This window comes from Actinoplanes octamycinicus (assembly GCF_014205225.1).
Lineage (GTDB): Bacteria > Actinomycetota > Actinomycetes > Mycobacteriales > Micromonosporaceae > Actinoplanes > Actinoplanes octamycinicus.
Map to the genome: position 1 here is coordinate 6,396,206 of NZ_JACHNB010000001.1, position 899,567 is coordinate 7,295,772.

Annotated in this window: 891 protein-coding genes, 10 pseudogenes and 3 riboswitches (1 of these 904 cut by a window edge); of the genes and pseudogenes, 450 read left to right on the top strand and 451 right to left on the bottom strand. The window is 72.2% G+C overall.

The genetic code is table 11. The features are described 5' to 3' along the window. The first annotated feature begins 154 nt into the window (after positions 1-154). Positions 155-772, top strand: a complete 618-nt coding sequence (locus BJY16_RS28280) for a TetR/AcrR family transcriptional regulator (protein ID WP_239177593.1) — start codon at positions 155-157, stop codon at positions 770-772. Between the two features lie 111 nt (positions 773-883). Further along, positions 884-1,813, top strand: coding sequence for an oxidoreductase (locus tag BJY16_RS28285; RefSeq protein WP_185042602.1), 930 nt, complete (start codon positions 884-886; stop codon positions 1,811-1,813). On the opposite strand, the gene BJY16_RS28290 is transcribed toward BJY16_RS28285, so the two are convergent. Next, positions 1,801-3,816: a SpoIIE family protein phosphatase gene (locus tag BJY16_RS28290; protein WP_185042603.1), complete on the bottom strand. Its 2,016-nt coding sequence runs from the start codon at positions 3,814-3,816 to the stop codon at positions 1,801-1,803. The two genes, BJY16_RS28285 and BJY16_RS28290, sit on opposite strands and share 13 nt — an antisense overlap. A 145-nt stretch (positions 3,817-3,961) precedes the next feature. Then, a complete protein-coding gene (locus BJY16_RS28295; RefSeq protein ID WP_185042604.1) occupies positions 3,962-5,152 on the bottom strand; it encodes an EAL domain-containing protein in 1,191 nt (396 codons plus the stop codon). A 171-nt stretch (positions 5,153-5,323) separates the two neighbouring features. Here BJY16_RS28295 and nhaA point away from each other — a divergent pair, with 171 nt between their 5' ends. Continuing rightward, positions 5,324-6,607, top strand: a complete 1,284-nt coding sequence (gene nhaA, locus BJY16_RS28300; RefSeq protein ID WP_185042605.1) for a Na+/H+ antiporter NhaA — start codon at positions 5,324-5,326, stop codon at positions 6,605-6,607. A gap of 121 nt (positions 6,608-6,728) precedes the next feature. After that, positions 6,729-8,024 carry an ArsB/NhaD family transporter gene (locus tag BJY16_RS28305; protein WP_185042606.1) on the top strand — a complete coding sequence of 432 codons (1,296 nt, stop codon included), beginning with the start codon at positions 6,729-6,731 and terminating at the stop codon, positions 8,022-8,024. Here BJY16_RS28305 and BJY16_RS28310 read toward each other — a convergent pair whose 3' ends face one another. Genes BJY16_RS28310 through BJY16_RS28330 form a run of 5 tightly spaced genes read right to left on the bottom strand, consistent with a single transcriptional unit; the run spans position 8,025 to position 10,527 of the window. Continuing rightward, the gene (locus tag BJY16_RS28310) at positions 8,025-8,471 is read right to left on the bottom strand and encodes a CBS domain-containing protein (RefSeq protein WP_185042607.1); all 447 of its coding nucleotides are present in this window, start codon (positions 8,469-8,471) and stop codon (positions 8,025-8,027) included. 44 nt (positions 8,472-8,515) lie between these two features. Continuing rightward, positions 8,516-8,746 carry an anti-sigma factor family protein gene (locus BJY16_RS28315; RefSeq protein WP_185042608.1) on the bottom strand — a complete coding sequence of 77 codons (231 nt, stop codon included), beginning with the start codon at positions 8,744-8,746 and terminating at the stop codon, positions 8,516-8,518. Then, positions 8,743-9,405 (bottom strand): RNA polymerase sigma factor, encoded by a 663-nt coding sequence (locus BJY16_RS28320; protein WP_185042609.1) that lies wholly within the window; start codon positions 9,403-9,405, stop codon positions 8,743-8,745. Before BJY16_RS28320 ends, BJY16_RS28315 begins: the two co-directional genes overlap by 4 nt. Positions 9,406-9,427: 22 nt before the next feature. Continuing rightward, on the bottom strand, positions 9,428-9,799 hold the full coding sequence (locus BJY16_RS28325; RefSeq protein WP_185042610.1) for a YybH family protein: 372 nt from the start codon (positions 9,797-9,799) through the stop codon (positions 9,428-9,430). Positions 9,800-9,813: 14 nt separating this feature from the next. Further along, positions 9,814-10,527, bottom strand: a complete 714-nt coding sequence (locus BJY16_RS28330) for a flavodoxin family protein (protein WP_185042611.1) — start codon at positions 10,525-10,527, stop codon at positions 9,814-9,816. Positions 10,528-10,797: 270 nt separating this feature from the next. Here BJY16_RS28330 and BJY16_RS28335 point away from each other — a divergent pair, with 270 nt between their 5' ends. The 8 genes from BJY16_RS28335 (at position 10,798) to BJY16_RS28365 (ending at position 19,251) form a co-directional block, all read left to right on the top strand. Then, on the top strand, positions 10,798-11,664 hold the full coding sequence (locus BJY16_RS28335) for an MEDS and STAS domain-containing protein (protein ID WP_185042612.1): 867 nt from the start codon (positions 10,798-10,800) through the stop codon (positions 11,662-11,664). Then, positions 11,661-12,617, top strand: a complete 957-nt coding sequence (locus tag BJY16_RS28340; protein WP_239177592.1) for an anti-sigma factor RsbA family regulatory protein — start codon at positions 11,661-11,663, stop codon at positions 12,615-12,617. The genes BJY16_RS28335 and BJY16_RS28340 overlap by 4 nt, the downstream gene beginning before the upstream one ends. A 332-nt stretch (positions 12,618-12,949) precedes the next feature. Continuing rightward, positions 12,950-14,371 (top strand): family 43 glycosylhydrolase, encoded by a 1,422-nt coding sequence (locus tag BJY16_RS28345; RefSeq protein ID WP_185042613.1) that lies wholly within the window; start codon positions 12,950-12,952, stop codon positions 14,369-14,371. 50 nt (positions 14,372-14,421) lie between these two features. Continuing rightward, the gene (locus BJY16_RS28350) at positions 14,422-15,936 is read left to right on the top strand and encodes an FAD-dependent oxidoreductase (RefSeq protein WP_185042614.1); all 1,515 of its coding nucleotides are present in this window, start codon (positions 14,422-14,424) and stop codon (positions 15,934-15,936) included. Further along, on the top strand, positions 15,933-16,064 hold the full coding sequence (locus tag BJY16_RS47575) for a hypothetical protein (RefSeq protein WP_260418319.1): 132 nt from the start codon (positions 15,933-15,935) through the stop codon (positions 16,062-16,064). The genes BJY16_RS28350 and BJY16_RS47575 overlap by 4 nt, the downstream gene beginning before the upstream one ends. Before the next feature lie 80 nt (positions 16,065-16,144). After that, positions 16,145-16,735 (top strand): anthranilate synthase component II, encoded by a 591-nt coding sequence (locus BJY16_RS28355; protein WP_185042615.1) that lies wholly within the window; start codon positions 16,145-16,147, stop codon positions 16,733-16,735. Continuing rightward, a complete protein-coding gene (pabB, locus tag BJY16_RS28360) occupies positions 16,732-18,996 on the top strand; it encodes an aminodeoxychorismate synthase component I (RefSeq protein ID WP_185042616.1) in 2,265 nt (754 codons plus the stop codon). Before BJY16_RS28355 ends, pabB begins: the two co-directional genes overlap by 4 nt. A gap of 57 nt (positions 18,997-19,053) precedes the next feature. Continuing rightward, positions 19,054-19,251, top strand: coding sequence for a hypothetical protein (locus BJY16_RS28365; RefSeq protein ID WP_185042617.1), 198 nt, complete (start codon positions 19,054-19,056; stop codon positions 19,249-19,251). Positions 19,252-19,457: 206 nt separating this feature from the next. Here BJY16_RS28365 and BJY16_RS28370 read toward each other — a convergent pair whose 3' ends face one another. Continuing rightward, the gene (locus tag BJY16_RS28370; RefSeq protein WP_185042618.1) at positions 19,458-19,985 is read right to left on the bottom strand and encodes an SMI1/KNR4 family protein; all 528 of its coding nucleotides are present in this window, start codon (positions 19,983-19,985) and stop codon (positions 19,458-19,460) included. 116 nt (positions 19,986-20,101) lie between these two features. Here BJY16_RS28370 and BJY16_RS28375 point away from each other — a divergent pair, with 116 nt between their 5' ends. Next, positions 20,102-20,611 (top strand): LytR C-terminal domain-containing protein, encoded by a 510-nt coding sequence (locus BJY16_RS28375; RefSeq protein WP_185042619.1) that lies wholly within the window; start codon positions 20,102-20,104, stop codon positions 20,609-20,611. Here the strand turns inward: BJY16_RS28375 and BJY16_RS28380 are convergent. Further along, a complete protein-coding gene (locus BJY16_RS28380) occupies positions 20,608-21,027 on the bottom strand; it encodes an NUDIX domain-containing protein (RefSeq protein ID WP_185042620.1) in 420 nt (139 codons plus the stop codon). The two genes, BJY16_RS28375 and BJY16_RS28380, sit on opposite strands and share 4 nt — an antisense overlap. Before the next feature lie 100 nt (positions 21,028-21,127). After that, positions 21,128-21,526 carry a MarR family winged helix-turn-helix transcriptional regulator gene (locus tag BJY16_RS28385; protein WP_221502043.1) on the bottom strand — a complete coding sequence of 133 codons (399 nt, stop codon included), beginning with the start codon at positions 21,524-21,526 and terminating at the stop codon, positions 21,128-21,130. Positions 21,527-21,655: 129 nt separating this feature from the next. Between BJY16_RS28385 and BJY16_RS28390 the strand changes: the two genes are divergently transcribed. After that, positions 21,656-22,105, top strand: coding sequence for an SgcJ/EcaC family oxidoreductase (locus BJY16_RS28390; protein ID WP_185042622.1), 450 nt, complete (start codon positions 21,656-21,658; stop codon positions 22,103-22,105). A gap of 34 nt (positions 22,106-22,139) precedes the next feature. Here BJY16_RS28390 and BJY16_RS28395 read toward each other — a convergent pair whose 3' ends face one another. Then, the gene (locus tag BJY16_RS28395) at positions 22,140-22,628 is read right to left on the bottom strand and encodes a GNAT family N-acetyltransferase (RefSeq protein WP_239177591.1); all 489 of its coding nucleotides are present in this window, start codon (positions 22,626-22,628) and stop codon (positions 22,140-22,142) included. 157 nt (positions 22,629-22,785) lie between these two features. On the opposite strand from BJY16_RS28395, the gene BJY16_RS28400 reads away from it, so the two are divergent. Beyond that, positions 22,786-23,226 carry a VOC family protein gene (locus BJY16_RS28400; protein ID WP_185042623.1) on the top strand — a complete coding sequence of 147 codons (441 nt, stop codon included), beginning with the start codon at positions 22,786-22,788 and terminating at the stop codon, positions 23,224-23,226. Here BJY16_RS28400 and BJY16_RS28405 read toward each other — a convergent pair. Beyond that, positions 23,172-24,653, bottom strand: coding sequence for a serine hydrolase domain-containing protein (locus tag BJY16_RS28405; protein ID WP_185042624.1), 1,482 nt, complete (start codon positions 24,651-24,653; stop codon positions 23,172-23,174). The two genes, BJY16_RS28400 and BJY16_RS28405, sit on opposite strands and share 55 nt — an antisense overlap. Before the next feature lie 86 nt (positions 24,654-24,739). Here BJY16_RS28405 and BJY16_RS28410 point away from each other — a divergent pair, with 86 nt between their 5' ends. From BJY16_RS28410 to BJY16_RS28420, 3 genes are all read left to right on the top strand, one after another. Beyond that, a complete protein-coding gene (locus BJY16_RS28410) occupies positions 24,740-25,921 on the top strand; it encodes a sensor histidine kinase (protein WP_185042625.1) in 1,182 nt (393 codons plus the stop codon). Continuing rightward, positions 25,918-26,586, top strand: a complete 669-nt coding sequence (locus BJY16_RS28415) for a response regulator (RefSeq protein WP_185042626.1) — start codon at positions 25,918-25,920, stop codon at positions 26,584-26,586. Before BJY16_RS28410 ends, BJY16_RS28415 begins: the two co-directional genes overlap by 4 nt. Positions 26,587-26,830: 244 nt before the next feature. After that, positions 26,831-27,250, top strand: coding sequence for a DUF6924 domain-containing protein (locus tag BJY16_RS28420; RefSeq protein WP_185042627.1), 420 nt, complete (start codon positions 26,831-26,833; stop codon positions 27,248-27,250). Positions 27,251-27,325: 75 nt separating this feature from the next. Here BJY16_RS28420 and BJY16_RS28425 read toward each other — a convergent pair whose 3' ends face one another. Beyond that, positions 27,326-27,850, bottom strand: coding sequence for an Ltp family lipoprotein (locus BJY16_RS28425; RefSeq protein ID WP_203759084.1), 525 nt, complete (start codon positions 27,848-27,850; stop codon positions 27,326-27,328). Between the two features lie 273 nt (positions 27,851-28,123). On the opposite strand from BJY16_RS28425, the gene BJY16_RS28430 reads away from it, so the two are divergent. Further along, positions 28,124-29,086 (top strand): hypothetical protein, encoded by a 963-nt coding sequence (locus BJY16_RS28430; RefSeq protein WP_185042629.1) that lies wholly within the window; start codon positions 28,124-28,126, stop codon positions 29,084-29,086. Between the two features lie 154 nt (positions 29,087-29,240). Further along, positions 29,241-31,037: a rhamnogalacturonan lyase gene (locus BJY16_RS28435; protein WP_185042630.1), complete on the top strand. Its 1,797-nt coding sequence runs from the start codon at positions 29,241-29,243 to the stop codon at positions 31,035-31,037. 46 nt (positions 31,038-31,083) lie between these two features. On the opposite strand, the gene BJY16_RS28440 is transcribed toward BJY16_RS28435, so the two are convergent. Then, positions 31,084-31,644: a hypothetical protein gene (locus BJY16_RS28440; protein ID WP_185042631.1), complete on the bottom strand. Its 561-nt coding sequence runs from the start codon at positions 31,642-31,644 to the stop codon at positions 31,084-31,086. 122 nt (positions 31,645-31,766) lie between these two features. On the opposite strand from BJY16_RS28440, the gene ligD reads away from it, so the two are divergent. Together ligD and BJY16_RS28450 are read left to right on the top strand one after the other, a co-directional pair. Continuing rightward, entirely contained in the window at positions 31,767-32,981 is a 1,215-nt protein-coding gene (gene ligD, locus BJY16_RS28445) for a non-homologous end-joining DNA ligase (RefSeq protein WP_239177590.1), read from the top strand. Between the two features lie 28 nt (positions 32,982-33,009). Continuing rightward, positions 33,010-33,804: an alpha/beta fold hydrolase gene (locus BJY16_RS28450; RefSeq protein ID WP_185042632.1), complete on the top strand. Its 795-nt coding sequence runs from the start codon at positions 33,010-33,012 to the stop codon at positions 33,802-33,804. Positions 33,805-33,869: 65 nt separating this feature from the next. Here the strand turns inward: BJY16_RS28450 and BJY16_RS28455 are convergent, their stop codons facing one another. Beyond that, positions 33,870-34,295 carry an Hsp20/alpha crystallin family protein gene (locus tag BJY16_RS28455; RefSeq protein WP_185042633.1) on the bottom strand — a complete coding sequence of 142 codons (426 nt, stop codon included), beginning with the start codon at positions 34,293-34,295 and terminating at the stop codon, positions 33,870-33,872. Between the two features lie 170 nt (positions 34,296-34,465). Between BJY16_RS28455 and BJY16_RS28460 the strand changes: the two genes are divergently transcribed. Then, positions 34,466-34,834 (top strand): hypothetical protein, encoded by a 369-nt coding sequence (locus BJY16_RS28460; RefSeq protein WP_185042634.1) that lies wholly within the window; start codon positions 34,466-34,468, stop codon positions 34,832-34,834. A gap of 85 nt (positions 34,835-34,919) precedes the next feature. Here BJY16_RS28460 and BJY16_RS28465 read toward each other — a convergent pair whose 3' ends face one another. Beyond that, complete coding sequence (locus tag BJY16_RS28465; RefSeq protein ID WP_185042635.1) at positions 34,920-35,762, bottom strand: transporter substrate-binding domain-containing protein; 843 nt, start codon at positions 35,760-35,762, stop codon at positions 34,920-34,922. 89 nt (positions 35,763-35,851) lie between these two features. Between BJY16_RS28465 and BJY16_RS48625 the strand changes: the two genes are divergently transcribed. After that, positions 35,852-37,426 (top strand): methyl-accepting chemotaxis protein, encoded by a 1,575-nt coding sequence (locus BJY16_RS48625; RefSeq protein WP_185042636.1) that lies wholly within the window; start codon positions 35,852-35,854, stop codon positions 37,424-37,426. A gap of 151 nt (positions 37,427-37,577) precedes the next feature. Here BJY16_RS48625 and BJY16_RS28475 read toward each other — a convergent pair whose 3' ends face one another. Then, on the bottom strand, positions 37,578-38,168 hold the full coding sequence (locus BJY16_RS28475; RefSeq protein WP_185042637.1) for a TetR/AcrR family transcriptional regulator: 591 nt from the start codon (positions 38,166-38,168) through the stop codon (positions 37,578-37,580). A 45-nt stretch (positions 38,169-38,213) separates the two neighbouring features. On the opposite strand from BJY16_RS28475, the gene BJY16_RS28480 reads away from it, so the two are divergent. Both BJY16_RS28480 and BJY16_RS28485 read left to right on the top strand, forming a co-directional pair. Continuing rightward, entirely contained in the window at positions 38,214-38,609 is a 396-nt protein-coding gene (locus tag BJY16_RS28480) for a DUF1707 domain-containing protein (RefSeq protein WP_185042638.1), read from the top strand. A gap of 92 nt (positions 38,610-38,701) precedes the next feature. After that, a complete protein-coding gene (locus tag BJY16_RS28485; protein ID WP_239177589.1) occupies positions 38,702-39,682 on the top strand; it encodes an MsnO8 family LLM class oxidoreductase in 981 nt (326 codons plus the stop codon). A 35-nt stretch (positions 39,683-39,717) separates the two neighbouring features. Here BJY16_RS28485 and BJY16_RS28490 read toward each other — a convergent pair whose 3' ends face one another. After that, on the bottom strand, positions 39,718-40,737 hold the full coding sequence (locus BJY16_RS28490; RefSeq protein ID WP_185042639.1) for an LLM class flavin-dependent oxidoreductase: 1,020 nt from the start codon (positions 40,735-40,737) through the stop codon (positions 39,718-39,720). 122 nt (positions 40,738-40,859) lie between these two features. On the opposite strand from BJY16_RS28490, the gene BJY16_RS28495 reads away from it, so the two are divergent. The 3 genes from BJY16_RS28495 (at position 40,860) to BJY16_RS28505 (ending at position 42,626) form a co-directional block, all read left to right on the top strand. Beyond that, positions 40,860-41,603 (top strand): hypothetical protein, encoded by a 744-nt coding sequence (locus BJY16_RS28495; protein ID WP_185042640.1) that lies wholly within the window; start codon positions 40,860-40,862, stop codon positions 41,601-41,603. Then, positions 41,600-41,938 (top strand): transcriptional regulator, encoded by a 339-nt coding sequence (locus BJY16_RS28500; RefSeq protein ID WP_239177588.1) that lies wholly within the window; start codon positions 41,600-41,602, stop codon positions 41,936-41,938. The genes BJY16_RS28495 and BJY16_RS28500 overlap by 4 nt, the downstream gene beginning before the upstream one ends. A 115-nt stretch (positions 41,939-42,053) precedes the next feature. Further along, positions 42,054-42,626 (top strand): DUF4240 domain-containing protein, encoded by a 573-nt coding sequence (locus BJY16_RS28505; RefSeq protein ID WP_185042641.1) that lies wholly within the window; start codon positions 42,054-42,056, stop codon positions 42,624-42,626. Positions 42,627-42,699: 73 nt separating this feature from the next. On the opposite strand, the gene BJY16_RS28510 is transcribed toward BJY16_RS28505, so the two are convergent. From BJY16_RS28510 to BJY16_RS28525, 4 genes are all read right to left on the bottom strand, one after another. After that, on the bottom strand, positions 42,700-42,933 hold the full coding sequence (locus tag BJY16_RS28510; RefSeq protein ID WP_185042642.1) for a hypothetical protein: 234 nt from the start codon (positions 42,931-42,933) through the stop codon (positions 42,700-42,702). Between the two features lie 79 nt (positions 42,934-43,012). Further along, positions 43,013-43,729: an LPXTG cell wall anchor domain-containing protein gene (locus tag BJY16_RS28515; protein ID WP_185042643.1), complete on the bottom strand. Its 717-nt coding sequence runs from the start codon at positions 43,727-43,729 to the stop codon at positions 43,013-43,015. A 288-nt stretch (positions 43,730-44,017) separates the two neighbouring features. Continuing rightward, the gene (locus BJY16_RS28520) at positions 44,018-44,446 is read right to left on the bottom strand and encodes a DNA-binding protein (RefSeq protein WP_185042644.1); all 429 of its coding nucleotides are present in this window, start codon (positions 44,444-44,446) and stop codon (positions 44,018-44,020) included. A gap of 97 nt (positions 44,447-44,543) precedes the next feature. Next, the gene (locus BJY16_RS28525; protein WP_185042645.1) at positions 44,544-45,263 is read right to left on the bottom strand and encodes a dienelactone hydrolase family protein; all 720 of its coding nucleotides are present in this window, start codon (positions 45,261-45,263) and stop codon (positions 44,544-44,546) included. An 82-nt stretch (positions 45,264-45,345) separates the two neighbouring features. Between BJY16_RS28525 and BJY16_RS28530 the strand changes: the two genes are divergently transcribed. After that, positions 45,346-46,086, top strand: a complete 741-nt coding sequence (locus BJY16_RS28530) for a peptidylprolyl isomerase (protein ID WP_185042646.1) — start codon at positions 45,346-45,348, stop codon at positions 46,084-46,086. Positions 46,087-46,134: 48 nt separating this feature from the next. Here BJY16_RS28530 and BJY16_RS28535 read toward each other — a convergent pair whose 3' ends face one another. Both BJY16_RS28535 and BJY16_RS28540 read right to left on the bottom strand, forming a co-directional pair. Next, the gene (locus BJY16_RS28535) at positions 46,135-46,554 is read right to left on the bottom strand and encodes a VOC family protein (protein WP_185042647.1); all 420 of its coding nucleotides are present in this window, start codon (positions 46,552-46,554) and stop codon (positions 46,135-46,137) included. A 16-nt stretch (positions 46,555-46,570) separates the two neighbouring features. Beyond that, on the bottom strand, positions 46,571-47,212 hold the full coding sequence (locus BJY16_RS28540) for a hypothetical protein (protein WP_185042648.1): 642 nt from the start codon (positions 47,210-47,212) through the stop codon (positions 46,571-46,573). A 115-nt stretch (positions 47,213-47,327) separates the two neighbouring features. Between BJY16_RS28540 and BJY16_RS28545 the strand changes: the two genes are divergently transcribed. Next, positions 47,328-49,406, top strand: a complete 2,079-nt coding sequence (locus tag BJY16_RS28545) for a sensor histidine kinase (RefSeq protein ID WP_185042649.1) — start codon at positions 47,328-47,330, stop codon at positions 49,404-49,406. Here BJY16_RS28545 and BJY16_RS28550 read toward each other — a convergent pair. Together BJY16_RS28550 and BJY16_RS28555 are read right to left on the bottom strand one after the other, a co-directional pair. Continuing rightward, positions 49,385-50,563: a PP2C family protein-serine/threonine phosphatase gene (locus BJY16_RS28550; RefSeq protein WP_185042650.1), complete on the bottom strand. Its 1,179-nt coding sequence runs from the start codon at positions 50,561-50,563 to the stop codon at positions 49,385-49,387. The two genes, BJY16_RS28545 and BJY16_RS28550, sit on opposite strands and share 22 nt — an antisense overlap. Next, a complete protein-coding gene (locus BJY16_RS28555; RefSeq protein ID WP_185042651.1) occupies positions 50,560-51,513 on the bottom strand; it encodes an ATP-binding protein in 954 nt (317 codons plus the stop codon). Before BJY16_RS28555 ends, BJY16_RS28550 begins: the two co-directional genes overlap by 4 nt. A 183-nt stretch (positions 51,514-51,696) precedes the next feature. On the opposite strand from BJY16_RS28555, the gene BJY16_RS28560 reads away from it, so the two are divergent. From BJY16_RS28560 to BJY16_RS28570, 3 genes are read left to right on the top strand one after another with little or no spacing between them, the layout of a single operon-like run. Then, positions 51,697-52,026 (top strand): PRC-barrel domain-containing protein, encoded by a 330-nt coding sequence (locus tag BJY16_RS28560; RefSeq protein ID WP_185042652.1) that lies wholly within the window; start codon positions 51,697-51,699, stop codon positions 52,024-52,026. Further along, entirely contained in the window at positions 52,023-54,089 is a 2,067-nt protein-coding gene (gene treS / locus BJY16_RS28565; RefSeq protein ID WP_221502044.1) for a maltose alpha-D-glucosyltransferase, read from the top strand. Before BJY16_RS28560 ends, treS begins: the two co-directional genes overlap by 4 nt. Before the next feature lie 52 nt (positions 54,090-54,141). Further along, positions 54,142-54,561, top strand: a complete 420-nt coding sequence (locus tag BJY16_RS28570; protein ID WP_185042653.1) for a hypothetical protein — start codon at positions 54,142-54,144, stop codon at positions 54,559-54,561. 93 nt (positions 54,562-54,654) lie between these two features. Here the strand turns inward: BJY16_RS28570 and BJY16_RS28575 are convergent, their stop codons facing one another. The 3 genes from BJY16_RS28575 to BJY16_RS28585 all read right to left on the bottom strand — a co-directional run bounded on the left by BJY16_RS28575 (position 54,655) and on the right by BJY16_RS28585 (position 57,628). Next, positions 54,655-55,410 (bottom strand): hypothetical protein, encoded by a 756-nt coding sequence (locus tag BJY16_RS28575; protein WP_185042654.1) that lies wholly within the window; start codon positions 55,408-55,410, stop codon positions 54,655-54,657. Between the two features lie 81 nt (positions 55,411-55,491). After that, positions 55,492-56,973, bottom strand: coding sequence for a gluconokinase (locus BJY16_RS28580; RefSeq protein ID WP_185042655.1), 1,482 nt, complete (start codon positions 56,971-56,973; stop codon positions 55,492-55,494). Positions 56,974-57,016: 43 nt separating this feature from the next. Continuing rightward, positions 57,017-57,628 carry a molybdopterin-dependent oxidoreductase gene (locus BJY16_RS28585; protein WP_185042656.1) on the bottom strand — a complete coding sequence of 204 codons (612 nt, stop codon included), beginning with the start codon at positions 57,626-57,628 and terminating at the stop codon, positions 57,017-57,019. 154 nt (positions 57,629-57,782) lie between these two features. Here BJY16_RS28585 and BJY16_RS28590 point away from each other — a divergent pair, with 154 nt between their 5' ends. The 7 genes and pseudogenes from BJY16_RS28590 to BJY16_RS47585 form a co-directional block, all read left to right on the top strand. Beyond that, complete coding sequence (locus BJY16_RS28590; protein ID WP_185042657.1) at positions 57,783-58,217, top strand: hypothetical protein; 435 nt, start codon at positions 57,783-57,785, stop codon at positions 58,215-58,217. Then, the gene (locus BJY16_RS28595) at positions 58,214-58,834 is read left to right on the top strand and encodes a TetR/AcrR family transcriptional regulator (protein ID WP_185042658.1); all 621 of its coding nucleotides are present in this window, start codon (positions 58,214-58,216) and stop codon (positions 58,832-58,834) included. Before BJY16_RS28590 ends, BJY16_RS28595 begins: the two co-directional genes overlap by 4 nt. 72 nt (positions 58,835-58,906) lie before the next feature. After that, positions 58,907-61,192, top strand: coding sequence for a bifunctional diguanylate cyclase/phosphodiesterase (locus BJY16_RS28600; RefSeq protein ID WP_239177584.1), 2,286 nt, complete (start codon positions 58,907-58,909; stop codon positions 61,190-61,192). 51 nt (positions 61,193-61,243) lie between these two features. Further along, complete coding sequence (locus BJY16_RS28610) at positions 61,244-63,730, top strand: sensor histidine kinase (protein WP_239177582.1); 2,487 nt, start codon at positions 61,244-61,246, stop codon at positions 63,728-63,730. 211 nt (positions 63,731-63,941) lie between these two features. Continuing rightward, on the top strand, positions 63,942-64,556 hold the full coding sequence (gene sigK, locus BJY16_RS28615; RefSeq protein WP_185042659.1) for an ECF RNA polymerase sigma factor SigK: 615 nt from the start codon (positions 63,942-63,944) through the stop codon (positions 64,554-64,556). After that, the gene (locus tag BJY16_RS28620; RefSeq protein WP_185042660.1) at positions 64,553-65,278 is read left to right on the top strand and encodes an anti-sigma factor; all 726 of its coding nucleotides are present in this window, start codon (positions 64,553-64,555) and stop codon (positions 65,276-65,278) included. The genes sigK and BJY16_RS28620 overlap by 4 nt, the downstream gene beginning before the upstream one ends. Positions 65,279-65,995: 717 nt before the next feature. Next, positions 65,996-66,826: pseudogene (locus BJY16_RS47585) on the top strand (diguanylate cyclase domain-containing protein); the annotation flags it as partial. A gap of 24 nt (positions 66,827-66,850) precedes the next feature. Here the strand turns inward: BJY16_RS47585 and BJY16_RS28625 are convergent. The 4 genes from BJY16_RS28625 to BJY16_RS28640 all read right to left on the bottom strand — a co-directional run bounded on the left by BJY16_RS28625 (position 66,851) and on the right by BJY16_RS28640 (position 70,005). Beyond that, positions 66,851-67,576 carry a class I SAM-dependent DNA methyltransferase gene (locus tag BJY16_RS28625; protein WP_221502045.1) on the bottom strand — a complete coding sequence of 242 codons (726 nt, stop codon included), beginning with the start codon at positions 67,574-67,576 and terminating at the stop codon, positions 66,851-66,853. An 86-nt stretch (positions 67,577-67,662) separates the two neighbouring features. Next, positions 67,663-68,910: a glycoside hydrolase family 6 protein gene (locus tag BJY16_RS28630; RefSeq protein WP_239177580.1), complete on the bottom strand. Its 1,248-nt coding sequence runs from the start codon at positions 68,908-68,910 to the stop codon at positions 67,663-67,665. Positions 68,911-69,084: 174 nt separating this feature from the next. Beyond that, positions 69,085-69,447: a hypothetical protein gene (locus BJY16_RS28635; protein ID WP_185042661.1), complete on the bottom strand. Its 363-nt coding sequence runs from the start codon at positions 69,445-69,447 to the stop codon at positions 69,085-69,087. Positions 69,448-69,750: 303 nt separating this feature from the next. Beyond that, positions 69,751-70,005, bottom strand: coding sequence for a hypothetical protein (locus BJY16_RS28640; protein WP_185042662.1), 255 nt, complete (start codon positions 70,003-70,005; stop codon positions 69,751-69,753). Positions 70,006-70,175: 170 nt separating this feature from the next. Between BJY16_RS28640 and BJY16_RS28645 the strand changes: the two genes are divergently transcribed. Then, a complete protein-coding gene (locus tag BJY16_RS28645; protein ID WP_185042663.1) occupies positions 70,176-70,874 on the top strand; it encodes a hypothetical protein in 699 nt (232 codons plus the stop codon). A 4-nt stretch (positions 70,875-70,878) separates the two neighbouring features. Here the strand turns inward: BJY16_RS28645 and BJY16_RS47590 are convergent, their stop codons facing one another. Beyond that, on the bottom strand, positions 70,879-71,010 hold the full coding sequence (locus tag BJY16_RS47590; RefSeq protein ID WP_260418320.1) for a hypothetical protein: 132 nt from the start codon (positions 71,008-71,010) through the stop codon (positions 70,879-70,881). Between the two features lie 265 nt (positions 71,011-71,275). On the opposite strand from BJY16_RS47590, the gene BJY16_RS28650 reads away from it, so the two are divergent. Beyond that, on the top strand, positions 71,276-71,764 hold the full coding sequence (locus BJY16_RS28650) for a hypothetical protein (protein WP_185042664.1): 489 nt from the start codon (positions 71,276-71,278) through the stop codon (positions 71,762-71,764). Between the two features lie 140 nt (positions 71,765-71,904). Here BJY16_RS28650 and BJY16_RS46600 read toward each other — a convergent pair whose 3' ends face one another. Then, a complete protein-coding gene (locus BJY16_RS46600; RefSeq protein WP_221502046.1) occupies positions 71,905-72,048 on the bottom strand; it encodes a hypothetical protein in 144 nt (47 codons plus the stop codon). Positions 72,049-72,298: 250 nt separating this feature from the next. Between BJY16_RS46600 and BJY16_RS28660 the strand changes: the two genes are divergently transcribed. After that, positions 72,299-72,520 (top strand): hypothetical protein, encoded by a 222-nt coding sequence (locus BJY16_RS28660; protein WP_185042666.1) that lies wholly within the window; start codon positions 72,299-72,301, stop codon positions 72,518-72,520. A gap of 107 nt (positions 72,521-72,627) precedes the next feature. Here the strand turns inward: BJY16_RS28660 and BJY16_RS28665 are convergent, their stop codons facing one another. Then, positions 72,628-73,428 carry an endonuclease/exonuclease/phosphatase family protein gene (locus tag BJY16_RS28665; RefSeq protein ID WP_185042667.1) on the bottom strand — a complete coding sequence of 267 codons (801 nt, stop codon included), beginning with the start codon at positions 73,426-73,428 and terminating at the stop codon, positions 72,628-72,630. Between the two features lie 98 nt (positions 73,429-73,526). On the opposite strand from BJY16_RS28665, the pseudogene BJY16_RS28670 reads away from it, so the two are divergent. The 3 genes and pseudogenes from BJY16_RS28670 to BJY16_RS28680 all read left to right on the top strand — a co-directional run bounded on the left by BJY16_RS28670 (position 73,527) and on the right by BJY16_RS28680 (position 75,312). Beyond that, positions 73,527-74,141 (top strand): annotated as a pseudogene (locus BJY16_RS28670) (GDSL-type esterase/lipase family protein). Position 74,142: 1 nt separating this feature from the next. Next, complete coding sequence (locus tag BJY16_RS28675; RefSeq protein WP_185042668.1) at positions 74,143-74,793, top strand: hypothetical protein; 651 nt, start codon at positions 74,143-74,145, stop codon at positions 74,791-74,793. 57 nt (positions 74,794-74,850) lie between these two features. Then, complete coding sequence (locus tag BJY16_RS28680; protein ID WP_185042669.1) at positions 74,851-75,312, top strand: DUF427 domain-containing protein; 462 nt, start codon at positions 74,851-74,853, stop codon at positions 75,310-75,312. Here the strand turns inward: BJY16_RS28680 and BJY16_RS28685 are convergent. Continuing rightward, complete coding sequence (locus tag BJY16_RS28685; protein WP_239177578.1) at positions 75,281-75,949, bottom strand: hypothetical protein; 669 nt, start codon at positions 75,947-75,949, stop codon at positions 75,281-75,283. The genes BJY16_RS28680 and BJY16_RS28685 overlap by 32 nt on opposite strands. 101 nt (positions 75,950-76,050) lie before the next feature. Between BJY16_RS28685 and BJY16_RS28690 the strand changes: the two genes are divergently transcribed. From BJY16_RS28690 to BJY16_RS28710, 5 genes are all read left to right on the top strand, one after another. Next, positions 76,051-76,515, top strand: coding sequence for an SRPBCC family protein (locus tag BJY16_RS28690; RefSeq protein WP_185042671.1), 465 nt, complete (start codon positions 76,051-76,053; stop codon positions 76,513-76,515). 79 nt (positions 76,516-76,594) lie between these two features. After that, positions 76,595-77,116, top strand: coding sequence for a hypothetical protein (locus tag BJY16_RS28695; RefSeq protein WP_185042672.1), 522 nt, complete (start codon positions 76,595-76,597; stop codon positions 77,114-77,116). 73 nt (positions 77,117-77,189) lie between these two features. After that, positions 77,190-77,759: a carboxymuconolactone decarboxylase family protein gene (locus tag BJY16_RS28700; RefSeq protein WP_185042673.1), complete on the top strand. Its 570-nt coding sequence runs from the start codon at positions 77,190-77,192 to the stop codon at positions 77,757-77,759. A gap of 57 nt (positions 77,760-77,816) precedes the next feature. After that, positions 77,817-78,164, top strand: coding sequence for a DUF3147 family protein (locus BJY16_RS28705; RefSeq protein WP_185042674.1), 348 nt, complete (start codon positions 77,817-77,819; stop codon positions 78,162-78,164). Continuing rightward, positions 78,161-78,574 carry a DUF3147 family protein gene (locus tag BJY16_RS28710; protein WP_185042675.1) on the top strand — a complete coding sequence of 138 codons (414 nt, stop codon included), beginning with the start codon at positions 78,161-78,163 and terminating at the stop codon, positions 78,572-78,574. The genes BJY16_RS28705 and BJY16_RS28710 overlap by 4 nt, the downstream gene beginning before the upstream one ends. Positions 78,575-78,576: 2 nt before the next feature. Here BJY16_RS28710 and BJY16_RS28715 read toward each other — a convergent pair whose 3' ends face one another. After that, a complete protein-coding gene (locus BJY16_RS28715; RefSeq protein ID WP_239177577.1) occupies positions 78,577-79,005 on the bottom strand; it encodes an ATP-binding protein in 429 nt (142 codons plus the stop codon). 185 nt (positions 79,006-79,190) lie between these two features. Between BJY16_RS28715 and BJY16_RS28720 the strand changes: the two genes are divergently transcribed. From BJY16_RS28720 to BJY16_RS28730, 3 genes are all read left to right on the top strand, one after another. Continuing rightward, a complete protein-coding gene (locus tag BJY16_RS28720; RefSeq protein ID WP_239177575.1) occupies positions 79,191-80,954 on the top strand; it encodes a GAF domain-containing SpoIIE family protein phosphatase in 1,764 nt (587 codons plus the stop codon). A 26-nt stretch (positions 80,955-80,980) separates the two neighbouring features. Continuing rightward, positions 80,981-81,691, top strand: coding sequence for a hypothetical protein (locus BJY16_RS28725; protein WP_185042676.1), 711 nt, complete (start codon positions 80,981-80,983; stop codon positions 81,689-81,691). Positions 81,692-81,793: 102 nt separating this feature from the next. Continuing rightward, on the top strand, positions 81,794-82,297 hold the full coding sequence (locus BJY16_RS28730) for a hypothetical protein (RefSeq protein ID WP_185042677.1): 504 nt from the start codon (positions 81,794-81,796) through the stop codon (positions 82,295-82,297). 231 nt (positions 82,298-82,528) lie between these two features. Here BJY16_RS28730 and BJY16_RS28735 read toward each other — a convergent pair whose 3' ends face one another. From BJY16_RS28735 to BJY16_RS28750, 4 genes are all read right to left on the bottom strand, one after another. Beyond that, positions 82,529-82,780 (bottom strand): hypothetical protein, encoded by a 252-nt coding sequence (locus tag BJY16_RS28735; protein WP_185042678.1) that lies wholly within the window; start codon positions 82,778-82,780, stop codon positions 82,529-82,531. A 122-nt stretch (positions 82,781-82,902) separates the two neighbouring features. Then, positions 82,903-83,514 (bottom strand): hypothetical protein, encoded by a 612-nt coding sequence (locus BJY16_RS28740; protein WP_185042679.1) that lies wholly within the window; start codon positions 83,512-83,514, stop codon positions 82,903-82,905. 79 nt (positions 83,515-83,593) lie between these two features. Beyond that, complete coding sequence (locus tag BJY16_RS28745) at positions 83,594-84,229, bottom strand: TetR/AcrR family transcriptional regulator C-terminal domain-containing protein (RefSeq protein ID WP_185042680.1); 636 nt, start codon at positions 84,227-84,229, stop codon at positions 83,594-83,596. Then, a complete protein-coding gene (locus BJY16_RS28750; protein ID WP_185042681.1) occupies positions 84,226-84,669 on the bottom strand; it encodes an SRPBCC family protein in 444 nt (147 codons plus the stop codon). The genes BJY16_RS28745 and BJY16_RS28750 overlap by 4 nt, the downstream gene beginning before the upstream one ends. A gap of 124 nt (positions 84,670-84,793) precedes the next feature. Between BJY16_RS28750 and BJY16_RS28755 the strand changes: the two genes are divergently transcribed. Then, a complete protein-coding gene (locus BJY16_RS28755) occupies positions 84,794-85,495 on the top strand; it encodes a VOC family protein (protein ID WP_185042682.1) in 702 nt (233 codons plus the stop codon). A 2-nt stretch (positions 85,496-85,497) separates the two neighbouring features. Here BJY16_RS28755 and BJY16_RS28760 read toward each other — a convergent pair whose 3' ends face one another. Then, the gene (locus BJY16_RS28760) at positions 85,498-86,475 is read right to left on the bottom strand and encodes a winged helix-turn-helix domain-containing protein (protein WP_185042683.1); all 978 of its coding nucleotides are present in this window, start codon (positions 86,473-86,475) and stop codon (positions 85,498-85,500) included. A 206-nt stretch (positions 86,476-86,681) separates the two neighbouring features. Next, positions 86,682-87,992: an epoxide hydrolase family protein gene (locus BJY16_RS28765; RefSeq protein ID WP_185042684.1), complete on the bottom strand. Its 1,311-nt coding sequence runs from the start codon at positions 87,990-87,992 to the stop codon at positions 86,682-86,684. Between the two features lie 184 nt (positions 87,993-88,176). Here BJY16_RS28765 and BJY16_RS28770 point away from each other — a divergent pair, with 184 nt between their 5' ends. The 3 genes from BJY16_RS28770 (at position 88,177) to BJY16_RS28780 (ending at position 92,622) form a co-directional block, all read left to right on the top strand. After that, on the top strand, positions 88,177-90,885 hold the full coding sequence (locus BJY16_RS28770; protein ID WP_185042685.1) for an ATP-binding protein: 2,709 nt from the start codon (positions 88,177-88,179) through the stop codon (positions 90,883-90,885). Between the two features lie 103 nt (positions 90,886-90,988). After that, on the top strand, positions 90,989-91,828 hold the full coding sequence (locus BJY16_RS28775; protein WP_185042686.1) for an alpha/beta fold hydrolase: 840 nt from the start codon (positions 90,989-90,991) through the stop codon (positions 91,826-91,828). Continuing rightward, positions 91,825-92,622, top strand: coding sequence for an alpha/beta hydrolase (locus BJY16_RS28780; protein ID WP_185042687.1), 798 nt, complete (start codon positions 91,825-91,827; stop codon positions 92,620-92,622). The genes BJY16_RS28775 and BJY16_RS28780 overlap by 4 nt, the downstream gene beginning before the upstream one ends. 45 nt (positions 92,623-92,667) lie before the next feature. On the opposite strand, the gene BJY16_RS48630 is transcribed toward BJY16_RS28780, so the two are convergent. Beyond that, positions 92,668-95,352: a helix-turn-helix transcriptional regulator gene (locus BJY16_RS48630; RefSeq protein WP_185042688.1), complete on the bottom strand. Its 2,685-nt coding sequence runs from the start codon at positions 95,350-95,352 to the stop codon at positions 92,668-92,670. A gap of 195 nt (positions 95,353-95,547) precedes the next feature. On the opposite strand from BJY16_RS48630, the gene BJY16_RS28790 reads away from it, so the two are divergent. The 9 genes and pseudogenes from BJY16_RS28790 (at position 95,548) to BJY16_RS28830 (ending at position 107,975) form a co-directional block, all read left to right on the top strand. Then, positions 95,548-99,690 carry a PAS domain S-box protein gene (locus BJY16_RS28790; protein WP_185042689.1) on the top strand — a complete coding sequence of 1,381 codons (4,143 nt, stop codon included), beginning with the start codon at positions 95,548-95,550 and terminating at the stop codon, positions 99,688-99,690. Positions 99,691-99,723: 33 nt separating this feature from the next. Then, positions 99,724-100,317 carry a TetR/AcrR family transcriptional regulator gene (locus tag BJY16_RS28795; RefSeq protein WP_185042690.1) on the top strand — a complete coding sequence of 198 codons (594 nt, stop codon included), beginning with the start codon at positions 99,724-99,726 and terminating at the stop codon, positions 100,315-100,317. Positions 100,318-100,369: 52 nt separating this feature from the next. After that, positions 100,370-101,131, top strand: a complete 762-nt coding sequence (locus BJY16_RS28800; RefSeq protein ID WP_185042691.1) for an MBL fold metallo-hydrolase — start codon at positions 100,370-100,372, stop codon at positions 101,129-101,131. Positions 101,132-101,226: 95 nt separating this feature from the next. After that, positions 101,227-102,174 carry an ATP-dependent DNA ligase gene (locus BJY16_RS28805; RefSeq protein WP_185042692.1) on the top strand — a complete coding sequence of 316 codons (948 nt, stop codon included), beginning with the start codon at positions 101,227-101,229 and terminating at the stop codon, positions 102,172-102,174. A 445-nt stretch (positions 102,175-102,619) separates the two neighbouring features. Continuing rightward, the gene (locus tag BJY16_RS28810; RefSeq protein ID WP_203759081.1) at positions 102,620-103,666 is read left to right on the top strand and encodes a LacI family DNA-binding transcriptional regulator; all 1,047 of its coding nucleotides are present in this window, start codon (positions 102,620-102,622) and stop codon (positions 103,664-103,666) included. A gap of 143 nt (positions 103,667-103,809) precedes the next feature. Continuing rightward, a pseudogene (locus tag BJY16_RS49010) lies at positions 103,810-105,060 on the top strand (extracellular solute-binding protein). Between the two features lie 66 nt (positions 105,061-105,126). Next, positions 105,127-106,080 carry a carbohydrate ABC transporter permease gene (locus tag BJY16_RS28820; protein WP_185042693.1) on the top strand — a complete coding sequence of 318 codons (954 nt, stop codon included), beginning with the start codon at positions 105,127-105,129 and terminating at the stop codon, positions 106,078-106,080. A gap of 2 nt (positions 106,081-106,082) precedes the next feature. After that, on the top strand, positions 106,083-107,027 hold the full coding sequence (locus BJY16_RS28825) for a carbohydrate ABC transporter permease (RefSeq protein ID WP_185042694.1): 945 nt from the start codon (positions 106,083-106,085) through the stop codon (positions 107,025-107,027). Between the two features lie 3 nt (positions 107,028-107,030). Further along, positions 107,031-107,975: a glycoside hydrolase family protein gene (locus BJY16_RS28830; protein ID WP_185042695.1), complete on the top strand. Its 945-nt coding sequence runs from the start codon at positions 107,031-107,033 to the stop codon at positions 107,973-107,975. A 428-nt stretch (positions 107,976-108,403) separates the two neighbouring features. Here BJY16_RS28830 and BJY16_RS28835 read toward each other — a convergent pair whose 3' ends face one another. Continuing rightward, positions 108,404-108,937: a GNAT family N-acetyltransferase gene (locus BJY16_RS28835; protein ID WP_185042696.1), complete on the bottom strand. Its 534-nt coding sequence runs from the start codon at positions 108,935-108,937 to the stop codon at positions 108,404-108,406. Positions 108,938-109,011: 74 nt separating this feature from the next. On the opposite strand from BJY16_RS28835, the gene BJY16_RS28840 reads away from it, so the two are divergent. Next, positions 109,012-109,374 (top strand): hypothetical protein, encoded by a 363-nt coding sequence (locus BJY16_RS28840; protein ID WP_185042697.1) that lies wholly within the window; start codon positions 109,012-109,014, stop codon positions 109,372-109,374. A 30-nt stretch (positions 109,375-109,404) separates the two neighbouring features. Next, positions 109,405-110,055: an HAD family hydrolase gene (locus BJY16_RS28845; protein ID WP_185042698.1), complete on the top strand. Its 651-nt coding sequence runs from the start codon at positions 109,405-109,407 to the stop codon at positions 110,053-110,055. A 7-nt stretch (positions 110,056-110,062) separates the two neighbouring features. Here the strand turns inward: BJY16_RS28845 and BJY16_RS28850 are convergent, their stop codons facing one another. From BJY16_RS28850 to BJY16_RS28860, 3 genes are all read right to left on the bottom strand, one after another. Further along, positions 110,063-110,308 carry a hypothetical protein gene (locus tag BJY16_RS28850; RefSeq protein WP_185042699.1) on the bottom strand — a complete coding sequence of 82 codons (246 nt, stop codon included), beginning with the start codon at positions 110,306-110,308 and terminating at the stop codon, positions 110,063-110,065. A gap of 209 nt (positions 110,309-110,517) precedes the next feature. Beyond that, a complete protein-coding gene (locus BJY16_RS28855) occupies positions 110,518-111,384 on the bottom strand; it encodes a GNAT family N-acetyltransferase (RefSeq protein ID WP_185042700.1) in 867 nt (288 codons plus the stop codon). A gap of 109 nt (positions 111,385-111,493) precedes the next feature. Continuing rightward, positions 111,494-112,396 (bottom strand): LysR family transcriptional regulator, encoded by a 903-nt coding sequence (locus tag BJY16_RS28860; protein ID WP_185042701.1) that lies wholly within the window; start codon positions 112,394-112,396, stop codon positions 111,494-111,496. Positions 112,397-112,467: 71 nt separating this feature from the next. Between BJY16_RS28860 and BJY16_RS28865 the strand changes: the two genes are divergently transcribed. Beyond that, positions 112,468-113,397, top strand: coding sequence for a cyclase family protein (locus tag BJY16_RS28865; protein WP_185042702.1), 930 nt, complete (start codon positions 112,468-112,470; stop codon positions 113,395-113,397). A gap of 4 nt (positions 113,398-113,401) precedes the next feature. Further along, a complete protein-coding gene (locus BJY16_RS28870) occupies positions 113,402-113,647 on the top strand; it encodes a CBU_0592 family membrane protein (RefSeq protein WP_185042703.1) in 246 nt (81 codons plus the stop codon). Between the two features lie 2 nt (positions 113,648-113,649). Here the strand turns inward: BJY16_RS28870 and BJY16_RS28875 are convergent, their stop codons facing one another. From BJY16_RS28875 to BJY16_RS28890, 4 genes are all read right to left on the bottom strand, one after another. Continuing rightward, positions 113,650-114,108 (bottom strand): DUF6069 family protein, encoded by a 459-nt coding sequence (locus BJY16_RS28875; RefSeq protein ID WP_185042704.1) that lies wholly within the window; start codon positions 114,106-114,108, stop codon positions 113,650-113,652. Further along, the gene (locus tag BJY16_RS28880) at positions 114,092-115,099 is read right to left on the bottom strand and encodes an RNA polymerase subunit sigma-70 (protein WP_185042705.1); all 1,008 of its coding nucleotides are present in this window, start codon (positions 115,097-115,099) and stop codon (positions 114,092-114,094) included. Before BJY16_RS28880 ends, BJY16_RS28875 begins: the two co-directional genes overlap by 17 nt. 174 nt (positions 115,100-115,273) lie before the next feature. Then, positions 115,274-116,491 carry an IS110 family RNA-guided transposase gene (locus BJY16_RS28885; protein WP_311775284.1) on the bottom strand — a complete coding sequence of 406 codons (1,218 nt, stop codon included), beginning with the start codon at positions 116,489-116,491 and terminating at the stop codon, positions 115,274-115,276. Positions 116,492-116,819: 328 nt separating this feature from the next. After that, complete coding sequence (locus tag BJY16_RS28890; protein WP_185042706.1) at positions 116,820-117,452, bottom strand: NADPH-dependent F420 reductase; 633 nt, start codon at positions 117,450-117,452, stop codon at positions 116,820-116,822. A gap of 159 nt (positions 117,453-117,611) precedes the next feature. Between BJY16_RS28890 and BJY16_RS28895 the strand changes: the two genes are divergently transcribed. From BJY16_RS28895 to BJY16_RS28905, 3 genes are all read left to right on the top strand, one after another. Beyond that, positions 117,612-118,076, top strand: a complete 465-nt coding sequence (locus BJY16_RS28895) for a MarR family winged helix-turn-helix transcriptional regulator (protein WP_185042707.1) — start codon at positions 117,612-117,614, stop codon at positions 118,074-118,076. 163 nt (positions 118,077-118,239) lie between these two features. After that, entirely contained in the window at positions 118,240-119,403 is a 1,164-nt protein-coding gene (locus BJY16_RS28900) for a HEAT repeat domain-containing protein (RefSeq protein WP_185042708.1), read from the top strand. A 181-nt stretch (positions 119,404-119,584) separates the two neighbouring features. Next, on the top strand, positions 119,585-119,917 hold the full coding sequence (locus BJY16_RS28905) for a hypothetical protein (RefSeq protein WP_185042709.1): 333 nt from the start codon (positions 119,585-119,587) through the stop codon (positions 119,915-119,917). 117 nt (positions 119,918-120,034) lie between these two features. Here the strand turns inward: BJY16_RS28905 and BJY16_RS28910 are convergent, their stop codons facing one another. Then, a complete protein-coding gene (locus BJY16_RS28910) occupies positions 120,035-120,442 on the bottom strand; it encodes a VOC family protein (RefSeq protein WP_185042710.1) in 408 nt (135 codons plus the stop codon). An 85-nt stretch (positions 120,443-120,527) separates the two neighbouring features. Here BJY16_RS28910 and BJY16_RS28915 point away from each other — a divergent pair, with 85 nt between their 5' ends. Further along, positions 120,528-121,472: a helix-turn-helix transcriptional regulator gene (locus BJY16_RS28915; protein WP_185042711.1), complete on the top strand. Its 945-nt coding sequence runs from the start codon at positions 120,528-120,530 to the stop codon at positions 121,470-121,472. Positions 121,473-121,548: 76 nt separating this feature from the next. Here BJY16_RS28915 and BJY16_RS28920 read toward each other — a convergent pair whose 3' ends face one another. Further along, complete coding sequence (locus BJY16_RS28920; RefSeq protein WP_203759247.1) at positions 121,549-122,007, bottom strand: MarR family winged helix-turn-helix transcriptional regulator; 459 nt, start codon at positions 122,005-122,007, stop codon at positions 121,549-121,551. Positions 122,008-122,091: 84 nt separating this feature from the next. Between BJY16_RS28920 and BJY16_RS28925 the strand changes: the two genes are divergently transcribed. Then, positions 122,092-123,522 carry a DHA2 family efflux MFS transporter permease subunit gene (locus BJY16_RS28925; RefSeq protein WP_185042713.1) on the top strand — a complete coding sequence of 477 codons (1,431 nt, stop codon included), beginning with the start codon at positions 122,092-122,094 and terminating at the stop codon, positions 123,520-123,522. A gap of 65 nt (positions 123,523-123,587) precedes the next feature. After that, positions 123,588-123,965 carry a VOC family protein gene (locus tag BJY16_RS28930; RefSeq protein ID WP_185042714.1) on the top strand — a complete coding sequence of 126 codons (378 nt, stop codon included), beginning with the start codon at positions 123,588-123,590 and terminating at the stop codon, positions 123,963-123,965. Between the two features lie 61 nt (positions 123,966-124,026). Here the strand turns inward: BJY16_RS28930 and BJY16_RS28935 are convergent, their stop codons facing one another. The 3 genes from BJY16_RS28935 to BJY16_RS28940 all read right to left on the bottom strand — a co-directional run bounded on the left by BJY16_RS28935 (position 124,027) and on the right by BJY16_RS28940 (position 125,585). Beyond that, positions 124,027-124,602 (bottom strand): TIGR03086 family metal-binding protein, encoded by a 576-nt coding sequence (locus tag BJY16_RS28935; RefSeq protein WP_185042715.1) that lies wholly within the window; start codon positions 124,600-124,602, stop codon positions 124,027-124,029. Positions 124,603-124,673: 71 nt separating this feature from the next. Then, positions 124,674-124,970 carry a zinc-binding dehydrogenase gene (locus BJY16_RS47610; RefSeq protein WP_311775335.1) on the bottom strand — a complete coding sequence of 99 codons (297 nt, stop codon included), beginning with the start codon at positions 124,968-124,970 and terminating at the stop codon, positions 124,674-124,676. Positions 124,971-124,973: 3 nt separating this feature from the next. Beyond that, positions 124,974-125,585, bottom strand: coding sequence for a quinone oxidoreductase family protein (locus BJY16_RS28940; protein WP_239177917.1), 612 nt, complete (start codon positions 125,583-125,585; stop codon positions 124,974-124,976). 115 nt (positions 125,586-125,700) lie between these two features. Between BJY16_RS28940 and BJY16_RS28945 the strand changes: the two genes are divergently transcribed. From BJY16_RS28945 to BJY16_RS28975, 7 genes are all read left to right on the top strand, one after another. Continuing rightward, positions 125,701-127,122 (top strand): GGDEF domain-containing protein, encoded by a 1,422-nt coding sequence (locus BJY16_RS28945; protein ID WP_185042716.1) that lies wholly within the window; start codon positions 125,701-125,703, stop codon positions 127,120-127,122. A gap of 84 nt (positions 127,123-127,206) precedes the next feature. After that, positions 127,207-128,421 (top strand): DUF805 domain-containing protein, encoded by a 1,215-nt coding sequence (locus tag BJY16_RS46615; RefSeq protein ID WP_203759245.1) that lies wholly within the window; start codon positions 127,207-127,209, stop codon positions 128,419-128,421. Positions 128,422-128,430: 9 nt separating this feature from the next. Beyond that, positions 128,431-129,006 carry a Crp/Fnr family transcriptional regulator gene (locus tag BJY16_RS28955; RefSeq protein ID WP_185042717.1) on the top strand — a complete coding sequence of 192 codons (576 nt, stop codon included), beginning with the start codon at positions 128,431-128,433 and terminating at the stop codon, positions 129,004-129,006. Positions 129,007-129,094: 88 nt separating this feature from the next. Then, a complete protein-coding gene (locus tag BJY16_RS28960) occupies positions 129,095-129,562 on the top strand; it encodes a hypothetical protein (protein WP_185042718.1) in 468 nt (155 codons plus the stop codon). Between the two features lie 68 nt (positions 129,563-129,630). After that, positions 129,631-130,488 (top strand): alcohol dehydrogenase catalytic domain-containing protein, encoded by an 858-nt coding sequence (locus tag BJY16_RS28965; protein WP_185042719.1) that lies wholly within the window; start codon positions 129,631-129,633, stop codon positions 130,486-130,488. A 204-nt stretch (positions 130,489-130,692) separates the two neighbouring features. Next, positions 130,693-131,553: a DODA-type extradiol aromatic ring-opening family dioxygenase gene (locus tag BJY16_RS28970; protein ID WP_185042720.1), complete on the top strand. Its 861-nt coding sequence runs from the start codon at positions 130,693-130,695 to the stop codon at positions 131,551-131,553. Between the two features lie 55 nt (positions 131,554-131,608). Further along, on the top strand, positions 131,609-132,145 hold the full coding sequence (locus BJY16_RS28975) for a YrhB domain-containing protein (protein WP_185042721.1): 537 nt from the start codon (positions 131,609-131,611) through the stop codon (positions 132,143-132,145). Between the two features lie 38 nt (positions 132,146-132,183). On the opposite strand, the gene BJY16_RS48645 is transcribed toward BJY16_RS28975, so the two are convergent. Next, the gene (locus BJY16_RS48645) at positions 132,184-135,414 is read right to left on the bottom strand and encodes a CHAT domain-containing protein (protein WP_185042722.1); all 3,231 of its coding nucleotides are present in this window, start codon (positions 135,412-135,414) and stop codon (positions 132,184-132,186) included. Between the two features lie 80 nt (positions 135,415-135,494). Here BJY16_RS48645 and BJY16_RS28985 point away from each other — a divergent pair, with 80 nt between their 5' ends. Both BJY16_RS28985 and BJY16_RS28990 read left to right on the top strand, forming a co-directional pair. Next, complete coding sequence (locus tag BJY16_RS28985) at positions 135,495-137,153, top strand: amylo-alpha-1,6-glucosidase (protein WP_185042723.1); 1,659 nt, start codon at positions 135,495-135,497, stop codon at positions 137,151-137,153. A gap of 95 nt (positions 137,154-137,248) precedes the next feature. Then, the gene (locus tag BJY16_RS28990) at positions 137,249-137,680 is read left to right on the top strand and encodes a universal stress protein (protein ID WP_203759243.1); all 432 of its coding nucleotides are present in this window, start codon (positions 137,249-137,251) and stop codon (positions 137,678-137,680) included. Positions 137,681-137,843: 163 nt separating this feature from the next. Here the strand turns inward: BJY16_RS28990 and BJY16_RS28995 are convergent, their stop codons facing one another. Next, positions 137,844-138,488: a TetR/AcrR family transcriptional regulator gene (locus BJY16_RS28995; RefSeq protein ID WP_185042724.1), complete on the bottom strand. Its 645-nt coding sequence runs from the start codon at positions 138,486-138,488 to the stop codon at positions 137,844-137,846. 41 nt (positions 138,489-138,529) lie between these two features. Further along, complete coding sequence (locus BJY16_RS29000) at positions 138,530-139,039, bottom strand: hypothetical protein (RefSeq protein ID WP_185042725.1); 510 nt, start codon at positions 139,037-139,039, stop codon at positions 138,530-138,532. A 286-nt stretch (positions 139,040-139,325) separates the two neighbouring features. Between BJY16_RS29000 and BJY16_RS29005 the strand changes: the two genes are divergently transcribed. Beyond that, on the top strand, positions 139,326-139,592 hold the full coding sequence (locus BJY16_RS29005; protein WP_185042726.1) for a hypothetical protein: 267 nt from the start codon (positions 139,326-139,328) through the stop codon (positions 139,590-139,592). Between the two features lie 345 nt (positions 139,593-139,937). Here BJY16_RS29005 and BJY16_RS29010 read toward each other — a convergent pair whose 3' ends face one another. Then, positions 139,938-140,762: an alpha/beta fold hydrolase gene (locus BJY16_RS29010; RefSeq protein ID WP_185042727.1), complete on the bottom strand. Its 825-nt coding sequence runs from the start codon at positions 140,760-140,762 to the stop codon at positions 139,938-139,940. A 24-nt stretch (positions 140,763-140,786) separates the two neighbouring features. Continuing rightward, positions 140,787-141,170, bottom strand: coding sequence for a VOC family protein (locus tag BJY16_RS29015; protein ID WP_185042728.1), 384 nt, complete (start codon positions 141,168-141,170; stop codon positions 140,787-140,789). 56 nt (positions 141,171-141,226) lie between these two features. Between BJY16_RS29015 and BJY16_RS29020 the strand changes: the two genes are divergently transcribed. The 3 genes from BJY16_RS29020 (at position 141,227) to BJY16_RS29030 (ending at position 142,933) form a co-directional block, all read left to right on the top strand. Further along, positions 141,227-141,901 carry a TetR/AcrR family transcriptional regulator gene (locus BJY16_RS29020; protein ID WP_185042729.1) on the top strand — a complete coding sequence of 225 codons (675 nt, stop codon included), beginning with the start codon at positions 141,227-141,229 and terminating at the stop codon, positions 141,899-141,901. Between the two features lie 68 nt (positions 141,902-141,969). Beyond that, complete coding sequence (locus tag BJY16_RS29025) at positions 141,970-142,632, top strand: superantigen-like protein SSL4 (RefSeq protein ID WP_185042730.1); 663 nt, start codon at positions 141,970-141,972, stop codon at positions 142,630-142,632. Between the two features lie 97 nt (positions 142,633-142,729). After that, the gene (locus BJY16_RS29030; protein ID WP_185042731.1) at positions 142,730-142,933 is read left to right on the top strand and encodes a hypothetical protein; all 204 of its coding nucleotides are present in this window, start codon (positions 142,730-142,732) and stop codon (positions 142,931-142,933) included. 223 nt (positions 142,934-143,156) lie between these two features. Here BJY16_RS29030 and BJY16_RS29035 read toward each other — a convergent pair whose 3' ends face one another. Both BJY16_RS29035 and BJY16_RS29040 read right to left on the bottom strand, forming a co-directional pair. After that, positions 143,157-143,585, bottom strand: a complete 429-nt coding sequence (locus BJY16_RS29035) for a hypothetical protein (RefSeq protein WP_185042732.1) — start codon at positions 143,583-143,585, stop codon at positions 143,157-143,159. A 106-nt stretch (positions 143,586-143,691) separates the two neighbouring features. Continuing rightward, complete coding sequence (locus BJY16_RS29040; protein ID WP_203759241.1) at positions 143,692-145,314, bottom strand: long-chain fatty acid--CoA ligase; 1,623 nt, start codon at positions 145,312-145,314, stop codon at positions 143,692-143,694. A gap of 74 nt (positions 145,315-145,388) precedes the next feature. On the opposite strand from BJY16_RS29040, the gene BJY16_RS29045 reads away from it, so the two are divergent. Continuing rightward, a complete protein-coding gene (locus tag BJY16_RS29045) occupies positions 145,389-147,002 on the top strand; it encodes an AMP-binding protein (protein ID WP_185042733.1) in 1,614 nt (537 codons plus the stop codon). Positions 147,003-147,029: 27 nt separating this feature from the next. Here the strand turns inward: BJY16_RS29045 and BJY16_RS29050 are convergent, their stop codons facing one another. From BJY16_RS29050 to BJY16_RS29065, 4 genes are all read right to left on the bottom strand, one after another. Beyond that, positions 147,030-147,740: a hypothetical protein gene (locus BJY16_RS29050; protein WP_239177916.1), complete on the bottom strand. Its 711-nt coding sequence runs from the start codon at positions 147,738-147,740 to the stop codon at positions 147,030-147,032. A gap of 91 nt (positions 147,741-147,831) precedes the next feature. Beyond that, the gene (locus BJY16_RS29055; RefSeq protein ID WP_185042734.1) at positions 147,832-148,935 is read right to left on the bottom strand and encodes an EAL domain-containing protein; all 1,104 of its coding nucleotides are present in this window, start codon (positions 148,933-148,935) and stop codon (positions 147,832-147,834) included. Positions 148,936-149,086: 151 nt separating this feature from the next. Next, entirely contained in the window at positions 149,087-149,644 is a 558-nt protein-coding gene (locus BJY16_RS29060) for a type 1 glutamine amidotransferase domain-containing protein (RefSeq protein ID WP_185042735.1), read from the bottom strand. A gap of 1 nt (position 149,645) precedes the next feature. Beyond that, positions 149,646-150,800 carry a glutathione-independent formaldehyde dehydrogenase gene (locus BJY16_RS29065; RefSeq protein WP_185042736.1) on the bottom strand — a complete coding sequence of 385 codons (1,155 nt, stop codon included), beginning with the start codon at positions 150,798-150,800 and terminating at the stop codon, positions 149,646-149,648. A gap of 245 nt (positions 150,801-151,045) precedes the next feature. Between BJY16_RS29065 and BJY16_RS29070 the strand changes: the two genes are divergently transcribed. Then, on the top strand, positions 151,046-152,155 hold the full coding sequence (locus BJY16_RS29070) for a hypothetical protein (RefSeq protein WP_185042737.1): 1,110 nt from the start codon (positions 151,046-151,048) through the stop codon (positions 152,153-152,155). Between the two features lie 56 nt (positions 152,156-152,211). Here the strand turns inward: BJY16_RS29070 and BJY16_RS29075 are convergent, their stop codons facing one another. Together BJY16_RS29075 and BJY16_RS29080 are read right to left on the bottom strand one after the other, a co-directional pair. Continuing rightward, positions 152,212-153,387 carry a zinc-dependent alcohol dehydrogenase gene (locus BJY16_RS29075; RefSeq protein ID WP_185042738.1) on the bottom strand — a complete coding sequence of 392 codons (1,176 nt, stop codon included), beginning with the start codon at positions 153,385-153,387 and terminating at the stop codon, positions 152,212-152,214. Further along, positions 153,384-153,926, bottom strand: a complete 543-nt coding sequence (locus tag BJY16_RS29080; RefSeq protein ID WP_185042739.1) for an SRPBCC family protein — start codon at positions 153,924-153,926, stop codon at positions 153,384-153,386. The genes BJY16_RS29075 and BJY16_RS29080 overlap by 4 nt, the downstream gene beginning before the upstream one ends. 40 nt (positions 153,927-153,966) lie before the next feature. On the opposite strand from BJY16_RS29080, the gene BJY16_RS29085 reads away from it, so the two are divergent. Beyond that, positions 153,967-155,028, top strand: coding sequence for an AraC family transcriptional regulator (locus tag BJY16_RS29085; RefSeq protein WP_239177915.1), 1,062 nt, complete (start codon positions 153,967-153,969; stop codon positions 155,026-155,028). A gap of 57 nt (positions 155,029-155,085) precedes the next feature. Here the strand turns inward: BJY16_RS29085 and BJY16_RS29090 are convergent, their stop codons facing one another. From BJY16_RS29090 to pdxR, 3 genes are read right to left on the bottom strand one after another with little or no spacing between them, the layout of a single operon-like run. After that, positions 155,086-156,624, bottom strand: a complete 1,539-nt coding sequence (locus BJY16_RS29090) for a DUF885 domain-containing protein (protein WP_239177914.1) — start codon at positions 156,622-156,624, stop codon at positions 155,086-155,088. 5 nt (positions 156,625-156,629) lie between these two features. Next, complete coding sequence (locus BJY16_RS29095) at positions 156,630-156,863, bottom strand: hypothetical protein (protein WP_185046999.1); 234 nt, start codon at positions 156,861-156,863, stop codon at positions 156,630-156,632. A gap of 58 nt (positions 156,864-156,921) precedes the next feature. Then, positions 156,922-158,286: a MocR-like pyridoxine biosynthesis transcription factor PdxR gene (gene pdxR / locus BJY16_RS29100; protein ID WP_185042740.1), complete on the bottom strand. Its 1,365-nt coding sequence runs from the start codon at positions 158,284-158,286 to the stop codon at positions 156,922-156,924. Positions 158,287-158,334: 48 nt separating this feature from the next. Here pdxR and BJY16_RS29105 point away from each other — a divergent pair, with 48 nt between their 5' ends. From BJY16_RS29105 to BJY16_RS29125, 5 genes are all read left to right on the top strand, one after another. Next, positions 158,335-159,507, top strand: a complete 1,173-nt coding sequence (locus tag BJY16_RS29105) for an MFS transporter (RefSeq protein WP_185042741.1) — start codon at positions 158,335-158,337, stop codon at positions 159,505-159,507. Positions 159,508-159,800: 293 nt separating this feature from the next. Then, positions 159,801-160,151, top strand: coding sequence for a VOC family protein (locus tag BJY16_RS29110; protein WP_185042742.1), 351 nt, complete (start codon positions 159,801-159,803; stop codon positions 160,149-160,151). Between the two features lie 73 nt (positions 160,152-160,224). Beyond that, complete coding sequence (locus BJY16_RS29115; RefSeq protein WP_311775336.1) at positions 160,225-160,587, top strand: ArsR/SmtB family transcription factor; 363 nt, start codon at positions 160,225-160,227, stop codon at positions 160,585-160,587. Between the two features lie 29 nt (positions 160,588-160,616). Next, positions 160,617-161,090 carry an SRPBCC domain-containing protein gene (locus tag BJY16_RS29120; protein WP_203759237.1) on the top strand — a complete coding sequence of 158 codons (474 nt, stop codon included), beginning with the start codon at positions 160,617-160,619 and terminating at the stop codon, positions 161,088-161,090. Position 161,091: 1 nt separating this feature from the next. Next, positions 161,092-161,379, top strand: coding sequence for a putative quinol monooxygenase (locus BJY16_RS29125; protein WP_185042743.1), 288 nt, complete (start codon positions 161,092-161,094; stop codon positions 161,377-161,379). Positions 161,380-161,482: 103 nt separating this feature from the next. Here BJY16_RS29125 and BJY16_RS29130 read toward each other — a convergent pair whose 3' ends face one another. The 4 genes from BJY16_RS29130 to BJY16_RS29145 are packed head-to-tail and all read right to left on the bottom strand — an operon-like array spanning position 161,483 to position 165,758. After that, the gene (locus BJY16_RS29130) at positions 161,483-162,661 is read right to left on the bottom strand and encodes an ABC transporter ATP-binding protein (RefSeq protein WP_185042744.1); all 1,179 of its coding nucleotides are present in this window, start codon (positions 162,659-162,661) and stop codon (positions 161,483-161,485) included. A gap of 22 nt (positions 162,662-162,683) precedes the next feature. After that, the gene (locus tag BJY16_RS29135) at positions 162,684-163,517 is read right to left on the bottom strand and encodes a carbohydrate ABC transporter permease (RefSeq protein WP_185042745.1); all 834 of its coding nucleotides are present in this window, start codon (positions 163,515-163,517) and stop codon (positions 162,684-162,686) included. After that, positions 163,517-164,440, bottom strand: coding sequence for a carbohydrate ABC transporter permease (locus BJY16_RS29140; protein ID WP_185042746.1), 924 nt, complete (start codon positions 164,438-164,440; stop codon positions 163,517-163,519). Before BJY16_RS29140 ends, BJY16_RS29135 begins: the two co-directional genes overlap by 1 nt. A gap of 13 nt (positions 164,441-164,453) precedes the next feature. Then, positions 164,454-165,758 carry an extracellular solute-binding protein gene (locus BJY16_RS29145; protein WP_185042747.1) on the bottom strand — a complete coding sequence of 435 codons (1,305 nt, stop codon included), beginning with the start codon at positions 165,756-165,758 and terminating at the stop codon, positions 164,454-164,456. A 258-nt stretch (positions 165,759-166,016) separates the two neighbouring features. Between BJY16_RS29145 and BJY16_RS29150 the strand changes: the two genes are divergently transcribed. Continuing rightward, the gene (locus BJY16_RS29150) at positions 166,017-166,451 is read left to right on the top strand and encodes an SAM-dependent methyltransferase (RefSeq protein WP_185042748.1); all 435 of its coding nucleotides are present in this window, start codon (positions 166,017-166,019) and stop codon (positions 166,449-166,451) included. A 19-nt stretch (positions 166,452-166,470) separates the two neighbouring features. Beyond that, positions 166,471-167,010: a GNAT family N-acetyltransferase gene (locus BJY16_RS29155; RefSeq protein WP_185042749.1), complete on the top strand. Its 540-nt coding sequence runs from the start codon at positions 166,471-166,473 to the stop codon at positions 167,008-167,010. Between the two features lie 133 nt (positions 167,011-167,143). Here the strand turns inward: BJY16_RS29155 and BJY16_RS29160 are convergent, their stop codons facing one another. After that, on the bottom strand, positions 167,144-167,659 hold the full coding sequence (locus tag BJY16_RS29160) for a hypothetical protein (protein WP_185042750.1): 516 nt from the start codon (positions 167,657-167,659) through the stop codon (positions 167,144-167,146). Between the two features lie 255 nt (positions 167,660-167,914). Here BJY16_RS29160 and BJY16_RS29165 point away from each other — a divergent pair, with 255 nt between their 5' ends. Then, positions 167,915-168,940, top strand: coding sequence for a hypothetical protein (locus BJY16_RS29165; RefSeq protein WP_185042751.1), 1,026 nt, complete (start codon positions 167,915-167,917; stop codon positions 168,938-168,940). A gap of 150 nt (positions 168,941-169,090) precedes the next feature. Further along, the gene (locus BJY16_RS29170; RefSeq protein ID WP_185042752.1) at positions 169,091-170,119 is read left to right on the top strand and encodes a lysylphosphatidylglycerol synthase transmembrane domain-containing protein; all 1,029 of its coding nucleotides are present in this window, start codon (positions 169,091-169,093) and stop codon (positions 170,117-170,119) included. Positions 170,120-170,267: 148 nt separating this feature from the next. Here BJY16_RS29170 and BJY16_RS29175 read toward each other — a convergent pair whose 3' ends face one another. Beyond that, complete coding sequence (locus tag BJY16_RS29175) at positions 170,268-170,687, bottom strand: hypothetical protein (protein WP_185042753.1); 420 nt, start codon at positions 170,685-170,687, stop codon at positions 170,268-170,270. A 39-nt stretch (positions 170,688-170,726) separates the two neighbouring features. Here BJY16_RS29175 and BJY16_RS29180 point away from each other — a divergent pair, with 39 nt between their 5' ends. From BJY16_RS29180 to BJY16_RS29195, 4 genes are read left to right on the top strand one after another with little or no spacing between them, the layout of a single operon-like run. Then, positions 170,727-171,833 (top strand): HEAT repeat domain-containing protein, encoded by a 1,107-nt coding sequence (locus tag BJY16_RS29180; RefSeq protein ID WP_185042754.1) that lies wholly within the window; start codon positions 170,727-170,729, stop codon positions 171,831-171,833. A gap of 51 nt (positions 171,834-171,884) precedes the next feature. After that, complete coding sequence (locus BJY16_RS29185) at positions 171,885-172,130, top strand: hypothetical protein (RefSeq protein ID WP_185042755.1); 246 nt, start codon at positions 171,885-171,887, stop codon at positions 172,128-172,130. Positions 172,131-172,142: 12 nt separating this feature from the next. After that, the gene (locus tag BJY16_RS29190; RefSeq protein WP_185042756.1) at positions 172,143-172,994 is read left to right on the top strand and encodes an ATP-binding protein; all 852 of its coding nucleotides are present in this window, start codon (positions 172,143-172,145) and stop codon (positions 172,992-172,994) included. Beyond that, positions 172,991-173,341, top strand: a complete 351-nt coding sequence (locus tag BJY16_RS29195; RefSeq protein WP_185042757.1) for an STAS domain-containing protein — start codon at positions 172,991-172,993, stop codon at positions 173,339-173,341. The genes BJY16_RS29190 and BJY16_RS29195 overlap by 4 nt, the downstream gene beginning before the upstream one ends. Here BJY16_RS29195 and BJY16_RS29200 read toward each other — a convergent pair. Next, positions 173,328-174,053, bottom strand: coding sequence for an ATP-binding protein (locus BJY16_RS29200; protein ID WP_185042758.1), 726 nt, complete (start codon positions 174,051-174,053; stop codon positions 173,328-173,330). The two genes, BJY16_RS29195 and BJY16_RS29200, sit on opposite strands and share 14 nt — an antisense overlap. Before the next feature lie 168 nt (positions 174,054-174,221). On the opposite strand from BJY16_RS29200, the gene BJY16_RS29205 reads away from it, so the two are divergent. Genes BJY16_RS29205 through BJY16_RS29215 form a run of 3 tightly spaced genes read left to right on the top strand, consistent with a single transcriptional unit; the run spans position 174,222 to position 176,856 of the window. Beyond that, complete coding sequence (locus BJY16_RS29205) at positions 174,222-175,175, top strand: helix-turn-helix domain-containing protein (protein ID WP_185042759.1); 954 nt, start codon at positions 174,222-174,224, stop codon at positions 175,173-175,175. Further along, entirely contained in the window at positions 175,172-176,116 is a 945-nt protein-coding gene (locus BJY16_RS48650) for a helix-turn-helix transcriptional regulator (RefSeq protein WP_185042760.1), read from the top strand. Before BJY16_RS29205 ends, BJY16_RS48650 begins: the two co-directional genes overlap by 4 nt. Positions 176,117-176,142: 26 nt before the next feature. Beyond that, positions 176,143-176,856, top strand: a complete 714-nt coding sequence (locus BJY16_RS29215) for an SGNH/GDSL hydrolase family protein (protein WP_203759235.1) — start codon at positions 176,143-176,145, stop codon at positions 176,854-176,856. Here BJY16_RS29215 and BJY16_RS29220 read toward each other — a convergent pair. Both BJY16_RS29220 and BJY16_RS29225 read right to left on the bottom strand, forming a co-directional pair. After that, positions 176,777-177,856, bottom strand: a complete 1,080-nt coding sequence (locus BJY16_RS29220; RefSeq protein ID WP_185042761.1) for a VWA domain-containing protein — start codon at positions 177,854-177,856, stop codon at positions 176,777-176,779. The genes BJY16_RS29215 and BJY16_RS29220 overlap by 80 nt on opposite strands. A gap of 168 nt (positions 177,857-178,024) precedes the next feature. Next, a pseudogene (locus tag BJY16_RS29225) lies at positions 178,025-180,111 on the bottom strand (M14 family zinc carboxypeptidase). Positions 180,112-180,351: 240 nt separating this feature from the next. Here BJY16_RS29225 and BJY16_RS29230 point away from each other — a divergent pair. From BJY16_RS29230 to BJY16_RS29240, 3 genes are all read left to right on the top strand, one after another. Then, positions 180,352-181,098 (top strand): GTP pyrophosphokinase, encoded by a 747-nt coding sequence (locus BJY16_RS29230; protein WP_239177913.1) that lies wholly within the window; start codon positions 180,352-180,354, stop codon positions 181,096-181,098. Positions 181,099-181,499: 401 nt separating this feature from the next. Beyond that, a complete protein-coding gene (locus tag BJY16_RS29235) occupies positions 181,500-181,898 on the top strand; it encodes a hypothetical protein (RefSeq protein WP_185042763.1) in 399 nt (132 codons plus the stop codon). A 132-nt stretch (positions 181,899-182,030) separates the two neighbouring features. Beyond that, a complete protein-coding gene (locus BJY16_RS29240; protein ID WP_185042764.1) occupies positions 182,031-182,456 on the top strand; it encodes a hypothetical protein in 426 nt (141 codons plus the stop codon). Between the two features lie 70 nt (positions 182,457-182,526). On the opposite strand, the gene BJY16_RS29245 is transcribed toward BJY16_RS29240, so the two are convergent. Both BJY16_RS29245 and BJY16_RS29250 read right to left on the bottom strand, forming a co-directional pair. Continuing rightward, positions 182,527-184,035 (bottom strand): ricin-type beta-trefoil lectin domain protein, encoded by a 1,509-nt coding sequence (locus BJY16_RS29245; protein ID WP_185042765.1) that lies wholly within the window; start codon positions 184,033-184,035, stop codon positions 182,527-182,529. Between the two features lie 478 nt (positions 184,036-184,513). Further along, entirely contained in the window at positions 184,514-185,191 is a 678-nt protein-coding gene (locus BJY16_RS29250) for an HAD family hydrolase (protein ID WP_203759233.1), read from the bottom strand. Between the two features lie 261 nt (positions 185,192-185,452). On the opposite strand from BJY16_RS29250, the gene BJY16_RS29255 reads away from it, so the two are divergent. The 5 genes from BJY16_RS29255 (at position 185,453) to BJY16_RS29275 (ending at position 190,905) form a co-directional block, all read left to right on the top strand. Further along, positions 185,453-186,238, top strand: a complete 786-nt coding sequence (locus tag BJY16_RS29255) for a hypothetical protein (protein ID WP_185042766.1) — start codon at positions 185,453-185,455, stop codon at positions 186,236-186,238. Between the two features lie 54 nt (positions 186,239-186,292). Continuing rightward, entirely contained in the window at positions 186,293-187,918 is a 1,626-nt protein-coding gene (locus BJY16_RS29260) for a sensor histidine kinase (RefSeq protein ID WP_185042767.1), read from the top strand. A gap of 45 nt (positions 187,919-187,963) precedes the next feature. Beyond that, entirely contained in the window at positions 187,964-189,667 is a 1,704-nt protein-coding gene (locus BJY16_RS29265; protein ID WP_185042768.1) for a sensor histidine kinase, read from the top strand. Continuing rightward, positions 189,655-190,302 carry a response regulator transcription factor gene (locus tag BJY16_RS29270; RefSeq protein WP_185042769.1) on the top strand — a complete coding sequence of 216 codons (648 nt, stop codon included), beginning with the start codon at positions 189,655-189,657 and terminating at the stop codon, positions 190,300-190,302. The genes BJY16_RS29265 and BJY16_RS29270 overlap by 13 nt, the downstream gene beginning before the upstream one ends. A gap of 192 nt (positions 190,303-190,494) precedes the next feature. Beyond that, complete coding sequence (locus BJY16_RS29275; protein ID WP_185042770.1) at positions 190,495-190,905, top strand: hypothetical protein; 411 nt, start codon at positions 190,495-190,497, stop codon at positions 190,903-190,905. Between the two features lie 123 nt (positions 190,906-191,028). On the opposite strand, the gene BJY16_RS29280 is transcribed toward BJY16_RS29275, so the two are convergent. The 6 genes from BJY16_RS29280 to BJY16_RS29305 all read right to left on the bottom strand — a co-directional run bounded on the left by BJY16_RS29280 (position 191,029) and on the right by BJY16_RS29305 (position 199,220). Then, positions 191,029-191,316, bottom strand: coding sequence for a hypothetical protein (locus BJY16_RS29280; protein ID WP_185042771.1), 288 nt, complete (start codon positions 191,314-191,316; stop codon positions 191,029-191,031). Between the two features lie 147 nt (positions 191,317-191,463). After that, entirely contained in the window at positions 191,464-193,818 is a 2,355-nt protein-coding gene (locus BJY16_RS29285) for a GNAT family N-acetyltransferase (RefSeq protein ID WP_185042772.1), read from the bottom strand. After that, the gene (locus BJY16_RS29290) at positions 193,815-196,019 is read right to left on the bottom strand and encodes a GNAT family N-acetyltransferase (RefSeq protein ID WP_185042773.1); all 2,205 of its coding nucleotides are present in this window, start codon (positions 196,017-196,019) and stop codon (positions 193,815-193,817) included. Before BJY16_RS29290 ends, BJY16_RS29285 begins: the two co-directional genes overlap by 4 nt. Continuing rightward, on the bottom strand, positions 196,016-197,296 hold the full coding sequence (locus BJY16_RS29295) for a lysine N(6)-hydroxylase/L-ornithine N(5)-oxygenase family protein (RefSeq protein ID WP_185042774.1): 1,281 nt from the start codon (positions 197,294-197,296) through the stop codon (positions 196,016-196,018). Before BJY16_RS29295 ends, BJY16_RS29290 begins: the two co-directional genes overlap by 4 nt. Next, positions 197,296-198,777, bottom strand: coding sequence for a pyridoxal phosphate-dependent decarboxylase family protein (locus tag BJY16_RS29300; protein WP_185042775.1), 1,482 nt, complete (start codon positions 198,775-198,777; stop codon positions 197,296-197,298). The genes BJY16_RS29295 and BJY16_RS29300 overlap by 1 nt, the downstream gene beginning before the upstream one ends. A gap of 275 nt (positions 198,778-199,052) precedes the next feature. Next, positions 199,053-199,220: a hypothetical protein gene (locus BJY16_RS29305; protein WP_185042776.1), complete on the bottom strand. Its 168-nt coding sequence runs from the start codon at positions 199,218-199,220 to the stop codon at positions 199,053-199,055. On the opposite strand from BJY16_RS29305, the gene BJY16_RS29310 reads away from it, so the two are divergent. The 3 genes from BJY16_RS29310 (at position 199,219) to BJY16_RS29320 (ending at position 202,201) form a co-directional block, all read left to right on the top strand. After that, positions 199,219-200,811, top strand: coding sequence for a xylulokinase (locus BJY16_RS29310; protein ID WP_185042777.1), 1,593 nt, complete (start codon positions 199,219-199,221; stop codon positions 200,809-200,811). The two genes, BJY16_RS29305 and BJY16_RS29310, sit on opposite strands and share 2 nt — an antisense overlap. Positions 200,812-200,842: 31 nt before the next feature. Then, the gene (locus BJY16_RS29315) at positions 200,843-201,328 is read left to right on the top strand and encodes an LURP-one-related/scramblase family protein (protein ID WP_185042778.1); all 486 of its coding nucleotides are present in this window, start codon (positions 200,843-200,845) and stop codon (positions 201,326-201,328) included. A gap of 105 nt (positions 201,329-201,433) precedes the next feature. Further along, complete coding sequence (locus tag BJY16_RS29320; RefSeq protein ID WP_185042779.1) at positions 201,434-202,201, top strand: hypothetical protein; 768 nt, start codon at positions 201,434-201,436, stop codon at positions 202,199-202,201. A 48-nt stretch (positions 202,202-202,249) separates the two neighbouring features. Here the strand turns inward: BJY16_RS29320 and BJY16_RS29325 are convergent, their stop codons facing one another. After that, positions 202,250-202,822 (bottom strand): SMI1/KNR4 family protein, encoded by a 573-nt coding sequence (locus tag BJY16_RS29325; RefSeq protein WP_185042780.1) that lies wholly within the window; start codon positions 202,820-202,822, stop codon positions 202,250-202,252. Positions 202,823-202,855: 33 nt separating this feature from the next. Continuing rightward, a complete protein-coding gene (locus BJY16_RS29330; RefSeq protein WP_185042781.1) occupies positions 202,856-203,350 on the bottom strand; it encodes a DinB family protein in 495 nt (164 codons plus the stop codon). A gap of 61 nt (positions 203,351-203,411) precedes the next feature. Here BJY16_RS29330 and BJY16_RS29335 point away from each other — a divergent pair, with 61 nt between their 5' ends. Further along, positions 203,412-204,368: a hypothetical protein gene (locus BJY16_RS29335; RefSeq protein ID WP_185042782.1), complete on the top strand. Its 957-nt coding sequence runs from the start codon at positions 203,412-203,414 to the stop codon at positions 204,366-204,368. A gap of 92 nt (positions 204,369-204,460) precedes the next feature. After that, the gene (locus tag BJY16_RS29340) at positions 204,461-204,841 is read left to right on the top strand and encodes an STAS domain-containing protein (RefSeq protein WP_185042783.1); all 381 of its coding nucleotides are present in this window, start codon (positions 204,461-204,463) and stop codon (positions 204,839-204,841) included. Positions 204,842-205,019: 178 nt separating this feature from the next. Here BJY16_RS29340 and BJY16_RS29345 read toward each other — a convergent pair whose 3' ends face one another. The 4 genes from BJY16_RS29345 to BJY16_RS29360 are packed head-to-tail and all read right to left on the bottom strand — an operon-like array spanning position 205,020 to position 209,488. Further along, entirely contained in the window at positions 205,020-207,245 is a 2,226-nt protein-coding gene (locus BJY16_RS29345; protein WP_185042784.1) for an FtsX-like permease family protein, read from the bottom strand. Then, positions 207,242-207,925, bottom strand: a complete 684-nt coding sequence (locus BJY16_RS29350) for an ABC transporter ATP-binding protein (RefSeq protein ID WP_185042785.1) — start codon at positions 207,923-207,925, stop codon at positions 207,242-207,244. The genes BJY16_RS29345 and BJY16_RS29350 overlap by 4 nt, the downstream gene beginning before the upstream one ends. Further along, the gene (locus tag BJY16_RS29355) at positions 207,922-208,455 is read right to left on the bottom strand and encodes a PadR family transcriptional regulator (RefSeq protein ID WP_185042786.1); all 534 of its coding nucleotides are present in this window, start codon (positions 208,453-208,455) and stop codon (positions 207,922-207,924) included. Before BJY16_RS29355 ends, BJY16_RS29350 begins: the two co-directional genes overlap by 4 nt. Before the next feature lie 49 nt (positions 208,456-208,504). Then, positions 208,505-209,488 (bottom strand): SMP-30/gluconolactonase/LRE family protein, encoded by a 984-nt coding sequence (locus BJY16_RS29360; protein WP_185042787.1) that lies wholly within the window; start codon positions 209,486-209,488, stop codon positions 208,505-208,507. A gap of 46 nt (positions 209,489-209,534) precedes the next feature. Between BJY16_RS29360 and BJY16_RS29365 the strand changes: the two genes are divergently transcribed. The 3 genes from BJY16_RS29365 (at position 209,535) to BJY16_RS29375 (ending at position 211,097) form a co-directional block, all read left to right on the top strand. Beyond that, the gene (locus BJY16_RS29365) at positions 209,535-210,215 is read left to right on the top strand and encodes an IMP cyclohydrolase (protein WP_203759231.1); all 681 of its coding nucleotides are present in this window, start codon (positions 209,535-209,537) and stop codon (positions 210,213-210,215) included. 20 nt (positions 210,216-210,235) lie between these two features. Further along, positions 210,236-210,832, top strand: coding sequence for a cadmium resistance transporter (locus tag BJY16_RS29370; protein WP_185042788.1), 597 nt, complete (start codon positions 210,236-210,238; stop codon positions 210,830-210,832). Between the two features lie 118 nt (positions 210,833-210,950). Further along, on the top strand, positions 210,951-211,097 hold the full coding sequence (locus BJY16_RS29375; RefSeq protein WP_239177912.1) for a hypothetical protein: 147 nt from the start codon (positions 210,951-210,953) through the stop codon (positions 211,095-211,097). A gap of 71 nt (positions 211,098-211,168) precedes the next feature. Here BJY16_RS29375 and BJY16_RS29380 read toward each other — a convergent pair whose 3' ends face one another. Then, positions 211,169-211,705 (bottom strand): RICIN domain-containing protein, encoded by a 537-nt coding sequence (locus BJY16_RS29380; RefSeq protein WP_185042789.1) that lies wholly within the window; start codon positions 211,703-211,705, stop codon positions 211,169-211,171. A gap of 150 nt (positions 211,706-211,855) precedes the next feature. After that, entirely contained in the window at positions 211,856-212,092 is a 237-nt protein-coding gene (locus BJY16_RS29385; RefSeq protein ID WP_185042790.1) for a response regulator, read from the bottom strand. A gap of 379 nt (positions 212,093-212,471) precedes the next feature. On the opposite strand from BJY16_RS29385, the pseudogene BJY16_RS29390 reads away from it, so the two are divergent. Further along, a pseudogene (locus BJY16_RS29390) lies at positions 212,472-213,057 on the top strand (transposase family protein); the annotation flags it as partial. Between the two features lie 78 nt (positions 213,058-213,135). Here the strand turns inward: BJY16_RS29390 and BJY16_RS29395 are convergent. Both BJY16_RS29395 and BJY16_RS29400 read right to left on the bottom strand, forming a co-directional pair. Continuing rightward, positions 213,136-213,543: a YkvA family protein gene (locus BJY16_RS29395; protein ID WP_185042791.1), complete on the bottom strand. Its 408-nt coding sequence runs from the start codon at positions 213,541-213,543 to the stop codon at positions 213,136-213,138. A 40-nt stretch (positions 213,544-213,583) separates the two neighbouring features. Next, positions 213,584-214,552 carry a hypothetical protein gene (locus BJY16_RS29400; protein WP_185042792.1) on the bottom strand — a complete coding sequence of 323 codons (969 nt, stop codon included), beginning with the start codon at positions 214,550-214,552 and terminating at the stop codon, positions 213,584-213,586. Positions 214,553-214,699: 147 nt separating this feature from the next. Between BJY16_RS29400 and BJY16_RS29405 the strand changes: the two genes are divergently transcribed. After that, a complete protein-coding gene (locus BJY16_RS29405; RefSeq protein ID WP_239177911.1) occupies positions 214,700-215,542 on the top strand; it encodes a sulfotransferase domain-containing protein in 843 nt (280 codons plus the stop codon). Here BJY16_RS29405 and BJY16_RS29410 read toward each other — a convergent pair. After that, positions 215,532-216,029 (bottom strand): SbtR family transcriptional regulator, encoded by a 498-nt coding sequence (locus BJY16_RS29410; RefSeq protein WP_345492826.1) that lies wholly within the window; start codon positions 216,027-216,029, stop codon positions 215,532-215,534. The genes BJY16_RS29405 and BJY16_RS29410 overlap by 11 nt on opposite strands. A 55-nt stretch (positions 216,030-216,084) precedes the next feature. Between BJY16_RS29410 and BJY16_RS29415 the strand changes: the two genes are divergently transcribed. The 4 genes from BJY16_RS29415 to BJY16_RS29430 all read left to right on the top strand — a co-directional run bounded on the left by BJY16_RS29415 (position 216,085) and on the right by BJY16_RS29430 (position 220,610). Further along, positions 216,085-218,091, top strand: a complete 2,007-nt coding sequence (locus BJY16_RS29415) for an NADPH-dependent 2,4-dienoyl-CoA reductase (protein WP_185042795.1) — start codon at positions 216,085-216,087, stop codon at positions 218,089-218,091. 9 nt (positions 218,092-218,100) lie between these two features. Further along, positions 218,101-218,913: a crotonase/enoyl-CoA hydratase family protein gene (locus BJY16_RS29420; RefSeq protein WP_185042796.1), complete on the top strand. Its 813-nt coding sequence runs from the start codon at positions 218,101-218,103 to the stop codon at positions 218,911-218,913. Further along, entirely contained in the window at positions 218,904-219,461 is a 558-nt protein-coding gene (locus BJY16_RS29425) for a PadR family transcriptional regulator (protein WP_185042797.1), read from the top strand. Before BJY16_RS29420 ends, BJY16_RS29425 begins: the two co-directional genes overlap by 10 nt. A 258-nt stretch (positions 219,462-219,719) precedes the next feature. Further along, positions 219,720-220,610: a M15 family metallopeptidase gene (locus BJY16_RS29430; protein WP_185042798.1), complete on the top strand. Its 891-nt coding sequence runs from the start codon at positions 219,720-219,722 to the stop codon at positions 220,608-220,610. On the opposite strand, the gene BJY16_RS29435 is transcribed toward BJY16_RS29430, so the two are convergent. Beyond that, positions 220,582-221,574: an aminoglycoside phosphotransferase gene (locus BJY16_RS29435; RefSeq protein WP_185042799.1), complete on the bottom strand. Its 993-nt coding sequence runs from the start codon at positions 221,572-221,574 to the stop codon at positions 220,582-220,584. The genes BJY16_RS29430 and BJY16_RS29435 overlap by 29 nt on opposite strands. A 190-nt stretch (positions 221,575-221,764) precedes the next feature. Between BJY16_RS29435 and BJY16_RS29440 the strand changes: the two genes are divergently transcribed. From BJY16_RS29440 to BJY16_RS29455, 4 genes are all read left to right on the top strand, one after another. After that, on the top strand, positions 221,765-222,196 hold the full coding sequence (locus tag BJY16_RS29440) for a hypothetical protein (RefSeq protein WP_185042800.1): 432 nt from the start codon (positions 221,765-221,767) through the stop codon (positions 222,194-222,196). A 16-nt stretch (positions 222,197-222,212) separates the two neighbouring features. Next, positions 222,213-222,653, top strand: coding sequence for an SRPBCC family protein (locus BJY16_RS29445; RefSeq protein ID WP_185042801.1), 441 nt, complete (start codon positions 222,213-222,215; stop codon positions 222,651-222,653). A gap of 92 nt (positions 222,654-222,745) precedes the next feature. Next, complete coding sequence (locus tag BJY16_RS29450) at positions 222,746-223,153, top strand: SPW repeat domain-containing protein (RefSeq protein ID WP_185042802.1); 408 nt, start codon at positions 222,746-222,748, stop codon at positions 223,151-223,153. 65 nt (positions 223,154-223,218) lie between these two features. Further along, entirely contained in the window at positions 223,219-223,860 is a 642-nt protein-coding gene (locus BJY16_RS29455; protein ID WP_185042803.1) for a trimeric intracellular cation channel family protein, read from the top strand. Positions 223,861-223,890: 30 nt separating this feature from the next. Here BJY16_RS29455 and BJY16_RS29460 read toward each other — a convergent pair whose 3' ends face one another. From BJY16_RS29460 to BJY16_RS29475, 4 genes are all read right to left on the bottom strand, one after another. After that, positions 223,891-224,325, bottom strand: coding sequence for a hypothetical protein (locus BJY16_RS29460; protein WP_185042804.1), 435 nt, complete (start codon positions 224,323-224,325; stop codon positions 223,891-223,893). A 149-nt stretch (positions 224,326-224,474) separates the two neighbouring features. Further along, the gene (locus tag BJY16_RS29465; protein WP_203759228.1) at positions 224,475-225,236 is read right to left on the bottom strand and encodes an ABC transporter permease; all 762 of its coding nucleotides are present in this window, start codon (positions 225,234-225,236) and stop codon (positions 224,475-224,477) included. Continuing rightward, positions 225,233-225,985 (bottom strand): ABC transporter permease, encoded by a 753-nt coding sequence (locus BJY16_RS29470; protein WP_185042805.1) that lies wholly within the window; start codon positions 225,983-225,985, stop codon positions 225,233-225,235. Before BJY16_RS29470 ends, BJY16_RS29465 begins: the two co-directional genes overlap by 4 nt. Then, positions 225,982-226,923, bottom strand: coding sequence for an ABC transporter ATP-binding protein (locus tag BJY16_RS29475; RefSeq protein ID WP_185042806.1), 942 nt, complete (start codon positions 226,921-226,923; stop codon positions 225,982-225,984). Before BJY16_RS29475 ends, BJY16_RS29470 begins: the two co-directional genes overlap by 4 nt. Positions 226,924-227,292: 369 nt before the next feature. On the opposite strand from BJY16_RS29475, the gene BJY16_RS29480 reads away from it, so the two are divergent. Continuing rightward, positions 227,293-227,808 (top strand): hypothetical protein, encoded by a 516-nt coding sequence (locus BJY16_RS29480; protein WP_185042807.1) that lies wholly within the window; start codon positions 227,293-227,295, stop codon positions 227,806-227,808. Positions 227,809-228,110: 302 nt separating this feature from the next. Then, positions 228,111-228,572 carry a hypothetical protein gene (locus BJY16_RS29485; RefSeq protein ID WP_185042808.1) on the top strand — a complete coding sequence of 154 codons (462 nt, stop codon included), beginning with the start codon at positions 228,111-228,113 and terminating at the stop codon, positions 228,570-228,572. Between the two features lie 344 nt (positions 228,573-228,916). Here BJY16_RS29485 and BJY16_RS29490 read toward each other — a convergent pair whose 3' ends face one another. The 3 genes from BJY16_RS29490 to BJY16_RS29500 form a co-directional block, all read right to left on the bottom strand. Then, entirely contained in the window at positions 228,917-229,777 is an 861-nt protein-coding gene (locus BJY16_RS29490) for a cutinase family protein (protein ID WP_185042809.1), read from the bottom strand. A gap of 87 nt (positions 229,778-229,864) precedes the next feature. Further along, the gene (locus BJY16_RS29495) at positions 229,865-230,653 is read right to left on the bottom strand and encodes an alpha/beta hydrolase family protein (RefSeq protein ID WP_185042810.1); all 789 of its coding nucleotides are present in this window, start codon (positions 230,651-230,653) and stop codon (positions 229,865-229,867) included. A gap of 67 nt (positions 230,654-230,720) precedes the next feature. Further along, entirely contained in the window at positions 230,721-231,137 is a 417-nt protein-coding gene (locus BJY16_RS29500) for an iron chaperone (protein ID WP_185042811.1), read from the bottom strand. A gap of 185 nt (positions 231,138-231,322) precedes the next feature. Here BJY16_RS29500 and BJY16_RS29505 point away from each other — a divergent pair, with 185 nt between their 5' ends. Beyond that, a complete protein-coding gene (locus tag BJY16_RS29505) occupies positions 231,323-231,718 on the top strand; it encodes a DUF3224 domain-containing protein (RefSeq protein WP_185042812.1) in 396 nt (131 codons plus the stop codon). Here BJY16_RS29505 and hutI read toward each other — a convergent pair. From hutI to hutH, 5 genes are read right to left on the bottom strand one after another with little or no spacing between them, the layout of a single operon-like run. Next, positions 231,699-232,871 (bottom strand): imidazolonepropionase, encoded by a 1,173-nt coding sequence (gene hutI, locus BJY16_RS29510; protein WP_185042813.1) that lies wholly within the window; start codon positions 232,869-232,871, stop codon positions 231,699-231,701. The two genes, BJY16_RS29505 and hutI, sit on opposite strands and share 20 nt — an antisense overlap. Then, positions 232,868-234,094, bottom strand: a complete 1,227-nt coding sequence (locus BJY16_RS29515; protein WP_185042814.1) for a formimidoylglutamate deiminase — start codon at positions 234,092-234,094, stop codon at positions 232,868-232,870. Before BJY16_RS29515 ends, hutI begins: the two co-directional genes overlap by 4 nt. Further along, a complete protein-coding gene (locus tag BJY16_RS29520; protein WP_185046730.1) occupies positions 234,091-235,290 on the bottom strand; it encodes an allantoate amidohydrolase in 1,200 nt (399 codons plus the stop codon). The genes BJY16_RS29515 and BJY16_RS29520 overlap by 4 nt, the downstream gene beginning before the upstream one ends. An 11-nt stretch (positions 235,291-235,301) precedes the next feature. Continuing rightward, positions 235,302-236,972 carry a urocanate hydratase gene (gene hutU / locus BJY16_RS29525; RefSeq protein WP_185042815.1) on the bottom strand — a complete coding sequence of 557 codons (1,671 nt, stop codon included), beginning with the start codon at positions 236,970-236,972 and terminating at the stop codon, positions 235,302-235,304. A 12-nt stretch (positions 236,973-236,984) separates the two neighbouring features. Then, entirely contained in the window at positions 236,985-238,541 is a 1,557-nt protein-coding gene (gene hutH / locus BJY16_RS29530) for a histidine ammonia-lyase (protein WP_185042816.1), read from the bottom strand. A 77-nt stretch (positions 238,542-238,618) separates the two neighbouring features. Here hutH and BJY16_RS29535 point away from each other — a divergent pair, with 77 nt between their 5' ends. Beyond that, a complete protein-coding gene (locus BJY16_RS29535; RefSeq protein ID WP_203759224.1) occupies positions 238,619-239,383 on the top strand; it encodes an IclR family transcriptional regulator in 765 nt (254 codons plus the stop codon). 91 nt (positions 239,384-239,474) lie between these two features. Here BJY16_RS29535 and BJY16_RS29540 read toward each other — a convergent pair whose 3' ends face one another. Further along, positions 239,475-240,653, bottom strand: a complete 1,179-nt coding sequence (locus BJY16_RS29540) for an IS110 family RNA-guided transposase (protein WP_185038372.1) — start codon at positions 240,651-240,653, stop codon at positions 239,475-239,477. Between the two features lie 422 nt (positions 240,654-241,075). Further along, positions 241,076-241,969: a hypothetical protein gene (locus BJY16_RS29545; protein ID WP_185042817.1), complete on the bottom strand. Its 894-nt coding sequence runs from the start codon at positions 241,967-241,969 to the stop codon at positions 241,076-241,078. A gap of 439 nt (positions 241,970-242,408) precedes the next feature. Here BJY16_RS29545 and BJY16_RS29550 point away from each other — a divergent pair, with 439 nt between their 5' ends. Continuing rightward, entirely contained in the window at positions 242,409-243,626 is a 1,218-nt protein-coding gene (locus tag BJY16_RS29550) for an IS110 family RNA-guided transposase (RefSeq protein WP_311775284.1), read from the top strand. A gap of 171 nt (positions 243,627-243,797) precedes the next feature. Here the strand turns inward: BJY16_RS29550 and BJY16_RS29555 are convergent, their stop codons facing one another. From BJY16_RS29555 to urtA, 8 genes are all read right to left on the bottom strand, one after another. Further along, a complete protein-coding gene (locus BJY16_RS29555) occupies positions 243,798-244,385 on the bottom strand; it encodes a TetR/AcrR family transcriptional regulator (RefSeq protein ID WP_203759465.1) in 588 nt (195 codons plus the stop codon). Continuing rightward, positions 244,370-244,936, bottom strand: coding sequence for a TetR/AcrR family transcriptional regulator (locus BJY16_RS29560; RefSeq protein ID WP_185042818.1), 567 nt, complete (start codon positions 244,934-244,936; stop codon positions 244,370-244,372). Before BJY16_RS29560 ends, BJY16_RS29555 begins: the two co-directional genes overlap by 16 nt. Next, positions 244,936-246,690, bottom strand: a complete 1,755-nt coding sequence (locus tag BJY16_RS29565) for a purine-cytosine permease family protein (protein WP_185042819.1) — start codon at positions 246,688-246,690, stop codon at positions 244,936-244,938. The genes BJY16_RS29560 and BJY16_RS29565 overlap by 1 nt, the downstream gene beginning before the upstream one ends. 6 nt (positions 246,691-246,696) lie before the next feature. After that, positions 246,697-247,380 (bottom strand): ATP-binding cassette domain-containing protein, encoded by a 684-nt coding sequence (locus BJY16_RS29570; RefSeq protein WP_185042820.1) that lies wholly within the window; start codon positions 247,378-247,380, stop codon positions 246,697-246,699. Position 247,381: 1 nt separating this feature from the next. Further along, positions 247,382-248,185: an urea ABC transporter ATP-binding protein UrtD gene (gene urtD / locus BJY16_RS29575; protein WP_185042821.1), complete on the bottom strand. Its 804-nt coding sequence runs from the start codon at positions 248,183-248,185 to the stop codon at positions 247,382-247,384. Continuing rightward, positions 248,182-249,279, bottom strand: coding sequence for an urea ABC transporter permease subunit UrtC (gene urtC / locus BJY16_RS29580; RefSeq protein WP_185042822.1), 1,098 nt, complete (start codon positions 249,277-249,279; stop codon positions 248,182-248,184). The genes urtD and urtC overlap by 4 nt, the downstream gene beginning before the upstream one ends. Beyond that, positions 249,276-250,160: an urea ABC transporter permease subunit UrtB gene (urtB, locus tag BJY16_RS29585; protein WP_185042823.1), complete on the bottom strand. Its 885-nt coding sequence runs from the start codon at positions 250,158-250,160 to the stop codon at positions 249,276-249,278. The genes urtC and urtB overlap by 4 nt, the downstream gene beginning before the upstream one ends. A gap of 106 nt (positions 250,161-250,266) precedes the next feature. After that, positions 250,267-251,565 carry an urea ABC transporter substrate-binding protein gene (urtA, locus tag BJY16_RS29590; RefSeq protein ID WP_185042824.1) on the bottom strand — a complete coding sequence of 433 codons (1,299 nt, stop codon included), beginning with the start codon at positions 251,563-251,565 and terminating at the stop codon, positions 250,267-250,269. A gap of 707 nt (positions 251,566-252,272) precedes the next feature. Here urtA and BJY16_RS29595 point away from each other — a divergent pair. After that, a complete protein-coding gene (locus tag BJY16_RS29595) occupies positions 252,273-253,490 on the top strand; it encodes an IS110 family RNA-guided transposase (RefSeq protein WP_311775284.1) in 1,218 nt (405 codons plus the stop codon). Between the two features lie 74 nt (positions 253,491-253,564). Here the strand turns inward: BJY16_RS29595 and BJY16_RS29600 are convergent, their stop codons facing one another. After that, positions 253,565-254,770 carry an MFS transporter gene (locus tag BJY16_RS29600; RefSeq protein ID WP_185042825.1) on the bottom strand — a complete coding sequence of 402 codons (1,206 nt, stop codon included), beginning with the start codon at positions 254,768-254,770 and terminating at the stop codon, positions 253,565-253,567. A 46-nt stretch (positions 254,771-254,816) separates the two neighbouring features. On the opposite strand from BJY16_RS29600, the gene BJY16_RS29605 reads away from it, so the two are divergent. The 9 genes from BJY16_RS29605 to chrA all read left to right on the top strand — a co-directional run bounded on the left by BJY16_RS29605 (position 254,817) and on the right by chrA (position 262,471). After that, positions 254,817-255,875, top strand: coding sequence for an ROK family transcriptional regulator (locus BJY16_RS29605; protein WP_185042826.1), 1,059 nt, complete (start codon positions 254,817-254,819; stop codon positions 255,873-255,875). A gap of 4 nt (positions 255,876-255,879) precedes the next feature. Then, on the top strand, positions 255,880-256,512 hold the full coding sequence (locus BJY16_RS29610) for an MBL fold metallo-hydrolase (RefSeq protein ID WP_185042827.1): 633 nt from the start codon (positions 255,880-255,882) through the stop codon (positions 256,510-256,512). Positions 256,513-256,756: 244 nt separating this feature from the next. Beyond that, a complete protein-coding gene (locus BJY16_RS29615; protein ID WP_239177722.1) occupies positions 256,757-257,980 on the top strand; it encodes a lipase family protein in 1,224 nt (407 codons plus the stop codon). Between the two features lie 85 nt (positions 257,981-258,065). Beyond that, positions 258,066-258,692: an alpha/beta fold hydrolase gene (locus BJY16_RS29620; protein WP_185042829.1), complete on the top strand. Its 627-nt coding sequence runs from the start codon at positions 258,066-258,068 to the stop codon at positions 258,690-258,692. Positions 258,693-258,954: 262 nt separating this feature from the next. Beyond that, complete coding sequence (locus BJY16_RS29625; RefSeq protein ID WP_185042830.1) at positions 258,955-259,770, top strand: MEDS and STAS domain-containing protein; 816 nt, start codon at positions 258,955-258,957, stop codon at positions 259,768-259,770. Between the two features lie 31 nt (positions 259,771-259,801). Then, positions 259,802-260,140 carry a YnfA family protein gene (locus tag BJY16_RS29630; RefSeq protein WP_185042831.1) on the top strand — a complete coding sequence of 113 codons (339 nt, stop codon included), beginning with the start codon at positions 259,802-259,804 and terminating at the stop codon, positions 260,138-260,140. 40 nt (positions 260,141-260,180) lie between these two features. Next, positions 260,181-260,897, top strand: a complete 717-nt coding sequence (locus tag BJY16_RS48655) for an arsenate reductase/protein-tyrosine-phosphatase family protein (protein WP_185042832.1) — start codon at positions 260,181-260,183, stop codon at positions 260,895-260,897. Then, entirely contained in the window at positions 260,897-261,280 is a 384-nt protein-coding gene (locus BJY16_RS29640; RefSeq protein ID WP_185042833.1) for a VOC family protein, read from the top strand. The genes BJY16_RS48655 and BJY16_RS29640 overlap by 1 nt, the downstream gene beginning before the upstream one ends. 33 nt (positions 261,281-261,313) lie before the next feature. Next, positions 261,314-262,471 carry a chromate efflux transporter gene (chrA, locus tag BJY16_RS29645; RefSeq protein ID WP_185042834.1) on the top strand — a complete coding sequence of 386 codons (1,158 nt, stop codon included), beginning with the start codon at positions 261,314-261,316 and terminating at the stop codon, positions 262,469-262,471. Positions 262,472-263,048: 577 nt separating this feature from the next. Here chrA and BJY16_RS29650 read toward each other — a convergent pair. Beyond that, complete coding sequence (locus BJY16_RS29650) at positions 263,049-263,717, bottom strand: TetR/AcrR family transcriptional regulator (protein WP_185042835.1); 669 nt, start codon at positions 263,715-263,717, stop codon at positions 263,049-263,051. A 52-nt stretch (positions 263,718-263,769) separates the two neighbouring features. Between BJY16_RS29650 and BJY16_RS29655 the strand changes: the two genes are divergently transcribed. The 4 genes from BJY16_RS29655 (at position 263,770) to BJY16_RS29670 (ending at position 266,999) form a co-directional block, all read left to right on the top strand. Further along, a complete protein-coding gene (locus BJY16_RS29655; RefSeq protein WP_185042836.1) occupies positions 263,770-264,624 on the top strand; it encodes an alpha/beta fold hydrolase in 855 nt (284 codons plus the stop codon). A gap of 279 nt (positions 264,625-264,903) precedes the next feature. Further along, complete coding sequence (locus tag BJY16_RS29660; RefSeq protein ID WP_185042837.1) at positions 264,904-265,956, top strand: hypothetical protein; 1,053 nt, start codon at positions 264,904-264,906, stop codon at positions 265,954-265,956. Positions 265,957-266,003: 47 nt separating this feature from the next. Further along, positions 266,004-266,381, top strand: coding sequence for a DUF6582 domain-containing protein (locus tag BJY16_RS29665; protein ID WP_185042838.1), 378 nt, complete (start codon positions 266,004-266,006; stop codon positions 266,379-266,381). A 27-nt stretch (positions 266,382-266,408) separates the two neighbouring features. Next, entirely contained in the window at positions 266,409-266,999 is a 591-nt protein-coding gene (locus tag BJY16_RS29670) for a hypothetical protein (protein WP_185042839.1), read from the top strand. A gap of 2 nt (positions 267,000-267,001) precedes the next feature. Here BJY16_RS29670 and BJY16_RS29675 read toward each other — a convergent pair whose 3' ends face one another. From BJY16_RS29675 to BJY16_RS29695, 5 genes are all read right to left on the bottom strand, one after another. Continuing rightward, positions 267,002-267,229, bottom strand: a complete 228-nt coding sequence (locus BJY16_RS29675; protein ID WP_185042840.1) for a DivIVA domain-containing protein — start codon at positions 267,227-267,229, stop codon at positions 267,002-267,004. A gap of 109 nt (positions 267,230-267,338) precedes the next feature. After that, positions 267,339-267,710 (bottom strand): hypothetical protein, encoded by a 372-nt coding sequence (locus BJY16_RS29680; RefSeq protein ID WP_185042841.1) that lies wholly within the window; start codon positions 267,708-267,710, stop codon positions 267,339-267,341. Further along, positions 267,707-270,307 (bottom strand): hypothetical protein, encoded by a 2,601-nt coding sequence (locus BJY16_RS29685; protein ID WP_185042842.1) that lies wholly within the window; start codon positions 270,305-270,307, stop codon positions 267,707-267,709. Before BJY16_RS29685 ends, BJY16_RS29680 begins: the two co-directional genes overlap by 4 nt. A 28-nt stretch (positions 270,308-270,335) precedes the next feature. Next, positions 270,336-271,754, bottom strand: coding sequence for a class I SAM-dependent methyltransferase (locus BJY16_RS29690; protein ID WP_185042843.1), 1,419 nt, complete (start codon positions 271,752-271,754; stop codon positions 270,336-270,338). An 88-nt stretch (positions 271,755-271,842) separates the two neighbouring features. Next, on the bottom strand, positions 271,843-272,823 hold the full coding sequence (locus BJY16_RS29695; protein ID WP_185042844.1) for an L-histidine N(alpha)-methyltransferase: 981 nt from the start codon (positions 272,821-272,823) through the stop codon (positions 271,843-271,845). A 197-nt stretch (positions 272,824-273,020) separates the two neighbouring features. Between BJY16_RS29695 and BJY16_RS29700 the strand changes: the two genes are divergently transcribed. Then, positions 273,021-273,206, top strand: coding sequence for a hypothetical protein (locus BJY16_RS29700; RefSeq protein ID WP_185042845.1), 186 nt, complete (start codon positions 273,021-273,023; stop codon positions 273,204-273,206). A gap of 12 nt (positions 273,207-273,218) precedes the next feature. On the opposite strand, the gene BJY16_RS29705 is transcribed toward BJY16_RS29700, so the two are convergent. Further along, entirely contained in the window at positions 273,219-273,629 is a 411-nt protein-coding gene (locus tag BJY16_RS29705) for a hypothetical protein (RefSeq protein ID WP_185042846.1), read from the bottom strand. A 414-nt stretch (positions 273,630-274,043) separates the two neighbouring features. On the opposite strand from BJY16_RS29705, the gene ybiA reads away from it, so the two are divergent. Then, positions 274,044-274,601 carry a riboflavin biosynthesis intermediates N-glycosidase gene (ybiA, locus tag BJY16_RS29710; RefSeq protein ID WP_185042847.1) on the top strand — a complete coding sequence of 186 codons (558 nt, stop codon included), beginning with the start codon at positions 274,044-274,046 and terminating at the stop codon, positions 274,599-274,601. A gap of 129 nt (positions 274,602-274,730) precedes the next feature. Beyond that, on the top strand, positions 274,731-275,081 hold the full coding sequence (locus tag BJY16_RS29715) for a S26 family signal peptidase (RefSeq protein WP_185042848.1): 351 nt from the start codon (positions 274,731-274,733) through the stop codon (positions 275,079-275,081). 350 nt (positions 275,082-275,431) lie between these two features. On the opposite strand, the gene BJY16_RS29720 is transcribed toward BJY16_RS29715, so the two are convergent. Then, positions 275,432-275,944 (bottom strand): flavodoxin family protein, encoded by a 513-nt coding sequence (locus tag BJY16_RS29720; protein ID WP_185042849.1) that lies wholly within the window; start codon positions 275,942-275,944, stop codon positions 275,432-275,434. A gap of 205 nt (positions 275,945-276,149) precedes the next feature. On the opposite strand from BJY16_RS29720, the gene BJY16_RS29725 reads away from it, so the two are divergent. Together BJY16_RS29725 and BJY16_RS29730 are read left to right on the top strand one after the other, a co-directional pair. Next, positions 276,150-276,803 (top strand): CBS domain-containing protein, encoded by a 654-nt coding sequence (locus BJY16_RS29725; RefSeq protein WP_239177724.1) that lies wholly within the window; start codon positions 276,150-276,152, stop codon positions 276,801-276,803. 19 nt (positions 276,804-276,822) lie between these two features. Beyond that, complete coding sequence (locus BJY16_RS29730; RefSeq protein ID WP_185042851.1) at positions 276,823-277,824, top strand: hypothetical protein; 1,002 nt, start codon at positions 276,823-276,825, stop codon at positions 277,822-277,824. A 59-nt stretch (positions 277,825-277,883) separates the two neighbouring features. Here the strand turns inward: BJY16_RS29730 and BJY16_RS29735 are convergent, their stop codons facing one another. Then, the gene (locus BJY16_RS29735; RefSeq protein WP_185042852.1) at positions 277,884-278,384 is read right to left on the bottom strand and encodes a CAP domain-containing protein; all 501 of its coding nucleotides are present in this window, start codon (positions 278,382-278,384) and stop codon (positions 277,884-277,886) included. An 815-nt stretch (positions 278,385-279,199) separates the two neighbouring features. On the opposite strand from BJY16_RS29735, the gene BJY16_RS29740 reads away from it, so the two are divergent. Then, a complete protein-coding gene (locus BJY16_RS29740) occupies positions 279,200-283,510 on the top strand; it encodes a CHAT domain-containing protein (protein WP_185042853.1) in 4,311 nt (1,436 codons plus the stop codon). A 63-nt stretch (positions 283,511-283,573) separates the two neighbouring features. Further along, entirely contained in the window at positions 283,574-287,872 is a 4,299-nt protein-coding gene (locus tag BJY16_RS48660) for a tetratricopeptide repeat protein (RefSeq protein ID WP_185042854.1), read from the top strand. 42 nt (positions 287,873-287,914) lie between these two features. Here the strand turns inward: BJY16_RS48660 and BJY16_RS29750 are convergent, their stop codons facing one another. Next, entirely contained in the window at positions 287,915-290,119 is a 2,205-nt protein-coding gene (locus BJY16_RS29750; RefSeq protein ID WP_185042855.1) for an RICIN domain-containing protein, read from the bottom strand. Positions 290,120-290,320: 201 nt separating this feature from the next. Here BJY16_RS29750 and BJY16_RS29755 point away from each other — a divergent pair, with 201 nt between their 5' ends. Beyond that, positions 290,321-291,154, top strand: coding sequence for a CPBP family intramembrane glutamic endopeptidase (locus BJY16_RS29755; RefSeq protein ID WP_185042856.1), 834 nt, complete (start codon positions 290,321-290,323; stop codon positions 291,152-291,154). Here the strand turns inward: BJY16_RS29755 and BJY16_RS29760 are convergent. Next, complete coding sequence (locus tag BJY16_RS29760; RefSeq protein WP_185042857.1) at positions 291,138-292,400, bottom strand: MFS transporter; 1,263 nt, start codon at positions 292,398-292,400, stop codon at positions 291,138-291,140. The genes BJY16_RS29755 and BJY16_RS29760 overlap by 17 nt on opposite strands. A gap of 122 nt (positions 292,401-292,522) precedes the next feature. Here BJY16_RS29760 and BJY16_RS29765 point away from each other — a divergent pair, with 122 nt between their 5' ends. After that, positions 292,523-293,095 (top strand): RNA polymerase sigma factor, encoded by a 573-nt coding sequence (locus BJY16_RS29765; protein ID WP_185042858.1) that lies wholly within the window; start codon positions 292,523-292,525, stop codon positions 293,093-293,095. Positions 293,096-293,138: 43 nt separating this feature from the next. On the opposite strand, the gene BJY16_RS29770 is transcribed toward BJY16_RS29765, so the two are convergent. From BJY16_RS29770 to BJY16_RS46620, 5 genes are all read right to left on the bottom strand, one after another. Beyond that, positions 293,139-293,849, bottom strand: a complete 711-nt coding sequence (locus BJY16_RS29770; protein ID WP_185042859.1) for a VOC family protein — start codon at positions 293,847-293,849, stop codon at positions 293,139-293,141. A gap of 13 nt (positions 293,850-293,862) precedes the next feature. Continuing rightward, positions 293,863-294,459 carry an alpha/beta fold hydrolase gene (locus BJY16_RS29775; protein ID WP_185042860.1) on the bottom strand — a complete coding sequence of 199 codons (597 nt, stop codon included), beginning with the start codon at positions 294,457-294,459 and terminating at the stop codon, positions 293,863-293,865. A gap of 36 nt (positions 294,460-294,495) precedes the next feature. Further along, a complete protein-coding gene (locus tag BJY16_RS29780) occupies positions 294,496-295,323 on the bottom strand; it encodes a sugar nucleotide-binding protein (protein WP_185042861.1) in 828 nt (275 codons plus the stop codon). Further along, positions 295,320-295,958 carry a hypothetical protein gene (locus tag BJY16_RS29785; protein ID WP_185042862.1) on the bottom strand — a complete coding sequence of 213 codons (639 nt, stop codon included), beginning with the start codon at positions 295,956-295,958 and terminating at the stop codon, positions 295,320-295,322. Before BJY16_RS29785 ends, BJY16_RS29780 begins: the two co-directional genes overlap by 4 nt. A 124-nt stretch (positions 295,959-296,082) precedes the next feature. Then, the gene (locus BJY16_RS46620) at positions 296,083-297,453 is read right to left on the bottom strand and encodes an FHA domain-containing protein (protein ID WP_203759133.1); all 1,371 of its coding nucleotides are present in this window, start codon (positions 297,451-297,453) and stop codon (positions 296,083-296,085) included. A 749-nt stretch (positions 297,454-298,202) separates the two neighbouring features. On the opposite strand from BJY16_RS46620, the gene BJY16_RS29795 reads away from it, so the two are divergent. Genes BJY16_RS29795 through BJY16_RS29805 form a run of 3 tightly spaced genes read left to right on the top strand, consistent with a single transcriptional unit; the run spans position 298,203 to position 302,755 of the window. Beyond that, entirely contained in the window at positions 298,203-298,448 is a 246-nt protein-coding gene (locus tag BJY16_RS29795; protein ID WP_185042863.1) for a hypothetical protein, read from the top strand. Further along, positions 298,445-299,809: a helix-turn-helix domain-containing protein gene (locus BJY16_RS29800; RefSeq protein ID WP_185042864.1), complete on the top strand. Its 1,365-nt coding sequence runs from the start codon at positions 298,445-298,447 to the stop codon at positions 299,807-299,809. The genes BJY16_RS29795 and BJY16_RS29800 overlap by 4 nt, the downstream gene beginning before the upstream one ends. Positions 299,810-299,821: 12 nt before the next feature. After that, on the top strand, positions 299,822-302,755 hold the full coding sequence (locus tag BJY16_RS29805) for a helix-turn-helix transcriptional regulator (protein ID WP_185042865.1): 2,934 nt from the start codon (positions 299,822-299,824) through the stop codon (positions 302,753-302,755). A 27-nt stretch (positions 302,756-302,782) separates the two neighbouring features. Here BJY16_RS29805 and BJY16_RS29810 read toward each other — a convergent pair whose 3' ends face one another. Then, on the bottom strand, positions 302,783-303,679 hold the full coding sequence (locus BJY16_RS29810) for a hypothetical protein (protein WP_185042866.1): 897 nt from the start codon (positions 303,677-303,679) through the stop codon (positions 302,783-302,785). 252 nt (positions 303,680-303,931) lie between these two features. Between BJY16_RS29810 and BJY16_RS29815 the strand changes: the two genes are divergently transcribed. The 4 genes from BJY16_RS29815 to BJY16_RS29830 all read left to right on the top strand — a co-directional run bounded on the left by BJY16_RS29815 (position 303,932) and on the right by BJY16_RS29830 (position 307,516). Continuing rightward, a complete protein-coding gene (locus tag BJY16_RS29815) occupies positions 303,932-305,218 on the top strand; it encodes a S8 family peptidase (RefSeq protein WP_185042867.1) in 1,287 nt (428 codons plus the stop codon). After that, positions 305,215-305,517 (top strand): hypothetical protein, encoded by a 303-nt coding sequence (locus BJY16_RS29820; RefSeq protein WP_185042868.1) that lies wholly within the window; start codon positions 305,215-305,217, stop codon positions 305,515-305,517. Before BJY16_RS29815 ends, BJY16_RS29820 begins: the two co-directional genes overlap by 4 nt. 371 nt (positions 305,518-305,888) lie before the next feature. Then, a complete protein-coding gene (locus tag BJY16_RS29825; RefSeq protein ID WP_185042869.1) occupies positions 305,889-306,407 on the top strand; it encodes a SigE family RNA polymerase sigma factor in 519 nt (172 codons plus the stop codon). Then, entirely contained in the window at positions 306,407-307,516 is a 1,110-nt protein-coding gene (locus BJY16_RS29830; protein WP_185042870.1) for a hypothetical protein, read from the top strand. Before BJY16_RS29825 ends, BJY16_RS29830 begins: the two co-directional genes overlap by 1 nt. Before the next feature lie 208 nt (positions 307,517-307,724). Here the strand turns inward: BJY16_RS29830 and BJY16_RS29835 are convergent, their stop codons facing one another. Further along, positions 307,725-308,219, bottom strand: a complete 495-nt coding sequence (locus BJY16_RS29835; protein WP_185042871.1) for a TetR/AcrR family transcriptional regulator — start codon at positions 308,217-308,219, stop codon at positions 307,725-307,727. Between the two features lie 84 nt (positions 308,220-308,303). Between BJY16_RS29835 and BJY16_RS29840 the strand changes: the two genes are divergently transcribed. Further along, entirely contained in the window at positions 308,304-309,371 is a 1,068-nt protein-coding gene (locus BJY16_RS29840; RefSeq protein ID WP_185042872.1) for an FAD-dependent monooxygenase, read from the top strand. A gap of 211 nt (positions 309,372-309,582) precedes the next feature. On the opposite strand, the gene BJY16_RS29845 is transcribed toward BJY16_RS29840, so the two are convergent. Continuing rightward, positions 309,583-310,200 (bottom strand): GNAT family N-acetyltransferase, encoded by a 618-nt coding sequence (locus tag BJY16_RS29845; protein WP_185042873.1) that lies wholly within the window; start codon positions 310,198-310,200, stop codon positions 309,583-309,585. A gap of 138 nt (positions 310,201-310,338) precedes the next feature. Between BJY16_RS29845 and BJY16_RS29850 the strand changes: the two genes are divergently transcribed. Further along, positions 310,339-310,515 carry a hypothetical protein gene (locus tag BJY16_RS29850; protein WP_185042874.1) on the top strand — a complete coding sequence of 59 codons (177 nt, stop codon included), beginning with the start codon at positions 310,339-310,341 and terminating at the stop codon, positions 310,513-310,515. Next, entirely contained in the window at positions 310,512-310,910 is a 399-nt protein-coding gene (locus BJY16_RS29855) for a PIN domain-containing protein (RefSeq protein WP_185042875.1), read from the top strand. The genes BJY16_RS29850 and BJY16_RS29855 overlap by 4 nt, the downstream gene beginning before the upstream one ends. Before the next feature lie 409 nt (positions 310,911-311,319). Here the strand turns inward: BJY16_RS29855 and BJY16_RS29860 are convergent, their stop codons facing one another. Continuing rightward, positions 311,320-312,702, bottom strand: coding sequence for an NAD-dependent succinate-semialdehyde dehydrogenase (locus BJY16_RS29860; protein ID WP_185042876.1), 1,383 nt, complete (start codon positions 312,700-312,702; stop codon positions 311,320-311,322). Further along, positions 312,699-314,030, bottom strand: a complete 1,332-nt coding sequence (gene gabT / locus BJY16_RS29865; RefSeq protein ID WP_239177735.1) for a 4-aminobutyrate--2-oxoglutarate transaminase — start codon at positions 314,028-314,030, stop codon at positions 312,699-312,701. The genes BJY16_RS29860 and gabT overlap by 4 nt, the downstream gene beginning before the upstream one ends. Positions 314,031-314,097: 67 nt before the next feature. Between gabT and BJY16_RS29870 the strand changes: the two genes are divergently transcribed. Continuing rightward, positions 314,098-314,982: a LysR family transcriptional regulator gene (locus tag BJY16_RS29870; RefSeq protein ID WP_185042878.1), complete on the top strand. Its 885-nt coding sequence runs from the start codon at positions 314,098-314,100 to the stop codon at positions 314,980-314,982. A 7-nt stretch (positions 314,983-314,989) separates the two neighbouring features. Here BJY16_RS29870 and BJY16_RS29875 read toward each other — a convergent pair whose 3' ends face one another. After that, positions 314,990-316,171 carry an erythromycin esterase family protein gene (locus BJY16_RS29875; RefSeq protein WP_185042879.1) on the bottom strand — a complete coding sequence of 394 codons (1,182 nt, stop codon included), beginning with the start codon at positions 316,169-316,171 and terminating at the stop codon, positions 314,990-314,992. Between the two features lie 104 nt (positions 316,172-316,275). On the opposite strand from BJY16_RS29875, the gene BJY16_RS47650 reads away from it, so the two are divergent. Genes BJY16_RS47650 through BJY16_RS29885 form a run of 3 tightly spaced genes read left to right on the top strand, consistent with a single transcriptional unit; the run spans position 316,276 to position 318,213 of the window. Further along, positions 316,276-316,404 (top strand): hypothetical protein, encoded by a 129-nt coding sequence (locus tag BJY16_RS47650; RefSeq protein ID WP_260418325.1) that lies wholly within the window; start codon positions 316,276-316,278, stop codon positions 316,402-316,404. Positions 316,405-316,413: 9 nt separating this feature from the next. Then, the gene (locus tag BJY16_RS29880) at positions 316,414-317,430 is read left to right on the top strand and encodes a serine hydrolase domain-containing protein (RefSeq protein ID WP_185042880.1); all 1,017 of its coding nucleotides are present in this window, start codon (positions 316,414-316,416) and stop codon (positions 317,428-317,430) included. 9 nt (positions 317,431-317,439) lie between these two features. Beyond that, a complete protein-coding gene (locus BJY16_RS29885; protein ID WP_185042881.1) occupies positions 317,440-318,213 on the top strand; it encodes a hypothetical protein in 774 nt (257 codons plus the stop codon). Between the two features lie 97 nt (positions 318,214-318,310). Here BJY16_RS29885 and BJY16_RS29890 read toward each other — a convergent pair whose 3' ends face one another. The 5 genes from BJY16_RS29890 to BJY16_RS29910 all read right to left on the bottom strand — a co-directional run bounded on the left by BJY16_RS29890 (position 318,311) and on the right by BJY16_RS29910 (position 323,597). Next, positions 318,311-318,754 carry a hypothetical protein gene (locus tag BJY16_RS29890; protein ID WP_185042882.1) on the bottom strand — a complete coding sequence of 148 codons (444 nt, stop codon included), beginning with the start codon at positions 318,752-318,754 and terminating at the stop codon, positions 318,311-318,313. A gap of 64 nt (positions 318,755-318,818) precedes the next feature. Then, positions 318,819-319,955, bottom strand: coding sequence for an alanine racemase (locus tag BJY16_RS29895; protein WP_185042883.1), 1,137 nt, complete (start codon positions 319,953-319,955; stop codon positions 318,819-318,821). Next, positions 319,948-321,501, bottom strand: a complete 1,554-nt coding sequence (locus BJY16_RS29900) for an IucA/IucC family protein (RefSeq protein ID WP_185042884.1) — start codon at positions 321,499-321,501, stop codon at positions 319,948-319,950. The genes BJY16_RS29895 and BJY16_RS29900 overlap by 8 nt, the downstream gene beginning before the upstream one ends. Continuing rightward, entirely contained in the window at positions 321,498-322,859 is a 1,362-nt protein-coding gene (locus BJY16_RS29905) for an IucA/IucC family protein (RefSeq protein WP_239177731.1), read from the bottom strand. The genes BJY16_RS29900 and BJY16_RS29905 overlap by 4 nt, the downstream gene beginning before the upstream one ends. 177 nt (positions 322,860-323,036) lie before the next feature. Then, a complete protein-coding gene (locus BJY16_RS29910) occupies positions 323,037-323,597 on the bottom strand; it encodes a TetR/AcrR family transcriptional regulator (protein ID WP_203759134.1) in 561 nt (186 codons plus the stop codon). Positions 323,598-323,681: 84 nt separating this feature from the next. Between BJY16_RS29910 and BJY16_RS29915 the strand changes: the two genes are divergently transcribed. Further along, positions 323,682-325,346: an FAD-binding dehydrogenase gene (locus BJY16_RS29915; protein ID WP_239177733.1), complete on the top strand. Its 1,665-nt coding sequence runs from the start codon at positions 323,682-323,684 to the stop codon at positions 325,344-325,346. A gap of 54 nt (positions 325,347-325,400) precedes the next feature. Here BJY16_RS29915 and BJY16_RS29920 read toward each other — a convergent pair whose 3' ends face one another. Continuing rightward, positions 325,401-327,392, bottom strand: a complete 1,992-nt coding sequence (locus BJY16_RS29920; protein WP_185042886.1) for a phosphodiester glycosidase family protein — start codon at positions 327,390-327,392, stop codon at positions 325,401-325,403. Positions 327,393-327,604: 212 nt separating this feature from the next. Here BJY16_RS29920 and BJY16_RS29925 point away from each other — a divergent pair, with 212 nt between their 5' ends. The 3 genes from BJY16_RS29925 to BJY16_RS29935 all read left to right on the top strand — a co-directional run bounded on the left by BJY16_RS29925 (position 327,605) and on the right by BJY16_RS29935 (position 329,644). Continuing rightward, complete coding sequence (locus BJY16_RS29925) at positions 327,605-328,375, top strand: DUF6301 family protein (RefSeq protein WP_185042887.1); 771 nt, start codon at positions 327,605-327,607, stop codon at positions 328,373-328,375. Positions 328,376-328,505: 130 nt separating this feature from the next. Beyond that, a complete protein-coding gene (locus BJY16_RS29930; protein ID WP_185042888.1) occupies positions 328,506-329,057 on the top strand; it encodes a hypothetical protein in 552 nt (183 codons plus the stop codon). 149 nt (positions 329,058-329,206) lie between these two features. Further along, positions 329,207-329,644, top strand: coding sequence for a group II truncated hemoglobin (locus BJY16_RS29935; protein WP_185042889.1), 438 nt, complete (start codon positions 329,207-329,209; stop codon positions 329,642-329,644). On the opposite strand, the gene BJY16_RS29940 is transcribed toward BJY16_RS29935, so the two are convergent. From BJY16_RS29940 to BJY16_RS29955, 4 genes are all read right to left on the bottom strand, one after another. Beyond that, positions 329,641-330,594, bottom strand: a complete 954-nt coding sequence (locus BJY16_RS29940; RefSeq protein ID WP_185042890.1) for a Rossmann-fold NAD(P)-binding domain-containing protein — start codon at positions 330,592-330,594, stop codon at positions 329,641-329,643. The genes BJY16_RS29935 and BJY16_RS29940 overlap by 4 nt on opposite strands. A 58-nt stretch (positions 330,595-330,652) precedes the next feature. After that, positions 330,653-331,126, bottom strand: a complete 474-nt coding sequence (locus BJY16_RS29945) for a heme-degrading domain-containing protein (RefSeq protein ID WP_185042891.1) — start codon at positions 331,124-331,126, stop codon at positions 330,653-330,655. Then, positions 331,126-331,887 (bottom strand): sulfite exporter TauE/SafE family protein, encoded by a 762-nt coding sequence (locus BJY16_RS29950; protein WP_185042892.1) that lies wholly within the window; start codon positions 331,885-331,887, stop codon positions 331,126-331,128. The genes BJY16_RS29945 and BJY16_RS29950 overlap by 1 nt, the downstream gene beginning before the upstream one ends. Before the next feature lie 104 nt (positions 331,888-331,991). Beyond that, a complete protein-coding gene (locus tag BJY16_RS29955) occupies positions 331,992-332,621 on the bottom strand; it encodes a hypothetical protein (protein WP_185042893.1) in 630 nt (209 codons plus the stop codon). Between the two features lie 80 nt (positions 332,622-332,701). On the opposite strand from BJY16_RS29955, the gene BJY16_RS29960 reads away from it, so the two are divergent. Beyond that, the gene (locus BJY16_RS29960) at positions 332,702-333,472 is read left to right on the top strand and encodes an endonuclease/exonuclease/phosphatase family protein (RefSeq protein WP_185042894.1); all 771 of its coding nucleotides are present in this window, start codon (positions 332,702-332,704) and stop codon (positions 333,470-333,472) included. Between the two features lie 42 nt (positions 333,473-333,514). Then, a complete protein-coding gene (locus BJY16_RS29965; protein WP_185042895.1) occupies positions 333,515-334,339 on the top strand; it encodes a hypothetical protein in 825 nt (274 codons plus the stop codon). Positions 334,340-334,453: 114 nt separating this feature from the next. Here the strand turns inward: BJY16_RS29965 and BJY16_RS29970 are convergent, their stop codons facing one another. Beyond that, a complete protein-coding gene (locus BJY16_RS29970) occupies positions 334,454-334,969 on the bottom strand; it encodes a GNAT family N-acetyltransferase (RefSeq protein WP_185042896.1) in 516 nt (171 codons plus the stop codon). A gap of 78 nt (positions 334,970-335,047) precedes the next feature. Between BJY16_RS29970 and BJY16_RS29975 the strand changes: the two genes are divergently transcribed. The 4 genes from BJY16_RS29975 to BJY16_RS47655 all read left to right on the top strand — a co-directional run bounded on the left by BJY16_RS29975 (position 335,048) and on the right by BJY16_RS47655 (position 337,851). Continuing rightward, on the top strand, positions 335,048-335,464 hold the full coding sequence (locus BJY16_RS29975) for a MarR family winged helix-turn-helix transcriptional regulator (RefSeq protein WP_185042897.1): 417 nt from the start codon (positions 335,048-335,050) through the stop codon (positions 335,462-335,464). Between the two features lie 51 nt (positions 335,465-335,515). After that, on the top strand, positions 335,516-335,935 hold the full coding sequence (locus BJY16_RS29980; protein ID WP_185042898.1) for an organic hydroperoxide resistance protein: 420 nt from the start codon (positions 335,516-335,518) through the stop codon (positions 335,933-335,935). 112 nt (positions 335,936-336,047) lie between these two features. Then, positions 336,048-336,416, top strand: coding sequence for a hypothetical protein (locus tag BJY16_RS29985; protein ID WP_185042899.1), 369 nt, complete (start codon positions 336,048-336,050; stop codon positions 336,414-336,416). After that, positions 336,406-337,851 (top strand): pentapeptide repeat-containing protein, encoded by a 1,446-nt coding sequence (locus tag BJY16_RS47655; RefSeq protein ID WP_185042900.1) that lies wholly within the window; start codon positions 336,406-336,408, stop codon positions 337,849-337,851. The genes BJY16_RS29985 and BJY16_RS47655 overlap by 11 nt, the downstream gene beginning before the upstream one ends. A 283-nt stretch (positions 337,852-338,134) precedes the next feature. On the opposite strand, the gene BJY16_RS29995 is transcribed toward BJY16_RS47655, so the two are convergent. Next, a complete protein-coding gene (locus BJY16_RS29995; RefSeq protein WP_185042901.1) occupies positions 338,135-338,746 on the bottom strand; it encodes a hypothetical protein in 612 nt (203 codons plus the stop codon). Positions 338,747-338,959: 213 nt separating this feature from the next. Next, entirely contained in the window at positions 338,960-339,550 is a 591-nt protein-coding gene (locus BJY16_RS30000) for a MerR family transcriptional regulator (RefSeq protein WP_185042902.1), read from the bottom strand. 142 nt (positions 339,551-339,692) lie between these two features. On the opposite strand from BJY16_RS30000, the gene BJY16_RS30005 reads away from it, so the two are divergent. Continuing rightward, positions 339,693-340,562 carry a bifunctional helix-turn-helix transcriptional regulator/GNAT family N-acetyltransferase gene (locus BJY16_RS30005; protein WP_203759135.1) on the top strand — a complete coding sequence of 290 codons (870 nt, stop codon included), beginning with the start codon at positions 339,693-339,695 and terminating at the stop codon, positions 340,560-340,562. 539 nt (positions 340,563-341,101) lie between these two features. On the opposite strand, the gene BJY16_RS30010 is transcribed toward BJY16_RS30005, so the two are convergent. From BJY16_RS30010 to BJY16_RS47665, 3 genes and pseudogenes are all read right to left on the bottom strand, one after another. Further along, positions 341,102-341,470: a hypothetical protein gene (locus BJY16_RS30010; RefSeq protein WP_185042903.1), complete on the bottom strand. Its 369-nt coding sequence runs from the start codon at positions 341,468-341,470 to the stop codon at positions 341,102-341,104. A gap of 461 nt (positions 341,471-341,931) precedes the next feature. Continuing rightward, positions 341,932-342,696: a lysophospholipid acyltransferase family protein gene (locus BJY16_RS47660; protein WP_239177752.1), complete on the bottom strand. Its 765-nt coding sequence runs from the start codon at positions 342,694-342,696 to the stop codon at positions 341,932-341,934. A 129-nt stretch (positions 342,697-342,825) separates the two neighbouring features. Further along, a pseudogene (locus BJY16_RS47665) lies at positions 342,826-343,749 on the bottom strand (anti-sigma factor RsbA family regulatory protein); the annotation flags it as partial. A gap of 456 nt (positions 343,750-344,205) precedes the next feature. Here BJY16_RS47665 and BJY16_RS30020 point away from each other — a divergent pair. Further along, positions 344,206-345,039, top strand: coding sequence for an MEDS and STAS domain-containing protein (locus BJY16_RS30020; protein WP_185042905.1), 834 nt, complete (start codon positions 344,206-344,208; stop codon positions 345,037-345,039). A gap of 37 nt (positions 345,040-345,076) precedes the next feature. Then, positions 345,077-346,000, top strand: a complete 924-nt coding sequence (locus BJY16_RS30025) for an anti-sigma factor RsbA family regulatory protein (protein ID WP_185042906.1) — start codon at positions 345,077-345,079, stop codon at positions 345,998-346,000. Between the two features lie 3 nt (positions 346,001-346,003). Here BJY16_RS30025 and BJY16_RS30030 read toward each other — a convergent pair whose 3' ends face one another. Further along, positions 346,004-346,708: a DinB family protein gene (locus BJY16_RS30030; RefSeq protein ID WP_239177738.1), complete on the bottom strand. Its 705-nt coding sequence runs from the start codon at positions 346,706-346,708 to the stop codon at positions 346,004-346,006. A 34-nt stretch (positions 346,709-346,742) separates the two neighbouring features. Beyond that, positions 346,743-346,809, top strand: a riboswitch (guanidine-III (ykkC-III) riboswitch). Between the two features lie 18 nt (positions 346,810-346,827). Between BJY16_RS30030 and BJY16_RS30035 the strand changes: the two genes are divergently transcribed. The 3 genes from BJY16_RS30035 to BJY16_RS30045 all read left to right on the top strand — a co-directional run bounded on the left by BJY16_RS30035 (position 346,828) and on the right by BJY16_RS30045 (position 348,268). Then, positions 346,828-347,142, top strand: a complete 315-nt coding sequence (locus BJY16_RS30035; RefSeq protein WP_185042907.1) for a DMT family transporter — start codon at positions 346,828-346,830, stop codon at positions 347,140-347,142. 22 nt (positions 347,143-347,164) lie between these two features. Continuing rightward, on the top strand, positions 347,165-347,473 hold the full coding sequence (locus BJY16_RS30040) for a hypothetical protein (protein ID WP_185042908.1): 309 nt from the start codon (positions 347,165-347,167) through the stop codon (positions 347,471-347,473). Positions 347,474-347,725: 252 nt separating this feature from the next. After that, the gene (locus BJY16_RS30045) at positions 347,726-348,268 is read left to right on the top strand and encodes a GNAT family N-acetyltransferase (protein WP_185042909.1); all 543 of its coding nucleotides are present in this window, start codon (positions 347,726-347,728) and stop codon (positions 348,266-348,268) included. 75 nt (positions 348,269-348,343) lie between these two features. On the opposite strand, the gene BJY16_RS30050 is transcribed toward BJY16_RS30045, so the two are convergent. Then, positions 348,344-348,649 carry an MBL fold metallo-hydrolase gene (locus tag BJY16_RS30050; RefSeq protein WP_185042910.1) on the bottom strand — a complete coding sequence of 102 codons (306 nt, stop codon included), beginning with the start codon at positions 348,647-348,649 and terminating at the stop codon, positions 348,344-348,346. A gap of 75 nt (positions 348,650-348,724) precedes the next feature. Further along, a complete protein-coding gene (locus tag BJY16_RS30055) occupies positions 348,725-349,591 on the bottom strand; it encodes an NmrA family NAD(P)-binding protein (protein ID WP_185042911.1) in 867 nt (288 codons plus the stop codon). Between the two features lie 41 nt (positions 349,592-349,632). Here BJY16_RS30055 and BJY16_RS30060 point away from each other — a divergent pair, with 41 nt between their 5' ends. Next, positions 349,633-350,124, top strand: a complete 492-nt coding sequence (locus BJY16_RS30060) for a polyketide cyclase (RefSeq protein WP_185042912.1) — start codon at positions 349,633-349,635, stop codon at positions 350,122-350,124. On the opposite strand, the gene BJY16_RS30065 is transcribed toward BJY16_RS30060, so the two are convergent. The 5 genes from BJY16_RS30065 to BJY16_RS30085 all read right to left on the bottom strand — a co-directional run bounded on the left by BJY16_RS30065 (position 350,121) and on the right by BJY16_RS30085 (position 355,679). Next, positions 350,121-350,480, bottom strand: coding sequence for a GntR family transcriptional regulator (locus tag BJY16_RS30065; protein WP_185042913.1), 360 nt, complete (start codon positions 350,478-350,480; stop codon positions 350,121-350,123). The genes BJY16_RS30060 and BJY16_RS30065 overlap by 4 nt on opposite strands. Next, positions 350,480-351,862, bottom strand: coding sequence for an MFS transporter (locus BJY16_RS30070; RefSeq protein WP_185046737.1), 1,383 nt, complete (start codon positions 351,860-351,862; stop codon positions 350,480-350,482). The genes BJY16_RS30065 and BJY16_RS30070 overlap by 1 nt, the downstream gene beginning before the upstream one ends. A 70-nt stretch (positions 351,863-351,932) precedes the next feature. Next, entirely contained in the window at positions 351,933-352,397 is a 465-nt protein-coding gene (locus BJY16_RS30075; protein WP_185042914.1) for a hypothetical protein, read from the bottom strand. Positions 352,398-352,399: 2 nt separating this feature from the next. Continuing rightward, positions 352,400-354,202 carry a dynamin family protein gene (locus tag BJY16_RS30080; RefSeq protein WP_185042915.1) on the bottom strand — a complete coding sequence of 601 codons (1,803 nt, stop codon included), beginning with the start codon at positions 354,200-354,202 and terminating at the stop codon, positions 352,400-352,402. Further along, positions 354,195-355,679 (bottom strand): dynamin family protein, encoded by a 1,485-nt coding sequence (locus BJY16_RS30085; RefSeq protein ID WP_373873470.1) that lies wholly within the window; start codon positions 355,677-355,679, stop codon positions 354,195-354,197. The genes BJY16_RS30080 and BJY16_RS30085 overlap by 8 nt, the downstream gene beginning before the upstream one ends. A gap of 172 nt (positions 355,680-355,851) precedes the next feature. On the opposite strand from BJY16_RS30085, the gene BJY16_RS30090 reads away from it, so the two are divergent. Together BJY16_RS30090 and BJY16_RS30095 are read left to right on the top strand one after the other, a co-directional pair. Continuing rightward, the gene (locus tag BJY16_RS30090) at positions 355,852-358,290 is read left to right on the top strand and encodes a LuxR C-terminal-related transcriptional regulator (protein WP_185042917.1); all 2,439 of its coding nucleotides are present in this window, start codon (positions 355,852-355,854) and stop codon (positions 358,288-358,290) included. After that, a complete protein-coding gene (locus BJY16_RS30095; protein ID WP_185042918.1) occupies positions 358,287-358,814 on the top strand; it encodes a LuxR family transcriptional regulator in 528 nt (175 codons plus the stop codon). Before BJY16_RS30090 ends, BJY16_RS30095 begins: the two co-directional genes overlap by 4 nt. A gap of 90 nt (positions 358,815-358,904) precedes the next feature. Here the strand turns inward: BJY16_RS30095 and BJY16_RS30100 are convergent, their stop codons facing one another. The 5 genes from BJY16_RS30100 to BJY16_RS30115 form a co-directional block, all read right to left on the bottom strand. After that, a complete protein-coding gene (locus BJY16_RS30100; RefSeq protein WP_203759138.1) occupies positions 358,905-359,531 on the bottom strand; it encodes a serine/threonine protein phosphatase in 627 nt (208 codons plus the stop codon). Further along, the gene (locus BJY16_RS46645; protein ID WP_203759139.1) at positions 359,528-359,713 is read right to left on the bottom strand and encodes a metallophosphoesterase; all 186 of its coding nucleotides are present in this window, start codon (positions 359,711-359,713) and stop codon (positions 359,528-359,530) included. Before BJY16_RS46645 ends, BJY16_RS30100 begins: the two co-directional genes overlap by 4 nt. Before the next feature lie 38 nt (positions 359,714-359,751). Continuing rightward, entirely contained in the window at positions 359,752-360,312 is a 561-nt protein-coding gene (locus tag BJY16_RS30105; protein WP_185042919.1) for a DUF1697 domain-containing protein, read from the bottom strand. A gap of 349 nt (positions 360,313-360,661) precedes the next feature. Beyond that, a complete protein-coding gene (locus BJY16_RS30110; RefSeq protein ID WP_185042920.1) occupies positions 360,662-361,066 on the bottom strand; it encodes a PNPOx family protein in 405 nt (134 codons plus the stop codon). A 49-nt stretch (positions 361,067-361,115) separates the two neighbouring features. Then, on the bottom strand, positions 361,116-362,159 hold the full coding sequence (locus BJY16_RS30115) for an alpha/beta fold hydrolase (RefSeq protein ID WP_185042921.1): 1,044 nt from the start codon (positions 362,157-362,159) through the stop codon (positions 361,116-361,118). A gap of 415 nt (positions 362,160-362,574) precedes the next feature. Here BJY16_RS30115 and BJY16_RS30120 point away from each other — a divergent pair, with 415 nt between their 5' ends. Then, positions 362,575-363,036 carry a MarR family winged helix-turn-helix transcriptional regulator gene (locus BJY16_RS30120; protein ID WP_185042922.1) on the top strand — a complete coding sequence of 154 codons (462 nt, stop codon included), beginning with the start codon at positions 362,575-362,577 and terminating at the stop codon, positions 363,034-363,036. Continuing rightward, on the top strand, positions 363,033-363,707 hold the full coding sequence (locus BJY16_RS30125) for a maleylpyruvate isomerase family mycothiol-dependent enzyme (protein ID WP_185042923.1): 675 nt from the start codon (positions 363,033-363,035) through the stop codon (positions 363,705-363,707). Before BJY16_RS30120 ends, BJY16_RS30125 begins: the two co-directional genes overlap by 4 nt. Positions 363,708-363,773: 66 nt before the next feature. On the opposite strand, the gene BJY16_RS30130 is transcribed toward BJY16_RS30125, so the two are convergent. The 6 genes from BJY16_RS30130 to BJY16_RS30155 are packed head-to-tail and all read right to left on the bottom strand — an operon-like array spanning position 363,774 to position 367,810. Continuing rightward, complete coding sequence (locus BJY16_RS30130) at positions 363,774-364,505, bottom strand: VOC family protein (RefSeq protein WP_185042924.1); 732 nt, start codon at positions 364,503-364,505, stop codon at positions 363,774-363,776. Next, positions 364,502-365,386 carry a quinone oxidoreductase family protein gene (locus BJY16_RS30135; protein WP_185042925.1) on the bottom strand — a complete coding sequence of 295 codons (885 nt, stop codon included), beginning with the start codon at positions 365,384-365,386 and terminating at the stop codon, positions 364,502-364,504. Before BJY16_RS30135 ends, BJY16_RS30130 begins: the two co-directional genes overlap by 4 nt. Next, positions 365,386-366,123 (bottom strand): metallophosphoesterase family protein, encoded by a 738-nt coding sequence (locus BJY16_RS30140; protein WP_185042926.1) that lies wholly within the window; start codon positions 366,121-366,123, stop codon positions 365,386-365,388. The genes BJY16_RS30135 and BJY16_RS30140 overlap by 1 nt, the downstream gene beginning before the upstream one ends. A 4-nt stretch (positions 366,124-366,127) precedes the next feature. Beyond that, a complete protein-coding gene (locus BJY16_RS30145; protein WP_185042927.1) occupies positions 366,128-366,679 on the bottom strand; it encodes an HD domain-containing protein in 552 nt (183 codons plus the stop codon). After that, positions 366,676-367,428, bottom strand: a complete 753-nt coding sequence (locus BJY16_RS30150) for a metallophosphoesterase (protein WP_185042928.1) — start codon at positions 367,426-367,428, stop codon at positions 366,676-366,678. The genes BJY16_RS30145 and BJY16_RS30150 overlap by 4 nt, the downstream gene beginning before the upstream one ends. Before the next feature lie 10 nt (positions 367,429-367,438). Beyond that, a complete protein-coding gene (locus BJY16_RS30155; RefSeq protein WP_185042929.1) occupies positions 367,439-367,810 on the bottom strand; it encodes a hypothetical protein in 372 nt (123 codons plus the stop codon). Between the two features lie 201 nt (positions 367,811-368,011). Between BJY16_RS30155 and BJY16_RS30160 the strand changes: the two genes are divergently transcribed. Further along, positions 368,012-368,596: a class I SAM-dependent methyltransferase gene (locus BJY16_RS30160; protein ID WP_185042930.1), complete on the top strand. Its 585-nt coding sequence runs from the start codon at positions 368,012-368,014 to the stop codon at positions 368,594-368,596. Here the strand turns inward: BJY16_RS30160 and BJY16_RS30165 are convergent. From BJY16_RS30165 to BJY16_RS30190, 6 genes are all read right to left on the bottom strand, one after another. Next, positions 368,593-369,111: a GNAT family N-acetyltransferase gene (locus BJY16_RS30165; RefSeq protein ID WP_185042931.1), complete on the bottom strand. Its 519-nt coding sequence runs from the start codon at positions 369,109-369,111 to the stop codon at positions 368,593-368,595. The two genes, BJY16_RS30160 and BJY16_RS30165, sit on opposite strands and share 4 nt — an antisense overlap. A 23-nt stretch (positions 369,112-369,134) precedes the next feature. Further along, positions 369,135-369,854, bottom strand: a complete 720-nt coding sequence (locus tag BJY16_RS30170) for a dienelactone hydrolase family protein (RefSeq protein ID WP_185042932.1) — start codon at positions 369,852-369,854, stop codon at positions 369,135-369,137. A 25-nt stretch (positions 369,855-369,879) separates the two neighbouring features. Further along, positions 369,880-370,848, bottom strand: coding sequence for a tyrosine-type recombinase/integrase (locus tag BJY16_RS30175; protein WP_185042933.1), 969 nt, complete (start codon positions 370,846-370,848; stop codon positions 369,880-369,882). Positions 370,849-371,645: 797 nt separating this feature from the next. After that, a complete protein-coding gene (locus BJY16_RS30180; RefSeq protein ID WP_185042934.1) occupies positions 371,646-372,119 on the bottom strand; it encodes a hypothetical protein in 474 nt (157 codons plus the stop codon). A gap of 429 nt (positions 372,120-372,548) precedes the next feature. Beyond that, positions 372,549-373,058, bottom strand: a complete 510-nt coding sequence (locus BJY16_RS30185; protein ID WP_185042935.1) for a hypothetical protein — start codon at positions 373,056-373,058, stop codon at positions 372,549-372,551. A 184-nt stretch (positions 373,059-373,242) separates the two neighbouring features. Further along, positions 373,243-374,211, bottom strand: a complete 969-nt coding sequence (locus BJY16_RS30190; RefSeq protein ID WP_185042936.1) for an NAD(P)H-binding protein — start codon at positions 374,209-374,211, stop codon at positions 373,243-373,245. A 70-nt stretch (positions 374,212-374,281) separates the two neighbouring features. On the opposite strand from BJY16_RS30190, the gene BJY16_RS30195 reads away from it, so the two are divergent. Continuing rightward, positions 374,282-375,217, top strand: coding sequence for a helix-turn-helix domain-containing protein (locus BJY16_RS30195; protein WP_185042937.1), 936 nt, complete (start codon positions 374,282-374,284; stop codon positions 375,215-375,217). A 92-nt stretch (positions 375,218-375,309) separates the two neighbouring features. Next, on the top strand, positions 375,310-376,023 hold the full coding sequence (locus BJY16_RS30200) for a hypothetical protein (RefSeq protein ID WP_185042938.1): 714 nt from the start codon (positions 375,310-375,312) through the stop codon (positions 376,021-376,023). A 54-nt stretch (positions 376,024-376,077) separates the two neighbouring features. Here the strand turns inward: BJY16_RS30200 and BJY16_RS30205 are convergent, their stop codons facing one another. The 5 genes from BJY16_RS30205 to BJY16_RS30225 form a co-directional block, all read right to left on the bottom strand. Beyond that, positions 376,078-376,491, bottom strand: a complete 414-nt coding sequence (locus tag BJY16_RS30205) for an ankyrin repeat domain-containing protein (protein ID WP_185042939.1) — start codon at positions 376,489-376,491, stop codon at positions 376,078-376,080. Between the two features lie 261 nt (positions 376,492-376,752). Then, the gene (locus tag BJY16_RS30210; RefSeq protein ID WP_185042940.1) at positions 376,753-377,589 is read right to left on the bottom strand and encodes an undecaprenyl-diphosphate phosphatase; all 837 of its coding nucleotides are present in this window, start codon (positions 377,587-377,589) and stop codon (positions 376,753-376,755) included. A gap of 59 nt (positions 377,590-377,648) precedes the next feature. Beyond that, entirely contained in the window at positions 377,649-378,572 is a 924-nt protein-coding gene (locus tag BJY16_RS30215; RefSeq protein WP_185042941.1) for a tyrosine-type recombinase/integrase, read from the bottom strand. 13 nt (positions 378,573-378,585) lie between these two features. Then, entirely contained in the window at positions 378,586-380,178 is a 1,593-nt protein-coding gene (locus BJY16_RS30220; protein ID WP_185042942.1) for an ABC-F family ATP-binding cassette domain-containing protein, read from the bottom strand. Between the two features lie 211 nt (positions 380,179-380,389). Then, on the bottom strand, positions 380,390-381,541 hold the full coding sequence (locus BJY16_RS30225; RefSeq protein WP_185042943.1) for an aminotransferase-like domain-containing protein: 1,152 nt from the start codon (positions 381,539-381,541) through the stop codon (positions 380,390-380,392). A gap of 271 nt (positions 381,542-381,812) precedes the next feature. Here BJY16_RS30225 and BJY16_RS30230 point away from each other — a divergent pair, with 271 nt between their 5' ends. Beyond that, the gene (locus tag BJY16_RS30230) at positions 381,813-382,427 is read left to right on the top strand and encodes a dihydrofolate reductase family protein (protein ID WP_185042944.1); all 615 of its coding nucleotides are present in this window, start codon (positions 381,813-381,815) and stop codon (positions 382,425-382,427) included. Between the two features lie 120 nt (positions 382,428-382,547). On the opposite strand, the gene BJY16_RS30235 is transcribed toward BJY16_RS30230, so the two are convergent. The 5 genes from BJY16_RS30235 to BJY16_RS30255 form a co-directional block, all read right to left on the bottom strand. Then, positions 382,548-383,414, bottom strand: a complete 867-nt coding sequence (locus BJY16_RS30235) for a sigma-70 family RNA polymerase sigma factor (RefSeq protein ID WP_185042945.1) — start codon at positions 383,412-383,414, stop codon at positions 382,548-382,550. Positions 383,415-383,706: 292 nt separating this feature from the next. Further along, a complete protein-coding gene (locus tag BJY16_RS30240) occupies positions 383,707-384,318 on the bottom strand; it encodes a response regulator transcription factor (RefSeq protein WP_185042946.1) in 612 nt (203 codons plus the stop codon). Further along, entirely contained in the window at positions 384,315-385,439 is a 1,125-nt protein-coding gene (locus BJY16_RS30245) for a sensor histidine kinase (RefSeq protein WP_185042947.1), read from the bottom strand. Before BJY16_RS30245 ends, BJY16_RS30240 begins: the two co-directional genes overlap by 4 nt. 21 nt (positions 385,440-385,460) lie before the next feature. Beyond that, entirely contained in the window at positions 385,461-386,252 is a 792-nt protein-coding gene (locus BJY16_RS30250; protein ID WP_185042948.1) for an ABC transporter permease, read from the bottom strand. Continuing rightward, complete coding sequence (locus tag BJY16_RS30255; RefSeq protein ID WP_185042949.1) at positions 386,249-387,187, bottom strand: ABC transporter ATP-binding protein; 939 nt, start codon at positions 387,185-387,187, stop codon at positions 386,249-386,251. The genes BJY16_RS30250 and BJY16_RS30255 overlap by 4 nt, the downstream gene beginning before the upstream one ends. 114 nt (positions 387,188-387,301) lie before the next feature. On the opposite strand from BJY16_RS30255, the gene BJY16_RS30260 reads away from it, so the two are divergent. Next, positions 387,302-387,826, top strand: coding sequence for a 2'-5' RNA ligase family protein (locus BJY16_RS30260; protein WP_185042950.1), 525 nt, complete (start codon positions 387,302-387,304; stop codon positions 387,824-387,826). A 22-nt stretch (positions 387,827-387,848) separates the two neighbouring features. On the opposite strand, the gene BJY16_RS30265 is transcribed toward BJY16_RS30260, so the two are convergent. After that, positions 387,849-388,571 carry a Clp protease N-terminal domain-containing protein gene (locus tag BJY16_RS30265; RefSeq protein ID WP_185042951.1) on the bottom strand — a complete coding sequence of 241 codons (723 nt, stop codon included), beginning with the start codon at positions 388,569-388,571 and terminating at the stop codon, positions 387,849-387,851. A gap of 65 nt (positions 388,572-388,636) precedes the next feature. Here BJY16_RS30265 and BJY16_RS30270 point away from each other — a divergent pair, with 65 nt between their 5' ends. Continuing rightward, positions 388,637-389,032: a GNAT family N-acetyltransferase gene (locus tag BJY16_RS30270; RefSeq protein WP_185042952.1), complete on the top strand. Its 396-nt coding sequence runs from the start codon at positions 388,637-388,639 to the stop codon at positions 389,030-389,032. Here the strand turns inward: BJY16_RS30270 and BJY16_RS30275 are convergent. The 3 genes from BJY16_RS30275 to BJY16_RS30285 are packed head-to-tail and all read right to left on the bottom strand — an operon-like array spanning position 389,029 to position 391,078. Continuing rightward, complete coding sequence (locus BJY16_RS30275; RefSeq protein ID WP_185042953.1) at positions 389,029-389,385, bottom strand: DUF6204 family protein; 357 nt, start codon at positions 389,383-389,385, stop codon at positions 389,029-389,031. The two genes, BJY16_RS30270 and BJY16_RS30275, sit on opposite strands and share 4 nt — an antisense overlap. 40 nt (positions 389,386-389,425) lie before the next feature. Next, positions 389,426-390,244 carry a sugar nucleotide-binding protein gene (locus BJY16_RS30280; RefSeq protein ID WP_185042954.1) on the bottom strand — a complete coding sequence of 273 codons (819 nt, stop codon included), beginning with the start codon at positions 390,242-390,244 and terminating at the stop codon, positions 389,426-389,428. A gap of 9 nt (positions 390,245-390,253) precedes the next feature. Then, complete coding sequence (locus BJY16_RS30285; RefSeq protein WP_185042955.1) at positions 390,254-391,078, bottom strand: dihydrodipicolinate synthase family protein; 825 nt, start codon at positions 391,076-391,078, stop codon at positions 390,254-390,256. A 71-nt stretch (positions 391,079-391,149) separates the two neighbouring features. Between BJY16_RS30285 and BJY16_RS30290 the strand changes: the two genes are divergently transcribed. The 5 genes from BJY16_RS30290 (at position 391,150) to BJY16_RS30310 (ending at position 399,257) form a co-directional block, all read left to right on the top strand. Continuing rightward, a complete protein-coding gene (locus tag BJY16_RS30290; protein ID WP_185042956.1) occupies positions 391,150-392,061 on the top strand; it encodes a LysR family transcriptional regulator in 912 nt (303 codons plus the stop codon). A 314-nt stretch (positions 392,062-392,375) separates the two neighbouring features. Next, positions 392,376-393,314, top strand: coding sequence for a DUF2332 domain-containing protein (locus BJY16_RS30295; protein ID WP_185042957.1), 939 nt, complete (start codon positions 392,376-392,378; stop codon positions 393,312-393,314). An 84-nt stretch (positions 393,315-393,398) separates the two neighbouring features. After that, positions 393,399-394,907 carry a M1 family metallopeptidase gene (locus BJY16_RS30300; protein WP_185042958.1) on the top strand — a complete coding sequence of 503 codons (1,509 nt, stop codon included), beginning with the start codon at positions 393,399-393,401 and terminating at the stop codon, positions 394,905-394,907. A gap of 99 nt (positions 394,908-395,006) precedes the next feature. Further along, positions 395,007-398,264 (top strand): NACHT domain-containing protein, encoded by a 3,258-nt coding sequence (locus tag BJY16_RS30305; RefSeq protein ID WP_185042959.1) that lies wholly within the window; start codon positions 395,007-395,009, stop codon positions 398,262-398,264. A gap of 33 nt (positions 398,265-398,297) precedes the next feature. Beyond that, positions 398,298-399,257, top strand: coding sequence for a hypothetical protein (locus tag BJY16_RS30310; RefSeq protein WP_185042960.1), 960 nt, complete (start codon positions 398,298-398,300; stop codon positions 399,255-399,257). 149 nt (positions 399,258-399,406) lie between these two features. On the opposite strand, the gene BJY16_RS30315 is transcribed toward BJY16_RS30310, so the two are convergent. After that, a complete protein-coding gene (locus BJY16_RS30315) occupies positions 399,407-399,931 on the bottom strand; it encodes a hypothetical protein (RefSeq protein ID WP_185042961.1) in 525 nt (174 codons plus the stop codon). A 283-nt stretch (positions 399,932-400,214) separates the two neighbouring features. Here BJY16_RS30315 and BJY16_RS30320 point away from each other — a divergent pair, with 283 nt between their 5' ends. Then, entirely contained in the window at positions 400,215-400,523 is a 309-nt protein-coding gene (locus tag BJY16_RS30320; protein WP_185042962.1) for an antibiotic biosynthesis monooxygenase, read from the top strand. After that, positions 400,507-401,373: an RNA polymerase sigma factor gene (locus tag BJY16_RS30325; RefSeq protein WP_185042963.1), complete on the top strand. Its 867-nt coding sequence runs from the start codon at positions 400,507-400,509 to the stop codon at positions 401,371-401,373. Before BJY16_RS30320 ends, BJY16_RS30325 begins: the two co-directional genes overlap by 17 nt. A gap of 111 nt (positions 401,374-401,484) precedes the next feature. Here the strand turns inward: BJY16_RS30325 and BJY16_RS30330 are convergent, their stop codons facing one another. Together BJY16_RS30330 and BJY16_RS30335 are read right to left on the bottom strand one after the other, a co-directional pair. Further along, the gene (locus BJY16_RS30330) at positions 401,485-402,282 is read right to left on the bottom strand and encodes a thioesterase family protein (protein WP_185042964.1); all 798 of its coding nucleotides are present in this window, start codon (positions 402,280-402,282) and stop codon (positions 401,485-401,487) included. Positions 402,283-402,306: 24 nt separating this feature from the next. Next, the gene (locus BJY16_RS30335; RefSeq protein WP_185042965.1) at positions 402,307-403,140 is read right to left on the bottom strand and encodes an oxygenase MpaB family protein; all 834 of its coding nucleotides are present in this window, start codon (positions 403,138-403,140) and stop codon (positions 402,307-402,309) included. Positions 403,141-403,304: 164 nt separating this feature from the next. Here BJY16_RS30335 and BJY16_RS30340 point away from each other — a divergent pair, with 164 nt between their 5' ends. From BJY16_RS30340 to BJY16_RS30350, 3 genes are all read left to right on the top strand, one after another. Beyond that, positions 403,305-404,294 (top strand): TerC family protein, encoded by a 990-nt coding sequence (locus BJY16_RS30340; RefSeq protein WP_185042966.1) that lies wholly within the window; start codon positions 403,305-403,307, stop codon positions 404,292-404,294. A gap of 29 nt (positions 404,295-404,323) precedes the next feature. After that, a complete protein-coding gene (locus BJY16_RS30345) occupies positions 404,324-404,641 on the top strand; it encodes a hypothetical protein (protein ID WP_185042967.1) in 318 nt (105 codons plus the stop codon). A 283-nt stretch (positions 404,642-404,924) separates the two neighbouring features. Then, positions 404,925-405,665 carry a VOC family protein gene (locus tag BJY16_RS30350; RefSeq protein ID WP_185042968.1) on the top strand — a complete coding sequence of 247 codons (741 nt, stop codon included), beginning with the start codon at positions 404,925-404,927 and terminating at the stop codon, positions 405,663-405,665. Positions 405,666-405,763: 98 nt separating this feature from the next. Here BJY16_RS30350 and BJY16_RS30355 read toward each other — a convergent pair whose 3' ends face one another. Beyond that, complete coding sequence (locus tag BJY16_RS30355; protein WP_185042969.1) at positions 405,764-407,260, bottom strand: FAD-dependent monooxygenase; 1,497 nt, start codon at positions 407,258-407,260, stop codon at positions 405,764-405,766. A 571-nt stretch (positions 407,261-407,831) separates the two neighbouring features. Here BJY16_RS30355 and BJY16_RS30360 point away from each other — a divergent pair. Together BJY16_RS30360 and BJY16_RS30365 are read left to right on the top strand one after the other, a co-directional pair. Further along, positions 407,832-408,362 carry an NUDIX hydrolase gene (locus BJY16_RS30360; protein WP_185042970.1) on the top strand — a complete coding sequence of 177 codons (531 nt, stop codon included), beginning with the start codon at positions 407,832-407,834 and terminating at the stop codon, positions 408,360-408,362. A 46-nt stretch (positions 408,363-408,408) separates the two neighbouring features. Then, positions 408,409-409,569, top strand: coding sequence for an outer membrane protein assembly factor BamB family protein (locus BJY16_RS30365; protein ID WP_185042971.1), 1,161 nt, complete (start codon positions 408,409-408,411; stop codon positions 409,567-409,569). A gap of 22 nt (positions 409,570-409,591) precedes the next feature. Here the strand turns inward: BJY16_RS30365 and BJY16_RS30370 are convergent, their stop codons facing one another. Then, positions 409,592-410,125 (bottom strand): DUF6817 domain-containing protein, encoded by a 534-nt coding sequence (locus tag BJY16_RS30370; RefSeq protein WP_185042972.1) that lies wholly within the window; start codon positions 410,123-410,125, stop codon positions 409,592-409,594. 85 nt (positions 410,126-410,210) lie between these two features. Between BJY16_RS30370 and BJY16_RS30375 the strand changes: the two genes are divergently transcribed. From BJY16_RS30375 to BJY16_RS30385, 3 genes are read left to right on the top strand one after another with little or no spacing between them, the layout of a single operon-like run. Beyond that, a complete protein-coding gene (locus BJY16_RS30375) occupies positions 410,211-410,945 on the top strand; it encodes a class I SAM-dependent methyltransferase (protein ID WP_185042973.1) in 735 nt (244 codons plus the stop codon). A 33-nt stretch (positions 410,946-410,978) separates the two neighbouring features. Next, entirely contained in the window at positions 410,979-412,004 is a 1,026-nt protein-coding gene (locus BJY16_RS30380) for a hypothetical protein (RefSeq protein ID WP_185042974.1), read from the top strand. A 48-nt stretch (positions 412,005-412,052) separates the two neighbouring features. Then, positions 412,053-412,400, top strand: a complete 348-nt coding sequence (locus BJY16_RS30385) for a DoxX family protein (protein ID WP_185042975.1) — start codon at positions 412,053-412,055, stop codon at positions 412,398-412,400. Positions 412,401-412,795: 395 nt separating this feature from the next. Here the strand turns inward: BJY16_RS30385 and BJY16_RS30390 are convergent, their stop codons facing one another. Together BJY16_RS30390 and BJY16_RS30395 are read right to left on the bottom strand one after the other, a co-directional pair. Then, positions 412,796-413,326, bottom strand: a complete 531-nt coding sequence (locus BJY16_RS30390; protein ID WP_185042976.1) for a hypothetical protein — start codon at positions 413,324-413,326, stop codon at positions 412,796-412,798. Positions 413,327-413,743: 417 nt separating this feature from the next. Further along, positions 413,744-415,132 carry an amino acid permease gene (locus tag BJY16_RS30395; protein WP_185042977.1) on the bottom strand — a complete coding sequence of 463 codons (1,389 nt, stop codon included), beginning with the start codon at positions 415,130-415,132 and terminating at the stop codon, positions 413,744-413,746. Between the two features lie 93 nt (positions 415,133-415,225). Here BJY16_RS30395 and BJY16_RS30400 point away from each other — a divergent pair, with 93 nt between their 5' ends. The 3 genes from BJY16_RS30400 to BJY16_RS30410 are packed head-to-tail and all read left to right on the top strand — an operon-like array spanning position 415,226 to position 416,483. Continuing rightward, on the top strand, positions 415,226-415,639 hold the full coding sequence (locus BJY16_RS30400; protein ID WP_185042978.1) for a TetR family transcriptional regulator: 414 nt from the start codon (positions 415,226-415,228) through the stop codon (positions 415,637-415,639). Positions 415,640-415,650: 11 nt separating this feature from the next. Further along, on the top strand, positions 415,651-416,010 hold the full coding sequence (locus tag BJY16_RS30405; RefSeq protein WP_185042979.1) for a hypothetical protein: 360 nt from the start codon (positions 415,651-415,653) through the stop codon (positions 416,008-416,010). Then, the gene (locus BJY16_RS30410) at positions 416,007-416,483 is read left to right on the top strand and encodes a GNAT family N-acetyltransferase (protein WP_185042980.1); all 477 of its coding nucleotides are present in this window, start codon (positions 416,007-416,009) and stop codon (positions 416,481-416,483) included. The genes BJY16_RS30405 and BJY16_RS30410 overlap by 4 nt, the downstream gene beginning before the upstream one ends. A gap of 11 nt (positions 416,484-416,494) precedes the next feature. On the opposite strand, the gene BJY16_RS30415 is transcribed toward BJY16_RS30410, so the two are convergent. From BJY16_RS30415 to BJY16_RS47675, 3 genes are read right to left on the bottom strand one after another with little or no spacing between them, the layout of a single operon-like run. Further along, positions 416,495-417,016, bottom strand: a complete 522-nt coding sequence (locus tag BJY16_RS30415) for a P-loop NTPase family protein (protein WP_185042981.1) — start codon at positions 417,014-417,016, stop codon at positions 416,495-416,497. Next, positions 417,013-417,699 carry an alpha/beta fold hydrolase gene (locus BJY16_RS47670; RefSeq protein WP_239177742.1) on the bottom strand — a complete coding sequence of 229 codons (687 nt, stop codon included), beginning with the start codon at positions 417,697-417,699 and terminating at the stop codon, positions 417,013-417,015. The genes BJY16_RS30415 and BJY16_RS47670 overlap by 4 nt, the downstream gene beginning before the upstream one ends. Next, complete coding sequence (locus BJY16_RS47675) at positions 417,696-418,052, bottom strand: hypothetical protein (protein ID WP_239177744.1); 357 nt, start codon at positions 418,050-418,052, stop codon at positions 417,696-417,698. Before BJY16_RS47675 ends, BJY16_RS47670 begins: the two co-directional genes overlap by 4 nt. A gap of 44 nt (positions 418,053-418,096) precedes the next feature. Between BJY16_RS47675 and BJY16_RS30425 the strand changes: the two genes are divergently transcribed. After that, entirely contained in the window at positions 418,097-418,300 is a 204-nt protein-coding gene (locus BJY16_RS30425) for a hypothetical protein (RefSeq protein ID WP_185042983.1), read from the top strand. 109 nt (positions 418,301-418,409) lie between these two features. Here the strand turns inward: BJY16_RS30425 and BJY16_RS30430 are convergent, their stop codons facing one another. Beyond that, positions 418,410-419,405, bottom strand: a complete 996-nt coding sequence (locus BJY16_RS30430) for a S8 family serine peptidase (RefSeq protein WP_185042984.1) — start codon at positions 419,403-419,405, stop codon at positions 418,410-418,412. A gap of 113 nt (positions 419,406-419,518) precedes the next feature. After that, a riboswitch (cobalamin riboswitch) is annotated at positions 419,519-419,596 on the top strand. Positions 419,597-419,653: 57 nt separating this feature from the next. Here BJY16_RS30430 and BJY16_RS30435 point away from each other — a divergent pair. The 5 genes from BJY16_RS30435 to BJY16_RS30455 all read left to right on the top strand — a co-directional run bounded on the left by BJY16_RS30435 (position 419,654) and on the right by BJY16_RS30455 (position 422,675). Beyond that, positions 419,654-419,857, top strand: a complete 204-nt coding sequence (locus BJY16_RS30435; RefSeq protein WP_185042985.1) for a CbtB domain-containing protein — start codon at positions 419,654-419,656, stop codon at positions 419,855-419,857. After that, positions 419,848-420,585, top strand: coding sequence for a CbtA family protein (locus tag BJY16_RS30440; RefSeq protein ID WP_185042986.1), 738 nt, complete (start codon positions 419,848-419,850; stop codon positions 420,583-420,585). The genes BJY16_RS30435 and BJY16_RS30440 overlap by 10 nt, the downstream gene beginning before the upstream one ends. A 145-nt stretch (positions 420,586-420,730) precedes the next feature. Beyond that, on the top strand, positions 420,731-421,474 hold the full coding sequence (locus BJY16_RS30445) for a hypothetical protein (protein WP_185042987.1): 744 nt from the start codon (positions 420,731-420,733) through the stop codon (positions 421,472-421,474). 49 nt (positions 421,475-421,523) lie between these two features. Further along, positions 421,524-421,985: a MaoC family dehydratase gene (locus BJY16_RS30450; RefSeq protein WP_185042988.1), complete on the top strand. Its 462-nt coding sequence runs from the start codon at positions 421,524-421,526 to the stop codon at positions 421,983-421,985. A 318-nt stretch (positions 421,986-422,303) separates the two neighbouring features. Then, positions 422,304-422,675 carry a hypothetical protein gene (locus BJY16_RS30455; protein WP_185042989.1) on the top strand — a complete coding sequence of 124 codons (372 nt, stop codon included), beginning with the start codon at positions 422,304-422,306 and terminating at the stop codon, positions 422,673-422,675. Between the two features lie 99 nt (positions 422,676-422,774). Here the strand turns inward: BJY16_RS30455 and BJY16_RS30460 are convergent, their stop codons facing one another. Together BJY16_RS30460 and BJY16_RS30465 are read right to left on the bottom strand one after the other, a co-directional pair. After that, entirely contained in the window at positions 422,775-423,959 is a 1,185-nt protein-coding gene (locus BJY16_RS30460; RefSeq protein WP_260418974.1) for an RNA polymerase sigma factor, read from the bottom strand. Positions 423,960-424,027: 68 nt separating this feature from the next. Beyond that, positions 424,028-424,399, bottom strand: a complete 372-nt coding sequence (locus BJY16_RS30465) for a YciI family protein (RefSeq protein WP_185042990.1) — start codon at positions 424,397-424,399, stop codon at positions 424,028-424,030. 132 nt (positions 424,400-424,531) lie between these two features. Between BJY16_RS30465 and BJY16_RS30470 the strand changes: the two genes are divergently transcribed. Then, positions 424,532-426,040: an MFS transporter gene (locus BJY16_RS30470; RefSeq protein WP_185042991.1), complete on the top strand. Its 1,509-nt coding sequence runs from the start codon at positions 424,532-424,534 to the stop codon at positions 426,038-426,040. A 182-nt stretch (positions 426,041-426,222) separates the two neighbouring features. Here the strand turns inward: BJY16_RS30470 and BJY16_RS30475 are convergent, their stop codons facing one another. Beyond that, positions 426,223-426,993 carry a helix-turn-helix transcriptional regulator gene (locus BJY16_RS30475; RefSeq protein ID WP_185042992.1) on the bottom strand — a complete coding sequence of 257 codons (771 nt, stop codon included), beginning with the start codon at positions 426,991-426,993 and terminating at the stop codon, positions 426,223-426,225. Between the two features lie 206 nt (positions 426,994-427,199). Here BJY16_RS30475 and BJY16_RS30480 point away from each other — a divergent pair, with 206 nt between their 5' ends. Then, positions 427,200-428,303, top strand: a complete 1,104-nt coding sequence (locus BJY16_RS30480; RefSeq protein WP_185042993.1) for an AbfB domain-containing protein — start codon at positions 427,200-427,202, stop codon at positions 428,301-428,303. Positions 428,304-428,390: 87 nt separating this feature from the next. On the opposite strand, the gene BJY16_RS30485 is transcribed toward BJY16_RS30480, so the two are convergent. After that, entirely contained in the window at positions 428,391-428,783 is a 393-nt protein-coding gene (locus BJY16_RS30485) for a VOC family protein (RefSeq protein WP_185042994.1), read from the bottom strand. 157 nt (positions 428,784-428,940) lie between these two features. Here BJY16_RS30485 and BJY16_RS30490 point away from each other — a divergent pair, with 157 nt between their 5' ends. After that, a complete protein-coding gene (locus tag BJY16_RS30490; protein WP_185042995.1) occupies positions 428,941-429,519 on the top strand; it encodes a P-loop NTPase family protein in 579 nt (192 codons plus the stop codon). Between the two features lie 79 nt (positions 429,520-429,598). Here the strand turns inward: BJY16_RS30490 and BJY16_RS30495 are convergent, their stop codons facing one another. Further along, positions 429,599-430,051, bottom strand: a complete 453-nt coding sequence (locus tag BJY16_RS30495) for an HIT family protein (protein WP_185042996.1) — start codon at positions 430,049-430,051, stop codon at positions 429,599-429,601. Positions 430,052-430,124: 73 nt separating this feature from the next. Beyond that, positions 430,125-431,129, bottom strand: a complete 1,005-nt coding sequence (locus BJY16_RS30500) for a phosphotransferase (protein ID WP_185042997.1) — start codon at positions 431,127-431,129, stop codon at positions 430,125-430,127. A 23-nt stretch (positions 431,130-431,152) separates the two neighbouring features. On the opposite strand from BJY16_RS30500, the gene BJY16_RS30505 reads away from it, so the two are divergent. From BJY16_RS30505 to BJY16_RS30515, 3 genes are read left to right on the top strand one after another with little or no spacing between them, the layout of a single operon-like run. Beyond that, on the top strand, positions 431,153-432,160 hold the full coding sequence (locus tag BJY16_RS30505; protein ID WP_185042998.1) for a DUF4037 domain-containing protein: 1,008 nt from the start codon (positions 431,153-431,155) through the stop codon (positions 432,158-432,160). A gap of 30 nt (positions 432,161-432,190) precedes the next feature. Then, complete coding sequence (locus BJY16_RS30510) at positions 432,191-432,703, top strand: SigE family RNA polymerase sigma factor (protein WP_185042999.1); 513 nt, start codon at positions 432,191-432,193, stop codon at positions 432,701-432,703. Beyond that, positions 432,700-433,665, top strand: a complete 966-nt coding sequence (locus BJY16_RS30515) for a hypothetical protein (protein ID WP_185043000.1) — start codon at positions 432,700-432,702, stop codon at positions 433,663-433,665. Before BJY16_RS30510 ends, BJY16_RS30515 begins: the two co-directional genes overlap by 4 nt. Positions 433,666-433,685: 20 nt before the next feature. Here the strand turns inward: BJY16_RS30515 and BJY16_RS30520 are convergent, their stop codons facing one another. From BJY16_RS30520 to BJY16_RS30530, 3 genes are all read right to left on the bottom strand, one after another. After that, positions 433,686-434,027, bottom strand: a complete 342-nt coding sequence (locus BJY16_RS30520) for an ester cyclase (protein WP_185043001.1) — start codon at positions 434,025-434,027, stop codon at positions 433,686-433,688. Between the two features lie 46 nt (positions 434,028-434,073). Further along, positions 434,074-434,325, bottom strand: a complete 252-nt coding sequence (locus BJY16_RS30525; protein WP_185043002.1) for a YciI family protein — start codon at positions 434,323-434,325, stop codon at positions 434,074-434,076. Positions 434,326-434,401: 76 nt separating this feature from the next. Continuing rightward, positions 434,402-435,184 carry a hypothetical protein gene (locus BJY16_RS30530; protein WP_239177746.1) on the bottom strand — a complete coding sequence of 261 codons (783 nt, stop codon included), beginning with the start codon at positions 435,182-435,184 and terminating at the stop codon, positions 434,402-434,404. Between the two features lie 88 nt (positions 435,185-435,272). Between BJY16_RS30530 and BJY16_RS30535 the strand changes: the two genes are divergently transcribed. From BJY16_RS30535 to BJY16_RS30555, 5 genes are all read left to right on the top strand, one after another. After that, positions 435,273-435,773 (top strand): hypothetical protein, encoded by a 501-nt coding sequence (locus BJY16_RS30535; RefSeq protein ID WP_185043003.1) that lies wholly within the window; start codon positions 435,273-435,275, stop codon positions 435,771-435,773. Between the two features lie 169 nt (positions 435,774-435,942). Next, positions 435,943-436,755 (top strand): DUF4262 domain-containing protein, encoded by an 813-nt coding sequence (locus BJY16_RS30540; RefSeq protein ID WP_185043004.1) that lies wholly within the window; start codon positions 435,943-435,945, stop codon positions 436,753-436,755. Positions 436,756-436,795: 40 nt separating this feature from the next. Then, complete coding sequence (locus BJY16_RS30545; protein ID WP_185043005.1) at positions 436,796-437,023, top strand: hypothetical protein; 228 nt, start codon at positions 436,796-436,798, stop codon at positions 437,021-437,023. Positions 437,024-437,108: 85 nt separating this feature from the next. Further along, positions 437,109-437,720, top strand: a complete 612-nt coding sequence (locus BJY16_RS48665; protein ID WP_185043006.1) for a permease-like cell division protein FtsX — start codon at positions 437,109-437,111, stop codon at positions 437,718-437,720. Beyond that, a complete protein-coding gene (locus tag BJY16_RS30555; protein ID WP_239177748.1) occupies positions 437,717-438,253 on the top strand; it encodes a SigE family RNA polymerase sigma factor in 537 nt (178 codons plus the stop codon). Before BJY16_RS48665 ends, BJY16_RS30555 begins: the two co-directional genes overlap by 4 nt. A 17-nt stretch (positions 438,254-438,270) precedes the next feature. Here the strand turns inward: BJY16_RS30555 and BJY16_RS30560 are convergent, their stop codons facing one another. From BJY16_RS30560 to BJY16_RS30575, 4 genes are read right to left on the bottom strand one after another with little or no spacing between them, the layout of a single operon-like run. Then, on the bottom strand, positions 438,271-438,501 hold the full coding sequence (locus BJY16_RS30560; RefSeq protein WP_185043007.1) for a helix-turn-helix domain-containing protein: 231 nt from the start codon (positions 438,499-438,501) through the stop codon (positions 438,271-438,273). Next, on the bottom strand, positions 438,501-439,082 hold the full coding sequence (locus tag BJY16_RS30565) for a DUF2975 domain-containing protein (RefSeq protein ID WP_185043008.1): 582 nt from the start codon (positions 439,080-439,082) through the stop codon (positions 438,501-438,503). The genes BJY16_RS30560 and BJY16_RS30565 overlap by 1 nt, the downstream gene beginning before the upstream one ends. A gap of 56 nt (positions 439,083-439,138) precedes the next feature. Further along, positions 439,139-439,861 carry a sulfite exporter TauE/SafE family protein gene (locus tag BJY16_RS30570; protein ID WP_185043009.1) on the bottom strand — a complete coding sequence of 241 codons (723 nt, stop codon included), beginning with the start codon at positions 439,859-439,861 and terminating at the stop codon, positions 439,139-439,141. Then, on the bottom strand, positions 439,858-440,193 hold the full coding sequence (locus BJY16_RS30575) for an ArsR/SmtB family transcription factor (protein ID WP_185043010.1): 336 nt from the start codon (positions 440,191-440,193) through the stop codon (positions 439,858-439,860). The genes BJY16_RS30570 and BJY16_RS30575 overlap by 4 nt, the downstream gene beginning before the upstream one ends. Positions 440,194-440,247: 54 nt before the next feature. Here BJY16_RS30575 and BJY16_RS30580 point away from each other — a divergent pair, with 54 nt between their 5' ends. Next, on the top strand, positions 440,248-441,231 hold the full coding sequence (locus BJY16_RS30580; RefSeq protein WP_185043011.1) for a cation diffusion facilitator family transporter: 984 nt from the start codon (positions 440,248-440,250) through the stop codon (positions 441,229-441,231). 71 nt (positions 441,232-441,302) lie between these two features. Here BJY16_RS30580 and BJY16_RS30585 read toward each other — a convergent pair whose 3' ends face one another. Beyond that, a complete protein-coding gene (locus BJY16_RS30585; RefSeq protein ID WP_311775285.1) occupies positions 441,303-442,520 on the bottom strand; it encodes an IS110 family RNA-guided transposase in 1,218 nt (405 codons plus the stop codon). 554 nt (positions 442,521-443,074) lie between these two features. Between BJY16_RS30585 and BJY16_RS30590 the strand changes: the two genes are divergently transcribed. After that, complete coding sequence (locus BJY16_RS30590; RefSeq protein WP_185043012.1) at positions 443,075-443,638, top strand: GNAT family N-acetyltransferase; 564 nt, start codon at positions 443,075-443,077, stop codon at positions 443,636-443,638. On the opposite strand, the gene yiaA is transcribed toward BJY16_RS30590, so the two are convergent. Further along, a complete protein-coding gene (yiaA, locus tag BJY16_RS30595) occupies positions 443,626-444,048 on the bottom strand; it encodes an inner membrane protein YiaA (protein ID WP_185043013.1) in 423 nt (140 codons plus the stop codon). The genes BJY16_RS30590 and yiaA overlap by 13 nt on opposite strands. 44 nt (positions 444,049-444,092) lie before the next feature. Further along, complete coding sequence (locus tag BJY16_RS30600) at positions 444,093-445,016, bottom strand: cation diffusion facilitator family transporter (RefSeq protein WP_185043014.1); 924 nt, start codon at positions 445,014-445,016, stop codon at positions 444,093-444,095. 172 nt (positions 445,017-445,188) lie between these two features. On the opposite strand from BJY16_RS30600, the gene BJY16_RS30605 reads away from it, so the two are divergent. From BJY16_RS30605 to BJY16_RS30620, 4 genes are all read left to right on the top strand, one after another. Then, positions 445,189-446,337 (top strand): monooxygenase, encoded by a 1,149-nt coding sequence (locus tag BJY16_RS30605; protein ID WP_239177977.1) that lies wholly within the window; start codon positions 445,189-445,191, stop codon positions 446,335-446,337. Positions 446,338-446,721: 384 nt separating this feature from the next. Next, the gene (locus BJY16_RS30610) at positions 446,722-446,925 is read left to right on the top strand and encodes a helix-turn-helix transcriptional regulator (RefSeq protein ID WP_239177978.1); all 204 of its coding nucleotides are present in this window, start codon (positions 446,722-446,724) and stop codon (positions 446,923-446,925) included. 78 nt (positions 446,926-447,003) lie between these two features. After that, complete coding sequence (locus BJY16_RS30615) at positions 447,004-447,549, top strand: hypothetical protein (RefSeq protein WP_185043016.1); 546 nt, start codon at positions 447,004-447,006, stop codon at positions 447,547-447,549. Between the two features lie 159 nt (positions 447,550-447,708). Then, entirely contained in the window at positions 447,709-448,161 is a 453-nt protein-coding gene (locus BJY16_RS30620; RefSeq protein ID WP_185043017.1) for an STAS domain-containing protein, read from the top strand. Between the two features lie 99 nt (positions 448,162-448,260). On the opposite strand, the gene BJY16_RS48670 is transcribed toward BJY16_RS30620, so the two are convergent. Then, positions 448,261-448,911 carry a GntR family transcriptional regulator gene (locus BJY16_RS48670; RefSeq protein WP_239177979.1) on the bottom strand — a complete coding sequence of 217 codons (651 nt, stop codon included), beginning with the start codon at positions 448,909-448,911 and terminating at the stop codon, positions 448,261-448,263. A 91-nt stretch (positions 448,912-449,002) separates the two neighbouring features. On the opposite strand from BJY16_RS48670, the gene BJY16_RS30630 reads away from it, so the two are divergent. Genes BJY16_RS30630 through BJY16_RS30650 form a run of 5 tightly spaced genes read left to right on the top strand, consistent with a single transcriptional unit; the run spans position 449,003 to position 453,618 of the window. After that, positions 449,003-449,980 carry an aldo/keto reductase gene (locus tag BJY16_RS30630; protein WP_239177980.1) on the top strand — a complete coding sequence of 326 codons (978 nt, stop codon included), beginning with the start codon at positions 449,003-449,005 and terminating at the stop codon, positions 449,978-449,980. Further along, positions 449,977-450,795, top strand: a complete 819-nt coding sequence (locus tag BJY16_RS30635) for an amidohydrolase family protein (protein ID WP_185043019.1) — start codon at positions 449,977-449,979, stop codon at positions 450,793-450,795. Before BJY16_RS30630 ends, BJY16_RS30635 begins: the two co-directional genes overlap by 4 nt. Next, positions 450,792-451,616 carry a fumarylacetoacetate hydrolase family protein gene (locus BJY16_RS30640; RefSeq protein ID WP_185043020.1) on the top strand — a complete coding sequence of 275 codons (825 nt, stop codon included), beginning with the start codon at positions 450,792-450,794 and terminating at the stop codon, positions 451,614-451,616. The genes BJY16_RS30635 and BJY16_RS30640 overlap by 4 nt, the downstream gene beginning before the upstream one ends. Continuing rightward, complete coding sequence (locus BJY16_RS30645; protein WP_239177981.1) at positions 451,613-452,878, top strand: enolase C-terminal domain-like protein; 1,266 nt, start codon at positions 451,613-451,615, stop codon at positions 452,876-452,878. Before BJY16_RS30640 ends, BJY16_RS30645 begins: the two co-directional genes overlap by 4 nt. Then, positions 452,869-453,618, top strand: coding sequence for an SDR family NAD(P)-dependent oxidoreductase (locus BJY16_RS30650; RefSeq protein ID WP_203759326.1), 750 nt, complete (start codon positions 452,869-452,871; stop codon positions 453,616-453,618). The genes BJY16_RS30645 and BJY16_RS30650 overlap by 10 nt, the downstream gene beginning before the upstream one ends. On the opposite strand, the gene BJY16_RS30655 is transcribed toward BJY16_RS30650, so the two are convergent. The 4 genes from BJY16_RS30655 to BJY16_RS30670 form a co-directional block, all read right to left on the bottom strand. Continuing rightward, on the bottom strand, positions 453,598-455,634 hold the full coding sequence (locus tag BJY16_RS30655) for a hypothetical protein (protein WP_185043021.1): 2,037 nt from the start codon (positions 455,632-455,634) through the stop codon (positions 453,598-453,600). The genes BJY16_RS30650 and BJY16_RS30655 overlap by 21 nt on opposite strands. Before the next feature lie 724 nt (positions 455,635-456,358). Further along, positions 456,359-456,721, bottom strand: coding sequence for a hypothetical protein (locus BJY16_RS30660; protein WP_185043022.1), 363 nt, complete (start codon positions 456,719-456,721; stop codon positions 456,359-456,361). Positions 456,722-456,763: 42 nt separating this feature from the next. Beyond that, positions 456,764-457,189 carry a hypothetical protein gene (locus BJY16_RS30665; RefSeq protein ID WP_185043023.1) on the bottom strand — a complete coding sequence of 142 codons (426 nt, stop codon included), beginning with the start codon at positions 457,187-457,189 and terminating at the stop codon, positions 456,764-456,766. A gap of 135 nt (positions 457,190-457,324) precedes the next feature. Beyond that, positions 457,325-457,570: a hypothetical protein gene (locus tag BJY16_RS30670; protein WP_185043024.1), complete on the bottom strand. Its 246-nt coding sequence runs from the start codon at positions 457,568-457,570 to the stop codon at positions 457,325-457,327. Positions 457,571-457,663: 93 nt separating this feature from the next. Between BJY16_RS30670 and BJY16_RS30675 the strand changes: the two genes are divergently transcribed. Next, complete coding sequence (locus BJY16_RS30675) at positions 457,664-458,095, top strand: cupin domain-containing protein (RefSeq protein ID WP_185043025.1); 432 nt, start codon at positions 457,664-457,666, stop codon at positions 458,093-458,095. Positions 458,096-458,121: 26 nt separating this feature from the next. Here BJY16_RS30675 and BJY16_RS30680 read toward each other — a convergent pair whose 3' ends face one another. Then, a complete protein-coding gene (locus BJY16_RS30680; protein ID WP_203759330.1) occupies positions 458,122-458,607 on the bottom strand; it encodes a ricin-type beta-trefoil lectin domain protein in 486 nt (161 codons plus the stop codon). A gap of 636 nt (positions 458,608-459,243) precedes the next feature. Next, entirely contained in the window at positions 459,244-461,571 is a 2,328-nt protein-coding gene (locus BJY16_RS30685; RefSeq protein WP_185043027.1) for an exonuclease domain-containing protein, read from the bottom strand. Positions 461,572-462,372: 801 nt separating this feature from the next. Here BJY16_RS30685 and BJY16_RS30690 point away from each other — a divergent pair. Beyond that, positions 462,373-463,095, top strand: a complete 723-nt coding sequence (locus BJY16_RS30690; RefSeq protein WP_185043028.1) for a ComEA family DNA-binding protein — start codon at positions 462,373-462,375, stop codon at positions 463,093-463,095. A 532-nt stretch (positions 463,096-463,627) separates the two neighbouring features. Here BJY16_RS30690 and BJY16_RS30695 read toward each other — a convergent pair. Then, the gene (locus BJY16_RS30695) at positions 463,628-464,179 is read right to left on the bottom strand and encodes a hypothetical protein (RefSeq protein ID WP_185043029.1); all 552 of its coding nucleotides are present in this window, start codon (positions 464,177-464,179) and stop codon (positions 463,628-463,630) included. Between the two features lie 596 nt (positions 464,180-464,775). Between BJY16_RS30695 and BJY16_RS30700 the strand changes: the two genes are divergently transcribed. Further along, on the top strand, positions 464,776-465,078 hold the full coding sequence (locus tag BJY16_RS30700) for a hypothetical protein (RefSeq protein ID WP_221502049.1): 303 nt from the start codon (positions 464,776-464,778) through the stop codon (positions 465,076-465,078). A 367-nt stretch (positions 465,079-465,445) separates the two neighbouring features. Here BJY16_RS30700 and BJY16_RS30705 read toward each other — a convergent pair whose 3' ends face one another. Beyond that, positions 465,446-466,042 carry an HD domain-containing protein gene (locus tag BJY16_RS30705; protein ID WP_185043031.1) on the bottom strand — a complete coding sequence of 199 codons (597 nt, stop codon included), beginning with the start codon at positions 466,040-466,042 and terminating at the stop codon, positions 465,446-465,448. A 14-nt stretch (positions 466,043-466,056) separates the two neighbouring features. Beyond that, entirely contained in the window at positions 466,057-466,359 is a 303-nt protein-coding gene (locus tag BJY16_RS30710; RefSeq protein WP_185043032.1) for a hypothetical protein, read from the bottom strand. A 107-nt stretch (positions 466,360-466,466) separates the two neighbouring features. Here BJY16_RS30710 and BJY16_RS30715 point away from each other — a divergent pair, with 107 nt between their 5' ends. The 4 genes from BJY16_RS30715 to BJY16_RS30730 are packed head-to-tail and all read left to right on the top strand — an operon-like array spanning position 466,467 to position 468,505. Then, positions 466,467-466,796, top strand: coding sequence for a hypothetical protein (locus BJY16_RS30715; protein WP_185043033.1), 330 nt, complete (start codon positions 466,467-466,469; stop codon positions 466,794-466,796). Positions 466,797-466,814: 18 nt separating this feature from the next. After that, positions 466,815-467,285, top strand: coding sequence for a hypothetical protein (locus BJY16_RS30720; protein ID WP_185043034.1), 471 nt, complete (start codon positions 466,815-466,817; stop codon positions 467,283-467,285). A gap of 36 nt (positions 467,286-467,321) precedes the next feature. Then, positions 467,322-468,164, top strand: coding sequence for an MBL fold metallo-hydrolase (locus BJY16_RS30725; protein WP_185043035.1), 843 nt, complete (start codon positions 467,322-467,324; stop codon positions 468,162-468,164). Beyond that, positions 468,161-468,505, top strand: coding sequence for a nuclear transport factor 2 family protein (locus tag BJY16_RS30730; RefSeq protein WP_203759332.1), 345 nt, complete (start codon positions 468,161-468,163; stop codon positions 468,503-468,505). The genes BJY16_RS30725 and BJY16_RS30730 overlap by 4 nt, the downstream gene beginning before the upstream one ends. On the opposite strand, the gene BJY16_RS30735 is transcribed toward BJY16_RS30730, so the two are convergent. From BJY16_RS30735 to BJY16_RS30750, 4 genes are all read right to left on the bottom strand, one after another. Further along, entirely contained in the window at positions 468,494-469,444 is a 951-nt protein-coding gene (locus BJY16_RS30735) for a S1 family peptidase (RefSeq protein WP_239177982.1), read from the bottom strand. The two genes, BJY16_RS30730 and BJY16_RS30735, sit on opposite strands and share 12 nt — an antisense overlap. A gap of 171 nt (positions 469,445-469,615) precedes the next feature. Then, complete coding sequence (locus tag BJY16_RS30740) at positions 469,616-470,971, bottom strand: cellulase family glycosylhydrolase (RefSeq protein WP_185043036.1); 1,356 nt, start codon at positions 470,969-470,971, stop codon at positions 469,616-469,618. Positions 470,972-471,093: 122 nt separating this feature from the next. Next, a complete protein-coding gene (locus tag BJY16_RS30745) occupies positions 471,094-471,723 on the bottom strand; it encodes a response regulator (protein WP_185043037.1) in 630 nt (209 codons plus the stop codon). Then, entirely contained in the window at positions 471,720-472,883 is a 1,164-nt protein-coding gene (locus BJY16_RS30750; RefSeq protein ID WP_185043038.1) for a sensor histidine kinase, read from the bottom strand. Before BJY16_RS30750 ends, BJY16_RS30745 begins: the two co-directional genes overlap by 4 nt. 148 nt (positions 472,884-473,031) lie before the next feature. Here BJY16_RS30750 and BJY16_RS30755 point away from each other — a divergent pair, with 148 nt between their 5' ends. From BJY16_RS30755 to BJY16_RS30775, 5 genes are all read left to right on the top strand, one after another. Next, positions 473,032-474,108: an ABC transporter permease gene (locus BJY16_RS30755; RefSeq protein WP_185043039.1), complete on the top strand. Its 1,077-nt coding sequence runs from the start codon at positions 473,032-473,034 to the stop codon at positions 474,106-474,108. Continuing rightward, positions 474,105-474,788: an ABC transporter ATP-binding protein gene (locus BJY16_RS30760; protein WP_185043040.1), complete on the top strand. Its 684-nt coding sequence runs from the start codon at positions 474,105-474,107 to the stop codon at positions 474,786-474,788. Before BJY16_RS30755 ends, BJY16_RS30760 begins: the two co-directional genes overlap by 4 nt. A gap of 67 nt (positions 474,789-474,855) precedes the next feature. Then, positions 474,856-475,764 (top strand): hypothetical protein, encoded by a 909-nt coding sequence (locus tag BJY16_RS30765; RefSeq protein WP_185043041.1) that lies wholly within the window; start codon positions 474,856-474,858, stop codon positions 475,762-475,764. 95 nt (positions 475,765-475,859) lie between these two features. Continuing rightward, positions 475,860-476,441 (top strand): hypothetical protein, encoded by a 582-nt coding sequence (locus BJY16_RS30770; RefSeq protein ID WP_185043042.1) that lies wholly within the window; start codon positions 475,860-475,862, stop codon positions 476,439-476,441. Next, positions 476,438-476,827 carry a YybH family protein gene (locus BJY16_RS30775; RefSeq protein WP_185043043.1) on the top strand — a complete coding sequence of 130 codons (390 nt, stop codon included), beginning with the start codon at positions 476,438-476,440 and terminating at the stop codon, positions 476,825-476,827. The genes BJY16_RS30770 and BJY16_RS30775 overlap by 4 nt, the downstream gene beginning before the upstream one ends. A 6-nt stretch (positions 476,828-476,833) precedes the next feature. On the opposite strand, the gene BJY16_RS30780 is transcribed toward BJY16_RS30775, so the two are convergent. From BJY16_RS30780 to BJY16_RS30800, 5 genes are all read right to left on the bottom strand, one after another. Further along, positions 476,834-477,391: a hypothetical protein gene (locus tag BJY16_RS30780; RefSeq protein WP_185043044.1), complete on the bottom strand. Its 558-nt coding sequence runs from the start codon at positions 477,389-477,391 to the stop codon at positions 476,834-476,836. Between the two features lie 15 nt (positions 477,392-477,406). After that, positions 477,407-478,939, bottom strand: a complete 1,533-nt coding sequence (locus tag BJY16_RS30785) for a sensor domain-containing diguanylate cyclase (protein WP_185043045.1) — start codon at positions 478,937-478,939, stop codon at positions 477,407-477,409. A gap of 74 nt (positions 478,940-479,013) precedes the next feature. Beyond that, positions 479,014-480,168: a cellulose-binding domain-containing protein gene (locus tag BJY16_RS30790; protein ID WP_185043046.1), complete on the bottom strand. Its 1,155-nt coding sequence runs from the start codon at positions 480,166-480,168 to the stop codon at positions 479,014-479,016. Then, on the bottom strand, positions 480,165-481,757 hold the full coding sequence (locus BJY16_RS30795; RefSeq protein WP_185043047.1) for a cellulase family glycosylhydrolase: 1,593 nt from the start codon (positions 481,755-481,757) through the stop codon (positions 480,165-480,167). Before BJY16_RS30795 ends, BJY16_RS30790 begins: the two co-directional genes overlap by 4 nt. A 173-nt stretch (positions 481,758-481,930) precedes the next feature. After that, positions 481,931-482,227, bottom strand: coding sequence for a hypothetical protein (locus BJY16_RS30800; RefSeq protein ID WP_185043048.1), 297 nt, complete (start codon positions 482,225-482,227; stop codon positions 481,931-481,933). 97 nt (positions 482,228-482,324) lie between these two features. On the opposite strand from BJY16_RS30800, the gene BJY16_RS30805 reads away from it, so the two are divergent. After that, on the top strand, positions 482,325-482,669 hold the full coding sequence (locus tag BJY16_RS30805; RefSeq protein WP_185043049.1) for a hypothetical protein: 345 nt from the start codon (positions 482,325-482,327) through the stop codon (positions 482,667-482,669). 147 nt (positions 482,670-482,816) lie between these two features. Here the strand turns inward: BJY16_RS30805 and BJY16_RS30810 are convergent, their stop codons facing one another. Continuing rightward, positions 482,817-483,467 (bottom strand): ribonuclease FAU-1 family protein, encoded by a 651-nt coding sequence (locus tag BJY16_RS30810; protein ID WP_185043050.1) that lies wholly within the window; start codon positions 483,465-483,467, stop codon positions 482,817-482,819. Positions 483,468-483,637: 170 nt separating this feature from the next. On the opposite strand from BJY16_RS30810, the gene BJY16_RS30815 reads away from it, so the two are divergent. Then, positions 483,638-484,186, top strand: a complete 549-nt coding sequence (locus tag BJY16_RS30815) for a hypothetical protein (protein ID WP_185043051.1) — start codon at positions 483,638-483,640, stop codon at positions 484,184-484,186. Between the two features lie 214 nt (positions 484,187-484,400). On the opposite strand, the gene BJY16_RS30820 is transcribed toward BJY16_RS30815, so the two are convergent. After that, positions 484,401-485,114, bottom strand: coding sequence for a DUF6597 domain-containing transcriptional factor (locus BJY16_RS30820; RefSeq protein ID WP_185043052.1), 714 nt, complete (start codon positions 485,112-485,114; stop codon positions 484,401-484,403). Between the two features lie 50 nt (positions 485,115-485,164). On the opposite strand from BJY16_RS30820, the gene BJY16_RS30825 reads away from it, so the two are divergent. Beyond that, positions 485,165-486,028, top strand: coding sequence for a hypothetical protein (locus BJY16_RS30825; protein ID WP_185043053.1), 864 nt, complete (start codon positions 485,165-485,167; stop codon positions 486,026-486,028). A gap of 30 nt (positions 486,029-486,058) precedes the next feature. Here the strand turns inward: BJY16_RS30825 and BJY16_RS30830 are convergent, their stop codons facing one another. Then, positions 486,059-486,589, bottom strand: a complete 531-nt coding sequence (locus BJY16_RS30830; RefSeq protein WP_185043054.1) for a CGNR zinc finger domain-containing protein — start codon at positions 486,587-486,589, stop codon at positions 486,059-486,061. A 25-nt stretch (positions 486,590-486,614) separates the two neighbouring features. Between BJY16_RS30830 and BJY16_RS30835 the strand changes: the two genes are divergently transcribed. Then, positions 486,615-486,758: a hypothetical protein gene (locus BJY16_RS30835; RefSeq protein WP_185043055.1), complete on the top strand. Its 144-nt coding sequence runs from the start codon at positions 486,615-486,617 to the stop codon at positions 486,756-486,758. A 12-nt stretch (positions 486,759-486,770) separates the two neighbouring features. Here BJY16_RS30835 and BJY16_RS30840 read toward each other — a convergent pair whose 3' ends face one another. Beyond that, positions 486,771-487,442, bottom strand: a complete 672-nt coding sequence (locus tag BJY16_RS30840) for a hypothetical protein (RefSeq protein WP_185043056.1) — start codon at positions 487,440-487,442, stop codon at positions 486,771-486,773. A 23-nt stretch (positions 487,443-487,465) separates the two neighbouring features. Here BJY16_RS30840 and BJY16_RS30845 point away from each other — a divergent pair, with 23 nt between their 5' ends. Then, entirely contained in the window at positions 487,466-488,860 is a 1,395-nt protein-coding gene (locus BJY16_RS30845) for an SMI1/KNR4 family protein (RefSeq protein ID WP_185043057.1), read from the top strand. Positions 488,861-488,902: 42 nt separating this feature from the next. On the opposite strand, the gene BJY16_RS30850 is transcribed toward BJY16_RS30845, so the two are convergent. The 3 genes from BJY16_RS30850 to BJY16_RS30860 are packed head-to-tail and all read right to left on the bottom strand — an operon-like array spanning position 488,903 to position 491,864. Then, complete coding sequence (locus BJY16_RS30850) at positions 488,903-490,189, bottom strand: ABC transporter permease (protein WP_185043058.1); 1,287 nt, start codon at positions 490,187-490,189, stop codon at positions 488,903-488,905. Next, positions 490,186-490,875 (bottom strand): ABC transporter ATP-binding protein, encoded by a 690-nt coding sequence (locus BJY16_RS30855; protein WP_185043059.1) that lies wholly within the window; start codon positions 490,873-490,875, stop codon positions 490,186-490,188. The genes BJY16_RS30850 and BJY16_RS30855 overlap by 4 nt, the downstream gene beginning before the upstream one ends. Continuing rightward, positions 490,872-491,864 (bottom strand): efflux RND transporter periplasmic adaptor subunit, encoded by a 993-nt coding sequence (locus BJY16_RS30860; RefSeq protein ID WP_185043060.1) that lies wholly within the window; start codon positions 491,862-491,864, stop codon positions 490,872-490,874. Before BJY16_RS30860 ends, BJY16_RS30855 begins: the two co-directional genes overlap by 4 nt. A 169-nt stretch (positions 491,865-492,033) precedes the next feature. Between BJY16_RS30860 and BJY16_RS30865 the strand changes: the two genes are divergently transcribed. Then, a complete protein-coding gene (locus BJY16_RS30865) occupies positions 492,034-493,914 on the top strand; it encodes a putative bifunctional diguanylate cyclase/phosphodiesterase (protein ID WP_185043061.1) in 1,881 nt (626 codons plus the stop codon). A gap of 115 nt (positions 493,915-494,029) precedes the next feature. After that, a complete protein-coding gene (locus tag BJY16_RS30870) occupies positions 494,030-494,845 on the top strand; it encodes an alpha/beta fold hydrolase (protein WP_185043062.1) in 816 nt (271 codons plus the stop codon). Positions 494,846-494,901: 56 nt separating this feature from the next. Here the strand turns inward: BJY16_RS30870 and BJY16_RS30875 are convergent, their stop codons facing one another. Genes BJY16_RS30875 through BJY16_RS30895 form a run of 5 tightly spaced genes read right to left on the bottom strand, consistent with a single transcriptional unit; the run spans position 494,902 to position 500,000 of the window. Continuing rightward, positions 494,902-496,209 (bottom strand): hypothetical protein, encoded by a 1,308-nt coding sequence (locus tag BJY16_RS30875; protein WP_185043063.1) that lies wholly within the window; start codon positions 496,207-496,209, stop codon positions 494,902-494,904. A gap of 3 nt (positions 496,210-496,212) precedes the next feature. Then, positions 496,213-497,397 (bottom strand): serine/threonine-protein kinase, encoded by a 1,185-nt coding sequence (locus BJY16_RS30880; protein WP_185043064.1) that lies wholly within the window; start codon positions 497,395-497,397, stop codon positions 496,213-496,215. Next, entirely contained in the window at positions 497,384-498,337 is a 954-nt protein-coding gene (locus BJY16_RS30885) for a trypsin-like peptidase domain-containing protein (protein WP_185043065.1), read from the bottom strand. Before BJY16_RS30885 ends, BJY16_RS30880 begins: the two co-directional genes overlap by 14 nt. 9 nt (positions 498,338-498,346) lie before the next feature. Continuing rightward, positions 498,347-498,811 (bottom strand): hypothetical protein, encoded by a 465-nt coding sequence (locus tag BJY16_RS30890; RefSeq protein WP_185043066.1) that lies wholly within the window; start codon positions 498,809-498,811, stop codon positions 498,347-498,349. 37 nt (positions 498,812-498,848) lie between these two features. After that, positions 498,849-500,000 carry a hypothetical protein gene (locus tag BJY16_RS30895; protein ID WP_185043067.1) on the bottom strand — a complete coding sequence of 384 codons (1,152 nt, stop codon included), beginning with the start codon at positions 499,998-500,000 and terminating at the stop codon, positions 498,849-498,851. Positions 500,001-500,246: 246 nt separating this feature from the next. Here BJY16_RS30895 and BJY16_RS30900 point away from each other — a divergent pair, with 246 nt between their 5' ends. Continuing rightward, positions 500,247-501,083 carry an ATP-grasp domain-containing protein gene (locus tag BJY16_RS30900; protein ID WP_185046746.1) on the top strand — a complete coding sequence of 279 codons (837 nt, stop codon included), beginning with the start codon at positions 500,247-500,249 and terminating at the stop codon, positions 501,081-501,083. Here the strand turns inward: BJY16_RS30900 and BJY16_RS30905 are convergent. Then, on the bottom strand, positions 501,080-501,628 hold the full coding sequence (locus BJY16_RS30905) for a hypothetical protein (RefSeq protein ID WP_203759338.1): 549 nt from the start codon (positions 501,626-501,628) through the stop codon (positions 501,080-501,082). The genes BJY16_RS30900 and BJY16_RS30905 overlap by 4 nt on opposite strands. A gap of 38 nt (positions 501,629-501,666) precedes the next feature. Here BJY16_RS30905 and BJY16_RS30910 point away from each other — a divergent pair, with 38 nt between their 5' ends. From BJY16_RS30910 to BJY16_RS30925, 4 genes are all read left to right on the top strand, one after another. Beyond that, positions 501,667-502,347, top strand: a complete 681-nt coding sequence (locus BJY16_RS30910; RefSeq protein ID WP_185043068.1) for a hypothetical protein — start codon at positions 501,667-501,669, stop codon at positions 502,345-502,347. Further along, the gene (locus BJY16_RS30915; protein WP_185043069.1) at positions 502,344-502,667 is read left to right on the top strand and encodes a nuclear transport factor 2 family protein; all 324 of its coding nucleotides are present in this window, start codon (positions 502,344-502,346) and stop codon (positions 502,665-502,667) included. The genes BJY16_RS30910 and BJY16_RS30915 overlap by 4 nt, the downstream gene beginning before the upstream one ends. Before the next feature lie 105 nt (positions 502,668-502,772). Beyond that, positions 502,773-503,612: a universal stress protein gene (locus tag BJY16_RS30920; protein ID WP_185043070.1), complete on the top strand. Its 840-nt coding sequence runs from the start codon at positions 502,773-502,775 to the stop codon at positions 503,610-503,612. A 12-nt stretch (positions 503,613-503,624) separates the two neighbouring features. Further along, positions 503,625-503,822 carry a hypothetical protein gene (locus tag BJY16_RS30925; RefSeq protein WP_185043071.1) on the top strand — a complete coding sequence of 66 codons (198 nt, stop codon included), beginning with the start codon at positions 503,625-503,627 and terminating at the stop codon, positions 503,820-503,822. A gap of 21 nt (positions 503,823-503,843) precedes the next feature. On the opposite strand, the gene BJY16_RS30930 is transcribed toward BJY16_RS30925, so the two are convergent. The 4 genes from BJY16_RS30930 to BJY16_RS30945 all read right to left on the bottom strand — a co-directional run bounded on the left by BJY16_RS30930 (position 503,844) and on the right by BJY16_RS30945 (position 506,903). Further along, positions 503,844-504,053 carry a DUF1918 domain-containing protein gene (locus tag BJY16_RS30930; RefSeq protein ID WP_185043072.1) on the bottom strand — a complete coding sequence of 70 codons (210 nt, stop codon included), beginning with the start codon at positions 504,051-504,053 and terminating at the stop codon, positions 503,844-503,846. Between the two features lie 62 nt (positions 504,054-504,115). Next, positions 504,116-505,504 (bottom strand): NAD(P)(+) transhydrogenase (Re/Si-specific) subunit beta, encoded by a 1,389-nt coding sequence (locus tag BJY16_RS30935; RefSeq protein WP_185043073.1) that lies wholly within the window; start codon positions 505,502-505,504, stop codon positions 504,116-504,118. Beyond that, complete coding sequence (locus tag BJY16_RS30940) at positions 505,501-505,785, bottom strand: NAD(P) transhydrogenase subunit alpha part 2 (protein ID WP_185043074.1); 285 nt, start codon at positions 505,783-505,785, stop codon at positions 505,501-505,503. Before BJY16_RS30940 ends, BJY16_RS30935 begins: the two co-directional genes overlap by 4 nt. Further along, positions 505,782-506,903 carry an NAD(P) transhydrogenase subunit alpha gene (locus tag BJY16_RS30945; protein WP_185043075.1) on the bottom strand — a complete coding sequence of 374 codons (1,122 nt, stop codon included), beginning with the start codon at positions 506,901-506,903 and terminating at the stop codon, positions 505,782-505,784. Before BJY16_RS30945 ends, BJY16_RS30940 begins: the two co-directional genes overlap by 4 nt. Positions 506,904-507,071: 168 nt before the next feature. Here BJY16_RS30945 and BJY16_RS46650 point away from each other — a divergent pair, with 168 nt between their 5' ends. The 7 genes from BJY16_RS46650 (at position 507,072) to BJY16_RS30980 (ending at position 516,752) form a co-directional block, all read left to right on the top strand. After that, positions 507,072-508,544: a DUF4389 domain-containing protein gene (locus tag BJY16_RS46650; RefSeq protein WP_239177983.1), complete on the top strand. Its 1,473-nt coding sequence runs from the start codon at positions 507,072-507,074 to the stop codon at positions 508,542-508,544. Positions 508,545-508,829: 285 nt separating this feature from the next. Then, complete coding sequence (locus BJY16_RS30955; protein WP_185043076.1) at positions 508,830-510,473, top strand: NAD(P)-binding protein; 1,644 nt, start codon at positions 508,830-508,832, stop codon at positions 510,471-510,473. Beyond that, positions 510,470-514,018: a pyruvate:ferredoxin (flavodoxin) oxidoreductase gene (gene nifJ / locus BJY16_RS30960; RefSeq protein WP_185043077.1), complete on the top strand. Its 3,549-nt coding sequence runs from the start codon at positions 510,470-510,472 to the stop codon at positions 514,016-514,018. Before BJY16_RS30955 ends, nifJ begins: the two co-directional genes overlap by 4 nt. 88 nt (positions 514,019-514,106) lie before the next feature. Continuing rightward, positions 514,107-515,000, top strand: coding sequence for a class I fructose-bisphosphate aldolase (locus BJY16_RS30965; protein ID WP_185043078.1), 894 nt, complete (start codon positions 514,107-514,109; stop codon positions 514,998-515,000). Positions 515,001-515,030: 30 nt separating this feature from the next. After that, complete coding sequence (locus BJY16_RS30970) at positions 515,031-515,642, top strand: chemotaxis protein CheB (protein WP_203759342.1); 612 nt, start codon at positions 515,031-515,033, stop codon at positions 515,640-515,642. Positions 515,643-515,657: 15 nt separating this feature from the next. Next, on the top strand, positions 515,658-516,356 hold the full coding sequence (locus tag BJY16_RS47690; RefSeq protein ID WP_239177984.1) for a nitroreductase/quinone reductase family protein: 699 nt from the start codon (positions 515,658-515,660) through the stop codon (positions 516,354-516,356). 126 nt (positions 516,357-516,482) lie between these two features. Next, positions 516,483-516,752 carry a GlsB/YeaQ/YmgE family stress response membrane protein gene (locus tag BJY16_RS30980; protein WP_185043080.1) on the top strand — a complete coding sequence of 90 codons (270 nt, stop codon included), beginning with the start codon at positions 516,483-516,485 and terminating at the stop codon, positions 516,750-516,752. Positions 516,753-516,761: 9 nt separating this feature from the next. On the opposite strand, the gene BJY16_RS30985 is transcribed toward BJY16_RS30980, so the two are convergent. Together BJY16_RS30985 and adhE are read right to left on the bottom strand one after the other, a co-directional pair. After that, positions 516,762-519,188, bottom strand: a complete 2,427-nt coding sequence (locus BJY16_RS30985) for a putative bifunctional diguanylate cyclase/phosphodiesterase (RefSeq protein WP_311775337.1) — start codon at positions 519,186-519,188, stop codon at positions 516,762-516,764. Between the two features lie 14 nt (positions 519,189-519,202). Next, the gene (adhE, locus tag BJY16_RS30990; protein ID WP_185043081.1) at positions 519,203-521,869 is read right to left on the bottom strand and encodes a bifunctional acetaldehyde-CoA/alcohol dehydrogenase; all 2,667 of its coding nucleotides are present in this window, start codon (positions 521,867-521,869) and stop codon (positions 519,203-519,205) included. A gap of 296 nt (positions 521,870-522,165) precedes the next feature. Between adhE and BJY16_RS30995 the strand changes: the two genes are divergently transcribed. Beyond that, positions 522,166-522,342, top strand: a complete 177-nt coding sequence (locus BJY16_RS30995) for a VOC family protein (RefSeq protein ID WP_185043082.1) — start codon at positions 522,166-522,168, stop codon at positions 522,340-522,342. Between the two features lie 14 nt (positions 522,343-522,356). On the opposite strand, the pseudogene tnpA (BJY16_RS31000) reads toward BJY16_RS30995, so the two are convergent. Next, positions 522,357-522,729: pseudogene (gene tnpA / locus BJY16_RS31000) on the bottom strand (IS200/IS605 family transposase). Positions 522,730-522,744: 15 nt separating this feature from the next. Here tnpA (BJY16_RS31000) and BJY16_RS31005 point away from each other — a divergent pair. Continuing rightward, positions 522,745-523,977 (top strand): RNA-guided endonuclease InsQ/TnpB family protein, encoded by a 1,233-nt coding sequence (locus BJY16_RS31005; protein WP_185046750.1) that lies wholly within the window; start codon positions 522,745-522,747, stop codon positions 523,975-523,977. A 59-nt stretch (positions 523,978-524,036) separates the two neighbouring features. Next, positions 524,037-524,246, top strand: a complete 210-nt coding sequence (locus BJY16_RS31010; RefSeq protein ID WP_185043083.1) for a VOC family protein — start codon at positions 524,037-524,039, stop codon at positions 524,244-524,246. Positions 524,247-524,309: 63 nt separating this feature from the next. On the opposite strand, the gene BJY16_RS31015 is transcribed toward BJY16_RS31010, so the two are convergent. The 5 genes from BJY16_RS31015 to BJY16_RS31035 all read right to left on the bottom strand — a co-directional run bounded on the left by BJY16_RS31015 (position 524,310) and on the right by BJY16_RS31035 (position 527,788). Then, complete coding sequence (locus BJY16_RS31015) at positions 524,310-524,594, bottom strand: SHOCT domain-containing protein (RefSeq protein ID WP_185043084.1); 285 nt, start codon at positions 524,592-524,594, stop codon at positions 524,310-524,312. Positions 524,595-524,718: 124 nt separating this feature from the next. After that, positions 524,719-525,090, bottom strand: coding sequence for a DUF1330 domain-containing protein (locus BJY16_RS31020; protein ID WP_185043085.1), 372 nt, complete (start codon positions 525,088-525,090; stop codon positions 524,719-524,721). Between the two features lie 43 nt (positions 525,091-525,133). Continuing rightward, complete coding sequence (locus tag BJY16_RS31025) at positions 525,134-526,018, bottom strand: universal stress protein (RefSeq protein ID WP_185043086.1); 885 nt, start codon at positions 526,016-526,018, stop codon at positions 525,134-525,136. 28 nt (positions 526,019-526,046) lie between these two features. After that, a complete protein-coding gene (locus BJY16_RS31030) occupies positions 526,047-526,733 on the bottom strand; it encodes a CBS domain-containing protein (RefSeq protein ID WP_185043087.1) in 687 nt (228 codons plus the stop codon). Between the two features lie 23 nt (positions 526,734-526,756). Next, on the bottom strand, positions 526,757-527,788 hold the full coding sequence (locus BJY16_RS31035) for an Acg family FMN-binding oxidoreductase (RefSeq protein WP_185043088.1): 1,032 nt from the start codon (positions 527,786-527,788) through the stop codon (positions 526,757-526,759). Between the two features lie 188 nt (positions 527,789-527,976). Here BJY16_RS31035 and BJY16_RS31040 point away from each other — a divergent pair, with 188 nt between their 5' ends. The 5 genes from BJY16_RS31040 to BJY16_RS31060 all read left to right on the top strand — a co-directional run bounded on the left by BJY16_RS31040 (position 527,977) and on the right by BJY16_RS31060 (position 532,853). Continuing rightward, positions 527,977-528,195 carry a hypothetical protein gene (locus tag BJY16_RS31040; protein ID WP_185043089.1) on the top strand — a complete coding sequence of 73 codons (219 nt, stop codon included), beginning with the start codon at positions 527,977-527,979 and terminating at the stop codon, positions 528,193-528,195. 2 nt (positions 528,196-528,197) lie between these two features. Beyond that, entirely contained in the window at positions 528,198-530,351 is a 2,154-nt protein-coding gene (locus BJY16_RS31045; RefSeq protein ID WP_185043090.1) for a bifunctional polysaccharide deacetylase/glycosyltransferase family 2 protein, read from the top strand. Between the two features lie 11 nt (positions 530,352-530,362). Further along, entirely contained in the window at positions 530,363-531,649 is a 1,287-nt protein-coding gene (locus BJY16_RS31050; RefSeq protein ID WP_260418329.1) for a serine/threonine-protein kinase, read from the top strand. Continuing rightward, complete coding sequence (locus tag BJY16_RS31055; RefSeq protein WP_185043091.1) at positions 531,646-532,092, top strand: GNAT family N-acetyltransferase; 447 nt, start codon at positions 531,646-531,648, stop codon at positions 532,090-532,092. Before BJY16_RS31050 ends, BJY16_RS31055 begins: the two co-directional genes overlap by 4 nt. Positions 532,093-532,172: 80 nt before the next feature. After that, on the top strand, positions 532,173-532,853 hold the full coding sequence (locus BJY16_RS31060; protein WP_185043092.1) for a hypothetical protein: 681 nt from the start codon (positions 532,173-532,175) through the stop codon (positions 532,851-532,853). 118 nt (positions 532,854-532,971) lie between these two features. Here BJY16_RS31060 and BJY16_RS31065 read toward each other — a convergent pair whose 3' ends face one another. The 4 genes from BJY16_RS31065 to BJY16_RS31080 form a co-directional block, all read right to left on the bottom strand. Continuing rightward, positions 532,972-533,226 carry a DUF3040 domain-containing protein gene (locus tag BJY16_RS31065; protein ID WP_185043093.1) on the bottom strand — a complete coding sequence of 85 codons (255 nt, stop codon included), beginning with the start codon at positions 533,224-533,226 and terminating at the stop codon, positions 532,972-532,974. A 962-nt stretch (positions 533,227-534,188) separates the two neighbouring features. Further along, entirely contained in the window at positions 534,189-536,171 is a 1,983-nt protein-coding gene (locus tag BJY16_RS31070; protein ID WP_185043094.1) for a sulfite exporter TauE/SafE family protein, read from the bottom strand. Next, complete coding sequence (locus BJY16_RS31075) at positions 536,168-537,544, bottom strand: tetratricopeptide repeat protein (protein ID WP_185043095.1); 1,377 nt, start codon at positions 537,542-537,544, stop codon at positions 536,168-536,170. Before BJY16_RS31075 ends, BJY16_RS31070 begins: the two co-directional genes overlap by 4 nt. Positions 537,545-537,605: 61 nt before the next feature. Continuing rightward, the gene (locus BJY16_RS31080) at positions 537,606-539,306 is read right to left on the bottom strand and encodes a DUF4331 domain-containing protein (protein WP_185043096.1); all 1,701 of its coding nucleotides are present in this window, start codon (positions 539,304-539,306) and stop codon (positions 537,606-537,608) included. A gap of 227 nt (positions 539,307-539,533) precedes the next feature. On the opposite strand from BJY16_RS31080, the gene BJY16_RS31085 reads away from it, so the two are divergent. The 4 genes from BJY16_RS31085 to BJY16_RS31100 are packed head-to-tail and all read left to right on the top strand — an operon-like array spanning position 539,534 to position 543,318. Continuing rightward, positions 539,534-540,688, top strand: coding sequence for a site-2 protease family protein (locus BJY16_RS31085; protein ID WP_185043097.1), 1,155 nt, complete (start codon positions 539,534-539,536; stop codon positions 540,686-540,688). After that, positions 540,688-541,608, top strand: coding sequence for an ABC transporter ATP-binding protein (locus BJY16_RS31090; protein ID WP_185043098.1), 921 nt, complete (start codon positions 540,688-540,690; stop codon positions 541,606-541,608). Before BJY16_RS31085 ends, BJY16_RS31090 begins: the two co-directional genes overlap by 1 nt. A 5-nt stretch (positions 541,609-541,613) precedes the next feature. Next, a complete protein-coding gene (locus BJY16_RS31095) occupies positions 541,614-542,408 on the top strand; it encodes an ABC transporter permease subunit (protein WP_185043099.1) in 795 nt (264 codons plus the stop codon). Positions 542,409-542,430: 22 nt separating this feature from the next. After that, positions 542,431-543,318, top strand: coding sequence for a universal stress protein (locus tag BJY16_RS31100; RefSeq protein WP_203759013.1), 888 nt, complete (start codon positions 542,431-542,433; stop codon positions 543,316-543,318). Here the strand turns inward: BJY16_RS31100 and BJY16_RS31105 are convergent. Next, on the bottom strand, positions 543,303-544,523 hold the full coding sequence (locus BJY16_RS31105) for an ABC transporter ATP-binding protein (RefSeq protein ID WP_185043100.1): 1,221 nt from the start codon (positions 544,521-544,523) through the stop codon (positions 543,303-543,305). The two genes, BJY16_RS31100 and BJY16_RS31105, sit on opposite strands and share 16 nt — an antisense overlap. Positions 544,524-544,746: 223 nt before the next feature. Between BJY16_RS31105 and BJY16_RS31110 the strand changes: the two genes are divergently transcribed. Next, positions 544,747-547,461 carry a bifunctional acetate--CoA ligase family protein/GNAT family N-acetyltransferase gene (locus tag BJY16_RS31110; RefSeq protein WP_185043101.1) on the top strand — a complete coding sequence of 905 codons (2,715 nt, stop codon included), beginning with the start codon at positions 544,747-544,749 and terminating at the stop codon, positions 547,459-547,461. Between the two features lie 36 nt (positions 547,462-547,497). After that, positions 547,498-548,559 (top strand): baeRF10 domain-containing protein, encoded by a 1,062-nt coding sequence (locus BJY16_RS31115; protein ID WP_185043102.1) that lies wholly within the window; start codon positions 547,498-547,500, stop codon positions 548,557-548,559. 59 nt (positions 548,560-548,618) lie between these two features. Here the strand turns inward: BJY16_RS31115 and BJY16_RS31120 are convergent, their stop codons facing one another. Continuing rightward, on the bottom strand, positions 548,619-549,029 hold the full coding sequence (locus BJY16_RS31120) for a PNPOx family protein (protein ID WP_185043103.1): 411 nt from the start codon (positions 549,027-549,029) through the stop codon (positions 548,619-548,621). A 14-nt stretch (positions 549,030-549,043) separates the two neighbouring features. Further along, a complete protein-coding gene (locus tag BJY16_RS31125; protein ID WP_185043104.1) occupies positions 549,044-549,532 on the bottom strand; it encodes an adenosine-specific kinase in 489 nt (162 codons plus the stop codon). Between the two features lie 244 nt (positions 549,533-549,776). Here BJY16_RS31125 and BJY16_RS31130 point away from each other — a divergent pair. Together BJY16_RS31130 and BJY16_RS31135 are read left to right on the top strand one after the other, a co-directional pair. Beyond that, positions 549,777-549,977, top strand: a pseudogene (locus tag BJY16_RS31130) (DsrE/DsrF/DrsH-like family protein); the annotation flags it as partial. Between the two features lie 109 nt (positions 549,978-550,086). Further along, positions 550,087-550,572 carry a CoA-binding protein gene (locus tag BJY16_RS31135; protein ID WP_185043105.1) on the top strand — a complete coding sequence of 162 codons (486 nt, stop codon included), beginning with the start codon at positions 550,087-550,089 and terminating at the stop codon, positions 550,570-550,572. 122 nt (positions 550,573-550,694) lie between these two features. Here the strand turns inward: BJY16_RS31135 and BJY16_RS31140 are convergent, their stop codons facing one another. The 4 genes from BJY16_RS31140 to BJY16_RS31155 all read right to left on the bottom strand — a co-directional run bounded on the left by BJY16_RS31140 (position 550,695) and on the right by BJY16_RS31155 (position 555,071). After that, the gene (locus tag BJY16_RS31140) at positions 550,695-551,312 is read right to left on the bottom strand and encodes a hypothetical protein (protein ID WP_185043106.1); all 618 of its coding nucleotides are present in this window, start codon (positions 551,310-551,312) and stop codon (positions 550,695-550,697) included. A 315-nt stretch (positions 551,313-551,627) separates the two neighbouring features. After that, positions 551,628-552,011 (bottom strand): ArsC/Spx/MgsR family protein, encoded by a 384-nt coding sequence (locus BJY16_RS31145; RefSeq protein ID WP_185043107.1) that lies wholly within the window; start codon positions 552,009-552,011, stop codon positions 551,628-551,630. Between the two features lie 46 nt (positions 552,012-552,057). Beyond that, entirely contained in the window at positions 552,058-554,328 is a 2,271-nt protein-coding gene (locus BJY16_RS31150; RefSeq protein WP_185043108.1) for a heavy metal translocating P-type ATPase, read from the bottom strand. A gap of 74 nt (positions 554,329-554,402) precedes the next feature. Beyond that, positions 554,403-555,071 carry a DUF2202 domain-containing protein gene (locus BJY16_RS31155; protein WP_185043109.1) on the bottom strand — a complete coding sequence of 223 codons (669 nt, stop codon included), beginning with the start codon at positions 555,069-555,071 and terminating at the stop codon, positions 554,403-554,405. A 72-nt stretch (positions 555,072-555,143) separates the two neighbouring features. Between BJY16_RS31155 and BJY16_RS31160 the strand changes: the two genes are divergently transcribed. Both BJY16_RS31160 and BJY16_RS31165 read left to right on the top strand, forming a co-directional pair. Beyond that, the gene (locus BJY16_RS31160; protein ID WP_239177267.1) at positions 555,144-555,893 is read left to right on the top strand and encodes a response regulator transcription factor; all 750 of its coding nucleotides are present in this window, start codon (positions 555,144-555,146) and stop codon (positions 555,891-555,893) included. Continuing rightward, complete coding sequence (locus BJY16_RS31165) at positions 555,883-557,199, top strand: HAMP domain-containing sensor histidine kinase (RefSeq protein WP_185043110.1); 1,317 nt, start codon at positions 555,883-555,885, stop codon at positions 557,197-557,199. The genes BJY16_RS31160 and BJY16_RS31165 overlap by 11 nt, the downstream gene beginning before the upstream one ends. 44 nt (positions 557,200-557,243) lie before the next feature. On the opposite strand, the gene BJY16_RS31170 is transcribed toward BJY16_RS31165, so the two are convergent. From BJY16_RS31170 to BJY16_RS31180, 3 genes are read right to left on the bottom strand one after another with little or no spacing between them, the layout of a single operon-like run. Next, complete coding sequence (locus BJY16_RS31170) at positions 557,244-557,654, bottom strand: cupin domain-containing protein (protein WP_185043111.1); 411 nt, start codon at positions 557,652-557,654, stop codon at positions 557,244-557,246. Further along, positions 557,651-559,972 (bottom strand): M48 family metalloprotease, encoded by a 2,322-nt coding sequence (locus tag BJY16_RS31175; RefSeq protein ID WP_185043112.1) that lies wholly within the window; start codon positions 559,970-559,972, stop codon positions 557,651-557,653. Before BJY16_RS31175 ends, BJY16_RS31170 begins: the two co-directional genes overlap by 4 nt. A 6-nt stretch (positions 559,973-559,978) precedes the next feature. Continuing rightward, positions 559,979-560,473: a hypothetical protein gene (locus BJY16_RS31180; RefSeq protein ID WP_185043113.1), complete on the bottom strand. Its 495-nt coding sequence runs from the start codon at positions 560,471-560,473 to the stop codon at positions 559,979-559,981. A 218-nt stretch (positions 560,474-560,691) separates the two neighbouring features. On the opposite strand from BJY16_RS31180, the gene BJY16_RS31185 reads away from it, so the two are divergent. Further along, on the top strand, positions 560,692-561,228 hold the full coding sequence (locus BJY16_RS31185; protein ID WP_185043114.1) for a hypothetical protein: 537 nt from the start codon (positions 560,692-560,694) through the stop codon (positions 561,226-561,228). A 96-nt stretch (positions 561,229-561,324) separates the two neighbouring features. Here the strand turns inward: BJY16_RS31185 and arsM are convergent, their stop codons facing one another. The 11 genes from arsM to dnaK all read right to left on the bottom strand — a co-directional run bounded on the left by arsM (position 561,325) and on the right by dnaK (position 572,911). After that, positions 561,325-562,140: an arsenite methyltransferase gene (gene arsM, locus BJY16_RS31190; RefSeq protein WP_185043115.1), complete on the bottom strand. Its 816-nt coding sequence runs from the start codon at positions 562,138-562,140 to the stop codon at positions 561,325-561,327. 10 nt (positions 562,141-562,150) lie between these two features. Further along, positions 562,151-562,525 (bottom strand): ArsR/SmtB family transcription factor, encoded by a 375-nt coding sequence (locus BJY16_RS31195; protein ID WP_185043116.1) that lies wholly within the window; start codon positions 562,523-562,525, stop codon positions 562,151-562,153. A 117-nt stretch (positions 562,526-562,642) separates the two neighbouring features. Continuing rightward, on the bottom strand, positions 562,643-563,812 hold the full coding sequence (locus tag BJY16_RS31200) for a low temperature requirement protein A (protein ID WP_221502050.1): 1,170 nt from the start codon (positions 563,810-563,812) through the stop codon (positions 562,643-562,645). Positions 563,813-563,837: 25 nt separating this feature from the next. Then, positions 563,838-564,479 carry an HdeD family acid-resistance protein gene (locus tag BJY16_RS31205; RefSeq protein ID WP_203759012.1) on the bottom strand — a complete coding sequence of 214 codons (642 nt, stop codon included), beginning with the start codon at positions 564,477-564,479 and terminating at the stop codon, positions 563,838-563,840. After that, the gene (locus BJY16_RS31210) at positions 564,448-566,130 is read right to left on the bottom strand and encodes an FAD-dependent oxidoreductase (RefSeq protein WP_185043117.1); all 1,683 of its coding nucleotides are present in this window, start codon (positions 566,128-566,130) and stop codon (positions 564,448-564,450) included. Before BJY16_RS31210 ends, BJY16_RS31205 begins: the two co-directional genes overlap by 32 nt. Continuing rightward, positions 566,127-566,561: a thioredoxin gene (trxA, locus tag BJY16_RS31215; RefSeq protein ID WP_185043118.1), complete on the bottom strand. Its 435-nt coding sequence runs from the start codon at positions 566,559-566,561 to the stop codon at positions 566,127-566,129. The genes BJY16_RS31210 and trxA overlap by 4 nt, the downstream gene beginning before the upstream one ends. Before the next feature lies 1 nt (position 566,562). Next, the gene (gene clpB, locus BJY16_RS31220; protein WP_185043119.1) at positions 566,563-569,187 is read right to left on the bottom strand and encodes an ATP-dependent chaperone ClpB; all 2,625 of its coding nucleotides are present in this window, start codon (positions 569,185-569,187) and stop codon (positions 566,563-566,565) included. Then, the gene (locus BJY16_RS31225) at positions 569,178-569,507 is read right to left on the bottom strand and encodes a chaperone modulator CbpM (protein ID WP_185043120.1); all 330 of its coding nucleotides are present in this window, start codon (positions 569,505-569,507) and stop codon (positions 569,178-569,180) included. Before BJY16_RS31225 ends, clpB begins: the two co-directional genes overlap by 10 nt. Continuing rightward, the gene (locus BJY16_RS31230; RefSeq protein ID WP_185043121.1) at positions 569,504-570,463 is read right to left on the bottom strand and encodes a DnaJ C-terminal domain-containing protein; all 960 of its coding nucleotides are present in this window, start codon (positions 570,461-570,463) and stop codon (positions 569,504-569,506) included. The genes BJY16_RS31225 and BJY16_RS31230 overlap by 4 nt, the downstream gene beginning before the upstream one ends. Continuing rightward, entirely contained in the window at positions 570,464-571,012 is a 549-nt protein-coding gene (locus tag BJY16_RS31235) for a nucleotide exchange factor GrpE (RefSeq protein WP_185043122.1), read from the bottom strand. 6 nt (positions 571,013-571,018) lie between these two features. Beyond that, positions 571,019-572,911, bottom strand: a complete 1,893-nt coding sequence (gene dnaK, locus BJY16_RS31240) for a molecular chaperone DnaK (protein WP_185046756.1) — start codon at positions 572,909-572,911, stop codon at positions 571,019-571,021. A 356-nt stretch (positions 572,912-573,267) separates the two neighbouring features. Here dnaK and BJY16_RS31245 point away from each other — a divergent pair, with 356 nt between their 5' ends. Further along, positions 573,268-573,945, top strand: a complete 678-nt coding sequence (locus tag BJY16_RS31245) for a BON domain-containing protein (protein WP_185043123.1) — start codon at positions 573,268-573,270, stop codon at positions 573,943-573,945. Between the two features lie 66 nt (positions 573,946-574,011). Here BJY16_RS31245 and BJY16_RS31250 read toward each other — a convergent pair whose 3' ends face one another. Both BJY16_RS31250 and BJY16_RS31255 read right to left on the bottom strand, forming a co-directional pair. Then, complete coding sequence (locus BJY16_RS31250; protein WP_185043124.1) at positions 574,012-574,275, bottom strand: UBP-type zinc finger domain-containing protein; 264 nt, start codon at positions 574,273-574,275, stop codon at positions 574,012-574,014. 126 nt (positions 574,276-574,401) lie between these two features. Beyond that, positions 574,402-575,298 (bottom strand): PrsW family intramembrane metalloprotease, encoded by an 897-nt coding sequence (locus BJY16_RS31255; RefSeq protein ID WP_185043125.1) that lies wholly within the window; start codon positions 575,296-575,298, stop codon positions 574,402-574,404. 418 nt (positions 575,299-575,716) lie between these two features. Here BJY16_RS31255 and BJY16_RS31260 point away from each other — a divergent pair, with 418 nt between their 5' ends. From BJY16_RS31260 to BJY16_RS31270, 3 genes are all read left to right on the top strand, one after another. Further along, on the top strand, positions 575,717-576,703 hold the full coding sequence (locus tag BJY16_RS31260) for a 4a-hydroxytetrahydrobiopterin dehydratase (RefSeq protein WP_185043126.1): 987 nt from the start codon (positions 575,717-575,719) through the stop codon (positions 576,701-576,703). Between the two features lie 316 nt (positions 576,704-577,019). Beyond that, positions 577,020-578,069 carry a response regulator transcription factor gene (locus BJY16_RS31265; protein ID WP_239177275.1) on the top strand — a complete coding sequence of 350 codons (1,050 nt, stop codon included), beginning with the start codon at positions 577,020-577,022 and terminating at the stop codon, positions 578,067-578,069. 67 nt (positions 578,070-578,136) lie between these two features. Beyond that, positions 578,137-579,168 carry a helix-turn-helix transcriptional regulator gene (locus tag BJY16_RS31270; RefSeq protein ID WP_185043128.1) on the top strand — a complete coding sequence of 344 codons (1,032 nt, stop codon included), beginning with the start codon at positions 578,137-578,139 and terminating at the stop codon, positions 579,166-579,168. 115 nt (positions 579,169-579,283) lie between these two features. On the opposite strand, the gene BJY16_RS31275 is transcribed toward BJY16_RS31270, so the two are convergent. Then, complete coding sequence (locus BJY16_RS31275) at positions 579,284-579,421, bottom strand: hypothetical protein (protein ID WP_185043129.1); 138 nt, start codon at positions 579,419-579,421, stop codon at positions 579,284-579,286. A 274-nt stretch (positions 579,422-579,695) separates the two neighbouring features. Between BJY16_RS31275 and BJY16_RS31280 the strand changes: the two genes are divergently transcribed. Further along, on the top strand, positions 579,696-581,237 hold the full coding sequence (locus tag BJY16_RS31280) for a methyl-accepting chemotaxis protein (RefSeq protein WP_185043130.1): 1,542 nt from the start codon (positions 579,696-579,698) through the stop codon (positions 581,235-581,237). Positions 581,238-581,386: 149 nt separating this feature from the next. After that, positions 581,387-582,124 carry a 4'-phosphopantetheinyl transferase family protein gene (locus BJY16_RS31285; RefSeq protein WP_185043131.1) on the top strand — a complete coding sequence of 246 codons (738 nt, stop codon included), beginning with the start codon at positions 581,387-581,389 and terminating at the stop codon, positions 582,122-582,124. Here BJY16_RS31285 and BJY16_RS31290 read toward each other — a convergent pair. Genes BJY16_RS31290 through BJY16_RS31315 form a run of 6 tightly spaced genes read right to left on the bottom strand, consistent with a single transcriptional unit; the run spans position 582,105 to position 600,870 of the window. Next, positions 582,105-587,615 carry an ATP-binding protein gene (locus BJY16_RS31290; protein ID WP_185043132.1) on the bottom strand — a complete coding sequence of 1,837 codons (5,511 nt, stop codon included), beginning with the start codon at positions 587,613-587,615 and terminating at the stop codon, positions 582,105-582,107. The genes BJY16_RS31285 and BJY16_RS31290 overlap by 20 nt on opposite strands. Before the next feature lie 13 nt (positions 587,616-587,628). Further along, positions 587,629-595,404 carry a type I polyketide synthase gene (locus BJY16_RS31295; RefSeq protein WP_185043133.1) on the bottom strand — a complete coding sequence of 2,592 codons (7,776 nt, stop codon included), beginning with the start codon at positions 595,402-595,404 and terminating at the stop codon, positions 587,629-587,631. Continuing rightward, positions 595,401-597,056 carry an acyl-CoA dehydrogenase family protein gene (locus BJY16_RS31300; protein ID WP_185043134.1) on the bottom strand — a complete coding sequence of 552 codons (1,656 nt, stop codon included), beginning with the start codon at positions 597,054-597,056 and terminating at the stop codon, positions 595,401-595,403. The genes BJY16_RS31295 and BJY16_RS31300 overlap by 4 nt, the downstream gene beginning before the upstream one ends. Continuing rightward, entirely contained in the window at positions 597,056-599,143 is a 2,088-nt protein-coding gene (locus BJY16_RS31305; RefSeq protein WP_185046757.1) for a (Fe-S)-binding protein, read from the bottom strand. Before BJY16_RS31305 ends, BJY16_RS31300 begins: the two co-directional genes overlap by 1 nt. A 9-nt stretch (positions 599,144-599,152) precedes the next feature. After that, on the bottom strand, positions 599,153-600,076 hold the full coding sequence (locus BJY16_RS31310; RefSeq protein ID WP_185043135.1) for an electron transfer flavoprotein subunit alpha/FixB family protein: 924 nt from the start codon (positions 600,074-600,076) through the stop codon (positions 599,153-599,155). Positions 600,077-600,090: 14 nt separating this feature from the next. Beyond that, on the bottom strand, positions 600,091-600,870 hold the full coding sequence (locus BJY16_RS31315; RefSeq protein ID WP_185043136.1) for an electron transfer flavoprotein subunit beta/FixA family protein: 780 nt from the start codon (positions 600,868-600,870) through the stop codon (positions 600,091-600,093). A gap of 139 nt (positions 600,871-601,009) precedes the next feature. Between BJY16_RS31315 and BJY16_RS31320 the strand changes: the two genes are divergently transcribed. Together BJY16_RS31320 and BJY16_RS31325 are read left to right on the top strand one after the other, a co-directional pair. Beyond that, complete coding sequence (locus tag BJY16_RS31320) at positions 601,010-602,026, top strand: NAD(P)H-dependent glycerol-3-phosphate dehydrogenase (RefSeq protein ID WP_185043137.1); 1,017 nt, start codon at positions 601,010-601,012, stop codon at positions 602,024-602,026. 51 nt (positions 602,027-602,077) lie between these two features. Next, complete coding sequence (locus BJY16_RS31325) at positions 602,078-604,444, top strand: glycoside hydrolase family 65 protein (protein ID WP_185043138.1); 2,367 nt, start codon at positions 602,078-602,080, stop codon at positions 604,442-604,444. Here BJY16_RS31325 and BJY16_RS31330 read toward each other — a convergent pair. From BJY16_RS31330 to BJY16_RS31345, 4 genes are all read right to left on the bottom strand, one after another. Then, the gene (locus tag BJY16_RS31330; RefSeq protein ID WP_239177263.1) at positions 604,434-605,312 is read right to left on the bottom strand and encodes an alpha/beta fold hydrolase; all 879 of its coding nucleotides are present in this window, start codon (positions 605,310-605,312) and stop codon (positions 604,434-604,436) included. The genes BJY16_RS31325 and BJY16_RS31330 overlap by 11 nt on opposite strands. Before the next feature lie 16 nt (positions 605,313-605,328). Then, positions 605,329-605,814 carry a flavodoxin domain-containing protein gene (locus BJY16_RS31335; protein WP_185043139.1) on the bottom strand — a complete coding sequence of 162 codons (486 nt, stop codon included), beginning with the start codon at positions 605,812-605,814 and terminating at the stop codon, positions 605,329-605,331. Positions 605,815-605,834: 20 nt separating this feature from the next. Next, positions 605,835-606,734 carry a universal stress protein gene (locus tag BJY16_RS31340; RefSeq protein ID WP_185043140.1) on the bottom strand — a complete coding sequence of 300 codons (900 nt, stop codon included), beginning with the start codon at positions 606,732-606,734 and terminating at the stop codon, positions 605,835-605,837. A gap of 172 nt (positions 606,735-606,906) precedes the next feature. Further along, on the bottom strand, positions 606,907-607,203 hold the full coding sequence (locus BJY16_RS31345) for a 2TM domain-containing protein (protein ID WP_239177261.1): 297 nt from the start codon (positions 607,201-607,203) through the stop codon (positions 606,907-606,909). A gap of 167 nt (positions 607,204-607,370) precedes the next feature. Between BJY16_RS31345 and BJY16_RS31350 the strand changes: the two genes are divergently transcribed. The 7 genes from BJY16_RS31350 (at position 607,371) to BJY16_RS31380 (ending at position 616,277) form a co-directional block, all read left to right on the top strand. Further along, complete coding sequence (locus BJY16_RS31350; protein WP_185043141.1) at positions 607,371-608,276, top strand: ABC transporter ATP-binding protein; 906 nt, start codon at positions 607,371-607,373, stop codon at positions 608,274-608,276. Further along, the gene (locus BJY16_RS31355; protein WP_185043142.1) at positions 608,260-609,849 is read left to right on the top strand and encodes an ABC transporter permease; all 1,590 of its coding nucleotides are present in this window, start codon (positions 608,260-608,262) and stop codon (positions 609,847-609,849) included. Before BJY16_RS31350 ends, BJY16_RS31355 begins: the two co-directional genes overlap by 17 nt. Positions 609,850-609,875: 26 nt before the next feature. Continuing rightward, positions 609,876-612,092 (top strand): glycosyltransferase family 2 protein, encoded by a 2,217-nt coding sequence (locus BJY16_RS31360; RefSeq protein WP_185043143.1) that lies wholly within the window; start codon positions 609,876-609,878, stop codon positions 612,090-612,092. A 27-nt stretch (positions 612,093-612,119) separates the two neighbouring features. Further along, positions 612,120-613,367 carry a TolB family protein gene (locus tag BJY16_RS31365; RefSeq protein ID WP_185043144.1) on the top strand — a complete coding sequence of 416 codons (1,248 nt, stop codon included), beginning with the start codon at positions 612,120-612,122 and terminating at the stop codon, positions 613,365-613,367. A 93-nt stretch (positions 613,368-613,460) separates the two neighbouring features. Beyond that, on the top strand, positions 613,461-614,633 hold the full coding sequence (locus BJY16_RS31370) for a hydroxymethylglutaryl-CoA reductase (protein WP_185043145.1): 1,173 nt from the start codon (positions 613,461-613,463) through the stop codon (positions 614,631-614,633). Positions 614,634-614,805: 172 nt separating this feature from the next. Next, entirely contained in the window at positions 614,806-615,273 is a 468-nt protein-coding gene (locus BJY16_RS31375; RefSeq protein WP_203759010.1) for a hypothetical protein, read from the top strand. A 191-nt stretch (positions 615,274-615,464) separates the two neighbouring features. After that, complete coding sequence (locus BJY16_RS31380) at positions 615,465-616,277, top strand: universal stress protein (protein ID WP_185043147.1); 813 nt, start codon at positions 615,465-615,467, stop codon at positions 616,275-616,277. 398 nt (positions 616,278-616,675) lie between these two features. Here the strand turns inward: BJY16_RS31380 and BJY16_RS31385 are convergent, their stop codons facing one another. Beyond that, positions 616,676-617,302 carry a hypothetical protein gene (locus BJY16_RS31385; protein WP_203759009.1) on the bottom strand — a complete coding sequence of 209 codons (627 nt, stop codon included), beginning with the start codon at positions 617,300-617,302 and terminating at the stop codon, positions 616,676-616,678. 163 nt (positions 617,303-617,465) lie between these two features. Here BJY16_RS31385 and BJY16_RS31390 point away from each other — a divergent pair, with 163 nt between their 5' ends. The 4 genes from BJY16_RS31390 (at position 617,466) to BJY16_RS31405 (ending at position 619,740) form a co-directional block, all read left to right on the top strand. Continuing rightward, positions 617,466-617,921: a hypothetical protein gene (locus BJY16_RS31390; RefSeq protein WP_185043148.1), complete on the top strand. Its 456-nt coding sequence runs from the start codon at positions 617,466-617,468 to the stop codon at positions 617,919-617,921. Between the two features lie 26 nt (positions 617,922-617,947). Then, positions 617,948-618,340 carry a nuclear transport factor 2 family protein gene (locus BJY16_RS31395; protein WP_185043149.1) on the top strand — a complete coding sequence of 131 codons (393 nt, stop codon included), beginning with the start codon at positions 617,948-617,950 and terminating at the stop codon, positions 618,338-618,340. A gap of 84 nt (positions 618,341-618,424) precedes the next feature. Continuing rightward, positions 618,425-618,772, top strand: coding sequence for an ankyrin repeat domain-containing protein (locus BJY16_RS31400; protein ID WP_185046761.1), 348 nt, complete (start codon positions 618,425-618,427; stop codon positions 618,770-618,772). A gap of 29 nt (positions 618,773-618,801) precedes the next feature. Next, positions 618,802-619,740, top strand: coding sequence for a CE1 family esterase (locus tag BJY16_RS31405; RefSeq protein WP_185043150.1), 939 nt, complete (start codon positions 618,802-618,804; stop codon positions 619,738-619,740). A gap of 57 nt (positions 619,741-619,797) precedes the next feature. On the opposite strand, the gene BJY16_RS31410 is transcribed toward BJY16_RS31405, so the two are convergent. Further along, complete coding sequence (locus BJY16_RS31410; RefSeq protein ID WP_185043151.1) at positions 619,798-620,763, bottom strand: helix-turn-helix transcriptional regulator; 966 nt, start codon at positions 620,761-620,763, stop codon at positions 619,798-619,800. 63 nt (positions 620,764-620,826) lie between these two features. Here BJY16_RS31410 and BJY16_RS31415 point away from each other — a divergent pair, with 63 nt between their 5' ends. Continuing rightward, entirely contained in the window at positions 620,827-621,213 is a 387-nt protein-coding gene (locus BJY16_RS31415; protein WP_185043152.1) for a VOC family protein, read from the top strand. Between the two features lie 3 nt (positions 621,214-621,216). Here the strand turns inward: BJY16_RS31415 and BJY16_RS31420 are convergent, their stop codons facing one another. The 14 genes from BJY16_RS31420 to BJY16_RS31485 form a co-directional block, all read right to left on the bottom strand. Beyond that, positions 621,217-621,378, bottom strand: a complete 162-nt coding sequence (locus BJY16_RS31420) for a hypothetical protein (RefSeq protein ID WP_185043153.1) — start codon at positions 621,376-621,378, stop codon at positions 621,217-621,219. Between the two features lie 166 nt (positions 621,379-621,544). Further along, positions 621,545-622,600, bottom strand: coding sequence for a hydrogenase expression/formation protein HypE (gene hypE, locus BJY16_RS31425; protein ID WP_185043154.1), 1,056 nt, complete (start codon positions 622,598-622,600; stop codon positions 621,545-621,547). After that, positions 622,597-623,709: a hydrogenase formation protein HypD gene (gene hypD / locus BJY16_RS31430; RefSeq protein ID WP_185043155.1), complete on the bottom strand. Its 1,113-nt coding sequence runs from the start codon at positions 623,707-623,709 to the stop codon at positions 622,597-622,599. Before hypD ends, hypE begins: the two co-directional genes overlap by 4 nt. Beyond that, positions 623,706-623,954 carry a HypC/HybG/HupF family hydrogenase formation chaperone gene (locus BJY16_RS31435; RefSeq protein ID WP_185043156.1) on the bottom strand — a complete coding sequence of 83 codons (249 nt, stop codon included), beginning with the start codon at positions 623,952-623,954 and terminating at the stop codon, positions 623,706-623,708. The genes hypD and BJY16_RS31435 overlap by 4 nt, the downstream gene beginning before the upstream one ends. 1 nt (position 623,955) lies before the next feature. Next, a complete protein-coding gene (gene hypF / locus BJY16_RS31440) occupies positions 623,956-626,265 on the bottom strand; it encodes a carbamoyltransferase HypF (protein ID WP_185043157.1) in 2,310 nt (769 codons plus the stop codon). Continuing rightward, entirely contained in the window at positions 626,262-626,726 is a 465-nt protein-coding gene (locus tag BJY16_RS31445; RefSeq protein ID WP_185043158.1) for a hydrogenase maturation protease, read from the bottom strand. The genes hypF and BJY16_RS31445 overlap by 4 nt, the downstream gene beginning before the upstream one ends. A 1-nt stretch (position 626,727) precedes the next feature. Beyond that, positions 626,728-628,026, bottom strand: coding sequence for a Ni/Fe hydrogenase subunit alpha (locus tag BJY16_RS31450; protein ID WP_185043159.1), 1,299 nt, complete (start codon positions 628,024-628,026; stop codon positions 626,728-626,730). Continuing rightward, positions 628,023-628,778 (bottom strand): NADH-quinone oxidoreductase subunit B family protein, encoded by a 756-nt coding sequence (locus BJY16_RS31455; RefSeq protein WP_185043160.1) that lies wholly within the window; start codon positions 628,776-628,778, stop codon positions 628,023-628,025. Before BJY16_RS31455 ends, BJY16_RS31450 begins: the two co-directional genes overlap by 4 nt. Continuing rightward, the gene (locus BJY16_RS31460) at positions 628,778-629,587 is read right to left on the bottom strand and encodes an FAD/NAD(P)-binding protein (protein ID WP_185043161.1); all 810 of its coding nucleotides are present in this window, start codon (positions 629,585-629,587) and stop codon (positions 628,778-628,780) included. The genes BJY16_RS31455 and BJY16_RS31460 overlap by 1 nt, the downstream gene beginning before the upstream one ends. After that, complete coding sequence (locus tag BJY16_RS47700) at positions 629,584-630,021, bottom strand: cyclic nucleotide-binding domain-containing protein (protein WP_185043162.1); 438 nt, start codon at positions 630,019-630,021, stop codon at positions 629,584-629,586. Before BJY16_RS47700 ends, BJY16_RS31460 begins: the two co-directional genes overlap by 4 nt. Next, entirely contained in the window at positions 630,018-631,121 is a 1,104-nt protein-coding gene (locus BJY16_RS31470) for a 4Fe-4S dicluster domain-containing protein (protein WP_203759005.1), read from the bottom strand. Before BJY16_RS31470 ends, BJY16_RS47700 begins: the two co-directional genes overlap by 4 nt. A 33-nt stretch (positions 631,122-631,154) precedes the next feature. Next, positions 631,155-631,943 (bottom strand): 2,3-bisphosphoglycerate-dependent phosphoglycerate mutase, encoded by a 789-nt coding sequence (locus BJY16_RS31475; RefSeq protein WP_185043163.1) that lies wholly within the window; start codon positions 631,941-631,943, stop codon positions 631,155-631,157. Next, positions 631,943-634,360 carry a cation-translocating P-type ATPase gene (locus tag BJY16_RS31480; RefSeq protein ID WP_239177252.1) on the bottom strand — a complete coding sequence of 806 codons (2,418 nt, stop codon included), beginning with the start codon at positions 634,358-634,360 and terminating at the stop codon, positions 631,943-631,945. The genes BJY16_RS31475 and BJY16_RS31480 overlap by 1 nt, the downstream gene beginning before the upstream one ends. A 26-nt stretch (positions 634,361-634,386) precedes the next feature. Continuing rightward, positions 634,387-634,617: an SHOCT domain-containing protein gene (locus BJY16_RS31485; protein WP_185043164.1), complete on the bottom strand. Its 231-nt coding sequence runs from the start codon at positions 634,615-634,617 to the stop codon at positions 634,387-634,389. Positions 634,618-634,744: 127 nt separating this feature from the next. On the opposite strand from BJY16_RS31485, the gene BJY16_RS31490 reads away from it, so the two are divergent. Beyond that, positions 634,745-635,668 (top strand): universal stress protein, encoded by a 924-nt coding sequence (locus tag BJY16_RS31490; protein ID WP_185043165.1) that lies wholly within the window; start codon positions 634,745-634,747, stop codon positions 635,666-635,668. Here the strand turns inward: BJY16_RS31490 and BJY16_RS31495 are convergent. Genes BJY16_RS31495 through ppdK form a run of 3 tightly spaced genes read right to left on the bottom strand, consistent with a single transcriptional unit; the run spans position 635,658 to position 640,388 of the window. Further along, the gene (locus BJY16_RS31495) at positions 635,658-637,355 is read right to left on the bottom strand and encodes a sensor histidine kinase (RefSeq protein ID WP_239177250.1); all 1,698 of its coding nucleotides are present in this window, start codon (positions 637,353-637,355) and stop codon (positions 635,658-635,660) included. The genes BJY16_RS31490 and BJY16_RS31495 overlap by 11 nt on opposite strands. 36 nt (positions 637,356-637,391) lie before the next feature. Further along, on the bottom strand, positions 637,392-637,754 hold the full coding sequence (locus tag BJY16_RS31500) for a hypothetical protein (RefSeq protein ID WP_185043166.1): 363 nt from the start codon (positions 637,752-637,754) through the stop codon (positions 637,392-637,394). Positions 637,755-637,775: 21 nt separating this feature from the next. Continuing rightward, positions 637,776-640,388: a pyruvate, phosphate dikinase gene (ppdK, locus tag BJY16_RS31505; protein ID WP_185043167.1), complete on the bottom strand. Its 2,613-nt coding sequence runs from the start codon at positions 640,386-640,388 to the stop codon at positions 637,776-637,778. Positions 640,389-640,502: 114 nt separating this feature from the next. Here ppdK and BJY16_RS31510 point away from each other — a divergent pair, with 114 nt between their 5' ends. Genes BJY16_RS31510 through BJY16_RS31520 form a run of 3 tightly spaced genes read left to right on the top strand, consistent with a single transcriptional unit; the run spans position 640,503 to position 642,059 of the window. After that, positions 640,503-641,360 (top strand): universal stress protein, encoded by an 858-nt coding sequence (locus tag BJY16_RS31510; protein ID WP_239177248.1) that lies wholly within the window; start codon positions 640,503-640,505, stop codon positions 641,358-641,360. Next, positions 641,357-641,596, top strand: a complete 240-nt coding sequence (locus tag BJY16_RS31515; RefSeq protein ID WP_185043168.1) for a DUF1918 domain-containing protein — start codon at positions 641,357-641,359, stop codon at positions 641,594-641,596. Before BJY16_RS31510 ends, BJY16_RS31515 begins: the two co-directional genes overlap by 4 nt. Continuing rightward, entirely contained in the window at positions 641,553-642,059 is a 507-nt protein-coding gene (locus tag BJY16_RS31520; protein WP_185043169.1) for a hypothetical protein, read from the top strand. The genes BJY16_RS31515 and BJY16_RS31520 overlap by 44 nt, the downstream gene beginning before the upstream one ends. A gap of 343 nt (positions 642,060-642,402) precedes the next feature. On the opposite strand, the gene BJY16_RS31525 is transcribed toward BJY16_RS31520, so the two are convergent. Further along, positions 642,403-643,101 carry a DUF1614 domain-containing protein gene (locus BJY16_RS31525; RefSeq protein WP_185043170.1) on the bottom strand — a complete coding sequence of 233 codons (699 nt, stop codon included), beginning with the start codon at positions 643,099-643,101 and terminating at the stop codon, positions 642,403-642,405. Positions 643,102-643,360: 259 nt separating this feature from the next. Continuing rightward, entirely contained in the window at positions 643,361-644,050 is a 690-nt protein-coding gene (locus BJY16_RS31530) for a CBS domain-containing protein (protein WP_185043171.1), read from the bottom strand. A gap of 135 nt (positions 644,051-644,185) precedes the next feature. Here BJY16_RS31530 and BJY16_RS31535 point away from each other — a divergent pair, with 135 nt between their 5' ends. The 3 genes from BJY16_RS31535 to BJY16_RS31545 are packed head-to-tail and all read left to right on the top strand — an operon-like array spanning position 644,186 to position 647,351. Beyond that, positions 644,186-645,073, top strand: a complete 888-nt coding sequence (locus BJY16_RS31535) for a universal stress protein (protein WP_185043172.1) — start codon at positions 644,186-644,188, stop codon at positions 645,071-645,073. Next, on the top strand, positions 645,070-646,890 hold the full coding sequence (locus BJY16_RS31540; RefSeq protein WP_185043173.1) for a GNAT family N-acetyltransferase: 1,821 nt from the start codon (positions 645,070-645,072) through the stop codon (positions 646,888-646,890). Before BJY16_RS31535 ends, BJY16_RS31540 begins: the two co-directional genes overlap by 4 nt. A gap of 11 nt (positions 646,891-646,901) precedes the next feature. Then, on the top strand, positions 646,902-647,351 hold the full coding sequence (locus tag BJY16_RS31545) for a universal stress protein (RefSeq protein ID WP_185043174.1): 450 nt from the start codon (positions 646,902-646,904) through the stop codon (positions 647,349-647,351). Between the two features lie 59 nt (positions 647,352-647,410). On the opposite strand, the gene gap is transcribed toward BJY16_RS31545, so the two are convergent. Beyond that, positions 647,411-648,427 carry a type I glyceraldehyde-3-phosphate dehydrogenase gene (gene gap, locus BJY16_RS31550; RefSeq protein ID WP_185043175.1) on the bottom strand — a complete coding sequence of 339 codons (1,017 nt, stop codon included), beginning with the start codon at positions 648,425-648,427 and terminating at the stop codon, positions 647,411-647,413. 143 nt (positions 648,428-648,570) lie between these two features. On the opposite strand from gap, the gene BJY16_RS31555 reads away from it, so the two are divergent. From BJY16_RS31555 to BJY16_RS31565, 3 genes are read left to right on the top strand one after another with little or no spacing between them, the layout of a single operon-like run. Continuing rightward, a complete protein-coding gene (locus BJY16_RS31555; RefSeq protein ID WP_185043176.1) occupies positions 648,571-649,056 on the top strand; it encodes a pyridoxamine 5'-phosphate oxidase family protein in 486 nt (161 codons plus the stop codon). A 2-nt stretch (positions 649,057-649,058) separates the two neighbouring features. Further along, positions 649,059-650,873, top strand: a complete 1,815-nt coding sequence (locus BJY16_RS31560; protein WP_185043177.1) for a lysophospholipid acyltransferase — start codon at positions 649,059-649,061, stop codon at positions 650,871-650,873. Beyond that, positions 650,870-652,318 (top strand): bifunctional HAD family hydrolase/lysophospholipid acyltransferase family protein, encoded by a 1,449-nt coding sequence (locus BJY16_RS31565; RefSeq protein ID WP_185043178.1) that lies wholly within the window; start codon positions 650,870-650,872, stop codon positions 652,316-652,318. The genes BJY16_RS31560 and BJY16_RS31565 overlap by 4 nt, the downstream gene beginning before the upstream one ends. 3 nt (positions 652,319-652,321) lie before the next feature. On the opposite strand, the gene BJY16_RS31570 is transcribed toward BJY16_RS31565, so the two are convergent. From BJY16_RS31570 to BJY16_RS31575, 3 genes are read right to left on the bottom strand one after another with little or no spacing between them, the layout of a single operon-like run. Further along, a complete protein-coding gene (locus BJY16_RS31570) occupies positions 652,322-653,710 on the bottom strand; it encodes a long-chain-fatty-acid--CoA ligase (protein ID WP_203759004.1) in 1,389 nt (462 codons plus the stop codon). Next, entirely contained in the window at positions 653,695-653,826 is a 132-nt protein-coding gene (locus BJY16_RS47705) for a hypothetical protein (protein ID WP_260418331.1), read from the bottom strand. The genes BJY16_RS31570 and BJY16_RS47705 overlap by 16 nt, the downstream gene beginning before the upstream one ends. 19 nt (positions 653,827-653,845) lie before the next feature. Then, a complete protein-coding gene (locus BJY16_RS31575) occupies positions 653,846-655,264 on the bottom strand; it encodes a WS/DGAT/MGAT family O-acyltransferase (RefSeq protein WP_185043179.1) in 1,419 nt (472 codons plus the stop codon). A 154-nt stretch (positions 655,265-655,418) separates the two neighbouring features. Here BJY16_RS31575 and BJY16_RS31580 point away from each other — a divergent pair, with 154 nt between their 5' ends. From BJY16_RS31580 to BJY16_RS31590, 3 genes are all read left to right on the top strand, one after another. After that, the gene (locus BJY16_RS31580) at positions 655,419-656,357 is read left to right on the top strand and encodes a patatin-like phospholipase family protein (protein WP_185043180.1); all 939 of its coding nucleotides are present in this window, start codon (positions 655,419-655,421) and stop codon (positions 656,355-656,357) included. 269 nt (positions 656,358-656,626) lie between these two features. Next, a complete protein-coding gene (locus BJY16_RS31585; protein WP_185043181.1) occupies positions 656,627-657,436 on the top strand; it encodes an L-2-amino-thiazoline-4-carboxylic acid hydrolase in 810 nt (269 codons plus the stop codon). Between the two features lie 114 nt (positions 657,437-657,550). Continuing rightward, entirely contained in the window at positions 657,551-657,940 is a 390-nt protein-coding gene (locus BJY16_RS31590; protein ID WP_185043182.1) for a helix-turn-helix domain-containing protein, read from the top strand. A gap of 25 nt (positions 657,941-657,965) precedes the next feature. On the opposite strand, the gene BJY16_RS31595 is transcribed toward BJY16_RS31590, so the two are convergent. Continuing rightward, positions 657,966-658,256, bottom strand: coding sequence for a hypothetical protein (locus tag BJY16_RS31595; protein ID WP_185043183.1), 291 nt, complete (start codon positions 658,254-658,256; stop codon positions 657,966-657,968). A gap of 72 nt (positions 658,257-658,328) precedes the next feature. Next, a complete protein-coding gene (locus BJY16_RS31600) occupies positions 658,329-659,363 on the bottom strand; it encodes a zinc-dependent alcohol dehydrogenase family protein (RefSeq protein WP_185043184.1) in 1,035 nt (344 codons plus the stop codon). A 255-nt stretch (positions 659,364-659,618) separates the two neighbouring features. On the opposite strand from BJY16_RS31600, the gene BJY16_RS31605 reads away from it, so the two are divergent. The 3 genes from BJY16_RS31605 (at position 659,619) to BJY16_RS31615 (ending at position 662,348) form a co-directional block, all read left to right on the top strand. Then, positions 659,619-660,485 carry a universal stress protein gene (locus tag BJY16_RS31605; protein ID WP_185043185.1) on the top strand — a complete coding sequence of 289 codons (867 nt, stop codon included), beginning with the start codon at positions 659,619-659,621 and terminating at the stop codon, positions 660,483-660,485. 250 nt (positions 660,486-660,735) lie between these two features. Beyond that, positions 660,736-661,581, top strand: coding sequence for an ATP-binding protein (locus tag BJY16_RS31610; RefSeq protein WP_185043186.1), 846 nt, complete (start codon positions 660,736-660,738; stop codon positions 661,579-661,581). Further along, positions 661,578-662,348 carry an STAS domain-containing protein gene (locus tag BJY16_RS31615; protein ID WP_185043187.1) on the top strand — a complete coding sequence of 257 codons (771 nt, stop codon included), beginning with the start codon at positions 661,578-661,580 and terminating at the stop codon, positions 662,346-662,348. The genes BJY16_RS31610 and BJY16_RS31615 overlap by 4 nt, the downstream gene beginning before the upstream one ends. Before the next feature lie 10 nt (positions 662,349-662,358). Here BJY16_RS31615 and BJY16_RS31620 read toward each other — a convergent pair whose 3' ends face one another. Both BJY16_RS31620 and BJY16_RS31625 read right to left on the bottom strand, forming a co-directional pair. Then, positions 662,359-663,357, bottom strand: a complete 999-nt coding sequence (locus BJY16_RS31620) for an IS481 family transposase (protein WP_185046766.1) — start codon at positions 663,355-663,357, stop codon at positions 662,359-662,361. Positions 663,358-663,480: 123 nt separating this feature from the next. Then, on the bottom strand, positions 663,481-663,654 hold the full coding sequence (locus BJY16_RS31625) for a transposase (protein ID WP_185043188.1): 174 nt from the start codon (positions 663,652-663,654) through the stop codon (positions 663,481-663,483). A 79-nt stretch (positions 663,655-663,733) separates the two neighbouring features. On the opposite strand from BJY16_RS31625, the gene BJY16_RS31630 reads away from it, so the two are divergent. Next, positions 663,734-664,807, top strand: a complete 1,074-nt coding sequence (locus BJY16_RS31630; RefSeq protein ID WP_185043189.1) for a tyrosine-type recombinase/integrase — start codon at positions 663,734-663,736, stop codon at positions 664,805-664,807. Next, complete coding sequence (locus tag BJY16_RS31635) at positions 664,804-667,215, top strand: tyrosine-type recombinase/integrase (protein ID WP_203759002.1); 2,412 nt, start codon at positions 664,804-664,806, stop codon at positions 667,213-667,215. The genes BJY16_RS31630 and BJY16_RS31635 overlap by 4 nt, the downstream gene beginning before the upstream one ends. A gap of 524 nt (positions 667,216-667,739) precedes the next feature. On the opposite strand, the gene BJY16_RS31640 is transcribed toward BJY16_RS31635, so the two are convergent. From BJY16_RS31640 to BJY16_RS31675, 8 genes and pseudogenes are all read right to left on the bottom strand, one after another. After that, positions 667,740-668,492, bottom strand: coding sequence for a hypothetical protein (locus BJY16_RS31640; protein ID WP_185043190.1), 753 nt, complete (start codon positions 668,490-668,492; stop codon positions 667,740-667,742). Between the two features lie 149 nt (positions 668,493-668,641). Further along, positions 668,642-669,619 (bottom strand): HEAT repeat domain-containing protein, encoded by a 978-nt coding sequence (locus BJY16_RS31645; RefSeq protein WP_185043191.1) that lies wholly within the window; start codon positions 669,617-669,619, stop codon positions 668,642-668,644. A gap of 90 nt (positions 669,620-669,709) precedes the next feature. Further along, on the bottom strand, positions 669,710-670,462 hold the full coding sequence (locus BJY16_RS31650) for an aminoglycoside adenylyltransferase domain-containing protein (RefSeq protein WP_185043192.1): 753 nt from the start codon (positions 670,460-670,462) through the stop codon (positions 669,710-669,712). A gap of 163 nt (positions 670,463-670,625) precedes the next feature. Beyond that, positions 670,626-671,411, bottom strand: a complete 786-nt coding sequence (locus BJY16_RS31655) for a hypothetical protein (protein ID WP_185043193.1) — start codon at positions 671,409-671,411, stop codon at positions 670,626-670,628. A 213-nt stretch (positions 671,412-671,624) separates the two neighbouring features. Continuing rightward, positions 671,625-672,305: pseudogene (locus BJY16_RS31660) on the bottom strand (IS5 family transposase); the annotation flags it as partial. Beyond that, positions 672,302-672,502, bottom strand: coding sequence for a hypothetical protein (locus BJY16_RS31665; protein WP_185043195.1), 201 nt, complete (start codon positions 672,500-672,502; stop codon positions 672,302-672,304). The gene BJY16_RS31665 and the pseudogene BJY16_RS31660, both read right to left, overlap by 4 nt. Next, positions 672,499-672,852: a hypothetical protein gene (locus tag BJY16_RS31670; protein WP_185043196.1), complete on the bottom strand. Its 354-nt coding sequence runs from the start codon at positions 672,850-672,852 to the stop codon at positions 672,499-672,501. Before BJY16_RS31670 ends, BJY16_RS31665 begins: the two co-directional genes overlap by 4 nt. Before the next feature lie 59 nt (positions 672,853-672,911). Continuing rightward, positions 672,912-673,922, bottom strand: a complete 1,011-nt coding sequence (locus BJY16_RS31675) for a DUF6192 family protein (protein ID WP_185043197.1) — start codon at positions 673,920-673,922, stop codon at positions 672,912-672,914. Positions 673,923-674,621: 699 nt separating this feature from the next. Between BJY16_RS31675 and BJY16_RS31680 the strand changes: the two genes are divergently transcribed. Together BJY16_RS31680 and BJY16_RS31685 are read left to right on the top strand one after the other, a co-directional pair. Then, complete coding sequence (locus BJY16_RS31680) at positions 674,622-675,524, top strand: aquaporin (RefSeq protein ID WP_185043198.1); 903 nt, start codon at positions 674,622-674,624, stop codon at positions 675,522-675,524. Between the two features lie 368 nt (positions 675,525-675,892). Then, positions 675,893-676,591: a hypothetical protein gene (locus BJY16_RS31685; protein WP_239177247.1), complete on the top strand. Its 699-nt coding sequence runs from the start codon at positions 675,893-675,895 to the stop codon at positions 676,589-676,591. A 29-nt stretch (positions 676,592-676,620) separates the two neighbouring features. Here BJY16_RS31685 and BJY16_RS31690 read toward each other — a convergent pair whose 3' ends face one another. The 4 genes from BJY16_RS31690 to BJY16_RS31705 all read right to left on the bottom strand — a co-directional run bounded on the left by BJY16_RS31690 (position 676,621) and on the right by BJY16_RS31705 (position 678,967). Further along, positions 676,621-676,893: a hypothetical protein gene (locus BJY16_RS31690; protein ID WP_185043200.1), complete on the bottom strand. Its 273-nt coding sequence runs from the start codon at positions 676,891-676,893 to the stop codon at positions 676,621-676,623. Between the two features lie 6 nt (positions 676,894-676,899). Further along, on the bottom strand, positions 676,900-678,048 hold the full coding sequence (locus tag BJY16_RS31695) for a hypothetical protein (protein ID WP_185043201.1): 1,149 nt from the start codon (positions 678,046-678,048) through the stop codon (positions 676,900-676,902). A gap of 272 nt (positions 678,049-678,320) precedes the next feature. After that, positions 678,321-678,533 carry a DUF1918 domain-containing protein gene (locus BJY16_RS31700; RefSeq protein WP_185043202.1) on the bottom strand — a complete coding sequence of 71 codons (213 nt, stop codon included), beginning with the start codon at positions 678,531-678,533 and terminating at the stop codon, positions 678,321-678,323. Between the two features lie 134 nt (positions 678,534-678,667). Next, positions 678,668-678,967: a hypothetical protein gene (locus BJY16_RS31705; RefSeq protein ID WP_185043203.1), complete on the bottom strand. Its 300-nt coding sequence runs from the start codon at positions 678,965-678,967 to the stop codon at positions 678,668-678,670. 408 nt (positions 678,968-679,375) lie between these two features. Between BJY16_RS31705 and BJY16_RS31710 the strand changes: the two genes are divergently transcribed. From BJY16_RS31710 to BJY16_RS31725, 4 genes are all read left to right on the top strand, one after another. After that, positions 679,376-679,945: a GyrI-like domain-containing protein gene (locus tag BJY16_RS31710; RefSeq protein WP_185043204.1), complete on the top strand. Its 570-nt coding sequence runs from the start codon at positions 679,376-679,378 to the stop codon at positions 679,943-679,945. 173 nt (positions 679,946-680,118) lie between these two features. Further along, positions 680,119-680,973, top strand: coding sequence for a universal stress protein (locus BJY16_RS31715; protein WP_185043205.1), 855 nt, complete (start codon positions 680,119-680,121; stop codon positions 680,971-680,973). 53 nt (positions 680,974-681,026) lie between these two features. Continuing rightward, positions 681,027-682,241, top strand: a complete 1,215-nt coding sequence (locus BJY16_RS31720; RefSeq protein WP_185043206.1) for a carboxylate-amine ligase — start codon at positions 681,027-681,029, stop codon at positions 682,239-682,241. Positions 682,242-682,296: 55 nt separating this feature from the next. Continuing rightward, positions 682,297-683,673, top strand: coding sequence for an MFS transporter (locus BJY16_RS31725; protein WP_185043207.1), 1,377 nt, complete (start codon positions 682,297-682,299; stop codon positions 683,671-683,673). A 125-nt stretch (positions 683,674-683,798) separates the two neighbouring features. Here the strand turns inward: BJY16_RS31725 and BJY16_RS31730 are convergent, their stop codons facing one another. Further along, complete coding sequence (locus BJY16_RS31730; RefSeq protein ID WP_185043208.1) at positions 683,799-684,539, bottom strand: hypothetical protein; 741 nt, start codon at positions 684,537-684,539, stop codon at positions 683,799-683,801. A 687-nt stretch (positions 684,540-685,226) separates the two neighbouring features. Continuing rightward, on the bottom strand, positions 685,227-685,838 hold the full coding sequence (locus BJY16_RS31735) for a GNAT family N-acetyltransferase (protein WP_185043209.1): 612 nt from the start codon (positions 685,836-685,838) through the stop codon (positions 685,227-685,229). 287 nt (positions 685,839-686,125) lie between these two features. Here BJY16_RS31735 and BJY16_RS31740 point away from each other — a divergent pair, with 287 nt between their 5' ends. From BJY16_RS31740 to BJY16_RS31750, 3 genes are all read left to right on the top strand, one after another. After that, positions 686,126-686,941 (top strand): slipin family protein, encoded by an 816-nt coding sequence (locus BJY16_RS31740; protein WP_311775338.1) that lies wholly within the window; start codon positions 686,126-686,128, stop codon positions 686,939-686,941. Positions 686,942-687,002: 61 nt separating this feature from the next. Continuing rightward, positions 687,003-687,869, top strand: coding sequence for a universal stress protein (locus tag BJY16_RS31745; protein ID WP_185043211.1), 867 nt, complete (start codon positions 687,003-687,005; stop codon positions 687,867-687,869). 534 nt (positions 687,870-688,403) lie between these two features. Next, positions 688,404-689,291 carry a cell division protein FtsX gene (locus BJY16_RS31750; RefSeq protein WP_185043212.1) on the top strand — a complete coding sequence of 296 codons (888 nt, stop codon included), beginning with the start codon at positions 688,404-688,406 and terminating at the stop codon, positions 689,289-689,291. On the opposite strand, the gene BJY16_RS49120 is transcribed toward BJY16_RS31750, so the two are convergent. The 3 genes from BJY16_RS49120 to BJY16_RS31760 form a co-directional block, all read right to left on the bottom strand. Continuing rightward, complete coding sequence (locus tag BJY16_RS49120) at positions 689,209-689,625, bottom strand: DUF7402 domain-containing protein (protein WP_425551367.1); 417 nt, start codon at positions 689,623-689,625, stop codon at positions 689,209-689,211. The genes BJY16_RS31750 and BJY16_RS49120 overlap by 83 nt on opposite strands. Then, positions 689,618-690,430, bottom strand: a complete 813-nt coding sequence (locus tag BJY16_RS31755; RefSeq protein WP_185043213.1) for a hypothetical protein — start codon at positions 690,428-690,430, stop codon at positions 689,618-689,620. Before BJY16_RS31755 ends, BJY16_RS49120 begins: the two co-directional genes overlap by 8 nt. A gap of 143 nt (positions 690,431-690,573) precedes the next feature. Next, the gene (locus tag BJY16_RS31760; protein WP_185043214.1) at positions 690,574-690,879 is read right to left on the bottom strand and encodes a hypothetical protein; all 306 of its coding nucleotides are present in this window, start codon (positions 690,877-690,879) and stop codon (positions 690,574-690,576) included. Between the two features lie 824 nt (positions 690,880-691,703). Between BJY16_RS31760 and BJY16_RS31765 the strand changes: the two genes are divergently transcribed. From BJY16_RS31765 to BJY16_RS31775, 3 genes are all read left to right on the top strand, one after another. Further along, the gene (locus BJY16_RS31765; protein WP_185043215.1) at positions 691,704-692,099 is read left to right on the top strand and encodes a hypothetical protein; all 396 of its coding nucleotides are present in this window, start codon (positions 691,704-691,706) and stop codon (positions 692,097-692,099) included. A gap of 581 nt (positions 692,100-692,680) precedes the next feature. After that, the gene (locus BJY16_RS31770) at positions 692,681-693,169 is read left to right on the top strand and encodes a tyrosinase family oxidase copper chaperone (RefSeq protein WP_185043216.1); all 489 of its coding nucleotides are present in this window, start codon (positions 692,681-692,683) and stop codon (positions 693,167-693,169) included. Positions 693,170-693,212: 43 nt separating this feature from the next. After that, positions 693,213-694,034 (top strand): tyrosinase family protein, encoded by an 822-nt coding sequence (locus BJY16_RS31775; RefSeq protein ID WP_185043217.1) that lies wholly within the window; start codon positions 693,213-693,215, stop codon positions 694,032-694,034. A gap of 10 nt (positions 694,035-694,044) precedes the next feature. On the opposite strand, the gene BJY16_RS31780 is transcribed toward BJY16_RS31775, so the two are convergent. Next, positions 694,045-694,419, bottom strand: coding sequence for a tyrosinase family oxidase copper chaperone (locus tag BJY16_RS31780; protein ID WP_185043218.1), 375 nt, complete (start codon positions 694,417-694,419; stop codon positions 694,045-694,047). 434 nt (positions 694,420-694,853) lie between these two features. Here BJY16_RS31780 and BJY16_RS31785 point away from each other — a divergent pair, with 434 nt between their 5' ends. Next, positions 694,854-696,089 (top strand): helix-turn-helix domain-containing protein, encoded by a 1,236-nt coding sequence (locus BJY16_RS31785; RefSeq protein WP_185043219.1) that lies wholly within the window; start codon positions 694,854-694,856, stop codon positions 696,087-696,089. A 409-nt stretch (positions 696,090-696,498) separates the two neighbouring features. Then, positions 696,499-696,696 carry a hypothetical protein gene (locus BJY16_RS31790; protein WP_185043220.1) on the top strand — a complete coding sequence of 66 codons (198 nt, stop codon included), beginning with the start codon at positions 696,499-696,501 and terminating at the stop codon, positions 696,694-696,696. Between the two features lie 737 nt (positions 696,697-697,433). On the opposite strand, the gene BJY16_RS31795 is transcribed toward BJY16_RS31790, so the two are convergent. After that, positions 697,434-697,664 (bottom strand): hypothetical protein, encoded by a 231-nt coding sequence (locus BJY16_RS31795; RefSeq protein WP_185043221.1) that lies wholly within the window; start codon positions 697,662-697,664, stop codon positions 697,434-697,436. A gap of 455 nt (positions 697,665-698,119) precedes the next feature. Here BJY16_RS31795 and BJY16_RS31800 point away from each other — a divergent pair, with 455 nt between their 5' ends. Further along, a complete protein-coding gene (locus BJY16_RS31800) occupies positions 698,120-699,709 on the top strand; it encodes a glycoside hydrolase domain-containing protein (protein ID WP_185043222.1) in 1,590 nt (529 codons plus the stop codon). A 370-nt stretch (positions 699,710-700,079) separates the two neighbouring features. On the opposite strand, the gene BJY16_RS31805 is transcribed toward BJY16_RS31800, so the two are convergent. The 6 genes from BJY16_RS31805 to BJY16_RS31830 form a co-directional block, all read right to left on the bottom strand. Then, positions 700,080-700,820 (bottom strand): ATP-binding protein, encoded by a 741-nt coding sequence (locus tag BJY16_RS31805; protein WP_185043223.1) that lies wholly within the window; start codon positions 700,818-700,820, stop codon positions 700,080-700,082. Positions 700,821-701,190: 370 nt separating this feature from the next. Then, positions 701,191-701,496, bottom strand: a complete 306-nt coding sequence (locus tag BJY16_RS31810; RefSeq protein ID WP_185043224.1) for a hypothetical protein — start codon at positions 701,494-701,496, stop codon at positions 701,191-701,193. Beyond that, positions 701,493-702,338, bottom strand: coding sequence for a universal stress protein (locus BJY16_RS31815; protein WP_185043225.1), 846 nt, complete (start codon positions 702,336-702,338; stop codon positions 701,493-701,495). The genes BJY16_RS31810 and BJY16_RS31815 overlap by 4 nt, the downstream gene beginning before the upstream one ends. Positions 702,339-702,355: 17 nt before the next feature. Continuing rightward, positions 702,356-703,009 carry a CBS domain-containing protein gene (locus BJY16_RS31820; protein ID WP_185043226.1) on the bottom strand — a complete coding sequence of 218 codons (654 nt, stop codon included), beginning with the start codon at positions 703,007-703,009 and terminating at the stop codon, positions 702,356-702,358. Beyond that, positions 702,988-705,675 (bottom strand): cation-translocating P-type ATPase, encoded by a 2,688-nt coding sequence (locus BJY16_RS31825; RefSeq protein WP_185043227.1) that lies wholly within the window; start codon positions 705,673-705,675, stop codon positions 702,988-702,990. Before BJY16_RS31825 ends, BJY16_RS31820 begins: the two co-directional genes overlap by 22 nt. 119 nt (positions 705,676-705,794) lie before the next feature. Beyond that, on the bottom strand, positions 705,795-706,187 hold the full coding sequence (locus BJY16_RS31830; protein WP_185043228.1) for an Hsp20/alpha crystallin family protein: 393 nt from the start codon (positions 706,185-706,187) through the stop codon (positions 705,795-705,797). A gap of 153 nt (positions 706,188-706,340) precedes the next feature. Here BJY16_RS31830 and BJY16_RS31835 point away from each other — a divergent pair, with 153 nt between their 5' ends. Next, positions 706,341-707,150, top strand: a complete 810-nt coding sequence (locus tag BJY16_RS31835; RefSeq protein ID WP_185043229.1) for a universal stress protein — start codon at positions 706,341-706,343, stop codon at positions 707,148-707,150. A 4-nt stretch (positions 707,151-707,154) separates the two neighbouring features. Here the strand turns inward: BJY16_RS31835 and BJY16_RS31840 are convergent, their stop codons facing one another. After that, complete coding sequence (locus BJY16_RS31840) at positions 707,155-708,153, bottom strand: zinc-dependent alcohol dehydrogenase family protein (RefSeq protein WP_185043230.1); 999 nt, start codon at positions 708,151-708,153, stop codon at positions 707,155-707,157. Positions 708,154-708,174: 21 nt separating this feature from the next. Continuing rightward, positions 708,175-708,450, bottom strand: coding sequence for a DUF1876 domain-containing protein (locus tag BJY16_RS31845; protein WP_185043231.1), 276 nt, complete (start codon positions 708,448-708,450; stop codon positions 708,175-708,177). A gap of 144 nt (positions 708,451-708,594) precedes the next feature. Here BJY16_RS31845 and BJY16_RS31850 point away from each other — a divergent pair, with 144 nt between their 5' ends. From BJY16_RS31850 to BJY16_RS31860, 3 genes are all read left to right on the top strand, one after another. Next, positions 708,595-709,953 (top strand): bifunctional aminoglycoside phosphotransferase/ATP-binding protein, encoded by a 1,359-nt coding sequence (locus tag BJY16_RS31850; protein WP_185043232.1) that lies wholly within the window; start codon positions 708,595-708,597, stop codon positions 709,951-709,953. 24 nt (positions 709,954-709,977) lie between these two features. After that, the gene (locus BJY16_RS31855) at positions 709,978-710,562 is read left to right on the top strand and encodes a DoxX family membrane protein (protein ID WP_185043233.1); all 585 of its coding nucleotides are present in this window, start codon (positions 709,978-709,980) and stop codon (positions 710,560-710,562) included. 125 nt (positions 710,563-710,687) lie between these two features. Then, positions 710,688-711,458 carry a S1 family peptidase gene (locus BJY16_RS31860; protein WP_239177245.1) on the top strand — a complete coding sequence of 257 codons (771 nt, stop codon included), beginning with the start codon at positions 710,688-710,690 and terminating at the stop codon, positions 711,456-711,458. A 44-nt stretch (positions 711,459-711,502) separates the two neighbouring features. On the opposite strand, the gene BJY16_RS31865 is transcribed toward BJY16_RS31860, so the two are convergent. Both BJY16_RS31865 and BJY16_RS31870 read right to left on the bottom strand, forming a co-directional pair. Next, on the bottom strand, positions 711,503-713,098 hold the full coding sequence (locus BJY16_RS31865) for a serine/threonine-protein kinase (protein WP_185043234.1): 1,596 nt from the start codon (positions 713,096-713,098) through the stop codon (positions 711,503-711,505). 156 nt (positions 713,099-713,254) lie between these two features. Then, entirely contained in the window at positions 713,255-713,605 is a 351-nt protein-coding gene (locus tag BJY16_RS31870; protein WP_185043235.1) for a DoxX family protein, read from the bottom strand. Positions 713,606-713,657: 52 nt separating this feature from the next. Between BJY16_RS31870 and BJY16_RS31875 the strand changes: the two genes are divergently transcribed. Further along, positions 713,658-714,242 (top strand): TetR/AcrR family transcriptional regulator, encoded by a 585-nt coding sequence (locus BJY16_RS31875; protein ID WP_185043236.1) that lies wholly within the window; start codon positions 713,658-713,660, stop codon positions 714,240-714,242. A 12-nt stretch (positions 714,243-714,254) separates the two neighbouring features. On the opposite strand, the gene BJY16_RS31880 is transcribed toward BJY16_RS31875, so the two are convergent. After that, on the bottom strand, positions 714,255-714,467 hold the full coding sequence (locus BJY16_RS31880) for a hypothetical protein (RefSeq protein WP_185043237.1): 213 nt from the start codon (positions 714,465-714,467) through the stop codon (positions 714,255-714,257). A gap of 153 nt (positions 714,468-714,620) precedes the next feature. Here BJY16_RS31880 and BJY16_RS31885 point away from each other — a divergent pair, with 153 nt between their 5' ends. After that, complete coding sequence (locus tag BJY16_RS31885; protein ID WP_185043238.1) at positions 714,621-715,832, top strand: cation:proton antiporter; 1,212 nt, start codon at positions 714,621-714,623, stop codon at positions 715,830-715,832. Positions 715,833-715,844: 12 nt separating this feature from the next. Here the strand turns inward: BJY16_RS31885 and BJY16_RS31890 are convergent, their stop codons facing one another. Continuing rightward, positions 715,845-716,420, bottom strand: a complete 576-nt coding sequence (locus tag BJY16_RS31890; protein ID WP_185043239.1) for a VanZ family protein — start codon at positions 716,418-716,420, stop codon at positions 715,845-715,847. 222 nt (positions 716,421-716,642) lie between these two features. Between BJY16_RS31890 and BJY16_RS31895 the strand changes: the two genes are divergently transcribed. Both BJY16_RS31895 and BJY16_RS31900 read left to right on the top strand, forming a co-directional pair. After that, entirely contained in the window at positions 716,643-718,637 is a 1,995-nt protein-coding gene (locus tag BJY16_RS31895; RefSeq protein WP_185043240.1) for a beta-1,3-glucanase family protein, read from the top strand. Positions 718,638-718,795: 158 nt separating this feature from the next. Then, positions 718,796-721,903, top strand: a complete 3,108-nt coding sequence (locus BJY16_RS31900) for a GH92 family glycosyl hydrolase (protein ID WP_185043241.1) — start codon at positions 718,796-718,798, stop codon at positions 721,901-721,903. A 60-nt stretch (positions 721,904-721,963) separates the two neighbouring features. Here BJY16_RS31900 and BJY16_RS31905 read toward each other — a convergent pair whose 3' ends face one another. Beyond that, the gene (locus BJY16_RS31905) at positions 721,964-723,244 is read right to left on the bottom strand and encodes a hypothetical protein (RefSeq protein ID WP_185043242.1); all 1,281 of its coding nucleotides are present in this window, start codon (positions 723,242-723,244) and stop codon (positions 721,964-721,966) included. A gap of 398 nt (positions 723,245-723,642) precedes the next feature. Here BJY16_RS31905 and BJY16_RS31910 point away from each other — a divergent pair, with 398 nt between their 5' ends. After that, positions 723,643-725,019 (top strand): helix-turn-helix domain-containing protein, encoded by a 1,377-nt coding sequence (locus tag BJY16_RS31910; protein WP_185043243.1) that lies wholly within the window; start codon positions 723,643-723,645, stop codon positions 725,017-725,019. On the opposite strand, the gene BJY16_RS31915 is transcribed toward BJY16_RS31910, so the two are convergent. Beyond that, positions 725,016-725,582: an NUDIX hydrolase gene (locus BJY16_RS31915; RefSeq protein WP_373873440.1), complete on the bottom strand. Its 567-nt coding sequence runs from the start codon at positions 725,580-725,582 to the stop codon at positions 725,016-725,018. The two genes, BJY16_RS31910 and BJY16_RS31915, sit on opposite strands and share 4 nt — an antisense overlap. A gap of 354 nt (positions 725,583-725,936) precedes the next feature. Between BJY16_RS31915 and BJY16_RS31920 the strand changes: the two genes are divergently transcribed. Further along, the gene (locus tag BJY16_RS31920; RefSeq protein ID WP_185043245.1) at positions 725,937-726,161 is read left to right on the top strand and encodes a hypothetical protein; all 225 of its coding nucleotides are present in this window, start codon (positions 725,937-725,939) and stop codon (positions 726,159-726,161) included. A 136-nt stretch (positions 726,162-726,297) separates the two neighbouring features. On the opposite strand, the gene BJY16_RS31925 is transcribed toward BJY16_RS31920, so the two are convergent. The 6 genes from BJY16_RS31925 to BJY16_RS31950 form a co-directional block, all read right to left on the bottom strand. Then, positions 726,298-727,305, bottom strand: a complete 1,008-nt coding sequence (locus BJY16_RS31925) for a LacI family DNA-binding transcriptional regulator (RefSeq protein WP_185043246.1) — start codon at positions 727,303-727,305, stop codon at positions 726,298-726,300. Between the two features lie 811 nt (positions 727,306-728,116). Beyond that, entirely contained in the window at positions 728,117-728,644 is a 528-nt protein-coding gene (locus tag BJY16_RS31930; RefSeq protein ID WP_185043247.1) for a LytR C-terminal domain-containing protein, read from the bottom strand. A 90-nt stretch (positions 728,645-728,734) separates the two neighbouring features. Beyond that, positions 728,735-730,069, bottom strand: coding sequence for a GH1 family beta-glucosidase (locus tag BJY16_RS31935; RefSeq protein WP_185046768.1), 1,335 nt, complete (start codon positions 730,067-730,069; stop codon positions 728,735-728,737). 23 nt (positions 730,070-730,092) lie between these two features. Then, positions 730,093-730,992, bottom strand: a complete 900-nt coding sequence (locus tag BJY16_RS31940; protein WP_185043248.1) for a carbohydrate ABC transporter permease — start codon at positions 730,990-730,992, stop codon at positions 730,093-730,095. A gap of 5 nt (positions 730,993-730,997) precedes the next feature. Next, on the bottom strand, positions 730,998-731,915 hold the full coding sequence (locus BJY16_RS31945; protein ID WP_185043249.1) for a carbohydrate ABC transporter permease: 918 nt from the start codon (positions 731,913-731,915) through the stop codon (positions 730,998-731,000). Positions 731,916-731,979: 64 nt separating this feature from the next. Beyond that, positions 731,980-733,245, bottom strand: coding sequence for an ABC transporter substrate-binding protein (locus BJY16_RS31950; protein WP_185043250.1), 1,266 nt, complete (start codon positions 733,243-733,245; stop codon positions 731,980-731,982). Between the two features lie 275 nt (positions 733,246-733,520). Between BJY16_RS31950 and BJY16_RS31955 the strand changes: the two genes are divergently transcribed. The 6 genes from BJY16_RS31955 to BJY16_RS31980 all read left to right on the top strand — a co-directional run bounded on the left by BJY16_RS31955 (position 733,521) and on the right by BJY16_RS31980 (position 738,576). Next, positions 733,521-734,534, top strand: coding sequence for a LacI family DNA-binding transcriptional regulator (locus BJY16_RS31955; RefSeq protein ID WP_185043251.1), 1,014 nt, complete (start codon positions 733,521-733,523; stop codon positions 734,532-734,534). 29 nt (positions 734,535-734,563) lie between these two features. Beyond that, complete coding sequence (locus tag BJY16_RS31960) at positions 734,564-735,940, top strand: S28 family serine protease (protein ID WP_185043252.1); 1,377 nt, start codon at positions 734,564-734,566, stop codon at positions 735,938-735,940. Positions 735,941-736,074: 134 nt separating this feature from the next. Next, positions 736,075-736,956 carry a metallophosphoesterase family protein gene (locus BJY16_RS31965; protein ID WP_185043253.1) on the top strand — a complete coding sequence of 294 codons (882 nt, stop codon included), beginning with the start codon at positions 736,075-736,077 and terminating at the stop codon, positions 736,954-736,956. Positions 736,957-736,980: 24 nt separating this feature from the next. Further along, positions 736,981-737,700 (top strand): hypothetical protein, encoded by a 720-nt coding sequence (locus BJY16_RS46665; RefSeq protein ID WP_203759001.1) that lies wholly within the window; start codon positions 736,981-736,983, stop codon positions 737,698-737,700. A gap of 17 nt (positions 737,701-737,717) precedes the next feature. After that, positions 737,718-738,134, top strand: coding sequence for a VOC family protein (locus BJY16_RS31975; RefSeq protein ID WP_185043254.1), 417 nt, complete (start codon positions 737,718-737,720; stop codon positions 738,132-738,134). 22 nt (positions 738,135-738,156) lie between these two features. After that, complete coding sequence (locus BJY16_RS31980) at positions 738,157-738,576, top strand: SRPBCC family protein (protein WP_185043255.1); 420 nt, start codon at positions 738,157-738,159, stop codon at positions 738,574-738,576. A 23-nt stretch (positions 738,577-738,599) separates the two neighbouring features. Here BJY16_RS31980 and BJY16_RS31985 read toward each other — a convergent pair whose 3' ends face one another. After that, positions 738,600-739,637 (bottom strand): DUF6461 domain-containing protein, encoded by a 1,038-nt coding sequence (locus BJY16_RS31985; protein WP_185043256.1) that lies wholly within the window; start codon positions 739,635-739,637, stop codon positions 738,600-738,602. A gap of 284 nt (positions 739,638-739,921) precedes the next feature. On the opposite strand from BJY16_RS31985, the gene BJY16_RS48675 reads away from it, so the two are divergent. After that, on the top strand, positions 739,922-740,767 hold the full coding sequence (locus tag BJY16_RS48675) for a phosphotransferase (protein ID WP_185043257.1): 846 nt from the start codon (positions 739,922-739,924) through the stop codon (positions 740,765-740,767). On the opposite strand, the gene BJY16_RS31995 is transcribed toward BJY16_RS48675, so the two are convergent. Continuing rightward, the gene (locus BJY16_RS31995) at positions 740,691-741,299 is read right to left on the bottom strand and encodes a TetR/AcrR family transcriptional regulator (protein WP_185043258.1); all 609 of its coding nucleotides are present in this window, start codon (positions 741,297-741,299) and stop codon (positions 740,691-740,693) included. The genes BJY16_RS48675 and BJY16_RS31995 overlap by 77 nt on opposite strands. A 65-nt stretch (positions 741,300-741,364) precedes the next feature. Here BJY16_RS31995 and BJY16_RS32000 point away from each other — a divergent pair, with 65 nt between their 5' ends. Continuing rightward, positions 741,365-741,844, top strand: coding sequence for a DUF1453 domain-containing protein (locus BJY16_RS32000; protein ID WP_185043259.1), 480 nt, complete (start codon positions 741,365-741,367; stop codon positions 741,842-741,844). Here BJY16_RS32000 and BJY16_RS32005 read toward each other — a convergent pair. After that, entirely contained in the window at positions 741,816-742,415 is a 600-nt protein-coding gene (locus BJY16_RS32005; RefSeq protein WP_203759000.1) for a suppressor of fused domain protein, read from the bottom strand. The two genes, BJY16_RS32000 and BJY16_RS32005, sit on opposite strands and share 29 nt — an antisense overlap. Positions 742,416-742,539: 124 nt before the next feature. Between BJY16_RS32005 and BJY16_RS32010 the strand changes: the two genes are divergently transcribed. Beyond that, positions 742,540-742,698: a hypothetical protein gene (locus BJY16_RS32010; RefSeq protein ID WP_185043260.1), complete on the top strand. Its 159-nt coding sequence runs from the start codon at positions 742,540-742,542 to the stop codon at positions 742,696-742,698. Positions 742,699-742,741: 43 nt separating this feature from the next. On the opposite strand, the gene BJY16_RS32015 is transcribed toward BJY16_RS32010, so the two are convergent. Further along, positions 742,742-743,764, bottom strand: coding sequence for an adenosine deaminase (locus tag BJY16_RS32015; RefSeq protein WP_185043261.1), 1,023 nt, complete (start codon positions 743,762-743,764; stop codon positions 742,742-742,744). A 49-nt stretch (positions 743,765-743,813) separates the two neighbouring features. Further along, positions 743,814-743,888, bottom strand: a riboswitch (S-adenosyl-L-homocysteine riboswitch). 11 nt (positions 743,889-743,899) lie between these two features. Continuing rightward, complete coding sequence (locus BJY16_RS32020) at positions 743,900-744,394, bottom strand: hypothetical protein (protein WP_185043262.1); 495 nt, start codon at positions 744,392-744,394, stop codon at positions 743,900-743,902. A 61-nt stretch (positions 744,395-744,455) separates the two neighbouring features. Here BJY16_RS32020 and BJY16_RS32025 point away from each other — a divergent pair, with 61 nt between their 5' ends. Further along, on the top strand, positions 744,456-745,004 hold the full coding sequence (locus tag BJY16_RS32025; RefSeq protein ID WP_185043263.1) for an SLATT domain-containing protein: 549 nt from the start codon (positions 744,456-744,458) through the stop codon (positions 745,002-745,004). 11 nt (positions 745,005-745,015) lie between these two features. Then, positions 745,016-745,513 carry a pyridoxamine 5'-phosphate oxidase family protein gene (locus BJY16_RS32030; protein WP_185043264.1) on the top strand — a complete coding sequence of 166 codons (498 nt, stop codon included), beginning with the start codon at positions 745,016-745,018 and terminating at the stop codon, positions 745,511-745,513. Here the strand turns inward: BJY16_RS32030 and BJY16_RS32035 are convergent. Next, positions 745,491-745,991, bottom strand: a complete 501-nt coding sequence (locus BJY16_RS32035; RefSeq protein WP_185043265.1) for a GNAT family N-acetyltransferase — start codon at positions 745,989-745,991, stop codon at positions 745,491-745,493. The genes BJY16_RS32030 and BJY16_RS32035 overlap by 23 nt on opposite strands. Before the next feature lie 20 nt (positions 745,992-746,011). Here BJY16_RS32035 and BJY16_RS32040 point away from each other — a divergent pair, with 20 nt between their 5' ends. Further along, positions 746,012-746,533, top strand: a complete 522-nt coding sequence (locus BJY16_RS32040; RefSeq protein ID WP_185043266.1) for an AAA family ATPase — start codon at positions 746,012-746,014, stop codon at positions 746,531-746,533. Here the strand turns inward: BJY16_RS32040 and BJY16_RS32045 are convergent. Next, complete coding sequence (locus BJY16_RS32045) at positions 746,520-747,128, bottom strand: TetR/AcrR family transcriptional regulator (RefSeq protein WP_185043267.1); 609 nt, start codon at positions 747,126-747,128, stop codon at positions 746,520-746,522. The two genes, BJY16_RS32040 and BJY16_RS32045, sit on opposite strands and share 14 nt — an antisense overlap. A gap of 88 nt (positions 747,129-747,216) precedes the next feature. On the opposite strand from BJY16_RS32045, the gene BJY16_RS32050 reads away from it, so the two are divergent. Further along, the gene (locus tag BJY16_RS32050) at positions 747,217-748,191 is read left to right on the top strand and encodes a zinc-binding dehydrogenase (protein WP_185043268.1); all 975 of its coding nucleotides are present in this window, start codon (positions 747,217-747,219) and stop codon (positions 748,189-748,191) included. Positions 748,192-748,196: 5 nt separating this feature from the next. On the opposite strand, the gene BJY16_RS47725 is transcribed toward BJY16_RS32050, so the two are convergent. Both BJY16_RS47725 and BJY16_RS32055 read right to left on the bottom strand, forming a co-directional pair. Further along, on the bottom strand, positions 748,197-748,325 hold the full coding sequence (locus tag BJY16_RS47725) for a hypothetical protein (RefSeq protein WP_260418333.1): 129 nt from the start codon (positions 748,323-748,325) through the stop codon (positions 748,197-748,199). A 217-nt stretch (positions 748,326-748,542) separates the two neighbouring features. After that, complete coding sequence (locus BJY16_RS32055; RefSeq protein ID WP_185043269.1) at positions 748,543-749,706, bottom strand: DUF5005 domain-containing protein; 1,164 nt, start codon at positions 749,704-749,706, stop codon at positions 748,543-748,545. 124 nt (positions 749,707-749,830) lie between these two features. On the opposite strand from BJY16_RS32055, the gene BJY16_RS32060 reads away from it, so the two are divergent. The 3 genes from BJY16_RS32060 (at position 749,831) to BJY16_RS32070 (ending at position 751,955) form a co-directional block, all read left to right on the top strand. After that, complete coding sequence (locus BJY16_RS32060) at positions 749,831-750,787, top strand: MDR family NADP-dependent oxidoreductase (RefSeq protein ID WP_185043270.1); 957 nt, start codon at positions 749,831-749,833, stop codon at positions 750,785-750,787. 14 nt (positions 750,788-750,801) lie between these two features. Next, positions 750,802-751,191 (top strand): MerR family transcriptional regulator, encoded by a 390-nt coding sequence (locus tag BJY16_RS32065; protein WP_185043271.1) that lies wholly within the window; start codon positions 750,802-750,804, stop codon positions 751,189-751,191. Between the two features lie 137 nt (positions 751,192-751,328). After that, positions 751,329-751,955: a helix-turn-helix domain-containing protein gene (locus BJY16_RS32070; protein ID WP_203759015.1), complete on the top strand. Its 627-nt coding sequence runs from the start codon at positions 751,329-751,331 to the stop codon at positions 751,953-751,955. Here the strand turns inward: BJY16_RS32070 and BJY16_RS32075 are convergent. Further along, on the bottom strand, positions 751,937-752,512 hold the full coding sequence (locus tag BJY16_RS32075; protein ID WP_185043274.1) for a dihydrofolate reductase family protein: 576 nt from the start codon (positions 752,510-752,512) through the stop codon (positions 751,937-751,939). The genes BJY16_RS32070 and BJY16_RS32075 overlap by 19 nt on opposite strands. 88 nt (positions 752,513-752,600) lie before the next feature. Beyond that, the gene (locus BJY16_RS32080) at positions 752,601-753,104 is read right to left on the bottom strand and encodes a winged helix-turn-helix transcriptional regulator (protein ID WP_185043276.1); all 504 of its coding nucleotides are present in this window, start codon (positions 753,102-753,104) and stop codon (positions 752,601-752,603) included. Between the two features lie 55 nt (positions 753,105-753,159). Here BJY16_RS32080 and BJY16_RS32085 point away from each other — a divergent pair, with 55 nt between their 5' ends. Beyond that, positions 753,160-753,996, top strand: coding sequence for a class I SAM-dependent methyltransferase (locus BJY16_RS32085; RefSeq protein ID WP_185043277.1), 837 nt, complete (start codon positions 753,160-753,162; stop codon positions 753,994-753,996). Positions 753,997-754,015: 19 nt separating this feature from the next. Here BJY16_RS32085 and BJY16_RS32090 read toward each other — a convergent pair whose 3' ends face one another. Continuing rightward, positions 754,016-755,254 (bottom strand): GAF domain-containing protein, encoded by a 1,239-nt coding sequence (locus tag BJY16_RS32090; protein WP_185043279.1) that lies wholly within the window; start codon positions 755,252-755,254, stop codon positions 754,016-754,018. A gap of 171 nt (positions 755,255-755,425) precedes the next feature. Between BJY16_RS32090 and BJY16_RS32095 the strand changes: the two genes are divergently transcribed. The 3 genes from BJY16_RS32095 (at position 755,426) to BJY16_RS32105 (ending at position 758,552) form a co-directional block, all read left to right on the top strand. Beyond that, positions 755,426-756,667 carry a chitinase gene (locus tag BJY16_RS32095; protein WP_185043281.1) on the top strand — a complete coding sequence of 414 codons (1,242 nt, stop codon included), beginning with the start codon at positions 755,426-755,428 and terminating at the stop codon, positions 756,665-756,667. A 65-nt stretch (positions 756,668-756,732) separates the two neighbouring features. Further along, entirely contained in the window at positions 756,733-757,179 is a 447-nt protein-coding gene (locus BJY16_RS32100; protein ID WP_185043283.1) for an SRPBCC family protein, read from the top strand. A 137-nt stretch (positions 757,180-757,316) separates the two neighbouring features. Next, a complete protein-coding gene (locus BJY16_RS32105) occupies positions 757,317-758,552 on the top strand; it encodes an MFS transporter (protein WP_185043285.1) in 1,236 nt (411 codons plus the stop codon). Positions 758,553-758,836: 284 nt separating this feature from the next. Here the strand turns inward: BJY16_RS32105 and BJY16_RS32110 are convergent, their stop codons facing one another. Further along, positions 758,837-759,346, bottom strand: coding sequence for a hypothetical protein (locus BJY16_RS32110; RefSeq protein ID WP_185043286.1), 510 nt, complete (start codon positions 759,344-759,346; stop codon positions 758,837-758,839). 49 nt (positions 759,347-759,395) lie between these two features. Continuing rightward, complete coding sequence (locus BJY16_RS32115) at positions 759,396-760,709, bottom strand: RNA-guided endonuclease InsQ/TnpB family protein (RefSeq protein ID WP_203758999.1); 1,314 nt, start codon at positions 760,707-760,709, stop codon at positions 759,396-759,398. A gap of 158 nt (positions 760,710-760,867) precedes the next feature. On the opposite strand from BJY16_RS32115, the gene BJY16_RS32120 reads away from it, so the two are divergent. Next, positions 760,868-761,698 carry an AfsR/SARP family transcriptional regulator gene (locus BJY16_RS32120; protein WP_185043288.1) on the top strand — a complete coding sequence of 277 codons (831 nt, stop codon included), beginning with the start codon at positions 760,868-760,870 and terminating at the stop codon, positions 761,696-761,698. Positions 761,699-761,702: 4 nt separating this feature from the next. Here BJY16_RS32120 and BJY16_RS32125 read toward each other — a convergent pair whose 3' ends face one another. From BJY16_RS32125 to BJY16_RS32135, 3 genes are all read right to left on the bottom strand, one after another. After that, a complete protein-coding gene (locus tag BJY16_RS32125) occupies positions 761,703-762,809 on the bottom strand; it encodes an epoxide hydrolase family protein (protein WP_185043290.1) in 1,107 nt (368 codons plus the stop codon). 77 nt (positions 762,810-762,886) lie between these two features. Next, the gene (locus BJY16_RS32130; protein WP_185043292.1) at positions 762,887-763,165 is read right to left on the bottom strand and encodes a hypothetical protein; all 279 of its coding nucleotides are present in this window, start codon (positions 763,163-763,165) and stop codon (positions 762,887-762,889) included. A gap of 62 nt (positions 763,166-763,227) precedes the next feature. After that, a complete protein-coding gene (locus BJY16_RS32135) occupies positions 763,228-764,958 on the bottom strand; it encodes an NACHT domain-containing protein (protein WP_185043294.1) in 1,731 nt (576 codons plus the stop codon). Positions 764,959-765,218: 260 nt separating this feature from the next. Between BJY16_RS32135 and BJY16_RS32140 the strand changes: the two genes are divergently transcribed. Beyond that, a complete protein-coding gene (locus BJY16_RS32140; RefSeq protein ID WP_185043295.1) occupies positions 765,219-765,848 on the top strand; it encodes a hypothetical protein in 630 nt (209 codons plus the stop codon). 10 nt (positions 765,849-765,858) lie between these two features. Continuing rightward, positions 765,859-766,203, top strand: coding sequence for a hypothetical protein (locus BJY16_RS32145; RefSeq protein WP_185043296.1), 345 nt, complete (start codon positions 765,859-765,861; stop codon positions 766,201-766,203). 72 nt (positions 766,204-766,275) lie between these two features. On the opposite strand, the gene BJY16_RS32150 is transcribed toward BJY16_RS32145, so the two are convergent. Together BJY16_RS32150 and BJY16_RS32155 are read right to left on the bottom strand one after the other, a co-directional pair. Then, positions 766,276-767,889, bottom strand: a complete 1,614-nt coding sequence (locus BJY16_RS32150) for a methyl-accepting chemotaxis protein (protein ID WP_185043297.1) — start codon at positions 767,887-767,889, stop codon at positions 766,276-766,278. A gap of 136 nt (positions 767,890-768,025) precedes the next feature. Continuing rightward, positions 768,026-769,246, bottom strand: coding sequence for a PP2C family protein-serine/threonine phosphatase (locus BJY16_RS32155; protein ID WP_185043299.1), 1,221 nt, complete (start codon positions 769,244-769,246; stop codon positions 768,026-768,028). A gap of 85 nt (positions 769,247-769,331) precedes the next feature. Here BJY16_RS32155 and BJY16_RS32160 point away from each other — a divergent pair, with 85 nt between their 5' ends. Next, positions 769,332-771,278 (top strand): putative bifunctional diguanylate cyclase/phosphodiesterase, encoded by a 1,947-nt coding sequence (locus tag BJY16_RS32160; RefSeq protein WP_185043301.1) that lies wholly within the window; start codon positions 769,332-769,334, stop codon positions 771,276-771,278. Positions 771,279-771,303: 25 nt separating this feature from the next. Here BJY16_RS32160 and BJY16_RS32165 read toward each other — a convergent pair whose 3' ends face one another. From BJY16_RS32165 to BJY16_RS32205, 9 genes are all read right to left on the bottom strand, one after another. Next, a complete protein-coding gene (locus BJY16_RS32165) occupies positions 771,304-772,758 on the bottom strand; it encodes an endo-1,4-beta-xylanase (protein WP_239177240.1) in 1,455 nt (484 codons plus the stop codon). A 355-nt stretch (positions 772,759-773,113) separates the two neighbouring features. Continuing rightward, positions 773,114-774,082: a diacylglycerol/lipid kinase family protein gene (locus BJY16_RS32170; protein ID WP_185043303.1), complete on the bottom strand. Its 969-nt coding sequence runs from the start codon at positions 774,080-774,082 to the stop codon at positions 773,114-773,116. Between the two features lie 128 nt (positions 774,083-774,210). Then, complete coding sequence (locus BJY16_RS32175) at positions 774,211-775,593, bottom strand: non-reducing end alpha-L-arabinofuranosidase family hydrolase (RefSeq protein WP_185043304.1); 1,383 nt, start codon at positions 775,591-775,593, stop codon at positions 774,211-774,213. Between the two features lie 11 nt (positions 775,594-775,604). Further along, complete coding sequence (locus tag BJY16_RS32180; protein ID WP_185043305.1) at positions 775,605-777,899, bottom strand: beta-L-arabinofuranosidase domain-containing protein; 2,295 nt, start codon at positions 777,897-777,899, stop codon at positions 775,605-775,607. Continuing rightward, positions 777,899-779,935, bottom strand: coding sequence for a family 43 glycosylhydrolase (locus BJY16_RS32185; RefSeq protein ID WP_185043306.1), 2,037 nt, complete (start codon positions 779,933-779,935; stop codon positions 777,899-777,901). Before BJY16_RS32185 ends, BJY16_RS32180 begins: the two co-directional genes overlap by 1 nt. 170 nt (positions 779,936-780,105) lie before the next feature. Beyond that, complete coding sequence (locus tag BJY16_RS32190; protein WP_239177238.1) at positions 780,106-781,668, bottom strand: sigma-70 family RNA polymerase sigma factor; 1,563 nt, start codon at positions 781,666-781,668, stop codon at positions 780,106-780,108. 47 nt (positions 781,669-781,715) lie between these two features. Further along, positions 781,716-783,092 carry a glycoside hydrolase family 43 protein gene (locus BJY16_RS32195; RefSeq protein ID WP_185043307.1) on the bottom strand — a complete coding sequence of 459 codons (1,377 nt, stop codon included), beginning with the start codon at positions 783,090-783,092 and terminating at the stop codon, positions 781,716-781,718. Beyond that, on the bottom strand, positions 783,092-784,699 hold the full coding sequence (locus BJY16_RS32200) for a glycoside hydrolase family 27 protein (protein WP_239177269.1): 1,608 nt from the start codon (positions 784,697-784,699) through the stop codon (positions 783,092-783,094). The genes BJY16_RS32195 and BJY16_RS32200 overlap by 1 nt, the downstream gene beginning before the upstream one ends. 17 nt (positions 784,700-784,716) lie before the next feature. Next, the gene (locus tag BJY16_RS32205; protein ID WP_239177236.1) at positions 784,717-785,793 is read right to left on the bottom strand and encodes an RICIN domain-containing protein; all 1,077 of its coding nucleotides are present in this window, start codon (positions 785,791-785,793) and stop codon (positions 784,717-784,719) included. 379 nt (positions 785,794-786,172) lie between these two features. Between BJY16_RS32205 and BJY16_RS32210 the strand changes: the two genes are divergently transcribed. The 3 genes from BJY16_RS32210 to BJY16_RS32220 all read left to right on the top strand — a co-directional run bounded on the left by BJY16_RS32210 (position 786,173) and on the right by BJY16_RS32220 (position 790,616). Beyond that, positions 786,173-787,531, top strand: a complete 1,359-nt coding sequence (locus tag BJY16_RS32210; RefSeq protein ID WP_185043311.1) for a glycoside hydrolase family 10 protein — start codon at positions 786,173-786,175, stop codon at positions 787,529-787,531. A 3-nt stretch (positions 787,532-787,534) separates the two neighbouring features. Further along, on the top strand, positions 787,535-788,794 hold the full coding sequence (locus BJY16_RS32215) for a CE1 family esterase (RefSeq protein ID WP_185043313.1): 1,260 nt from the start codon (positions 787,535-787,537) through the stop codon (positions 788,792-788,794). Between the two features lie 148 nt (positions 788,795-788,942). Beyond that, entirely contained in the window at positions 788,943-790,616 is a 1,674-nt protein-coding gene (locus BJY16_RS32220) for a glycoside hydrolase family 43 protein (RefSeq protein WP_307835719.1), read from the top strand. Positions 790,617-790,623: 7 nt separating this feature from the next. Here the strand turns inward: BJY16_RS32220 and BJY16_RS32225 are convergent, their stop codons facing one another. Then, positions 790,624-792,144 carry an alpha-N-arabinofuranosidase gene (locus BJY16_RS32225; RefSeq protein WP_185043314.1) on the bottom strand — a complete coding sequence of 507 codons (1,521 nt, stop codon included), beginning with the start codon at positions 792,142-792,144 and terminating at the stop codon, positions 790,624-790,626. Positions 792,145-792,405: 261 nt separating this feature from the next. On the opposite strand from BJY16_RS32225, the gene BJY16_RS32230 reads away from it, so the two are divergent. The 12 genes from BJY16_RS32230 to BJY16_RS32285 all read left to right on the top strand — a co-directional run bounded on the left by BJY16_RS32230 (position 792,406) and on the right by BJY16_RS32285 (position 808,851). Beyond that, complete coding sequence (locus tag BJY16_RS32230) at positions 792,406-793,671, top strand: ABC transporter substrate-binding protein (RefSeq protein ID WP_239177234.1); 1,266 nt, start codon at positions 792,406-792,408, stop codon at positions 793,669-793,671. A gap of 17 nt (positions 793,672-793,688) precedes the next feature. Continuing rightward, the gene (locus BJY16_RS32235) at positions 793,689-794,660 is read left to right on the top strand and encodes a carbohydrate ABC transporter permease (RefSeq protein ID WP_185046772.1); all 972 of its coding nucleotides are present in this window, start codon (positions 793,689-793,691) and stop codon (positions 794,658-794,660) included. A gap of 2 nt (positions 794,661-794,662) precedes the next feature. Further along, positions 794,663-795,496, top strand: coding sequence for a carbohydrate ABC transporter permease (locus tag BJY16_RS32240; protein WP_185043318.1), 834 nt, complete (start codon positions 794,663-794,665; stop codon positions 795,494-795,496). A 329-nt stretch (positions 795,497-795,825) separates the two neighbouring features. Then, positions 795,826-801,024 carry a diguanylate cyclase gene (locus BJY16_RS32245; RefSeq protein ID WP_185043319.1) on the top strand — a complete coding sequence of 1,733 codons (5,199 nt, stop codon included), beginning with the start codon at positions 795,826-795,828 and terminating at the stop codon, positions 801,022-801,024. Positions 801,025-801,215: 191 nt separating this feature from the next. Beyond that, positions 801,216-802,442: a sensor domain-containing phosphodiesterase gene (locus BJY16_RS32250; RefSeq protein ID WP_185043321.1), complete on the top strand. Its 1,227-nt coding sequence runs from the start codon at positions 801,216-801,218 to the stop codon at positions 802,440-802,442. A 157-nt stretch (positions 802,443-802,599) separates the two neighbouring features. Continuing rightward, a complete protein-coding gene (locus BJY16_RS32255; RefSeq protein WP_185043323.1) occupies positions 802,600-804,030 on the top strand; it encodes a methionine--tRNA ligase in 1,431 nt (476 codons plus the stop codon). A gap of 471 nt (positions 804,031-804,501) precedes the next feature. Beyond that, positions 804,502-805,173 (top strand): DUF1345 domain-containing protein, encoded by a 672-nt coding sequence (locus BJY16_RS32260; protein WP_185043324.1) that lies wholly within the window; start codon positions 804,502-804,504, stop codon positions 805,171-805,173. A gap of 102 nt (positions 805,174-805,275) precedes the next feature. After that, positions 805,276-805,518 (top strand): hypothetical protein, encoded by a 243-nt coding sequence (locus BJY16_RS32265; protein ID WP_185043326.1) that lies wholly within the window; start codon positions 805,276-805,278, stop codon positions 805,516-805,518. A gap of 259 nt (positions 805,519-805,777) precedes the next feature. Further along, positions 805,778-805,924 (top strand): hypothetical protein, encoded by a 147-nt coding sequence (locus BJY16_RS32270; RefSeq protein ID WP_185043328.1) that lies wholly within the window; start codon positions 805,778-805,780, stop codon positions 805,922-805,924. A gap of 54 nt (positions 805,925-805,978) precedes the next feature. Beyond that, complete coding sequence (gene ppk2 / locus BJY16_RS32275; RefSeq protein ID WP_185043329.1) at positions 805,979-806,803, top strand: polyphosphate kinase 2; 825 nt, start codon at positions 805,979-805,981, stop codon at positions 806,801-806,803. 10 nt (positions 806,804-806,813) lie between these two features. Next, a complete protein-coding gene (locus tag BJY16_RS32280) occupies positions 806,814-808,004 on the top strand; it encodes a cytochrome P450 (protein WP_203758998.1) in 1,191 nt (396 codons plus the stop codon). A 34-nt stretch (positions 808,005-808,038) separates the two neighbouring features. After that, positions 808,039-808,851 (top strand): hypothetical protein, encoded by an 813-nt coding sequence (locus BJY16_RS32285; RefSeq protein WP_185043330.1) that lies wholly within the window; start codon positions 808,039-808,041, stop codon positions 808,849-808,851. Here the strand turns inward: BJY16_RS32285 and BJY16_RS32290 are convergent. The 4 genes from BJY16_RS32290 to BJY16_RS32305 form a co-directional block, all read right to left on the bottom strand. Beyond that, positions 808,787-809,236 (bottom strand): hypothetical protein, encoded by a 450-nt coding sequence (locus BJY16_RS32290; RefSeq protein WP_185043331.1) that lies wholly within the window; start codon positions 809,234-809,236, stop codon positions 808,787-808,789. The genes BJY16_RS32285 and BJY16_RS32290 overlap by 65 nt on opposite strands. 326 nt (positions 809,237-809,562) lie before the next feature. After that, the gene (locus BJY16_RS32295) at positions 809,563-810,135 is read right to left on the bottom strand and encodes an NADPH-dependent FMN reductase (protein WP_185043332.1); all 573 of its coding nucleotides are present in this window, start codon (positions 810,133-810,135) and stop codon (positions 809,563-809,565) included. A gap of 194 nt (positions 810,136-810,329) precedes the next feature. Beyond that, positions 810,330-811,223, bottom strand: coding sequence for a hypothetical protein (locus BJY16_RS32300; protein ID WP_185043333.1), 894 nt, complete (start codon positions 811,221-811,223; stop codon positions 810,330-810,332). Beyond that, entirely contained in the window at positions 811,216-811,692 is a 477-nt protein-coding gene (locus BJY16_RS32305) for a MarR family winged helix-turn-helix transcriptional regulator (RefSeq protein ID WP_185043335.1), read from the bottom strand. The genes BJY16_RS32300 and BJY16_RS32305 overlap by 8 nt, the downstream gene beginning before the upstream one ends. A 31-nt stretch (positions 811,693-811,723) precedes the next feature. On the opposite strand from BJY16_RS32305, the gene BJY16_RS32310 reads away from it, so the two are divergent. Both BJY16_RS32310 and BJY16_RS32315 read left to right on the top strand, forming a co-directional pair. Then, positions 811,724-812,791, top strand: a complete 1,068-nt coding sequence (locus BJY16_RS32310; protein WP_185043336.1) for a bifunctional NAD(P)H-dependent oxidoreductase/GNAT family N-acetyltransferase — start codon at positions 811,724-811,726, stop codon at positions 812,789-812,791. Positions 812,792-812,813: 22 nt separating this feature from the next. Next, a complete protein-coding gene (locus tag BJY16_RS32315) occupies positions 812,814-813,428 on the top strand; it encodes a DUF2625 family protein (RefSeq protein ID WP_239177231.1) in 615 nt (204 codons plus the stop codon). Between the two features lie 157 nt (positions 813,429-813,585). Here the strand turns inward: BJY16_RS32315 and BJY16_RS32320 are convergent, their stop codons facing one another. Then, a complete protein-coding gene (locus BJY16_RS32320; protein ID WP_221502053.1) occupies positions 813,586-813,999 on the bottom strand; it encodes a TrmH family RNA methyltransferase in 414 nt (137 codons plus the stop codon). 268 nt (positions 814,000-814,267) lie between these two features. Between BJY16_RS32320 and BJY16_RS32325 the strand changes: the two genes are divergently transcribed. Beyond that, positions 814,268-814,600, top strand: a complete 333-nt coding sequence (locus BJY16_RS32325; RefSeq protein WP_185043348.1) for a glyoxalase superfamily protein — start codon at positions 814,268-814,270, stop codon at positions 814,598-814,600. An 89-nt stretch (positions 814,601-814,689) separates the two neighbouring features. Then, the gene (locus BJY16_RS32330; protein WP_185043349.1) at positions 814,690-815,100 is read left to right on the top strand and encodes a PPOX class F420-dependent oxidoreductase; all 411 of its coding nucleotides are present in this window, start codon (positions 814,690-814,692) and stop codon (positions 815,098-815,100) included. A gap of 15 nt (positions 815,101-815,115) precedes the next feature. On the opposite strand, the gene BJY16_RS32335 is transcribed toward BJY16_RS32330, so the two are convergent. Both BJY16_RS32335 and BJY16_RS32340 read right to left on the bottom strand, forming a co-directional pair. Then, the gene (locus BJY16_RS32335) at positions 815,116-815,760 is read right to left on the bottom strand and encodes a dihydrofolate reductase family protein (protein WP_185043350.1); all 645 of its coding nucleotides are present in this window, start codon (positions 815,758-815,760) and stop codon (positions 815,116-815,118) included. 79 nt (positions 815,761-815,839) lie between these two features. Further along, entirely contained in the window at positions 815,840-816,307 is a 468-nt protein-coding gene (locus tag BJY16_RS32340) for a hypothetical protein (RefSeq protein ID WP_203758997.1), read from the bottom strand. Positions 816,308-816,446: 139 nt separating this feature from the next. Between BJY16_RS32340 and BJY16_RS48680 the strand changes: the two genes are divergently transcribed. From BJY16_RS48680 to BJY16_RS32355, 3 genes are all read left to right on the top strand, one after another. After that, positions 816,447-817,832, top strand: a complete 1,386-nt coding sequence (locus tag BJY16_RS48680) for a GGDEF domain-containing protein (RefSeq protein ID WP_185043352.1) — start codon at positions 816,447-816,449, stop codon at positions 817,830-817,832. Between the two features lie 199 nt (positions 817,833-818,031). After that, positions 818,032-818,703, top strand: coding sequence for a ClpP family protease (locus BJY16_RS32350; protein WP_260418334.1), 672 nt, complete (start codon positions 818,032-818,034; stop codon positions 818,701-818,703). Beyond that, the gene (locus BJY16_RS32355; RefSeq protein ID WP_185043354.1) at positions 818,700-819,317 is read left to right on the top strand and encodes a ClpP family protease; all 618 of its coding nucleotides are present in this window, start codon (positions 818,700-818,702) and stop codon (positions 819,315-819,317) included. The genes BJY16_RS32350 and BJY16_RS32355 overlap by 4 nt, the downstream gene beginning before the upstream one ends. Here the strand turns inward: BJY16_RS32355 and lon are convergent. Continuing rightward, on the bottom strand, positions 819,310-821,616 hold the full coding sequence (lon, locus tag BJY16_RS32360) for an endopeptidase La (protein WP_275408062.1): 2,307 nt from the start codon (positions 821,614-821,616) through the stop codon (positions 819,310-819,312). The genes BJY16_RS32355 and lon overlap by 8 nt on opposite strands. Positions 821,617-821,894: 278 nt before the next feature. Between lon and BJY16_RS32365 the strand changes: the two genes are divergently transcribed. The 6 genes from BJY16_RS32365 (at position 821,895) to BJY16_RS32390 (ending at position 829,390) form a co-directional block, all read left to right on the top strand. After that, a complete protein-coding gene (locus BJY16_RS32365; protein ID WP_185043356.1) occupies positions 821,895-822,254 on the top strand; it encodes a response regulator in 360 nt (119 codons plus the stop codon). Further along, positions 822,251-823,711, top strand: a complete 1,461-nt coding sequence (locus BJY16_RS32370; RefSeq protein WP_185043357.1) for an RAD55 family ATPase — start codon at positions 822,251-822,253, stop codon at positions 823,709-823,711. The genes BJY16_RS32365 and BJY16_RS32370 overlap by 4 nt, the downstream gene beginning before the upstream one ends. Before the next feature lie 75 nt (positions 823,712-823,786). After that, positions 823,787-824,926, top strand: coding sequence for an LLM class flavin-dependent oxidoreductase (locus BJY16_RS32375; RefSeq protein WP_185043358.1), 1,140 nt, complete (start codon positions 823,787-823,789; stop codon positions 824,924-824,926). Next, on the top strand, positions 824,926-825,882 hold the full coding sequence (locus BJY16_RS32380) for a quinone oxidoreductase family protein (RefSeq protein WP_185043359.1): 957 nt from the start codon (positions 824,926-824,928) through the stop codon (positions 825,880-825,882). The genes BJY16_RS32375 and BJY16_RS32380 overlap by 1 nt, the downstream gene beginning before the upstream one ends. 19 nt (positions 825,883-825,901) lie before the next feature. Then, entirely contained in the window at positions 825,902-826,699 is a 798-nt protein-coding gene (locus BJY16_RS32385; RefSeq protein WP_185043360.1) for a DUF1684 domain-containing protein, read from the top strand. 132 nt (positions 826,700-826,831) lie between these two features. Next, the gene (locus tag BJY16_RS32390; RefSeq protein WP_185043361.1) at positions 826,832-829,390 is read left to right on the top strand and encodes an ATP-binding protein; all 2,559 of its coding nucleotides are present in this window, start codon (positions 826,832-826,834) and stop codon (positions 829,388-829,390) included. A 6-nt stretch (positions 829,391-829,396) separates the two neighbouring features. On the opposite strand, the gene fxsT is transcribed toward BJY16_RS32390, so the two are convergent. After that, positions 829,397-831,676 (bottom strand): FxSxx-COOH system tetratricopeptide repeat protein, encoded by a 2,280-nt coding sequence (fxsT, locus tag BJY16_RS32395; protein WP_203758996.1) that lies wholly within the window; start codon positions 831,674-831,676, stop codon positions 829,397-829,399. Continuing rightward, complete coding sequence (locus BJY16_RS32400; protein WP_185043362.1) at positions 831,673-832,044, bottom strand: hypothetical protein; 372 nt, start codon at positions 832,042-832,044, stop codon at positions 831,673-831,675. The genes fxsT and BJY16_RS32400 overlap by 4 nt, the downstream gene beginning before the upstream one ends. 265 nt (positions 832,045-832,309) lie before the next feature. On the opposite strand from BJY16_RS32400, the gene BJY16_RS32405 reads away from it, so the two are divergent. After that, complete coding sequence (locus tag BJY16_RS32405) at positions 832,310-832,471, top strand: hypothetical protein (RefSeq protein ID WP_185043363.1); 162 nt, start codon at positions 832,310-832,312, stop codon at positions 832,469-832,471. 74 nt (positions 832,472-832,545) lie between these two features. Beyond that, the gene (locus tag BJY16_RS32410) at positions 832,546-833,772 is read left to right on the top strand and encodes a vanadium-dependent haloperoxidase (RefSeq protein ID WP_185043364.1); all 1,227 of its coding nucleotides are present in this window, start codon (positions 832,546-832,548) and stop codon (positions 833,770-833,772) included. Between the two features lie 96 nt (positions 833,773-833,868). Here BJY16_RS32410 and BJY16_RS32415 read toward each other — a convergent pair whose 3' ends face one another. Further along, a complete protein-coding gene (locus tag BJY16_RS32415; RefSeq protein WP_185043365.1) occupies positions 833,869-834,801 on the bottom strand; it encodes a hypothetical protein in 933 nt (310 codons plus the stop codon). 87 nt (positions 834,802-834,888) lie between these two features. On the opposite strand from BJY16_RS32415, the gene BJY16_RS32420 reads away from it, so the two are divergent. From BJY16_RS32420 to BJY16_RS32430, 3 genes are all read left to right on the top strand, one after another. Next, on the top strand, positions 834,889-835,626 hold the full coding sequence (locus BJY16_RS32420; RefSeq protein WP_203758995.1) for an SDR family NAD(P)-dependent oxidoreductase: 738 nt from the start codon (positions 834,889-834,891) through the stop codon (positions 835,624-835,626). 199 nt (positions 835,627-835,825) lie between these two features. After that, positions 835,826-836,374 (top strand): hypothetical protein, encoded by a 549-nt coding sequence (locus BJY16_RS32425; protein WP_185043366.1) that lies wholly within the window; start codon positions 835,826-835,828, stop codon positions 836,372-836,374. A 58-nt stretch (positions 836,375-836,432) separates the two neighbouring features. Continuing rightward, a complete protein-coding gene (locus BJY16_RS32430; protein WP_185043367.1) occupies positions 836,433-839,498 on the top strand; it encodes an AfsR/SARP family transcriptional regulator in 3,066 nt (1,021 codons plus the stop codon). On the opposite strand, the gene BJY16_RS32435 is transcribed toward BJY16_RS32430, so the two are convergent. Then, a complete protein-coding gene (locus tag BJY16_RS32435) occupies positions 839,456-841,027 on the bottom strand; it encodes a GGDEF domain-containing protein (protein ID WP_185043368.1) in 1,572 nt (523 codons plus the stop codon). The genes BJY16_RS32430 and BJY16_RS32435 overlap by 43 nt on opposite strands. Before the next feature lie 252 nt (positions 841,028-841,279). Here BJY16_RS32435 and BJY16_RS32440 point away from each other — a divergent pair, with 252 nt between their 5' ends. Beyond that, positions 841,280-844,630, top strand: a complete 3,351-nt coding sequence (locus tag BJY16_RS32440; protein ID WP_185043369.1) for a TIR domain-containing protein — start codon at positions 841,280-841,282, stop codon at positions 844,628-844,630. On the opposite strand, the gene BJY16_RS32445 is transcribed toward BJY16_RS32440, so the two are convergent. After that, positions 844,624-845,241 (bottom strand): NAD(P)-dependent oxidoreductase, encoded by a 618-nt coding sequence (locus BJY16_RS32445; protein WP_185043370.1) that lies wholly within the window; start codon positions 845,239-845,241, stop codon positions 844,624-844,626. The genes BJY16_RS32440 and BJY16_RS32445 overlap by 7 nt on opposite strands. After that, positions 845,238-846,113 (bottom strand): EamA family transporter, encoded by an 876-nt coding sequence (locus tag BJY16_RS32450; RefSeq protein ID WP_185043371.1) that lies wholly within the window; start codon positions 846,111-846,113, stop codon positions 845,238-845,240. The genes BJY16_RS32445 and BJY16_RS32450 overlap by 4 nt, the downstream gene beginning before the upstream one ends. A 78-nt stretch (positions 846,114-846,191) precedes the next feature. Between BJY16_RS32450 and BJY16_RS32455 the strand changes: the two genes are divergently transcribed. Next, a complete protein-coding gene (locus BJY16_RS32455) occupies positions 846,192-847,076 on the top strand; it encodes a LysR family transcriptional regulator (RefSeq protein ID WP_185043372.1) in 885 nt (294 codons plus the stop codon). Position 847,077: 1 nt separating this feature from the next. Here BJY16_RS32455 and BJY16_RS32460 read toward each other — a convergent pair whose 3' ends face one another. Beyond that, positions 847,078-847,290 (bottom strand): hypothetical protein, encoded by a 213-nt coding sequence (locus BJY16_RS32460; protein ID WP_185043373.1) that lies wholly within the window; start codon positions 847,288-847,290, stop codon positions 847,078-847,080. 107 nt (positions 847,291-847,397) lie between these two features. On the opposite strand from BJY16_RS32460, the gene BJY16_RS32465 reads away from it, so the two are divergent. Next, complete coding sequence (locus BJY16_RS32465) at positions 847,398-847,703, top strand: cupin domain-containing protein (protein WP_260418336.1); 306 nt, start codon at positions 847,398-847,400, stop codon at positions 847,701-847,703. A gap of 38 nt (positions 847,704-847,741) precedes the next feature. Here BJY16_RS32465 and tnpA (BJY16_RS32470) read toward each other — a convergent pair. After that, positions 847,742-848,165: pseudogene (gene tnpA, locus BJY16_RS32470) on the bottom strand (IS200/IS605 family transposase). Between the two features lie 15 nt (positions 848,166-848,180). Between tnpA (BJY16_RS32470) and BJY16_RS32475 the strand changes: the two are divergent. From BJY16_RS32475 to BJY16_RS32490, 4 genes are all read left to right on the top strand, one after another. Next, positions 848,181-849,413, top strand: coding sequence for an RNA-guided endonuclease InsQ/TnpB family protein (locus BJY16_RS32475; RefSeq protein WP_185043374.1), 1,233 nt, complete (start codon positions 848,181-848,183; stop codon positions 849,411-849,413). Between the two features lie 48 nt (positions 849,414-849,461). Next, entirely contained in the window at positions 849,462-849,671 is a 210-nt protein-coding gene (locus BJY16_RS32480; RefSeq protein ID WP_185043375.1) for a hypothetical protein, read from the top strand. A gap of 102 nt (positions 849,672-849,773) precedes the next feature. Then, complete coding sequence (locus BJY16_RS32485) at positions 849,774-850,028, top strand: SbtR family transcriptional regulator (RefSeq protein WP_185043376.1); 255 nt, start codon at positions 849,774-849,776, stop codon at positions 850,026-850,028. A 63-nt stretch (positions 850,029-850,091) separates the two neighbouring features. After that, complete coding sequence (locus BJY16_RS32490; protein WP_185043377.1) at positions 850,092-850,631, top strand: DUF6882 domain-containing protein; 540 nt, start codon at positions 850,092-850,094, stop codon at positions 850,629-850,631. Between the two features lie 255 nt (positions 850,632-850,886). On the opposite strand, the gene BJY16_RS32495 is transcribed toward BJY16_RS32490, so the two are convergent. Both BJY16_RS32495 and BJY16_RS32500 read right to left on the bottom strand, forming a co-directional pair. Continuing rightward, positions 850,887-851,522: an SMI1/KNR4 family protein gene (locus BJY16_RS32495; RefSeq protein WP_185043378.1), complete on the bottom strand. Its 636-nt coding sequence runs from the start codon at positions 851,520-851,522 to the stop codon at positions 850,887-850,889. Continuing rightward, the gene (locus BJY16_RS32500; RefSeq protein ID WP_239177835.1) at positions 851,519-854,512 is read right to left on the bottom strand and encodes an AfsR/SARP family transcriptional regulator; all 2,994 of its coding nucleotides are present in this window, start codon (positions 854,510-854,512) and stop codon (positions 851,519-851,521) included. Before BJY16_RS32500 ends, BJY16_RS32495 begins: the two co-directional genes overlap by 4 nt. A 302-nt stretch (positions 854,513-854,814) precedes the next feature. On the opposite strand from BJY16_RS32500, the gene BJY16_RS32505 reads away from it, so the two are divergent. The 3 genes from BJY16_RS32505 (at position 854,815) to BJY16_RS32515 (ending at position 856,365) form a co-directional block, all read left to right on the top strand. Beyond that, entirely contained in the window at positions 854,815-855,216 is a 402-nt protein-coding gene (locus tag BJY16_RS32505; protein WP_185043379.1) for a VOC family protein, read from the top strand. Between the two features lie 121 nt (positions 855,217-855,337). Then, entirely contained in the window at positions 855,338-855,763 is a 426-nt protein-coding gene (locus tag BJY16_RS32510) for an Rrf2 family transcriptional regulator (protein WP_185043380.1), read from the top strand. Further along, the gene (locus BJY16_RS32515) at positions 855,760-856,365 is read left to right on the top strand and encodes an NIPSNAP family protein (protein WP_185043381.1); all 606 of its coding nucleotides are present in this window, start codon (positions 855,760-855,762) and stop codon (positions 856,363-856,365) included. Before BJY16_RS32510 ends, BJY16_RS32515 begins: the two co-directional genes overlap by 4 nt. Here the strand turns inward: BJY16_RS32515 and BJY16_RS32520 are convergent. The 7 genes from BJY16_RS32520 to BJY16_RS32550 all read right to left on the bottom strand — a co-directional run bounded on the left by BJY16_RS32520 (position 856,362) and on the right by BJY16_RS32550 (position 864,753). After that, positions 856,362-856,862 (bottom strand): hypothetical protein, encoded by a 501-nt coding sequence (locus BJY16_RS32520; RefSeq protein WP_185043382.1) that lies wholly within the window; start codon positions 856,860-856,862, stop codon positions 856,362-856,364. The genes BJY16_RS32515 and BJY16_RS32520 overlap by 4 nt on opposite strands. Before the next feature lie 4 nt (positions 856,863-856,866). Next, entirely contained in the window at positions 856,867-857,334 is a 468-nt protein-coding gene (locus BJY16_RS32525) for a peroxiredoxin (protein WP_185043383.1), read from the bottom strand. Positions 857,335-857,412: 78 nt separating this feature from the next. Beyond that, positions 857,413-859,104, bottom strand: coding sequence for a histidinol-phosphate aminotransferase family protein (locus BJY16_RS32530; RefSeq protein ID WP_185043384.1), 1,692 nt, complete (start codon positions 859,102-859,104; stop codon positions 857,413-857,415). A 271-nt stretch (positions 859,105-859,375) separates the two neighbouring features. Then, entirely contained in the window at positions 859,376-859,762 is a 387-nt protein-coding gene (locus BJY16_RS32535; protein WP_185046778.1) for a roadblock/LC7 domain-containing protein, read from the bottom strand. 14 nt (positions 859,763-859,776) lie between these two features. Beyond that, on the bottom strand, positions 859,777-862,200 hold the full coding sequence (locus tag BJY16_RS32540) for a sensor histidine kinase (RefSeq protein WP_311775339.1): 2,424 nt from the start codon (positions 862,198-862,200) through the stop codon (positions 859,777-859,779). A gap of 159 nt (positions 862,201-862,359) precedes the next feature. Continuing rightward, positions 862,360-863,184 carry an SDR family oxidoreductase gene (locus tag BJY16_RS32545; RefSeq protein ID WP_185043385.1) on the bottom strand — a complete coding sequence of 275 codons (825 nt, stop codon included), beginning with the start codon at positions 863,182-863,184 and terminating at the stop codon, positions 862,360-862,362. An 87-nt stretch (positions 863,185-863,271) separates the two neighbouring features. Then, entirely contained in the window at positions 863,272-864,753 is a 1,482-nt protein-coding gene (locus BJY16_RS32550; RefSeq protein ID WP_239177833.1) for an amino acid permease, read from the bottom strand. 100 nt (positions 864,754-864,853) lie between these two features. Here BJY16_RS32550 and BJY16_RS32555 point away from each other — a divergent pair, with 100 nt between their 5' ends. Then, a complete protein-coding gene (locus BJY16_RS32555; RefSeq protein ID WP_185043387.1) occupies positions 864,854-865,462 on the top strand; it encodes a hypothetical protein in 609 nt (202 codons plus the stop codon). Between the two features lie 25 nt (positions 865,463-865,487). On the opposite strand, the gene BJY16_RS32560 is transcribed toward BJY16_RS32555, so the two are convergent. After that, on the bottom strand, positions 865,488-866,462 hold the full coding sequence (locus BJY16_RS32560; RefSeq protein WP_185043388.1) for a hypothetical protein: 975 nt from the start codon (positions 866,460-866,462) through the stop codon (positions 865,488-865,490). A gap of 225 nt (positions 866,463-866,687) precedes the next feature. Here BJY16_RS32560 and BJY16_RS32565 point away from each other — a divergent pair, with 225 nt between their 5' ends. Beyond that, complete coding sequence (locus tag BJY16_RS32565; RefSeq protein WP_185043389.1) at positions 866,688-867,560, top strand: ABC transporter ATP-binding protein; 873 nt, start codon at positions 866,688-866,690, stop codon at positions 867,558-867,560. Beyond that, on the top strand, positions 867,557-868,162 hold the full coding sequence (locus tag BJY16_RS32570) for a hypothetical protein (protein WP_185043390.1): 606 nt from the start codon (positions 867,557-867,559) through the stop codon (positions 868,160-868,162). The genes BJY16_RS32565 and BJY16_RS32570 overlap by 4 nt, the downstream gene beginning before the upstream one ends. Positions 868,163-868,177: 15 nt before the next feature. Here BJY16_RS32570 and BJY16_RS32575 read toward each other — a convergent pair whose 3' ends face one another. After that, positions 868,178-869,308: an ARPP-2 domain-containing protein gene (locus BJY16_RS32575; RefSeq protein WP_185043391.1), complete on the bottom strand. Its 1,131-nt coding sequence runs from the start codon at positions 869,306-869,308 to the stop codon at positions 868,178-868,180. Next, the gene (locus BJY16_RS32580; protein WP_185043392.1) at positions 869,305-870,726 is read right to left on the bottom strand and encodes a hypothetical protein; all 1,422 of its coding nucleotides are present in this window, start codon (positions 870,724-870,726) and stop codon (positions 869,305-869,307) included. Before BJY16_RS32580 ends, BJY16_RS32575 begins: the two co-directional genes overlap by 4 nt. Positions 870,727-870,956: 230 nt before the next feature. Between BJY16_RS32580 and BJY16_RS32585 the strand changes: the two genes are divergently transcribed. Both BJY16_RS32585 and BJY16_RS32590 read left to right on the top strand, forming a co-directional pair. Then, the gene (locus BJY16_RS32585; protein ID WP_185043393.1) at positions 870,957-871,733 is read left to right on the top strand and encodes an NPP1 family protein; all 777 of its coding nucleotides are present in this window, start codon (positions 870,957-870,959) and stop codon (positions 871,731-871,733) included. 283 nt (positions 871,734-872,016) lie between these two features. Then, the gene (locus BJY16_RS32590; protein ID WP_185043394.1) at positions 872,017-872,238 is read left to right on the top strand and encodes a hypothetical protein; all 222 of its coding nucleotides are present in this window, start codon (positions 872,017-872,019) and stop codon (positions 872,236-872,238) included. Here BJY16_RS32590 and BJY16_RS32595 read toward each other — a convergent pair whose 3' ends face one another. Both BJY16_RS32595 and BJY16_RS32600 read right to left on the bottom strand, forming a co-directional pair. After that, positions 872,239-873,306, bottom strand: coding sequence for a DUF3616 domain-containing protein (locus BJY16_RS32595; RefSeq protein ID WP_185043395.1), 1,068 nt, complete (start codon positions 873,304-873,306; stop codon positions 872,239-872,241). A gap of 45 nt (positions 873,307-873,351) precedes the next feature. Further along, complete coding sequence (locus BJY16_RS32600; protein WP_185043396.1) at positions 873,352-873,984, bottom strand: TetR/AcrR family transcriptional regulator C-terminal domain-containing protein; 633 nt, start codon at positions 873,982-873,984, stop codon at positions 873,352-873,354. 69 nt (positions 873,985-874,053) lie between these two features. Here BJY16_RS32600 and BJY16_RS32605 point away from each other — a divergent pair, with 69 nt between their 5' ends. Both BJY16_RS32605 and BJY16_RS32610 read left to right on the top strand, forming a co-directional pair. Further along, a complete protein-coding gene (locus BJY16_RS32605) occupies positions 874,054-874,242 on the top strand; it encodes a hypothetical protein (RefSeq protein WP_185043397.1) in 189 nt (62 codons plus the stop codon). Continuing rightward, positions 874,242-875,192: a quinone oxidoreductase family protein gene (locus tag BJY16_RS32610; protein ID WP_185043398.1), complete on the top strand. Its 951-nt coding sequence runs from the start codon at positions 874,242-874,244 to the stop codon at positions 875,190-875,192. Before BJY16_RS32605 ends, BJY16_RS32610 begins: the two co-directional genes overlap by 1 nt. Before the next feature lie 13 nt (positions 875,193-875,205). Here the strand turns inward: BJY16_RS32610 and BJY16_RS32615 are convergent, their stop codons facing one another. Next, entirely contained in the window at positions 875,206-876,273 is a 1,068-nt protein-coding gene (locus BJY16_RS32615; RefSeq protein ID WP_185043399.1) for a glycerophosphodiester phosphodiesterase family protein, read from the bottom strand. Between the two features lie 244 nt (positions 876,274-876,517). Next, the gene (locus BJY16_RS32620) at positions 876,518-877,468 is read right to left on the bottom strand and encodes a M20/M25/M40 family metallo-hydrolase (protein WP_185043400.1); all 951 of its coding nucleotides are present in this window, start codon (positions 877,466-877,468) and stop codon (positions 876,518-876,520) included. A 269-nt stretch (positions 877,469-877,737) separates the two neighbouring features. Between BJY16_RS32620 and BJY16_RS32625 the strand changes: the two genes are divergently transcribed. The 3 genes from BJY16_RS32625 to BJY16_RS32635 are packed head-to-tail and all read left to right on the top strand — an operon-like array spanning position 877,738 to position 880,163. Then, the gene (locus BJY16_RS32625; protein WP_185043401.1) at positions 877,738-878,742 is read left to right on the top strand and encodes a hypothetical protein; all 1,005 of its coding nucleotides are present in this window, start codon (positions 877,738-877,740) and stop codon (positions 878,740-878,742) included. Positions 878,743-878,773: 31 nt separating this feature from the next. Continuing rightward, entirely contained in the window at positions 878,774-879,469 is a 696-nt protein-coding gene (locus BJY16_RS32630) for a hypothetical protein (protein WP_185043402.1), read from the top strand. Positions 879,470-879,524: 55 nt separating this feature from the next. Continuing rightward, positions 879,525-880,163, top strand: a complete 639-nt coding sequence (locus tag BJY16_RS32635) for a TetR/AcrR family transcriptional regulator (RefSeq protein WP_185043403.1) — start codon at positions 879,525-879,527, stop codon at positions 880,161-880,163. Here BJY16_RS32635 and BJY16_RS32640 read toward each other — a convergent pair. Beyond that, positions 880,130-880,738 (bottom strand): TetR/AcrR family transcriptional regulator, encoded by a 609-nt coding sequence (locus tag BJY16_RS32640; RefSeq protein WP_185043404.1) that lies wholly within the window; start codon positions 880,736-880,738, stop codon positions 880,130-880,132. The two genes, BJY16_RS32635 and BJY16_RS32640, sit on opposite strands and share 34 nt — an antisense overlap. A 122-nt stretch (positions 880,739-880,860) precedes the next feature. Between BJY16_RS32640 and BJY16_RS32645 the strand changes: the two genes are divergently transcribed. Further along, positions 880,861-881,745, top strand: coding sequence for an alpha/beta hydrolase family protein (locus BJY16_RS32645; RefSeq protein WP_185043405.1), 885 nt, complete (start codon positions 880,861-880,863; stop codon positions 881,743-881,745). Here the strand turns inward: BJY16_RS32645 and BJY16_RS32650 are convergent. The 4 genes from BJY16_RS32650 to BJY16_RS32665 all read right to left on the bottom strand — a co-directional run bounded on the left by BJY16_RS32650 (position 881,738) and on the right by BJY16_RS32665 (position 886,211). Next, the gene (locus BJY16_RS32650; protein ID WP_185043406.1) at positions 881,738-882,226 is read right to left on the bottom strand and encodes a GNAT family N-acetyltransferase; all 489 of its coding nucleotides are present in this window, start codon (positions 882,224-882,226) and stop codon (positions 881,738-881,740) included. The genes BJY16_RS32645 and BJY16_RS32650 overlap by 8 nt on opposite strands. A gap of 10 nt (positions 882,227-882,236) precedes the next feature. Continuing rightward, positions 882,237-884,198 (bottom strand): M6 family metalloprotease domain-containing protein, encoded by a 1,962-nt coding sequence (locus BJY16_RS32655; protein ID WP_239177834.1) that lies wholly within the window; start codon positions 884,196-884,198, stop codon positions 882,237-882,239. Positions 884,199-884,392: 194 nt separating this feature from the next. Beyond that, positions 884,393-885,262 carry an alpha/beta fold hydrolase gene (locus tag BJY16_RS32660; protein ID WP_239177831.1) on the bottom strand — a complete coding sequence of 290 codons (870 nt, stop codon included), beginning with the start codon at positions 885,260-885,262 and terminating at the stop codon, positions 884,393-884,395. A gap of 22 nt (positions 885,263-885,284) precedes the next feature. Continuing rightward, on the bottom strand, positions 885,285-886,211 hold the full coding sequence (locus BJY16_RS32665) for a quinone oxidoreductase family protein (RefSeq protein WP_185043408.1): 927 nt from the start codon (positions 886,209-886,211) through the stop codon (positions 885,285-885,287). 81 nt (positions 886,212-886,292) lie between these two features. Between BJY16_RS32665 and BJY16_RS32670 the strand changes: the two genes are divergently transcribed. From BJY16_RS32670 to BJY16_RS48685, 3 genes are all read left to right on the top strand, one after another. Beyond that, positions 886,293-886,715 carry a MarR family winged helix-turn-helix transcriptional regulator gene (locus BJY16_RS32670; protein ID WP_185043409.1) on the top strand — a complete coding sequence of 141 codons (423 nt, stop codon included), beginning with the start codon at positions 886,293-886,295 and terminating at the stop codon, positions 886,713-886,715. Positions 886,716-886,761: 46 nt separating this feature from the next. Further along, positions 886,762-888,051, top strand: a complete 1,290-nt coding sequence (locus tag BJY16_RS32675; protein ID WP_185043410.1) for a helix-turn-helix domain-containing protein — start codon at positions 886,762-886,764, stop codon at positions 888,049-888,051. A 277-nt stretch (positions 888,052-888,328) separates the two neighbouring features. Continuing rightward, the gene (locus tag BJY16_RS48685; protein ID WP_185043411.1) at positions 888,329-889,714 is read left to right on the top strand and encodes a helix-turn-helix domain-containing protein; all 1,386 of its coding nucleotides are present in this window, start codon (positions 888,329-888,331) and stop codon (positions 889,712-889,714) included. Between the two features lie 199 nt (positions 889,715-889,913). Here the strand turns inward: BJY16_RS48685 and BJY16_RS32685 are convergent, their stop codons facing one another. Both BJY16_RS32685 and BJY16_RS32690 read right to left on the bottom strand, forming a co-directional pair. Beyond that, positions 889,914-892,253: a M4 family metallopeptidase gene (locus BJY16_RS32685; RefSeq protein ID WP_239177829.1), complete on the bottom strand. Its 2,340-nt coding sequence runs from the start codon at positions 892,251-892,253 to the stop codon at positions 889,914-889,916. A gap of 55 nt (positions 892,254-892,308) precedes the next feature. Beyond that, positions 892,309-893,607 carry a carbohydrate-binding protein gene (locus tag BJY16_RS32690; protein WP_185043412.1) on the bottom strand — a complete coding sequence of 433 codons (1,299 nt, stop codon included), beginning with the start codon at positions 893,605-893,607 and terminating at the stop codon, positions 892,309-892,311. Positions 893,608-893,862: 255 nt separating this feature from the next. On the opposite strand from BJY16_RS32690, the gene BJY16_RS32695 reads away from it, so the two are divergent. The 3 genes from BJY16_RS32695 (at position 893,863) to BJY16_RS32705 (ending at position 896,790) form a co-directional block, all read left to right on the top strand. Continuing rightward, positions 893,863-894,576 (top strand): lytic polysaccharide monooxygenase, encoded by a 714-nt coding sequence (locus BJY16_RS32695; RefSeq protein ID WP_185043413.1) that lies wholly within the window; start codon positions 893,863-893,865, stop codon positions 894,574-894,576. Positions 894,577-894,580: 4 nt separating this feature from the next. Continuing rightward, on the top strand, positions 894,581-895,276 hold the full coding sequence (locus BJY16_RS32700) for a substrate-binding domain-containing protein (RefSeq protein ID WP_185043414.1): 696 nt from the start codon (positions 894,581-894,583) through the stop codon (positions 895,274-895,276). 71 nt (positions 895,277-895,347) lie between these two features. Further along, positions 895,348-896,790: a glycosyl hydrolase family 18 protein gene (locus tag BJY16_RS32705; RefSeq protein WP_185043415.1), complete on the top strand. Its 1,443-nt coding sequence runs from the start codon at positions 895,348-895,350 to the stop codon at positions 896,788-896,790. Positions 896,791-896,831: 41 nt separating this feature from the next. Here the strand turns inward: BJY16_RS32705 and BJY16_RS32710 are convergent, their stop codons facing one another. Beyond that, entirely contained in the window at positions 896,832-897,137 is a 306-nt protein-coding gene (locus tag BJY16_RS32710; RefSeq protein WP_185043416.1) for an anti-sigma factor antagonist, read from the bottom strand. Beyond that, a complete protein-coding gene (locus BJY16_RS32715; RefSeq protein WP_185043417.1) occupies positions 897,134-897,562 on the bottom strand; it encodes an ATP-binding protein in 429 nt (142 codons plus the stop codon). Before BJY16_RS32715 ends, BJY16_RS32710 begins: the two co-directional genes overlap by 4 nt. A 201-nt stretch (positions 897,563-897,763) precedes the next feature. Between BJY16_RS32715 and BJY16_RS32720 the strand changes: the two genes are divergently transcribed. Then, on the top strand, positions 897,764-898,519 hold the full coding sequence (locus BJY16_RS32720) for a ZIP family metal transporter (protein WP_185043418.1): 756 nt from the start codon (positions 897,764-897,766) through the stop codon (positions 898,517-898,519). A 73-nt stretch (positions 898,520-898,592) separates the two neighbouring features. Continuing rightward, entirely contained in the window at positions 898,593-898,892 is a 300-nt protein-coding gene (locus BJY16_RS32725; RefSeq protein ID WP_185043419.1) for a metal-sensitive transcriptional regulator, read from the top strand. A gap of 98 nt (positions 898,893-898,990) precedes the next feature. Here BJY16_RS32725 and BJY16_RS32730 read toward each other — a convergent pair whose 3' ends face one another. After that, positions 898,991-899,567, bottom strand: the 3' end of a protein-coding gene (locus BJY16_RS32730) for a heavy metal translocating P-type ATPase (protein ID WP_185043420.1). 1,649 nt of this gene lie beyond the right edge of the window; the window shows 577 of its 2,226 coding nt (coding positions 1,650-2,226); its start codon lies beyond the right edge, outside the window; the stop codon is at positions 898,991-898,993.

Below are 899,567 nucleotides of genomic sequence, written 5' to 3' on the forward strand. Positions count from 1 at the left end.
TCGATGGCCGATGATCGCCCCGGCCGTCGTCCCGGCCGGGCGCACGGTGTTACGAGCTCGGCGCAGGCGCGGATGGGCACATGACGCAGGCGTCATCGTTCGGTAAGAACTGCTCCCGAGGGCGAAGATGGGTCAACGAGATGGGAGTCGGTCGGTGAGTGCAGCGGTGGAGCCGGGGCGGGGAGCGAGCCGCCGGCGCGGTGACGCGCTCCGGAACGCGATCTTCGACGCCGTGCTGGAGCAGTTGCGCACGGTGGGGTACGCGAAGCTGACCGTGGAGAGCGTCGCCGCGGCCAGCGGCACCGGGAAAGCGGCGATCTACCGCCGCTGGCCGGGCCGTCAGGAGCTGGTGGCCGACGCGCTGCGGCACGCGCTGCCCTCGCCCGCTGACGTGCCGCCCCACGACGACCCGCGCGACGCCGTGCTGGCGCTGCTGCGAGCGATGCGGGACGCGTTCGCGGCGACCAGCGGCGCCGCGTTCCAGGCGGTGATGGCCGAGGCCGCGTTCCTGCAGAGCATCGTCAACGACCAGGTGATCGAGCCGTGCGAGCGGAGCATCCGGGTCGTGCTGCAGGACGCCGTGGCGGCCGGCCGGCTCGGCCCGCGGGTCCGCCCGGAGCTGATCGCCCGGATCGGACCGGCGATGCTGCTGCATCACGGTCTCACCATCGGGCCGGACATCCCGGAGGAGTACCTGGTGTCGGTCGTGGACGAGGTGATCCTTCCGGTCATCGGCCCGGCTCCCTCCGGCTCGCCGGCCGGACGTGCCTGACTTCCCTCCGATCAGTCGAGCCTTGCTGGGCCGCTTCCTAGACGCTTATAGTGAACGCGCACGTTCACTATAAGCGCTCCTGCCTACGGCGACGATGGGAAGTGGATGCCGATGAGCGGCGTCAGCGAGATCCGCAACGACACGAAGAACCGGTGGACCGCCGCCGCGGTGCCCGATCAGACCGGCCGCACCGTGGTGATCACCGGGGGCAACACCGGCATCGGGTTCGAGACCGCCAAGGTGCTGGCCGAGCGGGGTGCGACCGTGGTGCTGGCCTGCCGTGACCTCACCAAGGCCGGCGACGCGGCCGGCCGGATCGGCGCGTCGGCCCGCGGCCCGGTCCGCATCCAGCACCTCGACCTGGCGTCGCAGGCCTCGGTGCGGCGGGCCGCGGCCGAGCTGCGGGAGACCTACGACAAGATCGACCTGCTGATAAACAACGCCGGTCTGATGTGGCCGCCGTTCACGCTCACCGAGGACGGGTTCGAGTCACAGTTCGCGATCAACCACCTCGGCCACTTCGCCCTCACCGGCCTGGTGCTGGACCGGATCCTGCAGACGCCCGGCGCGCGCGTCGTGACCGTCAGCAGCCTCGGGCACAAGCAGGGCCCGATCAACTTCGACGACCTGCAGTTCGCGAGGAAGTACTCGAAGAACGGCGCGTACGCGCAGTCCAAGCTGGCCAACCTGATGTTCGCGTTCGAGCTGCAGCGCCGGCTCGCCGCCAGTGGCTCCGACGCGATCTCGGTCGCCGCGCACCCGGGCGGCGCCCGGACCGACCTGCTCAAGAACATGCCGTCGATTCCGCAGAAGATCGCCATGTGGTACGCGCAGCCCGCGTCCAGCGGCGCGCTGCCCACCCTGCGCGCGGCGGCCGACCCGCACGTGCGCGGCGGCGACTACTTCGGTCCCGGCGTCATGTTCGAGACCCGCGGACACCCGAAGCTCGTGGAGTCCAACGAGGCGTCGCGCGACATCGCCGCGCAACGGCGGCTCTGGGAGATCTCCGAGGGGCTCACCGGCGTCACCTACCCGATCTGATCGGTGCCGCGCATCAGGCAGAGCAGGGCGACGTCGTCGCGGCGCGGGCGCGGACCGACCCCGGTGGCGAGGATGTGGTCGAGCACCGCAGCCGGATCACCGGCCGGGGCGGTGCGCATGGCCCGGCACAGCTCGTCGAGGCCGAGGTCGATCGGATGCCGGTGGTCCTCGACCAGCCCGTCGGTGTAGAGCAGCAGCGTCGCCGCCTCCGGCAGGGCGAAGGCGGTGTCGCGGTAGGCGTGGCCACGGGCGGCGCCCAGCGGCGGATCGACAGGCAGGGGCAGCAGGCGTACGTCGCCGGCGTCCCGTAACAACGGCAACGGATGACCGGCGGTGACCCCGGTGCCCGAGCCGTCGACCAGGTCCAGCTCCAGGTAGCAGCAACTGGCCATGGTGTCCAGGTGCAGGTCGAAGATGAACTGGTTGGCGAGGCGGATCACCGCGGACGGACGGTTGCCTTCGAGGGCGTACGCGCGCAGCGCCCCGCGGACCTGCCCCATCGCCGCGGCCGCCGCGGTGTTGTGCCCGGCGACGTCCCCGACGACCACCCCGACCACGCCGTCGCGCAGCGGGATGACGTCGTACCAGTCACCGCCGACCTCGGCGCCCCGGGTCCACGGCAGGTACCGGGTGGCGCACGCCAAGCCGTCGATCTCCGGGGTCCGCTCCGGCAGCAGCGCGTGCTGCAACTGCGAGGCGATCGACAGGTTCGTCTCGAACAGCAGCGCCCGGTGCAGCGCCTGCGCGCCGAGCGCGGCCAGCGCCGTCAGCGTCGACCGGGCGTCCTCGTCGAACTCGCGCGGCTTGTGGTAGCCGACCACCAGCGTCCCGAGCACCTCACCGGCGACGGCGAGCGGCAGGAACGCCCACGCCTGCCGCCGGCCCGCCGGCACCGTGGCGACCGCGCCGGCCTGGCTCGCCCGGAACTGGTCGACGGTGGAGACGAACCGGGCCTGCCCGGTGCGGGCCACACTCGTGGCGGGATGCGGATGGCTCAGCGGAAGCTCCTTGAGATGCAGCAGCACCTCGGGCTCGTACCCGGAGTGGTAGTGCAGGCGCAGGACGTCGGTGTCGCGGAGCAGCAGCGCCAGGCCCTCGCCGCCGATCGAGGGGCGCAGCACGGAGCCGATGGCGGCGTACACCTGCGCGGTCGTGCTCGCGGACACCAGGGCGGTCGTGACGCTCTCCAGTGCCCGGGCCCGGGCCGCGGACCGCTCGGCGCGGGCGACGCTGGCGGTCAGCTGCTGCTGCCGCATCACCTGCTCGGTGATCTCCCGGAACGACACGGCCACCGACCCGGCGCCGTCCCGGCTCATCTTGATCTCCCAAGCCTGCCCGATCGACGGGTACTCCAACTGCTGTCGCCACGGGCGCCCGGTCTCCGCGACCGCCCGGTAACGGTCGAACAGGCCATCGTCCCAGCTGTTCGGCGCGATGACACTGAGCCGCCGCCCGATGACGTCCTCGACGGTACGGCCGGTCAGTTTGGCGCCGAGCTGGTTGACGTAGTCACACACGAAGTCGACCACCTCGCCGCCGGCGTCGCGGACCGGCCGCAGCACGGTGAACCCGTCGAAGGCCGCGTCCAGCATGTCGTAGAGCCGGGCGCCACCGTCCGACTGCGGTGACACGGTCACCTGGGACAGGTCGACGAACCGGGTGATGAACCCGTCACCGTACGGCCCGGCCCGCAACTCGAAGTGCCCGGTGATGCTCTTCCGGTCGTAGTACACCGTCCGGGTGACCGGTTCACCGGTCTCCACCACCGCCCGGTAGAGCGGCAGCGTGCCGTCGTTGACCGTTTCCGGCCACAGCTCGCGGTAGCGGCGCCCGACCAGTTCCTCGCGTCGGCGGCCGACCAGCCGGCAGCCCGCCGCATTGATGTAGACCAGCGTGAAATCGACGATGACGCCCTGCTCACGCACCGATTCGGCCAGCGCCCAGCCCTGCGGGTCGGCGTCCAGCATCGCCAGCAACTGAGCGTCCGGCAACCGGTCGGTCACCAGCCCACCCCCTCGGCGCTACCGGCGGAATCAGACAGCCATCATCTCAGCACCGGGGGAGTCCGGTCGATGACCGGCCGTACCGTTGGTGTCCCGACCCGGATTTCGCAGTGCCGGTGCTCGTGCCAGAAGATGGACGCTGATGTCAGGGCTGGTTCATCCCGTCGGTGAGGCGGCCGGGGCCGAGGCGGTTGAGCAGGATACGGGCCACGCCGGCGACGGCGGGCAGGTGGTCGAGGAGGACCAGGCGTCCCGAGGTGGACTCGACGCAGAGTGCGGCGCTGCCGTGCGCGGGACCGAGAACGGCGACGGCGAACTCGTCCGGCACCGGATCGTCGAGCACGATCACCGAACGGGCGGTCGCGTCGGCCAGGAGCCCGGTGAGCGCCGGGGCATCCGTTTCAGCGGCTGACATCACGATCACCGCGTGCGGGTCGCCGGCGATCAGCTTGCGTAGTCGGTCCAGGGCGGCTGTCAGCTGGACCGCGGACCCGCTGACGATCGGACCGTGACTCGCCGCCACCTGGAACGGGGTGCCACGAGCCTGGTGGAAACCCGGACGGGCCGGCGGCACCCGGCTCGCCGCGGCGTGGTCGAACCGATGGGTCACCTGCCCGATCGGCGCCGGCCGGCCGAACAACCAGCCCTGTCCCCATCGCGCCCCCATGCGACGGGCGGTGACCAGGTCGTCCTCGGTCTCGATGCCCTCCGCCAGGACCACTGCCCCGGTACGCCGGGCCTCCGCCGCCACCGCGGTGCACACCGACCGGGTGTGCTCGGTGTCCGGCTCGCGCAGCAGGCTCATGTCCAGCTTGATCACCTCCGGCTCCAGCACCGGAAGGAAGGCCAGCGACATCGGGTCGACCCCGACATCGTCCAGGGCGATGCCGTTGCCGAACTGGTGCACGATGCCGGCGAGGTGCACGAGGACTCCCGGCGAGGTGGGAAGCGCCCGTTCGGTGTACTCGAGGATGTAGCGGAACGGCAGGCCGTTGCCCACCATGGCGATGACGCGCGACGAGACCGGCTGGTCCAGCACGGCCGGTTCGGCGTTGATGAACAGCAGCGGCGGCGGTGCGGAGGCGGCGACCGTGCATTCCAGCGCCCGTTCGAAGCACAGCATGTCCAGCTCGGCGAGCAGTCCGGCCTCCCGAGCGGCGGCGAACAGCCGGTCCGGGAACTCCAGTTCGGTGCCGGCCGGTCCCCGGGCGAGTGCCTCCAGCCCCACCACGAGCCCGCTGGACAGGTCGACGATCGGCTGGAACAGCGGGGTGACCATCCGGTCCCGCAGCACGTCGGCGATGGCTGCGATGCCCCGCGCGTGAATGGTCGGCATCGCCTCACCCTTCCGTCGGCACACTCCTCTGGTCTATCGGTCACCAGCGGTCATTACTGAACGCGAAGCGTCCCGGGTCTGGTGGTGCAGCCGGTCCGGTAGGGTGGGACCAGGTGCGCCGGGAAGTCTGGTCGGCAAGATGATCAACCGACCCCTGATTGGGAGACGCCCGTGCGTGACGCCCCCGGTTCGACCCCACCCGTGCTCGGCCTCGGCTCCTGGGCCGAGGCCCGGCGGATCGCCGACGTCCTGCGCAAGGAGACCGTCGGCGGCATGCTGCTGCTGGCCGGGGCGCTGGCCGCGCTGGTCTGGGCCAACTCGCCCTGGTCCGGCCTCTACCACCGGCTGACCGGCGTGATCGTGGGTCCCGGCGCGCTGCACCTGGACCTGTCGCTGGCCACCTGGGCGGCCGACGGCCTGCTGGCGATCTTCTTCTTCGTCGCCGGGCTCGAGCTCAAACGCGAGTTCGTCGCCGGTGACCTGCGCGATCCGCGCCGCGCCGCGGTCCCGGTCGCCGCCGCCGTCGGCGGGGTGATCGTCCCCGCGCTCTGCTACCTGATGGTCAACGCCGGCGGCGCGACCAAGGGCTGGGCGATCCCGACAGCGACCGACATCGCGTTCGCGCTGGCCGTTCTGGCGGTCGTCGGGCGCAGCCTGCCGACCGCGCTGCGAACCTTCCTGCTGACCCTCGCCGTGGTCGACGACCTGCTCGCCATCGTGATCATCGCGGTGTTCTACACCGCGCACCTGTCGGTGCTGCCGCTGCTGGCGGCGCTGGTGCCGCTGGCCGCGTTCGCGTTGCTGGTGCAGCGCCGGGTGCGCTCGTGGTGGCTGCTGCTGCCGCTGGCGTTCGCCACCTGGGCGCTGGTGCACGCCTCCGGTGTGCACGCGACCGTCGCCGGGGTGCTGCTCGGCTTCGCGGTGCCGGTCCGGAAATCCGCCGACGGGACCGGCGCCGGCCTGGCCGAGCACTTCGAGCACCGCTTCCGGCCGCTGTCGGCCGGGGTCGCGGTGCCGGTCTTCGCCTTCATGTCCGCCGGGGTGACGATCGGCGGGCTCGCCGGGCTGGGCTCGGCGCTCAGCGACACGGCCGCGGTCGGTGTCATGCTCGGCCTGGTGGTCGGGAAACCGGTCGGCATCCTGCTGGCCACCTGGCTCACCGCCCGCTTCACCCGGGCGTCCATCGACGCGGGTCTGGCCTGGATCGACGTCGCCGGGCTGGCGGTGCTGAGCGGGATCGGGTTCACCGTGTCCCTGCTGATCGGCGAGCTCGCGTTCGGCGTCGGCAGCGACCGGGACGCCCACGTCAAGATCGCCGTGCTGGCCGGTTCGCTGGCGGCCGCGGTCCTCGCCACGGTCGTGCTGCGGCTGCGCAACCGCACCTACCGGAGCCTGCACGAGGCCGAGCGGGTCGACCGGGACGGCGACGCGATCCCCGACGTCTATCAGCGGTGACGCGGGCTGGTCTGCCGCGCCTGTCGAGACGGGGGATCCGGCGCTGATAGGTTGATCCACGGTGTGCCGGGAAGTCTGGTCGGCGAGGTGTCGCAGGCTGACCAGGATCGGGGAACCACACGTGAGCGTCATCGCCTGGACCGCCGTCGTGGTGTTCGTCGCCGCCTACGTCCTGATCGCCACCGAGAAGCTGAACCGGGTCACCGTCGCCCTCGGCGGCGCGGCGATCATGCTGGCGGTCGGCGCCACCGACGCCGAGCACGCGTTCTTCTCCGAGGAAGCCGGCATCGACTGGAATGTCATCTTCCTGCTGCTCGGCATGATGCTGATCGTCGGCGTGCTGAAACGCACCGGCGTGTTCGAGTACGTGGCGATCTGGTCCGCGAAGAAGGCCCGCGCCCGCCCGTTCCCGATCATGGTCATCCTGATCGTGGTGACCGGGCTGGTGTCGGGGGCGCTGGACAACGTCACGACGGTGCTGCTGGTCGCGCCGGTGACGCTGCTGGTCTGCGACCGGCTCGGGGTGCCGCCGGTGCCGTTCCTGCTCGCCGAGGTGTTCGCCTCCAACATCGGCGGGACCGGCACGCTGGTCGGCGACCCGCCGAACATCATCATCGCCAGCCGGTCCGGGCTGACCTTCAACGACTTCCTGGTCGTGCTCGGCCCGTTCGTGCTGCTCGTCCTGGTCGTGCTGGTGCTGCTCTGCCGGATCCTGTTCCGCGAGGCGTTCCGGTACGACCCGGACCGCACCGCGCAGATCATGGCGCTGCGCGAACGCGACGCGATCCGCGATCCGCGGCTGCTGGTGATCAGTCTCGGCGTGCTGGCCGTGGTGCTGGTCGCCTTCGTCCTGCACCCGGTGCTCGGCCTGGAACCGTCCGTGGTGGCCCTGCTGGGCGGCCTGCTGCTGCTGGCGCTGTCCCGGCTGGACGCCACCGAGGTGGCCCAGGACGTCGAGTGGCCGACCCTGGTGTTCTTCGCCGGCCTGTTCGTGATGGTCGGCGGGCTGGTCGCGACCGGGGTGATCGACGAGATCGCGCAGGCGGCGGCCACCGCCGTCGAGGGCAAGCTGTGGCCGGCCACGATGCTGCTGCTGTGGGCCTCGGCCGCGCTGTCGGCGATCGTCGACAACATCCCGTACGTGGCGACGATGAGCCCGATCGTCGCCGAGCTGGTGAACGCCGAGGGCGGCCTCGGACACGCCCAGGTGCTGTGGTGGGCCCTGGCCATCGGCGCCGACTTCGGCGGCAACGCCACCGCCGTCGGCGCGTCGGCGAACGTGGTGGTGCTCGGCATCGCCGCCCGCGCCGGTCACAAGATCACATTCTGGGAGTTCACCAAGTACGGGCTGATCGTCACCGTGATCACCGTGGCGCTCGCGGTGCCGTACCTCTGGTTGCGGTTCTTCGCCCTGTGATCAGGTCCCGAGGATCCGGTCCAGCAGCCCGTCCAGGGTGATCACCCCGGTCATCACCGTCGCCCTGTCGACGACCGCGACGAGTGGCACGTTCGAGCGGGCCATCACCGCGGCCACCTCCAGCAGGGTGGCGTCACCGCTGACCGCGGGCAGCTCCGGGCGGTGCTGGGGGAGCAGGTCGGCGACGGTGCGCTCGCCGATGCCGGCGAGGATGACGTCCGCGTCGGCCTCGCCGATCACCCTGGCCAGCGCGGGATCGTCCTGGATGTAGGACGGCAGGGCCATCCGCAGCACCTGGGTGCCGGCCAGCACGGTCACCGGCCGGCCCTCGGCGTCGGCCACCACCAGGCCGGGCAGGTCCTGGGAGGCCAGCAGGCGGGCGGCGTCGCGGGCGGGCGTCTGCTCGGTCACGGTGTCCATCTCGATGGACACGTCGGCGGCGCGCATGAGATCGACCCTACGCCGGCATCTCACCGGCGCGCGGGGCCGGCTCAGCCGGCCGGCCAGTCCCGGAACGCCGCCAGCAGCCGGTCCCGGGCGTCGGCCGCCAGCCCCTGCTCGGGCAGCTGACCCAGCGCGGCGACCGTGGTCCGGATCTGTTCCAGGTACCGGTCGCAGCCGTCGCACTCGGTCAGGTGCTCGGCGAAGCGCTGCTCGACCGCCGGCTCCAGCGCGCCGTCCAGGTAGGCGGTGACCAGCTCCACGAACTCGTCGCAGTTCACGACCTCGCCTCCTCGGCCCAGCGCCGCTCCAGGGCGGCCCGCAGCGCGGCCCGGCCCCGGTGCAGCAGCACCCGCTGGTTGGCCGCGCTGATCGACAGCAACTCGCAGACCTCGTCGCCGCTGTGCCCGGTGACGTCGCGCAGGGTGACCACCACGCGCTGGCGGGCGGGCAGACCGGCCAGCGCGGCCGCCAGTTCGCGGCGGGTCTCGGCGGCGACCGCGCCGTCCTCCGGCGACGGCCAGGCCGGCGGCGAGCTGTGCCAATGCCCGGGGTACGGGTCGCCGGCACCCCGGAACCGGGCGGGGTCGACGGTCGGCCCGTGGTCGTCGCCGGTCGTACCGAGGTCACCCACCGGCACGGTGCGCGCGTCGCGTACCCCTCGGGTCCTGGCCTTGTTGATCAGAATCCGGTAGACCCAGGTACGCAGTGACGACCGCGCCTCGAACCGGTCGACGCCGCGCAGCACGCCGAGCCACGTCTCCTGCACCACGTCGTGGGCGCTGTGCTCGTCGGCCACGTAGGCCCGGGCGGCCCGCAGCATGCCCGGCGACCACGCGTCGATGAGCTCGGCGAACATGGTCTCGTCCCGGGCCCGCAGCCGCGCCACGATGACGACGTCACCGGGCAGCGCGCTGTCGGAGGGTGCGGTCTCGACCACCACCGCACTCTACGGCGTTCCGTCACGCTCCCCAGGGGTCGTCGATGAGCAGGCCCCAGGTGCCGTCCGGCCGGCGGCGCAGGACGTCCGCGCTGGTGCCGCTGAGCCGCAGCGGCGTGCCGTCGGGCCCGGTGCCGTCAAGCGTCCAGGCGTTGAGAACGGTGGCCACCCCGCCGGCCTCCACGACCTTGCGGATGTCCGGGGTGAGGGTGGGGCGCAGGGCGGCGAACCCGGCCAGCGCCGACCGGATCTGATCGGTGCCGCGCAACGGGGCCGCGCCGGGCTCCGGGATGAACGCGGCGTCCGGCTCGTAGAGGGCGACGGCGTCCTCGACCCGGCCGTCATGCAGGGCGGCGGCGAACTCGGTGATCACGTCGGCAGGCGTACTGGGCATGGTGGTCTCTCCGTTCAGCGGTATTCGGGGTTGGCGAAGTCGAAGCGGCACCCGGCGTCCCATTCGCTGCGCTGGTTGCCGTGCGCCGGGATGCCGCCGGCGTCCTTGAGCATCCGGGCCAGGTGCAGCAGGTTCCAGGTCATGAAGGTGGTGTTGCGGTTGGTGAAGTCGTTCTGCGGGCCGCCGGAGCCCGGGTCGAGGTAGGAGGGCCCGGGCCCGGCCTCGCCGATCCATCCGGCGTCGGCCTGCGGCGGGATCGTGTAGCCCAGGTGCTGCAGGCTGTAGAGGACGTTCTGCGCGCAATGCTTGACGCCGTCCTCGTTGCCGGTGATCAGGCACCCGCCGACCCGGCCGTAATAGGCGTACTGGCCGGAGTCGTTGAGCAGGTGCGAGCAGGCGTAGAGCCGCTCGATGACCTTCTTGGTGATCGACGAGTTGTCGCCCAGCCAGATCGGCCCGGCGACGACCAGGACGTCGGCCGGCAGCACGTGGTCCTGGTACAGCGCGGGCCAGGCGTCGGAGGCCCAGCCGTGCTCGGTCATGTCGGGCCACACCCCGGTGGCGATGTCGTGGTCGACGGCCCGCAGCACCTCGACCCGCACGCCCTGCTTCTCCATGATCGTCCGGCTGAGGTCGATCAGCCCGCCGGTGTGCGTGACTTCCGGGGACCGTTTCAGGGTGCAGTTGATGAACAGGGCGCGCAGGTCGTCGTAGCGGGTGTCGGGCATCGCTCCTCCTCGGTCTCTGTCCGGTAGTCCCGGGCGGCCCGCGTGGCGTTACACCCTCGCGCCGATCGCATCTCCGGCCGGCCCGGTTTGCGCTCGCGACGCGCGACCCAGATCAAGATCCGTTGGTGGTACGCCGTGATCCGCCGCCGTGCCTGCCCTCCGTGATTCCCAGCTCGGAGGTCTATCCTCTGGGCAGTGCAGCGCGACCCGCGTGCCGGCGGCCCACCAGGCCGGCGGCTTGCATATCGATCCGACGGCTGCGGGGACGACATGGCGACCACTCTGTTCGACCGGCTCCGGCCCGGCGACCATGTCTGCCTGATCGGTGACGACGACGTGCTGCAGGCCCGGGGGATCGCCCAGTACATCCGGGCCGGCCTGCGCGAACGTCAGCGCGTGGTGTTCTACGGCGACCGGACCGGCCTGCTCGACCAGGAGCTGGCCGCCGCGGGGGTGGACACCGGCGACGCCTGCGGGTCCGGGCAGTTGCAGATCATCTCGCCCGGCGAGTCGTACCTGGCGTCCGGCCGGTTCGACCCGGACGCGACCATCGCGGCCTGGCGCACCGAGGAGGCGATCACCCGGGCCGCCGGTTTCGACGGCCTCCGGGTCGGCGGCGACATGGGCTGGGCGGCCCGCCCGGTTCCCGGCGCCGATCTGCTGGGTCATTACGAGGCCCAGGTCAACCGGGTCTTCGCCGACGGGTTCGTGACCGCGGTCTGCTTCTACGACCGGCGGCTGTTCCCGCACGCGGAGCTGCGGCACCTGTCCTGCGCCCACCCGGCGACCGCGACCGCCGGCCCGGAGCCGGACACCGCGCCGCAGCTGAGGATGCTGCGTACGGTGGATCCGCCGGGCATCCGGCTGTCCGGTGAGGCCGACCTGGCCAACCGGGCCGCGCTGAGCGCGGTCATGCGGGCGCTGGCCGACGACACCCCCGACGGTTCCGGTCCGCTGACCGTCGACGTGCACGAGCTTCGGTACGCGGACGCGTCCGCCGCACGGTTCCTCATGTACCCGGCCGTCCACGCCGGACGGCCGCTGCGCGTGGTCGGCTGCTCGCGCGCGTTGCGCCGGATGTTGACCTTGCAGGGATCGGATGGCGTCCCGGGGCTCCTCGTGGAGACGGACCGGTGACCGTCGACCTCACCGCGGCCGGATCCTCCCTCGACCATCAGGCACTGTTCTACGCCGATCCCGACGAGTACCTGATGGTCATCGATGCTTTCGTCCGCGCGGCGGCGGCTTCGGGCAGCGCGGTGCTGGTGGCCGTACCGGGAAAGAAGCTGGTCCGGCTGCAGGAGGCCCTGGCCGAGCTGGGGGACGCGGTCCGGTTCACCGACCTGGCGGTCGCCGGCCGCAACCCGGGCCGGATCCTGCCCGATGTGCTCGCCTTCGCCGACGCGCAGCGCGGGCGCCGGGTGGCGATCGTGGGGGAGCCGGTCTGGCCCGGCCGCAGCGACCTCGAACTCGCGGTGTGCGCCCAGCACGAAGCGCTGGTCAACGCCGCTTTCGCCGGGCGCGACGCCACGATCCTGTGCCCCTACGACGCCGGCGTCCTGCAGGAGGCGCAGCTGCGCGACGCCCGGCACGCCCACCCGGTGCTGATCACCGGCGGGGTGCGCCGGCCGAGCCCGTTCTACACCGACGCGGTGACGGCGGCCGCCGCGTTCAACCGCCCGTTGCCGGTGATCCCGGCGTGGGCCGCGGTCCTCACCTTCGCCACCGTCGCGGAGCTGTCCGCCGTCCGCGGTTTCGTCGGCCGGCAGGCCGCGGCCGCCGACCTGGCCCCCGACGCCGCCGAGGACCTGGTCGCCGCGGTCAACGAGCTGGCCGAGAACACCATCCTGCACACCGGCGCGGGCGGCACCCTCTCGGTGTGGCCGGAGGACGGCCGCCTGGTCTGCCAGGTCGACGACACCGGCCACCTCACCGATCCGCTCGCCGGCCGCATCCCGCGCCTGCCGACCAGCGAGGGCGGCCGCGGCCTGCTGCTCGCCAACCAGCTGTGCGACCTGGTGCGCATCCACACCACCCCGGCCGGCACCAGCATCCGCCTGCACATGAACTCCGGCGCCGCCGTCCAGTGACCGGCCGGCCGTTCTTCGCGACCATGCCCTGGCCCGGGCGGTCCTGAGCCCTCGCGATCAGCGGCGCGGCCGGTCTCCGCGCTCCACCGAGGCCGGCCGTAGCGGCAGTCTCGCTCCTCGACGCGGATGCCGGGTCCGTCTGGCGCGATGCCTTCTTCGCCTCGCGAGGAAGTCGCCGGTCAGCTGACCGGCCTCTGACGCGGCATCCTGAGGCAGCGAATCCGGGATAGCCTCCTAGGATGGCTCAGAGGTGGTGATGTGTGCACATGACTTGACAGAAGTCCACAAGAAACGATCATGATGGGACATCCACCAAGCTCAGTGGAGGGCCCATGTCACCGTCCCGTGCCCACCGCGGCCGCCTCGCGGCCGCCATCACCGCCGCTCTGACCCTGACCGCCGGCCTGCTCACCGCCTCGGTCGCCGAAGCCGCCCCGATCACCCCGCCAGCCCAGCCAGTCCAAGCAGTCCCAGCGGCCGCGCCGGCCGCCGGCCCGGTCATCGATGAGAACTTCGCCGACCCGGACGTCATGAAGGTCGGCCGCACCTACTACGCCTACGCCACCAACAGCGACGGCCGGCACATTAAGTGGGCCACCTCCACCGACCTGACCCAGTGGACGGTGCAGGCCGGCGACGCCCTGCCGACGCTGGGCGCCTGGGCCGACCCGGACTGGACGTTCCCGGCCGGCGGCGCCGGTGACCACGGTGTCTGGGCGCCGGAGGTGTTCGCGACCGGGCCGAAGAGCTTCGTCATGTGGTACGTCGCGCACGACCGCGCCTCCGGCAAGCAGTGCATCGGCGCCGCCACCGCCACCGCGCCGGGCGGCCCGTTCGTGCCGCGGGACACCGCGCTGGTCTGCACCCCGGAGACCGGCGGGGCGATCGACGCGTCGTCGTACCTCGAGAACGGCCGCCGCTACATCTTGTGGAAGAACGACGGCAACTGCTGCGCCCAGGACACCTGGATCCACCTGCAGCAGGTGAGTTCGGACGGGCTGCGCCGGGTCGGCGCGGAGACGCAGCTGATCAAGCAGAACAAGCCGTTCGAGGGGATCCTGGTCGAGGCGCCGACGCTGTGGAAGCACGGCACGACGTACGTGCTGTTCTACTCGGCGAACTTCTTCGGCAACGGCAGCTACCTGAGCAGCTATGCGACGTCGACCAGCCTGCGCGGGCCGTACACGAAATCGGAGGTGCCGCTGATGACCACGGATGCCTTCGCCGGGGCGGTGCGCGGGCCGGGTGGGCAGGACATCGTCGTCGGGCCGGACGGGCAGGACCGGATCATCTTCCACGGCTGGGACCCGAGCTTCACCTACCGGGCGGTCTACGAGCGGCGCCTGGACTGGCGGGGGAGCCGGCCGATCGTGCAAGGCGCCAAGATCCGCTACGAGGCGGAGGACGCCGACTTCACCCGGGCCAACGCCCGGTACGCGGTCGGCGGTGCCAGCAACGGCGTCGTGGTCGGCGGCATCGACTTCGCCGACAGCCGGGTCACGTTCCGCGTCTTCGTGCCGCGGGCCGGCACCTACCGGCTGTTCACCCGGTTCGCCAACGGCTCGGACGCCGGCGCGGCCAGTCACACGCTCGTCGTCAACGGCGCCGCCGACGGCACTGTGGACTACCCGCGCACCGGCTGGGACAACTGGCAGGTGGTGGAGCGCGACGTGACGCTCAAGGCCGGCACCAACACTATTTCGTACGGTAAGGGGCTGAATTACGCGGAGCTGGACGCGATCGACGTCGCCTGATCAGTCGGCGGCGTGGTTTACCCAGGTCCACCTGGGGTAGTCGCCGCGCCATGCTTCCGGGTACGCAGGAGTCCTACTGGATCGAGTCCACCACGCCGACCGCCTATCCGCGGCTGGACGGCGATCTCGACACCGACGTGGTGGTGATCGGCGGCGGTATCGCCGGGCTGTGCACGGCCTGGGAGCTCACCCAGGCCGGGCACCGCGTCGCGCTGGTCGAGGCGGACCGGATCGCGACCGGCGTCACCGGCTACACCACGGCGAAGCTGTCGGTGCTGCACACGCTGATCTACGACCAGCTGCGTTCCTCGTTCGACCAGGTGCGCGCGCAGCAGTACGCCCGGTCGCAGCAGGCCGCGGTGGAGCGGGTCGTCGAGGTCGCCGGGCTGCTCGGCGTCGACTGTGATCTGGAGCGGGTGCCCGCCTACACCTGGGCCGAGTCGGACGACACCGTGGCGAAGGTGCGCGCCGAGGCGGACGCGGCGGCCGCGGCCGGGCTGCCGGCCGCCTTCGTCACCGCGACCGGGCTGCCGTTCCCGGTGGCCGGCGCGGTCCGGGTGGACGGGCAGGCCCAGTTCCACCCGCGCAAGTATCTGCTGGCGCTGGCCGAGGACCTGGTCCGGCGGGGTGGGCGGATCTTCGAGCGGACCCGGGCGACCGATCTGGGCGAGGGGGAGACCTGCACGGTCAGCACCGAGGCCGGGCACGCGGTGACCGCGCGGCACGTGGTGATCGCCACGCACTATCCGATCTTCGACCGGGCGTTGCTCTTCTCCCGCCTGGAGCCGCGTCGCGAGCTGGTGGTCGCCGCCGTGATCCCGGCCGAGCAGGATCCGCAGGGGACGTTCATCACCCCGGATGACAACACCCGTTCGGTACGCACCGCGCCCTACCGTGCCGGCGAACGTCTGCTGATCGTCACCGGCGAGCATTTCACCCCGGGCTCCGGGGATGCCGCCGAGCAGTGGCAGAAGCTGGCCGACTGGACCGTGCGGCGGTTCCCGGACGCGCGGATCGTCTACCGCTGGGCGACGCAGGACAACAGCACCACCGACCGGGTGCCGTTCATCGGCCGGTTCCATCCGGGCGCCGACAACGTGTGGGTGGCCACCGGGTTCGGTGGCTGGGGGATGAGTTCCGGGGTGCTCTCCGGTCAGCTGCTGGCCGCGCTGATCAGCGGCGACGCACCGGAGTGGGCGGGGCTCTACGATCCGCGCCGGCTCGGTCTGCTGCGCGAGGCGGGTTCGATGCTGAAGTTGCAGGCCGGGGTCGCCGGGCACTTCGTCGGTGACCGGGTCCGTTCGTCGCACGTGGATTCGATCGACGACATCGCCCCGGGCAGCGGCGCGATCGTCCGGATCCGCGGGCAGCAGTGCGCCGCGTTCCGGGACGCGGCCGGCGAGGTCCATGCCCGGTCGGCCCGGTGCACGCATCTGGGCTGCATCGTCAGCTTCAACGAGGCGGAGACCGCCTGGGAGTGCCCGTGTCACGGGTCGCGCTTCGACGTCGACGGCGCGGTCCTGCAGGGTCCGGCGATCAGCCCGTTGCCACCGTTCGAGCAGTGATCGCTGACCTGGTGAAGACCGTGCGGGCCGGGCAGATCGACCCGGCCGGCACCGGGCCCGTCGCCGCCGTGCACTGGGATCGCGGCCCCGCAGCCCGATGCGCCGTGACGGCGTCGCACTGTTCCTGACCAGCGACCTGCCGCCATTCACGACCGGCACCTACCTACCGGTCGACGGCGGCTTCACCACGTCGTAGAGGGTGTACGGCATGCGGTCCAAGCTCCTGGTCATCGACAACTACGACTCGTTCACCTTCAACCTGGTCCAGATGTTCCAGCGCTACGAGCTGGAGATCGCGGTGGTCCGCGCCGACGAGCTGCCGGTCGACGACGTCGCGCGCGAACGGCCGGACTATGTGCTGGTCAGCCCGGGCCCCGGCAGCCCGGGCGCGGCCGGCATCTCCACCGAGCTGATCCGCCGCTACCACGGCACGATCCCGATCCTCGGCGTCTGCCTGGGCATGCAGTGCATCAACGAGGCGTTCGGCGGCCGCACGGTGCACGCGCCGGTGCCGATGCACGGCAAGACCAGCGCCGTGCACCACGACGGGACCGGCCTGTTCGCCGGGGTGCCCGAGCCGGTCACGGTGGCCCGCTACCACTCCCTCGCCACCACCGGCATCAGCGCGGAGCTGACGGTCAACGCGCGCACCGCCGACGGCGTGCCGATGGGCCTGCAGCACGTGCGCGAGCCGCTGTTCGGCGTGCAGTTCCACCCGGAGAGCTTCCTCACCGAGCACGGGTTCACCATGATCGAGAACTTTTTGCGTACGGGTCCGTCGAAGGGAGCGCGCACGTGACCACCGACCCGCTGTCGTCGCTGCGCCGGGTGACCGGGGTGCACGCCGAACCGATCGCACTGGCCGAACCGTTCGTCGAGGTGGCCCGCCGCTTCGCCGCCGAGCCCGGCACCGTCGCCCTGCTCAGCGGCGGGACGCTGGACTGCGCCCGGTTCCACATCCTCGGCGTACGTCCGTGGCTGTCGCTCAGCGGGCAGCGCACCCGGACCACCGTGGTCGACGGCGGCCGGCGCGTCGAGCTGGCCGCCGACCCGCTCACGGCGCTGCGCCAGGTGCTGCGGCACTGCGCCCTGCCGGCGCCGGCGGCGACGCTGCCGCTGTCCAGCGGACTGCTCGGCTACCTGGCCTACGACCTGAAGGACTGCCTGGAGCAGCTGCCCCGGACCAGCGTCGACGATCTCGGGCTGCCGCTGATGCACCTCGTCGCGCCGACCGTCCTGCTGATCCAGGACCGGGTCACCGGGACGACGACGCTGCTCGCGATGCGGGTGGACGGCGACGACACCGCGATGCGCCGGAGCGTCGCGGAAGTCAAGGCGGCGCTCAGCGCGCCGGCCACGCCCCGCGCGGGGCAGGCGGAGCCGACCGGGCGGTCCGTGTCGGCGTTCTCCCGCGACGAGTACCTGGCCGCGGTCGAGGCGATCCGCCGGTACATCGTCGACGGCGACGTCTACCAGGTGAACATGTCGCAGCGCTTCCGGACGCCGTTCACCGGTGACCCGTTCGACTGCTTCGCCGCCATGTTCGCCGAGAACCCGGCCCCGTTCTTCGCCTACGTCAACGCCGGCGACCACCAGATCGTCTCGACCTCCCCGGAACGCTTCATCGCGCTGCGCGACGGCACGGTGGAGACCCGGCCGATCAAGGGGACCCGGCCGCGCGGGGCGACCCCGGAGCAGGACGAGGCGCTGCGGGCCGAGCTGCGGGCGAGCACCAAGGACGACGCCGAACTGTCGATGATCGTCGACCTGCTGCGCAACGACATCGGCAAGGTGTGCGCGCCCGGCACGGTGCGGGTGGCCGACCACAAGCGGCTGGAGACCTACCGCAACGTCCACCACCTGGTGTCGACCGTGACCGGCGAACTCGCGGCCGGCCGGGACGCCGTCGATCTGCTCCGGGCCACCTTCCCCGGCGGCTCGGTCACCGGCTGCCCGAAGATCCGGGCGATGGAGGTGATCGACGAGCTGGAACCGGTCCGGCGGCATCTCTACACCGGCAGCATCGGCTACCTCGGCTTCGACGGCTCGATGGACCTGTCGATCGCGATCCGCACGGCGACGTTCACCGGCGGCAGCGCGGTCTTCTCCGTCGGCGGCGGCATCGTCTACGACTCGGACGCCGCCAGCGAGTACGACGAGACCCTGCACAAGGGGCGGACGCTGATGAACGCGCTGCACGCGGCGACCGGCGAGGCCCGGGACGCGGCCACGGTGTGGCAGGACGGGATCTTCAAGCCGGGCAGCGCGGCCACGGTGCCGGTCGACAGCGAGGGGCTGGCGTACGGGTTCGGGTTCTTCGAGACGCTGCGCGTGCGCGCCGGCCGGCCGGTCCTGCTCGACGCCCACCTGCGGCGCTTCGACATCGCGTGGCGGGAGCTGTTCGGCGGCACGCCACCGGACGTCACCTGGGCCGACGTGATCGCCCGGCTGGTGCGGCGCAACGGGCTGTCGCACGTCGACGCGGTGGTCAAGCTGATGGCCGCCGCCGGCAACCCGACCGGCGGGCGGCTGTCCCCGGTGCTGTTCGCCAGCGCCAAGCCGTACACGCCGCGTCCGGTCCTGAGCGCGCAGCCCGGGCTGCGGCTGCTCACCTACCCGCACCGCCGGGAGACCCACCTGGCCGGGCACAAGACGCTCAACTACCTGCACTACCGGCTGGCCGGCGCCTGGGCCGCCCGGCACGGCGCCGACGAAGCGCTGATCCTCAACGCCGACGGCTCGGTGTCGGAGACCAACACCGCGACCGTGTGCTGCATGGCCGGCGACACCGCGATCTTCCCCACCTCCCAGCACGCCCTGCCCGGCACGATGGCCGCCGAGGTGGAACGCCTGCTGCGGGGCTGGGGCTACCCGGTCGAGCACCGCCGTCTCACCGTCGCGGACCTGCTGGCCGCCGACCACGTCTTCGTCACCAACTCGGTGATGGGCGCGGTCCCCGTCCTGGCCCTCGACGGCGAGCCGCTGACCTACGACCCCGCCCTCTGCGAGAAGCTGACCCAATCCATCTTCGACAGCACCGCCCCGACCCACTTGCCATGATCAATTAAGGTGATCCGGCAAGCGCGAAATCGGGGGCGGAGAAACAACGTGTCAGATGTGAAGCCACGCAACGGCGGCCTGGTGGGCCTTTACGTCGTCCTGCTGGGTGCCAACCTGTTCTTGCTGGTCTCGTCGCTGCTGGACGGCGACTACGAGTGGTGGGAGCTCGCCCTGCGGCTGCTGGTGATCCCGATCTGGGTCCTGGCCCTGCGCACCGAGCTGCGCAAGCCCAAGCCCCAACCAGCCGACAGCTGACCGACCGGCGGCTGGCCCGACCGGCTCCGGAAACGTCCGGCTGAGGGCAATGGTGTCCGGTGGCCCGTCTCGGCTCATCGAGCGTGATCCTTATGGCTCTCACCGAGGATTCCCCGCCGGACGGATATGACGTCGTTGGCGGGGATGGTGCCAGCTGGCCCCGCCTGGGGTGCAGGGCCGCCGGCGCGCAGTTCGCGGTGCCGCCGTCAGAACGGCTCGCCGTCGTCGTCGAAGGGGCCGTTGCAGACCTGCTCGACGAACTTCTCCAGTTCGTCGAGTAGGCCCTCGGTGCCGGCCGCTATGACCTCAACGGATCGCGGCTCGCCCGGGGCGAGTGCGACGAGCGCCGGGATCGGCTGCGGCTCGCGATCGAGGCCGTCGACCAGCTCCAGCGGGCCGACACCGTTGGCGAGCAGCCACACGTAGTCGCCGAGATTCCGGGCGAAGACGGCCAGTTCGCCCTCCGAACCGAGGAACGCCACCGGCTGTGCGTCGATCGGCGCGGACGGATCCCGTACCCACAGGGTCGCCTGGCCTCCGGAACCGTCCATGCCGAAGAACCGGAACGGCGGCTCGGCCGCCGCGTCGTTGCCGGTCCACGCCCGCCACCAGTCGGTGACCTCCTCGGCCGGGTCGAACTCGTCGAACGGCTCGAAGTCGTGCCCTTCGTGACCGACGGCGAAGGGGGCGGCGAGGGCCGCGGCCAGCAGGGGAGGGAACGTCCGATCGACCACGGCCAGCAGCCTAGAACACGGGCCGGAACACCGATCAGAAGCGGTCATCGGGCGGGGAACGGCACGGCTCGATAACAACAGGTTCGATGGGTACGCCCGGTGGGCACAAGGGCGGCATGAAGGACACGCGTGTGCGGGCCTACCGCATCCTCAGCGCCCTGACCGGGGTCGCGGCGGCTGCCGCCGCGGTCGCGGTCGTTCACGACACGCAGGGTGTCGCCGCGGCCAGCGAGAGCTGCACCGTCCAGGTGAACGTGGCGCTTCCGGAGCGCCCGGCGCAGGTCAAGCTGCGAGTCTCGAACGGCACCCGGACGGCGGGGCTGGCCGAGCGGGTCAGCGCGGACTTCGGCAACCGTGGCTTCGTGATGCAGCCGCCGGCCAAGAGCAAGACCAAGGTCGACCAGGTCGCGGTCATCGAGTACGGCCCGAAGTCGGTCGGCGCCGCCCAGTGGATCCGGGCGTTCTTCCTCGGTCAGGCCGAGCCCCGGTTCAGCGCGTCGCGGACCACCGACGTGGTCGACGTGCGGGTCGGCGCCCGGTACCGGCAGCTGGCCACGCAGACTGAGGTGAACCAGTCGCTGGCCCAGCTCGGCGAGCCCACCCCGCCGCCCGGGACCTGTGCCTAGCGAGCCGCGAGCACCTCGGTGAACATCGCGAGATAACCGTCGTGGGCCAGGGCCAGGCCGTCGAGCTCGTCGGCGGTGAACCAGCCGATGGCGTCGTGCTCCTCCGGCGCGACATTGACCGGGACGCCGGTCCACGTGTCGACGAGCCAGACCTGCATGTCGTACGTCGGGCCGTGGATCTCTCGCATCGGCGGACCCGGCGGCGGGGGGATCTCGATGCCCACCTCCTCCCCGATCTCCCGGGCGAGGGCCGCGCCGGGCAGCTCACCGGGCTCCACGTGTCCGCCGGGCAGGTCCCAGACGTCCGGATACCAGCGGCGCTGCGGCGAGCGGTGGCAGAGCAGGATCCGGTCGCCGTCGCGCAGCAGCGCGGCGACGATGTGAGCCCGGTCTTCGTGGTGCGCGGAGATCGACACAGGGGCATTGTGCCGTTCGCGGCGCGCCGACGATGACCGGCGTGCGGATCGTGGGGGACAGCAGCGAGCACGAGATGGTCGCCTGCTTCCTCGCCGGGGGTCACCGCGGATCGGATCCGAGCCGGATCGTCTGCTCGCGCAGCACCTCGATCATGCGATGGAGGTAGCTCACGATGGCCGCCTGTTCCGCCGGCTCGTACTCGGTGATCACGCCGCCGAGTGCCTGACCCAGCCGCGCGAACGTCTCGGCCAACTCGGGGCGTTCGGTGTCGGTGGCGCGGATGATCGCCCGCCGCCGGTCGGCCGGGTCGGTCTCCCGGACCACGAATCCGCCGGCCGCGAGCCGCCCGACGACGCTGGTGATCCCGGCGGCGGTCAGGCCGGTGCGCCGGGCCAGCTCACTGGCACTGAACGGGCCGTCGACCGCGATCAGCTCAAGGGTCTTGAGGTCTCCGGCCGACAGCCCCAGTCGTGCCGCCGCGGCCTGATGAAACAGCACGACGGCTCCGCTGAGGTCGCGGCCCAGGTTACGGCCGGCGCGATGGTCCACCGTTGACACTCCACCCATCAATACTTAGATTCGGCGTAGTAATTGCTACGCCGAATCTAAGTAAACCAGGAGGATGGGATGACCACCACGGCTCATGCCCGCGTTGTGGACACTCTGACCGGGCTGGAGGAGTGCTGGCAGGCCGGTGACGCCGAGGCGTATGCCCGCCTGCACGCGGCCGACGCGACCTATGTGGCGTTCGACGGCACGGTCCTGACCGGTCGTGCGGAGATCGCCGCGGGCCACCGTCCGCTCTTCGACGGCATCATGCGAGGCTCCCGCCTGGCCGTGGTCGAGCGCACGATCCGGTTCCCCGACCCCGCCACGGCGATCGTCGTGCAACGCGCCGGCATCGTCATGCGGTGGCAGAGAGGCCGGGCCACGCCATCGAAGAAGCGCCTGTCGACGAACACGACGATTCTGCGCCTCGACGGGGACGCGTGGCTGGTCGCCGCATTCCAGAACACGCGATACCACCCGTGGGCGAAGACGCTGATGGGGCGGCTGATGACCCGCTCGGCCGGCTGATCGCACGATCGGGAGCGGAACCCTTTCCGGCCGATCAGTTGATGGTGGGGCTGCGGCGCTCGACGAGGACGACGTCGCGCCAGACGCCGTGGTGTCGGCCGACGCGTTCGCGGGTGCCGACGGTGCGGAAGCCGCACGCGGCGTGCAGGGCCAGGCTGGCGGCGTTCTCCGGGAAGATCCCTGACTGGATCGTCCAGATCCCGGCCTTCTCGGTGCTGGTGATCAGCGCGTCGAGCAGTGCCCGGCCGATGCCGTGACCGCCGTGAGCGGGATGGACGTAGACGGAGTGTTCGACGACGCCGGAGTAGACGCAGCGGTCGGAAACCGCGCCGCACGCGGTCCAGCCCAGGACGGTCCGGTCGGTGCCGAGGGCGACGAAGCGGTGCTCGGCAAGCCGGGTCGTGGTGAACCGGTCCCAGGTGGGTGGCTCGGTCTCGAAGGTGGCGTTGCCCGTGGCGATGCCGAGCCGGTAGATCTCCAGAACCGGCCGGGCGTGCTCGTCGGTCATCGCGGCGATGGTCATCCGGCCTGCCTAAACACCTCTTCACCTTGGCAGCTCTGCAGGTGGCGGGCAAGCCGGTCACCTCAGGCTGCTGTGACGGGTCACCGGCAGCGCGGACGGATCGGTACGGTGAACGCCGGTGTCGCGGACACCAGGCGATATGACGGGAGCACGGGCCATGGCCTTCGTTCGGCGGTTCGACCACGTCGGCATCACGGTTGCCGACCTCGACGCGGTGACCGCGTTCTTCGTCGGGCTCGGCCTCGAGGTGCAGGGCCGGATGCCCGTCGAGGGCGAGTTCCTGGACACCGTCATCGGCATCCCCGGCTCGCGCACCGAGATCGTCATGCTGCAGCCGCCCGGCGGCGGCACCTGTCTGGAACTGTCCAGCTTCACGCGCCCCGACCCGGTGCCCGGCTCGCCGGCCGCCATGGCCAACGAGCTGGGCCTGCGCAACGTCGCCTTCGAAGTCGACGACCTGCGCGCCGCGGTCGACTGGGCCGCCGCGGAGGGCTACGGCCTGGTCGGCGACATCGGCCAGTTCGAGAACGCCTGGCGGATGGCCTACGTCCGCGGACCGGAAGGGATCATCGTCTCGCTGGCCGAGCGGGTCGGCTGAGCCCGCCCGGCACGGCCACGCAGGAGCATCGCCAGCCGGACCAGCGCGAGCGTGACACCGGCGGCCGACGCCACCGCGAGCAGCAGCGTGAACGTGGGATACAGGTAGGCGGCCTGCGGCCAGGAGATGTCCCGCCCGCCGTAGAGGCCGCTGACCAGGCGATCCAGCGTGACGAGCACGGCCAGCGGCAGGAGCGGGGCGACCAGCGTGGTCACGGTCCGCCAGCGACTCCGGGTGACCTTCGCCCACTGGCGAGACCCACAGATCCTCCGTACGCCCACAGCCGCCACGACCAGCACCCCGGCCAGCAGGGCGAGGTCGATCCCGGCCAGCGGCGTGCTGACGGGCGCCGCCGCGCGGCCGTCGATCAGGTCGACGAGGCGGGCACCGATCGCCTGGGCGTCGCGGTGCAGCGTGCCGGTGTTGGCCATCACCGCGATGCCGTAGCCGCGGGTGGGCAGCAGTGCCTGATAGGCGGTGAAGGTCATCATGTCGCCGTCGTGCTCGATCAGCGCGGTCCCGGACGCGCTGGTGTCGGCCTCCCAGCCCAGGCCGTACCCGGCGAGGCCGGGACGATGCATCTCGGCGACGGCGGCCGCCGACACCACCCGGGTGCCGTCCGCCGCCACCCCCTGGTTGCCCTGTGCGATCAGCCAGCCGGCCAGATCGTGCGCGGTGCTCAGCACCGCACCCGACCCGGCGCCGAACGCGGGCGGTTCGGGCAGCGCGACCGCCCGGCCCGCGATCATCAGATGCCCGCGGCCGCTGGCCGGCAACTGGTCCGCGGTGGTGACGGTCCGGCTGCCGGTCATGCCGAGCGGGCCGAAGACGTGCCCGCGCAGGTAGGCGTCGAACGGCTCCCCACCGACCACCTCCACCAGCCGCGCCGCGATCTGATAGTTCGGGTTGTGATAGCTGAACCGGGTACCCGGGTCGGCGTCCAGCCGGGCATGGCGCATCGCGGCGACCGCCTCGCGCAGGTCGTGCACCAGCGGCGCGCTGAACGACGGGTTCGTCCGATCGGACAGCCCGGAGGTCTGGTTCAGCAGCTGCCGCACGGTGATCCGGCCGGCCCGCCCGTCGGCCAGGACGAACTCCGGCAGGTAGGTCCGCACCGCCTCGTCCAGCCGGATCCGGCCGGCGTCGGCGAGCTGCAGCACCGCGAGCGCGGTCATCGACTTGCTGACCGAGGCGACCGCCATCACCGTACGGTCGGTAACCGCCTCGCCCTGCCCGGTGCGGCCGTACCCGGCGACGTGCACGACGGTCCGGCCGCGGGTGACCGCGACGGCGACCCCCGGCACCCCGGTCGCCTCCCGGTACGACTCGACGACGGCGTCGATCGATGCCGGCGTGATCGTCGTGGCCGGGCCGGGTGGTGCGGTGGGCAGGGCGAGGACCAGGGCGGTCAGCATGCGGATCGGCATCGGGCCAGCGTGCGGGCAGGCGGGCCGGGCGCACATCGGACCGTGGTCCGATGCGCCGCCGGGTGCGCTGTCACTACGGTGGCATCGTGCTGATTTCCCGCCGGACCCTGCTGGTCGCCGACGTGCTGCTGTCGGTGGCCGTCACGGCCGCCGCGGTGCTGCGGACCCCGGGGCCCGGGGTGGCGGTGTGGCTGCTGGCCGCGTTCGTCGGGCTGCCGCTGGCCGCCCGGCGCCGGTGGCCGCTGCCGGTCTTCGCGGTGACGGCCGCGGCCGGAGCCGGGGCGGTGCTCGCCGGGGTGGGCGCGGACGTGGCGATCTGGGCCGTCGCCCTCGCGCTGTACCCGGTCGCGTCCTCGGAGCGCAGCCCCGTGTGGGCGCTGCCGTCCGCCCTAGCCGTGATTCTGCTGCCCGGGCTCGCCGACGCCCTCACCGGCAGGCTGCCCGTCATTCCGACGCCCGCCGGGGAGGAGTCGTTCAGCAGCGCGCCGGCGATGGCGGCCGCGATGAGCGTCGCCGTGATCGGCGGCTCGTGGGCGCTGGCCCGGACCGTGCGCACCCGCCGGCGGCACGCGGGCGAGCTGGCCCGGCTGCGCACCGCCCAGGCGGTCACCGAGGAGCGGCTGCGGATCGCCCGGGAGGTGCACGACGTCGTCGGGCACAACTTGAGCCTGATCGCCATGAACGCGGCTGTGGCCCGGCACCTGGGCAGTGAGCAGGACGCCGCGCTGCACACGATCGAGCAGGTCAGCCGGGGCGCCCTCGACGAGGTCCGCACGGTGCTCGGCGACCTGCGCGGCGCTCCCGGCCTGGCTGATCTGGACGCGCTCGCCGGCGCCACCCGGGCGGCCGGCGTGCAGGTCACCGTGGACGCGCCGGTGTGGGCGCGGGCCGCGGTGCAGCCGGAAGCGGCGATCGCGGTGCAGCCGGAAGCGTCGGCCGCGGTGCGGTCGGACGTGCCGGACGCGGTGCAGCCGGAGGTGCCGGCCGCGGTGCAGACATCCGCCTATCGCATCGTGCAGGAGGCGCTCACCAACGTGCGCCGGCATTCCGGCGCCCGGCACTGCCGGGTGACCGTCACGACGACGCCGGACGCGCTGACCCTGGCGGTGGTCGACGACGGCGGCGGCGCGGACCGCGAGGCGGAACCGCAGCACGGGCTGGCCGGCATGCGGGAACGTGTCGCCTTGCACGGCGGGACCCTCAGCGCCGGCCCGGAACCGGGCGGCGGCTTCGCGGTGCGGGCGAGCCTGCCGTACCGAAAATCATGAGCGTCGCTCCGGTCCGCGTGCTGCTGGCGGATGACGAACCGCTGTTCCGGACGACCGTGCGCCGCCTGCTCGACGCCAGCCCGGGCATCACCGTCGTCGCCGAGGCCGGCACCGGGCGCGAAGCCGTCGCCCTCGCCGCTGACCATCGCCCCGACGTCGCCCTCATGGACGTCCGCATGCCGGACGGCGACGGCATCACCGCGACCGCGCAGCTGACCGCGAGCCCGCACCCGCCGCGCGTGCTGGTGCTGACCACCTTCGACCTGGACGACCACGTCTACCGGGCGTTGCGGGCCGGCGCCAGCGGTTTCCTGCTCAAGGACATCACCCCGCCCCGCCTGCTCGACGCCATCCACACGGTCGCAGCCGGCGAGGCCCTGCTCGCGCCGACCGTCACCCGCCGCCTCATCGACGCTTTCACCAGTCGCCCGGCCGCCGTCCGTTGCCTGGACGGTGTCACCCCGCGCGAACAGGAGATCCTGCGCCTGATCACCCACGGCCTGTCCAACGTCGAGATCCAGAACTCCCTGCACATCAGCCGAGCCACGCTGAAAACCCACATCGGCCGCCTCCTGATCAAGTTGAACGCCCGCGACCGTGCCCAGCTGGTCATCGCGGGCTACCAGGCCGGCCTCGCCGACCGCCCGCCCAGCAGTCCTCCGTGAAATCGCGAAACCTCAGGGCGAGCGGTGCGGCCACCCGGTTCGTGAGGTGGACGTGGTGTAAACGCGCTGCTGCAGCGGGGCGGGTGGGCTGCGCGGTCGCTCACTTCGCCGCCTTGTCTGCGGCCCCGCTGCTCTGCGGCGGCTGCTCGGGATCGCCACGCTGCTCGTCCAGCGGCTGAGCCCGGCGGCGTCCGAGCGCGCACGCTGACTTCCCGGCGACCGGCGTACCTGAGAAGATCCACTGATGCGGTCACTGCCGAAGTCCGAGGACCTGACGTCGCTGGTTGTTCGCACGGACTTCGGGGACGACGTGCGGTGGGAAGCCTTCATCGCGGCGTTGCGCAGCACCGACGAGTATCCGGTGGCCACGTTCGTCAGCGATCCGGCCTACGCCGGGGTGACGATCCAGCAGTTGGTCGACGCGGATGCCGCGGCCGAGCCGGACGATCGGGAGTTCTACCTGTTCGTCGCGGACGCGACCACCCTGGCCGACGACGAGTTCCCGCTGCTCGCCGTCGACCTGGACACCGAGCCGGGGCGTAGTTTCCGGGTGCCGGTGCGGTTCTACGGTGACGTCTCGGCCAACCTGTCGATCGCCAATCTGGACTTCGCCGACTTCGCCGACGCGGTGGACGCGACCGGCACCTACCGGGGCTCGGACTGAGGCGGGCCCGGGAGCAGCATGCGGCCGTCGGCGTCGCGTTCGGCCGGGACCACCGTCGCCGTAGACGTCCTCGGGCTAGAGGCCGACCTTCTTGACGCCGTAGTTCGCCTGCTTGGTCGTGAACCCTTCGAATTTCAACTGCTTGATCAGCCCGGACCGGGAAAACGAACTGAAGTCCAGGTATTCGGCCGCTTTCTTGGCGGCCTGCTCGTTCCAGTCGGCCTTTTGCGCGTCCACCCCGAAGGTCGCGTCCTTCGTGCTGAATCCTTCGAACTTGAGCTGCTTGATCAGTCCGGAACGGGAGAACGAGGAGTACGACAGGTAGTCGGCGGCCTTTTCGACAGCGTTCTGTTGAGCGACGGTCAACTCCTTCGTCGGCTCGGCGACCGCCTCGGTGGCCGCGGGTTCCGTCGTCGGTTCGGCGACCGGCTCCGCGACGGCCTCGGTGGCCGCTGGCTTTGTGCTCACCGTTCTGGTGGTGGCGGCCGCGACGGGTGCCGCGGCCGGCGTCTCGCCGCCTCCGCCGGCGGCGACGCCGATGGCGACCAGCCCGGTGAGAATGCCGGCGCCGATCAGTCCGGCCTTCTTGCCGCGGCTCATCGTGGTCTTCGGGGCGGGGGAGGAGATGTATCCGGGAACCGTCATGCCGCACTCTCCTCGCATATCTGCCGTATCGACGGCAACAATTCCGGAATCGCTGTTCGCGCCGGTTCCCCATCAGGCTAAATCGCATCGGCAGTGAAGTGATCCGCTGGACGTGTCCCGCCGGTGACTTCATGAACGACCACGGCAGGCCGGTGGGACGAGTCATTCCGGGAACGGCCGCCGGACCCGGGCCTTGTCCGTCGCGGCCGCGCCGGGCATTCTCGTGCCGTGGAATGGACGGACGACCTTTCGGTACGCCTCGCTCGCGGCACCTCGACTCGTGACCTGGTCACGTACCTGCGCACGGCCCACGACGAGGGGGTGGACCGCCGGGAGGTCCTCGCGGTGCTGACCGAGCGGTTCGCGCTGCCGTTCGACGATGCCCGGCTGGCGATGGACCGGGTGCGGGGCGGCGTGGTCCGGGCCGCGTCCGGCGTCCCGGAGAACGAGCCGGATCCGCGGAAGGACCCGCTGGCCTGGGTGTCCTACCGGCTGGAGCTCGGGCTGCCGGTCGACGACGACGCCGAGGGGCCGACCCCGCCGCAGCGGGCGGCCGCGGAGGCCATCCTGGAGCGGGCCCGGCGCGGCGAACCGCCACACGGCTCCGAGGACGTCGCCGTAGCGCTCGAGGTCACCCGGCTCGCGGTCGCGTCGCGGGAGCCGGACCGGGTGCGTTTCCACCTGCTGATCGCGGCGGCGACGTCGATCTCGGCGGCGGCCGAGGCGTGCGTCGACCGCCTGGGGGAGCAGCCCTGCGCCTATGAGGGCTCCCCGGAGTGGGTCGACGGGGTCGCGCTCGCCGCGGCCGCCCGCCAGGTCACCGCCAAGTTCGCCGCCCAGCCCGACCCGCAGCTGGAGGAGCGCGGCCTCGGCCTGGTGGGACGCATCGTCACCCGGCTGCTGGGCCAGTCGCACGCCTTCGTCGGCCGGGTGATGCTCGAATCGGCCCGCTGCTACCAGCGCAACGGCGACCCCGCCCGGGCCGCGTCGCACGTCGAGGCGGTGGTGGCGGATTTCGCGGGCCTGGTGGACCGGTTCGAGGCCGAGGACCCGGCCGACGAGGACGTCATCGCCCTCGAATACCTGCTGGCCGCCATCGAGCTGATCGTTGAGGTCCGCGGCGGTTCCGCCGACCTCGACGCCCTCGCCGGCCGGACCCGGCGCATCCTCGCTGAAGCCTCGGCCGATTAGGAGGCCTGGTCGGGCGAGTACTCCGGCAGATCCCCTTCCGCCGCCTCGGAGAAATCCAAACTGGTCTATGGAATGCGCTTTCCCGGTGCTACGGTCCCGGGTTAACCGCTTCAGTAGCGGTGCGTCCCTGTCCTCAACCACGTTGGGATCCCCCATGCGACGCAAACTCCTCGCCGTGGCGGCCGTGCTGCTCACGGCAGTCCCCACCCCGGTCAGTGCCGCCGACTCCCCGGTCGCCGGCGTCGACAACCTGGACCGCGGGCTGATCAGCCTGCGGACCCCGACCGGCAACTTCCTGTCCTGGCGGCTGCTGCGGTCCGACCCGGCCGGTGTCGCGTTCAACGTCTACCGCGGCGCCACCAAGCTCAACGCCACCCCGATCAGCAACGGCACCAACTTCACCGACGCCGGCGCGCCGGTCGGGGCGTCGTACACGGTCAGACCCGTGGTCGGCGGCGTCGAGACCGCCTCGCTCAAGGCGGCCGCCCCGACCGTCGCGCTCGCCGCCGCCTACCAGGACGTGCCGATCCAGATCCCGGCCGGCGGCACCACCCCGGACGGCGTCGCCTACACCTACTCGGCCAACGACGCCTCGGTCGGCGACCTGGACGGCGACGGCTCCTACGAGATCGTGCTCAAGTGGGACCCGTCCAACGCCAAGGACAACTCGCAGTCCGGCTACACCGGGCCGGTGATCATCGACGCGTACCGGCTCAACGGCACCCGGCTGTGGCGGCTCAACCTCGGCAGGAACATCCGGGCCGGCGCGCACTACACCCAGTTCCAGGTCTTCGACTACGACGGCGACGGCAAGGCCGAGGTCGTCATGAAGACAGCTGACGGTACGACCGACGGCACCGGCGCGGTGATCGGCAACTCGTCGGCGGACTACCGGAACTCGTCGGGGTACGTGCTGTCCGGGCCGGAGTACCTGACCGTCTTCAACGGCCAGACCGGCAAGGCGATGGCCACCGCCGACTACGTGGTGCCGCGCGGCACCGTCTCGTCGTGGGGTGACAGCTACGGCAACCGGGTCGACCGGTTCCTGGCCGGGACCGCGTACCTGAACGGGTCGTACCCGAGCATCGTCATGGCCCGCGGCTACTACACCCGCTCGGTGATCGTCGCCTGGGACTACCGCAACGGCGCGCTCACCCGGAAGTGGACGTTCGACAGCAACTCGTCCACCAACGGCTCCGCCTGGGCCGGGCAGGGCAACCACCAGCTGTCCGTCGCCGACGTCGACAGTGACGGCCGGGACGAGATCCTGTACGGCGCGATGGCCGTCGACGACAACGGCTACGGCCTGTGGACCAACGGGCAGGGCCACGGTGACGCGTACCATGTCGGTGATCTGATCCCGAGCCGTGCCGGCCTGGAGGTCTTCAAGGTCGACGAGAGCACCACCAAGCTGGCCGCGTGGATGGCCGACGCCCGCACCGGCGCGATCATCTGGTCGAACGCCTCCTGCGGCTGTGACAACGGCCGCGGCGTCTCCGACGACATCTACGCCGGCAGCCCCGGCGCCGAATCGTGGTCGTCCGGCGTCTCCGGGCTGTTCAACACCGCCGGGCAGAACATCGGCCGCAAGCCGTCCAGCGCCAACTTCGTCATCTGGTGGGACGGCGACGCCCAGCGCGAGCTGCTCGACGGCACCCACATCGACAAGTACGGCACCGGCGGCGACACCCGGTTGCTGACCGCCAGCGGGGTGCACTCCAACAACGGCACCAAGGCCACCCCGTCGCTGCAGGCCGACATCCTCGGCGACTGGCGCGAGGAGGTGATCTGGCCGACCACCGACAACACCAAGCTGCGGATCTACTCGACCACCGACAGCACCAGCATCTCCCGGACCTCGCTGATGCAGAACCGGATGTACCGCGAGGCGGTCGCCTGGCAGAACACCGCGTACAACCAGCCGCCGCACCCGTCGTTCGCGATCTCGTAGCGCCTCTCGTCCCCGCCGGGCCCTCGCGCTCGGCGGGGACCGTCCGTCAGCATCGCGGCGGGTCGCCGGCCACGCTGGACAGGGCGTTCTCGTATCCGCCCCCGAAATCGACCCTGGTGATCCTGCGTAGTGGCCACCTGGTGGGGTCACGATGCCAGGTCGCCTGCGGGGTCACCTCCCGGATGTCGACGGTGCGCTTGCGGACACCGGCGAGACGGCCGATGAAACACATGTCCGGGAGCGATTTCTCCAGGTGCAGGGTGATCAGCGAGAAGTGCTCGGCAACCGACACGAGGAGCTTGCGGAGGTCGCTCAGGTCCACGTCCGGCGGCGCGGTGGGTGGCCAGGTGCCCTGCGCCGCGAGGGCCGTGCTGACGAAGGCGCCGGTCGGACGTCGTCTGACGGCGACGACGTCGGCCGATCGCACCGCCGCGAAGCCGTTGAGCCGGATGTTGTCATCGACGACGGCCAGCAACAGCCACGAGTCGGCGAGCCGCATGACATACCCGTCGAGCCGATCCGCCGGATCGCATCGGCGCCGCAGGCGTACCAGCCGGCGCTCGCACCACGCCCGGTCGAGCCGGGAAGCCACCTTCGATCTGCCCATCGTTCGATCATCGAAGGGTGAGGCCGCCGGCGCAGGCGTTCCCGGCGGTCCCGGCACGAACTACCCCGGTGTAGTTCCGCGCGGGCCGACATCGTCTGACCTGCGGCGGGTACCCCGCACCGGTGACCCTCGAGCAGACCATGCCGGAGCTGGTGGCGCCGATGCTGGCCGCCGCCGGGCCGCTGCCCGCCGAGGCCGGCTGGGCGTTCGAGTACAAGTTCGACGGGATCCGGGCGATCGCGTACGTCGACCGCGGCAGCGTGCGGCTGCTGTCGCGCAACGGCAACGACGTGACCGGGAGCTACCCGGAGGTGCAGCAGCTGGCCGGGCTGCTCCCGGGCCGGCGGGCGATCCTGGACGGCGAGATCGTCGCCCTGGAACCGGGGGACCGGCCGTCGTTCGCCCGGCTGGCCGCCCGGATGCACGTCGCCTCGCCCAGCGTGACCCTGGTGAAGACGGTGCCGGTCGTCTACTACGTCTTCGACGTGCTCTGGCTCGACGGCGCCCCGCTGGTCGACCTGCCCTACGAACAGCGCCGCAGCCGCCTGGTCACGCTCAACCTGGACGCCGGCGTGGTGCGCACCCCGCCGGAGTTCATCGGCGTCGACGGGTCCACGGTGCTGCGCGCCGCCGAGTCCGGTGGCCTGGAAGGCGTGGTCGCCAAACGGCTCAGCTCGCCCTACCGGCCCGGCAAGAGGTCGGCCGACTGGACGAAAGTGCCGCTGATCCGTACCCAGGAAGTCCTGGTCGTCGGCTGGAAGCCGGGCGAGGGCCGGCGGGCCGGCACGATCGGCTCGCTGCTGCTGGCGGTCTTCGACGAGGACGACCGGCTGCGCTTCGCCGGGCACGTCGGCACCGGCTTCACCGATCTGATGCTGCGCCAGCTGCACGACCGGCTCAGCCCGCTGCGGCGCGGCACCGCCCCGGTGCCGGACGTGCCGCGCGAGCACACCCGCCGGGTCACCTGGGTGGAGCCGGTGCTGGTCGGCGAGGTCGCCTTCCGCAACTGGACCCCGGACGGCCGGCTGCGGCATCCGTCCTGGCGCGGCCTGCGCACCGACCGCGGGACCGGCGCCGCGCGCCGCCGGCCCAGCCCGGCCGTGCCACCCGCGTCCGGCCAGGTCCAGGGCGCCTTCCAGACGCCGGACGGCCGCTGGCGGGTCGAGGCGGTGCAGCGCGGCGGCGACCACTTCTACCGGCTGCTGCGCGGCGACAACGTGATCGACGGCCTCGGCATCGCCGCCGTGCGGGACCTGCTGGACCAGGCCGGCATCGACTTCGCCGACCTGGTCGAGGCCGGCACCGACCCGTCCCCGGGCCGTCCCGAGGTCGCCTGAGCCGCGCCGGAATGGGTACCGGACCCTGGTGCCCTCAGCAGAGTTCCACAGCCGGACGACCACGGTCCGCGGCCTGCCCACCCATGACCTGCACGCCGCCGGACCCGGTGGCCTGCCGATCGTGCTGGTGCACGGCCTCGCCGTCTCGCACCGCTACCTGATGCCGACCGCCCGCGCCCTCGCCACCCGGCACCCGGTTCTGGTTCCCGACCTGCCAGGATTCGGAAAGACCGGAAAACCGCGTTTTGCGTACGACGTGAGCGCGCACGCCGAGCACCTGGCCGCCTGGCTCGACACGCTCGCCCTGCCCCGGGTCTGCCTGGCCGGGCACTCGTTCGGCGCCGAGGTGGTCGCCCGGCTCGCCGTGCACCGCCCGGACCTGACCGCCGCGATCGTGCTGGCCGGCCCGACCACCGACCCGGCCGCCCGGTCCCGCCGCGCACTGATCGGCCGCTGGGCCCTGGACCTGTTCGTCGAGCAGCCCTGGCAGGCGCCGGTGCTGGCCCGCGACGTGGCCGACGCCAAACCGTGGCGGGTCCTGGCCACCGTCGGCCACTCGGTGCGCAACGCCATCGAACGCGACCTGCGCCGCCTCCCGGTGCCCCCACTGGTCCTCGGCGGCTCCCTGGACCCGGTCGCGCCGCTGCTCTGGCGCACGGAGGTGGCCACGATGACCGGCGGCGTCGCGGTCACCATCCCGCAGGCCGCGCACAACGCGCTGACCACGTCGCCGCGCCGCTCCGCCGACGCCATCACGGCCTACCTGCGTACCCGGATGTCGGACGTCGTGGCGGTGGCCCGGTCACGGCCCGGCCCCCGGTAGGGTGCCGGGCCGCTTCGGAGGTGACCAGGAGCGAGGTCGGATGCCGGCCGGGGCCGGCGACGCGGTCAGCCCTTGATCTGCTTGCGGCCGCCGTTGCCGGCGCCGATGGCGATCCTGCGGGGCTTGGCCTTGGCGGAGACCGGGATCTCCAGGGTCAGCACGCCGCTGTCGTAGCTGGCCTTGAGGTTCTCGGTGTCGAGGGTGTCGCCGAGGAACAGCTGGCGGCTGAACACCCCCATCGGACGCTCGCTGATCACCGTCTCGACGTCCTCCTTGCCGTGGCGGCGGCGCTCCGCCCGCACCTGCAGGACGTTGCGCTCCACGGTCAGGTCGATCGAGTCCGGGTCGACGCCGGGCAGGTCGAAGTACACGTAGAAGGTGTCACCGTCGCGCTCGGCGTCGACGTGCATCACCGCGGGCCGGCTGCTGGTGCCGGTGAACTGCTCGAACACGCGGTCGAGGTCGCGGAACGGGTCGGTACGCAGAAGCATGGCCATCTCCTCCTTCGGTGCTGCCTCACCAGGGGTGGTAGTTGAGCCTCGAAGACTCAAGTCTTCGCTCCTTCTGGATTAGCACTCTCGGCCGCCGAGTGCAAGCCGTTGACAGCCGGCGACCCACGTTTTATTGGTGGAGAGAGCAGGTCCTCAGGAGGTGACCACCGATGTTGACGCAGCCCTCGCTCCCGCTCACCGACCGGTGGGCGCTGCACATCGCCGCCAGCCCGCATCGGGTCGACGACATCCTCGCCGACCTGTGCCTCCACCAGCGGGCCCGGGCGATCGGCGACCCGGCGTTCCCGGCGTGCCTGCTCGGCCGGGGCAGCCCGGACGAGCCGCCGGCCTGGCTGAGCTTCGTCCGCGCCGAGTTGGAGCGCCGCGGCCACCGCACCCGCTGGTGCGGGCCGGACTGCCGCCACCAGCTGTGGCCGCCGGCCACCACGCCGGACCCGGCACGCCGCCGGCGAGGCCGGACCTCGCTGCGCCGGCTGACCGGTCGCACCGCGCATCACCGCGCGCCCGCGCCGGCGTGACCGGTCGCAGCGCGCATCACCACGTGCCCGCGCCGGCGTGACCCGGGGCGCGGCGCACCGCCGCGTGCCCGCGGCCGGGTGACGCTCAGGCGCCGCCGTTGATCGCGCCGGTGCGCAGGGCGCCCTCGGTGACCTTCCACTTGGTCAGCAGGGCGTCGTAGGCGCCGTCGTCGATCATGGCGTACAGGGCGGTCTGCACGGCGGTGGTGAGCGCCTCGCGGTCCTTGGCGACGCCGATCCCGTACGGAATGGCCTCGATCTGCGGCCCGGACAGCTCCAGCCCGGCGTCGCGCTGCACGTCGAGGGCGGCGATCGGGAAGTCGTTGAGGGCCGCGTCGGCGCGCCCGCGGGCCACCGCCACCGACGGGGTGGCGCTGCGGACCACGGTCGCCTTCTTCTTGGTGCACTTCGCGGCCTGCGCGGTGGCCATGTCGACGTAGACGGTGTCCGGCTGCACGGCCACCCGGCGCCCGCACAACCCGGGCATGCCGCCGATGTCACCGGTGCCCTTGGCCACCACGATCGACGTGCCGGCGTTCAGATAGTTCACGAAGTCGGCCTTCTTCTGCCGCTCCGCCCGGTCGAACATCGACGACACCGACACGTCGATCTTGTGCTGTTCGACCTGGTCCAGCAGGTCCCCGAAGCCGACCGTCTGCCACTCGACCTGCAGGCCGAGCCGGTCCGCGATCGCCTCGACCAGCTCGACGTCCAGGCCGGTGTAGGTGCCGCCCTGCTTGAACGTCATCGGCTCGAACGTCGGGTCGGTGCCGCCGACCAGCCGGCCGGACTGCTTGATCTCGTCCGGCAGAGCGGCCCGCGCCTCGGCCAGGCGGTCCACCGTCGTGGTGCCCGCGTCGGACCCGCAGCCGGCGAGGCCGGCGGTGAGCAGCAGACCGGTCAGAGCCGAAAGGATGCGTCGCCCCATGCCCCCCTCTTCGGGCGGGTGCCGAGCGGACTGAGGCGAATCACCGCAAAAACGAACTCTGCTTACTAATCTGGCTGCGGGAGGTCAGCGTGACATTCACGATCCGGCGGCAGGTGGCGGCTCTCGCCATTGCTGGTTTCCTGCTGGTGATGACCGCGAGCGCGATCGGCTACATCGGCACGTCCGCCCTCGCCGACCAGCAGTCCACCGCGCGCAACGCCGCCGTCGCCCTGCAGGCGGCGCAGTCGGCGGACATCGCACGCGTGCTGTTCCGCGGCAACGTGCTGGCCGCGCTGGTCACCAACGACGCCACCGAGCGGCAGGAGGTGCTCGACAAGCTCGGCGAGAACGTCCACCAGGTCCGTACCGGGGTGGACGACGCGATCCGTCACCTGCCGGCGATCCGGCCCCAGGCGGACGCGGTCCTGCCGGTGCTCAACGATCTGATCGCCTCCGGCCAGCGGATCGTGACCCTGGCCAGCCGGGTCGCCTCCGACCCGAAACGGACCGCGGCCCTCGCGGCGCGCGGCGACTACGACGCGGTCGACGCGAAAGCCGCCGAGGCGATCGGCGCCCTGCAGACGGCGATCAACGCGCGGGTCAAGGCGGCCTACGACAGCGCCACCTCGGAGGCCCGGTTCGCCAAGACGCTCGCCCTGGTCACCGGGCTGCTCGCGGCGTTCGTGCTGGGCGGCGCCGCGATGCTGCTGGCCCGCCGGATCGCCCGCCGGGTCAACAACTGCCTGGCCGCGGCCCGGGCGGTCGCCGACTACGACCTGACCGTGGACGCCCGGCTGCCCGGCAAGGACGAGCTGTCCCAGCTCGGCGACAGCCTGAACACCATCGTCGTGTCGCTGCGCGCCGCCGTGTCGGAGATCAACGGGAACGCCGCCTCGGTCGCGGCCGCCTCCGAGGAGCTGTCGGCGACCTCCCGGCACCTGTCCGAGGGCGCCGGGACCGCGTCGGCCGAGGCGGCCGAGGCCAACCAGGAGATCGACCAGGTCACCGCCGGGGTCGGCGGGACCACCAGCGCCGCCCACGACCTCGACGCGTCGATCCAGCAGATCACCTCCGCGGTCGCCGAGGCCGGCACGGTGGCGCGCGAGGCGGTCGGGCTGGCCTCCGACGCCAACGGCATGATCGAGCGGCTGCGCAGCTCCAGCGACGAGGTGTCCGCGGTGGTCAGCATCATCACCTCGATCGCCGAGCAGACCAACCTGCTGGCCCTCAACGCCACCATCGAGGCGGCCCGCGCCGGTGAGCACGGCAAGGGCTTCGCCGTGGTGGCCGGCGAGGTCAAGGACCTGTCCCAGGAGACCGCGTCGGCGACCGGCGACATCTCCGCCAAGGTCACCGCCATGCAGGCCGACACCACCACCGCGTTCGAGGCGATCCAGCGGATCGGCCAGGTCATCTCCCGGATCGACGACCTGCAGCACGCCATCTCCACGGCGGTGCAGGCGCAGACCGGCGCCACCGGCCAGATCGTCGCGAACGTCGAGGTGGCGCAGCGCTCCGCGCAGGCCGTCGCCGGCTCGATCAGCCGGGTGACCGGGACGACCACGCTCACCCACGAGGCGGCCAACCAGACGGAGGCGGCCGCGGTCGAGCTGAGCCATCTGTCCCACCAACTCCGGACGGTCTCCGACCGCTTCCGCCTCTGACCGCCTGGCTCAGGAATTGGCGCTGAAACGCGACGTTCCGCAGAAACGGCCGCTCACCAGCGCGATTGGTGAGCGATAGTGCGCCGCCGGGCGGGTCGGCCGTGCCGATCCGGCGAGGTGTTCCTGACAGCCGTTGATCATCTGGCGGCTGTCAGGGCGCGGGGAGCAGCGCGGCCAGCGTCGTGTCGAGGGCGGCGAGCAGGCTGTCGGCCGCCTCCGGGTGGTAGAGCAACCGGGCGGCGATGCCGTCGGAGAGCGCCACGATGGCGTCCGCGACCCGCTGCGGGTCGCCGTGCACGAGCAGGGTGCCGTCGGCCCGGCCGGCGTCGAGCCAGCGCGCCAGATCGGCGGTGATCGCCTGGTCGATCTCGCGCAGCGCCTCGGCGAACGGCGGGTGATGCGCGGCGAACGTGGCGAAGGCGGTCCAGACCAGCGCCTCCGCCCGGCGCTCGGCGTCCAGCGGGAGGGTCGCGTCGATCAGGCGGCGCAGCACCTGGTGCGGCGGGCCCGACCGGTCGACCGCCCGCATGCGCTGCTCGGTCCGCTCCCCGGCCAGGTCCAGGGCCAGCCGCAACATCTCCTCCTTGGTCCGGAAGTACTTCTGCACGGCGCCCGGTGAGCGGCCGGCCCGCGCGGCGACCGTCCGGACGCTGACCTGGTCCAGGCCGGCCTCGGCCACCAGGGCGAGCAGTGCGGCGCCGATGGTGCGGCGCTGCGCGTCACGGTCCACGACTTTCGGCATCGGACTCCTTTGAGATACGGTCGTATTCTAACGGGAGGGGATGTGATGAACCAGAACGACACGCGAGCCGCCGACGCCGACCGGGCGGCAACCGCCGCCCGCCTGGCGGCCGCCCTCGGCGAGGGACGGATCGACCTGGCCGAGTTCGACCGGCGCACCGCGGTGGCGGCCGCGGCCACCACGGTGGGCGAGCTGGCGTCGCTGGCCGCGGACCTGCCGGTGCCGGTCGAGCAGGCGCGGGCGGAGCGGCGCCGCCGGGAGCGGGCCGAGTGGCTGGCCGAGTGGCGCTACTGGCTGGGCGGCGCGGTGATCATGAATGCCGTCTGGGCCGTGCACAGCGTCCGCGACGGGGAGCCGCAGCGATACTGGCCGGTCGTGCCACTGGGCATCTGGGCGGCCATCCTCGTGGCCGTCGCGATCTGGCCGTCCGAGAAGAAGTGACAGGCGGCGCCGGCGGCGGGTTCCTGTGCTGATCGCCACGCGCGCGTCGCGTACGGGAACAAGGTCCTTCGCAGCGAACGCTGGACCCCGGTGTGATCAACGCTGAGGTGCGGCTCTCCCTGCTGGACCGGTCGCGCACCCGGGTGGGTGAGCCGGACGCCGCCGCGCTGCACGGCACCGTCGCGCGCGCCGCCGACGCCGAGCGGCTCGGCTATCACCGGTTCTGGGTCGCCGAGCACCACGGCGTCCCGGGGATCGCCGGCGCCGCCCCGGCCGTCCTGCTGACCGCCGTCGCCGGCGCCACCACGAGGATCCGGCTCGGTTCGGCCGGGGTGATGCTGCCGCACCACCAGCCGCTCGTCGTCGCCGAGCAGTTCGCCACGCTCTCCGCGTTCGCGCCGGGCCGGGTCGACCTGGGACTGGGACGCTCGTCCGGGTTCACCGCGCCGGTCCGCCGGGCGTTGCGGCAGACCGACGGCGACTTCGCCGCCGACCTCACCGAGCTGCGGGACTTCCTTTCCGGTACGGCCGAGATCACCGTGCACCCGGAGCCGGCCGCCCCGGTCCCGCTCTACGTCCTGGCCACCGGCGCCGGCCTCTCGATCGCGGCCGAGCTGGGTCTGCCGGTGATCGTCGGCGGTCCGCTGCTGCGGGCCGGCGGTGAGCGGGCGCTGGCCGACTACCGACGTGCCTTCCGGCCGTCGGTGCGGCAGCCCGAGCCGTGGGTGGCGATCAGCCTGGACGTGCTGGTCGCCGACACCGACGCGGAAGCCGCCGAACTGCTGCTGCCGGAGGCGTGGGCGATGGCGCGGAGCCGCACCACCGGCGAGTTCCCGCCCCTGGAGCCGGTGGCCGTGGCCCGGACCGCCGCCCGGACCGCGCGGCAGCGGCAGCATGTCGAGCAGACCGTCGCGGCGGCGATCACCGGCAGCCCGGCCCGCGTCGAGCAGCGGCTCGCCGAGCTGTTCGACCGGACCGGGGCGGCTGAGCTGGTCACCGCGGGCAGCACCTACGACCGGGACGCGCTGCGCGCCTCCGACGCGGCGCTGGCCGCGATCTTCAAGCGCCCGTGATCAGACGGTCGGCCGCGATGGGCAAGCGCCCGTGATCAGACGCTCGCGCCGAGCACCGCGCCGGCGGTGAGCCGCACCGACTCGACCCGGTCCTCGATCAGCGTCGACTGGTGCGCCACGATCAGCTCGTCGGCCTGCGCCTCCTCGGCGAACCCGGTGAGGTACTCGCGCACCTCGTCCGGGGTGCCGACCGCGGCGTACGTCAGCATCGAAGCGAGCTGGCGACCGTTCGGCGTGGTCAGGAACTCGTCGATCTCCTCATCGGTGTAGTCGACGGCCGGGCCGGTGGAGCGGGTGATCAGGCCCCGGACCAGGGTGCGGCGGGTGGTCTCGAACTGCCGGCGCGCCGACTCGGCCGAGGCGGCGGCGACCACGTTCACCCCGGCGATCACGTAGGGCTCGGCGAGCTGCGCCGACGGCCGGAACTCGGCGCGGTAGGCGGCGACCGCCTGGTGCAGCAGGCCGGGGGAGAAGTGCGAGGCGAACGCGTACGGCAGGCCGTAGGCGGCGGCGAGCCGGGCGCCGAACATCGATGAGCCGAGAATGTACAGCGGCACGTGGGTGCCGGCGCCGGGCGTCGCCCGGACACCCGCCACCCGGGACTCGTCGCCCAGGTAGCCCTGCAGCTCCAGCACGTCCTGCGGGAAGCTCTCGGCGGACATCGGGTCGCGGCGCATCGCCCGCATCGTCACCTGGTCGCTGCCCGGCGCGCGGCCCAGGCCCAGGTCGATGCGGCCGGGGTGGAGCGAGGCCAGGGTGCCGAACTGCTCGGCGATGGTCAGCGGCGCGTGGTTGGGCAACATGATGCCGCCCGCGCCGAGCCGGATCGTCGAGGTCTTGCCGGCGATGTGACCGATCAGCAGGCTGGTCGCGCTCGACGCGATCCGGGCCATGTTGTGGTGCTCGGCGTACCAGACCCGCTCGTAGCCGTACTTCTCGGCGGCCTGCGCCAGGGCGACGGAGTTCTCGAAGGCCTGCGCGACGGTGCCGCCGGGCGCGATCGGCGCGAGATCCAGAATCGAGAGGCGGGGCTGGGCCGAGAAGGTGCTTGTCATGCGGTCTACCAACGCCGCGCCGCCGGAGATCGTTCCCGCCGGTAACTGAGACCACAGCATTGACACCCGTGCCGGAGTGTTTACTCTGTAATCCAGAGTTCGCTGGATCGCAGAGGAGAATCATGAGTGCTGACGCCGCCGACGTGCTCGCCGAGATGGGCAGGCTCAAAGCCCGCAGCCGCGCCCTCGCGCACGGCGGGGCCTGGCTGCCGGCGCTCGTGCTGGCCGCGTTGCCGCTGCTGAGCATCGCGCTCTACCGCAGCCCGTTCTCGTCGATCGCCGAGGCCGGCGGCGGCACGATCGAGTTCCCGTACTGGGCGGGGCTGCCGGAGCAGCAGCGCACCAGCCTGGGGTCGTACCTGTTCTGGTTGATCGCCGCGCCGCTCGCCTTCGGCCTGGTCGGGCAGTGGTACCGCCACCGCGAGCGCCGCGCCGGCGTCCGGGTGCCGTGGCGCATCCCGGTCGCCGCCGGCGCCACCGGCCTGCTCTGCCTGCTGGCGCTCTTCGCGGCCCCGTCCGGCCAGCACGGGCCGGGCTGGGCGGGCGCCGCAACCTCGTGGTGGCAGGGCCTGCTCACCCCGCTGCTCGGCGTCGCCGCCGCCGTCATCGCCCTCGGCATCATCGAGCGCAGCGCCGGCATCACGCTCTCCGGCCTGTGGATGGCGGCCCTGGCCTGGCAGTTCTGCGCCACCGGCCTGGTCGGCGGGCTGACCGGCTGGCAGTCCTGGGTGCTCGGCGGCGGGTCCGGTCCGGCGCTCGGCGGGCAACTGACACTAGGGGGCATGGACCGTCCCGCGCCCGCCCTGCTGATCATGACGGCGCCGCTGGTGCTCACTGCCGTCTACCGCGCTGTGCGGCAGAAGTGAGCGAGAGCGCGCCGCACCCCGCGGTCGGCCTCGACGACGTCACCCACCAGCGGGTCCGGCTCGGCGTGCTGGTCATGCTGGCCGAGATCCCGGAGTGCGCCTTCGCCACCCTGCGCGCCGAGCTGCAGCTCACCGACGGCAACCTCAACCGCCACGTCCAGGTCCTGGTCGACGCCGGCCTGGTCACCCTCACCAAGGGCTACGAGAACAACCGCCCCCGCACCTGGGTCAAACTCACCCGCGACGGCCGCCGAGCCCTGCGCGCCGAGCTGTCCGCCTTGGAGCAGCTGACCGCCCGCCTCAAGGCCGCCGACCTCGACGACCCATCCCCATGACAAACACTTCTTGCGTACGCAGGAAGCGCTGAAGGCCAAACGGCAGGCCGCCTGCCCGGGTCGGATGACTACGGAGGGCGACACGAAGATCGCCGTCGCCCGCCATACTGCCCGTATGGATCTCGACAGCTTCTGGTCGCTCGTCGAGCGTTCCGCCGCCGTCTCTGATGATCCGGATGAGCGGAATGAATGGCTGGCGGAGGAGTTGACCGGCCTTTCCGACAGCGACCTGCTCGATTTCCATGACCATCTTCGCGAACAGATGCACCGGGTGGCGAACTGGCTGACCTGGCACGCAGCGTCTCTCATCATGCGCGGATGCAGCGACGACGGTTTCACCGGCTTCCGCGCGTGGGTGGTCGGCCTTGGTCGTGCCGCTGTCGACTCCGTCGCCGAGCACCCTGACAATCTGGCCGACCGGCCCGAGGTGCAGCGACTGGTGGGCCGGCACATGCGTGACTGGGCGGAGGCGGAGTGGCCGTATTCGGAGGAGCTCGAATTCGTGGCGGTTGAGGAGTATCACCGTCGTTTCGGCGAGCAAGCCTCGATCTATGACGCGCTGGAGGCGAGAGGGGATGACAAGCCACAAGCGCTGCAACAGGTGGATGAAGTGTCGCGGGACCACCGTGACCCTGAGGAAGCCCGCAATCGGTTGCCCCGGCTCGCCGCAATGTTCCCGCAGGGCTGAGCAGGCGTGTTCGCGCAGATACGCGAAGACCATCGCGCCGACGCCGACGGACTCGCCCTCGTGCTCATGTGGCCTAACTCGGCACGCCGATGTTGTCGGGGCCTAATAGGCCGGGACAGGAGGTCGGCATGACGGTGCTGCCCGGCGGCAGTCCGCAGGCTTCGAGGATTTCCGAGGGCAGCGGGCTGGGCTCGACGCTGACCGACGGGGAGATGTCGGCCGGCTTCTCTGGCTTATCGGGATCGCAGGCCGCGAGCAGCAGAACTGCCGTCAGCGCGGCGCACAGCGGCGCGAGGCGTAACCGCATGACAGCCCTATCGGCGGAGCCGGGAACCAGCTGAACGCGCGCGGCTCGACGCGGCGTCGAGCCGGGCGCGAGGCGTCAGCTATGCCACGAAGCGCGACCGGCGGCGGCGTCCGAGCAGGTAACCGGCACCGCCGAGGAGCAGCAGCGTGCCGCCGATGCCGGCGACGGCCCCGGTGGCGGCGCCGGTCACCGGCAGCTGCTCGTCATCCTCGCCGCCGGCCGCGGCGACCGGGCTGGTGGAGGACGTCGGGCTCGCGGAAACGGTCGTCGTGGCGCTGGCCGTGGCGCTCGCTGTCGACGTGGGCTTGGCGGCGCAGTCGAGCGCACGCGCGGCGTACAGGCCGTCGTTGAGGTAGGCCAGATACGCATCGAGGGCCTCGGTGTCGAGCACCTTCTGCGCGGTCGCCTGCACGTTGGCACCGGTGTCCCTCAACGTGCGGAGTACCGCGATCCGCAGGCTCGTCCACCAGGCGTTCTGCAGGCCCGTCTGGAGGAAGGCGCGGAGGTCCTCCGCCGTGCCACGCAGCCGCTCCTGCACGGTGTCGGGCAGAACCGGCAACGATTCGGCCTTGGCCCGGAAGAGGATCTGGTTGGCCAGAACCCGCACCTCGGTGTCGGTGGCCGTGTCCAGATCGATGGTGACGAGCTGGCGGATGTCCGTGTAGACCTTGCGCTCGACCGTCTGGCATTCCGCGTCGAGCCCGGCCGGTTCGGTGCGAGCCACCGCTGGTGCCGCCGGCATCACCAGGGCCGCCGCAATCAGGACGCCAGCCGACATCTTCCACCGCGTGCGCATGTGCTCTTCCTCCCCGCTACCAGCCAAAACACGGGGATACTACAGATCGTCAGCAGGCACGCAACACGAGATGATCTTGATCTCACACCGGCCCGTCGACTGCCGCCTTGCCGGGCTTCGACGCGACCCGGCAGATGGCCGGCGCTGTTCCTGCGCGCCGACCGGGACGCCGCCGGCCGGGGGTCCTTCCTGCTCCGAGGCGCGCCACAGGCCACGAGTCACCGAACCGGCCTGTGGCAGCGCATGCACCGGAGCGCGAGCCGCTGATCGATGACCGCGTCCGGAGGATCAGCCGCCGGCAGGCGGCCGGGCCTCGGAGCGGGCGTCCAGGCGTTCATACCTCTGCCGGGCGGCCTGGGGTGTGTTGAGACCGAGGCTGAAGGCGATGTCCTGCCAGGTCATGCCACTTCGCCTGGCGATCGTGAGCAGGAGGAGCTCGGTCGCGTCGAGGTCGGCTCGCATGCTCGGCACGAGGGTCAGTGCGGCGACGAGGTCGTCGTGGTCGATGGCCGGCTCGTCCGCCTCCGGACCGATGGAACCGCCGGCCAGGCCCGCCACGAGGCGAACCACCTCGTGCGGGGCCGGCATGTCGGGATGAACCTGCCGGGCTCGGCGCGCGGCGGTGCCGGCATGCCGCTCGACGAGGTGCGTCAGGGCTCGGTAGGTGCGGTCGGCGCGCTGCGCCCCGGAGTCGGGCCGGGTGAAGAGATCGGGCATGCCGCCAGCATGCCGAATAAACGATCTGTTTTCAACTATCTGTTTAAACCGGCTCGATCCGGCCGGGTCAGGCGTTGTCCGGCTCGATCCGGCCGGGTCAGGCGTTGTCCGGGTCGTGGCGGCCGGAGCGGAGCGGTGCGGTCAGCACGTCCAGGACCCGGGTGTGTTTCACCGGGAGCGCCGAGTCGACCGTCGGCATCGCGTGCTCGGGCGCCGGTGCGGCCAGGTGCAGGCTGAACCAGTCGGCGGCCTGGATGATGACCTGCTCCAGCGCTCGCGTCCCGGTGAAGTAGCGGTCCGCGTCCGGGATCACGCACAGGTCGGCGGGGGCCTGCATGGTCCGGCGGGCCTCCTCGTTGAGGGCGCGCAGCCGCGGGTCGCGCTCACCGGCGATCAGCAGGGTGGGCGCCTGCACGCGGGCCAGCGCGCCGCCGGCCAGGTCGGCTCGCCCACCGCGGGTGACGACCGTCTGCACCTCGCCGGGCCGGGCGGCGGCGGCCACCAGCGCGGCACCGGCGCCGGCGCCCGTACCGAAGATGCCGATCGGCAAGGGTGCCGTGACCGGCTGCGTGCGCAGCCACCGCAGGGTGCCGATCAGGCGGTCGGCGAGCAGGTCCATGTCGAAGCGGAGCGCCTCGTCGGCCCGTTCCTCGGCGGTCAGCGGCTCGATCAGCAGCGTCGCCAGGCCCCGCTCGCGGAGCGCCTCGGCGATGGCCCGGTCCCGTGGCCGGTTCTGGGTGAACAGCACCATGCCGGTGGCGGCCGGTGGAATGGTCAGGTCCCCGTCGAGCAGCGCCCCCGCCGCATGAATCCGCATGAGCGGCTCAGTTACCCAGCGGTACCGGACCGAATCCGTTTTGCGGCGAAATAACCGATGATAGATTGGCCATAGTCGATCTATGGAGGACAGTGTGGTCCAGTTTCCTCGAGCCCTGGCGGTTGTCGCAACGGCGGTGACGGCGCTGGTCGCCGTCGCCGTGCCCGCCTCGGCCCACGGCCGGACAGAGCCCGGCCCGACCACCGGCCCGTGCCAGTACACGCCGACGCCCGACGAGCCCGCGGCCCGCCCGGTTCCGCTGCCGCGCGGCCCGCGGCACACGCCCGACAAGGGCACCGTCCCGGTGGTGCTGCACACCAACCTGGGGCCGATCTCGCTGGTGCTCGACCGGGCCGCCGCGCCGTGCACCGTGCAGAGCTTCGTGCACCTGGCCAGACACCGGTTCTACGACCGGACGATCTGCCACCGGCTGACCGCCTACCCCACGCTGAAGGTGCTGCAGTGCGGCGACCCGAGCGGCACCGGTGAGGGCGGTCCGGGCTACCGTTACCGCGACGAGCTGCCCACCGACCTGCCGCCGGCGCCGACCGACCCGACCGGCGTGCGCCGCCTTTACGCCCGCGGCGTGCTGGCCATGGCCAACGCCGGCCCGGACACCAACGGCAGTCAATTCTTCCTGGTGTTCGGCGACAGCGCGCTGCGTCCCAACTACACCATTTTCGGTACGGTCACCGCGCGCGGCCTGACCACGCTGGACCGGGTCGCCGCCGGTGGCATCGCGCCCACCCCGGAGGACCCGGCCCCGGTCGACGGGGCGCCGGCCCTGCGCACCGAGATCCGCAAGGCCCACCTGCACCGCTGAGCCGAGTGCGCCGCCCGGGTGTTCATCACCCGGGCGGCTCCGGGTGCGTCACAGCACCAGGTCGTCGTTCTCGTCGAAGATCCACCCGTCCTCGTAGAGCACCTCGAACAGGTGCCCGTCGGCGTCGGTGAAGTAGCCGCTGTGCCCCCACGCGTTCGGCCCGGCCGGGCGGGTGACGGTGGCGCCCAGCTCGGCCGCCTTCGCCATCACCTGGTAGACCTCGTCGGCGCTGCGGGCCACGTAGGCCAGCGCGAACCCGGCGAACCCGCCCGGCCCCCGGTCCGGCAGGCCGGCGTCCGCCGCGAACGCCTCCCGCGACTGGAAGGCCACCGCGACCCCGCCCAGCTCGAACAGGGCGAACTCGTCCGAGCCCGCCGCGGCCCGCCGCCAGCCCAGCGCCTGGTAGAACGCGACCGACGCGGCCACGTCGCGTACGCCGAGCAGGATCAGATTGAGTCGTTGCCGCACCGCAGCCCCTCCCGGATCAAAAGTTGATCATCGCATCGCCGGTCGGGAGGTGTTCGGCGAGGAGGGCGGGGAACCAGGTGATGTCCTCCGGGGTGCTGTCGTGGGTGCCGTGGTTGCGGTTGGCCAGGCCGGCGACTCGTCGTGCGTCGTCCAGGCCGGTCAGCAGGCCGGCGTTCCCCGGCCGGATCCCGAGCCTGTCCCGTGCCTGGGTGTCCAGCCGGTAGCAGAGCCAGCTGTGGAAGCGGCCGGTGTCGAAGCCGACCACCTCGAATCCGAGGATCGTGCCCGGTGGGGCGGCCGCCGGTCGCGCGAGGTTCACCCGGATCGGATGCGGAAGGTCGCCGATCCACTCCTCGATCATGGCCGCCAGGTCGGTGGCCTCCGGCGCCGCCACGCTCATGCTCAGCACGTGCGCGGTGCGGGCGGCGGCAGGCGCGTGCCGGACGGCGGTGGCGGCCTGCTGGACGGTTCGGTGCCACGGCTCGAACAGGGGCTGTTGCCACGGCTCGACATCCGGACCGGCCGGGAGGAAGTCGGCGAGGCAGTCACTGACCGTCGGCACCACGGGAGGCAGGCCGCCGGCCCACTCCGGTCCGGCCGGCGTCCAGCGGAACCCGGCCACGAACCCGGCCAGCGTGTAGCTCTCGGTGCCCGTCACCCGTCAATGATCGACCAAGCCAGGCCGGAAGCAGCGAGACACCTACGGCTCAGCGCTGGACCCGGGTGGTCGAAGGTAAGGCTGAACCGGTCGACCGAACCGCAGGGGGAGCAGCGTGACGTTGCGGCAATCGTTGCTGCGCACCGCGGTCTTCACGACGCTGTACGTCCTCGCCACCTGGTCCGGCCGGCTGACGATCATGGACGGCACCAACCTGAGCCTGGTCTGGCCGGCCGCCGGCGTCGGCGCGCTCTGGTTCATCTGCCAGCGCTCGTCGCGCTGGCGGATGGTCGACGTCGCGGCCCTGGCCGGCGTCACCGTCGTGGTCAACATGCTCACCGGCGCCAGCGCCGTGCTGGCCGCCTTCTTCCTGGTCGCCAACGTCCTGCAGGCCGGCACCTTCGCCTACCTGTACGGGCGCTGGCTGCCCGGCCTGTGGGGCAGCGGCGGCACCGAGCCGGTCAGCCGGCCGCACCAGCTGTGGCGCCTGATCGCGATCGCCATGATCAGCACGTGTTGCGGGGCGCTGGTCGGCCCGACCGGGGTCTGGCTGGTCACCGGCCACTATTCCGGCCCGGCCGCCGCGGTGTGGCTGGCCCGCAACTCGGCCAGCATGCTGCTGATCGGCATCGCCGGGCTGCGGATCGGCGCCGTCGTCCGGTCGCTCGACCGGACGCCCGGGCAGCGCCGGCAACGGCTGCTCGCGGCGGCTCGGGCCGTACCGAAAAGCACCTGGATCGAAGCAGCTCTGCTGCTGACCGTGTCCGCGGCCGCCTACCTCGGGGTCTTCGGCCTGCGGCACGGCCTGCCGCTGGCGTTCGTGCTGGTCACCATCACGGTCTGGGCGGCGACCCGGCTGAGCACCACCTTCGTCATCCTGCACGACCTGTTCTTCGGCAGCCTCACCGTGGTGTTCACGCTGCACGGCAGCGGCCAGTTCGCCGAGATCGCCTCGCACGCCACCCGGGCGCTGGTCTCCCAGGTGTTCGTCGCCGTCGTCGCGGTCGTCGGCCTGGCCGTCGCGCTCGGCCGCGACGAGCGCGCCGCCCTGCAGAAGGCCGCCGCCGACCAGGCGCGGATGTTCGCCACCGTGATCGACGCGATGGGCGAGGGCCTGGCCGTGCTCGACGCCGACGGCAACTTCCTGCTGCGCAACCCGGCCAGCGCGCAGCTGCTCGGCGGCGTCCGCAGCGCCGACGGGCGGATGGCCGGCAACGACCACTACGGGCTGTGCCACCTCGACGGCACCCCGATCGCGCCCGGTGACCTGCCCTACCAGCGCACCCTGGCGACCGGCGACCCGCACGCGATGGACATCCTGATGCGCAACCCGGCCACCCCGGAAGGGCGGATTCTTTCGGTACGCGCGACGCCGCTCCCGATCAGCGTCGCCGGCCGGCAGTACGCGGTCAGCGTGTTCTCCGACGTCACCGCCGACCGGCGGCACCGCGACGAACTCGCCGCCTTCGCCGGGGTCGTCGCGCACGACCTGTCGAACCCGCTGACCACCGTCGAGGGCTGGGCCGAGAACGTCGCCGACCTGCTCGGCCCGGACGCGGGCCGGCCCGGCGACGGCATCGCCCGGATCCAGCGGGCCGGCGCCCGGATGCGCAACCTGATCAACGACCTGCTCGCCTACGCCACCGCCCGGGACAACGCCCTGCAGCTCACCGCCGTCGACCTGACCACGGTCGTCACCGACATCGCGGTGGCCCGGATCGACCAGGCGGAGACTACCGGCACCCCGGTGCCGCGCCTGCACATCGGCGAGCTCCCGCTGGTGCACGCCGACCCGGCGCTGATCCGGCAGCTGCTCGACAACCTGATCGGCAACGCCGTCAAGTACACCGCCGCGGGCGTCGTCCCGGACATCACCGTGACCGGCGCGTACGACGGGGCCCAGGTCCGGGTCACGATCACCGACAACGGCATCGGTATCCCGGCCGGCCAGCACGCCACCGTCTTCGACAACTTCCACCGCGCCCACCGCGACGCCGGCTACGCCGGAACCGGCCTGGGCCTGGCCATCTGCAAACGCATCGTGGAACGCCACGGCGGCACGATCATCGCGGCCGACGCCGCGAGCGGCGCCGGCACCGTCGTCACGTTCACCCTGCCGGCCGCCGACCTGCCGGTCCGCCCGCTGCCCGGCCCCGGGCCGGCCCCGGCCGCTCAGGCCGGGCAGCGCAGGTAGAGCACGGCGGTGTCGTCGGTGTGCCGGCCGGCGTCGGCGTTCTGGATCCGGGCCAGCAGCGCGTCGACGTACTGATCGGGGTCCTCGATCGTGGTCAGGCCGGCGGCGAGGTCGATGAAACGGTCCTCGCCGAGGCGGGTGCCGTCGGCGCAGAAGCTCTCGATCACCCCGTCGGTGTAGAGCAGCAGGCCCGCGCCGGCCGGCACGGTGATCGTCGACTCCTGCCAGCGCGCCCGGCCGGGCGCCATGCCGAGACCGGGGCCGTAGCGGACCGGAGCCGGATAGACGTGGCCCGGCGTGACGATCAGCGGGGCCGGGTGCCCGGCGCTGAGCACGATGACCTCGCCGGTGGCCGGGTTGACGCCGACGGTGCAGACGGTGGCGAACATGCCGTCGTGCGGCCGTTCGGCGACCAGCACCTGCTCCAGCAGCCGCATCCGGTCGACCTTGCGCAGCCCGGCCAGGGTGAGCGTGCGCCAGCCGTAGCGCAGGCCGACGCCCATCGCCGCCTCGTCCGGGCCGTTGCCGCAGACGTCGCCGATCAGCGCGTGGACCATGCCGTCGGGGGTCTGGACCACGTCGTAGAAGTCGCCGCCGAGCAGTGAGCGTTGCTGACCGGGCAGGTAGCGGCTGGCCACGGTCACCGCCGTGCCGTTCAGCAGCGGTTTGGGAAGCAGGCCACGCTGCAGACGGGTGTTCTCCTCCGCCTGCAGCCGGCTGTCGCGCAGCGTGCGTTCCGCGGTCTGGACCCGTTTGCGCTGCACCGCGTAACGGATGGTGCGCGCCAGCACCGCCGCGTCGACCTGGTCCTTGACCAGGTAGTCCTGGGCGCCGGCGGCGACCGCCGCGGAGCCGGTCGCGGCGTCGTTGAGCCCGGTCAGGACCAGCACCGCGGCGTGCTGCCAGCGCCGCAGCACCCGGCGCAACGCGTCCAGTCCCTGACCGTCGGGCAGGTGCAGGTCCAGCAGGACGCAGTCCGGCTCGTACCCGACGGCCATCGCCTCGGTCAGGGTGCCCACGTGGTCCAGGCGGGCGTCCAGGTCGCCGTCGACGAGATACTCCCGCACCAGTACGGCGTCGCCGAGATCGTCCTCGACCAGCAGCAGGAACAGCCCGGCGACCGACGCGTCCGCCGCGGGACCGGCATGCCCGCTCATCGGTGCATCACCAGGTGCGGGAAGTGCAGCCGGATCGAGGTGCGGCCGGGCAGCGCGTCGACCAGGACCGCGTCGGCGAGCTGCCGGGCCAGCCACAGGCCACGCCCGCCGGGCTGGGCGCCCTCCGCACCGGGCCGGTGGTAGCCCGCCGCGACCGGGATCGGCAGGCCGGCGGTGTCGTCGCACTGAGCGATCAGCGTGCTGCCGTGGTGCCAGGCGCGGACCCGGACCGGGGTGCCGGCGTGGCGCAGCCCGTTGCTGACCACCTCGGTCACGGCCACCAGCAGGTCGTCGGCCGGATCGGCGGCGAAGTCGTGCCGGGCCGCCCAGGCGCTCAGGGCCGCGCGCAGCTCCCGGAGTTCGGCGACCTCGGTGACGGTCCGGTCGTGGTCGACGTGCGGGGGCGGCGCGGGCATCAAGGTCTGCCGGCGCAGGCTCAGGAAATCGTCGGCGGCCAGGAACCGGGGGCTGGGTTGCCGGCCCGGCTCGGTGAGCAGGTAGCGGTGCGTGGCCCGGACCCCGTCGAGGACGTCGGCCGCATGCCGGCGGCTGTCCCAGACACAGGTCACCGCGGACCCGTACGGCGCGTAGGTGTCGTTGCAGACCGACTCGTACGCCAGGTAGGCACCGGTCCGTCCGGGCGCCGGCCCGTCGTCGTCGGACAGGTCCGGTTCGGCGACTACGTGCACCCGGCGTCGCCGCCCGGCCTGCTCGGCCAGGTAGCGGCGGAAGCACTCGTAGGCGAACCCGAGCCGCTGGTAGAACGCCGCCGGGTCATCCCAGCGCAGCACCCCGCTCAGGTCGTGCGTGGCGTCGGCGAGCAGTGCCCGGGTGCGGTCGCTGACGACCAGCAGCACCTCGTCGTAGTCGCCCGCCGAGCGGCGCAGCTCGGCGGTCAGCGCGGTCACCAACTCGAGGTCGGATCCGGGGATCAGAGCAGTGTGCAACACGTGTCACCACCCTGGATGGTCACGGCGGTTCACGATCATGGCACAACCATCACAGGTCAGGCGGGTGGCGCGCCAGTCCCCATGATCAAAATTATCGGTGGCAGGCGGGGCCGGTGACATTCCGCATACCGGCGAATCCGGTGGGTACCGGTGAAGACGTCACCGAACGGAAGAGACCCCCCGATGATCACATTGGAGCAGGTGCACCAGCTCTACGGCCGTCAGGTCCACGGCCCCGACGGCGACATGATCGGCACGGTCGCCCAGGTGTGGGACGACGGCGTCGGACACCCGGCCTGGGCCGGCGTCCGGACCTCCCGGTTCGGCTTCGGCAAGCGTCTCGTGCCGCTGCACGACGCCGCGTTGCACGACGGCCGGCTGGTGGTCCCGTTCACCAGGGCGCTGGTGCTGGAGGCGCCGAGGATCAGCGCCCTGGACGACGATCCGCTCAGCCGCGCCGACGTGGTCCGCCTGAACCGGCACTACCGCCTGCCGCTGCTCGGCCGGCGGTGAGCGCCGCGGTGCCGGCCGGCGACGACACCGAGTACGTCGCCTGGCTCAAGGACCGGTCGATGCTGGCCAACGCCGAGCGGATCGCCGGCGCCTTCTCCGGCGTCCCGGCCGTGTGGCAGACCCCGTTCGGCACCCCGAACCCATCCGCGGCCGGCCCCGCCTCGGTGTGGTTCACCGCCTATCCGCCCTCGATGATCACCAAGCCCGGCTGCAGCTTCCTCGGCACCCTCGGCGACGAGGAGCTGTGGCGGGCGTTCGCCGCGATCGGGATCACCGGCGTGCACACCGGACCGCTGAAACGCGCCGGCGGCATCTTCGGGCGCGAGTCGACGCCGAGCGTCGACGGCCACTTCGACCGGATCAGCACCGAGATCGACGAGGGCTTCGGCACCGAACCGGAGTTCCGCCGGATGTGCGAGGTGGCCGCCGCGCACGGCGGCGTGGTCATCGACGACATCGTGCCCGGTCACACCGGCAAGGGCCCGGACTTCCGGCTGGCCGAGATGCGGGTCGGCGACTACCCCGGCATCTACCACATGGTGGAGATCCCGGCCGAGGACTGGCACCTGCTGCCGCCGGTCCCGCCCGGCCGCGACTCGGTCAACCTCGGCCCGGAGACCGAGAGCCGGCTGCACGAGGCCGGCTACATCGTCGGCCGGATGCAGCGGGTGATCTTCCAGCAGGACGGCGTCAAGGACACCAACTGGAGCGCCACCGCACCGGTCACCGGCGTCGACGGCGTCCGCCGCCGCTGGGTCTACCTGCACTATTTCAAGGACGGCCAGCCCACGATCAACTGGCTGGATCCGACGTTCGCCGGGATGCGCCTGGTGATCGGCGACGCCCTGCACTCGCTCGGCCACCTCGGCGCGGCCGCACTGCGCCTGGACGCCAACGGGTTCCTCGCGGTGGAGCGCAGCGCCCGGCCCGGCGTCCCGGCCTGGTCCGAGGGACACCCGCTGTCCGAGGCGATCAATCAGATGATCGCCAGCATGGTCCGCAAGGTCGGCGGATTCACCTTCCAGGAGCTCAACCTCGCCATCGACGACATCAAACAGACCTCGGAGCGAGGGCCCGACTTTTCGTACGACTTCGTCAACCGGCCGGCCTACGTGCACGCCCTGGCCACCGGCGACGCCGAGTTCCTGCGGCTCACCCTGAACCTGGCCCTGGGGCTCGGCCTGCAACCCGGCCGGCTGGTCCACGCCCTGCAGAACCACGACGAGATGACCTACGAGCTGGTGCACTTCGCCGGCCCGCACCGCGACGAGCCGTTCGCGTTCCGCGGCCGGCGGGTGCCCGGCCGGGACCTCGCGGTCACCGTCCGCGCCGAGCTGATCGAGCGGCTCACCGGGGACGCCGCCCCGTACAACAGCATCTTCACCACGAACGGCATCGCCTGCACGACCGTCACGCTCATCGCCGCGGCGCTCGGGCACCGCGACCTCGGCGACCTGACCGCCGGGCAGATCGCGACGATCCGGCGGGTGCACCTACTGCTGGCCATGTTCAACGCCCTGCAGCCGGGCGTCTTCGCGATCTCCGGCTGGGACCTGTGCGGGATGCTCACCCTGACCCGGGACCAGGCGGCCGGCCTGCTGTCCTCCGGTGACACCCGCTGGCTGCACCGCGGCGCCTACGACCTGCTGGACTACCAGCCCCGCGCGGACGCGTCCCCGTCCCGGATCCCGCGCGGCGTCAGCCTCTACGGCTCGCTCCCGGGCCAGCTCGACGACCCGGACTCGTTCGTCTCCCGGCTCGCCGGCATCCTGCGCGCACGCACCCACTACCGGATCGCCACCGCCGAGCAGCTCGCGGTCCCGGCCACCGGCGACCCGGCCGTCCTCGCCATGATCCACCGGCTGGACACCGGCCGCCTGCACGCCACCGTGCTCAACTTCTCCGGCCGGCCCGTCACCGACCGCCTCACCTGCCCCGACCTGCCGGCCGGCGCGGACGTCGCCGACATGCTCACCGACGAGCCCATCGGCACGGTCGGCGACGACCACGGCTGCGCCCTCTCGCTGGGTCCCTACGAAGGCGTCTCGCTGATCGTCGGCTGACGAGCTGTGCCACACTCGCCGCATCGGGGCGGCACGCAGAGTGGACGGTCGGGTGTTTACGTTCGGATCGCAGCTGAAGATCGCCGTACTGGGCATGATGGTCCTCGGTTTCAGCTTGGCCTTCGTGCTGACCGGCTGGCAGGCGATCGACGACTTCCGCGGCGCCACGGTCGACGCCGAGGTCGTCGGGATCACCACCGACGCGCCGGGCCGCCGCGTCTACGACGTGCGGCTGACCACCCGGTCCGGCCTGACCTGCGTCACCGAGGTCGACTCCGGCTCCGACCCGCCGCCCCGCGACATCCACCTCGGCGGCCCGGCCCGGGTGCACTACCTGGCCTCGCACCCGTGCGCCGACTTCACCGCCCGGGAGCCGACGTCCCTGCCGCCCTGGCCGTTCACCGTCGGCTCGGCGCTGGTGGTGGCCGGCAGCCTGGTCGGCCTCCGCCAGGTGCTGCGCCCGGATCGGTAGCCGCTCGGCGCCTGTCCCGCTCCTTCAAGCTCGGGTCAGGGCGGTTTCGCGCTTGCGAGATGAGCGGTCGGGTGGGATGCGCCTCACCTCGTGTCAGGCCTGCCAAGCGGTGGGGTCCTGGTAGTGGTTCGCGACGCCCTCGCGGAGGACCGCAACCAGTCGGGGCAGGTGTTCGGTGTCGGCGGGCAGCTGCAGGCTGTCGAGCAGGGCCAGGGCCCCGTCCGGGTCGAGGCGGCCCGACACGGCGTGATAGCTACCGAGAAGGGCGCGGAAGACCGCTGGCCGAAGTTCGGCGACGGTGGCGGCGGCCCGATAGACGTCGCGTTTGTCCGCCCAGCCGACCGTGCCCGAGTCTTCCAGGACGTGGCGGGCACGCCGATGCAGCGGACCGGTAGCCAGCTCGGCGAGGCGACCGGCCTCCGCCAGGCGGCGCACATCGTCGCCGAGCAGCGCGTCGAAGGCGGCCTTGGTGGTCCGGCCCCAGAACCAGTAGGTCCTCAAGTGCAGCCGCAGGTGCTCGATCGGCTCCGGTACCGCCATCCGGTCGCGGAGGCCGGCCCAGAAGGCGTCGGCGACCGCTGGGTCGGTGTTGTCCCGGACGTAAGCGTTGAGATGGGTCAACACCTCGAAGGCTGCGGTCAGGTCGAGCAGACCCAGCGCCGTGCGCACGCGCTGTACGGCGTCCAGATCCTCGTCGGTGGTGATCGCGAACGCGGTGTCGAAAGCTACATCCTCGCCGGACATCTCCTCGGGAGGTGTGCCGTTCCACCGCCACCGGTCGGGTCCGATCGGCGTGAAGCCGAAGTCAGCCAGGTACCGCAAGGTCAGATCGGCATCCGTCGTACGCACCCGCGGGAGTGTGCCCGCGACGAGCTTGGATGTCCACGCGTTTGCGTGGAGACAACTGAGTCGCGGTGGTGAGACAGCCGCTCAGCCGCGGATCAGCGCGTTGTAGACCTCGGCGAACCGTGCCCGCCGTCCCGCGTAGTAGTCGGCGTGGCCGGGCTGCGGCTCGTAGGTCGCTCCGGTGGTGCGGGGCGCCCGCGGGACGTCCGGCGCCAGCACGTCCAGCGCGAGCAGGGCCGTGCCGCGCTGGGTGGCGCGCTTGCGGGTCACGTGCGTGACCGGCCGGCCCAGCACGTCGGCCAGGACCTGGAGCCACTCGGGCTGGTCGTTGCTGACCCGCCCGGCCGCCGCGACCTCGACGACCTGCGGTGCGGCCGGGTGCAGCTCGTCGGCGACCCGGGCGTAGGTCATCGCGACGCCCTCGACGATGCCGCGGAACAGCGTGTCCGGGTCGGTCGCGGTCGAGACCCCGCCGAAGACGGCGCGGGCCCCGCCGACCCAGCCGGGCGCGCGCTCCCCGGTCAGATAGGGCAGCACCAGCGGCGTCGCCTCGGTGGGTGCTGCGGTCAGCACGGCCGCCAGCTCCGGGCTCAGCCGCAACGTGGCCTGGGCCCAGCTGACCGCGCGGCCGACGTCGTTGATCGCCCCGCCGAGCAGCGTGCGGCCGGCGGCGACCCGGTAGTTCCACAAGCCGAACGGCAGCGGGTCGGCCGGGCCGTCGAGCAGCACCCGCAGCGCGCCGCTGGTGGCGGTGGCCGCGGTCAGCACCGTGGCGTCGGTCGCGCCCGAGCCGATGTTGCTGGCGAAGCCGTCGGTGATCACCGGGAACCAGGCAGCCCGGGCCAGGGCGGGCCAGCGTGCCGGGGCCACCGGGCCGGCCGGCTCGGCCATGTCCCGCGGCGCGGAGAACTGCCCGGCGTCGGCGCCGGCCGCGGCGAGCAGCTCGGTGTCGTACTCGCCGGTGCGCCGGTCGAGCAGGCCGGTCCAGGCCACCGTGGACGTGCCGGCCAGCGGCTCGCCGACCAGCCTGGCCAGGACGTACTCGCCGAGGGACCACCAGGACACGGCCGCGGCGGCGACACGCGGCTGGGTTGCCGCGAGCCAGCGCAGCCGCGGCGCGTGGTAGCTGGTGTGCACCCGGGTGCCGGTCCGCTGCTGCACCGCGTGCTCGTCGAGCTGCTCCCGCAGCCGGGCGACCTCACCGGCGCTGCGCGAGTCGGCGTAGGTCATGCACGGGGTCAATGCCCGGCCGTGCGCGTCGACCCCGATCAGCGAGGCGGCGAAGGTGTCCATCGCGACGCCGGCGATCCGGGTCCCCAGCTGCGCGTCGCCGGTGACCGCGTCGAGAACCTGCTCGATCTCCGCGGTCACCTGGTCCGGGTCGATGACCGAGGTGCCGTCCGGCGCCACGGTGAACGCGTGCGGCACCTTGTGCTGCAGCCCGTGCACCGCCCGCCCGGCCGCGTCGTGCACCCCGCCGCGGGTCGCCGTTGACCCGATGTCCAGCGCCACGACCAGCGGGTCCAGCGCCGCGTGCAGTTCGACGTTGTCATGCGTCCGGCCCATCCCCAGACCCTAACCAACCCCGCACCTCCGCACACGGCACGGGCTATCCGGTCCGGTGGCGGCTCAGGGAGCGCTCGGCCAGGTGGGCGGTCGGGGGGATCAGCAGGCGGTACGGCAACCTCAGCGCCCGGCCCGGCAGGCGCGGGTGTCGTTCTTCGAGGGCGACGCGAGCGCGCAGGTGTTCCTTCGCCATGATCCGGGGCTGGTCGGCGCGGAAGTCGATGGCGATGAGGTGCTTGACGCTCTTGTAGCCGTACTGGCTGGGGGAGACGAGCCGCAGCGGAGCGCCGTGCCGGGCGTCGAGGGCGGCGCCGTTGAGGTGGGTCGCCAGCAGGACGTCGTCGGCGTAGGCGTCGGCCGCGGTGAAGGCGGCCTTGCGGCGATCGCCCGCGCGGGCCACCAGGTACGGCGTGGGCGGCTCGGGCATCCCCACCGACGCCAGGACCTCGCGCAGCGGCACGCCGGTCCACACCAGACCGGTCACCGACCACGTCGTGACGCAGTGGAAGTCCGCCGTGTGCTCGCGCGGCCCGAGCACCCGCAGGTCAGCGGCGGTCAGGACGGTGACAAGCTCGCCCTCGCGCCTGATCTCCAGCCGGGGCTCGCCCGGCATGGTGGGCGGGGGACGGTGCGGGATGTCGGTGAATCGGGGCATCTCCGCCAGGAGACGTTGCCCCGGTGGTAGTCCCGGGGCGCGTCGCGGCCAGTAGCGCATGCGTACCTCCTCCGCCTTGCAACATACATGCGTGCATGTATGTTAGTCGAGACAGTGGAGGTGCTGAATGAACCCGCGAAGTGGTCGTGGTGTCGTGCGTCAGGTCGCGGTGACCGATCCGGTCGCCTTGGCGAAGGCTGGGGACTACGCGGACGCCTTCGAGGCGCGGCTGGCCGAGCCGGACCAGCGCACGCCGGAGGAGTGGGTGCGGGACGGGCTCGCCGACTCGCCGCCGGCGGTGAAGCGCATCGTCCGGTTGCTGGGCTTCCGTCCGGGCGACGGGCAGCCCGGCCAGATCTCCGGGTTGCGCATCGTCGAGTCCACCGCCGAGGTGGTCCGGCTCGAGACGTCCCTGCGGCTGCTGCGGGTCGTCATGGTGGGACGCCGGCTGGACCCGACCCGGCGTACCCTCACCACGGTGCTCTTCTTCCACCGGCCGGTGCTGGCCCGCCTGGTGTGGCGGCTGATCGCCCCGCGCCATCGCCGGACCGCGATGCGGATCGTCGCCGGTGGGGTGCAGTCCGGATGACCCGGCCGGAGCGGCTCACCCAGACCGAGCGCCGCGAGCGCACCCGTCAGGCCCTGCTGGAGGCCGCGGCCGTCGAGCTGTCCCATTACGGGTACGCACAGGTGAACCTGGAACGGGTCGCCAAGTCGGCCGGTTTCACCCGCGGCGCCCTGTACCACCAGTTCACCGACAAGAACGACCTGGTGCTCGCGGTGATCGCGTGGAGCCGGGACACCTGGCTGCACGAGGTCGGCCCGCTGGTCGCCGAGCAGCACGATCCGGTGGCGGCGCTGCTCGCGCTGGCCCGCGGCCACGCCACCTTCACCCGGCGCAACGTGGCCCGGATGCCGATCGCCCTGCGGATGGGCTTCGCGGGTCAGGACCATCCGGTCGGGCGTGAGGTGGAACGGACGTACGGGTTGCTCATCGAGCGCTGCCGCGGCCTCATCGCGGACGGGCAGCGAGCCGGTTCGATCAGCAGCGACACACCGGCCGAGGTGCTCGCGCCCGCCTTCCTGGGCGCGCTCGAAGGACTTCTGGTCGGGCTGGCCAGCCGGGCACCCGACGACCGGGCGCCGGATCTCGAGGCGCTGGCCGTCCGTACCGCCGCGGGCGTGCTCGGGCTGAGCGGCACCTGACCGTGCGACTCTTCACATCTCGCCGGACGGCTCCGGGCTCAACCCGGCTGCACCGCTGCCGAAACCACCGAGGTGAAGGTCCGACATCTCGACGCTGAGCGTGCCCAGCAGCCGTCTGCCGTGTTGCGGCGCCGGCTGTGGTGGATCGCGCTGGCGGCCGGGGTGGCGGCGATCGGCGGCTACTATCTGCTGCCCGCCGTGGGTCTGACGCAGAGCGTCTCCTACAACGCCGTCGGGTGGATCTACAGCCTGCTCATCCTGGTCGGCATCCGGCTGCACCGGCCGGACCGGCCGGCCGTGTGGTACTTCTTCCTGTTCGGCCAGCTGATGTCGGTCTCCGGCGACGCCGTCTGGAACTTCTACGTCTACGTGCTGCACCAGGAGCCGTTCCCGTCGGCCGCCGACCTGCTCTACCTGAGCGGCTATCCGCTGCTGGCCGCCGGCTTCGTGCGGCTGGTCGGTCAGCACCGCGACCGTGACCCGCGGGCGCTGCTCGACGCGGCCATCGTCGCCACCGGCACCGGCCTGGTGTTCTGGGTGTTCGTCCTGCATCCGGCGGCCGCCGCGGCCGCCGACACGATGCTCGAACGGGCGATCAACACCGCCTACCCGGCCGCCGACGTGCTGCTGCTGGCGATCCTGGCCGGCCTGTTCGCCGGTTCCCGCGCCCGGCACCGCAGCGCCCGGCTGCTCGGCGCGGCCGCGGTGCTGCTGCTGATGGCTGACGTCGGCTACTCCTCGCTGGGCACCGTGATGAACGTCGACCAGGGTGGCCCGCTCGACGGGCTCTGGCTGCTGTCCTACGTGCTGTGGGGCGTCGCGGCGCTGCATCCGTCGATGGGCTCGGCGCGTACCGAAGACAATCGCCTTGCCGGACGGCTTGAGATGCGCCGCGGGCGGCAGGTGCTGCTGACCGGGAGCACTCTGCTCGCCCCGGCGATTCTGTTCCTCCCCGGCGTCTCCGGCCGGCGCGGCGACTGGATGGTGGCCGCGGGCGGCGCCGTGGTGCTGTTCCTGCTCGTCTCCGCCCGGGTGTCCGGTTTCCTGAAGCAGATCCAGCGGCAGGCCGGGGATCTGGAGACTCTCGCCCTGCACGACGAGCTGACCGGCCTGGCGAACCGCCGGCACTTCCAGGGGCAGCTGCACGCCGCGCTGGCCACCGGACCGTGCAGTGTCGCCCTGCTCGACCTGACCGGCTTCAAGAAGGTCAACGACAAGCTCGGCCACCACGCCGGCGACCGGCTGCTGGCCGAAGTGGCCGAGCGCCTGACCGTCGCCGCCGGTGACGTCGCCTCGGTCGCCCGGATGGGCGGCGACGAGTTCGCGTTCCTGATCCCGGACGCGCACCCGGAGGCCGCGGTCCGGATCGCCGAGCGGGTCGGCCGGCAACTGGCGCGGCCGATCCGGGTGGCCGGGCAGGACCTGCTGATCCGCGCCAACCTCGGGCTGGCCGGGACCAGCGGCGCCGAGCCGTTGGAGGCGCTGCGCCGCGCCGACGTCGCGATGTACGCCGCCAAGGAGGCCGGCGAGCCGTTCCGCTGGTACGACCCGGAGCTGGACCGGTCCGCCGGCGAGGACGCCCGGATCGGGGCGGAGCTGCGCACCGCGCTGGACGCCGGCCACCTGCGGCTGGTCTACCAGCCGATCGTCGAACTGCCCACCGGCCGGCTGATCGCCGTCGAGGCGCTGGTCCGCTGGCACCACCCGGAGCGCGGCCTGATCAGCCCGGCCGAGTTCGTCCCGGTCGCCGAACGCGACGGCACGATCGTCGAACTCGGCGCCTGGATCCTGCACGAGGCGTGCCGGCAGGCGGCGATCTGGCGCACCGGGGACGACACCGACGCGCCCCAGCGGGTCAGCGTCAACGTGTCGGCCCGCCAGCTCGCCCGCCCCGGGTTCGCCGAGACGGTCCGGGCCGCCCTGACCGGCAACGGGCTGCCGGCCGCCGCCCTGACCATCGAGGTGACCGAGACCGCCGTCTTCGAGGGCGGCCGCTCCCTGGAAACCCTGCACACGCTGAACGAGATGGGCGTCCGGATCGCGCTGGACGACTTCGGCACCGGCCACTCCTCGCTCACCCTGCTGCAGACCGTGCCCGCGCACGCCCTCAAGGTCGACAAGTCGTTCGTCGACCACGTCACCGCGGGCGGGCGCCCGGCGGTCATCGCCGCCACCCTGATCAAGGTGGCCGACGGCCTCGGCATGGCGGCGGTGGCCGAGGGCGTCGAGACCGCGGAGCAGGCCGCCGAGCTGCACCGGCTCGGTTACCAGCTGGCGCAGGGCTACTACTTCGGGCGTCCCGCCGAGAACCCGGTCGTGGTCCGGCAGCGGCAGCCGGCCGCGATTCCCGGCAAATGAAGTTTGCGACCAAGATCGTTACGGATCGGGCGGGCGGTCGTTGGCCCGTCCATGGCTGAGTTGAACGAGGCAGTGCTGCGCGACCCGGTGCGGCTGGCGGCGGTGGGTACCGCGCGCCGCCGATGGCCGGCCGCGCCACCGCCGATGGACGCGATCGCCCGGCTGGCGGCGCGGCTGCTGGACGGGACGATGGCGGCGATCACGCTGGTCGACGACGTGCAGGAGCATTTCGCGGGCATCCACGACCTGCCGAAGGAGCTGGTCGGCGAGGGGCGCGCGTCATTGACGTATTCGGTCTGCAAGTACGTCGTCAGCCTGAACCAGCCGGTGTGGTCTTCCGACCTGCTCGCCGAAGCTGCCGTCGACCTGCGCGAACATCCGCTGGTGCGGGAGTTCGGGGTGCGGTCGTTCGCCGGGGTGCCGTTGCGTGACACGGCCGGGCAGCAGCCGGTCGGGTCGCTGACCGTCCTGGACACCGTGGCCCGGCCGTGGCCGGTGGAGCAGCTGACCACCCTGACGGAGGTCGCGGCGCTGCTGCGCGCGGCGGATCAGACCGCCGGGCCGGACGCGGTGGACGGCCTGGACACCGCGGCCCTGCTCGACAGCGTGCAGGAGGCCTTCCTCGCCATCGATCCGGACGGCATCGTGGTCGGCTTCAACCAGGCCGCGCACCGGCTGTTCGGCTACACCGCCGAGCAGGTGTGCGGCCGGCACCTGGACGCCAGCCTGATGCCCGGCTACGACGGGCAGCCGATCGACCTGGCGCTCGGCCGGCTGTTCGAGGCGGCGCCGCGCCGGCCGGTGCTGCGCAGCCTGACCATGCGACACCGCGACGGGCACCGGCTGCCGGTGCGGGCCTCGCTGTCCGTGGTCCGCAGCGCCGCCGGCGCCCTGGCCTGCGTCTTCCTCACCGACCTGTCCGAGCAGGACGCCGCCGAGCAGCTCGCCGACCGGCACAGCAGCTTCCTGACCGCGCTGCTGGACAGCCTTTCGGTCGGAGTGATCGCGTGCGACGAGACCGGCCGGGTCGTGCTGGTGAACCGGGCGTTGCAGCAGGTGCTCGGCTGGCGTGACGAAGCGCCGCTGCCCGCGGACTATCCGGCGGCGCTGGGTGATTCGCTGCGCTACGCCGACCTGCGGCCGATGCCGTGGCGGCAGACGCCACTGATGCGGGCCTTCCGCGGTGAGCAGGTTGTCGACGCCGACGTGATCACCATCTTGCCGGGTCACCGGACCCGCCGGTTTTCCGCGACCGCGCAGCCGATCGTCGGCGCCTCTGGCGCCCGGCTCGGCGCGGTGTCGGTGGCCCACGAGGTCACCGCGCTGCGCCGGGCCGAACGCTTCCGCCTCTGCCACCAGGAGGTCGACCAGGCCCTGCGCGCCACCGGCTCACCCGCCGAGGCGGCCCCGGAGATCCTGCGCGCGGTGACCAGCGCGCTCGGCTGGCCGTGCGCCGAACTGTTCCTGATCGACGACACCACCGCCGACCTGCGCCCGGTCGGCCACTACGACGCGACCGGCACCACCGGCGACGGCTTCTTCGGCCACACCCCGCTGTGCGGGCAGGGCATCACCGGCCGGGTCTGGGACAGCGGTCAGCCGTCCTGGATCCCCGACATCGCCGGCCTGGAGCAGCAGACCCCGCACGAGCGGGAGCGGATCCGGATCTGCCTGGAGCGGGGCATCCGGACCGTGCTCGCGGTGCCGGTCAAGGAGGGCGACACCCTGCTCGGGGTGCTCACCTGTTACGCCGGGTCGCCGGAGTTCCACGAGGACCTGCTGACCGTGCTGCTCGACGGGGTCGCCGCGCAGATCGGCGTGCACGTGGCGCTGCGCCGCTCGGAACAGTTCGCCCGGCAGCTGACCCGCGCCCAGGACGACTTCATCGACCTGGTCGGCCACGAGCTGCGTACCCCGCTCACCTCGATCGCCGCCAACGCCACCCTGCTCGCCGAGGAGTCGGCCGCCTTCGACACCGACCACCAGCACATGATCGAGGTGGTCGGCCGCAACACCGCCGTGGTCCAGCGGATCGTGGACACCCTGCTCGACCTGGCCGGCCTGGAATCCGGCCAGGTCCCGCTGCGCGTCGAGCGGGTCGACCTGGCCCGGATCGTGACCGACGCGGTCACCGCGGCCGGCCCCCGCCCGATCGACACCGACCTGCCCGGCCACGTGCCGGTCGACGGCGACCCGGCCCGGCTCCGCCAGGTCGTCGACGACCTGCTCGCCAACGCCATCACCTACAGCCCGCCGGACGGCCGGATCCAGATCCGCCTGCACGTCCACGACCAGCTCGCCGAGCTGAGCATCGCCGACCACGGCATCGGCATCCCGGACGCCGAGCACGAGCGGGCCCTGGACCGCTTCTACCGCGGCAGCAACGTCCGCCACCACGGCATCTCCGGCAGCGGCCTCGGTCTGAGCCTGGCCCACGCCATCGTCCGCCGCCACCACGGCACTGTCACCCTCGACGACAACCACCCCACCGGCACGATCGTCCGGGTCCGCCTGCCGCAGCACGCAGCCGGATCCTGACCCTCGGCTCAGCCGGCGGACGAGCGGGATCGCGTACCGGTGGGACGAGCGGCGTGGTGGCAGGCCCAGCCGTTCCGCGCCTACGCCGGCCACCCGCGCTCCCCGGAGTCCGCGGCCGCGGTGACCGACGAATACCCAGGTCGGACCCATCCGCCGGGCCGTCCGCTCCGAATCTCTCCGGAAGCTCCGGACGAACGAGGGACGGTATTCGATGGGTGAGCGCGACGTGAGCCGCCGGGCCGGGCAGCTGGCCCCGGTGCCCGGCCCGGCCGCGCCGGTGGACGCGGACCGGCTGCTGCGGGCGGTCGGGCGCGGCGACGAGCAGGCGTTCGCCCGGCTCTACGACCTGGTGGCGCCCCGGGTCTACGGGCTGATCCGGCGGGTCGTGCGGGATCCGGCGCAGGCCGAGGAGGTGGCCCAGGAGGTGCTGGTCGAGGTGTGGCGCACCGCGGCCCGGTTCGACCCGGACGGCGGGTCGGCCACCGCGTGGGTGTTCACCATCGCGCACCGGCGGGCCGTCGATCGGGTCCGGGCCGAGCAGGCGGCGGCCGAGCGGATCGTCCGGGCCGGTGCGGCGGCGCTCGACACGCCCTACGACGCGGTGGCCGACGAGGTGTCCGGGCGGCTGGAACGTCAGCAGGTCCGCCACTGCCTGGACGACCTGACCGAGCTGCAGCGCCAGGTGGTCACCATGGCCTACTACCAGGGGCATTCCTATCCGCAGGTGGCGGAGCTGCTCCGGACCCCGCTGGGCACGGTGAAGACCCGGATGCGGGACGGCCTGATCCGGCTGCGCGACTGCCTGGGCGTGGCGGTGGCGGCGTGACCGGGGACATCCACTCACTGGTCGGCGCGTATGCGCTGGACGCCGTCGACGATCTCGAACGGGCCGCCGTCGACCGGCACCTGGGGGAGTGCGACGAGTGCCGGATCGAGGCCGCCGAGCTGCGGGAGACCGCCGCCCGGCTGGCCGACGGCACCTGGTCGGTGCCGCCGCCGCGGCTGCGGGACACGGTTCTGGCCGCGGTCGCGACGACCCGGCAGATCCCGGTGCGGGCCGCGCGCCGGTCGCGGCGGGCGGATCGGTCGCGGTGGATCGCCGCGGCCGCCGCGGTGGTCGCGGCAGTCGGCGCGGGCACGGCCGTCTTCACCGTTCAAGAGCTTCGCGTACGCGAGGAGCGCGCCGCCGTGGAAGCCGCGCACGCCCGTGCGGACGAGGTCCGGGCGATCCTGGCCGCCCCGGACATGAAGGTGCGCGACCAGGCGCTGACCGGCGGCGGCAAGGTGACCGTGGCGTACTCCCGGCTCCGGGACGCCGGAGTGATCCTGATGGCCGCGGACGCCGTGCCCAGCGGCGGCCGGGTGTTCCAGCTGTGGACGGTCCGCGCCGGCGCCCCGGTGTCCGAGGGCGTGCTGCCGGTCGGCCAGACCACCGCCGTGCGGGTCGTCGCCGGAATGTCGGCGGCGTCGCTGGTCGGCGTGTCGGTGGAGCCGCCCGGCGGATCGGCGACGCCGACGCTGATGGTGGCCGGCGTGAAAACGATGTGAGACCGCCTCGATCGACACCTGGGTGCAGTGGCGGCACACCGGGAACGCGCGGGTTTCCTCAGGTCCGCCGCCAAAGGTCCGACATTGGGGGTGGAGGTCGGGACGATGCGACGAGTAGGGCTGGGAGTGGGCGCGGCGTTCGCGGCCGGGCTCGCCGTGCAGGGCGTCATGCCGCTGCTCGGGGAGCGCACCGGCGTGGTGACCGACAACCTGCTGCTGGCGCTGATCGCCCTCGTCACCACGCTCGGCCACTGCGCCCAGGCGCGGATGTCGCGCGGGACACAGCGCCTGGCCTGGGTCCTCGCGGCCGTCGCGGCCGGCCTGTGGTCGGCGTCCAGCGTGGTCGACACGGTGGACGTCTTCCTGTTCACCGAGACCTCGCTCGACGAGCTGATGGCGGTGGGCGCGGCGCTGTGTTCGCTGGCCGCGCTGGTGCTGCTCGGCAGCGTCGGCCGGGCCGGGCGCGGCGACCGGCTGCCCCGGCTGCTCGACGTCGCGACCGTCTCCGGCGCGCTGTTCCTGCTCGCCTGGGAGTTCGTGGTCGGGCCGGCGCACGCCCGGCTGCCCGGGTTCAGCGGCCCGCTCATCGTCATGGTGGTGTTGCCCGAGATGATCGGCGCGGCCTACGCGGTGGTGCTGCTCTCCCGCAGCCTGTCCAACCGCGGCGACACCGCGCTGACGCTGCTGGCACTGGGCCTGATGGCGTTCGCGGCCACCATGCTGCTGGCCGTGTACAACGCCGCGCACCAGCTGCCGTGGTACGCCACCGGGGTGGGTGCCGGCTACGTCGTCGCCGGGCTGCTCACCGCGCTGGCCAGCCGGGCGCCGTTGCCGGTGGAGACGTTCACCGAGCAGGCGCACCGGGCCGGGCGGTGGCTGCTGCTGCCGTACCTTCCGGTGGGTCTCGCCTTCGCGGTCGCGGCGGGGCGCTACGTGCGCACCGGCACCGTCACCGCGGCGCTGTTCTGGCTGCTGCTGGCCACCGCCACGCTGGTGCTGGTCCGGCAGTTCCTCAACCTGCGGGTCAATCAGCGGCTCGCCGACGAGCTGCGGCGCCGCAGTGCCGAACTGGCCCACCAGGCCTCGCACGACGCGCTGACCGGGCTGGCCAACCGGGCCGGCTTCCAGCAGCGGGCCGAGGCCGCGCTGGCCGCGGCCGGCCCGGACGGGCTCACCGGCGTCCTGCTGATCGACCTGGACGGCTTCAAGGCGGTCAACGACACCTACGGCCACGGCGCCGGGGACGCGCTGCTGGTCGGTGTGGCCGCCCGGCTCCGCGCCGGGGTGCGCGGCGGCGACACGGTGGCCCGGCTCGGCGGTGACGAGTTCGCCGTCGTGCTGCCGCACCTCAACCACCCGGGCGAGGTCCACGACATCGGCCGGCGCGTGCTGCACCACCTGACCGAGCCGATCGACGTGGGCGGCACCGTGGTCACCGCCCGGGGCAGTGTCGGCGCGACCGTCGGCGTGGGCGCCCGGCACGACCCGCTGGAGCTGGTCGAGCAGGCCGACGTCGCGCTGTACGAGGCGAAGGCGGCCGGCAAGGGCGTGGTGCGCGTCCACGCCTCGGTGTCAGCCGGCCGGTTTGCGGGCGAGCAGCAGCGAGAACCGCAGGGTGTCGTCCTGGGCGGTGAGATCGACGGTGTCCACGGTGAAACCGGCGGTCCGCAGGTCGCGCCGCACGGCCGGCAGGGGAGTGGTCCGGTAGTACATGACGAACGGCGGGCGCACCAGCGAGTTGCGGACCACCATGGCCAGGTCCAGGCCTAGGGTCGCCCAGTAGACGCCGGTGTTCTGGGCCGGCAGGTCACCGGTCGCGACGGCGAAGAGGCCGCCCGGGCGCAGCGCCCGGTGCACGCCGGCGAACAGGGCGGGCCGCTCCGAGGGCAGGAAGTGCCCGAGCGCGCCGAAGGTCACCGCCAGGTCGAAGCCGCCGGTGAACGGGAGCGCCCGGACGTCGGCGCGCACCAGCTCCGCCTCCGGGACGGCGGCTCGCGCCTCGGCGAGCATGCCGGCGCTGAAGTCGACGCCGGTCACCCGCTCCCGGCACAGCCGTCGCAGGACGGTCAGGCCGGCGCCGGTGCCGCAGCAGACGTCCAGGCCGCTGCGGAACGGCCCGGCCTTCGACAGCTCCTGGACGGTCGCGTCGAGGATGCCGTCCGGCGTCCGGAACGGCGTGTGGTCGAACTTCCCGGCGAGGTGGTCATATCCGCGTTCGACCGAGGAGAGCGCTTCGACGCACAGGTCCCGCAGCGACGGCCCTTGAGGAGAGAACACCCGGCCGAGCCTACCGGCCATCGCCGGCACGGTGACCGCTCGTCACCCGAGCACCACAGGGCGATGCACCACCCAGCCGGGCCGGGTGGTGCATCGCGAGGTGCCGATCAGCGCAGCGGCGGGTTCGCCAGCCTCACCAGCTCCTCGGCCTGCTGCGGGAACCAGGCGCCGGCGGCCGGGTCGGCGATGCCGCCGCGGGCCGGGTCGACGCCGGTGCCGGTGCCGCGGTCGCACTGGCCGTCGGACTGGCCGGGCGTCTTCACCCACAGGAAGGCGTCCGCGAGCGGGTCACCGGTCCGGGTGGTCGGGCGCAGGCCCAGGCCCCGGTCCGGCGGGTTGCACCAGGTCTGCGGGTCCGGCCAGGTGACGCCGGCCGGCGCGGTCCACGGTCCCTGCCCGTTGCGGCTGGTGTCCACGACGAAGTGGGACAGCTTGCGCGGCGACACGTCGCCGACCGTGGCGTCGTACCAGGCGTCGCTCAGCGGCCAGGTGCTGAAGTCGCCCGGGCTGGCCGGGTAGTACTGGCTGGCGCACTGCTCGAAGTGCCCGCGCGCCTCGGCCGGTCCCTGGGTGCCGTAGTAGACGCACTTCGAGATCCAGTCGCCGTACTTCAGCTGCCGCTCGGTGGTCTCGTAGTTCGACACGTTCAGGAAGAAGCCGTCGGCCTTGCGCACCCCGGCCTTGACCAGCCGGTCCGCGATGTCGCCGACGCCGAGCCAGGCGCTGTGCGTGCCGTCCAGGTAGACGCTGGTGTGCGGCAGCTTGGCCAGCCGGTCCACCGCGTAGTTCAGCATCGCGAACCGGTCGGCGGCGGCGGTGGCCGCGTCGGCCTCGGCCGGCTGGCACCACTCCAGGCTGCCGTTGATGGTGGTGTACCAGGGGATGATGCCGAGGCCGTCCGGCTCCAGCATGACGGCCGCCTTCGACCCGCCGATGCCGGCCGCGAAGGCGTCGATCCAGGCCTGGTACTCGGCGACCGAGGTGGCGCCGCCCGCCGAGTACTGCGAGCAGTCGCGGAACGGGATGTTGTAGGCGACGAAGACCGGCATGGCCTTCTGCTTGGCCGCGCGCCGGGCTTCGGCCCGGACGGACTGGGTCAGCGTACGACCGGAGCCGCCGGTCACCCAGATCGCCTGCGGCGTCTCCACCATGGTGCGGATCTGATGTGCCAGCCGCCACTGGCCGGCGGCCTTGAGCGCGGCGATCTGCTCGACGGCGCCCGGGTCGGGCTCCGGGGTGGAGAACCGGGTGCCGTCCGGAATGACGGCGGCCGCTGGCGACGAGCTGATGGCCAGGGTCACCGCGCAGGCGGCGAGGACAGTGGCTGCCCGCCGCAAAGGTAGTGACGAGGTCACAGTGGACTCCTCAGTGGATCGATGGTGGGAGCGTTCCCATCTCTCCGTGTGAGCCTCGATGCCACATCCGGCCAAGTCAATGGGACGACGGTCCGGAATGCGTCGTACTCCGGGTCAGCGCCGTTTCTCCTCATGCCGCCGAAACAGCTTGATTCGGCCCGATGACAGTGTGTGTCAGTCTCCGATGAAGACCAGTTGACGGTGGTGTGGTCGTCCTGGTGCAGCCCGCAGCAGTTCTGCCAGGGCGATGACAGGCGCGGCTGCTTCGGTCACCTTCTCGTCGGGGTGCTCGACTGCCAGCGCCTTCAGCTCTGCGATGAGCCTCTCGGCCTGGCGGGAGTTGAAGTAGGTGTCGTCGTACTCGTCAACGCCGGCGAGCAGCGGATACCGGGCCGGGTCCATGAAGGCGTACGCGGCGAGCCGATTGACATCGACGACGCTCTTCAGGGTGTCGACGACCTCACCGGTGTACTCCTGGACGCGAACGCTGATACCCACAACGCCATTGTCCGGGATGGTGAGTGTCATGTCGATCATCGGCAACGTCCGCTCACGCCGCGGAGAACGCGCGCTGGATCCTGTTGCTGCCCGTGCCCAGCGCAGTAGCCGGCAGGCACCGTGATCGCCGTCGGTCGCGCAGCTCTTGTCGGCAGCGGCGTCGGGCGGCCGGGTCGGCCAGCAGGCGCTCCCGCGTCGATCGCTCGATCTCCGCGAGGGTGCGGGGTTGGGCCGGCGGGCTGGCCGGGGGCAGGAGGTCGGGGAGCCACAGGTGCGTCTCGGTGGGCGGGATCTGGGCTTCGTGGCCCCACCAGCGGTGGGTGGACCATGGATCCACGGTGCTTACCGCGTACGCAAACTGGTGTGTCTGGTCTTGATCGGTGTCGTGCCACTGCTCGTTGACGGTGGTGAGGACGGGCCATTGGCCGGTTCGGTCGAGTGCGGCGCGGGCGGACCGCCAGGACGGGAGCAGCCGGGCCGGGTCGAGGCCGGGACCACGAGGGTGTCGCCGAGGCCCTCGGCGATCGGGAGGCTGTCCAGAACGGTCCCGCGCAGGACGGCGGCGATCTCGTCGGGGTCCTCCAGCGCGGCGGTCATGCCGGGAACCGTGACGATGCCGCACCGTTCATCGCGACCAGAAGATGTCAAACATGACGTTCACGCGACGTATGTGGATTTCGGAGGTATCGGCGGTTATCGTAGTCATGCCCGCGCCGTTCCCCCCGTGACGGCGCGGGCCCCTTCTACTCATGGGCCATGATGACGCCGTGATCATCCCCGGCTACCTGGATGGCTATGAGCCCGCGTTCGTCGAGTCGCCGTTGATCGACGGCGCCGAGATGATGCCGAGCGAGCTGTTCTGGCCCGCGTTCCTGCACACCGTGGGTGGCTCGGCGTCGGCGCCGCACGCCTTCGGCATCGATCCCGCCGACCTCGACGACGTCATCGACGCGTTGCTGGACGAGCAGCGGTGGCCGGTGTTCACGCTGAGAACCGCCGGGGCCGGCCGCGTGCACGTGGTCATGCGCAACTTCCCGGATGAGGGCGGCGTCGACTACGTCCTGGATCCCGGCACCGGGGACGACGCGATCCCGCTCGCGGACATGGAGGGGCACTTCCGCGGCCCCGCCCTCGCCTGGCCCGAGTTGATCGCCGCCGCTCAGCAGCGGGACGCCGACCGTACGCCGGCGGAGCGGCTGTTGCTCCTGCTGCCGGTCTGCGCGGACCGCGATCGGCCAGCTGACGCTGTGCGCGTCGTGGCGGCGGCGCTCACCGCGGTCGGCGTCACGTCCGACGCCCGTCGGGTCGCCGAAGAGCTGCTGGACAGCCCTCGGTACTGGACCGGCGACTGCGCATGGACGCTGGTCGGCGACGCTCGGGTGTGTTCCGGGACGCATGCCTACCGCAGGCTCGGCGAGGAGCTGACGCCGGATCAGCTCCGCCTGGTCACGAAGGCATGGTCGTAAGGCGTCAGCGCCAGCGGCGGGGGCACCAGCCGCGGCGGCGGAGGCGGCCGAGAACGTCCTCGGCGGCGTAGACGCCGATCATGCCGGCCAGGCCGGTGAGCACCGGGGTGATGACTTCGGAGATCTCGAGATGCATACCGGGCAGTTCGGCGGGCTCGGTAGCGAGACGGCCAGCCGATCGGGTGCGATCAGGTTTCCGATCCGGGGAGGCGGACGCAGCAGTGGTCCGGGCCCGGCTCGCGTCGGTCATGCCCTGGAGCAGGGGAAGGTCAGGGCGAAACCGGAAGGCAGCCACACCTCGGATGCGGGAGCAACGACGTCGGGGTCAACCGAGCCGAGAGCACCCAGGTCGGCCGAGAACACCGCTGTCCCGCCCGGCAGGTTGCTATCTTGGCCAGCTGATGACGCGACGATTCGGTGACCGGGACAGGTTCAGCGTGGAGGTCGGCGCGATCACGTCGCCCAGCCTGTGCACCGTCGACCTGTGGGCCGGCGGCAAATGGCTGACCACGGACGACAACACGGCCTTCGTGCCGAGCTTCCTTCGTTTCCTGCGCTCGACGGCGACGCGGGTCCGTCGCGGCGACGTCGGCCTCTGCCCTTTCCCGGAGCGGTCGCCCGAGGACATCTTCCGGCTGCTTCACGCGGACGACGAGTCGGATTTCCGGGAGCAGTTCTGGCTGCTGCACTGGGGCGAGACCGTTGACAATGTGAGCAGCTACGTCTACCGGGACGGCGGCGACCTGGTGATCGTCTTTGCCTTCTGGCGGCCGTGGCATCGCTTCCCCGAGGACATGGGCAAGGTGTTCGTGGCCCGGATCCCGCCGGACGAGTTCGCCGACGTCCTCGAGCGGGCAGCCGACCTGTTGGCCGCCGAGTTGCCGTCCTGACCCTCGGCCGCAGGAATGAATGGGTGGCACCGTGAGCCGCCGTGCCAGACTTTCCTGAGAAGGCCGCGTGATGGCGACCTCCTGCGTCCGCCTGTCAGCAACCGCAGGAGGCCACCGCTCGCACCGGCGGTCTCGTCCAGTCAGACGAGGCCGCCGCCCTTCAGCGCCCCGTAGAGCGCTGCCACACCAGCCGCGATCCGCAACAGCAGGAATGCGGCTTCACCCGCGGTCCGCCAGCTCAGCCGCTTTCCGGTCGGCCGGCAGTCCTTCGGTTCGCCGTCCACCAGATCTCGCCCTTCCTCCCGGAGCGTGGTCGTCTCCAGGCGCCCAAGAGACGGTGTGCCCGGGAGGATGGGGTCGGAAGATGAACGCCATACCAACAACGGTACGGAGAGAAGCCCGGCTGGCACCGTGAGTGAATGAGTAAGCATTCCGAGATTGATGGACACCGCACCTGCGCGGGTCCATCGGCGGTCGGGCCGGGGGAGACGGCGGTTGTAGTTTTGCCGGAGGGCTGGGCAGGAGGGGAACTCGATGGCCAAGCGGTGGCAGGACCTCAGCCGGGGACAGCAGCGGGTGATTGTCGGGGTGGCGGCGGTTGAGGCGGCGCTGAAGGTGGCGATGCTTCTTGACCTCAAGCGGCGGCCAGGGGATCAGGTCCGAGGGCCCAAGTGGGTGTGGGCTTCCACCGCCCTGGTGAATACCGGCGGCCTGGTGCAGGGCGCCTACTTCCTGTTCGGGCGCGTCTTGCGGTAGGCGGCACCCCACTCCCGGGGCGGAGCGGATCGCCGCGTTCGCGGACGGACTGGAGCCGGCCGAACCTGGCCGGCCTCAGGAGAACCCGGCGTAGGGACGGGCGGGGGTCAGGAGCGCCAGGCGCCGGGCCGATGCTCTGGCACGGCCAGGTCGGCGACCAGGGCGAAGTGGTCGCTGGCCCACACTCCGTCGACCGGCTCGTCGAAGGCCAGCCGGCAGTCGGTGACGTCCAGGGTGGGGCCGTGGACGCCGGAGCGGACCATCACGTAGTCGATGCGGCGGCCCAGTTCCAGTGGCATCTCGCCGGCTCGTACGAGCGGGTTCGCCGGGGTGAAGGTGTGGCCCGGCTCGTCCGGGTGCACGGCGGCCCAGGCGTCGCGGTAGGCGACGCTGACTCCGTCCAGGGACTGCTTGCCGGTCAGGAAGCGGATGCCGGCCGAGTCCGGCGGGTCGTCCAGGTCGCCGGCGAGCACCACGTGCCGGTCCCGCCCGGCGAGCTGGTCGTCGATGAACCTGGCGCAGGCCACCGCTTGCAGCTCGCGCTCCACGGCGTACCCGAATTGCCAGGTCGGTTTGTGGTGCGCGAACAGCAGCGGGCCGAACGGCGGGGGCGCGTCGATCTCGGCGACCACGGTGGCGCTCCACGGCAGGTCGACCCGCTCGGTGACCCGCAGGTCGAGCTCGTGCACCGCGCGGACGGGCCACCGGCTGCCGAGGACGGCCCCGACGCCGTTGCCGGAGCGTGCGGAGTGCGGCACGACGTGGTATTCCGCGCCGAGCACGTCCCGCGCCTCGGCCGTCTCCTGCACGGCGATCAGGTCGGGGCGCAGCCGCTCGATGCCGGCGGCGAGCACCGGGCGCCGCCGGGGCCAGTCGGCGTGCTCCGGCGACAGCAGGTTCACCGTCATGACGCGCAAGCGTGTCGAGTCCCACATGCCGGTAGAGGTACCGAGCGTGGGGCGGCGGAAACATGTTCCGGGCCGTGACGGTTGACCATCATATGGTGATGAACTTCGCGGTGCTCGGTGACTCGATCGCCTACGGCCAGGGCGCCTCGCGCGACGCCGACACCGTCGCCGCCCGCCTGTCCGACACGCTGACCAGGGCGGACGTGCCCAACCACACCCGAGTCTTCGCGGTGCCCGGAGCCCGCAGCGCCGACCTGGCCGCGCAGGTGGTCCGGGCGACGAGTTGGTCACCCGATCTCGCGCTGATCGTCATCGGGGCCAACGACCTGACCCGGTTCGTGCCCGCCCCGGACGCCGCCGCGTAGCTGGCGTCCGCGGTCCGCGCGCTGCGGGCCGCGAGGTCCGAGGTGATCGTCGCGCCGGCGCCCGACCTGAGCGTGGTCCCGTGGGTGCCGGCCGAGATGCGGGCCGTGGTGCGGGCGGCCAGCGCGGCCTTCCACGACGCGCAGACCCGGGCGGCGCTGGCCGCGGGCGCGCACGTGGCCGACATCGGGATGACCTCCTCGGCCGGGTTCGCCCGCGACCTCAGCCTGTTCAGCCACGACCGGTTCCATCCGTCGAGCGCCGGCTACGCGGTGATCGCCGAGGCGCTGGCGCCCACAATTCGCAGCGTCGCGGCCGAGTGGGCGGGGCGGAGCCGGGCAAGTCGGTGACGTGAGACGGCTGCGGTTCGACGGGTGGATTGCCGGGATCGGTACGAGCGGCGGGATCCGGCTGGTGCTGGGTCACTGGCCGGTGTCGCCGTTCGGGCCGGTCAGCGACGTGATGGTGGAGTACCCGGACGGGCGGCGGGTGCTGCTCGCGCCGACCGCGGAGCTGGGCCGGTTCGTCGCCGACACGTACTCCTTCGAGGAGGTGCGGGTCGTCCCGGTCGCGGTGACCCGCACCGGCCGGGCGTGGACCGTCACGGCCGGGCCGCTCACGCTGCGGTTCTCCACCGGTGGCCGGGGTGCGCTGGGCCGGCTGCTGCGGGCGGTTCCCGCGCCGCTGGCACGGCGAGGACCGTGGGTGCGGCTGATCGATCGGCCGGCACGGTTGCTGCGGGGAGTTCGGACGTACGGCAGCGCCGGTAACGGCCGGCGCGAGTGGTACGCCGCGCAGGACCTGCACCGGATCGTGACGGCCGGCGGCGAGCTGGACGACGCCGACCTCGGGCGGCTCACCGCCATCGATCCGCCGGTGCGGTTCGGGTTCGGGTCGACGCCCCGGTTCCCGGCGCTGGTGCGCGTCACCACGACGGTGGAGCTGCCGGGCACGCGGGTCGGCTCGGGTGCTCCGGCCGTACCGGAATCGGGTCTTGATTGAGCAAGCCGGCGACCACGGTGGCGGGCGACGGCGGGGGCGGGGTGGCAGGCTGGGGTGGTGGAATCGGTGTGGGACTACCCGCGGCCGCCGCGCCTGGAGCGCACCGCGGCCCGGGTGACGGTGGTGCACGCGGGACAGACGATCGTGGACAGCGACCGGTGCTGGCGGGTCCTGGAGACCTCGCACCCGCCGGTCTACTACGTGCCGCGGGCGGACATCGCGGCCGGGGTGCTGCAGCCCGCGGCGGGGCGGTCGTACTGCGAGTTCAAGGGCGATGCGAGCTACTGGGACCTGGTGGTCGGGGACAGCCGGGTGGCGCGGGCCGGGTGGTCCTACGAGCAGCCGACGGCAGCCTACCGGGCGATCGCCGGGGCGGTCGCCTTCTACCCGAGCCGGGTCGACGAGTGCCGGGTGGCCGGTGAGCTGGTCCGGCCGCAGGAGGGCGACTTCTACGGCGGGTGGATCACCGCGGACATCGTCGGCCCGTTCAAGGGCGGGCCGGGGACGATGGGCTGGTGACCGCGCCGCGCCAGCGCTGACTCATCCGGTACGCCAGCGCGCGCGAGGCGTGGATCAGACCGGTCGGGTGCAGGTCCGGCGTGGTGTTGCGGACCGGGTCGAAGGCGAGCGCCGCGTCCACGGCCGGCGACAGGGCGCGCCCCAGCGTCAACCGGCCGACGGTGCGGTCACTGGCGCGCAGCCGCAGCGCCGCGCCGCTGGGCACGGTCCCCAGCGACCGTCCCAGGGGCAGGCCGTCCGGGTCCGGGTCCGCCTCCAGATAGAGCTTGCGGGTGGCGGAACGGTACGGGGTGATCGCGCCGTACACGGTGTCGAAGCTGCGCCGGGGCACCGGCAGCCGCTTGGTCACCGGCGTCGTGCCGGTGGAGGAGAGCAGCAGGTCGATCCCGTGCACGCGGATCGCGACGCCGCGGATGTCGCCGCGGGCGCCCTTCGTGCCCACGCCCTTGGAGATCCGGACGGTGACGCCGTAGACGGCCGGCTGGTCCAGGAGAGCGGCGCCGAGCGGCTCGCCGGCACCCCAGATCTCCAGGGTGCCGGTGAAGGAACGGCCCGCCGGATGCAGGAAACGGCGGTGGCGGGAGCGGACGACGCGGACACCGAGCCCGATCAGCAGGGCGGTGGTCAACAACCTCATGGCCGGTGAGTACCCGATGAATCGACGCATGAATCGACGCAACTTGTTTGGGGCGCCGTCGCCCGGGTAGTCCACGAATACCCTGAGCGAAGGAGAAGAACGTGACCACCGTGACCGAGTCCGTGGATGTGAACGTGCCGATCGACACGGCCTACAACCAGTGGACCCAGTTCGAGGACTTTCCGAAGTTCATGGACGGCGTGGAGTCGATCACCCAGATCGGCGACACCCGCACCCACTGGGTGACCAAGGTCGCCGGGCAGACCCGTGAGTTCGACGCGGAGATCACCGAGCAGCACCCCGAGGAGCGGGTGGCGTGGAAGAGCACCGGCGGCGACACCAAGCACGCCGGCGTCGTCACCTTCCACCGCCTCGGCGACAGTGAGACCCGGGTGACCATCCAGCTCGACTGGGAGCCGGAGGGCATCGTCGAGAAGGTCGGCAGCGCGGTCGGCGTGGACAGCCACCAGGTGAAGGCGGACGCCAAGCGGTTCAAGGAGTTCATCGAGAGCCGCGGCACCGAGACCGGTGCCTGGCGCGGGGACGTGGAGCGCCCCGGCGCCTGAGGAGGATCGTTCGGAAGCGGCCGGTGCTCAGCGCCGGCCGCTTCCGGCCGTCCGCCGGCGGGTGGCTAGCGTGTACGGCATGTCCGTCCCCGCTGGTGAGTTCCGCCGGTGGCTCGACGGGCTGGCGGCCGGTGGGGACACACTCGACTGGGATCCGGCATCCGAGCACGCGGAGTTCCGGGCGTGGATCGCGTCGGTGTACGCCGGCAACGGGGCGATGACGATGCCCTGGCTGGAGCGGCTGATCCACGAACGCCGGCGCGACCTCGTCGTCCACGCGCTGCGGCGGGTGAAGGACCGCGCGGAGGCCGAGCTCGGCAGCTTCGACGGCCCCGCCGTCACCACGGTCGCGCCGAGCGACGAGGAACCGAACGGCATCGTGCGGTGCGGCTACGGCGACCGGATCACCGAGCTGACCTCGGACCGGGTGACCGTCACGGTCGCCGATCGGGTGCAGGACTGGATCGCGCGCGATCGTCGTGTGGTCTGGCCGGTCTGCCCCGAACACGGGCGTGGCCTGCACGCGATGCTGGACGACGGGACGCCGTCGTGGATCTGCGGGCACACCCACCATCGCGTCTCGACGATCGTCGACGGCTGATCGCGGGGACCCATCGCGAAGGTTTCGGCTTCGGGGTCCGCTGGCGGGGCGGTGGACATGGCAGGGTGTGACGATGGCGTACATCGATCTCGGCGTGGACGAGAAGACCCTGCCCGGCATCACCGGGCTGATGCGGTTCCGGCCGGAGACGGCGAAGCCGCTCAGTGAGCTGGCGGACGTGCTGCTGCGGGGGCCGCACTCGCTGCCGGCGGCGGAGCGGGAGCTCATCGCGGCGTACGTGTCCGGGCTGAACGACTGCGGTTTCTGCAGCCTGTCGCACGCCGCCTCGGCGGTCGCCCAGTATGCCGCCGCGGACGTCACCGACGGCGCCGAGATCGTGGCGCGGGTGCGGGCCGATCTGGACAGTGCGCCGATCCCGGCGAAGCTGAAGGCGTTGCTGCGGATCGCCGGCGCGGTCAACCGGTCGGGCCATGCGGTCACCCCGGAGCTGGTCGAGGCGGCCCGGTTGGCCGGTGCCACCGATGTCGAGCTGCACGACACGGTGCTGATCGCGGCCGCGTTCGGCATGTTCAACCGGTACGTCGACGGGCTCGCGACGTTCGCGCCGGAGGCGGCCGAGGACTACGTGCCGGCGGCGCAGCGGATCCTCGTACACGGTTATGGCATCCCGCGGCCGTCCTGACCGGTTTGGCTGCCTGTCACCCGGGGGACACGTCTTGTTCATCGGGAAGGGGGCCGGGTGGGCAGGACCGTTCTGGAGATCGTGCTGAAGGCGCTGGCCGGTGGCGTGCTGGTGCTCGCGTTCGCCGCGCTGGCGCAGGTGCTGAAACCGAAACGCTTCGCCGGGATCTTCGCCGCCGCGCCGTCCGTCGCCCTCGCCGGGCTGATCGTGACCGTGCTGTTCAGCGGTGACCGCGATCTGCCGGCGGCGGGCGCCGGGATGGCGGTGGGCGCCGTCGGCTTCGTGGTGTACTGCCTGGCCGCGGTGCCGCTGATCCGGCGGTTCGGCGCCTGGAAGGGTTCCGGCGCGGCGCTGCTGGCGTGGGGCGCCGTGGCGGCCGCCGGGTACGCGGCGGTGCTGGCATGAGCGGTGCGGCGGGGACGCCCGGCGCCAGCGCGGACAAGCTGCGCAAGCCGCCGGCCCGGGACTGGGTGATCCGATTCGCGTTCGGCGCCGCGGTGTCGGCGCTGGCCGCGATCGTCGCCAAGGTGTGGGGTCCAGCGGCGGGCGGGCTGTTCCTCGCCTTCCCGGCCATCCTGCTGGCCAGCCTGACCCTGGTGGCCAAGGAGGAGGGCGCGCACCGGGCGCGGGAGGACGCCCGCGGCGCGGCGCTGGGCGCGTTGGGCCTGGTCGCCTTCGGGCTCGTCGTGTGGGCCGGCACGCCGCGGTGGCCGGTCGTCGTGACGCTGCTGGCCGCCACGCTCGCCTGGGCGGTCGTCAGTGGCGTCGCCTACCTGGTGGTGGCGGCCCGGCACCGGGACGCCGGCAACCAGTGACCTCACGGCGGCGGGGCGAAGGCGGCCCAGACCAGCTTTCCCCCGCTCGTCGGGTGCCAGCCGACCGAGGTGGCCAGCCGTTGTGCCAGGACCAGGCCGAGACCGCCCTGGCCGGCCGGCCGTTTGCGGTCGACCGCCGGGCCGGTGGCGGCGTCGCTGTCCGAGATCACGATGACCAGGGTGCCGGCCGAGCGCTGCAGCACGACGAGGGCGGGGGAGCCGGCGTGCCGCAGCGCGTTGCCGGCCAGCTCGGTGCCGACCATGACGAGCCGTTCGGCGAGGTCCTCCGGGTCGGGGCCGAAGCCGGCGCCGGCCATCACGGCGGCACGCAGGCCGGTGCGCAGGGCGCTCAGCTCCGGCGCCTCGTGGAGGCTCCAGCGTGCGAGTTCCTCGTCGGCGTCCGGTGGCCGGCACACATCCCACTCGATCATCAGCGGACATTGTTCCCGTTCTGGCCGTGAGAATGCCGTCCGAAACTTGATCATCGGCCGGTGATCTGATCGGGTCGCTGGGCAGGGCTGCCGACCTGCGGCAACCCGGGATCAGCACGCGATGCGGGAACAGTGCGCCTGTCGTACAGTAGGCATGTTTTTGTTGAGGAACGGTGTGGCAGTCGGTGAGTGACGAGAGTGCCCTGCACGCTCCAGGTCGTCTGGATGCGATCGTCGGGACGGGATTGGCCGCAGCGCCGGATCCGATGTTCGACCGTTTCGCCCGTATTGTCAGCCGTGTCCTTAATGTCCCGGTCGCCCTGGTCTCCCTGGTCGAGGAGTCCCGGCAGGTGTTCCCCGGGGCGTGCGGCCTGGCCGAGCCGTGGGCGGGCCGCCGCGAGACGCCGCTGTCGCACTCGTTCTGTCAGCACGTGGTGCTCACCTCGAAACCGCTGATCGTCACCGACGCCCGCACCGACGAGCGGGTGGTCGGCAACCTGGCGATCACCGATCTGTCCGTGGTCGGCTACGCCGGGATGCCGCTCACCGACGCGGAGGGCAACGTCCTCGGCTCGCTGTGCGCCATCGACTCCCAGCCGCGCGACTGGACCCCGGACGAGCTGGAGCTGCTGGCCGACCTCGCCGAGACCTGCTCGGACGGCCTGCGCTCGCGGATCGCCACCCGGCGGGAGCGGGCCGCGCAGGCGCGCGAGCGGCTGGCCGGCGCCGCGGCCGACCGCGGTCGGCTGCTGCTGCGCGCCAGTGTCGCGCTGGCCGGCACCAGCACCGTCACCGACGTCGTCGGCACGGTGCGGGAGCTGGTCACCGGCAGCCTCGACCCGGACTACGTCGGGGTGTCGCTGCTCGACCCGGGCGGCCGGGTGAGTCTGGAGTCCGGCGCCACGCTGCCGGCGCGGGTCGCGGCGCGGTGGGACAACTATTCGCGGGCCGCGACGACGCCGTCGGCGCTCGCCGTGAGCACCGGGGCGGCCGTGCTGCTGCCGGACCGCGACGCGGTCGCCGCGCGGGCGCCGGACGCGGTGGCGACCTTCGCCGAGATGGGCTGGCAGGCCGGCGCCAGCGTGCCGCTGCCCGGGCCGCACGGGCCGATCGGCGCGCTGACCTTCGTCTGGAAGCAGCCGTACGTCCTCGACGAGGCCGAGCAGGCGGTGCTCGCCGCGCTCGCCGGTTACGTGAGCCGGGCGGTGCAGCGCGCCGAATACCTCTACTCCCGGGAACAGGTCGCGGCGCTGCTGCAACGGTCGATGCTCAGCGACCTGCCGGACGCCGCGCCGTTCGAGCTGGCCGCCCGCTACGAGCCGGCCGTCCGCGGCGAGCACGTCGGCGGCGACTGGTACGACGCGGTGCGCCTGCCCGGCAACCATCTCGCCCTGGTGGTCGGCGACGTGGCCGGCCACGACATGCGCGCGGCCGCCCGGATGGGACAGCTGCGCAGCATGCTCCGCGCCTACCTGGCCGACCGGCAGGAACCGCCGTCGGTGCTGCTGCGCCGGCTGGACAACGCCATGCAGACGCTCGGCGACCGGACCATGACGACCGCGGTGCTGGCCTACGTCCAGCCGCACGAGGCCGGCTACCGGCTGCAGTGGGCCAACGCCGGCCATCCGGCACCGCTGCTGGTCGAGGCGGACGGGACGGTCAGCCCGCTGGCCGGTCGCGACGTGCTGCTCGGCGTGCAGCGCCGATCGTCGCGCACCGACCACACCCGGGTGCTGCCGCCCGGCGCCACCGTGCTGCTCTACACCGACGGGCTGATCGAGACCCGTACCGATGTCATCGACGAGCGCAAACGCCAGCTCCGCGAGGCGCTGCGGGACCTGGCCACGGCGCCGCTGCCGGAGCTGCTCGACAAGATCCTCGCGCGGTTCGCGGCGGGCGACCACGAGGACGACATCGCGATGCTGGCGATCCGGAGTCCGCTCACCTGAGGTGGGCTATTCTCCAAGATCAAATAGTGAGCTGGGGAGCGGGGCCGGTCATCGAACGAGTCGACATCGTCATCCCGGAATCCGCGGTGGCCACCCTGCGGATCCCGGCACTGGCCATCACCGACGGCACCACCGACCCGCAATGGGTGCGGGTGCCGCTGAGCCGCTGGCGGCTCAACCCCGGACCGGCACTGCGGCTCCCGCTCGATCCGCGCACGGCGACAAGAGTGCGACGGTACGCCCGGCTGGCGCCGTGGTCGGTCCTGGCCGACCTGCTCGTCCTGGCAGCGTGGTCGCTGTTCGCGCTCACCGACCTGCCGCTCGGCGTCCGGGGCCCGGCACTCGCCGCGTCGTGCTGCGGAATGCTGTGGTCGCAGGCGCTCCGCCGCGGCCTCCCTCAGCAGACACCGATCCGCGCCCGGTCCGGTGAGCTGCGCCTGCCCGAGGTGCCGGTGGAGGTCGCCCACCAGTGGGCCGGGCAGAACCCGGGCGTGACCGCCACCGCCGAGCCCGCGCCCCGTCCGCACTCCCGGCGTTTCTACGCCAGATCGGCGGCGGGCCTGCTCGCGGCGGCGGTCGCGCTGGCCGCGGTGCTGGCCAACGACGGCCGGGAGGACCACATCCTGCTCTGGATGCTGGTGCCGGCCCTCCTCTGCGCCAGCTTCGCGACGGTGCTGAAGACGCAGCCACCCGCGCCGACCGGGCCGGTCCGGAGGTGGCCGCCCGGATTCGCCTGAGCTTGTCATTCCATCAGGGCGGCGGGGCCTGGTGCCCTTGTAGCCGGCCGCCAGGTCCGAGCGGTACCGGCGCGGTGCACTTTCGATGCCTATCCTGTGCGGGTGCTGCTTGAGCTGGACCCGCCGCGAGGGGTGCCTCCCCTGCTTCTCGGCATGACCATTGATGAGGCACGAGCGGCGATGCGGGAGTGGGGGGAGCCGGAAGACGTCCGCGGTGGGATGTCGCCATCGCTGCGCGTCATGGGACCTGGGCTCTGCTTCGACGTCTTCGCCCACTTCGAGGACGACGCAACGGTCACCGCCATTGAGGTCTGGCGACCAGAAGGAGCGGACACCGCAGTCACTTGGCGTGGTGGGGATGTGTTCCGGACACCGATCGAGCAGACGCTACGACGGATCCAGGCTTTCGGGATAACTGTCGACGACTCCGATGCGCAAGGCCCGTGTTGTCCTGACCTCACGCTCGGATTCAACATGCCTGATCCACCTTTCATCAAGGCAGTGCTGGTCGCGGCTCCCGGCTACTACACTGCGGACCCTCAACTCGACGAGACAGTGAACGCTTACGTGGATCTGCTGAAGAACCGGAATGGCGGTCCGAGCTGAGGCCCTGACCGAGTTTCCCGGCATCGTCACGACAGGCCGTCCGGACTACACGCCTTCGAACGGGTTGGCCGCGCGTACTTCGGGCTTGGGCTGTTAGCGGCGGGCGGCGAAACCGGGCCTCGGACGTTTGCTCGTGTGGCGTACGGCGGAGGCCATGACCGGGACTGGGCGTCCACACCCAGCCGGGGGTTATCGAGCCTCTCCAACCTGATCAGGTTGGCGCACCCCGCTTCAGAGCGTTTGCACGTCGACCGCCTGGCTCATCGGGACCCGTGCCACGATTACCGGCAGGGCGACGCCGGTTCGACCACGAACTTCGCCGGCCACAGGAAGCTCGGCGAAGTCCTCCAGTGAGGCGGTCATGAAGATGACGAAGCGCGCTTCGCCATCTTCCTCGTGGTACGCGTCGGCGAGGATGGTAAGGACCGCTCCGGACCGCAGCGTCACCTGCCATTGAGACGGCGGACCCGCCGCGAACTTCATGGGCAAATCGTACTGAAGGCAGTCAGGCTTGCTCGCTCAGCGCAAGCAACTCCGTCGCCAGGCGCCGACAGGTGGGTTGATCCGCCGATGCGCGGATCTCCCGATGAGCGAATGTCGAGGCGCTATGTGGTGCGTTCGAAACCCGCGACGACTGCCTCTGCGGCCTCGCGGGTCTGCTCCGACGCGATGAGTAGCGATTGAGCCGTGATGACGACGAGATTGTCGGCTCCGAAGGGCACCTTCCAGTGCGCCTGCCACCAGGACTCGCCGTCGTGCGAATAGCTCAGCTCGATGCTGGCGATGCCGCCGTCACTGACTCGCTGGGCAAGCACCGTCTGGTCCGGAGCCACCAGGGCGTCGGAATCCGCCAGCCTCGCGTTCGCCACGGGGCCCTGCGGGAAGATGGCGGCCCGGCCAGGCCCTTGCAGGTAGAACGGCGTCCCGTCACCCGCGTCACGCGGCGAGTCGACAGTGAAACCGGCCGGCCAGCGCACCCGGAAGAGAGACGTCTCGATCAGCCAGTACGGCACATCCAACCCGTCCGCCGCATCAACGACGTCACTGGCGTCGACGAGCCGATGGCTCGGATCGATCACCACCTGCACCGGCCCGGAGGAAGTCCACCGGGTCACCCGTACGCAGTGGGAGCCGACGTGGTCCCGCTCGAACGAGTAAGGCCAGTTCGGCATGAGCGTCAGCCCGAAGCCGTTCAACCTGGCAAGTACGTGTCCCACGGCCGACAGGATAGTTGATCTTCTGAATACGGTGTCACGCCGAAGGCCTGGCAGGCCGCGTCGATGCCACGCCGATCGGTCACCTGCTGGTCCACTTCGTCTCTTCGTTGTCGAAGGATCCGGGCGCGAACCCGTCGAGGACCGCCGCGAGCCCGGCTTGGAACTGCTCGTCGGCGTCATACCCGCCGGCGACCGCGGCGGCCAGGGCCGGGAAGGCGGCGAGCGACTGCGGGACCGGGGTGTCGCCGGCGCCGGCCGGCTCCACCACCTCGGCGATGGTCAGGCCCACCGTCAGACCGCGGACACAGGAGATCATCGTCAGGGCCGCCCGCGGCGCGAACCCCGCCTCCCGCAGCCGGGCCAGCGCCCGGTCCGCACCCGCCGCGTAGGCGCTGACCGGGCCCGGCCGGGTGGCGAAGACCAGCACCGCGCGCGGATGCCGGCGCAGCACGTCTCGCAACCGGGTGGCGAACTCGGTCAGCTCGGCCCGCCACCCGGCCGCCCCGATCTCGTCCAGCCGCATCTCCGCGTAGAGCGCCTCGACGACGCCGTCGAACAGCGCGGCCTTGTTCGGCAGGTAGTAGTAGACCGCCTTGGGGTCGACGCCCAGCTCGGCGCCGAGGCGGCGCATCGAGAGGCCGTCGATGCCGTCCCGGTCGATCAGGTCCAGCGCCGCCCGGACGATCCGGGGGCGGGACAGCCCGGTCGCACTCATGGCGGGAACTCCTCGTCGAGCGCGGCCCGGAACCAGCGCATGTCCCGGACCAGCTGCGCCCGGTTCGCGCGCAGCACCGGGCCGAGGAAGAAGTAGCGCGGCTTGGGGACCAGCGCGATGCGCCACTCGATGTGCGTGCCGGTGCCCCGCGCGGCGAACCGGAACTCCCAGACCGCACGCCGCAGGGTCCGTGACTCGACCACCTCGATCCGCGCGTGCGTCTCCGGCTCGAAGGCGGCGACCCGGTAGCTGGTGACGATGCCCGGCCGGCCGCGCCGGGCCGGGCCGATGGTGCGGAACGTGCTGCCGGCGCCGAACGGCTCCGGCGAGGTCACCTCGACCTCGGCGACGCTGCGGTCCCACTTCTTCTGCGCCATCGGGTCCGAGGAGAAGGCCCACACCTGGCCGGGCGACTGCGGCACGTCGAGCGTCGTCGTCATTTCCACACCGTGGAAACTAGCGCCGCCGGCCCACTCGCACAAGGCGGCGAGTTAATCCGCTGCGTGCCATCCCGGCGTTGGTTACTCTCGCGCGCACCACCGCACGCGGACGATCGGAGAGGCCATGACGGGGCGACGGCTGGAGATCCGCTTCGAGGTGGGCCGGCCGGCCGGCGCTGCGCGGTTCTGGGCCGGGCTGCTCGGGCGGGAGACGGTCGAGGAGGCCGGGGGCGTGCTGGTGCCCGGCGGCGACACGCAGGCCGGGCTCCGATTCGTCCCGGGTGGCGAGCCGCGGGTCGGGCCGGACCGCCTGCATCTGCACCTGACCAGCGCCACCGTCGCCGAGCAGCGGGAGACGGTCGCGGCGGCGCTGCGGCTCGGCGGGCGGCACCTCGACGTCGGGCAGCTGCCCGAGGAGGAGCACGTCGTGCTGGCCGACCCGGCGGGCAACGAGTTCTGCGTGATCGAACCGGGCAACACCTTCCTCGCCGGGTGCGGGCGGCTCGGCGAGGTGACCTGCGACGGGAGCCGGGCGGCCGGACTGTTCTGGAGCGCGGCGCTCGGCTGGCCGCTGGTGTGGGACCAGGACCAGGAGACCGCGATCCAGTCCCCGCACGGTGGCACGAAGATCTCCTGGTCGGGTACGCCGGGCGGCCCGGGCAGCCGGCGGAGTCTCGACCTGGTCCCGGGCGTCCACGATCACCGGCCGGCGGAGGTCGAGCGCCTGGTGTCCCTCGGCGCCACCACGCTGGGCGACACGGACGGCGCCGTCCTGCTGGCCGACCCCGACGGCGCCGAGTTCCGGCTGCTGACGCGGCGGAGCTGACCTCAACCACCCGGCCGGGCGGCGAGCTGGTCGCCCAGCGGGGTGCGCTGGTAGAGCAGCCGGCGGCCGGTGCGTTCCGCGCTCGCCAGCCCGGCGTCGCGGAGCGTCGTCAGGTGGTGCGACGCCGTGCCCGCGGCCAGGCCGAGCCGGGCGGCGACGTCGCCGGTGCTGTACGGGGCGGCGAGAAGCGTCAGCACGGCGGCCCGGGTCGGGCCGAGCAGTGCGGTCAACGGCGACGCCGCGGCGGGCTGCGGGTCTTCGGTCCACAGGTTCCCGAAGCCGCGCGGCGCGTACCAGAGGGTCCGGCCGCTGGGGGAGTCCGGCATCGCGTACACCTGGCTGCCGGCGAAGCCGGTCGGCAGCAGGGTGAGGCCGTGGCCGGTGGCGCCCCACCGGCCGTGCTTGTGCGGGTAGCGCAGCAGCAGCGCCGAACCGTTCCAGTCGAGCCGGGGGTGCAGCTCGTCGACCAGCGTCCGGGCACCGTGCTCGGCCGCCGCGCGAGCCCGGGTGGCGATCTCCGCCTCGGCGGCGGTCCGCAGTCGCAGCCACCACGGCTCGATCGCCACCGCGAAGTACGAACGGATCTCCGCCAGCAGCACGGTGAGGCCGGCCCGGGGGTCACGGGCGAAGCGGTCGACCTCCGGCGGCGCGTCGCGCCCGGCCCAGGCCGAAGCCACCTGCTCGGCGACGCGGTCGAGCGGGGTGGCGGCGATCTCGGCGAACTCCTCGGCCAGCGTGGGCCGGCCGGTGCGCGGCGCCGGGGTGAGGAAGTCCGGAGCGTACCCGTGCGGGCCGAGCAGCACGCCCCGCACCGTCGGCCAGCTGGGCAGCCGCGGGACCACCCGGGACCGCCACGACGCCCGCATCCACGCATCGGAGCCCTCGCGCAGCGCGAACACGCTGGCCACCACCTCGGCCATCGGCGAGTGCGCGAAGCGCAGGCCGGCCAGGTCCGCTGCCCGGAACTCCCACTCAATCATCGAAGTATTCGAGCACATTCGCCGAAAGCGTGCGCTGCCGTCCCGCCGGCCCAGGAGGGCTGCTGGGAGCAACGTCGGCAGCGCCTGGGGCGTACCGGAAACCGGTGTGACAGCAACCGCCGCGGACCTCGCGGCGGACAGCGGAATGCCGGGCCGGCGCGGCGGCGCCGGCCCGGCAGCAGAACCCGTCTCCGGTACGCCTGGCGTCAGCGGGCCGTGCGGAAGGCGGCGCGCAACTCGGCGGCGAACAGCTCCGGCTCCTCCCAGGCGGCGAAGTGGCCGCCGCGGGCCGGCTGGTTGTAGTAGTTCAGGGTCGGGTAGGCGGCGGCGACCCAGCTGCGCGGCGCCTGGAAGATCTCGCCGGGGAAGGCGCTGAAGCCGACCGGCACCTTGATCTCCGGGAGCGTGCCGCCGGCGCCGGGCTGCGGCTGCGCGCTCTCCCAGTAGATCCGGGTGGCGGAGACGCCGGTGTTGGTCAGCCAGTAGAGCGAGATGTTGTCCAGCACGTGGTCGCGGGTCAGGTTGCCGGCCGGCGCGCCGCCCAGGAACGCCTTGGAGATCTTGGTGTAGCTGTCGGTGTCGTGGTCGAGCATCCACGCGGCGAGCGCGGCCGGCGAGTCGGACAGCGCGTAACCGATCGTCTCCGGGCGGGTGCTCTGCTCGCTGATGTAGGCGCTGCCGGTCCGCTGGAACGCGGTGAGCGCGGCCGTCGCCGTCTTCTCCTCGTCGGTTCCGGCCGGGAACGGCACGCCGGCCAGCGCGGCGAGCAGCAGGTTCAGGTGGATGCCGGCCAGCCCGGCAGGCGCCAGCCGGCCCAGGGTGTCGGTGACCGCCGCGCCGACGTCGCCGCCCTGCGCCACCCAGCGGGGGTAGCCGAGGCGGTTCATCAGCTCGATCCAGGCGGTGGCGACCCGGGCGGCACCCCAGCCGGTCTCGGTCGGCCGGCCGGAGAAGCCGTAGCCGGGGATCGACGGGATCACCAGGTGGAAGGCGTCCGAGGCCCGGCCGCCGAACCGGGTCGGGTCGGTGAGCGGGCCGGCCGCGTCCAGGAACTCGACGATCGAGCCGGGCCAGCCGTGCGTGACCAGCAGCGGCAGCGCGTCCCGGTGCGGCGAGCGGATGTGCAGGAAGTGGATGTCCAGGCCGTCGATCTCCGTGGTGAACTGCGGCAACGCGTTGATCTTCGCCTCGAACCGGCGCCAGTCGTAGCGGGTCCGCCAGTACTTCGCGACCGCCTGTGCGGTGGCCAGCTGCACGCCCTGCGAACGGTCGGCGACCAGTTCGCGGGCCGGCCACCGGGTCGAGCCGACCCGGTGGGACAGTTCGGTGAGCCGGCTGGTCGGGATCTCCACCCGGAACGGGCGGATCCTGGCGGCGGCGCTGGTGGTGGTGGCGCCGGCCGCGGTGCTGCCCAGCGCGCCGGTGACCGTGGCGGTGGTGGCCACGGCGACACCGGCCGCGAGGCCGCCCCGCAGAACGGTGCGGCGAGTGGGCCCGGAAGCGTCGGTGGTGGGCATTGGTCTCCCCTTCGTGATCCGTTTCTCGGTACGAAGAATGGCCGCCGGACCCGGGCCGGCGAGCCAGGGAACACCACTGGTCGAACCCCGGGGCACCCCCGGCCCGTGGCCGAGTACGTATCCGTACGTACGCGATGACCGCCCCACGTTTCCTACGTTGGAAACGTCGACCGGGGGGTATGTCATGCGGTTCGCCATCCGTGGCCGGGACGCCGAGCTGGCCGCCATCGAGGATCTGCTGCATCGGGCGCGGGCCGGCCACGGCGCGGCGCTGCTGATCCGCGGCCACCCCGGGCTGGGCAAGTCGATGCTGCTCGGCGAGACCGGCCGGACCGCGACGACGGCGGGGATGACGGTCCTCACCGCCAACGGCGTGGCGGCCGAGTCGGCGTTGCCGTTCGCCGGGCTGCACCAGCTGCTCGCTCCGCTGCTGGGCCGCCCGGACGCCGGCGGCCTGCTGGCCTCGATGGTCCGCCCGGACGGCGCCCGGCCGGACCGGTTCGCGGCCGGTCTGGCGGTGCTCGGCCTGCTGCGCGAGGCGGCGGCCGGCACGCCGCTGGCCCTGCTGGTCGACGACGCGCACCGGCTGGACCCGGATTCGCTGGACGTGCTGGTGTTCGTGGCCCGGCGGCTGACCGCGGAGCCGATCGCGCTGATCCTCACCGCCGGCGTCCGGCACGACCAGGTGCTCGCCGGGACCGGGCTCAGCGAACTGCACCTGGCCGAACTGGACCGGGACGCGGCCCGCGCGGTGCTCGACGACCGGGTTCCGGCGATGGCGCCGGACCGCCGCGACCGGACCCTGGCCGCGGCGGCCGGACACCCGCTCGCGCTGGTCGAGCTGCCCGGCTGCCTGCCGGCCGTGGACTCCGCCGAGGTGCCGCTCTCCGAGCGCCTGCGGGAGGCGTTCGCCGACCGGTACGCGCATCTGCCGGAACCGACCCGCGCCGTGCTGGCCGCACTCGCCGCCGACGTGGACAGCCCGCCGGACGTGGTGGTCGCCGCGGCGAGCGCGCTGACCGGCGCCGCCGTGGACCTGGACAGCGTCCAGCCGGCGATCGACGCCGGCCTGCTGGAGATCCGGTCGCACCGGCTGCGGTTCCGGCAGCCGCTGGTGCGGCACGCCGTCTACCACGGCCTGCCGGTCGCCGAGCGGTTGCGGCTGCACGCGGTGCTGGCCGACCTGGTCGCCGACGACCCGGACCGGCGGGCGCGGCATCGTGCCGCGGCGACGCTCGGCCCGGACGAGCGGGCCGGTCAGGAGCTGGAGGCGGCCGCGGCGCGCGCCCTGGACCGCGGCACCCCGGTCCCCGCCGTCACCCACCTGGAACGGGCCGCCGACCTGACCCTCGACGCGGCGCGGCACACGTCGCTGCTGCTGCGGGCCGCGGAGGTGGCCTCGCAGCTGCACGACCGCAGCGAGGCGGCCCGGCTCGCGGCCCGGGCCGAACCGGTCCGGGGGACCACCGCCGACCGCGCCCGGCAGGCCCTGGTCGGCGACGTCGTCGACCCGGGCGACCTGCGCGACGAGGCGCGCATCGACGCCCTGTGCGAGCTGGCGATGGACGCCCACGAGGCGGGTGAGACGGATCTGGCCGCGGCGTTGTGCTGGCAGGCGGTGTCCCGCTGCTGGCGGGCCGGCCTGCCGGCCGAGGTCGGCGCGCGGATCCTGGCGGTGCACGGCAAGCTCGGGTTCGCCGGGGACGATCCGCGCAGCGTGGTGGTCGCCGCCTACGCCCAGCCCGACGTGCTGGGCGGCGAGTTGCTGCGCCGGCTGCCGGCGCTGGTCCCGGACCGCAGCGACATCGACGGCATGCACCTGCTCGCCGCCGCCGCGATGGTGCTCGGCGACCTGCGCACCGGGGTCTCCTTCCTGGGCACGGCGGTCGCCGGATACCGGGCGCAGGGACGGACCGCGTTGCTGGTCCGGGCGTTGTCCGCGACCGGCTTCCCGCGGCTGTGGCGGGGCCGCTGGCCGATGGTGCGCGCCGACCTGGACGAGGCGGAGGCGCTGGCCGCCCGGACCGGCGAGGTGTTCTGGCAGGTGGCCGCGCGGGCCGGGCAGGCGATGCACGAGGCGATGCGCGGTGACAGCGACGCCGCGGTCTCGCTCGCCGACCAGGTGCTGTCCAGCGCGCAGCTGACCGGTGTCCGGTCGGTGACCGCCGTCGCCCAGCACGCCCGGGGCGTCGCGGCGAACGCGTCCGGCCGCTACGACGAGGCCTTCGACCTGCTCGTCCGGATGTTCGACCGGACCGACACCGCGCACCATCCGGACCTGTCCGGGTGGGCGCTGCCGGACCTCGCCGACGCCGCGCTGCGCACCGGCCGCGGCCGGGAGATCGACGACATCCTCACGGTGGCCACGGCCCGCGCGGCCCGCTTCCCGTCACCGATGCTGACCCGATCCCTTGCGTACGCCGTGGCGGTGCTCACCCCGGACGACGCCGCCGACGACGCGTTCCGCGAGGCCCGCGCCGCCGACCTCGCCGAGTGGCCGGTGCACCGGGCGCGGCTCGACCTGGCGTACGGCACCTGGCTGCGCCGCCGCAAACGGATCCTGGAGTCCCGGGCACCGCTGCGGGCCGCCCGGGACGGCTTCGACGCGCTCGGCGCCGCCGCCTGGGCGCGCCGGGCCCGGGAGGAGTTGCGCGCGGCCGGCGAGGAGGACCCGGCCGCCGGCCGCGGCGCCGCCGAACTGCTGACCGCGCAGGAGCTGCAGACCGCGATGCTGGCGGCGGCCGGGCTGAGCAACCGGGAGATCGCCCAGCGACTGCAGCTGTCCCCGCGCACGGTCGGCTCACACCTCTACCGGATCTACCCGAAACTGCAGATCAGGGGGCGGGCGCAGCTGCGGGCGGCACTGAACGGCCAGGCCCGCGACGATGGCTGACCGACTCCGTACGGTCAACTTACTGATTCGTGACCGCAGCCGGTCCGGCAGCGTGGGGTCCACACGCGAGCGCCACCGCCGACCTGATCCGAAAGGCTGCCCGATGAGCTACGTGACCACCGCTGACGGTACACAGATCTTCTACAAGGACTGGGGCGCCGGCCGTCCCGTGGTGCTCAGCCACGGCTGGCCGCTGAACTCGGACAGCTGGGAGGCGCAGCAGCTCTTCCTGGCCGACCACGGCTACCGGGCGATCGCCCACGACCGGCGCGGGCACGGGAAGTCCACCCAGAGCTGGCACGGCAACGAGATGGACACCTACGCCGACGACCTGGCCGCCCTGCTCGACCACCTGGACCTGCGCGACGTCACGCTGGTCGGCTTCTCCACCGGCGGCGGCGAGATCACCCGCTACATCGGCCGGCACGGCACCGCCCGGGTCGCCCAGGCGGTGCTGGTCTCCGCGGTGCCGCCGCTGATGGTGCGCCGCGACGACAACCCCGGCGGCGTACCGATCGAGGTCTTCGACGGGATCCGCGCGGGCAGCGCTCAGGACCGCTCGCAGCTCTACCAGGATCTGGCCGACGGGCCGTTCTTCGGCAACAACCGGCCCGGCGCCAACATCTCGCAGGGCATCCGGGACGCGTTCTGGCTGCAGTCGATGGCCGCCGGGCACCGCAACGCCTACGAGTCGATCGCCGCCTTCTCGGCCACCGACTTCCACGACGACCTGGCCACGTTCGACGTGCCGACGCTGGTCATCCACGGCGACGACGACCAGGTGGTGCCGTTCGAGGTGGGCGGCAAGGCGTCCGCGGCCCTGGTCAAGGGCGCCGAGCTGATCGTCTACCCGGGCGCGCCGCACGGCATCACCGACACCCACAAGGAGCGGCTCGGCACCGACCTGCTCACCTTCCTCTCGTCCTTCGGAGCGACCGCATGACCACACCGGACACGATCGTCCTGGTCCACGGCTTCTGGGTGACCCCGCGCAGCTGGGAGCACTGGATCGCGCACTACGAGAACAAGGGCTTCCGGGTGCTCGCCCCCGGCTACCCCGGCTTCGAGGTCGAGGTCGAGGAGCTCAACGCCAACCCGGACATCATCACCGCGGTCACCGTCCCGGCGATCATCGAGAAGATCGAGAACGAGCTGCGGACCCTCGACAAGCCGCCGATCATCATGGGGCACTCGGCCGGTGGCGCGTTCACCCAGATCCTGCTCGACCACGGCTTCGGCGCGTCCGCCGTGGCGCTCAACTCGGCGCCCACCGAGGGCGTCCGGGTGGTGCCGTTCTCCCAGGTGAAGTCGACGCTGCCGGTGCTGCGCTCACCGGCCAACCGGCACAAGGCGATCGGCCTGACCCTGGACGAGTGGAAGTACGCCTTCACCAACACGTTCAGCGACGAGGAGGCACAGGCCCTCTACGAGCGCTACCACGTCCCGGCCAACGGCGGCATCCTGTGGGGCAGCGTGCTGGCCAACTTCCAGCCCGGCCACCAGGACACCTGGGTCGATTACCGCAACGACAACCGGGCGCCGCTGCTGTTCGTCTCCGGCAGCGAGGACCACATCATGCCGCCCGCGGTGCAGCGCTCCAACGTCAAGCACTACGTGTCGAACACGATCACCGAACACGTCGAGTACGAGGGGTACGCGCACCTGCTCCCGGCCCAGAAGGGCTGGGAGGAGATCGCCGACTTCGCCCTCGACTGGGCGCTGCGCCACGCCCGCTGACCCGGATCGAGCCCGGCCGGCGGTGCCGAGATCCGCCCGCCGGGCTCAGGACGTCCCGGTGAAGCGGCTCAGCTCGGCGCGGGACCGGATGCCCAGCTTCGGGAAGATCCGGGACAGGTGGGTGGTGACCGTGCGCCGGGACAGGAACAGCCGCTCGGCGATGTCGTTGTTGCTCAGGCCCTCGGCGGCCAGCCGGGCGATCTGCAGCTCCTGCGGGGTGAGGCTCTGCGCGGCGTCGACCGGCTTGCGCAGGGTCTCCCCGGAGGCGCGCAGCTCGGCCCGGGACCGGTCGGCCCAGGCCGTGGCGCCGAGCGCGTCGAACGTGGACGCCGCGGCCCGCAACACCGGGCGGGAGTCCGCGGCCCGCCGGTGCCGCCGCAGCCACACCCCGTAGGCGTGCTGCAGCCGGGCCCGGTCGAACGACCACTCCGCCGGGATCTCAGCGATCGCCATGTCGTAGGCCTCGGCGGTGCCGGCCAGCGCGGCCTCGGCGTACCGCAGCCCGGACAGCAACGCCGGCGAGGGGCACTGGGCCGCGACCGCCCGCATCTGGGCGGTCAGCTCGCGCAGCCGGTCCAGCGCCCCGCACCAGACCGCGGCGTCGGCCAGGTGCCCGAACAGCAGGAACCGGGTGTACGGGTGATACGCCTGGTCAGCCGGGTCGAACACCCGGCAGAACTCGCGGAACGCCTCCTCCGGACGTCCCTCCGCCAGCGCCGCCACACCGCGGATCTGCTGGACCAGGGCCAGCAGCGGGAAGCGCCGGGCGGGCACCAGCACCGCCTCGGCGGCGTCGGCGAGCTTGACCGCCTTCTCCGTCTCACCGCGCAACGCCTCGGCGAAACCGGTGGCCATCACCGCGCTGAGCCGCCAGCTGTGTTCACCGGTCTCGGTGGCCAGCAGCTCGCCCTCGGCCGCCAGGGTCAGCGCGGAACGGGCGTCGCCGAGGTAGGCCGCGTTCGTCGCCTGCGAGATGAGGATCTTGCTGAGCATGCCGAGGCGTCCCTGCACCCGCAGGCCGGCGGCGGCGACCGTGGTGAGCGCGTTGCCCAGGGTGGTGGCGCCCAGCCCGTTCGCGGTCAGCCCGAGCGCGAACTGGAAGTGCGGGACCAGGCGGTCGGCCGGCTGCAGCTCGGCCATCTTGCGCAGGCACCAGGCGCCGCGGGTCATCGGCGCGATCAGCCCGAGCACGGCCACCAGCCGGGGGTCGTCCGGCGCGGCGCCGGCACCCTCCACCGCCGCGACCAGCCGGTCCACGATCTCCGGCGGGGGAACCGACCAGTACACGCGGACCCCGATCGCGGTCAGGGCGTGGAGTGCCGCGTCGGCGTCCCCGTCGCGGCACATCACCTCGATCGCTTCCGCGAAGGCCGTCATCCGGTCCGAGCCGGACCAGCCGGTGTCCAGGTAGACCTCCCGGATCAGGCCGTACAGGGCCCGGTCGGCGAGGCGCAGGTCCTCCTCCCGGACCTGCTCCAGCAAGCGCACCGCGTTGGCGGTGTCGCCCTGCTCGGCCGCGATGTCGACGGCGGCGACCAGCCGGCGGCCGCGCCCGGCCGGATCCTGGCTCAGCCGGACCGCCTGCTCGAACGCGGCCACCGCGATGGCCGCCGCCTGCCGGTGCCGAGCCTGATGCGCGAACTCGGTGAGCTCCTCGGCCAGCTGCTCGTCCGGGCCGGCCGCGGCTGCCGCCCGGTGCCAGATCTGGCGGGCCGGGTCGGCCGCGACCGTCTCGGCGAGTGCGGCATGCGCCCGGCGGCGCTCGGCCGGGGCGGTCGACTGGTAGAGGGCGGAGCGCAGCAGCGGATGCTGGAACCGCAACCGGAACCGGTCGTCGACCTGGACCAGCCGGGTCGCCACGGCCGGCTCGATCACGTCCGGGCCGATGTCGTCGCCGGTCATCCGGCGGCAGGCGGCCACCAACTCGTCCAGGTCGTCGCCGTCGTCGTGCGCCGCGATCACCAGCAGCGCCCGGGTGGCCAGCGGCAACTCGGCCACCAGGCCGGAGAAGGTGCGCTCCACCCGGGTACTCAGCGGCAACCAGGCCGGCAGCAGCGCGCCCGCCCCGGACCGGGAAACCGCCCGGCCCAGCTCGACCAGGCCGAGCGGATTGCCGGCCGCCTCGTCCAGGATCCGCTGCCGCAGGGTGACGCTCAGCGTCGGGGCGACCTCGGCGAGCAGGGCGATCGCGTCCTCGGGCAGCAGCGGATCCAGCCGGATCTCGGGCAGCCCGGCGCCGGCCAGCCGCCGGTCCACGTCCTCGCCCTCGCGCACGGTCAGCACCATCGCGATCCGGTCCGCGCCGAGCCGGCGGGCCACGAAGCTCAGCGCGTCCCAGCTCGCCGTGTCCAGCCAGTGCGCGTCCTCGACGGCCAGCAACAGCGCCGCCTCGTCGGCGCTCTCGCTGAGCAGGTCCAGCAGCAGCGCCGCCGCCCGGTAGGGCAGCGTGTCCGGGGCGTCGAGCACCGCCTTGGCCGCCCGGCCCAGCTCCGGTGCGCTGCGCAACAGCCGATGCAGCCCCGCATAGGGAACGTAGACCTCGGCCTGCACGCCCGCGGTGGACAGCACCCGCATCCCGAGCCGGCCGGCCCGCTCGGCGGCGTACTCCAGCAGTGCCGTCTTGCCGATGCCGGCCTCGCCGCGCATCACGGTCATGCCACCCGAGCCCGCTCCCGCCTCAGCGAGAAGGTCGTCCAACGCTCGTAGTTCGCCCCGCCGCCCCACGATCACCCAGAAATGCTATGTGCTCGATGGGCGCCGCCGGTTCCCACGGACGGCGCGCCCAAACCAGCAACGCCTGTGATCTGCGGCATAGATGGGCGCGGTTGCGGGCGTCGCTTACTCGGACGTCGACATGGTCTTCGGCGCGCCGCGAGGGCTGCCGAGTGACCTCACGGATGCCGGGATTCGGCCGAACGGGGTGGTATGAGTGTCGGGTTGCTGGGGCGGCTGGACGAGCTCCCGGTGGAGTTGTTCGCCGACAGCCCGGTGCCGAAGGTGCTGGTCGGCCTGGCCGGTGCGCGGGCCGGGCGGCTCGTCGAGGTGAACCGGGCGTTCGCCGGCCTGCTCGGCTACGAGCGGTCCGAGCTGGTCGGCCGGACACTGCTCACGGTGACCCACCCCGACGACCGGGACGCCGGGGCGGTGCTGCTGCGGCTGGCGGACGGGGAGCAGTCCTCGTGGCAGGGGCAGCGCCGATTCGTACGCAAAGATGGTCTGACGGTCTGGGGTCTGGTCACGATCAGCGTGCTGCGGTCGGCGTCGGGGGCGCCGCTGGAGCTGCTCGTCGAGCTGGTCGACGTCAGTGCGGACCGGCGCAACCAGGAGCTGCTGGACGTGCTGATCGCGGCCAGCCCGGACCTGCTGGCGCTGACCACGCTCGACGGGACCGTGGTGCGGGTCAACGCGGCCTGGGAGCGGATCCTCGGCTGGAGCGAGGCGGAGCTGGCCGGCACGAAGCTGGCGGCGCTGCGGCATCCCGACGACGTGGACGACGTGCGCGACGCGGTCGCCGAGGCGGTCGCCGGCAGCCGCATCCCGGTGGCCGGGCGCCGCTGGCGCTACCGGGGCCGGGACGGCGGCTACCGCTGGGTGCAGTGGACCGGGGCGGTCGCCGCCGAGCACCAACTGATCGTGGCGACCGGCCGGGACGTCACCGACACCGTCGCCGCCGAGCGGGCCGCCGCCCGGGACGCGGACCGGCTGCGGATCACCATCGGGGTGCAGCGCGAGATCACCGCGGTCGCCCAGGACCGGGACGCGGTCCTGCGGCTGATGGCCGACCGGACCCTGCAGGTGCTGCCCGCCGGGGACGCCGCCACGGTGCAGACCGTCGACCGGGACAGCGGCGTGCTGCGGGTGATCGCCGGCACCGGGCGGCTTCCGGAGCATCCGGTGCCGCCGCTCCCGCTCACCGGCTCCCTGGCCGGCCTGGCGGTCACCAGCGACACGACGCTGCGCTGCGACGACGCCGCCACCGACCCGCGCGTCAGCCGGGCGCTGGCCCGCGACACCGGCACCGGTTCGCTGGTGGTGGCCCCGCTGCGGGCGCCGGGCAGCGCCCCGTTCGGTGTGCTGATGGTCGGCAGCGCCCGCCCGGGAGCCTTCGACGACGGTGACGAGCAACTGCTGACCCTGCTCGCCGACGCGCTCGGCGCGGCGCTGCGGCACGCCGAGGACAGCGCCCAGCGGCTGGAGCTGCTGCGGTGTGCCCGCGCCGCCGCGCGGGACCTGGAGCGGGAGCGAAGCCGATTCGCCGAGGTCTTCGACAACTCGCCGGTCGCCAAGCTGGTGGTCGGGCTGCGCGACGCCGACCGCGGCGTGATCCGGCTGGCCAATCCGGCGTTCTGCGAGCTGTTCGGCTACTCCGCCGCGGAGGCGGCCGGCCTGCACTTGGCCGACCTGGCCCGGCTGGACCGCGCGGCGGAGTTGGAGCAGGCGCTCAGCACGCTCGCTTCCGGGGTGCGCCGGCGTGGCCAGCGCGAGACCGAGCTGCGGCGCCGCGACGGCAGCATCGTCGCGGTCGCCGCCCGCACCTCGGTGATCACCGACGAGCACGGTCCGGCGTCCGCGGTCATCCAGCTGCTCGACATCACCGCCGACCGGGCCGCGCAGCGGGCCGCCGACCGGGAACGCGACCGGCTCACCACCACGCTCGCCGTCCAGCGCGAGGTCATCGCGGCGGCGGCCGACCGGGACGCCGCGATGCGGGTGGTCGCGCACCGTGCGGTGCCGCTGTTCGCGGCCGCCGACGGCGCGGTGGTCGAACTGCTCGACGGTGACGAGTTGCGCTACGCCGCCTGCGCCGGCACCCTGGCCCGGTTCACCGGCACCCATGTCCCGGCGGCCGGGTCGCTCAGTGGCAGCGTGGTGGCCACCGGCACGCCCGCACACTGCGCCGACACCGGGACCGATCCGCGGATCAACGGGGCGCTCTGCAAGGCGCTCGGGATCGGGTCGATGCTGATCGCGCCACTGCACGCCGGCCGTACCGTGATCGGCGTTCTCAAGGTCTCCGCCACCCGGCCCGGCGCCTTCGACGACACCGACGAGCAGCAGCTCGCGCTGCTCGCCGACAGTTTGAGCTCCGCGCTGCGCCACGCTGACGACGCCGCCCGCAACGCCGCCCTGCTCGCCGAGCGTACCCAGGCCCTGGCCGACCTGGAGGTCACCGAGAAGCGCTTCCGGATGATCTTCGACCACAGCCCGATCGGGGTCACGCTGGCCAGCATGCAGCCGGCCGATCTCGGACGATATCTGCAGGTCAACCCGGCGATGACGGCGATCACCGGCTACTCCGCCGACGAGCTGACCGGGATGACCTTCGCCGACCTGCAGCACCCGGACGACGTCGCCGGCACCCAGGGCATGGTCCAGCGGCTGTGGGACGGCGAGATCGACTCGCTGGCCACCGAACGCCGCTACCGGCACAAGGACGGCCACACCATCTGGGCCGCGGTACGGGTCGCCGTGGTCCGGGACGATCGCGGCCGGGCCCGCTACGTGGTGAACCAGGTCGAGGACATCACCGCCCGGCGCGCCGCCGAGATCCAGCTGCGCCAGCAGGCCCGGCTGCTGGAGCTGATCCCGGCCGCGGTGATCGTCCGCGACCTGGACGGCACGATCCGCTGGTGGAACGCCGGCGCCACGCAGCTCTACGGGTGGGCGCCGACGGCCGCCGCCGGCAAGGTCACGCACCGGCTGTTCAGCACGATCTTCCCGGACGGCGAGAGCGGGGACACCCAACGCCGGGCGTTGGCGGAGACCGGCCACTGGAGCGGCCAGCTGCGGCACGTGACCGCCACCGGCCGGCTCGTCACCGTGCTCAGCGACCAGGTGATGCACCATCCCGAACCGGACACCGGCGGCGCCCACCCGCCGCAGATCTTGGAGATCAACACCGATGTCACCGCCGCCCGGGCCGCCGAGCAGGCCCTCGCCGACAGCGAGCAGCGGCTGCGCGCCCAGTTCACCAACTCGGCCGCCGGGCAGGTCATCCGGGCGCTCGACGGCACCCTGATCGACGCCAATCCGGCGTACGCCGGCATGCTCGGCTACACCGTCGCCCAGCTCGCCGGGATCACCGAGCAGGACCTGCTCGACCCGGCCGAGCTGCCGGAGAACCGGCGACGGGTGGCCGGCCTGTTCGCCGGGGACGCCGACTCCTACACCCGGCAGGGCCGCCTCAAGCACGCCGACGGGCACTGGGTCGACGTCGAGGCGACCGTCTCGCTGGTCCGCGACCACGAGGGCCGGCCGCAGCACCTGATCGGGGTGGTCACCGACATCTCGGCCCGGCGTGCCGCCGAACGCGCCCGGGACGCCGCCGCCGCGGCGCTGGCCGAGCGCAACGCCGAACTGGAAGCCGCCAACCAGCTCAAGCTCGACATCATCGGGATGCTCGGCCACGAGATCGGCAATCCGCTGACCACCATTCTGGGCAACGCCGACCTGCTCGCCGACGGCTCGCCGGCGCTGTCCGAGGAGCAGCGCGGCCGGGCCGTGGAGGCGATCGCCCGGCAGGCCGACCGGCTCGACGGGATCGTCCGGGAGGTGCTGGCGCTGGTCACCATCGAGGCCGGCACGATCCGGGCCGACCGCGGCGAGCTGGCCGTCCGCGACGCGGTCGGCGAGGCCCTGGCCGCGGTCGGCCGGGACGACCTGCCGATCGAGGGTCCGGACGCGATCGTGCTCTTCCACCCGGGTCACCTGCAGCAGATCCTGGTCAACCTGCTCTCCAACGCGGCGAAGTACGGCGGCGGCGCCACCGCCGTCCGGCTCGCGCACACCACCGTCGAAGGCGAGCCCGGCCTCGACATCACCGTCGAGGACAGCGGCCCGGGCGTGCCGGACGAATTCCGTGACCGGCTCTTCGACCGGCTCACCCGCGCCGACCGGGACGCCACCACGGTCCGGGGGACCGGCCTCGGCCTCTACATCGTGCGTGGGCTGGCGCAGGCGAACCACGGCGACATCCGGTACGAGCCGAACCCGGCCGGCGGGTCCCGGTTCGTGCTCCGCATGCACCGGGCCGCACCGTACTTGACCGATCAGTCAACCGAGTTCTAGATTTGACCGGACGGTCAACTGGGAGGTCGGGGCATGGCGCGGGACACGCGGGAGCGCATCGTCGCGGTGGCACGCGACCTGGTCCACGGTGCGTCGCTCGCCGAGGTGAGCACCGAGGACGTGTGCAAGGCCGCGGGCGTGCACAAGGGCAGCCTCTACCACTTCTTCCCGTCCAAGGAGGCGCTCGGCGGAGCCGTCCTGGACCACAACTGGGACATGATGCACGCCGTGCTGGAGGAGTCGTTCGCCGACGACGTGCCGCCGCTGGAGCGCGTCGACCGGTTCGTCGACAGCTTCGTGCGGATGCTCACCCTCATGCGGGAGCGGTTCGGCGCCACGCCCGGCTGCCCGCTCGGTGGCCTGGCCGCCGAGGTGGCCGGGCACGGCGACGAGGGGCGGGCTCGGGCCGGGCGGGTGCTGGCCGGCTGGATGGGCTATTTCGCGACGGCGATCAGCGAGGCGAAAGGGCGGGGCGACGTGCCGGCCGACGTCGACCCGCGCCTCGCCGCGACCCGGGTGCTGGCCCTGATGCAGGGGCTCACGCTGCTCGCCAAGGCGCACGACGACCCGGGGATCGTGCTGCTGGCCAAGGCCGACATCCGTTTGCTGCTGCGCGCCTCCGGGTGAGTTTTCCCTGGCCACTGACTTGACCGATCAGTCAACTTCGTGAGGAGAGTCCATGTCGACATCCGTACGTGCCATCCCGGTCGCGGGCCGGCACTCGATCAACGCCTATCTGCTGCTCGGCCGCCGGCCGATCCTGGTCGACGCCGGCGTCCCGGGCAGCGGCCGCAAGATCGTCGACGGCATCGCCGCACACGGCGTCGACCCGGCCGACCTGGCGCTGATCGTGCTCACCCACGCGCACATCGACCACTTCGGCGCCGCGGCACACGTGCGCCGCCTGACCGGGGCGCCGATCGCCGCGCACCGCGCCGACCTGGAGCCGTACCGGGCCGGCCGGGCGCGCGAGCCGTACCTGCCGACCGGCCCGTTCGGCGCGCTGCTGAGCCGGCTGCCGGCGCTGCACCACACCACCCAGGCGGTCGAGCCGGACCTCGTCCTGGACGGCCCGCACCGGCTCGACGACCTGGGCGTCGCCGCCCGGATCATGCCGACGCCCGGGCACACCGCGGGCTCGGTCTCGGTGCTCACCGACGACGGCGACCTGGTGGCCGGTGACCTGATCGCCAGCTCGTTCCTGGGCTCGATCACCGGCCGCCCGGCCAACCCGCCGTTCCACGACGACCGGCTCGCCAACCTCGCCAGCCTGCGCGCGATGCTCGCGCTGCAGCCCGCTTCGCTGCACGTCGGTCACGGCGGGCGGCTCGACCCGGCGCGGGTGGCCCGGTGGGCCGAGCGGGAACAGCGGCGGCTCGACCGGCTCGCCGCCCGGGGCCGGGTGCGCCGGCGGACCGAGCCGCTCGAGGCTGCTGGCTGAGCAAACGCCTGCGGGGCGGCCGGGGGCGTCCGTACCGTTCCAAGTGATCATGCTTGGAACGGGGATGTCCGCTGCTCACGCCACCTGTCGAACCGATGCGGGCGGTGCCGGCCGCCGGCCTGCTGGCGCCGCACACCCGGGGCACCCCGCAGTACGAGATCAAATGGGACGGGTGGCGGTGCCTCGCCTTCTGCGGCGACCGGATCCGGCTGCAGTCCCGGCAGCTCAACGACCTCACCGGGCACTTCCCGGAGGTGGTCGCCGCGCTCGGCGCCGCGCTGCTGCCGGACACCGTGCTCGACGGTGAACTGGTCGTCTGGGACCCGGCCAGCGGGCGGACGTCGTTCACCGCGCTGCAGCGGCGGGTCCGGTCCGCGGCGGCGCCGCCCGCCAGCTACGTGGTGTTCGACCTGCTGCAGGTGGACGGGCACGAGCTGGTCGACCGTCCGCTGCTGGAACGGCGGATGCTGCTGGAGGAGCTGTGCGACGGGCTGGCCGGCATCACGGTGTGCCCGGCGACGCGGGACCCGGACGAGGCGCGGGGCTGGTTCGACGAGTACAGCGCAGCCGGCTGCGAGGGGATCGTCATCAAGGACCTGACCAGCCGGTACCGGGCCGGGGCGCCGGGCTGGTGGAAATGGAAGCGGCGGACCACGACGGAGGCGCTGGTCGGGGGAGTGGTCGGCAGCCCGCGCGATCCGGTGGCGTTGCTGCTCGGCCGGTACGCCGGGGACGGGACGTTGCGCTTCGTCGGGCGGACCGTGGTGCTGACGGCGGCCCAGCGCGCCGGGCTGGCGCCTGAGCTGCGACCGGCCGGGACGAGCTGGTGGCCGCAGCCGTTGCCGGCCGCCTGGACGTGGAAGAAGCCGCAGGCCTACGAACCGGTCGAGCCGGTCGTGGTGGAGATCGCCGTCGACGAGGCGTTCGAGCAGGGGAGGTGGCGGCATCCGGTCCGCTACCTGCGCGTACGAGCGGAATTGCATCCATCCCAACTGCCTCTGTGGACCCCGGATGGTGATTTGGCCAGGCCAATGGGCCACTAGCGTCTCACCATCAGGGGACAGACGTCGTGCATGCCGCCCGGGAGGGGCTGTCCGGCTCGGCTGTGCCCGGTAGGCCTTCGCTACAGAAAGGACCGACAAGGCTCGCCGCGGAACTTGCTGTTCGCCAGGTGGGAGCCGCATGCGACGCACAGCAACCACGGGACTGGCTCTGCCATTGCCAAATCGTTTGCGCAACTGCCGTAACGTTTCGATAACAACGGACACCTGCGTGTTGCTCCCATCACGCAACGGAGGGACCGTCTCGGTTGTAAGCCTTGCCAAAACGATTTGGCGGAATGATGAGCCTCTTCGGACCGGCGGCCGGAACACCGCCACGGAATGCCATCACCCGGTCAGGGTTGCGTCTGGCCGGGCGGTACTGTAGCGGTGGCCACGCCGCATTGACCCAACGGCGGGCAGGCGGGCTACGATCTTCGGTCCCGGCGTGGAGTACTTCACCGGGGGGGACATGCCGAAGGTCGGGATGAGTGACGTGGCGGCGGCCGCGGGGGTCTCGGTTTCGACCGTGTCCGTGGTGCTGAACCGCGTCAAGTCGGCGCGTGTCCATCCGCAGACCCGCGAGCGGATCTGGAAGGCAGCCAACGACCTCGGATACATGCCGAACGGAATGGCTCGGGGGCTGCGTCTGCAGCGGTCGCATCTCATCGGGTTCGTCAGCGACTTCGTCGCGACCACGCCGTACGCCGGCAATATGATCGTCGGCGCACAGGAGGCGGCCCTGCCGACGGGCAGGCTCCTGATGGCGGTCGATACCAGCGGCGACGCCCGGTTGGAGGAGACCGCACTTACCTCTCTGCTGCAGCAGCAGGTCGATGGGGTTCTCTACGCGGCGATGTACCACCGCAGTCTCACCGTGCCGGAATTGCTCGGCGGAACTCCGACTGTGTTGGTGAACGCGGTCGCACAGAGTTCAACGGTGTCCTCGGTGGTGCCGGACGAGCAGGGCGGCGTCCGGCTCGCCGTCACCGAACTGCTCGATCACGGACACCGGCGGATCGGCTACGTCGACTGCACCGACCGCATCCTGGCCGCCCCGCTCCGCCGACGGGCCTATCGCGCGACGCTGCGCAAGGCCGGCATCGTGCCGGACCCGGCTTGGACGGCGGTCGAGCCGCCGACCTCACGGGGCGGGTATCGAGCCGCCCTGGACATCCTGCAGCGGCCGAATCGCCCGACCGCCCTCTTCTGCTATAAGGACACCATGGCCGTCGGTGTCTACCAGGCCGCGCACACGCTGGGGCTGCGCATCCCCGATGATCTCTCGATCATCGGGTTCGACAATCTAGAACTCCTTGCGGACAACCAGTTCCCCGGCCTGACCACGGTGTCGCTTCCGCATCACGAGATGGGCGCCTGGGCTGTCCGGCAGTTGATCGCAGAGATCACCGATCCCGCGACCACGCCTCAGCAAACCAAGATTCTTGGCACGTTGTACCGGCGTGACTCGGTGGCGCCCCCGTCCGGCGCCTGACGCACGTTCAGCTCCTCCGATCACCCGCCCGCCCTGCTGATCCGGCGCGGGCCTGCGGGCTACCCAAATCGAGGTATGTCATGCGCATTCGGCTATATCGGCGCCGAACGACACGCGTCGTGGCCGCTACCACCGCCGCTCTGATGGTGGCGGCCGGCTGCGGCACGGTCAGCAACTCCGGCGGCAGCAGCGGCGGCGGCAACAGCGGTGGCGGCGACATCACCCTGTGGACGCACAACGCCGGCAACCCGGAAGAACTCGGGGTGGTCAACCAGATCGTCAAGGACTACAACGCCAGCCAGAACAAGTTCAAGGTCGTCGTGCAGGCGTTCCCGCAGGCGTCGTACAACGACGCCGTGACGGCCGCTGCGACGGCGAAGAAACTGCCGTGCATTCTCGACACCGACGGCCCCACGGTGCCCAACTGGGCCTACGCCGGCTACCTGGCACCGCTGAACCTGCCGTCCGACCTGACCAGTCAGAATCTGCCGACCACGCTCGGCAAGTGGAAGGACAAGCTCTACTCCATCGGCTACTACGACGCGGCCCTGGGCCTGTTCGCCCACAAGGACGCCCTCACCGCCGCCGGACTGCCGGTGGCCACCATCGACAAGCCGTGGACCGCCGACCAGTTCAACGCCGCCCTACCCAAGATCAAGGCGACCGGCAAGTACGAGAACGTGTTCGACCTCGCCACCGGCGACCCGACCACCGAGTGGTGGACGTACGGCTACTCACCCTTGTTGCAGAGCTTCGGCGGTGACCTGATCGACCGCAACACCTACAAGACCTCGGACGGCATCATCAACGGCCCGAAGGCGCTCGCGTGGGGCGCCTGGCTGCAAGGCCTCGTCAAAAACGGATACACCCCGGCCAAGTCGAGCTAGGACGCCTTCGCGGACTTCGTCAACGGCAAGTCGGCGATGGTCTGGTCAGGCATCTGGAACGCCGGCAACATCGGCAAGGTCAAGGACGGCGTGATCCTGCCGCCGCCCGACCTCGGCACCGGCCCCAAGATCGGCGGCGGGTCCTGGCAGTGGGCGATCAGCTCCAGCTGCAGCAAGTCCGACGGCGCGCTCGACTACCTCAAGTTCTCGCTCGACAAGAAGTACATCGCGATGTTCTCGGAGAAGCAAAACGTCATCCCGGCAACCGAGGCCGCGGCGGCGATCGCTCCCGGCTGGCAACCCGGCGGCCCCAAGCGGTTCTTCCTCGATCTGTCCAAGAAGTGCGCCGTCCTGCGCCCGCCGACCCCCGGCTACCCGTTCCTGACCAGCACGTTCGCCAAGGCGACACAGGACATCGTGGCCGGCGGCGACCCGAAGAAGATCCTCGACCAGGCCGCCAAAGACATCGACGAAAACATCAAGTCCAACGACAGCTACGGATTCTGATCCCCGGAGCGGGGGTGCGGGCCACCCTACGGGCTCGCACCCACCACCGGAGGGACGGAGGGACTCATGAGCATTTCCACGGCTGCCGCTGCGGCCGAACCCGCCATCGAGGCCCGGACCCGGCGCCCCCGCCGTCGTCTCAAGGCCGCCGAACGGCACGAGGCCCGCATCGGCGCGCTGATGGTCACGCCGGCGGTGATCCTGCTGTTGCTGTTCTTCTTCATCCCGGTCATCCTGTGCTTCATCCTTGCCTTCACCAACGCCCGGCTGATCGCACCCGAGCCGGCCCACTTCACCGGCCTCGACAACTTCACCCGGCTGTTCAGTGACCCCGTGTTCTGGGCGTCGCTGCGCAACACCTTCTACTTCGGCCTGGTCGTGGTGCCGGTCCAGTCCGCCTTCGCACTGCTGCTGGCGCTGCTCATCAACGTGAAGACCCGCGGCGTCAACTTCTTCCGCACCATGTACTTCATCCCGGTGGTGACCTCCATCGTCGTTGTCTCCATCCTGTGGCGCTTCATGTACCAGCCCGACGGCCTGGTCAACTCGCTGCTGCAGACGGTCACGTTCAACGTCGTCCAGGGCACCGACTGGCTCAACAACACCAAGACCGCGATGCCGGCCATCATGTTCATGTCGATCTGGCAGGCCGTCGGCTTCCACATGGTGATCTGGCTGTCCGGCTTGCAGACCATCCCCGAGGAACGGTACGAGGCCGCTGATCTCGACGGAGCCACCACCTGGCAGAAGTTCCGGTACGTGACCTGGCCCGGCCTGCGGGCCACCCGCACGTTCATCCTGGTCACCATCACGATCGCTGCGCTCAGCCTGTTCGCTCAGATCAACGTGATGACTGCCGGCGGCCCGCTGAACTCCACCACCACCATGGTCTACCAGGCCGTCCGCACCGGCTACCAGCAACAGCAGACCGCGTACGCGTCCGCGATCTCGCTCATCTTCTTCATCCTCGTGCTGACCGTGTCGCTGGTTCAGCGCTACCTCACCCGGGACAAGGACTGATCATGGCCACCGACACCAGCACCGCACCCTCGGCGATCACGCCGGCACCGGAAGCCCATCACCGCCAGCCGACCCGCGAACCGCGCTGGCAGAAGATCGGCGGATACGTCGGCCGCATCATCCTGGTCGTGTTCTTTGCCTTCCCGATCGTGTTCATGTTCGTCTCGTCGCTCAAGCCGGACGACCAGATCTTCGGCGACCTCGACTCGGTCAAGGCTTTCCTACCCGTCGGGAAGATCTCGTTCGACAACTACAGCACCGTCTTCGACACCGTCCCGGCCGGCCGGTTCCTGGTCAACTCGATCCTGTTGTCCGCCCTCACCGTCGTGATCGGACTGTTCGTCAACAGCCTGGCGGCGTTCGCGCTGTCCCGGCTCAGGTGGCGCGCACGGACAGTCGTGCTGGCGGTCATCATCGCCACCCTGGTGGTGCCGTTCGAGACCTTCGCGCTGCCCATGGTGTGGTGGGTGAACAAGCTGCCCTGGCTCACCCTGCGCGGCGGGGTGCCCCTGTGGGAGTTCGGCTGGCTGGACAGCTACCGGGTGCAGATCATCCCGTTCATCGCCAACGCCTTCGCCATCTTCCTGTTCTACTCGTACTTCCAGAGCATCCCCAAGGACCTCGACGAGGCCGCCCGGGTCGACGGCGCCGGCTGGTTCCGCATCTACCGCAGCGTGGTGATGCCGCTGTCCGGCCCGGCCATCGCGACGGTGTCGATCCTGACCTTCCTACCCGCGTGGAACCAGTACCTGTGGCCGCTGATGGTGGTCCGAAGCGAGAACCTGCGCCCGGTGATGGTAGGCGTGTCCTATTTCTTCCAGCTCAAGGTCGCCTGGGGGCCGATGATGGCATACTCCACGCTGATCACGATCCCCGTCCTGGTGCTGTTCCTCTGCTTCCAGCGTGCGTTCATCGGCAGTATCGCCTCCAGCGGTGTCAAGGGTTGACGCGTGTTGCGACGTGACGATCTGTGGATCTGGGACAGCTGGCCGGTCGAGGACGGGGACGACCGGCACCTGTTCTACCTGCAAGCCCCCCGCGCTCTCGGCGACCCGATCGCCCGCCATACCCATGCGGCGGTCGGGCACGCCGTCAGCCCCGACTGGGAGCACTGGACGATCCTGCCCGACGCGCTCACCGCCGCGCCTTCACCAGCCTGGGACGACCTGGCCATCTGGACCGGATCGATCGTGCGCGGCGACACCGGCCGGTGGCACTTCTTCTACACCGCCCTCTCCCAGCACGAGGGCGGCCGGGTGCAACGCATCGGCCGGGCCGACTCGGACGACCTGATCACCTGGCGCCGCGCCGGCCCTCAGCCTCTGCTGTGCGCCGACCCGCGCTGGTACGAGACCATCGACCAGATGGACTGGCACGAGGAAACCTGGCGCGACCCCTGGGTTCTCCGCGACCCGGACGGCGACGGCTGGCACATGCTCATCACCGCCCGAGCCCGCACCGGACCCCGGAATGACCGGGGGGTGATCGGGCATGCCCGCTCGGCCGACTTCGACACCTGGGAGGTACAGCCGCCGCTGACCGCCCCCGCTGGATTCGGCCATATGGAGGTACCGCAAGTCAGCCTGATCGATGGCCGCCCGGTACTGACCTTCTGTTGCCTCGCCCAGGAGCTCTCCGCCGAACGCCGCCAGGCGACCCCCCTGACCGGCATGTGGAGTGCCCCCGGCAGTTCCATCATCGGCCCCTACGACGTCGCCGCAGCAATCCCGTTCGACGACCCCTCAATCTACGCGGCGCACCTGGTCAACCTGGCCGACGGGAAGCCGGCCCTCCTCGGCTTCGCCAACGACCGAGGTGGACACGGGTTCGACGGCGCGATCCCGCCACCGATCCGCGTCATCCTCCGCCGGGACGGAACCGTTACCCAAAGTTGAGCTCGGGCTTTTCGAGTGGGCAGGCCGCACGAACGAATACCGCGAAGTCCACAGCTCAGCTGCCTGGCCCATGCCCGCCGCCTCGGTGCCACGAACGCTATCAAGCTGCACGGGTTTGCCGCAGAGAACGCGCGCTCGATCCCGGCAATGCCCGCGGCTGGCGCGCAGGCCCGAGGGCCAAGACGGTGCTGATCGAGGTTGGCCCGGTCGAGATCACCGCGCCTCCGCCCGCGACTACGAACGCCTCCCCGAACACTCGGAAGCGGTAGCTGACGTTGTCCTGACTCGTGCGTCGGCGAACAGGCGAAGCCGAGATCACCGCTGATCGCGGGCGGCAATCCCTTCCGGACGGCGGCGGATCCAGAACAGTCCGATGAGCTGGATGACACGGCCCAGGCCCCTACGCGGCCGGTCGCGGGCTCCCTCGCTCAGAGCTGGTCGAAGGGGCCGGCATAGGAGAAGCGGCCGGTCCTGCCGTCGTACTGGGAAAGGGTCCGGACCTGGAAATACTCGCCCCAGGACGGGTCCGGCGCGACTATCGCCATCGACTGGGCGGGAACGAAGCCGAAACGACGGTAGTAGGCCGGGTCGCCCAGCAACCCGACCAGAGGCTCGCCCAGCGCGTCGGCGGCGCCCAGGACGGCGTGCATCAGAGCAGTGCCGACCCCGGTTCGCTGCCGCCGCGGGAGAACGCTCAGCGGCCCGAGCCCGACAGCCGGCCGGCCGTCGACACGGGCCCGGGTGGCGACCACGTGGCCGACCACGAGGTCGTCCGCCACGGCGACCAGCGACAGCTGCGGGATCCAACCGGCATCGTCGCGCAGCCGGGAGACCAGGGCCGCTTCGCCCGGATCCCCACCCGGTTCCACCGGGGGCGCGCTGTGCGCCACGCCACGGAACGCGGCCGCCGTCACCGCACGGATCGCCTCGACATCACCGGGAACCTCGCGTCGAATCAGCACGAGCGAACCATCGGCTTTCCGCCGGCCCTCGTCAACGCCTTTCCGAGCGGCGCCATCGCCTACAGTCGGCCGGCATGGGGATGTACGCGTCGGCTCGCGGATGGGTGGAGATCGACTTCAGTCAGCGGCGCAGCGCTGAGGAGATCATCCAGCGGCACCACGACGGGCACTACTCCGGCGGCTGGGCCTTCCCGGCGAAGCCGTTCAACTGGACGCTGTACCTCTTCTACGGTGGTGACCTCCGCGAGGGTGAGCTGCCCTGGCTGCGTGCCCAGGTGACCGAGCTGGCCGCCCTGCCGCCGGCCGACGAGGACGGCGACCGCCCTCGCGGCCTGTTCGTCATCACCGACGAGCGCGGCAACGCTGTCGTGTGGCAGGTCCGCGACGGGGTCGTCGACGAGCTGCCCGCCCCGTCCCTGTCGTGGCTGGGCGAATGACGGCGCGGCTCGCGTGAGTAGGGTCGCGCTATGCGATCTTCCGATTCCCGCAACGCTCCCGTGGACGCGGTCGTGTTCGACATGGACGGCACTCTGATCGAGTCGACGACCGCGGTGAACTCGGCGTTCCGGGCCGCCGTCGCGGCCGGCGGCGGGCCGCGGTGCTCGGACACCGAGATCGTGGCCGCCTATCCTCTCGGGCCGCCCCGCCGGATCCTGGACCATCTGCTCGGCCGCCCGGCGACCCAGGACGACCTCGACCGGTACTACACGCACCTGGGCGACGGTCAGGTCCGCGCCTACGAGGGCATCGGCGAGACGCTGGCGGCGCTGACCGAGCGCTGCCCGGTGGCGGTCTTCACCGGCGCCAGCCACCGGGCCGCGCGGATCCTGCTCGGCGCGGCCGGCCTGCTCGGGCACTTCGAGGTGATCGTCGGCGGCGACCAGGTCACCAACCCGAAGCCCGCCCCCGACGGCATCCTGCACGCCTGCGGCCGGCTGGGCGTCGAGCCCGGCTCGGTGGCCTACGTCGGGGATTCCCCGCTGGACCTGCAGGCCGCGTGGCACAGCGGCGCGGTCGCGGTGGCCGCCGCGTGGGGCCACCTCTACGACGCCGGGCAGCCGGCCGACCGTACCGCGCACCGCCCGGCCGATCTGCGGTCGCTGGTGCACGCGGGGTGAGCGCGGCTCAGCCGCGCCGGCGGGAGGTGTCCCAGCCGCGCCGGGCGGTCAGCATCTCGCCGAGCGCGGTGTGCAACTCCTGCAGCGCGGCGACGTCCGCCCGGGTCCAGTCGCGCGGGTGACCGGGCGGCCCCGGATCGATCGGCACCCCGCGGGCCAGGACCCCGGCGAACGCGCGGACGAACCGCCGTGCCGCGGCGACGTACCTGGTACGCGCCAGCGGCAGCTCCCGCTCCGGCCGAGTAGTGCCCACCCCAAGATCATAACCACGCCGATTAGTACGCCTGTACGACCACTCGGGTTTGTGCGGGCGCTCGGGCAAGTCCGCGCGAGTTGGCGGACGTCAACCCACCGATGGCGGAGGCCAGCTCGTGGATGTGCGGGGCGAGGGCGGTGGGGGCTGCAGTAGTGCTGTCCCTCGTGCGGGTGTCGCAAGGTGAGAAAGGTCCGGAGACTCCGACGTCAGACCTTCCGGATCCGGTCGGCGATCTCAGGCCTCGCCGTGAACCCGGCCGCCTTGTACGTCGCGACGCCGCCGACGTTGGAGCTCGGCGTACACACGCGCACGCTCGATGAGCCCATCTCCCGCAATGCGGCCGCCCCGGCGACGGTGATTGCCCGGCCGTAGCCACGGCCGCGGTGGTCCGTGTGAACGCCCATCGGCTCGACCAGTCCTGGTTTCCCCGGGCCGGCCGACCAGACCGTCACCACCGCCGCGGGGTTGCCTTGGTCGTCGTAGGCGCCCAGGCAGCGGGCGTCGGCGTAGAACGGTGCCGCGGACATCTTGTGCCGGTACTCGCGCGTGGGCCTCGTGGTGTTGAATGATGACCGAAGGACGTTGGCGAAGTCGTGTGCCTGCTCCAGGCCGATCGGCTTGATCCGCAGGCCGGGGTCCTCCAGCGCTTCGGCGAGGTCGCGGACGAGCGGAGTCCACGGCTCGCCGACACCCCAGCCCTCCTTGGTCAACAGGTCGTGGAGCAGCAGGCCCTGCGGCGCCTCGATGGACACCGCTCCGTCCGGCAGCACGCCGCGCTCCGGCAGCGACAAGTCCTCGACGAGCCGCCGCGCCAAGTCCTCGTCCTGAAAAGCGTCGGGAGCGACTGTGATCCGCACCAGCGTCGGCGAATCCAGCATCCCGACAGCGAGAATCAGTCCGTCCCGGCTCCAGGTCCGGACCACCGCGGCCGTCTCGGCCGTTCCCAACCGGTAGTTCCAGCCGATGTCTCCGGGATGCAGCTGCATCGGCGCTCCGTCGTGCTGCCACTCACGCAACGCCGCCATAGCCTCGCGCACCCCGTCGGTCGTCGGCGTACTCAGCACCATCGTCATAGCCGGGATCTGACGCTCCCGTCTCGATGGCGTGCAACCGATTAACTGACTGCTAAGCGATTCGGGGTGATGGTGCCGGGCTCGCGATCGATCCGCGGGTCCGTACCGGTCAATGGATGGGCGCCCGCGTGCTAGCCGACCGGAGTGCGTCGAGGACCGCGCCCAGCAGCGGCGCCAGCCGCCGGTTCCGCTGAACATAGGCGCTGATCGTCCGCGCCCCGAGCCCCGGCAGGTTCACCACGTGCGTCGCCGGGTCGAGCGCCAGATCGGGGACCAGCGCCACGGCCAGGCCGGCGTCGACGAGCGCGAGCGCCGCCGGGAACTCCAGGCAGGTGTGCGCTCCCCGCAACGGCAGCCCGGTGGCCGCGCGCAGCCGGTCCAGGACGCCGCGCACCGCCGAGCCGGGCGGCCCGTCCACCCACGGCCGGTCCGCGAGGTCACCGATGTCGCCGGGGACCGGCCAGGTCGCCGGTACCGCGAGCCGGTAGGGGTCGTCGAGCAGCCGGTGCGCCACCAGGCCCGGCGGTGGCCGGCGCAGCGCGTTCGCCTCGTCCTCCACCAGCACCAGGTCCAGGTCGCCCGCGTGCAGCGCGGCGGTCGCCGACGCCTCGTCGAGTTCGTGCACCGCCGCCCGCAGGCCCGGCGTGCTCGACTGCAGCGCGAGCACGGCCGGTACGACCAGCCGCCGCACCGCCGTCGGGAACGCCCCGATCCGCACGTCGCCCTCCAGCCGCTGACTCCACGCGATGACGTCGGCCTCGGCGTCGGCGAGGACCGCGGCCAGCCGGTCGGCGTGCGCGGCCAGCTGCCGCCCGGCGGCGGTGAGGGTGACCGGCCGCTGCCCGCCCCGGCGGGACCGGTCCAGCAGCACCAGCCCGCTCTCCCGCTCGAGCGCCGCCAGGTGCTGCGACACCCCGGACGGCGCCAGGTGCAGCCGGGCGGCCGCCGCGGTCACCCCGCCGGCGTCGGCGACGGCGCGGAGCACGAGCATCCGGTACGGCGACAGCTGCATGCAGCGGGACTGTACGCCAACTTCACCAGCACTCACTTCTCCTGCATCCACCGTGACGCGAGGATGGCCTCATGACCGAGTACCGCGCGGTGTTCGACGCGACAGTGACCTTCAGCAACGGCGGCGGCCTGAAAGCCGACGGCTTCCGGGTCGACCTGCCCGGCCCGGACGCAACCGAGCAGCAGGTGGGCGAGTTGTTCCTGGCCTCCCTGGGTCTGCTGCTGACCGACACCGTCGAGATCACCAACCTGGAGGTGATCGCCGAGGCGCACCGCGGCACCCGTGGCGGACCCAGCGCCGCCGCCCCCGGCCCCACGGCGCCGGCCTGGCGACATGTCGACCTCAGCCACGTCATCTCGGCCGGCATGACCACCTATCCCGGCCTGCCCGGGCCGGAGATCACGCCACACCTGAGCCGCGAGGAGTCCAGGAAGACCTACGCGCCCGGGACCGAGTTCGCCATCGACCGGATCAGCATGGTCGGCAACACCGGCACCTACCTGGACAGCCCCTACCACCGCTATCCCGACGGCGCCGACCTGGCCGGCCTGCCCCTGGACGGGCTCGTCGACCTGCCGGCCGTCGTCGTGCGCACCGCGGGAGCCGGCGTCCGCGGCGTCGATGTCGGCGCGCTGGCCGCGCATGACGTCACCGGCCGGGCCGTGCTGCTGCACACCGGCGGCGACGCGGGCTGGGGGACACCCGGCTACGCGCGTCAGGCGCCCTACCTCACCGAGGCCGGCGCCCGCTGGCTCGTCGAGCACGGCGCCCGCCTGGTCGGGATCGACAGCGTCAACATCGACGACGTCGAGGGCTCGCCGGGTGAACGGCCGGCGCACACGCTCCTGCTCGCCGCCGGCATCCCGATCGTCGAGCACCTGACCGGTCTCGATCAGGTGCCGCCGCACGGCGCGCGGTTCACCGCCCTCCCGCCGCGGGTGGCCGGCTTCGGCACCTTCCCGGTCCGCGCCTGCGCCGCCGTCCCGGTCCAGGCGGCCTGATCCGATGCACCTCGCCGACCTGCTCGGCTGGGCCGGCGCCGGCGCCCTGCTGCTCGCCCACGCCCTGGTCACCCACGACCCCGAGCAGGCCGCCGGCGGCCGTTACCTGCTGCTCAACCTGGCCGGCTCGGCCGGTCTGGCAGCCAGCGGGGTGGTCCACGCCGCCTGGCCGTCCGCCGTGCTCAACCTGCTCTGGCTGGTCCTCGGCCTCACCGCGTTCCGCCGACGCCGTCCCGCCGAGCCGGATTAGGATCACGAGCCGCTTCGCGTACGCGAAATGCTCTGTCCCCGGGTGCGCAGACTCCAGGTCAGCGCCGGGATCATCACCGCCGCCGCGACCAGGTGCAGCCCGGCGAGGGCCGCCATGGTCGCCGCGTTCGCCCCGGTCAGCACGAACGGCGCGACCAGCGACAACACGGTCAGCGACACGGCCGTCCAGAGGAAACGCCGCGCGGGCCGGGAACTCCACCGCAGAAGACCGACAGCGATCAGTACGCCCAGGCCGCAGCAGATCCCGGTCAGCACGGCGAACCCGGCCGGCGGAATGGTCTCCCCGCCGTCCGGCAGCTCGAAGTCGACCCCGGCGGCCCGGGCCAGCGCGGCGCCGAGCGTGGTGGCCGCCATCGCGCCGAGCGTGGCGATCAGGCCGACACCGACGAGCCGCCGGGTCCGGCCGGGAACAACACCTTCGGTCTCATCCGTGATGGTCATGACGTTCCTCCTCGCTGCCGTCCGCCGGCAGCCGCTCCGGCAGCTCCAGCCCGGCGAACCGGTCGCTGTGGAATGTGACGATCTCGGTGATCGCCCCGCCTACGACGCGCAGCACGTCGAGCGTCAGCGGCAGGTAGGCGCCCTCCGCCTCGCGCCAGTGGTAGAACGCCACGGCCGGCTGCCGGTTCACCGCGGTCGGCACCGCGCGCAGGCCGGTCATCCCCTCGAAGCCGCTCTCCACCCAGTACTTCACCACCTCGTCCCGGCCGATCTGCATTCCGGGGGTGGGCGGCATCGACGACCGGACGTCGTCCCGCACCAGCGCGGCGAGCGCCGGGATGTCGGTGGCCACGCTCGCCTCGGTGAACCGGCGCACCAGCTCCCGCGTGCCGGCGTCCTCGTCGCCACCGGTCCAGTCCTGCCGCTCGGCCGGCAGGTGCTCGCGCATCCCGGCGCGGGCCCGCTGCAGCGCGCTGTTCACCGAGTTGACCGAGTCACCGAGCAGCTCCGCGACGTCCTTCGCCGGCCAGCCGAGCACGTCCCGCAGGATCAGCACGGCCCGCGGGCGCGGCGCGAGATGCTGCACCGCGACCAGGTAGGCCAACTCGATCGTCTCCCGCGCCACCGCCAGGGTCTCCGGCTCGTCCGCGTCGCCCGCCGGAAGCTCGTCCAGCAGCCGGTCCGGGTAGGGCTGCAACCACCGCACCTCACCGCTCGCCGGTTCCGGCCGGCACTTGGCGAGCAGGTCCAGGCAGGCGTTGGTCGCGATCCGGTACAGCCACGCCCGGACCGTCGACCGCCCCTCGAACGTCTCCCGCCGCCGCCAGGCCCGCAGGAACGTCTCCTGCACGGTGTCCTCGGCGTCCTCGAACGACCCGAGCATCCGGTAGCAGTGCACATGCAGCTCCCGCCGATGCCGCTCCGTCAGCCCGGCGAACCCCGGCTCGTCCACCCCGGTCAGCCCGGCCGTCAGCTCCACATCCGCACCCATCACGCCATCCTTCCGCCTCGCCACGTCCCCACACCTATGTGACGGCCCCGGCGTCGAGAACTCATCACCCGGGTCAGAGCGGAACGGACGACGAAGCCTCCCAAGGTCAAGATCAAGAGCTGCATGGGCGCACGTCCGCCGGCGTACGGATCGCATGCTCCCGGCACCCCTCTGTCAAGGGGTTGGTGTGAGGGGTGTTTTAGGGTGGTGGTTGGCGGGTCCGGGTTGTGACTTTTCCGAAGTGTCGATCTTGGGGTTTGGGTCGGCCGCGCTGGAGTTCAGAGTCGCCCCCGTGTGTCCTCCCGGACCCGTCGCTGTCTGTTGTGCCGTGTGGTCGTCTTTGATCATTTGGCGGTAGACGGTGTCGGACAGGCGTCGTTTCAACGCTCGCATGGCTTCCATCGCGGTTTTGCCTTCGGCGCGTTTGCGCTGGTAGTAGGCGCGGCCGGGGGTGTCGAAGCGGAGCTGGGTGATGGCCATGATGTGCAGGACCCGGTTGATGCGCCGGTTCCCGGCCCGGTTGAGCCGGTGATGATGGTTGTCGCCGGAGGACACGTCGATGGGGGCGGTGCCGTTCCAGGTGGCGAAGTGCCCGCGGGTCGGGAAGCGGCTGATGTCGCCGATGTCGCCGAGCAGGCGGGCGGCGCCGGAGGGGCCGATGCCGTTGAGGCTGGTCAGCTGGGTGCCGGTGGCGGCCAGCACGGTCTTCAGCTGCCGGTTGGCTGCTTTGATCTTGGTGTCCAGGGTGGTGAGCTCGTCGGCCAGGTCGCCGGCCAGCTGATAGCGGGTGGCGGTGACGATGTCGCCGGCCGGGACGCTGACGCGTTCGAGCAGGGTGCGGGCCTGGTCGGTGGTCAGGTTCTTCTTCGCGCCGCCGGGGATCAGTTCGAGCAGTAGCTGGTGCAGCCGGTTGATGGTCTCGGTGCGGGTGGCGCCGAGCTGGTCGCGGCGGTCGGCCAGCAGCCGCAGCGCGACGGTGGCGCCGTCGGCGTGAACGCGGCGCAGGCCCGGGGTGCGCAGGGCGGTCACCGCGATGTGGTGCGCGTCGTGACCGTCGGTTTTACGGCCGTGCCCGGTGTCAAAGTTGCGGGCTTTCGCGGCGAGTTTCGCCGGGACGTCCAGCACGGTTTCGCCGTCGGCGACCAGCCGCTGGGCCAGGTGCCGGCCGATGCCGTTACAGCCCTCGACCGCCCACACCCGGCCGGCGTGACGGCGGCCGGCGGCGAGCATCTGCTGGTAGCCACCGGTGTCGGTGCCGTACCTGCCACGGGCCAGCACCTGTTCACGCTCGTTGATGATCTCGATCGTCGCGGACCGCTTGTGCGGATCGACTCCAATGATCAGCTGACCCATGTACCCGTTGACCTTCCCGTCGTCGCGGCAGAACCACACCAGCGGGAGGGCAACGCTACTTACAGCTGGGCAAACCCCTCTTCAGCCACTCCGCGCCACGGTGACCGGCAGGGTCCAAGCCGGGAGAGAGCCACACCCCGCCATATGAGTGGGCAGCGCGGGCCTGAGCACCCTACCGATCACCTCGACCAAGCCTGGCCGGGCCGCGGTCGTACACCAAATTCTCTTTAAGTAGCGCGGGCCGGGGCCGGCGATCTGGCCGCTGCGCGTCCACAACGATCGCCGCCCCCTTCATTGCCCGTGGCCGGTCACCGTCACCCCCCGTCCCGCCCCGCGCGGCAGGAGATCGGGCCCCGTGCCCGGTCGGTCAGGCGCGGGCGAGGTGCAGGCCGATGCCGGCGCCGAGTCCCTGGCCGTAGGCGAGCTGGATGAGGAACTCCACGGCGGGTTCCAGGTAGCGGGCATTGGTCAGCGGGCCGGCATCGATCGCCTCGAAGCCGAGTTCGTCGCCGAGGGCGATGACGGATTGCTTGGCGTCGGCGTCGTCGCCGGCGACCGGAAGCAGCTGCTTGACGCCGCCGAGGACCGGCTTGTCGAGTGTGGCGGCGAAGACGGTGTTGAACGCCTTGACCACCCGGGAGCGGGGCAGCCGTTCGGCCACCTGCTCACCGGCCGAGGTGCTGTGCCCGATGGTCAGCGACATGTAGTCGGCGGCGAGCGGGTTGGTCGCGTCGATCACCACCTTGCCGGCCAGGGCATCGCGGACCTCATCGGTGAGCAGGGCGTCGATCGCGGCGAACGGCGCCGCGATCACGGCGTGGTCCGCCGCGGTGGCGGCGTCGGCGGCGCTGGCGGTCTCGGCGCCGGAGGCCGCCGCGGCCGCGGCCAGTCGCGGCGAGCCCGGCTCGCTGGCCGCCAGGATGACGTGGTGTCCCCGCTCGGTCAGCCGGGCGGCGAGAGCGGATCCGACGTTGCCGGCACCCAGAACGGCGATCTTCATGGCTTTCTCCTCTGATTCGTCGTGCGGCACGGCACCGCGCCGGCCGAAAGTAGTTCGAGTTCGAACGACATGGAGGACGCTAGAGGTAGTTCGGATTCGAATCAACTGAGTCGTCGGTCACAGGTAGTTCGAGTTCGAACGACCTGCTACCGTCGCGGCATGACGGAACGGTGGCTCGACGAGGTCGAGATGCGGGCCTGGGTGGCCTTCCTCGACACCAGCAATCTCCTGCTCCAGCGCATCAACCAGCAGCTCCGCGACGACGGCGGCCTGACCCAGCCGCAGTACGAACTGCTCACCCGGCTCGCCGAGACCCCCGACCGGCGGATGCGGATGGCCGAGCTGGCCGACGCGCTGGTCGCCTCCCGCAGCGGCCTCACCTACCAGGTCAGCCAGCTGGAGAAAGCCGGCCTGGTCCGGCGCGAGACCTGCACCAGCGACGACCGGGGCATCCTCGCCGTCCTCACCCCCCAGGGCGAGCAGGCGCTGCTCAAGGCCGCACCCGGGCATCTGCGCGTGGTCCGGGAGAACCTGATCGACCTGCTCGACCGGGATCAGCTCGTCGCCCTCGCCGACACGCTCAGCCAGGCCCGCGCCCACCTGCGGTCGGCGGGCAACGGCTGAACGCCCGCGAAGTCACCGCACACCGTCGCAGCGTCATACCGGTGTCCACCGCGGGCTCGCCGTGGCAACGGACAGCCGGCACACCAGCTCGCGCACCCGGCCGGATCCGGCCTGGCCGGGTATGGGTTTGCCGTCGCGGTCCGGCTTCTGAACAATGACCGCGATGGAAGACCGCTCGGCGCGTCCGGCCGCACTCGCCGTGGACGGGAACGGTGCGTTGCTGCGCGCGGCAACAGCCGCTGGACACGGGACGCGGGTCCGAGAGCTTCTCGCCAATGGCTGGTCCGATTCCGCTCGGAACGACACCGAGTTGATGCTCTGGGCCGCGGACTACGGCGCCTACCAGGTGATCCTCGGTCGGCTCGACCAGCACACCACGAAGCCCATGCTGCGCATCGCCCGCGCCTGGGTCGGTCTCGACCCGGTGGCGGAGCTGAAGCGCCGGCTCGGTGATCCCGCTGCCGAAGTCGAACGCCAGATGGTTTCGGTCGACTTCCACGGGAACGCGGAATGCGTCCGGGTGACCTCGGCCGACCGGCGGTGGAGGCAGGTACAGACCGCTCACCTGGCGATCGTGACCTACATCGAGGAACTTCTCGGGATCGGGGCGCCACTCGACGAGCTGTTGGCGCGCGCCCTGCGGGACGGCGACCCGGACTCGGTCAACTGGACCCAGGCGTGGCATGCGGCGACCAACCGGCACGACACCGTGGCGACCACGCGCTGGGCCATGGGCGTCCTGCTGGATCCGGACACTCGTACCCGGTGGTTCGCCGCCGAAGTGCTGCACGCCCTCGCCGTCGGTCCGGCGCCGTGCCGGGACGAAGTCCTCGCCCTCCTGCGGACCCGCCTCGCCGCCGAATCGAACGCCGACGTTCTCACCCGGCTGATCACGGCCTTCGCCGAGTACCACGACCTCGGTCTCCTGCCCGAGATCGTGGCGCATGCCGAACACCCCCACCCGGTGGTGCGGCGGCAGGTCGCGGAGGAACTCTGCTCCGCGTTGATGACGTCCGCCTCCGTGCGGGAGGGCGCCGACCTCCTGGCCGCCCTGGCCGGAGACCGTGACGGGCGCGTACGTGCCAGCGCGATCCGGGTGCTGTGCACCCATGCCTTTGATCACCCGGTGACGGCCCAGGTCATCACGGCCAGCCGCGACGACCCGGATCCGCAGGTCAGGCCAGAGGTGCTGTCCGCTCTGGCGCGCGGCGGAGACGCTGCGGCCTGTGCTGAGCTGGCGCGGCTCGCTGACGAAGCCGAACCGGGCAGCCAACTGGCCATGAGGGCCTACGACGCGGAGCACTGGGCGCTGAGAGCGCGCCACTGATGCGCTCACTCCCGGCAGGCGAAGGACCTCCTAGCCGACGGCGTCACGAAGGCGCTCGTCCCCGCCTCGCGAGGTCATCGACGCGAAAAGCGTGCCCGCCTACTCAGCGCCGCCACCGTTGTGGCGCAGAAGCGGATGCCGGGTCCCAGCAGCGCGTCCATCAACGATTTCGGGGTACGGCATGACTTTCTCGCTTCTCTGGCGGTATGGCGCATCGTCGAGTCACGACGAGATACCGGACGAGACGCTGCGCGAGCTCGTGGCCGAACTGGATGACGGCGAAGACGTGGAGCACGGTGACGTCTGGCTGTCGGAAGACGCCACCGGGTGGGGGATCGGTGTCTTCGCTGGTGATCGCGGGTTGGTCGTCCTGGAGGACACGGAGCCGGGCGGCGAGGCGTTCCATCGGCTGGGAGTGACCCGCGAGGATGCCTTGACGCTGCTCCGGCGCGCGGCCGACGGAGAGATGAACGCCATCCGGCGCGAAACGTGGAGCCCGGGCTACGGCTCGTAGTGAGCGGCGTCGGAGAAGGCGTTCGAGGTGACGGCGGAGCTGACGGAGCGGGACTGTCCGCGTACGGAAAATGGTTGAAGGCGCGGTTCTCGGGAGCGCCGCGCCTTCAGTGGACCGTCACTTGCGGTCGGTCAGGTCTTTGCGGACGTCTTGGTAGTGCTGGTTGAGCATGACGCCGAGGATGTTGCCGAAGGGGTCGAGGACTGAGGCGGTGACGAAGCCGGGGCCGCGCTCGGTGGGCTTGTCGTGGTCGGTGGCGCCCAGGTCGAGCAGGCGCTGGTAGGCGGCTTCGACGTCGTCGACCGCCCAGTAGATGATGGCGCCGGACGGGGCCAGGGTGTGCGGGTGCGGTGCGAAGCGGGCGTTCAGCAGGCCGAACTCGTGCTGGTAGTCGCCGACCCGCCACTCCAGATAGGCGCCCTCGCGGACGAAGTACGGCTCGGCCTCGAAAACGGTGGTGTACCAGGCGCGGGCCCGGTCCAGGTCGTCGGCGAAGAACGTGACGGTGGTGAATCCGCGAAGCATGACGGGGGTCCTTTCGATCGGCTCATCTCCATGCTCGCGGCATAAGTGCTCACCTTCTGAGCACTTTTCCTGAGAGCCTGGGGCCATGCGTGCGGACCGGCTCGTCGCCACCCTTCTGCTGATGCAGGCCCGCGGCCGGGTGACCGCCGCCGAGGTCGCCGCCGAACTGGAGGTGTCGGTGGCCACCGCGCGCCGGGACCTGGAGGCGCTGTCGGCGGCCGGCATCCCGGTGTTCCCGCAGCCCGGCCGGCACGGCGGCTGGTCGCTGGTGGGCGGCGCGCGGACCGATCTCAGCGGGCTGTCCGCGGTCGAGGCCCGGGCGCTGTTCCTGCTGCTCGGCCCGGCCGCGGGCGCCTCCGAGCAGACCCGGTCGGCGCTGCGCAAGCTGGTCCGGGCGCTGCCGGCGCCGTTCCGGGCGGACGCCGAGGCCGCCGCCTCGGCCACCTTGGTCGATCCGGTCGGCTGGGGGGAGCGGGGCAGCGATCGGCCGGGGCTCGTCGACCGGCTGCAGGACGCGGTGGTCCGCCGGCGCCGGGTCCGCTTCACCTACCGCGGCGAGCCGCGGACCGCCGATCCCTGGGGGATCGTCGACAAGAACGATCTCTGGTACGTCGTGGCCGGCACCGTCCGCGGCCGGCGCACGTTCCGGGTGGACCGGATCGGTGACCTGGAGGTGACCGCGGAGACGTTCGACCGGCCGGCCGGCTTCGACCTGGACGAGGCGTGGCGCGCCGTGGTCGACGAGGTCGAGCGCAAGCGCGCCGGCACCTGGGCGGAGCTGCTGATCGAGGAGCGTTTCGTCTGGGTGCTCCGCGACCACTTCGGCCGCAACTGCGAGCAGGTCGAGGTGCTCGCCGACGGCCGCGCCCGGGTCCGGGTGGGCGCGCCGGCGCCGCGCGACCTGGCCCGCACCCTGGCCGGCTGGGGCGCGATGGTCGAAGTTCTCGGGCCGCCGGAGGTCCGCGCCGCCCTCGCCCGCATCGGCACCGAGCTGGTGGCCCGTTACGCCGGCGATCCGGCCGCCGGCTGATCCGCACGGCGCCGCGGCGGAGCTTCAGCGCGCCGCGCGTGCCGACATCCGGCGCGACGACCTCGCTGTCCCCCGCTCACGATGAGACCGGCAGGCCCTCGGTGTCGTAGCCGAGGGCCTTGAGCGACAACCGGTGCAGCGTCTCGCGTTCCGCCGGGGTCAGGCGGGCGAGCTGGACGTCGGTGGCTTCGAGGATCTTGGCGTCGGTGTCCGCGCGGAGGCGGTCGCCGGCCGCGGTGATCGCCAACCGGTACTTCCGGCGATCCTCCGGATCGCGGGTGCGGGTGACCAGGCCGGCCTTCTCCAGGCTGTCGATCAGCCGGACGACCTCGCTGCGGTCGATCTCCATGGCGTTGGCCATCTCCTGCTGGGAGATCTCGGCGCGCTCGGCGAGATGGGTCAGCACCCAGTGCTCGCGCAGCGGCGTCGCGAGCTGCGCGTGCACCGCCTTGTGCAGCTTGCCGAAGACGTACGTCGGATAGCGCAGCAGGCCGGCGGGGTGGAAGGCGCCCGCCGCCGATGGTTCGTCGGTCACCCGCTGATTATATCTATTGTTGAGCACCCCAATCATTGCTAGGCTCCGCAATTGAGTAGCTCATCGATGATGGAGGAGAGAGTCATGACGGCACCACGGCCGGGCACGCCCGCCCTCGCCGCCGACCGGATCCCCGGGCACGTCTGGCGCACCGCCGGCGTGGTCGTGTTCGGCGCGGTCATGGGCATGCTGGACACCTCGCTGGTGACCATCGGGCTGCGCACCATCGGCACCGACCTGGGTGCCCCGCTGGCCACCGTCCAGTGGGTGGCCAGCGCCTACCTGCTGGCCCTCGGCGTCTCACTCACCGTGTGCGGCTGGTTCGCCCGGCGGGTCGTCGTGAGCCGGCTCTGGAGGGGCGCGCTGGCCGCCTTCACGCTCACCTCGGTGGCCTGCGCCTTCGCGCCGACCGCCGGGTGGCTGATCGGCACGCGCGTCCTGCAGGGCCTCGCGGCCGGGCTGATGATCCCGGCCGGGCAGACGATCCTGGGCCAGGCGGCCGGGCCGCAGCGGATGGGCCGGGTCATGGGCGTGGTCGGGATCGCGGTGGTCGGGGCGCCCGCGATCGGGCCGGCCGTCGGCGGGCTCATGCTGGCGCACTGGAGCTGGCCGTGGCTGTTCCTGATCAATGTCCCGTTCGGGCTGGTGGCCCTGGCGCTCGGGTGGCGCTACCTGCCGCCGACGCGCGGGGTGCCGGGGCGGCGGCTCGACGTGATCGGGGTGGTGCTCGCCGGCGGTGGCGTGTCCGCGGTGGTCTACGGGCTGTCCGAGATCGGCTCGACCGGGTCGGTGACCGCGCTGCCGGTCTGGCTGCCGGTGCTGCTCGGGCTGGCCGGGCTGGCCGGGTTCCTGCTGCGCGCGGCCGGTGCCGAGCAGCCGCTGCTGGACGTCCGGCTCTTCGGCAACCCTGCCTTCCGGGCCGCGACCAGCGCCGGGTTCTTCGCCGGTGGGGCCATGTTCGGCGGGATGGTGCTGCTGCCGCTGTACTTCCAGGTGCTGCACGGCACCGGCCTGATCCGGACCGGCGTGGACCTGCTCGCCTACGGCCTGGGCGGGATCGTCATGCTGCCCCTGGGCGGCCGGTTGACCGACCGGTTCGGGGGCGGGCGGGTCGCGGTGCTCGGCAACCTCGCCGTCGCGGCCGCGGTGCTGCCCCTCGCCTTCCTGCCCGCCGACGCGAACGGGGTCCTGCTGCAGCTGCTGCTCTTCGCGGCCGGCCTGGCCACCGGCGTCGGGGCGATGCCGCTGGTGTCGTCCGCCTACGCCGCGGTCCGGCGCGAGCAGCTGCCCGACGCGACGGCGATCGTGAACATCATGCAGCGGGTGGGCGGCGCGGTCGCGGTGGCCCTGGTCGCCGTGATCCTGTCCCGCGCGGCAGCGTCCGGCTGGGCGCCGGTCGCCGGCTACCATCTGGCCTTCGCCGCACTGGCCGCCCTGTCACTCACCGCCTCGGCCGCGTCGATCGTCCTGCGCGGGGCGCAGCGCCGCGCTCAGGATCGCCACCCGATCGCCTAGAGACCGGTGATGCTCAGAGACGTATGCGGTCAGGAAGTGACCGCAATCGTCGGCACGATGGGGGTATGACAGCGACGTGGAAGATTGAGCTCGTGCCCGTGCCGGTGACCGACGTCGACCGGGCCATCGCGTTCTACCAGCGGATCGGGTTCCACCTCGACATGGACCACCAGGTGCGCGACGGGCTGCGGTTCGTGCAGTTCACGCCGCCCGGGTCGGCGTGCTCGATCGTGGTCGGCGAGGGGATCACCGAGAAGACCCCGGGCAGCCAGGAGATCCAGGTGGTGGTGGCCGACGCCGAGGCCGCCCGGAAACAGCTGCTGGACGCCGGCGTCGAGGCGAGCGACGTCGACGCGCAGCCGTGGGGCAACTTCGTCTACTTCCGGGACCCGGACGGCAACAGCTGGTCACTGCAGGCGATCGACCGGCGGCCGAACGGCTGACCGAGGCTCGGTCAGGCCGGGGGGAATCGCGGTGGCCGCGGCCGGTGGGGACCGGCGCCGGTCAGGCCGGCGTCCAGTACGGGTCGCGGCCGATGAAGGCGATCAGCTTCGCCTGGACGTCGGCGTCGTCCGGAACCTGGACCCGCGGACCATACTGCCCCGAGGCGCGCAGCATCTCGTCGGCCGGCTCCATGCCGGCCAGCATCGTCGCGCAGTAGTCCGGGTCGAGGCGGTCGTCCTGGCCGGTGGCGCGGGCCAGGTCCCAGGTGTGCATGAAGACGTCCGAGGTGTAGAACTGGTCGATCGCCCGGTCCAGCGGCAGGCGGCCGATGTGCGGGTTGTCCAGCTTGCGGTCGGCGGTCGCCGGGTCGTCGAGCAGCGCCTGCACGGCGGTGTGGTGGTGCTGCCAGGCCGCGACCGGGTCCTCGTCCACGCTCGGGCCGGCCGGCAGCTTCACCCCGGCGCTGGACTCCAGCAGTGCGGGCAGCCACTCGACCAGGTGACGCACCACGTCCCGGGCGGTCCAGCCGGCCACCGGGGCCGGATCATCCCAGTGCTCGGCGCCTCGCACCCGAGCGGTGAAACCGTCGGCGATCCGGCGGTGCCGCTCGGCGGGCGACAGGTCGGAGAGTGTCATCGGACCATCCTTTCAACCATATAGTTGAAAGACAGCTTAGCCGGTCGGACGCCGAGGTCAAGGAAGAACGGCTACGCGACCAGCACGATCTTGCCGCGCAGGCCGGCGGACTCGGCGCGCCGGTGCGCTTCGGCGGCCTCGGCGAGCGGGAAGGTGGCGGCGACCCGGGTGCGCAGACGGCCGTCGGCCACGGCCTCGACGAGGTCGTGCAGGGCGAGACGATTCGGGCGTACCAGAACTGTCTCCTGACGCACCCGCCGGGCCGGATCGATCGGCGGCGTCGGACGCGTCGTCACCAGGATGCCGCCCGCGGCGACCGCCGCGGCGGCCGGTTCACCGATCGGTACGGCGTCGAGCACCGCGGGCACCGGCTAGATGTCGAGCTTCGACGAGCGGGGGAGCACGGTGTGCACGCCCAGCCCGCGGACCCACTCCTCGTCGTCGTGCGTGGCGGTGGCGATCACGGTGTGCCCGGCCTGCGCGGCCAGCTGGGCGGTGAACCCGCCGACCCCGCCGCTCGCGCCGGTGACCAGCATCGTGGCCGGCCCGGGCAGCGCCATGATCTCCAGCACCCGGTGCGCGGTCAGCCCGTTCAGCGGCACCGTCGCGGCGACCACCGGATCGAGACCGGCCGGCACCGGCACCAGCCAGTCGGCGTCGGCCGCGACCAGCTCCGCGTAACCGCCCGGGGTGCCCCGGGTCAGGAACCACGGGATCATCCCGGCCACCGCGTCACCGGGGGTCAGGCCGGAGACGTGCTCGCCGACCGCGGCCACCTCGCCGGCGATGTCCCAGCCGGGCAGGAACGGCGGTGGCACCGGGCCGCCCGGGATCTGTCCGACGCGCGCGGCGATGTCGGCCGGGTTCACGCAGGCGGCGCGGATCCGGACCAGCACCTGCCCGGGGCCGGGCTCCGGATCGGGCCGCTCGACCAGACGCAGGACTTCCGGCCCACCCAGGGCGGTGACTTCCACGGCACGCATCGCTGCCTCCCTCGTCCCCGACATATTACGAACGATGGATGTCTCAGCGCAGGGGTGGCGTGGGTCACCCGGAACTCCGCAAAGGTCGGCGGGCCGCCTGCCGACCGTTCCCGCCATGGCGACAGGCAGGGTCTGGCTGTTCTTGAGCGGCGTACTGGTGGCGGTCGCGGCGTCGGTCATCACCTATGACACGACGCTGGGCAACGTGCTCTACTTCGCCACCTACGTGGTGCTGTGCGCGGTGGCGTGGCGAGCGGTCGCCCGCACCGAGCGCGGGACACAGCGCCGGCTGTGGGCGCTCTTCGCCGCCGCCCAGACGCTGTGGCTGACCGGCGACGTGATCGAGATCGTCTACTACTACCTGTCCAGCGTGCCGCCGGTCGGGGTGGCCGACGCGTGCTGGCTCGCCGGGTACCCGCTGATGGCGGTGGCGCTGACCCGGATGGCCGCCCGCCGCGCGCCGGGCCGGATGCGCGCCGCGGTGCTCGACGGGCTCACCCTGGCCGTCGCCGCCGCGCTGGCCAGCTGGCAGTTCCTGATCGCGCCGATCCTGGACGACGGGTACTCGGTCGCCGAGACGGTGGTGCCCGCGCTCTACCCGGTCGCCTCCACGATGCTGCTGACCGCGGTCCTGTTCATCGCGCTGTCACCCGGCGACCGCCGGGCCCCGACCCGCCTGCTGCTCGCCGCGATCACGCTGTACCTGAGCATCGACGTCGCCTACAACGTGCTGCCGTTCTTCGTCGACTACGCGCTGGTCTCCAAGATCGGCCCGCTGATCATGCTGGGCAACGCGCTGGTCACCGCCGCCTGCCTGCACCGTGACCGGTCCGAGCTGACCCGCCCCGGCCAGCAGGTGAACGTGCTGCACCCGTCCCGGGTGCTCTTCCTCGGCCTGGCCTTCCTGACCGCGCCGACGTTGAGCGTGGTGCAGTCCGGCCTCGACCAGAACGCTGTCATCGCACTCGGCGCCACCGCGCTGAGCACCGCGTTCGTGCTCAGCCGGTTCACCATCGCGGTCCGCGAGCAGGAGAAGGCCCAGGCCCAGCTGGCCGACCAGGCGCGCCGCGACCCGCTGACCGGGCTGGCCAACCGGACCGTGCTCACCGCCGAACTGGACCGGGTCGGGTCCGGCCCGGTCGCCGTGCTCTACCTGGACCTGGACGGCTTCAAGGCGGTCAACGACCGGCACGGGCACGAGGCCGGCGACCTGGTGCTGACCACGGTCGCGGAGCGGCTGTCCGGCGCGGTCCGCGGCACCGACCTGGTGGTCCGGCTCGGCGGCGACGAGTTCGTGCTGCTCTGCCCGGGCCTGCCGGAGCCGGACGCGATCCGGCTCGCGGAGCGGATCGTCGGCGACGTGGCCCGGCCGATCCGGTTCGGCAGCGCCACCCTGGACGTGGGCGCGAGCGTCGGCATCGCCGCCTACGGCCGCGGCGAGGCCGCCGGCGACGACCTGGTCCGGACCGCCGACCAGGCGATGTACGAGGCGAAGCGGCTCGGTCGTGGCCGCTGGGTGCTCGCCACCTCCCGCTGATCGGGTGGCTCGCGTCGGCGGGCCACGGCGACACGCATCGATGAACCTCGACACCCTAGGCTGGCGGGCCGTCGAGGAGTTTGGATGAATGGGTACCTGACCGCACTACGCGACTACGCGAACTTCAACGGGCGCGCGCGGCGCGCCGAATACTGGTCGTTCCGGCTGGTCGACGGGCTGATCAGCATCTTCCTGATCGGCCTGGCGATCGTGGTGGACGACCGCGCGCCGTCGATCGGCCCGGCCTTCACCGGGATCTATTTCCTGTACGCGATCGGCACCGTCCTGCCCAGCTGGGCCGCGACCGTCCGGCGTCTGCACGACACCGACCGGTCCGGAGCGAACCTGCTGCTCGCCCTGATCCCGCTGGTCGGCGGCTTCGTCCTGCTGGTCCTGCTCTGCCTGGCGAGCACCCGCGGCCCGAACCGGTACGGCCCGGACCCGACGGGCTACGTCCCGCCCGGCTTCCCGCCGCCCGGCCCGGTCCCGCCCGGTTTCGCACCGCCCGGTTTCCCGCCGCCGGCCGCGGGGGCCGGCGTCCCGTATCCCGGCCAGCCCTACCCCTACCCGCCGCAGCCGCAGCCCTTCATCCAGTCCAAGGGCAAGTTCGCGCTGCGCCTGATCCTCGCCCCGATCCTGCTGATCGCCGTCTGCATGTTCGGCGGCCCGGCCCTGATGGACCTGGCCCGCGACGACTCCGGCGACGACAAGCCGGCCACCCCGGCCGGCACCACGTCCGCCGGCCCCCGCGACGGCGCCTCGAAGGTGCGCGGCGTCGCCACCAAGGGCTCCCGCAAGAGCACCGCGCCGCTCCGCGAGATCGACGACCTCACCCGGGTCTGCGACGGCTTCTACTACCCGGACGCCCCGCGCTACACCGGCCTGGCCCCGCACCCGATCGTCACCGCGAAACGCAACCGGTTGCTCTTCGACCACTGGACGGCGACGCCGTCGTTCCAGGTGCCGGACGGCGCCTGGCCGGGCGCCAAGGACGCGTGGCGGCCCACCGACCCGGCGAAGGTGCAGCTGGTGGCGTGCGCCGACCAGGTCGCGACCGGGCCGAAGGTGAACACCTGTCACGTCGACAAGCCACCGTCCGACGTGACCATGAAGGAGGCCGTCTTCAGCGTCACGCTCTACGAGGTGGCCACCCGCAACCGGCTGGCCCAGGCCAAGGTGACCGGCGACGACAAGGAGTGCGGATTCATCGCCATCTTCGTCGACGAGAACGACCAGGCGTACACCGAGATCTCCGATCAGCGGATGTGGGAGACCCTCAAGAAGTACGTCGAGGACTAGCATCGGCTCGTGCGGGACTCCTATGCGGCGCTGGCGGCCGGGCTGCGGCGGTGGGCGCCGATCCCGGACGCCGAGATGGCGCGGGCCCGGGCGGTGTTCCGGCCCCGGTTCGTTGCCGCCGGCACGGTGCTGCAGCGGGCCGGGGAGCCGTCGGCCGACCTGTCCTTCGTGGTGCGCGGGCTGACCCGGATGACGTATCCGGGTGCGGCCGGCCGTACCAAAGGCTTCCGCGCCGAAGGCGATCTCGTCTGTTCCTATGCGGCGGTGTTGCGCGGCGGGCCGTCACAGGTCGCCATCGACGCGGTGGAGGACTGTGCGCTGCTCACCGCCGGCCGGGCCGCGTTCGATCGGCTGTGTGCGGGGCATCCGGCCTGGCAGGAGATGCTGACGGCGATGACGCGGCGGCTCTTCCTGGACGAGGAGCGGCGTCAGGCGGATCTGCTCACCCTGGACGCGACGGCCCGATATCAGGGGTTCCTCCAGGACCAGCCGGGGCTCGCGGCCCGGCTCACGCAGAAACAGATCGCGGCGTACGTCGGGGTGTCCCCGGAGGCGCTGAGCCGTATCCGGCACGCCCTGCGGTGACGCCGAGCGGCAACGATAACCGGTGGCTTAACCGTCGGTGCGATCTTTCGCATTGTTCCGCGCCGATGCCCGCGGCGATCGTGGTGCCATGAGCGATACCTTCTCCCCGCCGGTGCGGCGGCTGACGATCACGACTCTCGCGGCGACCATGGCGGTGCTCGGGCTGGCGGCGCCGGCCCGAGCGGCTGCCAACCCGTTCACCGCGGCGCAGGCCTGCACCAACGACTTCGGCGGGTCGTGGGCCTACGCCTCGGACGGGCACCGGACGATCTACGCGGGCGGCACCAAGGTCGGCGACGTCTACCTGATGTACAACGGCGCGAACGGCCACAACTGCGTGGTGACCCTGAAGGCCATCAGCGTCGGCTCCGGCAGCGGCGTCGCGGCGCTGCTGCAGGTCGAGGGCAGCAGCTGGGTCGTCCAGTCGGACAATTACAAGTACTACGCCGCCGTCGACCGCTCCGCCGTCGACAAGTGCGTCAAGTACAGCGGCGAGGTCATGTACGGCACCCAGTGGTTCACCAACGGCCGGACCAGCTGGGGCAACTGCGGGTGACCGGCGTCTCCCGGTCGCGTTGATCTGGGTCAAGGCGGCCGGGAGCCCGGATTCCTAGCGTTGCGGGCATGACGAACGAAGAGATGGTCGCGGTCGGCGTCACCCGGTTCGGCGAGGAGCCGCGGCCGCTGCGCGTGCCGGTCCGCGCGGCCGGCGCGGGCGAGGTGCTGGTCCGGGTGGCGGCCGCGGCGGTCAACCCGGCGGACGTGGGCATGGTCGCCGGGACCTACCCGTGGGACGAGCCGGTGCGGTTCCCGCTGGTGCCCGGCTACGACGTGGCCGGCACCGACGCGGCGACCGGGGAGCCGGTGCTGGCGTTCACCGCGCACAAGGCCACCCAGGCCGGCGGGTACGCCGAATTCGTGACGCTGCCCGCCGAGCTGGTCGTGCCGCTGCCTCCGGCGGTGGACCCGGTCGCCGCGGCGCCGCTGCCGCTGGCCGGACTGACCGCGGCGCAACTGCTCGACGCGGTCGGCGAGGCGAAGACGCTGCTGATCAACGGACCGGGCGGCGCGATCGGCAGCCTGCTGGCGCAGCTCGCCACGGAACGGGGCATCACCGTCGTGCCGGTGACGGAGCCCGGCCCGGTGGACGCCGCCGTCGACGTGGCCGGCGGGGCGGTGGCGCGGGCCGCGTTCGACCGGGTCCGCGACGGCGGCCGCTATCTGACCGTGGTCCCGGAGTTCTGGGTGCCGGGCGGCCCGTTCACCGGGGAGCGCGGGATCACCCCCGAGGTGCTTGCGGTTTCGTACGACCGGGAGCAGTTGGCCGGGCTGGTCGCCCGTCTCGCCGCGGGGGAGCTGGTCGCCCGGGTCGGCGCGGTGCTGCCGCTGCACGAGGCGGCCCGGGCCCACCGGATCGTCGGCCGCGCGGCCGGCGCCCCGCGGGTGTCCGGCAAGGTGGTCCTGGTCCCCGGCGACCGGTGACCCTGGAAGTCACGGGCCGGCGTGCCGGTGCGCGGCCCACCGGCCGGGCGCTGCGGATACCGGTCCCGCAGCGCCCGCGCCGCGCGGTGCACGGCCTCCGCCGGGTCGCCGACTTACTTGCGGATTCAACTAAAGTCGAGCTACCGTCACTTAAGGCTTGAAGTCATGAAGCCGCCGCGAGCAGCCCGACACTGAGGTGAGACCATGGACCCGTTCCGCCCCGACACCCCGGCCGGTGCCTATGACGCGCTGCTGGCCCGGGTGCTGCCGCAGGCGCGATCCCAGCAGCGGTGGACGCCGGCCGACGGTGCCTTGCCCGCCCTCTTCGTCAGCCACGGCGCGCCACCGACCCTGGACGACCCGCGATGGCTGGACGACCTTTACACCTGGGGGCAGTCGATGCCCAAGCCCCGGGCCATCGTCGTCGTCTCGGCCCACTGGGAGAGCGCGCCGGCCGCCCTGTCCGCCTCCGCCGCCGGCACCCCGCTCCACTACGACTTCGGCGGCTTCCACCCGCGCTACTACACCCTGCCCTATGCCACCCCGGACGCCACCGACCTGGCCCGCCGGGTCGCCGGCGTGCTCCCCGGCGACGGGCCGGTTCATCAGTACGTCGACCGCGGCCTCGACCACGGCGCGTTCATCCCGCTGATGGCGATGTACCCGGCCGCCGACGTGCCGGTCGTGCAGCTGTCCATGCCGAGCCTCGAGCCGGAGGCGCTGCTGGCGCTCGGGCAGCGTCTGCGGGTGCTGCGCCAGGAGGGGATCCTGGTCATCGGCTCCGGCTTCATGACGCACAGCTTCGCCGCGATGCGCGATCCGCGCCTGGCCGGGCACACCGCGGCGTTCGACGAGTGGGCCGTCGACGCGGTCGTGCGCGGCGACGTCGACGCGCTGGCCGACTACCGCGCCAAGGCACCCGGCGCCGACGTCGCCCACCCGACCGCCGACCACTACGTCCCGCTCCTGCTCGCGGTCGGCGCCGCCGACGACCCGACCACCGCGGTCTCGGCGATCGAGCGCTTCACCATCGGCAACTCCATCCGCTCGCTGCGCATCGACTGATCCGCGCGGGTAAAGCGCTGGTCCGAAGGCCCGGATCTGCCGGATCATGCGTGTCGTGATCACGAAGGCGCGTGCCGTGGAGCTGGTCGAAGCCCACCTCGTCCGGGAGCGGCAGGAGCAGCCGACCCTGCCCGAGCTGGCCGTCGTCGACGTGGAGGAACACGCCCTGGGCTGGCTGGTCTACTGGAACTCCGCCGAGTACGCCCGCACCCGGGAATTCGGCGCGTGCCTGATCGGTCAGGGCCCCTATCTCGTCGACCGGAGCGACGGCAGCATCCACCACATCCCGGTCACCACGTTCATCGGCGAGGCGTGGCCCGAGCTGTACCGGGAGCAGGTCCAGGGGATCGCCCCGCCGGACCCGTTGCTGGACGCGATCCGTGACGTCGCTCGGCGCGAGGGCCGCCTTGCCGCGCTGCGCCTGCTGCGCCGGACGGCTCCGCAGTTCTCGATCGCGGAGGCGGTCGCCTACGTGGATGCCGTTCTGGACGGCGGCGAGCCCGCCGAGGAACTCACCAGCCGCACCCGGGACCCGGACCGGCGGTCCTTCTTCCCGATCGAGAGGCTGACCGGCCCGGCCGCCGACGCCTGACGCTCAGGAGCCCGGCGACGCCCACCCCTCGGCGTCCATCAGGGACCGAAGTGCAGGTGAGCGGCCCACCGGTCCGGATACTGGCGGCGTCGCTCGCGCAGCGCGCGGACCGCCAGGTGCACTGCCGTCGCCGGATCCGCGCCCCGCGCCAGGTGGCCGTAGACCGCCTGGCTCAACCGCCACGAGACCCGGTCCTGGACCGGCCACAGCGTGCCGATCACGTGGGTGAAGCCGGCCAGTTGCAGGGCCGAGGCGATGTGGATCGACTCGTCCGGGACGCGGGCCCCGGCGTCCGCGGTCATGCACGCCGACAGGTAGGCGAGGTGGCCGCGGCTCAGGTCGAGGCCGGTCAGCTCGCGGGCGGTCAGCGGCCCGTCGTGCAGCGCGAGGTAGCCGGCCGCCGGGTCGGTCGCGGTGGTGGCGTGGCAGGCCAAGTGCACCCATCGGGCGCGGGGCAGCCATTCGCGTACGGCGTCGCGGGTGGCCTGCTCGTCCCGCAGCAGCACGGCGTCACCGCCGAGCAGTGCCGCGGCCTCCTCGGCTTCGCCGCGCGCCCAGGGCAGTGCCTCCATGCCGGCTGCCGCGCCGACCCCGATCGCCAGGATCCGGCTGTCGTGCCGGTCCCGGCCGGGACGGGCGGCGTGGTCGAGGATCCGGGCGGTCGGCGCGTACGACGAGATCACCAGGTCGAGCACGCCGGTCTCCCGGCCGGCGGCGTGCAGCGGCAGCGCGGCGAACGGCCCGGTGGGGATCCACCACACCCGGGGCCATCGTCCGTCCGGCCCGGGTGGCGCGGTGTGCCCGAGGTGCTCCAGGATCGGGCCGGTCACCGTGTCCCACAGCCAGCCGAGCACGTCGCGGACCGTGTCCGACTCGCCCGCCGCGATCGCCTTGCGCAGCAGGTTCGCGCCCTCGATCGCGTCGTCGTAGGTCAGGTGCGGCAGCGGCACCGTACCCGGTCCGCGCCCGGTCATGGTCAGCGCGTGGCAGCCCTCGTCGCTGGCGAGCACCGCGACCACCGTGCCGCCGCGGGCCGCCCGGCGCAGCTCGGCCGGGCTGGGCGGCAGCCCGAACCGGTCGAGGCCCGGCACCCGGCGGATCTCGTCGAGCAGGCGCTGCCAGCCGGCGGCCTGCGCGGCCCGGTCGGTGATCTGCCGGCGGCTGCGCACCCCGGCCGCGTCCGGGGTCGGGTCGGCGTCCAGCGCGGCCCGGGCCTCGACCACCCGGTCGGCCAGGTCGGGACGGACGCGACGCAGCTCGCCGAGGCCGGCGCGGCCCTCCAGGGACTGTCCGAGCAGCACGCCCCGGCCCTGCTCCAGCCAGGCCCAGGCCTGCTCGGCGTCGCCGAGGGTGAGCGCGGTGACCGCGGCCTCGGCGCCGAGGTTGCCGACCAGGCTCAGGTGGTGCTGCCGGTCGGCGCGGCCGAGGCCGTGGTCGGTGACTTCCGGGAGCCGGGCGAAGACCGTCGCCCAGGCGCGGGCGGCCTCGTCCGGGCGGCCCGCCTCGGCGGCCAGCCGGGCCCACGAGTGGCCCATCTGGGTGCCGAGCGACGGCGCGATCCCGGGGGCCAGCGTCGCCTCCCGCAGCACGTCCAGGGCCCGGTCGCGAGCCGGGCCCGGCCGGCCGCCGGCCAGCGCGCGCAGCGCCAGGCCGAGGTTGCCGAGGTAGCCGCCGCGGTCCGGATGGCCGGCGGGCAGCCCGTCCAGGGCGGTGGTCGCGGCCTCGATCGCCTCGTGCAGGGCGGGTTCGTCGCCGGTGGCCTCGTGCCAGGCCCGGCCGACGATCGCCAGGTTCGTCAGCACCTGCCGGCGGTCGGGATGGTCGGCCGGCAGGGCGTCCCGGGCCGCGCGCAGGTGGCGCAGCGCCTCCTCCAGGTCGTCCGGATCGCCGCCGTGCTCGAAACGGGTCCAGAGCGCCGAGCCCAGGTTCGCCCGGCTGGCCGTGCCGCGCGGTGCGCGCCGCCCGGCGGCGATGGCCTCGTCCAGGTCGGCCGGATCGCCGGTCCGTTCGAAGCGGGCGCGCAGGGCGACGCAGAGCTGCGACCACGCCCGCGCCTGGGTCCGTGCCGGTGGCATGGCGAGCACCTGCCGCAGCAGGTCGATGGCCGCGTCCAGGTCGACGCCGCTGCCGGTGTGGCCGGATCGGATGGTGAGGACCACGGCCAGGTTGTGCCGGGCGTCGAGCAGGTCGGGGTGGTCGTCCGGCAGCGACGCCAGGTCGTCCCGGTGCAGGTCGACCGCTTCGTCCAGGTCGGCGATGTCGCCGGTCCGCTCGAATCGCTCGACCAGCGCGGCGGCGAGCAGGTCGGGCGCGCCGGTCCGGGCCAGCGCCACGAACTCGTCCAGGTCGGCGTCGTCGCCGTACCGTTCGAACCGGGCGTGCACCGCGTTGGCCAGGCACTCCACCCGGCGGCCGCGGTCCGGGTGGTCGTCCGGGACGGCGTCCAGCGCCCAGCGGAGGATCCGCAGCGCCTCGTCCAGGTCGGTGTCGTCGCCGAACGCCTCGAACCGCTGCCGCAGCGCGCCGCCGACATTGGAGAGGAATCCGGAGCGGTCCGGATCGTCCGGGTCGGCCAGGCTGACCGCGCGGCGGCTCAGGTCGATCGCCTCGTCCAGGTCGGCGCGCGCGCCGGTACGGCCGAACCGGCTGAGCACCGCCGACGCCAGATTGGCGTGGAAGAGCGCGTTCCCGGGCGTCCGGGCGACCGCCTCCCGATGCACGCGCAGCGCCTCGTCCAGATCGCCGGGGTCACCGGTCCGCTCGTAGCGGGCGTGCCGCGCCAGCCCGAGGTTGGACAGCAGTCCGGCCCGGTCCGGGAAGCCGGCCGGCGCCTCGGCCACCGCAGCCTCCATCAGGTCGACCGCCCGGTCCAGCACCTCACGGCACTCCGCGGCGGCCGACGAGTCGAGCAGAACGGTCGCCTCCAGGCTCCACTCCTCAGGCGTGTCGCCGATCCGCGGTGCGACCCGGGCCAGCGCCGGCACGAGGACGCCGGGCAGCTCGTCCACGTACGCGAGAAAGCATTTCTCCCACCAGATCAGCGCGGCCTGCACCTCCCGCGCCCGCTCGTCGTCGCCGACGAGCGGACCGCGCACCCAGTGCCAGGCGCCCAGCAGATAGGCCGCGTCGACGTCGTGGTCGGCGTGCTCGGCCAGCTCGGCCACGGCGGCGAAGGCCTCGGCCCCGAGAACGGCGTCCGGATCCTCGCCCGCCCGCGAGACGATCTCGAGAAGGACATCCTTGAGGTGGTCGGCGCGGGGGAGGGACACGAAGAGGGAGTTTCCCAGCCATGCTTGTTGATCGCCATGACCGGAGTGGATTTTCCCCGAACGGGCACGAGAGGAACCCCATGGACATCCCGTTCAGTCACCGCGGCTCGTGGTTCGGCATCTCGCCGGTGGTGGCCGAGAACACCTGGGCCGACGACCTGCACCTGGTCTCGCACCGGCACGGCATGCACGCGATCCTGCGGTTCACCGTGCCCGGCGCCGCCGTCACCGCCACGCCGGCGCTGCTCAGCTGGCAGCGCGGCGACGGGCGGATCGACCTGGTCTATCAGGACCCGGACACGGTACGCCTGCGCGGCCACCGGCTCGGCCTCCGGATCGCCGCGGCCGCCGGCACGCTCACCCCGTTCAGCGGCACCTACCTCTACCGCGATCCGGTCGACGGCTCGCACGTGTTCACCTCCTACGAGACCGGCCGCCGGTACCGCGTCACGGTGGTCGCCGGGGAACTGGCCTCGGCCCGCGGCGCGGAAGCCCTCGGCACCGCCGAGCGGTTCCTCGACCTGCCCGCCGACCGGGACTGGGAGCTGGCGATCGAGGAGTTCGGCACCGCCCGCCGTCCCTACCGCGGCGCGGCGCCCTTCGACCGGTTGCACGACACGGCCCGGGCCACCTTCGCGGCGTTCGCCGACGCGGTCGCGCCGTGGCGATCCCCCGCGACACCGGCCGCCGAGCGCGCCGCCTCGGTGCTCTGGTCGGCCACCGTCGACCCGGCCGGCTTCGTCACCCGCCCGGCCGTGCTGATGTCCAAGCACTGGATGAACAAGGTGTGGAGCTGGGATCACTGCTTCAACGCCCTGGCCCTGGCCGCCGGCGAGCCCGAGCTGGCCCGGCACCAGTTCCTGCTGCCGTTCGACCACCAGGACGACAGCGGCGCGCTCCCGGACTCGGTCACTCACGCCGAGGTGCTGCACAACTTCGTCAAACCACCGATCCACGGGTGGGCCTGGCAGCGGCTGCGGCGGCTCGGACCGCCGATCTCCCGCCTCGACCCGGCGACCATCTATCGGCGGCTGGCCGCCTGGACCCGCTTCTGGCTGGACTTCCGGCGGGCGCCCGGCCACGAGCTGCCGCACTACCAGCACGGCAACGACAGCGGCTGGGACAACGCCACCACGTTCGACGGCGAGCGGGTCGTCGAGAGCGCGGACCTCGCCGCCTTCCTGATCCTGCAGCTGCGCTGCCTGGCCGAGCTGGCCACCGAACTGGGCGAGACCGGCGCCGGGTGGACGCCGATCGCCGACCGGATCCGCGACGCCATGCTGGACGAGCTGTGGACCGGCGAACGGTTCGAGGCCCGCGGCGCGTTCTCCGGCCGGCGCCGCCCGAGCACCAGCCTGCTCGACCTGATGCCGATCGTGCTGGGTGACGACCTGCCGGCCCCGATCGCGGCGGCGCTCGCCCGCGGCATCGAGCGGCACCTGACTCCGCACGGCCCGGCGACCGAACCGGTGACCTCCGCCGACTACGCCGCCGACGGGTACTGGCAGGGCCCGATCTGGGCGCCGTCCACCGTCCTGATCGAGGACGGCCTGCGCCGGGCCGGGCAGACCGGCTTGGCCGACGAGATCAGCCGGCGTTTCCGGGCCCTCTGCGAGCGGTCCGGCTTCGCGGAGAACTTCGACGCCCGGACCGGCGCCGGCCTGCGCGACCGCGCCTACACCTGGACCGCGAGCAGCTATCTGATCCTGGCCGCCGCCCACGAGCAGCGTCGCGGCTGATTCCTTCGTTGCCGAATCATCTCCGTCGACCTACAGTCGTAGTTAAGTGAACGGTTGGCGTTCAGTATGGTGGCGGCGCGTCGGAGGTGGCTGCTGTGCGTCAGCGAGTGATGGTTGTCGGCATCGACGGCTCCGAGTCCTCCCGGCGGGCCGCCGCCTACGCCGTCGGCCTGGCCGGGCGAGAGGGCGCCAGGCTGATCGGCGTCTATGTCCGCCCGCTGCCGAGCAGCATGGTGTCGATGGCCGACACGTCCGGTGCGGCCGCCGCGTCGGTCGTCGCCTCGCAGGACGAGGTGGTCACCGAGTTCCACGACACGCTGCGGCGCGAGCGGACCCGGTCCGGCGTCGACATGGAGATCGTCGTGCGGCAGGGCGACCCGTTCACCGAGCTGTGCCAGGCCGCCAACGAGACCTGGGCGGACGCGGTCATCGTCGGCCGCTCGGAGAGCCTGCTGCACCGGATCGCCGGCTCGGTCGCCCAGCGCCTGGTCCGTTGCGGCCGCTGGCCGGTCACGGTCGTCCCCTGAAAACCCCAGATCAAGACCGGTTTGCGGTACGGCCGGAGCACCCGCCCAGGGTTGCCCACGGCCGATGTCGCGTATGGCCGATGTCTCGTGGCGGGCACTCCGGACTGACGTGGCCGGTGGTGGGCCGCTGCGGTCGTACCGGAAATCGGTCTTGATCTCGGGGTCAGACCGGCGGGCGGAACAGCGGCGTCACGCGGGCCCGCGGATCGGGGGCGACCACCGCGTGCAGCAGGAAGTCGACCAGCTGCCGGGCGTGCCCGGCGGCCTCGGCGGCCAGCGCGGCGCGCCGCTCCGGCGGGGTGGTCAGCGCGTGCATCATCGCCCCGCCGAGCAGGGTGTTGAGCAGCAGGGTGACCGAGGTCGCGGCCGGCAGCTCGCCCCGGTCGATGCCGCGGCGCACGATGGCCCGGGCCGCCTCGATCTGCGAATTGCGCAGCTGCACGTAGTGCTCGGCGACGCCCGGAATGCTCGCCGCCTCCAGGTTCAGCCGCAGCGCCGCCCGCCCGGCCGGCCCGGTGTAGATCTCGATGATCTGGGTCGCCAGCTGCACCAGGTCGCCGCGGAGCGTGCCGGTGTCGACATCGCTGACCGTGGCCAGCCTGCCGGTCAGCGCGTCGGTGAGCAGCTCCTCCTTGCTGGTCCAGCGCAGGTAGAGGGTGGCCTTCCCGATCCCGGCGCGGCGCGCGACCGTCTCCATCGCGAACCCGGCCCACCCGCCGTCCCCGAACACGTCCAGGGCGGCCTGGCTGATCCGGCGGTCCACCTCCGGGTCACGCGGCCGTCCCGGGCCCGCTGCCGTAGCGCTCATGGCGAATACTCTCGCACATTGCTGAACGTTCCTCGTCAGCATTAAACCGCGCCGAGGAACGCCGCTATCCGCCTGATGTCCCTGGGCCGGAGCCCGCAACTGCCGCTGGGCGCGACCAGCAGCGCCCGCCCGTCCCGCTCCGCGTCGCCGAGCCGCGGGTGCCGCTCGCGCGCCGCGCCGATCTCCTCGTCGTCCGTCCACACCAGCGGCCGTCCGCTGCCCAGCACCTCCAGCGCGGCGCGCGCCTTCATCTCGGCCCAGCTCAGATCGTTCGCCCGCGCCGGGAACGCGGTCCGGAACGGCCCGGCTGCCAGCGCGTCCTGAAGGTTCTGGATGTCGGTGCACCAGGTGCTGCACCACCGCACCTCAGCGAGCCGATCGTGGTGGATGCGGTTGATCGCGTCGACGACACGAGGCTCCCACCGGATCCGATAGGAGTATTGATCGGCCGCCGACCACACCTGCACGACATGCGGTTCCCGCCGCCAGCCCGCGTAGTAGGCGTTGACCACCCCGTCCACGTCGAGAAGCCACACCGGACGCCCGCTCATGTACGCCTCTTCATCCCTCCGCCGCATCGGTTCCGCTGAAGATCAAGGCGGTGACGCCATTCGCTAAACCACGATGTCGGTGAATGCAACATTCATCCCTACTCCTTCGTCTTTCTTTCCGTCCCGCCATGCTGTTTCGGACCCTGTCGGCTCCGTACCGTGGAGACGTCGGTCGGTGAATGAAACAAGTTCACGCACAAACGAAACGGCACCCGCCTTGCCCGCGGATGCCGCCTTTCGTCCACCCACCCGCGGACCCGCTGAGAGCCGAAGGGAAGGTAGCCCCATGACCGTAACAAGAGGTCCCGACTCCAACAACGACAACTCTGCCGCCCGAACACATCCGGCAGTGCCGGGCGTTCCCCGTGCGGTCTGGATCGGCTTCGCTCTGATCACGGGTTTGCTGGTCGGCGTGGCCGCCGGCGTGTTGTCGGCAGCCGGCGGTGTCGCCGTCCCGCTGGCCGTCCTTGCCGGTGGCGGAGCCTGCGGAAGTGCCATTCTGCTCGTGCTGGCGATCGTCCGATATGCCACCGAAGGGTGGCAGTCCTCCTGATCACGATGCGGTATTCCGACGCGACTGTGGATGGGTGCGCCGCGCGGTGGTTCTCGCGGATCATGCGCAGTTCTATGTTCAGGATGTTGCTGGGCAAGGGGGGACTGAGCAGAGCGAGGATTACGACTGGCCCGAGGTGTGGTCTCGCACCGGCCGGCAAGCCCGCCGACGCCGGCGCGTCCCGTCGAGCCCGGGGCGTATCGCGCCTACCACCTGGACCTGTGGCCGAGCGCCGCAGTGACCGGCGTCGCGGTCATCCAGCGCGGAGACCGGGACGACGCGGCCCCTGGGTCGATGAGCCCGATGACAGATGCGCAGTGGACGCTCGACCCGCCGGACGCACAGTCATTCGTGGCCGAACCCGGCGACCAGCTGGGCGAGCGAGGCGGAATCGGTCAGCGGCATCAGGTGGCCGGCGCCGTCGATCGTGGCGACCGTGGCGCCCGGGATCAGGCCGGCGAGGTGGGTGATCAGCCGGTGGACCGGGGGAGGGCTGGCGTCGCCCTGGACCAGCAGGACCGGAGGGCGCACCTTTCCCAGGTCGGCCGGCTCGACGGTCCAGGCGTCGACGGCGGGCATCTCCTCGGCGAAGAAGTACCGGCTGCGGGCGACCGCGTCGGCGACCGGCGCGACGCCGAGCGTCTCGGTCATCACCCGGCGGTGGCCGGGACCGCAGACCAGCGTCATGAACGTGTCGAAGGCGGCCGGCAGATCACCCCGTGCGGCGGCCGCCATCACCGAGCCGATCGCCGGACCGAACGCGGCCCGCAGCAACTCGTGGTCGACGGGGTCGACGAGCGGCGCGACCAGCGGCGGCTCGCACAGGGTGAGGGTGCGGACCGCCTCCGGGTGGTCGAGGGCCAGTTGGAGCGCCACTGTGGCTCCCGACGAGTGGGCGACCACGTGCGCGGGTGCGGCGCCCAGGTGGTCGAGCAGTGCGGCGGCGTGCTCGCTGTGGCCGGCGACGGTCAGTCCGGCGGGTGCCGGGACACCGGTGTACCCGGCGCGCACCATCCGGATGACGCGGTGGTCCCGCAGTGCCGGCTCGGCGGCCAGCGGCGTGAACCAGTCGGCCAGCCCGCCGCCGTGGATCAGCAGCACGGGCTCGCCGTCGCCGCCGGAGTCGGTGTAGGCGACGGCGCGCCACCGGGTCAGAGTCGTCTGAGTCATGGTTCGTTCCTTCCGCGATGAGGATCAGTCGGCGTAGAGGCGGATCTCGATGCCGTCCGGGTCGTGCAGGCCGACCAGCACCGATCCGCCCCGGTGCCCGGTGAGCACCCCGCCGTGCGGCTGGCCCAGCTCGTCCAGCCGCCGGCGCCACTGCTGGACGCCGTCCCGGGTCGGCACCCGGAGAGTGAGCAGGTCGAAGCCGGCCACCGCCGCGGCCCGAGCCGGGTCGTGGCGCAGCGCCAGGCCGAGCGAGCCACCGGCATCGCTGAGCGCCAGCCCCTTGACCACGCCGTCCTCGGTGAACTCGATGTCCACCCGCAGGCCGAGCACGGACGTGTACCACCGGCGGCTGCGGTCGAGGTCGGCGACCGGGAGTTTGACGTGATGAACGCCGGACAGGTCGGGCATCGGGCCACCCTTCGCTAGAAGCGCCTCTAGTGAGTTACTAGAGTAGGCTCTAGCGAATGACGGACGGCGTCAAGCGAGCGACGAAACCCGACAGCGCCCCCGGCCCCCGCCGCACCCGGGCGGAGCAGGCCCGGGCCACCCGCCGGCGGATCGTGGCCGCGGCCGCCGAGCAGTTCCTCGCCCACGGCTACGGGGCGACGCTGCTGGACCAGGTCGCCGAGCGGGCCGGCGTCGCCGTGCAGACCGTGTATTTCCACTTCGGCAACAAGCGCACCCTGCTCAAACACGTGATGGACGTGGCGGCGGTCGGCGACGACGAGCCGTTGCCGCTGCTCGACCGGCCGTGGATCCAGCGGATCCGGCAGGAGCCCGACCCGCGGCGGATCATCGAGCTGTGGGTGGCCAACGGCCGGGAGATCCTGCACCGGGTGGCCCCGCTGATGCGGGTGATGCGCGGCGCCACCGGCACCGACCCGGAGCTGGCCGCCCAGTGGCAGGTCAACCAGCAGCAGACCCGCGCCGCGCACGGCCTGCTCGCCGAGCTGCTGGCGGCGCGCGGCGCGTTGCGCCCGGGGCTCGACGTCGACCAGGCTCGCGACATCGCCTTCGCGATCGGCAACGTCGAGACCTACCTGCAGTTCGCCGACGTCTGCGGCTGGACACCGGAGCAGTGGCAGGAGCGGATCACCGGCACGCTCGCCGCCGCACTGCTCCACGGAGCCGGCTGTTGACCTTGCCGAGTCGCGGTGCCTAGTGTGTGCTCGTTCACATATATCGACACAGGACGGTACTTCTTCCTATGGCGCGTTCCGGGTTCCGGGAGGGCGGCTTCCGCGACGGCGTACGGGATCTGCTGCCCTGGGCGCCCACCGTCGTGGGTGTCAGCGTCCTGCTGTCGATGCTGGTCCTGACCTTGATCCGGCTGTCCCCGGCCGAGCACCGCGACGACCTCACGCTCGACCCGGTCCCGCCGCCATCGCCGCCGTTGAAGACCGCGATCGTCGCGCCGTCCCCGGCCGCCACGACGCCGTCGTCCGCGCGGCCCCCGGTCACGCGGTCCGCCTACTCCCGGCGGCCGGTCACCTGGTCGCCGTCGACCGCCACCCCGTCGCCGCGGCCCACCACGACCCGCCCCGCACCCCCGGCGGTCACCGGCCGTTACGGCGTCGTCGGCACCTATGACGCCGAGTTCATCGGCGAAGTCACCATCAGCAACGTCACCGGCGAGCCCCGGGACTGGACGGTCACGCTGCGCTTCCCGGCCAACGTCGGCGACCTGCGCACCTCGTGGGTCGAGTCCGCCCCGCAGGCCACCCTGAGCCGCTCCGGCGACACCTTCGTCTGGCGGTCCGGCGTGCCGGTCGAGCCGAGGTCCAGCGTGGTGCTCCGCTTCCAGTTCGCCCGAACCGGCACCGGCGACCGCCCCGCCACCTGCACGGTCAACGCCACGCGCTGCACCTGACCGGCGACCGGAGCACGCGGAACGGTCAGGTCCGCTCGGGCTCCGCCGATCATGCCGTCTCGGCTACTCTCCAGGCACTCGATCGCAGGAGGCACCAATGGGTCTGTCGGGCCGGGACTGTCCGGACTGCCGCCGCAGCGTCCGCGAGCCGTTCGAGAAGACGGTCACCGGACGTGAGGTCTGTCCGGACTGCGCCAACGCCCTGTTCATGGGCTCAGCCGCCGGCGCGATCACCGGCGACGCCGGTTCCGGCTACGGCGTGTGGGCCATGCTCATGCGCAAGATCCGCCGCAACAGCTGACCGCCAGGACAAGACCCATTTCCGGTACGAGGTAAGCGGGTGTGCGCGGTCCGTTCCGCGCGCCCGGAAAGCGCGGGGAAGGGCAACTGCTTCGACAGGCGGCGGCGAGAAGCGGCGGCGGTGGGGAGCGGCGGCTTCGGCAAGCGGCGGTGGACAGCGGCTGCTCCGAAAGGCAGCGGCCGTGGGCGTCCGCCCCGGAACGCGCGCTCGGTGGCCCTGCGGATCACGCCGGTCGGCCGAGGATGGTGAGGTCGCGGCGGCGGATGGTCCGGGACAGTGCGGCCATCGTCTCGTAGAACGGCTCGTCGGCCGGCTCGCCCAGCCGGACCAGCCGCCCGATCTGCGCCCCGACCCGGGGCAGCAGCTCGGCCACCGGCGCGGACTGCCGGAACGGCCGGTCGTGGTGCAGGCACAGCACCCCGCTCCGATGCTCGTCGACCGGCAGCGGGACGCTGACCGACGCCGTCGGGCACTCGAGGCCCGTTCGCGGGCACTCGGGCCGGCCGAAGCTCGCCGCGGCGATGACTCGCTCGCCGGCGGCGATCCGGATCGTGGCGGCCGCCGACATGCTCTCGCCCACCATCCGGGCGATCACCCGCAGGTCGCCGGCCAGGACCCGGTCGGCGTCGGAATCGGCGCGGCTGCTGATCACGGATTCTCCTCGGGCTGCGGGGACGGTGGACTGGCCCGACCATCGCCCCGCGCCCGGGTTTCCTGAAGCCTTCCGGCCAGGACGGGACCAAGGTCCCGAACCGCCCTCAGTCCGGCAGCCGGTACCCGGCGAACCGGTCGCGCAGCGCCTTCTTGGAGAACTTGCCGACGCTGGTCTTCGGCACCTCGTCGATGAACTCGATCGCGTCCGGCAGCCACCACTTGGCGACCCGCGGCGTCAGGAACTCCAGCAGCTCGTCCGCGGTCACCGCCGCGCCCGGCTTGCGCACCACGCAGGCGAGGGGCCGCTCCGACCACTTCTCGTGCGGGACGCCGATCACCGCCGCCTCGGCGACCGCCGGGTGCGCCATCAGCTCGTTCTCCAGCTCCACCGAGCTGATCCACTCGCCGCCGGACTTGACCAGGTCCTTGGTCCGGTCGACCAGGCGCACCGAGCCGTACCGGTCGATCGCGGCGACGTCGCCGGTCTTCAGCCAGCCGTCCGCGGTGAACTGGGCGTCGCCCTCGCCCCGGTAGTAGTCCCGGGCGATCCACGGGCCGGCCGCCTGCAGCTCACCGGTCGCCGTGTCGTCCCAGGGCAGTTCCTCCCCGGTGTCCGGGTCGGTGATCCGCAGCTCGACCAGCGGCGCGGCGACGCCCTGCCGGGCCCGGGCGTCGGCCTGCTCGTCCTCGGTGCGGCCGTCCAGGTGCGAGCGCGGGCTGCCCACCGTGGCGACCGGGGACGTCTCGGTCATGCCCCAGGCGTGCAGCAGCGGGAGCCCGATCGCGGCGCGGTACGCCTCGGACAGCGCGCGCGGAGCGGCCGAGCCGCCGCAGGCGACCACCCGCAGCGCGGACAGGTCGTGCGCGCCGAGCAGCGGCAGCATGCCCATCCAGATGGTCGGGACGCCGCCGGTGACCGTGACCCGGTGCCGGGCGAGCTGGGCGGCGATCGCCTCCGGCTGCATGTTCGGGCCGGGGAAGATCAGGTCGCTGCCGGCCAGCACCGCGCCGTACGGGATCCCCCAGGCGTTGGCGTGGAACATCGGCACGACCGGGAGCACCACGTCCCGCTCGGACAGCCCGAACGCGTCGGCGGTCAGCGTGAACAGCGAGTGCAGCACCGCCGACCGGTGGCTGTAGACCACGCCTTTCGGGTTGCCGGTGGTCCCGGAGGTGTAACACATCGCCGCGGCCCGGTTCTCGTCGGCGACCTCGAACCGGCCGGTGACCGGGTCCGCGGCGGCGAGCAGCGTCTCGTAGTCGTGCACCCGCGGATCGTCCGGGATCTCGCAGGCCGCCCCGTCGTCGATCACCACGATCGCCCGGACCGTGGCCAGCTGGTCCATCAGCGGCCGGAACACCGGCAGCAACGACCGGTCGACGAAGACCACCTCGTCCTCGGCGTGGTTCACGATGTAGACCAACTGCTCGGCGAAGAGCCGGATGTTCAGTGTGTGCAGCACCCGCCCGGTGCACGGCGCGGCCAGGTAGAGCTCCAGATGCCGGTCGGTGTTCCAGCAGAAGGTGCCGACCCGCCCGCCGGCGGAGACGCCGAGGGTGTCGAGCATGGTGGCGAGCCGCCGCACCCGGCCGGCCCACTCGGCGATCGTGGTGTCCCGTTCCCGGCCGACCTCGGCGGTGACCAGGCGTTTGTGCCCGAAGAGCTGCTCCGCCCGGTGGAACAGGTGGGGCAGGGTGAGCGGCCGGTCCTGCATCAATCCGAGCACGTGCGCCTCCCGACATCGATCGCCACCGTTAATGGGGTCTAACAATCCGGTGCCGGGCGGGTCAAGATGGGGTCGTGGACTCGCAGCTCAGCATCAGTACCGGCCCGGCCGAGCCGCCGCTGCTGGATCGCACCATCGGCGCCGACCTGCTGGCCACCGTGGCCCGGCACGGCGAGCGCGAGGCGCTGGTCGACTGCGCCTCCGGCCGCCGCTGGAGCTATCTCCAGCTCCGCGCGATCGTCGACGAGGTGGCGCTCGGCCTGCGCCGGCTCGGCGTGGCAAAGGGTGACCGGGTCGGGATCTGGGCGCCGAACTGCCCGGAGTGGGTCTTCATGCAGTACGCGACGGCCCGCCTCGGCGCGATCCTGGTGACCATCAACCCGGCGTACCGCACCCACGAGCTGCGGTACGTGCTGCAGCAGTCCGGTATCCGTACCCTGGTCGCCGTCCCGGCCTTCAAGACCTCGGACTACGCCGCGATGATCGGCGAGACCCGCGACGAGTGCCCGCAGCTGCGTGACGTGGTGCTGATCGGCGAGCCGTCCTGGGCCGCGCTGACCGCCGGCGGCGACGACCCGGCGGTGCTCGACGAGATCGAGGCGACCCTGCACCCGGACGACCCGATCAACATCCAGTACACCTCCGGCACCACCGGGTTCCCGAAGGGCGCGACGCTCTCGCACCGCAACATCCTGAACAACGGCTACCTGGTCGGCGAGCTGATCGACTACACCGAGGCGGACCGGGTCTGCATCCCGGTGCCGTTCTACCACTGCTTCGGCATGGTGATGGGCAACCTGGCGGCGACCAGCCACGGCGCGGCGATGGTGATCCCGGCGCCCGGGTTCGACCCCGGCCTGACCCTGCGGGCCGTCGCGGGGGAGCGTTGCACCTCGCTCTACGGTGTGCCGACCATGTTCATCGCGATGCTCCACCATCCGGACTTCGCCGGCTTCGACCTGTCCTCGCTGCGCACCGGGATCATGGCCGGCTCGCCCTGCCCGGTCGAGACGATGAAGCAGGTCATCGACCGGATGGGAATGACCGAGGTGTCGATCTGCTACGGCATGACCGAGACCTCGCCGGTGTCCTGCCAGACCCGCACCGACGACAGCCTGGAGCGCCGGGTGGCCACGGTCGGCCGGGTCGGCCCGCACCTGGAGGTGAAGGTGGTCGACTCGCACGGCGCGACCGTCCCGGTCGGCGAGACCGGTGAGCTGTGCACCCGCGGCTACTCGGTGATGCTCGGTTACTGGGAGCAGCCGGACAGGACCGCCGAGGCGGTCGACGCGGACGGCTGGATGCACACCGGCGACCTGGCCGTGATGGACGCCGACGGCTACTTGCGGATCACCGGCCGGATCAAGGACCTGGTGATCCGGGGCGGGGAGAACGTCTACCCCCGCGAGATCGAGGAGTTCCTGCTCACCCATCCGGACATTCTGGACGCCCAGGTGATCGGTGTCCCCGACGAGAAGTACGGCGAGGAGGTGATGGCCTGGATCCGGATGAAACCGTCCGCCACCCCCCTCGACGCCACCACCCTGCGCGCCTACTGCTCGGGCAAGCTGGCCCACTACAAGATCCCGCGCTACGTCCGCATCGTCGACGACTTCCCGATGACGGTCACCGGCAAGGTCCGCAAGGTCGAGATGCGCGAGATCGCCACCCGCGACCTGACCACTTGACGGGGACCCCTTTCCGGTACGAACCGGTCACACGCAATCCCAGCAGAACCGGCCCTCCCGCCGGTCGACGCTGAGGAACGCGTAGCCGGTGCCCCCGCCGAAGTTCAGTGCGAACGGGTCGTCGTCCGCTCCCTCGGCGCCGTCCAGCTGGAAGAAGAACCGCCACGAGGCGTCCAGCTCCGGCGGTGTCCACGGCTGCCAGAACAGCGGCTCGCCCCCGGCATAGCTGCGGCAGTCGACGTCGCCGCGCTCGTCCACCGGCTCCCCACGGCGGGCCGCCTCCTGATAGGCGACCTCCCGCTCGAACTCCTGCACCGCCGGCTCGGCGGGTTCGCGCAGGTCGAGGTGCAGCTCCACCGGCACTCGCTGAAACCAGTCGGCGCCGCGCCGCCACAGTGCCGGCCCGGTGCGCCTGGGCACGCCCGTCACGAACGGCGGCACCCGGCCGTCCGGCTGCACCAGCAGCGCGTTCTCCCCGCCGTCCAGGTCGTAGGTGCCGTCCTCGTCGCTGACGAAGAGGTAGGCCAGCGCCAGCTCGGGCCCCGGCAGCGGGAACTGGCCGACGAAGGTCATCGGCTCCGCGGAGGAGCGCGAGACCGGCCAGAGCGGCTCGGCCAGCCAGTGCGGCTGCCCGCCGAGCTTCGCGACCGGGCCGGTGACCGGCTCGGTGGCGGGCCGCCACGACATCTCCCGGCGGGGCGTCAGCCAGCGGCTGAACGGTCCGTCTGCCGACGTCACCAGTGCGGACTGTGCCAACCACGCCATGGCCGGTGAGCCTACGACACGAGGGGGTGCTCCGGCCGTACCCGAAGCGGGTCTTGATCTTGAGCTATTTGTAGCGGGTGAGGAGGGCCCGGGCCACGGCGGCGACGGTGGGGACGTCGTCGCAGGTGATCAGGCCGGTGCCGGGGCGGACGGCGAGGGCGCGGCCGTGGCCCGCGCCGAGCGCCACCACGGTCAGCTCGCCGGGGACCGGCTCGTCGACGCTGATCAGGCTGCGGGCGCGGGCGGCCAGCTCGGGCAGCGGACGGCCTGGATCGCCGGCCACGATGATCAAAGCGGTGTCGGTCAGGCCGTCGAGGAAGGCGGTGACCGTCGCGTCGTCGGCCGGGACGACCGGACCGTGCCCGGCGGCGGTCGCGAACGGTGTGCCCGGCGGCTGGTGGAAGCCGGGCCGCGGCGCCCGCAGCTCGGCGGGCTGATACCGGTGATCGGCCTGCTCGATCGGCCCGGGCCGGCCGAACAGCCAGCCCTGCCCCCAGTGCGCGCCCAGATCGAGGGCCGCGCGCAGGTGCTGCTCGGTCTCGATCCCCTCGGCGATCACCCGCGCGCCGGTCCGCAGCGCCTCGGCCCGGACCACCGCGGCCACCTGCCGGGCGTGCGCCGAGTCCGGGTCGCGGACCACGCTCATATCCAGCTTGATCACCTCCGGCTCGACGAGCGGCAGGAAGGCGAGCGACATCGGGTCGACCCCGACGTCGTCGAGGGCCAGGCCGTTGCCCCAGCCGTGGACCATCCCGGCGAGGCGCAACAGACTTCCCGGTACGGCCGGCAGCGCCCGCTCGGTGAACTCCAGGACCATCCGGAACGGCAGCCCGCCGTCCAGAATCTCCAGCAGCCGCGCGGACAGCGGCTGGTCGAGCACGCTCGGCTCGGCGTTGACGAACAGCAGCGGCGGCGGGACGGCGGCCGTGACGGCGCTCTCCAGGGCCCGCTCGCAGCACAGCATGTCCAGGGCGCCGAGGCGGGCGGCCTGGTGCGCGGCGGCGAAGAGCCGGTCCGGGAACTCCAGGGCGGTGCCGGCCGGGCCGCGTGCCAGCGCCTCCAGGCCGACCACGCCGCCGGTGGCGAGGTCGACGATCGGCTGGAAGACCGGGAACACCAGCCGGTCCCGCAGGACTTCGCTGATCGACCGGTCGGCGGTTCGCACCATGCTGCTCACGTCCGCTGCTATCGACCGGCGGCGCGCGTGCCTGAGGTCCGGGGCGGCACTGATTCGCCGGCGCCGGGTGAACGACGATGCGAGCGGGACCTGGATCGTCCCGGTTGGCCACGGTGCCGGCCAACCGGGACGTCACCGCGGCTCAGACAGGCAGCGGGGCACGGGCGAACTCGTGCACGATGCGTTCGCAGAACGCCGGTAGGTCGTCGGGTGACCGGCTCGTGGTGATGTTGCCGTCGGTCACCACCGGCTCGTCCACCACCTCCGCGCCGGCGTTGCGCAGGTCGGTGCGCACACTCGGCCACGAGGTCAGCCGGCGCCCGCGTGCGACGTCGGCCTCGACGAAGTTCCACGGGCCGTGGCAGATGGCGGCGACCGGCTTGCCAGACTGGACGAACTCCCGGACGAACCGCACCGCGGCGGGTTCCATCCGCAATTTGTCCGGATTCACCGTCCCGCCGGGCAGCAGCAGCGCCTCGTAGTCGTCGACCGACGCCGCACCGATCAGCTGGTCGACCGGGAAGGTGCCGGCGTCCTCCAAATCGTGGTCGCGCGCCTGGATCTCGCCGCCGGCGATGGAGACCACGGCGGTACGGGCTCCGGCGTCGTGGAGGGCCTGCCGCGGCCGCTCCAGTTCGACTCGCTCCACCCCGTCCGCGGCCAGGATGGCGATCCGGCGGCCATGCAGCTCTCCGGCCATCTCAGGCACCCGCCATCGCCGGGTGCAGGACGACCTTCGTCCAGCCGTCGTCGCGCTTGTCGAAATGGTCGTAGGCCTCCGGCGCCCGGTCGAGCGGTAGCTCGTGACTGACGATGAACGACGGTTCGGCCTTGCCCCCGGCGATCAGGTCGCGCAGCTGCCGGTTGTACTTCTTGACCGGAGCCTGGCCGGTGCCGACGTGCTGGCCCTTGAACCAGAACATGCCGTAGTCGAAGGCGAGTTTGCCCTGCTTGGCCAGCTCGTCGCTCGCTCCGGGGTCCTGGGGCACGAAGACGCCGACGTTGCCGATCGAGCCGGTGAAGCGCACCGAGGCGACCAGCCGGTTCATCGTCAGGTTGGCCTGTTCCTGGCCATCGGGCTCGTGCGCCTGGTAGCCGACGCACTCGCAACCGTTGTCCGCTCCCAATCCCATCGTCTCGTCCAGGACGGCCTGCACCGGATCGACTTTCGAGTCGTCGATGGCGATCGCGCCGATCGACTCGGCCAGGCGCAGCCGGTCGGGGTGCCGGTCGACGACCATCACCTTGCTCGCCCCTCGGATGGTCGCCGAGAGGGCGGCCATCAGACCGACCGGGCCCGCGCCGTAGATCACCGTCTGGTCGCCGGGCTTCACGCCGGCCATCTCGGTGGCGTGGTAACCGGTCGGGAAGATGTCGGCGAGCATCACATAGTCGGTCTGGCGCTGCTCGGCGTCCTCGCCCAGCCGCAGACAGTTGAAGTCACCCCAGGGCACGCGTAACAGCTCGGCCTGCCCACCGCCGTACGGGCCCATGTCGGCGAAGCCGTACGCGGCGCCGGCCATCTTCGGCTCCGGCTGGGCGGTCAGGCAGTAGTTCGTCAGCTGACGTTCACAGTTCTTGCAATGCCCGCACGAGATGTTGAACGGCAGAACGACCCAGTCGCCCACCCGCACCTTGTCGACCCCGTCGCCGACCTCGGCCACCTGGCCCAGGTTCTCGTGCCCGAACCATCGGCCCGGCTCGAAGTCGGTTCGGCCCTCGTACATGTGCAGGTCCGAGCCACAGATGTTCGCGGACGTGATCCGCACCAGCACGTCGGTCGGCCGCTCGATCCGCGCGTCCGGTACATCCTTGACGCTGACCTGTCGCGGTCCCTCGTAAACCACTGCCTTCATTTCTGCCTCCTTCGTTGTGGACACCTCCCTCCGCCCGGGTCCGGGCCGGGGCTTTCATTACATACACGCGACAGACAGTCGCGGGCGGGTATCCATGTCTGCGCTGTTACCGGCCGGGATTTCGATCCGGTGCCGGGGCGGGCCGTCCGAGAACGGGGGAGAAGACTCGGTACCCGGCGCATATGTCGCCGAAGTGCGGGTAGTCGGGCCCGGCATCTCGTCCCCGTTACCGCCGAGGAGCCTCAGTGGCCATCAGAGACCGAGAACGGCCCGAGATCGTCGTCGGCCTGGTGGCGACCCCGCCGGACTACCCGGCCCAGGTGGTGGCGCGGCTCGCCGCCGAGCTGGCCGATCGGCTCGCCGACCGGGTGGACACCACTGTGCTGTGGACGGTCCGGGAAGACTGGGGTGCGGTGGCGCCGCGCCGTGACGGCGGCGCCGAAGCCCTGCTCGATGATCTCGCCGACCGGCGCGGCCAGGGCCGGTGGGACGTCGCGATCTGCCTGACCGACCTACCGCTGCACACCGGCCGCGTCCCGCTGGTCGCGCACGTCTCGGCGCGGCGCCGCGTCGCGCTGGTGTCGCTGCCCGCGCTGGGACTACGGCAGCTGCGAACGCTCCGCGCAGCGATCCCGGATCTGGTGAGCCGGCTGCTCACCGACACCGACGACGAGCGGGTGCCGCCGGCCGGCTGGGCACCGGCTCAGCTTCCTGACCGGGTCGCCGCCATCCGCCGCATGGTCGGCGAGGCGGACGCGGGCGAACTGGCCTACGTCGCCTCGCGGCTGCTCGGCCGGATGCGGCTGGTGACCGGAATGGTCCGGGCGAACCGCCCAGGGCGTGCCCTGCTGGGCCTGTCCAAGCTGCTGGTCGGCGCGTTCGGCACGGCTGCGATCGCGCTGACCACGAGCACCATCTGGCAGATCGGCGACGCGCTCGGCGGGGTACGCCTCACCGTGATCATGCTGCTCGGACTGACCGCGCTGGTGACCTGGCTGATCGTCGCGCACGACTTGTGGGAGAAGCCCGACCGGCAGACACCGGCCGAGGTGGCCCGGCTGTTCAACGTGGGGACGATTCTCACCCTCGTCCTGGCCACCACGGTGTCCTATCTGGTGCTGTTCGCCGGAACGGTGCTTGTCGCGACGTTGCTGATCGACACCTCGGTGCTGGGGCAGACCCTGCAACGGCCGGTCGGCTTCACCGACTATCTGGTGCTCGCCTGGATCATCAGTTCGCTGGCCACCGTCGGCGGCGCGATCGGCTCCGGGCTGGAGGACGAGGACAGCGTGCGGGCCGCCGCGTACGGCTATCACCCCGAACCCGGTGGGTGGCAGGACGAAAAGGACGCGTAGACGTACTCCGCATGGAGCCGCCGCGCTCGGCAACGGCGCCCCCATGCGAGTGAGCGTCAGGGCTTGAGGACAACCTTCTCGCAGTTGTCCTGCTTGTTCTTGAAAATGTCGAAGCCGCGTTCGGCCTCGTCCAACGGCAGGGTGTGGGTGATGATCCGGGTGGGGTCGAGTTCTCCGCGTTCGATGCGCTGCAGCAGCGGCTTCATGTAGCGCTGCACGTGGCATTGCCCGGTGCGCAGGGTCAGGGACCGGTTCATCCAGGCGCCGGCCGGGAACTTGTCGAGGAAGCCGCCGTACACGCCGATGACGGAGACCACGCCGCCGCTGCGGCACGACATGATGGCCTGACGCAGGGCGTGCGGCCGTTCGGTCTCCGACCGGACGGCCTGCTTGATCCGGTCGTACGCGGCGATGTGCGCGCTGCCGTGGGTGGCCTCCATGCCGACCGCGTCGATGCACTTGTCCGGCCCTCGGCCGCCGGTCAGTTCCAGCAGCCGCGACCGCACGTCGACTTCGTCGAAGTTCACCGGGATGTGGCCGGCCTGTTCGGCCATCCGCAGCCGGTACGGCTCCTTGTCGATGGCGATGACCTTCGCGGCGCCCAGCACCCGGGCACTGTCCATGGCGAACTGCCCGACCGGGCCGGCGCCCCACACCGCCACCACGTCGGAGGGCTGGATGTCGCACATCTCGGCGCCCATGTAGCCGGTGGGCAGGATGTCGGACAGGAACAGCACCTGCTCGTCAGTCAGATCCGACTCGATCTTCAGCGGGCCGACGTCAGCGAACGGCACCCGCGCGTACTGCGCCTGACCGCCCGCGAAACCACCGGTCAGATGCGAATAGCCGAAGATCCCCGCGACCGGGTGACCGAACATCTTCTCCGCGATACCGGCGTTCGGATTGGTGTTCTCGCAACAGGAGTACATCTCGGCGGCACACGCGGCACAGGCGCCGCACGCGATCGGGAACGGCACGACCACCCGGTCCCCGACACGCAGCCGGTCCGCGGGCACCCCTGATCCGACCTCGATCACCTCTCCCATGAACTCGTGGCCCATGATGTCGCCGTCCTGCATCGTGGGCACGTACCCGTCGACCAGGTGCAGATCCGAGCCGCAGATCGCGGTGGAGGTGATCCGTACGATGGCATCGCGCTTGTTCAGGATCTTCGGGTCCGGCACCTCGCGGACCTCGACCTTGTTGCGTCCCGCCCAGGTGTTCGCCCTCACGCGTCCGCTCCCTTCGCCAGCTCGTCGTCCGACAGCGGCTGCGCCGGACGCTGCGGGAACTCCTTACGCGCCCGCTTGCCCCACGGAGCTCCGTCGGACCGGACCACCTCACCGGTCTCCAGCACCTGCTTGAACCGGCGCAGGTCGTCGTCGAGCTGCTGATGCGGCTCCTCGCCGAAGTACTTCGCGACCGCCTTGCCGATCGTGCCACCCGGAATGTCGTACGTCAGGGCGACGTGCACCTCGGTGCTCACGCCGTCGGGCGCCGGCAGGAAGCGCACAGTGCCGGCGTTCGGCACGTCGGCGTTCCCGGTCGAGCGCCACGCGATCCTCTCGCCGGGCACCTCCTCGACGATCTCCGCGTCCCACTCGACGTCCTTGCCGAACGGAGCGCCGGCCACCCAATGGCTGGTCCGGTCACCGGTGCCGCGAACCTGCTCGAGATGCGCCATGAACGTCGGAAGGTTCTCCAGATCGCGCCAGTACCCGTACACCTCCGGCGGCGATCTACGAACTGTCGTCGTTGCTGTCAGCTCCACGAATCCTCCTCCATGTATGGGGTCCGCCCGCCGCATACCCGTGGAATGGGGTCTGAACCACCAACTGGTCACGTCGCGAGGAAAACACCGCCTGATGCCCGTGTTGGCGGACGACGGATCCCGGTGTCATGCTGTCCGCGTGCCGGTCGTGACTCATGCCTCTGGTGTCGTGGACGAGGCGCGTGGGTTCCTGAGCCGGTACTACTACGCGAATTTCGTCGATGTCCTCACCTGGGAGCACCCATGGCGGACGCGTTTCGACGTCACTCCGTCGGACACGGTCACGCTCGGCGATCTGCGATTCGGCACCGATGTGCGGATCCGATTCGGTGAACTCGGCGCGTACCACGTGAATCTGCCCTTGACCGGCTCGTTGACCTGGCGACAAGGAAGCGATGCGCCCAGGCGGGCCACGGCCAGGACCGCGGCGGTCTTCCAGCCGGTCGGTGACACCAGCCTGGAGAAATGGGACGGCGACTGCCGCCTGCTGGCCGTCAAGATCGACCGGGCGGCGCTGGAAGAGGAACTCGCCCACCAGCTCGACACTCCAATCCGTTCCCCCGTCCCGCTCGCTGCGACCCTCGACCTCACCCGTGGCCCGGGCGCCAGCTGGCTACGCCTCGTCCGGCTGATGGCCGCCGACATCACCGACCGTCGAGGGCTCCTCCACCATCCCGTCACGGGTGCCCGGCTGCGGGAAGCCCTCATCGCGGGACTGCTGAGCGCCACGGATCATCCGTACCGTGATCGCCTGGAGCGGCTGAGCCCGGCACCGGCGGCTCCCGGCGCGATCCGGCGGGTCGTCGAAGCCATGCGCGCGCAACCGGGTAGGCCGTTCACCGTCGCCGACCTCGCTGGGATCGCCGGCGTCAGTGTCCGGAGCCTGCAAGAAAGTTTCCGGCGGTACCTCGGGATGCCACCGATGGCCTACCTGCGGCAGGTCCGGCTCGCCGCGGTACACGAGGAGCTCTGCCAGGGTGATCCGGCGCAGCACACCGTGGCCGGCATCGCCTACCGCTACGGCTTCACCCACATGGGCCGCTTCGCCGCCGAGTACCGCACCCGATACGGCACCTCTCCCCGCGACACCTTGCGGGCATAGCCGCCGCTGCCGAGGCCAGGCCCCGCTCAGCAGGTGTCCACCGCCGGCCGGTAGCGGTCAGCGGATCAGGGCGGCCGGCAGCTGGTCCAGGCCCAGCGAACCGACCTCCATCGCCCGGCGGTGGAAGGCCCGCTGGTCCCCGCGGAACGACGAACGCGCGGCCAGCCAGACGCGCTCGCCGACCTTGTAGGTGAGTGCCTGCCCCGGCCGGCCCAGGTAGCGCGCCAGCTCCCCGGCCGCGTAGCCACCCTGGTGACACCGGTCCCGCAGGAGTTCCAGCGCCGCCTCCGGGGTCCACGACGGCTGCACGTGCAGGCCGATGTCGAGAACGACCCGGGCCGCCCGCAGCAGCTGCGAGGACAGGTAGCCGAACCGGGCGCCCGGCTGCTCGTAGAGCCCGAGCTCGTCCATGAACCGCTCGGCGTAGAGCGCCCAGCCCTCCTGGCAGCCGGACAGCCCGCCGAGCAGGTTGAGCCGCTGCCCGAGCCCGCCCCGGCAGGCCTCCGACCCGATCTGCAGGTGGTGGCCGGGCACGCCCTCGTGGTAGGCGATGCTGTAGGCGTACCAGGTGGGGAAGCCGGTCTGCCCCTCGGGCAGCAGCCACCAGACACGGCCCGGCCGGCTCAGGTCCCGCGACGGCCCGGTGTAGGCGGTCCCGCCGGACACGGTCACCCGCGACTCGATCCGCCGCAGCGCCGCCGGGATGTCGAAGTGCACGCCGTCCAGCCGCGCGGTGGTGGTCTCCAGCAGCTCCTGCAGCCAGCCGCCGAACTCGGCCCGGCTGTGCGGGGTGCCCGGCGCGTCCGGCCGGTCGAGCCGCTCGCGCACCTCCGGGACGGTCCCGCCCAGCGCTCTGGCCTCGGCGGCCAGTTCCGCCTCGATCGCGGTGAACTCGTCCCAGCCCCAGTCGTAGAGGTCGCGCAGGTCCGGCTCGCCGCCGAGGAAGGTGCGCACCCAGAGCGCGTACCGCCGCGGCCCGAAGGCCTCGTCCGAGCGGGCCCGCGGGGCCAGCTCCGCGGTCAGCATCGCGGCGAATTTCCGGTACGCCTCGCCCGCCTCCCGCGCCGCCGCCAGCAGCGCCTCCCGCTGCGGGCCGGCACCGTACCGGTCCACCAGGGCCAGGTCGTCGTCGATCCAGTTCCGGCAGCGCTCCACCACCAGGTCCACCTGGCGCCGGGCCGGCCGGTGACCGCGCCCGGCGGCCAGCACCAGGCTGCGACCGTACCCGTCCAGCGCGGCCGGGATCGCGGCCTGCCGCGCGCCGACCCGGGCCCAGCCCTCCTCGCGGGCCGCGCCGTCGGCGTCCCGGCCGGGCACCGCGGCCTCGACCGCCTGCCGGATCAGCTGCAGCGGGCCGGTCGCCGCCGCGTGCAGCTCGCGCAGGTCCTCCCCGGCCTCGTGGACGGCGAGCCGGGTGCGCAGCCGCTCGGCGAGATGCGCGTGCAGCGGGTCGCTCCCGGGCAGCGCGGTCAGCTCCCGCAGGGCGCGGGCGGCGAGGTCGGCGCGCGCCTGGTGACCCTCCGGGCTGTAGTCGGTGAGCCGGTCGGCGTCCTCGCCGATCTCGACCACCGCCGCGCACGGGTCCAGGCGGGCCACGTCGCTCAGGAGGCGGTCGGCGAACTCCTCGACAGCTGGCCGGCCAGACCGAGAAGGGTCAGCGCCGCGCCGGTCACCGTGATCCCGGCCGGCAGCTCCGGCGGGATGTCCAGATAGGTCACGATGCCGAGAATCCGGTGCAGGCCCCAGGGCAGCAGCGCCGTCTGATCGTTCCACACCGTGAGGCTAGCCTCCAGGCCGGCCGACCAGAGCAGGACACCGAGGGCCAGCACCGGCACCCGGGGCCGCGAGCAGCACCGCGCCGGTCGCGGCGTCCTCGAACCGCCGGAGAGCTGACTAGGCCAGCAGGTCAGCGATCGCGGCGATGCCGGTCTCGATCTCACTACGGGAGGTGTTGCCGAAGCCGAGGATCAGTCGGGCCGGCGGGTGCCCCATGCCGTACAGGCCGACGCCCCGCCGGGCGGCCGCCTCGACCACGGCGGTCTCGTCGGCGCCGGGCGGCAGGTGCAGGATCGCGTGGAAGCCGGCCGCCAGCCCGGTGACCGGCAGCTGCGGGGCGTGCCGGGCCAGCGCCGCGACCAGGGTCTCCCGGCGGGCCGCGTACTCGGCGCGGACCCGGCGCAGGTGACGGTCGTAGCGGCCGGACTCGATCAGCAGGGCCAGGGCGAGCTGGTCGATGGCCGGGCTGCCCCGGTCGGCCAGCCACTTCGCCTCGGCCAGAGCCGGGCGCAGCCGGGGCGGGGCGATGATCCAGCCCAGCCGCAGCGCCGGAGCGAGGGACTTGCTGACCGTGCCGAGCGAGACCACGTGGTCCGGGGCCAGGCCCTGCAACGAGCCGACCGGGTCGCGGTCGTAGCGGAACTCGGCGTCGTAGTCGTCCTCGACGATGATCCCGTCGCGCTCCCGGGCCCAGGCGATCAGGTCGAGGCGGCGCGGGCCGGTGAGCACCACCCCGGTCGGCCACTGGTGGGCCGGGCTGACGACGACCGCGGTCAGCTCGGTGCGGCGCAGCGCGGCCACGTCCAAGCCGTCGTCGTCGACTGGGATCGGCACGGTGGCCATCCCCGGCATCGCGCTGCCCGGGTGCTCCACGGCCAGCGCGCCGGACCCGGCCGCGCTCAGCGTCTCCACCACCAGGTGCAGGGACTGCCGCATGCCGGTGCAGACGATCAGGTCGTCCGGGCCGGCGGCGACCGCGCGGACCCGGGACAAGTAGGACGCCAGCACCTGGCGCAGCCGGGGGTGCCCGGCCGCGTCGCCGTAGTCGAAGTCGGCGTCCGGGGCGCTGCGGCACACCTCCCGAACCGCCCACGCCCACGCCTCCCGGGGCACCATGCCGAGGTCCGGAACGCCGTGCGCGAAGTCGGCGACCGGGTGCCGGCTGACCGGCGGCGGGACCGGCACGGGCGGCGGCGCGGTGGGCCGGGCCGCGGCGGCCGCCACCCGGGTCGCCGAGCCGGGACGGCTGGTCAGATAGCCCTCGGCCTGCAACTGGGCGTAGCAGTCCTGGACCAGGCCGCGGGACAGGCCGAGGGCGCGGGCCAGCTCCCGGGAGGACGGCAACGGCTCGCCGGCGGTGAGCCGGCCACCGCGGATCGCGGTGCGCAACTGCTCCTCCAGCTGGCTGCGCAGGCCGGTGGTGCTGTCCCGATCGATGGTCACCAGCAGCTCCGGACCGGAACCGGCCCACTCCACACGCATGGAACTGGACCTTATCAGGGTGCCGGTTGCGCCCCTACCGTCATCGATATGGCGAATGACCTGCTCACCCGGCCCCTGATGGTGCGGTCCGTGTCGATCCTCGGCGCGTCGATCGGATTCTGGCTGCCGCTGTCCGTGGTGCCGCTGTTCGCGAAGGAGTCCGGGTCGGCCGGGCTGGCCACCGTCGCGCTGCTGCTCGCCACCGTGCTGGGTGAGCTGCTGACCCCGCGGCTGGCCGCGCGTCTCGGGTACCGGTGGTCGCTCGGCCTCGGGCTCACCCTGCTCGGCGCGCCGACCGCGCTGCTGATCGTCAGCTCCGGCACGGCCACGATCGTCGCGGTCAGCGTCGTACGCGGCATCGGCTTCGCGATCTGCGTGGTCGCCGGCGGCGCCCTGACCGCCGAGATGATCCCGGCCGAGCGGCGCGGCGAGGGCCTGGCGCTGATCGGCATGGTCGGCGGGGTGTCCGGGCTGATCGCGCTGCCCGCGGGCGTGTGGGCGGCGGACCGCTGGGGATTCTCGGCGGTGTTCGCGGCCACCGCGGTGCTGACCCTGGCCGCGCTGGTGTCGCTGCCGGGACTGCCGCACACCACCGCGGCCTGGGAACCGGGCACCCGGCTGCGGCTGCACCCGGCGCTGCGCCGGCCGGCGGCGGTCTTCGCGTTCGCCACCGCCGCCGTCGGGGTGCTGGTCACCTTCCTGCCGCTGGCCGTCGCCGGCAGCCCGGCCTGGGTGGCGTCGGCCGCGCTGCTCGCCCAGCCGTCGGCGGCGACCGCGTTCCGCTGGATCGCCGGGCGGCTCGGCGACCGCACCGGCTCGCAGCGCCTGCTGGTGCCCGGCGTGCTGCTGACCGCCGCCGGGATGGCCGGCCTGGCCTGGACCGGCAGCCCGGCCGCGGTGATCGGCGGGGCGCTGGTCTTCGGCGCCGGCTTCGGCCTGCTGCAGAACGCGACGCTGGCCCTGATGTACGACCGCGCCCCGGCCGGCGCGGCCCTCACCGTCAGCGCGATCTGGAACATCGCCTACGACCTCGGGATGGCCGGCGGCGCGCTGATCGCCGGCTTCGTGATCAGCGGGGTCGGGTATCCGCTGACGTTCCTGCTCACCGCCGTCGCGATGCTGCCCGCGCTCGCCCTCTGCCCCGCGCGACCCGCGTCACCCCCGGAAACTGCCGCGCTCCCGGCACTCGGCTGGGCCACAGAGGTGTCTCAGGGCCGCTGAGGCACCCGTGGGAGCCAGCCGACGACCGCGCGCGTCCAGCGTGGAGCGGGCCGGCTGTTGTGGCTGGTGGGTCGCGGGCCGTAGCCCTCCAGGTTTCGCGTTCTGGACGCGCCAGCGGCCAGCGAAGCCCGGAGAGCGGGAGCGGCGGGAGCGGCGATCAGTTATCAGCGCGGACCTACGACATCCGGATCTTGACCTTGATTCTCATCTGTTAGTTGACGCTAACGTTAGCGAGTACTAACATAGTGGGTGTCCGGCCGCGGGGCCGGGGGATCGAGTGGAGGGAGGCGGTCGTGGGCCGTCCGGTGGCGTTTTTCGAGATCATCAGTGGCGACGCGGTGCGGGCGCAGGGGTTCTACAGCGAGTTGTTCGGGTGGGCGACGGCCGATCAGGGCGACGGCTACGCGCTGGTCGACACCCAGGCGGGGGACGGGGCGATCGGCGGCGGGATCGGCCCGGCGCGGGGGCCCGGCGAGGCGGGTGTGAAGATCTACGTGCAGGTGGAGGACCTGGAGAAGGCGTTGGAGCGGGCGACCGCGCTGGGCGGCGCCACCCTGGTCGAGCCGACGCCGCTGCCGGGTGACTATGGTCGGTTCGCGGTGTTCGCCGATCCGGACGGCAACCCGGTCGGTCTGTGGGGCTGACCTAACGGGCTGACCTAACGGGCTGACCTAACGGGCTGAGCCGAGCGGGCTGAGGGTGGCAGGTGGAAGCGGGGTGAGCTGGGTGGGCGAGGACGAGTCGCAGGTGGACGACGCGCTGCGGGCGCTGGCCGAGCCGCGCCGGCGGGCGATCCTGCGCCTGGTCGCCGCCGACGAGCTGGCGGCCGGGGAGATCGCCGCCGCGTTCGACGTGACCCGGACCGCGATCAGCCAGCACCTGACCGTGCTGAAGGACGCCGGCCTGGTCAGCGAGCGGCGGGCCGGCACCCGGCGGTTCTACCGGGCGCGGCCGGAGGGCCTGGCCGGCCTGCGCGACTTCCTCGACGAGATGTGGAGTGACGCCCTCGACGTGGGGCGACGCCTGGTCGAGGCGGAGCGGGCCGGCGGCGCGCCGGAAGCCCCCGCGGACGTGGCCTGACCGCGCCGCGGACCTGCCATGATCCTCCCGTGTCCGACAACGTTCGTCCCCTGAGGCGCCCGCCGATCCGCCAGCAGACCATCGTGCGCAGCGACCGGGCGCACACCTTCGAGGTGTTCGTCCGCGACATCGGCGCGTGGTGGCCGGCCCGCCCGCACTCGCTCGGGCAGGAGAAGGTCACCGGGGTCACCTTCGAGCGGGAGCTCGGCGGCCGGGTCTTCGAGACCTGGGCGGACGGCACCCAGGTGGACTGGGGTGAGGTGATCACCTGGCAGCCGCCGGAGCGGTTCGCGATGACCTGGACGATCCTGCCCGCGGTCACCGAGGTGGAACTGTCCTTCACCGAGCTGGGCCCGGCGTTGACCCGGGTCGCCCTGGAACACCGCGGCTGGGAGCGGCTCACCGAGGAGCAGCTGGCCGCCGCCACGTCGGTCAGCGGGGGCTACTCGGCCGGCTGGAAATCCATTCTGGAACTCTTCAAGCAGACTGTGGAAGGAGCCTGACGTGCGTGTTCTCGCCCAGGCGGTGCACTACCCGAAACCCGAGCACCGCGACGACCTGGTCGCCGCGATGGACCGGATGCGCGAGGCGTCCGCCGGGGTGCCCGGGTTGGAGCAGATCGGCGGTTTCGAGGACGCCGACGGCGGCCGGATCATCGCCATCTCGATCTGGTCCTCGATGGCGGAGTTCCAGGCCGGCATGGCGACCCTGGGTGGCGCGATCGCCGACGTGCCGTTCGCCGAGTGGGAGCGCCAGCAGCACACCCTGGAGGCGTTCCCGCAGGTCGCCTGAGACCTCCTCGACGGCCTCGGCAACCCTGAGACAGATCACGAGCGGTTTTCGGTACGCCCGCCGTCCCGCGAGACGGAGGCGTACCGAAAACCGCTCGTGATGGTCAGGCGGTCCTGGGCGGTGTGGCCAGCGTGAGGTTCTCGCCGGAGGCGGCGTCGAAGACGTGCATCCGCTCCGGGTCGAACCACAGCTCGGCGGTGGAGCCGGAGCCGACCCGGCTGTTCACGTCCAGGGCGACGACGAGCTGGGTGCGCATCTGCTCGCTGTCGAGTTCGCGCTCCAGCTCCTCCAGCTGCTTGGTGATCTCCGGCGCGGCGTCGTAGGGGACGTAGGCGTACAGCTGCGCGCCCAGCCACTCGGTCACGTCGACCTCGGCGGAGAAGGTCCGGCCGCGCGCCCGTTTCTCCGGGGCGACCAGCTCGGCGTCCTCGAAGTGTTCCGGCCGCAGGCCGATGATGACCAGCTCGTGGTCGGTGACCCGGGCCAGCCGCGGCCCGGTCGCGGCGACCGTGCCGAACGGTGTGTCGATCTGCCCGCCCTTGACCCGGCCGGGCACGAAGTTCATCGGCGGCGATCCGATGAACCCGGCCACGAACAGGTTGGCCGGCTCCTCGTAGAGCTGCCGTGCGGTGCCGACCTGCTGCAGCACGCCGCGGCGCAGCACCGCGATCCGGTCGCCGAGGGTCATCGCCTCGGTCTGGTCGTGGGTGACGTAGACCGTGGTGGTGCCGAGACGCTTCTGCATCCGGGCGATCTCGGTGCGCATCTGCCCGCGCAGTTTGGCGTCCAGGTTCGACAGCGGCTCGTCGAAGAGGAACGCGTCGGCGTCGCGGACGATGGCCCGGCCCATCGCCACCCGCTGCCGCTGCCCGCCGGACAGGTTGGCCGGCTTGCGGTCCAGGTGCTCGCCGAGCTGCAGCAGGTCGGCGGCCTTCTGCACGCGTTCCCTGACCTCGGAGTCCGGAGTGTTCTTCAGGCGCATCGGGAAGGCGATGTTCTCGAAGACGGTCAGGTGCGGGTAGAGCGCGTAGTTCTGGAACACCATGGCGAGGTTCCGGTCCCGGGGCGCCTTCTGGTTCACCCGCACGTCGCCGATCATCATGTCGCCGGAGGTGATGTCCTCCAGGCCGACGATCATGCGGAGCAGGGTCGACTTGCCACAGCCGGACGGGCCGACCAGGATGACGAACTCGCCGTCGGCGATGTCCAGGCTCACGTTGTCGACGGCCTGGTAGCCGTCGCCGTACCTCTTGACGATGTTGCGCATGCTGATCGCGGCCATGTCCGGTCTCCTCCTCGACGGCTCAGCCCTTGACGGCGCCGGCGGTGAGACCGGCCATGATCCGGCGCTGGAAGATCAGCACGAGGATCACCACGGGAATGGTCACCACCACGGAGGCGGCCATGATGTACGTGATCGGCGACTGGAACTGCGAGGCGCCGGTGAAGAACGACAGCGCGGCCGGTACCGTGCGGGCCCGGTCGGTCGAGGTCAGCGAGATCGCCAGCAGGAACTCGTTCCAGCAGAAGAAGAAGGTCAGGATCGCGGTGGTGAACACGCCCGGCGCGGCCAGCGGCACGATCACCTTGCGGAACGCCTGCCAGGCGGTGGCCCCGTCGACCTGCGCGGCCTGCTCCATCTCCCATGGGATCTGCCGGAAGAACGCCGACATGGTCCAGATCGACAGCGGCAGCGCGAAGGTCAGGTACGGGATGATCAGCCCCAGCCAGGTGTCGTAGATGCCCAGGTTGCGCCACATGTTGAAGAGCGGCCCGACCAGCGCGGCCTGCGGGAACATGGCGATCGCCAGGGCCATCGAGAGCAGGAACTTCTTGCCGGGGAACTCCATCCGGGCGATCGCGTAGGCGGCGAACATCGCGACGATCACGGCGAGGAACGTGGCGATCAGCGCGATGCCCACCGAGTTGCGCAGCGCGCTGGTGAACAGCGAGTCGGTGAAGACCGTCCTGTAGTTGTCCCAGACCCAGACCTGCGGGAAGAAGGTCGGCTCCGCGCTGCGGAAGGTGGCCGGGTCCTTGAACGACAGCGACACCATCCAGAGCAGCGGGAACAGCGCCCAGAGCAGGATCAGCACGCCCCAGACGGTCCACCAGTTGCTGACTTTGCGGTCGGCCATCACCGATCACCTCGCACTTGGGACAGGTCGGTCCGGAAGCCTTTGACGAAGATGAACGCGATCACCACGACGGTCAGGAACAGCAGCACCGAGACGGCGGAGCCGGCCCCCAGGTTCACCAGCGTCACGTTCTGCCGGTAGGCCAGGAAGGACAGCGTCTCGGTCTTGTTCGCGCCGGCGGTCATGATGAACGGGTTGTCGAAGATCCGCCACGCGTCGAGCGTGCGGAACAGCAGCGCCACCATGATGGCGGCCTTCATGTTCGGCAGCGTCACCCGCTTGAGCCGCTGCCAGGCGGTGGCGCCGTCCACCCGGGCCGCCTCCTGCAACTCCTCCGGCACCTGCACCAGGCCGGCCAGCAGCAGCAGTGAGATGAACGGGGTGGTCTTCCAGATCTCGGAGAGGATGATCACGAACAGCGCCGACCAGCGCTGGCCGAAGAAGTTGTAGTCGCCGAGCCCGAACCACTGGTTGACGAAGCCGGCGTCCAGCTGGAACGCGTACCGCCAGATGTAGGCGGAGACGACCGTGACGATCCCGTACGGGATCAGGATCGCGGTCCGCACGATCGACCGGCCGCGCAGGATCCGGTACATCACGAACGCGAAGGCGAAGCCCAGCACCAGCTCGACCGCCACGCTGAACACGGTGATCAGGAAGGTGGTGGAGAAGTCGGTCCACCACACCGGGTCGGTCAGCACCGTGGCGTAGTTGCCCAGCCCGACGAACTCGCGCCCCTCCGGGTCGGTGAGCCGGTAGTTGTAGAGCGACAGCACCACCGCGTAGATCAGCGGATAGGCGGTCACGAACACCATCACCAGGAAGGACGGCGCGGAGAGCATCAGCCCCAGCCGCCGCTCGTGCCGTGCCCGGTCGGTGACCTCGGCGGTCTGCGGCGCGGGCGCCTCGACCATCACTGCCATGACCACACCTCCTTCACAGAAGTCGCTTGCCCTGCAGCACGTCGGACATGAAGGTCGCGGTCTCCTTCGGGGTGGCGGGCGCCTCCACCTCGCCCGGCGGGTGCCAGGTGAGCTGCACCGAGGTGGACACGTCGTTGTAGTACGGGGTGATCGGCCGCGGACCGGCGTCGTTGATCGACGTCCGGATGATGTCGGCCATCGGGAACGCCTCGCGCACCTTCGGGTCGTCGTAGGCGGCGCCCCGGGCCGCCGGGTTGCCCGCGTCGAGCATGTAGGCGATGTTGTTGGGCAGCGACGTCACGCACTTGACCAGGGCGACCGCCTGATCCGGGTGCTTGGTGAAGTTGCCGACGGCCAGGTTGATCCCGCCCAGCGGCGGACGGCTCGGGCGGTCCGCGGTGACCCGCGGGTACCGCGCCCAGCCGATGTCGTCGACCACCGACTGGCTGATGCCGCCGCTGGCCACGTCCTCCTTGGCGGCGTTGTAGACGTACGGCCAGTTGACCATGAAGGCGCCCCGGCTGCCCTGGAACGACGAGCGGGCGTCCTCCTCGATCGCGTTCGGCATCGCCGGCGGCGCGGCGGGGGAGCGGGCCAGGCCGCCGACGATCCGGGCCGCCTCGTCCCCGGCCGGCGAGGCGATCTCCGGGGTGGCGTCCTTGCCGGCCTCGACGTTGCCGACGATCTCGCCGCCGGCCGAGACGACCAGCGCGTTGATCCAGACCATGTAGCCCTCGTACCGGTTGGCCTGGACGCCGACGACCTTGTTCTGTCCCTCGGCTGCCTTGATCATCGCGTCCCAGGTGAACCCGGCCGCGCCCGGATCGACGCCGGCCGCCTGGACCACCGACTTGCGGTACCAGAGCAGCTGGGTGTTCGCCCAGAACGGTGCCGCGACCAGCTGATCCTTCCAGTACGCGGTGGTCAGCGGGCCCTTCAGCACCCCGGTGGTGAAGGTCGCCACGTCGCCGGGGTCGAACGGCCGGAGGAACCCGGCGTTGGCGAACTCGGCCACGAACGGCGGGTCGAGGCTCATCAGGTCGATCGAGCTGTCCTGCGCCGCGAGCCGCCGCACCAGCTGTTCGCGCTGCTGCGAGGCGTCGTTCGGCAGCACCTGCACATCGACCTGGTAGGCGCCGTTCGACGACGCCGCGCACTGCTCGGCGAGCCGCCCCTGCCCGCCGTTGTCCGGATTGATGTACCAGGTCAGGGTCGGCGGCCCGCTGTCGTCACCGCACGCGGTGAGCAGCGAGACCGACAGCGTCAGGGCGGCGAAGGCGGCCAGGCGCCTTCTTCCGGATCGCGCTCCGCTCAGCACAGGTGCCTCCCAGGACGAACGAGCGCCCCGGGGCGAGCCAAGAGACCCCAGCGTCCCGGCAGCGATTCATCAGTCTCACTGCGCGCACTCGCCACACGTCATCCTTCGTGGCGGATGAATGCCGGTAACCGTCCGTATGTGACCGCTAACGCACCCTCGGAAATTCACCCGGTGCGGATGATGCGCGACGATCAAGGCCGCTCCCGGTCACGGCTCGCTCACTTTCCGGTACGCCCGGCGCGCCGCCATACTGGCACGATGCCGGCATCGGTGTCGCCCCGCATCCGCACTCTCGTCGACGCTCTTCCGCTCCGGCCGCACCTGCGCGTCCTGGAGATCGGCTGTGGACCCGGGGCCGCTGCCCGGACCGTGGCGGCTCGTCTCGGCACCGGGCACATCCTGGCCATCGACCGGTCCGCCGCCGCCGTCGCGCAAGCCGTGGCCGGTGCCCCGGAGGCCATCGCGGCGGGCCGGCTCAGCGTCCGCCGGGTCGCCGCCGAGGATTTCGCCCTGGAGCCCGGCGAGCAGCCCTTCGACCTCGTGTTCGCCATCCGGGTCGGCGGCCTGGACGGGCGGCACCCGGAGACCGGCCGGCGCATCCTCCAGCGGCTGGCCGCCGCGACGACACCCGACGCCCGCCTGTTCATCGACGGCGGCGATCCACTGCGCGAGCTGCCCATCCCGCGCCCGTGAGATCGACTACTGTCGTCGCATGGCTGAGCTGATCCTGCCGGCGGTCGAGCTGCACGCCGCCTTCCTGGAGTGCGCCGACGAGTGGGGGCCCGGGCGGCACGAGGACGGCTTCGGCATCCGCCCCGGCGACGATGTGCGGTCGCCCGACGGCTTCGCGGCCTGGGTGGGGCGGATGGTCCGGCTGACGCACGGGGCGGGGCAGCCGTGCCCGGAGGAGAAACACTGCTCGCCCCGATGGATCGTCGAGGACGGGAGGATCCTCGGCGGCATCGTGCTGCGCCACAAGTTCGACGACGACTTCGGCCAGATCGGCTACGGCATCCGCCCGTCCGCCCGCCGCCGCGGCCTGGCCGGCTGGGCGCTCGGCGAGATGCTGCTGGAGGCCCGAGCGGTGCTGGGCATCGACCGAGTCCTGATCCCGTGCCTGGCCGACAACATCGCGTCGGCGCGCACCATCGAGAGCCGCGGCGGAGTCCTGGAGGAGATCCGCCACTTCGACGACTTCGCCGTCCGGCGCTACTGGATCACCCTGACCGCGCACAGCCCGACACCCGGGTAAGCGCCTGTCTCTCCAGGGCTGGTTCGGCTCGTGGCAGGAGCGGTGCGAAGCGCGCTGCCCGGAGCTGGTTTTTCGCTGGTCCCGCAGCCGAACGGGCCATGGTCATCACCACACCGCTCTAGGCCACGGCTGTTCAGTCGGCGGCGTAGAGCGTGACGCCACTGCGTGCCGGGCTGCTCGCCCACGCCGCTTGCAGCGCCGGTTGCCGCGCCAGTTCCTGCTCAACAGCGCGGATGGCGCGGTTCCGTTCCGGGCCGGGCGCGCTGAAGTCCAGGCCGGTGTCGGCAGGGCTGGACCGGCCGACACCGGCCAGTTCGGGCGTGTCCGGGAAGACCATTTCCAGGTTCACCTGCCAGAGCTCCGGCTGGTACCAGTCTTCGGGCGCGGTCCACGCGTCCCGGACGTCAACGGCGAACTGCCGGGTGAAGGCCACACTGGGCAGTCGGTCGTTCCAGCTGTACCGGCCCCACTGCACCATGAAGCCGTCGGCGTCGTTCTCCACCGGTTCCAGACCATCCACCGGCAACGCCAGGAACGCAGTGAACGCCTGCCAAGCTGCCGGGACATCGTGCACGTGGTCAGGATCGACGTCATACCTGCGGAGCAGGCCATCCAGGATCTGAGCTGCGTCACGCCACGGGAACCCCACGGCAGGCAACGCTACCGAACGCCACGCCTTACTCGATCTTGCAACCCACGATCAGCGGCCACTTGCGCCGGTTCAGGCTTGAGATCGCCTGCGCGGGCGGCGCTAGCTGCGGAAAGCAGCTCACCGGCCCGGCGTCGTACATCGCCGCCGGGTTGGCGTGTCTCTCGTCGCATCCGAAAGCGAACGCTCGTTCTTGACAGCGCCGGTCTCGGCTCCGACACTGAAAACGAATAATCGTTCTCTTAGGGAGTCGAGATGCCCACCACCACCGAGCACTCGCCGTGGCCGAAGGTGGCCGGAGCGGTCGCCCTGCTCACCGTGATCATCAGCGTGCTGCTCACCGCCTTCGCCTGGCCGGCGGTGCACTCGTCGGTGCACGACGTGCCGATCGCGGTGGCCGGGCCGGCCGCCGCGGCCCAGCAGATCACCGCCGCCCTCGACCAGCGCCAGCCGGACGGCTTCGAGATCACCCGGGTGGACGGCACGGCCGCCGCCGAGCAGCTGATCCGGGACCGCGAGGTCTACGGCGCGATCGACCTGACCAGCGGGAAACCGCAGGTCATCACGGCCTCCGCGGCCAGCCCCACGATCGCCCAGACGCTCCAGGGGATCGCCGCCGGGCTCAGCCAGGCGCAGAGCGGCGTGGCGCCCGCGGTCACCACCCGGGACCTGGTGCCGCTGCCCGCCGACGACCCGCGCGGCGCCGGCCTCTCCGCCGGGGCGCTGCCGCTGGTGATGGGCGGCCTGCTCGCCGCGGTGCTGCTCACCAACCTGCTGCGGGGCGCCGCCCGGCGGATCACCGGGGCGTTCGCCTTCGCCGTCACCGGTGGCCTCGCGATGGCCGCCATCCTGGAGTTCTGGTTCGGCTCGCTGGACGGGTCCTACCTGGTGAACGCCGGGGCGATCGGGCTGAGCGTGGCGGCCACCTCACTCACCTTGCTCGGACTGGAGTCGCTGCTCGGCTACCCCGGCTTCGGCCTCGGCGGCGTGCTCATGATGCTGGTCGGCAACCCGTTCTCCGGTACCACCTCGGCGCCCGAGATGCTGCCCGGCTGGGGTGGCACGCTCGGCCAGCTGCTGCCGCCGGGCGCCGGGGGACAGCTGCTGCGCTCGACCGCGTTCTTCGACGGCGGCGGGGCGGGCCACCCGATCGTCGTGCTGGTCGCGTGGCTGGTCATCGGGGTGCTGCTGTGCGTGGCCGGCGCTGTCCGGGCACGGCGGCGTACCGCAAGCCCCGCTGCCGCCGTGACCGCGGCGGACCGCGAGCCGGTCGCGGTCTGAACCACCCCGCCGGTCCGAATCACCCGTCGGCTCGGATCTCCTTGTCGGTCGGAACCACCCCGCCGGTCCGAATCACCTGTCGGGCCGGATCTCCTTGTCGGTCGGAACCACCCTGTCGGCGGCCTGCACCCGAAGCCGGAGTCGTGAGTCATGCGCATCGATCGTCGTCGGATCCGGCTGGTCGCCGTGATCCTGCTGGTGGCGGTGTTCACCGCCGAGTTGGTCCTGGCCTGGCCGTCGCTGGCCGCGGCGTTCGGGGAGCTGCGCGCGCCGCGGCCCGGCTGGGTGGCGCTCGCGCTGCTCGCCGGGATCGGCGCGATGAACGCCTACGCCCGGATGCAGCGGCGGGTGCTGCTGTCGGCCGGGGTGCGGGCGCCGCTCCACCGGCATGCGGCGCTCGCCTACGCGGCGCACTCGCTCAACGAGACGCTGCCCGGCGGGCCGGCCTTCTCCACCCGGTTCAACTACCAGCAGATGCGCCGCCTCGGAGCCACGCCGGCCGTCGCCTCGTGGGCGATCGCGCTGTCCGGCATCCTCTCCGCGGCGGCGCTCGCGGTGGTGACCGCGGGCGCCGCGCTGGCCGGGCACGGACAGCCCGCCTGGACCAGCCTGGCCCTGCTCGGTGGCCTGATCCTGCTGCTCACCGTGGGGATCCGGCAGGTCGCCCGGCGGCCGGAGCGGGTGGAGCGGGCGGCCCGTGCCGTGCTGGGCCGCGTCCCCTGGCTCCGGCGCCGGGAGACGGGTGTCGTCGACTTCCTCCGGCAGCTGCGGGCGGCCCGGCTCACCCCCGGGCACGCGGCCGCCGCCGGTGTCTTCGCGGTGCTGAACTGGCTGCTCGACGCCGCCTGCCTGTGGCTGTGCTTCCAGGCAATCGGCGGCGGCCGGATCAGCGTCACCCAGCTGCTGCTGGCGTTCTGCGCCGCCTACGCGGCCGGGACCATCACCATCGTGCCGGGCGGGCTCGGCATCATCGACAGCGCGCTGATCCTCGGCCTGCTCGCCGGCGGGGTCGGCACCAGCACCGCGATCGCCACGGTGGTGCTGTACCGGATCATCAGCTTCGGCTTCATCATCGGCGCCGGCTGGGTGATCTGGTCCGTCATGCGGCGCCGCAGCCGGTCCGCGCCGCTCCGCCAGTTTGTCGGACCCTCGCGATTCCAGCCCGTCGGCCGCTCGTGATCCCAGCCCGGCGGCCTGTCGCGATTCCAGCCCGTCGGCGCCTCGCGATCCTAGCCCGGCGGCGCGCCTCAGCCGTTTCGTATTGCGTGGCACCAGCCGGTCCGTGCCCCGTGGGGCCGGCCGGTCGGTGCCTCGCGGCCGCCGGCGGTCAGTGCTGGAACAGCCGGATCCCGGTCCGGGTCGGAGCGATGCCGCGCTCCCGGCACTCGCCGGCGACGTCCGCTGAGCGCAGCGAGCCGCCCGGCTCGGCCAGATGCCGGACCTGGCGCAGCAGGTCGGCAAGCTCAGCGTCAACCGGCTCCGAGACGGCGATGAAGTCACCGTAGGAACTCTTCGGATCGGCGTCCCGAGCGCGGACGTAGGCGCTGGCCAGATCCCCGGTCGCGGTCGCATCCAGGTGATAGATGCGTGCGGTGAGCGCGTCCAGCGGACCGGCGGCGACGCCGGCGGGGGAGACGTGCTTGAACGAGGCGGCAACCGGGCGTCCCAGAGCGGACGAGGCCGCCCGGACCAGCTGCCAGCCGGCAGCGGCGTCGAGGACGTTGATGTAGGACGGCTCGCCGTGCACGAACCGGAACGGCTGTCAGGTCTGTCGTACTCCCCGAGCATGATCAACGGTGTGGACAAAGATGCGCAGCCGGACAATCGGCGTCGAACCGAGGAGGAGTGGGACGCGCTGTTCGTGGCCAACGATGTGCGGGTGTGGTCGGCCGGGTTACGGGCGGCCGGTGAACCCGATCTCGACCGCGTCGAGTGGGGTCGGTTTCGGCACTGGCGTGGACCGGCCGACGATGTGCCCGACCTGCTGCGCTGCGCGGCCGGTCCGGATCCGGAGGAGGCCCGCGAGGCGCTGAGCCTGTTGTGGGACGGGTTGATCCGGGACTCCTGCACGTCGGCCCCGGCTGCGCTCGCGGTGCCGTTCCTGCTGCGGTTGGCCGCCGACCCGGCTGCGCAGGGTCGGATCGAGGCGTTGTATCTGGCGGCTTGGGCCGGGCACCGGGTGCGCTTCGCCGTCGAGACCCGCTCGACCCTGTTCCGGGTGGAATCGCCGCTGGATCAGTTCTCGATCGGGCCGGGCGAGGCGGACCGCAGCGACTGGTCCATTCAGGCGGCGCGTGAGGCGCTCGGTGCCGATGCTCAGATTCTGATCGAACTTGCCAACGACGACGATTCGGACATGCGGATCGCTGCCGTGTTCGCGCTCGCCACGGCTTTGGAGCTGCCACGGGTCGCCGACGATGCGGTGCGGGCCCGGCTGGCCGTCGAGCCCGATCCCGCCGTCAGGGTCAGTCTCGTACTGGCCATCGGGCAACTCGGCGGTGACGCGGGCGAGGCCGAGCGATGGTGGCGCGATCCGGCCCGGCCCGACGACGTACGGTTCGCGGCCGCCCTCGCCTGGCTCTGCATTGCGGAGCTGCCCGCATCCGCTGACGTGACCACACTGCTGGCCGAGTCCACGACACCCGAAATGGAGCAGGTGATGCTGCGCGTGCCGTGGGCCGAGTTCGCCACGCCCGGCAGCATGCCGATGCTTCCGCCCTCGCCATGGCCGGACGACCCGCCCAGGGCGGCGTCGACCGGATGGCTGGCGGAATGGCTGGCCGGGCTGCTCGACGATGCGCATCGCGAATCGGTCCAAGAGTCCATGCCGAAGGCCGGTTGGCCCTTCTTCGGCCAAGGCGGCGCTGCCGGCGTACGAGAAACCTGGGGTTGATCTTGGGGGCGGGAGTGATTCGGCGGGGGATGTGGCCGCTGGCGGGGAGGTGTGGAGGATCGGGACGACCGGGCGAGCCTCGACCAGGCCACCTTCTTCCTGGCGGTGGACGGGCTGCCGGTCGCGCTGGTCCGGGCAAGTGGCCGTCCGTGGCGGATCGGGTGGGCGGCGGCGCTGATCGGGGTGGCCGCACGGCTGCGTGACGATCGGGGCGGCGTGCTGGGGCTGGTCACGGCAGCCGCCCGGCGACCCGGCGGGGGGATCGATGTGAATAGTCCCTTATGCGTGGTCTCCTGATGGTGAGAGAGGTTGAAGGTCGCCGCGACCACGGCCGCGCGACGCCGTTATGCCGATGTGGACCCGCCCTACCTTTTCGACCAATATGACCCCGCAACAGGCGCTGGAGTCGACGTCGGGCTGGATGTGGACAGCTCGCTGCTCACCCTCGCCGTGCACGGCACCTGGGAGCAGCGACTGTGTCAGGACACGCACACCGCGGTCCGCAAATGCCTGGGCGAGCACCCGGCCACCCTGCTGATCGATCTGCAGGAGCTCGCCGACCCGCACGCGGCCAGCATCCCCACCTGGCTGACCGCCCGCCGGCTGGGCGTGCCGATGGCCCCGCCGGTCGAGGTGATGATCTGCGTGCCGGACGACACCCCGCTGGCCGGGAAGCTGCACCGGACGGGCGCCGACCGGATGCTGCCGATCTACTCGACCATGGCCCGGGCCCGGGCCGCGGCCGCCGAGCAGGTGCCGCTGACCGGGCGCCTGGAGATCCGGCTCCGCCCGGACGACGGCGCGGCGGCCACCGCCCGCGGCGTGGTCACCAACGCCTGCATCGCCTGGCGGTTGCCGGAGATGCAGGACCGGGCCCGGCTGGTCGTCTCGGAGCTGGTGCTCAACTCGGTGGAGCACGCCGGCACCGAGATCACCGTGATCGTCTCCCGGCGCGGGAACGGCCTGCACCTCGCGGTGGGCGACGGCGATCCGCGCCTGCCCCGGCTCCTGGACGGCTTCCCGGCCCTGCCGGACGGCGCGGTGCCGCAGCGCGGATCCGGGCTGCACGTGGTGCACGCGGCCGCCACCCTGTGGGGTGCCATGCCCACCCATGACGGCAAGGTGGTCTGGGCGACGATCCGGCCCTGGACGCGCCGATGAGGCCCTTCGTGAGCGGCTCGCCGGACAGCGAGCCGGTGACCCCGGTGACCGGGCTGACCGCCGGTGGTGACGAGCTGACCATCCGGCTCGCCGGGGAACTCGACGGCAGCACCGCGCCGTCGCTGCGCGCCCAGCTGGAGAACATGATCGCGGTCGGGCCGGTGCAGCGCGTGCTGGTCGACCTGAGCGGTGTGGACTTCTGCGACTCCGCCACGGTCCGGGTCTTCGTGGTGCTGGCCGCGGCGCTCGCCGGGCGCGGCGCCGAGCTGCGCCTGCACGGGGCCCGCCCGCACATCGCCTGGCTGCTGCGCCGGCTCGGGGCGGCGCATCTGCTCAGCGAACGGTAGTGAGCAGCGCCCAGACCACCTTCCCGGCACTCAGCGGCATGGTGCCCCAATGGGTGCTGGCCGCCTCCACCACGCGCAGCCCCCAGCCGGGCTCCGGGTGATCGACCTCCGGCGGCGGGCCCGGCCGCGGCACCGCCGGGCTGCCGTCCCGCACGGCGATCCGCAGGTAGCGGCCGGTGTGCGCGGCCGTGACGTCGAAGTCGGTGCCGGCGTGCAGGATCGCGTTGGAGGCCAGCTCCGAGACGATCAGCCGGGCGGTGTCCCGCACGTGCGGCAGGCTCCACATCAGGCAGGCGTCCCCGACCAGGGCCCGGGCAGCGGTGGCGCTGCCCGGCTCCGGCGCCAGGCGTTGCCGCACCCAGCGGGGGACGTAGGCGCGCATCGCGGTCATCGCCAGCGCCCGGTCCTCGTAGAGGGAGACGAAACTGCGGTACGTGCCGATGCCCCGGCAGACCTCCGGCCGGGCTCCGTACAACAGCAGCGGCACCCCCCAGTCCGACTCCGCCTTGAAGGTGGCGCTGGCGAAGACGCTGAAACTGGCCGGGTCGTCGCTGCTCAACCCGGACAGGTCCACCACGACCGCGGTGGGGCACTCGGCGGCCGCCTTGGCGATCGCGGTGCGCACCGCCGGAGCGGTGGCCCGGCACAGGTCTCCGTCGAACCGGAGGGTGACCACTCCGGTCTCCAGGCAACGTTCCACCGTCGTCTGCATCGTCCCAGAAAACTCTCCGCGCTTGTCGGGCTATACCTGCAACTTTCACCATCCGACCGACCGCGGACTACGCAGAAAACGAAGGTCGACGACGGGGGCTGTCGTGTCCGCGAAACCGGCACGCTCACCGGATTGCCCGGCCGGGCCGGACCGGGGCAGGCTGAGGCCGTGACCGGCGCATCGGATCCGCGGCGGGTCGACGTGCACACCCGGGACCGGGACGAGGCGGTCGCCGCGATCAACCAGACCATCGCGCACGAGGCCCGGATGGGGTCGGTGGCCGGCCGCGACGTGCATCTCGCGTTCCGCTCGGTCAGTTACGGCGACCTGTCGGCACTGCGGGTGCGGATGTCCGGGGTGCACTACCTGGCGAGCGCGCCGACCATGCCGGCGCTCTTCGCCGGTGTCTACACCGAGGGCCGGGCCACCGTCCGGACCCCGCAGGGCGAGCTGGCGCTGGGCACGAACGACGGGCTGCTCTGTCCGGAAGGACTCCCGATCGCGGCCGACTACCGCGACACCGCGCACGACTTCCTGATCGTGCCCGAGGCGCTGGCGGCCGAGGTGGCCGCGACCACCGACCTGCGGTTCCGGTTCAGCCGCCCGGTGTCGGAGGCCAAGCGCCGGTTCTGGACCCGGACGGTCGGCTTCCTCTGCGAGCAACTGGTCACGCCGGACGTGGTCCATCCGCCGCTGGTCGTCGAGCACTTCGTGCACCAGGCCGTCGCCGCGATGCTGTCCGTCTTCCCGAACAGCAAGATGACCGACGCCTACCTCCCCGGTCCCGGGTGGACGGAGCCGGTGGTGGTCCGCCGCGCCGTGGAGTTCATGGAGCGGCACGCCGACCAGCCGCTGACCGTCTCCCGGATCGCCTCGGCCGCCGGGGTCGGCGCCCGCGGCCTGCAGGAGGCGTTCCGGCGGCACCGGGACAGCACGCCGATGGCCCACCTGCGCCGGATCCGCCTCGACCGGGCCCACCGCGAGCTGCTGGGCGGTGCGGGCACGGTCGAGCGGATCGCGCGCCGGTGGGGTTTCACCGATCCGGGCCGGTTCGCCGGCTACTACCGGGCGGCGTACGGCCGGCCGCCCGGGCAGACACTTCGCTCGGGAGAGGTTTCGTGATCACTGTCTTCCAGACCACCGACCTCGAGGAGGCGCGCGACGTGCTGGAGCGTGCCTACGTCCGGCTGCGGCTCAGCGCCACCGGCGACACGCACCGGATGCGCCTGGCTCAGCTGCAGGTCGGTCCGGTCGAGCTGGGGCATGTCGGTTTCCGGATGAGTTTCGCCGCCGAGTTCGCGCCGAGCGGCATGCTGGCGGTCAGCAGGCACATCGACGGAAAGCTGATGCGCTGGATCGGCAAGGACGCCGCCGACAGCCGGCCCGGTGACCTGATGCTGTCCGCGCTGCCGGACTGCACCCAGCACACCGACGGCACGGACTACGAGAGCGAGCACGCCCGGTTCCCGCCGGAGCTGTTCGCGCAGATCGCCGCGCCCGCGCCCAGCCGCACCGCGCAGCCGGTCCGGTTCACCGGCTTCCACCCGCTGTCCACCCGCGCCGCGACGACCTGGAACAAGACCTTCGACTACGTGCTGGAGACGGTCACCGGCCTGGACCCGGACGCGGAGCCGCTGGTGTTCGGCTCGGCGGCCCGGATGCTCGCCGCGGTCACCCTGTCCACCTTCCCGAACACGGCGCTGGACGATCCGACCATCGAGGACCGGCACGACGCCCACCCGGCGACCCTGCGCCGGGCGCTGGAGTTCATCGAGGCGAACGCGGACCGGGACATCACCCCGCTGGACATCGCGGTCGCCGCCCGGGTGACGCTGCGCGCGGTGCAGCTGGCGTTCCGCCGGCACCTGAACACCACGCCGACCGCGTACCTGCGGAAGATCCGGCTGCAACGCGCCCACCGCGACCTGGTCGACGGCGACCCGGGCGTGACCACGGTGTCCTCGATCGCGATGCGCTGGGGGTTCGCCAGCCACAGCACCTTCACGGCCCGGTACCGCAGCGTCTACGGCGTCCCGCCGTCGCAAACCCTCAACTGGCGGTGACCCGGACGGCTGGCATGATCGCCGGCATGATCCAGTACGCCGCCCTGGGCAGTTCCTTCGCGGCCGGCCCGGGGCTGCCGGCCGGCCAGAACTATCCGCACCGGCTGGCCCGGCTGCTCGGCGCCGACCTCACCGACCTGAGCGTCTCCGGGGCCACCACCGCGACCATCCTCGGCGAGCAGCTGCCCGGGCTGCCCACGACCGCGGACCTGGTGACCGTCACGGCCGGCGGCAACGACCTGCACTACATGGGCTCGATGCTGTACGCGGCGTGGCACCGGGTCCGGCCGCGCGGCGTGGCCGCGAAGATGCTGGCCGCCGAGCTGCCGGACGGCCCGGTCGAGCCGACCGGCGCGGACGTCGCCCGGGCGGCGGCCGGGCTGGCCGAGATCGTCGGCCGGGTGCGGGAGCGGGCGCCGCGGGCGCGGGTGCTGCTCGTCGACTACCTGACGGTGATCGGCCCGGGCACCGTGCCCGGTGCGTCGTTCGCGGCGGACGAGATCGAGCGGTTCCGCCGGATCCAGACCGCCGTCGAGAAGGCGTTCGTGCTGGCAGCGGCCGAGTCGGGCGCGGAGCTGATCGCGGTGTCGCAGGTCAGCCGGGAGCACGGGCTGGGCTCGGCGGAGCCGTGGATCTTCCCGTTCACCACGGATCCGGCCACTACCGAGGGGTCCCTGCACCCGAACCCGGCCGGGATGGCCGCGGTCTGCTCCACCACAGCGAGAGCGTTACCCCGCTGATCACGGCCAGCGTCCCGGCCAGCAGGAACCAGACGGTGGTCTCGACCCGCTGCTCGTGCAGGCCGATCTCCCGGGGCAGCGCGGCCAGCACGTCGTTCAGGCGGCCGGCGTCCTCGGCCCGGAAGTAGCGGGCGCCGGTGGCCGCCGCGACCTGGTTCAGCGCCTTCTCGTCGATCTCCATGAACGGCCCGGCCGCGGACGCCCCGCCCGGGTCCGGCCCGCCGCTGAACGAGCCCCCGTTGATCTGCCCGGCGGTGCAGACCATCGGCCCCGGCGTGGTGGTGCCGAACCCGATGGTGAACACCCGGATGTGCCGGGCGGCCGCCTCCTGCGCGGCGAGGACCGGGTCGACCCCGGTGGTGTTGGAGCCGTCGGTGAGCACCACGATGGTGTCCGGCTCGAACTCCCCGGACGTGGTGCTGGCCGAGATCAGCTCGACCCCGGTCTGCGCGACGTGCGGGTTGTACTCGGCGATCGCGTCGACCGAGGTGAGGATCGCCTGCCCGATCGCGGTGCCGAGCGCGGTCTTCAAGTCGCCGACCGCGCTGATCAGCGCGTGCTTGTCGGTGGTCGGGGCGACCAGGACGGAGGCCGTGCCGGAGAACGCGATCAGGCCGATCCGGGTGTTCCCGTCGCTGCGCTGGATGAACTCGCGGGCGGCGGACCCGGCGGCGGCCAGCCGGTTCGGCCGTACGTCGGTCGAGCACATCGACCCGGAGACGTCGACGGCCAGCAGGATCGAGGTGTCGGCCCGGGGGACCGCGACGGTGGCCTGCGGGCGCGCCGTGCTGACCGCGAGCAGCAGCAGGCCGGTCAAGAAGAGGGCCACCGGGATCCGCCGTCGCCAGGCCGCCCGCCCGGGGATCGCGGCCCGGATCAGGGCCAGGCTGGACACGGTCAGCGCGGACCGGCGGCGGCGCCGCCGGAACCACCAGCGCGCGAGCGGCAGCACCGGGACGATCAGGAGAGCGACGAGGGCCCACGGCCAGCTGAGCGACATCACGGGCTCCTTACGGCCGAGGCGGTGAGCCGTGCAGCGATGGCCCCGCTGGCATCTCCCTCCATGTTCCCTGTCGATTCCGTGACCAAAACGTCACCATACAGTTACCGTCGACTCCGACAAACCGCCCCGGCACCGGGGCCGGGGCGGTTCGTCAAGGGTGGCGGGTCAGCGGACCGAGGCAACCCCCGCGTCCTGCGCCTGCTTGGCGACCCGGACCAGTTCCACCAGGCCGCCGGCGTACTCCTGGGACTCGGCGTGCGCCTCGTCGAACGGCGGCTGGAAGCCCATCCCCTCCCACTCCTGGGTGGTCTCGTTCCACCGGTCGTTGCCGACCTCGAAGTCCCAGGCGTCGATGCCCAGCTCGTAGTAGAGCTGGTCGGCCGAGTTGCCGGCCGCCGAGTAGAGCACGTCGGCGACCGGCCCGGTGTACGCCGGCCAGGTCACCGTCCCGCGCTCGGAGGCGATCGCCGCGACGATCCGGCGGGCGCTGTCCAGGAAGAACTTCGACTCGTCGATGGACGGACGGGGCAGGGTGACCCGGCCCTCGGCCTTGTACGACCCGGGCGGCCACATGAAGTACCCGCCGTAGGAGTGCACGTTCATCGCGAACTTGACGTTCGGGTGGGCCGAGGCCAGCGCGATCACGTTGCCGCTCTCCGCCTCGGACAGTTCCCCGGTCCCGGCGTAGGTGCCGGAGAGGCAGTTCGGGCTGCCGCCGACGTACCCGTCGAAGTACGACCCGACCGTGTAGTTCCGGTTGATGTCCACACCCCACGAGTCCCGGTAGCGCGGGTCCCGGTTGGCGCCGGTGCAGTGGTTGACCAGGTTTTGCGCTGGAAGTTGAAGTCGTTGAACGAGTAGTTCGCCCCGTCCGGGTTGACCGTCGGGATGATGAACACGTCCACGTTGTCGACCAGCTCCCGGGTCGCCGGGTCGGTCGCGTAGTTGGCCAGCAGCCGCTCCGCGAACTCCAGGGTGACCAGCGGCGTCGCCCACTCCCGGGCGTGCTCCTGGGAGTACGCCAGCACGCCGATCTTGGACCCGTCGCGGACCTTGCCGATCCGCAGCGCCTGCACGGTCCACGGCTTCTTGGACACCTCGGTGCCCTTCAGCCCGTCGTCCAGCCGCACCGGCGCGACCACCGGCATCGGCAGCCCGGCCGACCCGGCCTCGACGGTCGCCCGGAACCGCTGCGGGTACTTCGCGGTGATGAAGTTCGCCACGTCGTCGGTCGTGCTGATCGTCTTGCCGGCGTCGTCGGTGGCCAGCCGGATCGTCAGGACCCGGTCGGCGTACGACGCGGACAGCGGCCGGTTCTTCGCCCCCGGGTCGACGGTGCGCACCTGCACCCCGTTGAAGCCCTGGTCGCCGAACTTCACCGACTCGACCACGACGGCGGCCGCGTTCGGGTCACCCAGGTAGGCGACCGCGGTGCGCCGGTACCCCTGCGTCCGGTTCGGCAGGTTCAGCACGTCGACCAGTTTCGGGTACTGCCGGGCCAGTCGCTTGATCCGCGCGGCGATGTCGGTCGGCGTCATGTAGGCCGACACGAAGTCCTTCTGGTAGCCGGCCGGCGCGGGCGGCGGGGTCGCGCCCGGCCAGACCGCCGGGGTGACCGCGCGGGACGTCCCGCCGAGGCTGGAGGTCGCGGTGACCCGCACCGGCTTGGCCGGCAGCGGCTGCGGCAGCGCGTAGTGGTACTGGTATTCCCCGGAGTCCTCGAACCGGACCAGCGGGAAGCTGCCGGTGGCCCCGTCCGCGGTCGTCCAGGTGACGGTGATCTCGACGTCCGGGTCGTCGGTCGCGGTGGTGGCGACCTGCGTCTGCAGGAAGGTCCGGCCCCCGGTGGTCCACCAGTAGGCCTGCAGGAAGGTCAGCGTGTCGGCAGCGGCGGCCAGGCGCTTGCTGGACGGCTTGCGAGCGGCCGCGTCCGCCTCGGTCTGGATCAGCTGGACCGGCACGGCGCCGTTCTTGACCAGTTCGGCGAGCTGCGCGTCGTCGACCACCAGGTCGGCCAGGACCGCGCCGGAATCGGTCTTCGGCCGGGCGGCCAGGTCGGCGCCGGAGGCGACCAGCCGGTCCAGCGCCGCCGTGTCGGGCAGCCGGAAACGGATCAGCCCGTGCTCGCCGGAGCCGAGCGAGATGGCTGGTGCGGGGTCGGCGGCGGGTTCCGCGTTCGCCGGGGTCTCGGCGAAGGAGAACCCCAGGATGAGCGCGGCGGCGGTGGCCGCCAATCGGACTCGGGGTGACATCAAGCCTCCTGGGCATCGAAGGACGTGAGATTCACCCCACCGTGCCGATCGAAGGCTGTCAACATCCGCGCCGCGCCGGGCCCGGGCAGGCGGGCAGCTTGCGGCTAATTCCCAGAAATTTCCCGTACGGTCGGAGCGCGCCGGTCGGCGGGATAAGTCGAGCGGCGGTCCGCTACTGTGCCTCGCGGACGTGCCGATAAACGGTGGAGGAGCCACCGGATGCACCAAGGAGAGACGGACGTGACCACCGAGCATCCCCGCACGGGAGAACTCGGCACGGGTGACCGGCAGGTGGCCCGGGTGCAGCCGGCCGGTGGGCCGTTCGGGACGCTGGGGTTCGCCCACCACCCCGAGCCCGAGGTGCTGCACGGGGCGATGGCCGAGCTGAACAAGTTCCTGATGGTGTACAAATTCGGACTCGCCGAGATCGAAACGAAGATCAACATCCTGGCGGAGGAGCTCGCGCACCGCGGCCGGGGCAACCCGATCGAGCACGTCACGCCCCGGCTCAAGTCGCTCGGCAGCATCACCGCCAAGGCGCGCCGGCTGAACTGCCCGCTCCACGTCGACGACCTGCGCACCCGGATCCGGGACATCGCCGGGATCCGGATCGTCTGCGGTTTCGTGCCGGACGTCTACACGGTCGCCCGGATGCTCACCCGCCAGCCGGACGTGCACCTGGTGGTCACCAAGGACTACATCGCCCAGCCGAAGCCGAACGGTTACCGCAGCCTGCACCTGATCGTGGAGATCCCGGTCTTCCTGTCGAACCAGGTCGTCGCCGTCCCGGTCGAGGTCCAGCTGCGCACCGTCGCGATGGACTTCTGGGCCAGCCTGGAACACAAGATCTACTACAAGCACGACGCCGACGTGCCGGCCGCCCTCCGCGCGGAGCTGGCCGCCGCGGCCGAGGACGCCGCCCGCCTGGACGAGCGCATGCAGCGCCTGCACCACGAGATCCACGGGCCGCGCATTTTCGAAGCCTGAGCTGACTGGCACTGAGCTGACTGGCTCCGCTTCGCTCCGCGCGCAAAACGCCTGGTAACCGGTGAGGAGGCAGGCGATTCTCCGCCGCCCGCACACCCCGCGGGCGTCGGAGAATCGCTTGCCTCCTCACCGGCGGCATTTCGCGGTTTTGTCGGCCGGTTGTGTAGTCCCCAATGCGTGATCAGGGTGTCGGTCGGCGCGTAGTCGGGGCGGGTGTTGATATTGCGGGCTTAACAATCGTTAATTGCGTACGGATTGTTATTTGCTGTGGTGTGACGGCATCCACATCCGTCCCCTTTGGAATGCTGATATGGTCTCGTCGCGCCGGAAGAAAAAATCTTCCGGCGGGAGTGCCATGCCACGGGAAGATCCCCGGGCTGTCTGCAAAGGGACGTTAAAAAATGCGTAAGATCCATGTCGCCGCACTCGCCGCGACCGTGACCGCTCTGCTCGCCCCGGCCGCCGCCCAGGCCGCGCCGACCGGCACCACCACCGAGCTGCTCGGCACCTACGGGTTCGGCCGTGCCGCGGTCATCGGCGACGCCGGAGTGGCCGCCGGTGTGTGGCGTTCGCCCACCGTGCGCAGCGGTTTCGCCGGTGACGACCTGACCGTCACGTTCACGCCGCGGACCAGGCCGCGGGCCACCGAGAAGCTGGTCTACACCGCCGCCTTCAACGAGGTCGCCGACGCGCAGGCCGAGTGTCTCGAGGTCGGTGCGGACGGCGTCGCCCGCCACGTGTGGGTGTCCTTCCGCTGCCAGACCGGCTTCGCGCCGAGCTACACCCTCTACGTGCGCTGACCCTTTTCCGCGATCCGGCGCATGTCGCGCCGGGCGCCATTGTCGTTGTGCTGGCCGAAGCCGCGCCTTTCGAGCGGGGCGGCCGCCGCATGACCATTTTCGACCAACCGTTGAACAATTCTGGAGTACCTGATGAAGAATGTCGCTCTCGGCGCCCTCGCGGGCCTCGGCATGGTTCTCACGCTGGCCTCGCCGGCGGTCGCCGCGGACAACTCTTTCGAGCTGGCCGCCGGCCCCGCCTCGGCCTACGGCACCTATGACCGGATGATGAGCATTCCCGAGCGGCCCGTCCCGCCGGTCAAGGTGCAGGGCACCCTGGCGATGAACAGCCGGAACCGCTGCGGCGTCGTCCAGATCGCCGCCAACGGTCCGGCCGACGGCCTCGTCTGGCACACGCTGACCAGCCTGTGCGGCCCGGGCAAGACCAACTTCAACACCACCTCCGCGCTCCTCTGGGGCGGCGCCGAGCCGGACCTGCGAGTGTGCGCCGGCGCCACCGTGCGGCGCGCCGAGCGCGGCGGCAACTGCGACGTCCACACCCGCGCGACGGCCGGCTGACCATGGCGCCACCGGAGCCGGCGAGGCCGCCGGCTCCGGTCGTACCACAATCGGATCTTGATCGGGATCGTCAGCCGCGGCGCCACTTCTGGTTGGCGGTGCCGGCGCAGTCCCACAGCTGCAGCTTCGCGCCGTTGCCGTTCACCCAGTCCTTGATGTCCAGGCACTTGTTGGCCTGCGGGTTCACCAGGTCACCCGCGCCGCTGAGCACCCACTGCTGGGCCGGGTTCCCGCTGCAGTTGGCGATCTGGATGATCGCGCCGTTGGCGGTCGAGCCCCACGGGACGTCCAGGCACATGTTGTTGCCGGTGCGCAGCGCCCCGCCGACCGCCTCCCACTTCTGGGCGCCACTGCCGTTGCAGCCCCAGGTCTGCACCTGCACGCCGTCGGAGAAGTTGCTGTTCGGCACGTCTATGCACAGGTTGTTCCAGTTGCTGATCAGGGCCGAGCCGCCGCCCCCGCCGCCGGTCGTGGTCAGCTGCAGGCCGTAGACCTGCAGGATCTCGTTGACCGGCTGGAACCACATGGTGCCGCCGCTGGAGCAGTTGCCGGTGCCGCCGGAGGTGACACCCTGCGCCTGGTTGCCGGAGATCCACGAGCCGCCGGAGTCACCCGGTTCGGCGCAGGCGTTGCTGCGGCTCAGGCCGGAGACCGCGCCCTGGGCGTAGTTGATCGTCTCGTTCTTGCCGAGCAGGGTGCCGCAGCGCCAGCCGGTGGTGCGGCCGGACCGGCAGATCGAGCTGCCGATCGCCGCCTCCTGCGAGCCGGCCACCAGGGCGTTCCCGCCGGCGTAGTTGTTCACCCAGGGCTGCGAGACCCAGTTGCCGTTGGTACGCACCCACGCGTAGTCGTTGCCGGGGAACGACGAGCCGGCGAAGGTGCCCTGGGCCTGGTTGTTGAAGCCGAGCGTGGGGCTGCCCGCGCCGCCGCAGTGACCGGCGGTGACGAAGCCGCCGGCGACCGGGAAGCCGACCGAGCAGAGCGTGTTGCCGTTGATCACGTACTGGTCGCCGCCGCGGGTGTCGTACATCGGCTGGGGTTGCTCGGCGGCGGTCCGCACGGTGACCGATCCGGCGCCGGAGGCGGCGGCGAAGGCGCGGGCGGCGGCCTCGGCGCCCGGCTTGGCGGTGATCACCAGCCGGTTCGCGACGGTGTCGACATACCAGCTGCGGACCGTGTCCGGGGCCTGCGCGCTGTGCCGGTCGAGGGTGGCGCGGGCGGCCGCCAGGTCACTCTCGCTGCGGCTGACCAGGGTCGGCACGGCGCCCTCGGCGCGGACCTTGGCGGCGTCTGCCTGGCTGGTGACCGCGACCGTGAGCCGGGTGGCACCCTCCGCGATCCACGCGCCGCCGAAGTGTGTGCCCAACTGGGCGCGCAGGCGCTTCTCGACGACCGGGGCGGCCGCCTCGGTGGTGAGCCGCTGGGCGATCTGGTCGTCGGTGAGGTGCAGGTCGCGCCGCATGGCGGCGAACATCCCGGGGTCATTCGACTCGGCCGCGACGGCGGCCGACGGTGGGGACACCGCGAGGCCGGCGAGGACGAGCGCGCCGGCGAGCAGGGTGGGGAGCGGACGGGGCATCGGAACGTCCTTCATGGTGGGGGATGGTGAAGAGAGCGCTCTCGGCTTGATTCTTCGCACGCGTCCGCTCTACTGTCAACAAACCTCAACAAAGAAGTCCGTCAATATGAAGGAGCCGCTCTGGTCCGGCGCACTGCGCTTCGGCGTCCCCCATCGGGCCGCCCAGGGCTGCCAGTCGGCCCAGCGTGACCTCGTCGAGGACCGGGTTGCCCGCATCGGAAGGCGCTTCGTTCGCCGCGATCAGGTGTGCGGCCCGCCGGGCGAGAGCGGCCGTGTCCACGCCGGATCGGCACAGCGATGTCCACTGGGCCGCAGGCGTCGTCGCGGCCGGCCAGCGGACGCACCCGATCGGCATCCGCCGTCGATCCCGCGACGGCGGACCAGGCGGTCAGCTCGACGACCACCTCATCGACGCTTCGGTCGGCCGGCCCGGCGGCCTCGCGACCACGATCGATCCCCAGTAACCCATCGGCAGAGACTAGTGACCATGGTCGGGAGTTCCGGCGCGGGGAAGGGTGCGCTGCCAGGCGGTGAGGTGGGGGAGGACGGCTCGCAGGTCGGGGCCGGTGGCGGCGGTGTGGGCGGCGGCTCGGGCGGCTTCGGTGGCGTTGAAGGCGACGGCCAGGCCGACTGAGGCGAACAATGGCAGGTCGGAGCGGCTGTCGCCGATGGCCGCGCAGTGCTGCGGGGGGACGCCCAGGTCAGTGGCGACGGTCCGGGCGAAGTCGCGTTTGGCCAGTTCGTCGAAGTAGGTGGCGACCTCGCCGGTGTAGCGGCCGTCGGCCACCTCCAGGCTGGGGCCGCAGGAGCGGTCGAAGCCGAAGCGGTCGCACAGATAGGCGCCGACCGGGTCCCAGGCGAGCGTGGCCAGGACCGGGGCCAGCCGGTGGCCGCGGCACCACGCGACGGTCTCGGCGATGCCGTCGACCAGCGGCAGCGACTCCAGGAAGCCGCGCACCTCGGCCGGGGTCCGGGACGCCCAGCCGCGGGCGTCGATCACGCAGACCTCGTCGTTGGTCAGCGTGCCCGCGGCGTAACCGGCCTCCGCCTCGCGGACCGCCTCGGCGTGCCCGAGCAGGCCGGCCAGGTGCTGCCCACTGCTGGTCCGCGGGACCAGGGTGCCGTCGACGTCGAAGAACACCACTCCGCGGATCACCGCCGAAGGCTACCGGGTGGGGACGTGCTCCGGTCGTACCGGAAAGGGGTCTTGTCATGGAAATTCACGAGCGGAGGGGCGACAACCGGCGATGTGCGCGGCCCGGTCCCACCGCCAGGCTGGAGGCTCAGTCACCCGGTTAGGGGGAGGATCATGGGTGCGGTCGCCCGGGAGAGTTCGCATCTGGCGTGCGCGCTGATCACGCTGCTCGTGCTGGGCATCGGCGCGCTCATCGCCTGGTTCCGCGATTAGGGGAGCGGCATGAGCAGGCCAGTCCGGTCCAAGGCGTTCGACGACTACTGCCGGACCATGATGTGCCCGCGCGGGCACCGGCGGTCCATCACCTTCATCGAGGGGTCCGGCGCGGAGATCACCGATCTCAGCGTGCGCGACCGGGCGCTGCTGGAGAACCCCACCGCCCGGTTCGCGGGCCAGCCGGTGCCCGGTTTCCTGCGGCGGCTCCGCCGGCTCGGCGACGACGTGCTCGGCGGGGTCACCGTGACCCGGTTCCGGTCCGACTCGGTGATCGCCTGCGGACCGTGCGGGGAGGAGTGGCCGGTGTTCGTGCCGGCGCTGGGCGGCGCCGTGCAGGTCCGGCGGGAGCGGGCGGTCCGGATCGAGACGACGCCGCTCGGCGAGGAGGTGTCCACGATCGATCACAGCGCGGTCCCGGTCGACTCGACGGTGTCGGTGCAGATCTCGTGCGGCTGGACCAAGTCGATCGAGATCGAGTGGGGGCGGACCACGACGCGTACCGGGACGGTCCGGGTGGGCGCCAGCCACGGGGCGCTGAGCCTGTCGCTGCAGCGGCAGGTCCAGGAGAGCCTGAACGAACGGCACAAGATCAGTACGCAGCAGGCGCAGACGTACGCGACGTCGGTCGAGGTGCGGGTGCCGGCGCACGCGGTCGCCGAGGTGGTGACCCGCTGGAAGCAGCGGTGGCGGGTGATCGAGTACGACCTGTGGGTGCCGGAGGGGGAGGAGGTGACGGTGGTCTGCCGGCTCGCCGACGGGCCGTCCTACGATTCCGCGCTGCGATTCCGCTGACGAGTCCCCGACTCTCGGGTGCCGGCGCCGGGCTGCGGGCGCCAGCATGGACGGGTGAACCGCCGGCGTCTGGTCGCGGCCGTGGCGGTGCTGACAGCGATCGGGGCGGACCTGTGGCTGGGCGTCTGCTACGCCACCGGCCCGTGGCCGCTGGTCGCCTCCGAGATCACGCTCGGCGGCTGCTGCGCGATCACCGGGCTGGTGCTGTGGTCCGCCGTCCGGTCGCGTCGTCGTGCCGGTGGGCTGCTGACCCTCTTCGGGCTGGTGGTGCTGGTCGGCGCGCCGTACTGTTTCGGCCTGTCCGCCGCGGCTCCCGGCGGGACGCTCGCCCGGCTGCTCGGCGAGCCGGCCTACTGGCTGCGTTACGCGGTGGCCGGCCACCTCCTGCTGAGCTGCCCGTCGTTCCGGCTCGCCCGGCACTCCGCCGAGTCGGTCGTCGTCCGCAGCGGCTACGCGCTGGTCCCGATCACCCTGCTCCGGCCGGAGATCTGGCCGGCCTGGCTGCTGTTCACCGCGGTCGCCGCCGGGACGCTGGCCCGCCGGTTCGCGCTGGCCAGCCCCGGGCGGCGACACGACGAGGCGTTCGTGGTGCCGGCCGCCGTCGTCGCGTCGGCCCTCTACACCGGCATGCTGGTCACCGGCCCGAACACGGTGCTCACCGGCGCGGCGCTGGCCGCCGTCACGGCGGCGTTCCTGGGCGGCCTGCTGGGCCGGCGGCTGGCCTTCGCCTCGGTGGGCCGGGCGGTGCGCCGTCTGGGCGCGGTCCCCGCCGACCGGGTGGAGCGGGCGCTCGCCGAGGCGCTGCACGATCCCGGGCTGCGGGTGGTGTTCCCGACGCCGGCCGGGCGGCTGGACGTCGCCGGCGCGCCCTTCCGCCCGGCGGACGACCGGCGGCGGGCCGAGACGCCGCTGGGCGCCGAGCCGCGGGCGATCCTGGTGCACGACCCGGTGCTGGCCGAGCACCGGGACCTGCTGGCCTCCGCCTCGGCCGCCGCCCGGCTGGCCCTGGACAACGCCCGGTTGCACGCCGAGCTGCGGGCCAAGCTGGCCGAGGGGCGCGCCTCCCGGCTGCGGATCGCGGTCGCCACCGACCGGGAACGCCGCCGCCTGGAGGACGACCTGCGGCACGGCCCCCGGCGACGCCTGCGGGAGATCGAGCGGCGGCTCGGCGACCTGCTGCCGCTGCTGCCCGACGACCGGGACCGCACCCGGGTGCGCCACCTGCAAGAGGCGGTCCGGGACGGGATCGGCGAGCTGGACCGGCTCGGCCGGGGCCTCCTGCCCGAGGTGCTGACCACGCGCGGGCTGGGGCCCGCTCTGCGCGAGATGGCCCGCTGGGCTCCCGGCGAGGTGCACCTTGACGTACGGCTGCCGGACCGCCTCGACCCGCTGCTCGAGGCGACCGCGTACTACGTGGTCAGCGAGGGCCTGCAGAACGTCACCAAGCACACCGGTCGCCGGGCTGCCCGGGTCCGTGCCGTCCGGGAGGACGCGGCGCTGGTGGTGACCGTGGCCGACGACGGTCCCGGCGGCGCCCGGGTGGATGGCGGCACCGGGCTGCGCGGCCTGGCCGACCGGGTCGCCGCCGTCGGCGGCCGGCTGACCGTCGACTCACCGCCGGGCGGCGGCACCGTCCTGCGCGCCGACCTGCCGGTGGCGGTCGGCCCGGCCGAATCATGACTTTCGGCTATGGACATCGCGGCGCGGAGGGAGCCTGCTGGACACATGGCCCGGTCGCGTCGCGCGTCGCCGGCCGCGGACCCGCCGAGCCTGCTGCTGGTGGGCCTCGGTCTGCTGGTCGCCGCGCTGCTCGCCGCGGACGTCGCGATCGGGCTGGCGATCGACACCCGGGCCCGCGGGTTCCTCGCCTCCGACCTGGGGCTGGCGCTGGCCTTCGTGATCCCCGGGCTGGTCGCGTTGCGGCTGCGGAGCACCGGGACGACCGGCCGGTGGATGCTGGCGCTCGGGCTGGTGATGCTGGTGGAGAGCCCGTACGGCTACGCCTACCCGCCGGACACCCCGGGCGCCCTGGCGATCCTGGTGGTCGGCGAGGCGACGTACTGGGTGCAGTACGCGATCGCCGGGCGGATCCTGCTGGCCTATCCGACCGGGCGGCTGCCGGGCGGGGCCGAGCGCCGGCTGGTCCGGGTGGCCTACGCGCTGGCGGCGATCGGCAGCGTGGCCCGGGTGGCGGCGCAGTTGCGGTACGGGACCGACGCGTACCTCGAAGCCACCGCCGTCCTGCAGTTCGCCTGGGTGGTGATGGGCGTGCTGGCCGCGGCGCTGATCGTGGTGCGGCTGGCCCAGGCGCGGCCGGTGCGCCGGGAGAGCCGGTTCCCGGCCGGCGCCGCCGCCCTGGCGCTGGCGGTCTTCGTCGCCGCCTTCCTGTTCCTCGCGACCTACGGCCCGCCCGGGGTGGCCACCACCGCCGTGCTGTTCGTGGCGATGGCCTGGACGTGCGTGACCGCGATCTCGGTGACCTTCCTCGTCCGGCTGTTGCGCGAGCACCTCGCCCCGGCCTCGGTCGCCGACCTGCTCTATCGCCTCGAGCACGTGCCGGCCGCCGACGTGGAACAGACGCTGGCCGAGACGGTCCGCGACCCCGGGCTGCGGGTGGTGTTCCCGACCCCGGACGGCCCGGTCGACGTGGCCGGCAACCGGCTCGACCCAGCCACCGTGGCCGGCCTGGCCACCACCCCGCTCGGTGATCCGCCGGTGGCGCTCCTGATGCACGACCCGGACCTGGCGCACCGGCACCAGCTGCTGCCGGCGGTCGCCGACGCGGCCCGGATCGCGCTGGACAACGCCCGGCTGCGCGCCGAGGTGCTGGCCCAGCTGAACGAGGTGCGGACCTCCCGGCGCCGGCTCGCCACCGCGGCCGACCAGCAGCGCCGGGAACTGGAACGGGACCTGCACGACGGGGCGCAGCAGCGGCTGCTCGGCATCGGGTGCACGCTCGGGGTGCTGCGCGCGTCGCTGGCCGAGCCGGCGCAGCGGGCGGTGATCGAGGACGTGGAACGCCAGCTGCGCGGCACCATCGCCGAGCTGCGGGCGATCGCGCACGGGCTGCGGCCGCCGATCCTGACCGACCAGGGTCTGGAGCCGACGCTGGCCTGGCTGAGCCGGCACGCCAAGGTCCGGGTCCGGCTGGACGTGCGGGTGCCGGAGCGGCCCGCCCCGATCGTCGAGGCCACGGCGTACGACCTGGTCCGCGAGGCACTGGACCGGATCGGCCGGACCGACGGGGACGCGCGGGCGGACGTGTCGGTGGCCCGGGACGGCGACCGGCTGGTGATCGAGGTGACCGGCCCGGGACCGGTCGGGGCGGACCCCGGCCTGATCGAACTCACCGACCAGGTCGCCGCGGTGGGCGGCACGCTCGCCGCCGACCGGGCCCGGATCCGGGCGGAGCTGCCATGGACATCGTGATCGTCGACGACTCGATCATCGCCCGGGAGGGGCTGCGGCAGCTGCTCGAAGTGGAGGGCCACCGGGTGGTCGACGTGGTGGGCCGGCCCGCGGACACCGCCGCCAGCGTGGCGGTGCACCACCCGGACGGCGTCATCATGGACATCCGGATGCCGCCGACCTTCACCGACGAGGGCATCCGGCTCGCCATCGACCTGCGGACCGCGCATCCCGGCCTGCGGGTGCTGGTGCTGTCCCAGTACGCGGTGCCGGAGTACGCCACCCGGCTGCTGGAGGCCGGCGCGGCCGGCACCGGCTACCTGCTCAAGGACCGCATCCTGGAACCGTTGCAGCTGAGCCATGCGCTGCGCCGCCTCGGCGAGGGCGGCACCGTGGTCGACTCCGACCTGGTCGGCGAGCTGATCTTCTCGCGCCAGGGCGACGACGTGCTCAGCCGGCTCAGCGCCCGGGAGCGCGAGGTGCTGACCCTGATGGCCGAGGGCTTGTCGGACAAGGGCATCGCCGAGCGGATGTGGGTGTCCACGCACACCGTCGGCACCCACATCCAGCACATCTTCCAGAAGCTCGACCTGCCCGGCGCCGCCACCAGCAACCGCCGGGTGCTGGCCGTCCTCGCCCTGCTGCAGCGCCGCTGACCGGGACCAGATCGCCAGCGACCCGATGCGCGCCGGACGGCCTGCGATGGGTCAGCCCCTGAGGCTGTTCGGCGTCGTTCCGGACAGTTCGGAGTCGTTCGGACCGGTGGTCGGACACCGTGCCGGCGAGGTCTGCTGTCCTGGCGCCCGACATCCTCAGGCGCTTGTTCCCAGCAGGCGAGGAGTCTCTTCATGGCAGCGGTTCTCAGGCGTGTCACGGCGGCGGCGGCGACGGTCGTGGCCACGCTCGCACTGACCTCGACGCCGGTCAAAGCCACCCCGGACGGCCGGAACTATGTGTACAACGGCAGTTCCCTCGGCCTCGGCGTCATGCATCTCTTCGACGGCCACTACGGCAGCGGCAAATACGACCAGGTTCTGCCCGCCTACCAGCGCAGCGACGTCCGGTTCCCGACCTGGTCCACCACCGAGGGCGTCTACATCGGTCCCGGCTACTGCGCGCAGATCTCGGTGCGCTGGAACGCCAACCTCGAGTGGAACCGGAACCCGGACATCCGCGGCCCCATCCAGCTCTACACCGACCCTGGCTACTACTGGAAGGTGGTCCAGTACAAGGCGAGGAGTGCTTCGTCCTGCGTCTAGTTCACGCCGCGCGGCTCCGGCCGTACCGAAGAATCGGGTCTGACGGAACGAAATGGCGCTGCTCAGTGCCCGGGAGCGCGAGGTGCGGACCCTGATGGCCGTCCTCGCGCTCCTGCGGTCGCGCTAGCCGAGGGCCTGGCAGCCGAGGTCGGTGCCCTGCTTCATGGCGGTGCCGATCGCCGTGCGGCAGTCCTCGATCTTCTCGTTGTTCTCCTGGATCCGCGCGGTGTACTGGCCCTTGTCCTGTGGCGGCGCCTTCGCCCGCCGCCGGTTGTCCTCGGTCAGGGCCTCGATCGTGCGCCGGTTGCCGGCGACCGTGGCGCGCAGGTGCGCGCACCCGGGTGGTTCGGCGACGGCGATGGTCTGCGCCGCCGAGAACTCACCGAACCAGGCCACCCCGTCGCGCACCATGCGCCACTGGAAGACCGCACCCGGCGGTGTCGCGGCCTGCGCCGGCCAGGCGAAGGTGACCGCGGTGCCGGGCGGGACGTCGTGCCGGGGCGTGCGCGGTCGTCGCCCCGGGAGCGGCCGGCCGTCTCGGCGGTGCGGACGCCGCCGCTACCTCTCGGTGGCCTCGAAACGGACCCGGTCGAGGAAGGCCAGCTGGGCCCTCTTGTGGCCCAGGTCGATCTCCGGGCCCAGGGTGAAACCCTCCTGCCGGAGCCGGCTGATCATGCGGTCGTTGCGGATGTCCGGTTCGGCGATGAGGCGCGTGCGCGCCGGGTCCGCCGCGAAGACCTGCCGGACCAGGGCCGGGAAGATGGCGCTGGTCAGGTGGGGCAGCTCGCGGCCCTCGGCGTCGATCAGCAGGTGCCCGCCGAAGTCACCGGGCTGCACGTCGTAGCACTCGCCGACCGGGTCGCGTGACGGGTCGTAGGTCTGGAAGATCCCGATCGGGCTGTCGTCGAGCAGCAGCAGGTAGGCGTGGTGGCTGTCCAGGCTGTCGACGTAGGCGTAGGTCTCCTCGACGTCGGCGACGGAGTGCTCGGCCATGCCCCAGAACCGGTTGCGTTCCTTGGTCACCCAGCCGTGCACGACCGGGGCGTGCGCGGCCGGATCGAGGGGGACCACGGTCAGCTCGCCGAGGCCGGGCAGCTTTTCCGCGAAGATGATCAAAGGCTCTTCCATGAGGTCCTCCCAGTCGGTGACCAGCGGGACGAGGGTCCCGTCCGCCCAGAGCGGCAGCTGGTCGAGAAAGTGTGGTGACGCGGGGTCGTCGGACGCGCCGAACGGTACGACCCACCGGCTGCGCCGCCGGTCGGCGAGATCCCAGACATAGCGGGCGACCGGGCCACGCCAGCACAGGTCGCTGACCCCGGGAATGCTGGACGTGTTCAGCACGCAGCCGGCCGAGCCGCCGAGCCGGACCTCCGGCACGCCGGCGTCCAGCCCGGGCAGCCGGACCGGGTGCAGCAGATGCCGCGCACCCCAGGACGAGGCCGCGGGGAGCGGCTCGGCGGCGACGGCCACCGGATCGAGGCCGAGCCCGGCGAGCACCCCGTCGAGCGCAAGCCCGATCCGCGCACGGGGATCGTTCCACGGCGCGAACAGCGGATCATGGCCGGAGGGCGAGAACAGCGGCCGCAGCGCGGGAAGGTCGCACAGCCCACGGGCGACGGCCGAGCGCTCGGCCATCCGGCGCCCGGCCTCGGCCGAGTCGGCGGGAAGCGAGGTGTCCATGTGGATCGACTCGTGCGGCACCCCGGATGCGAGCAGCTCACGGATCCGGCGGGCGCGGGCGGGCGGTGCGAAGTCCACGCCGTACGGCTCGGTGTCGGGCCGCCGGTCGTTGGCGTTGACGGCGGTGGTCACCTCGGCACGGAACATCGGCGCCCACCCCGGCCGCCACGCGTAGCGGGCCTCCCAGGCGGGGACCGGCACGACCCGGTTGCGCTCGTCGCGCTGCGGCACCCGGCCGACGGTGAGCTGCAGCGCGCGGCCGGTGCTGTCGGCGGTGAGCACGCTGTTGACCGGTTCGACCCAGCGGGACAGGGCGTCGGCCACGTCGTCCACCGTGGACGCGTGCAGCAGCGGCAACAGGGCGCCGAAACCGAGGTCGCAGGTGGACAGCGCGGGCGTACGGAGGCTCAGGTTCCCCTCGATCACCGGCCCTCGCGCGGTTTCCAGGACGTCGACCACGACCGGGGCCCCGTCCCGTACGACGATCGTCTCCTGGTGGCTGGCCACCGGCTCCCAGCCGGTCGCGCCGCGCGCCTCGAACCCGTCCCCGGCCGCGCGCAGTTCCTCGAGGTAGAGGTCCTGGTAGTCGGCCATCGCGTTGGTGATGGCCCAGGCCACCGATCCGGTGTGGCCGAAGTGCTGCACGCCGGGGACGCCCGGGAAGGTGAGCCCGGCCACGTCGAAGGCCGGGCAGGCGAGCCGGATCTGCTGGTAGACGCCGGGCAGTTCGAGGAGCCGGTGCGGGTCGCCGGCGATCTCGCCCGGAATCGTCCAGGCGTTGCTGCCGGAGCCGCCCGGCCCCTCGGTGGCGAACCACGCGACGGCGTCCGGGCCGAGGGTCCGCTCGACGTGCGCCCGCCACATCTTGTTGCCGAACGTCCCGAACAGGATGTGCTGCACCTGGAAGACGCCGAGCGACGACCACGGCTGCCACTCGACGCCCCCGGCGCGGACACCCGCCGCGTACGCCCGCAACCACCGCTGGGTCGCGTCGTCCAGACCGGCGAAGGACCGTCGCGCCGTCTCGTCGAGCCGCACCTGTCGCGCGAACCGGTCCCAGCCCACCTCGGCGGCCCCGGCGACGGAGGCCAGACGCCCTTCCGAGCGGAGCCGCTCGACGGTGATCTGGCGGCCCCGATCGGTTGCGGTCACCCGCCCCTGCAGCCAGGCGAGGTCGAGGACCGAGCCGGCGCGCAGGTGCGGGATCCCGTAGGCGTCGCGGTGGACCCTCATGCCGCGACCGGGTTGTCCAGCTCGCCCGCGAAGATCAGCGAGCTGGCCTGATCGGTGAGGTCCACCATCTGCAGGGTGTTGCGCAGCTGGAGCCGGTTCAGGCACGAGTGCCGGAACGTCGGCCGCAGCAGGTCGAGCCGCCCGCCGAGCGACGGGTGGTCCTTGGCGTGCTCGCGGATGCAGTCGCCGGCCAGCGCCCAGAACTCGGCGGCGCTGAGCACCCCGTCCGAGTCGAGGATCCCGGCGAGATGCCGCAGGAACCCGTCGAACACGTCGGTGAACACCGCCAGTTCCTTGATCTCGTCGCTGACCTCGATCCGGATCCGCTCGACCTCGGGCGGCAGCGGCTGGTCGTTCATCACCGCCACCTCCTCGCCGATGTCCTTCATGAACACGCGGACCGGGACGTGGTTCTCCAGCACGAGGATCAGGTTCTCGCCGTGCGGCATGAACGCCAGATCGTGCTTGAGCAGGCAGTGCACGATCGGTCGCAGGTAGGCGCGCAGGTAGGTCGCCACCCACGCCGCCGGCGTCACGCCGGACTCCCGGATCAGGGCGGCGGCCAGCGAGTTCCCGGCGCGGTCGCGGTGCAGCAGGCTGGCCATGGTGGCGAGCCGCTCGCCCTCGGCGAGGCGCGGGAGCGGGCTCTCCCGCCACAAGGCGGCGAGCATCTTGGTGTACGCGCTGGGCGTCCCGGTCCGGTGATAGGCGTCGCCGACGTACCCGATCGACGCCAGCTCCCGCAGCACGCCGAAGCCGCAGGCGCGCAGCTCCTCGTCACCCTCCACGACCCCCGCGACCCAGTCGTTGATCGGCGGCGTGGCCCGCATGTACTTCGGCGACAGCCCGCGCAGGAAGCCCATGTTCTGCACGGCGATCGCGGTCTTGACGTAGTGGCGTTCCGGCCGGTCCAGGTTGAAGAACGTCCGGATCGACTGCTGTGCCTGATAACGATCAGGACCGGCGTCGAGCGGGACGATCGCCCGGCGGGCCACGTCGGGGGCGAACGTGACGGTGACCTTGTGCTCCCACTGCCACGGGTGCACCGGCAGGTAGCGGTACTCGGCCGGGTCCAGCCCGTGGCCACGGAGCTGCTGCTCGAACCGGTCCAGCAGGTCGCCCAGCTCGGCCCGGTAGTGGTCGCGCTCGTCACCGGCGTACACGAAGACGCTCTGGTCCTTGCGAATGGCGACCCACCGCAAGCGGACCGGCCGCCCGGACTCCGGGGTGTAGGCCTCGTGATCGCCGAGCCCGTAACCGATGCGCCCGTTGTTGGCCACGAACCCGGGGTGCCCCTCGGTCATCGCCGCCTCGATGGTCTGGAAGCTCGCGTGCACGAGGTCCTCGGCGGTCTCCCGGCGATGCGCGTACTTCCAGGCGCTGCCGGCCAGGGTCGCGGAGATCTCCTCGAGGTACGTGCCGAGCAGCTTCTCCGGGATGCCGAGCGTCTCGCGCAGCCCGGCGATGAAATCGAGCGCGTCGAGCGGCCCGTCCAGCGACTCGGGGTCGATCACCCAGTGTTCGAGCGGGTAGCGTTTCGCGGTGAAGGTGTTCTCGCCGCATCGGTACCTGTCCTGCTGGGAGGGGTCCGGCAGGGGTGCGATCAGGCGCTCGTGGCTGAACTCGGCGATCGCCTTCGCGATCAGCCGCCGGTGCGCGAACTCGATGGCCTCCGGCCGCAGGTGCGGGACGCTCATCGCGTACGCCGTACGCGTGCAGAAGCTGAGCCGGCCGGTCTTGCCGTGCAGCGGCACGTCGCGTTCCGGCACGAACCCGACCTCGGCGTTCTTGCGCTGGATGGCGTCGTTGCGGACGTCCGGCTCGACGACGACCCGCTCGATCCGCGGATCGGCGAAGCAGAAGTCCATGACGGCCCGCATCACCGCGGAGGTGACCCCGGAGCGTTTGCGGGTCGGCGGCGCGACGAGCACGTGCATGCCGAGGTCACCGGGCCGTACGGCGTAGTGCTCAGCCAGCTCGCTGTGCGCCGGGTCGTAGGTCTCGGCGAGGAACAGCGGGACATCGTCGTCGTCCAGTCCGAGCCAGACGTCGTAGTGCGGGTTGTCCAGGAAGCCCTGGTACTCCTCGCGCACCCGCTCCACGGTGGCGCCCTGCAGGCCCCAGAAGTGCGCACGGGGATGCGTCACCCAGGCGACGAGAAGATCAAGATCACGATCAAGATTCAGCGGTACGAGTCTCACGATGTCACCATTGCCTTGGGGATGTCGGCCGTGGGGGCCCCGAACTGCTGGAAGGCGATCGACTTCTCGACCTGGTAGATCTCACGCCCGGTGATGCCCCGCAGGATCACGCTGTTGCGGTAGGCGCCCATGCCCAGGTCGGGGTCGGTCACGCTGTGCGTGTGCTCGGCCGCGTTCTGGACGAAGATCTCGTCACCCGCGCGGTCGACGGCGTAGTCGACGGTGACGTCGAACCGGCCGCGGGCGTCCCAGTTGATCCGGTCACGGACCGGCTCCAGGAAGGACGGCACCCGAGGGGCGTAGCCGGTGGCCAGCACGAGTCCCCGGGTGGTGGCCGTGAACGAGCTGCCCTCCTCCTGGTGCTCCAGCGCCAGCGTCCAGCGCTCGCCGTCCCAGATCACGCCGGCGAGGGCGGTGCCGGTGAGCAGCGTCGTGGGCACCGGTCCGGCCAGGCTCTTGGTGTAGAGCGTGTCGTAGATGGTGTCGACCAGGTCGCCGCTGATGCCCTTGTAGAGGTTGCGCTGCTCGCGGCCGAGCCGGTCGCGTGTCTCCAGCGGCAGGCGCTGGTGGTACCGGATGTACTCCGGCGAGGTCATCTCCAGCGTGAGCTTGGTGTATTCCATCGGGAAGAACCGCGGGGAGCGGGTGATCCAGCTCAGCCGGTAGCCGTACGTCTCGATGTCGTTGAGAAGGTCGAGGTAGATCTCCGCGGCACTCTGCCCGCTGCCGATGATCGTGATCGAGTCGAGTTGCTGGAGCTCGGCCTTCCTGGGCAGGTAGTCGGCGCTGTGCACGTAGGGCCCCTGGTCCACGGCGGCCGGGACGCGCGGTGCCGTGCCGATGCCGAGCACCAGCTTGCGGGCCCGGACCGTCTCACCGTTCGTGTGCACCAGGTACGCCTCGCCGTCGTGGGTGACGCTGTCGACGCGGGTGTTCCACCTGATCGACGGCAGCTGCCGGGCCACCCACTTGCAGTACTCGTTGTACTCCGCGCGCAGCGGGTAGAAGCTCTCCCGGATGTAGAACGGATAGAGCCGGCCGACCTGCTTGAGGTAGTTGAGGAACGAGAAGCGCGAGGTCGGATCGGCCATCGTCACCAGGTCGGCCAGGAACGGCACCTGGATCGTCACGCCGTCGATCATCAGACCGGGATGCCAGTCGAACCCGGCCCGCTGCTCCAGGAAGATCCCGTCGACGTCGGTGAGGTCCTCGGTGAGCGCGGCCAGGCCCAGGTTGAACGGGCCGACGCCGATCGCGGCGAAGTCGTACGTGCGCATCAGGCCATCACCGCCGCGGCCCCGTCGCGCTCGCCGGTCATCTCGGCGCCGATCCCGCGGATCAGGTCCAGCACGCTGCGCAGATCGTCCATCGTGGCGTTCGGGTTGAGCAGGGTGAACTTGAGCCAGTAGTGGCCGCCGAGGGTGGTGCCGGCGACGATCGCCCGGCCGCCGTGGAACAGCCGCTGGCGCAGCCGCGGCATCAGGTCGTCGCACTCGGCGACGGTCGTCCCGGCCGGCCGGTACCGGAACAGCACCGTGCTCAGCGTCGGCGCGGCCACCGCCTCGAAGTCCGGGTCGTCGCAGATCTCCAGGTAGACCTCGTGCGCCCGGTCGATGACGGCGTCGAACATGGCGCCGATCTGCTCGGCGCCCATGGTCCGCAGCGTCATCCACAACTTCAGCGCGTCGAAGCGGCGGGTGGTCTGCAGGCTCTTGTCGACCTGATTCGGCACGGCGGCGGTGCGTGGGTTCAGGTAGTCGGCGTGCACCGCGATCCGGCGCATCGTCTCGCCCCGGCGCACCACGATCGCGCTGGAACTGACCGGCTGGAAGTAGCTCTTGTGGAAGTCGACGGTCACCGAGTCGGCCCGCTCGATGCCGTCCAGCAGGTTCCGGCGGCGCGAGACGAGCAGACCGCAGCCGTACGCGGCGTCGACGTGGAACCAGATGCCCCGGCTCTCGCAGACCGCCGCGATGGCGTCGACCGGGTCGATGCGGCCCAGGTCGGTGGTGCCGGCGGTGGCGACGACCGCCATCGGGATGCCGCCGTCGCGGCGCACGTCGTCGATGGCGGCGGCGAGCGCCTCCGGGTCCATCCGGCCGGTGCCGTCGGTGGCCACCCCGACCACCGCGTCGGCGGCCAGGCCGAGGATGCCGGCCGACTTGCTGACGCTGAAGTGGCTCTCGGTGGTGGCGAAGATCCGTAGCTTCGGGATCGCGGTGGCCCGGTCCCCGGCCGGACCGGCCAGGGTCTCCTCCCGGGCCAGCAGCAGGCCCTGCAGGTTGGACTGGGTGCCGCCGCTGGTGAAGATGCCGTCGGCGCCCGGGCCGAAGCCGATCCGCCCGGCCGTCCAGTCGATCAGGCGCCGCTCGATGAGGGTGCCCGCGGAGCTCTGGTCCCAGGTGTCGACCGAGGAGTTGACCGCCGAGATCAGCACCTCCGCGCTGAGCGCGGGGATGGCGACCGGGCAGTTGAGGTGGGCGACGTAGGTCGGCTCATGGAACCAGATGGCGTTGTCCAGGTAGAGCCGGGCGACTTCGTGCAATGCCGCACCGGTGTCACCGAGGGGCTGGTCGAGGTCGACGGTGTCGACCTGGTCCTGCAACTCGGCGACGCCTGCGCCGGAGTACGGCTGCCGCACTGCCTTCACCCGGTCGGCGAGCAGCGCCGACGCGTGCCACACACCGGACGTGTACCCGTCCAGGGTGGAGCCGGAAAACAGATGCGGGGAATCGGACCGCTCCAACGGGGCCTCCACTAAGGTAATCCTTACCTAACTGCGAGGGGAGGCTAACCGTCCGGACACGGGAAGGAAACTCGCCCCGGGCGCCGTCAGGCCGTCGACGCCGGGCGCGCGGGACCCTGAGGTGGGGCACGACCTGCGCAAATCGTCGCGAGGATCGGTTCGGCTGCCAAATAGTGACGATTGCCACATAGCGCACGAAGTCCACTAGAGGTGCCGGACCTGACGCGGCTGGACTCCCGCGAACGGGGCTCCGGGCGTACGAAAACAGGGTGAATGGTGTCAAGCGGTCACTGATGTGCGGCGTTGACGGCCGGGAAGCGGCCTGTGATGTTTTGAGGTGCCCACCGCAGGAAGTGAGGGCCGGCGACCAGGCGATCAAGTTCGATGGCAACGATCACAATTGGGGAGTGGGCCTGCTGGTGGACCAGCGCACTCGTACGGTAGAACGTGAACATGACGAACTTGCGTGAGGCGATCGACCAGGGGCACACCGCCCTCGGGATCGAGTTGGGGTCGACCCGGATCAAGGCGGTGCTGATCGGGCCCGGCCACGAGGCGATCGCGGTCGGCAGCCACGACTGGGAGAACCAGTTCGTCGACCGCGTCTGGACCTACTCGCTCGACGCCGTCTGGGCCGGGCTGCAGGACTGCTTCGCCCAGCTGGCCGCCGACGTGCGCGCCAAGCACGGCACCGAGCTGCGCACCACCGGCGCCCTCGGCGTCTCCGCGATGATGCACGGCTATCTCGCCTTCGACGCCGACGGGGAACTGCTCACCCCGTTCCGCACCTGGCGCAACACCAACACCGGCGACGCCTCCGAGGCGCTCAGCGACCTGTTCGGCCACAACATCCCGCACCGCTGGAGCATCGCCCACCTCTACCAGGCGATCCTCAACGGCGAGGAGCACATCGGCCGGCTCGCCCACTTCACCACCCTGGCCGGTTACGTGCACTGGAAGCTGACCGGCCGGCAGGTGCTCGGCGTCGGCGACGCCAGCGGCATGTTCCCGATCGACGTGACCACCGGCGGCTACGACACCGGGATGCTGGCCCAGTTCGACGAGCTGGTCGCCGGGCGCGGCGTGCCGGCGCCGCTGGCTTCGCTGCTGCCCGCGGTGCTGCCGGCCGGCGAGCAGGCCGGCACGCTCACCGAGGCCGGCGCCCGGCTGCTCGACCCGAGCGGCGTGCTGCAGCCCGGACTCCCGCTCTGCCCACCCGAGGGCGACGCCGGCACCGGCATGGTCGCGACCAACTCGGTGGCCCGCCGCACCGGCAACGTCAGCGCCGGCACCAGCATCTTCGCCATGATCGTGCTGGACGGGCCGCTCAGCCGGATGCACCCCGAGGTCGACCTGGTCACCACCCCGGCCGGCGACCTGGTCGCGATGGTGCACTGCAACAACGGCGCCAGCGAGCTGAACTCGTGGGCCGGGCTGTTCGCCGAGTTCGCCACCGCGCTCGGCGTGCCGGCCGACAGCAATACGGTCTTCGAGACGCTGTTCCGCTCCGCGCTGCGCGGCGCCCCGGACGGCGGCGGCCTTATGGCGTTCAACTACCTGTCCGGCGAGCCGATCACCCGGCTGCACGAGGGCCGGCCGCTGTTCCTGCGCGAGCCGGGCAGCACCCTCGACCTGGCCACCTTCATGCGTACCCAGCTCTACTCCGCCCTGGCCACCCTGCGGATCGGCATGGACGTGCTGCAGAAGGCCGAGTCGGTGCAGCTCGACCGGATGTTCGCGCACGGCGGCCTGTTCAAGACCCAGGGCGTCGCGCAGAACCTCCTGGCCGCGGCGATCAACACCCCGGTGTCGGTCGGCGACCTGGCCGGCGAGGGCGGCGCCTGGGGCATCGCGATCCTGGCCGCCTTCGTCAGCGGCCGCAAGGACGGGCAGAGCCTCGACCAGTTCCTCGACCAGGACGTGTTCGCCGGCGCCGCGCTGGACACCGCCGAGCCGGACCCGGCCGACGTGGCCGGCTTCGACGCCTTCATGCGGCGCTACGTCGCCGCCCTGCCGATCCAGCAGGCGGCGGTCGAGCACAGCTGACCTCTTTGTGCCGGTGGCGGACAATCGAGCCATGTATGTGATCAGGGAACGATTGTTCGCCATCGGGGACGACTTCGACGTGCTCGATGAGAGCGGCGCCAAGGTCTACCACGTGGACGGCAAGGTGCTCAGCCTGCGGAACCGGGTGGTGATCGAGGACCCGACCGGCCAGGAGGTGGCCAGCGTGCACCGGCACCTGGTCGCCCTGCGCCCCACCTACGAGGTGCGGATCGGCGGGGAGAAGGCCGCCGAGGTGCGCAAGAAGCTGTTCACCCCGTTCCGGGAGAAGTTCGTCATCGACGTGCCCGGCCCGGACGACCTGGAGATGAAGGGCAACCTGCTCGACCACGAGTATGTGATCGAGCAGGGCGGCGCCGAAGTCGCCGCGGTCTCCAAGCGCTGGCTGACCGTCCGCGACACCTACGCCGTGCAGATTACCGGCGCCGTCGAGCACCTGCTGATCATCGCCAGCGTGCTGGCGCTCGACCTGGCCCTGGACCGCGGGGTGGGCGACTGACTTCCGGTGCGCTTGAGGTTCCGGTCCGTTGCTTTTCGGTACGGTCGGCGCAGCTTTCGCAGCAACCGGTCGATGAGGCTTCCATTCGGCGTACCAGGAGGTCTCATGTCCAGCGAGCACTCCGTCGACTGGTGGCAGCAGTTCGAAAGCGCCTCCGACCGGTTCGACGAGGCCATTGTCACCATCGGCCTGACCGAACTGCTGCTGCCGAAGATCACTTCGCAGCTGTTGCAACGCGAGGCGGACATCGCCGCCGACATCGCCATCCTGTACCGCAACAAGGCGAACAGCGAAGGTCTGCGTGACCGGTACGACAAGGCGCGCAGCCGGCTCCGGGAGACCATCGAACGGCTCGCGTCCCGGGGTGTCGACCCGGCGTCCCTGGCCGAGGCCGAGGTGGTCTCCTGGGTGATCGACGGGGACTACGCCCGGGCCGCCGCCGAGCTGGAGCCCCGGATCGGCGCGGTGGTGCTGCTGCGGATCTTCGTCTCCGCGCTCCGGGTCACCCACCTCGACGTGCCGGTCACCGCCCAGCTGCTGAACGCCGGCAACACCCCGGCCGAGGCGATCCACGCCGGCAAGATCGTCGGCAAGTACGGCTACTGGCCGGACTGGCTGCGCGAACTCGTCGTCGAGCACGCCATGGCCGGCACCCTCACCGACGACTTCGTGGCCGCCCTCGACCAGTGCGCCTTCGCCACCCTCCGGTCGACGCAGGCCCGGCTCGCCAAACAGCTGCTCCGCAAGGAGCCGGCGGCGATCAACTCGGCGGCCCGCACCCTGGAGCACATCGGCGAGGACGCCATCGCGGTCCGCCTGCGCGACGGCGACGTGGGCGCGGTCGCCTTCGCCGCCCGCTTCGCCTCGGTCTGATCCGCGGGCCGCTCGCGGCGGTCCCGGGCAGCCGCCGATCGCCACGGCTCAGGTCTGGCCGGCCAGCTCCCACCGGAGCGTCCCGTCGGCGGCGTGACCGGGGTGCCACAGACCGACGGTGCCGCCCCGCTCCAGGGCGTCCGCCACCGCGGTCAGGTAGGCGCCCAGCGACGGCCAGGCCGTGCTGAAGTCGCCCGCGTCGCTGTTCGGCGCGAAGCCCAGCCGGCCCCGCCCGGATCCCGGCCGCAGGTCGATGACCTGCAGATCCCCGCCGGACGCGGCGAACGGGATCCACAGCTCGTGCCACCACGGTTCGGTGTTCGGCTCGTGCACCGCGAAACCGTCGACGTCCGCGGCGACGTCCATCCGGATCTCATAGCGCTCGGCGATCTCCGTGACCCCGAGCGGGTCCGCCTCCGGGAGCAGGCTGCCCCACTCGGCCAGCCCGTCGTGGCACCGCAGCGACTCGACCAGCTCCGCCGGGAACGTGACCCCGCACGCCTCCTCGGCCGCCCGGATCAGGTCCGGCTCCGCCGGCCCGGCGAGCAATCCGATCGTTGCGGGCGAACACTCGTGCAGCCAGCCCTCGATCCGAGCCCACGCCTGACTCACCGTCGCCACCCGGCGAGTCTAGGAGACGGACAGGCGATGGGATTACCGCCCGGTGACGCCGTCGATGAGTTCGCGGAGGATGTCGGCGTGGCCGGCGTGGCGGACGGTTTCGCTGGTCACGTGGGCGATGACCCAGCGGACCGTGCGGTGCTCGTCGCCGACCGGGTGGGCGGTGGCGGTGTCCAGGCCGGCGGCGGCCTCGAGGTGGGCGTCGCTCTCGGCGATCGCGGCGCGGTAGTCGGCGATCACCCGATCGGCGGTCCGGTCGGCCGGGACCAGCATGGAGAAGTCGACGCCGGCGTGCCGCTCGTCACCGCCGACCGTGTAGCCGAACCAGTACCGCTCCGCGTCGGTCAGGTGCTGCACCAGGCCGAGCAGCGTGGTGTCCGAGACGACCAGGCGGCGGCGCAGCTGCTCCTCGTCGAGACCGTCCACCTTCTTCAGCACACAGGACCGGGCGAAGGACAGGAACGCACACGCGGTGTCCCGCTCGCCGTCGTCGTTGAACGGCACTCGTTCGCGTTGAGTTTCGAGCATGGTCCCGACCCTAAGCCTCACCGTCGGATTGATGATCCACGGCCTGGGTTAAGTTGCTGGGGTGTCACCCTCCGCCGAGCCGCCGATCGATGCGAGACAGTTTCGGGTGCACGCGGCCCGGCTGGCGGTGCTGCGGGCCCGGCTCGGCCGGATCGGCGAGGACGTCCAGCAGTTCGAGCGGGACCAGGCGGCGTTCGGGGCGCGCTGCGGCTGGATCCTGAGCGGGCTCGGCGACCGGGTGGTCCGGCACGGCGAGCTGGTGGCCTATCTGGAGGAGACGCTGGTCCTGTTCGTCCAGGGCTTCCACCGGGTGGCCGACGGGACGCAGGGGTTCGCCACCATGCTCGGGATGCCGGTCGACGACGCGGCCACCATGGAGGATCGGGCCTCCGAGATCATCGCGGACGTGCTGGAGACGGTGGCCGGCCGGGAGTGGGTGGAGCCGCTGCTGGCCGAGGCGGCGCCGGTCGCCGAGTTCGCCGCGCCGGTCGAGGACGGCTACGCGCTGCTGCGGGCCGGCGGACTGGACTGGGTGGTGGGCCGGATCCCGGAGCTGGGCCGGATGCTGGACGACCTGACCGGCACCCCGGAGGTGGTCGCCAAGCAGGCCGACCAGTGGAAGGTGATGGCCGCCGACCTGGACCGGGTCGCCGCCGACCTGCAGCGCTGCCTGGACCGCGACTTCTCGGACCGGGACCGGGCCGACGTCCGCACCTACCTGGCGATCATGGGGAACAACGTGGTCGGCCTGCGCGGCCTGGCCGCCACCTCGACCGCGATGACCGTGCTCACCAAGGCGGCCGGCGACCTGATCCTGCTGACCCGGGACATCGTCCGCGGCGTGCTCGGCGACCTGGTCGCCCGGGTGCTCGGCTGGGCGGTCGGCGGCACGGTCGTCCCGCTGCCGGTGCTGACCGCGCGGCTGGCCGGCGTGGTGGTCACCGCCTGGCGGATCGACGCCTACCTCACCGCCCTGGTGGTCAGCATCGCGAACCTGTCCCGGTGCATCGACGGCTGACAGCCCGGCCCGCCGGGCATGGGTTACGGTGGGCACCAGCGTTCAGCCTTCAGCAGCGAGGGACCGCAGAGCCACCACGGCGGGAGAGTTCCTTGAGCAGCGGCGACGACACCTCTCTCGGCGTGTCCGGGACATTCCGGCTGCATCTGCAGGCCGGCGACGTCGTGCCGGGCGGCCCGGTGCCGCTGATCCTCGGCGGCGAGCTGGACCGGGTGGAAGCGGACCGGCTGCTGGCGGCGATCACCGTGCTGGTCCGCGAGCATCCCGGCCGGCCGATCGCGCTCGACGCCGGCCGGCTGATGTTCCTCGACTCCGGCGGTGTCCGGGCCCTGCTCGGCTGTCAGCAGTTCGCCGAGGCGGCCGGGTCCCGGCTGTCGATCGTCGCGGCCGGCCCGATCGTCCACCAGGTGCTGGAGATCACCGGTCTGCTGGAGATCTTCGGGAGTCCGGTGGAGGTGCTGCCGGAGCGGTAGGCGTTCCGGACTCCAGCCCGCTTCACCGGCGCGCCGGCGCCGGGGATCCGCCACGCTGCCCGGTGCGGTGACGGCGGCCGGGCCCGCCCTGCGACGAGGCGCGGGGCGGAGCGGTCACGACGTACCGGCAAGCGGACCCACCGGAAGGGGCAGCGGGCCTCGCGCGTGCCCGCGGTCGTCACTCGTTGCGGGCGGCGGCCGGGCCGGTCATCCGGGCGAGCAGCGGCATCGTCGAGGTGACGACCGCGATCGAGGCGAGCAGGCCGACGCCGACGATCACGTAGTAGGCCGGGCCGGGGGAGTGCAGGCGGTAGTCCATCTGGGAGCGCAGGAACAGGTGGGCGGCGAGGAAGCCGACGCCGATCGCGACGACCGAGACGGCCAGCAGCGGGACCGTGGTCTCCAGCGCCACCACCCGGCGCAGCTCGGCCAGGCGGACACCGGTCAGGCGGAGCATGGCGAACGGGCGCTGCCGCTCGGTGAGGCCGCCGGTCACGCTGACCGCGAGGCTGCACCCGGCGATCACCAGGCTGGCCACGATCACCACGTCGGCGAGCCGCTGGAACTGGTTCAGCTGCCGGGTGAAGTCGCCCGCGTAGTCGGCCTCGGTGGCCGCCGCCCTCCCGTACGGGAAGGCTCTCTCCAGCGTGGTCCGGGCGCGTTCGATCGCGGCCGGTGTGCCGTCGGTCGGCACCACGACGTCGATCACGTTCAGCTCGGCGAGCTGGGCCGCGGTCCGCGTCGAGGCCGGCCAGGAGGGGCCGCCCGCGGTGGCCGGGAGGAACTGCGGCACGGTCAGGTCGGGGAAGACCTGGGCGACCTCCGCGCCGGCCGGGCAGGTGCCGGCCGTGCCGATCGCGGCGAGGTCGGCGCACGAGATCAGCCCGGGCAGGTCGGGGAGGCCGCCCACCACCTTGTCGTTCACGATCTGGATGTGCGCCTCCGGGCGCCGGTCCGGATTGGTCCGGATCTGGTAGCCGACCGCGGGCGCCCGGCCGGCCGGCACGCCGGTGTCGTCCGGCGAGGTGGCCACCGAGACGATGTCGTGCCCGACCGAGCCCGGGGTGTGGCTGCCGCGCTCGGCGACGATCGCGGTGATCACGCCGGTCGCGGTGCTGGTCACGAAGAGGGCCAGCATCAGGCCGCTGACCGCGCGGAACCCGGCGCGCGGGTCGTCGGCCAGCCGCCGCCCGGCGATCAGCGTGGCCGGGCGCCGGGCGCGGCGGGCGAGCAGCCGGGAGCTGGCCATGGTGAGCCACGGGCCGGCGATCATCAGCCCGGTCATCACGATCAGGATCCCGGACAGGTAGCCGACCAGCTGTCCCTCGGTGCTTCGCGGCCGGTTGCCGACCAGATAGGCCAGCTCGGCGATCCCGGCCAGCAGCGGGAGCACCCGCCAGGCCCGCGGCGGCTTCGGGGTGACCCGGCGGCTGACGCCGAGCGGGGAGATCCGGACCCGGCGCAGCGCGACGCGGGCCGCGACCGCGGCGGCCAGCGGGACGCCGAAGCCCGCCACCAGCACGTCGGTGCGGGTCAGCGACAGGTCGCCGGGGAAGAACGCCTCGCCGGTGAACGGGATCCCGGCCAGCCCGGCCCGGGCCAGCAGGAACACCCCGAACCCGGCGACCGTGCCGATCGCCGCGGCCAGCGCCGACTCGACGACGGCGATCTGGGTGATCTGCCGGGGCGTGGCACCGACCAGCCGCATCGCGGCGAAGCGCTGCTCGCGGCGGGCGGCGGAGAGCCGGGTGGCCGTCCCGATGAAGATCAGCAGTGGGAAGAGCAGGGCGGCGGCGACCACCGACAGGGTCAGCGCGATGCCGTTCGAGCCGAGGCCGACCACGCAATCGCGGCACTCGTCCGGGGAGACGGTGACCATCCGGGTGATCTCGGTGGCCCCGTCGATCCGGCCCACCTCCGCCCGGGTGCCGCCGACGATCACGATCAGCGAGTCGGGGGAGGGCAGCGCGGCGTCGCCGAGGATGCCGGCCTGCCGCCCGGGATAGCGGTCGCGCAACTGGTCGGCGGGGCGGTCGTGGAGCAGCCGGTCCAGGGCGGGGGAGACGACGTACTCCCCGGGGCCGGGCAGGGCGGCCAGGCCGGGCGGCACCGGGCCGTCCGGGCCGGAGACCGCCACGTCGACGCGGGCCATCGGATGCCCGTCGAAGTAGTCCTCGCGGATCACCCACAGCGCCGGGTCACGCGCCTCCGGACCGGTGGCCGCGCTGGTGACACCGCTGTTCAGCCAGGCGTAGCGCAGGTTCTGCGACTTGACCGCGTGGATGCCGGCGACCGTGGCGAGCAGCATGCCGACGCCGAGTGCGACCGCGGCGGCCAGCACGACCAGCCGGGTGAGCGCCTCGCGGCCACCGGCCACGGCCAGGCGGAGTCCGAGAGAGATCATCGGAGGGTCACCTCGGACGGGGTGGTGACCCGGCCGTCGCGGACCATGACCAGCCGGTCCGCGTACGCCGCGACCCGCCCCTCGTGGGTCACCAGCACCACGGTGGTGCCCTGCTCCCGCGCCGACCCGACCAGCAGCTCCATCACCTGCTCACCGGTGAGCGAGTCGAGCGCCCCGGTCGGCTCGTCGGCGAAGAGCACCCGCGGCCGGGCGACCAGCCCGCGGGCCAGGGCCACCCGCTGCGCCTGGCCGCCGGAGAGCTCGCCGGAGCGGCGGTCCTCCAGCCCGTCCAGGCCGAGCCGGGCGAACCACTCGGCGGCCTGCCGGGTGGCGGCGGCGCGGCGGACCCCGCTCAGCAGCAGCGGCAGCGCGACATTCTCCACCGCGGACAGCTCCGGCACCAGCTGACCGAACTGGAACACGAACCCGAACCGGTCGCGGCGCAGCTCGCTGCGGGCCGTCTCGCTCAGGTCGTCGATCCGCCGGCCGTCGAAGTGGATCTCGCCGGCGTCCGGGGTGAGGATGCCGGCCAGGCAGTGCAGCAGGGTGGACTTGCCGGAGCCGCTCGGGCCCATCACCGCGACGATCTCGCCCTCGGCGACGCTCAGGTCGGCGCCGCGCAGCGCCGGCGTGGCGCCGAAGGACAACTCCACGCCGCGGGCGGCGAGCGCGGCGGTCACGGCTTCACCTGCCGGATCTGCGCACGCAGGGCGTCCAGCCGGGCCGAGGTGGTGTCGATCCACCGCAGGTCGGCCTCCAGGTGGAACAGCCCGTGGTCGGCGAGCAGCGCCTCGACCAGCCCGCCGGAGCGCTTCAGCGCGGTCAGCTCGCGCATCCGGGCGACGTGCGCCTGGCGCTGGGCGTCGAGGTAGCTCTCGGCCGGCCGGTCCAGCATCAGCGCCAGGACCACCTTGGTGAACAGCACGCTCTGCAGGTGCGGCTCCGGGGCGACCGGGTCGGCCAGCCAGGCACCCACCTCGGTGGCGCCCTGCTCGGTGATCACGTAGCGCTTGCGGTCCGGCCCCTCGCCGGGCGCCACCTCGTCCATCACCACCTTGCCGTCCCGGGTGAGCCGGCTCAGCGTCGCGTAGACCTGCCCGAACGGCAGGGACTTGCCGACGCCGAAGAAGGTGTCGTAGTCGCGCTTGAGGTCGTAGCCGTGGCTCGGGGCGCGCTCGAGCAGGCCGAGGAGGGTCAGCGGAACACTCATGCGTTCCACTGCACGCTCAGAGTATACGTCGCGTATATACCCTCGGTTTCTACAAGGCGAGGACGGCGATGTCGGTGGCGGTCAGGCTGCCGGCCACCAGGACGCCGTCGCGCTCGGCGACCGAGGTGACGAAGCCGTACGAGCCGTCGGTGGCGCGCAGGTCGTGCACCCGCCGGCCGTCCAGGTCGAAGGCCATCACCCAGGCGATCGGGGCGGCCTTCGGGCGGACCGCCTCGGGCAGGTTCCAGACCAGCGTCCGGAGCAGGCCGTGGCCGGGCAGCAGCCGGTCGATCAGCGGGTTCCGGGGCGCCGCGATCGCCACCCAGAGCAGGCCGTCACTGCCCAGCCACATGTTGTCCGGGAAGCCGGCCAGCCCCTCGACCAGCACCTCGGTCCGCCCGGCCGCCGGGCCGGACAGGTGGTGCCGCCGGATCCGGTAGCCGGCCGTCTCGGCCACCAGCAGCGCCGACTCGTCCGGGGTGAGCACCAGGCCGTTGCCGAACTTCAACTCCGGCAGCACGGTGCGGACCGCGCCGTCCGGGTCGCGGCGCACCAGCCGGCCGGTGCAGCTGTGCTCGACGATGTCACCCAGGTGGTCGGCGAGATCCCAGCGGCTGGTCGATGTGGTGAACCAGATCGTGCCGTCCCGGCTCTCGACCACGTTGCTGGCGAAGGTGAGCGGCTCGCCGTCCACGGTGTCGGCCAGCACCTGGACGGTGCCGTCCGGGCGCACCTCGAGAAGTCCCCGATCGTGGTCGCAGACCAGGACCCCGCCGTCGGCCCGCGGGTGCAGCCCGAGCGGCCGGCCGCCGGTCTCGGCCAGCACGGTCCGCTCGCCGGTCGCCGGGTCGATCCGGACGATCCGGCCGTCGCCGAGCCCGGTGACGATCCGTCCGGCGTGGTCGAAGACGACGTCCTCGGGGCCGCGGCCGCCGGTCGGGAGCAGCCGCTGCACCCGCAGGGGCGCGGTGCGGCCGGGATCGTCGAGCGGCGGCGGGGTCCAGGAGCGGGGCTGCAGCAGGCGTCGAGTCATGACCCTCAATGTAGGCCCCGGCCGCCGAATAGGTGATCATGGCGGGATGAGCGACATCGGCGAGGCACTGACCGTCAACCGCTACCCCGGCCGGGTGCTGGTGCTGGCGCGCACCGGCGACGGTGAGCTGACCGGCGTCTACGCGCTCACCGGGCGCAGCCCGTCGTCGAAGGCGCGCCGGATCGTGCCCGGCGACGCCGAACTCCGGGTCGAGGCGACCGGCGAGCACGCGCACGACCGCCTGCGGCACTACACGGCGGCGCACAGCGACGACCGGTGGACCGTCTTCGGCAACGGCGAGCAGGTGACCACGGTCTTCGAGCGGCTGTCCGCGGGCGCGCACCCGGCCGTGGCGCTCGACGAGCTGGACTACGAGCCGGACCCGCCGATCTGGACGCCGCGGATCACCGTCGTGGTCGACCGTCGTGACGGGACGGCCTGGCTGGGCGCGGCCCGGCGCGGCGGCGGCCGCCGGGAGAGCACCGACGTCACCGTCACCACGCTGCGCGACCTGGCGGTCGGCGACGTCGCGCTGCTCACCACCTACACGTCGGACGGCACCGAGGTGACCACCGCGCCGCGCGTCCTCGATCTGACGACCACCGCCGCCACCGGCGACGAACTCCTCGACCTGGTGTGGTCCGCCCTCGACCCGGAGTTCCGGGTCGCCGCGGCGCAACTGTCGCCCCGCGCCGGCATCGCCGCGGTGCTGCGGCACGCCCCCTAGGATCGTGCGGTGATCGCATCGTGAGCCTCGGGATCGTCGGCCAGGCGGTGGGCCTGTTCGCCGTCACCAACATCGACGACATCCTGGTGCTGGCGCTGTTCTTCGCCCAGGGCGCCGGGCAGCGGCACACCTTCCGCACGATCATGATCGGTCAGTATCTCGGTTTCGCCGGGATCCTGGTGGTCGCCGCGGCGGCCGCGTTCGGGGCGACGTTCCTGCCCGAGGCGGCCATCCCGTACCTCGGGTTGCTGCCGCTCGCGCTCGGGATCAAGGCGGGGATCCAGGCCTGGCGGCACCGGCGCGACGACGAGGAGCGGGCGGAGGCGCGCGCGGAGGGGCCGAAGAGCCTGGAGGTCGCCGCGGTGACCTTCGCCAATGGCGGCGACAACATCGGCGTCTACGTGCCGGTCCTCGCGACCGCGGGGGCCGGCGGGATGACCGTCTACGTGACCGTCTTCCTGCTCCTGGTCGCCGTCTGGGTGGTGGCCGGCCGGTTCTTCGCCACCCGGCCGGTGATCGCGAAGGCGCTCAGCCGCTGGGGGCATGTGCTGCTGCCGGTGGTGTTGATCGGGATCGGTCTGCTCATCCTGGTCGAGGGCGGCGCCTTCGGCCTCTAGGCGGTGTCTTCAACGGATCATGACCGTGGATGAGGTACGGCGTGATCCGCCGCTATGAGCTGACTGACATTGAGCCATTTTCATCGTGACGATGCAGGTCACGGCAGGGACAGATCGTGTGAGTCGACATAGGACGAGGCTCCCGGTACGGACCCAGCGGGACACCCCGGTCTACGTGACCCCTTACGGCACGTACGGCGTGGTGCCCGGCACTCCGGCGAGCGCGCAGGTGGTGCGCGAGGCGCTGGCCGCCGCGAAGCGCTGACCGTGGCGGCCGACCGCGGCCCGCGGCCCGCGGAGCGCGGGTCGCGGTCGGGGAACACGTAGGCGAGCGGCTCAGCGAACCCACCAGAGCTGCTGCGCGGGGTGGGACGGGAAGCAGTAGTACTGCTGAATCGGCGTGCCGTTCGCGGTGCCGTAGTTCGTCGCGTCCAGGCATTTGCCGAAGGTCGTCTGAATCTGGTAGAGGTCGTGCACGCCGTCGTTGTACACGAAGACGAACGAGAAATCCTGCTGGGCGTTGTAGTTGCAGTCGTATTGCTGGATTCGCGCGCCGTCGTTCGGGTTGCCGCCGACGACGTCCAGGCATTTGTCATACCACTTGCGTGTCTGGATCTTGTAGATCGACTGGTTCGAGAAGCCCTGGTTGTAGCTGCCGTTGCAGTCCCACAGCTGCAGGCGGGCGCCGTTGCCCACGGTGTCGCCGTTCTTGACGTCGAGGCAGCGGCCGGAGGCCTTGCCGATGATCGCCGCCCGGTGTGAGCTGTTTAGTGGCCCGTTGTTGGCCGATGCCGGCTGGGCTCCGATCGCGACAGTCCCTCCGCCGACTATCATGATCGCGATTATCGCCCGTGCGATGCGTTTGATCAGCATGACGTTCCTCAATTCGTCGAGGCATGTGGATGTTCGGATCCTAGAAGCGTCGGCGAAATCCTGCTGCCCGACATCAACAAAGCGCGATGACAATGCATTAATACGATGACAGCGGGTTAAAGCATCAAATTATCATCCGAAATGAAGATTTCAGGGGCACTGGGTGGGCGGTTGGCCCGGTTCGTGGCCCGCGGCGAGAGCCTTGTCGAGACAGGCGATGAGCTCCGCCGGTTTGAACGGTTTGCACAGGATGGCCGTGGCCTGCGCGTCGACCGGCCGGGAGTTGCCGAGGACGAGGCTGCCGCTGACGAAGCTGACCGGGAGGGTGGCGGTCGCCGGGTCCGCGCGGATCGTCCGGCAGAGTTCGACGCCGGTTAGGCGCGGCACGTCGATGTCGCTGACGACCGGACCAGCCAGAAGTTCACGCCGACCTTCGCGCAGATATCCCGCATCTACACGTACACCGCAAGCTCACGCTGGTTGCGGGAGATCTCCAGACCAACAGCACGTCACCTGACCGGCCTCGCCTGGCTTCAATCAGATTCGGGAACTCCTCGCGTTCCTTCGTTGCGTGCCGAGACGCCGAACAGTCGTTGTCGGTGAACGACAGTGCATCCTTCCAGCCGTGCGCGTCGATTGCGCAGCCGGAGTTCCGGCAACACTCACTGAGCCATTTCATCGTGACGGTGCAGGTCACAGCTGGGGTGGAGAGCTGGTGTCGACATAGGACGAGGCTCCCGGCAAGACAGCAGTCGACCAAGATCCGATGCCCCAACCGGGAGCCTCGCTGTGCTGTCTTACCCCTCCCGCGATTCCGTTGTCCATTCGCAGCCTGAACCACCTCGCGTGCCTCATCCGAGCTCACCGTGACAAGAAGCGCTCAAGGTGGCGGCACCTCGACCCGGGCCGGCAAGCCCTGCTCGCCCTGGCTCACCTGCGTAACGGCGACACCTCGGCCCGGCTCGCCTGCGGTTTCGAGATCGGCCTGACGACAGCCTGGCGCTACGTCCGCGAGGCCATCGACCTGCTCTCGGCTACCGTTGACGACCTGAACACCGTCATGAGCAGGGTCGCGGCTGCTGGCCTACGCCATCCTCGACGGCACGCTGATCCCGATCGATCGGGTCGCCGACCGGAAGCCCCACTTCTCCGGCAAACACCGCCGGCTCGGCGTGAACGTGCAGGTCATCGCCGCTCGGGCAGGTCGGCTGATCTGGGCCTCCGCCGCGCTGCCGGGCTCGACCCATAACCTGACCGCGGCCCGCACCCACCAGATCATCGATGCGCTGACCAGGGCGAAAGTAGTGACGTTCGCCGACAAGGCCTACCAAGGCGCCCGGGGGCCGGTACGCCGGGAGCCGCTCGCCCTGGGACGCTAAGAGCGGGGCTCCGGTCGTACCGGAAGGGTTGAGCCGGAGCGGGCGTTGCGGTCAGCGGTGCAGGCCGGTGAGACGGCTGAGGGCGGCGAAGCCGTCGTCGGAGCCCGGCCAGTGCCGGCGGACCGCGTCCAGGCCGGCCCGGCGGACCGTGGAGCGCAGCACCGCGACCACGATGATCGCGTCGTCGGCGTAGCCGAGCACCGGGATGAAGTCCGGGATCAGGTCGAACGGGACCGCGAGATAGCCGATCAGCAGCCCGAGCCGGATCCGCACGCCGCGCGGCAGGGTGCGGTCGGCGGCCAGCCGGCGCAGCAGCCGCAGCAGGTCGGGGAGCAGGCGGAGGGCCTCGGTGAGCTGCGCCTTGCCGGGTGTGGCGGCGAGCAGGGCGATCAGCAGCGCGATCCAGGCGAGCAGGAGGGCCACACCGACGCCGATCAGGGTCTGCCACCACCAGTCCATGCCTCATCCTCTCCCGGACCCCCGGCGGTCGTTCCTCGATTCAGCCGAGACCGGGCAGCAGATCGTCCCAAGCGGACAGCTCGGTGAGCAGGCCGGGCTCGGTGGCCCGGGCGCGCAGCCCGTTGGCGGCCTGGAGCAGCGCGCGGGTCAGCTTGACCCGGTGGACGTCCGCCGGGGCGATCTCACGCCAGGCGGTCGGCAACGCCCGGGCCGCCTCGCGGGTGAGCGGCAGCACCGCGAGGCATCCGCGGATCAGCTCGTCGGCGGAGTGCTCGCCGAGCGGGGTGCCGGCCGCGCACCGGGCCAGCGTCAGGGCGTGTTCGGCGGGCGGCACGGGCGGTTCCTCGGCGAGCAGCCAGTCGTGGAAGGCGGACGCCCGGCCGGTGTGGGACGGATGCTCGGCCGCGACCGTGTGGACGGCGGCGTGCGCCATCCGGAACCAGTCCGCGCCGGGTTTCCGGCGCGGCGGGGCCTGTTTCGCGACGCTCGCGTAGACGCCACGGTGGACGGCGTGGAAGGCGCGGCGGTCGAACGACTCGCCCAGCGGCAGCCAGTCGGCGGCGGAGATCTTCGCGAGGTGGCCGCGCGGCCAGCGGCGGCCGGTGTCCCGGCCGTTCACGATCGCCTGGGACTGTGACTCGGCGACCCGGAAGTACTGGTCCTCCAGGCCGGGCTGCGGCACCGGCACGATCTCGTAGCCGAGCCGGCGCAGCTCGTGGGCGATCGGCCGCCACTTCAGCGGTTTGGGCATCCGGTGCAGCTGGCCCATCAGGAGCGTGCCGTGCCAGAGCGCGTCTCGGTGCTCGCGCTCGTAGTACGCCTCGAGCAGTCCCCAGTCGCGCAGCAGGTTGCCGGAGAAGCCGAGGATGCCCTCGTCGCCCGGCGGCCCGATCCGCTGCTCCAGCTCGGCCGGTCGGTGCGCGGGCGGGATCCCGCGGACCCGGCCGGTGGCGAGCAGCTCCAGGGTCAGCTCGATCGCCTGTTCACGGTCGCGCGGCCGATATCCCACGCCCGGCAGCGTAGTCAGCGCCGTGGGCTCCGGCGAGGCGATTAGCGGCTCCACCCGGAGCAGGTGGAGCGCGGCAAGGCCGGGGCAGCGCCGGGACGGTACTGTCACTCGATGGGGAGTGGATCACCGGTCGTGTATCGCCACGGATTGAACGACAGCACGCGGTGGCAGGGCTTCGCGCTGCGGCCCGGGGACATCGTGATCAGTGCGCCGTCGAAGTGCGGCACCACCTGGATGCAGATGATCTGCGCCCTGCTGATCTTCCGGACCCCGGCCCTGCCCGGCCCGCTGACCAGCCTGTCGCCCTGGCTGGACATGTGCCTGCGGCCGGTCGACGAGGTGTCCGGCACGCTCGCGGCGCAGCGCCACCGGCGGTTCATCAAGACGCACACGCCGCTGGACGGGCTGCCGTGGCGCTCCGATGTGACCTACCTGGTGGTCGGCCGGGACCCGCGCGACGTCGCCGTGTCGATGAACCACCACCGGCGCAACCTGGACGCCGAGGTCATCCACCGGCTGCTGCCCGGCAGCGGCCGGGCGGCGTCCCGGCCGCCCGGCGACCGGGAGCGGGTGCTGCAGTGGTTCCAGGACTCGCTGCCCGGTCTGGTGCACCACCTCGGGCAGGCCTGGGAGCGCCGCGACGACCCCGCGGTGCTGCTGGCCCACCACGCCGACCTGACCCGCGACCTGGACGGCGAGATGCGCCGGATCGCCGACCGGCTGGGCATCGCCGTCCCGGAGCGGGAGTGGCCGGCGCTGGTCGCCGCGGCCGGCTTCGACGCGATGCGGTCCCGGGCCGGCGAGCTGGCGCCGGACGAGCAGCTCGGCCTGTTCACCAGCAACGAGGCGTTCTTCCGCTCCGGCCGGTCCGGCCAGTGGCGCGACCTGCTCACCGACGACGACCAGGCCGCCTACGACATGGCGGTGCGTGCGCTGGCCGCCCCCGGCTGCGTCGACTGGCTGCACCACGGATCCACGATCAGGAGCTGATTCCGGTACGCCGTGAGCGCAGCCCGTCGAACAGAACCGTCAACGACCGGTCGAGGGTCGACTCCGGATAGTCCCCGGTCTCCGCTGCCATGCTCGCGCCCCGCAGCAGCGCCAGTACCTCGGGCATCCCCACGTCCTCCCGGATCACGCCGGCCGCCTGCCCGTCCCGCAGCAGCCGCTGCAGCGTCGCCCGCATCCGGCCCCGCTGGTCCTCCTGCCCTTCCTTGACGTCGACGCCGGCGTGCCGCAGGGCGTCGGTCAGCGCCTTCTTGCTCCCCGCGTCCGCGACGATCCGGGTGAAGAACGTGAAGAACGCGGTCTCCGGCTCTCGCCGCCCGGCTCGCGGCTCGCCCAGTGGGCGGCGATGCCCAGCCCGATGGCGCGGGCCTTCGTCGACGGTTTGCTCGCCGAGCGGCACTTCGACATCGCCGACGAGGTGGACGCGGTGAGCCGGGCGACGATCGTCCCGCCGGTCAACGGTCAGCATCACGCGGCGGCATAGTCACTTTCTTTAGTATGCAACTGTTTGTATAGTCGCCGTCATGACGAGCCGCTATCCGACGTTGCTGAGCCCGCTGGACCTCGGCCACACGGTGCTGCGTAACCGCGTGGTCATGGGGTCGATGCACACCAAGCTCGAGGACCGCCTCAGCGACCTGCCGAAACTCGCCGCCTACTTCGGCGAGCGGGCCAAGGGCGGGGTCGGGCTGATGGTCACCGGCGGCTACGCGCCGACCTGGCGGGGCTGGCTGGCCCCGTTCGCCAGCCGGATGACCACCGGGCGGCACGCGGACGCGCACCGGGTCGTCACCGACGCGGTGCACGAGCACGACGGCAAGATCCTGCTCCAGGTGCTGCACGCCGGGCGGTACGGCTACCACCCGTTCACCCAGGGCGCCTCGAGCCGGAAGTCGCCGATCACCCCGTTCCGCCCGCGCGCCCTGTCGACCCGGCAGGTGGAGCGGACCGTGAACAGCTTCGCCCGGGCCGCCCGGCTGGCGAAACGGGCCGGTTACGACGGCGTCGAGATCATGGGCTCCGAGGGCTACCTGATCAACCAGTTCCTCGCCGCCCGCACCAACGACCGCACCGACGCCTGGGGTGGCTCGGCCGCCAAGCGGATGCGCTTCCCGATCGAGGTGGTCCGCCGCACCCGGGACGCGGTCGGCGACGACTTCATCGTGCAGTACCGGATCAGCCTGCTCGACCTGGTGGACAACGCGCAGAGCTGGGCGGAGACCGTCGAGCTGGCCCGGGAGCTGCAGACCGCCGGGGTCTCGCTGTTCAACACCGGGATCGGCTGGCACGAGGCCCGGGTGCCGACCATCGTCACCTCGGTGCCGCCGGGCGCCTTCGCCTGGGTGACCGGGAAGCTGCGCAAGGAGGTGAGCGTCCCGGTCGTCGCCTCCAACCGGATCAACCGGCCGGAGGCCGCCGAGCAGATCCTCGCCGCCGGGGAGGCCGACCTGGTGTCGATGGCCCGGCCGCTGCTCGCCGACGCCGAGTGGGTGGTCAAGGCCGCCGAGGGGCGGGAGCGCGAGATCATCACGTGCATCGCCTGCAACCAGGCCTGCCTGGACCACACGTTCCAGAACCAGCGGGCGTCCTGCCTGCTCAACCCCCGGTCGGGGCGGGAGACCGAGCTGGTGCTGCTGCCCACCCGTACGGTAAAAGATCTTGCTGTGGCCGGTGCCGGACCGGCCGGTCTGGCCGCGGCGATCGAGCTGGCCGGGCGGGGGCACCGGGTGACGCTCTTCGAGGCGGCCGACCAGATCGGCGGGCAGTTCAAGCTGGCCGCGCGGGTGCCCGGCAAGGAGGAGTTCGCCCGGACGCTGGACTACTACCGGCACATGATCGACGTGCGCGGGGTGACGCTGCGGCTCGGTACCCGGGCGACCGTGGACGACCTCGCCGGGTTCGACGAGGTGGTGATCGCGACCGGGGTGCGGCCGCGGATCCCGGAGATCCCCGGCGTCGACCACCCGAAGGTGCTGACCTACCAGCAGCTGATCGACGGCGCGCCGGCCGGCGACCGGGTGGCGATCATCGGGGCCGGCGGGATCGGGTTCGACGTCGGCGAGTTCCTGCTGCACGAGCCGCACGAGCCGCTCGACGACTGGATGCGGCGCTGGGGCGTGACCGACCCGGAGACCGCACCGGGCGGGCTGGCCACCAAGGTGAAGGTCGAGGCGCGGCGCCAGGTCCACCTGCTGCAGCGCAAGACCACCGCGCTCGGCAAGGACCTCGGCAAGACCACCGGCTGGGTGCACCGGACGACGCTCAAGGACTCCGGGGTGACGATGCTGCGCGGCGTCGAGTACCGGCGGATCGACGACGAGGGCCTGCACCTCACCGTCGGTGACAAGGAACAGGTGCTCGCGGTCGACACCGTGGTGCTGTGCGCCGGGCAGACCTCGGTGCGCGAGCTGGCGGAGCCGCTGCGGGAACGCGGCGTCACCGTGCACGTCATCGGCGGCGCCGACGTGGCCGCCGAACTCGACGCCAAGCGGGCGATCAAGCAGGCGACCGAGCTCGCCGCGTCTATCTAGGGACAAGCCGTGAAGTATGTGTCCGTGTCCGTCGAGGGTGGCATCGCCCAGGTGCGGCTCAACCGCCCCGACAAGCTGAACGCCCTCGTCCTCGACACCCTGGACGAGCTGATCGCGGTGGCCCGGCAGCTGCGCCGGGACCGCACCGTGCGCGCCGTGGTGATCGCCGGTGCGGGCCCGTCGTTCAGCGCCGGCCTGGACATCGCCGGCACGCTGAAGTCGCCCGGCCGGATCGTGCGCGCGTTCCTGCCGGCGCCGTGGCGCGGCACCAACAAGTTCCAGGAGGCCTGCTGGGCGTGGCGGCGCGTCCCGGTCCCGGTGATCGCCGCGGTGCACGGCCACTGCTACGGCGGCGGCATCCAGATCGCGCTCGCCGCCGACCTGCGCTTCGCCACCCCCGACTCGAAGTGGTCGGTCCTCGAAGGCAAGTGGGGGATCATCCCGGACATGACCGGCGTGCGCAGCCTCACCGAGGTGGTCGGCGTCGACGTGGCGAAGAAGCTCACCATGACCGCCGAGCAGTTCAGCGGCGCCGAGGCCGCCCGGCTGGGCCTGGTCACCGAGCTCAGCGACGAGCCGATCAAGGCCGCCACCGCGTTCGCCGAGAGCCTGCTGGTCAAATCGCCGGACGCGCTGGCCGCCGCCAAGCGCCTGATCGACGGCGCGCTGACCAGCAGCGCCCGCCGCACCTTCGCCCGCGAGCGCTGGGAGCAGATCCGGCTGCTGCGCCTGCCGAACACCGGCATCCTGCGCCGCGCCGTGCTCAAGAAGGAGGCCCCGGCGTTCCGTCCGCGGGCCCGTAAGATGCGCCTGTGGCCCTGAGGAACGCCCTGCTGGCAGCACTGATCGACCGCGAGTCCTCCGGCTACGACCTGGCCAAACGGTTCTCCGTGTCGGTGGCCAACTTCTGGACCGCCACCCCGCAGCAGCTCTACCGCGAACTGGAGAAGATGGAGGCCGAGGGACTGCTCTCGGCCCGGATGGTCAAACAGGACCGCCGCCCGGACAAGCGATTGTTCTCGGTCACCGAGGCCGGCCGGGCGGCGCTGCACGCGTTCACCCGACAGGACCCGAAACCGACCACGGTCCGCGACGAGCTGCTGGTCCAGGTGGAGGCGCTCAGCCACGCCGACGTCGGCAGCGTCCGGGCCGCGATCGAGTCCCGGATCGAGCAGAGCCGGCAGCGGGTGGCCACCTACGAGGCGTCGCTCGCCGAGATCCTGGGCCCGCGCAGCCACGAGGAGTTCCTGGCCACCGGCAACCGGATCGGCCCCTACCTGACGCTGCAGCGTGGCATCAGCTTCGAGCGCGACAACATCGCCTGGGGCACCCTCGCCCTCGACATCCTGGCCCGCCGCTTCCCCAGCTGACCTTTCCCGGTCAAACCCGCTTTCCGGTACGCCCACCGCACAGTCCCGTGCGCACCCGCGCGCGAGGACCCGCCGTGGCTCGGACCGCAGCGCGCCGCGCCGTGTCCGGCTGGCTCACACGGGTCCCTCAAGGGACTTGAGGGACCCGTGTGAGCCAGCCGAGGACCGTGCGCGCCGGGATCTCTGAACCACGGGCGGGTTTTGCCGCACTGGCAGACTGGGCCGCGAGGCAGTTGGTGACCGACGGAGCGGGTGGACATGGCGAGAGCGATCGACAAGACGCGGCACGCCCGGCGGCTGGTGGTGGCTCTGCTCGCCTGCGGGGTCGCGGCGGGCTGCTCCGGTGATCCGTACGCGGTGGAGCCGTCCGCTGCCGCGCCGGTCACGTCGGTCACCGCGGGGCCCTCGTCCGCCGCGCCGGCCGCGACACCGTCGCGGGGCAGCGCGACTGCGGCGCCGGCCTGGCTCGGGACCCGGGAGCTGCGGGTCGGGGCGAACGGGTTCGCGGCGGCCCAGGACACGCCGCCGGAGCTGCGGCGGCGGTCGATCGTGACGACCGACGAGCTGCCGCCGCCGGCCGACGGGCGGTTCCACTCGACGGTCGAGGCGGTGCCGGCGAGCGTGCTGGCCCGCTCCTCGTGGAGTCCGGAGTGCCCGGTCAAGGCCACCGACCTGCGGTACGTGACGGTCAGCTTCCGCGGCTTCGACGGGCTCCCGCACACCGGGGAGCTGCTGGTCAACAAGACGGCGGCGACCGGCCTGACGAAGGTGTTCGGCCGGCTGTTCGCCGACGGCTACCCGATCGAGCGGATGCGGGTGACCAGCACCGCCGAGCTGAACGCGCCGCCGACCGGGGACGGGAACGGCACCGACGCGTACGCCTGCCGCCCGGTCCGCGGACGCACCTCCTGGTCGCAGCACTCCTACGGGCTGGCGGTGGACATCAACCCGTTCCAGAACCCCTACCACCGGGGCAAGGTGGTGCTGCCCGAACTGGCCACCTCCTACCTGGACCGGGACGACGTCCGGCCCGGCATGATCGAGCCGGACGGGCCGGTGGTGCGGGCGTTCGCGGCGATCGGCTGGAAGTGGGGTGGCGACTACCGGTCGCTCAAGGACTTCATGCACTTCTCCGCCACCGGCGGCTGAGCCACCGCAGCAGGTGCCGCCCCTGCTCGCGCTGCATCCGCCGCAGCCCGGGCACCTCGGGCAGGTGACCGTCCCGCCAGGCGCGCCCGGCCAGCCCGGCGAGGGCCACGTTCACCTGGTCGTCCGGGGCGTCCGCCCAGGCCGAGCGACGCAGCAGCTGCTCCGGGTCATGCCCGCACGCGGCCACGTCCGGGGCGAGCCGGACCAGGTCCAGCCAGCCCGGCGCGGTCCACAGGTGGGTCCAGTCGACGATCCGGAGGCGGCCGCCGGGCTCCCTGATCACATTGTCCCGGCGCAGGTCGCCGTGGTGCAGGGCGGCGCCGTCGCCCAGGACGTCCAGCCAGCGGCTCTCCAGCTCGGCGAGCACCGCGATCGGCACGTCGACCGGCAGCGACCGCCCGCGCACATGGTCGACCCGGGTCGCGGCGGAGCCGCCCGGGTCGAACGGCCGCACGGTGGATCCGCCCCGACCCGGGGTGCCGGCCCGGTCCAGTGCCTGCCACGCGCCGAGCATCGGCAGGAACGCCTCCGCATAAGGTGACGTGCCGGCGATCGGGCAGGGCTCCATGACCTTGCGCATGCGGTCCACGACCGGGAGAAGTGCGGCGAGATCGGCGGCGGTCCACGAGGTCACCGCCGAGCCCTCGACGACCTCGTACGCCGCCACCCGCCACCCGCCGACGGCCACGTGACCCAGCAACCGGGGGCCGAGGTCGCCGACCACCTCGGCCAGGACCACGCCGGCCGCGACCGCCTCGCCGAGCCCGTCACCGACCGGCGCCGCCTTGACGAACAGCCGGCTCCCGCCGTCGCCGGTGACCACCGAGGCGACGGCGTGGGTGAAGCCGGCCTGCGCCGGGCGCTCGCCGCGGATCGGGCCGCCGAGCAGGTCGGACACCGCGGCCCGGACGGACTCCGGCGCGTCCGCCAGCCGGGGGCGGGTCAGCGTGTGTTGATCGACCACCGGGCCACGCTACGGCAGCACGGGGGCGGTGGGCGTACCGGAAATCGGCGGATCGCACCCGAAGCGGACCTGAAGCGGCTCGATGTCCGGAAGGGGACAGCGGTGGGGGGCTTCCCTACGTATCGTTACCGGGCCGTGTCCTCTGCGTGGTTTGGGGTTACCTTGCCGGGGGCAGACTGGCGGGCGATCGATGATCTTCGGCCTGGGGGAGGACCGGATGACGGCGGTGGCGGAAACCGACGACCTGCAGAAGCGACGTGCCGAGCTGCGGCGGCGTGAGCTGTTGCTGATCCTGGAGCGGTGGGCGCCGGCCTACCGGGAGGTGGCCGGGGACAGCCTGGGCTACGTCTTCGAGATCGCCGGGGCCAGCGAGCCCGAGCAGGCCTTCCTGCGGGCGCACGTGGCGGAGCACGGGATGCCGCAGGTGGTCGGCCGGACCGCCGACGAGATCCTGGAGGCCGGCCGGCGGGCGAACGCGGCGTCCAGCGCGGCGTTCCTGGCCGGTGACTTCGACAAGGCCCGCGACCTGATCGACGACGCCCGGCTCTACGGCGCGCTGCTCGACACCGAATGGGTGAAGCTGCACCAGTTCATCGCGAGCCAGGCGGCCGGCGCCCGCTGAGGTGCAGGATCGGGACGTGCGCGTCGACGTCCTGACCGAGATCGTGATCGACCGGCCCGGTGCCGAGGTGGCCGCGTTCGCCGGCGATCCGACGAACGCGCCGCGATGGTACCGCGCCATCGACTCGGTCGAGTGGCGCACGCCCGGCCCGCTGGCGGTCGGCTCGCGGCTCGACTTCGTGGCGCGCTTCCTCGGGCGGCGGCTGGCCTACACCTACGAGGTGGTCGAGCTGGCGCCGGGCGAGCGGCTGGTGATGCGGACCGCGCAGGGCCCGTTCCCGATGGAGACCACCTACACCTGGGAGCCGGTCGGCGCCGGGCGGACCCGGATGACCCTGCGCAACCGCGGTGAGCCGACCGGGTTCGCGCGGGTGACCGCGCCGATGATGGCCGCCGCGGTCCGCCACGCCAACCGGCAGGACCTCGCCGCGCTGAAGCGGATCGTCGAAGCGGGCTGACCGGGCCACCTTCGCCGAACCCGGGTGAGGCTCGGAGGTCCCGTGGGATCCTCTCCAGGAGTGCTGGTCAGCGGCGTGAACGGGGAGACACCATGCATCTGAGCCCACCCCTGCGGCATTGGCATCCGGCCCGCGACACCCGGCGACTGATCGCCGAGCTGGTGCACAGCCCGAGTGAGCTGCTGGTACTCATCGGCGTCTGGCTGACCGCGGCGCCACTGATCTTCAGTCACAACGCGGCGCAGCACACGTACGCCGGCTGGAGCGACGTGATCTCCGGGCTGGGCCTGGTCGTGCTCGCCTACCTGCGGGTGATGACGCCGGCCGGGACCACCTGGATGATGCTGCTCACCGCGGCCGTCGGCGCGTGGGTGATCGCCGCCCCGTTCGTCCGCGGCTACTCCGACGTCCCCTCCACCACCTGGAACGACATCCTGGTCGGCACCGCGGTGATCGGTCTCAGCTCGGCCAGCTGGTTGCTGGGCCGCAGGCGCGGCTGATCCTCTTCCGGCGCGCCTGCCCGGAGCTGACCCGCTTCCGGCGTGCCGGCCCGGAGACTGGGCCCATGTCGAGTCATCTTGCGCTGATCATCCTGGAACTGGTCGGCATCTTCGTCTTCGCGATCTCCGGGGCGCTGACCGCCATCCAGAAGGGTTTCGACGCGATCGGCATCCTGATCCTGGCCGAGGTGACCGCGACCGGCGGCGGCGTGATCCGGGACCTGATCATCGGGGACACCCCGCCGGCCGCGTTCCGGCAGGTCGAATATCTGCTGGTGCCGCTCGCCGCGGCGGTGGTGGCGTTCTTCGCGCACCCGGTGATGTCGCGGATCCACTTCACCGTGCTGCTGTTCGACGCGGCCGGCCTCGGCCTGTTCTGCGTGACCGGCACGTTGAAGGCGCTGGATTTCGGGCTCGGGCCGGTGCAGTCCGCGGCGCTGGGCGTGACCACCGGGGTCGGCGGCGGCCTGCTGCGCGACGTGATCGCCCGGGAGACGCCCGCCCTGGTCCAGGTGGACACCGACCTCTACGCCATCCCGGCGATGATCGGCGCGGCCGCGGTCACCGTCGCCGCCCGCCTGGACGCCCCGATGAGCGTGGCCGCCCCGGCCGCGGCGGTCTTCGTCTTCGCCTTCCGCGTGACGGCGATGGTCCGCCACTGGACCGCACCCCGCGCCTGGACCCGTCGTCAGGCCACGGTCAAGTGAGACGGCCGAGGCCGATCCCATACGACTGTCTCAGTCGCCCGAAATACCCCAGATGCCGAAGTGGCTGCGGACACCGTCTTCGTAGAGTTCGACCGCGTAGCCACCCCATCGGCCGCCCGGGGAACCGGACTGCCGCAGCCGGGCGACCCCGCTCTCGAACTCGGCCACCGACGGCGTGGGCGTCCCGAAGAATCGAGCGGTCTCCTCCGCGTCCAGGTGCCGCAGGGTGCCCCACTCATCGGGCGCGTCGGGCCGGATGACCTCGATGATGTCCAGGATCGAGTGGGTGCCGGACTCCTTGAACGATTCCTGAGCGAACAGCTCACGCATCGTCGCCGGCCAGCCGTGCTCCTGGTCGGGCCAGTAGTAGTCATGCTCGTCGAATACCTTCTGCTGCAACTCCAGCACGACGGCCCGCACCCTCGGGTCGTACGGCACCACGTATTGCCATCCGGACGCGCCCACCGCACCAGGCTAGGCGAGCTGCCGGCCCGCCGTTCCCGGTTCGGCGAGGCGCGCTCTCCGACTGCGACCACCACGTTTTCGGTACGGCGGGAGCGCTCCGTGCGTACCGAAAGCGTGGGTGGCGGTGAGCGGAAGCGGACCTGTCGCGGTCAGCGGGCCAGGGTGCGGGCGAGTCGGCGGACCGCGACGACCAGGCAGATCGTGCCCATGGCGGCCAGGTAGAGCGCGGCGACCAGGATCTTCGGGGAGAGGACGCCGAGGGCGGGATTGCGGAGCAGCTCGATCGACTGGTAGAGCGGCAGGCACTGGACCACGATCTGGATCGGCCGGGGGTAGACCGACAGCGGGTAGAACGTGGTGGCGAACAGGAACATCGGCAGCATCACCAGCTGGATGTACTGCATGTCCTGCCAGTCACGGAGGAACGTGACGACCACGACGCCGGCGGTGGCGAAGGCGAACGCGATCAGCGCGGCGCCCGGCACCACCAGCAGCGCCCACGGGGAGTGGACCAGGCCGAGCGCGGTGATCACGGCGAGGAAGGCGAAACTGACCACGGTGCCGCGCAGCACCGCCCAGCCGATCTCGCCGAGCGCCACGTCGCGTTCGGTGAGCGGGGTGGCCAGCATCGACTCGAAGGTGCGGTCGGTCCTGAGTTTGCCGAACATGGCGAACGTGGTCTCGTTCATCGCGCCGTTCATCGCCGCGGTGGCCAGCAGCGCCGGCGCGACATAGCTGGCGTAGCTCACCGGGTCGCCGCCCGGCACGTCGGTGACCGTGCCGACCAGCACGCCGATGCCGACGCCGATGGAGAGCAGGTAGAGGATCGGTTCGAAGATCTCGGCGAGCAGCACGTACCAGGTGTGCTTGTAGATCATCAGGTTGCGTTCGACGAGCACGGCGGCGCTCACGCGGTCAGCCTCCGGGTGTAGGTGCGCCGGCCGGCCAGGTAGCCGGCGACGATCGGCACGAGCAGGACGAGCACGTGGACGGCGAGATCGCCGGCGCCGCGGCACAGCTCGGCGCCGTGCCAGAGCGGGCTGAGCCAGACCAGCTGCCGCAGGCCGTCCGGCAGCTGCTCGGCCGGGAAGAACGTGCCGGAGAACATGTACACCGGCATGATCACGAAGCGGAAGGCGGCGCTGAGCTTGGCCGGCCGGTCCACGGTGATCGCGTAGGCGGCCATCGGCGTGGCGAACGCGAGGGCGGTGAGCACCGCGCCGAGCAGGGCACGCGGCGCGGACGCCGGGCCGATCGACCCGAAGACGACCAGGACCAGCAGGATCGCGGCCGAGTCGAGGACCGCCCGGAACGTGGTGAACAGCAGGTGCCCGGTGAGGATGTCGGCCGGCTCCATCGGCGTGGTCACCGCCGACCGGTAGTTGCCGCCGGCGAGCGCGGACTGGAAGACCGGGCCACCGGCGTTGATGAAGCCCATCTGCATCGCCGAGGCGGCCAGCAGACCGGGACCGATGAACGCCAGGTAGGAGCCGCCGGGCAGGTCGGCACCGTTCTGGTCGACGAGCTGGCCGAGGCCGAAACCGAGCGCGGTGACGAACAGCAGCGGGTTGGCGACGCTGATCACGATGGTGCCGCGCCAGGTGCGCAGGTAGCGGTGCCACCAGTAGCCGAACTCGCGGGTCGCCAGGATCGTCGTCATTCGATCAGGCTCCGCCCGGTCAGGCTGAGGAACACGTCCTCCAGGCCGGAACGGCGGACCAGCGCGGTGATCGGGTCGAGGCCGCGGCGGTGGACCTCCTCCAGAGCGCTCTCGCCGTCGGCGGTGTAGCAGAGCAGCCGGTCCGGCAGCACCTCCAGCCGCTCGCCGATCCCGCGCGCCTTCTCCGCGGCGAGGTCGTGCTGGTCGAGCGGGAAGCGCAGCTCCAGGACCTCGCGGGTGACGTACCGCTCGATCAGCTCGCGGGGCGAGCCGTGCGCCACGATCCGGCCGCCGTCCATCACCGCGAGCCGGTCGCAGAGCTGCTCCGCCTCGTCCATGTAGTGGGTGGTCAGGATCAGCGTGACGCCGTCCTGCTTGAGCCGGAACAGCCGCTCCCACAGCAGGTGCCGGGCCTGCGGGTCGAGGCCGGTGGTCGGCTCGTCGAGCAGCACCAGGTCCGGCTCGTTGATCAGCGACCGGGCGATGGTCAGCCGGCGTCGCATGCCGCCGGACAGCTCCTGGACCCGGGCGGTGCGCTTGTCGGTGAGTCGGGCGAACTCCAGGAGGCGCTCGGTCCGCTCCCGGATCACCGCCCGGCCCAGTCCGAAGTAGCGGCCGTAGATCAGGATGTTCTCCTCCACGGTCAGCTCGGTGTCCACCGTGTCGTCCTGCGGCACCGAGCCGATCCGCGCTTTGATCGCCCGCCGGTCCCGGGCCGCGTCGTGCCCGAGGATGGTCAGCTCGCCGCCGCTGCGCGGCGAGACACAGCCGATCATCCGCATGGTGGTGGACTTGCCGGCGCCGTTCGGGCCGAGGAACCCGAACGCCTCGCCGCGCCGCACCTCGAAATCGATGGCGGCGACCGCGGTGTGCGGCGGCGGTCCCTCATAGGTCTTGGTCAAACCGCGTGCGCTGACGAGCGCCGGTGATTCGGTCACGACGGCACGCTATAAAAACCCGACTCTCGTACGCAAGAAGTAAACCGGTCGCCGGAATTTTGCGACTATCGGAGCGCCCACCACGCGAGATGTGCCTTGACTTCGGACGTCGGCTCGATCACCTCCCACCCCTCGGTGATCAGCCCGTCCTCCACCCGCCAGCGGTCCACCACGGTGATCTCCGGTCCACCTCCCGGCAGCCGGCGCCGGGCCTGTCCTCCGCCGACAGTCGCCCGATCCCACCGAACGTGACCAGCCGACAGGGCAGGCGCAACCTTCCTCCCGCCACGCTGGCCTCAACTGCCGATGAGAGGGCGTTTGATTCTGCTTCGAGTAATACGTACTGCTCGGGCCGGAACGCGTGCGATCATGCCGGGCGAGGTCCCTCAGAACTCGGAGATGAACATGTCCCATGCCTCAGGCGACGTGGCCGCGAGTGACCCGCTGGCGGTCATGGTCCTGTCGTACCTGGACGATCCCGAGATCGATCTGCATGCGGACAATCCGGAAGTCGAGCGTCGACTGAACACTTGGCACTACAGTCTGCCGATCGGCTTCGACCTCGCCGCTGTTGCCGCCGCGCTGCAACACGTCGTTCGGCAGTTGTCGAAGCGACACAGCGGCCGACCTGGCACCTTCTACTGCTGGTACGACGAACAGGCGGGGCAGCTCCGCTGCTCCTTGACATCCAAGACGGTCGACGAGCTCCCGTTCGGAGGTCGTTACAGACCGACACCCGATGTCACCGATGTACTTGGCCTTGCCGCCTCCGATGCGCAGCCGGGAACCATTCCCTGGGACGAGCTGACCGAGGTTGAAGACTCGGCTGAATCCAGCCAGCGGACTCCGGATCCGTTTCCTGTGTGGGCCGCTGCCCTTTCCTGAAGCCGCTCATGTTCGCCGCTCGGAGCCGTACTCATTACGTCGCTGAGCGGGCGCGCCGGGCTACCGGACTCGAACCGGCTCATGCCTCCGCAGGCGACAGCCTGCATCGTGGGCAACATAATTGAATATGACGCACCCTTCCCATGTGCCTTTGCCCGGCGCGCGGAAGGACGGTAGCGCATGGTCACTGGAGAGGCGAGTCCATCTCAGCGGGACGCCCCGTCCATGCTTACCGGTGTCGATCTCCGGACCGGCGGCGCCGGGGCTCGCTTTGGCTTGATCGGCTCCTCTAGCATGCTCGCATGGTGAAGACGGCGGCCGTGACCGGTGCGGCTCTGGTCCTGCTCGCCGGCGGTGGCGTCGGGGCGGCGCGATGGCACGACGCCCAGGTGGCGCAGTGCCACGACCGCAGTGCGCAGTTCGCCACCGCCGACGTGCTGGCCCGCGTCCCACCCGGCTTCCGTGCCGACGAGGTCGTCGCCGGCTGCCAGTTCGACCCGCTCGTGGCCGCCGCCGGCCGGCAGGTCACCAGCCGGGCGGTCACCGACGATGACACCCCGGCGATCACCGCGTACTACCGCGCGGCGCTGGCCGGCTGGGAGTTCTCCGGCTGGACCCCGGAGCCCGGCGAGAACGCGGCTCTTCTCTGCGCCCGCAAGGAGTCCGCCGCCGGCACGATGTACGTCAGCGTCACCCCCGGCCTGCCCGGCACCTACGACGTGCTGCTGACCGACGCCGACGGCCACGGCGGCCGCTGCCACTGACGCGTCCGGCGCCGGGCCGCCGGTCACGTCACCGGCTTCCCGGGCGGAGCGGCGGACCTCACGATGAGGCTCGTCCAGCTCGGCGGCGGTGATGAGCTCTCCGCGTCGAGTTCGTCGAAGAGTCGTCGACCTTCTCGATGTCATCTCCGGACAGCCAGAGCTGCGGTCTGCCGTCCTCGTTCGTGTCGATCCGGAACGGGGCCAGTCGAAGATCATCGGTCATTCCGGGATGGAGAACCCGTGCGGCGCCCGTGCCGGGAGGCGCGGGCGCCGGGTCGGTGAACAGAGCCCCAGGGAGATGTCCGGCCACCACGGGCTGCGAGTGATCACACCCGACAGGCTGCCTAGCCGCCGATCCTGTCCAGGACGAAGGCGCCGGCCACCCGGTTGTACTTGCGGGTGTAACCGAGGTGGACAGCGACATTCCGGCCGCCGGCGCAGAAGTTGTCGCCGGTGTCGCAGAAGGACTGGGTGCGGTCCGCGAAAGCGTCCAGGGCCGCGTCGGCACCGCGCGGGAACAGGCCGCGGGTCCGTGAGGTGCCCGCGTTGAAAGGCTTTCCCGGTACGAACCGCGGGTCACCCATCAGCACCACCGCGACCACCCGGTCGGCGATGCCGGCGTGGATAGCGTCGGCACGGGTGAACCCGGCGACCCGGCCGGTGCCGGCCAGCACGTCGCCGATCACGTGCGCTCCCTGCGAGTACCCCATCAGGACGATCTTGGTGGCCGGGCAGGCGGCGGTGGTGTCGGTGAGCTGCTTGGTGAGGGCGCGGGTGCCGGCCGCGACGCTCGGTGGGTAGGGGTTCAGCAGGGCCGGGTAGTCGGTCGCCTCGGTGGTGACGCTCTGCTTGCTGTCCCGGGTGACGGCCCGGGCCAGCGAGCCGATGATGCCGGTGCCGGGCGCCTCGGTGGACGCCCGGGTCACGATGATCTTCACGTCGGAGCACCCGGCGGCGCGGGTCCCGGCGCTTCCCCCGCTCGACACCCCGGCACGTCCCGAGCCCGAGGTCCCGGCACGTCCGGTGGCCGACGACCCGGCACGTCCGGTGGCCGGCGACCCGGTGGCGCCGGTGGCTTCGGCTCCCGCTCGGGTCCGGGCTCCCGGGATGGTCGCGGCGAAGCTGTTCTGCACCACGACCAAGGCCCCGGCCGTCACCGCGGCGACCACGCCGCCCAGCGCGATCCGCTTCCGCTTGCTGGTCATGACCACACCCCTCTCGCTCCATTTGCACTGGTGGTGCAAATACGTGCCGGGAGATACGGCGGCGGGGCGGCGAGAGTTCATTTCCGGTCAGCCGGAGGTGGGCACGTGCTTCCGGAGGAAGTCCAGGATGCGCTGCGCGGTGGCCGGATAGTCCGGGTCGCCGGGGTTGAGGTACTGGCCGTGGCCGGCGCCGGTGACCGTGACGAACTGTTTCGGCCAGCGGACCGCGTCGTAGGCGGCCCGGCCGGCCTCGATCGGGACCACCGGGTCCCGGTCGCCGTGCAGGAACAGGATCGGCGCGGCCGGGCCGGCGAAGGCGGTCGACGGGCGCCGGCCGGCCACCGACACCGCGGCCCGCAGCGCCGGCGAGTGCCCCTTCCGGAACAGGCCGAGCGTGGTGGTGCCGCCGGCCGAGAAGCCGACCGCCGCCACGTGCTCGCCGTCCAGGTGCTCGGCCAGGTCCCCGGCGACCAGCTGCTTCAGCACGTGGGCCGCGTCGGCCGGCTGCCGCCGGATGTCGTCGCGGTCCACCTCGACGTGCGCGTTGGTGTGCGGGTACGCCGGCGCGGCCACCACGTACCCGGCCCGGGCCCAGGTGGTGGCCAGCGGCGCGAACTGTTCCGGCAGCCCGTTCAGGCCGTGGCTGAACAGGATGATCGGGTGCCGCCCGGCGGCGATCCCGGTGCCGTCCGGCCCGCTGGCGTACCAAAGGGTGGTCGGCAGTGGCCGGTCCTTGCCGCGGGCGAAGGCCACCACCCGGGTGACGATCCGCGGCCCGGTGGCGGCCGGCGGGTTGGCCTGCGCCCGCGGTCCGGCGCCGCACCCGCCCACCAGCAGCAGGGCCGCCGCCGCCATGATCACCCCGAGTCCCCGCATGCCGCGGAACGCTAATCACGGGCATCGAGCGACGGAACCGGCGTTCCGGACGATTTCCCGGGACCGATCAGCCGACGGCCTGCCGGATCAGGCCGGCGATCCGCTTCTCGTCGGTGGCGCTCAGCGCGGTCAGCGCGTAGGAGACCGGCCAGAACGCGCCGTCGTCGAGCCTCGCCTCGTCGTTGAAGCCGAGCGTCGCGTACCGGGACTTGAACTTGGCGGCCGGCTGGAAGAAGCAGACCAGCTTGCCGTCGCGGGCGTAGGCCGGCATGCCGTACCAGAGCTTGGGGGTCAGCTCCGGCGCGGTCTCGGTGACGATCGCGTGCAGCCGCTCGGCCAGCGCCCGGTCGGCGTCGCCCATCTCGGCGATCTTCGCCAGCACCTCGGCCTCCGGGTCCGCCTTGGCCCGCGATCCGCGGCGGGCCGTGCGCACCTCGCCGGCCCGCTCCTTCATGGCGGCGCGCTCTTCCTCGGTGAAGTTCATGACTGTTCTCCCTGTCCCGGCGACGCGTCCCTCGCGATGTCGTGCCCTCAGCCTCGCCTGCCGCCCACCACGGACACATCCGTGCTCACCACGGAGCCGGCACGGAGCAACCCGATGGACCGGGGCGGGCGGCGATCACGGGAAAAGCCGCGAACCGCCCATCCCGGCTCATACGCTGGTCACCGATGAGAGCAGACAGTCATGCCCGGGGCGAGGTCCACGTGGCGTTCGACCCGCTTCCCGCCGACGACCCGGTGATCAGCCGGATGCGGGTGACCCGGACCTACACCGGTGACCTGGCCGGCACCGGCACCGGCCAGGTGCTCAGCGTGGCCACGGCGATCGAGGGGTCCGCCGCCTACCTCTGCCTCGAACGGGTCGACGCCGAGCTGCACGGCCGGCGCGGCACCTTCCTGCTGCAGCACTGTGGCCGGATCGACCGCGGCCGCCGGAGCCTGACCGTCACGGTGGTCCCGGACTCCGGCACCGAGGACCTGCTCGGCCTGCGCGGCGAGCTGAGCCTGGAGGATCTCGGCGCCCGTCACCGGTACACCTTCGACTTCAGCCTGCGGACCGGGTGACCTCCGGCTGCCACCTGGTGGCCCGGCGACCGCCCTGCCAGACCGCCTTGACCAGGTGGACGCCGGGCCGGTAGGCGAGGTGCACGAAGGACGGCGCGTCGAGCAGCACGAGGTCGGCCCGCGCGCCGGGGGTGAGGTGCCCGACGTCGGTGCGGCGCAGCGCCCGGGCACCGCCGGCGGTGGCCGCGAGCAGCGCCTCGGTCGGGGTCATCCGCATCTCGCGGACCGCCAGGGCGATGCAGAAGGGCATCGAGCTGGTGTACGACGACCCGGGGTTGCAGTCCGTCGCGATCGCGTAGCCGACCCCGGCGTCGCGCAGCCGCCCGATGTCCGGGAACGGTTGCCGGGTGGAGAACTCGGCGCCGGGCACGAAGGTCGCCACGGTCGCCGAGCCGGCCAGCGCGTCGACGTCCGCGTCGGTCAGGAACGTGCAGTGGTCGACGCTGGCCGCGCCGAGTTCGACGCCGAGCCGTGCCGCGCCGGACGGCCCGAGCTGGTTGGCGTGCATCCGCACCCCGAGCCCGCAGGCCGCCCCGGCGGACAGGATGGTCCGGGCCTGGTCGACGTCGAAGGCGCCGCGGTCGCAGAACACGTCGATCCACCGGGCGATCCCGGCCACCTCGTCGAGCATCTCGCCGGCGACCAGGTCGACGTAGGCGGCCGGCTGGTACTCGGCCGGGACGACGTGCGCGCCCAGGAAGGTGGTCTCGGTGGTGAACCGGGCCGCGATCGCCAGGCTGCGGCGTTCGTCCTCGACGGTCAGCCCGTACCCGGACTTGATCTCGATGGTCGTGGTGCCGGAGCGCAGTGCCTCGTCGAGCAGCCGCCCGGTGTGCGCGGCCAGCTCCTCGTCGGACGCGGCCCGGGTCGCGGCGACGGTCCGCCGGATGCCGCCGGCGGTGTAGGGCTGCCCGGACATCCGCGCGTCGAACTCGTCCGCCCGGTCCCCGGCGAAGACCAGGTGCGAGTGGCTGTCCACGAAGCCGGGCACCACGGCCGCGCCCTCGGCGTCGACGGCGGTGTCGGCCGCCGGAGCGGCCGTGCGCGGCCCGGCCCAGGCGACCTGGCCGTCGTCGATCACCAGGGCGGCGTCACGCAGGATGCCCGCCGGCCCGGTGAACAGCTCGCCGATGTTCGTGATCAGTTCGCTCATCCGGTCACCTTCGCCTCGATCAGGGAGAACAGCCGGACCGCCCGGTCCAGGTCGGGCCGCCCGCGCAGCACGCCGTCGGTGATCACCGTGCGCACGTCGGCCGCGGTCGCGCTCATCAGCAGTTCCGCCGGGTGGGTGCCGAGCGTCCGGACCGAACCGGTGTCGATCTCGACCAGGCCCTCCCCGGAGGCGCCGGCCGCCCACAGCTCGGCCGGGCTGAACACCCCGCGCCGCCCGGACGCCAGCCGGGCCCCGCGCTCCAGCAGCCGCAGCTCCTCGAACGGGTCCACGGTCACGTTCTGGTCGGACCCGACGGTGATCCGCGCCCCGGCGTCGGCCAGGTCGCGGGCCCGGCCCAGCCCGTCGCCGAGGTCGCCCTCGGTGGACGGGCACATCGAGACGGTCACCCGGGCCGCGCCGAGGGTGGCCACGTCCGCGTCGGTCAGGTGGGTGGCGTGCACCACGGTGGTCCGCGGCGACAGCGCCCCGGCCGACTCCAGGAGCCCGGTCGGGGTCAGGCCGGTCGCCGCGAGGCAGTCCGCGTTCTCGGCCGGCTGCTCGGAGAGGTGCACGTGCAGCGGGACGTCGCCGGGCAGGCCGGCCACGGCTTCGCGCAGCGCGTCCGGCGGGACCGCCCGTACCGAATGGAAGGCCGCGCCCAGCGTGGCCCCGGACAGGACCGACCGCAGGTCGTGCCAGCGGTCCAGCCAGCGGGCCACGCTGCCGTCGCCGAAGCGGCGCTGCTCGTCCCGCAGCGGCTGCCCGAACCCGCCGGTCAGGTAGAGCGTGTCGAGCAGGGTGAGCCGGATGCCGGCCTCGGTGGCGGCCGCGGCCAGCGCCAGCTCCATCTCGTGCCGGGGATAGGGCTGCCCGGACGTGGTGTGGTGCAGGTAGTGGAACTCGCAGACCGAGGTGTAGCCGGCCGCCACCATTTCGCCGTAGACCAGCAGCGCCACCTCGAACATCAGGTCCGGGTCGAGGGACTGGGCGACGGCGTACATCCGCTGGCGCCACTCCCAGAAGTCGCCGCCGCCGGCGTTGGTCCGCCCGCGCAGCAGCCGGTGGAAGGCGTGCGAGTGGGTGTTCGCGAACCCCGGGACGACGGTGCCCAGCCGCAGGTCGGCGGGCGTGTCCGGGGTGCCGTCGGTGACCGTCCCGCGGTGGATCAGCACGTTCTCCCGGACCGTGTCGGGCAGCACGAGCCGCCGGGCGAAGATCCTCACGTCAGGTCGGCCAGGCAGGCGGCCAGGGCCGTGACACCCCGGGAGATGTCCGCGTCGCTGGCGGTCTCGGCGGGCGCGTGCGAGACGCCTTCCGGATTGCGTACGAAAAGCATCGCCGAAGGCGCGAAAGCGGCCAGCACCCCCGCGTCGTGTCCGGCGCCGGTCGGGATCCGGGGAATGCCGCCGAGCACGCCGTCGAGCCGATCGGTGAGCTGCTGGTCGAAGGCGACCCGCGAGGAGAACGACTCCTCCTGGACCGTCACGGCGCAGCCCTCCGCCGCGGCGGCCCGGGAAGCCGCCGCGGAGACCGCCGCGACCAGGTCACGGACCTCCCGGTCGTGCTCGGCGCGGGCGTCGAGCCAGAGCACCACCTCGGAGGCGATCGCGTTGGTGCCGCCCGGCGTCACGGTCAACCGCCCGACGGTGGCCCGGGCGTGCGCCTCGGTCGGCGCGTCGACCGCGGCCTGCCGGACCGCCTTGATCACGTCGGCTGCGACCACGACCGGGTCCCGCCGCGACGACAGCTCGGTGGATCCGGCGTGGTCGCCGCGCCCGGTGATCCGCAGCGACCACCGGCCGTGCGCCAGGATGGTGGTCGCCAGGCCGAGCGGCGCGCCCAGCGGCGCGAGCTGTTTGCCCTGCTCGACGTGGAGTTCGACGACCACGCCGACGCGGGCGAGCCGGTCCGGGTCGGCGCCGGCCCCGGCCGGGTCGATGCCGTTCTCGGCCAGCACGTCGCGCAGCCGGTGCCCGCCCGCGTCGGTCAGGTCGAGGGCCCTGTCGGCCGGCAGCACGCCGGTGAGCAGCCGGGAGCCGAGGCAGGCGACGCCGAACCGGGCGCCCTCCTCCTCGGCGAACACCACGACCGCCACCGACCGGGCCGGCTGGTGCCCGGCCGCGCGCAGCCGGGACACCGCCTCCAGGGCGCTGACCACGCCGAGCGGCCCGTCCAGGGCGCCGCCGCCGGGCACCGAGTCGAGGTGGCTACCGGTGATCACCGCGGGGTAGGCCGGGCCGGCGGCCGGGTGCCACCAGGCCCACAGGTTGGCGTTGCCGTCCCGCTCCACCTCCAGGCCCAGGTTCTTGGCCGTGCTGACGAACCATTCGCGCAGCTCACGGTCGGCGTCGTCGAGCAGGTGCCGGGAGTGCCCGCCGCGGACCGGGTCCCGGCCGATGCCGTCGATCTCGGCCAGCATGGCCGGGGCGGTCACCGCTGCTCCAGCATCGGGATCCGCAGCCCGCGCGTCCGGGCGACCTCGGCGGCGTGCTCGTAGCCGGCGTCGACGTGCCGCATCACGCCGCTGCCCGGGTCGTTGGTCAGCACCCGCTCGATCTTCTGCGCGGCCAGCTCGGTGCCGTCCGCGACGGTGACCTGCCCGGCGTGGATCGATCGGCCGATGCCCACCCCGCCGCCGTGGTGCAGCGACACCCAGGTCGCCCCGGAGGCGGTGTTGAGCAGCGCGTTCAGCAGCGGCCAGTCGGCGATCGCGTCCGACCCGTCCTTCATTCCCTCGGTCTCCCGATAGGGCGAGGCGACTGATCCGGAATCCAGATGGTCGCGGCCGATCACGATCGGGGCGCTCAGCTCGCCGGACGCGACCATCTCGTTGAACTTGAGCCCGGCCAGGTGCCGCTCCTGGTAGCCGAGCCAGCAGATCCGCGCCGGCAGGCCCTCGAAGTGCACCTTCTCCCCGGCCGCCTTGATCCAGCGGGCCAGCGGCTCGTTGTCCGGGAACAGGTCGAGGATGGCCTGGTCGGTCTTGGCGATGTCGGCCGGGTCGCCGGAGAGCGCCGCCCAGCGGAACGGGCCGCGGCCCTCCTCGAACTGCGGCCGGATGTAGGCCGGCACGAACCCGGGGAAGGCGAACGCGCGGTCGTAGCCGCCCAGCTCGGCCTCGGCGCGGATCGAGTTGCCGTAGTCGAACACCGCGGCGCCCCGGTCCTGGAAGCCGACCATCGCCTCGACGTGCTTGGCCATGCTGGCCCGGGCCGCCTTGGTGAAGGCCTCCGGGTCCTCGGCGGCCCGCCGGTGCCAGTCCTCGACGCCGATCCCCTCGGGCAGGTAGCTGAGCGGGTCGTGGGCGCTGGTCTGGTCGGTGACGATGTCGATCGGCGCGTTCATCGCCAGGAGCCGGGGGAAGACGGTGGCGGCGTTGCCGACCAGGCCGACGCTCAGCGCGCGACCCTCGTTCTTCGCGGCGGTCACCTTGGCCAGCGCCGCGTCGAAGTCGTCGGTCATCTCGTCGAGGTAGCGGTGCTCGACCCGGCGGCGCAGGCGGGCCGCGTCGACGTCGACGATCAGCACGGCGCCGCCGTTCAGGGTGACCGCGAGGGGCTGCGCGCCGCCCATGCCGCCGGCGCCGCCGGTCAGCGTGAGGGTGCCCGTCAGGCTGCCGCCGAAGTGTTTGGCGGCGACCGCGGCGAACGTCTCGTAGGTGCCCTGCAGGATGCCCTGGGTGCCGATGTAGATCCACGAGCCGGCGGTCATCTGGCCGTACATGGTCAGCCCGGCCTGCTCCAGGCGGCGGAACTCGGGCCAGGTCGCCCAGTCGCCGACCAGGTTCGAGTTGGCGATCAGCACCCGGGGCGCCCACTCGTGGGTGCGGAACACGCCGACCGGCTTGCCGGACTGGACCAGCAGCGTCTCGTCCGGCTCCAGGTCCCGCAGCGTCGCGACGATCGCGTCGTAGGCGGCCCAGCTGCGCACCGCGCGGCCGGTGCCGCCGTAGACGACCAGGTCGTCGGGGCGCTCGGCGACCTCGGCGTCGAGGTTGTTCATCAGCATCCGCATCGGGGCCTCGGTCTGCCACGACTTGGCGGTGAGCTCGGGGCCGCGGGGGGCCCGGACCGGCCGGGCGCCGGCGGAGAAGTCAGCCATGACAAGTGCCTCTCAGAGCAGGGGTCCGGCGGCGTCCAGCACCGCACCGGAGCGGACCGCGGCGGCGATCGCCGCGATTTCGGGGGCCAGGAAGCGGTCGGTGCCGGGTCCGCTGACCTCGTCGCGGATCAGCCGGATCACCGCACCGGTGGCCGTGCCGGGCAGCAGCGGGGCGCGCAGGTCGATGCCCCGGGCAGCCGTCATGATCTCGATGGCGAGGACCTGGGCCAGGGCGTCCACCGCCTTGCGCAGCTTGCGGGCGGCGGCCCAGCCCATCGACACGTGGTCCTCCTGCATGGCCGAGGACGGGATCGAGTCGACCGAGGCGGGCACCGCGAGGCGCTTCAGCTCGCTGGTGATCCCGGCCGCGGTGTACTGGGCGATCATCAGCCCGGAGTCGACGCCGACCTCGTCGGCCAGGAACGGCGGCAGGCCGTGGCTGCGGTTCGGGTCGAGCATCCGGTCGGTGCGGCGCTCCGACATGCTGGCCACGTCGGCGATCGCGATGGCCAGGAAGTCCAGCACGTAGGCGACCGGGGCGCCGTGGAAGTTGCCGTTCGACTCGACCCGCCCGTCCGGGGTGACCACCGGGTTGTCGACGGCCGAGGCCAGCTCCCGGCCGGCGATCAGCCGGGCGTGCTCGACCGTGTCCCGGGCCGCGCCGTGCACCTGCGGGGCGCAGCGCAGCGAGTACGCGTCCTGCACCCGGGTGCACTCCGGCCCCTTGTGGCTGGCGATCAGCGGCGAGTCGTGCAGCAGCGTGCGGAAGTTCGCGGCCGAGGCGGCCTGGCCCAGCTGCGGGCGCAGCGCCTGCAGGTCGGCGGCGAACACCGCGTCGGTGCCGAGCAGCGCCTCGACGCTCATCGCGGCGGCCAGGTCGGCGGTGGAGAGCAGCCGGTCCAGGTCGGCCAGGGCGAGGGCGAGGTGGCCGAGCATGCCGTCGGTGCCGTTGATCAGCGCCAGCCCCTCCTTCTCGGCCAGGGTGAGCGGGGTGATGCCGGCCTCGGCGAGCGCCTCGCCGCCGGTGACCAGGCGGCCGTCCGCGGTGCGGGCCTCGCCCTCACCCATCAGCACCAGCGCGCAGTGCGCGAGCGGGGCCAGGTCCCCGGAGCAGCCGAGCGAGCCGTACTCGTGGACGACCGGGGTGATCCCGGCGTTGAGCACCGCGGCGTAGGTCTCGGCGACCACCGGCCGGACCCCGGTGCGCCCGGTCAGCAGGGTGGACAGGCGCAGCGTCATCAGCGCCCGGACCACCTCGCGCTCCACCTCCGGGCCGGAGCCGGCCGCGTGTGAGCGGACCAGGCTCTGCTGCAGCTGGGCGCGGCGGTCGGTGCTGATGAACTTGGTGGCGAGCGCGCCGAAGCCGGTGCTGATCCCGTAGTGCGGTTCGGTGTCGTCGGCGAGCGCCTCGATCAGCCGCCGGGTCTCGGCCACCCCGTCCAGGGCCTCTTTATCGATATCAATGGATGCGTTGTGGCGGGCGATCGCGACCACGTCGGCGAGCGACGGCGCACCGGCGCCGAGCCGCACGGACCGGGTCCGGCCAGAGGAAGGAGACGTGAAGGCCATGAGGCGATCCGAACACATCCGCCAGGGGTCCGGGAGGGCGTGGCGTCAACTGGTGTCCCACATGTGAGACTGTGCTGGTGGCTGACGCCAGACAGTCCCCGGCCGCGCATCACACGCTGCGGATCCTCAGCTACCTGTCGGCACAGCGCGGCCCGGTCCCGGCGGCGACCGTGACGGCCGCGCTCGGGCTGCCGCGCTCCACCGTCTACCGGCTGCTCGGCGTGATGGAGCAGCACGGCTTCGTGATCCACTACCCGGAGGTGGAGCGCTACGGGATCGGGCTGGCCGCGTTCGAGCTGAGCTCCGGCTTCGCCCGCCAGGAGCCGCTCGCCCGGCTCGGCGCGCCGATCCTGGCCGCGCTGGTCGACCGGGTCCGGCAGTCCGCGCACCTGTCCGTGCTGCACGGCCGCGACGTGATCTACCTGGTCGAGGAGCGCGCCCCGGGCCGCCCGCCGCTGGTCACCAACGTCGGCGTCCGGCTGCCCAGCCACATCACCGCGAGCGGCCGGGCCCAGCTCGCCGCCCTCCCGGACGTCCAGTTGCGCGCCCTCTTCCCGAACCGCGCCGCCTTCGCCGGTCGGGTCGAGTCCAGCCCGACACGTCTGTCCGAGCTGCGCGCCATCCTCATCCGGGAGCGCCGCCAGGGCTACGCCCTCGAGGACGGCGAGGTCACCGAAGGCCTGGTGTCGGTCGCGGTCGCCATCCGCGACCGCTCCGGCTGGCCCATCGCCGGCATCGCCGTGACCTATCCCCAGGGAGCCACCGACCGCGCCCCTCTGGTGACCGAGGTCCGCCACCACGCCAACGAACTGGCCCGCCGGATCCGGGGCCACATCCCATGACTCTTCCGCGCCATCCAGAAAGATCAACTTCAAGAACTTCCTCGACGCGGGTCCGCCGGGGTGCGGACCGCATGCTCCCGGCACCCCTCTGTCAAGGGGTTGGTGTGGGGGATGTTTTAGGGTGGTGGTTGGCGGGTCCGGGTTGTGACTTTTCCGAAGTGTCGATCTTGGGGTTTGGGTCGGCCGCGCTGGAGTTTCGAGTCGCCCCCGTGTGTCCTCCCGGATCCGTCGCCGGGGTTGTTGCGGCTGCCGCGTCTTTGATCATTTGTCGGTAGACGGTGTCGGACAGGCGTCGTTTCAACGCTCGCATGGCTTCCATCGCGGTTTTGCCTTCGGCGCGTTTGTGCTGGTAATAGGCGCGTGCGGGGGTGTCGTAGCGGAGCTGGGTGATGACCATGATGTGCAGGACCCGGTTGATGCGCCGGTTCCCGGCCCGGTTGAGCCGGTGATGGTGATGGTCGCCGGAGGACACGTCGATGGGGGCGGTGCCGTTCCAGGTGGCGAAGTGTCCGCGGGTCGGGAAGCGGTGGATGTCGCCGATGTCGCCGAGCAGGCGGGCGGCGCCGGAGGGGCCGATGCCGTTGAGGCTGGTCAGCTGGGTGCCGGTGGCGGCCAGCACGGTCGTCAGCTGCCGGTTGGCTGCTTTGATCTTGGTGTCCAGGGTGGTGAGCTCGTCGACCAGGTCGCCGGCCAGCTGATAGCGGGTGGCGGTGACGATGTCGCCGGCCGGGACGCTGACGCGTTCGAGCAGGGTGCGGGCCTGGTCGGTGGTCAGGTTCTTCTTCGCGCCGCCGGGGATCAGTTCGAGCAGTAGCTGGTGCAGCCGGTTGATGGTCTCGGTGCGGGTGGCGCCGAGCTGGTCGCGGCGGTCGGCCAGCAGCCGCAGCGCGACGGTGGCGCCGTCGGCACGAACCTGGTGCAGGCCCGGGGTGCGTAGCGCTGTCACGGCGATGTGGTGGGCGTCGTGACCGTCGGTTTTGCGGCCGTGGCCGGTGTCGAAGTTGCGGGCTTTCGCGGCGAGTTTCGCCGGGACGTCCAGCACGGTTTCGCCGTCGGCGACCAGCCGCTGGGCCAGGTGCCGGCCGATGCCGTTACAGCCCTCGACCGCCCACACCCGGCCGGCGTGACGGCGGCCGGCAGCGAGCAGCTGCTGGTAGCCGCCGGTGTCGGTGCCGTACCTACCGCGGGCCAGTACCTGTTCACGCTCGTTGATGATCTCGATCGTCGCGGACCGCTTGTGCGGATCGACCCCAATGATCAGCTGACCCATCGTCGGTAACCTTCCCGTCGTCGCAGCACACAACGCCGGCGGGAGGGCATCGCTACTTACAGCTGGGCAAACCCCTCTCAAGCCACTCCGCGCCACGGTGACCGGCAGGGTTCAAGCCGGGAGAAAGCCACACCCCGCCATCTGAGTGGGCAGCGCGGGCCTGAGAATCCCTACCGATCACCTCGACCAAGCCTGGCCGGGCCGCGGTCGTACATCAATTCTCTTTAAGTAGCGCGGGCCGGACACGGCGATCTGGCCGCTGCGCGTCCAAACCAATCGCCGTGTCCTTCAATGCCCGCGAGTGGTTCCAGAAATCTGAAACCACGGTGTGAAATCGGTTTCTTACCGCCGGGTCCGGTATATCGTGCGTGCGACCGTCTACCACGATCGTGCCGACGTCAGCTTTTCGACCAGGCGATCCGCTACAGATCGTCCTCCGCTTCCATCGGCGGGATTCGCCAGCGCAACACGGCCCCGCCGTCGGCGTTCTCCAGGGTGAGTGGATAGACCTGCCCGGACGGCCGGCCGCCGCCGAAACGCTGGAGTTCGATCGGTGACCAGGCCACGAACAGGATCGGACAGCCCGCCACGTCGATCAGTCCCGCGCCGAGGGGACTCCGCCAGCCGGCCCGCGACCCGAGATATTGGTGGCTGTGCACGGAGACTCCGGCCATGTGCCGGTAATGACCCTGAGCCGCCGCCCATTCGTTGACCGCGGCAGCTCGCTCGCGGGCGACCTCGACGGGCAGGTCGAGCCAGCCGTGGCTGTCGCCGCGTTTCGCGGAGAACATCGGGAGCGCAGGCACGTCGAAGTGTGCCCGGGCTTCCCGCGCACCCTTGCCATGGATCCGCACGTCCGCCAAGCCATCGATGGTTCGCTCACCGCGCAGGAAGCCGACCCAGGAGTCGAGCGCTCGGGCATCGCCGACAACCATCCCGCAGCGATCCACCGGCAGATCACCCAGCGGCACCGGCTCCGTCCCGGAGGACACGTCCGGCCACGGCACGTTCAGCTCGATGGTCAGCACGGCGATCGCGTCCCGGTCATCGACCGGCCCGTAGGCGCCCGGTCGCACATCCGCGGTCACCCTCAGGGGTGCGGCATGCCGAGGCACACGGCCGGTTGTCGCGGGACCGGCCGGCACCGCGACCGCCTCCGCGAGCCAGTCCCGCAGGGTTGCGCCACCCGCCTCCGCCGCCCGCAGCGCCCGAACGGACAGCGGCTCTCCGAGATCCGCCCATTCGTCCAGAAAGCCCGCGCCGGCCAGCACGATCACCCCCGACGGCGCCACGACCTCACCCAAGTCCACGCCCACCGCCGTGAAGTTCCCACTATTCGTCATCGCCGCCGATCATCCCATTCCGCACATCCCAAACCATCCGCCACCGACCGTTCCCGTGCGTTGGCTGCTCCCGCGTAGGCAGTCGCGATCGTTGGGCGCGCTGCGGGTCTGGGGTGCTGCGAGCTGTGCGTGGGTTTGTGGAACCACCCGCGGACATGGAAGGGGTCGGCGATTGTTGTGGACGCGCAGCGGCCAGATCGCCGACCCCGGCCCGCGCTACTTAAAGAGAATTTGGTGTACGACCGCGGCCCGGCCAGGCTTGGTCGAGGTGATCGGTAGGGTGCTCAGGCCCGCGCTGCCCACTCATATGGCGGGGTGTGGCTCTCTCCCGGCTTGGACCCTGCCGGTCACCGTGGCGCGGAGTGGCTGAAGAGGGGTTTGCCCAGCTGTAAGTAGCGTTGCCCTCCCGCTGGTGTGGTTCTGCCGCGACGACGGGAAGGTCAACGGGTACATGGGTCAGCTGATCATTGGAGTCGATCCGCACAAGCGGTCCGCGACGATCGAGATCATCAACGAGCGTGAACAGGTGCTGGCCCGTGGCAGGTACGGCACCGACACCGGTGGCTACCAGCAGATGCTCGCCGCCGGCCGCCGTCACGCCGGCCGGGTGTGGGCGGTCGAGGGCTGTAACGGCATCGGCCGGCACCTGGCCCAGCGGCTGGTCGCCGACGGCGAAACCGTGCTGGACGTCCCGGCGAAACTCGCCGCGAAAGCCCGCAACTTTGACACCGGGCACGGCCGTAAAACCGACGGTCACGACGCGCACCACATCGCGGTGACCGCCCTGCGCACCCCGGGCCTGCGCCGCGTTCACGCCGACGGCGCCACCGTCGCGCTGCGGCTGCTGGCCGACCGCCGCGACCAGCTCGGCGCCACCCGCACCGAGACCATCAACCGGCTGCACCAGCTACTGCTCGAACTGATCCCCGGCGGCGCGAAGAAGAACCTGACCACCGACCAGGCCCGCACCCTGCTCGAACGCGTCAGCGTCCCGGCCGGCGACATCGTCACCGCCACCCGCTATCAGCTGGCCGGCGACCTGGCCGACGAGCTCACCACCCTGGACACCAAGATCAAAGCAGCCAACCGGCAGCTGAAGACCGTGCTGGCCGCCACCGGCACCCAGCTGACCAGCCTCAACGGCATCGGCCCCTCCGGCGCCGCCCGCCTGCTCGGCGACATCGGCGACATCAGCCGCTTCCCGACCCGCGGGCACTTCGCCACCTGGAACGGCACCGCCCCCATCGACGTGTCCTCCGGCGACAACCATCATCACCGGCTCAACCGGGCCGGGAACCGGCGCATCAACCGGGTCCTGCACATCATGGCCATCACCCAGCTCCGCTTCGACACCCCCGGCCGCGCCTACTACCAGCGCAAACGCGCCGAAGGCAAAACCGCGATGGAAGCCATGCGAGCGTTGAAACGACGCCTGTCCGACACCGTCTACCGCCAAATGATCAAAGACGACCACACGGCACAACAGACAGCGACGGGTCCGGGAGGACACACGGGGGCGACTCTGAACTCCAGCGCGGCCGACCCAAACCCCAAGATCGACACTTCGGAAAAGTCACAACCCGGACCCGCCAACCACCACCCTAAAACACCCCTCACACCAACCCCTTGACAGAGGGGTGCCGGGAGCATGCGATCCGCACCCCAGCGGACCTGCGTTTATGAATCTATTGATCTTGATTGGAGCTTGTTGTTCACCTGCGTGATCCGGCGGGTCGGCCAGAGCCTGGTCGGGTGGGTATTGGTGCGCGGGCGGTGGCCGTCGCTGGGCCTGCACGCTCCACTACGGGGCGACCCGGTCCCGGATGCCGTCGAGCACCGCCTCCGCCGCCCACGCGGCCGCGTCGGCGATGTCCCGCCCGTCCATACCGAACTCGCGGCGGAACGTCACCCACGTCCCGACCGAGTCGAGGTGCGACAGCGCCGCGATGACCGCCCTGCGGTGCGCCGGGTCGAGGGACGGCACCTCGGCATCCAGCAGCCGCTCCAGCTGCGCCCGGCCCGGCGACGGGGCCGCGCCGTTCACGCCGCGCATCGCCGTCTCCGCGACGACGTGGGCGAGCTCCGGCCGCGCGTCGTACCGCTGCATCGCGTCCCGGATCGCGAGCGGGACGTCGAAGATCGAGTGTGACTCCTCGCGGGCGAACAGCGTCGCCTCGATCCAGGCCGCGGTCGCCAGCAGCAGGTCGACGCGCGTCGGATAGTTGCGGAACACCGTGCGCTCGGCGATGCCGGCCCGGCGCGCGATCACCCGGTACGACACGTCGTCGCTGCCGAGCTCCTCGATCAGTTCGGTGTACGCGGCGAGGATCGCCCGCTGCGTGCCGCTCAGCACCGGGACTGCCGTCGACCCGGTCACGACCGCGCCCACGTCGCCTCGGGCAGCCTCGCCAGCACGGTGCTCACAGCCTGGTCGAACGCGTCGCAGATCTCGGCGGCGTCCAGGTCGAGGCCGGTGCGCAGCCGAGCCCAGAACATCGCCGACGAGAAGTAGCGCAGCGAGGCCGCGACCCGTCGCCGGTCCCGCCGGTTGAGCGTCGGTGCCGCGACGTCGAGCATCGCCTCGATCGCTCGGGTGAGGTAGGCCGGCTCGGTGTCGAGCGTCGGTGAGATCGCGGACGCCCGGGCGCCGACGTAGGCGTACGCGGGCGACGCGTCGAAGGCGTGGAAGCGCTGGTGCACGGCGGCGCAGAAATCGGACACGGTCACGAACGGCGGCAGCGGGAAGCAGGTCTGCTCGATCCAGTTGGAGAGCGCGGCGAGCAGGTGGGCGCGCGTGGGGTACTGGCGGTAGATCGTGCGCTCCGAGATGCCCACCTCGTCGGCGAGGGCACGATAGGAGATGTCGTCGAACGTGCGCTCGCGCAGCAGCACCGCGGCACTCGCCAGAATGGCGGTCGCGGTGTCGACCGGCTCCTCCATCACGTCTCTCTCTGTCGGGCGGCCGCCCGGCGCGGGGGCCCGGTGACTTCCGGCGGAAGCACGTAGTGATCGCGATCGTCGAGCGTGAGCGCCAGCGACGAGACGTACTGCACCTCGCCGTGCGGTCCCCGCTCGGCCGAGGCCAGCATATCCGGGCGCTCGAACGTGTACCCGGTGACATGGCAGCGGAGCCGCTCGCCCGAGGGGTTGCCGTGGTCGTCGAACCGGGGCGAGTCGATGCCGTCGGACCGCCGGCGCAGGTAGTAGCGCCCCCGGGTGGCGAGGGCCATGGCCGGCGTGGTCACCACCCCGACGCCGATCGCGATGAGCACCGAGAACGGCTTGACGGAGGCGCCGAACACCCCGGCGAACGCGAGCAGCGACAGCACCGAGGCCAGGCCCACCGACACGAGCCCGACCGGGTTCCAGTCGTGCAGCATGCCGCGACGGAACTCGGGGAACCGCGGCGAGATGCGCAGCACCCACTTGTTGATCGCGATGTCGGTGGCGATCGTCACGAGCCAGGCCATCACGACGTTCGCGTAGAGGCTCAGCACGAACGAGATCAGGGTGAAGACGTCCAGCATCATGAGCACGTAGGCGATCACGAGGTTGACCAGTACGAAGATCGTCCGGCCCGGGTAGTGCTTCGCCACCCGGGTGAAGACGTTCGACCACGCGAGCGAGCCGGAGTACGCGTTCGTCACGTTGATCTTCACCTGCGCGACCACGATGAGCACCAGAGCGAGAACGATCGCGAGCCAGTCGGGGAGCAGGGTCTGGTACATCATGACGAACTGCTTGACCGGCTGGGTCGCCTGGTGCCCGAGCGCGGGTTCGACCTTCACCAGCAGGTAGACGGCGAGGAACACCCCGATCACCTGCTTGGTGCCGCTGAAGATGACCCATCCCGGGCCGGCGAACGCGAACGACGTCCACCACGAGCGGACGTTGGACGGCGTGCGCGGCGGCATGGCGCGGATGTAGTCGATCTGCTCCGCCAGCTGGGGGGTCAGGGCGAAGCACACCGCCGCACTGGAGACCACGGCACCGAAGCTGACCGAGCCGTCGGAGTCGCCGGTGAACGACGTGAAGGCTCGTACCGCCTCGGGGTCGGAGACGACGATCCACAACAGCGGCAGCAGGGCGAGGGCGAGCCACAGGGGCGTGGTCCAGACCTGGAGGCGCTCCAGCGCCCGCATGCCGTAGATGACGATCGGGATCACGACGAGGGTCGAGAGGAGATAGCCGAGCCACAGCGGCAGCTTCGTCGCCACTTGCAGCCCCTGCGCCATGATGGCGCCCTCCAGGGCGAAGAAGATGCAGGTGAAGCCCGCGAAGACCACGGTCGTGAGGATGGAGCCGTAGTAACCGAAGCCCGAGCCACGGGCGATCAGGTCGAGGTCGAGGTTGTAGCGGGCGGCGTAGTAGGCGACCGGCACGCCCACGATGACGATGATGATCGACGCGAACAGGATGCCGAGCACGGCGTTGGCGGTGCCGTGGTCGATGCCGATGCTCGCGCCGATCGAGAAGTCGGCGAGGAAGGCGATGGACCCGAGGGCGGTCGCGCCGACCGAGGCCGCGCTCCACCGCCGGAAGGTGCGCGGCACATAGCGGAAGGCGTAGTCCTCCAGACTGTCCTCTGCGGCCGCCCGAGCGTTGTCCGTCGACACAGTGGCATCCCCTAAGGCACCTTGCGTTCGGGAATCGTCGCTGCCCGGTGTTACGACGGCATTGCGGGCGTGGGTCATGCCGGCTCAGATCGCCATGGCGGCTCGCACGGTGGAGGTGGCCGCCTTGCCGCCCTCCCCGGTCTGGGTGACCAGGCCCGAGGCGAGCACGACGTAGCGCTCGGCGGCATCGAGGGCGAAGCCGATGTGCTGCTCGACGAGCAGCACGGTGATGCCTTCTCCGGCCAGCTGCACGATGGTCCGCTCGATCTCGGCGACGATCGTGGGCTGGATGCCCTCGGTCGGCTCGTCGAGGATGAGCAGCCTCGGCTCGGTGATCAGGGCGCGGGCGATCGCGAGTTGCTGGCGCTGCCCGCCGGAGAGCAGGCCCGCCTTCCGGGTGGCGAACTTCGCCAGCGCGGGGAACCGAGCCAGCTGCGCGTCGATGAGAGCCTTGCCGCCGCGGCGTCCGTCGGCGACGAGCTGCAGATTCTCCAGTGTCGTGAGCTGGCCGAACGACTGCTGGCCCTGCGGCACGTACGCCATGCCGCGGGCAACGCGCTGGTGCGGGGCGAGCGACGCGATGTCCTCGCCGTCGAACACCACGCGGCCCTTCGACGGCTTGATGAGGCCGATCGCGACACGCAGCAGGGTCGACTTGCCGGCGCCGTTGTGGCCGAGCACGGCCACCACCTTGCCCGGCGGCACCGTCACGCCGTGCAGCACCCGGGTCCGCCCGTAGCCGGCCTCGATGTCGGAGAGTTCCAGCATGTCAGTCCTCCTTCCGCGGCGGGGTCCCGGCCGCCGGTCCGGGCACGATCGCCATGGCGTCGGTGGTGGCGGCGCCCGCGGTGCCGAGGTAGACCTCCTGCACCTGGGGATCCGCCTGCACCTCGGCCACCGTGCCCTGGGAGAGCACCCTTCCCTGATGCAGCACGGTCACCCGGGTGGCGAAGCGGCGCATGAAGTCCATGTCGTGCTCCACCACGAGCACGATCCGTTTCGCCGCGATGCGCTGCAGAAGCTCACCGGTCGCGGTGCGCTCGTCCTGGCTCATGCCGGCGACCGGCTCGTCGAGCAGCAGCACCTTCGCGTTCTGCACGAGCAGCATCGCGATCTCCAGCCATTGCTTCTGCCCGTGCGACAGGATGCCGGCCGGCGTGGCGAGCTCGCCGGCGAGCCCGGTCTCCTCCAGCGCCCGCTCGATCGACGCGTCGGTGCCACGCCGGGCCCGCAGCAGCGACGACGAGTGGCGGTGGCGCCCGGCGGCGATGTCCAGGTTCTGCAGCACGGTGAGCTCGTCGAAGACGCTCGCGGTCTGGAACGTGCGGCCGATCCCGAGCCGTACGATCTTGTGCACCTGCCGGCCGAGCAGCTCCTTCTCGCCGAGCCTGGCCGACCCGGTGGCCGGGGTCAGGCCCGTGATGGCGTCGATGCAGGTCGTCTTGCCGGCGCCGTTCGGGCCGATGAGGAACCGGACCTCGCCGGGATGCGCGTCGAACGAGACGCCGCCGACCGCGACGAAGCCCGAGAACTCGACGTGCAGGTCCGTGACAACGAGCGAAGCGTCGGTCATGCCCGCACCTCTTCGAGTTCCGCCGCGGCGATGGCCGGGGCGGGCTGCCGGTCAGGGCTCCTCCGGCGCGCTGCGGTGAACCTGGCCGGTAGCGACGACAGCCCGTTCGGCAGGAAGAGGATCACGATGATGAACAGCAGACCGAGCAGGTACGGCCAGCCGTCCGGCCAGGTCGAGCCGAGGCTCGACTGCCCCCATCCGACCGCCATCGCGCCGAGCGCGGGGCCGAACAGCGATGCCCGGCCGCCGAGGGCAACGCCCGCGATCATGACGATCGAGGCGGCCGCACCGATCTCGGCCGGGGTGATGATGCCGACGATCGGCACGAACATCGCCCCGCCGACGCTTGCCATCAGCGCGGAGACGACGAAGGCGACGAGCTTGACGGTGGCCGGGTCGTAGCCGAGGAAGCGCACCCGCTCCTCGGCGTCCCGGGTCGCGACCAGGAGCTCACCGAAGCGGCTGCGGTAGAGCTGCCACACCGCGACCAGGCACACGATGAGAAGCGCGGCCGCGATGAGGTACACCATGCGCTTGTTCGCCGGGTCGTTCAGGACGAAGCCGAAGAAGTACTTGAAGTCGCTGAGCCCGGTGTCGCCCCCGGTCTCGCGGATCGTGGAGCTGATCAGGGTGGCCAGCGCGACGGCGAGCGCCTGCGTCAGGATCGCGAAGTACGCGCCCTTCACCCGGCGCTTGAACAGCGCGTAGCCGAGGACGCCGGCCACCACGACGGGGAGGAGCACGATCGCCAGCAGGGTGAACCACGCACTGCGGAACGGCTCCCAGAACGCCGGGAGCGGCGCGAGCGGATCGTAGAGCACCATGAACCCCGGGATCCGGTCGCCGGCGGTCTCCAGTGTCAGGTGCATGGCCATCGAGTAGGCGCCGAGAGCGAAGAACACCCCCTGTCCCATCACGAGCATCCCGCCCCGGCCCCACGCCAGGCCGATGCCGACGGCGGCGATCGCCCAGCAGCAGTACTTGCCGAGGTTGTTGAGCCAGTGGTCGGTGAGCACGAGCGGGGCCACCCCGAGGAGCAGGACGGCGAACACCCCGATACCGCTGAGCGTGATCCATGACTTCGGCTTGGTCATACCAGACTCCTGGTTCGCACCGTGAACAGGCCCTGCGGGCGGAGCTGCAGGAAGACGATCACGAGGATGAAGGCGAGCACCTGCGCGAAGCTGCCGGTCGTCCAGTAGGCGAAGTACGAGAGGGCGACTCCCACCGCCCACGCGGCGATGATGGTGCCCTTGAGCTGGCCGATGCCACCGGCGGCGACGACGAGGAAGGCCGCGATGATGTACTGCACGCCCATCTGGGAGTTCGTGCCGCCGATGAGTGACGCGGCCACGCCGGCCACCCCGGCCAGACCCGATCCGGCGAAGAAGGTGAGGCGGTCGACGGTGCGGGTGGAGATCCCCGAGGTCTCGGCGAGGTCCCGGTTGTGCACGGTGGCCCGGATGCGGCGGCCGAACGAGGTGTACTTGAGCCAGGCTGCCAGCGCGGCCACGCAGACGGCCGCGAGCAGGATGGTGAACAACTGCCGGAGCGGCCATTCGTAGCCGAGGATGTTCAGCTGCCCGTCGAGCCAGCCGGGCTTCTCCACCGGGACGCCCTGGGACGGGAAGATCTGCAGTGCCGCCTGCTGCAGGATCAGGCTCACCCCGACCGTGACGAGCAGGGTGTCCAGGGGCCGCCGGTACATCCACTGGATGACGGTGACCTCCAGCAGGAGGCCGAACAGACCTGCGACGACGAACGCGACCGGTAGCGCGACCGGGATCGACAGGTCGCTGGAGGCGATGACCTGCTGGACGAGGTAGGCGGTGAAGGCACCGATCATGAGGAACTCGCCGTGCGCCATGTTGATCACGCCCATCTGGCCGAAGGTGAGCGAGAGGCCCAGCGCGGCGAGCAGGAGCAGTGCGCCTTGTGCGCTGCCGTTCAGCAGCGGTGCTATCAGTGCGTCCACGTGCTCTCACTCTCTCTGGCGGGGAGGGGCTTGCGTGAGGTTCGGGTGCGCGGGGTTGCCTGCCGCAGGTGGCACGCAACCCCGCGTCCGGGTGCGGGCCGGGCGATCAGCCCGCCGCGTCCACGAGCTGCTTGCGGATGTCGGCCGGGAACCAGTCGTAGCCCTCGAGGTACGGGTCCGGCTCGATGAACTTGTCGGAGGCCCAGGCGATGTCGAACTGGTTCTTGGCGTTGATCTGGCCGATGTGGCCCGGCTTCGAGATGTGGTGGTTGTCGCCGTCGAGGGTGACCTTGCCCTCCGGCGCGTCGAACGTGATGGTGTTCTTCTTCGCCGCGGCGTTCACCTTGTCGACGTCGAAGGAGCCGGCCGCCTCGACGAGGGCCTTGTACAGGTACAGCGAGATGTAGGCGGCCTCCATCGGGTCGGAGGTGACCTTGCTGCTGTTCGGGTAGGCCTTCCAGCTCTCGATGAACTTCGGGTTGGTGGGGGTCTTGAGTGACTGGAAGTAGTTCCAGGACGCGTAGTGGCCGGTCACCTCGTGACCCATCGCCGGCGCCTCCTCCTCGGCGATCGACACCGAGATGATCGGCGTCGTCTTGGCGCTGAGGCCGGCGTCGTAGTAGGCCTTGATGAAGCCGACGTTCGACGAGCCGTTGATGGTGTTGAAGATGAAGTCGGGTTTGGCCGCCACGATCTTGGCGACCTGGCTGGTCCAGTCGTCCTTGTCGAGGGGGACGTACTCCTCCCCGACGATCGTGATGCCGAGCTTGGCCGCGTACAGCTTGATGATCGCGTTCGCGGTGCGCGGGAAGACGTAGTCGCTGCCGGCGAGGAACAGCTTCTTCACCCCCCGGGAGGCGAGGAAGTCCATCGCCGGGATGATCTGCTGGTTGGTGGTCGCGCCGGTGTAGTAGATGTTCGGCGACGACTCGAGGCCCTCGTACTGCACCGGGTAGAAGAAGAGGCCGTTGTGCTGCTCGACGACCGGCTTCACGGCCTTGCGAGAGGACGAGGTCCAGCCGCCGAAGATCGCGGCGACGCAGTCCTGGGTGAGCAGCTTCTCGGTCTTCTCCGCGAAGGTGGGCCAGTCGGTGGCGCCGTCCTCCTGGACGTACTCGATCTTCTTGCCGAGGATGCCGCCGCTGGCGTTGATCTCGTCGGCGCCCATGTGCAGCACGGTGGAGACGGTCTTCTCGGAGATCGCCATGCCGCCGGTCAGGGAGTTGAGGAAGCCGAGTTTGATGGTGCTGCCGGAGGTGTTGACGCAGCTCGGTGCCGCGGATGTCCCGCTGCCGGCCGCTTCGTCGCCGGCTCGGGCACCGCAGCCGGCGAGCATGAGGGCCACGGTCGTCCCGATGGCGCCCATGGCCGTGAGCGTGCGCAGCCGCTTGCTGGTGATGGACATATAGGAGAACTCCGATCCTGGTCGAGGGGCGTGCCGCCGGGGTCGCGGCACAGCGGATCGTGCTGATGTCGAGGTGCGGGGCGATCCGCCGGCGTCCCGGGCTCTCGCCCCGTGCCGCAGGCGGGGCAACTGCAGCAGGTGAGAGCAGATTGACCGGGAGTCATTACTCTGACATTTCTTGACTGTTCCAAAGCTGTAGCGGCCGGATCTGCCCAGGCGCACAGCCCCTGGAAAAGCGCGAATTCTCATGGAGAGTGCGCGTCAGAGTTCTGCCACTATCCGGGGAGGCGTGACGGAGATGGCACAGTCCTGACATCCGAGCCGCGACGAAGGCCCCGATGGTGCGTGGTGCCGAGGGGCCACCCGGGACCGGTGCCGGGTGGAACCGCACTGTGGACAAGCTCACCCGAGGGGAGTCGCGGGGTTGGGGTTCAGTGACCAGTGGCGGACATTGAAGGGCACGGCGATCGCTCTGGACGCGCAGCGGCCAGATCGCCGGGCCCGGCCCGCGCTACTTAAAGAGAATTTGGTGTACGACCGCGGCCCGGCCAGGCTTGGTCGAGGTGATCGGTAGGGTGCTCAGGCCCGCGCTGCCCACTCATATGGCGGGGTGTGGCTCTCTCCCGGCTTGGACCCTGCCGGTCACCGTGGCGCGGAGTGGCTGAAGAGGGGTTTGCCCAGCTGTAAGTAGCGTTGCCCTCCCGCTGGTGTGGTTCTGCCGCGACGACGGGAAGGTCAACGGGTACATGGGTCAGCTGATCATTGGAGTCGATCCGCACAAGCGGTCCGCGACGATCGAGATCATCAACGAGCGTGAACAGGTGCTGGCCCGTGGCAGGTACGGCACCGACACCGGTGGCTACCAGCAGATGCTCGCCGCCGGCCGCCGTCACGCCGGCCGGGTGTGGGCGGTCGAGGGCTGTAACGGCATCGGCCGGCACCTGGCCCAGCGGCTGGTCGCCGACGGCGAAACCGTGCTGGACGTCCCGGCGAAACTCGCCGCGAAAGCCCGCAACTTTGACACCGGGCACGGCCGTAAAACCGACGGTCACGACGCGCACCACATCGCGGTGACCGCCCTGCGCACCCCGGGCCTGCGCCGCGTTCACGCCGACGGCGCCACCGTCGCGCTGCGGCTGCTGGCCGACCGCCGCGACCAGCTCGGCGCCACCCGCACCGAGACCATCAACCGGCTGCACCAGCTACTGCTCGAACTGATCCCCGGCGGCGCGAAGAAGAACCTGACCACCGACCAGGCCCGCACCCTGCTCGAACGCGTCAGCGTCCCGGCCGGCGACATCGTCACCGCCACCCGCTATCAGCTGGCCGGCGACCTGGCCGACGAGCTCACCACCCTGGACACCAAGATCAAAGCAGCCAACCGGCAGCTGAAGACCGTGCTGGCCGCCACCGGCACCCAGCTGACCAGCCTCAACGGCATCGGCCCCTCCGGCGCCGCCCGCCTGCTCGGCGACATCGGCGACATCAGCCGCTTCCCGACCCGCGGGCACTTCGCCACCTGGAACGGCACCGCCCCCATCGACGTGTCCTCCGGCGACAACCATCATCACCGGCTCAACCGGGCCGGGAACCGGCGCATCAACCGGGTCCTGCACATCATGGCCATCACCCAGCTCCGCTTCGACACCCCCGGCCGCGCCTACTACCAGCGCAAACGCGCCGAAGGCAAAACCGCGATGGAAGCCATGCGAGCGTTGAAACGACGCCTGTCCGACACCGTCTACCGCCAAATGATCAAAGACGACCACACGGCACAACAGACAGCGACGGGTCCGGGAGGACACACGGGGGCGACTCTGAACTCCAGCGCGGCCGACCCAAACCCCAAGATCGACACTTCGGAAAAGTCACAACCCGGACCCGCCAACCACCACCCTAAAACACCCCTCACACCAACCCCTTGACAGAGGGGTGCCGGGAGCATGCGATCTGCACCCCGGCGGGCCTGCGAATATGAATATTTCGGTGGTGAAGTCGGTCAGTGGAGGGCTGGCTCCGGTGCGGGGGTGGAGCGGTCGAGGGCGAAGCTGACCGTCGCCAGGATCAGGCCCACCGCGCCGAGGGCGATGCCCACCCAGGCTGGGGCGCGGTAGCCGAGGCCGGCGGCGATGACGGCTCCGCCGAGGGCCGCGCCCAGGCTGTTGGCGATGTTCATGGCGGACTGGTTGACGGCCGCGCCCATCAGCTGGGCGCCGGGGGCGACCGCGATCAGCCGGGCCTGCAGGGCCGGGCCGAGGAAGAGGCTGCTGGCGCCGATCAGGAACGCGCCGGTGAACAGGCCGATCGTGGTGGGCGCGGCGAGGCCGAAGAAGGCGACCGCGGCGATCAGTGCGGTGAAGCCGATCAGGGTGGCGCGGCGCAGGTCGCGGTCGGCATACCAGCCGCCGAGCGCGTTGCCGGCGGTCATGCCGAGCCCGACCGCGACCAGCACCCACGGGACGGTGCCGGCGGACAGGCCGGTGACCTCGGTGGTGACCGGGGCGATGTAGCTGTTGACCGCGAAGAAGCCGGCGAAGCCGATCGCGCCGGTGGCCGCGACCAGCCACACCTGGCCGCGGCGCAGCGACCGCAACTCGGCGGCCGGGGAGCCGCCGGCGGCCGGCGCGTCCGGCACGGTCGCCGCGACCGCGAGCAGGGCGAGCGCGAAGACGCCGGCGATGACCAGGTAGGCGACCCGCCAGCCGGCCTCCTGGCCGAGCCGGGTGATCGCCGGGACGCCGACCACGTTGGAGATGGTCAGGCCGCTGAGCACGGCGGCGAATCCGCGGCCCTCGCTGCCCGGGCCCATCAGCGAGGCGGCGAGCAGGCCGGCCGCCCCGAAATACGCCCCGTGCGGCAGCCCGGCCACGAACCGGGCGGTCAGCACCAGCCCGAAGGTGGGCGCCAGGGCGGACGCGACGGTGCCCGCCACGAAGAGCACGAGCAGGCCGAGGACCAGGCGCTTGCGCGGCATCCGGGCGGTCAGCGCGGCGATCAGCGGGGCGCCCGCGACCACGCCGAGGGCGTAGATCGTGACCATCCAGCCGGCGTGCGCGACCGCGTCGGACGGGGACCGGGTGTACTCGTCGCCGAGCAGGTTGCCGGCGATCTGCGGGAGCAGGCCGGACGGCACGAACTCGGTGAGGCCGATGGCGACCGCGCCGAGGGCCAGCGCGAGCAGCGCCGGCCAGCGTTTCTGGTTCATGCGGCGGACTTTAGCAACGCTGTTTCCTTAGTAGTAGTGTGAGCCCGTGCACCTTGCCTACCTGCGGGACTACCACGAGGCGCTGGTCATCGAGCTGGCCCGGACCCGGCCGGCGATCGAGCGCGGCACGGTCGCCGAGGCCACCGGCCTGACCCCGCAGGCGGTCTCCAAGGTGCTGGCCCGGCTGGTCCAGGAGGGCGTGATCGCGCCGGCCGGGGTGCGCCGGCCGGCGCTCGGCAAACCGGCCGCGGTCTACCGGCTGGTCCCGGAGAGCCGCTGGGCGGTCGGCGCGCACGTCACCCGGCGGGCGCTGCGGCTGGTCCTGGTCGACCTGGCCGGCCAGGTGCACGCCTCGGCCGCGACCCCGCTGCCGGCCGACTTCAGCCCGGCGCAGCTGCTCGCCGAGCTGACCGCCGGGGTGGCGGCGCTCTCCGCCGGGCGCACCCTGACCGGCGTCGGGATCGGGATGATCGGTCCGCTCGACCAGGCGCGCGGTACGGTCCGCGACGCGCACCGGCTGCGGCACTGGCACGACGTGCCGCTCGCCGCGCTGGCCGGGGAGGCGCTCGGGCTGCCGGTGGTGCTGGACAAGGACGTCACGGCCGGGGTGACCGCGGAGGCGTGGCGGCGCGGGGCGTCGTTCCGGGACGCGGCGCTGATCATGGTGGAGAGCGGGCTGGGCGCCGGGTTGTGGCTCGGCGGGGCGGTGCACCGGGGGACGCACACGAACGCCGGGGAGTTCGGGCACACCGTGGTGCAGCTCGACGGGCCGGCCTGCGTGTGCGGGCGGCGTGGCTGCCTGGAGGCGGTGCACGACGCGGCAGCCGATCCGGCGGCGGCCGCGGCGGTGCTCGGCACCGGCGTGGTCAACCTGCTGCAGACCCTGGACCTCGGGCACGTGGTGCTGGCCGGGGCGGACCTGCTGCGGCACGGGGAGATCTACCGGGCGGCGGTCGCCGAGGCGGTGCGCACCCAGGTGCCGCGCGCCGACTGGCTGACCGTCGAGGTGAGCCTGACCGGGCTGGGCACCGACGCGATCGCGGCGGGCGCCGCGATGCAGGTGCTGAACGCCCGGTACGGCCTGCCCGCCCCGTCCGTAGGGTGACCACATGCGACTGGTCAAATTCACCCATGCCTGTGTCCGGATCGAGGACGGGGATCGGCGAGTGCTGATCGACCCGGGCGTCTGGACCGAGCCGGAGGCCTTCGACGGGGTCACCGACATCCTGGTCACCCACGAGCACGACGACCACGTCGACCTGGGACGGATCGCCGAGGTGGCGGCCGCCTGGCAGGTGCGGATCTTCGCTCCGGAGCCGGTCCGCGGGCTCGCCGAGGAGGCGGGGCTGGCCGAGGTGGTGACGGTGGTCGGGGCCGGGCAGGAGTTCCGGGCCGGCGGCTTCGCGGTGACCGCGGTCGGCGGGCGGCACGCGGAGATCTACGACGGGCTGCCCGGCTGCGCCAACCTCGGGTACGTGGTCGACGGCGTCTACCACCCCGGCGACTCGTACTTCGTGCCCGAGAAGAGAGTGTCGACGCTGCTCGTGCCGGCCGCGGCGCCCTGGGGCCGGCACCGCGAGGCGATCGAGATGACCCGGGCGATCGGGCCGGACCGGGCGTTCCCGATCCACGACCGGGCGCTGTCGGAGGATGTCGGGTTCGGCAACTTCGACGCGTGGATGGAGTTCAAGGGCGGCACCGAGTACGCCCGGATCCCGCTGGGCGAGGCGGTCACCCTCTGAGCCGGCTCCCCGGCTCGGCCCGGCTCGGGGAGAGTGAGAATACGAGCCTCTGGAATGTCTCGGTTCTGCTGGTTACCTTCCGGTAACCAGCGGGACCCTCATCGATGGCGGTGAGTGGAAACACGCGCTGAATTGGTGGAGGACGGACATGTCCGTACGGAAAAGGATTGCTGCCGCGCTGTTTGCCGCAACCATTGCCGGGGCTGTTCTCGGGGTGCCGGCGCACGCCGCGGAATCGCGCGGCGTGACCATTCCCGCCTTCTACACGCCGCCGGCGGACCTGCCCGCGGAAAACGGCGCGCTGATTCGCACCGAGCCGCTGCCGCTGGCCTTGTCGCTGCCCGGCGTCGATTCGCCGCTGCCCGGCCGGGCCACCCGGATCATGTACCGGTCCACCGACTCGACCGGGCAGCCGGTCGCGGTGACCGGCGCCTACCTGGAGCCGGCCGCGCCGTGGCTGGGGCTCGGGCCGCGGCCGCTGGTGGTGCTGGCGCCCGGCACGATGGGGCAGGGCGACCAGTGTTCCACCTCGCTGGCCCTGCAGCGTGGCCTGGTCGTCGGCGCGGACGACGGGCAGACCACGATCTCGATCGGCTACGAGGTGCTGGCCGCCTACCGGCTGCTGGCCAAGGGGATCGCGGTCGTGCAGACCGACTATCCGGGGCTGGGCACGACGGATCGGCTGCACACCTACGTCAACCGGGTGGACGAGGGGCACGCGGTGCTGGACGCGGCCCGGGCCGCCCGGGCGCTGCCGGGCACGTCGATCACCGATCGGTCGGCGGTCGGACTCTACGGTTACAGCCAGGGCGGGGGAGCGGTCGCCTCGGCCGCCGAATTGCAATCCGGATATGCGCCCGACGTGCGGTTGAAAGCCACCTATGCGGGCGCGCCGCCGGCGAATCTGACCGAGGTCACCGCCGCTATCGACGGCACCGAATTGGCCGGCGCGCTGGGCTGGTCGGTGAGCGGTTTCCTGCAATCGGAACCGGCACTGCAGGCGATCGCCGACAAATACCTTAACGATTCCGGCCGGGCCGCCCTGCGCGATCTCTCCACCATGTGCGTCGGCGACGCGATCTTCGGGTACGCCGGTAGGCGCAGCACCTCGTGGACCACCACCGGGCAGCCCCTGTCCGACATCATCCGCACCGAACCGGCCCTGCGCGCCTTCATCGACGAGCAGCGGATCGGCGCCCGCAAACCGACCGGCGTCGTCCGGGTCGCCACCGGGGTGCACGACAACCTGGTGCCGCACGGGCAGGCCCGGACGATGGCCGCCGACTGGTGCAAGCTCGGCGGCGCCGTGGTCTACGACCCGGTCAGCCTGCCCGCCACCGGGAGCCCGCTGATCAACCACTTCGGACCCCTGCTGGCCGACCAGGGCCCGGCCGTGGACTGGCTCGCCCACCGGCTGGCCGGCCTGCCCGCCCTCTCCACCTGCGCGCTCCTGCCCCTGCAGCCCTGACCGGAGACGCCACGCCCGGCGGCGGCCGCCGCCGGGCGCGTCATCGTGCCGGGCACGGTTCCCGGCGAGTCGTAGGCTGGAGCGCATGGCGACCTTCGTGCTGATCCATGGCGCCGGCGACGTCGGGTGGTATTGGCACCTGGTCGAGGCGGAGCTGCGGGCCCGTGGCCACGACACCGTCGCGCCCGACCTGCCCTGCGACGACGACACGGCCGGCCTGGCGGAGTATGCGGACGCGGTGGTCGCCGCGGTCGGCGACCGGACCGATCTGATCGTGGTCGGCCAGTCGCTCGGCGCTTTTGTTGCTCCGCTGGTCGCCGACCGGCTCCCGGTCGAGCGGCTGGTGCTGGTGGCGCCGCTGATCCCGCGCCCCGGCGAGCCGCCCGAGGCCTACTGGACCGGCACCGACTACCAGCCGGCCGGCAGCTACGACGACCTGTTCTACCAGGACGTCCCGCCGGAGCTGACGGCCGAGGCCGAGCGGCGCTCCCGCGACCAGTCCACCGCCCGGATGGGTGAGCCGTTCCCGCTGCGCGCCTGGCCGGACGTGCCGACCAGGGTGCTGCTCTGCCGCGACGACCGGCTGCTGCCGCCGGAATTCGTGCGCCGGGTGGCCCGGGAGCGGCTGGGCGTCACCCCGGACGAGATCGACGGCGGGCACACCCCGGCGCTGAGCCGCCCGGGCGAGCTGGCCGCCTATCTGCTCTCATAGGACGGGAAGCCGACCTGTGGCGGGTATCCGCGACAACCGCGACACCCCGACCGCCGCTGGTTCCGGTCAGAGCGATTTCCGGTACGGCCACCGCACCCACCAATGTGCCGGAACGCGCAGGTCACGGCCGCTCGGCGGCAGCTCGGACGATCGGATGACGGCGATAGGGTGAATCCGGCCGGTAAGACGGTCCGGCGCTGACCCAATTCACGATTACCGAGCCCTCACCGGTCCGTCAGGCTGTGATCGCGGCCCTGAGGAGGTGATCGTCCTGCTTACCGTCCAGCCCGGAGACCACATCAGCGCGACCTTCAGGTGCCCGGCCGAGTTCGCCCGGCGCACGGCCGACTTCGCGGGGCAGGCGCTCACCGCGTACGCGAAGGTCCTGGTCTTCCCGCGCCCGGCGGACCGTGACGAGCTCGGCGCCGTCCAGCGCTATCTCGCCGGGCGCAGCCCGGCCCTGCGCGCCGCGACCGGGAGCGGCCGGCTGCAGGTCCTGGACAGCCGGCAGGTGCAGCTGGCGCCGGGCAAGCTCGATCCCGGTCATCTGCACGCCGCCTACGCCGCGGCGACCGAGGAGGCGGTCGCGTCCGGCTACTCCGGACTGTGGATGAGCGTCGACATGAGCTGGGCGGCCGACGCCGAGCCGGCGGCCCTGGTGGAGTGCGAGGCGGCGGCGTTCCCGCTGTTCACCAGCCGCGAGCTGACCGTCCTCTGCCACTACGACCTCGGCGTCTTCGGGCCGGACCGGGTGACCGCGGCCTGCCGCGCCCACCCGGCCGGGCTGGACAGCCGCTGGCCGCTGCGCCACCAGCGCCTGCCGGACAACCGGACGCTGCGGCTGACCGGCGAGACCGACCTGGCCAACGCGACCGCCTTCGCCGCCCTGATCCGCGGCCTGCGTCCCGGCGACATCCTGGACGTGTCCGGGATGACCTTCCTCGACGTCCGTGCGCTGACCTCGGTCGCGCGCGCCGTCGCCGACCTCGGTGACCTGACCGTGCACGCCACCCGGAGTCAGCGCGATCTGCTCGACCTGGTGCGCGCCGCCGGCGCCGTCCGGCCGCCGCGCCGCTAGCCGGACGGATCCGCCGGGTAGGTTCGGCGGCATGATCGTCGCCCGTTCGCTGCTGCTGTTCCTGCTGGCGGCGCTCGCCGAGATCGGCGGCGCCTGGCTGATCTGGCAGGGCTGGCGGGAGCAGCGCGGCCTGTGGTGGATCGCCGCCGGGGTGATCGCGCTGGGCGCCTACGGGTTCGTCGCGACCCTGCAGCCGGACGCGAACTTCGGCCGGATCCTGGCCGCCTACGGTGGCGTCTTCGTGGCCGGCTCGCTCGCCTGGGGCGTGGTCGTCGACCGGTTCCGGCCGGACCGCTGGGACCTGATCGGCGCGGCCGTCTGCCTGATCGGCGTCGCCGTGATCATGTACGCCCCGCGTACCGGCCGGTGAACCGCTATTGCATCAAATCGGTTTGATGTAATCTGCGGGGGTGAGTGCGCCACCGGCCTTCCTGACCGCCGCCGGGCATCCGGTGCGCTGGCGGCTGCTCAGCGAGCTGGCCCGCACCGACCTGGCCGTGCGGGAGCTGACCGCGCTGCTCGGCCAGCCGCAGAACCTGATCTCCTACCACCTCGGCAAGCTGCGCCGCAGCGAGCTGGTCACCGCCCGGCGCAGCAGCGCCGACGGCCGCGACACGTATTACTCGCTCGACCTCACCCGGTGCGCCGCCCTGCTCACCGGGGCCGGCGCGGCGCTGCACCCGGCCCTGCGCCTGCGCCCACCCACCGGCACCTGCCCGGCCGGAGCGCGGGTGCTCTTCCTGTGCACCGGCAACAGCGCCCGGTCGCCGATGGCCGAGGCGCTGCTGCGGGCGCGGACCGCCGGCCGGGTCGAGGCGCACAGCGCCGGCAGCCACCCCAAGCCGCTCCATCCGCACGCGGTGACCGTCCTGGCCCGCCGCGGCATCGACCTGGCCGGGGCCCGGCCCAGGCACCTCGACGAGTTCGCCGGGCAACGGTTCGACCACGTGGTCACGCTGTGCGACCGGGTCAAGGAGGTCTGCCCGGAGTTCCCCGGCCACCGCCGCCCGACCCACTGGAGCCTGCCGGAGCCGGCCGACCTGGCCACCTTCGACGAGGTCGCCGACCGGCTCGACGAGCGGATCGGGCACCTGTCCCAGCTCATCGGATCCGTCAAGGAGGCGTGATGACCGACAGCACCGTGCACGTCCGCTACCTGGTCGACGACGTGCAGTCCGCGATCGACTTCTACACCACCCACCTGGGGTTCACCCCGGACCGGGTGTTCCTGCCCGCCTTCGCCGACGTCCGCCGGGGCAACCTGCGGCTGCTGCTGTCCGGCCCGGACAGTTCGGCCGGCCGCCCGATGCCCGACGGCCGCCGCCCGCAGCCCGGCGGGTGGAACCGGATCCACCTGCTGGTCGACGACATCGACGCCGAGGTGGCCCGGCTGCGGGCCGGCGGTGTCCCGTTCCGCAGCGACGTGGTCACCGGCCCGGGCGGCCGCCAGATCGTCCTGGACGACCCGGCCGGCAACCCGGTCGAGCTGTTCCAGCCGGCCGGCACCTGACCGCCCTGCTCGTTCCGTCCCGAGGAGAACTGAGTGCCCGCCACCCAGGCACGCGCCGACCTCGCCACCGTCCTGCTCCAGTGGGGCCGGATCGGTTGTGTCGGGTTCGGCGGTCCGCCCGCGCACATCGCGCTGCTCCGCAAGCTCTGCGTCGACGAGCGCGAGTGGCTGGACGCGCGGGAGTTCGAGGACGCCATCGCCGCCTGCAACCTGCTGCCCGGCCCGGCCTCCACCCAGCTGGCGATCTTCTGCGCCTGGCGGGTCCGCGGCCGGGCCGGCGCCCTGGTCGGCGGGGCCGCGTTCATCCTGCCCGGCCTGATCGCCATCCTGGCCCTGGCCGCGCTCTTCCTCGGCGACCCGCCGGCCTGGGTCAGGGCGGCCGGCGCCGGGGCGGGCGCGGCGGTCGCCGCGGTGGCCCTGCAGGCCGGCACCAGCCTGATCCCGGCCGGCTGGCAGCGGGCGCCGCAGCAGAGCAGCCGCGCCCGCTGGGTCGGCTACCTGCTGCTCGGCGCGGCCGGCGCGGCGACTCTCGGCCCGTGGCTGGTCCTGCTGCTGATCGGCTGCGGCCTGGTCGAACTGGTCGCCCAGCGGCTGCCCGCCCCCGGCCGCCCGAGGGTGTCGCTGCCCGGGCTGGCCGCGGCCGGTCTCGGCGGCGGTGTCCTGGCCCCGCTGGTGTGGACGGCCCTCAAGGTCGGCGCGCTCTCCTACGGCGGCGGCTTCGTGATCATCCCGTTGATGCAGGCCGACGCGGTGGACCGGCACCACTGGATGTCCGCCGCCGAGTTCCTGAACGCGGTGGCGCTCGGCCAGATCACCCCGGGCCCGGTGGTCCACACGGTCGCCGTGGTCGGTTACGCCGCGGCCGGTGTCGCCGGTGGCCTGCTCGCGGCGCTCGTCGCGTTCAGCCCGTCATTCGCGTTCATCCTGCTCGGCGCGGACCGCTTCGACCGCCTCCGCGCCAACCGCCACGTCCGCGCCTTCCTCGACGGCACCGCCCCGGCCGCGATCGGCGCCATCCTGGGCTCCGCCGTCCCGCTGACCCTGGCGCTCGCCGAGCCGTGGCAGTTCGCCGTCCTGGCCGGCGCGATCCTGCTCACCTTGGCCGCCCGCCGCGGGCCGGTCCTGACCCTGTCGTCGGCGGCCGCCGCGGGCGTCCTCATCGTCCTGGCCGGCGGCGCCCTCCCGCACTGAGCCGTTCCGCTGCTCGTCGGTCCCGCCGCGCGTCCGTCCCGCCGGTCGCCATTCGCCGCTGGTCCGTCCCGCCGGTCGTCCGTCCCGCCGCTCACACCTCCGCCGCTCACCCGGTCCGCCGGTCGTCCGTCCCGCCGCTCACGCCTCCGCCGCTCACCCGGTCCGCCCGCCAGGCCAGCCCACCTCGCTGTCCGCCTTTCGGGAGCGGTTTACACCGCTCTTTCGGTACGCCCGGAGCCCGCCACCTGCGTCGCGTCGAGTCGTCGCACCTGCTGGCCGGAGGTGCCGCACCTGCCGGTCGGAGGTGCCGCACCTGCGGGTCGGAGATGCCGCACCTGCCGGCCCGAGGCGCCGCCCCCGCACCTCGGTGGCTTCGGTAACCAGCGTGCCCTCCTGCAGACCGCCGCCCGCCGGCCGGAACGCTCTCGGCGAGCGGCGAGCGGTGAGCGGCGAGCGGCGAGCGGCGAGCGGCGAGCGGCGAGCGGCGAGTGACGAAGGGCCAGTGGGAGGGGCGAGTGGGAGCGGCGAGCGGCGAGCGGCAAGCGGCTGCGGGCGTGCTGCTCAGGGGCCGTCGGGCCTAGGCGGGCTCGGTGAGCAGTCCGCGTAGGACGCTGGTGATGGTGACCTCGAAGAGGTCGCGGGGTTCGGCCGGGCCGGGCGGGGCCGTCATGGCGGCGATCAGGTTCGGGAATGCGGTCATGTCGATGCCGTCGAAGCCCGGGGGTGGACCGGCGGCCTCGCTGCGGGCGAACAGTGACACCACGCCGATCATCATGGCGATCGCCTCGAACTTGGCGGCCGTGCCGGCCGGGACCGGTCGCAGCACCCCCAGGCAGTGGTCGAACCAGGCCAGGCTCTGCGGCCCGAAGGCGGTCGGCCGGGGGAGGACCTCCACCAGCCACGGATGCTTGCGATGGAGGTCGAGCTGCCCCCGGGCGATCCGCAGCATCGCGGCGAGCCAGTCCCCGTCGGACTCCGGGTAGGGGCGCAGCTCCTCCGCCACCCGGTCCGCCATCAGATCGAGCAGGTCGTCGCGGGAGGACAGGTAGCGGTAGAGCGACCCGGCGCCGGTGTCGAGCGCGGTGGCGACCGCGCGCATCGACACCGCGCCGATCCCGTCCGCGTCCGCGAGGGCGATCGCCGCGGTCACGATCTCGTCCCGGGAGTGCGTCGGCGCCGGGCCGCGCTGGCCCCGAGCCGGGCGGGACCAAACCGTCTGCCGGGCTGGTTCAGCGGGTGTTGTCACGGCTACACTCTAAACTGCAAACGCCGTTCGCAGTTTCACCGAGGGAGGCGACATGGAAGACAACTGGACCGTGCAGCGGGTGCCGGCGGCCGACGGCGCCGAGATCGTGCTCCACTCGATCGGCGCCGGGCCGGGCATCATCCTGGTGCACGGCGGCGGGGTCACCATCGAGGTGTATCGGCGCACCGCCCGCCGCCTGGCCGACCGGTTCACCGTCCACCTCTACAACCGCCGTGGCCGGGCCGACGCCGCCGCCCGTGCCGAGCCGTACGACGGCGAGCAGGACATCGACGACCTCGCGGCGCTGCTGGCCCACACCGGCGCCCGGAACGTGATCGGGCACAGCGGCGGTGGCTTCATCGCCCTGCGCGCCGCCGCGCGCCGGCTGCCGATCGGGCGGCTCGCGCTCTACGACGGGGCGGTCCAGGTCGACGGTCTGGTCTGGCTCGATTGGCTGCCCGGCGCGCGGGCGGCGGCGGACGCCGGTGAGATCGCCCGCGCCCTGGCCATCACTGGCGCCGGCGTGCACCCCGAGTCGGCGGCGTCCCGCCTGCCCCTGTTCCTGCGGGTGGCCATCTGCCGGCTGTTCCTGCGCACGTCGATCGGCAGGACCATGGGCGAGCTGCTCCCGACCACGCTCGACGAGTCCACGCTGATCCACCGCCACGGCGGCCCGGCGGAGCGGTGGTCCGGCGTCGAGGCCGAGGTGCTGCTGGCCTGCGGCGCCGGCGGCCCGCCCTATTTCCAGGAGACCAACGAGGCGCTGGCCGCGGTCATGCCGCACGCCCGCACCCTGGTGGTGCCGAGGGTCGGGCACGACGCCCTCAACCGCGCGCCGAAGCACTTGATCGACGCCCTCGCCGACTTCTTCACCGCCCCGGTCGTCTCGAAGCCGGCCGGCGCCTGACTTCGCCGGGGTGAGCAGGTCACCTGCTCCGAGACCGCACGGTCCGGACCGCCGCGTCGCTACGGGGAGGCATGGACCGGACGGTCCCGAACCGCGGCCGGGGGCCGACCGTTCTGACGGGGGCTGTCGGACTCACGGTCGTGGGGAGGCGAGGTCCGGAGCGGGGCGGCGTTGGTCGTACCCCAGTGTGGTGTTGATCTGTCGTCGGCCCGGCGGTGACGGCGGAGTGGGAAGGGCCGGGCGGAGAAGGGGAGTGGTGCGGAACTTTATGATCGGCTCGTGCTGGTTTCGGAAGCTGAGGCGTTGCGGCGGGCGGGCGCCGCCCCGGAGGTCGTCGACGCCGGTGACGTCACCTACGTCAGCGGCGACGAGGCCCTGGTGATCATCGTCGCGGCGGGGGAGCGGCCGGACGGCAGCCAGCTGGCCGGGCGGGCCGATCTCACCGTGCGGCAGCCGTTCCCGGAGCCGGTCACCGACTGGCTCGGTGATCACGAACGGCCATGGTTCGGCTTCGTCCGCCTGGCGGGCGGCTGCCTCCCGCTCGGCAGACTCCGCGAGGTCCGCCGCCGCGGCAGCTGGCGGGACGACCGCGCCGAGCCGGCCGGCTCCGGCCTGTACGGCCTCGACCTGCGGCTGGAGAAGCGACTCTCGTTCCGCGACCTGGACCTGGCGCGGCCGGTGCGGGACCAGCCGGTCCCGGGCGTCGGCTGGCTGCTGGACGTCCCGCACGACCGGGTCGCCGCCCTGCGTGAGTTCCTGACCGGCTGGTACGCCGACGTCGAGGCGGAGCCGCCCGGCGAGGAGCCACCGATCGAGCTGCCCGAGCCGCTGCGGGCCTTCTACGAGCTGGCTGCCCGCAAGCCGATCCTCTACGGCACCCAGGACCAGATCCGCCGGCCCGAGGAGCTGGAGTACGACGAGGATTTCGGCGGCGTCCCGATCGCCGACGAGAGCCAGGGCTGCTGGACCCGGGTGATCAATGTCGACGCCGACGATCCGGTGGTGTACGAGGACGGCGAACCGGACGCCGAGCCGCTGAGCGGATTCCTGCTCCAGTTCGCCCTGATCGAGGCGGTCATGTCCGCGCCCTACGCGGCCCAGGCGGAGCTGACCGAGGGCGAGTGCGACCGGTTCCTGGAGCGGCTGATCCCGGTGCCGCTGGCGCCGGCGAGGTTCCCGGCCGATCCGACCCGGATCTTCGTCGCTCCCGGGATCGTCGCGATCACCTTCCCGGGCGAGGACGGGGTGGGGCTGACCGTTGGGAGCCGCCAGCGGTCGGCGCTGTGCGAGGTGCGGGAACCGGGCTTCGACTGGACCGACTTCAACGGCTGACCTCGCGGTCCGGTGTGAGCCGCGAGGGTGCGGGTATCGGAATGGTCATGGCTACCAAGACCTTGGACGCCGCCGACCGCAACGCGATGTCGGACAGCGCGTTCGCCTTCCCCCGTCTGCGCAAGGAACCACTCAACGACGCCCGGCACGTCCGCAACGCGATCGCCCGGTTCGACCAGGTCCGCGACGTCACCGACAAGGAGCGCGACGAGGCGTTCCGCCGGATCCAGCGGGCCGCCCGCAAGTTCGGCGTCGAGATGACCGAGAAGAGCTGGCGGGAGCTGGGCAAGCCGTCGACCGGCCGGAAATCGTCGGCCAAGGAGAAGTCGAAGGCCCAGCTCTACGCCGAGGCCAAGGAGCGTGGCGTGGCCGGCCGTTCGACGATGACCAAGGCGGAGCTGATCCGCGCCCTGGGGTCGCGCTAGTTGATCATCGAGCGGCATACTCTCCGGGTGCGCCGCTCGATCACCTTCGCTCTCTCCGCCGGCGTCGCCGTGGCCTGCGGGCTGGCCGCCGTCGCCCTGGTCTCGGCGGGGGAGCCCGCCCCGCCGGTGGCGGCCGCTCCCACGTCCGCCGCGCCGGCCTCGCCGGTCGGTTCGCCGGCGCGGCCCGCGCTGTGTGACGCCGAGCGGCCGCGTCCGCGGGACCCGTTCCCGTACAACCAGGACGCGGCCCGCCGCGACAGCCTGCTGCCCTTCCTCGACCTGCTGGGCAACGGCGAGACCTTCACCGGCGGCGCCGGCTATTTCGGTCCGGTGGACGCCGCCGGCCTGGCCGTCCTCTTCGAGGGCGGATGGCTCGACCCGGACGACCGGCAGAACGCCGCCCCGTCCGCGTGGGACATCTTCCAGTTCGTCTGCGATCACCCGGGGACCACAGCCCAGGGCTATGCGGTCACTCCGGACCGCGAGGACTACCGGATCTCGCTGGAGACCGTCTGGGCCCCGGAGATCGACGACGAGCTGCGCGCCGCCGCCGAGGAGTTCTGCGTGGACGCCGAGGCCGTGGAGACGTCCGACCACCTGGAATGTTTCTGGGACTGACCTCAGGGCGCCTGGCTCAGCGCCTGCCTCAGCCGGTTGACGTGCGCCTCCACCTGGGCCCGGTCGTAGCCGCGCAGCCGGACCATGAAGGTGGCCGCGGCGAGCGTGTCCCGGGCCGCCGCCCGGCTGAACTCGCTGCCCGAGTCGAGCGCCTGCTCGGCCTGCGCGATCGCCCGGTCGACCTCGCCGCGGTCGTAGCCGCGGAGCACCACCGTGAAGTCATTCGCCATGATCGAAGACTGTAGGGGAACCGGACAACTACCGGAAGAGCGCGCTCCGGTCGTACGTCAGGAATTGTCGCTGGTGAATGTGATGATTCCTGTTCCGGTCCACGGTGCATCAGCCGCCCAAGTGGGGCAGCAGTGCCACGGCCACGCCCAGAGCGACGACGGCGGCCGCGGCCAGCGCCACCACCCGCCGGGCCACCCGCTCCACCATGATCTGCTGGAGCTCGCGGCGCTCGTCCTCGTCCGGCTCGCGGATCGGCACCGCGTCCCGCTCGGCGTTCTGCAGCAGCGTCGCCATCCCGGTGAGCGCGGCCGCGGCCGCCACCCAGGCGACCGAGTCGACCACCACCAGGTCGCCGAGCCCCTTGTCGTCCACGGCAGACGAGGTCAGCAGGTTGATGCCGGTACCGGCGAGCAGTCCGGCCAGGAAGTTCAGCATGCTCGGCGACGGCGTCATCCGGGCCAGCCGGACCCACAGGTTCACCCGCGGTCCCGCTCGGCGGCCGGCGCCTGCCCGGGGTACGACAACTCGTCGTCCCACCCCGGCCCGAGCACCTCGTCACCCAGCTGTTTCAGCCCGTCCAGCACGAACGCCGGGGTCCAGTGGGACAGCTGGGCGGACAGGCTCTGGCACTGCTCCAGCCGCTGCCGGTAGTGCCGCAGCCGGGCCCGGACCGCGTCCGCCTGACCGCGGCGGTCCTGGCGCAGCGCCGCCGCCCGGCTCTGCACCAGGCCGTTCAGCGCCGCCTCGATCTCGCCGGCCGCCTGCCGCCACTGCTGCAGCGAGGGCTGCGGACGGACCCCGGGCTGGGCGCCGTGCAACCGGGTCACCGGATCGGCGGCGGCGCGCTGCCGGGGCACCTCCGGCTCCGGTACGGGGGGCTCGTCCAGCAGGGCCGCCGACTCCCGGCCCACCGCCACCCGCACCAGCGTGGCGAGCTGGGCCGCGGCGAACGGGGCCCGCAGCGCGCCCTCCGGGACGAACCGCGGGTCGGGCTGATCCTGGCGGACCCGGCGGAACTCGGCGTTCGCCCAGTGCAACAGGTTCAACACCCGGCCGTACGCGGAACGCCAGTCCTCGGCGCCGAGCAGGATCGCCTCCAGCACCAGGGCCAGGTCGATCTCCCGGTCGGTCCGGGTCCACTCGGCCGTGCGCGACCGCAGCCAGGCCAGCGCCTCACGCAGCTGCGGCGTGCGCGGATCGACACCGGCCCGGATCAGCGCGGTCACGCACATGGCGGTGGTCGCCTCGTCCCGGTTCCACGAGCCGGTCCCGCCCTTCCACCACTCGCCGTACGGCCCGCCGTCGCGCTGCGGCAGCAGCAGCCAGTCGCAGGCGCGCCGCACCACCTCGCTGTTCTCCCGGTTCAGCCCGACCTGGCAGAGGCCCAGCACCACCCGGGCGGTCACCCAGGCCACCCGGCGCGGATAGAACGAGCCGTCCAGGTCGCACGCCTGGGTGGCGCTGCCGACCAGCGCCTCGATCCGCTCCGGCGAGCGGTCCAGCGCGCTGCCCTCGAAGCCGAGCAGCACGCCCAGCATCCAGGTGCGGTGGAACCGGGTGATGTCGATCGCCTCGCCGCGCATCTCGGCGACGCCGCCGGTCCGTCCCAGCGGGTGCACCAGCTGCAGCCGGTCGGCGCGCAGGAACGTGCCGTCGATCAGGCTGTCCTCGATCGCCATGCTCTGCTGGATCTCCACGAAGTCGGTCATCTCCCGGGACTGGCCCTGGACCGGCTCGGGCAGTTCCGGGGAGCGGCCGTACGACCAGCGGTCCCGGATGTAACCGGCGACACGGGCCCACTGCCGGTGGTGCCCCAGCTCGGCCAGCGCCTCGGCGGCGAACACCGCGGCGCCGACGTTGTCGCCCCAGGTCGGGTCGGTGTCGCAGTGCGCGTCGAGGGAGCGGCCGAGCTGGAACAGCAGGTCCCAGGCGGGCGCCAGATAGTGGCTGCCCTCGCGCTCGGCGGGCCGGCGTGCCGAGCCGGGGAAGCCGAGCAGGTCCAGCCGCTCCAGCGGGGCCCGGCCCTCGCCGGCGCCGGCCAGCTTCAGGTACTCCCAGATGTACTCGCCCGGCTCCGGCGTCCCGGGGACGCCGCGCAGCGCGCCGATCAGCCGTACCGGATCCTGCGCCGCGGCCAGGTAGTAGCTGCTGCCGCGCCGGACTATCCGGCCCTCCAGGCGCAGCCGGTCCAGCACCTCACCCGGGAACCGGCGCCGGACCACCGTCTCCAGCGGCTCGATCTCGAACAGCCGCGGGCAGGCGAACCAGTACAGCGCGGTGCGGGCCTGCTCGTCGTCGGTCGGCACCTCGGCACGCGCCGGCACCTGGGCGAACGACTTGAAGGTGTCGCGCAGCCGCCCGGTGATCTCCGGCTGGCCGGTGCCCAGCACCAGGATCGGCAGCTCGAACTCGGCGCGCAGCCGCCACAGGAACTTGACGATCCGGTCGGTCGGGCCGATCCGCGCCTGCATCTGGTTGACCACCACCAGCAAGTGATGATGCTCGGTGGCGGTGAGCAGCTGCCACGCCACGGTCTCCGCCCCGGCGCCCTGGTCCCGCATGTCCAGCCACAGGGTGGCCGCGCCGTCCTGCTCGAACAGCACGGCGGTACGCGCCGCGATCCGGGTCTTCCGGGTCCCGCGCGAGCCGAGCAGCACCACATCCGGGTTCGCGGCCAGGCCGTCGCGCAGCTCGGTGATCACCGAGCCGGCCTCCCGGGGCGGCGGCCAGGCGGGATCCGGGCGCAGCGACTCGCGGATCTCCGGGAAGTCGTCCCGGGCGGTCAGCGCGCCCGGGTTGGCCAGCACGCAGGCGATCAGGGCGAGCGGACTGAGCCGGCGTTCCAGCGCGCGGTCGATGTCGGTGACGCTCAGCTGGACGGTGCGCGCCGCGGGACGGCGGGCCGAGCCGAGCGCGACGTCGAGCCGCGCCCGATCGGGGACCGGCCGGACCGTCAGCCGGATCGCCGACGGTGAACCGTTCATGTAGGACCGGTGCTCCGCCTCGATGTCGGCGCGGGCGGCGGCCAGCCGCTCGCCGGGATCGTGCGCATCGGCGAGAAGGACGTTGTTCCACATATGCGTACCCCCGGTGGCGGTCCGGACCTCAGGAGGAACGGTTGTCGGCGCGGCACATGATGCGCAGATAGTCGGTCTCGGTCAGTTCGCCGGGCACGTGTCCTTCGCTACTGTCTACCACAGTGAAGCCGTTTTCCCGGAACAGCTCCTGGATGGTCGGAGTGCCGCCGAGTTCGGTCCAGCTGATCATTTTCAGAGCGTATTCACGGGCGGCGTCGCGGAGTTCGTCGAAGTCGATTCGCAGCAGCCAATGCGAGTTCTTGGCCCGTTCGTAGAGCCGCAACAGGTACTCGGTGACCTGTTCGGACGGTCCCTCCCCGGTGGCGTACCGGTCGTGCAGCCGGACCGTGGTGATCAGGTGGCCGTCCGGCCGCAGCAGGCGGCGCCAGTTCGCGAAGACCTTCAGCGCCTCGACCGCGCGGAACCGGGTCAGGAAGGCGTCCGTGACGATCACGTCGAAGCTGCCCAGCTCGCCGGCCAGCTCGGGGCCGGCGGTCAGGAAGTCGATCTGGTGGATGCCGACCTCCACGCCCATCCGGCGGGCGTACCACCGGTTCGCCAGCAGCGGGGTCAGGCAGGTGTCGAGCACGTGGATCTCCAGCGCGCCGGGTTTCTCCTCGGCGGCCGCGGTGAGCACCTGGGCCAGCGTGGCGTAGTCGGCCGTACCGGTGATCAGCACCCGGGCCCGGCCGAGCCCGTGCAGCGCCTCGCGCAGCGACCGGGCGTAGAAGTCCGCGTGCCAGTTCGGGCTGCTGACCATGTTGAACAGCCGCAGGTACTGCCAGGCGCCGTGGTACCAGGCGCAGCTCACCCGGTCGACGTAATGCCCGGTGCAGGAGAACTGGGCGAGCGCGTGCAGCATGTCGGCCGAGTCGAGCAGCGGCTCGGCCACCCGGGGCGGATGGTGCGCGCGCCGGGAACCCAGCGGCCAGACCGTCTCCCAGCGCTGCCGGGCGGTCCGGACGTCCTCGTCGCGGGCGCTGACCACCCAGGTCGGCGTGCCGCTGTCGCCGTGCTCCTGATAGACCACCACCTGGTCGTCCACCAGCCAGACGTTGGTCATCGGCACCCGGGACTCGGCGGTGTCCGCGCGGTAGAGACCGTCCAGGTAGACCGGGTGCGCGGTGATGCCGCAGTCGTCGTCCCGGCGCACCTCGTCCTCGACCGTGCGGGGGCTCGGGGTGCCGTACGGCACCAGGTAGAGCCGGCGTACGTCGTGCCCCGCCGACGCGTGCCGCCGCCAGGCGTGCCGGGCGAACTCCTCCTCGTACTGCCGGCGGCCGGTGTACGGCACGATCTGGTCGATGGTGGCGCCGGAACGGGCCACCGACCGGATCAGCTCGTCGGTGGCGGCCAGCGGCAGCCGGATCACCTGCGGGTCGGTGCCGGAGACGGCGAGGTTGTGGGCGATCAGGGCGGACCGGGCAGCGTCGAGAAGCCGATTCACGTCCTGGTCACCGCTCGCTTCGTGGTCGCTGGTCCGAGGGCCGTCGCTCTGCTCGTCGTCACCGCGGGCGCTTCTGGGTCACGGTTCGTCACCGCGGGCGCTTCTTGGTCACGGTCAGCACCAGGTGCTCGCCGGAGGGCGACGAGGTGACCGCGCCGACCGTCCCGCCGGCCGCCTCCACCAGCGCCTCCGCCTCGTCGGCGGCGAACCGCCGGGAGACGAAGCAGCGCACCCGGTGCCCGGCCGGCAGATCCTGGTCGGCGACCGTCCGCGGCTCCCGCAGCACCGCCGTCCCGACGACCGCGCCGCTCACCTCGTCCCAGGTCATCTCCAGCCGCCAGGCGTCCACGCCCAGCGACCGCAGCGGCTCCAGCGCGGCGTCGTGGAACACCTCGGTCTCATAGGGCGCGACCAGCTCGGCGGCCGTGCCGGCGCGCAAGGTGACCCCGAGGAACAGCACATCGGACGGGAGAATGCTGTCCAGGATGTCGCGCAGCGCCCCGGCCGGATCGGCCAGATTACCGATCGTGTTGCCCAGGAAGAGAACCGGAAGGGGCCCGCGTGGCTGCCCCCAATTCCGCAGGAAATCCGTCGGGCCGGCCTCGACATCCCATATCTCGCCGGTGAACGACAAATCGTCCCGATGATTCGCGAAATTGTGCCGGGCGACCCCGAGCAATGTCTCGCTGAAATCGAGGGCGAGGAACTCGCGGGGCGCGGTCACGGCGTCGCGGGCCAGCTCCAGCAGGCCGAGGGAACTCAGCCCGTTTCCCGGGCCGATCTCCGCGATCCGGCTGAGGTCCTCCAGCCCGGCCTTGCGCAGCGCGTCCCGCACGTAACCGACTGCGCCGGTCACCGACTGGTAGCCGGCGCCGCGGGCGAGCACGTCGTGGGTGAAGGCGGCGCTGCCCGCGTACGCGAACTTGAGCGGCAGATCGCCGGTGAGGAGCCCGTGAACCACCAGGTCGCGGTGATCTCGGCGTTCGAAGAACGATGACTCTTTGGTCGCTTCGAGGTCACTGTCGTTCGCCTGCGCACTCTGCCGGGAGTGGGCTTTCAACGGCTCCATGAGTAGTCCATCTTTGGCATTTTCGGCTGGAAGTCAAGCATAGCCGTCCGACGGAAACCACGTCGCTGAAACGATCGTGTCGGATATCGGTGGCAATTGCCGACGGTGGAGCGGGTTCGGAGTTCAGTGTGGTCACGGTGTGGTGGGGTGATCATGCGCCTGGTTCGGCCGGGCCGGGGAGTGGCAACTGGAGGGTCATGAAGCGTTCGCTGGTTCTGGTGCACGCCGCCCCGTTGACGCGCCTCGGGGTGTGGTGGCGGCTCCGCGCCCTCTTCGGCCTGTCGTCGACGTTTGCGGTCTTCGGCCCGCCGTCGGCGTTTGCGGTCCTCGGCCCGTCGTCGGCGTTTGCGGTCCTCGGCCCGTCGCCGGCCTCAATGCCCTGACGCGTCCCACACTCACGGGAGCTTGTCGTCCGGCACCACCGGGACCGCGTCGTCCGGCACCGGTCCCGGCCGCCCCGCCCGCCGCCGTCGCCAGCCGGAGATCAGCAACGTGACCAGCCACGGAACCAGCATCCAGGCGAGCCCGCAGAGCGAACTACCGACCACGTCGGACCAGAAGTACCGGTCATCGATGCCCCGCCACGAGGCGATCACCAGGGACGCGACGAACCAGGTCATCAACAGAACCGAGACAACCACGCCGACGATCCGCGTCCGAGCCGTGCGTGCGCCACCGCTGAGAGCACCGAGCCCGATCATCACGAACGGCATCACGAAGATCCAAAGAGCGAGAATCAAATACATGTAGGTCGCGCCGACGTCCGCGTCCGCCATGATCAGGGCGTAGGTGTCCACCGCCGTCACTCTTCCAACACTCCGCAAGCCCCTCGCCGCCAAGGAACGTCAAGCGTGCTCGGCCGTCACGCCGCGAGCGTCTCGCCGCGAGGAACGTCGTGCGTGGTCGGCCGTCACGCCGCGAGGGTCTGGCCGCGAGGAACCTCAAGCGTGGTCGGCCGTCACGCCGAAAGGGTCTCGCCGCGAGGAACGTCGTGCGTGGTCGGCCGTCACGCCGCGAGGGTCTGGCCGCGAGGAACCTCAAGCGTGATCGGCCTTCACGCCGAAAGGGTCTCGCCGCGAGGAACGTCGAGCGTGCTCGGCCGTCACGCTGCGAGCGTCTGGCCGCGAGGAACGTCAAGCACGATCGCGGCCACCATGCCGCGAGCGCCTCGCCGGGAAAATGTCGAGCGCGACCGGCCGCCCTGCGGCAGACTTCCCGGCATGATCGCCGAGGTGCGCAGTGTCGCCGACCTGGCCGCCCGCACCGCGGCCGGTCACCGAGTCAAGTATGTCCACTTCTGGGGCCACACCCCGTCCCGCGACGGCAGTGTCAGCGCGAGCTGCCTGAGCCAGTGGTCGCCGGAGGGCTTCACCGTAGACGGCATCCGGTTCGCCACCGCCGAGCACTACATGATGTGGCGCAAAGCCACCCTTTTCGGCGACACCGCCTCCGCCGACCGCATCCTGGCCGCCGGCCACCCTCGCCAGGCGAAGACCCTCGGCGGCCGTGTCACCCCGTTCGACCAGGAGACCTGGAACGACCACCGGTTCCCCATCGTCGTCGCCGGCAACCTGGCCAAGTTCGAACAGAACCCCGATCTACGTACGTTCCTGCTCGGCACCGGCACCCGAGTCCTGGTCGAAGCCAGCCCGATGGACCGCGTCTGGGGCATCGGCCTGACCCGCGACGACCCCCGAGCCGAAGATCCGTCCCGCTGGCGCGGCCTGAACCTCCTCGGCTTCGCCCTCATGGAAGTCCGCGCCCAGCTAAGGGCCTGACCACCTCCTGCTCGCACGCACAATCCGCCGTTCTCAATTGATTGCATCCGCCGCCCGCGTGTCGCAGCCTCTCGGTCGCGCGCGGTAATCCGGTGGCGGCTGGGGCGCGCCGGCGGAAGACTGCGGGCGATGGGAGCCCTGGATGCGCACGCGACGCGGGTGGCCGGGGGAGCGGTGATCCGCTTCCGGCCCACCGGTTCGTCGATGGTGCCGCTGATCCGCAGCCGTCAGCTGGTCACCGTGGCCCCGGTCGATCCCGCCAAGCTCGAGGTCGGCGACATCGTGCTGGCCCGAGTCGCCGGCACGACTTACCTGCACCTGGTCTCCGCACTCGACCAGTCCGCCGGACGAGTCCAGATCAGCAACAACCGCGGCCGGGTGAACGGCTGGACCAGCCACGCTCGCGTCTTCGGCATCTGCACCGAGGTCGACGGCGTTCCCCGCCCGCGAGCCGCGGCAAAGGTGAAACCCATGCCCTGAACCGTGTCCGCGCTGCTCGCCGACGGCCGGATCAGCCCTCCTAACCGTGCCGATCATGAGCCCCTCACTGATCTTTCTCACCACCCTTCAGCCTGGATATCGTCAGCGCCACCGCGGCCTTGGCGTACTCCAGCAACGCCACCAGCTACCGCCGGATCGGTCCTGCCGGTCGAATGATGCCGCTGCGGTATTCATCCGGCTCAGCGATGGATAGAAGGGCTGCGTAGCACTCTGGCTCTTCAGAGCGCTCGCTCGATGACATGCCCCGGCCTCTGGCGGAACCGGGTCGCCGGACCGATCGCCGTCGTCACCGCATCCCCGGCTCCGGTGCCGCAGACCAGGCGGCATGCCTACAACGCCATGCTCGGGCGCACCGTGGCGGCAAGTGTCTCGCCCCAAACGCGGGCCCGGTCCTCCTCTCCGGCCACCAGCGGGCCCTGCGCCGACTCGACCCGGAAGCTCTCCACCTCGAGAACCTGCCGGCCGCCGAGCCCGCGCAACCTGCGGATCGCCTTGCGGCCGGCGGAACCGGCTGGCAGCGGAGTGTTCGACCGGGTGTCGAAGGCCGCCACGGCCAGACCGGCCAACCGCGGCGCCCGGTCGAGGAACTCGCGGATCCCGGCCGCCTGCGCGCCCGGCCGGACGGTGCCCTGCCGGGCGGCGTCGGCGCGGGTGGCCGGGCGGCTCATCCCGAACGCGTGCGTCGGGCCGCCGAGCACCAGCAGGTCGACGCCGTCGAGCGAGGGCGAGTCTCGGACGTCGGCCAGGGTGACGTCACAGGCCTGCGCGAGGCCGGCGGCGACGGACCGGGCGACGGCCGCGCTGTTGCCGAACATCGACTCGTAGATGACAAGGGCGCGCATCACGGCCTCCGGAAGTGATCAGGATCGGGTGTTCCGCCTCGAATCCTGGCCCTGGCGGGGTCCGCCCGACAGGGTCGCCGTGTCCCGAATGTTCGTGACAGATGTCCCTGTCGGCCGGGACACCGGCGGAGCCACAGTGGAGGCGTTCCCGCTGATGCGAGCCGAGGGAGGGATCCCGGTGAGGGCCTGGACCGTGAGTGATGTGATGACTAAGGCGGTCGTGTCCGTGGAGGAGACCGCCTCTTACCGGGACGTGGTCGACCTGTTGATCGAGCGGCGATGCAGCGCCGTGCCGGTGGTCGACCGCGGGCACCGGGTGATCGGGGTGATCTCCGAGACCGACCTGCTCCGCAAGATCGAATATGCCGGCGACGAGGAGCCGAGAGTTTTCGAGCGGCGCAGCCGGCGAGGTGAGCGGGCCAAGGCGTCGGCCCTGACCGCAGCCGGTCTGATGAGCGGGCCACCGGTGGTGGCGTTGCCGGGCACCTCGGTCGCGGCGGCCGCCCGCCGGATGGACGCCGAGCACGTGAAGCGATTGCCGGTGGTCGACGACCTGGGCCGGCTGGTGGGCATCGTGTCCCGCGGTGACCTGCTGAAGACCTATCTGCGGCCGGACGACGAGATCCAGGCCGACGTGGAGAGCGGCGTCCTCCGCCCGTTCCTGGTCGACGACACCGCCAGCGTGCTGGTCTCGGTCAAGGATGGGGTGGTGACCCTGGCCGGGCGGGTCGGGCGGTATTCGTCGGCGGAGCTGGTGGAGCGACTGGCCCGGCAGGTCGCCGGGGTGGTCGCGGTCTCCTCCGGGCTGACCTACGACGTCGACGATCGGGAGCCGGTCGCGCCGGTGCCGTTCTTCTGAGTCTTCTATAGTGGCCGCCGTGCATGATCAACTGCGGCGGTTCACGGCGGGAACCGTGTTGCTGGCCGGCGTGCTGACGCTGGCCGGCTGCACCTCGGGCACGACGACCTCAGATCAGGCCGGGCAGCCGGCGCCGATGGTGAGTTCGGCGCTGCCGGCCGACCCGGCGGCGGCTCTCGCGCAGGCGGCGACCCGGCTCGGCACCGAGAGTGCCCGGTTCACGATGATCTTCGGGAAGGGGGAGAAGTCCGAGCAGAAGACGTCCGGGACGGTCGACTCGGCCACCGGTGACTGGGAGCTGATCGGCAGCGCGTATGTGGTCCGCCGGATCGGGGACGACCTCTACGTGAAGCTGACCGCGGAGCCCGAGCTCAGCAACTACGCCGGGCAGTATGCCGACGACCTCGGCAAATGGGTGCACCAGGCGGCGCCTGCCGAGGGCGGGTCGGCGCTGGCGCTCGGCAAGGACTTCCCGTGGACACCGGCCCGGGCCGCGTCCGGGATGATCGCTCCGGCCCGGACCGCCGACCGGATCTACCAGGGCACGGTGAGTGCGGAGGCGCAGGCAGCGGACCCAGCGACATCGGGCGGTCCGGCTGCGGCGGGGAGTCCGGCGCCATCAGCGGAGCCGGCGGGGTCCGCCGGTCCGGCTGCGGCGGGGACTCCGGGGGCATCAGCGGAGCCGGCGAGATCCGCGGGTCCTGCTACGGCGGGGAGTCCGGCGGCATCAGCGGAGCCGGCGGGGTCCGCGGGCCCTGCTACGGCGGGGAGTCCGGCGCCATCAGGCAGTCCGGGTGCGGCAGCGGAGTCGATGAAGGCGGCGGAGCCGGTCTGCACCGCGGAGCTGGACATCGCCGGTCGATTCAGCCGGATCAGCACGGCGGCGGATGCGAAGGCGCCTTCGATGGTGCTGACCTTCACGGACTACGGCGTACCGGTCCAGATCGCCACTCCGCCCGCGGACCAGATCGTCGAGGACCACCTGTTCACTTTCGCCCACCTGAGCGCGATCTTCGCCTGAGGGGCCGCACGGCGAACGGCCCCGCCGCTCCTGGGGAGTGGCGGGGCCGGGGGTCGCGATCAGTAACCGAACTCCTGGGTGTAGTACGGCGCGCCGTTGGCCGCGTAGACGGCGCCGACGCCGACGGTCTTCGACTTGCAGTTGAGGATGTTGGCGCGGTGGCCCGGGCTGCGCATCCACGCGCCGACCACCTCGTCGGCGCTGCGGTAGCCCCAGGCGATGTTCTCGGCGGACGGGCGGGCGTAACCGGCGGCCTTCGAGCGGACCACGAAGTTCGAGCCGCCACGGCCGGTGTGCGAGAACTGGCCGGTCTGACCCATCCACGCCGAGTGGCCGCGAGCCGCGTCGGTCAGCTGGGCGTTCTCGGTCAGCGCGGCGCAACCGTGCTGGGTGCGCTGCACGTTGGTGAGCCGGACGATGTCGGCCTGCAGGGTCTGCTCGGCGGCCTTGGCCTTGGCCTTCACCGGCGCGGCCTCAGCCGGGGACGCGGTCATCATGACGCCGGCCGCGGCCGGGACGATGAGGGCGGCCAGGGCGAAACGGCGGAGGAGAGAGCGCAAGGAAGACCCTTTCGAAGAACGGCGCCTGGCTTGCCGCCAGGTTCACCGTTCTCTTCGTCGCCCGCCCCGCTCCGGTGATCGCAGACCGGTGGCCCTCCGGTCGCCGTTCGGTTGCCGGCCACCCCCGCGCTCCCGCGCCACGACGAGCCGCGCTCCCGCGCCACGACGAGCCGCGCTCTCGCGCCGCGACGCTCGGTGCTTGCGGATCACGACCAACCGTGCGGTTCGCGCCACGAGGCCCGGTGCTTTCGCGCCACGACGGCCACCTCGCCGGGCCAAGCCGTCACAGCCATCCGGAGATAGTGGGGAGCGCGACGGGACCGCCGCGGCGAGCGCTTCGGCGTACCGAAAATGGGGGAAGCGCGAGCCGGAGCGTGCCGGGGGCGCGTGGCGGGCCTGGAGCGGGGTGGGCCGTGTGGTGGTGGTGGGGCGCGGCCGGGGGTGTGTGGCAGGCCTGGAGCGGGGTGGGCCGTGTGGTGGTGGCGGGGCGCGGCCGGGGGTGCGTGGCGGGCCTGGAGCGGGGTCGGTCGTGTGGTGGTGGTGGTGGTGGGGCGCGGCCGGGGGTGCGTGGCGGGCCTGGAACGGGGTCGGTCGTGTGGTGGTGGTGGTGGGGCGCGGCCGGGGGCGTGCGGCGGGCCTGGAACGGGGCGGGCCGTGCGGTGGTGGCGGGGCGCGGCCGGGGGCGTGCGGCGGGCCTGGAACGGGGCAGGCCGTGCGGTAGTGGCGGGGCGCGGCCGGGGGGGGTGTGGCGGGCCTGGAACGGGGTCGGCCGTGCGGTGGTGGCGGGGCGCGGCCGGGCTCGGCACAGTGGATCGGTGACGGTCTACCTCGCGCACGCCCCCGAGGACAGCCGGTTCGCGGCTGAGCTGCGCCGCCGGCTGGACGACTTGCGCGTGCCGGTCTGGGACGGGCCCCGTGAGCTGCGCGGCGGCAGCAAACTCACCGCGGAGATCAGCGCGGCCATCGGCGACGCGGCGCACGTGCTGGTGGTGCTCAGCCCGGCCACGGTGAACTCGCCGCAGGTCCGCTGGGAGATCACCAAGGCGCTGGAGGTGGAGCGGGAGCGGTCCGACGGCTTCCGGGTCATCCCGGTGCTGCTGCCCGGCATCACCCCCGACGCCCTCGACCTGTGGTTCCCGGAGCGTCCCCTGGCCGTCCCGGTCGAGGTCGGGCCGGGCGGCCTGAGCGTGGCGGTGCCGGCCCTGCTCGCGGCCCTCGACCGGCGGTCGCCCACCGACCATGAGCCACCCGGCCAGCCGGAGGCGAAGCCGGTCGAGGAACTGGTGCTCAAGCTCACCGATCCGCGGATCGAGACCGTCGACGGCAAGCGACGCGTCCGGGCCACCGCCACGCTCACCCACGAGCCGGCCCGGGACGGCACACCGCCGGTGGAGAGCCGGCGCTATCCGCTGGAGGCGCCACTCGGCCCGATCGAGGCCGCCGACCTGAAGTGGTACCTGGAGGACTACCACGTCTGGCCGGTCGGCGTCTTCCGCCAGCGCGCCGAGGAGATCCAGAGCAAACTGCCGGTCTGGGGACGGGAACTGTACGCCGCCGCGCTCGGCCAGCCCGAGGCCCGCGAGCCGCTGACCGCCTGGGAGCACGCGGCGGCCGCCGGGGAGCGGCGGTTCTCCGTGCTGGTCGACGGCGACCTGCCGCGCGGCGCCTCGGCGGCGGACCAGGCCGACGCCCGGGAGGCCGCCACCGCGCTGCTGACCCTGCCCTGGGAGCTGCTGCACGATCAGCGCGGCTGGCTCTTCCAGGGCGGCGAACCGGTCAGGGTCCGCCGCCGCCTGCCCAACCGGGAACGCCGCGCGCCCCGCCCGACCGCGTTGCCGGTGCGGATCCTGCTGGTCAGCCCGCGTCCCGAGGTGGACGGCGACGGCAATCCGATCGGCTACATCGACCATCGGGTCAGCGCCCGGCCGCTGGTCGAGGCGGTGGAGAACCTCGGTGAGCTGGCCCGGCTCACCGTCCTGCAGCCGCCCACCTACGCGGCGCTGCAGCTTGCGCTGCAGGAGGGCGATCAAGGATTTCCGTACGACGTGGTGCACTTCGACGGCCACGGTGTCTACGACCGTCAGGTCGGCCTGGGCGGATTGTGCTTCGAGGACCCGGCCGAGCGGGAACGCCGCCGTCTCGACTTCGTCGACGCGACCCGGCTGGCCGGGCTGGTCCGCCGGCACCGGATCCCGCTGATGTTCCTGGAGGCCTGCCAGACCGCGATGTCGGAGATCGACCCGACCGCCTCGGTGGCCGCCCGCTTGCTCGACGAGGGGGTCACGTCGGTCGTCGCGATGAGCCACAGCGTCCTGGTGGAGACCGCCCGCCGGTTCGTGCAGAGCTTCTACGCCGAGCTGGCCCGTGGCGCCCGGGTCGGCGCCGCGATGCTGGCCGGGCAGCAGGCGCTGTATGCCGACCAGGCGCGCGGCCGGGTGCTCGGGGCCGGCGAGCTGCGCCTGCAGGACTGGTTCGTCCCGGTGCTCTACCAGGAGGAACAGGATCCACAGCTGATCACCGAGGTGCCGCCGGCCGCGGTCCGGCGCCTCGAAGCGACCCGTCGCCAGATCAGCCTCGGTGAGCTCCCGGAGGCGCCGGAACACCGGTTCCGCGGCCGCAGCCGGGAGCTGCTGAACCTGGAACGGCTCCTGCACCGCAAGCCGTGGGCGGTGGTGCGCGGCACCGGCGGCCAGGGCAAGACCACCCTGGCGATCGAGCTGGCCCGCTGGCTGGTCCGCACCAACCGCTTCGAGCGCGCCGCCTTCGTCAGCCTGGAACAGCACCGGGAGGCCCGCGCGGTCCTGGACACGATCGGGCGGCAGCTGGTCGGCCCGCAGTACACGGTCGCCCAATACCCGGACCTGGACCAGGCGAGCCAGCTGGTGGAGCGGGCGCTGTCCGACCGGCCCACGATCGTGGTGGTGGACAACTGCGAGAGCCTTCTGCCGGACCCGGACGACGCGGTGGCCGAGATCTTCACGCTGTGCCGCCGCCTGCTCGACGCGGACCCGCGAACCAGATTCGTCTTCACCACCCGCGAGTCGCTCCCGATCCCGTTCGAGCGGCCCGCCGCGGAGCGCACGCTGGGCGCCCTGCACCCGGCCGACGCGGTCGAGCTGGTCGCCGAGGTGATGAAACAGCACGGCTGGACCCCGCCGGAGGACGACGCGGGCGAGGCTCCGCAGCAGATCACCGACTTGGTCGAGGCGGTGAACCGGCACGCCCGGGCGCTGGTGCTGCTGGCCCGGGAGGTCGCCCAGCGCGGGGTCACCGCGACCACCGCCGACCTGCGCTCCCTGATGACCCACCTGGAGGTCCGGCATCCCGGGGATCGAGAGAATTCCCTGTACGCCAGCGTGGAGCTGTCCCTGCGCCGCCTCTCCCCGGAGTCCCGCCGCCACGTGCGAGCGGTAGCGGTCTGCCACGGCGGCGTCCACTTCGCTGTCCTCACCGTGTTGACCGGCCTCACCGGCGACGCCCTCCTGCGAGTGACGGCCGAAGTGATCGATGTCGGTCTGGGCGAGGATTTGGGCGACGGTCATCTGCGCCTCGACCCGGGCCTCGCCCCGTACCTGCTCGGCGAACTGACAGCCGGCGAGATCGAAGCCCTCCGCGAAAAGTGGATCAAGGCCATGGCCGGGCTGACCGAGCAGATGAACAACGACCCGGACGTCTATCGCGCCCGCCGGCTTACCTCGGTGGAACTGCCCAATCTGGTGGCCATGCTGGACCTGCTCCCGGGGCCGTGGCCGCCGGACGACGTGGTGACGCTCGCGCATCACGTGGAGTGCCTGTTGGAGAACCTGGGCCGGCCGCGAGCGCTGGCCCGGGCCGTCCAGGCGCGCGAAGCGGCCTCGGCGGAGCTGAACGGTTGGTCCGCGGCGCGGTTCCGATCCGATGGGGCGACCATCGATCGCCTGATGGAGCGCGGCGATCTCGGCGCCGTGCGCGCCGCCTCCGAACAGTTGCTCGCCAGGTGTCTCGAGGCGGGCGAGCAGGCCTACCCGCTGGCCGCGAGTGACATCGCCGCGGCATACCTGCGCCTGGGCCGGTCGCTGAACGCGATCGGTAACGCCGAGGCGGCACTGGCGCCGCTGGCTGAGGCACGCCGGCGATTCACGGCGATGACCGATGGCACCGATGATCGGATGATCAGCCTGGTGATCACCGAGATCGGCAACAGCTGTGTCCGCCTGGGCCGCCTGAGCGACGCCGCCACCGCCTACGAGGAGGCCATCGAGCTGACGTCGAAGGCCGGTGAGCTGCGGGACGTCGCGGTCAACAAGGCTCAGCTGGCCACCGTCCGGCTGGAGCAGAAGCGGTACGACGAGGCGCTGCGGGGCTACCGGGAAACCCTCGACACCTTCCGGACCATGGGCGAGCCGCTCCGGGTCGCCGACTCCTGGTACCAGATCGCCCTCGTGTACCAGACCGCCGGTCAGTGGGATGCCGCCGAGCAGGCGCACCGGGAGGCCCTGGCGATCCGCGTCCGGGAGGACGACGTTCCTGGCCAGGCCAACAGCCTTCTCGGACTGGGCGTCGTGTCGGCAAACCGCGAGCGGTACCAGGACGCGGTCGCGTTCTTACGGCAGACCGCTGAGTTGCGCGCGCGGATGAACGATCGCCGGGGCGAGGGGAGCGCCCGTGGCAACCTCGCCCAGGCGCTGACCTTTCTCGGTCGTTACGACGAGGCCCGCCGTGAGATCGAGTCGGCGATCGCCCGCCTGGAACCGTTCGGGCATGCCGATGAGATGTGGATGGCCTGGCACATGGCGGAGCGGCTGGAGACGGCGGCCGGCCGGGCCGAGGAGGCGCTGGCCGCCCGGCGAAGGGCGAGGGACATCTACCTCGCCTACCGGCGGGCCGGCGGCGAGAGCCAGGCCAGGCTGGGCTTCGCCGTGGCGTTCTTCACCCAGCAGGCCCTGCAGCACGGCCGTGGTCAGGCACTGCAAGCGCTGAACGAGTCCACCGCGCCGGAGGTGCCGCCGTGGTCGCTGGTCAAGCGTCAGATCCGGGCCGTTCTCGCCGGCGACCGGGCCCGGATCGAGGCGGGTGAAGCCGACCTGGACTTCCTGGACGCCGCTGAGATCCGGCTGATGATCGAAGTGCTCGACCGGGACGGATAGACCTGGAACGGGGTCGGTCGTGTGGTGGAGGTGGGCAGCGGCGCGGGCGGGGACAGTGGACCGGTGACGACGTCGACGGGTGAGGTCTTCATCTCGTGTGCGGCGGAGGACCGGGAGTTCGCCGCCGACCTGCGCCGACGTCTCGAAGAACTGCGGATCCCGGTCTGGGCCGGCCCGCGCGAGCTGCGCCCGGGCAGCAGACCCGACCCGGAGGCCGCCACCGCCGTCGCCCGCGCGGGACACGTTCTTGTCGTGCTCAGCCCCAGCACCGTCAACTCCCCGCAGGTCCGCCGGGAGATCGCCGCCGCGCTGGCCCGCACCGGCGACGGCGTCCGGGTGATTCCGCTGCTGCTGCCCGGCATCACCCCGGACGCCCTGGACCTGTGGTTCCCGGAGCGCCCGCTGGCCGTCCCGGTCGAGGCCGGCCCGGGCGGCCTCAGCGTCGCCCTCCCGGCCCTGCTCGCCGCCCTGGGCCGGCAGGCGCCCGACGACCCGCAGGCCTTCGCGCTGCCCGCGGCGAAACCGGTCGAGGAGTTGATCCTCAAGCTGACCGACCCGCGGATGGAGACCGTCGACGGCTGGCGCCGCGCCCGGGCCACCGCGACCCTGATCTACGAGCCGGCCCGCCCCGGCGCCCGCGACGTGGAGAGCCTGCCGTTCCCCTTCACCGCCCCGCTCGGCCCGATCGAGACCGCCGACCTGCGCTGGTACCTGGAGGAGTACCACCTCTGGCCGGTCGGCCAGTTCACCCGCCGCGCCGACGGCATCCAGAAGCGGCTCCCGTCCTGGGGCGGTGATCTCTACGCCGCCGCGCTCGCCGACGAGGAGGCCTGGGAGGCGCTGACCGCCTGGCAGCACGCCGCCGGTGACGCCGACCGCCGGTTCTCGGTGATGGTCTACGGCGACCTGCCCCGGGCCGCCGGCGAGCGGGACCAGGCCGCCGCCCGGGAGGCGGCCACCGAGCTGCTGTCGCTGCCCTGGGAGCTGCTGCACGACGGCCGGGGCTGGCTCTTCCAGGGCCGGGAGCCGGTCCGGGTCCGGCGCCGCCTGCCGAACCGGCGGCGGCAGCCGGACCGCCCGACCGAGCTGCCGGTGCGGATCCTGCTGGTCAGCCCGCGTCCCGAGGTCGACCGGGACGGCGATCCGATCGCCTATCTCGATCACCGGACCGGCGCCCGGCCGCTGGTCGAGGCGCTGGAGAACCTGGGCGAGCTGGCCCGGCTCACCATCCTGCAGCCACCGACCTACGCCGGGCTGCAGCTCGCGCTGCAGGAGGGAGATCAGGGATTTCCGTACGACGTGGTGCACTTCGACGGCCACGGCGCGATCGGCACGCTGAGCTTCGAGGATCCGGCCGACCGGGAACGGCGGCGGGTCGACGTGGTGGACGCCGCGCAGCTGGCCGGGCTGGTCCGCCGGCACCGGATCCCGCTGGTCCTCCTGGAGGCCTGCCGGACGGCGATGTCGGAGATGGACCCGACCGCGTCGGTCGCCGCGCGGCTGCTCGACGAGGGGGTGACCTCGGTTGTCGCGATGAGCCACAGCGTCCTGGTGGAGACCGCCCGCCGGTTCGTGCAGAGCTTCTACGCCGAGCTGGCCCGTGGCGCCCGGGTCGGCGCCGCGATGCTGGCCGGGCAGCAGGAGCTGTACGCCGACCGGGCGCGTGGCCGGGTGCTCGGGGCCGGTGAGCTGCGCCTGCAGGACTGGTTCGTCCCCGTGCTCTACCAGGAGGAACAGGACCCGCAGCTGATCACCAAGGTGCCGCCGGACGCGGTCCTGCGGCTGGAGGCCAAGCGCCGCCGGTACCGTCTCGGTGACCTCCCGGACCCGCCGGAGCACCGGTTCCGCGGCCGCGGCCGGGAACTGCTCGCCCTGGAACGGCTGCTGCACCGCCATCCCTGGGCGGTGGTCCGCGGCATCGGCGGGCAGGGCAAGACCGCCCTCGCCGTCGAGCTGGCCCGCTGGCTGGTCCGCAGCGGACGGTTCGAGCGGGCCGCGTTCGTCGGCCTCGACCGGCACCGCGACGCCCGGGCGGTGCTGGACACTCTCGGCCGTCAGCTGGCCGGCCCCCGCTACACCGTGGCGCAGTACCCCGACCTGGACCTCGCCGTCCAGCCGGTCGCCCGGGCGCTCGCCGACCACACCACCGTCGTGGTGGTCGACAACGGGGAGAGCGCTGCGGCCGTACCGGAAATCTTCGATCTTTGCCGTGGACTGCTCGACGCGGATCCGGGCACCCGGCTGATCTTCACCAGCCGCGAGTCGCTGCCCGCCCCGTTCGATCGGCTGGGCCGGGAGCGGGAGCTGGGCGCCCTGGACCGGCCGGACGCGGTCGACCTGGTCGGCGAGGTGATGAAACAGCACGGCTGGACGCCGCCGGAGGAGGACGCGGGGGAGGCGCCGCAGCAGGTCACCGACCTGGTCGAGGCGGTCGGCCGCCACGCCCGCGCGCTGGTGCTGCTGGCCCGCGAGGTGGCCCGGCGCGGGGTCACCGCGACCACCGCCGACCTGCGGTCGCTGATGGCCCACCTCGACGAGCGGCACCCCGGCGATCGGGAGAATTCCCTGTACGCCAGCGTGGAGCTGTCCCTGCGCAGGCTCAGCCCGCTCTCCCGCGAGCACGTCCCGGCGGTCGCGGTCTGCCCCGGCGGGGTCCACCTGAGCGTCCTGGAGGCGATCACCGGTCTCCGGCTGGACGGTGCCCGGCAACTGGCCACCGAGCTGATCGAAGTCGGTCTGGCCGAGGACCTGGACAACGGCCACCTGGGTCTGGACCCGGCCCTGGCGCCCTACCTGCTCGGCGAACTGCGAGACAAGCCGGCCGCCGATCTCCGCGAGCGCTGGGCCGACGCGATGCTCGCCCTGACCGCCCGGCTGCGGCGCTGGGAGTTCACCGCGGACGCCGACCGGGCCCGGGAGCTGACCGTGCTGGAGCTGCCCAACCTGCTCGGCATGCTGGACGTGCTGGCCGCGAGCCGGCCCGCGCAGGAGGTCGTGGCCGCCGCCAACCACGTGGTGGCCCTGGTGGAGGATCTGGGCCGGCCGGGCGCGGTGGCGCGCGCGATCCGGGTGCGCGACCAGGCCAGGCCGGATCTCACCGGCTGGTCCGAGGCGCGCTTCGACGCCGACGTGACCGACATCTTCCGGCTGGTCGACGACGGTGAGCTGCCGGCCGCGCTGACCGCCGCCCGGCGGCTGGTCGACCGGTGTCTGGCGGCGGGCGAGGACGCCTATCCGCACGCCGCCCACGACATCGCCGCCGCCTATCACCACCTGGGTCAGGTGGTGATGGAGGGCAACGATCCCGAGGCCGCGCTGGTCCCGTTCGCCGAAGCCCGCCGACGTGCCGAGGCGTTGCCGGGCGAGGACGGCGACGGGCTGGACATCGCGGTCGTCGCCGACATCGGCAGCTGCATGCTGGACCTGGGCCGGTTGATCGACGCGGGGGCGGCCTTCGAGGAGGCGGTCGCGCGTTCCACGCGCGCCGGTGAGGTCCGGGCCGCGGCCATCCACAAGGCCGGGCTCGGCTCGGTCCGGCTGGAGCAGTTCCGGTACGCCGAGGCGCTGCGTGCCAACGAGGAAGCCCGCGACACCTTCCAGGCGCTGGGCGAGCCGCTGATGGTCGCCGGGTACTGGTACCAGATCGGGCATGTCCACGTCGTGGCCGGGCGGCCCGGCGACGCGGAGCACGCGTTCCGGGAGTCGCTGGCCATCCGGGTCCGGGAGGGCGACCTCACCGGGCAGGCCGCCTGCCTGCTCGGCCTGGGCGACAGCTATGGAATGCGGGGCCGGTTCGAGGACGCGGCCGCCTTCGCACAGCAGGCGGCGGACGTGTTCGTCCAGCTGAACGACGTCGTGGCGGAAGGTGTCGCGCGCGGCAACCTGGCCGGGGTGCTGATCGGTCTGGGCCGGTACGAGGAGGGCCGCCGCGAGATCGAGCGCGCCTTCGAGTGCTTCGAGCCGTACGGGGCAGCCGTGCAGCCGTGGAAGATCTGGAGCACGCTGGAGCGCCTGGAGCGGGCGGCCGGGCGTACCGGAGAAGCCTCCGCGGCCCGGAAGCAGGCGATGGACCTCTACCTGGCCTACCGTGAGTCGGGCGGCATGACCCAGGCGCCGCTGGGTCCGTCGGTGATGTTCTTCGTCCAGCACATCTCCCGGCACGGGCGGCAGCAGGCTCTCCGAGTGCTCGACGAGGCGGAGCCGCCGGACCGGCCGCCGTGGCCGGTGTTCCGGCGCCAGATGCGGGCGGTGCTCACCCGCGACCGTGACCAGCTCATCGCCGGCGAGGACGACCTGGACTGCCTGGACGCCGTCGAGCTGCGGATCCTGGACCGGATGCTGGACGGCGACAGTCAGTGGTGAGTGCCCGGGAGCGCGGGGGCAGGGCGCTCCCGGGCACGCTCATCACGGCCCGGCGGTCAGGTAGGTGACCTGGTGACCGCTGTTCGCGGCCGCGCCGGTGTTGTTGATGACGTGGCTGATCGTGCCGGTGCCGCCGAGCGACACGGTCACCATGTCGTGGAACTTGACCCCGCTCACCGCCGGCACCTCGAAGGCCCGCGCGTTGACCACCGACGAGTTCACGTTGAAGTAGCAGTAGCTGCCCAGCCCCCACGCCTCGTGGCTGGTGACCGAGTCGGCGACCTTGTACGCGGCCCAGCCCTGGGTGGACCCGTTCATGTAGGCGGCCTGGTTCGGCGGGTCGTACGGCATCTCGTTCTGGTAGAAGTAGGTCCGGCCGCCGTTGCCGTTCCAGATCGTCTGGTACTGCTGGTAGTGCTCGACGAAGAGGCCGTAGAAGGTCACGTTGTTGCCGTTGACCACCAGGCCGTTGCGGGCGGTGTTGGTGGTCCAGCCGACCGTCCCGCTGTTGCCGTGGTCGGCCCGCCAGATCCAGGCGTGGTCACCGATCACGTTGTTGCTGTTGATCTGCACGCTGACCGTGGCCTTGCCGGCGATCGAGCCGCCGATCCGGACGAAGACGTCGGACAGCACGGTCGGGTTCGCCGCGTGCGACGCGGTCGAGCCGGCCGGGCCGACCTGCAGCAGGATGTTCGAGTTGGTGGTGCCGGCGTCGAGCAGCAGCCCGGCGATCCGCACGCCGTCCACGTCGGCCACGTGCATCGCGTCGACGCCGCCGTCCGGCACGAAGGTGGCCAGGCCCAGGCCGAGCACCACGGTGCCGGCGCGGTTCACGTTCAGCGTCTGGTTGAGGTGGTAGACGCCCGGCGTGACCAGCAGGTTCTTCCCGGCGGCCAGGGCCGCGTTGATGGTCGCCGCGGTGTCGCCGGACTTGACCACGTAGAACGTGCTGATCGGCAGCGAGGTGCCGGCCGGCGAGCCGGACGCCCACGTGGTGCCGGACGTGTTGCTCCGCAGGGCGGGGACGAAGACCTGGTAGGCGCCGGCGCTGTCGACGTACAGGTAGGGCTTCTCGGCGACGGTCGGCGTGGTGCCGACCGTGGTGTACGGCGGCGACGGGAAGGTGTTCGCGGGGGCGCCGGTGGAGCCGACGAAGACCTGGTTCCAATTGGAGCCGGACCAGCTGCCCATCGCCGAGTTGCGGGTCAGCCACTGCTGCTGCGTCCCGGACTGGATCTGCCCGTCGATCTTGGAGTCGGCGAGGAACCCGCCGGACGACCAGCCGCCGTCGGAGAGCGCCAGGTTGCCGCGCACGTGCATCCGCCGGTACGGCGCGGCCTGCGACACCGCCCACCGGTCCAGCCCGTCACCGGGCGTCACCGACAGGCCCTCGGCGGAGCGCCAGAAGTTCTGCGTGGCGTTCTGCGAGCCGTCCGGCCACCAGTCCGCCTCGGCGTGCACGTGACCGTTGATGGTCACCTGGTCCGGGGTCAGCCCGAGCCCGGCCACCTGGGTGAAGAACCCGACGTTGGCGTCCACCGAGTACGACCCCGGCTTGAACAGCAGCGCGTAGCGGGCGTTCCCGAACTGGTTGCTGACCTGCGCGTTGAAGACCGAGTTCAGCTTGCTCTGGATGGTCGACGCGCTCATCGACGGGTCGAAGACGGTGACGTTCGGGCCGAGATCCGGGTTGTTCGGGTTCGGCGGCACGGTGGTCGGCGGCGTGGTGGGCGTGGTCGTCCCGCCGGAGAACGTCCACTTCTGATTAGCGCCGCCGGAGCAGTCCCAGAGCTGCAGCTTGGCGCCGTCGGCGAGGTTGTTGTCCTTGATGTCGAGGCACTTGTTCGCCGCGACGTTGACCAGGTCGCGGCCGGCGGTCAGCGTCCACTTCTGCGAGGCGACCGAGTCGTAGCAGTCCCACAGGTGCACGACCGCGCCGTTGGCGGTCGCGTTGTTCGCCACGTCCAGGCACTTGCCGAGCGCCTTGACCTGGCCGTTGTCGGCGAGCGTCCAGGTCTGGTTCGGTCCGGTCGAGCAGGTCCACATCTGTGGCTGGTTGCCGTTCGCGGTGCTGCCGCCGGTGACGTCGAGGCATTTGCTGTTCGCCGAGCTGACCAGGGTGCCGCTGCTGGCGGCCAGCGCCTCGGTCACGCCGGCCACGCCGAGCCCGGCGACGACCAGCCCGATCGTGCCGGCGGCCAGCCAGCGGGTCCGCCGCCCGGGACGGCGGGGGTGGGGAGCGGTCATGGTGCGACCCTTCATGGGAAACGGGGGAGGCCCAGCATTTCCGCGGTCCCCCAGGCCCTCAAGGTTCTTTAAGGTTCCGTTAATGGTTCCGGAACAAGAACGCTGATGTGTTTCATCGCGCCCCGGGGTGTAGGTAGCCACACCCCGGCTCGGTAGTCACCGGTAGTGACCGTGATCCCGCCCCGATGATCTCCTCGACACATGTCGATGCGAGTCAAGGGAATCCTGGTCTACCTGGCCATTTCGTTCGGAGTGGTCTGGCCGTACCTGTTCGTGGCCCGGCTCGCGCTGGGCTGGTCGCTGGTCAACCCGCTGGTCCAGCTGCCGGTGGCGTTCGCCCCGGCGATCGGCGCCTACGTGGTGCGCCGCTGGGTGACCCGGGAGGGCTTCGCCGGCGCGGGGCTGCGCTGGCGCAGCTCCGTCCGGCTGTGGCTGACCGGGTGGTTGGCGCCGCTCGGGATCACCCTGATCATGCTGGCCTGCGCGCTCGCGGCGGGCTGGTGGGACTTCCGGCTCGACGGCGGCGGGCTGCTCTTCCTGCTGATCACCCAGGTGGTGCTGACCCCGGTCTACTTCGGTGAGGAGTTCGGCTGGACCAGCTTCCTCTGGCCGCGCCTGGTGCCCGGCCGGCCCCGCACGTCGTTGCTGGTGACCGGGCTGATCTGGGCGGTCTGGCACTACCCGCTCGCCTTCCTCGGCTACGCCGAGTTCACCGACCGGGCGATCAGCCTGCCGCTGTGGACGCTGATGTTCATCCTCTTCGAGATCCTGCTCTGCTGGCTCTACGCCGCCAGCGGCTCGGTCTGGGTGACCAGCCTGGCCCACGCCGGCAACAACGTGGTGATGGGCCTGCTCAGCGAGGAACTCCTCGGCGACCTGACCAGCGTCCAGATGCTGCTCTGCACCGACCTGGCGCTGGCCCTGGTCTGCCTGCCCCTGCTCGCCTCCAAGGCCTTCACCCCGGCCCGCCGCCCCACGACACCGGCCGGCCCCGGCGCCCCGCTCCAGGGGCCGCGCGTCACGCCGCGGGTCTGACCGGCTCCGCCGGCACGGCGGCGGTGCCGTCCTGGGCGGCGGTCACGTGGCGGTGCAGCAGTAGCGCGAGCAGCGAGGCGAGCAGGCAGCCGGCGACGATCAGGACCACCCAGACGCCGCCGAGCCCGGCGCCGATCAGCGGGCCGGCGGTGATCGGGGCGATCACCGAGGCGATGCCCATGTTCATGGTGTTCGCCGCGTTGTACCGCCCGCGCAGTTCGTCAGGCGCGATCGCGTTGATCAGGGCGGGCTGCATCGGCGAGAGGACGGTCTCGCCCAGGCCGAAGACGACCATGCAGGCGATCACCAGGACCGCGGCGAGCAGCGGGAACCGGTCACCGGCCAGGCCGCCCGCGCCGAGGATCAGCCAGGAGAGGCCGAAGACCGCGCCGACCACGGCGAGGCTGCGGCTGCGGCTGCGGCCCTCCAGGCGGCGCATCACCGGGACCTGAACGGCCAAGATGATCACCGTGTTGGCGGCGATGGCCCAGGCGACCACCCGGGGACTCACCTCGGCCACCCGTACCGAAAAGGCGGCGAAGCCGACCTCGAACTGCGCGTAACCGCACGTCATCAGGGTCAGGCCGAAGATCAGCAGGCGCCGGAAGGGGCGGTCGCGAAACATCACCCGGTAGCCGCCGGTAGCCGGGCGGCCCTGGCCGGACCGGCGGCCCACCGCGGGCATCGCCAGCAGGATGACCATGGGAACCAGGTACGTCGCCGCGTCGATCAGGTAGATCGCCTGGAAGGTGACCGGCCGGTGCACGTCGACCACCGCCCCGGCGATCAGTCCACCGAGGCCGATCCCGATGTTGAGCATGGTGAACTGCATCGCGAACGACCGCTGCCGCTCGTGCTCGCCGGTCAGCTGGGCGAGCAGGGTGTGCCCGGCCGGCCAGCTCGGACCGTTGCCGGCGGCCGCCACGGTGATCGCCAGGAAGGCGAGCGCGGGCGACCCGGCGAACGCGAGCAGGACACCACCCACCGCCTGCGCCAGCCAGCTGACGATCCCCACCGGCCGGGCGCCGAACCGGTCCATCAGCGTCCCGCCGACCGGGGCGAACACCAGCATCACCGCACCGAACCAGCCGATCGCGAGCCCGGCCACCGCGTCCGGCAGACCGCGCACATCGGTCAGATAGATGAACAGGAAGGGGACGGTGAGACCCCGCCCCAGCGCGTTGAGCAGCACGCCGAGCAGCAACCATCGCGCCTCCCGGCGCTCCGGCAGGGTGTCACGCAGCATGCCCGGATTCTGCCCGAACGGATGACATTCGCCGGACACCGGGGATTTCCCCGGCGCGGCGTGCCCGCCTCCGTGGGCAGTCTGCAGAGGTCAGACGACCGGTGCGGCCGACGGAGGCGGACATGCGACAGCTGATGATGGACGATCTGGCGGCGGTGGTGACCGACGCGCGGGCCGGTGACGAGCGGGCCTGGCGTCGGCTCGTCGAGGTTTACGCTCCGCGGCTGCGGCTGATCGCACGCCGCTTCCGCATCCCACCGGACCAGGTCGGCGACCTGCTGCAGGCGACCTGGCTGCAGCTTTTCAACGGGATCGACCGGCTGCAGTGCCCGGAGGCGGTCGGCTCCTGGCTGGCCGTCACGATGCGGCGTTTCTGCCTGCACGCGGTGGCCGGCCGGGACCGGGAATGCCCGGTCCCGGCGCTCGACGAGTGGCTGACCCAGCCCGGCGACGCCCCGGACACCGACCTGCTGCGCGCCGAGCAGGCCGCCTCGGTCCGCCGCGCGCTGGCCCAGCTCCCGGAACGGCAGCGCCGCCTGCTCTGGCAGATGGCCACCGACCCGGATGCCCGGTACACCGAGCTCAGCGCCCGGCTGGACATCCCGGTCGGCGCCATCGGCCCGACCCGGGCCCGCGCCCTCGGCCGGTTGCGCCGCCTGCTGCTCGACGAGGAGCGCGCCACCCTGCGCGGCTAGGTCGTGCTCCGGAATCCGACCGGGCCCGCGGCGTGGTCCAGCCCTAATCCCAGCAGAGGCAGAACGGCTTGCCGGCCGGGTCGGCGTAGACCCGCCAGTTCTCCCCGTCGGCGTGCAGGGCGGTGGCGCCCAGTTTCAGCACCGCGGCCTCGGCCGCGTCGACGTCGTCGACCGTCACGTCGAGGTGGAACTGCTGCGGGTGGGCCGGGTCCGGCCACTGCGGCGCGCGGTAGTCGCCGACCTGCTGGAACATGATCGGTTGCGCTCCGTCCTCGCCGATCATCGCCATCCCGTCGCCCTCGTAGGTGATCGGCTTGCCGAGCACCTCGGACCAGAACGTGCTCAGCTGCTTGGCATCCGGGCAGTCGAGCATCACGCCCATCAGCGTGGTGTCCTCCCGCGCGGTGTGCAGGCACAGGTCGAACGGGTGCCCGGCCGGGTCGGCCAGGGTGAACCAGGTCTCGTTCCGCTTCAGCAGCTGGGCGCCCAGCTCGACGGCGCGGGCCGACGCGGCCTCCAGGTCGGGCACGCGCAGGTCGAGGTGCGCCTGCTGGGGGAACGCCGGGTCGGGCCACCGGGGCGGCACGTGGTCGGGCGCGAGCTGGACGGCGACCCGCCAGCCCTGCCCGGCATCGATCGAGACCCAGTCGTCCTCGACATAGCGCTCGGACCAGCCGCCCAGGGCGATGTAGAACGCCGCGAGCCGCCGGGCGTCGGGTGCGTCGAGCACCACCGCGCGCAATGTGCCGATCATCCGCAACTCCTCCTCAGATCAGGCCGTGCAACACCGCCGCGAAGGCCGCCGGGTCCCGCAGGTGCGGGAACGGGCCGTCGGCGACGTGCGCCTGCGGCGCCGCGCCGACCGGCACCCCGGACCACTCCCGGTAGGTCGCGGCCACCTCCGCGTCCGGCTTTCGGACAGCGAACTGACGGTACGCCTCGGGTACGACAGACACGTCCCCGTCGTCCACCGTGATCACCGTCTGCACCACGTACCGGCTGGCGAACTCGTGCGCCAGCACCGCCCCGGCGCCGTGCCCGACCAGCACCGGCGCCCGGTGCAGGTCCAGCCGGTGGACCAGCGCCGCGAGGTCGGTGACCAGCCCGGACAGGTCGGGCCGGGCCGCCGAGTCACCGTGTCCGGGCAGGTCCACCGCCACCGCCGCGCAGCCGCCGTCCAGCTCCGCGGCGACCGGCCACCACATCGTCCGGTCGTAGAACAGCCCGTGCAGCAGCAGCACCGGACGTCCGAACCGGCCCCACCGGTCGTAGACCAGGCGGTTCCGGGGACTCCCGTGGGCGTGGGTGCTGCGGCGCGGCGGCTGTGGATGCACGAGAACGGTCTTCCCTGAATCGGTCGGCACGAACATCTCGTACAACGACCGCCGCGGGCACCCCGGTTACGCCGCGGTGACGGCCGGGGCCAGGAATTCGCCGGCGCCGCGCAACCGGGTGACCAGCCGGGCCTGGGTGGCGGCGCAGTCGAGCCGCACGGCGAGCGCGCCCGGCAGGCCGCTCCCGGCGCGCAGCGCGACCGGCAGCGCGGACTCGTCCAGGCCGTCCCGGCGGGCGATCAACACCCCCAGGCGGTGCCGGGAGATCGCCTCCGGGCCGGCGACGTTGTGGACCCCCGGGCGGGCCGCGGCGGCCAGCTCCAGCACGGCCGCGGCCAGGTCGGTGACGTGCACCGGGCAGCGGATGTCGTCGGAGAACAGCGCGCCGGTCCGCTCCCCGGAGGCCAGCTCCCGGACGAAGCGCTCGATCACCGACCGGCCACCGCCGATGATCAGCGAGGTGCGTACCACAGCGGCGTCCGGAACCAGGCCGCGGACCGCGAGTTCGGCGGCGGCCTTGGCCGCACCGTAGGGCGTGACCGGGTCCGGCGTCGCGGCCTCGTCGTAGGACTCCGCCCGTCCGGAGAAGATCGCGTCGCTGGAGACGTGCACCAGGCGTGCGCCGGTCGCGGCGGCCGCGGCCGCGACGTGCATGCCCCCGTCCGCGGTGGCCGCCCAGTCGGCCTGCTGATAGGCCGCGTTGACGATCACCTCCGGTCGGACCGCGGCCACGAGCGCGCGCACCGCGGCCCGGTCCCGGATGTCGAGGCGACGTCCGCCGGATCCGATGGGCTGGCTGCGGAAGGTCGCGGTGATCTCGTGACCCGCGATCCGCGCCTGCCGGACCACTTCTCGGCCGAGCAGCCCGCTACCCCCGACGACCAGCATCCTCATCGCCCACCCCGAAATCGCCCACCTCGAAATCGCGCACTCCGAAATGGCTCATCCGGAGATCGCTCCTCCCGGAACGGCCCGCTCCGCGACTGCTCGCCGCGAAACCCCTGGGATCGCTCGCCGCGGGCCGCGATGGCGTCCGCCCAGCGGCGGAACCGGCGATAGGCGAAACCCGGGGCGCGGGACGTCGCGAGCAGCACGTCGCTGTGCCCATATCCGCCCCATTCCCAGGTCAGCAACGTCATCGTGGTCATCCTGCGGCGCACCCGCCGCCGGATCCGCTGGATCTCCCGGTCGCTGAATCCGCAGGAATGCAGCCGGTGCGCGCAGATCGCGTCGGTCTCGGCGCCGTATTCGGTGTCCAGGAACGGTTCCAGCAACGCGCCCCACACATCGACCCGCTTGCGCACCTTGACCGGCGCCGCCGCCAGGTCCGCCGCGTGCGCCCGGGCCAGGAAGACCGTCCGCCCGTTGCGCAGCCGCAGCTCCGGCGGGAACGCCTCCGGGTCCATGTCGCGCACCCGCGACCACGGGATGAACCGGCCGGAATAGCGCACCTCAGGCGAGAACCGCGGCCAGGCCAGCGTCACCCCGTCCGCCCCGATCCGCACCGCCTCCGCGAACGGCCCCCTCACACGCGCCAGCATGTCATGCCCGGCGGCCGCTGCCACGCGCCGGACCGCTTTCCCTCCGGACCGCCGATGTGCCGGTACGCCGATCCGCCCCGCCGCGACCACGACGGTCACCCGCCGACCGCTCTCAGCCGGCGCGGCGGGAAGCGGCCAGGCTGTTGTCCTCCTCGACCTGGTCGTGCGTCTCCGGGGTGACGCAGACCAGGTCCGACGGGGTGACCAGGCGCCAGATGTAGCCGGACAGGCAGGTGTCCGGGCCGTAGTCGCCGCCGGTCGGGCTGCGCCGGGAGTCGGCCGCGGCGTTGTCGGCGCGGGCCTGGTCCCGGGTCTCCGGCGGGACGCAGACGTGGTCGCCGGCGATCGCCTCCCGCCACACGAAACCGGACAGGCACTCGTCCCCGCCGCCGGTGGAGCCGGCCGTCCCGGTGCCGGTGACCTGCGCGGTGGTGCCGTCCTCCGGGCTCGGCAGGTTCTGGTGCACGACCAGGGTGGCGGAGCGGTCGCCCTCGGCGGACGGCCGGAACGTCACGGTCATCTCGCAGGCCTCCTCCGGATCCAGCCAGCGGTCCGCGCAGTCGCCGCCGGCGGTGAAGTCGCCGGCCGCGTCGCCGCGCATCTCGACGCCGGTCACGTGCAGCCGGTCCGGACCGTGGTAGCGGACGGTCGCGATCGGACAGCCCCGCGACTCGCCGACGGTGGCGCTGCCGCACCGGACGGCGGACAGCTCGACGACCGCCGGGTCGGTCGGCGCCGGGTCCGGGTCACCGCCCTTGCCCGGGTTCTCCTCGATCAGATCGGGGAAGGTCCCGGTACGGTCGCCGGCCCCGGGCACCACCGACCCGCCGGTGGCCTTGTCGCCCAGGGTGAAGCCGGTCACCGTGATGACCAGGGCGGCCACGCTGAGCAGGACGATCGCGGCGACCCGGACCCGGCCCTTCTCGCCGGTGTACTTGGTGGAGAAGACCGTGGAGATGACCGGGCCGATCGTCGCGCCGGCCAGGGTGCCCCAGCTGCCGCTGTTCAGCGCGGCCGGGATCACCGTGCCGACGACCGAGCCGGCGACCGCCAGGAACAACGCGCGGACCCCGAAACCGGGGGCCTGGCGCAGTTCCTGGCGCAGCGATTCGCTTTCCGCGGGCGGCTCTCCGGCGTACGAGAAATTGATTCTGGTATCGGCCAGCTCGATCTGATCGCCTGGCCGCAACGGGTGGGTGCCGTGGATCGGGGCGCCGTTGACCCGGGTGCCGTTGGACGATCCCAGATCCTCGATCTCGAATCGGTCGCCACGGCTGCGGATGACCGCGTGCCGGCGGCTGACCAGGTCGCTGGGCAGCACGACATCGCAGGTGGAGTCACGGCCGATGGTCGTACCGGAGGAATCCAGCGAATGGTGGCGGCCCGCGACGGTGATGGTCGCCGGCCCGGTTCCGATCGCCGAAGCGGCCGGCTGGATCCGGGTTGCGGCGGCGTCCGGGCCGCTGGTCGATCGTCGCGCCATGACGTTCTCCCCGAGGGAAATCCCCGTGTCCTGTCTCCCGGGTAAGACAGCCCGGCGCCAGGTTCTGATACCACCCCGCGGTGTCGGGGAACGGCTCGGTCGAGCCGGCGGCCTGGCCGCCCTGGGTGAGGGGCACGCCGGCTCGCTCCGCGCCGGCCACCGCGCAGCGTATCCGAGGTGGCGGCGGCAGCCTGTCCTCAATCGGACGGTGACAGGGAGTCGATAGCGGATCGAGAGCGGGCGACGGGAGGATGGCCTGCACCGGTCGGGGTCGACGCCCCAAGCTCTGGCCCCGTCCGGCCCGTTCCTGGGGATGGGGAGGGGATCGGTGACGGGCCTGTCGTGGGCGGGCCCGTCACACCACCTTTCCGGTCAGCGGTCGTCTGACGCGCCGTGACCGAAGGATGCCCTGCCGCTTCCGACGCGCCGCACGCCGAGGTCCAGGACCGCCATCAGCCCGGCTCGGGCGGACGACGCCGGGCACCCGTCAATGATCGCCTGTCGCCTGTCGCCTGTCGCCTGTCGCCTGTCGCCTGTCGCCGTCCGGGCCGGGCGGCGAGATCACGGTTCGATCCGGCTCCACCTGCGGGTACGCGGTTCGGGGGCGGTGCCGGGCCGATCGGCCTAGGGAGGCCGGACCGGTGGCCTAGGGAGGTGTCGGCGGTGTGGCTAGGCAGACCTTCCTAACGTCCGGCGCGGAACGCGGCCGAGTCTGGACCGGAAACCGGAAACGGTGGGGGGAGCAGATGATGTCCGCGACGATGCTGACCGTGGCGCGCACCGATGCGCTCTTCGTGAGCGCGCTGGCCACCGGCTCGCGGCCGGGGCGGGAGCAGGTCGAGTCGGTGGTCCGGGCGATGGTCCGGCTGTGCCATGGGTCCCGGGGGTGCGCGGCCGAGGTCGCCGCCTGTTACGGGGAGGTGCCCGAGTACGCGGTCCGCCGGATGGCCTGGGCCCGCCGGGTGATCGCCACACACTTCGGCGGCGCGCGATGACCGCGCCCGCGTTGACGCAGCGCCCGGCGAGCACGACCGCGCTGACCGAGCGCCCGGAAGGACGCCCGGCGAGCAGGGCGGCGCTGGCCGAGCGGCCGACCGCGGAGATTCTGGAGCACCTGTCCACGCTGGCCCGCGGCGCGACCGGGCACGCCGCCGCGGCCGCCGCCCTGGAACTGGCCGCCGAGGTGACACCGACCGGCAAGCGCCGGCTGCTCACCCTGGCGGCCGCCGACGCGCAGCTCGCGGGGGAGCCGGGACGGGCGGCCGAGCTGCTGCGGCGGGCGGCCGCGACCGGCGAACCGGCACCCGCCGCGCAGGTGGGCGTCGACGAGTCGGTCGCGGCCGCCCGGCGGGAGATGGCCTTCGGCCGGTTCCGGCGGGCGGAGCGGGAACTGGCCACGACGGCGAGCCGGCTCTGGGCCGGTGGGGTGATCGTCCGGCTGCCGGCCGTGCTCGCGCTGCGCAGCTGGGCACTGGCCCGGGCCGGCAACCTGGCGGCCGCGTCCGCGGACGCCGAGCAGGCGCTCGCCCTCGCTCGGCTGACCGAGAACGTCCCGGTGGCGGCGCGGGCCCATCACACCCGGTTGCTGCTCGGTGTGCTGCGCGGCCGGTCCGGCGCGGCCGCCGACTCGCACCGGGAGGCGGAGGCCGGACTCGCGGCGGGACCCGGCGTACCGAAGCGGATCGATCCGGTCAGTGCTGGACTGGAACTGCTCGCGGACCTGGCCGCGTGCCGGCCCGGCGACCTCGCCGGACCGGCGGAGGTCGCCGCGGAGTTCCTTCCCGACCTGCTGGAATGCCGGCTGATCCGGGACCGCGGACTGAGCGACGAGGACCTGTACACGCTGCGCGGGCTGACCAGTTCGGCGCCGGCGCCGATCGCCGCGAACGCGTGGCGGGTGCTCGGGCTGACCGCCCGGGACGGCGCCAACGACTGCTTCGCCCGGGCCGCCCGGCTGCACGCCACGATGGATCTGCCGTTCGACAACGCGCGGGTGCACCTGTCGTACGGGGAAAGGCTGCGCCGCGACGGTGACCGCCGGGCGGCGCGCAACCAGCTGCGGACCGCGCGGGACGGGTTCGCCCGGCTCAACGCGGTGCCCTGGGCACAGCGCGCCGAACGCGAGCTGACCGGCACCGACGAGCGTCGCGCCGGGCGCGCGCCGACCGGGCTGACCCCGGCGGAGTACCAGGTGGCGCGGATCGTCGCGACCGGAGTGTCCACCCGGGAGACCGCGGCCCGGCTGTTCCTGAGTCCGAAGACCGTCGAGTTCCACCTCGGCCGGGTGTTCCGCAAACTCGGCGTCACCAGCCGCGCGCAGCTCGCGCACGTCTTCCCGGAGCTGTCCGGGCAGTAAATACTGCTGTGTATGGCAGCCTGGAAAGGCTTCGTGGGGCGGGCGGCGGAGCTGGCCGCCCTCGCCGAGGCGCTCGACGACGCCGCCCGCGGTGATCCGCGGACGGTGCTGATCGCCGGTGAGGCCGGGGTCGGCAAGACGCGGCTGCTCGACGAGTTCGAGACCCGGTGCGCCGGCCACGATCTGCTGGTCGCCCGGGGTGCCTGCGTGTCGGTCGGGGCCGGCGAGCTGCCCTACAGCCCGTGGCTGGCCGCGATGCACGCGGTCGAGGCGGAGGTCGGCGCGGCGGCCCTGGTCGAGGGCGCCGGTGGCGGGCAGGCGGCACTGTCCGCGCTGATCCCGGCGCTGACCGATTCCGGTCACCCGCGGGAGGGTGGTCAGCTGGCCCGGGCGCACCTGTTCTCGCTGTTCCTGGAGATGCTCGGCCGGCTCGCCGGGCAGCGGCCGCTGGTGCTGCTGCTCGAAGACCTGCACTGGGCGGACACCTCGTCGCTGGACCTGCTGCTGTTCCTGAGCCGCAACCTGCGGCACGTCCCGGTGCTGCTGGCCGGCACCTTCCGCACCGACGAGCTGGACGAGGACTCCCGGCACCGGGTGGTGATCGGCGAGCTGATCCGCGGCCGCGGCACCGGCTACCTGGAGCTGAACCGGTTCGACCGGACCGAGCTGGGCGTCTTCCTGCGCGCGTCGGGCGGCGCGGTCTCCGATCGGGTGATCACCAAGGTGCACGAGCGGTCCGGCGGCAACGCCTTCCTGGCCCAGGAGATCCTCGCCGCCGAGCAGCGCAACCCCGGCGGCCCGGTCCCCGACCACCTGCGTGACCTGCTGATGATGCGGGTCGAGGGGCTGTCCGAGGAGGGACAGCAGGTGGTCGGCGTGGTCGCGGCGGCCGGCCGCCCGGTGTCCGGGGCGCTGCTCGAAGCGGCCAGCGGACTGCCCGGTCCGGCACTGCGGTCCGGTTTGCGCGACGCGGTGGCCAGGCAGGTCCTGGTCCGTACCACCGAGGAGCGGTTCCAGCTGCGCCATTCGCTCACCGCGGAGACGTTCTACCAGGACCTGCTCCCGGGCGAGCGGGCCGGACTGCACCGGGCGGTGGCCGCCGCGCTGTCCGCCACGGCCGGCCCGGACGCGTCGCCGGTGGTCCAGGCCGAGCTGGCGCACCACTGGTTCCACGGCCGCAAGGACGACGACGCGCTGTTCTGGACGCTGCGGGCGGCCCGGTCGGCGGCGGTGGTGCACGCCTACGCCGAGGCCCGCCGGCAGTACGGCCGGGTGCTGGAACTGTGGCGGCGGGTCCCGGACGCGTTCAAGCTCTGCGAGACCACCTATCCGCGGCTGCTGGACGAGGCCGCCGAGGTGCTCGACTACGCCGGCGACCCGCAGCGTGCGGTGGAGCTGACCGGCGAGGCGATCCAGGTGGTCGGCGTCGACGGCGACCCGCAGGTCCTGGCGGCGCTGCACGAGCACCTGGCCCGGCTGCGCTGGCGGGCGCACGACACACCCGGGGCGGTCGACTCGGCGCGCAAAGCGATCGCGCTGCTGGACGGGGTGCCGCAGTCGCCGCTGCAGGCCCGGGCCGGGGCCACCTTCGCCCGGGTGCTGATGCTCAGCGGCCACTACCGGCAGGCGCTCGCCGAGGGCACCGCCGCGCTGGCCGTCGCCACCGCTCCGGTCGAACGCGGCTACCTGCTGGTCACCCTCGGGACGGTGCGGTTCCTGCTGGGCGAGCGGGAGGCCGGGGTGGAGCAGCTGTGGGAGGGGCTGGCGCTGGCCGAGAGCACGGACAGCAAGGAGAACATCCTGCGGGCGTACACGAACCTGTCCTACTGCCTGCAGATGCTGAACCGGCTCGACGAGGGACTGGAACTGGCCCGCCGCGGCTGTGACCTGGCGGCCGGCTTCGGGATGCGGATGACCACCGGGACGGTGCTGGTCGGCAACGCCGCGGACATCCTGCTCGACCTGGGACGCTGGGACGAGATCGAGAAGCTGATCGGCGAGGTGCTGCCCGACGAGGCCGCCGACGACCTGCCGCTCTACCTGCAGTACGTCCGGGCCGAGGTGTTCGTCGCCCGGGACGAGCGGGGCGCGGCCCGGGACATCCTCGACCGGGTGATGAGCGGTTCGGCGGGCAAGACCGATCAGGACTTCGTCGGGCACGTGTACGCGGCGCTCGGCGCGCTGGAGATCGCCGACGGGAACTGGCGGGCCGCGCGCCGGGCCGTCGACGAGGGACTGGCCAAACTCGGCGACGGCGAAGGGGTGTTCCCGGCGCTGCGACTGGCGGTCTGCGGGCTGCAGGCGGCCGGCGAGGCGGTCGCCAAGCACGCCACCCGGGAACGCTGGCAGGCCTGGGCGAGCCTGCTCGCCGAGCGGGCCGACGCGAGCCTGGCGGCGTTGCGGGCACCGAGCGGCGGGCGGGCGCTGCCGGTCGCCGAGGCGCTCGCCCGGGTGGCCGAGGCGGAGCTGCGACGGATCCGCGGCGAGCCGCAGGAGGAAGCCTGGAGCGAGGTCGCCCGGACCTGGGCGGAACTGGGCCATCCGTACCCGGAGGCGCAGGCCCGGCTGCGGCTGGCGGCCTGCTTGCTGCGGCGCGGGGCGACCGCCGCGCTGCACCGGGAGCTGACCACGGCGGCCCGGCTGGCCGCCGGGCTCGGTGCCCGGCGGCTCATCCGCGAGCTGGACGCGATGGCCGCGATGGCCGGGGTCTCGCTCCAGCCGGACGCCGCGCCACCGGCCGGCGACGACGGCGCGGACTGGGGGCTGACGCCGCGGGAGACGCAGGTGCTCGACCTGATCGCGCTCGGTTACACCAACGGGCGGATCGCCCGCAGCCTGGACATCGCGGAGAAGACGGTGAGCGTGCACGTCTCCAACATCCTGGCCAAGCTCGGCGCGGCGAACCGGTGGGAGGCGGCGCTGATCAAGCGGGGGCAGGCTTCCTGAGGCTGCCTTCGCTTGTTGCCGGCCTGATCACATGATGTTGCCGCCGCGCCAGCGGTGGTTGAAGGCCGGCATCGCACCCGGGCGGTCCGAGGTGCGCAGCTCGAACAGGTCCTGGGTGAGCTGCTCGCGCAGCGGCGGGTTGCCCTCCAGCGCGGACGGCTGCACCACCGTGTAGGCCTCCTCGGCGTAGGTGAGCAGGAACTCCGGTGACAACCGGCGAACCCGGCCGGCGCTCAGGCAGAAGAACTCCCGCTGCGAATACCCGGTGATCGCGACGCAGTGGCTGGACAGGCTGCCCGGGGTGGCGTCGTAGACCGGGCCGTAGCCGGGCACGTACCAGGCGTCGCGCGGCACACCCTTGCCGTCCTTGATCGACTGGGGCAGGGCCAGGCCGATCAGGACGCCGCCGAACCGCAGCACCGCCTCGCGGACCTGGTCCAGGTTGCGCGGCTCGATCTCCAGGAAGGCGCGGGCGTCGGGCAGCAGGCCGGCCAGCGGCCGCTCCTGGTTCACCCACAGCTTCAGGGCCAGCAGCAGGCTGGCGCCGAAGTCGTTCTGCGCCTTGCGCCGACCGGAAACGGTCGAGTGCTGGTCGCGGCCACGGGTCCCGCGGTGGAACGGCGACACCTTCTCGTAGATCTTGAGGGTGTCCTCCAGGGTCGGCGTGTACTGCTCCTTCGCCGCCGCGTACCAGGACTGGGCGAGCAGGGCCATCGCGGCCGGCACGCAGTTCTGGAATCCGACCTCGCCGAGCGGCTCGCCGGCGGCCAGGTCGACCCGCAGGTCGCCGAGGTGGAAGCGGCTGTCGGGCTGCAGGCCGTACGCCGGGGTGTCCGGCGGCTGATCCAGATATTGCAGATACTGGCTCATCTGCAGGGTGCGGATGTCGGTCTCGGCGGCCAGACGGCCGGCCAGAGCGTCCATGTCGGATCCTTCCTCGTCCTCACTTCGCTTCGCGCTCGTTGCGCGTGTCCTCGTTGGGGCGTCTCTTCGCTTCGCGCTCGTTGGGCGTGTCATCGCTCCGTGGTCGTTGGGCGTGTCATCGCTTGGCTCACTGAGCGTGCTGAGGCTAACGCCGATCGTGGTCCGTGGCGCTGCCGGATCTGCGACAGCCGCCGATGTATCTGCCCGGTCCGGCACCGGCTCTCTTCCTGGCAGAGGGGAAGGACAACCGATATGTCGATGGACAAGTTCGAGCCGCGGCTGGTCGAGGCGATCGGCGCGGAGACCGCACGGGCCCGGGTACGCGGATTCGCCGCGACCGAGGTCACCGAGGGGCAGAAGTTCGAGGTCACCATCTCGCACCACGAGGCGCTGTCCGCGCCCGAGGGCCACGGCGGCCCGGCCGGCCTGGAGCAGTTGCAATTGCAGGCGCAGGCCAGCCAGCAGCCGATCATCGACCGGATCGACGGGCTCGGAGTGAACGCGCGTCGGCACACGCTGACCAACGCGGTCACCGCCGAGCTCACCCCGGCCCAGATCGAGCAGGTGGCCCAGCTCGACGAGGTGAAGCTGGTCCGGCTGGAACGCCTCGACAAGGTGACCGCGATGGATCAGAGCGTCGCGGTGATCGAGGCACGCGAGGCCTGGGAGGAATTCCGGACCGCCGGGTCCGGGGTACGGGTCGCGGTGCTGGACACCGGCATCGACGGCAGCCACCCGGCGCTGTCCGGCAAGGTGGTCGACGAGTTCAGCACGGCCGGCGAACCGGTCAGCGTGCCCGGCGACCACGGCACCCACTGCGCCGGCACGATCGCCAGCAACGACGCGGTCTACCGCGGGGTCGCCTGGCAGGCCGACCTGATCAACATCAAGGTGCTGACCGCGGCCGGCATGGGCACGCCGGCCGGTGTGGTCGACGGCCTGGAGCAGGCGGTCCGCCGCAACGCGCAGGTGGCGAGCCTGAGCCTGGGCTGGAGCGAGATCTTCCACGGATGGGTGTGCAACGACGCCGACTGCATCCTGTGCCAGGCCGCCGACAACGCGTCCCGGCTCGGCGTGACCGTGGTGGTCGCGGCCGGCAACGAGGGCAACGTGGGCGCGCCGACCGGGCAGCTGAACATCCGGCACCCCGGGGCGGCCCGCCGGGTGATTACCGTGGGAGCGGTGGACAAGGGCAAGCAGCTGGCCGCGTTCTCCAGCATCGGACCGGGTAGCGGGCGGGTCGGGCCGGGCAGCCCGATCCGACTGACCAAACCGGACCTGGCCGGTCCCGGCGTGGACATCGTCTCGTCGGTGCTCGGCGGCGGGTTCGCCTCGTTCAACGGCACGTCGATGGCGACCCCGCACGTGGCCGCGGTCGCCGCGCTGGTGATCGAGCAGAACCCCGGGATCCGGCCGATGGTGGTCAAGAAGCTCCTCGAGGACACCGCGGAGCGGCTCTCCTACGGACCGAACGAGACCGGGTACGGCCTGGTGAACGCGTTCGCCGCGATGCTGCCGATCCTGGGCAAGGCGGCGTGAGCGCCGACAAGGTGGACCCCGCGATCCTCCGGGTGGAGGGGGATCGCGGGGTGCCGGTCGTCATCGAGCTGCACGCCGTGGCGGCCGGGGAGGCGGGGCTGGCCGGGCTCGCCGAGCAGGTGCACGACGCGCAGGCCGGCGTCTTCGAGCACCTGAACCGGCTCGGCGTGACCGGCGCGCGCGGGTTGACGCTCACCAACGCGGTGGTGGTCACGCTCAGCAGGGATCAGATACTGGAGATGGCAGCCCGCTCCGACGTACGAAAAATCCTCCTCGACGAACCGAGACAGGTCACCTGACCGCTCCGGAGCCGCCGCCTGTGCCGCACCGCTCCCGGCTTCGTCCTCGGTCCCGTCCTCTGCCGCGCCTCCGGCTCCGCCCTCCGCCGCGCCCCCGGCTCCGCCCTCCGCTGCACCTCCGCTCCGCCCTCCGCCGCGCCCCCGGCTCCGCCGTCCGCTGCACCCGGCGCCGTCCACCGCTGCACCTCCGCTCCGCCCTCCGCCGTGCGCTCAGTTCCCGCCTCGGCGCGCTGTCGGCCCCGGCCACGCGCCGCCTCGGTGTCGCTCGGTGAAACCGCGCGTGAACGTTTCCCGCGGCGGGCTCCGCGCACAGCGGATCCCGCGCCCCGGGCGTGTTCTCTACGACGAGCACCCGACGGGGGAGGAAATGCATGGAGTTCGAGGAGTTCGCGGCCGCGCGGTCACCCGCCTTGCTGCGCTACGCGATGCTGCTCAGCGGGAACCGGGAGGAGGCCCGCGACATCGTCCAGGAGGTCCTGGCCAGGGCGATGTTGAAATGGCCCAGAATCACCTCCGCTGGTGAGCCGCACGCCTACGTCCGCCGGATGGTGACCAACGAGTTCCTGTCGCTGCTGCGGCGCCGCCGCCGACTCTCCTTCGTCCCTTTGGAGCAACGCGATCTCGACGGTCCGCACGCGCCCGTGACGCCCGCTCATCAGGTCGCCGACGACGAACTGTGGCATCTGCTCGGCACCCTGCCCAGGCAGCAGCGCGCGGTGATCGTGCTGCGCTACTACGAAGGCCTCAGCGACCAGGAGATCGCCGACGTGCTCAACTGCAGCCCGGGCACCGTGCGTGGGTACGCCAGCCGGGCCCTCGCCACCCTTCGGATCGAACTGGTCGACACCTCCGCCGGATATCCGGCCATCGCTCATGGGGGAGCACTGTGATGCGGACTCTGGAAGACCTGCGGGAAACCCTGGACCGGCACGCCGGCGACACCCCGGCGGACGGTCGTCTGCTGCCTGACGTGCGGGGGCGGGCGGCTCGCCTGCGCCGCCGCCGCACGATCACGCGGGGCGTGGCGCTGGGCGCGGCAGTAGCGGTCGCGGCGGGCGTGAGCCCCTTCGTCCTCCGGTCTCCGTCGCCGGATCCGGCGCCTGCCGCGGGGCGAACCGTCACCCGCACCCCCGCTCAGACGAGCATCGCCCTGGCCGACGGCTCCCCGTTCATGATCCTCAACCGGGAGAGCACGGCGACCGGGCAGCACGTGACGGTCCGCAACATCGGTGACGTGCAGGCGAAGCATCCGGGTGAGGCGGGGCTCAACCCCGGCGGAGAGGTGCTCGCCTTCGAACCGGGCGCCTTCGACCCGGAGACCTTGAGAAAGGGGACCCCGGTAACGATCGGCGCGCACCAGGGCTGGTACGTCCCGCAGCTGCACGTCGGGGCCGAGAACTCCAACTTCGACGGCTCGTGGGTCGGCTGGCGCGACGAGACCGGCATGTGGGTGCTGGTCGGCACGCTCGGCCCCAGCAAGCGCGACGATCTGGTGGCGGTGGCCCGCGACGTGCGGATCGTCGAGGCCTCCGACGCGATCGCGCCGATCCGGCTCGGCTGGGTGCCGCCCGGACTGAAGATCCAGTGGGCCTCGGGGAATCCGTCGAAGACCGGGGGCTTCGGCGCGTCCTTCAAGCTCGGTTATGACGGGGAGAAGGGACCGGACCTGTCCTATTTCCCGAGACGCGACGCGGTGACGGCCCTCGCACTGCAGGTCGGCTCGCAGAGCCCGGACTGGCTGAACTATCAGCACGAGCTGGACGGCCAGAAGCCGGAGAAGATCAATGGGGCGGAGGTGTGGTACCTGCCGCGGCCCAACGGTCTTTTCGACAGCCCGGAACCGGGGGCGGACATGATCGTCCGTTTCGGTGGGTGTGTGGCGACCCTGCACGTCCGCGACAGGGCCCAGATCACCGAGGCCGACCTGGACCGCATGCTGCAGAACGCCACCCTCGGCACCTGCGATGACGCCGAGGACTGGCAGCCCTTGCTGGACTGAAGCGGTCGCGCCCGAGCCGGCGTCGCCGCGCGCCCGCAGCTCGCGTGGCGCGACCCTCGACCGGCCCGGGAGCGTCCGGGTGCTGTCGTCAGCCCCCGGCCGGCCCGGCAGCGTCCGAATCCTGTCTCGCGGCCCACGTCTCGTCCGAGCGTGGGCCGCGCGACACCATCCGGGGCTCACACCCGTCCCTATCGGCGGTCCGCTCGGATCAGGACCCGGCCGCCGCCTGATGACGCAGCTCATCGGCCACCTGCGCGCCGGACGGGGCGTGCTCCGGATCGACCAGCCACTGCAGCATCAACCCGGTGAGCAGGGCCAGCGGCACCGACCCGCCGAGTCCCTCCCGCCCCTGCTGCTGTGCCTGTGCCAGGAACTCGCGCAGCTCGGGGGAGTGCTCGGCCTGCACCGCAGCCTCCAGCTGCGCGACCCACAGCGGGCGATGCGTGCCGAACGTGTCGATCAACGCCTGCCAGCGCTCCTCCGGCGACCCGTCCGCGGCGCGCTCGGCGATCGTCTCGCTCAGCTCCTCGACGGCCTCGATCAGGGCATGGACCAGCAGCGACTCCCGTGAGCCGAAGTGGTAGCCGATCGCGGCGTGATTGACCCCGGACGCGAACGCGATGTCCCGCACGGTCGTGCGCGCCCAGCCACGCTCGGTCAGACATTGCTTCGCCCCGGCCAGAAGGGCTTCCCGGTTTCCCACGGCTCGATCATACCCGCCATCTTAACCACATGGTTTATCCAAATGGATTGACCATATGGATAAAACCCGGCTACGGTCGTCGGCATGAGAAACGTTCTGATCTCCGGCGCGAGCGTCGCCGGCCCCGCCCTGGCCTGGTTCCTGCGACGTGACGGCGTCCGGGTCACCCTCGTCGAGCGTGCTCCCGACCTGCGCGACAGCGGTTATGCCGTGGACTTTCGCGGTGCCGCCCTCGACGTGCTCGCCGACATCGGCATCCTCGACGAGGTCCGCGCCCACGAGACCGGGATGCGTGGCGTCACCATGCTGGCGCCCGACGGCTCGATCACCGGTGAGCTGCCGGCGTCCGCGTTCGGCGGTGACCTCGAGGTGCCCAAGCGGGCGCTGACCCGCATCCTGCACCAGGCGGTCGACGCCGAGTTCCTCTTCGACGACACCATCACCGCCCTCGAGCAGCACGACGATCGGGTGACGGTCGCCTTCGAGCGTGCCCCGGCCCGTGACTTCGACCTGGTCGTCGGCGCCGACGGCGTGCACTCAGCGGTCCGCCGCCTGGCCTTCCCCGCCATCGACCCGATCGAGCACCTGGGCATGTCCGGCGCCGGCTTCACCACCGGTAACCTCTTCGGCCTGGACCGGCGGGGCCTGCTCCAGCCGGATGCCGGCCGGGCGGTCTTCGCCTTCTCCGCCGGCGATCCCGACCGGATGACGGTCAGCCTCTCGTTCGGGACCGCCACTCCCGAGCTCGACCGCGCCGGTCGGGCCGCCCAGGAGGCCGCCGTGCGCGCGGCCTTCGCCGGCCACCCCTGGCCGGAGGTGCCGCGCCTGCTGGACGCGATGGCCGCCGCGCCCGACTTCTACTTCGCCTCGACCTGCCAGGTCCGCCTGGACTCCTGGTCGACCGGCCGGGTCGTCCTGCTCGGCGACGCCGGCTACTGCGCCGCCCCGACCAGCGGCATGGGCACCTCCCAGGCCCTGATCGGCGCGTCCACGCTGGCGCGCTGCCTGGCCGAGGCCGACGGCGATCACACTGCCGCCTTCGAGCGCTATGAGAAGGAGTTGCGCCCCTATGTCACCGACAATCAGCAGCTGGGCCGGCAGGCGGTCGCCGCTTTCGGCGGTGACGCCGCCGACAGCCCCGAGAGTGCCTGAGCAGCTTCCGCCGGCCCTGGGCACCCGCCGGTGGTGACTGGGCAGCTTCCGCCGCCTGGGCAGCTGCCGATGGTGACTGGGCAGCTTCCGCCGGCCCTGGGCGGCCGCCGATGGTGACTGGGTAGCTTCCGCCGGCCCTGGGCGGCCGCCGATGGTGACTGGGCTGCGCAGCGCGGTGCATCCAGCTGAGGGGCGCTTCGGGTTTCTGCCGTCAGAGGGTGCCGCGGCGGGACTCCCACATCGCGCGGGTCATTTCGTATTCGACTTCGCCGGCTTCGCTTCCCGGGAGGGGGTCATCCCAGATGGGGTGGAAGGTGCGGACATAACGCATACCCACGCTCTCCATGACGCCTCGGGAGCCGATGTTGACCGCCATGGTCTGGGCGATCACCCGGCTCTGTCCGACGGTGTCGAAGGCGTGCCGCAGCAGTGCTCGCGAGGCTTCGCTGGCCAGCCCCTGTCGCCAGTAACGCCGGGCCAGCCGGTATCCCAGCTCGGCGACCGTCGGATCGTCGGGTTGGTCGTCGCCGTGCGCCGGGGGCAGCATCATCAGGCCGACGAACTCGCCCTCGGCCTCGGTGTCCGGCGCCGACGAGTCACGGCGTCCGCCGTCGGAGCCGAAGGCCATCCAGTATCCGAGCCCGTCCACCTTGAGCCCCAGGGCCATCCGCTCCGCGTGGGAGGAGACCACTTCGTCGCGGGTCCGGGCCCGACCCCAGATGTATTTCAGCACTTCGGGATCGGCGTCGAGGTCCACCTCCAGCTCGAAGTGCCGATCAGCCAGGGGCACGAGCAGCAGCCGATCGGTCCGCAACGTCGGTTGACTCATGCGGTCACCCAAACACACGGTTCCACCCGCCGCGATCACATTTCGAGGTGACCGTCTGACACTGCCCGGGTACCGCCGCGCGTCAGGTGGGCGTTGTGCGGACCTTGCCCGGGGTCGGGGAGCCGGTACGCTGGCGGCATGGAGCAGGACACCAGGCCGAAGCTGAGCGTCGAGGACATTCACGCCCGGATGGGGCTGGCGGTCACCGCCGAGGGGAAGGCGAAGGCGCGCCAGCGCCGGCGGTCGGCGGAGCGGGCCCGGGATGCTGAGGGGCGCGCGGCGTTTCTGGCCGGGCTGCGGTCGCGGCCCGCGTGACCCAGGGGCGCGACGCCAAGCTGGTTCTGGACACGTCGGCGATCACCGCGTGGGTGCGTGGTTCGATGGCGGTCGGCGAGACCCTGGCGGAGATCAACGATGAGGGCGGCGCGGTGGTCATCCCGCTTCCCTGCCTGGTCGAGGCCGGCTACCAGACCGCGATGATCGAGCGGGAGCGGCTGGACCTGCTGCTCGCGCACCCGGCCACCTTCCTGGTCGAGGACGACGCCGAGGACTGGGAGGCGCTGGTCGCGCTGCGGGCGCTGACCGGCCGCGCCGACTGCGCCTCGGCCGCGATGCTCGCCCTCGACCTGGGCGTCGACGTGATGACCGGCGACCCGAGCGCCTACAAGGGCGTCGCCGACGGCCGGATCGTCCTGCACATCGAAGACTGACCGAGGCAAGCCGCGCCGCGGGCCGCGAGAAGCACGCGGACGCTCGCAACGCTGACCGCGGCAAGCCGCCCCGCGGGCGGGGAGAAGCACGCGGACGCTCGCAACGCTGGTCGCGGCAAGCCGCCCCGCAGGCCGCGAAAGGCACGCGGACGCCCGGAACGCTGGTCGCTCGAAACGACGCAGACGCGCGCAGCTCGCAGCGGCTGGCCGGAGGAGGCAATGCGGAGGTGGGCGCACCACGCCCGGCCGCCTTCTTGGGGAAGCGGCGCGGGCATGCCAGCGGTTCGAGTTGGCGGCTGAAGGGAACGGCGCGACCCCGTACAGGGAATCGGCCGGAGGCTGCGGGATCTGCGGAACGGGTGCAGCGGTCCGGGTCGGTGGCGAGCCGGACCGCTGCGATCCGAGGGGGTCAGGCGGGCCAGGCGACGCTCAAGTAGTGGGTCTCCTGGAATTCTCGGAGGCCGTCGCGGGCGCCCTCGCGGCCGAGGCCGCTCTGCTTGACGCCGCCGAACGGGGCGGACGGGTCGGAGACCAGGCCTCGGTTGATGCCGACCATGCCGGCCTCGACGGCCTCGCCGAGGCGGATGGCGCGGGACAGATCGCCGGAGTAGACGTAGCCGGCCAGGCCGTACTCGGTGGCGTTGACCTGTTCCAGCATGGCGGCCTCGTCGGTCCAGGTGACGATCGGCGCGACCGGGCCGAAGATCTCGTCCTGCAGGATCTCGGCGTCCGGCGCCACGTCGACCAGCACCGTCGGCGGATAGAAGTGCCCGGGCAGCGACGGCGTCGCCGCCTGATGCGAGATCCGGGCGCCGGCCGCCACCGCCCCGTCGACCGTCCGGGTCACCCGGCGCAGCGCCTGCGCGCTGATCAGCGGCCCGATGTCGGCGCCGCCGGCGGCCGCGCCCACGGTCAGCTTCTCGACGGCCGTGCCGAACCGGGCCACGAACTCCTCGGCCACCGTGGCGTGCACGTAGAAGCGGTTCGCCGCGGTGCAAGCCTGGCCGCCGTTGCGGAACTTGGCGATCATCGCGCCGGCCACCGCGGCGTCCAGGTCGGCGTCCTCGGCGACGATGAACGGCGCGTTGCCGCCCAGCTCCATCGACGAGTTGACCACCCGGTCGGCGGCGTGTCGCAGCAGCACCCGGCCGACCGCGGTCGACCCGGTGAACGAGATCTTCCGGACCCGCTGGTCCGCCAGCCACGCGCCGACCACCGCGGACGCGTCGGACGTGGTCACCACGGTGACCACGCCGCCCGGCAGACCGGCCTCGGTCAGCAGCTCGGCGATGGCCAGCGCGGTCAGCGGCGTCTCCGCGGCCGGCTTGAGGACCGCGGTGCAGCCGGCCGCGAGGGCCGGGCCGACCTTGCGGGTGATCATCGCGGCCGGGAAGTTCCACGGGGTGACCAGCGCGGCCACCCCGACCGGGCGGTGGGTGACCAGGGTGCGGACGCCGCCGGCGGGGGCCTCGCCGTACTCGCCGCCGGGGCGGACCGCCTCCTCGGCGAACCAGCGGAAGAACTCGGCCGCGTAGGTCACCTCGCCGGCCGCGTCGGTCAGCGACTTGCCGTTCTCCCGGGAGATCAGCTCGGCCAGTTCGGCGCGGTCGCGCAGCATCAGCTCGAACGCCCGGTGCAGGATCTCGGAGCGGTGCCGCGGTGCGGTCCGCGCCCACGCCGGGAACGCCGCGTGCGCCGCATCCACGGCCGCCCGGGCGTCGGCGACACCCTGGTCCGGCACCTCGGCCACGGCTTCCAGGGTGGCCGGGTCGGCAACGACGATCGTGCTCATCTGGTCTCCTCGAAGGCGGCGGCGAGCACGTCGAAGGCGTCGTGCAGCAGTTCGTCGGAGATCGGCAGGGGCGGCAGGAAACGGAGGACATTTCCGTACGTCCCGCAGGTCAGGACGATCACGCCGCGCTGGTGGGCGTACCGGGAAATGTCGCGGGCCAACCGCGGATCCGGCTCACCGGAGCCGTCCCGGACGAGCTCGACGGCCAGCATCGCGCCGCGCCCGCGCACGTCGCCGAGCCGGCCGTCGCCCGCCTGGATCTTGTGCAACCGGCCCTTGACCAGGGATTCGATCTCCCGGGCGCGGGCGGTGAGGCCCTCCGTCTCGATCGTCTCGATCGCGGCCAGGGCGGCGGCGCAGGCGAGCGGGTTGCCGCCGTAGGTACCGCCGAGCCCGCCGGAGTGCGGCGCGTTCATGATCTCGGCGCGACCGGTCACCGCGGACAGCGGCAGGCCGCCGGCGATGCCCTTGGCGGTGACGATCAGGTCCGGCACCACGCCCTCGCGGTCGCAGGCGAACATGTCGCCGGTGCGGGCGAACCCGGTCTGCACCTCGTCGGCCACGAACACCACGCCGTTGGCCCGGCACCACGCGGCCAAGGCCGGCAGGAAACCGGGCGCCGGCTCGATGAAGCCACCCTCGCCCTGGATCGGCTCGATCACCAGCGCGGCAAGGGTGTCCGCGCCGATCTGCTTCTCGATCTGGTCGATCGCCCGGGCCGCCGCGACCCGGCCGTCGAGCGCGCCGTCGCGGAACGGGTAGGACAGCGGCGCGCGGTAGACCTCGGGCGCGAACGGGCCGAAGCCGTGCTTGTAGGGCATGCTCTTCGCGGTCATCGCCATGGTCAGGTTGGTCCGGCCGTGGTAGGCGTGGTCGAAGACGACGACCGCGTTGCGCCCGGTGTGCGCCCGAGCGATCTTGACGGCGTTCTCCACCGCCTCGGCGCCGGAGTTGAACAGCACGCTGCGCTTCTCGTGATCGCCGGGCGTGACCCGGTTCAGCGCCTCGGCCACCGCGACGTACCCGTCGTAGGGGGTGACCATGAAGCAGGTGTGCGTGAACGCGCCGGCCTGCTCGGTGACCGCCGCGACGACCCGCGGCGCGGACGCGCCCACGGTGGTGACCGCGATGCCGGAGCCGAGATCGATCAGCCGGTTCCCGTCGACGTCGAGCACGATGCCGCCCTCGGCCCGCGCCGCGAACACCGGCATGGTGGTGCCGACGCCACCGGCCACCGCGGCCAGCTTGCGTTCCATCAGTTCCTGGGACCGGGGGCCGGGCAGGTCGGTGACCAGCCGGCGTTTCTGTTCGAGGCTCACGCCGGTCAGTCTGTTCAGCAGTGCGTATGCTCGTCCAGTTCCTGTTGGGCCTGTGATCCATGCTCGGGAGGCATAAGTGGAGGTGCGGCTGCTGCGGTACTTCGTCGCGACCGCGGAGGCCGGGACGGTCAGCGCGGCGGCGGTCCGGCTGCACCTGACCCAGCCGGCGCTGTCCCGGCAGCTGCGGGTTTTGGAACGTGATCTCGGGGTGTCGCTCTTCGACCGCGCCGGCCGCCGGCTGGACCTGTCGACCACCGGGCGCGCGTTGCTGCCGCTGGCCCGGGACGTGCTCGGGCGGGTGGACGCGCTGCGGGTGGCGGCCATGGTCGCCGCGTCCGGGCGGCTGGAACGGCTGACGATCGGAGCGCCGACGGTGACCCTGACCGACGTGGTGTCGCCGTTCATCGCCACCCTGGCCCCGGAGGACCCGACCGCGGACGTGCTCGGCGCGGACGGTCTGTCTCCGGTGGAGACGCTGCGGCTGGGGGCCGACCTGGCGATCGGGACGGTCCGGGCGCCTGATCCGTTCCGGTCGTTGCCGCTCGCCGTGCTACCGGTCTGGGCCTACGTGCACGCGGACCACCCGTGGGCCGGCCGCGGCGAGGTCCCGCTCGCCGAGCTGCTGACGTCGACGCTGATCGTGCAGCCGGCCGCGTTCACCGCCCGGCAGTCGCTGGAGGCGGCGATCACCGCGGCCGGGGCCTCCTGCACGTCGTCGATCGAGGCGGCCAACGGGACGGTGGCGCAGGCCCTCGCCGCGGCCGGCCGGGGAATCGCGGTGGCCTCGGACGATCCCCGGTTCGGCCTGGTGCCGCTCGCCGTCGACGTGGGCGGCCGGCACCTCAGCGTGCGGCTCGCCGCGGTCTGGGACTCCCGGCACGCGGCCGCGCCGACCCTGGAATCGTTCGCCGAGCGGCTCGGCGCGTTCGTCCGCGACCGCTACGACGCCGCGGCCGCCTGACCGCCGCTCAGGCCAGGTGGGGAACCACCGCGACCAGGTCGAAGGCGTCGGCGACCGGAAGGTCGATGTAGCCGTCCAGGTTGCGGAAGCGCTGCGGGCCGTCCGGGGCGCCGCGCAGCGGGCGCAGGTCGGTGAGCCGCGGCGAGGCGGGACCGGCCAGGAACGCCTCGACGCTGCCCGGGGCGGGCGGGGCCAGGTCGACGGTGAGCACCTCGACGCCGCGCTCGGTGCCCGGCGCGGGCCGCCGGGTAGGGGTGCGGCCGCTGACGGCCGTGACCGCAATGGAGTGGTACGCCTCGCCGAGCTCCCCGGCCAGGTGACTCCCCAGCACCGGGACCTCGAAGGTCCCGCCCAGCATGATCGGAATCCGCTGCAGGTGCGTGTTCGCCGCCGAGACGACGATTCGCCGCCCGTCCCGGAGCAGGTGCCGCACGGTCTCCGCCATCGCGGCGTCGCGCACGTTGACCGCCGCGTGGATCCCCGACCCGCCGGCCGCCGCGGCCTGGGCACGCAGCATCTGGTCGAGGAGCACGGCCAGGCGCAGCTCGTGCCGGGCGGTGACGTGTCCCGAGGCGCCGCCACGTCGCTCGTAGAGGGGACGCAGCGCGTCGACGCGGGTGGCGAGTTCGGACAGCAGCAGGGTCAGGGCGTCCCGGTCGGCGGCCGGCGTTGCCCGGTAGGCACGGAGCGCCGCCATCGTGTAGGGGCTGGCCCAGCTCCGGGCGTACGTCCGAATGTGATCGACGATGGTGATCGCTGCCGGGTCGACCTCGGCGAGGTAGCGCGCCACGCCCTCCAGGGCCGGCAGCAGGGAGCCGAGGTCGGCGGGCAGGTCGAGGCCGGCGAAGCGGACGTCGCCGCCGCCGGCGTTGTGCTCGCGCAGCCAGGTGAGCAGCTCGCGAGTCTCCTGGGCGGCGCCGAATCCGTACGTCAAGCCTTGCTCAGCGACCACAGCGATGTCGTCACCGGGCGGCGAACCGTGCACCCAGCGATCGATCAGCAGCCCCTCGCTGAAGCCGGACTCCAGGGCGAACGCCGTGAACCCCATCCGCTCCACCAGGAACCGGACGATCTGGCCTCTGAGCTGCTGGAACTCCCGGACGTCGTGTGCCGACTCGCCGATCCCGACGACCTGCGCGTCGCCGATCAATGTCGGTAGCGACTCGAGGTCGTCCAGGCTCGCGGGCATTCCCGGCTCCTTTGTGGTCACCGACGCACCCTATCGACGAGGGCAAAAGCCTAGAATCCTAGGACGCCTTAGGGGAGGTGCGGTGCGCCATCAGACTCGACGGCATGCGCGACGACCTCGACATCACCCCGGACGGCTGCCCGTTGAGCGCGGAATTGACGGCCGCCGGTCTGCGGTTGATCCGCTGGCTCGACGAGTCGCACCACTGGTTCGCCGCGAGCCGGCGCGGGTAAGACATCGTGATGCCGGGGATCCAGGAGCGGGTGCAGCGGTGCATCGACGGGCTGGTCGCGAGCGGCGCGGAGACGGCGGTGCAGGTCGCCGTCTATCGGGACGGCGCGCCGATTGTCGACGCGGTGGCCGGGCCGGTCACCTCCGGGACGCCGATCTTCAGTTTCTCCACGGGCAAGAATGTGACAGCCACCCTCGCGCATCTGCTCGTCGCGCGCGGATATCTCGATTACGACACCCGGATCGCGGATCTCTGGCCGGAATTCGAGGCGCGCGGCAAGGGTACGGTGACGCTGCGGCACGTGCTGACCCATACGGCCGGCCTTCCGGCCATGCCGCGGGAGATCACCCCGGGCGAGCTTGCCGACTGGTCCCGGGTGTGCGCGGCGCTGGCGGCCGCCGAGCCGCGGTGGCGTCCCGGGACGGCGACCGGCTACCACTCGTACACTTTCGGCTTTCTCGTCGGGGAACTGGCCCGCCGGGCGACCGGGCAGCCGATCGGCGAGTTGCTGCGGGACTGGCTCACCGTGCCGCTCGGTATCGAGGGGGAGCTGTACTTCGGTGTTCCGTCGCTTTCCGGGTTGGCGCGGATCGATCCGGGGCCGTCGTGGCCGGCCGGCGACAATGCCGTTCTCGCGCCGTGGGAGAGCCGGCCGAATGCCGATTTCGGCAACGACCCGGAGATTCTGCGCGCCGACATACCGTCGGTGGGTTGTGTCACCGCGCACGGGCTGGCCGCGATGTTCAATGCGGTGCTGCGCTGGGGGCTGGTGGATGCCACTGTCGCTTTCGAGGGTGTCGACCAGGTCTTCGGCAATCCGGTGCGGATGGTTCTCGGCTATCCACTGGGCCCGATCGGGTCGGCGGCCGCTTTCGGATGGCCTGGTGGGGGAGGCAGCTACGCGTACGCGGATCCGGCTTCCCGGATCGCCTTCGCGGTGACGAAGACGCGGCTCACCCCGAATTTCGACACCGCGTTTCTGGTCGACGAGCAGATCCGGGCAGCGGATCGGGACCGGACTGCCTAACCTGGTCGGGTGCTGTCGCGGACAACGCTGTCGTTGCTGGCCGGTGCGGCGCTGATCGCCGTGCTGGGCGGGTTGTTCGGGTCCGCGCCGGCGACCGGCGGCGGGTGCCTGGTGGCGTTCGGTGTGCTGGCGGCGCAGCGGTCGGTGCCGCTTCGGATCCGGGTGATGCTGTGTGCGGGCCTGGCCCTGCTCGGCGTCGCCGTGGTGCGATACGTGTGGGACTGGGCGGATCCGATGGGCGGCGGGGTCGACACCGCCGAGCTGGTCGCCCGGATCAAGGATCCGGCGTGGCAGCGCGCCCGGTTCCAGCGGGATCTGCTGGTGGCGGGCTGTCTGGCCGCGGGGTTCGGCATCCTGGCCGGGACCACGGTGTATCTGTCCCGGGGGCGGCTGCGGGCGGTTCCGGTCCCGGTGGCCGCGACGCTGATGGCGATGGTCGCGCTGGTTCTCGTGCCGGTGCTCGGGTCGTTCACGAACATGGTGGTGGGGACGGCCGTTTTGGTCGGCGGTTACCTGTGGGTGATGCGGCGGGCGGTCCGCGGGTACGGCGCGGTCCCGGTCGCGGTGGCCGGGTCGACGGTGCTGGCCACCGTGGTCTGGCAGGCCGTGGACCTCGCGTCGCGCAATCGGCCCCGGCCGGTCGAGCCGGGAGTGTTCTATGCGGTCGCGGTGGCCGTCGACACCGGGCCGGACGTGGAGCTCGCGGTCGAGGTGGGGCTGCTCCTGCTGGCGGCCTCCGCCGTCGTGCTCGCCTGCGGGCGGCTGAGCCGGGACCGCGCCTAGCTGGGCCAGGCGGCGTCTTTTCCTTTGCGGAAACCTGCTGCCAAGGGCGCCGGTTATCGTTCCACGGTCAGCGGCGGATGCGGCGCGGCGGAGCGTTTCAGCAGGCCACCCAGCAGTAGAGACGGTTTGTGGTGCCGGCTGCGGACCGTGCCAACTGGGCGATCTCGGAAAGGAGGGCTGTGGCGGTCTCCGCATCGATGTGCGTGCCGTCCGCCACCACCAACGGGTGCCATGACTCGGCGATCTCGCGCAGCCGGAGGGGAGAGGCTTTGATCAGATCGAGGACCAGCTCGTCCGGGAGGGCGAAGACGGCACTGCCGTCGTTCACGAAGTCGGCCACCATGGTCAGGTCGTACCGCTCGGGCGGGTAGGCGGCGGGGCGGCCGGCCGACAGCTCGCGCCAGGCGAGCACCGCGTCGTCGGCGTCGAAATAGATGTCGCTGGCGTCCACCACCGGATATCTGCCGGCGGGCCCGCTGTTGCGGACGGCGGCGGCTGCGGCGTCGCCGGGTGCGGCGAAGAACTCGACGTACTTGCTCACCAGGGCATCCTCTCGGACCGGCCGGCAACGATTCCGGCGGTGCGGAGCAGCGGGCCGGCGGTTCTCAAAGGATCACGAAGTCGGGAGGCGGGTGGCGGAGGAAGTCGTGGTGCGAGATGTCCCAGCCATAAGCGCCGGTGCGGGCGAAGACCAGACGGTCGCCGACTCGCAGCCGCGCGACGTGCTGGCCGCGGGTGAGGACGTCGCGCGGAGTGCACAGCTCGCCGACCGCGTCGACCGGGGTGTCGGTGATGGCGGGCCGGGGATAGGGGCGGTCCCAGGTGTCGATCGGAAGGACGGTGAACGGATGGCTGTAACCCCAGGCGGCGGGCAGCCGGAAATGATGGGTGCCGCCGCGCAGCACGGCGAAGGTGCGGCCGTGGGTGGTCTTCAGGTCGAGGACCTCGGCGGTGTAGTAGCCGGCGTCGGCGGCCAGGTAGCGGCCCGGTTCCAGGATCAGCTCGACGCCGTCCGGGACGGTCACCCGGGACAGCGGGGCCAGGTCGATGCTGGCGGGGGAGGTGTAGTCGACGCCGAGGCCGCCGCCGGCGTTGACCACGCGGAGGTTCAGGTGGTGGCGGGCGGCGGTGGTGAGCGACCAGTCGAGGGCGTCGCGGAGGAAGCCGGCGTGCGCGGCGCCGTCCAGGTTGTTGGAGACCGCGTGCAGGTGGAAACCGATCACGGTGAGGCCGGCCGGGATCGCGTCGAGGACGGCGGGGAGCTGGCTCTCGTCGATGCCGAACGGGGTCGGGGTGCCGGTCATGGCGTGGCTGCCGGTGACGCCGACGGTGCTGCGGTTGACCCGCAGGCAGATGTCGGTGCGCAGGCCGAGACCGGCGAGGCGGTCGAGTTCGTGGCGGCTCTCGACGTTGAGCAGGGCGCCGGCTGCCACGGCGGCGGCCAGCTCGGCGTCGGTCTTGGCTGGGCCGCCGAAGACGATGCGGCGGGCGCCGGCCTGGACGGCGAGGGCGAGTTCGCCGCCGGAGGCGACCTCCAGGCCGTCGCAGGCCGCGGCGAGCGTGTCGACGACGGCGCGGTGGCCGTTGGCCTTCACGGCGTAGAGCAGCGTGGTGCGCGGCGGCAGGGCCGACCGCAGATGATCAGCCTGCCGGCGCAGCGCGGCGGTGTCGTAGAGATAGGCGCAGGCGGGCGCCGGCAGGCGGCGCAGCGCGTCGGCGACCGGCCCGGGCGGCTCAGCCATGGAGCGGGTTCTCCACCGGGAGGTAAAGGTCGCCGTCGCCGGCCAGACGCATCCGGACCAGGGCTTTGTGCGGGACGGTGGGCGCGGTGAAGGCGGCGTGGTCGGCGCGTGCCTCGGGCGAGTCCAGCGCGTCGTAGGTCTCGTCGACGACGTCGCGGACGATGCGCCAGGCGGTGGTCTCGCTGAGGGAGAGGAGGAGGCCGAGTTGCAGCACGATCTCGCCGAGGTGGGCCTGGAAAGCGGTGTAGCCGAGCTTGGCGCGCATGACAGCCGGGTCGTCGGTGCCGACCACCGAGCCGGGCCACAGGTCGACGCGATGGCCGGCGGCGGCGAGGCGGGGCAGGTGCAGGCGCAGGCCGGCGAAGTCGCGCAGGGCGAGGCGGTGCGGGTGTCCGTTCGTGAAGGTGGGGAGGCAGTTCTGCAGATGGGCTTCGAGGGCGACGCCGCGGGCGGCCAGGCGCAGCAGCGGCGGGAGCAGCAGGCGGGTGTAGTCGGCGAGCCAGCCGGCCGGGCCGCCGCCGTGCTGGTCGACGAGCTCGGGCAGGCGGTAGGGCAGGGCGCTGCCGGGGATCGCCTCCTCGCCGGCCGCAAGGCGGCCGGTGAGGCCGTCGCGCAGGATGGCGGAGAGGTCCCGGCCGGAGCCGGCCGGGACGGCGGCGCCGGCGGTCTCGGCCATCAGCAGCAGGGACGGCTCGTCGGCGGCGAGACGGTGCAGCAGGGCGGAGACGGCGGGGCCGTTGCGGGTGCTGGCGACCGAGATGCTGCGGCGGGTGGAGGTGACCTGGATGTCGAGGGAGACCTTCACGTAACGGCGGGTGCCGTCGGCGGCCGGCGGGAGGAGCAGGGTGCGCAGCGCGGCGGTCGGGACGGCGTCGAGGTGGCCGTCCAGGTGGCGCAGCGTGCCATCGGCGAAGAGGGCCTGGTAGCGCCGGGTCACCAGGGCCAGCTGCCAGGCGTGGACCGGTTGGAGGCGGTAACCCGGCGGGACTGGGGAGATGCCCGGATACAAAGCGCCGAAATCGTCGCCGAGGTGGGCGTCATCGCGGACCGCGATGAATCGGATCTCGGTGTGCCCGGCCTCCAGGTCGTGGGCCAGCACGTCGCAGGTGTCCCAGCCGAGCCGGGTCCGGCCGCACGGGTGCAGGTTGTGACCGGAGATGGCCAGCCGTTCGCCGGCGATGGCCGATTCGTCGGCGTCACCGCCGGGCACCGGGCCGGGCCGGGCCAGCGCGATCGCCAGGTTGATCACCGCGTTGCGGATCTCGGCGGCGAAGGCGGGTGCGTCGATGGCGAGCAGGTCGGCCGGATCGGCCACGCCGGCGCTGTCGAACTCGACGCGGTGGAAGGCGTGCCGGGTCCCGCCCCGGTGGTCATCGGTGAGACCCTCCCGGGCGAGGGCGCCGCGCAGCCGCCGTCCGACCGTCTCCGCGGCGGCCGGCAGGTGGTCGAGGAAGCCGGCGACCAGGTGCGGTGCGTGCACGGCGAGGGCCGCCTGGGTGTGCGCGGCGGCCGCGGCGAGCCGGCCGGTGGTGAGGCTCGAGGTCATGCGTGCACCGCCATCGGGTTGGGCTGGAACGTCCAGATGTCGTCGAGCGGGTCGGCGGCGAGGCGCATGGCGGTGGTCGCCTTGATCGGCAGTGGCTCGGTGAGCAGCTCGGGGACCTGGCGCAGGCCGGCGGCGACGATCGCCCAGAGCCGGTCGGGTTCGGCGCCGTGATGGGCGGCGAAGGCGTCGACGAGCTGGCCGGCGACGGTGCCGAGCGCGGCGGCGGCGAGCTTGGTGCGCAGCGTGGCCGGGTCGTCGGTGAGCAGGTCGCCGTGCAGGTCGAGGCCCAGCTCGCGGCTGACCCGGACGCCGCCCAGGTCGCGGTAAAGGATCCGGACCGGGCGGCGGTCGCGGAGCACGACCAGGGTGTTCTGCCCGTGCGCCTCCAGCGCGACGCCGCGGGTGAGCACGGTGGCGAGCGGGGTGAACAGGAGGTCGGTGAGCTGGGCGAGCCAGGCGTACGGGTCGTCGACCGTGCTCAGGAAGTGGTTGGTGAAGATGCCCAGCGGCACGGCCTGCTCGCCGGGGGCGAGGCGGGGCGCGCGGCGCACCAGGTGTGCCAGGCGCCGGTCCGGCCCGTGCTCGGTGATCACCGCGCCGGCCTCGGTCTCGGCGAGGATGTCGATCGGCAGGTCCGCGGTGAGCCGCTGCAGGGCGGCGGAGAGGATCGGCCCGTTGTGCACCGCCGCTGGGGAGACGGTGCGGACCGCGGAGGTCATCTGTACGTCGACGGCGGTCTTGAGGTGTGGGCCGCCGCTGACCGGGGCGACCGTGCGCAGCGACATCAGCGGCCGCATCGGCCGGGTCGGGCCGGCGTCGGTCAGCCACGGGTACTGCTCGCGCAGCCGGGCGGCCTGCCACGGGTGGGCGTAAAGGACCGGCTGGGCGGCGCCGTGCCAGCGCTCGGCCGGGACCCGCAACCGGCGCAGCCGGATCACCGGGCGGTGCTCGGGGGCGTAGGCCAGGACGTCGGCGACGGTCATCCCGGCGCGGGTGCGGCAGCCTGGGTGCAGCGGGTGCCCGTCGGTCTCGAACTGCTCGATCCGCCCCAGGTCGGTCTCGGTCAGCGACGGCCGGACCGCGTTGGCCCGGGCCAGGGCGAGGTTCGCGACGCTGTTGGCGACCTCGGTGACGAAGGGGGTGCCGGGCCACAGCTTGGCGGTCAGCTCGACCGGGTCCATGTCGGCGTAGACGGCGCCGGGCAGCGGCTCACGCTCGATCGCCAGCCGCAGCCGGCGCAGGATCGCCGCGCGCGCCCCGGGCAGTGCCGCGTCGTAGCGTTCGACCAGGTCGGGGCGGAGATTTTCGAGCTCCGCGCGGGTCTGGGCCGGGTCGGCGGTGGGGGTCGGCTGCGGCACCCCACCATTGTCGCGTTGATCCGCGGACGTGTGTGGTCCAGGGCGTCGCGAGGCGAGCGACGACACATCCCGCTGCGGGGTGTCGCGGGCGAGCGACGACACACCCGGCCGCAGCGTGTCCTGGGGCGAGCGACGACCTTCAGCCGCAGGGTGTCGAGGGGCGAGCGCCCGGCGCGCTCAGTGGACGAGCAGGGCGGTCAGCAGCTGGGTCAGCCAGGTCCGGGCCGCGTCGGTGTCGCCGTCGAGGAGCAATTGGACGGTCACCCCGTCGTAGGCGGCGATCACCGCGCGGGCGGCGGCCGGCACGTCCGGCAGTTCCAGCGGCATGGTGGCCAGGCGCTGCTCGATCGCGGCCCGGAGAGCGGCGCGGTGCTCGGCGAGCCGGCCGGCGACCTCCGGGTTGCGGGCGGCGTGCAGCAGGAAGTCCGTCTTGATCAGCAGCCAGTCGCGGTCGAGCAGCAGGGTGTCGGCGACCCGGGCGATGACCGCGGGGAAGTCCGGGTCGGGATCCGCCAGCGCCGCGGTGACCTGGGCGGCGATCAGGTCGGCGCGGTCGTCGTAGAGGGCGAAGAACAGCTCGTCGAGGCTGGCGAAGTTCGAGTAGAAGGCGCCGCGGGTGTAGCCGGCCGCCTCGCAGACCTCCTCGATCCGGGTCTGGCCCCAGCCCTTGGCGGCGAACACTTGCAGGGCGGCGTCGAGCAGCCGGCCGCGGGTCTCGGCTCGTCGGCGGGTGACCATGCCGCCGAGCATAGCCTTTCCATACATTCGTGTATCCGATACATTTTCGTATCGGAGTGGTCTGGATCACCGTGGGGAGTTGCTGTGGACGTCATCGTGGTGGGCGCGGGGCTGGCCGGCCTGGCCGCCGCTCATGAGATCACCAGCGCCGGGAAACGGGTGATCCTGATCGACCAGGAGAACCCGGCGAACCTCGGCGGCCAGGCCTGGTGGTCGTTCGGCGGGCTGTTCTTCGTCGACAGCCCGGAGCAGCGGCGCGCCCGGATCAGCGACAGCGTCGAGCTGGCCTGGAGCGACTGGCGGGGCAGCGCCGGCTTCGACCGGCTCGACGACGAGGATTCCTGGGCGGTCAAGTGGGCCCGGGCGTACGTCGAATTCGCCGCCGGCGAGAAGCGGTCCTGGCTGGCCGGCATGGGGTTGAGCTGGCTGCCGTTCGCCGGCTGGGCCGAGCGGGGTGACCTGCGCGCGGGCGGGCACGGCAACTCGGTGCCGCGCTTCCACATCACCTGGGGCACCGGCACCGGCGTGGTCGAGCCGTTCGCCGCCTCCGCGCACCGCGCCGCCGAGCGGGGCCTGCTGGAGTTCCGGCACCGGCACCGCGTCGACGAGCTGATCGTCGAGGCCGGCACGGTGGTCGGCGTCCGGGGGAAGGTGCTGGCCGACGACGACAGCGCCCGCGGCGTCGCCTCCAACCGCGACGAGATCCAGGACTTCGAGGTACGCGCGCAGGCCGTGATCGTGACGACCGGCGGCATCGGGGCGAACCACGACCTGGTCCGGCAGTACTGGCCGGAACGGCTCGGCACCGCCCCGCGGACGATGATCACCGGGGTGCCGGCCTACGTGGACGGCCGGATGCTGCAGATCGCCGAAGACGCCGGGGCGCGCCTGGTCAACCGGGACCGGATGTGGCACTACACCGAGGGCATCCGCAACTGGGACCCGATCTGGCCCGGGCACGGCATCCGGATCCTGTCCGCGCCGTCGCCGATGTGGTTCGACGCGCTCGGCCGGCGGCTGCCGCAGCCGTACTATCCGAGCTACGACACCCTGGGGACGCTGCGCTACCTGCGGACCACGCCGGATCTGGCCGAGCACGACCACTCCTGGTTCATCCTCACCCAGAAGATGATCGAGAAGGAGTTCGCGCTGTCCGGGTCGGAGCAGAACCCGGACATCACCGCGAAGGACCGTAAGGCGTTCCTCAAGGGCCGGATCATGGGCAAGGGCGCGCCCGCGCCGGTCGAGGCGTTCAAACGGCACGGGGCCGACTTCGTGGTCGCCCCGACGATCGACGAGCTGGTCGCCGGAATGAACAAGCTGACCGACACGCCGCTGCTGGACGCGGCGCACGTGCGCGGGCAGATCGAGGCCCGCGATCGGCAGTTGGCCAACAAGGTCACCAAGGACGCGCAGGTCCAGGGCATCTACAACTCGCGGCGCTACATCGGCGACAAGATCGGCCGGACGTCCACGCCGCACCGGATCCTGGACCCGGCGGCCGGCCCGCTGATCGGGGTGAAACTGCACATCCTGACCCGCAAGACGCTCGGCGGGATCCAGACCGACCTGGACTCGCGGGCGATCGGCCTGGACGGGCAGGTGCTGCCCGGCCTGTACGCGGCCGGTGAGGTGGCCGGGTTCGGCGGCGGCGGCGTGCACGGGTACAACGCGCTGGAGGGTACGTTCCTCGGCGGTTGCCTGTTCAGCGGCCGCAACGCCGGTCGGCACGCCGCCCGCGCGCTGTGATGCCGGCGGGGGTGGCCCGGACGAGCGCGCCCGGTCCACCCCCGCCGTGGTTGCTCACGGCCGGTACAGGTCCGTGGTGAGCCGGCAGGCGTCCGGCGCGGCGGTCACGTTGGCGAACTGCTGCCAGCCATCGCCGATGTCCCGGCCGGAGATCGCCCACGCGTTGTCCCACTCCCGCTGCCGGTACTGCAGGAAGTCGCCGTCCTCCTGCAGGCCGAACATGGTGTTGCCGCCGGGGGAGACGACACCCCTGGTGAACTGCTGCCAGCCGGCGCCGAGCTGCTGCCGCTTGGTCACCCAGGTGCGGGTGTTGGTGTCGAACCGGTAGCGGTAGAACTTGCCGTCGGCGGCGGCCCGGGCGAAGAGCACCCCGGCGTCGGCGGCGATCAGCAGGTCGTACTGGCCCCAGTCGCCGTCGATGGTCTGGTTGATCGGCCAGGTCGAGGTGTTCTCGTCGAGCCGCGACCAGACCAGGTTCCCGGCGCTGTCGATCCGGTAGAAGTCGCCCTGCCGGTCGACGGTGATCTTGTCGCGCCAGGCAGCGTCCGCGTACATGGCGAACTGGGTGCCGAGCGACCCGGCCGGGTACTTCCAGCGGTCCGTCTCGCCGCGCCAGACGTACTGGTAGAGGCCGCCGCTGTTGATCCCGTAGACCCGGCCGCCGGGGCCGGCGAGCACCCGGCCGAACTGGTTCCAGCCGGCGCCGATGACCGAGGAGGACCAGGTCGTGGTGGTGGTGCTCGGCTGGGTCAGCTGGTAGAGGGTCAGGCTGCCGTCCGGCTTGGCGGCGAAGATGCTGGCCGGGCCGGTGCAGTCGGTGGAGCGGGCGGTCGAGGTCAGGCCCAGCCCGTTGGGTACCTTCCGGAGCGGGTTCTCGCCGGAGCTGCTGATGGCCGACAGCGTACTGGTGCCGGAGGCGCGGGTGACCATCGTGGTCGAGCCGCCGCCGTCGAGGCTGATCGCGTCATCGGCGCCCAGGCCGAGCATGATCTCGCGCATCTGTGCGAAGGTCGCCCCGGTCGACTCGTCGCCGTCCGCGGCGACCAGCCAGATCTTCCTGCCGTCGGCGGAGAACCCGAGGGCCGTGCGCGCCCGGGTCGTCGTGTTGGTGATCGGCTTGGGCGCCGGCGCCCCGTCCACCAGCAGGATGTAGTCCGGGTGCGCGCCGAGGACCACCTGCGCGGCCGTCGGCGGCTGCTGCGGCACCTGCTCGTTGTTCTGCTCGACCGGCCGGTAGTTGACGGTGACCGCCGCGCCGACGGTGAGGTCGTTGAGCCGGTCGATCCCGGTGCCGGTCCCGACCAGCACGATCGAGCCGGGCTGGACCGCGCCACCGAGCGTGGCGTTCCGCTCGCTGCGCCTGGTCACCTTGCCCCCGCTGATCACGACCTCGAGCCACGAGGTGGCCTTCTCGACCGTGCGTGACCGGTTGGCGCTGCTCCAGAGGTCGTTGTAGATGCCGACGCCGTTGGGGATCAGGTACGGCGAGTTGAGCTGGTCGGCCGAGAACGCCGCGTGGCCCTCGGGGGTGACGCTCGCCTGCAGGTAGATCTGGGCGAGTCGGGCCAGGGTCCCGGTGCCGTTCGAGACGAACGAGGCCACGTCGTTGTACCCGGCGCTCCTGGCGCGGGCGCCGCGCAGCTGCCCGTTCTTGATCGACGCGCCGTCGGGCGCGTTGGTGCTGATCGCCTCGTCGCGGGGATCCCAGAAGTCACCGTTGATCGCGGCCACCGACTTGGCGTTGGTCGCCATCACCTTCACGTCCTGTTTCTCACCGACCGACGGCGGCGACAGGTACTGCACCTGCAACGTCGGGGTGCTCAGGTCGGCCTCCACGACGTGTACCGGACGGGCCGAACCCGAGCCGGTCACCGTGCTCTGCCGCAGGCCCGGCGCGAGCGTGGTGGTGCCGGTGACGCCGATCGCGGTGACCGCGGCCGCTGCCGGGGTCGGCGCGGCGGCGCCGGAGGCGAGCAACACCGGCAGCATCACGACGGCGGTGCGGCGCCATCGCGATGCGGCCAGCAAGGGGTGTGACAGTGCCATGAAGATCCTTTCCCCGTACCCCACCCGAAAGACTGATCCACAGTGTTGCCGCGCCGGGAGGGGCGATACAGACAGCGGCGGAATTCGATCTTAGGAGAGGCGGTCGAGGGATCGGCCGGAGGCGCGGGCAGGTAGGTTCCGGGGCGGCTGCGTGGTGCGCGGCCGCGACGCGGGGCGGCACCCGACCCGCTCGTGCTGACCAGGGAGGACCTGTGCCGGAACAGCCGACGCTGGAGGAACTGATCACCACGTGCCGGGCGGTGTCCGGCTGGTCCTGGCGGGCTGCCGACCTGCCGGCGCTCGCCGCCCGGCTCGGCTGGCAGCTGCGGTGCGCCGGGCTCGACTACGCGTCCGCCGACGCGCCGTGGCCGGGCGGGGAGCAGGCGATCAGCGTCCTCTACCACCGGCACGCCGTCGACCGGGTCTCGTTCGCCCTCACCCTCCCGATCGACAGCATCAGCGCCGACCTGGCCGCGGCCGGCGCCCTGCTCGGCGAGCCGGCCTGGGAGTCCGGCGGAATCCGCGGCTGGCCGCAGTTCACCATCCGGCCCCGGCCGCCGCAGACGGTCCTGGACTGGAGTCCGGCCGAGGCGTACGAGGGTGACCCGGCCACGCTGGCCGAGACGTGGGAGCGGCTGCACGTGGTGCTGGCCGACATCGACAGCGAGGGCGAGGAGAGCGACACGCTGATCCTGTCCCACGGGCCGTACTACGTGCAGGTGCAGTACACCGCTGACCAGAAATTCGTCGAGGCGGTCGCCGACTGCTACCTGCCCGGTCAGCACCGGTACACCGGCGCCCAGCTGGCGCTGCTGCACCAGCTCGGCTGGCAGCCACACGACTCGGCGAACTGGTCGGGCAGCGGCCTCCACGGCGAGCTTGCCGCGGTGTTCGTCCGCACGCTGCGCGACGTGTTCGGCGCCGGGTCGGCCAGCGAGGTGACCGCGCGCCGTTTCGACGTCGAGGGCCGCCGGGAGTACTGAACGCCGCGCGCCCGGCGCCGGTTCATCGGCGGCGGTCAAATTGGCGCCGGTCGCATGCTGTCGGCTCGCTGTCAGCCGGGTCCGCCCCGCAGGCGTTTCCGTAGGGGTGAACCGAGAGGACGGCGAACCCATGCGCGAGAACGTCACGAAGCTGCCGCGGATCCGGGTCGACGACGTGGTCGCGGCCCTCGGACCGGACCTGCGACCCGGGGCCGACCAGGTCGGGGTGGACGACGCCGGGCTGGTCCGGGTCCGGGTGACGGCCGGGGGCGGGGTGTCCGCGGTCGAGATCGCCGGCCGGTTCGCCGGGGTGGACGCGCTGGCCGCGGCGATCCTCGGGGCGTACCGGCAGGCGCTGCTGAAGCGGATGGCGGCCCGGCTGGTCGGCGGCGCCGGTCCGGACCCGGCGCCGCCCCGCGACGACGCGCCGGGGCTGACCGACGAGCGGTGGCTGGACTGGGTCCGCGACGCCCTGGACCGGGCCGACCGGCAGCTGACCGCGATGGGCCGCGCCCGCCCGGCCGCCGAGGAGATCACCGGTCCGGACCGCTTCGTCCGCGTCCGCGTCGCCGGCGGCGTGGTCACCGACGTCTTCATCGACGCCCCACGCGCCGCCGAACGCTCCCCGGACGCGGTGGCCGCGGACGCCCGCTCCGCTCTCGACCAGGCCGCCCACACCTGAGCCGGCCACGATCGCACCCCGCCGAAGCAGTCGAAGCACTCGAAGCAGTGGAAGCGGCGTCGTCGTTGCCGGTGGGCGGGATGCGGGGCAGCGCCCCGGGCAGCGCCCATTCTACTCTCGGCCGTGAGTCACCGAGGAGGTCGAGACGGATGACCACTCTGTACGAGTTCGCCGGCGGCGACGAAGCCCTGCACCGCCTGGAAGAGTTGTTCTACGACAAGGTGCTGGCCGACCCGGTGCTGCGCCGCGTCTTCCCGATCCGCCAGCCCACCCACGTCCGTCATCTCACCTGGTTCACCGCGGAGTCGTTCGGCGGCCCGGACCGGTTCACCACCGGCCCGGGCTTCCAGTACCTGATCGACGTCCACCGGAACCTGAAGATCACCGATGCGGAGCGGGACCGGTTCGTCGCGCTCTACCTGGAGGCGGTCGACGAGGCCGGGCTCCCCGACGACCCGGCTTTCCGGGCGGCGATCCGCGAGCACGTCGAGTTCGGTGTGCGGGTGGCCCAGCAGAACTCGCACGCCGAAACCGACGAGGGGCTGCACCCGATCCGCGCGGTGCCGGCCTGGACCTGGCCGGGCTAGACCGCCAGCAGTTTGGCCTCCACCTCCGGGTCGAGGCCGACCGCCGGCCGGTCCGTACGCTTCGGGGCCTCGCCGGGCAGCGACCGCAACCACGCCCAGGTGTCCTCGACGGTCTCCCGGACCGGGCGGCACCGCAGCCCGGCCGCCAAGGCCTTGCGCACGTCGCCCTGGTGCATGAAGTCGTGGCCCTCGCCCGGCGGCAGCCAAATCGGCAGGTCGGTCCACGGCTGCACGCCGGCCGCCAGGATCGGCTCCGGGTCGGTCCAGCGCAGCTCGGCCCGCCCGCCGGTCACCTCCGCGGCCGTCTCCAGCAGCTCGCCCATGGTGGTGTGCCCGGACGGGCTGACCAGGTTGACCGGGCCCTCCGTGCCGATGTTGGCGAGGATGAACAGGGCCAGGTCGCGCACGTCGATGTACTGCAGCGGCAGGTCCCGCGGGCCGGGCGCCAGGGTGGGACCGCCGCGGTGCAGCCGGGTGAGCCACCAGGGCAGCCGGCCGACGTCCTCGTGCGGGCCGAGGATCAGGCCGGCCCGGGCGAGCAGCACCGGGCCGCCGAACGCCGCGGTCTCCCGCTCGGCGCGCAGTTTGTCGCCGGCGTAGCCCGGATCGTCCAGCGGGGCCAGGGGCGCGTCCTCGGTCATCCGCGCGGTCCCCGGCCAGAGATAGACCGAGCGGCTGCTGACGTACGTCAGATGTCCGGCACGGCCCGCGAGCGCGGTCGCGGCCGTGCCCACCGCGGACGCCTCCGCGGACCAGGTGTCGATCACCGCGTCCCAGGTGCCGGGCCCGAAGTCGGGCGTGCCGAGCCGGTCGCCGACCAGCGTGGTCACGCCGGGCACCGGATCGCGCTGTCCGCGATTGAACACCGTCACCCGGTGCCCGGCCGCGACCGCTTCCGCCGCGAGCACGCGACCGACGAAACCACTGCCGCCCAGGATGAGAATCCGCATGCGGCCGAGCCTGCCGGATGGACCGGCCCGGCCCCAAACGGATCTGCTGACGGCAGAGTCAGTCGCCGAGGAAGGTCTCCACGGCCTCGACCACCAGCGCGTGGTCCTCGGCCTGCGGGAGGCCGGAAACGGTCACCACGCCGACCACCCCGGCGCCGGGCACCCGGATCGGGAACGCGCCGCCGTGCGCGGCGTACCGGATCGGCTCGACGCCCATCGCCTCGTTCAGCTCGCGGCCCTTGGCGGCCAGCTCACGGCCGATCCGGTAGGACGACGCGGCGAACCGGTACACCACCCGGACCTTGCGCTCGATCCAGGTGTCGTTGTCGGCGGTGGACCCGGGCAACCCGGCGTGGAACAGCTGCTGCTGGCCGCGGCGGATGTCCACCGCGACCGGCAACCGGCGCTCGGTGGCCAGGTTGACCAGCAGGCAGCCCAGCGCCCAGGCGTCGGCCTCCTCGAAGCGGGGGAAGACCAGGCGTTTCTCCTGCTCCTCCAGATCGGCGATCAGGTGCTGCAACTCGTCGCTCATCACTGCATTCTCATCTGGTCGACACCGAGCTTGACGATCAGGGCCAGCACCACGACCAGCAGCACGATCCGGACGAAGCCGGAACCCTTGCGCAGCGCCATCCGGGCGCCCAGGACCGCGCCGGCGATGTTGCAGACCGCCATCCCGGCGCCGAGCCACCAGTGCACGTGCCCAGTCGCCGCGAAGACGATCAGCGCGCCCAGGTTGGTGCCGGTGTTGACCAGTTTCGCCATCGCCGAGCCGTGCACGAAGTCGGCGCCGACGATCGTGGTGAACGCCAGGACCAGGAACGTGCCGGTGCCCGGCCCGATCAGCCCGTCGTAGGCGGCGATCAGCCCGCCGGCCACCGCGACCGCCACGCCGCGGCGCAGCGGGGTGCGTTTCTCCATGTGCTCGGCCAGGCCCATGGCCGGGCGCACGGTCACGAAGACCGCCACGGCGATCAGCACGACCAGCACGATCGGCCGATAGACGGTCGGCGAGACGTGCCCGGCCAGCAGCGCGCCGCAGCCGGCGCAGACCAGGGCCAGGGCCGCGGACGGCCCGGCCACCCCCCAGTCGATTTTGGTACGCCGGGCGTAGGTGATCGCCGCGGTGCTGGTCCCGCAGATCGCGGCGAGCTTGTTGGTGCCCAGCGCGGTGGGCAGCGGCAGTTGCGGGGCGGCGACCAGCAGCGCCGGCAGCAGCAGCAACCCGCCACCGCCGACGACCGCGTCGACCCATCCGGCCGCGGCGGCCGCCACCAGGAGCGTGACGATCACTTACGGCCGCGCACCTTCTGCAGCCAGAGACCGAAGCTGGCGCCCACGATGAAGATCAGCATCGTGCAGCAGAGGGCCTTGGTGAACATCGGCTCTCCTCGTGGTCAGGGGTGTTCCTCCCGCTGGAGGTTACACAGCCCGCTGACCACGTCGTCCCCGGCGGCCAGCAACCGGTCCAGCTCGGCGGCGTCGCGCAGGCTCAGGTAGACGAAACTGGCCTGCCCGTCGACGATGTCCAGGGCCGGGCGGCGCACCTGGTCCAGCCGGGCCAGCAGCTCGCCGGTGACCAGCGGCGCCAGGCTGCCGGACAGCTCGGAGCCGGCGCCACCGGGCCGCGGGTCGACGTGCAGGTCTCCGGTCAGCTCGGGCGCCTCGATGGTGACCACCAGGGAGAACGCGTTGGTGCCGTGATCGTTGCCGAGCCGCGACTTGAAACCCGAGTCGACCAGCGCGACCAGCACCGCCGCGCTCGCCTGCCGCTGCCGGAACCGGCCGTGCGCGGCGCCGCGCTGGCGCAGGCCGGGCAGCGCCGCCATCCGGCCCACCGGGACCGTCGGGTTTCCCGGCGGGTCCCAGGTCCAGCGCCGTGCCTGCGCCTGCTCGCGCAGCTGGCGCACCCCCTGCCCGGAGGTGCGCAACTTGCCGATCTCCTTGCCGGCCATACCGAAGGCCATCACGCCTCGCACGATGATGGCGCCCAGCCCCACCGCCGCACCGATCACAGCCCAATCCATGCCGCGCTCCCTCCGGTCGTGCATTGATCTGTACCGGATGCGGTCAACCCGGACTCATCGCCGCCGGTTAGGGTCGGCGGGTGCGCCTGGCCACCTTCAACCTGCTGCACGGCAGGTCGCTGTCCGACGGCGCGGTCCACGCCGACCGGGTCCGCGCCGCCGTCGCCGACCTCGACGCCGACGTGCTCGGCCTGCAGGAGGTGGACCGGGCGCAGCCGCGGTCCGGCCTGCTCGACCTGACCGCGCTGGCCGCTGACGCGCTCGGCGCGCCGGTGCACCGGTTCGCCGCCGCGGTGGTCGGCACGCCCGGGCAGACCTGGCAGCCCTGGCACGCCGAGGCCGACGCCGCCCACCCGCAGTACGGGATCGCCCTGGTCAGCCGGTTCCCGGTGCAGCGCTGGCAGATCACCGAGCTGCCCGCCGCGCCGATCCGCTCCCCGGTGCTGACCGGCGAGGGGCTGCTGCTGCTCAAGGACGAGCCGCGGGTGCTGCTCGCCGCGGTGCTGGAGACCCCGCACGGGATCGTCAGCGTCGGCACCACCCACCTGTCGTTCGTCCCGGGCTGGAACGTGCGGCAGCTGCGCCACGCGGTCCGCGCGATGCGGGCGCTGCCGGCGCCGCGGGTGCTGCTCGGCGACCTCAACATGCCGGTCGGCCCGGTCCGGGCGTTCAGCGGGTGGCGGCCCCTGGCCCGGGCGGCGACGTTCCCCAGCGGCACGCCGCGCACCCAGCTCGACCACGTGCTGGTGGATCCGCGTGGCGCGACGGCGCTGGGCCGGGTCGTGCAGGTGCGCACCCCGCATCCGCCGGTCTCCGATCACCGGCCGCTGGTGGTCCGGATCGACCGCTGAATCCGGTTCGCATTCAAGATCCGTCACGGTACGGTCCGCGCCATGCGCCTGCGTCTGCGGCACCTCACCGCCTCCGGACACGTCGGGCTCTGGGGCTGCGCGCTGATGACCGTCGCGTCGCTCGTGGCCTTCCTGGGGGATCCGCGGACGGCGGCGTGCGGCCTGCTGTTCTTCGGCTCCGGCTGCGCCTTCATGGTCTCCGTCTGGCGTCGCGAGGCGATCACCGAGGCGACCGCCGGGACCACCGGGCTGGTGCTCCACCTCGCCCGGCACGACCTGCCCGGATATCGGCGCATGGTGGCCGCGCTGACCCCGCTGCGCGGCTCCCGGGCCGCCGCCGCGCTCGCCACGCTGGCCGCCTGCGACCGGGCGCTGGACGGGTTGTTCCTTCACGCCCGCCGCCGCGAGCTCGACGGGCTGCCTTCGGCCGGCGGCACGCCGCCCGCGCCCGGTGGCACGCCGCTGGGCTGGGCGCTGGCCAGCCTGCATCCGGACGGGCACGTGCGTGCGGCGGCGGTGGCCGCGATGTGCCGCCGGCCGCGGGTCGAGTTCGCGCCGTTCCTGGTCGAGCGGGCCGTGGATCACGTCGGCGCGGTGCGGGCGGCCGCGCTGGCCGGGCTGCGCACGATGCTGGCCGACGAGGCGGCGTGGCGGCCGGTCGCCGGGTCGTATCGGCGGGTGGCCGGGCGGCGGCATGCCGCGGCGCTGGCCGGGCTGCTCGGCGCGGCGGGTGGAGGACCCGCCCTCGAGCCGGTCTGTTGCCGGCTCCAGGGCGTGTACTGCGGCATTCCCTTCGGGCCGTCCTGCGACTTCGTGGACCAGCAGCGACTGCGGCGCGACGCTCCGGGCGTGTCACGAGCGGGCTGAGCGCGACTCGCGGCGGGACCGCTCCGGGCGTACCAGGAACGGGGTGAACGCGACTCGCGGCGCGACGCTCCGGGCGTACCGGAAGCGGGGTGAGCGCGACCAGCGGCGAACCCGTCAGCGGGCGGCGGGTTTGGCCGGTCGCAGGTAGACGTCCTCCAGGCCGTCCTCCGGATCCCACTGCTCGCCGATCTTCTTGAAGCCGAAGCCCTTGATCGTGGCCCGCGAGCCGACGTTGTCCGGGCGGATGCTGGCGCGGACCGCGGTGACCCGCGGGTCGCCGTCGGCGCGCTCGAGCAGGGCGCGCAGCATCGCCTTGGCGTAGCCCCGGCGGCGGTGCAGCGGATCGACCGAGTAGGCGACCTCGACCACCCCGTCGGCGTCCGGCGGGCCGTGGAAGCCGCCGTGGCCGACGACGACGCCGTCCGGGTCGGCGAGCGCGGCCCGGGCGATCCAGTCGGCGGCTTCCGGGTTCTTGGCGATGTCGTCGCGCCGGATCTGCCAGAGCCAGTTCTCGTCGACCAGGTACTGGCTCAGCGGGGTTCCGGCGGCCTGGCTGGCGGCGTCCAGGTCGCCCTCGATCAGGGCGGTGAGGGCGGCGGGGGGCAGCTTCACGAAGCGGATGGCCGGCATGCGGCGATGATCACACACCGTGCGCGAACGCCGCCATTTCCATTGCGCACAACTAAATTGCGCGCTACTGTTCTGGGCATGCGGGAGAGCACGGCACTGGACCAGATGATCTGCTTCCAGCTCTATGCGGCCAGCAGGGCGATGACGGCGCTCTATCGGCCGCTGCTCGACCCGCACGGGCTGACCTACCCGCAATATCTCGTCCTGCGGGTGCTCTGGCACGACGGCCCGACTACCGTGCGTGACCTCGGCCGGACCCTGCACCTGGACAGCGGCACCCTGTCGCCGCTGCTCAAGCGCCTCGAGACGCAGGGTCACCTGACCCGCAGCCGGGGCGCCGACGACGAGCGGACCGTGCTGGTCAGCCTGACCGCGTCCGGCACGCGGCTGCAGGACGAGATCGGTGATCTCACCCAGTCGCTGCTCTGCTCGGTCAACCTGAGCGTCGACGAGCTCGCTCAGCTGCACCACCTGCTCATCCGTGCCCGGAGCTGAATACCCGGCGCTCCACCCGGGCCGACAATCCCTCGAAAGGGGCACCTCCGCATGACCGCGATCTACACCGCGTCCGCGACCGCGACCGGCGACGGCCGCAACGGCCACGTCCGCTCCAGCGACGGCGTGCTCGACTTCGACCTGGCCATCCCGAAGGAGATGGGCGGCCCGGGCGGCGCGCTGACCAACCCGGAGCAGCTGTTCGCGGCCGGTTACGCGGCCTGCTTCCACAGCGCGCTCAAGCGGGTCGCCAGTGTGCAGAAGGTGACGCTCGCCGACACCGCGATCACCGTCGACGTCGGCATCGGCCAGCTGCCCAGCGGCGGTTTCGGCCTGTCCGTGGCGATCGAGGCGGAGCTGCCCGGCCTGCCCGAGGAGCAGGCCAAGGCCCTGCTCGAGGCCGCGCACCAGATGTGCCCGTACTCCAACGCCACCCGTGGCAACGTCGAGGTCCAGCTCACCCTCGCCTGATCCAAACCCGACAGCGGTCCGCGCCTCTGGTGCGGACCGCTGTCGTTGATTTTCGGTACGCGGTCAGCGCTCGGCTCTCCACTGCGGACGCCGCACCGATTACAGTCGCTGCATGTCCGTGGTGGCGATGGGTGCCCTCGAAGCCGCGGCCTGGGGTCTGCTCGGAGGGTTCATCGTCGAGGCCCTCGAATACTCGGCGGCGATCCGGAGGACCAAGGGCTGGCCGTGGCGGCGTCGCGGGGAGCCCGGACTCGGCCCGTCCCTGGTCGCCATCGCCCTGCGGCTGAGCGCCAGCGCCGGGCTGGCCGCCGCGGCCGGGGCCGGTGGGCAGGTGGCTGGGGCTTTCGGCGCGCTCGCGTTGGGGATCACCGCGCCTCTGGTCGTGGAGAAGATCCTGCAGCAGGCCGCGACGCGGTCGGTCGATGTCGGGGCGGCGCAGCCGCTCGCGGCGGGCGAGAGGGAGGCGTCCGATGCCCCGTGACGCCGGCTTCGGCCGCCAGCTCCTGCGCGCCCTGGCGCGGAACACGCCGGCCTTCAAGCCGGTCCTCATCGCCCGGGCGAACCCCTACCGGAGCCGCCTGCTCGACGCTGTGACTCGTCGCAGCCCCGCCTTCACCGGCAGCCCGACGACGAAGAACCTCGCCGGTGCCCGGATCGCGCGGATCAAGCTGCCCGGCGCCGACCTCGCCAAGGCGGACCTGTCCGGAGCCGACCTGTCCGGCGCCGATCTGACTCGCGCCAGTCTGATCGGCGCGGACCTGCGCGACGCCGATCTGACCGGCGCCGACCTCTCCGGTGCCTTGCTGATCCGAGCCGATTTGCGGGACGCCCGCCTGCGCCGGGCCCGTCTGAACCATGCCGACCTGGCCCATGTCGACGCCTCGCGGGCCGACCTGACCGGAGTCGATCTCACCCAGGCGCGCCTGGTCTTCGCCCGATTCCCACAGGCTGACCTGACCGATGCCCGGCTGACCCGGGCAAGCGCCGGCTTCGGCATGGATCTGACCGGCGCCGTACTGCGTGGCGCCGACCTGACCGAGGCGGATCTGGGCATGGCTGATCTGACCGGAGCTGACCTGACCGGGGCGCGACTCGAGTCCGCCGAGCTCGGCGGTGCTCGGCTGAGCCGCGCCGTCCTGATCGGCGCGCACCTGAGCCGGGCCGATCTGGAGGGAGCGGTCCTGACCGGTGCCGACCTGCATCTTGTGCGGGGCGAACGGGTCAACCTGCGCGGCGCCAAGCTGGGCGACGCCACGTTGCGTGGCGCCGCCCTGATCGATGCCACGCTCAGCGCGGCGGACCTGACCGCGGCGGATCTGAGCGAGGCGAGCCTCGAGCGGGCCGATTTGTTCCGCGCCGACCTGACCGAGGCCGTCCTGCACGAGGCCCGGCTGGTTGACGCCGGCCTTGCGGAGGCGAAACTGCTCCGAGCCAAGATGGAGCGGGCAGATCTGACCGGGGCAGGCCTCGCTTCGGCGAATCTGACCAGTGCCCGGCTCGCCGAAGCCCGACTCGACCGCGTCAACCTGTCCGGAGCCATCCTCAGCTGGGCCGACCTGACGGACACCAGCCTGGTCGACGTATCGGCCGGTTACGCCACGGTGTCCCGGGCGCGCCTGTTCGGGGCGGATCTCACCGGCGCGGTGCTCACCGGCGCGGCCCTCGTCGAGACCGATCTGCGGAACGCCCTGCTGCTGCAGACCGACCTGGCCGAGACGGATCTGCGCGGCGCCCGGCTGCGGGGGGCCCGGCTGCTCGACGTGACCAAGCTGGCCGACGTTCGCTGGGATATCCACACCGAGTGGCCGGTGGAGGTGGCCGACGAGATCCGGGACCGGTCCGAGGAGGTCGGGACGGGCGAGTTCCGGGTGGTGCCGCCGGCGATGCCGCCGGATCGGGACTTCGTGCGTCACTGAGTGGCCGGCACGGGAGCGGTGGGCGTACCGGAAATCTGCCGCACCTTCCCGGCCAGGTCCCGTCCCCCGGCGACGGGACCTGGCCGGCGGGGGAGCAGCTGCGGATCTTCGGGATCCTCCTCATCGTGGCCGGGTGTCCGATCGACACGGCTGTCGGACTGACCTTCGGCGGCGTCGCGGAGAGAACTCAGCCGGCCGCTGTGGTGCGGCGACGGCTGGACCGCGCGTGCCCGATGCTCTTCGGAACCCTCGGTCCGCCGGGTCAGCGGCACCCGGTGATCAGTCAAGGCGGCAGGTCGCAGGCCTCGGCGGCCTGGCTGCGGGCCTCGTCCGCCAGCGACGGGTAGCGGTCGGCGATGGCCGCGTAGACGATCGCGCGCAGCGCCGGAGTGGCCTGGGCGCGGCCGGCCCGGGCCTGGAGGCTGCCGCAGTCCTGGATGATGGTCTCGTGGCGCAGGTAGCCGACCATCCAGCGGCGTAGCGAGGCCGAGCCGGGATCCGGGTCGTCGCCGGCGGAGGCCGGATGACGGCGGCGGCGGAAGGCGAGTGCGCGCTCGGTCAGGGCCGGCTCGTCGAGAACCGGGACGCGGATGTCCAGGGCGGCGATCTCGCAGAGGATGGCGGCCCGCTGGACGTCGGCGGCGGCCCGGCGCTGGGCGGCGCGCTGCACCGATCGGTGGTGCCAGCGCTGCCACTGATCGCTGCTCTCGGCGGCCAGCACCCGGGCCCGCCGGAACAGCTGCACCGGGGGCGCGTGCCGCGTCTCCGGATGCGGGCAGAGCAGGTCGGGCTCGCCGAGAAACAGGCGGATCGCCGCCGCCGTCCAGCCGCGCTGGGCCAGGACGGTCCGGCTCAGGCAGCGCTCATCGCGAATGATGTCATGCCGCAACTGCATGCACGACAGCTTGTCATGGGGCAAGGATCCGCGGCAAGCCCCGGCTGGCCGCCGGCAGGATCCAAGGCGTGTCGTTCGATATCGGCGTGCGTCGCCTCGCCGCCGTCGGCATGGGGGTTCGGCGGGGGTCCGACGGCGGTCGTCGATCGTGCATCTCCGATTCGGACCGGCGCATGGCCGGGCCGCGGCGAGCGGCCCGGCCATACTCCGGGGTCAGCCGGACTGGGGCAGGTGCCGGGCGCGCTGCGCCTGCATCTCGGCGAGCTGCTCCGGCGAGAGTGCCGCCAACGCCTGCGAGCGGCGCCGGCTCATCTCGGCCAGTTCGTCCGGGCTCAGCGTGGCGGCCCACTCGGACCGTTGGCGCTGCATCTCGGCGAGCTGCTCCGGGGTGAGGGGTTCGGACATGGTCACCATCTCCTCGATCAATTGCAGGAACTCCGACGTCGACGGCTCGGCCATCCGGTCGAGCGCGCCGAGCACCCCGTGCAGACGGCTGCGCAGGCTGATCCCGCGCCGGATCCGCTCCTCGACCTCGGCGAGCTGCCGGCGCAGCAGCCCGACCGGGTCACCGGACGCCTCGGCGAGCGTGTCCCGGATCTCGGCCAGGCTCAGCCCGAACCCGCGCAACGCCAGAATGACGTGCAGCCTGCGCACGTCCTCGCCGGTGTAGCAGCGATGCCCGCCCGCGGTGCGGGCCGACGGCACGAGCAGGCCGAGCCGGTCGTAGTGGTGCAGCGCCCGCACGGTCACGCGGGTCGCCCGCGCCAGCTCGCCGACGCGCCACTCACGCGGGGAATCCGCCACGAAGCCTCCTTCTGCGGTGGTGCGTGCTCGACGCTAGGACCTGACGTGACGTCGGGTTCAAGTCCGCTTTGGCGATCATCTCGGAGGTGCGCCTTCTTGGCGAAGCCCCTTTTCTTTGACTCCGGTCAAGTAATGTCGCATCGTGGACGTCGAGCAGATCGAGCGGATCCGGGCCTTCAACCGCTATTACACCCAGCACCTGGGGCTGCTGACCGACAGCTATCTCGGTCAGGACCGGGCGCTCGGGCCGGCCCGGTTGCTCTACGAGATCGGGGAGCGGGCCGATCTGCGGGAGCTGCGCGTGCGGCTGGGGCTGGATGCCGGGTATCTGAGCCGGCTGCTGCGGGCGCTGCAGGAGCAGGGGCTGATCGCGGTTCGGCCGCATCCCGAGGACGGGCGGGTGCGGGTCGCCGAGCTGACCGAGGCCGGTCGGCGGGAGCGGGCCGAGCTCGACGAGCGGTCCCGGCGGGCGATCGCCGACTCGCTCGGCGGCCTGGACGAAGGGCAGCGGGCCGAGCTGGTCGCCGCGCAGGGCGCTGTCCACCGGCTGCTGCGGGTGGCGGCCACCACGATCACGGCGGTGGACCCGGCTGCGGCGGAGGCCCGCGAGTGCCTGCGGCGGTACGCGGCGGAGTTGGCGAAGCGGTTCCCGGAGGGGTACGACGCCGGCGCGCTGACCGAGCCGGATCAGGTGGACGGCACGATGCTGGTGGTCCGGGAGAGTGGGCGGGCGGTCGGGTGCGGGTTGTGGACGCGGCTGGGCGGTGGCGTCGCTGAGCTGCGGCACCTGTGGATCGCCGAGGACGCTCGGGGTGCCGGACTCGGTCGGCGGCTGCTGGGGGCCCTCGAGGCGGATGCCGCGGGGCAGGGGATCGTGGCGATCCGGCTGGGCACGCATCGGATGCTGACCGAGGCGATCGCGTTGTACCGGGGAGCGGGCTACACCGAGATCGCCAACTACAGCGGTTCGCCCTACAACCAGCTCACCTTCGAGAAGACCGCGCTCGGCTGAGTGGCCGCGCCGCCCGCAGGGCCGATCCTGAGAGCAGGCCGAGAGAGGCGGCGAGCGGTCGGCGCCTTACCGGGTCATTCCTAGAATCCTAGGATGCCTTAGAGGCAGTGCGGCAAGCCGCACCCAGCCCATAAAAAGCCGGCTTCGCCGACAGCCAACCAGAAACCCTTTGGCTCTGCGGTGGTGAGAGAAGCTCGGCACGGCAGGGGGTTGCACGGCGCTACGGCGGGTAGAGGCACGCGCGTCATCCGCGAGCGGAAGGAGGCCGCCCGGCGGCGCGCCGAGCCGCCGCAGGGGGCGCCACGGTGTCACTCCCAGCCGCAGCCTGGGGTGCGACGCCGTTACTCCCGACCGCCAGCTGGGGTGCGACGGCGTCACTCCCAGCCGCCGCAGAGGGTGCCACGGTGTCACGGCAACTGGCAGGCGTAAGACGGCCGCGGGCGTCGGCGGGCCCGGCCCGGCAGCGCGCAGAGAGTAGGACGGCGCGGAGCGGGGACCGCCGGGAAAGATGCGTCGAGACGATCCGGGCTGGCCGCCGGTCAGGGGCCCCAGTCCAGCTGGGCCTCCGGGACGCCGACCGAGCGCCCATATGCCACCGCTTCCTCGCGTGCTGCCGGGTCGCCTACCGCGTACCGAAAAATGCGGCCCGCGAAGACCACGACATGGTCGGCGGCGGCGCGGAAGTCCGCATACCACCCGCCCTCGGCGGCCAGGGCGGCGCTCAGCGCGGCGGCCAGCTCCTCGGCGCGGTCGTCGGGGGCGGAGATGTCGAGCAGCGTCCAGACCGGGGGCTGGCCCGGGCCGGGGGAGGTGATGGTGACCCGGGAGATGCGGGTCAGCTCGAGTCCCGGCACCGTCAGGGCGGCGCCGGGACGCAGGCTCTCGGCGAGGATTCGTCCTTTGACCATGCCGGTGATCCTGCCATCGGGATACGACAAAAGTCCGGCACGCGTCCCGGACCCGTCCCACGGGGCGAGGGCGAATGCCGGACCCGTCCGACCCGGGCGAGGGCGAATGCCGGACCCGTCCGACCCGGGCGAGGGCGAATGCCGGACCCGTCCGACCCGGGCGAGGGCGAATGCCGGACCCGTCCGACCCGGGCGAGGGCGAATGCCGGACGCGCCCCGGACCCGTGCCACCACGACGGGAGATCCGGCGGCGGGAACGGTGCTCCGAGGGCGAGGAGGTCAGGGAGCGAGGCAGAGGTCAGGGAGCGAGGCAGAGGTCAGGGACGAGGCAGAGGTCAGGGACGAGGCAGAGGTCAGGGACGAGGCAGAGGTCAGGGACGAGGCAGAGGTCAGGGACGAGGCAGAGGTCAGGGACGAGGCAGAGGTCAGGGACGAGGCAGAGGTCAGGGACGAGGCAGAGGTCAGGGGCGCGGGCGGACCCGGGAGGTGTCGTGCGGGCGGGACGTGTCGACGTACCGGGGCATCTCCATCTCGTCGGCGCGCAGCGGCGCGAGGGCCGTGTCGATGCCGGCCATGATCAGGCGGGTGGCCTGCATGGCCTGGGCACCGGGGGTGCCGGTGAGCGAGGTCAGATCGACCGGGTCGCCGAAGTTGACCGCGACGCGGGGGCGGTGCAGGAGCGCGCGGAGCAGGGCGCGGCCGATGTTCTTCGGGGCCTCGTAGGGCAGCACCGCATGCGCGCCCCACTGCGCGACCGGGACGACCGGTGCGCCGGTCAGGGTGGCCATCCGGGCGACGCCGGTCTTGCCGCGTTCGGGCCACATCCACGGGTCGAGGCCGATCCGGCCCTCGGGGTAGACCAGGACGGTGGCGCCGTCCTTGAGGGCCTGGGCGGCGGCCGGGAGGGCGTCGGCGACCTGGGCGGTGCCGCGGTCGACCCGGATGTGCTCGCAGGCGCGCATGGCGGCGCCGACGATCGGGGCGTCGAAGAGGCCGCCGGTCATCATGATCCGTGGGGCGAGGCCGGCTTTGTGGCAGGCCGCGACCATGATGATCGGGTCGCTGGGGCTGATGTGGTTGGCGGCCAGGATGATCGGTCCGGTGCGCAGCTCGGCGGGGACCTGGCCGGTGACCCGCAGCCGGCAGAACGGGAAGATCACCACGCGGGACAGGGCGAGCAGGAATCGCCACAGCAGCGGCGGTCGCCAGGTAGTCGACGTCTCCATAGGCGGGCCATGATGGCATGTCCGCGCAGCGGCAGCTAGCAGCCGGTCGGGGTGTCCGACCGCGGGCGGCGAGGCGGGCCACGTGGGGGATGCCGGCGGTTCGGGCCCGGGCGTGTGCACCCGCAGCCGCACGGTGAAGCCGTCGCTGGAGCGGATCAGGGTGGTGTCGATCTCGAGCTGGTGGATGAGCCAGAGGCCCCAGCCGGGCAGCGAGGCGTCCGAGGTCGCCGGGACGAGCCCGGCCAGCTGGTCGGCGGGGCCGCTGCCGCAGTCGTGGACGCTGACCACGATGCGGTCCGGGGCGGCCCAGATCCGCACGGTGACCGGCGGCCGGCCGTGGGAGAGGGCGTTGCCGGCTGCCTCGGAGATGCCGTGGACGAGGTCTTTGAGGGTCTGGTCGGGCAGCCGGCCGGTGGCGATCCGGCGGAGCGCGTGCCGGGCTTCGGCGGGGGTCCGATCGGTCAGTTCGACCAGCGGGGTGCAGGCTTCCAGGGGGTCGGGTGGGGGCGGCAGTGGCTCGAAGTCCGGTGGTTCCTGGTAATGGGCGCTGGCGCGGCGCCAGCCCGACGACGCGACCAGCTGCGGGTGGGTGCGTCCGACGGCGTCGAGCACCCGGGCGGGGGCGGCGGTGAGGTCGTAGAGGCATCGTCCCCATACGGGGAAGTCCTGCCAGACGGTGTTGACCGCGCTTTCGTACCGGTCCCAGCCCTCGAACTGCCGGCCGTTGCCGGGGTGCGGCACGTCGCCGGCGATCCGGATCTGCTCGGCGCCCATGGCGAGGTGGAATTCGAACAGCCGGCGGTAGGTGGCGATGGCCCTGGCCGGGGTGGCGTACAGGCCGCGGTCGACGATGAACTCGACCGGGGTGGGGTCGGACAGCCGGGATCGCAGGAGATTGGCCTTGCGGTCGTCGTAGCCGATCACGACGGGTTCGCCGGCGGCCAGTCCGTCCTCCACGAAGGGGACGATCAGGCCGAGGAATTCGGCGTCGGAATGGTAGAAGCCGGCTTCGTGGAAGTGGCCGAGGTAGCCGCGGGCGGCTCCGGTTCTCATGATCCGGCCCCGGTCTCCGGTGACCTGGCGGTGGCGGGTCGTGGTGCTGTGGTCATGTCTCAGCCTTCCCCCTGGCGTGGGCGCTGATCTCGGGTTATTGTCCGGGTTGTGGCATGGTTCACCCGAAACGCTCGGTATTTCGGCATGCCCGGCTTCACGGTGGTGCAACCGCTTGCTCTTCGGCGAGCTGCGGTATTCGCAGATGGCGTACGCCGCCGGCGCTTGGCATGATCCGGCGGCGATGCGGTGGGCCGTACCGGAGCTGATCCTCGGCACCCACGGCCACCTGCCCGGTTGTGCCGGACTCGACGCGACGGCCGGTCTCGGTGGCCGGCGCCGGGCGCGTCGCGAAGGCCGCTTTGGTGGTCTCACCCGGTCGGGTCAATCGGTCGGAACCGTTTTGCGGGTAGATTTCGCAGTCGTCGGCGTAGCCGGGATTGGGAGGATGTGGCTCGCTTGCCGCTACTCGAACGGCTCAGTCCGGGTGACCACGTCTGCCTGACCGTGGACGACGACATGGTGCGCCGGGAGGCGCTGACCGAGGTGATCGAGAGTGGTCTCCGTTACGGGTGCCGGGTGGTCTGTTGCGGCGCCGGCGAGGAGGTCTTCGGGTTCGTGAAGCAGCGTGCCGGTGCGGCGCTGGCGTCCGGCGCTCTGCGCGTCCCGTCGCTCGAGTCGTCCTATCTGCGCACCGGGGTCTTCGACCCGGTGGTGGCGCTGAGCTACCTGCGGCGCGAGGTCGATGAGGCGCGAGATGCCGGTTATCCGGGCGTGTACCTGCTCACCGACATGTCGTGGGCGGGCCGTCCGGTGCCGGGGATCGCCGCGTTGCCCGAGTACGAGGCGCAGGCCAACACGGTCTTCGCGGAGGGGTATGCGCTGGCCGTCTGTGCCTACGACCCGCGGGTCTTCGACGTGCCGGCGTTGCGGGGGTTCGCCCAGGCGCATCTGGCCACGGTGGGAACGGGCGCGTCGTTCGATCCGGCTGGTGCGCTGCGGATGCGCCGTACCCGGGATCCGTTCGGGTTGTGCCTGGAGGGTGAGGCGGACCTGTTGAACCAGGCGGCGCTGAGTGCCGTGGTCGGCCAGGTGCTCGACAGCCTGCCGGCCGGGGTGCCGGCGGCGGTTGTCGACCTGTCCTCCGTGCGGTTCATGGACACCGCGGCGGCCCGGGTCCTGCTGCTGGCGTGGCAGCGCGCCGCGGGCCGGCTGCAGTTCGTCGGCCAGCCGGCGCTGATGGCCCGATTGTTCCAGTTGCACGGTGCCGGCCAGCCGGCCGGCAACGCCTGAACGCCATGTCGCCGCGTGTGTCCAGAGGGAATCCCTGATGATCGTTGACGCTCCCGAGTTCCACCATCCGGCTCTGCTCTATTCCCGGCAGGATGAGTACGTGGCGGCGGTCAGCGGGTTCGTCCGTGCCGCGGCGGACGACGGCAATCCGGTGCTGGTCGCGGTTCCCGGGGCGAACCTGCGGCTGCTGCGCGGCGCGCTCGCCGATGTCGGGGCTCGGGTCACCTTTGCGGACATGGCGGTGGCCGGCCGCAATCCGGGCCGGATCATTCCCGGCGTGCTGCTCCGGTTCGCCGCTGACCACCCTGGTCGCCGGGTGGCGATCGTCGGCGAGCCGATCTGGCCGGGCCGGTCGGCGATGGAGTATCCGGCCTGCGCGGCGCACGAGGCGCTGATCAATGCGGTGTTCGCCGGCCGGGACGCCAGCATCCTGTGTCCGTACGACGTGGGCCGGCTGGACGCGTCGGTGGTCGAGGACGCCTGGTCCACCCATCCGGCGATGGTGGTGGACGGGGTGCTGCGCGACAGCGACCGCTACCTGGATCCGGTGCTCGCCGCCGCCGGCTTCGACGAGCCGTTGCCGCGGCCTCCGCGGGATGCGGCGTCGCTGGTGTACCGGGATTCGCTGGCCGCCGTGCGGTGTTTCGTGCGGCGGCACACGGCCGGCTGGCTGCCCGAGGTGCGGACCGAGGAGCTGGTGCTGGCCGCGAGCGAGGTGGCGGCCAACACGGTGGAGCACACCAGCGGCCCCGGTTCGGTCGCCTGCTGGGTCGAGCCGGGCCTGGTCGTGTGCCAGCTGCACGACACCGGCCAGCTGACCGATCCGCTCGCCGGGCGGCTGATTCCGCCGGACATCCGTCATCGCGGGTACGGATTGGTGCTGGCCAACGAGCTGTGTGACCTGGTGCGCATCCATGTGCGTCCGTGCGGCACCACGGTCCGGCTGCACCAGGCGCGGTAGTGCTTACCGGCTGGTCAGGGTGTTGAGGTCGCGTTCGGCGAAGAGGCGGTGTTCCCACTCCTCGTTGAGGATGGCGCCGAGGCAGCGGCGCACCGGGTAGGCCTTCGGCGCGGGGTATCCGGGGGCGGTGACCGGGGTGGTCATGGCGTCCAGGTCGATGTCGTCGAGGACGCGGCGGACGGTGGCCATCCGGTCGGCGCGCAGGGCGAGGACCTCGTCGAGGGCAGGCCGGGCGGTGCGGTCGTTGGGCAGGATGCCCGGCATGTCGGGCATCTCGTCGTGCGGCAGGTCGAGCGGTGACCAGGGGGAGGGGTTGCCGAGGATGGCCCGCAGCACCCAGGCGTCGGTGGCGAAGAGCAGGTGGCGCAGGGTCTCGATGAACGAGTACTCGTCGTCGACGCGTTCGTGCAGCAGCTCGGGCGGGAGCCGGCGGGCGCGCTCGACGGTGCCGGCCCACAGCTTCTCCAGGATGGTCCAGGCTTCGCGGTAGCCGGCGAGGTCGGTGGGCTTCATCTTGGCGCGGTCCGGGTAGCGGCGGTTGAGTTCCGCCTCCACCAGGGGTTCGATCTCGATACCGTTGACGGTGAGGCCGGTGATGTAGCCGTCGATCTCGGCGTCGGCGAGCACCACGCCGCGGATCTGCGCGCCGCTGAGGTCGACGTTGCGGAAGCGGGCGCCGCTGAGGTCCTGGTTGATGAATTCAGTCACGGTGGCAATCTTGGCGGTGGTGCTACGGTTTGTCACGGCACCGTGTTCGCGGTTGTCCCGGACGAGTGCGTGTCGTACCCGGCTCTGACAAGACGACCGTTGGCTGAGGTGGGTCTGTCATGGCGTGGTTGGTGCTTGTCGTCTCGGGTCTGATGGAAACCGTGTGGGCGATCGCCCTGGACCGCAGTGCCGGTTTCTCCCGCCCGTTGCCGACCGCGATCTTCGGGGTCGCGCTGGTGGTCAGCATGCTGGGTCTGGGTTATTCGTTGCGGACCATCCCGGTCGGGACCGGTTATGCGGTGTGGGTCGGGATCGGCGCGGTCGGCACCGCGGTGGCCGGCATGGTCGCGCTCGGTGAGAGCACCTCGCTATTGCGGATTTTCTGCTTGCTGTTGGTGGTGGGCGGTGTGGTGGGATTGAAGTACGCCCATTGATCGCTCCCGCGGGAGGCGCCTCGTGCGATTCGCGGCCATCGCCCTGTTCCTGTTGCTCGCCGCCACCGGGGTGGCCGCGCTGGGCCGGGGTGTCGACGGTCTGGCCGTGCCGATGATCGTGGCGGGGTTGGCCGGGGCCGCGGTGGCGCTGGTGTCGCGCTCGCCCCGCTGGGTGCGTCCGGCCCGCTCAGGCGCGATCGCCGCTGCGGTGATCCTGGTGGTGGCCGGGGCGTTGCTGGCCCCGGCGGGCGCCGACCGGGCTTTCGTGATCGTGGTCGACGTGATCATCGGCGCGCTGCTGGTGGCGTTCGCCCTGCTCGCCCCCGCCTGACCGGCCTTCCCCCAATTCCTAGAATCCTAGGATGGTCTAGAGGCAGTGCGGCAAGCCGCACCCAACCCATGAAAAGCCGGCTTCGCCGACAGACCACATTCCTTTTTCGGTACGGCCTCAGCGCGCTCACCGTGGGAGAACTCGGGTGCGGGATGCCCGCCGGTGTGGGCAGCATGGGCTTCGTGCCGCCGTGGGGGTCGGGTCGTTTCGGCTCTCGCGGTGCTTGGTGAAGGTCGTGGATCGGAGTGGGTGGTGGCGTTCACGCATCGGGTTGCGCGGCGGGACGATCTGCCGGTGCTGGTGCCGGTGATCGAGGCGGCGATCGCGGAGCTGCAGAAGGAGTTCCTGGACGACGGGCAGATCGCGGCGAGCCGGGCGATCATGGGGTTGGACACGGCGCTGGTCGACGACGGCACGTATTTCGTGGTCGAGCAGGACGGGCGGGTCGCCGGGTGTGGCGGGTGGAGCCGGCGGGCGACGTTGTACGGCGGGGACCATTCGGCGGGCCGGGACGCGGCGTTGCTGCGGCCGGGGCAGGATCCGGCGAAGGTGCGGGCGATGTACACGCATCCGGATTTCGCCCGCCGCGGGGTCGGCCGATTGATCCTGTCGCTGAGTGAGGCGGCGGCCGCCGCGGAGGGTTTCACCACACTCGAGCTGATGGCGACGCTGTCCGGGGAGCCGTTGTACCGGGCGGCCGGTTTCGTGGCGGTCGAGCATCTGAGCGACGATGCCGGTGGCGTCGCGGTCCCGCTGGTCCGGATGCGCAAACCGATCGCCGCGGCGGTCGGGTAGCGGTGTCCGCTCGCCCTCGTCTGGCGGTGTCCGCCCGCCTTCGTCGTGGCAGCCGCCCGGGGCTGCTGGCCGGGGTCATCGGCTGGCGAGGGCCTTGAGCGGGTGTGATGTCTTCTCGGTCGGTGGGGTGCCGTGGCCGAAGCACGCGATGTCGACGTCGAGCTCGGCCTGCCGGCGCAGGAAGTCGGCGGCCTGGCCGGGGTCGGTGTTGAAGACGCCGAGCAGGACGGTGCCGTCGGGTGCGCGGGCGATGGTGTCGCCGGTGAACAGGATGCGTGACTGGGGGCAGGTGGTAGGCGACGCTGCCCGGCGCGGGGCCGCCCGCACCGCGGTGATGAGCTCAACTGACACCACCATGGCGAGCCCGACCGACACCAGCACCGCGGTACCGAACCGCCGTGGTGTGCCCGGCCGGCACCCCATGGGGTTCCGGCCGGGCGCCGCGCGGTGCTGGGCTTATCGGCGGAGGTTGGTGGTGGCCCAGGCGTGCAGGGTGGTCGGGGTGGTGGTGAGTGGGGTGCGGGGCTGCTCGGGGGTGAAGCCGTCGCGCAGGCCGCTGGTCATGGCGAGCAGGGCGGCGATGGCGGGCTCGGTCATGCCGGTCTCGGTCAGGGCGGCGGCCATCGTGTCGTCGGGCAGGACGGTGAGGGTGATTTTGGTGTCGAGGGCGGTGGAGAGGATGTCGGCGGCCTGGGTCCAGGTGAGGTCGGCGGGGCCGTGGACGGCTTGGACTGTGGTGCCGGTGGTGCGGGGGTTGAGCAGGCGGGCGGCGGCGATCTCGCCGACGTCGCGGGGGTCGACCCAGGGCATCGGCTGGTCGGGGTCGGCGGTGGTGGTGAGGGTGCCGGTGTGTAGTTGGTCGGCCATGGCGAGCAGGTTGGTGTAGTAGTAGCCGCAGCGCAGGATGTGCACGTGGGCGCCGGTGGCGGTGAACTGCTGCTCGCTGTGGGCGAGGCCGTCGATGAGGCCGGCGCCGGTGCGCAGCTCGGCGCCGACGCTGCTGATCAGGACGATGTGGCGGATCCGGTTGGCGTGCACGGCGGCGGTGCCGGCGGCGACGATGGCGGTCATCTCGGCGAGCGGGTCGGCGGCGGTGAGGTTTTCCGGGGTGATCCAGAGCAGGGTGTCGACGCCCTCGGTGGCGGTGCGCACGAAGCCGGGGTCGAGCAGGTCGCCCTGGGCGAGGTCGACCAGGTCGTGCAGGCCGGGGTCGAGGCGGGCGGGGTCGCGCAGCAGGGCGCGGGGGCGCACGCCGGCTTGCAGGAGCAGTTGCAGGGTGCGGGAGCCGACGTGGCCGGTGGGTGTGGTGACGGCGATAGTCATGCTCTCTTGCCTACTCGGGGGGTGTGACAAGAATGGGCGGCATGCTCGGTGATCGCTGGGGTGTGTCGGACGCTGAGGTGGCGCGGCGTTATCCGTGTGACGATTTCGTGGCGGATCCGTCGGTGCGGGCGTGGCGGGGTGTGCCGGTGGCGGCGGCGCCGGAGACGGTGTGGCGGTGGTTGCGGCAGGTGCGGCTGGCGCCGTATTCGTATGACTGGATCGACAATGGGGGGCGGCGGTCGCCGCGGGTGCTGGTCGAGGTGGCGGAGCCGCGGGTGGGTGAGCCGTTCACGGCGACGGGTGGGCGGCCGCGGGGGCGGGTGCTGGCGGTGGAGCCGGGCCGGGCGTTGACCGCGCGGATCATGGGTGCGGTGATGTCGTATGTGGTGGTGCCGCAGCCGGACTCCTCGGCGCGGTTGCTGCTGAAGGTGGTGATGCGGGTGCCTCGTCCGGTGGGGCTGGCGTTGTGTGTGGGTGATCTGGTGATGGCTCGCCGCCAGTTGCTGACGTTCAAGCGGCTGGCGGAGGGTTAGGCGGTTTCCAGGGCGGCTTTGACCAGGGCCAGTGCTGTCTCGGCAGGGATGCCGAGGGCGCGGGTGGTCTCGGCGTACGCGAGGGCTGCTTGTTGTGCTTTGCGGGAGGTGCCGGTGGCGCGGGCGGTGATGACGGTGCCGGCTCGGCCGCGGGTTTCGACGAGGCCGGCTTGTTCGAGTTCTTTGTAGGCGCGGGCGACGGTGTTGGCGGCCAGGTGCAGGTCGGTGGCGAGTTGCCGGACCGGGGGGAGCCGGGTGCCGGCGGCGAGGGTGCCGTCGGCGGCGAGGGCGGCGATGCGCAGCCGGACCTGTTCGTAGGGCGGGGTGGCCGAGTGGGGGTCGATGGTGATGTGCATCAGATCAGTTTCGGGGGTGTGTTGCCGGCGGCGGTGATGGCCCGCCGGAGGGGGACGAGGGCGAGCAGGACGCCGCCGAGGACGAAGAAGACGACGAGGCTGACGATGCCGAGGCGGTAGCTGTTGGTGATCTGGAAGATCAGGCCGAAGAAGAGCGGGCCGAGCCAGCTGGTGCCTTTGTCGCTGATTTCGTAGAAGCCGTAGTACTCGCCTTCCCGGCCGGCGGGGATGAGCTGGGAGAACAGGCTGCGGCTGAGGGCTTGGCTGCCGCCCATGACCAGGCCGATGCCGGCGCCGAGCAGCATGAACGGCAGGGGTGCTTCGGCGGGGAGCCAGAAGGCGGCGATGACGACGAGCAGCCAGAGGGCGAGGGCGATGAGGATGGTGGTGCGGGCGCCGATGCGGTTGGCGAGGGCGCCGAGCAGCAGGGCGCCGCCGAAGGCGAGGAACTGGACGATCAGGATCGTGATGATCAGGGTGCCCTGTTCGAGGTGGAGTTCTTCGGTGCCGAATTGGCTGGCCAGGGAGATGACGGTCTGGATGCCGTCGTTGTAGATCAGGTAGGCGCCGAGGAAGGCGAGGGTGAGTGGGTAGGCGCGCATCGCCTTGAGGGTGTGGCCGAGTTGGCGGAAGCCGTCGGTGAGGACGTTGCCGCGCTGGCCGGTGCTGTGGGTGCCGGGGTGTTCGCGGAGCCAGAGCAGGGGGAAGAGGGTGAAGGCGGCCCACCAGATGCCGGCCGAGACCATGGACCAGCGGGCCAGGTCGAGGGTGCGCTGGGTGTTGCCGTCCTCGCTGAGCAGGGTGACGGCGATGAGGTTGAGCAGGAGCAGGACGCCGCCGCCGAGGTAGCCGATGGCCCAGCCGCGGCTGGAGATCTTGTCGCGGTCGTCGGGGCCGGCGAGCTGGGGCAGGAACGAGTTGTAGACGACGACCGAGGCGCCGAAGGCGATGTTGGCGATCAGGAAGAGGATGCCGCCGAGCAGGTAGCGGTCGCCGGTGACGAAGGCCATCGCGATGGTGGCGCCGGCGCCGAGGAATGCCGCCGCGGCGAGCAGCGGTTTTTTGCGGGGGGCGCGGTCGGCGACGGCGCCCATCACGGGTAGGACGAAGACGGTCAGCAGGACTGACAGGGATACCAGGTAGGGGAAGAAGGAGCCGGCGGCGATGGTGATGCCGAGCGGGTGCACCGAGGCGTGGCAGTCGGGGGCGCCGTCGCCGATGGTGCAGCCGGCGGCGAGTTTGGTGACGCTGGTGAGGAACGGTCCGAGGAAGACGGTGATGACCGTGGTGGAGAACGCGGAGTTGGCCCAGTCGTAGAAGTACCAGCCGGTGCGTTCCCGTTTACCGGCGGGGACGGGGGTCGGGGTGCCGGTGACGGCCATCGTGCGCTCCTGGGTGTGGGTCGGTGCGCGCACATGATGTCACCCGGTGGTCGTTGACACGAGACCTAGGTCACTGTTCATCGGGTGTCCACCAGCGGGCCAGGGCGCTGACGGCGGGGTCGTCGGAGGCGGCGAGGGTGGCCCAGGGGTCGGCGCCGTCGGGGACTTCGATGCCGGCGTAGGCGGCGAGCTGGTGCGGGTCGACGGGTTCGGCGGGGGCGGTGTAGGTGTCGGGGGTGCCGAGGCTGGTGGCGTCGACCCAGGGGAAGCCGTCGACGGGTTCGGGCAGGTCGCCGACGTCCAGCGCGGGCGGGAAGTCGGTTTCGGACATTTCCGGAATGTCGTCGAGGGAGTGGGGCACGTCGAGCGGCTCGGGGTCGTGGTGTTCCCAGTCCGGCACGTCGTGGTGCTCCGGGAGGTCGTGCTGCTCGGGCAGGTCCGGCAGCTCGTGGGTCTCCGGCAGTTCGTGGCTGTCGGCGAAGTCGGCGAGCCCGTCGTCGTCGTGGTGGTCGAAGCCGTCCCAGTGGTCGCTCATCGTTACCTTTCGTCGTCGATCGGTGCCGGGGTCAGGGCTCGGGCGCGCAGCAGGGCCTCGTCGGCCTGGCGGACGCGGACGCGTACCGTGTCGAGTTCCTGCTGGGCGGCGGCGCGCCGGGCGGCGCGGCCGGACGCGTCTTCGGCGGCGGCCGCGTCGAGGTCGGCGATCTGCGCGTCGAGGTCCTTGAGGCGGCGCCCGGTGGCGTCGTCGAGGGCGACGGACAGGGCGTATTGCAGGTCGGTGAACCGGACGGTGATCTCGTCGGCGAGGGCGGCGCGGGCTTCGGCGAGCACGTCGCGCAGCCAGGTGCGGGCGTGCTGGCGGTCGCTGTGCACGCGGCGGCGGTAGAGCACGTAGCCGCCGGCGGCCAGGCCGAGGCCGAGGCCGGCGACCGGGACGAGCAGGCCGCCGGCGGCGCCGAGCACGGAGATGCCGAGGGCGGCGCCGCGGCCGGCCATGAAGGCGATGCCGCCGGCGGACAGGGCGATCAGCATGTTGTCGCCGGAGCCGTCGCGGGGTGCGGCGGCGGCCAGGGTGTGCCGCAGGGTGGCGTTGACCTTGCCGAGGACGGTGTCGCGGTCGCCGGGGTCGAAGGCGTTGTCCAGGACGGTCGCGGCGATGTGGCCGAAGGTGGTTTCCAGGTGTTCGGAGAGGTGGGCGGCGACGGCCTGCAGGTGCACGTCGAGGTCGTCGGGCAGCCGGGTGAGCTGGTCGCCGCGCAGGGTGTCGATCCGGGCGGCGGTGTCCTGTTGCAGGTCGGCGATCCGGGCGCGGAGCTGGCCGATCGCCTCGACCCGGGCTCGTTGCACCTCGGCGCCCAGCAGCAGGGTCCACTGGCGGGATTCGGTGCGTTTGCGGGCGGCGAGTTCGGCGCGGTCGGCGCGTAGCTGCGCCTGGCGGGCCGGGTCGGCGGTGGCGGCTTGCACCTTGGCTTCGGCGAGGGTGTGCAGGCGGCCGAGTTCGGCGCGGGCGGCGCGCAGCACGTTGGCCAGTTGTAGTTGGTGGCCGCGGCCGGCGAGTTCGATCAGGGCGTGCTGCAGGCCAGGGATCTTGGAGGCGTCGGCGAGGGCGGTCTGGCGGGCCGGGTCGGTGGTGGTCAGGGCGAGTTCGGCGAGGCGGGCGGAGACCGGGTACCAGGGTGCGGCGGCGAATCGGGCGGCGTGGGCGTGCAGCAGGGCCTGGTTGTCCTCGGCGATGCGCCGCCACTGCGGATAGGCGTCGATCTTGGTGAGGGTGAAGACGACGGCGTCGACGCGTTCGGCGGCGCGGGCCAGGAAGTCGAGTTCGGGTTTCGACAGCGGGGCGGAGGCGTCGGCGACGAACAGCAGGGCGGTGCCGCGGCGTACCGCGTCCAGGGCGATGGTGGCGTGTGCCGGGTCGAGGCCGCCGGCGCCGGGGGTGTCGAGCAGGCTCAGGTAGCGCAGTAGCGGGGCGGGGTGGGTGATCTCGATGCGGCGGGCGCGGTGCTCGCCGCGGGCCCAGCCGGCGAGGTCGTCGACGGGGACGGGTTCGCCGCCCTCGGGCAGCCAGGCGCGGGCGGTCATCGTGTCGCCGGGGACGAAGCCGAGGTAGGCGGCGGTGGTGACGGCGACGTCGACCGGGGACAGGCCGGGCACCCCGAGCAGGGCGTTGACCAGGGAGCTTTTGCCGCGTTTGGTTTCGCCGACGACGACGATGCCGGGCCGGGTGAGTTGCAGGCGGCGCAGTTCGGCCAGGTCGGCGGCGGCGTCCATGTCGGTGGTGCGCAGGTAGGCGAGGGCGTCGCGGACGGCGGTGTCCAGGGTGGTGGTCAGGTCACGCATCGCGGGTCTCCTGGGCCAGCAGCTGGAAGCCGCGGTGGGCGATGTGCGCGATCCGGGCCTGGGCGGGGGCGGCGCCGTCGACGGCGTAGGCGCGCCAGCGGCCGGCGGCGGCGATCAGGTCGTCGCGGCCGGCGCCGGGCCGGTCCAGGATGTAGGCCGGGTCGTCGGAGGTGGCCAGCCGGATCAGTTCGGTTTCCCGGTCGGCGGGCAGGGTGACGGCGCCGGTGGCGGCGCGCTGGGCGGCGTCGAGCAGCCGCAGCCGGTGGTAGGCGGGGTCGCGCAGCAGGTCCTCCAGGGTGTCGCGGAGCCGGCCGCGCAGGCGCGGGTCGCCGGTGTGCCCGGCGAGGCGTTCCAGGCGGGTCAGTGCCCAGCCGGCTTTGATCGCGTCGGCGCGCCAGCCGAACGACTGTTGCAGGGTGTGTGCGAGGCGGGGGAAGCCGGAGACGGCGAGCAGCCGGCGCACGAGTTCGCCGGTGCCCAGGCGCGGTTCGGCGGCCAGCTGGGCGCAGGCGTAGCCGATGCCGTACAGGTCGAGGCGGGCCAGGAGCCGTTCCCGGCGGTCCGGGCCGGGCGGGGCGGGCAGGGTGCGGAACAGGTCGACGGAGGTGAGCAGCAGTTGCAGGTCGGGGCCGGGCAGGGCGGCGAGGGCGGCGAGGGCGTCTCGGTCGGCGTCGGTGAGCCGGCCGGCGCCGGCGGTCTCGGCGAGCAGCCCGGCCAGGGGGACGACGTCGCCGACGGTGCGGGCCAGCAGCCGGGCCTGTTGCTGGGCCAGGGGTGCGGCGGCCGGCCACGGGTCGTCGGCGCCGCCGGTGAGGGTGTCCACCTTGGCGAGTACGCCGAGGGCGTTGATCGGGGAGGCGGACAGCCGGGCGGAGGCGTCGTGGAAGGCGTCCAGGGCGCGGACGTCGTCGGCGCGCACGGCTTGGGTGAACACGTAGATGACGGCTTCGGCGGCGGCGACCTCGCGTTCGCTGTCGGCGTCGATGTCGTCGTCGAACGGGGCGTCGCCGACGACCCGGCCGGCGCGGTCGCTGCTGGCGGTGTCGGTGGAGGACAGGCCGGGGGTGTCGACGACGGTGAGGGTGCGCAGCCGGTCGTTGGTGAGGGTGACGTCGAGGTAGGCGATGCGGCTGGCGGGCACGCCGAGGCGGGCCGGGACCATGCCGTCGTCGTCGAGGGGCAGGCTGGTGCGGGCGCCGTCGCGCAGGACGACGTCGATGCGGTCGGCGGGCCCGTACCGGAAGCGGGTGACGACTCTAGTGCACTCGCCGGCGGCGGTCGGGGCGACCCGCCGGCCGATCAGCGCGTTCACTAGTGTCGACTTTCCGGCTTTCAGGCGACCCGCGATCGCTACCCGTAACGGTTCGTGGAGACGGTTGCCGATCTGTTGCACCTGGCCACCAGCATGGGAACCAAATTCCGTGACGATCTCGTGACACAGGGTAGCCAGGCGGGTGCTGAGCGGGCCGGTCACCACGACTCGTCAGCGCAGCACACCGTCAGCGACAATGTGCAGGACGCGGCAGTCGACGTCACGAAACGGGGCCTTTCTTCCGGCGGCGGCAGGACGATCACCTGCCCGCCGCACAGCCTAGGATGCCGATGACGCGTCGGGGATCCCGAGTTCGTGCCAGGCAAGGAGGACACTAGTGGCGGACGAGCCTTACCTGGCCGCATCCTCCACTCTGCGTCACGGCCCGGCCCTCGTGGTCCTGACCGGCCCGCCCGGCTGCGGCCGCAGCACCCTGCTGCACCGCATCGCCGGCGCCGCCGGCGGGCCCGTGCACACCGGCGGCGGCCTGGCCATGCTCGCCGGCGTCCCCGCCCTCGCCCTGTCCCGCGCGGTGCGCGCCCGCCTGCCCGGCGACGACATCCACCTGCTCGCCGAGGCGGTCCGGTCCCGGGTCCGCGGCGGCCTGCTCGTGCTCGACGACCTGCAGCACTGCGACCCGGCCACCATCGCCGCCCTGCCGCACCTGGCCCGCACCTGCCGCGTCCTGGTCGCCCTGCGCACCCCGCACCGGCTGCGCGACGACGCCCACCAGGCGCTGCGCGAGGCCGCCACCGCCTGGCTGACCGTGCCGCCGCTGGACCCCGCCGACGCCCACGCCCTGGCCCGGCGCACCGCCGCCCGCCTCGACGACACCACCCTGGCCGGCGTGCTGGCCCGCGCCGGCGGCAACCCCCTGGCGATCATCGCGCTGGCCCGGCAGGCCGCCGCCGGGCGCGCCCCGGCCGGGCAGGAGGTCGACCAGATCGGGTACGCGATCGCCACCGCCCTGGCCGACCTGCCCCGGCCCGCCCGCACCGCGCTGGCCGCGCTCGGCCTGCTCGGCCGGCCCGCCCCCGCCGCCCTGCTCGGGCCCGGCGCCGCCGACCTGCACGCCGCCGGCCTGGTCGAGGCCGAACCGGGCGGCGCCCTGGTGCCGGTGTCCGCCTACGTCGCCGAGACCGCCGCCGGGCTGCTCGACGCCGCCGCCCGCACCGACATGCACCAGCGGCTCGCCCAGCTCACCCCACCCGCCGAAGCCGCCCGGCACCTGGCCGCCGCCGGGGATGCGCCCGGCGCGTACCGGCACGCCCTGGCCGCCGCCGACCAGGCCACCGGCGGCGAACGCGCGGCCCTGCTGCTGTTCGCCTGCGGCCTGGACACCCCGATCGACCTGCGGGTGCGGCTGGCCGCCGCGGACGCCGCCCTGATCGCCGGGCGGCCCGCCGACGCCGCCGCCGTGCTGGCCGCCGCCGGCGCCCGCCCCACCGGCGCCGCCGCGCCCCTGGCCCTGGAGGTCGCCGTCCTGCACGGCGAAGCCCTGCTGCAGGCCGGGCGCAGCGACGCCGCCCGCGACGCGGTCCGCGGCGTCCCCGACACCGCCGCCGGCCCGGTCCTGGCCGCCCGCGACCGGGTGCTGCTGCTGGCCGCCCTCGACACCGCCCCGATGTCCGCCCTCGACCTCGCCGACAAGATCGCCGCCCGGCACCCCGACCCGCTGCCCGGCGTCGCCGCCGCCCTCGCCGCCGTGCACGCCGCGCACCGCACCCCCGGCTGGGACACCGCCCTGGCCGCCGCCGCCGACCCGGCCGGCGACCCGCTGATCAGCCGCTGGGCCGCCTGGCTGCTGGTCGAGCACCTCGCCGCCGACGGCCGGCTCACCGAGTCCGCCGCCGCCGCCCAGCGCGCCGCCGACGCCGCCGGCGCCGCCCTGGCCTACGGCTGGCAGACCCGGTTCGCGGCCGCCGCCGACTGGGCCCGCGCCCTGCACGGCACCGACACCGACACCGCCCAGCGGCACGCCGCCAACCTCACCGACCTCGCCCTGCCCGAGCAGGCCCGCGCCTACGCGACCGCCGCCACCGCCCTGATCGAAGCCGACACCGGCCTGCTCGCCGCCGCCCGCGCCCGGCTCGCCACCGCCCCCGGCCACCCGGCCGCCGACTGGGTCCGCCACGAGGCCGCCTGGCTCGACGGGCAACCCGAGCGGCGCGCCGGCGAGCGCACCGGCGACGGCCTGCTCGCCGGCCTGCACGCCATCACCGCCCGCTGGGCCGCCCACGACCTGGGCCTGCACGAGCACCCACCGATCCCGACCGGGCTGCCCGGCCCGGCCCGGCGCACCCTGACCGCCTGGGCGGTCGGCACCGGGTTCACCGCCGCCGCCGACAGCTGGCAGCCGATCGCCCTGCGCGAACAGATCCGCTGCCTGCTCGCCGCCGGGCTCACCGACCCCGACCGGGACCGGGCCGTCGCCGCCCTGCTGCGCGCCGAAGAACTCGCCGACAGCGCCGGGCTGACCGTGCTCGCCGGCCGCGCCCGCCGCGGCCTGCGCGCGCACCGCGTGCACCGCGACGTCCGCGGCCGCCGCAGCCAGGGCGGCCTCACCCACCGCGAACAGGACGTGCTGCGCCTGGTCGCGGCCGGCGAACCGACCCGCCGCATCGCCGGGCAACTCGGCATCTCCACCGAGACCGTCGACACCCACATCCGGGCCAGCATGCGCAAACTCGGCGCCCGCACCCGCACCGAAGCCGCCGCCCTGGCCTTCGCCCCGACCCGACTCGACACCAGCGACAACAGCGAGGATGGCCGGTGAACACACAGCCCGACGCACCACGCCACGTAGTAGCCACCTCGGCCGACGCTGACACGGTCCTGCGCCGCCTGGCCCGCGACGGCTGGACCGCCCGGTCCGGATTCGCGCTGCCCGACCCCGCCTGGGACGTCGCCGCGCACCGCATCGTCCTGCACGGCCGGATCGCCGACGACGACACCGAAACCGTCGCCCTGGCCGTGCTCGCCGCCGCCCGCGGCGCCGGCATCGTCGCCGTCTGCAACCCCGACTCCACCGCCGGGCGCGCCCTGGTCGACGACCTCAGCCGGATCGGCACCGTGCACCGCGGCACCGACGGCGCCGACCCGGTCGCCAGCCTCATCCCCGAACAACGCGCCCTGCTCGACCGTCTCGCCGCCGGCGACACCATCGCCGCCGCGGCCGCCGCCGAATTCCTGTCGCTGCGCACCGCCAACCGGCGCATCGCCGAAGCCCGCGCCCTGTTCGGTGTGCGCACCACCCGCGAAGCCGTCCTGGCCTACCTGCGCCAGCGCCAACCCGAATAACCTCCCGGCGCGCTCGCCGCTGCCGGCCACCTTCTTTTTCCGGTACGACCGCAGCCGCCCGCCCCGCAGCACCGGAACCGGATCGCGCCCTCACACCAGGCGCGGCAGCAGGATCCGGCCGCCCTCGTGCACCCCGCCGTCGACGGCCAGGACCCGGCCGCCGGCATACCGCACCGGCTCGCGGACCTGCGCCGCCGGCACCCCGAAATGCTTCGGCAGCGTGCTGTGCCCGTGCACCAGCACCGCCCCGCCGAAGGTGCGCAGCATGACCGCCACCGGATCGTCGGGTCCGGGCGCCGCACCGTCACGGAACGCGGCCCGGTCACTGATCCGGCCACAGAACTCCAGCCAGCCGGCCGGGTCCCGGCCGGCCAGGGCAGCCCGGACCGCGGTGTTGACCGCCGCCACCGAGTCACCGAACGCCCGATAGGCGGTGGTGTCCGAATGCACCAGCAGATGACCGTCCACGAGCGCCATCGCCGGCCGCGCGGCGATCCACGCCAGATGCTCGCCGGTCAGGGCGCGCAGGTCGCTGTCGCGCCCGCCGAACCGCGCCCAGCCGCCGCGGAAACCGCCCGCCTGATCCCAGCCCGGCACCGGCGCCGTACCGAACAGGTGCGCCGCCATCAGCTGCACCTCATGGTTGCCGAGCAGCGCCCCCACCACCCCGCCGGCCGCGGCCGCCTGCCCGGCCCAGCCGCGCACGTCGTCGATCACGCCGAGCCCGTCCGGCCCCGGTCGACGTAGTCACCCAGCAGCCACAACCGGGCGTCGCGCCCCGACCACCGCCCGTCCGCGCCGACCAGCCCGGCGTCGCGCAGCACCCGCCGGAACTCGGCCCGGTGCCCGTGCATGTCGGAGGCCACGAACAGCGGCGCCCGCGCCGCGGCAGCAACCATGGCTGGCACAGTACCGCCGGAGCGCGCCGCCCGCCGGATCAGGCGAGGCCGTCGCGGGCGGTGAGCATGTCGGCGAGGGTGACGGTGGTCTTCCAGCTGCGGATGGTCATCGACTGGTAGAGCGGGGACGCGATGATCGCGCTCAGCCGGCTCTTGGTGCGCTGGGCGCTGAGCCGCTGGGAGTAGACGACGCCGTCGCCGGGCCACACCCGGTCGACGCCCTCGCGCGGCTTGAACAGCGGCATCACCTCGGCGGCACCGACACCGATCAGGAAGATCGCGTCGCTGTGGTAGACGTCCGGCTGGTCACCGAACCCGGCCGGCCGGTCCCGCACGACGGCGCGCAGCTGATCGCCGGAGAGCACCAGCACCCGGACCAGATCACTGTCCAGGTCGAACGCCGCCGGCAGGGCCGCTTCGATGCGGGCCGCGGTCGCGGCGGCGTCGTGCTCCGAGGTCAGGATGACGTTCCCGCTGGCGATGAAGGTGGTGACCGCGGAGAACCCGCACTCTTCCAGGCAGGTCCGCAACGCGGCCATCGGCACCTTGTTTCGGCCTCCGACATTGATGCCGCGCAGAAGAACCAGGAAGGTCGTCACCCCGGCATGCTATCCACCACCGGGAACCCGCCCGTCGTGGAGCTCATGACACGCAGCGAGGCCTGCGATGGCGCGCGGTGACGACGACCTCGTCGCGTTCACCCAGGCGAGTTCCTCGCGGCTGCGACGGGGCGGTGTACCTGCTCACCGTCGCCGGCCTGGCCGCGTCCGACCGCAACGGTGTCCGGTTGCCGCCGCCCCGGGGTGCCTATCCGCGCCGCCGCGCACTGCTCGCGGCCACCACGGTGGACGTGGCGGCCACCAAGCCGCTGCGCGGAGGGCGCACGCCGCCGTGCACCGCTGCGGGCCGGCCGGCACGGGGCCTACCGCGTACCGGAGCAAGCCGGTCTCAGGGGTTGGTGCGGTGCAGCAGCAGCCAGGCGTCGGCGGGGAACAGGGTGCGGGCCATCGCCCAGACCGGCCGGGAATAGTAGGGGCGGGCGGCGGCCGCGTCGATGATGCGCGGCCGGTCGGTGTGCTCGGTGCGGCCCTTCCAGCGCAGGTCGCAGGAGCCGGCGGCCAGGACGTTGCGGACCCAGTTGGTGCGCGCGCCCCACGGCAGGTTGATGACGAACACGTCGGGGGTGGCGACCACCGCGACCGGCACGCTCAGCGCCCGGCCGGAGACCCGGCCGCGGTGCCGCACGACCGCCCACAGCGGGAAGAAGCGGCGCCCGGCCAGGACCCGGACGGCGGGGGCGGTGGCGCGGGCCAGCCGCCAGGAGGTGGTGTGCGGGGCTGCGGAAACGCTCATGGCGTCGATGGTGCCCGGGCCGGGCGCGGCGGCGCATCACGGTGGACTGTCAGCGCGGGTGACGGAAATCCGTTACGTGCCGCAGGGCGTAGGTGACCGCGTCCGCCCGCCCCCGCGCGCCGATCTTGCGGTAGATGCTGGCCAGGTGCCGTTCCACGGTGTGCACGGCGATGCCGAGCCGGGCGGCGAGCTGCGCGTTGGAGTCGCCGCCGGGCAGCAGGGCGAGGACCTCGCGTTCCCGGGCGGTCAGCGGCCCGGGCGCCGGGTGGCGGATCGGGCCGCCGGTGACGAATTCGGCGACCAGCCGCACGTCGGTGTCCGGGTCCTGCAAAAACAGCGTCGGCGTGTCGCCGGGCAGCTCGACCAGCCGGGCATCGCTGAGCGCGGCGGCGAGCCGGCGGGCCACGCCGGCCGGGATCTGCTGCGGCGACTGCCGGTGCAGCACCAGCGCCGGCGCCCGCACCCGGGACAGCTCGGCGGTCACGTCGATGTCCTGGGCGGCGGCGAACCAGGCCTGGGCGACCGGGGCGGTCGTCGCGGTCCGGAACGCCTCGGCGGTCCACCGGTTCGACGGGCTCATGTCCCAGCCCAGCCAGGCCGCCGCGGCGGCGTCGGCGAACAGGTCCCAGTCCTGGTCGATCAGCGACAGCAGCGCCCGGGTCTGGGCGGGCAGCATCGCCTCGCGCATCCGCGGCGCCCCGCCGAACAGCACCAGCCGCCGCACCCGCTGCGGCTGCCGGGCGGCGAACGCCAGCGCGGTGGCGGTCGCGTGGTAGTAGCCGAGCAGCGACGCCCGGGCGATCCCGGCGTCGTCGAGGACCGCGGTCAGGTCCCGCAGGTGCGCGTCGACACCCAGGTCGCCGAGGTCGACGCGGCGCTGCGAGCTGCCGGTGCCGCGCCCGTCGTAGAGCACCACGGTCAGGTGCCGGGCCAGCGCCTGGTAGGCGGCGCGCATCGCCGGGATCCGCCACTGGGCGACGATGTTGCTCAGCGACGGCATCCAGACCAGCACCGGGCCGCTGCCGAACACCTGGTAGGCGACCGTCACCCCGTCGCCGGTGCGGGCGAAGCGCAGCTGCGGGCCGTCGTCCATCGCGGTCAGGGCTGCCCGGGCCCGGCGGCGGGGTCGCCGCGCAGCGGCCCGTCCGGATCACACCGGGCCAGATCAGGATCAGTTTCCGGTACGAGGCGCGCCGCGACATCCACGATCGTCATCTTAGGGTGCCGGCCGGGGTGCGCCGGCAACCGGCAACAGGTGGTGCGAGGGCCGCTCCGAGCTGCCGTTTCCGTCCTCGCGCCGGCGCTGCCGTGGGGTCGTGCATCCGTGCGGGCGACCACGGGTTGATGTGGGCGGCGATGTCGCCGCCCACAGCGGCTTCACCGCCACCTACCGGCGGGCCTGCGGGGTCCTGCCCAGCGACAGCCTGCACCACCACTGACGCCACGGCGACCCGGCGACGGCACCGAGCGGCTGGACCACGCTCCACCGACATGACATCATTGTTGTCATGTCGGTGGAGCGTGGTGCACAGATCTACCGGGTGCTGCGGCTGACCCGGCCCCTGGTGCTCAACTCGGCCCGGGTGGTCGAGGCGGCACTGAAGGCCGACCGGGTCAGCGTCGGGATGCGCGCCGTCCTGGAGGTGCTCGCCGAGGACGGCCCGATGACCGTGCCGGCCATCGCCGACCGCCTCGACCTGGCCCGCCAGGGCATCCAGCGGCACGTCGACGACCTGGCCGCGCTCGGGCACGCCGAGGCCCGGCCCAACCCGGCGCACCGCCGATCGGTGCTGATCCACCTGACCGGCAGCGGGCAGGCCCTGTTCCGGCGGATCCGCGACGACGACCTGCGCCGGCTCGCCACGATGGCGGCCGACTGCAGCGCCGACGAGATCGCCACCGCCCTGAAGGTGCTGCACGCTCTGCACCGCGACGTCCAGCAACGCGTCCGCGACGAGGCCGGCCGATGACCACCGACGCCGACCTGTACGCGATCACCACCACCAACCGGCTGATGATCGCCGACGTGCTGGACCGGCTCGACCCGGCACAGTGGCGGGCCGCGACGCTGTGCGCGGGCTGGACGGTGCACGAGATGGCCGCACACCTGCTGCAGCCGATGCTGGTCGGATTCGGCCGGTTCTTCCTCACGGCGCTGCGCCACCGCGGCGACACCGACCGGACCGTCGACCACCTCACCCGCCGGATCGCCCGCCACGACCGCGCCGAGCTGATCGGCCTGCTGCGCCGGCACGCCGGCGACCGGGTGAACCCGCCCCGAGTCGGCCCGATCGGACCGTTCGCGGAGACCTGCGTGCACCTGCGCGACATCGCCCGCCCACTGCGCCTGCCCGCCGACGTGCCCACCGGCCACTGGCGGATCCTGCTCGACTACCTGACCGGCCCGAACCCCGCCCCCGCCCTGGCCACCCCGGGACGCTTCGCCCGGGTCCGCCTGCAGGCCACCGACCTCGACTGGGCGACCGGCGCCGGCCCACTGATCACCGGCACCGCCGAAGCCCTCGGCATGGCCCTGACCGGCCGCACCACCGCCCACACCGACCTGACCGGCCCCGGCCTGCCCCTCGCCTTCGCCTCACCCGCCGCCGCCGAACCCCGACCGCCGCGGGACATGCCATGATCGGAGCGTGGCGACGGACCGGCCGGTCGACGCCGGCGACCTCGCCGACCGGATCCGCGGCGCCGGTCAGCGGCTCGGGGGACGAGCCGTCACACAGTAGGGGCGGCCGGACGGATCGAGCAGGGTGGTCCAGTCACCAGGGTTGCGGCGGACCACCGTGGCACCCAGCGCCACATGCCGGGCCACCTCGGCGTCCACGTCCGAGCACGCCAGATCCACGTGCACACCGGCCGGACCCGACTGCAGACGCTGCAGCAGCAACCGCATCGGGACCGGCGGCGGCGGAAGCAGCCGCTCGAACTCCGGGCAGTCCGGCATCGGCTCGTGCCGCCAGCCGGTGACCGCGCGCCAGAACGCGACCTCCCGCTCGTACCCGGAATCGGGAATGTCCAGGCACAGCTGATCCGTGCTGCTGGCCTGCCCGCCCGGCCAGACCGGCGCCGCCGGGCCGACCGCCTCCCCATCCCAGGGCACCAGGCAGAACACGATCCCGGCCGGCGAGCGCAGCACCACCACGTCGTCCTCGACCCGCACCACCCGCGCCCCCAGGTCCCGCACGGCGGCGGTGGCCCGCGGCAACGCGTCGACGTGCAGGTCCAGATGCCCGCGCGCCGGCGGATCACCGACCACCTGCACCCGCAGCAGCGCATCCCCGGCGGCGGGCAGCAGCGTCGCGAACACCCCGCCGCCGCGCCGCGCCGACAGCGTCGTCCCGGTCACCGCCAGCCAGAACCGTTCCGCCGCCGCGGCGTCCGCGGCCGGCGTGTCGAGAAACCCGGTCACCCAGCGCACCGTCACGGCACCAGCACCACCTTCCCGCGGCTCTGCCGCGCCTGAGCGATCTCGTGCGCCCGCCCCGCCCGCTCCAGCGGCAGTGCCGCGTGCACGTGCGGGCGCAGACCCAGCTCCCACAACTCCCGCTCGTGCTCGGCATAGCGTTGCGGCTGGGTGCGGGCGAAGTACGCGATCGCGAACCCGGTCATCGTCTTCGCCCCGGACAGCAGGTCGACGGCGGGAACGGTGCCGCCACCGCTGGCGAAGAACACCAGCCGCCCGCCGGGACGCGCCGCCGCCAGAGCGTGGGGGAGCACCACACCACCGGCACCGTCGAGGACCACGTCGACCGGCTCGACGTCCAAGGCGTCGTAACCGACCACCTCGTCGGCGCCCACCTCGTACAGGAACGCCTCCTTGCCGGGCGACGCGGCCGCGACCACCCGGGCCGCGCCGCGCAGCCGGGCGGCCTGCACCAGCAGATGCCCGACCCCGCTGGCCGCCGCCGTCACCAGCACCGACTCACCCTCGACCAGCGCGGCCGCGTCGAGCACGCCGAGCGCCACATGCCCGGACCGGACCAGCGCGACCGCCGTGGTGAACTCGGCGTCGTCCGGGATCCGGGTGGTCATCATGGCGGGAGCGGCCACCACCTCGGCGTAGGAGCCGCCGAACGGCAGCGCCGCCACCCGGTCGCCGACCATCCACCCGTCAACGTCCCGACCGATCCCGATCACCTCCCCGGCGACCTCGCCGCCAGGCACGTCGCCGTCGCGCAGCCGGGCCACCGCGGGCCGGGTCACCCCGATCGCGTGCGCCCGGATCAGCAGCTGACCGTCGCCGGCAACCGGCTCCGGCGCCTGCTCGACCTGCAGTTCCCCGTCGCGGTAGCGGATCTGGCGCATCAGTTGCGTCCCGTCCGCAGCGCCGCCGCCACATCCGGGCGCCCGAACCCCTCGGCGAACGCGGCCGCCTTGTCCCACGGATACTCCACCTGCCGCCACACCACCTCCCAGTCGCCGGACGCGTCGTCGACCAGCGCATACCGGGCGTGCGGGGTGCCCGCCGCCATCGCGTGCGGATACGGCGCGTCATCGGTGTAGGCCGGCCAGCCGACACTGCCCGGGTTCACGATCAGCGGCCCGCCCGGCAGCCGCAGCGACCCGGCCAGATGGGTGTGCCCGCACAGCAGCAACCGGTACCCGGACACGTCACCGACCCGCTCGCGGACCTCCTCGACGGTCGCGTCGCGCACCCCGGCCTCCTCCACCGTGTGCAGCAGATACTGCAGATCGTCGGTCGGGGTGCCATGAAAGGCGAGAACGTCCGGGGCGGGGGACAGGGTGACCGGCAACGACGCCAGCCACTCCAGCTGCCCGACACCGAGCAGCCCGGCGGTCAGCCGGTCGGCCATCCCCTGCCGCTGCGGCGGCACCGTGAGCACCTGCCGCTCATGGTTGCCCGCCACCGTCGGCAGTCCGATCCCGATCAGCCGGTCCGCGGTCTCGGCGGGCTGCACATAACCGGACAGCAGATCCCCGAGATTCACCGTGACGTCGACCCCGTCGCCGGCGATCGCCGCCAGGACCGCGTCGAGCGCCGGAAGGTTGCCGTGCACATCGGAGATCACCGCGATTCGCATGCGATCACCCTACGGCGACCGGAAACCCATTTTGGTACGCCAACCGCCCGTCCGCCCCGGCCGCCAGCGCATCCAGGTGATCGTCGAGGGTGAGGAACACCTGCCACGGCTCCTGCCCGGACACCGCCACCAGCCGATCCACCAGCAACTGCTCCAGATCCGGGACCCGCTTCGCCTTCCACACCTTGTCCGCCACACTGACCAGCAGATCCTCCAGCGTGACGCCGGGCGCGTCCCACGACCCGTGACTGCCGGCGAACCGGGCCAGCTCCGGCGCCACCCCCGCAGCCAGCAGCAACCGCCGCCCGGCCGGCTCGTGCCGCGACCCCGGCCCGGACAGCTCCCGCGGATGCACCACCTTGCCGATGTCGTGCGTGGCCGCCCCGAACAGCACCGCCTCCCGATCGAAGCGCAAGTCCGGATAGGTGGCGGCAAGCCAGCCGGTCAGCCGCCACGCCACATCGTGCACCAGCCGCAGATGCGCCCCCAGCCGCGGCGGCGCACCGAAGGCCTCCAGCAGCTCGGCCGCCGCCGGCGGCAAAGGACGCAGGCTCATCCGATCACCTCGGCATCCTCCAGCACCAGCGGCGCCCACTGCGGCGCGCCGGCGGTGCCGTGCTTGGGGTCCACGCCGACGAACCGGCCGCCGTGGCAACGCGTCACGGTATGCCGTGCCGTCCAGTCGACCGTGGTCTGCGCCCGGATCCGCTCCTCGCACGCCCACGCCCGCTCACCGAACCGGACCACCGTGGAATGCCCGTGCACCTGCGAGAACGGCAACGACTGCACCCCGGCCAGCCACGACGGATACACCCGCGACCCGGCCTCAGCCCACAACGGCCCGTCGAAATCCCACAACAGCGGCTCCGGCCGGGTGTTCAGCAGATCCGCCGCGGTCCCCGCCGTCACCGGCGCCCCGAGCAGCCGCCACGCGTCCACGGTCAGCCCGGCATGACACAGCAGCAACTCCTCACCGGCGGCGGTGCGCACCGCCGCGGCGACCCGCAGCCACTCCCGCAACCACCACTGCCGCAACACCGCCGCATCCGCCTCACTCAGCGGCTCGGGCCAGAACCTCACCCCGCCCAGATACTGCGCCTCATGGTTGCCGATCAGCTGAACCCACCGGCCCGCCGCCAGCCGCCCACCGACCAGCCGCAGCACCCCCGCACTGTCCGGACCCCGGTCGACCAGATCTCCGACCTGGATCACGACGGTGTCCGGGTCGTCGGCCAGCGGCAGCACGACCCGCTCCAACTGGTCGGCGCAGCCCCCGACATCCCCGACGATCACGATCCGCGGCATGCCCGGAAACCTACTCGCGTCCGATCCAGACCGCCGCGCCGCACCGATCCGCCAGAAGCGTCAGCTCCGCGCGGGTGCCGGACACCCCGCTGTCCAGTACGGCCCGCAGCTCACCCATCGCGAACCCGTGCCGGCGCAGCACCCGCAGTACCGCCACCCGCCCGGCACCCAGATCGTCCGGGAACCGCAAACGGAACGTCCCGCACTGCTCCAGCACCGCCTGCCGCCAGTCATCCGGCAGCCGCTCATACCCGCACGCCACCTCCCGCGACCCGCCCGCGCAGTCATGCCTCACCGACCAGCACAACCGGCCACCCTGCACATAATCGGCGACCCGGGCAGTCCCGCAGCAGTACGGCACCACAGCCTCCTCCACGAACACCGGCCGATCATCGCAGCACAACCGCGCGCACATGCAGGAGAGCCACGGCAGAATCACCGCCCGGCACTGAACTCCAGTTGAGACTTAGTTCGTCACAACCCGGGATTCGCCGAACAAACCCTCAAACCCAGTTGCCGTGAACCCGCGCGCCGGGCCCCGGCACGATAGGGTCGCAACACGCCGACCCGCCCAGGGAGAGACATGATCGACTACGACGAGGCCTACCGCACCGGCACCGCACCCTGGGACATCGGCAAACCCCAACCCGCCCTCACCGCCCTGCTCGACTACGGCGTCCGCGGCCCCCAAGTCCTCGACCTCGGCTGCGGCACCGGCGACCTCGCCCTCGCCCTGGCCCGCCGCGGCTACCACGTCACCGGCGTCGACATCTCACCCGTCGCCATCGAACGCGCCCGCGCCAAAGCCACCGGCCTCACCGCCACCTTCGAAGTCCAGGACGCCACCAAACTCCACCTGCCGAACGCACCCTTCGACACCATCATCGACTGCGGCCTGCTGCACAACCTGCACCGCTTCGGCGGCGCCGACGCCTACCTCGCCCAACTGCCCGGCCTCGCCGAACCCGGCACCATGCTCTACGTCCTGGCCATCTCCGCCGACGCCGGCGACACCTGGAGCATCACCCGCGACCAACTCCAGCAATGGTTCCCCGAACCCGTCTGGACCGACACCACCATCAAAGACACCCAAGCCATCGCCGAAGTCAACGACGAAAAACTCACCCTGCCCGCCTACCTGCTGCGCACCTTCCGCGCCTACACCTAGGCCACCTCCGACAGATCCGCCGGGATCAGGCTGTACACCGCCAGATCACCACGACCCGACCGGGTCCACGACGCATTACGCAACACACCCTCGAACCGGAAACCGGCCCGCTGCGCCACCCGCAACGACGCCTCATTACGCGTATCCGCATGCAACGTCACCCGCTGCATCCCCGCCTGCGCCACCGCCCACCGCGCCACCGCGGCCGCCGCCTCCACCGCGAACCCACGACCCCGCGCCCACCCAGCCGTCCAATAATGAATCTCGGTCGTCATCGCCGACCAATCCGTATCGAACAACCCCACATGACACGCCAGCCGGCCATTCTCCCGCGCCACCCCGGCCAGCCCGTCCACCCCGCGCGAACACCACTCCACCGCCCGATCCAGACCAGCCCCCGCGTACCGGAAACCGACCGGCGCGAAACGCAGGAAAACCCGATCGTTCCAGACGGCCTGCACCCCGGCGGCATCCCCGGCCTCCAACGGCCGCAACCGCAACCGCGGCGTCTCCACCACCCCCCACGAGAACACGACGCTCAGCGACCCCGGAAGAACGAAACCGCCTCAGCGAACGCCAGATCCGTCAACACCGGATCATGCCGCGCCCCCACATCCCGCATGAACGCATGCTCCCCACCCTGAAAAACATGCAACTCCACATCGTCCAACCCGGCCGCATACAACGCGCCCACCGTCTCCAACCGGGCCCGCGCCGGCACATGCGGATCCCGCGACCCGAACACCACCATCAACCGGCCCCGGATCTCCGCGGCCCGCTCCAGCGAATCCGCCACATCCGAACCCAGCGCCCCGTTGTGCAAACCCGTCGGATAAAAACACACCGTCGCCGCCACCCGCGCGTCAAAAGCCGCCCGGAACGCCAGATGCCCACCGATACAGAACCCGGTCACCAGCAGCGACGACACATCCGCACGCCGCTCCAGGAAATCCAGCACCGCCACCCGGTCCGCATCGAACTGCGCCGCCGACATCGACGCCGCACCGGCCAGCCCCCGCGCCTTACCGGCATCGTCGAACTCCAACGCCACCCCGGCCAGCTCACCGCGCGGATAAATCTCCGGAACACACACCACGAACCCCGCCGACGCCAGCCTGCGCGCCGACCGCAACGTCGACTCGGTCAGCTGAAAAATGTCGGTATACAGCAACACCCCGGGAAACGACCCGCCACCGACCGGCCCGATCACCACCGCCCGGATGTCACCGATCCGAACCTCGTCCTCCTGCAACCTCATGCGAAACAACCTAGGGGAGCGGCGATCACGCCAGCTCGCGCAACACCCGGTTCGTGCGATTCGACTGAATGGCAGCCCGCTGCTGCTCCGCCGTCACCTCGATGTAATTCTGCGAAGTCGCCAGCGACGCGTGACCCAGCAACCGCATGATCTCCGACGCGTTCGCGCCGTCCTCCGCCAACCGCGTCGCGAACGTATGCCGCAACGCATGCAACTGCGCACCCCGCGGCACCCGATCACCGATCCCGGCCCGCCGGAAACACGACCGCACCAAATACTGCAAACCACCCCGCTGCAACGGCGCCCCATGCCGATCCACCAGCAACGGATCCGACTTCGCCACCCGGCCGAACCGCACCCGCCGACTCTCCACATACCGCCCCACCGCGGCATCCAGCCCACCATCGATCGGCACCACCCGCGGCCGGCCCCCCTTGCCCGCCACCTCCACCCGCCGCTCACCGTCACGACCCGACACCGAACCGACCCGCAACCCCAGCAACTCCGACAACCGCAAACCCGCACACAACGCCAACGCCAGCACCAGCACGTCCCGCTCCGGCCACGGATCCCGCTGCCGCTCATCCACCTGCGACACCACCCGGAGCAGCTCCTCCGGCGTATCCTCACCCCGCAACGGCTTGGGGGAGTGCGCCACCATCCGCGGCTTGTCCACCGCCGACATCGGATTCCCCGCGACCACACCCTCCGTCACCAGAAACGTGAAAAACGCATTCCACGACGACCACGCCCGCGCCACCGACGCGGGCGCCCGATCCGCTGCGAACCGCGCGAAGGCCGCCCGCAACAAACGGGGGGAGAGGTCAGCGGGGGACTGCGGCACCGGCGCGACCAGCTGCAACACCAAGGTCAAATCCCGCTGGTACGCCGCCAGGGTGTGCGCCGACGGCTTGCGCGTGGCCCGCGCCGCCAGGAACTCGTCGACGATCTCGGCCAGCGGGGCAGGGGACTCAGCGGCTGATGCGTGCTGCATAAGAGATATTATGCATGATATATCCGCATTCGTGCCTGGATGGACCTTAGCACGCCCCTGGATATGTTGAGTAGCTTTCACCCGAATCCACCCCGCGAATCCTCCAGACGCCGACCCCGCCGCACCGGCACCACTTCGCTCAGCGGCCACGGCTCACAGACATGGGGGCCCCGGCGCACGAAAGCGGGGAGGGCCTCGCTCCGCCCGCCATCACGATCGGAGACCGCGCTTTCCCGGGGCGCGCCCGCAGGCGCGAGGAAGGCCCTCACGCGCGATCAGACCGGCTTTCGGTACGCGGTAAGCGCCCGTGACAGCGTCTCGCGCAGCGACAACCCGAGCGCATCGCCGGATCGGCCGGAGCGGGCCCTGCGAGATCGGGCGGTGGTGGCGCGGGGCGCTGACAGCTGCGATACCGCGGAAAGATCATCCAGTTCCGTCCGGGCGGCGTCGCCTGTCGAACATCTGTGCGTGTGTGCGAGTGATGCGTTCGCGCGTGCGCCGCCGGCGTACGTCAAGAAGTGCCGGCGGCGAACCTGCCGCCCGGACCCGGCGGGCCTGCGGTGTGGCGAGCACGTGGGTGTCGTGCGGCTCGCAGGGGATGGGAGGCTGCCCGTTGTGGACCCCTCTCCGCTGTCTAGTTGACATAATGTAGATTATCGACCCGGTATTTTAGCGCTCAGACGGCTTGATAACGGCTCGCGAGCCGGGTCGCCAGGAGCGCCCGGGCAAGACAACGCGCGATGCCGCCGTGTACACATATCCGGATTTCGCCCGCCGCGGTGTCGGCCGGTGGCCGGTCAGGTGTCCGGAGCGCTGGCGAGCAAGTCGCGGGCGGCGGCTTTGATCGCGGCGGCGATGGCGTCGCGGTGTGCGGGTTCGTCCTCCCACGCCACGGACAGCAGTTCGCATCGCATCCCGAGGTCCTGCCGTATCCCGCACGGAACGCGTTCGTCGGCGTCAACTAGCAAATAGGCGATTTGTCCGGCTGCCCGGTCGGGCGCCACTTCCCCACCGAGCACCGCGCGGGCCAGGTCGCGGGCCCGCCGCCAGCGCACGGCCGCCGGTTCGCACAGCGGGTGGCCGAGCTCGGACATGGCCTGTTTCAGCAGGTCAGCGGCCTCTCTGACGTCGGTGCGGCTCAGTCCGGCAAGCTCGCGCAGGGCCGGCGAGTCGACGCCCCGGGCCAGTGCGTGCGCGGCGACCATGGGCAGGTCCGCCCCGCCGAGCTGGTCGAGAACGTAGTCGTCGGCGGCCTCCCGCAACTTTTCCACGTGCGCATCATGCCCGGTCACCAGGTGACGCCTTCCGCGCCGACCGGGATTCGCGCGGCGCCGTGCTCGCGGCGCCGTGCTCGCGGAGCGTGGGAAGCGATGCTCCGGGCGCTACTCCCCCTGGCCGTCTCAGGACCTGCTGTCAGGGCGAGGCGCCGGCTTCGACCGGGCCGCCGTTTCCGGGCGCCGCCAAGTCGACGCCGACGACGGCGATGTCCAGCCTCGGCGGCGGCACCGCTTCCCCGCTGGCGCTCGCCTCATCCTTGCCGCGGCGGCGTGCTGCTGTGCCTGTGGGCGTGGTGCTGGCTGGCGGTGCTGCGAGGCGGGCGGGAGTTTGAGCGCGTCGGCGGGCGGGGGTTGGTCTTGGTGCGTGGGTCTCCCCTGTTGGAGACTGATTGGCGGTGGCCCGTCGGTCCGGATAGTCCGGTTTCAGGGGGTTTGCTGGCGTCGGCGGTGTTCGATTTCGGACTGGAGGTCGGGGTCCCACTGGGTGGCGTTCCAGGCTTCGAGGTGCGGGAGCATGCCGTCGTTCGGGGAGTTGGGTTCGTAGCGGTCCAGGGGCTGGGCCAGTCCGGCGATCAGGCGGTGGGTGCTCGTGCGGGTGGTCAGGACGTTCGCTAGCAGGGCCAGGGCGCCGAGGGTGCGCAGGAGGGCTCCGGTGATGAGGGCGCGCTGGTTGTCGGGGCCGCCGAGGTGGGGCAGGGCGTAGCCGAACAGGTCGGCGGTGGTGTGGCCGGCGCGGCGCCAGGCGATGGTGGCGCCGATGGTGGCGAGGGTCAGCAGGCCGGCGGTCAGGTGGGTCAGGGTGATCGCCTTGGCGGGGGCGTCGAGTGTGATCGCCAGGGCGAGGCCGGTGGTGGTGGCGGCGAGCAGGATGCTGGCGGTGATGGCTGCCCGGGTGGCGGTGACCCATTCGCTGGGGGCGGTGGGTGTGGGCACGGTGGCCGGTCGGCAGTCGTGGCCCTGTCCGGGGTGGTCGAGGTCGGTTCCGCATCGCTGGCATGGCACGGCGGCAGACCCTAGCAGCGGTGTTGTGCCTGGTCACGGTGGGGTGGGATGGCTATGGGCGTACCAGAAGCGGGTTTCAGGAAGGCGGGGGCTGACGGCGTACCTGAAAAGGGGTTTAGGAAATGGTCAAGTGGTGGTGGAGGGCGTGCAGGAAGTCGGGGGCGTCGAAGGCGGTGCCGGCGGAGGCGACGCCTCGGGTGCGGTGGGCGCGGCCGGTGAGGATGCGGTCGGTGGCTTCGACGGCGAGGGGGGCGCTGATGGCGTAGATGTCCTGGCCGGTGGCGGTGATGCGGCGTTCGGTGCGGCCGGTGCGGACCTGGACGTCGACGGTGAAGGTTTCCGGGGTCTGGGTGCGGGTGCCGGCGTTGGCGAGGTCGGTGGCGGCGGTGGTGGTCATGTAGGTGGTGATGTCGCGGACCTGCAGGTGGGTGGGGATGGTGACGACGTCGGCCATGGTGAAGCCGGCGAGGACTTTCTGTGGGCCGAGGGGGTGCGGGAAGGGCCAGGTGACGGTGGGCAGGGTGTCGTCGTGGTGCTGCAGGGTGCCGTCGGTGTAGCGCAGGCGGCGGCCGCCGCGGCGCTGGGCGGAGACGGCGCCGGCGGCGAGGGTGCCGGGGGTGGGGTGCCAGCTGGTCAGGCCGTAGGCGATGTGGATCTCGTCGGCGTGGGTGTCGCCGTCCAGGGCGGTGGTGGCGAGCAGGTCGGCGAGGCCGCCGTAGAAGGCCATGGCCGGGATGATCAGGGTGGGGCTGTCGGTGTGCTGGCGGAATGTGTCGAGGTTGGCTTCGATCTCGGCGGCGACGTCGATGTAGGGGATGCCGGCGCGCTGGGCGGCGGCGATCAGGGGGCCGGCGGTGGTGGCGAAGGGTCCGGCGGTGTTGATGACGGCGTCGGCGCCGTGCAGGGCGCGGTCGAGGGCGGCGGGGTCGTCGACGGCGGCCGGCCGGGGGTGCTCGCCGAGGGCTGTGAGCCGGGTGTGGTCGCGGCCGAGCAGCAGCGGGGTGTGGCCGCGGCGGTGGAGTTCGGTGGTGACGTGCCGGCCGGTGGTGCCGGTGGCGCCGTAGACGGCGATGGTCGCGCTCATGCCTTGATCTTGTCGTCGGTGGTGGCGGGCGGACAGTGTCGGGAACGACATGACCCATACAATTTCCGACATGGGGTCGGTTGCGGTCGCTGCCACGGACGGGATGCTGCATTTCGAGCTGGCTTTGGCGTACGAGGTGTTCGGCTCCCGTCCGGACGCGGTGCCGGCGCCGTGGTACGAGGTGCGGGTGTGCGGTGACGCGCCGGTGCGGCTGGGCCGGTTCGTGGTGGAGCCGGACGCGGGTCTGGACGGGTTGGCCGGGGCGGACACGGTGATCGTTCCGGGGGTGGCGGATGTGGACGCTGCTCCCCCGGCGGGCCTGGTCGAGGCGGTCCGGGCGGCGCATGCGGCGGGCGCGCGGGTGGTGTCGTTGTGCACGGGCGCGTTCGTGCTGGCCGCGGCGGGGTTGCTGGACGGGTTGTCGGCGACGACGCACTGGGCGCATACGCGGCAGCTGGCGGAGCGGTTCCCGCGGGTGCGGGTCGACCCGGATGTGCTGTATGTGGACAACGGCCGGGTGCTGACCTCGGCGGGCAAGGCGGCCGCGATGGATCTGTGCCTGCATCTGGTCCGCCTGGACCATGGTCCGGCGGTGGCGAACGTGGTGGCGCGGCGTCTGGTGGTGCCGCCGCACCGCTCGGGTGGGCAGGCGCAGTTCGTGATGACGCCGGTGCCGCAGCGTGACGGTCATCCGCTGTCGGCGTTGCTGCCGTGGGTGATGGCGCGTCTGGACGAGCCGTTGACGGTGGAGGATCTGGCGCGGCGGGCGAATTTGAGTTCGCGGCAGCTGGCCCGGCAGTTCCAGGCGGTGACCGGGACGACGCCGTTGCGGTGGCTGCTGACTCAGCGGGTGCGGCGGGCTCAGGAGTTGCTGGAGTCGACTGACGACAGTGTGGAGGTGATCGCGGTGGCGGCCGGGATGGGGACGGCGACGACGTTGCGGCGGCATTTCCAGCGGACGATGGGGGTGCCGCCGGACACGTATCGGCGCACGTTCCGGGCTTGATGATCGTCGGGTGGCGGCGAGGCGTGCCGGTTGTTGTCGGTGGGGGCTGGTAGAAATAGGCCCTCTCATACAGGCGTACGAAGGTGGGGACGATGGTGGCGGCGGGCGTGGAGGCCCGTGGGTTGACCACGGAGGAGTTGGACGGGGTCCGGGACGCGCTGGCGGCCGGGCGCAAGCCGAAGGTGCAGTTCACCGAGTCGGCGGGGCAGATCGCGGGGCAGATCGGGCAGGTGGTGGCGCTGGAGGATCCGGCGGTGTCCGAGGAGTGGGTGGTGGTCCGCTTCGGGCGGGACGAGTTGCCGTTCTCCCCCGGTGACCTGCGGATCGCGCCGCGCGGCGCGACCGCGCCGAAAAAGGTGGTGGCGCCGGAGCCGGAGCCGGAGCCGCAGTTGTCCGGCCCGGAGTTCCTGATCGACAAGCCGATCGAGAAGAAGCCTGCGCCGGCGCAGCGCAAGAGTGAGGAGGTGCAGGACGTGACAGCTCCGGCTCCGCGCAAGGCGGCCCGCCCGGCGAAGGCGAAACCCGGTCCGTCGTTGACCGTGACCCTGGCCTATGGCGAGGGTGAGTGGACGGTCGGCGCGACGCAGGGGGCGAAGGCGCTGGCGAAGCCTTATGTGATCCGGCCGGCAGAGGCGCTGAAGATGGTGCAGCTGATCGATGTGCCCGGGGTGCAGGAGGCGGTGGAGCAGATCCTGTCCGCCGAGCGGGCCGAGGCGGAGCAGCAGGCGCAGCGGTTGCGGGCTGAGCTGGCCGAGATCGAGGCGCGGCTGGCGGAGCTGGGTGAGGCGGGTTCGCCGGCGGCGTGAGCCTCGGCGGGTTTCTCGGGGGCGTCAGCGTCGGTGGGCTGCTCCCCCGGCGCGTCAGCGGGTGGCGGCGGCGGTCAGCAGTGTGAGGGTGTGCTGGTGGCCGCCCGCTTCGGCCCAGGAGACGGCGGTGTGCCCGGTGCCGCCGTCCTCGGCGCGGTGCGGGTCGGCGCCGGCGGCGAGCAGTTCGCGGACGGCGTCGTTGTGGCCCCAGCTGGCGGCGGCGCACAGCGGCAGGCCTTCCTCGCGGGTGCCGCTCTCCTGGTGCGGGTCGGCGCCGGCGGCGGTGAGCACGCGGACGTTCTCCGGCCGGTTCTGCACGCTGGCGCGGTAGAGGGCGGTGGTGCCGTCGCGGTTGGGCTGGTTGGGGTCGGCTCCGGCGCGCAGCAGGGCGCGGACTTGCCGGTCGCTGCCGAAGCCGGCGGCTTCCACGAGGCGTTCCTGCAGTTTCTTGCGGCGGCGCAGATTCATGAAGCCCATTATCCGGTATGGGGCAAAAGCCGGGGTGGCGGCTCTTGTCGGGATGCCGCTGGACGAGCCGGCGTGGCGGCGCTTGTCAGGGTGGAGCGGGTTGGCGGCGGCGCTGCTGGCGGCGCTTGTCGGGGTGCCGCGGAGGGGCCGGAGTGGCGGTGCGGGTCCGGGACGGCCGCGGGTGTCTGTACAAGCTGCCGCTGAGGGGGCCCGGAGACGAAAAAAGCGCCCGCACGAGTGCGAGCGCTTTTTCGGGTGGGGTCACTGGGCGGCGATGGTGCCTGTCGACAGCAGCAGGATCAGCAGGGAGCCCAGTGCGATCCGGTAGAAGATGAAGATGCTGTAGGAGTGCTTGGCGACGAACTTGAGCAGCCAGTTCACCGCGAAGTAGGCGACCACGAAGCTGACCACGGTGGCGACGATCGTGTTGACCCAGCCGACGCCGCCGGAGATCCGGTCGTACTCTTCGACGCCTTGCAGGATCGAGGCGCCGGTCAGGGCCGGGATGGACAGGAAGAACGACAGTTTGGTGACGGTCACCCGGTCGAAGTCGCGCAGCAGGCCGGCCGACATGGTGGAGCCGGACCGGGAGACGCCGGGGATCACCGCGAGGCACTGGACGACGCCGATGATCAGGGAGTCCTTCCAGGTGATGTCGTCCTCGTGGCGGACCTGGGTGGCGGCGTGATCGGCGAAGGCCATCACCCCGGACCACAGGATCAGGGCGATCGCGACGAACCACAGGCTGCGCAGCGTGGTCTCGATGGTGTCCTTGAAGGTCAGCCCGGCGATGACGATCGGGAGTGAGCCGAGCAGGACCGCGACCGCGAACCGGAAGTCCGGGTGTTCCCGGGCGGTCTTGCTGGCCAGGCCTTTGAAGAAGGCCGGGACGATCCGGACGATGTCCTTCATCAGGAAGATGATGGTGGCCAGGACTGCACCCGACTGGATGATCACGGTGAAGGCGGTGATGTCCGGGTCGTCGAGGCCGAACCCCATCAGTTTTTCCATGATGGTCAGGTGCCCGGTGCTCGAGACGGGGAGGAATTCGGTGATGCCCTCCACGGCACCGAGCAGAATTGCCTGGAAGATGTTCAAACCGTGATCCCGCCCTTTGTCGCTTCGCCCTGACCGGGTTCAGAGCATAGGGGGACGAGTCAGGCGGACCGACGGCGGTCCCGGGCCGCGGCGATCGTGTACGCCGGGTCACGGTCCAGGTTGTGCCGGTCACGGTCGTAGCGGCGGGTGGTGCGCGGGTCGGCGTGGCCCATCGCGTCCTGGACGTCTTCGAGGGGGACGCCTTCGGCGCGGGCGGCGGTGGCGAAGGCGTGCCGCAGCGAGTGCGGGGACATCTTCGCCGCGCCGGGGATGCCGGCCTCCTCGGCGAGGCGGCGGACCAGGCGGAAGACGGCGTGCCGGTCGATGCGGGCGCCGCTGGCGGTGGTGAACAGTGGCCCGTCGTGGGTGCCGCGCTCGCGCAGGTAGGCGTCGAGCATGGCGGCGGCGGCCGGGGTGAGCACGCGGCGGCGGGGCCGGCCGCCCTTGCCGATGAACCGGACGGTGCGGTGCCCGCGCTCCCAGCCGAGGTCGGTCAGGTCGAGGCTGACCAGCTCCCCCACCCGCAGGCCGAGGTCGGCGAGCAGGGTGAGCACGGCGCGGTGGCGCAGCGCGGCCGGGCCCTGCTGCCGGTCGGCGGCGGCCAGCACCGCGTCGACCTGGTCGGGGGTCAGGCCGACGGTGGCGGAGTGGTCCCGGTCGACGTAGGGCCGGTCGGCGCCGCCGACCGGGTTGGCGTCGATCACCCGGAGTTTGACCAGGAACGCGTACCAGGAGGACAGGCCGGACAGTTTGCGGGCGACGGTGGCGGCGGCCATCGGGCGGGCCTCCAGGGCGCGGGCGTACGCGTTGACGTCCAGGAAGGAGGCGTGCAGCGGGTCGAGGCCGTGGTCGGTGCACCAGGACAGCCAGGAGGCGACGTCGCGGCGGTAGGCGTCGCGGGTGTGCTCGGACAGCCGCCGGTTCTCCAGCCAGGCCTCGGTGAACTGGGTGGCGGAGGCGGTGACGTGGGGCAGCAGCGACATGCGGCCCAGTTTCTCAGCTTTCGATCACGGTGCGGTCCGCGACATGCCAGTGCCGGGTGTGCCCGACCGCGTCGGCGAAGTACCGGTCGTGCGAGACGGTCAGCAGGGTGCCCCGGTAGCGGCGCAGGGCTTCCTCGATGACGTCGAGGGCGGCGAAGTCGAGGAAGTTGGTCGGCTCGTCCAGCAGCAGGATCCGGGCCGGGCTGTTGACCAGCACGGCGAGCAGCAGCCGGCGCAGTTCGCCGGCGGACAGGTCGCGCAGCCGGGCGGTCCACTGCTCGGGATCGAACTGGTGGCCGGTCAGCAGCCGTTCGGCGTCGTCGACGTAGACCGGCACCTGGGACCGGAAGTAGTCGATGACGGTGGTGTCGACCCGCAGGTGGTCGGTGGTCTGCGGGAGCACGGCGACGTCCGGGTGGCGGGCGGCGATCGCGCGCAGCAGGGTGGTTTTGCCGGCGCCGTTGCGGCCGGTGATCAGGATCCGGTCGCCGCGGGTGACGTCGAGGTCGACGTGCTCGAGCAGGACCCGGCCGGGGTGGGTGACGGTCAGGTCGCGGACCTTGAGCACGATGTCGCCGGGGTCGCCGTCGTCGTCCGGGAAGGCCAGGGTCAGCGGTGGGCGGCGGCGCGGCTCGGCGATCCACGTCACCGACGCCATCTGCCGGCGCAGCCGGCGTTCGCGGACCTTGGCCTTGCGGGCCACGAGCCGGGCGACGCGGCGCAGGTGGGGGGCTTCGGCGCCGGAGCGGACGGTGCTCTCGACGCCGCGGGCGTACCCCTTGGTCTTCTCGATGTCGGCTTCCCAGCGGGCCCGGTCCTTCTCCTGGGCCTCGTAGTCGAGCAGCAGCCGCTGCCAGCGGCGCTGTTTCTCCTCGCGGTAGGCGGTGTAGCCGCCGCCGGGATAGTCCTGCGGCTGCTCGTCGATGCCGTCCAGCTCGATGATCCGGGTGACGGTCGCGTCGAGGAACGCCCGGTCGTGGCTGACGGTGAGCACCCCGCCGGGGAAGTCGCGCAGCCAGTCGCGCAGCCAGGCGGCGCCCTCGGCGTCCAGGTGGTTGGTCGGCTCGTCGAGCAGCAGCAGGTCGGGGCCGGTGAGCAGGGCGCGGGCGAGCATCAGCCGGGCCTGCTCGCCGCCGGAGATCTGGGCCAGGGGCAGGGTGTCGTCGAGGTGGTCGATGTCGAGGCGCTGGCGGATCTCGGTCAGCCGGGTCTCGGCGGTCCAGCCGCGCAGGGCGGTCCAGCGTTCCTGGGCGGCGGCGTAGGCGTCCAGGACGTCGTCGCCGGCGGCGAGCCGGGTCTCCAGGTCCCGCATGGTGGCGGTGACCGCGGCGAGTTCGCCGAGCCCGCCGGTCAGGAACGCGCCGACGGTGCCGTCCGGGTCCGGGATCTGCTGGGTGACGTGGGCGATGGTGGTGCCCGGCGGGCACACCACCGCACCGCGGGTCGGTGGCAGCTCGCCGGCGAGCACGCGCAGCAGGGTGGTCTTGCCGGCGCCGTTGGGTCCGACGACACCGATCCGGTCGCCGTCCTGCAGCACCAGGTCGAGGTCGGCGAAGAGCAGGTCGCCGTCGTGGGCGCGGGCGAGTCCGGTGGTTTTGAGATGCACGGCGTGGCCTTTCGGGAGAGCGCGGGTCCGACGGGGTTCTCGGGTGCTCTCACATCGGCTGCTCGGGCTCCTCGCGGTCGGGGCCGGGTCCGGGTCCGCGGCCAACTCTGCCGCGCCGATCCGGCCCCCGCAACCCGATATGGCCCACGGTCCGCTGTTCGCCGCGGGGTCCGCTTCGCCTGCGGCGCATGGTGCGGTACGCGGTCAGCGTTCAGCCCGCGGTGATCGCTGTGCCGAGGCGCCGCATCCCCTCGGTGATCTGCTCCGGGGTGCTGGTGGTGAACGACAGCCGCAGTGTGGCCCGGTCCGGGTCGGCGGCGTAGAACGCGGCGCCCGGCACGAACGCCACGTCGTGCGCGAGCGCGGCCGGCAGGATCGCGGCGGTGTCGGCCGGCCCGGGCAGGGTGACCCAGACGAACATGCCGCCGTCCGGGTCGGTCCACCGGGTGCCGGCCGGCATCACCTGCGCCAGCATGGTGAGCATGGTGTCGCGGCGCTGCCGGTAGGCGGCGCGCAGCCGGCCGACGTGCGCGTCCAGGTCGGTGGTGGCCAGGTAGTGCGCGGCGGCGGCCTGGTCGACCGTGGAGGTGTGCAGGTCGGCGGCCTGCTTGGCGACGATCAGCGCGGCCCGTAGCGGCTCGGGGGCGCGCAGCCAGCCGAGCCGCAGCCCCGGGGCGCCGATCTTGGAGAGGCTGCCGAGGTGGATGACCCGGTCGCTGCCGGCGGCCAGCGGGGTCAGGTGCTCGCCGCGGTAGCGCAGTTCGCCGTACGGGTCGTCCTCGACGATCCACACGCCGTGACGCTCGGCGAGCTCGACGATCGCGGCGCGCCGGTCGGCGGGCAGCGTGCGGCCGGTCGGGTTGGCGAAGGTCGGCACCAGGTAGAGCAGCCGCGGGCGGTCGCGGGCGAAGACCTCGGCGACGGCGGCCGGGTCGTCCGCGGTGACCGGGACGATCCGGGCGCCGGCCATGCCGAAGCACTGCAGGGCGGCCAGGTAGGTGGGCTGTTCGACGGCGACGACCGCGCCCGGGTCGAGCAGGGCGGCGGCGACCAGGGTGAGCGCCTGCTGCGAGCCGGTGGTGATCAGCAGCTGGCCGGCGGTGGTCGGCAGGCCGCGGCCGGTCAGCCGGGCGGCGGCCAGTTCACGCAGCCGGGCGTCGCCCTCGGTCGGCGCGTACTGCAGGTGGCGGCGGGCGGCCGGGCCGGACAGCACGGCGGTGAAGGCGGCCCGCCAGCCGTTGACGTCGAACAGTTCCGGGGCGGGCAGGCCACCGGCGAACGAGATGATCTCCGGGCGGTCGGTCAGGGCGAGCAGGTCGCGCACGGGTGAACTGGTCACCGCGGCCAGGCGCTGACGGGGCATGCGAACGGGTCCGTTTCCGGTGGGGTGCGGGAGTGCCCACGGGCGGCGGACGGTGGTGCCATCGGCGCGTGCGGCGAGAAACGGCCTGGTTGAGGCGCTGCCGGAAGCCTAACGCCGGTTCAGGACCGGATTGGACCCGGAATTGGTTTGCCTGGCGGTCCAAACCGGGCCGGGTGATCCGGGTGCGGCGGGGCTGTGGCGCACCGATGAATTTGGCAGGCTTCTGGAGTCTGCGTTGTCGACACGCACGGACGGCGAACGGAGCACTGCGATGGCGAAGCTGATCTCGACCCTGTTCATCTCGGCCGACGGGGTCGCCGAGATCGATCCCGAGTGGCACTTCCCGTACTTCGACGAGAACATGGGCCGGGCCGTCAGCGAGGACTACGAGACCGCTGACGTGCTGCTGATCGCCCGGCCGACCTACGACAGCTTCGCCGGGGCGTGGCCGGAGCGCGAGGCCGCCGGCGGGGAGGATGCGCCGTTCGCCAAGCAGCTCGGCGACATCCGCAAGATCGTCGTGTCGCGGCAGCCCCGGGAGTTCACCTGGCGCAATTCGGAGCTGCTGCGGGGCGACCTGGTCGAGGCGGTGACCGCGCTCAAGCAGGACGACGGGGTGCGCGGGATCCTGATCCCCGGGTCGCTGTCGGTGGTGCAGCAGCTGCTGGCGGCCGGGCTGATCGACGAGTTGCGGCTGCTGGTGCATCCGGTCGCGGCGCGCAAGGGCCGCCGGTTGTTCGACGAGGGCGACCGGCCGTACCACCTGAAGGTGGCGGCGGCCGAGGTGTTCCCGACCGGGACGATCCGGGTGATCTACACGCCGGGCGAGGCGCCCGGGCAGGCCGGCTACGAGGACACGAAGGGCAAGGTCACGCCGGAGGGCTGAGGACGCGGCCGGGCCGGGGCGGCATCCGGCGGGGGTGCCGTGCTGGCAGCCCCGCCGGACACCGCCGGGCGGAAACCGTGGCCGGGACGGACCCGGCCGGGTGGGTGCGGCCGGCGCGGGTCACGCGGCCGCGGCGAGGCGCATGCCCTGCGCGTCGGTGACGCTCAGCCGGCTGGCCATGGTGCTGCGGGCGGCGATCTGCGCGGCGTAGGCGGCCCGGCGGCGGGTGACGCAGCCGTCCTTGGCGACCGGGCCGCTGACCTGCTCCATGTGGGTGGTCAGGCCGTCGCGCAGCAGGGCCAGGGCCTCGGTGCGCAGCTGCGAGACCCGCGACTCGGTGACCCCCAGCTCGGCGGCGACCTCGGACAGCGGGCGCTCCTGCAGGAAGGACGCCTCGACGACGAAACGCAGCCGCTCCGGCAGCACGGTCACCGCGTCGTGCAGGTAGCCGAGCCGCTCGCGGTGCAGCAGCATCTCCTCCGGGTTCATCGACGACTCGGTGACCATGTCCTCGGCGGCGCCGGCGGTGAAACCCTGCAGCGACAGCACCGCGGCGCGCTGCACGTCGTCGTCGACGCTGGACAGCTCGCCGACCGCGACACCGAGCAGCTCGGCCAGCTCGTCGGCGGTCGGGGTGCGGCCCAGCTGGCGGGTCAGCTCCTCGCGGGCCACGTCGGCGCGGCGGGCCCGGGCCCGGACCGAGCGCGACGCCCAGTCCATGCTGCGCAGCTCGTCGAGCAGGGCGCCGCGGACCCGGACGGCGGCGAACCGGCCGAACGGGATGCCCCGCGACTGGTCGTAGGCCTGCGCGGCGGTCACCAGGGCGGCGTAGCCGGCCGAGGCGAGGTCGTCGCGGTGCACGTGCGGCGGCACCTTGAACAGCATCTCGCGGACCATGTGGCCGACCAGCGCCATGTTGTCGCGGATCAGCTGCTCCTGCTCGCGGGTCACGGACCGGGCGGCGGTGCTGATGGCGGTCGCGGTCATTTCGATTCCCCCCGTGGTGTCGGTTGCAGGGGGAACTTTTCGCGGCTACGGGTGCAGCAGGTGGTCGCTCTCGGTTGCTGCTCGGTTGCACTCCGAAATTCTTCTCAAGTCCGCGGATCGGCTTCATAGCAGACCCACAGCCCGCCCGTCTTGACTTTGACAGGCGGGCTGACCAGCACTTTCCGCGCCGGCGGCGCAGGGTGGCCGGGCGTGGGGCGCCGGCCGGCCGGGGGCTGAGCAGCACTTTCCGCGCCGGCGGCGTGGGGTGGCCGGGCCTGGGCGCCGGCTGGGGTCAGCCGAGCAGCCAGCCGTTGTCGACGGCCAGCCGGACCGCCTCGGCGCGGGTGCGGGCGCCGGTCTTGCCGATCGCGGCGGACAGGTGGTTGCGCACGGTGCCGTCGGACAGGCGCAGCTCGCGGGCGATGTCGGCGACCGTGCCGCCGTCGCGGGCGGCGCGCAGCACGTCGCTCTCGCGGTCGGTCAGCGGCGAGTCGCCGTGCGCCAGGCTCTGCGCGGCCAGGGCCGGGTCGACCACCCGCAGGCCCTGGTGCACCCGGCGGACCGCGTCGGCCAGCTGCCGGGCCGGGGTGTCCTTGACGACGAACCCGCTGGCCCCGGCCGCCATCGCCTGGCGCAGGTAGCCGGCCCGGCCGAAGGTGGTCACCATCAGCACCTTGCAGCCGGGCAGCGACTCGCGCAGCAGCCGGGCCGCGGCGATCCCGTCCAGGCCGGGCATCTGCACGTCGAGCAGCGCCACGTCGACCTCGTGGCCGCGGGCCGCCTCCAGGACCTCGTCGCCGCGGCCGACCTCAGCGACCACCTTCAGGTCCGGTTCCAGGTCGAGCAGGGCCGCCATCGCGCCGCGCACCAGGGCCTGATCGTCGGCGAGCAACAGTTTGATCATGAGGGGACCTCCACTCGGACCCGGAAGCCGGGCTCGTTCTGCCGGCTACCGGCGATCAGGTGCGCGCCCAGCTCGTCGGCGCGCCGGCGCAGCCCGGCCAGGCCCTGCCCGCCGCCGGGCGCCGGGTCGCCGCCCTGCCCGTCGTCGACGATCTCGACGCTGTCCGGGCTCAGCCGCACCTCGGCGTGCCGGGCCCGGCTGTGCCGCACGATGTTGGTGACCGCCTCCCGGATCGTCCAGGCGAACAGCTCCCGGTTGCGGGTCGGCACGTCGTCGGCGGCGCCGGGCAGCCGCGCCTCGACGTTCGCCGCGGCCAGGGCGGCCCGGGCCGCGGCGATCTCGCCGGGCAGCGAGATGCCGCGCATGTTCAGCGCGGTCGCCCGCACGTCGGCCAGCGCGTCGCGGGCCAGCGACTCCAGGTCGCGCAGCTCGGCGCGGGCCCGGTCCAGGTCGACGTCGAGCAGCCGCTGGGCCAGCTCGGCCTTGACCGCGACCACGGTCAGCGAGTGCCCGAGGATGTCGTGCAGGTCCCCGGCGATCCGCGAGCGTTCGTCGGCGACGGCCAGCTCGGCCAGCTCGTTCTGCGCCTGGATCAGCCGGCCCTGCCGTTCGAAGGCCAGCCGCATCCCCCAGGTGGCGGCCGCCGCGAGGACCACCGCCAAGGCGTAGCCCTGGCTGCTGGCCCGCCAGCCCGGCACGAACCGGATGGCCGCCTCGACCGCGATCGCCACGGTCACCGCGACGCCCAGGCCGTGCCGCAGCGGGAGCCCCATCACCGCGGCGGCGCTGATGTAGACCGCGCAGGTCAGGATGGACTCCCCGGCGGCGGGCAGCTGCAGCAGCGCCAGCGCGAGCAGGGTCAGCAGCCCGAGCCAGACCCGCAGCTCCGGACCGGGGTACCCGCCGGGCACGTCGCGCGGGCGGCGCATCGTGGCGACCAGCAGGATGTAGGTGAGCGCGAACAGCGCGAGGGCGAGCAGGCCGACCGTGCGCCACATCCCGGGCGGATGCCTGACCAGCGCGCCCAGGTTGCCGCCCAGGTAGAACAGCCAGATCGCGGCGAACACCCAGCCGGCGCGGAAACCGCGGCGGCCGGGTGTCTCGGAAGGTGCCGGCGCCATGAGGGGAACGGTACCGGCCGATCAGACGCGGGCGGTGTCGCGGCGGAACCGCCACACCGCGCCGGCGGCGAACAGCCCGGTCCACAGCACCACGTTCAGGATCGCCTGCCACAGGTGGTCGCTGTGGGTCAGCGGGTAGCGGGCCACCTCGCCGACCCCGTAGACCGGGGTGAACTTGGCGAGCGCGGCGAACGTGCTGCCGAACTGGTCGACCGGGACGAACAGGCCGCCGGCGAAACCGAGGATGCCCAGCGCCGGGCCGAGGATCTGCATCACGTTCTCGCTGGGCAGCAGGTAGCCCATGAACAGGCCGAACGCGGCGAAGACCAGCGCGCACACCCAGGACAGCAGGGCGCAGGCCAGCCACGGCCCGGTGTCGAGCTGCGCCCCGGCGACCGCGCCGACCACGTTGACCACGGCCACCGACACGGCGCCGATCGCCATCGCCAGGACCAGCTTGACGCCGATGTAGGCGGCCGGCCGCAGCGGGGTGAGCCGCAGCTGCCGGCTCCAGCCGGCGGCCCGCTCGATGGAGACCATCGCGCCGCCGGAGGTGGTGGCCAGCATCGCCCCGTACACCGCCATGCTGACCATGATGTAGCCGGTCACGTTGCCGCGGGCGAGCTGGTCGTGCCGGTACTCCGCGCTGGTCCCGAAGATCAGGAAGAAGGCGGCCGGCATCACGAAGGTGAACACGACGGTGCGCTTGTTGCGGATCAGCCGGCGCAGCTCCAGGGCGAGCATGCCGGTGCTGAACCCGCCGAACCTGGGCAGCGTCCGGGCCTGCGCGGCGGCGGTCGTGGTGGTGGTCATGCCGGGGTCTCCTCGTCGGCGGTGAGGGTCAGGAACGCGTCTTCGAGGTTCCGGGAGGTGATCTCCAGGTCCCGGGCGCCGGTCCGGGTGAGCAGGTGCCGGGCGATCTCGTCGGTGTCGCGGCCGTGCAGGTAGACGGTGTCGCCGCGCACCTCGGACGAGTCGACGCCGGGGATCCGGGTCAGGTCGGCCAGCTCGGCGCCGGGCAGCGTGGCCCGCACCGTGCGGCCCGCGGCCAGGGCCTTGACCTGCGCGGCGGTGCCGTCGGCGACGATCCGGCCGCGGCGCACCAGCACGATCCGGTCGGCGTAGGCGTCGGCCTCCTCCAGATAGTGGGTGGCGAAGATGACGGTGCGCCCGCCCTGCGCGTCGGTGCGGATCGCGTCCCAGAACTCGCGGCGCCCGCCGACGTCCATGCCGGTCGTCGGCTCGTCGAGGATCAGCAGCTCCGGGTCGGGCAGCAGGGCCATCGCGAACCGCAGCCGCTGCTGCTGCCCGCCGGAGCACTTGCCGACCAGGCGGTCGCCGATGTCGGCGATCCCGGCGCGCTGCAGCGCCCCGGCGACCGCGGTGCGCGGCCGGCCGAACAGCGCGGCGGTCAGCCGGACGGTCTCCTCGACCGTGTAGTCCTTGAGCAGCCCGCCGGTCTGCATCACCGCGGACACCAGGCCCAGCGCGACCGCCTCGTGCGGCGGCCGCCCGTACACCCGGGCGGTGCCCTCGGTGGGCCGTGACAGGCCGAGCAGCATGTCGACCGTGGTGGTCTTGCCGGCGCCGTTGGGCCCCAGCAGGGCTACCACCTCTCCGGGGCGGATGCGCAGGTCGATGCCGTCGACGGCGGTGACCGCGCCGAAGCGTTTGACCACGCCGTCCAGGTTCACGGCCAGCTGCCCCGTGCCGGCGGCCGTGAGATCGGGTGAAGCGGTGAGCGTCATGCGCCCATCATGGTGTCGCGCGGCGGGCCGCTCCCGGGCTATGCGTCACGGCTCGCCCATGACAAACGTCAGCCGGTGCTTTGCCGCGCCGCGCGCATCGACCACACTGCGCGGATGGAACCGCTGCAGAGCGCCCTGATCGTTCCGGTCCCGGAGGCCGAACCGGCCGTCGCCGGGCTGCGGGCCCGCCTCGACCGGTCCGCCTCCTGGGGCGTGCCCGCGCACATCACGGTCGTCTTCCCGTTCCTGCCCCCGGAGCAGCTGACCGCGCCGGTGCTGGCCGCGGTGCGCCGGATCGCGGCCGGCGTGCCCCGCTTCTACCTGAGCCTGGACAAGCTGGGCTGGTTCGACGAGCGGGTGCTGTGGCTGGCGCCGCACCCGGCCGACCCGTTCCGGGAACTGACCAACCGGCTCGCCGTCCGGTTCCCGGCCGCGCAGCCCTACGGCGGCCAGTTCACCGAGGTGATCCCGCACCTGACCGTCGGGCACAACCATCCGGCCGCGACCCTCGCCGAGGCGGCCGCGCAGGTGCAGCCGCTGCTGCCGATCCGGGCCCGGATCACCGCGCTGCGGCTGATCACCGGGCGCCGCGAGCCGGGTGACTCGTGGCAGACGCTGACCGACTTCCCGCTCGGCTGACGCCGCGGCCGTACCGGAAAGCTCAGCTGCCGGACTGGTCGCGGCCCGGCTCCGGCGGGCCCGCGGTGACCACCTGCTCGACCGCGGCCTTGGTCAGGCCCAGCTCGGTGAGCACGCCGCCCTGCGGCTGCTCCTCCTCCAGCAGCGCCAGCAGCACGTGGCCGGTGCCGATGTCCTCGTGCGACAGCCGCAGCGCCTCGCGCATGCTCAGTTCCAGGGCCTTGCGCGAGCGGGCGTCGTAGGGCGTCAGGGCGGGCAGCTCGGCGACCGGCCCGGGCAGCGTCGCGACCAGGCGCTCGCGGACCGTGTCCGGGTCCAGGCCCTGCGCGGCGAGAGCCTTGACCGCCAGGCTCTCGCCCTGATCGAGCAGGCCGAGCATCAGGTGCGCCGGGGTGATCTCGCCGTTCTGGTGGGCCTTGGCCTGGTTCATCGAGGCGACGACCGCGCTGCGGGCCAGGTCGCTGAACCGGTTGAAGCCCTGCTGCATGTCGGGCTTGTCCTTGGCCACGAACCGTTTCTGCGCGGCCTGCTTGCTCACCCCCATGCTGCGGCCGATGTCGGTCCAGGACGCGCCGGAGCGGCGGGCCTGGTCGACGAAGTGGCCGATCAGGTGGTCGGCGAGTTCGCCGAGATGGTCGCTGAGCAGGACCGCGTCGGAGAGCCGGTCGAGCGGGTCGTCGGGCCGGTTCGTGGTGATCGCGCTGATCAGGTCGTCGAGACGGACCGGCGGAACAATCTGCGTCATGCCGTCAACCATAGGTTGACGCAGGAGAGTCGTCAACCTTGAGTTGACGGTTTAGGGTGGCGACCATGGATTTGATCATGAGGCCGTGGACCGGCGCCGACGACGCGGTGCGCGACACCCCGGCGCCGCCGCCGGATCCCGGCCGGCACACCTTCGCCGTGGTCCGCGGCGCCGAGGTGCTCGGCCGGGTGGTGCTCAAACTGCCGGACGCCGAGGTCGGCTACTGGACCGCGCCGCACGCCCGCCGGCAGGGCGTCGCCGCCTGGGGGCTGCGGCAGCTCACCCGGTGGGCGTTCGCGCGGTACGCGATGCCCACCCTGGCGCTGCTGCACCAGGTCGACAACGAGGCGTCCTGCGCGGTGGCCCGCCGCTGCGGCTACGCGTTCGAGCGGGAGCTGGCGCCCGGTGGCGGCTACCCGCTGCCCGGGCACCGCCACGTCCGGCACCGCGACGCCGGTTAGGCGTTCCTCGCGGCCTCGCGTTTGCCGCGCTTGCCGAGCGGCACCTCGGACATGTCCACCGTCTGCGAGGTGATCTTCTTGTAGCCGTAGCCGTGCTCCTCCAGCCAGGCCACCGCCTTCATCTCGGCGCGGATCGCGGCCTGCGGGATCTCCTTCTCGTCGGCGACCTCCTCGGCGAAGCGGAAGGTGAAGAACGGGCGAGCGGCGATGTCGTAGGTCAGGTGCCCCTGCTCGGTGTACTGCACGGTCAGCAGGTCGTCACCGCCGCGGGCGGCCAGCTCGGCCTTCTGCTCGCCGGTCAGGTTGTCGAAGGATCCGCGGACGGTCACGCGAATCGTACGGCTCTCGGTCATCGCGCCAGTATCGGCGCTTGCGCCGGCACCCGGCACCGGATTATCCGGCCAGGAACTCGTGGGCGCCGCGCAACCGGACCCGCAGCACCTGCTTGGCCCGGTCCAGGACCAGGCGCACGTCGGTCGGCCGGTGCAGGCCCAGCGCGGCCAGGCTGCCCGCCGGGATCGCGGCCACGTCCAGGTGCTCGCGGCGGGCGACCAGCACCCCCAGGTCGTAGCGGCTGACCGGGTCGGCGCCGGCCACGTTGAGCACCCCGGCGTAGTCGCCGGCGGCCAGCTCGAGCAGCGCGTCGGCCAGGTCGTCGACGTGCACCGGGGTGCGGATCTCGTCGGTGAACAGCGCGCCGGCGGCCCGGCCGGCGATCAGGTCGCGGGTCAGGATCTCGTGGGCGCCGTTGCCGTCGCCCAGGATCAGCGAGGTCCGCACGATCGCCGCGGCCGGGTCGACCGCCCGGACCGCGGTCTCCGCGGCGGCTTTGGCGGCGCCGTACCGGTAGACCGGGTCGGGCAGCGCCGTCTCGTCGTAGTGCACGTCCCGGCCGGAGAAAATGGCGTCGCTGGACACGTGCACCAGGCGGATCCCGGCCGCGGCCACCGCCAGGTGGGCGGCGCCGTCGGCGGTGGCCGCCCAGTCGTTGCGGTCGCGCCCGGACGCGGTGTGCACGATCGCGTCCGGCCGGACCTCGGCCAGCACCCGCCGGATCTGCGCCGGGTCCCGGATGTCCAGGCGCACCGTGGCGGTCGGGGCCGGGCGGGCCACGAAGGTGCCGATCGGGTCCCAGCCGGCGGCCGCGGCCCGGGCGACCACCCGGCGCCCGAGCGCGCCGCTGCCACCGGTGATCAGAAGGCGTCGTGTCACGCCCGGAGCCTAACCGGCGAGCCGCAGCGCGGCCTGGGTGGCCGACGCGGTCGCGGCCAGCAGCGGCAGGCGTACCGCGGGGGTCGGAATGCGGCCGTGCGCGTGCAGCACCGCCTTGATCACCGTGGGGTTGGGCTCGGCGAACAGCGCCGCGGACAGCGGCGCGAGGTGGTGCCCGAGCTTGCCGGCGGCGTCCAGGTCACCGCAGCGCCAGGCACGGGTCAGCGCGACGAACCGGCCGGTGGCGACGTGCGCGGACGCCAGGATGCCACCGGCCGCGCCGAGCGCCAGCAGCGGCGACAGGAACACGTCGTCGCCGGAGAGCACCGCGAACCCGGGCGGCGGGTCGGCGAGCAGCGCGACCAGGTCGGCGTCCAGCGCACCGGTGGCGTACTTGATCCCGATCACCCGGTCCAGCGCGCCGATCCGGCGCAGCGTCGCCGCGTCCAGGCTCTGCCCGGTGCGCGGCGGCACGTGGTAGACGACCAGCGGGACCGGGCTGGTCGCGGCCAGCGCGGTGAAGTGCGCGACGACACCGTCCGGGCCGGGCCGCACGAACGGCGGCACCAGGCTCACCGCGGCCGCGCACCGCTCGTCGGGCGGGCCCAGCAGCGGGGCGCCGTGCGTGGCGCAGACCCGGGACAGCACGTCGAGCACCTGCTCGCGTTCGCCGTCGGTCAGCGCGGCCGGCTCCCCGGTGGTGCCCAGCGCCACCAGGCCGGTCGCGCCGGCGTCGAGGACCTCGTGGGCCAGGCGCCGCAGAGCGGGCAGCGCCACCGCGCCGGACGCGTCGAACGGGGTGATCATCGGGACGAAGACGCCGGTCAGTTCCATGACGTCCAGCCTGGCCGCCGGCCAGCATCAGGTCCAGTTCACGTTTGCGCGGTCATCCGTAAGCTGAACTGATGCTCGACGTGCGACGACTGCGGCTGCTGTGCGACCTGGACCGGCTTGGCACGATCGCGGCGGTCGCCCAGGCCCGCTCCTACACGGCCAGCGCGGTCTCCCAGCAACTGTCCGCCCTGGAACGCGAGGCCGGGATCGCGCTGCTGGAACGCACCGGGCGGCGGGTCACGTTCACCGCCGCCGGGCAGGTCCTGCTCCGGCAGGCGAGCCGGGTCCTGGCCGCGCTGGAGGAGACCGACGCCGCCCTGGCCGCGGTGCGCACCGGACCGGCCGGGCCGCTGCGGATCGGTGCGTTCCCGACCGCGGTGCGCACCCTGCTGCCGCCGGCCCTGGTCGCCCTCGGCCGCGCCCACCCGGCCCTGGAACTGATGGTGACCGAGGTGGACCCGGCGCACGTGCCGGCCGCGCTGCGCGAGCGGCGCCTGGACGTGGGGCTGCTCAACGACTACGACGTGGCGCCCGGCGATGTCGACGACGACCTCGGGTCGGTGCCGCTGCTCGACGAGACGGTGTTCCTGGCGGTGCCGGCCGGATCCGGCTGCGACTCGCTGGCCGCGGCCGCCGGCCAGCCGTGGATCCTGGCGAGCGAGGGGACCCTGTGCCACGAGGTGACCGTCCGGGCCTGCGCGGCCCACGGGTACACGCCGCGGGTCCGGCACCGCGCGGACGACTTCGTGACAGTGCTCGCCCTGGTCGGCGCCGGGCAGGGGGTGTCCCTGGTGCCCGAACTGGCCGCCGCGGCGCCGCCGGCGACGGTGCGGCTGATCGCGCTGCCGCTGCGGCGGCGCACCCGGATCGCCTTCCGGCGCGGCGCCGCGAACCACCCGGCGATCACCGCCCTGCTCGACTTCTTCCGAGCCGATCCCGTCGAGCACCGCGGCGGCGGACCGGCAGATGGCGGCGATGGATGAGCTTCGCTGAACGGGCAACCGCGACGCCTGGCGCGTATTGACGGTGCCGGCCCGGTGAAGGGAAGAGCGCGCTGGCTGGTAGCACCGTAAAGGTTATTTGCTGCGATAACCCTTAGTTGCTGGCACTAATGATTATCGGCGGCATTAACCCTTACGGCGAGTCTGCGCAGCAGGCCGGCGAGGTCCTCCCGTTCGGCCGCGACGCGGGAGACGAGGCGGATGCTGGCCCGGGCGATCGGGGCGACGCGCCCCTACCACCAGGCCAGAGCTTTTCTGGGCGTACCGGAAAGCGACGGTCTTGCGATGATGCGGCAGTGACTGTCGCGGATGTCTATCGGGAATTCGGGGTGCGCGAAGCGCGCGATGTCTCACCAGCCTACGAGCGGCTCGCCCGCCACGTGGCGTCCGACAACGATCTGCTCGACCGGCTCGCCGCGCTGCCCGCCCCGAAACGGCAGCCGAACCTGCTGTTCGCCGTCGTGCGGCTGCTCGGCGGGCCGGTCACCGACCCGGCCGGCTTCCGCGCCTTCGCCCTGGACCGGTGGGACGAGATCGCCGCGCAGCTGCTCGTGCGGGCCACCCAGACCAACGAGGTCGGCCGGACCGCCGCCCTGCTGCCGGTCCTCGCCGCACTCCCCCAGCCGCTCGCGTTGATCGACGTCGGCGCGTCCGCCGGGCTGTGCCTGTTCCCCGACAGGTACGCCTACCGCTACGGCACCCGGACCGTCGGCGCCGGCGCCCCGCTGCTCGACTGCGCGGCCACCGGCTTCACCCCGCCGGAGCGGCTGCCGCGCGTCGCCTGGCGCGCCGGCCTCGACCTCAACCCCCTCGACGTGACCGATCCCGACCATGTCGCCTGGCTCGACGCGCTGATCTGGCCGGAACACACCCACCGCCGCGACCGGCTGCGCCAGGCTGTCGAGGTGGCCCGCGCCGACCCGCCGCACCTGGTCCGCGGCGACGCGGTCACCGACCTGCCGGCCCTGGCCGCGCAGGCGCCGCCCGGCGCCACCCTGGTCATCTACCACACGTCGATGGCCTACCAGCTGCCCGACCCGCAGGCGTTCGTCGACGTGGTGCGCGCCCTGCCGGCCCGGTGGGTGGCCGTGGAAGGCCCCGCCCTGGTCGGCGCCGAGCTGCCGGCGCCGCCGTCACCGGCCCTGCACAACGTGCTGACCCTGGACGGCGAGCCGTTCGCCTGGGTGCGCGGGCACGGCGAATCGCTGACCTGGTTCGGCCGCAACATTCACTGACGTAAACACCATGAACCCCCCGTGCGTCGAACTTCTTCGATAGGTTCGGGCTGATCACTCTTACCTATCGGAGGGAGTTCGACCGTGCGACGACTGCTCGTGGCCACCCTCGCCACAGCGTTGACGCTCGCCGGCACCGGCGTCGCGGCACAGGCACACCAGAAAGCCGCGCCCAGCCCCGGCGGACCGGGCATCGGCGACAGCTACTACCCGGACTACGGCAACAGCGGGTACGACGTCTCCCACTACGACATCCGGCTGCGCTACACCCCGGCGACCGACAAGCTCACCGGCACCACCACGATCCTGGCCACCGCGCTGCAGGACCTGAACCGGCTCAACCTCGACTTCGTCCTAGACGTCTCGTCGATCCAGGTCAACAACCGGCCGGCCACCTTCACCCGGCAGGGCGACCACGAGCTGGTCGTCACCCCGGCCCGCACGATCGCCAAGGGCGGCGCGCTGACCATCGTGGTGCAGTACTCCGGCGTGCCGTCCACCAAGGTCGCCGCCGGGTTCACCGCCTGGACCCGCACCCCGGACGGCGCCCTCGCCGTCGGCGAGCCGGAGATCGCCTGGTGGTGGTACCCGAGCAACGACCACCCGTCGGACAAGGCCACCTTCGACGTGTCCGTGTCGGTGCCGACCGGCGTCGAGGCGATCAGCAACGGCGTCCAGCCGCGCCCGCCGGTGCAGGAGACCCTCGGCTACACCCGGTGGAGCTGGCGGTCACTGAAACCGCAGGCCACCTACCTGACCTTCCTGACCGTCGGCCAGTACGACATCACCACCGACACCACCGCCGACGGCTCGCTGGTCTACAACGCCTACTCGCAGCTGCTGGCGCCGGACTTCCGGGACGCCGCGCAGGCCAGCGTGGAACGCACCGCGGAGATCACCGACTGGGAGTCGACCGTGTTCGGGCCGTTCCCGTTCGAGGCCCGCGGCGGGATCGTGGTCCCGCCGAACACCCTCGGGTTCGCCCTGGAGAACCAGACCCGGCCGAACTACTCGTCCGGATTCTTCCGCCGCGGCTCGAACACCTCGGTCGTCGTGCACGAGAACGCCCACCAGTGGTTCGGTGACTCGGTCTCGGTCCGCACCTGGCAGAACATCTGGCTCAACGAGGGCTTCGCCAGCTACGCCGAATGGCTGTGGTCGGAGAAGAACGACGAGGGCACCGCCCAGGAGATCTTCGACTACCTGTACGCCACCTACCCGGACGACGCGCCGATCTGGACCACCGCGCCCGCCGACCCGGGCGTCGCGGAACTGTTCGGCGACGCCGTCTACGACCGCGGCGCGCTGACCCTGCACCAGCTGCGGCTCGCGGTCGGCGACGCCGACTTCTTCGAGATCCTGCAGACCTGGACCGCCGAGCACAAATACGGCAACGCCACCACCGAGGAATTCACCGCCCTCGCCGAGAAGATCTCCGGCAAGGACCTGGACGCGCTGTTCCAGGCCTGGCTCTACACCCCGTCCAAGCCGGTCGTCGCGGCGTCGCTCGCCCGCGCCGCGAAGAGCACCCCGGTCGCACCGAAGTCGTGGGCCCAGATCAGCCAGACCCACGAATTGCTCCACCAGCGCTGATTCGTCACCAGCGGATGTGCCCTTTCCCGCGGATTTCCACGGGAAAGGGCACACCCCATTTTCGGTACGCTCAGGAGCCGGGCGGCGGAGGGACACGGCGTGGGCGCGATCGAGACGGCGTTGTTACGCACGGCGGGTTCGGTCGTGGCGCCGGCGCTGCGACAGTGGACCGGCCGCCGCCGGCAACGACGGGAACGCGACACCGCCCTGATCGACCTGATCGGCGCCGGAATCACCGACGATCTCGGGCTGCGCCGGGCCGGCCGCCGCCTCGACGACATCACCGACACCGTCTACGAACGGCTGTACCCGCTGATCCGCGGCCGCGACGTTCCCGACAACGAGGTCGCCGCGGTCCTCGACGCGGTGACCGACACCCTGCGGGTCGCCGACCTGTCCGACGCGGCGATCTTCGCCGACGACGTCGACCCGATCCTGATCGCCACCCGCCTGCGCCGGCAGCTGCCCGCCGTGCCCGAGCGGGCCGGACTCAGTGATGCGGGCACGCACCTGTACGCCAGGGTCCTGGACGAGTGCTGCATCTGCCTGACCCAGCTGGTCGTCCAGCTCGGCCCGTTCCCGGCCCGGGCCACCGTGCACACCCTGGAACGGCTGACCACGGTCGCCGACGGTCTTGCCCAGGTCCTCGCCCGGCTGCCGGTGACAAGTCTGGACGCCCCGGCCGGTACCGGCCACGACAGCCCGTTCCGGGGCCGCTACCTGGCCCACCTGCTCACCGTGCTCGACCACCTGGAATTGTTCGGTGTCGACGTGCACCGCTACCGGCTGCGGACCCCGCTGAGCATCGCCTACATCAGCCTGACCGTCACCGGCGGCGAGGCCCGCAGCCCGCGCCGGGGCGGGCACCGCTGGGATCCCGGCACGCTGCGCGCCGACGGCGACCGGGACAGCGCCTCGGTCCGCGCCGAAGAGGCCCTCGGCGACGGCGCCCGGATCCTGCTGCGCGGCGACGCCGGCTCCGGCAAGACCACCCTGATGCAGTGGATCGCGGTGACCGCGGCCCGGCAAGGTTTCACCGGGCCGCTCACCGACTGGAACGGGCGCACCCCGTTCCTGCTCCGGCTGCGTGACTACGTCAGTCAGCCGCTGCCGGCACCGGAACGCTTCCTCGACCTGATCGCAGCCCCGATCGCAGGACTGATGCCGCCCGGCTGGGTGCACCGGCAGCTCGACGCCGGCGCGATCCTCTGCGTCGACGGCGTCGACGAGGTGCCCACCGGCCAGCGGCGTGACGTCCGGGACTGGCTGCGTGACCTGCTGGCCGCCTACCCGGACGTGCGGATCGTGGTCACCTCCCGGCCGGCCGCCGCGTCCGCCCACTGGCTCGACGCCGAAGGCTTCACCTCGGTGTTCCTGGAACGGATGGGCCCGGCCGACATCACAGCCCTGATCCGGCACTGGCACGAGGCGGTCCGCCGGGCCGGCGACCTGCCCTGCCAGCCGCGCTCGCTGCCGCGCTACGAGCAGCGGCTGCTCGCCCAGCTCGACAGCAGCGCCCACCTGCAGAACCTGGCCGGCAGCCCGCTGCTGTGCGCCATGCTGTGCGCGCTCAACCTGGACCGGGACAGCAACCTGCCGCGCAACCGGATGGAGCTCTACCAGGCGGCCATCGACATGCTGCTGCACCGCCGCGACTCGCAGCGCGGCGTGCCCAGCCCGCTGCCCGAGCTGACCAGCCGCGACCAGGCGCAACTACTGCAGGAAGCGGCCTGGTGGATGACCCAGAACGGCCAGACCGAAGTCACCCGGGCGCAGGCCGAGCAGCGGTTCACGCATCGGCTGGCCGGCATCCGGCATGTGAACGCGCCGGCCGGCACCGTGCTCGACCACATGATCGAACGCAGCGGGGTGCTGCGGGAACCGGTGCCGGACCGGATCGACTTCGTGCACCGGACCTTCCAGGAGTATCTGGCCGCGCGGGAGGCCGCGGATCAGGGGCATGTCGGGGCGCTGCTGGAACACTCGCACCTGGACACCTGGCGGGAGACGGTCATCCTGGCAGCTGGGCACGCCAACGCGCCGGTCCGGGCGCAGCTGCTGAGTGGGCTCCTCGATCTCGCCGCGGAGCAGCCGAAACAGACTCGCCGGTTGCGGTTGCTGGCGGCTGCCTGCCTGGAGACCGCGCCGGCCGTGGAGCCGGGGTTGCTGACCCGGATCCGGGGGCACCTGCGGGACCTGCTGCCGCGATCGGTCGCCGAGGCGCGGTCCCTTGCCTCCGTCGGAGAACCGCTGCTCACCGAGCTGCCGGCCGATCTCGGAGGGTTGAGCGAGGCGCAGGCGGCGGCCACCGTCCGGGCTGTCGCGCTGGTCAACGGGCCGGACGCGCTGGACACGCTGGCCCGCTATCGTCGGGATGCGCGGCCGGGCGTACAGAAACAGCTTGTCTCTGCCTGGGAATTCTTCGATCCCGGCGACTATGCCGACCGGGTGCTCGCCGACGCGCCCCTCGACCACGGTGCGGTACGGATCAGCAGCCCGAGCCTGCTGCCGGCACTGTCGCGGCTGCGGCAGCTCACCCACACCCGGTTCTGGTCCGAGCAGATCCTCGACCTGGAACTGTTCGCCGACACGCCGCACCTGGACCAGCTGTCGCTGGGGACCGGATTCACCGGCAGCCTCGACCAGCTCGCCGGGCACACCGATCTGGACATGCTGCAACTCGGCGCGCGCGGGACCCCGCTGGACCTCGCGCCGCTCGCCACGCTGACCAGCCTGACCAGCCTCTACCTGCTCAGGCTGACAGCCGGCCAGCAGCTCACCGCGCTGACCGGGCTGAGCAACCTGTCCCGGCTGGCCGCGATGGGCTGCGCCGGAGTCGACAAGCTGCTCGACAACTTCCCGGGCCTGACCCAGCTGCAGATGGCGCCGCCGTCCTCCTGGCGGCCCGACCGGCTCGCCGGGCTGACCCGCCTGTGGTCGCTGGTTCTGTCCGGCGCCGCGAGCCCGCTCGGCGGCCTGCCCGGCCTCGTCGACCGGCTCGGCCCGCGCCTGGTCAGGCTGAGTCTGTGGCAGTGCCGGTGGGTGACCGATCTGGAACCACTGACCCGGCTACCGGCGCTGAGGACCCTTGAGATCGACAGCACCGCGGTGGCGGACCTGAGCCCGCTGGCGCGCCTGACCGGGCTGGCATGGCTGTACCTCGGCGACACCGAACACGTTCTCGACCTCACGCCGCTCAGCAAGCTGCCCGCGCTCCGGGATCTCTGGATCACCTCGCCCGCGCCGGGGCTTGACCTGACACCGCTGCGCGGCAAACGAACCGAGGTACACCTGTCCCGGAAGATCAACCTGGACGGTGTGGCCCGGCCGGAGGGGCTGCGCATCCACCGGTTCTGAGTTTTTGTCATACCTGGCGCCTAGGGTGCCGGTGTGTACTTCATTCAGCGCTGGCGTGAAGAGACGCCCCTCGGCAAGCGGGTCACCGCGCTGCCCGGCGTCACCGTTCTTGACTGGTTCCGGCAGGGCTGGCGGCAGGACGACCCGGAGAAATGGGTCGGCGAGCAGCTCGACGGCGGGCCCTACGGCTTGGAGTCGATCTTCGAGCGGGCGCGGGAGCGGCAGCTGCCCGAGCCGGAGACCATGGATCAGCTGCGCGAGCTGCTGATCGAGCACCTGTGGGCGGAGAGCGACGACGACCCGCGGGTCGGCTGGCACACCGTGCGGGTGCGGACCAACGACGACGAGACCGACCTGGCCTATTACTTCGTCGACGACGCGATGGCGGCGGACTATCCGGAGACCTTCGCCTTTCTGCTGCACGACGCGTGGCCGCTGCCGGGCGACGCGGTCGACGCCGACTTCGTCCACGACGTCCCGGTGCAGACGGTGGCCGGGTCGTCCGGGCCGGGAGCGGTCTTCTCGGTCCGGCTGGGGTTCGACCACCGGGGCGACGGGACCAGTCTCGACCTGGCCGGAGCGGTGGCGTTCCCCGGGCTGACGCTGCCGGAGCTCGCCGCGCACCTGGACGGCGCCGCCGACGCGGACGCCGGCGCGTGGCCGCACGACGCCCGGATGCTGCGTGCCCTGCTCGGCACCGGCGAGCGCGACATCGCCGCGGCGCTGCGGCGGTTCGCCCGGCTCTACGGCTACGACCCGACGCCGGGCGACCTCACCGCTCGCCCGGCGGCCGGCGAGCCGGCGCTGCCCGAGGCGCATCCGCGCACACTGGTGCGCGCCGACCCGCATCTCGTCCAGGTGGCCCGCTACATCGACGACTTCTGGGGTTATGACCAGTGGTTCCTGTTCGACAGCCACTGGGCGGCCGCGCACCCGCTGCTGGCCCGGTCGCTGCTGCGGTGGGCCGCCCACTGGGATCCCTGCGAGTTCTGACGGCGCGGGCTTCCGTGTCCCGGCGCGGGTTTCCCGTCCGATGCGGGCGGGGAGCCCGCTCAGCCCCTGCCCGCGCCGGGCGGCCCTCAGGCAGCAAGTAGATGCCTCTCCCGCCCGACGCGGAGCCCAACACGACGATCATCCATGCATCAGCGATGGTTGCCTCGGCCGCCGGACGCGACGCCGCAGTTTTGGCAAACTCTCCACAGGTCCCAGTCCTCCTGGCCGCAGACCAGGCACCTTCCGGCCCGGTCTGGCCCTGCGGCGCACGCATCGAGCACCCGGTCCACCACGACGGGCAGCGGTTCGGCCGGATGCTTCTGCGGGTCGGGGCAGTAGGCGATGTCGTGGCAACCCCAGGAGTCCCACGGATGCAGCGCCGCTGGGACGCGTCTGCCCTGCCACTTCTGCAGGCGTCGCTGGGCGGCGAAAGCGACCGCCCTCGACAGCACCAGAGCGCGGGCGGTCTCCACCTCGTCGAGGGCGCGGACCAGCGCCGACGGATCGGCCTCGATACCTCGCGGGATGCCGTGCGTGGCCGCCAGATGATGCCAAGTGGCGTGGAAACCATACGGCGCGAAGTGATAGAGGCAGTTCCGCAGACGCACCCGCCGTTGTCGGGGGTCGAGGCTCTCATCACGAACCCGGCGCGCGGTCGCGGGAAAACTGGTCACCCCGGAATGATCACAGAGCCGGTCTGCTGACCATCGACGCCGGCTCCTGCACAGAACAGCCCGGACCCGCCCGCCCCGAGCCGGTGACCAACAAGGACCGCGATGGGGATGCTGACTGAGCCATTTTCTTGATCAAACCAAGGCGTCGGGACGACGGCCGCGACTCGCCTATCACGTGGAGTGGTCTCATGTGGCGCAGGTCACGGGATCCCGGATGTCACAGACGGGCGGTGGAGGATCTCTCATCACTCGTCACCAGGAAGGTCCGGTGACAGAAGGAGACATGATGAAGGCGATGGAGTTGGCCCGGTTCACGGTGGACCCTCAGGATGTCGAGGCCATGCTCGCCGCCCGGCCCGCCATGGTGACCGCGCTGCGGGAGCGGTTCTCCGGCTTCGAGTCGCTGCGCTTGGTTCGACTCGACGAGCGGACGTGGCTTGATGTGGTGATCTGGGCCAGCCGCGCGCAGGCCGATGAGGCAGCGGCGACGGTGGGCGACATGCCCGAGTGCCGGGCCGCGTTCGCCTACATCAAGGAGGTTGTGTCCATGGAGCACGCCGAGGTCGTCTTCGCGGGTGACCGTGCAGCCTGAGATCGACGGGGCAGGCGGGCCGGACCTGGAGGGTCTGGCCCGCCGGGCCGTATCCGGCGAGCCCCGCGCCCTGGAGCAGCTGTGCCGCGAGCTGCAGGACCTGGTCTATCGGCTGGCGCTGCGATTCTCCTCCGATCCGCAGGCCGCTGCGGATGCCACCCAGGAGATCCTCATCCTGGTCATCACGCATCTCGCCGAGTTCGAGGGCCGGTCAAAGCTGACGACCTGGGTGTACACCATCGCCTCCCGGTACCTGCTGCGGACCGTGCGGGGACGGGTGGAACTCAGCGTCGCAGGCCCGGAACCGTTCGCCGACTGGATCGACCGCAACCTCGCCGCGGAGGCCCCGGCGGGGTACGACGACGCGGAGTATCGGCTGCTCGCCGGGGAGGTCCGGCTGGCCTGTACCTACGGCATGCTGCTGACGCTGTCGCGGCCGCTACGGCTGGCGTACCTACTCGGTGACCTGATCGGTCTGCCCGACGTCGAAGGGGCGCAGGCTCTCGAGATCAGCCGGGAGGCGTTCCGCCAGCGACTGGCTCGGGCCCGCACGATCATGCGCGGAATCATCGCGGACCGGTGCGGGCTGGTCCGCGCCGAGCACTCGTGCCGATGCGACCGGCAGATCGACTCGAGCATCGCCTACGGCATCCTCGACCCACGCCGGCCCGTTTTCAGCACCTTGCCCGGCGCGACCGCGCCGATACCGGCCGACACCCTGGCCGCGGCCGCCCATGAACTGGATTTAGCCACTGCGATTGCCGAGGCATACCGGTCCGGGCCGCACTATCGGGCGCCGGATGATGTATGGCAGGCCCTGCAGCAGGCATGTCCGGCCCTGACCGGCTGAACTGCGCCGTTAGGTGCACAAGCTGGTCCGTCACGCAAGGTGACGAGGGAAGCTTATGGGAGGCGGAACTGGCGACAGTTGAATAGGCGGTCTCACCAGTAGGGCGGCCCGTCAGGGGCGGACGGCGGCGAGTTGGACCGCCTGCGCGACCAGGGCGCCCTTGGCGTCCCACAGCAGCGCGGTCTCGTCCATCCGGCCGCCGGTCACCTGCGCCGAGCGCATCGTCATCCGCAGCGGGCCGGGGGCGGGCAGCCGCCGGACGTAGGCGGTGAGGCTGATCGTCGGAGCCCACCCCTGGATGCCCAGCGCCAGCGACACCGGCGGGCTCGGGTCGAGCGCGACGAGCAGGCTCAGCGGATCCCAGTCGGTGCCGTCGGCGAGGCGCAGGTGACCGCCGACCAGGCCGTCCTTCGACGGCCGGCCCATCGCGAAGCCGAGGCCGGCCGGGTCGAGGCGGTGCTCGACCACGTCGAGCAGGTGGACCGGGAACGCGGCGCCGGGCGGGTTCGACGGCAGGTGCAGGCACTCGTCCTCGGCCGGCAGCTCCGGCGCCGGCAGGCCGGTCCACCAGGGTGCGGCGTCGTCCAGGACGCCCTGGGTGACCAGCGACTCGGCGCACGGCTCGCCGCCCTGCAGCAGCCGGGCCCGGTACTGCGCGGTGCTGCGGCCGGCCCGCAGCAGCTCCACGGCGACCGTCGCCTCGCCCGGCTGCGGCGGCCGCAGGAACGTGGTGGTCATCGCGATCGGGTGCGGATGCGCGTCGCCGGCCGCCCCGGCGACGGCCCGGGCGACGACCGCCATCAGGTACCCGCCGTGCAGCTTGTCGCCGACCGCCCACTGCGGGTCCAGGTCGGCGCGGAAGCCGTCAGCGGTCGGCTGGACGGCGGTGGCCTCGGTGAAGCTGTGCATGCCGCCACCCTAGAGGCCGCTCGATCACGGTGCCGGGCCGAGCTCGCTGATGTCGTACCCGTCCGGGTAGCTCTTGGCCCGCAGCCCGTCGGCGAACCGCGGCACCGTGCGCGGCCGCCCCAGATGGCGCAGCGCCAGGGCCCGGCCGCGCAACCCGAGATGCACCGCGGCGCGGATCGGCCAGGACGGCTCCGGCACTCCGGTCGCGGCCCGCAACCGGTCGTCGTAGAGGGCGCTGAGCAGCGCGTCCTTGAGCCCGCCGGGCGTGACCAGCAGCACCCGGGTGGCCCGCTCGATCGCGGCGGCCGGCGCGTTCGGCACCAGGTGCTCGGCGTCGTAGGTGTCGAACCAGGACTCCAGCTCGGGCAGGGTGTCCGGGATGCCGGTCACGCCCATCCGCCGGCCCAGCTCGGCGTAGAACCGGAACGTCGCGCGGCGCTCGTGGCAGCACGGGCGGCGCCAGGCGTACCGGTCCAGCCAGCGCAGCGGGATCACCACACAGCAGGCCAGCACGTAGCGGTACTCCGCGGCGGGCATGTCCCGGTACGGCCGGTGGATCTGGTTGATCCGGCGGACCGCCGCCCGGCCGCGCGGATGGTCGAAACCGTGCAGGATCATCTCGTACATCAGCAGTCCGGTGTCGTCGCGCCGTTTCTGCGCGCGCTCGGTCAGCTCCCCGGTCCCGGCCAGCACCGCGGCCACCGCCGGCGTCGAGAACGACCGGTTGAAGCCCAGGTTGAGGCCCAGTTTCATGTCGAACGGGAACTCCACCAGCAGCATCTGCCGGTAGATCTCCTCGAAGTCGACCTCCGGGTCGAGGGACTGGATCCGTCGAAGGTTGTCATACCGGCGCCGCATGCGACCCCACCTTAAACACTGCGTCGGAAAGCCGACGAGGGCGGTGCCGGCCCGCGCCAGTGGATAAATAGCGGCTGATGTCCGACGGGTTCCTCACCCGGCAGATCTCTGGGACGCTGCTGGTGGTTGCCCGTCGCCGTGGTACTGCTGGGAGGTTGCCGCCCGTGGAGACAACCGGCTGGATGTGGACGGTCACCCTGGTCGGTCTCGGCGCCCTGGTGCTGCTCGACCTGGCCATGGTCGCGCGGCGGCCGCACGAGCCGTCGCTGCGCGAGTGCACGTTCTGGGTGGCCGGCTACATCACCCTCGCCCTGCTGTTCGCCGGCTTCGTCTGGCTGCGCTGGGACGGCGAGGCCGCCGGGCAGTACCTGGCCGGCTGGCTCACCGAGTACAGCCTGTCGGTCGACAACCTGTTCGTCTTCGTGATCATCATGTCCCGGTTCCGGATCGAGCGCCGCTACCAGCAGAAGGTGCTGCTCGTCGGGATCATCCTGTCGCTGCTGCTGCGCGGCGCCTTCATCGCCCTGGGCGCCGCCGCGATCAGCCGGTTCACCTGGGTGTTCTACATCTTCGGCGGCTTCCTGATCTACACCGCGGTCCGGATCTTCGGCTACGACAACGACGAGCCGGAGTTCACCGAGAACCTGATCATCCGCTGGGCCCGCCGGGTGCTGCCGATGACCGGCACCTACCACGGCGCCCGGCTGACCACCCGTGACGCCCTCGGCCGCCGCCGGCTGACCCCGCTGATCGTGGTTTTCATCGCGATCGGCACCACCGACGTGATCTTCGCCCTGGACTCGCTGCCGGCCATCTTCGGCCTCACCGACGAGCCCTACCTGATCTTCACGGCGACCGTTTTCGCGATGATGGGGTTGCGCCAGTTGTACTTCCTGCTCGGCGGCCTGCTCGACCGTCTCGCCTACCTGTCCATCGGCCTCGGGATCGTCCTCGGCTTCATCGGCGTCAAACTGGTTCTGCAGGCCCTGTCCGAAAACAATCTGCCGTTCGTCAACGGTGGCCGCCCGGTCGGCTGGGCCCCGCACATCAGCATCGGCGTGTCCCTGTCGGTGATCGCCGGCACCCTGGCGCTGACCGCGATCGCCTCCCTGATCAAGGCCAGACTGGACGCCTCTGCCAAGGTTCCCCGCTGACCCGCGTGGTCATCTGCTACCTTCCGCGCGTGAACTGGTATTCCGTACGAGGGGTTTTCGCGTTCGGTGGTGAGCGGGTCACGACCTATGAGGAGCGGCTGACGCTGTGGCAGGCGGCGGACGTCGACGCCGCGATCACCCTGGCCGAGCGGGAGGCGGCCGCCTATGCCGCCGATCTGGACGGGTGTGCTTTCACCGGCCTGCTGCAGGCCTATGCGATGAACGACGCTCCAGGGCACGGCGCTGAGGTGTTCTCGCTGATGCGTGACAGTGCCTTGGCCCCGGATGACTACCTGAGCGGGTTCTTCGACACGGGTGCCGAGCGTCAGGGCACCTCCGGCGGCTGATGGCACCGCGTCGCCCGCCTGGGCCGGTTATCCACATTCTGGGTTCGTCCACAGCCCACCCCATCCGATCATCGGATTACCGCGACACTGTCTTGCGGGGGTTCCCCCTGGGACAGGGTGGGGTCTGACGATCTTCGGGTTGAGCCTCATGATCTGCGATATCCCTGCTGGGGCGCCGTTCGCCGGTCCGGGCGACCGGCGGGCGCCGCGAAATCTCAGGAGAATCGTTCCTGGACAACCGGGACCCTGATCTTGGGCGGGGTGCGGGACATAGGGTGTCGGGATGGCGCTGCGACTTGTTCAGGCGAACCTCAAGGCACGGGACGACTCGGTGGTGGGCCGGTTCTGGGCGGAGGCGCTCGGCTGGGTGGCGCGCTCGGCGGTTCCCGGGGCGACACTGGTCGCGCCGGAGGGGTTCGTGTGGACGGAGCCGGACGCCCCGGTCTGCCTGGACGTCATCGCGGTTCCGGAGCTCGCCACGGTGCGGTACCGGGCGTACCTGGAACTGGCCACCATCTCGGCGGAGCACCGGGCGGCGCTGGTCGCACGCCTGCGGGAGCGGGGCGCGACACCGGTCGACACCGGCCGGGACGGCACCCCGGGCACGGTGCTGGCTGATCCGGAAGGCAACGAGTTCCGGGTGCTGGAGCCGCGGGACGCCGCCCGCGGCGCCGGGCCGATCGCCGCGGTCGTGATCGCCTGCGCCGACCCGCGGGCCATGGCGCGGTTCTGGGGCGAGGCGATGGGCTGGACCCCGCACGAGATCACCGCCGATCACGCACGGTTGCGCTCGGCCAGCGGTTCCGGACCGTTCCTGGAGTTTCGCCGTACCAGCGCGCTGGACGAGATCCGGCATCGCCTGCACCTGGACGTGGTGCCCTACCGCGGCTCCGACCAGGTGACCGAGGTGGCCCGGCTGCGCGACCTCGGCGCGACACCGGCCGACGTCGGGCAGGGCGACGTGTCGTGGGTCGTGCTCGCCGACCCGGAAGGCAACGAGTTCTGCGTGCTCGCCCCCGCCTGACCCCGGCGCGCCGGACCCTGAGCTTGAGGTGACGACGGCCGTGGGGGACGGCGTTGGCCGGGCGCTGACGCCGCACCGCCCGGCCGGACACCGCGCCGTCAGCTGGTGGGCTTGCCGAACCAGCGGCCGAGCTGACCGTCCAGATCCCGCTGGTCGTCGCCGACCCAGGCGACGTGGCCGTCGGGGCGCAGCAGCACACCCGGGACGTCCAGCGCCGCGGCCGGATCCGCGACGTGATCGACCCGGTCCGCCCAGCCGCCCACACTCAGACGCTCGGTACGGTCCAGCAGCAGGCCACGGCCACGGTGCATCCGGTCGTACAGCAAACCCTGTTGCACGGCGACATCCGGCAGCCGGCGGCCGAGCAGGTCCGGGCCGGGCCCGAAATCGTAGCGGACACCGATCGCGGTGATCTTCTCCAGCAGGTGGCGGTTCACGTCGTCGAAGTTCATCAGCTCGATGAGCAGCCGCCGGACCGCCCGCGCGCCCGGCTCGGTGGACGACAGCGCCACCTGGGCGCGGGTGTTGTCGAGCACGTCCGCGGCGACCGGATGCCGCTCGGCGTGGTAGGTGTCGAGCAGCGTGGCCGGCGCCCAGCCGCGCACCTGGGCGGCCAGCTTCCAGCCGAGGTTGACCGCGTCCTGCACGCCCAGGTTGAGGCCCTGCCCGCCGATCGGCGGGTGGATGTGCGCCGCGTCCCCGGCCAGCAGCACCCGAGCGATGCGGTAGCGCTCGGCCAGCCGGGTGGCGTCACCGAACCGGGACAGCCAGCGCGGCGAATGCACCCCGAAGTCGGTGCCGGCCACCGCGCGCAGCTCCCGCCGGAAGTCCTCCAGGGTCGGCGGCACCGTCCGGTCACTGACCCCGGCGACCGGGATGATGACCTGATAGCCGCCGGGCCCGACCGGCCGGACACTGAACCGCCGGTCGTCCGCGGCGACCTCGGCCACCCTGGCGGCGACCACGTCCGGCGCCACCCCCACCTGCAGCTCACCCATCAGCGTCTCGTTGCGTGCCGGCTCACCGGGAAAACCGACCCCGAGCGTTTTGCGTACGATGCTGCGCGCCCCGTCGCAGCCGACCAGGTAGCTCGCCCGCAGCCGTTCCCCGCCGGCCAGCGTGACCGTCACCCCGGCGTCGTCCTGCGCGAACCCGGTCACCGCGGCGCCGCGCCGCACCTTCGCTCCCTGGGCGACGGCGTGGTCTTCGAGCAGCTGGACCAGCACCGGCTGCGGGATCCCCAGCAGGTAGGCGTGCGCGGAGTCCAGCCCGGCGGGCGCCGGTTTGTCGATCGCGGCGAAGTAGCTGGCGGCGGGCCGCTGCCGGCCGTGCGCCCGGACCCGGTCCAGCAGCCCGCGCATCGCGAGCAGCTCCAGGCTGCGGATGTGCAGGCCGACGATCCGGACGTACGACACCGGCTCGGTGTCGCGCTCCACGACGAGCACCCGCACGTCGTGCAGGCGCAGCTCGGCGGCGAGCATCGCCCCGGCCGGCCCGCACCCGGCGATGATGACGTCGAAGTCGGTGCGGGAGCCCGGCGCGTCCGCGGTGAGATCCTGGCCGGCCGCGTCGGCGGTGACTGGCGAAGAGTTCATGAGTGGTGCCTTCCGAGAGTGCCTGGTCTGGCGCTCCCGGCGACACCTAGGTCAGTCGCCCGGCCGTGACGGCGAGAGGGAGCACCCACAGCGATCCAGCAGTCATGGGTCTCACCTCCTCAAGCAACGTCACGGGCCCTTGCAAGCTACAAGCCGCGCGCTCACCCGTCCACCCCTCCCCCACCCCTGGATTACTGGATTGCTATTACCGGTAATCCAGTAATCCGGAAGGACGCCAGAAACGGACAAATCTCCACTACACCATAGTGACAGTTCTGTTGTTACCGGCAGCCGATATATATCGGCAGCCGATGTATTGGGCAGTCAAGACGCGGGAGGGTCGCACTCCAGGTGCCGCGCGGTGGGCACGCAGAGACCCGGGCGTCATCGCCGGGAGGGTCGCGATGGCTGCTGCATCGGTGCCGCTCCTCGGCGGCCGACCCGACCGCACGGTCGCGGATCACGGTCTCGGCTACAACGCCGGCTCCTGCGTGCCGGTCACAGGTGGCAGCCTGACACGAGACGAGGGTGCGCGCGGGCATCCGATCACCGTGGGCGGGGAGGCGGCGACGTGGAGGCGAACGACATCGACTGGAGCGGGCCGCAGGGTTCGTTCAAGCTGCGGGCGGCGGGGGTCGTCTCGGACGGGGAGCGGGTTCTGGTGTGTGCGGTGGACGGGATCGACGGGTGGTTTCTGCCGGGTGGGCGGGTGCGGTTCGGGGAGGACTCGGCGGCGGGGCTGCGCCGGGAGCTGTGGGAGGAGCTGGGGGTGCGGGTCAGCGTGGACGGTGGGCCGCTGCTGGTCGCCGAAGGGATCCGAGACGCGGGCGGGGTGATCCACCAGGAGGTGTGCTTCTACTATCCGGTTGCCTGGCCGGAGCGGGTGCCGCCGGAGCCGGTGACCGGCCGGGACGGCAACCGGTTCCGCTGGGTGCGCTTCGACGACCTGGCCGGGCTGCCGTTTCTGCCGCCGGAGATCCTCGGTGTGCTGACCGGCCGCGTCGGCGGGTTGCGGCACGTCTGCTTCGACCGCCGGGCACCACGGCCCGCCGAGCGGGGCAAAAGTCCGGATCATGGCGGGATGACCGGGCGGCGGGCCTAGATTGAGGGCGTTCCGCACCCCGTGAAGGCTCCCGTGGAGGCGCACGTTGCCCGCTGCACGCCGTACGAAAACCGCTCTGCTGTCGTTGCTCCTCGCGGCCGGGGCGCCCGTGCCGCCGGTCTGGGACCATCCCGGCTTCGACGCCGCGGACAGCTATGCCAATCCGCACGAGTCGGGTGTGGTCGCGAGCAGCGTCGGCCGGCTCACCCGGCAGTGGAGGGTGACGCTGCGCGACGCCGAGGAGAGCTGTGCCCGGCCGGGTCCGCCGGTGCTGGCGCAGGGCCGGCTGTTCGTCCACGACCGGCGTGGTCTCGCCGCCCACGCGACCCGCGACGGCGCGCGGGTCTGGAGTCACGACTGGCTGGATCCGGGGGACGCGTCGTCGTCGCAGCTGGCCTTGGACGGCGGGGTGCTGGTCGCGGCGACCAGCACCTGCCGGTCGCCGAGCGACATCACCGGGCAGGTCACCGTGCTGGACGCGGCGACCGGGCGGGTGCGCTGGCAGGAGCAGTTGAGCATGCCGGCCGACTACCTGGTAGTGGACCGCGGGGTCGTGGTGGTCTCCGGCAGTTCCGGAATGTACGACGACGCGGCGACCGTCGCCTACGCGGCGTCGACCGGGACCGTGCTGTGGAAACGGCCGCACCACCTGGCCACGAACGTCTCCGCCGGTGGGCTGGTGCTGCTGCGCCGGGTGCCGGGCGAGGACGAGGAGCCGGTCCCGCCCGCCGAGACCTCGGCCGTGGCGATCGGCAGCGGGGCGGCTCGGTGGACCCGCCCGGGTGATCGGTATGCGCAGGCGGCCGGCCCGGATCGGATCTACGTCACCGACGGCGCCGGCGGGCTGGCCGCGCTGCGGGCCGCGGACGGCAGTGTGGTGTGGCGCAGGCCGATCGAGGCGGACGAGTACGTGCGGTCCGGCCGGGCCATCGACCTGCTCGCCGTCGACCCGACCCGGATCTACCGCGCCTACGCGGGTGCGGTCGAGGCGCTCGACGCGGCGACCGGCCGGCAGCTCTGGCGCACCGCGAAGACCGGCCAGGCCCGGCAGCCGGTGGTGGCCGGCGATCTGGTCTACACCGGTGGCCCGGTGCTGCGGGCCGGTGACGGGAAACCGGCGAGGGCTTCGGTTGTCGGGGATGTGGTGGTCGCCGGGGGCCGCGTCTACCAGGTGGACGGGTGGGCCCTGGCCGCGCTGGTGCCGTAGCCGCGGCCGGCAGCCGACCCGGTCAGATCCCGGTCAGCACCCGCTGTGCCTCGTCCGCGACGTCCGGCGAGGTGACCAGGGCCCACCGGTCGAACAGGTCGTGGAAGTACGCCCCGTGCTCGGCCAGCAGCGCCGGATTGTGCTCGATCACGTCGAGTTCGTTGACCACGCACAGGTCGACGAACGGCATCAGCCGCGCCCCGTCGAGCCGCACCGCCTGGCCGGTGAACCGGTCGTGCACGGTGGCGGTCTCGGCCAGCACCGGCCAGGTCTTGTCCCGGTCGCAGGCTCCGTACAGGTAGACCAGGTCCTCGGCGGGTGCCCCGATCACCGCGCGCAGCCGGTCGCGCGCCGAGGGGTCCAGCAGCGGCCGGGGGAACCCGTCGGTGCCGTAGGTCGCGTGGGTCAGCCCGGCCAGCTGCAGGTCCCGGCCGGCGCCCAGCTCGGCGAGCCGGTCGGCGACCCGGCACAGGTGCGCGTACAGGGTGCCGCCGGGATGCTCGATCGTCTCGGCGCCGTTCTCGCGCAGGAACGCCTTCGCGCTGTCGAAGCTCATAGATGCACGGTAGGCGGGTTCCGCCCCGGTTTCGAGGTGAGCTTCACCCTTGCGGGGCGGGCCCGGCGGCGGGTTGGCTCGGCGGATGGGACTCATCGCGTACGACGACACCGACGCCGCCGCTTTCCAGGCCACCCGGCACCTGCCCGGCGACGGGCTGGCCCCGTGGCGGGAGGCGATCACCCGGTACGTGACCCCGCGGCCCGGCCTGCGGATCCTCGACCTGGGGTGCGGCACCGGCAGCTGGACGCGCGCGTTCCGGGCGTGGTGGCCCGGCGTCGAGGTGCTGCCGGTCGACCCGTCCCCGGCGATGCGCGAGCGGGCCCTGGTCGCGCCGGTGCTGGCCGGCGACGACACGCACATCCCGGCCGCCGACGCGAGCCTGGACGTGGTGTGGGTGTCCACCGTGATCCATCACGTGCCGGACCTGGGCGCGGCGGCCCGGGAGATCCGCCGGGTGCTCGCGCCGGGCGGGACGGTGCTGATCCGCTCGGCGTTCCCGGGCCGGCACGACGGGTTGACGCTGTGCCGCTACTGGCCGGAGACGATCACCGTGCTCGACCGGCGGTATCCGGGGGTCGCGGCGATCGAGGCGGCGTTCGGCACCGCCGGGTTCGCCCCGGTGGCCCTGGAGCCGGTCACCCAGGTGTCCGCGCCGTCGCTGGCCGTGGCCGCCGCCGAGCTGCGGCGCGAGGCGCACACGCTGCTGCAGCTGATCAGCGACACCGCGTACCGGCAGGGTCTGGCGCGGCTGCGGGCCGCGGCCGCGACCGTGACCGGCCCGCAGACCGACACCCTGGACCTGCTGGTCCTGCGGTGACCGGGCCGATCGGCCTGACCTTTATCGTGAGGCGTGCTCGAAGCTCGTCTCGTCGCCACGGCGCCCGCGCCGCTGGACCCGGTCCGCGCTGACCCGCCCGTGGTGACCGGGTCGCTGCTGATCCAGCGCGGCGACACCGAGCTGGCGGCGGCGGACCTGGCCGGGCGGTGGCCGCCGCGGCAGTTCCCGGCGCCGTGGCCGCGGTTGTTCGGCACGGTCGCCGTGTCACCCGCCGGTGACCTGGCGGTGTTCGCCGGGGTGCACGCGCTGCGGGCGGTCGACGCGGGCGGCGGGCTGCGCTGGGAGCTGCGGCACGGCTGCTGGTCGGCGGCGGCCTGCGACCTCGCGCACGTCTCGTTCGCCGAGTACGCCGGCGACACCGGTCACGTCTACGCCGGCCGCGGGTCGGTGGCGTTCTCCCCGGACGGCCGCCGGCTGTGGGCACACGTGCGGTCCGGCGCGCACGACGAGCAGTGGCTGGTCGTCGACCCGGCTGACGGCACGGTGCTGGCCCGGGCGGCGACCGGCACGGCCGGGTCCGCGTCGGCGCCCGTCCCGCACCCGGACCCGGCGTTCATGGGGTTGACCGTCGACGAGGAGCCGCCGTCGCTGTGGGGGCACGTCGACGGCGGCGAGCTGCGCGTGCGCCGCTTCGACGCCGGGGTGCTGCTGGCGGCGACCCCGTCCGGCGCGCACCTGCTGGCCACCGATGCCGGGCAGGGCACCCTGACGCTGCACCGAGCCGCCGACGGGCTGCCGGTGGGCAGGCTGCGCGCGGACGCCGCGGTGCCGGCGCTGCCCGGCGAGGACCAGGTGTGCTGGGACGTCGAGGCGGCGGCGCCGTGGGACGACGCGGCGGTGGCCGGCACCGAGGATTTCACCGGCCCGGTCCGGCACTGGCTGGTGGCGCTGCCGGCGATGACCGTGCGCGGCCGGATCGATTATCCGTTTCCGGTTGCCGGCCCGGCCCGGCCGGCGACCCCGGGCCGCTGGTGGACTCTCGCCCCGGACGGCGCGGCCGTGCACGTGTGGACCCTGGACCGCGGACCTGACGTCTGAGAGGCCTGTCTCGTCGGGTGGGTGACCGACGTCGACCAGGGAGGCCCCGTGTCCGCCGCTTATCTCACGCTCACCGTCGTCACCGCCGTGCTGACCGCGAGCGCTGCCGTCACCTACCTGATCGGCCACGAGTATCCGAAGGCGCAGCTGCGGATGAAACGCCTGCCGATGTGGTGGATGGGGATGCTGGGCGCGATCCTGGCCGCCGGCGCCCTCGGGCTGCTCGCCGGTTTCGCCGTGCCGCCGCTGGGCACGGTGGCCGCGGCCGGCCTGGTCGTCTACTTCGTCGGCGCGCTGATCGCCCACCTGCGGGTCGGCTCCCGTAACCTGCTCGGCTGGGCGATCTTCTTCAGCACGACGGTCGCCAACCTCGCCGTCAACCTGCTGCACTACTGACCGGTCCCGGTCCGCTGCCGCCCGCGGTCACCCCCTTTTTTTCCGGTACGACCGGAGTCGCGTGCCGGTCGGCACGCGAGGCCCGGCCCCGGCCCGACCGCTGCGCGGGTCGTGCGGGTCCGCTGTGCGCTGACAAGGCGGTGCTGATCCTGGCCATCGGCGGGCCCCGGTCGCGGCCGAATTTTCGTCGGCGTCGGGGGGCTCTGGGTTGCGCGGCCGGCCAGGATCTCACCGCGGACTCGCCGCTGGTACAGGCTGTTGCGGTGCACGCCGAGGTGGCTGAATGACCTGGCTGCCCGGGCCCGGCGTGCACGGGATGACCTCCGTCGCGTTCGGCCCGCGCGGACGAGCGGCCTGTGCCGCGGCGGAACGTGCGGGCGTCGCGCCGGGTCGTGCTAGAGGTCCCACTGCGCGGGCGACCGGTCGAAGTTCGTGCCGAGCGTGATCCGCAGCCGGGCCGGGCGGAAATCCGGCGGGAGGGTGAAGAGCACGGCCTGAGCGCTCTGCCGGCCCGGCGACAGGTAGCCGTTCGACGGGAACTGCCAGCTCGGGTCGACGGGGTCGCCGCTGACGCTGGTCAGGGTCATGTCGGGTGGCGGGTCGGCCCGGTGCGTGGCTCCGGTCGCGTCCTGCACCCAGGCGTCGTCCAGCGAGACGTCGATCGGCGTCGTCCCGAGGTTGCGGACCCGGATCGCGAACGCGTTGATCACCCGGTCCTGCCCCTGGCCGGGCGTGCGGTAGTGGCCCTGCAGTTCGACCCCGGCCCGGGAGCCGTTCGCCCCGGCCAGGATCAGGGCCAGATGCGCGGTGCCGGCGCGGCCCGCCGGGCGGGCGGCGACGGCGGTGACCGCCAGCAGGACGATGCCGGTCACGGCGAGCAGGATCGCCCGGCCGCGGCGGCGGGGCGGCACGTGCGGGGTCGTCACGGCCGGATGTATCGGCGGCCGGCCGGCGCAGTTGAGGCAGCCGGGTGCTCCGGCTGGACCCGCAGGTGGTGGCCCGCGCAGCTTCCGCTCCCGGTGGCGGCCGCCGCAACCGGCCGGCCGGCTGGGCTTCACGGGTGCTTCGGGACGGTCGAGGCACCCGTGGGACCCAGCCCGGGAGCGCGCGAGCCGTGGCCGCTCCCGGTGGCGGCCGCCGCGAACGGCCGGTCGGCTGGGTTCCGCGGGTGCTTCGGGATGGTCGAGGCACCCGTGCAACCCAGCCCGGGAGCGCGCGAGGCGTGGCCGCGGCGGTGCTCGGCTGCGGCAGGTCGGGGCGCTCGTCCTCGACGAGGGCGGGTGGACGCGCGGCGACAGCGCGGGCGCGCGGTGGGCGTACGGAAATCGGATTTTGAAAGGTTGTCAGGTGCGGTTGAGGTTGGAGTGTTTGCGGCTGTAGGTGAAGTAGACGATCAGGCCGATCAGGAACCAGACGGCGAAGCGCAGCCAGGTGACCGGGTCCAGGAAGGTGATCAGCCAGAGGGAGAAGACGACGCCGAGGACCGGGATGACCGGCATCCACGGCAGGCGGAAGGTGCGTGGCAGGTCGGGGCGGCGGTAGCGCAGCACGATGACGGCGATGCAGACGACGACGAAGGCGAGCAGGATGCCGATGTTGGTCAGTTCGGCGGCTTCGCGGATCGGCAGGAAGCCGGCGATGGCGGCGGACGCGATCCCGGCGATCCAGGTGACCCGGGTGGGGACGCGGCGCACCGGGTGGGTGTGGGCGAACCAGGACGGCAGCAGGCCGTCGCGGCTCATCGCGTACCAGACGCGGGTGACGCCGAGCATGAAGGTGAACATGACGGTGAGGATGCCGATGATGGCGCCGACCGCGATGACGTCGGCCAGGCCGGTGAGCCCGACCGCGGCGAAGGCGCTGGAGAAGCCGCTCTCCGGGTCGATGTCGCGGTAGTCCTGCATGCCGGTGAGCACCAGGGTGGCCAGTACGTACAGCACCATCGAGATGATCAGTGAGTAGATGATCGCCTTGGGCAGGTGGCGGCGGGCGTCGGCGGACTCCTCGGCGGCCGTGGACATCGCGTCGTAGCCGAAGACGGCGAAGAAGACGGTGGCGGCGCCGGTGATCGCGCCGCCGACGCCGAACGGGAAGAACGGCGTGTAGTTGTCGGTGTTGATGTGGAACCAGCCGACCACCACGATGATCAGCACGATCACGACTTTGAGGCCGACGACGGCGGTCTCGGCGCGGGCGGCGGCGCGGATGCCGAGGTTGAGCAGGCCGGCGATGAGCAGGCACAGGATCAGGGCGAACAGGTCGACGACGTGGCCGTCGCCGCTGCCGGGGGCGCCGAGCATCCAGGCGGGCAGGTCGGCGCCGAGCTCGCCGACCAGGAAGCCGAAGTAGCCGGAGATGCCGATCGCGACGACCGAGACGATCGCGGTGTATTCCAGCAGCAGGTCCCAGCCGATGAACCAGCCGGCGATCTCGCCGAGCACGGCGTAGCCGTAGGTGTAGGCGGAGCCGGCTTTCGGGATCATGCCGGCGAACTCGGCGTAGGACAGGGCGGCGGCCGCGGAGGCGACGCCGGCGATCAGGAACGAGAGCAGCACGGCGGGGCCGGCGGTCTCGTGGGCGACCGCGCCGGCCAGGGCGAAGATGCCGGCGCCGATGATGCCGCCGACGCCGATGGCGGTCAGCTGCCACAGCCCGAGGGTGCGGGCGAGGCCGGTGTCGCGGTCGTCGGTGATGTCCTCGACCGGTTTCCTGCGGAAGATCTCCGAGCGCATGGCACCTCCCTGTCGTATCTATGACCTTAGATGGAAAAGTTTAGGAACGATTGTTCTTGACTGGTCGTTCCTAAACTTTGTAGGCTGATCGGCATGGGACGACCACGAGCGTTCGACGAGACCGAGGCCGTGCAGGCCGCCGCCGCGCTGTTCGCGCGCCGCGCGTTCGACGGGGTGTCGGTCGACGACCTGGTCAGCCACCTCGGCGTGCACCGCAACAGTCTCTACCAGGTGTTCGGCAGCAAACGCGGGCTCTACCTGCGGGCCCTGCGCTGGAGCCTGCAGCACCAGGTCCGGCCGCTGCTCGGCGCCGACACCGCGGTGCTGGTCCGCGAGCCGGCCCTGGACCTGCTGCTGATGGCCGCCACCGAGCGCGCCCCGGCCGACCCGGAGGTGGCCCAGGAGGTCAGCGCCGTGCTCGCCGAGCTCGACACGGCCACCCGGCCGGAAACCACCGCGACCCTGCTCGGGATGCGCCTGCGCGCCCGGATCACCGCAGAAGGATAGGAGCGTCCACCATGCCCGCAGACGTCCGCATCGACGGCGACACCCTCATCGTCGAGGTCCTCGGCATCGACAAGCTCTGGGCGCTCAAGAGCCGCCTGCAGATTCCGCTGGTCAACGTGGCCGGCGCGACCATCGACCCGGGCATCGACCGGGAGTTCAAGGGGATCCGCACCGGCGGCACACACTTCCCCGGCTGGCTGACCGCCGGCCGGTTCCGCAAGAACGGCGAGAAGGTGTTCTGGGACGTGCGCGACCCGAACAAGGCGGTCGTCATCGCCCTGCGCGACGAGTCGTACGCGCGCCTGGTCGTCGAGGTCGCCGACCCGCGCGCCACCGTCGACCTGGTCGAGCACGCCATCACCCGGTCGTGAAGCCCACCGGCCGGAGCACCCCGGCCATCACCGCCGCCACCCCGGCCGACCTGCCCCGCATCCTGCGGATCCGGCACGCCGCGTTCACCCGGCACGCGCCCACCGCATACCCGGCCGAGCAGGTCGAGACGCTGCTGCGCGACGTCTCCCCGGACGAGCTCAGCGCCATGATCTCGGCCGGGACGCTGTTCGTGGCCCGCGCCGCCGGGCAGGTGCTCGGCTGCGCGGGCTGGCGCGACGACCGGCTACGACACGTCTACGTCGACCCGGACGCCACCCGCCGCGGCATCGGCACCGCCCTGCTGCGCCACGTCGAAACCGACTTCCGGGCCCGCACCGGCCGATCCGAGCTCGCCGCCGGCGTCGCCCTGCACGCCGAGGCCTTCTACCTCGCCAACGGCTACCGCCTGGTGGACCGCGCCCGCGCCTGGGACGGCAGCACCTACCTGCGGATGCTGAAATCCCTGTCCTGAGCCCGCGGCGATCACGAAGGTGGCAGGGAGTCCAGCCAGGCGCGGACCGCCCGCGGGCGGCGCAACACCAGCACCGGCGGCATCGCCGGATCCCGCTGCCAGGCCCGCAACCGGGCCCGCTTGCGCGGCAACGACCGGAACTGCTGCACCAGCAGCGAATCCCGGGTGAACAACTCCCGCACCGACTCGACGTTGCCGTTGCACACCGGCGTGCGGGTCACCGACCGGTGCACGGTGCGGCGCAACAACCGCCACAGGCACACCGCCCGCGACAGATCCAGGCCGACGACCAGGTCAGCGCGCGCCATCGGCACGTCCAGCCACGACAGATACGCGCTGTCGAGCACCCACGCGTCCCCGGCGCACACCGCGGCGATCCGCTCCCGCTGCACCGCGACCGGCACCTGCACCCAGCCCGGCTCCCAGGTCAGGTCGTCGACCGCCACATACGGCAGACCGGTACGGGCGCTGATCGCGGCGGCCAGCGTCGACTTGCCGGAGCCGGTCACCCCGTAGACCACGACCCGCCTCATGCCCGCGGATGCAGGAACCGGTGGATCTCGGTGACGAACGCGGTCGGCTGCTCCACGTGCACATCGTGCCCGGCGGTCACCGACACCAGCGTCGCGTCCGGGATCCGGTCGGCCGCGTCGGCCAGCAACTCGTGCGGGATCGGGCTCTCCGCCCCACTGATGATCAACGTGCGGACCGGCAGCCCGGACAGCGCCTCCCACCACGCCGGATCCGGATCGTCGAGCTGAGCGCGGATCTGGTTGACCACGGCGACGTCGAACGGGACCGGCTCGGTCGGCGGCTGCAGCGGCGGCCGCGACAACGCGCCCGGCCGCGGCGCGACCGCGTCCTCCAGCACCAGGTGGCTGACCCGGTGCGGGGCGGCCAGCGCGAGCAGCTCGGCGACCACCGCGCCCATCGAATGACCGATCAGCAGGCACTCGTCGATCCCGGCCGCGTCCAGGAACGCCAGCATGTCGTCGCGCATCAACTCGAACGAATACTTGCCCGGCCGGGAACTGCCGCCGTGCCCGCGCAGGTCCACCGCGTACACCCGATGGGTCTCGGCCAGGTCCGGCAGGACCGTGTCCCAGTCGGCGGCACTGTCCCCCAGCCCGTGCAGCAGCACCGCGGGCGGATTGCCGGCCACCCCCGCCGTGCGGTAGGCGATCGTCACTCCGTTGACGTCCAGCGACTCCGTCACGAATTGCTCCCCCTGCTCGGTCCGCGGATCAGCCACCAGGCACCGGCCAGGAAGGTGAGCACCACGATCCCAGCTGTCGCGCCGGCCAGAACGAGCCCCCGCAGGCCGCCGAACGCGACGAGCACACTGCCGGCGAAGGCTATCAGGGACACCACGATCAGGGGACGCACCGGCGTGCGCGGATACCGGTCCAGCCACCGCCACCCGTAAGTGGCCACACCGACGACCAGCACGGTCAGCAGCCACTGCCACGGCCGGCCGGCGACCAGGGCGAGCAGGACCACGATCGAGGCGATCCACAGCCCGGACAGGGCCAGCGAACGGGCAGCGGCACGACGAGCAGCCCGGTCCATGCCCGGCAGGGTAGTCCGCGCCGGCAACGGGTATGTGCCCCGACATGACCGACAGCAACGACGTCGCCGGTGCCAGCACCGACCAGCACACCTCCGGCCACCGCGAGCAGGGCACCTTTCAGACCGACGAGCCGCCGACCTCGGCCACCCCGGCCGACGGCAGCACCAACGCCGGCATCAACCAGCACCACGCCAACCGGCCCGCCTCCGACACCGACCCCGAAGCCATGCCCGAGATCCCGGACTGACCCTCCGGCCCGCTGCCACTTTCCGGATTCTTCATCCGGTACGGCGGGGAGCCCCGCACCACCGCCACGCGCGTCGTGCGGGGCTGCCGCCGGTCCAGGACAACGCGCGCTAGTCGGCGGGCCGCCAGCCGCGGCGGCGGGCCCGGGTCACCGCGAAGGCGATCAGGCCCAGCACCGCGCCGGCGCCGACGGCCGACCCCGCCGCCCAGTACACCGGGCGGCGCGACACCGCGGGGCCCACCGCGTACCGGGAACTCCGATCGGGGTCGGCCGCGGCCGGAACGCGCGGCGCCGGCCCGGAACCGGCCGCGGTCACCGCGCGATACGGGTTCACCCGCCGCCCCGCGTCGCTGGTCGCCACCAGCCGCCGGCCCACCCCCGCGGCCGGCAGCTCCGGGAAGCGCTCGCACACCAGCGCCGCCGTCCCCGACACGACCCCGGCCGCGAAACTCGTCCCGGCATCACCGACCGCGACCAGATCCACCTGCGGCCCCACCGGCGAGAACGACGCGGCCTCGCCCGACGACAGGATCGCCCCGACGCCGAGCACCCCCGGATACCCGGCCGGGAACTGCGGTCCCGCCCCCGGCTGGTTCCCGGCAGCCGCGACCACCACCACACCCCGGCCGACCGCGAACGCCACCGCGGCCCGCACCCGCGGATCATCCGCCCCGACCACCAGCGAGATGTTGATCACCTGGGCGTGGCCCGGACCCGCCGCCCACCGGATCCCGTCGGCCACCCGCGCCACCCCGGCCCCGTCCCGCGGATCGCCGTCGGCCACCCGCACCGGCACGATCCGCACCCCGGGCGCCACCGCCACCACCGACGCCGCCACCGCCGTCCCGTGCCCCACACAGTCCCGGCGCCCCGCCAACTCCCCGCGCAGCAGGTCCCGCCCCGCCACCACCCGGCCGGCCACCTGCGCGTTCCCCGCGTCCACCCCGGAATCGACGACCGCCACCCGCACCCCGGCGCCGGACGCGACCGGCGCCACGACATACGGCACCGACACCACCGGCACCGGCGGCGTCACACACCCCGGCGGCTCCCGGACCGGCAACGGAGCGGCCAGCAACGCCAGCGTCCACACCAGCCGCACCATCCACCCCCACCCGAAACAACGACGACCGTGAATGTTATCCGCGCCACGCCATCCCGGTTGTGCCCCCACCACCACGACCGATAGGTTGTGGGAGCCATCTGCGGCGTCGTGAGGGAAACCGGTGCAATTCCGGTGCGGTCGCGCCACTGTGAATCGCCCCCCGGCCACGGGGACGCGATGAGTCAGGACACTCACCCGTCCGCAGCCCGTCCACCGGGACGCGTCATCCCGTAGGAGGTTGATCAACCATGCCCAAGGCCCCGACCGTGCGGCCCCTCGCCATCCCCGCCATCTCCACCCGCCTGCTGCTCACCGCCGCCGGCGTCACCCTCCTGCTGCTCGCCCTGGCCTACCTGGTCGCCTTCGACCAGGGCGCCCTGTCCCGCAGCGGGATGTACATGCACGAGCTCATGCACGACGGCCGCCACCTGCTGGGCGTCCCGTGCCACTGAAGCTCAGCTTCGGGCGCCTCCTGACCGCCGGACTGCTCGCCGGGCTCATCGCCGGCCTGCTGGCCGGCGGTTTCGCCTATCTCACCGGCGAACCCCGCATCGACGCCGCCATCGCCATCGAGGAACAAAACACCCTCGCCCACGGCGCCGCCGGCGGCGGCGAAGAACTCGTCAGCCGCGAAACCCAGAAAAACATCGGCCTCACCCTGGCCACCACCCTCTACGGGATCGCCCTCGGCGGCTTCCTCGCCACCGCCTACGCCCTGCTCCGGCGCCGCCTGCACACCAGCAGCGACACCCGCGCCGCCCTCGGCCTGGCCACCGCCGCCCTCACCGGCATCGTCCTGATCCCCTGGCTCAAATACCCACCCAACCCACCAGCCGTCGGCGACCCCGCCACCATCAGACAACGCACCATCAGCTACCTCGCACTGCTCGCCCTCGGCCTGGTCGCGATCTGGGCCGGCGTCCTCGCCGCCCGCACCCAAACCCAGGAATGGCGCCGCGCCACCGCCGGCACCCTCGCCTTCCTGATCGTCGTCACCATCGCCTACACCCTGCTCCCCGCCACCAACGAGGTCCCGGACACCTTCCCCGCCGACCTGCTGTGGCAATTCCGGCTCGCCTCCCTCGGCACCCAGGTCGTCCTCTTCAGCGCCCTCGGCCTCGCCTTCGCCGGCCTGCTGCACCGCCTCGCCACCAGCAAACCGGCCACCGTCGACGCCTGACCACACCACCCGACGCTGCCCGGCCACCCCGGGCAGCGTCTTTTCATGTCCGGTACGACCAGCGCCGGGGTACACCCAGCCACACCACCAGCAAGGGCCCCCGCCGTAGTGCCCCAGCAGCAGCACCCCTGCTCTACTCGAAGCCGTGATCCGGTTACTTCTCGCCAGCGGCACGACCCTGGTGGCGGCATTCGTGCTCGCCCCCGCCGCCCTCCTCAACAACCCCGACGACGTCCTGCGCGACTCGCTCGGACCAGCCCTCGTCGCATACTGGCGAGCCGGCACACCACAGTTCCCCGCAGCCCTGGCCGACCTGGTCGACTACTGGTACCGCTGGCACGCGATCAAAGTCGTGATCAGCGCGCTGATGCTCACCGTCTTCACCCTGCTCGCCGTCGCACTCTGGCGCCGCCACCTGCACCGCGCCACCGCCCGATACCCCGCGATCGGCGCGACCGTCTTCGCCGTCCTCGCCACCGGGCTGCTGATGCTCAACATCCAGGCGACAGCCGTCCCAGTGATCGCCCTGCTGTCCCTGCTGCCCGACAGCACACCCGGCCGCGACCTCGACCAGGCCCTGCAACAGATGCGCCAAGCCCTGACCGAGCCGGCCGGCTCACCCGCACTGACCGCACTCCTCGGCCAAGCCGAGCACTACCACTGGATCATGGCAGCGATGGCCGCCACGCTGACGACCGCAACCGGCCTGGCCAGCGCATTGCTGTGGAGACGACGTCACGCCGGCAACCCCCGAATCAGCTCCATGCGCAAGACCCTCGGCATCATCCTCGCCCTCACCGCCAGCCTGCTCCTGCTCGCGGCGACAGCCAGCACCCTGTCCGCCACCACACCCGCCGACACCCTGCGCGCCGTCATTAGTCCGAGCTGACCCGCCCGCCTCCGGCCATCGGCCACCCCAGCTCCACTAGGGTGGGACAATGGCGCGGTTCACCGGACTAGACGACCTGCTCGGCCACGACGAGCTGGGCACCAGCGACTGGCACCTCGTCGACCAGGACCGCATCGACGCCTTCGCCACCGTCACCGGCGACCACCAGTGGATCCACACCGACCCGCACCGCGCACAGAAAGACGGCCCGTTCGGCACCACCATCGCCCACGGCGCCCTCACCCTCTCCCTGTGCATGACCTTCCTGACCGAGGTCGTCCAGGTCGACAACGTCACCTTCGTCGTCAACGGCGGCTTCGACCGCGTCCGCTTCCACACCCCGGTCCGCTGCGGCGCCCGCCTCCGCGGCAAGGTCCGCCTCCTGGAAGCCCGCCGCCTCCCCTCCGGCGCCCGCCTCATCCTGCGCACCACCGCCGAGATCGAAGGCGAACGCCGCCCCGCCTGCGTCGCCGACCAGATCCTCGCCCTCTACGAGACCCCGCCGGCCTGACCCCCGCCCCCACCGGGCGTGCCCCCTTTCCTCGATCGGCCGATGACCGGCCCCGCACCGCCCGGCCGCACATCTGGTCGTCACGACACGGCCATCGTCGGAGCGGCCGGGCGCTCATGGCGTTCGGCCGCTCAGGATTGCCGGGCGCCACCCGGACAGCCCCCACCACCACCGAGCCGTCGCCGCGTTGTCCGACGTTGTTTGTCTGACCAGCGCGGACAGGACCCAGACAACCGGCACGCCGCTAGAAAGAGGTCTCGTCGGAATCGAGCCAGGGCGCGGGCAACCCGCCGGCCCGTCGAATGAAGGAGACCAAGGATGAGGATCAGACCGGCCCTCGCGGGCGTCATGACGATCGCCGCGACGGCCACGGCACTGGCGGTCGCCGATCCCGCGGCCGCCCTCAACCAGAAGACCTGCAAGGTGAAAGCCGACGGCCGCGACCTCGACTGCATCACCCAGACGCTGGACCTGGCCGGATCGAACCTGTTCCACATCGCCACCACCGGCGCGGCCGGCTACAACTGGCGCCTGGTCGTCACCGACGTGCAGAACCGCGTCGTCGTCGTCAACGAGCGCTTCACCGGCAACGCGAGCGTGTGGCGGACCAACGTCTACTCCGACTACACCGCCTACCTCCGATGCGACACGGTCTGCCCGAACGTCACGTTGTACTTCGCCAACGGCTGACGATTCGCACCACCCGGGCAGGGCCGCTTCTGCCCGGGTGGTCGGCGAAGCCGTCCTTTTTGGTGTAGGTGCGGCTTGCCGCACTGCCTCTAGGTCGTCCTAGGAAGATAGGAAGAGACGACTGGCGCGGGACTCCAGATGCCGCCGCTCCGCCAGACTCGCCGTGCCCTTCGCCGCCAGCCGGTACAACGCGTACGCCTGCTCGGTGTCGCCCGCCTGCTCCAGCAGATGCGCCCGCACCGACAACAACCGGTGATGACCGGCGATCCGCTCGTCGGCGTCCAGCCCGGCCAGCAGCGCCAGCCCGGCCGCCGGCCCGGACACCTCGGCGAGCGCCACCGCCCGGTTCAGCGTCACCATCGGGTTCGGCGCGATCCGCTCCAGGATCAGATACAACGCGTACACCTGCTGCCAATTCGTCTCCGCGGCCGTCGCCGCGTCCGCATGCGTCGCCGCGATCGCCGCCTGCAACTGGTACGGGCCGAGCGCCGCCGCCCCCAGCGACGACCTGGCCAGCTCCAAGCCCTCCGCGATCAGCTCCCGGTCCCAGGCCGACCGGTCCTGCTCGGCCAACGGCACCAGATCACCGGACGCCGTCGTCCGCGCCGCCCGCCGCGCATGAGTCAGCAGCATCAACGCCAGCAGCCCGGCCACCTCCCCGTCCGCCGGCAGCCGCGCCCGCACCAACCGGACCAGCCGGATCGCCTCCACCGCCAGATCCGGCCGGTCCAGCGCGGCGCCCGACGACGCCGTATAACCCTCGTTGAAGATCAGATAGAGCACGTGCAGCACCACCGGCAACCGCTCCGCCCCGGCCGGCAGCGGAAACGACCCGCCCGCCGCCCGGATCCGCTGTTTCGCCCGGCTGATCCGCGCCGCCATCGTCTGCTCCGGCACCAGGAACGCCCGCGCGATCTCCGCCGTGCTCAACCCGCCGACCGCCCGCAACGTCAACGCCGTCTGCGACGCCGCGGTCAACGCCGGATGACAGCACAGGAACAACAGCAGCAGCGTGTCATCGGTGTCCGGCACCTCCGGCGGAGCCAGCTCCGCCGACACCGCCGTCTCCCGCTCCCGGCGCGACGACTCGCTGCGCACCTCGTCGATCAGCCGCCGCGACGCCACCGTCATCAACCAGCCCCGCGGATTGCCCGGCACCCCCTCCACCGGCCACTGCACCGACGCCGCCAGACCGGCCTCCTGCACCGCGTCCTCACAGCCCTCGAACTGCCCGTACCGGCGCACCAGCGCCCCGAGGACCTGCGGCATCAACTGACGCAGCAGGTCCTCGACCGCCGGCCCGGCCGCCCCTTCAGCAGCCGGCCCGGTCACGCCTCCAGCAACCGGACCGGTCACGCCTCCAGCAGCCCGTCCGCGAACATCACCTGCCGCACCTCGACCCCGAGCCCCTCGATCGCCGCGTCCGGGATCTGCGCCGCCAACTCGATCGCCCGCGCCTTGTCCTCCACGTCGACGAAATAGAAGCCGCCCAGGAACTCCTTCGCCTCCAGGAACGGCCCGTCGGTCACCACCGGCTGCCCGTCGCGCACCCGCACCACCGCCGCCTGCGACGGATCCACCAGCGCCTGCGTCGTGATCAGCTCCCCGGACTCCTTCACCGCGTCCATGAACCGCCCGTGCCCCTCCCCGATCGCCGCCTTCTCCTCATCGGTCAGCGCGTCCAGCACAGCCGGGTTGATGTGCATGATGATCAGGAACTTCATCGCGTACCCCAAAGATCTCGCGGGCCCCGGCAGGGGCCCTCTCGCCAGGTGGTCGGAACCGACCCGCCCACCTTGACATCCCCCACCGACATTCTCGTGTCAAGAAACCCCGGCCCGCTCCGACCGCAGGTCATGAGAACCAACCGCACCTGGCTGGGACTGATCATCCTGATGCTGCCCACCCTGATCGTCGCCATGGACCTGACCGCGCTGCTGCTCGCCCTCCCGGCCCTCGCCGCCGACCTCGGCGCCAGCAACGTCGAACAACTGTGGATCAGCGACAGCTACGGCCTGGTGGTCGCCGCCCTGGTCATCACGATGGGCACCCTCGGCGACCGGATCGGCCGCCGACGACTGCTTCTGATCGGCGCGGCCGCCTTCGCCACCCTGTCGCTGCTGGCCGCCACCGTCACCAGCCCCACCCAGCTCATCGTCCTGCGCGCCCTGCTCGGGGTGGCCGGCGCCACCCTCACCCCGTGCACCCTCGCCCTGATCACCACCATGTTCCCGGACCCGCACGACCGCGGCCGCGCCATCGCCGCCTGGGCCACCGCCCAGTTCACCGGCGGCGCCCTCGGCCCGGTCCTGGCCGGCCTGCTGCTGCAGCACTTCCGGTGGGGTTCGATCTTCCTGCTCGCCGTCCCGCCGATGCTGCTCCTGCTGGCCACCGGCCGCCTCCTGCTCCCGGAACACCGCGCCGAGCAGCCCGGCCGCCTCGACCCGGCCAGCGTGGCCCTCTCCCTCACCGCCGTCCTGCTGCTGATCTACAGCCTCAAACAGGGGACCGCCGGCGGCACGACCGCCGCCCCGCTCACCGCCCTGCTGCTGGGCACGGCAACCGCATGGCTTTTCGTACGACGTCAAGCCCGTCTCGCCACCCCCCTGCTCGACCTGCGCCTGTTCCGCGATCGCACGGTCACCACCGTGATCGTCGCCCTGATCGGCGCCGGCATCGCGATGGCCGGCACCGGACTGCTCGTCACCCAGTACCTGCAAGGCGTCCTCGGCTACTCCCCCGCCCTGGCCGCCGTCCTGTTCGCCCCGATGGGCCTCGGCGTCGCCGCCGGCACGATGACCGCCCCCGCCGTGGCCCGCCGGCTGCCCGCACCGACCGCCATCGCCGCCGGCCTGGCCCTGTCCGCCCTCGGCAGTCTCCTGCTGCTGGCCGGCTCCCTACCCGCCATCATGCTCGGCATCACGGTCCTCGCCCTCGGCACCGGCCCCCTGTTCGCCCTCGGCACCGGCCAGATCCTCGCCGCCGTCCCACCCGCCCGCGCCGGAGCCGCCGCTGCCATGTCCGAAACCGGCAACTACTTCGGCGGCTCCCTCGGCTTCGCCCTGCTCGGCGTCCTCGCCGCCGTCATCTACCGCACCCGCATGCACGGCACCTCCGACTCCCTGGCCGGCGCGCTGGCCACCAGCCACCAGCTACCCGCCGCCGAAGCCACCACCCTGCTGCACGAGGCCCGGGCCGCCTTCACCACCAGCCTGCACGGCACCGCCCTGACCGCGGCCCTGATCTTCACCGCCCTCGCCCTGCTGACCCACACCACCCGCCGCGTTCCCGCCCCTTCGGCCGAACCGGCGGTTCCTGTCAGACCGCCCGCCGAGGCTCGGCAGCACCCCTCCCATGGAGGATGATCACCATGGCATAGCTCGCCGTCCCCGAAGGCTTGACCACCGTCCCGGACCGAGCTTTGACCGCGGCCAACGGCCATGACTTCCGGCTGGGCGGGAAGGCCACCCCTTTCCGGCGTCAGGGAGCCGATCCCGGCTGCGCGCCGACGCGTGCCGGGGTCACCACGGCGCCCGGCTCCGGCGCGTCAGTACTCGGTCCTGTCAGCGTCCGGCAGCAGACCCAGACGGCCGGCTTTCAACACGGCGCTCAGCCGGTCCCTGGTCCGCAGCTTGGCGTAGATATGTTCTAGGTGCTTGTGCACCGTGCGGGGGGAGACACCCAATCGGTGGCTCACGGCGACCGCCGTCAGGCCATGGGCGGTGAGGGCGAGCACAGCTGTCTCCCGGCCGGTGAGCGTCACGTCCGCCTGGCGGCCGGCGGCCGAAGACTCCGGTGCGAGCCGGGCCAACACACGGGCCTGCCGCGCCACGCCAGTCAGCAGCGGTTGCAGCCGGTGAGCGAGGTGGACGTCGCCGTCGGTGAAGTCTTCGTCCTGCCGAGCCACCACGAACACCGCCATCGCCGCGGGGCCGTAGAAGATCGGAACCGCCATCTGGTGACGCAGGCCGAACGACTCGGTGCGCTCGCGCCATTCGCCGTACCGGCGATCGACGAGACAGGCCGGAACCCGCGCCACGGTCCACGCGGCCGACTGGCCGGTGACACTGAACCACCGGACCAAAGGATGCTCGTGCAAGCGGCCGTCGACGAAGGTGAGCCAGGCAGCCCGGGAAAAGCCCGGATGCAGCTTCATCCCGCCGAGGGATCCGCCCGGCGTGCGATACGTCCAGCAGCCCGATCCGGCGGCAAACGTGGTGATCAGCTGCCGCAGCAAGCGGTCGTGCGGGAAGTCCGTCAGCGGTTCACGCAGGAGCGAACCGATGATGTCGAGCCAGCGCCCGGCCTCGTGGTTCATGTCCGGCATTAACTGTCCCGATCGGTGAGTGGTCGTAGTTGTACGTATATCCATCCGAACGAAGCGACGGCCAGGCTGATGCCCTATCCCGACAGTGGAGGTGAATCAGCATGCTGAGCGGAGACTTCCGAGTCACACTCAACGGCTTCCGAGTGATGACCGAGACCTGGGACGACATGTGGCAGGGCGACGGTAAGCGAGACGAGGTGCAGCTGAGCACCGGCATCACGGTCGCTTCGGCCCGGACCGGCAACGTGATCTACCGCGGCCAGCCCACCAGTCCGGTCCTCGGCGACACCAACAACCAGAATGGGCGCGTGCGCGCGGGCAGCGCGTCGAACAAGGGAGGTCTCCGATCCGGGGATTCCTTCCCCACCAGCACCCCGTGGATCCGCGACTCGCTCAACATCGGGCGGGACTGGCCGCCCTGCAAGGTGTGGGAGGGCACCCTGACGCAGGGCGAAGACGTCTGCCTGATCGTCCCCACCATCTGGGAGTACGACCCCGGCCAGCACTTTCTCGAGGGCTGGGCCGATTGGGCGTTCGACATCGGTACCAAGATCCGCGATCGGCTGCCCAGCTTGGTCGGCCCCCATGCGCAATGGCAGGTGAACGCCCTTTCCCTCGGCTTGGACCTCGCGGTGAGCATCAAGAAGATCACCGGCACGTCGGCGAGCCGGCCGATCGGCATGAAACCCGACCCGAAGAACCGGGACACGCACGTCTTCGACCCGTACGTACTCGTACTCAACTACGACACCGCCGACCGGATCGCGCGCGAGGAGCCATCCGGGCGGGGGCGCGGCGTGCTGGCGGTGCGCTATCTGGAGTCACCCGACCTGCGCGGAGACTACATGCTCTATTTGCAGGTCGACCGCGTGGACAACGACACCCGGCCGGTCCGGCTCCGATCGGCCAACTACCCGGACCGCTTCATCCAGCACCGCAACTTCCTGGTGGAACTCGTCGAACCGACCACCGACGGCGACCGCCGGGACAACGCCTTCGTGCCCGTGCCCGGCCTGTCCGACCCGGCAGGCGTCTCGTTCGAGTCGATCAGCTTCCCCGGGCACTACCTGCGCCACCAAGGCTTCGAGCTGAAACTGCAACCCCGCACCGAGGACGCACTGTTCATGCTCGACGCGACGTTCCGCGAGCTCCCCGGGCTCGCCGATCCGAAAGCATCGTCATTCGAGTCGGTCAACTACCCCGGTCACTTCCTCCGGCACCGCGGCTTCCGGATCTACCTCGACCCGGCGATCAGCGAGACGCTGTACCGGCAGGACGCCACCTTCTTTCGCGTGTACTGATCCTTGACCAGCGGGAGGCCGCGTGGTCGCAAGCCGGCGCGGGCCGGGCACGGAAGCACGCTTTCGGCCCGGCCCGTCGTCCGGAGGTCAGCCCAGTACCTCGTTGATCTCGATCAGATGGCCGTCCGGGTCCCGGAGGAACGCCCGCACCTCGCCGCCCCACTCCGGCTCGGACGGCTCGCCGAGCAGCTCGACCCCGGCGGCGGCCAGCTCGGCGCACGCTTCACGGCAGTCCGCCACCTGCACCACTATCGCGGCCACCACCGAGCCCGCACCGGGGTCCGGCAGCGCCAGGGCTACCGACCCACGATCCGGCGGCGGCTCACCGGCGGCCGCGAGGTGCAGGACGCCCGGGCCGCTCACCAGCTTCGCGTAGGTCTCCCACACGACCATCGCCTCGAACCCGAGCCGCCGATAGAACGTCACGCTGTCCGCCACGTCCCGCACCACCAGCAGCGGCGCCACTCCCGAAACCAGCACGATCCCTCCCCCGATCCGACGGCACCGTAACCCAGAAGTCGTGTTCGTCGGCGAAGCCGTCCTTTTTGGTGTAGGTGCGGCTTGCCGCACTGCCCCTAAGTCGTCCTAGGACAATAGGAAGAAACTGCTACCCGCCATGATCTTCTAATCTGTTGTCGTGCCGCTGCTGACTTGGAACGACGCCCTGCCCGACCGGCCCAACCGGGTTTTGATCGCGGGCACCTCCGGCGCGGGCAAGACGACGCTGGCCACGCTCGTCGCCCACCGGTGGCAGCTACCGCGGGTCGAGCTCGACGCCCTGCACCACGGGCCGGACTGGGAGCCGCGGCCCACGTTCGTCGCCGAGGTCGAGGCCTTCACGCAGCAACCGCGCTGGGTCACCGAGTGGCAGTACACCGGGAAGCTCGGCGACCTGCTCCCCAGCCGGGCGGACTGCGTGTTGTGGCTGGACCATCCCCGTCGCCTGGTGATGCGCCAGGTCGTCGGGCGCACCCTGGTGCGGCGTCTCCGGCGCCGGCAGCTGTGGAACGGCAACGTCGAGCCGCCGCTGTGGACCGTGTTCACCGATCCCGACCATGTGGTGCGCTGGGCGTGGCGCACCCAGGGCAGCCCCGGCCGGCGAGTGGCGGCGCTGCTGGACCGGCGAGGACGGGACGTGGTCGTGGTCCGGCTCCGAGGCCGCCGCCAGGTGGCTCAGTGGATCAGCCGCAACCTCACCGAGACGCCGGCGGCGTGACAGAGAGGTCGGCGGCGTGACAGATAGGCCGGCGGCGTAGCGGCTGGGCAGGTGGCGCGGACGGCGTACCGCAAAGGGTCTAGATCAGGTTTTTGGTGATGGCGGCGCGGAGGTGGTCGTGGGCGGGGCCGAGCGGGGCCTCCGACCACTTCGTCCGCGGGTACCACCAGACCGGGCCGCTGCGGATCTCCGCCGGTTCCCACTCGTAGCGCGGGAAGATGTGCGCGTGCAGGAATGGGTCGGTGTTGCCGAGGATCTCCAGGTTGACCCGGCGGAAGGCCGGATCGAGCGCGGCGCAGGCCCGCTCCACCGCCTCGGCCAGGCGGTCCATGCTCTCCAGGAACGCCAGCCGGCCGGCCCGCGGCAGATCGCTCAACCGGGACACCGCCGGATCGTCGGTGAGCAGCACGCAGTAGCCCGGCAGGAACTGGGTGTCCCCGATCACCGCGAAACCGCCCGGCAGCCGGGCCAGCACGGTCGGGTTCTCGCCCCGCGCCGCCGATCCGATCCGGTCCGCCCGCCAGTCACTCACCGGACACCACCGACATGAGACGCCCGCCGGTCACTCACCCGGACACCACCGACATGAGATGCCGGAAAGTCACTCATCGCAACGCCTCCCCCGCCCACCGGACCACCACTTCGAGGACCGGCGCCCGCCCGGCGAACCGCTCCGGCCAGCCCCGCGCATCATAGGCGGCCGCCGCTTGCTCCCGCATCAGGCTGTCGATCATGCGAGGCGCCAGCCAGAAGTACTTCGCCGCCCCGGTGATCATGATGGCGCGCTGCACCAGCGACGGATCCACCTCGGACAGGCCCCGGGCATACCCGTCGGCGACCGCCTCGAGGACGCCGTCCATCAGCGACAGGTCGATCAGCCCGTCGAAGAACGTGTCCAGGGCCAGGTTCGCCGCGTCCTCCCCGATCGCTCCCGGCCCGGCGAACGCCCAGTCCAGCAGCACCGGCCCGGACTCGGCGAGGACCAGGTTCATCGGCCAGACGTCGTGGTGGCACAGCGTCCGCGGCAGCCGGTCGGCGGCCGCGAGCAGCTCGTGCCGGCAGTCCCACAGCTCGCGCAGCCGCGCCCGCAGTCCGGGCTCCCACGCCGCTGCCACGATCGGGTGGTCCCAGTCCACGGCGTCCGGCACCGGCTGGGCCAGGGTGTAGTCGCGCAGGAAGTCCCGCGCCAGCCAGGGTCGCCGCGGCGGATCACCCACCCAGCGGTTCTGCCCCACCCCGAGCCGGTAGGCGATCTCGCCCAGCTCACCGGGCCGCCACGACGCCATCGGCGCACCCCGCACGTCGGCCAGCAGCATGGCCACCGACCCGTCGGCGCGCTCCTCCAGCGAGTACAGCTCCGGGACGGACAGTCCGCCGGCCGCGAAGGCGGTCCGGGCCAGACCTTCCGCGTACGCGGTGGGCTCCCGCCGCCAGTAGTTGAAGTGCCCGGGGTCATCGCTGGCCGCCAGGTGCGCCGCCGCACCGTCGCGGTGCCGCATCACCAGCTTGAGCACCGCCGACCCGCCGTCGTGCGGTACCCGCCAGACGCCGCCGGTCACCTCGTTCACGGTGGAATGGACCAGCTCCTGGGCACCCTCCTTGATCCACATAGTCGCGATGCTAAACCTGGACCATGCCTGAATTCCGGCCCGGCGTGGAACTGTCCCGCCTCTTCTACCTGGAGGCGGTCCGCCCGCTGCTCGGCGACCGCCCGCACATCGCCGCCCGGATCGGCCCGGGCAGCGACGTGCTCGGCTACGACACGGAACGCTCCACGGACCACGACTGGGGACCCCGGCTCGACCTGTTCGACGTGGATCCGGAGGTTTCCGACGAGCTGCGGCACAAGCTGCCGAAACGCTTCCACGGCTGGCCGACGAACTTCGTCCCGCCCGGCGCCCGGGTCCGCTCGATGGCCTACACCGACGGCCCGGTGGACCACTACGTCACCGTCACCGCCCTGGACACCTGGCTGACCAGCAAGATCGGTGACGACCCGGACTGGCTGGCCATCCCCTGGCAGCGCCTGCTGGAGTTGACCAGCGGCGCCGTCTTCCACGACCCGGACGGCGAGCTGACCCGGATCCGCGACCGCTACACCTGGTACCCCGACGACCTCTGGCGCTACGTCCTCGGCTGCCAGTGGGCACGGATCGCCCAGCAGGAGGCGTTCGTCGGGCGCACCGCCGAGCTCGGCGACGACACCGGCTCCCGCGTCGTCACGGGCAGCCTGGTCCGCGACCTGGCCCGGCTGCTGCTGCTCCAGCAACGGCGCTGGCCGCCGTACGCGAAATGGCTCCTCACCGCGATCAGCAGCGATCCGGTCGCCGCCCACCTGGCCGACGCCGTCGCGGCCGGCGACGTGGACCGCAGGTCCGCGGCCCTCTGCGCGGTCTACGAGGAGGCCGCCCGCCGGCAGAACGCGCTCGGCATGTGCCCGCCGCAGGACGTCCACCGGCGGCCCTACTTCGACCGCCCCTTCCCGGTGATCGACGCCGGCCGGTTCGCCGCGGCGCTGCTCGACGGCCGGGAGCCGATCGGCTCGATCGACCAGATCTCCGACAGCGCCGAGATCCTGGAGCGCCCAGAATGCTGTCAGATGGTAAACGCGGCGGCGCACTCACCACGTCTAGGAGGGTGACGGCAAGTATCCGATCGGGGGGACCGACGAGTGCAGAGCGGATTCGAGGACTACGTCAGGGCACGGGGTGACGCGCTGCGCCGGTTCGCCTACCTGCTCTGCGGCGACCGGCACCTGGGCGAGGATCTCGTCCAGGAGGTGCTGGTCAAGGCGTACCGACGATGGTCGCGCATCGAAACCGACCAGCCCGACCGGTACCTGCGCACCGCGCTCGTCCGGTCGCACGTCTCGTGGCTGCGCCGGCTGTCCAACGCCGAGCGTCCCACCACGATCAGTGACGACCGGCCGGCCGGCGGCGGCGACTTCGCCGACCAGCAGGCCAGCCGCGACGAGCTGTGGCACCGGCTGGCCGGGCTGACCCGGGCGCAGCGCGCGGTGCTGGTGCTGCGCTACTACGAGGATCTCGACGACCGGCAGATCGCCGAGATCCTGCGGTGCGCGCCGAGCACCGTCCGGGTGCACGCCATGCGGGGCCTGGCCCGGTTGCGCGACGACATGAGCCCCCGCCCGCTCCCCACCACCATCTCGGAGGCCACCCGATGACGCTCGAAGACGACCTGCGCACCACGCTGCTCGACCGGGCCGCCACGCCCGCGCCGGCGCCGGACCTGTGGGCGAGCGTCACCGCCGGGGTCCAGCGCGACCGTCGCCGCCGCCGGACCGTGGTGGCCGTCGCGGCGGCCGCGGTCGTCGCGGCCGGCGCTGCCGTGCCGGCGCTGCTGCACGACCGTCAGCGGGCGGCGCCCAGCACCCCGGCCGCCTCGGTGGCCCCGACACCGGCCGCCCCGCCGGTGATCTTCCCGCTCCGGCCCACCTGGACGCCGTCCTGGCTGGACACCGGCTCCTTCACGGTCACCAGGATGGGTCCGAACGTGCGGATGGACTTCACCAGGGACATCATGCTGAGCACCGAGATCGGCCCGCTCCGGGGTGACTGGGAGGTCGAGGCGACCGACGTCGACCAGGTCGACATCCACGGGCAGACCGCCGAGCTGCGGTCCGCCGGCACCTACGACGGCGCCGGCCCGGGCGACCGGTTCACCGGGGTCCGCTGGCGGCTCCCGGACGGCCGCTGGATCACCGTGCTGAGCATGGGCCGGATGACCAGGGACGAGCTGCTGCAGTACGCCCGCGGCCTGGCCGGTGGCCGCCGGCCCGCCCTGCTCGGCGCCCCGTTCACGCTCCCGTTCGTGCCGTCCGGGCTGGTCGTGCAGTTCGAGGCGGAGGACGCGCTGTGCTTCGCGTCCCCGCGGGTCGCGGCGACCGAGCGGCAGCCGTCCGGGCTGTGCCTCACCGTGGACACCGACCGCTGGGACCACGCGGACGCGGGCGAGACCTGGGACATCGGTGGCCGGCAGGTCGCCTACTACCCGGAGGCGGCCAGCCTCTCGGTCCAGTGGGGCGGTGACACCGCGATCGATGTGACCTGGGACCCGGAGGAGATCCCGCTCACCCACGAGCAGGTGGTGCAGCTGGCCGCCGGCCTCCGCTACGTCCACCGCTGACCGCTTGCGATCACGGGGCGTCAGCGCAGCTTCAGCGTGCTGACGCCCCACAGCTCGGCGATCTTCCCGTCCGCCACCCGGAAGATCTCCAGCAGCGTCCCGGTCTGCTCCCCGGCCCGGAAACTGCCCCGCGCCGCCACCCGGTCCCCGTCAACCAGGATGTCCTCCGGCACGATCCGCAGGTCCGGGAACTTCTGCCGGATCAGCTGCCAGGCCGACCGGATGTGTTCACGCCCGCGGGTCCCCATCGGATGGCTGTGGAAATCCTCGGTGAAGATCTCGTCGACCGCGTCCAGGTCCCCGGCGCCGGCCGCCGCATACATGCGCCCCACCAGCGCTTCCGCCTCCGCCCGGCTCACCATGCCGCCAACCCCCATCAAGATCAAGATCCGCCTGGTGTACGCCCGGTCAGCTGACGATCGGGTGCCACTCCCGGACGCTGACCACGGTCACGCCCGGCGTGCTGAAGTACGGATCGTTGCGCAGCACCTCCTGCGGGTCGGCGGTGTCCAGCACGATCACCGCGCCGGAGTCGTCCGCCAGCGGCCCGGCCATCCGGACCGTCCCGGCCGCGTGCAGCTTGCCCAGCAGCTCCCGATGCGCCGGGCGCGCAGCGAGCCGCTCCGGCTCCGCCCCGAACGCCAACTCCACGATCCACATGCGGCCACGATATGCCGATCGCCGCCGCAGCGAGACCCCGCCGGTTCCGGCCCGCACCACCGGCGGTCCCGATCGGTCAGTCCCCGAAGGTGACAGCGATCTCGCGGTAGACGTTCTCCACGAGGTCCAGCCGCTGCCAGCAGAAGCGGCCCGAGTCCGCCTCGTAGACCGCCCGCCCGGTCGGGCTCCACAGCGCCTCGGGCGACACCGCCTCCGTGCCGGCCGCCACGAACTTGCGGGCCTCCGCCACCGCGGCGGCCGCGGTCAGCAGGTCGTACCGGGCCTGCTGCCGCTCCTCAGCGTCCATCCCGGCCGGTTCCGCCGGGGTGTCGGCGGCGATGGCATCGGCCACCGACAGCCACTCTCCCGCGTCCAGCAGCTCGGACGGCTTGTCCCCGCCGAAGCTGGGCTGCGCCGGGTCGGGGATCGGTGTCTCGTCCGGCAGCCGGAAGACGAACTCGCGCGGGTTGCCGCACCCCGGGCACCGGCCGCTGTACCGGCTGCACGGCTCGCCGTCCACGATGACGACCCCGAAGTCCCGGTCGAACGCCGCCTCCCCGCACACGTCACACTCGTGCAGGTCCATGAAGAGGTGGGCCTCGGCGGCAGTGCGGGCCAGGCCGAGCACCCGGAAACCCGGCGGGCGGGCGGCTTCCTCCTCGGTCATCCGGAACGTGAACTCGCGCAGCTTGGCGCACTCGCCGCAGGTGAAGCTGAACCGGACGGCCGAGACGCCGCCGATCAGCACCGCCTCGCCGGTCCGGTTCTCGATCTCGGTCTCGGTGGCGCCGCACACGCACGGGCGCTCCCCTACGTAGGCGAGAACCTCGTCGAAGGTGCGAGCGTACGGAAACGCCATCGGCCTACCTCTCAGTCTGCGGACCTGCCGACAGGGGGCGAACGAGCAGCCGCACCATTATCGCCGCACGGTCGGTAGGGTCCACAGCATGGCCGGGACCGTGGAAGCGCTGCTGTTGAAGGTGTCCGACGAGGGCCGGGCGCGGCTGACCCCGCCGACCGTGGACCTGGCCGCGGGCACCGGTCTGGTGCTGCTGCCGCTGACCGAGGAGATCACCGAAGGCCTGCCGGGCGACGGGGTCGTGGACGGCTTCTACGAGCTGACCACCGGGGTCGCCGATTGGGCGCGGGACCTCTCCCGGTACGGGACGGTGGCCTACCTGCACAGCGAGTTCTTCGGCGGCGGCGGCTTCCACGCGGCGATCGCCTGGCGGGACGGTGCGGTCGCGTGGGGCCCGATGTTCACCGCGACGTCGGCGGGCGAGGCGGAGGAGCACTACACCGTCGCCGCCGACCGTCACCAGATGGCCGCCAACGTGCTGCTGCGCTGGCTCGGCGTCCACCGCGGCGACGCCATCGACGAGTACGCCGCCGCCGGCCTCACCAACGGCCGCTGGACGAAGGACTGGGCGTCCCAGGCGGCCCCATGACATGGACAGGTTGAACCGGCCGTGGTGGTCGGTCATGATCAGGCCGACGGTGCAGGTGCGGCCGGTCAGCAGGCAGGTTGCTACCGAGCTGGGGACGGCGCCGGGCCGAGTGGTCATATCATTCGCCGCGGACGACCGCGCTTGATCATGCTGGCGGTAGCCTCACCGGGTGGACGCTCAGCCCTGTCACTGCCTGCTCTGCCAGGTGCCGCCCGCCGAGCAGACCTGGGACGAGCGGGACCGCGGCATCGCCGACAAGATCCGCCGCTTCGGCTGGAACGTGAACGGCGTCGCCGGCGGGTCCACCCCGGACTGGGCCTACTCGATCGGCATCTGGCACACGCTGCGCCGCCCGGAGGTGTGCGTGTTCGGCCTGCCCGCGAGCACCGCGATGAGCATCGTCAACGTGGCCGGCGACCTGTTCCGCGACGGCGCCGCCGGGCCGGACGGGCAGCGGCGCGACGACGTGCTCAACGGGTACGACGTGGTGCTGCGCACCGTGCGGCCGAGCTGGTACCGGCACTTCTTCGGCGCCGGCATCGACTTCTACCAGCGTCCCCCGATGCCGATGGTGCAGGTCGTCTGGCCGGACCGGGACGGCCGCTTCCCGGGGGAGCCGGGCGTGGACCGGTGGTGCGACGAGTCCCAGCCGCGGCTCTGGGTCGAGCCGGAGGACCATCCGGACGGCCCGTGGACCGAGCACGACCCGTACGAGGGCTGGCCGTTCCGCACCAGCCTGCCCTACTGCCTGGTGCACGCCTCGCCCGACGTGGCGGCCGGCACCGCCCCGGTCGGCACGGTCCTGCGTGACGCCGACGGCACCTGGTGCTTTCTCGAGCCGGGCGCCGACCGGGCGGCGGCCGAGCAGGTCAAGCTCCGCGACATCGTGACCGCGCACCCGGACGTGCAGGAGGTCGCCGGGCTGGCCCCCGGTGAGCGCGCCGACCGCCGGCCGGACGGCACGTGGCGTACCGAAAACTAAATCGCTGGCGTGGGGTGCCGTGCGCACCGAGGATACGGCGATGTCGAACACACCCGAAGGTTTCACCTACCGGATCCGCAAGAACGGCGAGGTGGAGATCCTGCACCACGGCCGCTCCGCCGCCGTGCTGCGCGGCCCCGCCGCGGCCCGCTTCCTGGTCGACGTGGAGGACGACGACCCGCAGGAGCTGATGGCCCGGCTCACCGGCAACTACAAGCACGGCAACGAGCGCACCGCCAAGCAGCACCCGCGCAACCGCCGCCGATGACCCGGCACCGCGAGATGTGACCTGATCGGCCGCCCACCCAGTCATACCGGCAGAGACCCGAACGCCGGCAGCGAGGAGAGCGACCGTGACCAGGAACGTACGTGACTACTTCGACGAGGCGGTCAGCGGTGACCCGGGCGCCCCGCTCGACGAGATGGCGGCCGTCGCCATCGCCTCGGGCGGCCGGCTGCGCCGGCAGCGGCGCACCCGCCGGATGGTGGCCGCCGTGGCCGCCGGAGCGGTCGCGGTGACCGGTCTTAGCCTGTGGCGCGGCGCGCCCGACCCGGCCGGTCCACCGGAGACGGTGGCCGCCGCGATGCAACAGGTGAGCGCCCCGTCCTGTCTGCCGCGCCCGGTGCAGACCGACGCCACCGACGTGGTCGTGGTGCTCGCGTCCACGGCGACCGACGCGCAACGGGCGGCGCTGCGCACCGCGCTGGGCGGCGACGCCCGGGTGAGCGCCATCGAGTTCGACACCCGGGAGCAGGCATACCAGCGTTTCCGTGACCGCTGGGCGGACAACCCGGACCTGCTCGCCGTGGCCGCCGCCCAGCCGTTCCCGGAGTCGTTCCGTCTGCGCCTGGTGAGCGCCGGGCAGTTCGCCGGCCTGCGCGCCGACTACGCGGCGTCGGCCGGCGTCGACCAGGTCATCGGCCGCCGGTGCGGCACGGACGCGCCGGTCGGAGGGGCCCTGTGACCGACACCCGGGTCGCGGCCGCCTCGGCGGAGGAGATGACCGGCCGGGACGCGGAGTTCACCGCGTTCGTGGTCGCGGCCGGCACCCGGCTGCGCCGCAGCGCCTACCTGATGTGCCGGGACTGGCACCTCGCCCAGGACCTCACCCAGCAGACCCTGGCCAAGGTGTACGCCGTCTGGGACCGCGTCCGCCACGACACCAACCTCGAGGCCTACAGCCGCCGGGTGCTCATGAACACCGTCTTCGACCAGCAGAAACGTCGCAGCGGCTCGGAGCTGGTGCTGGCCGAGCTGCCCGACCGCCCGGACCGCACCCCGCCGGGCAGCCCGGAGCTGCGCCTGCCCCTGGTGGACGCGCTGGCCCAGCTGCCGGTCGAGGACCGGGCGATCCTGGTGCTGCGCCACGCCGAGGACCAGAGCGTCGACACGGTGGCCGCGATCCTCGGCCTGTCCGTCTCCGCCGTGAAGATGCGCACCGCCCGGGCCCTGGCCCGGCTGCGGACCCTGCTCGGCGAGGACTTCCCGGACCACTGAGACCGGCCACCGAGGCCTCAGGCGGACGGCCCGCGCACCGTGAACAGGTCGCCCGGCTGGCACTGCAGCACCTCGCACAGTGCCGTCAGCGTGCTGAACCGGATCGCGCGGGCCCGCCCGTTCTTCAGGATCGACAGGTTGGCCAAGGTCAGCCCGACCCGGTCGGCCAGCTCGGTGAGGGTGAGACCGCGCTCGGCGAGCAGCTTGTCCAGGTGCACGTCGACCCGGTGCTCCTCCTCGGGTGGCATCAGACCACCCCGTCCAGCTCGACCCGCAGGGCCCGGCCGCGCCGCAGGATCTCGCCGATCGCGAACGCCGCGAACCCGCCGAATCCCCAGGCCAGCGGCACCACGAAGTCGAGCACCGCGTACGTCCCGCCGGCGCCGACGCTGTCACTGAGCCGGTTGCGGGCGACGAAGTCCAGGATCCACACGACCGGTCCGCCCAGCACCAGCAGCAGACCGAGCCGGTGGAAGCCGGCCGCCATGCCCGGCCCGAACGGGTCGGTCCGGCGGGCCCGGCCGACCAGGCGCCACAGCATGGTCAGTGCCGCGAGGATCAGCAGCTGGCGGGGCAGCATGGCGACGAGCGCCCAGCCGGTCTGGGCCGCCGACGGGTGCAGGATGTCGACGGCGATCGAGGAGCCCAGCGAGATCCCGGCGGGCGGGGTGGCGGTGATCGCACCGTCGATCGTCACCTCGGCCGGGACCGGCTGGCCGGACAGGATCGCCACCACCCCGACGACCGTGGCGAGGCCGGTCACCACCAGCCCGACCAGCAGCAGCCCGTGCAGCTCATCCAGCCAGTCGGGCCGGCGCAGCAGCTTCATCGCGATCCCCTTATCGATAGTCGATATATTGATAATCGATAAGTGACCAGGGAATGTCAACCCAGGACGGCCCGCGTGAGCGTGGTCAGCGACGCCAGCACCAGAGCGCAGAGCACCACGATCCGGAAGTTCCGGACCCGGGTGAAGATCCGGTCACCGACCAGCCACCCCAGCGCCACCGCCGGCCCGCCGACCACGGTGATCAGCCAGCCGGTCGGCGAGATCTCCCCGGTCATCGCGAACCCGGCGACCGCGCCCAGCCCGACCACCACGAAGATCGCGGCGAGGGTGGCCCGGAACGGCCGCGGCGGCAGGCCCATCGCGGCGAAGACCGCGGCCATCGGCGGGCCGTTCACCCCGGCCGAGGTGGTCAGCGCGCCGGAGAGCAGCCCGGCCAGGCCGATAGTCAGCGACCGCGGCCGGATCCGTAGCCCGGTCCAGATCGCTACGGTCCCGGCCAGCACCACGACGGCGATCATGATGCTCAGCGTCCGGACCGGGAGCACGTGCAGCAGCCAGAGGCCGAGCGGCAGGCCGGGCAGCCCGCCGAGCAGCACGGTCCGGGCGACCGGCCAGCGGATGTGCGCCCGCTCCCGGGCCGCGACGATCAGGTTCACCAGCAGGACCAGGATCGACGAGCCGACCACCGCGTCGACCGGCCCGGTGATCAGTCCGAGCAGCGGCACCGACAGCAGCGAGTAGCCGAAGCCGGTGAGCACCTGCGCGCACGAGGCGACGGCGAGGATGGCGGCCACGGCCAGCATGGCGGGCACGCTCATCCGTGCCGCGCCGCGGCCCGCAGGACCTCGCCGACCAGGCGGGCGACGTGCGGGCCGGACACCGCGTAGATCTGCCGGCGTCCCGCCCGGCGCACTGTGACCAGGCCGGCCAGCCGCAGCTTGCCGAGATGCTGGGAGACCGCCGGGCGGGCCGAGCCGGTCGCGGTGGTCAGCGCGGACACGTCCTGCTCGCCGCCGGCCAGCGCGGCCAGCAGACGCAGCCGGGTCGGGTCGGCCAACATCGAGAGCATGGTCGTTGCCACGGCTACGGTGTCGCCCGAAGGGTGTTTCTGCAGGTCATTGGCATCTGCAACGTTGTCGCGTGCGCGCATGAGCACATATTATGGGTCTCGGACCGAGACGGAGAAGAGCGGCGGGGGCAACCGATGGGACATCATCACGGCTGGTGGACGAAGATCACGCCGCACTCGCACGACACCGCCGACAAGGTCGACTCCGCGCTCGAGTCGTCCCGCGCCGGGATGCGCGCCCTGTGGATCTCGCTGGCCGCGCTCGGCCTGACCGCGGCGGTGCAGGCCGGCATCGTCGCGCTCTCCGGGTCGGTGGCGCTGCTCGGGGACACGCTGCACAACGTCGCCGACGCGCTCACCGCCGTACCGCTGGGGATCGCCTTCCTGCTCGGCCGGCGAGCCGCGACCCGGGCGTACACCTATGGTTTCGGCCGTGCCGAGGACCTGGCCGGCGTCGTGATCGTCCTGGTGATCGCCGCCTCCGCGGCGGCGTCGGCGTTCTTCGCCGTGCGCCGCCTGGTCGAGCCGCAGGCGATGACCCATCTGCCCTGGGTGTTCGCGGCCGGGCTGGTCGGGTTCGCCGGCAACGAGCTGGTGGCCCGCTACCGGATCGCGGTCGGCCGGCGGATCGGCTCGGCCGCCCTGGTCGCCGACGGCCTGCACGCCCGCACCGACGGTTTCGCCTCGCTCGCCGTGCTGCTCGCCGCGTGCGGCGCCGGGCTGGGCTGGCGCTGGGCCGACCCGGTCGTCGGCCTGCTGATCACCGCGGCGATCCTGTTCGTGCTCAAGGACGCGGCCCGCGAGGTCTACCGCCGCCTGATGGACCGCGTCGACCCGGAACTGGTCGACCAGGCGGAGCGCGCCCTGCGCCTGATCCCCGGCGTCCGCGACGTCGCCGCCCTGCGGATGCGCTGGGTCGGCCACCGGCTGCACGCCGAGGCGGCCGTGGTGGTCGACGCCCACCTGAGCCTGATGGCCGCCCACGACATCGCCGCCGACGCCGAACACCAGCTCACCCACGCCGTCCCGCGACTCACCGAGGCCACCGTCCACGTCGACCCGGACACCTACCCCGGCCCGGAGCACCACCTGCGCATCTCCCACGCCCTGTCCCACTGAGGATCACCATCAAGACCTTCCGATGCGCAGGTCCGCCGGGGTGCGGACCGCATGCTCCCGGCACCCCTCTGTCAAGGGGTTGGTGTGAGGGGTGTTTTAGGGTGGTGGTTGGCGGGTCCGGGTTGTGACTTTTCCGAAGTGTCGATCTTGGGGTTTGGGTCGGCCGCGCTGGAGTTCAGAGTCGCCCCCGTGTGTCCTCCCGGACCCGTCGCTGTCTGTTGTGCCGTGTGGTCGTCTTTGATCATTTGGCGGTAGACGGTGTCGGACAGGCGTCGTTTCAACGCTCGCATGGCTTCCATCGCGGTTTTGCCTTCGGCGCGTTTGCGCTGGTAGTAGGCGCGGCCGGGGGTGTCGAAGCGGAGCTGGGTGATGGCCATGATGTGCAGGACCCGGTTGATGCGCCGGTTCCCGGCCCGGTTGAGCCGGTGATGATGGTTGTCGCCGGAGGACACGTCGATGGGGGCGGTGCCGTTCCAGGTGGCGAAGTGCCCGCGGGTCGGGAAGCGGCTGATGTCGCCGATGTCGCCGAGCAGGCGGGCGGCGCCGGAGGGGCCGATGCCGTTGAGGCTGGTCAGCTGGGTGCCGGTGGCGGCCAGCACGGTCTTCAGCTGCCGGTTGGCTGCTTTGATCTTGGTGTCCAGGGTGGTGAGCTCGTCGGCCAGGTCGCCGGCCAGCTGATAGCGGGTGGCGGTGACGATGTCGCCGGCCGGGACGCTGACGCGTTCGAGCAGGGTGCGGGCCTGGTCGGTGGTCAGGTTCTTCTTCGCGCCGCCGGGGATCAGTTCGAGCAGTAGCTGGTGCAGCCGGTTGATGGTCTCGGTGCGGGCGACACCGAGCTGGTCGCGGCGGTCGGCCAGCAGCCGCAGCGCGACGGTGGCGCCGTCGGCGTGAACGCGGCGCAGGCCCGGGGTGCGCAGGGCGGTCACCGCGATGTGGTGCGCGTCGTGACCGTCGGTTTTACGGCCGTGCCCGGTGTCAAAGTTGCGGGCTTTCGCGGCGAGTTTCGCCGGGACGTCCAGCACGGTTTCGCCGTCGGCGACCAGCCGCTGGGCCAGGTGCCGGCCGATGCCGTTACAGCCCTCGACCGCCCACACCCGGCCGGCGTGACGGCGGCCGGCGGCGAGCATCTGCTGGTAGCCACCGGTGTCGGTGCCGTACCTGCCACGGGCCAGCACCTGTTCACGCTCGTTGATGATCTCGATCGTCGCGGACCGCTTGTGCGGATCGACTCCAATGATCAGCTGACCCATGTACCCGTTGACCTTCCCGTCGTCGCGGCAGAACCACACCGGCGGGAGGGCAACGCTACTTACAGCTGGGCAAACCCCTCTTCAGCCACTCCGCGCCACGGTGACCGGCAGGGTCCAAGCCGGGAGAGAGCCACACCCCGCCATCTGAGTGGGCAGCGCGGGCCTGAGCACCCTACCGATCACCTCGACCAAGCCTGGCCGGGCCGCGGTCGTACACCAAATTCTCTTTAAGTAGCGCGGGCCGGGCCCGGAGATCTGGCCGCTGCGCGTCCAGAACGATCTCCGTGCCCTTCACTGCCCGCGGGTGGTCACCGAAAACCCAACCCCGCTCCGCCCCCGGCCGGCCGCGCGCCCAAGGCCCGTGGCTGGTGCTCACGGGTGCCTCAGACCCACCGAGGCACCCGTGAGCACCAGCCGACGACCGCGAGACGCGGGCCCACCGGGACCGCGACGCGCGTCGCGGCGGCGGCTGGGCGTGCGGGGTGTCTCGCGAAGCGTCAGACACCCCGCACGCCCAGCCGGACACCGGCAGGCGCGTTGCGGCCCGGCCGGGGGTGAAGGGCGCCGCGGCGGCGTGGCTAGGCTGGTGCGCTGTGAGTACTACAGAGATCACCGTTGCCACGCCGGCTGACCGTTCCCGGGTGCTCGACACGCTGGTGGCGACGTTCGTCGAGGATCCGGTGATCCGGTGGTGCTTTCCGGACGACGCGAGCTACCCCGCGCAGGCGGGGGCGTTCTTCGGCTATCTGTTCGACAAGCGGGTCGGGCTGGGCAACATCTTTCTCGCCGAGGGCGGCAACGCGGTCGCGATCTGGGAGCCGCCCACCGATGGCGCCGTCGCCCCGGTGGCCGCGCCGAGCATGCCGGCCGACGTGCAGCAGCGGCTGGACGCCTACGACCGGATGATGCACGCGCTGCTGCCGGCCGAGCCGTACTGGTATCTCGGGGTCCTCGGCACCCACCCGGACCACCACGGCCGCCGCCTCGGGCACGCCGTGATGGCCGAGGGGCTCAAGCGGGCCGCGGACGCCGGCCTGCCGGCGGTGCTGGAGACCGCGACCGAGGGCAACGTGCGGATGTACCAGCGGGCCGGCTGGCAGGTCATCGCCTCGGGTACCGACCCGGTGCCGATCTGGGTGCTGGCTCAGGGGCGGTAGGCCAGGTCCCGCACGTTCTTCTGCACCGCGACCGCGGCGTAGAGCGACATGGTGAACGCCAGGCCGTAAAAGCCTTTCTCGTTGAGCTGCATGCCGCTGTTCCACAGCCCGATCACCAGCATGATCAGCGACAGCGCCACCATCACCCAGGACAGCCCGAGGTAGAGCGCGGACACCGGCATGCCCTCGGCCTGGTCGCGCACCGACTTCTGCAGGGAGATCGCGCCGAACAGGCCGAGCAGCAGCGTGGCGGCGTAGAAGCCCTTCTCGCTCTTGGTCATGTCGGCGTTCCACAGGCCGAGCCCGTAGGACAGGACACCGACGGCGAGCGCCGCCCAGGACGCGCCGATGAACGCGGGCGTGGGCCGCAGCGGCTGCGGGGACGGCGGTGGTGGCTGCTGATAGTTCATGGCATACCGGACATTATCCGGTATGCCATGCGCTAGAGCGTCAATCAGGCGGATTCGGCCGGCCGGTAGATGTCCGGCTCCAGGTAGATCACCGTGGCGGTCGGCACCGCGGCCCGCACCCGGGCCTCGGCGTCGTCGATGGTCGCCGCGATGTCCCGGCCCTCGTCCTGCTCGCCGACCGCTATCTTCGCGGCCAGCAGCAGCTCCTCCGGACCCAGGTGCATGGTCCGCAGGTGGATCACCCGCTGCACGCCGGGCGACGCGAGCAGCGCCTTCTCGATCGCGGTGAGCTGCTCCGGCACCGCCGACTCACCGATGATCAGGCTCTTGGTCTCCACCGCGAGCACCACCGCGACGCTGACCAGCAGCACCCCGATCAGCAGCGTGGCGGCGCCGTCGTAGACGCCGTTGCCGGTGGCCACGGTCAGCCCCACGCCGAGCAGCGCGAACAGCAGGCCGAGCAGGGCGCCGCTGTCCTCCAGCAGGATGACCGGCAGCTCCGGGTTGCGGGTACGCACGATGAACCGGAACCAGCTGCGCTTGCCGCGCACCCGGTTCGCCTCGCCGACCGCGGTCTTGAGCGCGTAGCCCTCCAGCACCGCGGCGATCACCAGCACGACCACCGCGACCAGCGGCGACTCCAGCGGATGCGGGTCGATGATCTTGTGGTAGCCCTCGTAGACCGCGTACAGACCGCCCAGGCTGAACAGGATGATCGCCACTATGAACGCGTAGACGTAGCGTTCCCGGGCGTAGCCGAACGGGTGCAGGGCCGAGGCGGGCCGCTTGGCGCGGCGGCCGCCGACCAGGAGGAGGACCTGGTTCGTCGAGTCCGCCACCGAGTGCACGCCCTCGGCGAGCATGCTGGCGGATCCGGTGATGGCCGCGGCGACGAATTTCGAGACGCCGATCGCCAGATTGGCGCTCAGCGCGGTCACCACGGCCTTGGTACTGCCTTCGCTTGCCATCAGTTCCTCTCTCGCGACAAGAGAGGCCAGTATGCCAGGAAGATCAGATTTCCGATTTGACCGATGTCACTATCGTCCCCTCCGGGACCGACTCCGGGTCATCCCGGATGTGATCACGAAAGGTGAATCGGGACGATTCCGGATGTCTCGTTGTCAGCTCAGGGAGGGCGCTGTGAAGCGAGTCCTGCTGTCCGCCGCCGCGCTGCTGCTCGTCGCGGCCTGCGGCACCCATGACACCCCGGCCGCCGCGCCGGCCACCTCGAACCCGCACTCCGGGCACACCGCCGGTTCCGCGCCACCGGCCACCCCGCTGCGCGGCGGGGAGCGGTTCGTCGACCTGGCGCTCCCCCAGCCGTACACCCCGCAGGCGCCGAACGGCGGCACCGACGACTACCGCTGCTTCCTGGTCGACCCGGGGCTGACCGAGAACGCGTACCTGACCGGCAGCCAGTTCCAGCCGCAGAACGCGGCGATCGTGCACCACGCGATCTTCTACCGGCTCGACCCGCGGCAGGCCACCGAGGCCGCCAAGGTCGACGAGCAGACCCCCGGCGAGGGCTGGACCTGCTTCGGCGACGCCGGCGTGCAGGGCCAGACCGCCTGGGTGGCGCACTGGGCGCCGGGCGCCGGCGAGACGCTGATGCCGTCCGGGTCCGGCTTCGACATGCCGCCCGGCAGCAAACTGGTCATGCAGGTGCATTACAACTTGCTGGAGACCGGCGCCGCCGGGCAGACCGACCAGTCCGGCATCAAGCTGCGGGTGGCCGCCGCGACCAGCCCGCTGAAGTCGCTCTCCACCGACCTGTTCCCGGCACCGATCGAGCTGCCCTGCGCGGCCGGCGAGTCCGGGCCGCTCTGCGACCGCGACGCCGCCATCGCCGACGTCGGCAGCCGGTTCGGCAAGGAGGCCGGTGAGCAGGAGAAATACCTCGTCGAGGCGTGCAGCGAGGGCAAGGTGACGGCCGGTGACACGCAGCACTGCGAGCAGCCGGTCGAGTCGGCCGCCACGATCTACATGGCCGCCGGGCACATGCACCTCCTCGGCCGCTCCATCAAGATCGAGCTGAACCCGGGCCGGCCCGGCGCGCAGACCATCCTCGACATCCCGCAGTACAACTTCGACAACCAGGCCCTGGTCCCGCTCGCCAAGCCGATCGCGGTCAAGCCCGGCGACACCGTCCGGGTCACCTGCACACACGACGCCAAACTCCGTAAGATGCTGCCCCAGCTGCAGAAACTGCCCCCGCGCTACGTCGTCTGGGGCGAGGGCACCAGCGACGAGATGTGCCTGGGCATCCTGGTCACCGCACCCACCACCTAGATCAAACCCGATTTCCGGTACGCCGCAAGCGCCCGCCGTCCCCACGCGGCGGGCGCTCGCGTCCGCCGGGAGGCGCCCCGCCATCACCCGCAGCCGGCCTCCCGTCCGCGGTGCAGGCTCCCCGCCATCGCCGCGACCGGCGCCTCCGCCGTACCGGAAATCGGTCTGAGCGCAACCCGGAGCGGACCTCGCGCCGGCCGCGGTCACCGGATCGGGTGGCCCGCACCGCAATGGCGACCGTCGATCCGGCCAGCCCGCGGAGAGCCTTATCCGCTGGTCATTGCGCATCTGGCGGCGCGACAAGCCCGGCGGCCCAGCAAATTTCCGCAATAAGTTGGCCCGGTGGGCTACCTCACGGCTTGCTCTGTGCCTATAGTCGCTTGCATGAAGAGACGACAGCACCGATTGATGGGCACCCATGAGATCCAGGTCCGGCTCGGCGGTGAGCTGAGCCGGCAGCGGATCAACCAGCTGACCGCCAAGACACACTTCCCCAAGCCGATCGCCGAGCTCAAGCAGGGCCGGGTCTGGCTCGCCGAGGACGTCGAGGACTGGATCCGGCTGCACCGCCAGCCGGTGCGGGCCTGATCCCGATGACCCTCGGCCGGCAGCCCGGTGGCGGCCGGCACGCGCGGCCCGGCTCCGCGCGCGATCTAGGATCACCGCATGCAAGGCATCGCCGGATATCGACCCGTCGCGTGCACCACCGTCGACCAGGTCCGCGACCGGCACGGCCGGCAGCTCCGCGACCTCGCCGGACGTCGCCTGACCTCGGCGACCGCGCTCTGCTTCACCTGCGACGGCGAGTGGTGCTCGACCGGCGTGCTGATCCTGGACTTCGACGGACCCCGGCTGGAGCTCTGCGGTGACGGCTTCGACGAGCTGTACCTGAGCTTCGGCACCATCGACGTGCGGGCCCCGATCGACAGCGAGGACCAGGACGACCCCGACCTGCGCCTCGCCTGGGCCGACCCCGCCCAGCCCGAACTCGACGCCCTGCTCGGCCGGCCGCTCCAGGAGGCGCGCATCCTGGAGTCGGAGTACCGGTTCCACCGGGCCGAGGACGGCCGGACCAGCACCGGCTGGCTGCTCCGCGGCCTGGAGCTGCACTTCGCCGGCGACCGAGCCCTGCGCCTGACCAACATCCTCAGCGAGATCCGGTTGGACACCGACCCGCTCGACCACGACGGCTGGCGGGCGTACCTCCCGTGACCGTCGTCGCCGGCCAGGCGACCCCGACGACGTCACCGCCGCGGGTCGCGCCCCCACCGCCCTTCGTTTTCGCGTCAACGGGCTACCCCGCGCTGCGCAGCGCGGGGTAGCCGGCGCATTGCCGTCCCGCCAGAGTGAGGGCGAAGGGACGGGAGTGACATGACCGACATCGACGATCCGGTGGTCCGGCTGACCTGCGCCGGCGACAGGGCCGTCGTGACGGCGGCCGGCGAGTTCGATCGGGACAGCAATTCTCGGCTGCGCGACGTGTTCCGCCAGGCACACCGGCACGGCTGCCGGCACATCGTCGTGGACGTCCAGCTGGTCACGTTCATCGACGTGAGCACCGTCCGGCTGCTGCTGACCTGCCGTCAGGACGCCCTCGAACGCCAGGGCACGGTGCGGGTCCGGCACGCCCGGGGCGCCACGGCTCGCGTCCTGCGGCTCACCGGCGCCGCCGAGGTGTTGTGCGGGCCGGAGGTCCGAGCGCCCGGCGTCGCCATGGAACACGCCCATCGACTCGTGCTCGATGCCGCGGAGGTCCTCGCCCGGTCCACCGAGATCACGCAGCGCAACCGGCTCCTGCGCGGCGGGCGGCAACCGTCCGAATGAGATCCCCCGGGCGACGTCACCGCTGACGCAGCGTCAGCGACGGCAGGCGGCCGTCCGATGCGGAGGAGCACGCCCGGGCGCACCGGTCCCGGCGTGGTCTCAGGTGTCGAACGCGGCCAGGTGCCGGGCGCGGGCCGCGGTCAGGTGGGCGCGCATCGCGGACTCGGCGGTGTCCGGGTCGCCGGTGGCCACCGCATCGGCGATCGCCTCGTGCTCGTGCCGGGTGGAGCCGGTCTCCGCATACGGGAAATAGAGCCGGTGGATGTGCAGGTGCGCGTGCAGCCGGCTGATCGCGTCGCGGAGCAGCGGGTTGCCGGCGGCCTCGGCGACCAGGTCGTGGAAACGGGCGTCGGCCGCGGTGCAGGCGGCGTGTGAGCGGGGCGCGCTCACCTCGTACGACACGGTCGCCTCGGCCCGCAGCGCCGCTCGCGCCGCCGCGTCGGCCCGGGCGGCCGCCCAGCGGGCGGCGGCGGTCTCCAGCACCAGCCGCATGTCGAACATGTCGGTGAACTCGTCGCGGGTGAGCAGCGGACTGACCGTGTACCCGGCCAGCGGACGTTTCCGCAGCAGGCCCTCGGCCTCCAGCCGGGCCAGGGCCTCGCGCACCGGGGTCGGGGAGACCGCCAGCTCACGGGCCAGTCCGTCGATGTTGACCCGGTCCTTCGGGGCCAGCCGGTGCTCCAGGATGAGCGATTTCAGCTGCTCATACACGTCGTCGCTGAGCACCGAACGGCGAATCGGCCCGGACACATCCACCTTCCTCTATAGAAAAGTTGACTGACGCATCGAAACGGATTAGACAGGTACGCGGATCCTATAGGATCTACGAGAGGACCGCGCCGTGGATCCGTTCGCCAGGGTGTCGCTGGGCGGCACCGGCGTCACCGTCACCCGCCTCGGCATGGGCCTGGCCCCGATCGCCGGCCTGTTCACCCCGGTCGGTGCGGCCGGCGCGCGCACCGCGGTCGACGCCGCCTGGGAGCAGGGCGTGCGCTTCTTCGACACCGCTCCGTTCTACGGCGCCGGGCTCTCCGAGCGGCGCGGCGGCGCGGCGCTGCGGGACCGGGACCGGTCGGCGTTCACCCTGGCCACCAAGGTCGGCCGGCGCCTGACCACCGGCGGCCCGGCCGGCGACGACGTGTGGGCCGAGCCGTCCGGGGCCGGCTGGGCGTGGGACTTCAGCACCGATGGCGTGCGCGAGCAGCATGCCGCGAGCCTGGAGCGGCTCGGCCTGGACCGGGTCGACATCCTGCACCTGCACGACCCGGACGACCACTTCGGCCCGGCCCTGCACGACGCCCTGCCGGCCCTGGTGCAGCTGCGCGAGGAGGGCGCGGTCGGGGCCGTCTCGGCCGGGATGAACCAGTCCGCGATGCTCACCGAGTTCGCCCGCACCGGCCAGTTCGACTGCTTCCTGCTCGCCGGGCGGTACACCTTGCTCGACCAGTCCGGCCTGGCCGACCTGCTGCCCGAGTGCGCGCGCCGCGGCATCTCGGTGATCTGCGGCGGGGTCTACAACTCGGGGATCCTGGCCGACCCGGCGGACGGGGCGACCTTCGACTACCGGCCCGCGACACCGGCGACGCTGGCCCGGGCGCGGGCGATGGCCGCGGTCTGCGCGCGCCACGGCGTTCCGTTGCGGGCCGCCGCGCTGCAGTTCCCGCTCGCGCATCCCGCGGTCGCCTCGGTCCTGATCGGCATGCGGTCGGCCGCCGAGGCGGCGGACGCGGCCGCGATGGCCGCGGTGCAGATCCCCGGCGCGCTCTGGCACGATCTGATCAGATCTGGTCTGCTCGACCCGGACGTGCCGCACCCATGATCGTCGACGCGCACCATCACCTGTGGACCGCGGACCATCCGTGGCTGGCCGCCGACGAGCGGGCCCCGATCCGGCGCGACTACACCGTGGCCGATCTGCGGCCGCACCTGGCCGCCTGCGGCGTCGACCGGACCGTGCTGGTCGAGGCCGGGCTCTGCCGGGCCGCCGAGACCAGCCGGTTCCTGGCCCTGGCGGCCCGCACCCCGGAGATCGCCGGGGTGGTCGGCTGGGCCGACCTGTCCGATCCGGATCTGCGCGCGATGCTGGCCCGGCACCGTTCCGGCCCGGGCGGCGACCGCCTGGTCGGGGTGCGCGACCAGGTCCAGGCCGGGCCGGACGACCTGCTCGACCAGCCCGGGATCCGGGCCGGGCTGGCCGTCGTGGCCGACGCCGGCCTGGTCAACGAGCTGGTGGTGCGCGCCGCCCAGCTGCCCGCGGTGGCCCGCGCGGTGACCTGCCTGCCGGACGCCATGTTCGTTTTGGACCATCTGGGGAAACCACGGTTCGACGACCTGGACGACTGGAAACGGCTGATCGCCCCGGTCGCCGCCTGCCCCAATGTGGTGGCGAAGGTGTCCGGCCTGGTCACCGAGGCGGGTCCGGGCTGGACCCGGTCGATGCTGCGGCCGGTGGTGGAGACCGCGCTCGACCTGTTCGGCCCGGACCGGCTGATGTTCGGCTCGGACTGGCCGGTGTGCGAGGCGGTGGCGACGTACGAGGAGGTCGCCGCCGTCCTGACCGGCATCCTCGGCGGCCGCCCCGGCGCTGTGTTCGGCCGCACCGCGATCCGCGTCTACCGATTGGAGAACCTGTGAGGTACCTGCGTATCGGCGCGCCCGGCGCGGAGCGTCCGGTGCTGTACGCCGACGGCATGCTGCGCGACCTGTCCGAGGTGACCGCGGACATCGACGGCGCCTTCCTGGCCGCCGGCGGCTTCACCGGCGACCCGGGCGAGCTGCCCCCGGCCGACCTGGACCACAAGCGGATCGGGCCGCCGATCGCCCGGCCCGGCGTGGTCCTGTGCGTCGGGCAGAACTACGCGGCGCACGCCGCCGAGTCCGGCGCCCAGCCGCCGGCCGAGCCGATCGTCTTCTACAAGGCGCCGAACACGGTGGTCGGCCCGGAGGACGACATCCTCATCCCGCCCAACTCGAAACGCACCGACTGGGAGGTCGAGCTGGGCGTGGTGATCGGCCGGACGGCCCGCTACCTGCCGGATCCGGCGAGCGCGCTGCATCATGTCGCCGGCTACGTGCTCTCCAACGACGTGTCCGAACGGGAGTTCCAGCTGGACCGCTCCGGCGGGCAGTGGTCGAAGGGCAAGTCGTGCGAGACGTTCAACCCGCTCGGCCCGTGGCTGGTCACCCCGGACGAGCTGAGCTTCCCGCTGCGGCTGCGCTCCTGGGTCAACGACGCGCCCCGGCAGGACTCCAGCACCGCCGACATGATCTTCGACGTCGGGTTCCTGATCTGGCACCTCTCCCAGTTCACCGTCCTGGAGCCGGGCGACCTGATCAACACCGGGACGCCGCCGGGGGTGGCGCTCAGCGGCCGGTTCCCCTACCTGGCGGCCGGTGACGTGGTGGAGATGGAGATCGACGGGCTGGGCCGGCAGCGCACTGTCGTGAAAGGGTGAGGATCGCGTCGGTCCGCACCCACGACATCCGGTTCCCGACGTCGCGGGAGCTGGACGGGTCGGACGCGATGAACCCGGACCCGGACTACTCGGCGGCCTACGCGGTGCTGCAGGCCGACGACGGCGCGGAGGGGCACGGGTTCACGTTCACCATCGGGCGGGGCAACGAGGTGGTCCGGGCCGCGCTCGACGCGCTCGCGCCGCTGATCATCGGCAAGCCGATCGACGACCTCTACCAGCGGCTCACCCACGACTCGCAGATCCGCTGGCTCGGGCCGGAGAAAGGGGTCATGCACCTGGCGACGGCGGCGCTGGTCAACGCGGCCTGGGACCTGCGGGCCAAGCGGGCCGGGCTGCCGTTGTGGGAGCTGCTGGCGTCGCTCTCCCCCGACGAGATCGTCTCGCTGGTGGACTGGCGGTATCTGACCGACGCCCTGACCCCGGCGGCGGCGCGCGACCTGCTGTCCGACTCATCGGACAGCCGCGCCGACCGGGTCAGCGAGCTGAAGAAGCATGGCTACCCGGCCTACACCACGTCCGCCGGCTGGCTCGGCTACCCCGACGACAAGATCGAGAGGCTCGCCCGGCAAGCGGTCGCCGACGGCTTCCGGATGGTCAAACTCAAGGTGGGCGCGGACCTCCAGGACGACGTACGCCGATGCGCGCTGGCCCGCACGGTGCTCGGTCCGGACGTGCGGATCGCCGTGGACGCGAACCAGCGCTGGAGCGTCCCCGACGCGGTCGCGTGGATGGCCGCGCTCGCCGAGTTCGACCCGTGGTGGATCGAGGAGCCGACCAGCCCGGACGACATCCTCGGGCACGCCGCGATCCGCCGCGCCGTGCACCCGGTCCGGGTGGCGACCGGCGAGCACATCGCCAACCGGGTGGTCTTCAAGCAGCTGCTGCAGGCCGACGCCGTCGACGTCGTCCAGCTCGACGCGTGCCGGGTGGCCGGGGTCAACGAGAACATCGCTGTCCTGCTGCTCGCGGCCGCGTACCGGAAACCGGTCTGTCCGCACGCCGGAGGCGTCGGTCTCTGCGAAGCGGTCCGTCACCTGTCCTTCTTCGACTACGCCGCGGTCTCCGGCTCGCTCGACGACCGGGTCATCGAGTACGTCGACCACCTGCACGAGCACTTCCTCGACCCGGCGCTGATCGCCGGCGGCCGCTACCTGGCGCCGACCGTCCCGGGTTTCTCCACCCAGATGCGTCCCGAGTCGCTGACCCGGTACGCCTACCCGGAAGGTGCGGCATGGCAGTGAACGATCTGGACGGCCTGGTCGCGGCGATCACCGGCGGTGGCTCGGGCATCGGCGCCGCGTGCGCCCGCCGGCTGGCCGCCGCCGGGGCCAAGGTCGGCATCCTCGACCTCGACCCGGCCAACTCCCCCGGCCTGCCGCTGAAGACCGACGTCCGCGACACGGCGTCCCTGGAGGCGGCGTTCGCCTCGCTGGCCGACGCCCACGGCGGCGTCGACATCCTGGTGAACAGCGCCGGCATCTCCGCGGTCGGCACGGTCGAGGCCAACGACGACGCCGAATGGGCCCGGGTCCTGGACGTCAACGTCACCGGCGTCGCCCGCGCCAGCCGCGCCGCGCTGCCCTACCTGCGCCGCTCCCGCAGCCCGGTGATCGTCAACCTGTCCTCGATCGCCGCCACCGCGGGCCTGGTCGAGCGGGCCCTGTACTGCGCGTCGAAGGGCGCGGTGCACGCGCTGACCCTGGCGATGGCGGCCGACCTGGTCAGCGAGGGCATCCGGGTGTGCTGCGTGGCGCCGGGCACGGTCGACACCCCGTGGGTGGCGAGGCTGCTGTCCCGCGCCGCCGACCCGGCCGCGGAGAAGGAACGCCTCGCGGCCCGCCAGCCGACCGGCCGCCTGGTCACCGCGGACGAGGTGGCCGCCGCCGTGCAGTACCTGGTCAGCCCGGCAGCCGGGGCGACCACCGGGATGTCGCTCGCGGTCGACGGCGGCATGGCCGGGCTACGCCTGCCGTCCCGGTGACCCGCTCACCGCGCGGCAGACCGCCAGCAGGGCCTCGTCGTCGTGAACGGTGCGACCCCACCGGAGGTCGTCGGCGAGCACCGCCTCGACCAGCGGCAGGTCGCGGCAGCCGAGCGCCGCGAGGTGACCGATCGCGGCCCGGACCTCCGGCGTCGCCCGCCGCGCCCGCAACGGCTCCAGAGCGGCGAGCAGCACCGGTAGGGCCGGGCCGGGATCGCCGGTGATCCGCCACCAGGCGTGTGCCGCCTCCACCCGGCTCCACGACCCAGGAAGAGCAAGAAGCTGGCGTACGCCGTCCGCGTGCGCCCCGGCCAGCGGCCCGAGCTCTGCCAGGTAGGGCAGCATCGTCCGGCCCAGGCCGCCGCGCAGCGCCCGGCCGAGCACCCGGAGCGCGATCCCCGGATCCCCGGTGACCCGCCAGTGCGCCCAGGCCGCGTGCTGCGTGCCGGCCCACTCCACCGCCCGGGACGCTGGTGGGCGGCGCCGGCCCAGCGCGAGCCGCTCCAGGGTCCCGGCGGCGGCGTGGGCGTCCGGTCCGATCCGGCCCAGAGTCGTACACGCGCGCCGGGCGTATGCGGAATCCAGCAGGTCGACGAGGTCCGGCACCGCGTCCCGGCTCGCCGGTCCCCACGCGGCCAGCGCCGTCAGGTAGCCGTCGGTCTCGCCGTGCGGCCGCCGGCGCAACGCCGCGCGGATCGCCGGCAGCAGCTCGGCCGCCTGCTCCCGCAGCGGAGCCAGCCCGCGGCCGAGGTCGACGAAGCCGGTGAACTTTCCCGCGCCGATCCATCCGGCCAGGGCCGGCACCACGGCCGGCTCGCCCACCGCGGCCAGCGTGAAGAGCGCCCGGAAGTCGTCGGTGACGGCCAGCAGAGCCGCGGTGTGCGCGTGCGCCGCGGTCCCGGCCGTGGCGAAGACGTCCAGGGCCCGGTACTGGACGGACCGGTCGGCGAGGCTGGCGGCCAGCGCCGCCCACAGCCGGGGGAACGGTCGCCGCCAGCGGTTCAGCAGCATCGCCGCGGCCTCCGGCGCTCGATGGCGCAGGTCGGCCTCGTTGCTCGCGAAGGCCTCCAGGACCAGGCGTTCGCCGTCCTCGGGATGATCGGAGAGCCGGTCGGCGAGCCAGCCGACCGGGCTGCCCGGCGACCACGGGGAGCCCTGCCACGCCCGCATGCCGGAGGCGGCCAGCGCGCCGGCCGCGACCTCACCCAAGCCACGGGCGGCGATCTCGTCCAAGCCACCGCCGGCGACCTCGCCCAGGCCACGGGCGGCCACCTCGCCCAGGCCACGGCCGGCGACCTCGTCCAAGCCACGGGCGGCCACCTCGCCCAGGCCACGGGCGGCCACCTCGCCCAGGCCACGGCCGGCGACGTCGTCCAAGCCACGGGCGGCCACCTCGCCCAGGCCACGGGTGGCCGGGCGGCGGCGGGCCACCGCTGCCACGGCGGCCATGCGCACCTCCGGGCCGGGATGCCGCAGCCGGGCCGCGAACCAGGACGCCGGTGGCGGACCGAGTTCGTCCAGCGCTCGCAGTTGCCCGGCGAGCGCAAGGGCATCGTCTTCGTCATCGGCCTGCTCGACGAGCGCGGCGACGACGGCCGGGTCTGCGAGCCGGGTGCCGGCCTGGTCGCGGTGGGAGCGCCCGTGGAACGGACCGACCGGGCTGTATCCGTCGATCAGGATCTCGGCGAGGGCGTGCGGGACCACGCGCCGGACGGCGGGATCGGGGCCGGCGATGAAGCCGGCCAGCACCGGCACGGCCGCCCGCAGTTCGCGGACCAGTCCGGGGTCCTGCTCGGGCGGCCAGATCCACCTGCGCTTCTGCGCCAGGGCCGCCACCAGTCGGACGAGGCGCGCCCGGTTCTCGTTGCCCGGCATGCTCAGCAGCTCGACCAGCCGCCGGGTCAGGGCCGGCGCGCCGGGCTCCCGGGCCAGCTTCCAGACCTGCTCGTCCAGCTCAGCGAACGCCTCCTCGCCGTCCACCCCGGGAACCAGCCGAGCCAGAAGATCAACATCCACGCCGCCGAGCGTACGGAGGGCGCGCTCGTCCCGGCTCCGTCGGCTGGTCCTCACGGGTGTTTCGACGGTCCTGAGACACCCGTGAGGACCAGCCGGGACCATGACTCGCGCCTCGGTCGTGAGTGGGCCGGGCCCCGCGATCCGCCGGCGGAGGTCGCGCTCGTCCCGGTCCGACGGCTGGTCCTCACGGGTGTCTCGACAGTCCTGAAGCACCCGTGAGGACCAGCCGGAACCGTGACTCGCGCCGCGGTCGTGAGCGGGCCGGGCCTCGCGATCCGCCGGCGGACCGTGAGTCGCGCCGCGGTCGTAGGCCGGCCGGGCCCCGCGATCCGCCAACGGAGGGCGCGCTCGTCCCGGTCCAACGGCTGGTCCTCACGGGTGTCTCGACGGTCCTGAAGCACCCGTGAGGACCAGCCGGGACCGTGAGTCGCGCCTCGGTCGTGAGTGGGCCGGGCCTCGCGATGCGCCGGCGGACCGTGGGTCGCGCTGCGGTCGTAGGCCGGCCGGGCATTGCGGGGCGCCGGCGGGCCCGCACGACACGCGCTGCGGTCGTCAGTGGGCCGGGCATCGCGGGCCGGCTGCCACGGGGCCGGCAGTCGTACCGGAAAGGGATCCGCGAGGGTGGGAAGGGCATGGCGGCAGCGAAGGTGGTCTTCAGGCAGCCATGAGCATCGGAGGCTGTCTGCTGCCACTACGGCTGCGCTGCCGTGGGCGGTGCGGCGGGTCAGGGGGAGCCGCTCTCGGCCATCTCGACGAACGCGACGAGGGCGTTGGCCAGCGGCGGCACCACGATGAGGAGGCCGGCCAGCAGGCGCAGACTCATCGCCCGGAGCGGGATGCAGACCAGCGCCAGGAACGCCAGGACCGCCACGCCGCCGGTCACGAACGGCCAGACGGTGAAGGCCGGACCGGACACGTCCCGGCATCCGTGACCGAAGCCGTCGCCGCAGCTCGAGTCGAGCCCGCCGACGAAGGCGGCCCCCGGCAGGCAGCACAGCAGCGCCACGGCCGCCACGGACGCGAGGCCCAAGGCCAGGCCCGTGCCGGCGACCCGGTCCTCCGTCGACTCCGGTGGATGCTCCGTCACGGCAGCCACCGTAGGACATGGACGCCCGTCGTCAGACCGGCGTCACTTCTCCTCGCCGCCGATGATCCGGGTGTCCTCGCCGACCGCGCGCATCGGACGGTAGGGGCCGTTCAGCGGCATCCGGACCCGGCCGATCGCCACCACCTCGCCGGCGTCGGCGGCACGGACCGCGTCGGACATGTCCCGCAACGCGGTCTCCATGTCGATGTGCAGCACCGCCATCGCGACCTCCAGCCCGCACCGGATCGCCGTGCACGTGCGGCACTCGGCCTGCACGCACTGCTGCCGGTGCTCGTCGGCGATGGCCAGCAGGATGCCGTGCTGCGCGACCGAGTAGGCGCAGCTCGTGCAGCCGTCGGTGTGTTCGAACTCGGCGATGAACGAGGCGATCCGCGTCTCGGAGACACCGTAGGCCTCGGCGAGCCCGGTGGTGGCGATCAGCATGCCGCTGCCGTCTTTCTCAGTCACCGTCGTCTCCCCCTGACGTCTGGTGATGCCGTTGTAGCGTGACGCTACGCCGACGCTTCGACGGGCAGCTATGGGCCGTCAGCGCAAGCCCGGTCATCCGAATGGGTGATCGCTATCGGCCAATGGCGCTCGTGCCTAGCCGATCAACACCACCCGGTACGGTCCACCGGCGACTTCGAAGCTGAACGTCAGTTCCGTGGGGGTAGGCCGGAAGCCGCCGGAGACCCAGCCACCGTCCGGGGTGTAGAGGCTCGCCACCACGTCGACGTCCGGGTGGATCGGGTTGGCGATGGTGAACGATGCCGGCCCGTCATGCGCCGGGATGGTCGCGATGAACTTGCGAGGCACCTGATCGGTCGCGGTCGCGTGCAGCAGGGTCATGATCGTCATTCAAGCCGCCGACCGGCCGCCCGTCCCGGTTTCCGCGCTGAATCAGTCCGCGACTCCACGACCGGGTTGCATAAAGTCCCCGGCATGACCGACCGACCGCCGCTGGCCGAGCAGTTCGACATGACGCCGCATCCGGAGGGCGGGTGGTTCCGGGAGACCTGGCGGTCGCCGCACACCTTCCGGCCGGACGGATACGACGGGCGGCGCGCCGCGGCGACCGCCATCTACTTCCTGCTCCACCCGGGCGAACGGTCGGCGTGGCACGTGGTGCGCTCGGACGAGCTGTGGTTCTGGCACTCCGGCGGCCCGTTGACGCTGACTCTCGGCGGGACCGGCGAGCGGCCGGGCGCCGAGCAGCCGTTGCTGCTCGGCCCGGACCTGGCAGCCGGTCAGCAGCCGCAGTTGCTGGTGCCGGCCGGCTGCTGGCAGGCGGCCGAGCCGGCCGGCACCGACCCGGTGGTGGTGAGCTGCGTGGTCGCGCCCGGCTTCGAGTACGCCGACTGGCGGCTGCTCTGACCACCGAGGGCGGTCCGGGGAAGCCGTCAGTGGTAGCGCCAGGCGAAGATGTTCGGGACGTTGGCGATGCTGTCCGGGTCGTCGGCGGTGTTGGGGTTCAGATCGCAGTCCCGCTGCACGCGGAGGTCATACGTCGACTGTCCCCCGACCTCGGTGCCGACCGGCCGCAGACATCCGCGGTAGGGCACGTTGACGAACTTCACCCACGGCGGGCTGCCCACCGCGTTCCAGACGCTTTCCGGCTCGTCGCAGCTGCCCAGGCCGACATAGTTCGCGGTCAGGAGCGTGAGGCAGTTGCCGGACGCGACGTGCTTCAGGGTGAGCTGGCCGGCATCCTCGCTGTAATGCCACAGCTGGTAGTCGATGTCCCCGTGGCCGCACCGGTGGAGGTAGGCACTGCTTCCGTTGCCGTCCAGGCACCAGCCCGGGTTCCCAATGTTCGCGTAGTGCGTGGATCCCTCAGCGGACGCCGGTCCGGCGCCCAGCGTGGTGCTCGCGATCGCCACCGTCATCGCGACGCCGAGAGTGACAGATTTCCGGAGTGCCGTCATGAGCGTGCCGCCCTTTCTCTCTGGGTGCGAGAGGGCCCTTCACGGACAGGTCTAAGGCAGCAGGCGTTGTCTCGTTCCCGGTCAGCAGGCCCGGAAACGGCGGCGATCAGGCCGGAGCGATCCGCCGGAGCTGTGAGGGCGTGCCGGCCCGGCCTTGGTGGCGGCTGCACCGCTCGATGATCGTGACCATCGCAGAGGTTGCCGCTGCAGAAGCTGCAGTTGTCGTTGCCGTGCCGGCCTGGTGGTGACGATCAACAGGCCCGGTCAACGTTGGGATCCGATTCATCCCCGCTGATCCCGCCGAGGGCACTAGCCGCGCCAGTGGCTAGTGCCCTCGGCGACTGTTCGTCGCGGTAGCTGGCCGAACTCGGGACGCCCACCGACCGACATGTGAGCAGGGCGTCGCTGTCATCCGCGGCGGCCGACGTGTGTCGGATCAGGTCCCGGCCTTCGGCGTACGGATCGTCTTGGCCAGGCGTTCGCGGTGCGGTGCGGGTGGTGTCCTCGCCGACCTACGGGGCCCTGGCTGGCCGGCTGGGCACCACGCTCGGACCTGCCGGTCCGCGCTGTCGCTCACGTCAATCGCTCGTCGTGTTATCAGCGTGCCGCCTCGGCAATCCCGGCTTGGTCGAGCGCGGCTTGATAGGCGGCTTGGACTTCCTGCGGTAGACGGCCTCGCGGGCCGACAACGTACCCGTTCTGCCTCGCCCAGGCTCGCATTACCGCTGGCGAAGCCGGGATCCCAGGAACATCCCTTCCCACGGCTTTCGCTGCCGCAGTCTGGTCTTCAGGCGGCGCGACGGTCAGCGCGGCAGGTTGCACGTAGGCGAGCATTTGCTCGAACACACCGGGCCGCAAGATACGGGTGCCGTGCTGGCCGGCCGCCTCACCTTTTCGAGATTCCGGGCGAGCTTCCGGCGTGACCAGCACGGCAGTCAGCCTGGATACATTGTTCATCACGCGCAGCCCGGCCGCCTGCGCCGCGATCTCGAGGCGCTCGCGCCGGTTCGGCTCGCCGCCGGTGAACGCCACCTTGTCGCCGACGCGCAGCGGTTCGCCGTACGTCCATCCCGGCGGCAGCGGTCGACGGTCGCGGCTCAGCTGCGCAAGCCATTCCGCGTCGGCTGCCGAGAGCAGCCGCTTGACCATGCTGACCGGCAGTCCAAGCACCGCAGCCGCGTTGTTTAGTTCGCGCCGCTCGTCCATGGTCACGCGGCCATCGGCGACCGCCTGGCGAGCGAGCGCCAGAACGAAGCCTTCATGGGCTGCGTCAACGTCCGTCCGGCTAAGACCCGCGAACCGGGCGTGATCCGCCAACGCCGCCGCTTCGTCTTCGGTGAGTACGCCGTCGTCGAGCGCTTCGGCGAGTAACTCGAGGTATCCGGCGGCTGAGGGTGGCGCGCCATCGGGCAAGACGTCGGCGACCGGCAGATCTTCCAACAGCGCTGCCAGCGCGCCGGCCGGGGCAGGGATCGGCGGCGGCACCGCCGGTGGCCGCGGCTTGGCAACCACGGCGGACTGCGGTATTTGCGGCCAGGGGACCTGGGCCGCCTGCGCCGGTAGCCGCCGGTGCTCAGCTGCCCGCCGGTGACCGGAACCGAGGTATATGCGCAGCAGCCCGGCGGTGGCGCGGGCATCCTCCAAGGCCGCATGGGCGTCGGTGAGGACGACCCCTGCGGCGTGGCAGCAGTCGGGCAGCCGACGCCGCTGCAGACCGGGCAGGTAGTCGTGACTTTCCCGGTAGGTGCACAGCGACACCAGGTGCGGCAGCCGCAGCCGCGCCCGGGCGAATTCGGCGTGCAGGAACCGCAGATCGAATTGAACGTTGTGACCGACGATGACGCGGCCGGCCAACCGCAGGGTCAGCTCTCCCACGATGTCGGTGAACCGCGGCGCGTCTGCTACATCGGCAGCCGTGATTCGGTGGAGGCTGGTCTTGCCGACCGGCCCTTCCGGGTTCACCAGCGTCGTCCACTCGTCGACGACATTACCGTTGCTGTCGGTCGCGACGACCGCCACCTCGATGACCCGGTCGTACTCGGGCGACAGGCCACTCGTCTCGACGTCGATAACGGCGAAACCGCTCGCCCCGTGCCCATCCCCCGCAGTCTGCCTTGCCAGCCGCTGCGCCACCTCGTTCTGGGCGTCTCTGGCCAGCTCGGCGGACTCCTCGTCGAGCAGGTCGTCGATGGCACCAAGCTCACCATGCGGTTCCGGGCGGAGACACACGTGGGATGCCCACGCCTCGATGATCTCGTCAGCGTCGGCGGTGTCCCAACGGATGTGCTCGATCGCCGCCCGGGCCAGCGAGAAGGCGAGAATGCAGGGGCGGCGCAGATCGTTGCGGACCACCACGGCGCGGACAGATTGGATGCCTGGTGCCAACGCGAATGTCTGCCTGACGGCAGCAAGCGAGTGGCTTTTCACCATCGCGGTGTGCACCTGTGCCCGTTGCACGCCGGTCAGTCCTGCAGGAAGGGCGCTGTCTGTCGCCGCGACCAGCGCCAGGGTTGTCCGGTCGTCGTCAACGTGCATGATCGCCACCGGAACGTAGGCGGGGACCCCGTCGAACGCGGACGCCAGCACTCCGAGGACCGTATCTTGGTCGTTGCTGGCCAGCCGCCGCCACTGATCGTCGAATCCGGCCTGCTGCGCTGCTCGTTGCGCTTCGCTCTCAACTTGCTGCAGGGCGATCCACTGGTCGGTGTAGTCGGCTGCCGTCTGCCGCGCCCGGGCCCGGCCTGCCCGGTCGAAGAACCGGACGCCCTGCAGCGCATGCTGCTCGTAGTGCCGGTACACCGACTGCCGATCCGGCAGCGGGGCCGGGACCGCGATCCGCGGGCGTGCGGATGCGAAGTCCTCCCGATGGGCTCGAGTCAGCCGTTTGATGACCGCCGGGTCGGTCAGACCTAGATGATCTTCCACGGCTTGCCACGCTAGCCCGGACCGATCATCGGCCGGCAGCCTCCGGATGGAGCAGTCCAATAGCCGTACGATCATGATCCGCTAGGCATGTCGCCATCCGGTACCAGCCTTATGGTCACGTTGGTCCAACCGCCGTTCTCCAGGCCACCGGTACTTGGTGCCTCTACCGAAGCTTCAGTGGCGGTTCCAGCCGGCAGCGAGGACAACATTCACCCGCCCGGCGGGTGAGCTGCGATCGGTACCAATGATGTTGCAGACGGCCATCCGCGCTGGCCAGCATGGTCGGCGTCGCGCCTCCACATCGACAGGAGTCACTGCGACGATGGAACCACCCCGCCGCATATCGTCAGATCGGCTCGCTGGTCCAGTTGCCCCTCGGACGACTGCGAAGCGTCGTCGGCCGGGCTGCAAGATGTCACCTGCGGCGGGACTGGTGTCGTGCGCCGGCCGCTCAACTGACGTCGCCGCGCCCGTCTGTCGGTGTCACCAGCCGCCGTGTCAACGCTGCGCCAGCAACTCCCTGCCGGACTGCCGCACGAACTGCGACCGGCCCCAGATTCCCGGCCAACAGCAGTTCGTGCGGGCTTGTGCCAGCTCGAGCGGTCGCCGTGAATAATGCGTCGACGTATGGCATACGGTGCGCCGCTTCAAGTTCATCAGCGGAGCCGACAGGAGGCTACCGACTGGGTGAATATGACGTATTGCCGCTGATCCTTGTTCCGTCGTTCAGCGAGCCAGAACCCTCCGAACAGCTGAACGGCGAAGCCCTCCACCAGCGGTGAGGCTTCTTATCGTGTGCGCATGCACCCGCACGAACCGCCATCCGTCCCACTGCGTCCGGCACCACCGCCACCGCTGGCCCGTTATCTCCAGACGCAGTGGTGGTTCCTGGTCCCGCTGCTGTCGGCTGGCCTGGCCACCTTCGTGATGGTGCTTTACGGCGGCTACCGGCTCAAATCCAAGCTGCACATGGCAGTCGCAGTCGGCTACCTGATCGAGGTGATCGGCTACATCGTCGGTGTCGACGCATTCATCGTCGACAGTCGGCCTTACAACCTCGTCGTCGGCTGCCATGTACTGGTCTGGACGATCGGCACCGGGCATGTCGTCTTTTTGCAGCGGCTGGTGCGTAACCGGGGCGCGAACGAGCCACCTCCGGTGCCGGCGACACCATCAGGGAACACGCTGGCGCTTGCTCAGGCCGCTGCGCGCGCGCAACGCCGCCGCGAGGCTCAAGAGCTGGTTGTGCAGAATCCGGTCGCTGCGTTCGAACTGAAGGTGGGTCGGCCCGACGTCCCGAACCGTCAGTTCGATGACGGCGGCCTGATCGACATCAACCACGTTCCGGCCGAGTGGCTGGTGCACGGCCTCGAGATCACCCCCGAACAGGCGTTGCAGATCGTCGAGGTGCGGCAGCAGCGTGGCGGATTCCTCGTGCCCGACGAAGTGATGCTGCACTGTCCGTTGATCCAACCGGCCCGCTTCGAGCTGATCCGTGACCGCCTCACCGTGCTGCCTTTTTGAGCCGACTGGACGGGTGAAAGGGGTTCGGCTCGCCCCACCCGGCTCACCGCCCCGGCGCAGAGATCCCGTCGAGTATTCAGGGCAGCGTGCCGTCACCAAGCGCCGGCGGTTCATGGGCGCCGTCCGCAGCCGCGATCACTTTCGCGTCGGACTTGGCTTGCTGGTTGACTTCGGCGAGCGGGCGAGCGGGCGAGTCGGCAAGGAAGCGCCCTTGTCTGTCGAGGCGGGGGTGCATCCCGCAGCCCGCGCGAGCGCCGCCGCTGCGGCGACGATGCGGCGTCCATTCACTGTCCAGGCGCCCTTCCGAGATCGCGTGCTGAGTCGTAGTCGCCAACGATGACGGCGGCCTGCGCAAGGATTTTCTGCTATGAGCCCACATGTTCCAGTACCACGAAGTCGGCATGATCCAGGGTCGCCGCATGCTGGGACCACCTGACGCACCTAACTGCATACGGTGTGCGGCTCTCTGCCTGACCGCCTGCCGAGCATCCGGTCGTAACCGAGACACACAGGCGATGCACTCGCTCAGCTTCTATGGCGCGTTCGCGTCTTCGTGCTCTGCGACTTCGGTCCTGTGCCACTCGGCGACTGGCGTGCGCTTCCGATGCACGGTGATGAGCCGCCTCTTGGCGCGCTGATTCCAGGAAGTCAGCTTCAGGCCCACTTCTAAGCGCAACCGGGCCAACGGCATGATGGCTGCTATGACCGTCGTGGCAGTCATCGTAAGCATGCAGATGATCCCCGCCGGGGCGGCTAACATGCTGGCCCGGCCGCCGGCGGCGAGCATCCAGACGGCTGCGATCTCGCCAACAACGATGAGCCCGAGGACGGTATGGGCAGTGAGAAACAGGCGAGTCTTGAACCGGCTCAACTCGGCTTGCTCGTAGCGGCGAAACCATTGCCGGAACAGAGACCAGTCGGGCTCCCCCTCGATGGCCTTGTACGCGCTTGTGTAGAACCTGCGGACATTGTGACGCCAGCCAGTCAGTGGATCCCTGAGTAGCGCGCTGACTTCGACGGCAAATGCGATTAGAAGGGCGGGGAGAACTTGCGCCGTGGTGGCGAAGAACGACTCGCTGAGCACGTCACGATCCTTGCATCTGACCTTCTCGATGAACAGATCTTGACAGGTACTCACGGTTCTTTAAGTGGCTGACCACGCCGACAGGGCGGCTTGGACGGTTCCACCTGCCTCTCCCCGGCCTGGCCCGTTTCACATACTCGGCAACCGTAGCCACCTATCGTCATTCGCACGCCCCTCGACGAGGTAGCAGCCACCTGCGTGGCCCTGTCCTCATTTGGATCGCCGCCGGCCGCACCCACGACGGCCAGATCACCGCCGTCGGCGCCGAGTCCGGCATGGTCGAGCTGCGGGTCCGGTGGCAGCAGTCGCCGTACGACTGGCTGCCCGGCGGCCGGTACTGGCACCCCACCCACCTGCGCATCGTCGACGGGCGGACCAACCGGCATGAGACCCATGACCCATCTGATTCTGAGTCGGGACCACCGCGAGCATGCTAGATCGAGGAGCACTCGCTGCAGCCATCGCCGACATCACGCAAGGAGCCATCTACAGCCCCCCGACGCCAACACCGGCACCGACCGGCACGCGGTCGTCGTCTCCGACCGGTCGCTCACTCCAGCGGAGGCGGACAGCATGTACTGGGTCGAACTGGAACCATGAACGGCATGACCCCCGATCAGCACCGTGCCCGCGCCGAACAGCTCACTCGCGACGCCGACGAACTGTACGAAATGCTCAACGCCGGCCCGGACCGAACACCGGAAGACGCCTACGACTGGCAGCTCTTCGACGCCCGGGTTCGGCTTGCCCAACTGCACGCCACCCTCGCCCGGCAGCCCTCCGCAACGGCAGCACGACCCGCGCCGGACACCCGATCGGCGATACCGGCCGTCCCGCGCAGGCCCGCCCCACTCGGGCGGCCTGACCTGCATCCCGAGGTGGCTGGGCCGGAATCCTGAGGCTGCCGGATGAGGACAGGCCGGCAAGAAGACCCCTCTGCCGATCTTCACCGCAACTGCGGGACACCATCGATACGGACAATCACGGACCGCTGCCGGCTTCCAGCGCTGGGGTCACCGGCCGGAGCAGTGATGACCGGCCGGATGCCGATCTCGGCCGAACGAGCGGGGCACAACATCGGTGAGGGTGTGCCCCTGTTCGTGGTGACCTTGCCTGACGGGTCGACGCGGGTTTACCCGGCGGAGCGGTGGCAGTTGCGGCAGACAGGTACACCGGGCTCCCTCTGACACGCCGGATTGGGGCACCGGGGATGAGCCCGACCGTGAGGAATCAAACGACGGACGGACCAGCGTTCGCCTCGGCCCGTCACATCATCCTGTGGCCATATTCGCTGGCCAGCGACGCGAGGTCCGGCTCGCCGTAGGTGGTGACCAGGTCGGTGAAGCGGGCCGCCTTGTCCGGGCCGAAACGGCCGACGCTCACCGTGTACGCCGCCGCCGAGACGAAGACCGGCGGGTTCTTCTTGCTGTGGAACTTGTCGGCGTACATGACCAGCTCCTCCTCGCCGGTCGCCGGGACGTAGTCGGCCGGCGGCAGGGGCAGGCCCTGGTCGAGCACGTCGGCCCGGGTGACGCCGACGCCGGTGTGGCAGGAGCAGAACCGGCACAGCTCCTCGGGGAAGCCCTCGGCGGCCAGCAGCTCGTGGCCGAGCACGCCGTGCCGGATGTAGTTCGGGTAGTCGAGGACGCCGTCGCGGCCGTAGAGCCGGTAGACGCCGATGTCGTGCAGCAGGCAGCCGGCCCGGACCAGGTCACGGTTCAGGTCGAGGCCGAGCCGGTCGAGGAGCTGCTCGGCGATCCGGCAGACGATCCGGCAGTGCGTGAACACCGACGCGAAGGCCTCCGGTGTCGGCGCGGCCCGCTCGTGCAGCGATCGGATCTCGTCGTCGGTAGGAATCCACACAGGGTCGAATGATGTCAGCCGGCGGCCATCCGGATCAACGCGTTGCCGCCGAGCATCAGCAGGTCGGCGCCGGCCACGAAGGCCATGCTGCGCCGCATCAGCTGCGCGCTCGTCTCCGGGTCCGGGTTGGTGACGCCGCGCACCGCGAGGATCAGCGCGCAGACCACCAGCGCGATGCCGGGGACCAGGACCAGCCCCACCGAGCCGGGCGTGCGGCCGCCGGTCACCAGCAGGGTCAGCATCACCGCCGGGAGGACGCCGAACAGCACCACGGCACCCGCCCCGCACCACCGCAGCGTCCGCACCACGTCGGTCATCACCACACCCTTTCGATCGCCACGAGCTTAGCCACGGGTGTCCGGATACCGGCCAGGTGGCCCGCCGGTTTGCCGGACAATGGCGGGACGAGGACGGGGAGGTGGCGGTGTCGGTCATTCCGCAGGCGTACCCGCTGTGGTGCGCGACCCTGGACGGCGACGACGTGCGTGCCGGCCGGGTGATCGGCTGGATGTCGGACCAGCCGTCACCGGAGGCCGTCGCGGCGGAGAAGGTGGCGGACGCCGCGGCGGCATCGGGCGCCGAGGCCCGGTTCTCCCCGCTGGTGACCTGGGATCCGCCGCGCGGCGTCCTGGTGGCCGGCATCCTGGTCCGGTGCGGCCGGTCCGGAAGCGGCCAGTTCGTCCCGTTGCACTTCGCCGACACCCGGGAGGCGGCGGTCGAGGCGGTGCGAGCGGCTCAGGAGAAGCGTGCCTGACCTCATTACCATGCCCGCGTGGCAGACACGACAGTGTGGACTCCGGTCATCGCCGGCGGGATCGGCGTGCTCGGTGCGGTGCTCGGCGCTCTGGTGACCCATCTGGGCACCAGCCGCCGCGACGAGCAGCAGGGGCGCCGGCAGCGCGCCGAGAAGCTGCGCGACACCCGCGCCGCGCTCTTCCTCGACCTGATGGAGTTCCTGGAGAACCTGGACAACCGCCTGCTGGTCGACCTCAGCCAACGCGACGGGTTCCTCGACCAGATGCCCGACGTGCAGCACCCGGGCCGCCTCTCGGCGCGGGTGGACCTCTACGCCGACCCGGACCTCCGGCGGGCCTGGGCCCGGGTGGTCGACGCCGAGTACGCGATCCGCTCCGAGTGGGACGACCCGACCGGCGAGAACCCGCACGAGCTGATCGAGGACGCCCGGACGGCGGTCGCCACCGTGCAGGGCCTGCTGCGCGAGCGGGTGGCCACGCTCGCCTGACCGGAGCGCCCCGCCGGAGGACGCTAAGCTGCCCCGATGAGCGAGCACGGGGGCTTCCGCGAGGTCGCCGACCGGGTGTACGTGCTGCGGTACCCGGTGCTGGACGTGAATGTCACGCTGGTCACCGCGCCCGGGGCGGCGCTGGTGGTCGACACGCTGTCCACGGCGGCGCAGGCCGGTGAGCTGGCCGAGGCGATCCGCCGGATCACCCGGGACCCGCTGATCGTGGTGAACACCCACCACCACTTCGACCACTGCTTCGGCAACGCCACGCTCGCCGGCCCCGGCTCACCGGTCTGGGCGCACGAGGAGGCCGCCCGCGAGCTGCGCGACAACTTCAAGACCTTGCAACATTTCTGGTACGAGGCATGGCTGCCGAGCGAGCCGGAGCTGGCCACCGGGCTGGCCGAGGTGACCGTGCGGGTGCCCGACCGGCTGGTGCGCGCCGAGGCGACCGTGGACCTGGCCGGGCGGCCCGTGCGGCTGCACCACCTCGGGCGCGGGCACACCGCCGGCGACCTGGTCGTCACGGTGCCGGACGCCGGCGTGGTGCTCGCCGGTGACCTGGTCGAGGAGGGCGCGCCCCCGTCGTACGGTAAAGACGCCTTTCCTCTGGAGTGGCCGGACACGGTCGCCGCGCTGCTGCGCCTGGTCGCGCCGGACGGGGTCGTGATGCCCGGGCACGGCGCGCCGGTGGACCGCGCGTTCGTGACCGCCCAGCACCGGCAGCTCGCCGAGCTGGACCGGCTGATCCGGCAGGGGCACGCCGACGGCGCCGCAGCCGCTGAGGTGGCCGCCCGCTCCCCGTTCGGCGCGGCGGCGTCGCTGGGCGCGGTGCACCGCGGCTACGCGAGCCTCGGCACGACAATCGACGGATGACTTTCGACGCTGACCGGCTCGTGCGCGCCTTCGACGAGGCCGAGTTGCACGCCGACACCGAGGCGCTGGACGCGCTGCTGGCCGATGACTTCCGCTCCATCGGGGACCAGGGCCGGGTGCTGGACAAGCAGCAGTGGCTCGGCAAGTTCGCCGGTTTCGCCTACCTGAGCCTGACCAGCAGCGACGTTGAGGTGTGCCGCTACGACGGCGCGGCGATCGTGCGCCTGGTCCAGCGCAGCGAGTCGACCTGGCAGGGCCATCGGATGGCGCTGACCGTGCGGGCCGGTCAGACCTGGGTGCGGCAGGACGGCGGCTGGCCGGCGTCCAGTTCAGCCCGCTGAGCGAGAGCTGACTTCCGGCCCGCGCGCGGTCCGGGAGCCGGCCTGCGGCTCGCGGGCCGGACGGGAGCCGACTCGCGGGCCGTTCGGAGCCCGGTGCCGCCAGCGACCGGCCTCCGCCCGGGTGCGCTGCGAGCGGGCCAGGGCCACCGCCGCCACCAGTGCCAGCAGCAGCGCGGCGCCGGCGGCCACCGCGGTGCGCGGGTCGTCGAGCGGACCGGTCCGGCCGCCGATCGTGTCGCCGATCCAGCCGGCCAGGTTGTCAGTGCGGGCGCTGAGGTCGGCGCCCTCGTGCGGGCAGGACGGGCCGCTGCTGACCACCGCCACCAGCGTCGGCGGGTCCTCCCGGAAGTAGGGTCCGCCGGAGTCGTGCGGGCAGGCGCTGGTGTACCGGTGCGGGCTGCGGCCGGAGATCTCCAGGACGGTGTCGCCGACCCGGTCGACGACGAACGTGCCGGTCTGCAGCCGCTCCGGGATCTCCGTCCCGGTGCCGGCCAGGCCGTACCCGGTCAGCCGGACCTGCTCCCCCGGCTGCGGCGCGCGGTCGCCGACGACGAGCGGCGCGACGCCGGTGACCGCCTCGGCCAGCTCGGCGAGCGCGACGTCCGCGGACTGCGCCTGCCGGACCCCGACCACCTCGACCCGGCGGCCGCTGACGGTAGCGGTGGTCTTCTCCGCGACGGTACGGGCGACCCGCTCACCGTCCGCGTCCCGGAAGCAGTGCCCGGCGGTGATCACCCAGCGGGGCGCGATCAGCGCTCCCGAGCACCAGCTGTCCCGGCTGCCGTGGTCCTCGGTCGGGATGCCGGTCATGGTCAGCCGCGCCGAGAACGCCCACTGCCCGTCGCCGGCGTCCCGGCCGTAGGCGATCGCGGCGGCCGGCTGCGCGCCGGTCAGCACCACGAGCAGGGTCGTGAGCAGGGTCGTCAGCACTCGCAGCACGGCGGCACCACCACAACGGTCGGCGGATCAGGGCACCTCCATGCTCTGAAACCGGCCATTCGACGACCGTCAGGCAGACGCTTACGGAACCTTTATGCCGCGCGCGGGCGTACCGAAAGCGGGGTGAACGGGTGGAGGGGCCGCGCGTCGCGGCCCCTCCGTGAATCGGGATCAGCTGGCGGTGCAGCTTGGGGTGGGGATCGAGTTGGTGCCGGTCCAGGAGCCGAGGAAGCCGAAGGACGTGCTGCCCTTGGCGGCCAGGCTGCCGTTGTAGCCGGCGTTCTTGGCGGTGACCGTGGCGCCGCTACTGGTCACGGTGGCGGACCAGGCGTTGGCGACGGTCTGGCCGTTGGCGTAGGTCCAGGTGACGGTCCAGCCGCTGATCGCCGAGCCGCCGGCGGTCACCTTGACCTCACCCTGGAAGCCGCCCGGCCACTGCCCGGTGATCGCGTAGGTCGCCGAGCAGGTCTTGCCGGTCGGCTGCGACGGGGACGACGACGGCGGGACCGAGGGCGACGACGGCGGCACCGACGGGGACGAGGTCGAGGTGCCGCCGAAGACGGTGGCCTCCCTGGCGGTGGCCTTGATCCCGTTGGGGCCGTCGAAGACCCGGCCGTACCAGGTGGTCTTCTGGTTGACGTCGAAGCTGAGCACCATGTCCAGGACCGGGTCGGTGTTGCCGGACCAGGACCAGCCGAGGTAACCGAGGCCGCGCTTGACCGCTTCCGAGATCACCGTCTGGTCGTCGACCTCACCGGCCGCGAACTGCCAGCCGAACTCGCCGATCAGCAGCGGCCAGCCCTTGGACTTGAAGGTGTCCAGGTACGAGGTGATCGTCGACGCCTGGTTGTAGACCGCGTACATGTGGATCGACAGGATGGTGTTGTGCTGGGCGTCCGCGTCCAGCACCGCCTGGCCGTTGGCGAGCATCACCTGCTGCCAGTCCTGGCCCCAGTTCGGGGCGTCGATCATCAGCAGGTGCTGGAAGCCGTTGTCGCGCATCTTCTTGATCGCGGCGGTGGTGGCGGCGGTCCACTGGCTCGGGTTGGTGTTGCCGATCGGCTCGTTCCCGATGTTGATCGCGATGTAGTCCTCCTGGCCGGCCAGCACGCTCTTCAGGCTGATCCAGTAGTTGACCGCCTGGTCGAGGGTGTAGGCGGCGCTGTCCTCGCCGTACCCGGTGGTGTCGTGGTCCTCCAGGACGCAGATCAGCTTGTTGGCCTTGCACATCGAGATCACGTTGGCCACGTCGCTCGCGCTGTTCGCGGTCCAGCGGCCGCCGGAGAGCACCACCCGGACGGTGTTCGCGCCGGCTGCCTTGATGTTGGCGAACGAGCTGGTCTGGCTGGTGTACCAGGTGTGGGCGTGGTTGACGCCACGCATGACGAACTTGTTGCCGTTCGCCTCGTAGATGTCGGTGCCGACGACGTGCAGTCCGGTGGCGGCGTAGGCGGGGCTGCCGAGCGCGATGACCGCGCCGGCGGCGGCTAGCAGGGCGGCGCAGAGTGCGACGAGGACTCTTCGCATGATCTGCCCCTTTCTTCAATCGATGGGGGACGTTGGCGGGAGCGCTCCCATAAGACTGGGGATGTTTCTTCAGTAGGTCAAGATAGTCAACGGTGTATTTCCGTACGCCCTCCGCGCGCCGGTCAGCGCCGGATCAGCCCGAGGCTCGTGGCGGCGGCGACCGCGGCGGTTCGCGAGTCGACGCCGAGCTTGAGGTAGATCCGCGCCAGGTGGGACTTGACCGTCCCCTCGGTCAGGTGCAGCCGAGCCCCGACCCCCTGGTTCGACAGCCCCGCCGCGACCAGCGTGAGCACCTCGGTCTCCCGGCGGGTCAGCGCCGTGTCCGGCTGCCGCAGCCGGCTCAGCAACCGGTCCGCGACCGACGGCGCGAGAGCGGTGCGACCGGCCGCGGCGGTCCGCACGGCGGCGGCCAGCTCCTCCGGCGGCGCGTCCTTGAGCAGGTAGCCGGTCGCCCCGGCGGCGATCGCCGGCAGCGTGTCCGCGTCGGTGCCGTAGGTCGTCACGATCACCACCCGGGGCGCACCCGGACGCGCGGTGATCGCCGCGGTCGCCTCGGCCCCGGTCATCCCGCCCTTGAACTGCAGATCCATCAACACGACGTCGATGTCGCCGTCCGCCGCCCGGGCCACCGCCTGCTCCGCCGTGGCCGCCTCGGCCACCACGGCCAGGCCGGGCTCGGTCTCCAGCACCGCGCGCAGCCCGGCGCGCACGACCGGATGGTCGTCGGCGATCAGCAGCCGGATCGTCGTCACCCGGCCCCCGTCCCGGCCGGCACCTGCACGGCCAGCGCCGTGCCGCCGCCACCGGTCCCCTCGATGGTGAGCGTGCCACCGAGCGCCTGGGCGCGGGCGCGCATGGCGGTCAGCCCGAAGCCGTCGGTGCCCGCCGCCGGGTCGAAACCGGCGCCGTCGTCGACGACGTCCAGCGCCACCTGGTCGCCGAGGTAGCTCAGGGTCACGTCCACGGTGCCGGCCCCGGCGTGCCGGACGACGTTGGACAGGGCCGACTGGGCGATGCGCAGCAGCGCGGTCTCGGTCGCCGGCGACAGCGGCACCGGCTCGCCGGTGCGGTGCAGCCGGGCGGTGATCCGGTGCCGGGCGCTGGTGGTCGCGCAGAGCTGGTCCAGGGCGTCGACCAGGCCGGCGTCGTCGAGCGCCGGCGGGGTGAGCGCGGCGACGAACCGGCGGGCCTCGGCGAGGTTGTCGACGGCGGCCTGGCGGGCCTGCGCCACATGCCCGGCAGCCGTGGTCGCGGTCTCCGGCAGCGCGCGTTCGGCGGCCCGCAGCAGCAGCTGGATACTGGACAGGCCCTGGGCCAGGGTGTCGTGGATCTCCCGGGCCAGCCGCTCCCGCTCGGCCAGCACGCCGGCGGTGTGCTGGGCCGCGGCCAGATCCGCGCGGGTCGCGGTCAGCTCCTCGATCAGCCGGCGGCGCCGCTCGCTCTCCCGGTACAGCGCCTGGTAGCCGCGGACCACGGCGATCGCGACGGCCGCGCCGAGCGCCGGCCCGACCACGATGCCCAGCGTCAGCGCCCCGGCGTGGGCGGCGAACCCGGTGATCGCCGCGAGCGCGGTGACCAGCACGGCGACCACCCCGGTGCGGCGCGGCAGCAGGTGCAGCTGCAGGAAGTACAGCGGGAAGGCCACCCACACCCCGTCCGCGGACAGGGCCAGCAGCACCAGCCACCCGGTGCCGAGCCCGGCCAGCCAGGCCCACGGGGCACGCGCGAACCACACCCCGGCGCCGTAGGTCAGGGCGAGCACCACGGCCACCGCCGCCACCGGCCAGGCGTGCGGCGCGGGGCCGGCCACCGCCCGGCCGGCGGCGAGCACCAGCAGCCCGGCGAACAGCAGATGCAGGCACCACCGCAGGCCACGGGCGGTGCGCGGCAGGGGCGACACGGTCACGGACATGATCTGTTCAGGGTACGAAGGGCCACGCCCGGCCGGCCTCTGTCGAAAGATGCAAACCACATCCGGTCCTCCGGCAGATGCCCGCACCCCCGCCCGGCGGCGACCGTGGACACCACCACATCACGCCGAGGAAAAGGGACGTACCACCGTGTTCGTCGCATGGCGCGACCTCAAGTTCGCCCGGGGCCGGTTCGCCCTGATGGGCGCCGTCATCGTGCTGATCACCCTGCTGGTCGGGTTGCTGTCCGGGCTGACCGCCGGTCTCGGGCAGCAGAACATCTCCGCGATCACCGGGCTGCCCGCCGACCATCTCGCCTTCACCGCCCCCGCCGCGGGGCGGGACCTGTCCTTCGCCGACTCCACCGTCACCGCCGAGCAGCTCCGGCGCTGGGCCGCCACCCCCGGCGTCACCCGCGCCGAGCCGCTCGGCATCGGCACCACCCGGGCGTCGGCCGGCGCGGCGACCGTCGCCGTGTCCGTGTTCGGCGTCCAGCCCGGCTCCGCGCTGACGCCCGGCGGCGACCGGATCGCCGACCGGTCCGTGCTGCTGTCGGTCACCGCCGCTGACCAGCTTGGGGTACGACCGGGCGACGCGCTCACCCTCGCCGGGCAGAGCCTGACCGTGGCCGCCGTGCGGGGCGACGCCTCGTTCAGCCACACCCCGGTCGTCTGGGCCGGTCTCGCCGACTGGCGCCGGGCCACCGGGGGATCCGACCGGACGGCCACCGTGATCGCCCTGACCACCAGCGACGACGCCGACCTGGCCGCGGGCGACCGGGCGGCCGGCACCCGGACCGTCAGCCGCGACGACTCGCTGTCCGCGATCGGCTCCTACACCTCGGAGAACGGCTCGCTGCAGCTGATGCGCGGCTTCCTGTTCGCCATCTCCGCCCTGGTCATCGGCGCGTTCTTCACCGTCTGGACGATCCAGCGCAGCGGCGACGTCGCCGTCCTCAAGGCCCTCGGCGCGTCCACCGCCGGCCTGCTGCGCGACGCGCTCGGCCAGGCCGCCGTCCTGCTGACCGCCGGCACGCTCACCGGCACCGCCCTCGCCGCGGCGGCCGGCGCCGTCCTCGCCGGTGGCACCGTGCCGTTCCTGCTCAGCCCGGCCACCATGCTCGTCCCCACCGCGATCATGATCGTGCTCGGCGTGCTCGGGGCGGCCCTGTCCATCGGCCGGATCACCTCGGTCGACCCGCTGACCGCCCTGGGGAGCGCCCGATGACCCTGCGCCTGGCCGACGTCACCCTCACCTACCCGGACGGCGACAGCCGGCTGACCGCCCTCGACCGGGTCAGCCTCGACGTGCCGCGCGGCACCGTCACCGCCGTCGTCGGGCCGTCCGGCTCCGGCAAGTCCAGCCTGCTCGCCGTCGCCGCCACCCTGATCGCCCCGGACAGCGGCACGGTCACCGTCGACGGCGTCCCCGTCACCGGCCTGAACCGCGCGGACCAGGCCGTGCTGCGCCGCCGCAGCATCGGCATCGTCTTCCAGCAGCCGAACCTGCTGCCCGCCCTGACCGCCGCCGAGCAACTCCAGGTGATGGCCGTCATCGACGGCCGCCGCCCGGCCGCCGCACGCCGGCGGGCCCTCGATCTGCTCGACGCGGTCGGCCTGGCCGCGCAGGCCGGCCGGCGCCCGCACCAGCTCTCCGGCGGCCAGCGGCAACGGGTGAACATCGCCCGCGCCCTGATGAACGACCCCACCGTCCTGCTCGTCGACGAGCCGACCAGCGCCCTCGACCACGAACGCGGCGCCACGATCATCGGCCTGATCACCCGGCTCACCCACCAGCGCGCCACCGCGACGATCCTGGTCACCCACGACCGCACCCACCTGACCACCGCCGACCGGATCACCGAGGTCCACGACGGGCGGCTCCGCGACCAGGCAGGCGCCCGATAGCCGCCACCTCGGAGCGGTGCCGGACGGTTGTTCTCAACCGGCCGGCACCGCTGCCGATGCGGTGGCCGTGACCGAGCCGCCCCACCCTCCCCAGCACCGCGGACGCCGTCGCTGGGCGGCCTTCGCCGCGGTCGCCGTCGTCGCGGCGATCGGCGGCGCCGTGGTGGCCCGCCGGTGGCCGCGCCGCACTCCCCCGGCGCCGGTCCCGGCTCTGGTCACGGTGTCGGATCCACCGTCGCCGCCCGCTCCCCCGCCGGCGTCGGCTCGCCCGGCCGGGCCCACCCCGGCTGCGGCCCGGCGCCGCGCCTTGATCGCCGTCGCCACTGTCGCCATGGCCGCCGCCATCACCGGCGTCGTCGGCAACTCGATCCCGACCGGCCCGCCGGTGTACGAGATCACCAATGACGCGATCGCCCACCTCGACACGCTGACGCCACGGCCCATAACCCCGGGCTGGATGATTACACCGAGCCCACCGGGGCCCCTGCCGACCCGGACCTCACCGGGCTGGCCGGAGCCGACGTCGGCTTGGACTCCGCCGCCGGCTCCGGTCCCCGCCGGCGGCGTCGTCCCCTACGACGGCACCGTCGTCCTGCACAGCGACTCCGGCGAGGAGGTGCAGCTGGCGATCGCCGACTACCAGAACCCGGCGGTGCTGCCGGTCAACCCGGCACTCCGCCCGGCTGCCGGCCACCGCCTGGTCGAGGTCGCCGTCCGGGTGCAGACCACCGGTCGCATCCCGTTCGTCCCCGACCTGGAGAAACAGGCCTGGGTCCTGGACCGGGCCGGCCACCGCTACCCGGCGGACCTGGCCAAGACCACCTTCCACAGCGGCGAACCGTCCGGCGTGCCGCAGTTCTCCGTCACCACCCGCTCGATCATCTTCGAGGTACCGGCCGGCGCGGGCCTGAACCGCTTCCGCCTCACCCGCCACCCGGGCAAGCCGTCCCAGACCCAGGTCTGGCGCCTGCCCTGACCGACCCGCGCGGCGGTATTCGCCCGTTCTCGCGCTCGGCGACCGCCGTCCGAGATCTGCTCGCCGGCCGGGCGTCGAGGGCCGAGGCTCGGGAGATGCTCGCGAAGGCACGGGAGAGGAAACGGGTGCCGGCCCGGTGGCGGGGCCTGACCGTCTGCGTCTGTGGCTATCTGCTCGGCCTCGGCGGGCTCTATTACCTGACCGTGGCCGACATCGCGGAGGCGTACACCGTGCTGGGCGCGGCCCTGGTCACCGTCGGCGGCGCCGAGTTCGGCCACGGGATCGACCAGGAGGGCCGGCGGACCGCGTTCCGGCTGCTCCTGACGCTGCTGTCGCTGCTGGCCATCGGGCTGGCCATCGGTAGGTGGCACGACGACTTCGCGGCCGGGGCGCTGACGGTGATCCTGGCGGCGGGCGCCGTGCTGGTCGCCCACCTCGGTCACCCGCTCCTCGCTCACCTGCTCGACGCCCGGCAGCACGAGTGGATCGGGTGGGGCGCCGTGATTCTGGCGATCGTGGCCGGGCTGGCCGGGGTGTGGCTCTGGCGTGGCCGAGCCGACGTCGCCGCCGCGATCGCCGCCGCTCTGGTCACGGCCGGCGGCACGCTGATCGGGCACGCCCGGGGCCGGACGGGACAGCGGACAGCCGCCGGCCGCACCTATCCTGGTGGGGCATGACGGATTCGCAGCCGCATCACGACGATCTCACCGCCCACCTGGCCGCCTACCTCGCGGCGTTCGCCACCGGCTCCCTCGCCGCCCTGGACGAGTTCTACGAGCCGGACGCGATCGTGGTCCCGCAGCCGGGCGCCCCGCGGACCGGCATCACCGAGCGCCGGGCCGCCCTGCAGCACCTGCTCGACTTCGGCGTGCCGATGCAGGCCGAGCTGCGGCAGCACTACGTCACCGGGGACCTCGCGCTCACCGTGGTGGACTGGTCGATACGCGGCACCGCCCGCCAGGGCTTCCCGCTCGACCTGCACGGCGTCGCCACCGACGTGCTCCGGCGCGGCACCGACGGCCGCTGGCGCTACGTCATCGACAACCCGTTCGGCACCGCCTGACCGCGGTCAGAACTCGGCGCCCAGATAGCGGCCACCATTCTGCTCGGCGAGCCGGGTCAGGTGCTCGGTCCGCTGCCGATTCTCCGTACTGGGCACCAGATCCGGAAATGTCGCCTTTACCTGCCAGCACGCCGGCTCGCCGCCGGCGGTCCCTTCGAGCGCCGAGGAGCCGGACGTCTCTTCGAAGGCCGAGGAGCCGGCCGGCGGCGGAAACGTCGCGGTGACGCCGCCCTCCGAAGCCAACTGACCCGCCACGGTTTCGGCCGCCTGCTCGTCAGGCAGCCCCAGCTGATACGTCACCGTCCGCGGCGACGGCGCCGGATACTCGTCATCCGCACCCATCGCCCAATGCATCCGCCGGCACAGGTCGGCGAGCAGCGCGTTCAGCTCCCCCGCCGACGCACCGTCCGCCAGCGGCCCGTGCCGGGACAACCGCCGCACCAGCCGCGAGACCAGTTCCGGGTCGAGCCGCTCCGCGGTCAGCTCACCGTGCACGGTGACCAGCACCCCGAAGATCGCCGCCAGATCGGCTTCGGGCAGGACCCGGCCGGACGCGTCAGTCATCCGCCCAGTAAAGCGTTACGGCAGCCCCGCCGGAAGCCGCTCCGGGACGGCCGTGACCACCCGGTCGCGCCCCTGCTCCTTGGCCAGGTAGAGCGCCCGGTCAGCGCACTTCAGTAGCTCCTCGGCGCTGCCGCCGGCCGCCAGCTCCGCCACCCCCGCGCTGAACGTCGCCCGCAGCGGCCCGAGCGGGGTCCCGACGACCACCTCCGAGCAGCGGCAACGCCACTGATCGGCCAGTTCCGCGGCGGCCCGGGCGTCGACGCCGGGCAGCAGCACCGCGAACTCCTCGCCGCCGTACCGGGCCACCGTCCCGGCCGAGCCGACCGACCCGGCCAGCTCCTGCGCCAGCCGGATCAGCACCTCGTCGCCGACCGCGTGCCCGTACGTGTCGTTGACCGCCTTGAAATGGTCGACGTCGATCATCACGGCCGCGAGCGGGTGACCGGACGCCACCTGCTCACGCAGCACCGTGGTCAGGTGCCGGCGGTTGTAGACGCCGGTCAGCCCGTCGCGGAGCGCCTGGTCGGTCAGCTCGGCGCGCAGCCGTTCCAGCTCGGTGACGTCCCGGACGACCACGACGGTGCCCGCGCCGGTGCCGGTCTCCGGCGACATCCGCACCACCCGCACGTCGTAGATCCGCCCGTCGGCGGAGGCGACCGTCTGCTGGTCGATCCCGGAGAACACCAGCGCCCGTTGCGGGCCCAGCACGTCCTGCCAGCGGCGGCCGACCGCGCTGCCGGCCGGGCCGCCCAGCGCGGCGAGCAGCTCGGCGGCCGCCGGGTTGGCGTCCAGGATCCGGCCGTCCGCGTCGAGGACCATCACCGCGTCGCTGAGCGCGGCGATCACCTGCTTGTAGGAGACCGGGGTGCGCCGGGCGGGCGTCCCGAAGCGTTCCGCCCACCACCACATCGAGGCGGTGACCAGGAACAGGATCGGGGTGAGGTCGAGCTGCCGGTCCTCGGTGAGCAGCAAGATGCTGATCAGGTTGCCGGCCGCCGGCGCCAGCCCGCCGATCAGGAAGATCAGGAAGACCCGGCGGTGCCCGCGCACCGCCCGGCGCATCGCCGCCACCGCCCGGCCCATCCCGATCGCGATCATGGTGTAGCAGTACGCCGTGTGCAGCCAGTACAGCGGCCCGAAGTGCGGGGTGACCCCGCCGTCCGGGTGGCTGGTGACCGTGCTGAAGAACGCGTGATGTATCGGATCGGTCGCCACCACCACGGTCAGCAGCACCGGGTGGATGAGCAGCAGGGCGTGCCACCGGCGCAGCCGCTCCAGGCCGTACCCGGTGAAGACGGTGACGTGCCAGTGGAAACCGGCGACCAGCATCGCCACGCCGGGGAACATCGCGGAGGTGGCGGCGAGCGCCACGGTCGGCGAGGCGACGGCGGCGAACGCCTGGGCGAGCGACCACAGCGCGGCGCCGGACGTGATCAGGGCCAGCGACTTGGCCAGCGGGGTGACCTGCCGGCGACGCCAGGACAGCAGCGCATACAGCGCCGCGGCCAGGGCCGCGGCGACGTAGGCCGGGACCACTACGGCTCGCACGCGGTCCCGTTCGGCCGCCGGCCGCGGAAGCTGAGCGGATCGGGCGTGGCCCGCGCCACGCCCGATCCGGTGGATCAGCAGCCGATCCGGGCGCCGCTGACCGCCACGTCGTCGTACCAGAGGGTGTCGGATCCGTCGCCGTAACTCTCCCAGCCCAGCCGCAGGTCGGTCAGAGCCGGGCGCCAGGTGCGGTTCAGCCACTGGCTGTCGATGTCGTGCGTCGGGCTGCCGTCCGCGACCAGGCCGGGCACCGAGGTGTTGTTCAGCCAGGTCTCGATGGTCCCGGCCGCACTGTCGATCTTGAACTCGACGCAGTTCCAGGTGCCGACCGGCAACGGCCGGGACAGCGCCACCCCGGCCGGGCTCTGCTCGGGCAGCGTGGCGTCGTCCGAGGCCCGGTTGAACTGCAGCGCGCCGTTCTGGCCGCCGAAGCGCAGATCCTTGCCGCCGTCGTTTGCGTCCGACATGGCCACCGCCGTGACGTGCGCGGCGGGCAGCGCGGTCGTGTGCCTCACCCAGTAGCGGACATAGCGCGTGCTGCCCGTACCCATGAGATCGGTGTTGCGGGCGAACACATGGTTGCAGTAACCGGCAGCGCCGTTGATCCGCAGGGACGTGGCGCCGCTGTGCGCGACCGTCCGGTCGATCGCGGCGGTGCCGGCCCCGGAGCAGTCCGGGCTGGTCACCGTCCACGAACCGGACGGCACCGCGCCGGCCTGCGACTCGAAGCCGTCACAGCGCGTCCCGCTGGTGCAGTCGGCCGGGGCCGGCGGGGGCGGCGAGGACGACTGCGAGGGCGACGGCGGGCCGGAGGCGTCGCTCGGCACCGGCTCCGGCCCGCAGGTCACCCCGTTGAACCGGAACGCCGACGGCGCCGGGTTGCTGCCCGAGTAGGTGCCCTGGAAGCCGAAACTGGCCGACGCCCCGGTCGCCAGCGAGCCGTTCCAGCCGACGCTGGTGGCGGTCACCGCGGCGCCGGTCTGCCGCACGGTCGCGTTCCAGGCCGAGGTGACCTGCTGGTTGCCGGCGAAATCCCAGGCGAGCGTCCACGAGGAGACCGCGGCGCCCAGGTTGGTGACCTTGACGTCGGCGGTGAACCCGGTGTTCCAGCTGTTCGCCGTCCAGGTGACGTCGCAGGTCGCGGCGGCGGCGTGGGCCGGGCCCAGGCCGACGACGCCGATGGCGGCGCCGGCCAGGACCACGACCGAGGCTATCGGTACGAGCCTCATCCGCACGCCACTCCGTTGAGCTTCACCGTCGCCGGGGCGCTGGCCGTACCGTTGGCGGTGAAGCCGACCGTGACCGACGCGCCCGCCGCGAGCGACAGCGCGTGGCTCGGCGCAGCCGCCGTGACCGTCGTCCCGCTCTGGGTGACCGTGGCGTTCCAGCCGTTGTTCAGCGTCACGCCGGACGGCCAGGTCCAGGTGACCTGCCACGGGTTGACCGTCCCGGTGCCGGTGTTCTGCACCTTGAGCTGGCCCTGGAAGCCGCCCTGCCACGCGTTGTCCTGCGTGTAGGTGGCCTTGCAGCCACCGGTCGGCACCGGCGGGGTGGACGTCGAGGCGGAACCGGACGGCTGCGGGTTGGTGCCGCCGCCGACCGGCGGGATCAGGTACGGCGAGATGATCGCCTGCTTGGCCTGGTTGACCGTGGTCCAGTCGTCGTTGGCGATGCCGCCGGTGTCCCCCGAGTTCGGGTTCCACGACCAGTAGGTGAACGACATCCCGTTGACCCCGGTGCCGGTGTACTTCATCAGCTCCTGCAGCCAGATCTTGTCGACGTTGGCCTGCAGCGTGGTGCCGAACTCGCCCATCATGATCGGGGCGATGTTCTGCTTGTAGAGGTAGCCCCAGTACTTGTCCCAGATCGCCGGCATGTTCGCCGGGTAGGACGGGTCGTCGAACCACGCCTGGTGGTAGACCGAGGTGGCGTACTCGTGCGGCGAGTAGACCAGGCGGTTCGCGACGTCCAGGCGTACCGGGAACTGCCCCGCCTTGGACAGGTTGCCGCCCCACCAGCCGCAGTCCTCGTCGTTGCTGGTGTCGTTGTCCCAGACGTTGGACAGGCCGCCGCTCGGGCAGCTGACGCCCTCCACGAAGATCAGCCAGTTCGGCTGCACGGACAGAATCGCGTTGCCGGCCCGCTCGGCGGCCAGCCGCCAGTCCCGCGCGGTGTCACCGCACCCCCAGCAGGCGCCGGTCGCGGCCGGGTTGGTGCCCTCGGCGTGCGGCTCGTTGTGCAGGTCGGCGCCGATCACCGTGGTGTTGCCCGCATAGCGCTGGGCCAGCGCTTTCCAATCCGCGATCCAGGTGCTTTCCGGTACGGCCGCGGTGTACCAGAGCGGGCTCTGTCCCGCCGAGGTCGGCCGGTGCCGGTCCAGGATGATCCGCATGCCCTTGGTCCCGGCGTAGGCGATCACCTTGTCCAGGATCTGCAGCGGGGAGAGCCCGACCAGGTCCGGGTTGGTGAAATCGTTGATGCCGGTGGCGGTGGCGCCCGGCTTGAGGGCGTCGTCGGAGAACGGGACCCGCAACGTGTTGTAGCCGAGCGAGGCCATCGTGTCGATCTGGCTCTTCCACGGGTTGCTCGACCAGAGGCCGTGGAAGGTCTTGTTGTCGGTCTCCATGCCGAACCAGTTGATGCCGGTCAGCCGGACCGTGGCGCCGGTGCTGTCGACGATCTTGTTGCCGTTGGTGTGCAGGTAACCGGTGCCGGTGCCGCCGGAGGCGGCGACTGCTGGCTGGGCCAGCGCGATGGCCGTGGAGACGGCCGCGGCGGCCAGCGCGGTGGCGCCGGCCAGCCATTTACGGGGGTTCATTTCTGGGAGCTCCTTCGAGGACGGAAGGCGTTCCCGACATGGTTACATGGGAGCGCTCCCACTAACAATGTTCATCAATGGTTTCGGAACTGCCAACTCTCCCCCACCGTCGGCTCCACCGCGGCAGCGCGGCCTCACCCGACCCGACCCGGCTTGGCACAGCTTCGCGGCCGTCAGCCCTGGGCGGCGTAGACCAGCAGCGCCCACAACGCCACCAGCACGAACCCGGCCACCGTGCCACCGGCCACCCCACCGGCGAAGGCCCGGGTCGGCTTCGCGAACCACAGCAGGAAGCAGGCGATCACCCCGAGCGGCGCCAGGTAGATCTCCAGCAGGGCCCAGTAGGTGACGTAGCCGGCCACCGCCCACCCACGCCCGGCCGACACGACGAGCATGAAGCCGAGCAGCAGGACATGCGGCGCGATCGCCACGCCGAAGCCGAGCCAGCCCCGCCTACTCTCCCCGTCCATGCCGCTCCTCTCGCCGACCGGTGTCGATAGACCATGCCACACCGCCTAGCGCGTCCTAGGAAGATAGGTTGTCACCCTGATCAATAGAATGAGCGGCATGGAAGCCGACGCCCGCTACCGCCAGGACGCCCGACTGCTGGCCCAGATCGGCGAACACCTGGCGGAGCAACTGCACCCGGTGACCGTCCGCCTGCCCGCCCGGCTCGCCGCGGCCGCCGCGCAGGCCTGGGAGCGCGACGAACCGGAGACCGCCGGGCCGGAGTCCCCGGAGCAGGCGGTGGTGCGGTCGTTCGCCGCGGCGTTCGCCCTGCTCGGCATCGCCGTCCAGGAGAGCGCGACCGCCGGCGACGAGGTCGTCGTCACGCTGCGCCCGGAGCAGGTCGCCAGCGCGCTGGTCGCCGCCGAGCTGCAGTCCGACCACCGCTTCCTCGACCGCTCCTGACTTCCCCGGGCCCGGCCGGCGGTGCGGCCGACCGACGGCACAGTAAGCGGAGCCACAGCATCAGGCCGAAGCGCCGATCATCCGCAGCCGACCCCGAGCAGGTCAGGTCGAAGCATCGGTGGCCCGGGGCCGGTCCCAGCCGCGGCGTCAGGCCGAAGCCTCAGTGACCCGGGGCCGGTCCCAGCCGTGACTCGGCAGCGCCGGCAGCGGCCAGGCCGGATCGGGGCGGAAACTCAGGTGCGTCCCGTCGAAGGGGAACGCGCCGCTCTCCACCGCCTCGACCACCCGCTCCCCCTCCGCCCGGATCTCCGCCGCCTGCTCCGCGTCCCAGTAGGCCGGATGCCCGATCCGCTCCCGATACTCGCTCTCGTCCTTCCACCGCCAGCTCCGGTCCGGCATCACCAGCAGGTCAAGCGCGTGATCGAAGGTGTCCACCCCGCCCGGCCAGCGCACCGGCGGCGCCTCGAGGTTCACGTACCACCGGTTCAGCGTGAGATCCGGATTGAGCATCCACCACACCGAGTGCGCGTGCCCCGGCCGGAACAGGTGCAGCACGTGCAGGCCGGACCAGACCATCGGCGCCAGCGTCCATGCCACGGTGTGCCGCTCGGCGAACGGGATCTCCCGCCGGTCCCGCCCGTCGACCGCACGCCGGAACAGGTAGCGGGTCCCGATCGGCCGCCAGGTGAGCAACCCACGGTCGTCGTCCGCGATCACCCGCTGCGGAATGACGAGAACCAGCTCACCGTCGCCCCGGAAGTCTCGATACGGAAGATCACGACCGATCACCGCATTCATGATCATGATCATAGGCAGTCCGCCGATCCGGCCCGCCCGATCGGGCGACCGTGCGGGGAGGGAGCCGGTTGCTGATGGCCGATCTTCGCGCCGGGTAGGCTCCCAACGGCGGCCTCACGCGTGGCATCTCGGTGCCGGACACGGGCGTGCATGGGGATCGGGAGGAACACATGGACTTTCAGGACACCGAAGCGGAATCCGAAGGCATCGGAGCGGCGCCGTCGGTGGCGCGGCTGCTGCTGGAGCTTCGCGGGCGGACCACCGTCGAGGTCAAGCCGGTCGGTCGCAGCATCCAGGTCCGGCCGCAGGGCGCGCGGAACGTGGCGGTGCACATCCACCCCGGCGGGGTGGACATCGCGGTGGCCCGGGCGCAGGCCGAGGAGGTGGCCGGCACGATCTACGGCGCCACGGTGAAGGACCCGGACGACCCGGTGCCGTTCGTCTCGGTCGAGGGCGACCTGATCGACGCGAACTACGACGCGATCCTCACCGCCGCGGTGCAGGCCGTCGAGATGCGCAAGGCCGGCGGCCCGGCCAAAACGCCCCGGACCCCTCGGGCAGCCGCGGCCCCGCGTGCGGCGGCGGCCCCTCGTGCGGCCGCGGCCCCGAAGACCACCCGGGCCACCAAGCCGGCCCCCCGCCCGGACCGCCCGATCTGCCCCCGCTGCCGCCAGTACGAGCTGCTGGCCAGCGGCGAGTGCCCGTCCGGCTACTGCTGACCGCACCCCGAATCACAGGCGAAGGGCGTCCTCCCGGGAGGGCGCCCTTTCGCACGTCCCGCCCCAGCCGCCGCGAGACCGCCTCGCCTCCGGACCGTGCCGCGCCTCCCGCCCCCGGCTGGCTCTCAGGGGTGCCTCACCACCCGGGAAAGACCCGTGAGCGCCAGCCGGGACCGCGGGTCGCGGCACGACCGGATCCTGGGACGGCCGCGCGTCAGGGGGTGGTGAGGCGGCGGGCGAGGGCGGCCGGCGGCAGGCCGGCGAACTCGACCGATTCGCGGGTCAGGTGCGCCTGGTCGGTGTAGCCGAGCCGGGCAGCCAGCTCGGCGGCGTTCCCCTCGCCCAGCAGGCTCAGGAAGCGCCGGAAGCGGAACACCCGCTGCAGCGTCTTCGGGCCGTAGCCGACCGCCGCGCTGAACCGGCGCCGCAGCTGCCGGTCGCCGATGCCCAGGTGCTCGCCGAGGTCCGGGACCCGCAGCCGGGGATCGCGCAGCAGCCGGGCCGCCTCCAGCAGCGCCGGGTCCGGCGGGCGCTCCTCGGACAGCACCCCGGTGAGCCGCACCAGCCGGCGCAGCGCCTCGGCCGGCGGCAGATCGCCCGGCAGCCCGGCGGCTGCTGCCGGGCGGAGGTCGGTCAGGTCCGGGCGCAGATTCCGCAGCGGTTCCAGGGGTACGCCGAGCAGCGTCCCGCCGGCGCCCGGCCGCAGCCGCACCCCGACCAGCGTCCGCCCGCCGGGCGTGCGGTCCGGCACCGGGCGGGTGTCCGGGCCGGCCAGGAACGCCCCGCGCCCGCTCTCCCAGATCAGGTCGACGCAGCCGTCCGGCAGGATCGGCGCGCGCTCCGGCCGGTCCTGCGGGATCGTGCTGCGCCACAGGCAGACCGCCGCGCCACGGAGCGCTGCCGGCGGCGCCCACTCCTCGTATCCCATGTCCGATTCATACAAGACGAACCCGGGCCCGCGCATCTAGCGTCGCAGCCATGACCGATGTGTTCCTCGCCGCCGACCGGTTCCTGCAGGCCGAAGCCCGCCTGCTGGAGCGCCGCCTCTTCGACACGCTGTTCCGGGACGCGCCCGCCGACGGCGTGGTGAGCGTGCTGCGCGGATATCAGAACGCGGACGGCGGCTTCGGGCACGGCCTGGAGCCGGACAAGCGCTGCCCGGCCAGCCTGCCGATCGACGTGGAGGTGGCGGTCCAGGCGCTCGCCGCGGCCGGCGCCGCCGACCCCGCCCTGCTCGGCCCGGCCTGCGACTTCCTCAGCGGCGTGGCCATGGCGGACGGCGCGGTACCGCTCGCCTTCCCGGTGATCGAGGGCTATCCGCGGGCGGCGCACTGGACCGACTGGACCTACGCGCCGGGGCTGAATCCGACGGCCGGGCTGGCCGGGCTGCTGCACCAGCTGGGTTTCGAGCATCCGTGGCGGGACTCGGCGACCGCGTACTGCTGGCAGGTCATCGAGTCCGGGGAGTTGCCGGAGGAGGTGCACGCGCTCGGCGAGACGATGACCTTCCTGGCGCACGTGCCGGACCGGGCCCGCGCCGAGAAGGCGGCGCCGCGGGTGCTGGAGCGGATGACGTCCTCGTCGATGTTCCAGCCGATGCCGAAACCGGGTGAGTACGGCCTGACCCCGCTGCACGTGGCGGCGACCGCGGACTCGCCGTGGCGCGGGCTCTTCGACGACGCCCAGATCGACGCGCACCTGGACCACCTGCTCGGCGCGCGCGAACCGGACGGCGGCTGGCCGATCACCTGGGACCCGCCGAGCGCGGCCTCCCGCCTCGAGTGGCGCGGGATGGTGACCTTGCAGGCGGTGCGGACGCTCAGGTCGTACCGGAAGATCTGATCTCGGGGAAGCGAACCGGGACGCCCGGTGTCATCCGTGATCCGCAGCCGTGCGGTTGCGGTGGCGGCGGACCGCGTCGCGGTTGGCGCAGGCCGGCGAGCAGTATCGCTGCCGCCCGGTGCGGCTCAGGTCGGCGAACGGCCGCTCGCACCCGGCCGCCGCGCAGCGCCCCAGGCGGTGCATGCCGCGGCCGGACAGGTGCAGCGCGGTCCCGACGCTGATCAGGGCGCGCAGGGCGGCGGCGAGCGGCCGGTCCGGGTCGCGGTAGTGCAGGTGCCAGCCGTCGGCCGCGTGGTTGGTCAGGCGGGGGTAGGCCGCGGCCTGGGCCAGCAGCGCGTTGAGCCGCTCGGCGCGCGCCGTCTCGTCGGGCGCGTCCACGACGCCCAGCCAGGCGGCCAGGAACCGGTTGGTCTCGGCGAGGTCGGCCGCGCCCGGCGGCACGTCGATGACCAGCCCGGCCGCCGCGCACCGCCGCCCCAGCTCGGATGCGCTCCCCGGCGGATCGTTGATCAGGTCGAGCGCCAGCCGCACCGGATCCTCGCCGTAAGGGTTGATGTGCACAAGCCCATTACACCACGCTGACCGTATGGATGAACACGCCTGGCAGACCCGCTCCACCCACCCCACCAGCGACGGCCTGGTCCGCTACCAGTCCTGCTCCACTTGCGGCCGCTGGCGCGTGATCGTCGTGACGGCCGGCGAGCCGGTCAGCCGGCCAGCGGCAGGCTGATCTCGCCGGGTTTCATCCGAGCAGCTCGCGGAGGCGTTCGCGGACGTCGGTGTCGCGGAAGTCCTGCCACCAGCGGGCCGCGTCGAGCAGGTCGGCTACCGCCTGCTCGTCGGCGTCCAGGTAGGAGCGGGCCTGCTCGGCGGCGCCGGTGAGGCGCTCCTCGGCCAGGGCGAGCACGAACGCCTCCCAGCGTTCCCGGCCCAGCGCCCGGGCGAACGGCTGGCCGGCCAGGAAGGCGTGGGCCGCGGAGCCGGCCGGCTCCGGAGCCCGGCGCAGCACCTCCGGGTCGAGCGCGCGCAGGGCCGACGTCAGCTCGGCGGCGGGTGGGATGCCGACCTCCAGCCACACGTGCTCGCTGAGGGCGAGCAGGTCGGACACCACCTCGGGCGGCGGGGACGGCTGGCTCGCGAGCAGGGCCAGGCCGCCGTAGAGGCCGGTCTGCATGCTCATCGCGACCAGCGCCCAGCGGGCCACGTCGTCGGCCGGGTCGCGGGCCAGGCAGCGGCGGCCGAAGTCGCTGAGCTTGTACCAGGTGGCGCGGTGGTTGGTGCCGGTCCAGAAGTCGTCGGTGCGGGGCAGCGCATCCAGCCGCTCGAAGAGGGTGATCATGGAGAGGTTCGCGCGGTCGATGAAGGCGTCGGTCTCGAACACCCCACCGGCACGTTCCAGGCCCCCGATCTCCATGTGTCCTCCTTTACAGTGGCGGCGTGGATCGACGTCGACGGTTGTGGATGATTATGGCCACCGGTGCCAACGTCGACTGGCGGACCGGGGCGGCCGCGGTGGCGGCGGCCGTCGAGGTGCCGGTGGCGCTGGTGGTGGCCGGGGCGGTCGTCACCGAGGATGATCCGGTCCGGCCACGGGTGGCCGGGATCGTGGAGCTGTCCGAGGTCGATCGGCTGACGCTGGAGCAGGCGCGGGATCTGGTGCTCGCGGTCCGGCGAGCGTACGGGGCGGTGCTGCTGGCGGCGCCGGCGGGGCTGCTCGTGCCGCTCGGATCGGGGGACTGGACATTCGCGGACCTGGGTGCGGCGGTGGGGGCGTCCGCGGTGGTGGTGACCGGACCGGGACCGGATGCGGTGAACCATACGACGCTGGCGCTCGGCGCGCTCGCCGGACACGGCCTTTCCGCCTCAGTCATCACGATCGGGTCCGATGTCGACGAGGCGGCGCTGCCGGTCACCCCGGTCGGGCGGATCCCGGCCGATCCGCCGGCCGACTTCGCCGGGGCGGCCGAGTGGTTCCACCCGGCCCTGACCACCCCGGAGCCGGCGGATCCCCCGGTGCTGGCGAAAGCGCCCGCGGTCAGTGGACGCAAGTTCGTCCTGGGGCTGCTGGGGATCTTCGTCTTCCTGGTCCTGCTGGTGTGCGGAGTGGCCTGGCTGGGCTCCTCCCCCGGCGATGTCCGGGTCTCCCTGGAGGCGCAGCCGCCCCCGGCCCGGTCGGCGGTCGCGGCGCCGCTGCGGATCACCCCGCCCCCGCCGCCGGCGGACGGCTGCCCGCCGGACCCCGGTCCACCCGTGATCACCCACCCGGACCGGGCGACCACCGCCCGCGTCGACCGGGCCTGGCAGCGGATCGAGACCTGGCTCGACCGGCACGCCCCCGCCTCGGCCCAGGGGCTGCGGCCGGGCGCGCCGGCCGAGCGGATCGACGACGCGCAGCGCCGGATGTCGGTGCCGTTCCCGGCCGACCTGGTCGCCTCGCTGCGCCGGCACGACGGGGCGCGGGGCATCGGCCGGTTCGACCTGCCGCCGTCGTTCAGCCCGTCGCCGATCGCCCAGATCCTCAGCGACTGGCAGGTGAACTGCCGGGTGCTCGGCCACCCCGGGATCACCCGGGACGAGTGGTGGCATCCGGACTACGTGCCGTTCGCGGCGGACGGCGGCGGCGGGCTCCTCTTCGCCGACCAGCGGCCCGGCGGGCACGGCCGGGTCGGCGACACCGACCCGGAGACCGGGGCCGATTTCGATCACTGGCCGGGGTCGGTGGCGGAGCTGCTGGAGCGGACCGCCGGCTCGCTGGAGACCGGCACGCCGTTCGCCGGCCGCTACCGGCCCCGGGTCACCGACGGCGTGGTGATCTGGGAGTTCGTCCGATAGCGGCGGGCGCGGGCCGTACCAAAAGCTGGCCGAGCGAACCCGTCAGGCGCGCATCACCGTGGCGATCGGGATGCGGGCGGCGCGCAACGCCGGGATGAAGCCGCCCAGGATCCCGGCCACCAGCCCGGCGATGATCCCGGAGACCCCGGCCGACCAGGGGAACTCGACGTTCTGCAGGAACGGCTGGGACGAGCCGAACAGCGTCGCGAGCACCTTGAGGCCGGCCACGCTCAGGCCGATCGCCAGGGCCGCGGTGAGCAGGCCGGTGAGCAGCGTCTCGGCCAGCACGATGCCGGCCAGCACGGCCCGCGGCGTGCCCACCGCGCGGCGCAGCGCGAACTCCTCGATCCGTTCGCCGACGGTGGCCAGGCCGACGTTGAGCACGCCGGCCGCACCGATCACCAGGACCAGGCTGGCCATCGCCAGGAAGATCAGCCGGAGCAGGTTCAGCTCGTCCTTCATCTGCTTGCGAGTGTTGATCGTCTCGGCGGCGACACCCTCCGCGCCCAGGCCGGTCAGCTTGGCGATGAGGACCGGTTCGACCGGGGTGGAGCCGGCCATCGCGACCTGGACGTCGCCGCCCTGGTTCGGGTCGCCGAGGCGGGTCAGCGGGATCCAGGTGGTCAGCTCGTCGAGGCGCAGGTAGGCGTGCGGGGACCCGTCGCCGTCCTTGACCACGCCGACGATCTGCGGGGTCATGTGCGCGGTGGCGCCGGGCAGGCGCATCTCGGCGGGCACCTGGTAGCGCTCGAAGCCCTTGGCCGCCTCCTCGTTGAGCACCAGGCGCGGCGCCATCATCGGCGCGCTGCCGAAGTCCAGCCACTGCCCGGACTTCACCTGGTACGGGCGGAACGGCCGGATGTCGCCGGTCAGCGCGCTGACCCGCATCTCGATCGCCTGTCCCTTGGGCGCGCCGGCGTTCGGGTCGTAGCAGCCGTTCTGGTTGCAGATCTGCGAGCCGCCGCCCCAGTCCTGGTCGAACGGCGACCCGCCCTCGTTGATCGCGCGCACCCCGGGCTCGCCGATGATCGCGGTGGTGTTGAACATGGCGACCGCGTCGGTGCGGTGGCGCACGGTGTCCTCGACGGCCTGCGCCGCCCCGGGCACGCCGGGCAGGTAGAGCGCCTTGGTGCCGTCGATGCCGGAGCTCAGCTCGACGTCGGCGAGCTGCAGGCGCTCGGCGATGCCGGCGCCGGCCTGGACCACGACGACCGCGAGGACGCCGAGGAACAGGCTGACCATGGAGAGGAAGGTGCGCAGCTTGCGGGCCCGGATGCCCTGCATGCCGATGATCGTGGCGGTGCGCAGCCGCCCGGAGAGCCGCATCATGCGAGCACCCGCTCGGTCAGCACGCCGGCCTCCAGGTCGACGATCCGGCCCATCCGGGCGGCGTGGTCGCGGTCGTGGGTGACCAGGATCAGCGCGCAGCCGCGGGTGGTCGCGTCCAGCAGCGCGTCGATCACGATGGTGCCGGTCTCGATGTCGAGGGCGCCGGTCGGCTCGTCGGCCAGCAGGATCCGCGGCTCGCGGACCAGGGCCCGGGCGATCGCCACCCGCTGCTGCTCGCCGCCGGACATCTTGGCCGGCCGGTTCTTCGCCAGGTGGGCGATGCCGACCTGGTCGAGGGCGTTCATCACCCGGGTGCGGCGCTCCCGGCGGGGCAGCCAGCCCTGCCCGTTGATCAGCGCCATCGCCACGTTCTGCGCCGCGGTCAGGTGCTTGAGCAGGAAGAACCGCTGGAAGACGAAGCCGAACTCGGCGCTGCGCAGCTTGGCGGCGTGCCGCTCGGGCAGCCGGCTGATGTCCCGGCCGTTGAACACGTAGCTGCCGGTGTCCGGCCGGTCGAACAGGCCGAGGACGCTGAGCAGGGTGCTCTTGCCGGAGCCGGAGCGGCCGACGATGGCGACGCTCTCCCCGGCCCGGACGGTCAGGTCGACGCCGTCGAGGATGGTCCGCGGCTGTTTCTGGCCCTTGAGCACCTTGGTGATGCCGGTGAGTTCGATCAGCTCGTTCATCCGACCGGGCCCTCCCCGGTCGGGGCGGCGGTGGGCAGGTTCGGGCCGGGAATGGCGATCGTCTCGTCGCCCTTGAGGCCCTTCTTGATCTCGACGACCTTGCCGTCGGAGAGGCCGAGGACCACGTCGACGGTCTTGCGGGTGTGGTCCTCGCCGGTCACGATGTCGACCTTGCCGCGGCCCTGCGAGCCGGCGACCGCCTCGACCGGCAGCACCATCGCGTTCGCGGCCCGGCCGGTGATCACCTCGAGGGTGACGTCGGCGCCGTTGATCAGCTTGACGCTGTCCGGGGGCACGCAGACCAGGCGCATGCCGGTCGGCTCGGAGCCGCCGGAGCTGCCGCTGCCACCGCCGCTGTCGCCCTCGGCCGGCGGGGCGGCCGGGGCGGACGCGTTCGGCGTCGGGGCCGTGGTGGTGGCGGCCGGCTCGGGCACCGTCCCGGCGGGCAGCGCGGCGATGGTGCCCAGCGTCTTGCACTTGAACGGCCCCGGACCGTTCTTGATCTGCGCCTGCACGGTCTTGACCGCGCCGGAGATCCGGTACGCCTGGTCACTGCCGATGTCGGCGACGATCCCGTACCCGGAGTGCTGCGCGGACAGCACCGGCATGCCCTTGGTGACGTCGGCGTGGTCCTCCATCAGCCGACCGGCGAAGGTGGCGCCCTTGGGGACCTCCACGTGCCGCGGGAAGCCGTCGTGCCAGACGCTGGCCACCCACTCCGGGCTGCTCACCGGCGTCTTCGAGGGCACCCGGGTGACCCAGCGCAGCTCGCCGTCGGTCGGCGCGACGACCCCGAAGACCGGGTTGATGGTCACCTTGCCGGCCAGACTGACCTGGTTCGTCAGATCTTGGCGGGTCGGCTGCACCGTGGTCAGCACGGTGCCCCGGTCGGCCAGGCCGGGCGTGGCGGTCTCCTCGCCGCCCGAGGTGCACCCGGCGACCACGAACCCCAACAGCACCACGCTCAGCCGGACAGGCCTGCTCGCCATCACCCGGATCCCCCGTCGTCGATGTGATCAATAGCGCGGCGAAGGGTACCCGACCCTGACAACCCCGCAGAACCGGGCGTACGGCGTGGCACGAAACCGTGAGGCGGCCGGTAACGAAATCCGGGAACGTGCCGATCGTCAAAAAGTGAGGTCTGACGGCTCGGGGTCGATGCGGGTACGGCGTCTGGTGGTCGGGGCGCTCGTCGCCGTCCTGGCCCTGTTGTCCGGTTCGGCGCTGGTCGACAGCCGCCGGCACGGCAAGATCGTCGAGGACATCGTGGCGGCCGCCGATCAGGTGGCGGCCTACGAGCAGGCCGCCTACCTCTCCGCCTGGGAGATGGCGCTGATCGAGGCGGCGGCCGGCGACCCGCAGGGCCCGGAGCGGCAGCAGCTGCTGGAGGTCGACGAGCAGGCGTACCTGGCCACCATGATCCTGGCCGGGATCGACGGGGAGTCGGCCGAGGCGGACACCATCGCCCAGCGTCAGCTCAACCAGCGCCAGGTGATCATCTGGTACCTGTCACTGCTGGACCGCGGCGACCGGGCCCGGGCCGCGGACGTCCTGCGCACCGAGATCATGCCCGCCTACCGCCGCAACGTGGCCCGGTTGCAGGAGCTGCGCGATCAACACCAGTCCCGGTACGAGGAGCACGCGGCGGCCGCCCGGCACGACTCGGACCGGCTGCTCTGGTTCAGCTCGGTCACCACCGGGCTCACCCTGGTGATGCTCGCGCTGTTCGCCTGGACCGTCCGGGCGCACCGCCGCCGGGTGGAGACGCTGGCCGCCACCGACATCCTCACCGGGCTGCCGAACCGGGCCGCGTTCACCCTGCACACCCAGCGCGCGCTGACCACCGGGCTGACCGTGCTGACCGTCAACATCGACGGGTTCCGGCACGTCAACGACCAGCTCGGCCCGAACATCGGCGACCGGCTGCTGGCCGAGGCGGGCTGGCGGATGTCCACCGCGGTCCGGGACAGCGACCTGGTCGCCCGGATCGGCGGCGACGAGTTCGCCATCCTGCTGCGCGACACCGACCCGGCCCGCGCCGAGACCGTCGCCGACCGGCTGCGCGAGGCCTTCGACCAGCCGTTCCAGCTCGGCGACCTGACCATCGACCTGGAGATCAGCATCGGCGCCGCGACGGCCACCGCCGACGACGACGTCCGCACCCTGCTCGGGCACGCCGACAGCGCCATGCACGACGCGAAGGAGCAGCACGACGGCTACCGCCGCTTCCGCCCGCACGCCGGGCAGGACAGCGCGGACCGGCTCAGCCTGCTCGGCGACCTGCGCCGCGGCCTGGACGACGCCGGCCAGTTCAGCCTGCACTACCAGGCCAAGATCCGGCTGGCCGACGGGACGGTGGCCGGGGTGGAGGCGCTGGCCCGCTGGCAGCACCCGGTGAAGGGCCCGGTCTCCCCCGGCCAGTTCGTCCCGGTGCTGGAGACCACCAGCCTGATCCACCGTTTCACCGAGCGGGTGCTGACCCTGGCCCTGGAGCAGGCCCGCGCCTGGCTGGACGCCGGGCACCCGGTCCCGGTGGCGGTCAACGTGTCCACCCGCAGCCTGCTCGACGAGACCTTCCCGGACCGGCTGGCCGCCCTGCTGGAGTCGGCGGGCGTGCCCGGCGCCCTGCTCTGCATCGAGATCACCGAGCACACCGTGATGTCCGACCCGGCCACCACGATCGACGCCCTGCACCGGATCCGGGAGCTGGGCGTGAAGACGTCGATCGACGATTTCGGTACGGGCTACTCGTCGCTGTCGTACCTGAAGATGCTCCCGGTCGACGAGCTGAAGATCGACCGCTCCTTCGTGGCCGACATGGTCACCGACCGCAGCAGCCGGGCCCTGGTCGCCTCGGCTGTCGACCTGGCGCACAACCTGGGCCTGACCGTGGTCGCCGAGGGCATCGAGGACGCGCCGACCGCGGCGGCGCTGGCCGGCCTGGGCTGCGACACCGCGCAGGGCTACCACTTCGCCCGCCCGGTCCCGGCCACCGACGTCTCCCTCACCCCACGACCGCTGCCGCTCCCGGCCCGCTGAGACCTTCTTCCGGTACGCGATCAGCGCCCGCCTTACCCGGCAGGTAATCGATCCGCGGCGTGGTCGTCGGTGACCCTGGTCCGGCCAGCACCGCCGAGCACCGCGGAGGACCTCGATGCCGTACGTGACCGCCAAGGACGGGACCGCCCTGCACTACCTCGACTGGGGAAGCGGGCAGCCGATGCTGTTCGTGCCCAGCGCCTGGCTCCCCGTGCAGATGTGGGAGCACCAGCTCACCGACCTGACCGAGCGCGGCCTGCGCTGCGTGGCCTACGACCGCCGCGGCCACGGACGCTCCGACGCGCCCTGGGACGGCTACGACTACGACACGCTCGCCGACGACCTCGCCGCGCTCGTCGACCACCTGGACCTGCGGGACCTGACCCTGGTCGGGCACTCGGCCGGCGGTGGCGAGGTGGTCCGCTACCTGACCCGGCACGGCGCGCACCGGGTGCGCGGCATCGTGCTGCTCGCCGCCACCACGCCGTTCCCGAAGCGGACCGCGGACAACCCGCACGGCGTCCCGGCCGAGCTCAGCGCGGCCGACGCGGCGTACCGGGCGGCGGACCGGCCCCGCTGGAACGCCGAGCGGGCGGCGTCGTTCTTCGCGCTGGACACCAACGAGGTATCGCCGGAACAGATCGAGTGGTTCCGCGACATCATCATGCGGTGCACACCGCGGGCGCACCGGGCGACCTATGCGACCGCCTTCCACACCGACCTGCGCGACGAGCTGCGGGCGCTGCGGGTGCCGACGCTCGTGCTGCACGGCGACCGCGACGAGCAGGCGCCGCTCGAGGTGTGCGGCCGGCGGGCGGCCGAGCTGGTCCCCGGCAGCGAGCTGCGGGTGTACCAGGGCGCGGCGCACGGCCTGTTCGTCACCCACGCCGCGCGCCTCAACGACGACCTGCACGGCTTCGCCACTCGCTGAGCACGCTGCGCGGCCGGGCACACGCCGGAGTCGGTGTGGACCGCCGGGGCGAGCGCTCAGCTGTCGTCCCGCTGATCGAGCAGGTCGGTCGCGAGCCAGGCCCGCTCCGACTGGTCGGCCGGGAAGAACGTCAGGTGCAGTCGCTGGTCCCGCGCGTCGGAACAGTCGATCCAATGCGCGAGGGCGAGGCCGGGGTGCGGAAGGTTCCAGGCGCCGGCGAGCCAGCTGACGTACCGGTCGTACCCGCCCGGGAAGAAGGTCCGCGCGACGGCGGGGTCGGACACCGGGACCGCCGTCACGGCGATCACACACCGGCTGGCCAGCCGCGTCCGGAGGGCGACCTGGCCGGTGCGCTCGGTTTCCCGCCGGGCCTGCAGGAGCAGGTCGGCGGTGAAGTCCAGGAGATGGCCGGCGCCCAGCGTCTCCCGGCCGGGAGCGGCCTCGCCGGGACACGCGCGGTGGAGCCGGTCGAGATGGGCTCGCAGAAGCCGCCTGGCGTCGTCGTGCTCCGCGTCCCACGGCAGCGAAGGCGGCGCGGTCACCACGGCCAGATACCAGCCGTCGGCCTCGTCATCGCCGGGCAGGCGCAGGCAGGTGCTGCGCGTCGCCGCGCCCGGGCTCAGCAGGGCTCTCGCCTCGAACTCGGCCACTATCGCCGGAAGGATCTCGTCGGCCGGATGCTCCGCCGCGGGGAACGACCGTGTGTGCGCCGCGTCCGGTCCGACCCGGCACCGCATGATCAACGGCTCGTCCTCGGCGAGGATCGGCACGTACTCCATCGTGATGCCGAGCGCCTCGTTCCGATCCGGCAGGATCGGCCCGTCACGGGCGACCAGGATCCGCTCGATGTCGTCGGGGTCCACCACGACCACACCCGGCCGCCCGGTCGGCGTCAGGCAGGCGCCCAGCTTGCCGGCGCACCCGGGCGAGGGACACGGCACGTCCGGCACAACGAGGCCGTGCAGGCCGATGCAGTCGGCACAGCGGGTGAAACGGCAGGCCGGGCACTGCACACCGTCCGGATCCATGTGGGCTTGCTTCGGCGACTGCAGAAGGACCTCCGCTGAGTACCAGAAGCGTCCACAGCCACCGCAGACGGTGGCGAGCGGCGCGACGAGCGCGCTCGATAGCTGACTTCGTGTGGCCGGCTCGGCCATCTCCTCCTCGGCCCGGCGTGACGTGCTCAGGAGCAGCAGCGCGTTGGCCATGGCGTCGGGGTTGCCGGGTTCGCGCCGCAGCGTGCCGAGCACCAGGTCCAGCGCGGTACGCAACCGGCCGGCCGAGGACAGTTTCCGGACCCGGTCGGTCAGGCCGGGCACCGGTGGCCAGGCTGCGGGGAAGACGAACCGGCCGGCCGGGGACATCGATCACACCTCCGGATCCGGTAGTAGCGCGGCTTCGTCGCCGCGCCCGGCGCACTTCAGCGCCGCACGGGCTACCCGAAGCGTCTCCGGCAGCAGCTGCGCCGGCAGGGCGGACCCGGCACCGAGCAACCGATTGGCCACACGCACCGCCTCGTCACCACTACCGGTGCGGATCAGCGCCCAGGCCAGGGCGAGTTGTCGGTGGTGATGATCCGTTCCGGTCAACGTGGGCTCCGGCGCTGCGGCTGGTTCGATGCCCAGGTCGTCGGTCAGCATCCGGGCCAGGGCGCGGAAGTCGCGCGGCCGGCCACCCGCGTTCTCGTCGAGGCAGCCGGAAAGCACCAGCCCGAGCTGTTCGCCGACTGGCCCGGGTGCCAGCTGGCGCCCGTCCACGGTGGCGCCCATGACGAGGTTCCTCCGGCGCTCCTGCGGCCCGTCCGAGGCGAAGTAGTCCAGCAGCTGACCGCGCTGGGCCTCGGCGTCGCCGACCAGCCGGACCGGATAGGGCAGCTGCCCGCCGGTGCAGAGCTGGTAGAGGATCACCCCGAAGGAGTAGATGTCGGCGCGACAGTCGCACGGCTCCGCCCGCAGCTGCTCCGGTGCGGCGTAGGCCCAGGTTCCGCCGCGCGCCCGGCGGTAGGCTCCGCCCGGCTCGCGAACCGGGCCGCTGAGACCGAAGTCGGCGATCTTCGCGTGTCCCTGGTCGTCGAGCAGGACGTTGGACGGCTTGAGGTCGAGGTGCACGCTCTCCTCCCGTGCGGACAGGTGCGCCATGCCGGCGCAGATCTCCTGCAGCAGCCCGGGCCGGAACGCGGTCCCGATCACGTCGGTGAGCGACCCGGGCGCGTACTCCAGCAGCAGCGCCTGCCGGTCGAGCACGGAAAGGACGTCGAGCAGCGACACGACGTACGGATGCGGCCGCATCCGCAGCAGCACGATCAGCTCGTCGTCGCCGGCCAGCGAGCCGGCGAACGGGAGTTTGATCGCGCGGCGCCGGCCGCCGCGCAGGTCGTCGACGACCAGGACCCAAGCCTGCCCGCCGCGCAGCCACCCGGTGACCCGCCAGCGGTCGAGCAGCACCTGCCCGGGCGGCACCGGAACGACCGGCGACGGCGCGGTGGCCTCCGGCGGCGTCGGGCCGGAGAGCAGCGTCGGGCCGGAGAGCAGCGTCGGGTCAGCGGAAGGCATCGCCGTCCGCCGGTTCGGTGCGCAGCGCCGTGGGGTCGTGCAGGTCGGGCAGGGAGAACTCGACGAGGAGCACACCGCTGGCGAAACGGAGCCGGTCCTTGTCGCTGAGGACGTGACTGGTCCGGTCGGCGACCAGGGTCAGCTCCCGGTCCGCGCCGAGAAGGTGGGCGGGGTGCGAGCCGAGGTGCTCGTAGACGAGGTGCGGCCCGGAAAGCCCGAGCCGGCCGTGGAACCGGCTGTCCCGCGGGTCGCTCAGCAGCAGCCGGTTCGCGTCGGCCCGGCCGATCGACACGTCGAAGTCGTCAGTCTCCATGATCGGCGTGAGGGTGCCACGGTCCCAGGAGAGCCGTAGCGTTCCGGCGCGCCGCCGGTCCGGCAGCGGGGTCAGCCGGATCCGGTCCGGCGCCAGCGCCACCAGGTCGTCGGTGCGGGCCAGGAAGACCGAGTCCCGGTTCCACCCGTCCGCGTTGAGCCGCTCGGACACCAGCCCGATCACCCGCTGCCGCTCGGTGGCGATCACCGGGGCGCCGCTCATCCCCGGTTGTGCCTGCCGGCAGGTGACCTTCGCCCAGACCCGGCCCTGCGCGCCGACCTCACCGACGTACTCGCCGACACCCGAGTCGAAGTCCCACCCGGCGGCGAACCCGGTGAGGTGGACCGGATCGCCGGGACCGACCTCACCGTGCCGGGCGAGCAGCAGCGGGTGCCACACCGACGTGCCGCCGATCTGGATCAGGGCGACGTCGGCGTCCTCGTCGCTGGGCAGGCCGGTGTCCACCGGCAGCGAGACGCCCGGCGCGGCGAACGGCTCGAAGGTCCACGCCGCGTCCCGGTGCCCGGCCAGGACGTGCGCCACCGTAGCGGCCAGGCCGTCCTGCGACACCACGAAGGCGGTGCCGATGCCGTCGCCGTCCCGTACCAGGCGTCCCACCGCGTCCATCGCCGCACCTCAATCGGGAAAGAGCCGCTGGGCCAGGTCGAGGAGCGGGTCGGGCTCCCCGGCCCGGTCGGCGGACAGGGGCTGACGTCCGTTGCCGGCGCGCCCGGCCCGGTCGAGCTTCACCCCGGCCGCGAGTTTCTCGCCGTTGATCCGGGCCTGCTCCCCCGCGGCGGCACGAACCTCCGCCGCGTCGGCGCGCTGCCGCTGCTCCGCCACCCGTTGCCCCTGGACGGAGGTGCCGAACAGCGCACCCGCCGCGGCGAACGCCACCGCCTGCAGCGAGGCGAGCACCGCGAGCAGCCGCTCCCAGGTCACATCGGTGGCGTCGACGCTGGCCAGCAACCAGCCGAGCAGCGCCAGCCAGGCGGCCACCACGCAGACCGCGACCCCGAGGGCGGCCCGGCCGAGCGGCGGGGCTGCCCCGCTCCCCTGTTTCTGCGCTGTCGCGGTACTCATCGCGGTCGTCGCACCCATGGTGGCCTCCCGAAGAATCTTGATGAACTGGCAGGGGTCACCGCGACCGCAGCAGCCGCACCCCGTAGTCGGCAATCTCCTGCTCCACGGCGATGACACCGTGCCGGTCGATTCCGATGACCTTGGTGGCGACGTCCGCGGGCGGGTCGGGGAACACCGTGGCGCGCCCGTGCCTGAGCAGGAACGGCACGCCCACGTTGCTGGTCGGCCAGCCGGTGTCGCCGGCGATGTCACCGCGGTTGTTGATCGCGACGGGCATCCCCGAGCCGCTGCCGATGTGGAGCCGGGTCATCCGGCCGCGCTGCCAGAGCACGCCCGAGGACGAGTTGCCGAAGTCGGCGACGCCGACCGCGGCGCCCTTGTCGTTGAGCGCGTACACCCGGCCACCGGTCGCCTTGTTGTGGGCCAGCAGATCGGTCATCCGGCCCCGCTGCCACAGGTACGGGTGTTCACCGTGGCGTTTGGTGGTGCTGTCGCCGACGACCTGCCCCCGCTCGTTGAGGTCCCGCGCATAACTGTTCGCGCCGCCCAGCGTGCCGAGCTTGATCATCTTGCCGTTCTGCCACAGCACCGCACGGGTGACCGACGACCCCGGCCGCCGGATCATGCCGAGGACCTGGCCACGGTTGTTGATGTCCACCACCTCACTGTTCCGGCCGCGCGGGACCGGCAGCAGGGTGAGGCGGCCGCGCTGCCACAGCATCGCGTGGTAGCTGCCGTCCTTGTCCATCCTGGTGACCGCGACCTGGTCACGGTCGTTCAGGAAGGAGTGTCCGGCTTTCGCTCCGGCGGGCAGCCGCTGGTAGGTGACCTTGCCGTGCCGCCACAGGAACAACTTCTCGACCTTGCCGGCCGGGACCCGTCCGGCCAGGTGCCGCTGCTCGTTGATGCCGCTGACGCCGGCCCCGACGATCGGGATGACGGTCGGGTTGATCCGGCCGCGCCACCACACCGTGGACCACGTGCGGCCGGTAGCGTCGCGGCTGCTGCCGATGATGTCGCCGCGCTTACTGATCATCAGGCCGTAGGACATCGGGCCGCCCAGCGTGCCCAGGACGACCATCGACCTGGTCCGCACCGGTGGCGGCGCGGCGGTCGTGGCCGCCGCCCCCGCCGCAGCCGGAGACATCAGACCCGCCGCCACCACACCGGTGGACGCCACGAGCACACTCAGCCTTCGGAAACGCATCTCCTCCTCCTCGCCCGGACAGGCACTGCCCCGCCGTCGGCGGCGGGCAGCGAGCAACGGACGAGCCGGCGCGGCGAAGGCCGGCGGCCAGAGCGAGGCGCGGCGTCTCATCGCCGGGCGCTCGGTTCGTATGCCTCCATCGTGGACACGCGACCGGCAGCGCGGTCAGAGGCGGACGGCCTCTCCAGCAGGACCGTCCGCCACGGTCACGCCGCCGGGTAGGCCTCGGTCTAGGCTCTGGGCGTGATGCTGCTGGTTCCCGGGGACGTGATGCGGCCGCGCCGGCCCGACGAGCACTTCGCCGGGGAGGTGGCGGCGGCGCGGGCGGCCGGGATCGAGGTCGCGGTGATCGACCACGACGCGCTGGCCCGGGGCGGGCCGGCGGACGCGGCGGTCGCGCGGGTGCCGGCCGGGACCGGCGCGGTCTATCGCGGGTGGATGCTGCGCGCCGAGCAGTACCGGGCGCTGGCCGAGGCGCTGGACCGGCGCGGGGTGGGACTGCGGACCAGCCCTGAGCGGTACCGGCGGGCGCACGAGCTGCCCGGCTGGTACGCCGCGGCGGCCGGGCACACCCCGGAGTCGGTGTGGACCATCGGGGACGCCCGGGCCGACTTCGTCGCGGCCTGCGCCGAGCTGGGCTCCGGGGCGGCGGTGCTGCGCGACTGGACGAAGTCGATGAAGCACCACTGGGACGAGGCCGCCTACCTTCCGGACGTCGCCGACCCGGACGCGGCGTGGCGGGTGGCGAGCCGGTTCCGGGAGCTGCGCGAGGACGAGTTCACCGGCGGGTTCGTGCTGCGGCGCTTCGAGGAGCTGACCGGCGCCGAGGTGCGCACCTGGTGGATCGACGGCGAGTGCCGCCTGGTGACCCCGCACCCGGACACGCCCGGCGACGAGCCGCCGGCCGAGCTCGACCTGTCCGCTCTCACGGCGCTGATGCGTACCGTCAACTTGTCCTTTGCCACCGCGGACCTGTCGCGGCGCAGCGACGGCGAGTGGCGCCTGGTCGAGATCGGCGACGGCCAGGTCAGCGACCGTCCCCGCACGACGCCGCCGGCCGACCTGATCGCCGCGCTGTCCTAGAGGGCGGGCAGCCGCTCCTCGTCGGACGGCGCGGCGCCGTGGTCCAGGAAGTAGAGGTAGGCCCGCAGGTCGGTGGCCAGCTCGCCGTCCAGGTAGGTGAGGTAGTCGTGCAGGCCGGTGGCCAGCTCGCGCTCCTCCTCGCGGTCCGACGCGGCGCACAGCGGATATTTCGCGGTCAGCCAGTCGCGCACCCGGCCCCGGTCGCGCCACCACTCACGGACCAGGGCCGGGGTCCAGTGGGCGTCGCCGTCGCGGGCCCAGCCGATGGTCGGGTCGTCGGCCATGCCGCGCAGGACCGCGCGCAGCTCGCCGGGATCGCGGGGCTGCCGGAAGACGAACTCCGAATAGTGCTCGTGACTGTCGCCGTAGAGGATGTGCCGGGGCGCGTGCAGCCGGCCCACCCAGCAGTTGTCGGTGCCGGCGGCGTAGAACGGGCCGGGCACGTTCAGCTCGTTGCGCTCCGCGAACCGGCCGCCGAACCGCGGCGGATGAGCCAGGGACCGCAGGGCGTCGTCGATATGGGGCACCGGATCCCAATAGAGCACGCCGACGATCTTACGGCCGATATGCCACAATCGCCGCCATGCCGAAGCGCCGTTGGTGGATCGCCGTCGGGATCGCGGCGACTCTCGGGGTCGCCGTGGGGGCCGTCGCGGTGGCCGCGCCGTCGATCGCGGCGGTCGCCTGCCCGCGGTGCTACGGGCTGACCGGCCTCGGCGGCGGCGTCTACGCGGAGCGCGACGACGACGCCTACCGCCGGATGGTCGACGCCGCCGGGGAGCGGGTCGCCGCGTTCTACGGCGGCCGCGAGGCGCACGCCCGGGTGCTGATCTGCGCCACCGAGGCGTGCTACCGGCGGATCGGCGGAGGCGGCGAGAAAGGCCGGGCTTTGCGTACGGACGCCCTGCTCCTGTCGCCGCAAGGCGCGAACGAGGTGATCGCCGCGCACGAGCTCGCCCACCTCGAGCTGAACCAGCGTCTCGGACCGGCCCGGTCGAAGGTCCCGTCCTGGTTCAACGAGGGCCTGGCGGTGCTGGTCTCGGAGGACCCGCGCTACCTGCGGCCCGGGCCGGATCGCTGCCGGGTCCCCTACGAGCAGGCCCTGACGATCACCCGGACCGACTGGTCGGCGGTGCGGACCGACGGCTACCCGCGGGCCGCGTGCGTGGTCAGCCACTGGGTCGCGGACCGCGGCGGCCCCTCCGCCGTACTGGAAATGATCAGCGATCTCCGCGCCGGCAAGGAGGTCTTCGATCACCCATGACGGAGAATCTGGCGCGAGCGCACGTGGAGCGGTTCAACGCGGCGGTGACCAGCGGCGACTGGGGGCCGTTCGTCGCGGGGCTGCACCCGGACGCGGTGATGAGCTTCGTCGGGCCGCCGGTCGGGCCGTGGCAGGGGCGGGAGGCGATCGCCGCCGCCTACGCCGCGGATCCGCCCGACGACACGATCCAGATCACCGGGATCCGGTCCGGCAGCGATCGGGACCTCGTCGACTTCACCTGGTCGCGCGGTGGCGGCGGGACGCTCACCTTGAGCTACCGCGACGGGCAGGTGGCCGAGTTGATCGTCCGCTTCGGCTGAACGCCGCCGGATCGGCCTCACGGGGTGCCGATCGGCCCTACCCGGGCCGCCGGGCCCGGCCTAGCGTGGCAGCAGAACGCCCTTTCCTCGGGGAGGTGCATCGAGATGGACACCTCATCGGTGACGCCGGTGGTCGCCGGGGTGAGCGGCTCCCCGGCCAGCATGCACGCGGTCGAAGCTGCGGCCCGCGAGGCCGGCGCCCACGGACACCCGTTGCGCCTGGTTCACGCGCTCAGCTACCGGCCGGATGTGTTCGATCAGCCGAGAGCCGCCGGGGACTTGCTCCGCCACGCGAAGGCAGTCGCGGAGCGGACCACGCCGGGGTTGCGGGTGACGACCGAACTGGTCGAAGGTCACCCACTGAACGGCCTGCTGCGCCTGTCCCGGCACGCGGCGCTGACCGTGGTCGGCGACGGCGGCCTCAACGACCGGGTCTGCCTGCCCCGGGACGCGACGGCCGTGCAGATCGCGGCCCGTGCCTTCGGCACGGTGATGGTGACCCGGCCGATGCGCGCCCCGCACGGGCCGGTGCTGGTCGGGGTCAACGGCGCCGACATCGCCGACCCGGTGCTCGACTACGCGTTCGAGGTCGCGGCCCGGCGCCGGACCGGCCTGGTGGTCGTCCATGTCGGCGAGACCGCGGACCGGATGAACGCGCTCCGGGACGCGATCGACGCCCGCGCCCGCCAGACCCGGGTGGACGCGAATTTCTGCACCCTGAGCGGCGATCCGAGCACGGTTCTGCGGCAGGAGTCGCAGCAGGCGTCGCTGATCGTCGTGGGCGCACGGGGCGAGCTACCTTATCACGGCCTGCTCGGCTCGGTGGCCCAGACGCTGCTGCACCACGGCCGCGGGCCGGTCGTGGTGGTCCGCGCCCACCGGTCCGCGGACCGGCGGGCGGACACTCCCCCGGCGCTGGCCGGCCGGCCCGGGGAATCACGCTGAAGGAGGCGTGCGATGGCCGAGAACCGCACCCGCCGCGCCCCGACCGGCGCTGACGGTGGTGGAGCCGTCTACGGGCTGGGCCTGATCGGCGCCCTCGTCTATTACATCGGAGCGGCCGACGGTTTCTGGCAGGGCGCGCTCGGTGTGCTGAAGGCGTTCGTCTGGCCCGCCTTCGTCGTGCACGACCTGCTGCGCCTGCTGGGCAGCTGAGCCGCCGAGGTGGATGCCGGGTCATCCGGCGGTGGCACCGCCGATGGCGGCCGGCTGGATCCGCGCCTGCGCGCCGGGGAAGACGACGCTGACGTGGCCGTCCTCGAGCCACCGCACGTAGTACGGCGGCCGGCCATCGGCGTGCACCACCTTGGTGACAACACCGACCCGGTACCCATCGCCGGGATGCGTCCCTTCGAGGACGAGGCGGTCCCCGACCCGAGCCCTCATGGCTGTCTCCCCTCACTGCGAATGATCGTGTCCCGGAGAACCGGGTCGCCCCGGCCCGATGCTCACCCGGCGTACGCCTGGACCGCCGCGAGCAGCGACGTCAGCGCGACCTTCGCGTCGGCGAACAGCATCGCGGTCTTCGGATCCTGGTAGAGCTCGTTGTCGATGCCGGCGTAGCCGTGCCCCAGCGACCGTTTGATCACGATGACGCTGCGGGCCTTGTCGACGTCGAGGATGGGCATGCCGGAGACCGCGTTGCCCGGTCGGCGCGCGGCCGGGTTGGTCACGTCGTTGGCGCCGACCACCAGCGCCACGTCGGTGCCGGGGAACGCCGGGTTGCTCTCGTCCAGATCCTTGAGCTGCTGGTACGGCGCGTTGGCCTCGGCCAGCAGGACGTTCATGTGCCCGGGCATCCGGCCGGCGACCGGATGGATGGCGTAGCTGACGTCGACACCGTGCTCGGTGAGCGCCTGGGCGAGGGCGACGACCTCGTGCTGGGCCTGGGCGGCGGCGAGACCGTAGCCGGGCACGATGACCACCTTGCCGGCGTACCCGAGCTGGATCCCGGCGTCCTCGGCGCTGATCGCGCGCACCCCGGCCGTACCGGGAACGGGTGCGACCGTGACCTGGTCGCCGCTCCCGTAACCACCGGCGATGATCGCCGGGATCGAGCGGTTCATCGCGTCGGCCATCAGCTTGGTGAGGATGGCGCCGGCCGCGCCGACCAGCGCTCCGGCGATGATCAGCGGGGTGCTGCCGAGCACGAATCCGGCCATCGCGACGGCCGTGCCGGTGCAGGCGTTGAGCAGCGAGATGACCACCGGCATGTCGGCGCCACCGATCGGCAGGGTGAGCAGCACGCCGAGGGCCAGGGCACAGCCGGCCACCCCGGCGAGCGCGAGCGTTCCGCGGCCGGTGCCGCCCAGCACGGCCAGCCCGGCGGCGGCGACCGCCAGCAGCACGGACAGGATCCGGCCGCCGGGCACCACGATCGGGCGGCCCGGGACTCGGCCGGCCAGCTTGCCGGCGGCGATCAGCGAGCCGCTGAAGGTGAGCGCGCCGATCACCACGTCGAGCGCGCCGGTGACCGCGGCCTGGGCGCCGGTGGCCCGGTCGCCGAGCGCGATCAGCGCGGCAGCGCCGCCGCCGACCGCGTTGAACAGGCTGACCAGCTGCGGCATCGCGGTCATCCGCACCCGCTGGGCGGCGACCAGCCCGGCCACGCCGCCGGCCAGCGCGCCGATCGTCAGCACGAGGACCGCGCCGGCCGTCAGCCCGCCGTCCTCGACCAGTACCGCGATGGTCACGACGATCGCCACGAGCATGCCGGCGGCGGACAGGCGGTTGCCGCGGCGGGCGGTGGCCGGGGCGTTCATCAGGTGCAGCCCGGCGACGAAGAGGGTGGCGCAGGCCAGATAGACCAGGTGGACCGTGGTGTCGAAGGCGGTCATGGCCTGCTCCGGAACATGCCGAGCATGCGGTCGGTGACGGCGTAGCCACCCGCCACGTTGGCGGCGCCGAAGAACGCCGCCACGCCCAGCAGCAGGTAGCCGCCGCCGTCCACTACGGTCAGCGCCAGCAGCATCACGCCGATCAGGACGATGCCGTGGATCGCGTTGGCGCCGGACATCAGCGGGGTGTGCAGGGTGGCCGGCACCTTGCTGATCACCTCGAAGCCGACCAGCACGCTGAGGGTGAAGACGGTCAGATCGGCCATCAGCAGCGGGGTCACGGCGCGGCTCCCTCCAGGAGTTCACGGACCGCCGGATGCACGATGTGCCCGGCGTGGGTGACGGTGACCGCGGCCTGGATCTCGTCCTTGAGGTCCGGCTCCGGGGTCAGGGCGGCGAGCAGGGCGAGGAGATTTTTCGCGTACGCCGAGGAAGCGGCCTGCGGCATGGTCGCGGCCAGGTTCCCGGCGGCGATCAAGGTCACCCCGCCGACCAGGGCCGTGGTGCCGGCGACCGAGCCGTCCACGTTGCCGCCGTGCGGCCCGGCGGCGAGGTCGACGACGACCGAGCCGGGTCGCATCCCGGCCAGCGTGGTGGCCGGGATGAGCACCGGTGGTCGCCGGCCGGGCACCTGAGCCGTGGTGATCACCACGTCGAACCGGGTCACCGCCTCCTGCAAGGCCTGTTGCTGCGCGGTGCTCTCCTCGGCGGTGAGCGCCCGGGCGTAGCCGTCGGCCGAGGCGACGGCCGGATCGCCGAGGTCCAGGACGGCGGCGCCGGTGGAGGCGATCTCGGCGCGCGCGGGTTCGCGCACGTCGTAGCCGGTCACCACGGCGCCGAGCCGGCGGGCGGTGGCGATCGCCTGCAGTCCCGCCACGCCCGCGCCGAGCACCAGGACCTGGGCCGGGCGGACGGTGCCGGCGGCGGTCATCAACAGCGGGAAGTACCCGCCGTACGCCTCGGCCGCGACGATCGCGGCCTTGTATCCGGCCACGTTGGCCTGGGAGGTGAGCGCGTCCATCGGCTGGGCCCGGGACAGCGTCCGGGGCAGCAGGTCGAGGCTGAGCGCGGTCACCCCGGCGGCGGCCAGCCGCCCGGCCAGGCCCGGGTCGGTGAGCGGTGCGAGCAGCCCGATCACCGTCTGGCCGGGGCGCAGCCGATCGACGTCGCAGGGCGGGTGCACGCAGACGAGAACGTCACTGCCGGCGTACACCTGCTCCCGGTCACCGATCGTGGCACCGGCGGCGCGGTACTGATCGTCGCCGAACCAGGCGTGGGAACCCGCCCCCGACTCGACCAGCACCGGATCGCGGTCGCGCAGACGGCGCACCACGTCCGGGGTCAACGCCACCCGTCGTTCCTGTTCCGCGGTTTCCCGTAACACTCCCACCGTGGCCATGCCGGCTCCTCCGTTCGTGCGGCCACGCTCCTCTCGAACGTTATGAGCCCGCGGCGGTGCGGTTCAGGGCCGGACGGCCCGAGGTTGCGACCCGCCGGTGGGTCGTTCGGCCCTGCCCGGATCCCGGGCTGCGGAGTTGTCCTGAGGAAAACCCCCTTGGGAGGAGTGATGAACTACAGTCCCGTGCGGGTCGAGGCACGACCCGACCCGTCGCCGAGCCGCTGGCTCTGGCTGGTCAAGTGGCTGCTGCTGATCCCGCACTACATCGTCCTGGCCGTACTCTGGGTCGGTCTCGTGGTGCTCACCCTGGTGGCGTACCTGGCGATCCTGTTCACCGGCCGCTATCCGCCGTCGATCCGCGCCTACAACGTCGGCGTGCTGCGCTGGACGTGGCGGGTGAACTACTACGGCTACTCGGCGCTGGGCACCGACCGCTACCCGCCGTTCACCCTGGCCGACGTGCCGGACTACCCGGCCAGGTTCGGGGTGGCCGAGCCGGAGCGGGTGCCCCGGTGGCTGCCGCTGGTGGCGTGGCTGTTCGCCGTGCCACACCTGGTCCTGCTCGGCGCGCTCACCTCCGCCGTGTCCTGGAACACCCCGGACGGCTACCGCACCTCGATGAGTGTGCTCGGCGCCGCGGTGCTGATCCTCGGGGTGGCGCTGCTGTTCACCGGCCGCTACCTGCGCGGGCTGCACGACCTGCTGGTCGGCGTCGCCCGCTGGCAGCTGCGAGTGGCCGCCTATCTGACCCTGCTGACCCCGCGCTACCCGCCGTTCCAGCTGGATCAGGGCGGCGCCGAACCGGTTGCCGGACCGGCCGGGCCGGCGGCCGGGGACCCGCCCGCCGTGCAGCACCACCAGCCGGCCACTCAGCCGCCGCCCCCGGATGCTCCGGCCGGGCCGCCCCGGTCGTCACCCGTGGGCTTCATCATCGCGCTGGTAGCCGGGGTGCTGCTGCTGGCGCCCGCGACCGGGCTCACCATCGGCGGCGGGGCCCTGCTCGCGCTGGACGGGGCACGCGACGGGTCCGGCTACGCGACCAGCCGGGTCGTCGGGCTGCACAGCACGACCGCCGCGATCACCGCGGAGAACCTGGAGATCGCCGGCGCAGACGTCTGGACCCGGAACCTCGCCGACGTCGGCGGTCTGCGACTGACCGCGACCGCGCCGGCCGGCCGCTCGCTGTTCGTCGGCATCGCGCCGCAGCAGGCGGTCGACCGGTGGCTGGCCGGCACCGCGCACGACGAACTCGTCGGGATGAGCATCGGCGCGACCCGCTACCACCGGGCCGCCGGTCCGGTACAGGGCGTGCCCGCCCCCGACGACCAGCAGTTCTGGCTCGCCTCGGCCAGCGGCCCCGGCACCACGACGCTGAACTGGACGGTCACCGACGGAGAGTTCGCCGTGGTGGTGGCCAACCTCGACGGAACTCCCGGAGTGGTCGCCGATGTCCGCGGCGCCGTCCAGGTGCCCGACCTGACCGCGATCGGCGCCGGGTTGCTGATCGCCGGGATCGCGCTCGGGCTGGTGGCGATCGGCCTGATCGTGCTGGGTGGCGTCGGGATCGGCCGCCGGCACACCCCACCGCCGCAGCAGCCGCAGGCGCCCGCCCCGCCGCCGCTGTCGACCATCTCGGCGTGACCTCACCGCACGGACCGGCGACCCACGGTCGCCGGCATGCAACGAAGGTTCGGCCAGCTCCGGGATCGTGGTCAAGTCATGCTCGGCGACGTCGAGGATCACGCGGTCCGTGCTGCGCAGCAGCCGGATGTCGGTGGGCGGTATGCCGTGCCGGATCGCGTTGGTCGCCAGTTCCCGGCCTGGCGGCGAGGACGGGCCGTCTGGCCCGTCCTCGCCGGACTTCCGGGCCTGCCCGGATCGGGCTGCCCGTGCGTGCCATGGAGGGAAGGAGAGGAGGGCGGTCCGATGCCGAGGACAAGCCGCGCCGGGGACATGACGCCGCTGCCGGACCTGGCGCACGACCAGGCGCGCGGCGGTGCCGCCCGGGAACGCCGACCGGTCTACGTCGATCTGCTGCCGCCGTGCAATGCCGGGTGTCCGGCCGGGGAGAACATCCAGGCCTGGCTGGCGCACGCCCGCGGCGGTGACTACGAAGCGGCCTGGCGGGCGCTCACCGCCGACAACCCGCTGCCGGCGATCTGCGGCCGGGTCTGCTACCACCCGTGCGAGTCGGTCTGCAACCGGATCCAGCTGGACAGCGCGGTGTCGATCCACGGAGTCGAGCGCTTCCTGGGTGACCTGGCGCTGGAGCGCGGCTGGAGGTTCGACCCGCCGCCGGCGCCGACCGGCCGCCGGGTCCTGGTGGTTGGCGCCGGTCCGTCCGGACTGTCCGCCGCCTACCATCTGGCTCGGCTCGGTCACCAGGTGGTGATCTACGACGCGGGCGACGAGCCGGGCGGGATGATGCGCTACGGGATCCCCGCCTACCGGCTGCCGCGGGCCGTGCTGGCCGCCGAGATCGCTCGGATCGAGGCGCTCGGCGTGGTGATCGAGACCGGTCATCCGGTCGTCGACCTGGCCGCTGACCGCCGGGGCGGCCGGTTCGACGCGGTGTTCGTCGCGGTCGGGGCGCATCTGTCCAAACGGGTCGACATCCCGGCCCGCGAGGCCGGGCGGATCGTCGACGCGGTCAGTCTGCTGCGCAGCGTCGCTGCCGGTGAGCGGCCGGCGATCGGGCGGCGGGTGGCGGTCTACGGCGGCGGCAACACCGCGATGGACGCGGCCCGGGTCGCCAAGCGGCTCGGGGCCGAGGAGGCGCTGATCGTCTACCGGCGGACCCGGGCGCAGATGCCGGCGCACGCTGAGGAGGCGGACGACGCCGAGCGTGAGGGCGTGAAGATCAACTGGTTGCGGACCATCCAGGCGTTCGACGGGCCGGAGCTGACCGTCGAGGTGATGGAGCTCGACGCGGACGGGCGGCCGGCGCCGACCGGGCGTACCGAGACTCTTGCCGCCGACACCGTGGTGCTGGCCCTGGGGCAGCGTGCCGACACCGCGTTCCTGCGGGGTGTGCCCGGGGTCGAGTTCGGCGCTGACGGCACCGTGCTGGTGTCCGCGTCGTTCATGACCGGCTCCCCCGGCCTGTTCGCCGGTGGCGACATGGTGCCGGCCGAGCGGACGGTCACCGTCGGTATCGGACACGGCCGCAAGGCGGCCCGGCACATCCACGCCTATCTGACCGGCGGCGTCGCCGCGACACCGGACAAGCATCCGCTGGCGAGCTTCGACCTGCTGCATCCGTGGTACTTCGGCGACGCCGACCGGCGCGTCCAGGCCGAACGGGACCCGGTCACCCGGACCGCCGACTTCACCGAGGTGGTCGGCGGCCTGGACGAGACCGCGGCCCGGTTCGAGGCCGGGCGGTGCCTGTCCTGCGGGAACTGCTTCGAATGTGACGGCTGCCTGGGCGCCTGCCCGGAAGACGCCGTGATCAAGCTCGGGCCGGGCAACCGGTACCGGTTCGACTACGACCGCTGCACCGGGTGCGGCACCTGCTTCGCCCAGTGCCCGGTGCACGCGATCGACCTCATTCCGGAGGCACACTCATGAGCCGGGCGATCGTGGACGGCAACGAGGCCGCGGTGTCGGTCGCGTACCGCTTGAACGAGATCTGCTGCATCTATCCGATCACCCCGTCGTCACCGATGGCCGAGCTGGCCGACCAATGGTCGGTCGCCGGGCGCCGCAACGTGTGGGGCTCGGTGCCGTCGGTGGTCGAGATGCAGAGCGAGGGCGGCGCCGCCGGGGCCCTGCACGGGGCGCTGCAGAGCGGGGCGCTGACCACGACGTTCACCGCGTCGCAGGGGCTGCTGCTGATGATCCCGAACATGTACAAGATCGCCGGCGAGCTGACCCCGGCGGTGCTGCACGTGGCCGCCCGGGCCCTCGCTACCCAGGGGCTGTCCATCTTCGGCGACCACTCCGACGTGATGGCGGTCCGGGCCACCGGCTTCGCGATGCTGGCGTCCGCGTCCGTGCAGGAGGCCCAGGACCTGGCCCTGGTCGCCCAGCTGGCGTCGCTGCGCACCCGGGTGCCGTTCGTGCACTTCTTCGACGGCTTCCGGACCTCGCACGAGCTCGCCACGATCGAGACTCTCAGCGACGACGACCTGTGCACGCTGGTGCCGGAGGACCTGATCCGCGCGCACCGGGGCCGGTCGCTGTCACCGGAACGGCCGGTGATCCGCGGGACCGCGCAGAACCCGGACGTCTACTTCCAGAGCCGGGAGACGGTGAACCCGTTCCACGCCCGGGTGCCGGACGCGGTGCAGACCGCCATGGACGAGTTGGCCGGGCGGACCGGGCGCCGCTACCGCACGGTCGAGTACCACGGTGCCCCGGACGCCGAGCGGGTCGTCATTCTGATGGGCTCGGGCGCCGAGACGGCTCGGGAGACCGTCGGGTACCTGACCGGCCGCGGCGAGCGGGTCGGCGTCGTGCAGGTCCGGCTGTTCCGCCCGTTCCCGGAGGACGCCCTGGTGGCCGCGTTGCCGCCGACCGTCACCCGGATCGCCGTGCTGGACCGCACCAAGGAGCCCGGCTCGGCCGGGGAGCCGCTGCACTTGGACGTGGTGGCGGCCCTGGCCGGCAGCAGCCGCCCGATGCCGTCGGTGATCGGCGGCCGGTACGGCCTGGGGTCCAAGGAGTTCACCCCCGGCATGGTCGCCGCCGTCTTCGCCGAGCTGGCCGAAGACCGGCCCCGCCCCCGGTTCACCGTGGGCATCGTCGACGACGTCACCGGGACCAGCCTGCCCTGGACCGAGCTGGACATCGAACCGCCGGAGACCAACCGGGCGGTGTTCTTCGGGATCGGCTCGGACGGCACGGTCGGCGCGAACAAGAACACCATCAAGATCCTGGCCGGCGAGCCCGGCACCCACGCGCAGGGCTACTTCGTCTACGACTCGAAGAAGTCCGGTGGGCTGACCGTCTCGCACCTGCGGTTCGGGCCGGCGCCGATCCATGCCCCGTACCTGATCTCGCAGGCCGGGTTCGTCGCCTGCCACCACGCCGGCCTGCTCGACCGGGTGGACGTGCTGGACCGCGCGGCCCCGGACGCCACGCTGCTGCTCAACACCGCTGCCGAGGACGTCTGGGGCTCCCTCGCCCAGCCGGTGCAGGAGCAGATCATCGCCAAACGGCTGCGGCTGCACGCGATCGACGCCGATCGGGTGGCCACCGCGGCCGGGCTGCCCGGGCGCAGCAACACCGTGCTGCAGACCTGCTACTTCGCCGTCTCCGGGGTGCTGCCCCGGGACGCGGCGATCAGCCGGATCAAGGCGGCGATCAGCAAGACCTACGCCAAGCGGGGTCCCGAGGTGGTGGCGCGCAACCACGCCGCCGTGGACGCGGCGGTGCAGGCGCTGCGCCGGATCGACGTACCGGAGACAGCGACCGCCAGCCGGCAGCCACCGGAACCCGTCCCGGCGACCGCGCCCCGCTTCGTCCGCGAGGTCACCGCGGCGATGCTCGCCGGACGCGGCGACCGGCTGCCGGTCAGCGCGCTCCCGGTGGACGGCACCTATCCCGGCGGCACCACCGCCTTCGAGAAGCGCAACCTCGCCGACCTGGTCGCCACCTGGGACCCGCAGACCTGCATCCAGTGCGGCACCTGCGCGTTCGTCTGCCCGCACAGCGTCATCCGGGCCAAGCTGCTGGACGCGACGGAGCTCGCCGCCGCGCCGGACGGGTTCCCGGCCGCGCCGCTGAACGCCCGCGGACTGCCGGACGCCGGGTTCGGCCTGCAGGTCTACGTCGAGGACTGCACCGGCTGCGGGTTGTGCGTCGAGGCCTGCCCGGTCGGCACGCCCGAGCACAAGGCGATCAACCTGGAGCCGCGCGAGCCCCAGCTGGCGGCCGCACGCGCCAACATCGACTTCTTCGAGACCCTGGCGTACGCGGACCGCTCCCGGGTCGACTTCGGCACCGTGCGCGGGGCGCAGTTCCTGCAGCCGCTGTTCGAGTTCTCGCTCGCGTGCACCGGGTGCGGGGAGACGCCGTACCTCAAGGTGTTGTCCCAGTTGTTCGGTGACCGGCTGATGGTCGCCAACGCCACCGGCTGCTCGTCGATCTACGGCGGCAACCTGCCCACCACGCCGTGGACCCGCAACGCCGAGGGGCGCGGACCGGCCTGGTCGAACTCGCTGTTCGAGGACGACGCCGAGTTCGGGCTGGGCTTCCGGCTCGCCGCCGACCTGCACCTGCAGCTGGCCCAGAACCGGCTGCGGCAGCTGCGCGACCGGATCGGGACGGAACTGGTCGACGACGTGCTGGCCGCGCCGCAGCGGCGCGAGTCGGAACTCGCCGCCCAGCGCGAACGTCTCGACGAGGTGGAACGGCGCCTGGCGGCACTGCCCCCGGGCGACCCGGTGGTCGAGGATCTGCGCAGCGTGCTGGACCATCTGGTACGCCGCAGCGTCTGGATCGTCGGCGGCGACGGCTGGGCGTACGACATCGGCGCGGCCGGCCTCGACCACGTCCTGGCCACCGGCCGGAACGTGAACGTGCTGGTCCTCGACACCGAGGTGTACTCGAACACCGGCGGGCAGATGTCCAAGGCCACGCCGCTGTCGGCGGTCGCCCGGTTCGCCGCGGGAGGCAAGACCACGCCGAAGAAGGACCTGGCGTTGCAGGCGATCGCCTACGGCAACGTCTACGTGGCCCGGGTGGCGATGGGCGCCGACCCGCAGCAGACCTTGCAGGCGCTGCGCGAGGCGGAAGCGTACGACGGGCCGTCGCTGGTCATCGCGTACGCGCACTGCATCGCCCACGGCATCGAGATGCGCGACGGCCTGAACCAGCAGTACCGGGCGGTGGCCACCGGGTACTGGCCGCTGATGCGCTACGACCCGGTGCTGCGCGCCGCCGGCGCCAACCCGTTCCTGCTCGATTCGCCCCGGCCGCGCCTGCCGCTGACCGAGTTCACTTCGCGCGAGCTGCGGTTCCGGCAGCTGCGCGACACGGATCCGGCGGAGGCGGACCGGCTGGCCGGGCTCGCCCAGGAGGCGGTCGACCAGCGGTGGCGGGTGTACGAGGAGATGGCGTCGCACGGACCGGAACGGTTCCCGGCGGACGCCCGTTCGCAGATGACGTGAACCTCGCCGCCCACCTGCGGGCCCATCGGCCCTGACCGATGGGCCCGGTCACGGCCGAGGGTGGAGGGTGAGGAAAGGAGGCTTCGCGATGACCACACGACTGCGGCTGTCGCAGTGCGGGCTGAGCGGGGGCAAACGAGCCCGCCTGCACCGCATCCTCTACCAGCACGGGCTCCGCAACGGCACGGCCCTGTTCCTGCCCTACGACCAGGGGCTGGAGCACGGGCCACGAGACTTCTTCGCCGATCCGGCCGCCGCTGATCCGAAGTACATCATCAAGCTCGCCCTGGAGGGCGGGTTCAACGGCATCGCCATCCAGATCGGGCTGGCCGAGAAGTTCTACTGGGACTACGCCGGCGAGGTGCCGCTGATCCTGAAACTCAACGGCAAGACCGACATCCCGCCGGACCGGCGAGCGCTGTCGCCGCTGCACGCCTCGGTCGAGGACGCGGTACGGCTGGGCGCCGACGCGGTCGGCTACACCCTGTACGTCGGCTCGCCGGCCCAGGATGTCGACTGCGCGCAACTGCACGAGGTGCGGCGGGACGCGCAGCGGTTCGGCATGCCGCTGATCGTCTGGGCGTACCCGCGCGGCGAGGCGATCGAGGACAAGGGCGGCAAGGACTCCTTCTACGCCGTGCACTACGCGGCCCGGGTGGCCAGCGAACTCGGCGCCGACGTCGTCAAAGTCAATTTCCCCCGGCCGGAGAAACGGGCGTCGGTCCCGGCCCCCTACACCGCCACGTTCAGCGGACAGGAGGCGATGGAGGCGGTGGTCCGGGCGGCGAACCGCACCCTGGTCCTGGTCTCCGGCGGCAGCAAAGCCGGCGACGACGCGATGCTCGCCAAGGCACACGAGTCGATGGCGGCCGGCGCCACCGGACTGATCTTCGGCCGCAACATCTGGCAGCGCGAGCACGACGCGTCCCTGCGGCTGGTCGAGCAGTTGCGCGACATCCTGGCCAAGTTCCCCACCACGTAGGTTCAGGAGGCGAACACGATGCACAGCCGTATGCCCGTCGTGGCCCTGGCCTGCTCGGCCGGCGGCCTTCCGGCGATCGAGCAGATCCTGGCCGGGCTGCCCGCCGGCTTCCCCGGTGCGGTGATCGTCCTCCGCCACCATGATCCGCGCACCCGGCGGGACCTGCTCACCGACATCCGGCGGCGCTCCAGCCGGCTTCCGGTGGAGTCCGCCCGGGACGGCGACCGGCTGACCGCCGGGCGGGTGCTGGTCGCTCCGGGTGGTTTCCACACCTTGATCACCTGCGAGTACGCGGTGACCCTGGTGCCCTCGGGAGACCGGCCGCCGTACCGCCCGTCCGCGGATCTGTTGCTGACCAGCATGGCTCTGGCCTGCGGCAGCCGGGCCGTCGCGGTGGTGCTGTCCGGGTACGGCAACGACGGCGCGACCGGCGCCACCGCGATCCACTGTCTCGGTGGCACGGTCGTCGCCAGCGACGAGTCCACCTCGACGGTCTTCGCCATGCCCTACGCGACGATCAGCCGGACCGAGATCATCGACCACGTCGTTCCGGTCGAGAAGATCGCCGATCTGCTGACCGCGATCACCGCCGATCCGCCGCCGACGGACCGGGCGCCGGCGGCGCTCCGGCGCCTGCCCTGACAGCTGGGAGGTTCGATGTTCCTGTCGCAGCAAGCGCGGCGGCGGATGTACCGCGGCGGCCGCCCCGACCGGGTGGCCCGGGTGCTCAACCGTGTCTCCGCGGCCCAGTTCTCGGCCGGCTTCCTCACGCCGGCCACCTGGGTGACGATGGAGGTGACCGGCCGGCGAAGCGGACGGATCATCTCGTGCCCGCTCGTGGTGACCCGTTATCACGGCGAGCGCTACCTGGTCGCGATGCTCGGCCGGCGCGCCAACTGGGTCGCGAACGTGCGAGCGGCGCACGGCGCGGTGGTGCTCCGTCACGGTGATCTCGAAGAGGTCCAGCTGGTCGAGGTGGAACCCCGGGAGCGGGCACCGATCCTGCGCGCCTTCCTCGCCGTGGCGCCCGGCGCGCGAGCGCACCTGCCGGTGGACCGGGACGCCCCGCTCGCCGACTTCGCCCGGATCGCCGACGACTTCCCGGTGTTCCGGATCACCACGACCGGCCGGGCGAGTGATCGTCTTCGGCCGGTCCGCCGCCGGACCTGGGGTGACCTGCCCGGCTGGCAACGGGCAACGGTGCTGGTGGAGGTCGCCTTGACGGTGACCGCCGTGGTCGATCTGGCGCGGCGTCCGGCGGCAGCGGTCCGCGGGCCGAAAGGGCTGTGGTGGCCGTTGGTGTTCATCCAGCCGGTGGGCCCGCCGGTGTACCTGGTGTGGGGGCGCAGGCGCTGACGGGTCCGAAATTGCACCGCCCGCGAACTTGCCTCGGCCACCTCCACGGGGGCGTCCGGTGATGCGACGCTTCACCGGCGGCCCCGTTCACCCCGTTCACCCCGTTCACCTCAAGGAGCGGACAGCGTGGAAATCACCGGATTCATCACCGCCATCATCATCGGCCTGATCATCGGGGCGCTCGGCCGTCTCGTGGTTCCCGGTAAGCAGAACATCCCGATCTGGCTCACTCTGATCATCGGCGTGGTCGCCGCCCTGCTCGGCACGTTCCTGGCCGCGGCCATCGGCGTCGACGACACCCGCGGCATCGATTGGATCGAGCTCGCCCTGCAGGTGGGACTGGCCGCGATCGGCGTCGCCCTCGTGGCCGGCATGCGCGGACGGCGCCAGTACTGAGCCCATCGATCACCTGGCGGCGTTCGGGGCGGCAGCGACCTCCGACACGAGCCTGCCGCCCTCGGCTGTCCAGGCCGTTTGCCAGTCCCGGAACTCGTCGGCGGGCATCGGGCGGGCGAAATGGTAGCCCTGGGCGATGTCGCAGCCCAGATTCCGGAGGGTGGCGACATCATCCTCGGTCTCGACGCCCTCGGCCACCACCGACAGCCCGAGGTTGTGGCCGAGGGTGACCGCTGTGCGCACCAGCACACAGCTGGCCTGCTCGGCGGCCATCTCGCGGATGAACGAACGGTCGATCTTCAGTTCGTCGACCGGCAGCTTCTGCAGGTAGGCCATCGAGGAATGGCCGGTCCCGAAGTCGTCGATCGCCAGATGAAAGCCGGCTTCGTGCAGTTCTCGCAGGGTCAGCTGCGCCCGGATCGGATCGGCCATCACCATGCTCTCGGTCACTTCGAGCTGGAGCAGGGAGACCGGCAGCCCTGCGCGCTCGATCAGTCCGAGGATGCGGCCGGGCAGCGCCGGGTCGAGCAGGCAACGCGTGGAGAGGTTGACGGCCACCGGGACCGGCCAGCCGGCGGCGGCCCAGCGTGTGGCGTCGCGCACCGCGGTCTCGAGAACCCGAGTGGTGAGGGCATGGATCAGCGTGGTGCTCTCCGCCATGGGGATGAACGTGTCGGGTGCCATCCGGCCCAGGTCGGGGTGCTGCCAGCGGATGAGCGCCTCGGCTCCGGCCAGGTCGCCGGTGCGCAGGTCGATCTTCGGCTGGTAGTGCAGTGTGATCTGGTCGTCGGTGTCGAGGGCGCGGCGCAGGTCGCCGAGCAGGGCGAGCCGGTTCGGAACGCCCCGTTCCACTGACGGGTCGTAGAGCAACTGGCTCCGGTAGCCCTCCTTGGCCAGCCGCAGGGCACTGTCCGCGTTGTGCAGGAGCGTGGCCGCGTCGCCGCCGTGCTCGGGGCCGTAGGCCGCGCCGATCCTGGCATCCAGGTTGATGCTGAGTCCTTCGATGACGAAGGCGTCGTCGAAGACAGCCAGCAGGTGCGCACCGGCGACGGCGGTGTCCGCGTGGCCGGGCACGAGGACGGCGAAGTCGTCACCGCCGAGGCGGGCCACCGTCGCCCCCGGTCCGGCCGCGGTGACCAGGCGGGCAGCAACCTCGGTGAGCAGCAGGTCACCGTGATGCTGCCCGAGCAGGTCGTTGGCCTCCCGGAACCGCTCCAGGTCGAGCATCAGCACGGTGACGGATTGGCCACCGCTCAGCCCCGCGGCGGTGCTCTCGGAAAGCGACACCCGATTGGGCAGGCCGGTGAGCCGGTCGTGGAGTGCAGCCCGGCGTATCGCGCGCAGGCGGACGGCCCAGCTGCCGCCGGCGACGAGCAGCGTCAGAAGCGCCGCGCCCAGCAAGGCCAGCGAGCCGAGGCTGAGCCCATGGGTCCAGCCGACGGAGACGGACGGCGCCGAGATCACGACGTACCAGTTGTTGGCGTTGCCCGGGGTGGACGGCACCCGCTGGTAGGCGAGGCGACGTCCGCCTTCGGTAGTGACTCCGTGATTCGCGCCGCCGGCGATCAGTCCGGCGAAACTGTCGTCCGAGACCGTGCGGCTGTCGACGACCACCCGGCCGGTCCGGGCGTCGACGATCGTCGCGGCGATGGTGCCGGCGGAGCCGGGCATCCGGAAGCTGTCGAGAGTGATCTCGTAGTGCACGAGGCCGACACGTCCGGCCGCCGTGACCACCGTCGAATTCGAGATCACCTGATCGTGAGTGTCCGGTGACTCGTACTCCTCGCCCTGATAGACCTGCCCGGGACCAAGTGCGAGCGTGGGCGCGAAGAAGGGATTGCTCTCCTCGTCCTCCGACAGCTGCTCGGGACCGGCCGGCGTGCCGTTCACCACGCGGGCGATCTCCGCGCCGCTGCTGTCGATGAAGCACGCCTCGCCGATCCGGCCGGGATACATCTTCTCCAGGTAGGCCAAAGCCTCATTGACCCGGGCGATCGGCATGCCACCGGCGCCGATCTTCTCGGCGTCGCTGCCCGGCGCCTCGTAGAAGTCGGTGAAGACGCGGTTGGCGGCCAGCAGCGAGTCGATGGCCCGGGCACGTTCAAAGTAGCTGTCCAACACGCCGATCTGCTGCTCGAGCGCGACGCGCAGCTGACCGTCCTGCGCCGCGACCTGCCGATCCCGGGCGGTTACCGCGGTGGCGACGACACTTGACACCAGCACCAGCAGACCCAGCAGCACCGCACCGGTGTGGGCGGCACGGAGCACCCCGGATCGGCGAACCATCGCGTCGCTGCTCCCTGTCGTCGGAAAAGGCGCTGTGCGCTGGTGACCCCTGCTGATCGGCACGGCGGCATGCCGCATGAGCGATACGCCGGGCCGGTGTCCGAGCTTCGCAACGAAAATGTGGCCGGCCCATGGAGAAGGGCCGGCCACCGTGTTCGAGGGCGTTACGGGTGATCGGTCCCGTAGTAGGCCGCGCGCATCAGCTGCTGCATGTCGGCGAGCATCGGCATCCGCGGGTTGGCCGGCGCGCACTGGTCCTCGTACGCGTTGAGCGCCTGCTGCGGCAGCGCCGCGAGGAACGCCTGCTCGTCGACGCCGAGCGCGGCGAACGTCGGCTCGATCCCGACCGCGGCGCGCAGCCGCTCCACCGCCGCCGCCAGCGACTCCACCGCCTCGGCCGGGGTGGCCGCGGGCAGGCCCAGCATCCCGGCGATGTCCGCGAAGCGCTGCGGCGCCCGGTAGTTCTCGTATTTCGGCCAGCCGGACAGCTTCGACGGCGTGCTGCCGTTGTAGCGGATCACGTGCGGCAGCAGCACCGCGTTGGTCCGGCCGTGCGCGATGTGGAACGTCGCGCCGAGCGTGTGCGACATGGCGTGCACGATGCCGAGGAAGGCGCTGCCGAACGCCATCCCGGCGATGGTGCCGGCGTTGTGCATCCGCTCCCGGGCCTCGCCGTCGCCGTCCACCACCGACTTCTCCAGGTTCGCGAAGATCAGCCGGATGGCGTGCAGGGCCAGGCCGTCGGTGAAGTCGTTGGCGTAGACCGACACGTACGCCTCGATCGCGTGGGTGAGCGCGTCGAACCCGCTGTCCGCGGCGATCACCCGGGGCAGGCTGGCGGTCAGCGCCGGGTCGACGATCGCCACGGTCGGGGTCAGCGCGTAGTCGGCGAGCGGGTACTTCTTGCCGGTCCGGTGGTCGGTGATCACCGCGAACGGGGTGACCTCGGCGCCGGTCCCGGAGGTGGTCGGGATGCAGACCAGGCTGGCCTTCTCGCCCAGGGTCGGGAAGGTGAACGCCCGCTTGCGGATGTCGAAGAACTTCTCCCGCATGTCCGCGAAGTCGATCTCCGGGTGCTCGTACTTGAGCCACATCACCTTGGCCGCGTCCATCGCCGAGCCGCCACCGAGCGCGATGATGGTGTCCGGCCGGAACGAGCGCATCAGCTCCGCGCCGCGCTCCACCGTGGTCATCCGCGGCTCCGGCTCCACGTCGTCGATGATCTGCAGCACCACCCGGTTCGGGCGGTTCTGCAGCACCCGGTCGATGCGCTCGACAAAACCGAGCCGGGTCATCGTCTCGTCGGTGACCACGGTCACCCGGGAGACGTCCGGCATGTCGCTCAGGTAGCGGATCGCGTGCGGCTCGAAGTAGATCTTCGACGGCACCTTGAACCACTGCAGATTATTGGTACGCCGGCCGATCCGCTTCACGTTGATCAGGTTGACCGCGGACACGTTGTTCGACACCGAGTTGTGCCCGTAACTGCCGCAGCCCAGGGTCAGCGACGGCAGGAACGCGTTGTACATGTCGCCGATGCCGCCCTGCGAGGCCGGCGAGTTCCAGATCACCCGTACCGCCTTCACCCGCTGGCCGAACTCGACGACCAGCTGCTCGTCCGCGGTGTGGATCACCGCGCTGTGGCCGAGGCCGTGGAACTCCACCATCTGGGTGGCCGCGCGCAGCCCCTCCTCACGGGAGTGGACCCGCAGCACGGCCAGCACCGGGCAGAGCTTCTCCCGGGTCAGCGGCTCGCTCGGGCCGACCTCGGCGACCTCGGTGAGGATCACCGAGGTCTGCGGCGGCACGGTGAACCCGGCCTGCTCGGCGATCCAGGCCGCGGACTGCCCGACCACCCGCGGGTTGAGCTTGGCGCCGTCGCACGCGGTGCCGAACGCGGTGGCCCCGAAGATGAACTCTTCGAGCAGCCGCTTCTCGTCGGCGGTGGCGACGTGCGCGTGCAGGCCCCGGAACTCGGTCAGCGCCGCGTCGTAGATCTCGTCGTCGATGATCGCGGCCTGCTCGGAGGCGCAGATCATGCCGTTGTCGAAGGACTTCGACAACACGATGTCGTTGATCGCCCGGGGCAGTTTCGCGGTCGCCTCCACGTAGGCGGGCACGTTGCCGGCGCCGACGCCGAGCGCGGGTTTGCCGGCCGAGTACGCCGCCCGCACCATGCTGTTGCCGCCGGTGGCCAGGATCGTGGCGACACCCGGGTGGTGCATCAGCGTCGTGGTCGCCTCCACCGAGGGGTGCTCGATCCACTGCACGCAGTTCTCCGGCGCGCCCGCGGCGACCGCGGCGTCCCGGACGATCCGGGCCGCCTCGGCGCTGCACCGCTGCGCCGCCGGGTGGAAGGCGAAGACGATCGGGTTGCGGGTCTTCAGCGCGATCAGCGCCTTGAAGATGGTCGTCGAGGTCGGGTTGGTGACCGGGGTGATTCCGGCGACCACGCCGACCGGGTCGGCGATCTCGGTGATCCCGCTGATCTCGTCGTGGCTGATCACGCCGACCGTGCGGGTCTTCGCCATGCTGTGCGTGACGTGCTCGCAGGCGAAGATGTTCTTCACCGCCTTGTCCTCGAAGACCCCGCGGCCGGTCTCCTCCACCGCGAGCTGCGCCAGCGCCGCGTGCCGGTCGAGGGCCGCGACGGACGCCTTCTTGACGATGTAGTCGATCTTCTCCTGGTCGAACGCGTCGTACTCGGCGAGCGCCTTCAGCGCGGCGGTGACCAGGGCGTCCACCTCGATGGCCACCTCGGAGGGCGCGGCGGTCGCCGGGGCCGGGCCGGTCGCTGCCTGATCCGGGCGCCGCGCTGCCGGTGCCGTCACGGTTCGCGGGCCAGATCGCTGAGCGGTCACGGCCGCCTCCTTCGCTCGAGGTCCGTATCGAACGGACCGGACACCTTCACCCTGATCCACGGATCACCCGGGACATAGGGCCACTGGTCCCGGACAGGCCGCATCGAACGGCCCGATCAAGGCGGACCGTGGTCGATGTCCGGGTCGGTGGCGAGCCCGGTGACCAGCGGCTGCCGACCGCCGGTAGAGCGGGACTCCCGGCCCTGGCCGATGACCCGGCGGCGGCCGACACTGGCGGCAGAGGCAACCACATCGAGGTGATCACCATGACCAACGCGGTCGTGCACTGGGAGATCGGCGGCCCGAACCTGTCCGAGCTGCGCGACTTCTACGCCAAGTCCTTCGGCTGGACGATCGACGACGCCGGTGACGGCTACCGGAATGCGGGCCAGTGCTCCGGGTTTCAGCCCGGGGGTGAAGGCCCGCGCGGGGAGGGTCGCTAGGTCCGAGCAGTGCCTTAACCGGGGCGGTTCTGCTGCTCGATGTACTGCTTGACGAGGTTCAGCGGTGCGCCGCCGGCGGAGCCTGCGAAGTATGAGCCGGAGCAGAGTTTGTTGGCCTGGTAGTAGTGGTGTACCAGGTCGGGGAACTCTTGGCGCAGGCGGCGGGAGGAGACGCCCTTGAGTGAGTTGACCAGCCGAGCGACAGCCACCTTGGGTGGGAAGTTGACCAGCAGGTGCACGTGATTGTCCTCGCCGTTGAACTCGACCAGCTCTGCCTCGAAGTCGGCGCAGATGTCGCGCATGATCGCCTCCATCCGAACCAGGTGCTGGCCGGTGAACACCTTATGCCGGAACTTCGTCACGAAAAACCAAGTGAACGTGCAACATGGGACAGTGATGGTCATGCAGCTCCGTTACAACTTCCGGGTCACCCCGGACGCCGCCCAGCGCACCGCGCTGGCGCAGGCGTTCGGGTGTGCCCGCGTGGTTTTCGACGACGGACTCAGGCTGCGTCAACAGGCCCGCGAGGCAGGCGAGAAGTACATCTCCGATGGAGACCTGTCGAAGCTGGTCATCACCCAGGCCAAGGCCACCGAGGACCGGGCGTGGCTGGGCGAGGTGTCGGCGGTGGTGTTGCAGCAGGCCCTCGCCGATCTGAACATCGCGTACCGCAACTTCTTCGCCTCGGTCACCGGAAAGCGCCAGGGCCGTAAGGTCGCCCCGCCCCGGTTCCGGTCGCGCAAGGACAGCCGGCAGGCGATCCGGTTCACGAAGAACTCACGGTTCAAGATCCTCGACAACGATCGTCTGCGGCTGCCGAAGATCGGCGACCTTGCGGTGCGCTGGTCCCGGACGCTGCCCTCGGAGCCGTCCAGCGTGACCATCGTCAAGGACGCGGCCGGACGGTACTTCGCCTCGTTCGTCGTACAGACCGGCGAGGATGAGGCGTTGCCGCCGGTCGACACCGAGATCGGTATCGACCTGGGCTTGACCCACTTCGCGGTCATGTCCGACGGCACGAAGGTGACCGCGCCGAAGTTCCTGCGGCGGGCGGCCCGCAAGCTCAAGCGGTTGCAGCAAGCTCTGTCCCGCAAGACCAAGGGCAGCAACCGCCGCAAGAAGGCTGTCATCAAGGTCGCCAGGGCGCACGCCCGGGTGGCTGACACCCGGCGCGACTGGCAGCACAAACTGTCCACGGCGATCATCCGCGACAACCAAGCGGTGTACGTTGAGGACCTGTGCGTGGCCGGTCTCGGCCGGACCCGGCTCGCCACGTCCGTGCACGACGCGGGCTGGGCCAGCTTCACCACCATGCTGGAGTACAAGGCGGCCCGGTACGGGCGCACGTTCGCCCGGGTGGACCGGTTCTTCCCGTCCACCCGGATGTGCTGCGACTGTGGCCGGATCACCGAGAAGTTGGCGCTGAACGTTCGGGCGTGGGACTGCCCGTGCGGCAGTCACCATAACCGCGACGTCAACGCCGCCATCAACATCAAGGCCGCCGGGCAGGCGGACTTCAACGACCGTCGAGCGCAGGTAAGACCGGGACTTGTCCCGGCACCGCGCAGTGAAGCGGTAACCCGCCAGAACGCCGCGCGTGCCACGCGCAGCGTGGCTGGAATCGCCGTCCTTTAGGACGGCGAGGATGTCAATGTCTGGTCCGGCCGCGAGGCAGCGGCATCGGCGGCGGCCTGATGCAGACCCGGGAGCGGATGTTGCCGTACGTGACGGTCTACATCGACGTCCTGGACATGGACGCCGCACTGGAAACGATCAGCGGACTCGGCGGGTCCGTGATGGTCCCGCCCACCAGGATCAACGACTCGCTGTCGTTCGCGCTGTTCCGGGACCCGGCCGGCAACGCCGTCGGTCTCCTGCAGGGCGAGGCTCTGACCGCCGCCTGACGCTTCGGGTACGGCCGGACGCACGGCCACCGGCCGTGCGTCCGGTCACGGTCACCTGGTGATTCACGCGCCCGCGCTGGAGTCACCCTTCTCCGGCACCGACAGCGGATGCTCCGCCTCGTCCCGGGCGGCCAGCCGTTCCAGCGCACGCTGGTACTGCTCGCGGTTGATCTCACCGCGGACGAGCTGTGCGGTGAGCGCGCCTTCCAGCGTGGTGGCCCGCGCCGGCGACCTGTCGCCGTCGACGGATGTGGTGGCGCCACCCGGCGTCGCCGCGTGGAACGCCGGCCATGCGGCGAACACGGCGGTCGTCAACAGGATCAGAGTGAACAGGACCAGGTAGAGCATGACCTCCACCTCCTTCGATATCAACTCTGGTCCGCCAGAGCCTCGATCAGCAGAGACCAAGGTCCTGCCGGGCGGGGCCGGGAGACCTGGGCCGGTGCCCGATCATCGACGGCGCCGACGGCGCTCAGGCACCACCCCACGGGCAGGTCGGCTGCAACACCGCCTCGGTCAGCGCTCGGGTCCGCAGATGGGTGATCTGCTGGTACTCCGGGTCGGCGACCATCCGGCTGAACGCCCGGCGGCTCGGATAGCGAACGAGAAGCACGGCATCCCACTGCTGACCCGCCTCGGCGACCAGCGGCGACCCACCGTCGCCGGCGTAGACCACCTCCACCCCGTACTTCGGCGCGATGGTCCGTTGGAAGGCCTCGCTGTACTGCCGGTAGAGCGCACGTCCGCCGTCCGCGAAGCGGAGCAGGTTCAGCATCACCACCGGGGCGTCCGGATCCGCGCTGACGAAGGCGGCGAGGTCCTCGCCGGTGGGATCGACAGCCATGTCACACCTCCCGAGCGACGCACGGCAGCCGTCAGTATATGCACTACCCATGCAGAAATTCTGCTCGCTTCGTCGCGTAGCCGTGCGGCACCACCAGCACCGGGCGGAAGGCATGATGCAGCGTGGCCATGGTCACGCTACCCAGCAGGATCTCCCGGACCGCGGAATGCCCGAGCGAGCCCACCACCAGCATCGCCGCTTGACGGCTGCGGGCCTCGGCGGTCAGGGCCCGGCCGATCGCCCGTCCGTGCTCCACGGCCATGCCGTGATCGGGCAGGGTCACCAGGCCGGCGGGCGGTGTCCCGTCCGGCGTCTCCCCGTCGTGCACGAACACCGGGATCACCCGGCGGTCCGCGAACATCCACGCTGCCGTCTCGGCGGCGACGGCAGCGCCAGGTGAGCCGTCCCAGCCGACCAGAATCGGACCACTGTCCAGGGCTTCTCGCTCGGCCTGCAGCAACGGGTGCGGCACGACCAGAACCGGGCAGGGCGCGTAGTGCACCGTCATGTCGGAGACACTGCCGAGCACCGCGCGGGCGCCGCCGAGCCCGCGGGACCCGACCACGATCAGGTCGGCGCCGATCTCTCCGGCGATCTCCGCCAGTTGCAGCCCTTCCCCGCCATAGGTGCGCCGGACCAATGTCGTCGTCTCCCGGCCGGGTGCCACGGCCAGGGTGGCGCCCATCGCGGCGAGACGGCTGGCCTCCGCCTCGCCCTCGCGTTCGATGGCGGCGACGAACTCGTTGACCGCGTAGGTGCCGCGCCACAGCCGGTGGCGCAACGCTTCGCTGCCGAACGGCGGTGTCCACACGTGGGTGATCGACACCGCGGCGACCGGCAGCAGCCGGGCCGCGACCTCGATCGCGGCAGCCGCCGGCACAGATCCGTCGTAGCCGATCAGAATGCGCTGGCCAGCCGAGGTGTTCACGACTCTGCCCCCTCTGCAGACGACCGGGTCAACCGGCGATGTGCGCGGGGGCCCGGCGGGCCAGCTGGTGGTCGTCGAAGCCGAACTCGAGCCGGGTGTCGACGTCGAGCACCCCGGGCGTCAGGCGGACCAGGCGCTCGGTCAGGGCCACCGTGGACCGTCGCTCGACCCGGCCGGTCAACGTCACCACACCCCGCTCGACCGTCACGTCGACCTGACAAGTGTTCTCCGCGCAGGTGACCTCGTCGACCGCCGCGCGCGCGTCGGCGAGGATCTCGGCGTCCGGGCGCAGGTGCTCCTTGAGCAGGTCGCTGCGGCTGACGATGCCGATCAGGCGGCCGAGTGGGTCCTCCACCGGCATCTGCTTGACGTGGGTCTGGTCCATCCGGCGGGCGGCCGTACGGATACCGGTCGTCGGCAGCACCACCTCGGCCGGCGCGGTCATCAGCTCGCCGGCGGTCAGCCCGCCGGCCTTGCGGCGCGCGGCCCGCTCGCGCCGCTCGAACCAGCGTGGTCGAGCCGCTCCCCGATACTCGATCTTGTGGAGCAGGTCCGACTCGGACACCACGCCGAGGACCCGCCGCCCGGCGTCGATCACCGGTAGCGCGTTGATCCGGTGGGCCGCCATCAGGGCGACCAACTCCCGGTACGACGCGTCCGGGCCGACCGCGACGACATCACGGGTCATCACGTCACTGACATGCCACGTCCTCATCATCGATCCCTCCACCTCCGACGCTATGTCGACGGCGACGGGAACGGCAGGACGGTTGGACCCGCGGGCCGGGGACCATCGGCCGCGCGGAGCAGCACCTCGGACAGCGGCCGGCGCGGACTGCCCCCGGCCGCCTGCACCCGGCCGTAACCGACCCGCAACACCAGCTGCGGCGCCATGCCCGGGGTCCGGGCGGCCAGCGCCTCGCGGACCGCGGGAGCCTCGATCGGCTGGCTGATCGGCATGGTGGCCAGCCCGAGCCAGGTCGCGGTCAGCAGCACGCGCTGCAACGCCTGCCCGGCGCGCAACCAGTCGAGGCGGGTGTCCGCGGCGGTGGCCAGCACCATGATCGTCGGATAGGGCTCGAACGGCTCCACGACCGGCCGGCGTGGCGGACGTGTCGCGAAGTCCCGGACCGGCATCACCTCGAGGGCGTCCCACGGTCCGGCCGACCACACCGGAACCCCGTCGTGGCGCCGGCGCCGGTCGGTCCAGGAGTCCAGCTCCGCCCGGTAGTCGGGCTGGTCCCGCAGCCAGCGGTCAGCGTGCCGGGCCAGGCCGAGCACGGCGTCCCGGCCGGCCGGGTCGGCGGTGGTCAGCACCGCACCCTCCCGGCGGGCGGCGTCCCGGAGCCGGCCGAGCTGGTCGGCGGGCACCGGCACTTGAGCGAACGGCCAGCGGTTGGTGTGCCGGTACGGGATGGCCGCGGCGAGCGCCTCGGCGGGCGGGTCGACGGCCAGCGCCCGGGCGGCGGTGACCCGGGCGGCCAGGTCCGGCTGATCCGCGTCGGGCAGCAGCTCGCATCGGGTGTCGTAACCGGCGCCGCGCACCGCGGCCCGCAGCGTGAACACGGCCGCGCCCACGCTGATCAGCATCTCCCGCCCGTCCGGGTCCACCACGGGCAGCTGCCGGGACGGGTCGGCGTACACGTCGATGTGCGGGACGCTGATCCGGAACAGCCACGGCTGGCTGTTGTGCAGCGATGGCGCGGTGGTGGCGGATCGCACGCAGGCGGTGAGCATCTTCCGCGACGGCGGGGCGAAGGACGTGTTCATGACCCCTCCCTTGCTCTTCTTCCACCTGACCCCGGGCGCCCCGCCTCGACCAGGGTCTTTGGTCCCCGCGATGGCACCGAGGAGGGGACTTCCGGACCGTGCGGAGCCCGCCCGGCACGGCTTAGCGTCGAGTCATGGCCCGCCGCGGGCGACCTCGCCGACGGCCGGCGCCCCGTCCGGTGGGACGAGTGGCCGGACGGGTCCGCGTCCGCCCGGTGGCCGGCCGGGTCCGGCCGATCGAACGCGCGCTCACCGAGCTGGCCCGCCTCGACGAGCCCCCGCCTCCGGTCTTCGCCGATCCGGGCGGACGGCGGCGGCGCCGGCTGCGGCTGTGGTCGTCCACCGCGGGAATGCTGGTGCTCGTGCTGGTGCTCGCCTTCTGGCTGAGCCAGCTGGTCAGCCGGTAGCGATGACCGTCTACCGGCCGCCCCGCCGTCCCGAACCGCCGCTGACCGGTGGCCGGACCGGGCCGCTGCGGGCGCTGGCGCTGCTCGCCCTGGTCGCTTCGCTGGCCACGGTGATGCTGCTGCAGGCATACCTGACCGTGCGCTTCGTACCGGACAGCGCCCCGCAGCCGGAACGCCCGTTCGACGCCGTGCCGGCCGAGATCCGCGACGGTGGCCCGGTGATCGACCTGTCCGGTGCCCCGGCCCGCACCTACCGGCTGCCGGCCCGGACGATCGCGCTCACCTTCGACGACGGCCCCGATCCGCGCTGGACCCCGCTGATCCTCGACGTGCTGCGGCGGCACCGGGCGCACGCCACCTTCTTCGTACTCGGGTCGCAGGTGGTCGACAACACCGGCCTGACCCGGCGGATCACCGCGGAGGGCCACCAGGTCGGCGTGCACTCGTTCACCCACCCGGACATGTCGGCGCTGCCGGCGTGGCTGAGTCGCCTGGAACGCTCGGCCACCCAGGGCGCGATCGCCGACGCCACCGGCCGGGCCACCTCGCTGTACCGGCCGCCGTACTCCTCGGAGGTCGACGCCGTCGACAACGCGGATCTCCCGGATCTGCGGGACAGCGCCCGGCGCGGGTATCTGACCGTGCTCAACGACCGGGACAGCGAGGACTGGCGGCGGCCCGGGGTCGCCACGATCGTGCGCCGGGCGACGCCGCCCGGCGACGCCGGCGCGGTGGTGCTGATGCACGACGCCGGTGGCGACCGCTCGCAGACCGTGGCCGCGCTGGACCGGCTGCTGACCGACCTGCAGCCGCGCGGTTACCGGTTCACCACCGTCTCGGCGGCCCTCACCGGAAGCATCCCGGTCGCCGACCCGGACGCCGGCGCCGGGCTGGCCTCCCGCGGCTGGGCACTGCGATGGGCGATCCGGGCCACGGAGGCGACGATGCGGCTGCTCCAGCTCCTGACGATCATCGCCGGGTCGCTGATCCTGGCCCGCACCATCCTGCTGATCGTGGTGGCCACCGGGCACGCCCGGCGCCGCCACGCGCCGGCCTGGTCCTGGGGACCGCCGGTGACCGCCCCCGTGTCGATCATCGTGCCGGCTTTCAACGAGGCGAAGACCATCGGGCCGGCCGTCCGCTCGCTGGCGCTCTCGGCACATCCGGGCGTCGAGGTGATCGTGGTGGACGACGCCTCCACCGACGGCACCGGCGACGTGGTTCGCCAGCTGGGACTGGGCAATGTCCGGGTGGTCCGGACGCCGTCGGGCGGGAAGGCGGCCGCGCTCACCACCGGCGCCGGGTTCGCCCGCCACGACCTGATCGTGATGGTGGACGCGGACACCGTGACCGAACCGGACGCGATCCACCGCATCGTCCAGCCGTTCGCCGACCCGGGTGTCGGCGCGGTCTCCGGCAACGTCAAGGTCGGCAACCGGCGCGGCCTGCTCGGCGCCTGGCAGCACATCGAGTACGTGATCGGCTTCAACCTCGACCGGCGCCTCTACGACGCGCTGGGCTGCATCGGGACCATCCCCGGGGCACTGGGCGCCTTCCGCCGCCAGGCGCTGACCGACGCTGGTGGACTGCACACCGACACGCTCGCCGAGGACACCGACCTGACCATCGCGGTGCAGCGGGCCGGCTGGCGGGTGGTCTTCGAGGACTCGGCACGGGCCTGGACCGAGGCGCCGACCGGGCTGCGCCAGCTGTGGCGGCAACGGTACCGGTGGAGTTTCGGCACCATGCAGGCGTGGTGGAAACACCGCCGGGCGGTGCTCGACCGTGGTCCCTCCGGCCGGTTCGGCCGCCGCGGGCTGCTGCTGATCGCCGTGTTCACCGTGGTCCTGCCGCTGCTGGCACCGCTGATCGATCTGCTGGCCCTCTACGGCTTCGTCGTCCTCGATCGCCGTGCGGCGGCGGTCTCCTGGCTGGCCGTCACCGCGGTGCAGGCGGTCACCGCCGTGGTCGCCTTCCGGCTCGACCACGAGCCGCTGTGGCCGTTGTGGAGCCTGCCCCTGCAGCAGGTCGCCTACCGACAATTCCTCTACCTGGTGCTGCTGCACGCGGCGGTGACCGCCCTGACCGGTCGCGGACTGCGCTGGCAGAAGCTGCGCCGGACCGGCGGCGTCGCCGTCCCGGCCGGCGCCGGATGAACGAAGGGAGCATGACGATGCCGCACGTACCCGGCGACCTGATCGCCGGCCGGTACCGCCTCGACGACCGGATCGCCGCCGGAGGCATGGGCGAGGTGTGGCAGGCCACCGACACCGCGCTGAACCGGCCGGTCGCGGTGAAGACGCTGCGCGCCGACCGGGCGCTCGACCCGCAGTTCCAGGTCCGGTTCCGGCAGGAGGCGCACGCCATGGCCGCCCTGCATCACCCCGGCGTCGCCGACGTCTACGACTACGGCCAGGAGTCCGGCAGCGACGCCTATCTGGTCATGGCCCGGGTGCACGGGCAGCCGCTCGACGAGCGGATCGCCGAGCGCGGCCGGCTCGGCCCGGCCGAGACGATGTCGGTCGTCGCGCACGTGGGCCGCGCCCTGCAAGCGGTCCACCAGGCCGGCATCGTGCACCGGGACGTGAAACCCGCCAATCTGATCATCCAGCCGGGCGGCGAGGTGGTGCTGGTCGACTTCGGCATCGCCCGGACGGCGGGTTCGGCGACCCTCACCGGGGTGGGCGAGGTCGTCGGCACCGCCGGTTACATGGCGCCCGAGCAGGTCGCCCGCGATCCGATCGGACCCGCCACCGACGTCTACGCGCTCGGCGCCGTCGCCTACCACTGCCTGGCCGGGCACCCACCGTTCCTCGGCGACAACCCGCTCACCGTCGCCATGCAGCACCTGAACGACGCACCGCCGCCCCTGCCCGCGGACGTCCCGGCCGCGGCGCGTGCGGTGGTCAGCACCGCACTGGCGAAGGATCCTGCTGATCGCTTCCGGTCGGCCGCCGCGATGGCGGCCGCCGCCGACCGGGCCGCGGGCGAGCCGGCAGGCGCCGACGTCACGGTCGTCCTCCCCCGGGAGAGCGTCTACGGTACGCCGGAAGCCCCGCCACCCACCGGTCATCGTCGCGGGCTCCTGCTCGCCGTGCTGGCCGCACTGCTGACGCTGCTCGCCTCCGGTGCCGCGCTGGCTTTCGCCGACCCGTTCGGCTGGTTCCCCGGAACCCCGCAGCCGTCCCCGTCCACCTCGCCGCCGAGCCACCGGCCACCGTCGCTGAACCCCACCGGGGGCGCGCCGGCCACCCGGCCGACCGCTACCTCACCCAGCCCCCGGCCGCCCACGTCCAGCCCGTCGACCACCCGGCCGCCGTCGACTACCCGGCCGCCGTCGAGCAGCCCGCCGCCGTCCAGCAGCCGTCCGCCCGCCAGCAGCAGCCCGGCACCGGCGACCTCGGCCACCCCGACGGCGACCACGACCCCTCCGGCCGAAGGTGCCCAGTCATGAACATCACGATCGAGGCCGTCCGGGACGTCACACCCGAGGTGGTCGAGGCCGTCGGCCGCCTGCTCCCCCAGTTGTCGTCGTCGGCCCGGCCGGCCGATCCGGCGGCGCTGCGGAGGATCGCCGGCTGGCAGGGCAGCCGCCTGTACGTCGCGCGTGCCGACGGCGAGGTGGCCGGCATGCTCACCCTGATCGAGTTCCCGATCCCGACCGGGCTGCGAGCGTGGATCGAGGACGTCGTGGTGGACGAGGCGGCCCGCGGCAACGGCATCGGCGCGGCGCTGACCCGGGCGGCGGTCCGGCAGGCCCGCGCCGACGGCGCCCGCACCGTCGACCTCACCTCCCGGCCGTCCCGCCGGGCCGCCAACCGGCTCTACGAGCGGCTCGGCTTCCGGGCGCGCGACTCCCGGGTCTATCGGCTCCCGGCCGACGCGGATGTCCGCTGATGATCCGACCTTCGGCCCTCCCAGACGGATCTGCGGATGCCGACGATGGGCACAGGCCCACCCGCAAGGAGGAGATCGGCATGGCACTCCCGGCAACGCAGGGAACCGGTCCGGCAACGGAACTGTCCGCTTCGGATCGCACCGACCTGCTTCATCGCATGCTGGTCCTGCGGCATCTGGCCGTCCTGAGCCGAGCGCCGGGTCGCGGCGCGGAGGCCGTCGTGGCGGGCATCGGCGCCGCGCTCTCGCCGTCCGATCACCTCCACGTCATCGGCAGCTCACCGACCGGCGAGGAACGGTCCCAGAGCACGGCCGGCATCACTGTCCGGCTGGCTCACTTCGGCGGCAACGGCGGACCAGACCGGATCTGTGCGCTCTTCGCACACCGGTCCTCGGATCGCATCCAGCGTCAGGTCACCGTCGACGGCTGGGACGTGGAGGCGGTGTTCGCCGCCTCGGCCCGGGCAGCTCGTGCGGTCCGTACCTGGGACGCCGCCCACCTGCTCACCCTGCGCACGGGTGGCGCGCGGGGCCGCCACGATCCGATCGCGGTCCTGGCCGACCGGATGCGTCTGGCTCACCAACTCGACGACGACACGTTCGCGTGCTTCGAACTCGACGCCCGCCGCGTCGCCACCCGCCTCAGCCGCGACCGAGGCCTCGACGGCAGGCTCGCAACCCTGGCCACCGTCGCCAGCGCGCTGGCCCCCCGCTTCACGCCCGCCCCGGATCCCGCGGCACGCCAGTACCGCCGCGGCTGACAGGATCGCCCGGCCGGGCCGATCGCCTGTCCCGGACTGGGATGCACTCGCGCACCCCGCGGCGCACCGTCCTCTCGCAACCAGTGCTGATCCCGGGACGCGACAGCGCCCCGCCGGCTCAGCCGCGCCGACGGTAGTGGTCGGCGATCAGCAGCGTGGCGACGGCGGCGACCACGACGACGGTCAGCACCACCCCGGCCGTCCCCCAGGCGACCATCGCCACCGACAGCAGCCCCCAGAGCAGCCCGCCCACGACAGCAACCGCCGCCCGGACTCTCCGCGGCCACGGTCGGCGCCCGGCCAGGCCGGGAAAATCGTCGACCAGCCGCGCCACGATCCGGTCGAACTCTCGCTGGTCCCTGTCGCTGTCCATCGGGCCACCTCCGCTGTGGAGCCCCCGAAATCTCACCTACCAGAGTAGGCCGCCCCACCCCACACAGCCCCGCCCCGGACCCCACCAAAAAATCAACCCGTTTCGGGTACGCCCGAAGCCCCCTCCCCGCCGCACCCACCTCCACCCCGTGACCGTCCCGCGACGCCCGCTCCACCCCGGACCGCCACGCGCCTCACTGTCACCGGCTGGCTCTCACGGGTGCCTCACCGCTCGCGAGACACCCGTGACACACAGCCAGCACCCGACCGCCGCAAGCCAGCCCCAGCCAACCTGGGATCCCCGCGCCCCTCACTGCCACCGGCTGGCTCTCACGGGTGCCTCACCGCTCGCGAGACACCCGTGACACACAGCCAGCACCGAGCGCCGCAAACCAGGCCCAGCCAACCTGGGATCCCCGCGCCCCTCACTGCCACCGGCTGGCTCTCACGGGTGCCTCACCGCTCGCGAGACACCCGTGACACACAGCCAGCACCGAGCGCCGCAAACCAGGCCCAGCCAACCTCGGACCCCCGCACCCCTCACTGCCACCGGCTGGCTCTCACGGGTGCCTCACCCCTCGCGAGACACCCGTGACACACAGCCAGCACCGAGCGCCGCAAACCAGGCCCAGCCAACCTCGGACCCCCGCACCCCTCACTGCCACCGGCTGGCTCTCACGGGTGCCTCACCCCTCGCGAGACACCCGTGACACACAGCCAGCACCGAGCGCCGCAAACCAGGCCCAGCCAACCTCGGATCCCCGCACCCCTCACTGCCACCGGCTGGCGCTCACGGGTGCCTTGCCGCTCGCGAGACACCCCTGGGGGGACCAGCCGGTGGCCCGGCCTTCGGCGGACCGGGTGAGGAGCGGTCGCTGGCCTTTCACGGTTCCTTCGCGATGGGGAGACGACCGGCACGAGGAGTCGAGGCGGGGCTTTGGGCGTACCGGAAGCGGTTGGGGGTCAGGCCATGGCTCGGACGCCTATGCCGAGGCCGACCAGGACGACCAGGGCTGCGGTGGCGGTGGGGGCGGTGGCGGCGGCTCGGTGGGTGAGGCGGGCCAGGCGGCCGGGCCAGCGGCCGTTGGTGATCAGGTGGGACAGACGGCGCTGGGCTACCACCAGGAGCAGGCCGATCGCGGTGAGGGTGCCGGCCATGCCGATGCCGTAGGCGATGACCAGCGCCACGCCGAGTCCGGCCCGGCCCAGGCCGATCGCTCCGAGGAGGACCACCAGCGCGGACGGACTGGGCACCAGGCCACCGGCGAGACCGATTCCGGCCAGGCCGAGACGCCGGCGGATCCGGTCACCGCGCCCCACGTCGTGGCTGTGTCCCTGGTCGGGACTGTGCTCAAGCTCGTGGCCGTGGCTGTGGGCGGAGCCGTGGCCGTGGGCGGAGCCGGGGCCGTGGCTGTGGCCGAGACCGTGGCTATGGGCGGAGCCGGGGCCGTGGTCGTGGCCGTGGCTGTGGCCGAGGCCGAGGCCGTGGCTGTCGCTGTGGCCGTGGCCGTGGCCGTGGCCGAGGCCGAGGCCGTGGCTGTCGCTGTGGCCGTGGCCGAGGTCGTGGCCGTGGCTGTGGCCGAGGCCGTGGCTGTGGCCGTGGCCGAGGTCGTGGCTGTGGCCGAGGCCGAGGCCCACGCCGTGGCTGTGGCCGGGGCCGTGATCGTGATGATGGTGCGGACCGTGGTGGTGATGGCCATGTGGTTGGTGGGAGTGCGGTGGGGCGCCGGTGGAGCGTCGGCGGGCAGCGACGAGCATGCTGATGCCGACGGCTACCACGAGGAGGCCGCTGGTCAGGCCGAGGGCGCTGAGGACCTGCTCGCCGACCAGGGCTGTTGAGGTGCTGAGGAGGAGGCCGAGCAGGAGGACTCCGCCGGTGTGGGCGATGGTGACCGTGCCGCCGACGGCCAGGGCGTCCCGGATTCGGCCCTGCCGGCCGGCGAAGTAGGCCGCCATCACGGTCTTTCCGTGGCCGGGAAGGGCGGCATGGCCGGCACCGAGGACCAGCGCCAGGAGGAAGGCCAGGCCGATCACCAGCGGGGTGAGGCGGCCGCCGAGCGCCTGCTCGACCCGGGTCTGGGCGGCGGTGAGCCAGCTCGGGCCGGAAGCGCTGATCGCCGATCCGCCGGGTTCTGCTGCCGTGCCTGCACGGCCGGGCTCTGCTGCCACGCCGGGCCCGCCGGGCTCGGCTGCCGCGCCTGGACCGCCAGGCTCGGCTGGCACGCCTGGACCGCCAGGCTCAACGGCCGCGCCGGGACCGCCGGGCTCTGCTGCCGCGCCGGGAGCGCCAGGCCCGGCTGCCCCCGGATTGTTGGGTTCGGTGGGCGGGGCCGGTTCGCCTAGCCGGATTGTTGCGGAGCGGACGTCGGGCGCGGACGTGAGCAGGTCGCGGGGATAGGTACGGAGCTGGTCGGAGATGCTTTGGGCGGGCAGGCTGGAGGCGGCGAGGCTGATCCCGGCGCCGGTGGCGGTCATCTCCCGCCAGCCGACCCGGTCGGTGCGGTAGCCGTTGTCGACGGTCAGCTCGGTCCGGTCGGTGAGGCGGATGGGTGCGCTCAGCGAGCAGGCCAGGCGGCTGGTGGACAGGCCGCCCGCGCCGGGTGTGACGGCATAGCTCTGACCGGACAGCGTCCAGGTCAGACGCTCGCCGGCGGCCGAAACCGCGAAGGCGGCGGCCAGCTGATCGCATTCGGACCGGGCGTGGCTGGTGCGTTCGGCCGGGGACAGGGTGCCGTCGCTGTCGGTGTCGGCTCGGGTGCGGTCCTGGAGGGTCGGGATCTCGGCGGCGTCGACGAAGGCGGTCACGTCCACGCGGTCCGGATGCAGGGTAAGGCCAGCGTACTGGTTGACCGAGAAGTTGCCGAGCGGGTGCGCCTGGGCCGGGGCGGCCGGCCAGGCGAGGATGCCGGCAGCCACGACCGCCGCGCCGATCAGGTATTTCTTCATCGTGTGCCTCCGGCGCTGCTCGGAGTGGTGGGAGACGGCGAGCGGTGGGCTTCGGGAGGGGCTGGGGTGGTGGCGGCCGGTGCGGGCAGGGCGGCGAGGGCTCGGCGGGCGATGGGGGCTTCGACCGGGGAGAAGTGGGGGTTGGTGGTGAGGGCTCGGGTCAGTTCGGTGCGGGCGGCCGCCGGGTGGCCGAGACCGAGCTGGATCATGCCGAGGTGGTAGGCGTAGACGGCCGGGCGGGCGCCGCCGGCGAGCGCGCGCCGGGCGTACCCCAAAGCTTCTTGATCTTGGCCGGCCTGGTGCAGGGACCAAGCGAGGGTGTCGGCCACGTCCGGGTGCTGCCGGCGGGCCCATTCCGCGCGGGCGGCCCGCACCGCGTCGGCCGGACGGTCCTGGGCCAGGGCGAGCGCGGCGGCGGCCAGACCGTCGGCCCCACCGTTCGCGGTGAACAGCCGGTCCGCGGCGGCGGCCAGCTCCACCTGCGCGGCGGCCTCGGTGTGCCGACCGGCCGCCCGCAGCAGCTCGGCGTATTCCACCAGCGTGGACGGCCCGGGCAGCCGCTCGGTCAGCTCCCGGTAGCCGGAGAGATCACCCCGGGCGGCCTTGACCCGGGCGCTGCCGTACAGCGCGCCGAGCGCCCCCGGATCGGCGGCCAGCGCGGCCGCGTACTCGACAGCCGCACCGTCCAGGTCACCCCGCCCGAAGGCCAGGTCACCGAGCTGCGCCCGGCAGAACGCCACGTCGTGCCGGTCGACCGCGTCCTCGAGGGCCTGCCGCATCAACCCGGCCGCTTCGGCGATCCGGCCGTGCAGCTCCAGGTCGTAGGAGGCGCGAGCGTACGCGGCCAGCCCCGGCCGCAGGTCGAGCATCCGCTGCACGGCCGCGGTGGCCCCGCGCGCGTCCCCGAGCTGGGTCAGCGCGTCGGCCAGCACCCCGTACGCGTCAGCGTCGTGCCCGTTGACCGCGAGCGCCGCGCGCGCCTGTGCCCCGGCGGTCCGGAAGTCGTGCCGGGCGTTGGCCAGCGCGCCGAGCACCACCAGCGCGTCGCTGTTGCCGTCCCGCCGCAGGGCCAGCGAGCGCCGGGCGGCCTGCTCGGCCTTGGGGTAGAGCCCCGGGTCGGCGGTGATCCGGGCCTGTTCCAGGTAGGCCGCGCCGAGCGCCGCCCAGCCCGGCCAGTCCCCGGGAACGTCGCGCAGCTGCTGCTGGGCCCGGCTGACCCGGGCGGCCAGCAGGTCGGCGGCCGCCGGGGCAACGACCGTGGTGGCGGGCGTGGCCGGGGCGCCGGTCCGCGGCCGGATCAGCACCGCCGCCACCCCGAGCAGGGCGGCCGCGAGCGCGACGGCCAGGGCGAGTCGGGCGAGGGTTCGTCGCATGGTGGTCCCCCAGGGAGAGCGGGTGGGCGCGGGATCGGTGCCGCGCCCACCCGGGAAACGGTCAGAACCGGAGGGTCGGATCGCCGTCCGCCCTGGTCACCCGGCCGCGCCGCCAGCGCAGCAGGACGAACAGGCCGCCCAAGACGATGAGCAGGCCGAGGCCGGAGGCGCCGGTCGCGTACGCCACCGGGACGGTGGCCGGAGCGGTGTCCGGTGCCGCGACGCCGCTCAGCTGCTGCGCGCCGCCGCCGGTGCCGCCGGTGCCGCCGGACGGGTCCGGTTGCCCGGCCGCCGGGGACGCCGACTGCTTGCCCTGCGGCTGACCGGCCCGCTGACCGGTGGTGTTCACCGCGACCCCGTTGGGCAGGGCCAGATAGGGGAACTGGCCGGAGAAGCGCTGGTCGTTCGCGTTCACCTTGTCCCCGGCGGCCAGCGCGTCGACCAGCTTGCCGGTCTGCGCCGCCCCCTCCAGGGCCTGCAGCTCGATGTCGACCACGTCGTCGGTGAGCCGCCGCCCGTTCGGGAAGCCCTGCAGGTCGCCGCCGAGCACGCCGAGCCGGTTCGGCTGGCTCGCGACCGGCACCGACAGGTTCAGCCGCAGTTCCTCGGCCGGGACGAACTTGGACGGCTGAACGTCCTTGTTGTTCAGCTGCGAGTTCAGGTCGGCCTTGATCGGACCGCCGGCCTTGGTGGTGATCCCGGTCAGGAAGATCTCGGAGAGGTCGTTGCGGGGTGTCTTCGGCGCCGGGATGTTGTAGATCTGCTCGATCAGCTTCGGCACCTCGGGCTCCAGGACCCGCTTGACCAGCGCCGGGGTCTTGGCGTCCTGGCTCGGGTCGCTGGCGTTGAAGGCGTCCTTCAGGCCGGCCGGCGCCACCACCTCGTTGACCAGCGGCTGGCCCAGCCGGGACACCTGCACCTTGCCGCCGGACTGGCCACCGCCGGTGATCCGGACCCGGTTGCGCTCGGTGCTGGACCACACCCCGATGACCGGGTTGCGGCCGGCGTCGGCGTTCAGCGCCACGTCCTTGAACGGCACCTGCAACGCGATCGTGTTCACGTTGTAGCCGGCGACGGTGTCCTGACCGGTCTCCGAGAGGTCCCCGCCGTACAGCAGATCGAAGACCCGCAGATCCAGGAAGAACGGGTCGTCGGCCTGACCGGCGAAGATCTTCCAGCCGCCGGGCAGGCTGGTGGTGGCCTGGTCGCGCAGCGTCTGATAGTTCGGCATGGAGGCGGGGCCGACCCGCGACGGCGCGACCGGCGCGTCCGCCACCCGGGTCTTGAAGTCCCCGCCGTTGAACGACGATTCCAGCGTGTACGTCTGGCGGAAGAGCAGGTTCTCGTCGTCGATCGAGGTGACCGGGCCGTTGTTGTACAGGAACGTGTCGTTGCCGCGCTTGTCGATGTTCTTGAACTTCCACCGGAACTCGGCGTCCGGGCGGGCGTCGCCGTCGTTGTCGACCTTGATGTGATAGGTCGCGTCGGTGGCGAACGGGTAGAAGTTCGGGCCGCCGTTGGGCTCGGAGAACGGCTGCCAGTTCGCGACGAACGTGACGTAGCCGGGCCGGTCGGGGCTGACGAAGGCGTACACGTCGGTGTTGTCGACCGCCGGGTCGGCGGCGATCAGCGGGGCCTCGCGGTGACTGGACGCCGTGGCGGTGCCGGGGCCGAGGCCGTACAGGGCGCCGGCCAGCAGGGCGCCGAGGCCGAGGGCGGCCAGGGTGCGCCTGCGGCGTAGTCGGGGACGGTTGACCGTCATGGTTGTTCCTCCCGTTCCGAGGTAGTGCTTCTCGGCCCGGGATTCGCGGCGGCCGGCGTCCTGGATGGGCGGCTGTGAACTTCCCGACTCCCGACCATCCGCGGGCGGCCCGGCTCCGAATTCCTCTGTTCGGGCCGGCGGGACCAACGACCCTGGTACGCCCGCCCGGCCCGGCGGGACGCTGGCGGGGAGCGGCGTGGCAAATCAACGCGAAGAAGGTGGCCGCCATGCGGCAGAGCATCCGGCTCGGCACGGTCCGGGGGATCCCGGTGGGTCTCCACTGGTCCGTCCTGGTCATCGTCTTTCTGCTGACCTACAGCCTGGCGGCGGTCCAGCTGCCCGCGGCGGTGGCCGGCTATCCCACGGTCGCCTACTGGCTGACCGCCGGCTGGATGGCGGTGCTGTTCCTGACCGCGCTGGTCGGCCACGAGCTGGCACACGCCCTGGTCGCACAGCACTACCGGATCCGGGTCCAGTCGATCACCCTGTGGGCGCTCGGCGGCGTCTCCACCCTGGACGAGCAGGCCCGGCATCCGCGGGCGGAGCTGTTCACCGCGCTGGCCGGACCGATCACCAGTCTGGCCGCCGCGGGAGTGTTCGCCGCCGCGACGGTCCCGGCCGGGTTGCTCGGCTCGGATCTACCCCGGCTCGGCTGCGCCTGGCTCGCCACGGCGAACGTGGTGCTGGCAGTGTTCAACCTGCTGCCGGGTGCCCCACTGGATGGCGGCCGGATCCTGACTGCGATCATCTGGTGGATCCGCGGCGATCGCCGAGCGGCGCGCCGGGCCGGCGCCCAGGCCGGTGGGATGCTGGGTCTCGTCCTCGCCGGCCTCGGCGCGATTCTGATCTTCGGCTACACCACCGCGGGTGGACTGTGGCTGATCCTGCTCGGCTGGTACCTGAGCTACTCCGCCCGCGCGGAGCTCGCCACCGCCGAGGTGAGTGAACAGTTGCACGGCGTGCCGGTACGCGCGGCGATGTCCCGGCCGGCGGTGTGCGGTTACGCCGGACACACCGTCGCCGAGTTCGTGGCGCACACCGCCCGACTCTGCCCGCACCGCGCCTACCCGATCGTCGACCTGGACGGCAGGCTCGCCGGTGTGCTGACTGTCGGTGCGCTGGCGGCGGTGCCGCCGGAACGCCGGATCATCACCCGGCTCGCCGAGGTGATGGTCCCCCGCGCCCGGTTGCGCGCCCTGCACCCGGACGAACCGCTGCTGAACGTGATCGGTGCGCTGAACAATCCGGCGCGGCTGCTGGTGGTCGTCGAGCAGGACCGCCCGTGCGGGGTGCTGACTACCGGGGACGTCGCGCGTTTCGTGGGGGTCGCTCAGCTCGGCGTCGCGCCGGCCAGCCGGGTCGACGTGGACGCGGTCCGCTGATGCGGTTTCTGACTGATGAGGAGGACATCGTGGCCACCGCGCTGCGAACCTGGCACCTGAGCAAGACTTACCACGGCCGGGCGGCCCTGTCCGCGATGAATCTGACCGTGCCGTCCGACGTGGTCTTCGGCTACCTGGGCCCGAACGGCGCCGGCAAGACCACGACGATCCGCCTGCTGGCCGGCCTGCTGCGGCCGAGCAGCGGGCGGGCTGAGATCGGTGGGTACGACGTGGTCCGCGACCGGGAGCGGGCGCAGCGGCAGATCGGCTACCTGCCCGGTGACTTCGCCGCCTACCCCCGGCTGACCGCCGCGGCCTACCTGGATCATCTCGGGTACCTGCGCGGTGGCCCGGACCGGGCCCGGATCCGGTCCCTTGCCGACCGGCTCGACCTGGACCTGAACGTCCGCATCGGTGCGATGTCACACGGCAACCGGCAGAAGGTCGGGATCGTGCAAGCGTTCATGCACGCCCCGGCTCTGCTGGTGCTCGACGAGCCGACCGCCGGACTCGACCCGCTGATCCAGCGGCAGTTCCTGGAGCTGGTCCGGGAGGCCCGGGAGCGGGGGCAGACGGTCTTCCTGTCGTCGCACAACCTGTACGAGGTGGAGGCGGTCGCCGACATGGTCGGCATCCTGGTCCGCGGCCGGCTGGCGGTGGTCGAGGAGGTCGACAAGCTGAAGGCGCAGGCGGTCCGCCGAATCGACCTGACCTTCGCCGGCGTGCCGCCGGACGCCGCCCTGCGCGGGGTGGCCGCGGTCCAGCAGTTGACCGTCACCGGGCACACCGCGCACCTGGTCGTCGAGGGGCACACCGCGGAACTGCTGCGGATCGCGGCGCCGTACGGCGTCGAGCAGATCGTCACGCACGAACCCGATCTGGAGGAAGTGTTCCTCAGCTACTACGACGCACAGGAGTGAGTCGGATGCGCTCGGTCTTCACCAAGGCCCTGACCGACCAGCGGCGTTCCCTGATCGGATGGGGTGTCGGCCTGTTCCTGATGGTGCTGATGGAGACGGCGTTGTGGCCGTCCATCGGCAAGATGCCCGACCTGCAGCAGTTCCTCGCGAACTATCCGGAGGCCATGCGGAAGCTGTTCAACATGCAGGACTTCGGCACCGGCACCGGATTCGTCAACACGGAGTTGTTCAGCATCCTGGTGCCGGTGCTGCTGCTGACCTACGCGATCGGCCGAGGCGCCCGCGCGATCGCCGGCGAGGAGGAGACCGGCACCCTCGAGGTGCTGCTGGTGACCCCGGTGACCACCACCACCCTGCTGGCGCAGGAGGGTGCCGCGCTGCTGACCGGCCTGCTGGTGCTCGGCACGGTGCTGTACGCCGCGGTGATCGCCGGGTCGGTGCTGTTCGGCATGGGCATCGGGCTGCTCCCGCTGCTGTCCGCGACGCTGGCCATGGTGCTGCTGGCGGCCGAGTTCGGCTGCCTCGCACTGGCCATCGGCGCGGTCACCGGCCGGCGCGCCGTCGCGATCGGTACGGCCGCGGCGGCCGCGGTCGGCGCCTACCTGCTTTACGTGGCCGGGGAGCTGGTCACAGCGCTGGAGCCGTGGCAGCGGCTGTCGCCGTTCGACCAGGCGATGAGCGGCGGTCCGATCGGCGCCGGCTTCCGCGCTGTCCACCTGGTGATGCCGGTGGTGGCGGTACTGCTCGTGGCAGCCGCGGCGCCGCGGTTCGCGCGCCGGGACATCGCGGTCGCGCACTGACAATCCATGGAGAGGAGTCATCATGACCATGCGTACCGGAGCGCCGGTCGTCGTCGGGGTCGACGGGTCCGCCTCGGCGTTGTACGCCGTCGAGGCGGCTGCTGCCGAGGCGGTGCTGCGGCACCGTCCCCTGAAGATCGTGCACGTGTATCCGTGGCCGTCCAACGGCGTCGCGCTGTCCCCGAGCCTGGCCGCGACGGCCGACGCGACGCTACGGCGCAGCTCCGCCGAGATCCTGCAGGACGCCGCTCAGCACGCGGCCAAGGCCGCTCCCGATCTCGTCGGCGACCTGCACACCATCACCGGCCAACCGGCCCGGGCGTTGCTGCAGCTGAGCGAGGAGGCTGCCCTGCTGGTGCTGGGCGCGCGGGGCACCGGCGGCTTCGCCGGGATGACGCTCGGCTCGGTCGCCGCGCACACCGCCTTGCACGCCTCCTGTCCGGTCCTGCTGGTCCGCGGTGTGACCGGGGACGGTCCGGTGGTCGTCGGAGCGGACGGCTCGCCCAGCTCGGTGGCGGCTTGCGAGTTCGCCGCCGACGAGGCGGACCGTCGCGGCGCCGAACTCGTCGTCCTGCACGCCTGGACGCCGGCGCACGCCACCGAGCTCAACGCCGGCCTGCCGATGAGTTACGAGGCGTGGAGCGGCGAGGAGGAGCATCGGCGGGTGCTCGCCGAAGCGGTCGCCGGGCTGGTCGAGCAGCACCCCGGCCTGCGCATCCGCCGGCAGGTGCGGGAGGGGATGGCCCGGAAACTGCTCACCGACTGGTCGCATGAGGCGCAACTGGTCGTGGTCGGCAGCCGCGGGCACGGCGGCTTCGCCGGATTGCTGCTCGGCTCGGTCAGCCAGCACCTGATCTACCGGGCCGGCTGCCCGATCGCCGTCGTCCGCCCGGCTCAGGTGCTTGCCTGAGCCGGCGCCATGGCCCCGTCCTCCGCTCGCGTCTCCACCCGGGGAATGGCTCGTCCGCTGTTCGCGTCGAAGAAGTACGCCGCGGTGAGATCCACCGCCAGCCGGATCGGGCGGCCGATCGCCAGGTCAGCCGCCTGCCCGACCTTGGCGGTCCACAGCTGAGTACCGGCGGAGTCGTCGACGGCGACCGGCACCTCACCGTCCTCGTCCGTGGCTGCGGCAGTGCCACCCTGCGGCGCACGGAACAGCACGTGCTTCTCATCGCCCAGCGACTCCACCCCGAGCGGAACCACCTCGACGACCGCGGCGGCGTCCGGGCGGGCCGGTGAGAACGCGGCCGGCCGTAGCCCGATGACTACCGGCGAGCCGAGATATCCGGTGAGGTCCGGGTAGCGGACGATGGCGTCCGGGACCTCCCACTCGACGCCGTCCAGCAGCACCGTGACCCGTCCGCCGGCGGCCCGCAGACCCACCGTCGCGAAGTTCATGGCGGGCGAGCCCATGAAGCCGGCGACGAAGCGGTTGGCCGGCGCCTGGTAGAGCTCATCCGGCCGGCCGATCTGCTGCAGCCGCCCCCGGTTCAGGACCGCGATGCGATCGCCGAGCGTCATCGCCTCGATCTGGTCATGGGTGACGTAGACGGTGGTGATCCGGTAGCGCTGGTGCAGCCGGGCCAACTCGGCGCGCATCGACACCCGCAGTTTGGCGTCGAGGTTGGACAGCGGCTCGTCGAGCAGGAAGACCCGCGGTTTGCGGACCAGGGCCCGGCCCATGGCGACGCGCTGGCGCTGACCGCCGGAGAGGGCCTTGGGCCGGCGGTCGAGCAGGTCCTCCAGGCCGAGCAGGTGGGCGGTCTCCTCGACTTGCGAGCGGATCTGCGGTTTCTCGACCCGGCGCAGCTTCAGCGCGAAGGCCATGTTGTCCTGCACGGTCATGTGCGGGTAGAGCGCGTAGTTCTGGAACACCATGGCGATGTCCCGATCCTTGGGCGCCCAGTCGGTCACCTGCTGGTCGTCGATGTAGACATCCCCGCCGCTGGTCTGTTCCAGCCCGGCGATCATCCGCAGGATCGTCGACTTGCCGCAGCCGGACGGCCCGACGAGGACGAGGAATTCACCATCGCCGATGGTGAGACTGACGTCGTCGACAGCGACGGAATTGCCCGGGAAGACCTTGGTGAGATGTGCCAGCCGCACGACGGACATACCGCCACCTCCCCTTTCACGGTTCGCCATTCCAGCGTCACCACACGGCCGTGACAACGAACAGAGTCGATCGGCCTGCGGCGTCGGGACCGCACGACGCGGCACAGTCCCGCGCTTCCCTGTGGCGTCTCGACCCGGCAGGATGGGACCCGTGGCCCTGGCCGGCGGCCACCGCCGGCGCGACGCTGAAAGTGAGCGTCCGGACGCGAAGGCCGTGATGACGATGACCAGTACACCGCTCATCAGCGATCCCGACGGCGCCGATGCGCTGGCCTCCGATGGTGGCATCGTCACCATCCGGCCGGTCCGGCCCGGCGACCGCGGAGCGCTGGCCAGACTCTATGCCGGCGCGTCCCGGGAGAACCTGCTGTTGCGGTTCTTCATCGTGCCGGGGCGGCTGACGATCGCCGCCGAGCTGGACTCGCTGTGCCGGCAGGAGACCAGGGACCGGCTGGCGGTCGTCGCGTGGCAGGCGGGCGAGCTGATCGGGGTCGCCGCCTGCGTCCGGCTGGATCGGCACAGCCGGATGGCGGAGATCGCGGCGTTCGTCGCCGACGACCACCACGGCCGGGGCATCGGCACCCTGCTGCTGGAGCACCTGGCCGCCCGAGCCCGGCTGGCCGGCATCACCGACTTCGTCGGCGAGATGCTGCCCGGCAACACCGATGTGCTGCGGATGGTCCACGATTTCCACGAGCACACGCACACCCAGACCCGGGTCGGATACATCGACCTGAACATCGATCTGACCGATCAGCACGCCTTCGAACGGGCCGTCGACGCGCGGGACCGGGTGGCCGAGCAGGCTTCGCTGCGCCCGCTGCTGGCGCCCCGCTCGGTGGCGGTGATCGGCGCCGGGCAGCGACACGGCACCGCGGGCCACGAGACGCTGCGAGCCCTGCGCGACTACGGTTTCGCCGGCCGGCTGTACGCGATCAACCCGACCGGCCGGCCGGTCTGCGGCCTCCCTTCCCATCGCAGCATCGGCGACCTGCCGGAAGCAGTCGACCTGGCGGTCATCGCGGTGCGTGCCGAGCTGGTGGCCGGCGCTCTCAAGGAGGCCGGTCAACGCGGGGTCCGGGCCGCGGTCGTGCTCAGCAAGGGGTTCGGCGCGTCCGGCCCGGTCAGCAAGCAGCGCCGGGCCGACGTCCTGCGGATCGCCCGTGAGCACGGCATGCGGCTGGTCGGCCCGAGCAGCATCGGGGTGCTCGGCACCGAGCCGCAGCTACGGCTCAACGCCTGCCTCTCGCCGATCCGCCCGCCCGGTGGCGGGCTCGCGGTCGCCTCGCAGTCGGGGACGGTCGGCATCGCCCTGCTGGCGAACGCCGCCCGCACCGGCTGCGGCGTCTCCAGTTTCGTGTCGCTGGGCGAGAAGCTCGACGTCAGCGGCAATGACCTGATCGCTTATTGGTACGACGACCCGGCCACCAAGGCGGTCGCGCTGTACCTGGAGTCCTTCGGCAACCCGCGCCGGTTCGCCCGCACCGTCCGGGCGCTCGGGCGTCGTAAGCCGGTCCTGGCGTTGGAGAGTGGGCGATCGCTTGCCACCCGGCACGCCGGGGCGGCCTCGCCGGACCTGATGGACGCCCTGTTCACTCAGGCGGGCGTCATCCGGGTCACCGGCATCGACGAGATGCTGGACAGCGCGCGCATGTTGATCGATCAGCCGGCCCCGGCCGGGGCCCGGATGGCGATCGTCGGCAACGGCGGCGGACTGACCGCGCTGGCCGCGGACCACGCCGTGGCCGGCGGATTCACCCTGGTCTCGTTGAGCCGCGACACCCGCCGCCAGCTGCCGCGTGGCCGGGACAACCCGGTGGACCTCGGCATCGAGGCCACCCCGGCGACGATCGCGGCGGCCGCCGAGACCATCGCGAACAGCGGCGAGGCCGACATCCTGCTTCTCATGATCGTCGGTACCCGGGCCAACTGCTCGGTGGGGACGATGGCCGCGCTCGCCGAGGTGGTCGACAACCATCCCGACGTCACCATCGCGGCCGTGCTGACCGGCAGCAACGACGACATCCAGCGGTTCGGGGCGCGAGGCGCGCCGGTCTTCCCGCAGCCGGAGACGGCGATCCGGGCACTGGCGCACGCTCATCGGTACGCGCGATGGCAGCGACAGCCGTTGGGCCGGCGGCCCGAGCTGCCCGGGATCCAGCCGGCGCGGGCGCAGGCTCTGATCGGGCAGGCGCTGGCCACCGGTCCCGGCTGGCTGCCGCGGATCCGGGTCGCGGCGGTGCTGCGGGCGTACGGCATCTCCATCATGCCGATGTCCGCGGCCCGGACCGGAGTGGACGCGGTCGCGATCGCCGAGCGCCTCGGCTTCCCGGTGGTGCTCCGGTCCGCCGCCCCGGCCACGGCGCGCGGACCGGTGGTGCGGCGCGACCTGAGCAGCGCCGCCGCGGTGCGGGATGCTTTCGACGCGGTGGTCGCGGACAGTCCCGGGCCGGCCGGTGTCCTGCTCCAGCGTCAGATCACGGCACCGGTCGAGCTGACCGCGGGGATCCGGCACGATTCGCTGTTCGGTTCTCTGGTACGACTCGGGCTGTCCGGCGGGTGGACCGCCCACACGGTACGTCTGGTGCCGCTCACCGATCTCGACGCCGGCCGGATGTGGCGGGACCTGCCCGCCGGGTCGCTGTCCGGCGGGCTGCGGAAGCCGCCACGGTTCGAGCCGGCCGATCTGGAGGATCTGCTGCTGCGACTGGGCCGCCTGGCCGAGGATCATCCGGAGATCGCCGAGCTCGACCTCGCGCCGGTCTTCGCCGGCCCGGACGGGCTGCTGATCGGCGACGCGCGGATCCGGCTCGCCGAGACCGGTGCCGAACCGGACGCCACACTGCGCCGGCTGTCTCCGGTCGCTCTGCCGGGTGTCCCGGCTCGGCCGGAACGCGGGACTTCCGACCCTGTCCGTGGTAACCGGGCGGCCTCCTAGCCTGGAAGGTGTCTCAGCGGAGGTGACATGATGTCCGTGATCCGCGCAGAGGACCTGCACGATCTCGCTCGCCTGCACGATCCGTCCGGGGTCCTCTCGGTGTATGCCACCGTCGATCCCCAGGCGGAGAACGCCGTCCCGGCACCCTGGCAGGTGACCATCCCGCGTCTGCTGGCCGACCTGGGCCGGCATGCCACTGGCCCGGTGCGGAACCGGCTCGAGGCGATCGAGCCGGAGTTGAAAACCCTCCTGGACGCCGGCGTCGCGGGGCGGGGCCGGGCGCTGTTCGCGACGGTGGACGGCGGAGCGGTGCGCCTGCTGCGGGTTCAGTCGGCGCTGACGGACACAGTCCGGCTCGCCGGGTCGGCATATCTGCGTCCGCTTGCCGTGGCGTACAGCGCGGCGGCTCCGGCCGGGATCGTCGCGGTGGGCGGGCACGGTCTGCGCGTGGTGGACTGCCGGCTCGGCTGGGCGGAGCTGGTCGGGGCCGCCGAATACCGGCCCGGCACCCGGTCCCGCACGCCGAACCGCCGCAGCGGCAGTCAACGCGATCGGCATGAACATCGGGCGACTGCCCATCTGGAACGGTTCCTCACCGGCTGCGGGTCCGGACTGGCCGGGTTCGGCGCCCGCCCGGACTGGGAGCACTTGCTGGTGACCGGCGACACCGAGCTGGTCACGGCCTTCGCCGCGCGGCTGCCGGATCTGCCGCACACCGAGGTGGTCAGGGCACACCACGTGGCTGCCGCCGCGCTGCCGGCGCCGCGGATCGCCGCCCTGGTGGCGACCGACCTGCGGGCCGCCCGCCAGCACACGCATCTAAGGCTGGCCGTGATGGCCCGGGACATCGCGCACGCCGGTGGCGCGGCGACCGCCGGACCCGAGGACACCCTGCGGGCTGCGGCCCAGGGCCGGATCCGGCGTCTGCTGCTCGACGGCGCCGCCCGGCTGGCCGACCGGTACGGCGCCGGGGCCGAGCTGGACGAGCTACTGATCGAGCAGACCTACCGGGCCGGCGGCGCGGTCACCATCGTCGGCGGCCCGGCCGCCGAGGCGCTGGCCGGCTGTGCGGGCGTCGCGGCTCTGCTTCACCCCTGACCGTGCCGACCCGGCAGCCGGCCGCTGCCGGGTCGCTCGACCCGCGCCATCGGCGTGCTTCACGAGTCCTGAACGGCGTCGGCGTACAGGAACTCCTTGACGTTGAGCCGCCGCCACACCCGGCGCCGGGCGGGCCGGACTCTGGGCAGCGCCACGTCCGGGCCGATCACCTGAAAGCCGGTGATGGTGGAACGCCGGCCGTGCAGGTCGATCGTCCCCCGACCGGCGGCGCGCAGGTTTCCCAGCCAGTCCACACCGGTGCCGTAGGGCATCGGGATGATGAATCCGCCCGGCACCGGCTCGGCGACCACGGGTGTGAGGTAGGCGCGACCCGATGTACGGCCGATGTGGTGCAGCGCCGCCGCATACCAGTGCCGCCGCCCCGCGACCTTGCGCATCGCCGGGTTGAGCACGTGCTTGGTGAACTGGCGCACCGCTTCGTGGCGATGGGTCCTCTCGCTGGCCGACATGCTTCCTCCCGCCATCAGAGCTTGTAGCCGAGGTCCCGCAGCAGCGCGTGGCGCTCGGCGGCGTCAGCGTCACCCTCGATGCCGGCCGGCGTGCTGCCGTCCAGCACGGCCGCGACTCCGCGGTGGCCGCGGGCCGTTGCCACGACGACACCGACCGGGTTGGCCGTGGCGCACCAGATGGTGCACACCTCCGGAACCGCCTTGACGGCGTTGAGCACGTTCACCGGGTGCCCGCCGCGCAACATGATCACGAAGCTGTGGCCGGCGGCGATCTGCTCCGCGGCCTGGCAGGCGTCGGCCTCCAGCTCCGGATCGTTGCCGGTGTGCCGGATCAGGCGGGCGCCGGACGCCTCGCAGAAGGCTATGCCGAACCGCAGGTGCGGTCCGGCGCCGGCAAGTGCCTCGAAGAGATCCTCGACGGTCTTGACGAAGTGCGCCTGCCCCAGGATGACGTTGGCGTCAGCCGGTTTGTGCAGGTTGACGAATGCGAACTCGATGTCCATGACGTCTCCCCCGTTCCCCAGTCTGCTGCTCGGCCAGGCCCTGCGATAAGGCCGGAGGTCCCTACCCACACCGCCCCTGTCTGCATGCGCCCGTGGCGGATCACCGTCGTCGAGGCGCCTGGAGTTCACCTTCCACGCCGACGACTTCCTGCGGCGCCGGGGCTTGCGCGACCGGGTCGATCCGAGCTACGCCACGCCCTGTCCGCAACGTTCACCGAGCCGGTCGCCGCCGCCCGGATCGGACCAGATCGCCGGGATCGGCGTTCCCGAGGTGCCGGAGTTCCTCGATCAGATCGTCGCCTCCGGCGGCCACCTCTGGGCGTGCCGGATGTCCGCCGACATGATGCGGCTGACACGCGACGACCTCTACGACGGTGTGGAGGACATCATCAACGCGTCCGACTTCATCGAGAAGACCGATGGCGCCCCGTTGCTGTTCATCTGACGTCGCTTCCGGCATCGGGACGTTCGACTCTGGCCACCGGCTCGCCGTGCGGCGCAGGTTGAGGCGACAAGCGAGTCCTACGAGACTGCGCCACCGTGAGGAGGCAGCGATGAGCACCATGAAGGACGCCGCGTCCGAGTTCCTCGCCAGGAAGCGCGTCGCGGTCACCGGCGTGTCCCGCACGCCGAAGGGGCATGGCAGCAACGTCGTGTACCAGCGGCTGCGCGACCGCGGCTACCAGGTCTTCGCGATCAATCCGAACGCCGACCAGGTCGAGGGCGACCGTTGTTACCCGGATCTCTCCTCGGTTCCCGAGGAGATCGAGGCGGTCGTGATCGGGACCCGGCCGGAGCTGGCCGACGCCACCATGCGCGAGTGCGTCGACCTCGGCATCCGGTACGTATGGATGCACCGCGGCCCGGGCGCCGGCAGTGTGTCCGCGTCGGCGACCGAGTACGGCCGCCAGCACGGCGTGACGGTCATCGACGGCGGTTGCCCCTGCATGTTCGACCCGACCGCCGATGTCGGACACAAGATCGCGCGCCTGATCCTCTCGGCCACCGGCGGCGTTCCCCGCACCATCCGGACCGACTGACCCTACGGAACCTAGTTCACCGGACCGGGCGGCCGCTGTCACCGGCGCCCGCCCGCGCCCGGCGTCGGCGCCGCGGTCAGACAGGTCGGCCACATCCGCCCTCGGGAAAGCATCGCCGCCGGTCAGGTCGCCGGGCTGACGGCGGACGAATGCCGCCAGAGTGCCACCCCGACCCAGATCAACCAGACGAACAGCAGTACACCGTAGACGGCGTAGGCCGCCCCGAGTATCGGCCGGAGCACCTCGGCGATCACTCCGATCGCGCCGGTGGCCACGCCAAGCCACGCGACGCCCGTAGCGAACGGCCCGTCCAGCATCACCAACGAGATCAGCAAGATGCCGAGCGTCTGCAGCACCCCGATCACGGCCGGCACGTCGTTGAGCGCGATCAAGACCTCCGCGCCGGCGACGAAGGGTGCCCGGTCCGCCACCGCGCTCGCTTCCGCGTACCGGTCAGCGAGCAACACCATGGCCAGCGAGCCGTCCCCGGTCGTCGGCCAGGCGAACGACACCGCCCACGAGGTGACCGCGATCAGGCCGGCGATGGCGGCGATGCTTCTGCTCCGGGAGCGCAGAGCCACCGCGAGGGCGAGGAAGACCACCAGCAGGAAGAGGCTGGGCACCGTCCAGAGCAGCTGCCGCACGATGTAGATGGTCCGGTGCGCTTCGACGTACTCCAGGACGCCCGCCCCACCCGAGGTGGGCGGGGCACCGGCACCGGCGAAGATGACCAGCGCCACGAGGTAGGAGACGACCGCCAGTCCCGCCGAGACTGCTCCAGCACGGTAGAGCGAACGCCATGCCGGATCGGCAGCGGGTACCCGCGGAGGACGTGACAACGATGCCATCTCGTGCCCTCCCGTTCCTCCGGCAGCCGCACCTCTCGACAGTCGTCTCTCCTTCGACTCTGCCAGCGTGGGCCGGAATGTGCGCAGGCCGAAGGTCCCGTCATCCGGCATGCGCCGCGGACCGCCGGCAAGCGACGGAACGGGCGACAGGGCGGCGTACCGGCCGCTCGGTCCCCTACCTGCGCGGTCCAGCCGGCGACGGTCTCGTCAGTGCGTTCGTCGGTCTAAAGCCGGGCGGGACAGCGCCTCGCGAACCGCATCCGGGGTGCGGGCCACCGTCGCCGTGCCGTCCTCGGCCGTGATGATCGGACGCTGGATGAGGGCGGGATGCGCGGCCATCGCCGCGAGCCACCGATCCCGGCCGGCTTCGTCGTGCGGCCAGTCCGCGATGCCGAGTTCGGCCGCGATCGGCTCGCCGGGCCGGACGATGTGCCACGGCTCCAGTCCGAGGCGGCCCAGCACCTCCCGCAGCTCGGCGACGGTGGGCGGCTGCTCCAGATAGTGGCGCACCGTGTACTGGGCCCGCTCAGCGTCGAGGATCGACAGTGCCGAGCGGCACTTCGAGCAGTCCGGGTTGATCCAGATCTCCATCGCTCACTCCGCCGCCGTGGTCCCCGCAGGATAGTCGCCCGCATGATCAGAGACGGCTGAACACGCCCTCCTCCTCCTGCGCGTTGTGCAGCCGCAAGATCGCGTACAGCCCGTAGAGCTGCCGCCTGATGTCGGTGACGTCCTCCGGGATCGGGTCGTCCACCGTTCGGCGCAACCGGCTGACCTGGTGCTCGATCTCCGCGTGGGTGCGGCTCAGCCCGCTGGTCGCCTCGGTGCCGCCCAGTGCCCGAGCCATGATCGGCAGCAGTTCGGCCTCCTCGGCGCGCTCGTGCGCCAGCAACCGCACCTCCAGGTCGTCCAGCAACGTCCGCACCGGGCCCAGGTCGTACGGCGGCTGGTCGAGCGCGTCTGCGACGGTGCGCACCCGCTCCACCAGCGGCCGGATCTCCTGGTGCTCGGTGTACAACCGCTGAGCCGTAGCGATGTCGGCCGGCCTGATCACCGCGGCGTGTGGCCGGCCCGGGATCAGCGCGGTCAGCGCGATCGCGATGGCGGCCACGTCGATGCCCTCCTGCAGCACCGCTCCGGCCACCGGCGGCAGGTAGCCGGCCGCCGCCACCAGCATCGCCACCGCTGACAGTCCCATGCCGATCCCGACCGCCCATCCGGCGACCCGGCGGCTGCGCCGGGCGATCAGGATGGCGTCGGCCAGCGCGCCGATCCGGTCCACGGTGAGCACCACGTCGGCCGCCTCCGCCGACGCGGTGGCGCCACGCGCGGCGAGAGCGACACCCACACTCGCCGCGGCCAGCGCGGGCGCGTCGTTGATCCCGTCCCCCACCATGATCGTCGGTGCCCGGTCCTGTTCGGCCCGGACCACGGCCAGTTTGCCGGCCGGATCGCAGTCGGCCCGGACCGCGTCGACGCCGACGATGCGGCCCACCGTCTCCGCGGTGTCGGCACGGTCGCCGGTCACCAGCACCACCCGGCCGATCCCGGCCCCGCGCAGCGCCCGCACCATCCGCGGCGCCTGCGGCCGGATCGGGTCTTCCAGCAGCAGCACTCCGGCGGGCACGTCGTCGACCGCCACGAACACCGTCAGCGAACCGTCCAGCAGCGCGCGGCGGCGGGCCTGCCGGATCCAGGCCGGCAGCGGACCGGGCACCACGGCGGCCGCCTTGCCCAGGTGGACCCGGTGGCCGTCGACCAACCCGGCGATCCCGTGCCCGTGCCGCTCCTCGACCCGCTCCGGCGTGCTCAGCCGCAGCCCGCGGTCGTGGGCGGCGGTCACGATCGCGCCGGCGAGCACGTGCGCCGAGCTCTGGTCCACGCTCGCTGCCAGGCGCAGCACCCCGGTGGCGGATATCGGCCCGGTCACCGGGGTGACCACGTCCGACAGCACCGGCCGGCCGGCGGTCAGCGTCCCGGTCTTGTCGAACAGCAGCACCCGGCCGGCGGCCAGCTGTTCCAGCGCGCCGCCGCCCTTGACCACGACGCCCGCACGCGCGGCCCGGGAGATCCCCGAGATGATCGCGATCGGCGCGGCCAGCAGCAGCGGGCACGGCGTGGCCACCACCAGCACCGCCACCGCGCGCACCGGATCGGCGGCCAGGATCCAGGCCAGACCGGCCAGCGCCAGGGTCACCGGCACGAAGATCACCGCAAACCGATCGGCCATCCGTACGAACGGTGCGCTCTGTGCCTGTGCCTGATCCACCAGGCGAAGCACCCCGGCGTACGTGGAGGCCTCCGCGGTCGTGGTGGCGGTCAGCCGGAACACCTGGCCGGCGTTGACCACGCCGCTGCGCACGTCCTCTCCGGCCCGGCGCTCCACCGGGAGCGGCTCCCCGGTGAGCGCCGACTCGTCCAGCACCGCCGGGCCCAGCAGTCGCCCGTCCACCGGGACGATCTCACCGGCGCCGACCAGCAGCCGGTCTCCGACGGTCACCTCGGCCACCGGCACCTCGACCGGTCCGGCGCCGGTGTCCCGGCGGGCGGTCCGCGGCGCCCGGGCCACCAGGGCGCTCAGTTCCCGGCGGGCGCGGGCTTCGGCGCGCGCCTCCAACAGCACGCCGGTGGCGAGCATGACCGCGATCACCGCGGCGGCCAGCGCCTCCCCCACCCACAACGCGCCGGCCAGGGCCAGCCAGGCGATCACGTCGACGCTCGGCTCGCGCCGGCGGGCCGCGGCGATCAGGGTGACCGTCGAGTAGGTCAGACCGAGCACCGCAGCCGTCGTCCACGCGAGGTCAGCCGGGGCTCCGGCGCCGGCCGCGGCCAGCGCCAGGCCGGCCAGCAACAAGATCGTGGTCGCGGCGAACAGCAGCTGTTCGCGGCGCCGGGTCCACCACCGCATGGCGTTCCTCCCTGGTCCCACTCCTTCCACCGTCGGCCGTGGCCGACCGGACGGCCAGGGTCGACGGACCCGGATCACCGGGTAAAGGCGGCCAGGTGCATCTGCGAGGCCATCAGCAGATGCGTGTAGGCCCGCTGGACGTCCGGGGCGGTCAGGCCGCCGAGAGCGGCGGTCAGGGCGGCGATGTCGTCCCGCTCGACCTGCTGGGCAGCGGCCAGCGCTGCCGCGAGGTTCGCCTCACCCCGCTTGAGCAGTTCGTCGTAGCTGGCCTGGACGGCGCTGTCGGTGAACGTACCGGCCGGCTGGTTCGCGGTCGGATCGCTCACGTCGTACCGCTGCGCCAGGGTCCGGACCACGGCCAGATGCTGTGTCTCGGCCGCACCGACCCGGTCGAAGACCACCGCGTCGTAGCGGGCGGCGAAGGCCGCGTACAGATCGTGGGCAAGTTTCTCCTCCTGCGCCATCGACGCCAGCATGTCCTTCTGCGCCGGGGTGAGCGTGCCCTGCGCCACGGTGTTGGCACCCACGCAGCCGCCGGCGCCGAAGCCCATCCCGCCACCGGAGCCCATGCCGCCGAACCCCATGCCGCCGCCGAACCCCATGCCGGGGCCGGCCGTGCTCGTCGGTGCCGGTCCCGCGAACGGGCCGGCGCCGGCCAGCGCGGGAGCGGCGACCGCCAGCCCACCGAGGCCCAGCGCGCCGGCCACCAGCACGGTGGCGGTCCGTCGAGTGATGCTCTTCATGACTCCTCCTTCACTACCCCCTCACCGTGCGCCGCCGGCGTGGCAGCAGGGTGGAGCCGGTGTGCAGACCGCGTGGAGAAGGGCCGGCCGGCCCTGGACCGGCACGCGCCGATGCGCGACGGTGACGATGTGCCGGCTACCGTCCTGGTCGTCGAGGACGACCGCGAGTTGCGCGAACTGGTCCGCCGCTACCTGCAGCGGGCCGGGCACCCGGTGCACACCACCGGTTCCGGCGCCGAAGCGATCGGGCTGCTCACCACCGGCGGCGTGGACCTGGTCGTGCTCGATCTCGGCCTGCCCGACGTGGACGGCCGCGAGGTGCTGGCCGCCGCCCGGGACGGCCGGGACGTGCCGGTGGTGGTGCTGACCGCGCGCAGCGGTGTCGACGACCGGATCGAGGGTTTGCGGCGCGGCGCCGACGACTACGTGACCAAGCCGTTCTCCCCGACCGAGCTGGTGCTGCGGATCGAGGCGGTGCTGCACCGGGCCCGGTCCGGTCCGGCGGAGTCCGGCGCGGTCACGTTCGGCGGCGGGCGGCTGCGACTGGATGAGGCCCGGCACGAGGCGGTGCTCGACGGCGTGCCACTGGAGTTGACGCCCACCGAGTGGGGACTGCTCACCGCGCTCGCCGCGACGCCGGGCCGGGTGTACTCGCGGTACGAGCTGATCAACCAGGTGCGCGGGTACGAGTTCCCCGGCTACGAGCGGACCGTCGACTCACACGTGAAGAACCTGCGGCGCAAGCTGGGCCCGGGCGGTGCGGAGATGGTGGCGACCGTGCTGGGGGTCGGCTACCGGCTGGGGTGGCCCCGTGACCGGTGACCACGTGGTGCCGACCGGCCCGCTCGCCCGGCGGCTGCTGGCCGCGTTCCTGCTGGTGGCGCTCTCCTCGGTGGCGGTGCTCACGGTGGCCGCGCTGGTCGCCACCGACCGGGGCCTGGCCAGCGCCGAACAGCGCCACCGGCAACAGGTCGCGGATCGGGTCGCGGTGGTGGCGGCCGAGGCGTACGCGCGATCGGGCGGCTGGGAGCGAGCTGACCTCTCCGCGGCCTCGGCGGTGGCCGCCGCGGCAGGAGCCCGGTTGTTCGTCGTCGGCGCCGGGGGCGGCGGCATGGGGGCGGCCATGGGACGGATGCACCCCGGTGCCGCGGTCGAGGCGCCGGTGATGGTGGACGGCACGGGCGTCGGAGCCGTCCGGCTGGCCTTCCCGGCGGGCGGGACGGGTGGGCGTACCGTCGCCTGGTCCTGGATCGCCGGAGCGGCGGCAGCCGCGCTGCTCACCGCGGTGCTCGTCAGCGGTTACGTGACCCGCCGGCTGACCCGGCCGCTGGTGCTCCTGGCCGCGACAGCCCGCCGGTTCGCCGCGGGTGAGCACAGCGCCCGGGTCCGGCTGGCTGCCCCGGGTGAGCTGGGTGAGGTGGCCCGCACGTTCGACACGATGGCCGACGAGGTGGTCCGGGCCGAGACCGTGCGCCGCCGGCTGGCCGCCGACGTGGCGCACGAGCTGCGCACCCCGCTCGCCGGGCTGCAGGCCGGGCTGGAGGAGTTACGGGACGGGCTGCGCGCGGCCGACCCGGCCCGGCTGGCCACGCTGCACGACCAAGCGCTGCGGCTCGGCCGGATCGTGCAGGACCTCGCCGATCTGTCCGCCGCCGAGTCGGCCGCGCTCGCACTGCACCCGGTCGACACCGACCTGGCCCAGGTCGCCAGGGCCGCGCTCGCCGCCCAGCGCCCCCGGCTGGACGCCGCCGGGCTCACCGTCACCGCGCGGCTGGACACCCCGGCGCCGGTCCGCGGCGATCCCGACCGGCTGCACCAGGCGGTGGCCAACCTTCTCGCCAACGCCGCCCGCTACTGCCGGCCGGGTGACCGCGTCCGCCTCGAGACCCGGGTGGAGGCGGGCACCGCGGTGGTCGAGGTCGCCGACACCGGCCCGGGCATCCCGGCCGAGGAGTTGCCGCACGCCTTCGAGCGGCTGTGGCGGGGGCGAAACGCCGCGCGGGTCGCCGGTTCCGGCATCGGGTTGGCCGTGGTCCGGGAACTGATCGCCGCGCACGGCGGCAGCGTCGGCATCGACTCCCCGGCCGCCGGTGGGGTCACCGTCACGCTCCGCCTGCCGTCTGGTTGACCAGGGCCCCGCCGGGACCGTGCGCAAGATCGTCGGGCGACGCCCTATATCGGACCTCCGTCCACGGTCGCCGGCCAGGGACCGGATATGACCTCGGCCTCGCCGGAGCCCGGCCAGGGCGGCATGGTGATTCCCACCGCGACGAGCGGCTCGTCGCTGGTCGATCGGAACTGGAACTCCGTACCCACCGGAATCGTGAGTGCGGTTCCGGCCTGCACGTCGACAGTCCTGTCGTGATCGCCGTGGCGCCGCCACATGAGCCCGGCCCCGGACAGGAAGTACCAGATCTCGGAGATCGTCCGATGCTTGGTAGCCACGGAGGTGCCCCTCGGCGGCAGCGAGAAGTGAGCCAGGCTGCCGGCCGGCAACCGGAGCAGGATGCGGACGTCGGATCCATCCGGGGCGACCACATCGGCCTCGGAGGGGAGCCGCTTCGTTTCGAAGGATGAGGTCATGGCGATACTCCCGCCTGTCGGAAAGGATGAACAGCGGTGGTGCCGGCATCGGTCGGCGGACCCTGATCCGCCTGCGCCGTGAGCAGCACCGGCGGGATCAGCTCCGCCGGCCGTGCCGCGATCGTTCCGGCGATCAGGACGGTCGATGCCGCGGCCACCACGGCGGCTCGGCCCGCCCGTACCGGATCGCGATGTCCGCCGCCCGCCAGAGCTGCGCGTGGCGAGCGCGCCCGCCACGCGGCAGGAAGGGCCACGGCGGAGGTGGCGGCGAGCATGGCGAGCACGGCGGCGAGAGGCAAACTCAGCTTGCCGAAGTGGGCCAGAGCGTCCGGCCCGGGCGGCAGACCCTGGACGGTGCTGATCCCGGCGAGGGCGAGCAACGCGCCACCGGCCGCGACGGGTCCACCGAGGGCGGCAAGGGCGGCCCCTCGTTCCGGCGCCATCGCGCACAGCACCAGCATGACCGTGACCGCGGCGGCCGCGGCGATCCACACCGCCGTGTAGTAGCGGGTCACCTGCTCCGCGACATCGGCGGCGGCGCCTCGGAGAAGGCGATTGACGATCATGACAAGGCCGGCAGCCACCCCGGACGCCGCGCCGGCTGCCAGCGCGGCAACCGCGTACGTCCGCGGCGGGGACCACCGCCGGCCGGGCGGATCCGCCGTCGGTGATCCCGGAGTCAGCCAGGCCGGGCCGCGTGCCGATCCACCCGCGACGGCGGCACCTGCCACGATCACCGTCATCACCGTCGCCGCCACGATCACCAGCGGCGCGTTCAATGCGGTCACGGCCCAGACCAGCAACCCTTCGCCGCCCAGCCTGTCGCCGACGAATTCCACCCGCTCGGAAATCCACATCGCGGCCGTGTACGCGGCCGTCCCGAACGCCACGGCGGGCAGCCAGACCGCCCGCGAGGTACCGGCACGGCCGGCCGCGTCAGCGAGCAGCGTCGCCGTCGCCGCGCACAGTACGGTCGCGCCCACCGCGAAACCAGCCGTGGCGAGCAGCCACAGCGGATCGTCGAGCCCCGCCAACCGGCCCGTTCCCGCACCGGCCAGGCTGACCACCTGGCCCAGCGGCACGCCGATCCCGACGCCGAGGGCCACCCGCGCGACCGGAAACCGGATGCCGGCCGCACGTCCGACGACCGCCGCACGGAGCAGGGCCAGGCCGGCAACCGCCCCGAGGAGCAGGCCTGCGGCGAGGGCCGCGGCGACGTACGCCCACGATTGCCGCCCGGAACCGGCCAGGCCCGTGAAGACCAGCTCCACCAGCAGTGGCCCTGCCGTGGCGGCGAGGAACCCGGCCATCATCCCATCGGCGAACGTCACCCTGGTCGCCAGCTCCGGGTGGCGCAACACGGCAAGCCTCCGTTCCCTCACGGGGTGCCGGGCCAGCGGTCCCCGCACGTGCCACCTGCCCCCGGTGTGCGGGGCGGAGCCGAGGGCGGAGGCCACCGCTTCGACCCGGTCGCGGCCAGCCGCGGAAAGATCGGCGTCGAACTCACGATCGCGCAGCGTCGCCGCGACCACCATTTCCACCGCCACCGCCAGCGCGGCGGCCCGCCACAGGTACTCCGGTAGCAGAGACCGGCCAGGGCCGGCCAGCGCCACCACGACCGGGGCCGTCATCATCGGCGCCAGCAGATACCAGATGGAGGTGGCCAGCCGCGACCACGCCACATCGCCGTGGCGCAGATGGGCCAGTTCGTGCCGCAGTACCGCGTCGAACACGGCCGGATTCTCGACGCGGGCGACCAGCAGGGCCTTCGGCAGGGCGATCCGGTAGGCACCGGGCCGGCCGTACGAATACGCGTCCTTCTGGTCCAGGCGTCCGATCCGCACCCGAGGCGGCCGCCGCAGTCCCATCTCGGCGGCGAGCCGGGCCGCGTACCGGGCGGCCGGGCTCGCCGGGTTTGCTGGCCGTAGCCGGCGCCGCCGCTCGCGCACCGCTGGGCCGGCCAGCACGATCACGGCGGCGCCGGCCGCGGTGAGGAGGACCCCGCCGAGCATGAACGCGGCCCGGCGGCGTTCCTCACCGGCCTGGCACCAGTCCTCCCGGGCGACCCGGGCGATCGCGGCCAGCGGGCCGGGCAGGTCCCGGGTAGCCGTGCGGGCGTCGGCCTGGCAGGCCACCACGTTCGCCTCGTACCGTTCACCGCCGACCAGCAGGTGAAACCAGGTCCCGCTGAACGCGCCGGCGACCAGCAGCGCCACCGCCAGCAGGGCGAACCGCGCGATGCCGGCGGCCGGCAGGGCCAGCACGTGAGGGCGAGGACGCGAAATCGCGCGCCCGGCGCCGGCATCGGCCTCCGCCATCGTTGCTCACCCAGTGGCGATCAATTGCCCGGCGACGGCGTCGGCGAGCAGCCGGGTGCGGGTCTCGTCCAGTTGGATGTCGCCGGCGGTCCGCACCACCAGGTCCCGCACGTGCTGGATCTGTCCCGGGGACAGGGTGACCGGCGCGTCGTCGGATGGCGGCGCGACGGTGCGGAACAGACGTCGCAGCAGGGCGACCAGGCGAGGGCGGACCTCGGCTTGCGCCGCCTCGGACACCACCCCGGCGAGATAGCGGATGACCGGCCCCGCGACCGCCAACACGTACGGGGCCAGCAGCAGACCCTCGAACCCGAAGCCCAGGCTTTCGTCCCGCCCGGAGGTCCGCAGCGCCGTCTCCGTGTCCTCGAAGTACTCCTCGACCGTGTCGTCGAAAACCTCCAGCTCGGCGGGTTTGACGTCACCGACCACAAGGCCGGCCAGTTCCACCACCAGAGCCCGCTCCTCGGCGGGCGTCAGCGCGCTACCCACGTCGGACGACATGGCACCTCCCCGGATTCGCCTCCGGTGGTCAGTCAATACTGTCGTGTTCCAAGAGCATCAGGGACGAAAGTCCCCCGCCTTCGAAGAGGCCGATCGGCCCCCTGGTGGCAGTCTCGAGGCCCTCCCGCGGGAAGCCGGACGCTGTACATGCTCGAGTCGGGAGCGCCTGTTCCTGGCGCCTCCCCCGGCCACGGTGCGGGATTGCGAGGCGAAAAGCGATGGGCACCAGAAGCTGGCTGTCGCGTTCCATCGTCGCTCTGCTGGCTTCCGCGACGCTGATCGCCGGGTGCGGCGGCAGCGGCGGGGATGGCGCGGGTGGGTATCCGGCGGCCGACAGGCCTACCCCGACGGTTGCGGAGCCGGCTGGTCCGGCGTCACGGTGGTCGGCCCAGGCCGACGAGGTGTGCCGGCAGACGTACGAGAACCGCGGACGGCCGCCGCAGGCCCAGTCCGGCAAGCTCGACGACGACATGGCGCTGGCCGAGAACTGGCGAGCGAACCTGGCCTTCGTGGCCGCCCGGGACCTCGCCGAACTGTCCGGCCCGCCCGCCGGCGCCCAAGATTTGGTCACCGCGTTTCTGGACTACCAGAAGGCCTCAGTGCAGGTCGCGGAGATCTATCTGGAAGGCGGCTACCAGCCGGTGAAGCTCCAGGCCGCCGAGACCGCACGCGACGAGGCCCGCACGTCGGTCGAGGGCATGTCCGAGAAGCTGGAGACCCCAAGCTGCGCCCGGGTGGTCAACACCACCGAGTGAGTCGGATCCGCGGCTCGTCGGCGGCGGGCGGCGGACCGGCCCCTCGGCTGGACCCAGCGAAGCCGCCACCACGCCGGGCCAACCGGGAGGGAACTGTCACGCAATCGGCTTGACGGCTCGGACGAAGCTGCTGGTGACGTTACCGGCCAGCGCGCGCGTGACCTCTTCGATGTCGATGTCGCCGGGAATGCGCCCGGGGTCGGCGTCGGCCAGGACCTCCCGCACGGCGTCACGGTGGAAGACCTGCGTCGGCTGCAGCTCAACGGCGGTGAACCCGGCGGCGCACAGCTTGTGGCGGTAGTCGTCGGCGACCAGTGCGCCGGCCACGCAACCGGTCCACAGAGCCATGACTCGGCTGGCCGGTTCGGGCAGTGCCCGGGTGAGCACGATGTCGGAGATGGCCAGTCGGCCGCCGGGGCGCAACACGCGGAACGCTTCGGCGAAGACGGCGTCCTTGTCGGCGGACAGGTTGATGACGCAGTTCGAGATGATGACGTCGACGCTGGCATCGGGCAGCGGGATAGCCTCGATCTGCCCGTTGAGGAACTCCACGTTGGGGACCTTCGCTTCCGCCGCGTTGCGGCGTGCGAGTTCCAGCATCTCCTCGGTCATGTCCAAGCCGTACGCCTTACCGGTGGCGCCGACGCGGCGGGCGGACAGCAGCACGTCGATGCCGCCGCCGGAGCCGAGATCGAGCACCGTCTGCCCAGGCTGCAGCTGGGCCAGCAGCGTGGGGTTGCCGCAGCCCAGCGATGCGGTCAGGGCCTGCTCGGGCAGCTGGTCACGCTGCTCTTCCGGGTAAAGGCTTCGGGTGTACGCGGTGGGACCGTCGCCGGTGCTGGCGGCGCGGGCTGCGTCGGCGTAGCGGTCGCGTACGGCGGTGCGGATCTCGTCGGGGGTGGCGGTGGTCATGATGACCTCCTTAGCCGGACGTACTGTCGGATTCGGACTGGGTTGCGGACCGGCCGGGCGGGCAAGCCGCCAGCGGGTCGCCTGCGGCCAGGGTGGCCAGCAGCCGGGCGGGTTCGGCCAGCGGCGCGCAGCACAGGGTGTAGATGTTGCTGCGCCCGTGCGCGGCGACCGTGACCAGGCCCGTGTCGCGCAGAGTCTTGAGATGGTGGCTGACCAAGGTTTGCGGCAGCCGTACCGCGTCGGTCAGCCCTTTGACGGAGCGCGGCTGCTGGGTGATGGCGAGCAGGATCGCCAGCCGGTTCGGATCGGACAGCGCGGCGAGCACCGGGGCGAGTCGTCCGGCCGCCGCGACCACATCAGTCGCGCTGTCCACGCTGCTGGTCATACCATCATCCTTAGCCTGCACCAGCACTGTTAACAACAGTCCCTGCTGTTATTAGCAGCATGCGCTAAACAGCGTGGCGAAGGTGCGCACCGCACTGCTCGACGAAGCCCACGGGGATCAGTCCGGCTGCGGACGTGCGCCGCCGATCTCCGGCTGCCGCCACACCTCCCACGCCACGAACGCCACGCTGACCGCGGTGACGGCGGCCAGGATCCTCAGCGCGGGCACTGCCGGCGCCACCGGAATGAGCGTGGCCAGGACGACCGAGGTGACCAGACGGTCGGTCGCTATCTCGTGATGATCACGCCATCGGTACCAGACCTCGCCGGCGTAGAACAACGCGGCGCCGCCGCAGAGGCCGAACCCCGACAGCGGTTGCAGCGGTTCGTCGGGATGGGCGATCGCCTCGCCCACCCCGAGGCTGTACCAGATGATGCCGGCGATCAGCGGCAGGTGCAGATAGCTGTACGCGTCCCGGGCGAGCCGGGCGCGTTCGGGTGCTGGAGCCCGGCGCAGCCGTGCCGCCGCCCCGTGCTTCAGCCCGAAGTACGCCCACCACATCGCAGCCGATACGAGAACACCGAGCACCACGGCGACCAGGACGTCTGCCCTGCGCACATCGCCGGTGGCCGCCCGGCCCATCTGATAGATGGATTCGCCGAGCGCGATGATGACCATCAGGCCGTGGCGTTCGACGAAGTGCCCGGGGCGCACGTGGAAGCTGCCCATGCCGAACAGGGCCGGCCCGCCGAAATCCACGAGCACCGCACCGAGCCACAACACCTCTCGCAGCGGCGATTGCTGAGTCGCGGCCAGCACGACCAGTCCCGGGCCGATGAGCAGGATCGGCAGCAGCCGCAAGAAGGCACGTCGCCACCGCGCGTCCCTGCGCGCCGAGTAGATCAGCAAGACGACGTGCAGCAGGCGCACCGTGAGCAGCGCCAGCGCGAACATCGCCGCCTTGTCGCCGAACGCCTCCACCAGGCAACTGGAAGCGACCAGCATCGCCGACATGGCGAGGAAGATCAGCGTCCGTGCCAGGGTCCCCGACTCCGCCGAAGTGTTCGTCAGCCAGGTGTAGCAGACCCACGCCCACCAGACCGCTACCAGTGCCAGGACACCGTGACCGAATCCGGCCCACGAGCGATGTTCCTCGATCAGATGCGTCACCTGCGACATCGAGTAGACGAAGACCAGGTCGAAGAACAGTTCCAGGGCGCCGACCGCGCGGTCGTCCGCAGGACGCTGCGGCGGTTCCATGGCGGGTTCGGCGGCGGCCGATCGCACGTCCGGAGCCCTGGCCGTACGCTGATCAGGCGGTGGCAGGTCGATGGTAGTGCCGGGCCGCTGCCGGATCGTGGTGGCGCTCCCGGCGCAGGCGCAGGCCGAGCATCAGTAGCGTGCCACCGAAGGCGATGGCCGCGACACCGATCAGCGCGACGAGGGTCAGGACTCCCGCGGCCGGCCAGACGGCCAGCAGCACGCCGAACACCACGGAGAGCGCGCCGCTGACGGCAAGCAGCCATTCGCGCCGCAACTCCTTGCGGAGCTGGAATGCGGCGACGATGTCGAACACGCCGGCCATCATGGCCCAGAGGGCGATCACCCAGAGCAGCGCGAGCGCGGTGATGCCGGGCCATACGATCGCGATGATGCCGGTCAGGATGCCGGCGATACCGCGGGCGAGGAGCCAGGCGCGGCTGCCACGCGTCCGGCCGCCGTCCCGGTCGCCGAGCGCGGCGACTACCGTGAACGAGCCGTCCACCAGCGCGTAGGCACCGAAGACGATCATCAGAGCGAAGACGGTGATGCCGGGCCACGCGAGGGCGAGCACACCGAACAGGATCCCGGCGACGCCGCGGAGGGCCACCGCCCACCAGTGACGGCTGAGTGTCTCCAACATGATGTTTTCCTTCCGGGCGTCATGGGCGGGGCAGCTGCCGATCGGCAGCATGTCCGAACCTGGCCAGGTGGTCATGGATAAGGCGAACGGCCATGGATCCCTCGCCGACCGCGGACGCGACCCGTTTGATCGAGCCGCTGCGGACGTCACCCACGGCGAGGACACCGGGCCGGCTGGTCTCGAGCATCACCGGCTGCGGCGTGTCGGTGCGCACCTGCGCTCCGGTCAGGACGTAACCGCGCTCGTCCAGGGCGACACTGGACGCCAGCCAGCCGGTGCACGGCTGCGCCCCGATGAAGATGAACAGCACCGTCGTCGGCAGCTGCTGCCGCTGTCCGGTCCTGGTGTCGCGCACTCCGAGCGTCTGCAGCTGGCCGTCGTCGCCGGCCAGCTCGGTGACCTCCGTGTGGCGCAGTACTTCGACGTTGGGCAGCCGCTCGATCTGGTCGACCAGATACCGGGACATGTCGCGGTTCAGATCGTCGTGCCGGATGACCAGCCGTACCTGCGAGGCGTGCCGGGCGAGGAAGACCGTGGCCTGGCCGGCCGAGTTGCCGCCACCGACGACCGCCACCGGCTGCCGCTCGCAGAAGACCGCTTCCATGAAGGTGGCGGCGTAGTAGACGCTGGTGCCCTCGAACTCGGCGAGGCGCGGCACCTCGAGTTTCCGATACCGCGCGCCGGTGGCGATCACCACCGTCCGGGTCCGCAACTGTGTTCCGTCGTCGAGGTGCACGACCTGGTCGCTGTCGTCCCATTCCAGGCGTACGGCCTCGGCCGGCACGGTCAGGTCGGCGCCGAACTTCTTCGCCTGGACCACGGCCCGGTCGGCCAGGTCGGCACCCGAGATACCGGCCGGGAAACCCAGGTAGTTCTCGATCCGTGAGGAGGTACCGGCCTGCCCGCCGGTGGCCACCGCGTCGAGCACCACCGTCGCGAGTCCTTCGGAGGCGCCGTACACGGCGGCAGCGAGGCCGGCCGGCCCCGCGCCGACCACGACAACGTCGCACACGGCCTGGTCCTTGCCGGAGCGCCGCAGGCCGGCGACCCGGGCCAGTTCCGCGTTCGACGGGTTGCGCAGCACCTTGTCGCGCCAGATCACCACTGGCGTGTCCGCCGTGCTGATGGACAGCCGGCGCAACAGCTCCTCGGCGTCCGGGTCCTCCTCCAGGTCGATCCAGGTGTGCGGCACCCGGTTGCGGGCGGCGAGTTCACGCAGGCGGCGGGTGTCCGGGCTGAATCGCGAACCGACTATCTTGATGCCGGTGATGTCGCCGATCAGCAGTTCCCGGCGGGCCAGGAAACTGCGCAGGATCAGGTCCCCGAGGCCGGGCTCCTCACGGACCAGCTCGTGCAGTGTGGGCAGGGGCACCGCGAGGACCTCGCCTGCCTCCTGCGCGACCATCGTGACGAAGGACGGCTGGCCGATGAGCAGGCCGAGCTCGTCGAGGAACCGGCGCGGGCCGTGCACCCGAAGCATCCGGGCTCCCGGGGTGCCGTACCCGTCGATCACCGCTACCATCCCGGACAGCACGACGAGGAAGTCGCGGTCCCGCCGGCCCTCGGCGACGAGCACGTCGCCGCGCCAGACCGGCCGCTTCTCGCCGCGGCGGCTCAGCACGGCTATCTGCTCGTCGGACAGGCGGGGATAGGCACCGGCCACATCCGGTGTCTCGGCGAGCCGTTCCTCGTCCGGGTTCACGCCGTACCTCGCAAGACCTCGTCGATCCAGCTGCGCAGGGCCGCAGCGGGTGCGGCGCCGGCCCTGCGCGCCACCACCTCGCCGTCACGCATCAGGATCAGGGTGGGCACGGCCTGGATCGTGAACCGCTCGGACACCTTGGGCGCCTTGTCGACGTCGACCTTGACCAGTTTGATCTTGCCGGCCAGGTCGCGGGCCACCTGTTCCAGCGCGGGGCTGACCTGCCGGCACGGCCCGCACCAGGTCGCCCACATGTCCACCAGGACCAGGACGTTCGCCCGCTCGGCGACGTCCCCGAAGTCGTCGTCGCCGGCCTCGGCCACCCAGGGCAGCGCCTGGTGACAGTTGCCGCAGTGCGGGAAGCCCTCGGCGGACGCGGGGATCCGGTTCTTCCGCCCGCAGGTCGGGCACTCGATCACCTTGCTGGCCACGTCACTCCTCCGGCGCCTGTTCGTAGGTGACGCTCAGCTCATCGTCGATCACGTCCACCCGGATCACCGCGCCGTCCTGGGCGTCCCCGGCGAGCAGCGCCCGGCCGATGCGGGTCTCCACCTCGCGGGCGATGAAGCGGCGCAGCGGCCGGGCGCCGTACACCGGATCGAATCCTTGCCGGGCGATGAAGCGCTGTGCCTCGTCGGTGACCCTGAGCGTCATCCGCCGCTCCGCCAGCCGTTCTCGCAATTCGCTGAACATCAGGTCGACGATGCGCTCGATCTCCGGCTGGGTGAGCGGCTTGAACAGCACGATGTCGTCGGCACGGTTGAGGAACTCAGGCCGGAAATGCCGCCGCAGCTCGCCCATGACCAGCTCACGGCCCTCGGGTTTGATCTCACCGGCGTCCGAGATGCCGTCGAGCAGATACTGCGAGCCGATGTTCGAGGTCATGATGATCACGGTGTTGCGGAAGTCGACGGTGCGGCCCTGCGCATCGGTGAGGCGCCCGTCGTCGAGCACCTGCAGCAGCGTGTTGAACACGTCCGCGTGTGCCTTCTCGATCTCGTCGAAGAGCACCACCGAGTACGGTTTGCGCCGGACCGCCTCGGTGAGCTGCCCGCCCTCTTCGTAGCCGACATATCCGGGCGGGGCCCCCACCAGCCGGCTCACGGTGTGCCGCTCCTGGTATTCGCTCATGTCGATCCGGACCATGTTGTCCTCGGTATCGAACAGCGCCGCGGCCAGGGTGCGCGCCAGCTCTGTCTTGCCGACTCCGGTGGGACCGAGGAAGATGAACGACCCGATCGGCCGGCGCGGGTTCTTGATGCCGGACCGGGCACGGATGATCGCGTCGGTGACCGACTGCACGGCCTCGTCCTGTCCGATCACCCGCTCGTGCAGGATCTGGTCCAGACGCAGCAGCTTCTGGCGTTCGCCCTCGGTGAGCCGGCTGACCGGGATGCCGGTCCACCGGGAGACGATGCCGGCGATCTCGGCCTCGGTGACGACCTCGCGAAGCAGCCGCTTCCCGGCCTGCTTCGCGGTGAGCCGCTGCTCCTCGGCCTGCAGCCGGCGTTCCAGCTCCGGTAACCGGCCGTGCCGCAACTCCGCGGCCCGGTTGAGGTCGTAGTCGCGTTCCGCCTGTTCCGCCTCGTGCCGGATCTGTTCGATCTCCCGGCGCAGATCCTGGACTCGCCGCAGCGCCTGCCGTTCGGCGTCCCACTGGGCGCGCAGCGCGTCCACTTCGGCGCGCAGGTCGGCCAGTTCCTTACGGAGCTGGTCGAGGCGGGCCAAGCTGGCCGGGTCCTCCTCCTTGGACAGCGCCGCCTCCTCGATCTCGAGGCGGGTCAGGCGCCGGGTGCGCTCGTCGAGTTCGGCCGGCATCGAGTCGATTTCGGTACGCAGCATGGCGCACGCCTCGTCGACCAGGTCGATGGCCTTGTCCGGGAGGAAGCGGTCGGAGATGTACCGGCGGCTGAGGACCACCGCGGCGACCAGCGCCGCGTCTTGGATCTTCACGCCGTGGAAGACCTCCAGCCGTTCCCGCAGTCCGCGGAGGATCGAGATGGCGTCCTCCTCGGTCGGCTCCTCGGCGAGCACCGGCTGGAAGCGGCGCTCCAGCGCCGCGTCCTTCTCGATGTGCTTGCGGTACTCGTCCAGCGTCGTCGCGCCGATCATGTGCAGTTCGCCGCGGGCGAGCATCGGTTTGAGCATGTTGCCGGCGTCCATCGCGCCCTCGGAGCCACCCCCGGCGCCGACGATCGTGTGCAGCTCGTCGATGAACAACAGGATTCGTCCCTCGGCGGCCTTCACCTCGGAGAGCACGGCCTTGAGCCGTTCCTCGAACTCGCCGCGGTACTTCGCGCCGGCCACCAGAGAACTCATGTCCAGCGCGAACACCACCTTGTCCCGCAGTCCCTCGGGCACGTCACCGTTGGTGATCCGCTGGGCCAGGCCCTCCACGATGGCGGTCTTGCCGACGCCCGGTTCGCCGATGAGCACCGGGTTGTTCTTCGACTTGCGGGACAGGATCTGAATCACCCGGCGGATCTCGCCGTCGCGCCCGATGACCGGGTCCATGGTGCCGGCGGCAGCGTCGGCGACCAGGTCGCGGCCGTACTTCGCCAGCGCCTCGTAGGCGACCTCCGGCATCGCCGAGGTGACCCGCTGGTTGCCCCGGATCTTCGTCAGCTCCTGGAGGAAGCCGTCACGGGTGAGTCCCGCGTCGCTGAGCAACCGGCCGGCGGTGGAGGTTCGTCCCTCCTGCAGCATGGCGATCACCAGGTGCTCGACGGAGACGTACTCGTCCTTGAGCCGTTTCGCCTCGCGCTCGGCGGCGTCGAACAGCCGGGACAGGCGCTGGGTGACGAAGACCTGGCCGGGTGCGGCGCCAGGTCCACTGACCCGGGGACGCCGGTCCAGTTCCGCCTCCACCTGGTCCCGTAGTTTGTCCGGTTCGACGCCGGTCGCCGAGAGCAGCCTGGGCACCAGCCCGTCCGGCTGCTCGATCAGGGCGAGCAGCAGGTGCTCGCTGTCGACCTCGGGGTGGCCGAACCGCAGCGCCTTGGTCTGGGCGTCGTGAAGGGCCTCCTGCGATTTCTGGGTCAGGCGGTTCAGGTCCACGGTCTGCCTCCGGTGCGTCGAGAGGTCGTGACACGAAGCTCATGCTCGAGGGCGGCCACGCGGTCGAGCAGGTCGATCACGAGGCCGAGGGCGGCATAGTTGATGCCCAGGCCGGCGCGCAGGCGCCGGACGCGGGCGAGAGCGAGCACCTGATCACGGCCGAACCAGAGGTGTCCGGCATCGTCACGTTCGGGGTCGAGAATGCCCAGCGTGACGAGCCGCTGGACCATCTCGGGGTGCACATCGCCGGAATGACAGAACGCGGTCAAGCTCTGACGGTTGTGCGCGTTCCGCGATGTCCGGATGAGGGGGTAGGTCATTGCTGCCTCCGTGGGTCGAAGGTGGAGACCGCGGCGAGTTGCTCGAACAACCGCCGTTCCTCGTCGGACAGCTTGGGCGGGACCATGATGCGGGCCTCGGCGTACAGGTCGCCCGGCCCGCCGCGGGGGTCGGGCAAGCCCCGTCCTTTGAGCCGCAGCCGCCGGCCGCTGGACGTACCCGGGGGAACCCGGACCTTTCCCTCGCCGCCGGGAGTGTCAACCGCGACGGCCGCGCCGAGTGCGGCCTCCCACGGTGCCAGCGGCAGGGTGACGGTGATGTCCCGCCCGTTGACCCGGTACCGCGGGTGCGGTGCCAGCCGCACCACAAGGTAGAGGTCGCCGGCCGTGGCGCCGTCGCTGCCGCGGCCGCCCTGGCCGCTCAGGCGGATTCGCTGGCCATCGGTTACCCCGGGCGGAATCGTCACGTCGAGCGTGCGGCTGCCGCCCGGGCCGGACAGCGTGACGGTCCGGTGGCCGCCGGCGTACGCCTCCTCGACCGGCAGTTCGATCTCGGCCTCCTGGTCCGCGCCCGGAACAGGGCCGAAGCGACCGCCGCCGCGGCCGCCGAACATGCCGCCGAACATGGCCTCCAGGTCGATGTCCTGGAAGTCACCGGACCCGGTGTACGCGTGCTCCGCCGGTCCGCCGCCGCGACGCCCGCGTCCACCGCCGCGAGTTCCCGCGCCGGCCCGCGCGCGTGCCCAAGTCTGCCGATCCATGTCTGGCGGCACCTGGCGGAAGTCCGGGCCGAAGGCGTCGTAACGGCGCCGCTGGTCAGGATCCGAGAGCACGTCGTACGCCTCGGAGATGTCCTTGAACCGCTCCTCCGCGCCCGGATCCTTGTTGATGTCGGGGTGATAGGTCCGGGCCAGTTTGCGATACGCCCGTTGCAGGTCATCCGCACTGACGTCTCGGGAGACGCCCAGCGTGTCGTAGAAGTCGCGGGACGGCGCCATTCAGGAGCCCTTCGCCACGACCACCGCGGCGGGCCGCAGCGGACGCTCGTCAGTGCCGTAACCGGGCCGGACGACCTGCAGGATGGTGCCCGGCGCGGCGTCGGTGGCCGGTAGCGCCGCCACCGCGTCGTGCCGGCTCGGGTCGAACGGCTCGTTCAGGTCATCGCGCAGCGGATAGCCGAGGTCGGCCAGGACGGCCAGCGCCTGTTGGCGGACGGCCTCCAACCCCGACATGATCGACGCCGGATCGGCGGTGGCGTGCTGCAGGGCAAGCTCGAGGTTGTCGAGGACGGGCAGCCATCGCGCCGCCACGCGGGCCCGCTCGTCCTCGCGCTCCCGATGAACGTCGCGCGCCATCCGCTTACGCAGGTTGTCGTAGTCAGCCACCGCCCGCCGGTAGCGTTCGTCCGACTGGGCCAACTGGGCACGCAGTTCGGCGGTCTCGTCGCGGGCTTGCGGGGCCGCGCCGTCGGCGGCCGATTCCGGCGGGCCGGACGCCGCAGCCGTACCGGCCGCGGCCGCCGCTGGATCCCGTACCTGATCGGTCATCGTCGGTCATCCGGTCGTGAATTCGGCGTCGATCACGTCGTCGTCCTGTCTTCCGGACGAGTCGCCTCGTGCGGACGAGCCATCGGCGGCCGGACCGCTGCCGGGCTGGGCGCCGGCGCCCAGGCCGTGGTAGACCTGTTGCAGCTCCGAGGTGAGTGAGCGGAGCCGGGCGAGGGGCGCGTCATCCTTGATCGCCTGGCGTGCGTCGTTGACGAGCATCTCGGCGCGGCCCTTCTCATGCACGGGTACCGCGTCGCCCAGTTCGTTCAGCCGTCGTTCCACCTGGTACGCAGCCGAGTCGAGCTCGTTGCGGGCGTCGATCATCTCGCGCAGCTGGGCGTCCTCACCACGATGGCGTTCGGCGTCCTGGACCATCCGGTCGATCTCCCCCTTGTCCAGGTTCGAACTCTCGCTGATGGTGATGCGTTGCTCGGCGCCGGTGTCCTTGTCCTTGGCCGACACGTTCAGGATGCCGTTGGCGTCGATGTCGTAGGTGACCTCGATCTGCGGCTCGCCCCGTGGCGCGGGCCGGATGTTCTCCAGCCGGAACCGGCCGAGCACCCGGTTGTCGTCCGCCTTCTCCCGCTCGCCCTGCAGTACCACCACGTCCACGGCGGGCTGGTTGTCGGCTGCGGTGCTGAAGGTCTCGGTACGCCGGGCCGGAATCGTCGTGTTGCGCTCGATGACCTTCGTCATCACGCCGCCCTGCGTCTCGATGCCCAGCGACAGCGGGGTGACATCGAGTAGCAGGACGTCCTTGACCTCACCTTTGATGATCGCAGCCTGCAACGCCGCACCGAGCGCGACAACCTCGTCCGGGTTGACCGTCATGTTCGGGTCCTTGCCGCCGGTGAGCCGGCGGACCAGCTTCTGCACGGCCGGGATCCGGGTCGAGCCGCCGACCAGGATGACCTCGTCGATGTCGTTCGCGGTCACCTTCGCATCCGACATGGCCTGCTCCACCGGACCCAGGCACCGCTCGACGAGGTCACTGGTGAGGTCGTCGAATTTCGCACGCGTCATGCTCATGTTGAGGTGCTTGGGGCCGTTGGCGTCCGCCGTGATGAACGGCAGGTTGATCATCGTCTGGGTGACCGACGACAGCTCCACCTTGGCACGCTCGGCGGCCTCGAAGAGCCGCTGCAGGGCTTGCGGGTCACGACGCAGGTCGACGCCGTCGGTCCGCTGGAACTCCTCGGCCAGATGGTCGACGAGCCGGCGGTCGAAGTCGTCGCCGCCCAGATGAGTGTCGCCGGCGGTGGAGCGGACCTCCACCACGCCGTCACCGACGTCCAGAATGCTGACATCGAAGGTGCCACCACCGAGGTCGAAGACCAGGACCGTCTCGTGTTCCTTCTTGTCCAAGCCGTACGCGAGCGCCGCCGCCGTCGGCTCGTTGATGATCCGCAGTACCTCTATCCCGGCGATGCGGCCGGCATCCTTCGTCGCCTGGCGTTGCGCGTCATTGAAGTAGGCGGGCACGGTGATGACGGCCTCGGTGACCCGCTCGCCCAGGAACTTCGACGCGTCCTCGACCAGCTTGCGCAGCACCAGGGCGGAGATCTCCTCAGGCGCGTAGAGCTTGTCGCGGATCTTGAATCGGACCGCATTGTCAGGGCCGGAAACCACGTCGAACGTCACCGTGGTGAGTTCGCTGGACACCTCGTCGAAGCGGCGTCCGATGAACCGCTTCGCCGAGTAGATGGTGCCCTTGGGATTGAGAATCGCCTGACGGCGGGCCAGCTGACCGACAAGACGCTCGCCCTGCTCGGTGAAAGCCACCACCGACGGGGTCGTCCGGGAGCCCTCCGCGTTGGCTATGACGCTCGGCTGCCCGCCCTCGACGGTCGCGATAACCGAATTCGTGGTGCCGAGATCGATGCCGACTGCTTTGGGCATGACTCTCTCCTCCAACATCGCAGGTGGGTTTGAGATATCCGTGAGCCGGGCCGCCCGGCATGCACACGGGATCGCCGGCTCCCTGCCTCCACAACACCAGCGGCCGCCACGGGTGTCGATTGGCAGATCTGCCAATCCGGCGGCTCGGAGACACCCGCTCGCCCGCAGCTCACCTCCGGGTCCCGCCGGCAGCCCGGCTACGGCACGGATCGGCAGTCCTGCCAATCGACAAGTCCCGGCCGCGTTGGTGGGATCGAAGCAGGACATCACCCGCGACGTGGGCGAGGGCGCTCGGATGAGGCGGCCGCCGACGCCGATCCGGCGGCATGGCCGGCTGACGAGAGTTGGAGGACCGAATGACCAGCACAGTAACCCCTCACACGGACGAGGACATTCAGCGTGAGGTGCTCTTAGAGCTGAAGTGGGACGCCGGGATCGCGCCGAACGAGATCGGCGTGTCGGTTCGGGACGGGGTGACGACGCTGACCGGCTCGGTGGACACGTTCAGCAAGAAGTGGGCCGCCGAACGGGCGGCGCTTCGGGTCCGCGGGGTCAAAGCCGCCGTCAACAACATCGAGGTACGCCTGACCCCCCGCCACGAGCAGACCGACGTCGCCCTGGCCCGATCCATCACGCAGGCGCTCGAGATGGACTCGCTCGTACCCGCCGACATGGTGAAGATCTCGGTGTCCGGCGGCTGGGTCACCCTGCGCGGCGAGGTGGACTGGGACTACCAGCGGCAGGAGGCGGAACGGGTGGTGCGGTACCTTACCGGCGTCAAGGGCGTCGGCAACCACATCACCGTGCGGCCGGGTACCGGCCCGTCGCCCGACGATCTCCGGACGAGGATCGAGGACGCTCTGGTACGCACGGCCGAGACCGACGCGGAACGGATCCACGTCACCGCCGAGGGCAGCAGGGTGATCCTGACCGGGAGCGTACGGTCGTGGGCGGAGCGCCGCGAGGCCGAGCGTGTCGCCTGGTCCGCGCCCGGTGTCGCCGAGGTGCAGAACCTGATCACGATCAACCCGTGATCCGTATGCGTCCGCCGCGGTGGTCGTCCCGACGAGCACCGCGGCGCCTGGCTGTGGCCGTTCAGGTCACACCAGCGCCTCGTCCACGTAGCACCAGCGCCACTTCTCGCCGGGCTCGAACGACTGGATGATCGGATGACCCGCGGCGTGCGCGTGTTCTCGCGCGTGCCGCATCGGTGACGAGTCGCAGCAGCCGACATGCCCGCAGGTGAGGCAGAGCCGCAGGTGTACCCACGCGGTGCTCAGACGCAGGCATTCGGCGCAGCCTTCCGGGGTCTGCGGGATGATCGGTCGAATCATGCCGATGTGCGGGTCGGCGACGATGGTCATGGCTCAGGTGTCAGCTTTCTTCAGCATCCGCTTCTCGGTCTCCTCGCTGGGCGTGCGGTCCAGCGGTGGGTATGTCGGCAGCCGGTCCAGGGTCGGCGTCAGCTCGAGGTCGTCCAGATGGCCTTCTCAGCGTCCGGCGCCGTGCCACGACGGTGGGACGGGGATCGGCGGGGCGACACGCTCGAACCGAGCCGACCGGCGCCACAGGACGACCAGCCAGGCGACCCCAGTGATCGAGATGATCGCCAGGCCGGCCCATTGCATACTGGAGAACAGATTGACCTGCTCCGTGCTGGGCTCGACCAACCAGCCCTGCCACGACGGGACCAGCCGCTCACCGTCGGTCAGCAGCATGGTCAGGTACACCGCGAAGCTGTCCATCGAATCCCACAGACCGTGCAGGACGGACACCCCGAGGTACGCCAGGAGCAGCTTGCCGGTGATGGCGATACGACCGTGCCGCGAGGTGGCGAACAGTACACCGCCCAGAATGGCGGTCCAGAGGCCGTGTCCCACCGGCGCCAGAAGGCCCCGGATCAACTCGGTCTGCACCAGCTGGACGATGGACAACCCGTCGACGGTGAAGAGCGCGGTGAAGGCATAACCGGCGGACTCGAAGGCGGCGAAGCCGAATCCGACGGCCGCACCGAGGACCATCCCGTCGTGCGGCGACCGAGTTCGCAGATGACGGGTCAGCACCATCAACGCGGCTAGTTTCACCGCTTCCTCGATCAGCCCCACGCCGAAGAACAACCACGGCGACGGGTGCAGCAGGAACGCCTCGAGCACCGATGCGCCGAGTACACCCAGGACACCACCGGCGAGGAAGGTCGAGAACACCAGGCCCGCGGTGAGTTCGCCGGTGTCCCGGCGTTCGAACGCCCAGGCGACGAAGGTCACCGGCACGAGGAAGCTGCCGAGCAGGACGAGGGTGGGGACCAGATTCGCGTTGCCGGTGAGAAACGTGACCACCACCGTGACCAGCCAGAGCGCCAGGCCGACGAGAAAGATGCGCAGCCACATCCGGCGTGCCCGCAGCGGAACCCCCGCCTGGTCACGTATGACCTCGACCACCACAGACCTCCTGTCAGCTACGACCGATCGCGGGGACGCACCATGCGCTCCGTCGGAGGGTGTGATCGCCCGGGACCGCGCCACCTCCGGTATCTCAGGATTACCGTGTCCGGCGGTCAACGTCGATTGGCATCATTGCCAATGCGACCGCCGGAACCTGTGCTCCGCGGTCCGCGTTCGTCGTCGCCGAGCAGGGTGAGACCGATGCTCCGGTGCTCGAACCGAACACGCGGCTTGGTGCAGCGCGAAGGCCACCGGCTGACCGGTGGAACTGTCACTTCGGACACCGGTTCGCCCGGCCGCCGGTCCACGGCACGAATTCCGGAGACATCGTGCGTGGACACCCGAAGCTTGGGAGGGTTACGGCATGGCTAAGCAGATGGAAGGCGACAACCGCAAGCGACGCGCTCTGGCCAAAGCGGCCTCGAAGAAAGGGCACCGGGCCGGCGAGGCCGGTGTCAGCCTGGGCTCCTCGAAGCAGCGGCACCATGCCGAGCATGCCGAGCGCAAGGACCAGGACGGGCCTCCTCCGGAGGGGGCGAAGAAGCCCGGGCCGCGGGCGCCTCGACCGCAGGAACCACCGGAGCCGGAACCGAATTGGCCGCGCCGGCCTCCGCCGACGGGCGACACCTCCCCGGACACGGGAGCGCTGCGGCTGCGCTACCGGGAACTGGTGACGGCCGCGGCGGAGCAGGTCCGGGTGGACTTCGACACCGCGCGGGAGGCCGGCCAGGCCACGGTCTCGGTATTGGCCCGCCTGTTGGACGACGAGGACCGCCGACGGCTGCTCGACGTGGTGCCGGCCCAGCTGACCGACGGGCAGGACGTCAGCACTCCCCTCCCGGGAAGGAACGCGATCAGCTTCGTCGAAGAGGTGAGCGGACTGCTGGGCTGCCCGCCGGAACAGAGCCGGATGAGGGTTCAGGCCGTGCTCGGCGCCATCACCGCACAGGACCGAGACGTCCTGGGCTCACTTCACCTGCCGGATGAGCTTGCGGAGCTGGCCCGGCCGCCGCAGCCGGGCGGTGGCTTGGTCGGGCCGGACGGGCACACCGCCGCGCTCGACGAGGAGGAAGTCCAGGCGGCGCTGCGGCGGCTGCCGGACTGGACCGGCGACTCGCGGGCGCTCACCCGCACCCTGGTGCTCCCACCGGATCAGTTGGAGCGGGTGCTGCTTCGATTAGACCGGCTCAAACAGGAGTTGGGCCGCGGGCCGCGGATCAGTCGTCCCGACGAGTCGACCGCGCAGTTGGTGGTCAGAACCAGCAACGCCGGCGCAGTCACCGCGCTCGACGTCGATCTCGCAGTCCGGGTCGACGAGACGATCGCTGAAGGAGACGCCGGTCTCGCGTGACCCTTCACGGCCGCGTAGCCCGCGGTCGCACGCTCGCCTCGTGGCGGGGTCTGCGCAGGACGGGTAGACGGCGCCTCCCCGGTCGAGGATGGCCTTTGCTCGGAGCAGACCGGGCATCCGTTCACCTCCATCCGACAATCCGACGACGCGGATTGGCAGATCTGCCAATCCGCTTCGGTTGCGAGGGTTTGCCGGTTTTTGGACGGGTACGCCGCGTTCGCATCGCCGGTCCCGGCGTTGCCACCGGTCCCGGCATGAGCTCGGCGCCACCCGTTGCCGGCGTGAGGAGGTGAGCGCCGTGACCGAGTTGCTGGCGGTGGCGTTGGAGCTCGCGGAAGAGATCAACCGGGTGACACCGGCCGGCGACGATCCGGCAGCGGACCTGTCATTCATGTGGGATCCGTTGAATCGGCTCGTTCCGCTCGCAGCCGGGTGGATCGGCACGCTGGACAAAGATCAGCGCGGCTACACCACCGTCACCTCCGTCGGCCACGATCCGGTGAGCCGCGGGTACATGGAATCGGAGGAGCTGACGGAGCTGAGGAAGGAGTTCGGTCTGCTGCGGCGCCGCCGGCCCTTGCGCCTGCAGGACGCTCCGCCGCACACGGTGGAGCTGCCGTGCTGGTCCGAGCACTGGTGGCCGGCGGGATACCGCGAAGGCCTCGCCGTCCCGCTCGTCACTCCGGACGGCCGCCACCTGGGCGTGCTCGGACTGCATACGGACACCGTCAGCCAGCCGACCGTCGAGGCCCGGGACGCGATAGGGGCGCTCGCACGCACGGTCACCGCCGTTCTGGACCCGATGAACTCGTTGGCCGGGCTGGCGCGGCTGATCCACGGCGCAACCGCCGCCGTCGTCGTCGACTGCCGAGGCGCCCTCACCCCGCTGCCCGGGATGGCCACCGATCCACTGCTCACCCGATGTCCGGACCTGGTGCCTGCGGCGGTCGACGGTTTGACCGATCGGGTGGAATACACGGCGTTCCTCTGCCCGGTCCGGGCGGACGACGGCCGGGAACGCTACGTCCGGGTCACCGGCCTCGCCTGCCCGCCCGGCACGTCGGACGACTTCGTGGGGCTCGTGGTGATCTCTCCCCCCGATGACCTCTGCGCTCTGACGCTCCGGGAGCTGGTCGTTCTCGGCCTGGTGATCGAAGGGCACGCCAACCAGGGCATCGCCGCCCGATTGTTCATCACCGCCCGGACCGCCGCGGCTCACCTCGAACACATCAGGGCGAAGTTGCGTGCACCTACGCGTACCGCCGCCGCGATGCTGGCGATGCGCCGTGGTCTGTACATTCCGTACCGGCTCATCGACGTACGGACGGGCACGTCCCGTGCGGTGACGGTCAGCGCCGGACGGTGATCATGCCGGGCCGTTTCAGGATGAGTAGGCTGAATATGAATCAAGCCGCCGCGAACAGGATCCGACGGTGCTAGACCTGCCACCACACGCCGCCGAGGTCGCCGCGGAGGTGACCGCGCTGGCGGACCTGCCGGCGAGCCCCGCGGAGCGCGCGGAGGCGATCCTGGACCCGCTTCGCCGGGTGGTTCCGTTCCAAGCAGTCCGGGTCGCACTGCTTGATCCTGGGGCGCGTCGGCACGACCTGTTGAGCTGCCATGGGTACGACGACCGCATCCGCGCCCACATGGTCACCTCGGAGGACTACGACGAGATCGAGTCGCTGGGCCTGCACGGGACCACGCCGCTACGTGTCCACGACTTTCCGGTCCCCGCGGAGGAGATCCGCAGCTGGGTGGAACTGTTCCGGCCCGCCGGATTCCTGGAGGGTGTGGGCGTCGGTCTGGTCACCCGCGAGGGCCGGCAGGTCGGGTTGCTGGGACTCAACACCGACAGTCCCGCACACCCCAGCCCGGCCGCATGCAACCTGGTGCGACTGCTGGCCCCCACCATCGCGTACGCGGTGGATCCGCTCCGGTCACTCGCGGTGCTGGCCCGGATCGTCCGCGGGATGGCCGCGGCGACGGTGCTCACCCGCTCAGGCGGGACGCTGCCCCTTCCCGGGCTGCCCACGCATCCACTGCTGCAGGCCAACTCGGCCGTCCTCCGGGTGGCGGTCGCGCACCTCGGCGGAACACCGGACTACGCCACCTTCCTGGCACCGTACGACGGTCCGTCCGCCGAAGCCGGACATGTCCGGATCACTCTGTTCGGATGCGACAGTCGGACCCCGCGTCACCTGCGGGCTGTCGTGGCGGTGAGCCCGCCCGGCGACCTGCATGGACTGACCGGAACCGAACTGGAGATCCTGGGCTTACTCGTCGATGGTGCGGCAGCGGTGTCCGTCGCCGCTGCCAGGCGCATCCCGCTCCGGGCCGTCGCGGGTCACCTCGAACACATCCGGCTCAAGCTCGCCGTCCCGGACCAGATCACGGCCGCCCTGCGCGCCGCGCGGGAGGGCCTCTACGTCCCGGCCGCGCTGTCCGCCGTCACTCGGCTGTAGGCGCCTCCGGCCAGGCCCCACCAGCACAAGCCAGGGATGCGCACTCTGCGGCGCATCCCCAGGCCGGGAGCAGCGGCGCGCCCAGCGGCAGCGGCACACGGGCGAAAGCGGACGATCAGCGCGCGGTACGGCCGGGCCAGAAACGGCCCGCGTTTGCCCGGGCGCCGGCCGCAGCGAGCCCCAGGCCGGCCAGCATCACGATCGTCGTCGCGGCGAACAGCAATTGTTCCCGCCGCCGGATCCACCACCGCATGGCGTTCCTCCCTGCTCCCCGGCCATCGCGTGCGGAAGCTCCTGCACCGGTGGCGGTCCGGGCGGCCGATGATGTCCAGGACTTTCCGGACGTGTCCCTACGGACACCGACCCGCCCGGCCACCGTCACCGGCCAGCGGGGCCGTTTACCAGCACTCCCCTGGCAACCGGCCTGCACTCAGCGTCGCGTGGTGACGGGTCGAACGGGACCATGACGCGGGCCAACTGTCTCGCTCCGGCCGCGCCAGACGCGGGCGCCACGGAAGGAGTTGGGGATGGCTTGGTTCGGTCGTCGGCAGCAACTACAGGTTGTCCGCCCGGTACCACGCGATGTCGAGGCGCTGGAGCGGGTCATCGAGGTGCTGGCGGGTGGTGCGGCATCAGTGCAGGACGGCCGGGCCAAGATCACCAGCACTCTGGTGAGCGTCCTCGGCCTGGACTACGGGGCGTTGTGGAGCCGTAACGAGCGCGGCGGGTACACGCTCACCTTCGAGACCGGTGCCATCGGCCCCGCCTTGCGCGCGGCCATCGGTGGGACGGACACGCTGACATCGGCGGACGGTCTGCTCGGGGCAGCCGTCGCCAGCCAGCAGGCGATCACTCTGAGCGAGACGCCGCAGGCTGGCAGCTCGTGCCTGCGGTGGCAGGCTGCACACCGGGCCGGCATGGTCGAGGCCGCGACGGTCCCGATCGTGCACGACGGCAAGGTGGCCGGGGTCCTCGAGTTCTACGGCCGGCAGCCGCTGCCCGCCTTCGCCAGCGACAAGTGGGCGGCGATCACTCGCATCGCCGTGCTCACCGGCTTGCACGCCGTCGCTGCCTCCGAGCTGCGGGAGACCCTCAGCGACCGGGCTGCGGTCACGACGGTGGTCGCCGAGGTCGGTGAGGCGCTCGACCAGCAGTCGGCGATCCGGACCGCGCTCGACCGGGTCCGTACCGCGTTCGGCTGGGCGTACGGCTCGTACTGGGCGCTCGACGAGGCCGAGCAGGTCCTGCGCTTCAACTGTGAGTCCGGATCGGCCGGCGAGGAGTTCCGCAAGGTCACCCTGGCTGCCTCGTTCGCCGAAGGGGTCGGCCTGTCCGGGCGGGCGTGGCGGGCCCGGGACCTGGTCTTCGTTCATGACCTGGCCGAGGTGACCGACTGCGTCCGGGCACCCGCGGCGCAGCGGGCGGGCGTGCGCTCCGGGGTGTGTTTTCCGATCATGGACGGCCGCACCGTCATCGGCACGATGGATTTCTTCACCACCGAAAGCATCCAGCTCAGCGACTCCCGGGCCGCCGCGCTGCGCAATGTGCAGCAATTGGTGTCGCAGCGGATGTCGGTGCTGCGCCGGGTCGAGAGCGACGCCGCGAAAGCACGCCAGTTGCTCGACACCGTCGCCGAGCTGCGGGCCGCGTCCGAGGATGCCGGCCGGGTCGCCGCGCTGGCCGCGAGCGGATCCCAGACGATGACCACCGAGGTTCAGGCCCTCTCCCACGCTTCTGCGGCGGTCGGCGACGTCATCAAGATCATTTCGTCGATCGCCGAACAGACGAACCTGCTGGCGCTCAACGCGACGATCGAGGCCGCGCGCGCCGGCGAGGTCGGTAAGGGCTTCGCCGTCGTCGCCAGTGAAGTGAAGGATCTCGCCCGGGAAACCGCCGAGGCCACCCAGAAGGTCACCGAGCAGATCGCCGGCATCCAGAACTCCAGCCGCGCAGTCGCCGAGGGCATCCACACCTCCAGCGACACCATCGGGCAGCTCGACGCGGTCCAAGCCCGGATGAACCAGGTGCTGCAACGCCAGGCCGAGATGGCAGCCGCATTCCGATCGTGACCGGCAGTCGGCGGGCGCGAAGCAGCCGCACCCGCCGGACTTCCCGCTGACCGGCGAACCAGCCCACGGCGCCGCGGTGTCCTTGAGGGCTGGGCGACCACCTCGGCCGGGCACTGTCGGCGCCCGGCCGGTGGGCGCAGAATGACTTCATGGAGGCTCCGCGCTGGCTGGCCGTGGGCGAGGCCGACCTGCCGGCCGGCACCGGCTGGCTGAGCCCGGCCGAGCAGGCCCGCGCTGCCGGGCTGCGCTATCGCAAGCGGCACGACGAGTTCCTGCTGCGCCGCCTGGTCGCCAAGCACACCGTCGCGGCGCTGCTGGGACGCCCGGCCGACCCGCCGGAGCTGGCCGCCATCGAGGTCGGCAACGCACCCAGCGGCGCGCCGGTCGTCCGGGTCGACGGCGTCCCGCTCGGCGTCGACGTGTCGATCTCGGACCGGGCCGGCTGGGCGATCTGCATGGCCGGACCCGCTGTCGGCTGCGACCTGGAGCTGGTCGAGCCGCGCACCCCCGGGTTCGTCCAGGACTTCCTCACCGAGGCGGAACAGCGGCTGGTCACCGGCCTGCCCTCGGGCGACGCGCGGGACGCGGCGGCCAACCTGATCTGGTCGGCCAAGGAGAGCGCGCTCAAGGTGCTGCAGTCCGGCTTGCGCCGGGACACCCGCGAGGTCGAGGTGACGGTGCCGGATCCGCCGGGCACCGGGTGGGCTCCGCTTTCGGTACGCGAGACCGGCGGTCCCGACTTCCCCGGCTGGTGGCGCCGCTACGGGTCGTTCCTGGTCACCGTGGTCGGCAGGGTGGCCGGCCCGAAGCCGATCGCGCTGGCGACCCCGGACCGGCTGGCGACGGCGTCACCCCGGCACTCCTGGCTCACCCGGCCGCTGCGCTGAGGCCGCGCTCCACCGCGTCGATCAGGTAGGGCCGCAGCTCGGCCGCGGGGATGATGCGGTCCACCGAGCCCACGGCCACCGCCCGCCGCACGGTGTGCACGGCGTCGAACTCGTCGGCGACCTGGCCGAGCTGGGCCGACCGGACCGCCGCGGTGATCTCGGCCAGGTGGGCCCGCCGCTTGCCGGCCTCGCTCCCGCCGGCCGCACGCAGTCGCTCGGCGGCCTCCCGTACCCGGGGGTCCTGGTCGGTGCGGTGTCGCACCTCGCGGGCGAACACGGTGGCCGCGGCCGGCGCCCCGCCGATCACCGAGGCGAACGATCCCTCGACCGCGGCGATCTCCATCCGTTCGTTGAGCCGCTTGGAGAAGACCACGAACGCGCCGCCGTGGTAGCGGGAGACCACCACGAACACCACCGGGCCGCGGAAGTTGGTGACCGCCCGGCCGATCTCCGCGCCGTATTCCAGCTGCCAGCGCCGCATCGACTCGGGCGAGCCGTCGAAACCGGAGAGGTTGGCCAGCACGACGAGCGGGCGGTTGCCGCTGGCCGCGTTGATCGCCCGGGCGAGTTTGCGCGACGACTGCGGGAACAGCGTGCCGGACGTCCACGCCGCTGGGCCGCCGGCCGGCACGAACCCGCGGCGCGGCACCGGGTGCGACTCGATGCCGAGCAGGCAGACGGGGATCCCACCGAGGTGCGCGTCCCAGACGATGCCGGTCTCGGCGCCGCGCCAGTGCGCCCAGCGTTCCAGCGGCTCGGCGTCGGTGTCGGCGACCGCGCGCAGCACCGAGCGCATGTCGAAGGGCTTCTTGCGCTCCGGGTTGCGCCCGGCGGAGAAGATGTCGCCGACCGTGCGCAGATCGGAATCGGGCAGCCCGCGGTGCGGCGCGGTGCGCACGTCGCGATCGGCCGGGTCCGTGGTGTGCCGCCGGCGCGGGCCGGACTCCCCCGGCACCACGTACGTGTGCTCGTAGTGCCGCAGCAGGATCTCGCACGCCTGGGCCAGGTCCGCGGCCCAGTACTGGGCCTGCCCGTTCGGTCCCATGATCCGGTCGAAGCCGCCGATGCCGAAGTTGTCCTCGGCCGACACGCCGCCGGAGAAGTCGAGGGCCTGCTTGCCGGTCAGCACCATCGCGCTGGCCGGCGTCATGATCAGGATGCCTCGGGTGTGCATCAGCATGGTCGCCTCGGCGTTCCAGTACGGCTGGGCGCCCACGTTGATCCCGGTGACGACGACGTTCACCTCGCCACCGGCCTGGGTGAACTCGATCAGCCGGCGGAGCACCGCGGCGATCCAGTCCATGTTCTCGGTGCCGCTGTCCATCGCGATCCGGGCGCCGGAGGAGAGCGCGAACCACTCCACCGGCAGTCCACGACGCTCGGCGAGGTCGAGGGCGGCGATGATCCGCCGGCACTCCGGTTCGGCCAGGTTGCCCAGTCCCCGAGTCGGGTCGCCGAGCACGATCACCCGCTCCATGCCCTCCGGCACCTTCGTGGTGTCGCTGGCCAGCACGCCGGTCACGATGTTCGCCGTGTTCAACCCGTAGGGCCGGGACACCGCGGCCAGCCTGCTCTCCTGGTCCAGGTCGTATTCGGTGAACCGGCCGTGCGGGAACCGGGCGACCGCGCCCACCGGGGGGGTCAGCATCCGGACGATCTCGTACGGATAAGGCGCTCCCAGCCGCCGGGCCCGCAGCAGCTTCTGCCGGTACGGTGTCAGCGGCCGGATCGCCTCCCGTCCGGGCGGCCGTTCCCGGACGGTGACGTCGTTGCCGAACGCCTCGACGTGCAGCACCGTGTCCCGGCCCTCGGGCAGCCGCACCCGCAGCACCACCTTGTCCAGCCCGGCGCCCGCGGACAGCGGAGTCAGCGACCGGGCCAGTCCGGGCCAGGCCGCGGGTGTCAGGTCCCACGGCGGCTGCACGTAGAGCACCAGCCGGCTGACCGGCCGCTGCCGCTCGGGCAGCGCCGCCCGGGCGGCCCGGATCGCGGAGAGGCTGAGCAGACCGATCAGCTCGAGACGCGGGTACCGCGCGGAACCGTCCGCGTCCCGGGCCACGGTCAGGTCACGCACCTCGGCCAGGGCGAACAGGCGATGATCGGCCGGGTTGTCGTGGGCCACCGCGTCGAACAGGTAGACGTCCTCGGCCTCCGACGGCAACCGGCGCAGCCGGAAATTGCCCAGCCGCCACAGTTCCAGCCGAGCGGCGAACATCGGGTGCAGGTTCCGGTAACGCGGGTCCTCGGTGAGGCCTGCGTCGCCCGGCCGGTAGCTGACATTGACCCGTCGGCCGTCCGCGCCGGTCACGGCGACGTTCAGCCCGCGCAGCCCGGGGCCGGGGCCGGTCTCGGCCAGCATCTTGTCCAGCTCGGCGACCACCTCGTCCTCGCCGCTGTCCGGCTCGTCCCGCCAGGCGGCCACGTCGAGCACCGCCGGTTCCGGGTCGGCGACCCGGTCGGCGACGACCGCGCGGGCCAGCCGGGGCAGGTCGGCGACCGGCAGGAACGCGGTGATCAGCCGGTAGCCCTCGGAGCAGTCCGCCACGCACACCTGGTGGCCGCCCACCTCGGCGAAGCGGAGCCCGGTGAGCTGGGCGACCCGGTAGTAGCGGCGGGTGAAGACCTCCAGCAACGCCTGGTGCAGGGCCGGATCGGCGTGGTCCCGCCACGCGTGGACCAGCGTGCCGTGCAGCGGCTGCGGGCAGGCGATCAGGCCGGCCACCCGCTCGGCCCGGTCGGCGCGTCCCGGCTCGGCGTGCAACGCGTCGAGGTGCTCCCGGGCGCGGGTGTACTCCTCGGCCACCGCGGCCGCCAGCAGCGGCTCGTCGACGAACCGGAACCGGACCTCGCGGACCAGGTCGGCGACCACCGGCCGGTGGCTGCGGGTGGCCGCGGCCAGCCGGTCCAGCCGGGCCCGGGTGTCGTCATCGGTCAGCGGCACCAGCGCGGCCCGGTGGTGCAGGCGGCGGTCCAGGATGGCCAGCACGGCCGGGACGACCTCGTCGACGCGGTGCAGCGAACGGGCCAGCAGCACCATCGCCTGATCCAGCGCCGGGGTGCGGGCCAGGCCGTCCACCCGGTAGCGGCGCAGCGCCCGGGTCAGGCGTTCCCGGTAGTCGAAGGGCAGGCCGGCCCGGTCCGCGTCGAGCCACTGCAGGTAGGCGTTCAAGTGCTCGCGGCCGCTGCCGGCCGCCGCCGGGTCGTCCGGGTCGGCGTCGGCGGACTCCCGCGGCTGGTACAGCGCGCCGATGTCGGCGAACAGGTCGATCAGGCCGTCCTCGCAGCGCAGCAGGCCCGGGTCGGCCGGTGGCGAGACTTCGCCGAGCCGGCGCTGCCGGGTCAGCATCTCGCGCAGCGTGGCCGGATCCAGGTCGTAGCCGAGCAGGTAGCCGCGCAACGCCTGGTAGACGCGGTCGCACGGCGGGGTGCCCGGGGGCGGGGCCGCGGTCAGCCCGGTCAGCTGCACGGTGGCGGCATCGCCGCTGGTCCGGGTCTCCGAAGCGGTTATCCGTACGATCGCCGCGCCCGCCTCGACCTGGGCGTTCTCGGCGACCTCGACGGCCACGACGGTGCCGCCGAACGGCGCGGCCAGCGTCGACTCCATCTTCATGCTCTCCAGAACCGCGACCGGCTGCCCGGCCACCACGGTGTCACCGGGCGCCACCCGCAGCGCCACCACGAACGCCGGGCCGGCGCAGCGGACCACGCCTCCGTCGTCGCGGGACACGGTGTGCGCGATCCCGTCCAGGTCGACCCGGATGGTGGCGCCCTCCACCGTGGTCAGGCAGCGGTGGGTACGCCCGGCGACGGTCACCCGGTTCTCCGGACCGCCCTGACCGGCCAGGCCCAGGTCGGCCGCGCCGTCCGCCGCCACCACCCGGTAGGTGACCGGGCCGGTGCGGTAGACGTGCAGGTCGTACCGGTGTCCGCGGTAGGTGAGCCGGCACCGGTGCCCGGTCCCGGGCGGCGCCTCGACGCCACCGCGGGCGGCCCGGGCGAGGAAGGCGACCCGCTCGTCGGCCTCGTCGGCGTCGTAGGCGGTGACCGCGGCGACCAGCAGCGCCACCGGGTCAGCGGCGGGCAGGTGCCCGCCCGCGCCGGTCAGCCGGTCCAGCCAGTGGTTGTCGAAGTCGCCGGCGCGCACCTGCGGCCGGTCGAGCAGGTGGAGCAGGAACGACCGGTTGGTGGTGCCGCCCTCGATCACCGCGGTGGTCTGGGCCAGGGCCCGCCGCAGCCGGGACAGCGCCTCGGTCCGGTCGGCGCCCCAGGCGACGATCTTCGCGATCATCGAGTCGAAGTCCGCCGGGATCCGGTCGCCCTCGCGCACCCCGCTGTCCACCCGGATGCCGCTGCCGGCCGGCAGGACGAGCCGGGCCAGCCGTCCCGGCGCCGGGGCGAAGTCGTTCTCCGGGTCCTCGGCGCAGAGCCGGGCCTCCACGGCGTGCCCGCGCACCGGCGGCGGGTTCCCGGTCAGCCGGCCGCCCGACGCCACGTGCAGCTGCAATTTCACCAGGTCCAGCCCGGTGGTCGCCTCGGTGACCGGATGCTCCACCTGCAGCCGGGTGTTGACCTCCATGAACAGGAAGTGCCCGGTGTCCGGGTCGACCAGGAACTCCACCGTGCCCGCGCCGAGGTAGCCGGTCGCCGTCACGACCCGCACCGCCGCGTCGCGGATGGCCTCCTCAGTGCCCGGGTTCAGGACGGTCGACGCGGATTCCTCGATCACCTTCTGGTGCCGGCGCTGCAGGGTGCAGTCGCGCACCCCGACCGCCCAGGCCGTGCCGTAGGAGTCCGCGATCACCTGCACCTCGACGTGCCGGGCGGCCGGGACGAGGCGTTCCAGGAAGACCGTCGGGTCGCCGAAGGCCAGCGCGGCCTCGTCACGGGCGGAACGGAGCGCGACCGCCAGGTCCGCCTCGGCCCGGATCAGCCGGATGCCGCGGCCGCCCCCGCCGGCGGCCGCCTTGAGCACCAGCGAGTAGCCGAGCCGGGTCGCGTGCCCGCGCGCCTGGTCCAGGTTCTCCACCGGTTCGCCACTCCACGGCACCACCGGCACGTGCGCGCTCTGTGCCAGGCGTTTCGCGGCCACCTTGTCGCCGAGCAGCCGGATGGTGGCGGCGGAGGGGCCGACGAAGGTGATGCCGGCCTGCTCGCAGCGTTCGGCGAAGGACGCGCGTTCGGCGAGGAACCCCCAGCCCACCCAGACCGTGTCCGCACCGGCCGCCTGCACGGCGGCCAGCACCGCGGGCTCGTCCAGGTAGGCCGATTGCCGGTGCCCGGAGTCCGGGTCGAGGTAGGTGGCCGGGCCGAGCGCGACGGCCTCGTCCGCCTCCCGGACGAACCAGGCGTGCTCGTCCGGGTCGGTCCAGAGGGCGATCGTGGTGATCGGCGGCCGGTCGCCGGCCCGGTTGAGCTCCTGCACCGCGGTCAGTGCCCGGATCGCGGCCTCGCCTCGGTTGACGATCGCCAACCGGTGGATGGTTGCGGGCATGGCGTCGGCCTCCTCAGCCTCGGCGCAGGATCGACTGGATCGGGGCGATCACCTCGGCGGGCGGGGTGTCCGGCAGCGGCACCGACCGGTACCCGCGCACCGACAGGACGACCGTGTCCCCGTCGACGACCTGGGCGTCGAACCCGCCGGAACCGTCCGGTTCGACGACGGCCAGCAGTCCGGCCCGTTCGGCAGGTGCGGCGCTCAGCCGCATGGCGCCGACGTGCCGCGGGAGGGCCAGCCGGCCCTCGTGACCGGCCTCGACCAGCCCGGCGGTCTGGAAGCACAGCTCCAGCAGGCGGGCGGCGGTCAGCGTCGGCTCGCCGGTTGCCGGCGGCAGGTCGGCGGCGTACCGGGCGGCGGCCCCGGCACCGACCGGCCAGGCATCCTCGACCACCTGGTACGCCGGGCCGTGGAAGTAGAGCCGGTAGACGTCGGCCGGGGTGAGCGTCCCGGCGTCGCCGGGCCCGGGGACCGGGGTCTTCGCCGGTTCCAGCACCGAGGGCTCGGCGGCCAGCCGGATCGTGCCGGTGAAGTGGACGGTCCGTTGCGGCCGGTCGGCGCCGGGCAGGGTCCGCTCGGTGCTGAGCCGGCACTCGGCGGCCAGGCCGGCGCCGTCCGGCCGCAGCAGCGCGGTCACGGTCAGCGTGCGCGGCTCGTCGCGGTGGAACTTCACCGGGGCCAGGAAGTCCACCTCGTCGGCGCCGACGAGGTGCAGGCTGGGGGCCAGCCGGCAGGCGGCCTCGGCGAACGCCTCGATGCCCATCACGCCGGGCAGGACCGGGACGCCGTCGATGCGGTGGTGGTCGAGGAACGGCACCCGGGCCGGGTCGAGGACGCTCTCCACGACCAGGCCGTCGTGGACGCTGAACCGGGTCACCCGGCCGGTGCAGGCCCCGGCGGACGGCCATCCGGCCGGGTCGAGGCCACCGGTCTCGTGCGGCTCGGCGGCCAGCGCGCCGAGCGCCCCGGCGACGACCACCTCGCGGTCGGGCACACCGGAGGCCAGCTCGCGCCGGACCCAGGGCACGCCCGCCTCGGCCGGAAGCATCTCCACCCCGGCTTGGGCCATCATCGCCGGGATCGAGCCGCGGGTGGCCATCCCGATGTCGCCCCAGGCGGTCCAGTCGATCGCGCACACCCGGGTGTCCGGACGGGTCCGCCGCACGTTGCTCAAGATCTTGCACTGCAGGTCGTTGGCGGCGCTGTAGTCGGTCTGCCCGGCGTTGCCGAACCGGCCGGCGATCGAGCTGAACGCGAGCACCGCACCCAGCGGCACGCCGTCCAGGGCGCGCAGAACCGTGTGCAGGCCGTCCGCTTTGACCCCGAGGACCAGGGCGAACTCGTCCGGTTTCTTGTCCGGCAGCAGGTGGCTGATCTCCACCCCGGCGGCGTGCAGCAGCACGTCGACCCGGCCGTGCCGTTCGCGCACCCGGGTCAGGGCTTGCCGGACAGCGTCCGGGTCGGTCAGGTCGACCTGGTGGTAGTGGGCCGTGCCGCCGGCCCGCTCTACGGCCTGGACCGCCGTCAGTGCTGCCTGCAGGCGTTCCAGGCGGGCCAGTTCTCGTTCGATCCGGGCCGGGGTGGGCCGGTCGCCGCGCTCGCGCATCCGGGCGGCCAGCTCGGTCTTGAAGGCGTCCCGGTCCTCGGTGTACCGGCGCAGGTCCGGGTCGGCCGGGTCGGGTTCCGGGGTCAGGTCGAGCAGATGGAACGTGCTCCGGGAGGCGGCGGCCAGGTCGGCGGTGATCGCCGAGACGATGCTGCCGGCCGCTCCGGTGACCACGAAGACCTGGTCCGGGCCGAGTTCCGCGTGCTGCGACGGGAACGGGCGCTCGGCGAGCCCGACTCCCCAGCGGTGCCCGCCGGCGTAGCCGACCTCGACGCACCCGGGGTCGCTGAGCGTCTCCTCGACCAGCAGGGTCGCCAGCGCCGACGGGTTCTGCCCGGCGCCGAAGTCGACCGCCTTCACCACGGCGTCCGGGCGTTCTCGCCGGTAGGCCTTGGCGAATCCGGTGACCGCGCCGCCGAGCGGGCAGGTCGCCCCGGCTTCGTCGTAACCGTGGTATCCGCCCAGGCGGGTTCCGGTGACCAGGAACGGGCTGTGCTCGTAGCAGCGGCGCATGGTCGCGTACAGCGCGCGAACCCGGCTCTGCAGCGCGGCGTGCCAGGCGTCCGCGTCGAGCCGGTCCAGCGGGCCCTCGTCGTCCAGCGCGGCCAGCCAATAGACGCCGTGCACCGGCCCTGCGGCGAGGAAGTCGGCCTGACCCTGGTCCGGCTCGCCGGGGTGCAGCACCAGCACCTCCGCGCCGCGCGTGCGCAGGTCGGCGGCGAGGGCCTCGCCGACGCCGCCGCTGTCCGGCATGACCAGGATGCGGGTGCCGCCGCCCAGGCTGATCCCGGTCGGCAGGCAGCCGGTCAGGTCCGGACGCAGTGCCGGGACCGGCACCCGCCGGGTGATCGAGCCGGTCGTCGCCGGGGCGCCGGTGACCGTGGCGGGCGGCGCCTGCACCGGCGCGGCCGGCACGGCGGCGGTCCGCTCCCGCACCCAGCCGATCACGTGGGTCAGCGTCGGGAAGTCACGCAGCCGCAGCGCGTCGTCACGGGCCACCCCGAACCGCTCCCGCACCGCCGCGAACACCTCGGCCTGCTTCACCGTGTCGACCCCCAGATCCGCCTCCAGATCGAGGTCGAGATCCAGCAGATCGGGCGGATATCCGGTCAGCTGCGACACGATGCCCACCACGGCCTCGGTGACCTCGTCGGCCGGGGCGCTGCTCGTACCGTCAAGGGGGTTGATCTGAGCCGGAACCGGGTCGGCGACCGCGACCCCGGTCTTCTCCCGCACCCAGCCGATCACGTGGGTCAGCGTCGGGAAGTCACGCAGCCGCAGCGTGTCGTCACGGGCCACCCCGAACCGCTCCCGCACGGCCGCGAACACCTCGGCCTGCTTGACCGTGTCGACCCCCAGATCCGCCTCCAGATCGAGGTCGAGATCCAGCAGATCGGGCGGATATCCGGTCAGCTGCGACACGATGCCCACCACGGCCTCGGTGATCTCGTCCGTCGTGGCGACCGGTTCCGGGGGCGCGACGGGGACGGGTTGCGGCGCGGGCGGCGCCGGCCGGGTGACGGCCGGGACGGACGGCGTGCCGGGGTCGGTGATCCGCAGCCGGCGCTGCACCACCTCCAGGTCCGTGCCTCCCCCGCCGATCGCGGCCAGCCAGCGCTGCCAGGCGGCCGGATCGGTGATCCGGTACGCGTAGCCGAGCTCGCGCGGCGACCGGTGTCGCTCGTCCGGCGGCGGGGTCCAGCGCAGCAGCGACATCGCGATCTGCGAGCCGAAACCGGCCGCCAGCCGCAGCGCGTAGCGGACCGGGTACGCCCCTCCGGTGGACAGGTTGAGCTGCCCCAGCTCCGGGTCGGGCTCCTTGAAGTTCGGCACCGGCGGGACGATCCCGGTCTCCAGCGCCTTGACCGCGACGACGTCCTCGACGCCGGCGCCCATCGCGTGCCCGGTGAAGCCCTTCGTGTTGGTGATGACCACCGAGTCGGCGCCGGCGCCGAACACCCGGCGCAGCGCGTTGATCTCGGCGGCCGCGCTGCCGCCGCGGGCCGGCGTGTAGGTCTCGTGCGAGACGAACACGGTGGACGGCGCGATCGCGTGCCGATCCACACCGCGTGCCTCGGCCTGCCGGAGCAGCTGTTCCATCACCTGGCCGATGTGGTCGACGTCGAGCCGGGTGCCGTGGAAGGCGCTGTTCGCGGTGACCGCGCCGAGCACCTCGCAGATCGGTTGCAGGCCGCGCTCGCGGGCCGCGTCGGCGGACTCGACCACCAGGGCGGCCGCGCCCATTCCGACGATCATGCCGTGCCGGCGCCGGTCGAACGGCATCGCGGCGTCCTCGACCACGTCGTCGGTGGCGGCCGCCCCGGAGGCCAGGAAGCCGGAGCCGAGCCAGGGCAGCAGGGTGTCGGTGGTGGCGTCGTCGGCGGAGATCACCACGACCCGCCGGCAGCGGCCGGCCCGGATCCAGTCCTCGGCCAGCGCGACCGCCTGGGTGGTGCTGGCGCAGGCCGCGTTGATCTGGGTGTTCGGCCCGCGCGCCCCGATGATCTCGGCGAACTGGGAGTGGCCCATCGACAGGGTGCGGAACAGGAACCGCCGGTCGAAGGTGTACCCGTCGCTGTCCAGCTCGTGGCGCAGCTCGCGGATCCGCCGGTCGATCTCGGCGGTGGCCGGCTCGTCGCCCCGCATCCGGGCGCGCACCGCCTCCAGGGCGGCGAGCTGGTCACGGTGGCCCCGGTCGGTGCAGTAGTCCTGCACCTCCTGGACGAAGTTGTCCAGTCCCGGGAACGCCGAAGCGAAGATGACGCCGGTGTCGTCGCGCAGCGCCTCGGGCAGCCCCCATCGGTCCGGCAGGCTGGTCCCCAGCGTGCTCGTCTTGTAGTGCATGACCAGCGGGATCCCGGCATCGCGCAGGGCGTCGAAGCCGGCCCCGATGGCGAGCCGGGTGGAGCGGTCCAGGGCCGCGTCGCGGGCCGGGTCCACCCCGAACTCGGTGACCACGTCGACGTCGGCGCCGCGACCAGCGAGTTTGATGACGTCGGCCTCGCTGTCGATGGTGACGAAGGTCGGGTCGCCGGACGGCGGTTTGACCAGCCGGGTGATGTGCCGGTCCACCATGGCCCGGCGCAGCCGGTGCGGGACGGTGTCGATGAACTGCTGACCGGCCAGGATCCGGGCGATGTTCTCGTCGTCGAAGACGCGGGGCACGCCGGGCAGCCCGAGCGCGGCACCGGTGATCACGACGGGGTCGGCGCTGACCGGTGATCCGGTGGGCGTGGCGCCCGAGTACACGCGCAGGCCCTTCTCCAGCACGTCGGCGAAGAGTTTGCCGAGCTCGGTGTAGCGGTCGGTGGTCATGGTCGTCGCTTCCGTCGGGGTCTGGGCCGCAGCCGGGGGCGTGGCAAGCGCCGGGGCCGGAGCCGTGGCAGGGGCCGGGGTCTCGCCGAAGCCGAGGCCCGCGGCGTAGAGGCCGCACAGCGCCTGGTTGAACGAGACGACGTCACCGGTCTTCGGGTGGTTGGTGTAGAGGCTGAGCACGTCGTCGCCGAGCACGTCGGCCGCGAAGCCCTGCAGCGCCTTCTTCGGCCCGACCTCGACGAAGATCCGGGCGCCGGCCGCGTACAGGGTGCGCAGGCCGCGGACGAACTGCACCGGGGAGGCGACCTGCCGGCCGAGCAGCTCGACGATCGTCTCCGGGGTGGCGCCGGCCGGGTAGAAGTCGCCGGTCACGTTGGACACGATGGGCAGGGCCGGCGGGCGTACGTCGAAGCGGCGCAGCACCGCGGTCAGCGGCTCGCTGACCGGGGCGACGATCGCGGTGTGGAAGGCGTGGCTGACCGGGATCCGGTTGGCCGTCATCCCGGCCGCCTCGAAGGACTCGATCGCCCGCTGCACCGCGTCGGTGGCGCCGCCGATCACCGCCTGGCTGGTGCTGTTGAGGTTGGCGACCACCACGTAGCCGTCGGTCGCCGCGACGATCCGTTCGATCTCGTCGAGCGGGGCGGTGACCGCGGCCATCGCGCCGTTGTCGGCCATCGCCAGGCCGGCCATCTCCCGTCCGCGGGCGCTGACCGCCTCCAGGGCGGCATCGAACGGAAGCACTCCGGCGGCGACCAGCGCGCCGTACTCGCCGAGGCTGTGGCCCATCACCAGGTCGGGGCGGACGCCGTAGGCGCCGAGCAGCCGGGTCAGCGCCAGGTCGGTGGCGAGCACCGCCGGCTGGGTGATCTCGGTCTGCATGAGCTGACGTTCCAGCCGCCCGGTGGTCTCGGCGTCCGGGTGCTCGGCGAACACGTACGCCGACAACGGCTGCCCGAGCAGCGGGGTCATCACCCGGTCCGCCTCGGCGACGGTCGCGGCCACGATCGGCTCGCGCTCGCGCAGGTCGTGCAGCATGTTGACGTACTGGGAGCCCTGCCCGGTGTAGAGGAAGGCGACCTTGCCGGGCCGGCCGCGTCCCAGGAAGACGCCCTGGGCCCGCAGCATCTTCCACAGCGGGGCGTTGTCGTCGCGCAGCGCCTGGATCGCCTTGGCCGCCTTGGCGGCCAGGTCCGGCGGGTCGGCGAAGTCGATCGCGACGCGCACCGCCGCGCCGGCCAAGGCCGGGTCCGGCGGCTGGACCGGCGGGGCGTCGCCCTCGGCGGCCAGCTCGCGCAGGGTCTCCAGATTCGCCAGCACCTCGGCGTCGTCGCGGCCGCCGACCACGGCGGCACCGCGCAGCGGCGCCCGTGGGGTGACCGCGGCTACCGGCTGGGGCAGGTCGGCGCCGGCGAACGAGCGGGCCGCGCCCGGGTCGCGGTGCCGGCCGGGCACGTAGTCCTCGAGGACGGCGTGGAAGTTGGTGCCGCCGAAGCCGAACGCGCTGACGCCGGCGTAGCGGACGCCGCCGGCCGGCTCGGGCCACTCGCGCAGCTCGGTGGTGACCCGGAACGGGGTGCTGTCCCAGGCGACGTTCGGGTTCGGATCGGTGAAGTGCAGGCTGGGCGGCAGCACCTTCTCGTGCAGGCTGAGCACGGTCTTGACCATCCCGGCCGCGCCGGCGGCGGCCTTGAGGTGGCCGATGTTGGACTTGACCGAGCCGAGCGCGATGCTGCCGGGCGCCGCGCCGGCCTTGCCGAACACGTCGGTGAGGCTGGCCAGCTCGGTGGCGTCGCCGACCCGGGTGGAGGTGCCGTGCGCCTCCACGCAGGTGGCCAGCGCCGGGTCGATGCCCGCCAGCTGCCAGGCGCGTTCCACGGCGAGCCGCTGGCCGACCGGGTTCGGGGCGGTGATGCCCTTGCCGCGTCCGTCGCTGGCGCCGCCGACGCCGAGCAGCACCGCGTAGATCCGGTCGCCGTCGCGTTCGGCGTCGGCGAGGCGGCGCAGCACGAACAGCGCCGCGCCCTCGCCCATCACGAAGCCGTCCGCGCCGGCGTCGAACGGCCGGGTGCCGGTCGCGGACAACGCGCCGATCTTGCAGAATTTGACGAACGCGCCGGCGTTCATGTTGCGGTCCACGCCGCCGGTGAGCACCGCGTCGGCCTCGCCGGACTGCAGGGCGTGCAGGGCCGCGGACATCGCGGCCAGCCCGGAGGCGCAGGCGGCGTCGGTGGTGAAGTTCGGGCCGCGCAGGTCGAAGAGGTTGGCGATCCGGCCGGCCATGACGTTGGTCAGCTCGCCGGGCATGGTGTCCTCGGTGATCTCCGGCAGGCCGGCCAGGAACGGATCCCGGAACTCGGCCAGCAGCCGGTCGCGGGCCGCCTCCGGCAGGGCGGCGAACGACGGCGCGGCCCGCAGCGCCCGCTCCACCTCGGCGAACTGCACCCGCAGCAGGGTGCGGTAGTGCTTGTCGCCGCCGAGCGCGTTGCCGAGGATGACGGCGGTCCGGTCCGGGTCGACCCGCCAGTCCGGCCAGCCCGCGTCGAGCAGCGCGGCCCGGGCCGTCGCCACCGACCAGCGCTGACCCTCGTCCATCTGGGCGGTGACCGTGGGCGGCACCGGCAGCCGCCAGGCGAGCGGGTTCCAGTCGTAGTCGCGGACCCAGCCGCCGATCCGGGAGTAGGTACGGTCCGGGGCGTGCGGGTCCGGGTCGTAGTACAGGTCGGGGTCCCAGCGCTCGGGCGGCACGTCGCTGATCGAGTACCGGCCGGTCGTCAGGTTGGTCCAGAAGGTGGCGGCGTCCGGGGCGTCCGGCATGATCGCGCCGACGCCGACTATCGCGATGGGCGGCAGGGTGGTGCTCATGACAGGGTCTCCTGGGTGGGTGCCCGGCCGTAGATCGCGTCGGCGATCCGGTCGAGGTCGGCGATCAGGCCGGCCTGCACGGCGCGGACCCGGTCGAGGGGCAGGGTGGCGGCCAGGTCGGCGGAGCCGGCGCCGACGAGCCAGCGCAGCCCCTCCTCGGCCACCTTCAGCGCGGCGTCGCGGGCGAAGACCCGGCTGATCGCGGCGAGGTCGTCGGGCGTGAAGCGGCGGTCCGCTTTGGGCGCGGGGGTGCCGGCGGCGCGGCGGGCCAGGGCGGCGGCGCTTTCCGCGTACGCGATCAGCTCGCCCAGCCGCAGCAGGATGTGCTGGTGGCGGGTCAGCCGCCCGGCCCGGCACGCCTCGAGCAGCTCGGCCAGGCAGTCCAGGGCGAGCGCCGCGGCCGGCGCGCCGCACGCGTCCGGCAGGCCGGCCAGCTCGCGGGCCTCGGCCCGGTAGTGCTCGCCGCGGGTCTTGAGGTGCTGCTGCCACCGGTCCCGGGCGATGGTCATCTCGAGGATTTCCGAGGTGCCCTCGTAGATGGTGGTGATCCGGACGTCCCGTTTGATCTTCTCGACCAGGTAGGGGCGGGTGTAGCCGTACCCGCCGTGCGCCTGGATCGCGGCCTCGGCCGCGGCGTTACCGGACTCGGTGGCCAGGTATTTCGCGATCGCGCCGGCGGTGTTGAGGGTGGCCGCCGGGCTGTCCCCGGCGTCGATCAGGGTCGCCGTCTGCTCCAGGAAGGCGCGGGCGGCCTCCAGCCGGACCACGTGCGGCACGATCAGCTTGTGGGTGTAGCCCTGCTTGGCGGCCAGCAGCGTGCCGCCCTGCACCCGCTGCTGGGAGTAGGCGATCGCCCGGTCCAGCGCGGCCCAGCCGCCGCCCAGGCCGAACGCCGCGACCATCACCCGGGTGTAGCCGAACACCTGCTGCGCCTGCTGCAGGCCGCGGCCCTCGACCCGGCCGACCAGGTGCTCGGCCGGGACCTCCACGTCGTCGAGGAACAGCGCGGCGGTGTTGGACAGCCGGATGCCGTGCTTGTCCTCCGGCGGCGCGGCGGTGAAGCCGGGCGTGCCCTTCTCCACCACGAACCAGGACGGGCCGCCGGGGGCGAGCGCGAGCACCGTGGTGACGTCGGCGATCGAGCCGTTGCTGATCCACTGCTTGCGGCCGTTGAGCCGGTACCCGGTGATCCGCCCGTCGGTCTCGATCGGGGTGGCCGTGGTGGTCAGCGCGCCGAGGTCGCTGCCCGCCTCCGGCTCGGTGGCGCCGTAGGCGAACATGGTGCCCCGCTCGGCGATCCGGCCCAGCCACTCCTTGCGCTGCTCCGCGGTCGCGCCGACCAGGATCGGATCGCTGCCCAGGAAGGTGGCGAACACCGAGGTGGCCACGCCGATGTCGATCCGGGCCAGCCGTTCGCAGACCCGGTACGCGTCGAAGGCGCCGCCGCCGAGACCGCCGTACTCCTCGGGCACGAAGACCAGGTGCACGCCGAGGTCCTCGCCGCACATGGCCCGGACGGTCTCCTCGGGGCAGACGTCCTCGTGGTCCAGGTCGAGCAGGCGGCTCTCCGGCAGCGCCCCGGTCGCGAAGTCGTCCAGCGCGGACAGCATCATCGCCAGGGTGTCCGGGTCGAGCCCGGTTGTGGTGATCATCAGGAAGCCTCTTCCGGTTGGCGGACGGACCGCAGCAGGACGTCGGCGACGTCGGTCACGGTCACGCCCTCGGCGGCGCGCTGCGCCACGCCGTCGGCCAGCATGTCGATGCAGTAGGGGCAGGCCGCGGCGACCACCTCGGCGCCGGTGGCGATCAGTTCGTCGGTGCGGTTCTCGTTGATCCGGGTGCCGAGCGGCTCCTCCAGCCACATCCGGGCACCGCCGGCGCCGCAGCAGAAGGAGCGCTCGCGGGTCCGGTCCGGCTCGGTCAGGCGTACCCCGGCGACGCTGCCGAGGAGGTCGCGGGGCGCCGCGAAGACCCGGTTGTGCCGGCCCAGGTAGCACGGGTCGTGGTAGGTCACCGTCGCCTCGACCGGGCGGACCGGGGTGAGCCGGCCCTCGGCGAGCAGCCGGGACAGCAGCTGCGTGTGGTGCACCACCTCGAAATCGCCGCCGAGCTGCGGGTATTCGTTGCCCAGGCTGTTGAAGCAGTGCGCGCAGGTGGTCACGATCTTGCGGACTCCGGCCGACGTCAGTGTCTGCACGTTCTGCCGGGCCAGCTCCTGGAAGAGCAGCTCGTTGCCGAGCCGGCGGGCCGGGTCGCCGGTGCAGGTCTCCCCCGAGCCGAGCACCACGAACTCCACCCCGGCGGTGTGCAGCAGCTCGGCGACCGCCCGGCTGGTCCGCGTCGCGCGTTCGTCGAAGGCGCCGGCGCAGCCGACCCAGAACAGGTATTCGGCGTCCTCGGGCAGCGTCTCGCCGTCGCCGAGCACCCGTACCGGGAAGTCCAGCTTCGCGGTCCACTCCAGCCGGGCCGGAGCGCCGCGTCCCCACGGGTCACCGGCGTGCTCCAGGTTGCGCAGCAGGACCGCCGCCTCCCGGGGGAAGCTGGCCTCCATCACCACCTGGTAGCGGCGCATGTCGACGATGTGGTCGACGTGCTCGATGTCGACCGGGCACTGCTCGACGCAGGCCCCGCAGGTGGTGCACGACCACAGCACGTCCGGGGTGATCACCCCGTCGTCGCCGACCAGCGGCCGTTGCGCCTCGGCCAGCGCGAGCGCGTCCACGTTCGCGTGATCGTCGCCGGCCAGCAGGTAGGGCGCCTTGGCCAGGGCGTGGTCGCGCAGGCTCATGATCAGCAGCTTCGGGGAGAGCGGCTTGCCGGTGTTCCAGGCAGGGCACTGCGACTGGCAGCGGCCGCACTCGGTGCAGCTGGCGAAGTCGAGCATCCCCTTCCAGGTGAAGTCCTCGATCGCGCCGCGGCCGATCACGTCGTCCTCGCCCGGGTCGTCGAAGTCGACCGGCTTGCCACCGGAGCGCACCGGCTGCAGCGCGCCCAGCGCCCGCGGCCGGCGGGACAGCCGCACGTTCGGCACGGCGGTGAAGATGTGCAGGTGCTTGGAGTGCACCACGATGACCAAGAACCCGAGCACGACACCGAGCGCCAGCAAGAGGCCGGCCGTCTCGATCACGTCGTTCGCGGTGGCGCCCAGCGGTGCGAGCACCCGGGCGACGGCTGCAGAGGCGAAGGCGCCGTTCTCGTACGGGAAATTGCCGGTGTTGATCTGTGCCCCGCGATAGAGCAGCAGGGTCCAGATCACGTTGAAGATCATGAAGAGGATCAGCCACGCGCCGCCCAGATGGGAGCCGAAGAAGCGGGACCGGGTTCCCTCGCGCGCCGGCCGGTGGCGCAGCCGGATGCCGGCGAAGACCGCCACGGCGAGCAGGACCGCGACGGCGAAGAAGTCCTCGAGGAAGCCCAGCCACGGCTGGGTGCCGATCCACGGGATGTGGAAGTCCCGGTCGACCAGCGCGCCGAAGCCCTCGATCAGGGTGAGCCCGAGGATCAGGAACCCCCAGAAGGTGAGCAGGTGCGCGGTCCCCGGCACCGTCCAGGTGAGCAGTTTGCGCTGGCCGAGCACCTCGGCGGCCTCGCCACGCAGCTGCGCGGCCCCGACTCTGATGCGGCCGGGCTCCACCGGCTGCGCGGTGCGGCCCAGCCGGTACAGCATCAGCAGCCGGCGCCCGGCCGAGCCGAACGCGGCGACGATCAGCAACAGTCCGACGATCACTCGCACGGCCATCATGGCGGGTCATCCACGCCGCTGCTGGATCTCGGCGATCAGCGCCGGGACGATCGTGTGCAGGTCACCGACCACGCCGAAGTCGGCGATCTCGAAGATCGGCGCCTTCGGATCCTTGTTGATCGCCACGATGGTCCGGGAGCCCTGCATGCCGGCCCGGTGCTGAATCGCGCCGGAGACGCCGGCGGCCAGGTAGAGCTGCGGGGTGACCGTCTTGCCGGTCTGGCCGATCTGCAGCTCGTGCGGGCACCAGCCCAGATCGGTGACCGCCCGGGAGGCTCCGGCGGCGCCGCCGAAGGCGTCAGCCAGCTGCTCCACCAGCGCGAACCCGCCGGCCGAGCCGACCCCGCGCCCGCCGGCCACGACCACCGTGGCGTCGGTCAGCCCGGGGCGGCCGCTGGCCTGCTTCGGCCGCCGCGACACCAGGCCGGCGGCCGGCACCGGCGCCGCCTCCGCCAGGGACACCGGCACGACCCGCGGCTCGACGGGATTCTCCTGCGGGGACACGGCGCCCGGGCGGACCGTGGCGATCGGTGTCCCGCGGCGCACCTCGCTGTCCACGAACCACGCGCCGGCGAACACCGCCTGGGTGAAGACCGGTCCGGCGCTGACCTCCACCGCGTCGGTGATCAATCCGGCGTCCAGCCGGACGGCCAGCCGCGCCGCGATCTCCCGCCCGGCTGGGCTGGAGGCGAGCAGCACGGCGGCGGGCTCGATGCGGCCGGCCAGCTCGACCAGGGCCGTCACCGGCTCCGGGACCGGGTACACGGTCGTCGCGCCATAGCGGCCGAGGGCGGCCACCAGGGCCGGGCCGGCGTCACCGGCGACCACCGCGGCGGGCTCGCCCAGGCGGCGGGCCAGGGTCAGCAGTTCCCGACCCGACTTGCGGACGTCGGCGCCGTCGTGTTCGACGAGGACCAGGACTGTGCTCACCGTGTGCCTCCGCTCTACAGCAGCTTGTTGGCGGCCAGGAAGTCGGCCAGGTGGACGGCGGCGTCGCCGTCGTCGGTGATGACCGTGCCCGCCTCGCGGGCCGGCCGGGGCCGCGCCGCCCGGACCACCGTGGCGGCACCGGCGGCGCCGACCTGCTCGGGCGCGATCCCGAGGTCGGCCACCGACCAGGTGGCGACCGGCTTCTTCTTGGCGGCGACGATGGTGCGGAACGACGGCAGCCGGACGTCGCCGGACCGGTCGGTGACCGACACCAGGGCGGGCAGCGGCGCGGCCAGCTCCTCGGTGGCCTCGTCGGTGTCGCGCCGCACGGTCACCGACGAGCCGTCCGTACTCACCGCGGCGGCCTGGGTCACCGCCGGCAGGCCGAGCCGGTCAGCGATCATCACGGGAACCACGGACATCTCGGCGTCGGTCGACGCCATGCCGCAGAGCACCAGGTCGAAGCCGATCCGGCGGAGGGCGGCGGCGAGCACCAGCGAGGTGGCGACGGCGTCCGAGCCGTGCAGCGCGTCGTCGAGCACGTGGACGGCGTCGTCACCGCCCATCGCGAGGGCCTTGCGCAGGCCCTCGACGGCCCGGGCCGGGCCCATCGTCAGGTAGCCGACGTGCGCGCCGGGCACGGTCTCGGCGAGCCGGAGTGCCTGCTCGACCGCGTACTCGTCCAGCTCGGACAGCCGGCCCTCGACGCTCTGCCGGTCGAGGGTGTGATCGTCGGCGAAGGTCCACGTCGCGGTGGGCTCGGGAACATACTTGACCAGGACTACGATCTTCATGGGATTCCCTTTGGATGCGGTAGTGCCTCAAATACGCACCGTAGGAACAACCATCGATTGATCCCCAGGGACCAATGGCCCTGATGCTCGGGTCCGTCGGTGGTTGCCCCCGGCTGCCGTGGCGCCGAAAACTGACGGCATGACCCTCCGCAGCCCATCGGTGGCCGTCCTCGGCGGTGGGACCTGGGGCACCGTGGTCGCGTCGATCACTGCCCGGCACACCGGGACGGTGCTCTGGCTGCGTGACCCGGAGCTCGCGGCGACCGTCCGCGAGACCCACCGGAACCCGAGGTATCTGCCCGAATTCGACCTCCCGCCCACCCTGCGCGCCACCGCCGACCTGGCCGAGGCGGTGCGGGATGCCGATGTCGTGTTCGCCGCCGTGCCATCGCCCTACCTGCGCCGGGTGCTCGAGGCGGCGGCGGGCCACGTGCGCCCGCTCATCCCGGTGATCAGCCTGGTCAAGGGGCTGGAGCAGGGCACCCGCAAGCGGATGACCGAGGTGATCGCCGAGGTGCTGCCCGGGCATCCGGCCGGGGTCCTCTCCGGACCGAACATCGCCCGGGAGATCGCCCAGGGATATGCCGCCGCCGCGACCCTGGCCATGCCGCACCACCACACCGCGCAGGCGTTGCAGACCGTCCTCAACACCGCCCGCTACCGCGTCTACACCAGCGACGACGTGATCGGGGTGGAGATCGCCGGAGCGCTGAAGAACGTCTTCGCGATCGCGGTCGGCCTGGGCGACGGACTCGGCGCCGGCGACAACACCCGGGCCATGGTGATCACCCGTTCGCTGCACGAGCTGACCCGGCTCGGCACCGCCGTCGGTGGCCGCCCGGAGACGTTCGCCGGCTTGGCCGGCATGGGCGACCTGATCGTCACCTGCGTCAGCCCGCACAGCCGCAACCGGCACGTCGGCGTGGAACTCGGTCGTGGCCGGCCGCTGTCCCAGATCCTCGCCGCGATGAACCAGGTCGCGGAAGGGGTGAAGACCACCGCGGCGGTCACCAAGCTCGCCGCCGAGCGGGGCGTCGAGATGCCGATCGCGCACGAGGTGGACGCCGTCCTCAACCACGGTCAGCCGGTCGAGCAGACCTACCGGGGCCTGCTCCGGGTGATCCCGGGCCACGAGTTCTACGGCGACACCTGGTAACCGGGACTCCCGGCCCTTGGCCCTCGACCGGCCACCGGCCACACTGGCCGGATGCGGCATTCCGCTTACCCGGTGGACCCGTGGCAGGTGCGGGAGACGCGCCTGGACCACGAGGTGCTGGCCCGCGCCGAGTCGATCTTCGCGCTCGGCAACGGTCACATCGGATTGCGCGGCAACCTCGACGAGGGCGACCCGCACGGCATCCCGGGGACCTATCTGAACTCGTTCTACGAGCTGCGCCCGCTGCCGTACGCCGAGGGCGGCTACGGCTATCCGGAGTCCGGGCAGACCATCGTCAACGTCACCGACGGCAAGGTGATCCGTCTGCTGGTCGACGACGAGCCGTTCGACGTGCGCGACGGCCGCCTGCTGCGTCACGAGCGGGTCCTCGACCTGCGCGCCGGGGTGCTGCGCCGCGAGGTCGACTGGCAGTCCGCGGCCGGGCGGACGGTCCGGGTGTGCTCCACCCGGCTGGTCTCCTTCGCCCAGCGGTCGATCGCCGCGATCGAGTACGAGGTGACCGCGCTGGACGGCCCGGTCCGGGTGATCGTGCAGTCCGAGCTGGTGGCCAACGAGGCGCTGCCCGGCCCATTGAAAGACCCCCGGGTGTCGGCGGTGCTACGGGCGCCGCTGGTGGCCGAGGAGCACACCGCCGGCCCGGCCGGCGCGGTGCTGATGCACGTCACCCGGGAGAGCGGCCTGCGCCTGGCCGCCGCGATGGACCACCTCGTGGAGGGACCGCCGGGCGTGCGGTGCGACACCGAGGCGGAACCGGACCTGGCCCGCACCACGATCGCCTGCCGGTTGGCACCGGGTCAGCGGCTGCGCCTGGTCAAGCTGGTGGCCTACGGATGGTCGAGCCGGCGCTCCCGGCCCGCCGTCCGTGACCAGGTCGCGGCGGCCCTGGCCGGCGCCCGCTTCGAAGGCTGGGACGGGCTGCGCGACGCCCAGCGAGCGTATTTGGACGACTTCTGGGACGGTGCCGACCTGGAGGTGGACGGCGACGCCGAGGTACAGCAGGGCGTCCGGTTCGCGATGTTCCACGTGCTGCAGGCCGGCGCGCGGGCGGAACGCCGGCCGATCGCGGCGAAGGGGCTGACCGGCGCCGGATATGACGGGCACGTCTTCTGGGACACCGAGCGTTTCGTCCTGCCGGTGCTGACCTACCTGCAGCCGGGCGCCGCGGGCGAGGCGCTGCGCTGGCGGCACGCCACCCTGGACCTGGCCCGGGAGCGGGCGGCGACGCTGGGCTGGGCCGGCGCGGCCTTCCCGTGGCGGACGATCCGCGGGCACGAATGCTCCGGTTACTGGCCGGCCGGGACCGCGGCGGTGCACCTGGCCGCGGACATCGCCGACGCGGTGATCCGCTACGTGAACGCGACCGGCGACACGCTGTTCGAACGCAACGTGGGCGTCGATCTGCTGGTCGAGACCGCGCGGCTGTGGGCGGCGTTCGGCCACTACGACCGCAGCGGAGTCTTCCACCTCGGCGGGGTCACCGGCCCGGACGAGTACACCGCGGTCGCCGACGACAACGTCTACACCAACCTGATGGCCCGCCGGAACCTGATCGCCGCGGCGGACGTGGCCGCCCGTCACCCGGACCGGGCCGGCGCGCTACGGGTCACCCCGGACGAGGTGGCGGCGTGGCGGGCAGCCGCGGCGGCCATGCACCTGCCGTACGACTCCCAGCTCGGTGTGCACCCTCAGGTCAGCGGGTTCACCCTGATGCGGGAGTGGGACTTCACCCGCACCGCGCCCGGCGACTACCCGCTGCTGCTGCACTTCCCGTACCTGGACCTCTACCGATCGCAGGTGGTCAAGCAGGCCGATCTGGTGCTGGCCATGCACTGGTGCGGGGACGCGTTCAGCGCCGCGGACAAGGCCCGCAACTTCGCCTACTACGAGGCCCGGACCGTCCGGGACTCGTCGTTGTCCGCCTGCGCCCAGGCGATTCTGGCCGCCGAGGTGGGGCATCTCGAGCTGGCCCACGACTACCTCGGCGAGGCGGTTCTGATGGACCTGCACGACCTGCACCACAACACCCGCGACGGGGTGCACATCGCGTCACTCGCCGGGGCCTGGCTGTCCCTGGTGGCCGGGCTGGGCGGGATGCGTGACCACGACGGCCGGCTGTCGTTCGCGCCGCGGCTGCCCAGCCGGATCGGCCGGCTCGCCTTCTCGCTGCTCTGGCGCGGCCTGCGGGTGCACGTGACCGTCCGGCCGGCCGAGGCCGAGTACTCGCTGCGCAACGGCGGCGACGACGCCGAGCTGCGGATCTGGCACCACGGCGAGCCGCTGGTGCTCACGGCGGCCAAGCCGGTCATCCGGCCGATCCCGCCGATCACCCCGCTGACCGGCGTGCCCGATCAACCACCCGGGCGCCGGCCGGCGCACCGCACCGATCTCATCCCCTGAGCGGCTCCGAGCCCAGCCGGGCCAGCGCGGCGATGTCGCCGGCGATCGCCGGTTGCAACGCGTCCGGCAGGTCGTGCCCCATCCCGGTGAAGACCACCAGCTTCGCGCCCGGCACCGCCTGCGCGGTCTCGGTGCCACCGGCCGGCCGGACCAGCAGGTCCTCGGTGCCGTGCACGACGAGCACCGGCATCTTCAGCTCACGCAGCAACGGCCGCCGGTCCCCAGCCGACAGGATCGCCGCCAGCTGCCGCCGGACGCCGTTCGGATCATGCGCCTCGTCGAAGTCGCGGCGGGCGGCCTCGGCGATCCACTCCTCGTCGCGCGGGTAGCCGGGCGAGCCGACCACCCGGAATATTCGCACCATCCGCCGGGCCGCCGCGGCGCTGTCCCGGACCGGCAGTGGCGCCAGCGCGACCATGGCGCGCGGGTGCGGCCGCCCGATGTGCGACGCCGGGGTGGACGAGATCGAGGTGAGGGTCCGCACCCGGTCCGGGAACCGGCAGGCCAGCGTCTGAGCGATCATCCCGCCCAGCGACACCCCGACCACGTGGGCGCTCGGCCAGCCCAGATCGTCGAGCACCGCGACGGCGTCGCCGGCCATGTCGGTCAGCGAGTAGCCGTGCCATCGGCCGGTCACCCAGACCAGCGGTGACGGCAGGCCCAGCTCGGTCAGATGGGTGGAACGGCCGGCATCGCGGTTGTCGAAGCGGGCGACCCGGAAGCCGTGCTCCACCAGCCGGCGCCGGAAACCCTCCGGCCAGAACGACATGCTCAGGCTCAAGCCCATGATGAGCAGGAGCGGGACGCCGTCCTCCGGCCCCTCCACCTCGTACGCGATCTCGACGGCGCCATGCCGCGCGATACCCACGACCACACCTCCGCGCTCACCACCCGGCGCCGTCCGCGCCGGTCATCGCCAACACCTTCCGGGTCCAGTCGCCGATCTCCGCCCAGTCGCGCAGATCGCGGCGCGGGCGGCGGCCACCGGGCGGGTCCGCCCCGCCGAACAGCCCGACCGAGACCGGCACCAGCCAGGACCGGCGGGCCAGCGCCCGCTCCAGTTGCTCCGAGCTGCGCCGCCAGGCCTCCTCGTCGTCGCGGCGCGGACCCAGCCCGAACACCGCGACCGGCATCCTGTCCAGCTCGTCGCGGTGCCGGGCCAGGAACCGGTGCGCGTCCCGGTGCCAGCGGCCGGAGTAGATGGGGGCGCCGAGGATCACCAGGCCCCAGTCGGCCAGAGAGTTTTCGACGGCCCGTGCCGGCAACACCCGCGCTTGCGCGCCGGCCGCCGTCGCGGCGGTCGCCACGGCCTCGGCCACCTCCTGGGTGGAGCCCCTCTTGGTGGCGTAGGCCACCAGAATGCGCGTCATCGCAGCCACCTCCGATCCCGTCAGCCGACGAAGAAGATCGGGCACTGTGCCTGGTGCAGGACCGCCCCGCCCACCGATCCCAGGCCGATGTGGCCGGGTCGGCGACCGAGCACCACCGCGGCGGCATACTGGGAGGCGCTGACCAGCTCATTCACCGGGTTGCCGACCACCGTCCGGTTCTGGACCGTGACGCCACCACGCCGGTCGGACCGGTCCGGTGCGTCGCTCGCCTCCCGGGTGACGTGCAACAGGATGAGGTCACAGCCGCGTAGCCGCGCCTCCTGGAGGGCGAACCCGACCACCCGGCCGGCCGAGGGCGCCTCGTCCACGCCGACCACCAGTGGCCGGGACGCGAGTTCGGGCGCAGCCGGCCACGGCGCGTCGACCACCAGGACCGGCCCCGGATGCCGGGCCGCCACCCGGTCCGCCACGCTGCGGCGCAACGCCCCCCGCAACGGGCCGTGCCGGTGCCCGACCACGATCAGGTCGTCGTCGCCGGCGTCGGTGAGCAGCATCTCGACCGGGGTCATGCCGACGCTGACCCGTGTGGTGACCGGCACCGACGGAGCGAAGGCACGCACCCGCTTGACCACCCTCGTGAGCAGCCGGGGATCGTGCGGCGTGTTCCCGGCATGCACCAGCAGCAGTCCGTATCCCCGCAGTTCGGCCTCGATCGCCGCGTGGTCGACGGCCACGTGGCTGGTCGGCGCGTCGTCCACGCCCGCGATCACCGTCCCGGTGGCGGTCGAGTCGATCACGGGCGGGTCCGGCGCGGGTGCCTTCGCCGGAACGTACGGATCCACGTAGGAGTAGGTGCCGAGGTAGCGGTTGATGACTTCGCCGTACCGCGTGGCCCGGCGTGAGGTGCCGGCTCGCTGCCGCGCTTCCTGTTCCACCCTGTACTTGCCGAGATCGCTCATGGCCGCCTCCCGACCCGAATGCGCGTCCACCGCGCCGGGAGCGAAGCGGCACCCCGGAATTGCGGGGCGCCGGCCACGCTGCCGGCGCTCCTAACTCCATGTCACCTCGCGCTTCACGCTTCGAACAGGGCAGTTGGACCCGTTCCTCGGCCATTGGGCCGTCCAGGCTCCGTCAGCGCTTGCTGAGCCGGTCCATCTCCTCTCGGATCGCGTCCTCGGACGGCTCCGAGCCGACGAACACGTCCCAGACGTGGAAGGCGACCCCGATACCCCAGCCGAACAGGGGGAACATCGGCCAGAAGAAGCCGCCCGGGGTGGTCAGCCACCACATCGTGATCAGGAACAGATTGACCAGTACGTAGGCCAGTACATGGGCCTGCAGCTCGCGCCGTTTGCGCAGCCGGTCGGTCGCGGCTTGGCGCAGGTCCCCCGGCGGGTTGGCGGCCGGGACGCCATGCATCGTCGTCATCGCAGCTCCCTCGATCTTGGCCGGGGCGTCGCAGCCGCGCACGCGGCCACGATCGCCGTCACCTCCACCGTCATCCGGTGACCGCGTGATGGACAGGGCCGGACGGCCGGTCGCCGCGGGACCTTTCCCGCTGCCGCGCGGCGCGCCGGACGGGTAAGGCTCGGAGCATGGCGACCATCGAGGTTCGCGATCTGACCCGGGCCTACGGGCCGGTGCGGGCCGTGGACGGGATCAGCTTCTCGGTCGGCGACGGCGAGATCTTCGCGCTGCTCGGGCCGAACGGGGCCGGCAAGACCACTACGGTGGAGATCCTCGAGGGGTACCGGACCCGCGATTCCGGCACGGTCCGGGTCCTGGGGCACGACCCGGCGACCGGCGGGTCCGGCTACCGCGCGAGGATCGGGGTGGTGCTGCAGTCGGCCGGTTTCGAGGAAGAGTTCACCGTCCGTGAGCTGGTCCGGTTGCAGACCCGTCTCTTCCCGCGCGGGCACGACCCGGACGAGCTGATCGCCTTGGTCGGGCTCGCCGAGAAGCGGAACACCCGGGTCAAGGGCCTGTCCGGCGGCCAGCGGCGGCGTCTGGACCTGGCGCTCGGCCTGGCCGGCGCACCGGACCTGCTCTTCCTCGACGAGCCGACCACCGGTTTCGACCCGGCCGCCCGGCACCACGCCTGGGATCTGGTGGCAAACCTGCGCGAGCTGGGCACCACCATTCTGCTCACCACGCACTACCTGGAGGAGGCGCAACGGCTCGCCGACCGGGTGGCGGTGATGCGCGAGGGCCGGCTGCTGGCGACCGGAACGCCGGAGGACCTGCGGGCCGGCAGCAAGCTGCCGACAGTGATCAGTTTCGGTACGCCGTCCGCTGACCTGCCACCGCTGAGCGCCTCGCCGGACGTGTCCGGCACGACCGTACGGGTCGTCTCGCGAGATGCGGTCGGGGACGCTTGGCGGCTGACCGGCTGGGCCCGGGAACACAACCTGGCGCTGGCCGACTTCGCGGTCAGCCCACCAACGCTGGAGGACGTCTACCTGGCGCTCACCGAGGAGTCCCCGGATGAGCCCGCGGACTGAGCTGATGCTGACCGGGCACGCCGTCCGCAGTTTCGCCCGGAACCCGATGGCGGCGTTCTTCACCCTCGTGTTCCCGGTCAGCTTCCTGATCATCGTGGCGTCGATCATCGGCGACGTGCGCACCGCGGCGGGCGTCCCGGTGGCGCAGTTCCTGGTCACGCCGTTCGCCGTATTCGGTGTGGCGCAGGCCTCGTTCGTCCTGGTCGCGGTGGACATGGCCGGACTGCGGGAGAACGGTGTGCTGCTGAGGCTGCGGGCCACGCCGGTGCCGGCCGGGGCGGTGCTCGCCGCCCGGATCGGCGCGGCGGCGGCCGCCTCCGGCGCGGCGGTGCTCCTGCTGGTCGCGGTGGGCAGTCTCGGGTATGACGTGCACCTGGTCTGGCGCAAGCTGCCGGCCATGCTGGTCACCCTGCTGCTCGGCGTCGCCTGCTGCGCCGCCCTGGGCCTGGCTCTGGCCGCGCTGACCCGGACCGTCCTGGTCGCGCAGTCGCTGGCGCAAGGATTGCTGATCACCCTGGCGTTCGTCTCCGACGTGTTCATCGTCGGGGCCGCCCTGCCTCGCTGGCTGGACGTGCTCGGCTCAGTCATGCCGCTGAAGCACTTCGCCCGGGCGATGGCCGAGACGTTCGACCCGACACCCGGGTACGGCTTCTCGCCCGGCCATCTGGCCGTCATGGCCGCCTGGACCGTGGCCGCCGCCATCGTGGCGAGCCTGCGGTTCGGATGGCAGCCGCGCGGAGCCGCGACGCCCCTGACTCCGGCCGAGCCCGACCGCCCGGCGCCGGCGCGGTTGGCGCCGCCGGCGGACCACCACCGGCCCGCGCTCGCCTCGCTGACCACCCAGGTCTCGTACGCCCTGCTCGGGCTGCGCCGCAACGCGCTCGCGGTGTTCTTCTCACTGATCTTCCCGGCGTTGCTGCTGGCCTTGTTCCCGACGGTCTTCGGGGGCGGGCTGGTGCACGGCATGCCACTGGCTCAGTACCTGTACGCCGGGATGATCACGTACAGCGCCGCGCTCGCCGCCTACGTCGACATGCCGGAGTCGGTGGTGGTGGCCAGGGCCGCCGGGGTGCTCAAACGGCTGCGCGGCACCCCGCTGCCGTTCCGCTGGTATCTCGCCGGCCGGGCGAGCGCCGCTCTGGTCGCCGCGCTGCTGGCCGCCGTCCTGCTCACCGTGGTCGGCGTGGGATTCCTCGACGTGCGACTGGATCCCGTCCGGATCCCGGCCCTGCTGCTCGCGATCGTCGCCGGTGTCGTTTGCTTCGCGGCGCTCGGCCTGGCGGTCGCGACGCTGCTGGCATCGGCCCGCTCGATCGTCGCCGTCACGCTCGGCACGCTGTTGCCGCTCTGCTTCCTGTCGGAGATCTTCGTGGTCGGTGACCAGCCGCTGCCCGGCTGGCTGACCGCCGTCGCGGACGTCTTTCCCCTGCGTCACCTGCTGCAAGCGGTGCTGACCGCGACCGATCCGGCGGCCGGCGGCACCGGCCTCGCGCCCCGCCACTTGGCGGTGCCGGTGCTGTGGACGGCGCTGGGGCTGCTGGTGGCGACCCGCCGCCGGGCGGCCCTCGACTGACCCCTCCGGACCGAAGAGGAGGAAAGATGCTGGCCGTCCTGCTGCTGGCCGGGATCGTGACGGCGCCGCTGAGTTCGCTGCTGATCTTCCTGCCCTCCCGCCGGACCGGCGCCGCCGGCGCCACCGCGGCTCTCCGGCGGGTGCTGCTCACCGCGGCGTTCGCCGGGCTGGTGTACGCGGTGCTCACCCTGCTGGGATTCCGGCCCGCCCAGGTCGTCGGCGCCGTCCTGGCCTACCTGGTTGCCAGTGCGGTGTGGTTCCCGTTCACCGCCCGGTGGACCGCTCGGGCTCACGTCGCCTGGGCATCCAGCGTCTTCCTGTTCGTCAGCTACCTGCTTTTCGTCACCAGCTGGACGCTCGGCAGCGGCCTCGGCGCCTGGGGTACCGCCGCCGGGCTGCTGCTCTGCTTCTTCGAATTGATCGCGGGTCTGCTGGGCGCGGCCTACCTGTGGGAGCTGTGCGACGCGCTGGGCAGCCAGGTGTGGCGGCGACGGGTCCCAGTCGACCGGTCCGTGCAGCTGGCCCGGCAGAGCCGGGCCCGGACGGCGTCCTCGCTGCCCTTCGTCAGCCTGCACGTGCCAGCACACAACGAACCGCCGGAGATGGTGATCGACACGCTGCGCCGGATGACCCGGATCGATTATCCGCGCTTCGAGGTCATCGCGATCGACGACAACACCGGTGACGAGGCGTTGTGGCGGCCGGTCGAGGCCTGGTGCGCCAGGAACGACGTCAAGTTCTTCCACCTGGCCGGCTGGCCCGGCTACAAGTCCGGGGCGCTCAACTACGCCTTCGGTGAGCTGATCGACCCGGCCGCCGAGATCATCGGTGTGGTCGACTCCGACTACCGGATCGACGCCGGGTTCCTGCGCCGATGCGTGCCGCTCTTCGACGACCCGAGCATCGGGTTCATCCAGGCGCCGCAGGACTACCGGGACTGGCACACGGTGCCGTACCTACGCCGGCTGTACTACTCGTACCGGTACTTCTTCGCGGTCTCGCAGCCGTCCCGCAACGAACGCGACGGCGCGATCTTCGCCGGGACGATGGGGCTGATCCGGCGCGAGGCGCTGCGTGCCGTCGGCGGCTGGGACGAGTGGTGCATCACCGAGGACGCCGAGCTGTCGCTGCGCCTGCTCCGGGCCGGCTGGTCCGGGCTGCACGTCGACGCCTCGATGGGCCGCGGGGTGATGCCGCTGACCTTCGAGGCGCTCAAGAGCCAGCGATATCGCTGGTGTTTCGGCGGCATCCAGGTCCTGCGGATGCATTTCCGGTCGCTGCTGCCCGGGCCGCGCACCGCGCACAACCGGCTGTCGCTGGGGCAGCGGTGGGCGTATCTGTCCGGGGCCCTGCAATGGTACGGCGACCTGCTCGGGCTGATCTTCTACGTCTTCCTGCTGTGCGGCGCGGTCAACCTCGCGCTCGGCGGCGACCAGTTGTTCCGCAGACTGTCGGCGTTCCTGGTGGCCGCCGTGCCGGTCCTGATCGTGCTGGGCCTGCTGCGCGCCGTGGCCCTGCTGCGCCGTGAGACCGGTGCCACCTGGCGGGACGCCGTCGGCGCGTTCTTCATCTGGCAGTCCACCGCCCTGGTGGTGGCCCGAGCGTCCGTGCAGGGGCTGTTCGCGCGGCGGGCGGAGTTCCTGCGGACGCCGAAGACCGGGGAACGGGAGAGTCTCGGGCAGGCACTGCGGGCGAACTGGGCGGAGACGCTGCTGGCGGCGCTGGGGCTCGCCGGGATCGTGATGTCGCTGACCAGGTGGGACACCTCCAGCGGGCCGCTGCTGGCCGGTCTTCTGGTGGTGCCGACGCTCGGGTTGGCGGCCGCGCCGTATTACAGCCGGGCCGCGCAACGGGCCATGCTGCCGCCAGAGCTGGCCGCACGCCGGCGCTCGGAGTGGCAGCGGGACCGGCGGGCCGTGCTCGCCGGCACCACCGCGGGCCTGACCCTGGCCGCCGCCGGCGTCGCGGTCGCCCTGCTCGTGACGGTGCTGACCGCGCCCAGCACCGGCCTGGTCTCGCCGCCCGACCTCCGTCCCGCCCCGGCCGACAGCCGGGCCCCCACGCACAAGAATCCGCCCAGCCCGGTGCCGAGCCCGTCGCCGAGTCCGGCGCCGAGCAGCGAGACACCAGCCGTCTCCGCGTCACCGACGCCCTCGGAGTCCCCCTCACCGAAGCCGTCCAGCGCGCCACCTGCCAGCAGCCCCAGCGTCTCCCCCACCGTCACGAATACACCTCGGAACTGACCACCTAGGAGGTCGAGCATGCAGTTGATGACCATCGTGTTGGCCGTGATGATCGGCGCCGCCGGGCCGACCGTGATACCGGTGAGCCAGGGCGGCAACGGCTTCTCCGGCATCATCAGCGCGGACGGACGGTATGTGGCGTTCACCGCGGGAGAAATGCCCTTCTCTCCGGCCGACACCAACGGCACAAGTGACGTGTACGTCGGCGACCTGCGTACCCGCGCGGTCCGGCTGGTCAGTGCCACCCCGACCGGCACGGCCGGCGCGGGCGAGAGCTACGACGCGGACGTCAGCGCCGATGGGCGCTACGTCTCCTTCACCTCGACCGCGCCCGACCTGGTGCCCGGTGACACCAACGGGATCCCCGACGTCTTCGTCCGCGACGTGCGCACCGGCCGGACGGTGCGGGCCAGCGTGCCCGACCGCGGCGGGCAGGCCGAAGGCGCCTGGTGGGACGCCAGCCGGGACGCGGAGATGTCCGCGGACGGCCGGTGGGTGACGTTCAGCTCCTCCGCGCCGAACCTGACCGCCGACGACACCAACGGCGACGACGACGTGTTCGTCCGGGACCTGCGGGCCGGCACCACGGTCCGGGCCACGGTGGCGGCCACGCCCGGCGACGCCGGGGGCGGTTTCGTGTCGTCGATCAGCGACACCGGGCGGTACGTGGCGTTCCTGTCCTACGCCGACGATCTGGTCGCCGGCGACACCAACGAGGAACGTGACGTCTTCGTCCGGGATCTGCGCGCCGGCACCACCACCCGGGTCAACGTGTCGTCGTCCGGCGCGCAGGCGCAGGGCGGCATCTGCTGCATGGATGACGTGACGATCAGCGCCACCGGGCGGTATGTCGCGTTCACCACGCAGGCCGGCAATCTGGTGCCTGGCGACACCGCGGGAATCGACCTGTTCGTCCGGGACCGGCTGGCCGGCACCACCACCCGGGCCAGCCTCACGAGCGGCGGCGGTCAGCTGAACAACGATGTGGAGAGCCCGTCGATCAGCGCTGACGGCCGCTACGTGTCCTTCGCCAGCATCGCCGACAACGTGGTCGCCGGCGACACCAACGACCGGTACGACGTGTTCGTCCGGGACCGCTGGGCCGGCACGACCACCCGGGTGAGCGTGTCGTCCACCGGCGAGCAGGGCAACGACGACAGCAACTACGGCGCGCTGAGCCGGGACGGACGAGCGATCGTGTTCGGGTCGAAGGCGTCGAACCTGGTGCCCGGCGATACGAACGGCTCGTCGGACGTGTTCCTGTACCGGCTCTGACCGTGGCCGGCGCCGGCAGCACAGGTCGGACGGCCGCCGAGGCGGGGCCGTCCGACCGTGCCGGACGCGTCGGTACGGGTGTCGACTGAGGCTATGGCGAGCCCGCGCATTCCCCGGAACCCGGGCGACGACTACACCCGGTCGATGGCGGCGCAACGCCGCCAGGTGCTCAGCGAGCACAGCGGAGCGGTCCTCGCGTACGTCGGGCGGTACAGCATCGATCCCGGTGTGCTGCGCGGCAACATCGAGGGCTTCATCGGCGCCGCGCAGGTGCCGATCGGGGTGGCCGGGCCACTGCTGATCAACGGCGAGTACGCGAGCGGAGAATTCCTGGTGCCGCTGGCGACCACCGAGGGTTCGCTGGTCGCCAGCTACAACCGGGGCATGCGGCTACTCAGCGAGTGCGGCGGGGTCACCACCACGATCGTCGAGGAGTCCATGCAGCGCGGCCCGGCGTTCCGGTTCGACTCCTCCCGGGAAGCCCGCGACTTCGGCCGGTGGGTGCTCGACAACCTCGCCGCGATCCGGGCCGCGGCCGAGTCGACCACGCGCGTCGGGCGGCTGCTCGACATCGGCCAGTACCAGGTGGGACCGCTGCGCTACCTACGGTTCAACTACACGACCGGGGACGCGGCCGGGCAGAACCTGACCGGCAAGGCGACCCGGGCCGCGTGCGAATGGATCCGTGACCACTGCCCCGGCCACCCTCGCTACGTGCTGTCCGGCAACGTCGACACCGACAAGAAGCACTCGCAGATCAACACGCTGCTGACCCGGGGCCGTCGGGTGGTCGCCGAGGCGGTGCTCAGCGCGGAGGCGCTGCACCGGATCATGCGGGTCGATCCGGTCGAGTTGTTCCGCTGGCGTCAGGTGGCGATGACCGGCGCGGTGCTGGCCGGCGCCTCGGGCACCGGGGTGCACGCGGCCAACGCCTTGGCCGCCCTGTTCATCGCGACCGGGCAGGACGCCGCGAACGTCGCCGAGTCGCATGCCGCGCTCAGCTACACCCAACTGCTGGACTCCGGCGACTACTACTGGTCGGTGACGCTACCGGCGCTGATCGTGGCCACCTACGGCGGCGGGACCGGCCTGCCGACCCAGCGGGAGTGCCTGGAACTGCTCGGCTGCTACGGGCCGGGGCGGGTGCGGGCCTTCGCCGAGATCTGCGCCGCGGTGGTCCTGGCCGGCGAGACGTCGCTGGCCGCGGCGGTGCTGCACGACGACTGGGTGGCCGCGCACGAACGGCTGGGGCGCAACCGCCCTTGACCGGCTCCGTGTTCCGGGCCGGCAGGCCCGCCCCGGCTGGGCCGGGCAGGTCACCACCATGCACCCAGAGGCGTGCCGGGTGGGGTCTCGCGGTCAGGGCGACCGGCCCTGTACGGATCGGCGTGCGGGGAGGCAGGGTTCGTGGTGGGCCAACAGGTCTGCACGGTTCACAGTGGGGGTGGTGAATCTCATGGAGTTCGTACCCGTGCTCGCGTTGGGAACCCTTGTCTTCACGCTGGTGCTCTTCCTCAAGAACCTGAGCGCTCGTCAGTGGGGCTCCGTAGTCACACAGCTGATCGCCTGGGCAGCCGGCATCGGCGGCGTCTTCCTCATGGCCTCGACGTCGTTCGCGGCGGGCATCACGATCGGGGACCAGAGCCTGGACGCGTTGTCGGTCTGGTCGAAGGTGCTGATCGGGCTGTTGGCGACGTCGCTGCTCAGCGTCGGCAACGAGTTCAAGAAGGCGATCGACCGGTCGGACAGCGCCGCGGCACCGGCCTGGTTCGGCGGCAGGTTCGGCGGCGGAGCCTCGTCACCGCCGCAGTCACTGGCCGGCGTGGCGACGCCGGAGGCTGTCGCTGACGCCCAGCGGCAGGTCGCCGGATCCCGGTCCACCGCGAAAGGCAATGGGCCGAGGTAACCGCTTCGTTCACCGGATCAGGTAGTGCGCTGGTCCCGTGCCCGCCGCCACGGTGGGCACGGGACCAGCGCCGTCGAACGACCGGCAATCCCCGACCGCCCCTCCCCGCGCCCACGCACGGTGCGAGCCCGGGACCTCCGGCCTGTCCGGCGGGCCTGTGATCGCCGCATGCTGGAGGGGAGGTGGGCGATATGCACTCGGTCCTCGTCGGCGTCGATGGGTCTCCGGAATCCCTGCGGGTGGTGCGCGACGCGGCCGAGGAAGCGGCGCGGCGGCGCTGGAATCTGCGGATCATGCACGTCGTCGACGTGCCGGCCGAGCCCGGGGCACCCGAGCGGATCGTCACCCGGGCCGCCGAGCAGGCCCGTCGCAGCGCGCCGCGGGTCAGCCTTGACACCGCGGTGGTCATCGGCGATCCGGCGCGGGTCCTGGTCGATGGCAGCAGGATCGCCGATCTGCTGGTGGTCGGCGAGCCCGCCGGCCGGATCCGGCCGGGCGGGTCGGTGCCGGCCCGCGTGGCCGCCACCGCGGGCTGTCCGATTCTGGTGCTCCGTGGGCACTCGCACGCCGGCGGGCCGGTCGTGGCCGGTGTCGACGGCTCACCCCGCGGGCAGCCGACACTGCGCCTCGCCGCGGCCGAGGCGGACCGCCGCGGCGTCGAACTCGTCGCCCTGCACGCCTGGCGCGAACCGGATGCCACGCCGCTCGGCGACACGGCGCCACTGAGTCACCTGACCCGGCCGGCCGAGATCGAGCACCGGCGGCTGCTGGCCGACGCGGTCGCTGGCATCGCCGAGGAGTATCCGCAGGTGTCGTTGCGGCGCGACGCCCGCCGCGGATCGGCGCGACGGCTGCTGCTGGCCTGCTCACGCGTCGCTGAGCTGGTGGTGGTCGGCCGCCGCGGGCGGTACCGGATCGATGCCCTGGAGCCCACCTCGGTCAGCCGGCATCTCGTCGAACGCTCCGCCTGCCCGGTGCTGGTCGTCCCGGGGATCGCCGGATGACGCGTCGACGAGCTGCACAGGGCTGTGCGCACGGCGGGCCAGCGCGGCGACGGTGGCCGCAGTCCGCGGGCCGGGCGCCGCGGCGACCACCAGCAGGCTCGCCCGCAGGCTGGCGGCGGCCAGGGTGATCACGGCGTCGACGCTACGGCGGACCGCGAACTCGACCGGGACGGCGGGGTGCTTCTCCGCTGACCGGCGCACCGCCTCCCTGAGCGGCACCTCGCCGGTGGCGGGGACGGTTCCGGTGGCGACGACGCTGACGGTGGCGTCAACGCGTTCGGCCTGGTCCAGGGCGTACCGTAAGCCGGCTTCGACCGGCCCCGGGCCGATCACCCCGACCACGATCCGCGGCCTGCCCGGCGAAACCGGCGCGCCGGGCCGGGCGAGCAGGGCGGCGGTCATCGCCGGACGGTCCCGAGCACGCCGGCGCGGCTCCACCGGTGCACCGGCACGCCGGTCACCGCCGCCATGGTGGCTGCCATGAGCAGGCCGCCGGCCACCCCGACCGCGATCACCGCGCCGACCGCCTGGCCCGGGTGCCACAGCGGGGTGCTGAAGGCCACGAAGACGGTGAGCCCGGCGAGCCAGGCCAGCGCGTTGTAGGTGATCCACCGCTCGGCGGCCGGCACCAGGTGCCGCAGGACGGTCCACTGGGCGACGCCGATGGTGTTCAGCAGGGCCAGGCCGAGCAGCACGGCCATCGGGATGACCAGGCCGGGCGGCCAGCCCGTCCAGACGGTGGCGAAGGTGGGTGCGAGCAGCGCGATCGCGTACGCGGTGACCGCGGCGGCCGCGGTGACCGCGATCCAGCGCCGCACCGGAAGATCGGTCCGGATCCGGCGCAGCACCAGGCTCTGTCCCCAGCCGAGGACAGCGCCTTCCACCGCGCCCGCGGCCAGCAGGGCCGGCACCGCGACGGCCGCCGGGGCGTCCACGGTGAGCGCGCCCGCCGTGGCCGGAACGGCGAAGCCGGCCATCTCGGCCGCCGTCACGGTCGCCATCCACACCGGCCACACCCGCTCCATGTCTCCAGCGTGAACCGGGTCCGGCCGGAACACAGCGGCCGAAGGTCCCGGCGCTCGCGGGAATTTCCGGGTGCCCTGGACCCACACCGCCGCAGGCGTGGGCCGCCCGGCCCTACCGGGCCGGACGGCAGCGGAGCGAGGCTGGGATCGGAAAGGCAACGTCATGACCACTGCAACCGTGAAAAGCCGCCCGTCGGCGGGCGCGCGCCGGTTCGGCTACGGTGTCGCCGCCGCCATCAACATCGTCCTGCTCTACCTGATCAACGTCCGCCCGGGCTGGGACGTGGTTCCGTTCCTGACCGCGGACACCTCCCAGATCATTCCCCTGGTCAACGCCTCGCTGCTGGCCGGCCTGGTGGTGGACGGCATCCAGTCGGTCCGCGATCCGCGCTGGCTGGTCGCTCTCGGCGGGTTGGTCACCACCTCGATCGGGGTGGCCGTGCTGGTCCGCACCTGGCAGGTGTTCCCGTTCGACTTCGGCGACGCCGGCTTCAACTGGGCGCTGCTGTTCCGGTTCGGCCTCGTGGTCGCCGTGGCCGGGGCACTCATCGGCTTCGTCGTGCAGGCGGTGACACTGGGGCGGGAACTCCACCGGGCCGGCAGTTCCGTGCGACGATGACGCGATCACCAGCGCGAGGAGGATTCATGAAGGCATTCCGGCAGGCGGTCGAGGCCCGTGACATCGCCGCGATCGAGGCACTGCTCGCCGACGACGTGGTCTTCGTCAGCCCGGTGGCGTTCCAGCCCTATCCGGGCAAGGCGATGACCGTGGCGATCCTGCGCGGGGTGCTGCGCGTCTTCGAGGATTTCCGGTACGTCAGTGAGCTGGCCGGCGCGGACGAGCGGGATCACGCCCTGGTGTTCGAGACCAGGGTCGGCGGCAAGGACCTCACCGGCTGTGACTTCATCCACCTCGACGACGACGGCCTGATCGACCGGCTGATGGTGATGGTCCGGCCACTGTCCGGGGCGCAGGCGCTGGCCGAGGCGATGAACGCCCAGTTCGACCAGATCCGCGACGAGGCGGCTCAGGGCTGATCGCGTGCATGAGCCCCGGCGCGAGTGGGCATTGCCGACGGCGTGACTCAGCTGGATGACGAGACGATCGCCTTCGCGCACCGCATGTTCGACCTGGCCCGTTCCGGCGGCACCGAGGAGCTGGCCGGTAACCTCACGGCGGGCCTGCCGGCCAACCTGACCAACGACAAGGGCGACACGCTGCTGATCCTCGCGGCGTACCACAATCAGGTCGGCACGGTACGCGCCCTGCTGGAGCACGGCGCCGACCCCAACCGGGTCAACGACCGGGGCCAGACCGCGCTGTCGGCCGCGGTCTTCCGGCAGAACCCGGACACGGTCCAGGCGCTGCTGGCCGCCGGCGCCGACCCGGACGGCGGAACACCCTCGGCGGTGGCCACGGCGGATTACTTCAAGCTGCCCGAGATGGCCGCGCTGCTGGGTCCTCACTAGTCTGACCACATCCCACCTCGGGAGGTGCGATGGCTCGGCACGAGTGGCGGGTGGCTCGGGCGGTGGCCGCCACGGCAGCGGCCATGGCGGCGCTGGCCTGCAGTTCCACGGATCGTCCCGGCCCATCGCCGGCCCTGCCGTCGGCGCTGCCGTCGAGCGGCACCGCCACCGTGGAGGTGGCCGGCCGGCCGGTCACCGTGCACGTCCCGGAGTCCTACGATCCGGCCCGGCCGGCGCCGCTGGTCGTCGCGTTGCACGGCTACACGTCCGACGCGGCGGAGCTGGAGGGATACCTACGGCTGACGCCCGAGTCGGACCGGCGGGGCTTCGTCTACGCCTACCCGGACGGGTCGGCCGACGATCGCGGTGAACGGTACTGGAACGCCACCGACGCGTGCTGCGCCTTCGGCAGCCCGCAGCCCGACGACTCGGGCTACCTCAGCGGGCTGATCTCCACGATCCAGGCCACCTACCGGATCGATCGTGCGCGCGTCTACCTGATCGGACACTCGAACGGCGCGTTCATGGCGTTCCGGATGGCCTGCGATCACGCCGACCAGGTCACCGCGATCGTCGCGTTGAACGGCGCGAGTTGGAACGACGCCACCCGCTGCCGGCCGTCCGTACCGGTGAGCGTGCTGGCGATCCACAGCAGCGCCGACGAGACCGTCGCCTTCGAGGGCGGCCAGATCAACGGCGTCGCCTACCCCTCGGCGGCCACCACGGTCAGCCAATGGCTGAGTTATGACCGATGTGTTCCAGCGGGCCGCGACACCGCACCACTCGACCTGGTCACCGATCTGCCGGGGTCCGAAACCGCGGTGCGCTCCTACGATCAGGGGTGCGCCGGTGGCTCGGCCGTGCGGGAATGGACCATCGGCGGCGGCACGCATGTGCCCCAGCTGACTCCCGGTTTCGCTCCGGCGGTGACGGACTTCCTGCTCTCCCGGGTCAAACCCGCCCGGTGAACGACCTCAGGCGCCAGCTGAAAGCCCACGACCGATTCGAGCACGACTTGTGGCGTCCTACTGGGGCTGACCACCAACGTTCTCCTCGAACAGGTCTCGGGTACGGCGCAGAAGCGCCTCCCTCACGCGGTCGGGTGACAGGACCTGGAGCGTGGTGCCCAGCCCGAGGAGGTAGGTGGCTAGCTTGTCCGCGTCGTTGCCGCCGATCTCGACGATGGTGGCGTCGGGGCCGTCCGGGCGATGGGTGCCGATCGTCGGGGGCACCAGGAGCAGCGCCTGGTCCATGGGGTGCGGCAGCCGGATCGTCACATAGAGCGGGTACACGACGCCGGCGATGCCTTGCGAGACGAGGAGGGCGGCGTCGGGTGGGTCGACGACCTCGACGGCATGTCCGGTCAGTTCCACTCGCACGACTCGGTCGGCTCGGAACGTCCGCCACTGTTCCCGGCTCACGTCTCGGGCGACGAAGTACCAGCGGCGGCCGGTGCGCACCAGGCGGTAGGGGTCCACGTCCCGGACCGTGTCGTTTCCGGCATGGTCGCGATACGACAGACGGGTGCGCTCGCCACGGCGGCATGCGAGAGCCAGTTCCAGCAGCACGCCGGGCGAGATCTGACCTCCTTCGGGCCGGGGAGCGTGAACGAAGGTGGCGTCCATATCGGCCAGCCGGCCCGCGACAGGGGACGGCAGAACCTGTCGGAGTTTCAACAGCGCCGACATTGCGGCCTGGCCGCTGCCCAGCACGCCGCTGAACGCGGCCTCGCGCAGTGCGACGGCCACGGCGAGGGCTTCCTCGTCGTCGAGGATCAGCGGCGGCAGCCGGGTGCCGCCGCTGAGGCGGTAGCCGCCCCACGGCCCCGGGTCGGACTCGATGCCATAGCCGAGTTCCCGCAGCCGGGCAATGTCTCGCCGGACCGTGCGGTCAGTGATCGCCATCCGCTCGGCCAGTTCGCGGCTGGTCCACGTCGATCGGGTGGACAGCAGCGAAACCAGTTGCAGGAGGCGGATGGAGGTACTGATCACATCCAGGAGTCTCCCCCATGATCAGGACCGGACCTGTCCTGGTCCCGTCCTAGCGTCTTGCCCATGAGTACCGAGACCACCTCCGAGCCCACCATCAGGGTCCTGTCCATTGACTTCGACTGCCCGGACCCCGCTGAGCTGGCTCGCTTCTACGGCGACGCGCTCCGCCTGCCCGTGATCTATTCCAGCGACGACTTCATCCTGCTGGGTCGAGAGGGTTCGCCCGGACTGGGCTTCATCCGGGTGGCCGACTACCGACGTCCGACCTGGCCGGACCCCGCACAGGGCAAGCAGGCCCACCTCGAACTCGGCGTCGACGACCTGGATGCCGCCCAGGCTCGGATGCTGGCCCTGGGCGCCGTGGCGCCCTCGTTCCAACCACACCCCGATCAGCGGAGAGTCCTGCTGGACCCAGCAGGTCATCCGTTCTGCATCTCCACCCAGAGTTGAGCATCATCCATCTCCTGACGCCCTGATCGCCCGGTAGCCGCAGTCTCCGGCGTCGGCCATGGTGGCCTTGAGCGGCACCATGATCTGTGCGGTGGAGACGGCGGCGCGGGGCGACCGGCTCATCAGACCGCGGTCCGGGTTCTCCTGACCCTCTTCCATGATCATGGCCGTGGCGCCGAGTCGGCTGATCCGGCTATCCGCTCGTCGGCCGGGCCGGGAGAGGCCTTGGCGCCGTGCCTCGCTGCGACGGATCGGGCGCGGCTCCGCCGGACGGGGCCGCGATGCCGTTCCGGGCACCCCGGCGAGCAGAAACCGTCGAAGACAAGTCGGGTCAGCAGATCCGCGGCAGTTGTTCGCCCAGCGGCATGTCGAGCACCCGCCGGGCGCCGACCGCGGTGCGGACCACCACCGGCCCGTCCGGGACGACCGTGCCGATGCGGACCGCGTCGCGGGCCTCCGGCCGCGCCCGCATCGCGGTGAGCACGGCCTCCGCCCGGTCCGGCGCCACGAACGCGACCAGGCAGCCCTCGTTGGCCACATAGGCCGGGTCGAGACCGAGCATCTCGCACGCCGCCCGGACGGGTTCCGGCACCGGCAGCGCCCGTTCGTCGATCTCGGCGCCGACTCCGGAGGCCACCGCGATCTCGTTCAGCGACGCGGCCAGGCCGCCCCGGGTCGGGTCGCGCAGCGCGTGCACGGCGTCCCCGCCGGCGGCCACCATCGTGCCGACCAGCCGGTGCAGGGGCTGGGTGTCGGAGGCCAGGTCCACCTCGAAGCCCAGGCCCTCGCGGGTGCTGAGCACGGTGACGCCGTGGCAGCCGAGCGGGCCGGAGAGCAGGATCGCGTCGCCGGGGCGGGCGCCGGCCGCCGACGGGGCCGCGCCGGGCAGCCGGCGGCCCAGACCGGCGGTGATCACGAAGAGGCGGTCGGCGGCGCCCCGGCCGACCACCTTGGTGTCGCCGGTGACCACCGGCACGCCGGCGGCCTCCGCGGCCGCTCCGGCCGAGGCGGTGACCCGGCGCAGGTCGGCCAGCGGCAGACCCTCTTCGACGACGTACGCGAGGGTCAGCGCGACCGGCATCGCCGCGCGCATGGCCAGGTCGTTGACGGTCCCGTGGACGGCCAGCGCACCGATGTCGCCGCCGGGGAAGAAGAGCGGGTCGACGACGTACGCGTCGGTGCTCAGGGCCAGATCGGTGCCGTCCATCCGCACCAGCGCGGCGTCCTCCAGGGGGCCGCGATCGGCGGCCGAGCCGAGCGCGGGCACCAGCACGCCGGCGATCAGCTCGGCGGACAGCCGCCCGCCGGCGCCGTGCCCGAGCAGGACCCGCTCGGTCTCGGGGAACGGTGCCGGGCAGGTGCCGGTCGTGGGGTCGACGGTGGTCATGGCTGGCCTTCCGGGTCGGGCGGGCGGCGGCGCCCGGCGGAGTAGTAGGCGGCGCAGGTGCCCTCCGCCGACACCATCGGCGCGCCCAGCGGCGTGCGCGGGGTGCAGGCGGTGCCGTAGGCGCGGCAGTCGGTCGGGACCTTGTCGCCGGTCAGGATGTCGCCGGCCACGCACTCGGGGTGTTCGCGCACCACGATGCGGCCGACGTCGAACCGGCGCCCGGCGTCGAACGCGGCGTACTCGTCGGTGAGGGTGAGGCCGCTGTCCGGGATGGCGCCGATCCCGCGCCAGGCCCGATCGGTGATCCGGAAGACGCTGCGCACGGCGTCCTGGGCCGCGGTGTTGCCATCGCGGCGGACGGCCCGGGCGTACTGGTTCTGCACCCGGTGCTCGCCGCTCTCCAGCTGGCGCACCGCCATCAGGATGCCCTCGAGCAGGTCGAGGGGTTCGAAACCGGTGACCACGATCGGCACCCGGAATTCCGCGGCGATCGGCTCGTACTCGGTCCAGCCCATCACCGCGCAGACGTGACCGGCGGCGAGAAAGCCCTGGACCTGGCAGGTGGGTGCGCGCAGCACGGCGGTCATAGCGGGCGGCACCAGCACGTGGCTGACCAGGACACTGAAGTTGGTCAGTCCGAGGGTGGCGGCGTGCCGGACGGCCATGGCGTTGGCCGGGGCGGTGGTCTCGAACCCGACGGCGAGGAACACCACCTGCCGGTCCGGATACGCCTTGGCCAGGGTGACCGCGTCCATCGGCGAGTACACGACCCGGACGTCGGCGCCCCGGGCGCGCAGCGCCAGCAGGTCGGTGTGCGAGCCGGGCACCCGCAGCATGTCGCCGAAGCTGGTGAGGATCACGCCGGGCCGCTGCGCGATCGCCATCGCCCGGTCGAGGACTTCGAGCGGGGTGACGCAGACCGGGCAGCCCGGCCCGTGGATCATCCGGATGCCGCCGGGCAGCAGTTCGTCGATGCCCTGCCGGACGAGGGTGTGGGTCTGCCCGCCGCACACCTCCATCAGCGCCCACGGCCGGGTGGTGACCCGGCGCAGCTCGGCGAGCAGCGTCCGGGCCAGGTCCGGGTCGCGGTATTCGTCGAGGTACCTCACGGCCCGAGCTCCTGCGCCAGGACATCGCCCATGGCGCGCAGCACGGCGAGGGTGCGCTGCGCCTCCGCGGCGTCGACGACGCTGATCGCGAAGCCGACATGCACGATCACGTAGTCCCCGGCGCCGGCCTGCGGGGTGTAGTCCAGGCAGACCTGTTTGCGCACGCCACCGAAGTCGACGGTGCCGATCCGCAGACCGTCCTGCTGTTCGATCCCGGTGATCCGGCCGGGGATGCCCAGGCACATGTCAGCCGTCCCCGGCGAGCCGGGCCGCGGCGATCACCGCCTGGCCGTAACTGATCCCACCATCGCCGGCCGGCACCTGGCGGTTGAGCAAAGCGGTCAGCCCCGCCGCGCTCAGCGCGTCCGACAGGCCGGTCGCCAGGATGCGGTTCTGCAGGCAGCCGCCGGAGAGGCAGACGGTCCGCACTCCGGTCCGCTCGGCGGCCCGGGTGCAGAGTGCCACGGTCACCTCGATCACGGTACGGTGGATCGCCGCCGCCAGATCGTCGGCGGACTCCCCCGCAGCACCGCGTTCCAGCAGGGCGCCGAGGGTTCCGGACCAGTCGTAGACCCAGAGTCCGCCGATCCGGGTGATCCGCCACGGCAGCGGCTCCGGGCGGCCGCCGGCGCGATGTGCCGCCGCCTCCAGCAGGATCGCCGCCTCGCCCTCATATCCGGCGTCGTCACGGACGCCGAGCAGACTGGCCGCCGCGTCGAGGAACCGGCCGGCGCTGGAGGCGGGCGGACAGTGCACCCCGCGCTCGATCATCCGGCGGATCAGGGCCTGCTCGGCCGCCGGCATCCGGTGGAGCAGAGCCGGCACCGGCCCGGGCGGCACCGGGAACTCGCCGCCGTACAGATAGCCGAGGGCCATCCGGGCCGGGCGGCGCACCGCGGCCTGCCCGCCGGGCAACGGCGCGGTCCCGAACCGGCCCAGTCGCCGGAAGCCGGTGTAGGTGGACAACAGCAACTCTCCGCCCCAGAACCGGCCGTCGTCGCCGAACCCGAGCCCGTCGTAGGCGACCCCGAGGAACGGGCCGTCCACGCCGTGCTCCGCGGCGCACGACACGACGTGGGCATGGTGGTGCTGCACCCCGACCCGTCGCGGCGGGGTCGCCATCCGCTGGGCGTAGCCGGTGGACAGGTAGTCGGGGTGCAGATCGTGGGCGTAGACCTCGGGTTCACACCGGTGCAGCCGGCAGAGCTGGGCCACGGTGGCCTCGAACGCGGCCAGGCTGTCGGCATCGGCCAGGTCGCCGCCGTGCGGGCCGATCAGCGCCTGGCCGGCCCGGGCCAGCGCGAAAGTGTTCTTGAGCTGTGCCCCGACGGCCAGGATCGGCTTGCGGGCCGGCACCGGCAGGGTCAGCGCGCCGGGAGCGTAGCCACGGGCCCGGCGGACCAGCCGGGCGGAGCCCGCGACGACCTGCACCACCGAGTCGTCGTAGCGGGCCCGGATCGGCCGGTCGTGGCCGAGGAAGCCGTCGGCGATCCCGGCGAGCCGGTCGGCCGCCTCGGCGTCGTCGATCGCGATCGGCTCATCGGCTCGGTTGCCGCTGGTCACCACGAGTGGGCGACCCAGGTCATGGAGCAGCAGGTGGTGCAGCGCGGTGGTGGGCAGGAACAGCCCGATCCGGTCCAGGCCGCGCGCCACCGACGGAGCCAGCGCACCACCCAGCCGGGCCGGCAGCAGCACGATCGGACGCTCCGGGCCGCCCAGGGCAGCCGCCGCGGCCGGGTCGACCCGGGCCAGGGCCCGGGCGGCGGCCAGGTCGGCGACCATCACCGCGAACGGCTTGCGCGGCCGCAGCTTGCGCCGCCGCAGCCGATCGACCACGGCCGCGTTGGTGGCGTCACACACCAGCTGGTAGCCGCCGAGTCCCTTGACCGCGATGATCCGGCCGACCGCGATCGCGGCGGCCGCCACGGTCAGCGCCTGCTCGCCGGTGGCGGTGCGCCCACCGGCCCGCCAGGTGAGCCGCGGCCCGCAGGCCGGGCAGGCCACCGGTTCGGCATGGAACCGCCGGTCCGCCGGGTCGCGGTATTCGGCGGCGCACCGCGGGCAGAGCGGGAAGCCGGCCATCGCGGTGCGCTGCCGGTCGTACGGAAGGCTGTCGATGATGGTCGCCCGCGGTCCGCAGGCGGTGCAGTTGATGAACGGGTACCGGTAGCGCCGGTCGGCCGGGCTGAACAGCTCGTCCAGGCAGTCGCCGCAGATGGCGAGGTCGGCGGGCAGCCCGGCGAAACCCTGGGGCAGGTCGGTGTCGGCGCTGGCCACCACCCGGAACCCGGGTGGCGGGGCGGCGCCGTCGGGGGTGACGGTGATCTCGCCGATCCGCGCGGCCGCCGGGGCTTGCGCGCGCAGCGCCTCGATCAGCCGGGCCACCGCCTGCTCAGGTCCGCCGACTCGGATGAGCACCTCACCGCCGACGTTGCGGACCTCTCCGTCCAGGCGCAGACCGGTGGCCACACGGTGCACGAACGGGCGGAACCCGACGCCCTGCACGGTGCCGCGGACCCGCACCGACCAGGCCTGTGGTGCGCGCACGGCGGTCATGACGCGGCCACCAGCTCGCAGATCCGCTCGGTGACCGGCCGGATGGTGGCGGCGACCGGGGCGCTGAGACCGGGTCCGAAGCCGAACTCACGACCGTAGGCGACCAGCGCGACCAGCCGGCGCGGGAGCCGGTCCAGCACCCGGGCCAGCCGGATCGTGTCGCCCAGCCCGATGGCGTGCCCGGAGGCGACCGGTCCGCCCGGCCCGGCGTCCTCGGGCAGCGACACCTCGCACCACCCGGTGCGGTCGCCGGCGGCGACATCCACCAGCACGGCGAGGTCGGCTCCGGACCACGCCTGCAACATCCGGCTGGGTTCCCCGTCGCTGACCCGCAAGTCGACCCCGTCCAACCGGGGATCATCGGCGCGGCGGGCGGCCAGCTCGGCCACCACCCAGGGGCCGAATCCGTCGTCGCGCCGGTACTCGTTGCCGATGCCGATGACCACCCTGCGCGCCACCATCTCAGGCCCGTTCCACGTGCAGGTCCAGGAAGTGGGTCGCGCAGGAGATGCACGGGTCGTAGTTGCGGATCGCCTGCTCGCACTGGGCGGTCAGCCGCTCGTTGTCCAGGTCGAGCCGGCCGGCGACGAAGCGGGCCAGGTCGTCCTCGATGGCGGCCTGGTTCTGCGAGGTCGGTGGCACGATGCGGGCCGCGGTGATCCGGCCGTCCGGGTCGAGGTCGTACCGGTGGAACAGGGTGCCTCGTGGTGCCTCGGTGGCGCCACGGCCGGTGCCGGGCCGGGCCGGCACCACGGCTGCCGGAGCCGGCGGCGGCTCGTAGGCGTCGATCAGGCGGATCGCCTCCTCGACCGCGTACACCGTCTCGACGGCCCGGACCACGATGCTGCGGTACGGGTTGCGGCAGTCCTCGCCGAGCCCGGCCGCGGTCGCCGCCTCGCGGGCCAGCGGGGTCAGCCAGTGCTGGTTGAGGGTGAAGCGGGCGGCCGGGCCGGTCAGGTACCGGCCGCGGCCGGCGAGACGGGCGTGCAGCGCCGTGGAGTGCGGCACCTGTTCCTCGACGATGTGCTGCTCGAACTGCCGGACGTCGAAGCAGAGGCCGCCGGTCGTGGTGACGAATCCGGTTTCGATCGGGTATGTCCCGGGGGTGCACAGCGAGAGCATCTCGTGGTCGTGGTGGAAGTCCGGGAAGTCGAAGCCGGCCACCCAGCGCACGGTGTCGAGGGCCTGGTCCAGAGCGACCCGCAGCCGCTCGCGCAGCGGAGCCAGGTCGCCCGGCGCCGGCACCCGGTAGAAGCCCCCGACCCGGACGTTGATCGGGTGGATGGCCCGGCCGCCGACCAGCTCGATCAGATCGTTGCCGGCCTGCTTCAGCGCCAGGCCGCGCTCGACGAGGTCACGCCGGTCCTTGGCGAGCGCGAGGGCGCTGCCGTAGCCGAGGAAGTCGGGCGCGTGCAACAGGTAGATGTGCAGGGTGTGGCTCTCGATCCACTCGCCGCAGTAGATCAGCCGCCGCAGCGCGGCGATGCTGGCTGGCACGGTGACCCGGCAGGCGTCCTCGATCGCGGCGCAGGCGCTCATCTGGTACGCCACCGGGCAGATGCCGCAGATCCGGGCGGTGATGTCCGGGGGCTCGGTGTGCTGCCGGCCGCGCAGGAATGCCTCGAAGAAACGCGGCGGCTCGTAGATCTCCAGCCGGACGTCCTCGACCGCCCCGTCGCGGACCCGCACGTGCATGGCGCCCTCACCCTCGACCCGGGCCAGCGCCCGCACGTCGATCACCCGTTCGTAGCGGTGCGTCATGACGGTGCCGCCTCCTCGAAAGCCGCGACGGTGAAGGTGCGGTGGATCCGCCGGATGTCGTCGTCCGACATGCCGGTGGCGCGCAGCAGGGCCGCCTCGGCCGGGGCGTTCGGCGTCTCGGCGGGGCCGAAGCAGCCGAAGCAGCCGCGCCCGAAGGCCGGGCAGAGCGCTCCGCACCCGGCTCGGGTCACCGGCCCCAGGCAGGGCTCGCCACGGGCCACCACCACGCAGACGGTGTTGCGTCGTTTGCATTCGAAGCAGACGCTGTGCGCGGGCAGGGCGGGCCGCCGGCCGGCCAGCAGCGCGCTGATCGTCTCGACGAGCTGCCGCCGGTCGATCGGGCAGCCGTGCAGCTCGTAGTCGACGTCGACGTGCGCGGCGATCGGGGTCGAGGTGGCCAGCGTCCGCAGGTATTCGGGCCGGGCGTAGACCGCCCGGGCGTACTCGGTGATGTCGGCCTGGTTGCGCAGGGCCTGGATGCCGCCGGCGGTGGCGCAGGCGCCGATGGTGATCAGGAGGCGGGACTCCGCGCGGACCTGCCGGATCCGCTCGGCGTCGCCGGGCGTGGTGATCGACCCTTCGACCAGCGAGATGTCATAGGGGCCGGGCAACACGTCGCTGGACGCCTCCAGGAAGTGCGCGATCCGGACCCGGCCGGCGACGGCGAGCAGGTCGTCCTCGCAGTCGAGCAGACTGAGCTGGCAGCCGTCGCAGGAGGCGAACTTCCACACGGCGAGGGTCGGCGTGTCCATCACAGCTCCCGGGTCGACAGCAGTGGCTCGGCAACCGGGTAGGGCACCACCGGCCCGTCCCGGCAGATCAGCAGCGGGCCCAGCTGGCAGTGCCCGCACCAGCCGACGCCGCAGCGCATGCACCGTTCCAGCGACACCTGAACCTGCTCGGCGGGCACGCCCCGGCTGATCAGCGCCTGGGCGGTGAACCGCATCATCAGCTCCGGGCCGCAGAGGTAGGCGACACTGGTGGCCGGGTCGACGGCGGCTGCCGGGATGACCGTGGTGACCAGGCCCACCGGCCCGGTCCAGCCGTCGGCCGGGCGGTCCACGACGGTCAGGATTTGCGCCTGGGCCGACCAGCGGGCGAGGTCGTCCGGGTAGAGCAGTTCGGCCGGCTGCCGGGCGCCGACCAGGACCGACACTTTCCGGTACGACGCGCGGTCGGCCAGCAGCCGTTCGACGACCGGGCGCAGCGGGGCCAGCCCGATCCCGCCGGCCACCACCAGCACGTCGTGGCCGGCCGCGGCGTCCAGGTCCCAGCCGATCCCGAACGGGCCGCGCACGCCGATGAGGTCGCCGGGCCGGGCCGCGCACAGCGCCCGGGTGACCGCGCCGACCGCGCGGATGGTGTGGGTGGGCCGGGCGCCCTCGATACCGCTGATCGAGATCGGGACGTCACCCACACCGTACGCGGTGAGCATGGCGAACTGGCCCGGCTGGAACGCCGGCAGCGGCTGGCCGGCCCCGGTCAGTTCGATCGTGACCGTGTCGGCGGTGTCCTGCCGCCGGCGGACCACCCGGCCCGGTTGCGGCACGGCCGGGTTCACGACCGGCTCCAGAGGTCGAGCAGCCGCAGCCGGGCGGCGGTCAACCGGTCGCCGAGCACCGGGACGAAGCGTTGCAGCACCGCGTAGCCGAAGTCGGCGTCCGCGGCGCAGCGCCGGCGTACCGCGGCGGCGTCGAACTCGGTGGCGGTCACCGGGGTGCGGGCCACTGCCCCGAACCGCCACCGGTACGGCGGCAGCAGCCATGACCACCCGAGCAGGTCACCGGCACCGATGGTCTCCAGGATCTGCTCGCCGTTTCCCGGCACGGTCACGTCGAGGGCGACGGTTCCCGTCCGGATCAGCCAGAAGCGGTCGGCGGCTGCGCCCTCGGCGAAGATCCGGTAGCCGTCGGGGTAGCGGACTTCGGTGCCGCACTCGATCAGGTCGCTGAGCAGCCGAGGGCTGAGCCCGGACAGGAAGGGTTGCGGGCTCATGCCGGTCCTCCCTGCGCCAGGGCGGCCGCCTCGCGGGTGATGTCGATGCCGGCCGGGCACCAGGCGATGCAGCGGCCGCAGCCGACACAGCCGGAGATGCCGAACTGTTCCGGCCAGGTGCCCAGCTTGTGGCTGATCCACTGGCGGTAGCGGGACTGGCCGCTGGTGCGCACCGGACCGCCGTGCAGGTAGGAGAAGTCGAGGCTGAAGCACGAGTCCCAGTGCCGCCAGCGTTCCACGTGCTCGCCGGTCAGGTCGGTGACGTCCTCGGTCGTGGTGCAGAAGCAGGTGGGGCAGACCATCGTGCAGTTGCCGCAGGTGAGGCATCGGGAGGCGACGTCGTCCCAGTGGGGCGACTCGCGGCTCGCGGCGATCAGCTCCGGCATCGGCTGCTCGGGCAGATGCCGGGACATGGTGGTGGCGGCGTGCCGGAGCGCGTCGTGCGCCGCGGCGATGTCCTCATCGGCCGCGGGCCGGGTGGGCAGCCCGGCGAACACCTCGTCGCCGGCCGGTGACCCCACCCGGATCAGGAACCGGTGGCTGTCGCCGAGCAGCTCGGTCAAAGCCAGGTCGAAACCGCCGGTGGCGGACGGTCCGGTCGCCGTCGACGCGCAGAAGCAGGTAGCGCCGGGTTCGGTGCACTCGGCGACCACCACGAAGGTGCCGTCGCGGTGGGCGGTGTACACCGGGTCGGGGTACCGGCCCTCGGCGAGGACCCGATCGAGCACGGCCGTCGCGGCCACATCGCACGGGTGCACGCCGACGAACGCGTACCGTTTCCGGGCCGGAGCGGGCGGTGTCACCGCACCGGTTGCGCGGTCACCAGCCCAGAGCTGGGCCCGGGGTGGGTGCAGGAAGTTCTTCATCGACTGCGGCCCGGCGCTGTGCGCGAACGCCGCACGGTCGGCACGGCGGCGCAGCCGGTAGCGTCCGGCGTCGGTGTCCGCGCTCCAGCCGTACGGCAACTGGTCCGCCGAGTCGAGTTCGGCCAGTTGCACGGCATCGTCGCGCACCGTCGGGCCGACGATCGTGTAGCCCCGTTCGTGCAGTGTCCCGAACAGGACGTCCAGCCCTGCCGGGTCCATGACACCGGATCGCATGGCACCTCCCGAGGTCCGGGTTGCCGTCATCTCTCACCGTGCGCCGCACCGGTCTGCGGCGGACAGGGCCGGAAGTCCCGGACCGACGCGGATCGGCTCGGCGGCGCCGACCGGGTCCAGGTAGCGCCCCTGCGGACCGGTGACGGCACGCCCGCGCGGGTCGAGGTGGTACAGCATCGGGACCGCGGTGGGGATGTCGAGCTGTTCCACGGCTGCCACCGACAGCCCTTCGAGATGCATGACCAGGGCGCGCAGGCTGTTGCCATGCCCGACGACCAGCGGCGTCCCACCGGCCAGCAGCAACGGCCGCAACACCTCCGACCAGTACGGTACGGTCCGGGCCCGGACATCGGCGAGGCTCTCCGCGCGCGGCAGCACCGTCGCCGACAGCCCGGCGTACCGGGGATCGGCGTACATCGCCGCGGCGGCGGGCTCGCTGATCGGCGGTGGGCCGGTCGCGTAGGACCGCCGCCAGGCCCGGAAGGTGGCGGCGTCCACCTCGGCGGCCACGGCGCGCTTGTCCCGGCCGGTGAGCGCGCCGTAGTGGCGTTCGTTGAGCCGCCACGACCGGTACACCGGGACCTGGCCGCAGCCGAGCACCGCCATCAGGATCGCCGCGGTGGCGATCGATCGGCGCAGCAGCGAGGTGTGCACGCTTGTCGGGCGCAGACCGAGCCGTCGCAGGAGGGTGCCGGCCTGACGCGCCTGGGCGACACCGAGCGGGCTCAACGGCGGATCGGACCAGCCGGTGAACACGTCGGCCGCGTTGCTCACGCTCTGCCCGTGCCGCACCAGCAGCAGGCCCCCGCCGTCGATGAGCATCAGCCGGCGCTTCCCCGGAAGGCGCGCGTCATCAGGCCGGGCAGGGCCGCGACAGCGGCGCAGGCGACCAGTTCCACCGCGGTCAGCGGCTCGGTGGTGAGCAGCGTGCGCAGGGGCCCGGTGAGCACCCCGGCGAGCTGCAGCGCCGCGGACAGCGCCACGGCGGCCGGCAGCCACCGGTTCGGGCGGGTGCCGGCCACCGGGCGGGCCCGGACCGCGAGGGCGACGCCCAGCTGGGCGAGGCCGAGCACCACGAACATGGCCGACTGCCAGGGCCGGCCGGCCAGCTGGGCGGCGACGCCGGCGGCCAGGGTGACCGCGGTGACCCCGGCCCCGCCGAGCAGCACGCCGCGCAGCAGACCGGCACCGAGCACGGACTCCTGCGGTGGGCGCGGCGGGCGGCGCAGCACACCGGCCTCGGCGGGTTCGGCGCCCAGCGCCACGCCGGGAATGCCGTGGGTGAGCAGGTTGATCCAGAGCAGCTGGCCGGGCAGTAGCGCCAGCGGCATGCCGAGCAGCGGGCCGGCCAGCATGACCAGCAGTTCGGCGAGCCCGCCGGTGAGCGCGTAGCGCAGGAAGCGGCGGATGTTGTCGTAGATGCGCCGGCCCTCGCCGATCGCGGTCGCCACGGTGGCCAGGTTGTCGTCGACCAGGACCAGTTCGGCGGCCTGCCGGGCGACCTCGGTGCCGCCGCCCATCGCGACGCCGATGTCGGCGCGGCGCAGCGCCGGCGCGTCGTTGACGCCGTCCCCGGTCATCGCCACCACCTCACCGCGCTTCTGCAGCCCGGCGATGATGTCCAGTTTTCCCTCCGGCCGGGTCCGGGCGTGGATCCGGGAGTCGTCGATGCCCAGCTGGGCACCGATCGCGGCGGCGGTGGCGGGATGGTCGCCGGTGATCAGGAGCAGGTGCACGCCGGCCTGCTCGAAAGCCTCGGTGGTCGCCGGGGCGCCGGCGCGGACCGGGTCTCCGATGCCCACCAGCCCGCAGACTCGCAGCGGTGGCGGCGCGACCGGGTCCACGGAGCCGGGGGTGGTGGCGGTGGCGATCGCCAGGACCCGCAGTCCGGCCGCGGCCAGCTCCTCGGCGGCGGTCAGCAGGTCGCCCTCGACGAGCCGCTCCGGAGCGCCCTTGCGGACGGTCAGGTGCTCGCCGCTGTCCAGCCGGTGCACCGTGGTCATGTGCCGGCTGCTCTGGTCGAACGGCAGCTCGGCGACCCGGGGCGCCTTGGCCCGTTCGGTGTGCGGGTCGAGGCCACAGCGGGCGGCGAAGGCCACCAGGGCGGCTTCCATCGGGTCGCCGGCTGCGGCCCAGTCGGGGTGGCCGGGCACCGGCGCGATCAGGTCGGCATCGTTGCAGAGCAGGCCGGCTCGGGCGAGGGACTGGAGCGCTCCGCCGGGATCCGGAGCGGGATGGATCGACCCGACCGGCTCATAGCCGTGACCCGTGACCCGGTAGTGGCGGCCGTCCGCCGACACCGCCTGCTGCACCGCCATCCGGTTCTCGGTGAGTGTCCCGGTCTTGTCGGCGGCGATCACGGTCACCGAGCCGAGCGTTTCGACGGCGTGCAACCGGCGCGGGATCGCGTTCGCGTGGGCCATCCGGCGCGCGCCGAGCGCGAGGGCCAGGGTCACCACCGCGGGCAGGCTTTCCGGCACCGCGGCGACGACCAGGCTGACCGCGGTGATCGCCATCCGGACGATCGGCTGACCGGCCAGCACGCCAAGGCCGAAAACGATCGCCGAGACGGCCAGCGCTGTGACCCCGAGGATGCGGCCGAGACCGGCCAGCCGGCGTTGCAGCGGAGTGAGGCCGGGCCGGGCGGAGGCCACCAGGGCGGCGATCCGGCCGAGCGAGCTGTTCGGGCCGACCCGCTCGACGAGACCGGCGGCCCGGCCGGTGACGAGCACGGTGCCGGCCGAGGCCGGCTCGGTCGCCTGGCGGGCGACCGGCACGGACTCGCCGGTCAGCGACGATTCGTCGAAGGTGGCCCGCTCGGCCTCGGCCAGGACCAGGTCGGCCGGGACGATGTCGCCCGCCTCCAGACGGACGAGGTCACCGCGCACCACGTCGGCGGCCGGGATGATCAGGTCGTCGCCGTCGCGGACCACCCGGGCTTGCGGGGCCGCGAGCCGGTCCAGAGCGGCGATGGCGGCATCGGCCCGGACTTCCTGCGTCACCCCGATGGCGGTGTTGACCGCGATGACCAGCACGATCACCGCGGTGTCCGGCAGGTCGCGCAGCAGGGTGGTGATCACGGCCGCAGCCAGCAGCAGCGCCACCAGCGGATCGGCCAGTTGCCGGCCGATGCGGCCGAGCAGCCGCCGCGGTGGGATGGCCGCGACCACGTTCGGCCCGTCGGCTGCCCGCCGCTCGGCGGCTTCCTCGCTGGTCAGGCCGACTCGAACAGGCTGCACGGCGGCCTCCGCCCGGACGATCCGATTCAGTGGTGAACAGCATGCAGCGTCCGCATCCGCTGCTCGTATTCCTCGGTGTCGATATCACCGCGAGCATAACGATCAGCCAGTGTCTTCTCGGCGCTGCTCTCGCCCTCGCGGCGCTGCGGCCACCAAGCCACTGCGCCGACCACAGCGATCGTCAGTAAGAGCATCACGAGGATCAGGGACCAGGCCGACCCTGTCGTGTTCATGAAGTGCGGGTAGCCATACATCATGGTCGCACTCCTTCCTCTCACCCTCCATGGTCGAGCGTCCGCCGCCAGGCGGTCAGGGCCGGACGGCCTGGGCATTGCGGACCAGTGACCGTATCGATCATTGGAAATAGCTCCATAACGTACGGATATGGAGAAGGTGTTCGCGTCAAGTGACCATCGCACCGTCGTGGTCGGCGTCGACGGCTCCATGACCAGCACGGTCACCGTCGAGCTCGCCGCCGCCGAGGCGGCCCGCCGGGCTGCGCGACTGCTGATCGTGCACGCTTGGCCGGGCCACTACCGCGGCCGATTCCGGATTCGCAGCGCACACCGCGGCCAGGCGGAGGGCAGCCAGTTGCTGGCGGCTGCCGCCCGGCACGCCGCGGCCGCCGACCCGGAGCTGATCGTCGAGACCGAACTGCGGGCCGGTCTGCCCGGCGACGCGCTCGCCGAGTGGTCACGGGAAGCGGGGCTGCTCGTGATCGGCCACCGGGACGGGCAGACCAGCCGGCCGGACTGGGGCTCGACCGCGAGGGCGCTGGCCCGCACCTGTCATTGCCCGCTGCTCGTGCATCAGGGGCGTTGTGAGCCGCACGGCCCGGTGGTGACCGGCGTGTCCGGGCGTCCGAACGAACCCGCGCTCGGGCACGCCTTCGTCCAGGCCGCGCTCGCCGGCGCCGACCTGGTCGCGGCGCACGCCTGGCGGCGCCCCGCCGACCAGCCGGATCGGCATCCGCTGCCGATCACGGTCGACGATCCACACCGGCGGGCGGTCGCCGAACGGCTGGCCGCAGCCCTGGTCGAGTGGTCCTGGCGCCTGCCGCAGGTAGCCGTACAGCCACTGGTCGTGCCGGACCTGGACGTGCCGTACACGCTGGATCGCGCCCTGCGACGGGCCCGGCTGCTGGTGGCCGGGACCGGAGGCCGGGGTGAGCTGACCGAGTTGATCAGCACGCCGCCGAAGCGTCCGGCCGGCCACCACGGGTTCTGCCCGGTCCTGCTGGTCCCGCCGGACTGGCCGGTGGAGCTGCCGGACGGCACCCGCGCGCCGGCTGACCGGGTCACCGGCTGACCGGCACCCGCCAGGTCACCACGGCGCCGGCGCCGGCCGGACCGGGCTCGATGTCGAAGCGGCCGCCGAGATCCTCGGCGCGTCCGCGCAGGTTCACCAATCCACCGCGCGCCTTCGCCGGATCGATCCCGACGCCGTCGTCCTCCACCCGGACGGAGATCTCACCGGCACTGGTGCAGACCGACACTCGGACGTGCGAGGCCTGCGCATGACGTGCCACGTTGGCAAGTAACTCCCGCACCACGGCCAGCAGCTCCGGCGCGATGTCGTCAGAAACCGCGCTGTCCACCGGCCCGCTGGTGTCCACCACGGGCCGGAAGCCGAGACTGTCGGCCGCCGCCTGAACCGCCTCGCCGAGCTCGGCGCGCAAGGACCGGCCGACCGGCGAGCGCAGCTCGAAAATCGAGCGGCGGATGTCGCGAATCGTGGCGTCCAGGTCGTCGACCGCGCCGCTGATCCGCTTGACCACATCCGGCTTGAGCACCTGAGGCACGGTCGCCTGCAGCTGCATGCCGGTGGCGAAGAGCCGCTGGATGACCACGTCGTGCAGGTCGCGGGCAATCCGCTCACGGTCTTCGAGGACGGCCAGCAGCTCCCGCTCCTCCTGAGCACGGGCGCGTTCCAGGGCGAGGGCGGCCTGTCCAGCGAAGGTGGACAACAACACCGCGTCCCGGTCCTCCACCGGTCGTCCGGCCGGCTGGGTGACGATCAGGACTCCTTGCAGGGTGTCGCCGGCGGTGAGCGGCGCGGCGAGGGCCGGCACGGCGGGCATGTCAACCGGCCAGTCGGTGATCGTCCGTAGGTTCCCGACCGCGCGGTACCGTTCCTGACCGAACGCCATGGCCGCATTCCGGTCCACCGGGATGCGACGACCAACCAGTCCGGTCGCCGCCGGATCGCTGCCGGCGGCGACCTCGATGGTGTAGCTACTGTTCGGTTCGTCGTAGAGCATGACCAGTACCAGCCCGGCGTCGGCGACCTCACCGGCCCGGCGGGCGATCAGGCGCAGCGCCTCGGTGCGCTGGACCGTCCCCAGGAGCACGCTGGTGATCTCGGCGGTCGCGCTCAGCCAGCGCTCTCGCCGCTGGGCCAGCTCGTAGAGCCGGGCGTTGTCGATCGCGATGCCGGCCGCGGCCGCCAAAGCGATCATCATCTCCTCGTCGTCGTCGGTGAACTCCGGGGCGCCCTGCTTCTCGGCCAGGTAGAGGTTGCCGAAGACCTGGTCGCGGGTGCGCACCGGAACGCCGAGGAAGCTGTGCATCGGCGGGTGGTGAGGTGGGAACCCGAAGGAGTCCGGATGCTTGCGGATGTCCGGCAGCCGCACCGCCTCCGGGACGGTGATCAGCAAGCCGAGCAACCCTCGGCCGTGCGGCAGCTCGCCGATCTTGGCATGGAGGGCCGGATCGATACCGTGCGTGATGAAGTCCGACAGGCTGCGGTGGTCGGGCGCGAGCACGCCCAGCGCGCCGTATCTCGCCCCGGCCAGCGCACACGCCGCCTCGACGATGCGCTGCAGGGTGCTGCGCAGGTCGAGGTCGGTGCCGATGCCGACCACCGCGTCGAGCAGGGCGCGCAGCCGCTCCCGGCTGCTCACCACCTCGCCGACCCGTTCCAGCATCTCGTGCAGCAGCTCGTCCAGCCGGACCCGGGACAACGGGCTCAGGCCAAGGGAGGGCGGCTGGACCATGCCAGGCAGCTTAAGCCTTCGATCCGTGGCAGAACATCAGTCGCCGAGACGGTGCGCTCCGATCAGGTGCGCCCACCAGGGGCGTTGCTCGGCAGAGCGCAACCGCGGACGACCAGCGCGTTTCACGCTGACCCAGCCGCCCGGGCCCATCGTGACCGCACCGATCATCGGCCGCCGCCGGGCGGTGACCGCGGTGACGGCCACCGCGACCGTGATCGCGCCGGCTGCGGCCAGGGCCGCCCCGGCCAGCCGGGTCACGTCGACCACCGGACGGAAGACCGCGGTGTCCGCGTCGATGATCCAGGCGCCGACCGGGCGATCCTTGTCGGTCACCGGCAGGACGGTGACCGTGGTTGCCGGGGCGGCCGTCGCCGACCGCCCGTCCATCGTGCTGGTCATGATTTCTTCCTCGTCTCAGAGCTATCGGGTGTCGGAGCCGGTCGTCCCGGCCACTGCGGCCCGGCCCGCCTCCAGCCGGGCGATCGGCACCCGGAACGGCGAGCAGGACACGTAGTCGAGCCCGGCCTCGTGGAAGAACCGCACCGACGCGGGATCCCCGCCGTGCTCGCCGCAGACGCCCACGGTCAGGTCGGGGCGGGCGGCCCGGCCGCGCTCGACGGCCACCCGGACCAGCTCACCGACGCCGTCGCGGTCGATCGTCTCGAACGGCGACGCGCCGAAGACACCCAGCTCCAGGTACCTGCCGAAGAACGCGCCCTCCACGTCGTCGCGGGAGAAGGCCCAGGTCATCTGGGTCAGATCGTTGGTGCCGAAGGAGAAGAACTCGGCCACCGTGGCGATCTGCCCGGCGGTCAGCGCGGCCCGCGGCACCTCGATCATGGTGCCGATCCGGATCGGCGGCACGCCGGGCACCGAGGCGAGCACCTTCTCCGCCTCGGCCCGGACGATCTCCAGTTCCGGTACGGCGCTCACCAGCGGGACCATGATCTCCGGCTGGGGGTCGCCGCCGGCGGCCAACCGCGCCGCCGCCGCCTCGGCCACCGCACGGACCTGCATGCCGAAGAGGCCCGGAACGACCAGACCGAGACGAACGCCGCGCAACCCCAGCATCGGGTTGGCCTCGTGCATCCGGCGCACCGCGTTGAGCAGCACTCCGGCGTGCCCGGCGTCCTCGCTCAGCGCCTCGGCCCGGGCGACCCGCGCGGTCAGCTCGTCGAGCGGCGGCAGGAACTCGTGCAGCGGCGGGTCGATCAGCCGGATGGTGACCGGCAGCCCGTCCATCGCCGCGAACAGCTCCTCGAAGTCGGCCCGCTGCAGCGGCAGCAGCGCCGCCAGCGCCGCCTCCCGCTCGGTGTCGTCCTCGGCCAGGATCAGCCGCTCGACCAGGACCCGGCGGTCGCCGAGGAACATGTGCTCGGTGCGGCACAGGCCGATCCCGGTGGCGCCGAACCGCCGGGCCCGGACCGCGTCGGCGCCGGTGTCCGCGTTGGCGTGCACCCCGAGCTGGGCGACGTGATCGGCGTGGATCATCAGGCGCTGGATCGCGGACAGCAGCTGGTCGCCTTCAGCGCCCTGCTCACCTTCGAAGAACCGCACCACCTTGGACGGGCGTACCGGCACCGGGCCGGGGTAGACCCGGCCGTTCGCGCCGTCGATCGAGATCACCTCGCCGGCCCGGACGGTGTGCTCCCCCACCGTGAACGAGTCCGCGCCGATCCGGATCTCCTCGGCGCCGCACACGCAGGTCTTGCCCATGCCGCGGGCCACCACGGCGGCGTGCGACGTCTTGCCGCCCCGGGCGGTCAGGATCCCCTGGGCGGCGATCATGCCGGGTAGGTCGTCCGGGTTGGTCTCCCGGCGCACCAGGATCACCGGCTGGTCCGCGGCCGCGGCGGCCGCCGAGTCGAACACCACCGCGCCGACCGCCGCACCGGGCGAGGCCGGCACGCCGGTGGTCAGCGGCGCCGGCGCGGCCGTCTCGTCGAAGCTGGGGAACATCAGCTGGGCGAGTTGCTCACCGGTGACCCGCTGCAGCGCCTCGTCCAGGGTGATCACGCCCTCCTCGACGAGCTGGGCGGCGATCACGAAGGCGGCCGCCGCGGTGCGCTTGCCGACCCGGGTCTGCAACATCCACAGCTTGCCGTTCTCGATGGTGAACTCGATGTCGCACAGGTCGCGGTAGCGCTGCTCGAGGCGCTGCATGATGGACAGCAGCTGGGCGTAGCTGGTCGGGTCGACGGTGGCCAATTCGTGCAGTGGCAGGGTGTTGCGGATGCCGGCGACCACGTCCTCGCCCTGCGCGTCGCGCAGGTAGTCGCCGTAGCAGCCGCGCCGCCCGGTCGCCGGGTCGCGGGTGAACGCCACACCGGTCCCGGAGTCCTCGCCGCGGTTGCCGAAGACCATCGCCATCACGTTGACAGCGGTGCCCAAGTCCTGCGGGATGCGTTCCTGCCGGCGGTAGAGCACGGCCCGCTCGGCGTTCCAGGACCGGAAGACCGCGCCGATGGCGAGGAACAACTGCTCGTGCGGCGCCTGCGGAAAGGCACGGCCGGTGTGCTCCTCGAAGATCTTCTGGTACGCCGTGACGAGCTCCCGCGGGTCCTCGGCCGTCTCCGTATCGAACGCCTCGGCCGGCACGTCGAACACGGTCCGGCCCAGCATCTGGATCAGCCGCCGGTAGGAGTCCCAGGCGAACCGCTCGTCGCCGCTCTGCCGGGCCAGCCCCTGCACGCTCTGGTCGTTGAGCCCGATGTCCAGGATGGTCTCCATCATCCCGGGCATCGAGAACTTGGCGCCGGAGCGCACCGACAGCAGCAGCGGGTCGTTCGGGTCGCCGAAGGTCTTGTCCAGCTTGAGCTGGACGGCGCGCAAGTGGTCCTCGACCTCGTCGAGCAGTCCGGCCGGCAGGTCGCCGGTGCGCAGATACGCGCGGCAGGCCTCGGTGGTGATGGTGAAGCCGGGCGGGACCGGCAGGCCCATCCGGGTCATCTCGGCCAGGTTGGCACCCTTGCCGCCGAGCAGGTCCTTGAGGTCCTTGTTGCCGTCGGTGAAGTCGTACACGTATCCAGACACCTGAATCCCACCCTCGCTCCGCCGTGGTCATTTCCCTTATTCGTTGCTAACCCGCGTACGGCCCCGCCGAGTAGGGCCATCGGCCCTGTTCCGCCCCGGCGCCGCGGACGTCCGATGGAGAGAGACCGGGAGAAGGGGGCCGCTGCCATGCGCGAGAAGAAGATCGTCATCGGATACGACGGGTCGCCCGCCGCGGAGGCGGCGCTGACCTGGGCGCTGGACGAGGCCGACCGCACCGGCATGCGGGCCGAGCTGATGTACGCCGACGAGTACCCGGCCTGGGCGCCCGCCGCGAGCATGGTGCCGTCGCCCGCGCTACGGCCGAGCGACTACCGGGCCCGGGTGATCGGCGGCATGCTGGACCGGGCGGTAACCGAGTCCCAGCAGGCCCACCCACAGGTCCCGGTCGAGGCCACCACGGTGACCGCGCTGGCGTCGACGGCACTGGCCGAGCGATCCAGCCACGTCGGCCTGCTCGTGCTCGGCACCCGGGGGCACGCCGCCCTGCCCGGCCTGGTCGGCTCGCTCAGCGCCGCGGTCGGCGCGCACGCGCACTGCCCGGTCGTAGTGGTGCACGGCGCCACCGCACCCGGCACGCCCACCGCGCCGGTGGTGGCCGGGCTGGACCACTCCTCGCTGGCCCCGGCCGTGCTGCGGTTCGCCGCCGAGCAGGCCGCCGGTCGCGGCGTGGCGCTCCGGGTGCTCGGCAACCAGCCGGAGGCCGACACCGCGATGGCGGAGATCCGCGAGGACTTCCCCGGCCTTCAGATCAGCGCCGAGACCGTCCCCGGTGAACCGGGCGAGGCGCTGGTGGCCGCCGGGCAGACCGCCCAGCTGCTGGTGATCGGCGGCCGCGGCCACGGTGCGGTGCGCGGCCTGCTGCTCGGCTCGGTGAGCCGGCACCTGCTGCGACACGCCGCCTGCCCGATCGCGATCGTGCCCGAGGCCGTCCCGGCCGGTGACCCGTCATGAGGGCGCGGCTCGGGGACCGGATCGTGATCGAGCCGGCCGGCGTGAACGGCCGGCGCCGGGTCGGCATCATCACCGGGGTCGGGCGCGCGGACGGACTTCCGCCGTACCGGGTGCACTGGCTGGACAACGGACACACCACTTTGCTCTTCCCGGAAGTGGGAGCACACGTCGAACCGCGAGGAGGCGGGGACGATGAGCACGCGAGCGATCGAGATCCGCGATCCGTCGACCGGTGAGATCACCGATCGCTGTCAGGGGCCCGGCCCGGACGGCGCCTGCCCGCGCACCGGCCGGCACGGCGTGGTGCCGTGTGCCGGACGGCTGATCGGACCGCGCGGCGCTGACCCGCGCTACTGGCCGATCTGGGTGCCGCCCGGCTGCCGGCAATGCCGGCTGAACTGGAACGCGCAGGCCGCCACGTGCCTGCGGGCAGCCGAACGCTGTCACGACCAGTGGGAGGAGGGCTTGGCTCAGGAGATCGCCCACGTCCGGACGCAGGCCGCGCGCGGGGACCCGCGCTTCCGCGACATGTCGGCCCGGCAGCAGCGAGTGACGGCGCTCTGGCGCTGGCGGCTCTCCTCGCCGGCGCAGGGTCTACGGCAGGCCGAGCAAAAGCAGCGGGACCGGAGCCGGCTCTACCTGTCCCTGGCCGAGCAGCAGCGGGCCGGAACCCCGCCTGCGGACAGCGGGCCAGAGTGATGACCCTGCGTGGAGTGGCGTGCCGGCTGGGCCGACACGCTGGAGCATGGTCGCTTCCCGGAAGCCGATGCGAAATCGTCCGGACCTGCGACTGCTGTGGGAAGGTCGAAAGGGAAACACGTCACAGTTGGAGTCAGTTCGGCTACCTCGATGAGGGCCGGTGCGCTCAAACGCGTCGATGCGCACGGTGCGGTTCGACGGAGTCACGGATCGTGCATGACTGGGGGCCGTGGCTCTATCTCGACGAGGAACTGGTCACGGCACAGTTCCACACCTGTCGGCGCTGTCACCGCACCGAGCGGACCAGGCGGTTCTCCACTCTCTGAGCGGCCGTGCCGTGGTCCTACCGGACCGCGGCCAGCAGCACGGCGAAAACACCGGAGAGGAACACACCGTCGAAGGTCCCGGCGCCGCCGATCGACGCCTTCGGCCCGTCCATCCGGCGTACAGCGTTCAGGTGCGTGAGGTCGGCGCCGACCAGAGTGCCCATCGTGCCGGCGATGTAGGCCAGCGCACCGATTCCCTGGGCGGGGTGCAGGAGGACCGCGGCGGCGGCGGCCGTCAGGGCGGGCAGCAGCGGAGGCAGCACGATGCCCAGCCGGGGCTCCGGGCGGGCCAGCAGATGCGCTGTCACCGCGACGGCGGTGACAGCCATTCCGGCGTCGAGCCACATGCCCGTGCGGGCCGCCAGGTACAGCGACACTGCCGCCGGGATGACCGCACCGCCGAGGTTGACCGCGACAACGATCGAACCGCCTTCGCTCACGGGGATCAGGTAGAGGGTTCCGGCCCATGCCAGCGTGCGGAACCGGACCGCTGCGGGGCGGCTTCTCATCCTGGCCACCGGGATGTCGATCCGGCTGCCCAGCAGACTGGCCGCGCAGACCGCGCCGGCCGCGAGCGGGCTGAGTCCGGCGAGCACGAAGGCCAGCCCCATGACTTGCACGGCCAGGACGGCTAGGCCCAGCAGCACCACGGTCAGGGCTGCGAGGCGCAGTGACGGGTGGCGGGTGCCTGTGGCGCGGTGCCGGGTACCGAGCATCTGGTGCGGGCGATGCGCTGCTCGCGGGATTCGCATTCGTCTCGGCACGCCACGACGGCAACGTATCGGCGCGTCACCTCCTGCCCTGACCATGACACCCGCCTCCTCAGCTCACCAGGGCCAGGAGGGTGCAACCGGGGGGCCGTCAGGTGAACCGGCCGTGACCTTCGACTCCGGGCGGGTATGGTCGCCCGACGCGACGTCAGGACGTACAGGCCGGCCCGGCCGTCCGATCGGGCGGCCGGCCCAGCGCGGAGGTTCAATACGTCGCGAAAGGAGGCTGCGGGCCGTCGAACGTGCGGTCGTCCAGGTCGTACGCCAGGGACGAGATGACCTCGACCACGCCGGCGACCTGGCGGCTCAACCGCTGCGCGAGGTCGGCCGAGGACCACCGCTCGACCTTGCCGGTCAAGGTGACCACTCCGGCGTCGACCTCGACGGTGACCCCATCGGCCTCGTCGGCCAGGAACGGGTGCAGCACGCCGGTCCGCACGTCGTCCTGGATCTCCTCGTCGGTGCGCAGGTAGGTGCGCAGCAGGTCGCCGCGGGAGGCGATCCCGACCAGCCGGCCGAGGTCGTCGGTCACCGGCAGCCGCTTGATCTCGTTGGCGTCCATCAGCCGGGCCGCGGCCGCGATCGACATGTCGGCCAGCGCCACCACCGCCGGGGTACTCATCAGTCCGGCCGCCGTCCGGGCCGATGCCTTCGCCCGCTCACCGCGGCGCCGGCGCCGCTCGAAGATCCGGGGCTGCTCGTCCCCGCCGAACTCGATCTTGCGGAGCAGGTCGGCCTCGGACACCACCCCGGTGACCCGGCCGAATTCGTCGACCACCGGGACCGCGCTGATCCGCTTCGCCACCAGCAGGTCCACCAGGTCGTGATAAGAGGCGTCCTCAGCGACCGACACCACGTCGCGGGTCATCACGTCGCTGACCTTCCAGGTCCTCACCGTCAATCCCTCCTCTGGTTCTCCTTCCTCCACCGTGGTCCCCGCCGGACCCCGCGAGTAGGGACTTCCGGCCCTGATCGGCGGGCATCGACCGGCATGACGATGGCAGGAGAAACCGTGGAAAGCGAGGACCCCATGCGGACACAGACCGTCGTCGTCGCGGTCGACGGCACCGATGCCAGCCGCGCCGCGATCAGGTGGGCCACGGCCGAGGCACAGCGCCGTGAGCGCCCGTTGCGAGTGGTACACGTGATGGACTGGAACTGGGGCGGCGCCCGCTTCGACGTCGCCGGGCACGAGTATGAGACCGCCCGCCGGCACGCGGACGCTCTGGCCGCCGGCGCCGCCCGGCAGGCCCGGGACATCGCCCCGGAGCTCGACGTCGACGAGGACGTGCTGATCGGCGACGCGGCCGCACAACTGATCATCGAGTCGGAGTCGGCCGAGCTGATCGTGCTCGGGCACCGCGGCCACGGCGGCTTCGCCGGACTGCGGCTCGGGTCGGTCAGCCAGCGCGTCGCCACCCACGCCCACTGCCCGGCGGTCGTGGTGCGCGGCAACGACGAGAACGACGCCCGCCCGGTCATCGCCGGGGTGGACGACTCGGCCGCCGCGGACGGCGTGCTGGAGACCGCGTTCGCCGCGGCACACCAGCGCGGAGTGCACCTGGTGATGATCCGCTCCTACATGCCGCCGTTCCCGCACTATCATGGCAGCCTTCCGCCGGCCCAGGTGCACACTCCCGCGCAGGATGCCGCCGAGCACACCCGGCTGGCCGAGCAGGTGGCCCCCTGGCAGTCGAAATACCCCCAGGTCAGGGTGGAGATGCTGGTCTCGCACGACAGTGCCGCAGCGGTGCTGGTCGGGGTCTCGCACACCGCTCAGCTCGTGGTGGTCGGCAGCCGCGGGCACGGCGTGATCGCCGGAACGCTGCTCGGCTCCACCGGGTTGCAGCTGTTGCATCACGCCGAGTGCCCGGTGCTGATCGTCCGCACCGGCAAGAAGCACGGCCCGGCCCGATGAGCACCGGCCCGGTGGACGCGCTCACGACGGACGGCGGGATCGTCTCGATCCGGCCGGTGACGCCGGGCGACCGCCGGGCCGTCGCCGAGATGTACGCGCAGGCCGCGCCGCAGAATCTCCGCCTGCGGTTCTTCACCTGGCCGACCCCGGCGACGCTGGCCGTCGAGGTCGACCGGCTGTGCCGACCGCAGTCGTCACACTTTTTGGCGATGGCCGCCTACCAGGGTGACGAGCTGGTCGGCGTGGCCTCCTGCGACCGCGACGGCGACGAGCCGCGCGGCGAGTTCGCCGTGTTCGTCGCCGACCGGCACCACGGCCGCGGGATCGGCACCCTGCTGCTGGAGCATCTGGCCGCGCGGGCCCGCCGGCACGGCATCACCGAACTGACCGGCGAGGTGTTGCCCAGCAACCTCGCCATGTTGCAGGTCGCCAAGGATCTCGGGCCGGACAGCCGGTCACACCTCGACCGCGGCATCGTGGACGTCGTCCTGGACAGCAGCGACGCCGCGGCCGACCAGCGTAATCGGATCGCCGAGCAGGCCTCGCTGCGCGCCGTGTTCGCGCCGGCCGCAGTCGCGGTGGTGGGGGCCGGGCAGCGCCCGGGCGGCGCGGGCCATGAGGCGTGCCGCGCCCTGCAAGACCACCGGTTCACCGGCCGTCTCTACGCGGTCAACCGCAGCGGCGCCCCGGTCGGCGCCGTCTTCGCCTACCGGCGCCTGGCCGACCTGCCCGAGCCGGTGGACCTCCTGGTCGTCGCGGTGCCCCCGGATCAGATCAGCGGGGTGCTGCGCGACGGCGCCGCGGCCGGGGCCCGTGCCGCCGTCATCCTGAACTCGCTCGGGCCGGACGCCGGCGGGCAGCAGCGAAACGACCTGCTCCGACTGGCCCGATCGCTCGGCATCCGGCTGGTCGGTCCGAACAGCCTGGGGGTGCTCAATACTCGTCCGGCGAATCGCCTGCATGCCGGGCTGTTCCCGGTCATGCCGCCGCCCGGGCAACTGGCGGTGGCCACCGAGTCCGCGGCGGCCGCGCTCGCCCTGATCGAGAACGCGATCCGGACCGGCTGCGGGATCTCGCAGTTGGTGTCGCTCGGCGACAAGGCCGATGTCGGCGGCAACGACCTGATCGCCTACTGGCACGACGACCCGGAAACCACGGCCGTCGCCCTGCACCTGGCGTCATTCGGCGATCCCGCCCGGTTCACCCGGATGGCACGCGCACTGTCGCTGCGCAAACCGGTGCTGGCGGTGCGTGATCCTCGGGCACCGGCGGATGTGGACGCGATGTTCGCACGCGCGGGGGTGGTCCGTACCGAAAGTCTGGGTGACCTGATGGACGCGGCCCGGATGCTGACCGGCCAACCGCTTCCCGCGGGCAACCGCATCGCCGTTGTCGGCGACGCCGGCGGCCTGACCGATGCCGCGCACACCACCGGGATCCATCTGGATGCCGGCGCGTCGCCGGCGTCGTTCGCGGCCGCCGCCGACGCCGCGGCACGCAGCGGCGAGTGCGACCTGCTGCTGCTGGTGGTCACCGGCACCCGGGCCAGTCCGGCCGGGAAGGTCCTGGCCGCGCTGGGCCCGGTGGCCGATCGGCATCCGCGGCTGCCGATCGCCGCCGTGGTGCTCGGCGCCGAGGACACCCCCGCGCGGCTCGGCCTGCGTGGCGCGCCGGTCTACGACCTGCCGGAGCGGGCGTTGCGGGCGATGGCGCACGCCGCCGGTTATGCCGCCTGGCGGCGGGAGACGCCCGCCGACCCGCTCGGCACCGAACCCGAACCCGGCCCGCGCAGGCTGCGCGGACCGGCCGGTCCCTGAAGGAGGGAGACATGAACAATCATCTGATCGTCGTCGGCGTGGACGGCTCCGACGGCAGCCGCCGCGCTCTGGAGTGGGCGGCCGGCGAGGCCGCCGGCCGGGACACCGCGGTGCGGGCGGTGATGGCCTGGTACTGGGACGGCATCGAAGCGGACGTGCTCACCGCGACGTCCCCCGACGAGCAGCGGCGGCAAGCCGGCCGGGTGCTCGATCGTCAGGTTCAGGCGGTCAAAGCGGCGCAGGGCTCGCACCTGCCGATCGCCGCCGACCTGGTCGAGGGCAGCCCGGCCGATGTGCTGACCGCGGCGGCTCGCGGCGCTGACCTGCTGGTGCTGGGCAGCCACGGACACGGCCGGCTGCACCACTCGGTGCTCGGCTCGGTGAGTGAGGCGGTCATCCGCAAGGCGACCTGTCCGGTGGTGGTGATCCCTACACCGGTTCCGGTCAGCACCCCGGAATGAACTCTGCTGACGCGGATGGCCGGCGCCCTGATCGGGCGCCGGCCGTCCGCGTTCTCCGGTCAGGCTTTCGCCGCCGCCATCATGCGGGTCAGATCCACCAGGCGGTTGGTGTATCCCCACTCGTTGTCGTACCAGCCGAACACCTTGGCGAAGGTGCCCTGCGCCTGGGTCAGCCTGGCGTCGAACACGCAGGACGCCGGGTCGCCGACCACGTCGGTGGAGACCAGCGGCGCCTCGGTGTAGCGGATGATGCCGTGCAGCGGACCGGCCGCCGCCGCGGCGACCGCCTCGTTGATCTGCTCCGGGGTGGCCTCCTCGGTCAGGGTCAGCGTGAGGTCACTGATCGAGCCGTCGACCACCGGCACCCGCAACGCCACGCCGTCCAGCTTGCCGTCCAACTCGGGCAGGACCAGGCCAACCGCCTTGGCGGCGCCGGTGCTGGTCGGGATGATGTTGACGGCCGCGGCCCGGGCCCGCCGGGCGTCCTTGTGCGGGGCGTCCAGCACGTTCTGGTCGTTGGTGTACGCGTGCACCGTGGTCAGGTAGCCCCGCTCGATCCCGAACGCCTCGTGCAGCACCTTGACCAGCGGCGCCACGCAGTTCGTGGTGCACGACGCGGCCGACACGACGAGGTGCTGGGCGGGGTCGAAGGTGTCCGCGTTGACCCCGGGGACCAGGGTGGCGTCGACTTCCTTGCCGGGCGCCGAGATCAGCACCCGGCCGGCGCCGGCCTTGAGGTGCAGCGCGGCGTCGTCGCGGGCGCGCAGCTTCCCGGTCGCCTCGATGACCAGGTCGACACCGAGCTCGCCCCAGGGCAGCGTGTCCGGGGTGCGCGAGGCGAAGGTCGGGATTCGGTGCCAGCCGACGATCAGCTGGTCCTCGTCCCGGCCGACCTCGGCCTCCAGCCGGCCGAAGGTGGAGTCGTATTCGAGCAGGTGCGCCAGGGTGGCCGTGTCGTACAGGTCGTTGACAGCCACCACCCGCAGGCCGCTGTTGACCATGTCCTTGGCGGTCAGCCGGCGCAGGAAGTTACGGCCGATCCGGCCGAAACCGTTGATCGCGATGCGGTAGGTCATCGTTGTCCTCCCTTTCGTCCTCTCCCTTCAGCGTCGTCCGGACAGACGGGCACGGGCAGGGACGAAAGTCCCGCCGGGAGGCGGCGGCCGCCCCCTCCGCCGGGGCGCCGGACCGGCCTACCTTGACGGGAGGGAGGTCTCCGATGTCCGCTCCGAGCGCACAGCAGATCTGGAAGACCCTGGCCCGCCGATCGTTCGCCGTGCTCAGCCACGTGACGCCAGCCGGGGAGCCCCGCTCGAGCGGGGTGGTCTACACCGTCAGCGGTGACCGGATGTTCGTGGTGGTCGCCAAGGACAGCTGGAAGGCCCGGCACATCGCCGCCCATCAGCTCGTCTCGGTGACCGTGCCGGTCCGGCGTGGCGGCCTCCTGTCGCTGGTGGCGCCGATTCCGCCGGCCACCGTCAGCTTCCCGGCCGTGGCACTCGTGCACTCCGGCGAGATCCTGGCCGAGCTGCCCCGGCTGGCCGCCGTGGTGCCCCCGGAACGCCGGGCCTCCTGCACGGTGCTGGAACTGCGCCCGACCGGTCACTACGTCACCTACGGCATCGATGTGCCGCTGCTCAGGATGCGCGACCCGGCCCGGGCCCGCGCGCGGGTGGCGGTCCGGGACAGCGTCCGGGAGGGGTAGCCATGATCACCGAAATTCTGGATCGGACCGGCGTGACCGCCGACCCGGCCGAGGTCAGGCAATTGCTGGCCGCGCCCGCCTTCACGGCACAGCTCGACGAACTGGCCGAGACACTCCGGCGTGATCCGGCGCTGGTGCGTGCCGAAGCCGCCGGCTACCTGCGGGAGATGGGCGCCACCCACACCCGGCGGGCGGTCGACGACTGGGGGCGGATGAGCCGCTGGCTGGCCCGGGCCCACGAGTTGGTGCTGGATCCGGAGCAGCTGCGCCGGCTGCGGGTGCTCGACGCCGGCCAGTCGCTGCTGTTCCCGTTCTCGCACCGGTCGTACCTGGACGGCATCACCGTGCCGGCCGCGGTGTCCCGCGGCGGCATCTCGCCGTCGTTCGTGCTGGCCGGCGCGAACCTCGACGTGTTCCCGTTCAACCACCTGTTGCGTCGCTCCGGATTCGTCTACGTCCGCCGGTCCACCACCGACCTGCCGGTCTACCGGCTGGCGCTGCGCGCCTATCTGGCCGAACTGCTCCGCAACCGGCGCAACCTGTGCTGGTCGATCGAGGGCGGCCGGACCCGGACCGGCAAGCTGCGACCACCCACGTACGGGGTGCTGCGCTATCTGGTCGACGCGCTCGACGCCGAACCCGGCATGCGGGCCCTGATCGTCCCGGTGTCGATCGTCTACGAGCAGCTGCACGAGGTCGGACTGATGACCGACGAGGCGCGCGGGATGCGCAAGCATCCGGAGGACCTGCGCTGGCTGTGGAACTTCGGCCGTTCGCAGCGGGAGCGGTTCGGCCGCGCGTACCTGGAGTTCGGCGAACCCATCACCCTGCAGGACCGGCTCGCCGAGCTGCGCGCCGACGACCCGGCCGGTTCGCACGTCGTGGAGCGGGTCGCCCTGGAGACCTCGCATCGGATCAACCGGGCCACGCCGGTGACCACCACGGCCGTGGTGTGCCTGGCGCTGCTGGCCGCCGATCGGGCGCTGACTCTCGACGAGGTGCTCACCACGGTCGCGCCGCTGGCCCGGTACCTCACCCGGCGCGGCCGGCCGGTGGCCGGCGCGGCGAATCTGACCGACCGGGCAACCATCCGGCGAACCTTGGACGACCTGGTGCGATCCGGCGTGCTGGACGGCTACGACGAGGGCACCGACGCGGTCTGGCGGATCGCGCCCGGCCAGCACCTGGTCGCCGCGTTCTACCGCAACAACGCGGTGCACTTCCTGGTCGACCGCGCGATCGGCGAGCTCGGCCTGGCGGCCGCCGCGGAGGGCGGTGAGAACGGGCTGCGCACCGCGCACCGGGAGACGCTGCGATTGCGCGACTTGCTGAAGTTCGACTTCTTCTTCCCGTCCCGCGCCGAGTTCGCCGAGGAGATGACCACCGAGCTGGCGCTGGTCGACCCGAGCCAGGCCGCCGGTCTGCACGAATTCACTCCGGGCGACGCCCAGCGCTGGCTGGAGAACGCCCGGCCCCTGGTCGCGCACCTGGTGTTGCGCCCGTTCCTGGACGCCTACCAGGTGGTGGCCGACCGGCTCGACGCCACCGACGAGTCGGAACCGTTCGACGAGGGGCGTTTCCTGGCCGAGTGCCTGCGGGTCGGCCGGCAGTGGGCTCTGCAGAAACGCCTGGCCAGTGAAGAGTCGGTGTCGCTGGAGCTGTTCAAGCCGGCCCTGCGGCTGGCCCGGCACCGCGATCTGGTCGAGTCGGCCGGTCCGGATCTGGGCAAACGGCGCGCCGCCTTCCTGGCGGAGATCCACGAGACACTGCGGCGGGTGACCGTGATCGCCGCCCTGGCCGATCAGGAACGGTCATGAACGTCACCGCCGCCGACGTGATCGAGGCCGTTCGCACCGGACCGGGCGGACCGCGGATCGGCGCCTTCTTCGACCTCGACGGCACCCTGGTGCGCGGTTACACCGTGGCCTCGCTCTACCAGGACCGGATCCGCCGGTTCCAGGCCGGTCCGGCGGAGCTGGCCCGGGTGCTGTTCGCGGCGCTCGACGGCTTGGCGCGCGACGGCGACCCGGAGGCGATCGGCCGGGCTGGTTTTGCCACGCTGCGCGGCATGCGGACCGACGAGGTGGCCGCGATCGGGCAGCGGGTGTTCGACGAGCGGATCGCCGGCACCATCCGGCCGGAGGCCCGCGACCTGATCCAGGCCCACCTGCGGCGCGGCCACACGGTCGCGGTGGCCTCCTCGGCGACCCGGTTGCAGATCGAGCCGCTGGCCCGCGACCTGGGCATCCCGCACATCATCTGCACCGAACTGGAGGAGACCGACGGCGTCCTCACCGGCCGCAGCACCACCGATCTGGTGTGGGGCGAGCGCAAGGCCGCGGCGGTGCGAGCCTTCGCCCGCGGCGCGCGGATCAATCTCCGACAAAGCTTCGGGTACGCCAACGGCGCCGAAGATCTCGCGTTCCTTGCCGAACTCGGCCGGCCCTACCCCTTGAACCCCCATCCGGGACTCGCCGAGGCTGCCGCCGCACACGACTGGCCGGTGCTGACGTTGCGCGAGCCGAAGTCGCCGACCCTGTGGGCCGGGCTGGGCACACTCGGGGCGCTGACAGCGGTCAATGTGGCGCTGGGCGTGGGGATGACCTACGGTCTGCTCTCCGGTGACCGGCGGCGGGGCGCCAACCTCGGCCTCGAACTCGCCGCCGACACCGGCCTGGCCCTGGCCGGGGTGAAACTTCACGTGACCGGTGCCGAGCACCTCGAGCAGGCCCGGCCCGCGGTGTTCGTGGCCAACCACCAGAGCACCTTGGACGTGCTGGTGCTCGGCGCGCTGCTGCGGCACGACTTCACCGCGGTGACCAAGCGGGAGGCCCGGTTCGACCCGCGGATGCTGGTGATCGGCGCGTTCCTGGACCCGGCCTGGATCGACCGCTCCAACCTGGCGAACGCCAAGCACACCCTGGATCAGGCGGTGGCCCGGCTCCGCGGCGGCACCTCGATCCTGGTGCTGCCGGAAGGCACCCGGATGCCGACGCCCCGGCTGGGCCGGTTCAAGAAGGGCGCGTTCCACCTGGCCATGCAGGCCGGCGTCCCGATCGTGCCGATCGTGCTGCGCAACACCGGCGAACTGGCCTGGCGCCGCTCGATGCTGGTGCACTCTGGAACCGTCGACGTCGCGGTGCTCGACCCGATTCCGACCGCCGGCTGGACCGTGGACGAGCTGGACAAGCGGATCACCGAGCTGCGCGACCGGTTCGCCGACACCCTGGCCGACTGGCCGGTCAGCGCAGCTGGTTCGTGAGACTCAGCGCAGTTCCTTCTTGAGGACCTTGCCGGCGCCGCTGAGCGGCAGGCTGGCGCGCAGCTCGACCAGGCGCGGGTACTTGTAGGACGCCAGCCGGTCCCGGCAGTAGCCGATGACCTCGGCGGCCGACAGCGCGGTGCCCGGGCGCGGGACCACGAACGCCTTGACCTCCTCGCCCAGCCGCTCGTCGGGCACCCCGATCACCGCGGCGGTCAGCACGCCAGGGTGCCGGTGCAGCACTTCCTCCACCTCACGCGGGTATACGTTGTAGCCGCCCCGGATGATCAGCTCCTTCTTCCGGTCGACGATGAACAGGTACCCGTCGTCGTCGAAGTAGCCGAGGTCGCCGGTGTGGAACCAGCCGCCCGCGAACGCCTCGGCGGTGGCCGCCGGGTGCCCGTGGTAACCGCGCATGGTGTGGTAGCCGCGGGTGACGATCTCCCCCACGTTGCCGGGCCCGGGCGGCAGCCGCCGGCCGTCCCCGTCCCACACCTGTGCCTCCACGCCCCAGACCGGACGGCCGACGCTGTACGCCCGCCGGTCCTGCTCGCTGACGTTGAACGAGATGGTGGCGGCGGTCTCGGTCATCCCGTAGCCCTCCAGGATCGGCACCCGGTAGCGGCGTTCGAAGGCGTCCAGGACTTGCGCCGGGATGGCGTCGCCGCCGGAGATGCAGACCCGCAGCGACGAGGTGTCGTAGCGGCCGTCGTCCGGCTGGGCGAGCAGCGCGGTGAACATGGTCGGCACGCCGTCGAAGATGGTGGCCCGGTCGCGGGCGATCGCGCCGAGCACCGCCTCCGGGGTGAAGCGCGGCACCAGCGACAGCGCGGCGCCGAACCGGATCCCGACGTTCATCGTGCTGGACATACCGAACACGTGGAACAGCGGCAGCACGGCGATCACCACGTCGTCCGGGCGCAGCTCGAACAGCCGGCCGGGAATGTCAGCGTTCATGTAGAGCTGGAAGTTGGTCAGCTCCGCGCCCTTGGGCTGCCCGGTGGTACCGGAGGTGTAGACGATCGCGGCCACGTCCTGTGGCTGCCGGTCGGCAAGCGGGAACGCCGCGGAGATCGGGGTGGTGAGGTCGGCGAACGGGCGCAGCGGGTGGTCGGCCGGCGGCCCCGCCGCGTAGCACTCGGTGACCCCGGCCTCCGCCGCGCCCTTCGCGGCGTCGCCGGCAAAGGCCGACCAGGTGAGCAGCAGCTTCGCGCCGGAGTCGGCGAGCTGGAAGGCGATCTCCGGGGCGCGCAGCAGCACGTTGAGCGGCACGACGACGCCACCGGCCTTGAGGATCCCGAAGTACGCGATCGGGAACTCGGGCACGTTGGGCAGGTGCAAGGCCACCCGGTCGCCCGGCCGGACCCCGCGGGCGGTCAGGGCGGCGGCCACCGCGTCGAACGGGCGTCCAGCTCGCCGTAGGTGATCACGCCCTGGTCGGAGAGGATCGCCGGCGCGCCCGGACGGGCGGTCGCCGACTCGCGCAGGATGACTGCCAGGTTCAACATCGTCGGCTCCATTCGATGGTCAGGCCGGCTCGCGGGCGGCCGCCGTCCCCGGCCGGCTCCGCGGCCGCTTGGCCCGCGCCCGGTGCAGCGCGGCCAGCTCCACGGTCAGCCAGTGGGCGAGGTCGTCGGCCTCCGGCACCGAGGCGTAGTCGGTGGTGATCCCGAAGGCGGCCTGGTCGGTGTAGGTGAAGGCGGCCACCCCGACCCGCATCCGTTCGCCGATCGGGACGTACGGCAGGATCTCGCGGATCGGGCGGCCCAGGATGTAGAGCGGCTTCCGCGGGCCGGGCACATTGGTGGTCACCGCGGAGAGCGCGCGCTGCGGCAGGCGCAACGCGGTACGGATGATCAGAGACACCGCGGCGAACGGCTCGTGGTCGGCCAGGTCCACGATCCCGCTGACCGCTTCCACCTCATGGGCCTTGCGCAGCTCGGCGATGCGCTCGTGCACCGCGGTGAGCCGATCGAGCGGACGGTCCAGCTCGACGGGCAGCTGGACCAGCAGCGAGGCGAGCCGGTTGTCCAGCTGGTTCTGCTGGTCGGCGCGACGCATGCTGACCGGCACCAGGGTGCGGACCGTGTACGGATCAAGGTCCTCACCGCGCGCCAGCAGCAACCGGCGCAGCGCGCCAGCGACCGCCGCCAGATAGACGTCGTTGACCGTGACGCCGTGCTTGTGGGCGGTCTCGGTGAGCTTGGCCAGCGGGACGCGCGTGAGGGCATACCGGCGGGCCTGCCCGATCGGACCGAGCAGCGGGGAGGGTGTGGCCGGCACGAAGCCCTCGGCCAGCACGGCGAGCCCACCGGCAGCGTGGCTCGTGGCGGCCGGGGCGCGCAGCATGTTCCACCACAGCAGGACCTGTTCGTACGGGAACCGGGCCAGGGTGGCCAGCGCGTCCAGCGAAAGGTTCAGGTCGCCGCCGGCCCGTGTGGGCACCCATTCGTCGGCGACCGGGGGCAGCGGTTCCGGGCCGGTATCGCAGATCAGCCGGTACAGCTCGTTGCCGGAGACGCCGTCGATCATGCAGTGGTGCACCTTGGACAGCAGCGCCCAGCGGTCCCCGGCCAGCCCTTCGATGACCCAGTCCTCCCAGAGCGGGCGGTCCCGGTCCAGCCGCTGGCTCATCACCCGCCCGATCAGGTTGGCCAGTTCGGCGTCGCCGCCGGGGGCGGGCAGGGCGGTGCGTCGAAGGTGGAAGCCCAAGTCGAAGTCCGGGTCGTCGACCCAGAGCGGACGGCCCAGGTTGAACGGCACCCGGCGCACCTTCTGCCGGTAGCGCGGCACCAGCGGCAGCCGGCCCCGGATCGCCGCGGTGAACTCGTCCTGGCTCGGCGCCGGCCCGTCCAGCACGGCGACCGACGAGATCGCGAGCGAGGCATGCGGGTCCTGGTCCTCGGCGTCCAGGAAGGACGCGTCCAAAGGGCTCAAATATTCCATGACACACCCCTGTCGATCACACTGAGTCACCGTCACCCCACGATGTCTCCGTGCGTCCTGTTTAAGACAGGGCCAGACGTCCTCTCTCCGGGATTCACGCGTGCAACCATGGGGTATTCAGGGGGAAGCGGCAGCGTGAAGCCAGGTGGTTCTCATGGCGAAGAAGAAACGGGTGGCTCTGGTCCTGGGGGCTGGCGGCACGCTCGGCGCGGCCTGGATGATCGGCGGCCTCGCCGCGATCCAGGATCGGGTCGGCCGTCCCCTCGCCGAGGCGACCACCATCATCGGCACCAGCGCCGGCAGCGTCGTCGCGGCAGCGATCCGGCACGGTTTCACACCCGACCAGCTGGTGGCCCATCAGCTGGGCGAGACCGGTGCGGCGTTACCGAGCACCGACGAGTTCGAGCGCGACTCCGGCATCTGGCCGTCCGCGCCCCGGTGGCGGCTGGGATCCGCTCGGATGCTGGCGACCGCGGCGCTGGCGCCGCACAGCGTGCACCCGCGCGTGCTGGCCTCCGCGCTGCTGCCGGAGGGCCGCTCCGAGCATCACACAGTCCGCCGATATGTGCAGGCGCTCGTCGGCGACACGCCGGACCGATGGCCCCGGCAGCACACCTGGATCGTCGGTGTCGACTACGAGGCGGGCCGGCGCATCGTCTTCGGGCGCGCCGGCAGCCCGCCGGCCCGGTTGCCGGACGCCGTCGTCGCCTCCTGCTCGATCCCCGGCTGGCACCGTCCCGCGGTGATCGGCGGCCGCCGCTACGTCGACGGCGGGGTCCGCTCGATCGCCTCGGTCGACCTGCTGCGGTCCGAGCCGTACGACGAGGTGTATGTGCTCGCCCCGATGGCCAGCTCGGAGACCGACCGGCCGTGGCATCCGGCGGTGCGCGCCGAGCGCATGGTCCGGCAGTTGCTCGCCGCCGAGCTGCGCCGTGACGTGGCCAAGGTCGAGCGCACCGGTGCCCAGGTCACGGTACTGACTCCGGGACCGGCGGACCTGGACGCGATCGGTGCCAACCTGATGGACGGGCGGCGACGCGCCGCCGTACTCGGGACCGCTCAGCAGACCATCCCGGCGGCTCTGGCCGCCTAGGCCGCGAGACCTATCGCGGAACGGGGCGCTCGGGGTAGTCGTCCGGCGACAGCGGGACCTGGCCGAGCTGTCGGTGAAGGATTGAATCTCGGTCTTCTGGGCCGGTGTCCTGGCTGCGATATCGTGAACGGGTCATTTGTTCAGCGCCGGTGGTTGGTGGAGCGCGCTGGTCTGTTCGCGTGTCTGCGGCAGGCTGTTCGCCCTGTGCCCATCGGGTGCGGCGGTGATGGTCGGTCACGGGCATGCCCTGACCGGAAGGTCCACCACGGATGTCTTCTCTCACCTCTTCTCCTGCTGGCTCCGCCGATGACGGATCCGGCCGTTCGGTTGCCGACGGCGCCGGTGACGCGCCGGGTTGGGTTCGTGATCCGGACGCCGACAGCCGCGCCGTCGTCGCAGCCTTCTTCGACCGGTTGGCTGACGACCTGGCTGCGCGGGGTGTCGCCGCGGGCGTCTGCGTCGATCTGCTAGGCGGGATCCAAGTGCGATCCGGCCGGCTGAGCGGTGACAGTCCGGTGCCTGCGTCGGATGCGCCGGCTCGTTACAACCGTCGCTACACCGCCGCGGTGCTGGCGGCGTATGAGGTGTTGTCCGCCGCCGGGGCGGACGGCACACCGGGGATTCCCGCTGGCGCTGAGTTGACCGGGTTGTTGACCGCGGCTTTCGTGGAACCGCTCGGCGAGCAGGTGGCTTCGGGGACCCGGGCGATGCTGGATGCTGCTGCCGATCCGTTCGCCGCGATGGTCGCCGTGGCCCGGCAGCGTGAGACTGACGACTTCGGCGCTGAGTTCGAGTTCAGTCATCCGGTCGACGACGAGCACCAGTTCGTCGCCAAGGTGCACCGGTGCGGGTACCACGAGTACTTCCGTGCTCACGGGACGCCGCAGTTGACCCCGGTGTTATGTGCGTTCGACGCGAACTGGATCAGTGCGATCGCTCCAGAGCGGCATGGGTTCACCTTCGCTCGGCCGGCCACCATCGGCCACGGCGCGGCGAGTTGCCCGTTCGACTTCCGCCGCACCGCTGTGGTGGAGCCGAGCGTCGACCGGGCCGCCGACGCTGGAACGGGTGTGGCATGACGACCTGAGCCCCGAGCGCGCCGAGGTCCTGTTCGCCGGTGTCGGTCCGGCGTGGCTGACTGCCGCCGTAGCCTGGAGCAGAGGGCGCCGTTGCGGTATTAGGCTGCGGGAACTATGGCGGAACAGGAAGCCCGGGTGCCGCTCGGGGAAATCATCCGGCGACAGCGGGAGCTGGCCGAATTGTCGATGCGCCAGCTGGCGTCCATGGTGGGCATCTCCAACCCGTACCTGTCGCAGATCGAGCGTGGCCTGCGTGCACCGTCCGAGCGAGTGCTGCACGCGATCGCCACGTCCCTGCGGACCACGGCAGACGCGCTGATGGCCGAGGCCGAGCCGGCCGAGCCCGGACCGGCGGCGGTACTCGGCGCCATCGCCGGTGATCCGAACCTGACCGCGCGGCAACGCCAGGCGCTCGGCGAGGTCTACACCGCCATGGTGGAGGTGACGCTGGCCCGCCGGGCCCGGGAGCGGCGGGCCGGCAACGGGAAGCGGCCCGGGGGGTGAGCCCCGGGCCGGCGTGGACAGCTGATTACCGCAGGATCTGGCGGGCTGTGCGGACGTAGGCCGCACCGACGTCCTCGATGAGCCCGGCGCTCACGGTGAGCGCGTTCTTCGCCCACGGGTACGGCGTGATCTTCGCTGCGTCCTTCTCGAACGCGACGATGTCGGCGATCCCGCGCTCGTAGACGTTCACCGCGAGGGTGCCGATCTCGCGGCCGAGCTGGCGGGTGCGCTCGCGGCGCTTGTCCGCGGCGGCCGGCTTGACCAGCTCCACCGCTTTGGCCGTCTCGGCCTTGGGCCGGGTGGTCGTGGTGGTCATCGCAACCTCCCTTCTCGACTCTCAATTAGCACGTTAGCCGCTCGCTGCTAACACCGTCAGGGTCGTTGGTCCTCACCTCAGCAGCACTTTCAGCGCGCCGCTGGTCGCCGCATTCGCGAACACGTCATAGGCCCGTTCGAACTCCTCCAGGCCGAATCGGTGCGTGACCATCGAGGTGACGTCGATCTGCCCACCGGCCAGCATGTCCAGCAACCGCGGCGTCGAGGAGGTGTCGACCAGTCCGGTGGTGATCGTGACGTCGCTGATCCACAGCTCTTCCAGGTGCAGGGTGGCCGGTTTGCCGTGCACCCCGATGTTGGCGATCCGGCCGCCGGGGCGGACCAGGCGCTGGCACAGCTCGAACGTCTCCGGTACGCCCACCGCCTCCATCACGACGTCGGCACCGAGCCCGCCGGTCAGGCTGCGGATCGCGCCCAGCGGCACCTGCTCCGGCGTCAGCGTCATGTCGGCGCCCAGGTTCTTGGCCGACTGCAGCCGGCTCTCCGCCTTGTCGATCGCCACCAGGTGCGCCGGGGAGAACAGCTGCGCGGTACGGATCGCGGCCAGGCCGATCGGTCCGGCGCCGACCACGACCACCGTGTCGCCCGGCCGGACCCCGCCGTTGAGCACGCCCACCTCGTACGCGGTGGGCAGGATGTCGGCCAGCAGCACCGCGGCGTCGTCGGGCAGCTCACGAGGCAGCCGATGGGTGGACAACTCGGCGAACGGGATCCGGGCGTACTCGGCCTGCACCCCGTCGATGGTGTGGCCGAGCAGCCAGCCCCCGCCGCCACGGCACTGCCCGTAGCGGCCCTCACGGCAGAACCGGCAGGCCCCGCACGCCGAGATGCAGGAGGCCAGCACCCGGTCGCCGGCGCTGAGCCGGGTCACTCCGGCGCCGGTCTCCACCACGGTGCCGACCGCCTCGTGCCCGAGAATCCGGCCGGGCCGCACCTCGGGCACGTCACCGCCGAGGATGTGCAGGTCGGTACCGCAGATGGTGACCGCGTCGACGCGGATCACGGCATCGCGCGGGTCACGAATGATCGGGTCCGGGACGTCCGTCCAGGAACGGGCGCCGGCTCCCTCGTACACAAGTGCCTTCATGGTCTTCTCCTTCGCCCTTGAAGGAATCCGTCCACCTCAGCCTGCGCCGCGGCGGGGCAGCCGGACAGGGCCGAATGGCAGCGATCAGGACCTATGACACTGTCCGGCGGCGCGACGCGGAGCGACGCTGAACTCAGGCGCTTTCCCGCCGCCGGTTTCACCGAGAGGTGGCCGGTGAGCCACCAGACCCACCGTCGTCAAGACGGGCACCCGGCGGCGGGAATCCGCCGCGATCCGGGCGAGGAGGTGGCCCCGATGCTGCGAAAGATCATCGTCGGGTACGACGGGTCCCCGGCCGCCGGCGACGCCCTCGCCTGGGCGCTGGACGAGGCGGACCGCACCCGCGCGCCGGTGGAGCTGATCCACGCCGACGACTGGCCGGCATGGACGCCGGTCGGCGATCCGTCCTCCGGCTCGCCCCCGCCGGACAGCTCCGTCGTCGAGGTGATCGGCGGCATGATGGAGCGCGCCATCACCGCCGCGAAACGAACCCATCCGATGGTGGACCTGAGCGCCAAGACGGTCCATGCCGTTCCGGCGCAAGCGTTGATCGACCGGTCCCGCCGGGCCGCGCTGGTCGTGGTCGGCGGTCGCGGGCACAGCGCGGTGGCCGAACTGCTCGGCTCGGTCAGCTCGGCGGTCAGCGCGCACGCCCACTGCCCGGTCGTGGTGGTCCGCGGCTCGCCCGCGTCGTACGCCGCGGTGGTGGCGGGAGTGGACGACTCCCTGCTCGCCTCGCCGATCCTGGATCTCGCCGCGGCCCAGGCGTCAGCTCACCGGGTGCCGCTACGGGTGATCCGGGCCTGGGCGCCGGCGACCAGTATCTGGCAGGACGGCAAGGTCACGGCCCTCGAACTGATGGAACGTGAGCGGGGACCGTTCGACGCGTTGGTGACGGATCTGCGCGACATCCATCCGAACCTGAAGATCGAGGCGGAGGCGCTGGTGGAGCATCCGGCAGCCGCGCTGACCCGGGAGAGCGCCGGTGCACGGCTGGTGGTGGTCGGCAGCCGTGGCCGTGGCGCGGTTCGCGGGCTGGTGCTCGGCTCGGTCAGCCAGCACCTGCTGCGGCACAGCACGTGCAGCGTCGCGGTCATCCACGACACCCTGATGCGTGCCTGAGATCCTGTCTTTCAACCTGTTTTCGCAGTTGAGCGCATGTCTTCCAAGAGGGCTTGCGTCGCGGGCGTTTCGCCTGCCGTCACGGTGACGCCTTTCCGAACGTATGGGGCCGGATTCCGACCTCGGCGGACTGTCGGGTTCGTCTGATTAACGGTTTTTGGAATGATTAGCGGGATAGGTGAGTCGCGGCCGGAGTGAGTTCGCCTGGCGTTTGAAGGCCCGGCCGGTGACGGCGGCTAACGTGAAGGGCGTGGGCCTCGACGAGCCGCCGAGCGGAATTAGAGAAGAGGCTGTAGCCGTGCGGAACTTGCTTCTGGTGGCTCAGACCTCACGGCTGAGCTGCACCAATGATCCTGAGCAGGCGTTGACCAGCATTGCCGTGCGCGGGCAGTGGGACGCTGACATGCGCACGGAGGTGGCGCGGGTACTACGAGCAAGTGTGGCGGAGACCCCGCGGGCGGTGCTGGTGGATGTCAGCGATCTGGGTGATCCGGGCGGTGAGTCGGCGTCGACGTGGCAGACAGCGGCCCGGTTCGCGGCGGAGAACCGGATACCGACCAGGGTGATCGTGTGTGCGGCACCGCTGCGGGTGCGGGCCCGACTCGCGGCGGATACGGTGGCGTACGAGGTGACCGTGGCCGACAGCATTACGGCCGCGCGGGGTCTGCTGGGCCCGTTCCGGGGATGGAACCATCCCCACATCAAGCTGCGCCTGCCACCGGAGCCTGGTTCGGTGGTCGCGGCGCGGACACTCGCCGGTGAGGCGTGTGTGACCTATCACTTGACCCATCTGATTCACCCGGCGCGTCTGATCGTGTCGGAGTTGGCCGGCAACGCGGTCGAGCATGCGGGGACCGATTTCGAGGTGCGGGTGTCGGTCCGCGGTCCGTTGCTGCATCTGGCGGTCCGTGACGGGGACCCGCGGCTTCCCCGGCTAATCGAGGCCGCGCCGGGGCCGGCCTGGCAGGCCGTACTTGCGCGAGGCTGCGGGCTGCGGGTCGTCGCCGAGGCGGCCGCGGAGTGCGGTTCCCTGCCGTGCCCCGGGGGCAAGACCGTGTGGGCGACGCTCGCGATCGAAGGGAGACCAGCACCATGAGCGAACCCGGTGGCCACGACATTCCCCGGCTGCACTTGGCCGTCGAGTCCACCACGGATTGCTGCACAGTGACGCTCAGCGGTGAACTCGACCAACTCACGGCCCCGTCACTGGTGCAACTGCTGGACAACGCCGCCAGCGGTATCCCGCACCTGGTCCTGGACGTGGCGCAGCTCAGCTTCTGCGATCTTGCCGGCCTGCGTGCCCTGCTGCACGCACACCAGACCGCCAGCGAACGCGGCCTCGCCCTGGCCGTACGCAACCCGCCCGCGCATGTCATGTGGCTGCTACACATCACCGGCACTACGGATCATCTCCTCGGCGACCGGGTCACCATCGGCGACGAGATAGATGTTGGCACCGGCGACCAACCGACACGCTGGCCCAGCACGACCGACGCCACCCGTGCGTCACTGCGTGACCCTGATACCAGGCAGGTCCCGACGGACAACGCTGACGATCGGGATCGCCGCGCCGACGATCGGGATCGCCGCGCCGACGAGCGGGATCGCCGCGCCGACGAGCGGGATCGCCGCGCCGACGAGCGGGATCGCCGCGCCGACGAGCGGGATCGCCGCGCCGACGATCGGGATCTACTCGATCAGGAACGCAGACGGCTCATGGAAGAACGAGCACACCGGGTAGGTGAGCATCAACGGTGGGAAGACATCCGCGAAGACCTTGCCAACATCAGAGAACGCGACCTCGAACGACGCGAAGCCGCGGACACGAAACCACCTCTGCAAGACGGTCCGCGAGAACCTTGACGAGGCTGAGCTAGGTGTGCTGTCCAGGGACGTTGGTCAACCTGGTGATGGGTGGCAGGCCGCCGGTGGCGGTGTGGGGTCGATGGTGATTGTAGTGATGCAGGAAGGCCGGTAGGGCCTTCCTGCGGGCCTGTTCCGAGTTGTAGTGCCGGGCGATGGCCCATCCCTCGGTCAAGGTGCGGTGAAACCGCTCTACCTTGCCGTTGGTCTGCGGCCGGTACGGGCGGGTCTTCTTCGCGGTGATGCCGAGGTCGACGCAGGCGTCACGCCAGGCGAACGATTTGTAGGCCGAGCCGTTGTCCGACAGCACCCGTTCGACGGTGACGCCTCGGTCAGCGAACCAGGCGACGGCGTGGCGTAGCACGTCGATGGCGGTGACGGCTTTCTCGTCGTCGCGGATCTCGGCGTAGGCGACTCGGGAGTGGTCATCAACGACGGTATGCACGAACGCGGTGCCCATCTGCGGCTCGTAGACCTTGTTGCGGACGCCGGTGCGCCGGGCGGTCGTCTGCCGGTTGCGTTCGCCTTGCAGCCGGCCGACGTAGCGCCATCCGCCGCCGTCGGGGATGTTGCCGTACTTGGTGACATCCACGTGCAGCATCGCCCCGGGATGCGGGTGTTCGTAACGGCGCACGGGTTCGCCGGTGACCCGGTCGATATGGCTGAGCCGGTTGAGCCGACAACGCAGCAGGACGGCGTGCACGGTCGAGGCCGGTAACCCGAGGCGTCCGCCGATCTGTACCGGGCCGAGACGCTGTTTCCACCGCAGGTGCACGATCTTGCGAACCGTTGGTCGTGGGGTCCTGGCCGGGCTGCGATGCGGCCGTGACGAGCGGTCCTGCATACCGTCGGCACCGGCTTCGGCGTAGCGGTCGGCCCAGCGTTTCGCGGTACGCCACGACACCTCGAAACGCCTTGCTGCCGCGGCGATCGACCAGCCGTCGTCCACGACCAGACGTGCCAGGCGCAGACGTGCGCGAGGGGTCAAAGCAGCATTACGGTGAGGCACGAAGGCCTCCTGGTTGCCGGAGCGGTTCCTAGACAGCTCCACTCCACAACCGGAGGCCTTCACCCGTCCAGACCTCAGATCAGGTCGTCACACAACCTCGACCAACCTCCCTGGACAGCACAGCTAGGCCGCCTTCAGCACCGACGGGTCTGCCTTGACTCTCTTCGCTCTACTGATCCGGCGGGTCATGAGGGTGATGTTGGCCCAGGTGATGTGGGCCTCGGCATGCTCGGGCAGCCGTTCGTAGTCGCGGGAATTTCGGCGGGCACGCATCAGCCAGGACAGTGACCGCTCCACGATCCACCTACTAGTTACGTGGAATCAGCTGGCAGGAAGATTCTTGCTTGCCGTACGACCACGGAACTGAGGTGAGCTGTTGAGCGCTGAAACGGTGTTGCAGCACAAGTGGCCGGTGCTCGAGCGCCACGAGCGGGCCGCCGAGTGGCTGCAGGTCTGGACCGATCTCGGCCGGGCACCGAGGACAATCGACGCCTATGCGCGCGGCCTCGCTGAGTACCTGGCGATGTGCGACCGCACGGACGTGGACCCGCTCACCGCGAACCGCGCACACATAGCCGTGTACGTGCGAGAGCTGACGTCGCGTCCCAGCCACCGCGGCGCCAACGTCATCTCAATCGACTCCGGCTCGGGCCTGGCCAACGCCACCATCCAGCAGCGGCTGGTACCGGTCCGGCTGTTCTACGACTACTTGATGGAGGAAGGGCTGCGAGAGTCCAACCCGGTCGGCCGCGGCCGCTACACGCCGTGCCGGCGCCGGGGCGGGCACGAGCGCGGACTGGTCCCCAGAGTGACGAAGCTGCCGTGGATCCCGACCGAGCAACAGTGGCTCGCGATTCTGGACGTCGCCGCGGCCGAGTCGATCCGCAATCGCGTCATGCTCGCCCTGGCCTACGACGCGGCGCTACGGCGAGAGGAGCTGTGCTCACTGCGCACCGACGACCTGGACCCCGCGCACCGCACGCTGCGCGTGCGGGCGGAGACGACGAAGAACCGGTTGGAGCGGGTCGTGCCGTACTCGGCGCCGACCGGGGTCCTGCTCTCGGGGTATCTGGCGCACCGAGCAACGATCAGCCGGGCCCGCGGCCCGCTGTTTCTGTCCGAATCGCGGCGCAATCACGCCCACCCATTGAGCTTGTGGACGTGGTCGAAGGTGATCCGGCGCATCGCGCTCGCCGCCGAGATTCCCCGGTTCTCCACCCACACCACGCGACACCTGTGCTTGACCGATCTGGCCCGGATGGGCTGGGAGTTGCACGCGATCGCCACCTTCGCCGGCCACCGCAACACCGAGTCGACGCTCACCTACATCCACCTGTCCGGCCGGGACCTCGCTGCCAAGCTCAACCGCGGTATGGAGCAGATCCATGGCTGGCGCGTGACGATGCTGGCCCGCCTGGGCGAGCCCGCCGACGGGGCGGCCTCGCGATGACCGCACTGTTCCAGGCGTCCGCCGTCGCGACGGACGCGGCCCGGTCCTGGCCGTGGCCAGTCCGCCCGGACCGCTACGACCGGCGTCCCGAGCTCACCGACGCGGAACGAGAGGCACTTGTCTGCTTAGGGACGGACCTGCGCCGACGCCCTGGTGGCTACGACGCCCAGGCCTTTCACTGGCAGGCCGTGGGGCGGTTGCTCCGCCCGCTCGACGACGTGCGCTCATCGCTGTGGTGTCCCGATGACGGCTGGTACCGCCGTGGTGCCGACGACGCCATCGCCCTGATTCTCCTGCGCTCTGTCGAACACGGCCGGACGGTCTGGACCTGGTCGACCGAGGATTGGCTTGCTCTGATCGGCAGCAGTGCCAGCCAGTTCGCCGCGAACGCGCCAGGATGGGCCGGGAAGACCGCGCGCCCATATCTTGCCTCCTACGCCTACCTGCTCAGCGGCTTCACCGAGTTCGACCGGCTGGGCCGTTTCCAGCGCCTGCCGCTGGCCTGGCGCGTGTTCGGCAAAGATCGCGTCGACGAGACGCAACAGCAGGTGGCGCACGTGCTTCGCGGCTGGGGCTATCAGATTGAGGACGACGTCGACTCCCGGATCTCTCCGGTCCTGTGTCAGGCGCTCCTGCTCAACCGCAGCCCGATGCTGCACGATCTGACCACCGAAGCGTTCCACCGGATCCGGCAGCACCCTGACATGCCCGAGCGGTATCTCGGCGCCCTGTACGGGATCCAGCGAGCAGCGGCCGCCCTCGGCCACTGCTCCTCGCCGCCGCCTCCGAACCGCCAGCGGATGCCCGCCATCGAGGGCGCCTCCAGTTCGTGGACCGAATGGCTCGAACGCTGGCACACCACCTCCACGTTGTCGCCCAAGGTCCGCAACAACCACCGCTCCGTGCTGTCGAAGGTCGGACGCTGGCTCTCCACCGAACACCCGCAGATCACAGAGCCGACGCAATGGACCCGGCAGATCTGCGCGGCGTGGGTCGCCGCGGTCGACAACCTCCGGGTCGGCGACTACGTCCAGCAGCTCGCCGCCCACGAGAAACGGGCGGGCCAGCCGGTCACACCACACACCAAGGCGGGCTACCTCACCGCGACCCGGGTGTTCTTCCGTGACCTGCAGGAATGGGAGTGGATCCCCCGCCGGTTCGACCCCCTACGCGCCCTGTCCACGCCCAGAACTATCCACGCGATGCTCGGACCCGATCCCCGCGTCATCGCCGACGACATCTGGGCCAAACTGCTGTGGGCCGGACTCAACATCGAACCCGAAGACCTGCCTACCAGCCTCAACAGCCTGCGCTACCCGCTCGAACTGCTCCGGGCCCTATCGCTGACCTGGTTGTTCAGCGGCCTGCGCAGCAACGAGATCGTCCGCCTCCGCGTCGGCTGCGTCCGCTGGCAGCACGACGGCTTCCCGATCCCCGGAGACTCCGACGAGGTGCTGGCCCGCGACGCGGTCTGCCTGCTCGACGTCCCCACCCACAAGACCGGCACCTCGTTCACCAAACCCATCGACCCGATCCTGGGCAAGGCAATCGAGACATGGCAGAACCTCCGGCCGCAGCAACCCCGCATGTTGGATCGCAAGACCAGCGAGCACGTCGACCTGCTCTTCGCCACGAGAGCCCGCCGAGTCGCCAACACCTACCTCAACGGCACGATCATCCGGGCACTCTGCCGCAAGGCCGGCGTCCCCACCGCCGATGTCCGCGGCAACATCACCAGCCACCGCGCCCGGTCAACCATCGCCAGCCAGCTCTACAACGCCAAGGAACCCATGACCCTGTTCGAGCTGCAAGCCTGGCTCGGCCACCGCAGCCCCGATCCACCCAGCACTACGCGAAGATCACCCCAAACACACTGGCCAGGGCCTACAACGACGCCGGCTACTTCGCCCGCAACGTCCGCACCATCGAGGTCCTCGTCGACCGCGACGCCGTCACCAGCGGCGCCGCAGCTGCCGGCGAGCCCTGGCAGTACTACGACATGGGACACGGCTACTGCACCTACACGTTCTTCGAGCAATGCCAGCACCGCATGGCCTGCGCCCGCTGCGACTTCTACACGCCGAAAGCGTCATCCAAGGGCCAGCTGCTCGAGGCCAAAGACAACCTCCAACGCATGCTGGCCAGCATCCCACTCACCGACGACGAACGCGCCGCAGTCGACGACGGCCAGGCCGCCCTCGACAAGTTGCTCGAACGGCTCGTCGACGTCCCCACCCCGGCCGGCGCCACCCCGCGACAGATCGGAGCGCCTGGCACAGCAGCCCTGCTCCCGATCCTCGCCATCACGAAACGCCGTGACGATGAGTAAGCGTGAGGGGGTAAGGCGCCGCCATCTGCCAGCTCGTTCTTCTGCCGATGATAGGGCGTTCGCCAAACGCCTGAATTGATACCGCCCTTACGGAGGTCAGGGGACAAGACCGTAGCCGCTCGCAGTCTCGCATGCGATCAAGACCGATATTACGGGGCCCAGTAAAACCCCAGCTGCCGTGATCCTGCGCAGGTTGACAAAACCGTGCAGGAATACACAGAAGGATCATCCAAAAAACACAGCTGATAATTGCGATGATGATGGGGTGGGCGCTGAACGCAGGATCGTCGGACTTTAGGCAGGGCTTGCTCGAATCGGGTTCACTACTGCAATTTGCTTCGAATCGAGTTAAGAAGTATGTCCCTCGCACGCACCCTAGTAGCAGGAATACAACCATCGCGGCGGTCCCGAGGGCAAGAGGAGCGCGTCTCGGTGGCTCCGGGAGGCGCCCCGAGTGACCGATACCTGGCGAGGAGATCATTAAGGCTACAATAGCCGCCGAACCGATCCCCCGCAGGAAATCAGTTCGATGTTCTCGCTTCTGCACAGTCGCCGACTTGCTGAACTGCCGATGTGAGATGGTTGTTGGCGGTTTCGGATCGGTCAGGTCGAGGCGCGAATCTTGAGTTCAGCTCGTGTACCTTCCGCGTATTCCCGCAGGATATCCAATGCCTCATTTCTGTCATTCCGAGCGGCGTTGGCCACGCGGACCACATCCTGAACCAGCTTTCCGATCCACGGACTCTCTCCGGCGTGCACGGTGGCCAACGCCTGAATGGTGTCGACTATCGGCAGCGCCTGATCAAGATCATCGGTCAGAACCCGCAGATAAAATAATGCTTCAAGATCTCGTACGCTCTCCGGATTATCCTGTACTTTCCGCTCCACGAGAGCGACGCAACTCGTCAACGAATCATGCTGTTCGAAAAACGGCATCGCCACATCGACGATCCGCTCGTGGAACTGTTCCATGACGGGCCCTGCATCCTCCAGGGATTCCGGCAGCACCCAAGCCTCCCAGCCTGCGGCACGTTGAAGATCAATAGAGGAGATCCCGCTAAAAGCGCGGAACGGCCGCACCAGGAGTTGTGTCAGAGCGACAACACTGAAGTGCCGTGAGCCCGGCCGGGTAGACATGACCAGTCCCGGCCACAGCCACTCGAAGGGAACCGGGTACAGCAACGCCCCGTGGGCCTGCCATCGGCCGTTCAGCCGTGGCAAAACATATCGCTTGACCGCCCGGTGCCATTCCAGTGACTTCACGTCCTCACCACCTTCGCTGCTTTCAGTCAACACCCCCAGACCTGGTTTGGCTGCTTCTTCGAGAAGCGCCCATGGATTGGGGGCGGCTCTCACAGTGTTACCCGAGCGCGAGATGATGCTGTGATTTGCTTATTCGTACGGACGGTTCCGTCACCCGATAATGAACAGATGTGCGAAGCTGTCAGCGTCTGTACGCAGTGAGAATCGGCTACTTGAGTGTAGGTAATGGCACCGTGTTCGAGTCACTCACATGCCGCTGAGCAGGTGTTTAGCAGCTCGGCGTGGTGATCTACGAGCGTTCCGGCATTGCCATGCTTACATCGCTGCTTCGTCGCTCCACCACGTGACAGTCGCTGCGCCGTTTCAGTGACGTCTACGGCTGGCGGACAGGTGCCGTAGGCCCGGCGAATCTCCTGTTCGAGGACCTCACGAATCTCGGGAACCTCGCCCTCACAGGCAAGACCCACCAAGATCGGGCCGATGATGTAGTCGTACCCACCGGGCGCGGCGCCCGGGGCCACGACGCGGCCGGGGTTCCAATCGGTCATGAATTGCCGAACGACGCCGATCGCTCGGTGATGCGCGGCGGCCATCGTCCGGATCTGGTCGTCGGGGTCGCTCATCAGCTCAGCGGTCAGGGCGCTCACCCGATCGACGTTCATGCCGGCGATCTCGCGGGTCACCGCATACAGGGCGTAGAAACGGGTATCAGCGTCCTCGTCATGGCAGAGCCGAATCAACGCGTCGGCCGCAGCGGGTTCCACGGTCCTGAGATCCACCAGGTTCGTCAGATTCGCCGCGACGTGAAACCGCAGCCGTTCGTCCGGATGCCCGGCGAGCGCCACGACCTCGAACAGCGCCTCAGCAGCGAAGTGATACCCGAGGGCCGACACGATCCAGAGAAGCACAGCCGGCTCGGTCTCCTGCCGCAGTTGGTCTCTCAGCAACGGAATCGTCTCGGCGGTAGACGGCCGACGCCCATCAGGCCCACGTTCACCAAGCTCCCGCAGAATCCGCAGACCCAGCACCCGCCGCGTCACGTCGCCGACCTTCACCAACTCGGCCGCGCGTTGGAACACCTCCCGAACCGGCCGCTGATGCAACGCGACCAGGAACGGCACCGGCGCATCCGGATCGTCTTCCTCGACCTCACGACCAGCCAGATCCATCAGACGCTCAATCGGCAACCGGACAGGCCCGACCGAACCCAACTCCTTCATTCGTTTCAGTCTGCCCCTCGTAGCATTCCCCGCTGCACAGGATCGCAGCCACCCCAAGATCAGACGATCTCATTTGTCGCGATCCGGCCGCTATCGCTGCATCCCGTCATTGATTGCCCAGCTCAGGAAGTCGTACGTTTGCTGGCCGCGCTCGGTCGCGTCGTGGTAAGCGGTCGGGTCCTGGGGCCTCTCGCGGATGCGCAGGGCGTCGAGGGCGAGCTGGCGCCAGCGGGTGTCCAGTTCCTCGGCGACGTAGCGGCCGGCGCCACTCTTGGAGGTCAGTTTGTCCTTGGCAAGCAGGTGATGCAGGCGGGCAACGCCGAGGACCACCCAGGCGACGGAAGGCTCGTGCTCTCCGAGGGCATCTGGCCCGGCCTGCTCGATCTCCGAGACGAAGGCGCGCCAGTAGGTGTCGAGGTTGTTGCGAGTGAAGTCACGTAGTTCGGCCCGGTCGGTGTGGACGGGTGGCAGCTCGCCGCGGATCACGACGGCGCGTTCGGCGAGCTCGTGCCAGGTGACGGGGTTGATGTCGACCTTGCCGCTCGGGTCGAACTCGTCCCGGAAGAACGCTGGCCGCCGGCCGACGGTCAGCGCCGAGACGGCCAGATCGCCCGGCGAGCAGTGGAATCCGTCGAACGTGATGTCGGGGTGCCGCGCTTTGGTTGCGTGGTGGGCCTCGGCGAGGGCGGCGTGGTCTGGCGGTTGGCTCCAGACGCCGACGAAGTCGACGTCGCTGCCGGTGAAGAACTCGCCCCAGCAGAGCGAACCGTGTAGAAACAGCCCGGCGAGGGCGGCCGGCTGCCGGGCATCGACTTCGGCCAGAAAGGTACGGGCGACGTCCACGGCGGGCACATTAGCCGCATACGTCAAGGCGCCGGGCCACCGCGAGAATCATGCGGCGATCATCCGTTTCCTTCGAGAGCTTGAACCGTCGGAGATCGAACAAGATCAACTCGCTCTCATGGTGCGATCCGGGCACGACGATGATCTCCTCCGGCCTGGTGTGTTACGTCGAGCGGTCAGTTCTGGCGACGATTGGGTCGATGGGCTGGTGAGCGCTGTTCTCGGCTTCGAACCAGTCGGCGACGTCGAAGGTGCTGCCGCATAGACCGCAGGTTGCCTGCCCGAACAGGTAGGTCAGCCCTTCGGCAAGGAGTATGTCGCCGCCCGCAGCGGCGGTGTCGTGCATCCATCGGCCTATCCCGGTCAACTCGTCCGGGATGGCCGGCTTTAGTGGGATCCGGTGAATGTCGCCGTCGTTGTAGTGGCGGAACGCTGAGTAGTGGCCGTACTCGCCGATGACGATCGCCAGGCGAGTTGAGCAGTGGGGGCAGCCCACGTGGTAGTGCTCGTCAGTGAAGTCCATGCTGATCGAAGCCCAGAACGTGTAGCCGGCGAAGGCCAAGGTGTCCTGCAGCAGCGTGGTGCGCGTGAGGTTGCCGCTGTCGGTCAGGCGGGCTTGAGCAAGGCGATGAAGAGCCGCTACAGCCTCTGAGTTCGCGCGGACCAGTTCGTCATACAGGTGATTGCGGTGCAGCGTCCGGACGATCACTGCGGCAAGGTCGAGAGCCTGATGTCGGTCTTTCTCACCGCTGTCCTGTGCGATTCGAGCGAGAGCAGGCAGAGCCGTGAAGCCCTCCTGGACCCAACACTCGGCCTCGACAATGAGTAGGCCTTCGAGTTCTTTCCAGAGATCGCTGGACGGATGGCATTCGAGACGGTCCAGCAACCGGCCGACGCCAGCGCTGTCATCGTCGGGAATCTGCGGTTCTGGCCGCCAATACTCGGGCACAGGATGATCAAACACCACGAGCTCGTCACGTACTGAACTGCCGCAGATAATGTGTCGCGCTTGTGGCGGGCGCTACTCGGAAGGGGCGCCAGGGTCGGGTACGCCGCGTGGTTCAGGGCGTGATCCGGCTTCTCACCGCCGTCGTCGGCCGTGACGCCGTCGTCAGCGGTCCGCCATAGCCGGACAGACTTGACAAATTAGATTCCACAGAAGGCGCGGCAGCACCTTGAACCCGACCTGGTTCGGCGGCTTCTTGACGACCTTGAAGGTGAGATCGAGTTCGTTGCGCGCCCAGTCGGCCAGACCGGTGTAGGCGTTGTCGGCCCACATCAGGGTCAGCTCCGGGTTGAGCCTGCGGAGCTCGGGCAGGATCTCGCGGGCGGCGTCGCGGTCGGTGACGTCCGCCGGCGTCACCTTCACCGTCATGAGCAAGCCTCTCGTATCCACGATTACGTGCCGCTTCCGCCCATTGATCAACTTCGCGCCGTCGAATCCCCGCGTCTGCTTGCTGACGGTCTCGGCCGCTTTCACGCTCTGGGAGTCGATGATCGCGGTAACCGGTCGGGGGCACCGGCCGGCGTCGACGCGGATCCGCCGGCGTAGCTGATCGCGGATGTGGGCGAGCACGCCGTTCTTGGCCCAGCGGGCGAAGAACCCGTAGACGGTCTGGAACGGCGGAAAGTCCGAGGGCAAGGCTCGCCACTTGCAACCGTTGTCGACCAGGTAGCGGATCGCGTCCACGATCTCCCGGCGCGGGTGCGCTTCCGGATGCCCACCGGCCGGGGTGGTGCTGGCGGGCGGCGGTAGCAGCGGTTCGAGGAGATCCCACTCGGCGTCGGTGGTGTCCGACGGGTAACGCCGGCGGCGGGGCAGGGCCGTGATCGTGGCGTTCATTCGCCACGAGCCAGCAGTTGGAGAGCGGTCCGGGCGCCGGTGAGCTGGCCCAGCACCAGGTGGGCCCACTCGTCGTCGGGATGCTGCTGGGCGTACGGGGTGATCACGGTGTCCAGCAGCCAGGACAACCGGGACAGTTCCTCACCCACGCACTGGCGTTCGTAGCTGCCCAGCTTCCCGCGGTCGATGGTGGTCATGCGCCGCGTACGAGCAGACCCAGGGCGGATTTGACGCCGGTGAGCTGGCCCAGCACGAGTTGGACCCACTCGTCGTCGGGCAGCTTCTGCGCGTGCGGGATGACCGTGCTGCTCAGCAGCCGGGAGATCCGGGTCAGCTCGGTGCGCACGCAGGCTCGTTCGTAGGCGATCCAGTCGGCGGGGTCGGTGGACAGCTGGTAGCCGTCGCGGCGGGTCCAGGTCAGCGGGGTCAGGTTCTGCGCGGCCAGGACCTCCCGCAGGAACCGCAGCCCGGACTGGACCTGATACGCGCTGAGTTCGGTCGCGGTCACCAACTGCCGGGTGGTCAGTCCGGCCGGACGAGCCTCCATCAACGCGACCCGGACCAGGTCGCCGGTGACGTCTCGCGGGCACCCGTCCCATGGCCGGGCTACTCGCCGGCCAGGAGGCGGGCCAGGCCCTCCTCCGGGGTGATCTGGCCGGTGGCCACCGCACCCTCGATCCAATCCGCGGCCGCCCGCACCCTCGCGAGGTTGCGCTGCACCGTCGCCTTCTCGTCCTCGGTGTAGTTCTGCCCGCGCAGGCCCGGAACGATACGGCCGGCGGACGCGACGAACTGCGCGCACGCACCCACCAGGTCGAGGAACTCACCGGTGTGCTCGATGTGCTGAAGCGCCGGCGTCCGCTGCCGAATCAGCTCGGTACCCTGCCGGGCCTGGTCGGCCTGAGCACGGTTGACCAGGTGCCGGGCCGTAGTGTCGGTCATCGCCCGCGCCGCGACCTCCGGCCGGCGCAGCAGATCCGTGGCGATCTGCGAGGCGACCTCATCGTCACGGACCAGCTCGTGCACCGCACCGACCTTTTCTTGTACCGTCGTCTCGCCCGCCGCCTTGAACGCGACCTTGGGCCGGCGCAGCAGATCAGTGGCGACCCGGGTGGCAACCTCGTCATCGTCGACCAGCGCGTGCACCGCGAGGACCTTCTCCTGAACCGTCTCCGGCCGGGTCACCTGCCAGCCCACCCGCCGCTTCGCCTCGTCCTCGGACCATCGGCGCTCACCGGTCCGGGCCAGCACCGGCGGCTCACCGATCAACGCGAACCGCTGATCGGCATCGGCGATCGAGGCCAACAGACGGTGGATGTGGAACGGCACGTCGTCGCGGCGCTGGTCGACCGGCCATCGCGACGCCACCCACCGCCAGTTCTTCATCGTGTCCGGCGCCACCCCGATGTCCTCGGCAAACATCCGCAACGCCTCGGTCACGCCAAGTCCGGGCATCTGGAGCGGCTGCGAGCCGCCATGCCGGCCCATCGGCTCGATCTCCAGCGCGTTGTCACCCAACTTGAACTGGATGCGGCCGTGCTCACGCACCAGGTCCCGCGACTGCGCGACCAGCTCGTCATACCGCTGCTGGGTTACCTGCCCGATAGTCGCCACCATCGTTCCACCACCCGGGGCGCCCGCAGCGCGGCGAGGAGGTCCGCCGTCAGCAACTACGGTCGATACCGGTCAGGCTGAACCGCAGGTCAGCAAGGTCGCAGTCCCCCGCCAGCGGTCACCCATTCACCTGACCCGGTGTGAGCGACCGCGCCCGCCAGGCCCTCGTGCGACACCGCGGGGTACAGAACACCGCCGACAACGGCCGATCCAAACTAGCCACCCACTCGACTCCACACTGCGGGCACCTCACCCGCTGGTCCTCCCGGGCTGCGACGATCCGGGCCCGGCTCCGCCGGACCGCCCGCCAATGCCGCGCCCGGCACGCCGGCGAGCAGAACACCATCAAACCCCGGGCCAGCGCCGGCAACCGACCACCACAGACCGGACAACGCCGCGGCGGCTTCGCTACCGAACGCTCAGCCGCGGCGGTCGGCTGCGGGACCAGCGACAGCCAGCCCCGAGCACCGCGCTTCACACCGCTCATACCACCAGCGTAAAACCGGCCCTAACCCGATCTTGAAGTAGCGAGACAGGCACTGAGAACCCGCCACCCGGCCGACCCGGGTCGCGTCGTGCGCCGTCCGAACGGCACCGTCCGAGGGGGTCGGAAGGCCCTGAACCACCGGACGCGACGCTGCCTACGCTGGCGTCGCGCAGGCGATCATCAGCGGTTTCCTGCCGGCTCGACCGGAGGTTCCCATGGTCGTCCCGCTGCTTCGCCGGCGACTGATCGCCGAGTTTCTCGGCACGATGCTGCTGCTGGTGACCGTGGTCGGGGTGAGCGGCATGGCCGCCCGCCTGTCCCCCGACGACGCCGGGCTCAGGCTGCTGGAGAACTCCAGCACGGTCGCGCTCGGCCTGGCCGCGATCATCTTCGCGCTGGCGCCGATCTCCGGGGCACATTTCAACCCGGTGGTGTCCGCCGCCGACTGGTTTCTCGGCCGCCGGCACGGCACCGGCCTCACCAGGATCGAGCTGATCGGGTACGTCGGCGCGCAGGTCACCGGGGCCGCCGCCGGGGCCGTCCTCGGGAACCTGATGGTCGACCGACCGGCCGTGACGCTGGCGGACACCGCCCGTGACGGCGGGCATCTACTGCTCAGCGAGGTGGTCGCCACCGCCGGCCTGCTGGTGCTGATCGCCGCGCTGGTGCGCAGCAGCCGCGGCAGCCACGGTCCGGTTGCCGTCGGCGCCTACATCGGGGCAGCCTGTTGGTTCACCTCGTCGACCTGCTTCACCAACCCGGCGGTCACCCTGGGGCGGATGCTGACCAGCACCGAAGCAGGTATCGCGCCCCGCTCGGCCGCCGCCTTCGCCGGGGCCCAGCTCGTCGGCTCGGCGGTGGCCTGCCTGCTCGTGCCGGCGCTGTACCCGGACACCGTCGCGACCGCAGCGCCGGTCCCGGTGTCACCGGCAGGATCCGGCGGTGACCGCCCGCCCGCGGTCGTACCGGAACGATCTGGCCCGGCCCCGGTCCGGGGCGATGCCGCCTGGCCGAAACCGGGCGTCACCGCGGAGGCGGATCATGCCGGATGCTGTTCAGCGTGCAGCGCGAGCGTCGATGAGCGCCTGGGCCGGCCGCCTCTCGTCCTCGGTGGATGACCAGCCCCGGCCACCAAGCAGGCTGCCCCGGTCAGCCGGCCAGCACCCGCCCGCGAAGGGACTGTGGTTGTCGGCCCGCCTCAACGTGCTCTCCGCCATCGCGTACGAATAGCCACTCCCCCACCCCGCAGGGGGCGGTGCGACTCGCAACCGATCTGCTACCTCAGCGGACTGCGATCCGCACCGGCACGGACCGACAACTGGAGGCAGCCCGGAAAAGTCTTACGGATCAAGGATGAGAGTCACCCACGATGCCCAGCAATTCTTCGATCTCTCTCGCCGTAGCCGCCGGCCCGACGCACCGCGGCCATCCGGCATCGTGGTGGGCCCAATTCCCTGAGGCCTCCGAGCGTTTGGACCTGGCGTCGATGACCGAGGCCCTGGCCGACGTGATCATTCCACGGATCGGCTCACCGCTGCTGCGCCGGGAGGCGCAGATCGCCACCGAGATCATGGTCCGGTACTTGAACAAGCCGGCCAGCCCGGAGCTGGCCGAGCGGGCCGGCCAAGCCGTCGACCGGCTGCTCGCCACCGTGCACCGGCTCAACGAGCGATCCACCACGGATGAACCAGCCGCTGCCGAGGCCGAGGCGCTGTGCCTCGTGCTGACCGGCAGATGGGCCGAGGCGGCAGCCGGGGTCGAGCCGTACGTCGGCACCACCGCGCTGCTCAAGGCCTTCGTCGCCGCGCTTCTGCTGGACCGCCTGGACGGCCCGCTCACGATGCGCCTGCTCGAGGCCGGCCAGTCACCGGCCATGGCGGTCCGGTCCGGCCGGGCCATCGGTAAGTACGGCTGGTGGCCGTCCTGGCTGCTGAAGGTGGTCACCAGCCGGGCGCTGGCCGGCACCCTGGACGAGGAGACGATCTCCGCGTTGGACCGGTGCGCCTACGCCGAGCTCAGCCCGGCACAGGCTCGTGTCGCCCAGCGGCTGCTCAACGGCGACCAGGCGCTCATCGCCGCCTCGGCCCAGCGCCTGGAGACCTACGGCGAAGCCGGCGCCGCCACCCGACTCCGCGAGGGAGACCTCTCCGCGGTTGCTCTCGCCGCCCGGCTCATCCCGCTGTAGAGCGGCGGCCCCACCGCGGCACCGTCCCGCTACCCGTTGACGAGCAGAGCTCCCAGAGGCATGACGGGAACCACCCGCTCCGCCTTGCCCGCCATGCGGGGATCGATGGTGACCAGAGCGTCGGCCTGCAGCCGGGTCACCGCCAAGTACTCGGCGTCGCGCAGAGTGTCCCAGTCGTTCTCCCGCGCGATCCGCCACGCTGTTGCGCGCGACACGCGGTCGCGGAGGAGTCGCATCTTCAGCTCGTTTTGCGTGGATGTGATGGTGTACTGGCCGGCCGGTACACCGGCCGGCCGGTACACCGGATCTCACCGGGAACGCAACAGCCGTACCCCGTAGTCACCGATCTCCTGCTCCACAGCGATGACACCGTGCCGGTCGATCCCGATGACCTTGGTCGCGATATCCGCCGGCGGCTTCGGGTACACAGTGAGGCGCCCATGGCTGAGCACGAACGGAACACCCATGGTGCTGGTGGGCAACCAGGTCCGGCCCGCGATGTCACCGCGGTTGTTGATCGCGACGGGCAGGCCCGAGGTCCCGATGTGTAGCCGGCTCATCCGCCCGTGCTGCCAGCGCACGCCCGAGGACGAGTTGCCGAAGTCGGCGACGCCGACCGCGGCACCCTTGTCGTTGAGCGCGTACACCCGGCCACCGGTCGCCTTGGTGTGGGCCAGCAGATCGGTCATCCGGCCCCGCTGCCACAGGTACGGGTGTTCACCGTGACGCTTGGTGGTGCTGTCGCCGACGACCTGCCCCCGCTCGTTGAGGTCCCGCGCATAACTGTTCGCGCCGCCCAGCGTGCCGAGCTTGATCATCTTGCCGTTCTGCCACAACACCGCACGGGTGACCGACGACCCCGGCCGCCGGATCATGCCGAGGACCTGGCCACGGTTGTTGAAGTCCACCACCTGGCTGTAAATGCCGCGAGGCACCGGCAGGGTGCTCAGACGGCCGCTCTTCCACACCATCGCGTGGTAGCTCTCGTCCTTGTCCATCCTGGTGAACGCCACCTGGTCGCGGTTGTTCAGGAAGCACCGTCCCGCCTTCGCGCCCGCGGGCAGCCGCTTGTAGGTCATCTTGCCGTGCCGCAACAGGAACACCTTCTCCCTGTTGCCGGCCTGGACGCTTCCAGCCATGTGGCGCTGCTCGTTGATCCCGCTGATGCCACCGTTGACGATCCGGATGGCGGTCGGGTTGATCCGGCCGCGCCACCACACCGTCGACCAGGTGTCACCGGCGGCATCCCGGCTGCTGCCGATGATGTCGCCGCGCGCGCTGATCATCGAGCCGTAGGACATCGGGCCGCCCAGCGTGCCCAGAACGACCATCGACCTGGTCCGCACCGGTGGCGGCGCGGCGGTCGTGGCCGCGGCCCCCGCCGCAGCCGGAGACATCAGACCCGCCGCCACCACACCGGTGGACGCCACGAGCACACTCAGCCTTCGGAAACGCATCTCCTCCTCCTCGCCCGGACAGGCACTGCCCCGCCGTCGGCGGCGGGCAGCGAGCAACGGACGAGCCGGCGCGGCGAAGGCCGGCGGCCAGAGCGAGGCGCGGCGTCTCATCGCCGGGCGCTCGGTTCGTATGCCTCCATCGTGGACACGCGACCGGCAGCGCGGTCAGAGGCGGACGGCCCCTCCGCGGGGACCATCCGCCGAACCGTGAGAAGGTGACGGATCCGGGCGCGTCAGGCCGTGGTCCGGGCGGCTCGCCGCGGGCCGGGAGTTCAGCGTCCCGTCGCCGCCTGGACGCCACCGGCGGGCTCGATGCGCGCCTCCGGACCGGGGAAGATCACGCTGGTGTGTCCGTCCTCGAGCCAGCGCACGTGGTAAGGCGGACGTCCGTCCGGGTGCCCGACGGCGGTGATCACCCCGACCCGGCGGACCTCGCCTTCCCGATTGCCTTCGATGACGATCCGGTCACCGGTACGAGCGTTCACGGCCGATCTCCCATCTGGAGACGCGTCGCCTCGGTCTTCGACGGCGCTTGCCTACCGGTCCAGCGTGGGCCGCGACGCTCTGGCACGCCAAGGGTCTAAGGTCCCTACGCCCGCGGCCCGCCCCGCCGGCGGATTCAGGCGGTGGCGCCGGGATCGCCTCGCTCCGGCACCGACAGCGGATGGTCCCGGTCGTCGCGGGCGGCCAGCCGCTCCAGCGCGCACCGATACTGATCGGCGCTGATCTCGCCGCGCAGCAGCTGAACGGTCAATGCGCCCTCGAACGTTGCCGGCGCCGCCCGCGCACCATGGGCATCGACGCCGGCGGTCCGCTTGTTGTCGTGCTTCGTCCCGGCCTGGAACGCGGGCCAGGTGGCGAGGCCGACAAGCATCAGGAGGAAGAGCAGGAACAGCAGCACGGCGAGCACGACGACCACCTCCATCACCCTCACCTTGACCCCGCACCACCGAGATCAGCAGGGACGAAAGTCCCGGCAACAACGTGCGGCCCAGCCCCGGGCTGGCCACCCGGCTCCTGGGCACCGACCTCGTACCGATCGACGATGGCGTACACCGACTGAACGGAGCCGGCCGGGCAGGTCGGGTCGAGGCGGACCGGTGAATCCCTGCAACCCCGACGCCGCCGGTCCGCTGACCCAGCGACAGCGACCCCGTCAGCAGCGGTGTTGATTCCGTGTCCCGTCTGTCCGGCGGGCCCGCGGACCGAACGACGACGCTGTTGCAGCCGTCAGGATCTGCTCGCGCAAGGGCCGTCCGGCCCTGGGCCGAAATATCGAACTTCGCCCATGGTCGAGGGTGGCCCGAGGTTCGCGAAGGAGAAGGCAATGAAGCACTACACCACCAACGCGACGGATCCGGCGGTGTGCGACGCCGAGCTGGCGATCCGGCTGCCGATTCGCCTGTTCGGCCTCCGCGCCGAAGTAGGCGTGCACGGCCTGCGAACCTTCCCGCTGCGGATGCTGCCCATCGTCGCGGCGGCGCTGCATCGCCTGGGCGTACCGCCACGAGGGCCGGCCATGTCGCTGTTGCGCCCGCTCGACGATGGCAGGTTCGAGGTGACCGCGGCCTATCCGACCAGGGTGCCGCGCCTCGTCGGCAAGCCCTTCGTCAGCCCTCGGCTGCCCGGCGGCCCGGCGGCGCAGGTCCTTCACCTCGGCTCCTGGAACAGCCTGCTGGGCAGCTACGACCGGCTCAGCGAGTGGCTCGCCGCACACCGGATCAGAGCTGTGCCGGTCATGTGGGAGGAGTACCTGGTCGGGCCCGATCAGGTGGACGACCCCGCAGCGTGGCGGACCCGGATCGCGGTACCCGTGCCGGCCGAGGTCGCCGCGGCGGAGCGCAGAACCCCGCGGGTCCGGGGCGGGCTCGCGGCGGCCACCCACCAGACAGGGTGACCAGGCACCTCAGCGTCACGCCGTACCGTGCGGAAATCTTTTCTTGGCCCGGGACCAGGGCCGTCCGGCCTGCCGGATCCGGCCGGGTGACCCTGACCACCGGCGCCCGCCGCGATGACGGTGAGAGGCGTAGCCCGCCGGTCCGGCGGTGAGGTCGGAAGGACAGCGCAGCCATGAGCCATCAAAAGATCATCGTTGGGTACGACGGGTCCGCTCCGGCCCGGACGGCGGCCGCCTGGGCGCTGGACCATGCCGCTCGCACCGCCTCGCCGGTCGAGTTCCTGTACGCCTTCGAGGAGCCGCTCTGGATGCCGGCGGCGAGCATGGTTCCCGCGCCCGCGGTGCGCCCACCGGCCGACCTCGAACAGAGCATCGCCGCCATGTTGGACCAAGTCGTGTCGGCTGCGCGGCGGACACATCCCGGCGTGGACAGCCGAGCTACGACGGTACGCGCATACGCCGGGCTGACCCTGATCGATCGGTCCGCCGACGCCGGGTTGATCGTGATCGGCTGCCGCGGGCACAGCGCGGTGGCGGAACTGCTCGGCTCGGTCAGCGCCGCGGTCAGCGCGCACGCTCGTTGCCCGGTCGTGGTGGTGCGCGGCGACGCCGCCTCCGGCGCGCCGGTCGTCGCCGGCATCGACGGCTCCGAGACCTCAGCGGAGGTGCTGACCTTCGCCGCCGAGCAGGCCGCCGCCCGCGCGGTGCCGCTGCGGGTGATCGGCGCGTTCGCGCCGGTGACCGCGATCGGGGAGACCGGCCCGGCCATCGCGCGCTCGGTGAACGCCGAGGAACGCAAGCCGTTCGACGATCTGGTCGGCGAACTGCGCTCGGCACAACCGGGGATCGACATCACGGCCGACGCCGTGATCCGGCATCCGGCCGCCGCTTTGACCGAGGCCAGCGCGACGGCGCAACTGCTTGTGGTGGGTAGTCGCGGGCGCGGGGTGGTGCGAGGTCTGTTGCTCGGTTCGGTGAGCCAGCACCTGCTGCGCCACTCGGCCTGCACCGTGGCCGTGATCCACTGACCGGTCTGCCGGACGCCCGAAGCCGTCCTCGAGAATCGCCAGAGAGAAGCCACATGATGTCCCACTCTCCGCGGCCGCTGATGGCGGGCCGGTCGGCCGTACCGGAGCCCACCGCCGTGACCTTCGGGGTGGAGGAGGAGTTTCTCCTGCTCGACCCGCACAGCGGCCGGCCGGTGCCGGCCGGCCCCGCGCTGCTGCACAGGCTGCGCGAGCAACCCGGTCCACGGGCGGAGCTGATGCGCTATCAAGTGGAGACCACCACCGCCGTCTGTCGCGGCGCCGACGAGCTGCGACGGGAGATCTCCCGGTTGCGGACGCTGGCCGCGGCCGGCGCTCGATCGCTGGGCTGTGCGCTGGTCGCCAGCGGGATGGCACCTTACGGCGCGCCCGGACTGTCCGCGCTCAGCGATTCACCGCGCTACCGGGGCCTGGCGCTGCGGTATCCGGCGCTGACCGCGCAGTTCGGCTGTTGCAGCTGCCATGTCCACGTCGGGGTCGCGACTCGGGACCTCGGCGTCCAGGTGCTCGCCCGGCTGCGGCCCTGGCTGGCCACTCTGCTGGCGATCAGCGCCAACTCCCCCATCGCCGATGGTCACGACACCGGCTGGGCGAGCCACCGGTACTCGGTGGTGGCCCAGTGGCCGACCGGCCGCCCGCCCGGGGAGTGGCAGGACGCCGCCGAATACGATCGCGTGATTCAGCAGCTGCTGCGCCGTGGTGCGGCGATGGACGAGCGCAGCGTCTATCTGCTCGCCCGCCTGTCGCCGCGCTACCCGACCGTCGAGGTGCGCGTCGCCGACTCCTGCGCCGACGCCGACACGACCGTGCTGATCGCCATCCTGGTCCGGGCCCTGGTCGCGGCCGCGGTCACCGAGATCCGGGCGGGGCTGGCCCTGACCCCGGTGCCGTCTCCCCGGCTGGTCGCCGGATTGCTCGCCGCAGCCCGGAACGGGCTCACCGGCGCGGGCGTGGATCCGATGTCCGGCCGTACGGTGCCGGCCTGGGATCTCGTCGCCGGGCTCGTCGACCACGTGCGGGGCACGCTCGCCGATCTCGGTGACGCGGAGACCGTCACCGGTCTGCTCGAGCAGCTGCGCCGGCGCGGCACCGGCGCACATCGGCAGCGCATCCTCTGGACGGGTACCACATCGGCCGCCGAGGTGGTCGCCGGGCTGGCGGCGGTGACCGCCGCCCCACCCACGACGCCCGCTCGCCGGCCGGCCTCCGGCCACCGATCGCATGCCGGGAGCGGATCCCTGCGGTCCTGAGATCGCGAGACGGTTGGCCCTGGCGGGCAGGCGTCGCGGAACCGGATGGTGAGGTGTGACCCTCGGACGCCATTTGTCGTCCTCCGCGCTGGCGGACGTGGTGCGGCTGCGCCCCTTCCGGCGGCTGTGGCTGGTGTTCGGGCTGTCGTCGCTGGGCGATTGGCTCGGACTGCTCGCGACGTCGTCGTTCGCATCGGCTTTGATGGGTTCGCCGGCAGCACAGGGTGCGACGTTCGGCGCGATCATCGCGGTGCAGCTGCTGCCCTGGCTGGTGCTCGGCCCGTTCGCCGGGGTGCTGGCCGACCGGTTCGATCGCCGGCACACGATGGTGCTCGTCGACCTGGCCCGGTTCCTGCTGTTCGCCTCTATCCCGGCCGCCGCGCAACTGGTCGATCAGCACGAGATCGTGGTGGCGTGGGCCGCGATCGCGTCGTTCGGCGCGCAGGCCGGAGCGATGGTGTGGAACCCGGCCAAGGAGGCCGCCGTCCCGAACCTGCTGCCCCGGGGCCGGCTGGAGACCGCGAACCAGTTGACCATCGTGACGACGTACGGCATCACGCCGGTGCTGGCGGCACTGACCTTCGCCGCGACGGCACGCCTGCCGCACGTCGGGCGTACCGGCGCAGCCGCCGTCGCGCTCTACTTCAACGCGCTGACCTTCCTCGCGTGCGCCACGGTCGTCTTCTTCGGCGTCCGGGAGATCTCCGGCCGGCGCGAGGCGGCCGCTCCGCGTCCCGAATCCTGGTGGGCAGCGTTGCGCACCGGATGGCGTTACCTGACCGCGACACCGCTGTTGCGCGGGCTGCTCGCCGGGCTGCTCGGCGCGTTCGCCGGCGCCGGGATCGTGGTCGGCGGCGCCCGGTTCTACAGCCGGTCGCTCGGCGGCGGGGACGCCACCTTCGGGCTGTTGTTCGCCGGACTGTTCGTCGGCTTCGGCCTCGGCGTCGTGGCCGGCCCGCGGCTCGCCGGCCGGCTGTCCCGGCATCTGCTGTTCGGGCTGGCGGTACAGGTGGCGGGACTGGCCGTGGTGGCGCTGGCGATGATGCCGCGACTGACCGCGGCGCTGGGAGCCGTCCTGGTCGTCGGCTTCGGGGCGGGTCTGGCGCTGCTGTGCGGCGTCACCCTCATCGGCGCCGAGGTGGACGACGGCGTACGCGGCAGGGTCTTCGCCTTCGTGCAGACCTCGGCACGAGCGATGCTGTTGCTGGCCATCGCTCTGTCCAGCGCCCTCGCCGGCGCCGGCGAGAACTGGCAGATGGTGCTCGGGCCGGTAGCCGTCCCGGCGGACTCCAGCCGGATGCTGTTCACGCTGGCCGGGATCGGTGCCGCCATCGTCGGAACGGTCGCGGTCAGGCAGATGACCAGTCAGGACGACGTTGCGATCCGCCGGGAGCTGCGCCGAGCGTTCGAGCACCCGGCGAAACGTCACTGACCGGCTGGCAAGCCACTGTCATTCCCGCAGTCCCGCCGACTGTCGGCCCTGGACACCGCAGCCGCGCTCCGCTACACAGGGTTGCGGCAACGTCACTTCGGACATCGCATGCTGGCCTCGTGCCGTCACCGGTCATGGGCGACGATCAGGACCCAGACGACTTTGCCGCTACGTGTGCGGGTGACACCGTAATGCGTACCGGCAGCGGCGATGATCCGCATCCCCCGCCCGGTGCCTCCGGGCATGATCGCGTTTGTCACCGGCGGCTCCTTGATCACGGAGGGCATCGCCCCGCTGCCATCGCTGACCGCGATGCGCAAGAAGCGGCCGGTGTATCCGAGCATCAGATCAAAATCGGTGCCGGCATGAACGATGGCGTTGCTGGCCAGTTCGGAGGCGACCAGTTGGGCAGGATCACGCAGATGCCGCAGTCCCCAGCTCCAACAGGCGTCGCCGACGATTGATCGGGCCTCGCCGGCGCTTGCCGGCACCGGCGGAAACCGTTTTTTGATCCAGCGCGGGACGTAGGCGTGCACCGCCAGCAGAGCCTGCGACCGCTGCTCGTAGAGCGCCACGAAACTGCGGAACTTCGCCAGGTGGCCACGGATCTCGCTGTTGGCGGTGCACAAGAGCAACGGCACTCCCCAGTTCTCCTGGGCCTTGAAGGTCGCCGTGGCGACCATGCTGCCGAACAACGGGTCGGCGTGGTGCAACTCGGAAAGGTCCACGACAACCGCCACTGGGCACTGTGCGGCCGCCTTGGCGATGCTGTTGCGGCAAGCCGGAAGGCCGGCCTTCGTCAGGTCACCGACCAGTCGCACGGTGGTGACGCCTGACTCGAGTGACTGTTCCGTGATCGTCTTCATCGTCCACCCTTCACCGCAGCAGCGACTCAGCCGCCGATCGAGTCCGGCACGTCATCCACATCGGGTCCTCGCACCCGCTCCACGCAACGCCTCGCCGTGACAGATCACAACCCCCAAAGCGGACGAAACTACTTCGGCGGGACCCTGTCGCTCGGCGCGCTCACCGCTCATCCGGTTGTTCCGCAGCTACGGCACGACCGTGGCCCTGGGGTACGCCGTCTAACCTGAGGCTGTCCTTGATCTGACACTCGCCAACGGTCCGCCAGAGGATCAGGCTCTTGCGCTGCCGCGGCCAGAAAGCTGAGCGGTGCGGTGCCTTACCACCTGGACGTCTGAGGTGTCGATCGACGTCGAGGGACCGCCTCTGAACATCCGTCGACGCCGCATACCGGGCGAAGCCAGCGGTGAAGTGACCTACTCGCGCGGTCCTCCAGGGACCTTCGGCCTGACTCAGGGGGAATTTCGACTCCGCCGATCAAGGATCAGTTGGGCCAGGGTCATCACTGGCGATGCTCGACCGATCCAGCCGGTCAACGGCGCCCGGCTGGATACCCCGCCGTCGAGGGGCCGACATCGTGACTGGCGAAGGCCCGTGCGACGCGGAACCCGGGCGGCATCGGCACGATGCCGCCCGGGCCTGACATCTCCGCCACCAGCAATGCCGGCACTCAGCTGCGCCATGGCGGATCACTGCGATGGTGAGGAGCCGTCACCCTCCAGTCGTTTCACGGCCTCCGAAACACTGGCAGGGTCCAAGGCGACAACAGCCTCCGCCAGCCCTTCGCGAATCTTCGCGGTCCGATCACTGCCGACGAGGGCGAGCAACGCTGCCACCGGCCGATTCTCGGCCAGGTAGGAGGCGGTGAAGGTATGGATGCCTCGTTCGAGGGCTGCCTCGGCGAGAATTTCGACCAGGGCGGTGGCCAGCCCGATGCGCCGCCATCGCGGATCCACCGCCACAGCGATCTCAGCGCTGGCTTCACCCGTCGCCTCGTACCGAGCGACGGCGATCCCGTCCCCCGTCTCCGGATCCCCGGCGACTAGGGCGAACCGCTTGTGATAGTCAACGGTGCAGAGGTAGGTCAGCAGGGCCGGCGTCAGCGGCGGTGGTGATCCCAGGAAACGGCGGTACAGGGTGTCGGCATCAGCGGCGAGAATGGCGCACGCGAGTGGGAACCGGTCCGCCGGAACGATCGGGCGAATCTGCGCCAGTCGCCCTCCCGCGAGCCGCAGCTCTCGCTCATAACCGCCCGGGTAACCCGGTGGCACCTCAGCGGGATGGCTCACAAACGGCTTCATCGGACTCCAGGATGACGGCCACAAGCCGAGTACGCCACGGGCCGAGATACCCGAACCACCGCAACCCGGCAGAGCTGTTGGACCCGACAGCCGGTCGCCCGGACGTCCCACTCGGCGCCTCAACGAGGGGTCGTCCATCCATGTCGGCGTGGGACGTCCGGCCCTGACAGCCACACACCCGGCGCCGGACTCTGGAGGCAGGCACGCGTCGCGGCGGGCTCTCCCTCCGCGTCGGCACGTGCGGGAGGAGATTTCCGATGAGTACCCTCACTCTTACCTTGATCATCGTGGCTGCCGTGGCGGTGCTGCTGCTCGTCCTGTCGGTGCGGATCGTGAAACAGTTCGAGCGCGGCGTGGTCTTCCGGCTCGGCCGGGTCGTCGGCGCCCGCGATCCGGGCCTGCGCTTCCTCATCCCGATCGTCGACGTCATGCATCGCGTCTCGCTGCGCATCGTCACCATGCCGATCCAGTCGCAGGGCATCATCACCCGCGACAACGTCAGCGTCGACGTCTCCGCCGTCGCGTACTTCCGCGTCGTCGACGCGATCAAGTCCGTCGTCGCGATCGAGAACGTCCGGGCGGCGATCAACCAGATCGCCCAGACCACGCTGCGCAAAGTCGTCGGGCGGCACAGCCTGGACGAGACCCTCTCCGAGACCGACCGGATCAACGACGACATCCGCATGATCCTCGACGTCACCACCGTCGACTGGGGCGTCGAGGTCACCCTGGTCGAGCTCAAGGACATCCAGCTGCCCGACGCGATGAAACGGGCGATGGCCAAGCAGGCCGAGGCCGAGCGGGAAAAGCGGGCGAAGATCATCAACGCGGAAGGCGAATCGCTGGCCGCCGCCGCACTCGGCGACGCGTCCGACACCATGATGGCTCACCCTCTCGCCCTGCAACTTCGCAACCTGCAGTCGCTGGTCGAGATCGGCGTCGACAAGAACACCACCGTGGTCTTCCCCGCGCCGCTGATGAGCACCATCGGCGAGCTCGGAAACTTCCTCACCCACGAGTCGGAGGCCAGCCACCGGCCCGCGCCGGCGGCGCCGGCCACCAACGGCGGAAGCGCGCCCCCGCCGGCTCCGGCCCGATCGTGACCGTAGATGACTCTCCTGATCTCAACGGTCCAGGAACGGAACGCACACCGGAAGGTGACCGATGAACAGCATGGGACCGGTCCTGGTCGGCACCGACGGCTCCGCCCCGGCCCAGGCCGCAGTCCGCTGGGCCGCGGTGGAGTCCCAGCGCCGCGACGTGCCCTTGACCATTCTCAACGCCTACGACCCCACCTGGGCCGGTACGCCCGGACTACCCCGCCGGGATCTCACCGGCGCCGCCGATCTCGCCGAAGCTGTCGTGGCGGAAGCCCGCGCCGAGATCAGCACGCTGGCACCCGCCGTGACCGTGCACACCGTCGTCGTGCCCGGCGACCCGGCTGCCGTGCTCCTCGAACACGGCCAGGACGCCGGCCTTCTGGTCGTCGGGCATCGCGGCCGTGGTGGCTTCACCAGCCTCATGCTTGGCTCGGTCAGCTCCCGGGTGTCGACCCACTCGCGCTGCACCACGGTAGTGGTACGCGGCCGGGTACTGGCCATCGACGGTCCGGTTATCGTCGGCGTGGACAGTTCCGCAGGCAGCCGCCTGGCCATCGGTGCCGCATTCGACGCCGCTCGCCGTCGGCACACGCCGGTGCTCGCCGTGCACGCCTACGCCACGCCATTGCCGCCGGTCGGACCGGGCCTCGCCCCTATCCCGCCGCCGGACCTCGACGAACTCGCGAAAACGCATGCCGGCACGGTGGAACGCCTGCTCGCCGAGTGGATCGACCGGTTCCCCGACGTGCCGGTGCAGGCCCAGATCGCCACCGGAACGGCTGCCGGGCTGCTCGTCGGCGCCTCGCACCACGCCCAACTGGTAGTGGTCGGCAGCCACGGTCACGGCACGGTGACCGGAATACTGCTGGGTTCGGTCGGCCAGCAGTTGCTGCACCACGCGGACTGTCCGATCCTGATCGCCCGGGAGTGATTGGGTTGCAGCAGTAACAGCCGGCCCACCGTGGCGCTGCGCGTGTCGGAAGGAGGCGGTCAAGGACGCTGGTGGCCCGCATCCGCGGGACTTTCGCCCCTTCCTGTCGCCGGCGTTTGGATCTTCGCTCCTCGGGCGGAGCAGGCAGAGCGTTCCGCCGAGTCTTGACGGACCTTCCGATAGCCATGGCGCGGCATGCATTTCGCAACATTCGCGGCACCGAACGTAGATTGCGGAATCACCGCGCGTCACACGAACGCCGAATAATCGACCCGGGCAAGTTTCGTAGCGGGATCGAACGCCGGTTCGCGCAGGCGAGCAACCCTTGCGTCAGTCGGAGAAATTTGCCAGGATGGCTTTCGTCATTGCCAGGAACGGACACCAAAAGTACATGCGAGCGTCGAACTGGTCGGAGCCGCGAGGAATGCCGACGCCGCAGACATTCGTTGCCGCCCGGTTACGGAAAGGACGCCATCACCGACGATAAGGTGCATTGGCGCGATTGGCAGTACTGACCACCGAAAGGAAGCCTCTGTGCGCTGGCAGTATCTCTTCACCGAGACGGTCAGATTTCTGCGGCGCCATCTTCTCCTGTCCTTTGCCGCCTTGGCGACGGCCACCGTGGCACTGACTCTGCTGGCGGGCAGTCTGGCCACGTATCTGGAAGTCGACGCGATGAGAGGCGCGCACCGACACACCGACGTCACGATCCAGTTGACCCCGGATGTCCGGGACGACCAGCGCACCGCTGTCGCCGCGGCCCTACAGTCGAACCCCGCGGTGGCTGCCGTCCGCTTCGAAAGCAACCAGGAGGCGCTGCGGCGTCTTCAGAACCAATGGGGCGACTCACCGGAGCTGGTCGATGCGGCGCGGCGGCAACTCACGGATTCCTTCCAGGTGCAACTCACTACCTCCGGACAATACGATGCTCTCACCACGCAGCTGGGCAATCGTGCCGGTATTCAGCAGGTCATCGACCAACGCAATGACGTCGCTCAGGCCACGGCGCATCTTACTGCGATTCGGACCGGCGCCCTGGTGACGGCATTACTGATGGCGGTCGCGGCGGCATTCCTGATCGGCACCATGAGCCGGGCCACGGCACATGTCAGGCAGGACGAATTCGCCATCATGAGGCTCGTTGGCGCATCCAACTGGTATGTACGGGCGCCCTTCGTGCTTGGGTCGGCCGTCATCGGCATGATCGCCGCACTGCTCGGCCTGACCGCTTTGGAGATGGGGAAGTCACTTCTTCAGAACAGCTATACCGGGGAATTCGCATTGCTCCTGGTGCCACTACCGGACAACAGCGTTCTCATCTTGGCGCTGGTGACGGGAGTCACGGGCGCCGCCCTGACCGGCACCATGTCCTTGATCGCCACTCGCCCGCCCCGCCGATCACACGACGCGATCCTCGGGTGATGACTCGACGAACAGCGGCGAGCCTAGATAGTTGACTCGCACCTCTCAGCTCCGCCGATCGGCACTGCGATCTGTCCGGACCCGCCGCCGACGCGAACGTGAGGTCCAGGCCGGATCCGTCGCCGGGCAGAGCGGGCACGTCCAGCACGCTGCCGTCGCTGAACGTAAGCCGCCCGCCGGTGATCCGGTCGCTCGGGTTCGGGCGGTCATAGAGCACGACGCGCCCCACGGTGTGCGACTCACCCCAAGTGAGCGGCAGCCAGCTGCCCGCCTTGCCACCGACGGTGGCCCCCTGTGGGCTGACGGCTCCACCGTCATGAGGAAGGTCAGGCAGCTCTGGTGACCACGGCCTGCTGGGCCTTCGCGGGCCGGCGCGCCGGGATGCTGGTCAGCAGCCGGCGGGCAGCGGCGGATTGTGTCGCGGCCGCGGCGGCCTCGGCGCGCAGACCGTCCCGGGTCGCGGCGGCCAGCTGGGCGTCATGCCAGGCGACGCGTTCCGCAGCGGCTGCCTGGCGGTAACGCCGCGCCAGGTATGCGGCGGAGGCGCGGTAAATGTGTAGCTCCTGCTCGGCCTGCTGCAGGCGGGGATTCCAGCCATTGCGGCCGGCGAGAGCATCGGCCACTGCGGCGATGGGCAACTCCCCGTGCCGTGCCGCGGCCAGGACCGCACGGCGCAGGAAGCGTTCCCGTTCGGCGTACTGCGCCGGTGTGACACCGGTCTGCGGCACCGAGAATGCCGCGGCGGCCCGAGCGCGGCTCAGGCGGGCATCGGCGTCCAGCCAGGCCTGCCAGGCCGTGTCGAGGCACTGCTGTGCCTGCTGCCAGTGCTCGTGCCAGCGCTGCGCGGTCGTCGCCGCGTGCGCGGCTGCGGCGTCGAGTTCGCCGGCGTAGCGCAGCACTTCCTCGGCTTGCTGCCGGCTGCGGGCTTGCTGCTCGCGGTAGCGGCGGAGCACTTCGGCTACCTGCCGCAACGCCTGCCCGGGCTCGCGAACCCCCTCGGGGCTGGCGAGCACCACCAGCGCCGGGCCGGCCAGCACCAGCAGGAGCAGCCAGATGGCCAGCAGGCCGGGCTCACGCAAAAGCATCAGTGCCACATTCATGATCGAAATGTCCCTGTCCACGCGCGTCAGTTCTGCCATCGAGTTCCACCTCGCCGCCTCGGCGGCCGCGGTAGAACTCCAGACCCGAGCCGTCCAGCGAGCAGCGAATCGCTACCAGCGGGGCACCTGGGCATCCGGTGAGACTGCAGCGGGCCACACGGCGCCAGCCGGCCCGGGCACGGTCACACGGCGATGGCGGGAGGCGCCCGCGACCCGCGGACGTCGGCAGCATGCTGGTCCTGCAGCGAGGACGCCCGGTCCGCCACGGGGCTGCCAGCCGTGGCGGGCAGCGGGGTGTTGGGGCGGACGACCACATCCGCGGTGACCTCACTGTGCGGCACGTGTTCGACAGCGACCGCGGAAACACCGTTGGTGGCGTGGCTGACAGCACGCGTGGCGACCTGCACACCCAGAACAGCGGTCAGCGCAAGAGCCAAGACCAGCAGCAACGACCGGGTCGCCGTACGCGGATCCCGGGCCGTCACCATGGACGCCACCATATCCAACCCGGTGACCGGCTACACCTGCCGACGACAGTGGAACGAGTCATAGATCAATGGCCCCGCGCGGCACTGCCGGGCCTGGTCGCTGGGGCAGCAGCCGGCTCGGGCACCAAGGGAGCCCGGGGGCGAGGGTGCACTTGCCGACACCCTCGAACCCGTGCACGACCTGCACCACCAGCGGACCGGTCTGTCATTGTTTCTGCTCATTCCGCGCGTGACCACCGGCGGAGTCGATCCCGAGTGGTCACCGAACCCGCACGCCCTTCGCCAGGCCTGCGGCGCACCCCGGTCACCGCACCACCGAGACATCCAAGCCGGCCAAGGTCACGAACAACCCGAACACGCTGACCAACTTGACCGCCCGGTCCAGCCCCTGCAGACCGGGAACACCCCCACCGCGACGGCGACAATTCCGACCACAAGCGCAATCCACCACCGGCGCATCACTTCACCACCGTCAACACGCCTGTCGCTCTGGTCGGCGCCCCCGCTCAGGAGCCCGGGCATCGCTGCACCGCGCCGGGTGCCCAGTTGCCGGCCGACAACCTCCCCCTGGCCCAGGGATGCCGCCGGGGGGAAACTGACACACAATGTCGCATTGAACCGATTGGACGGCTTGCTGGCATTTCGTTGACACCCCGTACTTAACATTCGTTAATTGCGTACAAATAGTTATTCCGCAACTGTGACGCCATGCACATCGGTCCTCTTTGGAATGGTGATATGGTCTCGGCGCTCGGGAGGCAAAATCCTCCGATCCACCTGCGATGCCACGGGAAGATCCCCGGGTTATTTGCAAAGGAAATTAAATGCGCAAGTTTTATGTCGCCGCCCTCGCCGCGACCGTGACCGCCCTGCTCGCCCCTGCCGCAGCCCAGGCCGCGCCCACCGGCACCACCGCACTGCTTGGCACCTATGACTTCGGGCACGCCGCCATCATCGGCGAGGCCGGGGTGGCCGCGGGCGTGTGGCGCTCGACGACCGTGCGCACCCGTTTCGCAGGCGACGACCTCACCGTCACTTTCGCGCCGCGGACCAAGCCGCGGACCAGCGAGAAGCTTGTGTACACAGCCGTCTTCAACGAGGTCGCCGACGCGCAGACCGAGTGCCGCGAGGTTGGTGCGGACGGCGTGGCGCACCATGTCTGGGTGTCCTTCCGGTGCCAGACCGGCTTTGTGCCGAGCTACACCCTTTACGTGCGCTGACCTTATTCTGCGATGCGGCCCACATCGTGCCATTTTCCGGCCCCGACCGGCGCGGCTCCCCGACCTTTCGCATGGCCTTTTCAACAGGCGAATGAACATTTCGGAGTACCGACGAGGAATGTCGTCCTAGATATCCGCGGTCGCGCTGACTTCACCGGCCGCCGCGGCCCGCAACACTTTCGACCCGGCGACCGGATGACCAGCCCGTAGCGGCCCGTTCCGCCGGTCCGGGCCTCGGCACCCTGGCGATCAGCAGCCACAACCGGTGCGGCGTCGTCGAGATCGCCTACAAACACGCCTGCTGACGGCATCGGTTGGCGCCTGTCGGCCAGCCCGTGCGGCTCGGCGAGACCACGTCAGCACCACCTGCGAACTCACTCGGGGCGGCTCTGAGCCGGCCCTGCGGCTGCGTGCCGGCGCCACCATCCAGCACCCCGAGAAGGGGCACGACGGCGACGTCCGCACGCCTGCGGCGAACAGCTGACCGTGTCACCACCGAGGCCGGCAGCCCCGCTCCCCGCCTCACCCCGCCTCCCGCTCCCGGGACGGCGATCCACCCCACCGAAAGAGGTACCTACACCATGTCCACCCTGACTCGTCGGGACGTCCTCCGCTACGCGGCCGCCGCCACCGCTGTCACCGGCGGCGTCGTCGGGGCGCAGACCCTGTCCGCCTCCGGCTCCTCCGCACAGCCGCCGGCCGGCGCCGCGGCGCCGGCCGACCCGCGGGACTTCGAGCTGGAGTACCGCGGCAAGAAGATCAAGGGAGTGCACGGCGGTGGCGCTGCGGGCGCGCTGCGAAGCACGCAGGACGCCCTGCGGAGCCGGCAGCCACACCAGGTCCACATCAACGGGCGCAAGCTGGCTGTCATGCAGATCGAGCTGCCGTCCCCCGACGGCACCGGCGTCGTGCTGGGCTTCATCAGCGCCGTCAATCACTACGAGCCGGTCCTCATCGACCAGGACAAGAACCGGGACGGATTGCTGAAGCTCGCCCGGCGAGCAGTCGACGTGCTGGGCGACAGCGAGCTCACTGCCCTGGCGGGCGCGGACCACAACCACGGGAACTGACCACACCTTCCCCCGTTCCGATCCATCGAAAGGCTCTTCCGTCATGGGCGTACGCAAGAACGCGCGCAACCTCAGCAGCACCGAGAAGGCGGCATTCGTCTCCGCCGTCAAGCGCCTCAAGGCGCAGACCACCGGTCGTAACTACGACTGGTTCGTCACCACCCACCTGAACTACTTCGCCGCTGTCGGCGGCACCCGCTACGCCCACCAGTCGCCGTCCTTCTTGCCGTGGCACCGCCAGTACCTGATCGAGTTCGAGCGGGCGCTGCAGGTCTACGAGCCGTCGGTGACTCTGCCGTACTGGGACTGGACCGTGGACCGCACCACCACCGGTGCGCCGTTCACCGCCGACTTCATGGGTGGCAACGGATCCGGTGGCAACGGCCCGGTCACCACGGGTCCGTTCGCCGGGGCGACCAACTGGCGGATCACCGTCAGCAGCACCACCTCGACGTCGCTGCGGCGCGCGATGGGCAGCACCACGCTGCCCAGCGCCACGCAGGTCAGCTCGGTGCTCGGGGTCTCCACCTACGACGCGGCGCCGTGGAACAGCTCGGCCACCAGCGGCATGCGCAACCGGATGGAGGGCTGGTCGACCCCCAACCTGCACAACGCGGTGCACGTGTGGGTGGGCGGGCACATGGGGCAGCAGGACTCACCGAACGACCCGGTCTTCTGGCTGCACCACTGCAACATCGACCGGCTGTGGTCGCAGTGGCAGACGCGGTGGGGTTTCGACGCCGGGCACTATCTGCCGGCCGCCGGCACCAGTGGTGTCGTGGACCTCGACGAGACCCTGCAGCCCTGGACGGGCGTGACACCGGCCTCGGTGCTCAACCACAGCAGCGTTTACACCTACGCCTGATCCGATTGGTTCAGCGCGGGCAGTAGGCGGGCGGCTCGGCCGGCTCCAACTCGGCGCCGGCCAGGCTGCGCACCGCGGCACGGGTGGTCGCGCGAACCCCGACGGTGATCTCGTAGGCGTTGACCACGCTGCTGTAGCGGTTGTCGCCGTGGTCGACGAGGCCCAGGGACACTCCGTCGATGTAGGCGCACGGATGGACGCCACCCCAGCCGTGGATCACCCGGCCACGATACTGCTCGACGAAGACACCGACGGGCGCGACAGAACCCGACGCGGCCGGCCCGGCCAGCGCCTGTGCGCTCGCCGGCGCCGGTGCCGTGACGGTCAGCACAGCCGGCACCAGGGCCCCGGCCAGGACCACGGTGGCCACACGTCGCTGCAGCATCGTTCCTCCAAGACAATCAGACATTGATGTACGTCGATGACAATACCCGACTGTCACACCTTCTCTCCGGAGGACACGGTCGGCGCGAACTCACGTACGTCGCCGGTCGTGCGAACGAGACGATGCGAGCCTGCTCAGCGAAGCACTCAACGGAAGTGCGGTCGCCAAGGTTATTCCCCGGCCAGAACGGTGGCCTGGGCACGACCAACAGGTGACGGAGGCAGTGGCCCCCGGGGTCGCGGTCCGCTGCCTCGGGTTGATACCGCAGCGCGACTGGTAGTAGGAAGTCGATTGCGGATGGTTGGCGTTGGTCTACGGATGATCGGCTGACCCTCGACCAGGTCGTCTCGGAGGTTGATCCTGTTGACGTACCGTGGAATACGGTGGCCGGAGTAGAGGTCGGCTGCCGCCCTGCCCTCTACCAGGGAGCACCGATGGACCCGTACATCGATCCGTTGGCCTTCGGCCAGCGCCTGCAGCTCCTGCGCACACGCCGCGGCCTCACCCGGGATCAGCTCGGCGGCCTCGTCGGACGATCCGGATCGTGGGTCAAGGGGATCGAAACCGGCCGGCTGAAGATGCCGAAGCTGCAGCTCATCCTCGCCCTTGCCGAGGCATTACGAGTCCGCGACCTGTCCGACCTCACCGGCGACCAATCACTGCACGTCGACCTGTTCATCGGCCCCGGCCATCCGCGTCTCGCAGCCGTCAAGGCTGCCGTGGACGCCTACCCGGTCGCCACCGCGCAGGAAGCACCGCCGATCGCCCATATTCGAGCACGGCTGGCGCGCGCCTGGTCAGCACGGCACTCGGCACCCAACCACCGCGAAGTGATCGGGGCCCTGCTGCCGGAGCTGATCAGGGACGCACAGGTAGCCGGACGGCAGGCCGACGCCGGCCCGGCGCGCCGAGCGGCGCAGGCCGTGCTATCCGAGGTCTACTCGCTGGCGCAGTTCTTCGTGGCCTACCAGCCGGACGCCGCCCTGCTGTGGCGCGTTGCCGAGCGCAGCCTGATCGCCGCTCAGGAGTCCGAGGACCCGTACGCCATCGGCGTAGCCGCATGGCTCGCCGCGCAAGCACGCCGCGACGCGGGGCATTACGACGCCGCAGACGCGGTGAACCTGGAGACGCTCGCTTACCTGAAACCTCTGCTGGAAGATGCGGCGCCCCGCGTCCTGGCGATCACCGGCGCTCTCACGGCCGAGGCCGGATACACCGCAGCCCGGCGAGGGGAGACCGGCACCGCGTGGCGGCACTGGGACAAGGCCCGCGAGATGGCCGACCGGTTGGATGCACTGGAGCCCGGCTACTACGACCCCGTCACCTCGTTCTCCCGAGCAATCATGGGGGCGCATGCGGTCACGGTGGCCGTGGAGCTGCGCCAGGGAGGCGAGTCGGTCCGGCAGTCGGCGGCGGCCGACGCGGTAATAATCCCGTCCCGCCCGCGGCGCGCCCGGCATCGGATCGAGGAGGCCCGCGGCTACCAGCTCGATGGACAGCCCGACGTCGCCCTGGCCACCTTGGAGAAGGCCCACGAGGCCGCGCCCGAAACGATCAAGTACAACGGCTTCGCGAAACGGATCGTCCTGGAAGAGGCCGAGTCCAAGACCCCGGGCCGCCGCCGGCGGGCGTCTGAACTCGCCGTAAAGATCGGTCTGCTGGCCGCATAAGTAAAGGGGCACAATCTGTGCCCATTCCCATCCACCACTGCCCTTAGCTTCGGTCACAGCGGCGACGGGTGGGTGGTCCCGGAGTGCACTTCCTCGATCGCGAGGCTTGCCCGTCGTCGCGTATAAGCGCGGTGGCGGCCGGTCTCGTCGAGTACCCGGGATTGCACGGCCGCCATCGCTTCAGGACTGGAGCGGCAGGGCGGAGGTCGGGTATGCGCAGCACGGTGATCGGGCACGGTCGGTGCCGGCGGTGGAGGCGTTGCCGGCCATGGACGGTGGGGTGCAGGTGCGGGGTGGACGCGTATCCGTGCCCGGCTCAGCGGCAGCGGGCCGCGCTCGCCGCGTTGATGCGGGGCTTGCCGTGAAGCGGCCGGCCCGGCGGTCCCGGGCTTGGCCCCTCGACCCGCAGATGGCGGTCTCCCTGCTTGCCGGTGAGTTGCCGGGCTGGGAGGTCAGCTACGCGCCGGCCCTGTGTCTGCCCGGTTGTTCGCCGCGGCGGTGGGTGTATCAGGCGACCAGGCCTCGGCCCGGGGGCGAGGAGTCGGTGGAGTGCGTCTACCCCGACGAGCTGGTGTGGTCGATCGACCGGTTCTGCGAGGTGTTCTGATGGGTGCCGGCTATCAGCAGATCGACCGCTTCGGGGTGAGTTGTCCGGCGTGCGGCGCCGGCATTGCCGGGCGTTCTACGCGCCGGCACCGTTGCCGCAGCACATGGTCTGCCGTCCTGCGGATCCGCCAGCACGGCCATGACCCGCGAAAGCCCCAGACCACCACGGCCAGGCACCGGGTGGCGCGATGACCAGTCAGGAAACCGCCGACGCCGCACCGGGCTGCGCGCGCTGCTGGGCATCTAGCGAGCGGCCCAAGTTGATGGCCTCAGGTGAGATCACCCAACGCCTCGGCGTCAGCAGACAACGGGTACAGCAACTCACCCAACGCGACGACTTCCCGGCGCCATATGCAGAGTTGAGCCTCGGCCGGATCTGGCTGGCCTCAGACGTGGAGCTATGGATTCAGCAGCACTGGAGGCCACGATCCACGCGACAGTGACGAAATGGCTCTACCTGGCCAAGTACCGGGCAGCGGTGCACCTTCGTGCGGTTCTCTCCCCGCGATGACCGCTGTGCGGCACCTGAACTTCTCTTGCGGCCGTCACGCTCGCGGACGCGGAGCCGGTGGAAGATGGTGAGAAGGCTGCCCCCCGTTCGGGAGTTTCCCCTTCAGGAAACTGTCGGGGCGGCATGGCCGCCTTCACGAGCGCCCCCGAGCTGCGGTGTTGGGCGGGTGGGGGTCGGCCGCGCCCCGGCCGTACGGGGCTGGGGCGCGGCCGGGGCGGGGGCCGGGTTCAGGCCGAGGCCAGGCGTAGCTGCTCGGCAGAGCCCAGGACCGGGCGGCGCGGCGCGGTCCGTACCGTGAATGCCGGGGTTTCGCGGCCGGTGACGATCAGCCGGGCCACGGCGGTGTAGGCGTCGAAGTGGGCCAGGTCGTGCCCGTCGAGCTCGGGCGCGGCCGTGCCACAGCCGGTTCCACCATCTGGTGTGCGGCACCTCGCCGAGCGTGGCCCAGGGACCGCCACGCCTGCCGGGTCGACCGTCGGCCAGGCGTTGCCCGCGACGTTCGGCCACCACCAGCCAACACCCGGCCAACAGCAGGGTGAGCAGGACCGACAACCCAACACAGAAAACGATCATGGTTGGCCTCCAGAATGCGGAAAGCACACGCTTGCTGAGCTGTCGGGTGGTTGTTCGTCGAGGTCGAGGCCGCCGGTGCAGAGCCGGTATTCTCCCGGCACGCCCGCCGCCCCAGGTCATGCCACACCGCATCGAGGCGGAACCGGCCGACGCGATCTTTCTCCGGCCGCGACGTGCCCTTCGGCCCGGACGCCGTCGCAGGACTTTCGTCCTGACGCAACTGTGCGTCGCGCGATGGACCTCAGAATTCACCGCGGACGGTGGGTAGTGCCTTTCGGCCCTTGCCGCCCGCGGAAGCGGCTTGCTTGCCTCGAAGGATGTCGATCCGAAGGAGGTTGTCATGAGAGCTCCACGTGCCACTTCGACCCTGCGCCGCCTTCTGTCCACGGCCGCCGTCTGCGTGGTGGCCGCCGGGCCGGCCGCCTTCATCCCGGCGGCGGCCGCTGCCTCCGTCGCGCCGGGCAGCTTCACCGGTTCCGGCTTCGACGCCTGCAGCGCCCCGTCGAACGCCGCGATGGACGCCTGGCTCGCCTCGCCCTACCGGGCCGTCGGCATCTACTTCGGCGGCAACAACCGCGGTTGTACCCAGCCCAACCTCACCGCCGACTGGGTCACCCGGCAACAGGCCAACGGGTGGCATCTGCTGCCGCTCTACGTCGGTCCACAGGCATCCTGCACCACCTCCACCAAGCCGAACCGGATCGACAACACGCAGGCCGCCGCGCAGGGCCGGGCCACCGCCGACGACGCGGTCACCCAGGCGACGGCGCTGGGCCTGGAGCCGCAGAGCATGCTGATCTACGACATGGAGGCCTATCGCACCGACGACGCCGCGTGTCGGAACGGCGTCCTCGCGTTCATCAGCGCCTGGACCGCCCGGCTGCACGACCGCGGCTACCTGTCCGGTTTCTACAGCAGCATGGGCTCCGGTGTGGCCGACCAGGTCGCGAACTACAACACCACCGGCTACGCGCGCCCCGACTACCTGGACTTCGCCCGGTGGGACGGCGTGGCAACCGTCTCCGACCCGGCGATCCCGGCCACCTACTGGTCGCCGCAGCGGCGGATCAAGCAGTACCGGGGCGACCACACCGAGTCGTACGGCGGCGTCACCATCAACATCGACAACGATTACGTCGACGTCGCTCCCCTGCCCTCCGCTCAGTTCGCCGACTTCACCGGCAACGGCTGGTCCGACGTGATCGCCCGGCTCACCGGCAACGGCAGTCTGGTGCTCTACCCGGGCAACGGCTCCTACGTCGACACCGGGGCGGCTGTCATCGTCGGCACCGGCGGATGGAACGCGATGAACGCGCTCCTGCGCGTCGGTGACCTCAACGGCGACGGCCACGAGGACCTCGTCGCCCGGCAGGCCTCCGACGGCGTCCTGTGGTTCTACCCCGGCACCGGCTCCGGGTTCGGCGCCCGCAAACAGATCGGCACCGGTTGGAACAGCATGCGGGAGCTCACCGCGATCGGCGACTTCGACCGCGACGGCCATCCTGACCTGCTGGCCGCGCAGACCAGCAACAACGCCCTGTACGTCTACCCGGGCCGTGCGGACGCGACCCTGGGCCCGCGGGTGCAGGTCGGCACCGGCGGCTGGGACACCATGAGCGAGCTCGCCGGCGTGGGTGACTTCGACCGCGACGGCTACCCCGACATGATCGCCCGGCTGACCTCCACCGGCGCCCTCTGCTTCTACCCCGGGCGTTCCGGTGGCTTCGGCGCCCGCCGCCAGATCGGTACGGGCTGGAACAGCATGCGCGACCTGGTGGGCGTCGGCGACTTCAACCGTGACGGCAGCCTCGACCTGGCCGCCGTGAACGTCTCCAGCAACATCCTCTACGTGTACCCGGGCGACGGCACCATGTTGCTTCCCCGCGTCCAGGTGGCCACCGGCTTCTCCGGGCGTACGCCGTTGCTGTGAAGCGGCATCACCTGATCGGTACGGGCTGGGGCCTGCAGGACTTGCGCAGGCCCTTCTGCCCTACGGTCGCCGCGCTGCCCGGCGATAGCGTAAAAGGCGCGGGAGGTGATTTCATGAGCACCTGTTACCTCTGCCATGGCAGCGGGCGCGATCGGACAGCCGGAAATACGGGATGGTGCCTGAAGTGCGGCACGAACACGACCTGCCATCATCGCTATGCCAAGGCCTGCATGAGGTGTTATGGAACCGGAAAGATAAACGAGGTGCGGGAGGTGCAGCCACAGCCGAGAGGCATTCTCCGGAAACTGTTCAAAGGCGCGCCGAAGCCACGACAGCGTTCCCGATGACAGCGCGCTTCAACGGAGCGTCATCACTCGGGTGCGCGCATCAATGCCCATACGATCTTGCCATCTGGGATTCGAGTCACTCCACAGCGGGTGCTGGCTGCCGCGACGATCCACAGGCCACGACCGGATCCGGCGGGGGCGATCGAATCGCCGGGAGGCGGTTGACTGGTGATGGCCGGGATGGTCTTACTTCTGTCACGGACTGCGACCCGCAGATAGCGGCCGGAGTAATTCGCCATGACGACGAAGTGAGTGGCGGCGTGCACAATGGCGTTCGCCGCCAATTCGGAAGCCACCAGCAGCGCCATGTAATGCAGGCTCGTCAGTCGCCAAGCCAGGCATGCCTCGCCGACCAGTGAGCGAGCCCGTGCCCCGCTGGCCGGCTCGGGCGGCAACTCTTGCCGAACCCAGCGGGGGACGTAGGCACGCAACGCCAGCAAGGCATCTGACGGTTTCTCGTACAAGGCCACGAAGGACCGGAACGGCTCGAGTCCGGCCCGAACCTGCTGGTTGGCTCCGCAGAACAACACCGGGACGCCCCACCGGTCCTGCGCCTTGAACGCCGCCGTCGCGAAGGTGCTCAGCAGCGGCCGGTCAGCATGGTCCAGCGCAGAAAGATCGACAATTACCGCGACCGGACACTCGGCGACCGCCTTGCCGATGCAGTTGCGGCAGATCACCATGGTGTCTTTTGTCAGCTCACCGGACAGGTAGACGGCGGTGACCCCGGTGGTCTCCGATCGTTCGGTGACCGTCTTCAACATCAGCGCACTCCCTCATGGCAACGGCGATCATGGCTGCCAGTGGCCCGGCGCACCATGACGTCTCGGCTCGCCGGTCGAGCAGGGCCCCGCGCTGCTGGAGGCACCCCGCCCAGGAAACGCTTGACGTTTCGAGATCGCAATCCCCTGTTCGCGGAGGGGAGGGCGGACCGCCCGCGCAGCAGACTGCCCGGAACAAGCGAGACCATCGGCCCTACCCCGAGGGCCGCGAATCGGGGCACGCTGGTAGCCGACAAGACCGAGGGCGGTACTGGCGGCACCGATGCCAGACCGCACCCTGGGGCCGACGAATGATCGCGCCCGCACTGGAGGTCCCGGACGGAAACCGTCCGGGACCTCCGGCCATCCGTGGTCATGCCGCCGGATCTGATCCGTGGTGGTGCCGGGACCCGCGCTCGTCACCAGCGGCCAGCTCCGCCATCGCGGCCCGGTACCGCGCCTTGCTGATCCGCCCGGTCCGCAACCGGTCGAACAGGACCCGCTCCCGGTCCGGCTCGGCAGGCTTCGGCGGCAGTCCCCACACCGGCCCCAGACACGGGTCGACGCGGCGCCCGCTCGCCGGCACCCGGTCACGGCGCAGCAACACCATCGCCCGGGCTGCCGCCCGCCCGGTCAGCAGCAGCCCGAAGAACAGCGGGAGCGGATCCACGACACTCACCCGACCACGAAGACCGGGCAGAGCGCCCGCTGCGGAAGAACGCGGGCCGCCGAGTCGAGGGCGGTGCGGGCGAACAGGTCGCGCGGGACCCGGCCGACCACCACCGCCGCGGCCCGGCCGGACTCCTCGACCAGGGCGGCCAGCGGGTCACCCGCCAGGATCCGGTGACGCACCGCGACCCCCTGACGGGTCTCCAACCGCCGGGCCAGATCCATCCGCTCCCCGACGATGTGCAGCGCGACGACTTGGCAGCCGCGGGCGCGCGCTTCCGCGTACGCGAAATCCATCGCCACCGAAGCCGGCGGCGAACCGTCCACCGCGACCACCAGCGGTCTGGTCCCGAACCCGGGTCCGACCGGCCAGCCGGGCATCCGCACCACCAGCACCGGCCCCCGGTGGCCACGGACCACCCGGTCGGCGACGCTGCGGCCGAGCGCGGTGATCGTGGTGCCGTGCCGATGCCCGACCACCAGCAGGTCCGCGTCGGCGCCCTCGGCCAGCAGCAGCCGGGCGGGGTGTGCTCCGACGGCGAACCGGCTGGTCACCGGAACCTCCGGGTAATTGGCTCGCACCCGTTCGGCGAGCCGTCGCAGCACCGTCTCACCGGCGTCGTCGTCGGCCGTGCGGCGCACGGTCAGCAGCCGCAGCGCCCAGCCGTGCAGGCCGGCCTCGATGGCCGCGTGGTCGGCCGCGACACTGCTGATCGGGCTGTCGTCCACCCCGGCCAGCACCAGCCCACCGGCCGCGGCCGAGGCCGGGCGGCGGGCGGCCGGAACCGGCTGCGCAGCGCGGTTAATCATGTCGTTGAAGCGGTTGCTGCCGCCGAGATCGGTCTCGTTCATGGCGGCCACCTCCACTTTCAGGTCAGCACCGCCATGTCCGCCGGGACAGTGCCGTTCGGCCCCTCGTCGGTCACTCGCACCGCGGCCACCCCGGCCACGGAGCCGGCCAGTAGGGTGGCGACGGTGCGCTGCTCCTCGTTGGGGAAGCCGCCGCCGACGGTGACGACACCGGCCGCGACCGTGACCGTCCACCGGCCCCGCTGCCCGGCATAGGCGTCCAGGCGCCGCTGCACGTCCGCGGCCAGCGCGCGGTCGTCGCGGATCATCGCCTTCAGGATGTCGCGGCGGCTGACCACGCCGACGAGGTCGTCGTCGGCCAGCACCGGCAGGCTGCGCACGTCGTGGTCGAGCATCAGTTGGGCGGCGTCGGCCACGTCGGCGCCGGGCCTGGTGGTGACCGGGTACTCGGACATCACCTCGACCACGACACCCGGCCGGTACCCCGGGTGCACCATGGTGTCGCGATGGCGGGCCGGGTCAGTGTGCGGTTCAGCGGGAACCCGGTGCCAGAGCAGATCGCTGTCGCTGACCATGCCGATCAGCCGGCCGTCCGCGTTCACCACGGGCAGAGCGGTGACAGCGTACGTCGTCATCAGGTCGGCGGCGCTCTCCACCGGCGCGTCGGCCGGAACGACCTGGGCTGGGCTGGTCATGATGTCGCGGACTCGCATGATGGTGCCTCCTCGGGAGCGGTTCGGGATCCGCGGCGGCGCAGCCGCGCGCGGTAGAGTTCGTCGACGCCCCACACCAGCAGCGGGAACGGGGCGAGGAAGGCCAGTTCGGCGCCGCCGAGCGCGGCCGTTCCGAAAACGGCCTGCAGCGGCGGCAGATAGATCAGGGCCGCGGCGAAGACCAGCTCGAAAGCGATCCCGCCGAGCAGCATCCGGTTGCTGAGCACGCCGATCGAGCGCAGCGACGCGTAGTCGGTTCGCGCGGCGAAGGCGGTGCCGATCTGGCAGGCCACGATTCCGGCGAAGGTCATCGTGGTAGCCCGGTCGTAGTCCGCGCCGGTCAGCGTGGCGCCGGGCTGCCAGCCGGCCCGCCACAGCGTCCAGAAGAAACCGGCGACGACCAGGACCGCCGAGGTGACGCCGAGCAACCCCCAGGCCCGCCACAGCAGGCGCCGGTCGATCACTCCGGCCTTCGGCGACCGCGGTGGCCGGCCCATCAGCCCCGGTTCGGCGCGCTCGCGGCCCAGCGCGAGCGCCGGCAGCGTCTCGGTGCCCAGGTCGATGGCGAGGATCTGCAGCACCGTCAGCGGCAACGGCACCGCCCCACCGGACAAAGCGAAGATCAAGAACGGCACGACTTCCGGTACGGCGTGCGCGAAGATGTACAGCACGAACTTGCGGACGTTGTCGAAGACCCGGCGGCCCGCCTCGACAGCCCGCACGATGGTGGCGAAGTTGTCGTCGGTGAGCACCATGGTCGCCGCCTCACGGGCCACGTCGGTGCCGGAGCGGCCCATCGCCACCCCGATGTCGGCGCGGCGCAGCGCCGGGGCGTCGTTGACCCCGTCCCCGGTCATCGCGACGATGTGCCCGTGCGAGCGCAACGCCTCGCAGATGCGTAGCTTGCCCTCCGGCGCGGACCGGGCGAAGACGATCTCCCGCCCGTTGCCGAGCAGACGGTCGAGTTCGGCGTCGCCCATCGTGTCCAGTTCGGCGCCGGTGACCACCTGCTGGTGGCTGTTGCCGATGCCGACCTCGGCCGCGATGGTCGCCGCGGTCGGCCCGTAGTCGCCGGTGATCACATGGACCCGGATGCCGGCCCGGTGCGCGTCGGCGACCGCGGCCGGCACCGCCGCGCGTGGCGGGTCGACCATGGCGACCAGTCCGAGCAGGGTCAGCCCGGCCTCGGCGTCCTCGCGTCCGGCGGCCAGCCGTTCGGCGGTCCCGACCCGTTCGGCGACGGCCAGCACGCGCAGACCGGCCTCGGCGTACCGGTCGATGGCCGCGGCCGCCTCGGCCCGCACCGCCTCGGTCAGTTCGGTGGTCCGGCCGGCGGCGTCGACGATCCGCGTGCACAGCGGCAGGACGGATTCCGGCGCGCCTTTGGTGTGCAGCCGGTCGCCGCTCACCGTGGACATGCGCTTGGTCCGCGGATCGAAGGCGTACAGCGCGGTCCGGGCGGCGTCGCGGACCGCCGGATCCACCGGCACGCCCCGGTCGGCGGCAAGGCGCAGCAGCGCCAGCTCGGTCGGGTCACCCCGGTCGGCCGCGTGCGCGGTGGTGCAGGTCGCGGCCGCTGCCGCCAGGTCACGCACCGCCACGTCCCGCTCGCCGCCGGGCAGCCACAGCTGGGTGACCCGCATCCGGTTCTCGGTCAGGGTGCCGGTCTTGTCGGTGCAGATCACCGTGGTCGAGCCGAGCGTCTCCACGGCGGACAACCGTTTCACCACCGCACCGGCGCGGGCCAACTCCCGCACGCCGGCCGCGAGCGCCAGGGTGATCGTCGGCAGCAGCCCCTCGGGCACGTTCGCGACGATCAGGCCGATGGCGAAACTGATCGCCGCCGCCCAGCCGAGCCCGGCCAGCACGCCGATCGGCAGAAACGCGACCCCGGCCGCGACCGCGGCGGCCGCGATGATCCACGTGGCCCGGCGGACCTGGCGTTCCAGCGGACTCGCCTCGATCCGGCCGCGCTGCGACAGGGCCGCGATCCGGCCGATCTCGGTGTGCATGCCGGTGTGGGTGACCACCGCCCGGGCCTGGCCGGCCGTGCACGAGGTGCCGCTGAACACCAGCTCTCGCGCCTCCAGCAGCGGTCCTGGCACCAGGTCGGGGTCGGCGGCCCGGATGGCGGGCGCCGATTCGCCGTTGAGCGCCGACAGGTCGACCGCCACCGCGCCGTCGATCAAGCGGGCGTCGGCGCAGACCCGGTCACCTTCGGTGACCTCGATGACGTCGCCGGGAACCAGTTCCCGCGCCGGGGCTTCGATCAGTTCACCGTCGCGCAGCACCCGCGCGGACATCGGCAGGAACGCGGCAAGCGCTTCGACCGCACGTTCGGCCTGCTGTTCCTGCACGAACGCGAACCCGGCGTTGAGCAGGATGACCGCGACCACCGCCGCGGCCAGCGCGGGGGTGTGCCCGAACCAGGCGAGCACCGCGGCGACCATCAGCAGCACCGCGAGCGGCTGGGTGAACTGGGCGAGCAGCTGCCGCGGCCAGCGCCGGGTGTGCCGCCGCGACAGTTCGTTGGGGCCGTACACGGTGAGCCGGCGCGCCGCCTCGCGGGAGCGCAGCCCGGCGGGTCCGGACCGCAGGTGCCGGAACAGTTCGGTCGGCGGCTGTCGCTCGTCGACCTCGGCCGGGGCCGTCGTCGTCTGAGCCATACCTCCAGCGTCGGCCCGGGCGGCCGGCCGAGGGCAGGGTCCGATGTCCCGGTTGCCCGGGACGCAGAGCACATCGGCCGGCGTCGGACGCCGGCCGATGTCTCCTCAGGGCGGTGAGATCACTTCGCGGTGATCCCGATCTTCCGGCCGGCCGGTTCCGGTCCGACCAGCGGCACGGTGATCTCCAGGATGCCCTTCTCGTAGGTCGCGGTGATCCCGTCCTCGTCGGCGTTCGGCGGCAGCCGCAACGCGCGGTGCAGCATGCCGTACCGGAACTCCGAGCGGCCCGTGCCGACCTTCTCCTCGTGCCGTTCCGCATTCACGGTCAGCACGCCGTGCAACGCGGTGATCTGCACATCTTTCTCCGGGTCCAGCCCGGGCAGCTCGGCGCGCAGCACGTACTCCTTGTCAGTGATCCGGTCCTCGACGCGGATCGCCGGCAGCGGACGCGGGAAGTCGACCTCCAGCCAGTCGGTCATGTCACCGAACAGCCGGGGCAGCAACGACGCCATTCCTCTACCTCCTTTCCGGCTCGTCCACTTCCATCGCAGCGCGCGCACCCGCGATCGGGCAGGGCCGCCCGGCCACGGTCCGCGGGACCTCGTGCCCTGCCCAGGGCGGGGCGGACGCACGACGATCGATGCAGGACAGTGGAGGGAGAGGCCATGCGGACCCCGGCCATCGTCGTCGGTACCGACGGCACCGATGCCGGCTCGGCCGCCGTCCGGTGGGCCGCGCACGAGGCCGAGCGCCGCAACGTGCCACTGCGCATCATCCACGTGCTGGACTGGGACTGGGCCGTGTCACGCTACGACGTCGGCGGCCAGAGCTTCCAGCTGGCCCGCCAATCCGCCCGGATCGTCGCCGAGGACGCCATCCGGACCGCCCTCGACACCGCCCCCGGCATCGAGCTGCAAGCGCAGATCGCGGTCGGCCGCCCAGCCGGTCAGCTGCTCAACGCAGCCGTGGACGCCTCCCGGATGGTGGTCGGCAACCGCGGCCGGAGCGGGATCACCGGCCTACTGCTCGGCTCGGTGAGCCGGCGGGTCGCCGCCCGCGCCCACTGCCCGGTCGTCGTGGTGCGCGGCCGCGCCGATCCCGGCACCGGCCCGGTCGCGGCCGGTGTGGACGACGCCGCTCGCGCCGAGGACGTGCTGGAAGCGGCCTTCGCCGCCGCCGACCGGTACGACACCGACCTCGTGGTGGTCCGCTCCTACGGCCCCGACCAGGAGACCGTGGAACGCCACCGGCTGACCGAGCTGCTCGCCCCGTGGCGGTCGAAGTATCCGAACGTCGCGGTGGAGATGATCCTCTCCACCGACAGCACCGCCGCGACCCTCACCGAGATCTCGCACGGCACCCGGCTGGTCGTCGCCGGCTGCCGCGAGCACGCCATGGCGGCCGGTGCGCTGCGCGGCACGACCACGTCCCAGCTGCTGCACCACGCCGACTGCCCGGTGCTGATCGTCCACTGACCGGCTACGGCAACAGCACGGCCGCGCCACTGACCCGGTCAGCGGCGAGGTCGGTCAGCGCCTGCGCCGCCCGGGCCATCGGGTACGGCGTGACCCGTACCCGCAGACGGTGCCGGCTCGCGAAAGCCAGCAGCTCACGCCCGTCGTCCCGGGTGTTGGCGGTGACGCTGCGCAGGGTGCGTTCCTGGAACAGCTCGTCCTGGTAGTCCAACGACGGGATCTTGCTGAGGTAGATGCCGGCCACGGCCAGCGTCCCGCCGCGATCCAGCGCACGCAACGCGACCGGGACCAGGTCGCCGACCGGCGCGAACAGGATCGCGGCGTCAAGTGGTTCGGGCGGCTCGGCGTACGCCGGCGCCACCGAACTCACGCCGAGCTCACCCGCCAGCTCCCGGGCCACCGCCGAGCGGGTCAGCACGTGCACGGTGGCCCCTTCGGCGAGGGCCACCTGCGCGGCCAGGTGCGCGGACGCACCGAAGCCGTAGATGCCCAGGCGGCCGCCGGGCGGTAGATCGGCTCGGCGCAACGCGCGATAACCGATGATGCCGGCGCACAGCAGCGGCGCCAGTTCGGCGTCGGAATACCCGTCCGGCAGCCGGTAGACGAAGGCGGCCGGCACCACCGTGTATCCGGCGTACCCGCCGTCGGCGTCCCAGCCGGTGTACCGGGAATCCGGGCACAGGTTCTCGGCACCGCACCGGCAGTAACGACACTCGCCGCAGGTGTGGCGCAGCCAGGCCGCGCCGACCCGGTCCCCGGACCGGAACCCGGTGACGCCGTCACCGATCTCCAGCACATGGCCGACGATCTCGTGGCCGGGCACCACCCCGGGCCGGTGCGCCGGAAGCTCGCCGACCGTGACGTGCAGGTCGGTCCGGCACACGCCGCAAGCGTCCACCGCCAGCAACAACTCTCCCGGACCGGGGCGGGGCACCAGCATGGTGGCCCACCGCAGCGACCGTCGAATGTCCGGCCCGGGAGCGACAACCTGCCATCCGTACACCGATGCCCTCCCTCGCCCGCGTCAGCTGTCCAGGAACACCGGCCGGTGGACGACCGCCTCGATGTCGGCGGCGGTCACGTCCAGCAGCTGGTAGGCCAGGTCGGCCAGCGCCCGCGCGGTGGCGAGCTCGTCGCCGATCTCCGGCACCTCGCGGTCGCGCGGCGCGCGGTGCGCGGTCCCCTCACCCCGCACTTGCGGCCGGGCCTCGGTGCGCAGAACGGCAACCGCATGAGTGCGCCGTTCCTCCTCGTGCTCGTCGATGGTGATCTCCACTGTCCAGGTCCGCGTGTGCATCATCGTTCCTCCCGCCTTCCCTCTCCTCCCATCCACGCGCGCCCCGGCGGGCCCGCCCAGTGCTGTTGGTCCCGGATCCGGTTCCGATCAGCTCTACCCGGCATCCGCAGCAAGCGGCGACGGTGGACGCAGGACCCGGAGGCAACCATGGTGATCACCTCGTTCGGCCACCCGGAGCTGGTGGAGACGCATGCCGCGATGCTGTTCCTGCTCGGCGACCGGGCCTACAAGCTGCGCAAACCGGTGCAACTGGGCTTTCACGACTTCCGCCGCCGCGCCGACCGGTTCCGCGTCTGCCACCGGGAGGTGCAGCTCAACAAGCGGCTCGCCCCCGACGTCTACCTCGGTGTCACCGACGTGCTCGGCCCCGACGGCGAGCCGTGCGATCACCTGGTGGTGATGCGCCGCATGCCCGCCGCCCGCCGCCTGTCCACGCTGGTCCGCCAGGGCGCCCCGATCGGCGGCGAGTTGCACCGGCTGGCCCGGATGCTGGCGGTCTTCCACACCCACGCCCAGCGCGGACCGGCGATCGACGTGGAGGGGGCGCGCGCCGCACTGCAGGATCGCTGGGACGCCGCGCTGGATCAGCTGCGCCGGTCCCACGGTGACGTGTCGAGCAGCGCGGAGGTCGCCGAGGTGGAGAACCGCGCGCACGAGTTCCTCGCCGGCCGCGAAGCGCTCTTCCTCGACCGGATCGCCGGGGGCCGGATCGTGGACGGGCACGGCGATCTGAGCGCCGACGACATCTTCCTTCTCGACGACGGCCCCCGGGTGCTCGACTGCCTGGAGTACGACGATCGGCTGCGCTACCTGGACGTGCTCGACGACGTGGCCTGCCTGGCGGTGGACCTGGAGCACCTCGGCGCGCCGACGCTCGCCGAGGGCTTCGTGGCCGGTTACCGGGCGTTCAGCGGCGACACCGCGCCGCCCGCCCTGCTCCACCACTATGCGGCGTACCGGGCTGTCCTGCGGGCCGCCGCCGGTTGCCCGCGCCCGCGGAGGGACAGCCCGCCCCACAACGGTCACCTCGGCGACGCGCTGCGGCACCTGCGCGCCGGGACGGTCCGGCTGGTGCTGCTCGGCGGGTCACCGGCGACGGGCCGTTCCACGCTGGCCGGTCAGCTCGGCGGCACCGTGCTGAGCGCCGACCGGATCTGGGCGGAGCTGGCCGGCAATGCGGCGGCGGAGCCGGGCGATCGGATCCACGCGGAGATGATCTGGCAGGCCCGTCGCCTGCTGGAGCACGGCGCAACGGTGATCCTGGACGCCGCCTGGACCCACGAGGAGCATCGCCGCGCCGCCCGGGACCTGGCGCACTGCACCCACAGCGAGCTCGTCGAGCTGCGCACCGCCGCCGCAGGCCGCGACACCGACGATTGGCCGCAGGCGCGGACCGTCGACTCCGCGGCTCAGGCGCTGGCCGAACTGGGCGGGCCGTTCGGCCCGGCCGAAACGGGGCGGCCGGCCCGGGTGACCATGCGCCCCGCGGCGAATAGTCGGTCATAGAAGTTCATCTGTGAGGAGGAAACCATGACTGCCACCGGCCGCGACGCGGCCACCTCGCTGGAAAACGTCCCGGCGCCCGGCTCGATGCTGACCGTCGCCGCCGCCCGCAGCCTCGCCGTGCTCCGTATCGCCCTCGGGTTCGTCTTCCTGTGGGCCTTCCTCGACAAGACGTTCGGCTGGGGTTACGCGACTCCGTCCGAGCGTGCCTGGCTCAACGGCGGCTCCCCCACCAAGGGCTTCCTCTCCGGCGTGGACGTCGGCCCGTTCCAGAGCTTCTTCACCAGCATCGCCGGTGCGGCCTGGGCCGACTGGCTGTTCATGATCGGCCTGCTTGGCATCGGCCTGGCGCTGATCCTCGGCATCGGCATGCGGATCGCCGCCGGCGCCGGCGCGCTGATGATGCTGCTCATGTGGTTCGCCGAGTTCCCGCCGGCGAAGACCACCGGCGCCGGCGAGGCCACCCACTCGACCAACCCGTTCGTCGACTACCACCTCATCTACGGGCTCGGCGTGATCGTCACGGCGCTCACCTACGCCGGTCACACCTGGGGCCTGGGCCGCTGGTGGGCGAGCCTGCCGCTGGTCCGGCACAACCGCTGGCTGATCTGAACACCCCGCCGGGCACCGGCGAACACCACAGGGCCGGCCGCGACTCGCGGCCGGCCGTCCCCGGTCCGCGGCGATCCGTCGCCGGGGGCGTGCACACATCGCCGCCGGTCGATAGTGTGTGACGAATGCGGAAGCCTCTGCTGACCGGAGCCCTGCTCGCCGGAGCCGTCACCGCCGCCCTGATGACCGCCCCCACGCCGGCGAACGCGATCGCCCATGGCGAGGACGTACCGATCGGCCGGTATGCGTTCTCGGTCAAACTGACGATGACCGGCATCCCGACCGCCGACGGCGGCAGACGTAACAGCGGCTGCTCCGGCGCCCTGGTCGCGGCCCGGTGGATCATCACGGCCGGTCACTGTTTCCGGGACGCGACCGGCACCCGGGTCGAATACCCGGTCGCCGACCTGACCACGGCCACGGTCGGCCGGACCGACCTCACCGACCCCAGCCGCGGCCAGCTGCGCACGGTGATCCGGGTCCGTCAGTCACCGACGGCCGACGTCGCCCTGGCCGAACTCGACAAACCGGTCCGCGGGATCCGCCCGATCAAACTCGGCAGCCGCCCGCCGGCCGTCGGCACCGTCGTCCGGCTCACCGGTTACGGCTCGCTGACCAGCAGCAACCCGGTGCCGGCCACCCGGCTGCAGACCGGACAGCTGACGGTGGTCCAGGTCGGCGACTCGGTCACCGGCTTCCACGGGTACGCCCCGCAGCCGGACACCACGCCCTGCCCCTACGACTCGGGCGGCCCGTACTTCGTCGAGAAGCGGGGCGGGCCCCGGCTGGTCGCCGTGGTCAGCAACGGCCCGAGCTGCCCGCACACCCAGGTGGAGAACGGCGCCCGCACCGACAACATCACCGGCTGGATCACCGAGGTGATCCACTCCAAGTAGGCCGGCGGCCGGTCGCCCGGCTTGGGCGTCCACCCGCCCCCGGGTCACTTGTGGCACCACTGCTCGTCGAAGTAGTCGATGGCGGTGTCCTCGTCGATCGAGCCGCCCCAGTAGACGCACCGGGTCCGGTTCGGATCGACCCGGGCCACGAACGGCTGCCCGGCATCGTCGGAAAGGATCCGCACACCCTTGCGGGCCTGGACGAAGACGTACGCTTTCAGCTTCATGCCGGCGCCTGGTTCCTTGACGGTGACCGCGCAGTGCGATGCGTCGACAGCGGAGTAGAGCAGGTAGGTGGTGGCCAGCAAGTCACCACGGGGCGTCGTCAGCCGCCGCTTCTCCACGACCGTGAACTTGCTGGCCGGCGGGCCGCAGAGAGCGGCGGGCGGGTCGACCTTCGCGGTCGTCGCGCGCGGGGCCGCACCGGTACTGGCGGCTCGGCTGGTGGCGGCCGGACCGCTGGTGCCGGAACTCGCCCCGAGGGTTGCGGGCTGCTGGCCGGTGCGGTTCGTGGCCAGTAGCCGGCCGGCCACCGCGCCGACCAGCAGCAGGCCCGCCAGCACGGCAGCCACCAGGGTGGACCGCCGTCGGCCGGCGGGTGACGTGGTGCCGGCCGGCCGGCGGACCTGATCGCGGACGGCGAGCGGTGCGGCGGCGGGCGGCTCGGGCCCGTCCGCGACTGTCTCCGCGGCCTGGGAGACCGTCATCCCCGGATCCCGCAGCGTAGCCGCCTCACGAGTCGCCGCGGCCGGCTCCGGAGCCGGCCCGGCCGGTGGTGGCACTGCGGTGATCGGGCCGGGGACCGAGCGGGACGTGACCACCGCGCGGGCTGCCGCCGCGAACTCCGCCGCGGTCGGGAACCGCTGTCCCGGATCCTTCGCCATGGCTCGCCGCACCAGCGCCGCCGCCTCCGGCGGGACCTCGGGCGGCAGCACCGGCGCCGGCCCGTGCACGAGTTGGCCGAGGACCGCGAGCGGGCTGTCCCCGACATAGGGCGGCCGTCCGGCGAGGCAGGTGAAAGCGACCGCCCCCAGCGCGTACACGTCGGTGGCCGCCGTCACCGGTTGAGCTTCGGCCTGCTCGGGGGCCATGTAATGCGCCGAGCCGAGCACCACGCCGGTGGCGGTGAGGCCGGTTGTCCCGGCGGCCGACCGGGCGACCCCGAAGTCGACCACCACGATCGCTCCATCGGGCCGGACCAGCAGGTTGTTCGGCTTGATGTCGCGGTGCACGATGCCGGCGTCGTGGGCGGCCTGCAGCGCGTCGGCGACCTGGGCCACCACGGCCAGGGTCTCGTCCGCGCCGAGCACTCCCGCCCGGCGGATCCGCTCGGAGAGCGGGGTGCCGTCGATGAACTCCATCACCAGGTAGTCGAATCGGTACGGTCCGACCGCCGCGTCCCTGCCGTAGTCGTGGATCTGCGCGATGCCGGGATGCCGTAGCGCCGCCATCATCCGGGCCTCGGCCCGGAACCGCGCGATGAACTGGGTGTCCGCCATCAGTGCCGGCAGCAGCACCTTGACCGCGATCTGCCGATGCAACAGCAGGTCGTCGGCTCGCCACACCTCACCCATGCCGCCCGCGGCCACGAGCCGGGTCAGCTGGTATCGACCGTGGAGCACGACCCCCGGGGACAGCATCAGGTCATGCTATGTCGATTGATCCAGCGGACCCGATGACCGGCGACGTGACACGCGCCGCGGGGAGCCGAACAGTCCGCCGGCGATCGCGCCGGCTGCGGAACCGGTCGGGAAGCCACGCCGACCGGCGAGCGAGGTAAGCCCCCGGCCAGCCGGTCACAGGGTGCGGGTGAGTGGCCGGGACGCCCACGACAGCAGCGCCAGCACCGTGAACGTGGTCGGGGCGACAAGCGTGGCAAGGCCCTGCCGCATGGCGAGATGGGACGCGGCGGCGCCGGTCATGTTGATCACCACGCCGGCGTAGGCCCACTCCTTCAGGCGTGGCAGCCGGGGCGCGAGCAGGACCGCCGCGGCGATCAGCTTCGCGGTGCCCATGATCGTCGCCAGGTAGCCGGGATAGCCGAGCTCGATCATCGTCGGGTAGAACGGCGGTGCCCGGAGCAGATCGAGAGTCCCGCCGACCGCGCATTCACCAGCCACCAGGGCCGTGGTCAACCAGTACAGCATCGGAGCCTCCTATGCTTATAGAGACGCTACCGTCTCGATAAGAGGGTGGACAATGACCCGAGCTGCTGGGGCACAACGGCCCATTTCGCGCGGACGCGGCGCGCGGCGGCGAGTCCTGACCGCCGCCCTGGAGGTGCTCGACGAGCACGGCCTGGCCGGGTTCACCATGGAGGCGGTGGCCCGCCGGGCCGGTGCCGGCAAGGCCACCCTCTACCGGCACTGGCCCGGGACGAACGCGCTGCTCGTCGACGCCATGGACACCACCTTCGTGCCGCTGCCGGTCCCGGACACCGGCCGGGTGGAGACCGACGTCGCCGAGCTGCTGACCGGCTTCGTGACGCTGCTGGCGACCACCCCGTTCCCGAGACTGCTGGCCGCCTTCATGGACGCCGCCGAGCGCGATCCCGCCCTGCGCACCATGCACGCCGAGTTGACCCGTCGCCGCCGCGAGCCGATGCTCGCCGTCCTGACCCGGGCCGAGCAGCGCGGCCAGCTGCGCCCCGGCCTCGACCCGGATCTCACCGTCGACCTGCTGGCGGCGCCGTTCTTCTACCGGCGGCTGGTCGCCCACCGCCCGATCCCACCGGATCTGATCACCGCCGTCATCACCCAGGTGCTCGGCCCGCACACCGCCTGATCCGGTCCGGGCTCACCGGCGCGGCCCGGCGGCGCCGCCCATCCCGCGGTAGACGGCGGTGATGCCGACGATGAGCCCGCCGACCAGCACCAGGGTGATCGCCGCGTTGACCGCCACCGGCCAGTCCTGCACGAAGTACTGCTTGACGTAGTTCGCGGCCACGATCGGCACCACATAGACCCACCAGGGCGCCCATCGCCGGTCCGGCTCCTTCGCTGCGCTCATGCTGTCCACCTTCGACGTAGTAGTCGGCTGCCCCCATCGTTTCCGCCCCCGCCCCGGCTGCCGTCCGCCATCGGATTGACGACCGTGTCATCACTTGTGCTGACCGGAAGAGCCCAGCGGCGGCTACGGTGGAGATCTCCACCGGAGGTCAGATTGCTGCTGCTCGCCTTCGCCGCCGTGCTGCTGCTCGCCGTGCTGGTGTCCGCCCTGGCCGGCCGGACCATCCTGTCCACCGCGGTGCTCTTCCTGGTCGCCGGGTTCGTGCTCGGCGCGGACGTGACCGGCGTGCTCGACATCGAGGCCGACTCCGGCATCGTCGGCGTCCTTGCCGAGCTGGCCCTGTTCGCCGTGCTGTTCACCGACGGCATGCGGGTCGGCTGGGCCGATCTGCGCTCGGCCTGGCGACTGCCCGGCCGCGCCCTCGGCTGGGGCCTGCCGCTGACCCTGCTGGTCACCGCGCTCGGCGCGCACTATGTGGCCGGCCTGGACTGGCCCGAGTCGCTGCTGATCGGCGCGATCCTGTCCCCCACCGACCCGGTGTTCGCCTCCGCGCTGGTCGGCAACGAGAAGGTCCCGGCCCGGCTGCGCCACCTGCTCAACGTCGAGTCCGGCGTCAACGACGGCCTGGCCCTGCCGTTCGTCATCGTCTTCCTGGCCGTCGCGGCCGGCTCCGACAACCTGCACCTCGGCGAGCTGGCCTGGGAGATCACCCTCGGCCTGGCGATCGGGGTGCTCATCCCGGTCGCCGCGATCCTGCTGGAACGCAGCCGCTTCTTCTCCGCCTCCCCCGCCTACGAACCGCTCAACGGCCTGGCCATCGGCCTGCTCGTGCTCGCCGTCGGCAACGTCACGCACGCCAACCTGTTCCTGGCCGCGTTCGCCGCCGGCATCACCGTCGCCACCTTCGGCCCCCGCCAGCGGGCCGCCTTCGGGCACTTCGGCGAGAACATCGCCGAGCTGCTGAAACTCGCCGCCCTGCTGGTCTTCGGCGCGCTCATCTCACCTACCTTCCTGGGCGAGATCCCGTGGACCGGGTGGCTCTTCGCGATCCTGGCGATCTTCGTGGCCCGCCCGGTCGCGCTCTGGCTGTCCTTCCTGCGCTCCGGCCTGGACCTGCGCGAACAGGCCGCCGCCATGTGGTTCGGCCCGAAAGGCTTCGCCTCGGTCGTCTACGGCCTGCTCGTCCTCGAGTCCGGGGTCGCCGCCGCCGACGACATCTTCCACCTGGTCGCGCTCACCATCGTGCTGTCCATCCTGCTGCACTCGTCGACCGATGTGGTCGTCGCCCGCGCCTTCGACGACCAGGCCGAGGTCCCCGCCTGGTACGGCGTGCTGCGCCGCAAGGCCGGCAACCCCAAAACCTAGATCAGGACCGGTTCACCGTACGGCCGGAGCGCGCACGGGCGACGCCCCGGCCGGCACCCGCCACCACCGTCGGGAGACGAGCGCGGCCAGCCCGGCGCCGACCGCGTTGACCAGCACGTCGTCCACCGAGGAGACCCGGTCCAGGCCGAGCGCGTACTGCAGGGTCTCGACCAGGATCGAGCCGGCCGCGCCGAGCGACAGGATCCGCGGCACCGACCGCAGCGCGGCGAACCGGATCGGCCCGAAGAACCCGAACGCGGCGAAGACCAGCAGGTTGCCGACGATCTGAAGGGTCGCGGTGACCGGCCCGCCGGCGAGCACCTGGAGCAGGTCGTGCAGCGGCACCAGGTTCATCCGCCCGCGGTCCGCCCCGCCGGCATTCGGCAGCAGGATCATCCAGAGCCACGGCACCGTGCCGTAGACGATGCCGACCTCGGCCAGCGCGTCCCGCCACGCCGGAGGCTCGCCGGGCACCCTCCGGTGGCGGGCCAGCGCCCACGCCACCAGCATGGCGGCGGGCAGCGCCAGCACGGTCAGTACCACCACGCCGGTGATCGTCCCGAACCAGTCGTGCCAAGTACTGAGCATGCGCACCCCCGTGTCGCCCGGCCGCGCATCGTATCCAGGGACGTCCACGGCGCTCACCGCGTACCCCAAATGTGAATGGCGTGTTTCCAACATGAGGCATTGACAGTCACGATTGCCGGGGACGAAGATCTGAGAGAGCGCTCTCACGGTCCGCGTCGCTCCCCCGACTCGGCATCCACGGACCGGTGCGGCGCTTTCCCCCACCAGCCACCGGGAGTCCCCATGTCCACACGAACCAGGCTGTTGAGCGCGCTCGCCGCGCTCGTGACGGCGATACCAGCCGGGGCGGCGGTTGCCGCGCCGGCCGCCCAGGCGGTCGGACCGAACCTGCTGCCGTTCACCGTCACCAACAGCTCGGGGCGCGGCGAAGCGTCCTACCTCTACATGATCGGCGTCAACCTGAGCACCGGCCGCCTGGGCTACGTCACCGCGGGCGGCACCTTCAACGCCTGGCCGGCCGGCGCGAACCCGCCCTCCCCCGCTCCGGACGTGGCGATCAACGGCCCGGGCAACGGCGGCAGCACCACGATTCAGATGCCGCGCAACTTCTCCGGCCGGCTCTACATGTCGCTCGGCCAGAAGCTGAAGTTCTTCCTCACCCCGGACGGCCTGGTCCAGCCGGCGCCGTGGGCGTCCGCCGACCCGAACCACGACATCCTGTTCGACTGGAGCGAGTTCACCTACAACGACGCCGGGCTGTGGCTGAACAGCTCGCAGGTGGACATGTTCGCCATCCCGCACGTGGTGACGGTCTCCGGCAGCGACGGCACCCGGAGCACCGGCGCAGTGGTCGCCAACGGCCGGCAGAACGTGATCGACCAGATCCGGGCGCAGTCCGGCTGGGCGAACACCGTGGTGACCCGCTCGGACGGGACCGTGCTGCGGGTGCTCGCGCCCGGCAAGGCCGCCGGCGCCGGCCTGATGAGCAGCACCTACCTGGACTCCTACATCACCTCGGCGTGGAACGCCTACACGAGCAAGACGCTGACCGTGGTGCCGTTCGGCGACCAGCCGAACACCAAGTACTTCGGCCGGACCTCCGGCACCACGATGGTCTTCACGAACAGCTCGGGCGCGCAGGTGGCGTCGTTCGCCAAGCCGTCCAGCGCCAACGTGTGGGGCTGTGACGGCAACCTGAACGCGCCGAACGACCTGGTGGTCGGGCCGATCGCCCGGACGCTGTGCGCGGCGCTGAACCGGGGCACGCTCGGCACCATCGACACCCAGCCGGGTGGCGGCGCGGGCGACTTCTACAAGAGCAACCCGACCAACCAGTACGCGCGGATCATCCACGCGAACATGGCGGACGGGAAGGCGTACGCGTTCGCCTTCGACGACGTGCAGAACCAGGAGTCGCTGGTCTACTCGAACAACCCGAGCTCGGCCGGGGTCACCCTCTCCCCGTTCGTCGGCGGTGGCGGCGGCGGGGGTGGCGGTGGCGGCACGGTCACCGGTTACCCGGTCGCCGGTCCGGGCGGCAAGTGCGTGGACGTCGCCGGCGACGACACCGGGGGCAACGGCGCGGCGGTGCAGCTCTGGGACTGCCAGGCCGGCGCCAAGGACCAGCACTGGACGCTCACCAACGGCACCCTGCGCACCCTCGGCCGCTGCCTGGACATCACCGGCAACGGTACGGCCAACGGCGCCAAGCTGGAACTGTGGGACTGCAACGGGGTCGGCGGCCAGCAGTTCGTCACCCAGGCCGACGGCTCGCTGCGCAACCCGCAGTCCGGCCGGTGCGTCGACTCGCCGTCCGGCAGCACCGCGAACGGCGCCCGGCTGCAGATCTGGGACTGCAACGGGTCCGGCGCGCAGAAGTTCGCCTACAACGGCGGCGCCACCAACCTGACCGCGCCCGGCGGCAAGTGCGTCGACGTGGCCGGCGACGACACCGGCGGGGACGGCGCGGCGGTCCAGCTCTGGGACTGCCAGCTGACCGCCCGCGACCAGCACTGGGCCTGGACCGGCCAGTCGCTGACCACCCTCGGCATGTGCCTGGACATCGCCGGCGGCGGCACGGCCAACGGCAGCCAGCTGCAGCTGCACAACTGCACCGGCAACCCGGCGCAGACCTGGGTCGTGAACGCCAACGGCACGATCACCAACCCGCAGTCCGGCCGCTGCATCGACTCGCCGTCCGGCAGCACCGCCAACGGCGCCCGCCTGCAGATCTGGGACTGCAACGGCTCCGCGGCGCAAAAGTTCGCCAAGGCCTGAGCCTCGGCCACCACGGGCCCCGAAGCGTTCGCTTCGGGGCCCGTTCCCATGCCCGCGATCCTCTCGCCCCGGTTCCGGAACCGTAAAGGCACATTGACATTCTTTGATGTGTCCTGACAACGTTGTCATCCCATGTCATCTCCGAAGGGACGGCAACGATGCTCCGTACCCTCGCCGCCGCTGTGGCCCTCCTCGCCGCCGTGGCCCTCTTCGTTCCAGCCCCGGCCCAGGCCGCCGACCTCGACCTCACCGGATACGTCAACCCGTTCGTCGGCACCGACGACAGCAACTCCCCGAACCCGGTCGGCGGCGGCGCCGGCGGCAGCACCTTCCCCGGCGCCACCGTGCCGTTCGGGATGGTGCAGTTCAGCCCGGACACCCCGACCGGCTCACCGTCCGGTTACCGCGACCGGGACCGGACCATCGAGTCGTTCAGCCTCACCCACTTCAACGGGGCCGGCTGCCCGAACAACGAGGACCTGCCGATCCTGCCGATCACCGGCAACCTCGGCTCGTCACCGGGCAACGCCTGGACCTCGTACGCCAGCGGCTACACCAAGGCCAACGAGTCGGCATCCCCCGGCTACTACAAGAACCGGCTGGACAAGTACGGCGTGGACGCCGAACTGAGCGCCACCACCCGGACCGGCGCGCTGCGGCTCACCTACCCCGCCACGACCAGCGCCCGGGTGCTGATCAATGCCTCCCGGTCGGCCACCGGCGACCGGGCCGGCACCGTGACGATCACCGGCAACCGGGTCTGGGGCGAGCACACCGCCGGCGGGTTCTGCGGCGGGCGGACGTTCAAGATGTACTACTCGATCCTGTTCGACCGGTCGCCCACCGGCGTCGGCACGTTCAGCGGCGGCACGGTCAGCGCCGGCTCGACCAGCGCCGGCGGGAACCAGGTCGGCGCCTACGTCACCTTCGACACCAGCGCCAACCAGGTGGTCACCGCGACGATCGGGATCTCCTTCGTGAGCGTGGCGAACGCGCAGAACAACGCCACCGCGGAGGCCGGCGCGTTCGATACGGTCCGGTCGGACGCCGACACCAAGTGGAACGCGGCGCTGAATCGGGTCCAGGTGACCGGCGGGAGCACGACCGACCTGCAGAAGTTCTACACCGCGCTCTACCACGTGCTGATGAACCCGAACATCGCCAGCGACACCAACGGGCAGTACATGGGATTCGACGGCGCGGTGCACACCGCCTCGCATCCGGTCTATCAGAACTATTCCGGCTGGGACATCTACCGCTCGTGGGCGGCGTTGACCGCGCTGATCGCGCCGGACGTGATGAGCGACATCGTCAAGTCGATGGTGCTCGACGGCCAGCAGGGCGGGCTCCTGCCGAAATGGTCGCACCAGAGCATCGAGGACTTCGTGATGCCCGGCGATCCCGGGCCGATCATCGTGGCCAGCGCCTACGCCTTCGGGGTGCGCGGGTTCGACACGGCGGCGGCGCTCGCGCTGATGAAGAAGAGCGCCACCGGCGGCAGCACCCAGGGCTATGTGCTGCGCGGCAATCGCGGCTCCTTCGAGAGCGGGCACTACATTCCCGGCAATCCGTCGGAGACCCTGGAATACGCGTCCAGTGACTTCGCGATCAGCCAGTTCGCCAAAGCGGTCGGCGACACCGCGGCGTACAACACCTACGCGACCCATTCGCAGTACTGGCGCAGCCTGTTCAACGGCGAATCGTCCTACATCCACACCCGGGACAGCGGCGGCGCCTGGGCCTGGCCGCTGAACCCGGCGACCGAGAGCCCCTATGTCGAGGGCAACGCCGCCCAGTACACCTGGATGGTGCCGCACAACCTGGGCGCGCTGGTCACCCTGATGGGCGGCCCGGCCACCGCGGTGCAGCGCCTCGACCACCACTTCACCGAGCTCAACGGGGGCCTGTCCCGGCCGTACTTCTACGTCGGCAACGAGCCGGAGCACGGCGTGCCGTGGACCTACCACTACGCCCGCAAACCGGCCGGCGCCTCGGACGCGGTCCGCCGGGTGATGAGCGAGTCGTTCACCACCGGCGCCGGCGGCCTGCCCGGCAACGACGACCTCGGCGCGACCAGCGCCTGGTACGTCTGGGCGGCGCTCGGCCTCTACCCGGTCACGCCCGGCGCCGACACCCTGGCGGTGCACGGCGGCCTCTTCCCGACCGCGCTGATCCAGCGGCCCGGCGGCACCATCACCATCACCGGCGGCAGCGCCACCAACCGGTACGTCCAGGCGCTCGCCGTCGACGGCGCCGCCACCAGCCACAGCTGGATCCGCTATCCGCAGATCGGCGGCGGGGCCACCATCGCGTACACGATGGGCTCCTCCCCCAGCGGCAGCTGGGGCACCGCGGCCGGCGACGTCCCGCCCAGCTTCGGCGACGGCGCCCAGCAGCCGCCCGCCGAACCGGACCTCGGCGCGAACCTGGCGCTGACCAAACCGGTCACCGCCGGCGCGGCCGCGTGCGGCAGCGCCGAAGCCCCGGCCAAGGCGGTCGACGGCCTGCTCAAGGACAACAGCAAGTGGTGCACCACGAGCACGCCGCGCACGCTGACCGTCGACCTCGGCTCGGCGCAGACCGTCTCGTCGTTCATCGTCAAGCACGCCGGCCTCGGCGGCGAACGGACCAACTGGAACACCGGCGGGTTCACCGTCGCCACCAGCACCGACAACGCGACCTGGTCGACCGCGGTCACGGTCAGCGGCGCCCGGGCCAGCCGCACCTACGCGCCGATCCCGGCCCGCACCGCCCGCTACGTCCGCCTCGACGTCACCACCCCGGCCAACGACGGCAACACCGCCGCCCGCATCTTCGAACTGGAGGTGTACGGATCCAGCAGCTTCCCGGCCGACCTGGCGCTGCGCCGCCCGGCCACCGCCGACTCGGCGTGCGGCGCGAACGAGGGCGCCGACCGGGCGGTCAACGGCAGCTGGCTGGGCGGCTGGAACGACAAGTGGTGCTCCGGCGGGGCGACCAAGTGGCTGCAGACCGACCTGGGCGGCACCAGACACATCGGCTCGGTGGTGCTCCGGCACGCCGGGGCGGGCGGTGAGTTCCCGGCCTGGAACACCCGGGACTTCGACCTGCTCACCTCGGACGACGGGACGACCTGGACGACCCGGGCCACGGTCCGCGGCAACACCGCGGACAGCACCACCACCACGATCAACACCGATGCCCGGTACGTCCGGCTGAACGTGCTGACGCCGGCCAGCGACGGCAACACCGCCGCCCGTATCTACGAGTTCGACGTACGCGGCTGACCCTGTCACCGGCCATCCCGCGCTGGGCCCGTACGGACCCGGCGCGGGATCGGCCCGGTCTCACGTCAACTCGGGGAAGCACCAGCCGGCCAGGTGCCGCAGGTCCTTGGCGTTGCCGAGCGGCACCCGGTCCGGCGCCGGGCGGTCCTCGGGCGGCGGAGGCAGGTCACGCGCGACCGGCCGGACGCGCGGTGTCCTCTCCAGCTGTGCGGTCCACTGCTGCCAGCGTCCCTCACGACGGCCCCGGAACCCGCGGCCCTCGACGTCGTCCGCCGTGGGTGGGCGGGCAAAGAAGCCGTCGAGGTACTCGACGAGGCCGTACCACCGGCCGTTGCGGTCCTGCGTCTCGTGGCAGAAGGCCAGGACCCAGGCGTCCTCGCGGCACTGCACGGCGTAGACGTCGCCGGCTCGGGCCTCGCCCCGCAGCGGAGCGGCGAGTCGGACCGTGGCGGACACCCGGCGCGGTGCGACCGGGGCCGGAGCCGGTGGGCGCTCGTCCGGCCGGGCGAGATGGCCGAACAGCCGGTCCACCAGCGACTCGGTGACGCCGTGCGCAGCGGTCCAGAACGACAGTGGGGCGCTCACCTCCACCCGGACGCTGGGACGTTCGTCGCGCTGGCGAGCCGTAGTGAAAGCCGTGAACATGCCCGGATGATCCGGGGTCTGCAGGATGCCGAGGAAGGCCAGATCCTCCAACAGGGCCGTATACGCAGCGGTGGACCGGCTCGCGAGCAGGCCGCGGTCTCGGAGCGCCCGCGCGGCCCGCCCCGGCCGGGTGGCCGGGGGCAGCGACCGGATCACGTCGAGGATCTCGTGCAGTGTCCACACGTCGAGCGGATCGGGCGTGGGCCACGGTTGCGCCGCGGCCTCCAGCGCCAGAATGTACCGGCACACGTCGCCCGGCAGCGGCGATCCGGACCGGACGCGGCGCCACCACGCCATCGTGGTGTCGACCGTGGTGGTGCGGTCGAGAAAGCAGACACCGCAGGTCCGGGCGCCCGGATCGGCGGGGAACGGGTGGGCGGGCATCGCGGTGCCCAGCGCCAAGGCGGGCAGCAGCGCCCGCCACCGCAGCCGAGCGTGCCCGAGACCGGCTACGAAGGCGTCCGCGGCGGCCCGCTCGTCCACCGCGCCGGCGAGCCGGCGCAGCGTCGTCACCGCCTCGTCGTGCTCGAACTCGCGGAACGAGTTGGGCGTCAGGCCGCGCTCGGCGAGCGCCCGCAGCTCCTCGGCCGTGATCGTCGCGGGCACGTGATGGGCATGCCGACCAGCGGCGTCGAGGTGGGCGTTCTCGTTCGCATAGACGCGGTCGAGCAGCGCCAACGCCGCTTCGTCCTCCACGGCGCCGAGCATAACCATGCCCGCCATTCGCCGGGGCAGGACGATGCACCATGCGAACCACACCACAACGGTTCCAGGCAACCGACTACCGGGACGTTCGACTAGGCCACGGCGCCGCCGTCAGGAGTACCTCGGTGGATGACCGCCGCCTAATGAGCGTATGACCGGGCTGGGCCTGGAGCAGGTCACAACGCTGATCTTGAGATTGATGTCGACATCGTCGGCATCAATGGATGACGGCCCATCTCAGCGGTCGCCACATCGGGTGGATGCTGCAGTCCGGAACGGCTAAGAGATCGTGTGGCCTCCGGAAACGTCCGGCTGAGGGCTATGGTGTCCGGTGATGCCCGGTTCGGCGAGCCGGGATCACCGTTCATCGGAATCGTTAGGGGTGGCCGATGCCACGGCGGATTGTTGTTGCCCATCCCGACTTCGGCCGCAAGCTCAAGGAGTTGCGTGAGCAGCATGGATTGTCACTGCGCCGGCTCGGCGGGATGATCCATTGTTCGCACGGCCATCTGTGGGATCTCGAATCGGGGATCAAACGGCCGAGCCTGTCCGTGACAGTTCTGCTGGACCAGGCGCTCGAAGCAGGTGGACAGTTGTCCGCCATGGTGTCCGAGGTGTCAGCCGACACCGATGCCCGGCCCGTCGCGCTCGAACATGCGGTGGTGGCCGCGCCGTCCGGGCTAGAGTTCGCGCCGGACTGGCGGCACGGCATAGATGTCGCCGTTGATCTTTGGCGAGGCGATATGGAGCGGCGGAACCTTCTTCGGCAGGTGGGCTTCAGCGCGACGGCCTTCCTGCCTGCGGCGATGCGATGGCTGATGTCGTCGCTCGACGAGCGCCCGGCCGGCAACGGTGAGCGGCTGATCGGCGCCGCCGACGTCGAGACGGTGCGCCGGATGACCTCGACGTACCGGACGCTGGACAACCAGTTCGGCGGCGGCCACATCCGCGACAGCCTCGTCCGGTTCCTCAACGCCGACGTCACCGAGCTGATCAACGGCCGCTACGACGCAACGACCGGCCGCCAACTGTTGTCGGCGGTCGCGGAGACGACCCAGCTTGTGGGCTGGGCTTCGTACGACGCTGGGATGCACGGGCTGGCGCAGCGGTACCTGATTCAGGCACTGCGCCTTGCGGCGGGCGCCGGTGACCGGGCGCTCGGAGCGGAGATCTTGGCGGCGATGAGCCATCAGGCTGCGTTCTTGCGTGCCTCCGGCGAGGCGGTGGATCTGGCCAAGGCCGCCAGCCGCGCGGCGGCCGAGGCGGGCATCGCCGCGATCGAGGCGGAGTCAGCCGTGCTTGAAGCCCAAGGTCATGCCGTCGGTGGCGACGAGAAAGCCTGCGCAGCTGCGCTGAACAGAGCCGAGGCGATCTTCGACAAGGCTGACCGAACCAGCGAGCCCCAGTGGATCGGCTACTTCGACGAGTCGTACCTGGCCGCCAAGTTCGGTCACTGCTTCACAGCCCTGGGCAGAGGCGACATAGCTACCCGGTTCGCGACCCGTTCGCTGGACATGGACGGTCGGCAGTATGCGCGGGGACGGCAGTTCAACCTCGTCCTGCTCGCCGTAGCGCATGCGCAGAACGGCGAGCCGGAGGAAGCGGCACGGATCGGTGTTGACGCGGTCGAGGCCGCGGAAGGGTTGTACTCGTCTCGCGCCCGTGACTACCTGACCGACCTCGCCGATCGTCTCTCCAAGCATGTCGGGCTGTCGGCGGTGCAGGACTTCGCCGAGCGGGCCCGGCCGGTCCTAGCAAGCGCCTAAAGTCGGCCGGTCGCCTTCCGCAGCAGTAGGGCGAGCAGCCCGGAGACGGAACCGGCGCCGACAATGGTGCCGTTGTCGATGTGCTGCTGGATCTCGTCGAGCGGGATCCAGCCAAGGCGTTCGGCTTCGTTGATGTCCGGATCCGCGCCGGTGAAGTCGGCGCCGCGGGCGAGGTAGACGATGTTCTCCTGGTCGATCGTGCCGACCATCGGCTGGAAGCTGATCAGCTTCTCGATGCTGCGCGGCCGCCAGCCGGTCTCTTCCTCGACCTCGCGAGCGGCGCAGGTCATGGAGTCCTCGGCCGGGTCGAGATAGCCGCCGGGCAGCTCCCAGACCCAGCGGTCGACGATGAAGCGGTGCCGCCACATCATCAGCACGCGTTCGTCGTCGTCGAGCACGATGACCATCGCGGCGGCCGGGATACGGAGAACGTACTGCTCGAAGCGGACGCCGTCGGGTAGCTCCACGTCCGCGATGCTCAGCACCGCCCGGCGGGTGTCGTCGACGACGCGCTCGCCGTGGATGGTCCATTCACTGGCTCGCTTCGGCTCAACACTCATCAGCGCACAGTAGCCGTACGCCTTCCAGTTGTACTCCGACACCTGCCGCGTCGGCTGACAGCGGCTGACGCCTGTCGCCTTCATTTCCGGGTCACCGGACCGCCACGCTGTGACCGAAACACCCGGTGAACAGCAGCGAAGCCCACGGCGACCACCGCACCACGCCGGCCGCCACCCCTGGAATCGAGACCGGGCACGCGGCCCTCACCGCACCACAACGAACCAGCGGACCGGTGGGACCACCGTGACAGTACGTCGCAGGTCGGCGTGCCCTCGACATCACGGAAGGCAGGACATGACGACGACCACGAACCACCTCGTTCGCGGAGGTGAACCCCAGTGACGGCAATAGCGGCGATGAGCGCGCTCCTGGTGGGGTTCCTCGCGGGCCTGATCAGCTTCAAGGTCAAGAGCCGGTGGTGCCCGCACTGCGGCGCGATGACCACCGCCGACCTGCCCACAGCGACCGCCCCGCCGCCCACGCCGAGCTGGTCGGCGCTGCCGACGCAGTCCTACAACCAGATCGGGCGAGCCGGTGCACTCACCCCGGCTCAGCGGCGCCGCGCGAACGGCGGCCATTGATGCTGGTCCCGAGGACGCCGCACCAGCCCGACCGGCCGACGTGGGACTGCCTGGCCTGCGGTGAGCCATGGCCGTGCGCACCCAGCAAGGTCGATCTGGCTGAACAGGGCGCAGTGCATCGCCGATCACTGCGGCTCTACCTTTCGCCGGATCCGCGCGGGATCAGCGTCGTCGGGATGACGACGGTCCTCGGGGGTCCGGCGTAGCCGGCGATCCGCTCCTGGGCCAGGCGGGCCGCCGCCCGGCCCAGCTCGACCATGTCGTGCGCGACCACGGTCACCCCGACCACGTCGGCCAGCTCGAAGTCGTCGAAGCCGACCAGCGCCGGCGGGTGACGGTGGCCGCGCAGGGCCCGCAGCGCGCCGATGGTGAGCTGGTTGTTCGTGGTGAACAGCGCGGTCGGCGGTTCCGGCAGCGCGAGCAGCTCACCGACGACCCGGGTGGCGGTCGCCGCGTCGTGCACGTCGGTGCGCACGTAGGGCTCCCAGTCCGGGTTGCCCGCCGCGCGCATCGCCGCCCCGAATGCGCTGATCCGGGCCTGCTGCGAGGCAGTCCGGACCAGGTCGGCGACCAGCGCGATCCGGCGGTGCCCGCCGGCCAGCAGATGTTCGGCCGCCGCGCGGGCGCCGCCGGCGTTGTCGATCAGCACGCTGTCCGCGGCCAGCCCGACCGGCGGCCGGTCGACGAACACGAACGGCACGTTGTGCGCCTTCGCGCCGACCGCGATCGGGCTGCCACCGCTGCTCGGGATGACCAGCAGGGCCCGCACCCGGCGCTCCACCAGGGCGCTGAGCAGGCTGCTCTCCAGGGCGCTGTCCTCGTCGTTGTTCACCGTGATCAGCAGCAGGCCGTGTCGGCGCAGCTCGCGCTCGGCGCCACTGGCCACCGCGGAGTAGAACGGATTGGCCAAGTCGCCGCTGATCAGCCCGACCAGCGCCGAGGTGCCGCCGGTCCGCAGTTCCCTGGCCAGGCCGTTGAGCCGGTAGCCGAGTTCGTCGGCGGCCTGGCGGACGCGCCGCTCGGTCGCCCCGGATACGTAGGGTTCCCCGTTGAGCGCCCGTGACGCGGTTTTGAGGCTCACCCCGGCCCTGGCCGCCACCTCGTTCAGCGTCGGCGGCCGAGCCGGCGACTCATCGACGGGCATGCCTGAAGTATGCCGCAATCGCTGCCCGCCAATTGGCCCGTCTTGTGCTCGCTGTCGCTTCGCCGCGCACAGTCCCGGCTGTGCCTCGGAGGTGCCTCGCTGGCCACTGTCGCGGCCGCCACCTACTATCCGTGCCCACTCACGGTCCGCGTCCCAGGCCAGGGAGCCCGCCGGTCACCGTCGCGGCCGCCGCTCGCGGTGCGCGGTTTGTTGCGGTTCTGCGCCCCAGGCCACGGAGCCCGCTGGTCACTGTCGCGGCCGCCACCCACCGCCCGTGCCACTCACGATCTGCGCGCCAGGCCACGGAACCCACTGGTCACCGTCGCGGCCGCCGCTCGCGGTGCGCGGTTTGTTGCGGTTCTGCGCCCCAGGCCACGGAGCCTGCTGGTCACTGTCGCGGCCGCCACCCACCGCCCGTGCCACTCACGGTTGCGCGCCAGGCCACGGAGCCGGTGCTCACTGTCGCGGCCGCCGCTTGCGATCGATGGGTGGCTTGCGGTTGACCGGGGCGTCCAGATCTCGGTGCTGCGGGCGTACCGGAAAAGAATGGCGGCCGCGCCAAGCAGCGGACCGTGACCGGTCACAGACCCGCATCAACCGCACTAATCGGCGACAGTGAGCGGCGGCCGCGACAGTGACCAACGATCTCCTGGCCTGGGACGCAAAACCGCAACCAGCCGCGCACCGTAAGCGGCGGCCGCAACCCCAGCCAACAGCCCCCTGGCACGCAAGACCGCAACTAGCCACGACCCGCGAGCGGCGGCCGCAACCAACAGCCAGGGCTGCGGACCGCGACAGGTGAGGGCGAGCGTCAGACCGTCGAGGCGCAGGTGCCCGGCGGCGGGGTCGGGTCGCCGATCTGTGCCATCGACTGGTTGACCTCGGTGAACGTGGCCAGGGACCGGAACCGCTCCCCCACCACGATGTCGATCACGTCGGTGGTGCGCTTGTCGCTGAACTCCGGCTTGGCGTCGCCCAGGAAGTAGGCCCGGATCCACTGGGCCGCACCGACCGCCTTCGGGCCGTACTGGATCAAGGCGACCTGGTCGAACTTGCTCTTGCTGGTCTTGCTGGGCTGCATCTTGAAACCGCGGTCCTGGAACTCGGCGCTGACCGTCTCGGCCAGGCCGACCCGTTTCGTGCCGTTGAGGACGCGGAGTTTCACCTGGGCCGGCTCTTTCGGCAGCGTCAGGTTGACCATCGTGGTGCCGGCCGGGCAGCGGCCGGCCGCCGACGCGTCGCCCTGCGTGTCGCGGACCAGCGCGACCACCACGACGATGGACGCGGCGACGGCGAGGACACCGACGACGAGATATGCCCGCAAGCGTGTGAAGCCCATGTAACTAAGACGCTCCCCGGAGTCGATCTGTTGCACCACGGTGACCGGCGTCTCACCGAAGAGGGGCGGGCACCGGGCCCGCCCCTGTCATCAGATTCGGCTGGCGAGCCGCTCGCGCAGCCAGTGGTAGCTGGCCCGTGGCGTCCGCGTCCCGGTCGGGTAGTCCACGTGGACCAGCCCGAAGCGCGGGCCGTAGCCTCGCGCCCACTCGAAGTTGTCCAGCAGGGACCAGTAGAAATAGCCCCGCAGGTCGACCCCGGAGTCGGCGGCGGCGGCCAGGTGCTCGGCGATGAACCGGATCCGTTCCGGGTCGGCGCCGGTGTCCTCGCGCAGCTCGGCGATCCCGTTCTCGGTCACGTAGATCGGCGGCAGGCCCGGGTACCGCTTGGCCAGCCCGGTCAGCGTCTCGTAGAGGCCGTGCGGCTCGATCGGCCAGCCGAGATCGGTGACCGGCACGCCGTCCCGCGACGCCGAGCGCACCCCGATGTCGAACGCACTGCGCAGCGCCGGGTCGTCCTGCTCGCGCGGGGCGTCGGCGGCGTGCACCCGGTAGTAGTAGTTGACGCCGAGGAAGTCCAGCGGCGCTCCGATCAGGTCCAGGTCGCCGTCGCGGCGGAAGGACAGGTCGCTCACCCCGGCGTAGAGCTCCTCGAAGCCGTCCGGGTAGGTGTGGCCGAGCACCGGGTCGGTGAACTGCCGGTTGAGCATCAGGTCCATCCGGTGCGCCGCCGCCCGGTCGGCTTCGCTGTCGCTGGCCGGCAACGCCGGGGACAGGTTCAGCGTGATCCCGATCCGGGCGTCGGGCCGGGCGGCCCGCAGCGCGGCGACGGTCTTGCCGTGCCCGACCAGCAGGTGGTGGGCGGCCGCCAGGGCCCCGTGTCCCTCGGTCGCGCCGGGCGCGTGCCGGCCCTCGGCGTAGCCGACCATCGACGAGACGTACGGCTCGTTCAGCGTGATCCAGTCCTGGACGCGGTCACCGAGCCGGTCGGCGACCACGGCCGCGTAGTCGGCGAAGTGCTCCGCCGTGTCCCGGACCCGCCAGCCGCCCGCGTCCTCCAGGGCCTGCGGCAGGTCCCAGTGATAGAGCGTGACGAACGGGCGGATGCCGCGCTGGCACAGCGCGTCGACGAGCCGGTCGTAGTAGTCCAGGCCGGCCCGGTTGACCGCGCCGTGCCCGGCCGGGAGGACCCGCGGCCAGGCCACCGAGAACCGGTAGGCGTCCACGCCGAGCTGGTCCAGCAGGTCCACGTCGTCGCGCCAGCGGTGGTAGCTGTCGCAGGCCACCGCCCCGGACGAGCCGTCGGCGACCGCGCCGGGCCGGCGGGTGAAGGTGTCCCAGATCGACGGGCCGCGGCCGTCCTCGGCCACCGCGCCCTCGATCTGGTAGGCCGCGGTGGCGGCCCCCCAGACGAAGCCGGCCGGCATCTCCGGGATGTCGTATGACGTGGTCACCCTTTGATCGCTCCTTGCATGATGCCGCCGACGATCTGCCGGCCGAGGACCATGAAGATCACCAGGATCGGGAGCGTGGCCAGCAGCGTGCCGGTCAGGGTCAGCGTGTAGTCGGTGGTGTAGCCGCTGGCCAGCGACGACAGGGCGACCTGGACGGTGGCGTTGTTCTGCAGGACGACCAGCGGCCAGAAGAAGTCGTTCCACGCCTGCATGAAGGTGAACAGGCCGAGCACCGCCGCGGCCGGCCGGGCGGCCGGCAGCACCACGTGCCAGTAGAGGCCGAACGTGGTGCAGCCGTCCATCCGGCCGGCCTCCAGCAGCTCGTCGGGGACGGCCCGGCCGAGATACTGGGTCATGAAGAAGACGCCGAAGGCGGTGACCAGGCCGGGCACGATCACCGCGGCGAGCCGGTCGGTCCAGCCGAGCTTGGTCATCAGCATGTAGAGCGGGATGATGCCGAGCTGCTGCGGCACCATCGAGGTGGCGATGGCCAGCACCAGCAGCACCTTGCGGCCGCGGAACCGCAGCTTGGCGAAGGCGAACCCGGCGAGGGTGGAGAAGAACACCACCGAGATGGTGATCGAGCCGCTGACGATGAAGGAGTTCAGCAGCGCCTTGCCGAAGTCGGTGCTGTCGAAGACCCGGGCGATGTTGTCGAACAGGTGGCCGCCCGGGATCAGCACCGGCGGGGTCTTCGCGACCGCTTCGCTGGTCTGCGACGAGACGACGAACGACCAGTAGAGCGGGAAGACCGAGCCGGCCACGATGGCCAGCAGGGCGGCGTACGTCCAGACCGAGCCGCGGCGCGGGAAGCCGAAGCTGCGCCGGGCGGACCGGCCCTTCGACGGGGCCGGCGGCTCGGTGCTGGTCGCCGGCGGGTTGGCGAGAACAGTCACGGCGGCTACTCCTCGTCCTTGGCGATGCGCCGGGTGAGCAGGAAGTTGGCGATCGCGAAGACGGCGATGATCAGGCAGAGGGTCCAGGCGATCGCCGAGGCGTAGCCGAACCGGAACTCCCGGAAGCCCTGCTCGTACATGAACAGCGCGATGGTCTGGAACTGCCGGTCGGAGCCGCCGGTCGGGGTGGACGTGCCGGCGAACAGCAGCGGCTCGGCCATGATCTGCAGGCCGCCGATGGTCGAGATGACGGTGGTGAAGATGATCGTCGGCCGCAGCTGCGGGACGGTGATCTTCCAGAACTGCTGGGTGGTGGACGCGCCGTCGAGCTCGGCGGCCTCGTACAGGTCGTGCGGGATGGCCTGCATCGAGGCCAGGTAGATCAGCGCGTTGTACCCGGTCCAGCGCCACATGACGATGGTCGAGATGGCCAGGTGCGAGCTCCAGGTGTCCGCCTGCCAGTCGATCGGTCCGACGCCGACCAGGCCGAGCAGCCAGTTGATCATGCCGAAGTCGCGGCCGAACAGCTGGGTGAAGACGATGGTCACGGCCACGATCGAGGTGATGTTCGGCAGCAGCACGCCCATCCGCAGGCTGGTGCGGGCGCGCAGCTTGTGGTTCAGCAGGTGGGCGATCCAGAGCGCGGCGAGCAGCTGCGGCACGGTGGACAGCACCCAGATGCTCAGCGTGTTGCCGAGCGAGTTCCAGAAGTACGAGTCGTGCAGCATCTCCCGGTAGTTCGCCAGGCCCACCCACTCGTGCGCGCCGCCGTCCAGCAGGTTCCAGTCGTTGAACGACACGTACCCGGTGTAGATCAGCGGGAACAGCCCGAAGATGCCGAAGAGCAGGAAGAACGGGAGAACGTAGAGGTAGGGCGAGCCTTTCGCGTCGAGCCGGTTCAGGGTGGCTTTGATGGCGGCCATCGTCGATCCTTCGTCGCCGGAGCCGGCCGGCGGTCGGGTGACCGCCGGCCGGACGGGGGTGGGCTTACTTGGCGAGGCGCTCGACGTCGCTGACCGTCTGCGTCCAGGACTGGTCGGAGGACTGCTTGCCCTGCTCGACGCGGACCAGGCCGTCGCGGATGGTGGTCTGGATGTCACCGGCCCGCGGGCCCTGGTACTGCGGCTTCAGCTCCTTGGCGGCGGTGGTGAAGATCTTGCCGACCGGGGCGTTGTTGAAGAACGGGTCCTTGAGCGCGCCGACCTCGGGCTTGTCGTAGAGCGACGGGATCGACGGCAGCAGGCCCTGCGTGGTGAACACCTTGGACTGCTGCTCCGGCGCGGTCAGCCAGGCGGCCAGGGCCTTGGCCTCGGCGACGTGCTTGCCCTGCTTCGGCACGGTCAGGTACGAGCCGCCCCAGTTGCCGCCGCCGCCGGGCACCGCCGCGACGTCCCACTTGCCGGCGAACGCCTTGGACTGGTCCTTGATCTTGGCCATCATCCAGGCCGGGCAGGCGATGGTGGCGAACTGGCCCTTGGCGAAGCCGTTGTTCCACTCCGGCGAGCTCTCGATCAGCTTGGCCGAGAGGTTCGCCTGGATCGCCTTGACCACCAGGTCCCACGCCTTGCGGACCTCGGGGTTGCTGCTCACCACGATCGAGTTGTCGGTGTTGTAGAAGCCGACCGGGGCCTGGCCGATGACGGCGTTGTAGAGCGCGCCACCGCCGTCGAAGAACGCGGTGCCCTTCGGGGCCTTCTTGGTGAACTGCTGGCCGAGCTCGATGTACTTGTCCCAGCCGGACGCCCAGGCCGCGGAGACCTGGTCGCGGTCGGCGGGCAGGCCGGCCTGCTGGAACAGGTCGCGGCGGTAGCAGATGGCCAGGCCGCCGACGTCGGTGCCGTACCCGATCTGCTTGCCGTCCTTGGTCAGCGACGCCTGCCACTTCCACGGCAGGTACTCGGCGGCCCGGTCGGTGCCCAGGTCGGTGAACTGGTTGCCGACCTCGCGCATCTGGGCGATGAAGCCGGTGTCGACCGCCTCGATGTCCGCGGCGCCGGCGTTGGTGGCCAGGTGGGTGGCCAGGTCGCGGTGGTGCGCGTTGTAGTCGGCGGTCCGCTCCTGGATCTTGATGTTCGGGTGGGCCTGCTCGTACTGCTTGTAGAGCTCCTCGTAGCCGAAGTTGCCGAACAGGCTGACGGACAGGGTGACCTTGTCGCTGCCGCTGTCGCCACCGTCGCCGGAGCCGCAGGCGGTCATCGCCACCGCGGCGGTCATCGCCGCCGCGATCACGCGCACCGATCGGTTCACACGCATGGAAAAATCCCCCATTCGCTCGATGTAACCGGTTTCATGAAACCGGTTACACGATGCAGAGCATGAAAATTGCAGAGTGAAGCGCATTGCTGGAACGGCCCGTCTGGGTACGCGGCCGAGAGATCCGACGGGGCGGGGTGCGCCCTCGAGCCAAGAGTTTGCCCGCATCGATGCCCTCGATGTCAAGTCACGAGAAGGTAACGAGATCATCCGGTGTTGACCCCGGCGACACACCGCTGTTACGGTGATGAAACCGGTTACATAGGGGCGACGACTTGTCCAGCATCAGGGAAGTAGCACGTCGGTGCGGCGTTTCGGTCGCCACCGTGTCCCGCGTCTTCAACACCCCGGAGGTGGTCAGCCAGCAGACCCGCCAACTCGTGCTCGGCGTCGCCGCCGAGATCGGTTACCTGCCGAACGAGTCGGCCCGCACCCTGGCCACCAAGAAGTCCAACATGGTCGGCCTGGTCTGGGACACCGACCACCGCCGGCCCGGCTGGCGGCACCCGTTCCTGCAGGACATCCTGGTCGCGCTGAAGAGCGCGCTGAGCGCCCACGGGCTGCACCTGCTGATGCTCGCGCCGGACCAGAGCCCGGGGCTGGACAGCGAGCACCGGTTCCTGCGCGCGGTGCAGCGGCACAACGTGGACGGCGTGGTCATCATCGACAACGGCAGCCGGGACCCGGCGGTGCTGGCCCTGGCCGACGCCGAGGTGCCGTGCGTCGCGCTCGACCTGCGCTACACCGGACCGACCTGCACCTACATCACCTCGGACAACACCGGCGGCGGCCGGCTGGCCGCCCAGCACCTGATCGAACGCGGACATCGCCGGATCGCGACGATCACCGGCCCACTGCCCGCCTACCCCGCCGTGCAGCGGCTCGACGGCTTCCGGGCCGCGCTCGCCGAGGCCGGCGTGCCGCTCCCCGACGACGCCGTCGTGTCCGGCGACTGGTACCTGGACAGCGGTCACGCCGCGATGAAACAGCTGCTGGAGCGGGATCCCCGGCCGACCGCGGTGTTCGCCGCGGGCGACGAGATGGCGGTCGGCGCGCTGCGCGCCGTGCACCAGGCCGGACTGCGGGTGCCGGACGACATCGCGATCGTCGGGTTCGACGACATCGAGGTGGCCGCTCTGATCCCTCCCGGACTCACCACCGTCGCCCAGGACAAGACCGGGATCGGCACCTCGGCCGCCGAGGCGCTGCTGGCCATGCTCCCGGGCACCGCCGCCGCGCCGGAGCCGACCGCCCTGCCCACCAAACTCATCGTGCGGGGGTCCACCTGAGATAGCCGCGCGTCGATAGGGTGACCAGCGTGAGATCACGCATCATTGCCATCCTCGCCTCGCTACTGGTGGTCCTATCCCCGGCCGCCGTCGCCCGCGCCGCCGACGACCCGCTGCTGGACCAGCTGGCGGCCGTCCCCGGCCTCACCGTCGTCTCCGAGACCCAGGGCGCCGGCTACCGGTTCTTCGTCCTGACCTACCGCCAGCCGGCCGACCACCGGCACCCGTCCCGGGGTACCTTCGAGCAGCGGCTGACCCTGCTGCACCGCTCGGAGAGCTCCCCCACCGTGCTCTACACCAACGGCTACGGGCTGGCCGCCAACCCGCGGCCGACCCAGACCGAGCCGACCGCGCTGCTGGGCGCCAACCAGGTGTCGCTCGAGCACCGGTTCTTCACCCCGTCGCGGCCCACGCCGGCCGACTGGTCGGACCTGACCATCTGGCAGGAGGCGTCCGACGAGCACCGGCTGGTCACCGCGCTGAAGAGCGTCTACTCCGCGCGCTGGATCCAGACCGGCGCCAGCAAGGGCGGGATGACCTCGGTCTACCACCGGCGGTTCTACCCGGGCGACGTCGACGGCGTGGTCGCCTACGTGGCCCCGGACGACGTGATCAACCCGGCCGACACCGCCTACGACCGGTTCTTCGACACGGTCGGCACCGCCGAGTGCCGGGCCACCCTGGACGGCGTCCAGCAGGAGACGCTGCGCCGCCGCGACCGGCTGGTCCCCCGCCTGGAGGCGGAGGCCGCCGCGCAGGGCTGGACGTTCAGCGGGTCGATCGGCACCGCCGACCGGTCGTTCGAGATGACCGTGCTCGACTCGGTGTGGGCGTTCTGGCAGTACAGCACCGCCGCCGACTGCGCGTCCGTGCCGGCCACGTCGGCCACCGACGACGAGCTCTACACCTGGATCGACACGGTGGCCGGCTGGAGCTTCTACACCGACCAGGGTCTGGAGCCCTACTGGCCGTACTACTACCAGGCGGCCGGGCAGCTGGGCTGGCCGAGCCTGCGCTTCGAGCACCTGCGCGGCCTGCGCCACTACCCGGGCATCTACACCGCGAACTCGTCGCTCCCGCCGGAGCTGCGGCGCAAGCACAACCCGGTGCCGATGATCGACGTCGACCTGTGGGTGCGGACCGCCTCGGAGCGGATGCTGTTCATCTACGGCCAGAACGACCCGTGGGGCGCCGAACGGTTCACCCCGAGCAAGCGGGACTCGGCGCTGTACGTCGCGCCGGGCGCCAACCACGGCGCGAAGATCGCCGGGCTGACCCCGGAGGACGCCGCCGCGGCCACCGCCATGCTGCGCCGCTGGGCCGGGGCGACCGCCACGCTCGCCGCCCCGCAGGCCGTCGACCTGCCCCTGGACGACATGATCGGCGACCGCCGCCGCCTGCCCTGATCCCCTGATCACCCACGCGCCCGCCGGCACCAGCCGGCGGGCGCCCTGAGCTTCCTGCCTGGCTGCGCACACCACGCCCGGGAGCAGGCCCGGCCCGGGCCCCCAACGGCGATCCCGTCGGATAGCGTCGCCGGATGCGCATCCTGCATCTGTCGGACACCCACGTCAGCCGCGAGCCCGGACCGGACAGTGAGGGGGTGGACACCCGCGACTCACTGCGCCGGATCCTGGCCGACTGCGCCGAGTTGCCCGGACTCGACGCGCTCGTGGTCACCGGGGACATCGCCGACGACGGATCGCCGGAGGCTTACCGAGACGTACGGGACATGGTCCTGAAGTTCGTCGCGGACCGGGGCATCCCAGCGATCCTGACCACCGGGAATCACGACGAACGGGCGGCCTTCACGGCGGCGCTCGGCACCGGGCACCTCGACGCCGGCGGCGCGGACCGGCCGGAGCGGCGGCTGGACGGCGACGAGCGGGCCGCGGTGACCACGGTCGACGGTCATCGGATCGTCACGCTCGACTCGCTCGTGCCGGGCAAGGGCTACGGGCTGATCAGCGCGGCGCAGCTGGCCTGGCTGCGCGGGGTGCTGGCCGAACCGGCGCCGCACGGGACGATCCTGGCCTTCCACCACCCGCCGGTCGCGGTGCCGGGCGTCGCCGTGCAGGCCGCGCTCGGGCTGCGCAACGGCGACGAGCTGGCCGTGGCGATCGCCGGCAGCGACGTGCGGCTGATCCTGTGCGGACACTTCCACCTGCAGCTGTTCGGAATGCTCGCGGGCGTGCCGGTCTGGGTGACGCCGGGCGTGGTGACCCGGATCGACCTGACCGCCACGCCCGGGACCGAACGGGCGGTCAAGGGGGCGTCCGCGACGCTGGTCGACCTCGGCGGGCCGCACTCGCCGGTGTTCCACACGTTGCACGCCCGGGACCCGCTGGCCGGCGAGACCGCCTACGAGATCGACGAGCGGGAGCTGGCGGCGGTGATCGCCGAGCTGGGGCCGCCGGCTTGAGGGCTCCTGACAGGATGCTTCCCCGTGACCGATGACGACGTGTTCGCCGCTGTCCGCCGCCTCGCCGACGCGGGCCTCTACCTGGACCGGATCCGCGGCCTGGACGGCGTCGACCTGGACGGCGACGAGCACGACCTGGAGGAATGGCCGGAGGGCGTGTTCCGCCGGATCTACCGGCGGGGCACCCCGCGCTACGAGACCGCCCTGGCCAACGGCTGGCTCGCGGTGCTGCCGCCGCTGCGACCGGCCCCGCCGGAACTGGTCGAGGAGCTGGAGGAGAAGGCGCGCCGCCGGTTCCCGCCGCTGCTGCGCCGGCTCTACCTGGAGATCGGCAACGGCGGCTTCGGCCCCGGCAACGGGCTGATCTCGCTCACCTCGCGGCAGACCGCGGTGCGCCGGGACAGATCCAGTTTCGGTACGGACCGTCCCCGCATCGCCCGCGTCCTCTGCTACTGGCCGGCCGGCGGCACCACCGAGCTCGACCTGCTCGACGGGCAGATCTGGGGAACCACGGCGTACCGGACACCGACCGGCGTCCCGCAGTCCTTCCGGCAGGGGCTCACCCTCGCCGCGTGGCTGTCCCGCTGGCTCGACTGCCGCCTGCTCCCACCGCTGCTGGTCCAGGACGGTTCCCGATGGCGCCCGGGCACCGAGGCCGAGGAGCGCGAGGCCTGGCAGGAGCGCGAGCGGCAACGTGCGGAGGACTACTACCACCCACCCGTGTACGACGAGGAATCCACCTGACGGCATGATCGAGGGTCATGAGGACTCAGGTGACCTTCGACTGCGCCGACCCGCACGCGCAGGCGGCGTTCTGGGCGCAGGTGTTCGGCACCACCGTGGAGGACCACTCGGCGCTCGTCGACAAGCTGGTCGCGGACGGCCGGATGGCGCCGGACGACCGGCTGGTCTGGGACGGCCGCTCCGCCTTCCGCGACGTGGCCGCGTGCAGCGACCCGGCCGGCGTCGAGCCGCGGCTGTTCTTCCAGCGCGTCCCGGAGGGCAAGACCGCCAAGAACCGCGTCCACCTGGACGTCCACGTCGACCCGGACCGCAAGGTTGCCGAGGTGGAACGCCTGATCGGCCTGGGTGCCGAGCTGATCGGGACGCACAGTGACCGGGGCCCGGCCACCTTCGTCCTGCGCGACCCGGAGGGCAACGAGTTCTGCCTGCACTGACGGTTGGGTAGCATGCCCTGCCATGATCAAGTTTCCGGCGGTCACGGCAGGGTCGCGGGTCGCTCCCGAACATTTCCACGCCCGCTGGTGTGACGTGACGACGCATCCGGAGTGGGCGCCGGGCATGGAGTACATCCGGCTCGACGGGCCGGTGCGCCCCGGCACCCGCGGGGTGATGAAGACCCGGGCCGGGCGGGAGACCCCGATGCTGGTCAGCGACGTCGTCCCCGGGGTGGCCTTCCAGGACACCATCACGCTCGACGGGGGCACGCTGACCGTCCGCCACGAGTCGCACCCGGACGGCACCGGCAGCCGCCTCGAACTGCACGCCTGGATCGAGGGCCCGCAGGCGGAGCGGCTGGCGGCGGAGATGGCCGGCCTCGACGAGGTCCTCGCCGCCGACCTGGCCAACCTGATCGCCCTGGTGGAACGCGACCACTGACCCGCTCGCCGCACCGAGCGCCATCAGGCTGTCCGCGCGTCCGCCACCGCGCGGGACACACACCGGCACAGGATTCTGGCCTGCAGCTGCCGATCCGCGTCCCGGAACGGGTAGCCGCCGATGTCGACGCGGTCGAGCGGGTGGCGGCCCGGAAACGCCACGTTGACGAAGGCGTCGACGGCGTGCCCCTGCCGGAAGAGGTCCGCCCTGTCCCAGCCGGTCGTCGCCCGGCTCCGCTCGAAGTAACGGTCTCGGAGTGCGGTCAGGACGGCGCGCAGTTCGGGACGCGGCGGCTGGCCGATCGCCAGAGCCGCCATCACCTCCCCGACCGGTGGCTCACCGGCGAGGCCGGCGTCCTGCACGATCAGCCGAGCCAGGAACTCAGCGATGGCCGGCATCTTGTCGAGGGTCGGCGCGGCGATGACCTGCTGGAGGAACGGGTCCTGGACCGCAGTGCGGCCGTCGGCGCCTTCCGGCACGAGGTCTTGGGGTATCTCCTCGAGGATGACGCCCGGCAGGTCCCAGCTCGGGAGGTCGGCCGGGAGACGTAGGCCGGTGATGCGCTCGGCCACGGCCAGGCCGGCCGCCCGCCAGTCGACATCGAACGACAAGCCCGCGAGCAGGGCGTCCAGCTCGGCGGCAGCGGGGCCGGATCGGTCCGCGGCGCTCATCAGGTCGAAGCGAAATCGGGTACGGCCGCCGACCGCATAGGTCAGGGCGTTGTTCGCGTTGACGTTCCAGTAGACGCTCACCGCCTCGCCGCCGGCGGCCGCCCCTCGGAGGACCTCGGGCCGGGTGCCCTGGTAGCCGTTCAGCTCTAAGGCGATCTGCCAGCGGCCGATCTCGGCGACCAGCATCGCCGGGGGGACCTCGGAGTAGTGGTGGTGACTCAGCAGATCGCCGAGTTCGCGGCGCGACATGGTCGCATCCGGGTCACCGCCGAACGCGCGGATCAGCGCTGCGCTGTCAAGACCGGTGGCATAGGTGACGCAGAGCGCTTCCCGCAGGTACGAGACGTCGTCGAGCATCCGCCGGTAATACTCCACCGCGTCCTGATCCACCGGCCCACGGTATGCCGGAACCACCGGCGACGATGCGGGTTCGCCAACCGGCTGCGGGCGTGAGAGCCGGGCCTGCGGCAGCAGCGCGCTCGGAAGGTCGGCGGCGTGCGACGCGTGTCGGATCATGGACGGTTTGCCGGGGCGTTCGGCGGCCGGCGGAGGGGACGGCCGGCGGTTGGGGCTGGGTGGGACGGTGCTTACCGCGTACGCGAAAGGGGGTTGGGGTGGTGGGGTCGCGCGGAAAATCGGTGTCGCGCGGGGGCGGGCGCGCGTAGGAAGAGCCGGTGAGCGAAGACGTGCTACCGGGTGGGAAGACGGTCGGGGCGGTGCGGATCGGGGACGTCGTGCACAAGCGGGCGTCGCCGTGGACGCCGACCGTGCACGCGCTGCTGCGGCATCTGGCGGAGGCCGGGTTCGACGGGGCGCCGCGTGCGCTCGGCTTCGACGAGCAGGGGCGCGAGCGGCTCAGCTACCTGCCCGGCGAGATGATCGGCGAGCGGGTGCCGTGGCCGGCGTGGGCCTTCGCGGACGGGACGCTGGTGCAGGTCGGACAGTGGATGCGGCGGCTGCACGACCTGACCGCGGAGTTCCGGCCGCCGGCCGGGGAGCGGTGGTTCGCCGGTGGCGAGATGCGGCCCGGGATGGTCATCGGGCATCAGGACGCGGCGCCCTACAACGCGGTGATGGACGGGGACCGGCTGGCCGGGTTCTTCGACTGGGACACGGCGGGACCGTCGCCGCGCGAGGTGGATCTGGCGTTCACGGCGCTGTCCTGGGTGCCGCTCTACACGCCGGCGGCGGCCCGGCACTTCGGTTTCGACCGGCCGGAGGACCGGTCGCGGCGGTTGCATCTGCTGCTCGACGCCTACGGTTACGACGGTGACCGGCACGCGTTCGGCGCGGTGATCGTGCAGCGGGCCCGGCGGCAGGCCGCGGTCATCCGGCAGATGGCCGAGGCGGGCGATCCGGCCGGCGTGGGGCTGCTGCCGGTCGCGGACAATCTGGAGCGCTCCGCGACCGACGTCGAGGCGCTGCCGGACGACTTCTGGCAGGTCAGGGCAGCGCGTCCAGATGGTGGCGCAGCACCTGCCGCAGCGGACCGGGAGCCGCCCCGATCCCCTGCAGGCTGAGCCCGTCCAGGAGGGCACAGAGCCGGGCCGCTTCGAGATCGACATTGAGGTCCGCGGCGAGACCGCCGTTGGTCCGGGCGGTTTCCACCAGCTTGCGTACGACCGCGGCCATCGACTCCCGCAGCGCCCGCGCCTGGGGCAGCAGCTCGGCCCTGGTCCGCGCCGCCATCGTGAAGGTGTGCCGGAGCACCGCCTCGCGCTGCCGCTGCTCGTCCAGCGGCAGCCACTCGGCGAGCAGTTCCTCGCTGAGCCGCCGCCGCTCGTCGCGGCTGCCGGCCGTGCCGAGCAGTGCCAGGATCCGCTCGGCGTGCGCCCAGACCCGCTCCCCGATCCGCCGGTCCAGCTCCTGCGCGGCGAAGATGATCAGCTCCTGGTGCCCGTCGAAGTAGTGCCGCACCGAGCCGATCGCCAGGCCGGCCTCGTCGGCCACGGTGCGCAGCGTCGCCGCCTCCAGTCCGCCGCGGGCGACCACGGCCAGCACGGCGTCCGCGATCGCCGCCCGGCGTTCCCGCTGATCCACCACTTTGGGCATGTGCCTTTTTAGCACGCTCATGCCATATTGTTTTAGCATCGTGGTGCTAAATACGAGGAGGCGTGATGAACGGGTGGGTGCTGGGCGGGATCATCGTGGTGGCGGTCGCCGCCGTGGTGCTCCGGCGGCTGATCGGCGAGCCGGTCAACCCGCGCGACCTGTGGGTGCCGCCGGTCGTGCTGACCGGCATCGGCCTGTGGATCCTGGTCCGCACCAGCGGCCTGCGTCCGGCCGACTACGCGTGGCTGGTCGCCGGGTGCGTGCTCGGGACCGCCCTGGGCTACTGGCGCGGCCGGGCTGTCGTGGTGTTCGAGAAGGGCGGGGCGTTGTGGCAGCGCTACGACGGCAGGACGTTCGCCGTGGTCATCGGGTCACTGCTGGTCATGGCCGGATTCGGCCTGGTCGCTGCCCGGCTGGGGATGCGGCCCGAGGCCCGGCCGGTGCAGCTCGGGATCGGGCTGAGCTTCCTGGGCGAGGCCCTCGCCGTGACCCGGCGCGGCCGCCGCGCCGGGCGGCTCACCGATCGATCGCCGGCTCCTCGATGACCGACGCCCGCAGCGGATCGGTGGGGCGGATGGCGGCGTCCTCCAGGCGCTGTTCCAGGTCCTCCAGGTCGTGGGTGTGCCGGTGACGTTTCTCCGCCTCGGTGATCGGCAGCAGCCACAGCACCCGGGCGTGGCCGGCCGGGAGGGCGCACTCCTCCAGCTCCGGCCCCCACGGGTAGGGCAGGCTGACCAGCAGGTGGTCGCACGCGGAGCCGGGCAGCCAGGGCCGGCCGATCGGCACGGTGTGGCCGTGGCCGAGCTCGTAGTCACCGCCGCCCGCGTGGTAGTAGGCGACCATGGTCAGCGTCTCGACGTGCACCTCGTCGTCGGCCGCCGGGGCGTGCAGCACGAACTCCAGGCCGTGCCCGTCCCGCTGGGTGGCGTCCCACAGTCCGGCGGTGGCGTAGAGGCGGCCGCCCTCCGGCGGGCGCAGGCTGAGGATGTGCAGGTCCGGCACGGTGGTCCAGATCGGTCCCGGGGCCGGCGCGAGGACGGTGACGTCGCTGCCGGGGAAGAGGTTGCCGAGGTGTTCCAGCAGGGCCCGCGCGGCCGGGGTCAGCTCGTGATCCACACCCGGCAGTGTGTCATGCCCGACTTGTGCCTCCTTTCCGTGCGGGACAGAACCCGGGCGGCCGCCTCCCGATCAACGCAAGCCGGGTATAGCGTTCCGCGACATCGAGAACGGGGGCACCGGCATGACATCCACCTTCCATCGCACGCTCAGCGCGCTCGTGGTGACCGGCGCGCTGGTCCTGACCAGTGGCGGCGTCGCGGCCGCCGCGCTGTCCGCCAAGCCGCTGCGCGCCGAGGTCGCGCCGACCGAGGTGCTGGCGAAACCGCTGCGGGCCGAGTGACCACGGTCGCCGCTCCACCGCGCGGTGGAGCGGCGACCCTTCGTCAGCGGCCGGCGGCGTAGGAGTCGATCTCGGCCAGCACAGCCGCCTTGCCGGCGGCGTCCAGGAACGAGTAGCGCACCGCCTGCCGGGCCAGCTCGGCCAGACCCTGCTCGTCCAGGTCGAGCAGGTCCGCGGCGACCTGGTACTCCCGGTTCAGCGTGGTGGAGAACATCGGCGGGTCGTCCGAGTTGACGGTGACCGGCACCCCGGCCGCCACCAGCGCGGGCAGTGGATGCTCGGCCAGCGACGGCACCGACCGGGTGCAGACGTTCGAGGTCGGGCACACCTCCAGCGCGATGTCGTGCTCGCGCAGGTGGTCCATCAGCTCCGGGTCCCGGGCGGCGGCGATGCCGTGGCCGATCCGTTCCGCCCCGAGGTGCCGGACCGCCTCCCAGATCGCCTGCGGGCCGGTCGACTCGCCGGCGTGCGGCACGCTGTGCAGGCCGGCCGCCCGGGCGGCGGCGAAATGCTCGGCGAACTGCGCCCGGGACACCCCGGCCTCCGGACCGCCGAGTCCGAAGCTGATCAGGCCCTCCGGGCGCTGCTTGAGCGCCACCTCGAGCGTCATGTCGGCCGACTCCGGCCACGGCGGGCCCGGGATGTCGAAGCACCAGCGCAGCTCGATGCCGTGATCCCGGGCGGCTCGCCGCCGGGCGTCCTCGACCGCTTCGCAGTACGCCTCGGCCGGGATGCCGCGCTTGATCGACGAGTACGGGCTGAGCGTCACCTCGGCGTACCGCACCGCCTGGGCGGCCAGCCCGGCGCCGATGTCGTAGGTGAGCGTGGCCACGTCCTCGGCGTCCCGGACCAGGTCCACCACCGACAGGTACACCTCGATGAAGTGCGGGAAGTCGGTGAACGTGAAGTAGTCGGCGAGCAGTGCCGGGTCGGCCGGCACCGCGGTGCTCCCGGCGTACCGCGCGGCCAGGCCGGCCACGGTCTCCGGGGTGGCCGACCCGACGTGGTGGACGTGCAGCTCCACCTTGGGCAGGCCGGCGATGAAGTGGGTCAGATCTGGTGCCATGTGTCGGTCCCCGATGCGAGTCATCACCGGGGCGCCCGCGGGCAGCCTCCGGTGGGAGGCGCCCTTACGACCAAACGCGAGCCGAGCGTGGCGGACATCGTCCGTCGCAGCGCCCCTCGGCCCGCACCCGCGACGCTAACAACGCCGCTCGCGGTTGTCGAGAACGATCCGCGCGAGCGCTCTCAGCTCCCTCTCAAGGTCGTCGTCGGCACGGCCGCCGAGCTCGAACTCCAGCCGGTCGAGCAGCGCGAGGAGCCGGTCGGTGACGGCGCGGTCGCCGGTCTGGGCGAGCGCGCCGAGCAGCCGGTGGCCGCACTCTTCCGGCCGCAGCGATCGGGCGAGCAGGCGGCGGCACAGGTCGTGGGCAACGATCTCGGCGCTGCGTTCCAGGTCCGTCGACGCGATCTGCCAATCCGCGAGCATCGCGCGCAGCAGCTCGTCGGCGTCGTTCTGGTGCAGCCGGGAGGAGGACTGGATGGCCAGCTCCAGCGTCGCTCCACCGGACGCACCGGCGGCGAGCAGGTCGCAGGCAAGCAGCACCGCTTCCCGCGGCTCCACCCGCTCGATCACCAGCTGCGCCGACGCGAGCCGCAGCCGCCGCTGAAGATCGTGGTCCGGCCGCCGGGTCATGCTGGAGATCGTACGAACAGCCGGCCTCGTCACGCCCGGCAAACGTGACCACACTGGAGGGATGCCGACCCCGCCCGAGTCGCATCCCTCCGAGCGCGGATTCTTCGTCCTCTCCCAGCAGCAGTCCGGACTTCCACCGCGTGAGGCGATCATCCGCTTCCGAGAGGTGGTGGACGAGGACCTGAACTGGGCCGATCACCGTAAAGCGCGGTTCCGGCGGCGGGCCGTAGCAGTGAAGGTGTCCTCGCTGGTGCTGGCCGGTCTGTCCACGGTGGCGCTGGGCGTCGACCCGGACGGGCACGGCCGCGTGCTGGCGCTACCGCTGGTGGCCGCGGTCACCGTGCTGGCCGGCCTGGAGCCGTACATGAGCTGGCGGAGCCGGTGGGTCTCGATGGAGGAGGCCCGCTACGAGCTGAACCGCCTGCGCGACGAGATCGACTTCTACCTGGTCACCACCACCGCGAGCGACCAGGATCGGAAGCGGCTGGCCCGGTACTTCGCCGATCAGCAGCGGATCTGGCGTGGGGTCAGCAAGCAGTGGCGGGACTTCCGGGCCGCCGACACGGCCGCGCCCGCCGCCAAGGAACAGCCGGATGCCACCCAGCAGTAGAAGGAGCGTTCATGGATCAGGCAGTGCGGGCGGACAGGTGGGCGACGGTGCCGCGGCTGCTCGGGGAGCATCGGTACCTGGTGCTCGGGACGGCGGACGCGGACGGGAATCCCTGGGCGACGCCGGTGTTCTTCGCCGCGGACGGGGTGCAGCGGATCGTCTGGGTGTCGGCGCCGGGCAGCCGGCACTCGCGGAACATCGCGGTGCGGCCGACGGTCAGCATCACGCTTTTCGACACGCGGGTGCCGGTCGGGCAGGCCGAGGCCGTCTATCTGGAGGCGACCGCCGAGGTCATTTCCCAAGGCGACTACGGTACGGCCATCGCGCTGATCAACGCCAAGCTGCCGGACGATCGTCAGCTGGCGCCGGAGGATCTCGGGCCGGGCGGGCCGCTGGAGGTCTATCAGGCGACGGTGAGCCGGCATTTCGTGCTGGTGCGCGGCGGGGACACGCGGTTCGACAACGTCACCGACGCCCGGCTCGAGGTCAGCCCGCCGGCAGCTTCTTGACCAGCCAGATACAGGGGTCGGCCTCGTCGTGGCGGGCCCCGGCGTCGTCGAGGTAGTGCCAGTGGTCCACATAGCGGCACTCGGTCATCGTGTAGCCCAGCCGGAGGTAGAGGGCCGCGGCGCGCGGGTTGTCGTCGGCGACGCCGAGCCCGATCAGCGGCAGGCCCCGGTGCCGGGCCCGTCGCTCCGCCTCGGCGAGCAGCGCGGTGCCGACCCCGCGACCCTGGTGGTGGGGCGGCCAGACCTGCAGGCCGTTGATCTCCGGGCAGGCGAAGGCGGCGCGGACGGCGGGTTCCTTCGGGCCGGTCCAGAGCAGCTCGCACGAGCCGAGCGGGCCCTCCGCCGACCAGGCGATCAGGAATGAACCGGCGCCGGCGGCCTGCCGGGCGAACCGGGCCGCGTGCCCCCGCGTCCGGCCGGTAGGCCGCCACCGCTCCAGCCGCTCGACGTCCTCGGCCACACACTCGCGAATGTCCACACCGCCTAGCATCGGGCGTCATGATCGTGTGGATCAACGGCACCCACGGGGTGGGCAAGACGACGACCAGCGCGCTCGTGCAGCGGCTGCTGCCGGACTCGCGGGTGTTCGACGCCGAGAAGGTCGGCGAGACGCTGATGGACATCACGCCGGGGCTGCCCGCGACGGACAACTTCCAGCACTGGCCCCCGTGGCGGCCGCTGGTCGTGGAGACCGCCCGGCAGGTGCTCGCCTACACCGGCGGCACCCTGGTGATGCCGATGACCGTCCTGGTCGAGCGGTACTGGCTGGAGATCAGCGCGGGCCTCGCCGGGCACGGCATCCCGGTCCGGCACTTCGTCCTGCACGCCGACCGGGCGACCCTGCGCGGGCGGATCGAGGCCGAGCACCGCATCCCGTCGCCGTTCCGGCTGCGGCACCTGGAGCCCTACGCCGAGGCGGCCCGTACCTGGCTGCACGCGGCGGCCGAGGTCGTGGACACCACGCACCTGACGCCGGGTGAGGCCGCCGAGCGGATCGCGGCGGCGGTCAGCTCCCGGTGACCGTGTCCCAGGCGGCCATCGCGCAGTCGATCACCGATTCCAGTTCGGTACGCGAGGCGCCGTCCCGTGCCTGCAGCGAGAGCCCCTGCACCACGGTCGCGTAGTAGCGGGCGGCGGCGTCGAGCGTGGCCGGCGCGGCGGTGAGCTCGCCGTCGGCGGCGCCCCGGGCGAGCCGGTCGCGGATGGCGGCGAGCTGGCCGCGCCGGCGCTCGGCCAGGAACTCGCGGACCGCGTGGTTCTCGACGGCGCCGGTCGGCGCGGCCAGGATCAGCATGCAGTAGTGCGGGGTGTCCGGCCCGGTGATCTGGTCGGCGGTGGCGCGCAGCATGGCGTGGATCGCGGCGCGGGCGGCCGGCTCGTCGTGCAGGGCTCGGCGGGGCGGGGCGCCCGCGGTCGTACCGTAAAGCTCCATGACCTTGCGGAAGAGGTCGGCCTTGCTGCCGAAGCAGGCGTAGATGCTGGCCGAGGCGATGCCCATGGCGTCGGCCAGGTCGCTCAGCGAGGTGCCCTCGTAACCGCGCTCCCAGAAGACGTCCAGCGCCCGGCGCAGCGCGGTGTCCGGGTCGAAGGTGCGGGGCCTGCCGCGGGTAGCCATCCGGCGGTTCCCCTCCTTTCTTTGTCGATCGATCAAGTTTAGCCTGGAGCCTAATTGTTGGTTGTTCGACAAAAAAAGGAGACCGACCATGCGTGCGCTCCAGCAGACCTCCTGGAACGGTCCACGGGACCTGCGCCTGATCACCGACGCACCGGTGCCGCGGCCGGGTGCGGGCGAGATCCTGCTCCGGGTGACCGCCGCCGGGGTGAACTTCGTGGACGTCTCGCAGGCGCGCGGCGCGTTCGCGGGCGGGCCGCAGCCGCCCTACCTGGCCGGGATCGAGGCCGCCGGGGAGGTCACCGCGCTCGGCGAGGGCGTGACCGGCCCGCAGGTCGGCGCGCACGTGGCCGGGGTGGCGATCGGCGGCGGCGCCTTCGCCGAACACCTGGTGCTGCCGGCCGCCGCGGCAGTCCCGGTGCCGCCCGGCTGGACCGACGAGCAGGCGCTCGGCCTGACGGTGAACTGGCCGACCGCGCTGGCGGCGCTGAAACCGCTGGGCGGGCTCGCCGCGGGGCAGACCGTGCTGATCCACGCGGCGGCGGGCGCGACCGGGCAGGCCGCGGTGCGGATGGCCAAGCACTACGGCGCCACGGTGATCGCCACCGCCTCCCCCGGCAAGCACGACGTGGTGCGGGCGCTCGGAGCCGACCACGTGCTCGACTCCCGGGGTGGCGACCTCGCGGCCGAGGTGCTGCGGCTCACCGGCGGCGTCGACCTGGTGCTGGAGTCGGTCGGCGGCCCGGCGCTGGAGGCCAGCCTGGCGGCGGCCAAGCGGGTGACCGGCCGGGTGGTGGTCTACGGGCTGGCCGGCGGGGAGGCGTCGATCAGCAACTGGGACCTGGTCTACCGGCACCAGGTGCACGTCGTCGGACTCAACATCGGCGTCCTGATCCAGGCGGCGCCGCGGCTCTTCGGTGAGCTGATGGGCGAGATGTCCGGCCTGGTGGCGGCGGGGGTCCTCGGTCCGGTCCAGCCCACCGTGCACGACCTGGCGGAGGGACCGAAGGTGCTCTCCGAACTGGCGGCCCGGGCCACGGTGGGCAAGCTCGCGCTGCGGCCCTGACCCGGTCACACCCCGGCCAGGAAGAGGACACCGGTGACGACCAGGCCGGCCTCGACCAGGAGGACGAAGACGCGGTCGCCGATCCGGCCGACGATCTTCTTGCCCGCCCAACCGCCGGCCAGGGTCGCCGGCACCGTAGCCGGCGATCGTGAACAGGTGCACGGTGAGGGCGCTGGCCGCCTCGGTGCCGCACCACGGGTCCGGACCGCGGCGCGTCCCGCGGCAGGCCGGCTGGGCGCCAGGGGTGTCTCGAACGGTCCGAGACACCCCTGACGCCCAGCCACGACCGTGACGCGCCTGCGAGCCCGAGCAGGGATCACCTCGGACGGGACGGCCGGTCCGGCGACGACGTCACCAGGGCACGGCGACCACCCGCACATGGTTGTCGTCCGGATGGTAGTGCGAGATGAACAGCGACGTCGACGTGCTCAGCTCCGGATGGCCGATGAACGCGTAGCACCAGCTCTTCGTGGTGCTGGCGCAGCCGGGCAGGACCGCTTCGGCGCCGGCCGTCCACGGGCCGGTCGGGGCCGGGGCGTTCCACACCCGGTAGTGCCCGGCGATCGTGGTCTGCTCGATCGCGACGTAGCCGCGGCCCGGGAAGACGTGCACGTCCACCCCGAACGGGCGGGCGCCGGGCAGCGCCGAGGTGGCCGCCGCCGGGTCCGCCGACCAGGCCGAGCCGGTCCACCAGCGGTAGCTGCTCGCGGTGGACCAGCCCGCGCTGGCCGACCACGGGGTGCGGGCCAGCACCACGGTGCCGTCCCCGCAGGCGCCGAAGGCCGACGAGGTGCACAGGAACGTGTACAGGTAGAGGTAGCCGTCGGCGGCGAAGGTGGGCGAGCCGAGGCGGCGCTGCCAGGCCAGCTCACCGGTGGCCGGGCGGGGGAAGACGGTGGCCGGGCCGACCAGCTGGTTGGTGGCCGGGTCGTAGAACGTGACGCCGTAACTCTGCGTGGTCCAGGCGTTGTTGTGGACGCAGACGTTGGTGTAGGTCAGGAACAGCAGCGACGAGCCGCTGCGCCCGCTGATGGTGCGGTTCGGCCCGCGGGTCAGGCCGGTGATCCAGGAGGCGGCGTACGACGAGGTGCCGCTGCTCCCGCAGGCGGTGCTGGTCCCGGGCAGCACCAGCCCGGCCGGCGCGGGCAGGAACGGGGCCGGCGCCCGGGTGCTCGGCACGGCCGGCGCGGCCGGCGGCGTGGGCAGCTCGCTGAGCGTGCTGGGCACCTGCCCGGCGGTGTAGGAGCCGCGCGCCGCGGTCGACCCGCCGATGAAGCCGATGATAGTCCCGGCCGGGTTCACGATCGCCGTGTCGCAGAAGGTCCACAGCGCCTGCCCGCTCGCCGACGGGATCGGCGCGCTGAACCCGCAGTCGCGGCCGACGGTGTTGCCGCTGGCCGTCTCGTAGCGCGACACCACCCGGGCCGGTGGCGGCGCGTCCGCCAGCGCCACGCCGGGCACGGTGAGCACCGCTCCCCCGACGAGTGCGGCCGTCAGAGCTCTTCGTATTCGCATGCTGCCCCCTCAGTCAGTCATCGCTGTCGATGCACAGACTCGCACGGGACCCGGCTCGTGAGGAACCTTCATGTCGCGGTCGGGACTTGCCTCTGACGTACGGGGAAGGTTTTAGCGTGCGCGCATGCGTGAGATCCGAGTGGCCGCAACCGGCCGGCTGACCGTGTCCGACACCGACGTGCCCGAGCCGGGGCCGGGTGAGGTGCTGGTCCGCAACCGCTACTTCACCGTCTTCGCCGCGCTGCGCACCCTGCTGGCCGGCGGGGTGCCCGGCGCGCCGCTGCCCGCGCTGCGGCCCGGCGACACCCTGGTCGGCCCGGCCATCGGCGAGATCGTCACCGGTCCGGACGCCGGCGCCCTGGTCCGGCACCTGCGCGGCTGGCGCGAGTACGCGGTGCTCCCGGCCGCCGAGGCTGAACCGCTGACCACCGCCCTGCCGGACCCGGTCGCGCACTTCGCGCAGGGCGCCACCGCCTACGGCGCGCTCACCCGCGCCGCCCCGGTCCGGGCGGGCGACACGGTGTTCGTGTCCGGCGGCGCCGGATCGGTCGGCACGATGGCCGGGCAGATCGCCCGGCTGCTCGGCGCCGCCCGGGTGATCGGCAGCACCGGCTCGGCGTGGAAGGCCGAACGGATGCTGGCGCTCGGCTACCACGCCGCGGTCACCCGGCCGTTCGGCGAGCGGCTGGCCGAGGCCGCCCCGGACGGCGTCGACGTGGTCTTCGACAACGTCGGCGGCGACGACCTGCGGGCGGCGATCGCGGTGGCCAACCGGTCCGCCCGGTTCGCCCTGGTCGGGGCGCTGTCCGGGCAGCTCGCCGAGCACGGCACCGGTACCACCGGGCCGGTCGAGATCGACTCGTACCAGCTGATCCTCAAGCAGATCACGATGATCGGCTACAGCGCCGGCGGGGACGCCGCGGTGCGCGCCGAGTGGGACGAGCGGTTCGCGGCCTGGCTGGCCGCTGGCAGAATCGAGTTCCCGCACGTGCTGGTGGACGGCATCGAGCAGGCGCCGCAAGCGTTGCGCGACGTGTGGGCCGGCCGCCACTTCGGGACCGTGGTGGTGGCGCTGAGCTAGGAGGGGGCATCCGGGTGCGGATCGGGGATGCGGCGGCAGCGGCCGGCACGACACCGCGGGCACTGCGCTTCTACGAGGAGAACGGGCTGCTCCCGGCGCCCGGGCGGACCCCGACCGGCCAGCGGGTCTACGGGCCCCGGGAGCTCGGCCGGGTCCGGGTGATCCGCGAGCTGCTCGGGCTGGGGCTGACCATCGCCGACCTCCGGGCCTGCGCCGACCGTCTGGATCTGCTGGAGGACGATCAATTGCCACCGTACGGCGGGCCGGGCACCTGCGCGCGCCCGGCCGGCATCGTCCACCGTCGGATCGCCGCCCTGGACGCGGAGATCGCCCGGCTCAGCGACCTCCGCGACCGGCTGGCGGCCCGGGTCGGCGGCGACGTCAGGGGCGCGGCAGCGTCCTGATCGCCCGGCACGCGCGCCTCGGCTGGAGCGCTCCGGCGTATCCTTCGCCGGTGACAGGACTGCGGTTCCGGACGCGCGGATCCGACTCGCCGTGGGTCGACGCCGTGTGGACGTGCACGAGCGAGCAGGTCACCTCGATGACCTCGGTCGCCGCGGTGCGCTGGGGCCTGGTCTTCTGGGAGCAGGCCGGCACGGCCTGGGCGGCGGTCACCGGCCCGGAGACGCGGACCGGCACCGCGCCGGTGCCGGAGGGCGCGACCTTCACCGGCATCGACTTCGCCGTCGGCACCTCGCTGCGGGCGGTGCCGACGCCGGCGCTGACCGACGGCGGGATCACCCTGCCGGACACCACGCACCGGACCTTCCGGCTGGACGGCGCTCGCTTCGAGACCCCCGGTCCGGACGACGCCGAGGCGCTGGTCGAGCGTCTGGTGCGGGCCGGGATCGTGGTCCGCGACGAGGTCGTCGCCGACGTGCTGCGGGGGCACCGGCCGGACCTCTCGGGGCGCACGGTGGAGCGCCGCTTCCGTACCGTCACGGGTTTGACCCAGGGCGCGGTCCGGCAGATCGAGCGGGCCCGCACCGCGGCGCAGCTGCTCGCATCCGGCGAGCCGGCCGCCGACGTGGTGGCCAAGCTGGACTACTTCGACGAGCCGCACCTGGCCCGGGCGTTGCGCTCCTACGTCGGGCGGACCGCCGGGCAGCTGCGCGACGGCGCCGGCGGCGCGATCGCCCTCGACCTGCCTCAGCGCCGGACGTCGTAGACCAGCTTCAGGATCCCGTTCGAGTAGGTCTCCGACTCGCGCAGCGTCAGCATGTGCTTGTCCCGGTCGGCCCGGCCGAACAGGCTCTTGCCAGCGCCCAGCAGCACCGGGAAGACCAGCAGGTTGTACTGGTCGATCAGGCCGGCGTCGGACAGCCGGCGGGCCAGCTCGGCGCTGCCGTGGATGAAGATCGCGCCGCCCTCGGTCTCCTTGAGCGCGGCGACGTCCTCGGTCGAGCGCAGGATGGTGATCGGTCCCCACCCGTCGACGAGGGCGTCGTCGGGCATCGTGCTCGACACGACGTACTTGGGCAGCTCCTTGTAGGCGGCGTGGTCCTGCGAGCCGGGCCAGAACGGCGCGAACGCCTCGTAGCTGCGCCGGCCGAACATCAGCGCGGTCGTGCCGGCCAGCTCCTCGCCCTTCAACGACCAGGCTTCCGGGACGAAGTCGAGGTCCTTGACCACCCACCCGCCGCTGCGGTGCCCCTCCTCGGGCCCGCCGGGCGAGTCCACGACGCCGTCGAGCGACATGAATCCGGTGTAGACCAGGTCACGCATGGTGCTGTCTCCTCCTGCTCGGCCGAACTGGCGAGGTCCACGCTAGATCCCGGCCGGCCGGGCTGTCTTGGACGGAAACGACACCGGCTCAGCGGGTGCGGCGGCCGGCCAGCAGCGGGCCGATGACCGAGGTGCCCGGGCCCAGCCGGCCGCCGGGACCGGGCAGCTGGGTGGTGTTGTCGATGGTCAGCGGCTGGTGGCAGTGGGCGCAGGTGGTGACCGCGGTGGTGTCCCGGCCGCAGTCGCGGTGGTGCACGCGGACCGGCGGGCCGTCCTGGCTGTACCACCGGTCGCCCCAGTTCATCAGGGCGAGCAGGACCGGGAAGAGCTCCTTGCCCTTCTCGGTCGGCACGTAGTGCTCGCGGGGCGGGTGCTGCTGGTAGCGCTCGCGGGCCAGCACGCCCTCCTCGACCAGCCGGGACAGCCGGGCGGTCAGCACCTTGCGGGAGATCTGCAGGTCCTCGGCCAGATCGTCGAACCGGGTGATGCCGACCAACACGTCCCGCATGATCAGCGCCGTCCAGGCGTCGGCGAACAGGTCGGTCGCGCGGGCGATGGAGCAGGCCACGTCGGTCAGTCGGGTGCGGGTCACACGGAGGAGCCTACTGCGCGTAGAGTTCCCTTAGGGAACTCAAGGAGGAGGCGGCATGTCCGGACCACGCCTGGAGCTCGACACCCGCTCCGCGGATGCCATCGACGGACGGCATCTGCGCGCGGTCGCCTTTCACGAGGTGCGACTTTCGTACGTACGCGGAATCCCCGGTCTCGTCCGGCCGCAGGCCCGGACCCTGGTGGTCGGCGGTGGCCGGGGCGTGCTGGCGGCCGGACTCGCCGGGCTCGGCCTGGAGGTGACCAGCGCCGACCCGTCCCCGGTGGCGACCGAGCTGGCGAAGGCGTCCGTGCCGGGCTCCGGGACCGCGCCGAGCTTCGTGACCGCGCCGAGCGAGGAGCTGCCGTTCCCCGACGCGGCCTTCGACGTCGTCTACTGCGCGGACACCTTCGAGATCACCGGCGACCTGGACCGGGTGGCCGGCGAGGTGGCCCGGGTGCTGCGGCCGGGCGGCATCCTGGTCTACGACACGGTGAACCGCACGGTGCCCGGCCGGATCGTCTACCTCGGCGCGTTCCAGGGCATCCCGTTCACCCGGATCATGCCGCCGGGGCGCTACTCGGCGGCCCGCCTGCGCCCGCCGGCCGAAGTGCAGGCCACCCTGGCCGCGCACGGGTTGGACAGCCGCGATGTCTGCGGTTTCAAGCCGGCCAGCCTGGGCCGCCTGGTCAGCGCGGTGCTCCGCCGCCGCCGCGGCCGGCTCACCGACGACGAGGTCGGTCCCCTGACCGGTTTCGTCCTGGACCCGAAGGGCCCCCCGGTCGTCACCTACCTCGGCTGGGCCGCCAAACCCGGACCCAGCCTGCCTGACCCCGGGGCATCCGCTGCCCCGGGGACCGGATCGTGGGACGACGAGCAGCACGACCAACCGTGACGCCTGCGGCCGACCGCGGTCAGCGGGCGCGGTAGGCGGCCAGGCCGCCCAGCTCCTCGCTGGCGATGAAGACCGATCGGACGTTGAGGATCGCCTCCTCGACGTGGGCCGGGCAGCCCCACGCCGCGTCGCCCCACGAGTCGGCGATCTTGATCTCGGCGGGCTCGGTGCAGCCGGCCCTGCCGCCGAGCTGGCAGTGCTCCGGGTGCGGGGCGGCGGCCTGAGCGGCCGCGGCGGCGCGCAGGCGGTCGGCAAGCTGGGCGGCGGCGGTGGCCCGCTCCTCGGCGTCGGCGCGCAGCTCGCGTTCGGCGCGGATCGCCTTGGCCAGTTCGGCGCGGGCGGCTTCGGCGCGCTCCTCGGCGGCCTGGCGGGCCTGCTCGCCGTGGTGCCGCTCGATGGCCAGCGCGGCGGTGCCGGCGAAGACCCGGGCCAGGGCGAGGTCGGCGTCCTGCGGGACGCGGGGCGTGCGGTGGTACATGGCGAAGGTGCCGAGCAGGCTGCCGTCGCGGGCCAGGATCGGGGTGGACCAGCAGGCCGCTACCCCGGCGCGGCCGGCCAGGTCGCGGAAGTCGGCCCAGAACGGGTCGGTGGCGATGTCGGTGACGATCACCGGCTCGCGGCGGTGCGCGGCAGTGCCGCAGGAGCCGACGCCCTCGCCGGTGGCGATGCCGTCGATCGCCTCGTTGTAGAAGGCGGGCAGGCTGGGCGCGGCGCCGTGCCGCAGGTGCCGGCCGTCCTCGTCGGCGAGCAGGACCGAGACCAGCACCTCGTGCGGGGCGAGCCCCTCGATGCACCGGGCCATCCCGTCGAGCGTGTCGGCGAGCGGGGCCTGGCGGGCGATCTCCTCCAGCAGCGCACGGTGCTCGGCCATCAGCCGCTGGGCGTGCTTGACCTGGGTGGTCTCCACGCCGATCACCCGGATCCCGATCACCTCGCCGGCGGCGTCGCGGCGCGGCTCGTAGGTGAAGTCGAAGAACGCCTCGCGCGCCTGCGGCCCGTCGCCGAGCACCACCGGGGCGTCCCGGCCGGTGTACGGCTCGCCGGTCCGGTAGACCCGGTCGAGCAGGTCGAGAAAGCCCTGGCCGGCCAGCTCGGGCATCAGCTCGGCGAGCTTCACCCCGGTGCGCGCCCGCCCGTCGCCGATCGCCGCGAAGAACGCCGGGTTCGCCGCCTCGACCACGTGGGCCGGGCCGCTCAGCGAGGCGAACACGGCGATGGACTGCCCGAACAGCGTCCGCAGATCCTCGTCCACCGTCATTGTCGCGCCCCCTTGCCCGATCAAAACCAGGCCAGCGTACGGGGTGGGCCGTCGTCCGGCGACCGGCGGCTCGCCGGGCACCCCATGACATCTGTCATGCATTGACACACTCCGATCCCCGGCCATACCGTCCGAGCTATTAGGAAACCTTTCTAATAGTTCGGAGAAGCCATGCGACAACTGACCGCCGCCGTCCTCGCGGCCGTCGCCGGCGCCGCCACCACGGTGGCCCTGGTGCCCGCGTCCGACGCCGCCGCGGCCCCGCTGCCGGCGCACGTCTTCGCGCCCTACTTCGAGGCGTGGACCGGCGACAACCCGGCCACCCTGGCTCAGCAGTCCGGCGCCAAGCACCTGACCATGGCGTTCCTGCAGGCCGCCACGAAGGGCTCGTGCACCGCGTACTGGAACGGCGACAGCTCCAGCCCGGTCTCCGCGGCGGTCTTCGGCAGCGAGATCGCCACCATCCGGGCCGCCGGGGGCGACGTGATCCCGTCCTTCGGCGGGTACACCGCCGACAACACCGGCACCGAGATCGCCGACAGCTGCACCAGCGTGAGCTCGATCGCGGCGGTCTTCCAGAACGTCATCACCACCTACGACGTGACCCGGATCGACCTGGACATCGAGGACAACTCGCTGACCAACAGCGCCGGCATCGACCGGCGCAACAAGGCGATCAAGCAGGTCGAGGACTGGGCCGCGGCGCAGGGCCGGACCGTGCAGTTCTCCTACACACTGCCGACCACCACCTCCGGACTGGCCGACTCCGGCCTGGCCGTGCTGCGCAACGCGGTGGCCAACAACGCGCGCGTCGACCTGGTCAACATCATGACCTTCGACTACTACGACGGGGCCACCCACCAGATGGCCGCCGACACCAAGACCGCCGCGACCGGGCTGCACGACCAGCTGCGGCAGCTCTACCCGGGCCGGACCGACGCGCAGCTGTGGGGCATGGTCGGGGTGACCGAGATGATCGGCATCGACGACTACGGTCCGGCCGAGACGTTCACGACGGCCGACGCGCCGGTGGTGGCGCAGTGGGCGACCGAGAAGGGTCTCGGGCTGCTGTCGTTCTGGGCGCTGCAGCGGGACAACGGCGGCTGCCCGGGCGTGGGCGGCAGCGACAGCTGCTCCGGGGTCAGCCAGTCGACCTGGCAGTTCAGCAAGGCCTTCGCGTCGTTCACCTCGACCGGTTCGACCTCGCCGACGTCGCCGACCTCGCCGTCGCCCTCCTCCCCCTCGTCGCCGTCGTGCACCACCCCGGCGTGGACCGCGTCCGCCGTCTACACCGGCGGCCAGACCGTCTCCTTCGCCGGCCGCCTCTACCGGGCCAAGTGGTGGACCCAGGGCGAGTCACCGGCCACCCACAGCGGACAGTGGGACGTCTGGGCCGACAAGGGACCCTGCTGACGACCGATCCGCCGGGTCCGGGCCGCTGCCCGGACCCGGCATTCTTGGGTACGCTGAGCGGCACCATGAACGTCGTCCTGACCGGCAAGCTGACCGTCGCCCGACCGCCCGAGCAGGCGTTCGAGCTGTTCACCGCGCGCGGCGAGGAGCGCTGGGTGCCGGGCTGGCAGCCCCGTTTCCCGGCGCCCGCGCCCGACGACTCGGCCCCCGGCACCGTCTTCGAGACCAGCGCCGACGGCCGCACCACGACGTGGGTGGTGGCCGACCGGACGCCCGGCCGCCGGGTGCGCTACGCCCGGGTGCTGCCCGGCGTCACGGCCGGCACCGTCACGGTGGAGCTGGCCGAGGGCGCCGGCGGGCACAGCGACGTCACGGTCACCTACGAGCTGACTGCGCTGACCGCCGCGGCGGAGCCGGAGCTGCGCGAGTTCGCCGCCGGCTATGCCGGGATGCTGCGTCACTGGTCCGACGCGATCGCCGCCGCGCTGACCGAAATGGATGGCGGCGAGTAGGCCCGGGCGATAGGTTGCCTGCCATGTTCGACCCGCGGAAGTCCTAGCCGTCATCCCTGACGCGCGGGTGGAGTCTGCCCTTTTCCGCCGCGTGTCCTCCGGATCCGTGACGGCGCACTCTCCGACAGGACTTCCCGATGGACCTCCGTACCTCTCCGTCTGCCCGGCCGCTGTGGCGGCACCGTGACTTCCGGCTGCTGCTCGGCGGGCGGCTGATCTCCCAGCTGGGCGACCAGCTCCAGTTCCTCGCCCTGCCGCTGCTGGTCGTGACGCTGACCGGCTCGTCCGCCCAGGCCGGCCTGGTGCTCGGCCTGCAGACCGTGGTCTACCTGGGCTTCGGGCTGGTGGCCGGCGCGCTCGCCGACCGCTGGGACCGCAAGGCCACGATGATCTGGTGCGAACTCGGCCGCGCGCTGCTGACCGGCAGCATCCCGGTCGCCGCCGCGGCCGGTGTGCTCGGCATGCCGCAGCTGTTCGCCGTCGCGGTCGCCAACGGCGTGCTCAGCACCCTTTTCGGCGCGGCGAACAGCGCCGCGCTGCCGGCCATCGTCACCCGCGCCCAGCTGCCCACCGCACTCGGCGCGATCGGCGCGGCGTCGAACACGCTGCGGATCGCCGGCGCCTCGGTGGCCGGCCTGGCCTACACGCTCGGGCGGATGCTCCCGTTCGCGGTCAACGCCGTCTCGTTCCTGGTGTCGGCGGCAGCGCTGCGGGCCATCCGGGCCGGCTTCCAGCAGGACCGCGCCCCGGCGGCGGCGTCGCCGCGCGAGCTGATCGCCGACATCCGGCACGGGCTGTCCTGGCTGTGGCACCGGCCGGTGATCCGGACCCTGGCCCTGCTGGACGCGGGCGACAGTCTCCGGTACGGCGCCGGCTACCTGCTGATCATCATGCTCGCCCGGGAGCTGCACGCGAGCCCGGCCCAGGTCGGCCTGGTCTTCACCGGCGCGGCGGCCGGGGCGCTGCTCGGCAGTCTGCTGGCGCCGGTGCTGGCCGGGCGGTTCCCGCTCGGGCGGCTGTCCATCGCGATGCTCTGGGTGGAGGCGCTGGCGTTCCCGTTCTACGCGCTGGCGCCGGCCTGGTGGCTGCTGCTGGTCGTGGCGTTCGCCGAGTCGGTGGTGGCGCCGGTCTACACCGTCGCCCTGGACTCCTACCGGATCGGGGTGACGCCGGACGCGCTGCGCGGGCGGGTGACCGGCGCGATCGACACGCTCACCACCGGCGCGGCCGCCGTCGGGACGATGGCCAGCGGCGCGCTGATCGCCGGCATCGGGGCGCCGGCGCTGACCTTCGTGCTGGTCGGGTGGCTGACGATCCTGGCGCTGGTCGCGACGCTGAGCCGGACGGTCCGCTCCGCCACCGCGACCGGCTGACCCGGCGGTCCGCTCCGCCACCGCGACCGGCTGCCCCGGGCGATCCGCACCACCACCGCGACCGGCTGCCCCGGGCGATCCGCACCACCACCGCGACCGGCTGACCCGGGCGATCCGCACCACCACCGCGACCGGCTGACCTGGGCAATCCGCACCACCACCGCGACCGCCCGCCACGATCCGCGGCCGGGCGGCACCGTTCCGCCGCGCGGGTGCGGCTCTGGTCGCACCGAAAGGATGGGTTGCCGGTGGAAGCGATCCGGAGCCGCGCCGCCCGCCTGGAGTCAGGCGGCGTCGCGGTCGCGGGTGCGGCCGGACAGGTCACGCAGCCACTTGCACAGGGCGCCGGTGACGGCGTCCTCATACTCGGCGAGGGCGTGCGGGGCGGACACCGTCGCCGTGGTGTGGCGGCGCCGGCGCTGCGGCTCCAGGACGGCCAGGCAGCCGGCGATGACAGTCTCGAAGGTCTCGCGGTCGGCGGCCGCCATGGTGAGCAGGACCCGGTCGAGGACCTCCGAACGGGTGAGCTGCTGCGGGATGTCGAGCAGCCAGGCGCGCTGCCGCTCACGACCGGTTTCGGTCAGCGTGCAGACGCGCGGGGCGCGGCGGGCGGCACCGTTCAGCAGCCGGACGTGACCGAGCCGCTCCTGGCGGTTCACCGCGTTCACCACCCGGTTGATCCCGACCGCGTGCTCCGGGCCGAACGTGGCGGCGTGCCGCTGCTGCAGCTCGTACGGGGTCGCGGGCCGATCAGCCAGGAAGACCAGCAGCATGTCCCCGAGCGTTGCCGTCATGGCGCTGCGCCGCCTCCCGCAGACCCAAACATCTACATGGATGTAAAAGTTAACACCCCCGGTGGGTCCGCGTCGTTGCCCCCGCACCGCCGTTATGCTGCTCGGGACCGCCGCGCCGTTCGTAAGGATCCCGACTTGACATCTCCCCGCCCTCAAGGACGGGGATTCCAGCGGTCACCCGCCGGGTTTCCTGTTTCACAGCCTGCTGCCCCGGACGGAGATTCCCCCGTTGAGGTCTTACGCCAGCTCCACAGGCAGACACCGCCAGCCCGGCGGCCAGGATGTTGCGGGCCGCGTTGACGTCGCGGTCGTGGGTGGCGCCACAGGGGCAGCTCCACTGGCGGACGTTGAGCGGCATCTTTCCCGTGAGGTGCCCGCAGGCCGAGCAGACCTTGGACGACGGGTACCAGCGGTCGATCACGACCAGGTCCCGGCCGTACCAGTCGGCCTTGTAGGTGAGCAGCTCACGGAAGGTGGTCCAGGCCGCGTCGCAGATGGCGCGGGCCAGGGTGTGGTTCTTGACCATGTTGCGCACGGCCAGGTCCTCGATCACGAGCGTTTGGTTCTCACGCACGAGTCGGGTGGTCAGCTTGTGCAGGTGGTCACGGCGCCGGTCGGCGATGCGTGCATGCACGCGGGCGACCTTCAGCCGGGCCTTGGCCCGGTTCGCGGAGCCTTTCTCCTTGCGGGCCAGATCGCGTTGCGCGCGGGCCAATCGGCGCCGGTCGGCACGCTCCTGGCGGGGGTTGGCGACCTTCTCCCCGGTGGAGAGGGTGACCAGGTGGTCCAGACCGGCGTCGATGCCGACTGCAGCCCCGGTGGCCGGCGCGGGTTCGATGGCGTCCTCGCACAGCAGGGCCACGAACCAGCGGCCCGCCGAGTCCCGCGACACGGTCACGGTGGACGGCGACTGCCCTTCGGGCAGCGGCCGGGACCAGACGACCTCCAGCGGATCGGACATCTTGGGCAGGGTCAGCTTGCCGTTCTTCCAGCGGAAGGCGGACGCGGTGAACTCGGCCGAAGCCCGCGACTTCCGCTTCGACTTGAAGCGCGGGTACCTCGCCCGTTTCTCCCAGAAAGCGGAGAACGCCGCTTGCAGATGCCGCAGGCACTGCTGGAGCGGGACAGAGGAAACCTCGTTGAGGAACGCCAGTTCCTCGGACTTCTTCCAGGCGGTCAGCATCGCGCTGGTGGCGTTGTAGTTGACCCGTTCCTGCCGCTGACACCAGGCGGCGGTGCGGGCCTGCAGGGCCAGGTTGTAGACCTTGCGCACACACCCGAACGTCCGGTTCAGCAGATCGGCCTGCTCCGGAGTCGGATAGAAGCGGAACTTGAACGCCCGCTTCACGCTGCGCCTGGACAAGCCGCACACGTTAGCACATTTGTTCGTGAGGGATCGTACGAGCAGTCTGTGGGAGGACACCAAACCGCCTCGACGGCGAACGAGCCATCCCTGACCTGCACCGCAGGAGTTCCGTTTTCTCTCCGACCTGAAGGCCGGAGTATCCACGGAGGAATCTGATGACCGAGGGCTCGTCCGCCGGTGAGCTGCGGTTCGAGGTGCTGGGACCGATCCGGGCGTTCCGGGGTGACCAGCCGATCGACCTCGGGCCGCCCAGCCGCCGGGCGGTGCTCGCCGCCCTGCTGCTGCAGCCGGGCCGGCCGGTGCCGCTGGAGCGGATCGTCGCCGCGCTGTGGGACGGCGACCCGCCGGAGAACGGCGCCGACGTGGTGCTGCGGTGCATCGGGGAGCTGCGGCGCACCCTTGATCCGGAACGGACGTCGCTGCTGGCGCTGACCGACGGCGGTTACGTGCTGCGGGTCGGCGAGGAGGCGGTGGACGCGGGGCGGTTCCGGGCGTCGCTGGCGCAGGCCCGCGCCGAGCACCAGACCGGCAATGTGGACACCGCGACCGGGGCGGTGCACCGGGCCCTGGAGTTGTGGCAGGCGGAGCCGCTGACCGGGATGACCGGCTCGATCTTCGAGGCGGCCAAGGCGCGGCTCAAGCAGGACCGCGCCACCGCGTCGCAGCTGCTGGCGGCTCCCGACCCGGCTCGCGCCGCCACCGCGAATCCCGGCGCCACCGGGAATCCCGTTACCCCGACTCGCTTTTCTGCGTCCGCCTCCGTCCCGGCTTCCGCGCCCGCTTCCGCTTCCCCGGCGCCGGCCGCCGCCGACCCGGCCCCTTCCCGGCCGGCCGCTGCTGAGCCGCAGACGAAACCGGCCGCCGCTGAGCCGTCGCCCGCGAAACCGGCCACCGCTGAGCCGCCGGCGAAACCGGACTATCCCGACGCGGTCGACCCCTGGGACGGGCACGACCTCTTCCCACCCGACCCGATGTCGATCCTCTGACGACTCATCGCAGCGGACCGAAGAAGGCATGCAGGTCGGCGACCAGCAGGTCAGGCGCCTCCAGGGCGGGGAAGTGGCCGCCCCGATCGTGCTCTTTCCAGTAGCGGATGTCCGGGTAGCGGCGGGCCGCCCAGCGCCGCGACGACCGGGGCAGCTCGGCCGGGAAGATCGACGCGCCGACCGGCACGTGCACCGGCCCGGCGTCCGCACGGGTGATCCACCGGGAGACCTGCTCGATGCTCTCCGCGTAGAGGCGGGCGGAGGAGGTGGCCGTGCCGGTCAGCCAGTAGAGGGTCACCTGGTCGAGGATCTGGTCGGGAGTCGGACGGGTCGGCTCGTCGCTCCAGGCGAGGAGTTTCTCCGCCATCCAGGCACAGAGACCGGCCGGTGAATCGGTCAGCGCGAAACCCACGGTCTGCGGCGCGGTACGGTGCACCTCGGAGTACGCCGAACCGGTCCGGGACCGCTCCACCAGCCGGGCCAGCGCGTCCCGCTCGGCCGGGGTCAGGTCGTCGTCCGCGGCCGGACCAGCGAGGGGCGGAACCAGGTGGATGCCGCACACGTGGGCGCTGTCCGTCGTCGCGAGCAGCGTCGAGATGCTGGTCCCCCAGTCACTGCCGGCCGCGCCGTACCGGAGATGGCCGAGCTCTTCCATGATCTGGGCCCAAGCCGCCGCGATCCGCTCGATCCCCCACCCCGGGCCCGCGGGTTTGCCGCTGAAGCCGTAGCCGGGCAGTGACGGGATCACCACGTCGAAGCCGGCCTCGGTGAGCGGCCCGACGAGGCCGACCAGTTCCAGCACCGAGCCGGGCCAGCCGTGGGTGAGGATCAGCGGCAGCGCCCCGGGCCGCGGCGATCGGGCGTGCAGCACGTGGATCGGCAGGTCATCGACCGTGATCAGCAGTTGCGGGTACGCGTTCAGCCGCGCCTCGGCGGCCCGCCAGTCGTACCCGGTGACCCAGTGCTCGCACAGCTCCCGCACCGTCCGCAGCGGAATCCCCTGCCCCCACGCCGCCTCCGGCCATCGCGTCCGGGCCAGCCGGTCCCGCAGCTCGACGAGATCCGACTCCGGCACCTCGACCCGGTAGGGCTCAATCCCGTTGATTCGCATCGATCGACTCTACGTCCGGCGCCCACGAGCACCGCCTTCCTCGGATCCGGGGACTTCGCCAACACCCTCCTGGGGGCTCAACCGTCGAGACGCCGAGGATCGAGGTGGTGCTCGTCCAGTGATGCGGGAGGTCCCGGCCGCCAGGAGCGGCCGGCGAGGTGATCCTGCAGCAGGTTGTGGCGGAACTGGTAGACGCCGCCGGCCCGGCGCAGCACCCCTCGGGCGTGCGCCTCGTCCAGGGCGCTCATCATCCGCAGGGGCATCCCCCGGAACCCGGCCGACACCAGCCGGGCCAGGCAGAACTGTCCCCAGGCGCTGAAGCTGAGCACCGCGGCCAGACCGGCCGACCCGGCCACGACGGTGGTGACCGGGCCGAGGTCGGCAGCCGCACTCAGCGACGCGGTGACCAGCCCGGCGGTCAGCCCCCGGCCAGCGCGGTCACCCGGTCGACGTGCAGCGAGCGCGCCGGCCGGGCCGCCGCGGACGCCACCGCGGAACCGGCGACCACGGCGCTGACCGTGCCGGCCGACACCATCATGCCCAGCCCGAAGAGCGGCTGCCCGACGGCGGCGCACACCGCCCCCAGCGGGAGGCCGACCACCAGGAACATCCGGCCCACTCCGGCGGCGGTGAACCGCCGGGGCAGCGACCGGTCGGAGAAGAGCAGCCGGGCGTAGGCCACCGTCAGTCCGACGTACGCGCCGGAGAACCACGGCAGCACCCAGCGCGGCGTCGCCCCGGCGTTCACGGCATCGACCACGGCCGGTATCGAGGCGCACGCCGTGATCAGCGCGACGAGCACGGCGAAGGCGACCGAGACGAACTGGACGGTGGGAGCCGGCCTCAGCTCGCTGAAGTGCCACCAGGCGAGTTCGTACGTCCGCTGCGCCCGCAGGTGCGCCGCCACCTCGCCGAGCCAGCGGCGGATCCGCGCCGCGTCCTCGGCGGTCCTGGCCGGGCGCCCGGCCAGAGCGGTCGCGTAGGCGGCCGGCACAAGATGCTCCAGCAGGTGCTGCTCGATGCCCTCCCGGGTGGCGGCCCACCCGGCGCCGAGCAACTCGCCGGGGTCCCGCTCCCGGCCCTGGTAGACGGTGCGCGCCAGCCAGATCATCAGCGGCGTGGACAGCGCCTGCGCCAGCGGCCCGTCCGGCGTCCCGGCCAGCCGGTCGACCACCGGCTGCCAGCGGCGGTCGGTCAGCGCCGCGCTGTCGGCCAGATGCCGGGCGGCATCGCGGGCGGCGACCGGCTGGATCTCCACCACCGCGGCCGCCGGCACCGGGCCGGATCCGGCCACCGCGGCCTCGTAGGGACGGGTGCGGCAGGTGATCACCAGGCCGTGACCGGCCGACGCCGCGATCCCCCGAATGGCGGCCTGCTGCAGGGAGTCGGCCATCTCGTCGAGGCCGTCGAGCACCGGCAGGATCAGCCCGCGGGCGACGAGATCCCGGGCGAGGGTACGCGGCGCGCCTCCGGGGCCGGGCACCTGCCGGGCCAGCCGGCGGTCGATCATCGTGACCTGCTCGGCGACCCAGTCGTCCAAGCCGAGTACCGGGTTCCAGCCCGCGGCCGACAGCACGACCGGCACCGGCTCGTGCGCCGCGCGCCGGGCGAGGACCTGCAGAGCGAGGTTGAGCACCAGCATCGACTTGCCCGCGCCGGGCTCGCCGAGCACCACCAGGCGGCGCGGGCCGCCGGGCGTGGTGAACAGGGCGCCGATCTCGGCGTACTCCCCGCGGATCTCGGCCGGGCCGGCGCCGGGCATGCCGCGCACCGACGCCCAGCTGGCCATCACCGCCTGCGCCCGCGGGGTGGACAGCCAGCGCACGTTCAGCGGCCACGGGTCGCGGACCCGCCGGGCGTGCTGCTCGGCCTGCCACTGCTCGTGCTGCGCGCCGGCCAGCCAGGCCAGCGCCGCCACGGTGGGATCGCCGGCCGGCCCGATCCGGGTCCCGCCGAGCCGCCACAGCCAGGACAGCGCGCCGATCGCAACCGCGGCCGCACCGGCGGCGCCGAAGACCACGCTGGCCCACTTGTCGGCGCGGTCCAGCCCTTCTCGCTGCAGGAACCAGGCCAGGAACAGCGCCAGCAGCACCAGGGCACCCAGGGCGGCGGCGAACCAGAGGCGGGGATGTCGGGACGATCGTGGCACCCGGACATGTTGCCCGCGAACCGGACGCACCGGCATTGACCGTACGGATGATTCATCGACCGGAGTCGAAGAACGTGAACAACCTTCGCGCGGTTCGGGCGACGTCAGGCCGGGGCCGGCAGCCGGCACGGCGTAGGTGCTGAACACCGATTCACTGTGCCCAAAATGCCGTATATCGCCGCAATCCGCCGCAGAAAGCAGCAAGAATCCTGAGTAGCGTCCATAGTCCGCCCTCCGGCCATTCTGTCAAGGAATCGTCCATGACCCGACCCGGCATCGGCAAGATCCGTGAAGTCTCCAGGGCATCGGTCGTGACGGCCGGTCTTCTCCTCGCCACGGTGGCTGCCCCCGCCCAGGCGGTTGGCGTGCGCGAGGATGGTCCCGTCTCGATCGCCGTCCCGGACGTCGAGGTCGTCGTGGGCGGCGCCGCGCTCGATCCGCTGGGACCGAGCCTGTGGTCGACGACCGGCGTGACCTCGCTGACCGAGGTGCGGGTCGTCTACGAGCTGCGCGGCGCCGCCGGGGTGCGGCTCACTCCCGGTGCCGGCGGCGGTGAGTGCACCCGGCCGGCACCGGCCCGGGTCGTCTGCACCGATCCGCGCGGGCTGACGTTCGAGGGCGAGACGGTCGAGCAGTACCTGCCCGTGGTGGTAACCGCTGCCAGGTCGGCCGAGGCGGGCGACACCGGGACGGTGACTGTCACGTTCTCCGCCAGCGGGCTGACACCGGTGACCGGCGTCGGCGAGGTTCGCGTCGTCGCCGGCCAGGACACCCTGCCGGTCACCGGATCTCCGGCCGGGCCGGTGGCCGTGGCCGGCCTGCTGCTGCTCGGCGCCGGCGCCGCGGGGGTGCTGGCCACGGGCCGGCGCCGCGCCCGCAGCGCCGGATGAGAGAGGCGCGATGAGCGGGTTCTCCCGCCTCTCTCGCCCGGCGAGGATCGCTCTGGTCGCCGGGTCCGTGCTGGCCGGATTGCTGGGTGCCGCGTTCGCCATCCTGTCGGCCTGGCTGGAGCTGCTGTTCGCCTGCTTCAAGACGACTCCCCCGGCGAACCCGGCCGTGCTGGCCACCTGCGTCGCCGGCTTCTGCGCGTCGATGGCGGTGCCGGCGCTGGCCTGGCCCCGCCTGCTGCCCGGCGCCCGGCGGGCGGGCCTCGTCACGACGGTCCTGCTGACCGTGCTGATGGGCGGAGCCGGCGCCACGATTGGCATCTACCTGGCCGTATCGAGACACAGTTTCCGATGCTGACCGGGTCCGCGCCATCTTCTCGAGGGAGCCGTCGCGGGTGCGGCCGCGAGGCGTACCGGAAAGGACCTGACCTCAGGCGCGGAACCGGCTGACCGCGTCGGTGAGCCGTCTGCTCATCCCGGCCAGTTGCCGCGCGGCCTCCTGGGCGGCCTGCACCCCGGCGCTGGACGCCTGCGCGGCCTGGGCCACCCCGGCGATGTTGCGGGCGATGTCCGAGGAGCTGCCGGCCGCGATCTGGACGTTGCGCCCCATCTCGTCGGTGGTGGCGTTCTGCTCCTCGACCGCCGAGGCGATCGTGGTCTGCAGCGCGTTGACCCGTTCGATGACCGCGCTGATCCGGCCGATCGCCTCGACCGCGCCGGTGGTGTCGCCCTGGATCGCCTCGACCCGCCGGGAGATGTCCTCGGTCGCCTTGGCGGTCTCCTGGGCCAGGTCCTTGACCTCGCTGGCGACCACCGCGAAGCCCTTGCCCATCTCGCCGGCCCGGGCCGCCTCGATGGTGGCGTTGAGGGCGAGCAGGTTGGTCTGCTCGGCGATCGCGGTGATCGTCTTGATGACCGCGCCGATCTGCGCCGAGGACTCGCCGAGCTTGCTGACCGTCTGGGTGGTCTGCGCCGCGACCGCCATCGCGTCGGCCGCCACGGTGGCCGCCTCGCTGGCGCTCACCGAGATCTCCCGGATGCTCTGCGCCATCTCCGAGGTGCCGGTGGACAGGGTGCCGATGCCGCGGGACACCTCCTCGGCCGACTGGGTCACCCCGACCGCCTGGCCGGCCGCCGCGTCGATCGAGCCGGCGATCTCGGTGGCCACGCCGGTCAGTCGGCTGCTGGAGCCGGACAGCTCGGCCGCGCACTCGTCGATCTCCCGGATCATCTGGACCAGCGAGTCGAGGCTGCGGTCCAGGGCGCTGCCCATCTGCGCGATCTCGTCGGATCCGGTGCTGCGCACCCGGGAGGTGAGGTCGCCGTCGGCGACGCGTTCGAGCACATCGACGGTACGCCGGACCGGGCGCACCACCGAGGCGGCCACCGCGAGCGCCAGCGCGACGCTGAGGATCGCGCCGAGGATGAGCAGCACGATGGTCACCGTGCGAGCGGTGCTGTAGGCGTCGTCGGCCACCTTCCGCTCCGCGCCCACCGTGGCGGTCTGCGCCTCGATCGCGGTCTCGATCAGCGACGGGATCCTGGTCTGCAGCTCGGTCGCCTGCGCCGCCACCTGCTGCAGCCCGGCCAGGTCACCGGCACGCTGCAGCGCGCCGAGCTGGTCGAGCATCCCGATCAGGGTGTCCAGGTCCTGGTTGAGCGTGGTGACCGCGGTCCGGGCGTCCGGCGCCAGCGGCTGGGCCAGGGCGTCCGACACCGCGCCGGTCAGCGTCCGCTGCAGCTGGGGCACCTGCGCCAGGAAGGCCGCCCGCTGGTCGGCGGCCAGGGTGGTGGACTGCGCGGCGACCCGGGTGAAGCTGTACCGGAACCAGGATGCTTCCAGCTTGCGGACGGCGGCGAGCGGGATCGCCCCGTGCGTGTAGATCTTCTCCGTCTCGTCGTGCAGCTTGCCCAGCTGGACCAGGCCGGCGACGCCGAGCGCGACGGTCACCGCCGTGACGATCAGGAACGCGGCGAGCAGGCGGCGCGCGATCCCGCCCCGCAGGCCCGGGCGGTGGCCCGGATCGAGGTCACCCATCGGCATGACGAACCACCTTTCGTCTCACCTTCCCGTTCGGCCGCGAACCAGACGGGCTGAGCAGGCGGCACTTTTACGGAGGAAATCCCCCCGGGTGGTGATGGACGGTATTTTCCGGGTATGCCCGCAGATTCGCGGCAGGTCAGGCGGGCGGGGGCTCGCGGCGGACGGCCAGGAGGGCCACGTCGTCCTTGGGAGGATCGCCGGCCAGGGCGGACAGGACCGCGGTGCAGGTCTGGTCGGGCGGGCCGGGATGGACCACGTCGAGCAGGGCCTTGATGCCGACGTCGATGATCTGGTGGCGGCGCTCGACCAGGCCGTCGGTGTAACCGAGCAGCAGCGCGCCGACCGGCAGGTCCAAGGCGGTGGTGTGCCGGGAGCGCAGGCCGCGGCCGACGCCCAGCGGGGCGTCGACGGGCAGGTCGGCCAGCACAGCGGGGCGGCCCGGCTCGGCGTAGACCGGCCGCAGGTGACCGGCCGACGACAGCCGGACGGTGCCACGCTCCGGGGAGATCATCGCGTACAGCGCGGTGGTCAGGTTGCCCGCCTCGAAGTGCCGGACCTTGCGGTCGAGCAGGGCGAGCACCTCCGCCGGGTCGTCGCTGATCAGCGTGTAGGCGCGCAGGGCGCTGCGGAGCCGGCCCATCACCACGGCGGAGGCGAGGCCGTGCCCGGAGACGTCGCCGATCACCACGCCGAGCCAGCCGTCCGGGAGGAGGAAGACGTCGTACCAGTCGCCGCCGACGCCGAACTCGTGGCCGGGCAGGTAACGCGCCGCCATGGCCAGGCCGTCGGCCTCGGGCAGCCGCGACGGGATCAGGCTGTGTTGCAGGGCGAGCGCCGCGCTGTGCTCGAGCCGGTGCCGGCGGACCTGCTCGGCCACCCCGAGCCGGTCGGCGGCCAGCTGCAGCAGCAACACCTCCTCAGCGGTGAACTCGCGCCGGGTGAGGCTGCCGACGTGCAGCACCCCGACCACCTCGTCGGCGGCGGCGATCGGCACCCCGAGCAGCGATCGGATGCCGGCCTGCAGCAGCAGCGGGTTGACCACGTCGGCCGGGGTGACGTCGGTGAGGATCATCGGCTCCCGACGCTCGGCGATCCGCCCGGCGAAGCCCTGACCGACATCGATCCGGAAGCCACGGCGGACCTCGTCCTCCAGGCCCTTGGTCGCGGTGGCGACCAGCTGCCGGGTCCGCGGGTCGAGCAGCAGCACCGTGGCGGTGTCCGCACCGAGCAGCGCACGCACCTCTCCGAGCAGCTCGTCGAGGACGTCGGAGACGTCGAGCCGGGACAGGGCGGCATCGGCGGAGGCGTGGAAGCGACGCAGCCGCTCGTAGCCGCGCAACGCATCCGTGGCATCCACCCCATGACCCTATGCCCCGGTAGCGGCCGGGTTGTATCCGGACGGTCCGCTCATCTCGGCGGGTGCGAAACCGATCAGCAGCCACATGCGCGTCTTCTCGTTCCGCAGGCCTTCCGGGTTCCAGCGCGCCGCGCCGTTCCGGCGGGGCGCGATGTGGCTGATGGTGGCCGGTGCGCTGGCCGTGCCGGCCGGCAGCGCCGTGGCGATCACCGAACTGCAGGAGAACGCGGCGCACCGCAGCGCGCTGCGGGTCCTGCTGGCCGACGTGGAGAACGCGGCCTGGCAGCAGAACGCGCTGCGCTCGCGGGCCATGCTCGCCAAGGGGCTGACGCCGGACCTGGCGAAGACGCGACAGGAGGTCGACGAGACGGTCGACGCGATCGCCGCGGACTTCGCCCGGCGTGACCCGGACAGCCGGTACGCCCTGGCGGTGCAGGACGCGTTCGGCTACTACGACGACGCCGTCGACTACGAGTTCGAGCTGCTCGAGGCGGGCGACCTGCTGGCCGCCCAGCGGGCCAACGAGTACCGGGCCGATCCCACGTTCGGGGCGCTGCGCGCGGCCATGGACGACGCCGCCCGGCACTACGAGCGGGAGGCGGACCGGAGCGGCCGGTGGGCGCTGCAGGGCACCGTGCTGATCATGACGGCGGCCGCCACCATGATCGCCGGGCTGGTCACGCAGTCCCACCGGATCCGGGCCCGGGCCTTCCGCAAGGCCGCCCACCAGGCCACCCATGACGCGCTGACCGGGCTGCCGAACCGGATGCTGCTGCACGACACGATCGCCGCGGCGATCGCCACCGAGTCCGCCGACGGCAGCCACGTCGCGCTGCTGCTGCTCGACCTCGACCGGTTCAAGGAGGTCAACGACACCCTCGGCCACCACTACGGCGACCAGCTGCTGGTCCAGGCGGCCCGCCGGATGCGCGACACGGTGCGCGACGGCGAGATGGTGGCCCGGCTCGGCGGCGACGAGTTCGCCGTGCTGCTGCCCGGCGTCACCGGCGCCGCGGACGTGGCGGCCTTCGCGGCACGGCTGCAGGAGGCGCTGCAGGCGCCGTTCGAGCTGGACGGGCTGAGCCTGACGGTGGCCGGCAGCATCGGCGCGGCGCTGCACCCGGAGCACGGCCGGACCGCCGACGAGTTGCTGCAGCGCGCCGACATCGCGATGTACACCGCCAAGGCCCGGCGCACCGGCTTCGCGGTCTTCGACCAGAGCCAGGACAGCACCGACCCGCGGAAACTCACCCTGGCCAGCGACCTGCGCCGGGGCATCGACCAGGGCCAGCTGCTGCTGCACTACCAGCCCAAGGTGGACGCGCAGACCGGCCGGGTCCTCGGCGCCGAGGCGCTGGTCCGCTGGCAGCACCCGGAGCACGGGATGATCCCGCCGAACGATTTCATCCCGCTGGCCGAGCACACCGGCCTGATCACTCCGCTGACCCGGTTCGTGCTCGACTCGGCGCTGCGGCAGTGCCGGGCCTGGCTGACCGCCGGCCACGAGCTGACCGTCGCGGTCAACGTCTCCGCGCACGGGCTGCTCGACCTGGACCTGCCCGCCGAGATCGCCGAGCGGCTGGACCACTGGCAGGTCCCGGCCCGGCTGCTGACCATCGAGATCACCGAGACCGCGATCATGACCGATCCGGAACGGGCCCTGCAGGTGGTCAAGCAGCTGCACGCGCTCGGCGTGCACCTGTCGATCGACGACTTCGGCACCGGGTACTCCTCGATGGCGTACCTGAAGAATCTGCCGGTTCAGGAGCTGAAGATCGACCGCACCTTCGTCAGCAGCATGACCACCAGCGAGCGGGACGCGGTGATCGTGCGCTCCACCGTCGAGCTGGGCCGCAACCTGGGCCTGCGGGTGATCGCCGAGGGTGTCGAGGACATCGCCACCTGGCGCCAGCTGGACGCGGCCGGCTGTGACGCGCTGCAGGGCTACTACATCTCCCGGCCGGTCGGCCCGGCCGACTTCGACGCCTGGCTGGACGGCCAGAAGGCGGAGGCGCCCGCCGCCCTGGCCTGACGGCGAGGACGGCGGGCGGCGGGGATCAGTTCAGGCTGAACCGCTGGTTGGCCTGGCCGTTGCAGTCGTAGATCTGCACCTGCTGGCCGTTGCCGGTGCCCCAGACGTCCAGGCAGCGCCCGGACTGCACACCGGTGATGGTGCCGTTGCTGTTGACGTTCCACTGCTGGTTGGCCTGGCCGTTGCAGCTGTAGATCTGCACGGCCGCGCCGTTGCCGGAACCGGCCGCGTCCAGGCAGCGGCTGCCGTACACGGTCAGCTGCTTGCTGGCGGTCAGCGTCCAGGCCTGGTTGGTCTGGCCGTTGCAGTCGTAGAGCTGGACCCGGGTGCCGTTGGTCTGCGACGCGTTCGGCACGTCGATGCACCGGCCGGACTGGGCGCCGACGATCCGCTTGGCGGTGCCACCCGGGGTCGACGGCGACGGCTCACTCGGCGTCGGCGAGGACGGGCCCGGGCCGGGGCCGGCCGCGTTGAGCGCGTTCAGCACCGAGGTGTACGCGGCCTTCTTGTTGCCGCCGCCGTCGAACAGCAGCGGGCTCTCGTTGGACCGCCACGAGTCGCTGTCCCGCACGCCCCAGACCGTGATGCCGATGCAGCGCGGCACGTTGAGGCAGGCCTGGGTCAGCCCGGCGTACTGCGAGGTGGACGAGTTGGTGACGTCGACCTCGGTGAGCGCCACGTCCACGCCGAGGGCGGCGAAGCTGGACAGCGTGGTCTGGAAGTTGCTCGGCAGCGAGCTGCCGCCGGTGAAGTGTGTCTGCAGGCCCACGCAGTCGATCGGCACGCCGCGGGACTTGAAGTCCTGGATCATGCGGTAGACGCCCTGCGTCTTGCCGTAGGACCAGTTCTCGATGTTGTAGTCGTTGTAGCAGAGCTTGACCGACGGGTCAGCGGCGCGGGCGGCCCGGAACGCCGCCTCGATCCAGTCGTTGCCGGTCGCCTGCAGGTTCGACTGCCGGCGGCTGCCGTCCTCGTTGAACGCCTCGTTGACCACGTCCCAGGCGGCGAGTTTGCCCTTGTAGTGGGCCATCACGCCGTTGATGTGGTCGATCATCGCCTGGCGCAGGCCGCTGCCGCTGAGGCCGCCCCACCAGCTCGGCTGCTGCGCGTGCCAGGCCAGGGTGTGCCCGCGGACCTTGAGGCCGCGCTGGGTGGCCCAGTTGTAGATCTGGTCGCCGGCGTTGAAGTTGAACTGCCCCCGCTGCGGCTCGGTGGCGTCCGGCTTCATCTCGTTCTCGGCCGTGATCATGTTGAACTCGCGGGCCGCGATCGACGAGTACGTGCTGTCACCGAGCCGGCTGGCGGCGATCGCGGTGCCGAAGTAGCGGCCGGACTGCGCGGCCGCCGCGCCGAGGGTGGTCGCGGCGTTCGCGTCCGGCGCCACGATCAGCACGCCGAGCCCGGCGGCCAGGGCGGCGGCGCCGGCCAGCAGGGCCCGGGTACGCAGTGGTCGGCGTGGGAGGGGGGATCTGGTTGCCACGAGGGCCTCCCTTTCTCGGCTCCGCTTTCCGGCCACCGCGCATCGCACGCAGGGCGGGGGCCGCGCGTGTGTGGGGAGAAGCGATGGGGCGCAGAGCCGACTGTCAAAGATGGGCTTCAATGCAGTGCTCATGCTGGCACGGCAACATCCCTGAAACAAGAAGTTCCGGAGAAGTTCCGGGAGTTTCAGGTGGGTGGGTTACCGTCCGGCATCAGCAATAACGCCATTCACCTGCGCTTATGCATCGAGCCGAGCCGCCGCCCCATCTCCGGAAGTTTCGGCCGGAATCGCGATACTTGCAATGGGTCGACCCACGGGGCGGCGGCGAGATAACAGAAACGCGGACATCCATCGATCAGGCGTTGGTGACCTTCCGGATCTCGTCGGCGTCGCGGGACACCGCGCCGGCGTCGTGGGCCAGGTCCGGGTCGTCGGCCGGGCGCGGCACGCAGAGCAGCAGGGCCTGCGGGCGTACCGTGACCCGCAGCTGCTTGCCGGGATCGATCAGGTCGCCGTCGAGCTGGCGGGGCTGGGCCCGGTTGCTGCGGATCTCCACGGTGGCGGCGGTGAAGGTCTCCATCCGCGGCACGGCCTCGCGGCGGCGCAGGACTCCCCAGGCGAGCGCGAGCCAGTGGCGCAGGGTGCGCGGGCTGAGCACCGCGACGTCGAGCAGCCCGTCGTCCGGCTCGGCGGCCTGCAGCAGCCGCATCCCGCCCTGCAGCCGGCCGACGTTGCCGACGATCACGGTGCGCGGGCGCCGGGCGAACGCCGGCCCGCCGTCGAGCGAGATCCGGACCCGCATCGGCCGGTCCCGCAGGTGCCGGACCGCGCCGGCGACGTAGGCCAGCCAGCCGACGTGCTTCTTCGCGGTCTCGCTGGTGGCGTCCAGCATCTGGGCGTCGAAGCCCATCCCGGCCATCACCGCGAAACTCTGGTCACCGACGCAGCCGACGTCGATCCGCCGCCGGCCGCCCTGCAGCGCGACCTCGATCCCGGTGGCCAGGTCGCCGCTGAGCCCCAGGTTGGCGGCGAGCAGGTTGCCGGTGCCGGCCGGCAGCACGGCGAGCGCCACGTCGGTGCCGGCCAGCGCGGAGACGCAGGCCATCACGGTGCCGTCCCCGCCGCAGACGAAGACGATCTCGGCGCCGTCGCGGACCGCCCGGGCGGCCTGGCCGGCGCCGGGGTCCTCGACGGTGGTCTCCAGCCACATCGGCTCCGGCCAGCCGGCCGCGGCGAGGGCTTCGGTGATGATCCGGCGCAGCTCCTCCAGGTCCGGAACCTTCACCGGGTTGACGACGACGGCTGTTCGCGGCGCTGTGTCCATGGCCGGTCGGTTACCCGGAACGGCCGCCGCTCACTCCGGTCCCGCGACGCGCGCCGGCCCGGTGCGCTCAACGTCCCCAAAGAGCGCACCGGGCCGGCTCCCCACCGAATGATGGTCCAGACAGCTCCTTACCGCTGCAGGGTGAGCAGGCCGGGCCGCCACGGCAGCTGGTCGTAGGGACCGCCGGCGCTCGGGCTCTTGCCCTGGTAGAGGAGCTGGAGGTGACACGGGTCGACGGTCTTGGTCTGGTCCGGGTTGGTGCGGACCAGGTCACCGTGGCTGATGTCGTTGGTCCAGGTGGCCCCGCTGTTGGCCTTGCCGGCGAACGGGTTGCTCTCGGTCGCCGCCTGCGGCGTCCAGGTGCCACCGAGGCTGGTGGCGGTGAACGACCGGAAGTAGCGGCCCTGGCTGCCGATCGCCTCGACGATCATCAGGTACTGGTTCTGGCCCTGCACCTTGTAGACCTCGACCGCTTCGAACAGGTTGTTGGTCGAGTCACTCATGATCGTCGTGTACGACGAGCCGAAGCTGCCCGGGAAGTTCCCGATCGGCATGCTGGCCCGGTAGATCTTGCCGTTGTCGCCGGCGAAGAACAGGTACATGTTCTGCCCGTCGCCGATCAGCGTCTGGTCGATCACGCCGGTGCTGGAGCCGGTGATGCTGCCGGTGAACAGCGTCTGCGGCGCGGACCAGCCGTTGGCGTTGGTCGGGTCGGTGGAGGTCTTGTAGCTGAACGCGGTCGGGCCCCACTGGTAGGCGAGCACCCAGATGTTCTTCGGCGCGAAGTAGAGCAGCGTCGGCGCCACGGTGCCCTGGCTCATCCCGTTCTGGCTGGCCGAGGCCATCTCGGACCAGTCGCCGAAGAGGCCGAAGTTCATCGAGCCGTAGCCCGAGCCGGACACGTTGGACGCGTAGACCAGGTGCTTTCCGTTGTAGACGACGTTGGTGAAGTCCTTGAGCGAGACCCACCCGTTCTTCGGGCTGGCCAGCGCGCCGGTGGACGACCAGCGGTAACTCGACGGCAGCGTGCAGGTGCCGCCCGGCGTGGACGGGGACGGCGAGGACGGCGACGGGGAGGACGGCGACGGCGAGGTCGGTCCGGTCCCGCCGGTGCAGGTCACGCCGTTGAGGGCGAAACTGGTCGGGACCGGGTTGCTGCCGGTCCACGAGCCGTTGAAGCCGAACGACACCGAGGCGCCGGTGCCGACCGAGCCGTTGTAGCTCATGTTCTTCGCGGTCACCGCCGAGCCGCTCTGCGTCACGGTGGCGTTCCACGCCTGGGTGACCGTCTGCCCGGCCCCATAGGACCAGGTCAGCGTCCAGTCGGACAGCGGGTCCCCGAGGTTGGTGATCGCCACGTTGGCGCCGAACCCGCCCTGCCACTGCGACGACACGGTGTAGCCGACCGAGCAGCCGGCCGCCGCGGCGTCCGCCGGGGACATCGCCACGACGACCGCGGTCGAGGTCAGCAGCGCGGCGCCGGCCGACACCAGGATTCTGGATCTAGTCATGATCTCTCCCTTCAGACTCGGACCAGGCGCCAGTTGTTGTCGGCGCTGCCGTTGTCGGTTTCCTGAACGACCTGACTCCCCCAGGCGCTCGAGGCGCCCTGCACGGCGAGCACCTTGCCGCTGTTGACGTTGCGCAGCCGGTAGGACCCGTCGCTGTTGGCAAGCGGTGTCCACCGGTGGTCGGCGGTGCCGTTGTCGGCCCACTGCAGGACGCGGGCGTTGTCCGTGGTCGCCATGTTCTCGACGCCGAGGACCTTGCCGCTGTTGACGTTGCGGAACCGCACCGCGCCGCCGTCGGCGATCTGCACCCAGTGGTGGTCGGCGGTGCCGGTGTCACCCCAGACGATCGCCGTGCCACCGTCCGCGGTGGACATGTCCTTGATCCCCAGGACCAGCCCGGACGCCACGTTGACCAGCTTGTAGGCCGCCTCGGTGGCACCCGAGGCGTTCCAGTAGACGACGTAGTTGAAGCCCTGCGCGTCGTGGAACGGCCCCAAATTCACGGTGGTGCCGTTGGCGGTCGCGGTGAAGGCCAGGCTGCCCGTGCCGGTCCGGGCGATGCTGGACACGACCAGCGACGGATTGCCCGACGGCGTCGCGCTGCCGTAGTTGCCGGCCAGCACCACCGGGCCGTACGTGATCGCCTGCACCGCGGGGTTGTCCGGAGCCGCCTGCATGATCACCCGCATCGGCAGCCGTACGGTCAGCACGTCCCCCGCCGCCCAGGCCCGGGTGACGGTGGCATAGCTGCCCGCGGTGGCGGTGACGTCCTGCGGGACGCCGTTGACCGCGAGGGTGGCGCCGGACGTCCAGCCGGGGATCCGGACCCGGATGCTCCACGACCCGCTCATCGTGCCGGTCAGGGTCAGCGTGGTGGTGTCGCTGACCGGGTACGACGTCGCCTGGGTGACCGTGATCCCCCGCTCGGCCCAGGTCAGCACCGAGGGCGTGAACAGGTTCACGGTGAGCGTGGTCCCGCTGAAGAAGTAGACCGAGTCCATCAGCTTCGTGTTGGTCTCCACGCCGGTCCCCTGGCAGCACCAGAAGCTGGTGTAGTCGGTCGACCAGGTGCCACCGCCCCAGGCCGGCCCGACGCCCCGGCGGCCGCCGGCCCGCAGCGGCGTGAAGTAGGTGATGTGGCCGTGGCTGTCGGCCGGGTTCTGCGCGCCGATCAGGTGGTTGAGCAGCGCCCGCTCGTAGAAGTCGAAGTACGCCGCCCGGCTGGGGTCGGTCAGCCACAGCTCCCGGGTCAGCTTGAGCATGTTGTAGGTGTTGCAGTGCTCGCAGGTGTCGTTGGTGAGGTAACCGGCGATCGCGTTCGGCGCCCGGAAGTGCTCGGCCTGGCTGTTGCCGCCGATCGCGTAGGTGTGCGCGCCGGTGGTGATGTCCCAGGCGTTGCGGCCGATGTCGCGGTAGCGGGTGGTGCCGGTCGCCTTGTACTCCCGGACCGCGCCCACCCACTTGGGCACCTGGGTGTTCGCGTGCAGCCCGTTGAGCTGGTCGGTGCCGGCGGCGAGCGGGGTGAACACCGCCGCGTGGTCGAACCGCTGGGCGACGGTGAGCCAGCGGGCGTCCCCGGTCTGCTGGTAGAGGTCGGCCAGCACCTCGTTCATGCCGCCGAACTCGGTGCCCAGCATGGCCTGCATCTGGCTGCCGCTGAGCCGCGCCGTGCGGGTGTCGACCCAGCCGGCGAGCCGCAGCAGCACGTCGCGGGCGGTGGTGTCGCCGATCAGCCGCCACACGTCGAGCAACCCGGCGAGCGTCTTGTGCACGCAGTAGTACGGCACGTTGCCGTTGGACAGGGTGCGCGCCTCCAGCGCGGTGAAGTCGGCCTCCGGGAACCCGGAGAGGTAGCCGTTCGACGCCTGGCACTTGGCCAGCTCGGCGACCATGTAGACGGCCTTGTCCCGGCAGGTGGTGTCGCCGAGTGCGGCCCAGGCCTGCGCCCACGCGGTGAGGAAGTGTCCCTGCATGTGGGTCCGGAACGGGAAGGTGGGCGCGTCCCAGCCGCCGTTGGCGGCGGCCCCGCCGGTGGATCGGCCGTGGTTGGCCCGGAAGTTGTAGAGCAGCCGGTCGACGTCGACGAAGCGCAGGTAGTTGAGGGTACGGGCCTGGTTGTCCAGCCAGCGCCCGGCGGTCAGCCGGACCTGGCCGAACGGGAACGGATAGGCCGCGACGCCCAGGTCGGGCCGGACCGGTGCGACCGCCGCCTGGGCGGCCCGCGCCGGGGCACCGAGGGTGGCCGCCACCGCACCGGCGCCGGCCGCCTGCAGCAGGTGCCGCCGGCTGAACGGGAACGTGGTCATCAGCCCTCCCGGGTCAGGTCGAAGCGGCTGACGGTGACCGCGCCGCCCAGCGACTGGGTGGCGTAGTTGAAGATGCCGAAGCGGTAGCCCATGAAGAACTGCCAGGCGTTGTTCAGCGTGAACGCCGGGCCGAGCGGGGTGAACGTGCTGCCGTTGGTGCTGTAGGAGAAGGTGGCGGTGCGCCCCGAGCCGGGCCGAATGTCGGCGGTGGCCCGCAGCCAGATCCGGCCGCCGCTGACCGTGGCGCCGGCCGCCTCGGTCCCGGTGCCGGTGGTGGCCCAGCTGGAGTTCATGGTCAGGCCGTTGGTCATCGACACCCGGGTGACGCCGTTGTCCTTGCGGATGCCGATCCAGGCCGACGAGTCGCGCAGCATCGCCAGGCCGGCCCGGTCACCGTTGGCCATCTGCGAGTAGTCCAGCTCGATGGTCGCGGTGGAGGCGGGTCCCTGGATCCGGTGGGTGAGCGTGTTCCGGGCGTTGTAGAGGTCGTTCGTCACCGTGGCGGTGGACAGCCGCAGCCCGTTGCCGACGCTGAACCGGCTGGTGTCCGGGTTGTGGTTCCACTCCCAGCGGGGCCCCAGAGCGCTTCCGGTGAAGGTGTCCGGGCCGATCATCGAGGCCACCGTCTTGGACGTGGTGATGTTCGGTTTCGGGTACGTCGCGCCCCACCGCCCGTTCACCGTGGTGAGCACCGGCCAGTCGTTGCTCCAGGTGATCGGGGCCAGCGTGGGCACCCGGCCGCCGGGGTAGGCGTCGGTGAACGCCATGTACCACCAGTCGCCGTTCTGCGTCTGCACCAGGCCGCCCTGGTGCGGCACCCCGCCCCCGGAGATCGGGCCGGGCAGATCGAGCAGGACCTGACGGCTCTCGTACGGCCCCCACGGGCTGGTCGAGCGCAGCACGTACTGCCCGTTGGCCGGGCGGGTCAGCCAGATGTAGTAGTAGTTGCCGCGCTTGTACATCCGGCTGCCCTCGAGGGTGCCGATGCTCGACGGGGTGGTGTAGACGGTCTGCGCCCGGACCTGCGAGGTCAGGTCGGCGGAGAGCTGGGCGACGCTGATCGTGCCGTTGCCGTAGGCGACGTACGGCGTGTCGTTGTCGAAGAGCAGGCCGGCGTCGTAGTAGCAGTTGTTGATCCGGGCCTTCTTCGACCAGGCGCCGTCCACCGCCGACGCGGTGTAGACGTAGGTGCGGTTGAACTCGGTGCAGCCCAGCCAGTAGTAGGTGCTGTTGCTGGGCCGGTAGTTGAACGCCGACGCCCAGATCCCCTTGACGTAGGCACGGCCGCCGGACAGGTCGTAGGCGGACGAGTCGAAGTCCAGGCGGGGCACCGAGTGGCCGGCGTACTCCCAGTTCACCAGGTCGTAGGAGCGCAGGATCGGCGCGCCCGGCGAGTAGTGCATGGTCGACGCCGAGTAGTAGTAGGCGTCACCGACCCGGATGATGTCGCCGTCGGCGAAGTCCTGCCAGACCACCGGGTTGGTGAAGGTGCCGGTGGACGGGGTGGTGCCGCCGGTCTTCACCAGCTGCCACTGCTGGTTGGCGCCGTTCCAGTCGCTGTACTGCACGATGTTCGCGCCGTCCGCGGTCGACGCGCCCTGCACCTCGACCGCCTTGCCGCTGTTCCGGTTGATCAGCTGCACGTACCCGTCGACGTCCTGGACGCTGAACTGCTGGTTGGCGGCGTTGTTGTCGGTCCACTGGATGATCGCGCCGCCGTCCGCGGTGGAGGCGCCGGAGACGTCCAGGACCTTGCCGGAGAGTTTCGATCTGAGCCGGTAGTAGCCGCCGCCGGAGTCGACGAACTGCCACTGCTGCTGCGCCTGGTCGTTGCGGGTCCACTGGGTGATCCGCGCGCCGTCGTTGGTCGCCAGGTTGTAGAGGTCCAGGGCCTTGCCGCTGTTGCGGTTGACCAGCACGTAGGAGGCGCTGGTGTCGATCGTGGCGGCCGCGGCCGGGGCGGCCACCGCGCAGGCGAGCGTCGCGCCGAGCACGGCACTCAGGGCGGCGGCGACCAGTCGCCGGGGATGTGTCATCGTCAGCTCCTCGCATCGGGGGAATGCGCGCGAATACCGGCGCCATCGTGGGAGCGCTTCCATTCGTGAGCGATAGTGCCAGACCATAAAGGCAAATTCAAAGGATTCCGCGTACGACCGGAGCGGGTCCGTACGCATAACGGTTTTGGAATTGTTTTTCGCGGCCTGCGTCAATCGGCGAGCGCGGGCCGTACCAGAAATGATCCGTCGGCGCGGAAACCGGGGCTGCCGTCGAACTGGTCGACCCACAATTCATCGCCGCGGTGCCGCAGGAACCAGCCGGGGTAGTTGGAGGATTCGAGCAGGACCGAGCCGGCCGGCTGCCCGGCCTGCGGGCAGAACGTCGCGTCGCCGCGGAACAGCGCCGAGCCGTCACTCGGGTTAAGCCGCAGCCGCCAGGACGCGTGCCGCAGGTAACGGCCGTCGGCGGACCGGAACGAGAAGCACGTCCGGTCGTTGAGCCCGGCCACCACCTGGAAGGTCGCCTGCCGGCGGGCGGCGACCGGGTCGTCCGGGCCGACCGCGGTCAGCAGGCCGTAGCCGCCGGGCGCGGTGACGTAGCGCCCGGCGGCGTTCGCCGAGCTCAGCGACACCGGTCCGAACCGGAGCAGACCCGCTGCGGCGCTGGTGGGCGGCGTGCTGGCAGCGGGCGCGCTGGTGGCCGGCACGCTGCTGGCCGGCGCGCTGCTGGCCGGCGCGCCGGCCCCGGCGGCCGAGGTGGGCGCCGGGATGGTGGTCGGGTGCGGGGTCTGCGCCACCGTGGCCGGCGGCGCCGTCGCCGGGTCGGCCACCACGACCGCCCCGCCGACGGCGCCGACCACCAGGGTGCCGGCCGCGACCGCGGTGACCACCGGATGCGCCGCGGACAGCGCCGCCAGCTGGCCGGCCACCCCGAGTTTCGCGGCGGTGACCGCGCCCCCGGTCGTCTTGGCCAGCACCGACGCGGTCAGCGCGGCCGGCACCGGGACCAGGACCAGGGCGGGCAGCAGCCGGTCGATCGGCACCTGCTCGCCGGCGCCGCGGGTGCAGATCGGGCAGTCCCGGACGTGCCGGGCCAGCCGCTTGCGCCACCGCGGCGCGGGCATCCCGTCCCAGCCGGACAACTCGCCGGCGAGCAGGCCGCACCGCGGGCGGACGTCGAGCGCCGCCACGATGGCCCGGCTCAGCTCCAGCTGGGCGCGCATCCGCTGGATCCGGACGCCGGCGTGGATCACGGTGATGCCGAGCGCCCGGGCCAGCTCGGCCCGGGACAGCCGGCCGGCCACCTCCAGCCACCACAGCGACAGCAGCCGCCGGTCGTCCGGGTCCAGCCAGCGGCCGGCCCGCTGCACCTGGCGGCGCTGGGCGGACAGGTCGGCGCGCAGGTCGGTGACGCCCTCGAAGGCGGCCTCGGCGTCCGGCATCCCGGCGGCCTCGTCGAGCGGCACGAGCTGGGCCGCGGCCCGGTCCGCCCGGTGCTGGTGGGTGCCGACCTGGCGCAGCGCGATCGCCGCCAGCCAGGGCCGGAAGCTCTCCGGCGAGCGCAGCGACCGCAGCTGGCGCAGGGCGCGGAGCATGATGTCCTGAGTGACGTCGTCGACGTCCGGGTGCCCGTCGAGCGCCTGCCGGACGATGGCGTAGACCATCGGCAGGTGCGTCGCGGCCAGCTCGTCCAGCGCGGCGCGGTCGCCGGCCTGCGCCGCCCGCACCAGGGCGGAGGCACCGGCCCGGGTCACTCCCATGTCCGTCGTCATCACCACCACGAAGCACCGTTCCCACCGTGAACCACTGGGATCCTGCCCTATCCCAGCGACCCGGCGGCGAATCGCCACCAGTTGACGTTGAACAGATAGCCGCTGCCGCCGGTGAACCGCAGGTAGAGATCCCGGGTGCCGGAGACGCCGCTGACCGGGCAGCTGACCGTGGTCCAGGTCTGCCAGCCTCCGGTGCCCGGCACCGTGCAGGTCCCGGCGAGGGTGCCGGTGGGGCTGCCCAGCCGCACCTCGATGCGGCCGCCCGCGGCCGCCGAGGCCACCCGGGCCGAGAACGACGTGGCGCCGGAGCCGAAGGCGACGCCCTTGACCTTCACGTAGTCGCCGTTCTCCAGGTAGCCGATGTTCCGGCCGCCCTCACTGGCCGCCTCGGTCTCGACGCCGGAACTCCAGGCGATGGTCTCCGCCTCCTGCCGGACGTAGGGGTCGAGCGTGCCGTTCTGCGGCGCCCCGCCGGTGGTCATATTGATCGTCGGAATGGTGCCGTCGGCGTTGTAGGTGAATCGCTCCACGGCCACCGAGCGGGTGTATCCGCCGCCGCCGGGCAGCGCCCCGTTGTGGTAGAAGAAATACGAGCTGCCGTTGAAGTCGATGACGCCCGGATGGTTGGTGAAGCTGCTCCCCTGGGTGGGCATCACGGTGCCGCGATAGGTCCACGGGCCGGTCGGGCCGGGCGCGGTGGAATAACCGATGAACTCCGAGCAGCACTTGGCCGCGAAGACGTTGTAGTAGACGCCGTTGCGTTTGTAGACCCAGGGTCCTTCCTCGTAGAGGGTGGGACGGCTGGCGTTGCCGGTACGGGTGCCGAAACCGGCGGTGGTGAGCGGGATCGAGGTGACGCCGCCGCTGTAACTGATCATGTCCGGGTTCAGCCGGACGTACCAGAGGTTGGGGTTTCCCCAGTAGAGGTAGGCCTGGCCGTCGTCGTCGACCAGGACGGTCGGGTCGATCTCGCCGTTCTCCACCAGCGGGCGGCCGAGGGCGTCGGTGAACGGGCCGGTCGGGCTGGACGCCACGCCGACGCCGATCGCCATCCGTCCGGTCGCCCGGTTGGTGACCGGGACGTACCAGTAGAACTTGCCGTTGCGGGCGACCACCTGGCCGGCCCAGGCATCCGATTTGGCCCAGCTGAAGGTGGCGAGGCTCATCGGCGAGCCGTGGTCGGTCCAGTTGACCATGTCGGCCGACGAGTACAGCCGCCACTCCTTCATCGTGAAGTAGGTCGAGTTGTCCTCGTCGTGGCCGGTGTAGAGGTAGACGCGGCCGTTGTACACCAGCGGCGCCGGGTCGGCGGTGTAGACCGTCTGCACGATCGGGTTGTCGGCGTGCGCGGCGGTCGGCACCGCCGCGGCCAGCACCGCCATGGCAGCTGTGCACAGCAGGCTGAGCAGGGGTCTGGTACGCATCAGACTCGGCTCCATCGCTGGTTGGCGGCGGCGGTGCAGGTCCAGAGCAAGACCAGCGTGCCGTTGGCGGTCAGGTTGTGGTCGACGTCCAGGCAGAGCCCGGACGCGACGCCGCGCACGGTCCCGTCGCTGTTGACCGTCCACTGCTGGTTACTGCCCCCGTTGCAGTCCCAGAGCTGGACCTTGGCGCCGGCGGTCGCGCCGGTCGGCGCGTCCAGGCACTTGCCGAGAGCCTGCAGCGTCGATCCGGTGCTGGTCCAGCGCTGGTTGGCGCCGCCGTTGCAGTCCCAGATGACCGGCTGGGTGCCGTTGGCGGTGGCGCCGTTCGGGACGTCGAGGCAGCGGCCCGAGGCGGCGCTGACCAGCGTGGTGCTGGCCGGCGGGGTGGTGGTGCCGCCGCCGCTGACCCGGTAGACCACTGTCCCGTGCGCCGGGACGCTGGCGCTGATCGTGCCGGTGCTGGTCGTGGTGCCGCCGCTCCAGGCGTCCTGCAGGGTGAACGAGCTGCCGGACTTGCCGATCGCGGCCGCGGTGGTCGACATGGTGACGGTGGATCCGCCCTGGTTGAACAGGGCGACCGCGACGTCGCCGTTGGCCAGGCGCTTGGCCAGGACGCGACGGCTGCCGTCGTACGAGACCTGGGTCGCCTGCAGGCCCAGGGTGTCCTGGTTGATCGCGATCAGGCGCGGGTTCTTCAGGATGGTCTGGGTGGCCGCGCTCATCGAGCGCAGGTCGTTGCCGGCGATCAGCGGCGAGGCGAGCATCGACCAGAGCGCGAAGTGGCTGCGCTGCTCGGTGTCGGTCAGCGTGCCGCGGCCGACCTCCATCATGTCCGGGTCGTTGAACTGGCCCGGCTTGGCGTACCCGGCGAGCGGCACGGTGACGTCGACGATGTTCTTGACACCCATCGGGTAGCCGTTGGTCTGCCCGGTGTCCCAGGCCAGGGTGATGTCCTCGGTGGTGCGCCACATGTTGGCCACGTCGCCCCAGTTGCGCTGCGGCCCGGTCTTGGCGTGGATGCTGTTCGGGTTGATGCTGTAGACGATCGGGCGGCCGGTGGCGGCCAGCGCGTCGCGCATCTTGGCGAAGGTGGCGACCTGGTCGTTGATCGTGCCGGTGGGTGAGCACCAGTCGTACTTGAGATAGTCGACGCCCCAGGCGGCGAACTGCCGGGCGTCCTGCGCCTCGTGGCCGCCGCTGCCGGTCGCGCCGGGGTAGCTGTTGAAGTACTGGGCGCAGGTCTTGTCCAGCGGGACCTGGTAGATGCCGAACTTCAGGCCCTTGCCGTGCAGGTAGTCACCGAGCGCCTTCATCCCGCTGGGGAACCGGGTCGGGTCGCCCTGCAGGTTGCCGGACGCGTCGCGGTTCGGGTTGAACCAGCAGTCGTCGACGACCACGTACTGGTACCCGGCGTCGCGCATGCCGCTGCTGACCATCGCGTCGGCCATCTGCCGGATCAGCGTCTCGTTGATGTTGCAGCCGAAGGTGTTCCAGCTGTTCCAGCCCATCGGCGGGGTGCGCGCCACGCCGTTGTCCAGGGCTTGGGCCGGGGAGCCGGGCAGCGCCGCCGCCGTGCCGGCGAGCAGCAGCAGGCCGGCGGCGAGCATCGAGCGGAGTTTGTTCATCATCGCCTCGTCCAGAGCTGGTTGGGGGAATTGGTGCAGGTCCAGAGGATGACGGCGGTGCCGTTGGCGGTGGCGTTACCGCTGACGTCGAGGCACAGACCGGATTGCGCGTTGCGGATCGTGGAGCCGGAGACGAACGTCCAGCGCTGGTTCGCGGCGCCGCTGCAGTCCCACAGCTGCGCCTTGGCGCCGGCCGTCGCGCCGGTCGGCGAGTCCAGGCACTTGCCCACCGAGCGCAGCGTCTGGCCGTCGTAGGCCCACTGCTGGTTGGCGGCCCCGCTGCAGTCCCAGATGATCGGCTGGGTGCCGTTGGCGGTGCTGCCGTTCGGCACGTCCAGGCAGCGCCCGGAGGCGGTGCCGACCAGCGCGGTGCCGGTGCCGGTTCCGGTGCCCGGGTCGCCGATCGTTCCCGGGACGGTGCGCAGCGCCGCGTACCAGATGGCGGCCATCTTGTCGTAACCACCGGCGGTCGGGTGGATGCCGTCGATCAGGTCGCCGGTGGTGAGCGCGGCGTGCATGTCGACGAGGTGCACCCGCGAGCCCTTGCTCCGCACGATGCCGGGCAGGGCGGCGTTGAAGGTCCGGGCGGCGGCCTCCTGCCCGCTGTTGGCCAGCGGGATCAGGGTGGCCACGAAGACGTCCGCCGACGGCGCGCCGGCCACGATGTGGTCGAGCAGGGTGGACAGCCGGCCCGGCGCTCCGGACACATTGTAGTTCTGCAGGATGTCGTTGGTGCCGATGTGCAGCAGCACGGTGCGCGGGGTGCTGGCCCGCAGCCAGCCGCCGATGTTCGCGTCGATCTGATCGATCCGCCACCCGGGGTGACCCTCGTGGTCGTGGTCGCCGAGCTGGGCCGGCCCGTTGAACTGGGAGCCGACCAGGTCCACCCGGTAGCCGGCGGCGGCCATCCGCTGCCACAGGCCGATCCGGTATCCGCCGGGCACCTGCGTGCCCTCGGTGATGGAGTCGCCGAGCGGCATCACCCGGGTGCCGCCGTTGGACTCGGCGGCAGCCGGACCGGGCAGGCCGGTGACTCCGATGACGGTCAGTGCGGCGGTCAGGACGGCGGCGAGCATCCAGCGTCTTCTTGGCATCGGAACGTCTCCAGGCGTGAGGGGGTTCTGTTATCGCTCACACCGCATGAACCACTGGTCCGGCCGGGAGAAACAGGGATGCCGACCGGCGATGGGAGCGCTAACAGCCTGTATCCGCACATTGCCAGCTTGTTTCGGGACATTCAAGAGGTCTTCTGCCGCGAATCCTCGGACGGAATCGCGACTCGGCGGCGACTGATCACATAACACTTCCGGGCCGACGGATTTTCCACCAGGAGTTGTTATGCCGCCGGCCGCCCAATGGTCGCGTCTTCCCTTACCGGAAATGCGCTGGCAACATTGGCCACCCTTGATGGAAGCGCTCCCATGGCGCACTCCCCCGTCCGGAAAGGCACCTGCCATGCCCCTGCTCAAGAAGCGTCGCTCCCTGCTGCTGGCCGCGGCCGCGGCGGGACTCGCCGTCACCGCCGGTGTCGCGGTGGTCGGCACCGCCGAGGCGGCCAGCACCCTTGGCGCCTCGGCCGCGCAGACCGGCCGCTACTTCGGCGCGGCGATCGCCGCCGGCCGGCTCGGCGACGCCACCTACACCGGGATCCTGACCCGCGAGTTCAACGCGGTCACCCCGGAGAACGAGATGAAGTGGGACGCCACCGAACCGTCCCAGGGCCGGTTCACCTACACCAACGGCGACCGGATCCTCAACCAGGGCCTGTCCAACGGCTCCAAGGTCCGTGGGCACGCCCTGCTCTGGCACGCCCAGCAGCCCGGCTGGGCGCAGTCGCTGTCCGGCAGCGCGCTGCGCACCGCCGCGATCAACCACGTCACCCAGGTCGCCACCCACTACAAGGGCAAGATCTACGCCTGGGACGTGGTGAACGAGGCGTTCGCCGACGGCGGCAGCGGCGGGCGGCGCGACTCGAACCTGCAGCGCACCGGCAACGACTGGATCGAGGCGGCGTTCCGGGCCGCCCGGGCCGCCGACCCGAACGCCAAGCTCTGCTACAACGACTACAACACCGACGGGATCAACGCGAAGTCGACCGGGATCTACACCATGGTCCGCGACTTCAAGTCCCGCGGCGTCCCGATCGACTGCGTCGGCTTCCAGTCCCACCTCGGCACCGGCATCGCGAGCGACTACCAGGCCAACCTGCAGCGCTTCGCGGACCTCGGCGTGGACGTGCAGATCACCGAGCTGGACGTGGCGCAGGGCGGCAACCAGGCGAACATCTACGCCAGCGTGACCAAGGCGTGCCTGGCGGTCTCCCGGTGCACCGGCATCACGGTCTGGGGCATCCGGGACAGCGACTCCTGGCGGACCGGCGAGAACCCGCTGCTCTTCGACAACTCGGGCAACAAGAAGGCCGCCTACACCTCGGTCCTGAACGCGCTGAACGCCGGCGGCACCACCAACCCGCCCTCGCCGTCCTCCCCGTCGCCCAGCACCAGCACCGGCCCGCAGCCCGGCGGCGCGTGCAGCGCCTCGGTCTCGCTCAACTCGTGGAACGGCGGGTTCGTCGCCACCATCCGGGTCACCGCGGGCGCCGCCCCGGTCACCGGCTGGACCGTCGGCGTGACCCTGCCCTCCGGCAGCGCGGTGAGCAACGCCTGGAGTGCCACCAACACCGGCAGCACCGGCACGGTGAGCTTCCGCAACGTCGCCTACAACGGCCAGCTCGCGGCCGGCGCCACCACCGAGTTCGGTTTCCAGGGCACCGGCGCCGGGCCGACCGCCACCCCGACCTGCTCGGCGGGCTGACCGATGACCTCCCGACGCCATCTCACGCAGCTGACCACAGTCCTGTCCGCGCTGGCCCTGGCCGCCGCGATGCTGACCGGTGTGCTCGGCGGGACCGCGTCCGCGGCCCCGGTGAGCGCCGCGGCGGCGACCGCCGGGTGCGGCAAGGCGCCGACACTCACCAGTGGCACTCGCACCATCAGCAGCGGTGGGCAGAACCGCAGCTACATCCTGCGGGTGCCGGACGGGTACGACCGGAACCGGCCGTACAAGCTGATCTTCGCCTTCCATTGGCTGAACGGCACCGCGGGCAACGTGGCGAGCGGCGGCTACTACGGATTGCAGGGCCTCTCGGCGAACAGCGCGATCCTGGTCGCCCCGCAGGGCATCGACAACGGCTGGGCGAACACCGGCGGCCGCGACCTGACCCTGGTCGACAACCTGACCGCGCTGATCGAGGGCGACCTCTGCGTGGACACCTCCCAGCTGTTCGCCACCGGCTGGAGCTACGGCGGCGCGATGAGCTACGCCGTGGCGTGCGCCCGGCCGGCCGTCTTCCGGGCGGTCGCGGTGCTCTCCGGAGCGAACCTCAGCGGCTGCTCCGGCGGCACCCAGCCGGTCGCCTACCTGGGCATCCACGGCACCCACGACAGCGTGCTGGACATCTCGCTGGGCCGGTCGCTGCGGGACACCTTCGTGCGTGCCAACGGCTGCGCGGCGCAGAACCCGCCGGAGCCGGCCCGGGGCAGCCTGACCCACGTCGCGACCAGCTACACCGGATGCCGCGCGGGCTATCCGGTGCGGTGGGTGGCCTTCGACGGGGACCACACGCCGGAGCCGGTGGACGGGTCGACGACCACCAGCGGCGCGCGCACCTGGGTCGGTGGTGAGATCTGGAGCTTCTTCTCCCAGCTGCCCAGCACCACCACGACGTCGCCGACACCGTCGTCGCCGGCACCCTCCTCACCGACCCCGTCGACGCCCGCCGGCGGGTGCGCGGCGGCCTTCCGGGTCACCAACAGCTGGCCGGGTGGCTTCCAGGCGGAGGTCACCGTGACGAACGGCGGGCCGGCGGCCATCACCGGCTGGCGGGTGAGCTGGGCGCTGCCCGCCGGGCAGTCGATCGGGCAGGTCTGGAACGGCACGCTGACCACCGGCGGCGGCACCGCGACGGTGACCAACGCGGCCTACAACGGCTCGCTGGCGCCCGGCGCCGGAACCAGCTTCGGCCTGATCGCCAACGGCGGCCCGGCCACGGCTCCGTCGCTGACCTGCACCACCTGATCTCCGTAAGTTTCGGTAACGAGGTCGACATGTTATCGCCGTGGGCACGGGTCACACCTACCGTGTCCACGGCAGACTTTCTTCGGTATTTCCGGTTTTGATCCGAGAGTTGTTGACACGCGGTCGGTCGGCGGGCCACGATTCCGCAATGACGGACCTGGATGGCTCCATGACGATCGCCGAGCCCGCCACCGCCGGGGATCCCGGCACCGGCCACCGCATGATCCGGAACCCGGTGCTTCCCGGCTTCCACCCGGATCCGTCGATCCTGCGGGTCGGCGCGGACTACTACATCGCGACCTCGACCTTCGAGTGGTTCCCGGGTGTCCGGGTGCACCACTCCACCGACCTGGTCGACTGGCGGCCGCTCGGTGGCCTGCTGACCGAGCGGCGCCTGCTCGACCTGACCGGCACCGCCGACTCGTGCGGCGTCTGGGCGCCCAACCTGACCTACGCGCACGGGCTGTTCCACCTGCTCTACACCGACGTGGCGACGTTCGCCGGCGGCTACTGGGACCCACAGAACTATCTGATCACCGCGCCGGACATCACCGGTCCCTGGTCCGACCCGGTGGTGCTGCACGGCCGCGGGTTCGACGCGTCGCTGTTCCACGACGAGGACGGCAGCACCTGGATGCTGTCGATGCGCGCCGACTGGCGCCCCGGCCGCAACCGCTTCGCCGGCATCTCCGTCCAGCGGTACGACCGGCACGCGCAGCGCCTGGCCGGCCCGGAGCACCTGATCTTCGAGGGCACCGAGGCCGGGCTCACCGAGGCGCCCAACATCTACCGCAAGGACGGGTGGTACTACCTGGTCACCGCGGAGGGCGGCACCACCTGGACGCACCAGGTCACCGTGGCCCGCTCCCGGGAGCTGCTCGGCCCGTACCAGGTGGATCCGGCCGGGCCGCTGCTCACCTCGGCCGGGCGACCGGAGCTGGCGCTGCAGAAGGCCGGGCACGGCAGCCTGGTGCGGACCCCGGAGGGCGAGTGGTACCTGGCGCACCTGGCCGCCCGGCCGTACGCGCCGACCGGCCGGTGCGTGCTCGGCCGGGAGAGCGCCCTGCAGCGAGTGGACTGGCCGGCCGGCGGCTGGCCGCGGATCCCCGGCGGGGTGCCGGCCGAGGAGGTCCCGGCCCCGGCCGGCGCCGCCGCGACGCCGGTCGCGGCCGAGCAGCCCGGCGACGACCACTTCGACGCCCCGGCACTCGGGCCGGACTGGTCGACGTTGCGCCGGCCGGCCGGTCCGGACTGGATCGACCTGTCCGTCCGCCCGTCACACCTGCGGATCCACGGCGGCCAGTCGCCGATGGCCCGGCACCGGCCCAGCCTGGTCGCCCGCCGGGTCACCGCGCGGCGCTGCACCTTCGAGGCGACCTGCGAGTTCGAGCCGCGCAGCTACCGGCAGCTGGCCGGGGTGACCGCCTACTACAACACCCGCAACTGGTACTACCTGCACGTGACCGCCGACGACGACGGTGCCGCGGTGCTCGACGTGCTGTGCTGCGACAGCGGGCGGGTCACCGAGGTGCCCGGTGTGCGGATCGCACTCGGCGACGTGCGCCGGGTGGGCCTGCGGGTCCGGCTGGACGGCCCGGCGCTGACCTTCGCCTACACCCTCGACCCGGACCAGCCGGCCTGGCAGGAGATCGGCCAGACCTTCGACGCCACCACGCTGTCCGACGAGTACGCCGCCACGGTGGTCGCCGGCGAGCCCGAGGCCTGGGGCTTCACCGGCGCCTTCGTCGGGCTCTGGGTGCAGGATCTGGGCGCCGAGGGCGGTTACGCCGACTTCGACCGGGCGGTCTACCGCACCCCCTGACCCGGGCTCAGAGCGCGCCGGTCACCGTCACGAACGAGTGGGCCGGCAGGTGCACCCGCAGCCTGCCGGCGTCCACCGTCACGCCGTCGTGCGCCCGCGGCGCCACCACCGACGGCGCCTGCGGGGTGTTGTGGTCCGGCAGCGCGCCGGACGTCAGGATCCGGGCGTCGACGGCGGTCACCGCGCCGCCGCGCAGCTCGATCTCGACGTCGGCGGCCGCCTCGGCGCCCAGGTTCGACAGCGACACCAGCAGCCGGCCGTCCTTGCGGCTGGCCGACATCGAGACGGTGGTCAGCGTCGCGTCGCCGACCGGGCGGACCGGCAGCGGGGTGCGCAGGTCGACGCGCAGCGCCGTGGCGTCCTGGTGACCCCGGTTCATCGCGAAGACGTGGTAGGTCGGGGTGAGCACCATGGCGTTCGAGTCCGGATCGGTCAGGATCATCGCCTGCAGCACGTTCACCGTCTGCGCGATGTTGGCCATCACCAGGCGGTCGGCGTGCCGGTGGAAGACGTCGAAGTGCACGCTCGCCACCAGCGCGTCGCGCAGCGTGTTCTGCTGGTACAGGAAGCCTGGATGGGTGCCCGGCTCCACGTCGAACCAGGTGCCCCACTCGTCGAGGACCAGCCCGACGCTCTTGCTCGGGTCGTAGCAGTCCATCACCGCGGCATGGCCGGCCACCAACTCCTCGACGCGGGCCGCGGCCAGCATGGTCGCGTAGTGCTCGTCGGCGCCGAAGTCGGTGGCCGAGCCCTTCGCGTCCCAGCTCGGGCCGGTGATCGTGTAGTAGTGCAGGGACAGGGCGTGGTACGGGGTGCTGCCGATGTGCTGGCAGCCCAGGTGCCCGATCTGCTTCATCAGCGTCTCGGTCCACGCGTAGTCGGCGCCGTTCGCCCCGGCCGCGATCTTGTAGAGCCGGTTGTCGCCGTGGTCGCGGCAGTAGGTGCCGTACCGCCGGGCCTCCTGCGCGTAGTGCTCGGCGGTCATGTTCCCGCCGCAGCCCCACGCCTCGTTGCCGAGTCCCCAGAACCGCACTCGCCACGGCTCGGCGCGGCCGTTCGCCGCGCGCAGCCGGGCCATCGGTGAGTCACCGGCCCGGGTCAGATACTCCACCCAGTCGCTCATCTCCCGGACCGTCCCCGAGCCGACGTTCCCGCTGATGTACGGCTCGGCGCCGAGCAGCTCGCACAGCGCCAGGAACTCGTGGGTGCCGAAGTGGTTGTTCTCCTCGACGTCGCCCCAGTGGGTGTTCACCATGACCGGCCGCTCGTCCTTCGGCCCGATGCCGTCCCGCCAGTGGTATTCGTCGGCGAAGCAGCCGCCCGGCCAGCGCAGGTTCGGGATGCTCAGCGCCCGCAGCGCGTCGACCACGTCGAGACGGATGCCGCCCTCGTGCGGGATGCCGGAGTCCTCGCCGACGTAGAAGCCGCCGTAGATGCAGCGGCCCAGGTGCTCGGCGAAGTGGCCGTAGAGGTGCCGATTGATCCGTGGTCCGTCGAGGTCCACGTTGAGGACGGCTTCGATGGTCATCCAGTGCCTTTCCCGTGATCTCCGTCGACCGAAAGTTTCGGTAAAAATACCACAACTTCCGGTCACCAGCCGCGCAGCAGCGGCCGCGCGACGGCGGGTCGATTCCGCTGCCCCGCAAGGATCACATTGTGCTTCTTTCGAAAACAATATCTTGACACCTCGATGAGTCGCTCCTTAGTTTGAGCGCCACCTTCCGGTAAATTACCGAAACTTTCGATAACGAGAGGCGGTCGTTTCATGGCACCGAAGAGGACCATCGCCGTGGCTGCCGTACTGGCGCTGAGCGCCCTGGGCATCGCCGCCTGCGGCGGCGGGGACGACGACGACTCCAGCTCGGGCGGCACCGTCACGATGGAGCTGTGGCAGAACTCCACGACCGGCCCAGGCAAGGCCTTCTGGGAGAAGACCGTCGCCGACTACCAGAACGCCCACCCGAACGTGAAGATCAAGCTGTCCTCGATCCAGAACGAGGACCTGGACGGCAAGCTGCAGACCGCGCTGAACTCCGGCTCGGCGCCGGACATCTTCCTGCAGCGCGGCGGCGGCAAGATGGCCGCGATGGTCGAGGCCGACCAGCTCAAGGACATCACCGACAGCATCTCCGCCGAGTCCAAGCAGGCGGTCGGTGAGGCCGCGCTGAAGACCGGCCAGGTCGACGGCAAGGCGTACGCCGTCCCGGTCTCGATCCTCCCCGGCGGCTTCTGGTACAGCCAGGACCTGTTCAAGAAGGCCGGGGTCAGCACCCCGCCGGCCACCCTGGACGACCTGAACGCCGCGGTGACCAAGCTCAAGGCGGCCGGCACCCCGATCGCGCTGGGCGCCAAGGACGCCTGGCCGGCCGCGCACTGGTTCTACTTCTTCGCGCTGCGCGCCTGCAGCCAGGCCACCCTGGACGCGACCGCCAAGAGCAAGACCTTCGACGACCCCTGCTGGACCAAGGCCGGGGAGCAGCTCAAGGCGTTCGCCGACACCAAGCCGTTCAACGAGGGCTTCCTGACCACCTCGGCGCAGCAGGGCGCGGGCAGCTCGGCCGGCCTGCTGGCCAACCACAAGGCGAGCATGGAGCTGATGGGCTCCTGGGACCCGGGCGTGATCGCCTCGCTGACCAAGGACACCAAGCCGCTGCCCGACCTGGGCTTCTTCCCGTTCCCCGCGGTCCCCGGCGGACAGGGTGACCCGGCCGCGGTGATGGGCGGGGCGGACGGCTACTCGTGCGCGAAGGACGCGCCGAAGGAGTGCACCGACTTCCTCAACTACATCCTGACCAAGGACGTGCAGGTCGGCTTCTACAAGGGCTTCAACTCGCTGCCGGTGAACAAGGAGGCCCAGGCGGCGGTGACCGAGCCGTACCTCAAGGCGGTCCTCGACGCCTACAACAAGGCGCCGTACGTCTCCCAGTGGCTGGACACGCTCTACGGGCAGAACGTCGGCAACGCGCTGAACGTCGGCGTGGTGAACCTGCTGGCCGGCAAGGGCGACGTCGCCGGGATCATTCAGGCGGTCAACGACGCGGCCAAGAAGGGCTGAGAGTGGCGAGCAGTCACATGGTCGCCGACCAGGTCCGTGCCGGGGGTGGCGAGCAGCCGCCGCCCCCGGCGCGTCCCCGCCGGCGCGGCATCGGCTGGGCGCAGCGCCTGGAGATCCTGGCGCTGTCCGGCCCGGCGATCCTGGTGTTCTGCACCTTCGTGATCCTGCCGGTGCTGCTGGCCGGCTACTACGGCTTCTACAAGTGGAAGGGCTTCGGGCCGCCGACCAACTTCGTCGGCCTGGAGAACTACCGGACCATCATGCAGGACCAGGCGTTCCGCGAGGCGCTCGAGCACAACGGCCTGATCGTCGTGCTCTCGCTGGTCCTGCAGGGCCCGATCGCGGTCGGCCTGGCCATGCTGCTCAACCGGAAGATGCGCGGCCGCTCGGTGATCCGGGTGCTGATCTTCGTGCCGTACGTGATCGCCGAGGTGATCGTCGGCACCGCCTGGGCGCTGCTGCTGCAGACCAACGGGGCGGTCAACGACGTCCTGAGATCGATCGGTCTGACCTGGCTCGCGCAGGACTGGCTGGCCAACCCGAAGCTCGCCATCTGGACCCTGCTGCTGATCCTGACCTGGAAGTACATCGGCTTCGCGGTGATCCTCTTCCTGGCCGGCATGCAGAACATCCCGGAGGAGCTGGCCGAGGCGGCCGCGGTGGACGGCGCGTCCTACTGGCAGACGCAGCGCCGGATCACCCTGCCGCTGCTCGGACCGACCATCCGGATCTGGGGCTTCCTGTCGATCATCGGCGCGCTGCAGCTCTTCGACCTGGTCTACATCATCTGGGGCCAGTACGTGGCGTCCACCGCCGGCACCTCGACGATGGTGACCTACCTGGTCAACGAGGGCCGCAACGCCGGCAACTACGGATACGGCAGCGCCGTCGCGGTCGTCCTGTTCATCATCTCGATGGTCATCGCGCTGGTGTACCAGCGGTTCGTTCTGCGCCGGGACACCGACGGCGCGCTCACCGGAGGACGGTAGGCATGGCCGGCAAGAAGGACAGCAGCTGGGGCAGCCCGGTCGTCTACCTGGGCGCCCTGCTGCTGATCGGCGTGATGCTCGGGCCGGTGGTCTACATCATCATCGGCGGGTTCCGGACCAACTCGCAGATCACCACCGACCCGGCCGCCCTGCCCGACCCCTGGGTCATGGACAACTACCGCGGCGTGCTGGCCAGCGGTGACTTCTGGCGCCAGGTCGGCAACTCGACGGTGGTGGCGATCGCCACCACCCTCGGGGTCGTGGTGCTCGGCGTGATGGCTAGCTACGTGCTGGCCCGCTACCGGTTCCGCGGGCGGGGCGCGATGTACGCGCTGTTCGCCGCCGGGCTGATGTTCCCGGCGACGGTCGCCATCACGCCGCTCTACATCCTGGTGAAGATGATCGGGCTGGTGAACACGCTGCCCGGGGTGATCCTGCCGCAGATCGCCTTCGCGCTGCCCACCACGGTCATCATCCTGGTGCCGTTCCTGCAGGCGATCCCGAAGGAGATCGAGGAGGCCGCGGCCATCGACCGGTGCAGCCGGCTCGGCTTCTTCTGGCGGATGGTGCTCCCGCTCTCCGTGCCCGGGCTGATCACCACCGGGATCCTGGCCTTCATCAACAGCTGGAACAGCTACCTGCTGCCGCTGTTCATCCTCAACGACCAGGACACCTTCACGCTGCCGCTGGGTGTGCAGGCGTTCGTCTCGCAGTACTCGGTCGACACCGCCAAGATCCTGGCCTTCACCTCGCTGTCGATGATCCCGGCGCTGATCTTCTTCAGTCTCTTCGAACGCCGCATCGTCGGCGGCCTGACCGGCGCGGTCAAGGGGTGACCGCGGGCGGGCGGCACTGAGCAGAACCACCATTCTCGCTGCCGCGGCGCCGCTTCTTCCCTCCGGTCGCTTTTCCGGTACGACTCGGCCTCCCGTGCCCGACGGCCCGCGAGGCCCGCCGGCCCGCACGACCGCCACGCGGCTCGTGCGGGTCCGCTGCCCCTCCCGGCCGGCCCGCCCCGGCCGCCTCGTCCCCGCCGGCACCGGTCCGGCAGCACGGCGCAGATCCACCGATCCGCAACCGGACGAGTCTCCGGCTGCACCCTCTCCCTGGTGCGATAGAGCATCAGGCTTCGCCCCGCAGGCGTGGCCACCCAGAGAGGACCAGGATGACCACTTCGCTGGTGACCGGCTCCGGCTCCCGGTCCGGACACTGGTCGGCGGCCGGGCTCGACGTGATCGAAGAGCTCGGGCGCGGCGCTCACGCGTCGGTCTACCGGGCACGGCGCGGCGACCGCGACTACGCCGTCAAGGTGCTGCGTGCCGACGTCGTCGACCGGGGCGCCGCGACGGCGGCGTTCCGGCGTGAGGCGGCACTGCTCGCCTGCGTCGACCACCCGTCGGTGAGCCGCGTCCACGACGTCGGCGAGGTCGACGGCGATCCGTTCCTGGTCATGGAATTGGTCACCGGGCGGCCACTCGCGGCCGTGCTGGACTCTGGTCGCATGCCGCTGGTCGAGGTCGTGCGGGTCGGTGCCGAGCTGGCGGGGGCACTGGCCGCCGCGCACCGAGTCGGCGTCGTGCACCGGGACGTCACCCCGCACAACATCATCGTGCTCGCCGACGGCAGCCCGAAACTGATCGACTTCGGGCTCGCGGCGCAGCAGGACACCGGGACCGGCTCGGACCAGGTGGCCGGGACGTTCGCGTACGCCGCACCCGAGCAGACCGGCATGCTGGCCCGGCCGGTGGACGGGCGCGCCGACCTGTACGCCCTCGGAGTCGTGCTCTTCGAATGCCTCGCCGGGCGGCTGCCCTTCGAGTCGGCCGACGTGGGTGAGCTGGTCCGGCTGCACGCGGCAGCGCCGCCGCCCGACGTGCGAGCCCTGCGTCCGGAGGTCCCGGCCGGGCTGGCGGCGGTGGTGTCGCGGCTGCTGGCCAAGGACCCGGACGACCGGTACGCCGACGGCGACGAACTGGCTGCGGTGCTGAACGGGCTGGTCGACGCCCCGGCCGAGCGGCGCCGCGTCGAGGGCACCGGCGGCCGGCTCGTCGGCCGTGACGCCGAGCTGGCGACCCTGTCCCGGCTCTGGGCACAGGCGCGCGGCGGCGCCGGAACCGCGGTCCGGCTCACCGGGGTGGCCGGGGTGGGCAAGACCAAGATCGCCGGCGAGCTGGCCCGCCGGTCCCGCGGCGCCGGACACCCGGTGCTGACCCTGCTGTGCACCCCGGACGCGCCGTCCATGGCGCCGCTGCGCGCCGCCCTCGAGCGCTACCTGTGCAACCTCGACCGGCTCCCGGACTCCGCCGCCGAGGCGGCCCGGCAGCGGATCCGCGCCGCCGCCGGCCCGGCCGCGGCCCTGCTCCAGCTGCTGACCCCGGCGCTGCGCGGCGTGCTGAACGCCCCGGACCTGCCGGACGAGGACCGGCAGGAGCAGCTCGTCACCGCGGCGGCGGCCTTCCTGGCCGAGCTGGCCCGTGCCGAGGGCGGCCTGATCGTGCACGTCGACGACGCGCAGTGGCTGGACGAGGCCACCGCCCGGGTCTTCACGTCACTGACCACCGTCCTGCCCACCTGTCCGATGCTGATCGTGACCACCGAACGCACCGGGGACGGCGACTGCTGGGCGGCCGCGCTGGGCAGCTCCACCGTCGAGGTGCCCGCTCTGGGCGACACCGAGCTGGCCACCCTGGCGGCGCACCAGCTGGGCAACGCTGCCGTACCGGCGCACCTGGTCGACCAGTTGGTCGCCCGCAGTCAGGGCAACCCGTTCGCCGCGCTGCAGTACCTGCACGCCATGCTCGATGCCGGGGTGCTGGTGCCGCACTGGGGCAGCTGGGTGCTCGACGAGCAGGCCTTCGACCGGCTCGCCCTGCCGACCGACGTGCTCGACGTCGTCGTGGCCCGGGCCCGGACACTGTCCGGTACCAGCCGGGAGCTGCTGATCGCCGCGGCCGCGGTGGGCGCGCCGTTCGCCGCCGAGCTGCTGGCCGACGTCTGCGGCACCACCCTTCCCGCAGCGTTGACCGCGGTGCAGGACGGCGTGGCCCGGGCGGTGCTCGAACCGGCCGGTGGCGGTCGGTTCGCGTTCCTCCACCAGCGGCTGAGGGAGGCGCTGCTGGCCGACCTCGACGGCGAGCGCCGCCGGGAACTCCACCAGCGCATCGCCGAGTGCCTGAGCGCCGGGGAACCCGCCGACCCCCGGGAGTGGTACCGCATCGCCCGGCACTACGCCGCCGGGCAGGTGGGCCGTACCCCGCAGCTCATGCTGGCCGCGTGCCGGTCCGCGGCGCACGCCGCGCTGGGCGCCCACGCGCCGGCCCAGGCGCTGGAGTTCCTGGACCTCGCCGAACGGACCGCCGGCGACGCCGGGCTGCCGCTCGACCACACCTTCCACCGCCAGCGCGGGCTGGCCTACCTGCGCTCCGGCAAGTTCACCGACGCCGAGCAGGAGTTGCACGCCGCGCTGAGCGCCGAGGCCGACCCGGTGCGCCGGGCCGACCTGTACGCGCACATCGCCCGGGCACAGATCAGCGACTTCGCCTCCGACGAGGCGATCGACAGCGTACGGGCCGGGCTGCGCGAACTCGGCCGGCCGCTGCCGGCCAGCCCGCTACTGATCGTGCTGTACGGCCTCGGCCACTTCCTGCTGGGCCTGGTGCGGGCACGTACCCGGCGCCGGGCCAGCACCGCGGACGGGTACGAGCGCGAGCGGTTCCGGCTGGAGGCGGAGCTCTGCGACGCCGGCTCCATGGGCGCGGCGGTGGGCATGAACATGGGCCTGGCTCTGGGATTCCACCTGCGCGCCTTCCCGGCGGTCGTCCGGCTCGGCTCCGGTCCGGAGTACGCCCGCCTGCAAGCGTCGTACGGCATGGTGGCCGGTGCGGCGCGGCTTTCCGGGCTGTCGGAGCGCTGCTATGCGCGGGCCGACGCGGCGGCGCGGGCCGTCGGCGACCCCCGGCTGACCACGCGGGTGCCGTGGACCCGGGCCACCCTCGCCGACGCCGTGGCCGGCTTCGGCCCGACCACCGGCAACGCCCTCCGCGAGGTGCTGCGCGAGCACGGCCAGTGGCTGCCGCTGGACGAGTACGTGACCAGCACCGGCGGGCTCGGCGCCGCACTGCTGCTGCGTGGCTACACCGGCGAGGCGCAGACCTGGTACGAGCGTGCCCGCCAGCGCACCGCCGCGGCCCCGATCGTGCCGGGTAACCCCCTGGCCATGTTCGGGGTCCAGCTCGCCGCGGCGACCGGCGATCCGGCCGAGGCACGGGAGCGCCTGGCCGCGATGACGGCGACCGGGTCGGAGCGCCACGACAATCTCGGCCGCCTGCTGAACATTCTGCTGGCCCAGGCCTCGCTGGCCGCCGCCGCGCCCGGCCTGGAGGACGTCGACGCGATCGCCGCCGAGGTGGCGCGACGGCGGATCACCCCGCGCAAGGTGTGGCGTCAACAGCGCCACCTGTGGCTCTACCTGGCCTGGGCCCGGCTGGCCGCATGCCGGTCCGCCGACGAGGCCGGGCGTGAGCGCCGGCTGGCGCAGGCCCGCGACGCGGTGCGCGCCCTCGGGCGGGCCGCGGACACCGACGTGTTGCGCGCGTTCCACCACGCGGCCCGAGCCGAGTACCTGGAACTGGCCGGCAAGCCACGGGAGGCGCTGCGCGACCTGGCTCGCGCGGACCTGCTCGGGCAGCGGCTCGACCTGCCGCTGCTGGGTTTCCTCGTCGCGGCCGGGCGCAGTCGTGTCCTCACCGTGCTGGGTGACCTGGCCGACGCGGACCGGCAGGCTGATCACGCGGTCACGCTCGCCACCCAGTACGGCTGGGAACATCGCGCGCGGGAGGCGCGTGCGCTGCTGAAGTCGTCGTCGAGCACCCGCGCCAGCCGGGTCGTCGCCCACGACGGCGGGCAGCTCGTGCGCCGCCGCCTGGCCGCGCTGCAGCAGCTCAGCGCCGCCGCCACCACCGTCCTCGACCCCGACACACTGGCCCGGATCGCACTCGACGAAACCATCCGGACCTTCGCCGCGGAACGGGCAATCCTGTTCCTGCTCGACCAGGACACCGGCCGGCTGGAACCGCACCTCGGGCGCGGCGCCGAAGGCACCGACCTCGGCGAGCTTCGCGGCTACAGCGCGAGCCTGGTCGGCCAGGTGCTCGCCAGCGGTACCGCGATGGTCGTCGCCAGTGCCGACGACGGCGCCGCGCTCGGCTCGCGCAGTGTCGTCGCCAACGGCCTGCGCAGCGTCATGATCGCCCCGATGCGACTGGGCGGCGACGTGATCGGCGTGGTCTACCTCGACACCCGGCTGGTCAAGGGCGCCTTCACCGGTGACGACGCCGACATTCTCGCCGCCATGGCCCAGCAGGTGGCCTCCGCGCTGGTGACGGCTCGTGCGGCGCAGCTGGAAGTCACCGTACGGACGGTGGAGCGGCAGCGGTCGCTCGCCGAGACCATGCGCGCGGCCGCCGCCGAGGTGAGCGGCACTCTGGTGCCCGAGGACGTCCTCGACCGCCTGCTCACCACGTTCATCCGGGTCACCGGCGCGGACTCCGGGGTGCTGCTGCCGATCGGCGACACGGCGATGCCCGCCGAGCGGTCCTCGGCCCCCGGCGCGCTGCCCGCGTTCACCGCTCTCGACACCGCACGACGGGGCACCGCCGGCGGTCTGTGGGGCGACCTGGACGTCGTCCTGACCGGCGCGCGGGCCTGGGTGGCGGCGCCCCTGACCGGCCGGGACGGGCCGGTGGCGGTCGCGGTGCTGGTCGCCACCGACGCCAACCGGTTCGACGACAGCCACGTCAGCATCCTGGCCGCCCTGGCCGGGCAGGGCATGGTGGCCTACGAGAACGCCCGCCTGTTCACTCAGGTGCAGCGGCTGGCCACCACCGACGCGCTGACCGGTCTGCACAACCGGCGGTACTTCTTCGATGTCGCGAACGAGCGGGTGTCCCGGGCCCTGCGCGACCGGCTCCCGCTCGTCGCCATGATGATGGACATCGACCACTTCAAACGGATCAACGACGGGCACGGCCACGGCACCGGCGACGACGTCATCCAGCAGGTGACGGCACGCATCCGCGCCGCCGCGCCGCCGCACGCCATCGTGGGCCGATACGGGGGTGAGGAGTTCGCGCTGGTGCTGCCGGGCGCCGACCGGTCGGCCGCCGACGAACTGGGTGAGACCCTGCGGCGGGCGATCGCCGACGATCCGGTCACCACCCGCACCGGCGACCTCGCCGTCACCGTCAGCGTGGGCATCGCCGCGCTCACCCCGGCCGATGCCGCTCTCGACGACGTGCTCGGTCACGCCGACCAAGCGCTGTACCAGGCCAAGCAAGACGGCCGGAACCGGGTCGCCAGGTTTTAGGGAGAGGCGGACCCGCACGAGCCGCGTGGCGGTCGGTCGGCCCAGCGGGCCTCGCGGGCCGACTGCCACGGGACACCGAGTCGTACCAGAAAAGCAACCGGAGGAAAGCAGCGGCGCCGCGGCAGCGAGGAAGGCCGGCCCAAATCCGCCGGCGGGGTCAGGAAAGCGGGACGGCTGCCGAAGGGCTGATCATGAAGGTCGCGGATGCGCTCAGCCTGGACGAGGTGCTGCGGGACGGCCTGCACTGCGTCTATCAGCCGTTCATCGACGTCGACTCCGGGGCGGTGCTGGCCTTCGAGGCGCTGCTGCGCGGGCCCGCCGACACCGCCTGGCAGTCGCCGATGGCGCTGCTCGACGCGGCCCGCCAGGCGGACCGGCTCGCCGACCTGGAGCGGGCCTCGCTGCGCGCGTCGCTCGCCGACGCCGCGGCGTTCTCCCAGGGCCGCCCGGTGACCCTCTTCGTCAACCTGGAGCCGAGCACGCTGACCCAGCGCCTGGACGTCGTCCTCGACGCGCTGGCGGACCGGGCGCCGCACGTCCAGGTGGTCGTCGAGATCACCGAGCGGGCCCTGGCCGAGGACCTGGCCGCCGTGCTGTGCGGTGCCGAGCAGCTGCGCGCGGCCGGCTGCGCGATCGCCCTGGACGACGTGGGCGTGCACCCGGAGTCGCTCGCCTTCATCCCGCTGCTGCGGCCGGAGGTGGTCAAGCTCGACCTGAAGCTGCTGCGCACGGTCAAGGACCCGCTGACCGTGACGGTGGCCGGGGCGGTGCGCGCCTACGCCGAACAGGCCGGCGCCGAGGTGGTCGCGGAGGGCATCGAGACGCCGGAGGACCTGACCCGCGCGCTGGTGCTCGGCGCCACGCTGGGGCAGGGCTGGCTGTGGAGCCGCGGCGAGCGGCGGTTCACGCCGTCGACGTTCCGGCCGGAACGGTTCGCCGCGCGGCCGATCGGCAGCACGCTGCGGACCACGCCGTACGGGCTGATCGGCGCCGGCCGGCACATCCGGCACGCGCCCAAGCACCTGCTGGTGCCGGTGTCCAAGACCCTGGAGCTGATGGCCCTGCAGGCCGCGGTGCCGCCGGTGCTGTTCGCCGCGTTCGAGCACGTGCGGTTCTTCCGCCCGTCGACCACCCGGCGGTTCACCGAACTCGCCGCGAAGCTGCCGTTCGTGGCCGCGCTCGGCGTGGACATGTCGGCCCAGCCGGCTCCCGGGGTGCGCGGCGCCACCCTGCACCCGCAGGACCCGCTGGCCACCGAATGGACCGTGGTCGTGCTCGGCGCGCACACCGCGGCCGCGCTGATGGCCCGCGACCTGGGCGACACCGGGCCGGACCCGGACCGGCAGTTCGAGTTCGTGGTCACCTACGACCGGGCCCTGGTCACCTCTGCCGCGCACGCCATGATCGGCCGTTTATGAGATGACCGCCCCGACGGGCTCTGGCAGCATGCGGGTCATGCCGCAGCACGCCGTCCGGATGATGCGCCCCGTCACGGGGCCTGCCGGCGTGCGCTGATCCAGTCCAGCCACTCCTCGCCCCGGGTCTCCGGGGCCCGGAGCGGATCGGGGGATCATCATGAGCTTCTACGTCACCACCGCCATCCCCTACGTCAACGCCGCACCGCACCTCGGCCACGCCCTGGAGCTGGTGCAGGCCGACGTCCTCGCCCGGCACCGGCGCCTGCGCGGCGAGCCGGTGCGGTTCCTGACCGGCACCGACGACAACGCGCTGAAGAACGTGACCGCGGCCGCCGCGGCGGGCGAGCCGGTCGCCGCGTTCGTGGCGCGCAACGCGGACCGGTTCGCCGGCCTGACCGACGCGCTTGACCTCAGTTTCGACGACTTCATCCGGACCGGCAGCGACCCCCGCCACGCCCCCGGGGTGGAGCGGCTGTGGCAGCGGACCGCCGCCCGCGGCGACCTCTACCGGCGCGACTACCAGGGCTGGTACTGCGCGGGCTGCGAGCAGTTCGTCGAGACCGACGAGCTCTGCCCGGAACACGGTGTGGCCCCGGAGCGGGTGACCGAGTCCAACTGGTTCTTCCGGCTCTCCCGTTACGCCCGGGACGTGCTGGCCGCGCTCGAGTCGGGCCGGGTGCGGATCGAGCCGGCCGCCCGACGCAACGAGGTGCTGGCGTTCGTCCGGGCCGGGCTGACCGACATCAGCGTCTCCCGGCCGGCGTCCCGCGCGGCCGGCTGGGGCATCCCGGTGCCGGGCGACGCCGACCAGGTCGTCTACGTGTGGTGGGACGCGCTGGCCAACTACGTCACCGCGCTGGGGTACGGCCGGGACGATCCGGCGTACCGGAAATGGTGGGTGGAATCGGCCGAACGCGTGCACGTCATCGGCAAGGGCATCGTCCGCTTCCACGCCGTGCACTGGCTGGCGCTGCTGCTCGCCACCGGGCAGCCGCTGCCGACCACGATCTTCGTGCACGACTACCTGACCGTGGACGGCGTCAAACTGTCCAAGAGCGCCGGCAACGCGGTCGACCCGCACGAACTGGCCGGCCGCTTCGGCGCCGACGCGCTGCGCTGGTGGCTGCTGCGCGACGTGGCCGGGCTGGGCGACACCGACTTCACCGAGCGGCGGCTGCTCGCCCGCTACCACCAGGACCTCGCCAACGGGCTGGGCAACCTGGTCAACCGCACGGTGTCGCTGGCGCACCGATATCGCGGCGGCCGGGTCCGCGCACTCGGGAACACCGGCCTCGGCGCGGCGCTCCCCTCGGCCATCGACCGGGCGCTGGACAAATTCGAGTTCCGGGCCGCGACCCAGGCGATCGGCTCCGTGGTGGCCGACGCCAATCGCCTCGTCGAGGCGGAGCGCCCGTGGGAGCTCGCCGGCGGCGAACGGTTCGACGACGTGCTCGCCGTCCTGGTCGCGACCTGTCGCGGTCTCGCGCACGAGCTGTCGCCGTTCCTTCCGGCTGGAGCCGCCCGGCTGGCGGCTCAGCTGGGCACCGGCCCTGGAGTCGGCGCCCCGCAGCCGGTCTTCCCTCGGTAGGTCACACCAGGTCTCTGGCCGGCCGCGTGGTGGGTCATGCGGGCCGGCCGCGGTCCTGCCCGGACCCTGGTGGCGGCCGACCAGGCGCCGTTACGAGGTGTGCCGGTGGGAGGGCGGAGCGAGCGCAGCGATCTCACCCGGCGGCGCATCGATGGTTTAGGCGGTGTCGCGGCGGGGATGCGCGCTCGGGACGACCGGACTCCGGTCATCGGTGACATGGCGGCCGCAGGCCGTCGCCCCGCCGAGGCGGCGCCGTCCGACCGGGCGTTGTCGCCGGGAATGCGGCGGTGGACCCGGTGACCGCCGGCCCGGCGAGGGGTCGAGAGGAGAATTCATGGATTTGCCTGCCCCGACAGATGACCGCAAGCCCGCGTCGGAGGTGGACGCGTCCCGGCGCGATCCGAGGAGATCACTGACCTTCCTGGCGCCCGGCGAACCGGTGCATGCCACCAGGCGATTCCCCCTGAGCCGATGACCGGTACCCGTGGCGCGGGCGCCCCGACATCCACCGGGCGGCTGCTGTCCATCCGTCGCCTGTCACTTTCCCTGGCCGCCGGCATCGCGGCCGCGGCGGTGGCCGTGGTGCTCGGCGCGCCGGAACGGAGCGCGCTTTCGGGCTGGATCGTCGCGGCCGGCGTGATCCTCGTCTGGGTGTGGCGGATCAGCTGGCCGCAAGGCCCGGACGAGACCGAGCGGCTGGCCGAGGAGGAGAGCCGGTCGCGGTCGACCGACTCCGCCGTGCTGATCGCCAGCGGAGTCAGCTTGGCCGTGGTGGCCGAAGCGCTGATTCGATCCTCCAGCGGCCAGGACGCCATCGCGGTGGCCACCGTCATCGCCAGCGTCGTCGCGGTCATCCTGTCATGGGCGCTGGTCAACACCGTGTTCGCGTTCAAGTACGCCCGGATGTACTACCGCGACACCGACGGCGGCATCGACTTCAAACAACCGGACCCGCCCCGTTACTGGGACTTCGCCTACCTGGCGTTCACCGTCGGCATGGCCTTCGGGGTCACCGAGACCGAACCCACCCTCAGCAAGGTACGGCGGGTGGTGCTCGGGCACGCTCTGCTCTCCTACGCCTTCGGTACCGGCATCCTCGCCGTGGCGATCAACCTTGTCACGAATCTCGGGCAGTCATCGTGACCCGGTCTCTGGCGATGCTCTCCGTGGCCACGCCGCGACGAGTTCACGCCCGAGGTGACATCGAACGGTCAGCCCGTCGATCTTCTGAACGGTGGTGTCCCGATGCGAGGCAAAGTGTGGTTGCACCGGGCCGCCGCCGTCGTCTGCGTGCTGCTGACCGTACCCGCCGTGCTGTGGTGGAAGGAATCCATCCTCTTCGTGATCCTGCTGTCCCTCGCCACCCAGGCGTGGACCTCGTGGGGCGCCGCCGAGGCAGCCGACGACCGTGCCGTCTCCCAGCGCCTCGACCGTATCGAACAGCAGTTGCGGCACCTGCCCGGCGCTGAGCGTGGCCCGGACGACTGATCCGGCAGAGACACCCCGCGAAGCCACCGCAACCTTCGCCGCGATCATCTGATGGCCTTGACGATCGACTCGGCGGCGGCCTCCGGCTGCGAGACGGTCAGGGCGGGCCCGCGAGGCCGCCGGACGTCCTGCCACCTTTGTCGATTGTCGCTGCATCCATCCGGCCTGACGGGTTTGCGCGACCCGGGCTCGGCGGGCTCCTACCCTGCGAGGCAGGGGCTCGTCGGCCGTACGGGCACCCATCGGGAACGGGGACATCATGACGAAGCTCAAGATCATCGCCGCGGCCGCGGGGGCGCTGGCCGCCATGCTGCTGGCCGCGCAGCCGGCCGCTGCCGCGGCGTCCCAGGACACCGCACCGTCCCGGTCGGCGACGACCATCACGAACGGCACCAACTGGGACTAGTGGCCGACGGGCGACCGCGGATGCCGGCTGAGGGCGGCTCGGAAGGGGTGGGTGGTGGGGACCAAGCAGGAGCGGGCCGAGCGGCTGCCGAAGAAGATCTACGAGACGGAGTTGTTCCGGCTGCAGGGGGAGCTCGTCAAGCTGCAGGAGTGGGTGAAGGTCGAGGGCACCCGGGTGATCGTGGTCTTCGAGGGGCGGGACGCGGCCGGCAAGGGCAGCACGATCAAGCGGGTCGCCGAGTATCTCAACCCACGGCTGGCCCGGATCGCCGCGCTGCCCGCGCCGACCGAGCGGCAGCGTGGGCAGTGGTACTTCCAGCGGTACATCGAGCAGTTCCCGGCGTCCGGCGAGATCGTGCTGTTCGACCGGAGCTGGTACAACCGGGCCGGCGTGGAACGCGTGATGGGCTTCTGCACCAAGGCGGAGTACATGCGCTTCCTGCACCAGTGCCCGATCTTCGAACGGCTCCTCATCGAGGACGGGATCCTGCTCCGCAAGTACTGGTTCTCGGTCAGCGACCACGAGCAGGAGCAGCGGTTCCGGTCCCGGATGCAGGATCCGATGCGCCGCTGGAAACTCTCCCCGATGGACCTGGAGTCGGTCAGCCGGTGGGAGGAGTACTCGCGGGCCAAGGACGAGATGTTCCTGCACACCGACATCCCGGAGGCGCCCTGGTACGTGGTGGACAGCGAGGACAAGCGCCGGGCGCGGATCAACATGATCGCCCACCTGCTCTCCACGATCCCGTACCACGAGGTGCAGCGCGTGCCGCTGTCGCTGCCGCCGCGCCCGCCGTCGAGCGGCTATCAGCGCACACCGCTCGACATGCAGACGTTCGTGCCCGATCACGCCGGGACGCTGCCGGTCGCCAAGAAGTAGGAGGTGCCCGGTGCCGTACCTCAATGTCGTCGATCCTGGGTTTTCCCTGGTCGCGCCGGAGGTGATGGCGGCGCAGGCGGCCGGCTGGTATGCCGACAGTCCGCTCGGGCCGTTCGTGTTGCGGCACGCGGAGGCCGATGAGCTGCTCCGCGACCGGCGGTTCGACCACGGCGGCGACGGATACCTGCGGCAGCACGGGATCACCGAGGGGCCGATCCACGACTGGTGGGTGCCGATGATCGTGAACCGGGACGGTCCCGACCACCGGCGGCTGCGCGGCCTGGTCGCCGGATCCTTCACGCCGCGCACCGTCGAGCGGCTGCGGCCGTTCATCCGGGCGACGGTCGCGGCGCTGGCCGACGAGATCGCGGAGCGCGGCGAGGTGGAGTTCGTCGGCGCGGTCGCCGATCGGCTGCCGCTGGCCGTGATGGGTGAGCTGCTCGGGGTGCCGGCTGCGGACCACGACACGTTCCGGGTCTGGTCCAGCGACCTCGGCCTGATCTTCGCGCTGGCGACCGGGGGCGACAAGGCGGACCGGGTGGAACGGGCGGTCGCCGGGCTGGACGCCTACCTGGACGGGCTGATCGACGAGAAGACGAAACACCCGGCCGACGACCTGATCTCCACGATGGTCGCCGCCTGGCAGCGGGAGGAGCCGGGAATCAGCCGCGCCGAGCTGCGGAACCTGCTGGTCACCCTGGTCTTCGGCGCGCACGACAACACCCGCCAGCAGTTCTCGAACACGCTGGTCACCTTCGCCGCGCACCCCGGGCAGTGGACGCTGCTGGGTGAGCGGCCGGAGCTGGCCGACAGCGCGGTCCGGGAGGCGATGCGCTGGATGCCGGCGGCGGCCAGCCTGTTCCGCCGGGCCACCGAGGACCTCGAGTTCCACGGTCTGCCGGTCGCCGCCGGCGGGTTCCTGACCGTGGCCGCGCAGACCGCCCAGCGGGATCCGCGCGCCTATCCCGGCGGGGACCGGTTCGACATCACGGCCGGCTTCGACGCGCCGCTGCTCCAGTTCGGCGCCGGACCGCACTACTGCCTCGGCGCCGCCCTCGCCCAGGCCGAGCTGAGTGAAGCCCTGCCGCTGCTCGCCCGCCGCTTCGAACCGCCGGTGATCGCCGGGGAGGTCACCTGGCGGCCGGCGATCGGCACCCACGGCCCCGACCGGCTGCCACTGCGCTTCATCCGATCGGGGTGAGGCACCCGCGGCAGAGGTCAAGGTGGACTTGCTCATGGCCTCGACCCGATATCCGACGACCCCGGCCGAGTGGTCGACGGCCCGGCGCCGTACGGTCGGCCCGTTCACCACACACATCACCTATCGGCGGGACGACGGCCGTACCGTCGAATGGTCCTCCCGCGGCCACCGCAAGCATGCCTCCCGCCTGTCCCGGGCGTCGTGGTGGATCGCGGTGCTGTTCGCCGCCGGGTCGCTCTGTTTCCTGATCGCGCCGATCCCGGCCTTCCTCGACCTTGTCGGCCCGGCCGCGGACGGCCTGGTCTTCTTCGTGGGGTCGATCCTGTTCACCGCGGCGGCCGGCCTGCAGTGGCTGGAGACGATCAACGCGGAGCGCGGGCCGGGCCGGCGCCGGTGGCGGCTGCTGACCTTCGAGCCGCGCCGGATCGACTGGTGGAGCTGCGGCGTGCAGCTGGTCGGGACGCTCTACTTCAACGTGACCACCTTCCAGGCGCTGCGGGTCGGGCTGGACTCGGCCGACTACGACCGCCTGGTGTGGCGGCCGGACGCGATCGGCTCGCTCTGCTTCCTGATCTCCGGCTACCTGGCCTACGTGGAGGTCACCGGGCACCTGCTGGGCCGGCCGCGCCGCACCCTGGAGTCGGCGATCGCGAGCGTGAACCTGCTCGGCTGCCTGGCCTTCGGGGCGTCCGCGGTGGCCTCCTACGTCGTCCCGTCGGCCGATGCCGAGCTCGGCCCGGCGCTGGTGAACACCGGCACCGCGCTCGGCGCGCTGTGCTTCCTCATCGGCGCTCTCCTGTTGTTCCCGGAAGGTACGCACGAAGCGCGGTCAGCTGCTCGGCGGTGACGAAGGACGGGTTGGCGCCCTGCGGCTGGCGCAGCACCTCGAGGGCGGCGAGGGCGCCGTCGGCCCGCACCGTGTCCCGGTGCACCCGCTGCTCCTCGTCCAGCCAGCGCAGCTCCAGCGGCACCCGCAGCTTGCCGTCGATCACCCCGGCCGGGCCGGTCACCTCACCGAGAGCCCAGATGCCCGGCGTCACCCGGCGGCGATCCCCGCTGACCCAGAGCAGCGCCGGCTGCCCGGCCGCCATCAGATCGGTGCGGTAGCCGGGCCGCACGCACCAGGTCCGGACCGGCTGCCGGCGCGCCGCCACCTCGGTGATGTCGGAGGTCACGCCGTTGCCCTTGAGCAGCCACGCTCCCAGATTCTGGATGGTCACCGCATGCGTCACCCCGCCACGGTACGCGCGGCCCGTAGGATCGCCTCCCATGGCGGACCTGTTCGGGCGCACGGACCAGGTCCGCACCCTCACCGCGCTGGTCGCCGGCCTGCCCGAGCAGGGCGCCGCGCTGGTCGGATCGCCTCAACGGTGTCGGCGTCGCCCGGTCAGCCGGGCGCGGTGGCGCGGTAGCCGCGCTCGGAGACCAGCTCGATCCAGGGCTGCCACGAGGTCGCGTGCAGCCAGAGGCCGGGCTCAAGGCAGCATCCCGTGGAGAAAAAGTGGTCAACCGGGCCGGCGGCGCGGAACGCACGCCGGCCACCTGACCGCCTGACTGATCAGGCGCGCACGCCGGCCCGCAGGCCGTGCACCCCGGCCTCCACCTTGACCAGCTCGTCCAGCATCGCGGTCGCGGCGTCCTCGGTCGCGGTGCTGGGCGTGAACACCCCGTCGGCGATCTGCGGCGCGTGGAACGGGATGTTGACGCTCTCGAAGACCGGCAGCATCCGCAGCGTCGTGACGACCTGCTTGAGCTGCTGCACGGCCCGGGTGCCGGCCGCGATCCCGCCGTAGGAGACGAAGCCGACCGGCGCGTACGCCCACTCCTGCGACAGGTGGTCGAGCGCGTTCTTCACCGCGGCCGGGTAGCCGTAGTTGTACTCCGGGGTGACGATCACGAACGCGTCGGCCGACTCGACCTTGGCGCTCCAGTCCCAGGTGTGCTGGTGCACGTACTTCTTCAGCCGCGGGTGGTGCGGGTCGGCCAGCAGCGGCAGATCGATCTCGGCGAGGTCGGCGACCTGCACGTCGAAGCCGCTGTGCTTGCCGGCGAAGTCGGCGAACCACTGGCCGATGGGCAGACCCGCCCGGCCGGGCCGGGTGGAACCGATGATGACCATGAGGTTGGGCATGAGGTGGAGCCTTTCCGTTCGCGCCGCCGGCGGCCGCGCTGAATCATTGAGCACGATTATTGACGGTGCAAGTGTTGGCCCGCACAGCGACGCGCCAGTGTGGCCAGCACCTCGCCGGGACACCGGCCGGACGGCGACCGGGCCTTCATGGTCGATGCCGGCCGAGGCCGATGACCGCTGCTCGGCATGCCGGGTCACCGCAACCACGCCTCGGCTCGGGCCCGCTTGTCGTCGTCACCGGACTGGATCGCCACCGCCAGCAGGCGTTCCCTCAGGTCAATCGGGATCACGGCGACGTCCTTCGCCTGCTGGTCGCGACTGTTCCACCCGCAGAGGTGCCGCACCGCGCCGGCCTCGATCCGCGCGTCCCCGGCATGTTCCCGCAGTGTCGCGACGAGGACCGCGATCGGTGTCGCGGCGAGCGCCGACTCCGGGATGCCCTCGTGCACCGGGTAGCCGCTGCAGCGTCCGGTCCCGGAGCCGTACCAGGCGAGCGTCGCCGCGGCCCGCTCGACCGGGTCCGGGATGGTGGCCGTCAGGCGCTCGGCGACCAACCGGCGGATCCCCTGCGGAAGGATCCCGGTCGTGTGGGTCGTGACGACCGCCATGTCGAGCAGGTCCACCACGCCGGCCGGCGCCGCCGCACGCCATCGCTTCTCGGCGACCGCCATCTCGACGTCGCGCCGATGCAGCTCGTCCCGCTTCCCCGCCGGACCCTCGACGCCCTGGCCGGCGAGCCAGCGCAGGACCGCGTCCCCGTCCCGCAGCAAGGCGTCGCCGTCCCAGCCCGGCCAGCGCAGATGCGTCGCGTGGTGGAACCCCACGACGGCGGCCGACCGCCCCGCCGAGTCGAAGAACTCGAACGCGAGGTCGCCATGGCACATGCACGACATGCCGGTCACCTCCTCGACGGCGAGAGCGTCCAGCAGCGCACCGAGCAGCGCCGGATCCGCCACGTCGAGCAGCACCTCAGCGCTCAGCACCCCCGTCTCGGACGCCCCGCCGTCGGTGACCCGCACCCGCACGGCGCCGCGCAGGACCTCGTCGAGCTCCGAGGCCCCCAGGCTCCTCGAGTCGCCGTCAAGCATCGAGGCTCCCCGGCTCGTCGAGTCGCCGGGCGATCCGCTCGATGGCGGCGAGATCGTCCGGCGCCAGCCGGTCGATGAAGTGGTGGCGCACCGACGCGACGTGCGCCGGCGCCGCGCTGCCGAGCACCGCCAGCCCGTGCTCGGTGAGCACCAGGAGACAGCCCCGGCCGTCGGCCGGGTCGGGGGCGCGCCGCAGCAGCCCGCGCGCCTCCATCCGGGTGGCGTGCCGGGACAGCCGGCTGCGGGACCAGCCCATCTTGTCGGCCTGCTCGCCCAGCGTGCACGTATGCCCGGGATGTTCGGACAGCGTGCTGAGCACCTCGTAGTCCGGCTCGGACAGGTCGAGCGCGGCCAGGTCACGTGCCATGCCGGTGCGCACCGCCACCATCACCCGCAGGAACGCCCGCCAGGCCCGCTCCTCGTCGGCCGTCAGCCAGCGCGCGTCGCCGCCCGGCATTGTCGTTGACATGTAATCAATCTAGCACCTACGCTTCGTTTCCATGTCAACGAAACCGCTCCGCGTCCTGGTGCTGACCTGCAGCACCCGCCCCGGCGCCCTCGGCCCCGCCGTCGGCCGGTGGCTCCTCGACGCGATCACTGCCCGCGCCGCGCAGCTCGGCGCCGAGCTGGTGCCGGTCGCCCTCAGCGACCTGGACCTGCCGTTGCTGGACGAGGAGGAGCACCCGTCGTCGGGCGTCTACCACCAGGAGCACACCCGGCGCTGGAGCGCGATGGTCGACGCCGCGGACGGGTTCATCGCGGTCACCCCGGAGTACAACTACGGCATGCCGGCGAGCCTGAAGAACGCGCTGGACTATCTCGGCCGCGAGTGGGCGTGGAAACCGATCGGCTTCGTCAGCTACGGCAACACCTCGGCCGGGACCCGGTCGGTGCAACACGCCAAGCAGGTGGTCACCACGCTGCGCCTGGTCCCGCTGGGTGCCACGGTCGCGATCCGCCTCGGCGACGCCGTCGAGGACGGCCGGCTGCGGCCCGACCCGGCCCGCGACGCGATCGCCACCGGCCTGCTCGACGAACTGGTCCGGGTCGCCCACGCCCTGCGACCGATGCGCGACGCGGCACGCCCCGACGCCCGCCCCGGTCCCCTGCCCGGCTCCTCCCTGCGACCGCTGACCGGCGACGACGCGCCCGAGGTGACCGTGCTGCAGCGCTGCTGCTGGGTGGACGAGGCGATCGTCAACGACACGCTGGACATCCCGGCCCTGCACGAGCCGCTCGACGAGGTGCGCGACTGGCTCGCGACCTGGCACACCCTGGGCCTGTGGCGCGACGGCCGGCTGCTCGGCATGGTCCGTGCCCGCCGCGACGACACCGACTGGCACGTCGGCCGGCTCGCCGTCGCCCCCGACCTGCGCGGCCACGGCCTGGGCCGCTGGCTGCTCCGCACCATCGAGGCCGCCGCCCCACCGGCCTGCCGTCGCATCCTGCTCTTCACCGGCTTGAAGAGCCTGCGCAACATCGACCTCTATCAGAGCGAAGGCTACCGTACGCTGCCGTCCGCCCCGTCCGACGACGTCACCCGCCTGGCCAAGGACCTGCCCCGCTGACCTGATGTGCCATCGTGCTCCCGTGGATCAATCAGCGTGGGAAGAGCTTCTCGAGGCGGCGGCCGCGGCGCCGTACCCGGTCCGGGTGTTGCCGGCCGCACCGGGCCGGGCCGACAGCGTACTGACGGACCTGGGTGTCTCCACCCGCTCGTGGCTGGGCGCGGTGGTGGCCAACGCGGGCGGCCTGCTGGTCGACCACGGCTGGGTCCGCGTGCTGGGCAGCGGCCACGACCCGCTGCCCGACGTGGTCGCCGAGACGAACACCAACGGGATGCTCACCGTCGGCCACGACGTGGCGGGCGGCCTCTACACCTGGGCGCCGTCCAGCCCCGGCGCGAAGCCCACCGTGCACTACTTCGCGCCCGACGATCTGGCCTGGCTCGACCTGGAGGTGGGCTACGCCGAGTGGCTGAACGCCATCCTGCGCGGGTCGCTCACCAGCTTCTACGACACGCTCCGCTGGCCCGGCTGGGAGACCGACACCGCGGCACTGACCCTCGACCAGGGCTTCAGCCTGTGGCCCCCGCCCTTCACCGCGGAAGGCAAAGACCACAACACCGTCTCCCGCAAGCCCATCCCCGTGGCCGAACTGGTCTCCTTCTACCAGGACGCCGCCCACCAGCTATCCGGCCACTGACCTCCACCGGCAGCCGCCCCGAAGCCCCTGCGCACGACCGCGGCGCGCTCCCGGTTCCGGCTGGCTCTCATGGGTGTCTCACGACAGTTGAGACACCCATGAGAGCCAGCCGTCACCTGGACCACAGCGATGGCCGCCCCAGCGGAGTGGGCTGGCGCTACAAGAGGCCGGCGAGTTTGTACAGCACAAGGGAGCCGGCGACCGCGACGTTGAGGCTGGAGCCGGTGCCGACCATCGGGATCTCCACCGCGCTGTCGAGCAGATCGAGGGCCTCCGGCGGGATCCCGGTGGCCTCGTGGCCGAGGACCATGACGGTACGCCGCCGCGCTACCGGCAGGTCGGCGAGCCGGATCGCCTCGTCGGCCAGTTCGACACCGAGGATGGCCGAGCCGGCCCGGCGCTCGTCGTCGAGCCACCGCAGCGGGCTGCCGACCCGGTGCACGCAGGCCGGCTGCCGCAAGGTGTTCCCGCGGGCGAGCGCCGCGTCCACCCAGCCGAACGGCGGCACCGCCAGGCAGGCGCCGACCGCGTCGCAGGTGCGCAGCAGAGTTCCCAGGTTGCTGCCGTGCATCGGCCAGAGCGCCGCGGCGACGAGATGTCCCCAGCACCGATGCCGGCGGGGACGACGGACGGACCGGATCTCTCGCGGAGTCCGGACCCGGATGGCGGCCTTCACCGCAGCGGAGCGACCACGCTCCCGCACTCAGAAGTCATAGGTGACGTGCTTGTCGGCGCACGCGAGCCATCGACGAACGACAGGTTTCCGCCGCACAGCATACCGCTCGGGCCACCGATCGAGGCGGACCGCTCACCCAGCGCCGATCTGCCAGGATGGCCGGATGGCCGAACAGCTCACGCCTTTCCTCAGGGTCGAGGACGCGAACGCCTCGACCGCCTGGTATGCCCGGCTGGGCTTCGTCAAACAGTGGGAGCACCGCTTCGAGCCGGGCCTCCCCCTGTTCGTGTGCGTGGCCCGCGGTCCGATGCAGCTCTTCCTGTCCGAGCACCACGGCGACGCCCGCCCGGGCACCCTCCTCTACCTGCACGTCAACGATCTGCAGGCAGTCGCCGCGGAATTCGGCGCCGCCGTCGAGGAAGCCCCGTGGGGTCCGGAGCTGGAGCTGACCGACCCGGACGGCAACCGCCTCCGCATCGGCGCCGCCCAGCCCTGACCAGCGATGGAGTGACCACCGCCCGCAGCACGCCGCACTCGCTGAGACCGGGGCCGCGCGGGCGGGGCGGTCGCCGATAGGCTCGCGCGGTGGCGGTGAAGTTGAGTGACAGTGCGCGAGGGCTGGTCGACGGGTGCAACCTGGCCGTGCTGGCGACCACCAATCCGGACGGGAGCCCGCAGACCTCGGTGGTGTGGGTGGCGCGGGACGGCGACGATCTGCTCATCTCGACGCAGGCGGGCCGGCGCAAGGACAAGAACCTGCGGCGCGACCCGCGGGCGAGCGTGACGGTGATCGACCGGACCGACTCGTTGCGGTACATCGAGGTGCGCGGCCGGGCGACGGTCACCGAGGATGCCGGGCGGGAGTTCGCGGCGCGGCTCGCCGAGGCGTACGAAGGACCGGGGGCGGGCGAGACCTACCGGCAACTGCCGGCCGACGTGGTGCGCGTGGTGATCCGGCTGACGCCCGAGCGGGTCCTCGGTTACTCCGCCGAGTGACCCCGGCCCGGCGGACTACCGCCGGGTGAAGGTCAGGTGGGTGACGCCGCTCGGACTGGTCACCGACTCGACCGTGAAACGATCTTCCAGGCTCTCCAGGCCGTCCCAGAGGCGCACGCCCCGGCCCAGGATGATCGGGACCACGACGACGTGCAGGTGGTCGACCAGGTCGGCGGCGAGGAACTGGCGGACCGTGGAGGGGCCGCCGCCGATGCGGACGTCCAGGCCGCCGGCCGCCTCGCGGGCCAGCGCGAGCGCCTCGGCCGGGCCCGCGTCGACGAAGTGGAAGGTGTTGCCGCCCTCCATCGCCAGGGTCGGCCGCGGGTGATGGGTCAGCACGAAGACCGGCGTGTGGAACGGCGGGTCGTCGCCCCACCAACCCGTCCACTCCTCGTCCTGCCACGGGCCGCGCTGCGGCCCGAACTTGTTGCGCCCCATGATCTCGGCGCCGATGCCGGGTCCCCACGCCGAGGCGAACGCGTTGTCGACGCCTTCGCTGCCGCCGTCCTTGCCGGTCATCGACTGGAACGTGCGGGTCGGGAAGAACCACTCCATGAGCCGCCCGCCGGCGTGCCCGAACGGCGCCTCCAGGCTCTGCCCGTCGCCGGTGGCGAAGCCGTCCAGCGAGACCGCGAGGTTGTGCACCCGTACCTTCGACATGGCCTCACTCTAAGCGGCGCTCAGAGGTGCAGCGGCCGCTCGGCGCCGGAGTGCGCGATCTTCGCCCGGTCGGCGGGTCTCAGGATCGCTGCGCGAGGCGGTGGTTGAGGCGGGTGATCGTGCGAAGGATCTCGTCGCGGTTCTTGGCCGATTTCAACCAGCGCGGCAAGCGGGCCACCATCGTCAAGCCGGGCCGCTGCGGGTTGCGCTCCCGGAGCGGCGCCCCGACGTAGCCGGCCAGCAGGGCGAGGTGCGCCTCGTTGAACGCCCAGAGCGTCCGCCCGCCGCAGCATCGCGCCCGCAGCCACAACGGCAGGCGGAAGTACGGATCGACCGGCCCGCCCCAGTAGGAAATTCCGCCCTTTGGTTGCCACCGCGCGACGTGGGCACAACCGGTGCAGACGAACCGGCGCGGCCAGTGCATGGCGTAGGCGCCCTCGTCGGGTTCGGCGCTGACCACGGCGCGGCACCCGCAGTGCGGGCACACCACGTCGATGCCGTCGGTCGCCAGCGTCTCGAGCCAGACCGCCGGATCCTGGAACCTCACCGCCGGTCCGTGTCCGTTCATGCCGGCCAGCCTCCCAGAGGCCGCCCCGGCCGTCACCGGCTTTTCGACGGCTGGCCGGCCTGACGATTCGGGCCGCCCTGATCCTCATGCCGGTAGCCGTCGCGCCGACCTACTTTCTGTGAGACGGCTCCTTCCGCCCAAAGACCTGGGGCGGCGCATCCAATGGCTGTTCCTGTTCATGTCCCTGATCAACGTGGTCACCTCGCTGCCCCGGATGATCAGCGGCGGGCAGGCCACCACCGCGCAGCGAGCCGCCGCGGCGGTCGCGATCGTGTTCCTGGTGGGCTGGTGGGTGCGCGGCTACCGGCGGCAGAGGGTGCCGGTCTGGGGGCTGCCGCTGGAGGCGCTCGCGCTCGGCACGCTCGCCGTCGGGCAGCACGACTACGTGGCCACGCTCGGGATGCTGTTCAGTTCGATGTCGTTCCGCGGATTGTTCGGGACGTGGCGGCAGGTGGCGGCGTTCGTCGTCACGGCGTACGCCGGAACGGTCTCCGGCGTGCTGCTCACCGCGCCCGGTGACCTCGGTCCCTTCCTGGTGCAGTCGATGGGTGTTCCGGCGCTGGCCGTGTTCACCTCGCTGGTCGCCCTGAGCACCCGGCGCCAGGAGGAGTCGAACGCCCGGGAGCGGATCTTCGCCCAGGTCGGCACGGCCATCGGCACCACCTCGGCGCCGGAGGACATCCACCGCACCGCCGTGGACGCGGCGCTCGGGATGCTCGGCCCGGACTCCGCCGGGTGGGCGGCGATCCAGCTGCCCGACGGCACGACGGCCGCGGAGGCCGGCGTTCCCGGCGCCGCGGGTCAGACGGCGGAGTTCCCGCTGGAGGCCGACAAGCGGCGATACGGCAAGCTGGTCGTCCACGGCACTCGCGCCGAGCTGCGGGCGGCGCACAACTCGCTGCGCGCGCTGGCCGGGCAGATCGTGCTCGGCCTGGTCAACGCGGGCCACGCCGCCGACCTGCGGCACCAGGCCTACCACGACGCGCTCACCGGGCTGGCCAACCGGGCGCTGCTGCGCGAGCACCTGGACCGGGCCGTGGAGCGGGCTAGGCAGGGCGCGCCGCTCGCGGTCCTGCTCATCGACCTGGACGGCTTCAAGGGAGTCAACGACACCCATGGGCACGCGACCGGCGACTTCCTGCTGGTCAGCGTCGCGCAGCGGCTCCGCGAGGCGGTACGCGGCGCGGACACCCCGGCCCGGCTCGGCGGCGACGAGTTCGCCGTGGTGCTGGAAGGGATGCTGACGGCCGAGGACGGCTCGTGTGTCGCCGACCGCATCCTCGCCGCCATCCAAGCACCGTTGTACTCCGGGCCGGTGGACGTGACCCCGCGCGCCAGCATCGGCCTGGCGATCTTCGACGGGCACGCCTCCTCGGATGCGCTGCTGCACGAGGCCGACACGGCCATGTACGCCGCCAAGCGCGCCGGCAAGGGCTGCGTGGCCCGGCTGGACGCGACCGGCCGCCCCGTGATCCACCACGCCAATTCTGTATCGGTCGGCTGAGCTGGGGTTTTGATCTCGGTGACCACCCGCGGACCGTGAAGAGGGCGGCGATCGCCATGGACGCGCAGCGGCCAGATCGCCGCCCTCGCCCCGCGCGGGAGCATGCGATCCGCACCCCCAGCGGACGCGCGCCCAGGGAGATCTTGATGCTCTGAGAAGTCTGCTACGGGCAGAGCGCCTCTGCCCACGGCAGATCGGCTTGGCCGGCGATCGTCGGCGCCGGGATGGTGGTGACAGATCCACCGAACCGAAGGAGCAGGCCATGCAACAAGCCCTCAGCGGGACCGTCGACGACCAAGTGGCCGTGCAGCTGCTGCACCAGCGGATCATCGTGCTGGGCACCGAGGTCGACGACCCGATCGCGAACCGGATCTGCGGGCAGTTGCTGCTGCTCTCCGCGGAGGACCCGCAGAGCACGATCCGCCTCTACATCAACTCGCCCGGCGGGTCGGTCACCGCCGGGCTGGCGATCTTCGACACCATGCGGCTGATCCCGAACGACGTCAGCACGCTCGCGCTCGGGCTGGCCGGCAGCATGGGCCAGTTCCTGCTCACCGCCGGCACCCCGGGCAAGCGGTTCGCCCTGCCGCACGCGCAGGTCCTGATGCACCAGGGCTCGGCCGGGTTCGGCGGCACCGCGGCGGACGTGGAGATCTACGCCAATCAGCTGGAGCGGATCGGCCGGACCCTGCTGCGGCTGACCGCCGAGCACACCGGGCAGAGCTACGACACGGTGGAGCGGGACAGCCGGCGGGACCGCTGGTTCACCGCCGAGGAGGCGCAGGAGTACGGCCTCATCGACCACATCATCGAGAGCGTCGACGACGTCCGCCCCGCCATGACCCGCCAGCCGATGGGACTTTCCGCATGAGCCAGTACACGATTCCGACCGTGGTGGAGAAGACGCCGAGCGGGGAGCGCGCCTTCGACGTCTACTCCCGGCTGCTGGCGGACCGGATCATCTTCCTCGGCACCGAGATCGACGACGGCGTCGCCAACGTGGTGATCGCCCAGCTGATCCACCTGGAGTCGAGCGGGGAGCAGGAGATCGGGCTCTACATCAACTCCCCCGGCGGCTCGTTCAGCGCGCTGACCGCGATCTACGACACGATGAACTTCGTCCGGTGCGACATCGCCACGATCTGCGTCGGGCAGGCCTCGTCGGCGGCCGCGGCGCTGCTGGCGGCCGGCACCCCGGGCAAGCGCTCGGTGCTGCGGCACGCCCGGGTCACCCTGCACCAGACCTCCAGCCAGGCCCGGGGCACGCTGCCGGACCTGGCCGTGGAGGCCAAGGAGGTGGCCCGGGTGCGGGCCGAGATGGATCAGATCCTGGCCGAGCACACCGGCCACCCGGCCGCCAAGATCCGCGAGGACACCGACCGGAAGCTGGCCCTGTCGGCCCACGACGCGGTCGCCTACGGTCTGGCCGACCGGGTGATCACGCGTCGTGAGCCGCGGGCATACCGGCTCAGCGCCGCTAGCTGACCGGCGCCTTGTCGAGAACCGGCTCCAGCGCGCGGGCCAGGATCTCCCGCACGTCGGCGACGACGTGCACGGTCAGCGCCGCGAGGACGTCGGCCGGCACGTCGTCCAGGTCGGGCTCGTTGCGCTGCGGCAGGTAGACCTCGGTGAGCCCGGCCCGCTGGGCGGCGAGCAGCTTCTGCTTCACGCCGCCGATCGGCAGGACCCGGCCGGTCAGCGAGACCTCGCCGGTCATCCCGACCTCGGCGCGCACGTTGCGCCCGAGCAGCAGCGAGACCAGCGCGGTGGTCATCGTGACGCCCGCGGACGGCCCGTCCTTGGGCACCGCGCCGGCCGGCACGTGCAGGTGGATCGGGTGGTCCAGCTGTTCCGGGGAGATGCCCAGCTCCTCGGCGTGCGCCCGGACGTAGGAGAGGGCGATCTGGGCCGACTCCTTCATCACGTCGCCGAGCTGCCCGGTGACCGACAGGCCGCCCTTGTCGCCGGGCAGCAGCGACGCCTCGATGTAGAGCACGTCACCGCCCATCCCGGTCACCGCCAAGCCGGTGGCGACGCCGGGCACGGCGGTGCGCTCGGCCGATTCCGGGGTGAACCGGGGCCGGCCGATCAGGTCCTTGAGGTCGGCCGCCTCGACGGTGGCCGGCAGCTCGCCGAGGGCCACCTTGCGGAACGCCTTGGCGAGCAGGCGCTCGAACGACCGTACGCCGGCCTCCCGGGTGTAATTGGCGGCGATCTCGCGCAGGGCGTCGTCGGTGACGGTCACCTCGCCGTCGTTCAGGGCGGCCCGCTCCAGCTGCCGGGGCACCAGGAAGTCGCGGGCGATGGCCACCTTGTCGTTCTCGGTGTACCCGTCGATGGCGATCAGCTCCATCCGGTCGAACAGCGCCTGCGGGATCGTCTCCAGCACGTTCGCGGTGGCGATGAACAGCACGTCGGACAGATCCAGGTCGAGGTCGAGGTAGTGGTCGCGGAAGGTGTGGTTCTGCGCCGGGTCGAGCACCTCGAGCAGCGCCGCCGCCGGGTCGCCGCGGTAGTCGCTGCCCACCTTGTCGACCTCGTCGAGCAGCACGACCGGGTTCATCGAGCCGGACTCGCGGATGGCCCGGACGATCCGGCCGGGCAGCGCCCCGACGTAGGTGCGGCGGTGTCCGCGGATCTCCGCCTCGTCGCGCACGCCACCGAGAGCGACCCGGACGAACTTGCGGCCCAGCGTGCGGGCGACCGACTCGCCGAGTGAGGTCTTGCCGACCCCGGGCGGGCCGGCCAGCAGGATCACCGCGCCGGAGCCCCGGCCGCCGACGGTCGCCAGGCCCCGCTCCTCGCGGCGGGCCCGGATGCCCAGGTATTCGACGATCCGCTCCTTGACCTCGTCGAGGCCGTGGTGGTCGGCGTCGAGCACCGCGCGGGCCGCGGTCAGGTCGGTGGTGTCCGTGGTCCGCACGGTCCACGGCAGATCGAGGACGGTGTCCAGCCAGGTGCGGATCCAGCCGGCCTCCGGGTTCTGGTCGCCGGCCCGTTCCAGCTTGCCGACCTCGGCCAGCGCCGCCTCGCGGACCGCGTCGGGCAGGTCGGCCGCCTCGACCCGGGCCCGGTAGTCGTCGTTGCCGTCCGGCTCGCCCTCGCCGAGTTCCTTGCGGATCGCCTTGAGCTGCTCGCGCAGCAGGTACTCACGGTTGCGCTTCTCGACCGACTCGCGGACGTCCGCCTCGATCGTGTCGTTGACCTCGGACTCGGTCAGGAAGTCCCGGGTCCACTCGATGAGCAGCCGCAGCCGGGCCGTCACGTCGGGGGTCTCGAGCAGTTCGCGCTTGCGGTCGTTGGACAGGTAGGGCGCCCAGCCGGCGGTGTCGGCCAGGTCGCCGGGGTCGTCGATGGCGCTGACCGACTCGATCACCTGCCACGCCTCACGGCGCTGCAGCACGGTGACGACCAGCTGCTTGTACTCGGCGGCCAGCTCGCGGGCCTGCTCGCTGGGCGGGGCCGCCGTGACCGGCTCGGCCTCCACCCAGAGCGCGGCGCCCGGGCCGGTCACGCCGCTGCCGATCCGGGCGCGCACGCCGGTCCGCAGCACGGCGGCCGGCGCTCCGCTCCGCGACTTGCCGACCTGGCGGACGCTGGCCACCACGCCGTGCGAGGCGTAGCGGTCCTCGAGCCGCGGGGCGATGAGAAGTTCCGATCCGGCCGAGGTGCGGGCCGCGTCGACGGCCGCCTGGGCCGCCTCGTCGAGTTCGATCGGGACGACCATGCCCGGAAGCAGAACGATGTCTTCTAGGAACAACACGGGAAGTCGCTTGCTGGTCACCCGGCACCTCCGAAGGTTGAGTCTGTCGTGCTCAACCCCAGCGATCGCGGCTCTCTTCCGGCGTTCACTGTCGGCGAAAATCCAGCACCCCGCGCATCCGCCAGGAGCGCGAATATCGCCTGCTCAGGACCATATTCCTGGCGCCGGCGGGCGATTCGAGCGCTCAACTGTTGAAGTGTCCGCAGCGAACGGCACGAAACTGATCATTCTGCCGACGGGACGCACATATCGGCACTAAAGTCGGGAAACGACGACCCGGGCGCGGAGATGGGAAGCCGGTGGGCACGATCTTGGCGGTCGACGACGAGCCGGACCTGCGCTTCCTCATGCGGCGCATCCTCACCCGGGCCGGCCACCAGGTCGTCGAGGCCGGCAACGGGGCGATCGCCCTGGACGTGCTGCGGAAGACCCGGCCGGACCTGGTGGTGACCGACGTGATGATGCCGGTGATGGACGGCATCGAGCTGATCGACCGGCTGCGCGCCGACCCGGCCACCGCGACCATCCCGATCCTGGCGGTCAGCTCGCACTGGCACCTGGCCGCCGGGGCGGACGCGGCGCTCGGCAAGCCTTACGACCGCGCCGACCTGGTCGCGGCCGCCGAGCGCCTGCTCCGGGAAGGACGTGACCGGCGATGACCTACCTGAGCACCGGCCAGCCCGACCTCGACCTGATCCTCGGCGGCGGCCTGCGGGCGGGCTCGGTCATCGTCATCGCCGGGCCGCCCGGGACCGGCAAGACCATCCTGGCGCAGCAGCTCTGCTTCACCGCCTCCGGCCCGGAACGCAAGGCCGTCTACTACACCACCCTGTCCGAGCCGCACGCCAAGCTCGTCGACCACCTGAACGACTTCACCTTCTTCGATCCGGAGGCCCTCGGCACCCGGGTGGAGTACGTGCATCTCGGCGACCTGCTGCGCGACCACCCCGCCGACAGCATCGAACCGCTGATCGACGAGGTGGTGCGCAAGGCGCTCGACGACGAGCCGGTGCTCCTGGTGATCGACAGCGTCATGGTGCTGCGCGACTTCGTCAGCGACCAGACGCTGCGCACCTCGCTGTACGACATGACCAGCCGGGTCGCGCACAGCGGCGCCGTCCTGCTGCTGATCGGCGAGTACACCGACGAGCTGCAGTCCACCATCGAGTTCACCCTGGCCGACGGCATCGTGCTGCTCTCCCACCAGGTCCGGGAACCGGTCGACCGGCGCGGCCTGCGGGTGGTCAAGATGCGCGGCTCCAGTCCGCTCGGCGGCGCACACACCATGCACATCACCGACGACGGCGTGCGGGTCTACCCGCGCATCGAGTCCTTCCTGCCGACCGACATGCCCGGTCGCGGCGACCGGATCTCGTCCGGCATCCCCGGCCTCGACGAGCTGATGGGCGGCGGCATCCCGGACGCCGACGGGACCGTGGTGCTCGGCCCGACCGGGGTCGGCAAGACCATCGGCTGCCTGGGGTTCCTGGCCGAGGGTCTCGCGCAGGGCCACCGGTGTCTCTACGTCACCTTCCAGGACACCGTCGAGGAGTTGCAGGAGATGGCCGCGCGGTTCGGCTGGGACTTCCGGTCGGCCCGGGAACGCGACCAGCTGATCATCGCCCATGTCCCGGTCGGCGCCCTCGACCTGGACCTGGACGTGCTCGCCTCGATGATCCGGCACAGCCTGAACGACGGGTCGATCCGCCGGGTGGTGATCGACAGTCTCGCCGAGATGGCCCACGCGGCCCGTGAGGCGCAGCGCTTCCCGGCGTACCTGCGCAGCATGCTCGGCGTGGTCCGGGCCGCCGGCGCGTCGCTCTGGGTGACCAGCGAGACCCAGCTGTTCGGCCACGTCGAGGATCCGCTCACCGGCCTGATGTACCTGTTCCACAACGTCATTCAGGTGCGCTACCTGGAACACCTGGCCCAGGCCGACCGCTTCCTGAACGTGGTCAAGATGCGCAACAGCCGGCACGCCAACGGCATGTACCGCTGCCACATCGCCGACCAGGGCGGCCTGATCGTCGGCGACCGGCTGGACCGCGCCACCGGCCTGCTCGGCTGGGACGCCCCGCGCGACTGCGCCCCACCCCCGGACGCCGGCGGCGGCTGACCACCCCCTGGCATCGCCTCAATTCCCAGCTACTCTATGGGCTATGCGGGCGACGGCTGGCGCGGAGGAGTGCGGGTGAGATTCCAGGTTCTCGACATCCTGCCGAATCTCACGAACCCGGTGACCGGTCGCGAGATCCGGCCGGACGAGCGTTTCTCCCAGGCCCTCACCTCGGCCCGGTACGCCGAGGAGTTCGGGTTCGACGCGGTCGGGATCGGCGAACGGCACGCCGGGGCGTTCCTGTCCAGCGGGGTCGGCGTGCTGCTCGGCGCGATCGCCGCGACCACCAGCCGGGTCCGGGTGACCACCGGGGTCTCGGTGCTGTCCATCCACGACCCGCTGCGGGTCGCCGAGGACTACGCCACCGTCGATCAGCTCTCCCGCGGCCGGCTGGAACTGGTCATCGGCAAGGGCAACGAGCTGCGCCAGCTGCCGATGTTCGGGATCGCCGACGGCGACCAGTGGGCCGCCCTGGCCGAGAAGTACGAGCTGCTGCGGCGGCTGTGGCGCGAGGAGGAGGTGACCTGGCGGGGCCGGTTCCGCGGCCCGCTGGACCGGGTCACCAGCCTCCCCCGGCCGTACGCCGGCGCCCCGCGCGTCTGGCACGGCTCAGCGACCACGCTGACCTCGGCGGAGCTGGCCGCCCGCTGGGGCGATCCGCTCTTCTCCGCGAACGCCATCCAGCCGCGGGACAACTACACCGTCCTGATCGACCACTACCGCACGCGCTATGCCGAGCACGGCCACGACCCGCGGTTCGCCTACGTCGGAGCGGGCGCCGGCTTCCTCTATCTGGCCGACACCACGCAGCAGGCACGGGAGGCGTTCGGGCCGACCTACGAGCGCATCGTGAGGTATTTCAACCAGCCGGGCAATCACACGCCGGGCAACGAGATGACCTTCGCGAGCATCGACGACGCGATCGCCCGAGGGCCGGTGCTGGTCGGCTCGCCACAGCAGATCACCGAGAAGATCCTCTGGTTCCACGAGGCGTTCGGTCATGACCTGCAGTCGTTCAGCCTGCCCACGATGATCCCGCACGAGCAGCAACTGGCCATGCTGGAGCGGCTGGCCGCCGAGGTGCTGCCGGTGGTGCGCGCGGCCGCGCCGACGACCCTGTGGGGCGGGGACGATCCGTACGGCGGGCGGCCCGCCGCGCATGGCCGGACGGTTGCCGACGCGGCCGCCGAGATCGAGAAGACCCGGACCCGGTGATGCGCGCGGTCACCTGCGCCCGGTTCGGCGGCCCCGAGGTGCTGACCCCGGCCGACCTGCCGGTTCCGGTGCCGGGCGCCGGCCAGTCACTGGTCGAGGTGGCCGCGGCCGGGGTCAACTTCGCCGACACGAGCCGGATCTCCGGCACCTATCAGCCCACGCCCCGGCTGCCGTTCGTGCCGGGCACCGAGGTGGTCGGGCGTACCGCGGACGGCCGCCGGCTGCTGGCCACGCTGTTCGAGGGTGGCGGTTTCGCCGAGTGGGCGGTGGTCGACGACGCCGCAGCCGTCGAGGTGCCCACCCAGGTGAGCGACGCCGACGCGCTCGCCCTGCTGGTGCAGGGCCTGACCGCCTGGCATCTGCTGCGCGGCTCGGCCCGGCTGAGCCCGGGCGAGACAGTTGTGGTGCACGCCGCCGCCGGCGGAGTGGGTTCCCTGCTGGTTCAACTGGCCAGGCACTTCGGCGCCGGGCGGGTGATCGCCACCGCGTCCACACCGGCCAAGCGCGAGCTGGCGTTGTCGCTCGGCGCGGACGCCGCGGTCTCCGGCGAGGCGGAGGACTACCCGGTACGAATCCTCGCGGCCAACGGCGGTAAGCCGGTCGACATCGTCCTGGACGCGGTCGGCGGCCCGGTCTTCGGCGCGGCCCTGGCCACGCTGGGCACCTTCGGGCGCCTGGTGACCTATGGCAACGGGTCCCGGCAGCCGAAGCCGCCGGTCGACCTGGACACCCTGACCGACCGCAACCTGGCCGTCTGCGGCTTCTGGCTACGGCCCGCGCTGACCGCCCCGGGCGCCTTCCGGGAACCGCTGCGGGAGATGGTCGAGCTGGTCACGGCCGGCAGGCTGCGCCCGGTGACCGGGGCGAGCTATCCGCTGGCGCAGGCCCGGCAGGCCTTCGAGGACCTGCTGGCCCGCCGCACCATCGGGAAGATCACGCTAACTCCTCTAGGTTAAGTAGAGTTAGGCTCGGGGCATGAGCGCAGAGCAGTGGAGCACCTGGCACGCCGAGCACGAGCGCCGGCTGGCCGACCCGCACGGGTTTCTCGCCATCACCAGCCTGAACTATCTGACCGGCCAGCCGCAGCGTTTCCCGGACGCGCCCGGCGCCTGGCACACCGGACCGTCCGGTGTCGTCGTCGAGCTGGCCGGGGACGAGTCCCTGACCCTGGACGGCGTCAAGCTCACCGGCCGGCACGAGTTCGGCGTGCTGGCCGAGCGCAGCAGCGTCTTCCCGGCCTTCGGCGAGGCGGTCGTCGAGGTGGCCAAGCGCGGCGGGTTCGACATCGTCCGGCCGCGGCACCCCTCGCACCCGCTGCTGGTGCAGTTCCACGGCGTGCCGGCCTACGGCTACACCGACCGATGGCGGCTGACCGGCCGCTACCTGCCGCTCGACGAGCCGCGCGACGTCACGGTCGGCGCCGCCGTCGAGGGCCTGGAGCACGTCTACGAGTCGCCGGGCCGGGTGGAGTTCACCGTGGACGGCGCAGAGCTGTCCCTGACCGTCTTCAACGGGCGCGCGCCTGGCTCCCTGTTCGCCCTGTTCACCGACCTGACCTCGGGTGTCACCACCTATCCGGCGAACCGCAGCCTGGCGATCGACCCGCCGGCCGCGGACGGCACCGTGATCCTCGACTTCAACCGGGCCACCAACCTGGTCTGCGCCTACACCGACTTCGCGACCTGCCCGCTGCCGCCGGCCGAGAACCGGCTGGCCGTTGCCGTCGAGGCGGGCGAGCGGATTCCGTACGAAAGGCTGGCTCCGGTCGGCTGACCCGGCGCTCACCGCGTACCGGGAATGGTGGTGATCCTGGGGGTTGCCGGACGGGTGCGGTCCTGCACCTGAGCAAACCTCAGGTGCAGGCCGGGTGCGCCGATGCCTGCGAGCATGTTTCTGACGCCAGGTATGACGCGGGGTACCGACGAGCGGATGGACACCCTGCACGCCACCGGCCTGCTGACCGCCGGACCGGTCGCCGCCCTCGACCGGCTGACCCGGCTCGCCCGGCGGCTGACCGGGGCGCGGGTCGCGGCCGTGACGCTGGTCGGCGACGACCGGCAGCGGCTGGTCAGCACCGACCGGGCCGGCGGCGTGCTGGGCGAGACGCGGGAGACGCCGCTCTCGCACTCCTACTGCCGGTACGTCGTGCAGGACCGGGCGCCGCTGGTCGTTCCGGACGCCCGCCGTGACGAGCGGCTGCGGGACAACCCGGCGATCCGCGACTACCAGGCCGTGGCCTACGCCGGTTTCCCGCTGCGGTCGCCGGGCGGCACGGTGCTCGGCGCGTTCTGCGTGGTCGACTCGGAGCCGCGCGACTGGACCGAGGACGAGCTGCAGATCGTCGGCAGCCTGGCCGCGGCGGCCGAGTCGGAGATCTCGCTGCGGCTGGCGTACGTCCGGGAGCTGGCCGCCGTGGCCCGGATGAAGGCCGTGCTGTACGGGACCGCCGAGCTGGAACGCCAGCGTCAGCTGCTCGACGAGCAGCACACCTTCCTGCAGGCGGTGCTGGACAGCCTGGAGTCCGGGGTGGCCGCCTGCGACAGCGACGGGCAGCTCATCCTGTTCAACCGGGCGATGCGCGAGCTGGTCGGCGACCCGCGGACCGGGTATCACCGGCTCTACACCGCGGACGGCCGCGACGTGGTCGACGACCTGCCGCTCACCCGGGCGCTGGCCGGCGACACGGTCAGCGGGCAGCAGCTGGTGGTCAAGCTGGACAGCTCGTGGCGGCACCTGGTCGCCAACGCCCGGCCGATCGAGACCGCGCACGGCCAGCGGCTCGGTGCCGTGGTCGCACTGCACGACGTCACCGAGGCGCACCGGGCCGAGGAGCTGCGCCGGGCCCGGCACGCGGTCGCCCAGGTGCTCTCCGACGCCACCAACGCCACCGACGCCGCCATCCAAGCGGTCGCCGCGATCACCGACTCGCTGGGCTGGGTGCACGGCGAGTACTGGACGGTCACCGAGGACCGCCGGCACATCGAGCGGCACAGCGCGCACAGCTCCCGCGAGCACGCCGCGCTCACCGACGACCGCCCGCTGGTCTACGTCCTCGGCGAGGGGCTGCCCGGGCTGGTCTGGGCGCGCAACGGCGAGGTGTGGTGGGACACCGCGACCAAGCCGGAGGATCTGGTCGCCTATGGCCGGGCGCTGCCGGAGGCCGGCATCCGGGTCGCGGTGGGGGTGCCGGTGCGCTCCGGCCGGCGCACGTTCGGCGTGCTGGCTTTCTACACCGATCAGGATCTGCCGTACGATCCGGACACCGCCGCGATGCTCGACGCGGTCGCCGCGCACCTGGGTCGTTTCGTCGAACGCCGCTGGGCGGAGGACATGTCGCTGATGCTGGCCGACGCCCGGCGCAGCTTCAACCGGGTGGTCGAACAGGTGGACGACTACGTCTGGACGGTCGAGGTGCCGGCCGGTGAGGCGCCGCGGCTGGTCTACGGCAGCCCGAACGTGACGGCCGTCTTCGGCCACGGCGCCACCGGCACGACCCTCACCGAGCGGATCCATCCGGACGACGCCGAGATCCTGGCCGCGTTCCAGACGGCGCTCGCCGACGGCGGGCAGGTCGAGATGGAGTGCCGGGTCGTCGGCGTCGACGGGCGGGCCCGATGGGTGTGGACCCGGGCCAAGGCGCGCTGGGACCACGATCGCTACTTCATCGACGGGATCAGCACCAACGTCGACGAGCGGCGGGAACTCGCCGAGCAGCGGGAGGCGCTGCTCGCCCAGGAACGTCAGCAGGTCGAGCAGCTGCGCGGCCTGGACCGGATGAAGGACGAGCTGGCCGCCCTGGTCATCCACGAGCTGCGCAACCCGGTCGGGGTGATCCGCGGCTACAGCGAGATGCTGGTGGACAGCCCGGCGCTGGCCGGGTCGGAGCGCCGGTACGCCACCGTCATCGAGCGCACCACGCTGCACCTGCAGGGCCTGGTCGACGACCTGCTCGACCTGGCCCGGCTCAACGCCGGGCACCTCAGCATCGACCCGCGCCCGATCTCCGGCACCCGGCTGGCCCGCGAGGTGATCGAGAACCATGCGCCGAGCGCGCTCGCCAAGCGGCTGACCGTCGTGGACCGGGTGGCCGCCGAGGTCACCGTGCACGCCGACGGCCGGCGGCTGCGGCAGGCGCTGGACAACCTGCTCTCCAACGCGGTCAAGTACACCCCGGAGGGCGGCACCGTCACGGTGGTCGCCGAGCAGCGCGGCGACCGGGTGGTGATCGAGGTCAGCGACACCGGCATCGGCATCCCGGCCGAGCAGTACCCGCACCTGTTCAGCCGGTTCTTCCGGGCCAGCAACGCCACCGAGGCCGGCATCAAGGGGACCGGCCTCGGGTTGGCGGTGACCAAGGCGATCGTCGACGCCCACGGCGGCGCGATCGCGGCCGGCCCGGGCGCCGAGGGTGGCACCACGTTCACCATCTCGCTGCCGGACGGCACTCTCGGGTCGCCGGGGTAGCCGTCGTCAGCCCTCGGCCCGCCACTGCCGGAGAAGATCGACGGCCGCCACCACGGTCGGGTGCCGGTCGTCCAGCGCCTCCTCGTTCACCACCTTCTCCAGGACGGCGATGGCATCGGCGGTCCGCCCGCTCTCGCGATAGCAGGCGGCCAGGCCGACCCGGGCGCTGATCGTGTCCGGATGCTCGTCGCCGAACAACCGCACCCGATCGGCCACCAGCCGCTCCAGGATCCCGACCGCCTCCGCGCGGCGACCCGCCTCCCAGTACGAGGAGGCCAGACCGGCGCGGGCGATCATCGTGTCCGGGTGCTCGTCACCCAGCAGCCGCGCCGCGTCGCCGACCGCCTTCTCGTCGAGGGCGACGGCGTCGGCGGTCCGCCCCGCCTGCCGGTAGCACGCCGCCAGACCGATCCGGGCCCGCAGCGTGTCCGGATGCTCGTCGCCGAACAACCGCACCCGGTCCGCCACCACCCGCTCCAGGACAGCGACCGCCTCGCCGGTCCGGCCCACCTGCCACAACGACGAGCCCAGGCTCGCGCGGGCGCTGACCGTGTCCGGATGCTCCTCGCCCAGCAGCCGCGTCGCGTCGTCCACGACCTTCTCGTCGATCACGAGCGCGTCCGCGGTGCGTCCCGCCTGCCGGTAGCCGCCGGCCAGGTCGACCCGGGCGCTGATCGTGTCCGGATGCTCGTCGCCGAACAACCGCACCCGGTCCGCCACCACCCGCTCCAGCACGGCGATCGTCTCCGCGGTCCGGCCGGCCTGCCACAACGACGAGCCGAGCTTGGCGTGGGCGGTAACGGTGTCGGGGTGCTCGTCACCCAGCAGCCGTGTCGCGTCGTCCACCATGCGCTGCCAGTAGGTGACGGCAGCGGCGTGCAGCCTCGACTCCAGGAGGCTGGCGCCGGCCCGGTACAGCAGCGCGCGCCCGCCGGGCGCCCACAACAGGTCACCGGCGAGGGCTGTCGCGTTGGTACGCAGGGCGTCGACGAGGTCGGTGGTGGTGTGGTCGGCGTCCGGCCACACCTCCAGCAGCGCAGCGGCCGCGGCCTGGACGACGGTGGCCGGGTCGACCAGGCCGGCCTCGCGGGCGGCACGGGCGGTCAGGGCGTGGATCCGCACGGCTCGGGGGCCGTCGGCCGGGGTGTGGGTGAGCAGGCCGTAACGGTGCAGCGCTCGCACGGCCCGGCGTGCCTCGTCGCCGGTGACCGGCCGGCCGGCACAGCCGGACAGGTAGCCGGCGACCGCGGCGGTCCGCCACAGCTGGTCAGGATGTCCGTCGGGGTCGAGCGCCGCGGCCAGCGCCAGGACCGGCCGGGCCAGCCCGGCCGGCTCGGCCGCGTCGGCGGCGTCCAGCGCGAGCAGCAGGGTGACCGCCACCGGCCGGCCGTAGCCGTCCGCATCGCTGTCGACGGGCATCACCTCGGCCACCCGTGCCGCCCTGGTATAGAGGCCGAGGTACTCCGCGCATCCGATGGCCTGGTCGATCATGTAGGCGGCGGCGTGCGACAACGCCAGCGGCAGGTGCCCCAGCGCCGCGGCCAGGCCCGGCGCCCCCTCGTCCAGCAGGTCCGCGCACCCGGCCTCGGTGAGCCGCTCGGTCAGGTAAGCCTCCGACTCGTCCGGGCTGAAAACGCCGATCTCGATGCGCTGCCGGCCGGAACCGGTCAGGGCGGCATCGTGCCGTCGGGTGGTCGCCACTATCGCTCCCCTCGGTCGCCGCGGCGGCCACCAGCCGGCCAGGTGACCCGGGTCGTCGACGTCGTCGAGGACGATCAGCCAGGACCGGTCGGTGGTGTGCAGCCACTCACAGAACACGGCGGCGTCGGCGGCGGGGTCGTCACCGTCGGCGCCCGGCGCGCCGACCCGTGCCGCGGCCCGCGCGTAGGTGGTCACGATCTGCTCGGGACTGCTCGCCGTCACCCACGCCACCAGATCCGCCGTCCGCTCGTCGAGTGCGCGGCGAGCGAGCCAGGCAGCCAGCTGCGATTTCCCGACGCCACCTCCACCGGCCAGCACCCATGCGGGCCGGGTCTCGGACGGCCCGCCGTTCACCAGCCTGTCCCGCACCTCCCGTCGCGGTTGGAACGCCGACGCCGACGCCGGAGGCATACCCACCTGGACCGGCCAGGTAACCACCCGCGGCGCATGGTGGTGGTGCTCGTGGAACTCGGTCCGGACGTCGCCGATGATGATGCCGCTGTTGGCGACGCCACCCCGGTCGGCCCGCGCGTCACCGGACCCGGTGACCGTCGCCGTGCGTGGCGCCTTCCGGTCGCCGATCACGAGCGGGGGCGGCGCTGCACACCGGTGTTGGCCGCTGACCCCGGCCCGTCCGCGGTCGCGTCGCCGGAGCGGGTGACGCGCGCCGCGCGCTCGTCGCCTGGCGCGTCGATGCCGGTGTTCGCGTGCCCGCCGGCCGAGGCTCGAGCAGCTCCGGTGTCCCGCACCTCATCCGGCACGCTTGCGGACGAGGCAGGCGGGAAGAGATACGGCGCGGCCAGCGCGACCAAGGCCAGCACCGCGCCGATCCCGCTGGCCAGCTTGTCCGCCTGGTCCAGCCCCACCGCCACGAGGTAGACCACCAGCCCGGCGACGATCACGCCGAACAATCCACGCCCGACCCACACCCACCGCCGGCTGCGACGAGGCACCCCATCCCCCCATTCACCGTCGTCGGCAGATCGCCGATCGCGGTCAGTCTACGAAGGACGGACCGTCGCCGTCGCCCCGTCAGCGTCTCTCGCAGAGCCCGCGACGGCGTGGTCACGCCGGGACGGCGGAGGCGCCCGAGAGGCGGGTCAGTACGCGGGCGGGCCCGGTTCCGCGACGGGGTCCGCCGAGGCTCATGTGCAAACCATAATCCCCATAGGCGGAGTAGGATAACCGGGCGCCCGCCACACAGGACGGAGCACCGCCATGGCACTGAGATCCTCCCTCCATGCCTGGATCAGGCAGTTCGCCGCCGCCCTCGGCGCGGCGCTGGCCGGCCTCGCCGAGCTGCCGCCCGAGCCGAGCGCGCCGGAGCTCGCCGAGCTGGCCGCGGCGAGATGGTTCGAAACACTCGATACAGTCCCATGACGGTCATTGACTGACGAAGTATGTCGATGCAGGTTTAAGGGGCCCAGATATCCTACCTCTCAGAGGGGTTATCCATGCCTGTCCTGGCCACCGCCCGCTCCCGGGCCGGTGCAACCCTGCTCGGCGCCGTCACCGCCGCGACGCTGGTCGCCGCCGCCCCGGCGGCCGCCCAGCCGGCCCCCGCCGACTCCGTGCTGACCTGGTACGACACCACCGCCGCCGCGATCGCCACCGGCGGCGCGGCCACCCAGGTCACCAACAACCGCACCTGGGCGATCGCCTGGCTGGCCGGCGCCCGCGCCCAGACCGGCACGCACTCCGCCGTCGGCCAGCGGGCCGCGCTGGCCGGCGCGGTGCACCAGACGCTGATCACCCTGATCCCCGGCCAGCAGGCCGCGGCCGACGCCACGCTCGCCACCGAGCTGGCCGCGCTGCCGGACCGCAGGCAGGTCCGCGACGGCGTGGCGGCCGGCCGGGCCGCCGCCCAGCGGCTGATCGCCGAGCGGACCGGTGACGGCCTCGACCCGGCGTCGGTGAACGCGCCGTTCACCGTGCCGGCCGCCGCGCCCGGCGTCTGGCAGCCCACGCCGCCGCTGTTCCCGGCCGCCACCCAGTACGGCAACCGGGTCGCCCGCCCGTTCGTGCTGCGCTCGGCGAGCCAGTTCCGGCCGGTCGCTCCCCCGGCGCTCGGCTCGCCGCGCTACGAGGCCGACCTGGCCGAGGTCCGGGCGTACGGGTCGGCGGCCAGCACGCTCCGCACCCAGGCGCAGACCGACACGGCGACGTTCTGGCTCGGCTCGTCGCTGACCCTCTACACGCCGATCCTGCGCGCCGCGGTCGCCCAGTCGCCCGCCTCGATCGCCGACCGCACCCGCCTGATCGCGCTCTTCCACGTCGCCTCGGTGGACACCCAGATCGCCACCTCCGACGCCAAGTACGCCTACCAGCGCTGGCGCCCAGTCACCGCGATCCAGGCCGGCGGTGACACCAGCTGGCTGCCGCTGCACACCACCCCGGCGCACCCGGACTACCCGAGCGGGCACAACACCTACTCCGGCGCGGCCGAGGGCGTGCTCACCGGGCTGACCGGACCGCATGCCCGGCAGCCGTACACGATCGGCAGCCCGAGCGCGCCCGGCGTGACCCGCACCTACACCGACTGGCACCAGCCGAGCGTGGAGAACGTGGACGCCCGGGTCTGGTCCGGCATCCACACCCGCAACGCCGACCTGGCCGGGATCCGGCTGGGCAGCGACGTCGCCCGGTACGTGCTGAGTCACGCGCAGCCACTGCTGCGCTGACCGCACCTCCATGGAGCCGGTACGGCCGGGCCGCGCCGATCCGCGGCCCGGCCGTACCGGATGTCGCGATGCTCGCGACAGCCGGCTGGGCGGTCGTCAGAGCGTACTGAAAGCCCTGGTCCTGGCCGTTGTCTCAGCTTGATCGGAGACGGTGAGCAGGACAACGACCAGGATCAGCAGCCCGGTGACCGCGCTGACATGGTTCTGCAGGGTCAGCACCCACGTCGGCTCCGGCGACGGGAACTCCGGCGTCACCGCGAACGAGAAGACCGCGCGCCAGGAGCCCCAGGCGAACAGGAACCCGGAGGCCAGCCAGGCCAGCACCACCGGCAACCGGCCGGTGTGCCGGGTCAGCCTCCAGGCGCTCCACGCGCCGACCAGCGCCCACACGCCGTTGTTCGTGGTCAGCAGGTGCCACTGCGCGTCCCGCTCGCCGAGCGTCGCGGGATTCAGGCCGATCGTCACGCCCAGCCCCCACCACAGCTGCGGCAGGCCGAGGGCGACGCCGAGCGCCGCCGCCAGGCGCGCCACGGTGATCCGCACCCCCGGACGCCAGGGCACGTCCTGACCGAACGGCCAGCGCCGGGCGGCGTAGACCGGGGCGGCGATCGCCACCCCGAGGGCGAACCCGGCGAACGACACCGACAGCAGACCGATCTCCCAGGCACTCATGAAGGCTTCCTCGCCGGCGCCGACCTCCGCACGGTCGACCAGCGCCAGCCCCGGGATCAGCGGCAGCATCGGCACCAGGAAACCCATCCCGATCCAAGCCGGGACCAGCAGCAGCCAGGCCGGCGCCCGCCGCCCCCAGGGTTGCGCCAGCGCCAGGCCGAGCAGGATGGCCAGCCCGGACATGCCCACGGTCAGCGCGTTCATCGCCGCCCAGTTCAGGTGGCGCCAGGCGCCCTGGTGCAGACCTCCGCCCCGGAGGCCGTCGATCGTCCAGAAGATTTTCATGACGAAGTAGGGCGCCATCGCGAGCGCCGCACCGTAGCCCGCGACACGCCCCACCCGTTCCGCTCTCCCCATGCCGATCACGGTAGGAAGGAGGCCGGCGGGGCACTTCCCTCTCCGGAGGGAGGCCCCTCCCACCCAGTGGGGAATCGACGGGAGACCATGGCCGTGACACGCATCCTGATCACCGGGTCCGCGGACGGCCTCGGCCGCGCCGCCGCGGAGACCCTGCTCGGCGACGGGCACCAGGTGATCGTGCACGCCCGCACGAGCCAGCGCCTGACCGCCGTGCAGGATCTGCTCGACCGGGGCGCGGCGAGCGTCGTGGGCGACCTGGCCGACCTGGACGAGACCCGGGCGCTGGCCGACCAGGTCAACCAGCTCGGCCCGGTCGACGCGGTGATCCACAACGCGGGCGTCTACAGCGGCCCCCAGGTGCTCCCGGTCAACGTGGTCGCCCCCTACCTGCTGACCGCGCTGATCCACCGGCCGCGGCGGCTGGTCTACCTGAGCAGCGGTATGCACCTGGGCGGCCGCGACACCCTGTCCGGCCTGGACTGGACCGGCGCCCGTCGTACCGGCTCCTACTCCGACAGCAAACTGTTCGTCACCGCCCTGGCCGTCGCCGTCTCCCGCCTCTGGCCCGGCGTGCCGAGCAACGCCGTCGACCCGGGCTGGGTCCCGACCCGGATGGGCGGCCCGAACGCCCCCGACGACCTGCGCCTCGGCCACCTCACCCAGGAGTGGCTGGCCACCAGCGACGACCCGCGGGCCCGGTCCACCGGCGGCTACTGGTATCACCAGCAGCCGCGCGAGCCCCATCCGGCCGCCCGCAGCATCCCTTTCCAGGACCGCCTGCTCGCCGAGCTGGCCGCCCACACCGGCACACCGCTGAGCTGAACCCGGCGTGCCGCAGCAACTGGTCGACCGGATTCTCCGGATCCTCCCGGAGGATGCGCCGCGGGCGGCGGGAGAGCGGGTGGGCGACCCAGCGCCAACTCAGCGCCGGCTCAACGGGCGTTCCTAGCGTCGCCTCCATCGGTCCTCGTGGACGGCGCGCCGACGGGGTGCGTCCGGGGGCCGGCAGTGGGGGCAAGCGATGCGCAAACTTCAGCTCATCCGGAACGCCGTGCTGGCGCTCAGTCTGGGCATGGCGCTGGTCGCCTCGGTAGCGGCGCCGGCCGCGGCGGCGAAGACCAACACCTTCGGCGGCTCCGGCCGGGCCGGGCTCGGCACCGGATCGGCGGCCTCGTCGCTGGTGCGGCAGCAGCTCAAGCTGCCCGTCACGGGCGCCACCACCGGTGCCCGGGCGGCGGCCGGTCCGCCCGCCACCACCTGTACCGCCAGCGTCGGCGCACCGGAGCTGATCGGCAACGGGCAGGTCCGGGTGCCGTACGGGGTCAGCTGTGACAACCAGGTCGACCGCTTCCTCGGCGCGGTCGGGATCGCCCGCAACGGCACCGAACTGCTCGGCGGCACGATCGACATCATCGACGCGCGGGGGTCCGGCTTCAGCTTCGCGATCACCCGGACCTGCGCGTCCGGGGTGCTCTACGGCGACCTGCTGGTGCAGGTGACCTTCCGCAACGGCACGCCGCGGCAGATCACCGGTGAGTTCTTCGGCCCGGCCGTCGAGGTCACCTGCTGACACTCATCGATGCGGCCGCACTCTCCACCGGGGAGGGTGCGGCCGTTAGTGTGTAACGGTGGCACGATTCCGGCTGCTCGGGCCGGTGCGGTACCGGACGGCCGCCGGCTGGTCCGGGGTCCGGGCGGCGCAGCCCCGGGCGGTCCTGGCGTTGCTGCTGGTCGAGGCGGGCCGCACAGTGTCGGTGGATCGGCTGGTCGACGAGCTGTGGGGAGACCGGCCACCGCGGACCGCCCGCAACACCGTGCAGGGCTATGTGATGCGGCTGCGCCGCGCGGTCGGCGGCCCGCTGCTGACCCGGGAGCGCGGCTACGAGCTGGTGATCGGCGACGACGACCTGGACTCGGCGGTGTTCGAGCGGCTCACGGCCGGCAGCCGGACGCGTGCGGCGCCGGAGGCGCTGGCCGAGGTGGAGCGGGCGCTCACCCTCTGGGACGGCCCGGCGCTGGCCGACGTGCCGCCCACCCCGACGGTCACCGCCGAGGCGGCCCGGCTGGAGCAGCGGCGGCTGGCCGCGCTGGAGCACCGCTGCCGGCTGCAGCTGCGGCTCGGCCAGCACGCGGAGATCGTGCACGACCTGGCGTCGCTGGTCGCCGAGCATCCGCTGCGCGAGGAGCTGCGTGCCGGGCTGATGCTGGCGCTCTACCGGTCCGGGCGCCGGGCGGACGCGCTGGCCAGCTACCGGCAGTGCCACGAGCTGATGACCGCCGAGCTGGGCATCGAGCCCGGACCGGACCTGCGCGAGCTGCACCGGGCGATCCTGGCCGACGATCCCGGGCTGCGGTCCGCCGAGGGCGCGGCGGCCGCGGCGGTCCCGGCGCAGCTGCCGGCCGCGGTGCCCGGCTTCACCGGGCGGCGGGACCACCTGCGCCGCCTGGACTCGCTGCTCGGCGCACCCGGGGCGGAGCCGGGCGCGGTGGCGGTGGTGGCGGTCACCGGCCCGCCCGGAGTCGGCAAGACCGCGCTGGTCACCCACTGGGCGCACCGGGTGCGGGACCGCTTCCCGGACGGTCAGCTGCACCTCGACCTGCGCGGCTACGCCTCGGATCCGCCGGGCCGGCCGATCGACGCGCTGACCCAGTTCCTGATCGCGCTCGGCACGCCGGCCGATCAGGTGCCCACCGACGTCGACGCGGCCGCCCGGCTGTATCGCAGCCGGCTGGCCGGACGCCGCGTCCTGGTTGTGCTCGACAACGCCAACCACCCGGATCAGGTACGGCCGCTGCTCCCCGGCGATCCCGGCTGCGTGGTCCTGGTGACCAGCCGCGACCAGCTCACCGGCCTGGTGGCGCGGGACGGCGCGCTCGGGCACCGGCTCGGCGTGCTCGCCGCCGACGAGGCCCGGACCCTGCTGGAGGGGCTGCTCGGCCCGGCCCGGGACGCCGAGGCCCGGCACCTGGACCGGCTGGCCGAGCTGTGCGGCGGCCTGCCGCTGGCGTTGCGGATCGCCGCGGCGAACCTGACCGGCAACCCGCACCGCCCGATCACCGCCTACCTCGACCGGCTCGCCGAGGACCGGCTGGCGCACCTGGCGGTGGACGGCGATCCGCAGACCACGGTGCGGGCCGCGTTCGATCTGTCGTACGCCGCGCTGACCCCGGCCGCCCGGCGACTGTTCCGGCTGCTCGGCCTGGTCCCCGGCCCGGACATCGACGCGGGCGCGGCGGCCGCGCTGGCCGGCGCGCCGCCGGCCCGCGCCGGCCCGCTGCTCGACGAGCTGTGCCGCGCGCATCTGATCGAGGAGTACCGGGCCGGCCGGCTCCGGCTGCACGACCTGCTGCGCGACTACGCCGAGGACCGCTGCCGGCAGCAGGACCCGGCGCCTCGCCGGGCCGCCGCGCAGCGCCGGCTGTACGACTACTACCTGGCCGGCGCCGACGCCGCCGCCCGGCTGCTGTATCCGGACAAGCTGCGCCTGCCGGTCCCGGTCGCGGCCGGCGCCGGCCCGGTCCCGGACGACCCGGCCGCGGCGCTCGCCTGGCTGGACCGGGAGCGGCCCAACCTGTTCGCGGTGTTGCGGGCCGCCGCGGCGTCCGGGCCGGCCGCCGTCGGCTGGTCGCTGGCCGACACGCTGCGCGGCTACCTCGACATCCGGTTGCGGTTCGCCGACTGGCAGACCGCCACCGAGCTGGGGTACGCCTGCGCGGTCGCCGACGACGTGCCCGCGGCGCGGGCCGCGGCCCGGTTGAGCCTGGCCGCCCTGCACTGGAAGGTGGGCCGGTACCGGGATGCGCTCGCCACCTACGCCGAGGCCTCCGAGCTGTGCGACCGGGCCGGCTGGCCGGACGGCGCGGCCGCGGCCACCGGCAACCTCGGCCTGGTCCACCAGGAGCTGGGCTATCTCGAGCGGGCCGCGGACTGCTACGTCCGCGCGCTCCGGATGATCGAGCACACCGGCTGGCGGCCGGGCCGGGCCAACGGCCTGGGCAACCTGGCCGAGATCTACCGCCGGATGGGCCGGCTGGGCGAGGCGGTCACCGCGATCCGCGAGGCGATCGCGATCTACCGGTCGATCGGCTCCCGGGGCGGCGAGGCCGGCGGCCTGGTCACCCTCGCCCGGGTCCGCTGCGACCTGGGCGGCCACCGGCTGGCGCTGCTGCTCGCCGGGCGCGCCGCCGCCCTGGCCCGCGGGATCGGCGACCAGCGGCACGAATTGGAGGCGCTGCACACCCTGGCCACCGTGCATCGCAGCGGTGGCGGTCACGCCGAGGCGGCCCGGTTGCACGGGCAGGCGCTGGAGCTGGCCCGGGCGGCGGACAGCCGCTATCCGCAGGCGCAGGCGCTGACCGGTCTGGCGCTGGCCGCCGACGGGCTCGCCGACCCGGAGCGGGCGGCCGGGTACGCCCGGGACGCGCTGCGGGTGGCCCGGCAGGCGGACTCGGTGGTGCTGGAGTGCGAGGCGCTGGCCGCCGCCGCGGTCATCCAGCTCGGTCAGCGGCGCCCGGAGCGGGCTCTCGGCTACGCCGCGCAGGCGTTGCGCGGGTTCCAGCGGACCGGTCAGCGGGTGGCCGAGGCGCAGACGCACCGGCTGCTGGAGCGGATCCTGCGGGAGCTCGGCCTCGATCGGCAGGCCGAGGCCCATCACACCCGGGCGGTGCGCCTGACCTCGTCGGGCAGCGGCTGATCGGCCGGCGCCGTCCGCGAGCCGGTGCCGGTCATCTCCGGGTGGTAGTGCAGGTACGCGGTGCCGGGCAGCTTCTTGGCCGCGTACATCGCGATGTCGGCGTGCCGCAGCAGGTCGCTCGGCTCGTCCCCGGCCTGCCCGTCGGCGATCCCGATGCTGGCCCGGATCGGCAGCTGGTGCAGGCCGGCCGCCACCGGCGACCGGAACGCCTCGACGATCCGGGCGGCGGCCCGGTCCGCGGCGTCCGGCCCGGCGCCGTCCAGGACCAGCACGAACTCGTCGCCGCCCAGCCGGGCCACCATGCCGTGTCCGTCGACGCCGGCCGTCAGGCGCTGCGCCACCGCGATCAGCAGCAGGTCGCCGATCTCGTGGCCGAGCGTGTCGTTGACCTCTTTGAAGTCGTCCAGGTCGATCAGCGCGACGGCCACCGGCCGGCCCGGCTCGCCGCTGGTCGCCTCGTGCAGCCGGGCGCTGAAGTGCGCCCGGTTCGGCAGCTGGGTCAGCGCGTCGTGGGTGGCGCCGTGGTGCAGCTGCTCCAGCAGCCGGCCGTTGTCCCGGAACGCGGTGATCTGGCGCAGCACCACCAGCGCGGTGAGCAGCACGGCGGCGCCGACCACCACCGGGTCGTTGGTGTGCGCGACCCAGGAGACGTACAGCAGCAGTCCGTCGACCGCGACCACTCCGGCGTACGGAAGCAGGCTGTAGTAGTTGCGGCGGCGTCGCGTGCCGCGCGGCGCGGCGCTCCCGGCCGGCGCCACGCGCTGCTGCTCGCCGGCCCAGGCGGCGAAGAAGAACATCGCCGGCAGGCCGATCTGCATCGGGAAGGTCCGCGGGCCGTAGCCCTGCAGCGCGGTCTGGATCGGCGGCGCCGCGGTGCCGACCGCCATCGCGAGGATGAGCAGCCGCAGCCCCAAGGTGTCGATGAAGGTGAAACCGGACAGCATCACCTTCGCCACGGCGAACACCCCGACCAGCGCGATCGCGGTCAGCGCCAGGGAGCCGATCACCGTGGCGGTGTCCTCCCGGCCGAGCATCGGCTCGGTCTGGAAGTACCACATGAACACCGCGGCGGCCAGCATCACGGTGCCGGCGTCCAGCAGGATCCGGACCAGCTGCCCCGGGGTCTGCCGGTCCAGCGGCAGGCGGGCGAGCGCGTAGACGATGAGCAGCACCGCGGTGCCGTTGAAGGCGACCATCACCGGGTTGGTCTGCAGGCCGCCGCCGGCCGGGTTGTCCAGCACCTCGGTGACCTGCGACGCCGTGCCGGCCGTGACCAGCGCGGCGACCGCGGTGAGGTGCCGCCAGAACCGCCGGGTCGGCTCCGGCAGGCGCGGATCGCGGCTGGTGCGCCAGTAGACCGCGGTGAGCACCACGCCACCGGCCGGGATCGGCAGCCAGAGCAGGATCATCGGCCCGACCGGGTGGATCGCGGTCACGGTCAGCCAGAGCAGGAAGACCGCCAGCAGCGCGCCGGAGAGCTGGAGCAACCGGCTACCGCCCAGCAGGCGGAACCGCCGCGTGCTCGCCATCGCCCTGTCCTCTCGTCGTACCGCGCTGGACCCATCGGCCGGCGGCGGCGGAATCTGAACGACGGCGTGCCGGACCGGACACGGAGACCGGGCACAGAGAAGGCCGGGCACCCACGGGGGAGAGTGCCCGGCCTGCATAGATCAAAGCACATCGGGCGGGTCCGCGCCATCCGGCGGGGACCTCGGCTTTACCTGTCGGCCGGTGACATGGAGAATCGGTCCCCGCCGATCACGCCGACCGCAGGAACATTTATGCCCTTCGATGGTTTCATCTCCTACAGCCACGCCGCCGACGGACGGCTGGCCCCGGCCGTCCAGCGCGGCCTGCACCGGCTGGCGAAACCCTGGCACCGGCGCCGCGCGCTGTGGATCTTCCGGGACCAGACCGGGCTGGCGGTGACCCCCAAGCTGTGGACCTCCATTCAGGAGGCGCTGGACGGCTCGAACCACTTCGTGCTGCTCGCCTCGCCGGAGGCGGCGGCCTCGCCGTGGGTGAACCGGGAGATCGAGCACTGGCTGGCGACCAAGTCGACCGACCGGATCCTGCCGGTGGTGACCGACGGCGAGTGGCGCTGGGACGCCGAGGCCGGCGACTTCACCGCGGACTCCACCGCGGTGCCGGCGGCGCTGCGCGGCGTGTTCGCCGAGGAGCCGCTCTACCTGGACCTGCGCTGGGCCCGCGACGACCTGCACCTGAGCATGCGGCACATCCGGTTCCGGGACGCGATCGCGCAGCTCGCCGCGCCGATGCACGGGATCAGCAAGGACGAGCTGGAGGGCGAGGACGTCCGGCAGCACCGCCGGGCCCGGCGGCTGTCGGCGGTGGCGGCGGCCACCCTGGTGCTGCTCACCCTGGTCGCGTCGGCCAGTGGGATGATCGCGATCCGCAACGCCGACCTGGCCACCGTCGCCGCCGCCGAGGCGCAGGTGCAGCAGCGCGAGGCGGTGCAGCAGCGGACCGCCGCCGAGCGGGCCACCGAGGAGTCGCAGCGGCAGCAGCAGAACGCCCGGGTGCAGGAGGACCGGGCGAAGGCGGCGCAGACCGAGACCCAGCGGCAGACCCGGCTCGCCGCCGACCAGCAGGCGCTCGCCGAGGAAGCGGCCGCCGAGGCGGAGCGGGAGCAGGCCAACGCCGAGCGGTACCACGCCAACGCGGAACGCGAGAAGGCGAACGCCGAGCGGCAGCGCGGCCGGGCCACGTCGTCGGCCGAGGAGGCGGAACGGCAGAAGGCCAACGCCGACCGGCAGGCCGCCAACGCCCGCCGCCAGCAGCAGCTGGCCGACCAGGCGGAGACCCGGGCCAAGGAGCAGAAACGGCTCGCCGACCTGCACCGGGAGCTGGCCCGGCAGGCCGAGCAGGAGCGCAAGCGGCAGGAGCGGCTGGCCAAGGAGGCGGCCGACGAGGCCCGCCGGCAACGCGAGGCGGTGGCGCTGCAGCAGCGCGTCGAGATCAGCCGGCGGCTGATGACCCGGGCACGCGCCATGGTCAAGGACGACCCGAAGAAGGCGCTGATGCTCGGCGTGGCCGCGCAGCGCCTGCACCCCGACGCGCAGACCAAGGAGCAGCTCAGTCACTTGGTGATGGCCACCCACTACGCCGGCGCGCTGGGCGACGTGGTGAACGTGGCCGCGCTGGCCGGACAGGTGGTGGCCACCGCCGACGCCGGTGGGACGGTGTCGCTGTGGGACACCGCGGACCCGGCCGCGCCGGTACGGCTGGCCACGCTGCCGGTCGACGGGACGGCCGACAAGACGCTGGTGGCCGGCGCGGACGGTCGTACGCTGGCGGTCTTCGAGAAAGACGGCTCGGCGGCGGCTGTGGTGTGGGACGTGACCGATCCGGCCCACCCGGTGCGGAAGGTGTCGCTGCCCGACGCGGCCGGGATCGTGGCGGTGGACCTCAGCCCGGACGGGCACACCGTGGCGGTCAGCAACCGGGACAAGAACACCGTGCTGTGGAACATCGGCGGCGCCGCGCCGGCCACGCTGGCGACCCTGCCCGGCGCCTACCCGCTCAGGTTCGGCCCGGACGGCAAGGTCGGCGTGACCAGCGGCGCGTCGGTCACGGTGTGGAACCTGACCGATCCGGCCCAGCCGGTGCAGGGCGCCACGCTGGCCGCCTCGGCCAGCGACAAGGTGCCCGACGCGGCTATCGAGTTCAGCCCGAAGGACCCGCTGGTGGCGGTTCAGGCGCCCTACGACTACGTGCGGCTCTGGGACCTGACCGACCCGGCCAAGCCGCGGGTCGGCCTGTCCGAACTCGCCGCCACCGGCGACGCGCACCTGAGCGCGATGGAGTTCAGCGTGGACGGCACCACCCTGGCGCTCGCCGACACGGACGGGGCGACCGCGCTGTGGACGGTCCGCCGCGACGAGACCTTCGCCTGGCTGTCCACCCTGCTGGCGACGGTGACCACGCCGGAGGGCCCGGTCCGGTCACTGGCGTTCAGCCCGGACGGGCGCCGGCTGACCACCGCCGGGGGCCGCAAGACGGCGACCCTGTGGACCACCAAGGGACGCTTCGCGCGGGAGGAGGTCGCCGCCATGCCCGGGCCGTTCCCGGAGAACGTCGTGGGGCTCACCTTCACCCCGGACAGCCGGTCGCTGATCGCCGCCGGGTGGGACGGCAAGGGCATCCCGTGGGACCTGAGGAATCCGGCGAAACCGGTGCGCGGCGGGACGTGGCCGCTGCACGACGGCACGGTCGAGGATCTCACGCTCAGCGCCGACGGCAGCACGCTGGCCGTCACCGGCACCGACCGCACGGTCACGCTGCTGGACATGACCGCCCCGGCCGCTCCGGCGCCGCTGTCGGTCATCAAGGCGCAGGGCGATCCGGTGTACGCGATCAGGTTCAGCCCCGACGGGCGCACCCTCGCGGTCGGCCAGCGCGACGGCCGGACCACGCTCTGGGACCTGGCCGACCGGCGGAACCCGGCGAAGCTCTCCGAGACGATGCTGCGCAAGACGCTGACCGCGATCGTGTTCACCCCGGACGGGCGCACCATGGCGGTCGCCGAGGGCAACAACATCTCGCTGTGGGACGTGACCGACCGCGCCGCCCCGGTGCGGCGCTCCTCGATCCTGCTGAAGAACTACTACGGCTACACCGCCTGGTGGCTGGCGTTCAGCCCGGACGGGCGGACGCTGGCGGCGGCCACCGACGACGGCGCGACCGCGGTGCTGTGGGACGTCGCCGACCCGGCCCAGCCCAACAAGATCGCCACGCTGGTCGGGCACACCAGCACGCTGCGCTGGATCGGGTTCAGCCCGGACGGGCGCACGCTGGCCACCGCCAGCCTGGACGACGCGATGATCCTGTGGGACATCGCGGACCCGAGCACGGCCGTTCCGTACGCCATGCTCAAGAGCCCCACCCTGCAGTCGGTGTACGCGGCGTTCAGCCCGGACGGCCGGATGCTGGCGGCCGGCGGCGCGTTCGGCGACCAGCCGCAGACCGTGACGCTGTGGGACGCGACCATCCCGGCCGAACTCGCCGCCGACCCGGCCGGGCAGGCCTGCGCCATTAGCGGGCGCGGCCTGACCGGCGAGGAGTGGAGCAGCTACATCCCGGAGCTGCCCCACCGGAACACCTGTCAGTAACCCACCGAGAAGTGCCGCTCCCCGGACGGCTGCTCCAGCTCGTCGAGGACCGCCACGGCCAGGTCCTCCGCCGAGATCCGGGACGAGCCGTCCGCGGCCACCACGAGCGCGGTGCCGCCCCGGCGGTACCGCGCCGTGCGGGTGCCGGGTTCGAGCAGTCCGGGCGGGCTGACGTAGGTCCAGTCGGCCGGGTGCGCCCGGCACGCCTGCAGCTGCGCCATGCTGGCGGCGGCGATGGCCCGGTACTCCGGCGGCACGAACGCCGGGTCGTCGAAGGCCAGCCCGCCGCCCGGCGACCGCAGCGGCGCGGAGCCGCCGACGAACAGGATCCGCTTCCCGGTCGCGGCCGCCGCGTCGAGCAGTGCGGTGGCCGTGGCCGGGACGGTGTGCTCCTGGCCGGGAACCGGGCGGGTGGCGCCCACGATCACATCGGTGTCGGCGAACAGCTTGGTCATCAGTGCGGTGTCGGTGGCGTCGCCCCGCACCACGGTCACCCGGGCCTCCGGGACGGCCCGGCGGACCACGGCGGTGACCCGGTGTCCGCGGGCCAGGGCCTCGGTGACGATGCGGGAGCCGGACATGCCGGCGGCGCCGACAACGGTGATCTTCAACGGGTGATCCTCTCCAGGGTGAGCACGCGTGGCGACATCTGGCCGGCCACGATCGAGGCCAGCGCCAGGGCGAACCCGGCCAGTTGCACCGGGCCGAGGGTCTGGCCGAGCAGGACCGCGCCGAGCAGCGCGGCCACCATCGGGGACAGCAGGGTGAGCACGGCGACCGAGGCGACCGGCAGCATGGTGATGCCGCGGAACCACAGGACGTAGGCGATCAGCCCGCCGGGCACGGCCAGCCACAGGTAGCCGAGCAGGGCCGGCCCGTCGACGGCCGGCGGCGGGCCCTCGACCAGGAAGGTGACCGGGACCAGCAGCAGGCCGCCGGCGCCGAGCAGCCAGCCCGCGTAGGCCGCCGGACCGACCCCGGCCGGGCGGCCCCAGCGTTTGGTCAGGATCACGCCGAGTGCCATCGAGCCGGTCCCGGCCAGGCCGGCCAGGATCCCGACCGGGTCGAACGCCGCCTCCGGGCCGATCACCACCAGGGCGACGCCGACCACGCCGACCAGCCCCCAGGCCAGGGTCCAGGCGGCCGGGGTCTGGCGCAGGACGGCGACCGCGAGCAGCGCGACGAGTAGCGGCTGGGCGGCGCCCAGGGTGGCGGCGACCCCGCCGGGCAGCCGCTCGGCGCTGACGAACAGCAGCGGCAGGAAGATGCCGATGTTGAGCGCCCCGAGCACGGCGGCCTTCCACCACCAGGCGCCGCGCGGCAGGGTGCGGGTGGCGGCGACCGCGAGCAGGCCGGCCGGCAGGGCCCGGGCCAGACCGGCGAACAGCGGGTGGCCGGGCGGCAGGAGTTCGGTGGTGACCACGTACGTCGTGCCCCAGACCATCGGGGCGAGGGCGGTCACCGAGGCGACGCGGATGTTCATGTCTTCAGGCTGCTCGACCGGCATTGATGAGTCCAACACATCCTTGTCACCCCAGCGATCGTGAATCACGATGGATCGGTGGAGTTGCAGCAGATGCGCTACGTGCTCGCGGTCGCCGAGACGAACAGTTTCACCCGGGCCGCCGAGCGGTGCCTGGTCGTGCAGTCCGCGCTCAGCCACCAGATCGCCCGGCTGGAGCGGGAGCTGGGCGCCCGCCTCTTCGAGCGGACCAGCCGCCGGGTCCGGCTGACCACGGCCGGGCGGGCGTTCCTGCCGGTGGCCCGGCAGTGCCTGGACGCCGCCGAGCGGGCCGCCGCGGAGGTCGCCGCCGCGGTCGGCGAGGTCCGCGGGCGGCTCACCGTGGGGGTGATCCCGACCGTCGCGGCGGTCGACATCCCGGCCGCCCTGCACGCCTTCCACCAGAGGTTCCCGCAGGTGCGGATCGGCCTGCGGGTCGGCGGCAGCGAGCCACTCACCGAACAGGTCAAGGAGGGCCGGCTCGACCTGGCCTTCCTCGGCCTGCCGGTGACCGCCCGGCTGGAGGGCGTCGGCAGCCGGCAGCTGGCCCACGACCGGCTGGTCGCGGTGGTCGCCCCGGACCACCCGCTGGCCGCCGAGTCCGAGATCGACCTGGCCCGGCTGGCCGGCGAGCCGTTCGTCGACCTGCCCGCCGGGACGGCCGGGCGGATCCAGTCCGATCTCGCCTTCGCCGCGGCCGGGGTGCAGCGGGAGGTCGCCTTCGAGGTCACCACGGTGGACATCCTGATGCTCCGGCTGATCCGGGAGAACCTCGCGGTCGCGCTGCTCGCCTCGATGTACACGCCGCACCTGACCGGGGTGGTCACCGTCGAGGTCCGGGACGCCCCGGAGCGGATCGAGCACCTGATCTGGAACCGGTCGTCGCTCACCCCGGCGGCGAAGGCGTTCCTCGCCGAGCTGCACATCACCGTCGACGAGGAGTGAGTCACTTGCCGCCCGGCGTCAGGCCGCCGCGGACGGTGCCCAGCAGGTCGCGCATCAGGGTCACCCGCTGCCCGAGCGAATCGCCCATCTGCCCATGCTGGGACAGCCGGCCGCCCGGGTAAAGGTCCGGCGCCGCGTTCGCACCGGACGGTCTACAGGCGATCGTCCTGGTGCGGACGGCAACCCGCCGGAGGCGCTCGCCGGGCCGCACCACCGGGCCGGCCCCTCACCGCGGTGCCACGGCCCGTGAGCGGCCCGGACAGCACGTCGCGCTCCATGAATTCGGTCGCCGGGAGGACGGCGATGGGGTAGGCAGTTCGCATGACGACTTCGGAGCCGCCACCGCTGACCGTGGTCCAGCCGGGTGGTGGGCGGGTGGGCTCGCTCGGCGACATCGGCGTGCACTTCAAGCTGTGGGGCGAGGACACCGGCGGGGCGCTGGCGGTCGTCGAGCATCCGTTCCCGGTCGGCGCGCTGGTGGCGCCGCACCTGCACACCCGGGAGGACGAGTACTCGATCGTCACCGAGGGCGAGATCGGCTTCCGCTCGGGCGACCGGGAGGTGGTGCTCGGGCCGGGCGGCTACCGGAATGCGGGCCAGTGCTCCGGGTTTCAGCCCGGGGGGTGAAGGCCCGCGCTGGGGGGCCGCTAGGCCCGAGCAGTGCCTTAACCGGGACGGTTCTGCTGCTCGATGTACTGCTTGACGAGGTTCAGGTGCGCCGCCGGCGGAGCCTGCGAAGTACGAGCCGGACCAGAGTTTGTTGGCCTGGTAGTAGTGGCGTATCAGGTCGGGGAACTCTTGGCGCAGGCGGCGGGAGGAGACGCCCTTGAGCGAGTTGACCAGCCGAGCGACAGCCGCCTTGGGTGGGAAGTTGACCAGCAGGTGCACGTGATTGTCCTCGCCGTTGAACTCGACCAGCTCTGCCTCGAAGTCGGCGCAGATGTCGCGCATGATCGCCTGCATCCGAACCTGGTGCTGGTCGGTGAACACCTTGTGTCGGAACTTCGTCACGAAAACCAAGTGGACGTGCATCGCAAAGACACAGTGTCTGCGGTGCGGATACCTTGAGGCTCGGCCATAAGCCAGCATGGGACAGTGATGGTCATGCAGCTCCGTTACAACTTCCGGGTCACTCCGGACGCCTCCCAGCGCACCGCGCTGGCGCAGGCGTTCGGGTGTGCCCGCGTGGTTTTCAACGACGGACTCAGGCTGCGTCAGCAGGCCCGCGAAGCAGGCGGGAAGTACATCTCCGATGGAGACCTGTCGAAGCTGGTCATCACCCAGGCCAAGGCCACCGAGGACCGGGCGTGGCTGGGCGAGGTGTCGGCGGTGGTGTTGCAGCAGTCCCTCGCCGATCTGAACATCGCGTACCGCAACTTCTTCAACTCACTGTCGGGCAAGCGCCAGGGCCGCAAGGTCGCCCCGCCCCGGTTCCGGTCGCGCAAGGACAGCCGGCAGGCGATCCGGTTCACCAAGAACTCACGGTTCAAGATCCTCGACAACGGCCGTCTGCGGCTGCCGAAGATCGGCGATCTTGCGGTGCGCTGGTCCCGGACGCTGCCCTCGGAACCGTCCAGCGTGACCATCGTCAAGGACGCGGCCGGACGGTACTTCGCCTCGTTCGTCGTACAGACCGGCGAGGATGAGGGGTTGCCGCCGGTCGACACCGAGATCGGTATCGACCTGGGCTTGACCCACTTCGCGGTCATGTCCGACGGCACGAAGGTGACCGCGCCGAAGTTCCTGCGGCGTGCGGCCCGCAAGCTCAAGCGGTTGCAGCAAGCTCTGTGCCGCAAGACCAAGGGCAGCAACCGCCGCAAGAAGGCTGTCATCAAGGTCGCCAGGGCGCACGCCCGGGTGGCTGACACCCGGCGCGACTGGCAGCACAAACTGTCCACGGCGATCATCCGCGACAACCAAGCGGTGTACGTCGAGGACCTGTGCGTGACCGGTCTCGGCCGGACCCGGCTCGCCAAGAGCGTGCACGACGCGGGCTGGGCCAGCTTCACCACCATGCTGGAATACAAAGCGGCCCGGTACGGGCGCACGTTCGCCCGGGTGGACCGGTTCTTCCCATCCACCCGGATGTGCTGCGACTGTGGCCGGATCAACGACAAGATGACGCTCAACGTTCGGGAGTGGGACTGCCCCTGCGGCAGTCACCACGACCGGGACGTCAACGCCGCCATCAACATCAAGGCCGCCGGGCAGGCGGACTTCAACGACCGTCGAGCGCAGGTAAGACCAGGACTCGTCCCGGCACCGCGCAATGAAGCGGTAACCCGCCAGAACGCCGCGCGTGCCACGCGCAGCGTGGCTGGAATCGCCGTCCTTTAGGACGGCGAGGATGTCAAATCACCAAGCCGCGCGGCGAGGCTGCACGCGATGTGGAACGCCGGCGCGGTCCCGGCCCGGATGATCGAGATCATCACCCCGGCCGGTTTCGAGCACTTCTTCCGCGAGGTGGTGGAGCTGATCGCGGCCGGCCCGGAGGCGGCCGGGCAGGGCGGTGACCTCGCCGAGCGTTACGGCCTGCAGTTCGGCGAGCCGGACTGGCTGCCGGGGATCGTCGAGCGGTTCTGGCTCACCACCTGAGGCGCGTCTCGTCATCCGACCGGGGGTGCGGCCTGATTCCCGGCCGGGCTACGAGACCCGCCCCTGCCCCTGAGCCAGCTGACCGACCCGGCCTTCGCCGAGGTGATCTCAACGGCTCCCGACCAGGACGCCACCGCGAGCACCACCGCCCACCGCGAGAAGTTCCTGGCCTCGACCCGCACCGTGCTAGACCGCGCCCGCCAGGCCGGCATCCTGCACCCCGACCTCACCGAGGACGACCTGCACCGCCTGGTCTGCGGCACCGCCTTCGCCCTCCGCATCGGCGCCGATCCCACCGATCGGCTCGAGCGCTACCTGCAGGTCCTCCTCGACAGCATTCGCGCCGGGCACCCCTGACGGCAGGCCGACGACCACCAGCCGGTCCCGGTGACATCACGGGCGCGTGAGAGGCTTCGCCGCATGGGGTTCTTCAAGCGTAAGGACAGGTCGAACGGCGTGTCAGACATTGACGAGGCAGACCTCGGTGTCCTGCTGTTGCAGGGCGAGGACATGATCAACCAGCTCGCTGAGGCGCACACCTCCTGGGGCCTCGGCACGGCGGACCGGTGGGACCTCGACCAACGCACCGGAATCATCACGTGGACCTTCGCGGACCGGACCGCAGCTGCCGCGGCGCAGATCATCGGCAGTCACAACCCATCGACCTCCTCCTGGCTCTGGGCGTGGGCCAACGAGTCGATCCTGGCCGAGATGAGCCGGGAATCGCGTGCGGTGCGGGACTGGGCCGAGCGGCACGGCCAGCAGGCCCTCGCCGAACCGAGGATCCAGGCCGATGCCGAGCTCGCGGCCACGCTGTCCGCTCTCGCCGTCAGGATCACCCGCGCGACGGGGTTCTATCGGGGAACGGGGAGTGCGGCCATTCCCGTCATCACTTTCGGGCCGGTCACGCTGACCGACGAGAACGGGAAGACCTCCACGTTCAAGGTCGACGTGAGCTGACCAGGACACCATCTGCGACTGACAAGGCCTGTCGGATGAGGATGCCGTCTTCGCCCTTCACCATCAGGCACCGCACCCCATCGGGTGGACGACGCGCGACGGCAGACTGAGTTCGCCGCGTCGTCCCCGCTGGGCGTAGGCATTGGCCGGTGGTCAGCGAGCCCGCGGCGCCGAGCAGGGCAGGGTGCTGGCCGATGGTCGCCAACGAGACCGCGCACGCCTGCCGGCCGAGCGGAACGTCAGACGGTCGCCGTTTCAGTTGCACCAGTCCGCGCCGGGGAGGGCGGCGTACATCGCGTCCAGGTCGGCCCTGGTCTGGGCGCTGGCCCACAGCCAGACCCCGCCCTCGCCGTGGGTGCGCAGCAACTGGCCGGGCCGGGACCACCAGCGCACCGGCGACTCCTCGACGTCGATCCACATGGGCAGGTCGGGCAGCGGGACCCGGTCGAAGGCGGCCAGGGCCGGGCCGACCAGCTCCGCGGGCAGCTCGCAGGCGTTGCACAGTTCCTCGTCGTGCTCCTGGATGACCGCGGTCAGGGCCACGTCGACGCAGGCCAGCGACACCCGGTCGAGATACGGCTGCCAGCCGCCTCCGGTGTCGATGACCACCGGCGGGTCCGCCTGATCGACGGTGTCGAGCGGGATGCCCCATCTCGTCTCGGTGATCATCGGGTCGGCGTAGTGGAAGACCAGAACCTCTCCCTGCACCTCCAGCGCCCGGGGATCCAGGAGGTCACCGATCGCATACGCCTCACGCAGCGCCGCCGGCACCGCACCGTCCCGGGGCAGGCCCTTGCTCTCCGCGGGGAGGTTCCAGGCGCGGGTGAACCGGCGCAGGAACTCCCCCACGTCCCGCGCCGCCAGCTCCGCGGCCGTGTCGAAGGCGGTCACGCTCGCACCTGCCGCTGCTCGACGGGCGGGGCAGCCGGCACCCGCAGGTCGGCGAAGAGCTGCCGGGCGCGGTCGTGGTGCGGCTGGGCGGCCGCCGGATCGCCGGTGTCGTGCAGGGCGGCGGCGAGGCCGTGGTGGGCGCGCGCCGTCTCGTACCGGTCGCCTATCTCCTCGGCGAGTTCCAGGGCCTGGCCGTGCTGGGTGCGGGCCTCCACCGCGTCCCCGGCGGCGCGCAGCACCTGGCCGAGGTCGTTGAGCGCCTCCGCCTCGCTGGCCCGGTCGCCGATCCGGCGGTGCAGGACCAGCGCGCGGCGCAGCTGGCCGGCGGCCTCGCTGAGGCGGCCCTGGCGGGCCTGGACGGCGGCCAGGTCGGTCAGCGCGTACGCCTCCGCGGTGCGGTCACCGGTGCGGCGGACCGCGCCGAGGCTCTGCTCCAGGTGGGCGGCGGCCCGGTCGAGGCCGGCCGGGTGGTGCGGCTGCCGGGCGAGCAGGGACAGCACGTACGCCTCGCTGAACCGGTCACCCAGTGTCGCGTACAGCTCCAGGGCGGCCTCGAAGCGCCGCACCGCCTGCGGGTGGTCGCCGAGCCGGGCGTCGACCAGTCCCAGCCGGACCAGCGCGTCGGCCTGGCCGGCCTGGTCGCCCAGCTGCTCGTAGAGCGTCCAGGCCCGGCGGTAGTGGTCGGCCGCCTGCCGGTAGTCGCCCAGTCGCCAGTCGACGCTGCCCAGGTTGCGCAGGACCAGCGCCTCGGCCGCCGGGTCGGGCACTTCGGCGTACCGCGAAAGGGCTTGCCGATAGGTCGCGGCCGCGTCGTGCAAGCGGCCCTGGCGCCGATGCAACCGGCCCAGATGGGACAGCGCGCGGGCCTGCGCGCCGTGGTCGCCGATCGCGCGGGCCGCGGACACGGCGGACGCGGTGACGGTGGCCGCCTCGGCGACCGGACCGGCCGCGTCGAGGTAGCGGAACAGGGTCTCGGCCAGCGCGATGGTGTGCCGGTGGAAGCCGTGCGCGGCACCGTAGGTGCAGATCGCGGCCAGGTTGGGCCGCTCCGCCTCGATCCAGGCGCGGGCCGCCTCCGGGTCGCCGGGCGCGGCGGCGTCCGCCGGGTAGAGCGTGGCCATCGCGGCGACCGCGCCGGTCAGGTAGTGGTCGAACAGCCGGGTCAGCGCGGCCCGCCGGTCGGTCTCGCCGTCGTGGCCGGTGGCCAGCTCGGCGGCGTAGACCCGCAGCAGGTCGTGCATGCCGTAACGGCCGCCGCGGCCGGCCTGGACCAGACTGGCCCGGGTCAGCACGCCGAGCAGCCGCCGCGCCTCGCCGGCCGGGACACCGGTCAGCGCCGCGATCGCGTCGACGTGCGCGGTCTCCCCCGGGTGCAGCCCGAGCAGCCGGAACACCCGGGCCGCGGCCTCCGGCAGGTTCTGGTACGACCAGGAGAACACCGCCCGCACCTCGGCCCGCGGATCGCCGCCCGCGTCCAGCAGGTCCAGCCGCACCCGGTGGTCGCCCAGCTCGGCGACCAGCTCGGCGAGCGGCACGTCGGCGCGCTCGGCGGCCAGCTCGGCGGCGATCCGCAGGGCGAGCGGCAGCCGGGCGCAGGCCGCGGCGAGGGCCCGGGCGGCGGCCGGCTCGGCGTCGACCCGGGCGCCGATCAGCTTGCGCAGCAGCCCGAGCGCGTCGGGCAGCGGCAGCAGGTCGAGGTTGACCCGCTCGGCGCCGTGCACCGCGACCATGCCGGGCAGCGAGTCGCGGCTGGTGACCAGCACCAGGCAGGATCCGGTGCCGGGCAGCAGCGGGCGGACCTGCTCCACCGAGGACGCGTTGTCCAGCAGCACCAGCATCCGGCGGCCGGTCAGCTCGGAGCGGTAACGGGCGGCCCGCTCGTCGGTGCCGGGCGGGATCTCCGGCCCGCGCACGCCGAGCGCGGTGAGGAACCCGGCCAGCGCGTCGGCGACCGCGACCGGCTGTTCGGTGTCGTAGCCGCGCAGGTTCACATACAGCTGCCCGTCCGGGAAGGCGTCCCGGACCCGCTGCGCCCACCGCACGGCCAGCGCCGACTTGCCGACCCCGGCGGTGCCGGAGAGCAACGCGACGGTGAGCGGTGGCTCGGCGCCGCCCGGCGCCACCAGGAGGCGATCCAGGGCGGCGATCTCTTCGGTACGCCCGGTGAACGCCCGCACGTCGGCGGGCAGCTGCATCGGCACCGGGGTCGTCCCGGCGGCCGCCGCGACCACTCCCCCGGGCTCGGCCACCGCGGCGTCCAGGGCCGGGTCGGCGGCGAGGATCTGCTCGTGCAGCCGGCGCAGCGCGGCGCCCGGGTCGCTGCCCAGCTCGTCGGCGAGGGCGCGGCGGATCCGCCGGTACTGCTCGTCGGCGTCGGCCTGCCGCCCGCACCGGTACAGCGTCAGCATCGCCTGCCCGGCCAGCCGCTCGTCCAGCGGATGCTCGGCGATCGCCGCGGACAGCGCCGGAAGCAGCTCGGCGTGCCGGCCGAGCCGCAGCAGCACGTCGTTGCGGTCCAGCTCGGCGGCGAACCGCTCACCGAGCAGGGTGCGCCGGGTCGCCCCCAGCCACGGCGTGTCCAGGCCGGCGAACGGCTCGCCGCGCCACAGCTCCAGCGCCCGGCCGAACAGGTCGGCGGCGGCCCGGTCCGACTCGGCGGCCCGGGCCAGCGCGCTCAGGTCCCGGAACTCGTGCAGGTCGACCGCGTGCGGGTCGACGGTGAGCAGATAGCCGCCCGGCTCGCGGCGGACCTCCACGCCGTCCGCGCCGGCGATCGCGCCGCGCAGCCGGGACAGGTAGCTGTACAGCGCGCCGGCGGCCCGCTGCGGCGCGGACCCGCCCCACACCCGGTCGATCAGCTGGTCCACGGTGACCGGACGGCCCGCCTCGACGAGCAGCACCCCGAGCACACATCGCTGCCGGGCGTGTCCCAGCTCGACGGACCGGCCGCCGATCCAGGCCTCCACCACGCCGAGCACGCCGAACCGCACCGCCGCCTTACCTCCGCACGCCCGTCCCCGACCAGGGAATTCAAGAAATTCACAAGGACGGTACGAGTCTCCCACGCTTCGTACAAGGTCGCGCAGCGAGCATTGACGACGTTGCAGGCGGCAGGTCGCCGGAGCCCGGTTACGCAAGCGTACGGGGGAATCGGGACGCCACGGTGAATCGGAGAAGGTGACGAGCGACCTGCCCCGCAACGAGTTCCGGAACCGGCGCGACCCCCTACGGACGCCGCATCGATCATACGATCACGTCTCGTAACTCTCTTCCCAGCAGAGACGGGGCACACGTGATCAAAGGGCTCAGCAAGATCGAGGTCATCACCCTCTTCGCCGAGGACCTGGCCGCCACGCGGGCGTTCTACGAGGACGTCTTCGGCCTCGAGGTGGTCTGGTCGGACGAGGCCTCGGCGGTGGTCCGCCTGGACAACCTGATGATCAACATCTTGCGCGCGGACCGGGCGGACACCCTGGTCGAGCCGCATCCGGTGGCCGCGGCGCAGACCGGAGCCCGCTTGCTGATCACCATCGAGGTGGCCGACGCGAACGCGGTCCACGAGCAACTCAAGCAGCACGGCGTGACCATCCTGAACGGCCCGGTCGACCGCCCGTGGGGCCGCCGCACGGTAGCCTTCACCGACCCGGCCGGCAACGCCTGGGAGGTCGCCCAGATCCTGCGGCAGCCGTCCTGACCAACGCCGGCCGCTACCCCGGCCGGTCACCACTGCGGGCGGGGCCTTTGCCCGGAACGGTGAGAACGGCCACTGCGGGCCGGGGTTGCGGCGGCTGGCTGCCGTAACAAAGATGGTTACGATGTCTTCGAACAGCAGAGTGACGATTGCCGCGCACGCGCTGGCCTGGCTGGAGCTGGCCCGCCGGCGCGGCAAGCCCTGGCTCACCTCCGACGAGGTCGCCGCGAGCGTCAACACCAACCCGGTCATCCTCCGCCGCAGCCTCGGCGACCTGCGCAAGGCCGGCCTGGTCAAGGCGCGCCGGGGTGCCGGGGCCGGGTTCGCGCTGGCCCGCCCGGCCGAGGAGATCACCATGTTCGACGTGTGGGCGGCGGTCGACCGGGAGCCGCTGCTGGCACTGCACCACTCGGAGCCGAACCGGGAGTGTCCGGTCGGCCGGGGCATCCAGCCGGTCCTGACCGATGTGTACGACGACGCCTCCGAGGCGTTCGGGGCGGCGCTGCGCCGCCGGACGATCGCCGGGATGCTGGAGAGGATCCTGCAGTGATCGTCGAGCTCCGGCAGTACACGCTGCGTCCCGGCCGCCGGGACGAGCTGATCGAGCTGTTCGACCGGGAGTTCGTCGAGTCGCAGGAGCGGCTGGGGATGAGCGTGCTCGGCCAGTTCCGCGACCGGGACCGGCCGGACGTGTTCGTCTGGCTGCGCGGCTTCCCCGACATGGCGGTGCGTGGCCGGGCCCTGCCGGAGTTCTACGGCGGCCCGGTGTGGCGCGAGCACGGCCCGGCGGCGAACGCCACGATGGTCGACTCGGACGACGTGCTGTTGCTGCGCGCGATCGTGCCACCGCCGCGGTCACCCCGCGACACCGGGCGACCGGCGTCCGCGCTGACCGCGACGATCTGGTACCGCGACCGGCCCTTCGACGACGAGTTCGAGCGGTGGTTCGCCGGTCAGGGCAGCGGCGCGGTCGCCGTCTTCACCAGCGAGTATTCGGCGAACGACTTCCCGCGGCTGCCGGTGCGCGAGGGTGAGCACGCGTTCCTGTGGTTCTCCACGGAGGACGCCGAGGTGGCCGTGCCCGATCACTTCGCCGTGGTGAAGACCGAGCGGCTGAGTCTGACGCCGACCGCCCGGTCCGCCTTCCGCTAAAGCTTTGCCGCCTCGGCGAACGGGATGGCCAGCACCGCCGGGGCGACCAGGGACACTGTCGACCCGTCGGTGAAGCGCAGCGCGAGCCTGCCCTCCGGGTCGCTGGCGGCGGCCGCGTCCACAGCGGCCCGCGGGCACTCCCAGGCGAGCGTCAACGCCGGCAAGACGTCGGGCTCGGCCCGCGAGAAGAGACGGCGCGGCCGTGGCCGGGCTGTCTCGGCGAGCAGCAACAGGAGCAGCCGCGCGTCGGTGAGGGCGAGTGCCGCCGCCGACGTGTACTCCGGCAGGCGCTGATACAGCTCGGCCGCGAGTCCGCTGCCCGGCCCCGGCGGCGACCCGGTCAGCGGCCCCGGCACGCCCCCGGCGATCTTCGAGATCAGCGGCAGCCCGGACGGGCGGGCGACCCACAGCGCCGCCCGGTACGTCTCCCCCGGCGCCAGCCGCTCGCCGACCCGAGCCTGCAGCTCCGCCTGCCGCCGGGCCACCGCATCGGCCACCGGATCAGGCCTTGGCCGCGGCCGCCACGCTGAGCGCCTGCGCCGCGTGCTGGTTCATGTCCAGCTCGCTGTGGATCACGTCGAGGATCGTCCGGTCGGTGCCGATCACGAAGGTCATCCGCTTGGTGCTCAGCGGGCCCAGGTTGAGCTTGCGCTTCACCCCGTACGCCGCGATCGTCGCCGACTCCGGGTCGGACAGCAGCGGGTAGTCGAAGGTGTAGGTCTCGGCGAAGAGCTTCTGCTTCTCGACCGGGTCCCGGCTGATCCCGACCCGCTGCACCCCGGCCTCGCGGTACTCGGCGGCCAGGTCGCGGAAGTGGCAGGCCTCCGCGGTGCAGCCCTTGGTCATCGCCCCGGGGTAGAAGAACAGGACCACGGGACCGTTGGCGAGCAGGTCGGTCAGCCGCCGCGGCGTGCCGTCCTGGTCGGGCAGTTCGAAGTCGGGTGCGATGTCGCCCTTGCCGATGCTCATCGCCGCAGCGTACGTGATCGAGGCGGTGCGGCAACTTCGCTGCCCTGGCCGGCCGGCTTCCCGGCCTGGTGCCGGTCTTCAGCTTCCGCTGACGGCCGCCACGATCCGGCGGATCTCCGTGACGTCCTTGACGGCGACCCGCACGTAGCGGTCGCGGAAGTCCGGCGAGAGCGGGGACACGTCCCGGACGAACACCCCGTGCTCCTCGCACCGGCCGCGCACCTCGGCGGCCATCCCCTCGCGGGCCAGCCGGACCAGCACGAAGTTCGCCTCCGACTCGACCACCTCGACGTCCGCCGCCGAGCGCAGCCCGTCGGCGAGAGTCCGCCGCAGGTCCCCGGTGCGCTGCCAGCACCGCTGGTAGTGCCCGGGGTCCTGCAGCGCCCGGATCCCGGCGAGCTGCGCGGGCAGCGCCACCGGCCAGGGCGGCGACCAGCGGCGCAGGTCGGCGGCGAGCGGCCCGGACGCGACCAGGTAGCCGACCCGCAGGCCGGAGAGGGCGTAGGCCTTGGACATGGTCTTGCAGACGATCAGGTTGCCGGCCAGGGCCACCCGCGGCTCCAGCGTCTGTGCCGGGCCGGCATAGTCGACGTACGCCTCGTCCACCCAGATCGTGGTGCTCGCCGGCGCGGTCCGCAGCACCCGCCACAGCGCGTCGGCGTCGACGTGCCGGCCGGTCGGGTTGCCCGGGTTGACCAGCACCACCAGGTCGTACCCACGCTGCAGCGCCCGCTCCAGCTCGTCCAGGTCGAGCCGCCACCCGGTCTCCGGGCGCAGCCGCAGCACGTCCGCGCGGGCGCCGAGCTTCCCGACCAGGTGCGGGTACTCGCCGTAGGTCGGCTGCATGAGCAGCACCCGGGAGCCCGCGCCGATCAGCCGGGGCAGGCCCCGGTAGATCAGGTCGGACGAGCCGGCCCCGACCACGATCGCGTCCCGGTCCACGCCGCGGGCCTTGGCGATCTCGGTGATCAGCCCGTCCGCCTGGGCCGGCGGCGAGGTCCGCGCCAGCCAGGCCGGGTCCGCGGTCAGTGCGGCCAGCACGCCGGGCGCGGGCGGGAACCACGCGTCCAGCACGTCCGCGGTGACGATGCGGTCCCGCCGGTCCAGCCGGTCGAAGCTGGTCCCGATCGCGTCGAAGGACCGGCCGCCGTGCGCGCAGTGCTCCGGCGACGCGTCGAACGGCACGTCCAGCTCCCACCGCACCAGTGCGCCGAGCCGGGGCAGCAGCCGCCGGTACCGCTGCGCGACGACGACCCGCCCGGCGGCCACGTCACCGCGCATCAGCCCGTAGCGCTGCGCGCCCGCGGTGAACTCCACGCCGGTCCGCCGCAGGCCCAGCCGGGCGTACATGTCCTGGGTCTCGGCCCGGCCCATCGCGATCACGCTCCGCCCGCCACGCGCGACGACCCAGCGCAGGACCGCGTACATCAGCAGGGCCGCCACCGGGCCACGGCGGTGCTTCGCGCGCACGGTCAGGGCCCGGATCTCGTACGGCGAATCGGCCCGCACCCGCCGCGCGGCCGCCTCGTTCAGGTACCGCTCGACGAAGTACCGCGGCGCCGACGGCGGCGTCAGGCTCACGAACCCGGCCAGCTCGTCCCCGGCCAGCACCAGCAGGTGCACGTTCCCGCTGTCGGCCGGCTCGTCCAGGCGCCCGCGCGGATCGATCGGGTACTGCCGCAGCTCGACCGCGTACACCTCATGCCGCAACCGGAAGATCTCGTCCCGGTCCTGGTGCGTGGCGACCCGGACGGTGAACGGTCCTGACATGCGGCGATCCTCTCCTCGCGGACCGCTTGACGCTACACAGCCACAACCATTTTCTTGTACGACCGGGAGCCCCGTGCCGATCGGCACGCCACGGCCGCGGCCCGCCCGGGCCGCGACGCGGCCTGCGGTCGCAGCGGGACCACCAGCCGGGCCGCGGCCCGCGTCGCGGCCTGGCGCAGCGCACGATCCTGGCGGGCCGACCGGCACGGGGCTCCCGGTCGTACCGAAAGAATCGTCGGAGAACGACCCGCAGCGGTCCGGCGGCGAGGGCTCAGGTGCCGGCCGGGCGCGGGGCCGGGGACAGGTATTCGCCGATCCGCTCCACCAGCAGGGCCATCTCGTAGCCGACCTGGCCGAGGTCGCAGTCGTTGGAGGCGAGCACGGTCATCGACGAGCCGTTGCTGATCGACATCAGGAACAGGTAGCCGCTCTGCATCTGGATGATGGTCTGCTTCACCACGCCGCCGGTGATCAGCGCCGCCGCGCCGGTGGTCAGGCTGACCACGCCGCTGACGATGGCGGACAGCTGGCCGGCCGGCTCGCCGGGCAGGTCCTTGGAGGCGGCCAGCAGCATGCCGTCGGCGGAGACCACCACGACGTGCGCGACGCCCGAGGTGCCCTCCGCGAAGTCGTCGAGCAGCCAGCTCAGGTCCTGCATGGTGGGGACTGTGGTCACCGCTCGTTCTCCTTGTCACCGGGATGGGCGGCAGTGGTCAGCCGGCCTCGTTGCACCGCGTTGGTGAAGGTGGACAGGCTCCGCATCGCCTCGGGGTCGCGGCGGAACGTGGCCGTCGGGGCGGGCACCGCACCCGGCACCAGCTGGGCCTGCGGGGTGCGCCGCGGCAGCCCGGTGGCCGTGGTGCCGGCAGCGACCGGGGCGGCCGCCGCGGAGGCCCGCTGCCAGCCGTCGTCGGCCCGCATCCGCCAGCGGTCCTCCGCGGACGGCCGGGGTTTGGGGACGGCCGGCGGCGCCGCGATCGGCTGCGCCGGGGCCGGCGCGTACCCCGCGGTCGGCAGGCCGCGCGGCACGGCCGGGCCCGTCGCGGCCGCGGTGTCGAACCAGGCCACCTGCATCTCCATCTTGATCGGCGTGGCGGTCCGCCCGCCGCGCCGGACCGGTTCCATCGGCGGGGCCGGCGGCGCGACCGGAGCCGGCTGCGCCAGCTTCACCAGGATCTCGGCCGGCAGCATCACCTCGGCGACCGTCCCGCCCATCGGGCTGGGGATCAGCCGGACCCGGATGCCGCGCCGGGCCGCCAGCCGGGCCACCACCGCGAAACCCATCAGCCGGAACGCGGTGACGTCCACCTCGGCCGGCTCGGCCAGCCGCTTGTTGATCGCCTTGCGCTGCTCCTCGGAGATGCCCAGGCCACGGTCCTCGATCTGGATCACCACCTGGCTGTCGACCCGCTGCCCGTGAGCCACCACCTGGGTGCGTGGCGGGGAGAACCGGGTGCCGTTGTCGAGCAGCTCGGCGATCAGCCGGACCACCTCGCCGACCGCGGCGGCGGCGATCCCGACGTCCCGGTCGACCACCCCGAAGTCGACCCGGTTGTACTGCTCCACCTCGGACTGGGCGGCCCGCAGCACGTCGAGCAGCGAGGCGTCCTCGCGGCGCGGCGCCCCCGGCTCGGCGCCGGCCAGCACCAGCAGGTTCTCGTCGTTGCGGCGCATCCGGGTGGCCAGGTGGTCCAGGTCGAAGAGCCGGGCCAGCCGCTGCGGGTCCTGCTCGCCGCCCTCGATCTGGTCCAGCTCGCGGATCATCTTGTCGACCAGCCGCTGGCTGCGCCGGGCCAGGCTGACGAACATCGTCGACACGCTGGTGCGCCAGGCGGCCTGCTCGGCGGCCACCCGGACGGCTTCCCGGTGCACCACCTCGAACGCCTTGGCCACCTGCCCGAACTCGTCCTGGCCGGTCAGCCGGATCGGGTTGCGGATCTCCGCGACCACCCGGTCGACGCCGCCGTTGTCCAGGTCGCTGGCGTCCTTGAGCCGGTGCACCGCGTCCGGCAGCTCCCGGTTGGCCACGGTGAGCGCGCCGTCGCGCAGCCGGTGCGCCGCGGAGTTCAGGTTGCGGGCCAGCAGGATCGCCAGCGCGACCCCGATGGCCAGCACCAGCAGCACCAGCAGGCCCTCGATCCGCAGCCGCCAGGCGGCGCCGGCGCTGTCGTCCTCGGCGACCGCGAGCGCCCGGTCCTGCAGCTGCTGCTCGGCGGTACGCAGCAGCGCGAGCACACCGTCGTAGGCCTTGAGCAGCTCGTCCATCTTGGCCGCGCCCGGACCGACCAGCCGGGTGTTCAGCCCGTCGGCGGCGCCCATCCGGGCATCCGCGAGGATCGCCTCGACCAGGCCGACCTGGTCGCGCGCGGCCAGCGTCCGGAAGCTGGCGAAGGCCGCGTCCCGGGTCGCCTGCGCGGCGATCAGCTGCTGCTCGCGCACCGCGGTCAGCTCACCGGTGATCCGCACCGAGTAGGCGATCGCCTCCTGCTGGGCGATGGCCGTCCCGATCCGGCTGAACGCGCCCAGCGCCCGCAGCGCGTCGGCAACCGGCCCCGGCTCGGCGACCTGACCGACCGACTCCTCGAAACCGGCGATCCCGGCGAGCACGTCGCCGTAGCGCAGCACCGCGCTGGCCACGCTGAAGTCGGCCTTGCCCTCGACGTCCTCGCGCAGGTCGGTGAGCTTGCCGAGCTGCTCGTCGATCACCGACAGCTTGTCCCGCACCCGGCTCGGGATGTCGTCGGTGCCGGCCCGCGCCGTGCGGAACACCGCGATCCGCGCGTCGGTCTGCCCGACCCGCATCTGGTAGTCGGCCTGGCCGGTGCTCTGCTCGACCAGGTAGGCCACCGCGGCCAGCCGCTCGGAGTGCACCAGCCGGTTCAACGCGGCCAGCTCGGTGCCGAGCCGGGTGAGCTGCGCGATCCGGTCCGAATCGGAGGCCGTGCCGCTGACGTCGATCAGCCGGGCGGTGCCCAGCGCCAGCACCGCGGTCAGCGGGATCACCATGAGACCGGCCAGTTTGGCGCGGATCCGCACGTCACGCAGGCGCGGAAGGAGACGCCGGCGCACGGTGGAGCCGTGGGATCCCGCGCTCACGGAAACTCCTTCGATCAGCCCGCGCTGTTTCGGGGGAAGCACGGAATGAAATAGATCGTCGAAGATTCCATCAGAAGATCAAGCAGATGGGAAGTGCCGGGCCGGCCCCGCGGGCCGCGCTCCGCCGGGCCGGCACCCGATCCACTGCGGCCTCGGCCGCTAAGCTCCCTGTGCCTCGATCGCCACCGGCTGCCACCGCTGCCACTCGGCGAGCCGGGACTCGTAGTCGGCGGTGGCGATGCCCAGCGGCGCCGACCCGAAGAAGATCCGCAGTGGCGGGTTGTCGGCGTCGACCACCTTCAGGATCGCCGACCGGGTCGCGGCCGGGTCACCCGGGTTCGACGCCCGGCCCTTGCGCGCCTCCGCGGCCTGCACCCGCACCGCGTCGTACACCGGTTTGGCCGTCGCGTGCCGAGCCGACGAACCGCCCCAGTCGGTGCCGAAGGCGCCCGGCTCGACCAGCGTCACCTTGATCCCGAACGCGGCCACCTCCTGCGCGAGCGCCTGACTGAACCCTTCGAGCGCCCATTTGGAGGCGTTGTAGATCCCGATGTTCGGAAACGCCGAGACGCCACCGATCGACGACACCTGGATGATGTTGCCGCCGCCGCTCTCCCGCAGGTAGGGCAGCGCCCCCTGGGTGACCCACAGCGCCCCGAAGACGTTGGTCTCGAACTGGTCCCGGGCCTCCCGCTCGCTGATCTCCTCGATCATGCCGAACTGCCCGTAACCGGCGTTGTTGACCACCACGTCGAGGCGCCCGAAGTGCTGATAGGCCCGCTCCAGCGCGGCCAGCGCCGCCTCCCGGTCGGTCACGTCCAGGGCGAGCGGCAGGAGCCGGTCGCCGTACTTCGCCGCGAGGTCGTCGAGCGAGGACACGTTCCGGGCGGTCGCGGCGACCCGGTCGCCACGGTCGAGGGCGGCCTCCGCCCACTCCCGGCCGAAGCCGCGGGAGGTGCCGGTGATGAACCACGTCCTGGCCATCGGATACATCCTTTCTCCGGAGGTCACCTCCACTCTTATCCCGCCGGCCGCCGGATCCGCCCGGGATCCCGGTCACACCGATCGAGATCAGGACCGGTCTCCGGTACGCCGGGCAGCCGACGGCCGAGCAGGAGCACCCTCGGACAGCGCGGCGCGCCGGCGGCCGTAGACCAGATAGACACCCAGGCCGACGGCCATCCAGACGAGGAAGCGCAGCCAGGTCTCCACCGACAGGTTGGTCATCAGGTAGAGGCAGGCCAGCGCCGACAGCACCGGGACCACCGGCGACAGCGGCACCCGGAACGCGCGGTTCAGCCCCGGGCGGGTGCGCCGCAGCACCGGCACCGCGATCGAGACGACGACGAACGCGAACAGCGTGCCGATGCTGACCAGGTTGGCCAGCGACGACAGCGGCACGAAACCGGCCAGCGCGGCCACCCCGAGGGTGACCCCGATCGTCGTCCGGTACGGCGTGCCCCACCGCGGGTGCACCGCGCCGACCGCCGGCGGCAGCAGGCCGTCCCGGGACATGGCGAACCCGATCCGCCCGATCGCCACGATGTCCACCAGGATCACGCTGGTCAGCCCGGCCACCGCGGCGATCGACACCAGCGTGGACGCCCAGCCGGCGCCGACCGCGGAGAACGCCGAGGCGATCGGCGCGCCCGGGTCGATCTGCCGGTAGTCGACCATGCCGACCAGCACGAACGACACGGCGATGTAGAGCAGCGCGGAGACGCCGAGCGTGCCGAACAGCCCGAGCGGCAGGTCACGGCGCGGACGGCGGGTCTCCTCGCCGAGGTTCGCCACCGCCTCGAAGCCGGTGTAGGCGAAGAACACCACCGCCGCGGCGGTCAGCACGCCGGCCATCCCGTACGTCGAGGGCGCCAGCCCGAACAGCACCTGGGTCAGCGGCCGGGCCAGCCCGGACTCGTCGGCGGCGGGCGGCTCGGCGGCCGGCACGAACGGGGAGAGGTTGGCCGCCTTGACGAAGAACAACCCGGCCACCACGACGAACACGCAGACCGCGATCTTCACGACCACCAGCACGTTGGTGACCCGGGACGACTGCCGGATGCCGGCCGCCGCGACCGCCCCGAGCACCAGCGTGATCACGATGGCGCCGACGTTGACGACGCTGCCCTCGCCGAAGATCGTGCCCGGCAGGTCGAGCAGCTCGGCGAGGTAGCCGGACCAGCCGCGGGCCACCACGGCGGCGCCCAGGGCGAACTCCAGCACCAGGTCCCACCCGATGATCCAGGCGAAGATCTCGCCGAGCGTCGCGTACGCGTAGGTGTAGGCGCTGCCCGCGGTCGGCACGCTGGAGGCCAGCTCGGCGTAGCAGAGCGCGGCCAGCAGGCTCACCACCCCGGCCAGCAGGAACGCCACAGTGACCGCGGGCCCGGCGTGATCGCGCGCCTCGATCCCGGTGAGCGTGAAGATCCCGGTGCCGATCACGATCCCGATGCCGAAGCCCATCAGGTCCAGCGGGCCGAGCCGCCGCGACAGCCGCTGCTCGCCGTCCTGCTCGGCCTGTGCCAGGACGTCCTCGACGGGTTTGGTGCGCATCACCGACATGATCGCGGCATACCCGGCGACGAGCCGGACAATCCGTCGCTGTTCGAGGTGATCGGGGACGTTCCGAACAGTGCGGATACGTTCGGCGCGGTTGCCGGACGCGAGCGTGGCTGATGGTTTGGGGCGGTCATCGCAGGACCCCGACCAGGAAGGCAGTCCCGTGTCACCCAGAGCTGTGCACCGTCGCGTGTCGCAAACCATCGCCGTCCTCCTCGCGGCGGCGGCGGCCGTGTTCGCGATCCAGACTTCGGCCGGCGCCACGGCGCGCGGCCACAAGTGCAAGGTGGCCGTCACCGAGGGAAGCCGGCAGATGGTCCAGTGCCTGGACTTCAACGTGTTCTGGAACAGCGAGGGGGACCTGGCTGTGCAGACGCTCGGCGCATCCATCTGTCAGCCCCCGGGCGGCGATCCGGTGCCGTGCGCCGGGATCAGGCAGCTCGTCACGCTCTATGCGACGAACACTGTCCCCAGCAACCCGGACGACGACTCGACGACCCGGACCCAGGTGTGCGGGTGGCGCGGTGGTAACGGGTGTCCCCGAGGCCGGTTCTTCGGCTACTCCTCGGGTGGCTACTGCCACCGGACCCTCACCTATGTGGCCCGGATCCGGACCACCGTCGACATGCCGGGCACCGGATCCCCGTTCACCAGGGTGTTCGAGAACAGAATCTCGGGCACGGACATCTGCTACACCCCCTGACCACTTTCCCGCGACCGGCCGGGTGTCACGGGGACACCCGGCCGGTCGGCGTCTCCACCAGGATCGGGTCGTCGACGCGCAGCTGGAAGTCGTGCGGGCGGCCGCCGACCTGGAAGGTCAGCTCCGAGTGGGCGCTGGTGTGCTGGGCGACGAACCGGTAGAGGTGCCGGCAGGCGCCCTGGTCCACGGAGAGCTCCCGGTCGTAGGAGGCCTGATAGTCCGGCGGCCGGCTGTCCTGCACCCGGACCCGGATCGTGGTGGCGCGATCGGCGGCGGCGCTGAACGCGAGAGCGTAGGACCGGCCCGCCACCAGCGCGACGTCGCTCTTGACGATGATGACGTCGCCGGGGCGGGCGGCGCCCGAGGTGACGTCGGCCCGGAACCGGCGGCCGTCGCCGCTGAGCCTGGCCACGGCCGGCTTGTTGACCCACCAGGAGCCGCCCTGCTGCCCGGCGGGAGGCAGCCGGAGGACGTCCTGACCGGCCGGCGCCGCCGCTCCCGGAGCGAGGCAGGTGTCGGCCGCCTCGGCGTCCGGCCCGGCGGGCCCGGCCGGCCGGTGGATCGCCCAGCCCGCCGCGACGCCGGCGGCGAAGATGACGACGGCCGCCACCGGCAGGGTCAGCCGGTGGCGCGGTCGAGGCGGCTGCTCGGGGACCGGCTCCGCGGACTGTTCCGGCGTCGCCAGGCCGCACCAGAGCTGCCGCCACACCTCCAGCTCGGCGGCGATGGCCGGCTCGTCCAGGCCGTCCGCGATCAGGCAGGCCGCCACATACGACTCGACGAACTCCAGGCGTGGCAGCCGGGGCAACCGCTTCCCGCCGAGCACCTCCGAGGTGGTGCTTGGGGAGAGCGGGTCCAGCCGGTGCCCGTCCGGCACGTCGGCGATCCGCTTTCCGGCGATCCGCTGGAGCTGCCGGAGCGACGGGTCACCGGCACGCACCCGGAGCCGGCGCAGCTCAGCGACGAAGTCCTCGGCCGTCCCCACTGTCCGCACTGCCACGGCATGCACGTTAATCGATGGCCGCCAGGGCTCCGCCTTTTGGATCATGACAGGAGCGGAAACTCTGACTTTCGGCGGATGTCGCCGGGCAAGGTGATCGCTACGGTCCCTGCTCATGGACGCGATCAAGGCCTGGCACGTGATGCTGCTGCTGCCGTGCACCGCCGTGGTGGTCGCGCTCGGCGTCACCGCGGTGGTGCTGATCGTCAAGGCCCGGCGGCGCTGATGATCGAGACCAAGGCACTGACCAAGAGCTACCGGCGGGTGACCGCGATCCGGGACGTGTCGTTCACCGCCACGCCCGGCCGGGTCACCGGGCTGGTCGGGCTGAACGGCTCCGGCAAGAGCACCACGCTGCGGATCCTGCTCGGGCTCAGCCGAGCCACCAGCGGCGCCGCGCTGATCAACGGCAAGCGCTACCACCAGCTGCGGCATCCGCTGCGGCAGGTCGGCGCGGTCCTCGAACAGGGCCTGGCCCATCCCGGCCAGACCGGGTACACCCACCTGGTCACCCAGGCGCTGCTCAGCGGCACCTCGCGGAGCCGGGTCAAGGAGCTGCTCAGCTTCGTCGGGCTGGACGGGGCGGCGGCGAAACGGACCGGCGACTACTCGCTCGGCATGCGGCAGCGGCTGTCCGTGGCGACCGCGCTGCTCGGCGAGCCCGACGTGCTGATCCTCGACGAGGCGGCCAACGGCCTCGACCCGTCCGGCATGGCGTGGCTGCGCGAACTGCTGCGCGAGCACGCCGCCCGGGGCGGCACCGTGCTGATCTCCAGTCACCTGCTGAGCGAGCTGGAGCAGGTCGCCGACGACGTGGTGGTGATCGGCCGCGGCGAGATCCTGCACGCCGGCCCGCTCGCCGGGCTGATCGGCGGCACCCGGCTGCGGGTCCGCGGCGGCAACCCGCAGCTGCTGTGGCAGGCCTTCGAACGGTACGGCGGCACCGTCACCACCGACGGCCAGGTGCTCTACGTCTCCGGGCTGACCGCGGAGCACGCCGGCGACATCGCGCTGCACGTCCAGGTGCCGGTCTACGAGCTGGTCACCGAGACACCCCACCTCGAAGACGTCTTCCTGAGCCTGGCGGGGGAATCATGATCGCCGTGCTGCGCAGCGAGCTGTACCGCACCCTGACCGTGCCGGCCTCGCTGATCGCGCTGGCCGGCTTCGGTTTGCTGGCGGCCCTCACCGGCTGGTTCGACGAGGACTTCTGGTCGTTGCTGGCCGCGCTCGGCACGTTCAGCACCGCCGTGATGGTCACCGCCCAGCACTACCAGCACCGCACCGCCCTGCTGGTCTTCCTCGGCCGGCCGCAGCGGCTGACCGTGCTGGCCGTGCAGTGCGTGGTGGCGGTCCTGATCGGTGTCCTGCTGGTCGCGGTCAGCGGCATCACCGTGCTGCGCAGCGGCGAGGGCAGCGAGCAGTACTTCACCACGCTGGCCGCCACCCCATTGATCGCGGTGTTCGGTGTCGCGAACGCGACCATCGTCCGCCGCCCGCTCTGGCTGCTGGTCGGCTACCTCGGCTGGCTGGTCTTCGCCGAGGGCCTGATCGGCCGGCTGGAGTCGCCGCTGCCGTTCAGCAGCTTCCTGATGGCCTCGGCCGGCGACCCGCGCGCCCTGTTCGCGCTGGCCTGCTGGACCGGCGCCGCCCTGCCGGTGGCCGCCTGGTCGATCAGCCGCGACCTGTCCGGCGACTGAACCGCCGGCACGGCCTCAGCCACCGGTCCGGGCGCGGTGCCGGGCGGCGTCGACGATGTCCGGGCGCAGCAGATGCCCGAAGCCGGCCTTGTCCAGCCGCAGCGCCAGCCCTTCCCGGTTGGTGCCCAGGTCAGCCGCGGCCGCGTCCAGCTGCCAGTCGTGGGCGGCCAGCCGGGACAGCAGATGGCCGCGACGGGTCTGGGCCGCCGACAGGCGGAAGGTCTTGAGGTACGCCACCCGCCCGCCCCGATCCGTGATCAGCTCACCGATGTGGTTCTCGGCGGCCGGGTCGAACGCCGGCCGGAACCGGGAGAGCGTGAACCGTCCCATCCGCTGCACCCGGCTGACCGTGAGCCGCTGCCCGTCGAGGAGCGGGCCGGCCGCCGCCCCCTCGGCGCGCGCCCGGGCGACCCGCGCCCGCAGCTCACCGAGGTCGCCGATCCCGGTGTCGTCGAGACGCACCGGCGCCTCGACGACCGCCGGCGACCAGAACGCGTTCTGGTACAGCAGCTCGCCGTAGAAGTCCTGCAGCAGCGTCGGATGCAGGGCGCGGTAGTCGTCCGGGTGCGGGACCACGAACGCCGCCGCCAGGTCGCCGCCGACGTACAGAAGCATGCCGCACTGATCCGGATGGATCTCGAAGATCCGCAACGCGTCGTCGAGCCCGGACACCGCGGACCCGGCGTAGCTGGTCTCGATCCGCGGCGACAGCCCGCGGGTGACCGCCTGCCGCGTCCACTCCTGCCAGGCGATCGGCGGCCCGCCGAAGTGCAGCGCCAGGTAACCCTCCAGGGCCAGGTGCAGCGGCAGGAACCGTAGCCGCAGCCGGTCCTCGCGGCGTGCCATCCGCCGCCGGAACGCCAGCCGGATGCCCTCCGGCTCCGCGCCGCCGGCCGGCTCACGCAGCTGGGTGCCGTAGGCCGCGGCCGGCGACGCGTCGGTGGTCCAGGTGGCCACGAAGGCGTGCGGGACATAGGCGACGTACGCGGTCCGCGGCCGCACCTCGACGATCGACAGCTCCTCGCTGCCGTAGAGGCGCGCGTGCAGCCGCAGGTCCACGATCGGCTCCGCCCGCAGCAGCGGGACCAGCCGGATCGCGCCCCACGGCTGGGCCGGCCCGGTGCTCAGCCCGGCCAGGTCGATCACGCCGCCACCTCCTCGAGGAACCGCTCGACCCGGGCGGCCAGATGCCCGCGCAGCTCGTCGAAGCCGGCGTCGCCGGTGGCGAACCGGCCCAGCTCGACCAGGGCCGCCGCGTCCTCGGCGTCGCGCAACCCGACCGTGGCGACGCCCGGGCCCAGCCGGCGCACGTCGAAGGTCCCCGCGTCGTAGACCGGGTTGAGATGCACGACGCTGGTGGCCTGCGCCGGGTCGAGCCGGGTCCGCCACACCCGCAGCACCTCGCCGGCCAGCCCGGGCGGGTCGTTGTCCCAGCCGTCCGAGACGATCACCAGCCGGTCCGGCCGGTGCTCCAGGCCGTCGAGGATCCGCTCCCCCAGCCCGGTCGCGCCGATCGGATGCACCAGCAGCGGGTCGCCGCGGTGGTGCAGCCACAGCCCGGTGTAGTCGGCGGCGAGCGCCTCCAGCAGGTAGTGGGTGGCCAGCGCGACGGCGAGCGGCCGGCGGCGCTTCACTCCGGACCCGGCCGCCGAGTAGCTGTCGTCGAGGACCGCGACCACCCGCCCCCAGGTGCCGGCCTGCCGCCGCGCGGCCCGGCGGGCGGCCGAGCGCAGCGCCGCGGTCAGCTCGTCGCGGCGGCGGGCGCGCTCCGGGCGGGGCAGCGACAGCGCGTAGACCGCGAGCCGGGTCAGCGGCACCCGGGCCAGGTCCATGGCGACCTCGGCCACCTCGTGCCGGGCCGCACCGGCCTGCAGCCGCAGCCGCTCCCCCTCGGTCAGCCGGGGCGCGATCCCGGACAGGAACCGGGCCCGGTCGAGCCCGCGCTTGGCGGCCAGGCCCTCGGCGACCGTGTACGGCAGCTCGTAGAGCGCCCGCTGCTCGTAGTGGGCGCGCCGCCACGTCTCCAGGATCGGCGTCGCGTAGTGCTTGGCCCGGCGCCAGTCGAACAGCGCGGTGCCGACCTCGCCGGGCAGCGTCAGATGCGCGTGCCGGGCGGCGGTGGACAGCCCGCGCCGGTACTTGATCGCGTCGAACGCCGGGTCCGGCCGGGCCGCCACCCAGTCGCGCACGATGGCCCGGGTGCGCCGATTGTTGACGCCGAGCCGGCGCAGCTCGTCGAAGAGGCCGTAGACCCGCTGCGGCGGCAACGACCGGAGCCGGGCCCCGATCAGCCGGCCCTCCACGACGCGCTGCTCGCCGGTGGCCTCCCGCGCGGTGCGCAGCAGGTTGCTGACGATCATCGCGGCGTTCGCGTGGTTGATGTCCAGGGCGAGCGTCGCGGCGTACAGGTCGCGGTAGTTGCCCAGCACGTACTCGTGCAGGAACCGCAGCGACATGCGCTGCTGCCCCGCTCCGGAGTGGAACTCGCGCTGGGCCGTCGAGGCGATCGCCGCGTTGACGAACATGATCACGTCTTCGCACGCCAGCCGCGCCGCCCGGTCCATGCCCCTCCTTGGTCGAGGCCGGCCGGGGAATAGGGGCACGAACGGCGAAGAATCGCTTCAGAGGCGGGTTTCGGAAGTCGTACCGGAGTCCCGCGGCCGGCCCGGTCACGATACCCACCACGATCCACTCGCCGCGACGCAGATACCGATCGCCCGACTATTGACCGCCTTCGATGAAAACGTGAGGATCACTCTCAACCTCGCGTGACGACACGAAGGATCGACGGCCCATGCGCGCCCACCGCACCCTCGCCCGGATCGGCACCGCGTCCGCCCTCACCCTCCTCCTGCTCGCCGTCTCGGCCTCCCCGGCCCTGGCCGACCCGCCGCACAACCTGCCGCAGAACGCCGGCGGCTACGAGCAGTCCTTCTCCCCCGCCTACGACTACGACACCGACGGCTGCTACGCGACCGCCGCGATCGGCCCGGACGGCACGCTCAACGGCGGCCTGAAGACCACCGGCGCGGTCAACGGCAACTGCCGCGACCGCGCCGACCTGGACAACTCGCAGACCTACGCCCGCTCGAAGTGCAACAACGGCTGGTGCGCGATCGTCTACGCCAGCTACTTCGAGAAGGACCAGGCACTCCCGGGCAGCGGCCTGGGCGGGCACCGCCACGACTGGGAGCACGTGATCTCCTGGGTGAATCAGGCGGCGAACCAGGTCGACTACGTCACCACCACGCAGCACAGCTCGCGGGTCACCTACCCCCGCGCGCAGGTGCGGTTCGACGGCAGCCACCCGAAGGTCGTCTACCACAAGGACGGCCTGTCCACGCACTTCTTCCGGCTGGCCAACAGCAACGACGAGCCGCCGGAGAACCACTACCACGACTGGCGCTATCCGCCGCTGGTCGACTGGAGCGGCTGGCCCACCGCCGCCCTGCGGGACCGCCTGATGGCCGCCGACTTCGGCTCGGCCACCATCAAGATCAAGGACGGCTCGTTCGAGTCCCTGCTGAACGCCGCCAAACCCGCCGGGATCACCTTCGATCCGTACGCCTGACGGTCCTCACCGGGTCACCAGGCCCACGCGATCGCGACCCGGTGGAGTCCGCCGAGCTTGGCGGACAGGTAGGAAACGTCACGGTGACCAGCTTCGTGGGCCTACCGGGGGCGCCGGCGGCCTCGGCTGAATTCTGGTCCCGTTGTGGTCGATCAGCCTGGCCGTCGCGCTCACCGGCGATCACGTCCGGCGGCAGCGGAGGTGAACCCGGCCGAACACCGCGCCCAGGATCCGGACGCGGCCTAGACTCGGCAGGTCAGCCGCACGGCCCGAGGAGGCGACGATGCGTCAGGCCGTATGGCTCGTCGTGGGCCTGATCCTGATGGCGATGGGCGCCCAGGGCGCGATCCGCCTGCTGATCAACAAGGATCCCGGCATCCTGCGGTTCCTGCCCGGCGGCTACCTCGTCCAGGTCGCCGGTTACGTCGCCGTGGCGCTGATCGGCCTGCGCCTGGCCCGGCTCAACCGCGTGCAGCCGGACCCGCGACACGACCGCTACCGCTGATCACCGCCGGGGCAGTTTCAGCACGTCGGCGAGGACCGCCCCGTCCGCGGTCAGCCGGGCCGCCGCCGGGCTGTCGTAGACGACCAGGATCCGGTCGTCGCCGAACATGCTCAGCCCCTCCGCGTGATCGTCCCCCTCGCCGAAGGTCAGCTCCAGCTCCCGGGTGATCAGCTCGCCGCGCACCACGGCCGGCATCTCGGTGCGGCACGCGCCGTGCCACCGGTGCACCCGCACCGGCCCGTCCAGTGCCATCGTCGGCCCGGCCAGCACCAGCAGGTCGTCCCCGTCCGGACAGAGGTCGCGGACACCCAGACCGTGCAGATCAAGGACATGTTTACGGTACGGCCGCCCGTCCTCGAACCGGTGCAGCCGCAGCCGCGCCGGGTCGTCCGCGGTCACGTACGGCCGCAGCTCCAGGACGAACGCCCAGCCGCGCAGCACCGGCCCGCGCAGCCCCAGGTACACCCGGTCGCCGTGGACCGCGATCCCCTCGATGTCCAGCCCGTTGTCCTTGCCCGGGATCGGCAGGAACGGCGCCAGGTGCTCGTCGTCGCGCAGCAGCCGGCGCAGGTCGTCCCGGCCGCTGAGCGCCGCGGCCCGATGGGTGACGCCGTCGACCACCATCTCGCGTACCGGGGTGGGCACTCCCCCGACGTCGGCGACCGGCAGCCGTACCAGAATCTGCCTGTTGTCCTGCCCCTCGACCCGGGCGAGCCGCCGGAGGGCCCGCGGCCCGTCGTGCCGGTCCCGGATCTGTTTGCGCCGCAGGCTGTGCGAGCCGACCGCCCACAGGAAGTGCCCGGACCGGGCCAGCCCCTCCACGTCGGCCTCCTCGTCGGCGTCCGCCCCGGGCAGCCGCACCAGGTCACCGAGCCGGAACCGGGCCTCGTCGCCGAACTCGGACGGCCGCTCCGGCGAGTCCGCCAGCAGCCGCTCGACGGTGGCGGTCTCGTCCCCGGCGATCCAGAGCACCCGCCCGTCGAGCCGGACCGCGGACAGGTTGGTGTGCGTCGCCGCGGCCCGCGAGTCGTCGGAGAACCGCAGCCGCACGGTGAAGTCGACCGTCATGGTCAACATCGTGGCACCCGGACGCCCGCTCCGGTGCCGGGCCGGTCAGGTGGTTGTCCCGGCGGTGGCCGCGGCGCCCGCGATGACCACCTCCAGGCAGTCGCGGAACAGGTCGTCGACGGTGCGGCCGGGCCGGAAGTACTCGGTGATGGCGGCGACCACGGTCGGGTGCCGCTCGCCGAAGGTGGCCATGTCGAAGCCGGTCAGCGCCTCGGCGTCCGGGCGCGGGGCCTGCTCCTCGAGGACGTGCCCGACCGTGAACCGCTCGACGGTCAGCACGATCACCCGGGCCTGGCGCAGCGGGACGCCGCGCGCCACCAGCGTGCTCATCGCCAGCTCGGACAGCGCCGCCATGGTCGCCGAGAGCTGGGCCGCGGAGACCACCCGGGCGCCGTCCGGGTGGGCGAGCAGCGCCCGGCGCAGCCGCCCGGCCAGCGCGGCCAGCCAGTCCGGCCAGGGCTGGTCCGGCCCGGGCGGCGCCATCTCGCCGAACTCCTGGTCGAGGATCGCGTCGGCGATCGCGGTGACCAGGGCGGCCTTGTTCGGCACGTGCCAGTAGAGGGTCGGCGACTGCACCCCCAGCCGGGCCGCCAGTTTGCGCGTCGTCACACCGTCGAGCCCCTCGGCATCGAGCAGTGCGACGGCCTCGGCGACGATCCGCTGCCGATCCAGTGCCACTCCGGTACCTCCCGGCGCGACTCTATCACTGCTAGAGTGCCTCTATCAGTGATAGAGAGGGAGTTGGAGATGAACCTGTTGCACCGGGCCACGCACCGCCTTCCCGGCGTTCCGGCCCACGTCGATCACCCCGCCGGACACCACCGTGAGCCGCAGCCGCAGCCGCATCACCGGCGGCGTCACGCGCCGGACCGCCGCGCCTGGTTCCTGCCGGCCTGGCAGCGCCGGATCGCCGCGCTCTTCGGCCGGGAGTCGTGATGAAGGCGGCGGTGCTGCACGAGATCGGCGGCATCCCCCACTACGAGGACTTCCCGGACCCGGTGGCCGCCGACGACGAGGTGATCATCGAGGTGAAGGCGGTCGCGGTCGAGACCGTCGACAAGCGCATCGCCGCCGGCACCCACTACGCCAGCCGGCGGTACACCGCACAGTTGCCGGCGATTCCCGCCTTCGACGGCGTCGGCACGCTGCCGGACGGCACCCTGGTCGGCTTCGGCAACCCGCGGCTGCCCTATGGCGCGCTGGCCGAGCGGACCGTGGTGCCCCGAGGCTCCTGGGCGCCGATCCCGGACGGCATCGACCCGGCCACCGCGACCGTGCTGAGCACCGCGATCACCGCGATGTCCGCCCGGACCGCCGCCGGCCTCGTGCCCGGCGAGACGGTGCTCGTGCAGGGCGCCACCGGGGTCGCCGGGCGGCTCGCGGTGAAGGTGGCCCGGCTGCTCGGCGCCGGCCGGATCGTCGCGACCGGCCGCGACGACGACCAGCTCCGCGAGGTGAAGGCCGATGCGGTGATCAACACGGCCGTCCCGGACGAGGAGCTGACCCAGGCCTACCTCGACGCCAGGGGCGACGGCTACGACGTGGTGCTGGACTTCCTCTGGGGCCGCCCCACCGAGCTGCTGCTGCGCGCGCTGGTGCCGCGCACCTTCGCGTTCCCGAGACCGACCCGCCTGGTCCAGATCGGCGAGTCCGCCGGCGCCGGGCTCACCCTGGCCGCGGAGAGCCTGCGCACCTCCGGCGTCGAGATCTACGGCGCCGCCCGGGGGCTCGGCCCGGAGACCATGCCGGAGGTGTATGGCCAGGTGGTCGCGTGGGCACAGTCCGGCGAGCTGACCTTCGACCTGGTCAAGGTCCCGCTGAGCGACATCGGGACCGCCTGGCAGCGCACCGGTCTGCGCGGCCGTCGCCTCGTCGTCGTGCCCTGACCGGCACGCCCGGTCACCGCCGCGGCCGGGGCCCGTACGAGCGGGGCAGCCGCATCCCCCGCTCCGCCATGATCCGCCGCACCCGGTCCGGGTAATCGGTGATGATCCCGTCGATCCCCATGTCCATCAGCGCGCCGATGGTGGCCGGGTCGTCGCAGGTCCACGGAATCACTTCGAGGCCGCGGGCGTGCGCGTCCCGCACCATCGCCGGGCTGACGTAGAACCGGAAGTCCGGGTCACCGACCGTGCCGTTCTGCGGGAAGCCGTAGACCGGCGACAGCGCCCGCACCCCGGGAACCGCCGCGGCCACCCGGACGAAGTCGCCGCCGAAGTCGTCGGCGTCCAGACCACCGAGCCACGGCGACGCCCCGGGCTTGCCGACCTGCAGGGAGTCGTAGTTGGTCAGCGCCACCAGCGGCCACCGCGGCGCGAACCGGTGCATCAGCATCAGCGCGCCCCAGTCGAAGGACTGGACGGTGACCTGCCGCTCCAGGCCGGACGCGCGGATCTCCTGGTAGACGCGGCGGACGAAGAGCTCCCGCGGCTGGGTCTGCTCCGGCGCGCCGGCCTCCACCTTGGTCTCGATGTTCAGCGTGACACCGCTCGCCCGGTACCGCCTGACCAGAGCGAACACGTCCTTGAGCTCGACCATCCGGAAGCCCGCGACCACCTCCTGCTCGGGGAAGCCGGGCAGCTGCCGATACCCGCAGTCCAGCGTCTTGAGCTGGGCGAGCGTGAGGTCCTTCAGGTACTTCCCGACGTACGGAAAGAGGGTGTCACCGGGCGTGACCGGCGCGGTGTCGCGGCACTTCACCGCGCTGACCTGCCGATCGTGGTTGACCACGACCTTCTCGTCCTTGGTGACGTGAGTGTCCAGTTCGAGGGTGCTGACGCCCAGCCGCAGCGCCTTCGCGAAGCCCTCCAGCGATTCCTCGGTGGTCAGCCCGAGCCCGCCCCGATGCGCCTGCAGATCGAACCCCGCCCTCGCCGGATGACCAGCCACCTGATCCGCCGCCGCCGCGGGCTGGGCCGTGCCACCGGCCACCAGCACCGCCACCAGCACCGCTGTCCGCAGGATCATCACTCCTCCGATCGACACTCGTCACTGACCCTGAGTGTGCCGCCATGACGGTCGGATGAGGACGGAACGAACGACAGCCCGCACATCACATTCAAATTCGTCATTTACGCGCATCCGCCGGGGTACGGATCGCTAAGTAGCGCGGGCCGGGCCCGGCGATCTGGCCGCTGGCGCGTCCAAGACGATCGCCGCACCCTTCGTTGCCCGTGGGTGGCCGAGGTCAACCCGCACCCCGATCCGCTGGTCAGGACGTTCCGGCGAGGGACCAGACGGCGGCGGCGATGGCGTTCGAGCCGAGGGCCATGCTGGACGTGCTCACGTCGGTGAGGTCGTCGCAAGCGCGGTGGTAGCACGCGCCGAGCGCGCTGAGGCTGCGTACCGAGCTGACGCCGGTGACCTTCACGCCGACCCGCTTGAAGGCGGCGTGGTCGGAGCGGTCGTCGGTGTCCAGCGACGGGTTGACGGTGATGCCCTGACCGGCGAAGTAGGTCTTGAACGGCGCGTTCAACCCGTTCGACTGGCCCTCGACGTAGAGGCTCCAGCCCACCGCCCGGCCGTTCTCCGGCTTGTTGCCGATCATGTCGAAGTTCAGGTAGGCGTCGATCTTCCTGGACTCGCCGCTGGCCAGGTGCGAGACGTAGTAGCTGGAGCCGACGTCGCCCTGCTCCTCGGCGCCCCAGAAACCGAACCGGATCCGCTTCTGCGGCCGCAGCCCGGCCTGCGAGATCGCGGCCGCGTTCGCCAGCAGCGCCGCCACCCCGGAGCCGTCGTCGTTGATCCCCGGCCCGGCCGCGACCGAGTCGGAGTGCGCGCCCGCCATGACCACGTGGGTCGCGTCGCCGTACGGCCATTCCGCGACGACGTTGGCCGCGGACCGGCCGCCGGTGGTGAAGTTCTGCACGGTGGTCTGCCAGCCGAGCGCGTCCAGCTGCTGCTTGATGTAGCTGACCGTCGAGGTGAACCCGGGGCTGCCGATCACCCGGGTGTTGTTGCTGGCCTGGGCGAAACTCATCAGCTTCCGCAGGTGCACCATCGACGCTTCCGCGCTGATCACCGGCGGCGCGACGGCGACCGGCGCGACCGGCGCCACCGCCACCGCCCGGGTCGGCGTGTCGGCGTAGGCCGTCCCGCTGACCGCCAGCGCGGCGGCGAGCACCGCACCGATCCCGGCATAGGCCATCCTGCGAACCCGCATCGTTCCTCCATGGGGATGAATGGCGAACCACGGGACCGCACGCCGCCGGGGGGTGAACGGCAGCCGCCCCGAGCGCCTCAGGAATCGAACTGTACGGATCAACCTCCGAATTCGCTCATATCAATACCACCATCACATCCGGCCTCCGAACGGTGGACGGTCGCCCCTCCGCTGGTCGCCCGCTGTCAGCGCATCGGCGGCTTCATTCCGACTTGTCCGATCCCTACGCTGACCGGCACGGTCTCCCCAGCCGACGGGAGTGGGTCGCGATGGCACGAGGCAGCTGGATCGCCGGTTCGGCGGCGGTGATGGTCCTGACGATCGGGATCGCTGGATGCCGGGACAGCCCGGCCGCCACCGGAACCGCACCGCCGCCCGCCGAGTCCGCCGCGCCCGCCGGTTCCGCCCCGCCCGCCGAGTCCGCCCCGCCGGAAGAGTCCGCCCCGCCCGCCGATTCCGCCGCCCCGGCCGCGGCTCCCGAGTGCGGCGGGAAGCCGCCACGCAATCCCGCCAGGACCGAGTCGGCCGGGGACGCCCTGCGGTTCACCGTCACCCGGGAGATGAGCGGCCAGCTGTGGGACATCGCCCTGTCCGACACGTCCGCCGCCCGCTACCCCGACCTGGCGTTCACCGGCGACCTCGGCGACGGCGCCAAGACGCTGGAGCTGCGCGACGTGTATGCGCGGGCGATGGCCGAGGACGGGTACGCGGTCGGCGTCGACGGCATCGAGCTGAGCATCCGCAACGCCGGCGACAGCGTGGCCACGATCAACGACGTACGGCTGGTCGACATCGGAACGGAGTGCCTGCCGGACGGGCTGCTGGTGCTCTACGGCAACGAGGGCGGCGACCCGATCCAGGTGCTCGACTTCGACCTGCGGGCGGACATCCCGGTCGCCTACGACGGCAGCGAGCCGGACGTCGAGTACTTCAGCGCGAAGACGATCTCGGTCCAGCCCGGCACCGACGAGCAGTACGTGCGGATCGACGCCACCGCGGGCGCCGCCGCCTACACCTTCCGGGTCGAGGTCTCCTACACCGTCGCCGGCGAGGCCTTCACGCAGGTCTTCGGCCGGGCCGGCGGTGGCCCGTTCCGGGTGGCCGCCCTCACCTGCCCGGATCCGGACCTGCGGCGGGAACTCTCGGACGCCGACATCGCGCAGCTCAAGAGCCATCGCTGGGAGCAGATCCGGGTCCGCGAGTCGGGCGCGAACCTGCAGGCGGTCAGGTCGGTCACGGCGGAGTCGTACGCCGAGAACTGCCCGACGTACTGATCAGTCCGATTCGATCGGAAGGACCGTGGCCTTGGCGAAGCGGGCTCGATGCGGGGTGCGGACCACGGTGACCGGCATGGTGCTGCTCGCCGCCGGGCTCACCCTGGGCCGCCGCCCGACGCGCATCCCGGAGCCGCCCCGGCCGGAGCGGACCGGACTGACCGAGTACGAGAAGGCCACTCTCACGGCGGCCCGCCGCCAGGCGTGGGGCACCGTCGTCGGCGCCGTCGCGGGCGCGGCGGCGCTGCTGGTGTCGCTCGGCGCGTTCCTCATCTCGGTCCAGACCTGGCAGAGCCAGACGGAGCACGAGGAACGCGTCTACAGCAGCCAGGTCGCGCTGTGGGCGGTGATCGGCCCGGACCGCAGCAGCATCCTGCCGCCCGGGCTGGACGTGCACGTCCAGAACCTCGCCCCGGTGCCGATGCACCAGGCGCGCCTCCTCGCCCCGCTGGCCTCCGGCGCGGTGGCCGAGGGCTCGCTCGGCGACATGCAGCCGTGCACGGTGCAGTCGTTCCGCATCGCTCCCCCACCCGGCGAGACCTTCGCCAAGGCCCCGGAGCAGTGGCTGGGCTACGCCGACCTGATCCTGGAGTTCGCCGAGTCGGACCACGTCTGGCGGCTGAGCAAGACCGGGCTGGAGTCCCTTCCGGAGCAGCCCGGGCCGGGCGAACACCCCAAGCTCGTCCAGGCGAATCATCGGCAGAACGCCGCCGGGAGCTGCGGCTGACCCGGCGAGCGCCGACCGCCTAGAGTGCGGGAAGGCGCACCTGTGGGGAGGCCTGATGGCGGGAACCGGCGCGGAGGACGTTCGCGAGGCGGTGGTGCGGGCGGCGATTCCGCTTCTCGGTGAGTTCGACACGCTGACCACCGCGCGGATCGCCGGCGCCGCCCGGGTCGACGAGGCCGAGCTGCTGGCGGTGTTCGCCGACAAGGAGGCGGTGCTGCGGGCCTGCGTCACCGCCGTCACGGCGCGGGTGGCGGCGGCGATGGACGTCGACGGAGCCGTACGCGAACTGGAATCGGTCTCCGTGGCGCAGCCGCTGGTCGCGCGTCTGGTCGAGGTGCTCGGCATCCTCGACGACTACTACCGGCGGGTGCGGGCCGACCTCGGCGCCTTCGAGCGGGAGGTGATCACCGGCACGGTCGAGGTGCCGGACGGGTCACTGCCGAGCCGGCAGGATCTCCGGGTGATCAGCGACCTGGTGGAGGTCCGGCAGGCGGTCACCCGGCTGCTGGAGCCGGAGGCGGCGCGGCTGCGGCTGCCCGCGGAGGCGCTGGCCGAGGCGTTCCTGAGCCTGTCGCGCGTCGGCTCCCGCACCCCGGCCGAGGACCGGGAGCCGGTGCCGGCCGCCCAGGTCGTCGACCTCTTCCTGCACGGCGCGCTGGCTCAGTCCGGTGGGGACGGCGTCCACTCCGGTTGAGCCTGCCGCAGCCCGGTGACCAGCAGGGTGACGATCCGGCGCACGTCGTAGTCGGGGTCCTGGACGGTCCAGGCGACCAGGTCACCGACGGCGCGGATCAGCTCGTAGGGGCGGATGTCGGCGACCACCTCGCCGGACTCGGTGGCCGCGTCGAGCAGGTCGGACAGCACCGGGACCAGGCGGTCGAGGAAGAGCTGGTGCAGCGCCGTGTAGCCGGCGGCGTCGCCCTGCCAGACCTTGGCCACGCCGTGCTTGGTGGCGAGGAAGTCGACGAACCGGTGCACCCAGTCGAGCAGCGCGGCGAACGGTGACGGCGCCGACGCGAGCAGCGCCGGTCCGGCCTCGGCGCACGCGTCGATCTGGTGCCGGTAGACCGCGACCATCAGGTCGGCCCGGGTCGGGAAGTGCCGGTAGAGCGTGCCCATCCCCACCCCGGCGGCCGCGGCGACCTCGCGGACCGGGGCGTCCACGCCGGAGGTCGCGAACACCTCGGCCGCCGCGGCGAGCAGCGCGCGCTCGTTGCGCGCCACGTCCGCCCGGCGTTTCGGCGCGGGATTGCCTGGTTCGGTCGTCACCACCGGCCGATTGTGCCACGTCACAGCAGAAAACGGAGCATCGCTCCACCCGCCCTTGCGAAACGGAGCAGCGCTCCGTACGGTGAAGTGGAACGTTGCTCCGCATAGCTGAAGGATGCCCCGTGCCGATCCTGTCTCTGAAACCCGTCGTGCTGCCCGCCCCCGAGCGCGGCGACGACCTGCAAGTCCGTGTCTCCGCCCCGACCACCGGCACCGAGCTGCCGGTGATCGTCTTCGCGCACGGTTTCGCCGGCGCGATGGACTGGTACGACCCGCTCGTCGACCACTGGGCGGCCAACGGTTTCGTCGTCGTGCAGCCCACCTTCCTGGACTCCGCGACGCTCGGCGTCACCCCGGCCGACCCGCGCTACCCGGCGATCTGGCAGACCCGGGTCGACGACCTGGTCCGCGTCATCGACGACCTCGGCACGATCCTGGCCGCGCTCCCGGGCCTGGCCGGCCGGGCCGACCCGGAGCGGCTCGCCGTCGCCGGGCACTCGTGGGGCGGGCAGTCGGCCGGCATGCTGCTCGGCGCCCGCGTCCTCGGCGCCGACGGCCGCCCCGGCGAGGACCGCACCGACCACCGGGTCAAAGCCGGCGTGCTGCTGGCCACCACCGGGCTCGGCGGGGCCGAGCTGGCCCCGTTCGCGCGGGAGCACTTCCCGTTCATGAACCCGGACTTCGACACCCTGAAGACGCCGACCCTGGTGGTCGCCGGCGACGCCGACCAGTCGGCGCTCTCCACCCGCGGCCCGGACTGGTTCACCGACGTCTACCGGCTCAGCCCGGGCGCGCAGGGCCTGGTCACCGTCTTCGGCGGCGAGCACCTGCTGGGCGGCATCCACGGCTACCGCGCGGCGGACACCACCGACGAGAGCCCGGAGCGGGTGGCGCTGATCCGCCGCGCCTCCACCGCGTTCCTGCGGACCGCGCTCGAGGTCGACGCCACCGCGTGGCCGGCCGCGATGGCCACGCCCGACCCGGCCGGCCGGATCGACGTCAAGTAGGGCTCAGCTGGCGCTCGAACCGGGTGCCGCGGCGGCCGCCGACGAACACCGGACCGGCCGGGACGAAGCCGGCCTTGATCAGCACCCGCTGGGACGCGACATTCCGGTCGGCGGCGGCCGCGCGAAGCGCCCGCAGGCCGTGGTCGGTCGCCGCGAGCCCGCACAGCTCCCGGACGGCCGCGGTCGCCACGCCGCGTCCGGCGACACGCTGGGCGACCCGGTAGCCGAGGTCCGCACCCTCGCCGTCGATGTTGTAGAGGTTGAACCGGCCGAGCACCGCGCCGTCCTCGGCGACGAGCAGGTAGAAGGCGCACGTGCCGGCTGCCTGCTCGGCCAGCGACGCCCGGTGGTGCTCGGGGAAACCGGCGAAGAAGTCGTCACCGCGGTCGGAGATCGAGGTGGCGAACCAGGCGCGGTTCGCCACCTCGAAGGCCAGGACCGCCTCGGCATGATCGGCGGCCAGCCGCTTCAGCTCGGACACCGGCCGGACCTTACCGCCGTACCGTGCAGGTGGTGGTGGCGGTGGCGGCCGGGTTGCTCTCCGAGGTGACGGTGACCGGGACCTTCCCGGCGCGGTTCACGTGCACCTCGACCGTGGACGTGCGGCCGCCCGGCACGGCGACGACCGCGCGCGGCAGGGTGGCGCCGGGCGCCGTGACGCGCAGGACGTCGTCACCACGGCCGGTGTTGCGTACCGGAATCGTGCACGTGGCCCAGCCGGACTTGTCGGCGCGGGCGGACGCCGGGAAGGCGCGGACCCCGCGGGCGGCCGGCCCGGCGCCGTCCAGGGAGCGGACCGCGACCTGGTAGGACAGCACCCCGTCCCGGTCCCGCTTGCGGTCCAGCACGTAGAAGTGCAGCCGGTTCGCGGTGTCCACGTACTCGAACTCGCTGCCCGACCCGGTCCCGGCGTGGAACAGCGCGTCGGACAGCTGCCGGTAGTCGCCGACGGTCATCTTCTGCGGCGTGCCGTCCGGCAGCACGAAGTCCACCTTGTCGATGTCCTGCGGGTTGGCGTCGACGGTCCAGATGAACGGCGCGCTGTCCGCGTTCTTGGTCTTGGCCAGCAGCACCCCGGAGTCCGGGGTGAACGAGTCGAAGCCCATCCGGTCGACCACCTCGACGGTGTAGTTGTCGTAGCCGCCGCCGTCACAGTACGGATCCGTCGCCGCGTCACAGGCCGCCGACCGGTCGCCGCCGTCCAGGGTGACGTTGATCCCGGCCCGTCCGCGGTCCACCTCACGGGCCGTCACCCTGGTCACCACGACCCCGGAGGTCGCCAGGGCGTCCCGGGACAGTTTCAGCACCGCCGCGTCGTCGACGATGCCGAGCTTCATCTTGTTGCGCAGCATGTGCTGGGCGCCCATCGACGAGCCCGCGGTGCCCGGGATCAGCCACCGGCTGTGCGGCCCGCCGGGCCCGTTGAAGGTGCCGCGGCTGAGCATCTCCCACGGTCCGCTGTAGTCGCGGCGGGCCGGGATCCCGTACGGATTGTTGTAGTTGTCGCCGACGCCGAGGATGTGGCTGAACTCGTGCGCGTAGGTCGACATGCCGGAGCTCTCCGCCTGCAGCGAGCTGCCCCGCGAGGCGTTCGGCCAGATGTTCGACGACGCCTGCCAGGAGGTCCAGTCGACGTAGCGGGTCGCGTTCCAGTTCGGCAGCGCCGCGTCCGGCGGCCCGAACTCGTCGGAGACGTCCTCCTTGGCGCCGAACTTCATCTGCCCGAACTCCTGCCAGGTCGACGACTCGTCCTGGCCGGCGGAGAGGAAGAAGACGAAGTCGTAACGGCCCGCCTCCTCGGCACCGACCGCGGCGATCCAGGCCGCTTGCGCATCGGTACGCAGGTCGCGCCCGCACTGGTCGCCGGCCGGGCAGCCCATCCCGCGCTGCATCGAGTTCTCGATCCCGTACTCGTGGCTGTCGGCCGGCATCTGGTAGACGCCGAACGCGCTCAGCTCGATGCCGAACCGGCCGTTCGAGTCCTCCATCCAGTACTCGTGGATGGTGTGCCCGCGGTTCAGCTCCCCCAGCTTGTTGAGGAAGTCCCGATAGAAGGCCGGCACATCATCACGAGCCAGGTTCTGTACGCCGGACGGGTTGCGGTAGATCGTCGAGTGCTCCGGCTGGGTCACCACGAACGGCTGGTTCGGGTAGTCGACCAGCACGAGCGCGCCGTTGAAGGTGCGCTCCGAGCCGCGTACCGACGGGTCGGCCCAGTCGGTCCCGGGCACCTTCCGGTAATCCGACCAGGTCATCGTGTCCGGCAGCTCGTAGTGCTGCGGGTCGATCGGCTGCGGCCCGCCACCCGGCTTGGCGAGCGCGGCCGGCTCGTCCACCTGCCACGGCTGCGTCTGTGGCCAGTGCCGCGTCCGCCACGGCGTCTCGGGATCACCTCCCGGCGGCGCGGCCCCGGCCGGCGCCCCGGCGAACACCCCACCGGCCACCAGCACCACAACGGACAAGACCGACCCGACACCCCGACCCGTCACCATCCCGCCATCCTGGCAGCTCGATCGACACCTTTCAATCAAATGCCGGTCCGGCCGGCCGCGGGGCCACCCCGACCAGGCCATTCCGCCCGAGCTCCATCAGGAATCGCTGGGACGCGGTTCGGCGGCAGCCCCGGAGGCCGGCCGGGGGTCATGGGTCACTCACCGGAAGGGGGCCGGATCGGCAGCAGCCGGGCCACGCCGGGCTGGGCCGGGTCGTCGGCAATGTCGCGGCCGTCGAGCCAGCAACCGATCACGTGGGCCAGCTCGCCCGGATGGCTGTAGTTCACCGCGTGCGCCGCGCCGTCGATGACCACCACGCTCAGGTGCGGGGGCGCCAGCCGGGCCAGCTCGCGCACCCGCTCCAGCGGCGGCATCAGCGGATCGCGGCTGCCGATCACGGCGAGCGTCGGCACCGGCGTACGCAACAGTCGCTCGTGGGCCGGGAAGCGCATCAGCTCGCTGAACAGGTGCAGGCCGTTCAGCGGTCCGAAGTGCAGGTAGTCCGGCAGCACGACCGGCATCATCCGCAGGCTCTCCCGGGTCACGTCCCGGGCGAGCTGCAGCAGGGCCCGGCCGAGCGGCTGGTTGTGCATGCCGCCGGCCGGTGCGGCGAGCACGATGCCGGCCACCCGGTCCGGCGCGCTGTGCGCCACCTCCAGCGACACCGGGCCGCCCATCGAGTTGCCGACCAGGTAGACCCGCTCCATCTCGAGCGCGTCCAGGATCTCCAGCAGCGCCCAGGCCAGGGACGGGATGCCGAGCGGGTGCCCCCAGTCCGCGCTGCGCCCGTAGCCGGGCAGGTCCGGGACGACGGTGGTCGCCCGGCCGGCGAGGGCCCGGGCGGTCGGCATCAGGTACTTCCCGGAGATCGCGAAGCCGTGCACGTGCACCAGCGGGATCGAGCCGGGCACCGCGGGGCCCATCCGCACGTACACCGAGCGTCCCTGCACCTCGACCCGGCGATCCTGCCAGCCCCGCTCCGCCATCGCGCCATCGTCGCCCGGCGACCACCGGACCGGCGTCATCCGTTGAGGATGATCGAGCTGGTCAGGGCACGAGCACGAGCCGCTCGCCGGTCTCGGCGGTCCATGCCCGGGCCACCTCGGCGAGCGGCACCGGCCGCGCCCGCACGTCGATCCGCCCGTCACCGACCGCCGCCGCGATCTCCGGCAGCTCCGCGATGAAGTCCCGGGGCGACACCGAACCGATCCCGCTGCCGACGATCTGCAGCCGGGCCGCCCGCAGCGCGGCCGACGGTATCGGCGCGGTCTGCCCGGCCATCGACCCGATCTGCATCCAGGTCAGCGGCGCCGACCGGTCCGCACGGGCGGTCAGCATCGGGATCATCGCGGCCGCGGCCGGCTCGCCCCACACGTAGTCGAGGACCACGTCGACGTCCGCCGCCCGCTCGATCCGGTCGAAGGAGCAGGTCTCGTCCGCGCCGAGGGCGGCCAGCCCGGCCAGCCGCTGCGCGTCCCGTCCGGCGGCGATCACCTGCCCGGCGCCGAACAGCTTCGCCACCTGGATCGCCATCCGCCCGGCGTTCCCGGTGGCCCCGATGATCAGCACCCGCTGGCCCGGCGTGAACCCGATCCGGCGGCGCAGCGCCACCCACGACGACATGGCCGGGTTCATCGCCGCCGCGATCCGCACCGGGTCCACGCCGTCCGGCAGCACCACGCTGCGCCGGACGTCGATCACCGTCCGCTCCGCGAACGTCCCGGCTCTCGTGTCGTCCAGGACGGCATAGCGCAGCCGGCCGGTCGGATCCCGGACGACACCGTCGGCGCCGGGCACCAGCGGGAACGCACCGGCGCTGCTGTAGTGCGAGCCGGTCGCCTTCGACCGGGTCAGGTGGTGCAGGCCGGCGGCGAGCACCTCGACCACCATCTCGTTCTCCTCGGCGGCCACCGGCTCCGGGTGCTCGCGGTAGGCCGGCGGGGTGTCAGAAGCGGACAGGACTGCGGCGTGCATCGGAACCTCCGAGATGGTTCGTAATCCCAACTACCTCCAGAATGGTTGGGAATCCCAACGATGTCAACTACGATCTGACGCATGGGTTCCGAGGGTTCGGTGGACGAGGTGCTCGACGTCCTGGTCCGCTACACGTTCCACGTGACCGGCGTGCTCACCCGCCTCGGCGCGGAGAACGACCTGTCGCTGACCCAGCTGCGGGTGTTCGGCATCCTGCGCGACCGCCGGCCCCGGGTCACCGAGCTGGCCGCCTACCTGGGCCTGGACAAGTCCACGATGTCCGGCCTGATCGACCGCGCCGAGCGTCGCGGCCTGCTCGCCCGTGGCAAGAGCCCGGCGGACGGCCGTGTCATCGAGGTCTTCCTGACCCCGGCCGGCCGCGAGCTGACCGAGCGGCTCTACCGCGAGGCCCGCGACACCCTCGCGCCCGGCCTGCAACGGCTCGCCCCGGCCCAGCGCGCTCAGCTGCTCGGACTGCTCGGCCCGCTGCTGAGCCCGGCCTGACAACCGTGGCATGCTTGACGATCGCGGCGACCGGAGGGGAGCTGACGTGACGACGGACGACGTGGGCGCGCGGATCCGCCACCTGCGCCTCGCGCACGGCCTGACCCAGCGTGAGCTGGCCGCCCCGGACTACAGCCGCACGCTGCTGGCCGCCGTCGAGTCCGGCACCCGGAAACCGAGCGACCAGATGATCGCGCACCTCGCGGTCCGCTTCGGCATGGATCAAGACGATTTGCGGTACGGTCGTCCGCCGGGCGCCGTCGCCGACCTCGAGGACACCTTGCAGCAGGCCCGCAAGGCGCTCTCGCAGGGCAAAGTGGACCACGCCGAGGACGTGTTCCGCCGGGTTCACCAGGACGCCACCCGCTACGCCCTGCCCGCCCCGGCCGGCTGGGCGGCGTACTGGCTGGGTGAGGCCCGGTTGCAGCGCGGCGACCTGCGCGGCGCCGAGCAGCAGTTCGCCCGGGTGCGCGCCGACGAGCACTGCCCGCCGGTCCCCCGCGCGGCGGCGCTGGCCCGGTGGGCGTACTGCCGGTTCGCCGGCGGTGACGCGTTCACCGCGACCGCCACGCTGCAGGAGGCGCTGCGCGCGGCGCGCGAGTCTGGCACCCCGGATCCGGACGCGCGGCTGCGATTGTCCACCGTGCTGCTCTACCTCTTCGTCGAGCTGGACTGGCGGGAGCGCGCGCACGACCTCGAAGCCGACATCGTCGGGCTCCTGCCGCAGGCCACCCGCCCGGAGTGGCTGGCGCACTTCTACACCACCGCGGGGCAGCTGCGCCGCACCCCGGCGGAGCTGCCCGAGGCGGAGCGGATGTTCGGCGAGGCCGGCCGGATCTACCGGGAGCTGGGCCTGACCCGGGAGATCGGGCTGTGCCACTGGGCGTACGGGTACGTGCTGCGCCGGGTGGACCGGCTGCCGGAGGCGGCCCGCGAGTTCAGCGCGGCGGCCGAGATCCTGCTGGCCGTCGGCGCCGCCCAGGACCACGCGGGCGCGACGCTGGAGCTGGCCGAGGTGCGCCGCCGCGAGGGCGACCGGGACGAGGCGGTCCGGCTCGCCGAGGTGGCGGCCCGGGTCAGCGCCGAGTTCCAGCACGTGGAGTGCATGGCCGAGGCCGGCCGGCTGCTCGGCCTGGTCGCGGTGAGCCGGGGCGACACCGCCGAGGGCGAGCGGCTGCTCACCGAGGCCGCCGACCGCTACGAGCGCAGCGGCTTCGTGAGCGAACTGATCCGCACCTGCCGCATGCTCGCCGACGCACTGATCGATTCCGGTCGCATCTCCGAGGCAGCGGCGGTCCTCCGCCGTGGCCTGCGCGCAGCGGAGAAGAGCCGATGATCCTGGCGCACCCGAACGGCCCCGAGCCGCGAACGGCGGAGACGAGCCGATGAGCGACGCGAACCCGATCCGCCCGGCAACCGCATCCGCGAGCGACCCGGACCAGCCAAGGAGCGACGCAGACCCGACCGACCCCGCGACCGCATCCGCGAGCGGCCCCGACGCGCCCACGGGCAACCCGGACCCGACCCACCCCGCAACCCCATCCCCAAACGACCCCGACGAGCCGATGAGCGACGTGGGACGGCGCATCCACCGGCTGCGGACGGCGCGGTCCATGAGCCAGCGCGAGCTGGCCGCGCCCCGGTACACGGCGGCATATGTGTCGTCGGTGGAGGCCGGCCGCCGGGTCCCGTCCACCGACGCCCTCGCCCATTTCGCCGAGCGGCTCGGCACCAGCGCCGAGGAGCTGGCCACCGGCAGCTCACCGGACCGGCGAGTCCGCTGGAGCCTGGAACTGGCGCTCGTCGAAGCGAGAGCCAACGACCCGGCGCTGATCAAGCCGACGGCCAGCGACGCGACCGCAGCCGAGGCGGCGCGCGGCATGGCGCCCGGAGCCGAGGCGACGGACGGCGACGTGACGGCGGCCGAGGCGACGGACGGCGACGTGACGGCGGACAGCGACGTGACGGCGGACAGCAACGTGGCGACGGACGGCGACGTGACGACGGTCGAGGCGGAATACCGGCGGCTGGCGGGCGTCGGCGACGACCTGCATCGGGCCCGGTGCCACCTCGGGCTCGGCCACCTGGCGCTGCGTCGTGACGATCTGGAGGCGGCCGGTCGGGCGTTCGCAGGGGCGGAGCGGTTGGCCGCGGCGGCTCCCGCGCATCTGCGGGCCGCGCCGGTGGCTGGGCAGGCCGAATGCCTGCGCCGGCAGGGCGATCCGCGGTACGCGGTGTTCCTGCTGAGCCGGGCGCTCGACGAACTGGCCGCGGCCGGGCTGCCGGATCCGGAGGCGCTGCTCGCCCTGCACACTGGCCTGGCGCTGTGCCACCGGGACCTGGACGACGAGGACGCGGCCTCGAACGCGGCGTCGGCGGCGCTGGCGCTGGCCGGTCCCGCGGACGCCGGCGCGGTCGCCGACCTGCACCTGGCGGTGGCCGGCACGCTGCTGGACCGGGGCGACCCGCAGGCGGCCGCGGGAGCGTTGCTGCAGGCCCGGCACGCCCGGCGGCAGGCCGCGCTGGCCGTGGAACTGGCGCACTGCCGGCTCATCCGCGGGCGGGCCCGGCACGCCGCCGGGGATCTGGACGGGGCGGTCCGGGATCTGACCGGGGCGCACGGCGGGTTCGCCGCTGCCGGACTGTCCGGTCCGCTCGTCGACGCGGCGGTGGAGCTCGCGGCGGTCTATCGACGGCTGGATCGGCGTACCGAAGCACGGGTTTTGCTCGTCGGTCTGCGGTCCGGCGGGCCCGGTGCGGACCGGGTGCTGGCCGCGCTGGCGGCAGATGAGGGCGATGTCCGGGCGGCCGAGCGTCATCTGCGCGCCGCCGCCGACGGTTATCGCCGGCGGGGACCGCGGCGCAGCCTGGCGGCGGTGCTGCTCGCGCTCGCCGACAACCTGGAGGCGCAGGGCCGCGCGGCGGAGGCCGTCACGCTGATGCGTGACGGCCTCGCCGAGGTGGAACGGTTGTCCGGAGACGCCGCGCGCTCCGGCTGAGGGGAACCGGCGTCCGGAGGTGCGTCATGGTCCGCTGAGAGGATCGGCGCCCAGAGGTGCGGCACCCTCCGGCTCAGAGGATCGGCGCCCGGAGGTGCGGCACCCTCCGGCTCAGAGAACCGGCCTCCGGAGGTGCGGCACCCTCCGGCTCGGAGAACCGGCGTCCGGAGGGTGCGTCACCCGTCGGCTGACGAGCCGGTCAGCAGGGTCCGGCGTCGGTCCAGACCGCCCAGGAGCCGGGTGCTCCGGGTTCGGCGCCGGTGGAGTACCAGGTGGAGTTCCACAGGTGACCCTTGTGGGACGCCTTGTCGCCGGGCACGTAGCCGCGGGTCGCCGACCAGGCCGCCACGCCGCCGCAACCGGTCGGCGGGGTGTCGCCGGAGACGGTCAGCGTGTAGGTCGCGGTGTGCGTGGTGTCCGTGCCGGTCCCGGTGATCGTCAGCGGGTAGGTGCCGGCGGTCGCGGTGGAGGCGACCGTGACGGTGAGGGTGGCCGATCCGCCGGAGGTGACCGACGGCGGGCTGACCGCGGCGGTGACCCCGGTCGGCGCCCCGGAGACCGTCAGGCTGACCGGCTGGGCGTTACCGGCGGTGACCGCCGTGGCGATCGACGCGGTGGCCGAGCTGCCCGGCGCGACCGTGCCGGCCGACGGGGACAGCGACACCGAGAAGTCGTTGCCGGTCGGCTGGCCGGTGGTCACCGTGACCGTGTAGGTCGCGGTGTGGCTGCCCGAGGCGGCCGACCCGGTGACGGTGATCGCCTTGCTGCCGAGCGCCGCGGTCGACGACGCCCGCAGGGTGAGCGTGGCCGACTGGCCGGCGGTCACGGTGGCCGGGCTGAACGTCGCGGTGACCCCGGACGGCAGGCCGGACGCGCTGAGCGTGACGGGCTGCGCGCTGCCCGCGGTGAGCTGGGTGGCGACCGTGGTGGTCACGGTGCCGCCCTGCGCCAGGGTGCCGGCGGCCGGGCTGGTGGACAGCGAGAAGTCGTTCGCCGGGACGGTGGTGCAGGCCGGTTCGCCGGACTGCGTGCCGATGCTGACCGCGCTCCAGGCGGCCTTGGTGGCGGCGCACTCGGCGGACCCGGCGCCGAAGAGGTTGACCGCCGCCCGGACCGTGGCCCCCCGATACTTCGGCGCGCTCCAGCCGGAGGTCTTCATGTTCATCGCGGACATGAAGATCTGCCCGGCCTTCTGGATGCCGATGCCGGTGACCGTGCTGCCGTCGCAGGTGGGGCTGGCCGGGTTGCCGTTGGCCGGCCGGCTCCCCTCGCTGAGCAGGTAGAACCAGTGGTTGGTCGGGCCGGCCGCGGCGTGCACCTCGGTGCCCGGGATCGACGACGAGTAGCAGCTCGGGTCGCCGTTGGTGCCCGGGTTGTACATGTACCGGATCGGCCCGGAGCCGACCAGGTTGATCTCCTCGCCGACGGTGTAGTCGGCCGGGTCGCTGGTGTTGTTCGCGAAGTGCTCGGTGAGCGCGCCGAAGATGTCGCCGGTGGCCTCGCCGAGCCCGCTCTCGGCGGCGGTCCCGGAGCCGGTGAACTGGTCGATGGCGTGGCCCATCTCGTGGCCGACCACGTCCATGCTGACCGCCTGCGCGGTGTTCGACGAGTTGTGGCCGAAGGTGCCGGTCGAGCCGTCCCAGTACGCGTTGACCGCGTTCAGCCCGACGTAGAGCGGGAACGCCCGGCCGGTGCCGCTGACGCCGTTGCGGCCCAGCCAGCTCTGCAGCATGTTCCACTCCTGCTGGACGCCGTAGTACGCGTCGACACAGGCGGTCTGCAGGTCGGTGCCGGTGCCGGTGCCGCCGTTGCGGTAGGTCTGCTTGCTGCTGTAGTTGCCGCAGGACAGCCCGGCCCGCTGCGGGTCCTGCAGCAGGCCGCCGTTGGTGTCGATCTGCACCGGCCCGTTGAGGTAGCCGCGGGCCGCCTCGAAGACCACGTCGTCCTTGGTGGACAGGACCTTGCCGGTCTGCGCGTCGACCCAGACGTGCAGCCGGCTCGGGGTGTCGTCCCTGGTGCCGCTCAGCAGGGTCTCGTAGGCCAGCCGGGGGGTGGCGGTCAGCGCGTGCACGACCAGTTGCGGCTTGCTCGCGGTCGACACGGTGTCGAGCTGCTTGCGGGCGGTGGCGGCGGCCTGGCCGGCGCGGATCCGCGGGGTCAGCGAGGACAGCGTGACCTGGCCGTGGTCGGCGGCCAGGGTGTCGGTGACGTGGCCGGCGGCGTCCACCACGACGGTGGCGTCACCGCCGACGACCGGCAGGCCGCGGTAGGTGCGGTCGTAGGTGACGTACTGCAGGCCGCCGAGGCCGGCCACGGCGTGGCGTCGCAGGAAGGCGTCGTCGGGGCCCTTGGCCAGGGCGTCGAGGCCGCTGGCGGCGGCCCGGTCGGCGGCGGCCAGGGCGCCGGCGGGCGGCGTGGTGGCCGGCGAGGCGGGTGCGGGTTGCGGGGCGGCCTGCGCGCCGGCGTGTGGCGTGAAGGCGATGGTGGCCACGCCGACGGCCAGGGCCGTCACCGCGGTCAGAACGGATCTCGTTGTCACCGGGACTCCTTGGGGGATCACCTGTCGGGAGAGGAGGGTCGACCGCGGGTGGCGGTCAGAGGCGCTGCCAGAGGGCCGGCACGGCGGGCGGTTCCCAGCCGGTCATCGAGGTGTGCTGCTGCAGGCAGCGGTAGGCGGCGCCGCCGTAGGTGACCTGGGCGCCGGCGGCGTAGGTGACGCCGGGCGCCCAGGTGCCGCCGGGCGGCGGGGTGGTCGGGCCGGTCGGGCCGGGGCCCGGGTCGCCGGAGGTGAGCAGGGTGAGGCCGTAGGCGGCGAGGATCGGGTTGACCGGCTGGAAGTACATGACGCCGCCGGTGCTGCAGTTGCCGGAGCCGCCCGAGGTGACCCCCTGCGCCTGGTTGCCGGCCAGCCAGGATCCGCCCGAGTCGCCCGGCTCGGCGCAGGCGTTGGTGCGGGTCAGCCCACTCACGGTGCCCTCGGCGTAGGTGACCGAGGCGTTCTTCTGCTGGATGGTGCCGCAGTGCCAGCCGGTGGTGGAGCCGGACCGGCAGACCGCGGCGCCGACCGCGGCCTCGGTGGAGCCGGCCACCGTGACCGTGCCGCCGCTGTAGTTGTTCACCAGGCCGCGCGGGGTGTTGCCGGCGTCGACCCGGACCCAGGCGTAGTCGCGGCCCGGGAAGGTGGAACCCTGGAAGGTGCCGGCGGGCTGGCTGGTCCGCGCGCCGGCCTGGCCGCAGTGACCGGCCGTGACGAAGCCGCCGGTGACCGAGAAGCCGATCGAGCAGCGGCTGCCGCTGCCGATGTAGTAGGCGTTGCCGCCGATCACGTCCAGGTAGGGCCGCGGGTTCTCGGTGGTGGCGCGGACCTCGACGGCGGCCGCGACGCCGGCCCGGCGGGCGAAGTCGTGTCCGGTTCCGATCGCGTCGCCGTGGGCCAGCACGACCACCGTGTTGGCGATCAGGTCGGCGTACCAGCCCTCGACCGCGGCGGGCGCCGGGACGCGGTCCAGCCGGGCGACGGTGGCCTGCAGGTTCGCCTCGCTGCGCGGGACGCGGACCGGTTCGGCGCCGAGCGCCCGGACGGCCGGGGCGGCGGTGTCGTCGGTGATGCCGACCCGCACGGTGCTGCCGTCGCCGGCGACCCAGGTGCCGCCGTAGCGGGCGCCGAGGGTCTGGCGCAGCACCTGCTGGGTGCGGCCGGCCCGCTGGTCGGTGTCCAGCCGGGCGGTGGCCTGCGCCGGGGTGAGCCGCAGGTCGCGTTGCAGGGCGGTGAACAGCTCCGGGGTGACGCCGGCCGGCGCGGTGGCCGCGTCGGCGTGGGTGGTCAGGGTGAGCGCGGCCACGGCGGTGGCGGCGAGGGCGGCCGCCAGGACGGCGGCTGGTCTTCGATGCACGGCAACTCCTCGGCACAGAGACGTTAACTGTTGTTACCATCGATGTGTCGAGCCACGATAGGCAGGCGTGGCATCGCCGTCAATAGGCAGACTTCGATGATGTTTCCCGCGAGAGCGCTCTCTTTCCGCAGGTGGCGCCGGAGAGCGTTTCCTGATGACCTTTCTCGTTCAAACTGTTGACAAACTTAACTGTTAATCGCTCTGATAAATATCGGCGGGCGTCAACGTGTCCGCCGTGTGTCCCCGAGGAGCGACATGAAGATCAACAAGAGATCGGCGGCGACGGCCGCGGCGGTGATGGTGGCGCCCCTGGCGGCAGTCCTGGCGCCGGCCCCGCCGGCCGCCGCGCACGGCTGGATCACCAGCCCGCCGAGCCGGCAGGACCAGTGCGCCACCGGCACGGTGTCCGGCTGCGGCCAGGTCGCCTACGAGCCGCAGAGCGTGGAGGCGCCCAAGGGCGCCCGCACCTGCAGCGGCGGCAGCGGCTTCACCGTGCTGGACAACGACAACGCCGGCTGGAAGGCCACCGACATCGGCAGCAGCGCCGCGTTCACCTGGCGCAACACCGCGGCCCACCGGACCCTCAACTGGCAGTACTACGTCGACGGCCAGCTGCACCAGACGATCAGCGGCAACGCCTCGCAGCCGCCGTCGACGGTGTCGCACACGCTGACCGGCCTGCCGGCCGGCCGCCACAAGATCCTCAGTGTCTGGAACATCTACGACACCGCGAACGCCTTCTACGCCTGCGTCGACGTCAACGTCGGCGGCACCGGGGGCGGCGGCGGGCCGACCACTCCCCCGCCGACCGGCGACTGCACGACGGCCTGGTCCGCCTCGGCCGTCTACACCGGCGGCGCGACCGTGTCGCACGCCGGCCACAACTGGACCGCCCGCTGGTGGACCCAGGGCGAGGAGCCGGGCACCGCCGGCCAGTGGGGCGTCTGGCAGGACAAGGGCGCCTGCTGAGCCGATGATCCGATTCCTCATGGTGGCCGCCGTCGTGGCCTTGACCGCGACGGCCTGCTCGTCCGCGCCACCGGCCGTCGCCACCGGGCCCGACCATCACCACCATGACGCGGTGGCGGCCTCCGGGCAGCCGCAGGGCCGGCTGAGCGTCCGGGCCGACGCTGAGCTGCGGCCGGTCCTGAACGTCCTCACCGGCCAGTTCCAGGAGGCGTTCCCGGGCACCGAGGTGCTCGTCGAGTACGGCGTCGGCGGCACCGCGGACGTCACGCTCACCGACGACCCGCGGGCCGCGGACCCGGCCGCCGTCGTGGCCCGCAATCCGCTGGTCATCGCGACGGCCCGGACCGCGACGGACGTGCACACCGCCGCCGACCTGCGCCGGCCCGGCGTCCGGGTGGCGGCCGGCACCGACGCGGCCGGCCTGGTCCCGGCCACGCTGCGGACCGACGGGCCCGGCGCGGTGGCGGCCGTGGTCACGGGGGCCGCGGACGTGGCCGTGGTGCACCGCACCGATGTCGTCGCGGCCAAGGCGGACCTGCGGGTCGTCGACTTCCGCGAGGGCATCCAGCACGCCCAGCAGTTCACCCTGGTCCTGACCCCCTCCGGCGGGAACCGGGTGACCGCGGAGGCCTTCCGGGAGCTGATGCGCTCGGCGCTGGCCCAGCGGGTCTTCTCCGACGCGGGGTTCTCCGCGGCCTGAACCACCCGAGCCACGGGACAAGGACGTCGCGTGGCTCAAAGCATCGACGTACGTCAATGTTTGGAGATTTCATGATCACTCGCCGTACCCTCTGGGCCGGCGCCGCCACGCTGATCGGGGCGGCAGCCATGCTGGTCCCGGTCGCCACCGCGTCCGCGGCCACACCCTGCGCCCCGGCGTGGAGCGCCACGCAGGTCTACACCGGCGGCGCCGCCGTGTCGTACCAGAGCAAGAATTACTCCGCGAAGTGGTGGACGCAGGGCGATGTCCCGTCCGCGAGCGGGCAGTGGGGGGTCTGGGCCGACAAGGGCGCCTGCGACGGCGGGTCCGAGCCGAGCACCCCGCCCAGCTCGCCGTCCACGCCGCCGACCTCGCCGTCCACTCCCCCGACCGGCCCGTCCGGCGACAAGTGGGTGGTCGGCTACTTCGCCGAGTGGGGCGTCTACGGCCGCAACTACCACGTGAAGAACATCGACACGTCCGGGTCGGCGTCGAAGGTCACCCACATCCTGTACGCCTTCGGCAACAGCACCGGCGGCCGCTGCTCGATCGGTGACTCGTACGCCGACTACGAGAAGGCCTACACCGCGGACCAGTCCGTCGACGGCGTCGCGGACACCTGGGACCAGCCGCTGCGGGGCTCGTTCAACCAGCTGCGCAAGCTGAAGAAGAAGTACCCGCACCTCAAGGTGATCTACTCGATCGGCGGCTGGACCTGGTCGGGCGGCTTCACCCAGGCCGCGCAGAACCCGGCGGCGTTCGCCGACTCCTGTTACAACATGATCGAGGACCCGCGCTGGGCGGACGTGTTCGACGGCATCGACATCGACTGGGAGTACCCGAACGCCTGCGGGCTGCAGTGCGACAGCAGCGGCCCGGACGCCTTCAACAAGGTGATCTCGGCGCTGCGCACCAAGTTCGGCCAGAGCTACCTGATCACCGCGGCGATCACGGCCGACGGCAGCACCGGCGGCAAGATCGACCTGACCGACTACGCCACCGCGGCGCAGAAGCTGACCAAGGTCTTCCCGATGACCTACGACTACTTCGGCGCCTGGGCCAACACCGGCCCGACCGCACCGCACTCCCCGCTCACCTCCTACCCGGGCATCCCGATCGCCGGCTTCTACTCGGACGCGGCCATCCAGAAGCTGAAGAGCAAGGGCATCCCGTCCGACAAGCTGCTGCTCGGGGTCGGCTTCTACGGCCGCGGCTGGACCGGCGTCACCCAGACCGAACCGGGCGGGTCGGCGACCGGGGCGGCACCCGGCACCTACGAGGCCGGCATCGAGGACTACAAGGTCCTGAAGAACAGCTGCCCGGCGACCGGCACCGTGGCCGGCACCGCCTACGCCAAGTGCGGCAGCAACTGGTGGAGCTACGACACCCCGGCCACCATCGCCGGCAAGATGGCCTACGCCAAGCAGCAGAACCTGGGCGGGGCCTTCTTCTGGGAGTTCTCCGGCGACACCGGCAACGGTGAGCTGATCTCCGCCATCAGCGGCAACCTGTAAGGAAGTGAACGGGCGGAGGGCCACCGGCGCTCCGCCCGTTCTCACTCGCCGGTGAGCACGTCCAGGACACCGGTGATCTGCAGCGTCCGCCGGGTGATGCCGCGCGGGTTGGCCAGCCGGAACGCGATGCCCTCGTGGAGCACCCGGCGGCGGGCGTCGACCAGCGCCTGGACCCCGGACGAGTCACAGAAGTCGAGATCCACGGCGTCGATGATCAGCACCCGTGGCCGGGCCCCCGCCACGGTGGCGGTCACCTGCTCCCGCAGCAGCACGGTGGTCGACATGTCCAGCTCGCCGGAGAGGCCGAGCCGGGCCACCCCGTCCGCGACCTGTGCCGTGATCTTCACGCGCGGGTCCTGGCGGACCCGGCGGGGACGGCCAGATCGGCGCCGTGCGGATAGGGGCGCAGCTCGGCGCGGACCCGTTTGCCGCCCTCGTGCGCCTCCACCGTCCACCGGCTGGTCAGCGCCTCGATCAGCAGCAGGCCACGGCCACCCCGCCCGTCCGGCTCGCGGCGGCGCGGCACCACCGAGGAGCCGTCCGCGACGGACACGATGACCTGCCGGTCGAAGGCCTCCAGCGCCAGCACCACCGAGCCGGCGCCGTGCTGAACCGCGTTGGTGACCAGCTCGCTGACCACGACAGTCACGTCGTCGGTCCATTCGTCATCGGTGTAGCCCCAGACGGCGAGAACGCCGAGGACGGCTTTCCGCGTGATCCGCGGTGACCGCGGACCGAGCGGGACATCGAAGTGTGCGGTGAGAGTAGTCATGCGACGTCCGGTTTATCCTGCGCTGCCCATCCGGCGGATAGTCCGCCACCCGCTCAAGGAAAGCACATCCGGGCTGCCGGCCGGCTGCCCGGTCGCCGGCCGCTGCACCGCGGAACACCGTCGTTTACCGGCGGGCAACTGGGTAACACACCGCAGGCAGCCGGTCGGCGTCACGATCGGCGTCAGCGAGGAGGTCACGAGGTGCCGCAGTGGTTGCAGGCCGGCGGCTGGGGGCTGCTGGCCGGTTCGGCGCTGGTGCTCGGCGCGGCGATCGGGTTCCTGGTCCGGGTGCCGCAGAAACTCGTCGCCTCGGTGATGGCCTTCGGGGCCGGGGTGCTGCTCTCCGCGGTCGCGTTCGAGCTGATCGGCGAGGCCGACGAGCAGGGCGGGCTGCTGCCGACCGCGGTCGGCGCCGCCGTGGGCGCGTGCCTCTACACCGGATGCAACCTGCTGCTCGCCCGGCGCGGCGCCCGGCACCGGAAACGCTCCGGCGATCAACAGCCGTCCGAGCAGGAACAATCCGGTTCGGGTACGGCGATCGCGCTGGGCGCGTTGCTCGACGGCGTCCCCGAGTCGATCGTGATCGGGGCGAGCCTGCTCGGCGGCGGCGCGGTGGGGGTGGCGACGGTGGCCGCGGTGTTCATCAGCAACGTGCCGGAAGGGCTGTCCAGCGCGGCGGGGATGCGCAAGGCGGGACGCGGCAAACGGTACGTCTTCGGCCTGTGGACCGGGATCGCGCTGGTCAGCGCGCTGGCCGCGATCGCCGGCTACACGGTGCTCGGCGACGCGCCGGCCGAGGTCCTGGCCGGCATCACGGCCCTGGCCGCCGGGGCGATCCTGGCGATGGTCACCGACACCATGATCCCGGAGGCTTTCGAGGACGCGCACCTGCTGATCGGCCTGATCGCGGTCGCCGGCTTCCTGTCCGCCTTCGCCCTGTCCGCCCACGCCGGCTGACCCCTGGCGGTCGCCCCCGGGGAAGGCGCGGTCAGGGCCGCCGGTCGATACGGGTGGCGGGTATTTTCGGGGAATGAGTGAAGCGTCGCCGGTGGGCCCGCACGGGTATTCGGCTGAGAAGCAGGCCCTGATGTCGCGGCTGCGGCGGGTGGAGGGGCAGATCCGCGGGCTGCAGCGGATGGTCGACGAGGACACCTACTGCATCGACATCCTGACCCAGATCTCGGCCGCGAAAAGCGCGCTGCACGCGGTGGCGGTCGGCCTGCTGGAGGACCATCTGCGGCACTGCGTGGTGGACGCCGCGGCGCAGGGCGACGTCGAGCCGAAGATCAAGGAGGCGACCGCGGCGATCGCACGCCTGGTCAAGTCCTGACCTCGACGGCCGCCACGAGGCCGGAACGCGTCGCTGCCCGGACAGGCCGGGCAGCGACACGTCCGGATCGCAGCCTCAGCTAGCGGCGCGTCCGGATCTCAGCTGAGGCTGGTGAAGCGGCGCAGCCGCAGGCTGTTGGCGACCACGAAGACCGAGGAGAACGCCATCGCCGCCCCGGCGATCATCGGGTTGAGCAGCCCGGCCGCGGCGAGCGGCAGGGCGGCCACGTTGTAGGCGAACGCCCAGAACAGGTTGCTCTTGATGATCCGCAGGGTGCGCCGGGACAGCCGGATCGCGTCCACCGCGGCGGTCAGGTCGCCGCGGACCAGGGTCAGGTCGGACGCCTCGATCGCCACGTCGGTGCCGGTGCCCATGGCCAGGCCCAGGTCGGCCTGGGCGAGCGCGGCCGCGTCGTTGACGCCGTCGCCGACCATCGCCACCACCTTGCCGCGGTCCTGCAGCTGCTTGACCACGTCCACCTTGCCGGCCGGCAGCACCTCGGCGATCACCTCGTCGATGCCGACCTCGGCGGCGACCGCCCGGGCGACCGTCTCGTTGTCGCCGGTCAGCAGCACCGGGGTGAGCCCGAGGTCGCGCAGTGCGGCGATCGCCGCCCGGCTGGTCGGTTTCACCACGTCGGCGACGGTGAGGACGCCGCGGACCTGCCCGTCCCAG

Bases quoted from the DNA above. Each gene is read 5' to 3' on its own strand.
- BJY16_RS29220 (WP_185042761.1), bottom strand. From the start codon at position 177,856: ATGTCGCTCAGCTGGCCGTGGGCCCTCGTCGCTCTCCTGATCGTCCCG.
- BJY16_RS28925 (WP_185042713.1), top strand. From the start codon at position 122,092: ATGACGGCACCACGGCCGGGCACGCCCGCCCTCGCCGCCGACCGGATC.
- BJY16_RS28770 (WP_185042685.1), top strand. From the start codon at position 88,177: ATGCGGTTCGCCATCCGTGGCCGGGACGCCGAGCTGGCCGCCATCGAG.
- BJY16_RS31320 (WP_185043137.1), top strand. From the start codon at position 601,010: ATGACCCTCCGCAGCCCATCGGTGGCCGTCCTCGGCGGTGGGACCTGG.
- BJY16_RS28700 (WP_185042673.1), top strand. From the start codon at position 77,190: ATGGCGTACATCGATCTCGGCGTGGACGAGAAGACCCTGCCCGGCATC.
- BJY16_RS28420 (WP_185042627.1), top strand. From the start codon at position 26,831: ATGCGGTCACTGCCGAAGTCCGAGGACCTGACGTCGCTGGTTGTTCGC.
- BJY16_RS32030 (WP_185043264.1), top strand. From the start codon at position 745,016: ATGGATCAGGCAGTGCGGGCGGACAGGTGGGCGACGGTGCCGCGGCTG.
- BJY16_RS28970 (WP_185042720.1), top strand. From the start codon at position 130,693: ATGGACCCGTTCCGCCCCGACACCCCGGCCGGTGCCTATGACGCGCTG.
- BJY16_RS32480 (WP_185043375.1), top strand. From the start codon at position 849,462: ATGTGGAACGCCGGCGCGGTCCCGGCCCGGATGATCGAGATCATCACC.
- BJY16_RS29570 (WP_185042820.1), bottom strand. From the start codon at position 247,380: ATGCTGGAACTCTCCGACATCGAGGCCGGCTACGGGCGGACCCGGGTG.
- BJY16_RS31405 (WP_185043150.1), top strand. From the start codon at position 618,802: ATGGCTCGGCACGAGTGGCGGGTGGCTCGGGCGGTGGCCGCCACGGCA.
- BJY16_RS32075 (WP_185043274.1), bottom strand. From the start codon at position 752,512: ATGCGTGACCTGGTCTACACCGGATTCATGTCGCTCGACGGCGTCGTG.
- BJY16_RS30230 (WP_185042944.1), top strand. From the start codon at position 381,813: ATGGCGAAGCTGATCTCGACCCTGTTCATCTCGGCCGACGGGGTCGCC.
- BJY16_RS30770 (WP_185043042.1), top strand. From the start codon at position 475,860: ATGCTCGCGAAGGCACGGGAGAGGAAACGGGTGCCGGCCCGGTGGCGG.
- BJY16_RS30265 (WP_185042951.1), bottom strand. From the start codon at position 388,571: ATGACGCAGATTGTTCCGCCGGTCCGTCTCGACGACCTGATCAGCGCG.
- BJY16_RS30565 (WP_185043008.1), bottom strand. From the start codon at position 439,082: ATGAAGCTGCTGCGCCGGCCCGACTGGCTGGATGAGCTGCACGGGCTG.
- BJY16_RS30885 (WP_185043065.1), bottom strand. From the start codon at position 498,337: ATGGACGCGGTGGGACGCCTGGTACGGGACGGCGACGGCATCGGCACC.
- BJY16_RS30800 (WP_185043048.1), bottom strand. From the start codon at position 482,227: ATGGACGGGGAGAGTAGGCGGGGCTGGCTCGGCTTCGGCGTGGCGATC.
- BJY16_RS31295 (WP_185043133.1), bottom strand. From the start codon at position 595,404: ATGAGCACCACCCTGCCGCCCATCGCGATAGTCGGCGTCGGCGCGATC.
- BJY16_RS30600 (WP_185043014.1), bottom strand. From the start codon at position 445,016: ATGGCAAGCGAAGGCAGTACCAAGGCCGTGGTGACCGCGCTGAGCGCC.
- BJY16_RS28635 (WP_185042661.1), bottom strand. From the start codon at position 69,447: ATGATCGACATGACACTCACCATCCCGGACAATGGCGTTGTGGGTATC.
- BJY16_RS32490 (WP_185043377.1), top strand. From the start codon at position 850,092: ATGGGGTTCTTCAAGCGTAAGGACAGGTCGAACGGCGTGTCAGACATT.
- BJY16_RS32665 (WP_185043408.1), bottom strand. From the start codon at position 886,211: ATGCACGCCGCAGTCCTGTCCGCTTCTGACACCCCGCCGGCCTACCGC.
- BJY16_RS28905 (WP_185042709.1), top strand. From the start codon at position 119,585: ATGACTTTCTCGCTTCTCTGGCGGTATGGCGCATCGTCGAGTCACGAC.
- BJY16_RS31925 (WP_185043246.1), bottom strand. From the start codon at position 727,305: ATGCCCGTCGATGAGTCGCCGGCTCGGCCGCCGACGCTGAACGAGGTG.
- BJY16_RS31935 (WP_185046768.1), bottom strand. From the start codon at position 730,069: ATGCCGGCCGGCTTCGTCTGGGGGGCCGCCACCGCGGCCTACCAGATC.
- BJY16_RS28390 (WP_185042622.1), top strand. From the start codon at position 21,656: ATGACCACCACGGCTCATGCCCGCGTTGTGGACACTCTGACCGGGCTG.
- BJY16_RS30140 (WP_185042926.1), bottom strand. From the start codon at position 366,123: ATGCGAATCGCGGTGATCTCCGATGTGCACGGCAACCTTCCGGCGCTC.
- BJY16_RS30145 (WP_185042927.1), bottom strand. From the start codon at position 366,679: ATGAGCCTGCGTCCTTTGCCGCCGGCGGCGGCCGAGCTGCTGGAGGCC.
- BJY16_RS32145 (WP_185043296.1), top strand. From the start codon at position 765,859: ATGAGCGGGTTCTCCCGCCTCTCTCGCCCGGCGAGGATCGCTCTGGTC.
- urtD (WP_185042821.1), bottom strand. From the start codon at position 248,185: ATGACCGACGCTTCGCTCGTTGTCACGGACCTGCACGTCGAGTTCTCG.
- BJY16_RS29940 (WP_185042890.1), bottom strand. From the start codon at position 330,594: ATGCGGATTCTCATCCTGGGCGGCAGTGGTTTCGTCGGTCGCGTGCTC.
- BJY16_RS31665 (WP_185043195.1), bottom strand. From the start codon at position 672,502: ATGACCACCATCGACCGCGGGAAGCTGGGCAGCTACGAACGCCAGTGC.
- BJY16_RS29000 (WP_185042725.1), bottom strand. From the start codon at position 139,039: ATGAGCGGGCGTCCGGTGTGGCTTCTCGACGTGGACGGGGTGGTCAAC.
- BJY16_RS28310 (WP_185042607.1), bottom strand. From the start codon at position 8,471: ATGCGCGCCGCCGACGTGTCCATCGAGATGGACACCGTGACCGAGCAG.
- BJY16_RS29480 (WP_185042807.1), top strand. From the start codon at position 227,293: ATGCCGGGCGAGGTCCCTCAGAACTCGGAGATGAACATGTCCCATGCC.
- BJY16_RS30455 (WP_185042989.1), top strand. From the start codon at position 422,304: ATGAGGATCAGACCGGCCCTCGCGGGCGTCATGACGATCGCCGCGACG.
- BJY16_RS32090 (WP_185043279.1), bottom strand. From the start codon at position 755,254: ATGACGGTGGACGAGGATCTGCGGACGCTGTTCGGGCAGTCCATCGCC.
- BJY16_RS31600 (WP_185043184.1), bottom strand. From the start codon at position 659,363: ATGAAGGCACTTGTGTACGAGGGAGCCGGCGCCCGTTCCTGGACGGAC.
- BJY16_RS32040 (WP_185043266.1), top strand. From the start codon at position 746,012: ATGATCGTGTGGATCAACGGCACCCACGGGGTGGGCAAGACGACGACC.
- BJY16_RS28395 (WP_239177591.1), bottom strand. From the start codon at position 22,628: ATGACCATCGCCGCGATGACCGACGAGCACGCCCGGCCGGTTCTGGAG.
- BJY16_RS31775 (WP_185043217.1), top strand. From the start codon at position 693,213: ATGGGCGTACGCAAGAACGCGCGCAACCTCAGCAGCACCGAGAAGGCG.
- BJY16_RS29920 (WP_185042886.1), bottom strand. From the start codon at position 327,392: ATGGCACTGTCACACCCCTTGCTGGCCGCATCGCGATGGCGCCGCACC.
- BJY16_RS30285 (WP_185042955.1), bottom strand. From the start codon at position 391,078: ATGGAACTGACCGGCGTCTTCGTCCCGATGATCACCCCGTTCGACGCG.
- BJY16_RS32590 (WP_185043394.1), top strand. From the start codon at position 872,017: ATGCGTCAGGCCGTATGGCTCGTCGTGGGCCTGATCCTGATGGCGATG.
- BJY16_RS32195 (WP_185043307.1), bottom strand. From the start codon at position 783,092: ATGCGTACCAGACCCCTGCTCAGCCTGCTGTGCACAGCTGCCATGGCG.
- BJY16_RS28825 (WP_185042694.1), top strand. From the start codon at position 106,083: ATGGCCACCGACACCAGCACCGCACCCTCGGCGATCACGCCGGCACCG.
- BJY16_RS29900 (WP_185042884.1), bottom strand. From the start codon at position 321,501: ATGACCTCGAGCCTCACCACCGGCCGGCTCGCCGCGGCCGCCGCGCAC.
- BJY16_RS29720 (WP_185042849.1), bottom strand. From the start codon at position 275,944: ATGCGCGCCCTTGTCATCTACGAGTCGATGTTCGGCAACAGCGCGGCC.
- BJY16_RS32325 (WP_185043348.1), top strand. From the start codon at position 814,268: ATGGCCGAACAGCTCACGCCTTTCCTCAGGGTCGAGGACGCGAACGCC.
- BJY16_RS29135 (WP_185042745.1), bottom strand. From the start codon at position 163,517: ATGGCCGACCGCAAAGTCAGCAACTGGTGGACCGTCTGGGGCGTGCTG.
- BJY16_RS30545 (WP_185043005.1), top strand. From the start codon at position 436,796: ATGTCGAACACACCCGAAGGTTTCACCTACCGGATCCGCAAGAACGGC.
- BJY16_RS32300 (WP_185043333.1), bottom strand. From the start codon at position 811,223: ATGCTTGACGGCGACTCGAGGAGCCTGGGGGCCTCGGAGCTCGACGAG.
- BJY16_RS28495 (WP_185042640.1), top strand. From the start codon at position 40,860: ATGAGTGCTGACGCCGCCGACGTGCTCGCCGAGATGGGCAGGCTCAAA.
- BJY16_RS32510 (WP_185043380.1), top strand. From the start codon at position 855,338: ATGTCTTCGAACAGCAGAGTGACGATTGCCGCGCACGCGCTGGCCTGG.
- BJY16_RS29380 (WP_185042789.1), bottom strand. From the start codon at position 211,705: ATGCTGATCAAACGCATCGCACGGGCGATAATCGCGATCATGATAGTC.
- BJY16_RS28355 (WP_185042615.1), top strand. From the start codon at position 16,145: ATGCGGTCCAAGCTCCTGGTCATCGACAACTACGACTCGTTCACCTTC.
- BJY16_RS28985 (WP_185042723.1), top strand. From the start codon at position 135,495: ATGGACATCCCGTTCAGTCACCGCGGCTCGTGGTTCGGCATCTCGCCG.
- BJY16_RS28345 (WP_185042613.1), top strand. From the start codon at position 12,950: ATGTCACCGTCCCGTGCCCACCGCGGCCGCCTCGCGGCCGCCATCACC.
- BJY16_RS32225 (WP_185043314.1), bottom strand. From the start codon at position 792,144: ATGACCATCGAAGCCGTCCTCAACGTGGACCTCGACGGACCACGGATC.
- BJY16_RS32015 (WP_185043261.1), bottom strand. From the start codon at position 743,764: ATGGCACCAGATCTGACCCACTTCATCGCCGGCCTGCCCAAGGTGGAG.
- BJY16_RS30125 (WP_185042923.1), top strand. From the start codon at position 363,033: ATGACCACCGACGCCGACCTGTACGCGATCACCACCACCAACCGGCTG.
- BJY16_RS31245 (WP_185043123.1), top strand. From the start codon at position 573,268: ATGACCAGCACAGTAACCCCTCACACGGACGAGGACATTCAGCGTGAG.
- BJY16_RS32405 (WP_185043363.1), top strand. From the start codon at position 832,310: ATGGCACTGAGATCCTCCCTCCATGCCTGGATCAGGCAGTTCGCCGCC.
- BJY16_RS32170 (WP_185043303.1), bottom strand. From the start codon at position 774,082: ATGGACACAGCGCCGCGAACAGCCGTCGTCGTCAACCCGGTGAAGGTT.
- BJY16_RS30225 (WP_185042943.1), bottom strand. From the start codon at position 381,541: ATGCCCCGTCAGCGCCTGGCCGCGGTGACCAGTTCACCCGTGCGCGAC.
- BJY16_RS30475 (WP_185042992.1), bottom strand. From the start codon at position 426,993: ATGAACCACGAGGCCGGGCGCTGGCTCGACATCATCGGTTCGCTCCTG.
- BJY16_RS32265 (WP_185043326.1), top strand. From the start codon at position 805,276: ATGCGAGGCAAAGTGTGGTTGCACCGGGCCGCCGCCGTCGTCTGCGTG.
- BJY16_RS47655 (WP_185042900.1), top strand. From the start codon at position 336,406: ATGCCCCGTGACGCCGGCTTCGGCCGCCAGCTCCTGCGCGCCCTGGCG.
- BJY16_RS28465 (WP_185042635.1), bottom strand. From the start codon at position 35,762: ATGGGGCGACGCATCCTTTCGGCTCTGACCGGTCTGCTGCTCACCGCC.
- BJY16_RS30110 (WP_185042920.1), bottom strand. From the start codon at position 361,066: ATGAGCGTTTCCGCAGCCCCGCACACCACCTCCTGGCGGCTGGCCCGC.
- BJY16_RS46620 (WP_203759133.1), bottom strand. From the start codon at position 297,453: ATGGCGCGACGATCGACCAGCGGCCCGGACGCCGCCGCAACCCGGATC.
- BJY16_RS31825 (WP_185043227.1), bottom strand. From the start codon at position 705,675: ATGGCTCAGACGACGACGGCCCCGGCCGAGGTCGACGAGCGACAGCCG.
- BJY16_RS31965 (WP_185043253.1), top strand. From the start codon at position 736,075: ATGCGCATCCTGCATCTGTCGGACACCCACGTCAGCCGCGAGCCCGGA.
- BJY16_RS29560 (WP_185042818.1), bottom strand. From the start codon at position 244,936: ATGGAGGAGCCGGTCGACACCGCGACCGCCATTCTGGCGAGTGCCGCG.
- BJY16_RS30690 (WP_185043028.1), top strand. From the start codon at position 462,373: ATGCACCCGCACGAACCGCCATCCGTCCCACTGCGTCCGGCACCACCG.
- BJY16_RS32525 (WP_185043383.1), bottom strand. From the start codon at position 857,334: ATGAGCATCGGCAAGGGCGACATCGCACCCGACTTCGAACTGCCCGAC.
- BJY16_RS32185 (WP_185043306.1), bottom strand. From the start codon at position 779,935: ATGACACATCCCCGGCGACTGGTCGCCGCCGCCCTGAGTGCCGTGCTC.
- BJY16_RS28710 (WP_185042675.1), top strand. From the start codon at position 78,161: ATGAGCGGTGCGGCGGGGACGCCCGGCGCCAGCGCGGACAAGCTGCGC.
- BJY16_RS29155 (WP_185042749.1), top strand. From the start codon at position 166,471: ATGGCTGAGCTGATCCTGCCGGCGGTCGAGCTGCACGCCGCCTTCCTG.
- BJY16_RS31800 (WP_185043222.1), top strand. From the start codon at position 698,120: ATGAGAGCTCCACGTGCCACTTCGACCCTGCGCCGCCTTCTGTCCACG.
- BJY16_RS29360 (WP_185042787.1), bottom strand. From the start codon at position 209,488: ATGACTCGACGCCTGCTGCAGCCCCGCTCCTGGACCCCGCCGCCGCTC.
- BJY16_RS29610 (WP_185042827.1), top strand. From the start codon at position 255,880: ATGCGACTGGTCAAATTCACCCATGCCTGTGTCCGGATCGAGGACGGG.
- BJY16_RS31995 (WP_185043258.1), bottom strand. From the start codon at position 741,299: ATGCCCAAAGTGGTGGATCAGCGGGAACGCCGGGCGGCGATCGCGGAC.
- BJY16_RS31100 (WP_203759013.1), top strand. From the start codon at position 542,431: ATGACCATGCGTACCGGAGCGCCGGTCGTCGTCGGGGTCGACGGGTCC.
- BJY16_RS30270 (WP_185042952.1), top strand. From the start codon at position 388,637: ATGGATTTGATCATGAGGCCGTGGACCGGCGCCGACGACGCGGTGCGC.
- BJY16_RS28960 (WP_185042718.1), top strand. From the start codon at position 129,095: ATGAGCGATACCTTCTCCCCGCCGGTGCGGCGGCTGACGATCACGACT.
- BJY16_RS30780 (WP_185043044.1), bottom strand. From the start codon at position 477,391: ATGACTGACGCGTCCGGCCGGGTCCTGCCCGAAGCCGATCTGGCGGCG.
- BJY16_RS29025 (WP_185042730.1), top strand. From the start codon at position 141,970: ATGGCGCGTTCCGGGTTCCGGGAGGGCGGCTTCCGCGACGGCGTACGG.
- BJY16_RS29665 (WP_185042838.1), top strand. From the start codon at position 266,004: ATGGCTACCAAGACCTTGGACGCCGCCGACCGCAACGCGATGTCGGAC.
- BJY16_RS31325 (WP_185043138.1), top strand. From the start codon at position 602,078: ATGCGGCATTCCGCTTACCCGGTGGACCCGTGGCAGGTGCGGGAGACG.
- BJY16_RS32580 (WP_185043392.1), bottom strand. From the start codon at position 870,726: ATGGACCGGGCGGCGCGGCTGGCGTGCGAAGACGTGATCATGTTCGTC.
- BJY16_RS31005 (WP_185046750.1), top strand. From the start codon at position 522,745: ATGCAGCTCCGTTACAACTTCCGGGTCACCCCGGACGCCGCCCAGCGC.
- BJY16_RS31930 (WP_185043247.1), bottom strand. From the start codon at position 728,644: ATGGGCTTCACACGCTTGCGGGCATATCTCGTCGTCGGTGTCCTCGCC.
- BJY16_RS32215 (WP_185043313.1), top strand. From the start codon at position 787,535: ATGACCTCCCGACGCCATCTCACGCAGCTGACCACAGTCCTGTCCGCG.
- BJY16_RS31015 (WP_185043084.1), bottom strand. From the start codon at position 524,594: ATGCTCTACCTGGTCCTGTTCACTCTGATCCTGTTGACGACCGCCGTG.
- BJY16_RS32605 (WP_185043397.1), top strand. From the start codon at position 874,054: ATGAACCTGTTGCACCGGGCCACGCACCGCCTTCCCGGCGTTCCGGCC.
- BJY16_RS48685 (WP_185043411.1), top strand. From the start codon at position 888,329: ATGAGCCAGCGCGAGCTGGCCGCGCCCCGGTACACGGCGGCATATGTG.
- BJY16_RS31635 (WP_203759002.1), top strand. From the start codon at position 664,804: ATGACCGCACTGTTCCAGGCGTCCGCCGTCGCGACGGACGCGGCCCGG.
- BJY16_RS30205 (WP_185042939.1), bottom strand. From the start codon at position 376,491: ATGAATCTGCGCCGCCGCAAGAAACTGCAGGAACGCCTCGTGGAAGCC.
- BJY16_RS29440 (WP_185042800.1), top strand. From the start codon at position 221,765: ATGATCTTCGGCCTGGGGGAGGACCGGATGACGGCGGTGGCGGAAACC.
- BJY16_RS30470 (WP_185042991.1), top strand. From the start codon at position 424,532: ATGAGAACCAACCGCACCTGGCTGGGACTGATCATCCTGATGCTGCCC.
- BJY16_RS31315 (WP_185043136.1), bottom strand. From the start codon at position 600,870: ATGAAGATCGTAGTCCTGGTCAAGTATGTTCCCGAGCCCACCGCGACG.
- BJY16_RS30815 (WP_185043051.1), top strand. From the start codon at position 483,638: ATGGACTTTCAGGACACCGAAGCGGAATCCGAAGGCATCGGAGCGGCG.
- BJY16_RS31870 (WP_185043235.1), bottom strand. From the start codon at position 713,605: ATGCTGTACTGGTTGACCACGGCCCTGGTGGCTGGTGAATGCGCGGTC.
- BJY16_RS31280 (WP_185043130.1), top strand. From the start codon at position 579,696: ATGGCTTGGTTCGGTCGTCGGCAGCAACTACAGGTTGTCCGCCCGGTA.
- BJY16_RS31195 (WP_185043116.1), bottom strand. From the start codon at position 562,525: ATGACCAGCAGCGTGGACAGCGCGACTGATGTGGTCGCGGCGGCCGGA.
- BJY16_RS31445 (WP_185043158.1), bottom strand. From the start codon at position 626,726: ATGGTGGCGCGCAGGGTGGTCATCGGCATCGGCAACGAGTACCGGCGC.
- BJY16_RS29395 (WP_185042791.1), bottom strand. From the start codon at position 213,543: ATGGACTGGTGGTGGCAGACCCTGATCGGCGTCGGTGTGGCCCTCCTG.
- BJY16_RS31370 (WP_185043145.1), top strand. From the start codon at position 613,461: ATGGCGAGCCCGCGCATTCCCCGGAACCCGGGCGACGACTACACCCGG.
- BJY16_RS32550 (WP_239177833.1), bottom strand. From the start codon at position 864,753: ATGCGCACCAAACCCGTCGAGGACGTCCTGGCACAGGCCGAGCAGGAC.
- BJY16_RS30255 (WP_185042949.1), bottom strand. From the start codon at position 387,187: ATGACGCTCACCGCTTCACCCGATCTCACGGCCGCCGGCACGGGGCAG.
- BJY16_RS28800 (WP_185042691.1), top strand. From the start codon at position 100,370: ATGTCGACATCCGTACGTGCCATCCCGGTCGCGGGCCGGCACTCGATC.
- BJY16_RS32415 (WP_185043365.1), bottom strand. From the start codon at position 834,801: ATGGGGAGAGCGGAACGGGTGGGGCGTGTCGCGGGCTACGGTGCGGCG.
- BJY16_RS31580 (WP_185043180.1), top strand. From the start codon at position 655,419: ATGGCGAAGAAGAAACGGGTGGCTCTGGTCCTGGGGGCTGGCGGCACG.
- BJY16_RS30330 (WP_185042964.1), bottom strand. From the start codon at position 402,282: ATGCACAGCTTCACCGAGGCCACCGCCGTCCAGCCGACCGCTGACGGC.
- hypF (WP_185043157.1), bottom strand. From the start codon at position 626,265: ATGACCGCCGTGCGCGCACCACAGGCCTGGTCGGTGCGGGTCCGCGGC.
- BJY16_RS32255 (WP_185043323.1), top strand. From the start codon at position 802,600: ATGAGCTTCTACGTCACCACCGCCATCCCCTACGTCAACGCCGCACCG.
- BJY16_RS28995 (WP_185042724.1), bottom strand. From the start codon at position 138,488: ATGAGCGCTACGGCAGCGGGCCCGGGACGGCCGCGTGACCCGGAGGTG.
- BJY16_RS28870 (WP_185042703.1), top strand. From the start codon at position 113,402: ATGCACCTCGCCGACCTGCTCGGCTGGGCCGGCGCCGGCGCCCTGCTG.
- BJY16_RS32070 (WP_203759015.1), top strand. From the start codon at position 751,329: ATGACCTCGGTCGCCGCGGTGCGCTGGGGCCTGGTCTTCTGGGAGCAG.
- BJY16_RS28930 (WP_185042714.1), top strand. From the start codon at position 123,588: ATGACAGCGACGTGGAAGATTGAGCTCGTGCCCGTGCCGGTGACCGAC.
- BJY16_RS31855 (WP_185043233.1), top strand. From the start codon at position 709,978: ATGACTGCCACCGGCCGCGACGCGGCCACCTCGCTGGAAAACGTCCCG.
- BJY16_RS31545 (WP_185043174.1), top strand. From the start codon at position 646,902: ATGAACAATCATCTGATCGTCGTCGGCGTGGACGGCTCCGACGGCAGC.
- BJY16_RS30535 (WP_185043003.1), top strand. From the start codon at position 435,273: ATGGCCGGGACCGTGGAAGCGCTGCTGTTGAAGGTGTCCGACGAGGGC.
- BJY16_RS32385 (WP_185043360.1), top strand. From the start codon at position 825,902: ATGAGCGCAGAGCAGTGGAGCACCTGGCACGCCGAGCACGAGCGCCGG.
- BJY16_RS31180 (WP_185043113.1), bottom strand. From the start codon at position 560,473: ATGTCGTCCGACGTGGGTAGCGCGCTGACGCCCGCCGAGGAGCGGGCT.
- BJY16_RS30725 (WP_185043035.1), top strand. From the start codon at position 467,322: ATGAGCGAGCACGGGGGCTTCCGCGAGGTCGCCGACCGGGTGTACGTG.
- BJY16_RS32095 (WP_185043281.1), top strand. From the start codon at position 755,426: ATGCGACAACTGACCGCCGCCGTCCTCGCGGCCGTCGCCGGCGCCGCC.
- BJY16_RS28330 (WP_185042611.1), bottom strand. From the start codon at position 10,527: ATGCCCGACACCCGCTACGACGACCTGCGCGCCCTGTTCATCAACTGC.
- BJY16_RS31785 (WP_185043219.1), top strand. From the start codon at position 694,854: ATGGACCCGTACATCGATCCGTTGGCCTTCGGCCAGCGCCTGCAGCTC.
- BJY16_RS29450 (WP_185042802.1), top strand. From the start codon at position 222,746: ATGCATCTGAGCCCACCCCTGCGGCATTGGCATCCGGCCCGCGACACC.
- BJY16_RS28940 (WP_239177917.1), bottom strand. From the start codon at position 125,585: ATGCGTGCCGTGGAAGTCACCGCCCTGGGTGGGCCGGAAGTCCTGCGT.
- BJY16_RS32270 (WP_185043328.1), top strand. From the start codon at position 805,778: ATGACGAAGCTCAAGATCATCGCCGCGGCCGCGGGGGCGCTGGCCGCC.
- BJY16_RS31360 (WP_185043143.1), top strand. From the start codon at position 609,876: ATGCTGGCCGTCCTGCTGCTGGCCGGGATCGTGACGGCGCCGCTGAGT.
- BJY16_RS32120 (WP_185043288.1), top strand. From the start codon at position 760,868: ATGACCGAGGGCTCGTCCGCCGGTGAGCTGCGGTTCGAGGTGCTGGGA.
- BJY16_RS32200 (WP_239177269.1), bottom strand. From the start codon at position 784,699: ATGCTCGCCGCCGGCCTGCTGCTGCTCGCCGGCACGGCGGCGGCGCTG.
- BJY16_RS32250 (WP_185043321.1), top strand. From the start codon at position 801,216: ATGAAGGTCGCGGATGCGCTCAGCCTGGACGAGGTGCTGCGGGACGGC.
- BJY16_RS46650 (WP_239177983.1), top strand. From the start codon at position 507,072: ATGAACTACAGTCCCGTGCGGGTCGAGGCACGACCCGACCCGTCGCCG.
- BJY16_RS30890 (WP_185043066.1), bottom strand. From the start codon at position 498,811: ATGGGTGCGACGACCGCGATGAGTACCGCGACAGCGCAGAAACAGGGG.
- BJY16_RS29170 (WP_185042752.1), top strand. From the start codon at position 169,091: ATGCGCATCGATCGTCGTCGGATCCGGCTGGTCGCCGTGATCCTGCTG.
- BJY16_RS31285 (WP_185043131.1), top strand. From the start codon at position 581,387: ATGGAGGCTCCGCGCTGGCTGGCCGTGGGCGAGGCCGACCTGCCGGCC.
- BJY16_RS31510 (WP_239177248.1), top strand. From the start codon at position 640,503: ATGGAGAGAGACCGGGAGAAGGGGGCCGCTGCCATGCGCGAGAAGAAG.
- BJY16_RS47590 (WP_260418320.1), bottom strand. From the start codon at position 71,010: ATGCATCTCGAGATCTCCGAAGTCATCACCCCGGTGCTCACCGGCCTG.
- BJY16_RS28765 (WP_185042684.1), bottom strand. From the start codon at position 87,992: ATGCCCACCACCGACGCTTCCGGGCCCACTCGCCGCACCGTTCTGCGG.
- BJY16_RS31105 (WP_185043100.1), bottom strand. From the start codon at position 544,523: ATGTCCGTCGTGCGGCTGGCACATCTCACCAAGGTCTTCCCGGGCAAT.
- BJY16_RS30945 (WP_185043075.1), bottom strand. From the start codon at position 506,903: ATGGCCACGGTGGGAGTGTTACGGGAAACCGCGGAACAGGAACGACGG.
- BJY16_RS30965 (WP_185043078.1), top strand. From the start codon at position 514,107: ATGACCACACGACTGCGGCTGTCGCAGTGCGGGCTGAGCGGGGGCAAA.
- BJY16_RS31470 (WP_203759005.1), bottom strand. From the start codon at position 631,121: ATGCGATCCGGTGTCATGGACCCGGCAGGGCTGGACGTCCTGTTCGGG.
- BJY16_RS31450 (WP_185043159.1), bottom strand. From the start codon at position 628,026: ATGACGCACCGCTACGAACGGGTGATCGACGTGCGGGCGCTGGCCCGG.
- BJY16_RS30810 (WP_185043050.1), bottom strand. From the start codon at position 483,467: ATGAATGCGGTGATCGGTCGTGATCTTCCGTATCGAGACTTCCGGGGC.
- BJY16_RS31205 (WP_203759012.1), bottom strand. From the start codon at position 564,479: ATGCTGCCGATCGGCAGCTGCCCCGCCCATGACGCCCGGAAGGAAAAC.
- BJY16_RS29330 (WP_185042781.1), bottom strand. From the start codon at position 203,350: ATGCTCGAAACTCAACGCGAACGAGTGCCGTTCAACGACGACGGCGAG.
- BJY16_RS32700 (WP_185043414.1), top strand. From the start codon at position 894,581: ATGATCCGATTCCTCATGGTGGCCGCCGTCGTGGCCTTGACCGCGACG.
- BJY16_RS32125 (WP_185043290.1), bottom strand. From the start codon at position 762,809: ATGCGAATCAACGGGATTGAGCCCTACCGGGTCGAGGTGCCGGAGTCG.
- BJY16_RS31765 (WP_185043215.1), top strand. From the start codon at position 691,704: ATGCGCAAGTTTTATGTCGCCGCCCTCGCCGCGACCGTGACCGCCCTG.
- BJY16_RS31525 (WP_185043170.1), bottom strand. From the start codon at position 643,101: ATGCTCGGTACCCGGCACCGCGCCACAGGCACCCGCCACCCGTCACTG.
- BJY16_RS32570 (WP_185043390.1), top strand. From the start codon at position 867,557: ATGATCGCCGTGCTGCGCAGCGAGCTGTACCGCACCCTGACCGTGCCG.
- BJY16_RS28760 (WP_185042683.1), bottom strand. From the start codon at position 86,475: ATGATTGAGTGGGAGTTCCGGGCAGCGGACCTGGCCGGCCTGCGCTTC.
- BJY16_RS29165 (WP_185042751.1), top strand. From the start codon at position 167,915: ATGCCCACCACCACCGAGCACTCGCCGTGGCCGAAGGTGGCCGGAGCG.
- BJY16_RS31255 (WP_185043125.1), bottom strand. From the start codon at position 575,298: ATGTGGCTGCGCATCTTTCTCGTCGGCCTGGCGCTCTGGCTGGTCACG.
- BJY16_RS28855 (WP_185042700.1), bottom strand. From the start codon at position 111,384: ATGACGATGGTGCTGAGTACGCCGACGACCGACGGGGTGCGCGAGGCT.
- BJY16_RS29280 (WP_185042771.1), bottom strand. From the start codon at position 191,316: ATGGTGCGCGACGGGGTGGCCTGGTTCGGTGAGTTCTCGGCGGCGCAG.
- BJY16_RS29970 (WP_185042896.1), bottom strand. From the start codon at position 334,969: ATGCCGGCCATCCGCTTCGTGAAGCTGCCCCCCGCCGCCCTCACCGCC.
- BJY16_RS28735 (WP_185042678.1), bottom strand. From the start codon at position 82,780: ATGAAGTTCGCGGCGGGTCCGCCGTCTCAATGGCAGGTGACGCTGCGG.
- BJY16_RS29965 (WP_185042895.1), top strand. From the start codon at position 333,515: ATGCGCCTGCGTCTGCGGCACCTCACCGCCTCCGGACACGTCGGGCTC.
- BJY16_RS32055 (WP_185043269.1), bottom strand. From the start codon at position 749,706: ATGCGAATACGAAGAGCTCTGACGGCCGCACTCGTCGGGGGAGCGGTG.
- BJY16_RS30760 (WP_185043040.1), top strand. From the start codon at position 474,105: ATGACCCTGCGCCTGGCCGACGTCACCCTCACCTACCCGGACGGCGAC.
- BJY16_RS28325 (WP_185042610.1), bottom strand. From the start codon at position 9,799: ATGCCCAGTACGCCTGCCGACGTGATCACCGAGTTCGCCGCCGCCCTG.
- BJY16_RS31605 (WP_185043185.1), top strand. From the start codon at position 659,619: ATGCTGCGAAAGATCATCGTCGGGTACGACGGGTCCCCGGCCGCCGGC.
- BJY16_RS47690 (WP_239177984.1), top strand. From the start codon at position 515,658: ATGTTCCTGTCGCAGCAAGCGCGGCGGCGGATGTACCGCGGCGGCCGC.
- BJY16_RS32615 (WP_185043399.1), bottom strand. From the start codon at position 876,273: ATGATCCTGCGGACAGCGGTGCTGGTGGCGGTGCTGGTGGCCGGTGGC.
- BJY16_RS29130 (WP_185042744.1), bottom strand. From the start codon at position 162,661: ATGGCCGCGATCAGCATGCGCAACATCGTCAAGAGGTACGGCGACGGC.
- BJY16_RS31790 (WP_185043220.1), top strand. From the start codon at position 696,499: ATGGCGGTCTCCCTGCTTGCCGGTGAGTTGCCGGGCTGGGAGGTCAGC.
- BJY16_RS30860 (WP_185043060.1), bottom strand. From the start codon at position 491,864: ATGGCGAGCAGGCCTGTCCGGCTGAGCGTGGTGCTGTTGGGGTTCGTG.
- BJY16_RS29895 (WP_185042883.1), bottom strand. From the start codon at position 319,955: ATGGCTGAGCCGCCCGGGCCGGTCGCCGACGCGCTGCGCCGCCTGCCG.
- BJY16_RS32045 (WP_185043267.1), bottom strand. From the start codon at position 747,128: ATGGCTACCCGCGGCAGGCCCCGCACCTTCGACCCGGACACCGCGCTG.
- BJY16_RS29620 (WP_185042829.1), top strand. From the start codon at position 258,066: ATGGCGACCTTCGTGCTGATCCATGGCGCCGGCGACGTCGGGTGGTAT.
- BJY16_RS28490 (WP_185042639.1), bottom strand. From the start codon at position 40,737: ATGACAAGCACCTTCTCGGCCCAGCCCCGCCTCTCGATTCTGGATCTC.
- BJY16_RS29105 (WP_185042741.1), top strand. From the start codon at position 158,335: ATGGCGAATGACCTGCTCACCCGGCCCCTGATGGTGCGGTCCGTGTCG.
- BJY16_RS32175 (WP_185043304.1), bottom strand. From the start codon at position 775,593: ATGACTAGATCCAGAATCCTGGTGTCGGCCGGCGCCGCGCTGCTGACC.
- BJY16_RS30895 (WP_185043067.1), bottom strand. From the start codon at position 500,000: ATGCGTTTCCGAAGGCTGAGTGTGCTCGTGGCGTCCACCGGTGTGGTG.
- BJY16_RS29470 (WP_185042805.1), bottom strand. From the start codon at position 225,985: ATGACGACGATCCTGGCGACCCGCGAGTTCGGCTACTGGTGGCACCGC.
- BJY16_RS29770 (WP_185042859.1), bottom strand. From the start codon at position 293,849: ATGATCGGCACATTGCGCGCGGTGGTGCTCGACGCACCCGACGCCCGG.
- BJY16_RS29010 (WP_185042727.1), bottom strand. From the start codon at position 140,762: ATGACTCAGACGACTCTGACCCGGTGGCGCGCCGTCGCCTACACCGAC.
- BJY16_RS30840 (WP_185043056.1), bottom strand. From the start codon at position 487,442: ATGGAGATCGGGGGCCTGGAACGTGCCGGTGGGGTGTTCGAGACCGAC.
- BJY16_RS31065 (WP_185043093.1), bottom strand. From the start codon at position 533,226: ATGGACAGCGACAGGGACCAGCGAGAGTTCGACCGGATCGTGGCGCGG.
- BJY16_RS31150 (WP_185043108.1), bottom strand. From the start codon at position 554,328: ATGCGGTGGTGGACCCGGCGCCGCGAACAGCTGCTGTTCGCCGCGACC.
- BJY16_RS29485 (WP_185042808.1), top strand. From the start codon at position 228,111: ATGGTGAAGACGGCGGCCGTGACCGGTGCGGCTCTGGTCCTGCTCGCC.
- BJY16_RS31830 (WP_185043228.1), bottom strand. From the start codon at position 706,187: ATGGCGTCGTTGCTGCCCCGGCTGTTCGGTGACATGACCGACTGGCTG.
- BJY16_RS29215 (WP_203759235.1), top strand. From the start codon at position 176,143: ATGATCCAGTACGCCGCCCTGGGCAGTTCCTTCGCGGCCGGCCCGGGG.
- BJY16_RS31585 (WP_185043181.1), top strand. From the start codon at position 656,627: ATGTCTTCTCTCACCTCTTCTCCTGCTGGCTCCGCCGATGACGGATCC.
- BJY16_RS29295 (WP_185042774.1), bottom strand. From the start codon at position 197,296: ATGCGCACGTACGACTTCGCCGCGATCGGCGTCGGCCCGTTCAACCTG.
- BJY16_RS30200 (WP_185042938.1), top strand. From the start codon at position 375,310: ATGGTGGCGGCGGGCGTGGAGGCCCGTGGGTTGACCACGGAGGAGTTG.
- BJY16_RS31345 (WP_239177261.1), bottom strand. From the start codon at position 607,203: ATGACGACGATGCATGGCGTCCCGGCCGCCAACCCGCCGGGGGACCTG.
- BJY16_RS28530 (WP_185042646.1), top strand. From the start codon at position 45,346: ATGGAGGACAGTGTGGTCCAGTTTCCTCGAGCCCTGGCGGTTGTCGCA.
- BJY16_RS30010 (WP_185042903.1), bottom strand. From the start codon at position 341,470: ATGGTCAAAGGACGAATCCTCGCCGAGAGCCTGCGTCCCGGCGCCGCC.
- BJY16_RS32705 (WP_185043415.1), top strand. From the start codon at position 895,348: ATGATCACTCGCCGTACCCTCTGGGCCGGCGCCGCCACGCTGATCGGG.
- BJY16_RS30375 (WP_185042973.1), top strand. From the start codon at position 410,211: ATGGGACTCATCGCGTACGACGACACCGACGCCGCCGCTTTCCAGGCC.
- BJY16_RS28865 (WP_185042702.1), top strand. From the start codon at position 112,468: ATGACCGAGTACCGCGCGGTGTTCGACGCGACAGTGACCTTCAGCAAC.
- BJY16_RS30320 (WP_185042962.1), top strand. From the start codon at position 400,215: ATGATGAAGGCGATGGAGTTGGCCCGGTTCACGGTGGACCCTCAGGAT.
- BJY16_RS30870 (WP_185043062.1), top strand. From the start codon at position 494,030: ATGCCGTACGTGACCGCCAAGGACGGGACCGCCCTGCACTACCTCGAC.
- BJY16_RS32715 (WP_185043417.1), bottom strand. From the start codon at position 897,562: ATGACTACTCTCACCGCACACTTCGATGTCCCGCTCGGTCCGCGGTCA.
- BJY16_RS29765 (WP_185042858.1), top strand. From the start codon at position 292,523: ATGCGACAGCTGATGATGGACGATCTGGCGGCGGTGGTGACCGACGCG.
- BJY16_RS30580 (WP_185043011.1), top strand. From the start codon at position 440,248: ATGGGACATCATCACGGCTGGTGGACGAAGATCACGCCGCACTCGCAC.
- BJY16_RS31685 (WP_239177247.1), top strand. From the start codon at position 675,893: ATGACCGAGGCCCTGGCCGACGTGATCATTCCACGGATCGGCTCACCG.
- BJY16_RS30160 (WP_185042930.1), top strand. From the start codon at position 368,012: ATGATCGACTACGACGAGGCCTACCGCACCGGCACCGCACCCTGGGAC.
- BJY16_RS30825 (WP_185043053.1), top strand. From the start codon at position 485,165: ATGACCGATGTGTTCCTCGCCGCCGACCGGTTCCTGCAGGCCGAAGCC.
- BJY16_RS29275 (WP_185042770.1), top strand. From the start codon at position 190,495: ATGGCAGCGGTTCTCAGGCGTGTCACGGCGGCGGCGGCGACGGTCGTG.
- BJY16_RS28480 (WP_185042638.1), top strand. From the start codon at position 38,214: ATGAACCAGAACGACACGCGAGCCGCCGACGCCGACCGGGCGGCAACC.
- BJY16_RS30290 (WP_185042956.1), top strand. From the start codon at position 391,150: ATGCTCGACGTGCGACGACTGCGGCTGCTGTGCGACCTGGACCGGCTT.
- BJY16_RS31780 (WP_185043218.1), bottom strand. From the start codon at position 694,419: ATGCTGCAGCGACGTGTGGCCACCGTGGTCCTGGCCGGGGCCCTGGTG.
- BJY16_RS31540 (WP_185043173.1), top strand. From the start codon at position 645,070: ATGAGCACCGGCCCGGTGGACGCGCTCACGACGGACGGCGGGATCGTC.
- BJY16_RS28840 (WP_185042697.1), top strand. From the start codon at position 109,012: ATGGGGATGTACGCGTCGGCTCGCGGATGGGTGGAGATCGACTTCAGT.
- dnaK (WP_185046756.1), bottom strand. From the start codon at position 572,911: ATGCCCAAAGCAGTCGGCATCGATCTCGGCACCACGAATTCGGTTATC.
- BJY16_RS31730 (WP_185043208.1), bottom strand. From the start codon at position 684,539: ATGAAGACGATCACGGAACAGTCACTCGAGTCAGGCGTCACCACCGTG.
- BJY16_RS31010 (WP_185043083.1), top strand. From the start codon at position 524,037: ATGCAGACCCGGGAGCGGATGTTGCCGTACGTGACGGTCTACATCGAC.
- BJY16_RS32565 (WP_185043389.1), top strand. From the start codon at position 866,688: ATGATCGAGACCAAGGCACTGACCAAGAGCTACCGGCGGGTGACCGCG.
- BJY16_RS30060 (WP_185042912.1), top strand. From the start codon at position 349,633: ATGCTCGGTGATCGCTGGGGTGTGTCGGACGCTGAGGTGGCGCGGCGT.
- BJY16_RS30175 (WP_185042933.1), bottom strand. From the start codon at position 370,848: ATGCAGCACGCATCAGCCGCTGAGTCCCCTGCCCCGCTGGCCGAGATC.
- BJY16_RS31250 (WP_185043124.1), bottom strand. From the start codon at position 574,275: ATGACCATCGTCGCCGACCCGCACATCGGCATGATTCGACCGATCATC.
- BJY16_RS31145 (WP_185043107.1), bottom strand. From the start codon at position 552,011: ATGGAGATCTGGATCAACCCGGACTGCTCGAAGTGCCGCTCGGCACTG.
- BJY16_RS30245 (WP_185042947.1), bottom strand. From the start codon at position 385,439: ATGGCGCCGGCACCTTCCGAGACACCCGGCCGCCGCGGTTTCCGCGCC.
- sigK (WP_185042659.1), top strand. From the start codon at position 63,942: ATGGGTGAGCGCGACGTGAGCCGCCGGGCCGGGCAGCTGGCCCCGGTG.
- BJY16_RS28525 (WP_185042645.1), bottom strand. From the start codon at position 45,263: ATGCGGATTCATGCGGCGGGGGCGCTGCTCGACGGGGACCTGACCATT.
- BJY16_RS32620 (WP_185043400.1), bottom strand. From the start codon at position 877,468: ATGCGGGTTCGCAGGATGGCCTATGCCGGGATCGGTGCGGTGCTCGCC.
- ybiA (WP_185042847.1), top strand. From the start codon at position 274,044: ATGATCGCCGAGGTGCGCAGTGTCGCCGACCTGGCCGCCCGCACCGCG.
- BJY16_RS30190 (WP_185042936.1), bottom strand. From the start codon at position 374,211: ATGAGCGCGACCATCGCCGTCTACGGCGCCACCGGCACCACCGGCCGG.
- BJY16_RS47650 (WP_260418325.1), top strand. From the start codon at position 316,276: ATGCGCGACGACCTCGACATCACCCCGGACGGCTGCCCGTTGAGCGCG.
- BJY16_RS47675 (WP_239177744.1), bottom strand. From the start codon at position 418,052: ATGGACCGGGCTGCTCGTCGTGCCGCTGCCCGTTCGCTGGCCCTGTCC.
- BJY16_RS32410 (WP_185043364.1), top strand. From the start codon at position 832,546: ATGCCTGTCCTGGCCACCGCCCGCTCCCGGGCCGGTGCAACCCTGCTC.
- BJY16_RS31305 (WP_185046757.1), bottom strand. From the start codon at position 599,143: ATGGCCGTGCGAGTGATCGTCGGACTGTTGCTGATCGTCGCCGCGTTC.
- BJY16_RS31900 (WP_185043241.1), top strand. From the start codon at position 718,796: ATGCTCCGTACCCTCGCCGCCGCTGTGGCCCTCCTCGCCGCCGTGGCC.
- BJY16_RS29150 (WP_185042748.1), top strand. From the start codon at position 166,017: ATGCCGGCATCGGTGTCGCCCCGCATCCGCACTCTCGTCGACGCTCTT.
- BJY16_RS31275 (WP_185043129.1), bottom strand. From the start codon at position 579,421: ATGCGGTGGTGGATCCGGCGGCGGGAACAATTGCTGTTCGCCGCGACG.
- BJY16_RS31950 (WP_185043250.1), bottom strand. From the start codon at position 733,245: ATGCGTGTGAACCGATCGGTGCGCGTGATCGCGGCGGCGATGACCGCC.
- hutI (WP_185042813.1), bottom strand. From the start codon at position 232,871: ATGAGCGAACTGATCACGAACATCGGCGAGCTGTTCACCGGGCCGGCG.
- BJY16_RS30880 (WP_185043064.1), bottom strand. From the start codon at position 497,397: ATGCCTTCCGCTGACCCGACGCTGCTCTCCGGCCCGACGCTGCTCTCC.
- BJY16_RS30450 (WP_185042988.1), top strand. From the start codon at position 421,524: ATGGCGCGGTTCACCGGACTAGACGACCTGCTCGGCCACGACGAGCTG.
- BJY16_RS28685 (WP_239177578.1), bottom strand. From the start codon at position 75,949: ATGAGGTTGTTGACCACCGCCCTGCTGATCGGGCTCGGTGTCCGCGTC.
- BJY16_RS30425 (WP_185042983.1), top strand. From the start codon at position 418,097: ATGACCGACAGCAACGACGTCGCCGGTGCCAGCACCGACCAGCACACC.
- BJY16_RS30570 (WP_185043009.1), bottom strand. From the start codon at position 439,861: ATGAGCGTGCCCGCCATGCTGGCCGTGGCCGCCATCCTCGCCGTCGCC.
- BJY16_RS30670 (WP_185043024.1), bottom strand. From the start codon at position 457,570: ATGACCCTGCTGCACGCGACCGCGACCGATCAGGTGCCTCGCAAGTTC.
- BJY16_RS32150 (WP_185043297.1), bottom strand. From the start codon at position 767,889: ATGCCGATGGGTGACCTCGATCCGGGCCACCGCCCGGGCCTGCGGGGC.
- BJY16_RS31680 (WP_185043198.1), top strand. From the start codon at position 674,622: ATGGTCGTCCCGCTGCTTCGCCGGCGACTGATCGCCGAGTTTCTCGGC.
- BJY16_RS31030 (WP_185043087.1), bottom strand. From the start codon at position 526,733: ATGAGGACGTGGCATGTCAGTGACGTGATGACCCGTGATGTCGTCGCG.
- BJY16_RS30150 (WP_185042928.1), bottom strand. From the start codon at position 367,428: ATGCCGCGGATCGTGATCGTCGGGGATGTCGGGGGCTGCGCCGACCAG.
- BJY16_RS29495 (WP_185042810.1), bottom strand. From the start codon at position 230,653: ATGCGGGGACTCGGGGTGATCATGGCGGCGGCGGCCCTGCTGCTGGTG.
- BJY16_RS31760 (WP_185043214.1), bottom strand. From the start codon at position 690,879: ATGGTGACGGCCCGGGATCCGCGTACGGCGACCCGGTCGTTGCTGCTG.
- BJY16_RS31095 (WP_185043099.1), top strand. From the start codon at position 541,614: ATGCGCTCGGTCTTCACCAAGGCCCTGACCGACCAGCGGCGTTCCCTG.
- BJY16_RS31590 (WP_185043182.1), top strand. From the start codon at position 657,551: ATGGCGGAACAGGAAGCCCGGGTGCCGCTCGGGGAAATCATCCGGCGA.
- BJY16_RS31020 (WP_185043085.1), bottom strand. From the start codon at position 525,090: ATGGCTGTCGATCCCACCGGCGAGGACCTCGCCGCCTTCGTCAGCGCG.
- BJY16_RS28475 (WP_185042637.1), bottom strand. From the start codon at position 38,168: ATGCCGAAAGTCGTGGACCGTGACGCGCAGCGCCGCACCATCGGCGCC.
- BJY16_RS30430 (WP_185042984.1), bottom strand. From the start codon at position 419,405: ATGGTGCGGCTGGTGTGGACGCTGGCGTTGCTGGCCGCTCCGTTGCCG.
- BJY16_RS31805 (WP_185043223.1), bottom strand. From the start codon at position 700,820: ATGTTGAAGACGGTCACCGAACGATCGGAGACCACCGGGGTCACCGCC.
- BJY16_RS28755 (WP_185042682.1), top strand. From the start codon at position 84,794: ATGACGGGGCGACGGCTGGAGATCCGCTTCGAGGTGGGCCGGCCGGCC.
- BJY16_RS31490 (WP_185043165.1), top strand. From the start codon at position 634,745: ATGGAGAAGGTGTTCGCGTCAAGTGACCATCGCACCGTCGTGGTCGGC.
- BJY16_RS30075 (WP_185042914.1), bottom strand. From the start codon at position 352,397: ATGAGCGACCACTGGGACGGCTTCGACCACCACGACGACGACGGGCTC.
- BJY16_RS30680 (WP_203759330.1), bottom strand. From the start codon at position 458,607: ATGACGGTGGCGATCGCGAGCACCACGCTGGGCGCCGGACCGGCGTCC.
- BJY16_RS29840 (WP_185042872.1), top strand. From the start codon at position 308,304: ATGAGAAACGTTCTGATCTCCGGCGCGAGCGTCGCCGGCCCCGCCCTG.
- BJY16_RS31745 (WP_185043211.1), top strand. From the start codon at position 687,003: ATGAACAGCATGGGACCGGTCCTGGTCGGCACCGACGGCTCCGCCCCG.
- gap (WP_185043175.1), bottom strand. From the start codon at position 648,427: ATGACCTACCGCATCGCGATCAACGGTTTCGGCCGGATCGGCCGTAAC.
- BJY16_RS29540 (WP_185038372.1), bottom strand. From the start codon at position 240,653: ATGGGTCAGCTGATCATTGGGGTCGATCCGCACAAGCGGTCCGCGACG.
- BJY16_RS32420 (WP_203758995.1), top strand. From the start codon at position 834,889: ATGGCCGTGACACGCATCCTGATCACCGGGTCCGCGGACGGCCTCGGC.
- BJY16_RS28455 (WP_185042633.1), bottom strand. From the start codon at position 34,295: ATGCTTCTGCGTACCGACCCGTTCCGCGACCTCGACCGCGTGTTCGAG.
- BJY16_RS28520 (WP_185042644.1), bottom strand. From the start codon at position 44,446: ATGCCCGATCTCTTCACCCGGCCCGACTCCGGGGCGCAGCGCGCCGAC.
- BJY16_RS32310 (WP_185043336.1), top strand. From the start codon at position 811,724: ATGTCAACGAAACCGCTCCGCGTCCTGGTGCTGACCTGCAGCACCCGC.
- BJY16_RS31390 (WP_185043148.1), top strand. From the start codon at position 617,466: ATGACCACTGCAACCGTGAAAAGCCGCCCGTCGGCGGGCGCGCGCCGG.
- BJY16_RS31595 (WP_185043183.1), bottom strand. From the start codon at position 658,256: ATGACCACCACGACCACCCGGCCCAAGGCCGAGACGGCCAAAGCGGTG.
- BJY16_RS31695 (WP_185043201.1), bottom strand. From the start codon at position 678,048: ATGCGTTTCCGAAGGCTGAGTGTGCTCGTGGCGTCCACCGGTGTGGTG.
- BJY16_RS29305 (WP_185042776.1), bottom strand. From the start codon at position 199,220: ATGTTCACGTTCTACCGTACGAGTGCGCTGGTCCACCAGCAGGCCCAC.
- BJY16_RS31500 (WP_185043166.1), bottom strand. From the start codon at position 637,754: ATGACCAGCACGATGGACGGGCGGTCGGCGACGGCCGCCCCGGCAACC.
- BJY16_RS30820 (WP_185043052.1), bottom strand. From the start codon at position 485,114: ATGGGATACGAGGAGTGGGCGCCGCCGGCAGCGCTCCGTGGCGCGGCG.
- BJY16_RS29270 (WP_185042769.1), top strand. From the start codon at position 189,655: ATGGACATCGTGATCGTCGACGACTCGATCATCGCCCGGGAGGGGCTG.
- BJY16_RS29245 (WP_185042765.1), bottom strand. From the start codon at position 184,035: ATGCCCCGTCCGCTCCCCACCCTGCTCGCCGGCGCGCTCGTCCTCGCC.
- BJY16_RS29640 (WP_185042833.1), top strand. From the start codon at position 260,897: ATGACCGACAGCACCGTGCACGTCCGCTACCTGGTCGACGACGTGCAG.
- BJY16_RS29810 (WP_185042866.1), bottom strand. From the start codon at position 303,679: ATGGACGCTCTGGCCGGCCGTCTGGCCGCCGAGACCGACATCCGCACC.
- BJY16_RS32635 (WP_185043403.1), top strand. From the start codon at position 879,525: ATGGCGGGAACCGGCGCGGAGGACGTTCGCGAGGCGGTGGTGCGGGCG.
- BJY16_RS31735 (WP_185043209.1), bottom strand. From the start codon at position 685,838: ATGAAGCCGTTTGTGAGCCATCCCGCTGAGGTGCCACCGGGTTACCCG.
- BJY16_RS29055 (WP_185042734.1), bottom strand. From the start codon at position 148,935: ATGGTGCGAACCGCCGACCGGTCGATCAGCGAAGTCCTGCGGGACCGG.
- BJY16_RS31075 (WP_185043095.1), bottom strand. From the start codon at position 537,544: ATGCGACGAACCCTCGCCCGACTCGCCCTGGCCGTCGCGCTCGCGGCC.
- BJY16_RS29030 (WP_185042731.1), top strand. From the start codon at position 142,730: ATGGGTCTGTCGGGCCGGGACTGTCCGGACTGCCGCCGCAGCGTCCGC.
- BJY16_RS28650 (WP_185042664.1), top strand. From the start codon at position 71,276: ATGACGCGACGATTCGGTGACCGGGACAGGTTCAGCGTGGAGGTCGGC.
- BJY16_RS32205 (WP_239177236.1), bottom strand. From the start codon at position 785,793: ATGCTCGCCGCCGTCCTGACCGCCGCACTGACCGTCATCGGAGTCACC.
- nifJ (WP_185043077.1), top strand. From the start codon at position 510,470: ATGAGCCGGGCGATCGTGGACGGCAACGAGGCCGCGGTGTCGGTCGCG.
- BJY16_RS31475 (WP_185043163.1), bottom strand. From the start codon at position 631,943: ATGCTCATCGACGGCGGGGGCCTGCTGCTGGTGCGGCACGGGCAGAGC.
- BJY16_RS30790 (WP_185043046.1), bottom strand. From the start codon at position 480,168: ATGAGGCTCGTACCGATAGCCTCGGTCGTGGTCCTGGCCGGCGCCGCC.
- BJY16_RS29430 (WP_185042798.1), top strand. From the start codon at position 219,720: ATGGCGAGAGCGATCGACAAGACGCGGCACGCCCGGCGGCTGGTGGTG.
- BJY16_RS30955 (WP_185043076.1), top strand. From the start codon at position 508,830: ATGCCGAGGACAAGCCGCGCCGGGGACATGACGCCGCTGCCGGACCTG.
- BJY16_RS29500 (WP_185042811.1), bottom strand. From the start codon at position 231,137: ATGAACTTCACCGAGGAAGAGCGCGCCGCCATGAAGGAGCGGGCCGGC.
- BJY16_RS29180 (WP_185042754.1), top strand. From the start codon at position 170,727: ATGATCAACGGTGTGGACAAAGATGCGCAGCCGGACAATCGGCGTCGA.
- BJY16_RS30260 (WP_185042950.1), top strand. From the start codon at position 387,302: ATGGAACCGCTGCAGAGCGCCCTGATCGTTCCGGTCCCGGAGGCCGAA.
- BJY16_RS29910 (WP_203759134.1), bottom strand. From the start codon at position 323,597: ATGGTCACCCGCCGACGAGCCGAGACCCGCGGCCGGCTGCTCGACGCC.
- BJY16_RS29020 (WP_185042729.1), top strand. From the start codon at position 141,227: ATGACGGACGGCGTCAAGCGAGCGACGAAACCCGACAGCGCCCCCGGC.
- BJY16_RS31355 (WP_185043142.1), top strand. From the start codon at position 608,260: ATGAGCCCGCGGACTGAGCTGATGCTGACCGGGCACGCCGTCCGCAGT.
- BJY16_RS32245 (WP_185043319.1), top strand. From the start codon at position 795,826: ATGACCACTTCGCTGGTGACCGGCTCCGGCTCCCGGTCCGGACACTGG.
- BJY16_RS31675 (WP_185043197.1), bottom strand. From the start codon at position 673,922: ATGGTGGCGACTATCGGGCAGGTAACCCAGCAGCGGTATGACGAGCTG.
- BJY16_RS30240 (WP_185042946.1), bottom strand. From the start codon at position 384,318: ATGATCAAACTGTTGCTCGCCGACGATCAGGCCCTGGTGCGCGGCGCG.
- BJY16_RS31350 (WP_185043141.1), top strand. From the start codon at position 607,371: ATGGCGACCATCGAGGTTCGCGATCTGACCCGGGCCTACGGGCCGGTG.
- BJY16_RS30515 (WP_185043000.1), top strand. From the start codon at position 432,700: ATGACGCTCGAAGACGACCTGCGCACCACGCTGCTCGACCGGGCCGCC.
- BJY16_RS32235 (WP_185046772.1), top strand. From the start codon at position 793,689: ATGGTCGCCGACCAGGTCCGTGCCGGGGGTGGCGAGCAGCCGCCGCCC.
- BJY16_RS32425 (WP_185043366.1), top strand. From the start codon at position 835,826: ATGCGCAAACTTCAGCTCATCCGGAACGCCGTGCTGGCGCTCAGTCTG.
- BJY16_RS32610 (WP_185043398.1), top strand. From the start codon at position 874,242: ATGAAGGCGGCGGTGCTGCACGAGATCGGCGGCATCCCCCACTACGAG.
- BJY16_RS31835 (WP_185043229.1), top strand. From the start codon at position 706,341: ATGCGGACCCCGGCCATCGTCGTCGGTACCGACGGCACCGATGCCGGC.
- BJY16_RS29200 (WP_185042758.1), bottom strand. From the start codon at position 174,053: ATGCAGACGACGGTGGAACGTTGCCTGGAGACCGGAGTGGTCACCCTC.
- BJY16_RS31515 (WP_185043168.1), top strand. From the start codon at position 641,357: ATGAGGGCGCGGCTCGGGGACCGGATCGTGATCGAGCCGGCCGGCGTG.
- BJY16_RS28790 (WP_185042689.1), top strand. From the start codon at position 95,548: ATGAGTGTCGGGTTGCTGGGGCGGCTGGACGAGCTCCCGGTGGAGTTG.
- BJY16_RS30615 (WP_185043016.1), top strand. From the start codon at position 447,004: ATGCAAGGCATCGCCGGATATCGACCCGTCGCGTGCACCACCGTCGAC.
- BJY16_RS30275 (WP_185042953.1), bottom strand. From the start codon at position 389,385: ATGACCGAGAGCCGTACGATTCGCGTGACCGTCCGCGGATCCTTCGAC.
- BJY16_RS32465 (WP_260418336.1), top strand. From the start codon at position 847,398: ATGACGACTTCGGAGCCGCCACCGCTGACCGTGGTCCAGCCGGGTGGT.
- BJY16_RS28400 (WP_185042623.1), top strand. From the start codon at position 22,786: ATGGCCTTCGTTCGGCGGTTCGACCACGTCGGCATCACGGTTGCCGAC.
- BJY16_RS32285 (WP_185043330.1), top strand. From the start codon at position 808,039: ATGGCCTCGACCCGATATCCGACGACCCCGGCCGAGTGGTCGACGGCC.
- BJY16_RS28295 (WP_185042604.1), bottom strand. From the start codon at position 5,152: ATGCCGACCATTCACGCGCGGGGCATCGCAGCCATCGCCGACGTGCTG.
- BJY16_RS32450 (WP_185043371.1), bottom strand. From the start codon at position 846,113: ATGAACATCCGCGTCGCCTCGGTGACCGCCCTCGCCCCGATGGTCTGG.
- BJY16_RS30405 (WP_185042979.1), top strand. From the start codon at position 415,651: ATGCCCGCAGACGTCCGCATCGACGGCGACACCCTCATCGTCGAGGTC.
- BJY16_RS28820 (WP_185042693.1), top strand. From the start codon at position 105,127: ATGAGCATTTCCACGGCTGCCGCTGCGGCCGAACCCGCCATCGAGGCC.
- BJY16_RS31185 (WP_185043114.1), top strand. From the start codon at position 560,692: ATGGGCACCAGAAGCTGGCTGTCGCGTTCCATCGTCGCTCTGCTGGCT.
- BJY16_RS30610 (WP_239177978.1), top strand. From the start codon at position 446,722: ATGAAGAGACGACAGCACCGATTGATGGGCACCCATGAGATCCAGGTC.
- BJY16_RS29805 (WP_185042865.1), top strand. From the start codon at position 299,822: ATGGCAGCCTGGAAAGGCTTCGTGGGGCGGGCGGCGGAGCTGGCCGCC.
- BJY16_RS30795 (WP_185043047.1), bottom strand. From the start codon at position 481,757: ATGAACCCCCGTAAATGGCTGGCCGGCGCCACCGCGCTGGCCGCCGCG.
- BJY16_RS31875 (WP_185043236.1), top strand. From the start codon at position 713,658: ATGACCCGAGCTGCTGGGGCACAACGGCCCATTTCGCGCGGACGCGGC.
- BJY16_RS30620 (WP_185043017.1), top strand. From the start codon at position 447,709: ATGACCGACATCGACGATCCGGTGGTCCGGCTGACCTGCGCCGGCGAC.
- BJY16_RS31910 (WP_185043243.1), top strand. From the start codon at position 723,643: ATGCCACGGCGGATTGTTGTTGCCCATCCCGACTTCGGCCGCAAGCTC.
- BJY16_RS31260 (WP_185043126.1), top strand. From the start codon at position 575,717: ATGGCTAAGCAGATGGAAGGCGACAACCGCAAGCGACGCGCTCTGGCC.
- BJY16_RS29800 (WP_185042864.1), top strand. From the start codon at position 298,445: ATGACCGCGCCCGCGTTGACGCAGCGCCCGGCGAGCACGACCGCGCTG.
- BJY16_RS46615 (WP_203759245.1), top strand. From the start codon at position 127,207: ATGAATGGGTACCTGACCGCACTACGCGACTACGCGAACTTCAACGGG.
- BJY16_RS31335 (WP_185043139.1), bottom strand. From the start codon at position 605,814: ATGACGCGCATTCTGGTGGCCTACGCCACCAAGAGGGGCTCCACCCAG.
- BJY16_RS28610 (WP_239177582.1), top strand. From the start codon at position 61,244: ATGGCTGAGTTGAACGAGGCAGTGCTGCGCGACCCGGTGCGGCTGGCG.
- BJY16_RS32530 (WP_185043384.1), bottom strand. From the start codon at position 859,104: ATGTCAGGACCGTTCACCGTCCGGGTCGCCACGCACCAGGACCGGGAC.
- BJY16_RS30505 (WP_185042998.1), top strand. From the start codon at position 431,153: ATGCCTGAATTCCGGCCCGGCGTGGAACTGTCCCGCCTCTTCTACCTG.
- BJY16_RS28780 (WP_185042687.1), top strand. From the start codon at position 91,825: ATGACCACACCGGACACGATCGTCCTGGTCCACGGCTTCTGGGTGACC.
- BJY16_RS31055 (WP_185043091.1), top strand. From the start codon at position 531,646: ATGAACATCACGATCGAGGCCGTCCGGGACGTCACACCCGAGGTGGTC.
- BJY16_RS30355 (WP_185042969.1), bottom strand. From the start codon at position 407,260: ATGAACTCTTCGCCAGTCACCGCCGACGCGGCCGGCCAGGATCTCACC.
- BJY16_RS30530 (WP_239177746.1), bottom strand. From the start codon at position 435,184: ATGGCGTTTCCGTACGCTCGCACCTTCGACGAGGTTCTCGCCTACGTA.
- BJY16_RS29455 (WP_185042803.1), top strand. From the start codon at position 223,219: ATGTCGAGTCATCTTGCGCTGATCATCCTGGAACTGGTCGGCATCTTC.
- BJY16_RS29365 (WP_203759231.1), top strand. From the start codon at position 209,535: ATGAGCGACATCGGCGAGGCACTGACCGTCAACCGCTACCCCGGCCGG.
- BJY16_RS28460 (WP_185042634.1), top strand. From the start codon at position 34,466: ATGTTGACGCAGCCCTCGCTCCCGCTCACCGACCGGTGGGCGCTGCAC.
- BJY16_RS29700 (WP_185042845.1), top strand. From the start codon at position 273,021: ATGAAGCGTTCGCTGGTTCTGGTGCACGCCGCCCCGTTGACGCGCCTC.
- BJY16_RS30115 (WP_185042921.1), bottom strand. From the start codon at position 362,159: ATGGACGACGGCCCGCAGCTGCGCTTCGCCCGCACCGGCGACGGGGTG.
- BJY16_RS29685 (WP_185042842.1), bottom strand. From the start codon at position 270,307: ATGTGGAACAACGTCCTTCTCGCCGATGCGCACGATCCCGGCGAGCGG.
- BJY16_RS31720 (WP_185043206.1), top strand. From the start codon at position 681,027: ATGATGTCCCACTCTCCGCGGCCGCTGATGGCGGGCCGGTCGGCCGTA.
- BJY16_RS30855 (WP_185043059.1), bottom strand. From the start codon at position 490,875: ATGAACGAGCTGATCGAACTCACCGGCATCACCAAGGTGCTCAAGGGC.
- BJY16_RS29060 (WP_185042735.1), bottom strand. From the start codon at position 149,644: ATGGCCGGAGAGCTGCATGGCCGCCGGATCGCCATCCTGGCCGCGGAC.
- BJY16_RS28910 (WP_185042710.1), bottom strand. From the start codon at position 120,442: ATGCTTCGCGGATTCACCACCGTCACGTTCTTCGCCGACGACCTGGAC.
- BJY16_RS32435 (WP_185043368.1), bottom strand. From the start codon at position 841,027: ATGGCGAGCACGCGGCGGTTCCGCCTGCTGGGCGGTAGCCGGTTGCTC.
- BJY16_RS31455 (WP_185043160.1), bottom strand. From the start codon at position 628,778: ATGGACACGCCGACCCTCGCCGTGTGGAAGTTCGCCTCCTGCGACGGC.
- BJY16_RS31920 (WP_185043245.1), top strand. From the start codon at position 725,937: ATGAGCGCGCTCCTGGTGGGGTTCCTCGCGGGCCTGATCAGCTTCAAG.
- BJY16_RS29860 (WP_185042876.1), bottom strand. From the start codon at position 312,702: ATGAGCACGATCGTCGTTGCCGACCCGGCCACCCTGGAAGCCGTGGCC.
- BJY16_RS30500 (WP_185042997.1), bottom strand. From the start codon at position 431,129: ATGTGGATCAAGGAGGGTGCCCAGGAGCTGGTCCATTCCACCGTGAAC.
- BJY16_RS28375 (WP_185042619.1), top strand. From the start codon at position 20,102: ATGAAGGACACGCGTGTGCGGGCCTACCGCATCCTCAGCGCCCTGACC.
- BJY16_RS30335 (WP_185042965.1), bottom strand. From the start codon at position 403,140: ATGCGGCGCCGGTATGACAACCTTCGACGGATCCAGTCCCTCGACCCG.
- BJY16_RS32660 (WP_239177831.1), bottom strand. From the start codon at position 885,262: ATGACGCCGGTCCGGTGGTCGCCGGGCGACGATGGCGCGATGGCGGAG.
- BJY16_RS31520 (WP_185043169.1), top strand. From the start codon at position 641,553: ATGAGCACGCGAGCGATCGAGATCCGCGATCCGTCGACCGGTGAGATC.
- BJY16_RS31225 (WP_185043120.1), bottom strand. From the start codon at position 569,507: ATGACCTACCCCCTCATCCGGACATCGCGGAACGCGCACAACCGTCAG.
- BJY16_RS30080 (WP_185042915.1), bottom strand. From the start codon at position 354,202: ATGCGTGACCTGACCACCACCCTGGACACCGCCGTCCGCGACGCCCTC.
- BJY16_RS47660 (WP_239177752.1), bottom strand. From the start codon at position 342,696: ATGGAGACGTCGACTACCTGGCGACCGCCGCTGCTGTGGCGATTCCTG.
- BJY16_RS32060 (WP_185043270.1), top strand. From the start codon at position 749,831: ATGCGTGAGATCCGAGTGGCCGCAACCGGCCGGCTGACCGTGTCCGAC.
- BJY16_RS28965 (WP_185042719.1), top strand. From the start codon at position 129,631: ATGACGAACGAAGAGATGGTCGCGGTCGGCGTCACCCGGTTCGGCGAG.
- BJY16_RS31230 (WP_185043121.1), bottom strand. From the start codon at position 570,463: ATGGCGCCGTCCCGCGACTTCTACGACACGCTGGGCGTCTCCCGAGAC.
- BJY16_RS47700 (WP_185043162.1), bottom strand. From the start codon at position 630,021: ATGAGCCCGCAACCCTTCCTGTCCGGGCTCAGCCCTCGGCTGCTCAGC.
- BJY16_RS31980 (WP_185043255.1), top strand. From the start codon at position 738,157: ATGATCAAGTTTCCGGCGGTCACGGCAGGGTCGCGGGTCGCTCCCGAA.
- BJY16_RS32335 (WP_185043350.1), bottom strand. From the start codon at position 815,760: ATGTCGAAGGTACGGGTGCACAACCTCGCGGTCTCGCTGGACGGCTTC.
- BJY16_RS32595 (WP_185043395.1), bottom strand. From the start codon at position 873,306: ATGACGGTCGACTTCACCGTGCGGCTGCGGTTCTCCGACGACTCGCGG.
- BJY16_RS30910 (WP_185043068.1), top strand. From the start codon at position 501,667: ATGCCGAAGCGCCGTTGGTGGATCGCCGTCGGGATCGCGGCGACTCTC.
- BJY16_RS31575 (WP_185043179.1), bottom strand. From the start codon at position 655,264: ATGGAATATTTGAGCCCTTTGGACGCGTCCTTCCTGGACGCCGAGGAC.
- BJY16_RS30395 (WP_185042977.1), bottom strand. From the start codon at position 415,132: ATGCGCTCGGAGATCTTCCGCAGGAAACCGGTCGAGGACATCACCGAC.
- BJY16_RS31850 (WP_185043232.1), top strand. From the start codon at position 708,595: ATGGTGATCACCTCGTTCGGCCACCCGGAGCTGGTGGAGACGCATGCC.
- BJY16_RS30525 (WP_185043002.1), bottom strand. From the start codon at position 434,325: ATGTGGATCGTGGAGTTGGCGTTCGGGGCGGAGCCGGAGCGGCTCGCT.
- BJY16_RS31890 (WP_185043239.1), bottom strand. From the start codon at position 716,420: ATGCTCAGTACTTGGCACGACTGGTTCGGGACGATCACCGGCGTGGTG.
- BJY16_RS31045 (WP_185043090.1), top strand. From the start codon at position 528,198: ATGACCGTCTACCGGCCGCCCCGCCGTCCCGAACCGCCGCTGACCGGT.
- BJY16_RS28625 (WP_221502045.1), bottom strand. From the start codon at position 67,576: ATGGCCGGTAGGCTCGGCCGGGTGTTCTCTCCTCAAGGGCCGTCGCTG.
- BJY16_RS31820 (WP_185043226.1), bottom strand. From the start codon at position 703,009: ATGCGAGTCCGCGACATCATGACCAGCCCAGCCCAGGTCGTTCCGGCC.
- BJY16_RS28335 (WP_185042612.1), top strand. From the start codon at position 10,798: ATGGCGACCACTCTGTTCGACCGGCTCCGGCCCGGCGACCATGTCTGC.
- BJY16_RS30865 (WP_185043061.1), top strand. From the start codon at position 492,034: ATGCGGGTACGGCGTCTGGTGGTCGGGGCGCTCGTCGCCGTCCTGGCC.
- BJY16_RS32585 (WP_185043393.1), top strand. From the start codon at position 870,957: ATGCGCGCCCACCGCACCCTCGCCCGGATCGGCACCGCGTCCGCCCTC.
- BJY16_RS29695 (WP_185042844.1), bottom strand. From the start codon at position 272,823: ATGGAGCCGTTGAAAGCCCACTCCCGGCAGAGTGCGCAGGCGAACGAC.
- BJY16_RS32000 (WP_185043259.1), top strand. From the start codon at position 741,365: ATGAACGGGTGGGTGCTGGGCGGGATCATCGTGGTGGCGGTCGCCGCC.
- BJY16_RS29850 (WP_185042874.1), top strand. From the start codon at position 310,339: ATGGAGCAGGACACCAGGCCGAAGCTGAGCGTCGAGGACATTCACGCC.
- BJY16_RS28560 (WP_185042652.1), top strand. From the start codon at position 51,697: ATGATCACATTGGAGCAGGTGCACCAGCTCTACGGCCGTCAGGTCCAC.
- yiaA (WP_185043013.1), bottom strand. From the start codon at position 444,048: ATGAACTATCAGCAGCCACCACCGCCGTCCCCGCAGCCGCTGCGGCCC.
- BJY16_RS32355 (WP_185043354.1), top strand. From the start codon at position 818,700: ATGAGCCAGTACACGATTCCGACCGTGGTGGAGAAGACGCCGAGCGGG.
- BJY16_RS28900 (WP_185042708.1), top strand. From the start codon at position 118,240: ATGGAAGACCGCTCGGCGCGTCCGGCCGCACTCGCCGTGGACGGGAAC.
- BJY16_RS29675 (WP_185042840.1), bottom strand. From the start codon at position 267,229: ATGGCGAATGACTTCACGGTGGTGCTCCGCGGCTACGACCGCGGCGAG.
- BJY16_RS28745 (WP_185042680.1), bottom strand. From the start codon at position 84,229: ATGAGTGCGACCGGGCTGTCCCGCCCCCGGATCGTCCGGGCGGCGCTG.
- BJY16_RS31755 (WP_185043213.1), bottom strand. From the start codon at position 690,430: ATGGCAGAACTGACGCGCGTGGACAGGGACATTTCGATCATGAATGTG.
- BJY16_RS29930 (WP_185042888.1), top strand. From the start codon at position 328,506: ATGCGCGAGAACGTCACGAAGCTGCCGCGGATCCGGGTCGACGACGTG.
- BJY16_RS28890 (WP_185042706.1), bottom strand. From the start codon at position 117,452: ATGAAGATCGCCGTTCTGGGTGCCGGCAACGTCGGATCCGCTCTCGCC.
- BJY16_RS32475 (WP_185043374.1), top strand. From the start codon at position 848,181: ATGCAGCTCCGTTACAACTTCCGGGTCACTCCGGACGCCTCCCAGCGC.
- BJY16_RS29830 (WP_185042870.1), top strand. From the start codon at position 306,407: ATGCGGACTCTGGAAGACCTGCGGGAAACCCTGGACCGGCACGCCGGC.
- urtC (WP_185042822.1), bottom strand. From the start codon at position 249,279: ATGACCAAGCCGAAGTCATGGATCACGCTCAGCGGTATCGGGGTGTTC.
- BJY16_RS31945 (WP_185043249.1), bottom strand. From the start codon at position 731,915: ATGGCCGCCATCAAAGCCACCCTGAACCGGCTCGACGCGAAAGGCTCG.
- BJY16_RS31400 (WP_185046761.1), top strand. From the start codon at position 618,425: ATGTTCGACCTGGCCCGTTCCGGCGGCACCGAGGAGCTGGCCGGTAAC.
- pdxR (WP_185042740.1), bottom strand. From the start codon at position 158,286: ATGCGTGTGGAGTGGGCCGGTTCCGGTCCGGAGCTGCTGGTGACCATC.
- BJY16_RS30215 (WP_185042941.1), bottom strand. From the start codon at position 378,572: ATGTCGCTGCTGCCCCACGTCACCGCCTCCGCCACCCAGTTCACCGAG.
- BJY16_RS28515 (WP_185042643.1), bottom strand. From the start codon at position 43,729: ATGCGCACGCGGTGGAAGATGTCGGCTGGCGTCCTGATTGCGGCGGCC.
- BJY16_RS32320 (WP_221502053.1), bottom strand. From the start codon at position 813,999: ATGCACGGCAGCAACCTGGGAACTCTGCTGCGCACCTGCGACGCGGTC.
- hypE (WP_185043154.1), bottom strand. From the start codon at position 622,600: ATGACCACCGTCGACCCCACGACCGGCACCTGCCCGGCACCGTTCCCC.
- BJY16_RS29065 (WP_185042736.1), bottom strand. From the start codon at position 150,800: ATGAAGGCAGTGGTTTACGAGGGACCGCGACAGGTCAGCGTCAAGGAT.
- BJY16_RS32210 (WP_185043311.1), top strand. From the start codon at position 786,173: ATGCCCCTGCTCAAGAAGCGTCGCTCCCTGCTGCTGGCCGCGGCCGCG.
- BJY16_RS32440 (WP_185043369.1), top strand. From the start codon at position 841,280: ATGCCCTTCGATGGTTTCATCTCCTACAGCCACGCCGCCGACGGACGG.
- BJY16_RS30575 (WP_185043010.1), bottom strand. From the start codon at position 440,193: ATGCGCGCACGCGACAACGTTGCAGATGCCAATGACCTGCAGAAACAC.
- BJY16_RS29265 (WP_185042768.1), top strand. From the start codon at position 187,964: ATGGCCCGGTCGCGTCGCGCGTCGCCGGCCGCGGACCCGCCGAGCCTG.
- BJY16_RS29945 (WP_185042891.1), bottom strand. From the start codon at position 331,126: ATGAGCGACGAGTTGCAGCACCTGATCGCCGATCTGGAGGAGCAGGAG.
- BJY16_RS32240 (WP_185043318.1), top strand. From the start codon at position 794,663: ATGGCCGGCAAGAAGGACAGCAGCTGGGGCAGCCCGGTCGTCTACCTG.
- BJY16_RS31395 (WP_185043149.1), top strand. From the start codon at position 617,948: ATGAAGGCATTCCGGCAGGCGGTCGAGGCCCGTGACATCGCCGCGATC.
- BJY16_RS28595 (WP_185042658.1), top strand. From the start codon at position 58,214: ATGACCCGGCCGGAGCGGCTCACCCAGACCGAGCGCCGCGAGCGCACC.
- BJY16_RS32370 (WP_185043357.1), top strand. From the start codon at position 822,251: ATGACCTACCTGAGCACCGGCCAGCCCGACCTCGACCTGATCCTCGGC.
- BJY16_RS31560 (WP_185043177.1), top strand. From the start codon at position 649,059: ATGATCACCGAAATTCTGGATCGGACCGGCGTGACCGCCGACCCGGCC.
- BJY16_RS31420 (WP_185043153.1), bottom strand. From the start codon at position 621,378: ATGATCATGGAAGAGGGTCAGGAGAACCCGGACCGCGGTCTGATGAGC.
- BJY16_RS32625 (WP_185043401.1), top strand. From the start codon at position 877,738: ATGGCACGAGGCAGCTGGATCGCCGGTTCGGCGGCGGTGATGGTCCTG.
- BJY16_RS28285 (WP_185042602.1), top strand. From the start codon at position 884: ATGAGCGGCGTCAGCGAGATCCGCAACGACACGAAGAACCGGTGGACC.
- BJY16_RS29955 (WP_185042893.1), bottom strand. From the start codon at position 332,621: ATGGATTGGGCTGTGATCGGTGCGGCGGTGGGGCTGGGCGCCATCATC.
- BJY16_RS31380 (WP_185043147.1), top strand. From the start codon at position 615,465: ATGCACTCGGTCCTCGTCGGCGTCGATGGGTCTCCGGAATCCCTGCGG.
- BJY16_RS28660 (WP_185042666.1), top strand. From the start codon at position 72,299: ATGGCCAAGCGGTGGCAGGACCTCAGCCGGGGACAGCAGCGGGTGATT.
- BJY16_RS31170 (WP_185043111.1), bottom strand. From the start codon at position 557,654: ATGACCTCATCCTTCGAAACGAAGCGGCTCCCCTCCGAGGCCGATGTG.
- BJY16_RS28935 (WP_185042715.1), bottom strand. From the start codon at position 124,602: ATGACACTCTCCGACCTGTCGCCCGCCGAGCGGCACCGCCGGATCGCC.
- BJY16_RS30930 (WP_185043072.1), bottom strand. From the start codon at position 504,053: ATGAGGGCTCGGGTCGGGGACCGCCTCGTCCTCGAAGGGACGCATCCC.
- BJY16_RS32305 (WP_185043335.1), bottom strand. From the start codon at position 811,692: ATGTCAACGACAATGCCGGGCGGCGACGCGCGCTGGCTGACGGCCGAC.
- BJY16_RS31845 (WP_185043231.1), bottom strand. From the start codon at position 708,450: ATGATGCACACGCGGACCTGGACAGTGGAGATCACCATCGACGAGCAC.
- BJY16_RS30700 (WP_221502049.1), top strand. From the start codon at position 464,776: ATGAACGGCATGACCCCCGATCAGCACCGTGCCCGCGCCGAACAGCTC.
- BJY16_RS29140 (WP_185042746.1), bottom strand. From the start codon at position 164,440: ATGGCAGTGATGGTCGAGGCGCCCGCGCCGCAGACCGCCGAGGTCACC.
- BJY16_RS30435 (WP_185042985.1), top strand. From the start codon at position 419,654: ATGCCCAAGGCCCCGACCGTGCGGCCCCTCGCCATCCCCGCCATCTCC.
- BJY16_RS32670 (WP_185043409.1), top strand. From the start codon at position 886,293: ATGGGTTCCGAGGGTTCGGTGGACGAGGTGCTCGACGTCCTGGTCCGC.
- BJY16_RS29015 (WP_185042728.1), bottom strand. From the start codon at position 141,170: ATGCCCGACCTGTCCGGCGTTCATCACGTCAAACTCCCGGTCGCCGAC.
- BJY16_RS30520 (WP_185043001.1), bottom strand. From the start codon at position 434,027: ATGGTGAGCCGGGCGGAGGCGGAAGCGCTGGTGGGGCGCATGTATGCG.
- BJY16_RS28805 (WP_185042692.1), top strand. From the start codon at position 101,227: ATGCGGGCGGTGCCGGCCGCCGGCCTGCTGGCGCCGCACACCCGGGGC.
- BJY16_RS29240 (WP_185042764.1), top strand. From the start codon at position 182,031: ATGAAGAATGTCGCTCTCGGCGCCCTCGCGGGCCTCGGCATGGTTCTC.
- BJY16_RS30070 (WP_185046737.1), bottom strand. From the start codon at position 351,862: ATGGCCGTCACCGGCACCCCGACCCCCGTCCCCGCCGGTAAACGGGAA.
- BJY16_RS31565 (WP_185043178.1), top strand. From the start codon at position 650,870: ATGAACGTCACCGCCGCCGACGTGATCGAGGCCGTTCGCACCGGACCG.
- BJY16_RS28750 (WP_185042681.1), bottom strand. From the start codon at position 84,669: ATGACGACGACGCTCGACGTGCCGCAGTCGCCCGGCCAGGTGTGGGCC.
- BJY16_RS29880 (WP_185042880.1), top strand. From the start codon at position 316,414: ATGCCGGGGATCCAGGAGCGGGTGCAGCGGTGCATCGACGGGCTGGTC.
- BJY16_RS29005 (WP_185042726.1), top strand. From the start codon at position 139,326: ATGACCGTAACAAGAGGTCCCGACTCCAACAACGACAACTCTGCCGCC.
- BJY16_RS29750 (WP_185042855.1), bottom strand. From the start codon at position 290,119: ATGACCGCTCCCCACCCCCGCCGTCCCGGGCGGCGGACCCGCTGGCTG.
- BJY16_RS29315 (WP_185042778.1), top strand. From the start codon at position 200,843: ATGTATGTGATCAGGGAACGATTGTTCGCCATCGGGGACGACTTCGAC.
- BJY16_RS31535 (WP_185043172.1), top strand. From the start codon at position 644,186: ATGCGGACACAGACCGTCGTCGTCGCGGTCGACGGCACCGATGCCAGC.
- BJY16_RS32545 (WP_185043385.1), bottom strand. From the start codon at position 863,184: ATGGCCAGGACGTGGTTCATCACCGGCACCTCCCGCGGCTTCGGCCGG.
- BJY16_RS31035 (WP_185043088.1), bottom strand. From the start codon at position 527,788: ATGAACACGTCCTTCGCCCCGCCGTCGCGGAAGATGCTCACCGCCTGC.
- BJY16_RS29505 (WP_185042812.1), top strand. From the start codon at position 231,323: ATGAGAGCAGACAGTCATGCCCGGGGCGAGGTCCACGTGGCGTTCGAC.
- BJY16_RS29520 (WP_185046730.1), bottom strand. From the start codon at position 235,290: ATGCTGGCCGAGATCGACGGCATCGGCCGGGACCCGGTCCGCGGCGGG.
- BJY16_RS30835 (WP_185043055.1), top strand. From the start codon at position 486,615: ATGGATGAACACGCCTGGCAGACCCGCTCCACCCACCCCACCAGCGAC.
- BJY16_RS30920 (WP_185043070.1), top strand. From the start codon at position 502,773: ATGGACACCTCATCGGTGACGCCGGTGGTCGCCGGGGTGAGCGGCTCC.
- BJY16_RS28845 (WP_185042698.1), top strand. From the start codon at position 109,405: ATGCGATCTTCCGATTCCCGCAACGCTCCCGTGGACGCGGTCGTGTTC.
- BJY16_RS31175 (WP_185043112.1), bottom strand. From the start codon at position 559,972: ATGGCGGAGGCCGATGCCGGCGCCGGGCGCGCGATTTCGCGTCCTCGC.
- BJY16_RS29415 (WP_185042795.1), top strand. From the start codon at position 216,085: ATGACGAGCCGCTATCCGACGTTGCTGAGCCCGCTGGACCTCGGCCAC.
- BJY16_RS46645 (WP_203759139.1), bottom strand. From the start codon at position 359,713: ATGGTTGCTGCCGCGGCGCGGGCGCCGCTGTTCGTGGCCTCCGACATG.
- BJY16_RS29715 (WP_185042848.1), top strand. From the start codon at position 274,731: ATGGGAGCCCTGGATGCGCACGCGACGCGGGTGGCCGGGGGAGCGGTG.
- BJY16_RS31770 (WP_185043216.1), top strand. From the start codon at position 692,681: ATGTCCACCCTGACTCGTCGGGACGTCCTCCGCTACGCGGCCGCCGCC.
- BJY16_RS29630 (WP_185042831.1), top strand. From the start codon at position 259,802: ATGATCGTCGCCCGTTCGCTGCTGCTGTTCCTGCTGGCGGCGCTCGCC.
- BJY16_RS28405 (WP_185042624.1), bottom strand. From the start codon at position 24,653: ATGCCGATCCGCATGCTGACCGCCCTGGTCCTCGCCCTGCCCACCGCA.
- BJY16_RS31120 (WP_185043103.1), bottom strand. From the start codon at position 549,029: ATGTCGGCCAGCGAGAGGACCCATCGCCACGAAGCGGTGCGCCAGTTC.
- BJY16_RS32110 (WP_185043286.1), bottom strand. From the start codon at position 759,346: ATGACGGCAACGCTCGGGGACATGCTGCTGGTCTTCCTGGCTGATCGG.
- BJY16_RS31435 (WP_185043156.1), bottom strand. From the start codon at position 623,954: ATGTGCCTGGGCATCCCCGGCCGGATCACCGGGATCGAACAGCAGGAC.
- BJY16_RS32100 (WP_185043283.1), top strand. From the start codon at position 756,733: ATGAACGTCGTCCTGACCGGCAAGCTGACCGTCGCCCGACCGCCCGAG.
- BJY16_RS31615 (WP_185043187.1), top strand. From the start codon at position 661,578: ATGAGCGAACCCGGTGGCCACGACATTCCCCGGCTGCACTTGGCCGTC.
- BJY16_RS32140 (WP_185043295.1), top strand. From the start codon at position 765,219: ATGACCCGACCCGGCATCGGCAAGATCCGTGAAGTCTCCAGGGCATCG.
- BJY16_RS32725 (WP_185043419.1), top strand. From the start codon at position 898,593: ATGAGTGAAGCGTCGCCGGTGGGCCCGCACGGGTATTCGGCTGAGAAG.
- BJY16_RS30235 (WP_185042945.1), bottom strand. From the start codon at position 383,414: ATGACCGCGACCGCCATCAGCACCGCCGCCCGGTCCGTGACCCGCGAG.
- BJY16_RS28550 (WP_185042650.1), bottom strand. From the start codon at position 50,563: ATGAGCGGGCATGCCGGTCCCGCGGCGGACGCGTCGGTCGCCGGGCTG.
- BJY16_RS28435 (WP_185042630.1), top strand. From the start codon at position 29,241: ATGCGACGCAAACTCCTCGCCGTGGCGGCCGTGCTGCTCACGGCAGTC.
- BJY16_RS29995 (WP_185042901.1), bottom strand. From the start codon at position 338,746: ATGCAGTTGCGGCATGACATCATTCGCGATGAGCGCTGCCTGAGCCGG.
- BJY16_RS32010 (WP_185043260.1), top strand. From the start codon at position 742,540: ATGACATCCACCTTCCATCGCACGCTCAGCGCGCTCGTGGTGACCGGC.
- BJY16_RS29600 (WP_185042825.1), bottom strand. From the start codon at position 254,770: ATGAACCAGAAACGCTGGCCGGCGCTGCTCGCGCTGGCCCTCGGCGCG.
- BJY16_RS31050 (WP_260418329.1), top strand. From the start codon at position 530,363: ATGACGATGCCGCACGTACCCGGCGACCTGATCGCCGGCCGGTACCGC.
- BJY16_RS28695 (WP_185042672.1), top strand. From the start codon at position 76,595: ATGTCCGTCCCCGCTGGTGAGTTCCGCCGGTGGCTCGACGGGCTGGCG.
- hutH (WP_185042816.1), bottom strand. From the start codon at position 238,541: ATGGCCTTCACGTCTCCTTCCTCTGGCCGGACCCGGTCCGTGCGGCTC.
- BJY16_RS30915 (WP_185043069.1), top strand. From the start codon at position 502,344: ATGACGGAGAATCTGGCGCGAGCGCACGTGGAGCGGTTCAACGCGGCG.
- BJY16_RS28775 (WP_185042686.1), top strand. From the start codon at position 90,989: ATGAGCTACGTGACCACCGCTGACGGTACACAGATCTTCTACAAGGAC.
- BJY16_RS29235 (WP_185042763.1), top strand. From the start codon at position 181,500: ATGCGTAAGATCCATGTCGCCGCACTCGCCGCGACCGTGACCGCTCTG.
- BJY16_RS29320 (WP_185042779.1), top strand. From the start codon at position 201,434: ATGTCCAGCGAGCACTCCGTCGACTGGTGGCAGCAGTTCGAAAGCGCC.
- BJY16_RS31495 (WP_239177250.1), bottom strand. From the start codon at position 637,355: ATGGTCCAGCCGCCCTCCCTTGGCCTGAGCCCGTTGTCCCGGGTCCGG.
- BJY16_RS31365 (WP_185043144.1), top strand. From the start codon at position 612,120: ATGACCATCGTGTTGGCCGTGATGATCGGCGCCGCCGGGCCGACCGTG.
- BJY16_RS31060 (WP_185043092.1), top strand. From the start codon at position 532,173: ATGGCACTCCCGGCAACGCAGGGAACCGGTCCGGCAACGGAACTGTCC.
- BJY16_RS31895 (WP_185043240.1), top strand. From the start codon at position 716,643: ATGTCCACACGAACCAGGCTGTTGAGCGCGCTCGCCGCGCTCGTGACG.
- BJY16_RS30065 (WP_185042913.1), bottom strand. From the start codon at position 350,480: ATGCACATCACCATCGACCCCCACTCGGCCACCCCGCCCTACGAACAG.
- BJY16_RS31085 (WP_185043097.1), top strand. From the start codon at position 539,534: ATGCGGCAGAGCATCCGGCTCGGCACGGTCCGGGGGATCCCGGTGGGT.
- BJY16_RS31090 (WP_185043098.1), top strand. From the start codon at position 540,688: ATGCGGTTTCTGACTGATGAGGAGGACATCGTGGCCACCGCGCTGCGA.
- BJY16_RS31340 (WP_185043140.1), bottom strand. From the start codon at position 606,734: ATGAGCGATCTCGGCAAGTACAGGGTGGAACAGGAAGCGCGGCAGCGA.
- BJY16_RS30035 (WP_185042907.1), top strand. From the start codon at position 346,828: ATGGCGTGGTTGGTGCTTGTCGTCTCGGGTCTGATGGAAACCGTGTGG.
- BJY16_RS29565 (WP_185042819.1), bottom strand. From the start codon at position 246,690: ATGACCCACGCCCGCAATGCCGTCGTAACACCGGGCAGCGACGATTCC.
- BJY16_RS30995 (WP_185043082.1), top strand. From the start codon at position 522,166: ATGACCAACGCGGTCGTGCACTGGGAGATCGGCGGCCCGAACCTGTCC.
- BJY16_RS29310 (WP_185042777.1), top strand. From the start codon at position 199,219: ATGACGAACTTGCGTGAGGCGATCGACCAGGGGCACACCGCCCTCGGG.
- BJY16_RS29975 (WP_185042897.1), top strand. From the start codon at position 335,048: ATGCGGGAGAGCACGGCACTGGACCAGATGATCTGCTTCCAGCTCTAT.
- BJY16_RS30675 (WP_185043025.1), top strand. From the start codon at position 457,664: ATGACCGACCGACCGCCGCTGGCCGAGCAGTTCGACATGACGCCGCAT.
- BJY16_RS30935 (WP_185043073.1), bottom strand. From the start codon at position 505,504: ATGACCGCCTTCGACACCACGGTCCACCTGGTCTATCTGGCCTGCGCC.
- BJY16_RS28895 (WP_185042707.1), top strand. From the start codon at position 117,612: ATGACGGAACGGTGGCTCGACGAGGTCGAGATGCGGGCCTGGGTGGCC.
- BJY16_RS30250 (WP_185042948.1), bottom strand. From the start codon at position 386,252: ATGACCACCACCACGACCGCCGCCGCGCAGGCCCGGACGCTGCCCAGG.
- BJY16_RS29755 (WP_185042856.1), top strand. From the start codon at position 290,321: ATGTCGATGCGAGTCAAGGGAATCCTGGTCTACCTGGCCATTTCGTTC.
- BJY16_RS28945 (WP_185042716.1), top strand. From the start codon at position 125,701: ATGGCGACAGGCAGGGTCTGGCTGTTCTTGAGCGGCGTACTGGTGGCG.
- BJY16_RS28510 (WP_185042642.1), bottom strand. From the start codon at position 42,933: ATGCGGTTACGCCTCGCGCCGCTGTGCGCCGCGCTGACGGCAGTTCTG.
- BJY16_RS29345 (WP_185042784.1), bottom strand. From the start codon at position 207,245: ATGATCTCTCTCGGACTCCGCCTGGCCGTGGCCGGTGGCCGCGAGGCG.
- BJY16_RS29935 (WP_185042889.1), top strand. From the start codon at position 329,207: ATGACCACTCTGTACGAGTTCGCCGGCGGCGACGAAGCCCTGCACCGC.
- BJY16_RS30465 (WP_185042990.1), bottom strand. From the start codon at position 424,399: ATGAAGTTCCTGATCATCATGCACATCAACCCGGCTGTGCTGGACGCG.
- BJY16_RS32180 (WP_185043305.1), bottom strand. From the start codon at position 777,899: ATGACCACGTTCCCGTTCAGCCGGCGGCACCTGCTGCAGGCGGCCGGC.
- BJY16_RS29725 (WP_239177724.1), top strand. From the start codon at position 276,150: ATGACTAAGGCGGTCGTGTCCGTGGAGGAGACCGCCTCTTACCGGGAC.
- BJY16_RS30415 (WP_185042981.1), bottom strand. From the start codon at position 417,016: ATGAGGCGGGTCGTGGTCTACGGGGTGACCGGCTCCGGCAAGTCGACG.
- BJY16_RS30850 (WP_185043058.1), bottom strand. From the start codon at position 490,189: ATGATGCGGCTCTCCGGGCGGCTGCGCACCGCCACGATCATCGGCATG.
- BJY16_RS31290 (WP_185043132.1), bottom strand. From the start codon at position 587,615: ATGCCCGCAACCATCCACCGGTTGGCGATCGTCAACCGAGGCGAGGCC.
- BJY16_RS32050 (WP_185043268.1), top strand. From the start codon at position 747,217: ATGCGTGCGCTCCAGCAGACCTCCTGGAACGGTCCACGGGACCTGCGC.
- BJY16_RS30805 (WP_185043049.1), top strand. From the start codon at position 482,325: ATGGAAGCCGACGCCCGCTACCGCCAGGACGCCCGACTGCTGGCCCAG.
- BJY16_RS29285 (WP_185042772.1), bottom strand. From the start codon at position 193,818: ATGAGGGTCCACCGCGACGCCTACGGGATCCCGCACCTGCGCGCCGGC.
- BJY16_RS28875 (WP_185042704.1), bottom strand. From the start codon at position 114,108: ATGACCATCACGGATGAGACCGAAGGTGTTGTTCCCGGCCGGACCCGG.
- BJY16_RS30195 (WP_185042937.1), top strand. From the start codon at position 374,282: ATGGGGTCGGTTGCGGTCGCTGCCACGGACGGGATGCTGCATTTCGAG.
- BJY16_RS29815 (WP_185042867.1), top strand. From the start codon at position 303,932: ATGTCGATGGACAAGTTCGAGCCGCGGCTGGTCGAGGCGATCGGCGCG.
- BJY16_RS31715 (WP_185043205.1), top strand. From the start codon at position 680,119: ATGAGCCATCAAAAGATCATCGTTGGGTACGACGGGTCCGCTCCGGCC.
- BJY16_RS31155 (WP_185043109.1), bottom strand. From the start codon at position 555,071: ATGAAGAGCATCACTCGACGGACCGCCACCGTGCTGGTGGCCGGCGCG.
- BJY16_RS30925 (WP_185043071.1), top strand. From the start codon at position 503,625: ATGGCCGAGAACCGCACCCGCCGCGCCCCGACCGGCGCTGACGGTGGT.
- BJY16_RS28425 (WP_203759084.1), bottom strand. From the start codon at position 27,850: ATGAGCCGCGGCAAGAAGGCCGGACTGATCGGCGCCGGCATTCTCACC.
- BJY16_RS30635 (WP_185043019.1), top strand. From the start codon at position 449,977: ATGATCGTCGACGCGCACCATCACCTGTGGACCGCGGACCATCCGTGG.
- BJY16_RS29825 (WP_185042869.1), top strand. From the start codon at position 305,889: ATGGAGTTCGAGGAGTTCGCGGCCGCGCGGTCACCCGCCTTGCTGCGC.
- BJY16_RS29355 (WP_185042786.1), bottom strand. From the start codon at position 208,455: ATGAGTGTTCCGCTGACCCTCCTCGGCCTGCTCGAGCGCGCCCCGAGC.
- BJY16_RS30750 (WP_185043038.1), bottom strand. From the start codon at position 472,883: ATGTCCGTGACCGTGTCGCCCCTGCCGCGCACCGCCCGTGGCCTGCGG.
- arsM (WP_185043115.1), bottom strand. From the start codon at position 562,140: ATGACCACCGCCACCCCCGACGAGATCCGCACCGCCGTACGCGACCGC.
- BJY16_RS32535 (WP_185046778.1), bottom strand. From the start codon at position 859,762: ATGCAGGACCTGAGCTGGCTGCTCGACGACTTCGCGGAGGGCACCTCG.
- BJY16_RS32695 (WP_185043413.1), top strand. From the start codon at position 893,863: ATGAAGATCAACAAGAGATCGGCGGCGACGGCCGCGGCGGTGATGGTG.
- BJY16_RS29760 (WP_185042857.1), bottom strand. From the start codon at position 292,400: ATGCTGCGTGACACCCTGCCGGAGCGCCGGGAGGCGCGATGGTTGCTG.
- BJY16_RS31110 (WP_185043101.1), top strand. From the start codon at position 544,747: ATGACCAGTACACCGCTCATCAGCGATCCCGACGGCGCCGATGCGCTG.
- BJY16_RS31670 (WP_185043196.1), bottom strand. From the start codon at position 672,852: ATGGAGGCTCGTCCGGCCGGACTGACCACCCGGCAGTTGGTGACCGCG.
- BJY16_RS31710 (WP_185043204.1), top strand. From the start codon at position 679,376: ATGAAGCACTACACCACCAACGCGACGGATCCGGCGGTGTGCGACGCC.
- BJY16_RS30170 (WP_185042932.1), bottom strand. From the start codon at position 369,854: ATGAGGTTGCAGGAGGACGAGGTTCGGATCGGTGACATCCGGGCGGTG.
- BJY16_RS29980 (WP_185042898.1), top strand. From the start codon at position 335,516: ATGACCGCGATCTACACCGCGTCCGCGACCGCGACCGGCGACGGCCGC.
- BJY16_RS32295 (WP_185043332.1), bottom strand. From the start codon at position 810,135: ATGCCCAACCTCATGGTCATCATCGGTTCCACCCGGCCCGGCCGGGCG.
- BJY16_RS32260 (WP_185043324.1), top strand. From the start codon at position 804,502: ATGACCGGTACCCGTGGCGCGGGCGCCCCGACATCCACCGGGCGGCTG.
- BJY16_RS31135 (WP_185043105.1), top strand. From the start codon at position 550,087: ATGAGCACCATGAAGGACGCCGCGTCCGAGTTCCTCGCCAGGAAGCGC.
- BJY16_RS30710 (WP_185043032.1), bottom strand. From the start codon at position 466,359: ATGACCGACGTGGTGCGGACGCTGCGGTGGTGCGGGGCGGGTGCCGTG.
- BJY16_RS31645 (WP_185043191.1), bottom strand. From the start codon at position 669,619: ATGAAGGAGTTGGGTTCGGTCGGGCCTGTCCGGTTGCCGATTGAGCGT.
- BJY16_RS30775 (WP_185043043.1), top strand. From the start codon at position 476,438: ATGACGGATTCGCAGCCGCATCACGACGATCTCACCGCCCACCTGGCC.
- BJY16_RS28880 (WP_185042705.1), bottom strand. From the start codon at position 115,099: ATGGGTGCGGATGTGGAGCTGACGGCCGGGCTGACCGGGGTGGACGAG.
- BJY16_RS28580 (WP_185042655.1), bottom strand. From the start codon at position 56,973: ATGGGCCGGACGCATGACAACGTCGAACTGCACGCGGCGCTGGACCCG.
- BJY16_RS29195 (WP_185042757.1), top strand. From the start codon at position 172,991: ATGAGGCCCTTCGTGAGCGGCTCGCCGGACAGCGAGCCGGTGACCCCG.
- BJY16_RS29655 (WP_185042836.1), top strand. From the start codon at position 263,770: ATGGAAGACAACTGGACCGTGCAGCGGGTGCCGGCGGCCGACGGCGCC.
- BJY16_RS31555 (WP_185043176.1), top strand. From the start codon at position 648,571: ATGTCCGCTCCGAGCGCACAGCAGATCTGGAAGACCCTGGCCCGCCGA.
- BJY16_RS29875 (WP_185042879.1), bottom strand. From the start codon at position 316,171: ATGCCCGCGAGCCTGGACGACCTCGAGTCGCTACCGACATTGATCGGC.
- BJY16_RS29985 (WP_185042899.1), top strand. From the start codon at position 336,048: ATGTCCGTGGTGGCGATGGGTGCCCTCGAAGCCGCGGCCTGGGGTCTG.
- BJY16_RS28640 (WP_185042662.1), bottom strand. From the start codon at position 70,005: ATGACCGCCGCGCTGGAGGACCCCGACGAGATCGCCGCCGTCCTGCGC.
- BJY16_RS31235 (WP_185043122.1), bottom strand. From the start codon at position 571,012: ATGACCGATCAGGTACGGGATCCAGCGGCGGCCGCGGCCGGTACGGCT.
- BJY16_RS30875 (WP_185043063.1), bottom strand. From the start codon at position 496,209: ATGTCCCCGGCCGGCCGGTTCGTCTTCCCCGCAGCCTGGCCACCGGTG.
- BJY16_RS32105 (WP_185043285.1), top strand. From the start codon at position 757,317: ATGGACCTCCGTACCTCTCCGTCTGCCCGGCCGCTGTGGCGGCACCGT.
- BJY16_RS28860 (WP_185042701.1), bottom strand. From the start codon at position 112,396: ATGCAGCTGTCGCCGTACCGGATGCTCGTGCTCCGCGCCGTCGCCGAC.
- BJY16_RS29490 (WP_185042809.1), bottom strand. From the start codon at position 229,777: ATGACCAGCAAGCGGAAGCGGATCGCGCTGGGCGGCGTGGTCGCCGCG.
- BJY16_RS28505 (WP_185042641.1), top strand. From the start codon at position 42,054: ATGGATCTCGACAGCTTCTGGTCGCTCGTCGAGCGTTCCGCCGCCGTC.
- BJY16_RS29845 (WP_185042873.1), bottom strand. From the start codon at position 310,200: ATGAGTCAACCGACGTTGCGGACCGATCGGCTGCTGCTCGTGCCCCTG.
- BJY16_RS30120 (WP_185042922.1), top strand. From the start codon at position 362,575: ATGTCGGTGGAGCGTGGTGCACAGATCTACCGGGTGCTGCGGCTGACC.
- BJY16_RS31300 (WP_185043134.1), bottom strand. From the start codon at position 597,056: ATGATCACCACAACCGGGCTCGACCCGGACACCCTGGCGATGATGCTG.
- BJY16_RS31070 (WP_185043094.1), bottom strand. From the start codon at position 536,171: ATGAAGAAATACCTGATCGGCGCGGCGGTCGTGGCTGCCGGCATCCTC.
- BJY16_RS30730 (WP_203759332.1), top strand. From the start codon at position 468,161: ATGACTTTCGACGCTGACCGGCTCGTGCGCGCCTTCGACGAGGCCGAG.
- BJY16_RS47705 (WP_260418331.1), bottom strand. From the start codon at position 653,826: ATGTTGAACCTGGCAGTCATCCTGCGCGAGTCGGCGACCGCCCGTCCG.
- BJY16_RS32390 (WP_185043361.1), top strand. From the start codon at position 826,832: ATGACGCGGGGTACCGACGAGCGGATGGACACCCTGCACGCCACCGGC.
- BJY16_RS31865 (WP_185043234.1), bottom strand. From the start codon at position 713,098: ATGCTGTCCCCGGGGGTCGTGCTCCACGGTCGATACCAGCTGACCCGG.
- BJY16_RS31860 (WP_239177245.1), top strand. From the start codon at position 710,688: ATGCGGAAGCCTCTGCTGACCGGAGCCCTGCTCGCCGGAGCCGTCACC.
- BJY16_RS30400 (WP_185042978.1), top strand. From the start codon at position 415,226: ATGGGACGACCACGAGCGTTCGACGAGACCGAGGCCGTGCAGGCCGCC.
- BJY16_RS32380 (WP_185043359.1), top strand. From the start codon at position 824,926: ATGCGCGCGGTCACCTGCGCCCGGTTCGGCGGCCCCGAGGTGCTGACC.
- BJY16_RS31485 (WP_185043164.1), bottom strand. From the start codon at position 634,617: ATGATGTATGGCTACCCGCACTTCATGAACACGACAGGGTCGGCCTGG.
- BJY16_RS30900 (WP_185046746.1), top strand. From the start codon at position 500,247: ATGCTGCTGGTTCCCGGGGACGTGATGCGGCCGCGCCGGCCCGACGAG.
- BJY16_RS30135 (WP_185042925.1), bottom strand. From the start codon at position 365,386: ATGCGCCAGATCCGCTACCGCGACGGGGAACTGCAGGTCGAGCAGGCG.
- BJY16_RS30370 (WP_185042972.1), bottom strand. From the start codon at position 410,125: ATGAGCTTCGACAGCGCGAAGGCGTTCCTGCGCGAGAACGGCGCCGAG.
- BJY16_RS30350 (WP_185042968.1), top strand. From the start codon at position 404,925: ATGGCGCTGCGACTTGTTCAGGCGAACCTCAAGGCACGGGACGACTCG.
- BJY16_RS28795 (WP_185042690.1), top strand. From the start codon at position 99,724: ATGGCGCGGGACACGCGGGAGCGCATCGTCGCGGTGGCACGCGACCTG.
- BJY16_RS29255 (WP_185042766.1), top strand. From the start codon at position 185,453: ATGAGCAGGCCAGTCCGGTCCAAGGCGTTCGACGACTACTGCCGGACC.
- BJY16_RS32190 (WP_239177238.1), bottom strand. From the start codon at position 781,668: ATGACGACGGACATGGGAGTGACCCGGGCCGGTGCCTCCGCCCTGGTG.
- BJY16_RS32160 (WP_185043301.1), top strand. From the start codon at position 769,332: ATGCGCGTCTTCTCGTTCCGCAGGCCTTCCGGGTTCCAGCGCGCCGCG.
- BJY16_RS30740 (WP_185043036.1), bottom strand. From the start codon at position 470,971: ATGCGAAGAGTCCTCGTCGCACTCTGCGCCGCCCTGCTAGCCGCCGCC.
- BJY16_RS29795 (WP_185042863.1), top strand. From the start codon at position 298,203: ATGTCCGCGACGATGCTGACCGTGGCGCGCACCGATGCGCTCTTCGTG.
- BJY16_RS29780 (WP_185042861.1), bottom strand. From the start codon at position 295,323: ATGAGGATGCTGGTCGTCGGGGGTAGCGGGCTGCTCGGCCGAGAAGTG.
- BJY16_RS28350 (WP_185042614.1), top strand. From the start codon at position 14,422: ATGCTTCCGGGTACGCAGGAGTCCTACTGGATCGAGTCCACCACGCCG.
- BJY16_RS30560 (WP_185043007.1), bottom strand. From the start codon at position 438,501: ATGCCACCCGAGGAGGAGCACCGGGTCGACGTGCACCTGGACAAGCTG.
- BJY16_RS28715 (WP_239177577.1), bottom strand. From the start codon at position 79,005: ATGATCGAGTGGGATGTGTGCCGGCCACCGGACGCCGACGAGGAACTC.
- BJY16_RS28585 (WP_185042656.1), bottom strand. From the start codon at position 57,628: ATGCCCCGATTCACCGACATCCCGCACCGTCCCCCGCCCACCATGCCG.
- BJY16_RS31125 (WP_185043104.1), bottom strand. From the start codon at position 549,532: ATGGACATCGAGTTCGCATTCGTCAACCTGCACAAACCGGCTGACGCC.
- BJY16_RS31385 (WP_203759009.1), bottom strand. From the start codon at position 617,302: ATGGAGCGGGTGTGGCCGGTGTGGATGGCGACCGTGACGGCGGCCGAG.
- BJY16_RS31975 (WP_185043254.1), top strand. From the start codon at position 737,718: ATGAGGACTCAGGTGACCTTCGACTGCGCCGACCCGCACGCGCAGGCG.
- BJY16_RS28415 (WP_185042626.1), top strand. From the start codon at position 25,918: ATGAGCGTCGCTCCGGTCCGCGTGCTGCTGGCGGATGACGAACCGCTG.
- BJY16_RS30025 (WP_185042906.1), top strand. From the start codon at position 345,077: ATGATCGTTGACGCTCCCGAGTTCCACCATCCGGCTCTGCTCTATTCC.
- BJY16_RS32085 (WP_185043277.1), top strand. From the start codon at position 753,160: ATGTCCGGACCACGCCTGGAGCTCGACACCCGCTCCGCGGATGCCATC.
- BJY16_RS28915 (WP_185042711.1), top strand. From the start codon at position 120,528: ATGCGTGCGGACCGGCTCGTCGCCACCCTTCTGCTGATGCAGGCCCGC.
- BJY16_RS31815 (WP_185043225.1), bottom strand. From the start codon at position 702,338: ATGAACGAGACCGATCTCGGCGGCAGCAACCGCTTCAACGACATGATT.
- BJY16_RS30970 (WP_203759342.1), top strand. From the start codon at position 515,031: ATGCCCGTCGTGGCCCTGGCCTGCTCGGCCGGCGGCCTTCCGGCGATC.
- BJY16_RS28665 (WP_185042667.1), bottom strand. From the start codon at position 73,428: ATGACGGTGAACCTGCTGTCGCCGGAGCACGCCGACTGGCCCCGGCGG.
- BJY16_RS30055 (WP_185042911.1), bottom strand. From the start codon at position 349,591: ATGACTATCGCCGTCACCACACCCACCGGCCACGTCGGCTCCCGCACC.
- urtA (WP_185042824.1), bottom strand. From the start codon at position 251,565: ATGTCCATCACCAGCAAGCGGCTGCGCACGCTCACGGCCATGGGCGCC.
- BJY16_RS32025 (WP_185043263.1), top strand. From the start codon at position 744,456: ATGCCGACCCCGCCCGAGTCGCATCCCTCCGAGCGCGGATTCTTCGTC.
- BJY16_RS28440 (WP_185042631.1), bottom strand. From the start codon at position 31,644: ATGGGCAGATCGAAGGTGGCTTCCCGGCTCGACCGGGCGTGGTGCGAG.
- BJY16_RS29410 (WP_345492826.1), bottom strand. From the start codon at position 216,029: ATGCTGACCGTTGACCGGCGGGACGATCGTCGCCCGGCTCACCGCGTC.
- BJY16_RS31415 (WP_185043152.1), top strand. From the start codon at position 620,827: ATGAGTACCGAGACCACCTCCGAGCCCACCATCAGGGTCCTGTCCATT.
- BJY16_RS31080 (WP_185043096.1), bottom strand. From the start codon at position 539,306: ATGACGGTCAACCGTCCCCGACTACGCCGCAGGCGCACCCTGGCCGCC.
- hutU (WP_185042815.1), bottom strand. From the start codon at position 236,972: ATGGCTGACTTCTCCGCCGGCGCCCGGCCGGTCCGGGCCCCCCGCGGC.
- BJY16_RS31880 (WP_185043237.1), bottom strand. From the start codon at position 714,467: ATGAGCGCAGCGAAGGAGCCGGACCGGCGATGGGCGCCCTGGTGGGTC.
- BJY16_RS32020 (WP_185043262.1), bottom strand. From the start codon at position 744,394: ATGACCCGGCGGCCGGACCACGATCTTCAGCGGCGGCTGCGGCTCGCG.
- BJY16_RS30650 (WP_203759326.1), top strand. From the start codon at position 452,869: ATGGCAGTGAACGATCTGGACGGCCTGGTCGCGGCGATCACCGGCGGT.
- BJY16_RS32220 (WP_307835719.1), top strand. From the start codon at position 788,943: ATGACGGACCTGGATGGCTCCATGACGATCGCCGAGCCCGCCACCGCC.